The sequence below is a fragment of the Bdellovibrio bacteriovorus str. Tiberius genome (genome assembly GCF_000317895.1).
GTDB lineage: Bacteria > Bdellovibrionota > Bdellovibrionia > Bdellovibrionales > Bdellovibrionaceae > Bdellovibrio > Bdellovibrio bacteriovorus_F.
The window spans coordinates 2,755,482-3,678,227 of the sequence record NC_019567.1; the positions used below are offsets into that span (position 1 = coordinate 2,755,482).

Annotated in this window: 846 protein-coding genes, 7 tRNA genes, 2 pseudogenes and 1 riboswitch (2 of these 856 running past the window's edge); of the genes and pseudogenes, 387 read left to right on the plus strand and 468 right to left on the minus strand. The window is 50.2% G+C overall.

The window, feature by feature from the left end; genetic code table 11:
* Positions 1-303: the 3' portion of a hypothetical protein gene (locus BDT_RS13075; RefSeq protein ID WP_015091719.1), read on the plus strand. Its footprint begins 162 nt before the window's first position; the window shows 303 of its 465 coding nt (coding positions 163-465); the start codon falls outside the window, past its left edge; the stop codon is at positions 301-303.
* A gap of 30 nt (positions 304-333) precedes the next feature.
* On the opposite strand, the gene BDT_RS13080 is transcribed toward BDT_RS13075, so the two are convergent.
* Positions 334-1,059 (minus strand): HEAT repeat domain-containing protein, encoded by a 726-nt coding sequence (locus BDT_RS13080; RefSeq protein WP_015091720.1) that lies wholly within the window; start codon positions 1,057-1,059, stop codon positions 334-336.
* Between the two features lie 5 nt (positions 1,060-1,064).
* On the minus strand, positions 1,065-1,961 hold the full coding sequence (locus tag BDT_RS13085) for a hypothetical protein (RefSeq protein ID WP_235046122.1): 897 nt from the start codon (positions 1,959-1,961) through the stop codon (positions 1,065-1,067).
* A gap of 153 nt (positions 1,962-2,114) precedes the next feature.
* Here BDT_RS13085 and BDT_RS13090 point away from each other — a divergent pair, with 153 nt between their 5' ends.
* Genes BDT_RS13090 through BDT_RS13100 form a run of 3 tightly spaced genes read left to right on the plus strand, consistent with a single transcriptional unit; the run spans position 2,115 to position 4,872 of the window.
* Entirely contained in the window at positions 2,115-3,470 is a 1,356-nt protein-coding gene (locus tag BDT_RS13090) for a dihydroorotase (protein WP_015091722.1), read from the plus strand.
* Complete coding sequence (locus BDT_RS13095; protein WP_015091723.1) at positions 3,467-4,045, plus strand: inner membrane-spanning protein YciB; 579 nt, start codon at positions 3,467-3,469, stop codon at positions 4,043-4,045. The genes BDT_RS13090 and BDT_RS13095 overlap by 4 nt, the downstream gene beginning before the upstream one ends.
* Complete coding sequence (locus tag BDT_RS13100) at positions 4,042-4,872, plus strand: DUF6279 family lipoprotein (protein WP_051026313.1); 831 nt, start codon at positions 4,042-4,044, stop codon at positions 4,870-4,872. Before BDT_RS13095 ends, BDT_RS13100 begins: the two co-directional genes overlap by 4 nt.
* Here BDT_RS13100 and BDT_RS13105 read toward each other — a convergent pair.
* The gene (locus BDT_RS13105) at positions 4,860-5,675 is read right to left on the minus strand and encodes an enoyl-CoA hydratase-related protein (protein WP_015091725.1); all 816 of its coding nucleotides are present in this window, start codon (positions 5,673-5,675) and stop codon (positions 4,860-4,862) included. The genes BDT_RS13100 and BDT_RS13105 overlap by 13 nt on opposite strands.
* 177 nt (positions 5,676-5,852) lie before the next feature.
* Entirely contained in the window at positions 5,853-7,397 is a 1,545-nt protein-coding gene (locus BDT_RS13110; protein WP_015091726.1) for a S8 family peptidase, read from the minus strand.
* 172 nt (positions 7,398-7,569) lie between these two features.
* On the opposite strand from BDT_RS13110, the gene BDT_RS13115 reads away from it, so the two are divergent.
* Genes BDT_RS13115 through BDT_RS13125 form a run of 3 tightly spaced genes read left to right on the plus strand, consistent with a single transcriptional unit; the run spans position 7,570 to position 10,012 of the window.
* On the plus strand, positions 7,570-8,361 hold the full coding sequence (locus tag BDT_RS13115; protein WP_015091727.1) for an undecaprenyl-diphosphate phosphatase: 792 nt from the start codon (positions 7,570-7,572) through the stop codon (positions 8,359-8,361).
* Positions 8,362-8,380: 19 nt separating this feature from the next.
* Positions 8,381-9,505 carry a mechanosensitive ion channel family protein gene (locus tag BDT_RS13120; protein WP_235046123.1) on the plus strand — a complete coding sequence of 375 codons (1,125 nt, stop codon included), beginning with the start codon at positions 8,381-8,383 and terminating at the stop codon, positions 9,503-9,505.
* 15 nt (positions 9,506-9,520) lie between these two features.
* Positions 9,521-10,012: a hypothetical protein gene (locus BDT_RS13125; RefSeq protein WP_015091729.1), complete on the plus strand. Its 492-nt coding sequence runs from the start codon at positions 9,521-9,523 to the stop codon at positions 10,010-10,012.
* Positions 10,013-10,070: 58 nt separating this feature from the next.
* Here the strand turns inward: BDT_RS13125 and BDT_RS13130 are convergent, their stop codons facing one another.
* A complete protein-coding gene (locus BDT_RS13130) occupies positions 10,071-11,270 on the minus strand; it encodes a hypothetical protein (protein WP_015091730.1) in 1,200 nt (399 codons plus the stop codon).
* Between the two features lie 476 nt (positions 11,271-11,746).
* On the opposite strand from BDT_RS13130, the gene BDT_RS13140 reads away from it, so the two are divergent.
* The 10 genes from BDT_RS13140 to BDT_RS13185 all read left to right on the plus strand — a co-directional run bounded on the left by BDT_RS13140 (position 11,747) and on the right by BDT_RS13185 (position 21,016).
* Entirely contained in the window at positions 11,747-12,271 is a 525-nt protein-coding gene (locus BDT_RS13140) for a hypothetical protein (RefSeq protein ID WP_015091731.1), read from the plus strand.
* 118 nt (positions 12,272-12,389) lie between these two features.
* Positions 12,390-13,175 carry an N-acetylmuramoyl-L-alanine amidase family protein gene (locus tag BDT_RS13145; RefSeq protein ID WP_015091732.1) on the plus strand — a complete coding sequence of 262 codons (786 nt, stop codon included), beginning with the start codon at positions 12,390-12,392 and terminating at the stop codon, positions 13,173-13,175.
* Between the two features lie 69 nt (positions 13,176-13,244).
* Positions 13,245-13,976, plus strand: coding sequence for a ribonuclease PH (rph, locus tag BDT_RS13150; RefSeq protein ID WP_041577855.1), 732 nt, complete (start codon positions 13,245-13,247; stop codon positions 13,974-13,976).
* Positions 13,977-14,576, plus strand: a complete 600-nt coding sequence (rdgB, locus tag BDT_RS13155) for an RdgB/HAM1 family non-canonical purine NTP pyrophosphatase (protein WP_015091734.1) — start codon at positions 13,977-13,979, stop codon at positions 14,574-14,576.
* 213 nt (positions 14,577-14,789) lie between these two features.
* On the plus strand, positions 14,790-15,899 hold the full coding sequence (rsgA, locus tag BDT_RS13160; RefSeq protein ID WP_235046124.1) for a ribosome small subunit-dependent GTPase A: 1,110 nt from the start codon (positions 14,790-14,792) through the stop codon (positions 15,897-15,899).
* Positions 15,900-16,009: 110 nt separating this feature from the next.
* A complete protein-coding gene (locus BDT_RS13165; protein ID WP_198298051.1) occupies positions 16,010-16,954 on the plus strand; it encodes a ribose-phosphate diphosphokinase in 945 nt (314 codons plus the stop codon).
* A gap of 115 nt (positions 16,955-17,069) precedes the next feature.
* A complete protein-coding gene (locus BDT_RS13170) occupies positions 17,070-17,711 on the plus strand; it encodes a 50S ribosomal protein L25 (RefSeq protein ID WP_015091737.1) in 642 nt (213 codons plus the stop codon).
* Positions 17,712-17,795: 84 nt separating this feature from the next.
* Positions 17,796-18,359: an aminoacyl-tRNA hydrolase gene (pth, locus tag BDT_RS13175; protein WP_015091738.1), complete on the plus strand. Its 564-nt coding sequence runs from the start codon at positions 17,796-17,798 to the stop codon at positions 18,357-18,359.
* Positions 18,360-18,394: 35 nt separating this feature from the next.
* Positions 18,395-19,495 (plus strand): redox-regulated ATPase YchF, encoded by a 1,101-nt coding sequence (ychF, locus tag BDT_RS13180; RefSeq protein ID WP_015091739.1) that lies wholly within the window; start codon positions 18,395-18,397, stop codon positions 19,493-19,495.
* 51 nt (positions 19,496-19,546) lie between these two features.
* Positions 19,547-21,016, plus strand: coding sequence for an amidase (locus BDT_RS13185; protein WP_015091740.1), 1,470 nt, complete (start codon positions 19,547-19,549; stop codon positions 21,014-21,016).
* 30 nt (positions 21,017-21,046) lie between these two features.
* Here the strand turns inward: BDT_RS13185 and BDT_RS13190 are convergent, their stop codons facing one another.
* From BDT_RS13190 to BDT_RS13200, 3 genes are read right to left on the minus strand one after another with little or no spacing between them, the layout of a single operon-like run.
* Positions 21,047-21,871, minus strand: a complete 825-nt coding sequence (locus BDT_RS13190; RefSeq protein ID WP_015091741.1) for an ABC transporter permease — start codon at positions 21,869-21,871, stop codon at positions 21,047-21,049.
* On the minus strand, positions 21,868-22,755 hold the full coding sequence (locus BDT_RS13195) for an ABC transporter permease (RefSeq protein ID WP_235046125.1): 888 nt from the start codon (positions 22,753-22,755) through the stop codon (positions 21,868-21,870). Before BDT_RS13195 ends, BDT_RS13190 begins: the two co-directional genes overlap by 4 nt.
* A 41-nt stretch (positions 22,756-22,796) precedes the next feature.
* Entirely contained in the window at positions 22,797-25,169 is a 2,373-nt protein-coding gene (locus tag BDT_RS13200) for a transglycosylase SLT domain-containing protein (protein WP_041577858.1), read from the minus strand.
* A 69-nt stretch (positions 25,170-25,238) separates the two neighbouring features.
* On the opposite strand from BDT_RS13200, the gene radA reads away from it, so the two are divergent.
* From radA to BDT_RS13215, 3 genes are all read left to right on the plus strand, one after another.
* Positions 25,239-26,630 carry a DNA repair protein RadA gene (radA, locus tag BDT_RS13205; RefSeq protein ID WP_041577859.1) on the plus strand — a complete coding sequence of 464 codons (1,392 nt, stop codon included), beginning with the start codon at positions 25,239-25,241 and terminating at the stop codon, positions 26,628-26,630.
* A 22-nt stretch (positions 26,631-26,652) separates the two neighbouring features.
* Positions 26,653-27,045, plus strand: coding sequence for a Crp/Fnr family transcriptional regulator (locus BDT_RS13210; RefSeq protein WP_015091745.1), 393 nt, complete (start codon positions 26,653-26,655; stop codon positions 27,043-27,045).
* 64 nt (positions 27,046-27,109) lie between these two features.
* Positions 27,110-28,153: a substrate-binding domain-containing protein gene (locus BDT_RS13215; RefSeq protein ID WP_148278834.1), complete on the plus strand. Its 1,044-nt coding sequence runs from the start codon at positions 27,110-27,112 to the stop codon at positions 28,151-28,153.
* A 30-nt stretch (positions 28,154-28,183) separates the two neighbouring features.
* Here BDT_RS13215 and BDT_RS18980 read toward each other — a convergent pair whose 3' ends face one another.
* The 3 genes from BDT_RS18980 to glpK all read right to left on the minus strand — a co-directional run bounded on the left by BDT_RS18980 (position 28,184) and on the right by glpK (position 31,218).
* On the minus strand, positions 28,184-28,942 hold the full coding sequence (locus BDT_RS18980) for a beta-sandwich domain-containing protein (RefSeq protein ID WP_051026314.1): 759 nt from the start codon (positions 28,940-28,942) through the stop codon (positions 28,184-28,186).
* A gap of 82 nt (positions 28,943-29,024) precedes the next feature.
* Positions 29,025-29,732: a flagellar brake protein gene (locus BDT_RS13225; RefSeq protein ID WP_015091749.1), complete on the minus strand. Its 708-nt coding sequence runs from the start codon at positions 29,730-29,732 to the stop codon at positions 29,025-29,027.
* Between the two features lie 4 nt (positions 29,733-29,736).
* Complete coding sequence (gene glpK, locus BDT_RS13230; protein WP_041577860.1) at positions 29,737-31,218, minus strand: glycerol kinase GlpK; 1,482 nt, start codon at positions 31,216-31,218, stop codon at positions 29,737-29,739.
* 27 nt (positions 31,219-31,245) lie between these two features.
* On the opposite strand from glpK, the gene BDT_RS13235 reads away from it, so the two are divergent.
* Complete coding sequence (locus BDT_RS13235) at positions 31,246-32,016, plus strand: lysophospholipid acyltransferase family protein (protein WP_011165112.1); 771 nt, start codon at positions 31,246-31,248, stop codon at positions 32,014-32,016.
* An 81-nt stretch (positions 32,017-32,097) separates the two neighbouring features.
* On the opposite strand, the gene BDT_RS13240 is transcribed toward BDT_RS13235, so the two are convergent.
* From BDT_RS13240 to gpmA, 9 genes are all read right to left on the minus strand, one after another.
* Positions 32,098-32,277 (minus strand): hypothetical protein, encoded by a 180-nt coding sequence (locus BDT_RS13240; protein WP_038449975.1) that lies wholly within the window; start codon positions 32,275-32,277, stop codon positions 32,098-32,100.
* A 13-nt stretch (positions 32,278-32,290) separates the two neighbouring features.
* The gene (locus tag BDT_RS13245) at positions 32,291-32,722 is read right to left on the minus strand and encodes a hypothetical protein (RefSeq protein WP_041577861.1); all 432 of its coding nucleotides are present in this window, start codon (positions 32,720-32,722) and stop codon (positions 32,291-32,293) included.
* A gap of 101 nt (positions 32,723-32,823) precedes the next feature.
* On the minus strand, positions 32,824-34,068 hold the full coding sequence (gene hutI / locus BDT_RS13250) for an imidazolonepropionase (protein ID WP_015091752.1): 1,245 nt from the start codon (positions 34,066-34,068) through the stop codon (positions 32,824-32,826).
* A 49-nt stretch (positions 34,069-34,117) separates the two neighbouring features.
* The gene (locus BDT_RS13255; protein ID WP_148278836.1) at positions 34,118-34,564 is read right to left on the minus strand and encodes an Hsp20/alpha crystallin family protein; all 447 of its coding nucleotides are present in this window, start codon (positions 34,562-34,564) and stop codon (positions 34,118-34,120) included.
* A 140-nt stretch (positions 34,565-34,704) separates the two neighbouring features.
* On the minus strand, positions 34,705-35,859 hold the full coding sequence (locus tag BDT_RS13260; protein WP_041577862.1) for an EF-hand domain-containing protein: 1,155 nt from the start codon (positions 35,857-35,859) through the stop codon (positions 34,705-34,707).
* 26 nt (positions 35,860-35,885) lie between these two features.
* Positions 35,886-36,866 carry a pilus assembly FimT family protein gene (locus BDT_RS13265; RefSeq protein WP_235046126.1) on the minus strand — a complete coding sequence of 327 codons (981 nt, stop codon included), beginning with the start codon at positions 36,864-36,866 and terminating at the stop codon, positions 35,886-35,888.
* On the minus strand, positions 36,863-37,351 hold the full coding sequence (locus BDT_RS13270; RefSeq protein ID WP_041577863.1) for a type II secretion system protein: 489 nt from the start codon (positions 37,349-37,351) through the stop codon (positions 36,863-36,865). The genes BDT_RS13265 and BDT_RS13270 overlap by 4 nt, the downstream gene beginning before the upstream one ends.
* The gene (locus BDT_RS13275) at positions 37,348-40,053 is read right to left on the minus strand and encodes a hypothetical protein (RefSeq protein WP_015091757.1); all 2,706 of its coding nucleotides are present in this window, start codon (positions 40,051-40,053) and stop codon (positions 37,348-37,350) included. Before BDT_RS13275 ends, BDT_RS13270 begins: the two co-directional genes overlap by 4 nt.
* Before the next feature lie 263 nt (positions 40,054-40,316).
* A complete protein-coding gene (gpmA, locus tag BDT_RS13280; protein ID WP_041577864.1) occupies positions 40,317-41,063 on the minus strand; it encodes a 2,3-diphosphoglycerate-dependent phosphoglycerate mutase in 747 nt (248 codons plus the stop codon).
* Positions 41,064-41,314: 251 nt separating this feature from the next.
* Between gpmA and BDT_RS13285 the strand changes: the two genes are divergently transcribed.
* From BDT_RS13285 to lpdA, 3 genes are read left to right on the plus strand one after another with little or no spacing between them, the layout of a single operon-like run.
* Positions 41,315-44,020, plus strand: coding sequence for a 2-oxoglutarate dehydrogenase E1 component (locus BDT_RS13285; RefSeq protein WP_015091759.1), 2,706 nt, complete (start codon positions 41,315-41,317; stop codon positions 44,018-44,020).
* 22 nt (positions 44,021-44,042) lie between these two features.
* The gene (gene odhB, locus BDT_RS13290; RefSeq protein WP_015091760.1) at positions 44,043-45,299 is read left to right on the plus strand and encodes a 2-oxoglutarate dehydrogenase complex dihydrolipoyllysine-residue succinyltransferase; all 1,257 of its coding nucleotides are present in this window, start codon (positions 44,043-44,045) and stop codon (positions 45,297-45,299) included.
* A gap of 2 nt (positions 45,300-45,301) precedes the next feature.
* The gene (gene lpdA / locus BDT_RS13295) at positions 45,302-46,711 is read left to right on the plus strand and encodes a dihydrolipoyl dehydrogenase (protein ID WP_015091761.1); all 1,410 of its coding nucleotides are present in this window, start codon (positions 45,302-45,304) and stop codon (positions 46,709-46,711) included.
* A 131-nt stretch (positions 46,712-46,842) separates the two neighbouring features.
* Here lpdA and BDT_RS13300 read toward each other — a convergent pair whose 3' ends face one another.
* The 6 genes from BDT_RS13300 to BDT_RS13325 form a co-directional block, all read right to left on the minus strand.
* Positions 46,843-49,359, minus strand: coding sequence for a hypothetical protein (locus tag BDT_RS13300; RefSeq protein ID WP_015091763.1), 2,517 nt, complete (start codon positions 49,357-49,359; stop codon positions 46,843-46,845).
* An 8-nt stretch (positions 49,360-49,367) separates the two neighbouring features.
* The gene (locus BDT_RS13305; RefSeq protein WP_041577865.1) at positions 49,368-49,586 is read right to left on the minus strand and encodes a hypothetical protein; all 219 of its coding nucleotides are present in this window, start codon (positions 49,584-49,586) and stop codon (positions 49,368-49,370) included.
* Positions 49,587-49,701: 115 nt separating this feature from the next.
* Complete coding sequence (locus BDT_RS13310) at positions 49,702-50,730, minus strand: DUF4421 family protein (protein WP_015091765.1); 1,029 nt, start codon at positions 50,728-50,730, stop codon at positions 49,702-49,704.
* Positions 50,721-51,170 carry a hypothetical protein gene (locus BDT_RS13315; RefSeq protein ID WP_235046127.1) on the minus strand — a complete coding sequence of 150 codons (450 nt, stop codon included), beginning with the start codon at positions 51,168-51,170 and terminating at the stop codon, positions 50,721-50,723. Before BDT_RS13315 ends, BDT_RS13310 begins: the two co-directional genes overlap by 10 nt.
* 93 nt (positions 51,171-51,263) lie before the next feature.
* Positions 51,264-51,680: a hypothetical protein gene (locus tag BDT_RS13320; protein WP_015091767.1), complete on the minus strand. Its 417-nt coding sequence runs from the start codon at positions 51,678-51,680 to the stop codon at positions 51,264-51,266.
* Positions 51,650-53,089, minus strand: coding sequence for a hypothetical protein (locus BDT_RS13325; RefSeq protein WP_015091768.1), 1,440 nt, complete (start codon positions 53,087-53,089; stop codon positions 51,650-51,652). The genes BDT_RS13320 and BDT_RS13325 overlap by 31 nt, the downstream gene beginning before the upstream one ends.
* Before the next feature lie 95 nt (positions 53,090-53,184).
* Here BDT_RS13325 and BDT_RS19215 point away from each other — a divergent pair, with 95 nt between their 5' ends.
* A complete protein-coding gene (locus tag BDT_RS19215) occupies positions 53,185-53,463 on the plus strand; it encodes a hypothetical protein (protein ID WP_148278839.1) in 279 nt (92 codons plus the stop codon).
* Between the two features lie 53 nt (positions 53,464-53,516).
* Entirely contained in the window at positions 53,517-55,406 is a 1,890-nt protein-coding gene (locus BDT_RS13330) for a hypothetical protein (protein ID WP_015091769.1), read from the plus strand.
* A 6-nt stretch (positions 55,407-55,412) separates the two neighbouring features.
* Here BDT_RS13330 and BDT_RS13335 read toward each other — a convergent pair whose 3' ends face one another.
* Genes BDT_RS13335 through BDT_RS13345 form a run of 3 tightly spaced genes read right to left on the minus strand, consistent with a single transcriptional unit; the run spans position 55,413 to position 57,669 of the window.
* Positions 55,413-55,976: a hypothetical protein gene (locus tag BDT_RS13335; RefSeq protein ID WP_015091770.1), complete on the minus strand. Its 564-nt coding sequence runs from the start codon at positions 55,974-55,976 to the stop codon at positions 55,413-55,415.
* A complete protein-coding gene (locus tag BDT_RS13340; RefSeq protein ID WP_015091771.1) occupies positions 55,973-56,992 on the minus strand; it encodes a hypothetical protein in 1,020 nt (339 codons plus the stop codon). Before BDT_RS13340 ends, BDT_RS13335 begins: the two co-directional genes overlap by 4 nt.
* Entirely contained in the window at positions 56,983-57,669 is a 687-nt protein-coding gene (locus BDT_RS13345) for a hypothetical protein (RefSeq protein ID WP_235046128.1), read from the minus strand. The genes BDT_RS13340 and BDT_RS13345 overlap by 10 nt, the downstream gene beginning before the upstream one ends.
* Positions 57,670-57,846: 177 nt before the next feature.
* Here BDT_RS13345 and BDT_RS13350 point away from each other — a divergent pair, with 177 nt between their 5' ends.
* From BDT_RS13350 to BDT_RS13360, 3 genes are all read left to right on the plus strand, one after another.
* Positions 57,847-59,154, plus strand: coding sequence for a hypothetical protein (locus tag BDT_RS13350; protein ID WP_041577867.1), 1,308 nt, complete (start codon positions 57,847-57,849; stop codon positions 59,152-59,154).
* Between the two features lie 9 nt (positions 59,155-59,163).
* Complete coding sequence (locus tag BDT_RS13355; RefSeq protein WP_015091774.1) at positions 59,164-59,859, plus strand: hypothetical protein; 696 nt, start codon at positions 59,164-59,166, stop codon at positions 59,857-59,859.
* A gap of 100 nt (positions 59,860-59,959) precedes the next feature.
* Positions 59,960-60,409, plus strand: coding sequence for a hypothetical protein (locus BDT_RS13360; protein WP_080602410.1), 450 nt, complete (start codon positions 59,960-59,962; stop codon positions 60,407-60,409).
* Here the strand turns inward: BDT_RS13360 and BDT_RS13365 are convergent, their stop codons facing one another.
* The 6 genes from BDT_RS13365 to BDT_RS13390 all read right to left on the minus strand — a co-directional run bounded on the left by BDT_RS13365 (position 60,410) and on the right by BDT_RS13390 (position 67,317).
* Positions 60,410-61,210 carry an ABC transporter ATP-binding protein gene (locus BDT_RS13365; protein WP_015091776.1) on the minus strand — a complete coding sequence of 267 codons (801 nt, stop codon included), beginning with the start codon at positions 61,208-61,210 and terminating at the stop codon, positions 60,410-60,412.
* Positions 61,210-62,031 carry an ABC transporter permease gene (locus tag BDT_RS13370; RefSeq protein WP_015091777.1) on the minus strand — a complete coding sequence of 274 codons (822 nt, stop codon included), beginning with the start codon at positions 62,029-62,031 and terminating at the stop codon, positions 61,210-61,212. Before BDT_RS13370 ends, BDT_RS13365 begins: the two co-directional genes overlap by 1 nt.
* Before the next feature lie 6 nt (positions 62,032-62,037).
* Positions 62,038-63,024 carry an ABC transporter substrate-binding protein gene (locus BDT_RS13375; protein WP_041578367.1) on the minus strand — a complete coding sequence of 329 codons (987 nt, stop codon included), beginning with the start codon at positions 63,022-63,024 and terminating at the stop codon, positions 62,038-62,040.
* A gap of 329 nt (positions 63,025-63,353) precedes the next feature.
* Positions 63,354-65,000, minus strand: coding sequence for a urocanate hydratase (gene hutU / locus BDT_RS13380; RefSeq protein ID WP_041577868.1), 1,647 nt, complete (start codon positions 64,998-65,000; stop codon positions 63,354-63,356).
* 61 nt (positions 65,001-65,061) lie between these two features.
* On the minus strand, positions 65,062-66,597 hold the full coding sequence (gene hutH / locus BDT_RS13385) for a histidine ammonia-lyase (protein WP_015091780.1): 1,536 nt from the start codon (positions 66,595-66,597) through the stop codon (positions 65,062-65,064).
* 198 nt (positions 66,598-66,795) lie between these two features.
* Entirely contained in the window at positions 66,796-67,317 is a 522-nt protein-coding gene (locus BDT_RS13390) for an outer membrane beta-barrel protein (RefSeq protein WP_015091781.1), read from the minus strand.
* Between the two features lie 134 nt (positions 67,318-67,451).
* Between BDT_RS13390 and BDT_RS13395 the strand changes: the two genes are divergently transcribed.
* A complete protein-coding gene (locus BDT_RS13395; RefSeq protein ID WP_051026315.1) occupies positions 67,452-67,991 on the plus strand; it encodes an NUDIX domain-containing protein in 540 nt (179 codons plus the stop codon).
* Here BDT_RS13395 and rpe read toward each other — a convergent pair.
* Genes rpe through lptG form a run of 4 tightly spaced genes read right to left on the minus strand, consistent with a single transcriptional unit; the run spans position 67,937 to position 71,236 of the window.
* Complete coding sequence (gene rpe / locus BDT_RS13400; RefSeq protein WP_015091782.1) at positions 67,937-68,569, minus strand: ribulose-phosphate 3-epimerase; 633 nt, start codon at positions 68,567-68,569, stop codon at positions 67,937-67,939. The genes BDT_RS13395 and rpe overlap by 55 nt on opposite strands.
* Position 68,570: 1 nt before the next feature.
* Positions 68,571-69,527: a methionyl-tRNA formyltransferase gene (fmt, locus tag BDT_RS13405; protein ID WP_015091783.1), complete on the minus strand. Its 957-nt coding sequence runs from the start codon at positions 69,525-69,527 to the stop codon at positions 68,571-68,573.
* Positions 69,524-70,129 (minus strand): peptide deformylase, encoded by a 606-nt coding sequence (gene def / locus BDT_RS13410; RefSeq protein ID WP_015091784.1) that lies wholly within the window; start codon positions 70,127-70,129, stop codon positions 69,524-69,526. Before def ends, fmt begins: the two co-directional genes overlap by 4 nt.
* Before the next feature lie 27 nt (positions 70,130-70,156).
* Positions 70,157-71,236: an LPS export ABC transporter permease LptG gene (lptG, locus tag BDT_RS13415; RefSeq protein WP_041577869.1), complete on the minus strand. Its 1,080-nt coding sequence runs from the start codon at positions 71,234-71,236 to the stop codon at positions 70,157-70,159.
* A 54-nt stretch (positions 71,237-71,290) separates the two neighbouring features.
* Here lptG and BDT_RS13420 point away from each other — a divergent pair, with 54 nt between their 5' ends.
* The 6 genes from BDT_RS13420 to BDT_RS13445 are packed head-to-tail and all read left to right on the plus strand — an operon-like array spanning position 71,291 to position 75,829.
* Positions 71,291-72,391, plus strand: coding sequence for a response regulator (locus tag BDT_RS13420; protein ID WP_268742048.1), 1,101 nt, complete (start codon positions 71,291-71,293; stop codon positions 72,389-72,391).
* Between the two features lie 49 nt (positions 72,392-72,440).
* A complete protein-coding gene (nadC, locus tag BDT_RS13425) occupies positions 72,441-73,265 on the plus strand; it encodes a carboxylating nicotinate-nucleotide diphosphorylase (protein WP_015091787.1) in 825 nt (274 codons plus the stop codon).
* The gene (locus tag BDT_RS13430) at positions 73,265-74,020 is read left to right on the plus strand and encodes a biotin--[acetyl-CoA-carboxylase] ligase (protein ID WP_015091788.1); all 756 of its coding nucleotides are present in this window, start codon (positions 73,265-73,267) and stop codon (positions 74,018-74,020) included. The genes nadC and BDT_RS13430 overlap by 1 nt, the downstream gene beginning before the upstream one ends.
* Positions 74,021-74,032: 12 nt before the next feature.
* The gene (locus tag BDT_RS13435; RefSeq protein ID WP_015091789.1) at positions 74,033-74,584 is read left to right on the plus strand and encodes a thioredoxin family protein; all 552 of its coding nucleotides are present in this window, start codon (positions 74,033-74,035) and stop codon (positions 74,582-74,584) included.
* A 4-nt stretch (positions 74,585-74,588) separates the two neighbouring features.
* On the plus strand, positions 74,589-75,125 hold the full coding sequence (locus tag BDT_RS13440) for a GyrI-like domain-containing protein (RefSeq protein WP_041577871.1): 537 nt from the start codon (positions 74,589-74,591) through the stop codon (positions 75,123-75,125).
* Positions 75,125-75,829, plus strand: coding sequence for a cell wall hydrolase (locus BDT_RS13445; protein ID WP_015091791.1), 705 nt, complete (start codon positions 75,125-75,127; stop codon positions 75,827-75,829). Before BDT_RS13440 ends, BDT_RS13445 begins: the two co-directional genes overlap by 1 nt.
* On the opposite strand, the gene BDT_RS13450 is transcribed toward BDT_RS13445, so the two are convergent.
* Positions 75,826-76,545: an SIMPL domain-containing protein gene (locus BDT_RS13450; RefSeq protein WP_235046130.1), complete on the minus strand. Its 720-nt coding sequence runs from the start codon at positions 76,543-76,545 to the stop codon at positions 75,826-75,828. The genes BDT_RS13445 and BDT_RS13450 overlap by 4 nt on opposite strands.
* Positions 76,546-76,675: 130 nt before the next feature.
* Here BDT_RS13450 and BDT_RS13455 point away from each other — a divergent pair, with 130 nt between their 5' ends.
* Positions 76,676-77,320 (plus strand): OmpA family protein, encoded by a 645-nt coding sequence (locus BDT_RS13455; RefSeq protein ID WP_015091793.1) that lies wholly within the window; start codon positions 76,676-76,678, stop codon positions 77,318-77,320.
* Between the two features lie 151 nt (positions 77,321-77,471).
* A complete protein-coding gene (locus tag BDT_RS13460) occupies positions 77,472-77,792 on the plus strand; it encodes a hypothetical protein (RefSeq protein ID WP_015091794.1) in 321 nt (106 codons plus the stop codon).
* Here the strand turns inward: BDT_RS13460 and BDT_RS13465 are convergent, their stop codons facing one another.
* Positions 77,793-78,383: a histidine phosphatase family protein gene (locus BDT_RS13465; protein ID WP_015091795.1), complete on the minus strand. Its 591-nt coding sequence runs from the start codon at positions 78,381-78,383 to the stop codon at positions 77,793-77,795.
* A 79-nt stretch (positions 78,384-78,462) separates the two neighbouring features.
* Here BDT_RS13465 and BDT_RS13470 point away from each other — a divergent pair, with 79 nt between their 5' ends.
* The 7 genes from BDT_RS13470 to BDT_RS13500 are packed head-to-tail and all read left to right on the plus strand — an operon-like array spanning position 78,463 to position 86,177.
* The gene (locus BDT_RS13470; protein ID WP_080602411.1) at positions 78,463-80,262 is read left to right on the plus strand and encodes an ABC transporter ATP-binding protein; all 1,800 of its coding nucleotides are present in this window, start codon (positions 78,463-78,465) and stop codon (positions 80,260-80,262) included.
* Positions 80,259-81,188 carry a hypothetical protein gene (locus BDT_RS13475; protein ID WP_015091798.1) on the plus strand — a complete coding sequence of 310 codons (930 nt, stop codon included), beginning with the start codon at positions 80,259-80,261 and terminating at the stop codon, positions 81,186-81,188. The genes BDT_RS13470 and BDT_RS13475 overlap by 4 nt, the downstream gene beginning before the upstream one ends.
* Complete coding sequence (locus BDT_RS13480) at positions 81,185-81,874, plus strand: DUF2334 domain-containing protein (RefSeq protein ID WP_015091799.1); 690 nt, start codon at positions 81,185-81,187, stop codon at positions 81,872-81,874. The genes BDT_RS13475 and BDT_RS13480 overlap by 4 nt, the downstream gene beginning before the upstream one ends.
* On the plus strand, positions 81,867-83,024 hold the full coding sequence (locus tag BDT_RS13485; RefSeq protein ID WP_015091800.1) for a glycosyltransferase family protein: 1,158 nt from the start codon (positions 81,867-81,869) through the stop codon (positions 83,022-83,024). The genes BDT_RS13480 and BDT_RS13485 overlap by 8 nt, the downstream gene beginning before the upstream one ends.
* A complete protein-coding gene (locus BDT_RS13490; protein ID WP_015091801.1) occupies positions 83,021-84,265 on the plus strand; it encodes a glycosyltransferase in 1,245 nt (414 codons plus the stop codon). The genes BDT_RS13485 and BDT_RS13490 overlap by 4 nt, the downstream gene beginning before the upstream one ends.
* Positions 84,262-85,410, plus strand: coding sequence for a glycosyltransferase family protein (locus tag BDT_RS13495; RefSeq protein ID WP_015091802.1), 1,149 nt, complete (start codon positions 84,262-84,264; stop codon positions 85,408-85,410). Before BDT_RS13490 ends, BDT_RS13495 begins: the two co-directional genes overlap by 4 nt.
* Positions 85,407-86,177: a polysaccharide lyase gene (locus tag BDT_RS13500; RefSeq protein ID WP_015091803.1), complete on the plus strand. Its 771-nt coding sequence runs from the start codon at positions 85,407-85,409 to the stop codon at positions 86,175-86,177. The genes BDT_RS13495 and BDT_RS13500 overlap by 4 nt, the downstream gene beginning before the upstream one ends.
* Positions 86,178-86,199: 22 nt before the next feature.
* Here BDT_RS13500 and BDT_RS13505 read toward each other — a convergent pair whose 3' ends face one another.
* The 8 genes from BDT_RS13505 to BDT_RS13540 form a co-directional block, all read right to left on the minus strand.
* Positions 86,200-88,182 carry an ABC transporter permease gene (locus BDT_RS13505; RefSeq protein ID WP_015091804.1) on the minus strand — a complete coding sequence of 661 codons (1,983 nt, stop codon included), beginning with the start codon at positions 88,180-88,182 and terminating at the stop codon, positions 86,200-86,202.
* The gene (locus BDT_RS13510; protein WP_015091805.1) at positions 88,182-89,126 is read right to left on the minus strand and encodes an efflux RND transporter periplasmic adaptor subunit; all 945 of its coding nucleotides are present in this window, start codon (positions 89,124-89,126) and stop codon (positions 88,182-88,184) included. Before BDT_RS13510 ends, BDT_RS13505 begins: the two co-directional genes overlap by 1 nt.
* The gene (locus BDT_RS13515) at positions 89,123-90,367 is read right to left on the minus strand and encodes a TolC family protein (RefSeq protein ID WP_015091806.1); all 1,245 of its coding nucleotides are present in this window, start codon (positions 90,365-90,367) and stop codon (positions 89,123-89,125) included. The genes BDT_RS13510 and BDT_RS13515 overlap by 4 nt, the downstream gene beginning before the upstream one ends.
* Positions 90,367-90,951 carry a hypothetical protein gene (locus BDT_RS13520; RefSeq protein ID WP_015091807.1) on the minus strand — a complete coding sequence of 195 codons (585 nt, stop codon included), beginning with the start codon at positions 90,949-90,951 and terminating at the stop codon, positions 90,367-90,369. The genes BDT_RS13515 and BDT_RS13520 overlap by 1 nt, the downstream gene beginning before the upstream one ends.
* On the minus strand, positions 90,935-92,350 hold the full coding sequence (locus tag BDT_RS13525; protein ID WP_015091808.1) for a hypothetical protein: 1,416 nt from the start codon (positions 92,348-92,350) through the stop codon (positions 90,935-90,937). The genes BDT_RS13520 and BDT_RS13525 overlap by 17 nt, the downstream gene beginning before the upstream one ends.
* A 13-nt stretch (positions 92,351-92,363) precedes the next feature.
* Entirely contained in the window at positions 92,364-93,749 is a 1,386-nt protein-coding gene (locus BDT_RS13530; RefSeq protein ID WP_015091809.1) for a UDP-glucose dehydrogenase family protein, read from the minus strand.
* A gap of 92 nt (positions 93,750-93,841) precedes the next feature.
* Positions 93,842-94,849 (minus strand): GDP-mannose 4,6-dehydratase, encoded by a 1,008-nt coding sequence (locus BDT_RS13535; RefSeq protein ID WP_015091810.1) that lies wholly within the window; start codon positions 94,847-94,849, stop codon positions 93,842-93,844.
* Between the two features lie 106 nt (positions 94,850-94,955).
* Positions 94,956-95,534, minus strand: coding sequence for an HD superfamily hydrolase (locus BDT_RS13540; protein WP_015091811.1), 579 nt, complete (start codon positions 95,532-95,534; stop codon positions 94,956-94,958).
* Positions 95,535-95,750: 216 nt separating this feature from the next.
* On the opposite strand from BDT_RS13540, the gene BDT_RS13545 reads away from it, so the two are divergent.
* The 6 genes from BDT_RS13545 (at position 95,751) to BDT_RS13570 (ending at position 101,712) form a co-directional block, all read left to right on the plus strand.
* Positions 95,751-96,230 carry a hypothetical protein gene (locus tag BDT_RS13545; protein WP_015091812.1) on the plus strand — a complete coding sequence of 160 codons (480 nt, stop codon included), beginning with the start codon at positions 95,751-95,753 and terminating at the stop codon, positions 96,228-96,230.
* A gap of 81 nt (positions 96,231-96,311) precedes the next feature.
* Complete coding sequence (locus tag BDT_RS13550) at positions 96,312-97,931, plus strand: FAD-dependent oxidoreductase (protein ID WP_015091813.1); 1,620 nt, start codon at positions 96,312-96,314, stop codon at positions 97,929-97,931.
* A gap of 94 nt (positions 97,932-98,025) precedes the next feature.
* Positions 98,026-99,231: a hypothetical protein gene (locus BDT_RS13555; RefSeq protein ID WP_015091814.1), complete on the plus strand. Its 1,206-nt coding sequence runs from the start codon at positions 98,026-98,028 to the stop codon at positions 99,229-99,231.
* A gap of 4 nt (positions 99,232-99,235) precedes the next feature.
* On the plus strand, positions 99,236-99,727 hold the full coding sequence (locus BDT_RS13560; RefSeq protein WP_015091815.1) for a hypothetical protein: 492 nt from the start codon (positions 99,236-99,238) through the stop codon (positions 99,725-99,727).
* A 78-nt stretch (positions 99,728-99,805) separates the two neighbouring features.
* Positions 99,806-100,585, plus strand: a complete 780-nt coding sequence (locus BDT_RS13565; protein ID WP_015091816.1) for a substrate-binding periplasmic protein — start codon at positions 99,806-99,808, stop codon at positions 100,583-100,585.
* A gap of 50 nt (positions 100,586-100,635) precedes the next feature.
* Entirely contained in the window at positions 100,636-101,712 is a 1,077-nt protein-coding gene (locus tag BDT_RS13570) for a PA0069 family radical SAM protein (protein WP_015091817.1), read from the plus strand.
* Positions 101,713-101,779: 67 nt separating this feature from the next.
* On the opposite strand, the gene BDT_RS13575 is transcribed toward BDT_RS13570, so the two are convergent.
* Complete coding sequence (locus BDT_RS13575; RefSeq protein WP_015091818.1) at positions 101,780-104,038, minus strand: aconitate hydratase; 2,259 nt, start codon at positions 104,036-104,038, stop codon at positions 101,780-101,782.
* A gap of 122 nt (positions 104,039-104,160) precedes the next feature.
* Here BDT_RS13575 and BDT_RS13580 point away from each other — a divergent pair, with 122 nt between their 5' ends.
* Positions 104,161-104,868: an NAD-dependent deacylase gene (locus BDT_RS13580; protein ID WP_015091819.1), complete on the plus strand. Its 708-nt coding sequence runs from the start codon at positions 104,161-104,163 to the stop codon at positions 104,866-104,868.
* A gap of 221 nt (positions 104,869-105,089) precedes the next feature.
* The gene (locus BDT_RS13585) at positions 105,090-105,401 is read left to right on the plus strand and encodes a helix-turn-helix domain-containing protein (RefSeq protein ID WP_015091820.1); all 312 of its coding nucleotides are present in this window, start codon (positions 105,090-105,092) and stop codon (positions 105,399-105,401) included.
* A 3-nt stretch (positions 105,402-105,404) separates the two neighbouring features.
* Here the strand turns inward: BDT_RS13585 and BDT_RS13590 are convergent, their stop codons facing one another.
* On the minus strand, positions 105,405-105,728 hold the full coding sequence (locus tag BDT_RS13590; RefSeq protein ID WP_015091821.1) for a hypothetical protein: 324 nt from the start codon (positions 105,726-105,728) through the stop codon (positions 105,405-105,407).
* A 198-nt stretch (positions 105,729-105,926) separates the two neighbouring features.
* Between BDT_RS13590 and BDT_RS19220 the strand changes: the two genes are divergently transcribed.
* Positions 105,927-106,715 (plus strand): hypothetical protein, encoded by a 789-nt coding sequence (locus BDT_RS19220; RefSeq protein WP_015091822.1) that lies wholly within the window; start codon positions 105,927-105,929, stop codon positions 106,713-106,715.
* Here BDT_RS19220 and BDT_RS13600 read toward each other — a convergent pair.
* Positions 106,712-106,984 carry a peptide methionine sulfoxide reductase gene (locus BDT_RS13600; RefSeq protein WP_041577875.1) on the minus strand — a complete coding sequence of 91 codons (273 nt, stop codon included), beginning with the start codon at positions 106,982-106,984 and terminating at the stop codon, positions 106,712-106,714. The genes BDT_RS19220 and BDT_RS13600 overlap by 4 nt on opposite strands.
* Positions 106,985-107,113: 129 nt before the next feature.
* Here BDT_RS13600 and BDT_RS13605 point away from each other — a divergent pair, with 129 nt between their 5' ends.
* A complete protein-coding gene (locus tag BDT_RS13605) occupies positions 107,114-107,644 on the plus strand; it encodes a hypothetical protein (protein WP_015091824.1) in 531 nt (176 codons plus the stop codon).
* A gap of 32 nt (positions 107,645-107,676) precedes the next feature.
* Here BDT_RS13605 and BDT_RS13610 read toward each other — a convergent pair whose 3' ends face one another.
* From BDT_RS13610 to BDT_RS13655, 10 genes are all read right to left on the minus strand, one after another.
* Positions 107,677-108,492, minus strand: coding sequence for a tail fiber protein (locus BDT_RS13610; RefSeq protein WP_041577876.1), 816 nt, complete (start codon positions 108,490-108,492; stop codon positions 107,677-107,679).
* Between the two features lie 29 nt (positions 108,493-108,521).
* Positions 108,522-109,250: a tail fiber protein gene (locus tag BDT_RS13615; protein ID WP_015091826.1), complete on the minus strand. Its 729-nt coding sequence runs from the start codon at positions 109,248-109,250 to the stop codon at positions 108,522-108,524.
* A 171-nt stretch (positions 109,251-109,421) separates the two neighbouring features.
* Entirely contained in the window at positions 109,422-109,907 is a 486-nt protein-coding gene (locus tag BDT_RS13620; RefSeq protein ID WP_015091827.1) for a hypothetical protein, read from the minus strand.
* A 2-nt stretch (positions 109,908-109,909) separates the two neighbouring features.
* The gene (locus BDT_RS13625; RefSeq protein ID WP_015091828.1) at positions 109,910-111,895 is read right to left on the minus strand and encodes a BatD family protein; all 1,986 of its coding nucleotides are present in this window, start codon (positions 111,893-111,895) and stop codon (positions 109,910-109,912) included.
* Positions 111,879-112,658 (minus strand): tetratricopeptide repeat protein, encoded by a 780-nt coding sequence (locus tag BDT_RS13630; RefSeq protein WP_235046131.1) that lies wholly within the window; start codon positions 112,656-112,658, stop codon positions 111,879-111,881. The genes BDT_RS13625 and BDT_RS13630 overlap by 17 nt, the downstream gene beginning before the upstream one ends.
* Before the next feature lie 68 nt (positions 112,659-112,726).
* Positions 112,727-113,791 carry a vWA domain-containing protein gene (locus BDT_RS13635; RefSeq protein WP_015091830.1) on the minus strand — a complete coding sequence of 355 codons (1,065 nt, stop codon included), beginning with the start codon at positions 113,789-113,791 and terminating at the stop codon, positions 112,727-112,729.
* Positions 113,791-114,801, minus strand: coding sequence for a vWA domain-containing protein (locus tag BDT_RS13640; protein ID WP_015091831.1), 1,011 nt, complete (start codon positions 114,799-114,801; stop codon positions 113,791-113,793). The genes BDT_RS13635 and BDT_RS13640 overlap by 1 nt, the downstream gene beginning before the upstream one ends.
* A complete protein-coding gene (locus BDT_RS13645; RefSeq protein WP_015091832.1) occupies positions 114,798-115,697 on the minus strand; it encodes a hypothetical protein in 900 nt (299 codons plus the stop codon). The genes BDT_RS13640 and BDT_RS13645 overlap by 4 nt, the downstream gene beginning before the upstream one ends.
* A complete protein-coding gene (locus tag BDT_RS13650) occupies positions 115,697-116,566 on the minus strand; it encodes a DUF58 domain-containing protein (protein ID WP_015091833.1) in 870 nt (289 codons plus the stop codon). Before BDT_RS13650 ends, BDT_RS13645 begins: the two co-directional genes overlap by 1 nt.
* Positions 116,566-117,540 (minus strand): AAA family ATPase, encoded by a 975-nt coding sequence (locus tag BDT_RS13655; protein ID WP_038451994.1) that lies wholly within the window; start codon positions 117,538-117,540, stop codon positions 116,566-116,568. The genes BDT_RS13650 and BDT_RS13655 overlap by 1 nt, the downstream gene beginning before the upstream one ends.
* A gap of 158 nt (positions 117,541-117,698) precedes the next feature.
* Here BDT_RS13655 and BDT_RS13660 point away from each other — a divergent pair, with 158 nt between their 5' ends.
* The 5 genes from BDT_RS13660 (at position 117,699) to BDT_RS13680 (ending at position 121,233) form a co-directional block, all read left to right on the plus strand.
* Positions 117,699-118,511, plus strand: a complete 813-nt coding sequence (locus tag BDT_RS13660) for a M48 family metalloprotease (RefSeq protein ID WP_015091835.1) — start codon at positions 117,699-117,701, stop codon at positions 118,509-118,511.
* A gap of 44 nt (positions 118,512-118,555) precedes the next feature.
* Positions 118,556-118,804, plus strand: a complete 249-nt coding sequence (locus BDT_RS13665) for a DUF1844 domain-containing protein (RefSeq protein ID WP_011165185.1) — start codon at positions 118,556-118,558, stop codon at positions 118,802-118,804.
* A 40-nt stretch (positions 118,805-118,844) separates the two neighbouring features.
* The gene (locus BDT_RS13670; RefSeq protein WP_015091837.1) at positions 118,845-120,272 is read left to right on the plus strand and encodes a trypsin-like peptidase domain-containing protein; all 1,428 of its coding nucleotides are present in this window, start codon (positions 118,845-118,847) and stop codon (positions 120,270-120,272) included.
* A gap of 291 nt (positions 120,273-120,563) precedes the next feature.
* A complete protein-coding gene (gene spoVG / locus BDT_RS13675; RefSeq protein WP_011165187.1) occupies positions 120,564-120,890 on the plus strand; it encodes a septation regulator SpoVG in 327 nt (108 codons plus the stop codon).
* Positions 120,891-121,157: 267 nt separating this feature from the next.
* Positions 121,158-121,233: transfer RNA gene (locus tag BDT_RS13680), tRNA-Gln, on the plus strand.
* A 239-nt stretch (positions 121,234-121,472) separates the two neighbouring features.
* Here BDT_RS13680 and BDT_RS13685 read toward each other — a convergent pair.
* Positions 121,473-122,126 (minus strand): hypothetical protein, encoded by a 654-nt coding sequence (locus BDT_RS13685; protein WP_015091838.1) that lies wholly within the window; start codon positions 122,124-122,126, stop codon positions 121,473-121,475.
* Positions 122,127-122,350: 224 nt separating this feature from the next.
* Between BDT_RS13685 and BDT_RS13690 the strand changes: the two genes are divergently transcribed.
* The 3 genes from BDT_RS13690 to BDT_RS13700 all read left to right on the plus strand — a co-directional run bounded on the left by BDT_RS13690 (position 122,351) and on the right by BDT_RS13700 (position 124,094).
* Positions 122,351-123,199 carry a TIGR02147 family protein gene (locus BDT_RS13690; protein ID WP_015091840.1) on the plus strand — a complete coding sequence of 283 codons (849 nt, stop codon included), beginning with the start codon at positions 122,351-122,353 and terminating at the stop codon, positions 123,197-123,199.
* Between the two features lie 169 nt (positions 123,200-123,368).
* Positions 123,369-123,731: a hypothetical protein gene (locus BDT_RS13695; protein ID WP_015091841.1), complete on the plus strand. Its 363-nt coding sequence runs from the start codon at positions 123,369-123,371 to the stop codon at positions 123,729-123,731.
* Between the two features lie 96 nt (positions 123,732-123,827).
* Positions 123,828-124,094, plus strand: coding sequence for a hypothetical protein (locus BDT_RS13700; RefSeq protein ID WP_015091842.1), 267 nt, complete (start codon positions 123,828-123,830; stop codon positions 124,092-124,094).
* 1 nt (position 124,095) lies between these two features.
* On the opposite strand, the gene BDT_RS13705 is transcribed toward BDT_RS13700, so the two are convergent.
* On the minus strand, positions 124,096-124,662 hold the full coding sequence (locus BDT_RS13705; RefSeq protein WP_015091843.1) for a TetR/AcrR family transcriptional regulator: 567 nt from the start codon (positions 124,660-124,662) through the stop codon (positions 124,096-124,098).
* Between the two features lie 49 nt (positions 124,663-124,711).
* Here BDT_RS13705 and BDT_RS13710 point away from each other — a divergent pair, with 49 nt between their 5' ends.
* On the plus strand, positions 124,712-126,241 hold the full coding sequence (locus BDT_RS13710; RefSeq protein ID WP_015091844.1) for an MFS transporter: 1,530 nt from the start codon (positions 124,712-124,714) through the stop codon (positions 126,239-126,241).
* Here BDT_RS13710 and BDT_RS13715 read toward each other — a convergent pair.
* Positions 126,189-127,115, minus strand: coding sequence for a hypothetical protein (locus BDT_RS13715; RefSeq protein ID WP_041577877.1), 927 nt, complete (start codon positions 127,113-127,115; stop codon positions 126,189-126,191). The genes BDT_RS13710 and BDT_RS13715 overlap by 53 nt on opposite strands.
* A gap of 11 nt (positions 127,116-127,126) precedes the next feature.
* Positions 127,127-127,759 carry a hypothetical protein gene (locus BDT_RS13720; protein ID WP_041577878.1) on the minus strand — a complete coding sequence of 211 codons (633 nt, stop codon included), beginning with the start codon at positions 127,757-127,759 and terminating at the stop codon, positions 127,127-127,129.
* A gap of 218 nt (positions 127,760-127,977) precedes the next feature.
* Here BDT_RS13720 and BDT_RS13725 point away from each other — a divergent pair, with 218 nt between their 5' ends.
* Both BDT_RS13725 and BDT_RS13730 read left to right on the plus strand, forming a co-directional pair.
* Positions 127,978-129,729 (plus strand): tetratricopeptide repeat protein, encoded by a 1,752-nt coding sequence (locus tag BDT_RS13725; protein WP_015091846.1) that lies wholly within the window; start codon positions 127,978-127,980, stop codon positions 129,727-129,729.
* Positions 129,730-129,856: 127 nt separating this feature from the next.
* Entirely contained in the window at positions 129,857-135,628 is a 5,772-nt protein-coding gene (locus BDT_RS13730) for an RTX family exoprotein (protein ID WP_015091847.1), read from the plus strand.
* Here the strand turns inward: BDT_RS13730 and BDT_RS13735 are convergent, their stop codons facing one another.
* Entirely contained in the window at positions 135,629-136,522 is an 894-nt protein-coding gene (locus tag BDT_RS13735; protein WP_158320241.1) for a GlxA family transcriptional regulator, read from the minus strand.
* Positions 136,523-136,698: 176 nt separating this feature from the next.
* On the opposite strand from BDT_RS13735, the gene BDT_RS13740 reads away from it, so the two are divergent.
* Together BDT_RS13740 and BDT_RS13745 are read left to right on the plus strand one after the other, a co-directional pair.
* Positions 136,699-137,493: an MBL fold metallo-hydrolase gene (locus tag BDT_RS13740; protein WP_015091849.1), complete on the plus strand. Its 795-nt coding sequence runs from the start codon at positions 136,699-136,701 to the stop codon at positions 137,491-137,493.
* A gap of 27 nt (positions 137,494-137,520) precedes the next feature.
* A complete protein-coding gene (locus BDT_RS13745) occupies positions 137,521-138,126 on the plus strand; it encodes an HAD family hydrolase (RefSeq protein WP_015091850.1) in 606 nt (201 codons plus the stop codon).
* On the opposite strand, the gene BDT_RS13750 is transcribed toward BDT_RS13745, so the two are convergent.
* The 3 genes from BDT_RS13750 to BDT_RS13760 form a co-directional block, all read right to left on the minus strand.
* On the minus strand, positions 138,123-138,941 hold the full coding sequence (locus tag BDT_RS13750) for a hypothetical protein (protein ID WP_235046132.1): 819 nt from the start codon (positions 138,939-138,941) through the stop codon (positions 138,123-138,125). The genes BDT_RS13745 and BDT_RS13750 overlap by 4 nt on opposite strands.
* 197 nt (positions 138,942-139,138) lie before the next feature.
* Positions 139,139-139,552: a DoxX family protein gene (locus tag BDT_RS13755; RefSeq protein ID WP_015091852.1), complete on the minus strand. Its 414-nt coding sequence runs from the start codon at positions 139,550-139,552 to the stop codon at positions 139,139-139,141.
* A gap of 93 nt (positions 139,553-139,645) precedes the next feature.
* Complete coding sequence (locus BDT_RS13760; protein ID WP_015091853.1) at positions 139,646-141,940, minus strand: nitric-oxide reductase large subunit; 2,295 nt, start codon at positions 141,938-141,940, stop codon at positions 139,646-139,648.
* Positions 141,941-142,185: 245 nt separating this feature from the next.
* Between BDT_RS13760 and BDT_RS13765 the strand changes: the two genes are divergently transcribed.
* Complete coding sequence (locus tag BDT_RS13765) at positions 142,186-143,184, plus strand: zinc-binding dehydrogenase (protein ID WP_015091854.1); 999 nt, start codon at positions 142,186-142,188, stop codon at positions 143,182-143,184.
* Positions 143,185-143,189: 5 nt separating this feature from the next.
* Here the strand turns inward: BDT_RS13765 and BDT_RS13770 are convergent, their stop codons facing one another.
* On the minus strand, positions 143,190-143,678 hold the full coding sequence (locus BDT_RS13770) for a hypothetical protein (protein WP_015091855.1): 489 nt from the start codon (positions 143,676-143,678) through the stop codon (positions 143,190-143,192).
* A 50-nt stretch (positions 143,679-143,728) separates the two neighbouring features.
* On the opposite strand from BDT_RS13770, the gene BDT_RS13775 reads away from it, so the two are divergent.
* Positions 143,729-144,418: a class I SAM-dependent methyltransferase gene (locus BDT_RS13775; RefSeq protein WP_015091856.1), complete on the plus strand. Its 690-nt coding sequence runs from the start codon at positions 143,729-143,731 to the stop codon at positions 144,416-144,418.
* An 8-nt stretch (positions 144,419-144,426) separates the two neighbouring features.
* On the opposite strand, the gene BDT_RS13780 is transcribed toward BDT_RS13775, so the two are convergent.
* Positions 144,427-144,690, minus strand: a complete 264-nt coding sequence (locus BDT_RS13780; protein WP_015091857.1) for a helix-turn-helix domain-containing protein — start codon at positions 144,688-144,690, stop codon at positions 144,427-144,429.
* A gap of 118 nt (positions 144,691-144,808) precedes the next feature.
* Positions 144,809-145,483 carry a response regulator transcription factor gene (locus tag BDT_RS13785; protein ID WP_015091858.1) on the minus strand — a complete coding sequence of 225 codons (675 nt, stop codon included), beginning with the start codon at positions 145,481-145,483 and terminating at the stop codon, positions 144,809-144,811.
* A 214-nt stretch (positions 145,484-145,697) separates the two neighbouring features.
* Between BDT_RS13785 and BDT_RS13790 the strand changes: the two genes are divergently transcribed.
* Positions 145,698-146,501, plus strand: a complete 804-nt coding sequence (locus tag BDT_RS13790) for a class I SAM-dependent methyltransferase (protein ID WP_015091859.1) — start codon at positions 145,698-145,700, stop codon at positions 146,499-146,501.
* Between the two features lies 1 nt (position 146,502).
* Here BDT_RS13790 and BDT_RS13795 read toward each other — a convergent pair whose 3' ends face one another.
* Positions 146,503-147,405: a mechanosensitive ion channel family protein gene (locus BDT_RS13795; protein WP_015091860.1), complete on the minus strand. Its 903-nt coding sequence runs from the start codon at positions 147,403-147,405 to the stop codon at positions 146,503-146,505.
* A gap of 145 nt (positions 147,406-147,550) precedes the next feature.
* Here BDT_RS13795 and BDT_RS13800 point away from each other — a divergent pair, with 145 nt between their 5' ends.
* A complete protein-coding gene (locus tag BDT_RS13800) occupies positions 147,551-148,489 on the plus strand; it encodes a glycerophosphodiester phosphodiesterase family protein (protein ID WP_015091861.1) in 939 nt (312 codons plus the stop codon).
* A 14-nt stretch (positions 148,490-148,503) separates the two neighbouring features.
* Here BDT_RS13800 and BDT_RS13805 read toward each other — a convergent pair whose 3' ends face one another.
* Together BDT_RS13805 and BDT_RS13810 are read right to left on the minus strand one after the other, a co-directional pair.
* Positions 148,504-148,719, minus strand: coding sequence for a hypothetical protein (locus BDT_RS13805; protein WP_235046134.1), 216 nt, complete (start codon positions 148,717-148,719; stop codon positions 148,504-148,506).
* A gap of 86 nt (positions 148,720-148,805) precedes the next feature.
* Complete coding sequence (locus BDT_RS13810; protein ID WP_015091863.1) at positions 148,806-150,113, minus strand: hypothetical protein; 1,308 nt, start codon at positions 150,111-150,113, stop codon at positions 148,806-148,808.
* 269 nt (positions 150,114-150,382) lie between these two features.
* Between BDT_RS13810 and BDT_RS13815 the strand changes: the two genes are divergently transcribed.
* The 11 genes from BDT_RS13815 (at position 150,383) to BDT_RS13865 (ending at position 159,130) form a co-directional block, all read left to right on the plus strand.
* Entirely contained in the window at positions 150,383-151,057 is a 675-nt protein-coding gene (locus BDT_RS13815; protein ID WP_041577881.1) for a hypothetical protein, read from the plus strand.
* Between the two features lie 78 nt (positions 151,058-151,135).
* A complete protein-coding gene (locus tag BDT_RS13820) occupies positions 151,136-151,828 on the plus strand; it encodes an RluA family pseudouridine synthase (protein ID WP_015091866.1) in 693 nt (230 codons plus the stop codon).
* Positions 151,829-151,920: 92 nt separating this feature from the next.
* Positions 151,921-152,853, plus strand: coding sequence for a DUF346 domain-containing protein (locus tag BDT_RS13825; protein WP_015091867.1), 933 nt, complete (start codon positions 151,921-151,923; stop codon positions 152,851-152,853).
* A gap of 122 nt (positions 152,854-152,975) precedes the next feature.
* Entirely contained in the window at positions 152,976-153,743 is a 768-nt protein-coding gene (locus BDT_RS13830; protein ID WP_015091868.1) for a TIGR02147 family protein, read from the plus strand.
* 4 nt (positions 153,744-153,747) lie between these two features.
* Positions 153,748-154,446, plus strand: coding sequence for a hypothetical protein (locus tag BDT_RS13835; RefSeq protein WP_015091869.1), 699 nt, complete (start codon positions 153,748-153,750; stop codon positions 154,444-154,446).
* A 110-nt stretch (positions 154,447-154,556) separates the two neighbouring features.
* On the plus strand, positions 154,557-154,865 hold the full coding sequence (locus BDT_RS13840; RefSeq protein ID WP_015091870.1) for a hypothetical protein: 309 nt from the start codon (positions 154,557-154,559) through the stop codon (positions 154,863-154,865).
* Positions 154,866-155,008: 143 nt separating this feature from the next.
* Positions 155,009-155,464, plus strand: a complete 456-nt coding sequence (nrfH, locus tag BDT_RS13845; RefSeq protein ID WP_015091871.1) for a cytochrome c nitrite reductase small subunit — start codon at positions 155,009-155,011, stop codon at positions 155,462-155,464.
* Positions 155,465-155,473: 9 nt separating this feature from the next.
* Positions 155,474-156,853 carry an ammonia-forming cytochrome c nitrite reductase subunit c552 gene (locus BDT_RS13850; RefSeq protein ID WP_041577882.1) on the plus strand — a complete coding sequence of 460 codons (1,380 nt, stop codon included), beginning with the start codon at positions 155,474-155,476 and terminating at the stop codon, positions 156,851-156,853.
* A 7-nt stretch (positions 156,854-156,860) separates the two neighbouring features.
* Complete coding sequence (locus tag BDT_RS13855; RefSeq protein WP_041577883.1) at positions 156,861-158,228, plus strand: cytochrome c biogenesis protein ResB; 1,368 nt, start codon at positions 156,861-156,863, stop codon at positions 158,226-158,228.
* Positions 158,229-158,295: 67 nt separating this feature from the next.
* Positions 158,296-158,586, plus strand: a complete 291-nt coding sequence (locus tag BDT_RS13860; protein ID WP_148278843.1) for a hypothetical protein — start codon at positions 158,296-158,298, stop codon at positions 158,584-158,586.
* A gap of 145 nt (positions 158,587-158,731) precedes the next feature.
* Positions 158,732-159,130 (plus strand): hypothetical protein, encoded by a 399-nt coding sequence (locus tag BDT_RS13865; RefSeq protein WP_015091875.1) that lies wholly within the window; start codon positions 158,732-158,734, stop codon positions 159,128-159,130.
* On the opposite strand, the gene BDT_RS13870 is transcribed toward BDT_RS13865, so the two are convergent.
* The 9 genes from BDT_RS13870 to BDT_RS13910 form a co-directional block, all read right to left on the minus strand.
* Positions 159,131-161,287: a DUF748 domain-containing protein gene (locus tag BDT_RS13870; RefSeq protein ID WP_041577884.1), complete on the minus strand. Its 2,157-nt coding sequence runs from the start codon at positions 161,285-161,287 to the stop codon at positions 159,131-159,133.
* A gap of 65 nt (positions 161,288-161,352) precedes the next feature.
* Positions 161,353-162,828 (minus strand): chemotaxis protein CheW, encoded by a 1,476-nt coding sequence (locus BDT_RS13875; protein WP_041577885.1) that lies wholly within the window; start codon positions 162,826-162,828, stop codon positions 161,353-161,355.
* 9 nt (positions 162,829-162,837) lie between these two features.
* A complete protein-coding gene (locus BDT_RS13880; RefSeq protein ID WP_015091878.1) occupies positions 162,838-163,308 on the minus strand; it encodes a chemotaxis protein CheD in 471 nt (156 codons plus the stop codon).
* A 1-nt stretch (position 163,309) separates the two neighbouring features.
* The gene (locus BDT_RS13885; RefSeq protein ID WP_015091879.1) at positions 163,310-164,134 is read right to left on the minus strand and encodes a CheR family methyltransferase; all 825 of its coding nucleotides are present in this window, start codon (positions 164,132-164,134) and stop codon (positions 163,310-163,312) included.
* Between the two features lie 2 nt (positions 164,135-164,136).
* The gene (locus tag BDT_RS13890) at positions 164,137-166,215 is read right to left on the minus strand and encodes a methyl-accepting chemotaxis protein (RefSeq protein ID WP_015091880.1); all 2,079 of its coding nucleotides are present in this window, start codon (positions 166,213-166,215) and stop codon (positions 164,137-164,139) included.
* A 291-nt stretch (positions 166,216-166,506) separates the two neighbouring features.
* Complete coding sequence (locus tag BDT_RS13895; protein WP_015091881.1) at positions 166,507-167,943, minus strand: S8/S53 family peptidase; 1,437 nt, start codon at positions 167,941-167,943, stop codon at positions 166,507-166,509.
* Entirely contained in the window at positions 167,944-169,365 is a 1,422-nt protein-coding gene (locus tag BDT_RS13900; protein ID WP_235046135.1) for a S8/S53 family peptidase, read from the minus strand.
* 125 nt (positions 169,366-169,490) lie between these two features.
* On the minus strand, positions 169,491-171,266 hold the full coding sequence (locus BDT_RS13905; RefSeq protein WP_419144695.1) for a sensor histidine kinase: 1,776 nt from the start codon (positions 171,264-171,266) through the stop codon (positions 169,491-169,493).
* Between the two features lie 194 nt (positions 171,267-171,460).
* Positions 171,461-173,158 carry an NAD-dependent malic enzyme gene (locus BDT_RS13910; protein WP_015091884.1) on the minus strand — a complete coding sequence of 566 codons (1,698 nt, stop codon included), beginning with the start codon at positions 173,156-173,158 and terminating at the stop codon, positions 171,461-171,463.
* A gap of 160 nt (positions 173,159-173,318) precedes the next feature.
* Between BDT_RS13910 and BDT_RS13915 the strand changes: the two genes are divergently transcribed.
* Entirely contained in the window at positions 173,319-173,798 is a 480-nt protein-coding gene (locus BDT_RS13915) for a hypothetical protein (RefSeq protein WP_015091885.1), read from the plus strand.
* A 2-nt stretch (positions 173,799-173,800) separates the two neighbouring features.
* Here BDT_RS13915 and BDT_RS13920 read toward each other — a convergent pair whose 3' ends face one another.
* On the minus strand, positions 173,801-174,073 hold the full coding sequence (locus BDT_RS13920) for a GNAT family N-acetyltransferase (RefSeq protein ID WP_015091886.1): 273 nt from the start codon (positions 174,071-174,073) through the stop codon (positions 173,801-173,803).
* Positions 174,074-174,229: 156 nt separating this feature from the next.
* Between BDT_RS13920 and BDT_RS13925 the strand changes: the two genes are divergently transcribed.
* Entirely contained in the window at positions 174,230-174,763 is a 534-nt protein-coding gene (locus BDT_RS13925; protein WP_041577888.1) for a YceI family protein, read from the plus strand.
* Between the two features lie 22 nt (positions 174,764-174,785).
* Here BDT_RS13925 and BDT_RS13930 read toward each other — a convergent pair whose 3' ends face one another.
* The 4 genes from BDT_RS13930 to BDT_RS13945 all read right to left on the minus strand — a co-directional run bounded on the left by BDT_RS13930 (position 174,786) and on the right by BDT_RS13945 (position 180,020).
* The gene (locus BDT_RS13930; RefSeq protein ID WP_080602415.1) at positions 174,786-175,427 is read right to left on the minus strand and encodes a response regulator transcription factor; all 642 of its coding nucleotides are present in this window, start codon (positions 175,425-175,427) and stop codon (positions 174,786-174,788) included.
* Positions 175,428-175,461: 34 nt separating this feature from the next.
* Complete coding sequence (locus tag BDT_RS13935) at positions 175,462-177,177, minus strand: ATP-binding protein (RefSeq protein ID WP_041577889.1); 1,716 nt, start codon at positions 177,175-177,177, stop codon at positions 175,462-175,464.
* A gap of 63 nt (positions 177,178-177,240) precedes the next feature.
* Positions 177,241-178,794, minus strand: a complete 1,554-nt coding sequence (locus BDT_RS13940; RefSeq protein WP_235046137.1) for a hypothetical protein — start codon at positions 178,792-178,794, stop codon at positions 177,241-177,243.
* Positions 178,795-178,922: 128 nt separating this feature from the next.
* Complete coding sequence (locus BDT_RS13945) at positions 178,923-180,020, minus strand: 2-methylaconitate cis-trans isomerase PrpF family protein (RefSeq protein ID WP_015091891.1); 1,098 nt, start codon at positions 180,018-180,020, stop codon at positions 178,923-178,925.
* A 90-nt stretch (positions 180,021-180,110) separates the two neighbouring features.
* Here BDT_RS13945 and BDT_RS13950 point away from each other — a divergent pair, with 90 nt between their 5' ends.
* Positions 180,111-180,881 carry a protein-glutamine glutaminase family protein gene (locus tag BDT_RS13950; protein WP_015091892.1) on the plus strand — a complete coding sequence of 257 codons (771 nt, stop codon included), beginning with the start codon at positions 180,111-180,113 and terminating at the stop codon, positions 180,879-180,881.
* On the opposite strand, the gene mdtD is transcribed toward BDT_RS13950, so the two are convergent.
* The 8 genes from mdtD to gloA form a co-directional block, all read right to left on the minus strand.
* A complete protein-coding gene (mdtD, locus tag BDT_RS13955; RefSeq protein ID WP_015091893.1) occupies positions 180,878-182,311 on the minus strand; it encodes a multidrug transporter subunit MdtD in 1,434 nt (477 codons plus the stop codon). The two genes, BDT_RS13950 and mdtD, sit on opposite strands and share 4 nt — an antisense overlap.
* Before the next feature lie 46 nt (positions 182,312-182,357).
* Positions 182,358-184,022 carry an ATP-binding protein gene (locus BDT_RS13960; protein ID WP_015091894.1) on the minus strand — a complete coding sequence of 555 codons (1,665 nt, stop codon included), beginning with the start codon at positions 184,020-184,022 and terminating at the stop codon, positions 182,358-182,360.
* Positions 184,023-184,145: 123 nt separating this feature from the next.
* Entirely contained in the window at positions 184,146-184,640 is a 495-nt protein-coding gene (ybaK, locus tag BDT_RS13965; protein ID WP_015091895.1) for a Cys-tRNA(Pro) deacylase, read from the minus strand.
* A 33-nt stretch (positions 184,641-184,673) separates the two neighbouring features.
* Entirely contained in the window at positions 184,674-185,819 is a 1,146-nt protein-coding gene (locus tag BDT_RS13970) for a CapA family protein (protein ID WP_015091896.1), read from the minus strand.
* An 85-nt stretch (positions 185,820-185,904) separates the two neighbouring features.
* Positions 185,905-186,573 carry an AlkZ-related protein gene (locus tag BDT_RS13975; protein ID WP_015091897.1) on the minus strand — a complete coding sequence of 223 codons (669 nt, stop codon included), beginning with the start codon at positions 186,571-186,573 and terminating at the stop codon, positions 185,905-185,907.
* Between the two features lie 9 nt (positions 186,574-186,582).
* Complete coding sequence (locus tag BDT_RS13980) at positions 186,583-186,990, minus strand: hypothetical protein (RefSeq protein ID WP_041577892.1); 408 nt, start codon at positions 186,988-186,990, stop codon at positions 186,583-186,585.
* A 73-nt stretch (positions 186,991-187,063) separates the two neighbouring features.
* Positions 187,064-187,816 (minus strand): monofunctional biosynthetic peptidoglycan transglycosylase, encoded by a 753-nt coding sequence (gene mtgA, locus BDT_RS13985; protein WP_041577893.1) that lies wholly within the window; start codon positions 187,814-187,816, stop codon positions 187,064-187,066.
* Positions 187,817-187,820: 4 nt separating this feature from the next.
* Positions 187,821-188,330 (minus strand): lactoylglutathione lyase, encoded by a 510-nt coding sequence (gene gloA / locus BDT_RS13990; protein ID WP_015091900.1) that lies wholly within the window; start codon positions 188,328-188,330, stop codon positions 187,821-187,823.
* A 120-nt stretch (positions 188,331-188,450) separates the two neighbouring features.
* Between gloA and BDT_RS13995 the strand changes: the two genes are divergently transcribed.
* The 4 genes from BDT_RS13995 (at position 188,451) to BDT_RS14010 (ending at position 193,188) form a co-directional block, all read left to right on the plus strand.
* Positions 188,451-191,090 (plus strand): ATP-binding protein, encoded by a 2,640-nt coding sequence (locus BDT_RS13995; RefSeq protein ID WP_015091901.1) that lies wholly within the window; start codon positions 188,451-188,453, stop codon positions 191,088-191,090.
* Positions 191,091-191,197: 107 nt separating this feature from the next.
* Positions 191,198-191,947 (plus strand): DUF4360 domain-containing protein, encoded by a 750-nt coding sequence (locus BDT_RS14000; protein ID WP_235046138.1) that lies wholly within the window; start codon positions 191,198-191,200, stop codon positions 191,945-191,947.
* 56 nt (positions 191,948-192,003) lie between these two features.
* Complete coding sequence (locus BDT_RS14005) at positions 192,004-192,600, plus strand: DUF4360 domain-containing protein (RefSeq protein ID WP_015091903.1); 597 nt, start codon at positions 192,004-192,006, stop codon at positions 192,598-192,600.
* Between the two features lie 108 nt (positions 192,601-192,708).
* Complete coding sequence (locus tag BDT_RS14010; RefSeq protein WP_015091904.1) at positions 192,709-193,188, plus strand: hypothetical protein; 480 nt, start codon at positions 192,709-192,711, stop codon at positions 193,186-193,188.
* Here BDT_RS14010 and BDT_RS14015 read toward each other — a convergent pair.
* Entirely contained in the window at positions 193,185-194,369 is a 1,185-nt protein-coding gene (locus BDT_RS14015) for an RtcB family protein (protein ID WP_015091905.1), read from the minus strand. The two genes, BDT_RS14010 and BDT_RS14015, sit on opposite strands and share 4 nt — an antisense overlap.
* Before the next feature lie 45 nt (positions 194,370-194,414).
* On the opposite strand from BDT_RS14015, the gene BDT_RS14020 reads away from it, so the two are divergent.
* Positions 194,415-195,278, plus strand: a complete 864-nt coding sequence (locus BDT_RS14020; RefSeq protein WP_015091906.1) for a substrate-binding periplasmic protein — start codon at positions 194,415-194,417, stop codon at positions 195,276-195,278.
* Here the strand turns inward: BDT_RS14020 and BDT_RS14025 are convergent.
* The gene (locus BDT_RS14025; RefSeq protein ID WP_041577894.1) at positions 195,202-195,834 is read right to left on the minus strand and encodes a DsbA family oxidoreductase; all 633 of its coding nucleotides are present in this window, start codon (positions 195,832-195,834) and stop codon (positions 195,202-195,204) included. The two genes, BDT_RS14020 and BDT_RS14025, sit on opposite strands and share 77 nt — an antisense overlap.
* A gap of 31 nt (positions 195,835-195,865) precedes the next feature.
* On the opposite strand from BDT_RS14025, the gene BDT_RS14030 reads away from it, so the two are divergent.
* Positions 195,866-196,900 (plus strand): FUSC family protein, encoded by a 1,035-nt coding sequence (locus BDT_RS14030; protein WP_015091907.1) that lies wholly within the window; start codon positions 195,866-195,868, stop codon positions 196,898-196,900.
* On the opposite strand, the gene aspA is transcribed toward BDT_RS14030, so the two are convergent.
* Positions 196,897-198,315 (minus strand): aspartate ammonia-lyase, encoded by a 1,419-nt coding sequence (gene aspA / locus BDT_RS14035; protein ID WP_041577895.1) that lies wholly within the window; start codon positions 198,313-198,315, stop codon positions 196,897-196,899. The two genes, BDT_RS14030 and aspA, sit on opposite strands and share 4 nt — an antisense overlap.
* Positions 198,316-198,329: 14 nt before the next feature.
* Entirely contained in the window at positions 198,330-199,370 is a 1,041-nt protein-coding gene (locus BDT_RS14040; protein ID WP_015091909.1) for an MBL fold metallo-hydrolase, read from the minus strand.
* Between the two features lie 87 nt (positions 199,371-199,457).
* Between BDT_RS14040 and BDT_RS14045 the strand changes: the two genes are divergently transcribed.
* The gene (locus tag BDT_RS14045) at positions 199,458-201,035 is read left to right on the plus strand and encodes an ArnT family glycosyltransferase (RefSeq protein WP_015091910.1); all 1,578 of its coding nucleotides are present in this window, start codon (positions 199,458-199,460) and stop codon (positions 201,033-201,035) included.
* 73 nt (positions 201,036-201,108) lie between these two features.
* Here BDT_RS14045 and BDT_RS14050 read toward each other — a convergent pair whose 3' ends face one another.
* The gene (locus tag BDT_RS14050; protein WP_015091911.1) at positions 201,109-201,777 is read right to left on the minus strand and encodes an energy transducer TonB; all 669 of its coding nucleotides are present in this window, start codon (positions 201,775-201,777) and stop codon (positions 201,109-201,111) included.
* A 158-nt stretch (positions 201,778-201,935) separates the two neighbouring features.
* Here BDT_RS14050 and BDT_RS14055 point away from each other — a divergent pair, with 158 nt between their 5' ends.
* Entirely contained in the window at positions 201,936-202,577 is a 642-nt protein-coding gene (locus tag BDT_RS14055; protein WP_015091912.1) for an O-methyltransferase, read from the plus strand.
* Between the two features lie 21 nt (positions 202,578-202,598).
* On the opposite strand, the gene BDT_RS14060 is transcribed toward BDT_RS14055, so the two are convergent.
* The 4 genes from BDT_RS14060 to BDT_RS14075 all read right to left on the minus strand — a co-directional run bounded on the left by BDT_RS14060 (position 202,599) and on the right by BDT_RS14075 (position 209,697).
* Positions 202,599-203,000, minus strand: coding sequence for a hypothetical protein (locus tag BDT_RS14060; protein ID WP_015091913.1), 402 nt, complete (start codon positions 202,998-203,000; stop codon positions 202,599-202,601).
* Positions 203,001-203,233: 233 nt separating this feature from the next.
* Complete coding sequence (locus BDT_RS14065) at positions 203,234-204,397, minus strand: DNA topoisomerase IV subunit A (protein ID WP_015091914.1); 1,164 nt, start codon at positions 204,395-204,397, stop codon at positions 203,234-203,236.
* The gene (locus BDT_RS14070) at positions 204,397-206,178 is read right to left on the minus strand and encodes a DNA topoisomerase VI subunit B (RefSeq protein WP_041577896.1); all 1,782 of its coding nucleotides are present in this window, start codon (positions 206,176-206,178) and stop codon (positions 204,397-204,399) included. Before BDT_RS14070 ends, BDT_RS14065 begins: the two co-directional genes overlap by 1 nt.
* Before the next feature lie 183 nt (positions 206,179-206,361).
* Positions 206,362-209,697: an Ig-like domain-containing protein gene (locus tag BDT_RS14075; RefSeq protein ID WP_041577897.1), complete on the minus strand. Its 3,336-nt coding sequence runs from the start codon at positions 209,695-209,697 to the stop codon at positions 206,362-206,364.
* A gap of 176 nt (positions 209,698-209,873) precedes the next feature.
* On the opposite strand from BDT_RS14075, the gene BDT_RS14080 reads away from it, so the two are divergent.
* Genes BDT_RS14080 through BDT_RS14090 form a run of 3 tightly spaced genes read left to right on the plus strand, consistent with a single transcriptional unit; the run spans position 209,874 to position 212,727 of the window.
* The gene (locus tag BDT_RS14080; RefSeq protein ID WP_015091917.1) at positions 209,874-210,311 is read left to right on the plus strand and encodes a pentapeptide repeat-containing protein; all 438 of its coding nucleotides are present in this window, start codon (positions 209,874-209,876) and stop codon (positions 210,309-210,311) included.
* Positions 210,308-211,459 carry a hypothetical protein gene (locus BDT_RS14085; RefSeq protein ID WP_015091918.1) on the plus strand — a complete coding sequence of 384 codons (1,152 nt, stop codon included), beginning with the start codon at positions 210,308-210,310 and terminating at the stop codon, positions 211,457-211,459. The genes BDT_RS14080 and BDT_RS14085 overlap by 4 nt, the downstream gene beginning before the upstream one ends.
* Positions 211,456-212,727 (plus strand): outer membrane protein assembly factor BamB family protein, encoded by a 1,272-nt coding sequence (locus BDT_RS14090; protein WP_015091919.1) that lies wholly within the window; start codon positions 211,456-211,458, stop codon positions 212,725-212,727. The genes BDT_RS14085 and BDT_RS14090 overlap by 4 nt, the downstream gene beginning before the upstream one ends.
* On the opposite strand, the gene BDT_RS14095 is transcribed toward BDT_RS14090, so the two are convergent.
* Positions 212,717-213,349 (minus strand): hypothetical protein, encoded by a 633-nt coding sequence (locus BDT_RS14095; RefSeq protein WP_015091920.1) that lies wholly within the window; start codon positions 213,347-213,349, stop codon positions 212,717-212,719. The two genes, BDT_RS14090 and BDT_RS14095, sit on opposite strands and share 11 nt — an antisense overlap.
* A 125-nt stretch (positions 213,350-213,474) precedes the next feature.
* On the opposite strand from BDT_RS14095, the gene BDT_RS14100 reads away from it, so the two are divergent.
* From BDT_RS14100 to BDT_RS14125, 6 genes are all read left to right on the plus strand, one after another.
* Positions 213,475-214,071 (plus strand): hypothetical protein, encoded by a 597-nt coding sequence (locus BDT_RS14100; RefSeq protein ID WP_051026316.1) that lies wholly within the window; start codon positions 213,475-213,477, stop codon positions 214,069-214,071.
* 138 nt (positions 214,072-214,209) lie between these two features.
* On the plus strand, positions 214,210-216,027 hold the full coding sequence (locus BDT_RS14105) for a hypothetical protein (protein WP_080602418.1): 1,818 nt from the start codon (positions 214,210-214,212) through the stop codon (positions 216,025-216,027).
* 3 nt (positions 216,028-216,030) lie between these two features.
* Positions 216,031-216,468: a pentapeptide repeat-containing protein gene (locus tag BDT_RS14110; RefSeq protein WP_015091923.1), complete on the plus strand. Its 438-nt coding sequence runs from the start codon at positions 216,031-216,033 to the stop codon at positions 216,466-216,468.
* Positions 216,465-217,688: a hypothetical protein gene (locus tag BDT_RS14115; protein ID WP_015091924.1), complete on the plus strand. Its 1,224-nt coding sequence runs from the start codon at positions 216,465-216,467 to the stop codon at positions 217,686-217,688. Before BDT_RS14110 ends, BDT_RS14115 begins: the two co-directional genes overlap by 4 nt.
* 96 nt (positions 217,689-217,784) lie before the next feature.
* Positions 217,785-218,438, plus strand: coding sequence for a hypothetical protein (locus tag BDT_RS14120; protein ID WP_015091925.1), 654 nt, complete (start codon positions 217,785-217,787; stop codon positions 218,436-218,438).
* A 26-nt stretch (positions 218,439-218,464) separates the two neighbouring features.
* Positions 218,465-219,229, plus strand: coding sequence for a substrate-binding periplasmic protein (locus BDT_RS14125; protein WP_015091926.1), 765 nt, complete (start codon positions 218,465-218,467; stop codon positions 219,227-219,229).
* An 11-nt stretch (positions 219,230-219,240) separates the two neighbouring features.
* Here BDT_RS14125 and BDT_RS14130 read toward each other — a convergent pair whose 3' ends face one another.
* Positions 219,241-219,570, minus strand: coding sequence for an HNH endonuclease (locus BDT_RS14130; protein ID WP_015091927.1), 330 nt, complete (start codon positions 219,568-219,570; stop codon positions 219,241-219,243).
* Between the two features lie 110 nt (positions 219,571-219,680).
* On the opposite strand from BDT_RS14130, the gene BDT_RS14135 reads away from it, so the two are divergent.
* Both BDT_RS14135 and BDT_RS14140 read left to right on the plus strand, forming a co-directional pair.
* A complete protein-coding gene (locus BDT_RS14135) occupies positions 219,681-220,823 on the plus strand; it encodes a cyclic nucleotide-binding domain-containing protein (RefSeq protein WP_015091928.1) in 1,143 nt (380 codons plus the stop codon).
* 1 nt (position 220,824) lies between these two features.
* A complete protein-coding gene (locus BDT_RS14140; protein ID WP_015091929.1) occupies positions 220,825-221,511 on the plus strand; it encodes a PilZ domain-containing protein in 687 nt (228 codons plus the stop codon).
* On the opposite strand, the gene BDT_RS14145 is transcribed toward BDT_RS14140, so the two are convergent.
* Complete coding sequence (locus tag BDT_RS14145; RefSeq protein ID WP_015091930.1) at positions 221,508-222,116, minus strand: DUF4337 domain-containing protein; 609 nt, start codon at positions 222,114-222,116, stop codon at positions 221,508-221,510. The genes BDT_RS14140 and BDT_RS14145 overlap by 4 nt on opposite strands.
* A 125-nt stretch (positions 222,117-222,241) precedes the next feature.
* On the opposite strand from BDT_RS14145, the gene BDT_RS14150 reads away from it, so the two are divergent.
* On the plus strand, positions 222,242-222,655 hold the full coding sequence (locus tag BDT_RS14150) for a CBS domain-containing protein (RefSeq protein WP_015091931.1): 414 nt from the start codon (positions 222,242-222,244) through the stop codon (positions 222,653-222,655).
* Positions 222,656-222,695: 40 nt separating this feature from the next.
* Here BDT_RS14150 and BDT_RS14155 read toward each other — a convergent pair whose 3' ends face one another.
* Positions 222,696-224,633 (minus strand): LTA synthase family protein, encoded by a 1,938-nt coding sequence (locus BDT_RS14155; protein WP_015091932.1) that lies wholly within the window; start codon positions 224,631-224,633, stop codon positions 222,696-222,698.
* 138 nt (positions 224,634-224,771) lie between these two features.
* Between BDT_RS14155 and BDT_RS14160 the strand changes: the two genes are divergently transcribed.
* The 5 genes from BDT_RS14160 to BDT_RS14180 all read left to right on the plus strand — a co-directional run bounded on the left by BDT_RS14160 (position 224,772) and on the right by BDT_RS14180 (position 229,772).
* Positions 224,772-224,987, plus strand: a complete 216-nt coding sequence (locus tag BDT_RS14160) for a BolA/IbaG family iron-sulfur metabolism protein (protein ID WP_235046139.1) — start codon at positions 224,772-224,774, stop codon at positions 224,985-224,987.
* Between the two features lie 14 nt (positions 224,988-225,001).
* Positions 225,002-225,307, plus strand: coding sequence for a Grx4 family monothiol glutaredoxin (gene grxD, locus BDT_RS14165; RefSeq protein ID WP_015091934.1), 306 nt, complete (start codon positions 225,002-225,004; stop codon positions 225,305-225,307).
* A 1-nt stretch (position 225,308) separates the two neighbouring features.
* Positions 225,309-225,515: a YgaP family membrane protein gene (locus BDT_RS14170; protein ID WP_011165270.1), complete on the plus strand. Its 207-nt coding sequence runs from the start codon at positions 225,309-225,311 to the stop codon at positions 225,513-225,515.
* 11 nt (positions 225,516-225,526) lie between these two features.
* A complete protein-coding gene (locus BDT_RS14175; protein WP_015091935.1) occupies positions 225,527-226,912 on the plus strand; it encodes an FAD-binding oxidoreductase in 1,386 nt (461 codons plus the stop codon).
* A gap of 133 nt (positions 226,913-227,045) precedes the next feature.
* Entirely contained in the window at positions 227,046-229,772 is a 2,727-nt protein-coding gene (locus BDT_RS14180) for a fibronectin type III domain-containing protein (RefSeq protein WP_235046140.1), read from the plus strand.
* 2 nt (positions 229,773-229,774) lie between these two features.
* Here BDT_RS14180 and serA read toward each other — a convergent pair whose 3' ends face one another.
* Complete coding sequence (gene serA / locus BDT_RS14185; protein ID WP_015091937.1) at positions 229,775-230,980, minus strand: phosphoglycerate dehydrogenase; 1,206 nt, start codon at positions 230,978-230,980, stop codon at positions 229,775-229,777.
* Positions 230,981-231,090: 110 nt separating this feature from the next.
* On the opposite strand from serA, the gene BDT_RS14190 reads away from it, so the two are divergent.
* The 9 genes from BDT_RS14190 (at position 231,091) to BDT_RS19225 (ending at position 237,782) form a co-directional block, all read left to right on the plus strand.
* Complete coding sequence (locus BDT_RS14190) at positions 231,091-232,449, plus strand: sigma-54-dependent transcriptional regulator (protein WP_041577899.1); 1,359 nt, start codon at positions 231,091-231,093, stop codon at positions 232,447-232,449.
* A complete protein-coding gene (locus tag BDT_RS14195; RefSeq protein WP_015091939.1) occupies positions 232,449-233,393 on the plus strand; it encodes a phosphatidate cytidylyltransferase in 945 nt (314 codons plus the stop codon). The genes BDT_RS14190 and BDT_RS14195 overlap by 1 nt, the downstream gene beginning before the upstream one ends.
* The gene (locus tag BDT_RS14200; RefSeq protein ID WP_011165276.1) at positions 233,390-234,160 is read left to right on the plus strand and encodes a lysophospholipid acyltransferase family protein; all 771 of its coding nucleotides are present in this window, start codon (positions 233,390-233,392) and stop codon (positions 234,158-234,160) included. The genes BDT_RS14195 and BDT_RS14200 overlap by 4 nt, the downstream gene beginning before the upstream one ends.
* Positions 234,135-235,040, plus strand: coding sequence for an MBL fold metallo-hydrolase (locus tag BDT_RS14205; RefSeq protein ID WP_015091940.1), 906 nt, complete (start codon positions 234,135-234,137; stop codon positions 235,038-235,040). The genes BDT_RS14200 and BDT_RS14205 overlap by 26 nt, the downstream gene beginning before the upstream one ends.
* 71 nt (positions 235,041-235,111) lie before the next feature.
* Positions 235,112-235,882 (plus strand): YihY/virulence factor BrkB family protein, encoded by a 771-nt coding sequence (locus tag BDT_RS14210; RefSeq protein ID WP_235046141.1) that lies wholly within the window; start codon positions 235,112-235,114, stop codon positions 235,880-235,882.
* 216 nt (positions 235,883-236,098) lie between these two features.
* Complete coding sequence (locus tag BDT_RS14215; protein WP_051026317.1) at positions 236,099-236,458, plus strand: winged helix-turn-helix domain-containing protein; 360 nt, start codon at positions 236,099-236,101, stop codon at positions 236,456-236,458.
* The gene (locus BDT_RS14220) at positions 236,442-237,038 is read left to right on the plus strand and encodes a hypothetical protein (RefSeq protein WP_041577900.1); all 597 of its coding nucleotides are present in this window, start codon (positions 236,442-236,444) and stop codon (positions 237,036-237,038) included. The genes BDT_RS14215 and BDT_RS14220 overlap by 17 nt, the downstream gene beginning before the upstream one ends.
* Positions 237,035-237,571, plus strand: coding sequence for a recombinase family protein (locus BDT_RS14225; RefSeq protein ID WP_041577901.1), 537 nt, complete (start codon positions 237,035-237,037; stop codon positions 237,569-237,571). Before BDT_RS14220 ends, BDT_RS14225 begins: the two co-directional genes overlap by 4 nt.
* Positions 237,558-237,782, plus strand: a complete 225-nt coding sequence (locus BDT_RS19225; protein WP_148278850.1) for a hypothetical protein — start codon at positions 237,558-237,560, stop codon at positions 237,780-237,782. The genes BDT_RS14225 and BDT_RS19225 overlap by 14 nt, the downstream gene beginning before the upstream one ends.
* Here BDT_RS19225 and BDT_RS14230 read toward each other — a convergent pair.
* Positions 237,748-238,644, minus strand: a complete 897-nt coding sequence (locus tag BDT_RS14230; RefSeq protein WP_015091943.1) for a LysR substrate-binding domain-containing protein — start codon at positions 238,642-238,644, stop codon at positions 237,748-237,750. The two genes, BDT_RS19225 and BDT_RS14230, sit on opposite strands and share 35 nt — an antisense overlap.
* 105 nt (positions 238,645-238,749) lie before the next feature.
* Here BDT_RS14230 and BDT_RS14235 point away from each other — a divergent pair, with 105 nt between their 5' ends.
* Complete coding sequence (locus BDT_RS14235) at positions 238,750-239,823, plus strand: alpha/beta hydrolase (RefSeq protein WP_015091944.1); 1,074 nt, start codon at positions 238,750-238,752, stop codon at positions 239,821-239,823.
* Between the two features lie 21 nt (positions 239,824-239,844).
* Positions 239,845-240,690, plus strand: coding sequence for an SDR family oxidoreductase (locus tag BDT_RS14240; RefSeq protein WP_015091945.1), 846 nt, complete (start codon positions 239,845-239,847; stop codon positions 240,688-240,690).
* Between the two features lie 183 nt (positions 240,691-240,873).
* Here the strand turns inward: BDT_RS14240 and BDT_RS14245 are convergent.
* Positions 240,874-240,950: transfer RNA gene (locus BDT_RS14245), tRNA-Arg, on the minus strand.
* A gap of 202 nt (positions 240,951-241,152) precedes the next feature.
* On the minus strand, positions 241,153-242,379 hold the full coding sequence (pepT, locus tag BDT_RS14250; RefSeq protein ID WP_015091946.1) for a peptidase T: 1,227 nt from the start codon (positions 242,377-242,379) through the stop codon (positions 241,153-241,155).
* A 135-nt stretch (positions 242,380-242,514) separates the two neighbouring features.
* Between pepT and BDT_RS14255 the strand changes: the two genes are divergently transcribed.
* A complete protein-coding gene (locus tag BDT_RS14255; protein ID WP_015091947.1) occupies positions 242,515-243,015 on the plus strand; it encodes a fascin domain-containing protein in 501 nt (166 codons plus the stop codon).
* 78 nt (positions 243,016-243,093) lie between these two features.
* On the opposite strand, the gene BDT_RS14260 is transcribed toward BDT_RS14255, so the two are convergent.
* Both BDT_RS14260 and BDT_RS14265 read right to left on the minus strand, forming a co-directional pair.
* Positions 243,094-243,561, minus strand: a complete 468-nt coding sequence (locus BDT_RS14260) for a hypothetical protein (protein ID WP_041577902.1) — start codon at positions 243,559-243,561, stop codon at positions 243,094-243,096.
* Positions 243,551-244,609 (minus strand): zinc-dependent metalloprotease family protein, encoded by a 1,059-nt coding sequence (locus tag BDT_RS14265; protein WP_041577903.1) that lies wholly within the window; start codon positions 244,607-244,609, stop codon positions 243,551-243,553. Before BDT_RS14265 ends, BDT_RS14260 begins: the two co-directional genes overlap by 11 nt.
* A 346-nt stretch (positions 244,610-244,955) precedes the next feature.
* On the opposite strand from BDT_RS14265, the gene BDT_RS14270 reads away from it, so the two are divergent.
* Both BDT_RS14270 and BDT_RS14275 read left to right on the plus strand, forming a co-directional pair.
* On the plus strand, positions 244,956-246,254 hold the full coding sequence (locus BDT_RS14270) for a hypothetical protein (protein ID WP_041577904.1): 1,299 nt from the start codon (positions 244,956-244,958) through the stop codon (positions 246,252-246,254).
* A 101-nt stretch (positions 246,255-246,355) separates the two neighbouring features.
* Entirely contained in the window at positions 246,356-246,736 is a 381-nt protein-coding gene (locus BDT_RS14275) for a hypothetical protein (protein ID WP_015091952.1), read from the plus strand.
* A gap of 73 nt (positions 246,737-246,809) precedes the next feature.
* On the opposite strand, the gene BDT_RS14280 is transcribed toward BDT_RS14275, so the two are convergent.
* The 5 genes from BDT_RS14280 to BDT_RS14300 form a co-directional block, all read right to left on the minus strand.
* Positions 246,810-248,102, minus strand: coding sequence for a beta-sandwich domain-containing protein (locus tag BDT_RS14280; protein WP_148278851.1), 1,293 nt, complete (start codon positions 248,100-248,102; stop codon positions 246,810-246,812).
* Between the two features lie 73 nt (positions 248,103-248,175).
* Entirely contained in the window at positions 248,176-249,711 is a 1,536-nt protein-coding gene (locus BDT_RS14285; RefSeq protein WP_015091954.1) for a L,D-transpeptidase family protein, read from the minus strand.
* A gap of 163 nt (positions 249,712-249,874) precedes the next feature.
* A complete protein-coding gene (locus tag BDT_RS14290) occupies positions 249,875-250,069 on the minus strand; it encodes a hypothetical protein (protein WP_015091955.1) in 195 nt (64 codons plus the stop codon).
* Positions 250,070-250,172: 103 nt separating this feature from the next.
* Positions 250,173-251,123 (minus strand): hypothetical protein, encoded by a 951-nt coding sequence (locus BDT_RS14295; RefSeq protein ID WP_015091956.1) that lies wholly within the window; start codon positions 251,121-251,123, stop codon positions 250,173-250,175.
* Between the two features lie 37 nt (positions 251,124-251,160).
* Complete coding sequence (locus tag BDT_RS14300) at positions 251,161-251,781, minus strand: HdeD family acid-resistance protein (protein ID WP_041577905.1); 621 nt, start codon at positions 251,779-251,781, stop codon at positions 251,161-251,163.
* Positions 251,782-251,972: 191 nt separating this feature from the next.
* Here BDT_RS14300 and BDT_RS14305 point away from each other — a divergent pair, with 191 nt between their 5' ends.
* Positions 251,973-252,656, plus strand: coding sequence for a class I SAM-dependent methyltransferase (locus tag BDT_RS14305; protein WP_015091958.1), 684 nt, complete (start codon positions 251,973-251,975; stop codon positions 252,654-252,656).
* 210 nt (positions 252,657-252,866) lie between these two features.
* Here the strand turns inward: BDT_RS14305 and BDT_RS14310 are convergent, their stop codons facing one another.
* Entirely contained in the window at positions 252,867-254,699 is a 1,833-nt protein-coding gene (locus tag BDT_RS14310; protein WP_015091959.1) for a MutS family DNA mismatch repair protein, read from the minus strand.
* An 85-nt stretch (positions 254,700-254,784) separates the two neighbouring features.
* A complete protein-coding gene (locus tag BDT_RS14315) occupies positions 254,785-255,684 on the minus strand; it encodes a DUF4382 domain-containing protein (protein ID WP_015091960.1) in 900 nt (299 codons plus the stop codon).
* 258 nt (positions 255,685-255,942) lie between these two features.
* Here BDT_RS14315 and BDT_RS14320 point away from each other — a divergent pair, with 258 nt between their 5' ends.
* Together BDT_RS14320 and BDT_RS14325 are read left to right on the plus strand one after the other, a co-directional pair.
* Positions 255,943-257,436 (plus strand): MFS transporter, encoded by a 1,494-nt coding sequence (locus BDT_RS14320; protein WP_041577906.1) that lies wholly within the window; start codon positions 255,943-255,945, stop codon positions 257,434-257,436.
* 112 nt (positions 257,437-257,548) lie between these two features.
* Complete coding sequence (locus tag BDT_RS14325; RefSeq protein ID WP_041577907.1) at positions 257,549-257,731, plus strand: hypothetical protein; 183 nt, start codon at positions 257,549-257,551, stop codon at positions 257,729-257,731.
* Positions 257,732-257,748: 17 nt separating this feature from the next.
* On the opposite strand, the gene BDT_RS14330 is transcribed toward BDT_RS14325, so the two are convergent.
* Complete coding sequence (locus BDT_RS14330) at positions 257,749-258,588, minus strand: helix-turn-helix domain-containing protein (protein ID WP_041577908.1); 840 nt, start codon at positions 258,586-258,588, stop codon at positions 257,749-257,751.
* Between the two features lie 104 nt (positions 258,589-258,692).
* Between BDT_RS14330 and BDT_RS14335 the strand changes: the two genes are divergently transcribed.
* A complete protein-coding gene (locus BDT_RS14335) occupies positions 258,693-259,139 on the plus strand; it encodes a hypothetical protein (protein WP_235046142.1) in 447 nt (148 codons plus the stop codon).
* A 71-nt stretch (positions 259,140-259,210) separates the two neighbouring features.
* Here the strand turns inward: BDT_RS14335 and BDT_RS14340 are convergent, their stop codons facing one another.
* Entirely contained in the window at positions 259,211-259,756 is a 546-nt protein-coding gene (locus BDT_RS14340) for a hypothetical protein (protein WP_015091965.1), read from the minus strand.
* Positions 259,757-259,966: 210 nt separating this feature from the next.
* Here BDT_RS14340 and BDT_RS14345 point away from each other — a divergent pair, with 210 nt between their 5' ends.
* Entirely contained in the window at positions 259,967-261,097 is a 1,131-nt protein-coding gene (locus BDT_RS14345) for an AGE family epimerase/isomerase (RefSeq protein ID WP_015091966.1), read from the plus strand.
* 22 nt (positions 261,098-261,119) lie between these two features.
* Here the strand turns inward: BDT_RS14345 and BDT_RS14350 are convergent, their stop codons facing one another.
* Positions 261,120-261,401 (minus strand): hypothetical protein, encoded by a 282-nt coding sequence (locus tag BDT_RS14350; RefSeq protein ID WP_041577909.1) that lies wholly within the window; start codon positions 261,399-261,401, stop codon positions 261,120-261,122.
* Positions 261,402-261,445: 44 nt separating this feature from the next.
* Between BDT_RS14350 and BDT_RS14355 the strand changes: the two genes are divergently transcribed.
* Positions 261,446-262,111 carry a type 1 glutamine amidotransferase gene (locus BDT_RS14355; protein ID WP_015091969.1) on the plus strand — a complete coding sequence of 222 codons (666 nt, stop codon included), beginning with the start codon at positions 261,446-261,448 and terminating at the stop codon, positions 262,109-262,111.
* On the opposite strand, the gene BDT_RS14360 is transcribed toward BDT_RS14355, so the two are convergent.
* Positions 262,108-263,439 (minus strand): hypothetical protein, encoded by a 1,332-nt coding sequence (locus BDT_RS14360; protein WP_235046143.1) that lies wholly within the window; start codon positions 263,437-263,439, stop codon positions 262,108-262,110. The genes BDT_RS14355 and BDT_RS14360 overlap by 4 nt on opposite strands.
* Before the next feature lie 152 nt (positions 263,440-263,591).
* Positions 263,592-264,488 carry a S1 family peptidase gene (locus tag BDT_RS14365; RefSeq protein WP_235046144.1) on the minus strand — a complete coding sequence of 299 codons (897 nt, stop codon included), beginning with the start codon at positions 264,486-264,488 and terminating at the stop codon, positions 263,592-263,594.
* 126 nt (positions 264,489-264,614) lie between these two features.
* Here BDT_RS14365 and BDT_RS14370 point away from each other — a divergent pair, with 126 nt between their 5' ends.
* Positions 264,615-266,129, plus strand: a complete 1,515-nt coding sequence (locus BDT_RS14370; RefSeq protein WP_015091972.1) for an acyl-CoA dehydrogenase family protein — start codon at positions 264,615-264,617, stop codon at positions 266,127-266,129.
* Positions 266,130-266,148: 19 nt separating this feature from the next.
* Here the strand turns inward: BDT_RS14370 and BDT_RS14375 are convergent, their stop codons facing one another.
* The 7 genes from BDT_RS14375 to BDT_RS14405 form a co-directional block, all read right to left on the minus strand.
* Complete coding sequence (locus BDT_RS14375) at positions 266,149-266,997, minus strand: hypothetical protein (protein ID WP_015091973.1); 849 nt, start codon at positions 266,995-266,997, stop codon at positions 266,149-266,151.
* A gap of 4 nt (positions 266,998-267,001) precedes the next feature.
* Positions 267,002-268,573 carry a hypothetical protein gene (locus tag BDT_RS14380; protein ID WP_148278854.1) on the minus strand — a complete coding sequence of 524 codons (1,572 nt, stop codon included), beginning with the start codon at positions 268,571-268,573 and terminating at the stop codon, positions 267,002-267,004.
* 46 nt (positions 268,574-268,619) lie between these two features.
* Positions 268,620-269,900, minus strand: coding sequence for a hypothetical protein (locus tag BDT_RS14385; protein ID WP_015091975.1), 1,281 nt, complete (start codon positions 269,898-269,900; stop codon positions 268,620-268,622).
* A 46-nt stretch (positions 269,901-269,946) separates the two neighbouring features.
* A complete protein-coding gene (locus BDT_RS14390) occupies positions 269,947-270,549 on the minus strand; it encodes a hypothetical protein (RefSeq protein WP_015091976.1) in 603 nt (200 codons plus the stop codon).
* Complete coding sequence (locus tag BDT_RS14395) at positions 270,549-273,293, minus strand: hypothetical protein (protein WP_051026318.1); 2,745 nt, start codon at positions 273,291-273,293, stop codon at positions 270,549-270,551. The genes BDT_RS14390 and BDT_RS14395 overlap by 1 nt, the downstream gene beginning before the upstream one ends.
* A gap of 9 nt (positions 273,294-273,302) precedes the next feature.
* Complete coding sequence (locus tag BDT_RS14400; RefSeq protein ID WP_015091978.1) at positions 273,303-273,836, minus strand: hypothetical protein; 534 nt, start codon at positions 273,834-273,836, stop codon at positions 273,303-273,305.
* Positions 273,837-274,036: 200 nt separating this feature from the next.
* Entirely contained in the window at positions 274,037-276,958 is a 2,922-nt protein-coding gene (locus BDT_RS14405; RefSeq protein ID WP_015091979.1) for a collagen-like protein, read from the minus strand.
* A gap of 298 nt (positions 276,959-277,256) precedes the next feature.
* Here BDT_RS14405 and BDT_RS14410 point away from each other — a divergent pair, with 298 nt between their 5' ends.
* Together BDT_RS14410 and BDT_RS14415 are read left to right on the plus strand one after the other, a co-directional pair.
* Positions 277,257-277,871: a hypothetical protein gene (locus BDT_RS14410; RefSeq protein WP_015091980.1), complete on the plus strand. Its 615-nt coding sequence runs from the start codon at positions 277,257-277,259 to the stop codon at positions 277,869-277,871.
* On the plus strand, positions 277,846-278,790 hold the full coding sequence (locus BDT_RS14415; protein WP_015091981.1) for an HTTM domain-containing protein: 945 nt from the start codon (positions 277,846-277,848) through the stop codon (positions 278,788-278,790). Before BDT_RS14410 ends, BDT_RS14415 begins: the two co-directional genes overlap by 26 nt.
* Positions 278,791-278,833: 43 nt before the next feature.
* Here BDT_RS14415 and BDT_RS14420 read toward each other — a convergent pair whose 3' ends face one another.
* The 3 genes from BDT_RS14420 to BDT_RS14430 all read right to left on the minus strand — a co-directional run bounded on the left by BDT_RS14420 (position 278,834) and on the right by BDT_RS14430 (position 280,729).
* Positions 278,834-279,787, minus strand: a complete 954-nt coding sequence (locus BDT_RS14420) for an HTTM domain-containing protein (RefSeq protein ID WP_235046145.1) — start codon at positions 279,785-279,787, stop codon at positions 278,834-278,836.
* Positions 279,765-280,340, minus strand: coding sequence for a hypothetical protein (locus BDT_RS14425; protein ID WP_148278855.1), 576 nt, complete (start codon positions 280,338-280,340; stop codon positions 279,765-279,767). Before BDT_RS14425 ends, BDT_RS14420 begins: the two co-directional genes overlap by 23 nt.
* A 131-nt stretch (positions 280,341-280,471) precedes the next feature.
* Positions 280,472-280,729 (minus strand): hypothetical protein, encoded by a 258-nt coding sequence (locus BDT_RS14430; protein WP_041577912.1) that lies wholly within the window; start codon positions 280,727-280,729, stop codon positions 280,472-280,474.
* 279 nt (positions 280,730-281,008) lie between these two features.
* Between BDT_RS14430 and BDT_RS14435 the strand changes: the two genes are divergently transcribed.
* Entirely contained in the window at positions 281,009-281,881 is an 873-nt protein-coding gene (locus tag BDT_RS14435) for a murein L,D-transpeptidase catalytic domain family protein (protein ID WP_235046146.1), read from the plus strand.
* Between the two features lie 66 nt (positions 281,882-281,947).
* Here BDT_RS14435 and BDT_RS14440 read toward each other — a convergent pair whose 3' ends face one another.
* A complete protein-coding gene (locus tag BDT_RS14440; RefSeq protein WP_041577913.1) occupies positions 281,948-283,348 on the minus strand; it encodes a mannose-1-phosphate guanylyltransferase/mannose-6-phosphate isomerase in 1,401 nt (466 codons plus the stop codon).
* Positions 283,349-283,554: 206 nt separating this feature from the next.
* On the opposite strand from BDT_RS14440, the gene BDT_RS14445 reads away from it, so the two are divergent.
* Positions 283,555-284,550: a lysylphosphatidylglycerol synthase transmembrane domain-containing protein gene (locus BDT_RS14445; protein ID WP_015091987.1), complete on the plus strand. Its 996-nt coding sequence runs from the start codon at positions 283,555-283,557 to the stop codon at positions 284,548-284,550.
* Between the two features lies 1 nt (position 284,551).
* On the opposite strand, the gene BDT_RS14450 is transcribed toward BDT_RS14445, so the two are convergent.
* The gene (locus BDT_RS14450) at positions 284,552-285,535 is read right to left on the minus strand and encodes a D-glycero-alpha-D-manno-heptose-1,7-bisphosphate 7-phosphatase (RefSeq protein ID WP_015091988.1); all 984 of its coding nucleotides are present in this window, start codon (positions 285,533-285,535) and stop codon (positions 284,552-284,554) included.
* A 96-nt stretch (positions 285,536-285,631) separates the two neighbouring features.
* On the opposite strand from BDT_RS14450, the gene BDT_RS14455 reads away from it, so the two are divergent.
* The 3 genes from BDT_RS14455 (at position 285,632) to BDT_RS14465 (ending at position 289,425) form a co-directional block, all read left to right on the plus strand.
* Positions 285,632-286,156: a DUF2062 domain-containing protein gene (locus BDT_RS14455; protein WP_015091989.1), complete on the plus strand. Its 525-nt coding sequence runs from the start codon at positions 285,632-285,634 to the stop codon at positions 286,154-286,156.
* A gap of 12 nt (positions 286,157-286,168) precedes the next feature.
* A complete protein-coding gene (locus BDT_RS14460; RefSeq protein WP_015091990.1) occupies positions 286,169-288,124 on the plus strand; it encodes a TIGR03545 family protein in 1,956 nt (651 codons plus the stop codon).
* 197 nt (positions 288,125-288,321) lie between these two features.
* The gene (locus tag BDT_RS14465) at positions 288,322-289,425 is read left to right on the plus strand and encodes a hypothetical protein (RefSeq protein ID WP_051026319.1); all 1,104 of its coding nucleotides are present in this window, start codon (positions 288,322-288,324) and stop codon (positions 289,423-289,425) included.
* 80 nt (positions 289,426-289,505) lie between these two features.
* On the opposite strand, the gene BDT_RS14470 is transcribed toward BDT_RS14465, so the two are convergent.
* The 34 genes from BDT_RS14470 to rpoB all read right to left on the minus strand — a co-directional run bounded on the left by BDT_RS14470 (position 289,506) and on the right by rpoB (position 316,010).
* Positions 289,506-290,078 (minus strand): TlpA disulfide reductase family protein, encoded by a 573-nt coding sequence (locus BDT_RS14470; protein WP_015091992.1) that lies wholly within the window; start codon positions 290,076-290,078, stop codon positions 289,506-289,508.
* 209 nt (positions 290,079-290,287) lie between these two features.
* Positions 290,288-290,833, minus strand: coding sequence for a 50S ribosomal protein L17 (gene rplQ, locus BDT_RS14475; protein WP_041577914.1), 546 nt, complete (start codon positions 290,831-290,833; stop codon positions 290,288-290,290).
* A gap of 155 nt (positions 290,834-290,988) precedes the next feature.
* The gene (locus BDT_RS14480; protein WP_038448232.1) at positions 290,989-292,020 is read right to left on the minus strand and encodes a DNA-directed RNA polymerase subunit alpha; all 1,032 of its coding nucleotides are present in this window, start codon (positions 292,018-292,020) and stop codon (positions 290,989-290,991) included.
* A gap of 20 nt (positions 292,021-292,040) precedes the next feature.
* Positions 292,041-292,667 (minus strand): 30S ribosomal protein S4, encoded by a 627-nt coding sequence (rpsD, locus tag BDT_RS14485; RefSeq protein WP_011165329.1) that lies wholly within the window; start codon positions 292,665-292,667, stop codon positions 292,041-292,043.
* A 10-nt stretch (positions 292,668-292,677) separates the two neighbouring features.
* A complete protein-coding gene (gene rpsK / locus BDT_RS14490; RefSeq protein ID WP_011165330.1) occupies positions 292,678-293,070 on the minus strand; it encodes a 30S ribosomal protein S11 in 393 nt (130 codons plus the stop codon).
* 14 nt (positions 293,071-293,084) lie between these two features.
* Positions 293,085-293,459, minus strand: coding sequence for a 30S ribosomal protein S13 (rpsM, locus tag BDT_RS14495; protein ID WP_011165331.1), 375 nt, complete (start codon positions 293,457-293,459; stop codon positions 293,085-293,087).
* 2 nt (positions 293,460-293,461) lie between these two features.
* Positions 293,462-293,575 carry a 50S ribosomal protein L36 gene (rpmJ, locus tag BDT_RS19105; RefSeq protein WP_011165332.1) on the minus strand — a complete coding sequence of 38 codons (114 nt, stop codon included), beginning with the start codon at positions 293,573-293,575 and terminating at the stop codon, positions 293,462-293,464.
* A gap of 127 nt (positions 293,576-293,702) precedes the next feature.
* Positions 293,703-294,338 carry an adenylate kinase gene (locus tag BDT_RS14500; RefSeq protein ID WP_015091996.1) on the minus strand — a complete coding sequence of 212 codons (636 nt, stop codon included), beginning with the start codon at positions 294,336-294,338 and terminating at the stop codon, positions 293,703-293,705.
* Positions 294,338-295,666, minus strand: coding sequence for a preprotein translocase subunit SecY (gene secY, locus BDT_RS14505; protein ID WP_015091997.1), 1,329 nt, complete (start codon positions 295,664-295,666; stop codon positions 294,338-294,340). The genes BDT_RS14500 and secY overlap by 1 nt, the downstream gene beginning before the upstream one ends.
* Positions 295,666-296,103 (minus strand): 50S ribosomal protein L15, encoded by a 438-nt coding sequence (gene rplO, locus BDT_RS14510; RefSeq protein WP_041577915.1) that lies wholly within the window; start codon positions 296,101-296,103, stop codon positions 295,666-295,668. Before rplO ends, secY begins: the two co-directional genes overlap by 1 nt.
* Positions 296,104-296,105: 2 nt before the next feature.
* On the minus strand, positions 296,106-296,291 hold the full coding sequence (gene rpmD, locus BDT_RS14515; protein WP_041577916.1) for a 50S ribosomal protein L30: 186 nt from the start codon (positions 296,289-296,291) through the stop codon (positions 296,106-296,108).
* Between the two features lie 20 nt (positions 296,292-296,311).
* A complete protein-coding gene (gene rpsE / locus BDT_RS14520; protein WP_041577917.1) occupies positions 296,312-296,770 on the minus strand; it encodes a 30S ribosomal protein S5 in 459 nt (152 codons plus the stop codon).
* Positions 296,771-296,780: 10 nt separating this feature from the next.
* The gene (gene rplR / locus BDT_RS14525) at positions 296,781-297,146 is read right to left on the minus strand and encodes a 50S ribosomal protein L18 (RefSeq protein ID WP_015092000.1); all 366 of its coding nucleotides are present in this window, start codon (positions 297,144-297,146) and stop codon (positions 296,781-296,783) included.
* Between the two features lie 12 nt (positions 297,147-297,158).
* On the minus strand, positions 297,159-297,701 hold the full coding sequence (gene rplF, locus BDT_RS14530) for a 50S ribosomal protein L6 (RefSeq protein ID WP_041577918.1): 543 nt from the start codon (positions 297,699-297,701) through the stop codon (positions 297,159-297,161).
* A 7-nt stretch (positions 297,702-297,708) separates the two neighbouring features.
* Positions 297,709-298,098 carry a 30S ribosomal protein S8 gene (gene rpsH, locus BDT_RS14535; RefSeq protein ID WP_041577919.1) on the minus strand — a complete coding sequence of 130 codons (390 nt, stop codon included), beginning with the start codon at positions 298,096-298,098 and terminating at the stop codon, positions 297,709-297,711.
* Between the two features lie 10 nt (positions 298,099-298,108).
* On the minus strand, positions 298,109-298,414 hold the full coding sequence (gene rpsN / locus BDT_RS14540) for a 30S ribosomal protein S14 (RefSeq protein WP_041577920.1): 306 nt from the start codon (positions 298,412-298,414) through the stop codon (positions 298,109-298,111).
* A 10-nt stretch (positions 298,415-298,424) separates the two neighbouring features.
* Positions 298,425-298,964: a 50S ribosomal protein L5 gene (gene rplE, locus BDT_RS14545; RefSeq protein WP_011165341.1), complete on the minus strand. Its 540-nt coding sequence runs from the start codon at positions 298,962-298,964 to the stop codon at positions 298,425-298,427.
* 10 nt (positions 298,965-298,974) lie between these two features.
* Positions 298,975-299,343 carry a 50S ribosomal protein L14 gene (gene rplN / locus BDT_RS14550; RefSeq protein ID WP_011165342.1) on the minus strand — a complete coding sequence of 123 codons (369 nt, stop codon included), beginning with the start codon at positions 299,341-299,343 and terminating at the stop codon, positions 298,975-298,977.
* Between the two features lie 9 nt (positions 299,344-299,352).
* Complete coding sequence (rpsQ, locus tag BDT_RS14555) at positions 299,353-299,622, minus strand: 30S ribosomal protein S17 (protein ID WP_041577921.1); 270 nt, start codon at positions 299,620-299,622, stop codon at positions 299,353-299,355.
* Positions 299,623-299,631: 9 nt separating this feature from the next.
* A complete protein-coding gene (gene rpmC, locus BDT_RS14560) occupies positions 299,632-299,823 on the minus strand; it encodes a 50S ribosomal protein L29 (protein ID WP_011165344.1) in 192 nt (63 codons plus the stop codon).
* Between the two features lie 4 nt (positions 299,824-299,827).
* The gene (gene rplP, locus BDT_RS14565) at positions 299,828-300,235 is read right to left on the minus strand and encodes a 50S ribosomal protein L16 (protein ID WP_041577922.1); all 408 of its coding nucleotides are present in this window, start codon (positions 300,233-300,235) and stop codon (positions 299,828-299,830) included.
* Positions 300,222-300,887 carry a 30S ribosomal protein S3 gene (rpsC, locus tag BDT_RS14570; protein WP_011165346.1) on the minus strand — a complete coding sequence of 222 codons (666 nt, stop codon included), beginning with the start codon at positions 300,885-300,887 and terminating at the stop codon, positions 300,222-300,224. Before rpsC ends, rplP begins: the two co-directional genes overlap by 14 nt.
* A gap of 2 nt (positions 300,888-300,889) precedes the next feature.
* Complete coding sequence (gene rplV / locus BDT_RS14575; RefSeq protein ID WP_015092004.1) at positions 300,890-301,222, minus strand: 50S ribosomal protein L22; 333 nt, start codon at positions 301,220-301,222, stop codon at positions 300,890-300,892.
* Between the two features lie 12 nt (positions 301,223-301,234).
* Entirely contained in the window at positions 301,235-301,522 is a 288-nt protein-coding gene (gene rpsS / locus BDT_RS14580) for a 30S ribosomal protein S19 (protein ID WP_011165348.1), read from the minus strand.
* A 9-nt stretch (positions 301,523-301,531) separates the two neighbouring features.
* Positions 301,532-302,350: a 50S ribosomal protein L2 gene (gene rplB, locus BDT_RS14585; protein WP_015092005.1), complete on the minus strand. Its 819-nt coding sequence runs from the start codon at positions 302,348-302,350 to the stop codon at positions 301,532-301,534.
* Positions 302,351-302,352: 2 nt separating this feature from the next.
* On the minus strand, positions 302,353-302,631 hold the full coding sequence (gene rplW / locus BDT_RS14590; protein ID WP_041577923.1) for a 50S ribosomal protein L23: 279 nt from the start codon (positions 302,629-302,631) through the stop codon (positions 302,353-302,355).
* Positions 302,631-303,260: a 50S ribosomal protein L4 gene (rplD, locus tag BDT_RS14595; RefSeq protein WP_015092006.1), complete on the minus strand. Its 630-nt coding sequence runs from the start codon at positions 303,258-303,260 to the stop codon at positions 302,631-302,633. Before rplD ends, rplW begins: the two co-directional genes overlap by 1 nt.
* A gap of 1 nt (position 303,261) precedes the next feature.
* A complete protein-coding gene (gene rplC / locus BDT_RS14600) occupies positions 303,262-303,924 on the minus strand; it encodes a 50S ribosomal protein L3 (RefSeq protein WP_015092007.1) in 663 nt (220 codons plus the stop codon).
* A 9-nt stretch (positions 303,925-303,933) separates the two neighbouring features.
* Positions 303,934-304,251: a 30S ribosomal protein S10 gene (gene rpsJ, locus BDT_RS14605; protein ID WP_011165353.1), complete on the minus strand. Its 318-nt coding sequence runs from the start codon at positions 304,249-304,251 to the stop codon at positions 303,934-303,936.
* 207 nt (positions 304,252-304,458) lie between these two features.
* Positions 304,459-306,564, minus strand: a complete 2,106-nt coding sequence (gene fusA / locus BDT_RS14610; protein ID WP_015092009.1) for an elongation factor G — start codon at positions 306,562-306,564, stop codon at positions 304,459-304,461.
* A gap of 9 nt (positions 306,565-306,573) precedes the next feature.
* Positions 306,574-307,047 (minus strand): 30S ribosomal protein S7, encoded by a 474-nt coding sequence (gene rpsG / locus BDT_RS14615; RefSeq protein WP_015092010.1) that lies wholly within the window; start codon positions 307,045-307,047, stop codon positions 306,574-306,576.
* Positions 307,048-307,057: 10 nt separating this feature from the next.
* Positions 307,058-307,432 (minus strand): 30S ribosomal protein S12, encoded by a 375-nt coding sequence (gene rpsL, locus BDT_RS14620; RefSeq protein ID WP_011165356.1) that lies wholly within the window; start codon positions 307,430-307,432, stop codon positions 307,058-307,060.
* 182 nt (positions 307,433-307,614) lie between these two features.
* Complete coding sequence (gene rpoC, locus BDT_RS14625) at positions 307,615-311,742, minus strand: DNA-directed RNA polymerase subunit beta' (protein WP_041577924.1); 4,128 nt, start codon at positions 311,740-311,742, stop codon at positions 307,615-307,617.
* A gap of 29 nt (positions 311,743-311,771) precedes the next feature.
* On the minus strand, positions 311,772-316,010 hold the full coding sequence (gene rpoB / locus BDT_RS14630; RefSeq protein ID WP_051026320.1) for a DNA-directed RNA polymerase subunit beta: 4,239 nt from the start codon (positions 316,008-316,010) through the stop codon (positions 311,772-311,774).
* A 233-nt stretch (positions 316,011-316,243) separates the two neighbouring features.
* Between rpoB and BDT_RS14635 the strand changes: the two genes are divergently transcribed.
* Positions 316,244-316,999: a hypothetical protein gene (locus BDT_RS14635; RefSeq protein WP_041577926.1), complete on the plus strand. Its 756-nt coding sequence runs from the start codon at positions 316,244-316,246 to the stop codon at positions 316,997-316,999.
* Between the two features lie 380 nt (positions 317,000-317,379).
* Here the strand turns inward: BDT_RS14635 and rplL are convergent, their stop codons facing one another.
* From rplL to pyrF, 14 genes are all read right to left on the minus strand, one after another.
* A complete protein-coding gene (gene rplL / locus BDT_RS14640) occupies positions 317,380-317,745 on the minus strand; it encodes a 50S ribosomal protein L7/L12 (protein ID WP_015092014.1) in 366 nt (121 codons plus the stop codon).
* Between the two features lie 81 nt (positions 317,746-317,826).
* Positions 317,827-318,354: a 50S ribosomal protein L10 gene (gene rplJ / locus BDT_RS14645; protein ID WP_015092015.1), complete on the minus strand. Its 528-nt coding sequence runs from the start codon at positions 318,352-318,354 to the stop codon at positions 317,827-317,829.
* Positions 318,355-318,587: 233 nt separating this feature from the next.
* Positions 318,588-319,295 (minus strand): 50S ribosomal protein L1, encoded by a 708-nt coding sequence (rplA, locus tag BDT_RS14650; protein ID WP_015092016.1) that lies wholly within the window; start codon positions 319,293-319,295, stop codon positions 318,588-318,590.
* Positions 319,296-319,307: 12 nt separating this feature from the next.
* A complete protein-coding gene (rplK, locus tag BDT_RS14655) occupies positions 319,308-319,730 on the minus strand; it encodes a 50S ribosomal protein L11 (RefSeq protein WP_038448239.1) in 423 nt (140 codons plus the stop codon).
* Positions 319,731-319,792: 62 nt separating this feature from the next.
* Entirely contained in the window at positions 319,793-320,326 is a 534-nt protein-coding gene (gene nusG / locus BDT_RS14660) for a transcription termination/antitermination protein NusG (protein ID WP_011165365.1), read from the minus strand.
* Positions 320,327-320,336: 10 nt separating this feature from the next.
* Positions 320,337-320,714: a preprotein translocase subunit SecE gene (gene secE, locus BDT_RS14665; RefSeq protein WP_015092019.1), complete on the minus strand. Its 378-nt coding sequence runs from the start codon at positions 320,712-320,714 to the stop codon at positions 320,337-320,339.
* Between the two features lie 33 nt (positions 320,715-320,747).
* Positions 320,748-320,823, minus strand: a tRNA-Trp gene (locus BDT_RS14670).
* 242 nt (positions 320,824-321,065) lie between these two features.
* A complete protein-coding gene (gene tuf, locus BDT_RS14675; protein ID WP_015092020.1) occupies positions 321,066-322,256 on the minus strand; it encodes an elongation factor Tu in 1,191 nt (396 codons plus the stop codon).
* Positions 322,257-322,315: 59 nt separating this feature from the next.
* Positions 322,316-322,390, minus strand: a tRNA-Thr gene (locus BDT_RS14680).
* A gap of 15 nt (positions 322,391-322,405) precedes the next feature.
* Positions 322,406-322,482: transfer RNA gene (locus BDT_RS14685), tRNA-Gly, on the minus strand.
* 71 nt (positions 322,483-322,553) lie between these two features.
* Positions 322,554-322,639: transfer RNA gene (locus BDT_RS14690), tRNA-Tyr, on the minus strand.
* A 27-nt stretch (positions 322,640-322,666) separates the two neighbouring features.
* Positions 322,667-322,742 (minus strand) — tRNA-Thr (locus BDT_RS14695).
* A 67-nt stretch (positions 322,743-322,809) separates the two neighbouring features.
* On the minus strand, positions 322,810-323,703 hold the full coding sequence (locus BDT_RS14700) for a TrmH family RNA methyltransferase (protein WP_015092021.1): 894 nt from the start codon (positions 323,701-323,703) through the stop codon (positions 322,810-322,812).
* Complete coding sequence (gene pyrF, locus BDT_RS14705; protein WP_148278857.1) at positions 323,690-324,409, minus strand: orotidine-5'-phosphate decarboxylase; 720 nt, start codon at positions 324,407-324,409, stop codon at positions 323,690-323,692. Before pyrF ends, BDT_RS14700 begins: the two co-directional genes overlap by 14 nt.
* A gap of 147 nt (positions 324,410-324,556) precedes the next feature.
* Here pyrF and BDT_RS14710 point away from each other — a divergent pair, with 147 nt between their 5' ends.
* Positions 324,557-324,796 carry a hypothetical protein gene (locus BDT_RS14710; protein ID WP_015092024.1) on the plus strand — a complete coding sequence of 80 codons (240 nt, stop codon included), beginning with the start codon at positions 324,557-324,559 and terminating at the stop codon, positions 324,794-324,796.
* Positions 324,797-324,911: 115 nt separating this feature from the next.
* Positions 324,912-326,843: an acetyl-CoA hydrolase/transferase C-terminal domain-containing protein gene (locus tag BDT_RS14715; RefSeq protein WP_015092025.1), complete on the plus strand. Its 1,932-nt coding sequence runs from the start codon at positions 324,912-324,914 to the stop codon at positions 326,841-326,843.
* On the opposite strand, the gene BDT_RS14720 is transcribed toward BDT_RS14715, so the two are convergent.
* From BDT_RS14720 to BDT_RS14790, 15 genes are all read right to left on the minus strand, one after another.
* Entirely contained in the window at positions 326,812-327,249 is a 438-nt protein-coding gene (locus BDT_RS14720) for a HAMP domain-containing protein (RefSeq protein WP_015092026.1), read from the minus strand. The genes BDT_RS14715 and BDT_RS14720 overlap by 32 nt on opposite strands.
* 102 nt (positions 327,250-327,351) lie before the next feature.
* Positions 327,352-328,209, minus strand: a complete 858-nt coding sequence (locus tag BDT_RS14725; RefSeq protein WP_041577927.1) for an alpha/beta hydrolase-fold protein — start codon at positions 328,207-328,209, stop codon at positions 327,352-327,354.
* Positions 328,210-328,425: 216 nt separating this feature from the next.
* Entirely contained in the window at positions 328,426-329,439 is a 1,014-nt protein-coding gene (locus BDT_RS14730) for a hypothetical protein (protein WP_015092028.1), read from the minus strand.
* A gap of 172 nt (positions 329,440-329,611) precedes the next feature.
* A complete protein-coding gene (gene purM / locus BDT_RS14735; protein WP_015092029.1) occupies positions 329,612-330,613 on the minus strand; it encodes a phosphoribosylformylglycinamidine cyclo-ligase in 1,002 nt (333 codons plus the stop codon).
* Between the two features lie 11 nt (positions 330,614-330,624).
* Positions 330,625-332,148 carry a bifunctional phosphoribosylaminoimidazolecarboxamide formyltransferase/IMP cyclohydrolase gene (gene purH / locus BDT_RS14740; protein ID WP_015092030.1) on the minus strand — a complete coding sequence of 508 codons (1,524 nt, stop codon included), beginning with the start codon at positions 332,146-332,148 and terminating at the stop codon, positions 330,625-330,627.
* Positions 332,145-332,891 carry a phosphoribosylformylglycinamidine synthase subunit PurQ gene (locus BDT_RS14745; RefSeq protein ID WP_015092031.1) on the minus strand — a complete coding sequence of 249 codons (747 nt, stop codon included), beginning with the start codon at positions 332,889-332,891 and terminating at the stop codon, positions 332,145-332,147. Before BDT_RS14745 ends, purH begins: the two co-directional genes overlap by 4 nt.
* Positions 332,875-335,904, minus strand: coding sequence for a phosphoribosylformylglycinamidine synthase subunit PurL (locus tag BDT_RS14750; RefSeq protein ID WP_015092032.1), 3,030 nt, complete (start codon positions 335,902-335,904; stop codon positions 332,875-332,877). The genes BDT_RS14745 and BDT_RS14750 overlap by 17 nt, the downstream gene beginning before the upstream one ends.
* Positions 335,905-335,906: 2 nt before the next feature.
* Positions 335,907-336,518: a phosphoribosylglycinamide formyltransferase gene (gene purN / locus BDT_RS14755; protein WP_015092033.1), complete on the minus strand. Its 612-nt coding sequence runs from the start codon at positions 336,516-336,518 to the stop codon at positions 335,907-335,909.
* Positions 336,515-337,753 (minus strand): phosphoribosylamine--glycine ligase, encoded by a 1,239-nt coding sequence (gene purD, locus BDT_RS14760; protein ID WP_015092034.1) that lies wholly within the window; start codon positions 337,751-337,753, stop codon positions 336,515-336,517. Before purD ends, purN begins: the two co-directional genes overlap by 4 nt.
* Positions 337,750-338,784, minus strand: coding sequence for a phosphoribosylaminoimidazolesuccinocarboxamide synthase (locus BDT_RS14765; protein WP_015092035.1), 1,035 nt, complete (start codon positions 338,782-338,784; stop codon positions 337,750-337,752). The genes purD and BDT_RS14765 overlap by 4 nt, the downstream gene beginning before the upstream one ends.
* Positions 338,781-339,494: an AIR carboxylase family protein gene (locus tag BDT_RS19490; RefSeq protein ID WP_015092036.1), complete on the minus strand. Its 714-nt coding sequence runs from the start codon at positions 339,492-339,494 to the stop codon at positions 338,781-338,783. The genes BDT_RS14765 and BDT_RS19490 overlap by 4 nt, the downstream gene beginning before the upstream one ends.
* Positions 339,491-340,930, minus strand: a complete 1,440-nt coding sequence (gene purF / locus BDT_RS14775; RefSeq protein ID WP_015092037.1) for an amidophosphoribosyltransferase — start codon at positions 340,928-340,930, stop codon at positions 339,491-339,493. Before purF ends, BDT_RS19490 begins: the two co-directional genes overlap by 4 nt.
* 306 nt (positions 340,931-341,236) lie before the next feature.
* A complete protein-coding gene (locus tag BDT_RS14780) occupies positions 341,237-342,697 on the minus strand; it encodes a hypothetical protein (RefSeq protein WP_015092039.1) in 1,461 nt (486 codons plus the stop codon).
* 3 nt (positions 342,698-342,700) lie between these two features.
* A complete protein-coding gene (locus BDT_RS14785; protein WP_148278858.1) occupies positions 342,701-343,063 on the minus strand; it encodes a hypothetical protein in 363 nt (120 codons plus the stop codon).
* 78 nt (positions 343,064-343,141) lie between these two features.
* Positions 343,142-343,822 carry a L,D-transpeptidase gene (locus BDT_RS14790; protein WP_015092041.1) on the minus strand — a complete coding sequence of 227 codons (681 nt, stop codon included), beginning with the start codon at positions 343,820-343,822 and terminating at the stop codon, positions 343,142-343,144.
* 184 nt (positions 343,823-344,006) lie between these two features.
* On the opposite strand from BDT_RS14790, the gene BDT_RS14795 reads away from it, so the two are divergent.
* Together BDT_RS14795 and BDT_RS14800 are read left to right on the plus strand one after the other, a co-directional pair.
* Positions 344,007-344,396: a DUF1566 domain-containing protein gene (locus BDT_RS14795; RefSeq protein WP_015092042.1), complete on the plus strand. Its 390-nt coding sequence runs from the start codon at positions 344,007-344,009 to the stop codon at positions 344,394-344,396.
* 106 nt (positions 344,397-344,502) lie between these two features.
* Entirely contained in the window at positions 344,503-346,254 is a 1,752-nt protein-coding gene (locus BDT_RS14800) for a SpoIIE family protein phosphatase (protein ID WP_041577928.1), read from the plus strand.
* On the opposite strand, the gene BDT_RS14805 is transcribed toward BDT_RS14800, so the two are convergent.
* From BDT_RS14805 to BDT_RS14820, 4 genes are read right to left on the minus strand one after another with little or no spacing between them, the layout of a single operon-like run.
* Positions 346,251-347,984, minus strand: a complete 1,734-nt coding sequence (locus BDT_RS14805; protein WP_015092044.1) for a FliG C-terminal domain-containing protein — start codon at positions 347,982-347,984, stop codon at positions 346,251-346,253. The genes BDT_RS14800 and BDT_RS14805 overlap by 4 nt on opposite strands.
* Positions 347,981-348,958: a hypothetical protein gene (locus BDT_RS14810; protein WP_015092045.1), complete on the minus strand. Its 978-nt coding sequence runs from the start codon at positions 348,956-348,958 to the stop codon at positions 347,981-347,983. Before BDT_RS14810 ends, BDT_RS14805 begins: the two co-directional genes overlap by 4 nt.
* A complete protein-coding gene (locus tag BDT_RS14815) occupies positions 348,958-349,542 on the minus strand; it encodes a hypothetical protein (protein ID WP_015092046.1) in 585 nt (194 codons plus the stop codon). Before BDT_RS14815 ends, BDT_RS14810 begins: the two co-directional genes overlap by 1 nt.
* The gene (locus tag BDT_RS14820; protein WP_235046147.1) at positions 349,542-350,441 is read right to left on the minus strand and encodes a tetratricopeptide repeat protein; all 900 of its coding nucleotides are present in this window, start codon (positions 350,439-350,441) and stop codon (positions 349,542-349,544) included. The genes BDT_RS14815 and BDT_RS14820 overlap by 1 nt, the downstream gene beginning before the upstream one ends.
* A gap of 225 nt (positions 350,442-350,666) precedes the next feature.
* On the opposite strand from BDT_RS14820, the gene BDT_RS14825 reads away from it, so the two are divergent.
* Positions 350,667-351,134, plus strand: a complete 468-nt coding sequence (locus BDT_RS14825; protein ID WP_158320243.1) for a hypothetical protein — start codon at positions 350,667-350,669, stop codon at positions 351,132-351,134.
* Positions 351,135-351,177: 43 nt separating this feature from the next.
* On the opposite strand, the gene BDT_RS14830 is transcribed toward BDT_RS14825, so the two are convergent.
* Both BDT_RS14830 and BDT_RS14835 read right to left on the minus strand, forming a co-directional pair.
* On the minus strand, positions 351,178-352,137 hold the full coding sequence (locus BDT_RS14830) for an OmpA/MotB family protein (protein WP_041577929.1): 960 nt from the start codon (positions 352,135-352,137) through the stop codon (positions 351,178-351,180).
* 2 nt (positions 352,138-352,139) lie between these two features.
* Entirely contained in the window at positions 352,140-352,949 is an 810-nt protein-coding gene (locus BDT_RS14835; RefSeq protein WP_235046148.1) for a motility protein A, read from the minus strand.
* Between the two features lie 156 nt (positions 352,950-353,105).
* Here BDT_RS14835 and BDT_RS14840 point away from each other — a divergent pair, with 156 nt between their 5' ends.
* Positions 353,106-353,537: a hypothetical protein gene (locus BDT_RS14840; protein ID WP_041577930.1), complete on the plus strand. Its 432-nt coding sequence runs from the start codon at positions 353,106-353,108 to the stop codon at positions 353,535-353,537.
* Here the strand turns inward: BDT_RS14840 and BDT_RS14845 are convergent.
* From BDT_RS14845 to BDT_RS14870, 6 genes are read right to left on the minus strand one after another with little or no spacing between them, the layout of a single operon-like run.
* On the minus strand, positions 353,534-354,757 hold the full coding sequence (locus BDT_RS14845; RefSeq protein ID WP_015092052.1) for a hypothetical protein: 1,224 nt from the start codon (positions 354,755-354,757) through the stop codon (positions 353,534-353,536). The genes BDT_RS14840 and BDT_RS14845 overlap by 4 nt on opposite strands.
* Positions 354,747-356,156 carry a vWA domain-containing protein gene (locus BDT_RS14850; protein ID WP_015092053.1) on the minus strand — a complete coding sequence of 470 codons (1,410 nt, stop codon included), beginning with the start codon at positions 356,154-356,156 and terminating at the stop codon, positions 354,747-354,749. Before BDT_RS14850 ends, BDT_RS14845 begins: the two co-directional genes overlap by 11 nt.
* A complete protein-coding gene (locus BDT_RS14855) occupies positions 356,153-357,325 on the minus strand; it encodes a hypothetical protein (protein ID WP_015092054.1) in 1,173 nt (390 codons plus the stop codon). The genes BDT_RS14850 and BDT_RS14855 overlap by 4 nt, the downstream gene beginning before the upstream one ends.
* A gap of 43 nt (positions 357,326-357,368) precedes the next feature.
* The gene (locus BDT_RS14860) at positions 357,369-363,545 is read right to left on the minus strand and encodes a hypothetical protein (protein ID WP_015092055.1); all 6,177 of its coding nucleotides are present in this window, start codon (positions 363,543-363,545) and stop codon (positions 357,369-357,371) included.
* Between the two features lie 27 nt (positions 363,546-363,572).
* Positions 363,573-368,795 carry an FG-GAP repeat protein gene (locus BDT_RS14865; protein ID WP_015092056.1) on the minus strand — a complete coding sequence of 1,741 codons (5,223 nt, stop codon included), beginning with the start codon at positions 368,793-368,795 and terminating at the stop codon, positions 363,573-363,575.
* On the minus strand, positions 368,782-373,431 hold the full coding sequence (locus tag BDT_RS14870) for an FG-GAP repeat protein (protein WP_080602423.1): 4,650 nt from the start codon (positions 373,429-373,431) through the stop codon (positions 368,782-368,784). Before BDT_RS14870 ends, BDT_RS14865 begins: the two co-directional genes overlap by 14 nt.
* Before the next feature lie 307 nt (positions 373,432-373,738).
* Between BDT_RS14870 and BDT_RS14875 the strand changes: the two genes are divergently transcribed.
* Together BDT_RS14875 and BDT_RS14880 are read left to right on the plus strand one after the other, a co-directional pair.
* A complete protein-coding gene (locus BDT_RS14875) occupies positions 373,739-374,218 on the plus strand; it encodes a hypothetical protein (protein WP_015092058.1) in 480 nt (159 codons plus the stop codon).
* Positions 374,219-374,274: 56 nt separating this feature from the next.
* Complete coding sequence (locus BDT_RS14880; RefSeq protein WP_015092059.1) at positions 374,275-377,277, plus strand: hypothetical protein; 3,003 nt, start codon at positions 374,275-374,277, stop codon at positions 377,275-377,277.
* A 58-nt stretch (positions 377,278-377,335) separates the two neighbouring features.
* On the opposite strand, the gene BDT_RS14885 is transcribed toward BDT_RS14880, so the two are convergent.
* The 13 genes from BDT_RS14885 to clpB all read right to left on the minus strand — a co-directional run bounded on the left by BDT_RS14885 (position 377,336) and on the right by clpB (position 392,226).
* A complete protein-coding gene (locus BDT_RS14885; RefSeq protein ID WP_148278859.1) occupies positions 377,336-377,587 on the minus strand; it encodes a KH domain-containing protein in 252 nt (83 codons plus the stop codon).
* 207 nt (positions 377,588-377,794) lie between these two features.
* Positions 377,795-379,294, minus strand: coding sequence for a proline--tRNA ligase (gene proS, locus BDT_RS14890; RefSeq protein ID WP_015092061.1), 1,500 nt, complete (start codon positions 379,292-379,294; stop codon positions 377,795-377,797).
* A gap of 18 nt (positions 379,295-379,312) precedes the next feature.
* Entirely contained in the window at positions 379,313-380,686 is a 1,374-nt protein-coding gene (locus BDT_RS14895) for a sigma-54-dependent transcriptional regulator (RefSeq protein ID WP_015092062.1), read from the minus strand.
* Positions 380,687-380,702: 16 nt separating this feature from the next.
* Positions 380,703-382,907, minus strand: a complete 2,205-nt coding sequence (locus tag BDT_RS14900; RefSeq protein ID WP_015092063.1) for a sensor histidine kinase — start codon at positions 382,905-382,907, stop codon at positions 380,703-380,705.
* A 15-nt stretch (positions 382,908-382,922) separates the two neighbouring features.
* Positions 382,923-383,474 carry a 6,7-dimethyl-8-ribityllumazine synthase gene (ribH, locus tag BDT_RS14905; protein WP_015092064.1) on the minus strand — a complete coding sequence of 184 codons (552 nt, stop codon included), beginning with the start codon at positions 383,472-383,474 and terminating at the stop codon, positions 382,923-382,925.
* Positions 383,474-384,604: a 3,4-dihydroxy-2-butanone-4-phosphate synthase gene (gene ribB, locus BDT_RS14910; protein ID WP_015092065.1), complete on the minus strand. Its 1,131-nt coding sequence runs from the start codon at positions 384,602-384,604 to the stop codon at positions 383,474-383,476. The genes ribH and ribB overlap by 1 nt, the downstream gene beginning before the upstream one ends.
* A gap of 2 nt (positions 384,605-384,606) precedes the next feature.
* A complete protein-coding gene (locus BDT_RS14915) occupies positions 384,607-385,206 on the minus strand; it encodes a riboflavin synthase (RefSeq protein ID WP_011165410.1) in 600 nt (199 codons plus the stop codon).
* An 85-nt stretch (positions 385,207-385,291) separates the two neighbouring features.
* On the minus strand, positions 385,292-386,488 hold the full coding sequence (locus tag BDT_RS14920) for a hypothetical protein (protein WP_235046149.1): 1,197 nt from the start codon (positions 386,486-386,488) through the stop codon (positions 385,292-385,294).
* Between the two features lie 339 nt (positions 386,489-386,827).
* Positions 386,828-387,322, minus strand: coding sequence for a hypothetical protein (locus BDT_RS14925; protein WP_015092067.1), 495 nt, complete (start codon positions 387,320-387,322; stop codon positions 386,828-386,830).
* Between the two features lie 38 nt (positions 387,323-387,360).
* The gene (locus BDT_RS19110; protein ID WP_015092068.1) at positions 387,361-387,870 is read right to left on the minus strand and encodes a hypothetical protein; all 510 of its coding nucleotides are present in this window, start codon (positions 387,868-387,870) and stop codon (positions 387,361-387,363) included.
* Between the two features lie 54 nt (positions 387,871-387,924).
* The gene (locus BDT_RS14935; RefSeq protein WP_015092069.1) at positions 387,925-389,037 is read right to left on the minus strand and encodes a CapA family protein; all 1,113 of its coding nucleotides are present in this window, start codon (positions 389,035-389,037) and stop codon (positions 387,925-387,927) included.
* 91 nt (positions 389,038-389,128) lie between these two features.
* The gene (locus tag BDT_RS14940) at positions 389,129-389,512 is read right to left on the minus strand and encodes a methylglyoxal synthase (protein ID WP_015092070.1); all 384 of its coding nucleotides are present in this window, start codon (positions 389,510-389,512) and stop codon (positions 389,129-389,131) included.
* Between the two features lie 125 nt (positions 389,513-389,637).
* Complete coding sequence (gene clpB / locus BDT_RS14945) at positions 389,638-392,226, minus strand: ATP-dependent chaperone ClpB (RefSeq protein ID WP_015092071.1); 2,589 nt, start codon at positions 392,224-392,226, stop codon at positions 389,638-389,640.
* A gap of 58 nt (positions 392,227-392,284) precedes the next feature.
* Between clpB and BDT_RS14950 the strand changes: the two genes are divergently transcribed.
* The 6 genes from BDT_RS14950 to BDT_RS14975 all read left to right on the plus strand — a co-directional run bounded on the left by BDT_RS14950 (position 392,285) and on the right by BDT_RS14975 (position 397,747).
* A complete protein-coding gene (locus BDT_RS14950; RefSeq protein ID WP_015092072.1) occupies positions 392,285-392,545 on the plus strand; it encodes a hypothetical protein in 261 nt (86 codons plus the stop codon).
* Between the two features lie 552 nt (positions 392,546-393,097).
* The gene (locus tag BDT_RS14955) at positions 393,098-393,931 is read left to right on the plus strand and encodes a flagellin N-terminal helical domain-containing protein (RefSeq protein WP_011165421.1); all 834 of its coding nucleotides are present in this window, start codon (positions 393,098-393,100) and stop codon (positions 393,929-393,931) included.
* 266 nt (positions 393,932-394,197) lie between these two features.
* Entirely contained in the window at positions 394,198-394,974 is a 777-nt protein-coding gene (locus tag BDT_RS14960) for a hypothetical protein (protein ID WP_041577931.1), read from the plus strand.
* Positions 394,975-395,083: 109 nt separating this feature from the next.
* Positions 395,084-395,698, plus strand: coding sequence for a hypothetical protein (locus BDT_RS14965; protein ID WP_015092075.1), 615 nt, complete (start codon positions 395,084-395,086; stop codon positions 395,696-395,698).
* Positions 395,699-395,761: 63 nt separating this feature from the next.
* The gene (locus BDT_RS14970; RefSeq protein ID WP_015092076.1) at positions 395,762-396,910 is read left to right on the plus strand and encodes an aminotransferase class V-fold PLP-dependent enzyme; all 1,149 of its coding nucleotides are present in this window, start codon (positions 395,762-395,764) and stop codon (positions 396,908-396,910) included.
* Between the two features lie 84 nt (positions 396,911-396,994).
* Entirely contained in the window at positions 396,995-397,747 is a 753-nt protein-coding gene (locus BDT_RS14975) for a cyclic nucleotide-binding domain-containing protein (RefSeq protein WP_015092077.1), read from the plus strand.
* Between the two features lie 55 nt (positions 397,748-397,802).
* Here the strand turns inward: BDT_RS14975 and BDT_RS14980 are convergent, their stop codons facing one another.
* The 3 genes from BDT_RS14980 to BDT_RS14990 are packed head-to-tail and all read right to left on the minus strand — an operon-like array spanning position 397,803 to position 403,037.
* Positions 397,803-398,324: a MarR family winged helix-turn-helix transcriptional regulator gene (locus tag BDT_RS14980; RefSeq protein ID WP_041577932.1), complete on the minus strand. Its 522-nt coding sequence runs from the start codon at positions 398,322-398,324 to the stop codon at positions 397,803-397,805.
* 55 nt (positions 398,325-398,379) lie between these two features.
* On the minus strand, positions 398,380-401,592 hold the full coding sequence (locus BDT_RS14985) for an efflux RND transporter permease subunit (protein WP_041577933.1): 3,213 nt from the start codon (positions 401,590-401,592) through the stop codon (positions 398,380-398,382).
* 2 nt (positions 401,593-401,594) lie between these two features.
* The gene (locus BDT_RS14990) at positions 401,595-403,037 is read right to left on the minus strand and encodes a TolC family protein (RefSeq protein WP_235046150.1); all 1,443 of its coding nucleotides are present in this window, start codon (positions 403,035-403,037) and stop codon (positions 401,595-401,597) included.
* A gap of 169 nt (positions 403,038-403,206) precedes the next feature.
* On the opposite strand from BDT_RS14990, the gene BDT_RS14995 reads away from it, so the two are divergent.
* A complete protein-coding gene (locus tag BDT_RS14995; protein ID WP_015092081.1) occupies positions 403,207-403,857 on the plus strand; it encodes a TetR/AcrR family transcriptional regulator in 651 nt (216 codons plus the stop codon).
* Here the strand turns inward: BDT_RS14995 and BDT_RS15000 are convergent.
* The 3 genes from BDT_RS15000 to BDT_RS15010 all read right to left on the minus strand — a co-directional run bounded on the left by BDT_RS15000 (position 403,854) and on the right by BDT_RS15010 (position 407,116).
* A complete protein-coding gene (locus tag BDT_RS15000; RefSeq protein ID WP_015092082.1) occupies positions 403,854-404,468 on the minus strand; it encodes a hypothetical protein in 615 nt (204 codons plus the stop codon). The genes BDT_RS14995 and BDT_RS15000 overlap by 4 nt on opposite strands.
* A gap of 146 nt (positions 404,469-404,614) precedes the next feature.
* Positions 404,615-405,805 carry a hypothetical protein gene (locus tag BDT_RS15005; protein ID WP_148278861.1) on the minus strand — a complete coding sequence of 397 codons (1,191 nt, stop codon included), beginning with the start codon at positions 405,803-405,805 and terminating at the stop codon, positions 404,615-404,617.
* A gap of 252 nt (positions 405,806-406,057) precedes the next feature.
* On the minus strand, positions 406,058-407,116 hold the full coding sequence (locus tag BDT_RS15010) for a sigma-54 interaction domain-containing protein (RefSeq protein ID WP_041577934.1): 1,059 nt from the start codon (positions 407,114-407,116) through the stop codon (positions 406,058-406,060).
* A 187-nt stretch (positions 407,117-407,303) separates the two neighbouring features.
* Between BDT_RS15010 and BDT_RS15015 the strand changes: the two genes are divergently transcribed.
* Positions 407,304-408,188: a tyrosine-type recombinase/integrase gene (locus tag BDT_RS15015; RefSeq protein WP_015092086.1), complete on the plus strand. Its 885-nt coding sequence runs from the start codon at positions 407,304-407,306 to the stop codon at positions 408,186-408,188.
* A gap of 3 nt (positions 408,189-408,191) precedes the next feature.
* On the opposite strand, the gene recO is transcribed toward BDT_RS15015, so the two are convergent.
* Together recO and BDT_RS15025 are read right to left on the minus strand one after the other, a co-directional pair.
* A complete protein-coding gene (gene recO / locus BDT_RS15020; protein WP_015092087.1) occupies positions 408,192-408,791 on the minus strand; it encodes a DNA repair protein RecO in 600 nt (199 codons plus the stop codon).
* Entirely contained in the window at positions 408,788-409,774 is a 987-nt protein-coding gene (locus tag BDT_RS15025; RefSeq protein ID WP_015092088.1) for a hypothetical protein, read from the minus strand. The genes recO and BDT_RS15025 overlap by 4 nt, the downstream gene beginning before the upstream one ends.
* Positions 409,775-409,898: 124 nt before the next feature.
* Here BDT_RS15025 and BDT_RS15030 point away from each other — a divergent pair, with 124 nt between their 5' ends.
* The 3 genes from BDT_RS15030 to BDT_RS15040 all read left to right on the plus strand — a co-directional run bounded on the left by BDT_RS15030 (position 409,899) and on the right by BDT_RS15040 (position 412,240).
* Complete coding sequence (locus BDT_RS15030; protein WP_015092089.1) at positions 409,899-410,522, plus strand: hypothetical protein; 624 nt, start codon at positions 409,899-409,901, stop codon at positions 410,520-410,522.
* A 50-nt stretch (positions 410,523-410,572) separates the two neighbouring features.
* Positions 410,573-411,679: a fatty acid desaturase gene (locus BDT_RS15035; RefSeq protein ID WP_015092090.1), complete on the plus strand. Its 1,107-nt coding sequence runs from the start codon at positions 410,573-410,575 to the stop codon at positions 411,677-411,679.
* A gap of 90 nt (positions 411,680-411,769) precedes the next feature.
* Positions 411,770-412,240 carry a hypothetical protein gene (locus BDT_RS15040; RefSeq protein ID WP_015092091.1) on the plus strand — a complete coding sequence of 157 codons (471 nt, stop codon included), beginning with the start codon at positions 411,770-411,772 and terminating at the stop codon, positions 412,238-412,240.
* Here BDT_RS15040 and BDT_RS15045 read toward each other — a convergent pair.
* Both BDT_RS15045 and BDT_RS15050 read right to left on the minus strand, forming a co-directional pair.
* Complete coding sequence (locus BDT_RS15045) at positions 412,237-413,046, minus strand: dioxygenase family protein (RefSeq protein WP_015092092.1); 810 nt, start codon at positions 413,044-413,046, stop codon at positions 412,237-412,239. The genes BDT_RS15040 and BDT_RS15045 overlap by 4 nt on opposite strands.
* Before the next feature lie 150 nt (positions 413,047-413,196).
* Entirely contained in the window at positions 413,197-414,726 is a 1,530-nt protein-coding gene (locus BDT_RS15050; RefSeq protein ID WP_015092093.1) for a YiiX/YebB-like N1pC/P60 family cysteine hydrolase, read from the minus strand.
* Positions 414,727-414,901: 175 nt separating this feature from the next.
* Between BDT_RS15050 and BDT_RS15055 the strand changes: the two genes are divergently transcribed.
* From BDT_RS15055 to BDT_RS15080, 6 genes are all read left to right on the plus strand, one after another.
* Entirely contained in the window at positions 414,902-416,368 is a 1,467-nt protein-coding gene (locus tag BDT_RS15055; protein WP_015092094.1) for a class I SAM-dependent methyltransferase, read from the plus strand.
* 18 nt (positions 416,369-416,386) lie between these two features.
* On the plus strand, positions 416,387-417,829 hold the full coding sequence (locus BDT_RS15060) for an adenylate/guanylate cyclase domain-containing protein (protein WP_015092095.1): 1,443 nt from the start codon (positions 416,387-416,389) through the stop codon (positions 417,827-417,829).
* A 144-nt stretch (positions 417,830-417,973) separates the two neighbouring features.
* Positions 417,974-418,705, plus strand: a complete 732-nt coding sequence (locus BDT_RS15065) for a 3D domain-containing protein (RefSeq protein WP_080602427.1) — start codon at positions 417,974-417,976, stop codon at positions 418,703-418,705.
* The gene (locus BDT_RS15070) at positions 418,705-419,127 is read left to right on the plus strand and encodes a hypothetical protein (RefSeq protein ID WP_015092097.1); all 423 of its coding nucleotides are present in this window, start codon (positions 418,705-418,707) and stop codon (positions 419,125-419,127) included. Before BDT_RS15065 ends, BDT_RS15070 begins: the two co-directional genes overlap by 1 nt.
* A gap of 220 nt (positions 419,128-419,347) precedes the next feature.
* Positions 419,348-420,676, plus strand: a complete 1,329-nt coding sequence (locus tag BDT_RS15075; protein WP_041577936.1) for a transglycosylase SLT domain-containing protein — start codon at positions 419,348-419,350, stop codon at positions 420,674-420,676.
* Positions 420,664-421,077, plus strand: coding sequence for a hypothetical protein (locus tag BDT_RS15080; RefSeq protein WP_235046151.1), 414 nt, complete (start codon positions 420,664-420,666; stop codon positions 421,075-421,077). The genes BDT_RS15075 and BDT_RS15080 overlap by 13 nt, the downstream gene beginning before the upstream one ends.
* A 41-nt stretch (positions 421,078-421,118) precedes the next feature.
* Here the strand turns inward: BDT_RS15080 and BDT_RS15085 are convergent, their stop codons facing one another.
* The gene (locus BDT_RS15085; protein WP_015092101.1) at positions 421,119-422,021 is read right to left on the minus strand and encodes a LysR family transcriptional regulator; all 903 of its coding nucleotides are present in this window, start codon (positions 422,019-422,021) and stop codon (positions 421,119-421,121) included.
* Positions 422,022-422,116: 95 nt separating this feature from the next.
* Here BDT_RS15085 and BDT_RS15090 point away from each other — a divergent pair, with 95 nt between their 5' ends.
* Complete coding sequence (locus BDT_RS15090) at positions 422,117-423,094, plus strand: TerC family protein (protein ID WP_080602428.1); 978 nt, start codon at positions 422,117-422,119, stop codon at positions 423,092-423,094.
* A 51-nt stretch (positions 423,095-423,145) separates the two neighbouring features.
* The gene (thpR, locus tag BDT_RS15095) at positions 423,146-423,775 is read left to right on the plus strand and encodes an RNA 2',3'-cyclic phosphodiesterase (protein WP_051026323.1); all 630 of its coding nucleotides are present in this window, start codon (positions 423,146-423,148) and stop codon (positions 423,773-423,775) included.
* Here the strand turns inward: thpR and BDT_RS15100 are convergent.
* The 7 genes from BDT_RS15100 to BDT_RS15130 form a co-directional block, all read right to left on the minus strand.
* The gene (locus BDT_RS15100; protein WP_041577937.1) at positions 423,725-424,117 is read right to left on the minus strand and encodes an Ig-like domain-containing protein; all 393 of its coding nucleotides are present in this window, start codon (positions 424,115-424,117) and stop codon (positions 423,725-423,727) included. The genes thpR and BDT_RS15100 overlap by 51 nt on opposite strands.
* 251 nt (positions 424,118-424,368) lie before the next feature.
* Entirely contained in the window at positions 424,369-424,893 is a 525-nt protein-coding gene (locus BDT_RS15105) for a NuoI/complex I 23 kDa subunit family protein (protein WP_041577938.1), read from the minus strand.
* Positions 424,890-426,458 carry a 2Fe-2S iron-sulfur cluster-binding protein gene (locus BDT_RS15110; protein ID WP_015092106.1) on the minus strand — a complete coding sequence of 523 codons (1,569 nt, stop codon included), beginning with the start codon at positions 426,456-426,458 and terminating at the stop codon, positions 424,890-424,892. Before BDT_RS15110 ends, BDT_RS15105 begins: the two co-directional genes overlap by 4 nt.
* A complete protein-coding gene (gene nuoF / locus BDT_RS15115) occupies positions 426,439-427,731 on the minus strand; it encodes an NADH-quinone oxidoreductase subunit NuoF (protein WP_015092107.1) in 1,293 nt (430 codons plus the stop codon). Before nuoF ends, BDT_RS15110 begins: the two co-directional genes overlap by 20 nt.
* Positions 427,731-428,204, minus strand: coding sequence for a complex I 24 kDa subunit family protein (locus BDT_RS15120; protein WP_015092108.1), 474 nt, complete (start codon positions 428,202-428,204; stop codon positions 427,731-427,733). Before BDT_RS15120 ends, nuoF begins: the two co-directional genes overlap by 1 nt.
* An 11-nt stretch (positions 428,205-428,215) precedes the next feature.
* Positions 428,216-429,898 carry an NADH dehydrogenase (quinone) subunit D gene (gene nuoD, locus BDT_RS19420; RefSeq protein WP_015092109.1) on the minus strand — a complete coding sequence of 561 codons (1,683 nt, stop codon included), beginning with the start codon at positions 429,896-429,898 and terminating at the stop codon, positions 428,216-428,218.
* Entirely contained in the window at positions 429,885-430,406 is a 522-nt protein-coding gene (locus BDT_RS15130) for an NADH-quinone oxidoreductase subunit B (protein WP_051026355.1), read from the minus strand. Before BDT_RS15130 ends, nuoD begins: the two co-directional genes overlap by 14 nt.
* A gap of 237 nt (positions 430,407-430,643) precedes the next feature.
* On the opposite strand from BDT_RS15130, the gene BDT_RS15135 reads away from it, so the two are divergent.
* From BDT_RS15135 to BDT_RS15150, 4 genes are all read left to right on the plus strand, one after another.
* A complete protein-coding gene (locus tag BDT_RS15135) occupies positions 430,644-432,062 on the plus strand; it encodes a S8 family peptidase (protein ID WP_015092111.1) in 1,419 nt (472 codons plus the stop codon).
* Between the two features lie 205 nt (positions 432,063-432,267).
* Positions 432,268-432,873: a YceI family protein gene (locus BDT_RS15140; protein WP_015092112.1), complete on the plus strand. Its 606-nt coding sequence runs from the start codon at positions 432,268-432,270 to the stop codon at positions 432,871-432,873.
* 8 nt (positions 432,874-432,881) lie between these two features.
* The gene (gene bufB / locus BDT_RS15145) at positions 432,882-433,736 is read left to right on the plus strand and encodes an MNIO family bufferin maturase (RefSeq protein WP_015092113.1); all 855 of its coding nucleotides are present in this window, start codon (positions 432,882-432,884) and stop codon (positions 433,734-433,736) included.
* Complete coding sequence (locus tag BDT_RS15150) at positions 433,705-434,481, plus strand: HvfC/BufC N-terminal domain-containing protein (protein WP_015092114.1); 777 nt, start codon at positions 433,705-433,707, stop codon at positions 434,479-434,481. Before bufB ends, BDT_RS15150 begins: the two co-directional genes overlap by 32 nt.
* Here BDT_RS15150 and BDT_RS15155 read toward each other — a convergent pair.
* The 3 genes from BDT_RS15155 to BDT_RS15165 form a co-directional block, all read right to left on the minus strand.
* Positions 434,478-435,932 carry a cache domain-containing protein gene (locus BDT_RS15155; RefSeq protein ID WP_015092115.1) on the minus strand — a complete coding sequence of 485 codons (1,455 nt, stop codon included), beginning with the start codon at positions 435,930-435,932 and terminating at the stop codon, positions 434,478-434,480. The genes BDT_RS15150 and BDT_RS15155 overlap by 4 nt on opposite strands.
* A 106-nt stretch (positions 435,933-436,038) precedes the next feature.
* A complete protein-coding gene (locus BDT_RS15160; protein ID WP_015092116.1) occupies positions 436,039-436,761 on the minus strand; it encodes a murein L,D-transpeptidase catalytic domain family protein in 723 nt (240 codons plus the stop codon).
* 91 nt (positions 436,762-436,852) lie between these two features.
* Positions 436,853-437,575, minus strand: coding sequence for a hypothetical protein (locus BDT_RS15165; RefSeq protein ID WP_015092117.1), 723 nt, complete (start codon positions 437,573-437,575; stop codon positions 436,853-436,855).
* A 180-nt stretch (positions 437,576-437,755) separates the two neighbouring features.
* Between BDT_RS15165 and BDT_RS15170 the strand changes: the two genes are divergently transcribed.
* Positions 437,756-438,637, plus strand: a complete 882-nt coding sequence (locus BDT_RS15170) for a hypothetical protein (protein ID WP_015092118.1) — start codon at positions 437,756-437,758, stop codon at positions 438,635-438,637.
* Here the strand turns inward: BDT_RS15170 and BDT_RS15175 are convergent.
* The 3 genes from BDT_RS15175 to BDT_RS15185 form a co-directional block, all read right to left on the minus strand.
* Entirely contained in the window at positions 438,634-439,581 is a 948-nt protein-coding gene (locus BDT_RS15175) for an acyltransferase domain-containing protein (RefSeq protein ID WP_015092119.1), read from the minus strand. The two genes, BDT_RS15170 and BDT_RS15175, sit on opposite strands and share 4 nt — an antisense overlap.
* Complete coding sequence (locus BDT_RS15180; protein ID WP_015092120.1) at positions 439,581-440,912, minus strand: ferritin-like domain-containing protein; 1,332 nt, start codon at positions 440,910-440,912, stop codon at positions 439,581-439,583. Before BDT_RS15180 ends, BDT_RS15175 begins: the two co-directional genes overlap by 1 nt.
* Positions 440,913-441,011: 99 nt before the next feature.
* On the minus strand, positions 441,012-441,746 hold the full coding sequence (locus tag BDT_RS15185; RefSeq protein ID WP_015092121.1) for a helix-turn-helix domain-containing protein: 735 nt from the start codon (positions 441,744-441,746) through the stop codon (positions 441,012-441,014).
* A gap of 346 nt (positions 441,747-442,092) precedes the next feature.
* Here BDT_RS15185 and BDT_RS15190 point away from each other — a divergent pair, with 346 nt between their 5' ends.
* Both BDT_RS15190 and BDT_RS15195 read left to right on the plus strand, forming a co-directional pair.
* Complete coding sequence (locus BDT_RS15190; RefSeq protein WP_158320245.1) at positions 442,093-443,763, plus strand: ABC transporter ATP-binding protein; 1,671 nt, start codon at positions 442,093-442,095, stop codon at positions 443,761-443,763.
* On the plus strand, positions 443,756-445,567 hold the full coding sequence (locus BDT_RS15195) for an ABC transporter ATP-binding protein (protein ID WP_235046152.1): 1,812 nt from the start codon (positions 443,756-443,758) through the stop codon (positions 445,565-445,567). Before BDT_RS15190 ends, BDT_RS15195 begins: the two co-directional genes overlap by 8 nt.
* Here BDT_RS15195 and BDT_RS15200 read toward each other — a convergent pair.
* Both BDT_RS15200 and BDT_RS15205 read right to left on the minus strand, forming a co-directional pair.
* On the minus strand, positions 445,498-446,484 hold the full coding sequence (locus BDT_RS15200; protein WP_041577941.1) for a hypothetical protein: 987 nt from the start codon (positions 446,482-446,484) through the stop codon (positions 445,498-445,500). The two genes, BDT_RS15195 and BDT_RS15200, sit on opposite strands and share 70 nt — an antisense overlap.
* A 26-nt stretch (positions 446,485-446,510) precedes the next feature.
* The gene (locus BDT_RS15205; RefSeq protein WP_015092124.1) at positions 446,511-447,302 is read right to left on the minus strand and encodes a GYF domain-containing protein; all 792 of its coding nucleotides are present in this window, start codon (positions 447,300-447,302) and stop codon (positions 446,511-446,513) included.
* Positions 447,303-447,525: 223 nt separating this feature from the next.
* Between BDT_RS15205 and BDT_RS15210 the strand changes: the two genes are divergently transcribed.
* Positions 447,526-448,443: a chemotaxis protein CheX gene (locus tag BDT_RS15210; protein WP_235046153.1), complete on the plus strand. Its 918-nt coding sequence runs from the start codon at positions 447,526-447,528 to the stop codon at positions 448,441-448,443.
* Here the strand turns inward: BDT_RS15210 and BDT_RS15215 are convergent.
* Genes BDT_RS15215 through phnD form a run of 4 tightly spaced genes read right to left on the minus strand, consistent with a single transcriptional unit; the run spans position 448,440 to position 451,524 of the window.
* Entirely contained in the window at positions 448,440-448,844 is a 405-nt protein-coding gene (locus BDT_RS15215; RefSeq protein WP_015092126.1) for an acyl-CoA thioesterase, read from the minus strand. The genes BDT_RS15210 and BDT_RS15215 overlap by 4 nt on opposite strands.
* Before the next feature lie 16 nt (positions 448,845-448,860).
* Positions 448,861-449,871 (minus strand): phosphonate ABC transporter, permease protein PhnE, encoded by a 1,011-nt coding sequence (phnE, locus tag BDT_RS15220; protein ID WP_015092127.1) that lies wholly within the window; start codon positions 449,869-449,871, stop codon positions 448,861-448,863.
* Positions 449,849-450,634, minus strand: coding sequence for a phosphonate ABC transporter ATP-binding protein (gene phnC, locus BDT_RS15225; protein WP_015092128.1), 786 nt, complete (start codon positions 450,632-450,634; stop codon positions 449,849-449,851). The genes phnE and phnC overlap by 23 nt, the downstream gene beginning before the upstream one ends.
* Positions 450,631-451,524: a phosphate/phosphite/phosphonate ABC transporter substrate-binding protein gene (phnD, locus tag BDT_RS15230; protein WP_015092129.1), complete on the minus strand. Its 894-nt coding sequence runs from the start codon at positions 451,522-451,524 to the stop codon at positions 450,631-450,633. The genes phnC and phnD overlap by 4 nt, the downstream gene beginning before the upstream one ends.
* Positions 451,525-451,617: 93 nt before the next feature.
* Here phnD and BDT_RS15235 point away from each other — a divergent pair, with 93 nt between their 5' ends.
* Genes BDT_RS15235 through hrpB form a run of 3 tightly spaced genes read left to right on the plus strand, consistent with a single transcriptional unit; the run spans position 451,618 to position 455,546 of the window.
* Entirely contained in the window at positions 451,618-452,346 is a 729-nt protein-coding gene (locus BDT_RS15235; RefSeq protein ID WP_015092130.1) for an HAD family hydrolase, read from the plus strand.
* Positions 452,346-453,002 carry a 16S rRNA (cytidine(1402)-2'-O)-methyltransferase gene (gene rsmI / locus BDT_RS15240; protein ID WP_015092131.1) on the plus strand — a complete coding sequence of 219 codons (657 nt, stop codon included), beginning with the start codon at positions 452,346-452,348 and terminating at the stop codon, positions 453,000-453,002. Before BDT_RS15235 ends, rsmI begins: the two co-directional genes overlap by 1 nt.
* 3 nt (positions 453,003-453,005) lie before the next feature.
* Entirely contained in the window at positions 453,006-455,546 is a 2,541-nt protein-coding gene (hrpB, locus tag BDT_RS15245) for an ATP-dependent helicase HrpB (RefSeq protein ID WP_015092132.1), read from the plus strand.
* A gap of 36 nt (positions 455,547-455,582) precedes the next feature.
* On the opposite strand, the gene BDT_RS15250 is transcribed toward hrpB, so the two are convergent.
* The 14 genes from BDT_RS15250 to BDT_RS15315 all read right to left on the minus strand — a co-directional run bounded on the left by BDT_RS15250 (position 455,583) and on the right by BDT_RS15315 (position 470,269).
* Complete coding sequence (locus tag BDT_RS15250) at positions 455,583-456,422, minus strand: hypothetical protein (RefSeq protein ID WP_200859540.1); 840 nt, start codon at positions 456,420-456,422, stop codon at positions 455,583-455,585.
* 131 nt (positions 456,423-456,553) lie between these two features.
* Positions 456,554-456,790 carry a hypothetical protein gene (locus tag BDT_RS15255; RefSeq protein ID WP_015092134.1) on the minus strand — a complete coding sequence of 79 codons (237 nt, stop codon included), beginning with the start codon at positions 456,788-456,790 and terminating at the stop codon, positions 456,554-456,556.
* A complete protein-coding gene (rpsD, locus tag BDT_RS15260) occupies positions 456,790-457,416 on the minus strand; it encodes a 30S ribosomal protein S4 (protein WP_015092135.1) in 627 nt (208 codons plus the stop codon). Before rpsD (BDT_RS15260) ends, BDT_RS15255 begins: the two co-directional genes overlap by 1 nt.
* A gap of 591 nt (positions 457,417-458,007) precedes the next feature.
* Complete coding sequence (locus tag BDT_RS15265; protein WP_015092136.1) at positions 458,008-458,433, minus strand: Mpo1 family 2-hydroxy fatty acid dioxygenase; 426 nt, start codon at positions 458,431-458,433, stop codon at positions 458,008-458,010.
* Position 458,434: 1 nt separating this feature from the next.
* Positions 458,435-458,941: a serine O-acetyltransferase gene (gene cysE / locus BDT_RS15270; protein ID WP_015092137.1), complete on the minus strand. Its 507-nt coding sequence runs from the start codon at positions 458,939-458,941 to the stop codon at positions 458,435-458,437.
* An 11-nt stretch (positions 458,942-458,952) separates the two neighbouring features.
* The gene (locus tag BDT_RS15275) at positions 458,953-459,915 is read right to left on the minus strand and encodes a 3'-5' exoribonuclease YhaM family protein (RefSeq protein WP_015092138.1); all 963 of its coding nucleotides are present in this window, start codon (positions 459,913-459,915) and stop codon (positions 458,953-458,955) included.
* A complete protein-coding gene (locus tag BDT_RS15280) occupies positions 459,915-460,571 on the minus strand; it encodes a hypothetical protein (RefSeq protein WP_015092139.1) in 657 nt (218 codons plus the stop codon). Before BDT_RS15280 ends, BDT_RS15275 begins: the two co-directional genes overlap by 1 nt.
* Positions 460,571-462,343: a tetratricopeptide repeat protein gene (locus tag BDT_RS15285; protein WP_015092140.1), complete on the minus strand. Its 1,773-nt coding sequence runs from the start codon at positions 462,341-462,343 to the stop codon at positions 460,571-460,573. The genes BDT_RS15280 and BDT_RS15285 overlap by 1 nt, the downstream gene beginning before the upstream one ends.
* A gap of 3 nt (positions 462,344-462,346) precedes the next feature.
* Positions 462,347-463,723 (minus strand): MlaD family protein, encoded by a 1,377-nt coding sequence (locus tag BDT_RS15290; protein ID WP_041577944.1) that lies wholly within the window; start codon positions 463,721-463,723, stop codon positions 462,347-462,349.
* On the minus strand, positions 463,720-464,484 hold the full coding sequence (locus BDT_RS15295) for an ABC transporter ATP-binding protein (protein ID WP_011165485.1): 765 nt from the start codon (positions 464,482-464,484) through the stop codon (positions 463,720-463,722). The genes BDT_RS15290 and BDT_RS15295 overlap by 4 nt, the downstream gene beginning before the upstream one ends.
* Positions 464,484-465,257, minus strand: a complete 774-nt coding sequence (locus BDT_RS15300) for an MlaE family ABC transporter permease (RefSeq protein ID WP_235046155.1) — start codon at positions 465,255-465,257, stop codon at positions 464,484-464,486. The genes BDT_RS15295 and BDT_RS15300 overlap by 1 nt, the downstream gene beginning before the upstream one ends.
* A gap of 50 nt (positions 465,258-465,307) precedes the next feature.
* Positions 465,308-466,516, minus strand: coding sequence for an alanine racemase (alr, locus tag BDT_RS15305; RefSeq protein ID WP_015092143.1), 1,209 nt, complete (start codon positions 466,514-466,516; stop codon positions 465,308-465,310).
* A gap of 9 nt (positions 466,517-466,525) precedes the next feature.
* A complete protein-coding gene (locus BDT_RS15310; RefSeq protein WP_015092144.1) occupies positions 466,526-468,016 on the minus strand; it encodes a GGDEF domain-containing protein in 1,491 nt (496 codons plus the stop codon).
* The gene (locus BDT_RS15315; protein ID WP_015092145.1) at positions 468,017-470,269 is read right to left on the minus strand and encodes a sensor histidine kinase; all 2,253 of its coding nucleotides are present in this window, start codon (positions 470,267-470,269) and stop codon (positions 468,017-468,019) included. It abuts the gene before it with no gap.
* Between the two features lie 139 nt (positions 470,270-470,408).
* On the opposite strand from BDT_RS15315, the gene nadB reads away from it, so the two are divergent.
* Genes nadB through BDT_RS15330 form a run of 3 tightly spaced genes read left to right on the plus strand, consistent with a single transcriptional unit; the run spans position 470,409 to position 473,509 of the window.
* Positions 470,409-472,022: an L-aspartate oxidase gene (nadB, locus tag BDT_RS15320; protein WP_015092146.1), complete on the plus strand. Its 1,614-nt coding sequence runs from the start codon at positions 470,409-470,411 to the stop codon at positions 472,020-472,022.
* 39 nt (positions 472,023-472,061) lie between these two features.
* Positions 472,062-472,913 carry an alpha/beta hydrolase gene (locus BDT_RS15325; RefSeq protein WP_015092147.1) on the plus strand — a complete coding sequence of 284 codons (852 nt, stop codon included), beginning with the start codon at positions 472,062-472,064 and terminating at the stop codon, positions 472,911-472,913.
* Entirely contained in the window at positions 472,913-473,509 is a 597-nt protein-coding gene (locus BDT_RS15330) for a hypothetical protein (RefSeq protein ID WP_080602429.1), read from the plus strand. Before BDT_RS15325 ends, BDT_RS15330 begins: the two co-directional genes overlap by 1 nt.
* A 33-nt stretch (positions 473,510-473,542) precedes the next feature.
* Here BDT_RS15330 and BDT_RS15335 read toward each other — a convergent pair whose 3' ends face one another.
* Together BDT_RS15335 and rnhA are read right to left on the minus strand one after the other, a co-directional pair.
* Entirely contained in the window at positions 473,543-474,319 is a 777-nt protein-coding gene (locus BDT_RS15335) for an SDR family NAD(P)-dependent oxidoreductase (RefSeq protein WP_015092149.1), read from the minus strand.
* Positions 474,320-474,324: 5 nt separating this feature from the next.
* Positions 474,325-475,080: a ribonuclease HI gene (gene rnhA, locus BDT_RS15340; protein WP_200859541.1), complete on the minus strand. Its 756-nt coding sequence runs from the start codon at positions 475,078-475,080 to the stop codon at positions 474,325-474,327.
* A gap of 282 nt (positions 475,081-475,362) precedes the next feature.
* Here rnhA and BDT_RS18985 point away from each other — a divergent pair, with 282 nt between their 5' ends.
* Positions 475,363-476,199, plus strand: coding sequence for an extracellular catalytic domain type 1 short-chain-length polyhydroxyalkanoate depolymerase (locus BDT_RS18985; RefSeq protein ID WP_158320247.1), 837 nt, complete (start codon positions 475,363-475,365; stop codon positions 476,197-476,199).
* A gap of 116 nt (positions 476,200-476,315) precedes the next feature.
* On the plus strand, positions 476,316-477,929 hold the full coding sequence (locus tag BDT_RS15350) for a hypothetical protein (RefSeq protein ID WP_015092152.1): 1,614 nt from the start codon (positions 476,316-476,318) through the stop codon (positions 477,927-477,929).
* Positions 477,930-477,936: 7 nt separating this feature from the next.
* Here the strand turns inward: BDT_RS15350 and BDT_RS15355 are convergent, their stop codons facing one another.
* Both BDT_RS15355 and BDT_RS15360 read right to left on the minus strand, forming a co-directional pair.
* A complete protein-coding gene (locus BDT_RS15355) occupies positions 477,937-478,575 on the minus strand; it encodes a hypothetical protein (RefSeq protein ID WP_158320248.1) in 639 nt (212 codons plus the stop codon).
* Between the two features lie 26 nt (positions 478,576-478,601).
* On the minus strand, positions 478,602-481,127 hold the full coding sequence (locus BDT_RS15360; RefSeq protein ID WP_015092154.1) for a cell adhesion domain-containing protein: 2,526 nt from the start codon (positions 481,125-481,127) through the stop codon (positions 478,602-478,604).
* Between the two features lie 266 nt (positions 481,128-481,393).
* Between BDT_RS15360 and BDT_RS15365 the strand changes: the two genes are divergently transcribed.
* Both BDT_RS15365 and BDT_RS15370 read left to right on the plus strand, forming a co-directional pair.
* Complete coding sequence (locus BDT_RS15365) at positions 481,394-482,245, plus strand: hypothetical protein (protein WP_015092155.1); 852 nt, start codon at positions 481,394-481,396, stop codon at positions 482,243-482,245.
* A gap of 8 nt (positions 482,246-482,253) precedes the next feature.
* On the plus strand, positions 482,254-483,045 hold the full coding sequence (locus tag BDT_RS15370; protein WP_015092156.1) for a hypothetical protein: 792 nt from the start codon (positions 482,254-482,256) through the stop codon (positions 483,043-483,045).
* A 1-nt stretch (position 483,046) separates the two neighbouring features.
* Here the strand turns inward: BDT_RS15370 and BDT_RS15375 are convergent, their stop codons facing one another.
* A complete protein-coding gene (locus BDT_RS15375) occupies positions 483,047-483,775 on the minus strand; it encodes a DUF5602 domain-containing protein (RefSeq protein ID WP_148278863.1) in 729 nt (242 codons plus the stop codon).
* Between the two features lie 288 nt (positions 483,776-484,063).
* On the opposite strand from BDT_RS15375, the gene BDT_RS15380 reads away from it, so the two are divergent.
* Together BDT_RS15380 and BDT_RS15385 are read left to right on the plus strand one after the other, a co-directional pair.
* On the plus strand, positions 484,064-488,962 hold the full coding sequence (locus tag BDT_RS15380) for a hypothetical protein (protein WP_015092159.1): 4,899 nt from the start codon (positions 484,064-484,066) through the stop codon (positions 488,960-488,962).
* A gap of 112 nt (positions 488,963-489,074) precedes the next feature.
* Positions 489,075-489,566 (plus strand): hypothetical protein, encoded by a 492-nt coding sequence (locus tag BDT_RS15385; protein ID WP_015092160.1) that lies wholly within the window; start codon positions 489,075-489,077, stop codon positions 489,564-489,566.
* 44 nt (positions 489,567-489,610) lie between these two features.
* Here BDT_RS15385 and BDT_RS15390 read toward each other — a convergent pair whose 3' ends face one another.
* Genes BDT_RS15390 through BDT_RS15415 form a run of 6 tightly spaced genes read right to left on the minus strand, consistent with a single transcriptional unit; the run spans position 489,611 to position 499,404 of the window.
* Positions 489,611-490,405: a PilZ domain-containing protein gene (locus BDT_RS15390; protein WP_015092161.1), complete on the minus strand. Its 795-nt coding sequence runs from the start codon at positions 490,403-490,405 to the stop codon at positions 489,611-489,613.
* Between the two features lie 28 nt (positions 490,406-490,433).
* Positions 490,434-493,514, minus strand: coding sequence for a UvrD-helicase domain-containing protein (locus BDT_RS15395; RefSeq protein ID WP_015092162.1), 3,081 nt, complete (start codon positions 493,512-493,514; stop codon positions 490,434-490,436).
* On the minus strand, positions 493,490-496,213 hold the full coding sequence (locus tag BDT_RS15400) for a PD-(D/E)XK nuclease family protein (protein ID WP_015092163.1): 2,724 nt from the start codon (positions 496,211-496,213) through the stop codon (positions 493,490-493,492). Before BDT_RS15400 ends, BDT_RS15395 begins: the two co-directional genes overlap by 25 nt.
* A 6-nt stretch (positions 496,214-496,219) precedes the next feature.
* Entirely contained in the window at positions 496,220-497,338 is a 1,119-nt protein-coding gene (locus BDT_RS15405) for a hypothetical protein (protein ID WP_041577947.1), read from the minus strand.
* The gene (locus tag BDT_RS15410) at positions 497,338-498,309 is read right to left on the minus strand and encodes a hypothetical protein (protein ID WP_015092165.1); all 972 of its coding nucleotides are present in this window, start codon (positions 498,307-498,309) and stop codon (positions 497,338-497,340) included. Before BDT_RS15410 ends, BDT_RS15405 begins: the two co-directional genes overlap by 1 nt.
* A gap of 9 nt (positions 498,310-498,318) precedes the next feature.
* On the minus strand, positions 498,319-499,404 hold the full coding sequence (locus BDT_RS15415; protein WP_041577948.1) for a hypothetical protein: 1,086 nt from the start codon (positions 499,402-499,404) through the stop codon (positions 498,319-498,321).
* Positions 499,405-499,607: 203 nt separating this feature from the next.
* Here BDT_RS15415 and BDT_RS15420 point away from each other — a divergent pair, with 203 nt between their 5' ends.
* Positions 499,608-500,339: a hypothetical protein gene (locus BDT_RS15420; protein ID WP_015092167.1), complete on the plus strand. Its 732-nt coding sequence runs from the start codon at positions 499,608-499,610 to the stop codon at positions 500,337-500,339.
* Between the two features lie 100 nt (positions 500,340-500,439).
* On the opposite strand, the gene BDT_RS15425 is transcribed toward BDT_RS15420, so the two are convergent.
* The gene (locus BDT_RS15425; RefSeq protein WP_148278864.1) at positions 500,440-501,621 is read right to left on the minus strand and encodes a hypothetical protein; all 1,182 of its coding nucleotides are present in this window, start codon (positions 501,619-501,621) and stop codon (positions 500,440-500,442) included.
* Positions 501,622-501,735: 114 nt separating this feature from the next.
* Here BDT_RS15425 and BDT_RS15430 point away from each other — a divergent pair, with 114 nt between their 5' ends.
* Positions 501,736-502,245 (plus strand): hypothetical protein, encoded by a 510-nt coding sequence (locus tag BDT_RS15430; protein ID WP_015092169.1) that lies wholly within the window; start codon positions 501,736-501,738, stop codon positions 502,243-502,245.
* Here the strand turns inward: BDT_RS15430 and coaE are convergent.
* On the minus strand, positions 502,236-502,841 hold the full coding sequence (gene coaE, locus BDT_RS15435; protein ID WP_041577950.1) for a dephospho-CoA kinase: 606 nt from the start codon (positions 502,839-502,841) through the stop codon (positions 502,236-502,238). The two genes, BDT_RS15430 and coaE, sit on opposite strands and share 10 nt — an antisense overlap.
* A 65-nt stretch (positions 502,842-502,906) precedes the next feature.
* Between coaE and BDT_RS15440 the strand changes: the two genes are divergently transcribed.
* From BDT_RS15440 to BDT_RS15465, 6 genes are read left to right on the plus strand one after another with little or no spacing between them, the layout of a single operon-like run.
* On the plus strand, positions 502,907-504,868 hold the full coding sequence (locus BDT_RS15440) for a protein kinase domain-containing protein (protein WP_015092171.1): 1,962 nt from the start codon (positions 502,907-502,909) through the stop codon (positions 504,866-504,868).
* 40 nt (positions 504,869-504,908) lie between these two features.
* Positions 504,909-506,690 carry an AMP-dependent synthetase/ligase gene (locus BDT_RS15445; protein WP_015092172.1) on the plus strand — a complete coding sequence of 594 codons (1,782 nt, stop codon included), beginning with the start codon at positions 504,909-504,911 and terminating at the stop codon, positions 506,688-506,690.
* Positions 506,687-507,427, plus strand: coding sequence for a formyltransferase family protein (locus BDT_RS15450; RefSeq protein ID WP_015092173.1), 741 nt, complete (start codon positions 506,687-506,689; stop codon positions 507,425-507,427). Before BDT_RS15445 ends, BDT_RS15450 begins: the two co-directional genes overlap by 4 nt.
* The gene (locus BDT_RS15455) at positions 507,424-509,841 is read left to right on the plus strand and encodes an alpha/beta fold hydrolase (RefSeq protein WP_015092174.1); all 2,418 of its coding nucleotides are present in this window, start codon (positions 507,424-507,426) and stop codon (positions 509,839-509,841) included. Before BDT_RS15450 ends, BDT_RS15455 begins: the two co-directional genes overlap by 4 nt.
* On the plus strand, positions 509,834-510,697 hold the full coding sequence (locus tag BDT_RS15460) for a UbiA family prenyltransferase (protein WP_041577951.1): 864 nt from the start codon (positions 509,834-509,836) through the stop codon (positions 510,695-510,697). The genes BDT_RS15455 and BDT_RS15460 overlap by 8 nt, the downstream gene beginning before the upstream one ends.
* A 2-nt stretch (positions 510,698-510,699) precedes the next feature.
* Positions 510,700-513,384, plus strand: coding sequence for a phosphoenolpyruvate synthase (locus tag BDT_RS15465; RefSeq protein WP_015092176.1), 2,685 nt, complete (start codon positions 510,700-510,702; stop codon positions 513,382-513,384).
* A 117-nt stretch (positions 513,385-513,501) separates the two neighbouring features.
* Here the strand turns inward: BDT_RS15465 and BDT_RS15470 are convergent, their stop codons facing one another.
* Positions 513,502-514,713, minus strand: a complete 1,212-nt coding sequence (locus tag BDT_RS15470) for a hypothetical protein (RefSeq protein WP_015092177.1) — start codon at positions 514,711-514,713, stop codon at positions 513,502-513,504.
* A gap of 219 nt (positions 514,714-514,932) precedes the next feature.
* Between BDT_RS15470 and BDT_RS15475 the strand changes: the two genes are divergently transcribed.
* Complete coding sequence (locus BDT_RS15475) at positions 514,933-515,265, plus strand: hypothetical protein (protein WP_015092178.1); 333 nt, start codon at positions 514,933-514,935, stop codon at positions 515,263-515,265.
* Between the two features lie 136 nt (positions 515,266-515,401).
* On the opposite strand, the gene BDT_RS15480 is transcribed toward BDT_RS15475, so the two are convergent.
* Genes BDT_RS15480 through BDT_RS15505 form a run of 6 tightly spaced genes read right to left on the minus strand, consistent with a single transcriptional unit; the run spans position 515,402 to position 522,431 of the window.
* On the minus strand, positions 515,402-516,505 hold the full coding sequence (locus tag BDT_RS15480) for a BtaA family protein (protein ID WP_015092179.1): 1,104 nt from the start codon (positions 516,503-516,505) through the stop codon (positions 515,402-515,404).
* Between the two features lie 12 nt (positions 516,506-516,517).
* Complete coding sequence (locus BDT_RS15485) at positions 516,518-517,585, minus strand: hypothetical protein (protein ID WP_015092180.1); 1,068 nt, start codon at positions 517,583-517,585, stop codon at positions 516,518-516,520.
* A complete protein-coding gene (locus BDT_RS15490) occupies positions 517,586-518,281 on the minus strand; it encodes an outer membrane lipoprotein-sorting protein (protein ID WP_015092181.1) in 696 nt (231 codons plus the stop codon).
* A gap of 9 nt (positions 518,282-518,290) precedes the next feature.
* Positions 518,291-520,420 (minus strand): dehydrogenase, encoded by a 2,130-nt coding sequence (locus BDT_RS15495; protein WP_015092182.1) that lies wholly within the window; start codon positions 520,418-520,420, stop codon positions 518,291-518,293.
* Positions 520,395-521,414, minus strand: a complete 1,020-nt coding sequence (locus tag BDT_RS15500) for an SDR family oxidoreductase (protein ID WP_015092183.1) — start codon at positions 521,412-521,414, stop codon at positions 520,395-520,397. The genes BDT_RS15495 and BDT_RS15500 overlap by 26 nt, the downstream gene beginning before the upstream one ends.
* Positions 521,415-521,432: 18 nt before the next feature.
* Positions 521,433-522,431, minus strand: a complete 999-nt coding sequence (locus tag BDT_RS15505) for a diacylglycerol/lipid kinase family protein (protein WP_041577952.1) — start codon at positions 522,429-522,431, stop codon at positions 521,433-521,435.
* A gap of 357 nt (positions 522,432-522,788) precedes the next feature.
* Here BDT_RS15505 and BDT_RS15510 point away from each other — a divergent pair, with 357 nt between their 5' ends.
* Positions 522,789-524,630 (plus strand): NHL repeat-containing protein, encoded by a 1,842-nt coding sequence (locus BDT_RS15510; protein WP_015092185.1) that lies wholly within the window; start codon positions 522,789-522,791, stop codon positions 524,628-524,630.
* Between the two features lie 32 nt (positions 524,631-524,662).
* Here BDT_RS15510 and BDT_RS15515 read toward each other — a convergent pair whose 3' ends face one another.
* The 4 genes from BDT_RS15515 to BDT_RS15530 are packed head-to-tail and all read right to left on the minus strand — an operon-like array spanning position 524,663 to position 527,858.
* Positions 524,663-525,871, minus strand: coding sequence for an ABC transporter permease (locus BDT_RS15515; RefSeq protein WP_015092186.1), 1,209 nt, complete (start codon positions 525,869-525,871; stop codon positions 524,663-524,665).
* Positions 525,871-526,566, minus strand: coding sequence for an ABC transporter ATP-binding protein (locus tag BDT_RS15520; RefSeq protein ID WP_015092187.1), 696 nt, complete (start codon positions 526,564-526,566; stop codon positions 525,871-525,873). Before BDT_RS15520 ends, BDT_RS15515 begins: the two co-directional genes overlap by 1 nt.
* Positions 526,567-526,584: 18 nt before the next feature.
* The gene (locus BDT_RS15525; protein ID WP_015092188.1) at positions 526,585-527,340 is read right to left on the minus strand and encodes a hypothetical protein; all 756 of its coding nucleotides are present in this window, start codon (positions 527,338-527,340) and stop codon (positions 526,585-526,587) included.
* Between the two features lie 2 nt (positions 527,341-527,342).
* Positions 527,343-527,858: a hypothetical protein gene (locus tag BDT_RS15530; protein WP_015092189.1), complete on the minus strand. Its 516-nt coding sequence runs from the start codon at positions 527,856-527,858 to the stop codon at positions 527,343-527,345.
* A 256-nt stretch (positions 527,859-528,114) separates the two neighbouring features.
* Between BDT_RS15530 and BDT_RS15535 the strand changes: the two genes are divergently transcribed.
* The 6 genes from BDT_RS15535 to BDT_RS15560 all read left to right on the plus strand — a co-directional run bounded on the left by BDT_RS15535 (position 528,115) and on the right by BDT_RS15560 (position 537,035).
* Positions 528,115-528,702 carry a hypothetical protein gene (locus BDT_RS15535; RefSeq protein ID WP_041577954.1) on the plus strand — a complete coding sequence of 196 codons (588 nt, stop codon included), beginning with the start codon at positions 528,115-528,117 and terminating at the stop codon, positions 528,700-528,702.
* Between the two features lie 475 nt (positions 528,703-529,177).
* The gene (locus BDT_RS15540; RefSeq protein WP_015092191.1) at positions 529,178-531,217 is read left to right on the plus strand and encodes a M3 family metallopeptidase; all 2,040 of its coding nucleotides are present in this window, start codon (positions 529,178-529,180) and stop codon (positions 531,215-531,217) included.
* Entirely contained in the window at positions 531,217-532,128 is a 912-nt protein-coding gene (locus BDT_RS15545; protein WP_041577955.1) for an NAD(+)/NADH kinase, read from the plus strand. Before BDT_RS15540 ends, BDT_RS15545 begins: the two co-directional genes overlap by 1 nt.
* A 15-nt stretch (positions 532,129-532,143) precedes the next feature.
* A complete protein-coding gene (gene recN / locus BDT_RS15550) occupies positions 532,144-533,844 on the plus strand; it encodes a DNA repair protein RecN (protein ID WP_015092193.1) in 1,701 nt (566 codons plus the stop codon).
* A 109-nt stretch (positions 533,845-533,953) separates the two neighbouring features.
* Positions 533,954-534,895, plus strand: coding sequence for an NmrA family NAD(P)-binding protein (locus BDT_RS15555; RefSeq protein WP_015092194.1), 942 nt, complete (start codon positions 533,954-533,956; stop codon positions 534,893-534,895).
* Positions 534,896-534,941: 46 nt separating this feature from the next.
* The gene (locus BDT_RS15560) at positions 534,942-537,035 is read left to right on the plus strand and encodes a S9 family peptidase (RefSeq protein WP_015092195.1); all 2,094 of its coding nucleotides are present in this window, start codon (positions 534,942-534,944) and stop codon (positions 537,033-537,035) included.
* Here the strand turns inward: BDT_RS15560 and BDT_RS15565 are convergent.
* The 4 genes from BDT_RS15565 to BDT_RS15580 all read right to left on the minus strand — a co-directional run bounded on the left by BDT_RS15565 (position 537,032) and on the right by BDT_RS15580 (position 543,047).
* Entirely contained in the window at positions 537,032-537,841 is an 810-nt protein-coding gene (locus BDT_RS15565; RefSeq protein ID WP_015092196.1) for a L,D-transpeptidase, read from the minus strand. The genes BDT_RS15560 and BDT_RS15565 overlap by 4 nt on opposite strands.
* 165 nt (positions 537,842-538,006) lie before the next feature.
* Positions 538,007-539,635 (minus strand): HAMP domain-containing methyl-accepting chemotaxis protein, encoded by a 1,629-nt coding sequence (locus BDT_RS15570; protein ID WP_015092197.1) that lies wholly within the window; start codon positions 539,633-539,635, stop codon positions 538,007-538,009.
* Between the two features lie 162 nt (positions 539,636-539,797).
* Positions 539,798-542,482, minus strand: coding sequence for an aconitate hydratase AcnA (gene acnA / locus BDT_RS15575; RefSeq protein ID WP_015092198.1), 2,685 nt, complete (start codon positions 542,480-542,482; stop codon positions 539,798-539,800).
* A gap of 16 nt (positions 542,483-542,498) precedes the next feature.
* Positions 542,499-543,047, minus strand: a complete 549-nt coding sequence (locus tag BDT_RS15580) for an NUDIX domain-containing protein (protein WP_015092199.1) — start codon at positions 543,045-543,047, stop codon at positions 542,499-542,501.
* 171 nt (positions 543,048-543,218) lie between these two features.
* Between BDT_RS15580 and BDT_RS15585 the strand changes: the two genes are divergently transcribed.
* The 5 genes from BDT_RS15585 (at position 543,219) to BDT_RS15605 (ending at position 549,534) form a co-directional block, all read left to right on the plus strand.
* Entirely contained in the window at positions 543,219-543,977 is a 759-nt protein-coding gene (locus BDT_RS15585) for a hypothetical protein (RefSeq protein ID WP_041577956.1), read from the plus strand.
* Positions 543,978-544,107: 130 nt separating this feature from the next.
* Positions 544,108-544,674, plus strand: a complete 567-nt coding sequence (locus tag BDT_RS15590) for a hypothetical protein (protein WP_235046156.1) — start codon at positions 544,108-544,110, stop codon at positions 544,672-544,674.
* Positions 544,671-547,439, plus strand: a complete 2,769-nt coding sequence (locus BDT_RS15595; RefSeq protein ID WP_015092202.1) for a tail fiber domain-containing protein — start codon at positions 544,671-544,673, stop codon at positions 547,437-547,439. The genes BDT_RS15590 and BDT_RS15595 overlap by 4 nt, the downstream gene beginning before the upstream one ends.
* Positions 547,440-547,549: 110 nt before the next feature.
* On the plus strand, positions 547,550-548,728 hold the full coding sequence (locus BDT_RS15600; RefSeq protein ID WP_015092203.1) for a hypothetical protein: 1,179 nt from the start codon (positions 547,550-547,552) through the stop codon (positions 548,726-548,728).
* An 80-nt stretch (positions 548,729-548,808) separates the two neighbouring features.
* Positions 548,809-549,534 carry a phosphatase domain-containing putative toxin gene (locus BDT_RS15605; RefSeq protein ID WP_015092204.1) on the plus strand — a complete coding sequence of 242 codons (726 nt, stop codon included), beginning with the start codon at positions 548,809-548,811 and terminating at the stop codon, positions 549,532-549,534.
* On the opposite strand, the gene BDT_RS15610 is transcribed toward BDT_RS15605, so the two are convergent.
* From BDT_RS15610 to BDT_RS15620, 3 genes are all read right to left on the minus strand, one after another.
* Complete coding sequence (locus tag BDT_RS15610; protein WP_419144696.1) at positions 549,531-549,923, minus strand: nuclear transport factor 2 family protein; 393 nt, start codon at positions 549,921-549,923, stop codon at positions 549,531-549,533. The two genes, BDT_RS15605 and BDT_RS15610, sit on opposite strands and share 4 nt — an antisense overlap.
* A 69-nt stretch (positions 549,924-549,992) precedes the next feature.
* Positions 549,993-550,616, minus strand: coding sequence for an NAD(P)-dependent oxidoreductase (locus BDT_RS15615; protein WP_015092206.1), 624 nt, complete (start codon positions 550,614-550,616; stop codon positions 549,993-549,995).
* A gap of 59 nt (positions 550,617-550,675) precedes the next feature.
* Positions 550,676-551,095 carry an RrF2 family transcriptional regulator gene (locus tag BDT_RS15620; protein ID WP_041577957.1) on the minus strand — a complete coding sequence of 140 codons (420 nt, stop codon included), beginning with the start codon at positions 551,093-551,095 and terminating at the stop codon, positions 550,676-550,678.
* 111 nt (positions 551,096-551,206) lie between these two features.
* On the opposite strand from BDT_RS15620, the gene hmgA reads away from it, so the two are divergent.
* Entirely contained in the window at positions 551,207-552,496 is a 1,290-nt protein-coding gene (gene hmgA / locus BDT_RS15625; protein ID WP_235046157.1) for a homogentisate 1,2-dioxygenase, read from the plus strand.
* Positions 552,497-552,523: 27 nt separating this feature from the next.
* Here the strand turns inward: hmgA and BDT_RS15630 are convergent, their stop codons facing one another.
* The 6 genes and pseudogenes from BDT_RS15630 to BDT_RS15655 form a co-directional block, all read right to left on the minus strand.
* Entirely contained in the window at positions 552,524-553,282 is a 759-nt protein-coding gene (locus BDT_RS15630; RefSeq protein ID WP_041577958.1) for a class I SAM-dependent methyltransferase, read from the minus strand.
* 45 nt (positions 553,283-553,327) lie between these two features.
* Positions 553,328-553,813: a hypothetical protein gene (locus BDT_RS15635; protein ID WP_015092210.1), complete on the minus strand. Its 486-nt coding sequence runs from the start codon at positions 553,811-553,813 to the stop codon at positions 553,328-553,330.
* 92 nt (positions 553,814-553,905) lie between these two features.
* Positions 553,906-554,664 (minus strand): UDP-2,3-diacylglucosamine diphosphatase, encoded by a 759-nt coding sequence (locus BDT_RS15640; protein ID WP_015092211.1) that lies wholly within the window; start codon positions 554,662-554,664, stop codon positions 553,906-553,908.
* Positions 554,665-555,332: 668 nt separating this feature from the next.
* Positions 555,333-556,331: pseudogene (ftsZ, locus tag BDT_RS19555) on the minus strand (cell division protein FtsZ); the annotation flags it as partial.
* A 61-nt stretch (positions 556,332-556,392) separates the two neighbouring features.
* A complete protein-coding gene (gene ftsA, locus BDT_RS15650) occupies positions 556,393-557,649 on the minus strand; it encodes a cell division protein FtsA (RefSeq protein ID WP_011165549.1) in 1,257 nt (418 codons plus the stop codon).
* Positions 557,650-557,770: 121 nt separating this feature from the next.
* A complete protein-coding gene (locus BDT_RS15655) occupies positions 557,771-558,517 on the minus strand; it encodes a cell division protein FtsQ/DivIB (RefSeq protein WP_015092213.1) in 747 nt (248 codons plus the stop codon).
* A gap of 194 nt (positions 558,518-558,711) precedes the next feature.
* Here BDT_RS15655 and BDT_RS15660 point away from each other — a divergent pair, with 194 nt between their 5' ends.
* The 4 genes from BDT_RS15660 to BDT_RS15675 all read left to right on the plus strand — a co-directional run bounded on the left by BDT_RS15660 (position 558,712) and on the right by BDT_RS15675 (position 564,239).
* Positions 558,712-560,250 carry a methyl-accepting chemotaxis protein gene (locus tag BDT_RS15660; protein ID WP_041577959.1) on the plus strand — a complete coding sequence of 513 codons (1,539 nt, stop codon included), beginning with the start codon at positions 558,712-558,714 and terminating at the stop codon, positions 560,248-560,250.
* A gap of 78 nt (positions 560,251-560,328) precedes the next feature.
* Positions 560,329-561,249: a universal stress protein gene (locus BDT_RS15665; protein ID WP_015092215.1), complete on the plus strand. Its 921-nt coding sequence runs from the start codon at positions 560,329-560,331 to the stop codon at positions 561,247-561,249.
* A 201-nt stretch (positions 561,250-561,450) separates the two neighbouring features.
* Entirely contained in the window at positions 561,451-563,235 is a 1,785-nt protein-coding gene (locus tag BDT_RS15670) for a hypothetical protein (RefSeq protein ID WP_235046158.1), read from the plus strand.
* Positions 563,236-563,279: 44 nt separating this feature from the next.
* The gene (locus BDT_RS15675; RefSeq protein ID WP_015092217.1) at positions 563,280-564,239 is read left to right on the plus strand and encodes a 2-hydroxyacid dehydrogenase; all 960 of its coding nucleotides are present in this window, start codon (positions 563,280-563,282) and stop codon (positions 564,237-564,239) included.
* On the opposite strand, the gene murC is transcribed toward BDT_RS15675, so the two are convergent.
* The 6 genes from murC to mraY form a co-directional block, all read right to left on the minus strand.
* A complete protein-coding gene (murC, locus tag BDT_RS15680; protein ID WP_041577960.1) occupies positions 564,236-565,597 on the minus strand; it encodes a UDP-N-acetylmuramate--L-alanine ligase in 1,362 nt (453 codons plus the stop codon). The genes BDT_RS15675 and murC overlap by 4 nt on opposite strands.
* Positions 565,594-566,667, minus strand: a complete 1,074-nt coding sequence (murG, locus tag BDT_RS15685; RefSeq protein ID WP_015092219.1) for an undecaprenyldiphospho-muramoylpentapeptide beta-N-acetylglucosaminyltransferase — start codon at positions 566,665-566,667, stop codon at positions 565,594-565,596. The genes murC and murG overlap by 4 nt, the downstream gene beginning before the upstream one ends.
* Before the next feature lies 1 nt (position 566,668).
* Positions 566,669-567,811, minus strand: a complete 1,143-nt coding sequence (ftsW, locus tag BDT_RS15690) for a putative lipid II flippase FtsW (RefSeq protein WP_015092220.1) — start codon at positions 567,809-567,811, stop codon at positions 566,669-566,671.
* 99 nt (positions 567,812-567,910) lie between these two features.
* Complete coding sequence (locus BDT_RS15695; protein WP_015092221.1) at positions 567,911-568,285, minus strand: hypothetical protein; 375 nt, start codon at positions 568,283-568,285, stop codon at positions 567,911-567,913.
* A 77-nt stretch (positions 568,286-568,362) separates the two neighbouring features.
* Entirely contained in the window at positions 568,363-569,751 is a 1,389-nt protein-coding gene (gene murD, locus BDT_RS15700) for a UDP-N-acetylmuramoyl-L-alanine--D-glutamate ligase (protein ID WP_015092222.1), read from the minus strand.
* A gap of 4 nt (positions 569,752-569,755) precedes the next feature.
* Positions 569,756-570,832, minus strand: coding sequence for a phospho-N-acetylmuramoyl-pentapeptide-transferase (gene mraY, locus BDT_RS15705; RefSeq protein WP_015092223.1), 1,077 nt, complete (start codon positions 570,830-570,832; stop codon positions 569,756-569,758).
* A 201-nt stretch (positions 570,833-571,033) separates the two neighbouring features.
* On the opposite strand from mraY, the gene BDT_RS15710 reads away from it, so the two are divergent.
* Positions 571,034-571,504, plus strand: coding sequence for a CBS domain-containing protein (locus BDT_RS15710; protein WP_015092224.1), 471 nt, complete (start codon positions 571,034-571,036; stop codon positions 571,502-571,504).
* A gap of 17 nt (positions 571,505-571,521) precedes the next feature.
* Here the strand turns inward: BDT_RS15710 and BDT_RS15715 are convergent, their stop codons facing one another.
* Both BDT_RS15715 and BDT_RS15720 read right to left on the minus strand, forming a co-directional pair.
* Entirely contained in the window at positions 571,522-572,943 is a 1,422-nt protein-coding gene (locus BDT_RS15715) for a UDP-N-acetylmuramoyl-tripeptide--D-alanyl-D-alanine ligase (RefSeq protein ID WP_015092225.1), read from the minus strand.
* Between the two features lie 2 nt (positions 572,944-572,945).
* Positions 572,946-574,436: a UDP-N-acetylmuramoyl-L-alanyl-D-glutamate--2,6-diaminopimelate ligase gene (locus BDT_RS15720; protein ID WP_015092226.1), complete on the minus strand. Its 1,491-nt coding sequence runs from the start codon at positions 574,434-574,436 to the stop codon at positions 572,946-572,948.
* A gap of 27 nt (positions 574,437-574,463) precedes the next feature.
* Here BDT_RS15720 and BDT_RS15725 point away from each other — a divergent pair, with 27 nt between their 5' ends.
* From BDT_RS15725 to BDT_RS15745, 5 genes are all read left to right on the plus strand, one after another.
* Positions 574,464-575,144: an alpha/beta hydrolase gene (locus tag BDT_RS15725; protein ID WP_015092227.1), complete on the plus strand. Its 681-nt coding sequence runs from the start codon at positions 574,464-574,466 to the stop codon at positions 575,142-575,144.
* Between the two features lie 92 nt (positions 575,145-575,236).
* Positions 575,237-577,786: a LamG domain-containing protein gene (locus BDT_RS15730; protein WP_015092228.1), complete on the plus strand. Its 2,550-nt coding sequence runs from the start codon at positions 575,237-575,239 to the stop codon at positions 577,784-577,786.
* Between the two features lie 51 nt (positions 577,787-577,837).
* A complete protein-coding gene (locus tag BDT_RS15735) occupies positions 577,838-579,580 on the plus strand; it encodes a hypothetical protein (RefSeq protein WP_041577961.1) in 1,743 nt (580 codons plus the stop codon).
* 122 nt (positions 579,581-579,702) lie between these two features.
* The gene (locus BDT_RS15740; protein ID WP_015092230.1) at positions 579,703-580,149 is read left to right on the plus strand and encodes a Crp/Fnr family transcriptional regulator; all 447 of its coding nucleotides are present in this window, start codon (positions 579,703-579,705) and stop codon (positions 580,147-580,149) included.
* Entirely contained in the window at positions 580,146-580,901 is a 756-nt protein-coding gene (locus BDT_RS15745) for a UDP-2,3-diacylglucosamine diphosphatase (RefSeq protein ID WP_015092231.1), read from the plus strand. Before BDT_RS15740 ends, BDT_RS15745 begins: the two co-directional genes overlap by 4 nt.
* A gap of 6 nt (positions 580,902-580,907) precedes the next feature.
* Here BDT_RS15745 and BDT_RS15750 read toward each other — a convergent pair whose 3' ends face one another.
* A complete protein-coding gene (locus BDT_RS15750) occupies positions 580,908-582,500 on the minus strand; it encodes a RecQ family ATP-dependent DNA helicase (RefSeq protein WP_015092232.1) in 1,593 nt (530 codons plus the stop codon).
* Between the two features lie 193 nt (positions 582,501-582,693).
* On the opposite strand from BDT_RS15750, the gene BDT_RS15755 reads away from it, so the two are divergent.
* Positions 582,694-583,548: a penicillin-binding transpeptidase domain-containing protein gene (locus BDT_RS15755; protein WP_235046159.1), complete on the plus strand. Its 855-nt coding sequence runs from the start codon at positions 582,694-582,696 to the stop codon at positions 583,546-583,548.
* A 28-nt stretch (positions 583,549-583,576) separates the two neighbouring features.
* On the opposite strand, the gene BDT_RS15760 is transcribed toward BDT_RS15755, so the two are convergent.
* From BDT_RS15760 to rsmH, 3 genes are read right to left on the minus strand one after another with little or no spacing between them, the layout of a single operon-like run.
* A complete protein-coding gene (locus tag BDT_RS15760) occupies positions 583,577-585,559 on the minus strand; it encodes a penicillin-binding transpeptidase domain-containing protein (RefSeq protein ID WP_015092234.1) in 1,983 nt (660 codons plus the stop codon).
* 1 nt (position 585,560) lies between these two features.
* Positions 585,561-585,896, minus strand: coding sequence for a hypothetical protein (locus tag BDT_RS15765; RefSeq protein WP_015092235.1), 336 nt, complete (start codon positions 585,894-585,896; stop codon positions 585,561-585,563).
* Positions 585,877-586,863 carry a 16S rRNA (cytosine(1402)-N(4))-methyltransferase RsmH gene (gene rsmH / locus BDT_RS15770; RefSeq protein WP_015092236.1) on the minus strand — a complete coding sequence of 329 codons (987 nt, stop codon included), beginning with the start codon at positions 586,861-586,863 and terminating at the stop codon, positions 585,877-585,879. The genes BDT_RS15765 and rsmH overlap by 20 nt, the downstream gene beginning before the upstream one ends.
* A gap of 198 nt (positions 586,864-587,061) precedes the next feature.
* Between rsmH and BDT_RS15775 the strand changes: the two genes are divergently transcribed.
* The 3 genes from BDT_RS15775 to hpt are packed head-to-tail and all read left to right on the plus strand — an operon-like array spanning position 587,062 to position 589,373.
* Positions 587,062-588,018, plus strand: coding sequence for a hypothetical protein (locus BDT_RS15775; RefSeq protein ID WP_015092237.1), 957 nt, complete (start codon positions 587,062-587,064; stop codon positions 588,016-588,018).
* 18 nt (positions 588,019-588,036) lie between these two features.
* Positions 588,037-588,825, plus strand: coding sequence for a uracil phosphoribosyltransferase (locus tag BDT_RS15780; RefSeq protein ID WP_015092238.1), 789 nt, complete (start codon positions 588,037-588,039; stop codon positions 588,823-588,825).
* A 17-nt stretch (positions 588,826-588,842) separates the two neighbouring features.
* The gene (gene hpt, locus BDT_RS15785; RefSeq protein ID WP_015092239.1) at positions 588,843-589,373 is read left to right on the plus strand and encodes a hypoxanthine phosphoribosyltransferase; all 531 of its coding nucleotides are present in this window, start codon (positions 588,843-588,845) and stop codon (positions 589,371-589,373) included.
* Positions 589,374-589,442: 69 nt separating this feature from the next.
* On the opposite strand, the gene BDT_RS15790 is transcribed toward hpt, so the two are convergent.
* Both BDT_RS15790 and BDT_RS15795 read right to left on the minus strand, forming a co-directional pair.
* Positions 589,443-589,925 carry a hypothetical protein gene (locus BDT_RS15790; protein WP_015092240.1) on the minus strand — a complete coding sequence of 161 codons (483 nt, stop codon included), beginning with the start codon at positions 589,923-589,925 and terminating at the stop codon, positions 589,443-589,445.
* A 145-nt stretch (positions 589,926-590,070) separates the two neighbouring features.
* Positions 590,071-590,622, minus strand: a complete 552-nt coding sequence (locus BDT_RS15795; protein WP_015092241.1) for a TMEM165/GDT1 family protein — start codon at positions 590,620-590,622, stop codon at positions 590,071-590,073.
* A gap of 313 nt (positions 590,623-590,935) precedes the next feature.
* On the opposite strand from BDT_RS15795, the gene BDT_RS15800 reads away from it, so the two are divergent.
* The 3 genes from BDT_RS15800 to BDT_RS15810 all read left to right on the plus strand — a co-directional run bounded on the left by BDT_RS15800 (position 590,936) and on the right by BDT_RS15810 (position 593,048).
* Complete coding sequence (locus BDT_RS15800) at positions 590,936-591,517, plus strand: SCO family protein (RefSeq protein WP_015092242.1); 582 nt, start codon at positions 590,936-590,938, stop codon at positions 591,515-591,517.
* Positions 591,514-591,975: a copper chaperone PCu(A)C gene (locus tag BDT_RS15805; protein ID WP_015092243.1), complete on the plus strand. Its 462-nt coding sequence runs from the start codon at positions 591,514-591,516 to the stop codon at positions 591,973-591,975. Before BDT_RS15800 ends, BDT_RS15805 begins: the two co-directional genes overlap by 4 nt.
* 149 nt (positions 591,976-592,124) lie before the next feature.
* On the plus strand, positions 592,125-593,048 hold the full coding sequence (locus tag BDT_RS15810) for a hypothetical protein (protein ID WP_015092244.1): 924 nt from the start codon (positions 592,125-592,127) through the stop codon (positions 593,046-593,048).
* A 215-nt stretch (positions 593,049-593,263) separates the two neighbouring features.
* On the opposite strand, the gene BDT_RS15815 is transcribed toward BDT_RS15810, so the two are convergent.
* Positions 593,264-593,962, minus strand: coding sequence for a pirin family protein (locus tag BDT_RS15815; RefSeq protein WP_015092245.1), 699 nt, complete (start codon positions 593,960-593,962; stop codon positions 593,264-593,266).
* A gap of 161 nt (positions 593,963-594,123) precedes the next feature.
* On the opposite strand from BDT_RS15815, the gene BDT_RS15820 reads away from it, so the two are divergent.
* From BDT_RS15820 to BDT_RS15875, 12 genes are all read left to right on the plus strand, one after another.
* Entirely contained in the window at positions 594,124-594,996 is an 873-nt protein-coding gene (locus BDT_RS15820; RefSeq protein ID WP_015092246.1) for a LysR family transcriptional regulator, read from the plus strand.
* Positions 594,997-595,056: 60 nt separating this feature from the next.
* Entirely contained in the window at positions 595,057-595,851 is a 795-nt protein-coding gene (locus BDT_RS15825) for a thymidylate synthase (RefSeq protein ID WP_015092247.1), read from the plus strand.
* Complete coding sequence (locus BDT_RS15830) at positions 595,848-596,357, plus strand: dihydrofolate reductase (RefSeq protein WP_015092248.1); 510 nt, start codon at positions 595,848-595,850, stop codon at positions 596,355-596,357. The genes BDT_RS15825 and BDT_RS15830 overlap by 4 nt, the downstream gene beginning before the upstream one ends.
* A gap of 102 nt (positions 596,358-596,459) precedes the next feature.
* The gene (locus BDT_RS15835; RefSeq protein ID WP_015092249.1) at positions 596,460-596,774 is read left to right on the plus strand and encodes a PilZ domain-containing protein; all 315 of its coding nucleotides are present in this window, start codon (positions 596,460-596,462) and stop codon (positions 596,772-596,774) included.
* A gap of 15 nt (positions 596,775-596,789) precedes the next feature.
* On the plus strand, positions 596,790-597,800 hold the full coding sequence (murB, locus tag BDT_RS15840) for a UDP-N-acetylmuramate dehydrogenase (protein WP_015092250.1): 1,011 nt from the start codon (positions 596,790-596,792) through the stop codon (positions 597,798-597,800).
* 146 nt (positions 597,801-597,946) lie between these two features.
* Positions 597,947-598,450, plus strand: a complete 504-nt coding sequence (locus tag BDT_RS15845) for a hypothetical protein (RefSeq protein WP_148278867.1) — start codon at positions 597,947-597,949, stop codon at positions 598,448-598,450.
* Between the two features lie 171 nt (positions 598,451-598,621).
* Positions 598,622-599,860 (plus strand): M14 family metallopeptidase, encoded by a 1,239-nt coding sequence (locus BDT_RS15850; RefSeq protein WP_015092252.1) that lies wholly within the window; start codon positions 598,622-598,624, stop codon positions 599,858-599,860.
* 150 nt (positions 599,861-600,010) lie between these two features.
* Entirely contained in the window at positions 600,011-600,745 is a 735-nt protein-coding gene (locus BDT_RS15855) for a hypothetical protein (protein WP_015092253.1), read from the plus strand.
* Positions 600,746-600,785: 40 nt separating this feature from the next.
* A complete protein-coding gene (locus tag BDT_RS15860; protein WP_015092254.1) occupies positions 600,786-601,454 on the plus strand; it encodes a glutathione S-transferase family protein in 669 nt (222 codons plus the stop codon).
* 74 nt (positions 601,455-601,528) lie between these two features.
* On the plus strand, positions 601,529-603,109 hold the full coding sequence (locus tag BDT_RS15865; protein ID WP_015092255.1) for a S8 family serine peptidase: 1,581 nt from the start codon (positions 601,529-601,531) through the stop codon (positions 603,107-603,109).
* 112 nt (positions 603,110-603,221) lie between these two features.
* Complete coding sequence (locus BDT_RS15870) at positions 603,222-603,671, plus strand: hypothetical protein (protein ID WP_015092256.1); 450 nt, start codon at positions 603,222-603,224, stop codon at positions 603,669-603,671.
* 243 nt (positions 603,672-603,914) lie between these two features.
* Complete coding sequence (locus BDT_RS15875) at positions 603,915-604,586, plus strand: TetR/AcrR family transcriptional regulator (RefSeq protein WP_235046342.1); 672 nt, start codon at positions 603,915-603,917, stop codon at positions 604,584-604,586.
* Between the two features lie 77 nt (positions 604,587-604,663).
* Here BDT_RS15875 and BDT_RS15880 read toward each other — a convergent pair whose 3' ends face one another.
* A complete protein-coding gene (locus BDT_RS15880) occupies positions 604,664-605,848 on the minus strand; it encodes a lytic transglycosylase domain-containing protein (RefSeq protein ID WP_235046160.1) in 1,185 nt (394 codons plus the stop codon).
* A 31-nt stretch (positions 605,849-605,879) separates the two neighbouring features.
* A complete protein-coding gene (dacB, locus tag BDT_RS15885) occupies positions 605,880-607,304 on the minus strand; it encodes a D-alanyl-D-alanine carboxypeptidase/D-alanyl-D-alanine endopeptidase (protein WP_015092259.1) in 1,425 nt (474 codons plus the stop codon).
* 114 nt (positions 607,305-607,418) lie between these two features.
* On the opposite strand from dacB, the gene BDT_RS15890 reads away from it, so the two are divergent.
* The 3 genes from BDT_RS15890 (at position 607,419) to BDT_RS15900 (ending at position 610,076) form a co-directional block, all read left to right on the plus strand.
* Complete coding sequence (locus tag BDT_RS15890) at positions 607,419-608,351, plus strand: signal peptidase II (RefSeq protein ID WP_015092260.1); 933 nt, start codon at positions 607,419-607,421, stop codon at positions 608,349-608,351.
* Positions 608,352-608,494: 143 nt separating this feature from the next.
* Complete coding sequence (locus tag BDT_RS15895; protein ID WP_015092261.1) at positions 608,495-609,688, plus strand: C1 family peptidase; 1,194 nt, start codon at positions 608,495-608,497, stop codon at positions 609,686-609,688.
* Positions 609,678-610,076: a hypothetical protein gene (locus tag BDT_RS15900; RefSeq protein ID WP_015092262.1), complete on the plus strand. Its 399-nt coding sequence runs from the start codon at positions 609,678-609,680 to the stop codon at positions 610,074-610,076. The genes BDT_RS15895 and BDT_RS15900 overlap by 11 nt, the downstream gene beginning before the upstream one ends.
* Here BDT_RS15900 and BDT_RS15905 read toward each other — a convergent pair whose 3' ends face one another.
* The 3 genes from BDT_RS15905 to BDT_RS15915 are packed head-to-tail and all read right to left on the minus strand — an operon-like array spanning position 610,077 to position 613,377.
* Positions 610,077-610,721, minus strand: coding sequence for an ABC transporter ATP-binding protein (locus BDT_RS15905; RefSeq protein ID WP_015092263.1), 645 nt, complete (start codon positions 610,719-610,721; stop codon positions 610,077-610,079).
* The gene (locus BDT_RS15910) at positions 610,708-612,282 is read right to left on the minus strand and encodes an ABC transporter permease (protein WP_158320249.1); all 1,575 of its coding nucleotides are present in this window, start codon (positions 612,280-612,282) and stop codon (positions 610,708-610,710) included. Before BDT_RS15910 ends, BDT_RS15905 begins: the two co-directional genes overlap by 14 nt.
* A 39-nt stretch (positions 612,283-612,321) precedes the next feature.
* The gene (locus BDT_RS15915) at positions 612,322-613,377 is read right to left on the minus strand and encodes an extracellular solute-binding protein (RefSeq protein ID WP_015092265.1); all 1,056 of its coding nucleotides are present in this window, start codon (positions 613,375-613,377) and stop codon (positions 612,322-612,324) included.
* 274 nt (positions 613,378-613,651) lie between these two features.
* On the opposite strand from BDT_RS15915, the gene hflX reads away from it, so the two are divergent.
* Positions 613,652-615,112, plus strand: a complete 1,461-nt coding sequence (gene hflX, locus BDT_RS15920; protein ID WP_015092266.1) for a GTPase HflX — start codon at positions 613,652-613,654, stop codon at positions 615,110-615,112.
* Between the two features lie 113 nt (positions 615,113-615,225).
* On the opposite strand, the gene BDT_RS15925 is transcribed toward hflX, so the two are convergent.
* Positions 615,226-616,056 (minus strand): exonuclease domain-containing protein, encoded by an 831-nt coding sequence (locus tag BDT_RS15925; RefSeq protein WP_015092267.1) that lies wholly within the window; start codon positions 616,054-616,056, stop codon positions 615,226-615,228.
* A gap of 109 nt (positions 616,057-616,165) precedes the next feature.
* On the opposite strand from BDT_RS15925, the gene BDT_RS15930 reads away from it, so the two are divergent.
* On the plus strand, positions 616,166-616,849 hold the full coding sequence (locus tag BDT_RS15930) for a TorF family putative porin (RefSeq protein ID WP_051026328.1): 684 nt from the start codon (positions 616,166-616,168) through the stop codon (positions 616,847-616,849).
* On the opposite strand, the gene BDT_RS15935 is transcribed toward BDT_RS15930, so the two are convergent.
* Together BDT_RS15935 and motA are read right to left on the minus strand one after the other, a co-directional pair.
* Complete coding sequence (locus BDT_RS15935) at positions 616,821-617,777, minus strand: flagellar motor protein MotB (protein ID WP_015092269.1); 957 nt, start codon at positions 617,775-617,777, stop codon at positions 616,821-616,823. The two genes, BDT_RS15930 and BDT_RS15935, sit on opposite strands and share 29 nt — an antisense overlap.
* Before the next feature lie 59 nt (positions 617,778-617,836).
* A complete protein-coding gene (gene motA, locus BDT_RS15940; RefSeq protein ID WP_041578389.1) occupies positions 617,837-618,703 on the minus strand; it encodes a flagellar motor stator protein MotA in 867 nt (288 codons plus the stop codon).
* Between the two features lie 103 nt (positions 618,704-618,806).
* Between motA and BDT_RS15945 the strand changes: the two genes are divergently transcribed.
* The gene (locus BDT_RS15945; RefSeq protein ID WP_015092271.1) at positions 618,807-620,609 is read left to right on the plus strand and encodes a protein-disulfide reductase DsbD family protein; all 1,803 of its coding nucleotides are present in this window, start codon (positions 618,807-618,809) and stop codon (positions 620,607-620,609) included.
* On the opposite strand, the gene BDT_RS15950 is transcribed toward BDT_RS15945, so the two are convergent.
* The 4 genes from BDT_RS15950 to BDT_RS15965 all read right to left on the minus strand — a co-directional run bounded on the left by BDT_RS15950 (position 620,610) and on the right by BDT_RS15965 (position 624,730).
* The gene (locus tag BDT_RS15950) at positions 620,610-622,070 is read right to left on the minus strand and encodes a methyl-accepting chemotaxis protein (RefSeq protein ID WP_015092272.1); all 1,461 of its coding nucleotides are present in this window, start codon (positions 622,068-622,070) and stop codon (positions 620,610-620,612) included. It lies immediately after the preceding gene.
* Between the two features lie 12 nt (positions 622,071-622,082).
* The gene (locus BDT_RS15955; RefSeq protein ID WP_015092273.1) at positions 622,083-622,826 is read right to left on the minus strand and encodes a DUF5020 family protein; all 744 of its coding nucleotides are present in this window, start codon (positions 622,824-622,826) and stop codon (positions 622,083-622,085) included.
* A 68-nt stretch (positions 622,827-622,894) separates the two neighbouring features.
* Positions 622,895-624,004: a VWA domain-containing protein gene (locus BDT_RS15960; protein ID WP_015092274.1), complete on the minus strand. Its 1,110-nt coding sequence runs from the start codon at positions 624,002-624,004 to the stop codon at positions 622,895-622,897.
* A 222-nt stretch (positions 624,005-624,226) separates the two neighbouring features.
* The gene (locus BDT_RS15965; protein ID WP_235046161.1) at positions 624,227-624,730 is read right to left on the minus strand and encodes a hypothetical protein; all 504 of its coding nucleotides are present in this window, start codon (positions 624,728-624,730) and stop codon (positions 624,227-624,229) included.
* A 110-nt stretch (positions 624,731-624,840) separates the two neighbouring features.
* On the opposite strand from BDT_RS15965, the gene BDT_RS15970 reads away from it, so the two are divergent.
* The 11 genes from BDT_RS15970 to rfaE2 all read left to right on the plus strand — a co-directional run bounded on the left by BDT_RS15970 (position 624,841) and on the right by rfaE2 (position 640,447).
* A complete protein-coding gene (locus BDT_RS15970) occupies positions 624,841-625,890 on the plus strand; it encodes a hypothetical protein (protein WP_015092276.1) in 1,050 nt (349 codons plus the stop codon).
* Complete coding sequence (locus BDT_RS15975) at positions 625,845-626,729, plus strand: pseudouridine synthase (RefSeq protein WP_015092277.1); 885 nt, start codon at positions 625,845-625,847, stop codon at positions 626,727-626,729. The genes BDT_RS15970 and BDT_RS15975 overlap by 46 nt, the downstream gene beginning before the upstream one ends.
* A 12-nt stretch (positions 626,730-626,741) precedes the next feature.
* Positions 626,742-627,632, plus strand: a complete 891-nt coding sequence (locus BDT_RS15980) for an EamA family transporter (protein WP_015092278.1) — start codon at positions 626,742-626,744, stop codon at positions 627,630-627,632.
* Between the two features lie 118 nt (positions 627,633-627,750).
* Positions 627,751-632,358 carry a tail fiber domain-containing protein gene (locus BDT_RS15985; protein WP_041577967.1) on the plus strand — a complete coding sequence of 1,536 codons (4,608 nt, stop codon included), beginning with the start codon at positions 627,751-627,753 and terminating at the stop codon, positions 632,356-632,358.
* Positions 632,359-632,430: 72 nt separating this feature from the next.
* A complete protein-coding gene (locus BDT_RS15990) occupies positions 632,431-636,486 on the plus strand; it encodes a tail fiber domain-containing protein (RefSeq protein ID WP_080602433.1) in 4,056 nt (1,351 codons plus the stop codon).
* Positions 636,487-636,559: 73 nt separating this feature from the next.
* A complete protein-coding gene (locus BDT_RS15995; protein ID WP_015092281.1) occupies positions 636,560-636,799 on the plus strand; it encodes a hypothetical protein in 240 nt (79 codons plus the stop codon).
* 86 nt (positions 636,800-636,885) lie between these two features.
* Positions 636,886-637,524, plus strand: a complete 639-nt coding sequence (locus tag BDT_RS16000; RefSeq protein WP_015092282.1) for a hypothetical protein — start codon at positions 636,886-636,888, stop codon at positions 637,522-637,524.
* Positions 637,517-638,416, plus strand: a complete 900-nt coding sequence (locus BDT_RS16005; protein WP_015092283.1) for a 50S ribosomal protein L11 methyltransferase — start codon at positions 637,517-637,519, stop codon at positions 638,414-638,416. Before BDT_RS16000 ends, BDT_RS16005 begins: the two co-directional genes overlap by 8 nt.
* On the plus strand, positions 638,413-639,174 hold the full coding sequence (locus tag BDT_RS16010; protein ID WP_041577969.1) for an RsmE family RNA methyltransferase: 762 nt from the start codon (positions 638,413-638,415) through the stop codon (positions 639,172-639,174). The genes BDT_RS16005 and BDT_RS16010 overlap by 4 nt, the downstream gene beginning before the upstream one ends.
* A gap of 14 nt (positions 639,175-639,188) precedes the next feature.
* The gene (locus BDT_RS16015; RefSeq protein ID WP_015092285.1) at positions 639,189-639,974 is read left to right on the plus strand and encodes an RDD family protein; all 786 of its coding nucleotides are present in this window, start codon (positions 639,189-639,191) and stop codon (positions 639,972-639,974) included.
* Between the two features lie 5 nt (positions 639,975-639,979).
* Positions 639,980-640,447, plus strand: a complete 468-nt coding sequence (gene rfaE2, locus BDT_RS16020) for a D-glycero-beta-D-manno-heptose 1-phosphate adenylyltransferase (RefSeq protein WP_015092286.1) — start codon at positions 639,980-639,982, stop codon at positions 640,445-640,447.
* Between the two features lie 16 nt (positions 640,448-640,463).
* Here the strand turns inward: rfaE2 and BDT_RS16025 are convergent, their stop codons facing one another.
* The 8 genes from BDT_RS16025 to BDT_RS16060 form a co-directional block, all read right to left on the minus strand.
* Positions 640,464-641,207, minus strand: coding sequence for a hypothetical protein (locus BDT_RS16025; RefSeq protein WP_015092287.1), 744 nt, complete (start codon positions 641,205-641,207; stop codon positions 640,464-640,466).
* Between the two features lie 45 nt (positions 641,208-641,252).
* On the minus strand, positions 641,253-642,299 hold the full coding sequence (locus tag BDT_RS16030) for a hypothetical protein (protein ID WP_015092288.1): 1,047 nt from the start codon (positions 642,297-642,299) through the stop codon (positions 641,253-641,255).
* A 153-nt stretch (positions 642,300-642,452) separates the two neighbouring features.
* On the minus strand, positions 642,453-642,833 hold the full coding sequence (locus tag BDT_RS16035; protein WP_011165627.1) for a YkgJ family cysteine cluster protein: 381 nt from the start codon (positions 642,831-642,833) through the stop codon (positions 642,453-642,455).
* 9 nt (positions 642,834-642,842) lie between these two features.
* A complete protein-coding gene (locus BDT_RS16040; RefSeq protein WP_015092289.1) occupies positions 642,843-643,988 on the minus strand; it encodes a polysaccharide deacetylase family protein in 1,146 nt (381 codons plus the stop codon).
* Positions 643,989-643,994: 6 nt separating this feature from the next.
* Positions 643,995-645,416, minus strand: a complete 1,422-nt coding sequence (locus tag BDT_RS16045; RefSeq protein ID WP_041577970.1) for a hypothetical protein — start codon at positions 645,414-645,416, stop codon at positions 643,995-643,997.
* 103 nt (positions 645,417-645,519) lie between these two features.
* Complete coding sequence (locus tag BDT_RS16050; RefSeq protein ID WP_015092291.1) at positions 645,520-646,788, minus strand: MFS transporter; 1,269 nt, start codon at positions 646,786-646,788, stop codon at positions 645,520-645,522.
* Positions 646,788-648,068, minus strand: a complete 1,281-nt coding sequence (locus tag BDT_RS16055) for an O-antigen ligase family protein (RefSeq protein WP_015092292.1) — start codon at positions 648,066-648,068, stop codon at positions 646,788-646,790. Before BDT_RS16055 ends, BDT_RS16050 begins: the two co-directional genes overlap by 1 nt.
* Positions 648,068-648,622 (minus strand): SLBB domain-containing protein, encoded by a 555-nt coding sequence (locus BDT_RS16060; RefSeq protein WP_015092293.1) that lies wholly within the window; start codon positions 648,620-648,622, stop codon positions 648,068-648,070. The genes BDT_RS16055 and BDT_RS16060 overlap by 1 nt, the downstream gene beginning before the upstream one ends.
* 105 nt (positions 648,623-648,727) lie before the next feature.
* On the opposite strand from BDT_RS16060, the gene BDT_RS16065 reads away from it, so the two are divergent.
* Entirely contained in the window at positions 648,728-649,750 is a 1,023-nt protein-coding gene (locus tag BDT_RS16065) for a hypothetical protein (protein ID WP_015092294.1), read from the plus strand.
* A gap of 52 nt (positions 649,751-649,802) precedes the next feature.
* Here the strand turns inward: BDT_RS16065 and BDT_RS16070 are convergent, their stop codons facing one another.
* On the minus strand, positions 649,803-650,927 hold the full coding sequence (locus tag BDT_RS16070; RefSeq protein ID WP_235046162.1) for a 3D domain-containing protein: 1,125 nt from the start codon (positions 650,925-650,927) through the stop codon (positions 649,803-649,805).
* 143 nt (positions 650,928-651,070) lie between these two features.
* On the opposite strand from BDT_RS16070, the gene BDT_RS16075 reads away from it, so the two are divergent.
* Complete coding sequence (locus BDT_RS16075; protein WP_015092296.1) at positions 651,071-652,360, plus strand: Hsp70 family protein; 1,290 nt, start codon at positions 651,071-651,073, stop codon at positions 652,358-652,360.
* Positions 652,361-652,367: 7 nt separating this feature from the next.
* Here the strand turns inward: BDT_RS16075 and BDT_RS16080 are convergent, their stop codons facing one another.
* A complete protein-coding gene (locus BDT_RS16080; RefSeq protein ID WP_015092297.1) occupies positions 652,368-653,162 on the minus strand; it encodes a hypothetical protein in 795 nt (264 codons plus the stop codon).
* Between the two features lie 280 nt (positions 653,163-653,442).
* On the opposite strand from BDT_RS16080, the gene ygiD reads away from it, so the two are divergent.
* From ygiD to BDT_RS16095, 3 genes are all read left to right on the plus strand, one after another.
* Positions 653,443-654,219 carry a 4,5-DOPA dioxygenase extradiol gene (gene ygiD / locus BDT_RS16085; RefSeq protein ID WP_200859572.1) on the plus strand — a complete coding sequence of 259 codons (777 nt, stop codon included), beginning with the start codon at positions 653,443-653,445 and terminating at the stop codon, positions 654,217-654,219.
* Positions 654,220-654,222: 3 nt separating this feature from the next.
* On the plus strand, positions 654,223-654,870 hold the full coding sequence (locus tag BDT_RS16090) for an alpha/beta hydrolase (protein WP_015092299.1): 648 nt from the start codon (positions 654,223-654,225) through the stop codon (positions 654,868-654,870).
* 93 nt (positions 654,871-654,963) lie between these two features.
* Positions 654,964-655,251, plus strand: a complete 288-nt coding sequence (locus tag BDT_RS16095; protein WP_015092300.1) for a DUF3817 domain-containing protein — start codon at positions 654,964-654,966, stop codon at positions 655,249-655,251.
* Between the two features lie 36 nt (positions 655,252-655,287).
* Here BDT_RS16095 and BDT_RS16100 read toward each other — a convergent pair whose 3' ends face one another.
* From BDT_RS16100 to folD, 12 genes are all read right to left on the minus strand, one after another.
* Entirely contained in the window at positions 655,288-656,973 is a 1,686-nt protein-coding gene (locus BDT_RS16100) for a hypothetical protein (protein WP_015092301.1), read from the minus strand.
* Positions 656,974-656,996: 23 nt separating this feature from the next.
* Positions 656,997-659,072, minus strand: coding sequence for an RCC1 domain-containing protein (locus BDT_RS18990; protein ID WP_015092302.1), 2,076 nt, complete (start codon positions 659,070-659,072; stop codon positions 656,997-656,999).
* Positions 659,069-661,315: an IPT/TIG domain-containing protein gene (locus BDT_RS16110; RefSeq protein ID WP_041577971.1), complete on the minus strand. Its 2,247-nt coding sequence runs from the start codon at positions 661,313-661,315 to the stop codon at positions 659,069-659,071. The genes BDT_RS18990 and BDT_RS16110 overlap by 4 nt, the downstream gene beginning before the upstream one ends.
* Positions 661,316-661,606: 291 nt before the next feature.
* Positions 661,607-661,993: a hypothetical protein gene (locus BDT_RS16115; RefSeq protein ID WP_041577972.1), complete on the minus strand. Its 387-nt coding sequence runs from the start codon at positions 661,991-661,993 to the stop codon at positions 661,607-661,609.
* A 25-nt stretch (positions 661,994-662,018) separates the two neighbouring features.
* The gene (locus BDT_RS16120) at positions 662,019-662,555 is read right to left on the minus strand and encodes a hypothetical protein (RefSeq protein WP_041577973.1); all 537 of its coding nucleotides are present in this window, start codon (positions 662,553-662,555) and stop codon (positions 662,019-662,021) included.
* A 500-nt stretch (positions 662,556-663,055) separates the two neighbouring features.
* Positions 663,056-663,937, minus strand: coding sequence for an IS3 family transposase (locus BDT_RS16125; protein WP_148278732.1), 882 nt, complete (start codon positions 663,935-663,937; stop codon positions 663,056-663,058).
* On the minus strand, positions 663,883-664,260 hold the full coding sequence (locus BDT_RS16130; RefSeq protein ID WP_041577221.1) for a transposase: 378 nt from the start codon (positions 664,258-664,260) through the stop codon (positions 663,883-663,885). Before BDT_RS16130 ends, BDT_RS16125 begins: the two co-directional genes overlap by 55 nt.
* Positions 664,261-664,298: 38 nt before the next feature.
* A complete protein-coding gene (locus tag BDT_RS16135) occupies positions 664,299-668,006 on the minus strand; it encodes an RHS repeat domain-containing protein (RefSeq protein ID WP_015092304.1) in 3,708 nt (1,235 codons plus the stop codon).
* 272 nt (positions 668,007-668,278) lie between these two features.
* The gene (locus tag BDT_RS16140) at positions 668,279-669,583 is read right to left on the minus strand and encodes a class I SAM-dependent rRNA methyltransferase (protein ID WP_015092305.1); all 1,305 of its coding nucleotides are present in this window, start codon (positions 669,581-669,583) and stop codon (positions 668,279-668,281) included.
* A 3-nt stretch (positions 669,584-669,586) separates the two neighbouring features.
* Entirely contained in the window at positions 669,587-670,690 is a 1,104-nt protein-coding gene (locus tag BDT_RS16145) for an esterase-like activity of phytase family protein (RefSeq protein ID WP_015092306.1), read from the minus strand.
* 1 nt (position 670,691) lies between these two features.
* Complete coding sequence (locus BDT_RS16150) at positions 670,692-671,732, minus strand: aromatic ring-hydroxylating oxygenase subunit alpha (protein ID WP_015092307.1); 1,041 nt, start codon at positions 671,730-671,732, stop codon at positions 670,692-670,694.
* 13 nt (positions 671,733-671,745) lie between these two features.
* Positions 671,746-672,612, minus strand: a complete 867-nt coding sequence (gene folD, locus BDT_RS16155) for a bifunctional methylenetetrahydrofolate dehydrogenase/methenyltetrahydrofolate cyclohydrolase FolD (RefSeq protein ID WP_015092308.1) — start codon at positions 672,610-672,612, stop codon at positions 671,746-671,748.
* Positions 672,613-672,799: 187 nt separating this feature from the next.
* On the opposite strand from folD, the gene BDT_RS16160 reads away from it, so the two are divergent.
* The 6 genes from BDT_RS16160 to BDT_RS16185 all read left to right on the plus strand — a co-directional run bounded on the left by BDT_RS16160 (position 672,800) and on the right by BDT_RS16185 (position 675,995).
* A complete protein-coding gene (locus BDT_RS16160; protein ID WP_015092309.1) occupies positions 672,800-673,087 on the plus strand; it encodes a hypothetical protein in 288 nt (95 codons plus the stop codon).
* 97 nt (positions 673,088-673,184) lie between these two features.
* Entirely contained in the window at positions 673,185-673,454 is a 270-nt protein-coding gene (locus BDT_RS16165) for a Flp family type IVb pilin (protein WP_011165646.1), read from the plus strand.
* A gap of 2 nt (positions 673,455-673,456) precedes the next feature.
* Positions 673,457-673,786: a hypothetical protein gene (locus BDT_RS16170; protein WP_015092310.1), complete on the plus strand. Its 330-nt coding sequence runs from the start codon at positions 673,457-673,459 to the stop codon at positions 673,784-673,786.
* A gap of 11 nt (positions 673,787-673,797) precedes the next feature.
* Positions 673,798-674,532, plus strand: a complete 735-nt coding sequence (locus BDT_RS16175; RefSeq protein WP_015092311.1) for a hypothetical protein — start codon at positions 673,798-673,800, stop codon at positions 674,530-674,532.
* Between the two features lie 96 nt (positions 674,533-674,628).
* Positions 674,629-675,111, plus strand: a complete 483-nt coding sequence (locus tag BDT_RS19430; protein ID WP_015092313.1) for a hypothetical protein — start codon at positions 674,629-674,631, stop codon at positions 675,109-675,111.
* Positions 675,112-675,119: 8 nt separating this feature from the next.
* Complete coding sequence (locus BDT_RS16185; protein ID WP_015092314.1) at positions 675,120-675,995, plus strand: hypothetical protein; 876 nt, start codon at positions 675,120-675,122, stop codon at positions 675,993-675,995.
* Here the strand turns inward: BDT_RS16185 and BDT_RS16190 are convergent.
* Both BDT_RS16190 and BDT_RS16195 read right to left on the minus strand, forming a co-directional pair.
* Positions 675,988-677,256: an amidohydrolase gene (locus BDT_RS16190; RefSeq protein ID WP_015092315.1), complete on the minus strand. Its 1,269-nt coding sequence runs from the start codon at positions 677,254-677,256 to the stop codon at positions 675,988-675,990. The genes BDT_RS16185 and BDT_RS16190 overlap by 8 nt on opposite strands.
* 55 nt (positions 677,257-677,311) lie before the next feature.
* Positions 677,312-679,504, minus strand: coding sequence for a hypothetical protein (locus BDT_RS16195; RefSeq protein WP_041577974.1), 2,193 nt, complete (start codon positions 679,502-679,504; stop codon positions 677,312-677,314).
* 220 nt (positions 679,505-679,724) lie between these two features.
* Between BDT_RS16195 and BDT_RS16200 the strand changes: the two genes are divergently transcribed.
* The 3 genes from BDT_RS16200 (at position 679,725) to BDT_RS16210 (ending at position 683,314) form a co-directional block, all read left to right on the plus strand.
* Positions 679,725-680,831: a hybrid sensor histidine kinase/response regulator gene (locus tag BDT_RS16200; protein WP_015092317.1), complete on the plus strand. Its 1,107-nt coding sequence runs from the start codon at positions 679,725-679,727 to the stop codon at positions 680,829-680,831.
* A 75-nt stretch (positions 680,832-680,906) separates the two neighbouring features.
* Positions 680,907-682,208, plus strand: a complete 1,302-nt coding sequence (locus BDT_RS16205; protein ID WP_015092318.1) for a type II and III secretion system protein — start codon at positions 680,907-680,909, stop codon at positions 682,206-682,208.
* Entirely contained in the window at positions 682,205-683,314 is a 1,110-nt protein-coding gene (locus BDT_RS16210) for a CpaF family protein (protein WP_015092319.1), read from the plus strand. Before BDT_RS16205 ends, BDT_RS16210 begins: the two co-directional genes overlap by 4 nt.
* Before the next feature lie 39 nt (positions 683,315-683,353).
* Here the strand turns inward: BDT_RS16210 and BDT_RS16215 are convergent, their stop codons facing one another.
* Both BDT_RS16215 and BDT_RS16220 read right to left on the minus strand, forming a co-directional pair.
* Positions 683,354-683,800 (minus strand): hypothetical protein, encoded by a 447-nt coding sequence (locus BDT_RS16215; RefSeq protein ID WP_015092320.1) that lies wholly within the window; start codon positions 683,798-683,800, stop codon positions 683,354-683,356.
* 107 nt (positions 683,801-683,907) lie between these two features.
* A complete protein-coding gene (locus BDT_RS16220; protein ID WP_041577975.1) occupies positions 683,908-684,678 on the minus strand; it encodes a DUF1266 domain-containing protein in 771 nt (256 codons plus the stop codon).
* 73 nt (positions 684,679-684,751) lie between these two features.
* Between BDT_RS16220 and BDT_RS16225 the strand changes: the two genes are divergently transcribed.
* Positions 684,752-685,414, plus strand: coding sequence for a hypothetical protein (locus BDT_RS16225; protein WP_015092322.1), 663 nt, complete (start codon positions 684,752-684,754; stop codon positions 685,412-685,414).
* 69 nt (positions 685,415-685,483) lie between these two features.
* Here the strand turns inward: BDT_RS16225 and aspS are convergent, their stop codons facing one another.
* Positions 685,484-687,298: an aspartate--tRNA ligase gene (aspS, locus tag BDT_RS16230; protein WP_015092323.1), complete on the minus strand. Its 1,815-nt coding sequence runs from the start codon at positions 687,296-687,298 to the stop codon at positions 685,484-685,486.
* Between the two features lie 174 nt (positions 687,299-687,472).
* On the opposite strand from aspS, the gene BDT_RS16235 reads away from it, so the two are divergent.
* A complete protein-coding gene (locus BDT_RS16235) occupies positions 687,473-687,778 on the plus strand; it encodes a polyhydroxyalkanoic acid system family protein (protein WP_015092324.1) in 306 nt (101 codons plus the stop codon).
* Positions 687,779-687,786: 8 nt separating this feature from the next.
* Complete coding sequence (locus tag BDT_RS16240; protein WP_015092325.1) at positions 687,787-688,908, plus strand: sigma-70 family RNA polymerase sigma factor; 1,122 nt, start codon at positions 687,787-687,789, stop codon at positions 688,906-688,908.
* Positions 688,909-688,921: 13 nt separating this feature from the next.
* Here BDT_RS16240 and BDT_RS16245 read toward each other — a convergent pair whose 3' ends face one another.
* The 13 genes and pseudogenes from BDT_RS16245 to BDT_RS16305 form a co-directional block, all read right to left on the minus strand.
* Entirely contained in the window at positions 688,922-689,353 is a 432-nt protein-coding gene (locus BDT_RS16245; protein ID WP_235046164.1) for an Ig-like domain-containing protein, read from the minus strand.
* Between the two features lie 548 nt (positions 689,354-689,901).
* Positions 689,902-690,687, minus strand: a complete 786-nt coding sequence (locus tag BDT_RS16250; RefSeq protein WP_041577976.1) for a FliA/WhiG family RNA polymerase sigma factor — start codon at positions 690,685-690,687, stop codon at positions 689,902-689,904.
* Between the two features lie 79 nt (positions 690,688-690,766).
* Positions 690,767-691,597, minus strand: a complete 831-nt coding sequence (locus BDT_RS16255; protein WP_051026329.1) for a MinD/ParA family protein — start codon at positions 691,595-691,597, stop codon at positions 690,767-690,769.
* Positions 691,594-693,027 (minus strand): flagellar biosynthesis protein FlhF, encoded by a 1,434-nt coding sequence (gene flhF / locus BDT_RS16260; protein WP_015092329.1) that lies wholly within the window; start codon positions 693,025-693,027, stop codon positions 691,594-691,596. Before flhF ends, BDT_RS16255 begins: the two co-directional genes overlap by 4 nt.
* Complete coding sequence (gene flhA, locus BDT_RS16265; protein ID WP_015092330.1) at positions 693,017-695,116, minus strand: flagellar biosynthesis protein FlhA; 2,100 nt, start codon at positions 695,114-695,116, stop codon at positions 693,017-693,019. The genes flhF and flhA overlap by 11 nt, the downstream gene beginning before the upstream one ends.
* Positions 695,116-696,177 (minus strand): flagellar biosynthesis protein FlhB, encoded by a 1,062-nt coding sequence (flhB, locus tag BDT_RS16270; RefSeq protein ID WP_041577977.1) that lies wholly within the window; start codon positions 696,175-696,177, stop codon positions 695,116-695,118. Before flhB ends, flhA begins: the two co-directional genes overlap by 1 nt.
* Positions 696,178-696,209: 32 nt before the next feature.
* Positions 696,210-696,989 (minus strand): flagellar biosynthetic protein FliR, encoded by a 780-nt coding sequence (fliR, locus tag BDT_RS16275; protein ID WP_015092332.1) that lies wholly within the window; start codon positions 696,987-696,989, stop codon positions 696,210-696,212.
* On the minus strand, positions 696,989-697,261 hold the full coding sequence (gene fliQ, locus BDT_RS16280; protein WP_011165670.1) for a flagellar biosynthesis protein FliQ: 273 nt from the start codon (positions 697,259-697,261) through the stop codon (positions 696,989-696,991). The genes fliR and fliQ overlap by 1 nt, the downstream gene beginning before the upstream one ends.
* Before the next feature lie 8 nt (positions 697,262-697,269).
* A complete protein-coding gene (gene fliP / locus BDT_RS16285) occupies positions 697,270-698,028 on the minus strand; it encodes a flagellar type III secretion system pore protein FliP (RefSeq protein WP_011165671.1) in 759 nt (252 codons plus the stop codon).
* The gene (locus BDT_RS16290; protein ID WP_015092333.1) at positions 698,025-698,723 is read right to left on the minus strand and encodes a FliO/MopB family protein; all 699 of its coding nucleotides are present in this window, start codon (positions 698,721-698,723) and stop codon (positions 698,025-698,027) included. Before BDT_RS16290 ends, fliP begins: the two co-directional genes overlap by 4 nt.
* A 5-nt stretch (positions 698,724-698,728) precedes the next feature.
* Positions 698,729-698,980, minus strand: a pseudogene (gene fliN / locus BDT_RS16295) (flagellar motor switch protein FliN); the annotation flags it as partial.
* Positions 698,981-699,105: 125 nt separating this feature from the next.
* Positions 699,106-700,107, minus strand: a complete 1,002-nt coding sequence (gene fliM, locus BDT_RS16300) for a flagellar motor switch protein FliM (RefSeq protein WP_015092335.1) — start codon at positions 700,105-700,107, stop codon at positions 699,106-699,108.
* 9 nt (positions 700,108-700,116) lie between these two features.
* Positions 700,117-700,680, minus strand: a complete 564-nt coding sequence (locus tag BDT_RS16305; protein ID WP_235046165.1) for a flagellar basal body-associated FliL family protein — start codon at positions 700,678-700,680, stop codon at positions 700,117-700,119.
* Between the two features lie 224 nt (positions 700,681-700,904).
* Here BDT_RS16305 and BDT_RS16310 point away from each other — a divergent pair, with 224 nt between their 5' ends.
* Both BDT_RS16310 and BDT_RS16315 read left to right on the plus strand, forming a co-directional pair.
* A complete protein-coding gene (locus tag BDT_RS16310; protein ID WP_015092337.1) occupies positions 700,905-701,186 on the plus strand; it encodes a CsbD family protein in 282 nt (93 codons plus the stop codon).
* Positions 701,187-701,218: 32 nt separating this feature from the next.
* Positions 701,219-701,515 carry a hypothetical protein gene (locus tag BDT_RS16315; protein WP_015092338.1) on the plus strand — a complete coding sequence of 99 codons (297 nt, stop codon included), beginning with the start codon at positions 701,219-701,221 and terminating at the stop codon, positions 701,513-701,515.
* Positions 701,516-701,551: 36 nt separating this feature from the next.
* Here BDT_RS16315 and BDT_RS16320 read toward each other — a convergent pair whose 3' ends face one another.
* Positions 701,552-702,019: a hypothetical protein gene (locus BDT_RS16320; protein ID WP_015092339.1), complete on the minus strand. Its 468-nt coding sequence runs from the start codon at positions 702,017-702,019 to the stop codon at positions 701,552-701,554.
* 194 nt (positions 702,020-702,213) lie between these two features.
* On the opposite strand from BDT_RS16320, the gene BDT_RS16325 reads away from it, so the two are divergent.
* Positions 702,214-702,753 carry a hypothetical protein gene (locus BDT_RS16325; protein WP_015092340.1) on the plus strand — a complete coding sequence of 180 codons (540 nt, stop codon included), beginning with the start codon at positions 702,214-702,216 and terminating at the stop codon, positions 702,751-702,753.
* A gap of 106 nt (positions 702,754-702,859) precedes the next feature.
* The gene (locus tag BDT_RS16330) at positions 702,860-703,645 is read left to right on the plus strand and encodes a murein L,D-transpeptidase catalytic domain family protein (protein ID WP_015092341.1); all 786 of its coding nucleotides are present in this window, start codon (positions 702,860-702,862) and stop codon (positions 703,643-703,645) included.
* Here the strand turns inward: BDT_RS16330 and BDT_RS16335 are convergent.
* Positions 703,642-704,493 carry an inositol monophosphatase family protein gene (locus BDT_RS16335; protein ID WP_015092342.1) on the minus strand — a complete coding sequence of 284 codons (852 nt, stop codon included), beginning with the start codon at positions 704,491-704,493 and terminating at the stop codon, positions 703,642-703,644. The genes BDT_RS16330 and BDT_RS16335 overlap by 4 nt on opposite strands.
* Before the next feature lie 133 nt (positions 704,494-704,626).
* Here BDT_RS16335 and BDT_RS16340 point away from each other — a divergent pair, with 133 nt between their 5' ends.
* On the plus strand, positions 704,627-705,436 hold the full coding sequence (locus BDT_RS16340) for an SPOR domain-containing protein (protein WP_235046166.1): 810 nt from the start codon (positions 704,627-704,629) through the stop codon (positions 705,434-705,436).
* 61 nt (positions 705,437-705,497) lie between these two features.
* Here BDT_RS16340 and BDT_RS16345 read toward each other — a convergent pair whose 3' ends face one another.
* Together BDT_RS16345 and BDT_RS16350 are read right to left on the minus strand one after the other, a co-directional pair.
* On the minus strand, positions 705,498-706,031 hold the full coding sequence (locus tag BDT_RS16345) for a hypothetical protein (protein WP_235046167.1): 534 nt from the start codon (positions 706,029-706,031) through the stop codon (positions 705,498-705,500).
* A 66-nt stretch (positions 706,032-706,097) separates the two neighbouring features.
* The gene (locus BDT_RS16350) at positions 706,098-707,435 is read right to left on the minus strand and encodes a hypothetical protein (protein WP_235046168.1); all 1,338 of its coding nucleotides are present in this window, start codon (positions 707,433-707,435) and stop codon (positions 706,098-706,100) included.
* A gap of 173 nt (positions 707,436-707,608) precedes the next feature.
* On the opposite strand from BDT_RS16350, the gene BDT_RS16355 reads away from it, so the two are divergent.
* The 3 genes from BDT_RS16355 to BDT_RS16365 all read left to right on the plus strand — a co-directional run bounded on the left by BDT_RS16355 (position 707,609) and on the right by BDT_RS16365 (position 712,201).
* The gene (locus BDT_RS16355; protein WP_015092346.1) at positions 707,609-709,897 is read left to right on the plus strand and encodes an ATP-dependent helicase; all 2,289 of its coding nucleotides are present in this window, start codon (positions 707,609-707,611) and stop codon (positions 709,895-709,897) included.
* Between the two features lie 70 nt (positions 709,898-709,967).
* Entirely contained in the window at positions 709,968-710,465 is a 498-nt protein-coding gene (locus BDT_RS16360; RefSeq protein WP_015092347.1) for a hypothetical protein, read from the plus strand.
* 290 nt (positions 710,466-710,755) lie between these two features.
* Positions 710,756-712,201 (plus strand): HAMP domain-containing methyl-accepting chemotaxis protein, encoded by a 1,446-nt coding sequence (locus BDT_RS16365; protein ID WP_015092348.1) that lies wholly within the window; start codon positions 710,756-710,758, stop codon positions 712,199-712,201.
* 48 nt (positions 712,202-712,249) lie between these two features.
* Here BDT_RS16365 and BDT_RS16370 read toward each other — a convergent pair whose 3' ends face one another.
* Complete coding sequence (locus tag BDT_RS16370) at positions 712,250-713,083, minus strand: flagellin N-terminal helical domain-containing protein (protein ID WP_015092349.1); 834 nt, start codon at positions 713,081-713,083, stop codon at positions 712,250-712,252.
* A 258-nt stretch (positions 713,084-713,341) separates the two neighbouring features.
* Between BDT_RS16370 and BDT_RS16375 the strand changes: the two genes are divergently transcribed.
* Positions 713,342-714,535, plus strand: a complete 1,194-nt coding sequence (locus BDT_RS16375; RefSeq protein WP_015092350.1) for a serine hydrolase domain-containing protein — start codon at positions 713,342-713,344, stop codon at positions 714,533-714,535.
* Here BDT_RS16375 and BDT_RS16380 read toward each other — a convergent pair.
* Positions 714,527-715,717 carry a KamA family radical SAM protein gene (locus tag BDT_RS16380; protein WP_015092351.1) on the minus strand — a complete coding sequence of 397 codons (1,191 nt, stop codon included), beginning with the start codon at positions 715,715-715,717 and terminating at the stop codon, positions 714,527-714,529. The two genes, BDT_RS16375 and BDT_RS16380, sit on opposite strands and share 9 nt — an antisense overlap.
* Positions 715,718-716,007: 290 nt before the next feature.
* Between BDT_RS16380 and BDT_RS16385 the strand changes: the two genes are divergently transcribed.
* From BDT_RS16385 to BDT_RS16395, 3 genes are all read left to right on the plus strand, one after another.
* Positions 716,008-717,399: a hypothetical protein gene (locus BDT_RS16385; RefSeq protein ID WP_015092352.1), complete on the plus strand. Its 1,392-nt coding sequence runs from the start codon at positions 716,008-716,010 to the stop codon at positions 717,397-717,399.
* A 70-nt stretch (positions 717,400-717,469) separates the two neighbouring features.
* Positions 717,470-718,531: an ankyrin repeat domain-containing protein gene (locus tag BDT_RS16390; RefSeq protein ID WP_015092353.1), complete on the plus strand. Its 1,062-nt coding sequence runs from the start codon at positions 717,470-717,472 to the stop codon at positions 718,529-718,531.
* A complete protein-coding gene (locus tag BDT_RS16395; protein WP_015092354.1) occupies positions 718,528-719,547 on the plus strand; it encodes an ankyrin repeat domain-containing protein in 1,020 nt (339 codons plus the stop codon). Before BDT_RS16390 ends, BDT_RS16395 begins: the two co-directional genes overlap by 4 nt.
* Here the strand turns inward: BDT_RS16395 and BDT_RS16400 are convergent.
* The 3 genes from BDT_RS16400 to BDT_RS18995 form a co-directional block, all read right to left on the minus strand.
* A complete protein-coding gene (locus BDT_RS16400) occupies positions 719,544-719,918 on the minus strand; it encodes a hypothetical protein (RefSeq protein WP_015092355.1) in 375 nt (124 codons plus the stop codon). The genes BDT_RS16395 and BDT_RS16400 overlap by 4 nt on opposite strands.
* Before the next feature lie 174 nt (positions 719,919-720,092).
* A complete protein-coding gene (locus BDT_RS16405; RefSeq protein ID WP_015092356.1) occupies positions 720,093-721,502 on the minus strand; it encodes a hypothetical protein in 1,410 nt (469 codons plus the stop codon).
* A 10-nt stretch (positions 721,503-721,512) separates the two neighbouring features.
* The gene (locus BDT_RS18995) at positions 721,513-721,980 is read right to left on the minus strand and encodes a co-chaperone GroES (protein WP_235046170.1); all 468 of its coding nucleotides are present in this window, start codon (positions 721,978-721,980) and stop codon (positions 721,513-721,515) included.
* Here BDT_RS18995 and BDT_RS19435 point away from each other — a divergent pair.
* Genes BDT_RS19435 through BDT_RS16425 form a run of 3 tightly spaced genes read left to right on the plus strand, consistent with a single transcriptional unit; the run spans position 721,961 to position 725,462 of the window.
* Entirely contained in the window at positions 721,961-722,233 is a 273-nt protein-coding gene (locus BDT_RS19435; protein ID WP_235046171.1) for a hypothetical protein, read from the plus strand. The genes BDT_RS18995 and BDT_RS19435 overlap by 20 nt on opposite strands.
* 52 nt (positions 722,234-722,285) lie before the next feature.
* Positions 722,286-724,571 (plus strand): transglycosylase domain-containing protein, encoded by a 2,286-nt coding sequence (locus tag BDT_RS16420; RefSeq protein WP_015092358.1) that lies wholly within the window; start codon positions 722,286-722,288, stop codon positions 724,569-724,571.
* Between the two features lie 54 nt (positions 724,572-724,625).
* Positions 724,626-725,462 carry a DUF6279 family lipoprotein gene (locus tag BDT_RS16425; RefSeq protein WP_015092359.1) on the plus strand — a complete coding sequence of 279 codons (837 nt, stop codon included), beginning with the start codon at positions 724,626-724,628 and terminating at the stop codon, positions 725,460-725,462.
* Positions 725,463-725,478: 16 nt separating this feature from the next.
* On the opposite strand, the gene BDT_RS16430 is transcribed toward BDT_RS16425, so the two are convergent.
* On the minus strand, positions 725,479-726,420 hold the full coding sequence (locus BDT_RS16430) for an MBL fold metallo-hydrolase (RefSeq protein ID WP_015092360.1): 942 nt from the start codon (positions 726,418-726,420) through the stop codon (positions 725,479-725,481).
* Positions 726,421-726,505: 85 nt separating this feature from the next.
* On the minus strand, positions 726,506-726,766 hold the full coding sequence (locus BDT_RS16435) for a 2Fe-2S iron-sulfur cluster binding domain-containing protein (protein ID WP_015092361.1): 261 nt from the start codon (positions 726,764-726,766) through the stop codon (positions 726,506-726,508).
* A 216-nt stretch (positions 726,767-726,982) separates the two neighbouring features.
* Here BDT_RS16435 and BDT_RS16440 point away from each other — a divergent pair, with 216 nt between their 5' ends.
* On the plus strand, positions 726,983-728,956 hold the full coding sequence (locus tag BDT_RS16440; RefSeq protein WP_015092362.1) for a hypothetical protein: 1,974 nt from the start codon (positions 726,983-726,985) through the stop codon (positions 728,954-728,956).
* A 60-nt stretch (positions 728,957-729,016) separates the two neighbouring features.
* Here BDT_RS16440 and BDT_RS16445 read toward each other — a convergent pair whose 3' ends face one another.
* Positions 729,017-732,736: a TolB protein gene (locus BDT_RS16445; RefSeq protein ID WP_148278874.1), complete on the minus strand. Its 3,720-nt coding sequence runs from the start codon at positions 732,734-732,736 to the stop codon at positions 729,017-729,019.
* A gap of 364 nt (positions 732,737-733,100) precedes the next feature.
* Between BDT_RS16445 and BDT_RS16455 the strand changes: the two genes are divergently transcribed.
* The 6 genes from BDT_RS16455 to lspA all read left to right on the plus strand — a co-directional run bounded on the left by BDT_RS16455 (position 733,101) and on the right by lspA (position 740,330).
* A complete protein-coding gene (locus BDT_RS16455) occupies positions 733,101-734,384 on the plus strand; it encodes a radical SAM/SPASM domain-containing protein (RefSeq protein ID WP_015092364.1) in 1,284 nt (427 codons plus the stop codon).
* 158 nt (positions 734,385-734,542) lie between these two features.
* Complete coding sequence (locus tag BDT_RS16460) at positions 734,543-736,423, plus strand: ATP-binding protein (RefSeq protein WP_041577980.1); 1,881 nt, start codon at positions 734,543-734,545, stop codon at positions 736,421-736,423.
* On the plus strand, positions 736,416-737,939 hold the full coding sequence (locus BDT_RS16465; protein WP_015092367.1) for a sigma-54-dependent transcriptional regulator: 1,524 nt from the start codon (positions 736,416-736,418) through the stop codon (positions 737,937-737,939). Before BDT_RS16460 ends, BDT_RS16465 begins: the two co-directional genes overlap by 8 nt.
* A 156-nt stretch (positions 737,940-738,095) precedes the next feature.
* Positions 738,096-738,887, plus strand: coding sequence for a siderophore-interacting protein (locus tag BDT_RS16470; protein WP_015092368.1), 792 nt, complete (start codon positions 738,096-738,098; stop codon positions 738,885-738,887).
* 261 nt (positions 738,888-739,148) lie between these two features.
* Positions 739,149-739,763 (plus strand): hypothetical protein, encoded by a 615-nt coding sequence (locus tag BDT_RS16475; protein WP_015092369.1) that lies wholly within the window; start codon positions 739,149-739,151, stop codon positions 739,761-739,763.
* A 57-nt stretch (positions 739,764-739,820) separates the two neighbouring features.
* The gene (gene lspA / locus BDT_RS16480) at positions 739,821-740,330 is read left to right on the plus strand and encodes a signal peptidase II (protein WP_015092370.1); all 510 of its coding nucleotides are present in this window, start codon (positions 739,821-739,823) and stop codon (positions 740,328-740,330) included.
* 16 nt (positions 740,331-740,346) lie between these two features.
* Here lspA and BDT_RS16485 read toward each other — a convergent pair whose 3' ends face one another.
* The 4 genes from BDT_RS16485 to BDT_RS16500 form a co-directional block, all read right to left on the minus strand.
* Positions 740,347-740,589 carry a BrnA antitoxin family protein gene (locus tag BDT_RS16485; protein WP_015092371.1) on the minus strand — a complete coding sequence of 81 codons (243 nt, stop codon included), beginning with the start codon at positions 740,587-740,589 and terminating at the stop codon, positions 740,347-740,349.
* A complete protein-coding gene (locus BDT_RS19560; protein ID WP_041577982.1) occupies positions 740,579-740,869 on the minus strand; it encodes a BrnT family toxin in 291 nt (96 codons plus the stop codon). Before BDT_RS19560 ends, BDT_RS16485 begins: the two co-directional genes overlap by 11 nt.
* Before the next feature lie 146 nt (positions 740,870-741,015).
* Positions 741,016-741,540 carry a response regulator transcription factor gene (locus tag BDT_RS16495; protein ID WP_015092372.1) on the minus strand — a complete coding sequence of 175 codons (525 nt, stop codon included), beginning with the start codon at positions 741,538-741,540 and terminating at the stop codon, positions 741,016-741,018.
* Entirely contained in the window at positions 741,540-742,760 is a 1,221-nt protein-coding gene (locus BDT_RS16500) for a sensor histidine kinase (RefSeq protein ID WP_015092373.1), read from the minus strand. The genes BDT_RS16495 and BDT_RS16500 overlap by 1 nt, the downstream gene beginning before the upstream one ends.
* A 196-nt stretch (positions 742,761-742,956) precedes the next feature.
* Here BDT_RS16500 and BDT_RS16505 point away from each other — a divergent pair, with 196 nt between their 5' ends.
* The 6 genes from BDT_RS16505 to BDT_RS16530 are packed head-to-tail and all read left to right on the plus strand — an operon-like array spanning position 742,957 to position 747,477.
* A complete protein-coding gene (locus BDT_RS16505; protein WP_015092374.1) occupies positions 742,957-743,550 on the plus strand; it encodes a hypothetical protein in 594 nt (197 codons plus the stop codon).
* Positions 743,551-743,553: 3 nt separating this feature from the next.
* Entirely contained in the window at positions 743,554-744,159 is a 606-nt protein-coding gene (locus BDT_RS16510; protein ID WP_015092375.1) for a hypothetical protein, read from the plus strand.
* Entirely contained in the window at positions 744,159-745,217 is a 1,059-nt protein-coding gene (locus BDT_RS16515) for an outer membrane beta-barrel protein (protein WP_015092376.1), read from the plus strand. Before BDT_RS16510 ends, BDT_RS16515 begins: the two co-directional genes overlap by 1 nt.
* 9 nt (positions 745,218-745,226) lie before the next feature.
* On the plus strand, positions 745,227-746,102 hold the full coding sequence (locus BDT_RS16520; RefSeq protein WP_015092377.1) for a metal ABC transporter substrate-binding protein: 876 nt from the start codon (positions 745,227-745,229) through the stop codon (positions 746,100-746,102).
* Complete coding sequence (locus BDT_RS16525) at positions 746,099-746,668, plus strand: ATP-binding cassette domain-containing protein (protein WP_015092378.1); 570 nt, start codon at positions 746,099-746,101, stop codon at positions 746,666-746,668. The genes BDT_RS16520 and BDT_RS16525 overlap by 4 nt, the downstream gene beginning before the upstream one ends.
* Positions 746,665-747,477, plus strand: coding sequence for a metal ABC transporter permease (locus BDT_RS16530; RefSeq protein WP_015092379.1), 813 nt, complete (start codon positions 746,665-746,667; stop codon positions 747,475-747,477). The genes BDT_RS16525 and BDT_RS16530 overlap by 4 nt, the downstream gene beginning before the upstream one ends.
* Here the strand turns inward: BDT_RS16530 and BDT_RS16535 are convergent.
* Entirely contained in the window at positions 747,462-748,889 is a 1,428-nt protein-coding gene (locus BDT_RS16535) for a cyclic nucleotide-binding domain-containing protein (RefSeq protein ID WP_015092380.1), read from the minus strand. The two genes, BDT_RS16530 and BDT_RS16535, sit on opposite strands and share 16 nt — an antisense overlap.
* A gap of 105 nt (positions 748,890-748,994) precedes the next feature.
* Between BDT_RS16535 and BDT_RS16540 the strand changes: the two genes are divergently transcribed.
* On the plus strand, positions 748,995-749,744 hold the full coding sequence (locus tag BDT_RS16540; RefSeq protein ID WP_015092381.1) for a prolipoprotein diacylglyceryl transferase: 750 nt from the start codon (positions 748,995-748,997) through the stop codon (positions 749,742-749,744).
* Here the strand turns inward: BDT_RS16540 and BDT_RS16545 are convergent.
* Positions 749,706-750,527 carry a hypothetical protein gene (locus BDT_RS16545; protein WP_015092382.1) on the minus strand — a complete coding sequence of 274 codons (822 nt, stop codon included), beginning with the start codon at positions 750,525-750,527 and terminating at the stop codon, positions 749,706-749,708. The genes BDT_RS16540 and BDT_RS16545 overlap by 39 nt on opposite strands.
* Positions 750,528-750,726: 199 nt before the next feature.
* On the opposite strand from BDT_RS16545, the gene BDT_RS16550 reads away from it, so the two are divergent.
* The 11 genes from BDT_RS16550 to BDT_RS16600 all read left to right on the plus strand — a co-directional run bounded on the left by BDT_RS16550 (position 750,727) and on the right by BDT_RS16600 (position 761,857).
* Complete coding sequence (locus BDT_RS16550) at positions 750,727-751,167, plus strand: hypothetical protein (RefSeq protein WP_015092384.1); 441 nt, start codon at positions 750,727-750,729, stop codon at positions 751,165-751,167.
* 233 nt (positions 751,168-751,400) lie between these two features.
* Complete coding sequence (locus BDT_RS16555; RefSeq protein WP_015092385.1) at positions 751,401-752,111, plus strand: hypothetical protein; 711 nt, start codon at positions 751,401-751,403, stop codon at positions 752,109-752,111.
* A gap of 46 nt (positions 752,112-752,157) precedes the next feature.
* Positions 752,158-752,379: a DNA gyrase inhibitor YacG gene (locus BDT_RS16560; protein WP_041577983.1), complete on the plus strand. Its 222-nt coding sequence runs from the start codon at positions 752,158-752,160 to the stop codon at positions 752,377-752,379.
* A gap of 161 nt (positions 752,380-752,540) precedes the next feature.
* Positions 752,541-752,813 carry an HU family DNA-binding protein gene (locus BDT_RS16565; protein WP_015092386.1) on the plus strand — a complete coding sequence of 91 codons (273 nt, stop codon included), beginning with the start codon at positions 752,541-752,543 and terminating at the stop codon, positions 752,811-752,813.
* 92 nt (positions 752,814-752,905) lie between these two features.
* Complete coding sequence (gene pfkA, locus BDT_RS16570; protein ID WP_015092387.1) at positions 752,906-753,895, plus strand: 6-phosphofructokinase; 990 nt, start codon at positions 752,906-752,908, stop codon at positions 753,893-753,895.
* Between the two features lie 89 nt (positions 753,896-753,984).
* The gene (locus BDT_RS16575) at positions 753,985-755,106 is read left to right on the plus strand and encodes an ABC transporter substrate-binding protein (RefSeq protein WP_015092388.1); all 1,122 of its coding nucleotides are present in this window, start codon (positions 753,985-753,987) and stop codon (positions 755,104-755,106) included.
* Between the two features lie 8 nt (positions 755,107-755,114).
* Positions 755,115-756,017 (plus strand): branched-chain amino acid ABC transporter permease, encoded by a 903-nt coding sequence (locus tag BDT_RS16580; protein ID WP_015092389.1) that lies wholly within the window; start codon positions 755,115-755,117, stop codon positions 756,015-756,017.
* A complete protein-coding gene (locus tag BDT_RS16585; RefSeq protein WP_015092390.1) occupies positions 756,017-756,988 on the plus strand; it encodes a branched-chain amino acid ABC transporter permease in 972 nt (323 codons plus the stop codon). Before BDT_RS16580 ends, BDT_RS16585 begins: the two co-directional genes overlap by 1 nt.
* The gene (locus BDT_RS16590; protein ID WP_041577984.1) at positions 756,969-757,745 is read left to right on the plus strand and encodes an ABC transporter ATP-binding protein; all 777 of its coding nucleotides are present in this window, start codon (positions 756,969-756,971) and stop codon (positions 757,743-757,745) included. The genes BDT_RS16585 and BDT_RS16590 overlap by 20 nt, the downstream gene beginning before the upstream one ends.
* Positions 757,742-758,455, plus strand: a complete 714-nt coding sequence (locus BDT_RS16595; protein ID WP_015092392.1) for an ABC transporter ATP-binding protein — start codon at positions 757,742-757,744, stop codon at positions 758,453-758,455. The genes BDT_RS16590 and BDT_RS16595 overlap by 4 nt, the downstream gene beginning before the upstream one ends.
* A gap of 270 nt (positions 758,456-758,725) precedes the next feature.
* Positions 758,726-761,857, plus strand: a complete 3,132-nt coding sequence (locus BDT_RS16600; RefSeq protein WP_015092393.1) for a hypothetical protein — start codon at positions 758,726-758,728, stop codon at positions 761,855-761,857.
* Here BDT_RS16600 and BDT_RS16605 read toward each other — a convergent pair.
* The 19 genes from BDT_RS16605 to BDT_RS16695 form a co-directional block, all read right to left on the minus strand.
* Positions 761,849-763,066, minus strand: a complete 1,218-nt coding sequence (locus BDT_RS16605; RefSeq protein WP_235046172.1) for a hypothetical protein — start codon at positions 763,064-763,066, stop codon at positions 761,849-761,851. The genes BDT_RS16600 and BDT_RS16605 overlap by 9 nt on opposite strands.
* Positions 763,050-765,227, minus strand: coding sequence for a hypothetical protein (locus BDT_RS16610; RefSeq protein WP_015092395.1), 2,178 nt, complete (start codon positions 765,225-765,227; stop codon positions 763,050-763,052). Before BDT_RS16610 ends, BDT_RS16605 begins: the two co-directional genes overlap by 17 nt.
* A 76-nt stretch (positions 765,228-765,303) precedes the next feature.
* On the minus strand, positions 765,304-766,716 hold the full coding sequence (locus BDT_RS16615) for a HAMP domain-containing sensor histidine kinase (protein ID WP_080602439.1): 1,413 nt from the start codon (positions 766,714-766,716) through the stop codon (positions 765,304-765,306).
* Positions 766,697-767,371 carry a response regulator transcription factor gene (locus BDT_RS16620; RefSeq protein ID WP_041577985.1) on the minus strand — a complete coding sequence of 225 codons (675 nt, stop codon included), beginning with the start codon at positions 767,369-767,371 and terminating at the stop codon, positions 766,697-766,699. The genes BDT_RS16615 and BDT_RS16620 overlap by 20 nt, the downstream gene beginning before the upstream one ends.
* A gap of 251 nt (positions 767,372-767,622) precedes the next feature.
* Positions 767,623-768,906, minus strand: a complete 1,284-nt coding sequence (locus tag BDT_RS16625; protein ID WP_015092398.1) for a flagellar hook protein FlgE — start codon at positions 768,904-768,906, stop codon at positions 767,623-767,625.
* Between the two features lie 171 nt (positions 768,907-769,077).
* Positions 769,078-769,512 carry a TIGR02530 family flagellar biosynthesis protein gene (locus tag BDT_RS16630; RefSeq protein ID WP_011165732.1) on the minus strand — a complete coding sequence of 145 codons (435 nt, stop codon included), beginning with the start codon at positions 769,510-769,512 and terminating at the stop codon, positions 769,078-769,080.
* Positions 769,512-770,516: a flagellar hook assembly protein FlgD gene (locus BDT_RS16635; protein ID WP_015092399.1), complete on the minus strand. Its 1,005-nt coding sequence runs from the start codon at positions 770,514-770,516 to the stop codon at positions 769,512-769,514. The genes BDT_RS16630 and BDT_RS16635 overlap by 1 nt, the downstream gene beginning before the upstream one ends.
* A gap of 11 nt (positions 770,517-770,527) precedes the next feature.
* Positions 770,528-772,033 (minus strand): flagellar hook-length control protein FliK, encoded by a 1,506-nt coding sequence (locus tag BDT_RS16640; protein ID WP_235046173.1) that lies wholly within the window; start codon positions 772,031-772,033, stop codon positions 770,528-770,530.
* A gap of 341 nt (positions 772,034-772,374) precedes the next feature.
* Positions 772,375-773,178, minus strand: a complete 804-nt coding sequence (locus tag BDT_RS16645) for a magnesium transporter MgtE N-terminal domain-containing protein (protein ID WP_015092401.1) — start codon at positions 773,176-773,178, stop codon at positions 772,375-772,377.
* 4 nt (positions 773,179-773,182) lie between these two features.
* Positions 773,183-773,632 carry a flagellar export protein FliJ gene (fliJ, locus tag BDT_RS16650; RefSeq protein WP_015092402.1) on the minus strand — a complete coding sequence of 150 codons (450 nt, stop codon included), beginning with the start codon at positions 773,630-773,632 and terminating at the stop codon, positions 773,183-773,185.
* A 12-nt stretch (positions 773,633-773,644) separates the two neighbouring features.
* On the minus strand, positions 773,645-774,973 hold the full coding sequence (locus tag BDT_RS16655; protein ID WP_015092403.1) for a FliI/YscN family ATPase: 1,329 nt from the start codon (positions 774,971-774,973) through the stop codon (positions 773,645-773,647).
* Positions 774,973-775,758 (minus strand): FliH/SctL family protein, encoded by a 786-nt coding sequence (locus BDT_RS16660; protein WP_011165738.1) that lies wholly within the window; start codon positions 775,756-775,758, stop codon positions 774,973-774,975. Before BDT_RS16660 ends, BDT_RS16655 begins: the two co-directional genes overlap by 1 nt.
* Positions 775,745-776,779, minus strand: a complete 1,035-nt coding sequence (gene fliG, locus BDT_RS16665) for a flagellar motor switch protein FliG (protein ID WP_015092404.1) — start codon at positions 776,777-776,779, stop codon at positions 775,745-775,747. Before fliG ends, BDT_RS16660 begins: the two co-directional genes overlap by 14 nt.
* A complete protein-coding gene (fliF, locus tag BDT_RS16670) occupies positions 776,779-778,428 on the minus strand; it encodes a flagellar basal-body MS-ring/collar protein FliF (RefSeq protein ID WP_015092405.1) in 1,650 nt (549 codons plus the stop codon). Before fliF ends, fliG begins: the two co-directional genes overlap by 1 nt.
* Before the next feature lie 24 nt (positions 778,429-778,452).
* Positions 778,453-778,788 carry a flagellar hook-basal body complex protein FliE gene (gene fliE / locus BDT_RS16675; protein ID WP_011165741.1) on the minus strand — a complete coding sequence of 112 codons (336 nt, stop codon included), beginning with the start codon at positions 778,786-778,788 and terminating at the stop codon, positions 778,453-778,455.
* An 80-nt stretch (positions 778,789-778,868) separates the two neighbouring features.
* A complete protein-coding gene (gene flgC, locus BDT_RS16680; RefSeq protein WP_015092407.1) occupies positions 778,869-779,312 on the minus strand; it encodes a flagellar basal body rod protein FlgC in 444 nt (147 codons plus the stop codon).
* A gap of 3 nt (positions 779,313-779,315) precedes the next feature.
* Positions 779,316-779,726, minus strand: coding sequence for a flagellar basal body rod protein FlgB (gene flgB / locus BDT_RS16685; RefSeq protein WP_041577986.1), 411 nt, complete (start codon positions 779,724-779,726; stop codon positions 779,316-779,318).
* Positions 779,723-780,565, minus strand: a complete 843-nt coding sequence (locus BDT_RS16690; RefSeq protein WP_041577987.1) for a sigma 54-interacting transcriptional regulator — start codon at positions 780,563-780,565, stop codon at positions 779,723-779,725. Before BDT_RS16690 ends, flgB begins: the two co-directional genes overlap by 4 nt.
* Positions 780,566-780,573: 8 nt before the next feature.
* Complete coding sequence (locus tag BDT_RS16695) at positions 780,574-783,354, minus strand: tetratricopeptide repeat protein (RefSeq protein ID WP_015092410.1); 2,781 nt, start codon at positions 783,352-783,354, stop codon at positions 780,574-780,576.
* A gap of 603 nt (positions 783,355-783,957) precedes the next feature.
* Between BDT_RS16695 and BDT_RS16700 the strand changes: the two genes are divergently transcribed.
* From BDT_RS16700 to BDT_RS16735, 8 genes are all read left to right on the plus strand, one after another.
* The gene (locus tag BDT_RS16700) at positions 783,958-784,440 is read left to right on the plus strand and encodes a hypothetical protein (RefSeq protein WP_235046174.1); all 483 of its coding nucleotides are present in this window, start codon (positions 783,958-783,960) and stop codon (positions 784,438-784,440) included.
* The gene (locus tag BDT_RS16705; protein WP_041577988.1) at positions 784,440-785,228 is read left to right on the plus strand and encodes an MlaE family ABC transporter permease; all 789 of its coding nucleotides are present in this window, start codon (positions 784,440-784,442) and stop codon (positions 785,226-785,228) included. Before BDT_RS16700 ends, BDT_RS16705 begins: the two co-directional genes overlap by 1 nt.
* A complete protein-coding gene (locus BDT_RS16710) occupies positions 785,225-785,971 on the plus strand; it encodes an ABC transporter ATP-binding protein (protein ID WP_015092413.1) in 747 nt (248 codons plus the stop codon). The genes BDT_RS16705 and BDT_RS16710 overlap by 4 nt, the downstream gene beginning before the upstream one ends.
* Positions 785,971-786,786 (plus strand): MlaD family protein, encoded by an 816-nt coding sequence (locus tag BDT_RS16715; RefSeq protein WP_015092414.1) that lies wholly within the window; start codon positions 785,971-785,973, stop codon positions 786,784-786,786. The genes BDT_RS16710 and BDT_RS16715 overlap by 1 nt, the downstream gene beginning before the upstream one ends.
* A gap of 127 nt (positions 786,787-786,913) precedes the next feature.
* Positions 786,914-787,231 carry a hypothetical protein gene (locus BDT_RS16720; protein WP_015092415.1) on the plus strand — a complete coding sequence of 106 codons (318 nt, stop codon included), beginning with the start codon at positions 786,914-786,916 and terminating at the stop codon, positions 787,229-787,231.
* An 81-nt stretch (positions 787,232-787,312) separates the two neighbouring features.
* Entirely contained in the window at positions 787,313-788,146 is an 834-nt protein-coding gene (locus BDT_RS16725) for a S1 family peptidase (protein WP_235046175.1), read from the plus strand.
* A gap of 164 nt (positions 788,147-788,310) precedes the next feature.
* Positions 788,311-789,462: a hypothetical protein gene (locus BDT_RS16730; RefSeq protein WP_015092417.1), complete on the plus strand. Its 1,152-nt coding sequence runs from the start codon at positions 788,311-788,313 to the stop codon at positions 789,460-789,462.
* Positions 789,463-789,474: 12 nt separating this feature from the next.
* Positions 789,475-792,060, plus strand: a complete 2,586-nt coding sequence (locus BDT_RS16735; protein ID WP_015092418.1) for a hypothetical protein — start codon at positions 789,475-789,477, stop codon at positions 792,058-792,060.
* A gap of 4 nt (positions 792,061-792,064) precedes the next feature.
* Here the strand turns inward: BDT_RS16735 and BDT_RS16740 are convergent, their stop codons facing one another.
* Positions 792,065-792,460 carry a DUF721 domain-containing protein gene (locus BDT_RS16740; protein WP_041577994.1) on the minus strand — a complete coding sequence of 132 codons (396 nt, stop codon included), beginning with the start codon at positions 792,458-792,460 and terminating at the stop codon, positions 792,065-792,067.
* A 23-nt stretch (positions 792,461-792,483) separates the two neighbouring features.
* Between BDT_RS16740 and trmFO the strand changes: the two genes are divergently transcribed.
* A complete protein-coding gene (gene trmFO, locus BDT_RS16745) occupies positions 792,484-793,806 on the plus strand; it encodes a methylenetetrahydrofolate--tRNA-(uracil(54)-C(5))-methyltransferase (FADH(2)-oxidizing) TrmFO (protein WP_041577995.1) in 1,323 nt (440 codons plus the stop codon).
* Positions 793,807-793,873: 67 nt separating this feature from the next.
* Here the strand turns inward: trmFO and BDT_RS16750 are convergent, their stop codons facing one another.
* Positions 793,874-794,488, minus strand: a complete 615-nt coding sequence (locus BDT_RS16750; RefSeq protein WP_015092421.1) for a thymidine kinase — start codon at positions 794,486-794,488, stop codon at positions 793,874-793,876.
* A gap of 276 nt (positions 794,489-794,764) precedes the next feature.
* Between BDT_RS16750 and mltF the strand changes: the two genes are divergently transcribed.
* Both mltF and BDT_RS16760 read left to right on the plus strand, forming a co-directional pair.
* Positions 794,765-796,144 (plus strand): membrane-bound lytic murein transglycosylase MltF, encoded by a 1,380-nt coding sequence (mltF, locus tag BDT_RS16755; protein WP_268742052.1) that lies wholly within the window; start codon positions 794,765-794,767, stop codon positions 796,142-796,144.
* Between the two features lie 73 nt (positions 796,145-796,217).
* The gene (locus tag BDT_RS16760; RefSeq protein ID WP_015092423.1) at positions 796,218-796,775 is read left to right on the plus strand and encodes a hypothetical protein; all 558 of its coding nucleotides are present in this window, start codon (positions 796,218-796,220) and stop codon (positions 796,773-796,775) included.
* On the opposite strand, the gene glmS is transcribed toward BDT_RS16760, so the two are convergent.
* On the minus strand, positions 796,758-798,644 hold the full coding sequence (gene glmS, locus BDT_RS16765) for a glutamine--fructose-6-phosphate transaminase (isomerizing) (protein ID WP_041577998.1): 1,887 nt from the start codon (positions 798,642-798,644) through the stop codon (positions 796,758-796,760). The two genes, BDT_RS16760 and glmS, sit on opposite strands and share 18 nt — an antisense overlap.
* A gap of 1 nt (position 798,645) precedes the next feature.
* Positions 798,646-800,046: a bifunctional UDP-N-acetylglucosamine diphosphorylase/glucosamine-1-phosphate N-acetyltransferase GlmU gene (gene glmU, locus BDT_RS16770; protein WP_015092425.1), complete on the minus strand. Its 1,401-nt coding sequence runs from the start codon at positions 800,044-800,046 to the stop codon at positions 798,646-798,648.
* Positions 800,047-800,103: 57 nt separating this feature from the next.
* On the opposite strand from glmU, the gene BDT_RS16775 reads away from it, so the two are divergent.
* The 6 genes from BDT_RS16775 (at position 800,104) to BDT_RS16800 (ending at position 807,726) form a co-directional block, all read left to right on the plus strand.
* Positions 800,104-800,799, plus strand: a complete 696-nt coding sequence (locus BDT_RS16775) for a M14 family murein peptide amidase A (RefSeq protein WP_015092426.1) — start codon at positions 800,104-800,106, stop codon at positions 800,797-800,799.
* Positions 800,800-801,483 carry an HAD hydrolase-like protein gene (locus tag BDT_RS16780; protein ID WP_015092427.1) on the plus strand — a complete coding sequence of 228 codons (684 nt, stop codon included), beginning with the start codon at positions 800,800-800,802 and terminating at the stop codon, positions 801,481-801,483. It abuts the gene before it with no gap.
* A complete protein-coding gene (locus tag BDT_RS16785; RefSeq protein WP_015092428.1) occupies positions 801,471-803,315 on the plus strand; it encodes a sensor histidine kinase in 1,845 nt (614 codons plus the stop codon). The genes BDT_RS16780 and BDT_RS16785 overlap by 13 nt, the downstream gene beginning before the upstream one ends.
* Before the next feature lie 65 nt (positions 803,316-803,380).
* Entirely contained in the window at positions 803,381-805,585 is a 2,205-nt protein-coding gene (locus BDT_RS16790) for an ATP-binding protein (protein ID WP_015092429.1), read from the plus strand.
* On the plus strand, positions 805,582-805,980 hold the full coding sequence (locus BDT_RS16795; RefSeq protein WP_015092430.1) for a response regulator: 399 nt from the start codon (positions 805,582-805,584) through the stop codon (positions 805,978-805,980). Before BDT_RS16790 ends, BDT_RS16795 begins: the two co-directional genes overlap by 4 nt.
* Positions 805,981-806,322: 342 nt before the next feature.
* Positions 806,323-807,726, plus strand: a complete 1,404-nt coding sequence (locus BDT_RS16800; RefSeq protein ID WP_041578000.1) for a sigma-54-dependent transcriptional regulator — start codon at positions 806,323-806,325, stop codon at positions 807,724-807,726.
* A gap of 39 nt (positions 807,727-807,765) precedes the next feature.
* Here BDT_RS16800 and BDT_RS16805 read toward each other — a convergent pair whose 3' ends face one another.
* Positions 807,766-808,494 (minus strand): transporter substrate-binding domain-containing protein, encoded by a 729-nt coding sequence (locus tag BDT_RS16805; RefSeq protein ID WP_015092432.1) that lies wholly within the window; start codon positions 808,492-808,494, stop codon positions 807,766-807,768.
* 151 nt (positions 808,495-808,645) lie between these two features.
* On the opposite strand from BDT_RS16805, the gene BDT_RS16810 reads away from it, so the two are divergent.
* Entirely contained in the window at positions 808,646-809,143 is a 498-nt protein-coding gene (locus BDT_RS16810; protein ID WP_041578002.1) for a hypothetical protein, read from the plus strand.
* On the opposite strand, the gene speB is transcribed toward BDT_RS16810, so the two are convergent.
* Positions 809,144-810,079 (minus strand): agmatinase, encoded by a 936-nt coding sequence (gene speB, locus BDT_RS16815; protein ID WP_015092434.1) that lies wholly within the window; start codon positions 810,077-810,079, stop codon positions 809,144-809,146.
* 96 nt (positions 810,080-810,175) lie between these two features.
* Between speB and BDT_RS16820 the strand changes: the two genes are divergently transcribed.
* The 6 genes from BDT_RS16820 (at position 810,176) to BDT_RS16845 (ending at position 815,237) form a co-directional block, all read left to right on the plus strand.
* Positions 810,176-811,177: an A/G-specific adenine glycosylase gene (locus BDT_RS16820; protein WP_148278876.1), complete on the plus strand. Its 1,002-nt coding sequence runs from the start codon at positions 810,176-810,178 to the stop codon at positions 811,175-811,177.
* A complete protein-coding gene (locus BDT_RS16825; protein ID WP_015092436.1) occupies positions 811,174-812,199 on the plus strand; it encodes a PD40 domain-containing protein in 1,026 nt (341 codons plus the stop codon). The genes BDT_RS16820 and BDT_RS16825 overlap by 4 nt, the downstream gene beginning before the upstream one ends.
* Entirely contained in the window at positions 812,196-812,789 is a 594-nt protein-coding gene (locus BDT_RS16830; RefSeq protein WP_015092437.1) for a hypothetical protein, read from the plus strand. The genes BDT_RS16825 and BDT_RS16830 overlap by 4 nt, the downstream gene beginning before the upstream one ends.
* A 168-nt stretch (positions 812,790-812,957) precedes the next feature.
* Positions 812,958-814,085, plus strand: coding sequence for a hypothetical protein (locus BDT_RS16835; protein WP_015092438.1), 1,128 nt, complete (start codon positions 812,958-812,960; stop codon positions 814,083-814,085).
* Positions 814,086-814,178: 93 nt separating this feature from the next.
* Positions 814,179-814,769, plus strand: a complete 591-nt coding sequence (locus tag BDT_RS16840; RefSeq protein ID WP_200859542.1) for a hypothetical protein — start codon at positions 814,179-814,181, stop codon at positions 814,767-814,769.
* A gap of 126 nt (positions 814,770-814,895) precedes the next feature.
* Complete coding sequence (locus tag BDT_RS16845; protein ID WP_015092440.1) at positions 814,896-815,237, plus strand: hypothetical protein; 342 nt, start codon at positions 814,896-814,898, stop codon at positions 815,235-815,237.
* A 48-nt stretch (positions 815,238-815,285) separates the two neighbouring features.
* Here the strand turns inward: BDT_RS16845 and hemB are convergent, their stop codons facing one another.
* Positions 815,286-816,272, minus strand: a complete 987-nt coding sequence (gene hemB / locus BDT_RS16850) for a porphobilinogen synthase (RefSeq protein WP_041578003.1) — start codon at positions 816,270-816,272, stop codon at positions 815,286-815,288.
* Between the two features lie 122 nt (positions 816,273-816,394).
* Here hemB and BDT_RS16855 point away from each other — a divergent pair, with 122 nt between their 5' ends.
* The 9 genes from BDT_RS16855 to hemH are packed head-to-tail and all read left to right on the plus strand — an operon-like array spanning position 816,395 to position 826,196.
* A complete protein-coding gene (locus BDT_RS16855) occupies positions 816,395-817,303 on the plus strand; it encodes a hypothetical protein (RefSeq protein ID WP_015092442.1) in 909 nt (302 codons plus the stop codon).
* On the plus strand, positions 817,294-818,805 hold the full coding sequence (locus tag BDT_RS16860; RefSeq protein ID WP_015092443.1) for a hypothetical protein: 1,512 nt from the start codon (positions 817,294-817,296) through the stop codon (positions 818,803-818,805). Before BDT_RS16855 ends, BDT_RS16860 begins: the two co-directional genes overlap by 10 nt.
* Complete coding sequence (locus BDT_RS16865; RefSeq protein WP_015092444.1) at positions 818,793-820,073, plus strand: glutamate-1-semialdehyde 2,1-aminomutase; 1,281 nt, start codon at positions 818,793-818,795, stop codon at positions 820,071-820,073. The genes BDT_RS16860 and BDT_RS16865 overlap by 13 nt, the downstream gene beginning before the upstream one ends.
* Positions 820,074-820,949 carry a sensor histidine kinase gene (locus BDT_RS16870; RefSeq protein WP_015092445.1) on the plus strand — a complete coding sequence of 292 codons (876 nt, stop codon included), beginning with the start codon at positions 820,074-820,076 and terminating at the stop codon, positions 820,947-820,949.
* A complete protein-coding gene (locus tag BDT_RS16875) occupies positions 820,946-821,620 on the plus strand; it encodes a response regulator transcription factor (RefSeq protein WP_015092446.1) in 675 nt (224 codons plus the stop codon). Before BDT_RS16870 ends, BDT_RS16875 begins: the two co-directional genes overlap by 4 nt.
* Positions 821,617-822,636, plus strand: a complete 1,020-nt coding sequence (locus tag BDT_RS16880; protein WP_015092447.1) for a uroporphyrinogen decarboxylase family protein — start codon at positions 821,617-821,619, stop codon at positions 822,634-822,636. The genes BDT_RS16875 and BDT_RS16880 overlap by 4 nt, the downstream gene beginning before the upstream one ends.
* A complete protein-coding gene (gene hemN / locus BDT_RS16885) occupies positions 822,633-823,982 on the plus strand; it encodes an oxygen-independent coproporphyrinogen III oxidase (RefSeq protein ID WP_015092448.1) in 1,350 nt (449 codons plus the stop codon). Before BDT_RS16880 ends, hemN begins: the two co-directional genes overlap by 4 nt.
* On the plus strand, positions 823,979-825,196 hold the full coding sequence (locus BDT_RS16890) for a protoporphyrinogen/coproporphyrinogen oxidase (RefSeq protein ID WP_015092449.1): 1,218 nt from the start codon (positions 823,979-823,981) through the stop codon (positions 825,194-825,196). Before hemN ends, BDT_RS16890 begins: the two co-directional genes overlap by 4 nt.
* The gene (gene hemH, locus BDT_RS16895; RefSeq protein WP_015092450.1) at positions 825,189-826,196 is read left to right on the plus strand and encodes a ferrochelatase; all 1,008 of its coding nucleotides are present in this window, start codon (positions 825,189-825,191) and stop codon (positions 826,194-826,196) included. Before BDT_RS16890 ends, hemH begins: the two co-directional genes overlap by 8 nt.
* On the opposite strand, the gene BDT_RS16900 is transcribed toward hemH, so the two are convergent.
* Both BDT_RS16900 and BDT_RS16905 read right to left on the minus strand, forming a co-directional pair.
* A complete protein-coding gene (locus BDT_RS16900; RefSeq protein ID WP_015092451.1) occupies positions 826,193-826,873 on the minus strand; it encodes an LrgB family protein in 681 nt (226 codons plus the stop codon). The genes hemH and BDT_RS16900 overlap by 4 nt on opposite strands.
* Positions 826,870-827,223 carry a CidA/LrgA family protein gene (locus tag BDT_RS16905; protein WP_041578401.1) on the minus strand — a complete coding sequence of 118 codons (354 nt, stop codon included), beginning with the start codon at positions 827,221-827,223 and terminating at the stop codon, positions 826,870-826,872. Before BDT_RS16905 ends, BDT_RS16900 begins: the two co-directional genes overlap by 4 nt.
* 151 nt (positions 827,224-827,374) lie before the next feature.
* Between BDT_RS16905 and BDT_RS16910 the strand changes: the two genes are divergently transcribed.
* Together BDT_RS16910 and BDT_RS16915 are read left to right on the plus strand one after the other, a co-directional pair.
* Positions 827,375-828,679, plus strand: a complete 1,305-nt coding sequence (locus tag BDT_RS16910) for a D-alanyl-D-alanine carboxypeptidase (protein ID WP_051026331.1) — start codon at positions 827,375-827,377, stop codon at positions 828,677-828,679.
* 7 nt (positions 828,680-828,686) lie between these two features.
* The gene (locus BDT_RS16915) at positions 828,687-829,349 is read left to right on the plus strand and encodes an ankyrin repeat domain-containing protein (protein WP_015092455.1); all 663 of its coding nucleotides are present in this window, start codon (positions 828,687-828,689) and stop codon (positions 829,347-829,349) included.
* 82 nt (positions 829,350-829,431) lie between these two features.
* Here the strand turns inward: BDT_RS16915 and BDT_RS16920 are convergent, their stop codons facing one another.
* Both BDT_RS16920 and BDT_RS16925 read right to left on the minus strand, forming a co-directional pair.
* On the minus strand, positions 829,432-831,078 hold the full coding sequence (locus BDT_RS16920; RefSeq protein ID WP_041578004.1) for a DEAD/DEAH box helicase: 1,647 nt from the start codon (positions 831,076-831,078) through the stop codon (positions 829,432-829,434).
* Positions 831,079-831,143: 65 nt separating this feature from the next.
* A complete protein-coding gene (locus BDT_RS16925) occupies positions 831,144-831,959 on the minus strand; it encodes an alpha/beta fold hydrolase (RefSeq protein ID WP_015092457.1) in 816 nt (271 codons plus the stop codon).
* 152 nt (positions 831,960-832,111) lie between these two features.
* On the opposite strand from BDT_RS16925, the gene BDT_RS16930 reads away from it, so the two are divergent.
* A complete protein-coding gene (locus BDT_RS16930) occupies positions 832,112-833,314 on the plus strand; it encodes a poly(A) polymerase (RefSeq protein ID WP_015092458.1) in 1,203 nt (400 codons plus the stop codon).
* A 146-nt stretch (positions 833,315-833,460) separates the two neighbouring features.
* On the plus strand, positions 833,461-834,222 hold the full coding sequence (locus tag BDT_RS16935; protein ID WP_041578006.1) for a cyclic nucleotide-binding domain-containing protein: 762 nt from the start codon (positions 833,461-833,463) through the stop codon (positions 834,220-834,222).
* A 15-nt stretch (positions 834,223-834,237) separates the two neighbouring features.
* On the opposite strand, the gene BDT_RS16940 is transcribed toward BDT_RS16935, so the two are convergent.
* From BDT_RS16940 to BDT_RS16960, 5 genes are all read right to left on the minus strand, one after another.
* The gene (locus BDT_RS16940) at positions 834,238-836,358 is read right to left on the minus strand and encodes a prolyl oligopeptidase family serine peptidase (RefSeq protein ID WP_051026332.1); all 2,121 of its coding nucleotides are present in this window, start codon (positions 836,356-836,358) and stop codon (positions 834,238-834,240) included.
* Between the two features lie 67 nt (positions 836,359-836,425).
* Positions 836,426-840,553 carry an Ig-like domain-containing protein gene (locus tag BDT_RS16945; RefSeq protein ID WP_015092462.1) on the minus strand — a complete coding sequence of 1,376 codons (4,128 nt, stop codon included), beginning with the start codon at positions 840,551-840,553 and terminating at the stop codon, positions 836,426-836,428.
* Between the two features lie 135 nt (positions 840,554-840,688).
* Positions 840,689-841,753, minus strand: coding sequence for a protein-glutamate methylesterase/protein-glutamine glutaminase (locus BDT_RS16950; protein ID WP_015092463.1), 1,065 nt, complete (start codon positions 841,751-841,753; stop codon positions 840,689-840,691).
* A 15-nt stretch (positions 841,754-841,768) separates the two neighbouring features.
* On the minus strand, positions 841,769-842,638 hold the full coding sequence (locus tag BDT_RS16955; protein WP_015092464.1) for a CheR family methyltransferase: 870 nt from the start codon (positions 842,636-842,638) through the stop codon (positions 841,769-841,771).
* Positions 842,635-844,683 carry a chemotaxis protein CheA gene (locus BDT_RS16960; RefSeq protein WP_015092465.1) on the minus strand — a complete coding sequence of 683 codons (2,049 nt, stop codon included), beginning with the start codon at positions 844,681-844,683 and terminating at the stop codon, positions 842,635-842,637. The genes BDT_RS16955 and BDT_RS16960 overlap by 4 nt, the downstream gene beginning before the upstream one ends.
* 267 nt (positions 844,684-844,950) lie before the next feature.
* Here BDT_RS16960 and BDT_RS16965 point away from each other — a divergent pair, with 267 nt between their 5' ends.
* Positions 844,951-845,448: a chemotaxis protein CheW gene (locus tag BDT_RS16965; RefSeq protein ID WP_015092466.1), complete on the plus strand. Its 498-nt coding sequence runs from the start codon at positions 844,951-844,953 to the stop codon at positions 845,446-845,448.
* Between the two features lie 242 nt (positions 845,449-845,690).
* A complete protein-coding gene (locus BDT_RS16970; protein WP_015092467.1) occupies positions 845,691-846,095 on the plus strand; it encodes a hypothetical protein in 405 nt (134 codons plus the stop codon).
* Positions 846,096-846,176: 81 nt separating this feature from the next.
* Here the strand turns inward: BDT_RS16970 and BDT_RS16975 are convergent, their stop codons facing one another.
* The gene (locus BDT_RS16975; protein WP_015092468.1) at positions 846,177-848,210 is read right to left on the minus strand and encodes a transketolase C-terminal domain-containing protein; all 2,034 of its coding nucleotides are present in this window, start codon (positions 848,208-848,210) and stop codon (positions 846,177-846,179) included.
* 37 nt (positions 848,211-848,247) lie between these two features.
* Between BDT_RS16975 and add the strand changes: the two genes are divergently transcribed.
* From add to ggt, 3 genes are read left to right on the plus strand one after another with little or no spacing between them, the layout of a single operon-like run.
* Positions 848,248-849,273 carry an adenosine deaminase gene (add, locus tag BDT_RS16980; RefSeq protein ID WP_080602442.1) on the plus strand — a complete coding sequence of 342 codons (1,026 nt, stop codon included), beginning with the start codon at positions 848,248-848,250 and terminating at the stop codon, positions 849,271-849,273.
* Positions 849,270-849,851, plus strand: coding sequence for a DUF6624 domain-containing protein (locus BDT_RS16985; RefSeq protein WP_015092470.1), 582 nt, complete (start codon positions 849,270-849,272; stop codon positions 849,849-849,851). The genes add and BDT_RS16985 overlap by 4 nt, the downstream gene beginning before the upstream one ends.
* Positions 849,844-851,577: a gamma-glutamyltransferase gene (ggt, locus tag BDT_RS16990; protein WP_015092471.1), complete on the plus strand. Its 1,734-nt coding sequence runs from the start codon at positions 849,844-849,846 to the stop codon at positions 851,575-851,577. The genes BDT_RS16985 and ggt overlap by 8 nt, the downstream gene beginning before the upstream one ends.
* A 521-nt stretch (positions 851,578-852,098) precedes the next feature.
* On the opposite strand, the gene BDT_RS19240 is transcribed toward ggt, so the two are convergent.
* Positions 852,099-852,422, minus strand: a complete 324-nt coding sequence (locus BDT_RS19240) for a hypothetical protein (RefSeq protein ID WP_148278877.1) — start codon at positions 852,420-852,422, stop codon at positions 852,099-852,101.
* On the opposite strand from BDT_RS19240, the gene pip reads away from it, so the two are divergent.
* The 3 genes from pip (at position 852,401) to BDT_RS17005 (ending at position 855,158) form a co-directional block, all read left to right on the plus strand.
* Positions 852,401-853,348: a prolyl aminopeptidase gene (pip, locus tag BDT_RS16995; protein WP_015092472.1), complete on the plus strand. Its 948-nt coding sequence runs from the start codon at positions 852,401-852,403 to the stop codon at positions 853,346-853,348. The genes BDT_RS19240 and pip overlap by 22 nt on opposite strands.
* 134 nt (positions 853,349-853,482) lie before the next feature.
* Positions 853,483-854,307, plus strand: coding sequence for a S1 family peptidase (locus BDT_RS17000; RefSeq protein WP_235046178.1), 825 nt, complete (start codon positions 853,483-853,485; stop codon positions 854,305-854,307).
* Positions 854,308-854,318: 11 nt separating this feature from the next.
* Positions 854,319-855,158, plus strand: coding sequence for a S1 family peptidase (locus BDT_RS17005; protein ID WP_015092474.1), 840 nt, complete (start codon positions 854,319-854,321; stop codon positions 855,156-855,158).
* Here BDT_RS17005 and BDT_RS17010 read toward each other — a convergent pair.
* The 3 genes from BDT_RS17010 to BDT_RS17020 are packed head-to-tail and all read right to left on the minus strand — an operon-like array spanning position 855,141 to position 858,285.
* Positions 855,141-855,911 carry an alpha/beta fold hydrolase gene (locus BDT_RS17010; protein WP_235046179.1) on the minus strand — a complete coding sequence of 257 codons (771 nt, stop codon included), beginning with the start codon at positions 855,909-855,911 and terminating at the stop codon, positions 855,141-855,143. The genes BDT_RS17005 and BDT_RS17010 overlap by 18 nt on opposite strands.
* Positions 855,899-857,470 carry a 2-succinyl-5-enolpyruvyl-6-hydroxy-3-cyclohexene-1-carboxylic-acid synthase gene (gene menD / locus BDT_RS17015; RefSeq protein WP_015092477.1) on the minus strand — a complete coding sequence of 524 codons (1,572 nt, stop codon included), beginning with the start codon at positions 857,468-857,470 and terminating at the stop codon, positions 855,899-855,901. The genes BDT_RS17010 and menD overlap by 13 nt, the downstream gene beginning before the upstream one ends.
* 5 nt (positions 857,471-857,475) lie before the next feature.
* Positions 857,476-858,285, minus strand: a complete 810-nt coding sequence (locus BDT_RS17020; RefSeq protein ID WP_015092478.1) for a chorismate-binding protein — start codon at positions 858,283-858,285, stop codon at positions 857,476-857,478.
* Between the two features lie 316 nt (positions 858,286-858,601).
* On the opposite strand from BDT_RS17020, the gene aroF reads away from it, so the two are divergent.
* Genes aroF through BDT_RS17035 form a run of 3 tightly spaced genes read left to right on the plus strand, consistent with a single transcriptional unit; the run spans position 858,602 to position 861,236 of the window.
* On the plus strand, positions 858,602-859,474 hold the full coding sequence (gene aroF, locus BDT_RS17025; protein WP_419144697.1) for a 3-deoxy-7-phosphoheptulonate synthase: 873 nt from the start codon (positions 858,602-858,604) through the stop codon (positions 859,472-859,474).
* Entirely contained in the window at positions 859,467-860,177 is a 711-nt protein-coding gene (gene ubiE, locus BDT_RS17030) for a bifunctional demethylmenaquinone methyltransferase/2-methoxy-6-polyprenyl-1,4-benzoquinol methylase UbiE (protein WP_015092480.1), read from the plus strand. Before aroF ends, ubiE begins: the two co-directional genes overlap by 8 nt.
* Positions 860,178-860,180: 3 nt before the next feature.
* Entirely contained in the window at positions 860,181-861,236 is a 1,056-nt protein-coding gene (locus BDT_RS17035) for a S1 family peptidase (RefSeq protein WP_015092481.1), read from the plus strand.
* Here the strand turns inward: BDT_RS17035 and BDT_RS17040 are convergent.
* The 9 genes from BDT_RS17040 to ung form a co-directional block, all read right to left on the minus strand.
* Positions 861,233-861,445 (minus strand): hypothetical protein, encoded by a 213-nt coding sequence (locus tag BDT_RS17040; RefSeq protein ID WP_041578014.1) that lies wholly within the window; start codon positions 861,443-861,445, stop codon positions 861,233-861,235. The two genes, BDT_RS17035 and BDT_RS17040, sit on opposite strands and share 4 nt — an antisense overlap.
* Positions 861,446-861,599: 154 nt before the next feature.
* Positions 861,600-862,499, minus strand: coding sequence for a 1,4-dihydroxy-2-naphthoyl-CoA synthase (locus tag BDT_RS17045; RefSeq protein WP_015092483.1), 900 nt, complete (start codon positions 862,497-862,499; stop codon positions 861,600-861,602).
* Between the two features lie 117 nt (positions 862,500-862,616).
* Positions 862,617-863,642, minus strand: coding sequence for a chorismate synthase (aroC, locus tag BDT_RS17050; RefSeq protein ID WP_015092484.1), 1,026 nt, complete (start codon positions 863,640-863,642; stop codon positions 862,617-862,619).
* A complete protein-coding gene (locus tag BDT_RS17055; protein ID WP_015092485.1) occupies positions 863,639-865,465 on the minus strand; it encodes a shikimate kinase in 1,827 nt (608 codons plus the stop codon). The genes aroC and BDT_RS17055 overlap by 4 nt, the downstream gene beginning before the upstream one ends.
* Positions 865,462-866,637, minus strand: a complete 1,176-nt coding sequence (locus BDT_RS17060) for a 3-phosphoshikimate 1-carboxyvinyltransferase (RefSeq protein WP_015092486.1) — start codon at positions 866,635-866,637, stop codon at positions 865,462-865,464. The genes BDT_RS17055 and BDT_RS17060 overlap by 4 nt, the downstream gene beginning before the upstream one ends.
* Positions 866,630-867,682 (minus strand): 3-dehydroquinate synthase family protein, encoded by a 1,053-nt coding sequence (locus tag BDT_RS17065; protein WP_015092487.1) that lies wholly within the window; start codon positions 867,680-867,682, stop codon positions 866,630-866,632. Before BDT_RS17065 ends, BDT_RS17060 begins: the two co-directional genes overlap by 8 nt.
* The gene (locus BDT_RS17070; RefSeq protein ID WP_041578016.1) at positions 867,682-868,098 is read right to left on the minus strand and encodes a hypothetical protein; all 417 of its coding nucleotides are present in this window, start codon (positions 868,096-868,098) and stop codon (positions 867,682-867,684) included. The genes BDT_RS17065 and BDT_RS17070 overlap by 1 nt, the downstream gene beginning before the upstream one ends.
* Positions 868,099-868,139: 41 nt before the next feature.
* Positions 868,140-868,451: a hypothetical protein gene (locus BDT_RS17075; RefSeq protein WP_041578017.1), complete on the minus strand. Its 312-nt coding sequence runs from the start codon at positions 868,449-868,451 to the stop codon at positions 868,140-868,142.
* Positions 868,452-868,583: 132 nt separating this feature from the next.
* Positions 868,584-869,273: a uracil-DNA glycosylase gene (gene ung, locus BDT_RS17080; RefSeq protein ID WP_015092490.1), complete on the minus strand. Its 690-nt coding sequence runs from the start codon at positions 869,271-869,273 to the stop codon at positions 868,584-868,586.
* A 148-nt stretch (positions 869,274-869,421) separates the two neighbouring features.
* Between ung and BDT_RS17085 the strand changes: the two genes are divergently transcribed.
* On the plus strand, positions 869,422-869,823 hold the full coding sequence (locus BDT_RS17085) for a hypothetical protein (protein WP_011165831.1): 402 nt from the start codon (positions 869,422-869,424) through the stop codon (positions 869,821-869,823).
* 37 nt (positions 869,824-869,860) lie between these two features.
* On the opposite strand, the gene BDT_RS17090 is transcribed toward BDT_RS17085, so the two are convergent.
* Complete coding sequence (locus BDT_RS17090) at positions 869,861-870,898, minus strand: RelA/SpoT domain-containing protein (RefSeq protein ID WP_015092491.1); 1,038 nt, start codon at positions 870,896-870,898, stop codon at positions 869,861-869,863.
* 255 nt (positions 870,899-871,153) lie between these two features.
* Here BDT_RS17090 and BDT_RS17095 point away from each other — a divergent pair, with 255 nt between their 5' ends.
* Entirely contained in the window at positions 871,154-872,110 is a 957-nt protein-coding gene (locus tag BDT_RS17095; protein ID WP_015092492.1) for an aldo/keto reductase family protein, read from the plus strand.
* Positions 872,111-872,235: 125 nt separating this feature from the next.
* Complete coding sequence (locus BDT_RS17100; RefSeq protein WP_041578020.1) at positions 872,236-872,601, plus strand: AgmX/PglI C-terminal domain-containing protein; 366 nt, start codon at positions 872,236-872,238, stop codon at positions 872,599-872,601.
* Positions 872,602-872,704: 103 nt separating this feature from the next.
* On the opposite strand, the gene BDT_RS17105 is transcribed toward BDT_RS17100, so the two are convergent.
* Both BDT_RS17105 and BDT_RS17110 read right to left on the minus strand, forming a co-directional pair.
* On the minus strand, positions 872,705-874,387 hold the full coding sequence (locus BDT_RS17105) for a hypothetical protein (protein WP_015092494.1): 1,683 nt from the start codon (positions 874,385-874,387) through the stop codon (positions 872,705-872,707).
* Between the two features lie 11 nt (positions 874,388-874,398).
* Positions 874,399-876,651: an IPT/TIG domain-containing protein gene (locus BDT_RS17110; RefSeq protein WP_041578022.1), complete on the minus strand. Its 2,253-nt coding sequence runs from the start codon at positions 876,649-876,651 to the stop codon at positions 874,399-874,401.
* Between the two features lie 201 nt (positions 876,652-876,852).
* Between BDT_RS17110 and BDT_RS17115 the strand changes: the two genes are divergently transcribed.
* Positions 876,853-880,536, plus strand: coding sequence for an RHS repeat domain-containing protein (locus BDT_RS17115; protein WP_015092496.1), 3,684 nt, complete (start codon positions 876,853-876,855; stop codon positions 880,534-880,536).
* A gap of 457 nt (positions 880,537-880,993) precedes the next feature.
* Here BDT_RS17115 and BDT_RS17120 read toward each other — a convergent pair whose 3' ends face one another.
* Complete coding sequence (locus BDT_RS17120) at positions 880,994-881,395, minus strand: hypothetical protein (RefSeq protein WP_235046181.1); 402 nt, start codon at positions 881,393-881,395, stop codon at positions 880,994-880,996.
* Positions 881,396-881,531: 136 nt separating this feature from the next.
* Between BDT_RS17120 and BDT_RS17125 the strand changes: the two genes are divergently transcribed.
* The gene (locus BDT_RS17125) at positions 881,532-882,062 is read left to right on the plus strand and encodes a hypothetical protein (RefSeq protein WP_015092498.1); all 531 of its coding nucleotides are present in this window, start codon (positions 881,532-881,534) and stop codon (positions 882,060-882,062) included.
* 133 nt (positions 882,063-882,195) lie between these two features.
* A riboswitch (purine riboswitch) is annotated at positions 882,196-882,293 on the plus strand.
* Positions 882,286-883,155, plus strand: a complete 870-nt coding sequence (locus BDT_RS17130) for an endonuclease I family protein (RefSeq protein WP_015092499.1) — start codon at positions 882,286-882,288, stop codon at positions 883,153-883,155. Its footprint overlaps the riboswitch before it by 8 nt.
* Before the next feature lie 12 nt (positions 883,156-883,167).
* Here BDT_RS17130 and BDT_RS17135 read toward each other — a convergent pair whose 3' ends face one another.
* Positions 883,168-884,058 (minus strand): M14 family zinc carboxypeptidase, encoded by an 891-nt coding sequence (locus tag BDT_RS17135; RefSeq protein WP_015092500.1) that lies wholly within the window; start codon positions 884,056-884,058, stop codon positions 883,168-883,170.
* Between the two features lie 172 nt (positions 884,059-884,230).
* Between BDT_RS17135 and BDT_RS17140 the strand changes: the two genes are divergently transcribed.
* The 5 genes from BDT_RS17140 to BDT_RS17160 all read left to right on the plus strand — a co-directional run bounded on the left by BDT_RS17140 (position 884,231) and on the right by BDT_RS17160 (position 887,000).
* A complete protein-coding gene (locus BDT_RS17140) occupies positions 884,231-884,452 on the plus strand; it encodes a hypothetical protein (protein WP_148278880.1) in 222 nt (73 codons plus the stop codon).
* A 103-nt stretch (positions 884,453-884,555) separates the two neighbouring features.
* Positions 884,556-884,897 carry a hypothetical protein gene (locus BDT_RS17145; RefSeq protein ID WP_015092502.1) on the plus strand — a complete coding sequence of 114 codons (342 nt, stop codon included), beginning with the start codon at positions 884,556-884,558 and terminating at the stop codon, positions 884,895-884,897.
* A gap of 57 nt (positions 884,898-884,954) precedes the next feature.
* A complete protein-coding gene (locus BDT_RS17150; RefSeq protein WP_015092503.1) occupies positions 884,955-885,623 on the plus strand; it encodes a general secretion pathway protein GspD in 669 nt (222 codons plus the stop codon).
* A 122-nt stretch (positions 885,624-885,745) separates the two neighbouring features.
* The gene (lexA, locus tag BDT_RS17155; protein WP_235046182.1) at positions 885,746-886,462 is read left to right on the plus strand and encodes a transcriptional repressor LexA; all 717 of its coding nucleotides are present in this window, start codon (positions 885,746-885,748) and stop codon (positions 886,460-886,462) included.
* 151 nt (positions 886,463-886,613) lie between these two features.
* Positions 886,614-887,000 (plus strand): hypothetical protein, encoded by a 387-nt coding sequence (locus BDT_RS17160; protein WP_041578024.1) that lies wholly within the window; start codon positions 886,614-886,616, stop codon positions 886,998-887,000.
* 72 nt (positions 887,001-887,072) lie between these two features.
* On the opposite strand, the gene BDT_RS17165 is transcribed toward BDT_RS17160, so the two are convergent.
* Complete coding sequence (locus BDT_RS17165) at positions 887,073-887,771, minus strand: pirin family protein (protein WP_015092506.1); 699 nt, start codon at positions 887,769-887,771, stop codon at positions 887,073-887,075.
* 123 nt (positions 887,772-887,894) lie between these two features.
* On the opposite strand from BDT_RS17165, the gene BDT_RS17170 reads away from it, so the two are divergent.
* A complete protein-coding gene (locus BDT_RS17170; protein WP_041578026.1) occupies positions 887,895-888,779 on the plus strand; it encodes a LysR family transcriptional regulator in 885 nt (294 codons plus the stop codon).
* Between the two features lie 2 nt (positions 888,780-888,781).
* A complete protein-coding gene (locus tag BDT_RS17175) occupies positions 888,782-889,279 on the plus strand; it encodes a GAF domain-containing protein (protein WP_015092508.1) in 498 nt (165 codons plus the stop codon).
* Between the two features lie 87 nt (positions 889,280-889,366).
* Here BDT_RS17175 and BDT_RS17180 read toward each other — a convergent pair whose 3' ends face one another.
* From BDT_RS17180 to BDT_RS17195, 4 genes are all read right to left on the minus strand, one after another.
* On the minus strand, positions 889,367-889,810 hold the full coding sequence (locus BDT_RS17180) for a hypothetical protein (protein ID WP_015092509.1): 444 nt from the start codon (positions 889,808-889,810) through the stop codon (positions 889,367-889,369).
* Between the two features lie 188 nt (positions 889,811-889,998).
* Positions 889,999-890,370: a TraR/DksA family transcriptional regulator gene (locus tag BDT_RS17185; protein ID WP_015092510.1), complete on the minus strand. Its 372-nt coding sequence runs from the start codon at positions 890,368-890,370 to the stop codon at positions 889,999-890,001.
* Positions 890,371-890,834: 464 nt separating this feature from the next.
* Positions 890,835-891,179 (minus strand): hypothetical protein, encoded by a 345-nt coding sequence (locus BDT_RS17190; protein ID WP_015092511.1) that lies wholly within the window; start codon positions 891,177-891,179, stop codon positions 890,835-890,837.
* Positions 891,180-891,267: 88 nt separating this feature from the next.
* On the minus strand, positions 891,268-891,876 hold the full coding sequence (locus BDT_RS17195) for a TetR/AcrR family transcriptional regulator (protein WP_015092512.1): 609 nt from the start codon (positions 891,874-891,876) through the stop codon (positions 891,268-891,270).
* 136 nt (positions 891,877-892,012) lie between these two features.
* Between BDT_RS17195 and BDT_RS17200 the strand changes: the two genes are divergently transcribed.
* Positions 892,013-893,305 (plus strand): penicillin-binding transpeptidase domain-containing protein, encoded by a 1,293-nt coding sequence (locus BDT_RS17200; RefSeq protein ID WP_015092513.1) that lies wholly within the window; start codon positions 892,013-892,015, stop codon positions 893,303-893,305.
* Positions 893,306-894,103: 798 nt separating this feature from the next.
* On the opposite strand, the gene BDT_RS17205 is transcribed toward BDT_RS17200, so the two are convergent.
* Both BDT_RS17205 and BDT_RS17210 read right to left on the minus strand, forming a co-directional pair.
* Positions 894,104-894,685 (minus strand): FxsA family protein, encoded by a 582-nt coding sequence (locus BDT_RS17205; RefSeq protein ID WP_015092515.1) that lies wholly within the window; start codon positions 894,683-894,685, stop codon positions 894,104-894,106.
* Between the two features lie 16 nt (positions 894,686-894,701).
* Positions 894,702-895,469, minus strand: a complete 768-nt coding sequence (locus BDT_RS17210; RefSeq protein WP_041578029.1) for an exodeoxyribonuclease III — start codon at positions 895,467-895,469, stop codon at positions 894,702-894,704.
* A gap of 60 nt (positions 895,470-895,529) precedes the next feature.
* On the opposite strand from BDT_RS17210, the gene BDT_RS17215 reads away from it, so the two are divergent.
* Both BDT_RS17215 and BDT_RS17220 read left to right on the plus strand, forming a co-directional pair.
* A complete protein-coding gene (locus tag BDT_RS17215) occupies positions 895,530-896,057 on the plus strand; it encodes a peroxiredoxin (protein WP_041578031.1) in 528 nt (175 codons plus the stop codon).
* A 2-nt stretch (positions 896,058-896,059) separates the two neighbouring features.
* Positions 896,060-897,223: a hypothetical protein gene (locus BDT_RS17220; protein ID WP_015092518.1), complete on the plus strand. Its 1,164-nt coding sequence runs from the start codon at positions 896,060-896,062 to the stop codon at positions 897,221-897,223.
* On the opposite strand, the gene BDT_RS17225 is transcribed toward BDT_RS17220, so the two are convergent.
* Both BDT_RS17225 and BDT_RS17230 read right to left on the minus strand, forming a co-directional pair.
* Positions 897,220-897,909 carry a response regulator gene (locus BDT_RS17225; RefSeq protein ID WP_015092519.1) on the minus strand — a complete coding sequence of 230 codons (690 nt, stop codon included), beginning with the start codon at positions 897,907-897,909 and terminating at the stop codon, positions 897,220-897,222. The genes BDT_RS17220 and BDT_RS17225 overlap by 4 nt on opposite strands.
* A gap of 1 nt (position 897,910) precedes the next feature.
* Positions 897,911-900,427 carry a response regulator gene (locus BDT_RS17230; RefSeq protein ID WP_015092520.1) on the minus strand — a complete coding sequence of 839 codons (2,517 nt, stop codon included), beginning with the start codon at positions 900,425-900,427 and terminating at the stop codon, positions 897,911-897,913.
* Positions 900,428-900,562: 135 nt separating this feature from the next.
* On the opposite strand from BDT_RS17230, the gene BDT_RS17235 reads away from it, so the two are divergent.
* Entirely contained in the window at positions 900,563-901,099 is a 537-nt protein-coding gene (locus tag BDT_RS17235) for a putative glycolipid-binding domain-containing protein (RefSeq protein WP_041578404.1), read from the plus strand.
* 22 nt (positions 901,100-901,121) lie between these two features.
* On the opposite strand, the gene BDT_RS17240 is transcribed toward BDT_RS17235, so the two are convergent.
* Positions 901,122-901,748 (minus strand): hypothetical protein, encoded by a 627-nt coding sequence (locus tag BDT_RS17240; RefSeq protein ID WP_041578033.1) that lies wholly within the window; start codon positions 901,746-901,748, stop codon positions 901,122-901,124.
* 124 nt (positions 901,749-901,872) lie between these two features.
* Here BDT_RS17240 and BDT_RS17245 point away from each other — a divergent pair, with 124 nt between their 5' ends.
* On the plus strand, positions 901,873-903,729 hold the full coding sequence (locus BDT_RS17245) for a protein adenylyltransferase SelO family protein (RefSeq protein ID WP_051026333.1): 1,857 nt from the start codon (positions 901,873-901,875) through the stop codon (positions 903,727-903,729).
* A 30-nt stretch (positions 903,730-903,759) separates the two neighbouring features.
* Here the strand turns inward: BDT_RS17245 and BDT_RS17250 are convergent, their stop codons facing one another.
* Positions 903,760-904,404, minus strand: coding sequence for an alpha/beta hydrolase (locus tag BDT_RS17250; protein ID WP_015092524.1), 645 nt, complete (start codon positions 904,402-904,404; stop codon positions 903,760-903,762).
* Complete coding sequence (locus BDT_RS17255; protein WP_015092525.1) at positions 904,401-905,921, minus strand: S41 family peptidase; 1,521 nt, start codon at positions 905,919-905,921, stop codon at positions 904,401-904,403. Before BDT_RS17255 ends, BDT_RS17250 begins: the two co-directional genes overlap by 4 nt.
* 212 nt (positions 905,922-906,133) lie before the next feature.
* Between BDT_RS17255 and rfaD the strand changes: the two genes are divergently transcribed.
* From rfaD to BDT_RS17275, 4 genes are all read left to right on the plus strand, one after another.
* Positions 906,134-907,102: an ADP-glyceromanno-heptose 6-epimerase gene (gene rfaD, locus BDT_RS17260; protein ID WP_015092526.1), complete on the plus strand. Its 969-nt coding sequence runs from the start codon at positions 906,134-906,136 to the stop codon at positions 907,100-907,102.
* A gap of 11 nt (positions 907,103-907,113) precedes the next feature.
* Positions 907,114-908,856 (plus strand): aromatic amino acid hydroxylase, encoded by a 1,743-nt coding sequence (locus BDT_RS17265; protein WP_015092527.1) that lies wholly within the window; start codon positions 907,114-907,116, stop codon positions 908,854-908,856.
* A gap of 1 nt (position 908,857) precedes the next feature.
* A complete protein-coding gene (locus tag BDT_RS17270; protein WP_015092528.1) occupies positions 908,858-909,643 on the plus strand; it encodes an RNA methyltransferase in 786 nt (261 codons plus the stop codon).
* A gap of 73 nt (positions 909,644-909,716) precedes the next feature.
* Positions 909,717-911,033: an alkaline phosphatase D family protein gene (locus tag BDT_RS17275; protein ID WP_235046183.1), complete on the plus strand. Its 1,317-nt coding sequence runs from the start codon at positions 909,717-909,719 to the stop codon at positions 911,031-911,033.
* Positions 911,034-911,042: 9 nt separating this feature from the next.
* Here BDT_RS17275 and BDT_RS17280 read toward each other — a convergent pair whose 3' ends face one another.
* The 7 genes from BDT_RS17280 to pif1 form a co-directional block, all read right to left on the minus strand.
* A complete protein-coding gene (locus BDT_RS17280) occupies positions 911,043-911,288 on the minus strand; it encodes a hypothetical protein (RefSeq protein WP_041578038.1) in 246 nt (81 codons plus the stop codon).
* A complete protein-coding gene (locus tag BDT_RS17285) occupies positions 911,288-911,707 on the minus strand; it encodes a hypothetical protein (RefSeq protein WP_015092531.1) in 420 nt (139 codons plus the stop codon). Before BDT_RS17285 ends, BDT_RS17280 begins: the two co-directional genes overlap by 1 nt.
* A 5-nt stretch (positions 911,708-911,712) precedes the next feature.
* Complete coding sequence (locus tag BDT_RS19565) at positions 911,713-912,129, minus strand: PspC domain-containing protein (RefSeq protein WP_041578041.1); 417 nt, start codon at positions 912,127-912,129, stop codon at positions 911,713-911,715.
* 73 nt (positions 912,130-912,202) lie between these two features.
* Positions 912,203-913,387 carry a bifunctional diaminohydroxyphosphoribosylaminopyrimidine deaminase/5-amino-6-(5-phosphoribosylamino)uracil reductase RibD gene (ribD, locus tag BDT_RS17295; protein WP_015092532.1) on the minus strand — a complete coding sequence of 395 codons (1,185 nt, stop codon included), beginning with the start codon at positions 913,385-913,387 and terminating at the stop codon, positions 912,203-912,205.
* Between the two features lie 8 nt (positions 913,388-913,395).
* Positions 913,396-914,454 carry a 4-hydroxyphenylpyruvate dioxygenase gene (gene hppD, locus BDT_RS17300; RefSeq protein WP_015092533.1) on the minus strand — a complete coding sequence of 353 codons (1,059 nt, stop codon included), beginning with the start codon at positions 914,452-914,454 and terminating at the stop codon, positions 913,396-913,398.
* Positions 914,455-914,799: 345 nt separating this feature from the next.
* Positions 914,800-915,942 (minus strand): hypothetical protein, encoded by a 1,143-nt coding sequence (locus tag BDT_RS17305; RefSeq protein WP_015092535.1) that lies wholly within the window; start codon positions 915,940-915,942, stop codon positions 914,800-914,802.
* Entirely contained in the window at positions 915,942-917,261 is a 1,320-nt protein-coding gene (gene pif1, locus BDT_RS17310) for an ATP-dependent DNA helicase Pif1 (protein WP_015092536.1), read from the minus strand. Before pif1 ends, BDT_RS17305 begins: the two co-directional genes overlap by 1 nt.
* A gap of 18 nt (positions 917,262-917,279) precedes the next feature.
* On the opposite strand from pif1, the gene BDT_RS17315 reads away from it, so the two are divergent.
* From BDT_RS17315 to BDT_RS17335, 5 genes are all read left to right on the plus strand, one after another.
* Positions 917,280-919,268, plus strand: a complete 1,989-nt coding sequence (locus BDT_RS17315) for a M13 family metallopeptidase (protein WP_015092537.1) — start codon at positions 917,280-917,282, stop codon at positions 919,266-919,268.
* 120 nt (positions 919,269-919,388) lie between these two features.
* Positions 919,389-920,345 (plus strand): hypothetical protein, encoded by a 957-nt coding sequence (locus tag BDT_RS17320; protein WP_015092538.1) that lies wholly within the window; start codon positions 919,389-919,391, stop codon positions 920,343-920,345.
* 84 nt (positions 920,346-920,429) lie between these two features.
* Positions 920,430-920,831: a rhodanese-like domain-containing protein gene (locus tag BDT_RS17325; RefSeq protein WP_235046184.1), complete on the plus strand. Its 402-nt coding sequence runs from the start codon at positions 920,430-920,432 to the stop codon at positions 920,829-920,831.
* 11 nt (positions 920,832-920,842) lie between these two features.
* Positions 920,843-922,216 carry an HAD-IG family 5'-nucleotidase gene (locus BDT_RS17330; protein WP_015092540.1) on the plus strand — a complete coding sequence of 458 codons (1,374 nt, stop codon included), beginning with the start codon at positions 920,843-920,845 and terminating at the stop codon, positions 922,214-922,216.
* Positions 922,217-922,317: 101 nt separating this feature from the next.
* A protein-coding gene (locus BDT_RS17335) for a hypothetical protein (RefSeq protein WP_015092542.1) crosses the window boundary here: on the plus strand, positions 922,318-922,746 show its 5' end (the start). Its footprint extends 681 nt past the window's final position; only the first 429 of its 1,110 coding nucleotides appear in the window; it begins with the start codon at positions 922,318-922,320; the stop codon falls past the right edge of the window.

Genomic DNA, 922,746 nt, shown 5'->3' on the forward strand with positions numbered 1-922,746 from the left:
GGCGAACGCAAGATCCCTCGCCTGAAACGTCTGAAAGAATATTCAGGCGCAAGCTCTTACATGGGTTCGGAACTGCAAGATCCAGAAATCAAAGGCAAGCCAGGGGATGAGATGTGGAAACATTTCTTCCGCGCCAAACCTGCCTGCAACTCGGTACTGGCTAAAACACCTTCTTCGGTGAACGACAACCTGGCCAAAGCCAAACCGGACGTTTCCAACGAAGAGGACTCGGAAGAAGCCGCAGAAAATGCGGATGAAAAGCAACAAATCGAAAACGCAGAGGCAGAACCTGCCACTGAATAAAGAAAAAGCCGGGTCTCCCCGGCTTTTTTATTAGTTATTCTTCTTAATATAGTCTTTCCACATGTCGACCAAGGCTGTTTGCTTGATCGGCTTATCACTGAGTCGAACCCCGGTCAGGCGTTCCAACCCTCGCACCGCCGGCAGGTGAACTCTTGTGTCGTTATCTGACAGCAGACCCGCAAAGGTCTTAAGCTCGCGATCCATTGGTTTTTTAGCCAATACATCCACGATTTGATGACGGATCCACAGGCTGTGGGCGTTCTTGAAATTATATTTCTGATTCAGCTCTTCCCACAAAAGGTCACGAACTTCGGGGCTTGAGTTCTTTTCCAGAACCTCAACCGCCGCGGAACGAACCACCAGGGCTTTATCTTTAATCAGCTTTTGCGCAAGCTTTTGGGCTTCGTCGGTGTTCACTTCACTCAGCGCAATCAACGCCGCGTTTCGCATGAACCACTGGCTGGAGTCGCCTGCGCGCACCAAGTCCGGTGTGGATTTAGGGCCGCGAGCTTCCGCTGCTGCCATCAAAGCCTTCCAACGGACACTCATTGGCTGAGAATCATTAAACGCCAAAGATACGAATTGGGAATAGTATTTTTCGCCTTGAACCTGGACCACCATGCGGCGGTTTTCACCAGGAAGCTTCAACAGTTCCATGGCCGAAGTTAAAGTGCTGGATGAACCCTTGGGGCCTGCTGCCAAAGCACTTGAAGAAAGTCCCGCAATCAAAACAGAGGCCACAAGAATCTTATTCATAGCTTTTAACTCTTTTTGGTGACGAAGTTTTCAAACTCACTCATCAGCTGGTTGGTTTCATCTCCGTTTTTGGCGGCTTCTTCGCTGCCATCACCGGCTTTTTCAGCGGCCTTATCCAAAGCGCGCTGACCTTCTACCGCTGCTGCAAATTCTTTCATCAGGTCATCATCGATCAACTCAGAACCACCGCCAGAATCAGCCGAAGCTTCCGGAGCAGGTTCGGCCGCCACTTCCGCTGCCGGAGCTGCCGGTTCAGGAGTCGGCTGTGGCGCTGGTGTCGGTGCCGCCGCGGCCGGAGCCGGAGCTCCTGCCTTCAGGGCTTCGAGTTGTTTTTTCAGATCATCGTTTTCGTCGCGATAACGGGAAAGATCCGCAATGTCTTCGCTGATGATTTCATATTCGGCCAAGCGGGCTTCCAGATCACGAAGCTTGCCGTTAAGTTCTTCTTTTTCAGCAGAAGACATTCCGGCATCACCGCCACCAGCTCCACCCGCTGGTGCGGATTGCGCCGCAGCAAGTGCTGCCTGCAACTGAGTCTGCAGTTCTTCGACTTTCTGATGATTTTCAGACAACGACAAACGCAACTGCGCCACTTCGGCTGCAGATTCTGCCGCCACCGCCGCTGCATCCGCACTTGAAGAAGTCGACGCCGCCGAGGCTTGCGCTTTCTTCGTCGTCAGTGGGGATTCGTCCATTTCAACATCCACGCCCAGATCGTCTGCCGCCGGGCGGGATTTCGCCGCCGGAGCATTCGCCTGGTTGTCGAGGATCTTTTGCAGCGTTTTCTCAAGCTGAGCTGCATCGACACCCTGACCGTTTTCTACAGAGGTTGAAGATGAACCTTTCTTCGCGAAAAAGGCACGGAAGGCCAAGAACAGCGCAAGAAGGATGATGAGCCCCAAAAGGCCCTCAATGATCGAGGTATTGTGAAAATCCCAAAAGGACAGAAATTTTTCAATTGTCACAATTCAAATTCTCACCCATCCCAAGGGCCCCGTCAATGCTGGACCTTTGAAGGTATTCGGGTTAGCGTGAACCATCTCGAGGTGATACTTATGTCTCAAAAGCCCTATGATCTGATCATCCAAGGCGGGATCTGCCTGTTACCCCACCCCTCTGAAAGTGGACTTATCGAGCAACAGGCCGACATCGCCATTACAGATGGACGCATCGAAAAAATCCGCGAATCCATCAATGAGCCCGCCCTCAAAATCATCAAAGCCCACGGCCTGCACGTCCTTCCTGGGGTTATAGACAGCCAGGTGCATTTCCGCGAACCCGGCCTGACTCACAAAGAAGACCTTGAAACCGGCACCCGCGCCGCTATTTTAGGGGGCGTCACCAGCATCTTCGAGATGCCAAACACCAACCCTTCCACGACCACCAAAGAAGCCTTCGAAGACAAACTGCAAAGAGCGAAAAACCGGGCCCACTGCAACTATGCCTTCTTCATCGGCGGAGCCCATGACAACGTCGCCAATATCGCGGAACTGGAGCTGATGCCTCACTGCTCGGGCGTAAAAATCTTTATGGGAAGCTCGACCGGGAATTTGCTGGTCGAGGATGACGAAACCCTGGAGCAAATCCTAAAACGTGGCCACCGCCGCATCATTTTCCACAGTGAAGATGAAATGCGCCTGCGGGAGCGTAAACACATTGCTTCAGATATGGCTGATCCCCATTATCACCCGGTTTGGCGGGATGTGGAAACCGCTGTGAACTCGACCACGCGGCTTTTACGACTGGCCCGAAAAACCGGACGCAAGATTCATGTTCTGCACGTTTCAACCGGCGAGGAAATGGATCTGTTAAAGGACGCCAAAGACATCGCCACTGTTGAAGTTTTGCCTCAGCATCTGACCCTGTATGCGCCCGACTGCTATGACAAGCTTGGCACCTATGCCCAGCAAAATCCGCCGATCCGGGAAAAGCGTCACATGGACCGCATCTGGAAAGCACTTTTGGATGGCACAGTCGATGTGATCGGTTCGGATCACGCGCCCCACACACGTGAAGAAAAAGACCGTCCGTACCCGGCAAGTCCGTCTGGCGTTCCGGGCGTGCAAACTTTGGTGCCGATCATGCTGAATCACGTTCATGACGGTCGTTTGTCACTGATGAAGTTCACCGAGCTTGTGACAGAAAATCCTTGCCGCGTCTTTGGTGTCAAAAACAAAGGGCGTCTGCGCCAGGGCTTCGACGCTGACATTACGATTGTGGATCTGAAAAAAGAAATGACGATTGATAACTCCTGGATCGCCAGCCGCTGCGGATGGACTCCGTTCCATGGCATGCACGTGACCGGATGGCCGACGCACACAATTGTGGGCGGAAAACTTGTCATGGAAAATGATCAGGTCGTTTTACCAAGCCAAGGTCAGGCTGTGGACTTCCTGGAAACCCGTTCATGAATCCAGCTCCGAAGAAAACCGCCGCGGGCCTGTTTTTTGGTGGCCTGCTGCCGGTTATCGCCTTCACCCTGATTGAAGAATACTATGGAATCATTCCCGGTCTGATTGCCGGGATGGTTTTTGGTTTGGGTGAAATCATCTGGGAACTTTACCGACACAAGAAAGTTCAAAAGATCACCTGGATCGGCAACGGGATGTTGCTGGGGCTGGGTGCGATTTCTTTGATTTCGTCTGAAGGCATCTGGTTTAAGCTTCAGCCCGCTTTGATGGAAGGGGCTTTTGCAATTGTGCTGTGGGGATCGCTGGTCGTTAAAAAGCCCTTACTGGTTTATCTTGCAGAACAGCAGGGGCAGCAGTTTCCGGATATCATCAAGTCGCGTATGGCGGGAATCACCTTCCGCGTGGGTGTTTTCTTTGCCATTCATGCCATCCTGGCAACGTGGGCGGCCTTAGAGTGGAGCACCACCAACTGGGCACTATTAAAAGGCATCGGCCTGACCGTCAGTTTTATTCTGTATCTTGTCATTGAGGCTGTTCTGCTTCGAAGGATCGTTCTAAAACAAAGATCAGAATGAAAAATCTGATCTTGGGTTTAATTTTACTGCTATGTACCGGGTGCGGCCAGTTGGACGTGATCGTTCGCTGGGCCGATATCACGGCCGCTTCCCGCGCGGATCGCTATTTTGATCTAACCAGCGAACAAAAATCAGAGCTGAAAGAAAATATTCAAAACGACATCGCAAAGATGCGAAAAGAAATGTTCCCCGAGGTCGCAAAAACCTTCCGCAGCCTGGAACCAGAGATCAAAAAAGAACAGATCAACAAGGACCTGGTCAGTAAAAACTTTATCGAGATTCAAAGCTATTTCAAAAAAGGCACAAACTATTTCAAAGACACGGCTTTAAAAACCGTCGGCAAACTGAAAAAATCGCAGTTCGAGCACTTTGCCAAAAAGGTCCGCGAAGACATCACCGAAACCCAGGAAAACAACGAGACCCCGGAAAAGTCGCTGAAAGCTTCTTACAAACGCTATCGTCGCAGTTTAGAATTCTGGATCGGCGGAATTTCAGTCAAACAACAAGACGAAATCGAAAACTTTTTAAAAGCCAACCCCTATCCGTGGCAGCTGCAAAACAAAAGCCGCGAACACAGCTTAAAACTTTTCCTGGAAGCCAGCCACAATCCCGGCGCCTTGCAGAAATTTGTGGCTGATTATTTCGTCGACTATGAAACCAGCCGCCTGCCGGAATTCAACGAAGCCCTGAACAAACACAAAGCCGCCTTCCAGACCTTCCTGACCGAGCAGTTCTGGAAGGGCTTAAGTACTTCGCAAAAAAATGTCCTGCGGGATAATCTGATATCCAGAGCCGACGATCTGGACAAGATCGCTCAACGCCCCTGAAACTCGGGTGCTTTCTTTTCTTTCATCGCTTCCAGCGCTTTGAAGTGATCTTCCGTACGTTGAGTGATCCCCTGATAAGCCGCTGCCAGATCCAGGATCGTGGACAGATCATTCAGGTAAGCCATCTTCATGGTCTTTTTCGTCATCTGCACCGCCACCGGCGCATTGCCAGCAATTTTATCTGCCAGCTTTTCAGTTTCCGCCGTTAAAGATTCAACAGGCACCAGATAATTCAAAAGCCCCCAGTTCAACGCCTCCGCCCCTGAAACCAGATCCCCGGTCAAAGACATCTGCATGGCCTTACTAAACCCAATCACCCGCTGCAGGAAGAAACTGCCCCCGTCACCCGGAACCAGGCCCAATTTTACGAAGGTTTCCCCAAATTTGGATTTTTCAGTCCCGATGCGCAGATCACACATCATCGCCAGATCACACCCCGCCCCAATCGCCGGTCCGTTGACCATGGCGATCACAGGTTTGGAAAGCTCTTCAATACACTTGGGAATCTGCTGAATCCCATGCATGTACCGCATACGAAGCTCGTTCGATTCCCCGGCAAACATGCCGGTTTTATTTTGCATGGCTTTCACATCACCACCAGCACAGAACGAAGTCCCTTCACCAGTAATAACAATCACCCGCACCAAGGAATCAAAATCCGCAAACCTCAAAACCCGAGTCAACGAATCCACCATCTCCAGCGAAATAGCATTACTCTGCTCTGGATTAGCCAAAGCAACCCACAACGTATGATTTTTAAGCGAAACCGAAAGATGCGTAAAAGCTTGAGAATAAAAAGACACGATTCCCCCTACCCTCGACGCTACCCAAGCGTCCTAGGAGATGTCAAATGCAAGGCGGAAGAAGGAGGCGTACCACTGGTACGTCGACGACGCCCAACGCAGCAGTTGGCGTCTCATAGGCCGCTCCCTCTTAGAACGAAAAAAGGCTCCCCTGAGGGAGCCTTTTTTTGTTCGTCACTACTGACAGAACGGAAGGTCTGGTTTGATTTGGCAGATGATTTGGCAGATCGCTGGATCACCAAGTGGACATTCGCCAGGCTGACCTGGGTCAGGCAGACCGCCACCATCATCTGGTGGAGCTGGATTGTTACCGCCACCAGAAGAAGCACCTACGTGCATGTTCAGAGTGGAAGCAGTTTTACCGTCAGCATCAGTCACAGTGATAACTGTGGAACCGTTGGAAGCTGCAGTCATAGTACCGTTGTCAGATACAGACGCTACTGCAGAGTTGCTGGAAGCAAACTTAAATGGCGTTTTACCGTGAAGAACAGACAAAGCCAGAGTCTCAGAAGGTTTGATAGTTGCCGCAGACGGAACTACAACCATTTTCTTGGACATAACAGCTTCAACCGCTTCGTAAGCGTCAACGCGGCAGTTACATGCAGTTTCGATGGAAACTTTAGCACCTGTCGTCTGAAGGATAGCGCGGATTTGCGCACCAGTCAGAGAAGGATCTTGAGCTTTCATCAAAGCCACCAAACCGGAAACAAGCGGAGTTGCCATGGAAGTACCAGACAAGTTGCCGTATTTGTTTTTTGGAAGAGTGGACATGATGTTCTCACCCGGAGCAGAAACGTGAACCGTCGCTGTACCGTAGTTAGACCAAGATGGTTTCGCATCTGCAGGGCCGGAAGCCGCTACTGTGATGGAATTTGGGTAACCGTTGTTCGCCGGGAACATTTCAGTTTTATCGTTGTTTTTACCGTCATTCGCAGCAGCTGCGATGAAGATAACACCTTTGTCGTCAGCACGTTTTACTGCCTCAAGAAGCGGAGCTGCTTGAGAACGAGGAACTGCCGCACCCCAAGATGCAGAAATGATCTGAGCGCCTTTTTCAACAGCGTAGTCGATAGACTTGATCGCATTGTTCAGGTCACCGGAACCGTCAGCACCCAGGAAGCGCAAAGGCATCATGGAAACTTCAGGAGAAAGACCTACGATACCACCGTCGATAAGACCCGTCGCACCAACCGCACCCGCACAGTGTGTACCGTGACCTGGGTTTTGGAAGCCAGTCAGATCCATTGGATCAGCGTCGTTGTCGCGGAAGTCATAACCAGTGATCATGTTCGGTGCCAATGCCGGGTGAGTGTAATCAACACCAGTATCGATAACCGCAACGATCACGTTTTTGGAACCTTTGTTACCAGCGCGCTGCCAAGCTTTTTCAGCCTGAACTTTCGCGATAGCCCATTGTTCTTTCAAAGCAGCAGCGTCAACTGGCGCTGTGAAAGCTCTGATTTTGAAGTTAGGAACGATGTACTCAACGCCTGGTTGAGACAACAAAGAAGCCAAAGCCTGAGCTTCGTGTTTCTTGTTCACATCAACCAACACCAAGCTAGCAGTGTCGTTGTGATCCATCATCTGGATCGTGGACACCTTAGATGTCGTCATTGTATTCAGCATGTTGAAAGCGCGTGTGTTCGAATATTTCACCAGGTATTCGCCAGCGAACGCCTGAGAACCAAACAGAACCGCACCAACTAGTAATGCACGTTTCATAATTAAACCCCCTCCGTGGTGAAAAAATAATATTCACCTTTCGTAAGCATTGAATACAAAAATCTTAAACAAATCTTAAATTTTTTGACACAACCCATCGAATATTGAACCCACCGGCGTTCTTTTCAATGATGTTCGCGACTGTTTTTTTGCAGCGAAAGAGGGTTCATCTATGAGTTATCTGCACGCCATCATCCTTGGCATTGTCGAAGGGATCACCGAGTTCCTGCCGATTTCTTCCACCGGTCATATGATTATTGCCAGCTCCATGATGGGCATCGAAGACAGTTCTTTCACAAAGGCCTTCGAAGTTATCATTCAGTTTGGTGCGATCATGTCGGTTCTGGTTTTGTATTGGAAACGCTTCCTTCCTCATTGGGGATTCTATCGCAAGCTGTTCGTGGCGTTCCTGCCTACGGCGATCATTGGCTTCGTCGTAAAGGATGTGGTGGAACATCTGATGGGCAGTGTGCAGGTCGTTGCCTGGTCACTGATTGTGGGTGGTGCGATCTTGATTTGGGCCGACAAGGCTTTTGCTCACCTGACAATGATGGGCCGAAAAACCGATGATCTGACATACAAAGATTCGGTGAAGCTTGGACTGTTCCAGGCCATCGCGATGATCCCGGGTGTTTCGCGTTCTGGTGCGACCATCATGGGCGGATTGACACTTGGCATGAATAAAAAAGAAGCAGCCGAGTTTTCATTTTTCCTGGCGGTGCCGACAATGGCCGCAGCCACGCTGTACAAACTGTTAAAGATCTATAAGACGATTGAGCCTGCACAGATCAATTTGCTGCTGGTGGGTTGTGCGGTGGCTTTTGTGGTGGCGATGGTTGCGATCAAGTTCTTTATCGGTATAGTGTCGCGCTATGGGTTCCGGGGCTTTGGTTACTACCGAATTGTTCTGGGTGTGGTGATTTTGATTCTGCTCTATACAGGGCATGACTTGCAGATGGTGTAATATGAAAGAGCTTTCTTCCATGGAAAAGTTTTTGTTTGAAGAATCCCAGTGGTTCACTCCCGAACTGACCGAGGTTTTAAAATCCACAACCTTTGTGATGCCGAACTGGAAGTGGGCCTTCCTAGCGCTGGCAATCACGGTTGGGATTTTGATCCGCCCCGTGTTTCACCTGATCCTGAAAGAACTTAAGAAACACAATCCGATCACCAAAAAGTACCCGAGAACGTTTTGGGGTTATTTTCTAAGAACCGACACGGATCGTCCGTTGGCCTGGATCCTGGTGATCCTTTTGTGGTTTGCAGCCGGTGATGCGGCTGAACTGACCGGCAAGTTCGCCAGCTACTATGAGCACTTCATGCGTGGCCTGATTGCGATCTTTATCATCCGTCTGGTTTATTATGCAGTGGATGCGGCTTGCTCCGTGCTCGCAGATTATACTTCAAAAACCCCGAGCACTTTTGATGACCAGTTGGTGCCATTTGCCTCCAAAGCCTTAAAGATCTTTGTCGTGGTTATGGGTTTCCTGATTGTGCTGCAAAGCTTTGGACTCAATGTAATGTCCTTGCTGGCCGGTCTGGGTTTGGGGGGCTTGGCCTTGGCCTTGGCAGCTCAGGACACAGCTGCGAATTTATTCGGATCCATCACCATCTTGTTTGACCGCCCTTTCCAGGTCGGCGACTGGGTGAAGATCAAGGACATGGAAGGCACGGTTGAAGAAATCGGTTTCCGTTCCACGCGCGTCCGCACGTTCTATAACTCTTTGATCACGATCCCAAATGCTATGATGGCTAAAGAAACTGTCGACAATATGGGTGTTCGTCCTGCCCGCCGTGTTCGTCAGGTGCTCGGTTTAGTTTACGAAACAGCCCCAGAGACTATCGAGAACTTCTGTGACCGCGTCCGCTACTATATTAAGTCAGACGAAAAGGTTATTGCGGACACCGTGACAGTTCACTTTAATAATTACAACGCCTCGTCTTTGGATGTTCTCGTCAATTTCCATTTGAAGGTGTACACTGGACCGGAAGAGCTGCAACATCAGCAAAGAATCTTTATTGAGATTTTGAAGATCGCAGCCGATATGAACGTCAGTTTTGCTTACCCGACTCAGACGGTTTATAACCAGGTGACCACGGTAAGATAAGGAGCCCAAGAAACCATGGCAGTCAAAGTCGACCACGTTATTTTAAAAGATCAAAACCTGGCTCGTGTCAGCCTGGGTGGCGTGCTTGAAAATGACGAGAAGGCTTTAACTGAACTGGCCATTCCGGCGGCTTTGGACCTGCACCTGCATCTTGAACAGCTGCGCGGGATCAACTCTTTGGGGGTCCGTGCGTTTGTAAATTGGTCTTCCAAGCTGAAAAACCCCAAGATCATGATTCACGACGCCCCGAAGGCTTTCGTCGACCAGGTCAATATGGTGGATGGCTTCCTGCCCGCCCAGGCGCGCATGAGAAGCTTCTTTGTGCCCTACTATTCCGAAGCCACTGGCGAAGAAACCCAAGTGCAGTTCACCATCGGTATCAATTTCTATCTTTACGAAGGCCAGTGGAAGTTTTCCTTCCCTGAGGTTCACGACAGCCGGGGCAACCTGATGTCGGTGGACATCCAGCCTGAACGCTACTTCCGCTTCCTGAACAGGATGAAATAAAAAAACCCACAAACTCTGAAGTTTGTGGGTTTTTTGTTTTTAAGACGTTAAGCAAAGACTATTTCTTTTTCTTGGTTTTCAAACCGGCATCGATGCGGATTTTAACCGCCTCCATGCGCGATTCTTCGGCTTCAAAGTTGGCTTTGGCTGTTGCCACCTTGATGCGGATTTCTTCAGCTTCGTTCTTGGCAGAATCCAAACGGCTTTCAAGCTTTTCACGCTCTTTTTTAGCCTTCTCGGTTTCTTCGGTCAGACGTTTCAATTCACTTTCAGACTTGGCCACTTCGGATTCGTACTCGGCGATGGCTTTCTTGGATCTTGCGATTTCCAAGTTGGCGGTCGCCTGCTCCTTACGAAGATTGTTACGGTTGCCTTCAAGCTCCTGACGGGCTTTGGCTGCCTGCTGTTTCAGCTTTTCTTCCTGCGATTTGGTTTCAGTCACTTTTTTGCGCTCGGATTCGGCTTCTTCTTTGGCTTTCTTTGAAGCCTCTGCTGCCGCTTTCAATTCGCTTTCGACTTTTTCAATCATCGCTTTGGATTGTTCATCCTGCGCTTTCAGGCGCGACATCTCGGCTTCCGCACGAGCCCGGTCGGCTTCAGCACGGGCGATTTCCTGCTTGGCTTTGGCTTCGCGGGCTTTGGCTTCCGCCACCGCTTTTTGTGTCAGCAGTTTGGCTTTGGAAAGGTTCTGCTCGGCTTTCAAAGTTTCATTCTTTGCCGCTTCGGCTTCTTTTGTTGCCGTCAAGCCAGCTTCCGTGGCAGAACTCGCCTGCTTTTCCTGATCTTTGGCCTGATCACCCAGCTCTTCGGCTTTCTTTTCAGCCTGCTTGCGCTTGCCTTGGGCTTCGTCGCGAACCTGGATGGCTTTTTGAGTTTTTTCCTGAGCGGCCTTGATGCGCGCTTGAGCTGAAGTCTGCTCTTTTTCAGCGACTGTCTTAGCTCTGTCATGTTCGTTAGTTTCGGCTTTTAGTTTTGCAGATTCACGTTCGGAATCAGCCTGTTCTTTTTTGGCGTCATTTTCCAACGAGCGGGCCTTGTTGATGGCCGACTGGGATTCTGCGCGGACTTTATCCCGGCGCTTGCGATCCTCTTCAGCACGTTTTTTCGCTTCATTGGCTTCGGCCTTGGCGGCCTCCGCGTCAGCGGTTGCCTCTTCGGCTTCAATTTGCGAGCTGTCGACTTGTGCGTACGCTGCCAAAGGCATGGTGCCGGTCATAAGAGCTGCCAAGAGAAGTGTTCCCAGTGGTTTTACCTGCATTGAAAATCTCCTTCGATGATTCATCGATGTTCAATAGCAACTAGGATATAGGGATTTTAGGCAAAAAAAAAGCGACCAGGATTGGGGGGGGAGGGTCCTGGCCGCCATGGGGGGTTGCCTTGTACTAAAGCAACGCAGATGCCATGCCCAGATGTTTGCCAAAACTGATTAAACTCACAGCCGAAGCAAATCCTATGTCGAGGTTTTTGACAGAAAACGACAATTGTCGGACCAAACCTTCGCATAAACGCATCTTTGTGGGAGCTTCGGCCCCTTGCAAACCACGACCTTCCGCCAAGAAAATTTCCTCCATCCCCGTCTCAATATGAGCTCAAAATCTGAGTCTATCGTCCAGTTTATTGCTAAAAACGAGCTGGATCATCCTTACATACGATCCCATTCAAGCGCTTCTTACCCCACAGTGGGTGAACCAACTTTTGTTTTCTTGAAAGGACAAAGAAGTGACGAACTTACGAATGAGTTTAAACATCGCGATTGTGACAACCCTTTTGGCAACAGCGGCCTGCTCTGGCAGCGGCAGTTCCAACTCCCCTTCCAAAGAACCCGAGCTGACAGGTTATTGGAAATCCGAATGCTATCCACTGGCCAGAACCACCGCCCCGGCCAATGGATTTGTGGTTTTGCAAATCAAAGAGGACGCAACTATTTCCAGAACCCGCTTTGAATTCAACAATGCCGAATGTACCGGTGATGCGGCGAACGCTTACAGCGATGACGGCACCTTTACAGCGGGTACCGTTGTAAGCCAAAATCCACTGACTCAGGAGTTCCATTCATTCATCAGCTGTACGGATCAGTACTCTACGGTAAAAATCGAAAACAGCACGCTGTTCATCGCCAACGGCCCTGGTGATGGTTTGTCTGAAGACCAACGCCAGACCGATTTCACGAACGCCGACGAATACACGCCTATTACTGAAGCGGACCTGCCAGCAGTCACGCAACCCGTGTCTGTGCAGCCAAGCCTTTGCCTGTTGTAAATTGATTCAGGGCCTGCTTCAGAGCGGGCCCTGCTTCTGCCCCTGACTCACGGCTAGGTTCCTGTCGCAAGCCCGTCTGGACTCGACACAACCAAGGCTTGTTTCTTATTCTGACTGCATGAACTTTCCGTTTCTGAAACGAAGCCTTGGCGCTTTGCTTATTCTTTGCTCCCCTTCTGCGTTTGCTTTGCACATTATGCTGGATCCCGGCCACGGTGGTGTTGATACCGGTGCGGTCTACGGTGGCGCGAAAGAAGCAGAACTGGTTTTGAAAGTCGCACAAAAGCTGCAGACACTTTTAGCCAAAGATGAAAAGTTCAAAGTCACCATGACTCGCACGAATGACCGCAACCTGTCCCTACCTGAGCGCGTGAAAATGGCTGAAGGCACGAAGGCGGACTTGTTCGTCAGCCTGCATGCCAACGCCGCATCTGACCAGCGCGCCAAGGGTGTGGAATTTTTCTTCCAAAACAATCTGCCACCGGATGAAGATGCGCTGTTTTTAGCCAGCCAGGAAAATCAGATGGTTCTTAACAGCCGCGAGTTGCATGACATTTCCGGCGGAGACGAACTTTCCAAAAAAGGCGATGTGGCCGCGATCGTGGAAGATCTGCACCGCCAAAACCGCTTAAGCAGCAGCCTGCGCCTGACACAAACCCTGACGCAGGTGTGGGGCACTGACAATAACGCGGCTCAAGCAACCATCAAGCAGGCCCCGTTTTATGTGATCTCAAAAACGACAATGCCTTCGGTTTTGATCGAAATCGGCTTTTTGACCAACCCGCGAGAAGCCAAAAAACTGGTCAGCGCAGAATATCAAAACGATCTTGCTCAAAAAATCTACACCGCCCTCCAGTCCTACAAAGAAAAGATGGACAACCACGCAGCAAAATCCTTAAATTAGTTTGTTTTAATCACCCCAAAACCAAGACTGAAAAAAGGCCACTTCTGAACGGCCTTACTGGAGTTTCTTATGCGTGCTGACGGACGCCTTTTTGACCAACTACGCCAAGTGAAAATCACACCGAATGTTTCTGAGTACGCAGAAGGTTCTGCCATCGTGGAATTTGGTCGTACCAAAGTTCTTTGCACGGCAACTTATGAATCCAAAGCGCCAAGCTGGCTTTTGGGCACCGGTGCTGGCTGGATCACCGCGGAATACGGCATGCTGCCAAGATCCACTCACACCCGCATCCGTCGTGACAAGTCCATGACGGGCGGTCGCACTCAGGAAATCTCTCGCCTGATCGGACGCTCTTTGCGTGCGGCGGTGGATTTGAAACAACTGGGTGAAAAACAAATCATCATCGACTGTGACGTTTTGAATGCCGATGGTGGCACGCGCACAGCTTCTGTGACCGGCGGTTTTGTGGCGCTGGCACTGGCTCTTAAAAAATTGCACGCGGTCAGCGAAATCAAAACTTTGCCGTTGATCAATTATGTTTCCGCTATCAGCGTGGGCCTGCATGAAAGCAACATCCTGCTGGATCTGAACTATGACGAAGATTCTGCCATTGGAACCGACATGAACTTTGTTATGACCGACAAGGGTCAGTTCGTGGAAGTCCAAGGCACGGCCGAACACGTTCCGTTCACTCGCGATCAGCTGTTCAAAATGATGGACGTGGCTGAAAAGGGCTGTCGTGAACTCTTCATTCACCAGGCGGCAGTGATGGGTGAAATCTACAAGATCGCAGGAGCATAAATGGAACTTTGGATTGCCACTGGAAACAAAGGAAAACTTGCTGAATACAAACAGCTGCTGCGTGAACTGCCAGACTTGAAAGTCTTTTCACAAGGCGACATTGCATCCTTCACTCCCCGTCCTGAGGACGGAAAAACATTCGAAGACAACGCACGCATCAAAGCCAAAACTTTGCGTGCGGTGAAAAACAATGTCTGGGTACTGGGTGAAGATGCGGGTTTGGTTGTTGAGGGCCTGAATGGTCTGCCCGGAATTCATTCGGCTCGTTATGCGGGACCGAAAGCTTCTGACAGCGAAAACGTTTCCAAACTTTTGAAAATGATCACTCTGAAACCAATGCCAAACAAGAATGCAAAATTCGTTTGTACGACCGTGGTTTACACTCCGACAGGCGAAGAGTGGGTGTTCAATGGAGAGATGAAAGGCACGATTGCTTCCAAACCTGCAGGCTTGCACGGCTTTGGTTATGATCCGGTCTTTATCCCGGAAGGCCAGACTCAAACGCTGGCGGAGCTGGGTACGGGCTATAAGAGCCTGCTTTCGCACAGAGCGATGGCTTTAAAAGCCTTCCTGGAAAAATTGAATCAGACTCAAGGCTAATTAAAAGGGAACCCGCAAGGTTCCCTTTTTTATTTGCTTATTTCGCAAGCATCAACGATACTGTCTTTAACACACCCGACAAGGAGGGCCTATGATTGTAACAACTTTTATCGCTAAAGCCGCTCTCCTTGCGTCTTTCTAGTTTTTTCATTCTTAAAACTTAAGTTCGCCAAGAGAGCTCCTGAATTTTAATTTTATTCAATGGAGTTATCCGTGACTAATTCATCAATCCTTCCCGCTTGGGGATGGAACGCGCTTTTGCAGGCGCAAATCGAACTTCGACCTCTGACATCAGGCGAAGTCGTTGGACGTATTATTAATCAAGAACGCGAAATGTACCGCGTGGTGTTCTTTAAAAACGACCACGAAGGCAAAGCCCTGGCTCAGCTTTCAGGAAAATTTCGCTATAACCATTCTGATCTGAATCTGGAATACCCTGGTGTGGGTGACTGGGTGATCTGCGAGCTGCATTCCCATGACGAGCACGCCGTGATTCACGAAGTTCTTTCGCGCCACAGCTGCTTTTACCGCAAGGAACCCGGCAGCGGGGCCCGAGCCCAGATCGTAGCCGCGAACGTGGATGTGATCTTTGTGGCTGTATCTGCCAATCAGGATTTCAACCTGAAGCGCCTGGATCGCTATATGAGCCTTGCGTGGGAATCAAATGCTTCGCCGGTCATCGTTCTGACCAAGGCTGACTTGGCCGAAGACCTTGAAGGCCTTATCGCCGAAGTGGAGGACCGCCACCCGGCAGTCCCCGTGCACGCCGTGAGTGCTTTGGATCCCCAAACCCTGGAACCGCTGAAGACTCACCTGCTGCCCGGAAAGACCGTGGTGCTTTTAGGGTCTTCGGGGGTTGGGAAATCGACTTTGGGAAATCTGCTTTTGGAAAAAGAACAGATCAAAACCCAGGGCATCCGCGAGGACGACGACAAGGGTAAACACACGACCACTTCAAGGTCCTTGTATCAGCTTCCCTCTGGCGCCCTTTTGATGGACACGCCGGGCATGCGGGAATTGGGGCTTTTGGATCACCGCGAGGGCTTTGAGAACCTTTTTGACGACATCCTGGAACTGGCGACCCATTGCCGGTTTAAGGACTGCCAGCATCAGACCGAACCAGGCTGCGCCGTACAGGCGGGGTTGGCTTCGGGGGAACTGGAGGCGGAACGTTGGGAAAGTTTTCAAAATCTGGAGCGGGAGCTGCGTTATTTTGAGCGCAAAACCGACCCGGAAAAAGCCCGGGAGGAGCGCCAGAAATGGAAGAAAATCACGCAAGGACTGCGAGTCCGCGTAAAACAGAAATCCAGAGGGGAAATCTAGGTATTTCCCACGGCAAAGGGGGTCAAAAAAGACCCCCTTTTCGTTGGACAAAATCAGGACCCCTTGCTAGCTTCCTTTAAACGCACTTTTGACTCAGGAGACTACGAGTGATGAAGGGCCTAAAGATCTTTTCCGCCAATGCCAATCCCACATTAGCCAAGAAAGTAGCCGAAGCCGCTGGAGTTGAGCTCGGATACTGTGAAGTCAGCAGTTTTGCTGATGGCGAAATCCAAGTTGAAATACATGAGAGCGTCCGCGGGCAACACGTGTTTGTTGTCCAAAGCACCTGCCCTCCTGTAAATCAAAACTACATGGAGCTGTTTGTGATGCTCGATGCCCTTCGCCGGGCCTCGGCCGCCTCCATCACCGCCGTGATTCCTTATTACGGTTATGCCCGCCAGGATCGAAAAGTGGCCCCGCGCGCCCCTATTTCGGCCAAATTGATGGCGGACCTGATCACGACGGCCGGCGCCGATCGTGTGGTGTCCGTGGACCTGCACGCGGCCCAAATCCAAGGTTTCTTCAATGTTCCGGTGGACCACTTGTTCGCTATTCCGACTTTGGCTCGCGCTTGGCGAGATGCCTACGGCCAGGGCTCTGAATTTGTTGCGGTGAGTCCAGATGCCGGCGGGGTTGAAAGAACCCGCGCCTTTGCCAAGAGAATTGAGTCCTCCATGGCGATCATCGATAAACGCCGTTCCGGCCCAAATGAGGCTAAAGCCCTGCACCTGATTGGGGATGTGACTGGTAAAACGGCCGTCATCGTGGACGATATGATCGATACGGCGGGAACTCTTACACAAGCAGTTGACAGCCTGTATAAGAATGGGGCAAAACGTGTGTTCGCCGTTGCAACCCACCCTGTTTTGTCAGGTCCTGCGATCAATCGCCTGAAGGAAAGCCCTATTGAAAAAGTATGGGTCACCGACACGATCCCGCTGTCTGAAGCGGCGAAAAACTGCGGAAAAATTGAAGTGGTTTCAGTAGCTCCGGTTCTGGCCGAAGCCATGAAACGAATCCACGGCAACGACTCCGTAAGTTCATTGTTTGACTAAGCGGCCTCGGCCGACAGAGCTGAAGCGCCGAAAGGCGCGCAAGCTGAAGTAGAAAACTTAACCCATCATTTGATGGATATTATTAACTTCCTCTATTGGACTAGAAGGATAAAAAATGAAAAACAGAATCGACCTAACAGTTGAAGCTCGTGAAACTGGTAAACACAACAGCCGTGGCCTGCGCGTAAGCCGCAACGTTCCTGCTGTAATCTACGGAGCTGTGTCTCCAATCAACGTATCCGTTGGTGAAAAAGAAATCGTTAAGTACAACACTCGTGCTTACGAGAATGCTCTTTTCAACTTGAAATCTTCTGACAAGAACGCAAACGGTATCGTTGTTCTTATCAAATCCGTAGACGTACACCCACTTTCTCGTCGTCCACAACACGTTGACTTCTTCGCTTTGGATCTGAAAAAAGCGGTTCGCGTTAACGTTGAAGTTCGTCTTGAAGGTAAAGCTATCGGTCTTTCTGAAGGCGGTCTGTTGAACGTTGTTCTTCGTTCCGTTGAGGTTGAGTGCTTGCCAACTGAAATCCCTGAGTTCTTCACTGCTGACATCTCTAACTTGGCAGTTGGTGACGCTCTTCACGTATCCGACATCAAAACTGCCGGCTCTGTGAAAATGATCACTGGCGCAGAACAAACTGTTGCAGTTGTTAACGCTCAAGAAGAAGAAGCTGCTGCTGCTCCAGCTGCTGCCGCGGCTCCTGCTGCTGCTGCACCTGCTGCTGCAAAAGCTCCTGCTGCGAAAAAGTAATTCGCACGCACGAATTGATCTTCAAAAAAGGCAGCTCACTCGAGCTGCCTTTTTCTTTTTCGATGGTTCTCTAAGAGGTATTCTATGTGGTTGATTGTTGGCTTGGGAAATCCGGGTGGCGAGTATAAACTGACCCGTCATAACATCGGCTTTATGGCCGTGGACTATCTGATGGAAGGCCTGGGAAATCCCCCGATCAAAAATCAGTTCAAAGCCGAAATCGCTCAAGGGAAAATCAAGGATCACCCTGTGATTTTCTGCAAACCGCAAACCTTCATGAATCTTTCCGGCGAATCCGTACAACCCCTGATGGGCTTTTATAAAATCCCTCTGGAACGCCTGATCGTCATCCACGACGAAATTGACCAGCCCTTTGCACAAATGAAAATTCAGAAAAACCGCGGGCACGGCGGCCATAACGGCATTAAAAGCGTTTCGGGCCTGATGGGCTCTATGGACTATACCCGCCTGCGTTTGGGTGTGGGTCGCCCTGCCAACCCGAACATCCCGGTGCCGGACTATGTCCTGGGCAAATTCACCAAGGAAGAGTTCGCGCAGATGCCGGATTTCCTGAATAAAGCCGGCGATGCTGTGGAAAGCATCATCCTGGATGGAATTCAAAAAGCTTCGACAAAATTCAACACTTAGGCTAGATTGAGCCGTCATTTCGCAAGGAGTTTTCAATGGCACTTCAAGTCGGTATCGTAGGTCTTCCGAACGTGGGTAAGAGCACGCTTTTCAATGCTCTGACATCTGCCAAGGCTGAGGCAGCCAACTATCCATTCTGTACTATCGACCCGAACGTGGGCGTGGTGACAGTTCCAGATCCTCGCATGGATAAAATCACTGAATTCATCAAACCTCAGAAGGTTGTTCCAACAACTATGGAATTCGTGGATATCGCGGGTATCGTAAAAGGTGCGTCCCAGGGTGAAGGTTTGGGAAATCAGTTCCTGTCCCACATCCGCCAGACAGACGCTATCGTTCACGTGGTTCGTTGCTTTGACGACCCAAATATCATTCACGTGGCGGGTTCTGTTGAACCTATCCGTGACATTGAAATCATCAACACCGAGTTGTTGCTGGCGGATTTGGACTCTGTTGAAAAGCGCCTTCAGCGCACAGAGAAACAAGCTAAAAACTCCACCGACAAAAAGCTGAAACTGGATGTTGAAGTTGCCAAGAAAATCAAAGAAGCTTTGGGCAAGGGTCTTCCGGCCCGCTCTGTAACTTTGGATGAAATGGAACAGGTTGCATTGAAAGAGATGCACCTTCTGACTGCAAAACCGGTTCTTTACGCGATGAACGTCAACGACGCTGACTTCGCAGCTGGCGGCAATGACTGGACAAAGGCTGTTGAGGCCCGCGCCGCGGAAGAAAACAACAAAACCATCCTGATCTGTTCTGCGATGGAAGCTGAGATCGCATTGTTGCCACCGGAAGAACGCAAGGACTTCCTGGATGCACTGGGCGCGGAAGAGCCAGGCTTGAACCGTCTGATCCGCGAAGCTTACACGCTGTTGGGTCTTCAGACTTACTTCACTGCAGGTGTGACGGAAGTTCGCGCTTGGACGATTCGTGCAAACACGAAAGCTCCACAAGCAGCGGGCGTGATCCACACTGACTTTGAGCGTGGTTTCATCAAAGCTGAAACTTACCACTGCGAAGATCTGTTCAAATACAAATCTGAACAGGCGATCAAAGATGCTGGTAAATACCGCATCGAAGGTAAAGAGTACGTTGTGAAAGACGGCGACGTTCTGTTCTTCAAGTTCAACGTTTAATTTCTTCTTAAGAAGGGAAAAAGGGGCCGCAAAGCCCCTTTTTTATTTTGTATGAATGAATTGCTGACTTTGTCCGCTTTGGATCTGCATAAAAAAGTTCAAAACAAAGAAGTCTCCCCGTCTGAAGTTCTTGAGGCGCACATCACCCGCATTGAACAGGTGAACCCCGCCTTGAATGCGATGGTCGAAGATGACTTCGTCCGTGCCAGAAAATTGGCGCACGAACAGACAGAAACTTTGGCGAAGAACAATTCGGATCTTCCGCCACTGTTCGGAGTTCCTTTCACCGTCAAAGAAATGTTTTCTTACCAGGGCATGAAACGCACCGGGGGCAGTATTCATCACAAGAATGATGTGATGGACTGGGACGCCACAGTTGTCGCGCGTATGAAAAAAGCCGGTGGCATTCCCATGGGCACCACCAATGTGCCGGAACTGGGATTCTGGTTTGAGTGTTTCAATCCCGTTTACGGTCGCACCAGCAATCCCTATGACCTGGGACGCACTTGCGGTGGCAGCAGTGGTGGCGAAGGGGCTTTGATCGGCGCGGGGGCTTCTCCGCTGGGTCTTGGCAGTGATATCGGCGGCAGCATCAGAATGCCGGCGTCTTTTTGCGGGGTCTTTGGTCACAAGCCGTCTCGCTATTTGTTGCCACTGACCGGCCATTTCCCGTTTGAACAAAATGACTTCCGCACCTTGTTGCTGGATCAAAAGTATCCTTACACTTCCATGGGGCCGATGACCCGCAAAGCGGTGGATCTGGCACCGATGATGAAGATCCTGATGGGCTCTGATGATATCGACCAGCACACGCTGAAAAATCCGACTATGGAAGAACTGTCCCAGGAATGGAAAGGCCGCAAGGTTCTGATCTGTTCCAACCCGATCTTCCATCGCGCACGCGGAACGGATGATGAGCTGGTGCAAGTGGTGAAAAACTGCGGTAAGCTGTTTGAAGAACTGGGCGCAGTCGTTGAAGAACTGGATCCAAGATTCTTTGTTCGCTCGGCAGAGCTGTGGTTTGCCGCGGTGAAAAATTCCAAGAACAGAAACTTGTATGAAACCCTGATGGGTCCAACCCAACATCTGTCGATTGGGAAAGAGATCCTGCAACTGACTTTCGGTAAAGGCAACTACACCCTGCCAAATCTGGTGGTATCCCTGGCTGAAATCTTTGACACCCGCAAAAAAGACTTCACCGAAGAAATGCAGGCCCTGGCAAAAATGAAAGCCGACCTCGATGAAAAACTGGGTGCTGACGGCATTCTGATTCTGCCTCCGCACCCGCGTGTGGCACCGAAACACCGAGCTCCGCTATGGTCCCCGTTTGATTTCATTTACACGGCGATCTTTACAACCTTAGGGCACCCGGCGACGTCTGTCCCGATGGGCTTGAACGAAGATGGTATTCCATTGGGAGTTCAGGTTGTCGGTCCTTACATGAAAGACCACCTGACGCTGGCCTGTGCAGAGTTCCTGGAAACAACTTTCGGCGGCTGGCAACCTCCGAAAAATCTGTAACAACTGCGGCCCCAGAGGTCGCAGCCCCATTCAAATTCTATACTTCGTACGCAGGTGATCCAAGATGATGTGGAAGCTCCAGACCGTCAGGAACAACATCAGGCTTGGATACAAGATCAGATGCGGGAAGCTTGAAAGGGTCTTCCATCCTTCTCGCACTAAAATTCCCCAACTGGTGTAAGGGGGATGAATCCCCAGACCGATAAAGCTCATGAAGCTTTCATACAAAATATTGGTCGGAATCTGCATCGCCACCAGAATCAGCAATGTTCCCAGCATATTCGGAAGCACATGGCGAAGCATCACATGCACGCGACTGCCCCCCAATGAAATTGCCGCTTCCACGTAGGGCTTGCGTTTGATTTCCAGAACCATGCCGCGCGTGACACGCGCCAAACTCATCCAATGTGTGACGGCGATACTGATACAAAGACCCAGCAGCGCACGACTTAAAGGGTCTTCAAACGGCAGCAGCAACTGCAGACTTAAACACATCACCGACACCAAAATGAAGCTTGGGACCGCTATCAGAATATCGCAAAAACGCATCAAGATGCGATCGACGATCCCCTCAAACCAGCCCGCAATGGCGCCATAGATAAAGCCAATCATAAACGCCAGGAACGAGCCTACAAGCCCCACCAACAGCGAAATACGCCCACCCATCAGAACCCGGGCAAACAGATCCCGCCCCAAGGTGTCCGTGCCAAACCAGTGTTCAGATCCCGGCGGTATGAGAATGCTTTCGACATTTTGTTCAAGCCCCGAGCTGTTCAACACCCACGGATAAAAAACCGTGGCCAGCACCAGGGTTGAAAGGAACAAAATGGCAAAAACCAGAAGCACCTTTTTCACGCGCGCTCCTGCAGGCGTGGATCCGCCAACTTCAGCAGCACATCAATAAAGGAGTTCACCACAATCAAAAGACTTCCATAGAACAACGTCAGGCCCACGATCAACGTGTAATCACGATCGTTCAGGGCCGCGATGAATTCACTGCCCAAACCCGGCACGGCAAACAGAACTTCCACCAGGAAAGAGCCTGACAGCAAGGACACAGTCAAAGGGCCTACGTAGCTTAAAAAAGGAATCAGCGAGTTTTTCAGCACGTGACGGATCAATACCCCCCACACGCCGACACCTTTGGCTTTGGCGGTGCGGGCATAGTCTTGATTCAGGTTTTCATTCAGGGAGTTTTTAAGCAAGCGAATCAGTGAAGCCAGCGGGCGCACACTTAAAGTCACCACTGGCAAAATGTAGTGCACGGGCGACGACAAAAATGCCACCGGTAAAAGGTTCCAGTAAAAACCAAAAGCGTAAATCAACAACGGCCCCCAGAACAGACTGGGCAAGGACAAGAATGCGATCACGGTCTGATCGACCAGACTTTCAAACCAGGTTTCACGGAAACGAGTCGCGGCCACCGCGATCACGAAAGCACCCGCCAAAATCACACCCAGCGCGATGGCGTTTAAGGTCAGGGTGTTACCCAGGCCCTGACCGATGATTTCAACCACCGTGCGATCAGGCTTCGACATCGAAACACCCAAGTCCCCTTGCACGACGGATAAAAGATAGTTCCCGATTTGGGAAGGAAGGCTTTGTTCAAGGCCCCAGTGTTGCGCCAGTTTTTCGCGCACCAATGGATTCAGGGCCGTCTCTTCATCAAAGGGACCGCCCGGAAGAGCTTTCAGCAGCACAAACGTCAACGCCGCTAGGACCCCTAGCGACGCTGTCATTTCCACTATTTTGTTAAAGACGAACCGAAACGCGCTGTCTATCAAATGTCATCCCAGTTTTCTTTCCCCGCCAGCTCGGCCTGGAATTTCACCGGAACCGCGCCTGCCATATAGGGGAAAAGATCTTTCTTGTTGCCGTACAATTGAGAATAAATATAAGCGTTTGAAACCACACGCTTTACATAATTACGTGTTTCCAGGAACGGGATGTGCTCGATGAACTCATCTGTTTCCAGGTTGCCGAAAGAAGACAGCCAGTTTTTCACGCGGTGTGGACCGGCGTTGTAACCTGCCGCCACCAGCGGAATTGTGTTTTCAAAACGATCCATCAGACGCTTCAAATAACGGCTGCCGATCTTCACCGATGTTTCTGGTTGCAGTAACAAAGGCGCTTTGAATTCTTTTTCACCCAAAAGTGTCGCCACTTTGTGACCTGTGAATGGCATGACCTGCATCAGACCCAACGCCCCTACCGGAGAAATCGCATCGCGACGGTAATGGGTTTCAGCGCGCATGATCCCCCATACAAGCTCTTCAGGCACAGTGAATTTCTTAGTGTATTTTTCAACATGCTCAGAATACGCACGTGGGTATGCAAACTCCCAAAGGTAACGGATGCCGTCCACGCCGTGAGCCGCTCTTTGACCACCGAAATTAATCTGCGCGATATAAGAAGAACGGTTGTAGTGACCTGCGGTGTTGTATTCGCTCATCAAAGTGCGCAGGTACTCGCGGTTGGAGGTCTTTCTTTCGATGTCATAAAGATCCCAGCGCGCCCATTCGTTTTCACCCAGGATCATCATGTCACGGGCTCTTTCAAAGCGCTTCATCAAAGCCGGGTTCGAGAACGTGGTCACTCTCTCGCTGCTGGCATCCGGCACTTCTTCCTCGGATCCAGCCACTTCCACAGATTTCAAATCCGGGTTGTCAGAAGCTTCCGCCTCTTCTTCTTCACCTTTTTCATCATCGGCAGAATACTGGGTCAGAATCAGTGTTTCTTCGGATTCAGACTCGTCCCCACGATAGCTGTCGGAAGAGTTTGGCATCAGGAATTCACCGGCAGAAAAACGGGAAATCACGCGCGGCTGCGTGGGCAGATTGGATTCAGCCAATCGAGGCACTTTTACTTCTTCCATTTTTTTCAAACGGCTTTGAGCGGCGATCGAGTAATAACCCAGCAAAGGGTCTTTCGCCAAAGACGACATCATGACCTTGGCTTGTTCGACCTTCCCCTGACGGAAAAGACTCATCGCCATCCAGTAAGTCACACGGTCTTCCGGGAAGGACTTCCAGGCTTTGCGGTTTTTCTTTTTCGCCGCATTCAGATTTCCCAGAGCTTTGTAAGCCCCCTGGTAATCACCTTTAAGATATTTCAACCAAGCCAGGTGCCACTGGGCATCGCGGTTCAGACCAGAATTTGGGTACGCTTTCATGAATTCCTGGAAGCGGCGGGCGGCCCCGTCGTAGTCCTGGAACTGATAAGACAGGAATGCCGACTGATACAGAGCCTGACGACCCGTTTTGGATTTCGGGCTTAGCTTGTAAGCAGAATAATAAGAACCCACGGCCAGTTGCACTTCTCCGGCTCTTGCCGCAGAAGATGCAAACAGGATCAGGAAATCGAAGTTTCTTTTGTTGGCTTCATAATACGGTTTCAGCAGTTCCACTGCTTTGGTGACTTCACCTTCTTGCAGATAGAACTGGGCCTGAAGTTTGTCTGCCAGGTACTTGTCAGACTTGGCCACTTTGGATTTCATGATATTGATTTCGCCCTGAGCTTTTTGGTCAAGACCAGCCCATAGCAGATAACGAACGCGCGTGCGGAAATCTTCTGGTGTGACTTTGCAGTCAGAAGGTTTGCCTTCAAATTCATTGATGGCCAGATCCACGCTCCAGTCCGCCACTTTCGGATAAGCGGGATAGCGTTCGTACAATTTCACCAGCCATTTGCACATTTGGCCGTGACGATTCAACCCTTTTTCCGCGATCGCCAGATTGTAAATCACATCCGGATAGTCTTCGGTGTTGCGGGTTCTTTTTTCCAGTTTCACAAACTGCGTGCTGGCCAGTTTATAGTTCTTCTTTTCCAGCGCGATCTGACCCATCAGGTTGGAGGCCTCGATGGACATTTTCACGTTCGGGGAAAGATCCAGAACTTTTTTAAGCTCCCCTTCAGCATCATCCCATTTGGAAGTTTTCATATAGGACTGCGCCAGATAGAAGCGCACGTATTCTTCCAGTGTGGTTTTCTCTTTCAGAATATCCTGAAGAGCGGGAATGGCCTGATCGTATTTCGCTGCGCGGAACTGATCCAGGGCCTTTTTAAAAGGCTCAAGGTCATTTTTAGTAACTTGGGCGCCGGCCACCGGACCGAGCAAGAGAGAAAACACAATACATTTCAGGGAGACCTTCATGTCCGCCACTCCAATACGAAAAGTTGTACAGTCCTTGTAACCGTCATTTAATAATGATACCGAATATCTATGGCAAAATCGAAAACTAAAACGATCTATACCTGTCAAAATTGTGGGGCCCAAAGACCAAGGTGGGAAGGCAAATGCTCTGACTGCGGCGCGTGGAACTCGTACGTCGAAGAACTGCAGATGCCGGAGGTAAAAACTCGAGGATGGTCTACAGGGTCTGGCGAACGCGAAAGCACAGGGTCCAAACCCGTCGCGCTGGACCAAAGACTTGAAGAAGTGAAATTGGATCGTTTTGATACAAGTTTCGAAGAGCTCAACCGCGTTTTGGGCGGCGGCTTGGCCAAGGGAAGTTTCGTGCTTTTGGGGGGATCTCCGGGCATTGGAAAATCCACTCTTTTGCTGCAAATGGCCGGTGGTTTAGCCAATAACAAGCATAAGGTGCTCTACATTTCCGGCGAGGAAAGCGTTTCTCAAACCGGGTCCCGCGCTCACCGTTTGGGAATCCGTTCGCCTCTTATTGAAGTCGGTTGCGAAAGCAATCTGACGGCCGTGATGGAGATGGCAAGATTCAAGAAACCAGATGTTCTGGTTGTCGATTCTATTCAGACGATGTTCCTGCCCGATTTGCAGGCCGCACCGGGATCGGTGTCCCAGGTGCGTGAGTGCGCCGGGCATCTGATGGGCCTTGCGAAGCACGATGGCATCACCGTGATTCTGATTGGTCACGTCACCAAAGACGGCAACATCGCCGGCCCTAAAGTTTTAGAGCACATGGTGGACTGCGTGCTGTCCTTTGATGGTGATATTTCCTACAACTTCCGTTTGTTGCGCTCTTTGAAAAACCGCTTTGGTGCGGCTCACGAACTGGGCGTGTTCCAAATGAACTCCAAAGGTTTGGAAGAGGTCACCAACCCCTCTGAACTGTTCCTGGAAGAACGCGGCGATCAGCTGATTGGTTCTGCCGTGTTTGCTTCGATGGAAGGCACAAGACCTTTGCTGTGTGAAGTTCAGGCATTGACGTTATCAAGCCCCATGGCGATGCCTCGTCGCACGGCTTTGGGTATTGATATCAACCGTCTGCATCTTTTGACCGCCGTCTTGGATCGTCACTTGGATGTACGCCTGGCCCATAACGATATCTTTATCAATGTCGTTGGTGGTTTGAAGCTGGTGGAACCGGCTTCGGATTTGGCGGTGGCGGCGGCCATCTTGTCGACCGAAAACCGTCGTGATCTTGACGCCAAGACTTGTTACTTTGGCGAGATCGGTCTGACCGGCGAAGTTCGTGGTGTGTCCTTTGTTGAACAACGAATCAAGGAAGCCGACAAACTGGGCTTTAAACACTTTGTCATCCCGTTTTCCAACAAACGCCACCTGGAAGAGGTAAAGCTTTCCAAGGACAAGAAGATTTCGTTTGTCAAAAACGTGCATGATCTGAATAAAATCATATAGGACCTAGAAAAGGATTTCCGGCATGGATGCTCAGGGCGCAATTGTAAAAGAGACTTATAAACCCGGTGACTTTATCTTCTTTGAAGGTGACATCGAAAATCACTTTTACATTGTCGAAAGCGGTGTGGTGAGCATCTTCACGAAAGACCAAATGGGCAAACGAATTCCCATTTGCGACATCGTGGATGGCGAATCCTTTGGCGAGTTCGCACTGATTTCCAAAAGCCCACGTTCGGCTTCGGCCCAAGCCGTTACGGATGTTGTGCTGGTGAAGGTCTCTGAAGAGGGGTTCCAGCAACTTCTGTCAGAACTGCCAACCTGGGCTGAGTGCATGCTGAAGTCTTTCACCGATCGCCTGCAGAACATGACGGAAAAAATTCGCGAAGCCGAACAGTTCCGCAGACGAGAGTCCTAAAAATCATAAAATTGTAATTTCATTGAGTTGGTTATTTTCCAATCCTGCTTGTATGCTGGAGAAAATGCTTAGCTCATTTAAACATCTTTTCTTAACAACTCTGCTTTGGCTTTTGCCGCTGTCCTTGGGGCAGGCTTCCGCTTTGGAAATTCCCACTTGGGAAGGGCCTGCCTCCGGCCCGAAGGCTCAGGAAGGCCGCAAGATCATCTTTATAGCTTCAGACATGAAGAATGGTGGCGCCGCCGCCGTCAGTGAAGGCTTTCTATCGGCAGGCCGTGTTTTAAAATGGAATATCACTGTTCGTGATGGCCAGGGCAGCCGCACCAAAATTCAAAAAGCTTTGAATGAGGCTATTCAAGCGGGCGCAGACGGAATTGTTCTTGGGGGTTTTGACGCTGCCGACTTCCGCCCCGAAATCAAAAAAGCCCAATCCACTCATATCAAGATTGTAGGCTGGCACTCGGCTCCCCGTCCTGGCAGCTCGAATCTGATGTTTTCAAATGTGACAACGGATCCTTTGATTGTGGCGGAAAAGGCCGCAAAACTGGTGTGTGAAAGCTCTGAAAAGTCAGGAGTTGTGATCTTTACGGACAACGACTTTTCCATCGCCCGCGCCAAAACCCTGCACATGAAAAAGATCATCGCTGAACACAAGAACTGCCAGGTTCTGGACATAGTGGATGTGCAAATTTCCAAGGCCGAACATCTGATGCCGGGTGCCGTTTCCAAACTGAACGACCGCTTTGGAAAAAAGTGGACTCACAGTCTGGCCATCAACGACATCTATTTTGATCACATCAATTTTCCCTTAAAAAGAATCGGACGAAAAGATCTGATCAACGTTTCTGCCGGGGATGGTTCCGCCACGGCCCTGCACCGAATTAAATCCGGGCTTTCCCAGCAGCTGGCGACAATCGCGGAACCCTTGAAGGCCCAAGGGTGGCAGGTCGCAGACGAAATGAATCGCGCCTTTGCCGGAAGCAGTGAAAGCGGATTTACAACAGAACCTTTGGTGATCACTCAGGAAATTTTGAAGAATTTAAAAGATGGAAATCTTGAGTCGAAGCTGAACTATAAAGAAGCTTACTCGAAAATCTGGTATCCCTGAGGCCGAACAGACCCCAGGGATTTTTTATAACTAGTAACGGATTGGATAGATAGAAGGCGCGCCGTAGCTGGAAGTCACAGTCACGTTCAGATCCGAATTCCCACCCATGGACTCAGCACGGATGTCGATCGCGGTGATACGCTCCCCTGCTGTCAGGTATTCAGAAGTCAGGCTGTAGTAGAATGTACCAGTGTAGCTTAACTGACGAAGCTGGATACGACGACCGCTTTGAGTGATCGCATAAGTTTCATGCAACTGAACGCCGTTGAAGTACGGATTCACGCGAACATAGTCCACGTAAGAAGCATAGTTGAACGCCACACGCAACCACTCGCCACCGCTGCGACGGGAAACTCCATAGAAACGCACCGTGGATTCACCGTAGTTGTTCGGTGGACGTGGTGGGTTTGGATACGGAGGATGTGGATCTGGACGGTGCGGAGGATACGGTTGTGGATATGGATCAGGACGAGGTCCTGGTCTTACCGGTGGACGATCCGGACGAATGCCGCCATGACGTTCATCTCTGCGGTCGTTTTCGTAACGACGGTCATCACGGTCATTGTATTGATCTGGTCCGCGGCGATCATCGCGACGGTCGTCTCTGCGATCATCACGGCGATCATTGCGATCATTGTCGCGGCGGTCGTTGTTGTCACGACGGTCATCACGACGCTCGTCGTTGCCACCACGATCTGGCGGATGACCCGGGCGGATTTGCGCTCCGGCTACGGGACCTTGCAGCAAAACGGCTGCGGTCAAAAGGGCACTCAACACTGGTAGTTTCATAAAGACTCCTTTTTTTGAAGACGAAGGAGTTATTCCAAGATCCGTGCCTGGACAAAGTGACACCAAACGGCCCTGCATGAACTTATTTCTTAGGGTACTTTAAGAACAATTCGCGCTGCAAATCCATCATCAAACTCAATAGGCGCGTTTCCAGGATGTTTGTGACGTTCAAGAACTGTAAACCAGCAGTTTGAATGATCTGCCCGTCGACTTCCCGCTTCTGGGCAAAACGCACCTCTACGTCGAACTCCATGGCGCGACGAACCCCCAGGCGCAAGGCGCCTTTGATTTGATCCCCGATTTTAAGCTCGGGAGCCGCGCCTTTGAATTCGACTTTCAGGCCCCCGGCGCTGATATCACGAACCCGGCTTTCAATGAAATGCACCTTACCGCCATGGAGAAGAATGCTGAAAATAGCTTCGTACTTGCCCGGAATATCAATGCGGGCATTGGCCCGTCTTTGCAGCTGGAAAAGATCCACATCGGTTCTTAGCACCGCCCAACCGACACTGAAGCTGAGCTCGGTCTGAAAGAAATAGCGCTCGCTCTTAAACGGAAAATTCACGACCACTTTCTGAGGTTGCGTGACGTCTTTAGAATCGGCCGTATGATGACAAAGCAGAGTTTCATCCTTGTCGGTTTGCACGGCGATCAGATGAAACACATCTTCATTAACCGAGCCCTTCATCGACAGCTGCAATTTATCGTCAGCAATTTCGCGGAAAAGCATTTTCTTTTCCGACACTGCGACTTTCTTGAAAATGGTCTGACCTGGCATGTTCACGGCCATGTGATTACACTCGCTCCAAAGCCTGCGCCCAGCGCTGCAGACGCTCTTTGCGTGCCTTCGGGGTCATTTTCACTTTGAATTCTTTGTTCACTTCCCACACGCGTTTGATTTCTTTTAAATCTTTCCACACACCCGCGCCCAGCCCTGCCATGAAGGCCGCGCCCAAAGCTGTGGTTTCCAGATTTTGCGGGCGAACCACGTTGGCTCCGCAGTAGTCGGCCTGCAGCTGCATTAACAAATCATTGGCAGCAGCGCCGCCATCAACACGGACTCCGCGCAGTTTCTTGCCCAGATCCCTTTGCATGGTGTTTAGAATATCCACATTTTGCAATGCCATGGCTTCCAGGGTCGCACGCGCAATGTGTGCCTTGGTACTGCCACGAGTAAGACCACAAATCAGCCCGCGGGCTTCCGGCTGCCAGTGCGGAGCTCCCAGTCCCGTCAAAGCCGGAACGAACTCGACCCCATCGGTGCTGTCGACGGTTTTTGCCAATGCTTCGATGTCCGAAGATTGCTGGAACAATCCCAGTCCGTCGCGCAGCCACTGAACTGCAGCGCCGCAGACAAAGGCGCCGCCTTCCAGTGCGTAAGTCATTTCCTGGTTTTTTAGTTTCCAGGCAATCGTTGTCAGCAACTTGTTTTTGGACTTCACGGCTTTTTTGCCGGTGTTCAGAAGCAAGAAACTTCCGGTGCCGAAGGTGCACTTGGAATCACCGGTTTCAAAACAAGTCTGGCCGAAAAGGGCCGCTTGCTGATCGCCGACGATTCCGGTGATTGGAATTCCGTCCGGCATAAAGCCCAGACCTTGAGTCACACCAAAATCAGAGTTGGAAGGACAGATCTCTGGCAAGATGCCTTCAGGCACGCCAAAGATTTTCAAAAGGTCTTCATCCCACCACCCCGTGTGGATGTTCATCAGCATCGTACGAGAGGCATTACTTACATCCGTCTTATGCGAGTGCCCTGCGGTCAGTTTCCACAACAAGAAGCTGTCGACCGTACCGGCCAGGGCCTGACCGTCTTTGGCTTTCTTTGCCGCATTCGGAACGTGCTTTAACAACCACTGGATCTTTGTGGCTGAAAAGTATGGATCCAGCACCAAACCCGTCTTGGCGGTGATGATCTTCTCTTTTTTGTTTTTCTTTAGCTTTTCGCAGATATCCTGCGTACGGCGACATTGCCAGACGATGGCATTATGCAGAGCTTTTCCGGACTTCGCGTCCCAAAGCATCACGGTTTCACGCTGATTGGTGATCCCGATCGTGCGAATCTGAGAACCTTTGATTTTTGCTTTTTCCAACGCCAGACGCATGGATCTTTGCGTGGAATACCAGATATCTTCTGGATCGTGCTCAACCCAGCCTGGTTTCGGGAAGATTTGTTTGAATGCCTCACGAGCCTCGGCGACAAGACCTCCGGCTTGATTGATAATGCATGTTCTTGAGCTGGTTGTCCCTTGGTCAATGGCCATGATAAAAGAAGACATAAACACTCTCCAATCGATGTATTAATAATGAAGAATTTCCTGAAGAAACCCAACGAAAAAATCTTTGGCTTACGATCTCTGGATCGTGACACTTTGATTTTCCGTGTGCTGCCGCGTTTTCTTTTGGAGATCCTGCGCAAGTACTTCCGCCTGGAAATTGAAGGTGTTGAAAACATCCCTCGCCGTGGCGCCGTGATCCTGGCGCCCAATCACTCGGGTTACACCGGTTTTGATGCTTTCTTGCTGGGCCACGTGGTGCAACAGGAAGCTAAACGCATTCCCCGTGTGCTGACACATCACTTCTGGTTTCTGACCGAAACGACCGCAATTCCAGCCAACAAGATGGGCTTCACCGAAGCCACTTATGAAAATGGCATCAATGCGCTGAAAAAAGGAAATGCGATTGTTTTGTTCCCAGAAGGTGAACAAGGTAATTTCAAGCCGACCACCGAGCGCTATCAACTGCAGGAATTCAAACGCGGCTTCGTGCGCATGGCCCTGGAAGCCCAATGCCCGATCGTCCCGGTGGTGATCTTAGGTGCCGAAGAAACTCATATTAATTTGAAAAAACTCAAATTCACCAAGTTCCTGAAGGGCTCGGTGATTCCATTGCCCTTGAACGTGATTCCGCTGCCTGCCAAATGGCGCATCCGCTTCCTGGAACCAATCACTCTTCCTTACAAACCATCAGCTGTAGATGATGCAGACTTGGTCCACGAGATCGCGCAAGACATCCAAGAACGCATGCAAACCGCCGTAGAAGAAGAAATCCAAAAACGCGGCAACGCCTTCCTATAAAAACAGTAGAGGCTGCTCAAAATAGCACAGCCGCAAAGCCGCCCGACAATGCAGTCGGATGGGCTACTTTCAGCAGCCGGTTCATTTTTTATCAGGTAAGTCGTCGGCGATGACTTGTAAGATATTCTGCCACTTCGCCACGAGGATGCCTTCATTGCCTTCTTCCCGACTGACAAGTCGGCTTACCAGCAAAGCAGCAAGACTGACGGCTAGGACGAGGAGGAGCACGTACTCCACCACGATTTGACCTCGTTTATTCATGTATCAGATTCTATCACACTTCCGCAGGAGCGGAAGCTTTCAGCATGGCGGCTGGACGCCAGTTTTCCATTGTGAGACGCAGAGACTCGACCAAAAGGTCCAAGTTCTCATCCGCAATCGGCCCGCGAAGACCAATCACCACATCGTCATGCCATTTCTCTACTTCCAGAGGGCTGATGTGTTTAGCGGCATCTTCAAAGGACAACAAGAAGCTGTCTTCAGTCGGATAAATCATCACAAGGATGTTTGCCCCAGCTGCTTTGGAAACCTCTTTGGCCTTAGCCATTTCCACCGTCAACTTCTGTTGAATCAGGAAATAGATTTTCAAAGCCAAAGCTTCGTGGAACTGGGCAAAGTAGATACGAACAGGGCCATCAAAGATGGCACTATTAAAAGCAGGATTAAAATATTTCGACTGCATTAACGTGGTGTATGACGACCTCATGTTGTAGCTCCCCCCTCCACAGACACACCCCAAGACTAGGAAGAAAACCCTTCCTAATTCAAAGGAAATTTTAAGAATCTTAAATTTTCTGACGCATCAGATTATTTAAGAGTGCCAAAAACCTTCTTTCCTCTCGAGAAAACCACCTTCTCAGAGGCTTCACCCACACTGTAGAACAGCGTCTGCCAGTCTTGATCTATGCACAAAATATCAGCAGACTTGCCAACCTCCAGCGAACCCACTTGATCCTGCAGATTCAAAGCATAGGCTCCGCCCACTGTGTATGCGGCAATGACTTCCGGCAAACTCATCTTCATTTCAAGGCGCGCAAGCAATCCCACCAGATTCAAATTTTGCGTTGGCGAAGTCCCGGGATTGAAGTCCGTGGCCAAGGCCACACGCACTCCCGCATCGATCATCGCGCGAGCCGGTGGATATTTGGTTTTGGTATAAAGATCCGCGGTTGGCAAAAGCACACCGGTCACTTCGCTTTGTGCGAGCTTTCTGATTTCTTTGTCCTCGATCTGTAACAAGTGATCGCCAGACAAGGCCCCCAGGCGCACAGCGATCTCGCTGCCACCGCTTAAAGACATCTGATCGGCGTGAATCAGGATTTCAAAACCCAGCTCTTGGGCGCGACGCAGATACTTTTCAGAAGCTTCCGGCGGGAAGAATCCTTTTTCAATGAAGACATCCACCCGTCTTGCCAGTTTCTTCTTGGCAACGACTGGCAGGACTTCGTCTGCCAGGAAGGTCAGATAGTCTTCATAGGATTTAAATTCCGGTGGCAAAGCATGGGCCCCCAGGAACGTGTTCACCGTGCGAATGCCTGAAAGCTTTTGTGCGGCTTGAAGCATTTTCAGTTCATCTTTCAGGTTCAGGGCATAACCGGATTTAATTTCAACCGTGGTCACGCCTTGAGAAATGAAGTTATCCACACGCTTCTGCCCGGTTTTCACCAGATCATTAACGCTGGAAGCACGGGTCTTTTTCATCGTCGACAGAATCCCGCCGCCCTTGGCTGCGATCTCCTGATAGCTGACGCCCTGATTGCGCATTTCAAATTCAGCCGCGCGATCCCCGGCAAAGATCAGATGCGTGTGACATTCGATAAAGCCCGGCAAAACCGTACGCCCTTTCATGTCGTAATCACGCAAGTTCTTTTTCCGCGAGAATTCTTTGGGAAGTTTCTTCTGCGGGCCCACCCAGGCGATCTTGTCTTTTTCAATGACGATGGCGGCTTGTTGCAAAAGGCCTAGATCCTCTTCCTTGATACGACGGCCTTGTTTGGCAGCGGCGCCCTGAAGAGTCAGAAGTGTCGATATATTTTTAAGCAGAATACCCATGCACTTATTCAAGCACATGGGTTTCTGGGATCAAGCTAAAACCGTGTTCCTACATAATCTTGATACTATGACTGCGTGCGCCCTCTGATTTAGGCAGGGTCAGGCGCAAAACTCCATCTTCAAAGTGAGCTTCAATCTTTTCTGTCTGTACTTTGACCGGCAAAGTGAAAGATCTTTGGAAGCGACCATAAGATCTTTCTGAATAGTGCCCCTCGGATTTCGTTTCACGGGTGCGCTCTCCGGAAATCGTCAGAATATTGTCATTGAGCTCGACCTTAATGTCTTCTTTTTTAAGGCCTGGCAGATCCGCACTGACCAGATAGGCATTATCCTTTTCTTCCACATCCACCGACGGAGAGAAATCAAATCCCGCCCGCGCCAGGGCACTGGATTCATTGCGGTCGAATTCATTGATAAAATCTTCGAACTGACTGAATAGATCCGACGAAGGCAGACGACGGCGACCGCCCCAAGGACTTAAGCTTCGCATAGGCATGGCATCCTCCTTATTGAGATGCCTTAAACCTAAAAACACCGCGCTAAAGCGTCAAGAATGCACAAGGGTCAGTGTCAAAAGTAAAAAGCCGGAGTGCTATCACACACTCCGGCTTTTCGGTTTAAATTTTCAATTAAGACTTACTTCATTTTTGGCGAGAACCAAAGATCGATCACACGACCTTCTTTCTTTTTGCCTTTTTCAACAAAGACGAAGGTGCTCTTCTCTCGGATCTGAGCACGGTCCGCAATACCGCTCACGGCGGAATCATCATATTTCAATGACACGGATTCAATGCGGGACTTCAGTGGTACAAGCTCACCTTTTTGCACTTTGCCATCGCCGTTTTTATCAAACCACAGCTGAAGCTTTGCAAAGTCCTTGTCGTTCTTGTCGATCACATTGTCTTTGTTCGAATCAAATTCGCGCAAAGCCTCGAAACCATTTTTGAACTTGTCACCCTGATTACCGAATAGTTCGTCCTCAGTCGTGATCTGACCATCACCATTGCGGTCCACGGCAATGAAGGCACCTGGCGCACCAGCTTCAGGCCACATTGTTTTGCCCGTTGGATTCAATGGGAAGTCGGTCACCGCTGTGAAGTTTGGCATCTTGTCATCGAAGAACACCATTAGTGGTGAGAAGTAACCGCCGCAATAGCCGTTTTCGCCCGGGAAGAAGGCCGATACGCTGTACTGCTTCCCATCTTTGGAGTTACTGGTGTAAACAGACGCGGAAAGCGCTCCGTTATAACCCATGTATTCCCCACCCTGCTTTTGGCCCGGCGCAAACACCTGGTCAAAGCTGACGGCTTCAAGCTTGGCTTCAAAGTCATTCGAGATATTACCCTCTTCATCCACTGTCGTGGTGAAATTCACCGGCAAGACTACACGCACGCTGTTACCAGCATACTGAGCCTTTACCCCGGCAGTGACATCTGAAATCTGAGTCACTTGCGCATCGTTACCTGCTTGGGTCACGACATTGGCCGGATATTTCACGGTGTAAGTTTTAAGTGCGCCCTTTTCCCGCAAGGTCAGCTTTACTGACACGCTGGAAACCGGCGAAAGCGGATTGGAAACGTGTCTTAAGTTAGTACCAAAACACGTGTTGGAGATATTCACAGTGATTCCATCAACCGAAGCCCTGGCGGCCTGGCCGGAAAGAACAACCCCTTGAAAACCTGCTGAGCCCCCGGCTCCCGAATTCACGGCTGCAGGCTGCTGTTCAGTCTGTGCATTCGCAGTGGATGACACCACCATGGCTGTTGCACAAGCCCATCTTAACCAAAACATACAAGCCCCCTTTTGGTTTCCCCTTTTTATTTCTTATCATTGCGCACGATCTTGAAATAAATCAAAGCATCGTGTGCACTCTTTCTGGAAAACTCCACTTTCGCAACATCCGATGCGAAGAGCTGTCCAGGGCCAAACTGCCTACCGGTATACATCGACCGATAAACATTGACCTGTCCCCCTTTGGTATCCTTCTGTAGATAATACTTGATAATACTGACAACTTTCAAGCGCACCAACGGGGCTGCCCCCCCCATAGGCGGTATATCCCTTAAGAACTTATCTTCATCCCCGATTGTCTCACTTGGATACATCGGATTTGTCGTGTTGACGAAGCCCGGAATATTTAAAGCCAACAAACGTGTGGCGCCCGGCGCCTGCACACTGCCCAGGAAAATCGGCGATCTTGCCGGCTTGCTGTAATCCGGACCCGAGGCCGTCATCTGACGAACCATAGTGGGAGTATCCAGCATCAGCACATTTCCGACTTGCCAGTAGCGACCCAGCCCCTGAGGATCCGAGAACTGCACTATGCTGTCTTTATTCAATGAAACAAACGTCAAAGAGGCCGCAACAAAAGGGTCCCCCGGTGCATTTCCAATTTGATAGGCATTCGACGGCGCATACATCATCGAACCGCCCATTTTTTCATTGGTCGCGATAAAGATAAATTCATTGCGGCGGCCCGCTTCCAGAGTCAATTTTCTGGCAGCATTATCCACCGAGGATTGCGTCACATCCGCCACATAGTCAAAGAACTGACGGCCGTTATCATCGGTGATGATAACATTATTGAATGACGGCTCAGAGTACTTTAAGTCCCGCAGGATCATACGCTCTGCCAGGATGTTATCGACTTTGTCTTCGATCTCGTTGGTGATTTCTTTTTTGGTCTTTGCAGTGAATACAAAGAAAGAGGCCGCGACCATCCCCATGATCCCCATCAGGGCCACGCCGACAATCATCTCTGCTAAAGTTAAACCGCGATTATTCTTGATTATCATCATTGTGAGTTCACCACGAATTGATAGTCCACATAGCCATATGACTTGGCATCACCGGCCATTGCGGCTTTTTCACCCTGCGCCCAGTCCCGATGGGTCAAACGCACCGTCACCAGATAAAGCCCCTTCATGCCGGGATAGGCCTGAATCACAAAACCATAGCGACCCGGGCAACCCGGGCATTCTTTTGCGGTAGACATCATCCCGTTACCCCACGCCATTGGCAGGTCGCCGGGATTCAAGGCGTTTTCACGCTCTTTGTCGGTGGTGAAATAGTTGATCTGATACATACGCACATTCGGACGGATGTTTTCGATCACGTCGTTGATTTGTTTGTACAGCGAGTTCTTGGTACCACTGTCCATGGCGACCTTTTTCATGCTCAGGATCCCTGAGATAAAGAAGGACCCCACCAGCGTGATCATCGCCAGTCCCAGCAGGACTTCCAAAATGGACATACCCTTTTGGTTTGATGCTAATTTCATCATATGCCGGACTCCCTGGAGACTTCGAGAACGTAGAATCTCATCAGACGGTTTTTACACATCGTCGAGTTGCTGTTGTTGATCAGACCGCAGTCCGGATCCACCGCTGTCCAGCGGAAAGGATCGGCTTTTGCGCGCAACGAAATCGAATTACATTTATAAAGATTCGAGACGTCACGCATGCTTGGATATGGATGCCATACCGGATAGCGATTGATAGTCGTGCAATCCTGAGCATTCAAACCTTTCAAAATCCCCGCTTGTCGAAGCTCGAAGGTCGCCATCGGATGATAGATGGTGCTCCAGCGAATACCGGCTTTATACGCCTGCTCGTCCACCTCAATGCCTTGAGAAACAATGATGCTTCCAATAATTCTTAAAGGAGCCGAACGGCTTCGGATCTCAAGTTTTTCACAGTTCAGGAATCCAGAAACCAGATTCGCTGATGATTCGATAATGCAGGTTTTTGCCATGGACACGACATGGAAGACCGCCGTGCCTGAACCGCCTGCAGGTGCATACGCATTACCGGCATTGAGGATCAGATCTTTGCGATCATCATACTTGTTGGTGAAGGACCAGGAATGCTTGGAATTTGGAGCAAAAGATTTAGACCAGTCCGTTCCGGCGAAAGCCGACGTGTTGGTTCCCAAAGTCTTACAAGCCAGATCCAGATTCACAAATGGATCTTCTCCGTCCGGCAGACCGCCTTTGGACTGCCCGCGAGAGTCCAACAACGTTTGCGACACATCAAAGCCGCCACCGTCAGGCCTGAATACCAAGGCCCCACGGTTGTTATTGGACCACGGACGCATGGAATAACCTTTATAATAAGCCACATCAAAGGCCTCAAATTCAAAGGACACCGGAACACGCTCGCCATTGGAATTCACCAGGGCGTTGCTGTTTTCAAATTTGATTTCCAGGTCTTTGAACGAAGCATTGGTGTTTTCCGGGTTGTCCCCTGCTTTCACCGGATTCTTCATGGTGATATTTATTTTCGGCTGAATACCCATGTTCGCACGAACTTCACTCAAGTCACCGCGCAACGTGGAAACACGCTTTTCAGAATTTTCCACCTGCTGTTCCAGACGGTTTTTATTGGCTTCTGCATTTCGCAGGTCATTTTGCGCATTGTTCAGGGCATATCGCGCATTTGCCACCCTGCCCGGATCAGCAGGTACACGGTTGCGCGCACGTTCCAGATCATCTTCAGCCTCGTTCACATCACGACGAGCTCTTTCCACAGCACGGGCGGCCTGATTCAGGTCGCGGCGGGCATCATCCAAGTCGCCTTCAGCATTACTCAACTGACGCTCGATGCTCTTTTCCAATGGACGCAGGTCAATTTTAGGCTCCAGGGTGACAGTTCCGTCCAAAGGAACTTCCCCTTCAACCTCAAGGTTACCAAATCTCATGGTGAACTTACTGACCGGAGTCGCACGACTTGTCAGACCCCAATCCTTAAGCAAATCACGAGAGAAGAAGTTTTTCACAGATGGTTGATCGACTTCCTTGGTCTGGGGATTGAACAAGTTACCGTCTGTCAAAGCCAGACGGTAATTATACTTGCCGCCACTCTTACTAAGCAGCGCCCCCGTCAACTGACTGTTCTCTGTCGTAGTTAATTTATACTTACGATCTTCGTGACGTTTACAAAGGGCCATCAAATTCACACTTGGATTGCCCGAACCAGTCGCATAGCCCGACAGATAGTCCAAGCCCAGATCACGCTCCCCGTCCACTTCCACACCTTTTTGGAAACCGCCAAATTGACGGATATTGGACCAGAACTGATCGACTTGATTCCCTGCAGAACGCGGACGGAACTCAACGTTTTCACGTTTGATCGGGCCATAGCCCAGAATGACTTTGTCTTTGAAAGTGACTGGCGTATAGACCGTGTCCCCTTCAGCAACGTCCACCGCCAAATCCGGAGCTTTTGGCAAATGAATCGCACCATTCACAAACACAGGGGACTCGAAAGTCAGACCGGGATATTTGATCGTTTGTTCACGGGAACCATGTTGTTTAAAGTAAGCGCCACCGACCCCAAGATCGGATGCGGATTCTTTGTCCAGGCGCAGGTCACCTGCCACTAGCAGAGCAAAACTTCCCACTTCGCGCGGGTACACGCCGACAAAGGATGTTGTTTCAAGCTTGCTGGATCCGACTTCAATGATCTTTTTCTGCTTGTCACGAAGACTGACGACAACTTTCAGATAGACCTCGCGGCCGTACTCAGGAATGGCGGCACGCACGTCACGTGTGATATTGATTTGAATGAATTCAACCGTGTAACCCTTCAAGTCAGCCACGATCTTATAAACCGGGTGCATCGTCGAGAAACTTGAAATATTAATCGTCTGACTAATACCCTCTTTCAACGGCACTTTTTCCGGGTTGGCGATACCGATCGCCCGCAGGAAGTCCACGGACTCCTGCTTCATCAGCAGACGCTCCACCGAACGTGGGTGACTGAGGATCTCAACAGCTTTCGGAGGCGTGCTGGCCCCGCAGCTTTCCTGCATCCAGGACTCAGAAAAACACCAGCGCTGACGAATACCGAAAAGCGTGTAATCGACCATCGAATGCAACGCCAAACGTGCGGTGATGATGGATGCGGTCTTGGTCACCTGACTGCGGTGTTTGATAACGGTAGGAGAAAGGAAGTAAATCATCACGCCGACAACGCCAACAGCCACAAGGGCTTGGACGAAGGCACTTCCTCGATTATTTGAGACTGTACGTCCCTTTGATCTGCAAGATTTCACGGTGGTTTCTCCCTGTATCTTGTATCGACATTTATCGTATCAAACTTAAGATTTCAGAGTGTGGAACGACCCGTTTCAGAGCAGGTGGTGTCTCAGATCAAAACGGTTTTTGTATCAATTTTAGCTTGTTTACATAAAAAAAAGCCCACGACCGGAAGGTAGTGGGCTTTTTGATGAAATTTTCAATGTAAGGCTTACTTCGCCTTACCCTGGTTGGCCACGGCCTCGATAGCGGCTTTGACCTCGTCCGGATCGCCGATGAACTCCTTTTTCAGGACCTTCAAATTTGCGTCCAATTCATACATCATCGGGATCCCGGTCGGCATATTGACGCCCATGATCTCATCCGGGGTCATCCCCTCCAAATGCTGCATCAAGGCGCGCAAACTGTTCCCATGAGCCACGATGAGCACTTTTTTGCCTGATTTTACAGCAGGTGCAATGGTGCCATCCCACAGCGGCAGGAATCTGGCCACAGTGTCTTTCAAAGATTCGTTGCTAGGCAAAAGTTTAGCGTCGACGTTTTTGTAACGAGGATCGTGGGAAGGATGACGAGGGTCGCTCACTTCCATTGGAGGTGGCGGAGTGTCGTAACTACGGCGCCAGATCTTCACCTGCTCCTCGCCATGACGAGCCGCAGTCTCGGCTTTGTTCAATCCCTGAAGGGCTCCGTAGTGTCTTTCGTTCAAACGCCAGTCTTTGTGGACTGGAAGCCACACCTGATCCACTTCATCCAAGACGAAATTCAGAGTTTTAATCGCTCTTTTCAACACGCTTGTATATGCAACGTCGAAACTGAAGCCTTTTTCACGAAGAGCTTTGCCACCCTTTAGAGCTTCCGCTCGACCTTTTTCAGAAAGATCTACGTCCTGCCAGCCAGTGAAGCGATTTTCCTGGTTCCACACACTTTCGCCGTGTCGAATTAGCACCAACTTATACACGCTTAAACTCCTTCATTTTGGATGGAAAAAGAGCTATCATGACAGCGTTTTAAATAACATCAATAGCTTGGCGTTTTGCTACGCATTAAGACGTGTCAAACCCCCGAGTTTTTGAAAAATTAGCACGAGCTAGCGGGTTCTAAAACAAGCTATATCAAGGCACGAGGAGGAAGGCGTACTCCCCGTACGTCGACGACGAGAAACGCAGAGATAGCTTGTTTTAGAACCCGCTCAACAATTGAGGTTTAATCGTGAGCAACAGTGGCATCAACAGTGCGAATCTAGAATATATCGAACAACTCTACTCTGACTTCAAAGCGAATCCGGATTCACTGGCAGTTGAATGGAAAAGTTTTTTTGAAGGTGTTGAATTTGCCCAAGGTGGCAAGTTCGGAATGTCCGACAAGGAACTGGCAGTCTTCCAACTGATCCAGGCTTATCGCGCTGACGGCCACACTGAAGCCAACCTCAACCCGCTTTATGCTCCGCAAGCAGGTGAACTTCTTTCCCTGAAACGTTTCGGTCTGACCGAAAAAGATCTGAACGCTAAATTTCAAATCGGTTCTGTGATTGGTAAAGCCAATGCCACGTTGAGCGATATCATCAATCACCTGAAAGCCACTTACTGCGGAACTCTTTCTTTGCAGGCGTCCGACGCTTCCCCGAAAGAAGTGCAATGGCTGACTCAACAGTTTGAAAACAATCCGGCAAAACCCACCTTGGCTGACAAGAAAGACGCTCTGTCTTCTTTGACCAAAGCTGAGACTTTGGAAAAATTCGTACACACCCGCTACGTGGGAACCAAACGTTTCTCTGTGGAAGGGGCTGATTCCATTTTGCCGATGATGGACACCCTGGTGAACAAAGGCACCTCCCAGCAGGTTCAGGAAGTTTACGTGGGCATGGCTCACCGTGGACGTGTGAACATTCTGGTGAACTTCTTCGGCAAGCCTGAAGAATATGTTTTCGGTGACTTCAACGGTCCACTGGAACTTGCAGAGCCTATTGAAGACTTCGACAACGACGTGAAATACCACCTGGGTTATGTCACTGAAAAGAAAACCCCGACGGGAACTTGCAAAGTCACTTTGGCTTACAACCCTTCCCACCTTGAAACAGTGAATGCGGTTGCCTTGGGTATGGCTCGTGCGGCTCAGGATCAAATCGGCGCTTCTGGCAAAAAGAATGTTGTTCCGGTTCTGCTTCACGGGGACGCGGCGTTTGCCGGTCAGGGCATCGTGCAGGAAACTCTGCAGATGGCCGGAGTTCATTCGCACTCTACCGGTGGTACGATCCACATCATCATCGACAATCAGGTTGGTTTCACAACCAGCGGCAAAGACACCCGTTCCACTCGTTATGCTTCTGATGCCGCGAAAATGACTTTCGTACCGGTTTTGCATGTGAACGGTGACGACGTTGAAAGTGCGGTTCGCAGCATGGACATCGCCCTTCGCTATCGCCAGGAGTTCGGCAAAGACGTTGTTATCAACCTTCTGTGCTACCGTAAATTCGGCCACAACGAAGGGGATGAACCAGCCTTCACTCAACCGCAGATGTATGAGCTGATCAAAACTCACGCGACCGTTCGTGAATTGTTCGCCAAGAAACTGGCAGCTGAAGGCTCTGTGGATGCGAAGACTTCCGAGGACCTGTACAACCAGGCCATGGATCGTCTGCAAAAAATCTATGAAGACACCAAAAAGAATCCGCCCAAGCTTAAGAACTTCAAGTTCGAAGGCAACTGGAAAGGACTTCGCAAAGCCAAGGACGCTGATTTTGAAAAAGCAGCAGACACCGCCTTCGATCTGGCGAAACTAAAACAGATCGGCGAAAAAATCGGCAGCTACCCTGCTGACTTCACTCCGCACCCGAAACTGATCAAACTTCTGGAGGCCCGCAAAGCCATGGGTGCCGGCAAAGAAAACATCGACTGGGGCATGGGCGAGCTTCTGGCCTACGGCTCTTTACTTAGCGAAGGCACTTCCGTTCGTCTGACCGGTGAAGACTGCGTGCGCGGCACGTTCACTCACCGTCATGCGGGTATGTATGACTTCAAAACTGGCAAAGCTTACTTCCCACTGGCGGATCTGAATCCAAAAGCTAAGCTGCTGGTGGCTGAAAGTATCCTGTCAGAATACGGCGTCATGGGTTACGAATACGGTTACACCGTTCACGATCCAAAATCCCTGGTTATGTGGGAAGCGCAGTTCGGTGACTTCGTCAACGGCGCGCAAATCGTGATCGATCAATACCTGGCAGCCGGCGAATCCAAATGGCAGCAAATGAGCGGTTTGGTTCTGCTTCTGCCACACGGCTATGAAGGTCAGGGCCCGGAACATTCCTCTGCCCGTCTTGAGCGTTTCTTGCAGCTTTGTGCTCAGAACAACATGCAGGTTGTGAACCTGACAACTCCAGCGCAGATCTATCATGCTCTTCGCCGTCAGGTATGCCGTGACTTCCGCAAACCATTGGTTGTGATGTCTCCAAAATCCCTGTTGCGTCACCCACGTGCGGTGTCCCCTATCGAGGATCTGGCAAAAGGCCGCTTCCAGGAAGTGATTGCTGACACCATCGACAAATCCAAAGTGGACACCGTGGTGTTTGTTTCCGGTAAGCTTTACTACGAGCTTCTGGAAGAAAGAGAAAAATCCAAAAAAGAAAACGTGGCTTTGGTTCGTCTGGAGCAGATCTATCCATTCCCTGCAACTCAGGTGACGGAAGTTCTGAAGTCCTACCCTAAAGCGAAGACTTTGGTTTGGGCACAGGAAGAACCTAAAAACATGGGTGCCTTCCAGAATGTGTACTTCAAGTTTGTTGAGGTTGTATCCAAAGCCGGCCTGAAGCTGGGCTTTGAATACGTGGGCCGTCCGGAGAGATCTTCTCCAGCGACTGGTTCCGTCTACAGACACAGAACTGAGCAGGCTGAAATCATTAAAGCAGTTTTTAATAGATAATTTTTTATAAAAGGACGTTGCCATGAAACAAGAGATTAAAGTTCCCGCGGTTGGGGAATCCATCACAGAAGCAACCATCGGCAGTTGGACTAAAAAATCCGGCGACTTTGTAAAACGCAATGAAGTTCTTATGCTTCTTGAGACCGACAAAGCCAGCGTGGAAGTTGTCGCGGAAAACGACGGTGTTTTGACTATCAACCCCGGCTGCGAAGCGGGTGCGGTTGTTCAAATCGGCGCAACAGTAGCAACTCTTGATACAGACGCAAAACCAGCAGCGGGCGCAGCAGCTCCAGCAGCTGAAGCCCCAAAAGCCTCCGCACCTGCCGGTGCTGCAGCTCAGCCGGCTGCCGCCGGGAAGGATGCCTCTGCGCACTTGTCCCCTGCTGTTAACAGAATCGTAAATGAAAAGGGTCTTGACCCTGCTTCCATCCAAGGGACTGGCAAAGACGGCCGCCTGACAAAAGGTGACGTACTTGATGCCCAGCCTGGTGCTAAGCCAGCAGCCGCGGCGGCTCCGAAAGCTGCTCCAGCTTCCGCGCCGGCCGGCGCTCCAGCACTGCCCGCTGCCGCGTCCAAACAAGGCGACAAAAAACTTGTTCCGATGACGACCATCCGCAAACGTATTTCTGAAAAACTGAAAGAAGCGCAAAACACGGCGGCTCTTTTGACCACTTTCAACGAAGTGGACATGGGCAAAGTGATGGAGCTTCGTTCCAAGTACAAAGACAAATTCAAAGAAAAATACGGCGTGAACCTGGGTTTCAACGGCTTCTTCGTAAAAGCTGTTGTTGAAGCACTGAAAGACTTCCCTGCGGTCAACGCATGGATCAACGGCACGGACATTGAGTACCACAACTACTACAATATCGGTATCGCGGTTTCCACAGAGAAGGGCTTGATGGTTCCGAACGTGAAAGACGCAGATACACTTTCTTTGGCTGGTATTGAACTGGCGATCCGTGATCTGGCGACAAAAGGTCGTGATGGCAAAATCACTCCGAATGATCTGGGCGGCGGTACATTCTCTATCACCAATGGTGGCGTGTTCGGCTCTTTGCTGTCCACTCCGATTCTGAACTTCCCACAGTCAGCTATCCTGGGCCTTCACAAAATCCAGGATCGTCCAATGGCGATCAACGGCAAAGTGGAAATCCGCCCGATGATGTATCTGGCTTTGACTTACGATCACCGTATCATCGACGGCAAAGAGGCTGTGAGCTTCCTTGTTAAAATCAAAGAACTTGTCGAAGATCCTGAAAGATTGCTTCTAGAGGTATAATCATGGCAGACACTCAATTTGACCTTATTGTTATTGGTTCCGGTCCCGGCGGTTACGTAGGGGCCATTCGCGCAGCTCAGCTGGGTCTTAAAACTGCGGTTATTGAAAAAGATAAAACTTACGGCGGCACTTGCCTGAATGTAGGTTGCATCCCTTCCAAAGCCCTTCTTGAAAGTTCTGAGCACTATCAAGCCGCTCAGCATGATCTGGCTTCCCATGGTGTGAAGGTTTCCAAAGTTGATTTGGACCTTCCAACCATGCAGGCTCGCAAAGACAAAGTTGTAAAACAAAACACCGAAGGCATCGCTTTCTTGTTCAAAAAGAACAAAATCACTCCATTCACTGGCATGGGCAAAATCGTAGGCCCGGGCAAAGTGGAAGTGAAAGGTGCTGACGGCAACACTCAAATCCTGACGACCAAGTCCATCTGTATCGCAACCGGCTCTGTTCCTGTGGAACTGCCGTTCTTGAAATACGATGAAAAACGCATCGTATCCAACACCGGTGCCCTGGCTTTGGATCAAGTTCCAAAATCCATGATTGTTGTGGGTGGTGGCGTGATCGGTCTGGAGCTGGGTTCTGTATGGCAGCGTCTGGGTGCCAAAGTCACAGTGATCGAATATGCCAACCGTTTGGGCGGCACGATGGATCAGGACTGCATGAATGTGCTTAAGAAATCCATGGAAAAAGAAGGCATGAGCTTCCTTCTTTCCACGAAAGTGACTGGTTCTAAAGTTGGCGGCGATGGCGTTGAAGTGACTTACGAATCTTTGACTGATGGTAAAGCGTCCTCAATGAAGGCGGATGTCGTGCTTGTTTCCACAGGCCGCAAAGCGTTCTCGACAGGCGTTGGCTGCGAAGAAATGGGCATCCAAAAAGATCCTCAAGGTCGTATCATCGTTGATAAACACTACCAAACCAACGTTCCGGGCATCTATGCTATCGGTGACGTTATTGCCGGCCCAATGCTTGCGCACAAAGCGGAAGAAGAAGGCGTGGCTTTGGCAGAAATGCTGGCTGGTGGCGCTGGGCACGTGAACTACGACACCGTTCCAGGTGTGATCTATACTCACCCTGAAATCGCTTCTGTAGGTATCACGGAAGAATTCGCAAAAGAAAAAGGCATTGAAATCAACGTGGGTAAATTCCCGTTCATGGCCAACGGCCGTGCACGCGCGAAAGGCTACACTGAAGGTTTTGTAAAAATCATCGCGGATAAGAAAACAGACAAAATCCTGGGCGCCCACATGGTTGGTCCAAGTGTGTCTGAACTGATCCACGAAGTGATCGTCTGCATGGAGTTCGGTGGCAGCAGCGAAGATCTGGCAAGATCCTTCCACGCCCACCCTACTTTGTCAGAAGTTGTGCGTGAAGCGGCTTTAGCCGTCGAAAAACGTCAACGCCAGATGTAGTCGGCCCCGCCGGCAGAGCTTCGGGCCCTGCCCGGCAGAGCTGGAGCGGCGGCAGCCGCGGAAGCTGAAGCAGCAAAAGCAAAACCCACAGTCCCCGACTGTGGGTTTTTTCTTTTCAGAATTCAGGTCTTTTATAGTCTCTTCACCCAAATTTGCAGTTTATCATCAACCGGAATGGACATATCCAAACGACAGTTCTTGGTGGCCGTATCGGTCGCTGTTTGCACATAGAACGTCAAATTCGTCTGGGCTGTTGCATAGCTAAAGAAGCCTTTTAAGTGGCTGGTCTCAGCTTCTCGCACACCGACAGTCCCCGAATGATTGGTTCCATCCCAAAGACGGTAGCGGCAATAGACGGCGGCATCTACTGGATACAAAGAGTACATAAAAAGCGACACTTCGTATTCACCAGCAGGAAGATTGGCAAAACGAATTGCGGGAATTTTCCCTTCAGTTGGGGCCGAGGCAGATCCTGTCACAGTTGCTGCCGGACAGTTTGAATTAGCGGCCGTAACACTAGTGAAGCTGGTCGTAGCCTGATTCCACATGCAGTTGTTCGCACCTAACATAGTCAAAGTTCCAACCACACCCGCGGTCGGAACAGTCGTATTACAAATGATGCCGGTGGCAGTTCCATCAGAGACACACATTTTATTCGCTACCAAACCACCCACGCCCAAGACCGGTACATTGCCGGCGGCACTGCCCGTGGTGGCCACGGCCGCGGTTCCTAAACCCAAAGCCGTGCGTGCATTACCTGCTGTGGCCGCTCCGGTTCCCCCATTTGCAATGGGTAAAACCGATGTTCCCACAACATCCGCTGACGAAAGGTCCAGCGCCCCGAAGACCGGCGCACCACCACCCGCAGGGACACGCAAAACCTGATTGCCTGTGCCTGCCGCAGTTGAAACGGGACTAGCACCCGCGCCACCACCCAGTACAACCCCATGCTGAGTCAACGCTGCTGAAGACGCCATCGTCGTGCCAGAATTATAATAAGGAATTCCACCCGAGGTTCCGGATGTTAAACCCGTTCCGCCTTTGGCGACGGAAATCGTCGGAAGCACTGAAGCCGAAACTGTGCCCGTGGCAAGATTGCTGGCATTGATATTCGTCAAAGCAGATCCATCCACAGCTGGCAATTTTGAATCAGCCCCCAGCTTCACAATCTGATGTGCTCCCGTCCCGGTATTCACACTTGCGATACCCGCAGCCACCGTCATTCCTGAAACATCGGCACTGGTATCAAAGCGAACAAGGCCTTTGGCTGCGTAGGAAGCATCCCCCGGAGCCGTCTCCGTCGAATCGGCCGAACAATCCCAGGTTTTTGCCGTGTTATTCCATTTCAATATCTGGCCATCAGCGCACGCTGAAGTACTTGCCGCCACCGTCAGTTTTGCCGCGCCATCGTAATAGCGAAGTGCTTTTAAATCAGAATTGTACCAGGAAAGGCCTTTGTGCCCGGCATTCAGCACCAGCGCATCTTCCTGCACTTGCGTGAAGTTCCCCAACAGTAAAGTCTTTGTGGCGCTCATGGTGATGTGACCAATAGCCAGAATATCCTCACCACCCATATTCAAATCACCCGTCATCGTGCCACCGTTCAGCGGCAATTTCGGGCTGGCCGTGTCTGCGGCACTGACACGTGCATCCACTGCGGTGTTAAAGTCAGACACCTGACTGGCGGTAATACTGATATTAGAGCAGGTAAAGGTGTCACTGATCGAAACCCATTTCAAAACCTGATTGGTCGCACACTGCAATTCACTTTTTTGCAGACGATCATTCAAAGCCGTCTGCAGTCCGGTGGTTTGAGAAATCGGCAAACTGCCGACACTTAAAACTCCAGCGCCATTTACGGACAACCCCGAACCCACTTGCACAACACCGGTGCTCGCCGCAGTGGCCACAGGCACAGCTCCACCTGTGTCAGTAACACAGGAAAAGCTGGCTCCGTTGGATTTCAAAACTTCCCCCGCAGCACACGCAGGCAAGGCCGATTTAGCAAAGGCCTGAACTGTCGGATCACTTTCGTTGTTGGGAACTTCGGTCGCCAGATCTGTGATTTTTGCGTAACTGGCTGCCGCGACCCCGCCCAGCTTGTCGGAATCACGAGCTTTGGCCGCTTCTTGCGCGACCATCGCATAAGGAACAGTCCCGATCTGATGAAAAGGCAAGATGGCGCGAGGCCCGCCTGAGCCCGTATCAAAGACGATCTTCACTTTACGAATGTCGCCAGCCGCAGGAGTGTAAGAGCCAGAACACACCGTGGATTCGGACCCCTGGTGTTGCGACACCAGCCCGTTGGCGACGGCCGAATCATTTGAAAAAACCTTCAGAATGTTTTCACGCGTTTGTTCCTGCCCTGCCGTCGCATAAACATTCACTGCGGAACTTCCCGAACCGATTGTCAGGGCAAAACTGCCGTCCGAGGCGGAAAGGTCTTTATTCAGATGTTGCTCTTGGTACAAAAGACAGTTGTCAGGGCTAAGAACTTTTACTGTAAAATCCACACTGCCTTCACTCAGAGGCAACTCCGAAGCCACATCCAAAATGCGCCCGGAAATTTGAATACCTTTGGGCCCGCTGGCCCAAGCCGCTGTGACTGAGAAACTGATCGCCAGAATACCCAGAAGTCGTTTCACCATAACGTTCCTCACATGACTTGAAAGCGTATGTTGATTTCTGCCTGATAGACGCCATCATCGGAATAGGATTTATCCGTCGTGGTGACTTCACCCACCACACCTTCGACTCGGTACTGACCGGATTCATCCTGAGCGCTGATCTGCCTGGAAGGAGAAATAGCCATCTTGCCGGGAACGGAACGCAGAGGAACTGGCGACTCCTCAAGCGAAACTATGGACGCTTCCATCGAGCAGCCCGACAGAAGACTCCAAAGCATCAAAGTGAGACAAGATTTTACAATAACGCGCATTTAGAAAATCTATCGGATTTTCCAGAGCATGACTCAACAGGATTACGTTGAATTAATCAAGAACCAAAGAAAGAGTATTCAGCATGGGCAGGTCCACATTCTGGAAGCGATAAGAATACGTCAGACGCATCTCCATTTGAATCGCATCCACCGTTCCCCCTAGGAAGTCCGTCGTGGTATTGTCCGAGTGCAGTTGCAGATCCCATACATGGCGTTCACCGTTGTATCCAGCACCGACCTTCGCATCCGAAAAATAGCCCATGAAACTTTCATCCAGATTGCCCGAGGTCGCAAACTTGCCATAGACCTTCTGCCAGGCAACTCCAAGTGCAGCAACCCCCGTCACGTACCACGGTCCCCGCGCCCAGATACCGCCGATGGCGCCACCCAGGCCCGCCATTTGACGATCCAGTTCCTGGAGGTCTGCCAGTCTGTCAAAACCAGAAGTCCCCGCAGGAATAAACGGAGAATCCCCCGTCATCTTGTTGTCAGAAATCATCGCACTGGCAAAATAGGACCAGCCACTTTCCTTTTGATGTCCATCCTGGCCGAAAGCAACGCCCAGACTGTAATCGTCTTCACGCAAATTCCAATGCATCACAAAACTGATATTACGGGTGCTGATGTCACTGCGCTGGTATTTTATCCCAACGGGGGCGGAACCCGCATTGATGGCCTCGGTATTATCGAGGTAATAACCCTTGTAAGACTGATAGCTGAATTCATAGGTGCGCTTACCGTAAAACCGCAGATGAAAATCCGTCGCCGAGCTTTCACCCTTTTGATCGACAGTGGACTCGTCCACCGGATTGCTCAATCCGAGCGAGGCGCCCAGGTTTCTATAGCTGATTCCAAGATAAGTTTTACTGCCCACATTGGGCATGAACTGCGCTTCAGGCCCGTCATTCGGCGACTGAATGTCGATTTGATAGGAAGAAACTTGCGGCCCCAGCGTGACTTTGACTTCATCATCACCGGCTTTATCCCATTTGGCTTGCTCCAATTTAACATCAGACCAAGCCGCAGATGCGGACAACAGAATCAAAGCGCCCAGCGCCTTTGCCAAACCCTTTAACGACACAAAGACTCTAACACCTTCCAACCCGGTTGAACGGCGGGTTCTATCGGCGCTTCTTCGGCGGTGGGTTCATACTGGCTGATCAGATCATTTTCATATTTTGCGCAGTCTTTTTTCTTGAAGCTCTTTTCAGCCGGAATGGATTCAAGCACTGACACCATCAAATCCATGTGCGCTTCATCCTGCGCCCCTTGCGGCACGCTATTGTCACGCAATGAACGGATCTGACCCACGATTCTATTCATGGCCCGATAGCGTTCTTTGTTGTTCTTGGCTTTGCCGACTTCTTTTTCCAGCATTTCGGTGTAGGATTCCACCTGCTGGCGCACGCTGCGATTGCTGCGAATAGCGACTTCTCCGGCTCCCAGCCCTTCAGGTGGGATAATGGCATGAACGTCCAGACTGCAGACCAATACTGCTGACAAGACCCAGATCGTTTTCATGCTCACCTCCAGCCCCTTTTATCTTACGATTCGAGATGTTTTTCAATCTCTAGCAGGGCTGAAGGCACCATATTAAGTGATTATTTAATCTGCTTACTTACAGATCAGGTCCACGACATTGAAAGCCTTATCAACAAAGGGCTCTTTTTGATCCTTTGCATAGGATTTCATCATGTCATTCACTTCCTTTTTATAGTCCTTGCATTTGGACGCCTGGAAGTCTTTTTTCTCTGGCAGGAATGCCAATGAATCCATGAACAGACTCATATTGATTTCTTTTTCTTCACCCTGACGTGGGTTCTTGGATCTCAGTTCACCCATCTCACGGTAGTTCTTCAGGAACACATCGTAACGCTTGGTCACGTCCTTTTCCTTCTTCAACTCCCCTTCAAGCTTGGTGATCTTTTTATTGAATTCAGCAAAAACGTCCACTTTGGCCGCTTGCGCCGCACTCACAGAAAGACCCAACAGTACCGTGACTACAGTTCCAAGAATTTGTTTTCTGTGCATGTGCCTGCTCCTAGTGCTTTGTCCAATACGCGCGCCTGTGCTTTTACTGCCGGGATATAAAGAGAATCTTTATATGCAAACAGGTATTCCGCCAACGTCAAAGGTGTTTTTTTGCCAATCGCTTTGGCACGGGCTTCCCCGGCTTTGGCTTTCAACTGCGCTCCTGTCGGCCAGTAGTTCATGTCGAAATCAGCCTTTGTGATCGGATACTTTTTCAAGGTCGTGATACGGTACTTCAGCCACTCACGATAGAAAACCGGCGGACGACCTGGGCCCGAATTGTATGCCATCACAAAGATCATCTCTTTGATGGATTCTTTGTCGAAGCCGTCAATTCCAGCGTCTTTCATCAACTGCTCTACACCTTTGAAATCCGGATTCTTGGCATCCGTGGAACGATTCCACGCGCCGTTAGAATTTCTTTTGGTCGCGTGATAGAAGATACCATAGTAAACCATACTTCTTAGAGGATTCGGCGGAGTTGAAATCGCATGGCAGCGCTGAGAGTCCTCGGACAGGATTTCTTCAGCTTTGGCCGGAACTGCGCCTGGAATACTGCGCAGTCTTTGGCAGGATGCTTTGGTGCTGTTGTTGATACGGCCTTTGAAGTTTTCAAAGTTCTGAGCCACATCCGCCAGCGCCTGATCAGTGAACTGACCAATACCACCGTCATTCACCAGACCAAAGGCATTCACATGCAGACCGCTTTCGTTGGAAAGTTTTGGCGCAATGAACTTCGCCGGAACTTCCAGACAGTCCGCCACATCAATCAAAGAGTTATAAACCAGATTCACATAGTTTTCAGTCACGCAGGCCTTGTGGCCGTAACGCTCTGGAGTCCCCGTGTCCTGGTCACACTTGGCGAACAACCATGGATCTTTTTTATAGTCTTTCACGTCTTTGACTTCACGCTGATTTGTCGGCGGAGCCGTGCGGTTGAACTCAATGTCCGCCTCACGCTTTTCTTCCGGCGTCAGTGCACGGTCTTTCCAGAAACGCTTCATGATATAAAGAGCACATTTGCGTGGCAGAATATCCGCGGTCTTGGAATAGTCACGCCCACCGGCGAACAACCCTTTCGGGTCCGCTTTTTTGAAAGCTTCAAACTGCTTCTGCAGATAGTTGCGTTCAGGCCCGCAGTTTTCCGGTTTTTCGAACGTGATCATGTTTTCCACATCACCAAAATTACAGGTGCAGGTCATGTCGTCTTTCGCCGCCGTAGTACCAATCCCCGTCAGGGATTTATTGACGGTCTGCAGTTTTTTAATCACCTGCTCTTCAGCGCTGGAGGCATAGTCTCCGGCACCTGCGGTTGGACGAGTGATTTCATACCAGCCAAACGCGGTGAATGAAGCCAGGCAACAGAATGTGTAAAACCAAAAGGATGTCCTTGAACGTTGCACGATCATCTCCTCTTTCCATATTTATCAATGTCTTATCTGTTTAAACGCCCGAAAACTGAACGCACTAAAGTCCAGTTCCTTTCCTCCGATAAGTAATATGCATGCTTAAACTGTCTTTAAGTCTTTTTAGCGCGTTGCTGATATTAGGGGGATGTTCTGACGTCACCCCGCAGGTCAGCTTTTTAAAAGGACAAACCCCCTCCCCGAGCACTGGTGGTCCCGCCGGAGGATCATTTATAAAAACAGACCTGGCCAGCCATGCGATTTCGACTTCAGCAGGTGGCTATAAACTGGAGGCCACTGTTTCGAAAGAAGACAGAAGCACCCAGCTTGTCTCATCTCAAGGCTACCTTCTGATTCTTAATGAAGATGCCGACTAAAATACGGTCAAAATCCTAAGGATTTGTCTAAATAACTCCGAATATATTCATGAATGAAACCAAAGCACATTCGTTATCCTTTGTTGATAATCTCGCTTTTGTTTGCCTTTGCCGCAAAGGCGGATGGCTATCATGTGTCGGGGAAGATTCTTCGTCCCGACGGCACTCCCGTGGATACAAACGCAGTCAGTTTCAATCTTGAGGTCCTGTCCCCTGACGCCACCTGCGTGGTCTACCAGGAAACAATCAACAACGTCGACATGAGTGGCTCCAAAGGCCGCTTCAATCTGGTGCTGGGATCAGGAACAAAAGTTTACTCCAGCGGTGACATGTCTTTGGAAAAAGTAGTCTCTAACAGTGCGTCCTTGACCTGTAAAGGTGGCGCCGCTTTCAATCCCGTTGCTACCGATGAAAGATCACTGCGTATATCTTTCTATGACGGCAGTGCGTGGCAAAGCTTTGCCGCCCAAAAGCTAAAGGCCGTTCCTTTCGCCACTGAGTCCCAAAATGCCCAATCAGCTAATAAGCTTGGTAACTACAACGCCACAAGCCTTTTGAGGGTGGATGGCGGCACGGCTCCGGCGATGACTCCGGCCCAGATGGCGGCTTTGTTGTCGGTGGTTACTGACTACAATCAGTTCTTGAAAGTTGAAGCCGACCCCACGGTTCAGGGCTTTGCCAAAAATGCCCTGCCAACATGTGCGGCTGGTTACACTTTGACTTCCAATGGCACAAGTCTGACGTGCGTTCAGGATCTGACCGGCACGAACTTTACTTTACCGACAGGCACCAACGGTCAGGTTCTTAAACACGATGGCGCTCAATGGAAAGCCAGTGCAATGGCGATCACGGATGTCAGCAATCTGAATGCCGAGCTGACCAACAAGCTGAGTAAAGCTGCTTTGCCAACCTGTACTGCAAGCGAAACCATGCACTACACTTCTGTGACGGACACCTGGGACTGCCTGGACATCACTGTGCCTTTGGCTGGTGACGTCATCGGAACTTCGACGGCAACTCAAGTCACCCGCCTGCGCGGAGTGAACGTATCTGCAACAGCTCCCACCAGTGGTCAGGTGCTTCGTTACAATGGTACGGACTGGGTTCCGGCAACAGTCCCAACGGGAGCTGGCACAGTGACGTCGGTCGCTGCTGGCACAGGGCTTACTGGCGGTACGATCACTTCCACGGGTACTCTTTCATTGGCTAATACCAGCGTCACGGCAGGAAGCTATGGCAGCGCCACGCAGATTCCTTCTTTCACCGTAGATGCTCAAGGTCGCCTGACTGCCGCCGGCGGAACGACGGTGAACTTTATCAGCGGCGTGACCAGCGCCAATGCCTATATCACGGTTGCCAACGGCAGCACGGCCCCGATGATTACCGCCAATGTCGGCACCACCGCGAACACACTGGCCGCCGGAAATGATGCGCGCTTTACAGACTCGCGGGCCCCGGCAGGAACTGCTGGTGGAGACATCTCTGGAACTTATCCAAATCCGACAGTTGCAAAAATCCAGGGCAAAGCCGTGAACGTGACAGCGGGCTATTTCGATGGTGGGGCTTTGGTTTACGACTCGGCCCTTGCTGCCTGGAAAACAGTGGCACCATGTGAAGCTGGATGGACATTGATCAACAAGGGCGATCCGTTCTGTGCACAAAAGCTGTCGAGCACAGGAACGAACTTCGCGGCTTCGATGACTCAGTGTTTGAATGCAGGTGGGAACCTTTGCGACCTTCAACAGGCCGTGGGGCTGTGCCAGTCAGACTTCATCGCAACAGACACAAGCTTATGGATCGGTCAGCTGGCCGACAACTCCAGCGCGCACGTCATTCTATGCACGGCCGCAAGCAACTCATGGGCGGCTGGAACATTCAGCTTCGGCGTCACGGTGGATGGTTCCAACCCCATCCTTCCCTACTGCTGCAAAAACCGTCGCTAATTTAAATTAAAAACTGTATGTTACCGCCAACAGAGTGTTGGCGCCGCCCAGGAAATAGAATACCGAACGCACGTCGCTGTTTTCTTCCTGAGTCGCACTGTATATGTTAGCTGCTGCGAGCAAGGCATGGGTGGCCACCCGGATCCATTTGCGCTTTTCTTTTTCTTCACGTTCTTTCAGCAAAAACCGCTGTAAAACCTCATTCTTTTCAGCCAACGACAAAGAAGATCCGTCAATCGCGTAAAAGAACGAATCCATTTCATTGCCGGTATAGTAATAAGTCGCGCCCAAACCTATGGCCGCCAGTCCGACGTTTGAGGTGATGGCAAAAATAGTACGGCTGAAAATTTCTTCCGACTGCTGATAGCCGAGCGTCCCACCGATAGCAGCCACTGCGCCTGAAATCATATAGGCCACCCCCGCCTGTTCATCTTGCTGCTGCTGCTTGTGAACAAAGGCGCGGAATTCATTCCAATTGGATGGTCCGGAATAGTCCACATCGCGGCGATCGCCAGCGAAGGATTTCCCCGTTAAAAGCACAATGAAAAGCACGAAAATCAAAAATCTCACAAGCTCACCCCGAACTGGACAAACACGGCCTTATTCGTGCGTTCGCTCCAATAGGACAGCCCGGTGGAAAAATTTTTGTATGTCGCCAGAAATGCTGCCGCCTGATCGTACTGGGAAGCACTCAGCACCCCTTGCAAGACCCCCAATTGATAAGTCACCGCCCCCCGAACTGCGTCCTGGAAGTTTTCAGTCTCATTGTGAACCTGGAACTGCACGCCGACTTCCAAAAGTCCCAGGGGAACAGCGGGCTTTACCGAAGCCCCCAGCAAACCTTGTGGACGGATGGGATACTGCTCGGACTTTTTGTCGCTGACGCCCCACTGGGAAAGCATCGCCGAAATCTGCGGCTCCCACAGGGCGTCTTCCCAGGCATATAAAAGCCCGGGCTCGATATACAAGATGTCCTGATTATGAATCTCAAAAAGTTCGTCCCGTTCCCCGGCAACGGCTTCAACCACCGAAAAATAGTTTCCAACGTACTTCACATGCGTGTAACGAAGCTGCAGGCCCGCATAGAAGTTCCCCGAGGTGAAACTGGCAAGCTGCGCTTTGATGCTTTGTTCTTCGGAAGCAATCATGTCCACCATAGGCAGCGACGAGTTTTCAAACTGAGAGACATACACCAGTCGGTACGGCTCAACGGAAATGCCCCAGGTCGGACGCTGAAAGGAAGCTTCGACAGAGACTTCTCCGTCGACTGCTTCACGGCGGGAAAACATTTTTGCCACTGACGCTTCATCGCTGGTTCCGTTTAACAAAGCCTCGGCTTCGCGCAGGTATTCCATGTTGCTGCCCAAAAGCAGATCGGTATCAAAGCGCGGGGATTTTTCCTTCGCGACATAAGCCGGATTGCACGGAAGTCCCCGGCGCAAACTGTCCATCGAATAGCAGGCACTGCCCAGTGAGCGTGCCAGGAAACGGCTGCCTCCATCACGAATGGTTGGGGAATACGTGGCCGCTTGGGTAAATACGCAAGCGAATGTCAGAAGGATCGCCGAAAGAGTTCTTAGAAGCATATTTTTTCCTGGGGCCAGGGAATGGCCTCGGCTTCTTTTTTGAACCGCTGCAGATCTTCGGTGTAGCGGATGAATTCAGCTTTTTTCCCGGGGAACGCGGATGTCAGATCCTCACTGATCACGATCAGATGATCCAGCAATTGCAAAGCCCATTCAAAGTAAGGCTGCACCAGATCCGAACAAATCTTCTGACTGCGCACCACCTGCCAGTTCAGAAGACCCTCATTGACGACGGACTTTAAAAGCACCACCCGCAAAGTCGCGGCATAAAGGCGGGCCCCGGCTTCCGGTTGCTGGGCCAGCACTTGCAAGGCGCGAGTTAAGTCTTCACGGCCCTCATACTTCACTTCCGGGATTTTCTCCCACTGAGCGGCATAGCGGCCCAGGGACTGCATCAGCTCTTGAGTCTTTTGGTCCAAGCGAACCGCACTTAGCGACACGGTCTGAGGCTTCAGATTACGGACCGCCATGAAAGAATAGATCTTTTCGATGCGCACCCCGGCCCGACCAGCATAGGCGGACGCCAGCGCCAGTCTCACGTGCAGGTGGGGGTCCTGCTGTTCTAGTTTGGTGAGGTATTCAATCGCCTCGTTCCAGAGCCCCTGATCGATCAAATGATGGCCCTTGGAAAGACGGCTTTCCCGAGTGACAGGCTCCTCTTTTGACTGACAAGCCAAAAGGGAGAAAATGACCACAAATAGGGTGAGTTGGATGAATGTTCGCATAGATAACGCGGCATACTAGCGAGCCGCGGTATAAAATTCGAGATGACACACGACGCACTATAATAATTCCATTGATCCTTACCTGCCAGCAATATACCCCTGCCCCGGTGTAACACTCGAGGGGGTAAAATGCTTCGTAGTCTCTTAGTTTCTGTAATGTTGTTGATGGGAACCGCAGCCAACGCGGCTGTTTGGAATGAAGTCAACGAATGGTCCCAAGCTTATGAAGACCGTTATGCGGAATGGGTTCGTGCTGAATGGCGCACGGATTTCTTTTCTCGCAAGGCTTTGCGCAACGGCCAAACCAATCCATATTATGGCCTGCGTGTAGACTGTGCTGACACTGTTTATTCCATGCGTATTATCTTCGCCTATGAAAACCGCCTGCCCTTCGTGGCTCAGGATCCTACGGCGGCTGGTAAAACCATCTCTAACAAAATGAGCCGTTGGGATGGCCAAAGCGAAAATCAGCGCGTGCGCAACTTCCTTTGGTATATCTATGGTGTGATGTCCACGCGTTCTCTTCCGAACGACACTTATCCGGTGGCAATCAACCGTAACACGATCCGCTCTGGCGGCTTGATGGCGACCAGCAAAAAAAACCACCACTCCTGGACGATCAAAGAAATCCTGCCGATCGGTGTTCCGTATCTGGTTTACAACTCTGTTGTTGGCGCGAATTCTGGTTTCGGCCTGCAAGAACGTCAGTCCTGGCCAAATCCGGACTGGGTGTTTGAGGGCGATTACTCTGTGAACAGCGGCGCGGGCTTCCGTTACTGGAGACCGGCTTCTGCGTTGAATAAACCAGTATGGCAGTCCCCAGGCTACAGCGATGAACAGTTCAAGATTCCTTTGAACAAATGGGTTCGCCACGTGCAAAGCCGTCTGGCTCTGCGCCAGGAAACCGATGACCAGTTGGTCGCTCGTCTGATCAAAACCACTTGTTCTGGTTTCGCGGACCGTGTGACTTCCATCAATGAAGGTCTGGACTATTTGAAGCGCAACAACAAGTGCATGGACTATGCAACTTATGACACGTACTCCACGCCAAACCGTGACCGTCGTATCTTTGACGATTTCATGTCTTTGCGTCGCGCTTACAAAGAAATCCTGCAAATCAACGGTGGTAATCAGTTGAGCTCTTCCACAAAAGCTCAATTGGACAAAATCTTCCCGGCGATTTCTTTGTCTGCGGCTCAGGAAACTTCCCGTATGGCAGCTCAGGCAGTGACTTCGGCTTCCGTGTGCGTGGTGGATTACCTTCCAGGCCGCAAAATGGATCTGGCAGAGTTCAAACGCCGTTTGTTCCAGGGTCTGATTTCCAACAATCCACATGACGGTGGTGAGTACCGCTGGGGTGAGGCTCGTGGGCCTTCGCAGCGTGCAAGAACCTGCCAATCATGGGACCATTGGGCTCCAGATTTAACTCAGGAATAAAAAGGAACTATGAGATCGACTAAACTTAGCACATGGATCACTTGGGGCCTGGTGCTTTTTGCACTGGGCGTGGCAACGGACTATTACTTCCTGCATATCCTTTTCCATCAAAAGCAGCAGGAAGCTTTGCAAGTGGCGGAAGGTGAACAGGCCGCAGCGACGACGGAAACCCCGGCGACCACCGCAGGCGATGACAGCTTCCTGGGTGAAAAAGGCAATGCGCAAGTTCAGCACGATTCCGGTAAAGACACCTTCTTGCCGTCTTTGCAGACCTGTGCTCCGGAAGTGGCGGCTCAAGCGATCGCCACCCCGGAAGCTTTGATGGAATACCTGCAAAAAAGCGTCGGTATTGCCAAGGAGGAAATCTCTCTTGAAAACTACCACCTGACTTTGCCGGACGGATCATTGCGCCGCGTGCACCTGATCACCGCTGACAACACCAATGCGAAAGACAAAGTGGAAATCCGCTTCTTCAAATTGGATGCTGAAGGTTACCCAGAGCGTCTGACCCTGAAAGGCGATGAGACTTTGGAGTCCCTGCTTGCTTTGGGTAAAGTCAGCAAACACGAAGTGAAGTCTGTCCTGGAACTAAAAGACAAGACCACCGTGAATCTGGAAAAGCATGACAACGTCGTGTTCGAATTCCAGTACAACAACCACGGTAAAATTCTGTCCTGCCGTTACAAAGAGTGCCTTTGCCAATAAGACTCAGGACCTGCCTTAGGTCCTGACCGGCATTAATAATCCGTCACAATATTTCAATCCACAGACCCTCTGTTAAGATTAAACCCAGAGGGTCTATTGCATGACAAAAAGCGGTTCATTTTTGCACAGCCGAAGCTTGTGGGTCTATTACACCCTCTTTTTTTCGGGCTCGCTGGTCCTTGTGTACCAAGCGCTGAACTGGGAGATCATTGGCGATTCCGTCAACTTCCTGTGTCTGCTGTTTCTTATGAATGGCCTGCTGGCGCGCAGATTCATCCACATTCTGGAAAACTCTTTGCTGATGACCCTGGGGTATATCCTGCCGCTCTTGATTCGTAACAGCTTGAAGCTGTCCTACACCGAAGCCCCCTCGATCAAAGAGTTCTTAAATCTGGCGTTCGTGTCCACGACGACGACACTAGTTTTGGGAATTGGTTTTTCATTCTTGGGGATGCTGCTGCATCACTTCGGACACAAACTGCACCAAATGAGCCGAAGCCGCGTGACCACAAACAACAGTGTGACCACCGGCTCCCCTACGGACGAATAATCAGTCTCCGGTCGAACCCGCCATCTGGGCCATCTCAAAGCGATTTTGCTCTGCCATCACCATCTGTGACAGTTCACGTTTCAGATTATTAAAATCAACGTCTGCGGGATTGCGCGGACGCGGGATTTGCACAATCACGTCTTTTTTCACTGTGCCCGGACGATAGCTCATCACGATAATGCGATCAGCGAGGTAAATGGCCTCTTCAATACTGTGAGTGACGAACACGACGGTTTTTTTCAGCTCGCTCCAGATCTTCAACAATTCATCCTGCAGGCTTCTGCGGGTTAAAGCATCCAGCGCCCCGAACGGTTCATCCATCAGCATGATCGGCGGATCCAGGGCCAATACGCGGGCAATAGCCACACGCTGCCTCATCCCCCCGGAAAGATCTTTCGGGAAGCGTTTACGGAAGTCCGTAAGCTTCAGCGTCTTCAAAAGCTGCTGCAGCTTTTGTTCTATCTGATCTGGTGGCGCGTTTTTGATTTTCAGACCGAAGGTGATGTTGTCCTCGACCGTCATCCATGGGAATAGAGCATACTCTTGAAACACCATACCGCGATCAGGTCCAGGCTCGACGATCTTATGCCCCCCGACGAAGACATCCCCGTCAGAAGGCGCCGAGAACCCTGCAATAGCATTCAAAAGAGTGCTCTTGCCACAACCCGACGGTCCCAACAGACACACGAACTGACCTTCCGGGATATTGAAATCAATATCCTTCAGGGCAATCACATCCTGCTCGGATCCTTTGAAAACTTTGGAAACATGCTTGATTTCGATTTGAGTTGGATTCGCCATTATTCAAGACCTCGATGCCAGCGCAGCAGATAGTTATTCAAACGGCTGACGACAGTGTCGATCGCAAGCCCCAACAGACCGATAGAGAACATTCCGGCGATGATCTTGTCAGACCAGAAGTACTCACGTGCCTCCAGAATGCGATACCCCAGCCCGTTGTTCACCGCGATCATTTCGGCCACGATCATACAGATGAAACCAGTCCCGATACCGATGCGCACACCGCTCAGGATGTACGGCATCGCTGCCGGCACGATGATTTTTCTGAACATCAGGAAAGATCCCGCACCCAGGTTTTTACCGGCACGGATATAGATACTGTCCACAGCACGCACACCCACAATGGTATTCATCAAAACCGGGAAGAACGCCCCCAGAGCAATCAGGAACACGGCCGGAGGATTCCCCAACCCGAACCACAAGATCGCCAAAGGAATGTAAGCAATCGGCGGGATCGGACGCAAAACCTGAATCAGCGGATTCATATAATCATAAATACGCTGGCTTGCGCCCATTAAAAGACCCAGCGGCAAAGCCAGCCCCCCACCGATCACAAAGCCCAGGAACACACGATAAAAGCTTTCCCAAAGATCGCGAATCAATTCGCCTGAAAAATACCAGGCAAACTTTGAACCTTGCGCCGGATCGTAAGCTTCAAGTGGCATCAGGTACTGATACCATTTTACAAGCACTGCCGAAGGCGCCGGAAGGACCTGAGGATTCACCCAACCTGCTCGCACCACGACTTCCCACACAATCACCACAATCGCCGGCACCCAGACACCTTTGAGCTTCGACATCAATCCTTGATCCTTATTCATACTCACCTACTTCACGCCCAATGCTTTCTTCGCATCAGCCAACAGATCCAGTTTCACCCAGTCAGAAGCTTTGGGTGGCTTCTGCATGCGGCCCACGCCGTATTTCACCATAAAGTCCGTGGTGATCTGGATGTGTTCTACAGTCAGGTCATAAGTGTAGGGAGAGTTTCCGATCGCATCCTTGAAATCCTGGGATGAAATCTGGTTTTTGAACATTTTCTCGATCACATATTTTTCAGCCAGTTCAGGTTTTTCAATGAAGGCTTTGGTTGCTTCCACGAAGCACTTCATGAATCTTTCAGCGACAGGCTTTTTGGTGTTGTACATCTTTTCCGTCATCACCAAAGTACGGATCGGTTCACCCATTGGAGTGTCATAAGGTTTCAACAGCTCCACACCGAAGCCCTTATTAATAGCTTGAGAAGCTTGTGGTTCGCTCTGTGCCATGGCGTCGATGTTCTTTGCCTGCAAGGCCTGATTCAAATCGGCGAAGGCCATGTACACGATACGCACGTCTTTACCCGGCTGGTCGGACCAGGTCAGGTTGTGCTTGGCAAGTTCTGCCAACAACAACAACTCCTGCGCCCCACCACGAGCCACACCGACTTTTTTACCTTTAAAGTCTTTCACTGATTTGATGCCTACATCCGGACGAATCACGATGCGCGCGCCACCTTCAGCAAAGCCAGCCACGGCATAGATAGGCACTCCACCGGAACGACCGGCAATCGCCGCATCCGCGGCACTGGCAGCCACGTCAATTTCACCCGCGATGATCGCCGGCATGATATCAATGCCTTTTGCGAACACACGCTCGGTCACTTTCAAGTTGTACTTGGTGCAGTATTCGCTCATGTAACTGATGGCACCATAGTGAGCGAACTTCAGATTCCCGACGCGCACAACGTCAGGAGTTTGAGCCTTGGCTTCAAAGTTAAACAGAAACAAAAGTAACAAAGCAAATAAACTAATCAGCAGCTTCACTGCTTTCATATTTACAGGGCGAGAGATCGCCACTGCTTTCGCTGTCGATTTCATAGGAGTCCTCCTAATAATTAAAGAGCATCATGTAATAATGGTCTGATGATTAGCAGAAGTTGGCAAGGCTTTCGGGTCTCATTTAAGGACGATGTGAATATGAGAAAGAAATCAGAGAGGACTCACAAAATTATTTTTTGTGAAATCACACAAAGCTTTTGAGGCCGAAATAAAAAGGCGCTGGAGAAATTCCAACGCCTTTGAATGATGCATTTATGTGATCACATACAGAGCTACTTCAGCTTTCGCACCTGCCGGTGCTGCAGCTCTGTCGGCAGTGCCGACTACAACCACAAACTGCGGACACCGCGTTCTTTTGCTACGTCGTGAGCCAATTCATAGCCCGCGTCCAAATGTCTAAATACACCCATTGCTGGATCGGCAGTTAACACTCTTTCCAGACGACGAGCGGCTTTTTCGGTGCCGTCAGCAACGATGACCTGACCGGCGTGCTGGCTGTAACCCATACCCACACCACCACCGTGGTGCAAGCTGACCCAAGTGGCACCGCAAGCGGTGTTCACAAGTGCGTTCAACAAAGCCCAGTCACTGACAGCGTCAGATCCGTCCTTCATCGCTTCCGTTTCACGATTCGGAGAAGCCACAGATCCGCAGTCCAAGTGATCTCGACCGATAACGATCGGCGCTTTCACTTTACCTTCAGCAACCAGTTGATTGAACATCAAGCCCGCTTTCGCACGCTCTCCGTACTCCAGCCAACAGATACGTGCTGGCAAGCCCTGGAAGGCAATGCGCTCTTCAGCCATGTCCAACCAGCGCAGAAGGTCTTTCTTGTGCGGGAATAGTTTTCTCATCGCATCGTCAGTGACCTTGATATCATTTGGATCACCCGACAAAGCCACCCAACGGAATGGACCCGAGCCTTTGCAGAACAAAGGACGGATGAACGCCGGAACGAAGCCTGGATAGTCGAATGCATTTTCAACGCCCGCTTCCTGAGCACGTGCGCGCAGGTTGTTACCATAGTCAAACGTCACAGCGCCGCGATCTTTCATCGCCAGCATGCCGCGAACGTGTTTTGCCATGGAATCATAAGCCGCTTTCAAATAAGCCTTTTGATCTTTTTCACGGAAGGTTTTTGCAGTCTCGACAGTGTAACCTTCTGGGATGTAGCCCACCAATGGATCGTGTGCGGATGTCTGATCTGTCAAAAGATCCGGAGTAAAGTTTTTTTCGATCAACTGGTGAATCACCGTGGCCATATTGCCCTGCAAAGCCACGGATTTCGCTTCACCGGCTGCCGTGTACTTTTTGATACGCGCCAAAGCATCGTCAAGATCTGTTGCCACTTCATCAATGTATTTGGTTTCAAGACGCTTCTGGATGCGAGTCGGATCGATCTCTACCGCCAGAACGCAGGCACCAGCAAACACACCGGCAAGTGGTTGTGCGCCACCCATGCCGCCCAAGCCCGCAGTCAGAATCACACGACCGGTCAGGTTGCCGCCAAAGTGCTGACGACCGGCTTCCACGAAGGACTCATAAGTCCCCTGGATGATCCCTTGAGTTCCGATGTAGATCCAGGAACCCGCCGTCATCTGACCGTACATCATCAGACCTTTTTTATCGAGTTCGTTGAAGTGCTCCCAAGTCGCCCATTTAGGCACAAGGTTGGAGTTCGCCAAAAGAACGCGAGGCGCATCTTCGTGAGTTTTCAAAATGCCGATGGGCTTACCAGACTGCACCAAAAGAGTCTCGTCATTTTCAAGCTCTTTCAAAGCTTCCAGGATCTTGTCGAAAGATTCCCAGTTGCGAGCCGCTTTACCGATACCACCGTAAACAACCAGTTCTTCCGGGTGCTCGGCAATCACCGGATCCAGATTGTTCTGAATCATGCGGTAAGCCGCTTCCTGCAACCACCCCTTACAAACCATCTTGTTCCCAGTAGGGGCTTTAACAACACGAGACATAAATCCTCCAAAAGGTACCTGCTTACTTTTGCATAAGCAGTGCGCTAGAAATTAAATTTAATTACCATTCCAATTCGCCGACAGCTTGCTCAACAACGGCCATCAACTCGCCAGACACCATCATGGCTTTGATCGCCTCGACGTCTTTAGAGAAAATGCGGTCTTCTTTTGCAAACGGCACAGTCTTGCGAATGTGATCGTGAGCGGCCTTAACGGCTGCTGAGGGCTTCAACGGAGCCAACAAATCCAAAGCCTGAGTTGCAGACAGCAATTCCATCGCCACCACGTTTTCCGCGTTACGAAGAATCTGCGCGAACTTACGGGCCGCAATAGTACCCATGGAAACGTGGTCTTCTTTTTCTGCAGACGTCGGAATGGAGTCCACGCTGGCCGGATGTGCCAGAACTTTATTTTCACTCACCAAAGAGGCTGCCGCCACCTGCACGATCATGTGACCGGAATTCAAGCCTCCGTTTGGAGTCAGGAATGGCGGAAGCTCACTCATTTGTGTAGAGATCATTTTGGAAATACGGCATTCGCTGATGCTTGCTTGGGAAGATAGCGCAATCCCCGCAAAATCCATCGCGTGCGCCACGGGCATACCGTGGAAGTTACCGCAGGAAAGAACTTTGTTCGCATCCGCAAATACCAGCGGGTTGTCCGTGGAGGAGTTCGCTTCAGTTTCCAAAACTTTCACCGCGTATCTTAGAGCATCTTTGGCTGCGCCGTGAACAGCCGGCATACAACGCAAAGAGTACGCATCCTGAACGCGCGGATCGTTCACCGCATGGCTTTCAGCGATCGGGCTGGTTTCGCCCATCAAACGAATCAAATTGCGGCCGGTCTTGCCTTCACCTGCGTGAGGGCGGCTGGCTTGAATCAACGGATCAAACGGTTTTCTGGAACCACGCAAGCCTTCCAAGGACATCGCGCCAGCCAGATCTGCCAGCCACAACAAGCGGCGATTTTCCCACAAAGACAAAAGACCGATGGATGTCATCACCTGACAACCATTGATCATGGAAAGACCTTCTTTGGCTTTCAGCTCCAGCGGAGTGATGCCTTTAGCTTTCAACAATTCAGTGACGTGCACGATCTTGCCGTCAGCTCCCCACGCTTCACCTTCACCGATGATGGTCAATGCCAGGTGAGAAAGCGGAGCCAAGTCACCCGACGCGCCCACGGACCCTTGAGAAGGAACCACCGGGATGATGTCGTTGTTCAGGAACTCAAGAATTTTTTCAACAACCAACGGACGAATACCGCTGTGGCCTTTAGCCAAAGCATTCGCACGCAGAACCATCATCGCACGCGTTTCCGTTTTAGTGAATGGAGCCCCAATACCCATCGAGTGGGAACGGATCAGATTTCTTTGCAGCTGTTCAATTTCAGCATCAGAGATACGAACGGAAGAAAATGCACCAAAGCCGGTGTTCACACCGTACATCACTTCACCGCTGGCGATACGACCCTCGATATAATCGCGGGACTTTTGCATATTGGCTCTTCCGGAAGCAGACAGCTCCGCTTTGATGGAAGGGTTGTGGGCAATTTGGTATAGGTTTTCAAGCGTGATATTCTCACCAGTAATTTGCATATTCTGAGCCTCTCTTAAGAAGCCCGCATCCTAGCAAAATCCCCGCAAAACTGGCAAAGAAAGGTGCCTGGTTGTTTTTTCTGGCTACGTCGCATTACGCGACTTGACGCGGCGACGCCAGAAAAAACAACCAGGCACCTTTTAAACGAAAAAAGCCACTCCGTTGGAGTGGCTTTTGGATTGGAATTTGTTTGGTTTTTAGAATTCCAGAGGCAGGGATACGGAAACAACGACGGATTCGTTTTTAGCGTCGATATCAACGCCGTCAACTTCGTCGAATGTTTCTTTCAGATATTCCACGTTCAAAGAAAGGAATGGCAGACCCGTGAAGCCTACGCCCAATTTAGTCGCTTTACCTTTCATCTTGCCGCTGTCCTCAAGATCGACGTCGTTCATGAAGCCATAACCCAGCCATGCGCGAACAAGGATCGGGAAATCAAGACCAACCACACCGTAGACTGTTGTTCTTTTTGCAGTCTCATCGCTGCCAGTGTCTGGCTTGAAAGTGCCGCTCAAACCTAATGTGCCATCAAGACCCGCCCAGAACATCACCGGGGATCTGTACGCCAAACGCACACCCAACTGAGTTCCGTCGATTTTCCCATCTGGATCTGTGGTTTTACCCATTTCATAGCCAAGATACGGCTCTAGCAGAATATCTGCGTGAGATACGCTCCCGAAACCCATAACAACAGCCAACATGACCAAGAGCTTTTTCATAAAGTCTTCTCCTTTTGTAACCCAAAAAATTTAGGCATCCTTTAGAATTTTGAAGAGACTCTTTCGCAGGGTCAACGACCGAAACCCCACCCTACCGAAAGCCCAGTCCAGACACACACGACCTTGGAGCGCTTATGTTACGAAGTTACAAAGATGACCGCGAATACTACGCCTCATTGCCAAAAAAACGCATCGGAGTGGGCGCACTGCTGTTCTATAAAGGGGATCTTTTGATCGTTCAACCCACCTACAACCCGGCCTGGATCCTTCCCGGCGGAACCGTCGAAGCCGAAGAATCCCCCAGCGAAGCCCTGCAACGCGAATTAAAGGAAGAGCTCGGATTAAACACTCAAGCCGGCTCGCTGCTGGCCATCGACTATGTCAGCAACCGCGACGTCAAAGGCGAATACATGCAACTGCTTTTTTCTGCCAAAGATCTCACAGAACATCAGGCGCAAAACATCCGCCTGCCCATGTATGAAATTAAAGATTTCAAATTTGTCGCCCTTGAAAAGGCACTGGAAATGCTCACCCCGCTTGTCAGCCGCCGCGTGCACAGCGTGATGCTGGCGCAGGAACAAGAACTGGGAGCTGTTTATTTGGAAGAGGGCCGTGCGTTTTACGACCCTTTAAGACTGGCGATCGCCGAACCGTATTCTTTGCCAAAGACATAACTGCCGGCAACGAATACATCCGCCTCGTGGCAGATCCTCGCGGTTTCAGCATTGATGCCGCCATCAACCTCAATCAGGCAGGACAAGTTCTTGGATGAAATTTCCTGACGCAGACGAGTGATTTTCGCGACCTGATCATTCATGAAGGACTGACCACCAAAGCCAGGCTCTACGGTCATCACCAGCACCAGCTCACACAATGGCAATAAAGGCAGAACCTCTTCCACCGCCGTGCGCGGACGCAGAGTGATTCCGGGTTTTGCGCCCAATTCACGAATGCGTTTCAAAGTCCCTGCGGCGTCTTTGGTGGATTCCACGTGAATGGTCAGATAGTCACTGCCCGCTTTCACGAATTCTTCCACATAGCGCTCGGGTTCTTCGATCATCAGATGCACATCCAAAGGAAGTGGCGACACTTTTTTCAGCGCCTTCACCACCGGGATTCCAATGGTGATATTCGGCACAAAGCGCCCATCCATCACATCCACGTGAATCCAATCGGCTCCTGCCGCAGCCACGGCCTTGATCTCTTTTTCAAGATTGGCAAAATCCGCCGACAAAATGGAAGGAGCCACCATCTTAGACGCCAAGCTGATCCCCCGCTTTCAAGGCATGACCTTTCAGGAAATCAGCAATCGCCATGCGGTTACGGCTTTCAGGCTGAACTTCAAACAATTGCAAAACACCGTCACCGGTCGCAACAGAAATATGATCTTCGTGAACGGCCGTGATCGTGCCGGGCTTGGCACTGCCAATAGAACCGCCATCACGAGTGATGGTGGCTTTGTGCAATTTCAGTTTTTTCCCCTGCAACAAAGTATAGGTGCCCGGGCCATAGACAAAGCCGCGGATCTTTCCGTCGATCGCTTTGGCAGAAGTGCTCCAGTCGATCTGGGATTCCATCTTTTCGATTTTTTTCGCCAGCGTCACCTTGGATTCATCCTGAGGTGTTGGCGCAAGATTGCCACGAACATAGTCCATCAGTTCCACTTGCAGAAGTTCCGCACCCAACTGGGCCAGCACATCGTGCAACTGCAATGCGTTCATGTCCGGAGTGATTTTCACACGACGAATGCCGATGATGTCACCGGCATCCAGTTTTTTAACCATCTTCTGCAGGGTCACGCCGCTTTCGACGTCACCGGCTTCGATGGCTCTTTGGATCGGAGCCGCCCCACGCCAGCGTGGCAAAACAGATCCATGCACATTCACGCAACCAAAGCGGAATGAATCCAAAAATTCCTGCGTCAGGATTTGACCAAAGGCCACGACAACCGCCACCTCGGCACCCCAGGTTTTGATTTCCTGAAGCATCAGGGGATTGGCTTTCAAAGACTCGGGCGCCAGAACCTTCAGATTGTGGGCTTGAGCCAGAGCTTTTACGGGACTTGGAGTCAGTTGGAGTTTACGACCGGCAGGACGGTCAGGCTGGGTGACAACACCCACGACCTCAAAGTGCTCATCAGACAACAGAGCTTTCAAAGAGGTCACGGCAAATTCAGGGGTTCCTAGAAAACAGACGCGGACCTTGCTCACACTTCACACTTTTCTTCGTCAGCAGTTGTCTCTTCGCCTTCTTTTTCTTTTTTTACCGGGTAACCAAATTTCTTGATTTGATTTTTGATTTTGTTGCCCTTGATGAAGCTCAGGTGATCGATGAACAAAGTGCCTTCAAGGTGATCCATCTCGTGCTGCATGCAGATTGCAAGCAAACCGTCGGTTTTCACGATGTACTCTTTGCCATTCACGTCGAACGCTTTCATTTCGATGTAATTAAAGCGCTGAACGGTTTCATAATAACCAGGAATGGACAAACAGCCTTCATCGAAAGTTGTTTTGCCTTCGCCTTTGACGATTTCCGGGTTGATCAGAATCAACGGCTGTTTCACAGCGGCCTCAAGTTCCGTCATTTCTTCGTATTTATAACGGCGGCCTTTTTCGTCTTTGGGACGAGTGTCGATCACCACCATGCGAACCAGCTCGCCCACTTGCGGAGCTGCCAGACCGATCCCGTTGGCGTGGTACATAGTCTCAACCATGTCTTCAGCCAATTTGGCGATTTCAGGTCCAAAGGATTCAACCGGTTGCGAAACTTCACGCAACTTCGGGTCTGGGAATGTGAGGATTTTCATGATCATAAGGGCCTCCGGGAGGCCCCCATTATATCAGCGTTTCAGCTTTTTGAGAAGAACGAAGGCCACTCCCAACATAACTATGTTGGGAGCCCAAGCCGCCGCGACCGGAGGCAGGGTCCCGTGCTGCCCTAAAGTAATCCCGGACGAATAGAACACGTAATAGGCGAAAACCAGGGCCAGACAGATCCCGACATTCAGCATGGTGCCCCCGGACCGGGCCCGACCCACACTGAAAGGAATACCCAACAGGCACATGACCATGCCGGCAAAGGCAAAGCTGATTTTGGAATGATAATCCACCTCGTAAGCCACTGTATCCAGGCCCGCCGCCTTATTCTTGTCGATAAAGTGCTCAAGCTCTTTTTGCGACATCATATCGGCGGTCTGACCGGCACTTTGCAGGTCCTTGGAATCCTCGGCCATCACGATGCTTTTGGTCTTAAACGGACTGGTCAGCGGGAAGCTTGAGTCCTTGTTAAAGATCGTCACTGTCCCCTGCTCCAGCAGCCATTGGGCGCCTTGGATTTTCACCTCGGCCGCTGTGATCATCTGCACCAGGTCCCATTCATCGCTGAAGAAGTACATGGTCAAACCTTGCGCCCCGTCCCCTTTGGCATTCAGGGTTTTGATATTGAAAATCGAGTTTTTAGAGCGGTACCAGATTCGGTCCGTGCGGATCGTGGAAAAACGATGCGGCTCTTTTTTCAGGTCATAGTACAGGATGTAGTTCTTTTGTTTGGTCGCGCGGGGCAGAACCCGGTCCGCCGCCATGTAACCCAAAGCCGAAATCACCGCCACCAAAAGCAGCATCGGAACCGCGATACGAATCAGGCTCATCCCGCTGGCAAATAACGCAACGAGTTCATTGGCTTTATTCAGGCTGGTCAGCGTCAGGATCACCCCCAGCAAACAGGCCACCGGCAACAATTGCGAGATAATTCCTGGGAACGAATACAGGTAATAATTCACCAATGCTGAGGGAGCGACGTCCTTGTAATTGACCATTGTGGACATCGCGTCAACAGCAGTGAACAGAGTCAAAAACACCAGAAGGCCACCGACGAAGTAACCCACGAAGAGCCAAGCTGTATAACGATCGATCCTATTCACGGCAAATCCCTTAAACTCATTGACTGGCGGCGGAAATCCAATTTAACTTTGATTATGGCTTTACGCGTCTTGCTTGCAGATGAGAGTTCCACAATCAAAAAAGTAATGCAACTGGCATTGTCTGACTTCGGGGTTGAAGTTAAATCAGTCCCCGTGGGTCTTGACGTATTGCAAGTTACAAAGACCTTCAAGCCGGATATCGTATTCGCCGATGTGTTGTTAACCAAACGTTCAGGTTACGAAGTTTGCGCGGACCTGAAAAACGACGCTGAAACCGTCAATGTACCAGTGGTGCTGATGTGGAGCGGTTTCATGGAAATCGACGAAGCCAAAGCCACCGAATGCCGTGCGGACCGTCGCCTGGAAAAACCTTTCGATGCCGATCATCTGCGCTCTCTGGTGTCTGATCTGGTACAAAAAACGAAATCCAATCCAGTTTCCAACTTCCTGACTTTCCCGGAAATGCCGGAGTTTGAAGAAACTCCAGCAGAAAACGCCCCTGCAACAGAGCAGAACGTTTACGCTATTCCAGAGGAAAAAAGCGATTTCCTGAACATCCCGGAAATCGACAGTGAAGAAGCCAACCTGCTGGAGGTTTCCGGCGAGGAATTTTCGGCAGTTCCGCTGACCAATCCCAAAGCGGAAGACGAGCACGACGAGGGCGGCTGGGCTCATCAGGATCTGACCAAATTCAAAATCCAGATCCCTGAAACTGACAGCAACGACTTTGCCTCCAAATTTGTGATCCCTCAGGATGACGAGCTTTCCGGCCACATCGAGATGGATGGCGACTTTGAAGAAATCAGTTTTGTGAAATCCGCTCCGGAAGTGACTAAAACCAAAGCGCCATCGGCTGCTGCGGACTCCTTCATTTCCAACGTGGAAAAATCCGTCAAAGATCAAATGATGGAAACCCTCAAAAAGGGTGCAACAAAAGTCACCACTACTGGCGCGGCCCCACAGCCCGCTTCTAATGCTAAGCCCAATACTCAATCCAAGATGGACTTAGACCCCAATATGATGGAAAAGATTATCCGTGAGGAAGCTCGCGAAGTGATCGAATCCATCTGCTGGAAGGTCCTTCCGGAGATTGCTGAGCGTATCGTGCGCGAAGAAATCAAAAAAATCCTCCGCGAAACTGAAAAGTCCATTTAAGAGGCCGTCCTTACAGCGTCGACCTCTTTGCAAGTAAGAGGTCTTAATTATGACGTTGCTGGAGCTGATCCGCGCTGCCATCAAAGAAGACATGCCTCATGGCGATGTCACCACTGAATCCCTGGCCCTGAAACCCCGTATCGGACGTGCCCGTCTGAAAGCAAAGGAAGACATTGTTCTTTCCGGCGCCATGGCTTTTGAACAGTCCATGCAGGCTTTGGAACCCACCTGCCGTATCAAGTGGCACTTTGAAGAAGGCGATGAAATTCTTAAGAATCAAATCATCTGCACGATCGAAGGCGATCTGGTGCAAATCCTGAAAGCCGAGCGCGTGGCTTTGAACTTCCTGGGTCACCTGTCCGGGATTGCAACTCACACTCGCCGTTTCGTGAAAAAAATCGAAGGCTCCAAAACCAAAATTCTCGACACCCGCAAAACGACTCCGGCCTTCCGTGATCTGGAAAAGCGCGCCGTGGTTCACGGTGGTGGCGTCAATCACCGCATGAATCTGAGCGATGCCATCCTGATCAAGGACAATCACATCTCTGTCATGGGCGGGATCACCAACGCGATCAATCGCGTGCGTGAACACAGCAATCTTCCAATTGAAGTGGAAGCGGGCAACGTGGAAGACGTTAAGGAAGCAGTGTCCATGAAGGCGCACCGAATCCTTCTGGACAACATGGACAACGACACTTTGAAAAAAGCTCTGGAAGTAATCCCCGCCGAAGTTGAAACCGAAGCCAGCGGCAATATGAATCTGGAGCGCGTGGCTTCCGTGGCCGCGCTGGGCGTGAACTATATCTCTGTCGGTGCGTTGACTCACTCGGCTCCGTGTGCGGACGTCAGCCTTGTCTTCCAGTGGGAGGACTAATGGCGAAGGACAATCCAGCTTCTGACATTCGCATTGGACACGTCACTTCCCAGTGGGCCGAAGGCAATCACCTGTACGTGGCTTATCAAAAAGAAATGACCAGCACCAACGCCGTCGCCAAGGAAGAGGCTTTTGCCGAAAGCCTGTTGGAAGAATCTTTGTGCCTTTATGTGACGGACCACCAGACCGCGGGTCGTGGTCGTGGCAAGAACACGTGGATTGATGCGCGTCCGGGCAGTTCTCTTCTAAGCTCCTGGTCTTATCTTTTGGGTATTAAACCTCAGCCGACCACATCCTGCCTTATTGGTCTTGCAGTGTATCGTGCATGCTCGACGACCTGGCCGTTTTTGGCTTGGAATCTGAAAGCTCCGAATGACATTTATATCGGCGACAAAAAAATCGCCGGCATTCTGTTAGAAAATGTCGCGCAAGGTGATGAGGTTCGTCTGGTGATCGGTTTGGGTTTGAATGTCACCGATTCTCCGGAAGACGTCGACACGGCGACCAGCCTGATTGAATCTTTGCCTGCGGGCGCACCGCTATTGGGTCAGGACTATATGGCGTTCCTGGATCGTCTGATGTTTGAACTGACGGATGCTGTTTCACACGCAGAAGAATCTTTAAGCCCTACAGATCAACTTTCTTTGCTGACAGCTTTGAACCAGCATCCTTTGCTGAAAGAAAAGTACACAGGCATGGAAGCAGACGGCAGTCTGTTGATTGGTGATAAAAAAATCAACTGGTCCACACTGTAAGGAATTTGCACGATGGCACTGACTTTCACCCCTTTTCCGGATCTTGGAAACAAATGCCCTGACTTCACTCTGCCCGCAGTGGATGGCAAAACTTATTCGCTGAAAGATTTCAGCAATGGTCAGCCTTTGGTGGTGATGTTCATCTGCAATCACTGTCCGTATGTGCAGGCGATTGAAGACCGCTTGATCCATCTGGGTCATGATTTGAAAAAACAAAATGTGAATGTGATTGCCATTTGTGCCAACGACGAAGAAAGCCACAACCGCGAAGACTCCTTCGAGAATCTGCAAAAACGCGCTCAAGAAAAAGGCTATCCGTTCGTTTACCTGCACGACAAATCCCAGGCTGCGGCTCACGCTTTCGGAGCGGTGTGCACACCGGATTATTTTGTGTACGACAAGGACCTGAAGCTTTCTTACCGCGGACGCCTGGATGATTCCTGGAAAGACGCTGCGAAAGTGACCAAACGCGAGTTGTTTGACGCCGTTCAAACACTTTTGAAAAACGATAAAGTATCTGAAGAACAAACAGCCTCTATGGGCTGCTCTATCAAGTGGGTTTAAGACGATGAAGTATATTTTGGTATTTGTTGCAGTAACGATGATTTCTTTCGGCCTTTTCCTGGCGAATTATCTGGGCGCCTTCAAAGGCGTTGATATTTCCGAATCTGTTCAGGGTCCTTTCAAGATCGTTTACGTTGAACACGTGGGTCCTTACCACAAAGTGAACAAACAGCTTGAGCGTATTGAAAAGTACATGACCTCCCAGAATATGACCTGCGGCCGCACCTTCGGTGAATACCTGGACGATCCACAAGTCGTGGAAGAAGCTCGCCTGCGCTCTAAAGTGGGCTGCATCATCACTGGCGAACCACCACAACTTGTGGAAGGCCTGCAAGTGGGCGAAATCCCCGAGCGCAAGTACGTGATGGCGGTATTCACCGGGTCCCCGGGCATCGGGCCTTTGAAAGTTTACCCACGCGTGAATGACTTCATGGTAAAACAAAACTTAAAACAAACTGGCGCCGTGATTGAGATCTACGAGATCCACTCCATCACCGAGAAAAACGCCATGACCACCACTTACCTGTTCCCGGTTCAATAATGAAAGCGGTGGTTTTATCCGCACTGCTGCTGACCTCGGGGCTGGCTTATGCCGAAGCCCCTTGTCCGACCAGCTGCCAGGGGCCGTCTTCGACCCCGGATAAAATCACCCTGTCCAAAATTGAGTCCACCCCTGCCTGTCTGACGCGTAAAAATGATGAAAGCAACGAACAGATCGTCCAGCGTGAAAAGCTCACGGACTTTGAAGTGCTGGCGCGTCTGGTGTTTGCGGAAGGCATTTCGACCAATCTGGAAAAGTGCGCCAAATACGAAGACTCCCTGTTTGCCAGCCTTGCCTGGGGTGTGCAAAACCGCGTGGCGCTGGCAGAAGCCCAGCCCCGTTACGCCAAACAGTTTGGCAAGGGTCTGCACGGGGTGATCTTCAAGAAAGCCCAGTTCAATCCGGCAGTTTCTAAAAAATCGACTTATTCAAAACTTTTCCTGTGCCCAAGTGAACACCCGCAATGGCAGAAGTTCTGGGAGCTTTCCAAAAAAGCCGCCGATCAGGCGCTATCCCACCCGCAGAAAAATCCGCTGCCAAAATCCGTGACTCATTTTTATTATCCGCAAAGCACTCAGGCGACGAATCCACCCGTAGCGTGGGCTGACCTGAACAAAGATGCCGCCAAAAAGGCGTACATGAAGGACGTCAAAATTGAAGGCACCCGCTATAGCAACGAGTGCATTCAATTCTTTTCTTACTAGTTGATCTCGTATTCCGCAGTCACTTCGACACGAACTTTGATCTGACCCGCGGCCACATCAGTGGAAGCCGCTTCCGCCATCATTTTGGCGCCGCCAAAGTTTCTGAACACCGGTTGTGGAGGCAAGCCGCCAGAAACACCGTGGCTGATCTTGGAAACACCTTTGATCTTCACACCGGCCGCCTTGGCAATTTCATCAGCCTTGGTGCGGGTCGCACGAACGGCTTCACCCAAGGTCGCAGTTTCTGTCTGATCGCGCTTGTCAGAATCCCAGGAAAGTGACGACACGTTGACACCTGCATCCATGGTCTTTTTCTCGGCCACCAGGGCGTCCAGGAAGTTCCCGGCGTCTTCAACCTTACGCAAAGTCACCGTCAAAGACTGGGACACACGGAATCCGACCATTTTATTCTGACGAAGTTTTTGATCGTATTCATATTCCGGATTCAAAGAATAGTTGTCGGTCTGGATGTCTTCTTTTTTGATCTTGAAGTCTTCCAGAGTTTTTCTTACCTGTTTGAATTGGTTAGCCGCCAACCCTTGAGCTTGCTTCGCCGTAGAGGCTTTGCTCCAGACTTCGATATTGAGGTTGACCAAATTCGGGTCCAGTCCTCGCTCCGCAAAACCGCTCACGACGATATAGCGATTGTCGGCCAAAGCTTGGGCACCGGACACCATACAGACAGCCATAAGGCCTGCCAAAACGTACTGCTTCATTCTTCTCCCCTTTCCTTGGGTCAAAACACTAGCATAAGGGAGGGAATGTTTTAGGACAAGCTGCTTCAAGGATTGCGAACTAACAAAGTTCAGTCATAATTGGAGGCTCAACTTTCAAGGAGTTCCCCAAATGAAAAAGATGCTTTTGATCGGCACAGCAGTAGCAATGATGCTTTCTGGCTGCGCGACCACACAAGAAAACCCAAACACAGCTAAAGGTGCTGGTATCGGTGCGGCGATTGGTGCTGTTGCAGGTGCGGTGATTGGTCACCAAACTGGTAAACGCAACGAAGGCGCTTTGATTGGCGCAGCGTTGGGTGCTGGTATCGGTGGTACCGTTGGTCACCGTTTGGATAAACAACAAAAAGAACTGGCGAAAATCGCTGAAACCAAAAGAACTGAACAGGGTCTGATCACGAAGCTGAAAAGCGACATCCTGTTTGACACTGGTAAAGCTGATTTGAAACCAGCGGCGCAAACCAACATCAACCAGTTGGCTGCCATCATGAAGAAATATCCAGAGAACGTGCTGACTGTTAAAGGTTACACTGACGACACTGGTACTCAGATGGTGAACAACCCATTGTCTGAACAGCGTGCAAAAGCCGTCAGCGCTCAATTGATCGCTTCTGGTGTCCCTGCACAAACAGTGACTTCTGTTGGTATGGGTGCATTGAACCCAGTTGACCCAGCGAAAACGAAAGAAGCGCGTGCTAAAAACCGCCGCGTGGAAATCGAAATCACTGTGGACGAATCCAAAGTTCCTAAGTCCTAGTTTTCAAAAATAAAAAGGCCCGATTCCTTCGGGCCTTTTTGCTGACTCTCAGCACACACATCCCGTGTAAGTTACCACTTCAATTGTTCCCATTTCCCCAACAATAAAACCGTGCCCTACACTTCCTCTAAATCATTCAGAGGAGTTTCCCATGGCATTTGGAATTGTTCATTTTTTCCCGAACGGCACAAAACAACAATACGACGCCACCTTGGCGGCTGTGCATCCGGACCGAAGCACATTGCCCAAAGGTCAGCTGTATCATGCCGCCGGAGAGTCTGACGGTGGATGGACCGTCATCGCGATCCATGATTCACAGGAAAGCTGGGAAGAATTCCGCGATGACGTTCTGATGCCTCGCCTGTCCAAAGGGATCCAAGGAGGCTTCACCACACCTCCGCAAGAGCAGAGCTTTGAGATTTACTATGAAAAAGAAATCCGCCAAAGTGCGGGACGCGAAGCCAGTTTGTAATTAAGTGGTTAGAGGCAGATTCAGTTCACGAATCTGCAACCCCTCACGGCTTGAATACATCAGCACTTGGGCGCAGTCTTTTTGGATTTTAAAGGGACGCTTGGAATTCAAGTCCCAGCGGTGAGCCATTGCCAAGGCTACCAAAATAACTCCCTTATGGGTGACGACCACGGAATCTTTGTGCCGCAGCTCAAGCTCGTCCAGCCAGGATTCCAAACGATCGGCCACCTGCTGGTAAGTTTCTCCCCCCGGCGGCCCCGAGTCCCACCCCTGCCAACCATAGGACGGCGGTGAAAAATCCTGTCCCTGACGGATACTTTCTACAAACTCACCTTCCCAGCGGCCAAAATCCGTCTCGATCAGACGAGAATCAACATGAACAGGCCGTTCCGGAAACAAAATACCGGCGGTTTCCCGCGCTCGTTGCAGAGGGCTTGAGAAAAGATCATAGTGAATCCAACGTTCCGTCAAATTCCACCTGCCAAGATCATTCTTCGCAGCTTCCGTCAGAGGAATATCCGTGCGCCCCTGATAACGATTCAGGTCGTTCCACTCTGTGGCGCCGTGACGGATAAGAACGATTTCAATCATATTGAATTCCCTGAAAAATTTCCCATGGAAAACCCATTGCTGGGCACGTGTTTCATTGGCGAGTATATTGCGCTTTCTTATGTGGTCGCAATATCGTTTTTTACAAAAGGAACTTCTGAAGCAAAAGGAGCTGCTCGCTCTTTGTTGCGTGATTCTTTTTGTGCAGTCACTGCTGCTTGTGGCCTTTCCACTGCCGGTTCGCGTGGCTCTGGATATGGCGCTGACTCCGGGAGCACGTGTTGATGATGTCTCTACAATCCTGGGTGTTGAACTAAGTCATCTGACGATTTTGATTTTTGCGTGTGTCGGCAGTTTGACCATCGGCCTGCTGATGACGACGTTTGAATTTCTGGATGAACGCTTCACCAATCGCAGCATCGTTCGCCTGGTCAACAACATGCGCCTGCAGCTGCTGGGTGATTTGCTGTCCCGCCAGTTTGCTTATCTGGAAAGAAAAATCAAAGTCGATATCCTGGGTCGTGTTTCCGGGGACACTCAGAATCTGGAGCTGTTTGTTTCCACCAGCCTGGTTGTAGCTTTCAGATCCATCCCCAGTCTTTTGTTCGCCGTCGTGTCAATGTTCATCATCAACACGCGGTTTGCTTTTTTGATGCTGCTGTTGATCCCGGCGTTCTATGCTTCGATCACCTTCCTTTCCAAAAAAATCAAACAGCACGAAAAAGAACATCGTTCCCGGACAAATCTTTTTGAACATGAATCTCTGCAAGCTCTGTCGTCGCTGTCGCTGTTAAAGTCCCTGCAAGGTGAAGGCGAAGCCCTGCAACGACTGCAGGACCGCCAACAGCAGATCAATCAAACCTTCCTGCAAAGCCGGTTCTTCACCGCATTACTGAATTCAGTTTTCTCAGGTTCCCGCCACATCATCCGTGCGTTGGTTCTGTTGCTGGGTGGATACGCCATTCTGCAGGGACAGCTGACCCTGGGAAGTCTGTTTGCCTTCGTCAGCTATCTTGAAGCTTTGAACCGCCCGGTGGGTGAAATTGCCAACTTCATTTCCCGCTATGGCAAAGCTTCGGCCAGCCTGGAACGCATCCAAGAGCTAAGTCAGGAACAATCCGCCTTCCCCGAGAAAGACGGCACCTTGTCTTTGCCATCATTGGCAAGCACTGATTCCGTTATGAAATTTAACAACGTGGCTTTTGCCTATGGCGAATCTGCCCCCCTGTTTACCGGCCTGAATCTGAATCTGCAGCGCCGCCAGCTGGTGGCGATTGTCGGTCCTTCTGGCGTTGGGAAAAGTTCGTTCATCAAATTACTAAACCGTCTGCATGATCCCAGCGAAGGCGTCATCACCCTGACCAGTGTTGCCATCAATGATCTTGCTTTACGTGACTTGCGCCGCCACGTTTGTCTGATTTCCCAGGATCCGTTCTTTGTATCCGGCACTGTACGCGACAATCTGCTGCTGGCTTTGCCAAGCCTGCCGACGGATGAAGACCTGTGGCTGGCCCTTGAGAAAGTGAACGCCACTGAATTTGTGAAGGCCTTGCCTCAAGGCCTTGATACTTTGATCGGTGAATCGGGACTTCAACTGTCCGGTGGTCAGAGCAAACGACTGAGCCTTGCCAGAGGCTTCCTGCGTGCAGAGACCGCCTCGGTCTTCGTCTTTGATGAACCCACCTCCGGGCTTGATCCGGTTTCCGCGGCTCACGTGATCAGTTCCTTGCGCGAACTCGCTGACAAAAAAGAATTGGTTCTATTCTCGACCCACCGGGTTTCAGAATTTGAAATTGCGGATCAGGTGTTGTTCTTTGCAAAACACCAAGTGCCTGCTTTGGCTTCCCATGAAAGTCTGCTTAACACCAACGCCACCTATCGCGAACTGACCCGGCAAGAAAGCAACGAGGTGCCGGTATGAAGCACATCCACTGCCGTCCGGTTCGCAACAGGTGGCTGAAAGCCCTTTATGAAAACAATCTGGTGGAAGCTTCCACCAGAACCCGCCTTTACGCCGATAAGCTTTACCTGTATCAAGAGCTTGAAAAGACCTTGGGGCCGAAGCTTCATCTTTACCATCCTAAAACTTGGGGGCTTAAGGCGTTCTTGGCCAAATACGACCTGACGTCGCCAGATTCTTTGCAAGACACCGCTCGTATTGAACAGGCGCTGCTTCAAGAGTTCCCCACCAATGTGATTTTAAAACCTGCGGCAGTGATCAACACGGCGGGTGAAACAGGTTTGTATCTGTTTTCCCGCGAATCGATCCTGCAGGCTTTCGAAGATCAAAACAAAGATCTTGTTCAAGCCTGTCTGCGCGAAACTGTTTACGTGTCTTCCCTGCTGGGAATTTTGGCCGGCGGTGAAGAATTCATTCTGCAAGAGCACATCGCCGCTTTAGCTGGTTACCCGGTGGTCACCAAAACCCGTCACTATCAGGAAGTGCGCATTCACACCTTTGAAAACGAAGTTCTTAAAGGCGCGTCTTATTCCCGCTGGCAAAAAAATGAAATCAAAAATTCCCAAGACTTTTATCGCGCGCAGGATTTCGTTCAGGAATTCCTGAATCAGCTGCCGGCAGAGCTGCTAAAGGGTCAAGCCTGGGGGCTGGATTTGTTAATTTTTGAAAACGGCACCGTGCGTATTCTTGAAATCAACACCAACCGCGGAGCCCAGGGGCAATGGACGGGATTCCTGTCCCGTCCGGAACTGATGGGGGCTTACACCCGCCTCATCGAAAAGAAAAAAGGTGTTCGCTTTGCGGGCCTTTCAGGCATCATGCTGCGCTTGAATCTCGGAAACATCACCAAGCATCTGAAAAAGAAATATATTGAAGGTATCCGATGAAACAGAAATTCCTCTTCTTCCGCAACGATGATCTTGGTTGGATGCCGGCTCAATTTGAACGTCTGATGGACCTTTTCCGCAAGCATGAACTGACCTTGTGTGCGGCGGCCATTCCCCTGTACTGCAACGACAGCTACAAGAAAAACGCCTTTGCCTCAGATAGAAAATATCTGGAAGTTCATTCCCACGGATATTCCCACCTGGATCACCAAAACCAAGGCAAGAAAGCCGAATTCGGCGATCAGCGTGATCCCGAAAGCGTTCGTCATGAAATGCAAAAGTCACTGGACATGACCCGGGATCTTTTCGGTGATCTTTACTTTGCTGCGTTTACTCCTCCGTGGAACCGTATCGAGGACCGTTTTCTGCCGATCTTAAAAGAAGTCGGCTTTAAAGTTCTATCCCGTGATGGCGACAAGTCTGCTGCTATCGACGGCCTGATGGATCTTAATATCCATGTGGACGTGCACACCTCAAAAAAAGGCAAGCTGACCAGTCCTGAGGCTATCTGGCAAAGTACTCACGCCCAATGGGAGCAGTCAGACCGCTGTGGCATCATGCTTCACCACAAGCACATGGAAGATCAGGACTACGCCGTTTTGGATCTGTTCCTGGCACAGGTGAAAGAACAAAATATCCCGGTCCTTTCCTATAAGGAAATCTGGAACGAGGGCCGCCATGTCTAAAAAGCGTGTCGTCTTTTATTCCCATGACACTTTTGGACTGGGGCACATCCGCCGAACCCAAAAGCTGGCCAATGAGATTGCCCAGAATGATCGTTCGATCCTGATCATCTGCGCGTCACCGAAAGCCAGTTCCTATTCGTCTTCCCAAGGGATTGAATACCTGAACCTGCCGGGATTCACCAAACAGGTCACAGGGCAGTACGTTCCGCGCAGCCTGAATATTCCCATTGATGAATTCGTGAACCTGCGTGCATCTTTGATCTTAAGCGCCGTGCGCGCCTTCCAGCCCGATGTCTTTATCATCGACAAAGAACCGCTGGGCGTAAAAAAAGAACTTCTGCCTGCGCTGGAATATCTGAAAAAGCAGAAGAAATGCAAAGTCGTCTGTGGCTTCCGCGATATTCTGGATGAAAAAGAAGCGGTCCAGGATGAATGGCAACGCCGTGACACGGCGGATTCTTTACGCCGTTATTTTGACCATGTGCTGATCTATGGTGAAAAAAACGTTTATGACTTCGCCGCAGAGTATGGCCTTGATCCGGACCTGGCGGAAAAACTTCTGTATGTAGGTTATGTTCACCCCCAGGAAAATCTGAATCACAGCGATTTCAAGATGCCGTTTGAAAACAAACTTCCGAACGTCACCCTGACCCTGGGTGGTGGCGGCGATGGTGACGAGATCCTGAAACTTTATACGGAACTTCTTTCCCGTCGTGGCAGCGAGCTAAAATTCAATTCCTATGTTCTGACCGGGCCTTTCGCGAACCCTGAATCTGTCAAAGCCCTGCAGGCGATTGAAGTCCGATTGCCTCAATTGAGCGTCAAAGAATTCGTATCAGACAGCTTCTCGGTTTTTCAACAAAGTGACTTGGTCGTTTCCATGGGTGGCTACAACACCATGACGGAACTGGTCAGCATGGGACAAAAGCCGATCATCCTGCCACGAGTAAAACCCCGCAAAGAACAACTGATCCGGGCTTCTGTCTTCCAAAAACGCGGGCTCTGTGACTTCCTGGCCCCAGAGGCTCTGACCCCGGAATCCCTCGAACAGCTGATCACCCAGCGTTTAAGCAGCCCCCGGAAAGCCCCGCACTTCCCGGCCGAAGGCTTGGCACAGTTCCGTGACCTATTCAGTAAAGGCATCTTATGAAACAAACCGCCATCGGCTTTGTCCTAAAAGGCTATCCCCGAGTCAGCGAAACCTTCATCGCTCAGGAAATCTATTTACTGGAACAACAGGGCTTTCAAATTGAAATCCTGTCCATGCGTAAAGCGCGCGAACCGGAACGTCAGCCCATCGTGTCCCTGATCAAAGCTCCGGTCACCTACATCCCTGAATACATCTGGGCCGAGTGGGGTACAGTTCTAAAAGAAAACCTGCGCACGCTGCGTCTGCATCCAGTTCGCTATCTGCGCTACTTGACCGTAGCGTTGACCCGCACCGTGGTTCAACGTGACGACAGCCCGATCAAACGCTTTTTGCAGGCGGGCTGGTTGATCTCTAAAAAGAATCTGGGCACCGACAGGTCCCCTATTCATCATTTACATTCACATTTTGCGCACACTCCGACCGAACTGACCTGGTACATGTCCCGCGTTGCGGGGCTTAAGTATTCCATTTCTGCTCATGCCAAGGATATCTACACCATTTCTGAAAAAGAACTGGTCGAACGCATCAACAGTTCTGAATTCATTATGACCTGCACCAGCTATAATCATGAATTCATGCAAAAGCTTCCGGCCGTGCAACCGCAAAAGGTTCACAAGGTCTATCACGGCATCAATCTGGAATCCTTCAAACCGACCTTTGCGAAAAGCTATTCCACAGAAGAACTGTCCCGCTTTGTCAGCGTCGGCCGTCTGGTCGAGAAAAAAGGCTATGACGTCATCTTCACTGCCCTGCAGGCTTTGAAAAAAGACGGCGTGAAATTCAGCTATGACATTTACGGTGCCGGTGAAATGAAAAAAGAATTGCTGGCCCTGCGCGAGCAGTTGAATCTGGAAACTGAAATTCAGTTCCATTATACCGCCACCCATCCGCAGATCATTGAGCGCTTCAATCAGGGTGGTATTTTTATCTGCGGATCAAAGCTGACGGCCAGCGGGGATCGCGATGGTATTCCAAATACCGTGGCCGAAGCCATGTCGATGGAACTTCCAGTTATTGCCACCAATGTGTCGGGCATTCCCGAACTTATCACCCACGGCAGTGACGGCCTTTTAATCGCAGAAAAAGACCCGGTGCAATTGACTCAAGCCCTGAAGGACTTGCTTCAAAACACCGAAAAGGCCCGCAGTCTGGGACTGGCCGCCCGTCAAAAAGTGGCGCAGGTCTTTGACAGCTCAAATCTGATCAATAACTGCTCCCGCCTGCTGGGACCTTACCGATGACGAAACCTCGTCTGCTGTTTTATTGTCAGCATCTGTTGGGCATCGGGCATTTGACCCGGTCCCTGGCTATTTGCGAAGCGCTGAATGAAGACTTTGAGGTTCACTTCCTGCAAGGCGGACCGGATGTTGGAAAAACACTGAAGCACCCGTCCTTTCATCATCATTTTTTGACACCGCTTTTGATGCGCGAATCAGATTGCAGTCTGTATGACCCGGCCGGCGTCAAAACCGCTGAAGAAATCTTTCAAGAGCGTCAACAGTCTATCAACACCTTGCTAGGTGATCTGCCTTTTGCCGCGGTGATCACCGAACTGTTCCCGTTTGGGCGCAACAAGTTCAAAGGTGAAGTCATGGATCTGATCCAGAAGGCCCGTACGGTCAATTCGATGGTGCACGTGTCCTGTTCGATTCGCGATATCCTGGTTGAAAAAAAGGACTCGGTCGAACGTGAAATGAAAATGGTCCGTCTGGTTGAAGAAAACTACGACGCCGTCTTTGTTCATTCCGACCCGCAGATTCTGCGCTTTGAAGAAACGTTTTCCCAGGCAACCCGTCTGCAAGAAAAATTATGCTACACAGGTTTCGTGACTGAAAGTCCGAAGGCCAAACACAGCTTAGGCCGCCGCAACGAAATTCTAATCAGCATGGGTGGCGGCGTTGTCGGTGATGAGCTGGTGTTGGCGGCCCTTGAAATCATGCCGTCCCTGCCGGAATACCTGTTCCGGGTGGCACCGGGGCCTTATGCCTCTGAAGCACTGAAGAAAACTCTTGCCGAAAAAGCGGCGAACAATCCGCAACTGCGAATTGAACCCTTCTTGAACAATTTCGAGGAAGAGCTTTCGCAGGTCGCCCTTTCCATCAGTCTTGCTGGCTACAACACCATGATGAATATCCTCAACACCCGCACGCCGGCTTTGGTGTATCCATACATGGCCAACATTGAACAGAATCTGCGCGCGACCCGTATGGCCGATCAGGGTCTGCTATCGGTGATCTATGAAAAGGATCTGACCCCGGCAGATCTGCTTAAGAAAGTAAAAAATCAACTGCAGCACCAATGGCCTTCACTTGAAGTCGGTCTGAAAGGTGCTAAACAAACATCGAAGTTGTTATCGAATATACTTCAAGAAAGGACGAATTCATGATCCGTCTTCTTTTGCCTCTGGTACTTATTTCAGGACAAGCTTTGGCGCTGGGCCAAAGGCTTCCAGATGAAGGGGCCCCCGTATTTATTTCTGACTTTGAAAAAGGCGGCTTTAAAGGCTGGGATATCAAACGCATTCCGCAGGATCATTCTGCCGAAATCCAAAGCGACGTGGTTCGCTCTGGCAGCAAAGCTGTGCGCTTTGAACTGCGCAACAACGAAAATGTTTCAGGCGGCTTCCGCTCGGAATTGCGTGATCCCTACTTTGCACCATTGTTCCAGGACACATGGTACCACCTGTCGGTGTTCGTGCCTGAGCACTTCCCGATGACCCTCACGAACTCGTGTGTTTTTGCCCAGTGGCATGATCAGCAAGATCCAGGGGATGGCGACCGCAATCCGCCAATTGCCATTCGTCTGCGTGGCACGGGACAACTGCACATTACGGCTCGCTACAGTGCTGAAAAGATCCAAAATGGAAAACCGGGACCTGAAGTATTGTTATATGAAGACGTCCGCTTCCAACGAAATGAATGGAATGATTTTATCGTGCGTGTTCACTGGTCCTATCTGAATAACGGCCAGGTGCAGATCTGGAGAAACGGAAAAATGATCGTCGATTATCGCGGCCCGATTGGCTACAATGACGACAAAGGGCCTTACTTCAAGATGGGCGTTTACTGCCGGGAAACTCCGGTGGAACCTTTGGTCGCTTATCACGACAACTATCGTCGCGCACCGACATCAACTGAATTGAAACTGAAATAGAGATTTAAAAGAACAGGCCCGGCTATTCGTAGCGCAGGGCCTCGATCGGTGACAGCTCGGAAGCTTGTTTCGCCGGCCAAAGTCCAAAGACCAGACCCACCACAAACGAAAACACAAACGCCACCACAACAGAACTCATCGAAAATAACGTCGCCCAATCCAGCAGCTCGCCCGCCGCGACAGACAATAGATATCCCAGAACGGTCCCAACGACCCCGCCGAACAGACCGATCAATACGGATTCCACCAGGAACTGAGACAGAATATCCAGACGCTTGCCACCAATGGCTTTACGCAAACCCACTTCCCGGGTGCGTTCTTTCACGGATACAAACATCACGTTCATAATACCAATACCACCCACCAGCAACGCCACCACTGAAATCGCCTTTAGCATGGACGAAATAATGCCCGTGGACTGGGTGTACAGTTCCTGGATGTCGTTCATATTGCGAATGTCGTAATTGCGAGCTTCACCGTTTTTAATCTGACGATGGGAATACATCCATTCATCAACGACGTATTCAGCCCGCTTCATCGCCGGCCCCGAATCCGCCGCTTCAATTGTCATCACAGCAACACTGCGACGGCCCAACAAACGGTGCATGCCCGTTTTCAAAGGCACGATCAAAAGATCATCACGGTCTTTGTAAGCCGTCGCCCCTTTTCGCGGAAGCAGTCCAATAATCTGATAATCAGCGCGATTGATACGAATGATCGCACCCACCGGGTTGCGATCCCCAAAAAGATTCTGGGCCGTGGTCTGGCCAATTAAAGCCACACGCGCCTGCAAACGGTTTTCATCATCGGTAAAGAAGCGCCCCATCACCGGAATAAAATTCTGCATGGCCTCGATAGAAGGTGTCGCCCCCATCAGTTCCACCACGGCATTTTTATTCCCGTAAGACGCCGTCACGTCCCCGTAGACCTGCGCATCGACGCTCTTGATTGCAGGCACGCTGCGCGAGAACTGTTCTAAAGACTCATAGTCATGCAATTCGAATTTGCGTAAGCTTTCGCTGGCCCCTTTGGCGCTTTTGGGATTTACCGCGCGCACGTTCAGAATATTAGTGCCCAGGGATGAAATCATATCACCAACAGCTTTTTTAGCCCCTTCCCCGATAGCGACCATCGCCACAAACGAGGCAATGCCGATCATCACTCCTAAAGTAGCCAGGCTGGTACGCAACAAATTCAGGGTCAATGACACCCAGGCCATGCGCAGGTTTTCACGCAAGCGTTTCCACTGAAATCGCTCTGCGCGTTCTTTCGTCGCAATGACTTCCGGATTTTCACAGCGAATGCGGGGTTCTTGCAGGGTTTCATCCCCAACCACCAGACCGTCTTTGATTGTGATCAAACGACGGGCTCTTTTAGCCACTTCCGGTTCGTGGGTGACCAGAATGATGGTTACACCTTTTTTGTTCAAATCATCCAGCAGGCCTAAAACTTCTTCTGTCTGCTGGGATGAAATATTCCCGGTCGGTTCATCGGCAAAAATAATTTTGGGATTGTTCGCCAAGGCACGGGCAATTGCCACGCGCTGCTGCTGACCACCGGACAACTGATGCGGCCGGTGGGTCAAACGGTGCCCCAGATCAACGGCTTTTAAAAGCTCAATCGCGCGCTCCTGCGGATTTTCGCCACCGGAATAAATGATTGGCAAAGCCACATTGTCTATACAGGTGGATCTTGGCAGCAGATTGAAGAACTGAAAAACAAAACCAATCAGATTCGACCGCAGTTCCGCCAACTGATCGTCATCCAGACCGTCAATGTTCTGACCATTCAGATGATAGTCTCCACCTGTGGAACGATCCAACAAGCCCAGAATCTGCATCAAAGTGGACTTGCCTGATCCCGAAGGACCCATGATCGCCACGAATTCGCCCTGGTGAATATCCAAGTTCACACCCGCAAGGGCTGAAACCTCAATAGACTCCCCTTCACCGACTTCGGTGACGTATTGTTTCTTGAGATTGCGAACAGAAATCAAAGGCTTCATTATTTCTTCTTGGCCCCTACGCTGAATGGCAGACTTTTGCTGTCATTTTCATATGACAATGGCTTGTACAAAACCTGATCTGCAACGGTCAGACCCGCCAAAACTTCGACGGACTCGCCGTTGGATTCACCCAAAGTGACTTCCCGTTCAACATGTTCACCACCCGGGCCAACCAATTGCAACTTCACGGTCGTGTTTTTACGTCCTTCAGACAGCCAGCTTGGCAACAGCAGGGCATTTTCTTTTTTCGCAATCAGATAGTCCACGCTGGCAGACATGCCGGATTTGATTTTATCCGGGAAGTCGGTGGAGGCCGTGATGAACACGTCATAAGTGGTCACATTGTTAGTCACCGTGCTTTGCTGGCCAATGCGTTCCACCACCCCGCTAAAGCGCTCGCCCCCGTAGGCATCAATTCCCACTTCCACGGTTTGACCGAGATGAACTTTGGCAATATCGGTTTCATCCACCTTCGAGATCACAATCAGAACGTCAGAAATCTCGAATAAGGTATTTTCCTGAGTCACCGACTGACCTTGATTCACATTGCGCAGAACCACAGTCCCCGTCGCTGGAGCCAGAATCGGTGTAGGACGATACATTTCTTGCAGGCGCACGCGTTCTTCAGCAGGGATGCCCTGGTGCAGGGAATCCATCAACGCCACCCGGTCACTGGAACTTAAAAGCGCCAGTTGCTGCCCTTTACGGACCTTGGCGCCTTCTTCCACCACAACACGGTCCACGCGACCCGCGATCGGAGTGTTCACCACGACTTTGTTTTTCGGAGTCACGGAACCATTGGCTGTGACTTTCACCACCAGTTCTCCGGTGCTTGCGGTCAGCACCTTCCAGGCACTTCTTTCGGAAGTGCGGGAAAACTTATACCCGGCAAAAAGCAAAAGAGCGACCGTTGCCACTCCTGCCATAATCAATGTCTTTTTCACTGTTCCTCCGTTACGGCCAACAGTCTTTCAAGTTCGATGCGACTTTCCAGGGTGTCGCGCAGACTTTGCAGATAATCGCGTTCACTGGTGATCATTTTGGTCTGTGCCTGATCCCAGTCCGAGTATTTGCGAACACCCAGTCGATACTGTCTTTCAACCGTTCGCGACCACAGATGAGTCGCTTTGACTTCAAGTTCTTTAGCTTTTAGATATTTAAGATTCGCACCGAAAAGACTGCGCGCTTTTTCAACATTTCTCTGCAAATGCGTGCGCGCGTCCTTCAGATTGAATTCCCGGGACAGTGCCACGGCCCGGCTCTGTCCTGAGCGATTGACGGTGGAAAAACCCTCAAACAACGGAAGGCTTAAAGTCAGACCGTACTGGTTTTCCTGCACTGTTGATTGGTCTTCGGGTTTTGCTTTCGCCCACTGCACACTGGCCTTCAAAGATGGCAAATAGCCGGACTTCTGAATCGCGGAATCAGCCCACGCTTCATCCACCTGATCTTGCAACAGCATCAGACGCGGGTGATTGTCCGTCAGTGGAGTGTTGATTTGCGAATTTAGCAGCACATCAATGTCGTCGACCCATTTCGTGTCTATAGGCAGACTTTCCCCCAACAAGGCTTCGATTTCAGCCATTGCCGCGACATAGTTCTGATTTTCCAAAGCCAGGGTGGCTTTGGTGATTTCAACATTGGCCCGGGACAGTTCCACTGACCAAAGGGCTTCAACTCCATTATTGTATTTGATTTGCACCACCGAGGTTTGATCCTGCTGCAAACGCAAAAGTTTGTTCCAGGTTTCTGTCGCGCGCTGGGAAATCAAAATACGCAACAGAGCCCGGCGAAGAGTGTAGCGGACTTCGGCTTTCTGTTCTTGCAGCTGGGACAGGCTTTGACGTTCCTGGAAGGAATACTTTTTAACTGTATTATAGGTAGAAAAACCATTGAACAGATTCCAGTTCGCTTTCACTCCATAGGTGTCAGTGGTAATATCAGACCCCAGAAGTCCGCCCTCCTGCTCTTGGCGGGTGCGGTCAGCAAACAGGTACACTGACGGCAGGAAGTCAGACTTTGCGGCGTCTTTTTGGTAAGAAGCTGCTTCTTTCTGTTTTTCAAAGGCTTGAATTTCTGCGTTCTGAGAATAGGTTTTTTTCAACAACGTCGACCAATCCCAGACGACCGCCGCCTGGGACACAGAAGAAATCGTCAATAAAAGAACCAGAACCGCTTTAGTCATCAAAGAGTTTCATCCTCTACCAAAGTAAAATCACCCTGCAGACGAACCGTCGGCATCAGAAAGCCTTTTTTATAAGTGATACTGATCCCCGACCAAACAAAGCGACCTTGAGATTTCGCCAGCAGCGCTTCACGCTGAACTGGATCCAGCGTCACAAAGAAACGAATGGATTGAACGCCATCAGCCTGTTCACCGAAAGAGTCCGGGGACAACGAATACACCGCACGTCCATTGACGTTGGCTTCGCGAGTCAGCCAGTGGGCGCCGACTTTCAGTGTTTTACCAACAGGATGGCCAAGCAGCACAGTTTCATCAAACAATTGAACTGGCATTGGCAGATTAAAAGTGAACTTTTTAAGCCCGTATTTATGGGTGCAAGCCTTGATACGCAAACGGGTTTGCACTTGATTCGCCGCCGGCTCTGCAAAGGACATATTCAACTTGCTGCTAAGGGAATCACCGTCTTCAGTGCAAGTATCCGCGATAAGATCATTTTCTTTCAAAAAATACTTATATACCGGAGTGGCCATCGCCATTCCCGGCACCACCAACAGAGCCAAAGCAAAATTAAACGTTTTCAGCATTGTGGCCTCCTTGACGTTGAATCAGCCCCTGCAGGCGCCGCCAGTTAATAAAGAAGAAATCACGAGGGAAGACCGGCAAAGCGCGGATGACTTCGCTGGATACGGTGTTGTTACGATAAAGCAAAGTTGGAATCCATCTTCGGGCCGCGACTTCATCAAACGTCGTGTTTGGCAGCGGATACACACGCAAGCCTTCCACGGGATGACGAGGATTCAGCAAAAGCTCACGATAAGTCAGCACGGTGCTGAATTCCAGATAGCCCTTGTGATCAAAGCCTTCAATCCCCGCTTGAGTCAAAACCCTGACAATCCCCTGATTGCAATTGTTCTTAAGCAAGCTGAACTTTTCTTTCGCCGAACCTTGTGCCGCCGCCAGATTTTCCAGAATGACCAACAAAGTGTCCACTTTGTCTTTGGCCACCATCAAGGTCACACCCACCGACATCGGGGCAATATTCTGATCAGCAAACAAACGCAGCTGCTTGCGGAAGAAAGGATTATTAAAGATAAATGCACGGGCCGTGTTAGCACCCTGATTGTGGGCTTTCCAGCCCGTGGCAGAAAGTTCAAACAGACGACGTCCAATACGCAGGGTGGTGTGCCCCAGCGGACGCCAAAACGGATGATAATTCAGCTCAATCGGAACCAACTGGTTACCAAGAGCCGCTGCGATCAGTTCTTCGTCTTTTTCAAAGCGTTTTTCTGCGGGAGTTCGCCCCGTAATCTGGAAGGAAAGCTCTTGCCCGGATTCACCGAAAATGCTGAAGGATTTTTTCTGAGTCGTCCACTCACCTGCCGCCGGGCTTACAAGGACTCCCCCCTCGGCTAATTCAAACTTTCCAAGAAGCAGACCGGCTTCAAAGGATTGCATATGTAGATCCGCCAGCTTCCCGGTCACATCGAAAACGACGGCCAGGCCTTTGGCTTCTTTGTTTTTTAAAACCAAGGCGCGCAGGATTTCAGACTGCCCGGGACGACGCAAAGACACCATGCGGGTTTCCATGCGCGTGTACTTTTCAAACATCTGCTTTGCCGTAAGACTTAAAAGCACATCCAGGCAACCGACTAATGAATCCGGAGAATCAAAATAGTGATGCTCGCGAACCACGGCCGGACGGTTTTTAAGACCCAGAGTCTGCATCAGACTTTTCACGCTGAAAGCCAAACGGACTTTTGCAAGAACTTTATTCACCTGCGGCAGAGTCAATGCTTCCGGAACAGATCCGGTCACTTTACGAACGAAAGATTCTGACCAAATCGCGTTGCGATCATAGATCACGTGAACGGAGCCCTTGGCGGAATGGAAGAAGCTCACCTTGGCGTAAGCGCCAAGATTTTGCTGCTTATCAAATACAGCCTTGCAGGTTCCGTCAAAAATATGACTTTGAGATCTTGTCAACTTCGGCTCCTGCTTAGTTCAACCACTGATTGCTGATTTCAACGTGACTGCCCGTCTGAACCACACGCTGGAATGCCGGATCTTTACCAATACTGATATAGTCAAAGCCCTGACGGGCCATATCCACCGGGTCAAAGATATTGCGACCATCGAAAATGACCGGCGATTTCAACATAGACTTCACTTGAGCAAAGTCGGCGCCTTTGAATTCAGGCCACTCGGTTGCGATCACCAGAACATCGGCCCCCTGCAAAGCCTCATAGAAAGAATCCAACAACTGAACGCGGGATTCGAAGCTTAGCAACTTGCGTGCACCTTCCAAAGCAATCGGATCGGCGGCACGAATGCGCGCCCCATAATAAAGAAACTTTTCAATCAGACGCAAAGCCGGAGCTTCACGCAAGTCATCAGTGCCGGGCTTGAAGGCCAGGCCCCAGATGGCAATCGTTTTTCCTTCCAGTTCGCCTTTGAAATAGTTCTGAACCTTCTTAAAGAAATGATCATGCTGCTGCAGATTCACATCTTCCACCGCTTGCAGGATGCTCATCGGGCTTCCCAGATTGCTCGCGGTCTTGATCAAAGCCTTCACGTCTTTCGGGAAACAGGAACCCCCGTAACCAACGCCGGCATTCAGGAAGTGAGGACCGATACGACGATCCATGCCCATGCCTTTTTTCACCAGATCAATATTGGCGCCGGAAAGCTCGCACACACGGGACAGTTCGTTCATGAAAGAGATGCGCGTCGCCAGCATCGCGTTGGCCGCATACTTGGTCATCTCGGAAGAATACACATCCATCACCAGAATGCGGGATTCATCATCCACAAACGGACGGTACAGACTAATGATCAACTGGCGGGCTTCTTCGCTTTGCACACCCGCGATCACGCGCTCTGGATAAAGGCAGTCTTCCAACGCCGCTCCTTCACGCAGGAACTCGGGATTGGAAACAATTTGAACATCGTACGAAACACCACGTTCAGCCAGTACCCGCATCACTTCCGCGCGCACGGCCTCGCACGTCCCAACTGGGACCGTGGATTTGACAACGACGACTTTGTCGGCAGTCATGAAGCGGCCGATGCTTTCAGCAACACTCATCACATAGCGCAGATCCGTGGAACCATCTTCATCAGAAGGTGTGCCCACGGCGATCATCAGAACGTCAGACGTCTGAACGGCTTCTTCAATGTTCGCAGTGAACGTCAGACGTTTTTTCTGGAAATTCTTTTTGATGAGTTCTTCAAGACCTGGCTCATAGAAAGGAGCAATTCCGTTATTTAATTTTTCAATGCGCTTCACATCGATATCAGCACACAAAACATCATTGCCTTTTTCAGCAAAGCAGGTCCCGGTGACCAAACCAACATAACCGGTTCCAATAACAGAAATTTTCATACACGCCCCTCTGACAAACAAAACAATATCGGGGCGGACCTTATACTATTACCGGTAATTTGAGAACGATGCAGAGTGAGTGATCGAAACTTTTACAAGACTTCGCAAGAGACATCTGCGAGCAACGCGCGATGATCTTTGTGCCACTGAACTGTTTTGCGAAGTCCTTCATCGAAGTGTACCGCGGGTTTCCACGAGAGAAGTCTTTCTGCTTTGCTGATGTCAGCCCAAGTCTCTTTCATGTCAGACTTGTTCGCAGCACTTTCTTCGATTCCACTTTGCACACCAAGTTCATTTTCAATCCCATGAATCACTCGGGAAATGCTGATTGGATTTTTTCCGCCACCAAGATTTATAACTTCATAGCCCAAAGGTTTTGCAGAAAGAATTGTTCCGCGAGCGATGTCATCGACGTAAGTGAAATCGCGCGATTGAGCTCCATCACCAAACAGACGAATCGCCTGGCCACGAGTCATCCACTCGATAAAACGAAAGATCGCCATATCAGGACGACTGGCCGGACCGTAAACTGTAAAGTAACGAACGATGGAAACATCAATGCCGTAAAGATAGTGATAAGTATAAGCCATCACCTCGGCCGCTTTTTTCGAAGCCGCGTAAGGAGAGATCGGCGTGTTCACTGCAAGCTCTTCATTGAACGGCATCGGAAGTCCGGCATACAAAGAAGAAGTTGAAGCCAATATGAACTTTGGAACTTTTGTGCGCTTCATCTGTTCCAGCAGATTCAGGGAACCCATCGCGTTCGTTGTCATATATATGTGCGGGTTTTCCATGCTGTAGCGAACACCCGCGCGCGCCGCCAGATTGAAGACCACATCAAATTGATGCTGGTCAAAAAGCTCAGCAAGCGCTTTGTTGTCCTCGATATCCAAGTGCTGAAAGGTAAAGCCCTTGGTGTTCTTCAACTGATCCAGACGCCAGTTCTTCAGGCGAACATCATAATAAGAATTCAAATTGTCGATGCCGATGACTTCCACGCCATCAGCCAACAGCAACTCCGCCACTTTGCTCGCGATGAAACCAGCAACGCCGGTCACTAAAACTTTCTTCAACTGGTACTCCTGAGATTCAGGCACCATATATAGAAACGCCTCTGGCGCAACAAGCGACAGAGGCGTTATGTGAATTCTTTATCCGAGTTTGTTCCGCGTGATTCCGCAGACATCATCGTTAGTGAGTGATCATCTATTTCTTCAGCAAGCTCTTTGCAAGATCCAGGAAGCGGGCTTCGGTCACTTCTGACGGCCAAGGGATGATCGGGAAATCAAACGGCTCGTCTTCAGAAATATTCCACGACTTCAGATCTTTCGTGATCAGGTCACGAACTTCAGTCGCCAGCAAACGACGGTCAATCTGCTTCACCACTTTTGGAAGTGGGTATTCCAGATTGAAGCGTTTGGAAATAGCCCAGTGAATGCGGGATTCAATAATTTCAAAATCCGGCAGCAAAGCTTTTACCGGAGACACCAGGTCACCCACATAAGCTTCGGTCGCATCATGGAAAAGCATGTGCAAGGCGATCTCTTTCGTCGGGGAAACTTCCGCCCCAAGGCAGGAGTGCTGACCCACGCTGTAGAAAAAGCGTGTGTGACCATTGAATCTTGCCTGACGAGCCAGCGCACAGGCGATGTCTTCGATCATAACCGCATCCGGATCTGGCTTCAGAATACTGAAGCGACTTCCCGACAGGGTCACAACCCAGGACTTTTCCACGATTTCAGGACGATTCAAATTTTCCGGCAGAGCAGGCATTTCGATATTCATGGGTTGGTTGCTTACCCTACCGTTTAGGGAGTTGCATGAAGAATCCACCTAACTCAACGCATCAGATTCAGAATTTCTCGGAACAGTCAAAAGTCAAAAGAAGCCCCTTTTACGGGAAGGTAACTTGAGAAAATTGTGTGCTCTGCCAGAAGCTGCCTCCATCTCTTTGCGCAAAGAGGACAAATAAAATCGAACACAAAATGGAGACCCCACAATATGAAACGTATTCTGACCCTTTTGATCACTCTGATGTCCGCTATGCCTGCATTTGCAGCAGTTAACGCAAACTCGTCTTGGGAAGAGATCGTTCGTGACCGCTATGCCATCATCAAAGCTCCGACCATCTATATGGGGCGTTCTATCGACTACATGTTCGCATGTCAGGACGGCGACCGTCTGCGCACGATGAAGCCGGTAGACACCACAGTCAGCCGTACTCGCGGTGACCGTGAAGAAATCATCGTGATCGACCGCGATTATCTTTCCACGCCGATCGATTACACACACGAAGTGGAGAACTGCTTCTGGAACAACAACCAGCGCCGCTGTAAAATGGAGACTGTCACTGGTTCATACCCACTGACGGTGAACATCCCGGTTTACAAACGTGTTTCCAACCGCAACGTCGAAAGAGAAACACTCATGTTTAGAAAATCTTACACGGTCCCTCAGTGTGACACCCCTACTGTGGACTAAGGCACTTTCAATACCCTTTCAACAAGAGGAGTTCCTAGAACTCCTCTTGTCTGTTTTGGGCCCCGGAATTATTTAGACGCCATGCAAAGACGTGATTTTCTTAAAACCAGTTTGTCCGTAGCAGCCCTTTCCTCCATCCCCGCTTCCGGCCTTGCCAAAGGCTCTGAGTGGGTCAATGACCAGCTGACTGATGACTGGCCGATCGCGCGCCTGAAGGACTCTGAAAACAACAGCATCGACTTCAACGGGGACGACATCAATCGCCCGCATGATGCCTTCTGGAACATCGACGGCTATATCGAGAAAAAAGGCGGCGAACCCAAGTCCTTCTCTGAGGATCTGGATGTTGTGATTGTGGGTGGCGGTATTGCCGGCCTTTCCACGGCTTACTATCTGCGCGACAAAAAGATCGCTTTGCTTGAAATGGATTTCCGCCTGGGTGGAAACTCCAAAGGTGAACAGTACAAAAACTCTGTCTATTCCACAGGGGCGGCTTATTTGGTCGAGCCGGATCAGACAGCCCCACTGGGCAGTCTTTTGACTGAACTGGGCATCTGGGACAAAGCGCGCCGTGAAAACTCGGACCACACCACGGTTCTTTACAACAACAAATTCACTTCCCCGTTCTGGAAAGGCGCCACTGATAAGGCCGCCGCTGACAATTTCAACAAGGTGTTCAAACGCCTGGCTGAAATCGGTGCGGAAGCTGACTTCGACTATAACGGTGAACTGGCTAAATCTGTCGATCATTTGAACTTCGAACAATGGCTGACCAAAGAATTCGGCGATGTTCACAAGCACTTGCTTGAATACTTCCAGCTGTACGGATGGAGCTCGTTCTGCGGTTCCACGGACGAACTGTCTGCTTACCAATACCTGGGCTTTATCTGTGCTGAGACCGGCACTTTGATGGCTTACCCGGGTGGTAATGCTTACGTGGCTCACAAGATGGCGCAAAAGATCCGCAAAGATGCGGGTGACAAATCCCTGCGCGCAGGAAGCATCGTATTGCGCGTGACCACCGAAGGTGATTCCGCTGTGATCCTGTATGAAGATGCCATGGGTGTTCTGAAAAAGATCCGCGCAAAACAGGTTGTTATGGCCTGCCAGAAGTTCGTTGCAAAACGTCTGTTGCCACAGATGCCAAAAGATCAGGCTGACGCGATCACCATGCTTCCCTACCGTGCGTATCTGGTTGGAAACATCCTGACGAAAAAGAACTTCCAAAGCCCCAGCTATGAACTGTACTGCCTGAAAGGCCAAGTACCACCGTCCCCGACGCCGATGAGACGTGGTGACCGCAGCTTCACTGACATTTGTTTCGGCACGTGGGCCCAGGAAGAAAAAGTCGATCACAGCGTGCTGACGCTTTATCACGGCATCCCTTACGATGGTGCCCGTCAGTTCCTGTTCAACCCAGCTTCTCATGACAAATACAAAGCCAAATATCTGCAGGACGTGGAACCGATTCTGCAAACCATGAACCTCAGCATGAACGACGTGCACGGCATCCGCCTGACTCGCTGGGGTCACGCTTTGCCGCTGTCTCGCGCGGGCCTGATTCAGGATGGCTTGCCTCAGAAGGCGTCTGAATCCATCAATGGCATCATCCACTTCGCCAATCAGGACAACTGGATGAATCCATGCTTTGAAACGGCTCACCACTGCGCCATCGAAGTGGCGACAAAAATCAAAGGCTAAGAAGCTTCACATTCCTCAATAAAAAGGCTTGTATTAATTTGAGAATACAGGCGCTTTTTTCTAAAGATCATGGGCGATAGAACGATATAGATTTATGCGTTTTATTGCCCTTTTGCTTTTTATGACGACATCGGTGAATGCCTGGGCTGATGGCAAAGCCTATCTTGATCTGGAAGAAGACCAGATCGTTTCTGTATTCAATAAACCCGGAATGAACTGGAAGAACTGTTCGGCCGATCCCAACTGCCGGCCCGTCGGCTGGCCGGATCGTGATGCTTCCATCGAAGTGACGTCCAAGCCGCGCAAGATGAAGGTGGAAGATCCCAACACCGGCACCATGCAAACGGAAGAGTACGTGCAGATCAAGTATTCTTACACCCGCGAGCGTGATGGCATCACCTACACCCAACAAGGCACCGGCTGGGTCGATGCCGCCTATGTCAATCGCAGCAAAACCAAAGCCGTCTATGGCGCGGCTGACGACAAATCCGAATACTGCCCACCCGTTCAAAAATCCACAACCGGTGGCGGAACCAAAGAGGTTCAAAAAAGCATTTCCGGAATTCAAGCCGCCATCGCCAACAAAGGTGTGAAGGAAACTGCCGCCGCACTTAAAGCCTCGGTGGGGGCCTGCATGATCAATCCGAAGAATCCGCCAGCGGCCTACAAGGGTGACAATCCGTTTGATTCCTATGTGCTGCCCCACCTGAAAAAACAAGCCGTTCCCAAAGTCGCCCGTGAAGACGGCAAGATGATGACACAGCAGGATCTGATCACCGTCGATGCTCTGGCGCGCACGATGTATGCTGAAATGGCTCGTTGTTACAAACACGGCCTGCACTATCCGATGGCCGTGGCTAAAATTGCGGTGAATCGCGCCAACACGGAAAGCCGTCACAAAGAATTCATCAAAGGCACGCACAACAGCGGCAAAAGTGATCTGGCCAAAGTGGTCACCACCCCGTCGCAGTTCAACCTTTGGATGAAGACCCACAACGGACAGAAAAACGGCCCGCTGGCTCACGCCCTGTGCCCGCCTTCAGACAAGAACAAACTTTTCTGGAGTGGCGCAAAGCCCAGCAAGGAAGAGCAGGACATCTGGGACAACACCCTACGCATCGCTACTGAGGCCGTGCTGTTTCCAAAAAAGTTCAATGCACGAACTTCACAGTTGAAGCAGTTCCATTATACGTCGGGTATGGACAGCTTCTTCGGAATGAAGCAGGTCTTCCCGTGGATTGCCGACCGCAAAGTTTCCAAAAATGCCTGTGTACAGGTCTGGGATGGCGGCGTAAAATAGCCGCATGAACCAACAAAACACCAACTATGTTTTTCTGATGGATTGTGCGGACTTTTCTGAAGCCCAGGTTGTGAAGTCTTACCTGACTTCACAAGGGTTCCATCCCCGTGTGCGGGACGAACAAACCCGTGGTGTGGCTCCGCATTTTGGTCAGTTGTTGGGTAAGCTCACGTTGGAAATTCCTGAACACGAATACATGGAAGCGTCTTTGTTGATGGAAAGTCAGGAAAAGCCCCGGGTCCAGATTATTACAGAGAGCGGCTATGACACTCAAGCCTTGGCCAAGAAAGCTCTTTGGAATGCCATCATCGGCTGCACGATGGTGCCTTTACTTTGCAACTTCTATTCGATGATGCTGGGTTACCGTGTGCTTCGCCATGAAGTCCCTTTAAGCAAGACCAGCCGCAACCGTCTGTTCCTGGCGATTGTGTTTAACTCTATTGGGTTCTTTGTTTGGTTGACCGTGGGTCCAAAAATCCTGAATCTGGGTTTCTAAAATTACAAGTATCCCTTTGACTGGCTCTGGACCTCACGGATATCAAAATTCAATCAAATTTGCGATACACTGAAGGGCATGAGACGATGGACCGCCGCCCTGACCGCCTTATGCCTTATTGTTTTAAATTCCCCGAAAGCCCACGCTCTGGTGGTGGTCGGACAAGAGTATGAACCGTATTATTTCAATGACGGTTCTGCCGGTATTGGGGGCGCCTGTTATGAGATCGTTCAAAAACTTTGTTCACTGGAAAAGTCCCACTGCAAATTCAAGTTCGCGCCTTTAAGAAATTTCTTATCAATGCTGAAAGAAGGTCAGGCCGATATCGGCTGTCCCCTGTCGCGATCCGGGCCGCGTGAAACCGCATTTTATATGCACACCCTTTTCCGCGGGCGTTATTCTTTCTTTGGCCTGTCCGAGGCGACTCAAAAAGTAAAAAGCTATGCGGATCTAAAGGACATGCGGGTCGGGGTTCTGGCCCCGTCCATGACCGAAATAAGTCTGAACCGCATTCACGAATTTGCAGACAAGAATTTTAAAATTGAACCTGAAAAAACCATCTTTAATTCTTTGCTAAAAGCTGAAAAGAAAAACTATGCCCTGGCTTACGGAAATCGCGATGTAGCCCTGCGCTGGATCGAAAAGACCCGCAGCCCTTTGCGGGAGGTTCCAGAACTGGGTGAGCCGGTGGCCTATTCCATCGCCTTTTCCAAAAAGAGCTTTAACCCTCAGCGTTTTGAGAAAATTCAACGTTATCTGGTTGAACTGCATAAAGACGGAACACTGGAACAAATCGCCCGCAAGTATCGTTTGACGCTGGCGCAGGATTTTAGCGCTCCCGGGCGGTCCGAACCCTAGCCCCTATAAAGTGAATCCTTTTCCACTTTGGCTGTGCCATACTCGCGCCCATGAGCCGGGAATTTCGCAAAGACATCAAGGGGCGCGGGGCCAGTAGCAATTTTTCAAATCGCTATGATTCACTGACCTATGAACCGACCGAAGAGGACTTCGATAATTATCAGGAAGAAGAAAAGCCCCTGCTGCGCACAGAAATCCTGAAGGACAGCTCGCGCACTATCATTTCCCAGAATAAAAGCCCGGATATTGGCTTCACATATTCCATCAACTCTTATCGTGGGTGTGAGCACGGCTGCTCGTACTGCTATGCCCGTCCTTCACACGAATATCTGGGGCATTCTCCAGGCCTTGATTTTGAATCCAAAATTTATGTGAAAGAAGAAGGCCCCCAGCTTTTGCGCGAGGCTTTGATGAAACCCTCGTGGAAGGGCGATGTCATCATGATGAGCGGAATCACGGACTGTTATCAGCCGCTGGAAAGAAAGATGCAGCTGACCCGTGGATGTCTGCAGGTCTTGGCCGAATTCAAAAACCCGGCTTCATTGATCACCAAAAATGCGCTGATCACCCGGGATCTGGATATCTTCACTGACATGGCCAAGTATGACGGAATTCTGATTTACATTTCTGTGACTTCTCTGAATGCGGATTTGGCAGCGAAATTGGAGCCACGCACATCACGTCCGGAAGCGCGCCTGAAAGCCATTGAAACTCTGGCAGCAGCGGGCATCCCGGTGGGGGTGAACGTGGCCCCATGTATTCCCGGACTGACCGATCATGAAATGCCGATGATTTTAAAACGCGCGAAAGAAGCCGGGGCGAAATTTGCCGGTTACACTCCCCTGCGCCTGCCATCGACGGTGCTGCCGATTTTTTCAGAATGGCTGGAAGTGCATGAACCGTTAAAAAAAGACAAGGTGCTCAATGCGGTGAAGGACATCCGTGGTGGCCGCCTGAATGATCCCAACTTTGGTTCGCGCATGCGAGGTGAAGGCGCCCGGGCTGATCATCTGGAGCAAATGTTTGAAATCTATTGCCGCAAATGGAGCTTGAACAAAGAAGAGTTTCATCTGTCGTCGGCAAGCTTCAAACGCCCGACCAATCAGCTGAGTTTTGATATTGATTGATGCCGAAAATAAAAAACCCCTGATGTAAAACACCAGGGGTTTTGTTTTTTTGAATTCAAGCCGGATCTTACAGACCGCGGATCAAGTTCAACGCACTTCCCGCGCGGAACCATTTCAACTGTTCTGCGTTGTAAGTGTGCTTAAGCTCGATAGTCTCTGTAGAACCATCAGCGTGCTTGATGTTTGCTTTCACGTTTTTACCTGGAGCAAGATCATTCAGATCAACCAGGGACAAACGGTCTGCTTCCTGAACTTTGTCGTAATCTTTTGGATTAACAAAAGTCAAAGCCAGCACACCTTGTTTTTTCAGGTTCGTCTCGTGGATACGAGCGAAGGATTTCGTGATAACTGCAGAAGCACCCAAGTGTCTTGGGCACATTGCCGCGTGCTCACGGGAAGAACCTTCACCGTAGTTTTCGTCACCAACGATAACCCAGCCTTTACCCGCTTTCTGGTAAGCACGTGCCACCTGAGCGAATTCTGCTGTTTCACCAGTCAGTTGGTTTTTACCTTTACCGATTTCACCTGTGAACGCGTTATCCGCACCCAACAACATGTTGTTGGAGATGTTGTCCAAGTGACCACGGTAGTTCAACCATTTACCACCCGGAGAGATATGATCCGTCGTGCACTTGCCTTTTGCTTTCGCAAGAACCAATTGATCAACGAAATCTTTGCCATCCCATTTAGTGAACGGGGAAAGAAGCTGCAAACGATCAGAAGAAGGATTCACTGCCACTTGAGCGGTTGCACCTGCTGGTTTCTGATAGCCTTCAGTGTCCGCGATGAAGCCTTTAGCCGGCAATTCCGGGGCCACTGGCGCCTGAAGTTTGATTTTGCCTTTTGGACCTTCCAGCTCGTCAGTTGCCGGGTTGAAGTCCAAACGACCTGCAAGACCCAAAGCCATAACAATCTCAGGAGAAGCGATGAACGCCAGAGTCTCTGGGTTCGCATCGTTACGTGCACGGAAGTTACGGTTGAAGGAAGTTACGATCGTGTTTTTCTCGCCAGACTTGATGTCGTCACGTTTCCACTGACCGATACAAGGACCGCACGCGTTCGCAAGAACAGTCGCGCCCACTTCATTGAACGTCGCCATTTGGCCGTCACGCTCAATCGTGTTCTGAATCTGAGTGGAACCCGGAGACACCAGGAACGGAGACGTCATTTTCACGCCCACTTCCATAGCTTGTTTCGCCACGAAAGCCGCGCGACCGATATCTTCATAGGAAGAATTCGTGCAGGAACCGATCAAAGCAGAGGAAATCTTAACTGTGTAGCCTTTCTCAGCCACTTCTTTTTTAAGTGCAGAGATTGGACGAGCTAAGTCTGGAGTGTGAGGACCCACCAGGTGTGGTTCCAAAGCAGACAAGTCGATTTCGTAAACTTCGTCGAAGTATTTGCCTGGGTTTGCCACCACGTCCGCATCTGCAGACAGGATGTCTTTGTGACCGTCAGCGATGGACGCCAATTGATCACGACCTGTGGATTTCAGGTAAGCGCCCATGCGCTCATCGTATGGGAATACAGAGCAGGTAGCACCCAGCTCAGCACCCATGTTGGTGATAGTTGCTTTACCAGTACAAGAGATGGAGGACGTGCCTTCACCGAAGTACTCTACAACTTTATCCGTACCACCTTTTACAGTCAGCATTCCGCACAGTTTCAGGATCACGTCTTTAGCAGACGCCCAACCGCCCAGTTTGCCTTTCAGGTGAACACCGATCAGCTTAGGATTTTTAACTTCCCAAGGCAGACCCACCATCACGTCAGAAGCATCAGAACCACCAACGCCCACAGCACACATACCCAAACCACCCGCATTCGGAGTGTGAGAGTCCGTACCGATCATCAAGCCACCTGGGAACGCGTAGTTTTCAAGGATTACTTGGTGAATGATACCAGCGCCTGGTTTCCAGAAGCCGATGTTGTAACGGGAAGAAGCCGTTGCCAGGAAGTCATAAACTTCTTTGTTGGTTGCATTGGCAACAGTCATATCTGCGCCTGCACCTTTGTAAGCCTGGATCAAGTGATCGCAGTGTACTGTGGAAGGAACAGCTGCTTCATCTTTACCTGCCAGCATGAATTGCAACAAAGCCATCTGCGCTGTCGCATCTTGCATCGCCACGCGGTCTGGTCTTAGAAGCAGGAAGCTTTCGCCACGAACCAATTCCTGGTTCTGTGGATCATCCAAGTGACCGAACAAAATTTTCTCCGCCAATGTCAAAGGGCGGTTCAAGCGATTGCGAACAACAGCCAATCTTTCAGCTGTCTTCTTGTATACGTTCTGCACCATTTCAGGTGAAGTTTCGATTTTCGAAGCCATTGTAATTGCCTTTCTTTTAAGAACGCCCCATCCTAATGAAAATCAGTTGAAATCTCAAACAAAATGCGGGGTTGGGATTCATTCTCGGGACCGTCCCCATGGCCTGAATTGCGCGAGGCATAATGGACTTAAGACTATTTAAGAACATCGTCATCCTCACTGGTGCCGGCATCTCGGCCGAGAGCGGAATTCGCACGTTCCGGGACCAGAACGGCCTGTGGGAAGATCACCGAATTGAAGACGTGGCAACACCTGAAGCTTTTGCTCGAAACCCGTCTTTGGTTCAGCGCTTTTACAACCTGAGAAGAGCTCAACTGAAAGAGCCAAACCTGACCCCAAATCCCGCCCACCAAGCCCTGGTCGAACTGGAAAACCTTTGGGAGGGAAACTTCCTGCTGGTCACCCAGAACGTCGACAACCTTCACCGACGCGCAGGCTCAAAAAACCTGCTGCACATGCACGGGCGCCTGGATCGCGTGTTTTGCCTGCATTGTGACGAGCATTTTGAGTGGCTGCTGGATCTGGCGGTGGATCAACCCTGCCCGCAGTGTGGGCGCCAAGGCGGAGTTCGCCCCGACATTGTCTGGTTTGGCGAGATGCCCCACTATATGGAAGAAATCTATGCAGCCCTGGACAAGGCGGATTATTTTATCTCGATTGGAACCAGTGGGAATGTCTACCCGGCGGCGGGCTTTGTACGTCTTGCGTGGAAAGCCAGAAAGATAGAAATCAATCTAAAGGACACCGAGATCTCCCCCGCGTTTGACGAGCACTATGTCGGCCCGGCCTCCACGGAGGTACCTCGGTTTATTGCTCAATTTCTCGAGTAATCCGCGCCTCGTCCCTTCTAATACAAATATAGGGCCTCATTCAAACTCATTACGGGACCGTACCCTGCAATAACTTCCATGCAACTTGCTTTTTACGTCGATTTGACGTAAAAAGGGCAGCCGAACCGGGCAACGGTCAATTAGACTTAGTCGCTCTTATCGACTTATATATCGAGTGCTTGAAAAGCAGATCCACATTGAACTTTTGGAGGTTCATAAACATGAGTACTAAAAAGGGATCCGACGCTCTTGAAATGATGGAGGCTAAATACGGCCGTCTTTCTGTGGCAAGCCTGCTGGTCTCATGGAGAACTTCTGACGAGCTTTCTCAGACCCAATTCGCAAAGAAACTGGGGATGTCGGTACAAAGTCTTTGTGATCTGGAAAAGGGCCGCAGAATCCCCTCCCCGGGAAGGGCAGCGAAAATCGCAAAAAAAATGGGCTATCCCGAAATCGCGCTTGTTACACTGGCTCTTCGGGACGCCCTTTATGCTGAAGGCTTCAAGTACAACGTCAAACTTGAAAGCGCCTAAATATTACCAGCCAGAATAGCAGCGCTGGGACGTGATCACCTTGTCAGAGTCACGAACCATGTACAGGCAGCTTTCGTAAGCCATGTGCAACTGGATGCGCACGTGAGGAATCACGTCACCTTTTGGCGTGATCACGCGGGACGGTTGCGCTTCAATGTCCAGGATTCTTTCGAATGTACAAAGTTCGTCGTAAGAGAAGTCCTCTTGAGCCGCCACAACCTTGATCGCCGCTGTATAACGGTCGCTGTGTTCCCATTTAGTGCAAAGGTTACCGGCAAATGCCGCTGAAGATGCCAACAAAGTCAAAGTCGCCAAAAGAATACGCATTTTGATTCCTCCTTAGGAAAACGGCCCCATGCTTAAAGGACATAGCCATAAAGAGCAAGAGCGTCCAGAGCTTGGCTGTTCAATGAAAACTCAATGAAACCGCTCTGCGGCGTATCAAAACAAAACAGACAACCTCCTTTTAGTTACAAAGTGGCCGAAAGTATTAATCTGGCGGCTGTTTAGCCGATACGTTGGTCTATGGACCAATATCGAGAACCCACTATCACACGTGAAGACCTCATCCTTTTAAAAAAAGAGCACTTCCTGACACGTCTCTTCTTCTGCGATTTTAACTTCCTCACACGCTACTTATCCAGACGAACACAAGAATTGCTGAGAGCATTGTGGATCACATTCTTTTTAGGTTCCATTTTGATTTTCCTGTGTTCGTGGGCTCTGTCAGGATTCAATCTTGAAACCACGTGGTTACTGATTCGAGATACCTTTACCACCGTCAACGCCGACCGCAGAAACCTTACTCAAGGCTTTCTGACATTGACCCTTGCCCCCATCGGTGTGTATTGGAGCTTAGACACCATTTTTGGACGTCGATGGACATACTGCGCTGGCCTATACAATGAATTGGTAAAAATGCGTGCATCTGCCACTCCAAAGGATCCCGATGAGGACTATCTTTTCCACCGAAAAGAAGAATATCTGGAAGCACTGATCGCATATGACTTGATTGACCTGGATCTCTACTATCACAAGTCATTTCATGAATTCTTTGCGAACACACTTGAAAAAGCGCTCAAAGAAAAGGGTCTCGTTTTAAACTCTTTCATCGTCGATTTGCGCTGCGAAAAAATTGGTGCTTCTTACATACGAGAGCTAATGAGTGCCTATCTGTATAAATGTCAGTCAAATCTTGAAAAACGACGCACCAAGTACGGCATCATTCAACGTGAGTCTGTCGAACGAAAATCCGCTCCTCCAGTCGCCCGCCAAACGAAGACTGCTAAATATTGGTCTAACCGACGGGCTTAGTACCCCGGAGCCCCGGCTTCTTTGGCGCCGCCGGCTTCCCGTTCGGCTTCTTCTTCGTCGGTTTCAAAGAGCTCGACATAATCCTGATAACCGTTTTGGGAAAGGTCGCGGACCGGAATGAATTTTAAGGCAAAAGGATTCACCCAATAGTCGTTGTCCGCCCGAAGCAGGATCGGCTCTCCGGTTTTGGCGTCGACAAAGATGCCTTCGGGCTCAAGGCCCTCAATATCGTTCATATGGCGAAACGGAGAGAAATCGGGAGTTGTCATAACCACCTCCTTCTTTGCCTCTGATTATCCCCCCTAGCGCAAGGGAGCCCAAGGTCTTTTGCTCTGCCATTCTGCACCAGCCACTCTGATTTCTGTTGGCAACGAAGCTCTGTTCGATAGTCTAGGGGGATGATGCATCTATTTTTACTGCTGACACAATTGGTATGGGCGGCTCCGCAGGCGGCTCTTTATGAACGACCTTGTTACATGGACGAGGGCGATGCGCTGACCACGCATCTGCAGGTTTCTGAAAACCAGTGGATTTTGACCCATCTGGCTTATGAAGAAGATGCATGCAAGCAGGCCTATCTGGCTTTTGAAATCCAGTATACCACCGCCACGGCCGGGACTGATGTTGATTTGACTGTGTCTGAGTCCTCGTACACTCCATTGACTGAAGAAGTGGCGGAGGCTTTGAATATGGTGAAATACTGCGATTACACCGACTGGAAACGGGGGGAGAAAAAAGTCGTCTCGGGATATTTGTGTGACGAATACAAAGCTCCGAATGTGGGTGACAAAACCTATTCGATCTTCAAAACCGAACAAAAAGACGGCGGTGAGCTTTTGTACATCGGTGCAGCTTCAGCGCAAGGAAGCGGCAAGTCCCCTTCCCAGCGCCATAAAAAATACGAACCGCTGCCGTTCTTCAAACAATAAAAAAAGCCGGATGAAAATCCGGCTTTTTTTATTTAACGACACTCGTAAATATGACCAAGCATTTTGGCGGCGCCATTCACCGAGACCGGGAAGCCCGCGGGAAGTTCCACCAAGTCACTTCTGTTGAACTTGCGCAAAGAGAAAACCAGAGCCCCCTTTACACATAAAGTGTCATCTTCCTTCGGCCAGACCGAACTTTGCATATGCAGCATTGTGGAAAGTTTTTGATCGGCATTTGCGCTCTGGACGTCAGGCAGGACAACTGTCGGCACCACTACCCGGGAATAATCCTGATAGCGAACTTTGTACCCACCGTACTTGTCGTCCCATTCTCTGTAGGATTCAGTCCATTTTTCAATAATCAGATCCGAATTCACGTTCGCAGCAAGCTCTTCTTCACTTTTTTGGACAAATGATTTTTCCTGATTCATCGGAACAACCTGCGGGATCTCCAGATCATTTAAGTGACCTGCAATTTGTCGAACCACTCCGGCCGTACCCACCAGCATCGCAATTTCTCCAGGCCATGCGCCTTCTTTGCACATGTAATAGCTATAATGAGAACCATTGATGTTCAGTTCTTCAAGCTTGGGGATCGCAAAATTACTGATCCCGTCCCCGCCATAGGAAGATCCAATCAGTGCATAAACTGTCAGGTTGTCATTCCTTACCTCCATCAGGCGGCCGTCAGCCTTTACCCACATTCGCTCGTCAGGAATTGTTTCGCTTTTAAAAGCCCGCATCTCAGTAATCACACACTCAAAATCAGCGTCAGCCTTTGCGATCTGCACGCTTGCAGTCACAGTCAGAGCAATCAAAATTTGGGACATCAGGATGATCGTTTTCATAAAAACCCCTTTCAAATGGTGCCGCAGCCCTATAGACATTCATACATGTGAGCCGCTTCTTTGGTCACACCACCGAAAGAAATGCCTGCCATGCCTTCGACGATGATCTCTTTTGCGTTTTCCGGTTCGCGCATTTTTCCAAGCGCGAAGTACACGCCGCCTTTTTCACAGGCAATCTGGTAAGCAGGATAATTACCGTTCACTTCAAGTATGTTGTTCAGTTCAGTCCCGGTCGGAACATTCTTTAATACTGCCGGCAAAGTCACTGTGGGCATCAGAACGCTATTATCCTGCACCAGATCCCGATTCAGGATGCTCGCCAAAGCCGGATATCTTTCAATTGGCAGGGCTTCTTCACGAATCAACATCCTTTCGTTGTAGGAATCCAGGTTGAAGTTTCCAGCATACTGGCGCATGAAACCGGTGTTTGCAGAGTCTGTACCCCCACTCGGCCAGATGCCGCGCACACAGATATAATAGCTGTAACTTTGACCGTTCAACTGGATGTCTTCAATCTTAGGCAAAGCAAAGGTTTGTCTGTAATCACCGCCATATTGAACTCCCAACAAGGCGAACAGGGCCTGATTCATCGTGATTCGCATCAGTCGCCCGTCAGCTTTGGTCCATGCGTTTTCATCCGGTGTTACGGCACTGTTAAAGGCACGCACTTCAGACATTCCGCATTCTAATTCACGGGCTTGGGCTTTAACGGTCAAAGACAGGGTCAGCAGGGCAAGAACGAGAGTGAACTTTTTCATAACAACCTCTTTCAGGGGTGATTTGTATTCGATACAAACCTATGAAGCAACGGCGGTGCCAGGGCTTTATCCCTCTGAAACAGGCTTAATTTTGATCTGGGATGGGTGCTGCCGGAAAATCGGCAAGGCAGCCTGCCGGGGCCCCGGCAGCTGCTGAAAATCCGCTAGGGACTATTTCTTCTTGGTTTTTTGAACTTCAAAGATGTACGGATAGAAAACACTGACGACTTTCCCCGCTCTTTGGTTCTGAAGCTTTTCAAATTTGGCCTGACGAATGGATGTTTCGATGCAGGAATTCAAAGCTTCCGACGCCGGACGAATGCGGTTTTCCTTGAACTGAAATTTCGTCACCGTGCCCTCGGAATCAAAGCTGAAATCCACAACCACTTTACCCACCGGAATCGGCTGATTGGCCGCTTTGGCTTCAGCCATGGTCTGATCATGGCACTTTTTAAGTTCGCCGATCACAACATCTTTATTCGTGTGATGAGCGGATTTCAGGTCCACCTTGGCTTCGCCCTGAGGCGCAGTCAAAGTGATATTTTCAGAAGGCATCTGCTCTGGAGTTTCAGAGCCGGGAACCGGCTCTACCGGAGGCGTCTGCGCCCCTGCGTGTAAGGCCATCAGGGCCAATGAGGTAACAATCAAAGATTTCATTTCTATTTCTCCTCGACCGCGGATACCACCGCGTTCAGAACTTTTTTAGCATGATCCACTTGGGATTTCATGGTTTCTTTTTCTTTCATTTTGCCCAGCATCTCTTCCGGAGCAAAACTCAAGGTCTGGAAGAACTCAAAACTTTTTGCGATAGCATCACCGTGATCACGACGAATACTTGGCGGAATGACTTCCAGCAGACGTTCAATTTCCATCGCCGCCCCGCCGGTCCCGGACACTTCACCCAGAACGGTGTAGAACGTGTTGGTCATTTCCACACCCACTTTGCGGTAATCAGTTTTACCCAAAGCGGTATCGACAACTTTGAAGCGTTTTTGCACCAGTTCTTTCAAAGTACGACGACGACGACCCCAGCCGAATTCACGCTGTGCTCTGACCAGCAATAACAAAGACGCTACAGAATACAATACGGCCCACAACCATGGACGATAAAGGACGCTGGCTTCAGCCGCTGGCTGCCACTGCATCAATGGATCTGGCAGACGGTTTTCAGCCACTTTCGGGGCATCCGCTTTTTTACCGGCATCCGCCATACGTGAAGAAGAACCCACCGGCGCATTTGGATTGTTCGAAACCGTCAAATTGATCGGCTGAGTCGTGCGTGTGTAGTACTTCTTGGTCTGAGGATCAAACATGCTGACACTCAAGCCCGGCAGAACCATCTGGCCTTCCTGACGAGGAATCACCAGCACTTCAAATTCCTTGTAGCTGCGCCCGTTTTTAAAGAACTTGGATTCAGATTTGCTGTCGTACTGTTCCAACCCCGTTGGCAGGTTCAAAGCCGGAAGATCAATCATCTTCGCATTGCCTGCACCCTCAAAGCGGATTTTCAGACTGAATGGCTGATTCACCAGAACCTGCGGATTTTCCACGGAAGCATGCAGTTCAAACTGTCCCACGGCTCCGGTAAAGTCCGAGGGACGCCCTTCCACCGGCAAAGGTTTTACTTTGACGGGAACGGCGGCAGAGCTCTTCGTGTATTCATACGGCTTGCCATAGAATCCGAACCCTTGAGTCGGCAGACGCACGCGGGATTTGATTTTGTATTCATCAATTGTCGCAGTACCCGGTTTGATCGGGAACAAGGCGTGGGAAGCCAGCAGGGCTTTCTTCCAAGGGGTCCCGTTTACGATCTCTTCCGTGAACTGGATGGAAGGCACCTCTTCAATGATCTCTTTCCAGTAGCCTTTCAGGCTTGGGAACTTCAAACGATCCAGGGTTTCCATCTGACCACGGGTGTAGATGTACCAATTGACTGTGACCTGCTCGCCTTCAAAGACCTCGGTCTTGTCGACTTCAACAGAAATAAAGAAGGCTTCGTTGGGGTTCGTCGGCAGACTGCGGAAGGCGGCTTCTGGCAAGCCCGTCGTATTCGGATAGTCGCCATAATCTTCCTGCTGTTGCGGTTGTTGCCCTTGCTGCTGCAACAGTCTTTGGCGCTGACGCAACAACTGATCAAAAATCTCTTGTTCGGCCTGATCCATGGATTCAAACGGATCATCAAAACCCGGAGGAGCCATCGACGGACGCTTCGGAGGTTTCCCCCCACCCATGCTTTCCTGACCGACTTTGATCACGATGGGTTGTGTGCGGTGAACCTTGCCACCGATCACGACCTCATAGGAACCCACGCTCAGAGTCCCGGTCTTTTTAGGGCTTAGCTGATAGTGGAATTCTTTGCGGCGCTGGGTTTGGAACTGCATCCCGGATGATGTATTGACCAGCTTCTGAGCCACGGCATTGCTTTGCCAGTTGTTCAAAAGATCAAAGCCGTCCAGATCCGGCAAACGTGGGTCCTGAATGTCGACGTCTTCACTGGACGTCACGGCCACGGTCAAAGTGAACGTATCACCAATACCCATTTCGTTGCGGTCCACAGTGGACTGCACGGTCGTTCCGGCGGCCTGGGCAAAAAGCCCGAAGAAAATAAAACTTAGAAAGAACAGGAAATTACCAGTCTTTGTCACGAGGCTGCTCCTTCACATCTTTGCGATTGTATTCAGCACGGATTTTTTCTTCCTGCTGTTTCAATTCGCCCAGGATCTTTTTCACGTCCCCTTCAGTCAGCTCTTTCCCGTTGAACGGACGAGGCTTGTACTTTTGGGACTGCTGAGGGGTTTTACCCTCTTTTTGTTCCTGATCCTTGTCGCCTTCTTTGGGATCTTTTCCATCCTGATTTTGCTGCTGTTGGTTCTTGTCACCATTTTGCGGCTGATCCTGCTTGCCTTCACCGCCGCCCTGTCCCTGCTGTTGTTGGGTCAGAAGCTCGATGTTGGTTTTTACTTCTTTGGAAGAAGGAATGATCTCAAGCGCCTTTTGATAAACCGCCAAAGCCTCGTCCACCTGTTTGGCCTTGCCTAAAAGCTGCGCCTGATTAAAGCGCGCCATAAACACCAGCTCAAAATTCTTGTCAGCCAAGGCAAGCTTTTCGGCCTCGCGATAAGACTGCAGCGCTTTTTCCGCCTGCTGCAAACCTTCAAAGCTTAAACCCAAATTCAAATGAAGCTGACTGACAAAGGGATCATAACGAAGACCTTCAAGATACTTCTCCATAGCCCCCGGATAAGTCTGCCCCGTCAGAGCCTTGTTCCCCTCACGATTCAATTCCAAAGTTTTAAGATGAGGCCTGCCCGGCCCACAGCTTACCATCGTTAATGTCATTCCAATACACAAAGCCTTGGCTGTGGTTCTTGCTCGAAGCAAGTTCCACAGCGAGCCACGAAATGCCATACCTACCCCCTGCCCATCACGAGCGAGGACTGTCCGAAACTTCGAGTAAGAACCACAGCCAAGGCGCTTCATGCTGGAGGTACCTCGTAACGGCCTTTCCAGAACAGGAAAGAGTTTCTGCGTTCACCCAGGAACAGCTCTAGAAGCGCGATGATAATTCCCAACATCAAAACTGTCTGGAAGCGTTCTTCGTACTGGGTGGCCATAGTCGTGTCGAACTGGGCTTTTTCAAGTTTGCTGATGTCTTCCACCAGCAACTTGGTCTGCTCGCCCCCAAAAGTGGCGAAATAGAAGCTGCCCTGACCGGCTTCAGCCAGCGCGCGCAAGGCATCGCCTTTCACGGTGGTCAGAATGGTCTGACCTTGACGGTCTTTTTTATAACCTTTTAAGAAGCCCATGCCGTCACGAACCGGAATAGCGCCGCCTTTTTCCGTCCCGTAAGCCAGCGAGAAGATTCTGACACCTTCACCAGCCATTTTTTTGGCTTCATCCAATGCGCCCTGCTCGTGGTCTTCCCCGTCAGAGGCAATCAGGATCACGCGGGTTACCTTCACGGTTTCATCGGTGGAAACCCCACCGCGCTCGAAAGCTTCTTTGGATATCTTCAAAGCTTCCGTGAAGTTTGTTCCTTGCGAGGACACAGAGCTTGGCTCCAGGGATTCCAGATACATTTTGATCGCGCCCGGATCATTTGTCAGGGGCGACAACAACGCCGCCGATCCGGCAAAGGCCACGATGCCCACTTTATTTCCCGGCATCAGATCCACCAGACGGCTCAGCTCGGCTTTGGCTTGTGCCAAGCGCGAAGGTTTCACGTCTTCGGCCATCATACTTTCAGAAACGTCGACAGCGAAGATGATCTCAACCCCTTCACTTTTGACTTCCTGTTGGGATTCACCCATTTGTGGGCGTGCCAAAGCCAGTACAAAACAAAGCACGGCCAAAACCTGCAAAGTGGTTTTGATTGAACGCTTCTTGCGCGATACAGAACTTGAAAGGAACGGATACAGTCTTGAACCGATGGCGGCTTCCATCTTTTTTCGCGACATGCGATCAAAGACAAAGCCCACGATGATAATCACCGGGATCAGCCACAGATAATTAAATGCCGCAAGGTTTTCAAAGCGGAACATTATGGCACCCTCCTTAACCAGGAACGGCCCAAAAGCAGTCCGGCCAGATAAAGAACCAAAGCCCAAATCAGGAAGGGCGGGAATTTTTCAGTGTAATTCGTAAACTTGTTCACATCGATCTTGGTTTTTTCCAAAGTGTCGATGTCACTAAAGACCCGTTGCAAGGCGCCTTCATTGGTCGCGCGATAGTATTTACCACCGGTGTCCGAAGCCATACGGCCCAGCAGATCCTCGTTCACGGTGCTTTCAAACGGCTGATAAGTCTTTACCTTCTGACCAAAGATATCGCGCGAATACACCGGGATGCGCGTCGGACCATCTTTACCGATACCGATGGAATAAACCTTGATACCGTAACCCTTGGCGATCTCAAGACCCGTTTCAGGGTCGATGGTGCCAGAGTTATTCTCCCCGTCCGTCATGAAGATCATGACTCGGCTGCGGGCCTGGGAATCTTTCAAACGGCCCGCGGCATTGGCCATCGCCACACCCAAAGCGGTTCCATCTTTGATTTTTGCACTGGAAGCACTTGAGATCTCATTCACACGCTGCAAGATCATTTGATAATCCAGCGTTGGTGGCACCATGGTGAACGATTCACCGGCAAAGACCACCAGACCAATACGATCCGAAGTACGTGCACTGATGAACTTGGCGATGGTTTCTTTCGCCGCTTCCAGGCGGTTCAAAGGCTTCATGTCTTCAATCAGCATTGAATCTGAAACGTCCAGACAGATGACGATATCGATACCTTCCACATTCTTGCGGATCTTGGTGTTCATTTCCTGCGGACGCGCCAAAGCGACGATCGCAAACACCAAAGCCAGGGACTTTAAGATCACCGGCAGGTGCATTAAACGGGTGCGCAAGGTCGGCGCCACTGACTTTAGCAGTTCAACCGAGCCAAACTGCAAAGTTGGTGTCTTCTTTTTTCTTTTCCAGAAATTCCAGATCAGAATCAAAACCAACGGCAGCAGGAACCACAGGGCCCACAATGAATGATAGGTCATGAGGACACCCTTTCCATCTTCTCTACCAGAGTGCGGCAGTGGGTGGCCAGATTCAAAACGTCGCTGCTGGAAAGGTTCTGCTTATCAGCGAACGCGTGCTGGTATTCATGGAACAGCTTCAGCAGGCCTTCGCCCGCTTCGACATAGACGTTGCGATGATACTTTTTAATATCCTTGATCACCAGACGCTCGCTCCATTCCAACGCCGGCACACGGAACTGGCGGGTCAGGAAGAGCTTAAACATCTTGTGGGTTTCAACCAGCACCTGATCGATCTCTTCTTTTTTGGCGTCTTTGCCGAAGAAGACCGGATTGGCGCGCTGAAGGCGGCGATAGTTCTGATGGAATTCATGCAGCGGTGTTTGGGCCGAGTCATGTTCACGCAGACGTTCCAGCATATTGCGTCTTTGAATCACGCGATAAATCCTGGTGATCGCAATCAAGGCAATCACGCCCAGGAACACCGCCAAGATACCCCAGTAAAGCATCGGAACACCGATGCTGGCAGGCCCGATGGGGCCGAAAGGTTCCTGTTTTACGGGTTGTTCACCCGGATTTTGCGGCGGAGGCGGCAACACGGAAGTCACACCGTATTGAATCGGCCCCAGGTCCAGCGTCTGCACGCCGTCACTAAGTTGCAGGTTTTCAAATGGAATATTGCCAGCCGTGTACGCGGTGGCCTTGATATCAGCCAATGTCGGCGAACGGAATTCAAAACCCAGAAGCTTGATCTGGTATTTCTGTTCCGGCTTCAGAACAAAATGAAGTTTTTCCTGCTGAAGGTCACGCGGGAATTCCCCGTCACACACCAAAAGAAACTCGCGCCCTACGGTGAGCTCGTTGTCTTTCAGTCCCTCGACTGCGGGTATTTCTGCCTTACACTGAATTAAAGCCATTATCTTCTCTTCTTAAAGAAGGCCACCAAAGGATTTACATAATCCTCGCTGGACTTCACATCCACACGCTCCACCTGAGCCAGGCGAAGCAGACGATCCCGGGCATCTTTGCGTTTGGCCACGGCCTCTTCATACTGGGCACGGAAAGATTGCGAAGACGTGTCGACGGTGACGATTTCCCCGGTCTCTGCATCTTGCACTTCGATCACCCCCATGGACGGCAGTGAATACTCGGCCGCATCGTTCACCACGCAGGCCACGACGTCATGCTTTCTTCCCAGCAAACGCAAGGACTGTTCAAAGCCCTGATCCATGAAATCACTGAATACAAACACCGTCGCGCGTTTCTTCAAGATCCCCTGCAAATAAGAGAACCCGGAGGAAAGCTTCGTGCGATGGCTTTTGGGTTTATAATAGAACAAATCACGCAGCAGACGGTGCACGTGGCCCCGCCCCTTTTTCGGCGGAACAAAGTGCTCAACCTGATCACTGAACAACAACAACCCAATCTGGTCGTTGTTCTTCACCGCAGAAAACGCCAAAAGCGCTGCCATGTGGGTCATGACTTCACCCTTAAAGTAAGGCCCGGTTCCAAAATCACTGGAACCACTGACGTCCACGGCAAGAATCAGAGTCAGCTCACGCTCTTCCTCGAAAGTTTTGATGTACGGCTTCCCCGTGCGCGCAGTCAGCGGCCACGAGATCGAACGAACATCATCGCCCGGAACGTATTCCCTGAAATCCGCAAAAGTCATCCCCTGCCCTTTGAAGGCCGTATGGTATTCACCGGCAAAGAGATTGTTCACAAGTCTTCTTGTGTTGATCTCCAGCAGTTTGACTTTCTTTAAGACCTCAGGAGGCAGACTCACTATGGCACCTCGACCTGACTTAGGATTTCTTTGATGATGTCATCAGTTCTGATGTTTTCAGCTTCGGCTTCGTACGTCAGAATCAGACGGTGGCGCAGAACGTGGTACGCAATGGCCTTTACGTCTTCGGCAGTCACATAACCGCGACCACGCAGGAACGCATGAGCTTTCGCCGCACGATACAAGCTGATCGTCGCACGCGGAGAACCACCGACATTGATCAGATTCGCAATACGGCTCAAGCCGTACTCGCCCGGCTTACGGGACGCCATGATCAATTCCACGATGTAGTTTTTGATTTTGTTATCAACATAGATCTGATCCGCACGATGAGCCGCACGCAAAAGATCCTCTTTCGAGATCACCGGCTGTACTTCCGGTTTTTCGTTCGTGCCCATGCGGTTTAAGATTTCAAGCTCTTCGCCTTTACCCGGGTAAACGACGTTGATCTTGAACATGAAACGGTCCATCTGGGCTTCTGGAAGTGGATAAGTACCCTCTTGCTCCAATGGATTCTGAGTCGCCAGAACCAGGAAGGGACTGGAAAGTTTGTAAGACTCATCCCCGATGGTGACTTGTTTTTCAGCCATGGCCTCAAGCAGTGCGGATTGCACTTTCGCTGGCGCACGGTTGATCTCATCCGCCAGAACGATGTTCGTGAAGATAGGTCCTTTGCGCGGAGCAAATTCACCGGATTTTGGATTGAAGATCATGGTCCCAATCAAGTCGGTAGGCAGAAGATCCGGAGTGAACTGGATGCGTTGGAAATCCAATGAAATGGATTTGGAAACGGTCGCGATGGTCAGCGTCTTCGCCAAGCCCGGCACACCTTCCAGCAGGATGTGGCCACCGGTCAGAAGGCCCATCATGATGCCCTCCACCATTTCCTTTTGCCCTACGACAACCTTGTTGATTTCAGCCATCATTTTATCAATGAATTGGCTCTCTTGCTTGATCGCGGCATTCAGGGCCATGATATCGACTTCACTCACGTTCTTGCCTCCTGAGTAGATGAACCTCTCTATTTCACAATTAAGCTAAAAACTACGCAAGTTTAGAGTGAAATCCCGACGAAAAACTATGCGCCGTTCCTGTACTTGCCAAGGGTCGGGTTTAGTGGGACTAATTTTATATGATCAACAACAATACAAAAGTCTGGATATTCATTCTATCAAGCTCTCTGGCCCTGCTGGTACTTGGCTATCAGTTCGGGGAACGTCTGGGGTTGTTGATTGGTTTCTTCTTTGCGGTTCTTTTGAACTTCTTCGTGTTCTTCTATGGTGAAAGCCGCGTGCTGGCGAAACTGAATGCGCAAAGAATCAAGGGCCAGGATTCCTGGGGTCTGATCGACAAGGTTCAAAAGATGTCAGCCCAACTGTCCATGCCGCCACCCGCGGTCTATATCACCCCGCATGCGTCGGTGAACGCATTCTGTGTGGGTCATTCCTGGAAACGCGGATCGCTGGGTTTCACTGCCGGGCTTTTACAAAAACTAAGCGACGAAGAACTTGAAGCGGTCGTGGCCCATCAAATCTGCCACATTCGCCGCCTGGATACTTTCGCATTCAGCGTCAGCAGCACCCTGGCTAATTCCGTCGTGGGTCTGGGGCAGTTTCTGGACAATCTGATCCCTTACAAGCTTCAGTTCTTTATGCCTGTGCTGTCCCCGATTGGCTGGCTGATCATCAAACTTGTGGTGGTGGAAAAATCCTTCTTTGAAAATGATCTGATGGCCTCTGAACTTCTGGACAGCCGCAACCGTCTGGGTGAAGTTTTGTGGCGCATGGAGGGTCTGGCTCAGACCCAGCCTCTGGATATCCCGGCCTGCACCAGTCACCTTTTCATGGTGAACCCGGAAGGTTTTAGACAAAAGAATCTGTTCCTGAAATCCCACCCGGCCATTGAGGTCCGCTTGCAAAAGCTGATGGGTTATTACCCCATCTGACTTGACAGGATCAGCAGGGAACTCACATTAAAGACGAGGGTCTTATGAACGAAAAAATTGAAGCCTCCTTTTCAGTCCTAATTATGTCTGTTGCATCGTCTGCGATTATGGCTATGGGTCTGGCTCCAAATCCTCAAAACGGCGAAGTGAGCAAAGATAAAAATATGGCTCGCTTTAACATCGACCTTTTGGTGGTCCTGCAACAGAAGACCAAAGGAAATCTGACTGGCGATGAAGCCAAATTTTTGGAAAACTTAATCAGTGATCTGCAAATGAAATTTGTGTCCATGTAAGCACAAATGAAATTCGTGCCAATGTAAGGAGAAACTGTCCATGAAGACGCTGTTGGTTCTTATTCTGTCTGTCGCTATGACCGCTCAAGCCCAAACCACGGGCGCGAAGGAACTCCCGAAAGATCCGCCGAAGATGAATCTGAACGCCGCCCTGCCCGGCAACCTGTTTGTTGAACTGGCCAAGGCCATCAACCCGGCGGTCGTGAATATCTCCACCACGGCAATTCCCAAGAACTCTCCGCGCATGCGCGACCCGATGCTGGATATGCTGGAACAGCTTTATGGCTTCCGCATGCAGCAACCCCAGCAACAGCAACAGCGCCCACAGCAAATGGGCCTGGGCACAGGCTTCATCATCCGTGAAGACGGCCTGATCATCACGAACAATCACGTGATCGCCGGCGCTGACATCATCAACGTTCAACTGAGCGAAAAATCCACTGATGTGTATGAAGCAACCCTTGTCGGCAGTGACGAGCGCACTGACATCGCGTTGATCAAAATCACTCCAAAAGCCAAACTGCCAGTGGCGGTTCTGGGATCCTCCAAAGACGTGGAAGTGGGTGAATGGGTGGCGGCGTTCGGGAATCCGTTCGGTCACGGCCACTCGATGACAAAAGGGATTATTTCCTCCAAAGGCCGCGACATCACTGAGATCAATAAAATTCCATTGCTGCAGACTGATGCCAGCATCAATCCAGGCAACTCGGGCGGCCCGCTGGTGAACACCAAAGGTCAGGTGATCGGCGTGAACTCGGCGATTGATGCAAGAGCGCAAGGGATCGGTTTTGCGATTCCGATTGATGAAGTTAAAGCCATCTTGCCAATCCTTGAATCCAAGGGCCGCATTGCCCGTGGTTTCCTGGGTACGGCTTTGGGTGACTTGGATCCGGAAGCGGCCGAGTACCTGGGGCTGGGTGAACTTCGCGGAGCTGTAATCACGCAAGTGTCCCCGGGCAGCCCGGCTTTGAAAGCTGGTTTGAAGATGTATGACATCGTGACCGAGTTTAACGGCAAGAAAATCAGAACCTCGTTGGATCTGATGGATGCTGTGGCGGACGCCCCTATCGGTCAACCGATCAAAACCAAGATCATCCGCAACAACAAGGAAATGACCTTGAATGTGGTGACCTCTGAACGTCTGGACGAAAAACGCGCGGTTCGTGCGGCGACCAAAACCTACGCGGGCCAAAAAGCTCCGTTTGGCTTGGGCTTCACGGTGATTGATCCGACCACAGAGCTTCGCAAAGAATGGGGCCTGCCGGACGATATGAAACAACCCGTGGTGATCGAGACTGAAAGAAACTCGAACGCCTCGAAGGGTGGTTTGCAAGTGGGCGATGTGATCCTGGATGTTAATAAACAGCCGGTTGACACCGCGAAGGACGTTTTAAAGGCTCTTAAAAAGGGCAAGAACACCCTAAGAATTGCCCGCAACACCCGTATTCAGATCATCAGCATCGAATAGTTTGGCCTTCGGAAATTTTAATAAAGAGCAGTGCTTCAAAGCCCATCTTCGGATGGGCTTTTTTATTTTGGCGCTATATAAGTAAACAGCTGCCTCAAATTGAGGCAGCTCGCGGAATTTCAGAAAAAATATAAAAAAACCCTCGACCTAGGTCTTTAGTTTTTCTTGGGCTCACCGAGAAGAAATACGGACCATAGTTTGGCTCCAAGATTGCGACAAAAAGGCCGGTCAAACGGCTTTTAGAATGAGCAACTGTTATTGCAACAAGAACGGCAACAAGAAAGGGACTGTATGAAAGTCACCGAGGTGAAAGTTTTCCCCGTCAATGAGGACCGGCTGAAGGCCTACGTCTCGATCACTCTGGACAACTGCTTTGTCGTGAGGGATCTGAAGGTCATTCAAGGAACCAGCGGTTTGTTCGTGGCTATGCCCAGCAAAAAACGCAAAGACGGTCAGTTCCGCGATATCGCCCACCCCCTGAATCAGGAGACCCGGGCGATGATTGAAGACCTCATATTTGAGGCCTACGAAAAAGAATTAAAATCCATGGGCGAAACCCTGGTCAGTCTAAAACGCCAAAAAGCTCCTGGGAGCGACTACGGCAACGACGATTACTAGGTTCGACTTGATTCACCCTAGGGCCATGGGGCCGGGGTAGAGTTCCCTGCTCACGCACAACTGGCTGCCTAATGTGGAGGCAGTCAGCAGAGGCGGCTTCAAGCAAAACCCCTGGAATATTTAGCCCGTCAGATCCCTGACGGGCTTTTTCATTAAAAGGTTCCCGGTTCTTTTCTAGGCCCATGGCGCATTATCTTTCAACGCATAAAGTCTTTTCTTGATTTTGGGCCGCAATATCCGTAATTTGGGCCTTCGAACGCATCTTGCTGGGGTATCGTCAAGTTGGTAAGACAACAGATTTTGATTCTGTCATTCGCAGGTTCGAGTCCTGCTACCCCATCCATTTTTCCTTTAAAAAATCAGACAACATAGACACTAAGAAACTCGCTTCGGGCATTGCTACGTCTTCGGGGTAGCAGGACTCGAAGAGAGAGAGCGACCCGAGTCGGATGCGACCTAAGGAGCATTTGATTCAGGGCAGACGGCCACGATGGCCGGCTGAGCGAACGGCCCCGGCTCTGGAAGGTTGGGCAGGAGCCCAACCTGGGAAGACCGAGTCCCGCTAGGCCCCTCCTGTTTTTCCTAAAACTTTCTGTCCCAATAAGCGCTATCCCAAGTTTTCAAATATTTTTTTGGAACAACGATTCCCGGGCCACCTCTTGCACTCGACACCATTACGACAGTTCCTCTTTTGGCAAAATCAATGCCTGAAGTTTTCGTCTTGCATGAAGTTCCACCGCTGCGATCAGAATAGACGACTCTCTGACAAACCAAAGTCACTTGCTCTACACCAGACAAGTTTGCTGCAAAAAGAGAAGATCCTCCGCGTCCATACTCGCTAGCACCATCAATAGCTATAAAGTTCGCCTCTTGCTGAAGGTCTGAAAAAAGTTTGCCCACGATTGAGTTATACTTTGGATCCAGATCAGCGACCGCCGGTCCATTGTTTTTGTCTTTGCTAACCATTCTATAGCCATTGCCCAGCTTTAAAAATGCAATATCGCTATATTTCGTTACATCAGCCGGGAACACCCCTCTGTCCATGTCAGATTTGACGACCAGTAAATTATAATTGGCATGAAGCTCCTGAGTGAGCTCATCTAAAGCGATTTCTTCTTCTCCATAATAAAAACGCTGTGCCGAACCCACAACGGCATCAGTACCAACAGTGCCGCCTCCCGCAAAAGCAGATGCAGCAAACAAAATGACAAGCGAACTTAAAACATACTTTTTCACAAGGATCTCCTTCGTTATCCAGAGGACGCGATCTGGCAGCGATTGTTTGTTTTGATAAACACCTAGTGCACCAAGCGGACCACCTTCGCAAGAAAGCCAAAAGGTTTATACGGATAAGAGATGTGCACTTTCTGGGCGGCGGGCTCCGCATTGGAGCCACGTTCTTTTTTAGAGAACAAGAAACTGGACGTCTCAATTTGCAGTGACCTTGTCACAATGTGGATATGAAGACAGCAGTAAAGCCGAACATTTATGACTATAATAGTCTGCCTGGATTTCTAAAAGCACTTTACAAGTATCGCAAAAGCACTGAAGAAGGCTTTTCTTATGAAGTCTGGGCCGGAGAAATGGGAATAAGAAGCCGCTCTTACTTACGCTACTTGGTCTTGGGTGAAAAACCGCCAACTCACTCTGTTATTCCAGCCCTGATCAAGGGACTACAGCTCAATGAAGACGAACTTACCTACATGAACATTTTGGTCAACTTTCAACTGGCTACAACCGATTCAATGCGCACTCTTTATTTAAGAGAAATCTATAAACGCTGTACACGCAATCTGCAGGAAACAACGATCCAGGACATCTCAGCCTTTTTTAGCGATCCTTTAGTGCCCCAGCTGTTTACTTATCTGAGTTTTGCCGATTCACCTTCAAACCTGGAAAGTTGGGCTCAGGACTTTCGCAGCTCTATCGAGCGAATTCAGAACGCGTTAAAGTGTCTGATTTGGCAAAAACTTGTAATCGGAGAAGTCAAAGAGGACGGCAGCACCATCTACCGCACAGAGAATGATTTTTTTAGAATCCCTTCAAGTCCGGACAACCAGCACGTCCGCTCCTTCCATGCCGAAGGACTCAGACAAGCCCAAGAGGCTGTTCGCGGGCCCACAGAAAACAGAAAGCTCTATTCAACTTTCATAGCCTTATCTGCTGACCAATTCCAGAAGGCACAAGAACTGATTCAGGACTTCAACAGCCAACTGCTGGCGATCTTTAATGAAAAAAGTATCACCGGAAAAAAAGTCTACAGGCTTAATCAACAACTCTTGTCGGTTTCAGAAGTCATTAAAGGCTAACTTCTGTTACAGGACTTCCACCAAGCAAATCTCCTACCCTTCCGTTAAAGACGGCTGCCCTCCCAAATTTACAAAACCCTTCCCCTGCAGCCCCACTTTCAAACACTTAATTTGCGTTTCACTGGAATAAACAACAAGTCATCTAGCAACCAAACCCCTGGAGAAACCTTTGAAAACCTTCAAACGTGCCCTGACTGCGATCGCTCTGTCCCTGGCTCCGTTCGTAAGCGCTCACGCCGCTGTTTGCACTCTCACCACCAGCGATACCCCGTTTAAATCCTCTAAAGAACAGCCAGACCGCGAATATGCGACCCTTGAAAAAGGTTCTGCCAATGGAGTTGATTTTTACCTGCGTGCCGCTCACGGCGTGGTTCGCCTGGAGGCTTGGAAATCCGGGAAACTGGTGGTTAGCACCTTTGCTCAAGAAGGCGCTCAGTCCCCTTATGGAGATGCCCTGAACCTAGCGATTCAAACCTCTGCTGGCCCGGTTGAGGCGCAATGTGAAGGCTTCAACGCCCTGTTAGGCTATTAGTAACAGTTAAAACTACAAAAGGGCCAAAACCCCTTGCCTATGCCCCTGTTTTTATGGGACTTTCGCCCGTCATCTCATAAAAACAGGAAATACGTTATGCAAGACTTCATCCCTCCACAACCACCTAAATCCTTCCGCATTGTTCTGGAGCTGTTTAAGTCTGCCAAACGCCTTGATGGGGTTCTGTTAACGGCCATCAAAAACCAAAACGAAGACCTGAACCTGCGCGAGATCACCCGCACCCAGTACAAAGAGCTTTTCACTTCCGGTAAAATTCTGATCAAAGGTCAAAGAGCGACGCCGTCGTCCTCAGTTGCCAAAGGCATCACTTACGTGGACATCCTGGGATTCAAAAACAAATAGACTAACTGCGGGAAGCTTTCTTCCCGTGGCTCATCTCAACCAGGCGCTTGCGGATCTTGCCGATGTCCATCTTGGGATTATAGTTCGTCACCGCCGCAAGCCAGGCGCCATCGGCAGCGTATCTGATAATTTCCAACTGCTGATCTGAATCCGTTTTTGCGTGCATTTTCATCCTTTTCCCATACCAAGCCGCGCTTAAAGCCGAAATCTCGGGTTCAGACAAAAGCAAGGACGAAAAGGCCTTTCCGTACTCACTGTGCAAATCAAGCATCACCTGCACATAAGCGCGGGTGAATACTCCATATTCTTTCGCATCTTTTGCGATCAGCGCATCAATGTCTTCATCCATGCGCTCGATCAAGAAATCCATCATCGCAACAATCAAAGCCCGCTTGTTTTCAAAATGATGAAACAACGCCCCCTTGGTCACACCGGCGGCTTTTGAAACCAAACTTAAAGTTATCGCAGGCACCCCCTGCTCACTTGCAAGCTTGGCTGTCGCCCTCAACAAAGACAGTCTCACATTTTCAGGGTCTTTTTTTCTTTTGGTCTGACTTTTCGTTTTCATTTTTATCCCGGGATTTTATGTGCCTTTACAAACATACCGGACGGTAGGTATGATGTCAAAAGTTATGGAAAATACGCTAAAACACAATAAATGGCTTATTCTATTTGCGGCTTTGCTGGCCAGCTTGCCCGTCGTGATCAATATGACTACTCTGCACGTGGCCATCCCGACACTGACCACATCCCTGCAAGCCAGCGGCACGCAGGTGCTTTGGATTATTGATATCTATGCTTTGATGATGTCGGGTCTGCTGATCCCCATGGGAACACTCGCCGACCGCGTCGGTGGACGAAAGATGATTCTTGTTGGCTTGACGGTCTTCCTCAGCGCTTCGTTCGTTGCTTCATGGGCCTCGTCAGCCAATTTCCTTATTTTTGCAAGAGCCGCCACCGCATTTGGTGCCGCGATGATCATGCCCAGCATTCTGTCGATCATTCGCATTGCCTTTGACAACGAAAAAGAGCGCGCTCTTGCCCTGGGCGCCTGGGCCACGGTGGGCGCGGCTGGTGGGGCCATCGGACCTCTGATCGGCGGCTATCTGCTGACGCATTTTTCCTGGAGCTATGTCTTTCTGATGAACGTTCCTTTGATTTTGATCATCATTCCATTCGGGGTGATGGTGTATCCCAAATCCGCAGTTCAACCTTCCGGCAAGTGGGCTTTTGATCAGGCTTTGTTGCTGATTGTGGGATTGATAAGTTGCATCTATGCCGTTAAATCAGCATTCAAGGCAGACATCAGCATTTTGGAGCTTTCAGGAACACTGGCCCTCGGCGCACTCAGCTTGTTTGTGTTCTTTAGAAAACAAAAGACTTCCGAGTTCCCGCTTCTGGATCTGGAGCTATTTAAGAAACAGGAAATTCGCGTCGGATTGCTGCTGGCTTTGGTTGTTTCAGGAGCCATGGCGGGGGTTGAATTCACCATTGCGCAAGAGCTTCAGTTTGTCTTCGATAAAACGCCCCTTCAGGCAGGTTCGGTCATGCTTCCCTTGATGCTGGCCACCGGGCTCGGAGGTCCCGTTTCCGGCTATCTTGTCGGAACCTTTGGCGTAAGACTTGTCGCAACCGTCAGCCTTCTCGTATCGGCAGCATGCCTGCTAACGCTGACAATCGCAGACTTTGGTTCCATTGGCCCCGTCATTGTCGGCTCCCTCTTTATTCTGGGGCTGTCCTTGGCCATCGGCCTTACGGCTTCTTCCATTGCTATTATGAATGCAGCCCCACCCGAGAAGGCCGGAGCGGCTGGATCTATTGAAGCCGTCGGTTATGAACTGGGTATGGGACTGGGTATTACATTCTTTGGTTTGATGATGTCAGCAAGCTACCGTCATGCGATCACCCAAGCTTCGGAAGTTATCGCCACCTTGCCCAAGCAGGCGACGCTCACTATCGGTGACACCATGATCGCGGCAAAACAGTTTGACCCAAGCACAACCGAAGCCATCCTAGCGGCAGCCAAGACCGCGTTTTCTTCAGCCCATCAGAATGTGCTGGTCACCGCCGGAGTCATGATTGCCCTGGTCGGGATCATTGTTTTTGTTCTGCTTGGCAACCGTGCAGGCGGCCCACAGCGTTCTTAAACTCGTTTTCGGATTTATAGATCGCCAAGGCATTTTCAACCATCTCGTTGGCTGAAGATGCCTGCTGGTTGACTTGAATCAAGGTCTTTAATTTTTGCGCGTCCAAAGAGGCGCGCTTTTCTTTGGCCGTCATCGCAATCCCGGCATAAGCCTGCTTTACGTCGGCCATTTCAACGGCACTGAATTCCGGCAGTGTCGGGTCGGTCCCAATATATACAAAAGCGGTTTGCAAGGACTCTTCCCCACAGACCACATCCAAGTCCGAACGCCATACATATTCGGCCATCATGATGTTTTCATTTTTCAGTGCCTTCTGCAGAAGCAATCGGAAGCGCGCATTTTCAGGCTGAAGAATCATCGCCAAGGTCATCTCAGAAATTCGCATGGAATCAGGAATGCCATTAGCCGCGTCTGCCACCAGATGGCCTTCCTGATAAATAGCTTTAACGGTGTCTTCACTCAGGTAAAGACCACGGGCCAGGCTGATATAGTACGAATCAGGCTTCACCGTGAATTCGATCATCATCTTGCCGTAGCTTTCAGAAATATTCGGGTCGATGGCCAGATAAAGACCTTCCCCGGCAAACAACCCTTTGCTGCCGGAAGCTTTGGACCAAAATTTAGAAGTGGCGTAGGAAATGCGCGTGTTTAAAACCTGCTTTCGCCCTTGAGGCGTCGCCATCAAGGCTTGGGCGGCAGGTGTGCCTTCCTGATAGATATCGAAGTAATGATAAAGCCGCTGTTCATGACCAAACGTCACCTTGGCATTTCTCAGATCCCGCGCAAGCAACGCCTCGGCCGAAGCGGCAAAAGATTCTGCACCCAAAATGAGGCCTAGTGCTATGATAATCAGGAACTTGCCAAGCTGTCTCATAAGCTCCTCTGCTATCGGCAATCCGACAGTTCGCGAACAACCACTTCTTCATTTCTTGCCGCGGGCTCGGACTTGATTTCGACCGCGCCTTCGTCGTTATAGATCTGCATGACGACCTGTTCAGTCCAGGTCATCGCATGAACAAGAACCTCCTGTCGTCCTGAATAAGTCTGCTGCTGCATCTCGATGGTGGTTGAGATATTGCCATTGCCATCCACATGGGTCACTGGAGTCGGCACCAGAACAAAGTAGCTGCAGCCCTTCACGACTTCCAATCGTTCGGAATTCACTTCCGACTTTTGCACAACTGAACTGAGGTTGGCTCTTTGTTCGGCCGCTTTGCTGCTAACCAGGAACTGCCCGTCGGATTTAATCGAGCTTTTAGGAATTCTAAATTCAAAGACATTTTCCTGATCCTGAATTCGAACCACCCGCTCGTTTTTCATCCAGCGAACAGGCGAAGACAGCTTGGAAGGCTTGCTGATTTCAAGCTTGATAGTGCCATCCTTGATCTCGATCGCACGGCCATCTTGATTTAGCAGCTCCAGGCTGCCTCTCAGCACGCGGGTTAGTGCCAGATGCTCTTCTGCCAGGGATGTCAAAGGAACAGACAGTAAACAAATTGCGACCCATAGTGCCTTCATATTCCACTCCCTATAGCAATAGCTTGTCTTTTAGGTAGAAAACCTTATTCGCAGACTTAGATTGCAAGGGCCAGTCCAGCAACAAGTGAACATTACTAGTATCCGCGTCCCCCGGATATCGTGTAAGCCGCATCTAGGGCCAGTCTTAGGCTCGATCTTCAACAAATTTATTATAAATCTGCAAAGTTCTTTACACTGTACTCTGACAAGGAGAACTGATGCGCCCATCCTTCAAAACGACTGCCAGTGCCGCTCTTCTGCTCACACTTACAGCCTGCGCAAGCACGCCTGCAAAAAAAACCACAGCCGCCCCCGAAAAACAAAGCCTTGTGATTCCCGCTGCGAAGTCAGATCCCGTCAATGCGCGCGCCGAGGCGGACTATAACTTCATTATGGGTGATGTCCTAAGCCGCGAAGGAAAGTCCGAGCAAGCCGTTGCTCTTTTTGAAAAGGTCGCAGCGTTGGATCCAAATTCCCCTGCGGTGCAGATGCGTCTGTCTGCTGAATACCTGAAGGTCGGCAAGGTGAAAGAGGCAATTCAAAAAGCCGAACAAGCCGTCGCCAACGATCCAAAAAATGCCGAATCCATTTTGGTATTGGGCGGACTGTACTCTGCTGAAAAGTCCTATGACAAAGCCATCGCTCAGTATCAGGCTGTTTTGCGTCTGCAGCCTAAAAACAGCGAAGCTCCGATTTACATCGGTTCTTTGTATGCAGATAAAAAAGAATTCAAGAAAGCAGAGCAGTATTTCAACTCGCTGCTAAAAAATGCCAGCTACGAAACTCCGCACGAGGTGCACTATTACATCGGCCTGACCCATCTGGATCAGGAAGGCCCCGTTCATCAAAAAGCGGCGGAAAAAGCCTTCAAAAAATCCCTGGAAATCAAACCCGGCTTTGAAGATGCCTTGATTTCTCTGGCGAATCTATATCTGCAGCAAGGCAACCGCGGCAAGGCGCTGGCCTTGTGTCTGGACTATCAGAAACAAGAAAACTTCAGCCCTAAGGTTGCCGACCTTATCGCGCAAATTTACCTTGAGGAAGGTGATTCTGAGAAAGCCTATTCCCAGTTGGAGCTAATCACTGGAAACTCGGAATCTTCTTTGGATGTGCAAATGAAGATGGCCTTGCTGTTAATTGAGCAAAAACGTTTCAACCAGGCCGGAGCCAAACTAAAAGACATCGTCAGCCAGTATCCTTCAGCGGACTCTGCCCGCTATTATCTGGCGGCGGTTCAGGAAGAAACCGGCGATATGGAAAATGCGATTCGCAACTATATGCAGGTCGCCCATTCAAGCAAGCATTTCAGTGAAGCTATTGTGCATGCAGCCCACTTGCTGAAAGGCCAAGGCAAATTGAATCAAGCTCTGGTTGTCACTAAAAAGGGCCTGCAGACCAACGCGGATAAACCGCAGGTGTACACCATGTACGCTTCGTTGCTGGACGCGAAGGCGGACTATTTGGGCGCAGCTCAGGTGCTGGAACAAGGCTTGTCCAAATATTCCAAGAATGTCGAGCTGCTGTTCCAACACGCTTTGATTCTGGATCGTCTGGGTAAAAAAGAAAACATGATCGCACAAATGAAAAAGGTTCTGGAAATCGAACCCAATCATGTGCAGAGCTTAAGCTATCTGGCATTTTCATTGGCCGAACTGAATCTGCACTTGCCTGAAGCCGAAAGACTGGCCCGTCGTGCATTGGAACTTGATCCTAAAGACGGCTATGTTCTGGATACTTTGGGATGGGTGCTGTTCAAGCAAAAACGCTTCTCTGAATCCATCCAAGTACTGGAGAAAGCACACGAGTATCAGGCCTCTGCCAGCATCATTGCTGAACACCTGGCCGACGCTTATTCCATGGAATCCAAAACAGACAAAGCCAAACAGATGTATGAAAAGGCCGCGAACCTGACCACCGACCAAAAGCGCGCCAACCACATTCGCAGCAAGCTTCTACGACTTCTTTCCTAGGGGGTTTCGCCCCCTAGAGTCTCATCCCGAGACGTTCCGCCGGCAATCCTTCTGAGCGTAACACTTTGCATGTCAGGATTGCCGAACCCAGCTGTTGAAAATGTGAGCCGTTCCCGATAAATATAGTATGGAACAACGGAACGTGATAGCCACCCTCACACTTCGATTTATTCGAAAGTCCCTGCTTTTAGCAGCCGCTTGTTTCATTTTGTCAGCCTGTACTTTGGATACGAGTCTTTTTGATTTAACTTCGGCCACCGGTGCAAGTTCACTTTTATGGGATGAAGACGCCTTAACGGACAATGGCGATCTGACAGCCAAGTGGATCCCGTCCGCAGACGCTCAGTTCGTGCAGCAGGAAGTTTTGTTCTTCAAAGGCCCGACCTGCGACACCCCGATCCTTCCCCGCATCCAGCTGAGCAACACGGACACCACTGCCACTGCCGGCTTTGCCAAAGAAGACAGTGTTCAATACACCTTCCGCATCTTTTCACTGGATAGCGCCGGTAAAGTCATTGTTTCAAGCTGTTCTGAACCGATCACCTATGTGGCAGCCTTTTCCATTAACACCGCCACCAACGGTCTGATCAATGAAAACAATTACACCGCAGTTCCGTTCTATGGAAACTGCGTGAATGGCTCTTCAATTGAAGTCTCCACTCTGACGGTTCCAGCCATTACGTCATTTACGTGTGCAAACAAAACCTGGGCGCAGAATCTGGATTTAAGCGGTCTGACAAACATCTATAATGGAAACCTGATTTTCAAGGTGACTGCTCCGGGTGCTGCCGCCAAGGAATTTTACTATGTGATCGAAAAGGATATCGATCCACCGCTGATTGATATTACAAGCTCTCCAGGTATCAATCTGGCGAATCAGACAAACTATACGGTGTCAGGAACTTGTTCTGAGTTCGGTAAATCCGTCAGCCTTGCCATCGGGACCGTCAATACTTCGGTGGATTGTTCTTCCGGTACTTTCACTAAAACTTTGGATGTCAGTGGTTTGACGGGTTCGCCTGTCACGATCACGGCCACTCATCTGGATAAAGTCCTCAATAGCAGATCTGATACGGTCAACGTCCCTCGCAGCGTGGTGCCACCGACAGTGACATCCTTCACCATCAACAACGATGATGCGAGCACGGGATATTTAGCGGTGACCCTGAATATTGCCGCCACCAACGCCACAGAAATGTACATCACCAACTCGGCAGGTTGTTCAGCTGGTGGTTCATGGCAGACTTATGCCACCACTGAAAACTGGACACTGGCGGCAAGTGACGTCACAAACGTGGTTTATGCCAAATTCCGCGATGCCACAGGCAATGAATCCGTCTGTGTTACTGACTCGATTGTTCATGATTCGGGACTTGCCACCCCACCAGCAATCACCTTCGACACTCCGGCCACTGCCACCTATGTGAACAGTTCAAACGTGACAAGCTTCACGGTCGGTGGAACTTGTAACAAGAACAACCGCTCCATCACCTTTACCGGCCCCGGCGGCTGGACAGGCACAGGCACATGCCTTGGCACTTCTTATACAGCTATTTTGGACCTTTCCACCATTGCTCAAGGTGCGTTCACGCTGACGGCAACACTGACTGACAGTCAGGGCAATTCGGCGTCGGCCAATTCCCCCAGCTACACCAAAGACACGGTGGCACCGACTGGAACTTTCAGCATCAACAATGGCGCCACAGACACTCTAAGTCTGAGCGCCACCATCAACAGTTCGATCGCAGGGGCTGCCCAGATGTACATCACCAACACCGCAGGCTGTTCCAGCGATGGTGTTTGGGAGGCCTATGCTGCATTTAAAGTCTGGACCTTATCCACCGCCGATGCCGTGAACACGGTCTATGCAAGATACCGTGATGCTGCGGGCAACCTGACGGCATGTTTGTCAGACACCATCACTCATTCATCCACCGCTCCGACAGTGTCCCTGGCGTCGCCATCAGCGGGAACTTACATTAACAATGCCAACAAAGCCTCGTTCACAGTTTCCGGAGCCTGCTCTGAAAACGGCAAAGTCGTGACGGTGCAACCAACAGGTGTTGCGGCGCAGACACCGACTTGCACCTCGGGTGCCTGGACTGCCACCTTCAACGTGACTTCTCCGGCGGATGGCTCCATTAGCTTTACAGTTAATCATTCACGTGCCACGGGTATCAATGCCCCTCAGGTCACAGCCTCTTTCACGAAAGACACGGTGGCGCCGACGTTGTCAGCCGTTGCCATCAACAGCGGAGATGCACTGACCGCCAACCTGAATGTGAACCTGACGGCGACGACCACGGGCACGGAAATGTACATCACCAACAATGCCCTGTGTTTGACCGGCGGGACTTGGGAAACCGTGGCCTTCCCGAAAGCATGGACCCTCGCGACCGCCAACACCACCAATACGATTTATATTAAAACTCGTGATACCGCTCAGAATGAATCGTCGTGCCTTTCGGATTTTATTATTCACGACAACATGATGCCGACATTGACGATCACCGGTCCTCCAGCGGGAAGCTATGTCAATATGTACAATGCGGCCTCGTTCCCCATCACCGGAACCTGTTCTGAATCCGGCGTTCTGATTTACGGCACCGTGGACGGCCAACCTGCGGCTGGCACTGGCGCGACCTATTGTAAAGACGGCTACTTTACGATGAATTATAATATCTTCTCACTGCCAGAGACCGCGGCGACTCCTTACACCTTCACGCTGTCACTGACCCGTGCCAATGGCAATGTGGTCACAGCCAGTTCCTACTATTACTATGATAAAACGCCACCTGCTGCCGTGACACTTTCCGGAGCCCCGGCTGGGACCAATGGCAGCCCGACTTTGAATGTGACTGTCAATGGAACTGCGGCAAGCTATCGTTACTTCATTATCCCGCCGGGCGGAGCAGGCAACTGTCTTAGCGGATACACCGGAACCAGCTATCCACTTTCAACCCCAATCACGGACGCTTTGCCAGAAGTCGGCAATTACACCCTTTGTGTTCTGGGCTTTGATGATCACGAAAACGGCGCGATGAGTTCGACTTCCGCATCTTGGACACGTGATGCTCTGAAGTCCACTATCAGCGGCTTCCCGACCGGAGTTTCGACAACCGCAACCTTGAATGTGACTGTCGCCGGAACAAACATCACTCAATATAAGTATGCCGTCATCACTTCAGGGACTTGCGCGGCCGCCAGCTATTTCGCCGCAGCGGCAGTTGCCGCCCCTATCGCTTATAACGTTTCCGCCTTGCCCAATGGTCCGGTTACACTATGTGTGATCGGTGGGGACACCTCCAATAACTTCCAGGATGTGGCCGTGGCCACCGAGACCTCGTGGATCAAAGACTCGGTCGTGACGTTGGCGATCACCTCGCCTTTGGTGAATCGAGTTCAAGAAGGCGAAACCAAAAACATCACCTTCACTCTTTCCGGATCCAAAACCTTTGATGTCATTGGTTACTATCGTGTGACCGGCGATGCCACGTCCTCTGAGCGCAGCTTGACATCAGGCTCGTTCACGATCCCGGCGGGCTCGACATCGGTGTCAGTCCCTGTCACCTTCACCGCCAATCCGGCGGTCACTGGTGAACGTCTGATGAATGTTCACATGACCCACACCAACTCCCCGGCGGTGTGGATGGACGCCAAATATCAGGCACAGTATTTTATTGCCGATGCGGAAAAAAACCTCACAGCCCTTTCCCTGGCAATAAACTTTGCTCACGGATGCGTTGTTCTTAGTGACAACAGCCTGCGCTGCTGGGGGCACAATATCGCCACCGGAAAATTGGGTCTTGGTCCGAGTGCGCCTACCTATCTGGACACCGCAGGACAAGTCGCCGGCACCAATTGGGCGACGGTGACCACCGGGCGCAACCACACCTGCGCATTGACCACCGATGGCTACGTCTATTGCTGGGGGCAAAATACCTATTACCAAGTGGGTAACAACAGCACCACGACGGCTTATTCTCCAGTGGCGATTGACACCTCTACCACCTACCAATCCATCAGTGCCGGTGAAAATCACACCTGTGGCCTGACGACGGATAAAAAAATCAAATGCTGGGGTCGCAGTGATTACAGTCAAACAGGTTACGCGACCACGCAACAGGTTCCGGCCGTTGTTGACGCAACAACTGATTACAAGTTCGTGACTGCCAATGCCAGTGGAACCTGCGGCATCACGGAAGGAAAAAAACTTTATTGCTGGGGTAAAGGCACCTCTTGGGCTTTGGGGGACACCACGAATGTCACCAAAGGTATTCCAACAGCCATTGACGCCACCAACGACTATAAATTTGTTTCCATGGGTTCTCATCACTCCTGCGCCATCAAAGATAACGGTGGACTGCGCTGCTGGGGCACCAATACCAACGGACAAGTCGGTGACGGCACGACCGCGACAAAATCGGCTCCGGTGGACATCAACAGTTCCACTTCTTATATCTGGGTTTGGACAAATGATGATACGACAGCCGTGACCCCGAAAGGCACCACGTGCGCAATCACCGATGGCAATGTTTTGCAGTGCTGGGGTGTTAACGACAAAGGGCAACTTGGAGATGGAACCAGAACCAACAGCAGTGCTCCAATCACCGCTGACGCTGGTCAGGCTTATTCAAAAGCTATTACGGTGGGTGAAAAAACCTGCGGGGTCACTTTGCAAGGTGCCGTGAAATGTTGGGGTCAGTTGAAAAATGATGTGCGTGGCTTTGCGACCGCTGGTTTTGGATACGGCAACTACTATGCGGGATACACAAAAATCTCAAATGACCTTGGGTCTTATAACTTCTCTTCTTTAGGGTTCTCTTATCTCAATACCGAAGGCTATGCCCAGACTTGCGGGATCAGCACAGGTAAGCTGTATTGCTGGGGATCCGCTGGAGGCTCATTCGGTGATGGTACCTATGTGACCAGAAGATCCGGCCCTGTGATGATGGATCCGACATCCAACTACTCTGCATTACCTTATCAGCACGATCAAATGAACAACTGCGCCATCACGACCTTGGGCACTTTGAAGTGTTGGGGCACCAATACCAACGGAGCCATCGGTACTGCGGCGGCCGTCGGCGGCAGCGCCTCCACCCCACAAGTGGCCGACAAATTCAATTCATATACATCTGCGGTCATGCGTGGCTCTGCCACTTGTGCGATCACCACCAACGGCGTCCTGCGCTGTACAGGATCCAACACCACGGGAAAACTGGGTGACGGAACCACGACAAATATTTCCGAATTCAAAACCATTGACGCCGGAGTGTACTATCGCCATGTGGCTCTGGGCTTTAACTATGGTTGCGGCATCACCTCGGACTATCACTTGAAGTGCTGGGGAACCAATGCTGTTGGTCAGTTGGGTACAGGCAACACCACGACCTACCTCACTCCCACCCGCATTGACGGTACCGAAACGTACAAAGCAATCAGCATCGAGGAAGTTAGAGCCTGCGCCATCACAACCGGGAACAAGTTGAAATGCTGGGGTTCGGGAGCTCTGGGCGATGGCACATCCAGCTCGAATGTACCAAAGGCAATTGACAGTGCGACGGACTATTCAGACATCTCAATCAGCAACAATCTGGCTTGTGGTATCCGCACGGACGGCGTCGCAAAATGCTGGGGTGGCGGAGGTCTGCTGTCGATACCGAATGAAAGCGGTTCCTCGACGGTCTACCCGACTCCGTTGATTTATGATTCCGGCCGGGCGTATTCGAAAATATACATCGCCAACAGTACCGTTTGCGGGCAGCTGATGGATGGTTCGTACCGTTGTGCCGGCATCAACGGCGGGATCTTTGGTATGGCCGAGCCAACAATCAATTACTTCAGCTCGGTTATCATCTGGAGCACGCCGGCCTACATCCACAAGTGGCTCTATTAATTAAACACGTCTGATCTGGAACTTTCGCTTGTATTCACCAGGAGTAAGCCCCACGCAGCGCTTGAAGGCCTTTCTGAACTGTGCCTCATCATCAAATCCCAGTTTGTCACAGATTTCCTTCACTGATTTTTCAGTGGAGGTCAGAAGCGCCCCAGCCTGCTTAAGTTTGATCATTCTGAAAAACCGCGCCGGAGTCCAGTTCACATCTTCGCGCAACTTTCGGGAAAGAGTCTTGGTCGATATTCCCAGGCTTTCTGCAACGGCCGACAGGCGAATGTCCCGAACCGCCGTCTTTTCCACAAAACGACGGATTTGATCCAAGCGCTCCCGGCCTGTCAGACTTTCCAGTTCATAAAATGGATTGTTGGCATTGAACTGAACCGGTGTCATCAGGTACTTCTGAATTTCAGCAAAGGCCTTGCTTCCAACAGTCTGAGACACGAGATGGGAATACAGCGGATAAAATCCATTGGCCCCTGCGGCAGTCATGTCGCTCACATCCCCGGCGGAAATTTGATTAAACTGCCACTGCACTTTTGGAAAAGCTCCTACCAGTTCCTGCGCCAGCCACCAGCTGGCCGTGGCACTTTTTTTCGACAGTCGCTGGGTAGAGGCATGAAAGACACTTCCAGTGCAGTAGCTGTACAAAGACTTCTTTTTTGGGACACGGTCTAAAAATTCCTGCAGATTTTTATTAGCGGCGACTCCCCGACGAACACTTTCAACGGACCAAGCCCAAAATCCCGGAATGATAAGAACGTCATAATCAAAATCACGAATGGCAGATTCAGGAGTAATTTTCACTCCATGCGCACAGGTCACGGCGCTGCTGGATAAACCCACAAGCTTTGCTTCAAACAGATTTTTCCCGGTCACGGTATTGGCTGCTTTCAAAAAGTCCAACCCTGTAAACAGCCCTGCTGGCATGCACGACGGATAAATGAAAAGCCCCACTTTAAGCATAAACACCCTGTTTCAGGAAAAGTCCTAAAAAGACATATTAATGTCCATTTAGGACATATTACCAGACAGGCCTGTGCTGCACAATAGATCCATACCAAGGAGATCACATGAAGATCCGTCAAATCCGCAACGCCACTGTTTTATTGGACTATGGGTTTGCAAAAATTCTGGTCGACCCGATGCTGGCTCGCCAAGGCAGCATTCCCAGCTTAAAGTATCTGACAATGAACCGTCGCAGAAATCCCTTGGTGGAATTGCCCGCAGGAACGGATGAAGTGTTGGAAACAGTGACTCATGTTCTGATCACTCACTGCCAAAAAGGCCACTTCGATCATCTGGACCGTGCCGGTGCCCGCTGGATTCGCAGAAACTCAATTCCAATTTTATGTTCGGAAGACGACACATCCTATTTGGATAAATACCGCCTTCCCGCCACCAGTCTGAAAAAAAATACTGACAACCCTTTCCTCCAAGGCACCATCACGTTGATTCCGTGCCTGCATGGTCGGGGCCTGGTGGGAGCTATGATGGCCCATGGATACGGATACATACTGAAGTTTCCCAACCAACCCACAGTCTATGTGGTGGGTGATTCAACCCTGAGCCCCCCGGTGAAGGAAGCCCTTAAAACCCATCAGCCTGACATCGTGATCATGCCCGGCGGCGGTGCCCAATTTGATATTGGTGGCGAAATCATCATGAGCGAACAAGACATCGGCCCCGTCTCGGAACTTTTTGGCGGAACCATCCTGGTCAATCACCTGGAGGCCTTGGATCACTGCCCCACCAGCCGACAGCAGGTGTATGACATCCGTAAAAAACTGAATATCGAAAACCGCGTGCTGGCGCCTTTAGACGGAGAAGAACTGACCTTTCCTCAAAACACTTCAAACATGGAATAGAATGGAATCTTGTGCTAAGCTCTGTGAATGCTGAATAAATTCTTTCCTGATCAATCATTTAAGGCCCTGTTGTTTGACTTTGACGGCACCGTTGCCGACACCATGCCAGCACATCTGGCGGCATGGAACAAAGCCTTGGACAAATATGATCTGTCTTTGAGCCGTGATCAGCACATGTCCTGGGCCGGGCGCCCCACGGCTCGCATCGTCGAGATGATGAACCAACTGCACAAGACGGACATCAATCCCGAACAGTTTGTAAAAGAAAAAGAAGCCCACTATCTGGCGTCTTTAGGCGACGTCACCACTATCAAGTCTGTCATGGAAATCATCCAGCACTATCACGGGCAGATTCCCATGGCGATCGTCACCGGCAGCCGCCGCAAGATTGTTGAACTGACGATGAACCAATTGGGTATTCAGAAGTACTTCGACACTTTGGTGTGCGCTGAGGATTACACTCAAGGAAAACCCGCACCGGATTGCTTCTTAATGGCCGCTGCAAAGATCCAAATTGCGCCGGCGGACTGCCTGGCTTTTGAAGACGCTGTTTTGGGGATTGAAGCCGCTCACACCGCAAATATGAACTGCCTGAAAGTCACTGACGACCACAGCCTTGTTCACACTCGCTAAGGAATTTTCAACGAAGGCAGCAACAGACGAAGCAACGCTGTCGTTGTTTGTGCTTTGTCGTAGTGTTGATACGGAATATTCACAACAGTTTCCCCGTGATCGACCCCATCCAGACGGACAAAATCCACATTGGGAAGTTTGGAGCTTTCAAAAGGCACCATCCCGTCACTTAGATCATACGGTCCTGAATAAAGTCGCACCACACACTGACCAAAGACTTTTTCCAGACACCCCATCGCCATAATATTGACGGCCGGAGTGAACAAACTTTTATGCCCGTTTACAACCCCACCAACGGTGATCATGGGAATACTGGTAATGGCAGTGATCGCTTCGCTGTTTTCTTTCATAAACTTGGACCGGCTGGCGATGCCCAAATAACGAATGGTGTCTGGCGAAGTGTTAAAGAACGGAATCACCGTGCCCAGCAGTTTATCCAGATAAATTGGATTATCAAAATACGCATCCGCAATCGGCGAGCCTTTGAAAGGGCTTTGCAAGAACATGATCCCCGCCACAGTGTCCCTGTGAATTGGCGAATCCACCAATTCCTCAAGAAGCGCCAACCCACCTAAAGAATGAGTCAGAAACACCGCTTTTCTGTTCGCAGCAGCGGACTGATTCAACGCTGCCCGGATATTTACTTTGATTTCAGAAACGGATTTGGAAGAGCTGGAAAGCCTGACCGAATTGAATTTATAAACATTCTTCAGCAGCGCTTGCTGCTCGCCCAGATAGTCGCCCGTCAGGCGGGCAAAACTGACCGAGGATCGGTCGTCCTCTTTCAGGAAAGCTTCAGATAAAATTCCAGGCACCAAGTAAAAATCAAACTGGCGAAGCAAACTTTGTTCTTCGGATCCAAGTTGACCTTGGTGGTAGGTTTGATGAAAGCTTTCAGTCAGATCTGCCGCAAAAAGGCCCGGACTTATCAAAAGCCCATAATCGCCAATAAAATAGTTTTAAGCCATTTTTGCACCACTACCTACACTTAGCTCAAACCGTGCCAACTATTTTAGGGCTTTCCGAAGCGGGCTTTTAGATAACTCCAGCCGTCGGTGCACCAAAGGGCCCAGGCCACCAGGACGGGCTGAAAGAACAACCGAATCAGTCTGGCCGTGTCGGTATTCAAACCAAAGGCATCGATCTGATAAACGTATTGATTGATATTCCCGGGAAAGATCGCAATAAAGAACAAAGCCCCGACGACTCCGACCTGTGCTTTGTAACGGGTCAGGAACAGGAAGCTTAGACCCAGCAGGATCTCAACAATCCCCGAGGCCACGACAACAAAATCAGGATCCAAAGGCTGCCATTTCGGCACTTGCGCCAAAAATTCGGTGCGAAGCCAGGTTAAATGACCGGAACCTGCATAAACCAGAAACGCGCCAAGCAAAATTCGAAGAGCCAGTTTGATTTGAGATTTCATTGCGGGATTCCTTTATACCTAATTTCTATCAGGCGAAACCCCAAAGGAGAAGAACAAAGAGGCTCTTTGCCTTTACAAAGAGCCCCGCTAACTTTAGCGTTTTTTCGGTGAGGAACTTGGATATGTAGTTTGGGAAAGATCCACCGTCTTTTTCAAGGAATGGCCGGTTTTTAGACCAATCACAAACCAACCCAAAGCCAATGCCCCTAAAGCAAAGACCGTATCGCCAATCACGCGCAACCAGCGAATGACATCCAGCAGTTCCGTCTGCATAAATTCTGCTGACCTTGCGTACCATAGACCGTGTTCAACACTGGCCATGGTCTGCAGCAACCCCAAAGGCAGCAGACTTAACAGCGCCATCAGCAGCAATCCGATGTTGATGCTCCAGAAGGCAAAGCCGATAACGCCGTCACGCCATTCGTTACGAGCAGCTAGGCCTTTCAGCACAAACAGCATCAAGCCAATCCCCAGCATACCATAGACCCCAAACAAAGCAGTGTGACCATGCAGTGGAGTCGTATTCAGGCCTTGCATATAATAAAGGGCAATCGGTGGATTGATCAGGAAACCAAAGATACCAGCACCCAGGAAGTTCCAGAACGCCACGGATACGAAACAGTAAATCGGCCACTTGTAGGCTTTCAACCATGCTGTTGATTTACCCAGTTTCAGATTGTGATAGGCTTCAAAGCCCATTAGCACCAAAGGCACACATTCCAGCGCACTGAACGACGCCCCTAACGCAAGCACCGCCGTTGGAGTTCCGGTAAAGTACAGGTGGTGGAAAGTTCCAAGAATGCCCCCGAACAGGAAGATCACGGTCGAAAACAGCACTGTACTGGAAGCAAGCTTCACGTTGACCAGTCCCATGCGCACAAACAAGAAGGCAATAACAACGGTTGCAAAGACTTCGAAGAAGCCCTCAACCCACAAGTGAACAACCCACCATCTCCAGTATTCAGCCACCGCCAGATTGGTGTGACGTCCCCACATCAGACCCGCACCATAGAACAAAGCAATGGCTGCGCAGGAAATCAGGAACAACGCCAGCAAGTGACGTGATTCCTGGGCCTTTTTAAACGCCGGCCACACCGAGCGCACCATCAGGAACAACCACAAGAACAGACCAATCAACAAGAACGCCTGCCAGAAGCGGCCCAGATCCACGTATTCATAGCCCTGATGACCAAACCAGAAGTTCTGCACCAGATCCAGTTTTTGCATGACCCCGAACCACTGGCCCGCCATCGAACCGACCACGATCACCAGCAAAGAAATGAAAAGGAAATTAACGCCGAATCTTTGGAATTTCGGTTCATGTTCCGAAATCGCAGGACCAATGAACAATCCCGTTGCCAACCATGAAGTCGCAATCCAGAAAATACCCATCTGCACGTGCCAGGTGCGAGTCACCGAGTACGGCAGGAAGTCCGAAAGCGGAATACCATAGAAGCCATCCCCTTCCACCGCATAGTGGGCGGCCACCGCCCCCAGAATCACCTGCACCACGATCAATGCCGTCACCACCCAGAAGTACTTCAGCGTCGCTGACATGGAAGGTGTTGGATTCAGTCCCAGCAAAGGATCTTTTTCCGGCAGACTGGCGACACCGGGATCTTCATCGCGTTGAGCCGCATAATAAAGTCCCAACGCCCCTACACCTGCCAGCAGAATGATGACACTAAAACCCGTCCACAACAGCATGGAACCAGTGGGTTCATTGCCGATTAATTTATCCGGGGGCCAGTTGTTCGTATAAGTGATCGTCTGACCGGGACGTTCTGTTCCAGCCGCCCATGATGCCCAGAAGAAAAAGGCATTCATCTGGCGCATGCGATCTTGATCACGAATCGAGTTTGCCGGAATCGCATAAGCTTCACGCAGGCTTTTCAATGCCGGATCATCCATGAACAAAGAGCGATAGTGGGCATTGTTGGATTCCATCGCCTCTTTACGAATGGCCGAGACTGTCAAAGTGCCATTTTCTTTGGAGTAAGTATTGGTGCGCATTTCTTTTTGAAGACGTGCCACCAGACCGGCCTTTTGTTCTTCACCCAGCTGCTCATAAGGCTTGGTGAATTCCGCGTTGGACCATTTGTCCAGAATGAAAACAGCTTCGCGATGAAGCCAGTCCGCCGTCCAATCCGGAGCTACATAGGCACCGTGACCCCAGATGGATCCGACCTCTTGTCCCCCCATGGACTGCCACACATTCTGACCGTTCAGAATGTCTTCGCCGGTGAAAAGAGTTTCACCCGTGGCCGTGACAACCTTATCGGGTATTGGTGGTGCTTCCCGATAAATTTCGACGCCATAGAAAATCAAAACCGAGAACGAGGCAACAACCACAACCCCAAACGCGATCCAAAGTTTTTTCATGCTCATTTTAGTTTCTCCATATACAGCTATTAAACAAAATGATGACGGCAGAATTCGCAAGAGTTTCCGTGGAACCCTGCCGTCCCGCAAATGCGGTTTTGCAAATCAAAATGGACGTGTTTTGAATTAAGAACCTTGATCGATATCAAGATTGAAACTTTTCCACCCCGGGGCGGAGAAAGTTTCTGTGTTTCTGCATAATGACTTCTAAAACCATTACATGGAAAATCATGTTTATCAGAGGAGCTATTATGTTCGCAGCAAGATACGTCCCTGGAAAAAAAGAACTTTCCCTTGTCGATATTCCCAAACCAACCCCAGGTCCGCTGGATGTTATCCTTAAAGTCCGTGCGGCAGGCATTTGCCATTCTGACCTTCACGTCCTGCACGGCGAAGTCCCTTACAAAGAAACCTTCACCATGGGGCATGAAGCCTGCGGTGAAGTGGTGGAAAAAGGTTCGGAAGTCACTGGCACTTTCAATGCCGGTGATCTTTACGCTGTTCACGGGCCCAACCCTTGTGGGCACTGCAACTATTGCCGCACGGGTCACGACAATCTTTGTAATGACCCGAGCAGAACCTTTATCGGTCTGGGACAAGACGGTGCCTATGCTGAATACCTGAAAGTTCCCGCACGCAATATCGTGAAAGTCCCTAAAGGTATCAGTCCAGAGGTCGCGGCTGTGGCGACCGATGCAGTGTTAACACCTTATCACGCTATCAAAACCAAGGGCGGTGTCGGCCTGGGTTCAAAAATGCTGGCTATTGGCTTGGGCGGTCTTGGCATGAACGGTGTTCAGATTGCTTTGGCTTTAGGGGCCGAGGTCACCGCCGTGGATTTAAAAGATGCCAATCTGGAAATGGCCAAATCTTTTGGCGTGCAGAATGTTTTAAACTCCAAGCAGATCTCTTCACTGAAGCCCCTGTCTTATGATGTGGTGGTGGATTTTGTGGGCCTTGAATCAACATTCAAAGATGCCCAGAACTTGGTAAAACCCGGGGGCACCATTCTGCTGATCGGTTTGGGGTCTGCACAAGTGCCCCTGACAACGGCTACGGCCATCACCTTTGAAACCAAAGTGCAGGCATCCTTCTGGGGCACCCACGTTGAAATGCAGGAGCTTTATGCACTGATAGCGGAAGGAAAGATCAAACCGCAGGTGCAAACAGCCCCGATGAAGGAAGTGAATCACTGGCTGCACGAGCTGGAAGCCGGACGAATCAAGTCCCGCATGGCTTTGCTGCCATAAGAAGTTTATTTTCCGGATTTTTTGGCAATGGATAAAAAGAAGGCGTTTTCCTTCTTTTTATCCGTCTTGGCTTTCCGCGGGGTTTTCTTCGCGGAAGTCCCTTCGGCTTTTTCAGATAAAGTTGATTTTACCGGCAGCCCCAGCAAGGGATTTCCTTTGCTGATTTCGCGCATCAGCTGTTTGACTTCATCTTCAAAGTCCTCGGACTGCGCGGGAATGTACAACCAATCCTTGTTCGCCGGGTGATTTTCCAAAAACAGATATTTCAAAAAGAAAGCGCTTTGCTTTTTCTTTTCCACCGGAATGATGCAACCGTTCCAAAGCTCAAAGGGATAACTGACCCCTTTGTGTTCGTAAAGGCCTTTGCGTTCCACCAGGATCAGCACCAGCTTCATATCCAGATAGTAAGCAAGTCCGCCATGCTTGGGCAGACAGTCATATCCCGGTGGCAGCAGATCTTCGATCCAATAAAGATCATTCAGTGGCTGTTTCATTGAATAGATGGCTCCTTGCCTCCAATTTAGCAAAAGTATAAAGTCGAGTCATGAATAAACCCACCCAGGACTTTTTCAATAAAGAAGCAGCCCAGCGCTATGATGAACGCAACAGTAAATTAAGCCGCATTTCTGATTGCCTGCATTTTTTATCGACGCTGGTGTTGAAAGACCTTCCTGAAAAATCGCTGATTCTTTGTGTCGGGGTCGGTACTGGCGCTGAAATCATGACCCTGGCCGAAGCCTTTCCGCAATGGCACTTTGTCGGCATCGACCCCTCAGCCAATATGCTGGAGGTCTGCCGTGAAAGAATGAGCAAGGCTGGTTATGCAGACCGGTGCGAATTTATCCATGGATATGTGCAGGATGCACCCCAGGACAGAAAGTTTGATGCCGTCGTTAGTCTTTTGGTCAGTCACTTTGTTCATCGTGATGACCGGGCCGGCTACTTTCAACAGATGACGGATTGTCTGAAAGACGGTGGATTTCTGGTCAATGCAGAAATCAGCTTTGATCTGAATTCGCCCCAGTTCCCGGCCATGCTTAAAGGGTGGGAAGCTGTGCAAACCCTGATGGGGGCCACGCCGGAGTCCCTGGCAAATCTGCCGAAACAACTGAAAGAAATACTGACCGTTCTTCCCCCCGAGGAAACAGAACATTTGATCCGGCAAAGTGGTATTTCACTGCCGATTCGCTTCTTTCAGGCTTTTATGATTTGTGCCTGGTTTGGAAAAAAGTAGACAGCAAGTTACTGCGGGTTTTTATCCCACTCATCATTGGCACGTCTTTCGGCAGTGCTGATGGCACTGTCCACATAGGCTTTTCTCATCTCCGATTCCGGAATCTGATAGATTTCACACATCCTTTTCAAAACCTCAATCGGAGGACGGCTGGTACCCCTTTCCAGACTGGAAATAAACTGCGACTTATGAAAACCCAATCGCTGCCCGACTTCAAGTTGAGTCAATGCGGCGTCAGTTCGCTTGTCCTTGAGGAACTTGGCGATCGTCATACTGCTTCCTAAAAAAAGAAGATTGTTTTGTAAAGTTCTGGGAACATACTCCGTTTGGACGAGGAAAGAAGCTTGAATCTGGCCAATTTCCTATTCGTAACAAAGCCCCCGGAACGGTCTATACGGATTCCAAAAAAACCTTGTATCCAACTCCGCGAATGGTCCGGATGGACACTTTACCAGTCCCGGCCGTGACTTTGTCGCGCAGGCGACAGATGAGAACATCCAGAACATTTGTAGTAGGAATGTAATTATACCCGCAAATTTCGCGTAAAATATGCTCACGCGTGACAATCCGATGAGGGTTGGACAGAAATAAATCCAATAGCTTGAATTCCCGTTCCTGCATTTCGATTACATTGCTTCCACAAATCACTTTTCTTTTCAGTCGATCCAGCTTTAGATTTCCGTAGGTCAAAACCGCGGTACTTTCCTGCGGTTGAATTATTTTGCGAATACGGATCAGCAGTTCGGTCACCGAAAACGGTTTGCACAAATACTCATCCCCGCAGGATAAACCAGTGATGCGTTCTTCATCGGCATTGAGCGCACTCAGAAAAATGACAGGAAGTTCCGGGTGAATGGCTTTCACTTTGCGCACCACCTCAAATCCGCTTATTCCCATCAGCAACACATCTGAAATCATGAAGTCGTATTTTTGACTTTGAATGTGGTCCAAGGCTCGTTCACCATTGGCCACCCATTCACCTTCATAACCTTCGGCAAAAAGCCCCTTCAGAACAATTGCCGCAATTTCAGGGTCGTCTTCGAGCAATAGAAATCGATAAGACATTTTTTTATCCTTTTTTTGTGTCCGCGACGATAACTTATTTAGGGGTATAAAGTATCTGGAATCTTCAAGTTATCCCAATCTTCATAATTAACACGCGAAACCAGTGGAATTACCGAACGGATGTTGGGCGATTTGTTTGCTATACTTAGTGAATTTTAGTTTGCCTCATAGCACTTCTAAAAACCATGCTAAGTAAAACAAAAAAGGAGACATCATGAGATCAATTCTATTGCTGCCTTTGCTCTTTACCGCAGCCTGCAGTTCAACCCCGAAAGAAACAAAACCTGCGGCACCAGCACTGCCAACCACGCTTCAGGAAGCACTGAACAGCCCTTATCGCACAGAAAGCAACAAAGCCCGCGATACTTATCGCCACCCGGTTGAGACTTTGGAATTCTTTGGTCTGAAGCCGGAAATGACTGTGGTTGAAATTTCTCCGGGTGCTGGCTGGTATGCTGAAATCCTGGCTCCATATCTTTCTGCCAAGGGCAAGTACGTTGCCGCGGCAGTTCCGGTGTCTGTTTACGGCGGTGGCCAGAAGTTCCTGGATTGGCTGCAAGCCCGTCCTGAAATCGCCGCGAAAGTGACTGTGAACGACTTTGCCCCTCCGGGAAAAATCGCGGAAGACAATTCAGCGGACTTGGTTCTGACCTTCAGAAACGTGCACAACTGGATGACTCATGGATCTGAAAAGGCCGCATTCATGTCATTCTTCAATGCCCTGAAACCAGGCGGCGTATTGGGTGTGGTTGAACACCGTGCCGATGCCCGTAAAAAAGAGGACGGAAAATCCAAAAGCGGTTACGTCAGCGAAAAACAGGTTATCCGCATGGCGGAAGCAGCCGGTTTCAAACTGGCAGCCAAGTCTGAAATCAACGCCAATCCCAAAGACACCAAGAACTATCCAAAAGGTGTCTGGACTTTGCCACCATCCTTTGCCGAAGGTGACAAGGACCGCGCAAAATACGAAGCGATTGGCGAAAGCGATCGCATGACCCTGAAGTTCGTAAAGCCTTAATTTACTGATCCAGATCCCGGCCGCGTTTTTCATTCGGCCGGGTGATTTCCTGATTCACCAGCGACACATCCATTCTTGGATACGGCACCATGATTTTATTTTCGCGAAAGCGGGCATCAATGGTGGTGCGGATATCGCTGGTAATGGTTTCAATTCTCCAGATATTGCGGCACCAAAAGCGCAGATCAAAAATCAAAGCCGATTCACCAAAATCCTTTAGCAACGCATTCGGTTTAGGATCCTGCACCACTTCCGGGTGCTGCAAAGCCGCTTCAATCAGCACTTGTTTTACCAATGCGACATCAGAACCATAAGCAACGCCCACTTTGACATGCTGGCGGATTTTTCCCGAGGCCAGACTTTCATTGGTGACTTCTTCGGCGATGAACTTGGAATTGGGAACAATGATCGTGACTTCATCCCGGGTCTGGATGATCGAGGAACGAACACGGATATCAATGACCTTGCCCGAGGTTTCCCCCACCTGAATGATATCGCCGACTTTGATCGGACGCTCTATCAGCAATATAATACCGGCAATAAAATTCTGGGTGACGTTTTGCAAACCAAAACCGATCCCCACCATCAGCACCGCACCCACCGCCGCCAAAGAGCTGATCGAAATCCCCATGTTATCCAGGGCAAAAAGAACCCCCATCACAACCAGCGCATAACGCACAAATTTTGCGATCGAATCCCGCACTCCACTATCCACACGTCGGCGCGACAGCTGTTTGACCACAATCTTACTGACCAGCTTCGATCCGTAGATTGCCACAATCAACAGCAGGATAGAGACCAGCACACTGGCAGCGGAAATCTCGGCATCCTTAATGCGAAAGATGGGCTCATTAAGCATTTGCCAGACTTGTTTTAACTGCTGATACAACTCTGTGTCTTCCATGCGGATATTTTATGAAAGATCCCGGGTGTGGGCACCTATCAGGCCTCACGAATCCTTCCAACATGTCACAAATCAGTGTCACAAAATGAGACTTTACAATTTGAAGAGTTAATTCAGGTCCAGTTTCGTCCGATATCTTTATTCTATGAAAAGTATTTTCCTGCCAGGTTGGGCTTTGCTGCTGATCTTGGCATTCAGCCAGCCTTCATTGGCGCAAACACCCGGCCCAGTTCAGCGCCGCCCCTTTAGCGGCGACACTTTGGGTAAAAACGCCGTGATGTGCCTGATTGCCAGAAACATGGAGGTCCACGGCCACCGGGGGATTGATGGTTATCCCAACAACACCATCGCCTCTTTCAAGGCCGCCTATGATGCCGGAGCCGACACGGCAGAGCTGGATTTAATGATCACTGGTGATGATCAGATCGTCACCGCCCACGATCCCATTCCGAACATCCAGACCGAACGCTGTGCTTTGCATGGAAAGTCCCTGGAAAAAGCCGCGCTTCGCAGTATGAGCTATGCCGAAGCCGCACAGATTCAGTGTGGAGAGCGTCTTTATTCAGAACCACGCACCGAACCGATCCCATTGTTTCGCGATGTCTTTAGTGTCTTTAAAGATTATAAGGTCGCGGGCAAACCCGCCCGCCTGAATATTGAGATCAAATATTTCAAGGATCAGGTGCAATACTTCCCTGCGGAAGATCAGTACCTGGATTTGATTATCAAAGAAATCCGTCAGAGCGGCTGGAACCCTGAGCGCTTCTTTGTGCAGTCCTTCAATCACGAAACATTAAAGAACCTGAAGGCCAAGGCCCCGGATATCGACGTGGTGCCCCTGATCTGGGACGCCCGCGGAGCTCTGGACGCCGCCACCAAACTGGGAAGCCGTCTGGTCACAACGGGCTGGCCACAACTGACTCCGGAAGTGGTCTTTGGCCTGCATCAAAAAGACATTCGCGTTGTCGCATGGACACCGAATTCGGTGGAAGAATTAAAATGGGTTATTGCCTCTGGCGCCGATGGTGTGATCACCGATCGTGCGGACCTGTTCATGAAGATCCGCGACGAGCTGTGTGAATAAGTGCTGCTGAAAATTCAGTAGTGATTGATCCGATTGCGGTGACCTTCACTGTCGATGACTTCGGACTTGTCACCGTCCTTTTTATCCCAGTTCTTTTCCAGATCCTCTTTGCTTTGATGATCTTCGATGTCCCCTTGATTGTACTGAACACCATTCTGAACAGATGGATTGCGTTCTTTGCTAAAGTTGCCAGCGATCGGAGATACTTCAGACGTCTTGCTTGAATCCACAGACACCTCCTGGATGGCTTACATTAAACAATAAAAGCCCTAGCTGCGCTATGAACCTTGGCAACAATCATGATCCGATCACAAATCTAAAACAACCCTAGCCTGAAGCCCGTCCACACAGACCAGTTGTCATCCAGATAGACGTTCCCCGCCTTCCAGCCCGGAGTTTTAGTCTCATAACCCACATAATACTCAAAGGCGTCAGAGGTTCTTAATGCGACCTCGATATTACCATCCAGCAGCAATTCAGATTCTTCAGCATCATAGCGCTGATCCTTTGGCTGCATCCAGGCGGTCGTGCCAAGGGTGACAAAAAGGTGATGGCTGATTTCAGCGTCGATCCACTGCAAACTCATGCCCGGGAAGTATCTCTTCGGAGTCATCCCGTTATGCAACGTCACGAGGAACTTGTGCTTGTGCATTTCCAGGAACACGTTCGCATCCACAGTCCCGCCAAAGGACGTCAGATAATGGCTGAATTTGAAGTTCCAGCGCCCCCAGCCTGCTTTAAAATCAGTGAAGCCAAACAAGAACGGATCCACGAAATTTAAATAAGACAGACTGGCCTGGAGCTTCAGGAAGTTCTGCTCGTCACTGGTCAGATCCAAGTATTTAATGTAGCGCTTAATTCCCACTCCCGACGGATGGGTGCCGCGGTCGGTATACGGTTCATCGGGGCGGAACAAATCATAAACCCACGCGGTACAATCAAGGCCCGTGAAGTCCCGGCGCTTCATGTCTGCGCCCTCTTCCGCCATTTCTTCATCAGTCGTTTTATCCGCATCCGTCGATGCACACTGAAGCATGTAAGAAGTTACGTTCATGTTGTTAAACCAAAGCAGGAACGTGTCCCGCGAGCGGGCATCACGATAGAAGTGGCTTTTTTCAACCAGCATGTTCTGATAAATCTGGGCCTCCATGCCCGCAGAACTTAAGCGCACCATTTCAGCCGGATGTTCGGCCTTCAATTTAATCAGGTCTGAATCATTCACATGATCCACCGCGATCACACCCTGCCCCCAGGGAAAGGTGTTCATTGAATTGAAGCTTCCGATTTCACGGCGGGTCATGACGGCCCGATGCCATTCTTCATGCCCCCATCCGGCACCCACCGGGACTGTGGATGTAAGATAATCAAAACCGCCAATCAAAAGCCAGCGCCACCAACCGACACTTTCTTTTGAATCTCCGCCAATTCCCCGGTGCATGGTTTGCAGAAAGCCGGTTGAAACCGCCGAGGACTGGCGCATGCTGAAATAGTCCGGGCCATGAGATGTCGTGTTGTTAAAAGGGTATTCATAAACCGGCAGATCCAACCAAACGCCGGGATTGGCTAAAGCCTGACTGCCCGCAAATATTGAAATCACCACCATCAATGGCTTAAGCATTTTCATACAAACCCTTCCACACATAAAAACCAAATCAACTTTAGTGAAAATCGTACGCAAGTTAGATACTGGACGCAAACATTAACGCGGTTTTAAATCCCTTCGGAGCTGTTGGATTCCCGGCAAGCGCCGAAGGGCCGTCACGGACCTCTGCCGGATCTTCGGCAGAGGTTTTCCCAACTGCCATCTGTTGCTTATGACGCCCGCCCAACGCTGGCACCGCCGTTGCTTTTCCAGAGTGGCATCAGATGACTGATAACCAAAAAGGAGAAACCATGAAAGCACTTATCACAACACTCTTAATCGCCCTTTCTGCCACGGCCGCCAACGCTGCTGAACCAAAGCCTTATGGCATCGACATCACCAACAAGGACTCTGTCGGCGCGTCGGTCTGGATCACAGTTTACAACTTCGTCGGGGACATCGGCGACAATGCCTGCCTGCAACCGGGGCAAACCATTTCCTTCCACGACTATATGACCGGTCCGGCTTACACCGTGCGTGCGGAAGTGAAACAAAACCGCGATTGTTCCGGCGCCACTTACAGTGACCTTAGCACCGTGGTTGGCGGCAACGACAAGGTGGAAATGTCCCGAAGCGCAACTGGCACTTTGTGGCTTGAAAACAAGGGCGACGGCACGGACAAGGACGCCAATCCTTTGACGACGGTTTCCATGCGCAACAACGACACCTCCGGTCACTCGGCTTGGGTCACTATTTACAATACCGTGGGGCGTATCGGTGACTCTGGTTGCGTAAGACCGGGGAACAAGAAGATGTGGAAAAACTATGCGCCGCCATTCAAATACAATGTCCGTGTGGAAGTGAAACAAAACGAGGACTGCAGCGGCGGCAACCTTGAAGACACCGACATGTCTGTGCCTTCCCAAAGCGGAGTCGAACTGACGGTCGATGGATCCGGCTACTTCCACTTAAATCAGAAAAAATAATACATTTTTCTGAAATTCCACTAGGCACCTGCTGTCTGGATAGGCTAAAACAGGCCCTCTAACGACAGCAGGTTCCCAATGAAAAAGATCCCTAAAAAGCATCAGCCCCGTGGCTTTGAAATCCTTCACGAAGACCTGGATGTCATCGTCGGCAACAAAGCGGCTGGTGTTCTGACCGTGGCGGCAAAATGGGATCGCGACAATACGGTTCATAATCTGCTGAATCTGTACGTCCGCAAGGGCAATCCCCGTTCCAACAAGTGTGTTTTTGTCGTGCATCGTCTGGATCAGGCCACCACCGGTGTTTTGATCTTTGCAAAAACCGAAGAGGTTATGCACTTTCTGAAAGACGACTGGAAATCCACGATCAAAACATACTACGCGATCGTTCACGGCAAGATGCCGAAGAAAAGCGGCACAATCACCAGTTATCTGGAAGAGGACGAAAACTATGTTGTCCATTCCAGCAAGGATTCCGACAAAGGAAAGCTGGCAATCACTGAATATGAGGTTCTGAAAGAAACTGAGAAATTCAGTCTTTTGAAAATCAACCTGCTGACCGGCAAGAAAAACCAGATCCGTGTGCATCTTGCAGGTGAAGGTCATCCCATCGTCGGCGACCCGAAGTACGGAAAAGCCACCACGAATTTCAAAGAACTGCGCCTGCATTCTGCCAGTCTCGAATTCACGCATCCGCATAATAAAAAGCGCATCACCATCAAGGCTCCTGTCCCGAATTATTTCCGCACGCTCATTGATTACGAATATTAAAAGGCCAGTCTGATCCTGACTGGTTTGGCAGCGCAAATTCCCAGTGATACTTTGAAGCCATCAGCTCCACACATTCGTACAAGGAGGTGGTTATGCGTTTCAAAATAATTTCACTTTTTGCGGCGTTGTTGTTGTCTTCATTCTCGGCCCAGGGGTACGTGCCCAACTCACCCATCACGACAAATGATCCTTCATTCGGCATGACGGGAAAATTCAATCCCGCCGGGTGGTCCGATTGGATCACCCTCGGTGGCATTGGCACTTCCGATCCGGCCAGTTGCTCCATGTCGGGTTTCCGTAACATCGTGTTTGTAAAAGGCACCGACAATGCTCTGTGGTCGCGCTATTGGAATGGTGCCGGATGGTCAGAATGGTTTTCGTTGGGAGGTGTGCTGACATCTGCTCCGGCGGCGGCCTGCCAAGGGGAACAGATCTATGTCTTTGCCCGAGGCACTGACAATGCACTTTGGGCCCGATACTGGTGGGGCACTCAGTGGAGTGAATGGATCAGTATCGGCGGTGTGCTGACTTCCGGTCCCGCAGTGACTTCATGGGAATTTGGCCGAGTGGATGTCTTTGTGCGCGGTACGGACAATGCCCTCTGGCACAAGTGGTTCGCCAGCGGTGCTTGGTCTGAATGGGAATCCCTGGGCGGCGTTCTGACTTCGGATCCAGCGGCAGCCTCGTGTTCTGCAGGCAGAATTGACGTCTTTGTTCGCGGTACTGACAACGCCCTCTGGCACAAGTGGTTTGCGGGCGGCTGGTCCGGCTGGGAATCACTGGGTGGCGTTCTGACTTCAGATCCCGACGTCGCTTCATGGGGCTCAGGCCGATTGGATGTGTTTGTTCGTGGAACTGACAACGCTCTTTGGCACCTGTGGTGGGATGGCAAATGGAGCTCTTGGGAATCTTTGGGAGGCATTTTAACCTCCGGCCCCGGAGCCTCGGCACTGGCACCGGGATATTTGGTCATCTATGTGAAAGGCACTGACCAGGCGATCTGGTTTAAGGTGTTTACACCGTAAGAGCGATAGATTCGAACAGAACCCTGACAAAGAAGTGCTCCAGCAGAACACGCCGGAGCACCTTTCACACCTGCAAGTGTAATTTTGCTGAAAATGCCCGGCAATTATTCTAAGAAATCGTCATGTCTGAAAAATCGGTTTCAAAGCTTCTTCTGCAAATTTTTACCAAAAGACGCAATCAGAATCCGCGTTATTCCCAACGCGCGTTTGCCCGTGATCTGGGACTGTCTTCCGGTCACCTTTCTGAACTGCTTGGAGACAAACGCCTTCCCAACAAAACGACACTGACTCAGTTGATTTCAAAGCTGGGCTTAAGTGAAGAAGACATCACCCGTTTTACCGAGGCCGCCGCCGACACGAAAAAACGCAAAGTCGAAAAAAGAATCCCGGTGGTTCTTGAACCTGATCAGTTCTCAATCGTGGGTGACTGGGAGCACTTTGCTTTGGTGTCTTTGATGAAAACAAAAAACTTTAAAGCCGATGAAAGCTGGATTGCCGAACGCCTGCAAATCCCCCGCACTCGCGTGCAGCAGATTCTTGGGCAACTGGAGCAAGCAGGTCTTATCCGCCGAAATCCAGACAGGATCTCGGCTATTGAGGCCAACATCACCACCACTCAGGATGTGCCGTCAGAAATGATTCGCCGGTCTCACGATCAAAAAATCCAATTGGCGCTAAAAAGTATGAAGCAGGATCCAGTGCATCTGCGCGACATCAGCTCCATCACGATGCCGACAAACCCGGAACTGCTGCCTGAGGCAAAGAAGCTGATTCAGGCCTTCCGTCGCAAACTGGCGCGCCGTCTGGGCCATCAGGGAAAAACATCGGAAGTTTATTCTTTGAATATTCAGCTTTTCCCACTGACGAAAATTAACGAACTGGAAGGATGACATCATGAACTTGAAAGCTTTTGTACTGATGCCGCTTGCAATACTGACGATCTGCGGATCTCAGGCCCTGGCGTTGACCGACTGGCAGGAAGTCGGAAATGGCGGTCAGGTTCTGGTCTGCGAAAACAGCACCATTGCCCCGGAACCAGGCCGCTATGTCACGATGTATGACTATGCCGAAGCAAAGTTCCGCTATCGCCTGACTCCAAAAATGCCGAAGGCGATTCTGACCTTCCCTATGAATCCAAACATTGCACCCGAAAATTTGATCGCCATGGAGATACTGAAACGTCTTCCGCACGAAGGCTATACCTGGTACGGCAAAGCTGTGGGCCTGGTTCAGAATTTTTATGCTGAAGCAAATCTAATTGCGGGCGTGGATCTGGTGATCATCCGAGATACCGGCATGGGCTTTATCCCTCGCGGTTGTAAGCTGGAACAGCTGATTGCGCAAAGCCGCCCCACTGTGCCCGAGGATCGTTATTACAAAATCAACAGTGATTTGTGGGACTGGATGTTCCCGGAACAACGAGCCACCGCGATTTTGCATGAAGTGCTTTACCGCCTGTCCCCGAAAGCCAAATTCATTTTCTCGTCTGAAAAAATCAGATATGTCGTGGGGTTGCTGATCTCTGACACTTTCAGAAGCAAATCCCCGGAGGAACAAAATGCCCTCTTGCTGGAAGCGGGTCTGCTCTACTAACCCGGCCTGGAGCAAAAGGAAATATTTATCAGCACGCAACCCTGACTGGAGCCCCCTTCCGGAGTGTGCTAAACAGCGGCTGTACAAATTAACAACCCAAGGAGTTTTCCATGAAATCTTTGATTCTTGTTCTGATGACCCTAGTTTCCACTTCCGCTATGGCTGCTAAACTTGACAAACTTCCTTGCGCGCAATTTGCACAAGGCGCGGCTGAAGCTGATTATCTGCGCGATGCAACCGGCATCCAAGGCCACGAGTTCGAATCTGCCATCACTGGTTACACCAAAATTGACCAGCGTCAAGCGGCTGTGACTGTTGAAATCTCTGGCGCCAACGATGAAGGCGAATCCTGGACAACTCAATACGAAGTTGTTGTTCAGGCCCCGACTTGCGCTCTTGTTGAAATCAGCTCGAAGTAAACACCTGCCATCCTAATTTTGTTAAAAATCCGCCGATTCCACCCGTGGGGTCGGCTTTTTTTTGCCTTCAACCCGGGTTGGATTGAAAGGCCAGTGTTGGAATAAACCTACTCAGCCAATGAAAAGTAATTGATAATCCGTTTATGTCCAACTTCAGCAAACTTAATCTGCTTATTTTGGTTCTTTTCGGTGTTGTCATCGGCTTGGGCTGTTATTCGTTCATCTATGCCAAAGGGTATTCGTACATGTCAGACGATCCCAAGGCCTGTGTGAATTGTCACGTCATGCGTGAAAATATGGATTCATGGCAAAAATCCGCCCATCACCACGTCGCCAAATGCAATGACTGCCATCTGCCCCATAACATCGTCGGAAAGTATGCCGTCAAGGCGCTGAATGGCTGGAATCATTCCGTGGCATTCACCCTTCAAAACTTTCACGAGCCCATCCTGATCAAGGAACACAGTCTGAAAGTGGTGAAAAGTTCCTGTCTGACCTGCCATCAGCCGATGGTGCAGGCCATGGATCGCACTGATAAAAATCACAACGAGGAAGCCAATTGTCTGCACTGCCACCGTGGTGTGGGACACGTTCGATAGGAGTCTGGTATGAATAAGAATAAATGGATGTTTCTGGCTGTCGGCGGCGCCGCTATTATCACTGTGCTGGTCACAGCCCTGCTGGTGAATATTTTTGAAAGAAAATCCGAAGAGAAAAACCCATTCTATCGCGTGGTGGAAATCACCGACGACATTGATGATCCGGCGATCTGGGGGAAAAACTTCCCCCACCAGTACGACTCCTATCTGAAAACGGCGGATATGACCCGCACCAAGTACGGTGGATCGGAGGCATTCCCCCACATCCCGACGGACAAAGACCCCCGTGATGTGGTTTCAGCCCAAAAGCTGGATGAAGATCCTCGCCTGAAAATCATGTGGGCCGGCTATGCGTTTTCCAAGGACTTCCGCGAAGAGCGTGGTCACGCTTACATGCTGGTGGATCAGATCTTCACCGAGCGCCAAAATGTAGCGAAACAACCCGGGACCTGCCTGAACTGTCACGCTTCCACATATTTGCTGTACAAAAAACTTGGTGATGGCGACATCACCAAGGGCTTTGAAGAAATGGGCAAGATCCCCTACAAAGACATCGTGCACTCGGTTCAGCACCCGGTGTCCTGCATTGACTGTCATGACCCGTCCACCATGTCTTTGCGAATCACCCGTCCGGCTTTCATGGAAGGTATTAAGCTGGTCAAAGCCCAGCAGGGTATCAAAGAATATGACGTCAACAAAATGGCTTCCCGCCAGGAAATGCGCAGCTTTGTCTGCGGTCAGTGTCACGTTGAGTACTTCTTTAAGGGCGAAGAAAAACGCCTGACTTATCCCTGGGGCAAAGGTCTGAAGGCTGACCAGATCATGGAATACTATAAAGAAAACGGCTTCAAGGATTGGGTTCATGCTCTGACTGGAGCGGAGGTTCTGAAGGCGCAGCACCCCGAGTTTGAAATGTTCAATCAGGGCACCCACGCCCGCGCCGGTGTTGCCTGCGTGGACTGTCACATGCCTTATCAGCGTGTGGGCGCCATGAAGGTCACCGACCATCAGGTGCGCAGTCCGCTTTTGAATATCAACAAAGCCTGCCAGACCTGCCATAACGTGCCCGAAGCAGAACTGAAAGCCCGTGTGGAAACCATTCAGGATCGTCATACCTCTTTGCGTGATGTGGCCTTTGATGCTTTAGTGGACTACATCAATGACCTGAAAGAGTTCAAAGACGAAAAAAATCCGTCCGAGACCCTGATGAAAGCCCGCGCCCTGCAGAAAGAAGCCCAATTCCTGTTCGACTTTGTTGAAGCTGAAAACTCTTCAGGCTTCCATGCGCCTCAGGAGGCTGCGCGCATTTTGGGTCTTTCCATCGAAAAGGTCCGCGAAGGACAGAAACTGGTGGCAAGTCTTCGCGCCAAAAAAGTAGCCGGAAAGTAGCTTCCGCGTGTTTCGATCGGTGATTCGTTTTTTTGCTTCCCTAAAACTGGCGGTGGTTATCATCGCCGTTTTGGCCGTGCTGATCTCGGTGGGCACCTTCGTTGAAGCCCGCTTTGACGCCTGGACTGCCAAGCAGCTGGTTTACAATTCCGTCTGGATGTACAGCGCTCTGGGTCTATTGGTCACAAGCCTTGTCGCGGTGATCGCAGATCGCTGGCCCTGGAAGCCCCGTCACGCGGCGTTCATCTTTGCCCATGTCGGCATCATTATGATCATCTTTGGCGCGTTGTTAACCCAGCTCTACGGCGTGGATGGCATCATCCGCCTGACCGGCACGGCAGAAGCTGTTAACGAAGTGCAACTGCAGGACACCCAGCTGACCGTCTACCGATCGCGCAGCGGTGATGGCTATGACAAAGTTTATTCCGAAGAAGTGAACTTTCTAAAAAACCCGATTACGGCCAAAGAACCGTTCCTGATTAAGGCCAAGGGGTTGCATTTTGAATTGCTGGAATCCATCCCCTATGGACTGGCCCAAACCCGTGTCGAAGCTTCCCCGACGGCGCAAAGTGGTTCCGCCGTGCGCTTTCAACTGGCCAATGCAAATGTCAGTGAAATCGACTGGCTGATTCAGCGAAACGCCTTTGAACGCGCAGAAAAACAAATCGGCCCGGTTCTGCTGACCATGGGAGGCCTGTGGCAGCGCCGTCCCGAGATCAACGAAATCCGTCTGTATCAGAATGAAAAACAGCAACTGAACTATGCCCTGTACAGCAAAGACAACCAGAATCCCTATAAGAGAGGCACCCTGGCCGAAGGCGACCGCATTCAAACTGCCTGGATGGGGCTTGAGCTGCGCACCCTGCAGTTCCTGACAAAAGCTGTGCAGAAATATGAAGTTCGTGCGATGGACCGCCCGACACCCGCCACGCGCGCTTCCCTGAAAGTTCGCTATAACGGACAGGAAAGTTATCTGGTGCTAAATGACTATATCAAAGTCTTCACTGACGAATGGGTTTATCTGGTCGCGTATCATCACAAAAAAATCCCTCTGGGTTTTGATATCTCTTTAAGAAATTTCAAAAAAACAGATTATCCCGGCACCATGCGCGCCATGGCCTATGAAAGTGAAGTGCAGTTCGCCGATCAGCGCGCGACCATTTCAATGAACGAACCGCTGAAGCATCAGGACTATTACATCTATCAAGCCAGCTTCGAGGAATCTCCGAATGGCGGCGTCGCGGCTTCCATCTTGTCAGTGAATCGCGATCCCGGTCGTGTCTGGAAATATCTGGGATCACTTGTTATGTGTGTGGGAATCATTCTGCTGTTTTACTTCCGCTATCGTCCGCATGTTCGTCCACGTTCCACCTAAGAAGTGACCGAATACATATTGCCGCCTTGAGCGTTTCATACACAATAAACAGCTCAAGGAGGATTTCATGAAAAATTTAGTTATGGTTCTATTTATGATTCTGGGGCTTTCATGCTTTGCGCACGCCGAAGATCAGACACTGGTGACTTTGCCTGTAGAGATTGAATCCATGGTCGAGATGTCCACCGCTGATATGCCGACGGACGTGGACCTGCAAGGTGGTGGCGGATCCACATCCCGTTACTGCTGTATGAACCGTGGGAACTATTGCGACATGGGTTACACGGACCGCTTTGGTCAGCCGTGCAAGTGCTACACTGGCAACAACGTCTATCACGGACACGTCTGCCGAAACTAAAAACCGATTCCCCCGGGCAAGTCCGCTGATGGCATCCTTTCCCGTTAGCTGACTTGCCTGGTTCCCAAATGTGAAAGCATCTTAATGTTAGTCCCGTTGACAAAACTTTTCGTTGGACCGAGCTTCAATTTAAAACGAGGACTATATGAAAAAACTGGCATCGGTTCTTTTTATGGTAATTTGCAGCTCTGTGGTGCAGGCTGCGCCACACACTTTGTTTTGTCAGCGCCCCTATCACCATGACATCTTCAATACCAATCTGCGCATCACGGTGACTCAGGAACCGACAATGAAAGTTCTTTGGATCGACACCCACATCCCCTATGGTATTCGGCCGATGCCATACCCCATTCAAACACTTGAATGCCGTGACAATGGTGTCAGTATCGTGGCAGGTGATTCCGATATTAAACGCCACATCGAATTGCATGTCGAAGATGACCGGGGCAAATTGGTTTATCTGGATGGACAAGGCCCGAAGGATCCGGCGATTTCTTACACCTGCTTCCCGGACACCATTCGCACTTTCTGCACGGGCAACTGATTACTTTTCTTTCAACAGCAAAGTCACTTGCGGGGTCTTACCCGCATCCCCGGCAGTTCCTGACAGCAGGTACATACGTTCAGTTGCCACTTGGGCGGCTGCAAGCTCTGTCATCACGGCTTTGCCGCGGGAAAGCGCCAGGTTCTTCAGCTCATCTTCACTGACAGGAAGTGTTTCAGCTGTTTTCTTTTCCCAGGCGGTGGCGCGACCGACAGGGTCTTTGGCGAATTGCTCGTCAATGGCATCAAATTCTTCAGGCTTTAGGTACTCTTTGGCGACGGTCCGCACGGCTTTGCTGCGATCCTTGTTCTTCACAAGAAAAAGTTGCAACTTTTCTTCCAGTGCGTTGATCTGCAGGGCCTGTTTGTCAGCGGCCTGATATTCGCCGCGGATCTCAAGACTCAACTGTGGACGCTCGGCCAGAGCTTGGGCCAGCTTCATCAGCTTTTCTTTTTCTGCGGATTTTAACTCCGCTTCCCCCGGGGCAAAGCGAATGTCCTGCATATCGTCCCCGCCCCCGACCAGACTGGCCAGGAAATCAAAAGGAGCCGCCACGATATTGATGATCATGTTTTTGACCGCCGTCCAAATCAGATTTCCCAATGAAAAGGACGGTGAATTCACATCCCCTTCCACCGGCAACTGAAACTTGATCTGCCCTTTACGGTCCTTCATCAAAGCCAAACCCAGCTTCAACGGCCAAGCTGTTGCATTCTTGCTTTCAACTTTGTTCCCCAATGTGAACTGATCCAGCAAAACCTTGTTCCCACCTTTGATACGGTTGTTCACAAGCTTATAGTTCAAATCCAGAAAAAGCTTACCCTTCTTGATTTCATAACCTGCAAAGTGACCCGAATACGGCGTAAATGTCGTCATTTCAATATTGTGAAAGTTCATTTCCAGATCCAGCGTCGGGCGTTTGACCCCGGGAATAATGAAGCCTTTGCCTTTGAACTTTCCGTAAGCCTCTACCTGCCCGGCCAGGGCAATTTGAATCTTTTCGTCCACCTTCGGCGAAATCGGTCCGACAGAACCTTCAAGATTCTGCACCAGAGCTTTAAAGTTAGGACGAATCTGAAGATCAGCATAGCTGACCAGCCCCTCCGTCAGACTGAGTTTGCCCACATGATAGTTAACCGGTGCGGATGTTTTAGGCGCCGTTTTTGAATTCTTTAAGAATGATCGGAAATTCAGCGTCCCGTCTTTTCTTAATTCCACTTCTGTCTTAAGACCTTTAAGTCCCAGTTCGGCCACTTTCAAATCCAGAGGATTGGTGCTGATATCGATCCCTTGCAGATCCAGCTGATTCCATTCCAGCACGGGCTTTTCCTGATTTTCAGGCACCAATGCCAGATTATGAATCTGGGCTTCACCTGTGACGGACACTCGGCCGTTTTTATACTGAATGCGGGACATCGTATCGGCCTGACCTTTTTGCAGCGTCAAGTGCGTGTGGTCTGACAGGTAAGCCGTCAAAAAATCCAAAGGAATCTGACGGGCTTTCACCGCCACATTGACCGTCACTGGTTTTAACTGCATGTCGCCACTAAGACTTATTGTGCCTTGTTCTCCGACAGAAACATTTAATGACTTTAGCGACGTGGTCGATCCCAAAGAGGTGCTGATATTGGCCGCCGTCAGATTCATGGGCCCCAATGGAAGCTCCAGCGCCAACGCATGAGTGAAATCAAAAAAGTCCAAACCGCTTTCGCGGATCTGAATTTGCTCAAGTGTCAGAACCCAATCAGAATCCTGGGATGTGTCTTTTTCAGGTTCGCCCGTCGGAGTCAGATCCCAGTTGGTGGCCCCGTTTTTAAAGACCACAAAACGCGCCGAAGCCTTGTCCAAAGTGACACTTTTTAAAAGGATCTCTTGGTTCACCAGTGCATACAGCGTCAAATTCAACGCAAAATGATTGAAAGCCAAACGCGGCTTTTCCTGATCTTTGGAAGGAAGGACGAACTTTTCAATCACCAGCTCAAACGTGAACGGATTGAAAGATACGGAGCCCACTTGCGGAGTGGTTTGCAGTCGAAGTTCAGCCTGTTTGGTGATTTGGGATTTGATAATCCAGGGAACGACAAGAAAACCCGCAAGGCTGTAGAGGCCAAGCAATAAGATGCAAATTTGCAGGATTCTTTTTGCCGTCGTAGTCATACAAAGTTCCCTTTGCATGACTAATCCAGTACTTGTGCTGGTACGTCAAGTAATCAATTTGTTATTTATGCCGCGCGGACATCCAGACGATTCATAAGCTCTGGCACATCCAGAATCATAAACGTCTTTTTCACCCCAGCAAGATCGGTGACTTCCACAATTTCTTTCATATCCCCTTGCAAAGTTTTCGAGGCGTCGGGTGCCAGAACCGTGGGAATACGTGTCTTGTTGGCTTCGTCCACTGTGTCAATCGACTCTACGGAATCCACCAGCAGGCCGAATTTGTTTTGCTGACCTTTGACGATCAGAACCCGTGAGTTGGCAATATCTGTGGACGCCTTCATCCCATAGAAGGTGCGCAAATCTACGATCGTCACCACTTCTCCGCGCATCTTCATCATGCCCACGACATATTCCGGATATCCCGGTGGCCGCATCAGCTCCCCTTCGACTTTGGCAATTTCGTCAATAGAACTTAAACGCGTCGACAGAAGGAAATCCAGACGGAATGAAATATATGGTTTTCTTTCCGTTTTCGCCTTGGCGGCTTCAGCCTCTTTTTCGCGGTTGCCGTAAAGCGAGTCATGACCGCGGGTGATTGCCATAATCTCCTGATCGGACAAAATCTTGCTTTCATTCAAAAGCACAACGTTGGTTTTGTTTTCCTGCGCCAGCAGACCGCGCATCATTTCCACTTTTTCCTGGGCAAACATCGGAATCGGCAGCACTTCCTCTTCAAAGAAAGTCACGATGCTGTCGACACTGTCGACCATGAAACCGACCTGAATATTCTGCAGTTTCAAAATCACAATACGACGGGACTCAAGGTCCCTGGATTCCTCACCTTCAATCTTAAGGAACATGCGGAAATCCAGAATAGGAATGATCGTGCCCCGCAGATTCACCATGCCGATGCAGTAATCCACTGCCAAGACACTGCGTTTGATCTCAGGAACTCGAATGATCTCGCGAATACCCGAAATGCTCAGGCCGAATTCCAAATCCCCGGAACGCACCGTAATGCACTGGTCGCGTTTTGATGACTTGCGGGTCATCTCTGTGACCGTGTTACGACTTTGCTCCAGAATCTGCGGGATGTTTTCTATCTTAACCAGGGCTTCAGGATCCAGCACCTCTACGATACGATCCCCGCCATTCAACTTCAGCACACTGCTAATGACCGATTTGCGTCCCTCTAATGGGTTGTCAAATCGTGCAATATCCGCGGGCTGCACATTCAAAATTTCTGACGTCGAGTCAAAAAGCAGACCAATGCGCACGTTATTCACCTGCACAATCGCCACTTTCTTGACGCTGTTGTTGCCGGAAGTTTCCATATCCAGCAAACGGCCCATATCCACAATCGGAGTGACGGTGCCACGCAGATTGAAAAGTCCGGTCAGATAATTCGGCGCCAGCGGCACCAGTGTGATTTTTTCGGGATAGTTCACCACTTCCTGCAACGAGGAAATTGACAGGGCCAGTTCAGCCGGACCCAGGCGGAAAGAAGCAAACATCTTTGTATGAGAAGAATTTTTCATAGTTCCTTCCTAGGCCGTCTTGGGAAGCTTTTCGATGGCATAATCACCGTCCCCGGCGATACGCATCTTGGTTCCCTGTTCTCCGCCGGGTTCAAACGCCACGATACGGATACGATGCTTTTCTAAAACTGCTTTTGCCGCCTTGAGATTTTCATCCCCGACGACAAACTTGGTATAACTTTTATCCCCGTCCATCATGCGGCCGCCTCCGGCCACGATGGCTTCCAGTTCGGAAACGTCAGCCATGGTTGCGCCCATTCTTTCCAGCATGCGGGGAATAGTCTGACTGACATAGCGGGCGTCTTTGTCCTCTTTGAAGGTTTCCGGGTACGGCAGCAGGCAGTGAGCTAAAGCCCACTTGTTTTGGCGTCTCCACACCAAAGCTATACCCACACACGAACCCAGCACAGTCTTTAGCACCTCGCCGTTTTCAGCGATCAGGATCTGACCAATTCTGACGTGGTGTTCGACCGGCAACATATCAGCCCTTCATATAGATCAGAGGTTTTTTAAAAGTGAACTGAGTCTTGTGGCGCGCCAAAGACTCGGACTCACCCAGAATCAACATGCCTTCAGGCTTCAAAGCCCGGTGCACATTTGAAAGTACAAGCTCCTGATCCTGATCATTAAAGTAAATCAGAACATTGCGCAAAAAGACGATATCAAACATCAGACCCTTCGGTGGCACCTTGTGCAGATTGTGCTGGAAAAACTCCAGATTGGCGCTGATCACCGGGCTGATGCGGAAACTGCCATCAGCCTGTTCGCGGAAGTATTTTTCCATCAAAACAGGATGACGGTTCTTAAGTTCATCCAGAGTCCGGTCTTTAAAGACACCCGTGCGAGCCTTCGCCAGAACATTGGTGTCAATATCCGAACCCATGATTTTGTATTTGAAAGAAGGATGCTTGAAGCGGAATTCTTCGCAAGCCATTCCCAGGGAGTGAGCTTCTTCACCCGTGGAAGAGGCGGCTGACCAGATTCTTAGAATCGTGTCCGGATTCTTTTTATGCCACTCTGGCAGGTATTCGTTCTGGAAGTAATCCCACACGGTCTGCGTGCGGAAGAAATGAGTTTCGTTTGTTGTAACCAGGTTGACGAAATCCTGGATCTCGACCTTCCCCTGTTCCAGGTGGTCAATATAGTCTTCCAGGGATTCAAGCCCCAGAAGACGCAGACGCGGTTTGATGCGCGCCGTGAGCATATCACGCTTACGCTCTTCCATTGTGATTCCGGTATGTGTCTTCACCAAAGAAAGCAGCCTTGTCAGGGCTGCTCCTTCGAGTTTTTTAGCTGCTTCTGCCACGTCTACACCACAAATCTGGACACTGTTCTGTTCAACTCATCAGCTTCCTTCACCAGTATTCCGGTGTTGTTCGCGATGGTTTCGGATGACTGCGCTGATTTTTCGGATTCTGCAGCAATGTGCTGGATCGAAGCGCTGACACCTTTGGCGGCTTCCGACTGCTCTTCCGCTGCCAGAGTGACTTCAGAAATGGACTGGGTGGTCTTTTCGATACCCGCCACGATTTTACTGAAGGCTTCACCCGCTTGTTTTGAAATCGAACTGCCCTGTTCCACACGTTTGGTGGATTCGTTGATCAGCTTGGAGATTTCTTTCGTCGCCTGGGAGGATCTTTCCGCCAGCTTACGAACCTCGTCCGCAACAACCGAGAAGCCCAGACCGTGTTCACCGGCACGAGCCGCTTCGATCGCCGCATTGAAGGCCAAAAGATTTGTCTGACTTGCGATTTCGCTGATCACTTTGATGATCTCGCTGATGTCTTCAGACGACTTGTTGATCAATTCCATGGCCTCAATGGATTTGGAAATGGCCTGGCTGCCCTGTTCTGCTTCCTTCTGAGTGACTTTCGCCAGTTCATTGGCCTGTTTCGTATTATCAGCAATAGATGCGATGGAAGCTGTGAACTCTTCGATGGATGCGTTCATTTCCTCGACGGTCGCACCCAAACTTTGCGCTCCCGCAGCCACAGAAGTGGACTGTTCGGCGATGGACTTCGAGGAGGTTCCAAAGCTATTCGCAGAAGACACAACGATGGAGATCACTCCACGCAGGTCCACCATCATTTTCTGAATACCATCCGCCAGCTGGCCAATGGCATCTGCACCTGAAACCGTGATCGGTGAAGTCAGATCGCCGGCCGCTGCCTTATTTACAGTCAGCAACAGGGAATCCACTTTCATCTGATCTTCTTCGGCTTTTCTTTTCACTTCCTGTTCAAGCTCTACCTGTTTGGTGATATCGCTGGCGAATTTCACAACCTTATAAGGTTTGCCATTCATATCCATGATCGGATTGTAGGTCGCCTGGATCCAAATCGACTTGCCACCAGCACCCACGCGCTGATAGCGACCGGAATCAAATTCACCACGGTTCAATTTGGCCCAGAAATTCGTATAATCAGCACTTGCCGTATATTCGCTGCCGCAGAACATACGATGGTGCTTGCCCTGGATTTCAGTCAGACCATAGCCCACTGTCGCCAGGAAGTTTTCATTGGCACTGATAATTGTGCCATCCATATTGAATTCAATCACCGCCTGAGCTTTGCTGATGGCGGAGATTTTTCCGGCGTCTTCTGCAGCTCTCATTTTTGCGGCAGTGATGTCTGTGGCAAACTTCACCACTTTGAATGGTTTGCCATCGGCATTGAAGATCGGGTTATAAGAAGCATTGATCCATACTTCGCGCCCGCCCTTGGCAAAGCGTTTGAATTCGCCCGCCTCAAATTCGCCACGCGCCAGCTTTTCCCAGAACATCTTGTATTCAGGGGAAGCAGCAAAAGCCGGATCACAGAACATGCGGTGATGATGGCCCTGGATATCACCCAGGCCATACCCAACAGTTGCCAGGAAGTTTTCATTGGCATTCAGGATCGTACCATCCAGATTAAACTCGATCACGGCCTGAGCCCGGCTGATCGCCATGACTTTGCCTTCATATTCAGAGGTTTTAGTTTTAGCCGCCGTGATGTCGGTGGCAAACTTCACCACTTTGCACGGATTGCCTTCGTTATCAAAGATGGGATTATAAGAAGCATTGATCCAGATCTCTTTACCAGCTTTGGTGATGCGCTTGAATTCACCAGCAACAAATTCACCTTTACCCAGAGTCTGCCAGAATTTTTTGTATTCGGGACTCATACCATACTGGGGATCACAGAACATGGAATGGTGGTGATTTTGAATTTCATCCAGGGAGTAACCCAATGCGCCCAGGAAGTTTTCATTGGCTGTGATAATGGTGCCATCAAGGTTGAACTCAATGACTGCCTGCACCCGGTGCAAAGCCTTGATTTCTTCACGGAGGCTGGTCAGTTCATCAAGCTGGGGACTTTGATCTACTAGTTTACGTGCAGTGCTCATCGAAGGTCTCTCCTTACAAATATTCGACCTACAACTGTTCGGTAAGAATATTTCGCAGGACGAGAGCAAGTTTTTGTTTTGTCTAAATCTTAATCTTTACGCTAAAAGGCGAGAAAATTAGGAATCAGTAATCAAGTAAACTAATAGACATTTTATGGGGTTTGAGTTCCTAGCAAGTTCGGAACCGGCGACTTGTCTTGCGGGGCTGTAATAAATAACCTGCAACCCCAGTATAAGCTCATACCAATGGGTGATTTTTTTTCGCTCCCATTTTTCTTGTTTACAGATCTTTTACCGCTCTTTTTTGAGATTATGGAGCGATTCCATGATGATAACTCGACCTGTTTCATCATACTTTTGCAGGAATTCTTGCGCTCGACTTGGATAAAGAGCATTGCCGTTTTTAATCGCAAGCACCAATGCTGCCCGGAATGAATCATCGAGTATCTGCACGTCGCGCAGGGCCCCGCTGTTAACATAGTTTTTCTGCACAGCCGTGACCGCCTGCCTTCTGACTTTGGCTTGCATGGCTCGGGGATTTGTTTGAATCAAAACCATCGAATCATAGTTATCCGCATTCACGCTATAACCTTCATTGCGATAAGCACAGGACAACAGTTGCGCATACCGGGCGTGCTGCGGGTTCAGAAAGTACTGACGGCGCAGTTCATTCATGTGCTGCTGGGACAAAACATCCCTGCCCTGACACAGATTCTCGGTCACCGCTGAGAGCGCCGACCTGGCAAAACGATAATGAACTGAATTACGGATTTCAGTCTGCAGGCACTGGTGATTATCTTTGCACACCGCCTTCAGATTCTGGGCCACGCGCCATGCTTTGTAGGCATTCAACAAGCCGGTTTTATTTTCGGGCAGATATAAACTGTGGAAAGAGCGAAGAGCCGTTTTCTTCAGCAAGAACTCCACATCCGAGCGACTCAATGACGGCAGCAAGGACTTTACGTTCGCAATCGTCGCTGAAACCAAAGGTGTCGCGCCGCTGGTGGCTCCAAACAGGGCCCTGGCCCCCATCCCGTCAATGGCCGCTTGATAGTCATCACCCGGGGCAAGAATGTCCAGTTGATCGGATTCCTGCGAATACATGGTCTGCAGACCCCGCGGCGAATAAGATCCCACACTGATCACCGGCGCCAGACGCTCGTGATCTTCAATCTTCAGCGGATGCGAGTTGCCTGATGCCATCACCCAGATGATTCCCATCTGGTCGGCTTGCTGGGCATAGCGTGTGACTTCAGATGTTTCCCAACCCATGGAATTGGAAATGATCCACGGACGGACCGGCATTGATTTTATTTCCTGCAGGACGGAGTAATAGAAAATATCCGGACTGACCCGACGAAGCTGCACGAAGTCCACAACCTCGGAAGCCGACACCATCCCCGGCCAGTTCAGAAGACTGGCAACACTGGTCCCGTGGCCACCATACCCGATTTCGCCCATCCCACCGGAAGCGGTGTCCACTTCGATGTCCCGGGTCAGCTTTATATGGTCTTTTTCAAATCCACTGTCATAAACAGAAACCGGCACCTTCACCAGGCCCGGTGTCTGCCGCATTTCCTGTTTCACCAGATCCGCACCGATGTATTCCTGCGCCCAGTACGGGGTCAGCTTTTCGCCTTCCACATCCAGGGGTTTGCGGTCTTCCAGCTCTACAAAAGCCAGAACCCGGCAGGAAATCATCAATGACAACAAAAACAGAAACTTCATTTAGGGAATCTCCACTTTCGTGGTGTTGTCATAGGCTTTCAACAGCTCCCCGGCCCGATAGTCGGTCATCTCGGCTTCGCCTGCCTGAGCCTTAAGCAGGGCTTCGCGGAAGGAGTCATTCAGAATCTGCAGGTCACGCAAAGCCGCACTGGCATTGTAACCATGCAAAACCGCCTGCACGGCCTGGGTCTGAATCTTGTTCTGCAAAGCCTTCGGGTTTTCATGAATCAGGGCGACATTTTCATAATAGTCAGCATTGATGCTGTAGCCTTCGTTACGATAAGCACAAGACAGCAGACGCGCATACGCCGTCTGTTCCGCATTCAGCAGATACTGCGCGCGCAGCGAATTTATTTCAGCCTTCGCCAGGGCGTGTTTGGATTGACAGACAGATTGGATGCGCGGGCTTAGGGACTTGCCTTCAAACAAATAGTTCTGACGACTGTCCATCTGAACCTGAACACAAGATGCATTGGAGCCGCACGCCGCATGCAGGCGCTGCACGACTCTAAAGAAACGATAGGCATTAAAAAGTCCTGCCTTGTTTTTTTCAGAATACAGACTGTGGAAAGAACGAATCGCCGTTCTTTTAATCAGAGCTTCAACTTGCGCACGGGACAAAGACGGAATCAAAGCCCTGGCATTGGCGATAGAGCCGGAAATCAACGGCGTGGCCCCGCTGGTTTCACCAAACAGAATTTCCTGGCCGTTGCCGTCAATCGCCGCCTGGTATTCATCAGCCGGTGCCAGAATATCCAGCTGGTCCGATTCCTGGGAAGACAGTGTTTGCAGACCCCGCGGAGAATAAGAACCCACGCTGATCACCGGAGCCACTCGTTCGTGCTCGACGATTTCACTGGGATGATCATTACCCGCCGCCATCACCCAGATAATACCCATCTGATCGACTTCGGTGGCAAGCTCCAGCACAGACTCGGACGTCCAGCCCATGGAATTGGAAATCACCTGCGGCTTTACCGGAAGTTCTTTAAGCTCTCGAACAGCCCCAAAGTAAAATACGGCCGGGGACACTTTTTTAAGCTGTACATAGTTCACAAATTCAGAGACTGAAACCATCCCCTTGCCATTGATCAACGCAGCCACGCTGGTGCCGTGATGCCCTTTGATCGGACGATTCCCGTTCATGGCGCGATCCACCGGGATATCGAAGGCCAGATTGATATGCTCTTTTTCAAAACCAACATCATACACGGCCATCGGAACACGCGGCAGATTCGGCATCTGGCGCATTTCTTCTTTCACCAGATCAGCACCGATGTATTCCTGTGCCCAGTAAGGCGTCAAACGCCCATCTTCGACGAGCAAAGGCTGGCGTTTTTCAAGCTCCACGAATGCCCCGGCCTGGATGGTATTGAAAAGCACCATAACACAAGCGAGAATGTGGATTTTTTGATTTCTCATAGCAAGCCCCCTGTGGGACTTAACAATGCACTCGGCATGCCCGCCCAGAGTCACCAGAGGCTGATCCAGACACCGATGCTGTCTAGGCCCCTGAAACCCGGCAGGATTTGTCACTGGGAAATGTCTCAGGTCGAGACAGAAGGAAATACCAACTTCACTGTCGTACCCGAGGCCTGGCTGACTGAATGATGAACCGAAGACACTTCCACCTGACCGCCGAACAGCTGCATATATTCAGCAATCAATGAGGTGCCAAAGCCGGTGCCTTCTTCGTTGCCGGTGCCCTTATGGGAAAACAGTTTGTTTCGATTGAACAAAAGGTGCACTTCATTGGGATGAATGCCCATTCCCTGATCCCGGATTTCAAGCACCACAGAATCACCCTGCCGCTGAGCCAACAGGCGGATTTCCCGACCCGGCTCGCAGAACTTGATGCTGTTGGAAAGAACATTGGAAAGAACCTGATTGACCAGCGCAGAACGATCCGCCCGCACGCAAAGATCATTTTCGATTTCCACTTCGATCAGCAGCTCTTTTTCCTCAATCTGCCACGAATAATGATTCACAGCCTCCCAGCATGCCGAAACCAGTTCCACCAGTTGCATTTCGGCGTTCTGCTTGAACACGTGGTAAACTTCTTCCTGACGAACAGATTTCAGAATCTGATTTAATTTGTTAGTAGACTTGTTGATGCGATCCAGGTGCGCGTCCGCCGCCTTGGCATTGACATGATCTTTCAGCATTTCTGAATGATACAAAAGACCCGAAACCGTGTTGGCCACATCATGAGAAAGCACACGCACCAGACGGTGATAGCGTTCCTTGTCCACGGCCGCCTGCTGGGCCAGACGCTTTTCTTCGTCCAGCACGCGGATTTTATAAGCCAGCCCCAACGACAGCACGATCATTTCACCCAAATTCGCCAACAGCAGTGAATACTGGGTGTAGATGTTGCCCGTGATAAAACCATGGATGGAGGCAAACCAGATAAAGGTTCCGATCAACACCACCAGCCAGCTCATCAGGAAATACGACGCCAGTCTGTGACCATAGCGAATCAACGAATAAAAACCGCAGAAGATAAAGAACAGGATCGCCGAGCCGATCGAAATATCAATCAGGTACCCCAGAAAGAACAAACCCCGGTAGGTCGGCGCAAACAAGCTTCCCACCATTGTCACCAGCGACAAGCCAGCAAACAGGCGAAGTCCCCAATACCCGACCGAGAATTCTTTTTTAATGCTTAAGAAGCGTTCAACGAACAAGCTGGCTGAAAAAAGACTGACAGACGAAAAGAACATCAGATAGTTCGAAAAAACAAACCTGCTGTTCGGAAGCAGATAGCTGTCAAAAACCCCGTGCAACACCAGCGCCGTCACTCCGAAGCTTGCCGCAAACAGTGAATAGCTTAAGTGGTCCTTCTGCGTGGTGAACAGGCCCAGCAGAAAATTGTACACGACCAGCGAAAAGATCCCGCCCAGATAGAAATAGAAAATTGTGCGCGACAGATCGTCCTGATGCTCAAGCTCCGCGGCGTCCGCCAAAAAGACACGCGTATTTAAAGCGTGATGTGAATCCCGTTTGATAAAATAAGTGGCGGATTCACCGGGTGCAAGCTCAATGGGAAATGCCCCAAAGCGGCTTTGAAATGCCCGCTCAGCCATTGGCAGCCCGGGCCCGGAAGCCCATTGCGAGGTCTCGCCCTGCTTCTGCAAATACAGGCGCCCCATCAGCGGAGCATCGAAGTAAAGCACTTTTGATTGAACAGCGCTCTGCTCGTTGTGCAAAGAAATCTTAAACCACTGATCCTGTTCGGTGTAACCCCGGGACAGTTCTTTGGCTCCCGGGGGGTGAAACTGCACCGCTGCGGGACTCTTGACACTGGCAGCGGTTTCTCCCATTTGCACCTGGCTGGTGATATCAGTCACCGCCGCCTGGGCCTGGAACGCAAATAAAATAAGGAACGTACAGATGGAACGAATGGGTGGCTCCGAAACATGTCAATTGACGCTAGTTTAGTTGCTTTAACGAAATAGCAGCCAAGGATTGCAAGTTCAAGCTAAGCCTCGGTCAAGACTATTACAATCCCGCCACACTAAGAAGATGCGTGCTTATAACTGCGATACTTCGGATACCAATAGTTCTTATCGATCAACACCAAAAGCTCTTCATCAGAAACTTTCATCGCCACATCGTCGGCCTGCGCCGCTTTCGCCACAGCGAAGGCAATCGTGCGAGAAACCTTTTCGATCTGCGAAAGTTCCGGCAACAATGCCCCTTTGCCATTCTGGGCCAGCGGCGAGCAATCCGCCAAGGCACTGCTGGCAGCCATCAGCATCGAGTCCGTCACACGACGAGCACCGCACGCCAATACGCCCAGACCGATTCCCGGGAAGATGTAAGAGTTATTACACTGAGCAACGGGGTAAATCTGATCATTCATATGCACCGGCATAAACGGACTTCCCGTCGCCACCAGAGCTTTGCCATCCGTCCAGCGCAGAATATCCGCCGGAGTCGCTTCCACCCGAGAGGTTGGATTCGACAACGGCATCACAATTGGATGTTCGCAGTGGCTTTGCATGGTGCGGATGACTTCTTCGGTGAACAGACCCGGTTGCGCAGAAACACCAATCAGAATTGTCGGCTTGGCATTGCGAACCGTATCCAGCAACGAGATCTCTTCGTTGGTGATATCCCACGCCGACAAGGTTTCCATTTTTTGCACCAGTGGACTTTGGAACTCAAGCAAGTTAGGCATCTTGTCCGTCAACAGACCGAAGCGATCCACCATGAACACCTGCTTGCGGGCTTGTTCATCACTGAGCCCTTCTTGTTTCATTTCCGCGATGATCTGTTCGGCGATACCACACCCTGCGGAACCTGCCCCCAGGAAAGCCACACGCTGATCACGCAGGCGTCCGCCATTGGCGCGGCTGGCAGCAATCAGGCAGCCCACGGTCACCGCGGCCGTGCCCTGAATATCATCATTGAAACTGCAGATCTCATCGCGATAGCGCTTCAGGATCGGCGAAGCATTTTTCTGAGCGAAGTCTTCAAACTGCAACAGCACATCCGGCCAGCGGCGTTTCACCGCCTGCACGAAGGCATCGACAAAGTCTTCATACTCCTGACCTGTCACACGCGGCTGGCGCCAGCCCATATACAACGGATCATTGATCAAAGCCTGATTGTTCGTGCCCACATCCAGCACCACCGGCAAAGTGTACGCCGGACTGACACCACCGCACGCGGTGTACAGGGAAAGTTTGCCGATCGGAATGCCCATGCCACCGATGCCCTGATCCCCCAGGCCCAGGATGCGCTCGCCATCGGTCACGACGATGACTTTGACTTTTTGTTTGGTCACGTTGCGAAGCATTTCGTCGATACGGTCTTTGTTCGGATAGGAAATAAACAGACCGCGCGAAGCACGATAGGTTTCAGAGAAATGTTCGCAGGCTTCACCCACCACCGGCGTGTAAATGATTGGCATCATTTCGGTCAGATGATTCACCACCAGGTGATAGAACAGTGTTTCGTTGGTGTCCTGCAGATTGCGCAGATAGACGTGTTTGTCGATATCGGCTTTCAGCAGACGATACTGGGAATACACACGCTCGGCTTGTTCTTCGATGGTTTCGATGGTCTGAGGCACCAGGCCGTGCAGATTTAAATGCGTGCGCTCTTCTTCGGAAAAGGCACTGCCTTTGTTCAGCAAAGACATCTCAAGCAGGACAGTTCCAGAGTACGGAATATAAACAGGGCGCGCGTATTTATTGTCGGTTTCCACGAATAATCCTCAAGTAAAGGAAGGGTCGTTATGAGCATGAACCTACTCCTTGCCCGCCCTATAGGCAAGCAATGGCCCTTGCATAATTTACCCAGTGAAATTCGTAAAAACCCGCCCCCTGCCCTTGCCAAACTGCAGCCAGAGGACTATGCATGGGTCCATGAGAAAAAGCCTTCTGTTATCTTTGTTTGGCCTGTTGTTTTCTGCTCAAAGCTTCGCGGCAGTGTTGCATTTTTACAGCAACCCCCGCGTGCCACAGCCACTGTTCCACGTAACTCTGGAATACAAGTCTTATGTGTACGAAGCCGACACCCGTGAAGGCGGCCGCCGTGTGCCTGCCCACCACCTGCCTGCCGGCCACATTCGCGTCGAAATCCCGGATGAGCTGGTTAACGAACAGGCTTTGCTGGGGCAAATGGGACTGCCATTTGATTATAATTTCGTCTGGGACAACCAGAAGACGTATTGCTCCAAACTGGTGGGAATTGCCCTGAACATGAAGCCCCTGCCAATGAGCTTCGCCGGGACCCACTATGTGAAATATTATCCGGACTGGATTCATCGCAATGATCCCGGAATTTCTCCGGATCAGATTCTTGAATTCGGCCTTGAACACGGCCTTCAGATTTACCCTCAGTAGCTTTAAAGCAACATTCCCGACTCTTCGGGATGTTTGCTAAACCAGTGCGCCACATACGGACAGGTCGGGATGACTTTCACCCCTTCCTGTTTGGCAAAATCCAGAGCCGCTCGCACCAGCTTATCCCCCAGGTTCTGACCTCGCGCCGCTTCCGGCACCACAGTGGAATAAAGATCCAACGCATTGTTTCGGCCCCGGCGATACGAAAGAACACCTTCCCCGGCTCCGGGGATTGCCAGCACGAATTTGTCATTCAGTCTGTTTTCCACTTTCATATAGTCTCCTTATACGGACCATCTTATCTTGAAACAAGGTCCCAAGATAGTTCCATATTTGCAACAATATATTGCAGATATGTCTCCTTACGCAACAATCCAGACCGTGGCAGGATGAATCCATAACGAACACTCATCCCCTTGAAGGAGGAACTTATGACAACTACCAAATGGAACATCGACCCTATGCACTCCAGCGCAAACTTCACGATCAAACACATGATGATTGCGAAAGTTCACGGCGGTTTTGAAAAACTGACTGGCAGCCTTTCTTTGGATTCATCCGACATTACCAGATCTTCGATTGAAGCTGTGATCGATGCATCCAGCATCAACACCCGTGAAGCCCAGCGCGACACCCACTTGAAAAGTGCTGACTTCTTTGATGTTGAAAAATATCCGACCCTGAATTTCAAATCCACGAAAGTGGAAAAAGATGGCGACGACCTGAAGGTCACCGGAGACTTGACCATTCATGGCATCACCAAGGAAGTGGTTCTGGCCGTGGAAGGCCCGACTGCTGAAATGAAAGACCCGTATGGAAATATCAAAATCGGGATTTCTGCGACGACCAAAATCAAACGCAAAGACTTTGGCTTAAGCTGGAATGCGGCTTTGGAAGCCGGTGGCGTGCTGGTCGGTGACGACGTCAGCATCTCTTTGGATGTCCAGTTCGCGAAACAGGTTTAATTAATTAAAAACGGAAGGGCCTTTAAGCAAGATTGCGCTTCAGGGCCCAGACGCTGATTTCAACCGCGTTTGACAGATTCAGCTTTCTCATCACATTGGTTTTGTGAGTTTTGATGGTGTGTTCAGAACACTCCAGACATGCAGCCACTTCTTTGTTGGTTTTGCCTTGCGCGATCATGCGCACGACTTCCAGCTCACGCGGAGTCAGCACATTCGTCAGGCGTGGTTCTTCCATGACCTTTTCAAGAGCCGGGCAAAGATAGTGTTTGTCCTGGATCAGGGATTTCACCGCGTCCTCAAGAACATCCATGGCAGAAACTTTCGACAACAACACCTTCACACCCAGTCGCTGATACTGGGCAAGGGTTTCAGCATCTTCACACTGAGTGACCAGCATGAACTTCAGATCCGGACGTGCGGAAGATGCCATCGTCAGAAGCTCCAGACCGGACTGACCTGGCAGCATGTGATCAAGCACCACATAATTCACATCAAGACTTTTCAGATTTTGCATGGCGGAAGCCACAGTGGAAGCTTCACCCAGACACTGTATCTTTGCAGACAAAGAAGTCAGAGCCACACGCAGCCCATGACGGGTCACCGGATGGTCATCAACAATAAAAAACGATACAGGACTTTGAAGTGTGTTCTCTAGTGTGCTCATGCTTTACCAACTATTCTCTGCTCAGAGTAACAGGTCAACCAAATAACGGCAATTGTACACGGACCAGAGTCCCTTCTCCCTCTGAAGATTCTATGATGAGCACACCCCCCATTTGGGTGATAAAGTCTTTTGTAAAATGAAGACCGATGCCGAACCCCCCGCCAGTGGCCATTGACGCGGCTTTGGAACTGAACAGTTCATCAATCAATTCCTGCGACATCCCAAGTCCATAATCCTGAATATTCAGCTCGATGTGACGTTCAAGCTTTTGACCGGTCACACGCACCACACCTTCACGCGGACTAAAACGAATGGCATTTGAAAGAATATTGCGAACAACGGCCTCCAACACTTTGCCTGATCCCGAAAGATGGACTTCATGCTCAGGCAGATCTTTGTGCAGTTGAATATTCTTTTGCATAAGCTGCGGTGACAACTGCTCGATCGCAGCATTCACGCGGCCGTTGAAATCGATACTGCGCTGACTTTCATCTTCATGGCTCCAGGCCAGAACATCACGCAACAGATTCATGGATGACTTGTTCGCATCACGAACCTTTTGCAGGGACTCCACCGGGGTTTGATCCCCGCTTTGTTTCATCTGATTGATGACTCCGGAAAGCAGCAGCTGCACGCCGGAAAGCGAACCCGTCAGGTCGTGGGACAGCACGGTCTGCACCTTGCGGCTGAAGCGGGTCATCTGCAGAATCTGGGCATTCAGCTCGCGCAGAGTGCGGTTGCTTTCCTCCAGATCCGTCACATCCATCAACACATAGATCTTAGCGGTTTCAGGCCCCTTGGTCATGTGCACCGTGTGTTCGACAATTCGGAAGGATCGGCTGGCATACTCAAAGGATTCTTCACCCGCAATAATTTCGCGTATCACGGGAATCTGGGAGGCTCTTTGCCCAAAGTCGGTCGCGCCCAGATCCAGCACCTTTTTCGCGGCCTGATTGCAGTCCCAGAACTCGCCATGGGTGTTCAGCACGATGATCGGATTAGGCAGGTGATCAAACACACTTCTTTGCGCCAGGGTGCTGATTTCCAGAAGATCCCCGCGAACCGCGGCATAGTTCAATGCCAGCATCGAAGGCCAAATCCCGGCGACGGTCAATTGGGTAAATTGCGGCTGAAGTTTAAAAACGGTCTGCCCCAGAACTTCGGCCCCCACTGGAATCACACTTGCCAGAAACATGTAAAACGCATGCCAGCGGCGCGGGCCTTTCTTGGTGGCCAGCACCCAGAAATAAATCAGGTACAGAACCAGAATCCAGAAGAACGAGTACATCAAATTGGTTTTTTGCAGCGGACTGCGGTCAAAGATAGGAAGACCTTCAAAACCCTCGACCAAGCGGAAGTTAAAGAAGATCCAGTCTTTCGCAAAAGGAAAACCCAGCATCGAGATAAGATTCGCCGCGATCACGACTGAAGGAAGCACATACAGAATCCACTGCCAGCGCCTGATTTTTTCCCACACATTCGGAAGGAAGATGGCAGTTCCCACTAGCACCCAGGTCACACACAAGGGTGGCAAAATCAGCTGGCGCAAATGAGTCATGAAGATTTTAACGGCCATGTCATCAATCACCAGAACGGTGATGATTGAAAAGGACCAGACAGCATAGGTTATCTGAATGCTCAGAATCATCCGATGCAGCAGCTGTCGGCGATACGGCCACAGATAACAACTTAAGACCGTACAAACCGAAAACGTCAGCATCAATGAGAGGAACACCAGAAGAAATACCATTGTTTAAAATTCTAACCATGGTATCAAGGCTGCGCAAATTCATTGAAAGCTGACGCTAAGGGCCTAATGAACCCCGCGGCGGGCTTGAAGTTCCTTGATGATTTCTTGAGACGTCTTGGTCTCGGGCCGTTCCGTGCGAACACCCCGCTGGCTTTCCAGAGGTTTGACACCAATCAGTTGCGAGATGAACTGCGAAGTTCTTGCAACCGTGTTGAAAATCGCCACCGGATTCTTATTCGGAGAGCCCGCCAATTCTGTGTCTTTAGCCAAATTACCTGCCGCAGATCCCACGGCATAAATCGGCAATTTCTCCCCGCTGGCATCCGCATACTGACGGGCCACAACGGTCTCTGACAGATTCAGCTCTTTCAGAGGGCCCATAACATCCACCAGCTCGGGACTTTTAGCCACATTAGAAAGCAGCTGACCATTCAGATTGGTATAACCTGTGGAATCAATAATCATGTCGCCTTCAGCCTGACTGACGATGTTGTTCTTCGCATCACGTGCAGTCACTAAATAGCGACCATTCCCAAGACGCTCGACCTTTTCCACATGACCCGGCAAACCCGTAACACGATTCTTCTGGTATTGCGGCACGATCATATCAACATAGCGATCCCAGCCGCTTTGGCTTTGAATGTATTCTTCCGCTGTGCGGAAGGTGTTGCCGATCCATTGAATCTTGAAATCTTCTTGAGTTTTAACATGCGGATTCAAGAGCCCCTCGATGGCGATACGGGATCCATCACCGTTTCCAATGATGATCAAATCACGTGGCATGTGCACGCCCAACTGCTGCAAACGGCTTTCACGCAACGACACCAGGAAGGCGTCGGTGCTCATGATCGGGCGCAAGACAGTGGGTTCGGCCTGATGAAGCTTTTGGAATTCCGCAAAGGCTGCCTGGTAAGAGGCGTCTTTGACTTTGGTCCCCACTTCGCCAAGGCCTGTTCCCAGAATCACATTCTTAGCGCGCAAAGTAACACCCTGATCGGTCACCACTTCAATCTGCAGCTTGCCATCCACCATCACCTTGTTCACGGCAACAACGGTGGTTTCAAGCATCACAGGAACTTTTGAAACATACTGCTGACTTTGGATATGAGTCGCAAGCTGGGTTGAATGTGCATACATCTGCGACGTCAGATGCGAGAGACTGCCCACCCCACCCGGGAATTCATGCATGGACAGACGGTGAGCTTCAATACTGTTGATATAGAAATCTTTTTCCGCAAAAGTCTTGGCCACCAGATCTGTTTTTTCAACCACCAGGGATTTCAGATTGGTTTTTCCCAGCACCAACGAAGCCGCGGCACACTGCGGACCCGCGCCCAGACACAGAACATCCAGCTCAATGGTTTTGCCTTTGTTTTCTTTTTTAAGTGCCGTCGACTGACGGATCATTTCCTGCATCAGGAATTCAGACACCTTCAGACTTTCCTGCTGCTCTTTTGCAATACGTTTTAATGTCGCAGGATCCTGCGGGAAGGGCTTGCCACCACTTTCTTTCCAAACACTGGGAGCAAAGACAGATTCACAGGTCGGCGCGGCCTGAACAGCGGGCACCACCAGCATCAGCGAAATCAGCAGGGATAATAAACGTGTCTTGCTCACAGGGACCTCAAAAGCCAAAGGGCAAAATCGCCCGAAGCCCTTAAAGCAACCGCTATGCCACCATATTCCCCCGCTGAAATCGTTCAGAAGACATTCAGCTGTTCAAAATTTTTACATCAAGCCCGTTTTCAGCCGAAGATACGGCCCGCAAACAAAAGTCTCGCAGTTCTGAAAAAGCTGCCACTGACCGCCGTCCACTGCCCCTTTTCCTGAGTGACGTCAGCGTTCAAGGTCAAAACCCCTGACGGCATTCCAATCTGCACTTCATTTGAAATACCACTGGCAAGTTCGCTGACCACTGTTCCTGGAATCTTGGCGGCCACGGCGGCACACAACGACACCGTCAACGGCAAAGCCTTGTGCGGCTGCCCGCTGGCGATCACGCGCATGGAAAAATTCATCCCGTCTGATGACGGCGCACTGACCAGGGCGATGTACGGAACGGCGATCGAGTTTTTGGCAGCTTCCAGATCCGGAGCTATCCCCATTTTCACGGAGCCCAGTCGGCGAACCAGATCCAGTTTTTTTAGCAGTTCCACTGAGGCTTCCAATTGCGCCGGCGTTTCAGCTCCGGTCAGTCCCAGATCTTTCGCCCGTACAAACACACAAGGGTTCGCAGCATCCAGCAACGTGACTTCCATGGACTCGGATTCAGAAACTTTCAAAGTTTCGCGAACCTGCCCGGTGGGCAGAAGCTTGCCGGTCACCGCACCGCCGGGCTGCTGGAACTCAAGCCGCACTGGGGCTGCGGTGCCGCTGACTCCGGGAATGGCAAAGTCACCCGCGAACACGGGTTCGCCATTTTCCACCGGGAAATAGGAATGAATGATTTTCGAGGTGTTGGTATTAAAAATGCGCACACACGCTTCATTGCCCGAGGGTTTCACCCACCCAGCCATCACCGCAAAGGGACCCACGGCGGAACTGACGTTGCCGCAGTTGCCTTTGTAATCGACCTTGGCTTCCGTCACAGACACTTGGGCAAAGGTGTAATCCACATCCGCATCTTCGCGTGCCGAGGGCGACAGCACGCTGACTTTGGAAAGTGACGAAATGCCTCCGCCCATGCCATCCAGCTGACGACCATGACTGTCCGGACTTCCCAGGCAGGACAGAAAAATCTCATTCCAGAGCGCCGGATCCGAAGGCAGATCGTCTTTCTTGAACACCACCACACGACTGGTGCCGCCTCTCATGTAAACTGCCGGGAAAGATCGCTGTGCCATTCATTCGCTCCTTGGAAATACCGTGAAAACCCCGACCATCATCCAGTGAACTGACTTATGCCTGAAGGGTGTCCTGCCGAAAAGACTCCCATGGGTAAGATCATTTTGCCACTTCTTTTGCTGTTCTGTCAGGCGGGCTTTGCTGCCGATGATCTGTCGTCCTTTGCGACAAACCTGGACACCACCTTGCGCTATCTGAATAACCGCGAAAGCGTGCCGTGCAAAACCGAAAAGCCCACTGAAGCCAAAGTGGCCACCGCCACCCTTCAGGGCGACAAGGCCACCGTGATGAGCGAAGCCGATGCTCAGAAACTATTCAGCGAACTTAAATCCCAAGGGGACATCCCTTTTGAATTTTCCATCGCTGGATGTGAAGAGCGTGCCCATGAAATGTCACGCCTGATGCTGCTAAAGGGTATCACACCGCTGAAAGTCTTTGCGTCAGTAAACGAAGATGAATCCCCGCGCCTGCGCCGCCCGAATCCCACCAAAAATGGGATGACCGTCGACTGGAAATACCATGTGGCCCCGGTGGTGCTGGTGAAAAGAGGATCGGAACTGGTTCCGTATGTGATGGACCCGTCCCTAGAGAAAAAAGCCGTCCCGGTTACGGAGTGGCAGGCCACCATGACCCGTCACAACCCGAAAATGAAAGTGAACCTGAAGTTCACACCAGCCGCGACTTACAATGACGCAGGCACGATCCGGGTGAATTTTAAAGACAATGATTTCAACAAATCTGTGCAGGGCACCTTGAAAGAATACAAAGTGCGCAGCAAGGAAGTCGATGGCGAAGACAACCTGTGGTTTGAACTTATGCGCAACGAAGAGCGCATGATGATGATCGACGAAGGTTACTAATGCAGTGACGGTTCGCTTTGCGGGATGGGCTCTTTCTTGCGCTCACCGACCGGCACCTGCCAGAAGATCGCCGCCGAACTGCACGTGATCACCCCCATACAAATGAAGGTCCACTGGAACGTGCGTAAAGCGCCGTGATTTACTGATCCAAACTGATCCGAAAACCCGGTCAGCATCGCTCCGGCCGCCGCGACGGCCAGACTCATCGCCAGCATCTGCATCATCGAATAAAGACTGTTGCCACTGCTGGCGTATTCACTGCCCAGATCTTTCAGGGTCAGTGTGTTCATCGCCGTGAACTGCAATGAATTCACCCAGCCAAAGAAGAACAACTGCACCAGACGAAGCCACATGGGCTGGGATTCCGACATCAGTGCAAAACTTGCCATGGTCAAACCCACCAGCAAGGTGTTACCAACCAGCATGTTGCGATAACCGGTGCGCGTGATTAAAGGCGTGGCAAAACGTTTGGCCATAATGCCCGCCACCGCCATTGGGATCATCATCATCCCCGCGTAGGAAGGCGAATAACCCAGGCCCACCTGCAACAGCAGAGGCAGCAAAAACGGCATCGCCCCGCTGCCGATCCGGGCAAATAAATTCCCCAACAGACCGATGTTGTAAGTTCCGATTTTAAAAAGATTCAAAGAAAACAACGGCGCTTCTGTGCGCCCGGCATGCAGCCAGTACGCCGCAAGACTTGCCAGACCGAACACCAGCAGAATCATCACCAAACCGGGACGAAGCCCCAGTTCGGCCAAACCCTCCATCCCGAAAGAAATGGAAACCATACTGAAAGCCAAAAGCACATAACCTGAAATATCAAAGCGCGATGCCTTGGCACCGCGAATATCCGGCATCAGCTTATAGGTTGCCCAACAACCCACAAGCCCCACCGGGATATTGATCAGAAATATCCAGTGCCATGAAGCATACTCCACCAACCACCCACCAAGCGTGGGACCGATCAAAGGCCCAATCAGGCCGGGAATGGTGACAAAACTGATGGCTTGCAAAAACTTATCCGCCGGGAACGCACGAAGCACCGCCAGACGTCCTACCGGAAGCAGCAACGCCCCACCCGCCCCTTGCAGCACGCGTGAAATCACCAGTTGCGGTAACGTTTGAGAAAACGCACAACACAAAGATCCCAAGGTGAAAACCAGGATCGCGCCCAGATAAACCTTCTTGGTTCCAAAGCGGTCGGTGATCCATCCCGATGAGGGAATCAACAATGCAATTGTCAGGGAGTAAGCAATCACCACGGATTGCATGTAAAGGGGGCTTTCCCCCAGACTCTTCGCCATCCCCGGCAGTGCGGTGTTAACGATGGTGGAATCCAGGGTCTCCATGAAGAAACCAATGGCGACCAGCCACAGTAAAAGATTTTGGGATCGTTCGTCTGAATTCGCTGAAGCAGCAGAGGCCATAAAAACTCGATTTCTATGATTCCCCTGATCTTACAGCAAGTGCGTGTCAGCCACAATCACTGCGCGAATGCGTATAGTTCGCACTGTTAAGTTCCACCAGACTGCGAATCAACTGAGGCACGGCAAAAGGTTTCCCCATAAAAGAGTCAAACCCTTCGCCCAAGGCCTTGGTTTCGCTGCCTTTATCCACAAACGCCGTCAGGGCAATCATCGGAACCTGTCGGGAAAAGCGTGTTTCCCCGGCGCGTATCCGATGCGCGAAGGAAAACCCATCTTCACCGGGCATACTCAGATCACACACAATCAGATCGAACACTCCTTGAGACAGCAGGGCTTCCTCGACCGAATCTGCCGCCACAACATCTGCGCCGTTGATTCTTAAGACCGTTTCCATCACCTGAAGTGAGTCTTTATCATCATCCACCACCAGAATATGAGCCCCTTGCAAAGGTTTGGTGTTGCGCGATGGCGCCATCGTGGCCGCCTCATTGACGATTTCACCCTGCTTGTTCCAGGCGGGAATTGAAAATGAGAACTCCGAGCCTTTGCCTGTGCCCTCGCTGCGCGCGATGATCGTGCCTTGATGCGCTTCCACCAAGTGTCGGGAAATTGAAAGCCCTAAACCCAAACCGCCAAATTTTCGCGTGGTCGAACCATCGGCCTGACGGAATCTTTCAAAAGCCTGGGGAATGAAGTCTGCATCCATCCCCACGCCTTCATCTTTCACCGACACGGAAAAGCTTGGCCCCTGACGAATCACGGCCACTTCAATGCGGCTTTTGGCGTGTGAAAATTTGATGGCATTGATCAGCAGATTATTGACGATTTGCTTCAGACGCTCGACATCCCCTTGAATCATGGCGGTCGCAACACCTTTGACGATCTCGATATGGATGTCCTTTTTTTCGGCCATCAGCCGAACGGCATCCACGGCCTGATTTACCACATCAACCAGATCGACCGGATGTTTTTCCATGTGAAAACGTCCCAGCAGAATGCGGGATGAATCCAGCAGGTCCTCGATAATGCGGGTCTGATTGCGCGCATTGCGTTCGATGGTTTCAAGACCCAGTCGCGCATCCTTGTCCCCGGGACTTGCCTCCAGCAGAATTTCGGCCCAGCCCATAATGGAATTCAAAGGTGTGCGCAGTTCGTGGGACACGGTCATCAGGAACTCATCTTTGGAGCGATTGGCTTCTTTCAGTTCTTCAATGCGTTTTTGCAGATCATTATAGTTGTTCAGATTCTCGATACTGACCGAAACCGAATCTGCCAAAGCTCGCAACAGTTCGCGCTGCTCGTCGGTGGGAACTCTTTGGTCTTTCCAGTAGGTGCCGATAGCCCCGATGGGGGCTTCCCGTCGAATGGGGGTCATCATCATGCTTTTAACAAAGGTCGGACGATAGGCGTCCCAGGGAACGCGTTCGTCGCGATAGATGTCTTCGATGATCACCGTTTCTTTGTGCAGCATGGCCCAGCCAGAAACGCAGGATTCCAGCGGAAAGCGCTGCCCCTTCCACAAGGGACTGATGGCGTCCTCATCGGCATAGAAACAGAAATCCCCGTCTTTTAAAACAAACGTGGCTCCGTCTGCATCGGCAATCACCCGAGCCGCGGTCCGCACCAGCTTTGTGATTTCATCCAAAGACCGGGTCGCAGACAAGTTCTGAATCACTTCCACAAGCTTTCTTACACCGCCCTCATAGGACATGAAACCTCCGAACAAGCGCTGGTTTCAGCCTATGTGGGTTCAAAAAATTGTCCATCAAAGACAATCTTGAGAATCTTGAAGATGTAAACAAACAAGAAAACAGCTATTCAAAGGCCATTGTAATCAAGAAGCTTTAACACCAACCTGCACCAACGTGGGCTGCAAAAGCCGTTGCACTTCCTGGGGCTTCATTGAAACCAGGAATCCGCGCTTGCCCCCGTTGATGAATATCAGATCCAGATCCAGAATGGTTTTTTCCATATACACCGGCATCTCGCGCTTGGTTCCAAAAGGCGACGTGCCACCCACCTGATAACCCGAATGGCGGTCCGCCACTTCCGGCTTGCAAGGTGAAATCGTTTTCACACCCAGTTCGCGCGCCAGTTGTTTGGTGGAAACCTGCAGATCCCCATGCATCAGAACCACAAGGGGTTCTTTCTTTTCATTTTCCATAATCAGGGTTTTGATCACATGATGCTCGGGCACACCGAGCTCTTTTGAAGAGTGAGACGTTCCGCCTTTTTCTTCATAGGGAAAAAGATGTCCGGTGTACTGCACGTCATGCTTCTGCAGTTCACGAATGGCCAGAGTCACGGGGAATTTGTCTTTGTCGCTCATGGATTTAAGTGTAACCCCGAAGGACGGTGCAAATCATTCACTTTTCGTGCACAGATGAGTCATCAGGTCCCCGGCAACATCCAAGCGACGCTCTTGACCGTACATACTTGCAACGTGATCAAAAACCGCCTGATTTTTCGTGACCGGATAAATCTCGGTACCGTCGCGATATGTCGGTGTGTAAGAAGCACCAAAGATCTTCACCCGCCCCCCGGTTCGGGCCAGCCCCAGATAAACCACCAACCCGGTTTTGCGAGCCAGGCCTGCCTGGCCTGCCACAAAGTTCCCCAGTGAATATGCCACCAAAGTTTCACGCCCGTCTTTGGTGACATATTTTTCCCACGGCTGCAGCACGTGGGGATGCGAACCAATGATCGCTGTCACGCCAGCGTCAAGATAACGTCGCGCAAAGGCTTTCTGACGTGAATCCGGAGAATGCTTGTATTCCTGCCCCCAGTGCGGCAGCAGAATCAGCGCATCAACACTGGAATCCGCGGTGATGCTTTTAATCAGATCAACCATCTTGTCCGGATTCTTATAACAGAACAGCACCTGATCTTTGCTGTCGTTGTGACCGTTGCTCATTTCTGTACAGCCCAAAAAGGCCACGCGGAAGCCTTCGATAGAAACAATCTGATGAAAAGCTCCGCTGCGTTCTGATGACATGCGAATTCCCACCGTGGGAATTCCGACATTGCGTGCGGCCCGGATGGTTTTATCAATTCCCAGCCAACTGCGATCCAGCGAATGATTATTGGCCACCGTCAAAAGATCGTAACCCGAACGATACAGATCCGACAAAATGCGCGGATGATAGTTAAAGGAAAAATTAGACCCCGAATACACGACCTCGTCATAGATGAAACCAACGTCCCCGTGATCCTTGCCCCGCTTGTCGACCCCCAGGGCCGCAGGGCCTTCCAGATTCCCGACTGAAAAATGGGCTTTCATCATCAAGGGGTCCGTGCGCCGCCAGATCTGATTGAAATGCTGAGTGCCGTTGACGACCGCCCGGTACAAGGCTTCATGCACCAGAATGTCGCCCACAAAGGACAGACCTATGCGGTCCTGCCCTTGCTGACACTCGGTTTGAAACCTGACTTGCGGGGCCGCCAGCGCGCCTGAGGTGTGAATGAAAAGAACCGAAATCAAAAGAAGAATGAAGTGATGTCTTTGCATGACATCACTTTTTACTGATTTTAAAACGGAGGCAAAAGAGGGCTGCGGGTTCTGAAGAAATACAGCGCTGGCAACAGGCAGGAAACTAAAGCTGAGAGCTGCTTTTCACCATCTTCTGCGCGTATTTGAAAAACGGATTGTCAGAGCCCAGCTTGTTTTCCAAAAAAGCTTCCGCCTTGTCTGGATTGATGCTTTGGGATTGCAGCCACAGGTCTTCAAACAGATTTTGGGCCGCGGCCATATTCAACGACGGGAAGCTGGAATCCTGCACTTCTCCATAACCCACCACAAACAGATAGTTCCACAGGGGCTTCATCGCCCGATTGTAATGGCTTTCCATCAATTTGCCCTGCCAGCCCAGGTTTTCCTTGATCACCTTGGTTGATTGCGGGGAATCCAGTAAAAAACTGTCCAGAGCTTCCTGACTGGAACGCGGCAACTGAATGCGCCCCTGTGAGCTTCCCAGATACGCCAGCATATTCAGATAAACTTCTTTCGAGAAAAAAGTCGCGCGGTTGCGGAACCACTTGGCATAGATGACTTCTTCACTGCGCGAAAGCTCTTCACGCAAAACCCACATTTCCACCACGCGGTTGTCACCATCCTGGTCCCATTCCCAGCGCATTTTCGTGCGCGGGTAAAGTTCGGACCACAGACTGGCGGGCTCTTTGCGGTTTTCCAGCGGATACACCAACAGGCATCCGCGTTCGTTGATTGCCTTTATCATCTGGGCTTTTTTCTTGGTTGAACTCATGGGGAAATTCTAGTCTGCCAAAGCGTCCGGCGCAACCCTGGCTTCGAAGGCCGGGGCCCCCGCCTCCAGCCACGCTTTCAGCAGTTCATACTGACGCACGGTCAGCATGCCCCCCAAAGGCATGCGCTTTTCGACGATGGCGGCCTGATAAATTCTGGCGGCATTGAAGCTGGCCTCTGCATAGGAATCCAAAGCAACGCCCCCGCGGGTGACTCCAAACAGATGACTGTGACAGCGATAACAGCTGACAGAGAAAACCTCGGCATCCACATTCGGGTAGTGCAGCTCTTGCGGGTCCACGGGCTTTTGCGGATTGGTGTCCGGATCCTTCGAACTGTCCCCGCCGGAAGAGATCGCTCCGCAGGCAACCAGTCCCAGTGTCAGCAGCAAAAGCACATACCGGACAAGATGGTGCATAAATCCCCTTCTGACTTAGTCAAAGTCTTGGGGATTTTACTGATGAAGGCAATCTGTCCTTCGACGCTGGATTTTAGTTGGCGGATTCGTCTTCTTCGCTGTCAAACTTCAGATCCAGGAAGTCCAGCACAGAAGCATCGGCCGCTTTGGGAATGGCCGGAGCCACACGATTCAAAATGCGGCGCTGACGGCCGACAACATAGTTGGAAGGGCGATCAATACGGAAGCGGCGGGGATTTGGCAACACCGCCGCAATCAAAGACGCCTGATACGGATTGATGTTGCGGGCACTGCGCTTGAAGTATTTCTGTGAAGCCGCTTCGACTCCGTAAACTCCGGGGCCCAGCTCGATCACATTCAGATAAACTTCCATGATGCGTTCTTTGGGCCAGGTGAATTCAATCAGAATGGTAAAGTAAGCTTCAAAACCTTTGCGAACCCAGTCACGCTGAGGCCACAAAAACACATTCTTGGCCGTCTGCTGAGTGATGGTGCTGGCACCTTTTTTACGCTTGTGGGTTTTGTTGTACTTCATCGCCTTTTCAATGGCGTCAAAGTCAAAACCGTTATGTTCAAAGAAGCGATAGTCCTCGGCCTTCAGCACAGCCTTTTGAACAGAGGGCGAAATCTCTTCCAGCGGAACCCAGTCCTTGTGAATGCCGACAAACTCTTCACCCCACACCGAACTGACCGAACGAATCACCATCAGTGGCGTCAACGGCACCGGAACGAAGCGATACAGCAAAACGAATCCCAGAGTGCTCACCAAAAAAAGCAGCACTGCTTTCAAGATCCATTTTCTAAGAGTTTGCCAACGATTGCGCATGTTTTTACAGAAGACCTGGTTGAACCACCTCAATCCAATATTGATCCGGATCTTTGACAAAAGCGATGTTTTTCATACCGCCCTCTCCCAGACGTTTTTGGAAGTTCACACCCAGGGATTCAAAGCGGGCACAGGCCTGCTGAATGTCCGGGACTGAAATACAGATATGACCAAAACCGCGAGGCTCGGTGTTGCCGTTATGGTACGGCGTGGTTTCCTGCTCTTCGGTGCCCCAGTTGTGGGTCAGTTCAAGGACTGCTTCCCGACCAAAGGCATAACGGGCATTGGCTTCATTATCGGTGGGAACATTGGTGCCTTCCGGAACATATGCCAGGAAGAACAAGGAAAACTTCCACTCTGCAAAATCAAGCTTTCGTACCAGTGTCATCCCTAAAACGCGGGTATAGAAATCCAACGAAGCTTTAGGGTCTTTGATCCTAAGCATGGTGTGGTTGAAAACGTATTGCTGTGTTTCTTTGTCGGGGCTTGCGCACACCCCAGGGATGTTTGACATGGAATTCTCCTAACCGTGGTCTATTCATAACACGCTTTTGACAACAGTTCAAAAAGGCATTTGGTAGAGGGTAAATAGGTATAGATTGTTTCCCCTCTGGAACATCGTTAAAATGGACTTATGTTCCACCGACTTTTAAAGACCTGGGCCTTTCAGACCTTTCTTATTTTCGTTCTGTATTATCTGACAGGACGACTGGGGCTTTTGCTGGCTTTGCCACCGGGTTATGCGTCATTGGTTTGGCCCCCATTTGGTATCAGTATCGCAGCGCTGTTGCTTTTTGGAGTCAACCGCTGGCCCGGGGTTCTGATTGGCGCCTTTCTGGTCAATGCCCGCCACCTGGAAAGTATTTCAAATCTGCTGCTGCCACTGGGGATTTCAGCAGGAAACACGCTTTCAGTCATCATCGCCGCTCTGCTAATCCGACGTTTTCTCCATTTCCCAAAACGCTTCTATCTTGAACGCGAAGTGATTCTGTTCCTGTTCTTATCCGGGCCCGTTGCGGCTTTGTTCAGCGCCGGCTGGGGTGTCGGACTGCTGTATTTCAACGACCTGTTGTCGCAGAAAAATATTCTGATGAACTGGATTCACTGGTTCGTCGGCGATGCCATTGGGGGCCTGATCTTTGCTCCGCTGGCTTTGATGTTTTCAACCCAGTCGCGCCGCTACTGGCTTAAATCTGTCACCAAAGTTCTGGTGCCGGTGTGCGTGGCGTTTGCGCTGATTCTGTCTGCCTCTCAGTACCTGACCCACTCGGAGCAGGAAAAGCAGGCTGGCGAATTCACGCGCAAGGCCGAGTTCACGTTCAATGTTCTGGAAAAGGACTTTAACGGCAACATCGACATGCTGATTTCACTGAAGAGCTTTTTCGACAGCTCAACCACCGTGACCCGTCAGGAGTTCCGTGAATTTGCCACAACCCTGCATTCGCGCCGTCCCGAGGTTCAGGCACTGGCCTGGATTCCTTACGACCGCACCCAGCCTGAAAAATTTCGCATCGAATACATCGAACCCAGCGCACTGAACAGCAAGATCCTGGGTTATGACTTTGGCACTCATCCGGATCGCAATGCCCTGCTAAAAAAGGCACTGGATAAAAAACGCATCATCACCTCCAGCCCGCTGGAGCTGAATGAATTCAATCACCCGGCCCGCGGCATCTATCTGTTTCTGGCCATTGGCCGCCCTGAAGGAGTGCTGCTGGAGGTTTTGCGCCTGGATGGTATTCTGCGGGACCTGACCGATGTTCTGAATGATCCCAGCTATCGTGTTTTGATCGAAGACGTCACCAATACTTCAGCCCGTGAACTGATGGTCGACACCCTCACGGACACCGCAAACGACTTCCATGCGGACTTCAAATGGAGTTCCCATCTGGAGGTCGGCGACAGGCAGTGGGAAATCACGGTTCAACAGGACACGTCCCTGCGCCAGGGTTCGGCATTTAATGCCGCCGTGTTTTTGCTGACCTCGCTGATATTTGTGTTTTTGATCTGCGCCCTGCTGCTGACCATCGCCAACCGCATCATCACGGTGGAGGAAATCGTTGATGAAAAAACCCAGCACTTGATTGATCTGAATGTGCAGCTGAAAAAGGCGTCAGAAACAAAATCCGAGTTTCTGGCCAACATGAGCCACGAAATCCGCACTCCGCTGAACGTGATCGTCGGCATGTCTGACCTGCTGGAAGAATCCCCGCTGAATGATGATCAGAAGCACTATGTGGAGATTTCCAAAAAAGCCGGCCACAATCTTTTAAGCATCATCAACGACATTCTGGATATTTCAAAAATCGAAGCCGGCCTGGTGACACTTGAAAAAACCGAAGTTGATCTGCACAGTCTGGTGGCCGACATCACCGAGATGTTTGAACTGAAGGCCCGCGAAAAAAATCTGGAACTGACTGTTTATCTCAGCGAGGACACCCACAGTATTTTCATGGGTGACCCGACCCGCATCCGCCAGGTGCTTTCAAATCTGATCAGCAACTCTTTGAAGTTCACCACGGACGGTTCAATCCGGGTGGAGCTGATGAAGAACCAGACCGAACTGGACGGCAATCTGATTTTCCATGTCAGTGACACCGGCATTGGCATTCCGCGCGACAAGATCCCACAACTGTTCCAGCCGTTCACCCAAGCCGACTCAACTATCACCCGCAAGTTTGGCGGCACGGGTCTGGGGCTTTCTATCTCGAAACGACTGGTGAAGATGATGAATGGTGACATCACCATTGAAAGTGAACTGCACCGCGGAAGCCGTTTTTCATTCAGCCTGGAACTGCCTTGGCTGCGCGATGTGCAGGAAGAAATGCAAAGTCCGTCCGAAGACAGTGGCCCGGCATCCACCGGAACCCCAACGACGCTGGAACCTTTGTCCATTCTTATAGTGGATGACACCGATGACAACCGTCTGCTGATCAAGGCTTACTTGAAAAACACCCCTCACCAGATCACCGAGGCCAGCAACGGACGCCAGGCTTTGGAGCTGGCACAAAAGCAGCGCTTTGATCTTATATTGATGGATATGCAGATGCCGGTGATGGATGGTTTTACCGCCACCCAGAAGATCCGCAAGTGGGAACAAGAACACAAACAACCGCCTACGACTATCTGGGCACTCACCGCCTTTGCCTTGAAAAATGAAATTGATCGCAGTCTTTCCGTTGGTTGCAATTTGCATCTGATCAAACCCCTGCGTAAAGCCGACCTGCTAAATCATATTCAAAAACTGAGCGAAGAACGACACCAGTCTCGCTAGTGCGTCATGACAGAGGTGGAGCCACGCTGCCACCGAAAGCGCTGGCCCGGCCCTTGCTATATGGATTCCCAGGTGACCGATGTCACCAGTTTCTGGGGGGAAACATTATGATCTGGCGGGGAATCACTTCATTACTTGGAATGTCTCTATTAATGTCTGCACCGGCAGCCTTGGCCCAAACGCCACCAGGCATCCGCATTCACAGCATTCAGGCAATTGGTACTGGATGTCCGGCAGGCACTTACAACGCCACGATTTCTCCGGATGCGCAGACGTTCTCTTTGCTTCTGGACAATTTTATCGCTGAATCCACCATGCAACGCCCGATCGTTCGCCTGAACTGCGAACTGAAGGTGAACTTCCAGGTGCCTGCGGGATGGACTTTCGCGGTGACCTCCGCTGACTATCGCGGCTTTGCTTACGCCGAAGCCGGCACGATGGTGACTCACCAGGCGCTTTATTCTTTCGATGGCAGCAAGCCCCGCAACGAACGCCCGGGCTATGAAAACGGTGGCACTTACAACTTCCGCGCACAGGAATTCCGCGGACCTTACAACGACACTTACTATATCCGTCATCAGGTCGACAGCCGTGTCGCTCCGTGGGCGGCATGTAACGCCAACTCCATTCAATCATTGTACATCACTACTTATCTGATGGCCCGCAACCTGAACCTGTCGTCCCTGCTGACCGCCCAGATCACTCTGGACAGCATCGACGGTCAGGTTCAGTCACAAAGATACCAACTGGCCTGGAAGACGTGCCGACCAAGTAATGGTGGCGTCAATCAGCCACCAGGACGTGATCCGGGACCGGGTCGACCGAACAATCCTGGCAGACCGCCGCGTTTCCCATAATTAAAATTCAAAACCAAATTAACGAACTAACAATGTCATAATCACAAGGGGGATTTATGAAAGGTAAACTATTGATCGCAATCGCGGGGATGATCTCTGCAATGAGTCTGCAAGCCAACGCTCAGGAAATTCGCCTGGGTCAACCAGCCTACGGTGGAACCGGCTGTCCTGCGGGAAGCGCCAGTGTCACTGTGAGTCCGGATGCTTCTGCACTCAGCATCCTGTTTGATAACTATGTGGCGGAAGCCGGCAGTGGCCGATCCATGGATCGCAAATCCTGTAACATCTCTGTCCCAGTGACAGTGCCAAGTGGTTACAGCGTGGCAGTCATCCAGGTCGATTACCGTGGATTCAACTTCGTGCCTCGTGGTGGTATGTCACGCTTTGATGCGGAATACTTCTGGGCTGGTGCGCGTGGTCCAAGAATCAGCCGCACGTTCATGGGTCCGGTGAACGACAGTTACACTATTTCTGACGGTCTGATTGCCAGCACTATGGTTTGGACGCCGTGCGGAGCCAACGTGAACTTGCGTGTCAACACATCCATGATGGCTAAATCCAACGCCCGTGGCGAACAAACCCTGGCAACAGTGGACAGCGCCGACATCAGCTCCGGCCTGATCTACCACTTGCAATGGAGACGTTGCCGCTAGTTTCTTAAGAACCCCAATTGGGCTCCTGCAGAGCTGCTAAAAGTAGATGTCATTGGCGATAAAATACGCTAGGATCGGCTTTTAAAAGCGAACCAGGAGCCCTACCCCATGTCCAAATCAGCTCATCACTCTGCCACTCTTCAAGTCCGTCAAGCCCTGTGGGCTCTGCAAAAAGAAGTATTGAATTCTCTGAAAGAGCAATTCGACCGCGAAGTGGGCTATCAAGCCGCTCCGACAGAATGGTTCCAGGTTTTGATGACCGCAGAACGCTACTTGTGGCTGCGCGAACTGACCTCCCTGATGGCCGATATCGATATCCTGACCGAACTGGAACACGTTTCTGAAGAAGACGCCGGTGTGGCTCGCGCGGAAATCGAAAAACTTTTGATTAATCACGTTGAAGAAGGTTTCGGAAAACAGTACCGGGATCTGTTGATGTCCGGTGTAGGTTTGCTGCCACTGCATTCACAACTGAAAGCAGATCTACAACATTTGCCAGAAACCAAAATTGAAAAGCATCAGACAGTGCATCACCGAAAAAACTGGCAGGAAGCTCACCGCCAGCAGTCCCGCAAGAAACGCAACTAGCCTTTCACGCACAGCACCTGCTTTAGCACCGCCACCACATCGACCAGATCCGTTTGATTTTTCATCACCTGGTCGATGTCCTTGTAAGCGCTGGGAATCTCATCAATGACCCCGGCGTCCTTACGACACTCCACCCCCGCAGTTTGTTTTTGCAAGTCCGCCAGACTGAAACGACGTTTGGCTTCCGAGCGTGACATGCGCCGACCCGCCCCGTGCGAACAGGAATCAAAAGATTCGGCACTGCCCTTACCCCTGACGATGTAAGATCGGGCCCCCATCGAACCGGGAATGATGCCCAGATCCCCTTGCCTTGCGCGCACGGCCCCTTTGCGGGTGACCAGAACGTCTTCACCATAATGAACCTCGCGCGTGGCATAGTTGTGGTGACAATTGACCTTCAGGGAATACGGCAGCGGCGCCCCTTTTTTCCCGACGTGATGGGAAATCACCTCCATCACCCGGCGAAGCATCTCTTCGCGGTTTTCCAGAGCATAACTTTGTGCCCACTCCAGATCGCGCATGTAATTTTCGTATTCCGTGGTTCCTTCAAGGTAATAAGCCAGATCCGGATCGGGCAACTTCACCGCCAGCTTTGCGATTTCGCCTTTGGCTTCGCGGATGTGTTCTTCGGCCAGACTTTTACCAACGTTGCGGGAACCGGAATGCAGCATCACCCACACGGCACCTTCTTCGTCGGTGCAGATTTCAATAAAGTGATTGCCTCCACCCAGACTTCCCAGTTGGTGAGCGGCGCGGTCTTTTAAGCGCAACAATGAAACGGACTCAGGCATGTTCTTCCAGCCCTTCCAGTTTTGCACTTCCTGGGTCAGCTTTTTGTTGGATTCATGCCCCAACGGAATCACACGTTCAATTCCGGCACGCAGGCGATCCAGATCATGCAGCACCAATTCCGGATTCACATTCAGACGAGCGGCAATCATACCGCAACCAATATCCACACCCACAGCCGCCGGGATCACCGCGCCCTTGGTGGCGATCACGCTTCCGACTGTGGCTCCAATTCCCAGATGCACATCAGGCATTGCAGCCACGTGTTTGAATACAAATGGCAACGACGCCACATTCTGAAGTTGCTTCAGTGCTTGTGACTCGACTTCGGATTCCGGGGACCAGATTTTCACTGGAACGTGAGCAGACTTGATATTCGACAGGACTGGCATATAGCTCTTCCTCCACCGATGTTTGATCTGTGATAAGATTAACACATGTCGCAGCTGTTTTTTTTGATTATTTTTTTACTGCTGCCACTGGCGCAGCCCTGCTGGTCTTCACAAATTCCATTAAGAATTGTGACCGAGCACTGGCCTCCTATTACCTATGAAAAATCGGGTGCCGCCGAAGGCATGGCTGTGGATCTGGCGCGCATGATTCAAAAATCAGCGTCGCTCACACAAAGTATTGAAGTTCTGCCCTGGCCGCGGGCTTATCACCTTGCCGTGAATCAGCCGGACGTTCTGCTGTTCACGGTGGTCCGCAATCCCGAACGCGAAAAACTTTTCACGCTGATTGGTCCCATTGCCAACGGTGAAATCGCCATTTATGTGCGAGGCACCTATGACCTTGGCAAAGTGACCCTGCAATCCCTGAAAAAAGAACTGCGCATCGCCACTCATCGGGGCACGGCTTTTCATAATATTCTGGAACAAGAGGGCTTTCGCAACATCGTTCCGGTGAATTCATCGGTTAACGCCGTAAAAATGCTGATGACGGGCCGGGTGGATGCCATCTGTGATGATGAACTGGCGGTCGCCGAACTTTTCCGCCGCGCGGGATACACTTCCAGCCCCTTCGTCAAAGTTCTGTCACTAAGTCACAGCTCGTTGTACTTTGCCTTTTCGCGGGGGACTGCACCTTTGACGATCACAAAATGGAAAACGGCCTTTGAGGAAATCAAACGCACCGGTCAGTTTGATCACCTTTACAAAAAATGGTTCTTAAATCTGAAGGCACCTGCGGGAGTTCATATTTCACTGCCTCCCCCACACCCGGTTCTTAAACTTGTTGAAAGGCCTGCAAAAACACCTCGAGTGGCTGAGCTCCTGAAATTCCAGCCTCCCGATTTAAAATAACAAACGGCACACCACTGATTCCCAGCGCATACGCTTCATCAATCAGCGCAGCCACTTCATTGAAACCCTGATCGCTCTGCAGGAAGGTCAACACGTCAGCCTTGTCATAACCCACTCGCGCCATCACACCTGCCAAAACTTCACGCTGGGACAGATCCAGGGCCTCGGCATAGTAAGCCTGGTAAATTTCATTGGTGACCGCGACCTGATTGTTTCGGGTGCCCGCCCACCAGATCAGACGATGGCAGTCCATCGTGTTGATCTGCACCTGCATTTTATCAAAATGAAGTTCCGCGCCTGCTGCCGCCGCTGCTTGAACGACTCTTTGTTCTGCCATTTGAAAACGTTCGCTATTGCCAAACTTGGCCGCCAGATACGCCGCACGCGAAACACCTTCTGCCGGAGTGCCAGGATCCAGTTGAAACGGAAGAACACTCACATCAAAGTCATACTCATCTTTGACAGACTCCATGGCCTTGAACAGTGTTGTTTTTCCGACATAACACCATGGACAAACAATATCGACCACCAGCTCAAGTTTGATTTTCTTTTTCATAAGGCACCTCAGCAGTAGTATACTGAGTTTCATGAGTCTGCGCCAACATATCGACGAAGTTCTGCGAATTCAGCCGATGCCATCTCCATGGCCTCGCATGTTCGTTTGTGCTTTTGCGACAGCCTTTCCCCTGGTGGTCGGCATGATGATGGGACAACTGCCCGTGGCGATCTTTGGTTCGCTGATGGGGTTCCTGCTGCCCCTGAATGATCATCTGGGGACCTTGGGGCATCGTCTGTGGACGATCACGCTTACCTTTGTGATGATGGCGGCAGGGCTTTCCCTGGGAATACTGACTCACAAACACAACGCTCTTTTCATTCCGACGCTGTTGGGTCTGGTGTACTGGCTGGGCCTGATGGGCGGAGGCAAAGGGGCAGAGCTTGAGCGGGCCTTGTTGTTTTCAATCTTTCAGGTTCTGGCCGGAGCCTATGCCGGTGATCTGCAAAAATATTTTGTGCCGATCGTAAGTTATGCTTTCCTGGGTTATCTATGCGTTTTTGTTTCATTGGCCATCTTGGTGTTTCTGCGCCGACACAAGCCCAACCCTTTTGCACGACTTCGCACCACGCTGAAAGAATCCATGACGACAGAAAAGTCGCGGCATCTGTACGCCACGGGCTATGCTCTGGCGATCCTGCTGAGTTTGATTGCCGTGGATGTGTTGAAGGTGGATCACGGATACTGGGCCGTCGGCACGGTATTGATTATTATGCGCCCGGAAATCAAACAAAGTGTTTATCGCAGCATTCAGCGTTTCCTGGGAACATTGGTGGGTGTGGTTGTGGCTGATGTCATCATCTATGCCGAGCCGCCTTTGTGGATGGCAATTCTGATTCTGGCTCTGGTCAGTTTCTGGGGACCATGGTCCATCATCCGCAGCTACTGGCTGGGTTCGGCGGTGATGGCCGTAATGCTTTTGCTGATTCTGGACATGCCCAATCTGGAAAGGGGTGATTTGCACACCCCGATGATTCGCCTGACAGCCACGGGCATCGGCTGCCTGCTGGCGCTGGTGGGCATCCTGCTGGTGAACCCGCAGGTGCTTTTCCGACGCCGCAGTTAGTGCTTCTTACCGACGTATTTCGGATTCAGCAGATTTTCCATTGAAAACAACTCATCCAGCTGGGCTTGAGTCACCACTCCGCGCTCCAAGGCCACTTCAGCCACATTGCGACCGGTTTCTGCGCAAATTTTCCCAATGCGATCGCCCTCATCGTGACCAATAATCGGATCCAGATAAGTGACGATACCGATGCTGTTCATCACGTAATCGCGGCAGCGTTCTGCATTCGCGGTGATGCCCTTCACACATTTGTGCTCTAGCGTTTCACAGGCATTTCTTAAAAGATCCAATGATTCAAACAAACTGGAGGCGATGACTGGCTCCATCACGTTCAGCTGCAGTTGTCCTGCTTCCGCGGCCAGCGTGATTGCCAGATCATTGCCGATGATTTTAAAGCTGACCTGATTCACCACTTCCGGAATCACCGGATTTACTTTGGCCGGCATGATGGAAGATCCCGCCTGCATTTCTGGCAGGTTGATTTCCTTCAAGCCCGTGCGCGGACCGGAACTAAGCAAACGCAAGTCATTGCAGATTTTAGACAGCTTCACTGCCGTGCGCTTCAAAGCGCCAGAGATGATGATGTAAGCTCCACAGTCACTGGTGGCTTCGATGTAGTCTTCAGACTGCACAAACGAATGGCCCGTGACTTCAGCCAGTTTTTGCACGGCCAAAGAGGCATAACCCGGAGGCGTGTTAATACCCGTACCAATAGCCGTCGCACCCAGGTTCACTTCAAGCATGAATTTCTGAACTGTGCGGGTCAGACGACCGTCTTCCTTCAGCAACGTTGCAAAGGCGTTGAATTCCTGTCCCAGGGACATCGGAACCGCATCCTGCAACTGCGTGCGGCCCATTTTCAAAACGCCCTGGAATTCTTTGCCTTTTTTCTCGAAAGCCAAAGCCAATGAATCCAAAGCCGCCAAAGTGCCATTCAGGTGTTCATACAGCGCCACACGAAAAGCCGTCGGATAAGCATCGTTGGTGGATTGGCATTTGTTGACGTGATCATTTGGATTGATCACTGCATAGTTGCCTTTTTGCAGACCGCGCTTTTCCAAAGCGATATTGGCAATGACTTCGTTCGCATTCATGTTGATGGAAGTCCCCGCCCCACCCTGATACACGTCTGAAGGGAACTGCTGACCCCATTTTTTAGGATCTTGCAAAACAAGGTTACAGGCTTCAACCAGGGATTTGGAAACATCCGCCGGGATTGTGCCCAGTTCACCATTGGCCAAAGCGCAGGCTTTCTTCACCAGCGCCAGACCACGCACGAAACTTTGATTGCCCCCTACCGGGACACCAGAAATCTGAAAGTTCTCCATCGCACGCACGGTATGAATTCCGTAATAAGCTTCCGCAGGGACTTTCTTTTCACCCAGCAAATCTTTTTCTACGCGGAACTTTTCCATCACAAACTCCAAGTCTATTTTCTATTGTCCAATTTCAAAACTTCACCGTGCATCATCACTCGGAATCCACTTGCGTCGACTCCGGCACGTTCCCTTGCCGCTGCCAGCTCTTGAGGAGGTTCGGCCATGGGTTCGTCACTGAGACGGAAAGTGCCCCAGTGTACCCCAATGCTCAGGCGGGAATGAAGATCCTTATGAATTTTAACTGCTCCATCCGGATCCACATGCTGCTGCCCCATGAACCAGCGCGGCTCATAAGCGCCAATCGGGATCAGCGCCAGATCCACATCACCAAATTTGGTGTGCACATCTGAAAAATCCTTCGAATACCCAGTGTCGCCGGTATAGAAGAACTTGAATTTTTCTGACTGCACGTGCCAGCCGCCCCACAGGCTTTGATTGCGGTCCCAAAGGCTGCGCTGAGTCCAATGCTGGGCCGGAGTGAACGTGATCGTCAACCCATCCAGTGTGAACTGATCCCACCAGTCGAGTTCTTTGACGTTTTCAATTCCTTCGGATTTCAAAAGATCGGCATTACCCAGCGGAACCAGGAACAGGGTCTTCCCCTGATTCTGCTTGTTCAGATCACGCAAAGTTTTTAAATCCAGATGATCATAGTGACTGTGAGACACCAGCACCACATCCACCGGCGGCAGGTCTTTTTGTTCAAACGGCAGCGCCACCAGACGCTTCGGACCCATAAAACTGACTGGCGAAACTCGGTCTGAAAAAACCGGATCGGTGACAATGTTTTTTCCTTGAAGTTGCAACAGGAACGAACTGTGCCCGATCCAGGTCAGTGTGGTTTGGTTTTTATTCTGACGCAAAAAATCCGTGTCCGTCTTCAGAACAGGCGGATTGAACGGCGGCTCGTCCTTGTGCGGCCCCGTCAGACGTTCCCACTGCCACTTCCAGAAGCTGGCTTTCGGAGAATTGTCATAGTTGTTATAAAACTGGGTTTCCCCGCGATGCGGTTTCTGGGGGTCGTGATAACGGAAACTTTGGCACCCCAAAAACACAAACAACCCGGCCACAGCGATCAAGGTCAATTTCATGCCCCGCAGAGTCTCACCGAGAGGCTTTGTAGGCAAGAATTTGGTTGCCACCGACGCCCCAAGATATTACGACAGAGCTTTGACAAAATGACCGAACACCCCAGCAAGGACACCCCTGTGATTCGTGAATTCTGGAAGCAGCAAAACCTCTCGCAAAAAGTCACCATCCTGTTCATTTTGACACTGATTTTCCGGGCTTTTTTCTCGCTTCATATCGGGCTGATCGATGACGAGGCTTACCACTGGTCCTGGGCTAAATGGCCCCAGCTTTCCTATTTCGACCACCCGGCGATGATTGCATGGCTTGAAGCCATCACCACCAGCGCTTTTGGTGACACCTATCTGGGTGTGCGCCTGCCGGGCTTCCTGTGTTTTGTCGGCACCGTGATCTTGCTTTACAAACTGACACGTGACTTGTTTGACGACTGGGCGGCGATTTTTGTCGGCCTTGTTTTGCTATGGTCCCCGTTCTGGGGCTTTGGCGGCTATGTCGCATCACCCGAACCTCCGTTCATGTTCTGTTGGGTGGCGGCATCCTACGTGTTCTGGCAGGGCGTGCGTGAAGACGGCAAAGCCTGGAGTGTGAAAAAAACCTGGATCTGGCTGGGAATCCTGATGGGCCTGGGGCTGAATTCCAAATTCATCATCGCGCTTTTGGCACCGGGGTTTGGTTTGTACCTGCTGGCGACTCCGTCCCGCCGCAAAGATCTTTTGACGCCTTGGCCGTGGGTGGGTTTGCTGATTGCGACCGCCTTGGCCACACCGATCTTCCTGTGGAATCACCTGCATGACTGGCCGGGCTTCAAGTATCAGTTCCATGACCGTCACACCGGTGCGCGATTTGATATCGGCCGCTGGTTGGTGTTCTTTGGTGCGCAACTGCTGTTTGCAACCCCGTTCCTTTACGTGATGATTGCTTTGGCGTTTATTACTTCCTTCATTAAACGCCACGAGGCACGCTGGAGATTCCTGCTGTGTCTGACCCTGCCTTCCATCGCGATCTTCTATCCACAGCCTCTGTGGGCTGAATACAAGCCTCACTGGAGTGGCGCGGCCTACACCCTGCTTTTGATGGGTGCGGGGGCGATCTGGTCTCAAGGTTTGGTGTGGGGTCGTCGCCAAATTGTTCAGGCGCGAAGCAAAATCTTCACCTGGGGTATTGGCGCCTTCTTTGTGCTGCTGGCATTGATCAGCTACACACCGTTTGCTTATCCGTGGATTCCAAAAGCGTACAAACTGTTCAACCCGAATGGCGAATGGCAGACCACCTATGACTTCAGTAACGAATTCACCGGCTGGGAAGACCTGGGTCGTTATGTGAACCGTCGCCAGCGTGAAATCCACGCCGAAAGCGGCAGCAAGCCGTTCATCGCGGCTCACCGCTATGAAAACACGGCGCAGACCACCTGGGGCACAAAACAGAAAGTGTACATGCTAAGTTCTACCGTCAGTCACTATACTGTGATGCAGTCACCGGAAGAAATGAACAACCTGAAGGGTCAAAACGCGATCTTCGTCAGCACGGAGAAATATCCGGCCGATCCGATGGAGTGGGCCGCGTGGGATGGTTGCGACAAAGAAACGCTGAAGACGTTCCGCAACGGCATCCACGCCCGAACGTTCAACGTGTACTTCTGCCGCAACTTCCAGGGCATCACCAAATAACCCTGCCTTTAAAATCGGATTAAATGCCTCCGGCGCAAGGCGGAGGCAAGCTCTCGCAGCGCAGGCGTGCTCTTTAGTTCAACACGTACTCGATAGGAACTGTGATCGACCAGGAACCTCTTTGGATTTCCTGCGGGAATGGCTTTAAGCCGTGAATGCCTTTGACCAGATCCAGGGCCGCCTGATTCAAAGAATCATAAGGTGTCTTTTCAACGATTTCGCTGGTCAGCAGTGAACCATCTTGCGCTAAAGTAAAGCGCATGGTGACTTTCCCCGTCTGACCCATTTTTTTTGCCAGCATTGGATAGCGCTTACGGTGCTCCAGCAGTTTTTTGATCTCGTAAAGGTAACGCTGCTCTGGCGACACCTCTATCCCGTTGGCAACCCCTTCACGGCCTTCCAGTGCGCCCTGATCAGACGTTCCCGCCAAAGAACCCGCGGTCTTGCCGTTTGGAACCGGTTGCGGAGCGGACTCCGTCACTTTTTCAGTTTTAACAGCCGGGCCTTCAGAATTATCAGCAACCACCGGGGCCTTTGCTTTAGGGACTTTGACCTGTTGTTCTTGTTTGGGCGCCTGAACGCTGCCGCCATCCCCATACTGAAGCTCTACCCCTACGGGCAAAGGAAGCACGCTGGGTGCCGCCATGCCCACCGCCAACGCAAACAGCCCGCCATGCAAAAGCACCGACAGGATCAGGGAACGGTTGATAGTGAAAGAAAATGAGAATTGTTTATTGGACATGGCCTTAGGGCAAATTTATAGATTCTTGCCCCTGAAAACTCAATACAGGGACCCAAAAATGGGCTCAAATGTAATTAATTTAGATTTGAGCCTTCGCTAATGAAAGCGAAATGAAAAAATGGACATTTGGCAGAGGGAAATCTAAAACCTAAACCCTGATGACGTCCCTGAACCCGCACTTTACCTTTAACTACTCCCAACCCGAGGAATACCGTTTTTCCCATGATTCGGTGTTTTTGGCGCGCCAGGTGTTTGAGTTTTTGCACGAGGATTTAAGCGCCCTGACGGCTTTAGATCTGTGTTCAGGCTGCGGGATCGTGGGCTTGGATTTTCTGTATCACTGCAAATCAGAAAACCGTGCCTATCCCTGCGGCTTTGATTTCATGGAAGTGCAGGATGTTTACCGCGATCACTTTGAAAAAAATCTGACTGCGTTTGGAGACAACCAGCCCTCCGTGAATTTCGTGAATCAGAACTATGAGTCCCTGCTGACACCAGAATTCAGCACCCGCTATGATCTGATCCTGAGCAATCCGCCTTACTTCCGCATCAATCAGGGAAAACTATCGCCATCAGAGTTTAAAAACCGCTGTCGCTTCTTTATTGATTCTGATTTTACAAATTTGATTCGCGGAATTGATGCCGCTTTGAAACCACAAGGCCGCGCCTTCATCTTACTGCGCGATTTACAGGATCACGGCTGGAATCCCCTGGAAGAAGCCCGTCGTCTGCTGAACGGGCGCCGTGAAATACAAAAGGTGGCCGACATTCGCGGCACGCCTTTGGTTCTGATCAACTAACCACAATAAGAGGCTGGCCGACTAGCGGCAGAAGATCGAGCCGATGGTTTGTGGCTTCAATGGGAAGATTTGTTCCTGCTGGATCTGACCCACCAAACGACCGCTGATACCATACACAAGATTGATGATGTACTTGCCGTCACCTGCACGGTTTTCAACGCAAGAGTAAGCCGGCGAACGATCCGGAATGTTTTGTTCTGGGCGATCCGCTTTTTTGCAGATCATGTTCACCGCGAAATCACCATCGAAAGTCGCCAGCATACCTTGCTTCAAATTCACAACCGCTGTGTCCTGAATCACGAAAGAAACAGCCGTGTCGTCATTCAGATGACCGGAACACTTGGCAACAACTGCAGGTAAAACATCCGCTTGAGCGACAACAGACACAAACAACGCAGCAAAGGCAAATACGATGGCTTTCATTGAAAAACTCCCGTTTTGAAAATTCGAGGGTTTTTTAACAAAATTCCCCGCACTTCGAAAGGGCTTTTGCCGAACCCTTCTGAAGTTTCATCTTTCTAACTGCCTAAATGCCGGAAATAGCTGGAGGAATTGAAGAGTTTATAGTGTTCCGCGGGCTTCAGCGGGCTGTCGCCGAAAAAAAAGCCCCCATCCATGAGGACAGGGGCTTTGGTGGTTCTAACTTTAAAAATCTCTTAAACGTAGGATCCGCGTTTGATTTTCTCAAGGATCAGTTTTTCTGTCTTGATTGGATCTTTCGGGTCAACAGAGAAGAAGGACTGTTGCTCGCAACGAATCTTTTCTTTGATCAACCAGCGCAGGATATCGGAAAGGTTCTTGTTCTTTTTATCCAGGAAGAACGGATCGTTTTCCAAAGCGTCTTTGGCTTTTTTCAAAGCGCGTGCTTCAGCTGGATCGGATTCTTTCACTTTGTAGTGAGGCAGATCGTATTTTTTCACGTCTTCCGGCAACACGCCCAGGAACTTTACGTTCGGAGCGGAGAAATCGGCATTACGGATCAAAGACGCCGCGGAACCGGCTTTCAAAGTACGATAGATATTCTGCATGGTGTACGCATCGAGATCCCCGAAGAAGTACATTGGAACGTCCAATTCTTCCTGGATCAGTTTAGCCCAACCACGAACACCGTTGGATGGAACCCCTTGAGCACCCATCACAATACAGTTGTTACGCTTGGTGAAGCCCATGGTGACCAGCGTATTCGCGGTACCTTCAGACTCTACGATCAGACAGAAGTCGATTTTCTTTTTCGCCTTCAGCTTCAATGCCTGAGGTTTGTTCTTTGGCTGGAACGGTGACGTTCCCAAAGTGGAAAGGTCGATCACGGCCCGTTCCCCGTCTGCCAAAGTTTCAGTCACAACCAGCTGCTGAGAATAAGTCTGCCCACCGCGGTCATTGGCAAAAACGTTCAATTCTTCACGGTATACTTCCAGCATATCACCGATAAAGTCGATGATCGCATCGGATTCAGGCTGATCGTCGAAATCCAAAGGTTTCAAACGAGGGTTGCCTTTGATCTCGCCTTTACACATGTAATAAAGCTCACGCTTCGTATTCACGGTGCCGGTTTCAAGATTGCGCAGAAGCATTTCCAACAGGAACACCACACGCGCCAGTTTTTGTACGGAAGAAACGTTCAGCTCGGTACGGACAACTTTATCACCCGGAGTCAGGTAACCCACTTTGGCGTTGTACAAAGAGTTGTCCAAAGAAGTTTTCACCGCTTCAAGAACCGGACGCTTGGAAGACTCAAGGTCTTTCAGCATCTTGTCCGCAAGAATGCGGGCCTCTTTAGGAATATCAATTTTCAAATCGCGAATGCTGAGTAGTTTTGCCATTACGCTTTTTTCCCAGTGGTTTTCTTAGTGGTTACAGTCTTTTTGGTGGTGGTTTTCACAGTGGATTTTTTAGTCCCCTGCGGTTCCTCGGAAGCCTCTTCCACCAGGTCACTGGAAGAAATCACATCGAATTCTTCTTCGTCACCGTGAGCGATGCCTTTTTTCTTGTCGCGTTTCTTCTGCTCAAGAAGTTTGGATTCCGCTGCTTCCAGATCCGCCATCGCGTCTTCGGAATCACGGCCCAGAAGTTTCTTCAGACCTTCTTCGGCTTTTTTCTTACGGGATTCTGGTGCCTTGATGATTCTTGCCAAACCTTCAACCAGGATTGGACCGAACTGCTCGATGTGCGCCAGTTTTCTTTCAAGGTCCGCTTCCTTCACTTCTTTCTTGATGTGACGGGACAGCTTTTGACCGGCTTGGATCAATGCCAGACGGATTTCAGCAACCAGTTCCTCGGAAGCGTCGATCGTTTCCTTGGAGGCATTTTTAAACTTGATGAACGGAGACACAATGGAAACCGCGAAGATGTACGGCCCCAGTGGCAAAGAGTCTTTTGGCTGACCCAGGCCATAGGCTTTCCAGTTCACAGATTCAATCGCCCATGTGATCGCGCAACCGGATTTATCAAATTGCAGCGGAACACGGTTGGCAAAACGAAGCAAAGTCACCGGGGAATCATTTTGCTGATTGCGGTCTTTGAAACGCGCCAATGCCACTTCCACCACGACCGGTTTGAAGTCGCAAATGGTCGGTTTACGGGTCACAACCGCGAAGAAGTCGATTTCGCCCAGACGAGTGATGGATTTGGACAACGCCTCTTCACCCACGGTCAGAACAGACTTCGTGCTTGGAGCCATCAAGTCTGTGTTTTGCACAGCCTGGAAGACTTTTTTGAAGTCTTCTTCACTCAAAGCAGTCAAAGACTTCTCAAGCAGACCCTTTGGCAGGCCTTTTTTCACGAAATCAGAAATGGACTGATCAGAAATACGGGAGAAACCCGTTTTTAAAAACTTGGACAGCGTCGTTTTACCGAACAAAGTGGAATGCGTGATGAACTCACCCAGTTTGAAGGTATGAGGATGGGGCAAAGATGCTTCCGGAACTCTTGGCACTTCCGTGCTTACGCGAGTCACAGTCACAAAGTCGGCGTCCGTCAGCTTGTACGTGATGGTCATGTGAGGATTCACCAGGATGGTGCCCTCAATGTAAGTCAAAAGACCGCCGTCACCATTCAGTTGAATACGTCCATCCAGAACGAATTCAACGCGGGTGCCGTGTTCACGATCCCAATCCAGTGTTTCTTTGTTTTTCAGAACACCGGTGTTGGATTTGATGTCGACATCCACTTGCGCGGAAATCGCTTTACGCATTTTTTTGGTTTTGGAAACAACACTGACACCACGGGCATTGGTCATCTGCGCCCAAGTGGTCGCAGCAGAGATACCGATACCTTGTTGACCACGAGAACACTGACCACGACCAAATTTGGAAGACGCCAGATATTCACCGTAAACCTTGGCAAGGTCTTCACCTTCGATACCAGGGCCGTTATCTTCGACAACGATGCGAATTAAATCAGTATTTTTAGTTGAGCCTGCTCCCACTTTGGAGATCTCAACCAGTAGATCAGGCAGAATGCCGGCAGACTCACACGCATCCAGAGAGTTATCCACGGATTCTTTCAAGGTCGTCAAAACGGCCTTCAAAGGGGATGAAAAACCCACCTGCTGGAGGTTCTTAGCAAAATATTCAGCTGTGCTACTTTTGGTAATTTTGCTCACAGTCGCTTGGTCCTTACACGATGTTAACGAATTTTAATGAATGACTTTGATAGGTTAAGCCGAACGCAGGGGGTCAAAGCAAGACTTAAGGCTTAGTGATGCTTGGCGTAAATTTAAATGCGAGGAACTGATAGGCTTTAAAAAGGGGGTCTGGAAGGGTCTAAAAACCCCCCTTTTTCATAGCTATCGATAGGCTTTTCCGCGCCCATTTGACCAGATTTTCAACCCGGATGGACTGTTAACGTTCTGGCTGGCTGTGGAAGAGTAGGTCAACACACGGTTGTTGATATCTGTGTCGCTCGCCACATTTGAAAGATAGGTTCCTGAAATATCATTCCACACGCAACCGGCAATCTGACTGCCGCCACCTGGAACAATTGAAATCGCAATATCAGCAGGCACACTGACGGCACTGGGAACTTCGATCGCGGCTCCCCCATTACCACCGTTGTAGCCATTGGTATCGGTGTTGAGATTTCCAGCATCGTTCATATCCGCAAGACCACCGGATCCACCACCACCGCCGAAGTGACCGCCAGCGCCTCCGCCACCAAAGGTGATATCACAAGCTCCGGCACCACCGCCAAAGCCCGCGCCGAATCCTCCGCGCCCAAAGAACGCTTCGCCGGGATTGTTTCCCAATGCAGAACCAATCAAACAAGTGCTTCCACCCTGACCGGCAGCCCCTTGAGTGCGCGCCACTCCGTTGGAAGGAGTGTAATCACCAGCTGGAGATGCGCCACCAGCAACTCCTGTGGCAGGAGATCCGCCGGTACCACCACTGGAAGCTCCGACTGTCCCGCTCACCGCGGCAGTTGCGGGTCCTTCCCCCTCGCCTCCGGCACCGCCTGCACCGACATCACTGTTGTCCGTGCCTCCGCGACCGCCGCCGCCGCCACCACCATAGATCATTCCGTTGTTCAAGATCGTGACGTTGGCGTACTGGGCCTCGACTTTGAATGCTGTTCCTCCGTGCTGCCCCATGCGCAACGCCCCTGCAGTTGCTGCCGGAGCAAGCCCGCCCGCACCCGCAGCACCAATGATCAATCCATCGTTGATCAAACGAACCCGCGCAGTGGCCGCCAAGGATCCCGTGCGCATTGCTGGCAAAGCGGGATCATTGCTGGACACTTTCACTGTCGGATTCACGCGCACCACAAATGTACGAGTCGACGCGGCCACGGCTGCACTGTACTGAGCCACAGCCTGATCATAAATATTATAGTTCAAAGTGTCGGCAGCAATCGGAGCCAGCACCACGGCATCGGTCATTGAAACGGCAATACTTGCCACAGCTGATTCATTGCTACCACCTCCGTTATCACGCACCTTCACAGTCACTGTGGCCGAAGCATCAACGCCCGCACTGGCTGACAGGTTCACCGTCAGATTACCATCCCCCACGCGTGTCTGCGTGCAATCCACAGTCAGGCGCGAAGTGTTGGAGTTGGTGCAGATCAATTCCAGATTCTGAGTGTTTTCATTGGCGGGCCCCACATCCACCGTCAACGAGATGCTTGAAGGCGTTGCCGACCCCGGCGTCAGCAGGATTTCATGTGTCGTGGGAATCGACGTGATCACTGGCGCATCATTCACCGGCTGCACGATGATGGCAATTTCCTGCTCGACCACCGAGTTCCCCGCTGCATTGCCGTCATCAAACTGAATCTTGGCGTAACAAGTTCCGAAGTATTCGGCCCGCGGCTTGATACTGACAGCGCCGGTAGCAGCACTGATCACAAAGTCGGTCGCAGGTGTCACGACCACGGAAGTGTCATTACAAGCAGTGCCGGTCAAACCCGTATAGTCCAGGGAATAAGTGCCCAAGCCCTCATCCAAAGAACTTACACCCGCCGCAGTGAGCACATCCACCAAAGCCGAGAACAAGGGATCATCCTCAGTCAGTACAGCCGGTGTTCCGATCGTCAGCGTCGGTTCTGTGTTTGCAATTGTGATATCGATAAACTGAACATCACTGGCACTTTGAGGATCTTCAGCATGAATGGCCAAACGGCAGGTTCCCACGTCATCATCATCTGGTGTCCCGTTGATCGTCACCACGCGACCATTGCCGGAAGGTGTTGCCGTCAACCAGGTGCACGTATCTGAAACATCCCGGGACACCGTCACTGTTTCAGGATCCGGGTCGGTTACTGCCACGATGCAGTTGTATTCATCATCTTCATCGACATTGGCTGAACATGGAGTCAAACCTGCGGCAATCGCAGGAGCATCCTGAACGTTATTCACCGTAATGGCCACATCCGCATAACCTGTCGAAGGAAACGCATCCGTCAAAGCGATACGAATCTGACAGACACCTTGATAGTCTGCCGCCGGCTGGAACGAAAACGCCCCGGTCACCGGGTCAATGCTATAGTTTGTCACGACTGGCGCCATCGCGTGATCTTCACAACGATCCCCGGCCACGGTCGGCGTCACCAATGCATAAGTGCTGCCCGCCTCTTCGATGGAAGAAACATTGGCGCCGGAAATCACTTCGGCCAAAGCCGCATCTTCAGAAATACTGTAAGGTCCGCCGGTAACATTGATGATCGGTGCCGAATTGGTTATTTCGAGCTCCCAGGCAAAGATCGCAGATTGTCCTGCGACGTCATCTTCAGCATACACCGCCACATGACAGGTGGTTCCCACTTCCGCGGCTGAAGGTGTGCCCGTCACCGCGCCGGTATTGGCATCAATTCCCAGCCAAGGTCCGCAGGTGGTTGCACCGTCCAGATGATAAGTTAGGGTCAATGGTGATGGCAGATCCACATCTGTCGCATTAATACCGCAGGCATAGGCATAGTTTTCACCGATACTGCCGGCACAGGCCAAAGTCGTAATTACCGGCACATCATTCACCGCCTGCAAATCCAAAGTCACTGTGACCGTTGCTGATTCATTTCCGGCGCGATCCACAACCTTGTAAGTGAATGTGTCATCAATGTCGTTATTTAAAGAAGGAATGTAGGTGCAGTTTAAAACACTGCTGCCACCACAGCCGGACAACGAACCGCGCGTCGGGGCTGTGACAATCTGAATTTTGTACTGATCATTGTCACTGGGTGAGTTTAAAACAAACGGACCTGCGGTGTCTTCAGTCACCAACTCCATCTGATCCGCCCCGGCCACCGGAGGCTGATCATCAATCAGGAACGAACCCAATTGCAAAGTTTCACGGGCATCTCGCACCACAGCTATCAGCCGCAAGTGGTGTGTGCTGCCATCAGCCAAATGGGAAATATCCCAATCATAGGCACCCGAGTTGGACATGCGCTCCTGAATCACCAGCCAGGTGTTGCCTCCGTCGGCGGATGCTTCCAGCTTCAAATAATCAGGTGGAATATCCGCATCCGCTGTCGACCAGCGCACCGGCACCAAAGATGTGGACTTATAGGCGGCATTCAAGCTTTGAGTTTGAGTAAGCTTACTTGTAAGAATAGCCAGATCGGCGTTCATACACGCCGAAAGCGACAGAAGCATGATGATGGTCAATCCAAGACGTACAGTACTCATCTTATATATTATCGGATTATTCTGGTAAAACTGGATTGTTTTGATATTAAAAAGGTGCCATCATTTATCTCACAATGAGAAATCGGTTTTATTCGGAATATCTTTTCATTGCCTTACTCTGGACCAGTGGTGCCCAAGCCACTTCGCTCAGCGCTTCTCCCTGGAGCGGTCAAAAAATGGTTAATCTCGAATTTAACGAAAGAGCCCTGGCCTACGCACAGGTGATCAATGCCACTTTCAAAGACAGCTCTTTGGCGCAAAACACGTGGATGCAGATCGCATTGACCAACACACGATTTGAAAACACCCGCATTATGGGCACCCAGAGCAACCGTTCTGAGTTCACTGACGTTGAGTTTGTGGATTCAAACCTCAGCGGACTGAAGTGCGATCTTTGCCGGTTCACGAATTCGACATTCAGAAAGGTCCGTCTGGATGGCGCCCGCTTTCTGGGTGGCACCTTCAGTAACACACGGTTTATAAATTCCGACCTCAGCCGCGCTGACTTTGTTGGTGTCAGGTTTGAAAGCTGCTCAGTGGATGCTGCGACGGCAAAGACAGTTCATCCTGCAATGCTGAAAAAATGGAACCTGCCGATTCTGGAGCAGCCATGAAAGAGCTGCTGAAGTCCCGGGCTCTGCAAATGTATGGTGCATTGCTGGCTTTGACTCATGTGCTGTCGGCGTACTTCTGGATGGACCGATCGCTGGATCTGGTGGTCCAAAGTGCCGACAGATCCTCGTCACTATGCTGGCCGTTTTTGCCCTATTGTGAAAGCCTGCGTTTTTTAAACTCCGGAACAGCATCGACCTATCTGCAGATTTATGCGGGACTGGGTTTGTTTACGGCCGTTCTATTTCTGACAAAAAAGATCAAACCCGCGTATGGCTTACTGCTGGCATTATTGGGAATGAAGCTTTATTTTACCAGCCTGTCTTATGGACTGATGGGGAACTATCACTACATGAGCTTCTTTGTGCAGGTGGCGTTCCTGTTCCTGCCACACAAAACCACAGTGATTCCGTTCTTTATCGGAATCTTTTACTGGGGCGCCGGGATTCTGAAGCTGGATCCCGAATGGCTTTCCGGTGTGTCTTTGATTCATCCCAGTTTTCTGCCGGCCCCTTTGCAGCACGCAAGCTTGATCTATGCCGTGATCCTGGAATGCATCCTGGTCGTGGGGCTTTTCAGCCAGCGCCCTTGGATTCGCTATCTGACATTGGCGCAGTTTGTGTTATTCCATGCTTTTTCCTGGCATATCGTGGGCTACTTCTATCCCCTGACCATGCTGTTACTGCTGGGGATTTTCATACTGGTTCCCCTGTACCAGGAATCATGGCAGGCGTTTTGGGATGAAAGCCTGCAAAACAAAAAGTCCGCCGTGATCCTGACTGTGGCCCTGGCTCTGCTGCAGATACTCCCCTTGCTTCTGGTAAAAGACAGTGCCGCTTCGGGAGCACCAAGGTTGATGTCCTTAAACATGCTGGATGCCCGCATGGAATGCGACACTCTGTTGATTCGCCATCAGGACAGAGCCGAGGAAGTGTATAATCCCTTTGTGAAAGCCCCGTCCACCCGGACGCAGTGTGACCCGCTGGTGTTTCTTTCCCAGATTGAATCTTTGTGCCAAAACTCCGGTGAAAATTTTGATTTCTGGATGCAGTCCCGTCGCACCACCGAATTCCAGATGCAAACCCGTCTGATCGTGCGCGATGTGTGCAAAAAATCCCGTGTGGAACTGATCTGGGCGGAGGTGCTATGAAATCCGCCTTATTTGGGATCTACTGTATTGTCATACTGGGGCTGCTGATTCGGGCCGAATTCAACACCCTGCCTTTGCTGGAAAAGGACCTGGGTTTTCAGCAACTTCATTCACCAGTTCACGGGGCCACCCTGACTTACGAATTGAGTTCGCGGGAAGTCCGTTCCCCGCAGTCCACCTATCGCGGAAATGCCAATCGTTCTGGTCTGGCGATTTCATCAGGGGATCACTTCAAAGCCTTTCAACTAAAGTGGCAGGTGCCGCAGTTAAACAACGGCATCCACCGGGCCAGCAAAAGCTCGCCGGCCGTGGATGACCAGGGCTTTTACGTCGCTGATGACACCGGTTTTTTAAGAGCCTATGACTGGACTGGATCGCTGCGCTGGCAGTTTTATTCAGGCGTGAGTTCCCGCGGAATTCACTCCACCCCACTGACGGACGAAGACAGTGTGTATGTGGGTGACTATGCCGGATACCTATTCAGCCTGAACAAAGACACCGGTGCCATCCGCTGGATCACCAAGACCGGCGTCACTATTGGTTCATCGCCCTTCATGAAGGACGGCATCCTGTACGTCGGAATTGAACTGGCAAAACCCGATGGCTATCTGCTGGCGATTTCCGCCCGCGACGGAAAGTGGCTGTGGACATCACCCTTGATCGGTAACCACCCCCATTCGTCGCCAGCGCTAAACCTTCCACACGGCCTGATTCTGATGGGTTCCAACACCGGAGCGATGCAGGCCTACGAACTGAAGAACGGAAAGGCAAGATGGGGCTTTGCCACCGGCAGCGACATCAAGTGTGCGGCATTGATTCACGGTGATCGTGCTTACTTCAGTTCCTGGGATGGTTTTATTTATGCCATCAAAGCTGATACCGGAGCTTTGATTTGGAAAACCGAACTGGACAAAGGCGGCAGCATGAGCTGCCCTTCAATCAATGCTGACGGAACTGTGCTGGCCATCACAGGTTTTATGAAAAATTTTGTGCTGGAAACATCCGGTGGAAAAATTCTTTGGGAAAAAGCCATTGCCGGCCGCACATCACGGGCACAGGCAAGTCCCTTGATCATTTCATATGCTCATCAGCAGTCTGTAGTGATGTTATGTGAAAACAGAAAAGTCTGTATTTATGATTTAAAAGACGCCCGGGAACTTCAGTCCCTGACATTAACCGGGGACTTTTCCGGTTCGCCGGTTTATTTTAAAAATCATCTTTTTCTGGCGACAACCGGTCCGGATGGACTGCTGATATTTACTCAATAGCGGCACCACCGGCGCCCAGACGAAGTTTGTAACCGTTCTTCTCAACCACCACACTGCCAAATTGGGAACCCACTGTCCCCGTCATCTGCCAGCCGCTGGGATGTGTCGCCACAGTCACCTCGCCACCAGAACTGACGATACGAGTGGCCTCTTTCACGACGGCATCAAATAACAGGTCTTTTTCAGCGTTGAAGCCGCCAAGATTGGTCACCTGCAAAGTTTTGATTCCAGGCTCCGAAGATCGAATACTGCAAACCGAAAAACCAAAATCATCGCTCGGGGTACAAACCACCGGGACCGTGCCCAGCCCTTTAATCACGGTGAACTGGGGAACATAGCCCGCAACCACGGTATTATCTGAATTCATCAGCTGAATCGCAAATTGAAGTTCGGTGACTCCATCGGCTTTACCGGTAGGACCGACCAAAATTTCTGACTTTGCAAAATCACTGATCGAGGGATCAGTGACGACACCGGCAATAGGTTGTTTGTTGGTGATATCAATTCCCGGCGGCAGTTTTGGGCCGCGCAAACCTGCCAAATCCTGCAGACTGGCTTCGATTGAACAGCCGGTCAGCAGTAAAAGCAGTGGTAAAAGATTTATCGCAAGGTTCCGAAACATTCCAATGCCCCCGATTATCTGTCTATTATATCGGCAGGATTGCGGACTTTCTGTAGATTACATCAGGTTTAGAATCCAGCCCCAATTCAAGAAAACTTTCGAAACATCCGAAATATCAAAGATCTATGAATATTCGGAACGTCATACTCATCATTCTTGGGACAGTTGGAATCTCCGTTCTATCGGTGATTATCACCCTGCGTATGACTCAAACCAAAACAGAACCCACACCGCAAATCGTTCAGCTTCCACAACAAAATGTGCCGGCACAACAGCTTCCATCAAATCCCGCAGCGCCAGCACAGCTGCCGCCGAACCCTGCCCTGACTAATTCAGATACCGGAATGAGTTTCGAGGCTGCAGCCATTCCCAAAGAATTCCAGCGCGGACCTGTCGAGCAGAAACCCTTATCTCCAGACGGTATCATCAGCAGCCTGATGAAAGACACTCCAGCCTGTCATGACGAATACAAAGAGCATTGTACGAAAAATCGCTTTTTAGCCGAACATCCGCTGGCTTGCCTGCGCAGTAAAAAAGAACAGCTGTCACGGGCCTGCTTCAATCAACTGGCAGCGGTGCGCGACCGATTCCATCAGGAGTGCGGCGATGACATCAAAAGATTCTGCCCTAACGAAGCCAGCTATTTTGTTTGTTTGAAAAAACGCCTGTCCGAATTGTCTCCTTCCTGTAAAAACAACATCGCAAAGTCCTCGCGCCAATAGTGTCTCGCGCTGAAACAAGATCTGTATAAATTGGTAATGCTTTATCACCTGATTAATGTAGTTGGGAAAATAACCCGATAAATAAGGTATTGAGCGACTATTCGACCTTGTATTGAACGTTTTGGAAGGACATAAGGTATGGAATTCTCAACTCTTAAAAGAGCCGTCACAATCGCGCTGTTATGCGCGACATCTACTGCCTTTGCCAACGTCTCACTGACTGAAGTGCCCCAGGGACTTACCGTCCAGGGTCGTATCATTCAACCCAACGGGCTTCCGTTGGAAGACTCTCATGTGGCCTTCAATATCAAAGTTCTTTCCCCAGGGTCCGAGTCCTGCGTGCTGTTTGAAGAAAACCGCACAGTCAATATGACCAACAGCAAAGGGATCATCAACTTCACTTTGGGAAGCGGTGAAAATGGTGCCACCGTCGTGAACACCGGTCCGCTGCTGCCCATTCATCAGGTCCTGAAAAATTCCTCTGCTATCAATGGACTGACTGCATGTGCCGCGGGCTACACCGCCTATGTTCCGCAGCCTGGTGACGCCCGTAAAGTTCGGGTCACTTTCACCGTAGGTGCCGACACCATCACGTTGTCTCCGGATTTCCAGATGCGTTCAGTTCCATATGCCCTGGAATCTGAAAATGCCGTGGCTTTGGGCGGAAAAAAAGCCGCTGATTTTATTCAAGCTTCGTTAAATGTGACTCAGGAAAAGGCCGACACCTTGTTCCTGCCGGCCAACTTTGATGGCCTGCTTTCGCTTCTGAATCCGGCGGCCTCCCCGCCTTCGGTGGGCTCTATCGGTATTCCTTCTTCTGATGGTACGGCTGCGCCTCCGGCACGCGATGGTCTTATGCGCTATGACGAAAACACACAGACCGTGCAAGTTTCCGTCGGCGGGCAGTGGCAGCCCATTGTCACCGGCAACACCACTGTCGGCTCTTCCAACATTGCTGACGGATCCATCGGCACCGCGGATCTGGCATCCAATTCTGTGACCGCAGCGCAAATCAGCAGCAATGCCGTCACGACGGATAAAATTCTGGATGAAGCCATTACTTCCGATAAATTGATGAACATGTCGGTGACCAACTCCAAAATTGCCGATGGCGCCATCACGTTCAATAAAATTGCCAACGGTGCCATCAGCACTTCCAAAATTGTCGATTCCGCCATCACCTCCGCTAAGATTCTGGATGGCAGTATTGTCACGGCGGATATGGCCGATTCTGCTATCACCAGTTCCAAGATCGCTGACGGTACGATTGTGACTTCTGATGTGGCTGACTCGGCCGTCACCAGTGCCAAGATTGATGATGGCACCATTGTCACTGCAGATCTGGCGAACAACGCCATCACGACAGCAAAGATTGCCGATGGCAACGTGACTGACGCGAAAATCAATTCTGTTTCTGGCAGTAAAGTCACCGGCAACATTCCCGGCAATGCGGCTGGCTTCAACGGAGCCTTAAGCGGTGACGTCACTGGCGGCCAAAGTTCCACCGTGGTCACCGCCCTGCAAGGACGCTCTATTGCGAACGTCGGGCCGGGCGCAGGCCAGGTTTTGAAATGGAATGGTTCTCAGTGGACACCACAAACAGACAATAACTCTGGTGGTACCATCACCAGTGTGGGTGCCGGCACAGGGTTGACCGGCGGTGGTTCTTCCGGAGCCGTTTCACTTGGCCTGACCAATACTGGGGTCGGTGCCGGATGGTACGGAAGCTCTACTGTCATTCCGACATTCTATGTGGATTCTCAGGGACGCATCACGGCTGTCAGCAACGTGGCAGCGGCGGCTGGTGCCGCCTGCGGAGGAACTCCCCACGGCCGAATCACCCTGGCCGTCAACTGTGGTTCCGCAGCTGTGACTCAATGTCTGAACGGTGGCAACGTTTCAATTGGCACGGTACTGGTTCCCAACGGGTGCGACGGTGACGGCGACGGTTTCTAAACGGTGAAAGCACTGACTTCTTATTATCTCATCATTTGCGTGGTCATTCTGGGGGGATACTTTCTTCCCCATGGCCACGAGCTGTTTCCAGCTCCCAAAATTCGCACATTGAATTTTCCGTCTGTGGAACAAACTTTCAATCCCGCTTTGCCGGTGCTGGCCCCCGGAGCCGTACCCCAATTCCCGGCGGCTGAAATCGTCTTGCAGGAAAATCTTTTTGCGCCCTTTGTGGTGTTACGCGACCAGGATCTTTCAGCCAAAAATCTTTCAAAATCCAACCTGAGCTTTGCAGACTTGCGTGGCGCCAACCTGAAAGGCACCAATCTTTCCCAGGCTCTGCTTTATGGAAGCCAGTTGGATGGAGCCTTGTTCGACTCTGGCACTCGCCTGCCGTTTTCATCGGAAACCGCGCGGTCTTTGGGAATGCGAGAGCAAAGATGAAAACCTTAAAGTCTGAATTGCTCAAACAGCCTGCCCTGTGGATGGTGGGTGTTATCTTAAGTCTGGAACATCTGCTGACAGTTTTTTTCTGGCTGACGGAAAGACCGTTGCTGCTGATTCTTTCCCCGTCCACACCGTCCGTGTGCTGGCCTCTGTTTTCACAATGTGAAACCTTCAAACCCAGTCCTGAAATATTGCAGATACTTCTGGCCACCTATGCCGTGCTGGCCTTGGCTTCAGCGGCGCTCTGGGGCCTTAAGAAAAAATCTCAAGGGGCCATCACGCTGCTATGGGTTCTTTTGTTCATTAAGTCCGCTTTCATTCTGCAGGACTATCGCCTGACCGGGAACTATCATTATATCCCCACTCTGTTGACGCTGGCATTTTTGCTGATCCCGGATCGTGCGCGCTCACTGCCGATGACTTTCTTCGTTCTCTATTTCACTGCCGGGTTACTAAAACTAAATCCGCAATGGCTGGGTGGCTCTTCCATCAACGAACGACTGTTCCCGTCGGTATTCACCGATCTGGGTGTCTGGTATGTCCTGGTGCTGGAGCTGGGCTTGATCTTTCTGCTTTTTGCGAAAAAGGACCGCTGGTTCTATTTCGTTTTTGCGCAGCTTGTATTGTTTCATCTGTATTCCTGGCATTTGACCCGGTTCTTCTATCCTTCGGTGATGCTGCTGCTTTTGGGAATCCCACTGGTCACCCGGCCGCTGGTGTCTGAATGGACTATTTCCGACACGTTCAAAAAAGTCTTCGCCACACGAAGCGCGGCAGTCCTGACCGTGATTTTCCTGTCTTTGCAACTGCCGCAGTATTATCTGCCGGGAGATGCCGCTTTAACGGGCGAAGGCCGTATGTATGCCTTGATCATGTATGATGGCCGTGTGCAGTGTGAACCCCATGTGACCTTATGGAAAAAAGATCAAAGCAAAGAAACCGTACCACTGACGCCACCCTGGCTGATGACCCGCACGGCTTGTGATCCGTTGGTTTATATGCGGTTGTCTGAACATATCTGCCAATGGGTGACCAAAGATCCAGCAGTTCTTCAGGCGGACCTGACGGTACCGGTCCGCTATCAAGGTGAAACCCAGTGGCAACCTTTGGTTTCCGCCACTGACATCTGTAAGAAGCCGCTGACCTATTCAAGCTTCTTCCCCAATTCGTGGATTGCGAAGTTTCAGAAGGACTTTCAGATAAATGGGTCCAAGTGACCTGCTTCATCACTGTTAAAAAAATTTATTCACAGATTTTGGGCACTTCTGTATGTAACTTGGCAAGAACGATGGCTTGTGCATAAACTAAGATCTATGCAGTCGTCATCCGGGCTCAGTCGCCATGCACGTTTTAAAATACTGAGTGAAAACATCAGTGCCATTATCGAAGAAGAAGGACTTCTGGTTCGTCCCTATGGGCACGCCACGCTTCCGTACTTCAATCTACTTTCCATCGAAGAACAAGAACGCGTCCTGAAAGACATCCTGACCTTCTTTCAAGTGTGCACCGATGTAAAATCCCAGGGCAGCAGTTTGAAAGACACCCGGCTGTTCACGGAAAAAGCGATCGCGCGTATTGGGGTGACCGCAGATCCGGCAATTCTGGATTTGATAGAACCCCATCATTTGATTGAGATTTACACTCAATCACAGACCCAGATTTTCCGCAGTCTGAAGTTTTTCGAAGTATGCAGCTATTCACTTGAGGATCTGTACTGCCGCAAGTGGTATCACCTGTACCAGCGCACCCCTGAAGATCAGGAAAAACTTGAGGCGGAAATAGGGCTTTATTATTCCAACAGCCCCCTGCGCACGATAAAAGGGACTGCTCCAGAACACACCATCCGAGCAACCACTTCGCTGGAGCGAAATGAAATCATTACGCAAATTCTGTGGTTCAGCCCTCTGTTTTCCAACACCAAAGAAGATTCCTACATCCTCACGGTGGCCACTAGCCGTCTTCCATAATATAGAATACTCCCGGAGGAGTTCCCATGACAGCTATAGCAAAGCTGGCGCTTTTGATTCTGGCGTTAGCCGCAAACATGGCCCATGCGACCAGTAAAAAAACCATCACTCTGATCACTCACGAGGCACCTCCCTATATGTCAGAATCTCTGCCCGATCAGGGGGCGGTTTTCTATGCCCTTCGCCAGGTCTTTAAAAAATCCGGTTTTGATCTGAAAGTCACCTTCGCCCCGTCCTGGGTGCGGGCCAAAATGAATGCCCTCAAAGACAAAGAGGTGGATGGCTACGCCCCTTTTCGCACAGTCGAAAATTCAGACGTATTTGAATTTTCAGATTTTGTGTTTGAAAGCCCCTGGGTCATTGCCGAACGCAAAGAAAAGCCCATCGTCTGGAACCACATGCGCGATCTGAGCAAATACGTCGCAGGGAATGTTCAAGGTGTGGAGTTGCGCCCCGGAGTCAAAGAACTGGCCGATCAAGGCCAGCTGAAGATCGAAACCACCACCAGCCAGAATAACAACATCCTGAAGCTCGCAACCAAACGGGTGGACTTTGTCTTTACTGACTTTTATGTCTTTCGCTATCTAATGGCAACTGATCCAAGTCTGAAACCATACCGGGCAAGACTGCAGCTGAATGCCAAGCCCATCGTCATTGAACGCTATGGTGCCGCCCTTAAAAAGTCGCCGCATTCGGCAGCTCTGATTAAAACCCTGAATGAAAATTCAGCAGAATTCAAAAAGCACATCGATGATTATCTGACACGCATTGAAAAAGAAAACGCCCACTAAAGGGCGTTTTTTTATTCCTGACTGTCGTCGTCGGATTCTGGTGTCGGCGCTGAGGAACTTTTTAACTCCTCCAAAGCCATTTCCGCCCGGGTTTTATAACCCTTTTTGCTGTTGCAGTCCTTACAGGACGGAACGCAATTGTTCTTGTTGGATTTGCCCCCGCGGGCGATCGGGATCAGGTGATCCATTGTGAGATCGGCCGGTTTGAAACGTTCACCGCAGTGATAACACAGACCTTTGCCCAGCTCCTGCTTCCACCATTGGCTTTGGCGCAGCTCGCGAGCCTTGGCTTTTTCACGTTTTTGATGCTCCGGAGGAGCCGCCGAAAAGAAGTAATCCATTGCCCCGGTTATAACGTATGAAACTGGACCTCGCAAGCCCCTGACTGAACTCAATTTTAGGCCCTTTCCAGCCGATATAACCATGTGATTTCTTTAAGGAGTGGGATGCTATGTCTGTAAAAACCTTTAAAAAAGGCGAAGTGATCTATAAAGACGGCGATAAAATTACGGCCGTTTATCTGATCCAATCCGGTGGTGCGAATCAATGTCTGATCCGCGGCAAGAAAACCATCGACCTTTTCCAACTGGGTTCTTCTCATATTCTTGGTGATCAGGTGATTCTGGGGCAAGCCACTCACCCCACGTCGGCTGTTGCAACCACTGAAACCAAGGTGCTGGAAATTCCGGTTGAAACTCTGAAACAGCAATACGAAGGCGCGCCACAAATGCTGAAGGTGATCATCAAATCCCTGGCAGACCGTCTGCGCCTGGCTATGAATGATGTTCGTTCCAGCAAGCTGGAAAAAGACTCGTCCCCTTGCCCTGAAGATCAGGTGGCGAAGGTGTACGGCGCGATCTTCCACACAGCCAATCACAAGGGTGACAGATCCCAGGCCGGTCGCGTGATTGTGGACTGGAACATGATGAAGCAATACTGCCAGCGCGTGATGGGAGATTCCCCGAAACGTATCGAACAAGCCATCAACATTCTGGTGAAACTAAAACTGGCTTTGTACGAAATGGGCAAAGACCCGACAAACCCGGATGGACCGGAAGAAATTCAGAAGGTTCACTTCCTGGATCTGGGCCTGGTGGAAAGCTTCTTCGAATTCTATCAATACTACTATTTCAAAGGCGGCCGATCCGACCTTTTGAAAGTCGATGAGCTGTGCGTGCAGATGCTGGGTGCGATTCTGAAACTTTCAGAAAATGAACAGCCCGACCGTTTCGGCATCGTGGGTGCTGATTTTGCGAAGTTCAGCGAATTCTGCAAAGAGGAAATCGGCATCAATCTGAACAATGACCACTTTGCCCGCTTGGAAGGCAAAGGCGTCTTTATGAAGCGTAAAAATGCCGGCACAGGCGTTGTCCTGCAGTTTGAAGTCAAAGAATTCCGTTCAATCCTGCAAAGCTGGAAGATGCTGCGCGAGATTGAAAAATGGAATGAAAAAGGCTTCGTCGACATGGACGAAAAAGAAGAAAAACCAAAGAAAAAATCCAGTGGTCCTGCCTGCCCGGCTTGTAGTGCCGATGTTCAGGCCGGCGCCAAATTCTGCCACGAATGTGGCCATAAGATGACTGCGGCGGCTTAACATGAGTGAATCCCTGATCGTTTTTAAAGCCATTCACAATGAAGCCGAAAAACAGACCCTGTTGCAACGTCTGGTGAACAGCGGTGAAACGATCGTCCTTAGAGACAAGTTCGATCGCAGCATCACCCTGCGCACCATGGGCGTGAACGACAAACTGCAGATCAAATGCCACCCGCCAGAATCCACGGCCATGAACACCGAGGATTCTGCAAGGTTCACCGCCAGCTTTTCCATCAAAGGTGAAAAGTACCTGTTTGAAACCCACCCGGTGATCAACGAAACCAACATCACCCTGACGGTTCTGAACCTGTTCCATCTGCAAAAAAGAAAAAACTATCGCTATGTGATCCCGGCGGATTATTCCGCCGAGTTCGTGGTGACGTATTTGAATCAGTCCGTGTGTTCACACACCTGCCGTCTGCTGGATTTATCCACGGAAGGCTGTGCCGTTGAAATCCCACAGACCGAAGCCAATCTTCATCTGGAAGACCTGGTGGAAGCCGAAATTTTCCTGGGCGACCGTGACCCGATCGTGGTTCAGGGCCTTATTAAAAATATCCGCGTGAAGAATGATGAAACGCTGGTTCTGGGCGTTGAGTTCAATCACATGGCCAATGCCAGCGAGGGTAAGATTGTGGCTTCCCTCACAGACTTGCAACGCGATATCTATTTCCGTCGCACGGGTTAAGCAACACCAAGGTAGGCCCACAGGGAAACTCCCGCGCCGACCATTCCCAAAACACACATGCCTGCAAAAAACACATTTTGCAGGCTTTCTTTTTTCAGAATCAAGCTCATCGCCCCCAGCACCAGACACAGCTGGAAGAACAAACTGGACATATCAAAACGATCCCCGGCAACCGACAAAGTTGCCAGATGGGATTCCATCTCTTGTGCGCCGATGATTTTACCCATCTCGCCATTGATGTCCTGAACCCAGTTGTCCTGGCCGACGGTCTGCGACCCGCGAAGGATTTCATTCTTTTCTTTTTTATAGCGCACAATGCGTTTCTGCAAAGTGACCAGATGACTGTCGATGGCTTTTTCGGTCCCTGGCTTCAGGGCCCCGGCGTGCTTCAGGCTTTCCAGCAGGGATTTTTCCCCTTCGACCAGCGTTTCCTTCACGCTTTTGGATTGGTACCACATGTAAGCTGCGGCTTTTTCATTGGTTCCGATGATCTCATCATCCCCGTACTTGCCCGCAACCAGATCACTCACCGCCATGACCGCCGCAAAAACAGCAATCACAACACCACAACGAATTTCAAAATTGGAAGATTTATCGTCTGACATGACGAAAGATTTAAAAGCATTCCATCTGTGTCAGTCAACTTTTTCCTGAGCACACGAATGACAAAATACACCTCTGCGGTTTCAGCAAAAGAAATATCATTAGACAAACCAACAAGGAGTTTTCCATGAAAGTGAAAGACGTCATGCATGAACGTGCAGAGTATATCAACCGTGAACGGACCGTGCGCGAAGCCGCCGAGATGATGGCGAAAGGTGATTACGGTTGTCTGCCCATCGAGGAAAACGACCGGATGATTGGCATGATCACCGACCGCGACATCACCCTGCGAGTGGTTGCCAAGGGCCTGGATCCCAACGTCACAAAAGTCAGCGAATGCATGAGCAAGGGCATTGAATATTGCTTTGAAGACGACAACCTGCTGGAAGTGGGCGAAATGATGGCGTCCCAGAAAATCCGTCGCATGCCGGTGATCAACGAAAGCAAACGACTGGTGGGAATGCTCAGCCTGGGTGACATCGCCAGCAAGGCCCGCGATCAAAGTCTTTCCCACGAAATCCTGTCCAACGTATCCCACTAAAACAAAAGGACCTCTGCATGAGGTCCTTTCTTATGTTTCGTTATTTTGATGGATAATAAAGCTTATTATCCCACATGCCTTCATTGAAATACTGGATGGTGGCTTTAAGCTTTTTTTCCAGAACCTGTCGGCGCGGCGAGGTGCCGGGTTGATCGGCCGGGATCTCGTGCTCGGTCGCACGGTCGGCCATGGCAAACATCTGCGGATCTCCATGCCCCGGAGTCCAACGCACAAAATAGTCCTTTGCAAACAGCAGATAGCGACCATCGATGAAGTTCACCGCGGTCTTGTCACCCGGAATGAAAATAGAACTTCCCAGATAGTTCTGATCCTTGTCTGATATCCCCAGGAAATCCAAAACCGTCGGCAACACGTCGATCTGCTGCACGACCATCTTTGTATCCACTTCCGGGAACTTGTAACCCGGATGATACATGAACAGAGGAATGCGATAGCTGCCCTGCTCGTTTTCAAATTCGGGACGATAGTGCATGGACGCGTGATCAGCCGTCACAATGAACAGCGTATTTTTGAACCACGGTTTTTTCCCGGCTTCGGCAAAGAACTTTTCCAGAGCAAAGTCGGTGTATTCCACCGTTTTCAAAATCTCGATCGGGCCTTCTTTGAAACGGTCCTGATACTGAGCCGGAATCTTGTATGGCTGATGCGAGCTGAGCGTGAACACTGAAGTCATAAACGGCTGTGGCAACTGATCCACCTGGGTCAACATCCATTGCAGGAATGGTTCATCCCAGATGCCCCAGACACCGTCATCATCCGCACCGTTACCGTATTCACGCGCACCGAAGTACTTTTCAACCCCGGCACTTTGCATGAAGGAATCAAAGTACATGGTCCCGTTGTGCCCGCCATGGAAGAAGCTCGTGGAATATTTCGCCGGAGTCAGAAGCGTGCCCAAGCCCAGGAAATAGTTCGAGGTAAAGTGCGAGGAAATAAACGGTTCGTTCATCAGCGCCGGAATCCCACCCATGATCGCCCCCACCCCTTCGATGGAACGGCGGCCATTGGCATAGGCATTTTCAAAGCTAAGCGACTTGGCTTTTAAAGAATCCAAAAACGGAGTGTAGGACTTGCCGTTCACCGGACCGATGTATTCTTCACCGAAGCTTTCAAGAATAATGATCACCACATTCTGCGGGGCCTTCGGGCGGCGGCCTTCCATCAGGGAGCCACGCAAAGATCCATTCAGCAGGGACAGCATTTCGTGCTGGTCTTCAAAGTATTTATCTTTGCTAAGCCCTTTGGCACCGTAACTTTTGATAAACGTGAAAGTGGAATTCAGCACCAGATTATTCAGCAAGGGCGCAGTGAAAACGTTGGCGTTCACAAAACTGACGGGTTTGGCCTGAAGCCCCCCGCGGATACCGATCACCGAAATCGCCAGCGCCACAAAACAAAGGAAACCATGAGCCAGCCACAGCCTGGCTTTTTCTTTTCCATCTTTGCCGCTCCATTGCAGCTTCTCAAAACCTGCCAGTGTCACCTTGCGCACCAGCAGCACGAACAACAGCACAATCAGGGTGTTCACCAAGAACAGCAGCCAGTAACTGCTGACGAAGTTCCAGACTTTGCCGGGGATTTCATTTACCACAAACAGGCTGTCAAAAGTGAAGCGGCGGCCGACGAAGTTGATGAACTCGGTGTCGCCCAGGTTCAGAATCAGGAAGGGCACCTGCAAAATACTGAAAACCACCCACGTCACTGTCGCCCAAAGTCCGTTCCAGGCCTTCGGCCACGGCACAAAAGCCAGTAGCAACAAAGGCGCCGTCAGACTGAGGATGGCCGCCACATCAAAGCGCAGACCCACAATAAAGGACCACAAAATGTCCTGGGCGGGTTTGTTTTTGAATAAACTCCAATTCCAAATAAGGAACTCGGCTCTTGCGAAGAAATAGAAGAGCACAGTCAGCAATACCAGAGAGAATATCTTAATCAGGCGGTAGGACGGTCCAAACATGGGCCCATAGTACACTGGCGGCGCGCGTCATTCAATCCGCCGTCGCTAAAGCTTTGGCGTGACGAGTCCTCTGCCTTGGCGAAGGCTGGACAGAGGGAGGCCCCTCTGCTAGTTTCCCCTTCTATGACAGCAGAACAAATGAAAGAACGTTTAGAGAAGCATTATCCTCAATCCACGATCGAAGTTTTCGATCTGACCGGAACTCAGGATCACTGGGAAGTATTCGTGGAAAGCACTGTATTTGCCGGCATGTCCCGCATTCAGCAGCACCAGAACGTGATGGCTTGCTTTGGTCCAGAATTGAAGACCGGCGAGGTTCATGCCCTGTCAATCAAGACTAAGATTAAATCATAAAAAGGACCGTTAAAATGGCAACGACACACGAAAGAATTGATCAGATTGTTAAAGGTAACAAAATCGTATTGTTCATGAAAGGGACCCAACAGTTCCCAATGTGCGGTTTCTCTGCACGTGCATGCGCAATCCTTCAGGATATGGGCGTTCAGTTCCACGATGTGAACGTACTTGATGACGACGAAATCCGTCAGGGCATCAAAGACTACGGCAACTGGCCGACAATTCCACAGCTTTACATCAACCACCAGTTGGTTGGCGGCAGCGACATCATGATGGAAATGTACCAGTCCGGTGAACTTCAGGAACTTCTGAAGTAACATGAGATGCAATGTCGCCCTGTGGGACCGCATTCTAAGATTTCTGTTCGGCGTGGGTTTGACCGCTTACGCTGTGGCAGGCGGTCCTTTCTGGGCGTACATTGGGGTCTATGGTCTGATCACGGCCGCTTGGGGCTTGTGTCCCGTCTATGCTTTCTTTAGAATCAGAACTCTGAAAGATTATCACCGCCCGATCAACGAAGAATAGGATTGTAGCCCATGTCCACCACAGCTCTCCGCGACCTTGAAAGCATCTTGAAGAAAGACCAAATCAAAACCGACGAAGAGAGTCTGAAATACTGGGGCCGGGACTGGACAACCTATTTCGATATCAAAGCCAGCGCCATTGTTTTTCCTCACTCCACCGCTGACGTGGTTGCGCTGGTTCAATGGGCCCGTCAAAACAAAATTGCTCTGATTCCTTCCGGGGGCCGCACCGGTCTTTCCGGCGCCGCGGTCGCCACCCAAGGCGAAGTGGTCGTGTCTTTTGATCAAATGAACAAAATCAAAGAGTTCAATTCCGTGGATCAAACCGTGGTGATTGAACCGGGTGTTGTGACTGAGGCTTTGCAACAGTTCGCGCATTCCAAACAGCTTTTCTATCCGGTGGATTTTGCGGCACGCGGTTCTTCCCAAATGGGTGGCAACATCGCGACCAATGCCGGAGGCATCAAAGTCGTTCGTTACGGCCTGACTCGTGACTGGGTTGTGGGTCTGACTGTGGTGACTGGTACCGGTGAAGTTCTGGAGCTGAACAACGGCCTTGTGAAAAATGCCACGGGCTATGATCTGCGCCATCTGTTCATCGGTTCTGAAGGAACTTTGGGCTTTATCACTGAAGCCACCATCAAGCTTGCTGCCAATCCCCCGCCAATGAATGTTCTGGTGATGGGTGTGACCGGGCTTGATGCCGTGATGAAAATCTTTGCGGAATTCAAAACCAAAACTCCGCTGGTGGCGTTTGAGATGTTCTCAGACAAAGCTTTGAGCAAAGTTTTGGACAGCACAGGTTTGTCGGCTCCGCTGGCGACCGAGTGCCCGTTCTATGTTCTGGCGGAAGTTGAAACCCGCAACGAACAGGACCAGGAACACGCTTTGGGCGTGTTTGAAAAGTGCCTTGAAGAAGGCTGGGTTCTGGATGGCGTGATTTCGCAATCCGAAGTTCAAGCCAAGACCTTCTGGAGATACCGCGAGGACATCTCTGAATCTTTGGCGAAATATTCCCCATACAAAAACGACATCGCCGTGGCGATTTCCAAAGTTCCGCCATTCATGGAAGACCTGGACCAGGTCCTGTCCAAGGCTTATCCGAACTGGGAAGTGGTCTGGTTCGGTCACATTGGCGACGGGAATCTGCACATCAATATCCTGCGCCCAGAGGGCATGACCAAGGAAGAATTCGTCAAAGAATGCCGCAAGGTCGACGTGATGGTCTTTGATGCAGTTAAAAAGTACAAAGGATCCATTTCTGCCGAACACGGCGTGGGCCTGACCAAAAAGACCTTCCTGAATTACACTCGCTCTGAAGCTGAAATCCAGCTTATGCGCGGAATTAAGAAAGTCTTCGACCCGGACAACATCATCAATCCGGGCAAAGTTATCTAGACCCACCCTAGGACCTGCACCCATGGCTCTTTCCAGTCTGCACTGATAGACTGAAAGGGCTGTGCGTAAGCTAATACTTCTTCTATTTTTATTGTGCGTTTCGTGTACCAAACCCTTGGGCGAAGAAGATCCGTTGGATCAACCTTCCACCGAAGCACCGGGCGCATTCAACCTTGCGACCATTCAGCGATTTGATCACCAGCTGCTGGTTTCCTGGAGCACTTCCAAAGGTGCTTCTTCTTACGAATTAAAATACGGAACGACTGCCGGCACTTATACCAATTCAATCAAAGCCAGCAAGTCCCCGGTTGTGATTGAAAGCGGCCTTGTGCCGGGAACGACTTATTACTTCCGCGTCACTGCCAGCAATGAAATTGGTACAGTGGATTCTTCCTCTGAGAAAAGCTATCCGTACATGGGCGCTCCGGGCGAATTTGCCCTGCTCACCGTCTTGCCTGGAAACAACCAGGTGGCTCTGACCTGGGAAGCCAGCCCCGAAGCTTCCTCTTACACGGTGATGTATGGCACCAGCGCAGGCAGCATGACAACCTCGGCCGGAAATTCACTGACCACGGCGAAAACAGTATCCACACTTGATAACGGCACGACTTACTATTTCTCTGTCATCGCCAAGAACTCGGTTGGCAATGCCACTTCGACAAACACCCTGTCTGCCACACCAAGTCCTCCGCCGACAGCACCGCTGAACCTGACGGCGACCGCCGCTTCCACGAAGTGCACGCTGACCTGGGAAGCTCCCGCCACTGGCACAGCGCCCTTCGTGTACACGGTCCGTCGTGTGACAGGTCCGGGCACCGATGTGGCTGTTTGCACCAACACTCCCCTTCTGGCTTGTGAAGAAACCATCGCCGCAGGCAACTATCAATATACCGTGGAAGCCACAAATGCTTCTGGCACTGGAGCCAAATCAAGTGAGGTGTCCTGCCCGGTCGGACTGCCGGGAGCATTCCAAATGCTGACCGCGACGCCGGGTGATGGCCGTACAACCCTGACTTGGGAAGCCAGCAGTCTTGCGACTGCCTACACCGTTCGTTATGGAACCAGTGTCGGCACTATAAACACAGTGGCCTCAACCACGGCGACATCCCCGTACATCGTCACCGGTCTGACCAACATGGTTCCGTACTATTTCTCGGTGACGGCAACAAATGCGGTGGGTTCGAAAATTTCCACCAACACGCTTAGCGCCACCCCGAACATTCCTCCAACGGTTCCCTTGACGCCGACTGTGACCGTGCCAGAGATCGGCAAGTGCACGCTGAACTGGATGCCGCCCGCCAGCGGGGCTCCACCCATCACTTACACCGTTCGCCGTATTGTGAATCCAAGTGTGAATGTAGTGATTTGCGAAAATATCGCCACCAGAACATGCTCTGAAGAAGGGCTTTCCGGCGGGACATACAACTACACGATCGAAGCCATCAATTCTGTCGGCACCGGTCCTGCCACTGGCAACATTGCCTGCAGCCTTGCCGTTCCTGTCGCCGCCACTTTTGGCGCACCGACCATGGGGAACAAGAAAGCAACTTTGACCTGGACCGGCGGAAGCGGCGCAAATTCTTTCACCGTGAAATACGGCACCACAAATCCGCCGACCACCGTGGCCTCGGCATCTGCCACCTCCCCTTATGTGATTGAAAGTCTGACCAACGGAACTTTGTACAATTTCCGGGTTGAAGCTGTGAACGCCTACGGAACCACCACATCGACGAATCGCACGGGAACTCCGGTCAGCAATCCACCGACACTGACCTGGACAGGGCAATTGACCACAACGATTGCCGCCCTGAACAGCATCACCACGCGTAATTTCACCATTGCTGATCCTGATCCCGAAGACAACGTGGATTGCGCTAGCTCTGTGACTGCGACGACTTCCGATCCCACGATTGTTCCGCAGGGAAATATCGTCATTGGCGGCAGCGGATTAAACTGCAATATTTCTGTCACTCCGGCGGCAGGCTCTTCCGGATTTGCCACGGTTTCCATTGTTGTTTCTGACGGTCAGGCCAGCTCCACGACGAACTTGAGTGTGTACCGTCTGCCAGCGGCGCAAAGAATCTATTCCTGGAAAAAATACGGGTCTTACGGCGGCCCGGCCATTCGTGTTCGTCGCACAGCCGACAATGCTGAAGCAGACATTTATTTTGACAGCAACGGCCTGGTGAATAAAACCGCTTTCGACACTTTCAGAAGCGGCGGCACGCCGACCCTGGTAAGATGGTATGATCAAAGTGGCAACGGCATTGATGCTGTCCAAACAACGGCGGCCTATCAGCCCAACGTCAGCATTACGACGGCGGGGATTTTAAATATCACCACCTCCACAGCAGCCCATGCGCTGACGGTGCCAAATTTCCCGGCGTCCACCGCGAACACGATTTATATGAATTTCTTCTATACGGCCGACAGTGTGCTTAAAGAGCTTTTCTCGTACGGAACACATGAAGCTGGTTCCCGATCCGGATTCCATCTGAGCAAGAACACCGGCACCACCGGCACTTGGCTGGGCCTCACGGCCCTTGATGGCAACACCTGGGAAACCACGACAGGAGCAGCAAGCAGCGCCAGCGAACGGGGGCTTGCCCTTGTGGTCAACACTTCAACGATGAAACGAGATGTGATTACGGCAACGGTGGGAGCATCCGCCGCTGCAACAAGAGCCACCGGGAATATGACGGCCTATGCTGCTCCGGCTGGAGGAACTCCCCTGCATGTCTTTGCCGGCGGGACAGCTGGTGCCAGCAATCCGATTCGCGGCATTACGAAAGAAATCCTGATCTGGAATCAGGAACTTGCGAACGACCAAATCAAAGCTTTGGCCACTCAGAACAACTAAATCTAGTAAACCACACGTGTGCGGATGGAACGGGACAACTTCTCGATATCCGCCGCCAGCGTGTGCGCCTGACTGGAATGCAGATCCATCACCAGATAACCGATCTTTTCATCCGTCGACAGATATTGACCTTCGATATTGGCCCCGGCTTTGGAGATCAAACCGTTGATTTCACCCAAGACCCCCGGCTCGTTGCGGTGGACGTTCAAAATACGCGATGTCCCCTGCTTCACTGGCAGATCCACATTCGGGAAATTCACTGCCCCCGGCGAAGAACCAATTTTCAAATAACGACGGAAGCTTTCCGCCACCTCAAGACCGATGGCATACTGGGCTTCCTCGGTGCTGCCCGCGATGTGCGGGGTCAGAATCACGTTGGGAATTCCCTGCAATGGGGATTTGAATTTTTCTTTGTTGGAAGCCGGCTCTTCCGGGAACACGTCGATCGCACAACCGCCCAGATGTTTTTCCTGAAGGGACTTTACCAGATCTTCAATCACCACCACGGTGCCGCGGCTGGCATTGATCAGGAAGCTGCCTTTTTTCATCATCGACAGTTCTCGCGCACCGATCATGTCTTTCGTTTCCGGCGTTTCAGGCACGTGCAAGGTCACAAAGTCTGAACTGCGCAAAAGATCTTCCAGCGAGTTCTGTACCATGGCATTCCCCAGTGGAAGTTTCTTCAGTACATCATAGAACAGCACCTTCAAGCCCATGGATTCAGCTAGAATGCTGACCTGACTTCCGATGTGACCATAACCCACGATCCCCAATGTTTTGCCACGGACTTCTTTCGAACCCACGGCAGACTTCACCCACTCGCCCAAATGAGCTTGGGTGTTTCGGTCGCCCAGTTGACGGGACAATGAAATCATTTCCGCGATGACCAGTTCCGCCACGGAACGAGTGTTGGAATGAGGAGCATTGAACACCGGAATACCCCGCTCGCGCGCGGTCAGAAGGTCCACTTGATTTGTTCCAATACAGAAGCAGCCAATGGTGACCAGATGCTTGTTGGAATCCAGAACTTTTTTGGTGACTTCCGTTTTAGAACGGATCCCCAGCACATCATAGTTCGGAAGAAGTTTCAGCAGTTCGTCTTCGGAAGGAGCATGTGTGATCAGATCGACTTTGTAGCCTTCTTCCTCCAGCCTTTCCTTCGCAACGGTGTGAATGTTTTCAACCAACAAGATTCTTTGAGCGCTCATAGGGCCTCCACTAGAAAATGGTAACTCTGTTCCCGTCCTTCGTCACTATTCACGGTGACGAGGCGTGCTAATGATGGCTAATTAAGGGCCGTCGGGTATGCTAAAGTCCTATGGCAACAACTCGAGTATTCTCTCTACTTATCGTCGATGATGATCCACTGATCCATCAGTCGTTGAAGCTGTCCCTGCCGAACCATTGGAAGGTTTTCTCAGCTCCCACTTTGGAAGCCATTCAGTACGAGCGTTTTTATCATGCGGCTTTCGTCGATATGCATTTGGAGCCGGGCTCTACCAAAGCCGTGGGTCCGACGGTGATCGAAAAGCTGGTCAAGCACAACAATCAACTGGAAGTCGTCGCGATGTCCGGGGACCTGAGCCGTCCCCTGATGGAAAGCTGCCTTAAAGCCGGCGCGCAAAGATTTTTGGCCAAGCCCCTGATGCCGGAAGAGACTCTGCTGGTGCTGGAAAAAATCGAAGCCCTGTGGGATCTGCGCAGTGTGGACCCTGCCTCCAACCGCAAATCCACGCGTTGGGTGGGAGCATCTGATGCTTCCCAAAAAATCAAAAAACGTATCGCGGATCTGCGAGGTGAAACCAGCCCCGTTTTGATCGAGGGTGAAACCGGCTGCGGTAAGGAAGTTGTTTCCCGCCTGCTGCATGAACAAGAAGGCGAACGCCCGTTCATCGCAGTGAACGTTGCCAGCATCCCGGACAATCTTTTTGAATCTGAAATGTTTGGTCATATCAAAGGCGCCTTCACGGGTGCTGATCAAAACAAAGTGGGTCTGACGGAAGCGGCCCACGGTGGGGATTTGTTCCTGGATGAAATCGAGGCTCTGCCTTTGACCCAACAGGCAAAACTTTTGCGCTTCCTGGAAACCGGCGAAGTTCGCAAAGTCGGCGCCAAAGAAACGACGCAGGTGAAAACCCGCGTGATCGTGGCCAGCAACAAACCGCTGGAAAAAATGGTGGCCCTTGGAGAATTCCGCGAAGACCTTTTGTATCGTCTGGCTTCCCAGCGCATTCAGCTGACCCCGTTGCGTGACCGTCTTGAAGACATCAACGAACTGGCCGCGCACTTTCTGGATGCTGAACGCCCGCGCCGTAACAAATCATTCACTGAAGACGGCCTGGAAGCTTTGAAAAAGTACAACTGGCCAGGAAACGTGCGCGAACTAAAGCGCGTGTGCGAACAGCTGAGCCTGACATCACCACTGCCGTTTATTCGCGGTGAAGACGTGGCCGCCTGGCTGAAGCCAGCAGCCACTGCAACCACGGCCCCGTCTTACACGGTCATTGATTTCAACAAAGGTTTAAACAATCTGGTCGAGGAGTTCGAAGCCCACGCCATCAAGACCTGCCTGAAACAGACCAAGGATATCGAAGAGGCTGCGCGTATTTTGCAAATCTCGCGCTCAAGCCTTTACAAGAAAATCAAAGACTACAAAATTGAAGAGGAACCTTCGTAATGGATTTTTTTGATCTGGATCTTCCCATCCGCATGGCCATGCCCACCGCCTGGGAAAACCACATTTACCGCCAGACAGTTCTGATCGTTCTGTCGATCATCTTTGCTTCCGGCCTGATCGTCTTTTTCTTCCGTCAGAAGAACTATTACTTCGTTCAATCCTGGGCCAGCATCAAATCCTGGCTGATTGCCGCTCCGCTGATGTTCCTTGCCATGGGAATGCCGGAACCGTGGCCCTTGGTGGCTTTGACCGCCCTGGCGATTCTGGGGGCAAAGATTTTCTTCCAGATCATGGGGATGTTCCATCGCAGTTACTTCGTGATGATCTGTTATGCCGGCATTATCGGCCTGGGGGTCTGTGCTTGGTATGACCGTCTGGATGTTTATAATGCCATGCCGATGGTGGTACTGGGGCTTTCCTGCCTGGTGCCGCTGGTGAAGAACTCGTACAAACGCATGATTCAGTATATTTCCCTGACCTTGCTGGCGTTCATCTTCCTGGGCTGGTCCTTCATGCACCTGGGTCTGATCATGAAAATGCCGAACGGCGTTTTCCAGGTTATGTACCTGGTGATCCTGACCGAGTTCTGCGACAACACCAACTTGGCGGTCAGCCGTTATATTGGTGGCTGGAAAATGTTCCCGGGCATCAACCCGCGCCGTACTGTCGGCAGTACCATCGTATCTGCTCTGCTGACTCTGTTCCTTGCGGGTTGTATGCGCTTCCTGTTGCCGGATGGATCTGAAAAGTACTGGTTGGCTTCAGGTCTTGTGGCTTCCATGGGTGGTTTCGTTGGGGATTACCTGATGACTGTGGTTCGCCGTGATGCCGGCATGAAAACCGTGGGCCCGTTCATCATTGGCCGTGGGGACTTCCTTCACCGCATGGATCGTTTGATCTTTGTGGCGCCGATTTATTATTACGTGATGACGGTAATTCTATGAAGGATTGGAACTACGAAAACGAACAGTGGACGAAGCTTCCCACTTATCTGAAGCACCTGCCGCTTTTCACCCGCCACATTGACTTGTTCAGTGTGTGCATGCGTTTTCTGTGGTCTGTGATCCTGAAGAACATCCTGTACAAGTTCTATATCCGCCTGGAAGTTCGCGGCACCCCGTTTGCTGAAATTTACAGAACCCAGCCCAAGCTGATCATCATCAGCAATCACGCCAGTCACCTGGATGCCGTGTCTATCGCAGCCTCCATCCCAAGACGTTACTGGCTGAATCTGTACATCGCGGCGGCGAAAGATTATTTTTTCAGCAACCCGGTGTTCATGTTCTTTTCCCAGCACTGTTTGGGCGCCATTCCAATTGACCGCAAAGACCGTAAAGGTGAAGCCATCAATCTGATCCTGAAGCTTTTGACTGAACTGCCCCGCATGTGGCTGATCATCTTCCCGGAAGGCACACGTTCCAAAGACGGTAAAATTCAGGAATTCAAACGTGGCGTATCTATATTTTCAGAGCGCACGCAAACACCGCTGTTGTTCACCTATCTGGATGGTGTGATGGAACTTTGGCCCAAAGGTCAATCCATGCCCCGCCCGGGAAAACTGATCCTGCACGTAGGTCCGGTTCATCCCCCAGGCCCGATCCAAGAGGTGTATGCTGCTTATAAGAGCTGGGTGCTGACGATCAATCCGGATGCTTTCCCAGCCGTTCCCGTGGAGGAAAAACCCCATGAGCCAGACAACGATTCAAATTGAAAACAAGAAGCTGAAAATCGGGCCCTATGAGGTGTGCCCGATCCCCACGGGTCTTTTTGGCCTGGATGGCGGTGCGATGTTCGGCACAGTTCCCAAAGTCCTTTGGGAAAGAAGCAATCCCCCTGATGAGAAAAACCGCATTTCGATGGAAGCCCGCGGATTGCTGTTAAAGTCCCCGGGATGCAATATCCTGATCGACACCGGTAACGGGGGTGACTTTATCGCCAAGTACGGCGACAAGATGGGCAGCAAGTTTGCGGACTTGTTCAATATCCAATCCGACGGCCCTTCCCTGCTGAAGTCTTTGCAGTTCCATGGCCTGAAGCCGGAAGACATTCATCACGTCGTTCTGACTCACCTGCATTTTGATCATGCCGGTGGCGCTACGACCGAAAAAAACGGCAAGCTTGTGCCAACCTTCCCGAATGCAAAATACTGGGTGCAAAAAGGCAATCTTGAAACCGCCAGCCATCCCAATGTGCGTGAAAAGGCCAGCTACTATGCTGCCAACTTCCAGCCCTTGATTGATGCCGGCGTACTGAACATCATGGACGGCGCCCAAGACAACTTCCTGCCGGGCATTTCCGCGATCATCAGCAACGGCCACACTCTGGCGCAACAGGTGGTGAAGATCACCGATGGATCCACGACACTGCTTTATTGCGGTGACATGGTTCCCACCAGCACACACGTGAAACTGCCTTGGGTGATGGGTTACGACCTGCACCCGCTGATGCTGATCGAAGAAAAACAGAAGTATCTAGGTGAAGCGGCCGACCAATCATGGTATCTTTTCTTTGAGCACGATCCTTACTGCGACGCTGCTCAGATCGAAAGACAAGGAAACGATTTTGCCGTTAAAACGAGATTTTGGCTTTAAGCGCGTCCGCGCAGGATGTGCAGCGGGCAACCGCGGAACTGGACTTCATTTTGTTTAAACGACTTTGGAGTGTGCTCAAGGACACTATTCAACAAATGCGCGATGGCGAGCTGCAGCTGGTGGCCGCCTCCCTGTCTTTTTCAACTGCTCTGGCATTGGTTCCTTTTATCGCCGTAGTTCTGGCGACCTTTCAGTCCATCGGGGGCCTTGAGGCCTTTTACCCTAAAGTCGAAGCGTTGCTGCTTTCAAACATGAAAGAAGCCGCAGGCAGCGGATTCACGAAAATGATGAAAGTCGTTTTGAAAAACGTGAACGCCGGCAAACTTGGTACCGCCGGTGCTGTGTTCCTGTTCATCACGTCCATCCGTCTGATCCACGACATGGAGGTCGGTATTCACCGTGTGTGGAACCAGCGCAACACCCGACCGTTCTATAAACGCCTGATCTATCATTGGGGCCTTGTCCTGGCGATCCCGGTGTTCCTGGCTATTTACGTGGGCTTTACGTCGCTTGAACAGTTTCAGTTTGTGCACAGCCTGATTCCGGCAAAGGTTTCAAATTCGCTGGTGCTGGTCGGAACGCTGTTTTTGGTTTACAAAATGGTTCCGGATGTTCATGTGCGAACCCGGGCGGCGTTTATCAGCGCGTTTCTAGCCTCTGTGACCCTGTTCGGAGTTCACAAAGGCTATGTGCTTCTTGCTAAAAAGTTCTTCGCTTATAACAAGCTGTATGGCTCTTTTGCAGCCCTGCCGTTGTTGCTGTTGTGGATTCTGACATTGTGGTACGTGATTCTTGGCGGCGTTGCCTTGTGCGCTAGCCTACAGAAGAGGCACGTGGCCTAGGGGCATTGGGTTTCCCCACGCTGCCATCAAATCTCATATATTTGATTTAATACCATCACGGCTCTTTAATATGTTATAATACTATAGATATAATATAAATAATATCAATATCTTACGATATTATCGAACTTAATTTACTGTCGAATAATATTAATTTAATGTTAATCATTACTGATTTAATGACGATAACTGCTATAATAAAAAGCAGGAGATTATATGATGTTAGATAAGCTATTCGGAAACCAGACTGCCGCATCTGCACTGCTTTTTCTAGCTCGCTATGAAGAGGCTGCGATAAGCGAAATGGCCAAAGCATTTCATGTTTCAAAAACTCAACTCTACCAACAACTAACCAAACTAGAAGATGCAGGAATTCTTTCAAGCCGCGAGATTGGAAATTTACGCATTTACTTCTTCAACCCTCGCTCGCCTATCAAAAACGAACTGCGCGCATTGCTGGAAAAATACATCGACACAAATATGCCCAAAGAATCCAACCCTGACTTCTATCTCATTCGCAAAAGACCACGCAGTCGCGGGAAAAAATTAGGTGGAGCTTATGAGCGATCAAAATAAAATCGATGAAAACATCTCAATTGCAAAACTGGCCGTCATCATATCTGAACACCTCAAATCTCATGGAATCATATCGGTACTTTCTGGCGGCTCTGTTGTTACAATTTATACGGATACCAATTTTTATGAATCCAGAGATTTGGATTTCATAAGCCCTGCCGATCACCAAAAAATTATGGAAGTAATGGCAATAATTGGATTCAAAAAAGCCAAACAGACACATAAGCATTTAACCCACCCTGATACAAAAATATTAGTCGAATTTCCCACTGGCCCCGTAAATCTGGGTGGCTCTCCAATTCGATATGAACACATCCCAGAGCAACAAATAGAGGGTGGCGCTATTCGCATTTTGAGCCCAACTCAATCCGTGATGGATCGCCTACTTCACTACATAGCAAGCAAAGATCCTCAAGGGCTGGATCAAGCCCGTGAAATCTGCGAAAGACGAATGGTAAATCTTAGTGCCATTGAGAAGTGGGCAAAGACTGAAGCTATGGCCAACGATGATCAGTATCAACGCATTATAAACACATGCAAGACCGCAATCGAGAAATACAATAAGTCACAAGATAAATGATATTTGGCCTAAGGAAAAATGGTGATCCTAGATTCCCAATATCCGAACGTTTATATCCCATCGATACTATTAAGATTTTCTTTAAAGAAGATCCTCTAATTTCCCAAAAAGTCATCGAATCCTACCAAAATGGTCAATCCATCGCTGATATTGCGAAACTAATTGGGCGCTCAAAGTCTTTTGTCAGATTGCGCCTAGAGCGGGCAGGAATTGAGCCGCGTGAGAAGCTTTCCCAAGCGACACATGTGCGTCAAATCAAGCGGGGTAAGCAAGGCGCTCGTCCTTACTATGGCTTTTGTTATCTTGAAGGCGAGATCGTTAAAGATCCACGTGAGTTCCCGACGTTAGTTCTTATCCATGAACGCTGGGCCTCAAAGAAAACCACTCATGAAATTGTTAAAGAGCTTAATCGTAAGGCAATACCATCGCGGAAAGGCAAGTCATGGAGTTGGGCTGCTTTGCAAAACATTGTGACTCGATTTGAAGAAGGCCATCTGAAAATTTCAAAAGGAGGAAAGTATGAATTTAGGTAATCTGATTTTTTGGAGTGCGAGTGTTATCACTGCGCTTGCTGGTGTTCACAACATTGATTCTATTCAGCGAGCTATTTGGAAAGCTCAAGCGCGTATCATTTACGAATCGCGCACCGAAACATGGGGATCGCCGAATTTTTTGGAGAATAACAATACTCGGCATGTGAAGAAGAGGCTTACTCGATTGGAAAACTCTTCAGATGTTCAATAAAAACTCTTAGTTTTGGATGAACCTGCGAACGTTGAGGAAAATAGAGGTAATACCCTGAGCTTGTTGGTGCAAATTGATTTAGTACAACTTCCAACTTGCCAGAATTAAGTTTGTCGCTCACGGCATCCTCAGTGATATATAGGAGGCCTGTTCCGTCAATCGCTGCATCCAAAGCAAGAATGGAATCATTCATGATGAGGGAGCCTTTCACTTCCACTCGCAATGCCTTCCCTCGGCTTTCAAATTCCCAGTTCCCATATATCCGTTCACCCACGCCCACGCGAATACAGTTATGAGATAACAGTTCTTTGGGATGTTTGGGTCGTCCCATTTTATCGAGATATTTGGGTGATCCCACAACAACAAAGCGGATGGGCCCAAACAATTTGATGGCGACGAGGTCTTTCGCAAGTATATCCGAAACCCTAATGCCAGCGTCGAAGCCACGCGCAAAAATATCAGTAGCGGCGTTCTCTAGACAGACTTCGACAGAGACATCCGGGTATTTTTTGGTAAAAGAGGCAATAATCTTTTTCAGATAATTCGGATAGATCATAGTAGGAACGTTTAGTCTCAATTTTCCTGTCGGTTTGCCTCCAAGGCTTCCCACTTCTTTCATAGCGGTCAAAATATGTTCCAGAGCGGGAGCCGCCTGGCTCAAAAAAGCTTCTCCAGCTTCTGTCGGACTGGTGCTTCTTGCAGTTCGGGTCAAGAGCGTCGTACCTAGTCTTTGCTCGAGCTGTTTGATCATTTTACTGATGGCCGGAGGTGAAACGCCTAGTTCTTTCGCGGCAGCCGTAAAATTTCGTTTCTCCGCTACCAGTTTGAGAGCTAAAAGCCCGTCTAGTTGGTTCCTATCCATGATTAACCTCCAGTTAACGTAACATGAATATATACGCTATTTTAGGAAACCTCAACTGAGCGTAACCTTAAGCTATAAGAAAACGTAAAAAACAAGGAGATCTCTATGAAAACAAATAAGACAACGAAGGTTTTGACTATGCTTGGCGCATCTTTACTGAGCGTTGTAAGTATGGCGCAAAGTACCTCGAGTAAGAAGCAAGCTGTTGCGAGTTCTTCAATCATCGTCACCATGGCGGACTTTAATAAGGCCTTAAGCGAAGACACAAGCGTCAAGACAAGGGCAGTCACGTTCAAGAAGTTAAATTTGAAATTAGCGGGAATGCTTTACCTACCGTCGGATTTAGATGAATCAAAAAAGTATAGGGCTATCGTCGTCGTGCATCCTGGCGGCGGGATTAAAGAACAAACGGCTGGCCTTTACGCTTACAGATTGGCGCAACAAGGTTACGTGGCTCTGGCATTTGATGCTGCTTATCAGGGCGCAAGTGAAGGTCAACCTAGAGGTTTGGAAGATCCAACTTCGAGAGTCGAAGACGTAAGAAGTGCCGTCGACTACATTTCATCTTTGTCTTTTGTTGATCAAAATAAAATCGGAGCATTGGGAATTTGCGCCGGCGGTGGGTACGCCGTAGGTGCCACTATAACAGAACACCGAATTAAAGCCGTTGCAACAGTGAGCGCCGTGGATATTGGAGCTGGCTTCCGTCAGGGTTGGCGCAATACTGAATCAGTAGCTACACAAATTAAGACGCTAGAGGCGGTGGCAAAGCAACGCTCAGCAGAGGCCAATGGCTCTGAGGCGATGTTGATCCCTTACGTTCCTGACACTACTGATAAAGTGACAGAACCAGACATGATCGAAGCGAGCGAATATTACAGATTGTCAAATCGCTGGTTGCATCCAAACTCAACGAACAGATTACTTTTCTCAAGCATTGATAAAATTTACGCCTTCTCTGCATTTGATCGAATCGGAACGTTATTAACTCAGCCTCTATTGATGATCGCAGGAAGTGAAGCCGGATCAAAATGGCATAGCGAACAAGGCGTAAAATTGGCGAAAGGTCCGAAGGAACTGTTCATAGTTAAGGGCGGCACTCATATGAGCCTTTATGACAAAGATGTCGTGAAGACGATGCCAAAAATCATCGAGTTTTTTAGTAAAAATATTAAATAATAAATCAAACAGGAGACTTTTATGAGCAACAAAAAAGTTTGGTTCATTACAGGTGCTGGGCGCGGAATGGGAATCGATATTGGTAAGGCGGCGCTCGCAGCAGGTTATTCTGTGGTCGCGACAGGTCGTGATATCAAACAAGTTGAGGAAGCATTGGGGAAATCTGAAAATCTGCTGGTTGTAGCATTGGATGTTACGAAGCAATCTGATGCAAACGCAGCCGTTGAAAAGGCGGTTTCACGTTTCGGCAGAATTGATGTCTTAGTGAATAATGCCGGAAATTTCTACGCTGGTTATTTTGAAGATCTTTCTCAAGCCGACATTGAAAGACAGATGAATACTAACTTCTATGGACCACTCAATGTTACGCGCGCGGTTCTTCCGGTTTTGCGCAAACAAAAATCTGGGCATATCATCACGATCTCTTCGACTGCCGGATTGGTCGGAATAGAATTCGGATCAGCTTACGCGGCATCAAAATTTGCGGTGGAAGGTTGGATGTTGTCTTTACAATCTGAAGTAGCGCAATTCGGAATCAACACGACAATTGTGAATCCTGGATTCTTTAGAACGGATCTTCTGTCTAAAAAATCCATGACTTTTGGTTCTAATCCTCAGGCGGCCTATAAAGAAAAAAGAGAACAAATGGAAACAGGGTGGAGTGGTATGGCAGGCACCCAAGGTGGCGATCCTAAAAAGCTCGCCAATGCTTTGATAGAAATCGCTAGGCAAACAATACCGCCAAAACGTTTTATGGCAGGCGCGGATGCTGTGGCGACATCAAAACAAGTTGCTGCGGAACTGTTGGCGCAGACTGCGGCTTTTGAAGAGTTATCGTCATCGCTAGCTTTGGATAACAAAAAATAAGTCTTCAATAAAATAGGGTGCTTAGTTTGCGGAATAATATTGTGGGAAGAGTTCGGACGGCAATCGACTGGTCCACTCTTCCTAATATCCGAACGAATTGGTGCGTTCGTGCAAGCTACTGAAATTTCTAAGTTTTTATTTGGGAAATATAATCAGTAGGTCTGACGTTCGGGCGAAAAAAATTGGTGATTCCGGTACGACTCGAACGTACGACCCTCTCCTTAGAAGGGAGATGCTCTATCCAGCTGAGCTACGGAACCACGGTCTCACTTGAAGTGAGGTTCCTTTATAGGGGTTTTACCCCCTGTTTTCAAGTACTTCTTTGGACTTTCAGACTGCGGAGAAAACTTTTACCCTCACGCAGATGAGCCCAGGCCCAGCTCAGATGCCTTTATTGCGGGCATCACAAACATAAGTAATATCAATAACTTGAGATCAAAACCAAGAATCCTTCTTTTCTGCTCAGCGAGCCGCCAGCAGGCAGATTTTCTCGGCCAGTTCATAGGACTTCACAAACGACGGAATGGGCAGGAACTCGTATTTGGAGTGAAAGTTTAAAGCACCGGTGAAGAAATTCGGAGTCAAAATTCCCTTGGCAGAAAGAGCTGCTCCATCCGTGCCCCCACGCATGGGAATGACCTTGGGCTCGACGCCGATCTCTTTAAGACCCGCAAAAATCAGGTCAATCGCGCGGCGATCTTCGCCGATCGCGGAGCTGATATTGCTGTAGGTGTCGGTGATCTTAAGCTGCACCTGGGAGGTTGGATACTTGGCTTGAATCGATTCCGTGGCCTTTGCCAGCTTCTCTTTTCGTTTTGCAAAAGAGTTCACATCAAAGTCCCGAATCGAAGCTGTCAGCTTGGCTTCCTGCTGGGTGGCGGTCATGCCGTTAAACCAGATGTAACCCTCGCGGCCGGCGGTGTTTTCCGGCGTCTCTGCCCGATCAAACAGCGCCATAAAATCCTGGGCCATCAAAATCGGATTTACCAAAACACCTTTGGCGGACATCGGATGCGCGGTCACGCCGGTGAACGTCATGTCGGCGGTTGCCGCATTGAAGTTTTCATACACCACTTCGCCCAGTTCGCAACAGTCAATGGTGTAGGCAAAATCCACTTCAAAGCGGGACAGATCCATGGCTTTGGCACCCAACAGGCCGATTTCTTCGTCGGGTACAAAGGCCACAACGATGTCGCCATACTGTTGATCATCACGCAGGTTCGCCAGCAAGGTCATTACCACGCTGACAGCAGCTTTATTGTCGGCCCCCAGCACACTGGTGCCGTCGCTAAAGATAATATCCTGCCCTTGATAAGGTTTGATCTCGGGATGCTCGGACACTTTCAAATAGATATTTTCTTTTTTGTTCAGGCAGACATCTTCGCCCGTGAATTTCAGAATCTGCGGATGAATATCAGGGCTCAAACCCACATCCACCGTGTCGATATGGGTGATGAAGCCGATGCGCGGGCCACCTTTTTTCGTGCCCGGCTTCACGGCCGTCACCGTGGCATTCTGATCGACCACGATATTCTGCAGTCCCAGATCTTTCAGTTCCTGCGCCAACAACTCTGCGAGCTTCTGTTGTCCCGGAGTGCTTGGCAACGCCAAAGCATTGTCATCACTTTGTGAGCTGACTGCCAGGTAACGAAAGAAACGATCGACCAGTTGTTTTTGAATTTGCATCATAGGCCTCCATTTTGACACAGGACTCGACCGAGCCGAAGCATTATCTCGACATTTTCCCAAGCTAAATATTGAATCCCACCCTCGCCTGCTATCAGCTAGGGCTGAAGAGGTCATGGATGACCCGAGGAGAAACCAATGAAAATAAAATTTATTCTATCCGCGATTGTATTTGTGGGCATGGCCGCTCCTGCCGCTCAGGCCTGCAATGCGCCCATTTCGTGTGTGATCAAAACCTATCTTGGCAACTACGTCACCGCTGTCGGCGGCGGAGGCCGGCTCACTGACGTCATTCACACGGATGCCACCAAGGTGGGCTCGTGGGAACGCTTCACTTTGGTGGATTCCTGCGACGGAAACTCAGTGATCAACTATGGAATTAAAACAGCGACCGGCAACTATCTGACAGCCGTTGGCGGTGGCGGACGCATCACCGATGTGATCCACTCTGATGCGACTCAACTGCAGGCTTGGGAAAAGTTCAAACTGATTTCGCTGGGCTATGGTGCTTATGCCATCCAGACCATCAGTGGTCACTACTTAACAGCCGTGGGTGGTGGCGGCCGGATCACTGACACTATCCACAGCGATGCGACTCAAATAAGAAATTGGGAGAAATTCAGAGTTATCTGCAACTGATCAGGCACGCGATTTAACGGGCTTGCGATAAAGCTGCACGGCAATCAGCAGGCCCGGCGATCGCGAATAGTTAAGTGATTATCGGCCCGCCTTAGCTGCCAATGAATCCATGGGCAAAGTCGCATTTTGCCGAGCCTGCTCATCTTGTTCCCGCAAGAATGCGGCACGATCCAGAGGCTCACCGTCAGTTCCCACAAAATCCTGTTCCGTCACGGCAAATTGCTCTTTCCAGTCAGTGCCCATTTCTCTTTGCAGGATCTCTTCACTGCTCATGGGACCTTCATCATTACCCGCCGCCGCTTCAGCGGCAAAGCGACGGGACTCTTCGCAATCGTGACCCGGCTCATGTTTATGATCGTGCCTCGGGCGGCTTTCAGAAGCAAAGCTTGCAAATTCCGTCATGGTTTCAGGCTCTTCAACCTGAGATTCCGCGGCAAAGGATTTGGTGGACTCAGCAGCCTTGGGTTCTTGCCCTGTCTGCAAAGGGCTGCACCAAAGCCAGCCCACCACAACCAATCCTGCAACAATCATCAGCTTAGAACGCATAAGTCACCTTCACACCACCAACCTGTTTCAGATAATTCAACAAAGTGGAGCGGCCGTCATTCAAGTTAAAGAAGTTATCTGTACAAAGGGTCTTCTGGTTTTTACCGCAATGATCCAGTCCCATGTTGTGTCCCAGCTCATGCAAGTAGATCTTGGCAGTGTTGTCGTAAGCCGAAGCTGTTGCATATTTAGCGGTGCTGGACCAGTCGTTGTACCTTGAGCGCATGGCAAAGTGCGGACGATAGTTCTTGCCCACCCAAGACAATCCGGAAGAACTTGTCGTACCCGGACCCGACACCACCGTCTGAATCTTGCTGCCACCCGAACCGCTTTGCGCTCTTTTCAGATGCGGCAACTGTGATTTGTCCTTGTAAAGTGAAGTTGAACGAATAGTCGAACGGGATTTCAAATCAAATCCCACGATATTCCCCAACACCTTCGCCGCGCGAGCCAGAACTTCACGGGAATAGAAGAATTTCTTCCATGCAGTATTGCCATTTCCGGCGTCATCGAAAGTCACAACCATATCAGTGCGAATACGCAGGATTTTGTCTGCATCCAACAAAGCATACACACGGTTGCGATCCGGCACATTGCCGCCGATGGCTTCCAAGTGTTCGAAGAACCGACGACGCGCCTCTTGAAGGTAATTGCTGGCAAAACTGCCTTTGGCTGTGCGCACATAGACCGTGCGACCGGCATCAGCTTCCGAGCCCTTCATCGAAAATGTCACATGCAGCTTCGAACCCAGACAGAATGCCTTTTGCTTTTTCAACGCACAGTACATGTCATAAGTGCGGTACAAAAAGTAACCCACAGAAATATCCGCCGAATTCGCCGGAGAACCCGTGTTATAGACAAAAGTGAATTTGTTGCCGTAAAACCAGGCTTGGTTTCCAGTCGCACGCTTTGGGGTCTTGTCCCCCAGGATCCATTCCACTTCAGCATCAATCTTTGGCAGATGCGCTCTGGTGATATCCTCTTGTTCCGTAGCCGTTGCCGCTGAACAGATAAATACTGATGCCAGAGTTACCCACAACGCTTTCATCCATCCCCCTTGATCTCAAAATCCCCGAAAAGGCTCATTGCAAAAGAAAATCCAGCCTCTGCGCCTTCTTATTTCGCGCACAGCCCCCGTCAGGGTGTCGAGGGTTCACAGTCTTTACACTCTGTTCATAACCCCTCGCGATCTGTTGTGTTTTACCTTTTTCAGAGTGAAAAGCGTCAAGTGACTCTACAGTGGGATGCCTTATACGTGGCGTTGACCGAATTTCATGGGAGGAACGACATATTGAAATGTCAAAATATCTGACAGTCCGCAGTCCACTGATCTGCTGCACAGGACCTGCGCATACCAAAGGGTTCATGTTTTCATATTAACTACGGAGTGAAACATGAAACTAATGATGATACTTATCGCGACGATCATAATGGGCACAAAAGCCCAAGCCGCCGTGTGGGCTGACGTCAACCAGTGGTCTCAGGATTGGGAATCCCGATACTCGTCCTGGGTCAAGAATGAATGGAACAAATATTTTTTCTCACGCCAACTACTGCCCAACGGACAATCAAATCCCTATTACGGATTTCGCGTCGACTGCGCCGATGCCGTTTATTCGATGCGCCTGATATTCGCCTATGAAAACCGGCTGCCTTTCGTTATCAAAGATCCCACTTATTCAGGCGCAAGAATTTCAAACAAAATGAGCCGCTGGGACCGCCAACGGGAAATCGAGCGCGTGCGAAGCTTCCTGAACTATATCCATGAAACCACCAGCACCCGTTCACTTCCCGGTGACACTTATCCGGTGGCCATCAACCGCAAAGCCATCCGTGCAGGCGGGGTCCTTGCCACCACTGCCGTGAACCACCACTCTTGGACGATCAAAGAAATCCTGCCCATCGGAGTCCCCTATCTGGTTTACAATTCCGTCGTGGGATCACACTCCGGCTTCACCATGCAGGAACGAAAGTCCTGGCCCAATCCCAACTGGGTCTTTGAAGGGGACTTCAGTTCTTCCAGCGGCGCGGGCTTTCGCTACTGGCGGCCGGCTTCATACTTAAGCAGACCGGTTTGGAAGGTCCCGGGATACAGCACTGAACAGTTCCAGATCTCTTTATCGAAGTGGACTAAAACGCTGCAGTCCCGCCTGGCCACCCAGCAAGAGGACGACACCTCGATGATCTTGCGTCTGGTTGAAAACGTCTGTGTGGGGTTCAAAGACCGGGTGTCCTATGTTAACGAAGCTCTTTCCTACAAACGCCAATACCCGTCTTGCATGTCCTATGAGGCTTTTGATATTTATTCTTCTCCCAGCCGGGACGAACGCATCTTTGACGACCTGATGCTGCTAAGAAGAACCTACAAAGAAATCCTTCAGCGCAACAATGGACAAAATCTGACAACAGATCAGAAGGCCGAATTGACCAAGATCTTTCCTTATATAAATCAAAGTGCCTCCAGTGAAACCCGCCAGATGCCGCAGCAAAGCATCACCGAGGACTCGGTCTGTGTTGTGAACTATCTTTCAAGTCGGACCATGGACATGGCCGAATTCAAACGCAGGCTGTTCGCGGGCTGGATTTCCAACAACCCCAACGAGCGCGGCGAATACCGCTGGGGCGTTCTGCGCGGCCCCTCGGACCATGCCCGCTACTGCCCATCCTGGGGAGGCTGGTCTCCGAACCTGTAAATTCTGCCTGTGGCTTCTGCCTGCGACCTCGCTTCTGCAATCTCATATTCCGTTTCCCCTGCTGCTGAGGTAGAAGCGCTTTATAAAGGCAGGAAGTCACCATGAAAAAAAAGATGCTGATTGCGGGGCTGATTTTTGTATCCCAAAATGTCTGGGCTTTGAAAGACTCCAAAGGTGTCCAGTGTGAAACCCGCGTGGCTCAGATCACCAGAGCCTATTTCAACGTGGTGGACACTTCCAACCGCTTCAACTTTGTTCTGAGTAAAAATGACAGGATTGAAGTAACCTCCTACGAGGTCATGACTCCGGGATCCTACAATCAGGAGTACATTGCGGAACTGGTGATCAAGTTTGACCGCTCCAATTATCGTTCTCCGGAAAAAGATCACAAACTGCGACTTAAACTGACTGGCGAATTTGACTGTGACTATCTTAGAGTGCGCAGTATCAAATCCCTGGGCGAAGTTGAGCGCGTCAACTAATCCCGATTGCACAAAATAAAAAAGCCAGATCCCGAAAGATCCGGCTTTTTTATTTTCAGCGCATCCCAAGTTCTTAATAGAACATTGGGTGACCAAAAGTTTCTTCCGACAGGATATTCAGATAGCGCATCGCCACTGCCTGAGGGAACTCGTTGTTCGAGTTGTACTTCGCCTGATACTCGACGATCAGCTGATACTTCTGCTCGATGTCCATCATTTTAACTTCCACCTTCAAGGCCTGCTCGGCAATCATGAACGCGTAAGCGCTCATGTTCTTGTTGGTGTCTTTCAGGAAATCGCCGTCTTTGCTGCCCACGTACATTTTATAGTACTTGGTACCTTCAGCATCAGCTTCACGGAAGGTCATGTTGGCCGCTGCCAATTCCTTGCGATACTGATCCGGAGCATAGTCACGCACTTTGGACATCATTGTCGCAAACAGTGTACGACCGCGGGCATCTGCTGCCATGGACTGGTGCTTCTTCGCAAAATCCATCGCCATTTTGATCAGATCTGCACTTGGGAACTTTCTGCATGGCAACTCATTTTGGATGGAAACAATCAGCATGTCGTAGGTTCCGGTCAGAAGACCCTTATAGGCAGGTTCAGACACGCCACCACCACGAACCGCATTGTACTGATCCACGAAGAAGTTCATCAGCGTCAGGATATACGACGTCGACGTATATGTGCCACCGGTGTTCATGGTCGCGATAAAGTCCTTTACCTGGTCACGCAACTGATTGCCCGCGAATTTTTCCTGGACAGAACCCGGAGCTGCCGCTTCCGCGCGTCCCACCCACAATTGCACCGGATCCAGCTTGTCTTTCAAGAGCGCATCAAGATTGCGCTTGCAGGAAAACGCCGGAATGCGGGATCCCAACGCCAATCGTGGCGCTTCTTTGGTGGAAAACGCCTTGATTTCCAAAGCGGCCTCACCGCCCATGGCCTCGGTCAGGATCTCGATAGCCGTGATGCCGGTTTTGGTCTGGAAGATCTCGGAACTGATCGGTGCCATCGGCTCATCGACATTCACTCCCATCAACTGGCGCACCGGAACTTTTTCATTCTTGTCCGTCACCAGTGACACAGAATAGATTTTCATGCGACCCAGCTTGGATTTCGCCTCGATACGCACCAAAGGCAAAGTCTTGATCAGATCCAGACGATACAGATCCCCGCCTTTTTCACGTGTTACCTGATCAATACGCCCCACCCCCTCATACTGAGTCTCACCTGGAGGAGGTGCAGGCTGAGACGGAGGTGCCGGTGGTTTTGGAAGATCCGGCTTATTACCCGCCTCGGGTGCCGCAAAGCTGAACTGCGCCCCTGCTAAAACGAACAAGAGTACTCTACTCAGTAACATTTCGAACCCCTTTCACTATTGTGATATATCGTTGTTAAGTTTTCCTGCTTCTTTTCGCCCCAAACGGGCTTCTTTAAAAACGTCCATCCAAATACCGCAGAACCGCATTGTTCTGACCATAGATATCATCTACAAACCGCACCACTTCGTCCGAGTTCATCATCGACGTTAAATACGCCGTATACACCGGCAAGCGCTTGTAAGATGGCACCGGAATCTCGGTGGGCTTTGCCACCACTTCCCCCGGCCGCGCCATCATCGATGCGATCGTCTGCCGGTCCCACGGAGTGTCCTCCAAAAGGTATTCGGCCAGATCCAGTGGCTTTTCCAAACGTACACATCCGGAACTAAGCTGGCGCATCGGCGTATCAAACAGCTCCCGCTGATTCGTGTCATGCAGATAGATCGCAAAGCTGTTGGTCAGATCAAACTTAAGCACTCCCAGGGCATTTCCCAGATGCGGCAGCTGACGGATGATAATATCCGGATCCACCGTCCCGTCCGCGATCCCCTTCCAGTCAATCGTGGTCGGATCCACCTTGCGGCGGAAGCCACCCACCCAGGCCTCATAGTGGTGGGAATCAAAGTATTCCCGAATCTGCTCACTGGTCAGATCTTTCAGGTCATTGACCTTATCTTCATAAAAGATCGTAGGTGGCACCACCCAGTAAGGGTTGATAATCACATTGGTGATCTCATCACGCATCGTTGGAGACTTGCGCGCCGGACGACCATTGATCGTGCGGAAGCTCATCACCCGGGGCCATTCGGTCGCCACATCCATCATGATGAAATACGACATCGCCAAGTTCACGAAGATGTACTTTTTTTCGAAGTACTGCGGGAACCAGCGCATTTTTTCCAGATCCACCTGAATCTGACGGACACGATCCATGCACGACACACTTAAGAACGACCAGACTTTACCCTTGGGCGAAATCTCGCCATCAGGACGAATGCGCATGTTCCACTGAATATCTGTCACAGCCTTCAGCAGATCGCCGTCGAAGCGATCATCGAGGTTGTTCATCGGATAGCCCAGCAAAGCCAGACGGCTCTTGATCTGACGAATCACCGGATGAATCGAATACAAACGCAACGGCGTCGTCAGCGGCACAATTTCCTGCCAGGTGCCATCAATACAGTGGGGATATATTTTCTGCATCGCCGCCTGCACACCTATATAAGGAGCGTTTTGCGGAGCCACCAGATTTACAAAGCTCTGAGCATCATTTCCCGCTGCCAAAGCGATCATTTGAAACTGCTTGGGCGTTAAAAAATCCCGTCGCACCAATTTGACATCGCGACCGACGTTCACCGGATCAACACTGCCAATTTGCAGGTCCCGCAGCATGCGCAAGAAAGCCTGATTGGCCTGCGGGCGCAGGGTCTTTTCAAGATTTCCCCCGCTGCGATACAAAGTTTCCAGACGGTCAGTCCAATAGGTCTTCGGATTCATTCCATGTTTCCAAATTCCCAATGCAGCCTGGCGCATTTCCGAAAGACTCAGTTGGCTTAATGCCGAACTGTAGTCGACGGCAGCGGCGTTGGCTGTCGTGGAGACAAGTACAAATAAAGTCAGAACCAGTGACGACACTGCCACTCGCATGATGTATCCCTCCTTGGATGATCAAGTTGATAGGCCCTTGGTGCCGTTTGATTCTGAACGTTTTATTATTGGTTGCTAAAGAGAATATGAGACAGTTGCCCAAAATCAGTCGGACAACGAATGGATGCGTGGCGCTCGGCACGGGTGACGAGCGGTGGCGATGTTATTGTTCGGTATTCTTCTGTGGACGCAGATCTTCGACCGAGGTTTTGGTTTCGCGGCGAACGGCCTTGCGGCGGGGTTCTTTTTCCTCGTAAAAATCACCTAACAGGCGGCGCATGGGCATTTCATCCATGGCCTTGAGGAAATCATAAAACTGCACCACACGATTCTTCAGTAGACTGAGCTTTCGGATCATTCTTACCCCTTCATGGAAAGGAACGTCCTCTCAGCTTAACTGTCGCCGGGCACTTTCTGTGAATTACATCTGGCAAGACACAGGAACTGGACTCTTTTCAGGATCAAAGACCGAAGTAATCAAACACCCGGTAAACAAAGAAGAATTCAGAATCCTCAAAGTCCAGCGGATCTTCCGGCAAATACAAAGCATCTTCTGTTGAGTCGGCATGCATTTTTTGAAGCTTGGTCGACGCCGTCTGCCAGTAACGATCCTGCCACAAGGGATTGGTGACCCGGGTGAAAAGCTCACTCAGCTCAAGCCCGCGGCGAACGGCGTCTTTGTTCCTCTTTTTCTGACCCGGCAAAACATAGTCAACGGCTTTCAGAATGTCTTCGGGATTGATCATTTCCAGCAGATAGTAAGTTGAAACAAACATCGCCAGCAGATATTGACGGTATTCCGCCTTGGACTTTTGCATCCAGGTGTCTTCCCCGCCCGAACGATAGATCACTTTCATGCGCTCATAAACCGGCGAGACCTTTTTACCCAGCTGATCTCCCAAGGCCAGATCCAGGGTTACGACCAGACTTTCCGCGAAATTCAGATAGCGGCTGATATCCCGCTGTTCTGTCGGGGCTGGTGGCAATAGACGCCAGATCACGCGGTGATTTTGTTCATGGAAAAGAGATATTTCATTAAAGCGCATCAAGGACTGAATCTCATTCAACGGATCGGCCACCTCGTGGTGGAAGTCCCGAAACCATACAAGCTCTGCCGCTGTCGGCGTGAACTCGATATTGTCCTTGAAAAGATCCTGCGCACTTAAAGAACGCATCGTCGAACACACACGGGCAGTGAACGTGCCACCCAATGAAAGATAAAGCTCGCGGCTTTTGCGGTAAACTGCGCTGGCATTCAGCATCGCACCATCAAAAGGATAATCTTCCAGCAGCAGTTTTGCATGCTTGCGGGAAACAGGCTGCTCGCCCAGGATTTGCAGATCCTTGACGAAGTGATTGACCTCTATTTGCGCCTCGGTCAGAGGCTTTTTTGTGCTTCTGCGTTTTGCCATGAGGCTACATTAATGCAGCCCCCGGTCTTTTTTCAACTTAATGTAGCGGCGGCGTGCGAGAATCCTCGTCGCGGTCCCGTTCATAGTGACGTCGATCCGCCTTGGTCATCTTGGAACTGTTATAACCCGCTTCACGCAGGTCTTCGCGTATCTCTTTGATCGAAATACCAAGGCCCATGGTGGCAATCCCTGCCGCGACCAAATCCACACCCACCAGCGTTCCAATAGTCCAGAACGCCGACACCGGGAACGTCGCCAGTATCAATCCACCCAAAAGAAGCGAGATCAAGCCACTGCCCGCGAACCACCCCCAGCCCAACGAACGCTCGGTTACGGCACCGATAAACTTCGTCAGCCCACTGGCGATCAGCAGAAAGCTGACAGCCAAGGTCAGTCCTAAAGTGTTTTCAATCGGGTTGCGAGCAATCAAGGCAGCACACACCAGCGCCAGACATCCCAACCCCAAATGAGGCCACAGCTGCCCTTCCTTGCGCCCTTGGATCCCGTACACGATCTGGGCAACACCCACGCAGAACAAAACCACCCCCAGGACCATCACTGATGCCAAGGTCGCCGCCGAAGCAAATGCCAGGGCGGTGGCCCCGAGAATCAGATAGACACATCCCAAAAAAATAAGCTGAGTTGATATTCTTCTCATCGCAGACCTCCCGCTTTTTCCTCAATATAACAATGGCCGAGAGCGGGGTATTGCAGATTGTTGACACTGTCCCCGGACGAAGACGCGCCAGATGAAAACCGACTGAAACACAGATGAGAAATCAGCACCATTTAGGTCCCGCGAATGTGAACCTATTGACAGTTTTTTGGCCTTCAGATCAAAGTTCAGCAATGAAAAACTTCGACACTGCCGTAGCTCAGGATTATGACCAGGACATTCGCCGCAAGATCCCCGGATACGATCTGATCCAGGACCTGCTGGCTTCTGTACTGCACACCGAGTTTGCCTCGGCCCCTCATTTGCTGGTGGCTGGCAGTGGCACCGGTGAAGAGATGTTACGCTTGGGCACACAGCACCCAGACTGGCGCATGGATGGGATTGAACCTTCCGCCGCCATGATCGCCACAGCGGTCAGTCGTACACAAAAAACAAAGTTCAAAAGCAATCTGCGTTTCTTCGAATCAACCATCCAGGATTACCACACTGACGAAATGTACGACGGAGCCTTGTCCGTTTTGGTGTCACATTTTCTGCCCGATGACGGCCAAAAAGAAAAGTATTTCGCCGCACTGGCGGGAATGCTGAAACTAGGCGCACCATTAATTGTCATTGATATGATGAAACAAGCCGACCCGGTAGGCGACAAACACATCGCTTCCACTTACTTCTGGGCCAAATACAACGGCATGCCCGAAGACGCTTTAAGAAATTTCCCCTTAAGACTGCGCTCCATGTTCTTTCCGATTACTGAAGACCGCCTCAGAGAAATCTGCGCCCCCTACGGTTTGATAGTAGAAGGCAAATTCGTGCAGTCCCTCTCTACCCAAGGCTTCATCCTCAGAAAAATCACCTAAACCCAAAATGGAAACGGGCCCCGACCCTTCGGCCAAGTCCCGTCTCGGACGATCCCTTTTGGATTGAAAACTTAAGCTATACAAATCAAGAAAAATCCAAATTTGCGCTTCAACTCCAAAAGTACCGTTTCATTCATAGTATAGCTGAAAACAGTCTTCATAGTGCCTGTGATGCCAACAAGCACTGCTTTTTACCCGAGAAAATTCGGATCAGACTTCATCTACCTTTATACCTTCAGCGGCCATAATTCTTAGGGCGTTGGTCGTAGGACATGGGCCTTGATTCAGATGATAATGGAAAACCATTTTACCGGAGCTGTCGATGTCTTCACGGAAGTGCAGATTCATCACCGACGGACTGCTTTGTTCCAAAACGGTCAGTTCCAGATCGTGAGTGGAAATAAAGCCCAAAGAAGTCTTTTCATTGGCCAAAGTTTGAATCACTGCACGCGAACCAATCTGACGTTCGCGGTTGTTGGTTCCGCGGAAGATTTCGTCAATCAGATACAGCACCGGCGTGTTCGTGGCTGCGGTCTGCAGAATATCGCGCAGGCGACGAACTTCCGCATAGAAATACGAATATCCATCACGCAGGGAATCGCTGACTTCAATACAGGTTTCCACTTTCATCGGCACAGTCTGATAGCTGTCGGCAAAGACCGGCGCCCCCATATTGGCCAGAATCTGATTGATCCCCATAGTACGCAGGAAGGTCGACTTGCCTGACATATTCGATCCCGTCAAAAGACCCAGCGATTTGCTGTGCGGGAACCCAAAATCATTGGCCACAGCTTTGTTGCGATCCAAAAGAGGATGGAACACCTGCTTGCACTGCAGATTCATCGCTCCGTTTAAGACCGGATAAGTTTGTGTCTGATACTTATCAAAAATCAACAGGGATCCCAGCACTTCAAACTCGGAAAGCTCTTCCACACACTGCGGGAAGTCCTTCACCATTTTCTGGCGCAGGCGTTCCAGGAAAAAAACCGAGGTCACTGTCCACGGCAACATCGCATTCAAAATGAAATGCAAAATCGGATTGGTCTGCGTTCCCACGAACCCCAGAACAGTATCGAGCTTTTGGGAAGTTCGTGAAGGGCGAACTTTATAAATTTGTGCGCACAACTGTGCCAGAGCCGGGCTGCTTTCGCATTTCTTTTCAATGGACAAAAACAATGGCGCCAAGGCCGACAGGTGATGGGAAAGACCCGTTCCCTGCATGAACGCACGCCCCACCGACCCCAGGCTGAACAAACTTAGCAGTGGGAATGCCGCAAACAGAATCGTCGGCAGGGCAGTTTTGGTGGTCACGGCAAAAACCAGCAACAACACCGTCAGAACCCACAATACAAGATTGGCCACGAACAGTTTCACAAACTGGGGACCCACGAAAGAGTTTTTCAAAAATTCCTGAATCTGCAGGGTTGAAAGATTCAGTTCGTTGGAGTTGGCCTGAATCCCCAGACGGGTAAAGAACCACGATTGCGGACGCAGGGCCTGAATCTGCTGCTGTCTTTTCTGCAATAAGTCCGGAGTTAACGGCGCAACACTCATCCAGTGCAAAAGGCGGCGCAAGCCACCCTCCGAGAAAGTTTCATCCAGTACCGTCCACAGGGAATGAGACCCCACCAACCCCAGATCGCGAATCAGGGGATATTCCGCGGAAGCGTCAAGCGCCTGCTTCCAACTGCGCCCGGACATTTGCCCCTGACAGCGCTTTTTCTGGCGCCCCACGAACTGTTGCAGTCTTTGTAAATGCAGTAAATGGCGGCCGATATTGCGGGTGCGAATCACCAGATAAATGAAAACCAAAAGAACAACTGCGGGAACTGCAAAGCCGACACGAGCCTCGGCATTCATTGACAATGGAATTAAGCTGGCAAAGAACAGCAGTCCAGAAACCAGGCGCCCGCTTTGATGACGTTGCAGTTTCGCCTGCCATCTTGTCAGAAGCAGATTCAAACGCTGCTCTTTCCGATGAAGGGCCTGGGCGTTATTCAAAGACTTGGTCAGGGTGCCGGGAATGGATGCTGTGTCTGTCATGCCCTAATGATGCCGACGCCATTTCATGCAGGCAACCCCAAAAGAAAAAACCCACCTTCCGAAGAAGGTGGGTTCACACATATTTTTACAGAAGCTGGCCCAGTTCATCCTGGGTCACAACAGGATAGTCCTCACCATCGACAATTGGCGTATAATCCCAACCATCGTCTGAAGGATCATTCTGCTCCGGTTCAGTGACAAGCTCTTCACCTTCAGATGACTCACCACCGGATTCTTCATTGCTGCCGGTTTCTTCTCCAACTGCAGGTTGTTCAGGCTGCACCGGTTCTTCAACAACAGGCTCAGATGGCTCTTCACCACTGCCACTGTCTTCACCACCAGAACCGGTGTCACCACCGTTATCAACTGGAGGTTCGGGTTGAACGATCGGAGTTTTGAAAGCCGACTTCAGTTTCAAAACAGGCTTCAGCAGACAGCCGCCATTTCCCTGCACAACTACGGATTTAAGCGCATCGAAGTCCACCACAATATTGTAGTGATGACCAGCCTCGAACTGCACTTTGTTAGTCAGGATGATTTTCACACCCGTTTTCTGGGCGCTGGGCGTTTTCAATTCACAGACAGAATCGTCACCTTTCACGGCATAGTGTCCGGATGGTTTCAGAACCAGGCGAATCTGCTGAATGCGAATCCCGGCTGGCGCTTCCACATCCTGCAAAGGCAGGGTCACCCCGTTTTGCAGAGTCAGCAAATCCACAGGCCCCAGCCCCTGGGCCAAAATAAGCCTTCCGGCTTTGCCTGCCCCGGCGACCACAACCTCCATGTGATCAATATCGACCACCACGGATTTCAAGTCCTTGTTCGGCGCATCTGTCAGGTTGAAGCTGACGACAGCCTTTTCAGCATTGCTTTGTCCCAGCCCTGAGGCTGACGAGTCCGACGGGGACTCTGACACTTTCTGACTGCAAGCGGCGATCACCACCATCGCGCCAAGACTTACTGTCTTTAAGAACATATTTTTCATACTACCCTCCTGGCAGAATCTTTCCCTAAATGTACACCCGGGATCCGAAATACCCAAAATTACCCAAAGTGGTTCAGTCATTCTGAGAGTGCTGTCAACGACCTGGACAGTTTTCCATAGATTTAAGCCTTCCGTAGGATTGAAGAAAATGCCCCCAATCCCCCCGGTGGATTTCGTAGATCCATTCATATTCCAACCTATCGTTTGCCAAGCTGAAGTTTTAGTCCTACTGTGGCCGCAAAACGTATCGGAGACGCCATGGCCCTTTTACTCGTGAGCATCTGTCTAGCCGCCGTCATCTTTCTGTATTTCAATAACAACCCTCTGAATCACTCGAAAAAATTTATCTTCAGGCGCTTCGTCAACTGGTTCCCACTGGGCATGAGCTATGCCTTCCTGTACATGGCCCGCTACAATCTGAATGTGTCAAAGAACGCCATGGGCGACATGATGACCAAAGAACAGTTCGGGATCATCTTTGCCGCCGGCACCATCGTTTACGGTTTGTCATTTCTGATTAACGGCCCTCTGGTGGATCGCATCGGCGGAAAAAAAGGAATCATCATTGCCACCCTGGGTTCAGCGTTGATGAATCTGTTGATGGGTGGCGCTACTTATCTTTATCTTATGGGCCGCTTGAAAACCAATATGGTCGTGGCCTTCTCGGTTCTGTATGCCTTGAACATGTTCTTTCAAAGTTACGGTGCCGTTTCCATCATCAAAGTGAAAGCTTATTGGTTCCACGTGCGCGAGCGCGGGATCTTTGGCGCCATCTTCGGCACTTTGATTTCTTTCGGTGTCTATTTTGCCTTCGACTGGGGTCAGGCGATTGTGGATGCCTCAAAACTGAATCCCGAAGGGCCTCGCACCGCCTTCCAGGATTTCATCCAGCATATCTTCGCCATTGATACCGGGGCCACCGATGCAACCTGGCTGGTCTTTACCATTCCGGCCTTTATCCTGATCGTGTGGGCCCTGATTGACATGGTCCTGTTGAAGGACTCCCCCAAAGAAGCCAACTTCGATGAATTTGACACCGCCGACGCCTCTTCTGGTGATGATGACGATGTCAAAATCACCATGGGTTTGATCTTCAAGAAAGTTTTTGCCAACCCTGTCATGATCACGATTGCTCTGGTGGATTTCACCTCGGGTGTTTTACGTAACGGCATCATGCAATGGTACTTAATCTTCGCCAATGAAACCAAAGAAACAAATCCGGCATTCTATGCAGGATCTGAGTTCTTTATCAAAAACTGGGGTCTGTTGCTGTGCCTGACCGGGGTTCTGGGCGGCTTTATCGCAGGACTTGTTTCAGACAAAATGTTCCAGTCCCGTCGCGGGCCTCCAGCGGCAATCAACAATTTCATCATGATTTTCCTTTTGATCGCGATGTGTTTCTTCCTGACAAAGAATCCAACCATGTTCGGCCTGGCAGCCGTGCTGATGACCCTGGCGGTGATCGGCGTGCATTCACTGATGTCGGGAACTGCCGCTGCTGACTTTGGCGGCAAAAAAATGACTGCCACCGCATCGGGTATTGTGGATGGCTGCGTGTATCTTGGATCAGGCCTGCAATCTCTTTCAATTGGGTATCTGTCAGCAAAGAACTGGCACTACTGGCCTCTGTTCCTGATCCCGTTTGCGGGACTGGGGTTGATCCTGGCTTTGCGTATGTGGAAAGAGCTTCCGGAAGCCACCAAGAAATACATTCTGGAAGTCGAAAAGGCGGAAGCCCAGAAACAGCATTGACTCTCTGGTCCAAAGCCGCTTTTTGTTACCTTTGTGCTAGTGATTGTGAAGCCCGTCTCTGGTAAAAAGCTCTGAACTGTTCTATATTGAAGGCAGCAAAAGGAGCTTTATCATGGAATTATGGTTTGTACTTGGATTTTTGGCAGTTGCCGGAATCTCCGTGATCATCTACTTCTGCCTTATGGTGTTCTTCCCTGAATGGGTTGGTATCACAGGCAAGATCGCCCTGCGTGCCGAACAAAGCCACCGCGAAGGTGAATCAGAAGACCCTGGCAACACTCCTATCAAAGGCTAGGTCGCAGTCCTTGCGACCTAGTTGTTTTTATCCCTGAAGGCCCCCGGACTGAATCCTGTTTTCGCCTTAAAAAACCGACTGAAATAATTCGGATCCTGAAACCCCAAAGTAAGACCCACTTCAGCTACCGGCATGGATGTGTATCCCAGATAGCGCTGCGCCTCCAGCAAACAGCGATCGTGAATCATTTCGCGTGCTGACTTTCCCAACAATCGATGCACCCGCATGGTCAGTGCTTTGGGTGAAAGCCCCAAAGCCTTGGCATAAAATTCGACGTTGTGCTGACGATTGAAATTCAATTCAATCAATCGTTCAAAATCACCGAGGAAAGCCCCCTCACTTTTTTTGACCGCTGTTCTGCCAGAAAGACGAAACAGGGACAGAATCAGAATATTCAAATGACTCTTCAAAGCACTGCCGTACCCGCGATCACGCGAGACGAACTCGCCGCACATCTTTTCACAATGGAAATAGAATTCTTTCTGCTGAGCCGCTGAAGACAGCTTCAAATGTTCTGGCAATTCATGCAGGCTTTGGAACAATTCCCGGTCCATGGCATCAAGACTTAAGGATTCGACGTAAAACTCAATGACATAGCCCTTGGCGCCTTGCAGATCCCAACGGTGCACCTGCCCCGGCTTTACTACAAAGACCGCTCCTGCCTTGATCGGATAGGTTTCAAAGTCGCTCTCGTGCTGACCTCGGCCCCCAGCCACAACGACGACCTGAAAGAAATCATGACGATGAGGAAATGGCACCGCTGGTTTCACGCGGCCTTCCAGACGCTCGGCGCGAATGTCACCGCGTTCAGCTTTGACTACTCCCAATGACTTCATGGGATGAAGTGTGTTTACCATGTCAAATCACTCCTCATTGTAAAACCTCACAGATCCGGGTTTTATTTTGTCCGACTTATCATAACCCCGGTATAAAAACTCATCAACCAATGGAGGGTATCACAATGAAAAAGTATTTTTTATCTGCAGCAATGATTTTAAGCGCGGCAAACCCCGCTTGGGCCGCCGAACTGACACCGGGAAATCTGGTGGGACGCTACAAAGTGGAGGCCCGCGCCGGGTTCCAGAAAGTTTATGCGAATTTCCGCGTCGTCAATACAACCGAATTCGAAGTGCAACGAACTTATCCCAATGGAAATGTGGATGAGGTCTGCAACGGCACCTTCAACCTGCTCAGCAGCGTCAGCTGGGATGAAGAATTCCTGATCATGGCGGCTAAAAAGAACTTCAAAGGCTCTTTCACCTGCCCAAGCGACCGTTCCAAGGAAATCAGCTTTAATATCGACTTTGGCACCACCACCACGGACGATCTGGCTCGCGGCACGAGCGTCAGTCTGACCAGCTCTATCGCACCGGGCATGCGTTTGAATGCTTACGTGAAGAAGCAATAATCCTAAAAACCCAACAAATAAAAAAGGCGCTCTCTTTCGAGAAGCGCCTTTTCTTTTAAGCCTGTCTGATATTAGATTGGCTCAACTTCCGGCTCTGAGATCGCTTCGATGTATAGCTTATCCACACCGACTTGCACTCCGATACCTTTCAACAATTGCAAAGAGATATTCATCGCCAGTTGTGGCAGGCCCACTTTCACAGCTGTGAATGCGCCCACGCCACCGATGATAGCTGCTTCACCTTGCGCCACCAGGTATTTACCCAGGATCACGTCTGGATTGGAGTTGAACAGACTGATTTCAGAAGAAACACCTTTAAGCTTGAAATAGCCGATTCCCGCCGTTGCGCCAATCCAATGATGTCCGATCGTCACCATCACATCCTGTGTATAGCGAGTCCCCTTGATGCTCTTACAATGAAGTGTCCCGTAGGCCACAGTTTTGAAATGCCCGACAATAACTTTGATACCTTTGGATGTCCCTTTAAAGGTCATGCCGCAACCCCACAGGCGATTTCCCATGATGCTGGCATCATTATCCATTGTCACCGCATCCGTGCTGGCCTGGGCAAATGCTCCTGTCAGACCGATCGCCAAAAACAGAATCAACTTTTTCATACTTTCTTCCTCCTTGTTTCGTACAATAAATTGTCCGTGTTCTCTATTCGGAGGTAATTCGCGGAACTAGGCAAGCCGTCGGACGAAACACATATCTTTACCGACAAACCCCTGCATTTTCCCATACTTCCCATGGTAACAGCGGGCTGGACTCCTGTTGGCAGACAGGATATTGTGAACGCTCACATCTAGTTACATTCTGAGGTACTTATGGTTGAAAACTGCAAGAACTGGCTTTCAAAAGACGTCCTTCCTCTTTGGTTGAACAAAGGGGTTGATTGGGAACGCGGCGGCTTCGTTGAATCATTTTCTTTGGAAGGCGAACCTCAGGATGTTCCACGTCGCTCGATGGTTCAAGCCCGCCAGATCTACAGTCTGCGTCTGGGTATGGAACTGGGCCTTTGCGATCCGGAAAAATCCCGTAAAGCCATCGACATCGGGGCCGCGGTTTTGATCAAAAACTATTCTCTGCCTTCCGGTGGTTTCATCCACTCTGCAACCAAAGAGGGCGAGGCGAAAAACACCACACCAGATCTGTATGCTCAGGCCTTTGCCCTGTTCGGACTGGCACACGCTTATGCCGTGAACCCACTTCCGCAATACAAAGAGCGTTCCCGCCAGTTGGTTCAGTATCTTTACAACGAACGCCACCTGACCCAAGGGGGTTTCACCGAACTGACCGACAAAGGTGTGCAGTACGAAGCCAATCCGCACATGCACATGTTTGAATCCGCGGTTGCGTGGATGGCCGTGGACAATGATCCTCTTTGGAAAAAGCTGGCCGACGAAATTCTGAATCTGTGCCTGACGAAATTCATTGATCCTGAATCCGGCACCCTGGCTGAACACTTCAACGCCGACTGGTCCCCGATTCTGGAAAACGGCAAGTTCGTGTTTGAACCCGGCCACCAGTATGAATGGGCGTGGTTGATGGGACTTTATCAGGGCCTGACCGGCAAAGATCTGACGGCCGTGCGTGAAAATCTGATCGTGCTGAGTGAAAAGCATGGCATCTGGAACGAGCGTAAATCCGTGATCGATGAAGTGTGGAATGATCTGTCTGCCAAAACAAAAACATCCCGCTTCTGGCCTCAGTGTGAACGCATCAAAGCGGTTCTGCAGATGGGTCTGGAAAAGAAAGACCAGCGCGCGCAGTATGCACAGGCGGCCGATGAAGCCATGGCGACATTGTTTAAGTTCTTTGAAACTCCACAAAAAGGTCTGTGGTTTGATACCTGGCAGGAAAGCGGTGAATTCCGAATTCAGCCAGCCAAGGCCAGCTCGCTTTATCACATTATCGGCGCCATCAACGAATACGTGCGCTATCGCCCAAAACTGTAAGGCGAAACGAAAACCGCCCTTTCTAAGGGCGGTCAATTCTGATCAGGATGTCGTCGACGATACTTTCCACCGTCGATCCCCGGGTCATGCCCATGCGGTTTAAAACCACAATGCTGAGTCGGTTTTCAGGACAAAGACGCATACAAGAAACAGTGCTCAGATTCCACTCCACGTCCGGTCGACGCGCAGTCAGCGCCTCTTGAACTTCAGCCAGAAAAAGTTTGCGGGATTCAACAGCGCTTTCAGCTCTGGATTCCGTGGATCTGGCGATGCACCCTGAACAAATTTCAATATTCTGTTTCAAAAAAATCGTCCCCTTTTCCTGAGTTTCTGACTATAGTGCGCCCCATGCAAGATCTTCTTATTATCCAGCACGAAAATGACACTCCTCCGGGCACCGTTCTGCTTTGGGCGAAACAACAGGGACTAAAACCCCACGTCTGGAATATTGCCACAGAACCGGCTCCGTTCAAACCTGAAGACATCAAAGCTTTGGTGATTTGCGGTGGTACGATGGACACCTTCGAAGAAGACAAGCACCCTTGGTTGATTGACGAAAAAGTCTTTATCAAAAAATGCGTGAAGCTGGGCATGCCCGTCTTCGGCCTTTGCCTGGGCAGCCAGTTGCTGGCGGAAGTTCTGGGCGGACGTGTGTACGCTGCCGGAAAATGGGAAGTTGGCTTTGTGCCGGTGACCATGAAAGATCAGACGAGTCCGTACACCCTGAATGTCTTCCACTGGCATCAATGCACTTTCGATCTGCCTCCGGGTGGCGAGCTGATGGCGACGAACGACTTTTTCCCGAATCAGGCTTTCCGCTGGGGCACCAACGTGGTGGCCACCCAGTTCCATCCCGAATCCACCTTGGAATGGATCCACGAATGCGCCGATTCCGTGACACCGGAACAAGCAGGCCTGGTCCAAACAAAAAAGGAGATGCTCGAAAGCATCCCCTTGCAACAGCCCATGCAGGACTGGTTCTTTAAAACTTTGACTCAATGGTACCAAGTCTAGTGATTGAACACGCGGCCGCACAGTCGTGCTGCACCCGTTTCGCGCTGTTTATCCAACGAAACCATTTTCAGGAATCCGTTATCCACTGACAGCAATTTGTAATCACGCGTGAAGTAACCCATCTTGTGCTTCACTTTGGTTTCCGGATCTTCATAGATACTGCGATCAATAACCGTACGAGCCGGAATATCAACACCCGTCTGGCGTTTCACTTCGGATTCAAATTCTGCAAAGAAGTCACGGCCCCATCTATCGTAGCTGTCGGCAGAGGCCTTGTCGTTGCGATAGTCGATCCAGCTGGGTGGCTTGTTACCATGCAGGATACCCACGGTCATACCCATGTCACCCTTCATGATGTTGCCCTTTTCCCAGATATCAATGATATCGGTGCGTTTGATGGCCTTGAAGAATTTTTCGTACAGATAAGAATCACCGAAGTCGCGTAGGACAATCTTGCCCGTCGGCTTGTTACGCTCATCCAGTTCCACCAGAAAGTTCTGAGAGTGCGGGGAATCATAACGAATCCCTGTCGCCACAAAGAATTCCGCCAGCGCACGCGCCAGAGGTTTGTTGTAGTTTTCATTCCAATAATTTGCCGGATCAGAAGAACCGTTGGCTTTTGCCAGCTCGCGCCCCAGATTTTCGTGCATGATTGAGAAGCCCGGCACATAGCGCTTGCCCGTGCCCGGAAGCTCTTCGTAAGAACGCACGATCATACCCATATCAAAACGTTTGATACCAAAAGCAATCGGTTCATCCAAGACGATGGAATGCTGCAAAGGCGGCTGAGACTTCAGACGCTCAATCACGTAATCAGAAATTTTGCGGATCTGGGAAGCATCATCCCAGGTTTGTTTCTTGTCGGCCCAGTAACCGCCCGTGCGGTTCGTGGAGGTCTTCAAAGAAAACTCGGCCCCCGTCACCGGGTCCACCAGGATATAACTGCGTGAAGCGGTCATATAACCTTCAAAATAGGCTTTCTTAACTGGCTCAATGCCATTGCGAAGCAGGAATACGCGCACGGCTTTTTCCCAGCGGGTGTCTTCCGGGTTCAGCACCCAGCGCACATACTTTTCGCCGGCACGTTCAAAGGTCAAAGCTTTGACGTAACCGGCATTGGCGTCGATCTTCAGATCGGATTCCAGGATTTTAAGTGGAATTTCGTAGTGATGAATGACTTTCTTTTCATTACTTCGGGTCGCCACGGCATTGGCTTTGGTTTCATACAAAACCAAATCCCGCATTTCATCAGTGATGGCCAGCGCCAGCTGGGACCACAACATCGATGCCACAACTGCGGAACCCACAAAAGTCTTAAACACTTTCATTTCGAAATCCTCCAAGAATGGTTCAGATCTTAAGGATTTCAAAGGGTGTTCCAGCTCAGGAACAAAAAGAAACGGGGAAAGAACATGAGCTCTTTCCCCGCAGAAGTTTTTTGCTATACAGATGTCAGGAAACTGACAGTCTCAGAATGAGACTATCGCATTTTTGGCATCGTGGATTTGATCCAGTCCGCATAGTAAACAGCATTGGTGTAAACACCCACGCTGTCACACAAAGCGCTGCCACGGCTGGTAACGCCGAACAAGAAGAGCTCACCTTTGATTTCCACATACGCTGGGCCGCCAGAATCACCAGCACAAGTGCCGGAACCTTTGGATTCATCCAGACGCACTTCTGTTTCCTGGACAGAAGAAATCGGAGCTTTGGTTTGGCGCAAAACCCCATCGCCGGACATGTCCACTTTCAGGCAGTTTTTCAGATCGTCATCACAGATGACTTCGCCATATTCCAGGGCTTCATCCAGATCTTTGACTTTTCTTGCGTCCACAGGCTCTACATCCACCTGAGAAACGCCATAACCCGCCAAGGTCACTGACAGACCACGACGCAGAATCGTGTCGTCTTTCAACATCTGAACCGGCTTGTAACCCGGAGGCAAAGCACCGTGGAACTTGATCAAAGCGATGTCGCCCCAGTCAGATTGCTTTTCTTCCTGGTCCGCTTCGTTGTAAGTGGAATGAATTTTATAGTCAGACACTGAACGAGTGTACATCTGAACGATGTCCTGCTCGCGCGCACCCATCAGTTCGTCCACATCAAGACCGAAGACCAAACGCAACTTGCCTGGTTTCAGACCAATCACACAGTGAGCAGCCGTCAGAATGTAGTTTTCAGCGATAATGGAACCCGTGCAGATACCATTGCTCTGCAAGTCCATGATTCCCACGATTCCAGATGCGATTTTCGCATTTTCAGCCACCAAAGTGCCGCCCATAATACCCGCGGAATCCTTGGTATCCACCTGAGGACGATTAGAAAGTCCACAGGAAGCCAAAACAATGGCCACCAATGCCAGTAGAATACGATTCAAATGTGCCTCCCCCAAAAGAGCGGCTCTTATATGTAGGACGTTACCAAACGGCAACACTTTTTTAAAAAAAGGCGAGGTGCCCGACATGTTCTTGAGTTCTCCCTATGAAAGAATAAAATTCATGGTATGAAAAACTTTTACCAAGACGGCCCCCAGCTTTCGAATACCTTCCGCTCCGATGAAGCCCTTCAGAAGATCCTGAAGTCCCTGTTGCCAGTAGAAGCTCAGAAAGTGGCTCTTCCTCACCTTGAACGTCTCGGTGAACGAGCCGTCACTGACATGCTGACTTGGGCCCAAGAAGCTGAATCCCAGCCTCCGGTTCACGTTCCTTTTGACCCATGGGGTCGAAGAATCGATGACATCAAGACATCTCACGGCTGGAAAGCTCTGGAAAAAGTCGCCGCCGAAGAAGGCATCGTTGCCACCGCCTACGACCGCCGCTTTGGCGCAGCTTCACGAGTCTATCAGATGGCGTTGCTGTATTTGTATTCTCCAAGCTCAGCGATCTTCTCTTGCCCTTTGGCGATGACGGACGGAGCGGCCCGTGCGCTGGAGCTTTACGCCGATGACGACCTGAAAGCCCGCGTGCTGCCTCACCTGCTGTCCCGTGATCCAAAGACTTTCTGGACGGCCGGCCAATGGATGACGGAAAGAACCGGCGGCTCTGATGTCAGTGGCACTTCCACTGATGCACACCCATTCACTGGCACCAGCGAATTTGGCGCGACCCATTCCCTGCATGGGACCAAATGGTTTACTTCCGCGACGACGTCACAGATGGCGCTGACTTTGGCCCGTCCTGATGGCGCGGCGGCCGGTTCCCGCGGTTTAAGTTTGTTTTTCCTGGAACTTCGCAATGACAAGGGCGAGCTTAATCACATCCAGATTCACCGCCTGAAAGACAAACTGGGCACCAAAGCCCTGCCGACCGCCGAGCTGAGTCTGCAGGGAACTCCCGCCCGTATTATCGGCGGCGTGGGCGAAGGTGTGAAACGCATCGCCAGTGTTTTGAATATCACCCGTATTTATAATTCCATCTGCGCTGTCGGTCACATGCGACGCGCTTTGGATCTGGCGCAGGATTACTCCGGCAAACGCCAGGCATTCGGAAAGCTTTTGAAAGACCATCCCCTGCACCTTTCAACGTTGAATGCATTAGAAGCGGACTTCCGCAAGTGCATCGCCTTTAGCTTCTTTGTGGCAAATCTTTTGGGGAAAGAGGAAGTCGGTGAAGCCTCGGCTTCTGAAAAGATCCTGCTGCGGGTTCTGACGCCGATCCTGAAGTTATATACCGCAAAGAAATCCATCCATATTTCCAGTGAAGTCGTCGAGATGTTCGGCGGTGCAGGCTATGTGGAGGACACCGGCATTCCCCGCCTGCTGCGTGACGCGCAGGTGTTTTCTATCTGGGAAGGCACCACGAATGTGCTGTCGCTGGATATGCTGCGTGCCTTTGAACGCGATCAGGCCGGACAGATTCTGGAACAGTTCCTGGAGCGCTCTGCGGCTGGGGTTGAGGGACTGGGTCGCTTAAAAGCACTAATGGCCCTGAGTCCTGAAGAAAAAGAAACGCATGCCCGCGACATTGCTTTCCTGATTGCCGATTTGACAGCAGGATTCGCAGTAAAAAGTTATTTATAGGACTCAAAGAAAACAAGGCTCACATAGAGCCTTGTTTTTTAATAGACAAACTTCCGTTGAATGACGTTGTCGCCAAAGCATCGCGTTTCAAATCCTTGCCAGAACGTTCTTTAAAGCGGACTTCCACCACACAGAAGCGAGGGACTTCGTGGGCCACCTGATTCAGAGGCATTCTAATCTTTTGATAACCGATTTCCTTCGAGCTTCTTTCATCCACCCGCTTATAAACTGTCTCGGTACGGATGAAATCAGAATACAAGTCGCCATAATTAGGACTGGAGTTCGGCTGACGAGGACTTCCGCTTTGCCCACGATATCTCAGATCGCAGGCATACTTGATTTCCACTGAATCCAAGGCGACCGCGTAAGCACTTCCCTGCAAAGTGAAATCCAAACCGTAAGTCCCCAATGACTGATCAGTTCCTGAAGTCGCAAAAGGCCCTTTATAGCAGTAGGTAAAACCATACTCTGCGCCCAGAATCTCGCTTCCCAGTTGCACTTCCAGACTGTTCAGCTTGCCTCCGAATAAGTTTCCGTCATCCACAAACTGCTTCCACTGCGAAGTGCTGTGAATGGCTTGAGCCGCTCCGTCTGAATGAGTGGCCACTATCTGATTTCCTATCATTTCTTTGGAATAGCACTGACAGGGACCATCCGTTGGCCCGACGCGGGTCGGATCGCAGGATTCTCCGGTGCCCAGGTTCAGACAAATCTGCTCTGTGGATGACGAAGAGCTGCGAATTTTGGCATTGCAGGCATAAAGCTCCTCTCCCGTCGTCGGATTCAATGACGAGCCCATGATACTGCCAGTACTGGCTCCGGAACTAAGCGAAAAAAGAAACAACAGAGCAAAAACAGAGTTCTTCATACTTCTATCTTTCGCACTTCAAAGTGGCAAAACCGCTGGTTTTATTATCATAATTTCCGCCCAGAACACCTCGTTTGGAAATGGACAGGTTCAACAGTTTCTGCGCACCGGTTTCGGGATCTTTTTCCCCGACGACAAATTCCACAACGTACTTTTGATGAAACTTCTTGTTTCCGACCTTCAAGCAGGTGGTTTTGTCATCGCAGACACGGTCATAGTACGGAGGCCATATCTGGCTCTTAATAATGCCATCCAAGCCACGAACAATCTCTCCCAGGGATACGCCCTGATTGTGTCGTACCAAAGAGCCCACTCCACCGAAGGAAGGCAAAACCCCCAGATTACTCAAAGAGGAAATATTCGGGAAAATGTCGATTCCAACCTCTGCGTCTTCTGTCGCATACATATTCAGAAGCATTTGTCTGAAACCGCTCAGGAAGATAGCATAGTCATCTGTCGGATTCTGCATTGTAACGACAACTTTATAGCGCCCCCCTTTTACCAAAGGCCCTTCTGACAGTCTGAACTTCATTCCAGGCACAAGCCCCTGCCAGTTTGGCGGCACCAAGCCGCCATCCCACCATTCATCAATCAAAGTCTGTTTGGTTTTCCCAACCTGATAAAGCTCCACCTGACCGAAGAAAGGCTGGGTATAATTCGAGGCACTGGCGCACTCGTTCCCCACACATTTTTCAGGTGCGAAGTTGGAAACCAGGAACTTCAACTGCAATTCGGAGGTGTCGGACTGTTGTTTGATCTCAATATCAGAAATATCGGATTCGACGCTATAGTCTGTGACAAATCGCGGAGTCGTGGGACCGTAGTCCTCCGTTAACTTCAAAGTTTTCGAATCTGGTGCAATATTCAAATGAAGCAGGCGACTTCCGATATGAGTCAGGTCCTGACTGTTTCCGGTATCGTCCCCGGCAATCAAAGTATTTAATTTTGCATACATATCCTGGGGTTCGATCCCCAGTTCCTGCAAATACAACGGATCAAGACATTTGCCTTTGAAAACCGGTTGGATTGCGAATTTATTTCTGCCGCGAACCTTTAAGAAGCACATATCGCCAATCAAGGTCACTGCCCCGTCTTCTTCACGACGGATTTGGCAGAATTCCTGATTTTCTTTGGCAATGATAGGTTCACCACCGACATCAACTACCCGGACGTCGAAGCATGATCTGATAAACTTGTACTGACGCAGTAGACTGGCCGTAGCCCTGTCCTGCTTAAAATCTCCCAAGACCTGGGAGTTATTGATACTGCAATTTCTTGCCGCATGATCACCAAAGATACTGGTATTAATGCCCGTGTTGGTTGTATCCCAAAACGCCGAGCCCAAGGAAATCATTAAAAAACGGCCCGCATCCTTTTCACATTTATCCACCAGGGTCGATGGAATCAGCTGTCGGCCTGTATAATCCCCCCAGCTTTGATTCGCCGGGGAGATTTGAATCTCGATCTTTTCATCAGTATCAGCCACGCATCCGCCGGATGCGTGAACTGATTCTGCCATAGTTAAAGATACAATCAGAAGGAGCAGACGTCCCAAGATTCGTAACTCATTTTTCATAGAACCACCAATTTTAGTCATATCTGTTCCTTCTGATATCAATTAACTATTTGCAGTTAGGGCAGTTTCCATCAAGATCTGCCATTTCGATTTTCGTGTGAGTGCAGATGTTTGCACCGTGTTTTTGCCATTTGCGCAGTTTAGGATAGTGACCCAGACCGTCTTTTTCCTTGAAGATGTAGCGAACTTTACAGAATTTCGCTGCTGCACCTTTGTTGTACTTATCAAGATAGATCGGAGTGTTTTTATCGATCGTCTGCACGAAGTTCGCACCGCTGATCAGATCTTTGATATCACCAGCAAGATACTTGGTGTGATTGCTTACTGGATCGTCAATGTCAGTGATGTCGTTGTCGAACTGAGGAGTGTTGCTTCCGTTTGGATGCTCATCAGTGTCGCTGCAGTTGCCGTTTTCACAGTTTTGAGTCTGAGAAGTACAGATCAAGTGTGCTTGAACTTCAAGGTCTGCGAAGTCGCTGTAACCTTTACCGTTGTACTTGTGACCGATGTCTGTCAAAGAGGCTTCAGCGATGACTTTGTAAGCCGCTTTGTAGTGGCTGTAGTCAATCTGAGAACCGCGGTAGCAGATATCCACGAAGTATGCCGCATTGTATGTTTCACTGCCCAGATTGAAGGACAATTTATCCAATACTCTGTCGAACGCATCAACTTCACCGAATAGTGTCGCGAAGTAAGGGCTTACACCGGAAACTTTGTCAGTGTGAGGATCTTGACGGTCTTCCCACTTAGTCCAGCTTGCGTGAACGTAGTTACCGAATTTACGACCTTCTTGAGTGGAGCACACGCAAGTGTTGCCGTTGCCGCCACCGTTACCGCCACCTGGATTGGAACAAGTTCTGTCCTGAGAATTGAACGTGTGACCAGATGTTTTACAGGAAACATCGCAATAAACGAATTTGCCAGGACCAGCCTGATCTTTTTCGTTACCCAAAACGCCCGGAGGTACGTTGCTTGCGTGAGTCGGAGTGCTAACCCAGTTACGACCTGCAGCCTCACAGCTGGATTTCGTATTCAGTGGTGTATTGGACCACGTAGCCAGGTTCTGGATAAACTGCGGAGTTGGCTTAGAGCCGCCTTCACAATCCAAGCCATCACACTTAGGCGTACACGCCGTGTTCGTGCCTTCATAGTAACAGATCTTTTTATCGCCATAGGTGTCGCCTTTAGTCAGCAAACCCGCATTACAGGGATAGATGCTTGGACCCGAGCTGTTCACTCGGAAGCTATAGTTGACCTGGATGGCGTTTGCCTGCATCGCCACCAAGGTGACGGCTGTAGTAGCCATCGCTTTTAACAAACGTTTCATGTTGTCTCCTTCCCATTTAAGGGTGTTGTTGTAGTAAACTGATAAATCAGTTCATTTTAAAAATTAAAGGTGCACTTAAAGGACGCTGACCGAAGCCTGGCTGTCGAGGCTGAACCTCGAAGGCAGAAGTCTGGCCGACATTGTTGCGACAAAGCACATAGCTCAGTGCCATCGGCTGATGAACATCATCCAGTTTCACAGCCAGCAGAGTGTTTTCGCCGGTCTCGCCACAGAAAAAGCGAAGTTCCTTGGTAAAGGCTTCTCCGCCGACGGGGCTGTAATAGTTAAAGACGCTTTTCAGATCCAGCATCACGTACTTTTCAGTCCCCAGAAAGCGAATCAGATCCTTGCGGTCGTTCACTTCTCTGGAAATGGCATAGACTCTGGAAATCTCGGTGAAAAGCTGGCGCAGTAGTGGCGATGTTGTCCCCGCACAGTTACGGCAGTAAGGCTCGGGTCTTTGGCAGGCCGTCGCGTTCTGGCAAAGGCTTTGACAATCCCCTGATGATGCCGTGTCGCAAGTGACTTTGGTCACTTTTGCATACTGCCCGCCTGGCTGTTTGGCGTAAGTGCTTTCGACCAAAAACGCGTGGGCGGAAAATGATAGAAGTAAAATCAATGTCGCAATGGTTCCAATCAACTTTTTCACTAGAAGCCCCAGAAGTTATGTCCGATGGTTTGACGACAGTCTTTGCTCATGCCGTACATGCCCCCGAACTTTTCATAAGTTTTGAACTTCTTCCCATCTTCAGAGCAGCTGTACTTCACGCGCACTTTACCGTCGCAGTAGTCGGACTGAATGATCACGGCAGAAGACGGCGTGGTGTTGCCATTGGCATCTGTCAGCTCTTCAAGCTCCAGATGCTTCACTTTGTTGCCTGTGTATCTTTCGAAGTAATCAGCGGCCTTGGCGGCGCAGACATTCTGATAACAACCCACACCAGCAGCCAATTGGTCCACACAGTGATCCGGGATCGTGCCGTACTTTTTATAGGTCTCGACCACTCTGTTCACATCCACTTCCTGCAGACGAGGAATATTGACCTTGTCTTTTTTGGCAGTGATGTAGCGATGAATGCTGCGGAACAGGTAAACACCCAGTTTGATCGGATTCAAAGGCAGGCCGCCTGTTGACACTGCCGCCCCCCCGGCAACACCCACAAAATTGATGGAACAACCACCGCAATAGGACTTGCTTACGTGAGGGCTGGTCTGAAGACTGCCATTGGATTCACCAATCACCGTCCCGTTGTCGCGGATCTTACAGTAGTTCACCGAGATCCCGTTAAAGGCATAGAAGCTGAAGTCTTTGGCACTGTTCGGAGCAATAGACACCGCACACGGAGCACCCAGCAATGGACCGAAGTCCGCCAAAAGAGCCACTTCCATTTTTTCTTTCTGAATCTTAGGGTCAAATTTTACAGCCCCGTTTTTGATCATCGCGTTCAGGCTTGTGACCTTGGGTGGCTTGAAGTCCACATCTATATATAGAGGCAAAGCATTCCAGCCAAACAAAGCCGTGCTGGCCAAATCAGCCATCAGACGCTTGTTCGCACGACGGGTCTGATACCAGGGATCATATACCTTACATGCTTTCAGATCGGCGTAAGGGTTGAAAACGTCAGGCGTAGAAACCGTCGAATTGACCGGCAGGAACGCATCCGCGTACTTAGCGACAGCATAAAGATCTACCATGGACTTAATAAGACGACGTGTGCAATCAATCGCAGAAGCACAGATGGAGTTCCCTGGATCGCTGACACGAGTGGCATCCCACACCAGCAACGGCGCCCCAAACTTCATCGGCTGAATATCAGCAGCAATCGTCGCCGGAGGCGCCACACCCAAAAGCTCACGCGCCCACGCATGGAAGCCGCTTCTGTTCACTGTGTATCCAGCCGCATTCCAGATCTTTTCACGTTCCAGTGAATCACAGAATGCAACCACGGTTTCACTGACTTTATCAAAGTACCGGGTGGCATCTGCCAACTGAACTTGGGAACCTTGAAACGAACGCTGCATGACATCCAGCTGTTGAACCTTATCAATGCCAGTTTTCATAAAGTCCAGACGCTGGTCCCCTGCCAGACGTGCCTCAGTACACAGGTAGTAAAGTTCATCACGGTGCTGGTTGGAATAGGTTTTGGCAAAAGCCAGTGGTTTTACAAACTCCCCCAGTTCAACTGGAGTCATAGCGCCGGCCACGATGTTCAGGAACTGGATGGCGCTTTGCACACGATTTTTCATCGATCCGCGGGCTGTCACGTAATTCTTGCGGAAGTTCTCGACCCAGTCCGAGGCATCTTCGTAGCTGCGGGTTCCCAGGAAGTCATCATTCACATCACGGGGACCACGATTCACAACATCGTCTTCAGGACCTTTCGGAACTTCTTTGCGATGCTCGGTTTCATTGCCGTCCGGACGCGCCAGTTCGCGAATGCTGTTCATAGAAAGAGTGGCGGCATCGCACTCGGGCTTTTCAATGCTTTTACAGCCGTTGGGAATCATCATAATGGATTCTTCAAGGGCGATGGAACGGAACATCTGACCGTACTCAGGCGCCACCTGAAGCGGGATATTGGAATATCTCCAGGCAAAAGAAAGATAGATTTTTACGCTGTTCCAGAAATCGAATCCGACAGAGCCGAATTCCACAGCACGAGGAATTTTTAAATCAAGCTGGATAATGGAATTACGCGAATCCAGGGTCGCATCAGCACTTTCACAGTCCGTGATGTACTTGTCTTTAGTGATTGCCGCCTGGGCCACAGAAAGAAGGACTGACTTGTCCACCTCTACTGAATTCAACTGCTCTTGAAGGGCCGAGAACCTTTTTACATAGAAGCAGGCCACACGATCTGTCTTTTTCATGGACATAAAGTGGGTGCCATTGAACTTATCCAGACTTTCCCAGCGCAGTCCGGCCCCTTCCGAGTTATCCCAGAGTTTGGAAAGATAGCCGTTCAACTCAGGACAATAGGTCTTGTTCTGACATTTTTCAGCAATGGCATTATAGCCGGTCAATGCCGAAGTCTTCAGATTGGTCGGAAGAAGTGGAAGCTGTCCGGCCATCAGCTTGTTCATAATCACTTTGGTAAGACGGGTTACTGCAATACGAAACTGCTGCATGCCCTCGGCGCTCATCGCTTCAGCATTGGAGCCGATATTTTTACCAAGGGAATAAACCATCTTTCCCGCATTGTATCCATCCACCACGATAAATGCGGACTCGGTCGGAATCTCAGAGTCTACGGCGCATTGCGCACGATTTGTAATTCTCAATTTATTCAACTGAACCTGAGATGTGGAAGTCGTTTGTGCATCGGCACCCACCGCCATCATCCAGATCACTGTCATCAACACAATTTTGCCCATAGACCCTGCATTATTCATTTAAAACCTCTAATTAAGACCGGTGCCGCAAGAGCTGACTTTGTTCAACATGGTTGTATAGAACAAAACCACTGTCTGATCCGCTGGAGAGAAGTTTCTCTTCACAGAGCCATCAGAGTTCACCATGTTGTACAGGTACGTATTTACGAAGCGATAAACTGCAGGTGTGACCAGAAGATTGGAACGGCACTTGTAGTTTTTGTAGGTCACTGTGATGTTTGCATAGCCATTGCTGTTGTTGTTATTGCCGTTGTCATAGTCGCCAATGTAGATTGTATCCCCTTCGCCGCCGTTCGCCCGACCGTAGCCAACCTGGAACTGCACAGTCCATCCGGATCCACTGCTGTCCTGCCCGACGATTTTACAAAGATTGCCTGAACAGGCGATCGCCATTTCATTCTCAATTTTCTTCTGCAGTTCTGCTTCAGAGTATTGAGGAAGTGGACGTGGATCGAATTCTCCAGTGCCATCATCAAATTCATTCGCAGTCGCCTGCATCGTTGTCGCCAACAAAACCCCTGCAAGAAGCGCCTTGAGTTTCATAACTTCCCTTTCCCATTCCGTGATTGGAATTTGTTTTTTGGTGCGAAATAATTTTTACCAACTTGATAAAAGTAAATTCAAACTACAGATCAGCAATTAAACAGAATGTAATTCTCGCCCGCAGATGTTCGGCGAAAAAAAAGAAAAGGCCGCTGGTGTTCACCAACGGCCTTTTGCGAGAACACTTGTCTAACCGGGGGCTAGAAAGTGACTGGCATCATGTGCGGAATTTTTCCTGCATCGGAGTTTCCGATGATCATACCGCGCACTTTGGAGTGACGTGTAGCTGGCTGGAACGGAAGGCCTTTGTAGTTCGGGGATTGAACTGCAGGGACCCAGCGTCCGGAACCGTCCACCATCCATTCACGGAAGTACATGTTGATGTGAGTACCTTCAACCAAGTAATCAATGGTGGTGCCCGCACCCGCAAGGGCCATCGCCGCGCGGAATGTGAACAGATTCTCTGCCATACCTTCACCGAATGCGCCATAAGCGGCCGCAAACGCCTTAGCATCGGAGTTCATCGTTTTGTACATGGTTTTCAAAGCATAGTACATTTTGCTTGCAGCCTCGGCCGTTTTCTTGGTCGTGACGTTCACGCAAGAACCCGGAATACGAGATCCGCCATCCATCATGCACAGATCGTAAGGATCGTTGCGCTCGTTGAAGTAGGAGTAGATCTGATCCGTGGACTTGTCGATGAAGGCATCCTGACTCATGGTCTGAGCCGCTCTCATCAGTCTCATGGTGTTTTCGTCACTGAAGTTCACGTTGAATTCAATGCCGGTATAACCCAGATCTGCATCAGGCACGCCCACCATCAGGGAATCCAGGCCGGTCTTTTTAACCAAAGCATAGATGCCGGATCTTAGACGCTTGCCGTTGGCGCTTTCATGCTTGAAGGCATAAGAATAAGTACCAAACATGCTTTCCATGCGTGCTTTGCTGTCCCAGTTCTCAACCGAGTATTTCGCTCCGTAGAACATGAAGTCTTTTTCTTTGTGCTTGAACCAGAAGCGGCTGTCTTCGGAATCAGAATAGATACCGTAGTTCACAACTGCTGTATTGCGGTCCAGATGCATTTCAGAAGTGGTGTAAGAATTGATCTTACCTTTGCTGTACGTTTTGTCCCAAATGATCGGCAAAGCCAAAGATTTGCTGACAACACGGCCCGTCGCAACGGATCTGAAGGTTTCAACTTTTACCACCGGTGCGCGCTCAACCAAGTTTCTTGGTTTGTCGGCTGACAGTGTTTCTGACGCCAGAACGTTACCACGGATCACGTCTTCGTAAGCTTTGCGGCCAGTATCGGTCGTCAAATCAAACAAGAACGAGAACCCATCGTCTGAAGATCTGAACTCACTCAAGCTTAAAGTCAGGATGGATACGTTGGTGAACATCGAGAAGCTGTTCAGCTTACCTTTGGACATTTTTACGTAAGCACGCTCAGAGCCGACTTTTTCCACGTAAGTTTCCCAAGTACCGTTCGCCAGTTTCGCCACCCCTGCACCGATTGGACCGAAGCCCGCGCCTGCAGAGAAGATGATTCCTCCGTGACCGATGTAGGTGATGCTGTCACCTGGATCCCAAGTGTCCAGATCTGCTGCATCCTTAGGTACAGACCAGCGACCACCCATATTACGGGCTTTGTCCAGAGTGCTCACATAGCGAACAGACTCTGTCTCTTTGCCCATGATTGGCAGAACGCCGACATAACCCCAGAAGTGCTGACGCAAACCTGTCGCATTGTCGAACCAGAAACGCACCTGAGCACCCAGACCCACTTCGATTGCGCCGTAGACAGTTTTTTGGAAACCATCACGGTAATCGCCATAGATCAATGTATCGGAAGTCGGACGGTAGTCATACTTCACGATGGATGTCGGCTGCACATTTCTGAAGTGCGGAGTCAGATTCACGATGTACTGACCATAATCGAAGCTCAGATGGAACAGAGGCTTCAATTTTGCTCTGAGTTTGTTTTTCTCTTCTTCTTTGAATCCAGTCGAGCTGGAGGACGTCGCTGTGGACTCTCCGGTCGTTGATGTCGAAGTGGAGGTTGAAGACGAGGAAGAACTGGATGACGTTGTCACTTCACCTGTCGTGGACGTTGTCACAGAAGTCGACGTTGCCGTCGTTACTGTGGTCGCCGTATCAGGATTGTAAGTGGTGGCCGTCGAAGTTGGTCCATAAGTACTTGTGCTTGGACCATAAGTCGTTGCAGTCGTATAACCAGTGGACTGATGACCTGTTGTGTAGCCAGTGCTGTAACCCGTACTGTAACCCGTGGAATAGCCAGTTGTGTAGCCGGTGCTGTATCCAGTTGTATAACCAGTGGAATACCCAGTCGTGTCACCTTTATGGCCGTTAGTGCCATAATTGCCCTTGTGACCATTGTCACCTTTATGACCGTTATCGCCTTTATGACCATTGTCTCCACGGTCCCCATTGTTACCGTAGTTGCCCTTACTGCCTTTATCGCCGTGATCACCGTTGTCGCCGTTGTTGCCATAATTGCCTTTAGAGCCTTTTTCACCACGGTCCCCGTTGTTACCGTAGTTGCCTTTACTGCCCTTATCGCCGTGATCACCATTGTCGCCGTTGTTGCCGTAATTGCCTTTAGAGCCTTTCTCACCACGGTCACCATTGTTGCCGTAATTGCCTTTATCACCATGGTCACCATTATTACCATAGTTGCCTTTACTGCCCTTATCGCCGTGATCACCGTTGTTGCCGTAATTACCTTTATCACCATGGTCACCATTGTTACCATAGTTGCCTTTATCGCCCTTGTTCCCAAGAATGCCGTGGTTTCCTAGAACACCATGATCACCGTTATCTCCGTGGTCACCATTGTTGCCATAGTTGCCTTTGCTACCTTTGTCACCATGGTCACCGTTGTTCCCATAGTTGCCCTTGTCCCCTTTGTTGCCGTTGCCGATGATCCCTTTGGTACCATTGCCCCCAGGCGTTGAATTCCAATTTACGAATCCGCCTTGGCCTCCGGTTTGGATCAATTGAGTATTTTTCGTGACGGTTTCAGATGGTGCATTCGCAAAAGCGACGTTTGCAACCATTGTCATTCCCGCCAGGAAAATCACCTTCCCTGACTTCCCACCCATTGCATTCTCCTTTGTAACCCCGTCCGCAAAAATTGAAGATGTTCAATCTTCGCAGGCAAGATCGGTTAAATTCTGTTCGAGCTGACAAAATTTTTAGAATGCAGGAATTATTATTGGCACTTTAATAAATCATAATTTCAGCCATTTAATTAACACATTTTGAAAGTGTCATACGACATCCGCCGTTTCGTTTTTTATTTGAAACAACAATTTTCTTTCAAATCCGTAAAGAACTTTTGCAAAAGAACTATGTTAATAACCACAAGAACCAACTGACTCCAATGAAGGAAAAAGCCTTATGAAATTGAAGGAAGACCTGAAATTCATCTTCAAACAAGGAAAGAAGATTCTGATAATGAGCTTCTTCACGTTGAATGTCGGCATCATGATTGTCGATGGACTGCCCGATCAAAGCACACTCGGTGAGCGATTCATCAAAGCCGTGCGTCGCTATCAGGCCATGGTGATGCTTTACCAGCCCTGGGCCATGTTTGCCCCAAACCCGATGAACACCAACGCCCATATCGAAGCTGACCTGATCTTTGAAGACGGTTCAACCGGCGTCTGGAAAATGCCTCGCCCGACAATCATGCAGGGACCGCGAAAAGTGCTGACCGGAGATCGCTATCGTCTGTTCGGTCAGGAAACCCTGCTGCCGAAAGAAAATGAACTGGTTTGGTTTGATGTGTCCCGATTTATCACCCGCGAAGTGATGGAAGCTGAAACACACGGAAAAAACCGAGTTCTGAAAGAAGTTGTCTTCAAAAGATATCAAAGCCGCGTGCGACCTCCGCCAGAGGCGCCGTTGATTCCTCACGGGACTATGAGCACCAAATATGACACTGAAACCTTGTTCGTCTATAAACCGACCTTCGAAAGGATTCGCCATGAAGCTAAAAACGATCTTCAATAATTTCGAAGAATTTTTGTTCAAACCCCAGCCTGTCTATAGTGTTGCCCTGATGCGAATCGGCCTGGGTCTGATCTTATTGTTCAACTGGCTTATGCTTTATGCGGATCTGGATATCCTTTTCGGCCCCGATGGGATGGTTTCACTGCAGACCGCTCAACAATACGGAAATCCCTTCCGCTATTCTTTATTTGATTATATGCCGAACACGTCGAAGGTGACTCACACCCTGGCCTTCATCAATCTGCTGGCCGTTCTGGCCATGACGTTTGGTGCCTGGACCCGCACCGCCATCTTTGTTGCCTTTGTGACTTTGATTTCATTTCACCACCGCAATGGCTTTGTCATGAACAGCGCCGACTCGGTTTTAAGAAACTTTCTGTTTCTGCTGATGTTCACCCCCTGCGGCGATGCCTTCGCTATTGACCGCTGGCGTTTGCGCCTAAAAGGTCAGGCCCCTGAGGTGCCTGCAGAAAAAGCTCCTTGGGCCCTGCGCATGATCCAAATCCAATTCTGCGTTATCTATCTGGCCACGGTGATGTTCAAAATTAAAGGCGATCGGTGGGTCGACGGCACGGCCGTATATATCGCCACCCGACTGGATGACTTTGTCCGCTTTGAACTTCCACTGCTGAACAATATGATCTTTATCAAATACCTGACCTGGTCCACGCTGCTGGTGGAATTTGCCTTGGGAACTTTGGTGTGGATCAAAGACCTTCGTTACTGGATTCTGCTGGCCGGAGTCGGATTGCATCTGGGAATTGAGTACACCATGTCGATCCCCGTCTTTGAATGGGCGATGATTGTGGTGATGGTCAGCATGGTGGATTCACGGGATATCGAGCGCTGGATGGAAAAACTTCGCAAGTACCGCCAGCAAGCCCGCACGGCACAGACTCCCCAACCACAAACCACATAAAATCAGGACATAAAAAAAGCCGCTGTTCCCAGCGGCTTTTTATTTATTTGGATTTAACCAGGATCAGCGGTCTCCAGGCCAGAATGCTTGAAAACAGTCTGCCCTCTTTCGCCAGGGTCAGCCAGTCTTTCAGATCTTTTGGGTCCACCATGCAGATCATCGTGATAATCATGATCCATTCAAACATCGGGATATTCATCGAAAGCTCAATCCCCAGATGCAGTCCAATCCCGGCCAGAATCACCCAGTACCGCAGCTCGCGAATCCAGATCAGCGTCCCCAAGGCAAACTCCACCAGCAGCGTGGACCAGGTCAGGAACTTGATCACCACAAGACTGTTCAAAAGCCCCAGCGGCATTCGGACAAACTCATCAAGGCGTGTGGCGACATACACCGCTGTACCATCCGCCCATAAGGGCCCCTTCATCTTGAACATCACCGTGGCGATATAAATGACGCTGAATTGAATCTGCATCAACCGCAGCCCCCAGGGGGCCTTTTCCAAAGGCTCTGCCGGGGCCATCCCCTTGCGCACCTGCCACCAACGATCCAAGGACAGCCAGTCCCCACACGGAGTCAGGAACAACAAAAACAGGAAATTACGAATCACGATATCTGAACTGTTCAAAACAAAGACGTTGCGGTTATGAAACGAGATCAGGGTGAAAAACGCCAAAGCAATCGAGGTGCGGGTGAAAACTCCGAACAACACCCCTATCACCGCCCCCAGATGAACCAAGGCAACCAATGCCGGCACACGTGGGTCTGGCGGAAGCAGATCAAACAGACTAAAACGGAACGCCCCTGCCATCTTCAAAGAGCTTTCCAAAGAGAAAATCCCCTCGACTCCCCAGAAGGTGTCCAGATGACTCCACACCATAAACCAATTAATCAGCAGCACCACCCCGAATAAAACCCGCAACAAAGCCACGGTATGCACCGGCTGGGGCTTAAAGAAAAAATCATTCAAACCATTAGTGAGCGTTGTTAGCTTCATAACGAGGCCCTCCAGTCGGCTTAAAGTGGAAAACACTTTCGCTGTTATAATCCTTGCTCATCTGACCATGAGGTATGAACACCTGGGTCGGCGGTTGAACAGTGCTGGTATGACGATAGAAATAAAGCTGTTCAAATTCACGCTTGCACCCGAACTGTTCCAGCTTAGCCACCTCGCGCGCCACATAGCGGGAAAGATCAAACCACAGCTCTGACTTTTCCATCGGCAACAGATTGTCCTGCTGGTACTTGCGATAACGTTCACCGGCCGTGAAACGATCCCAGCCATCCAGCTGTGACGCCCGCGGGAATGTCCATTGTTCTGTCGAGCCATCTTTGAATGTGATCGTGGCCGTTAGATACGAGTTCACTGAGGCTGGATTGGGAGCAAACATGCTCCAGGGTTGATCCAACCCAAAGAAAACCTGATACGGAGAAAGAGCCTGCAGAATGCGGTCACCGACTGCACTCCGGTCTGGCAATGCCGCCGTGACCATCATCACGATGTGACCAGTAATAAAGGCTGAAATCAGAACCTTCTTGAGTGCCGCCATGGCGAACCCCCTGTTGTTGTTGACCAACATCAGGGTTTATCCGAGCCGCCCCGCCTGACACAACAGCATTCAAGCGCATCTAAATTAAGAATTCATCAGCTAGATTTCAGCCCTTTAAGACAAGACAAAAACTACTTCTTTTTGCTGTCGCTTTTGATTTCCACCGTGTCTGCGGCCATCGTGTATTCAATCGTCACCTTCTGACCGACCTTCAAATCACCCGTCACTTTGGTGTTCGGGTTTCTTTCAATCTCCCAGCGGTCGCTGCCTTTCTGCACGATAATGCGGGAATCAGAAAGCTCAACAATCGGACCCGTCACCTGATAGGTCTTCGCCGCAAAAGCACTCATTGAAAACAACATTGCGCCCAGTACAACTATGAATTTCATGTCAGCTCCTTGTAAGAGTCGTGTTTGATTATTATTAGAATCACCCTTGGAAAAACCTCAATTCCGAACCCCTAAAAGTGCCTAAGAGCAGAGAAAATGGGGCTATTCTGGAACGTCACCGAACACGCGTCTATTTTATATACAGGGGGACTTTTAGCGGCACCATGCTCCCGTTCAGATCAAATTTAGGACACTAAAACAGGTAAAAAAGCTGGCACATGCCTTGTAAGGAAGGTTCATGGAATTATTGAATCCTCACGTAATTGAAAGTTGGAAAGCATGAAGAAACTTGTGACCGCCCTTATCATCACCCTTGCCAGCATCCAAAGCTATGCTGACAGCCTGTATGACAAGAAAATCAAAGACGTGCGCATTTACGACATGTTTAAAAAGCAAGGCGTGCCTGAGGCGGCTTTGCAAAGAACTTTCGAATTCCTGGATGTCAACGCCGGCAAAACCGTCAAAATGAAGGCGAAGATCCGCGGTCGCGAAAAGACTTACATGAGCACTCGCGATGTCACTATCAAATCTGAATTTGTCGCAGTTATTGATTTCTCAAAACCTTCCAGCGAAAGACGCCTTTATATCATGAACATGCAGACCGGTGGCGTAACCAAGCACTTCGTGGCTCACGGCAAAGGCTCTGGCGTAAATGTGGCGGCGAAGTTCTCTAACATCGATGGTTCCAAGATGTCTTCCCTGGGTCTGTACCTTGGTGGCAACACGTACTATGGTGGTCACGGTGAATCTTTGAATCTGTACGGTTTGGAAGCTTCCAACAGCAATGCGGCTGAACGTGACATTGTCGTTCATGCAGCAAGCTACGTTTCTGAAGACTACGTAAAAAGCCAGGGCCGTCTGGGCCGTAGCTGGGGTTGCCCGGCAGTTGCTCCCGGCATTATCAAAAGAATGCTGACGAACTTCAAAGACGGTGGCCTGGTTTACGCCTACCATAAAGATCTGACAGCCAGCACCCAGAAGGATCCAACCCTGCAAGTCGTGCAAGAGCACGTGGAAGAGGTAGACATCGATCTTCCGGAAGAAGAAGAAAGCGTTCGTAAAAATCCAACGGCAGCAGCTCCAAACACCAGCGGCCTGCCAACCGGAAATGCCGAAATTCTTTCAGTCCCACTGGAAGATTCCAGAGACTAAAAAACAAAAAGGGCTGCAACCGCAGCCCTTTCTTTTTTCCTAAATCCAATCTCAAATTTTCAATATCTAATTTCTGCTGTAATCGTCCTGATAACGGACGATATCGTCTTCACCAAAGTAGGTTCCCAATTGAACCTCTACAAACTCCAGCATCTCGCCGGAATTATTGCGCATGCGGTGCTTCGCCCCCAGTGGGATATGAATGTGACTGCCAGCCTTCACCGGGATCACCTGATCATTCAGAACCACTTCGCCGGATCCCTGAGTGATCGTCCAGTGCTCTTCACGTTTGGCGTGAGACTGATATGACAACTGGGAATGCGGGTTCACGCGAATAACCTTGGATTTGAAGTTTTCCGTATCCTTCAGGATTTCGAAATAACCCCAAGGACGATACTCATAGACATGCTCTTTCACCAGTGGGGATTTGGCTTGAGTCAAAGTCTCAACCACATGGCGCACATCCTGAGACTGGCCTTTTTTAACCAGCATCAGGGCGTCCTTGGTATCCACGACGATCACATCTTCCAAACCAATCATGGAATAGTTCTTATTCGGATCGCCAAAGACAAAGTTATCCTGTCCTTTGACATTGATGATGTCCTGCCCTTTTTGCAAAGCAGCCACGGCATCCCAAGAACCCACATCACTCCAACCAAAGTCCGCCGGCACACAAGCCAGTTCCGCTTCGCTCAGTTTTTCCATGATCGCATAGTCAATAGAAATGCTTTGAACCTGAGCATAGATATCACCCAGGTTGGAAGCATCGGCCTTCAAGGCTGAAATCTGATTCCACAAAGTCGGCTGATGTTTTTCAAACAGACCCGCCATATGAGAAACTTTGAAAACAAAGATCCCCGCATTCCAGCTGAAACCACCTTGAGAGATAAATTCTTCCGCTTTTTTCAGATCCGGCTTTTCATGGAATTTCACCACGGAATAAGCCTTCAACCCCATTTGATCTTTTAAGCTGGTCGTCTTGGTCTGAATATAGCCATAGCCAGTTTCTGGATATGAAGGCGTGATGCCCAAAGTAACCACGCGGTTTTCTTTCGCCACGGTGGAAGCAAATTCCACAACTTTCAGGAAAGCATCTTCTTTGGTGATCAGGTGATCTGACGGGAAGACCCCGACGATCTCGTCCCCTTTACCCTGATCCAGTAAAAGCTTGCACAGGGCCGCCACGGCAGGAGCGGTGTTTTTGCCCGTTGGCTCGTAAACAACCTGAACGGCTTCGCCTTGGTTGGCCTTAACACCTTCGCCTTGGTTGGCTTTCAGATTCAGTTCAGTCAACGTCTGCAGGGCCTTGGAGGTTACGATCCAGGGGCTTCCCATACGCATACATCTTTTCAGGGTCAGAGTTTGTAAAGGCTCCCCGAAAATGTCGCAAAATTGTTTGGGCATCTGCTGACGGGATACGGGCCACAATCGTGTTCCGCTTCCTCCCGATAATATAACCGGTATCAAAACTACCTCCGAGATCAGTCCTCAATCTATATCACCAAAGGCAGTTTCTGAGTAATTAAGACCTTACAATGGCTCAATTCGTCAAAAAACTGAGGCTTTTTAGCTGCTTAAAAGGCCGCCTCAAATCGAATTTAAGCCCCCCTAAATCTTTGCACACCTTTACTTCGAGGTAGAGTTCCGCCCCAAATTCAAGTAAGACAATGCCCATGGTTAAACACACCAAAAAGCTTTTGGTTCAGTCCTCTAAGATTCTTTTTTCAGCCGGCATCATCTACTGGCTGATCCAATCCGGAAAGCTGAACTTCTCTGCCCTTAAAAATCTGCTGACTCCGACCACGGCGTCCGTTGCATTGCTTTTGGTTTTGCTGAACCTGTTCCTGGCCAGCGAAAGATGGCGCACCCTGATCCGTTCCCAAGGCATGAATGCGGGTCCTTTGAAGGTCTTTAAGCTCAGCCTGATTGGTTCATTCTTTAACTTTGCCATGCCCGGCGGGGTCGGCGGCGATGTTATCAAAGCTTACTATTTCACCCGGGCCAATCCCGGTTCCAAAGTCATTGCCGTGACCAGCGTCCTGATGGACCGGGTGCTGGGACTGTTTGCCATGGTTCTATTGGCGCTGCTGGTGATGCTTTATGACCTGAACCACATCATGACCATCCCGACCCTGACGACATTGTTCTGGTTCATTCTGGCGCTGTTCTTTGCGTTTGTGATTGCTCTGGCCCTGATCTTTTCGCCAAAGATCTACAAGACCTCGCTGCTAAAGCGCGTGATCAACAAACTGCCTTTGTCTGAAAAGTTCATGAAGCTTTATGAAAGCATGCACCTTTACGGCAAAGACGGAAAACGCTTCATGCTGGTGCTGTTCCTAAGCCTTCTGTCCCAGGGCTGCTCGATTGTGTTTTTGATCATTGCCGGCAATGCGGCAGGCTTCACGGAGGTCGCAGCGAAAACCTATTTCCTGGTGGCGCCACTGGGGTATATGGCGACGGCGATCCCGATTTCTCCAGCCGGTGTCGGTGTCGGTCAGGCGGCATTCTATTTCCTGTTTAATATCTATAACGGATCAACATCTGAAGTCGGTCCAACTGTGATCACGGCCTTCCAAGTCACCACCTTCGTGGTGAGCTTGCTGGGTGCCTTCTTCTATCTGCGTATTAAAGAACGCGTGGATGCTTCCACACTAGAAGACCTGGGCTAAATCAAAGCGTCAGGTCCGAGAGTTTTTCCAAAACCGTGAATTTGAAATTGGAATACGCAGCCTGATGCGCCTGCAAAGACTTCACTTCTTTGTCGGTTTTTTCTGAAGCCAGCAGGTACAAACGCCCCACCCCGGCAGCAAAAGCCGCCTTCAGGTCCGAAGCACTGTCACCAACCATCACGGATTTCGCCATATTCACACGCAGCTTGCTGTTCACTTTCAGCAGCATGCCGTTGCGAGGCTTGCGAAGTCCCGCCAGCAAACGCCCGCGAGGACTGCCCGCTTCATCAATAAACGCCGACCACTCGCAGTCGTCAATCCACGCCCCTTGCTGGGCTAAAAGCTGCATCATACGCTGATGCACGGACTGATACTGAGACCAGCTGATCCAGCCTCGCCCCAATCCGGACTGGTTCGTCACCAGCGCCACCCAATAAGACTGCGCATGGGCTTTGTTAATCAGCTCGCAAATGCCCGGCAGCAGCTGAACTGCTTCGGGGTCTTTGTTATAGGGAACGTTCTTAACCACCACATCATCGCGATCCAGGAACAGACATCCTGCCCCGTGCTCGCCATCCAGTCCCTGCAGCGCCGACCATTGCCCCCAATGGGCTTTCAAAGCTTGCAAAATCAGCTGCCACTTGTGCAGGCTTAAATCAGCAAAGGTATAGTCCCACTGATGGGATTCAGCAGACGATGCTTCCGCCCCTAACAAGACCCGTTGACCATTCAGAATTGCATCCACAGAAGTCAGGACAGATTTTTGGTTGGACTGGAACAAGACCAGATCTTCTGGACGTGTGACATACTTTTGTGCCAGCAGATCTTCAGCTGTGCGTGTGACAAAAGGAATTTCCCCGGCAAAGTCCTGCACCAATGGCTGCTGCCATTGCGACAATGTGGCCGGATTCTGATCTGCAATAAAGACCAGACTGCCACCCAGTTGAACTGTTTCAACAATCAAAAGTTCCAGGGGATGTGACATAGAGGCCCAGTTTACGACAAACCGCCCCTTGTGTCCTCGGGTTTCTACTTGCCGCCTTGCATTTATGCTTATTAAAATTCCTGCAGGAGGAAATTCATGACGGCCCTACTGAAGCAGATTTTTAATTTTCTAAAACTCCTCAACTCGGACACCGGAACCAACCAACTGGCCTCGGGCCTGTCGCTGGGACTGATCCTGGGGTTTTCCCCGTTCATCTCCATTCAGACTTTCGCGGTCTTTGCGATTATCTTTATTTTCCGCGTGCAGATTGGTGCAGCCTTCCTGTCGGCGTTCTTTTTCAAGTTCGTGGCCTTCATGTTTGACGGACCGGCTCACCACCTGGGTAAAGCCGTGCTTGAAAACGAAAGCCTGAAACCCCTGTTCACCACCATGTACAACATGCCGCTGGTGCCAATGACCCGCTTCAACAACAGCATCGTGATGGGATCCATGATTGTGTCCATCCTGCTTTTGCCGTTTGCATTCTTCGCCTTCAAAGCGCTGATCCTGAAATATCGCGCCACCGTGGTGGCACGATTCAAAGGCACGAAGTTCTGGAAAGCCTTCACGGCAACCAAGCTTTACAACTGGTACTGCACTTACGACAACCTTTACGGCTAGGACACACAGCACATGACAACACCTGAAACAACACCCGTAAAAAAGAAAAAAGAAAAAGGCCCGATCCGCTGGGAAGCCATCATTCCGTTTGTGATCATCTGTGCGGTTATTGGATTGTACTTCCACTTCTTCTTCGACTCTCACCTGCGCAAGGGCATGGAATGGGCCGGATACAAAGCTGTCGGCGCCGAAGTGAACATCGCCAAAGTTGAAACCAGTTTCTTCAACGCCAGCCTGCGCATTCAGGGCATCGAAGTGACTGACGCAGAAAAGCCAACCCACAACTCTTTGAACATCGGCGACATCCGCTTCTCAATGCTGTGGGACGCCTTACTGCGTGCGAAAGTGGTCGTGAATGAAGCCGCCGTTGAACAGATCGCCTTTGGCGTAAAGCGGGCCCGTCCGGGTCGCGTGGCTCCGCCAGAGCCGGTGTCCAACGAACCAGGCCTTGCTGACAAACTGAAAGAACAGGCCATCAACGAAGCCCAGCAACAAGCCGGCGACAGCGTTCTGGGTGACGTGATTGCGATGCTGACGGGCACTGACGCCAACGTGCAACTGCAAAAGCTGCAGGATTCATTGCCGTCCAAAGCGATGCTGGAAAATTTTGAAAAAGAACTAAAAGCCAAACAAGCCACTTGGGATGCGCGCATGAAGTCTTTGCCTCAAGGTAAAGATATCGAGGCTTTGAACAAGCGCCTGAACGCCATCAAGTACAAAGACTTTAAAACTCCGCAGGAACTGCAGTCTTCTTTGCAGGAACTGGATAAAGTCTTTAAAGATGGCGATGCCATGTACAAACAGGTGCAAGGCGCTGGCAATGATCTGCAAAAAGACCTGAAAGCACTTGAAGCCCAGTACAAGGAAATCGAAAAGCAGGTCAAGGCCGACATCAAAAGTCTTGAACAGCATTTCCGCATTCCAAAGCTGGATGCCAAGTCCATGTCGATGGCGATCTTCAATCGCTATCTGGGGCCGTACAAAGCCAAGTTCTTCCGTTACAAGGCCATGGCTGAAAAATACATTCCGCCAAACCTGCTGAATAAAAAAGAAAAGGACCCGGAAGACATCCCACTTCAGCCGCATCCACGTGAAAACGGGATCAGCTATGAATTCGGACGGCCGAACTCGTATCCTTTGGTGTGGATCAAACGCACAGCGGTCAGCTCTCAAGCGGGCTTGACTCCGGATGCGGGGAACATCAAGGGTGAGATTCTGGATATCACAACCCACCAGAAACTGATCGGCAAGCCGACCGTAGCCTCTTTGTCCGGGGACTTCCCGTCCAAGGAAATCATGGGCTTCCTGGTACGCCTGTCTTTGGACAACACCAAGCCTGACAGCATCGTTGATTATCGCTTCAAGGTGGATTCGTACTCGATCGAAGGCAAAGAGCTGGTGCAGTCCCCTGACGTGCAGATTGCCTTTAATAAAGCCAAGGGCAGCATCGGCATCGAAGGCAAGCTTGTGGGTCTAAAGAACATCACGGTGAACATGGACAACAAGTTCACGCAGATCGAATACGCGGTGGGATCCAAGAACGAGATTGCTGATCAGATTCTAAAGGCCGTCTTTGCCGGCATCCCGGTAGTGACGCTGAACGTGGATGGTCAGGGCACGTTCCCGAATGTTCCTTTGTCTATCAACTCCAACCTGGGACCTGAGCTGCAAAAAGGATTCGAAAAGCAGATCCAGGCCAAGATTGACGAAGCCCGCAAAAAGATCGAAGCCTACGTCAATGAAGAGATCGGCAAACAGCGGGCCCGCGTGGAAGCCGAGATCAACAAACTGCGCGGCGATCTGGACAAGGAAATCAAGAAAGCCGAAGGCCAGTTGAACGAACAGAAAAAACAAGCTGAAGCCCGCGTGAATCAGGCGAAAAAAGACGCCGAAAACCAGGGCAAGAAGCAGCTTGAAAAAGAAGGCCAGAAAGCTGTCGATGATCTGAAGAAAAGATTCGGACTTTAAGATTTGAAATTTTCTGCCAACGCAAAAGACACCCCCAAAAAGGGTGTCTTTTTTTGTCTAATTTTTCAGCACGGTCCTGTAAAGATCTTCGGCAGTAACTTGTAACTTACTGTTTTCACTTATCAATTTTCCTCACTTTTTCACTTTGCCTCTGTTTTAGGCATTCACTTTCTGCTAGCCTTGACGATGAGGTAGGTATGAAAGCATCGTTCAAAACACATTTAGCAGTTTTAGGTTGTGTGATTGGAACCCTTTCCGCGGGTTGCGCGAAAATGAATTTTGCGCCCGTCCCTGAGCAGGACACCACCGCGGTTACACCGCCCACCACGACTCCCAGCAAAACAATCTCCACCAGCGAGGTCGTGGCTTACGGTAATAAGCAGGTCGACTTCCTGTTTGTACTGGATGATTCCAATTCAATGCTTCCCGAGCTTAAAAAACTCGCGGCCCGCATGGGCACCTTCGTAAGCTCTCTGGATGCCAGCAATATCGACTGGCAAATGTGCCTGACGACCACCAGAGGCGTTAATTCCGGTGGCTCCCTAACCTACGGCAGCCCTTATAATTGGGCCAACTATGCGCCCGTTGGCGGGGCTCCGGCCTATATCCTTAAAAAAGGGACCGCCAACCTGAACACCATCTTTAATTCCACTATTGATACCCTGGGTATTGGGGGTGGCAGCTCCGGGGATGAACGCGCAATCAAAGCCGCCCATGACCACTTTGAAGCCGCTGGCGTGCATGGTTGCTATCGTCCGGGAGCCGCAATTTCGGTGATCGTGATTTCAGATGAAGACGAACGATCTGTGGGCGGCGTGGCTTCCCGCGTGAAAGCCAATGATGCTGCCGGCGTGCTTTTGCCGATGGAGGCTTCCGACATGCCAGCCAATCTGGTGGCGAAATCCAAAAGTGTCTTCGGCCCGGATGTGCGCTTCACTTTCAGCTCGATCATCGTGAAACCCGGCGACACCGCTTGCGAAGCTGAACAGGACAAAGACACTTCGCCTAGTCACCCGGGCTACTTCTATGAGGAAGCGTCCAAACTGACCGATGGTGGCGTGGGCAGTATTTGTGATTCGGATTACAGTGCGAATCTGAACACATTCAAGGACAAGATCGTGAACTCGCTTTCCAACTTGAATCTGGAATGCGAACCGGTTCCTGAAACTCTGAAGGTCAGCATTGATGGTTTGAATATCCTGAACTACAAAATCGAAAAGAGCGTTTTGAAGTTCACTTACGCCCTGATTGAGGGCACCAAGATCGACCTGCAATACGACTGCGTAGAGGGGATTCCTTAGCAAGGCGACGGCATTCGCCGCGCGCTTCACTGCCTTTAAACGACAAAAGCCGCTCTCTCGAGCGGCTTTTTACTTTGGCCTTATTGCGCCGGCTTTGCGCCCAGCAGAGACTGAACGTAAGACACAGAGTCTTTGTTGAACCATTCGATGGATCCCACAACCTTTTTAACCAGTTTGTGATCCGTGCCCAGCACCAGGGATTCTGGCAGGCGCGCCACCTGGAACTGCTTCATTAAAGAGCGGTCTTCGTCATAAACGATATGAATATTCGCGCCCTTCATTTCCGGGAAGGACTTCATAAAGACATCGATGTCGTTGCGGCTGCTATCGCCGGAAACTGCGATCAACTGAACATCACCTTTGAATTCCTTGATCAGCTTGATCAGGGAAGGGACTTCCTCAATACAAGGCCCGCACCAGGATGCCCAGAAGTTCAGGATAACCACTTTGCCTTTGAAGGCATCAAGCTCTACGGGTTTACCGTCCAGATCCTTGGTCACAAAGTTAGGAACGCCTTCCTTTTCCATAGCCTCAATCGTGGTGTAATCTGAGGTGGTTTGGTTCAGCTTGCTGGCAAAGAATTGGGTGTAGGCCCACAAACCAGCTGCTGCCAGAATAAAGACGATACCGAAGGCTTTAAGGTGTTGTTTCATGGGACTCCCCTTTTCAGCAAGGAACTGAGTACCCAAGGTAAAGATTGTCGCCCGGGATGGCAAGACGCAATGGTGATAAATGGCGAGAGCGGTTCGCAAAGCCAGCGAGAGGTCCGATAGTTTTGAAGGATAAAACGAGGGATGCTAAAAATAAAAAAGGCCCAAGTTTCCTTGAGCCTTTTTTTGAAGATCTTAATCAGATCCCAGAATTAAGCGCGAGCTGCAGATGCTGCTCTGTCTTTTTTCTGAGTCTTTTTAACAGCTTTTTTCTTCGCTGCTACTGCTTTAGTGGAAGCTTTTTTAGCTACAGCTTTTTTCGCTGGAGCTTTAGTAGCTTTCGCAGTTTTAGCGGACTTTTCAGATTTCTCTGCAGTGTCAGCTGTTTTAGCTTCGAAATCGTAGTCTACGAACTCAAGGAATGCCATTTCAGCAGTGTCACCTGGGCGACGACCGATCTTGATGATACGAGTGTAACCACCAGGACGTGTTTTGAAACGTGGAGCAAGATCCTTAACGATTGTAGCAACCGCTTCTTTGTTCGGGTAACGAGAAAGCAACAAACGAGTTGTAGCCAAGTCACCTTTTTTACCCAAAGTGATCGCTTTTTCAACGTGGCGACGTACTTCTTTAGCACGGTCAACAGTTGTAGTGATACGGCCGTGCTCGATCAAAGAAGTCACAAGACCTCTCAACAAAGCTTTTCTTGGGCCAGATTTACGATCGAAATGTTTTACTCTTCTTCTGTGTGAACTCATTTTATTCTCCGGTTAAACGGGCTGACCGTATAAGGTATCAGCACGATAGAACACTCTTTGGTTAATTTGGTCGAGTGTTGCTTTTTCAGGGCTCCGTGCCCTCGCAGCCCCGCAGGGCCGCGTGTTCAAACACCATTCTTGGTGTCTATTTTTGGTTACTGTTGAGTCTCTCTCTTTTGAGGAGGTTGACTTGGATCCCAACCAGCCGGTGGCCAGCCTTCGATCTTCATGCCAAGGCCCAATCCCATTTCGCCCAGAATCTCTTTGATTTCATTCAAAGATTTACGGCCGAAGTTTTTGGTCTTAAGCATTTCTGCTTCAGAACGTACTACCAACTCGCCGATGTAGCGGATGTTAGCGTTCTTCAAGCAGTTCGCAGAACGAACAGAAAGCTCAAGGTCGTCAACAGAACGGAACAAGTTCTCGTTCAGAGTTGGAGAACCAAGCTCGCGTGCTTCTTCTGCAGGCTCCATAGTCTCGTCGAAAGTCAGGAAGATTTGCAGTTGTTCTTTCATGATTTTGGAAGAAAGAGCTACTGCTTCTTCTGGCTTCAAAGAACCGTCTGTCCAAACTTCAAGAGTCAATGCATCGTAGTCAGTTCTTTGACCAACGCGCGCATTAGAAACATTGTAGTTCACTTTTCTGATTGGGCTGTAAAGAGCGTCAACGCCAATAAAGCCAACTGGAAGATCAGTTTCTCTGTTTTCAACTGGTACATAACCACGACCGAAGCTTACAACGATTTCCGCGTTGAAGTTTGCGTTCGCGCCCAAAGTAGCGATTGGAAGATCTGGGTTCAAAACCTCGATCTTATCGGTAGTTTGGATGTCCGCTGCAGTCACTTTGCCTGGACCTTTTTTGGAGATCTTCAAAGTCAAAGAATCTGCAGTGTACTGTTTAAAGCGCACTTCTTTGAGGTTCAGGATGATGTCAGTGACGTCCTCAAGAACATCTGGGATCGTAGTGAACTCGTGCAATACGCCTTCGAACTTAACAGCTGTAATTGCAGAACCCATCATGGAGCTAAGAAGAATTCTTCTTAGGGAGTTACCCAAGGTAACGCCAAACCCTCTTTCAAGGGGACGGATAATGAATTTAGCGTAGTCATCACGAAGAGAATCACGATCAACCTCAAATCCCTTTGGTTTGATCATTTCTCTCCAAAACTTATAATAGTGCTCTTGCATAGCTCCCCCGAGAGGTAAAATTATCTTGAGTAGTATTCAACGATCATGTTCTCTTCAACAGCAACTGCTACGTCTTCACGATTTGGAAGATCTTTAACAGTTCCAGTGAACTTAGCATGATCGGCTTCAAGCCATGCTGGCACAGAGCGTCTAGCTACCGCTTGGATAGCAGACTGGATCTTAGCCATTTCGCGGCTTGATTCAGCAACTTGAATAACATCGCCTTTATTCACAAGAATGCTTGGGATGTTAGCTCTTTTACCATTCAACAGGAAATGGTTGTGCTTAACAAGCTGTCTTGCTTCGCGACGAGAATTTGCGTACCCCAAAGTGTACACAACGTTATCAAGGCGAGTCTCGAGGAATTTAAGAAGCGCATGACCGGTCAATTCTTTTGCACGGTTGGCTTCTCCAACATATTTCACAAATTGTTTCTCAGAAACGCCATAGTATCTTTTGGCTTTCTGTTTTTCACGCAATTGAAGCGCAAATTCAGAGAACTTCAAACGAGACTGACCATGTTGTCCTGGAGGATAAGGTCTTCTTTCGAAAGAACACTTATCTGTGTAACAACGGTCACCCTTCAAGAAAAGTTTCACGTTTTCGCGACGGCAAAGCTTACAAACGCTTTCGTTAATGCAGCTCACGATATACTCCTTAGATTCTTCTACGCTTAGGTGGACGGCAACCGTTGTGAGGAACTGGAGTCACGTCTTTAAGAGACAAGATTCTCATTCCAGTAGCAGCCAATGCACGAATTGCAGGCTCACGACCAGCGCCTGGTCCTTTCAAGTAAACGTCCACAGATTTCATGCCTGCTTCCATAGCCTTCTTTGCAGCGTCTTCTGCCGCGACTTGAGCTGCAAATGGAGTACCTTTACGGCTTCCTTTGAAACCGAGGTGACCTGCAGAGGACCAGGACACGGTAGCACCGGTTGGATCAGTCATCGTTACGATAACGTTACCGAACCCAGCTTGGATATAGCAGTTCCCTTGTGGAACGTTTCTTTTTACTTTTTTCTTTGTAACAGCTTTTTTATCAGTGTTCATTTACGCAACCTCAATTATACGGCTTTTTTCTTGTTAGCTACCGTCTTTTTAGGACCTTTGCGAGTACGTGCATTAGAACGAGTGTTCTGACCACGAACAGGCAAGCCTTTACGGTGGCGGATACCACGGAAGCAGTTCAAATCCATCAAACGTTTGATGGATTGACCGATTTCACGGCGCAAGTCACCTTCTACTTTGAAGTTAGCTTCAACGATGCTACGGATTTTAGCAATGTGCTCATCAGTCAGACCTTCAGTTCTTAGTTCAGAAGGAATACCAACTTGCTTGCAGATCATAGCAGCACGAGGACGGCCGATGCCGTAAATATAAGTCAATGCGATTTCAACGCGCTTATTTCTAGGTAAGTCGACACCAAGGATACGTGCCATGATTAACCCTGCCTTTGCTTATGTTTAGGGTTCTCGCAGATAACGCGAATAACGCCTTTTCTTTTGATAACTTTACACTTATTACAGATTGCTTTAACTGATGGTCTTACTTTCATACTGTCTTCCCATACGCTTAGTTTTCACTTCATTAAAAAAGTGAAAATTCCAGCAAAAAAACGAATGCGGTCCGGCACGCTAACACCGAAAAAAATTAAAGTCTAGAGATAAAAATAATACAGCCGTCTATTTTATTATTTTTTCGATCTCTTGATAGACTTCTTCGGTGTCTCTATTTCCGTCCACTTCGATATATTTGCCTGATTTTTTATAAAACTCTTTTAGGGGGCTCGTGAACTCTTCATAAGTCTTCAGGCGGGTCTCAATAACCTCAGCCTTGTCATCATTCCGTTGAATGACCTCACCACCGCACAAATCACATTTGCCCTCTACTTTGGAGGGCTTACTGACTATATGATAGACAGCGCCGCAATTTTTACAAACGCGTCTGCCAGTCAGCCTATCCATCAGGATTCTCATTGGAACTTCAAGGAAGATTGCCTTCCCGATGGATAGATTCATTTTTACAAGTAATTCATCTAGAGCCTGGGCCTGAGCCACAGTTCTAGGGAAACCATCTAAAATAAAGTTTTGGAGGCCTTTTTGGAGAACTTCTTCAACCATGCCGATAACGATGCTATCTGGCACAAGTTGACCTTTATCCATAAATTCCTGGGCTTTTTTGCCGAGGTCCGTCTGGCCTTTAATGGCTGCTCTGAATAGATCGCCAGTGCTGATCTGTGTCATTCCCTGGCGTTTAATCAAAAGCTCAGACTGCGTACCTTTACCGGCCCCCGGGGCTCCAAACAGGATCAAGTTCATTAGAACTGAACCCTTCTGCTACGGATCTTAGCACCCTTAAGGAAGCCCTCATATTTCTGAGTGATCATATGAGACTGGATCTGTTGAGCAGTATCCAAAGCAACACCCACCAAGATCAACAAGCTGGTACCACCGAAGTGGAATGGCACGTTGAATTGGTTAACCATGATGCCTGGAAGAATACAAATAGTACAAAGATAGATACAACCAACTACGTTTACGCGCTCCAAAACTCTTTGGATGTAGTCTGCAGTGGATTTACCAGCGCGAACGCCAGGAACGAAACCACCGTATTTTTTCAGGTTGTCTGCCACGTCGTTAGGATTGAAAACGATCTCCGTATAGAAGAAGGAGAAGAAGACAATCAAAGCCACGAACATGATGTTGAAGATAGTACCGGAAGGATTCAAAGAATCCTGAAGCGCCTTCAACCAAGGTGTGTTCACGAATTGAGCCATTGTCGCCGGGAACATCAACAAGGAGCTCGCGAAGATTGGCGGGATAACACCAGAGATATTAAGTTTGATAGGAAGATGGCTTGTCGGAGTCTGCATGGATTGCATACCGCCGCCACCTTGTCTTTGAGAATACTGAACTGTGATTCTACGCTGAGCCACTTCCATATAGATAACGGCTGCGATGATCGCCACCATGAAGGCAACCAACAAAAGAACCAATGCAAAACGCATTTCACCAGTACGAACAAGCTCCCAAAGCTGTTGAACACCACCTGGGATCGCAGCAGCGATACCAGTGAAGATGATCAGGGAAGTACCGTTACCGATACCACGCTCTGTGATCTGCTCACCCAACCACATGATAAAGCAGGTACCTGCAGTCAATGTGATGATAGTCATGATTTGGAACGGAAGGAAGGCCACGGTCGGAGCGATCACAAGTGGATGTCCATCTGGGCTTGTGGAATTCATCAACCAAGTGCTGATACCATAACCCTGGATAATCGCCAGAGCCACAGTCGCATAACGAGTGTATTGGTTGATTTTACGACGACCTTGCTCCCCTTCTTTCTTAAGAGCTTCCAGATACGGAATCGCAGAAGTCAAAAGTTGGAAGATGATGGAAGAGGAGATGTAAGGCATGATTCCCAGTGCAAAGATACTGAACTGGGAAAGTGCGCCACCTGTAAAGGTATTAAATAGGCCAAAAATTCCACGGCTTTGAGCCTGGAAAAATGAGAGCACCGCTGAACCATCCACTCCCGGAGTCGGAACGTGTACACCAATTCTGTAAATGGCCAAAAGAGCCAATGTGAACAAGATGCGCTTACGAAGATCAGAATTTTTTGCGATGCTCTCAATTGCAGACACTACTTAATTACCTCGACTTTGCCGCCAGCAGCTTCGATAGCTTTCTTGGCGCTTTCTGAGAATTTATGAGCTTTTACAGTCAAAGCTGTTTTAAGCTCGCCATTTCCCAAAATCTTAACAGCGCCTTTGGACACAAGTCCAGCAGCGTATAGAGATTCAGGAGTGACTTCACCAGAAAATTTAGCAAGTTGTCCTACGTTTACAATCTCAAAGTTGTTAGCAAACGCTACGTTGCTGAAACCGAACTTAGGAAGACGACGGTGAAGTGGAGTTTGACCACCCTCGAAGCCTCTACGCACTGTTCCACCGGTACGAGCCAACTGACCCTTGTGACCTTTTGTAGATGTGCCGCCCATACCAGAACCGATACCACGACCGATTCTTTTTGGAGCATGCTTGGACCCTGCTTTAGGTGCCAATGTTTTAAGCAAGCTCATGATTACCCCTTAACTTCAACATCAAGAAGATGTTGAACTTTCATGATATTACCACGTGCCGCAGCAGAATCTTTCACCTCAACAGTTTGGCGAATTTTCTTAAGACCAAGGATACGTACAGCATCCTTTTGATCTTGCGTGCATTTGATAGTTGATCTTTTCAATGTTACTACGAATGTCTTAGCCATTTTTGCCACCAGTCCGCGAATTAAAGCTGTTGTTTCAACTGCTTCAAGCCGTCGATTGTTGCTCTTACTGCATTGTGAGGGTTACGAGTACCAACACATTTAGTAAGAATGTCTTTTACACCTACAGATTCAAGAACGGCACGTACCGCACCACCCGCGATTACACCAGTACCTGGAGCAGCTGGTTTCATGATAACCTTAGCTGCACCAAATCTACCGATAACTTCGTGAGGGATCGTACGACCTTCCTTCAAAGCTACAGATTTAGCAGATTTTTTAGCGGATCTGCTTGCTTTACCGATTGCTTCTGGAACTTCACCAGCTTTGCCGGAACCGAATCCAACATCACCAGCTTTGTTGCCTACAACTACTAGAGCTGCGAAAGAGAAGCGACGACCACCCTTAACAACTTTTGTTACGCGGTTGATCGCTACTACACGCTCTTCTAATTCAGCTGCTTGAGCTTGAACTTTCTCCACACATCACTCCTTAGAAATTCAGGCCGCCCTCACGAGCGCCGTCAGCAAGAGATTTAACACGTCCATGATAGAGGTAACCGTTTCTATCGAAAACAACGTCTTTGATGTTTTTCGCAGTAGCTGCTTTAGCTGCTTCGATACCAACAAGTTTCGCCATATCGATGCCGGATTTATCCTCTTTACCCAAAGAAGAAACAGCCACCAGAGTGTTGCCATCTACGTCATTGATAATTTGAACGTAAACGTGCTTACCGCTTCTGAATACGCAAAGACGAGGTCTTTCCGCAGTTCCTTTAACGGTCTTGCGGATTCTGATCTTCTTCTTGAGGCGATTTACTTTTCTTTCGCTTGTATGCTTACTAAATTTCAATTTCATACTTTACCTCAATTATTTACCAGCAGACTTACCGGCTTTACGTCTGATCTGCTCACCAGCGTAACGAACACCTTTACCCAGGTAAGGCTCTGGTGGACGGAAGGAGCGAATTTTCGCTGCTACCTGACCAACAAGCTCTTTACTTGGACCATTCACGGTCAAGCTGGTTTGCTTCTCAACTTTAATTTCAATACCTTCTGGGATATCGAATACAACAGGGTGAGAGAAGCCCAAAGAAAGCTCCAACTTTTTACCTGCTACGTTCGCACGATATCCAACCCCTTGAAGCTCCAAGCCTCTAGAGAAACCCTTAGTCACGCCGATTACTGCGTTTTGAATAAGAGCTCTGTAAAGACCGTGCATCGCGCGGCTTTCTTTTGTGTCATCATTCGGAGTCAAAACTACTTTGTTGCCGTCGATTTTCGCGGAAACATTTGGTTTCATACCGATTTTCAATGAGCTTTTTGCGCCTTTAACGACAACTTCGTTAGCAGGAGAAACGCTCACTTGTACTGTGTTATCAAAAATAACGGGTGCTTTACCAATACGAGACATGATTCACCTACCAAAGTGTCGCAAGCAATTCGCCACCGAGTTTTTGCTCTGTAGCTTGCTTACCGCTCATGATTCCTTTGCTTGTGCTGATGATGGACATGCCCATACCAGAACGAACAGTTGGAATCTTGTCAGATTTAACATACACGCGACGACCAGGACGGCTAACACGGTCAATATTATTGATCGCGTGGCCACCAGCTTCGTCATACTTCAAATAAACACGCATGATGCCTTGTTTGCTGTCTTTAGCAACTTTAAAGCTTCTGATGAAGCCTTCGTTTACCAAGATCTGAGCAATACCGGCTCTTACTTTAGAAGCAGGCATGTCCACTTTTTCGTGTCTTGCTGCTCCAGCGTTTCTGATCATTGTAAGGAACTGAGAAATTGTATCCATTCTGAACCTCTTACCAGCTGGCTTTCGTTACGCCAGGCAATTTACCGTCAAGGGCCAATTGTCTGAACGCAATACGAGACAAACCGAACTTTCTGTAGTTACCACGAGGGCGACCAGAGATCACACAACGAGTGATAGTGCGGTTTGGGTTAGTGTCACGAGGAAGACCCTGCAGCTTAGTGCGTGCAGCAGCTCTTTCTTCGTCAGAAAGCTTCATATTAACAGCTTTAGCTCTCAATTCTGCTCTGTATTGAACATACTTAGCAGCAAGAGCTTTTCTTTTATTATTTTTTTCAATGCTTGCTTTACGAGCCAAGTGACACCTCTTATTTTCTGAAAGGCATGCCAAGCGCTTCAAGTAGCGCTCTGCCTTCAGTATCGTTCTTCGCAGTTGTACAGATAGTGATGTTCATCCCACGAGTTTTGTCTACTTTATCGTAGTTGATCTCAGGGAACACGATCTGCTCTTTCAAGCCCATGTTGTAGTTACCACGACCATCGAAGCCTTTGTTAGGCAAGCCACGGAAGTCACGTACGCGAGGTAGTGCCAACGTGTTCAAACGATCCATGAAAGACCACATTTTCTCTCTTCTCAAAGTCACGCGAACACCCAGTGGGATGCCTGCACGCAATTTGAAGTTGGAAATTGCTTTCTTTGCTTTAGTGATAACAGCTTTTTGTCCAGTGATCGCTGTGATTTCATCAACCACAGTGTTCAAGATTTTTGGATTCTGAACAGCTTCGCTCAAGCACACGCTAAGAGTGATTTTCTCCAAGCGAGGAACTTGCATCACGTTTTTAACTCCCAGTTGGTTCTTTAGAGCGGGAGCGATCTCTTTATTATATCTTGTATGTAAGCGATTCATCTCATACCCCTTATAGAACTTCCGGAGCCAAAGACACGATCTTAACGAACGACTTTGCTCTCAATTCTCTGGCTACTGGGCCAAAGATACGTGTTCCGATTGGCTCTTTAGAAGCGTTGATCAAAACTGCAGAGTTGTCGTCGAAGCGGATGTAAGATCCGTCTGGACGACGAAGTTTTGCTACAGTTCTAACAACAACAGCTTTAGCTACGTCACCTTTTTTTACTTTTGCATTTGGCAAAGCTTCTTTGATGGAAACTACGATAACATCACCAATGGATGCTACACGACGTTTAGAACCACCAAGAACCTTAACGCACATAACTTCTTTTGCGCCGGAGTTATCTGCTACATTCAGTCTGGTTTGCATTTGAATCATAACAGTCTCCTATGCCTTAGCCGTTTCAACGACTTCAGCCAAAGCCCAACGTTTAGTTTTGCTTAGAGGACGAGTTTCACGGATCTTAACGATGTCACCAACTTTTGCCTGGTTCTTTTCGTCATGAGCCTTGAATACAGACGTCTTCTTAACGTACTTACCGTACTTAGCGTGCTTAACCATGCGGTAGATCAGAACAGAGATGGTTTTATCCATCTTGTCACTGATAACTTCACCTACGACTTCAATTTTACGGCCTCTAGAATTAGTTTCAGTCATTTCCTACCCCTATCTCGCCACTTTTTTTACGATCGCTGTATTGATTTTAGCGATGTCGCGGCGAAGACCACGGATTTGCACTGGGTTAGAAAGCTGCCCAATGGAATTCTTGATACGTGCCTGGAACAGCTCTTCGGAAAGAGCCGCTCTTTTCTTTTTCAATTCTGCTACAGAAAGATCTTTGATCTCTACGAACTTCATACAACTACTCCCTTACCAAGAAACGAGTTTTGAAAGGAAGTTTGTGTGCTGCACGTTCGAAAGCTTCTTTAGCTTGTTCACGTGTCACACCGTTCATTTCGAAAAGAACTTTTCCAGGAAGAACACGAGCAACCCATAGTTCCGGGTTACCTTTACCGCTACCCATACGAGTTTCAGCAGGCTTTTTAGTTACCGGAATGTTTGGGAACACACGGCACCAGATTTTACCACCACGCTTAACAGAACGGGAGATAGCGATACGACCAGCTTCCAACTGACGAGCAGTCAGACGACCTTCCTCGATTGCCTGAAGACCGTAGTCTCCGAAATCAAGGTTAGCGCCTCTTACTGCAAAACCAGTAGCGCGGCCTACAAATTGTTTACGCCATTTTACTCTTTTAGGACTTAACACGACCTGCCTCCTCAACTTCGCGAGCAGATAAGATATCGCCTTTATAGATCCAAACTTTCAGACCGATGATACCGTATGCTGTCAGGGATTCTGCTGTACCGTAGTCGATATCAGCACGCAATGTATGAAGAGGAACGCTCTTCTCATTGTACCACTCTGAACGCGCAATCTCTGCACCATCAAGACGCCCGGAAACACGGATCTTGATACCTCTCACGCCGCCTTTGATCGCAGCTGCAATAGATTTTTTAAGAGCTCTTCTCCAAGAGATACGTTTCTCAAGTTGTTGAGCAATGCTCTCAGCAACGAGCTGAGCATCGAGGTCTGGTTTGCGCACTTCTTGGATGCTCAAGAAAACTTCGTTGGGTGTAAGTTTTTGAACTTCCGCTTTAAGAGCGTCGATACCACTACCTTTTTTACCAATAACAACACCTGGGCGAGCTGTGGAGATGATGATTTTAATCTTCTTCGCAGCACGTTCCATTTCAATTTTCGCTACACCCGCGTTCTTAAGTTTATCCTTAAGGAACTTTCTCAAACGGATGTCTTCGTGGAGGTTTTCATAATATTGTTGACCCTTCGCATACCAGCGAGAATCCCAAGTTCTGATAACACCGACTCTTAGACCAATTGGATTAACCTTCTGACCCACGACTATTTCTCCTCGAGTACTACGTTAATGTGGCTGGTCTTCTTACGAACACCGAACGCGCGACCTTGCGCACGAGGACGGAATCTTTTAAGAACCGGACCTTGATCAACCCAGATAGCTTTAACATAAAGGCTGTCTACATCCATAACCTTTTTGTATTCAGCATTGGCAACAGCTGATTCGATCAACTTTTTTACCATACCTGCGGTTTTTTTGTTCAGGAAAGTAAGGGTTTTTACAGCCTCGTTCACGTCTTTACCGCGAACAAGGTCTACAACCAATCTTGCTTTCTGAGCGCCAACTCTTGCATATTTCAAGCTTGCTTTAACTTCCATAATAAACCTCTATTACTTCTTCGCAGCAGGAGCAGCGGCTTTCTTCTCAGCGTGACCGTGGAAAGTTCTGGTTGGAGCAAACTCGCCGAGTTTGTGACCAATCATGTTCTCTGTGATGTATACAGGAACGAACTTTCTTCCGTTATGAACTGCGAATGTCAGTCCAATTGTCTCTGGAAGAATTGTTGAGCGGCGAGACCAAGTTTTAATAACTTTTTTATCATTTTTCTCAAGTGCATTGTCGATTTTCTTCTGAACATGAGTATCGACGAATGGACCTTTTTTAATTGAGCGTGCCACCTTTTACTCCTACTTACGTCTCTTGATGATTGAAGAGTTGGTTCTCTTATTGTTTCTAGTTTTGAACCCCTTACAAGGTTGACCCCAAGGAGTTACCGGGTGATGCCCTTTACCAACGCCTTCACCACCACCGAGTGGGTGATCAACTGGATTCATGTGCATACCACGTACAGAAGGACGGATACCTCTCCAACGAGAGCGACCTGCTTTACCTAGATTGATGTTTTCATTGTCAGTGTTACCAACTTGACCGATAGAAGCACGGCAAACTGTCAATACTTGTTTCAACTCACCGGATGGCATACGTACTTGGCAGTACTTGTCGCCTTTACCAGCAAGAGTTGCGCTTGCACCAGCACCACGGCAGATTTGACCACCTTTGCCTGGACGCAATTCAACATTGTGAATCACAGTACCAACTGGGATCGCACCAAGAGTCATAGAGTTACCTGGTTTGATGTCGGCTTTATCAGAAGAAATAACAGTATCGCCAACATTCAAACCTACTGGAGCAAGGATATAAGCCTTAGCGCCATCGATGTAGGAGATCAGAGCAATACGGCAAGTTCTGTTCGGATCGTACTCGATCGCGATAACTTTTGCTGCAACTTCAAGCTTGTTACGCTTGAAATCAACCAAACGGTATTTTCTCTTATGACCGCCACCTTGGTGACGAATAGTGATTTGACCGTGATTGTTACGCGCAGCTTGTTTCTTAAGAGGAGCTAGCAAAGACTTCTCTGGAGTAGTCTTAGTGATTTCTTTGAAATCGAAACCAGTCATTCCTCTGCGACCATGAGAGCGTGGGGCAAATGTTTTAATACCCATCTTTATACTCCCTCAAAAAGAGCGATCTTCTCACCTTCAGCAAGCTTAACGTAAGCTTTCTTCCAGTAAGCGACCTTGGTTAGACCGAATTTAGTTTGCTTAGAGTGACCGCGGCAGACGCTAGTTCTAACGCTATCAACTTTAACTTTAAAGTTTTTCTCAACAGCGGCTTTTACTTCTGTTTTAGAGGATTTCATATCCACTTCGAACACGTAAACACCAGCAGCGTTGTGATAAGTATTTTTCTCAGTAATGAGAGGGGCTTTAATTACTTGTTTCATTACGCCTTCTCCAATGAACAACGATCTACGATTTTAGCCACAGAATCTTTAGTGATAACAGCAGCGTCGTACTTCAATAGATCAAACACGTTCAAACCTTCAACTGGGAAGTATTTGAATGTTGGAAGATTCTTGGAAGCACGGTTGAATTTGTCATCAACTACAGAGTCAACCAATACAGCCTTCTTCAAACCGAAAGCAGCCAAACGTTTGTTAAGCTCAGCAGTTTTACCTTCAGAAGCCATGCTGTCCACGATGAACAGTTTGCCTTCTTTTTGAAGGTGAGAAAGTGCCATGCTCAGACCCAAACGACGAACTTTTTTAGGCAGAACGAAAGCGTAGCTGCGAGGCTGAGGACCGAAAGCGGTACCACCACCTGGCATCAAGATAGAACGGCTGGAACCTTGACGAGCTCCACCAGTACCTTTTTGTTTAAACGGCTTTTTACCACCACCAGACACAAGACCTTTGGTCTTAGTCATGTGAGTGCCTTGACGACGAGCCGCCAATTGCCATTGAACTACTGTGTGAAGAACTTCCTTTTTAACAGGAGTTTCGAACACGTCAGCAGCAAGCTCAACGGAGCCAACTTTTTCTTTTTTCCAGTTCAATACATTTACTGTTGCCATACTATTCTCTCACCAACTTAACCAAAGTGTTTCTAGCACCTGGAACTGGCCCTTTTACCATCAGAACGTTTTCTTCAGCGATAATCTGAACAACTTCGACGTTCTTAACAGTGACAGTTTCAGCACCCAAATGACCTGGGAATTTCTTACCCGGCATTACGCGACCTGGCCATGTTCTGTTACCAGAAGAACCCGGACGACGGTGGAATTTAGAACCGTGGGATGCAGGACCACCTGCGAAGCCCCAACGCTTCACGGAACCAGCGAAACCTTTACCTTTAGACTTGGAAGTGATTTTTACGAAATCACCTTTAACCAAGCTGTCGATAGAGATTTGCGCGCCAACAACAGTACCTTCCGGTGGAGCTTGACGAAGTTCTTTTACGAACTGAGCGCCATTCTCGAAGCCAGCTTTTTCAAGGTGACCTTTTTCTGCTTTGTTGGAGTTTTTAGCTTTTTTAGGGTGGCAAGCTACCTGGATAGCTTCGTAACCATCAGCTTCGTTAGTCTTGATTTGAGAAACAAACCAAGGCTCATAACGAAGAACAGTAACAGGAACAGCTTCGCCGTTCTCGTTATAGATAGTAGCCATACCTTCTTTGAAGGCGAACAGGCCGTTCAATTTCAGACCTGCAGTATTTTGAGTTTCTGTAGTTTCGCTCACGTCTTACCTCTAAACCGCAGAAAGTTTGATTTCAACATCTACACCAGCAGAAAGATCCAACTTCATAAGTTGATCTACTGTCTGTTGAGTTGGTTCTAAAATATCGAGCATACGCTTGTGAGTTCTCACTTCGAATTGTTCACGAGATTTTTTATCTACGTGCGGAGAACGCAATACAGTGTAGCGGTTGATGCGAGTAGGCAAGGGAATTGGACCCGCAACTTTAGCGCCTGTACGACGAGCAGTCTCAACGATTTCTTTCGTCGACTGGTCAAGCAATTTATGATCGAATGCCTTCAATCTGATTCTAATCTTCTGACTTTGCATATGGACACTCTTCTCTTTTATAAAGTATCGTAATTACTAGCAAATTTGTTAACGTTCAACGTCCTGATCCCATCGAAAACTTGCCCCGAATTAGCCCTTGCGGCCTGAATCGCCTTCAACGCGGGGGGTTTTTTGTAGATATAGACGCTATGAGTGCGCGAGTATGCGCACTTTGAAATCTAATGTCAAAGGGAAATATTATTTTTTTTAATATCTTCCCATTTTATGGAGAATGTCCGTTTTTACCTTCGCAGGCACAATGGCATATTCCAAAAATTCCATACTGAAGCTTGCTCGTCCTTGGCTCAAACTGCGGACATCCGTCGCATAACCAAACAGACTCGCCAGAGGGGCTTCGGCCGAAATAACCTGACCACCACCCTGCTTCACATTCATCGCCAGGATTTTCCCACGGCGGGCATTCAAATCGCCCACGATGTTCCCGACGAAGTCATCCGGACAAGTGACCTCTAGTTTGAAGATAGGCTCCAAAAGCTCTACAGAGGCCGCCTTAACCGCATCCCGGAATGCCAGGGAAACAGCCGCCTTAAAGGCCATTTCGCTGGAGGAATCGGGACGAACTTCAACTGAATTTAAGGTCCCCTTAATACCCAGCATCGAACAACTTGCCAAAGGACCGACTTCGGAAGCTTCACGGAAGCCCGATTCAGCAGCCTTCAACATAGGGGCTGTAAATTCTTTAGACACAGCCACTTTACTGATGAACTGGATACCATCCGCCTGAGAAATAGGCTCGATGGAAAGGGAGACTTTGGCAAAGTGAGTTTCACCGGCAATCTCACGCTCGTAAACGTGCTCTGCCTTGGCTGCAGCCGTGATGGTTTCACGATAGGAAACCTGCGGCTTACCCACATTGGCCTGGATCTTATGCTCACGAAGCAGGCGATCCACAAGAATTTCCAAATGCAATTCACCCATACCAGAAAGCAGGATTTGCCCTGTTTCAGGATCCGTGCGCAGACGGCAGGATGGATCTTCTTTTTCAAGTTTAGCCAGGCCGGCCAGCATTTTTTCCTGGTCCGCAGAGGACTTCGCCTCTACCGCCACGGAAATAACCGGCTCTGGGAATGTGATCGCCTCAAGAACCACAGCATGAGAGCTTTCACACAGAGTGTCCCCAGTACCTGTGAACTTAAGACCGATAACCGCACCGATATCACCAGCCTTCAGGCTGTTGATTTCTTCACGGGAATTCGCATGCATTTTCACCAGCTTCTGGATGCGCTCTTTTTTCTGAGTGCGCGGATTCAAAAGCTGCTCCCCGACCTTCACTTCACCGGAATAAACACGGATATAAGTCAAAGTGCCGGCAAACGGATCGTTGGCGATTTTGAAAGCCAAAGCAGCCGCGTGAGCATCGAATTCAGTTTTACAGATGATTTCTTTATCAGGACGCTCAGGATCGTGGCCCACGATTGCAGGCACTTCCAGAGGCGACGGAAGGTAGTCAATGACCCCATCCAACAAAGGCTGAACACCTTTGTTTTTGAAAGCGGCTCCACAGAATACCGGGAAGGCTTTCAATTCAAGAGTCCCTTTGCGCAAAGCACGTTTAAGCTCTGGCACAGTGACTTCTTCTCCATTGAGATATTTCTCAAGAAGTTCGTCTTCAAATTCAACGATCTTCTCAATGACCTCAGTACGGAAGCGGTTTACTTCCTCTTGCATGTCATTGGGAACATCGGTGATTTCGAAATGGTCACCCATTCCGGACTGATCCCACATGTAAGCGCGGTTTTCCAATAGATCAACAACACCACGGAAAGTGTCTTCCATGCCGATTGGAACCTGCACAGGGATTGGGTTCGCGTTCAGCTTTTCTTTGATCGTCCCAAAGGACATCACAAAGTCAGCACCAACACGGTCCATTTTATTAACGAAGCAAATGCGGGGAACTTTATATTTGTCGGCTTGCTTCCAAACGGTTTCGGACTGAGGTTCAACCCCATTCACACCGTCGAAAACAGCGATCGCGCCATCCAATACACGCAAAGAACGCTCAACTTCAATAGTGAAGTCAACGTGGCCCGGAGTATCGATGATGTTGATTCTGTGATCTTTCCAGAACGCCATGGTCGCAGCAGAGGTGATAGTGATACCGCGCTCTTGCTCTTGAACCATCCAGTCCATGGTGGCATCACCATCATGGACCTCGCCGATTTTATGACTTTTACCTGTATAGTAAAGAATGCGTTCGGTGGTGGTCGTCTTACCGGCATCGATGTGAGCCATGATGCCGATATTACGAGTGTACTTGAGATCAGCTACAACTTTAGGATCTTTAGCTGACATCTGAACAGATTACCAATTGTAGTGAGAGAATGCCTTGTTGGATTCAGCCATTCTGTGAACGTCGTCTTTCTTCTTAATAGCATTTCCTCTATTATTGTACGCGTCCAAGAATTCGCCAGCCAAACGTTTCGCCATGTCTTTCTCACCGCGCTCGCGAGAGTACTCAACCAACCAACGCATAGCCAAAGCCAAACGACGGGATGGACGAACATCTACTGGAACTTGGTAAGTAGCACCACCTACACGGCGGGAGCGAACTTCGATAGAAGGCTTAACGTTCTCAAGAGCTTTTTTGAAAACTGCCAAAGGCTCTTCACCTTGAACTTTGCCTTCAAGCTCTTTCAAAGCACCGTAGAACAACTTTTGAGAAGTTGCTTTTCTACCTTGAATCATCATTTTATTGACGAACTTAGCAATTACTAGATCCTTGAAAACCGGATCTGGAATGATTTCTCTTTTAAAGGTCTTTTTACGACGTGACATCTCTCAATCCTTATTTCTTAGGTCTCTTAGTACCGTATTTAGAACGGGCGCGCAGACGACCGTTTACACCTTGAAGGTCCAATACCCCACGCACGATGTGGTAACGAACACCCGGCAAATCCTTCACACGACCACCGCGGATTAGTACAACGGAGTGCTCTTGAAGGTTATGGCCGATACCAGGGATGTAAGAGATAACTTCGAAGCCATTGGACAGACGAACTTTTGCTACTTTACGAAGAGCGGAGTTCGGCTTCTTTGGAGTCGTAGTATAAACACGAGTACAAACACCGCGACGCTGAGGACAAGAGTCCAAAGCTGGTGATTTTGTTTGGTTTTTTTGAACAGTACGCTCACTTTTGATGAGCTGATTAATTGTTGGCACTTTATATACCCCTTAAAAACAATTATGCGGTTCTGGACGCTGGAACTTACATTTCGGTGACGCCCAGGTCAAGACTTTGTTGTTAAAATTACATTTATCCATGAAAAGCGGCGTGAGGTCCCCAATCCATGAGCTTTTTACCCTACGCCGGCCTGTGAAGCCGGCGATCAGGTGGACTTACTTTAGCCTTGAGGCTGTACAGAAGACGTCATACCCGGCAATGCAACAAAGCCGATATCGTCATCTTCATGCACAGACACTTTCCAGCGTTTGTAAGATGTCAAACCAGTTCCCGCAGGAATCAGACGACCCATGATGATATTCTCTTTCAGGCCACGCAAATGGTCTGTACGAGAATTGATCGCTGCTTCCGTAAGAACTTTTGTAGTTTCCTGGAAGGACGCTGCTGAAATCCAGCTGTCGGTGCTCAAAGAAACTTTCGTAATACCAAGAAGAAGCGGGCTGCAAGTAGCAGGCTGGCCACCCTCTTTGTTAATACGATCGTTTTCTTCCATGTAAGCGTATCTTTCAACTTGCTCACCAGCCAGGAAGCGGCTGTCGCCGGCATCACGGATTTCTACTTTACGTAGCATCTGACGAACAATGACTTCGATATGCTTGTCATTGATACCAACCCCTTGAAGTCTGTAAACTTCTTGGATTTCATCTACAAGGTATGCAGACAAGGCTTTAGCACCCAGAACCGCCAGAATGTCATGAGGATTTGTTGGACCATCCATCAAAGCCTCACCGGCTCTTACGTACTCACCTTCTCTTACAGCAACGTGCTTACCTTTAGGGATGAGGTATTCTTTTTGCTCACCCACTTCAGGAGTTACGATCACACGTTGTTTACCCTTAACGTCTTTACCGAATGTCACATAACCATCGATCTCAGAGATGATAGCTGCTTCTTTCGGTTTACGAGCCTCAAACAATTCGGCAACGCGCGGAAGACCCCCGGTGATATCCTTCGTTTTCGAAGCTTCACGGTGCATCTTCGCGATTACGTCACCCGCATGCACTTCCTGTTGATCCGCAACAAGCAACTGAGCCCCAACTGGGATCAGGTAACGAGCCGGGATATCACGACCAGGAAGATTCAATGTTTTGCCAGCACCGTCCACAAGGAACACTGTTGGTTTAACATCGGAAGACTTGGATTCCATGATAACTTTGGTCGCGAAACCAGTTACCGCATCCACTTGCTCCTGCATTGTGGAACCTTCTTCGATATCCTGATATTGGATCTTCGCAGAAACCTCTGCGATGATTGGATTCGAATATGGATCCCATTCCGCAACAGTCTGACCTTTGGCAACTTTGTCGCCTTCTTTGAAGTTCAAAACAGCGCCGTATACGAGCTTGAAGTTTTCACGCTCACGACCCGCTTCGTCGATCACAAGAGCAGAACCGTTACGATTCATCACAGTCAGCTTGCCGTTACGGTTTGCCACTGCATGAACGTTTTGTAGTTTAATAACACCGTCATAACGGGATGTGTGAACAGATTGTTCAACCGCACGAGAAGCCGCACCACCCAAGTGGAACGTTCTCATCGTCAACTGGGTACCCGGCTCACCGATGGATTGAGCGGCAATGATACCCACTGTTTCACCCAGGTTCACAGTCGCACCACGGGACAAATCACGTCCGTAGCACTTCACGCAAACACCGCGTTTAGACTGACAGATAAGAGCAGAACGGATGTCGACTTTGTCGATACCACGGCCTTCGATGATCTTAACGTCATTTTCAGTGATTTCCTGATTAGCACGAACCACAACTTCGTTTGTCGCTGCATCAACAACGTCTTTCAAAGCTGTACGGCCCAGGATACGGTCACCGATGTTTTGTACGATCTCACCCGCTTCGTAAATCGGAGTGATTTCCAAACCATCTTCAACACCGCAATCGATCTCGGACACAACAACGTCCTGAGCAACGTCAACCAAACGACGAGTCAGGTAACCGGAGTTCGCTGTTTTCAATGCGGTATCGGCCAAACCTTTACGCGCACCGTGCGTGGAGATGAAGTACTGGATAACTGTCAAACCTTCACGGAAGTTTGCAGTGATCGGAGTCTCGATGATCTCACCGGAAGGTTTCGCCATCAGACCACGCATACCACCCAACTGACGGATCTGAGCTGCGGAACCACGGGCTCCGGAGTCAGCCATGATGTAAATTGGATTGAAGGAAGGACCCACAACCTCTTTGCCACCAACGTTGAATGTCTGCTTTTCGATCGCGTTCATACCTTCTTTGGCAATTTTGTCGGCAGTCTGCGCCCAGATGTCGACCACTTTATTGTAGCGCTCACCATCTGTGATCAAACCTTCGTCGTACTGCTGCTGGATCTCGGTAACTTGTTTTTCTGCGTCAGCGATCATCGGAGCTTTCGCCGCCGGGATCACCATGTCATCGATACCGATGGACATACCTGCTGCAGTTGAATACTTGAAGCCGTATTCCATGATCTTGTCAGCAAGGATGCAGGTCGCTTTTGCACCGGCAAGACGGAAAGTCTTGTCGATCAGGGCTGCGATCTGTTTTTTACCCATTGTCACGTTCACTTCGTTGAACGGAACTTCTTTAGGAACGATATCAGAAAGGATTGCACGACCCACTGTGGTCTCTTGCAGAGTTCCGTTGATACGAACCTTACATACCGCCTGAAGGTCTACCAGACCGGTTTCATAAGCGTATTGTGCTTCCTGAACGCTGGAGAAGGCTTTGCCTGATCCAAGCGCGCCTGGGCGCATACGAGTCAACCAGTACATACCCAACACGATATCCTGGGAAGGATTGATGATAGGTTTACCGTTGGCAGGAGAAAGGATGTTGTTCGTGGACATCATCAGAACGCGTGCTTCAACCTGGGATTCCACAGAAAGTGGAACGTGAACTGCCATTTGGTCACCGTCGAAGTCGGCATTGAACGCCGTACATACCAGCGGGTGCAACTGGATAGCTTTACCTTCGTGAAGAACAGGCTCGAACGCCTGGATACCAAGTCTGTGCAGGGTTGGCGCACGATTCAGAAGAACCGGGTGCTCTTTCACCACGTCAGCAAGGATATCCCATACTTCAACTGTTTCCTGATCAACCAAGCGCTTGGCTTGTTTGATAGTGGTCGCAAGACCTTTTTCTTCAAGTTTGTTGTAAACGAATGGTTTGAACAACTCGAGAGCCATTTTCTTCGGAAGACCGCACTGATGAAGTCTCAGAGTAGGTCCAACGGTGATAACGGAACGACCAGAGTAGTCTACACGTTTACCCAAAAGGTTTTGACGGAAACGACCCTGCTTACCTTTCAACATATCAGAAAGGGAGCGAAGAGGGCGTTTGTTCGGACCAGTGAAGGTCTTACCGCGACGACCGTTATCCAACAAAGCGTCCACTGCTTCTTGAAGCATGCGCTTTTCGTTTCGGATGATGATGTCTGGAGCGTTCAGCTCCTGAAGACGTTTCAAACGGTTGTTACGATTGATAACACGGCGGTACAGGTCATTCAGGTCAGACGTCGCGAAACGGCCACCATCAAGAGGTACCAATGGACGAAGATCAGGAGGAAGAACCGGAAGCGCTTCCAACATCATCCACTCTGGTTTGTTGATGGAACCTTTGAAGGCCTCAACAACGCGCAGGCGTTTAGTCAATTTTTTGATACCAGCTTCAGACTTGGTGTCTTTAACTTCCAGACGAAGTTTGCGGGAAAGGTATTCAGGATCGATTTTTTTCAAAAGATCACGAACTGCCTCGCCACCCATTCCGTATTTGAAGGATGGGCCGAACTCATTCAGAGCCGCTTGCAATGCTTCTTCAGTCAGTACCTGGCCTTCTTCCAATGTAGTTTCCATTGGATCGATAACCACGTGTGCTTCACAGTAAAGAACCTTTTCAACGTCTTTCAAAGAAAGATTCAAAAGGTTACCAATACGAGAAGGCAAAGAACGCAGGAACCAGATATGGGCTACTGGAGTTGCCAATTCGATGTGACCAAGACGCTCACGGCGAACCTTGGTCTGAGTCACTTCAACGCCGCACTTTTCACAGACGACGCCACGGTACTTCATACGTTTGTACTTACCGCACAAGCACTCGTAGTCCTTGATAGGACCGAAGATTTTCGCACAGAACAAGCCGTCACGTTCAGGCTTGAAAGTACGATAGTTGATAGTTTCTGGCTTCTTAACTTCACCAAATGACCATTCACGAATCATTTCAGGTGACGCCAACGAAACTCGTACGGCGTCAAACGAAAGTGGATCTTTTGGTTTATCGAAAAAATTCAACAAGTCTCTCAAAGAACACCCCTGTTGTTAAATTATTAAACTTAGTGCTGCTCTGGTTCGTCTTTAGACGCAACCGGCGCAACTGGTTCTACCTCGATCACTTCTTCGTCACCAAAATCTTCATCTTGGTCACGTAGAATGTCAGACTCCATCAGCTCCACGTTCAGTGCCAGAGACTGAAGCTCTTTCACCAATACGTTGAAGGATTCAGGCAAGCCTGGCTCAAGGATATTTTCACCCTTCACGATGCTCTCGTACATACGAGTTCTACCTGCAACGTCATCTGACTTAACAGTCAGGAACTCTTGCAGAGAGTATGCAGCACCGTATGCTTCGATCGCCCAAACCTCCATCTCCCCGAGACGCTGACCACCGAATTGAGCTTTACCGCCCAATGGCTGTTGAGAAACGAGTGAGTAAGGTCCGATAGAACGAGCGTGGATCTTCTCTTCCACCAAGTGGTGAAGTTTCAGCATGTACATGATACCCACGGTCACCGGATTCGTGAACGGCTCCCCTGTACGACCGTCGAATAGAACGGACTTACCGGAAGAAGGCACTTGCGCTTTTGCAAGCAAACCTTTCACGTCAGATTCACGGGCACCATCAAACACTGGCGTACCCACGTGGATACCGTGCTTCATGCGATTAACCATGGACTTCAATGAAGCATCGTCTGCTTTATCAAGCTTCGCGGAGATATCAGAGTCGCTGAAGATGTCTTTCATCTCTGTGCGAGCATTCTCTGCATTCCACTTGTCCAGATGAGCACCCAGTTGCTTACCAAGGTTGTGCGCTGCCCAACCCAAGTGAACCTCAAGGATCTGACCGATATTCATACGAGAAGGAACCCCCAGTGGGTTCAGAACCATGTCTACTGGAGTACCGTCAGCAAGGTAAGGCATGTCTTCCGCAGGCAATACTTTGGAGACAACACCCTTATTTCCGTGACGACCGGCGAATTTGTCACCGACTTGCATTTTACGTTTGATAGCAACGTAAACTTTAACCATTTTGATCACGCCCGGAGGCAATTCGTCACCTTTACGAAGACGATCGATCTTTTCATTGAACACAAGCTTAACTGCATCCAGCTGGTTACGAGCATTGTCGATGATTTTGTTCACCTGGAACTCAAGGTCTTGTTCAAGAGGGATGTAGTTCAACAATTCGAATGGAACTGTCTCTAGATCCGCTTCAGTGATGTCCTGACCTTTGTTCAACAACTTCTGAGAACCGTCTTCATTCAGAAGAACGCCTGTCGTTGTTTTACCAACCAGGATGTCGCGAAGTTTGGAGATAGCATTATTTTTGATAACGTTCTGCTCAACCGCCAAGTCTTTTTCAAGCTTGCGTTTTTTCTCTTCGATGATCAGGGACAGACGCTCATCGCGGTCTGCGCCTTCACGAGAGTAAACTTGAGCATCGATAACAGTTCCGTATACGCCGGATGGCGCACGCAGAGATGTATCACGAACGTCGCCGGCTTTTTCACCGAAGATCGCTCTTAGAAGTTTTTCCTCTGGAGAAAGCTGAGTTTCACCTTTTGGAGTCACTTTACCAACCAGGATGAAGCCAGGGCGAACTTCCGCACCGATGCGGATGATACCAGAGCTGTCCAGGTCTTTAAGCGCTTCTTCGCCGACGTTGGCGATATCGCGAGTGATCTCTTCTTTACCCAATTTCGTGTCACGAGCCACGCACTCGAATTCTTCGATGTGGATGGAAGTGTAAACGTCGTCTTTCAACAGACGCTCGGAGATCAAGATGGAATCCTCGAAGTTGTAACCTTGCCATGGGGTGAACGCCACAAGGATGTTCTGACCCAATGCCAATTCACCAAGTTCAGTGGAAGGACCGTCAGCGATGATGTCGCCTTTGGAAATCTTGTCACCAACAGTTACGATTGGTTTTTGGTTGAAGCAGGTATTTTGATTCGTACGCTGATACTTCGTCAGATTGTAGATGTCCACGTTCGCACCCAGCTCGCCACCTTTAGCGAAACGACGGATAACGATACGGGAAGCATCCACTTCCTCAACGATACCATCGTTTTGAGCAACGATGGAGGTACCGGAGTCACGAGCAACCAAACGCTCTACGCCCGTACCAACAAGTGGTGCGCGAGAACGAAGCAGTGGAACCGCTTGACGTTGCATGTTCGATCCCATCAAGGCACGGTTGGCGTCATCGTGTTCCAGGAATGGAATCAGGGAAGCTGCGATGGAAACCAACTGAGATGGAGAAACGTCCATCAAAGCAACTTTGTCTTTATCAACGATCTCGTACTCACCGTCACGACGAGTGATGGTAGTTGCAGTCTGGATGGCTTTGTTGCCAGCTTCGTCACGAGCCGCCGGAGCGATGTGGTGACCAGCTTCTTCCAATGCAGAAAGATAGTTGATGTCCTTGGAAACCTGACCAGCATCAACTTTACGGTATGGAGTCTCGATGAAACCATAGTTGTTGATACGAGCGTAAGTTGCCAAAGAGGCGATCAAACCGATGTTTGGACCCTCTGGAGTTTCGATAGGACAGATACGTCCGTAGTGCGTAGGGTGTACGTCACGTACTTCGAAACCAGCGCGGTCACGAGTCAAACCACCAGGTCCAAGAGCAGACAAACGACGTTTGTGCGTGATCTCAGAAAGTGGATTCGTCTGATCCATGAACTGTGACAACTGAGAAGAACCGAAGAATTCTTTAACTACGGCGTTCACAGGTTTCGCGTTCACAAGATCGTGAGGCATCATTGTTTCAACGTCCTGAAGGGACATACGTTCACGGATAGCGCGCTCCATACGAACCAAACCGATACGGTATTGGTTTTCCAGAAGCTCACCCACGGAACGAACACGACGGTTACCCAAGTGATCGATATCGTCGATAACACCACGACCATTTTTCAGATCGATCAAAGTTTTGATGGTGCTCAGGATATCCTTGTGAGTCAGTGTTCTGTGAGACGGCGGACACTCGTCCATAGAGATACCGAATCTGTGATTGATCTTGATACGACCAACTTCAGAAAGGTCATAAGTCTCTGGATCGAAGAACAAACGGCCGAAGAATGTCGTAGCCGCTTCCAAAGTTGGAGGCTCACCAGGACGAAGACGTTTGTAGATCTCAACCAAAGATTCTTCTTTGTTGGAGACTTTATCAACCAACAGGGTGTTGCGCAGGTAAGGACCCACAGTCAAACCGTCGAAGAAGATCATGAAGAAGCTTTCGATGCCAGCTTCGATGGAACGCTTGATGATAGCAGCGTTCAGCTCAGCATTCGCATCAGCGATGATCTCACCAGTGGATTCATCGATCAGTGGCTTCGCAAGAACTTTGCCTTCCAGATCTTCCGGAAGAACATCAAGCTCTGTGATATCAAGATCTTTGATTTTTTTAACGATCGCACGAGTGATACGACGACCCGCTTTAACCAGCGCTTCGCCGGATTTTGGATCAACGATATCAGTCAATGCTCTTTGACCGGACATACGCTCAATGTCCAATTTACGGAAGAGCTTGCCGCCCTTAACGTAAACTTCATCAAGATCGTAGAAGTATTCCAGCAATTGCTCAGAGTTGTAACCCAAAGCCTTAAGAAGGATTGTAACTGGGAACTTACGACGACGGTCGATACGTACGTGGATAAGATCTTTTTGGTCAAACTCAGCATCCAACCATGAACCACGATAAGGGATCACACGTGCAGAGTAGATCAGTTTACCGGAAGCATTGTTTTTACCACCGTCGTGATCGAAGAACACGCCCGGAGATCTGTGCAACTGGGAAACAACAACGCGCTCAGTACCGTTGATGATGAAGGAACCGTTGGCAGTCATCAGAGGGATTTCGCCCAGATAAACTTCCTGTTCTTTCACGTCACGGATGCTGCGTGCTTCAGTTTCTTCATCAACATCGAAAACGATCAGACGAAGAGTCACCTTGATTGGCGCAGCGAAAGTCATACCACGCTGACGGCACTCGTCCACGTCGTACTTAGCTGGCTCCAGAGTGTAAGATACAAACTCAAGGCTTGCTGTATTGTTGAAATCTGTGATTGGGAAAACAGATTTGAAAACGCCATTAAGACCAGCATCGCCGCGACGATCTGGATCCATATCTTTTTGAATGAAAGCTTCGTAAGAAGATTTCTGCAACTCAATCAGATTTGGAATATCAATGACTTGCTTATTTTTCGCGAATGACTTTCTAACTCGAATGTTAGAAGCCGTAACTGGAGTTTTTTCCAATGTACTCTCCGTGATAAGAAAATCGGACATTCGCTTCGGGGGGAATGTTCCAAGGCCCACATTAAATAAAAACGCAAGTATCTCAAACTACCCTAAGTTTTCAATAAAGCAAGTGATTCTGAAGGTTTTTGGTGCCTTTCCAAAAACTTCAGACACTCCAAAAATGGATGGTTATTGCGTCGTGTAAAGTCGAGTTTTGCAGCTAATCAGTAGCCCGTAACAAGGACGCATCATAGGCTTAAAAAGCCGAAGGAAGGATCCCCATGTTTAGAGCGTTGCTCGCCTTAAGTTTGCTTAGTTTGTCAGCATGTTCACATTCCATCAGCATGCGCGCCTCCCACTTCAACATGCCAGTGGTATCCAACGAACAGTGGCAAGGGCATGCCGCCGTGGTCATGGCCTCGGAAACCCGAGTGACCCTGGTCAACGACATCAACTCAAACCCACCCCTGCGCGACAAGGTTCTGATCAACAGCGACATTGACGCCAGCGACTTCGTGACCGGCGCAAACAACGTCGGATTCGACGCAAGCGTGAGTGTTTTCAAAGGGATAGAAGTCTATCTGGAAAACTTCCTGTGGGGCGCTAGATTCCAGTTCCTGAACCACGGAACTCAAAACCGAGTGTGGGTCGGCTCCCTGATGGGCGCCTACGGAACAAAAAGTGAAACCACAACCGACGCATTTTACCTGGGCAACAACACCACCGACGCCAAAGCCAAGTCGGACATCACCACCTCCCAAGCCGGCGTCAGCTTAGGGTACAAATACGAGTACCTGGTCCCCTACTTTTCCTACATCTACGAATTCCACAAAGTTAAAACAAGCATCACCAGCACCAATGGAACCTTCGGCCCCTATGACGACGAAGGAAATCACAGTTACTATTCCGTGGGCCTAAGCACCCATCAAAAAGGCCTTAGAGCCGCCATCGAATACAGCCACATAGACATCAAATGGGACAGATCCGACCGAGAAACCCAAGAAGCCTTCGGCATAAAACTAGGCTTCGCCTGGTAAAAACAACCACCCACAAACAAAAAAAAGGCCCCACAAGGGGCCTTAATAATCTCAAAAACCAAAAATCTAAGTCCAAAGCACCCAACAAAGGGGCTTTTTCGCACTTTGGCCACCGCAAGCCCCGTTAGGATTGGGCTGGGGGCTTAGGGATGCAAAACCTGAGTTCCACAGCGCCCGAAAAACCACCCAAGCACTCAGAAAACTAAAAATAAAATACTACCGCAAAACAAAAAGACCCCACCGCGCGAGGACTGTCCGAAAGGTTTTGCATCCCTAAGCCCCCAGCCCAATCCCAACGAAGGGTAAAGCGAAGGCCAAAATGCAAAAAGCCCCGTGTTTCCACGAGGCTTTCGGCATTAGTATAAACTAAGTGGCAGAAATTACTTAACAGTAACTTTCGCGCCCGCAGCTTCAAGAGCTTTCTTGATTTTTTCTGCGTCTTCTTTAGTAGCGCCTTCTTTAACAGCTTTGTTACCAGCTTCAACAAGGGCTTTAGCTTCAGCAAGACCCAAACCAGTCAAGCCACGAACTTCTTTAATAACGTTGATTTTGTTGGCGCCAGCGTCAACAAGGATAACATCAAAAGCAGTTTTCTCTTCAACTACAGCAGCAGGACCTGCAGCAGCAGCAACTGGAGCAGCAGCAGTAACGCCCCATTTTTCTTCCAAAGTTTTTACAAGTTCTGCGATTTCCAGAACAGTTTTAGCAGACAACGCTTCAACAATTTGATCGTTAGTCAGAGACATTTTATCCTCCAGGGATATAAAAAATTATTTAAAAATTCAAATATTCAGCACCATTTGCCCCGAAACATCGGAGCGCAAGCATTATGCTTGTGGAGCTTCTTCAGTACTAGCAGCACCACCACCAAGTTTCTCAGCGTAAGCGTTCAAGCATCTTGCAAGTGCAGAGCCAGAAGCCAATAGCGTACTGAGGAACATAGCGCGGAGTTGGTCTTTGCCCGGAAGTGTCGCCAAGAATTTAATCTTAGCATCATCCAAAGCAGCACCGTCCATAACACCGGACTTGATTTGAAGGATTTCAACATCCTTAGCAAAATCAGCCAATGCTTTTGCAGTCGCGTTCACCTCACCGTAAGAGAATACGATGGCGTTAGTACCTTTCATTGAATTAGCAAATGCTGTTTCAATAGCCGGGTGATCTTTGAACGCTCTTTTTGCAAGAGTATTACGAACAACTTTCATCTCGGAATCAGCAGCATTCAATTTTTTACGCAAGTTAGTAACTTGCTCAACCTTGATGCCTTTGAAGTCGACGATGAAAGCTCCTTTAGCTTTTCCGAATTTCTCCGTGATTAGCTTAATCTCCTGCTCTTTATCTGCGCGAGTGATCATAAGTGAGCCTCCTTTCATTAGACTTTTTGCCCTTCTTGCGAAGGGGCCTGTGCGAATCAGGTCGGTTTGGAGGTCGCATAGAACCTTTTTGCCTTATCTCGGTAGGCCCCTCACAAACGAGGGATTACATCCACTGAAAGAAACCTACTGTCTCTGATCGCAATAAATTTATGAACTAATACAAAATAACCGGATAAAAAACAAGGCCCTGAGCACGCTCAGAGCCTTAAAATTTACGGGTTAGCGCCAGTTGCAGCAGCTGCTGCGTTTGGCTCGATCTTAACGCCTGGGCCCATAGTGGACGCTACAGCGATAGAACGAAGGTAGATACCTTTGGAAGATGCTGGTTTAGCCTTAACGATAGCTCCCAACAAAGTCATGAAGTTATCTTTAAGTTTAGCATCGCCCATGGATTTCTTACCGATACCAGCGTGTACGATACCTGCTTTATCAACGCGGAAGTCCAACTTACCTTTTTTCTCGGCAGTTACAGCTTCACCAACGTTCATAGTTACAGTACCGATTTTTGGATTCGGCATCAAACCACGAGGCCCCAGGATCTTAGCAACTTTAGAAACAGTCGCCATCATGTCCGGAGTCGCGATACATTTATCGAAATCCAACCAGCCGCCCTGGATTTTTGCTACCAGGTCGTCTGCGCCTACGAAGTCAGCGCCAGCTGCTTTCGCTTCAGCCTCTTTCGGGCCTTTTGCGAAAACAACAACTTTAACTTCTTTGCCCAAACCGTGAGGAAGAGCGATAGCTCCACGCACTTGTTGGTCAGATTGCTTAGGGTCGATACCCAAACGCAATGCTACGTCGATAGATTCATCAAATTTAGCTGGAGCTGTTTCAACAACCAGTTTGAATGCTTCTTCAACAGTGTACTTTTTTGCAGAATCAACTTTTTTAGCGACTGCTGCGAATTTTTTGCCTGCCATCTTATACCACCCTTACGCGATGTCGATGCCCATGCTTTTAGCTGTACCAGCAACTTGGGACATTGCGGATTCAACTTTCAAGCAGTTCAAGTCAGGCAATTTCGTTGTAGCGATTTGCTTGATTTGATCGTTATTGATTTTGCCAACTTTGTCCTTCTGAGGCTGTTTGGAACCGGATTCCAGTTTCAACGCCTTTTTGATCAAAGAAGACACCGGTGGTGTTTTTGTGATGAAAGTAAACGATCTGTCTTGATAAACAGTGATGATGATAGGGATGATGCTATCACCCAACGCTTGTGTACGAGCGTTGAACTGCTTACAGAATTCCATGATGTTTACCCCATGCTGTCCGAGCGCCGGTCCAACGGGTGGAGCTGGATTAGCTTTCCCTGCCGGTATCTGCAGCTTGATCATTCCTGTAACTTTTTTTGCCATGACCCACTCCTGCAAGAGGTTGTGTTAATTAATATCCATCGGCCGCCCTATGCGGCTTCTGGTTATGGTTTTTCTACTTGAATGTAGTCCAACTCAACTGGAGTCGGACGACCGAAGATGCTCACAAGAACTTTAAGCTTCGCTTTGTCCTCGTTGATCTCTTCAACTGTTCCCTGGAAGTTGGAGAATGGACCGTCAATAACAGTCACGTTCTCACCTACAGCGAACTTCACTTTCGGTCTTGGTTTTTCAGCAACGCCAGCCATCTGCTGGGTCACACGAAGAACTTCAGCCTCCGGAACTTCTGGAGGACGGGTTTTAGTGCCGCCCACGAAGCCCGTGACTTTAGACGAATTACGTACCAAATGCCAAGTCTCATCATTCAAAAACATCTGAACGAAGATATAACCCGGGAAAAATTTACGTGATTTGGTCTGTTTTTGACCTTTTACCAGCTCCACTACGCTTTCCGCAGGGATCAGGATTTCGCCAAAGAACTCTTCCATTTTGGAAGATTTGATCTTTTCTTCGATGGCTTTTTTAGCCGTGTTTTCACAGCTGGTCTGAACGTTAACGATGTACCACTTTTTTTCCATGGTTCCGTCCTTACTTCATAAGAAAGTTGATTAAGAAGCCAGAGATCAGATCGAAGGAACTGATGATAACACTGGAGATAAGAACCATAACCACGCAAGCGATGGTCATAGCCGTTGTGTCCTTACGAGAAGGCCAAACTACTTTACGGATCTCAGAAACAACCTCTTCGCCCCAAGCTTGAACACGTGGGTTGAACTGAAGAGCGGCAAACAACGCGAAACCTGCCAAAACAGGGATCCCGTGGCGAACCATATCAGAGTCAGCAGCACGAGCCACCACACCGAATGCGCCAGCGAATGCCTTGATTAGAAGAGAGACGGTCAAACCGACCAAGATAGCTGCAAGTGCAAAGCTGATTGTCAAAATCTTAGAGTTGGCCTTTTCCATTATTCCTCATCCCTAAAGTTATGGAGTCAATATTGGCAGGGGCGGAGGGATTCGAACCCACGACCTAACGATTTGGAGTCGTTCGCTCTACCGCTGGAGCTACACCCCTGCACTTTTTTACTGAAGACAACCGACCCATCGACGGCGTTGCTTCGTCGGCGGCCTACATTCAGTAGGCCTTTCTCCTCGCGCCTTGCGCTGGATCGCTTCTCGTCAGTAAAAACTTCTTCCAAAAACCTCAAAAAATAGACTTTTCAGACCTTTTTTTGAGAATGCCAAGAAACACCGAGGGGGACCCTTTTGTCAAGGAGTCCCCCGGGTGATTAATACTTAGCTTACGCTGCGTTATTACTACTCAAGGATCTCAGTAACAACACCAGCTCCAACTGTACGACCGCCTTCACGGATCGCGAAGCGAAGCTCTTTTTCCATAGCGATAGGAGCGATAAGTTCAACAGAAACTTCGATCTTATCACCAGGCATAACCATTTCAGTTCCAGCTTTCAAAGTACAAACGCCAGTAACGTCTGTAGTACGGAAGTAGAACTGAGGACGGTAACCGTTGAAGAATGGAGTGTGACGTCCGCCTTCTTCTTTAGTCAGGATGTACGCTTCAGCTTTGAATTTTTTGTGTGGTTTAACTGTACCTGGTTTAACAAGTACTTGGCCACGTTCAACGTCTTCTTTTTTAGTACCACGAAGAAGAACACCGCAGTTGTCCCCTGCTTGACCTTCATCAAGAAGTTTACGGAACATCTCGATACCAGTTACAGTAGTTTTTTGAGTTGGACGAATACCAACGATTTCGATCTCGTCACCAACTTTAACGATACCACGCTCTACACGGCCAGTAACAACTGTACCACGACCAGAGATAGAGAATACGTCCTCTACTGGCATCAAGAAAGTCTTATCAACTGCACGAACTGGAGCTGGGATATAAGTATCGCAAGCATCCATCAATTTCATGATAGCTGGACGACCGATTTCAGATTGATCGCCTTCAAGAGCTTTCAATGCAGAACCTTTTACAACTGGGATATCATCGCCAGGGAATTCGTATTTGGACAGAAGCTCACGAACTTCAAGCTCAACTAGCTCAAGAAGTTCTTTATCGTCAACCATGTCAACTTTGTTCATGAATACAACTAGAGCAGGAACACCTACTTGACGTGCAAGAAGGATGTGCTCACGAGTTTGTGGCATTGGACCGTCAGCAGAAGAAACTACCAAGATAGCTCCGTCCATTTGAGCGGCACCAGTGATCATGTTTTTTACGTAGTCAGCGTGACCCGGGCAGTCAACGTGAGCGTAGTGACGGTTGTCAGTTTCGTACTCAACGTGAGTAGTGGAGATCGTGATACCACGAGCTTTTTCTTCTGGAGACTTATCGATTTGATCGTAAGCCATCGCTTGAGCTTTACCAGCTGCTGCAAGAGTAGTAGTGATAGCAGCAGTCAAAGTTGTTTTACCATGATCGACGTGACCGATTGTGCCGATATTTACGTGCGGTTTATTACGTGTAAATTTCTCTTTAGACATTTGTCCTCCTGCAGAGATTTTTTATTTATCTTAACCTTAAAAAATAAAAGCCAATTAAGTGGAGCCCATGATCGGAGCCGAACCGACGACCTCACCCTTACCAAGGGTGTGCTCTACCACTGAGCTACATGGGCATTTGTTCTGAAATTTGGAGCGGGAAACGGGTCTCGAACCCGCAACCCTCTGCTTGGAAGGCAGATACTCTAGCCAATTGAGCTATTCCCGCCCTTTCAGAACGCCCGAAGAGAATTTCTTCTCTTCTGTTTCAAAACTTTTCCGGGAAAACATTCAAAAAAATGGTGGGCAGGGAAGGATTCGAACCTTCGTAGACATAAGCCAACGGATTTACAGTCCGTCCCCTTTAGCCACTCGGGCACCTACCCACTTGTGAATGCTTACCCAGAAAAATTTGGAGCTGGTTATGGGACTCGAACCCGCAACCTGCTGATTACAAATCAGCTGCTCTACCAATTGAGCTAAACCAGCCTTACTGAGATAACCGAAATGTTTTACGGAGAAAAAGAACGTCCGTCAAAGATAATTATTCGACAGATTACGATTTTTTTCGATTTCCGCGCGGCGCATGCTGTCTAAGGGTCTCAGTTAGTGCCATGGCTGTCGCCACTGAGGCATTATAACTCGCCGAAGAACTAGCTTGCGGTATGAATACTAATTCATCACAAAGGCGTTCCGTTGTCACTCTCATTCCTTTGTCTTCTGAACCAATTGCCCAAACGACCTTGTCCGGAAGCTCTAATTCGAAAATAGATCGCTTTCCGCGAGGACTCAAACCATAGATCCAATAGCCCTGTTTTTTAAGTTCTTCCGCATAGTTAGCAAAGTTCGTGGTCTCTTCAACCGGAACATGCTCCACACCACCGCAAGCCACTTTATGTACAGTGGGCGTCAAACCGACCGCGCGGTCTTCCGGAATCAGAACCCCATGAGCCCCCACCAACCAGGAAGTTCGCAGGATCGCACCCAGGTTGTGAGGATCTTCGATGCCGTCCAGGATCAGAACCATGGACTTATCCAGACCTTCCAGACCAGCCATATCAAATTCCGGAGCGCCATCGACAAAGATCGCGGCACCCTGCTGGGACGGACCGAACTTTTCCAGCACCGCTTCAGCCTTCAATTCAACTTTGATATGATGTTTTAGCGCCAGGTCGTTCATGTCGCGCAGATCGCCCGAATTTTCAAAGCCCTGACGGATCCAGAAGCCCTTTACCTGCTTCGGACGCACCTTCAACACCTCGTTGATCGCATGCGTACCGATCACCACACGCCAGTCGCGCGGGATCTGATTTTCACGAGGAGCGTGAGCCTGGGGACGACCCCCTTGCGGACGACCCGCGCCTTGAGGACGCCCCTGCTGCGGGCGACCACCCTGCTGAGAACGTTGAGAGTTATTTCTGCCAGACGGACGAGAGTTATTTTTCTTCATACATTGCCATCACAAAATCAGTGGCCGCTTCCTTGATGTTGGAAGCTTCCAGAATAGGGCGACCCACGACCAGCGCTGAAGCACCTGCACGCAGTGCCTCTTTAGGTCCCATGATACGTTTTTGATCGCCGGAATCCTGCATACTAAAGCGAATTCCCGGAGTGACAAGGTAAAGATCTCGGTTTTGTAAAAGGTCCAATTCGTGAGGGGAACACACGACACCGGACAAGCCCGAATCCTTCACCAAAGTCGCCAGCTCCGTCACGTGCTGGGCAATCGGTTGAGATTTCATATTCACCGGCAGCGAATCCTGATCCCAGGAAGTCAGAATCGTCACCGCCAAAATGCGGAACGGACGCTGCTGATTCAGCTCTTTTTCGACCGCTGCCATGCGAGTCAGAGCCTCTTTGCCACTCAGGGCATGCACCGTCACCAAGGACGCACCCGCCTCGAAACTGGCGCGCACCGCAGCCTCCATCGTCGAGGGAATGTCGAAATGCTTGTTATCCAGAAAAATCGGCGCTCTTTGCGCCATTTCTTTGACGAATTCCATTCCATAACGCAGGCACAAACGCGGCCCCAGCTTAATGCCTCCGACGATATCGGAAACATCGTCGGCAATTTTCAGGGCCTGGTCGCGAGTATCGACATCCAGAGCCAAAATAATCGGATTTTTCATGGGGTGAGCACGCTGATTTTTGTTCACGGAAACTCCTGGGAAGACGAACCCATCATAAATGCAATCCCCGATTATGTAAAAATTATTCCTGCGGCATCAAAGATTGTCTTTCATGTCCTGCGTTAGTAGGTTCGCCCCGAAATCCGAATTTATTAACTTACAAGGAGATTATCCATGAAAGCTCTTCTTATCGCTTTGGCCATCGTTGGCGCTGCATCCTCTTCCCAAGCCGCTCTTTCCTGCGGTCAATTGGTTTCCTACAAAGCCAAACTTGCTGAGGAAATGAACTGGATCCGCGAAAAAATGAGAAGCACAAGAAACTCTGACACTCTTGAGCTTTACATGGACCAGTACGAAGAGCTTTATGCTCGTTATCAGAACGCTGACAAAGCGATCAAAAACGACTGCCAATAGTCGCCCAAGAAACAAAGCAGGCTGCCCCGAAAAGGCAGCCTCTTTTTTTGCCGTTTAAAATACAAATTCGGCATTTAAGGCTTTGCACTTGGCAGCCTCGGGTTTTCAATAGGGTATGGTCCAGAAACCCCGTCAGTTCCATTCATTTGAAACGGCTGTGGATGAGCTCCTGAACACTCTGGGGCGTGAGATTCGTATTGCCACCCCTCTGGGATTGGGAAAGCCCAATCAGCTGATCAACCTGCTGTACAACCGGGTCAAAGAACTGCCCGAACGCCGTCTTGAAATCTACACCGCACTTTCCCTGGATGTTCCTTCCCCGCAAAGCGATCTGGAGCGCCGTTTTCTTTCACCCTTTCTGGAACGCCACTTCGGTCCCGACTACCCGGCTTTTGAATATCTGAAAGACCGCCGTCATGGCGAACTTCCCCGCCATATCCGCATTCATGAATTTTACTTTCAGGCGGGTCAGGCGCTGCACACCGACTCAGCCCAGCAGGATTACGTCAGTCTGAACTACACCCATGTGGCTGCGTACCTGGTCGACTGCAACATCGAAGTCATTTTGCAGCTGGTGGCCCGTCGCCAGACAGATCAGGGCCCGCGCTACAGCCTAAGCTGCAATCCGGATCTGACTTTGGATGTGATGGATCAATACCGCAAAGCCGGCAAAAAAATTCTGCTGCTGGGAGTGGTTCACCCCGAGCTGCCTTTTCTGGGAACAGATGCCGAGGTTGGTCCCGACTATTTTGACATGATCGTGGACGACCCGACACAACATCGCAGGCTTTTTGCCCTGCCACGAACCCCGGTGGACTGGACAGATCATCTGATCGGCTTTTTCGCCAGCCACCTGCTGGAGGATGACGGGACCCTGCAGATCGGGATTGGTTCGCTGTCTGAAGCGCTGGTGTATTCAGCCTGCCTTCGCCATCAGCAGAACGCAGACTATGAAGTGCTGTCAGAAAAAATCTGGCAGCACCGCCGCCACGCCCGCGAACTTCACCTGCAGCGCGAACCCTTTCAAAAAGGCCTGTACGGAACCAGCGAAATGGTGATGGATGGCTTTATGAATTTGCGCAAGGCCGGGATTCTGAAGCGTCAGGTGCAAGAGCCCGCTTCGAAGCAAATGCGCTATCTGCATGGTGCATTCTTCCTGGGATCCACCGAGCTTTACAAGTGGCTGCGCCACCTGCAGGGCGAGGAATTTGACGGGCTGAACATGACCCGCGTGTCCATCGTCAACGATCTTTACGACGGCAACGAACTGGCCCTGCGACGCCAGCGGCGCAAAGCCAGATTCTTCAACACCTGCATGAACGTCACCCTGCTGGGGTCGGCGGCCTCGGACACTCTGGAAAGCGGGACCGTGGTCAGCGGCGTCGGTGGGCAGTATAATTTTGTGGCCATGGCGCACGAACTGGAAGGGGCTCATTCGGTGCTGATGTTGCGCTCGACCCGATTGCACAAGGGCCGCCGTCATTCCAACATCCTGTGGTCACACGGACAACTGACCATCCCCCGCCACCTGCGCGACATCGTGATCACCGAATATGGTATCGCTTACCTGCGCGGAAAGACCGACGAAGAGGTCATCAAAGAACTGCTGAATATCGCCGATTCTGAATTTCAGGAGTCTTTGAAAATCAAAGCCCAGAAAGAAGGCAAGCTGCGATCTGACTATCAGATTCCGGAATGGGCCCGCCACAATACTCCGGCCGAACTTTTAAATCAGGCCCGCGATGCAGGCTTTGATCGCCTGTTCCCGCCTTTTGCATTTGGCAGTGATTTTACCCTGGATGAAGAACTGCTGGCGCTGGCATTGGGCGAACTGCGCCAGGCTCAGGAAGAATCCCTGGGCAAGCTTCTGGGCCTGCTGAAGAAGGGAATGAAAACCGAGGCTATCGAGTATCAGGACTGTTTGAAAAGAATGGAACTGGATCGCCCCCGGGGATTGAAAGAACGACTCTTTCAAAAGCTGGTGTTGGGGGCCCTGGAACAAAGCAAGGGCCGGATCACTTCGGCTTTTTCTGCAGAACCACGTTGATATCCTGAGCCAAATCCTGAAAGTAGTCATTTTCACGCAGGTGAATTTCAACCGAATCAAGATTTTCATCCGCCATGCGCTTGACCGTGCGTTTGATATTGAAAAGAGGACCTACAATTCTGCGGGTCATGCGGTTGAAATACCAAAAGCCCACGACCAGCCCCAACAACACCGGGATCAGCTGATAGACCAGGAAAACGGTTTTATAGCGGGAAATAAACTCTTGAACCGACATCATTGAAAAGGCGCCGGTTCCGGCCAGCTCTTGAATCTTTCCAATGAACAACCAAGCCGCAAAAAGCTGGGCCAGAAACAGTACAGCCACAAAAAGGCTGACGTGCATGACCACATCAAACTGCACTTCGCGATTGACGATCAACTTGCGGCGCGGACGGAATGTTTTCATACCTAAATTATATCCCAGCCCCGAAGGTTAAACTCGTTAAATATAAGTATCCACCAGGGAACGTTTCTGTTTGAGAAACGTCCAAAAGTTCTTCAGTTCACTTCAGCGGGTGCGACTTAGGAAAAACTGCGCCACAGCCTCACGGTTGTATTTGCAGTGCCCCCCGGCCAGGGGACTCCAGGTCGCAGACATTCCCGCAGCCTGAGCCGCCTTCACAAACTCGGCAGATCCTTCCTGGAAGCCGAACTCGTCCTGCAGACCTGTCGACACAAAGAACACCGGCTTGATCAGACCCGAATAACGACTAAGCAGATTGAAGGGGTTGTGATTTTGCCAGTCCGCCTCGTCAGCAAAAACCTCGCGGGAAATCCCCAGCATCAAATTCACGCGCGAACGCAGCGCTTTCGTGCGGGCAATGTATTTATCAATATCCTGCTGGGAAGAGTAAGGCCCGATCACAGTCAGAGCCGGGCACAACAGCGCGACCTTGGAAAAGGTTGCCGGCAACTGCAACGAGGCCTGCGAGGCATTAAAGCCCCCCATGGATTCCCCCATCAGCAGACGCCGTCCACTGCCCAGGCCGCCGACTTTGCCTTCAAGAAACGGCATCATCTCGTTTTGGAAAACCGGCAGCAGCGGGAACTTCTGATTATTGACCAGCAGCCAGATTTCACCGAAAGACACCGTCACGACCGACGGTTCATACCCCAGCTGGGCCCAGTGTTTCAGCACCCAGGACGTGTCACGGCGCTGCTCAAAGAACTGCCGGGCATTCCCCCACAGTCCGTGAAAGTAATAAACCACGTCCTGAGTCTTCTGCCGATTTCCGGTATGAACACAATAATCATAAGAATCGCCCAAAGAAGTCGTTTGGGTTCCACAGACCGGCTGCGAACCTGCAAATCCATTTGAAGCAAACACCACCAAAGAAAACGCCAGCATCCCTACCGCGAATTTCATCAGCCACCTCCACACACTCTAAAGGCTCGCCGAATCACCACCAAAAGGCAACCAACGACCCGCCCCCAATTCCCCATCTGCCCCCCAACACCAGACAAAGGAACAACCCCAACCCCAAAACGCAAAAAGGCCGACCTATATAAAACCAAGGTCGACCCAAACAAAAAAAGGCCCCCAAATGGGAGCCTTTTAAAATCTCTTTTGCTCTTGTCCTAGTTAGAACAAGTTAAGATTTGCGGAAAGAGCTACGTTTGTGCGGTCTGCGCGGATGTCTTTTGGTGTGAACTGTACGTTTGGATACAGGTAGATATCACGAGTGATAGAGATACCGGTACCAACAGACTGATATGGTTCCAACTGATAGTTATCAGCATAACCTTCGTAACGTGCGAACTGGAAGTAACCAAACACGGTTCTGAAGGAATAACGGTCGTTGAAAGTGTACTGAAGGAACGGGAACAAACCGAAGCTCATGTCAGAGCGTTTGTATTTACCCGCTTTGGCTGCCGCAACCATGTTCGGATCATCCAGGTCCCCAGTGTAGAAGCTCTTACCCAAAGTAAAGCTTGTTCCACCATTCCACTTGGATTGACCGAAGTTCGCCAGAACTGTCTGGCTGAAGCTTGCTGCACCAAATGTTTTGGTCAGGTTGATAGAATCACTGTCTGTCGCATGGCTGTACTGCATGCTGGAGATCATCTGAGTGTCGAACGCGCGGTAACCACGGCTCCAGCTCAGGTAAGGAGTGGAAACTTCATAACGAGCCAAAGTGCCTTTACGGCCTTTACGAGTGTCTTCTGCAGGCTTCACGATATCACCGTGAAGAGGATCCACCACGGTCACGCCCGTACCGAAGCTGATATTGTCACGCTCACCCAAACGGTAGTTGACACCAACATCACCAGACAGAGTTGTCATGGCTTCGATAGTTGCGGAAGCACGGTAGTTTGGACGAACACCACTTAGAGGCTCTTCAACAGAACCACCAGAGTACGCCAGGCTGGATTTGAAAGACCATTTGGATTTGGAACCCAATTGAGCTCTCATGCGGGCGTCAGTGATTTCACTGTCGATGTCCTTTTCTTTTTCGTCAGCCTTTTTAAGGTCTTCCATTTTCACTGTGCTGGAATTTGTATTCACAGACGTGGTGGAAGTTTGTGCGAAACCAGAAACAGGGGCCATCAACAACCCTGTTGCCGCCAATACCAAGTAAGCATTCTTATTCATCATTTTAAACTCCGTTTGTAATGAACAGGCGACTGGTATAGCCCACTCCCAGAATGTGAGTCCATATTAAAAATAGGATATGAAAGAATGGTCCCAGTGATCAGGATTTAGACAGGGGATCTGCAGACGGAAAAGCTGTCTCTGCCAATATAGGCAAGGCAGAGACAGCAAGCCCCTAGTGACGCGAGGGGGCGATTAGACCTGTGCCTTTTTGTATGGAGCCTAAGCGCCAGTGCTTCTCTCCTTGGGAGGCCAACCATGTTTGTACGACTTCGGCCTGCTCTTTCTTGATAAGCAGAACCAATCCAACCCCCATGTTGAAGGTGCGATACAGCTCTTCCCCGGAAAGACTCGCGCGCGGAATGATTTTTCCAAAGACCGGAGCCATTTCATTCAATGCCGGCCAGCCGGAAATATCATAATCAAACTTCTCACTCATCCGCGGGATATTGTGAATGCCCCCACCGGTGATATGAGACGCGCCCACCATCGCCATCGGGAACTGACGACGAAGCTCATTGACCAGCTTCACGTAGATACGCGTGGGCGTCAGCAGTTCCTGCATCAGCTCGGTTTCGTCCTGTTGCACAAGCTTTCTGAGCAGGGAATAACCATTAGAGTGAAAACCTGAAGACGCAATCCCGATCAGCACATCGCCTTCGTTCATGTCTTTTTCATCGTACAGATCCGCCGGAGACATCTCGCCCACACTGAAGCCTGCAAGGTCGTATTCATTCCCCTGATACACGCCGGGCATTTCAGCCGTTTCACCACCGATCAAAGCCATCCCGGACTGACGGCAGCCATCGACCATTCCGGCAATCAGCTCTTCACTGACTTTGGTGTCGAGCTTTCCAAAGGCCATGTAATCCAAAAAGAACAACGGTTTTGCACCAACACACAAAAGGTCATTCACACACATCGCCACCAGATCGATTCCGATGCCGTGGTGTTTGTTCAGAGTTTGCGCCAGTTTCAACTTCGTACCCACCCCGTCTGTGCAGGAAGCCAGGTACTTTTCTTCAGTCAGTTTGTAAACGGCAGCAAAGCCGCCAATGCCCTGAAGAACCTGGTCGTTGAAAGTGGTCGGCACCAGATTTTTGATTCTTTCCACGAAGGCATCGGCCTTGGTGATGTCAACTCCTGCATTTTTATAGTCCAAAGTCACAGTCGTCATGGCTTAGTCTCCTAGTGTAAAAAATGGCGGCGGCCGGTAAAGATCATGGCTACACCCAGGCGATCGGCTTCGGCGATCACTTCCGGATCCTTCACGGATCCGCCGGGTTGAATGATGGTTTTGACCCCCAGCTTTGCAGAAACCTGAACAGAGTCTGCAAATGGGAAAAACGCGTCTGAAGCCAGTACCACGCTGGCAAGATCGGCGATGCCCTTGTCAGCCAGGCGCGAGGTGATCAGTTTTTCGATGCAGTCGATGCGGTTGGTTTGACCTGAACCCATGGTCAGAAGCTCAAACTCGGGACCGTCCTGACGGCAAAGAGCAATGGCATTGCTTTTCAGGTTCTTCACCGCCAGCATGGCAAAGGCCGCCAGACGCTGTTGTTCCGGACTGACTTGCTTTTGGGTGACAGTTTTCATATGGCTTAAATCAAAGCCATCGGCATCCTGCAGCAGCAGTCCGCCCTCGATAGAGCGTACTTGCATCGACGGATTTGGCGTTAATGAAACTTCCATCACGCGGCAGTTCTTTTTCAGCTTTTCGCGAGCGCCCTCGGTGAAGGACGGCGCCAGAATCACTTCGACAAACTTTTCGGCAAAGAACGCGGCGATGTCTTCCGTCACTGGAATGTTCAGGGCGATGATGCCGCCGAAAGAACTTTTCTCGTCCCCTTTCCAGGCTTTTTCCAAAGCACGCAACGGAGTTTCGGCCACAGCCATTCCGCAAGGCGTGTTATGTTTCACAACCACAGCGGCTGGCAGGGCTTTTTCACCTTGCCAGGAATGCACATCCTGCAAAGTCTTAAGCGCAAAGTCGGCATCCAGATAATTATTGTAGGACATTTCTTTGCCTTGCAGGGATTTGGCGTGGGCCAGACCGTCAGCAAACGGATCTTTCAGAACGACGGCCTTTTGATGCGGGTTTTCACCGTATCTTAGAGCAGCCCCGGATTTTTGCGTCAGGAATCCGGCGATGGCCATGTCATAAAAAGCGGTCATAGTGTAAACAGAAGCGGCACATTTTTGACGGAACTCCCAGGTGGTTGCGCCGCTATTGCCGTTGAATTCTTTTAAGAACTCACCGTACTGGGACGGTTCACACAGAACTGTGACGGACTGAAAGTTCTTTGCCCCGGCACGAAGCAGCGTCGGGCCCCCGATGTCGATGTTTTCAATGCATTCTTCAAACCCCGCCTGTTTTTGCAGGGTCGCGTGGAAAGGATAAAGATTCACCACCACCAGATCAATGGGTTCAATCCCCAGCTCAACCGCTTGGCGCACGTCATTTTCATCCTGACGACGGAACAGCAGGCTTGAGGCAATTTCAAAGCTGATGGTTTTCATGCGGCCGTTGAAGGCTTCGCCTTTGCCGCTCAAGGTTTCCACTGCGGTGACTTTGAAGCCGGCGTCGGTCAATGCCTTGGCGGTGCCGCCGCTGGCAATCAGCTCGACGTTCTGAGCTGCAAGATTTTTAGCAAGCTCCAGCAAACCGGTTTTATCAGAGACGCTCAACAGAGCTCTGCGGATTGGATTCATACAGTCACCCCCATTTCCTGATTCAAATAATTCACAGCACTTTTGAAAAACTCCAAACCCCAGGCTTCGCCTTTATAAGGCAGGTGCCAGTCATGCACGGCTGCCTCGGGATGCGGCATCAGCGCAAACACCAGACCCGACGGATCACAGACGCCCGCGATCTGTGCCTGAGCACCATTGACGTCTTCAGTGTAACGAAGCACAGCCTGATGCTGGGTCAGCAGACGCTGCAGCAGGCTTTCATCGCGACAAACGAAGCGGCCTTCCCCGTGACGAATCGGCAAGGCGAATCTTGCGGGAAGATCGCGCGTCCAGATACAGGGGGACTTTTCATTTCTTTCCACTTCAATCCAGCGGTCAATAAAATGACCCTGCTCGTTTTTCACCAGGGCACAGCTGCGCTGAAAGTCAGCGTCCGGCAACAGGCCCAGTTTGATCAGCGTCTGAAAGCCATTGCAGATGCCCAGCACTGGGCGGGTTTTCACAAACTGCTGCAATTCATTTTTCAGATTCATTTCAAGTTTCAGGGCCAGCACTTGCCCGCTGCCCAGATGATCACCAAAGGAAAAACCACCGGGAATCACCAGAGCCTGGTATTCATTCAGCAGCCCCGGGTTTGCCAGAAGGTCATTGACGTGGACTTTATCCGCTTCACCTCCGGCCAGCGAAACGGCTCTGGCTGTTTCATTTTCACAGTTGATTCCATCACCCCACAAAACCAAAAACTTAGGCTTGATAGACATTCAGAACTCCTTCAGACCAGATTTTTTGCAATTCGGACAAAGCGGTGTTTTGAGTGGCCCCCTGATGCTGCCAGCTCATCACAGGATTTTCCTGAACTTCACCCAACAGTCTTTGCTGACTGGTGAACAGTTCTTCAAACTGAGACTTGTCAGCAGGCTTCACACTGACCACAAACAAGGAGCCCGTTTCAGACCACAGTTCATTCCAACTGAATGATTCCAGATTCAGCTTCATTCCCAGATTGTTGCCAAAGCCGCTTTCCGCCAAGGCGGTCATCAAGCCCCCGTCGGAAATGTCATGGCAGGACTGCAAAAGCGTTTTCTGATGGGCCGCATAGATACGGCCATAAAGATCCTTGTTGCGGGCAAGATCCGGATATTCGGGTGCAGATTCCTGCACGATGAATTCCTGGGAAAGAACCGAAGCGTAAAGGCTGCCCGTCGGTGCACCCAAAAGATAAATCAGATCCCCGGCCGTCTGGAAGAATCCGGGTGCCGTTTTCGTCGCATCCGGCACCTGCGCCACCGCCGTCACCAGCAAGGTCGGTGGTACGGAAATCTTCACGGTGTCCCCGCCCTTGGTTTTTCCGATAAAGTCGTTTTTCATACTGTCTTTACCGCTGACAAATGGAGCGCGGTAAGCCACAGCCGCATCGTAAAGCCCCGCACACGCACGCACCAGTTGCGCCATTTTGTGGGCCGCATCGGGATTGCTTGCTTTTGGAGTCGGATCCGGCCAGCAGAAGTTATCGACCAAGGCCATCTTCGCAGGGTCCGCTCCGGTCGCCACCAGATTGCGCACGGATTCATCCACCGCTTTTTGTGCCATCAAATAAGTGTCGTACCAGGAAAACTGCGGGCACAGTCCGTTTGAAACTGCCACGGCGTTGTTGTCATCGCCCCCATGCACTGACAGATCCAGCACACCGGCATCGTTGGCTCCGGACTGGGTTTTGCCACCGTAAGGTTTTACGCGCGTGGCCCCTTGAACTTCGTGGTCATAATAACGAACCAATGGTTCACGTGAAGCCACGTTGGGATTGGCCAGAACTTTTTTAAGTGCCACGGCAAGATCGTTGCTCGCCAGTGGTATTTTACCTTCTGCGCGGAAGTATTCCTGATATTGTTTCGGTCCGTCGAAGTGAGCTTTCAGCTTCATGCGGCTCAGACCATCATGCAGGAATTCCAACTGCAGTTTTGCCAAGGGCTCTTTGCCATGGAAGATGTCAAAGAATCCAGAATCGGTGAATTCACCCAGTACAAACGCCTCAACACCCATGTGACGGGCCAGATTCATAAAATCCATCAGGTGATTCGGGCTGACGGCGTAAGACATACGCTCCTGGGATTCGCTGACCAGCATTTCCCAGTATTCAAGCCCCGAATATTTTACCGGATGCAAGCCAAGATCCATTCGCGCGCCGCCGGAATACTGGGCCATTTCTCCAATTGACGAACTGACACCGCCGGCTCCGTTGTCGGTGATGGCTTGAATCCAGCCGTTGTCACGGGCTTTCAGTGTGAAGTCCAACAGACGCTTTTGCGTGATACTGTCGCCGATTTGTACGACGTTGGAAGCCACATTGTCATGCAACGCCAACGAGCTGAAAGTCGCACCATGCACGCCGTCTTTTCCAAGGCGGCCACCGGCCACCACAATCAAATCGCCTGCGCGGATTTCTTTGGATTCACTGGCGCGGCCATGAACCGTCTTTGGCATCACGCCGACAGAACCCACAAAGATCAAAGGCTTCGCCGCAAATTCGCTGGAAAAACAGAAGGCCCCGTTGACAGTCGGAATGCCGCTTTGATTGCCGCCCTCTTCAACCCCCTGATGAACCCCACGGAAGATCACACCAGGATCTTTCAACAGCTCGGGTCTTTGCGGGGAATCTGCTTCCGGGAACAGGTTCGGGGTGGAAAGACAGAACACATCCGTGTTGGCGACGGGCTTTGCACCCAATCCGCAACCCAAGATATCGCGATGAACCCCTAAGATGCCCGTCAAAGCGCCGCCGAAAGGATCCAGCGCCGACGGGCTGTTGTGTGTTTCGACTTTAACACACACATTTAATTTTGAATCAAAGTCGACAATGCCTGCATTGTCTTTAAAAACAGAAACCAGATAACCACAGTCATCCAGATCTTTGGTGGCTTTCTGAATATAGCTTTTATAAAGGCTGGTAATTTTCCTGTCACCCAGGGCCGGGAAATCGCCAGAAACTTCGGAATAATCCACTTCAGCAGCAAAGATCTTATGCTTGCAGTGCTCACTCCAGGTTTGCGCCAGACACTCCAGCTCGACTTCGGTGATCTTGCCATGCCAGCCGTAAGAAGCTCGCTCGGCAGCAACTACCGGCGAACTGAAATGACTCAGAATGGTTTGAATCTCTTCATCACTTAAAGCCAGGCCGCGCTCGTTGTTGATGCGCCCAAGGGTTTCGACATCCAGGTTTAAAAGCTGCAACTGCGGTGTGTGTTCAGAAGCCTTCCAAAAGTTCGAATAGGCTGCCCATGAATTTTCTTGTTTAAGGGCCGCGCCCGTCTGGATTTCCAGTTTGTTTAAAAGTGGATTGGCCAGGTTCTGGAAAAGAACCTTTTGGATTTGGTCCTTGGAAATATCCCCGCTGATTTCCATTTCCCACCCACTGTGGACTTCCAAAGGGAACTCCTGCCAGGAAGAATTATGTTGCGCAGAAAACAGCATCAAAGCTTCGGTCGCGGTGCGGGCTATGTTGTCGGTAACTCCGGCCAGAAAGCGGATCTCAACATAGGTTTTACCGTCCTGATAATCCAAGAAGCCAGTTTGCTGAGCTTCCGATATGGGATCAAAGAAGACTTTATCCATGACAGCTTGAAGAGGGAACTCTTTGGCCGCGCCGGGTTTCTTTTCAAGCAGCCAGTACACGCGACGCAGTTGCAGTTCGTTCACCGGGGCTTCCAGCGACAACGCGGATTTAAGAGCTTTTTCGGTGCTGTGATCATAGCGGCTGCGCACAGATATTCTTTGCATCTTTAAGTCTCCTTAAAAGGGCTTGTGGGGATCTGCCCCAAAGCCACAAGTTCCAGAAATTGAGTGTAAGTTTGATGTTCCAGCTTATGAAAACGCACGGACCAGTCGGCAAGACTTTCACCGGCTTCCAAAGGCAATCGCGACTGCATCAGTTGCGGGCCGGTGTCCATGCCCTCGTCCACCAGATGCAGGGTCACGCCACTTTCCTCCACACGGTCTTCGAAAGCGCGACGGATGGAATCAACCCCCGGGTAAGCGGGCAACAGCGAAGGATGAATATTCACCACCTGTGAATTCCCGCCATGCCAGCCATTGAAGGTCTGAAGAAACTCTGGACTTAGCAGGCGCATGTAACCTGCCAGAAAGACCCAGTCGATGCGGTATTCACGCAGCAGGTTTAACACGCGCTGCTCGTGTTCGCGGCGGTCGCTTTGTTTTGCCACCACAAAATGGCGCACAGAAAAATTTTTAGCCTTTTCCAAAACACCCGCCCCGGCTTTGTCAGAAAGGACAAAGGTGACTTCGGCAGAATTCAGGGACTGCGCCTTTTTCATCAGGGCTTCGGCATTTGAACCGGTTCCAGAGGCCAGAATCGCAATCCTGATTTTATTCATAGCCCGATATCCTGTCGCAGGTACATGCCGTCAAAATTCACGGCCTGCATTTCCTGATAGACCTTTTCACGAGCCTCTTCCCGGGTTGAACCCAGGGCAGTGATTCCCAGCACCCGTCCACCGACATTGACCAGTTGATCATTGATACGGCTGACTCCGGCAAAGTACAAATGACGATCCGGAGCAGATGGCATCTTGGCGGTGATGGGATTTCCCAATTTCATCGGGGACCCCGGATAACCTTCACTGGTTGCCACGACGTGAACAGAAGACTCGGCAGCCAGCTCACACACTTCATTTTTCAACTGATGAGTCACAGCCTTCATGATCAGGCCTGCAAGATCGGTTTTCAGACGAGGCAGCAGCGCCTGAGTTTCAGGATCCCCCATGCGCACGTTGTATTCCAGAACGTAAATCCCTTCGCTTGTTTTCATCAAGCCTGCAAACAGGAAGCCCTGATACGGCAGGCGCTTGTCACGCAGGCTTTTCAGGGTTTTAGAGAAAATACGGCGGATCTCAGCTTCATCCGCTTCGGTCACAAAATCACAAGGGCTGTAAGCGCCCATGCCACCGGTGTTGGCACTGAAAGGATCGGATGACACGCGCTTATAATCACAAGCCGTGCCCAGAATCACAAAGTCTTCGCCATCACACAAAGCAAAGGCGGAAAGTTCTTGCCCGATCAGACACTGTTCAAGCAGCAGAGGAAAACCAAAATGACGCCCCAGCGTGCGCACAGCCTCTTCAGCCATGTCCCAGCTGTTGCAAACCCAAACACCCTTGCCTTGAGCCAGGCCATCGGCCTTCACCACCAGGGGGCTTTTAAAGTCATGCTTTCCCACTGCGAGCAAAGCCTGTTCTTCCGAGTAGCTGACCTGGCAAGCTGCGGTTCTAACGCCTGCATCCTTCAGCACCCCTTTGCAGAAAAGTTTGGATGATTCCAGCTGAGCCACTTCCATGGACGGTGCAAAGCAGGCAATGCCGCGTTTTTGCAGGCGCAGCTTCAAGTCAGACAAAATCAAAGACTCCGGACCCACCACCACCAAAGAAACACTGTTTTCGACACAGAAGGTTTCTATGGCTTCCGGACTTTCACAGTTCACGCAAGTAATACCTGCTTGCTGCATTCCGGGATTTCCCGGCGCCACCCACAGCTCGGTCACCAGGGAAGAGCTTTTCAGCTTTTGCGCCAAGGCGTGCTCGCGCCCGCCTTTTCCGACGACGACCAGTTTCATGCTTTGTTCTCCAGCAAAGACAAAGCCTTTTGATGCCAGAATTTCAAGTTGATGTTTTCGTCAAAAGGACGGGGTTTGTTAAGGACAGCGGCGATCTCGTTAGCCAAAGCCAGGTACAGCCATGAACTGACCTGGATCTGTTCTGCATTCAATGCTGCGGGCTTCTGACCCAGTTCATTCTCGCAGATGGATTTCCAGTCTTGGGTTTTTCTTTCCTTGGCCAACTCTTTGGCTTTTTTAACCGCTTCGCTCCACTCTGAACCTGTGTAGATCTGACGCAAGAATTCTTTGGAAAGAGGCAGACCTTCATAAGTCAGACGCAATTCATCCGGCCCGATGGAATCCACCAGCACCAGTCCGCGCTGACCGTTGTTTTCATGGGTAAAGGCGAACTCAAGCTTCCCGTCCCATAATTTGACTCCGAAGCTTGCAAAAAGCTTTTCAAGCTCGGCCGCCACATCCTGGGTGTTTTTGCGCAAGGCCGCGTATTCAAAGTCGTTCACCACGTTCATGGCCGCCACATCAGCCTTGGACAGGTAGCGATCTGTGGTTTCAAGTTTTGTTGAAACCTCCACCAGGGCTGGCATAAAGCTGTCAGCAGACGTTGGCATCCGGGTCAGCTCCAGATCCGCAAGATATGCGGGGTTCTTTTTCAGACGTCCTTCCAAAGAATTCCCCTGTCCCAGATGACGACGGAAGATCACTTCCAGCGGCACCAGACACTGGGTCGGGCGACAGGCATACATGGAATAATCATAATCTTCACCCTTCCATTCTGGGCGCAACACGTTCACCGGCTGCACTTCAATGGAAGTGCGCGAACGACCGGACAGATAGTGCGAAGAAAAACCCTTCGCCGAAAGATGCTCAAAGAACATCGAGGCCATCGCCGCCAAAGCTTCGCCTTTTTGCGGGATTTCATCGGGCATCTCGCCCCAGTCAAAAATGGAATAGCGATTGCTGTATTCAAAAACAATTTTGTCGTTGTTCTGATAAAGGTCCTTTACGGAACCGCGATAGATCAGATTCATCGGCCTGCTCCCAATGCTTTCAGCTTGTTCCATTGATTCACGAAATTAGTCACGTTGTTGGCCCCCACCCAGAATCCGCCATGGCGGGCTTTGGCATAGAAGTCCAACGCCAGATTAGAGCTGGCCAGTTGTTCTTTTTCACACAGGAACAGATTCAACCCTTGCGTGTGCGGAAGCTCCCAGGGACTGACGATTTCACCCAGACAGGTTTCGGCCTGAGCCGCCGTCCATTCAATCTGCAGACCCGTTTGGGTCTGGATTTCATCCAGAGCTTTTTGAATTGGAGAATAGCTTTCAAGACTGCGGTTCCAGTGCAGACACAGGCGGTCTTTTGGAACTTTCGCCAGACGAACAATGAAGTCTCCGATGGCGCTGGCATTTTCTTCAGTCACTGCAGCCACGGGAATTCCACGGGGCATCTGAACAATCGACAAGAAGGCATCAAGGCCAGCAAAAGCCCCGTTCACCGCCACGCCAAAGACCGGCTTGTCTGTTAAAGAAGCCACCACACCCGGAAGGTGGGCTGCCAGGCCCGCACCGGCAACAAAAGCATCCGCACCGCAGTTCTTTACAATCTCGTGGACTCGGGCGGGATCACGGTGGGCCGAAGCCACTTCCATTTTCACATCGCCGCATTTTTCAAGGGAACGACACAACGGACCGTACACACGCTCATCATTCGCACTGCCAAAAAGAACCTGAATTTTCATAGTTCACCACCTAAATTGATGTTCCGGGTCTTCAAAAAGTTTTCAGTTGAAACCGGAACGGGATAATCACCATCAAGACAAGCACTGCAAAGATTCTTAAGGCCCAGGCCCTCTTGCAGTCGGTTCAGCGGAAGGAAGACCAGACCGTCCACCTCCAGAACCTTTTCCACTTCCGCTTCGCTGCGCTTGTGCGCCACCAGCGATTCTCCATCCGGGAAATCAATGCCATAGAAACAAGGATGACGGATCGGCGGACAGGTGCTGGCCAGATAGACCTTTTCCGCCCCGGCATCACGAAGCAGTCGGATAATGCGGGCGGAAGTGGTCCCGCGCACGATGCTGTCATCCACAAGCAGGATTTTTTTACCTTTGATCTCGCTTTGCACTGGGGAAAGTTTCAGATTCACCATCATTTTGCGAACCTCAGGTTCGTTGACGATAAAGCTTCTTTGCACATAGCGGTTTTTGATCAGAACTTCGCGGTAGGGTTTTTCCAGCACTTCCGCCAATCGGCAGGCCGCCGCCCGGGAAGTGTCCGGTACCGGAGCCACGACATCGATATCCAGCCCTTTTTTGCGGCACTCTTCCGCCAGGATTTCACCCAGCTTCAGGCGCACTTCATAAACCGGACGGCCGTGCCACTCGGTTTCAGAACCGGCAAAATAAATCCATTCAAACATGCACGGGCGCGGTTTCTTTTCACTTAAGACAAAAGAATGCAGATTGCGATCCTTGTCGACAAAGACCAGCTCGCCGGGGCGCAGATCACGCCAGTACTCGTAACCCAGTCCGAAGAAAACCTGTTTTTCAGAGGCAAAACAGTAATTGTACTTATCGCCCTTTTTCTGGCGCCCGATCAGCAAAGGCCGTATGCCATTCATATCACTGAAGGCAAACATGCCCTGATCGGCCAGCATACCAATAGAGCTATAAGCCCCTTGCACAGTTTGCAGAAGCTCTTTCACGGCCTCGGCCAGGCTGGCCGGAAGATCCGGGTTGTCCTTGCGTGAAGACAGCCCCACCGCCACCATGTGCATCAGGATTTCCAGATCGTTGCGCGAAAAGGTCCACCTTAGTTTTCGATTGCGCAGATAATCCACGATTTCGTCATAGTTCGTGACATTACCGTTATGAATCATGCCGATGCCATAGGGATAGCTTAAGAAGATGGGCTGCAGGTCCTCTTTATCAACGCTGCCGATAGTGGAATAACGTGTGTGCCCCAAGGCCATGGTGCCCTTCAGGCGCTTGCGGCGTTCGGTGGTGAAGACGTCTTCCACCAGTCCCAGATCCTTTTCCAGATGAAACTGCGAGCGTTCAAAATCATAACTCAGAATCCCCGCCGCATCCTGCCCGCGGTGCTGAAGAGCGAACAATGCCGGGTACAGCTTTTCTCCGGCCTGATCTTCACCGATGAGTCCTACAACGCCACACATGGAGCGACCCCTTTAAAAAACAAAAACGGCGTCACTGGGACGCCGTTTACTTTAATATTGATATTTGATTTTTTCTGCTGGCAGTTCGGGTGCAAAGACACACCGAGGGTGTTCAAACGGGATGTCTCTCCCGAAGAGGGTCCCTTCGATGGGGGCCTAGGTGGCGAAGAATGTCTCAAAAACACTTGATGTGTCATGGTCTCTCTTTACGCTGATTGGGTGGAATGCAACCAACGCTAGCGACCGTGACAGAGTTTCGTCAAGGCCCCTGACAGAATCCTGACAATTCAACACATCTTGCCATAATCAAGGCTTACACTCTTGGGCATCATTACTGCCGCCGTCGCAACCCAGAGCCTTTTGCAACTCGGGCTTGGCGTAATAGATACGATTGATACGACGATTTGCATCCGGGTGACTGGAATGACCATCCGAATGCTTCATATCTTCCATATACGCGCGGATTTCCTCCAACTGAGGGCATGACTCCACAAATTGATCCATCTTTCTGTCGACCGCCTCTGTCACCTCTGCGCATGCAGTCCCATAGAACATGGTCTGTGATCCAAAAGCGTATTCCTTAGCCTTGGCAGAATCCTGAATACCAGAAATTTTTGACGTCAATGCCTGAGCCGAAATCCAGTCAGAGAAAGCTTCCTGAATATGACCTGTTCCGGTGATTTCACTGCAATACTTGTAGCGCTCGTAGTTCTTTTCAATATTCTGACGGGAATCCTCAAAGCGGGCATCCGTGGCATCGGTCGCTTTCGTTTCGCCGGTTTCTTCATCGATTTCGTCGCCGACTTCAGCTTTCAGGCCGTCTTCAAATTCATTGATCTCGCGAAGCAAAGCATCCTTCGTGGGAATGCTGACTTCAATGGACTGCGGAGACTGCAGACAGCTGATCACATTTTTAAACGGATTCTGGGCCATTCTGACCGCGGCATTGACTGTCGGTTGATTGGGCTTCACCACCAGACTCATAAAGTCCGGCAGTTTCGCCCCCTCTTTGCCGAAATCCATTTCCATGGCACAAGGATCAATCCCGTGACCGAACTCGTGGGCCAGGGTTGCAAACAGCGACGCTTCCGGCAAATTCATCATCTGCGGGCACACCGTGATCGTGTTTTCTTCAGAGGAATAATAGGCATTCGGTGATTCACACCCGTCAGCCACCAGATCCATGTACCGGCCGTCAGTTTTTGCCGCCCGATATTTGATGGCCTTCACCCGGGCGATCATGTTGTCGATCTGCTTGCCGTTGGCGGAAGTCTTCTGCACTTCCAGAGCTTTGACAACGTGATTGCGGGCGTCTTCAACAATCTTCAGGGTGCGGGCCGTTTCTTTCTTCAGACGTTCTTTGTTGCGCTGAAGCTGTTCCTTGCCGCCGGCCGCGGCTTCATCCATAAATTGATTGGCATAGACAAAGGGATCCTGCACGGCGCTTTGCGGGAAGGTGCCTTTCGCGCAATGTTCGGCAAAACTCAGATTGCCAACCATTGCCATATTTGGAACCTGACGGCCTTCGCTGTCCTGATACAGATAAAAATCCTGGGCTTTTCCCGCCAGCTTCCCGCAATAGCCTTCAAAGGTACAAGTTGGTGACTGCGGTGTCTCACAGGCCCCGCTGCGATCCGCTGAGATTTTCAAGGTCTCGCGCATTTGGGAAATCTTGTTGATGGTTTCCCGCATGTGAGGACTGACCGCTTCCTGTGCAGAAGCCGTGAGTGAAGAAAACGTCATCGCAACGAACAAAATGGACTTCATAAATTATTTTCCTCGCGCATGAGTGCGGATGTCTTCAATATGCTGCACGAAGCGACCGTAAGCGGCCCCTTCGGCACATCCCTCTGTGCGGGTTTCTTTTTTAGAGACTCTGTTAGTGTAGATATAAGTTCCGGCATGGCAGCGCTGCTTTCCCGCGGAAGCCGGGCCTCTTTCAACCTGCTTCCAGGCTTCGGCCACTTTGGGTGGAAGCGTTTTTCCCAACGACTTGCCATCAAAGGTATAAGTGCCTTTGTCCCTTTTCAAAATATCAATCTTACGGACGCCCATTTTATTGGTGCGGTCCAGAATGACTTCGTTCGCAAAACAGGAAGCAGACATAAAGAAAACGAGCAGGAAATATCTCATTGTTTCAGTTTATTAGGTAAGCCCCCGCTTTGCACCCGACGATGGTCAAGAAAGCTTTTGAACCGGGAGCTTTTATGGTTAATAGCCCTCAACGACAATCAGCGTGCGATACTTCACTGCGCGGATCACATTCCCCCGCCAGTCCCGGGCCACAGCTCCGTTGGGTCGAATAACGGGAACCAGACCTTTTCCTTCCTGCACGATGCGTTCGTAGATGTACTTTGCATTATCGCGATGCAGGCGGACACATCCACCGGAAGCGCGGCGGCCCAGTTGATAATTGTGCGCGGAATTTGCGGCATGCAGGGCAACCCCGCCGTTAAAGAAGACGCTGAATTCCATATTGGTTTGCCAAGTTTGAGAATAGTGATTGCGCACAATCGAATAAGGATAGAACCATCCCGGCGGCGTTGTGGTGAAGTATTGCCGCCCGCTTTTTGCGGTTTCCCACTGCTCCCTCCCCGTTGAAATCTTCCAGGTGTGAGTGTGCCCCCCGTTCTGAATCACCCGCATCGTCTGCGCCTCGTAACCACCGGCACTTTTATTGGCGATCAGAACTATTGGAAATTCCCGGGTCACATTCAGTGACTCGACAGAATCAAAATCCCGCAGACTTAAAACTTCCGTGTTCATTTCCGTGCGCGGAAAGCCCGCTTCCGCGGCAATTTCATCCGGTGTCATAAGGTCATCCAACGATTCGGTTTCGGCCAGCGCATTCACAGACAGAAACAATACAAATGAAAGAATGAAGGATTTCACAGGGCCTCCCGGTTTTTTTATTTATGTTACCCCAGATCACAATGAAAATTCCCGACACGATATGGGGCTTTCTGACACAGGACTTTCATTCGTCAGAATGCTGCAATGTCGATTGAAAGTTATCGCGAAAGAAAATTCCCTTTGCATGAATTTGCGTTCAACGTAGATAGCAGTGGAGGTCCCCATGAAAAATACACTTTTCATCGCGTCCTGTGCTTTGTTGACGGTTTTGCTGTTTGTTATGGGTGCCAAAGCCGAACCCTCCATGGCCTCCCCTGAAACTCCGGATCCAATGACGATTGCTCAAGGAATGAACTACTGCCGTACGCTGATTTCGGTGTGTGATCTGAAGTCCGACGGCAGCGCCTGCGGAGGTGACCAGTATGCCGGCTGGTGGCTTCCAACGGCTGAAGAGCTCAGTCACTTTGTGGGGCTTTCAACTTCTCAGAACTACAACTGGTCCCGCACCCCTTTCACGCAGGAACTGGACACCTATATCATCATGAGTCTGCTGGATGGATCATGGGGCTATGGTGGATATGGCAATGCCGCCGTCGTTCGCTGTGTTCGTTAGGCTATCGGGACGGAACTGTTTTGCTTCCACAATGCCCGCCCTAGGTCCAGTCGCGTCGATGCTTCCTCATTAACTCCGAGGGGATATCCGCCGATAAATAGAAGCCATGTCCATCAAGATTAAGTTTCTAGTGATTACATCTTTGTTGCTGCTTCTGTCGTCGGCCACGATCTTTTGGATCAACCGCACCTCTTTCCTCGATGACAAGCGATCTTATCTATATTCCTCCGCGATGGAGCGAATCCAGGATGCCACGGAAGTTATCGATGAAGGCTCTGGCAAAGTCATGGAACGCCTTCAGACCGCACTGCTCTTTTTTGACGGAGCTGTATTCAGTCCGCAAATCAAAACGGCCGCTTTGCAACAGGGCTGGGGCAATATTCAGATCTATCGCAACATCGAAGGCAATGCCACATTCCTGGATGCTTTGAGTGAATCCCCAAGCCTGCCGCCGGCGCAATTGCAATATCTGCAAAAGATGCCTGAAGGCAAAGTGCAAACCGACGTCAATCTGGACAGACCCGAGAACATGATCGTGTACTACCGCAAAGGGGATTTGCTGATTTACGGTCAGCTGACCTTTGACGGACTGAAAGACGCCAATCAGAAAAAAAACCTGGGTTTCTGGCATCCACAAAAGAAGCAGTGGAAAGTTCCTATCGGCCTGACCAATGCCTCTGATATCCATTCCCCTATTACCTCCCAGCTGACCGGCCAGGGCAGCAGTGTGCGTGAAATCCGTCTGAACGGTAATGACTATCTGATTTCTTACACCTGGCTTCCTCAGTTGCAGGCTTATATGTTCCAGGCCTTCGATAAAGGCCAGATCTATTCGGTTCTGCAGCAGACGATGAATAAAACCCTGCTGGCTTCCGCCCTGATTATTGTGCTGGGATTGATCGCCACCTTCTTCAGCGTGGATTCCCTGACCCAGAGTATTTCTGTTCTGGCCGGAGGCATGTCGTTGTTCGCATCGACCGGCCAATCCAAGCCTATCCAGTTGAAATCCAACGATGAAGTGGGCCGCATGGCCAAGGTCTTCAATTCGATGCTTGAAAAGATCCAAGGCCTGCTACGCCAGACCGAGGAAAAGGCCCGAATGGAAGCCGAACTTGAAACCGCCAAAGAGGTCCAAACAGTTCTGCTGCCAAAACCCAAAGTCGACACGGATCACTTCACCCTGAAGGGGTTTTATCAGCCGGCTTCCGAGTGCGGTGGGGATCTTTGGTTCCATTTCAATGACGACAAACGACTGTTCGTATTTATCGCTGATGCCACCGGCCACGGAGTTCCCGCGGCCCTGATCACTGCCGCGGCCCGCTCCGTCTTGTCTTTATCCATGGCTGAAAACATGTGGGACCCTTCGAAGGTGCTTAGCATGATGAATCAGGTTCTGTGTGACCTTGCCAAGGGTGAAAAGATGATGACAGCCTTTGCCGCTCTTTACGACCGGGACGCAGGCACACTGACTTATTCCAATGCCAGTCATGACTTTCCGATGATCAGCCCCCAGCCGCCTGAAGGCAAAAAGATCAAAAAGAACGATCTGGTGTTTTTAACTGAAGCCAACTCCAAACGTCTTGGGGAAAGCCGCGAATCGAAGTTCCACACCGCCACCGTGCCATTAATGCCGGGCGGAGTATTCTTCGCTTATACTGACGGATTGATTGATGCGGTCAACGGAACCGGAACTGCTTATGGAGAACGAACCGTGATCAAAACCGCCGTGGATTGCACCAACCGCGGTTCTTCAAAGAGCCTTCACGATATCATGCAAAAACAGATTGTGGAGTATATTGAGAATCAAGAGCAGCCCGACGACATCACATTCCTCGGGCTGTATATAAAACAGACTTAGACAGAACGAACGGCACGAACGGTGCCGTCCACCAGATCGCCAACTCTTAGAGAGCGGCTGTACATCACTTTTTCAACTTGCTGACAGATATCACGGCGCACTTCCGCAGTTTTCTTTCTTTGCGGGATTGCGACCATGTCAGTCAGGTCTCTTTCAACGATCATCGCTTTTCTTTCAGGCAATGTCGCAAGGATGCGGTTGTAGAAGGCCGTATGAGTCTTGAACAAAGCTGCATACAGGGAATCCACTTCGTACCCGTTCAGAACCTCGGACAGAATGTCAGAAGGAACCAGTTTCAGGTCATCGAAGGTCAGGATCACACGACGCAGACGCTCCAGCTCTTCCGGATTGTCATTGGCAAACAATGCCAACAAGTCCATCTCTTCTTCCGGAGACATGCCACGGATGACTTTCGCCAGAACAGATGCACCTTCAATTTTTGGCTCCGGACGCATGCGCATCTCGGTCAGTTTTTGGTTGAAGGATGAAATCACGGCCTGCACCACATTGTGCGGCAGTTTTTCCACGCGGGAAATTTCAGCCAGAACCTTCACACGCTTTTCAGCATCCAATGAACCCACAATCCCAGCTGTCACTTCCGCTGGGGAATGCAGGCAAAGAACCGCGATGTTGGCTGGCGTTTCTTTGTCCAGGATCTGCTGACGTTCTTCTTCACGCATTTTCAGCACGAATGAGAATGGATTTGTTTCATCCGAGGACATCTCGTGCTCAACGTAAGCCGCCAGAATCGCTTTATAAACATTGCGAACCGCAGTTTCAGTTGCAGACTTCGTGGTGTTGCCTTCACGCTCTTTCACTGCTTTACCCAGACGGGCCCAGGCCATCGCCGGCACATCCGTGAACACACGCTTGGAAGTGTCCCAGCCTAGGAACTCCATCAAAAGCGACGCATCACCCGCAGATTCGTTTAAAGTGAACTCGGTCACCGCACGGGATGCCAGTTGAGGGTACTGAGCGGCGATCGCCAGAATGTGCTGTTTCACGGCGTCCATATTGAACTCCGGCTCCACCACGGCGGCAGGCGCTGGTTCTGTTGCTGCAACAGCAACTTCTTCCGGCTTTTCTTCACCTTCCTGGTCTTTTTCAGTGTGTTTGTATTCGTGGTTTTCTTTTAGTTCCTTACGAGGATCCTGCGCACGGCCACGTCTCCAAGCCCAGAACATCAGGCCGGACAAAGCCAGCAAAGACATGATCACAATCAGCGTCCACATCTTCCAGGTCAGCTCTGGCAGAATATCCGGTTTTGGCTCGGCCTTTGGAGGATCTGCCGGAAGCTCAATGCGCTTCACTGTAACAGAGTCACCCGCCGTCGCATCCAGATGCAATTTGGACGTCAAAAGCTCTTTAATGATCTTTTCAGTCTCGGGATTCACATTGCGGGATAAAACCACAGAAATGTCAGTTTTGGACTTCATCTCGTGAAGTTTATTGGTGGCCTTACCCAGCGTTGGAGCATCCCCCATCAAAGGCATGCCTGGCAGATACTGAACATCCATTTCGTCATGGAACTCTTTCAGCTTCTTTTCATCGCGGTCCATTTCAATGGCCACAACCAGAGTGTAATCCGTCGGACGCAAAATCGTGTTCAAGACACTGCGTGCGCGGGCTTCGTACACTGTTTCAAGAGATCCGATCTCTTCAATGTACTGGGCGAAGGACACCTGAGAAAACATCAATGACAGAAGAAGTGCAGAAAAACGTTTCATCATTTGATCCCTTTATCTTTCGCGAGAATGGCACCTGCCAGCATTTTAAGGTGCGGATACTGAGACTGCTTTTCGATTCTTTGGATATCTGCGGTGAACTCACTCACCACGTTCAGTTCCTGAACAGCCACAAGGAAGCTGTCTTCCCAGACTTCATCCTTGCTCTTGGCAGCTTCCGCCAGATGCTTTTTCAGGTCGCCCTGAATCAGGGTGTGATTCAGAACCAGCTGCTTGTACACAAACGGCTTCATTGCCGCCGGATAATTCGCATAGTTTTTATAGACACGGTTCAACAGCTCTTTGCGGGCCTCACCGTCACGCACACGGGCCAGCATCTGCAGGCCTTCATTCACTTCAGTTTTGGAAAGCAGCATTTTACCAAGCAAAGCCCGGCCTTCACTGCTTAGTGGTTCGGTCTGAATCAGCACATCCGCCACAATTTCACGACGGAAAGCATCGCGATTGGATTTGTGGAAGTTTTCAATCGCTTTCAGGTCTTCCCCTGCCGGAGTTCCCAATCGCAGCAGTGTTTTGGCTGCAAAGCTGTGAGTCTGGGCCACATCCCCCACAACACCCTTGTTGGTTTCGGTCAGGAAATTCACGATTTTGGACTGCAGAGCCTGCACGTCCTTCTTTTCTTCAGGCTTCCACTGAATATTGGAAACATCCAGCACATAGATACTGGCTTGGAAGAACTCTTTGTTTTCCTTCATGGTGCGCTCTGTTCCAAACGACGCCATCAAGGCTGCGAAGTCATGCTTTTTCCACGCTTGTCCAACTTTAGAGGAAAGATGCGTGTTCACAGTCATTGAGTGGGATTTTTTAAGTTCATCCCAGGTTCCCTGGCCAGAGCGAATTCCCGCCTGACGAGCCTGTGGTTTCTTGCTTTGCAGATAGCCCGCATAGCCCAAAGCTGCACCGACAACCAGCACAGCCCCCACGATCACACGTTTTTTGTTAGTGTTTTTATCAGACATCAGTCAAACCCCACAAAACGAAGACCCGCAAAAAGAGTCATAAAGCTATATTTGACGTTTTCATCCTCTGAGGATGGAGCCGTCAGACTGGAGCCCATGGACACCTGCCCGATCAGCAGCAAATCAGACATCACCGGAATTTCAACGCCGCCCCTGATGGTCAAATCAATCAAAGACGCATTAAAATCATCCACCGCCAGATTGCTCAAACCCAGGTTGGCGGCAATAAAAGGAGTCGGACGCCAGATTTTTGCTTCCGAAGAACTGTCCACCACCACACGCGTTCCATTAACACCGAACATATAGTAACGACCGCCCAAAGCGATACGTGTGAACGGAAGCTGCTTGCCCCCGCCGCCGGCCATTTCCATGAAGGACAAGGTCAGGGCCGAGTTCAATGCCGGATTGTTAATCGAATAGTTCACTTCCATGGTGGTGGAAGATTCGATGGACTTGTCAACGCCAGCACTGGGGAACTGATACTTCAACGAAGTCATGCCCATGCTGACATCCCAATCAGATGTCAGAGCAGCATGAGCCGGAACGTACAAAAATAGAAAGATCAGCGCCCCAAGAAACTTCATCAGCGAACCCTGTTTTCGTTACGCTTTTCGATTTCCACGTTGGAAGCCGGATAGCGCATTTCAGCCCCTGTTTTTGGCAACGGAGCCATTCCCAGACGCTGATAGACGTCAGACAGATACTGATAAGCCACTTTGTTATATGGATCGATTTTCAAGCAGCGTTCCCAGGCGATTTTCGCGCCTTCAAAGTCCTTCTGCAGGTATTTGATGGAACCTTTCAACAGCCATGCATTGTTGGAGTATTCATCCAGCTGCAAAGCTTTGTCGATTTCAACCAGAGCTTTTTCATACTGCCCTTTTACAATCAGCTGCTGACCCTGGAAGACAAAACCAACCACGCGGTCCGTGCGATCACGCTCTGCTGTCGGCATACCGCCGGAAAGACGTGGCGAGAACAACGCATCTTTGTAGAACGAGGATGTATTTTCCAGAAGTGCCACACGAAGTTTAAGCTCCTGCATTTCTGCCAGCAGCTCTTCCATTCGCTTGTCTTCAGGTTTTTTGTCTTTGTCTTCTGGCTTTGGTTTTTGTGGATCGTTCTTTTTCTGATCCTCGTTCTGAGCCAGCTCTTCAGCCTTTTTTTCCTCGTCAGACAAAGGGTCCATGCGAGTTGCCACCGCAAGGCTTTCCCCTTCGTTGACTTTGACCATGACTTCTTTGGTGCGATAGTTCTGCTTTTCAAAGATCAGGAAGAACACGTCACCGAGCTTTGATTCCTCTTTCACCTGAAGAGGCGCGATGCCCAGAAGTTTTTTCTCCTGGCTTTGCACGTCCTTGATGTAAACCTTGGCGCCGTTGGGATAGGACTTGATTGAATACTTACCTGCGCATGCAGAAAGCAACACTGGCACCAGAGTTACAGACAACAATCCAAGTTGCCTCGTAGTTAAGATTTTCATTACCACCATCCATCCTAGATTCGGGGTCTGTTGACTTCTTACATTTTCTAGGTAAGCTCGTAAATTAACAACTTTATGAAGAGCTTACTAACCTTAGTCCTATTCCTAACTGTTCCCCATCTTGCGAATGCGGAATTTCAAGCGCCGGTTATCCGCGCGAAGATGTCCATGTTCAGTACGACTGTATCCGCTGGTGAACAGGTTAACGAAGAGCCCTTAGGGTCCATGTTAACGCTCCAGCCGATGGTTCTGTGGAACTTCCCATCCATCAATTCCCGTATGGGAATCCATTATATTATGGATTTCTCAAGTAATTACGGCTTCACCCCTATTTCCGGTATCGGACTAACGGGCTATTACTATCTGAAGGGTTTGCCGGCTTCTTACGAAACGACGCCGGACGACACGCTGGTGCAGAAATCCAAGCCCGGCTTCTTCACCTTCGCCAGTTTCACTCCCGTGAACTTCAACTTGAATAAAAAAGAATCCACACCAAATGCCGGTGATGGTTTTTCTTTCAGTGCTCTTTTGTATGAATTCATGCTGGGTGTGGGTTACGAATACCCGCTTCGTCCCAATGCCCTGATTGCCGTGGAAATCTCCACGCGCGAAGCCAGCGGCGGAGACGGCAGTACGAAGTTCAGCTACTCAGGTCTGGGTCTGGGGATTTCCTTCACAACTTCCTATTACTAAAAATAAAAAAGCGGCCCTGAAGGCCGCTTTTCTTTTTGGCGGATTACTGTGCCGCCGGGGGATTCAGATCGGTCTCAAATTTCTGAGCCTTGTTTTCCAAATCCTGGATCTTTCTTTGTAACTTATCCAGCTGCTGCTGTTTACGACGCTGCTCCTGTTGCTCCTTGTGGCGCTTCTGGGCTTCATCGAATCTTGCCTGGGCCTGTTTCATTTTTTCCTGCAGGCTGGCTTCACGCTGCTGATGCTCCACTTCTTCCTTGGTCAGCTGCTTCGAGAACTGTTTCTGCTGAAGCTTGTAAGCGGCTTCGGCATCGTCCAGTGTCACAGCCACCACCACACGCCGGTTCAGGATTTTGTTGGCTGGGATTGACGCCCCTGCCTTGTCCACTTCCGGTGCCAGCGGGTGACTGGATCCGAAACCAGCCGCTGATAGCAACTTGGCGTCGACTCCACTTTCCTCAAAGTAACGAACCACAGAACTTGCACGCAAAGACGAAAGTTCCCAGTTGGATTTCACCAGACCGCTTTGAATTGAATCGCTGTCGGTGTGTCCTTCCACGGCAATCTTGTTCACGCCTTCGATCGAACGCAAAGCACTGACCACTCGGCGCAGATTCGGCTTCGCCGCATCTTTCACCTCGACTGCACCGGAATCAAACAGCACTTCGCCGTCGAATTTCAGCAACAGGGTGTTATTGCCATCCTTGATGATCTCCACGCCGTTCAGGTCGCCAGAGCCCTTCAGGATATTCATGATCTTTTGTTCAGCCAACAGGGCCGCACTGACTTCCTTGATGTTACCACCGAAGTACTTTGCCACTTCCTTGCGAACCAGATCGAACTTTGTATTATCGAAGCGGGACATCGAATACATAAGAACGAAGAAGCCGAAAAGAAGCGTCATCATGTCGGCGTAACTGACAAGCCAGTTGGATTCGTCATGAGCCATTTCATGCTCATGCTCCTCCAAATGCACTCTGCTGCGTTTATTACGCTCTCCCATAATTAAGCCGCCTTCTTAGCTGTATCCACTTTCAAAGCACCGTCATCCTCGCGCTGCGCAGGAGACAGGAACGACTTCAGATATTCTTTAATGAACAATGGATGCTTCTTTTCGTGAACCAGCAAGATGCCTTCTTTGATGATTTCACGCAAAGTCACGTCCGCCTTGGAAACCGTCTGAAGCTTTTCAGAAATCGGAATCAAGACGAGGTTGGCCACAACCAGACCATAGAAAGTCGCCACCAGAGCGGTTGCCATCGCAGGACCGATACGATCCTGAGCACCCGGCTCACCCAGAGTTTGCAACAGGGAGATCATCCCCAGGGTCGCACCCAACAGACCGAATGCCGGCGGGAAACGGGACATGGTATGCCAAACTTTGATTTCTTCATCATCACGTTTCTTTTTACCACGCAGGGCATTTGTCAAAACGTCTGCCAGCTCGTCGTAGTTGAAACCGTATTCCACCAACAGCTTCACACCGTCTTTGATGAACGGATGGGTTTCCGGCTTCATCAAAGCAGAAACGGTTTTCGGGTCACGACGATAGGCTTCGGAGATTTCCACGATCGTGCCGATGGTGCCCAGATAGTCGACTCTTTCACGACCCAGCATTTTGCGTGTGACGATTTTCAAGGCTGTCCAAAGACTCTTGAAGTTGAAGCTCAACAGAGCCACCGTCAGAGTACCACCGATTACCAGCACGATCCCGTGCACATCGGCGAACACCTTTGGATTCTTTGCTGCATCGAGGATAGAAAATACTGCAATACTGACTGCAGCCAAAATACCTAAAAGCCCCGCTATATTCATAGTTCCTCCGGAATATATACAATTGTCCAAACATCGTTTCGGAGCCCCGAGGGATACTCGAAACTGTACCAAGGCTTAGATTTGAGGGTGTTCCGCAGTTGAGACTAAATTACCTGTTCCGCAATTCTATATAATGAAGGGAACAGGGAGAGTGGAATGACGAGCCTTATTATTGGTGCATGTCTTGTGATCTTTGCTATCGAGGGACTTCTGATCAGTCTGGAGTACTTTAAGATGCAGAAGAATACAAAACTGCAATCCGCACTGGATAAAGCCAACAGTGATAAAGACCTTCTGGGCCAACGTCTGGTTCAGGCGGAACGCGATCTGCAAAGTGCGCGCGCTGAAGTTCAAGGCATCTACGTTCTATGGAACAAATCCCTGGAATCTGAAAAAACCATGCGCCATGAACTGCATGTTGCCAAGACTCAACTGACCTATCTGGCTCAAAAAGTGATTCAAGGGGTTCCGGCTCCGAAAGTCAGCCCCCAGGCTGCCTACTGGGACACTCAAGAGCGCACTGCGGAAGTGGCCGTTTCCAAAAACGTCCACCGCGAAAGTTACCAAGCCAATATGGACTTCCTCTAAAGAGGACACTGCAAGAGCGCATATTCCACCCCGCTCTTGCTGTTTTCAACAAACAGGTGTCTCCCGCCTGGAAGCACTGTCCACAATCCCCGCTCTGAAATCGCCTTCACCGCCACCTTGTCTGTCACCGCAAATTTCTTTGATTCCCCTGCCGGAGCCGCCACGGTCAGACCGTATTCCTTCAGAATATTATAAGGTCTTTTTCTTTCAGCAAACCACACGGCGCGAGGCTCCTGTTCACCATAGACTTTGTACTCTTCGCGATAATCCAGAGGTTCCCCGGTTTCAACGGCCAAAGCCGCCGGTGCCCCCTGCAAATGAGTCAAAGGATAGAAGGCCCATTTTTCATCACGCTCCAGCCAGCTGCTGGTTTTAAATCCGATCTGTTCATACGGTGCCACCACAAAGTCCGAGAACGGATTGGTGCCGGCATCCACGGACAGCCTTTGCGTTTCAAGGCTTAAACGATCCGGTGCCACTTTATAGACAGCAAAGTCGTGACCCTCGCCGCTGGAATAAGCCAGCAGACCCGGTTCGATGCGCACACGGGCTTTGCCGTTGGAATACTCCTGCCCGCACTGCAGGACACTGAGCATGTTGCCGGACTCAACCCCCATCAGGGTGTCCGGTGATCTTGGCACTTCACGCGGAATCACGCTTTGCCAAGCCTGGCTGTTGTAAAAGCCAAGGCGCCCGTTGGCCTCCAAAGAAACAAACGTGCTTTGGTTCAAACGTCTAAAGATCACATCTGACTTCCAGTTGTGCCCACAAACCCCCAATTGATTCAGCATCGTTGCATTGTCTCCGTCCATTCGAATCGGCAATGTCCGCCCGCTTTCGGTGCGCACAAAGGCCATATTGCCGAAAGTCGCCGCCAGGGAATATTTGGATTCTTCGAAAGGATAAATAGCATTGGCAATGGTGGACTTGGCTTCGAGATACGGAGTGAAGTCTTGAGCAAAGCCCAGTTTATTCACCACCCATGTGTCGCCCTTGGCATTCAAAGTCAAAGCCCGGTATTCACCATCAGAAAAACGGTCCATCGCCGCCAGCATGGAGGTCTGCTCGAACCGGCCGGATTTCACCGTCGCACATTCCGGAAGTTTAGGACGAGGCTTGCTGTTTTCAAAAACCATGGCCAGCACCAGCCCCAGAGCAATCACAACCGCCAGAATCACCGGGACTTTAATAAAAAACGGAATGGCTTTTTTATTGGTCATTTTTCACCTTGCTGCAATCCATCTTCACAAGTCCACTGTTGGAACCCATGATCACATCCTTAAAGACGCATTTTTCATCCACGCGGACTTCGTAGACGCCCTTACCCAGAACCAGTGGCACATTCGTCAGATGATTTCCCAGCAGCGCAAAGCGTCCGTCATAGACGTAAATGCCCCGCACCTTGGGATCTTCCACCACCAAAGCCCCGGCTTCCTGAACATCATAAGTGTATTCAGCATTGGGAACAATCAGGTAGTTTTCCAAAGTCTTTTCAAAGAAAGGATCACGATAAAGACGAATCGCCCACTTGCCCGTTGGCAGCGGAACACGCACATCACTGGTGAAGCGCTTGATTACTTTGCGGTTGGAATCCAGAAGCTCGATCTTCATCAGCTTTTCAACAAAGTTTGCCTGGAAGAACCCCTGTCCGCCCACCTTCAGCGTCACCTTTTTTTGAGGTGGGATGATGAACTCTGAAAATTTGTATTTGGGTTTCAGATTCACGATAGCCAGGTACTTGCCCGGAGGAACTTCAATCCCCTGAGAGGCATGGAATTTACGATAGATCTCGTTCGGGGAATCCGCCCGGAACAAAAACACCGTCGCGTTGGGCTGAGGGCTGCTGACAAACAGGTTCTTACCCGGATTCAGCTGCTTGTCCAGATCCTGAAACAGCTCTTCCAGCTTTTGTTCGTCATCCGCCTGGTTCATGTCACCAATACAGGCCAGCTTGTTCAAAATATCCGGCTGGTTCTGCAGACCGAAAGCCACGACAAAGAATTTCAAATCCACATCTTTGCCACTGAGTTCCGCCGCGATCTTGCACGGATCCTGACCGCAGGTTTCTTCCCCGTCGGTGAACAGCACCACTCGCTTCGGCCCCTGGTAATGCTCAACATCCTTATAGGCATCCTTCAAAGCCTGACCAATCGGGGTCATGCCCACCGGTTCAAAGCCCTTCACGATACCCTCAATTGCGCCCAGCTTGCTTTGTCCGGGTTCAATCGCCAGATAGTTGTCCTTGCAGTCTTTCTTGCGGCGTGAACCGATCACCCGCAGACCACTGCTGGTCTTTTCCGTCCACTGGGACATCAAATATCGGGCCAGCAGTTTTTTCAGAACATAGATCTTGGTTTTTTTCGGGCCCATCAACTGTCCCATCGAACCCGAGCTGTCGATGACGTATTCCACCAGTGGAATCGCCGTTGATGGCAGGTCTTCGGCCTTCACCTCTGCCGCGGCATTGGCAGGAATCTTGGAAGGATCGAAATCCATATTATCAAGAAGATCTTCAGCCTTTAGTTGAGTCATCCCCTGCGGCACGGAAGGTTCGTCCTTTTGCTGGGCCGAGGAGGCAAAAGCACACAAAGTCAGGGCTATCAGAATCAGCTTTCTCATCGTGGTTTCAGCATCTTTCCGATATAGTCTTCCATACGAAGACCAATCATGATTCGAATGAAGTTCTGGCTTTCTTTGTAGGTGCCACCTTCAGGGATACTATAAAAGCCATCCGGAGCGTTTGTCGGCGCACCCGAGAACGTCACCTGACTGGAGCTCATTCCCGTACTGACATCCACCGAGAACCTTTTAAAGAACGGAATAAAACCCATGTGCACCAGCGTTGTCGCCCCAAGGGAAATTTCCATCGCCGTCCCGGTGGAGCTTTCCCCCCGGGTGACCCCACTGTCCTTCATTGAATAAGACGGGAAGTAAGTCAGGTCGAAGTACACACGGTTGAAGCTCCAATCAAAGGACTTTTCTGAATTAAAAATATTCGGACCAAACAGATAATGGAAGTTTGCTCCAAGCCCCATGCCAGAACCCGTGCTGCTTAAGACATATTCATCATCATTGGCGGTTTTGAAATCCGTGGACTTTGTCACCAGCTTCAGCGTCGGACGCAATTCTTTCCAGATCGGCAGAAAACGGTAATGAATCGCGATCATGCTTTCGCGATAGGTTGTTTCCTTTTCCTCGCGATTATAGGACTTCACCGGCACGCTGCCGCCCGAGCTGCGGTACTCAAGACCGATTCTCCACAGAAAATCGAAGTACCACATCAAATGCGTATCCATGAAGTTGTATTCAAACGTTTTGTACTGATTGGCCTGATTGGGTGACGCACTTTCGATCTTTCCCTGATAAGGGCCGAAATCCAGCTGCACATAACCCTGCTCGTAAGGATCCGGTTCGTCCGGCTGAATGCCCCCGGTTGGCGGAACTTCCGGTTCGTCATACTTTTTTTCCTGAAGGCGCGCCAGACTGACCACGCGGTCCCGAACCTTCGGAAACTTGGTAATGGTTTTTGAATCGAGCAGAATCAGGAACTTCCCATCCTGCATGTTTTCCACAGACCCGCGCGAGATAACTTCGATGTCATCATCCTTGATACGCGCAATGACCACCAGATCACCAACCCGAACCAGCGGTGTTGATCCGACAATCACCACATCGTCATTAACCCCGATGATGGGTACAGAATTTTTCCGGATAACATCCGGATTGATGATGCTGGCAAAGCAGACATTGGCGATAATAAAGATGCTGAAAAAAAGATGAAGCCTCACAGATAAATTCTATGAGGCCTCTCTGAAAGATACAATTTTAAAGCTAGCGGGCGCGGTAAATCCGGCCCTTGCTGCGACTGACAAGAAGGATCTGGCCCGAGTCAAAACTGATGATGCTGTCGACTGGATCCTGCACGGAATTCGCATAGACCTGATAGCTGTCCAGATCGATAGTGAACACCTGATTGGCATCCTTCATCGTTCCTATAATCATGCGTTCATCAGGTCGGATGACCAGACGACGACCCTGCCCTGGCACATCAAATGGCGAGCTGCTGATTTCATTGACCCCGACGAATTGAACGTCGGCCGCCGTCGGAGTTTTTGCTGGTCCGTCGGTCAGGACGGCCACGCCGCCGGTTCCGGTCAACAAGGCCATCACACGGTGAGAAGCCACATCCACAACCAGATCCGTCGGTTTGCAGTCCTGATGTCCAGCGACCCCGTCCCACAACGTGATCTGAGCCACCAATCCAGGTGTTCCCCCAGAACGCACGTTGCTGACATTAAAGACAAACAACTTATGCGATACAGACGGACTGGTCTGCTGAGTCGCCACATAAAGGCGTTCCAGATTCTTATTCAGCACCATACCGGAAATTTTAGCCGTGCCGAAGTTGTAAATCTGAACGGCGCTGGCCGGATTCAGATAATCGTACATCAGCTTGTCCCCGTTATCCGAGGCATAGAAGACATAAGACGAATCCAGGGACTCGGTCAGACGCAAATCAGAATTCATACTGCTGGTGAACAAGTTCTGAGGACAGTCACCGATACACTTGTTTCCTGTGCCCAGACTAAGACCAGTCAGATCCGTTGCCGGAATACGCAGCGCCTCTGTCGTCAGACCAAATGGTCCCACCCGACCGGTTTGCGATGTCAGCAGGATATCAAAGCTGCCGGACGTCTTCACCAGGGCCATGCGTTTAGTCTGAGTTCCCGTCAGCCATGGCAGATCCTCCATAAAGTTCCATGGAGGATTCACCAAAGTTCCGTTAGGTTTGTTCATCGCCCCATTCACCAGAGTCAAATCCCACAGGAAGTGCTTCGTGAACATTCCCAAAGTATAGGTTCCGGCAAAGACCAGGTGATCAACAATGTTTGACCCCAGATTCAGCGTGACCGGCACTTCATTCAGCCAGTTCAGCGCCAGTGGATTCATTGATGGCAGACTTTCCGGACGTGCCGCAAAGATGTCGAACAGTTTTTCTGCCAACAGATAGTTATTGCGGATCTTCACTTTCCATTCTTTGGTGGCCACATAGTTTCCGTCAGTGGCTTCCGCACGGATCATAAATTCACCGGATTTCAACGGACCTGCCCCATCCGGATCCACGGAAGCATCCGTGTCCTTGGCTTTAAATTCAAAGTTTGGTCCCTCGTCATAACGAAGCTCATCATTCACGTACCAGCGATAGAAGAGTGTATCGTTGGCATTCGGATCTGTTGCCGAGATCGAGAATGAAATCGGTGATTTTTCAGATGCCAGCACATCCGTCCCCGCAGGCAGGAAGCTGTCAATCACTGGTGAAGCCTCAAACGGCGACAACGGATTCTGCACTTTCAGATAGAAGCTGACCGTGTCAGTTTCCTGGGTTTTCAAGTCACGCACGCGGACTCGCACCTGATGGCCCGCACCGCCTTCGGCAGTCACGTCTGTCGGGTACGCCGGATTCCAACTGATGATGCCTTTCGCAGAATCGATACACATTCCGTTCGCTTCCGCACATGGGCGCGGCGCTGTTACCAGCGAGTACTCCAACGAGTTATTCTGCGAATTATTAACAATCACCGGATATTTAAACGGTGCCGACGGCATACTGGCCGCCGTGTGAGGCATAAAGTGAACCGGAGTGCCCGCCAGATTCTGCCGAGGACTGACGAAGTAAGCCGGTGCCACCACATTAATACGTAATGGCGTCGCACTGGCAGATCGAGCCAGCGCCAAAGCATCACGATCCACGTCACCGTTATCGTTGACATACAATTCAGCAGAATGCTCGCCAATGTGAGTTCGTTGAGGACACCATTCCAACTTATAACGCTGGCGCAAAGTGCTGCCGACAAGCTCTGGAGTACCCACCGGAGTCAATTTCGGCACGGCCAAGTCCGCATTCAGATTCGTACCGTCACCACACTGGGGAACTGAAACGTTACGTTTGTAAGTAGCATCATAGGTGGCAATTTCAGGAGCCCAGGTCGTGCTGTTCGCATGACACGTATAAGGATCTGCCGACACCGGATCCAAAGTTGGATGGCGCAAAGGAACGCCATTGGCATCACGACAAAGCGTCAGCAATGTCGAGAAGCTGCCGCCATTTGGAACATAGGCATCATTGTCATACAGGTAAACATCCTGGCTGAAGTACGTATCAGCAAAAATCCTGAAGTTGTTGCCTGAAACGATTTCGGCAATGGACGGCACCTGATTTTTATTGATCAGACGAATCTTATAGAAGGCATCTGTGGACTGCTGCACATCCGGCATTGTTTTGGCGTCATAGACACGCATTTTAACAACAAGCCCTGCTGTGCCCGAGAACTTTTTCGAATCCGCATCTGTCGGATTCCAGACCAGCTTGGCTGTTGTTTTCGAACCAGGTCCCGGCGTCAAAGCTTCACGCTTTTCGATTTGAACACTGAGGCCTTCCGGTCGTGGCACCCAAGTGGAGGTTTTTAAATCATACACCTGGGCATCCAGATCGAAGTTCACCGTCTGAAGCTCGGATCCTTTGTTGTTATCCACAGCATAGATATTATAGAGCGACTCGGTAGCCTCATTGAAGTCACCCAACGTCAAAGGCGTACCCAAAGCCGCGCCCGATCCCCCCGCTAGCGGTGTGAAGCTGCTGTTGGTAAGGACAGGCTTGGTGTTGATCTCTTTCACCACCAAGGTGACATTCGTGACGGTGCTTAATGTTCCCCATGGTGAACGCTCAATTGCCGTCACCTTGAAGCTGAAGTTTCCGGAATAATCAGCCGCATTCGGCGTGTAACGGAAGTAACACTTGTTTGTCTTAAAGTAAGTCTGGTCCGCAGCCGCTGGCACCGTTGAACACACATTCGTGCCCGTACAAGCAGAGTTGGCAAGTCCCGTTGTACGACACACGCTCCACTGACCGACGGGGCCTGTTCCGATCTTTTCAACGGTGAAGGTGTAGTAGTCTTTTGGATCCAGGGGATACCAATAGTCATCCAAATTGTAATACGGAGTTGGCAACTTTAAAGCACTGTCGGCAACTTGAATCAAACCATCCTGCAAGTTAGTACCTTGAGTTGCGATGATTGTCGGGCTGCTGACGATAATCGACGGATTGTTGACGTCGGTAAATCGCAAAGACGCCAGGCGATTGTTGGCAATCGGTGTGGCCGTTGTCCAACCCACATTCTCGACCCGACGAACCCATCTGTTGATAGTCAGCGTACCTACCGGCATCACCAGAGGATCAATCAATTCGTAATAAGTGTAATTGGCCGTACGAACCCGAGTCCCGGCCGGCAGGTTGATCGCCGTGGTCCCCGTCGCCCGGAAGAATCGGGCAATACCCTGGTGCTCAAAGACCCCGGTGTTTTCCACTTTCAAATTGGAAGCTTCCGGTGGCAGAACATTCACGAACGTATTAATGGCTTTGGCCGGCGCACGATAGCCATCCAGTGCCCGCACGCGGAACTTGCGATAGATATCCACCTGATTCGATGTCCCGCGCTGAACAGAGTGCTCATTCCAGTCATAAAGGCCTGGAGGATGCGGCAATGTTGGTGACCCGGCTACAACCGTTCCAGAAATCGCCTTCACGGTGAAGGCCGGTGAACCTGCCAGCGTGTTACTGGAGGTCAGGGCCGTTCCGTCAGCAATCAGAATTGGTTTTCTCCACACCGGGATTGAAACACTGGCTGTCCCGATCGGCATCACAATGTCATCCGGAGTTTCAAATTCCATTAAACGGGTTGCCGTGCGCACCACTGTCATTTTAGGAATTGTGATCGCTGTCGTGGTTGTCGGACGACTGAACGTGACAATCCCACGATCATACAAGGCCGCCGGATTCGTCACCGTAACACCCGCCGGAACCGCTGTCCCGATCACCGTGACAGTATTGGCCGCGGCCGTAGTACCATCAGCAATCACCGGGAACAGGACTTCAAGATCACCCGCGTTTATCGTGACAGCCGTCTTGGGCTTAAAGACGATATTGCTGCCCGGAACGGTGAATGTGTTCGTGGTCGCAAAAGTTCTGGCGGCGGTATCCTCGCCCGAACGAGCGAAGCGTACATACCCCGCAGCCATACCCGCAATATCCGCAGATGTATTCATGATACGAATACAGAATGAAGAAGCATTTCGACGATAGGTCGGTTCATCCATCCCCACCATACGACGCAGAATCAGCATTTGATTCGTTCCGCAGTCCACAACGTTGGTCAACGAGTCAATGGCCCCTTTATTGGTGTTCGTGCCCGCCAAGCTGAAGTCATAGGCTTCAAGCCATAGCGGATCATTATCCTTGTCCGAAACAGTGTAAGTAATTTGGTTCTGAATCTGATTGGTTCTGACCTGAACCGTCTGATCCGCCCCTGCCAAGCAGGGTTTGGTATTGCGATCGGCGGCCGTCAAATTCAATGTGATCGGAGCTGCTGCACCGTTGTGATTGTCCTTCAACGTGACAATGAAAGTGCCGGTTTTCAAAGTATGCAGCGGCTTCCACAGGAAAGTATACCGAACACGGTCCACCAAAATTTCAGGTGAACCCACCTGCGTGATATAAGTCTTTAGTGTGCCGGCTGTCGTTACGACCAATTCATCAGGCGGAACTGCCGCATTGGGCCCGATATTGTCGGCATCCTGGAAATCCAAATAAAACTGATAAGGAGCCGCCCCATCCGGAACTTCGTTGGCGCAATAGTCATACTCGATTGCACTGTCGGCGATCGGATTCACCCCGCCCAGCATGATGGGGGCAGAGTTGGTGTCTTTTACGGTGACCTGCAAGTTGGCCAGCGTCAAACCACCCAGAGCATCGGTCACTTCCAGCATGATACTGTTAAGACCTTTTCGTGCGTCTTCATTGTTCGGCGTCCAGCGCACCGTCACTTCACCGGCGTTGTTGATTTCGGTCGGCGCCATCACATTATTCAAATACAGCGGATTGGAACCAGCAATGGCATCCGCCACCACTTTTACGGCATCCCCGTCTTCATCTTTGAATTTGACCAGACACACCCATTCCGTGTTTTCGTTGACCGTCGCCGGACAGTTATAGCTGTAAGTGGGACGACGATTGACGTTTTCAACCAGCACCGGCCAGTCGACACGGCTGATTTTACCGCCGTCCGAAAGGATGACACTCATTGTATAGGGCTCGGGACGACCATCATCATAGGTCGGATCCCAGCGCACGATGCCCTCTTCGGCCGTGCGCAAAACACCTTCCAGCATCCAGGCATAAAACACCTGATCCCCATCCGGGTCTCTGGCGGTGGCGCGAATTTCAATTTTTTTGCCTTCTTCCACCCGCTGCTGCTGCACCTTGGTGGTGGCCTTTTCATCCAGCACCGGCGGGCGGTTCAGAATTCCAAATGGATAAGGCTCGACGGTGACATCGCCGTCGGTGTTAAAGACGAAGTCCACACCGAAGGATTTCATATAGGTCAGGAAATCATAGCTGTTCGACAGACCGTTACGGATAAATCGATACAACAGATCCGGATTGAATTCCGGAGAAATACCGAACAGCGCCAGTCGCTCTTCACGGAATTTGGTCACGGCGGCGGTGATCTTTTGAATTTCATCAGGCGTATAAGTGCTAAGATCGCGGCCCGGATAAGTCGAAAGCAGGTTATAAACCAGCGTCGTATCAAGACTTGGCTGAATGATAGCGTCTGGATACACGACGGCATACCACGGCAAGGTACGGTATTCCATCACCACTTTCAAAACCATGGCGCCGGCAGGGCTCAGTCCCTTCGGCATGATGGAACGGATGAAATCCGGTTTCGCATCGGTGGTCATATCCAGCAGGTTTTTGGTTTTCTTTTCAGTCTGAATGAACTCTGTCAGGTACAGAGAGAACTTTTTCGTGCTGGCCGGGTTGACCTTGGTCATATCAAATTGCAATAGACTGCCCGGAGGAATAACGATTTCACTCGATTTCCCCTGCTCTTCAAGACAGCCTGTCAACCAGACTGTCGCCAGAATAAGCGCCAAAGCTTTTAATACCATCCCCTGCCCCCGCAGAAACAAACGTGCTTAATAGAGTAAGAAGAAGTTCCCCACGTCAATACCGTTGATCGGTGCATGTCCATCATGTCCCTCACTTGGAACCAGAATGTCCATGGTACCGTCCCCGTTCACATCCCCGGATGAGGTGTTCATATAGAAGTAATATGGTGACGTCTCGGTATCATCGTACTGGATCACATAAGGTTTCATGCGCCCTTGAGCATCCCCCACAACAACCGTGTCCGGATAATCCGCGGAATGCAAACCAACGCCGGAGCCGAAGAACACCAATCCACGACCCAACTGAGTGTTGCCGTTGATCGAGTCATCGTATCCATACGAGCCCAGAATCACGTCATCGAATCCGTCACCATTGAAGTCGCCTTTTTTCATTCGGCCTGTCATGACTTCACTGCCAACCAAATCTCCGGCCTTGGCATCCCACGCGTAGAACGCCTGAGGGGCCGGCTTCGGTGTTCCCGAGGCACGCATACACTCAATTCCCGCACCACCACCTGGCAGACTTGGATCGGTGTAAAGCATCTGCTTGTTCAGATTGATCTCTAGGTAATCCCACATCGCAGAGTTATTATCTGAACCGCACAATGGACCATAATAGACATAGGACATACCCACGTCCGTGAATCCCGCCTTCGGCGCTTCGCGCGGAGCCGTCACAATCAGGTCTTCATAACCGTCATTGTTCAGATCCCCGGCCGTCGCGACACGGTAACCGAAGTAACGACCAATCATGTTGTTGCCAAAGCCCTGATTCAGGATCGGAGGCATGATGCCATAGACACGGCCCGCAGCACCGTCCAGATCCAGGGACGGATCCAGATTCTGGAACTGACTTTGTGTCGTGTTGACACACGAACCAGCCATGAATGTGGAATTATAGTAGCTGTCACGATCTGCTGCCTGAATCCCGTTCGTGCTTCCCTTGTACATGAACAAGCGCCCGTAGTTGGAATAGTTGTCAGCATCATAGTAACAAGCCAGATCTTCCCAGCCCGGAGCGGAAACCACCAGATCATCGATACCGTCTTTGTTGTAGTCCATCACGGCAATGCTGGCCCCGAACATGTGGCGCATGCGATCGTAACCAAAGTTCACGTTACGCACCATCGGACTGTACAGGTACTGCATTTTACACGAGTTATTCGGAGACCCACTGCAGGCTTTGTTGGCCACTGCGGCAGATTCGGTACCATAGGTGTCGATCATATACGTCGCATTCGCCGACAACAGGTTCGTATTCACGGTTGGTTCGTTGTCTGTCGGGGTATAACCCTTCACTTTCGGAGTCTGCACACCGGTAGAAGAACCATACCAGATAAACACGCGTCCCATCTCGATCGCCTGAATACCATTCAAGCAACTGGAATCCGCTTCGTCATAACACTGCCAACCTGCGCCCGCCGCCGGAGGATCCCCGAATGGCGGATTCACGTCGGCGATACTGGTGCCTTTATTCATGGTAAAGAACGAAGGCGCAGAAGGAATCGCAAATACGATATCCGAATAACCATCTCCATTGAAATCACCATGATGGATCACTTTACGGCGGTGAGGAGACAGTTCATCCATTCCCAGGAATTCAGATCCCCATGTGGTCGTTGACCAGCGGGTGGAAATGTACTGAGGATCTCCAGCTGCAGGAATCCATTTTGGATTCGTCACAGCCTGCAACCCGCCTCGGGATCCATAGTAAGCGACGATCTGCCCGCCACTTGCCGGATCAAGGAAGATCACATCACTGAAGCCGTCTCCGTTAATGTCGCCGCCATCAAAGGCGCGAATCGCCCAGCCCGAACTCAGGTTCGTGGGCTTGCTGATCAGCTGAGGCAGCGCAATATCGTTCAGCGTAACCCCTTGCGCCGGATTCACGGAAGGATAGCAATATGTTTCATTCTGACTTTGGGACTTGAAGACCCGGGCCAGATTTTCCTTACAGAACGAAGTGGTGACCAATCCCAGATTGGATCCAAAGAACACCACCGCATCCGTCGTATAAGTTTTGCTGTTCGCGGACGGCCGTGAAATCTGCGCCACTGCATCGGCATATCCATCGCGGTTGATATCACCCACGATACGAATGCTTTCGAAATTCAAACTTTGCGGGCTGCCCATGCGGTCCACCAGCTTTTCAGCAGGAACCGAGTTCACAGAGGACAGCGGCTGGCCCTTTGAATAATAACCAAAGGCTGCACCACCACCCAATTTGGTGGATTTATCCAGATATGCACCGACAAAGACGTCATTCAGCGGCGTCAATCCGGCATAATCCCCATCAAAGTTACCCACTGCCACAGACCTGCCAAAGTAGTCATAAGACTGACCTTGATAGTTGTACATATGCAGGAAGTTGGATGTCAGCCCCACACCGGACAAGCCGGTAAATACGTAGGCCGCGCCCGAGTTGGTGGCCTTCGTGCCATCCCCTGTTGCGCCCACGACAACATCCTTAAGACCGTCACCCGTGACATCCGCCACGGCCATCGCTTCCGGATACAAGCCAAGATAGTAGTTGGCACCGATGGAATTAGAACGAATCAGCGTCGGAGCACATTTGCGCTTAGTCACGTTGTTATTGACATCAAAGCGGTCACACTGCGACGAGCCATCATTCCAGTCACTGTCCTTGATCGCCGGATCCACCGCATCAATACCCTTGAAGGCATCCATTTCATAAAGCTTGAATGGATTTCCATAGAAGACCCACAAAGCCCCGGAATTGGTTTTGGAACCGTTGTTAAAGTAGCTGCTGGATACAACGGCTTCCGCCCAGCCATCCGCATTGGTGTCGGAAGGACTGGTCAAAGCCGTATTGGTAGCATCATAGCGTGAACGGTCACCGACCAGCGCCACTGAAGTACCGAAACCACGTGATACCATTTTTACGCCAGAACCCACTTGGTCATCTTTATAATAACTGCGGGGGAACAGAATACGGAAGCCTGCTTTGTTCGTCAGACACGAGAAGTGTTTATTCGTATCCATCTTACGATTACCGCAGAACCAGAACTGATTACGATAGGTCTCGTCCTCGGTCGCTGACGCTGTAGGCGCGGAACGGCCGAAGTAAATATAAGCCGCACCCGGTGCCGAGCCCACTCCAACTGCCGCATTGTTCACCGGCAGGCCGTAGTGATTAGTCCCACTTGGGAACGAGAAGCCCGAACTTCCCCAACCACCTTCTGCCGGCGGAATCGCCGCACAGGTGTCGGGAGTCGAACAGCTGGCGGTTGTTGCTTTTACTTTCGCACTTTGCGCCTGGATATAACGATCCCCTGGTGCCCCCACGATCATGTCAGATCCACCCACCAGCTTCCCGGCGGAGTTGCGGATTCTGAATCCACCATCCACGTCCGCTCCCCCATGCACGGAATAACCAAAGCGTGCGCCATTGTGCGGCGTCGGTGCATAAACTTTCAGGAAGCGGAACTTAGGATGAGTGGCATTCGGAATAGCCCCCGCCGTCGGAGTTTCATATCCGATACCGGACTTGGACCCGAAGTATAAACCCACAAACCCAGTTTCACGCTCGTATTTGGAATCCCCCGGAAGATTCGGAGCCGGAGTTCCATCCCAGTCACCACGCGGAGCCCCGATAGCAATGTCATCATAGCCATCACCGTTGAAGTCCCCAATAAATGATACTGAGTATCCGAATTCAGCATTATTACCCATCTGAACTCGGCCCGCCTGATCCCAGTGCGAGGAAGGCCACAAAGATGTGTCCGGCCACAACATCACCGCAGAACATGTCGCGCCCTCGACCAGGCCGTTACAAGTCTCAAAGTTCTGCTGCATGTCTTTGATTTTCGTCGGAGCTTTTAAACCTTCCGCACTTCCGAAAAAGACAAAGGCTGCCCCATCATATTCATATGGACTGTAAGTGGTATCCTGCCCCGGCGCACCCACGACAAGGTCCTGACAGGCATTACCCAAGCGGGTATCGCCGTTCAGATTTCCACTGCCGGACATGGATTTACCAAAGCGCGCAAGATGAGACAAATCTTCAAATGTGATGATTTGTGGATCCACCCCTGGAACCGCAGGATTCTGCACCGGATCCGGGGATGTTTTCAGCTTGAAGCTGGCAGAGCCCGTTGGTTTGTAAGAGTAATAAACATACACCGCACCCGCATTGGCGGACTTAACCCCCAAAGAGGAAATGGAAACATTCGGCAGACCCACTGCCAAATCCGGATGACCATCACAGTTGAAGTCGCCCGAAGTCATGGATTCACCCATATAAGCCACACCTGCATCAGCAGCTGCGACTGGTGGCATGTCCTTATAGCCCGGAATACCCTTGATATAGGTGCTCAGGTTATCAAAAATCAAAGTCTCATTCTTCGCACCATCGTTGTAATTCACGCGAATGGACAGATCTTCAATTTTACCGATCGTCCAGTTTGCCGACGGAGAGAACACGATTGTTCCGGCACCCACCAATGGATCCGATACCGCCGTGCTGCCCATGTAAACGCGGCTGACATAGTTTTCGTTTTTGTATTCAGAGTTCACCACCGGCGTGACCTTCGCAAAAGGCAACGCACCGATGGAAATCGGGCTTAGCTCATAAGCTGGCGTCGGGAAGGATGAATTCGTGGAAGCAGTCACAACTTTCGTTGGACGCTCGTACGTGTCATCCATGTATTTCGCCTGAACCACAAAGTGGTAGCGCGTGGAACCCGTCATATTACGAAAGATATAACGGTTTTCCATTGACGTGCGATCCACCGATGTCCAATTGGTGGTATTGGCTGCCGTCGGGTCTTCGTATTCTTTAAAGAAAATCTGATATTCTGCAACCTTGTTTGGATAGTCCCAAACCAGAATCAAATTGCCGTCAGCATCCTTGGAAACACTGCCTGCACCGGCAAAAGGTTTGTTGGTCGTGACCGTGATCTCTTTGTTACCACCCACACTGTTCGTTCCGTCCGTACCCACTACTTTAAAGGTGTAGGCAGTATTCGGGGACAGGTTACGGATGATCACAGAATCCTGGAACGTTTCCGCCACAGAATCAGAAGAAAGATTGTAATAAACTTTGTACTCGCGATAACGGCTGTGCAGCTGCCAGTAAACTCGCACCGCGGTTGGTGAAAGAACCTCGACGCCTTCCGCGCCGGTAAAATCACGCAACAGACTTCCCGTCTCAAGCTTCTCTGTACAAGCCGTCAAGCTGACGACAACGGTCAGCAGGGCTGCTTTGAAAATCCTTTTAATAGAGAACATAGACGACTCCTGTCGAGAATGCCTTGCCTGATGGGTGATTACGACCCGGAGCCCCCAGAATCACATCTGGAACCCCGTCGCCATTGATGTCACCGCTCACACTGTTGGATATATAAGTGTATTCGTATGCTTTTCGCTCGGGCAGATACAGCAGGTACGGTTCACACATCGGTGAAGAACCGCCATAGCAGCGTGGAGTTGTGGTAGGCGTGGAATTGATCTTCAATCCCAGCAAACTGCCGTAATAGATTACGTAAGCTCCGGAATCGGCCTGAACTTCTTCCAGGTCGTAGTCCTTGCCCGGCATATTCACAATGATGTCCGCATAGCCGTCATTATTCACGTCACCCAATCCCGCCAGACCGTAACCGAAGGCATCAGCAGCCTCAAAGACGGCATCAGTTCCAAGAACCTCAAGACGCTGAGGTTTTGGCTGGGACTGACTGGCATGCAGAGTATTTCTGGCAATCGGTGTAGACCCAGCCAGGAACAAGTCTGTCGTCGCCAGAGATGTCGAACCATAGAAGGCATAAGCACTGCCGACCTGGCCACCATAGAAGGTATAGATTTTACCAGCAACTGGTGCTGACACCACGATGTCGACAACGCCGTCACCGTTGATGTCACCCGCTGCTGCCACTTCATAACCGAAGCGTTCAGCTGCAGCCGCAGGATCTAATTTTTGAATTGGAGTAAAAGCTAAACCGCGTGCCCCACCTTTAAACAGATAGATACGTCCCTTCATCGTCGTCAAAGAAGGATCACTGACGACCAGTTCGTCGGTTTCTTCACCCGCCAGTACGTCCAGGGAATCAATACCCACAAGATTCCAACCGAAGGTCACACCCGTGTCGTTGGAAGCCAGCATCTGAACCTTACAAACCTTGGGCAAAGTTTCGCTGCACGGGTTTTCCACCAGGACATCCGCCGCCGCTCCGTTATCGTCCTGCAAACGGATCGTTCCGGTTGCACGATTTGTTTGTGGACCTGTGGACGAACCATAGATCACAAACACACGGCCTTTGTTACCCACGGCCATGTTCACTCCACCCGGAATAACATCAGCACTTGGTGCTAGTGTGGTGTATGTGCCCAAAGCAAAGTCACTGTAGCCGTCGGCATTGAAGTCACCATAAGCGACGGCGCGATTGATGTTATTAAACGTACCCACTGACAGGCCCGACAATGAAGTTGAACCATACATATTGCCGTCAGCATGGAAGGCAATAGTATCCGTCCCGCCCAGACCGAATCGAAGTGGATTCTGACCCACCGGCGCCAAAGATGGAGCATTGGCGTAAACCACCCCACTGGAGGATCCATAATAGATATAGCTGCCGTAAGTTCCCAAAATCAGCAGATCGTCGTAAGCATCGCCGTTCACACTGCCGATGCGGTGGAATTCCCGGCCAAACCCTGGGTCACTGTCCACTGCCAATTTCAATGGGTGCAGTGGAGCAATCGGATTGCGCGAAGGCTCAGGCGTTGTCACCAGCCCCGTCGCACTTCCATAGAAGACCACCAGTTCAACCGTGCTCGCGACTGAAATGTGCGTAACAACGTCCGCGTAACCGTCACCATTCAGATCGCCAACAACTTTGGCGCGTTCATAGTGATAGTTCAGTTCTTTACTGAAGTTCACATTGATCGTCTGATCCGGCGTCGTTACGGAAGCCGCGAAGGAGCCGTTGGACTTAAAGACGAAAGCCGCACCGTTATAGTAAGAAGGACTGGAAAGATATGGTGCGCCAATGATCAGATCCCCGGTTTTATCACCGTTGAAGTCAGCCCCTGCCAAACCGCCGGCACCGATCTGAGCACCCGCGGTCATGTCTTTGGCGTAAATAATGGAAGCACCAAATGGATTCACACCGCCGCTGTACCAGGTACAGTTGGTCGCACAACCATAGGAATCATCATCAGACAATTGTGGAGCATCGATACGAACCCCGGCCTCTGTACCTAATGTGGATACGTCGGGTTTGTAAAGATACACTACCCCGTGATTGGCAATGGCTTTTTTACCATCACTGCTGGTCACGGTACGGTAAGGAACACCGACCGCCAATGATGGCAAGCCACGTGTCACGTCCTCGATATCCGCCACCGTACCCAAAGAACGTCCGTACTGAACGCCCGCTTCAGACGGACTGGTATGAATCGCCTGATTTTCACAGTGTTCAAGACTGCCCGTCAGAACGTTTCTGTTTTTCGCATCACAGGCCAAAGAATTCACGGCATTGATCGTCTGAACCGGTTCCAGAATCCCCTGCAATCCACCGGTCGTAAAGTCAGAGGATCTTGGAGTCATATAATAACCAAACACCACTCCGGCGTTGGTACGGCCTGAAACTGTGGATGTTGGTGCTCCGACAAACACGGCACCGGAAACGTCCGGAGTCGAGTTGGTCGTTCCAATAACTTTCGTTAAAGGATAACCATTCTGATTTTGCACACCCAGCAAAGAATAGCCGTATCCTTTGACCGTGATGTGAGAAGCACTGATCCCCAAAGTCGTGTCCGGATAAGATTCCTTACACATCCAGCTGGTGATCTGCTGCAGATCAGATCCGGACGTAGGCTGAACACCTTTACAAGCCAGGATCGATCCACGGCCCGCTGCACGCTGAGGCGCACCGATCACAAGGTCATCACACTTGTTGAATTCAAAGCCTTTGTTTTTAGGAGCCGGAGACGTTCTGAAAACGTAGCCGCCGCCATTTGTACAAGTACGTGAATTGTAAGCCGACGCTACGGCGCCACCGAAGTCTTCACTCACGCTGGAACCCACGAAGGTGCCGTCAGTCAGATCCCCTGCCCCGATGGTTTCAGCGTCAATTTTGGCATGGCTTTTAGCTGCACTTGCAGGGTAAAGACCGAAGCGGTCACCACGCAGAACATGAACCTGACGTTTATTGGCGTTGGTGGTCACACCCATAGCCAGGTCATCAAAGCCGTCATTGTTATAGTCACCAAAAGTGATCGAATGCACATAAGCTGTGGTTGAATCACGATACTTGGCCGGACGACATTTGAAAGACGTCGGGTCACAAGTCGCCTCATTCAGACCATAAGCACTACCACCCGCACCTGTTACCAGACCACGGACCGGGTCACCGAAAACGACAAAAACCGCGCCATCGTTGGTTTGCATGGCAAGGTCATCACAGGTGTGAATTTCTTTAAGCTTGTTCAAATCAGCCGGTGGCACTGCGGGCGTGAACAAATCATCACACAGACCCACGCGGTTGATCTTTGGATCGTTGTCCACCACACCTTCAGGTGGTTTGTAGCGGCTGAAGCAATCGCCATTCACGTTTCCGACCGCGATACGAATGCCCAAACGCGCATCCGAAGTCAGATCCGTATAATAAATAAGTTGCGGATCCGGGAACGATGCATCCGCTGTTGGGGTCACATCAGTTTTCAAGCGTGGCTTCGGACGAACGATATTGCCGTTGGAATCAATTTCATCCGGCGGCTGATAACCATAGAAAATGGAAACCGCACCGGTTGCATCATAGTGACGTTCACTAATATAAGGAGTCGCACGCGGAGCGGACACCGCCACGTCTTTGTAACCGTCACAGTTAAAGTCACCGACCTGAACGCCGTTACCAAGTTCCTGCATTCCCAAACCGCCGCCAATCAAGCGTGGCAACAACGGGGCTTTAGCCCCCGAACCTTCAAGGCTTCGCACCAGAGGCTTGCTCAGGCCCGGCAGCCCATCCGGCTGTACATCCACGATAGTCACCTTGCCATCAGCGGCAGTGACTTTCGCATAAATGTTCTTAACGCCCGGAGCGATCGGAATGATGGAGCGGAAATAGTCATTCCCTGACACCGTAGCCAGACGAATGTCCGTAAATCTTTCGAAAATTTCGGTTTTATAGGTGGAATCCCCGCCTTCAGTCCAGAACCAGGGGAAGTTACCCACGAAAGCAGAGTTCATGCGTACCGCTGGCAAATTCGACAACTGAGACTGGACCAGCACGCAAGGTGCTTTTGAATTCAGATAGGTCTCGCTCATGTTGGACGGTTCGAAAGTGCCATCATCGTAAAAAGCCATGACCCAGAAGCAGTACTTTGCACCGCTCGGCAAAGAATTCACCAGGCTGGTGCTTTTGCTGACAACGGTGTTCACCGGCGACGTCAGATCCCAAGTTTCATTTTCACGCTTGGCAAAAATTTTATATGTGACCCCATCCCCGTTTTTTACCCAGCTGACTTCCACAGAACCATTGGACTGGGACTGCAAACCGGAAGAAGGAATGCCCGAAAAATTCGCAAGGGTCTTCACGGTCATGTAACTGTCGAAACCAAACTCCTCGTCTGTCGTTGCGTCCACACCGGAAGTTGAAAATTCATAATAGCTGTCGGGAGTCAGACTGTTCAAAGTCGTTGTCGCAAAAGTCTCAGTTTTTTTCGGAGTATTAAAACCTTTTTGATAAATTCGATATTCTTTGAATCGAGCCTGCAAAGGCCATGATAGTCTTACACTCGTTGGCGAGATCGCCACGGCGCTTTCCAAACCGTTGAATTTAGATGGCAAGTTAGTGCTTTGAAGACCGGCTTTCGCACACGAAATCAGAACACCACATGCAACGTACAAGAGGATTGATAAAAGACATTTCATATTAGATTAAGGCTAGCCTCACTTTCAGATCTTGGAAATGTCGTTTGAAATCGCACAGATGATGGTACAGTCCAGCTGGGACACCATACATTCGACGATTTTCAGGCCTTTAAGCCAGAGAAGAATCAGCTTGATACTCTTAGATGAAACCAGTGCAAGATAAGCGTCTCAGACCACCCGATCCTCGTTTAACAAAAGGGGAACAGTTTCTGAAACTGTGGAGAGATCCAGCGAGCCTGAATTCCAAATTTGAATCAGAATTTCAAGTGGGAATAGAACGGCATTTTTCAATTCTAAGGAACAGTGGATGAATACAAAAGTAAATGGCAGCACGATAGAAATCGCTCTGGAAGGCCCGATCAGCGAAAAGACATCTTTGTTTGAACTCAACATTCAAAGCTACAAAGAGATCAAATTGAACATGTCAAAAGTGACCTTCATCAATTCCATCGGCGTGAAAAACTGGATCATGTGGACATGCCGTGTGCCGACTGATGCAAAGTTGTCACTGGAAGAATGTCCGTTCGTTATCGTCAACCAGGTGAACATCGTGCACGGCTTTCTTCCGAAAAACGCGCGCGTGATTTCTTTCCATGCGCCGTTCCTGTGTGAAGACTGTTCTCACGAACACGTGATCAAGTTGTCAGAGAATGTTCACTACAAATACGCAAGTGATCAGGAAGCTTCAACCTTGAATCTTCCCTCTGAAACTAAGTGTTCCAAATGTTCCGCGAAACTGGAGCCAGATTTCATTGTGGAAAAGACATTTGGATTTCTTAAGAAATAAGACTGACATCCAGATGAGGTCTGTACATCGACAAACATTTCCCTGATAGTAGGGGAATGAAAAAGAAACTCGGATTTGCAGCACTTGTATTATTCATCGGAATTTTAGCAGGCGTGGGATATCTCGCAGGTATCCCAGGTTTGAGCAAAGTGGACGAAACGTCTCTCGGAAAACCTCTTGCTGTCATTCGTGATATTCAATCCCAGGTTCGCCACAAATATACCGGCGATTTTTTCTGGCGCACAGCCGCGGACGGACAAAAACTTTACAACGGTTCTGAAGTTTTTGTCGGTGAAAAATCCGCAGCCCTTCTGCACTTCTCTGGAAACCGCCGCGCCCGCCTGAGTGAAAACACCCTTTTGCGCATCTCTGAAGATTCCGGTGACAAAAACAATCTGATCCTGGCTTTGAACGATGGTTCATTCAACTTGCGAAGTTTCCCCAATGACAACACCGGAATCATTCTGCGTGTGGATCAGGCGGGTTTGCGCATCGGTCCCGGTTCCAAGTACGACCTTTACGTGAAAAAGAAAGAACACGCACTGGGTCTGGCAATGGCGGCAGGCCAGGTTGCCATCGAAGGTGTTGAAGATAAAAAAGTTCTGAAACACGGAGAAAGCGTCATCGTTCGCAGCCGCGGCACCAACGCAGACAATGCCGGTGACGCCGCAAACGACAGCAAAGTGGAACTGTATATCGATCAGACCATCGATCCTTCCATCAAACTGGTGCATCCGGCTGAAAAACAAGTGATCTATAAGAATGAAACCAATCAGGCTTTCATGTGGGAAAGCGATTCGGCAGAACGCCAGACGCTGGAATACTCGACTCATCCGGACTTCTATCAAATTGATGGTGAAGTGGATGTGACCGGCAAGAAGACCACGCCCATTCCAGTTGCAAAGCTGCTAGGGGATGTGTTCTGGCGAGTGATTTCTTATAAAGATGGTGTCCCCCACTTTTCCAACAACTCTTACTTTAAGGTCGCCAATCTGCAAAAGACGACTTTAAGTGAACCATCACTGACCTTCATTGAACGTGGAAAGTGGCAGCTGGATACTTCCGTCACCAACCCCGCCGCGAATTCCCGCTACGAGTTTCAGGTCAGTCGGACCGAAAGATACCAGGATCTGTATGACGCCTTTGTCGGTCCCTCGCCTTTCCGCTCCCTTATCGATCAATCTGGTGACTTCTATTTACGCGTCAGACGCCTTTACGCCAACGATCTGGTGTCAGACTGGTCGGATCCTGTCAAAATCAGCATTCGCAATCCCCTGACCCCGCCAGAGCTTAAAATTACGTCTCAGAGTGAAAAAGTCGGCGGCGTGGTCGCTGCCCAGCTTTCCTGGAGCGGCGAAGATGCGGCAGAACACTTCCTGCTTCGCACGTCTTTCAACGCTGACATGCGCGATTCAAAAATCAACCGCCTGCCAAAATCCAAAACCAGTTTTGAAATCAACGAATACCTGACGCGGCCTTATTACATCAGCCTGCAGACTGAATCCAAAGAAGGTGAAGTGTCGCCTTCTTCCAACCTCATCACCCTGCAACCTTCCGCGACGGCTTTGAAAAATCTGGCGGCCTCATCAGCAGCGGCCAAAGCCGCCGAACTTCAGGCACAAAAAGTCGCAGCAGCGGCGGCGGAAGACGAACGAAAGAATGCCCTGACTGTTCTTTCCCCGGATGACAACCTAGTTGCCTATATCGGAAAACCGGTTCGCTTTGAATGGAGCGGACCTGCGCCGACTCTGGAATTTTCCACCGTGCCGAAATTCACTCAAGATATCGAAAAAGTGAACACATCCGGTCGCTCTTTCGTCGAAGTAACCCGCAAAAAAGCCGGCGTGCTTTACTGGCGCCTGATTGCCGCCAATGGCAAGCCTGGTGCGGGTCACAAGATCACCGTCGTCGCCCCGTCAGACATCAATCTGGAAAGTGCCGACCTTCGCCTTGTAGAACGCGGCCGCTGGGAAATCACCGCAAAAATCCGCGATGCCAAAAACAATCAGCAGTTCGAGGTGCAGCTGAGCCGCACGGCTGACTTCAGCACCGTCCTTGATTCCCGCAAAGGGCCCCTATCCCAGGGAATGGAAGTCACAACACCAGGAACCTACTATCTGCGCGCGCAAAAGGTTTACACTGACAAGCCTTCTTCGGCGGTGTGGTCTAACGTGATTTCTGCCGAAGTCCGCCCGCCACTCAGCGCTCCGGTGCTGCTGAAAGAAAAAGAGGATCTGGTCAGCCCGGTCACCGTGCGTGTCACCGTGAACTGGAAACCGGTTCCTCACGCCACAAGCTACATCATTGAGATTGCCGACACCCCCAAGTTCGGAAACGTGAATCTGAAGGTGGACTTGAACTCTCCGGAATACGCGATTGATCATTCCACCAAAGAGCCCAGTTATGTGCGTGTTCTGGCCCGATCCAAAGAAGGCGAGATTTCTCCGGCCTCAGAGGTTTTCAAAATCAAAGGGGTCCTGCCCGGGCCGTCAGTGGAACGCTATGAAATTTCATTTGGAAACATCGACGTAAAAGGATCCCAGGATCAACTGCACGTTCTGTGGACTCACCGTAAAAACGCCAAAAAATATTTTATGGAAGTGGGCCGCAACGAAAACCTGAAAGATGCCAAACGCTTTGAAACCCGCAATATTGAATTCTTTATGCCCGTCAAAGAAGAAGGCTGGTATTACTTCCGCCTGATTCCAAGCTCTGAAAGTCCGGACTTCTTTGACACGCCTTCACAGGTTTACGGTGTCGAGTACCGCAAACAGTCTGACCTGCTGGCCGCAACTCTGGAGGCCCCGAACAAAGGAAACAAATTCAAGTCCGGCGATGCAATTCGCTTTGCCTGGGGTCAGATTCTGGGTGCTGCCTGGTATGAACTGGAACTGGCCAAGAAGCAGGACTTCAGCGGCAGTGTGGTTTATAAAGTGGAAGCTCGCGATTACTATCTGAATCAGGGCCTGGACAAGGGACGCTGGTATTTCCGCATGCGCGGTCGCAGTTCCAGCCAGACTTCGCCGTGGTCTGAAGCCAGCTTCATCGAAGTTCAATAAAAAAAGAGCTCCCACCGGGAGCTCTTTTCATTTTCAGATCTGGTTTTTTTAGATCGAACTAAACCACCAGCTCAATGATCGCACGGAAGCCGTTACTTCCCGCCATTGCCGCCAGAATGTTGCGCAAAGAAGTGATGTTCTTGCCTTGCGCTCCGATCAGCTTCCCGCGATGTTCCTGCGGGATATTAATGTGATATACGGTGGTGCGATCACCAGAAACGAAGCTGACTTGAACGCCGTCTGCACCGTTTGTCATCTCTTTCACCACATCCTGCAACAAGCCTGCGATGCGTTCCCGTACCTGATCCATCTGTGTATCTGCCAGCGCCAACACTTTGAGCCTTTCGTTTACTACTCAATCATCGTCAACGCTGGCCGCACAAAGCGCAACGGCCACCTGTAACGACAAGACTTCAAAGTGTTCACAGAGAAATGTTTCCCGAACAGCACAGGGAAACACGATATTTTATAATTCTTTAACCGGAATGCAAAAGGCCCTCGGAAGAGGGCCTTTTGTTTAATATGATTTTGCGAACAGGACCCATTTTGTAGCGGGTTTGCCCGAGAAGATACAGTTGCCTTGCACCGGCTCCTGATCCAGCGGCATACAACGTGGAGTCACTTTCAACTGCCCCAGCAGCTCATGCCCCATCCCGGCTTCACACCAAGGAACCTTGGCAAAGCCCGGAGCGGTGTTTTCACCACCAGAGAAATACTTTTCAAAGTCCTGCAGATTCGTGATGGTCTTGATGCTTTCGTCGCGCATTTGTTTCGCACGTTCAAACAGACCATCCTGCATTTCCTGAAGAAGATTCGTGATGTTGGCCACGAATGCGTTTCTTTCCATGGAGGATTTCTCTTTCGGACCACGGTCGCGGCGGCCAACAAAGACTTCACCTTTTGCCATGTCACGAGGACCCACCTCAACACGCACAGGAACACCTTGTTTGATGTACTGCCATGCTTTTTCACCACCACGCATGTCACGATCATCGATCTTCACACGCACGGAAGAACCCACATAGTTCTGGGACTTAAGGTCTTTTTCCAAAGCTTTTACATAGTCCAGAACCTGAGCACGCTCTTCGTCGTTGCGATAGATCGGAATGATCACCACATGCAACGGAGCCAGTCTTGGTGGAACCACGAACCCGTTGTCATCACTGTGGGTCATGATCAGACCACCGATCAAACGGGTCGAAACACCCCAGGAAGTGGTCCATGCGAACTCTTCCTTGCCTTCCGCGCTTAGATATTTGATCTCGGAAGCCTTGGCGAAGTTCTGACCCAGGAAGTGGGACGTGCCCGCCTGCAGGGCTTTTTTATCCTGCATCAGTGCTTCGATCGTGTAAGTGTCCACGGCACCCGGGAATCTTTCATCCGGAGTTTTCATGCCCTTGATCACTGGCATCGCCATGTATTGTTCTGCAAAGTCAGAATAGACATTCAGCATCTGCAAAGTTTCTTCCTGAGCTTCTTTAGCCGTCGCATGAACGGTATGACCTTCCTGCCACAGGAATTCTGCCGTTCTCAGGAACATGCGCGTGCGCATTTCCCATCTCATCACGTTACACCATTGATTCACCAGAATCGGCAGGTCACGGTAAGATTTCACCCATTTTGCAAACTGGTGACCGATGATCGTTTCGCTGGTTGGACGGATGATCAATGGCTCTTCCAGTTCGCCATCCGGGATCAGTTTGCCGTTGCCATCACCTTTCAAACGGTGATGAGTCACAACCGCGCACTCTTTCGCAAAGCCTTCCACGTGAGCCGCTTCTTTTTCCAGGAAGCTCAGTGGAATCAAAAGAGGAAAATAGGCATTCACGTGGCCCGTGTCTTTGAACATGCGGTCCAAAACACCCTGCATGTTTTCCCAAACGGCATAGCCCCAGGGTTTGATCACCATGCAACCGCGCACCGGAGAATTTTCCGCCATATCAGCGGCAACGATCACCTGCTGGTACCACTCTGGATAGTTTTGAGAACGTGTCGGGGTAATTGCTGTATCTGCCATCTTGCTGTCTCTTTCCTTCTAGTCTTTCGTATCAATTCCGTAGGCTTTGATCTTTCGGTGAAGGTAACTTCTTTCCAGACCAATAACCTCTGCTGTGCGCGAAATATTGCCGCTGTTTTCGCCAATCTTGCGCAGCAGATAATCTTTTTCAAACTGAGCCCGTGCTTCGCGGAAAGTGGAAAGATCCTGCATCTCCACCGCTTTTTCGTCGTCTTTGTCGATCAGACCCGCGAAACGAAGATCGTGAACATCCACGAAATCGCCCGGAGTCAGAATGTAAACACGCTCAATAAAGTTTTTCAGCTCACGAACGTTGCCCGGCCACTGATAGGCCAGCATTTTTTCCACGCCTTTTTCCGAAAACGCTTTTTTCGGATAACCGCTTTCGCGGGAAACGTTGTCAGAGAAATAGGAAACAAGCACCGGGATGTCCTCGGGATGCTCTCTTAAAGCAGGCACGCGGAAAGGAATCACGTTCAAGCGATAGTAAAGGTCTTCACGGAAACGACCGTCCTTCACTTCTTTTTCAAGATCCTTCGAGGAGGCTGCGATCACACGAACATCATTTTCGATCAATTCCGTACCACCAACTCTTGTATAGGTACGACTGTCGAGATACTTCAACAGCTTGGATTGCGCCGCCTGATTCAGCTCGCCGATCTCAGCAATGTAAAGCGTGCCTCCAAAAGCCAGATCCAGTTTGCCTTTTTTCGCGCGCTCCACACCCGGCATGGCGCCTTTTTCGATTCCGAAAATTTCTGAATCCTGAAGGTCCTCGGGGATGCCACCGCAGTTGATTTCAACAAACGGTCGGCTGGCGCGGGAGCTCATGTAATGGATATTCTGGGCCACAAGCTCTTTACCCGTACCCGCTTCACCCTGGATCAGAACCCAGGAACTGGTCGGTGCCACACGCGCGATGATTTGTTTCGTCGCGACGATGCTTGGTGCCTCGCCAATCAAAGCGATGGATTTACGAAGCTTGTTCAACAGAAGCGCTTTTTCTTCCTTCTGCTGCTGGTAACTGAGGATGTTGGAGATCACAATCAGGATCTTGTCCATGGACAGAGGCTTTTCGATAAAGTCCCAGGCACCCAGCTTGGTCGCTTTCACCGCAGTTTCGATGGTTCCGTGACCAGAAATCATCACAAATTCAACGTGCGGAAATTCTTTGCGCGCCAGATTCAGAACTTCGATCCCGTCGTACTTGCCCGGCATCCAGATATCCAGAAACACGATTTCCGGCTGAACATCACGAATCGCCTGAATTCCCGACTCACCATCGTGAGCCAAAGAAACCTGATAGCCTTCATCACGCAAAGATGCGGAAAGCACATCACGAATCGGTGCTTCGTCATCAATAATCAAAATTTTAGTGTTCAGTGCCGTCATAACGACCTCTTTTCCTTTAAGCCTCGGAAGGCTTCCATGCGCCGACTTCATTTACGGGCATTTCGATCACCATCTTGATACCTTTGGGTTCATTGGCCGTGGCGCGAATAAACCCGTTGTGATCCTCGATGATCCTTTTCACAATGGCCAATCCTAGCCCAGTTCCGCCTTCTTTTGTAGAGTAGTATGGCTCAAAAATGCGACTTCGATCCGCCGCGGGGATGCCTTCGCCATTGTCAGCCACCGTCATGCGCACGGTTTTGATGTCTTTATCGTAGCGCGTGGTGATTTTCACCCCGGGCTGTGACTCTTTTGCAACAGCAGAAACTGAGTTATCGACCAAATTGACCAGAACACGCTTGATCTGGTCCGGGTCGAACTTGAAGTCCGGCAGCTCCAGATCCTTGCTGAATTCAAAGTCGATCTGCGGATGGGCCTGACGGTATAAGCCCAAAGACTCTTCAACCACCGAGTTCAGGTTCGCCACCACCGGACGCGCCTGTGGCAATCGGGCAAAGTTACTGAATTCATTCACCAGGTTTTTAAGCCCATCCACCTGTTTCACGATCATGGTGGTGCATTCGCTGAAGGCCGGATCGGTGATCGAGCCCCCGAACTTGCGCTGCAGGCGTTCGGCGGAAAGTTTGATCGGCGTCAGCGGATTTTTGATTTCATGCGCGATACGACGGGCCACTTCCGTCCACGCCGCCGCACGCTGGGCATTCACGATCGGAGTCATGTCATCAAACACCAGGATCTTACCGATGTCCTCGCCCTTTTCATCCTTCAGCATGGACAAAGTCACCTGCAATGGAACGGCTTCACCCTGAACGTTCAGGCGCAGTTCCTTTTGCAAGCTTTCGATCTTGTGATCGTGCATGGTCTTTTGCAGTTCCGCGAAAGTGCGGAAATATTCCAGCGTCAGCAGATCACGCACAGAATGCCCAATGTACTTTTCCGGATCCACACGCAAAAGCTGAGCCGCGTGACGGTTGATCGTGGTCACGATCCCCGCCCTGTCGACCGAGATCACCCCGGCGCTGACGTTTTTAAGAACCGTGTCCGTGTAACGCGCGTGCTGATCCAATTCAGCCAGCGTGCTTTCCAGGGTCCCGGTCATCGAGTTGAAACTTTGAATCAAGTCCGCAATTTCTTCGGAACCGGCTTTGACCTCCAGCGGGGTATAATCCCCCCCGGCAACCCGGCGGGTGGCGCGGCCCAATTGCACGATCGGCACTGACAGTTGTTTTGCCAGATAGAAACCGAACCATGTTGCCGCTAGCAGGATCACGAAAGTCATCAGAACCAGAATATACAAATAGATCGACTTCAGCGGGTATTCCAGCGGATTGATATCGCGGAATTCATCGTAGGCTGTCGAAATGTCATTCATCTTGGAAATCAAAGAAAGCGGCAGGAAGCTCGATACCACGACCGCCCCGCGCTCGGCGCCCTCTTGGACGGGCACAATCACGCGCACCAGATTACCGTCACCGAATTGGTGAATGATACTGGCTTCCGCCTGAAGCTTGATCCCCTTTTGCAGGAATTCCAAAGAAACCGCCGGCACTGTCGGGACGGTGTCGTCTTCAGCCGAAACCACCACACGTTTTCCGAACAGGGATGGATAGTATTCCACCGCATCCAGGCTGAAGTCCTTGCGCAGCTGTTCTACTTTCTTTTCGATCGCGCGCTGATCACGCAGCGGACGAAGAGAATCGGCAATCTGATGGGCAAAGTGATAGTTCTTTTTCTTGGCGTTGAAGTAATAGGCATTGGTGACTTCGATGGAGCTTTTTAATACCCCGGCCATCTTCGCACTGAACCATTTGTCGAAACTGGAGTTGATATAGAACACCGAGATGATGAACATCAGCACGGTCGGAATGAAACTGAACGCCACAAAGGCTGCGACCAGTTTGGCCTTTAAGCTTGAGCCAAAGACCTTGCCCTGTCTTTCCACGAAGACCTTCACGACATTGCGGAAGATCATGAACAGCAGAAGCAAAAGCAGGATGATGTTGAAGTTCACCAGACCGAAGAAGAAGATACTGTGAACAAACGGAAGCTGCTGACTGGTGGCGAACAGGCGGATTTCAAACCACGTCAGAAGACCAAATAAAAACGACACCACAAGAACCAAAATGATCTCGCGGCGTCGCTTTTTAAACTCCTGCGGACCAGGAGGAAGAAACTCATCCTTAAGGGGCGTATTTTCCATAGGCCCCATGCTAGATTACTTTCTTACTTTTTTCTTCTTTTTTTGTGTTTTTGCCGCAGCTTTTGCAGGCTTCTTGGCTGCCTTCGCCGCAGCTTTTACCGGGGCTTTTTTAGCCAGCATAAGAGCTGTCTTCATGGCCGCAGGGATTTCCTGAGTCAGGCCGATCATTTCCATCGTCACCTGAGCAGCTTCTTCACCCTTGTTGCCGTGATCGCCACCAGCGCGAGCCAGGGCCTGCTCTTCGTTTTCAGTCGTCAGAACGCCGAAACCGATCGGTTTTTTGTAATCAAGCATAAGACGGGTTACGCCGTCAGTCACAGAGTTGCAAACATAGTCATAGTGGGAAGTGTCACCACGGATCACCACGCCCAATGCCACAACACCGTCACAGCCCGCTTCCAGGAAAGCCTGGCACGCCAATGGGATTTCCACCGCGCCCGGAACCAAAGCCGCAAAGATCTCTACGTCTTCACAGGACTCCAGATAGCTGATCGCGCCTTCTTCAAGTTTAGAGGTGATTTCCTGATTCCAGCGAGCGGTGACAACACCAACTTTGATTTTTCCCATTATTTTGGTCCCTTCAAGTTTTCCATTGCGACAATTTCAACGATTTCGATATCAAAGGCCTTCAGGCCGACTTTCTTTTCCGGCTTGTTGGTCAAAAGACGGATCTTGTTCGCACCAAGCTCACGCAGGATCTGGGCGCCGATGCCGTAGTCACGCTCATCCATCAACGGCGTCGTCGGACGGATGTCCTCAAGACCCACCAGAACATTCAGTTCTTGAGTCAGGCCGGTGGTGCGGTTGTTTCCGCGCAGAAGCACGAAAGCGCCGCTTTCTTCCTGGGAAATAGCCTTGATGCTTTCAAGCACGGACGAAGCCCCACGCTGAACCACCGCCATGAAATCACGGGTGAAGTTGTCCACGTGAACACGCACCAGGGTTGGATGATCCTTCTTGATTTCACCTTTTTGGATCACCAGATGCTCCAGGCCATCCACCGTGCTGCGGAAGACACGCGCCTGCATGTTTTCACCGAAGGATGCTGGCAGTGGAACACTGTGCAGCTCTTCCACCAAAGTTTCATTCGCCAGACGATACGCAATCAGATCCACGATCGTGCCGATTTTGATATCGTGCTTTTTTGCGAACTCACGAAGATCACCCACGCGAGCCATTGTGCCGTCATCGTTCATCACTTCACAGATCACTGCGGCTGGATTCAAACCCGCCAGGCGGGCCAGATCCACGCTGGCTTCGGTATGACCGGCACGCTTCAAAACCCCACCCTGCTGGGCGCGGATTGGGAAGATGTGACCCGGCATGTGAATGTCCGCCGGTTTTGCATGAGGGTTCGCAGCCACTCGGCAGGTCAATGCACGATCGGCAGCGGAAATACCAGTCGAGATACCTTCAGAAGCCTCGATGCTGACCATGAACGCTGTTTTGTTCGGCGCAAAGTTCAGATCATCACGCACCATCAGTGGCAGCTGCAGACGCTCGACCTGCTGGGCTGTCAGACACAGGCACACCAGACCGCGGGCTTCTTTCACCATGAAGTTGATATTTTGTGGCGTGGCGAATTCAGCGGCCAGAATCAGATCGCCTTCGTTTTCCCGATCTTCGTCATCCACCAGGATAACCATCTTGCCGTTACGAACATCATCGATGATCTCAGGGATTGTATTGAATTCCATTGTTAGCCCTTTCTGACTTCCAAAGAACGTTGGATGGCGCGGGCCATGTAATCAGGCTCCACGTTGATACGGCTGCCCGGCTTAAGCAGTCCCAAGTTAGTGCGCTTCAAAGTTTCAGGGATCAAGCAGACAGACACCACCGAACCCTGCAGTTCATTGACCGTCAGGCTGACCCCATTCAGGGTCACGCTGCCCTTTTTCCAGACGTAAGGCAAAATGGTTTCTGCCACGTTCACATCCAGAAAGAAGGATTCACCCTCAAGATCAGCGCGGGTCACTGTCCCCAGGCTGTCGACGTGACCGGTCACCAGATGGCCGTGAATACGGTCACCAAAACGCAAAGATCTCTCAAGATTGACCTGTTTTCCCAGCCAGCTTTGCGGGTTCCATTCAAGAACCTTGATGGTCTCGGCCGCCAAAGCAAAAGTCATGGTCTGATCATCAAAAGCTTCCACGGTCAGACAAGCGCCGTCGCAGGCAATACTGTCGCCGAGCTTTATGTCATTGAATTCAGAAGGTTTTTTGATTTTTATACGATAGGCATTGGTCAGCTCTTCAGAGCTTTCAATGGGCATCACAGATTCTACGATTCCAGAAAACATAGGGGCCTCAAGCTTGTGGCCGAGACCCTACATCTTTCCCCTGCCCGTGGCAAGGAAAGTGGCACTTTTACACTCTGAGAAAGCCCTAGCCGCGGCCCGGTTTTCCCGGGTTTTGATTGCCTATTGGTTTGGACGGGGTCTGAGTGGCTGGCGTGGAGGAATCCACCGGCTGAACACCCGGATCCTGTGGCTTATAATCCGCAGCATGGAACTGGAACAGTTTTACTTTGGCTCCAATAACAGCGTTATTGGCATTTTGTTCGATCACGCGACCGCGGGAGATTTCATCACCCACCCAGTCGATCTCGATCTTGGCAACCGCCGAACCTGCCGCGGCCCCACCACCCAGGTATTTCGAGTTACAAGGTTCACCTTCCCAGTAGTAGTCTTCGTTATAAACCAACAACTGATCGCCCGCTTCCAGGCCCACATCCAAACCGCCCACGATCACCAAATGCGTGTCGTGATTGGCCATCACACGGGTGTGCCATTCTTCAGATTTCAATCCGGAGTTCAGTTCACCCACGGCTTTGACCAAAGCATTCTTGGTCACTTGCGCCAGCGGCGTCTGATAGTAAGCGCTTGGCCCAATAGTGAAGGCACCGAAATTCAGGCCGAAGTTCACTTTGGTTTTGGTCTGTTTTGTCGTCACATTGGCTGCTGTCATCACTTTCGAAGTCAAAGGACGAGTCGCCATCATGGAAAGATCCAGCTGCGCCCATTCGACATTCAAGCCCGCCGAAGCCAGTCCATTCGTGGAATAGTTCCCTGCCGGAGTGAAACCCACCGTCAGACCACCACCGCCGATCAATTCAAATGAATTCACCGCACCGGAAAGTTTCGCCTGCGGAATGTTCACCATACACCACGCGGTTTGCGCGTACTGCACATCATAGTTGTCCTTGCCGACAGCTTCAGCAAACGCCTTCATCATCTGACCGTCCGCTTTGGTCAGATTGAAGAAGCTTTGATCCCCGCTGCGTGCCTGCTCCGGGGGAACAGCGATTGGAGGCGCATATCTTAGCGCGAATTCTTTGCTCTCCATGAGCACTCCATATATCTGTTCGTTGGCAACAAATTGGAAATCGAAAGAACCATTGGGGAAGATCAGAGGACTGGAGCGGATCGCGCCCATCTCAACAATCTTCTTAAGACTGCGCACCGGAACTTCAGCCTGCTTTTGTTCGCACTTCTGATTTCCCATTGTCATGGCCGCGCCGGCGATCATCACGCCTGCTTTGAAAATTTGTTTCGACCATTTTACTGTGCCTTGTGATTTCATGATATTCCCTTTCCACTCCATCTATCGAGGCGGTTCATGCACAGTATACGGAATGAAAAGGCTGGACCTTAAACCGGGTGTAAGTTTGCGGACTCATTTGCAAAAACGAAACCGGTTTCATCATGAGACGCGCTAAGTGTTTGAAATTGTTCGCAAGCCTTGGAAACAGCAATTTCAAAAAAATTTTGCCTTGTCGAATGTTTAGACTGTTTAAGAAAAGTTGAATGGCGTGATGACTAGTGTGAATACTCTGAACGTCAAAACATTGATCACAATAAAACGAAATACGAATAAAGAATTTCGGACGGCTGCTTTGCCGCCCGCTCAAGCACGGCAATGCTAGAAGCTGCCGCCACCGGACAGTGTGATGAAGTATTGGGTCTCGCTTTTATTAAGTGTGAAATCGTTTTTATCCTTACGATCCTCGAAATACTGGAACTGCTGAACACCACCACCGATGCGCAAACCACCCAGGCCGAATGTGATCCCGGCAACTCCAAACGCGGCATTGGAATTTTCAGAGGCAAAACGCAATCCCGGGCCGGCATAAAGCTCAATCCCCAAAGTGCGGCTGCTGTTGTACATCTCGTAATTGAAAAGACCCGCGGTATCCAAACCATACACGGTATTAATCTGGGATCCAAACTGTGTAAAGATGGAGTTTCTCCAGTTGAACCAGTTCACTGGAAAATAGTTCAAGCCCAGATGAATCTCGCTGTAGGATTCACCATCACGGGAACCGGCAGAACCACTTAAGTCGTAAGAAACATACGAAGCCTGGGCTGCGCAGGAAAAACCGATTGCCATTGCCAGAGTGCCAATAAACTTTTTCATAGAACTCCATTTCTTTAAGTGTCTGAAAACCGGGGGAACTACTTTTTCAAGAATTCAAAATCGCGATCCATCACCGTCTTACGCCCGTCAGCCCGTGCATTTTCAATCGCACGATCACACAGGATACGCACGTGATCCGAAAGCACATCCATCACGGATGCAGAAGTATTGTATTCAGAACGGGCCTGAATATAGTCCTTCAAACGAGAGGCGATGATCAAAACTTCCTGAGGAGCTGCCGCCAGACTGCCCGCCGGAGCCGACGGAGTGGATGCTGTCGGAGATTTGACAATGATACGAGCCGGAGCGCGCTGATGGGATTCTTCTGCCGCCGCCGCATCTTTCGGAGCAACTTTTTCCACGGCTCCCGCATCGCGGTGTCTTGCCCCCGGCAGATGTGTTTCAAAACAAGGGACACTGCAAAAAACATAACCCGTGCGCTCGTTGTTGCAGGTGGAAACACTGCAAACGAAATATTTCGAACCATAATTGATGGGCTTTTTGCAGGAACTGCATTTACGCCAGAATGTGGCTGAGGTGGCTTCCATAAAATCTCCTGCCAATATTGAAGCACACATTGGCAGGGACTGAAAAACGAAATCTTATTGATTGCAGCGCGGGATTTTCTGATCTGGCTCCAGACGGTTTTGAGTGCCCAGATGACGGGCGGCTTCTTTCAGCGCGTCTTTGGAACCTTTGCTGCTGATCGGATAGACTGTGTATCCATCGCGGTAAGTCGGCGTGTAATAGGAGGTCAGCACCTGAGTGCGGCCCTGCATATCGCGTCCCAACTGCAGATAGACAACGGCGCCGGTTTTCTTTTCGGTCCCGGCCTGGAATGCCAGGAAGTTCCCCAGAGAATACACAATCATCGTCAGACGACCGTCACTGGTGCGATAGCTTTCCCAGGGTTGCAGGACATGGGGATGAGATCCCACAACTGCCACTGCTCCTGCCTCCAAAAAGCGTTTGGCATAAGTCGTTTGTGACTTGTCCGGCTTATGGCTGTATTCCACACCCCAGTGCGGAAGCACAATCACACCATCAATGTCGCCCCGAGCGCGCAGCTGACGGATCAATGTTTCGACCTGCTGGGATTTGCCATAACAGGAAAGAACTTGGTTCTTAGTGTCTGCTATCCCATTGGTCGCTTCGGTGCAGGCAACAAACGCCATACGATAGCCGCGCACATCCGCCAGGTGATAGAAGTTTTCATTCGGCGCGTAAGACGGCCTTGTGCCCACGGTGGAAAGGCCAATGTTTTTCGCAGCCTCAATGGTGCGATCGACGCCCCGCCATTGTCTGTCCAACGAATGGTTGTTGGCGGTGCTGATCAGGGCAACATTGGAACTTTTCAGATCACGCAGAATCTGCGGATGGAAGTTGAAGGAAAAATTCGTTCCTGAATACACGTTCAGATCATAGGTAAAACCCTGATCGCCCACATCACGTCCAGCCTTGTCGATACCGACCGCCGCCGGACCTTCCAGATTCACGGTCATGTAATCGGCTTTGTTGAACAATGGAATGGCCTTGTTCCAAAGACTTGTGAAGTTCTGTTTCGGCAGAATGTTTTTGTAAAGAGCATCGTGAACCAGAATGTCCCCGGCAAAGCCCAGAACCACGGAACCATCGGCGCAGTTTGCGCCTTTGTTGGCGTGAGCGGATGTTACAAAGATCAGACTGGCAATGAGGAAAGCTTTATTCAGACGCATAGGCCGTGAGGATGCCCTCGGCAGAGGGGTTTCTCAACCCACAGACCTGTAACGGAAAAGAATGCAAAAGGTGTCTAAAACCCTGACAGCTCTAGTCGTGGGAAAGACCCGTAATCAGCAGCTCAGCCGTCGCCGGATTGGTCGCCAGCGGAACATTATGAACGTCGCAGATTCGCATCAACATCGAGATGTCCGGGTCATGGGGATGCATGCCCAGCGGATCGCGGAAAAAGATCACGCCCTGGCATTTTCCCGTCGCCACTTCGGCGGCGATCTGGGCGTCCCCACCCAGCGGTCCCGACAACCTGCGCGTAACCTTCAGGCCCGCAGCCTGAATCAGACGACCGGTATTGCCGGTACCCACCAAAGTGAAGTTTTTGAAAGTATCAAGATGATCACGCACGAATGAAACCATCAAAGCTTTCTTTCCGTCGTGAGCAATCAAGGCCAATGTCTTTTTCTTTTGCTTTTTCATTCCTTCACTCTATTCCCGTAAAACTCAATTGTCATGTCATCGCTTAAGAAGCAAAAAGCCCTGCCTCGATGAGACAGGGCTTGATGCTGTGTAGCCAGAAAAAACAACCAGGCACCTTTTACCTTTTAGAAGGTCAGGGAGCCGCCGTTGGCTTTGACGTGAATGGTGTCTCCGGCTTTGACTTTGCCAGAGATGATTTCTTTGGAAAGTGGATTCAGAAGTTCGCTCTGAATCACACGCTTCAAAGGTCTTGCACCATAAATCGGGTCGTAGCCTTTCTTCGCCAGGAAGTCGATGGCCTCCTGATTGAAGTCGATACCGATCTTTTTCGCTTTCAGTCGTTGCGCGACCAGATCCAGCTGCACCTTCACGATGCCGGAAATCTGCGATTCGCCCAGGGACTTGAACATCACGATTTCATCAATACGGTTCAGGAACTCCGGACGGAATCTTTCGCGCAAAGCCTCATTCACGGCTTCACGTTTTTGATTTTCCGACATACCCGGATCCAGAATCGACTGGGAACCCACGTTCGAGGTCATGATCAGCACGGTGTTTTTGAAATCCACAGTGCGTCCCTGACCGTCAGTCAAACGACCGTCATCCAGAACCTGCAAAAGGATGTTGAACACATCCGGATGGGCTTTTTCAACTTCATCCAGCAACACCACACTGTAGGGACGGCGACGGACTGATTCCGTCAGCTGACCACCCTCTTCATAACCGACATAGCCCGGAGGCGCGCCGATCAGACGGGACACCGCGTGTTTTTCCATGTATTCGCTCATGTCGATGCGAACAACGGCTTGTTCGTCATCGAACAGGAATTCGGCCAAGGCCTTCACGGTTTCAGTTTTACCCACACCCGTCGGACCCAGGAACATGAAAGTCCCGATCGGACGATTCGGGTCTGAAATCTCGGCCCGTGCACGACGAATGGCATCGGCCACAATCGTGAGGGCATGATCCTGACCCACCACACGGTGTTTCAGCGCATCTTCCATGTGCAGCAGTTTCTGGGATTCGCTTTCCAGCATTTTACTGACTGGAATTCCCGTCCACTTAGCGACGACTTCGGCCACATCCTCAGGACCGACCTCTTCTTTCAGCATTCGGTTTTCTGAAGCGGATTTCGCGCCTTCCTTGCTGCGCTCTTCAAGGGCTTTAAGTTTTTTCTCGGCCTCCGGAAGTTTTCCGTATTTCAGCTCGGCCGCTTTACCCAAGTCGCCTTCGCGCTCGGCTTTGGCCACCGCCACTTTCAGATCCTCGATGTCGGCTTTGAGTTTTTTAATGCCCTCAATACCGCCTTTTTCAAATTCCCACTGTTCGCGCAGCAGCTGGTTCTTGGCGTTCAGTTCGGTGATTTCTTTATCAATCACTGCCAGACGCTCGCGGGCGCTTTCGTCTTTTTCTTTTTTCAGCGCCTCTTTTTCAATACGCAACTGCATCAGCTCGCGTTCGATCTTGTCGACTTCTTCCGGCACCGAGCGGGTTTCGATACCCAGCTTGCTGGCCGCTTCGTCGATCAAATCAATCGCCTTATCCGGCAGGAAACGGTTGGTGATATAACGGTGAGACAATTTCACCGCGGACACCAGCGCCGCATCCGTGATGCGAATACCGTGGTGGACTTCGTACTTTTCTTTCAAGCCACGCAGGATGGTGATGGCGTCTTCAACACTTGGTTCCTCGACCATAACCGTCTGGAAGCGTCTTTCCAAAGCCGCATCTTTTTCGATGTACTTGCGGTATTCATCCAATGTGGTGGCACCAATACAGCGCAGTTCACCGCGTGCCAGGGCCGGCTTCAGCAACTGCCCCGCATCCATGGCACCGTCGGTTTTACCCGCGCCCACCAGGGTGTGCAGTTCGTCGATGAACAAAATGATCTGGCCATCGCTGGAGGTGACTTCTTTGATCACCGCTTTCAGACGGTCTTCAAATTCCCCGCGGTATTTTGCACCCGCGATCAAGGCCCCCATATCCAAAGACATCAGTTTTTTGCCAACCAGATTGTCCGGCACGTCGTGTTTGATGATCCGCAAAGCCAGGCCTTCGGCGATGGCGGTTTTACCCACGCCCGGTTCACCGATAAGGACCGGGTTGTTTTTAGTACGGCGGGAAAGAACCTGCACCACGCGGCGGATTTCTTCATCACGACCCACCACCGGATCCAGTTTGCCCTCGGCCGCCAAAGCGGTCAGGTCACGAGCATACTTGTTCAGAACCTCGTACTTGTTTTCCGGATCATCATCCGTCACTTTTTGTTTTCCGCGAATTTCAGTCAGGGCCGTGCGTGCCGCATCCGCCGTGACTTTGTTTTTCTTAAACAGCCCGATCAGTTCAGCATCCCCGCCTTTCAGCATGGCCATAAAGAAGTGCTCGGTGGAGATATAGGAATCACCCCATTCCTGAGCTTCGGTTTCGGCCGCCTGAAAGATCTTTTCAAGGCGAGGGCTGGCGAACATCTTTTGCCCGCCACCGGTCACCTGAGGGAATTTATCAATTTTAGTCCGCAATTCCGCAAGGAACTGGGCCTGAGGAACATTCAATTTGTCGAGAATGCGCGGGACAATGCCTTCGGTCTGCTGTACCAGCTCCATCAGAAGGTGTTCCGGTTCTACAGAGGGGCTGTTTTTGCGCTCAGCCAGTCTCGCGGCGGCCTGCATGGCCTCCTGGCTTTTTCGCGTCATTTTTTCAATATCGTTGCTCATAAACCCTCCATCTGGAATAAAGGATGAGTCTTATTTCAGCAATGTCAAGGCGGTCAAAGTGGCAGGTATCGTAAATCCCAAAGGTAAAGGCAAATCGCAGCCACGCCTGCATCCGTCCATCAAAAAAGACCGCGTCAACCCCAAGGACTTTCTGGAATATGACACACGCTTTGCCTGTGAAGACTGTTCCCACTATGACGGCGAAAAAGTTATCTGCACCATTGGATACAATCCCATTCATCACCTGAAGGCCACACAGACACATCAGTACGAACTGGCGGGCAACATGGCCTTCTGCCGTTTTATTGAAATAGATTAAAATCTGTTCCTTTGCGCACCCACAGCGTGTTTGCGGGCGCCGCTCCGCTTAAGCCCTTGATCCCCATTCAGAAAATTGACTCAGCCAAAGTCCTGAGAAATTGGATTTTTCCCTCTGAAAGTACTGTGTACAAATGATTCAGGACAATCTTACGTCCTGAATCCCCGATCTGCCTTACGGCCAGTATTGTAAAAAACAAACAAAACCCGCCCGACGTCCTGTCAAGAGCTCGTACCAAATCCCGATCTAATGCACATCAACGATTCACTCAGAAGGAGTCAAGAGAGATGGTCACTCTCTTGCTGAACCGAAAGGAGGGCCTTCAAGGATGAAACTGAAATAGAACAATAGATTGTTCACCCGGGCAACGCCCAGGAGCTGAAGAGGCTGCAAGCCTCGAAAGCGGACTAAGCCCAAATAACAAAAAGGCCATTATAAGCACCGACTCGGATGTCAGTGCCGGCAAAGCGAAAGTAGGTTTCGCTGATGCCAAAAAAACAAATCAAGGAAGGTAATGAATATGAAAAATAAATATTAACGGAGGAATTTAAAATGGGAATGAGAGTAACAACAAATATCAGCGCACTTAATGCTCAACGTAACTTGGTCGGTTCTCAAAGACAGATCAATGACTCTATGGCGAAACTTGCTTCCGGCAGCCGCATCAATAAAGCTGCTGACGACGCTGCAGGTTTGGCGATCTCTGAAGGCTTGAAAGCTCAGATCAGATCTGCTGCTCAGGCTCAGCGCAATGCGAACGATGGTATCTCCATGGTTCAAACTGCAGAGGGTGGTCTGAACGAGATCGGTAACATCGTGGTTCGTCTTCGTGAGTTGGGCATCCAGGCTGCTTCTGATACAGTTGGTGAAACAGAGCGTGGTATGTTGAATAAAGAGGTTCAACAGTTGAAATCAGAAATGCAGCGTATTGCTTCTGTAACAACTTGGGGTACTACAAAACTATTGGATGGTTCTTCTCCGAAGTTCGATTTCCAAGTAGGTTTGTTCAACAACTCTGAAGAAGATCGTATCTCCTTCAACGCTTCTGAGAACGTGGCTACTTTGGATGCTCTGGGTCTTTCTGGTGTGGATTTCTCCACTAAAGAAGGCGCTCAGGAAGCTTTGGGTATGCTGGATAATGCACAGACTTCAATCTCTGGAACTCGCGCCAACCTGGGTGCCCTTCAGAACAGATTGACTTCTACAGTGGACAACTTGGGTGTAGCTCAAGAGAACTTGTCTGCAGCTAACAGCCGTATCCGTGACACAGACGTTGCTCAGGCATCTTCCGAGATGACTCGTAACAACATCTTGTTGCAAGCTGGTACATCCACTTTGGCTCAAGCCAACCAGTCCAACCAATTGGCTCTTAAGCTGATCGGTTAAGCCGGACGAGGCTGAGGGTGCAAGCCCGAGGCTGAAGTAAAAGTTCAAACTTTATACCCGGAGGGTTTACGCCTTCCGGGTTTTTTATTTTGGGGGATCCACCGATCCCCTTTTTCTGTTTTTGTGTTCAAAGTTTTTCCAGCGACATCTGCATAGAATGTTAGCATTCAAAAAGTGTAGAACTTTTTTACCAATAATTTCAAATATTTAGCTAAAGTCTAGGCCAAAACCTTCCGAAAAATATGGAAGAAGCATGGAGGTTTTGTATGACGAAACATATTACAGCAAGATTGATGGTCGCACTTTTCGCCACCGCAGCTCTTGCAGCCTGTGGCAAACAAGGAGGATTCGAGTCACTGCCTGGGGCCACTGGCAATACCAGCCAAGGGTCCAGTGATGGCAGCAACTCCGGTCAGGGCGGCACACCTGCTCCGACCGAACCGGCACCTCCAAGCGCCTATGACAAGATGGATCTGAATGGATATGTGGGTGGTGGTACCTATGAAAATGAAAAGGTACTGGGCATCGACAAAGCCAACAACGCTTTGCTTCTGTACCTCCCCCTGCCAGGTGCATTCAGCAACCTCTATATAGATGTGCCGCAAGTTAAGGGCGTTCAGATCAAGACGGTCATGGATTCCCAGCAGAAAGCGCGTGTGGCAGTCAGCATTCCGTTGAAACTGATTGTTAAAGATCGCGTTACAACCCTGCCGGCAACTAAATTGCCAAATGGTAACAACCTGCCAATGATGCCAAGTGGAGAGCTTCCCTCCCTTGGGCTGGGTCTGAACCCGAACTCGGACAACAAGGTTTATCTGTATTTCGGTGTGAATGCGGTCGGAATGTTCATCGAAAGTTCCTTGTTCCCGGCTTTCCTGGGCCTGACTTACCCTCTTAAGAACGCTGCTGCGACCCGCACCCTGGGTTATTTCACGATTGTCCCTAAATCCGGCGCCTATAATGGTGGTCTGTTCCTGTCCTTCATCCTTCCGAATGACCTGGCCAAAATCATCGATGACCACTTGAGTGGCGTTATCAAGTAACCAAGACCGTCCCCACCGTCATTCTATTTTGATTTGCATGCCCCCTTAATTGTCGCTAGTCTAAGGGGGCATTTCCATTATTGAACCAGGACATTTCAGGGAGCGAATCATGGCAAAGAAAAAAGCAAAACCAGCGAAGAAAGTAGCTAAGAAAGCAGCGAAACCTGCTAAGAAAGCTGCCGCAAAAAAAGTAACTAAAAAAGCTGCTAAACCAGCTAAAAAAGCGACTGCTAAAAAAGCTGCCAAGCCAGCTAAAAAAGCAGCTCCGAAAAAAGCGGCTCCAAAAAAGGCCGCTAAACCAGCTAAGAAAGCCGCTCCTAAAAAAGCAGCTGTAAAAAAAGCTGCGAAGCCTGCGAAAAAAGCCGCTGCTAAAAAGCCAGCTGCCAAGAAACCTGCTGCAAAAAAAGCTGCTCCTAAAAAAGCTGCTGCTGCAGCTGTAGGTGGCATCGCTGCTGTTGAAGTTCTGAAACCTCAGGTTGAAGACATGACTGCGGACTTCGATGATGAAGCTGAAATCGACAGCATGATCGACATCGAAGAAGAAGCTGTTTCTGAAGATGACGAATGGGATGATGAAGAAGAGTCTGAAGAAGGCGAAGGCTCCATCGAAGAAGACGACGAAGAAGAAATCGAAGAAGACATCACTTCCAAAAACGATGATGATGGCGACGACGATGACGATGAAGACGACGAAGACTTCGGTGATGACGAAGGTTACTTCTAGTCGCTGCGCACACAGCAAATAAAAAAGGGAGTCTTTGACTCCCTTTTTTATTATCATCAGGGCATGTACAAACACCTCTACAAACGTTTCCTTGATGCCCATCCGGACCAGATTCATTTTGCCTGCCACAGTCACCACTACTGGCCCGATGTCACCCGCGAAGCGCACCTGCAGTACTGGGATGACTCCTGCAAATATGTCGACAACAAATGGAACCACATCTTTTCCACCAAGGTTCCCCAGGCGCAAAAGCTGATCGCCGAAAATCTGAACCTGTCCCATCCTGAACAGATTGTCTTTGCTCCGAACACGCATGAATTTGTCTTTCGCCTGCTAAGTTCTTTGAACTGGGATAAAAAGCTGCGCATTCTGACCACTGATTCGGAATTCTACAGCTTCGACCGTCAGATCAACCGCCTGTCCGAGATGTCCCAGTTTGAAGTGGTAAAGGTGCCCACCCTGCCCTTTGAAACCTTCCATGAAAGATTTGAAGCCGCAGCCAGCACATCCGCTTGGGATCTGATTTTTGTCAGCCAGGTGTTCTTTAACTCGGGACTGGCTTGTGATATTCACCGTCTGGTAAAGGCCGCTCCGTCCGACAGCTTGTTCGTGGTGGACGGCTATCACGCCTTTATGGCGGTGCCGACAGATCTGAAATCCATCGAAAACCGCATCTTTTACCTGGCGGGCTCTTACAAATACGCCCAAGGTGGCGAGGGGGCTTGCTTCCTTTACGTCCCGCCGGGCACGCGTCACCGCCCGTTCCATACCGGATGGTTTGCTGAACTTTCCAAGCTATCCGCGGTGGGGAATGAAGTGGGTTATCCCACCGATGCCCTTCAGTACGCTGGCAGCACCATGGACTTTTCAGCGCTGTACCGTCTGATTGCCTCGCTGGAAGCCTTCAAAAAAGAAGGCCTCAGTGTCACGGCCATTCACACGCACATTCAAAACAATCAAAAAGTATTCTTGCAGGAACTGGATCAAAAGAAGCACCCGCTGCTGAACCGTTCCCGCCTAATGGCTTTGGATCTTGATCATCACGGTCACTTCCTGACTTTTGATCTGCCAACCACCGAAGACTGCCAAACACTGGTGCAAGCACTGGAGGCCCGCGGAGTGCACGTGGATTCGCGCAAGAACCGCCTGCGTTTTGGTTTTGGGTTGTATCACAACGCCGAAGATGTCCGCAGTGTGATCGCGCGTCTGTAGAAAGGTCGAGGCAGCCCTCACCATCATTGAACAAGTCGAAGAATTCTCTATTCTTTATTAAGGAGTCCGAAGAAGGGAATTCGCGTGGCTGACCTTGAAAGTAAAAGAGTATTTCTGATCGCTTCTGCCAAACCAGAGGAAGCGGAAAAAATTGAAAGCACCCTGAACCGACACATTCAAAACGCCACCGTCTTCACGGCCACCGATGGCAGCGCCGCCCTGTTCAAGGCTGAAAACGTAATCCCAAATGTGGTGATCGTGGATTCCGAGATTTCAAAAATCAGCGCGCTGGATCTGACGCAAAAACTGATTCAGAAAAAAGAGCGCATCGCCGTTATCATCATGTCCCCGCTGCCGGACACCGATCACTTTGTGGATGAAGTCGTCACCGGCCAGGTGCACATCCTGACCCGCCCCACGGACGAAGCCACTTTCATTGAACACCTGACCCGCGCTTTGAACTGGATTGTAAATGGCGACAACGCCAACTATCGCATGAAGTTTTTGGCGGCCAATCAAATTCTGATCCGCGAAGGTGAAAAGGCCGAATCCGTTTATCTGGTGAAACGCGGACAGCTGAAGGCCTATAAGACTGACAATGGCGCTGAAACCTTTCTGGGTCATATCAACCCCGGCGAATTCGTGGGTGAAATGGCCTACATCAACGGCGAACCCAGATCCGCCAACGTCATGAGCCTTTCTAACTGCGAACTGATTGAAATCCCCAACAACTGTCTGGATGTGGTGCTGTTTTCAAAACCCGCCTGGTCCAAGGCGCTGGTGAAAACACTTTCACTTCGGCTGAAAAACTCCAACGAAGACAAAGTTCAAAATTAAAAAAGGCCGTCTTCCGACGGCCTTTTTTCTAATTCCAATCTCTAATTTCCAATTTCTATCTCGGTGTCAGCGCTGACTTGTTCTGAATCATTTTTTCCATCAGACCGTTCAGGCTGTCTTTTTCCTCGTTGGAAACGACATTCCAGAAGTTCACGATACGCGGATACCATTGAGGGAAGATATCCTGGATAGCCTGCTCACCTTTCGGCGCCAGACGAATCACAAAGGAACGGCCGTCAGACTGATGCCCCTCACGAACCACCAATTCAGCTTTTTCTAGGCTGTTGATTAAACCTGAAATCGTGGCTTGGGTTACACCCACCTGGTTGGCCAGCTCGGAAGGACGCAAACCCGCAGGTGCGTTTCTTAGCATGAACAACAACATAAAACGACCGCTGGAAAGGTTGTATTTGGAAAGCAGACTGTCCAGGCTGTTTTCAATCTCGCTGGCCACTTTCAGGAACAGCAGATTGGAATACACTGCCATGGAATCCGGCTCTGCCGAAACCGGCAATGTTGTCAGGGACGTGTGCACTTCCTCGCGGGAAGGCATATCTTGAATGAATAATTTTGCCATAAAGGCCTCCAATATCAGAAAAAAACGGCGGGACATGATCCCGCCGGGTACTGCATTATTTCGCTGGAATCATGCCTTTATCGTCATGACCCTCGGACTCTTCGATAACTGCATCCGTGGTTTTCTCTTCCATCTTTTTCTGGGAAGTGAATCTTGCGCCAAAGTTATTTGCCCACACACGGAATCTGTCCACGTAAGTGAACACCGCAGGAACCACAATCAAAGTCAGAATTGTGGATGAAATCATACCCCCGATGATCGCAACCCCCATCGCCGTACGCGTTTTGGAAGCCGCATTCATGCCGATCGCCACTGGGACAACCCCGGCGATCAACGCAAAGGACGTCATCAGGATCGGACGCAGACGGGTCTTACCAGCCAGAATCAAAGCTTCACGGCGGTTCTTACCCTCGGCCATCATCTGCTTGGCAAAGTCGACAAGCAAAATACCGTTCTTACCCGCAACCCCGATCAACATGAAGAACCCGAAGATCGCAAAGATCGTCAGAACTTCACCGGTCAGGAACAGCGCCAGGAAGGCACCGCACAGGGCCAGTGGCAACGCCACCATGATCGTGATCGGCGTGATGAAAGACTCATACAAGCTCGACAGAATCAGATAGATGAACAGAATCGCAAAGCCCAATGCCATCACTGTGGATGTCATAAGTTCCTGCATGTTTTCTGCATCACCACCAAAGCCGTAACGAACACTTGGAGGCAGAGCATTTTCACCCGTCGTCATTGCTGACACGGCTGAATTCACCACGTCACTCAAGCCCGCACCCGGTGCAAGACCCGCAGTGATCTGGATATAACGACCACGGTCCTGACGTTCGATGGAAGCCGGTCCGGATTCCACTTCACCTTTGGCGATATCACTCAAACGAACCAGTTTTCTGTTCACGTTCGGAACATAAACCTCATTGTACGTTTTCATCAAGTCGCGCTGATCTTCCTGCAAACGAACACGAACCTCATACTCACGACCACGTTCGCGGAATTTTGCCGGAGTCAAACCTTCCACTTGGGCACGAAGCTCGCCCCCCATGGTACTGGTGTTGATACCGAATACTTTGGCCGCGCCTGGCTTCAGATGAACCTGCATTTCAGGCTTACCCGGGCGATAATTCGAGTCGACGTCCTTTAGACGTGGATCCTTCTTCAAAAGTTCATACATTTTTGTGCCGGCTTTTTCCAATTCCACCGGATCCGCAGAAATAATGTTCAGCATGAATGGCTGACCACCCATACCGCCAGTTGCGTCATACTTCTTAACAACCGGATTTGCTGAGGACAAATGCGTCAACTGACCACGGATTTTGTCACGGAACTGCTCTGTTGTCAGAGGTCCACGTTCTTTACCGTCTTTCATGCGCACATAGAAGCTGGCTTTGTTGGACTCCCCGTACAAGCTACCCACGATCATTGTCGTGAAGCGAACTTCCGGATTGTTGTGCAGAATCTTGTCGACCTGACGAGCCAACTCTTCAGTACCGTCCAGGCTGGTGCCTGGTTGCAATTCCAAAGTCACAGAGAACTCACCCGAGTCATCATCGGAAATGAACGCGCCCGGAACTTTTGTCACTGTATAGATACTCAGGAAGAACACCATCATGGTCAGACCGATAGTCACCTTCGGCCAATCCAGGGACACATTCAAAAGTTTCACATACAAGTTTTCAAGCCAGGTCTGGAAACGGTCGAAACCTTTCACCATGCGGCCCAGAGTCTTGTCATACACGCCTGCTGGCTTGTGTTTGTCATGACCACCACCGTGACCAGAGCCACCGAAGTAAGCTGTCAGCATCGGGATCAAAGTCATCGCGACGAACCAGCTGATCGCCATCGAGAACACGACAGTCATACCGAACTGTTTCAGGAACTGACCAATGGTTCCGGACATCGTACCCACTGGCACGAACACCGCGATTACCACCAGAGTGATCGCCATAACGGCCATCTGGATTTCCGTAGTCCCTTTTTCCGCCGCCGTCAGGGATTCTTCACCCAGCTCCATACGACGATAGATATTTTCAATTACCACGATCGCGTCATCGATCAACAGACCCACAGCCAGAGTCAATGCCAGCATGGATACGATGTTGATAGAGAATCCGGCAATCTTCATGATCATGAACGCACCAATCAAAGAGATCGGAACGGACAAGGCCGTGATGAATGTCGAACGCGGGCTTCCCAGGAAGAAGAACACCGTAATAACTGTCAGAAGGATACCGATGATGATCGTCTCATAAACGTCATACAAGTTATCCGAGATTTTCACGGAAGCATCTGTCATGACCGCGACAACCGGAGCACCTTCCATTTTTTCAAGCTCGGGCTTGATTCTGTTCATCTGCTTGATCACGTCCTGCGCCACTTTCACAGTGTTGGAACCGGACTGACGATACACTTGCAGGAACAGGGATTTTTCACCGTCAACATAGGCACGGGATTTTTCATCGGCCAGAGTGTCGACAACTTTACCCAGGTCCGCCACGCGGGTTGGGACTTCATTCCCGTAAAGGTTTACCAGAGTGTCAGAGATTTCCGGAACGGATGAGAACTCACCCAGACCACGGAAGACCATCTCTTTTTCGCCCTGATTCACTTTACCGGACGGAATGTTCTGACCGGATGCGCCCACTTGCGCTGCCACTTGAGATACCGAGATTTCACGGGCACGCAGTTTTTTGCGATCCAGAAGCACGTGAATTTCACGCTCACGGCCCCCGATGATCTCGATGGCACCGACGTTGCGCACTTGTTCAAGGCGCGGTTTCACGAACTGGTCCGCGATATCAAACAATGCCGCGTCGCCAAGGTCTTTGGCCGTCAATGACACTGTCAGGATCGGCGTGTCTGCCGGGTCAAAACGTTTGATAAGTGGATCTTCAACGTCGTCAGGCAATTTTGCTTTGGCAAGGTTGACCTTGTCGCGCACTTCCTGCTCGGCGTGTTTGACGTCCACTTCACTGTTAAATTCAACGATAACCTGGGAAACACCTTCCAGGGATTTAGAGGTCAGACGTTTAATACCGGAAATCGTACTGACTTCCTCTTCAATTGGACGGCTGACCAGAGTTTCGATCTCGGCAGGACCCGCACCCGCGTACACGGTTTGTACGGTTACCACCGGGATGGAAACGTCCGGATAAAGATCGACGGACATGGATTTGAAGGAGGCCCAACCGACAACCACCATGGCGATGGTCACACACGTGATAAATATCGGACGGCTGATGGATAACTTAGGTAAACTCATGACTATTTCCCTCCTTCAGGAGAGGCTTGGTAAAGTTTGATCTGTGCTTGCAAACCAAGAATGTTTGCTGCTGATTTTACTTTGCTGATTGCGGACGTTGTATAGTCCTGTTCAAACAACAGAACCTGATACGTCGTTGTACGACCCTGACGAAGGCGAGTGCGCTCGTTTTCAAGCTTCGCTTTCTGGGCATCTTCAATGCGAGACAACAAACGAAGGTTATCGCGGGCATCCTGCAGATTGCGGGTCAAATTGGTCCAGTCGATTTCCTGTGCATAGTAAGCGTATTCGCGGTTCAGCTCGGCTGCGCGTTCCGCTTTGCGAGCACCGGCTTTAGTGTCAGACGCCGCACCGATGTTCAAAGGCATGCTAAAACGAACACCCACAAAAGCTGTGTCCTGATCCGTTCTGCCGGATTCTTTCATCGCCTCGTTATATTCTTCATCACGGCCATTCATTGCATAGTTGCCGTAAATGTCCAAAGAAGGACGGTTTCTTTCCAAAGTGATCACGGCATTGGCGCGGGCTGCTGCCAACTGAGCGTTGGTCGCTTCAACATCAGCGCGGCTGCCAGGACGAGCACCCGGGATGTTCAGCTGTTCCAGTGATTTATAGTTCACCTTTTCAAGAGCTTCCACTTTGGCATTGGCTTCGCGGTTCAGGAATTTATTGAACATGCGTTGAGCTTCCAAATATTCATTCTGAGCCACCTGCAGTTCCAAAGTACGTGCTTCAACCAGCGCACGTGCCTGCAGAACGTCAGCTTCTTCACCCAGATTCATTCTTTTTTTACGGCTGACATAATCCAAGATACTTTGCGCAGCTTGTTTTGCCTGCTCTTGAATCGTCACCACATCCTGCCAGGCTGCAAGCTTCCAATAAGCGGCTTCGGCACCGGCAAGAATGTTCAGGGATTGACCCTGGCTTGAGAATTTTTCAGCGATGTTCTGAGCTCTTAAAGCTTCTTCATTGGCCTGAGCGGTACGACCGAAGCCGTTCGCCCATAAAGGCATGGAAAGCTCCAGTTTCGGAGTCGCATCCCAGTATTTGGATGGATTAATAGGAGACGTCGGCGCCAGTCCTTCAAATTGGGTGCGATTCAGATCATAGGACAACTTGGTTTGAAGACCGAAGCTGAACTGCTGGCTTACACCCAGGGAGTAGTACTGACTTTTCACTTCGTCATACATTTTAGGATTGCCGGGCTTGCCGTCATAACCCCAGCGGGCTTCTGCGAAAAGCTTCGGGGTGAAGATCAAATCTGCTTCACGGGATTTTAACTGGGCACCTTCAGACTGCTCAGCACTTCCTTTATAGGCCGTGCTGTCACCTTTCACCTGATCGAGATACTCGTTCAGGGTCAGTGCGGAGGCCGAAGCTCCGTGCAAAAAAGTCCCACAGATGAGGAACTTAGCTCCCCATTGTATGATCTTGTTTTTTTTCATATTAGTTCTCCAAAGTCCAATTACTGACTGGTTGAATATGTAATCGCTTACATACAAGTTTGTACCCCAACGATGATAAGTATGCAATCAATTACTTAATTGAATATCAATTGACCTTATGATACAGTACCTTATAGATAGTGATTTTAGGTATTTAGGGGGTTTATCCATGTCTGACACATCTCAACTTAAGACTGTTCAGGACGAAAGTTCTGATAGCCAAAAGGGCAAAAAGCGTGACAGAAGTGCTTCTGAAGAGCGCCTGATTGCTGCGGGCATCGAAATCTTCTCTAAGCATGGTTATGATGGCTCCACTACTAAGTTGATTGCCAAAAAAGCGGACGTTAACGAGTCGTTGATTGGGCGTTACTTTGATGGCAAGGAAGGTTTGCTGCTTACCATCGTTGAACGCTTCATCGAAGAAATGCGCAATGAAGAACTCGAATACCCGCCTCAGGAAACCCTGGCGGATGAGCTCGTCAAATACGTCGAATTCAAAGTGGCAAAAAGCCATGAACGCGACTGTCTTGGTAAAATCATCATCTGCCAATGCCTGACAGACAATAAGTTCCGTAAAAAAGCATTGGAGCGCATTCCGATGTTCGCCGATCCGAAGCTGGTTGCCCGTATGGCTCGCTTCCAACAGCAGGGTCAGATCAAAGACAACATCACCTCAGATGAGATCGCTGAAGAAATCGAAACCTATCTGCACGGCGCCTTCCTGTTTGACCTGATTCTTTCCGAAACCCCGGAAGAGGAAGTCGTGAAAAGTGCCCGTCGATTCATCGGGCACTACACTGCCGGGATCACCAAACCCTAGAAGAAATACTTCAGGTTCAAAAGGGCGCTTCCGATAGCGCCCTTTGTTTTTACCGTATCCGTACCGGACGACAGCTTCAGCTCAGTCGTCGTTGAACGCCCAATGTATTCAATCACAAAGTTATCCGCAAAGAACCAGCCCAGGCCGAACAGAACACCCACACCATTCGTGGCTTCACCATCGCCCGTTCCTGCCGGTGTGAATTTATTGATACCATAGGCAAGTCCCAACGGGAGATAAAAGGATTCCCAACGATACAGCGTGCCCGCATACAGGAAGTGAGTCTGGAATTTGGAAGTGCTGCCGGTTGCGCTGTAGGTGATTCCGTTCAGGGTCATCTTGTCCAGATCACGTTCCCCGCCCAATGAAATACCACTGATAAAACCCCAGGAATGTTGAGGTGCGTACCAGGCGTTGAATCCGATCTCGAGGGCGCCTTTGTATTCCAGGTCATAATCAATGTCTGTCGGAGTCCCCGAAACAGTTCCGTCACCGGAAAGCTTCGCCAGATAGTTCGGGCTGTACCCGATCTGAACGCCATATCTCCACTCGGCGTTGGCCGTCGCGGAAAGACCCAAAATCATCATCACTGCTGCTGCGAAAATTCTCATGCTGTACTCCTGAGTGCGCGTGGATTGATGATCTTTCGGGGGCCGCAAATGTGTAAACACAAAATAAATTGTTTAGGACCTTGGTCTTTTAAAAATGAAAAAGGCCCGTCGTTTTACCGACAGGCCCTTGGTGATTTTGGTTTTGATTACTCTGGCATTGGCAGATCGATGATCAGGCCGCCATCTGGTGGTGGAGGCGGAGGAGTCGTCACCGGATCAAGCGGCGCTGGTGGCTGCTGGGATTCCTGCTTTTTCTTCTCTTCCTCTTTTTTCTTTTCTTCGTCTTTCTTTTTCTGTTCGTCAGCTTTGCGTTTCTCGTCGGCTTTACGCTGTTCTTCCTGACGGCGTTTTTCCTCGTCCTTGCGCTTCTGTTCTTCCTGCTGTTTGCCGGAATCTACAGACGGCTGGGAAGGAGTCGTCGGAGCTGTCGGTTTGGAAGGCTGCTGCGGGATCGGCTGTGGCTTTTCCTGCTGCTTGCGGTTTTCCTCGTCCTTACGACGTTGTTCTTCTTGTCTGCGCTGTTCATCAGCTTTGCGGGCTTCTTCCTGCTTGCGCGCCTGGTCTTGCTGTTGTTGCTGCTGGCGGCGAGCTTCATCGGCCTTGCGCTGGTCGTCCTGGCGGCGTTTTTCTTCAGCCGCTTTTTTCGCAGCCTCCGCTTTGGCAGCTTCGATACGGCGTTGTTCTTCGATGCGACGACGTTCAGCTTCGGCACGAGCGCGGGTTTCAGCGTCGTGTCTTTCCATACAAATACGGGCTGCCGCTACACCGGACTGACCCTTCCCACGGAACTCTTCGATAATACATTTATTAAGAGTGTTGTTCGTGCCATTTTTGCAAAGTCTCAAAGCATCATACTGCAGACGTGCGTTTTCAACTTCCTGACCGCCCTGACGGTAAAGATCAGTGACACACTTATCAAATGTTGGGTTCACAGTCTGACGACAGATGAACAAAGCGTATTCGCGGTATTCAGATCCGAAGGACTTACGCACATTCAAAGTACAGTCCTGAACCTGATAGTTGGAACCCACGCCATTGGCGCAGAAGAAACCAGACAGCTCAACATTATCATCACCAAAACGACGGCTCAGATCCACCGTACAGCGCTGGAATTCCGCATCGGTACGACCGTGCGAACAGGCTGCATCCGTGTTGGAGCTGAAAGTTCCCAACTGGGAATAAAGACGGTCCGAACACTCAGCGATGCTCACCACTCGCGAAGATGATGGCGGCGGCGGCGCTGGCGGATTGTTGTTGCCATTTCCACGCTTGATCCACGCATTGGCAGCGCTGGACATGGCAAGAATCGTCAATAATGTTACAGAAGCGCGTTTCATATGAACCTCTATTATCAAAGTTCTGTGGTGCAATGCCTGCGCCAAAACCATCTCAATTCTGTACGTTTTGGAGTATTTTACCTGCGCACAAGTTTGACAGCAGTGCCGCTTTCTGCGGCGAGAAGGCCGGTAATCCCAAACAGTTCCAGGGGCTTAAACGACAAAAGGCCCCGCAAAGGGCCTTTCGAAGAGAGAAAGAGAACACCCGGAGTGGAAAGAGAGAGGAACCACTCCGGGTTGCTAGTACAAAAACTATTTCATTGGCTTCGTGTGAACCGCGAATTTTTCGAATTCGCCGTACTCATGAAGTTTGTTATAAAGGGTCTTGATCGTGATACCCAGGTTGTTTGCAGCCTGAGTTTTGTTGCCACCGAAGTGAGCCAACGCTTTCAGGATGTAACGCTTTTCAAGCTCATGCAAAGTCATCGCAGGATCGTAAGCGATAACGTCTTTTTCAGCTTCACCGTTACGGATGTTTTCCGGGATATCATTCAGCATGATCATGTGACCGTCAGACAGGATCTGAAGTCTTTCACACACGTTCTGAAGTTCACGGATGTTACCCGGCCACTCATAGCGAATCAGAGCCTTCATCGCTTCTTCATTCACAGAACGACCACGGTTCAGGTAGGCGTGCTGGGAATTGTTCAGGAAGTGATTCACCAATGCAGGGATGTCTTCCTTACGACGACGCAGAGGCGGAGCGCTTACCACGATCGTGTTGATACGATAGAACAAGTCCTCACGGAAGTTGCCACGAGTCACTTCCTGGTCCAACTCACGGTTGGTCGCACAGATCAGACGAATATCAACTTTGATTGGGTCTTTGCCACCTACGCGGTAAACTTCGCCTTCCTGAATGAAGCGCAAAAGTTTAGCCTGGATCGCCGGATCCAATTCACCGATTTCATCCAGGAACAGAGTCCCGCCGTTAGCCGCTTCAGCCAAACCGATTTTGCGGTTGTAAGCGCCAGTGAAGGAACCTTTTTCGTGACCAAACAGCTCAGACTCAAGCAATGTCTCACGAAGAGCACCGCAGTTGATCGCAACGAAAGGTTTGTTCTTACGGCCAGAACGCTCATGGATGGAACGAGCGATAAGCTCTTTACCTGTTCCGGACTCACCCAACACAAGGATGTTAGCTTGGGATGGAGCTACACGGTCGATCATCTTCATCAAACTGCCCATCACTTCGGACTGATAGACGATGGTCTTGTTTTCAACCACTTTGGAAGTTTGATTTGTGTTCCACATAACTTGGTTTGCATTCTGAGAAGAGGGCAAAACAGTCGTTGAGTTGTTTTCGTTCATAGCTCCACCTTTCGGTTTACGTACTTTTTAAAACTTGGGTGGGCGTCTCAATTTGAATATCTCGCTTTGATACGCCGCGACAACGCATTGAGTTATAACTTTGGTCGTGTAGTAATTGCAATAAAAATAATGCACGACGTTAACTTTTTTTTAGGGTCTCAACCCTAATATAGGGATTTTCAGGGCTATGGCGAAGGCATTTAAGCTTTCCGAAAATATAGATAAATACCTGAAATACATGACTTTTATTAAGTCTGCATCCCCCCTTACAATCAAACACTATTCCCTGGATCTGATGCAGGCCTTTGATTATGAAAATCCCTCAATTAAGGCCAAATCTATTTCGGAGTCCGAATTACTATCCACTGCCCGAGCTGCCTTCAACCAGTGGGCGCACTTGTCGCTGGCATCGAGAAATCGCAAGGCGGCCACTCTGAAAAGCTTCTTTTCCTGGGCCTTCGAGGAAAGCCTGACCGAGAAGGATTTGTCGATGCAGATCACCTGCCCCAAAGTCCCGAAGAAGCTTCCGCATTTCGTAAGTGTGGATGAAGCTTTATCTGTCCTGAAAAGCTTTGATAGCGAGACGAAAATTCCTCTGAAGGAAAAAGTTCTGTTTCTGTTGTTATACGGAGGCGGTCTGCGTGTGAGCGAAGCCTGCAATCTGAAGTGGAATGAAGTGCAGACCACCCAGAAAGTTCTGCGCGTGAAGGGAAAAGGCTCTAAAGAGCGTGTTGTCGCCCTGCCCTCTTTGACCGTGGATGTTTTGCTGAAGTGGAAAAAAGAAAGTTCATTTGACGAATACGTCTTTGGCGAAAAGCCGCTGAATTCCCGCACTGCTTACGAGATGGTTCGCCAAAGTGGCATTCGCGCCGGGCTTTTAAAGCCCCTGCATCCCCACGCTCTTCGCCATAGTTTTGCGACCCACTTACTAAGCAGCGGAGCGAATCTGCGCACTCTGCAAGAACTTCTGGGTCACGAAAGCCTGCAAGCCACAGAAAAGTACACCCATCTGGGCATCGACCAGCTGGCTCGCACCATGGAAAACCTGCATCCATTAGGTAAAGGAAAGTAAGCTTTAAAGAGTGGCGTTCACGATATAGTGACGAACCATCTGTTCAACGTTCTTCAGTTCATCATCCACAGTCTGACGATAGGACACCAGCTGATTGCTGTCGGCCATGTTGGTCTTAAGAAAAGGCGCCATCCAGGGTTCGGCATCCACCACACCCTGCTGCAGCAGAAACTTCAGATAGAAATGCATTTTCACGATCAGCGGATCCTGGGCCGTTTCAAGCGCGCGCAGCGTGTGCCCCAGAAGGTTGAACAGGAACTCGGAATGCCGGTCGCCTTCCTGACTGACTTTGCTGACACATTCCAAGATGTGCAAAGCCAGCTCCAGACGGTCATAGTCCGTGCGAAGTCCGGCAAAATCGTTGATCAGCGTTGCTTCCTGCAGGACGTGCAGTTTGCCTTCTTCCGCGGATTGTTTGTAAGTCAGGCTGACAAAATGAGTGGGTTCCAGCACGCCACCGCCGAAACGTTTTTTGCTTTTCAGCGCTCCCCGGGCCATGAAGGACAGCTTTTCGCCTTGAGTGGAAATGGCATGCAGAATCAGATCCGATTCGGAGTATTTCATTTTCTTGAGAATAATGAAGCGATTCTGGGCTTGGGTCACACATTCCAACTTTGCTGGGCTTTGATATCTTCATACGAAGATATCAGCAGCTTGGCAAAGTCTTTTGTCGCCAGCAATTCCGGCCCGACTACCAGCAGGCCACGCAGGCTGTCAGAGGAAGGAACCGGCTCCCACCAGTGACGGAACATTTTCATGGCATTCCACTGGCACATGTTGGTGGTTTCCAGCTTCTTCCAACCCTCTTGGGCTGAAAGCCCCAGCTTGCTGAAAACTTTTTGTGCCACAGCTTCAGCACTGACATCAGGAAAAACACACAGCGCCCGGTCATACAGGCGCGCACTGCCGGGACTCAGGAAAGACCGAGCCACGGTCGCCATTTCGGATTCGAACTTTTCCACCAGCAATTGGTTCACACTGCGCCCGTCACGAGCCTGCGTCAGTTCTTTGATAAAATCCACTTCCGACCAGGACTGGTTTTGCACCTGCAAGGCCGGTGAACGGAAACGTTCGCCCAATATCGCCACACTGACGGTGGGTGCGTAAGAACACAAACGAACCGTGTAAGGGCGAATCTCAACTGACTCATGAAAATGTCTGGCGTGAGAAATACGGAAAGAAAAAATGCGCTTTTCATTCAACAGACGATCCAGCTCGTCGGCGAAGGGATATAATTCCCCCGTCACCGGATGATCCTCACTGAACAACACAAAGCAGGTTTCTTTCTTAAGACTTTCCACCCACTCTTTCACGTCGGTGATTTGAGTGTGCGAACGTGCATTCACTTCGTAGGTTTCTTTGTAATAATATCCCAGCAGACCTTCAAACACAGAGGTCTGTCCCTGCACAACACCAATGGCTTTCTTGTGGGACATAAAGTGAGCAGTGCTCTGAGAAACTTCGTAAACCGCCTGAGACAGGCCCTGATAAGCACGCGCACGAATTCGCGGCGCCAGCCCCAAACAGGTTTTCACTTGATCGTTCAACTCTTCCCAGGTCTCAGGGCGCACAACATCGATGAGCATACTTCACTCAAGGCTAGCAGATTCCCCGACAAAAGAGAGTGAGACAAAGGTCTTATTTTAAGACGTGGTTTTGAGAAACCTGCCAAGGAACATTACAATGGAATGGTTTTCCGGGAGTTCGTTTATGCGTCTATTTAAAATTTTGATCCTTGGTCTTTCTGTTTGTCTGATTTCTCCGGTCGCTCAAGCTCGTGATCTTTTCGAAGCTCGCCTTTCTTATGGCATGCTGAACTCGGATCCGGATTTGAATTCCTTGTGCGTGGGTTGTGCGAGCTCTGCTCCCAGTGTGACTCCGTTTTATGGTCTTGGCGCAGACGGAATTATCACGCTTCCTATTCCCCTGCTGCCCGGAATTGGTATTCGTTATGAGAATATGGAATTTTCCACGTCTAAATCCGGACTGGACTATACTGCCAATTTCAGCCGAACAGCGCTGCTGCTCAATTGGCGTCCCATTGATAATCTGATCTATGCTGGTCCGATCCTCACATACGGCCTGTCCCACTCGACCAAACTGAAAGTCACGGAATTTGGTGTTGAAAAAGCCAATTATTCCGCAGGTTCTCCCAGCTCGTACACGGTGGGTTTGGAAGCAGGCGTAAAGCTGATTGGCTTCTCATTGGGGGCTGAGTTCGGATATCAGAATTTCCAATGGAATGACGCGACAGACTCGACTGGTAACGCACCCTCTCAAGACATCAATATGAATGGGACTTACGGTAAATTTATCCTTGGCTTTTCCATTTAAGTATTGAAATTATGGCGCCTCTGATACACTTAGCAGTACGAGGTGCCCACATGACTAAAAAACGTATTGAATGGCCAGTGGCTTTATTTTTGGTTCTAAACCCACTGATCACTCTCATCCTGGCTCCCATTTACTTCTACAACTTCGGCTTCCAATGGGACATTCTTCTTTTCGCTTTGATTTTTGCTGCGGCTACAAATCTGGGTATTACTGCGGGTTATCACCGTTTGTTCTCTCATAAAAGCTACGATGCTCACCCACTGGTAAAAGCTCTGTTCCTTTTGGTCGGTGCTTCCGCTTTCCAGGGTTCTGCATTGAAATGGTCCTCCGATCACCGTCGTCACCACACACACATTGACGGCGAAAAAGATCCTTACAACATCAACGAAGGCTTCTGGTACGCCCACATGGGCTGGATGTTCTTCAAGGACTCTGTAGATCAGAAAATCCACGCTCCGGATCTTGAGAAAGACTGGATGGTGAAATTCCAAAACGATCACTATGTTCCAATCGCGATCCTGACGGGCTTCATCTTCCCGATGCTGGTGGGCTGGGCGATGGGCTCTTGGTTGGGTGGTCTGGTGATCGCAGGTGGCCTGCGCATCGCTTTGACTCAACAATCCACTTTCTTCATCAACTCTCTTTGCCATACTTTGGGCAAACAGACTTATTCCAAAGAAATCTCTGCCCGTGACTCTTGGTTCGTGGCGATTCTGACTCATGGTGAGGGTTACCATAACTTCCACCACAAGTTCCAGATCGACTACCGCAACGGGATCAAATGGTACCACTGGGATCCAACTAAATGGGTGATCCGCACTTTAAGCGCCATGGGTCTGGCGACCAAGCTTCGCCAGATCTCTAACGTTGAGATTCTTAAAGCCCGCCTGCAGGCTGAAGCAGCCGAACTGACCAAACACGGTTTCGCTGAAGAAAAACTGGCACAAATGAAAGAAAAGATCCTGGAAGCGCAGAACAAAATGAAGAAACTGCGCGAAGACTATGAACAGTTCAAGTTGGATGCTGTTCGCAAACGTGAAGAACTGAAAGAAGCTTACGATCACAAACTGGAAGAACTTCGCCGTGACATGGAAATTGCCAAACTGGAATTCCAGATGGGCATGAAACAATGGCGCGTGTATCTGCGCTCTGTCTAGATCCAGTTGTCATTATTGACATAGGCGTTGACGCCAGCACGAGCCCACAACTTTAATTGGTTGTGGGTTTTGTTTTTTCAGGAGGTTGCAATGCTTAAAACTCTTTCTGCGGTGATCTTAAGTGCCGGGTTGACCTTGTCCCTGCCCGCTTCGGCTGATGGCTTTGCGGCGACTTTTAAGGCGAAATACCTGCCAAAGAAGCTGGCCTCTGTAACCCCCGGCAAAACCACCAAAGCTGAAGTCACCAAATTGCTGGGTAAGCCGTTAAAAACTGAAAACAAAGACACGCTGCTGTTTTATAAAACCGGCAGCTTGGACTATGACACCACTATTGAAATCAAAGACGGCAAAGTGCAGTCCTTCTATCACCGTATTCCTGAAGGCAACGTGCATTTGAAGGATGTGCAGGCCCTGCTGCCCGAAGATGCCCAAAAAGATGAATCTGAAGTGGGTCACGGCGAAGGCACCGAAACCCAGATTGAACATGATGGGGTTCGCCTGGCGGTGAAAAACACCAAGACCTCTCCGATCGTATCGTATTTTGAATCCGCAAAACCTTAAGCTTTGATCCCGACATCCAGACTGGCAACAAAGCCGGAAGAATAATTTCCGGACTGGATGCTGGCCATCTGATAAGCGGTCCCGTCGCTGAACACATTGTCCGTGGCAAAGCTGATTTTGTTGAAATTGGTTTTGCTGGCCGAATACCCCGAAGCATTGTTGTACACGGAGCTGGACGTCGCCAGCGGGAACGTCAGCTGTGAAGTTCTGACGATATAACTGTCATCCACAGCTTCGGCCATGCTGGGATAGATCTCGAAATGAATATGGGTCATACGACCGTCATAGCATCCTGGGAAGATCGTCTGAAACGTCACGCTGCCATTGCTGTCGGTCTGCTGCACGCCACGCAGATAAGTTTCACTGGTTACGCCGGATGAATACATGGAATACTTGCCGTTGATATCACAATGCCACAAATAGATCGCATACCCCGCCAAAGGCGCACAGGACGCGTTCACATCAAGCAAATTCAACGTCAGGGTCAAAGGCACCCCGGTGGCTGTCGAGCTGCCCGTATAACCACCCGTATTCAGACTGCTGCGAATATCACTGCGAACAATGCCGTTCAGTCTTAGCACATTGATGGCGCTGTCATCATGGGCTGGATACGGTCCCGCAGTTTCTGAAGGAATCTGGGCACAGCTTCCACCATTGCCATCACTGACAGACTCTGCGCCATCAGCCACGGCATTGGAAAAGTTCGTTTGGGAACAACCCGCAAGCACTCCCCCTGCGGCCGCTCCGAAAAGGGCGATTCCACCGTATTTGATCAGCTCTCTGCGAGACAGTCTTTTGATTTCCATATCCTCTGATTCCTTTCAGACAGAACACCGCCGTCTTGAACACAGAATATCAAGGCACTATGGATTCAGTATGGAGCCCTAAAAAGCCAAAAGCCGCAACCTAGGACAGGTGGCGGCTTTTAGCGCTTCCATTTGATATGGAAATCCTAATTATTCACACTTTTTGCTCTTATTATAGAAGAACCAGTGGAACTTTGATTCATCCGGAAGTGGCTTATTATCTACCGTCATCGGCTGCTTACGGTACTCTTGATGCTTTTTACAATCAGCCACACGATATGCTTCGTTGATGGCCAGCATGTCCTGGAAGGACGGCAGATAGCCTTTTTTCTGATAAAACTCTTTCTCTTTTTCATAGATGTTCTTCTCAAGCAGGGTCGCTACCGCTTCAAACTGCACGTTTGTTTTAATGCTGTCTACAGGCATGTACTTAGGCAATGTATCCTTCGCCACACCAAACTGACGAACCATTTTGGCAAAGTAAGCCTTCACACTGTGCTGAGGTGCCCAGTGGAACGTATAGTCCTTATCAATCATCCAGCCATAAACACTTTGCATGACGGCATCCTGCATACGCACCTGACGAAGCAAAGGCATGAAGCGGTATTCAGCAACGAAGTCAAAACGCGGATCCACTTCGATGTCATAAGGCGAGAACAAGGAAGTTTTGGTCACACCCAAAGAACGTGGATAGTCCGTGTTCTTAAACTTGGAAACGGTGCTGCGATATTTTGGAACGATAAACTGACCGCCGGAAGCTTTGTCGTAAGCCATGCGGATAACTTCAGAGCAGAACAAGGATGAATAATCATCGTCGTCCATGGCAAAGTCATAGCGAATGCCTTTTTTGCGATCCAACGCCCCTTTGGCGTGGTCGTACATAAAGCGCGCGGCTTTCTTTGCAAGGGCCTCATCCGGTTGACGATACAACGCCACACGCGCATCTTCAGCCTGACGCCATTTTTCCAGCGGAGTCACAATCACCCCGTACTGAATCAATGCTTCAACGATGTATTTTTTCCCCGCCTTGTCTTCGCCCACGACAGCCAAGTGCGAGAAGTTGCCTTCTTCATCAGAGATACGGGCAATCATCGCTGAAACATAGGACTTACCACGGATCAAAAGAACGTCCCCGCTCTTCAGCTCAAAGCCCGAGAATTTTGGATTTGTCCAGGTGTCCGGCTTTGAATTCACCATGATCGGTGTCTTTTTAAAGGTGAATACCTTGTTCGTATACAGCCAATCCAACAGGTACTCTTCAGAGAATCGCGCATACTGGAAGCCTTCACGCATTTCCAGGATACATTCTTTGCTCAGTTCGTTTCGGGACTCGAACTCCTGCAATTTATCATGCAAAGCCACGCGGATCTGGAAGATGGTATCAATCACTTCAGGTCCGACGGACTTCAACTGCTCCACTTCGGTGGCATTCTTTGGCAGGAAATGATCTGCCGGCAAATAATATAGATAGTCGGTGACCTTGTTCACAAAGCCCGCGCAGGTCCTGGCATTAAACACCTGAGGATTGCCGATGTCGGCCAGAACCTTGCGGCTGCCAGTGATCAGCTCATCCGTGCTGGCCGGATGACGATAGGTTTTAACTTCAGATTTAAATGGTGATGTGCAGGCCGTAACCAACCCCACCGCCGCAGCGGCACCCAATAAAACGAGCTTCTTCATAAATAATCTCCTAATTAGTCCCTTTCTTTTTCGGTTACTTAAGGAACAAAACCAACTGGACCAAAGTATAATAAGACCGTTCCCCCTGCTTTGGTCCCGTATTCTTTGTAGCCCATAAGTACGATAAGAGCCTTGCTTAGTTTTGCATCAGTTAATTCAACTTAGAGGAGTCAGCATGAGCGGCAACGGCGCTATGAAGCAGGAATTTTTCCAGATCGATGAAAACACACGTAAAAAAGTGATTCGTCAGGATCGCAATGATATTGAACCTGGTGCCTGCTTCCTTAATATCCCCGGCCGCAACCTGGAAGTTCTGAATATCTCAGCTTTCGGTTGTGCAGTTTTGGTTCCGGGCGCTGAGTACGCGGACCTGAAAGCCTGGTGGGATAAAAACCCGCACTTTGAAGCCGACGTTCTTTACAAAAATATTCAAACCCAGCACGTTTCCCTGCGCTGGGCACGCTCTGAAAACCACAGCAAGTCCGTGACTGGCGAAATGATCGTGGGCTTCGAGGTTCTGGGCGAACCTTTGAAAGTAGACCGCATCAAAGCTTTGGAAGTGTCTTCTGAAGTTATCAACGCGCAGACTGAATATGCCATGCATCTGGCGCAACTGCCGGCGGAATTCAAAACATTTGTCTATGAAATGAAAGACTGGCTGGAAAAACTGAAATCCCGCATCGACAAGCTGGAACAAGAATCCCCGGTCGACAGCTGGAAAGAAGCTCAAGACTATCGCATGACGATTGCTGATTCTGTGTCTGATTATCTGGGCCAGGTCATCCCGATGAAATACGCGGATGTTCCGAAACTTGTGAAAAACTTCACCCCTGAGCAAATGAAATGGGCCACGGACTTTGCCCGTGAACAAGTGGGTTACTTGGTTTACGGGGCTCCATTTGCCAATCGTGCGTATTTCAAACCACGCGGCTATGCCGGTGACTATGAAATGATGAATCACCTTTATCGCGATGAACTGGTTGGGAAAACTTTGTTTGACCAGTGCATGCACAAATACTTCATTGACGAACCTGCCGGTGCGGCGGTGAAAAACCGTGGTCAGTACCTGTTTGAAAAGATCACCCAGCTGTTTGAGCGTACTCCGCCGACAGCGCCGGTGAAGGTTCTTTCCGTGGCCAGCGGCCCGGCAATGGAACAGCAGATCTTCCTGCAAAATGCGGCCCCTTACTATGGCCGCCCGGCTGAATTCACGTGCCTGGATCAGGATGAAGAATCTTTGAAACACGCACAAAGACAATTGCACTCAGTAGAGCGCTTTGTGAAATCCGGCTTTAAATTCAAATTCAACAATATGGCGATCCGCAACGTGATCGCGGCTGGCTGTCCCGAGACAGATTACGATCTGATCTATTCTGCCGGCCTGTTTGATTACTTCACAGAACCTGTGGCGCAAATGGCAGCACAAAAAATGCTGGCGTCTGTAAAACCAGGCGGCCATGTCGTGATCGGCAACTTCAGCAAGGACAACCCTTGTGTGCCGTTCATGGAACTGGTTCTGGACTGGCATCTGATTTACCGCTCTGAAGAAGACCTGTTGCGTATTTTCAAAGGCATGGGTTCCAAGATCTGGGTGGAAAAAGAGCCTCTGGGTGTGAATCTGTTTGTTGTGATTCAGAAATAGGAAGCTTTGAGGAACTGAATGCTGGGGAAAGAAATCACCACCTCACAAATGCGCGAGTTTGAGGTGATTGAAGAAATCAGATCTGTCCTGCGAGTCATTGCAAACTGGATGGCCGTGCCTTTGTTCATGGCTTTCTGGATTGCCGATCTGATTTACGTTCCCCAGTTCAAATGGCAGTTCCTGGGTTTGCGCTTGTCCATAATACCTCTGTGTATGCTGGCCAAGTACGAACTGCGCAAGGAACAAAGCTTTACCCGCGCGCAGTGGTTTGCCGCCCTGTATGCGGGCCTCATCGCTTTACCCATCAATATCATGATCTATTTCATTCCTGACGTGGGCACCGGCTACTACGCCGGATTGAATCTGGTGGCTATCGGAGGACTGTCGTTCATTCCGTTTTCCACGGGCTTCTTTGTTGCCACCGCTTTGGGAATCTATCTGCCCTATTATCTGTTCACCGCTCTGAAAATCCAGTCCGCTCCGGATCTGTGGCCGGTGGTCTTGAATTCATTCTTTATTGTCGGCTCTATCGTGATTTGCTTCCTGATTCGTTTCTTCCACGAACAGCTGCGCATGCGCGAAATCAACAGCCGTCTGGCCCTGAAGGCCGAAATCGCCAACCGCGATCACATCATTAAGTCCAAAACCGAAGAAGCCGTCCGCCTGAACACTTTAAGCACCCAATTCAGCCCGCAGGTGGTGCAAGCCATCCGAGAAGGCAAAGTGGATCTTGAAAAAGGCGTCCGCCGTGCGCAGATTTGCGCCATCTTCGTGGATATCGTGGGTTCTACTGAACGCGTGGTCCGCCTGGATCAGGCCAAGGTGGATCTTGTTTTGGCAAGATTCATGGACACGGTCGTCAGTATCTTCCTGAAATACGACATCACTATCGACAAATTCCAAGGCGACGGCATTCTGGCTTTTGCCAACGATCCGATCCGCTATGGGGACTACACACAAAGAACCTGCCTGGCTGCCTTGGAAGTGCGCGAAGCCCTTCGCCAGGACCGCGAGTTCTATCTGATGAACTGGAAAAAAGAAATGCAGATTCGCATCGGTATTTCTGCTGGATACGCCAACGTCGGTTTTTACGGCAATAAAAAATTCTTCCGTTCTTACACGGCTATCGGTGCCCCGCTGCCGTTTGCTTCCCGTCTGACGAACCTGGCTGAACCTGATCAGATCCTGATTGATTCTGATATCGCCCAGACTCTGCAGTCGGAAGGCTTCGCCGTAAAAAACATCGGTGAACGCGTGATCAAAGGCTTTGAAGGCGACACTCACTATGTCTTTGAATTGAATCAGGCACCGATCGTGCGCAAGGATGTTTCAGCAAGCTCTTGCCCTCACTGCCCGGATTCAATCCTTTATTTGGACACCAATGCCCAGGGCCACTTCGTGATGAAGTGCCGCACCTGCGGTTACGAAGCTGCGGAAACTCAGGCGGTCAGTTCTTTATAGAACCCCGCCGTTCCGTGCCTTACCGGGAACAAAACATCTCATCCTGAGAATATGTAAAGACTGACATACACTGTCCAATCGCCAACCACTGAGCTGCAATTCAGAGCCAATACGAGTGGGCCTTATTTTGCTTTACTAAGCAGTATGCAAACTTTCAAATGTCTCATTCAACATATTAAAACTCCGAAGTGGCTCTATAAACCCTTTGTTCTCTTTGCCATGGTGGCGACGGCCAATGCCAGCAGTTCCCAGCTGTGCAAAAGCGGCATCGCAACCACCAGCACCTACTTCGTTCCTCATATCAAGGACTACTGTTCCGGCTCCAAACCCTGCAAGAAGTTCCTGAAACAAGTGCGCATGCAGGGTTCTGGCACTCTGTCTGGCAACCGTCTTTTGACCTATACAGGTAAAACACGCAGCCTGGGATCCTGTGATACCGCCTTCGGCGCCAGTGGCAAATGCCTGATCCCGTTCTTTTCTGTAGCTGCAGACCCACGCTATTACAGCATGGGCGACATTATTAGAATGCCCGCCCTTGAAGGAAAAAGAATTCGTATGCCCAATGGAAAAACGGTCATCCATCCTGGGTACCTGATTGTGCATGACACGGGTGGAGCGATCAAAGGTCCCAACCGCTTCGATATGTTCACGGGCTCTTATGGCCTGAATGATAAAGACAACGTATTTGGATACAAAGGCAGCAGAGACTTGCGCATGACGGATGTCAACGACTGCACTAAGAGCTTTAGCACCGTCCGACGCAACTCTTATGATTACCAGAACTCTCTGGCGATGTTGGAAGATATCTTGTCGGACGTTTACAGCAGCAAACGCTCCATCGCTTCCTATCAGTCTTACAAGAAAGGATCCCGCTAATGAGCAAACTTAACAAATGGACCCTCTTTACAGTCACGGCCCTTCTTGCCTGGTCCAACACTTCATGGTCCGCGGAATCCATCGACATGAATGAACCACCATTCTATATGTCATCTTATGACGAATTTGCAGACCTGCAGCAGGACCAGAAGGACCTTTACCTGCAAAAGCTGCTAACCCTGAAAGAGAAAATTCCCTCTCTGGATTACGTCAACAAGGAAAAGCTCGATGAAGGTTCCGAGTGGTATGCCACTTGGGATGGAATGCGCAAAAAGCTGTACAACTCCTGCCAGGAAAAAGAACTGATCCCGGCATGCGAAGAGTTCGCAGATCTGCGCATCGAGGTTCTGAATCTGCACGCCAACCAAAAAGAAGAAAACCGCAATGCGACGGCTGCGGTTCAAACAGCAAAGACCAAATAAGAGTACATAAAAGACGACTGCACAAAGGGCCTCTTTCCTGGGGCCTTTTTCTTTTTTAAAGCCCCTCCTTCACATGTAGAGCCTTTTGACACCCCGATGACCGTTTAGGCCTTTCACACCCCCGGTCTCACTCTGAGACAGCAATCACCCCCGCAAGTCCTTGATAATTGTGGAATCCCCTTGGCAGACCTCTTGCTCTTTAAGGCCGTGAGGAGGCTTCATGAAAGCTACCACACCCCATTTGTACAAAATGCTGTTTCTAACCCTTTGCTTTAGCATGGGCTGGAATATGAAACCTGTGGACTTCCATATGGAACTGGCTTCCAAGGAAGAAAAGGGTCTGGCCGCGCCATTCACCCTGGGATCCTCCAAATCCATGACTGAAAACAATAAAATAGACGAAACAGCTTCTGAGCCGATTCCTATTATTGAGCACGCCTTGGATAAAATTGAAAAAACCAAAAGCTTCCAAAGCCTGTTTGGCTGGGGTGACAACGTTGCCAATCGCAACTGTGACACCTGCCAGGAGGAAATCCGCAACATGCGCTACATGCAGTGCAATGCCCAGAACAACTATCTGGAAGCGGAAATGAAAACGGCCGTGGAATCCCAGAGCAGTCTTTTGGGTGATCTGATCCGTGCTCCGATCAAATCAAACTCCATCATTAAAGCTTCGTGCATTCAGATGGGGATGAACACGAAATTTGGTGTTAGCAGCAAAACTTTCCGTCAGTGTAACGCCGCAGGAGCTGCCCGCCAGGCATTCCGACCTTGTATCTCTGAGAATTACTTCAAGATGGTGAACAACAGCTTTGAACTGGTCAGTTCTTGCATGAAGGACTTTATTGCTCCGGGCAAGGATGAAGAAACCCAGAATCTGGATGTTCGCGCCGTTTATGCTTTGATCAACATTGAATCCGGCTTCCACGTCAACGCGATGAGCGGCACCGGAGCCGGTGGTATCGGCCAGTTCACCGCCCCTGCAATTCAGGATGTGAACTCCAACGAACTGAATGCTGTTCGCATCTCTTTGGAAGGCAACAAGAACCCGCTGTGCGGCCGCCTGTCCATGGAATTGCTCGACAAAATGGAACCAATGCGCGCTGGAAAGGCCCAGTCCTGCGACCGTATCTCTTTGAAAAACGGCAACCCGATGAAGAACATGATCTACACTTACGCTTATCTTAAAGGCGTGAAAGCAGACATGAACAACATGATCTTTGAAAACAAGAACTACAAAAACAAGTTCCGCATGTCGGAATTTGACCTGAACAAAATCAAACGTGCTTTGATGGTTTGGTCCCATAACACGGGCCCGGCTGGCACCTGGACACCGGCAAAAACTTTGTTGAATTCATTCTACAGAGGCAAAACCGTAACCAACGCTGATCAGTTCATCCAGCAAATGCAGCAGTACATGCAAAAATTCCCGGCCAGCGCCAATAAATCCAGCGCTCGTCGCAAGGAAACGTCCCGTTATTTCCCTGAGATCACAAAAACTTTGAATAATATCGAAAACGCAGTAGGAGGTGGCACATGCGTAAACTAGTGATGATTCTGGCTTTCGTTCTTGCCGGCAATTCCGCCATGGCTTTTCAGGATCTGCAAACGTACCGCGCGACGGACGAGCTGATCAATGCCATGCAGCTGGAAGGTGACACTTCCGTGCGTTTGCGCCAGCTGGAATCCTATAAGGACTTCCTGTATTCACGACTGAACACCATTGAATTACCTGACATTGAAACCACGCCGGACACGGATCCTCGTCTGGAGGAATACCGCAGTCTGACTGAGTTCGACAACTACGTCGCCCTGATCCGCATGCGCCAGGTGTCGGCAAAGTCCTGCAACTCCACGAAGGTGCACATTGAAAACTCCACCAGCCGTGATGGCGGTGTGGTCCCGGAAGCGGTGGAAGCCCTTAAGATCCTTTCCGCTCTTTGCACTTAACAAACTAAAAAACAAACGGCGGGTCTCCCCGCCGTTTTCTTTTATAAAGTGAAACCCTTCATCAGTTTTGCCGCGATCGGATTATCGATCTTGCGGTTGGCCGCCATCAGCCAGATCTCTTCATAGATCCCCGGCAGAGTGCCCAAAACCACCAGCTTTTTTTCCCGGATCAGATCTGAAGCCGCGACTTCCACAATCGGAATCAGCCCTACACCCTCTTGCCCCAGCAGCTTTTGCAAACTGGTGTCCTGAGTTTCTGCGATACGGTCCACGCGAATGCCATTGATTGAGAAATAATGTTCCAGATCACGGCGCAGACGACTGTGAATGGTCGGGAAAATAAACGGCTGACCTTCCAGTGAATACGGAAAATCCCGACGCAGATGTTTGTACTTCGCCGAGGCACACACAACCACATCAAGCTTTGCGATGGATTTGGCATAAACAGTCTGGAAGTCCACGTTCGGAGGATAATTGGAAAGCAGCAGATCAATCTGATGGGCACTGAGCTCGCGAAGCAAATCGTTGCTGGCACCTTCCAAAACTGAAACCGCACAGTTCCCTTGTTTGTAGGCCTGCAACACCACTTCTGAAATGATCGGCTTGGGTACACTGTCCAGCGCTCCGATTTGTACGTGCACACGGTTGTTCTGCAAACGGTCCTGCAGAACCTCCACCATTTCCGCCCCTAGGCGAAACACCTGATCGGCGTATTCATAGGCAATCTTCCCGGCTTCTGTCAAAAACAGGCGTTGTTTGCGTCTTTCAAAAAGATTCTTCCCCAACGACTCTTCCAGCTGCTTTAATTGAATACTAAGAGTCGGTTGACCCATGTTCAGCTTTTCAGCGGCCTTGGCGATACTGCCCTCTTTGGCAATAACGTGGAAATAGTGCAGATGATGGTAGTTCAGCCATTGAACCTGATTTTCGATACGAACGGGCATGTTTCACCTCATTGCTTTTAGCGAATAACTTAATAAAGAATATCTAATTTTTAAAACATCCAAAAGTCTTTATACTGCGCTCTGGAGGTTTTACTGTGTCCGAAACGTTACTATTCCCTTTTGCTGACTTCTGGTGGTTTTACGCAGGTTTCATCGCCTTTGTCATAGGTATGCTTGCCCTGGATCTGGGCGTATTTCATAAACACTCACATACGGTGAGTTTCAAGGAAGCCACGATCTGGTCGATTGTTTGGGTGTCCATCGCGATGCTGTTCAATCTGGGTTTGTACTACTACACCCTGCATCTTTACCCCGAAACGCCCGCCATCGCCAAACAGGTGGGGCTGGAGTTCCTGACCGGCTATGTGATTGAAAAGTCGCTGTCCATCGATAACATTTTCGTGTTTGTCGTGGTCTTTAGCTTCTTCTCGGTCCCGGCCAAGTACCAGCACCGCGTGCTGTTCTATGGTATCCTGGGCGCCCTGATCTTCCGTGCGATCTTCATCGCGCTTGGTTCCGTCCTGATGCAATACCAGGCTGTGGTTCTGATCTTTGGTGCATTCCTGATCATCACTGGTGTGAAGATGATGTTCCAGCCGGACAAAGAGGTCGACCCGTCCCAAAACTGGCTGATCAAATGGCTTAAAAAGCATATTCGCGTTGCGGATCGCATGCATGAAGATCATTTCTTCATCAAAGAAAACGGCGTGAAACTGGCGACTCCATTGTTTATTGCCCTGGTGTTCCTGGAGTTCACGGACATCATCTTTGCGGTGGATTCCGTGCCGGCGATCTTCGCTATCACGAAAGAGCCTTTGCTGGTGTTCACATCCAACATCTTTGCGATCCTGGGTCTGCGTTCCCTGTACTTCCTGCTGGCGGGTGTGGTTGATAAATTCCACCTGCTGAAGTACGGCCTGGCTCTGACCCTGATCTTTGTCGGCCTGAAGATGGTATGGCTGAACAAGTTGTTCGGCGGCCACTTCCCGATTGGCATCTCTTTGGGAATCATTTTCGCGTTCATCGGTGGCTCTATTGCCGCTTCCCTGATGTTCCCGAAAAAAGAAGCTTAATCCATTAGACAAGCCCCCTCATAACAGCGATCATAGTTATGAGGGGGCTTTATGACCAGACGACTGTTCCTTGCTCTCAACGCTACCGATCCTTTGGCAGACACCTTTCTGCCGACCTTAAAGAAACTCAAAATCAATGCTGATCGCCGTGAAATAATCGTGAAGTGGGTCCCGACGGACAACTACCACGTCACTATTACTTTTTTAGGTGACCGCCCCGAAGACGAAGTTCAAAAGGTTGCCGAAGCGCTGGCCAGCGTGTGCCAGAACTTTGCCCCGTTTGATCTGAAGATCGAGGATGTCGGTGCGTTTTCAAACGAACACGACGCCCGGGTTCTGTGGCTGGGTGTGCAGAACAAAAGAAGTCTGAATGAATTCAAAGAAGCTCTGGATCGCGAGCTGGTGGAAAAAAATCTGCTGCCGCAAATTGAAGAGCGGGCATTTTCACCGCATCTGACTTTTGGAAGACTTCGCAATCCGCGAAGTGTGAAGGATATGATCTCGCCGTTTAAACGCAAAAGTTTCGGCAAAATTCATGTCACGGAAATCGTGTTGTATGAATCAACACTGCAAGGGGCCTTCCCAGTGTACAAGCCCCTCGCCCGTTGCAAGCTGACCGGAAGCGCCGACCTAGCGGATGGCGTTCCCGAACAAACGGATATAGATATTACTTTCACGTAGGTGAACAGTGACATCACCCCAGTGACCACCTGTCGTGGAGGGGCTGAAAATCACACGGATCACACACTGCTGCCCCGGCATAAGGATCTGCGGGCAGTTGGTGTTCACGCGATATGCGAAAGAACCCTGAACACTGATACCACGAATGAATGTGGAATCAGGGCCGTTGGCCGTCAGAATGAAATCCTGAAATCTGGCAGAATGAACAAAAGAAGTCCCGAAGTTATAATTAAGATACTGATCCAGAGCTTTCGTTTCAAGATTCAGCGGCTGAACAGCCACATCCGCCAAAGCAAATGCCGGAGCCAAAACCAAAGCGATCGCCATCAAAAACTTTTTCATAGAATCCCCCTTCTATGACTTAAGTCTGGCAGGGGAACCAAAGCGCGGGCAAACAAAAAGGGAGTCTTTCGACTCCCTTTTTGACGCATTGTAGATGTAAAAAGTCACCAGGCACCTTTTAGCGGCTGATCAAAAAGGTTCAGCCGCGAGGCGGAGGGGCTCCGCTGAAACGGAGGCGTGCTCCTAGCACGTCGGAGAGAAAGCGGCGCCCCGACAACGAAGTCGGATGGGCCTTTTTCATCAGCCGCGGCTTAGATGCCGGCTTTGTGGCGTTCTTGATCGTCGACGTGAGTCAGGATGCCGCCCTTAAGATTTGGACGGTATGCCAGATGATTGATGTCGTAGATGAAGTTTGCACCATTCACGCCTGGAGTCTGCCATTCAGGGCCCAAACGGATTGCATCCACCGGGCAGGCTTCTTCACAGAAACCGCAGAATACGCAGCGAAGAATGTCGATCTCGTAGCTGATCGGAAACTTTTCGACCGCTGGGTCGTTGTGTTCCGCCGCCGTGATCTTGATACATTCTGCAGGACAGTTGGTCGCGCAAAGCATACAAGCCGTGCAACGCAAAGAACCGTCTTTTTTAACCGTCAGAACGTGATTGCCCTTGAAACGAGGAGAGTACTCATACTTCTCCTCTGGATAGTTCAGGGTCATCATTTTCTTCTGATTGAACAAGTTCTTCAGCAAGTGCTTCATGGTCGTTGCCAGACCACCCAGGATCCCCGGCAGGAACCACTTCGACTTTTCAGAGTTGTTCTGCATTACGCTCATAGGCTACCTCTTCTGAACACGAACTCATTCTTTTTACGAGCTTCCAAAGTCACCTGATCGTCACGCTGGTTGTTCGGCATGAATGCCGCATTTGCCGTCGGAAGAGCCAGATTCTTGCCAACCATCAACAAAGTCGCCTCTGTCAAAGTCAGCGCTTCAGAAACCACATTCGTCACTTTCTTGATCTTCTGTTCAAGACCGGAGAAGTTGATGAATGTGCCGTCTTTTTCCACGAACGTTTTCATTGGAATGATCCAAACGTTGCCAGTCAAAGCCGTCAAAGCGTCGTTTTTACCCGCTTGCATCCAGATCAGATTCTGAGCTTTGGAAAGCTCTTTCAATCTTTCGTTGTAATCTGGGAATACCGCTTGGTTTTCCGGACCCGCCACAACCACAGTTTTGATTGAGCCGTTTGCAAGACCTGCAGACAGATCAGCCCAAGTGGACGTGATGCCGTACTTTTCCATAACTTTCAAAAGACCTTTGGTGTTCGGGTTCTTGTCTCCGCGAGACAACAAACCGTCGAAGGTGTCGAAAGTCTCTTTGTTGTTAACCCAGAAGAACACTTTTTTGGTTTTGAATTCTTCAACAAACGTCTTGATGATCGCTTCGTACTCTTCAACAGTGTACTGAGCTGTCAAAACAAGCGCCAAAGCATCGCCGGAAGTGCTTTTCAGAACTTCGCTTGCGCTTTTCGCTGCCGCGCCTGGAGCCATTTCTTTCCCGGCAACAACACCTTTAACAAGGCGTGCTTCACGGTTTACGAATTTATAGGCGTTACGACCGCTGTCGCACATCCAGTGACCGTTCACCTGTTCATTGTAAACAGGCTTGATACGGAACAGGCCTTCTTTGTTGTAGTAAACCTTGATGTTGCAACCAGTGGAGCAACCGTTACAAACGCTGTCGCCGTCTTTTAGATACCAAACGCGCTGACGGAAACGGAAGTCTTTGGACGTCAACGCACCCACCGGGCAGATGTCGACAGTGTTCAAAGAGTATTTATTGTCCAAAAGCATGCCGTCGTGAGTGCCGATTTCAGTGCGATCACCACGGTTGAACAAGCCCAACTCGTTGGTCTTGGAAACTTCTTCCGTGAAACGCACGCAGCGGGAGCAAAGAATGCAACGCTCGGAATCCAGAACCACAGTTGGTCCCAAATCCACAACTTTGTGCTTTTTAACTTTTGCTTCAGCCATCTCTGGATCGTACTTGCCGTACTCCATGTACTGATCCTGCAGACCGCACTCGCCGGCCTGATCGCAAATCGGGCAATCCAGCGGGTGATTGATCAAGTGGAAGTCCAGGCCCCACTTTACAGCGTCTTTAACTTTTTCAGACGTGTTGTTGACCTTCATACCCTCAGTAACCATGGTGTTACATGCGATCTGAACGCGTGGATTTCCTTCGATCTCCACCACGCAAAGACGACAAACACCGGCTACAGACAGACCCGGGTGCCAGCAATAGTGAGCGATACGATCGCCAGACTGTTGCATCGCCTCGATGATCGACGTGCCTTCTTTTACTTCGACTTCTTTGCCATTAATGGTGCATTTCGGCATATGTCGTTCCTTTTACCTTAGAGCGTCCTTCGCGAACGTAGAATTCAAACTCATCACGGAATTTAGTTACAAAGCTAAGAACCGGCAAAGCCGCTGCATCGGAAAGCGCGCAGATGGTTTTACCTTTCATGTTATCAGCCACTTTGATCAACAAATCGATGTCCTGCAAACGGCCGCGGCCTTCCAGGATCGAATGAAGAACTTTGTTCAGCCAGCCAGTACCTTCACGGCAAGGCGTGCACTGACCGCAGGATTCATGGGCATAGAAGTGAGTCAAAACACCCAGCATATCAACCATGCACTGGGAATCGTCGATCACGATCACCGCGCCGGAACCAAGCATTGTGCCCAGACCCGCCAGGGATTCGTAATCCAGGTTTGCTTTCGCCACTTCTTCAGCTGTCAAAACCGGAGCGGAAGAACCACCCGGGATAACCGCTTTCAGTTTGCGGCCCGGCTTCATACCGCCGCCCTCTTTCATCAGAAGATCCATCAACGGGTAACCCAGTGGAACTTCGAAGTTGCCCGGAGTCATTACGTTACCGGACAAAGAGAACAGCTTGGTACCAGCGGACTTTTCAGTCCCGTGTTTACGATAGACTTGAGCGCCGTCTTTAATGATGTAAGTCACAGCCGCCAAAGTTTCCACGTTGTTCACGATGGTTGGCTTTCTCAGGTAACCCTGAACTGCCGGGAATGGCGGTTTCAATTTTGGCTGGCCTTTAAGACCTTCCAAAGAGGAAATCATGCCTGTTTCCTCACCGCAGATATAAGCACCCGCGCCACGGTAAACATCCAGATCGAAATCAAAACCGGAACCCAGGATGTTTTTACCCAGAAGACCGGCAGCGTAAGCCTCCTTGATCGCCTTGTTCAGGCATTCAATCGGGAATACGTATTCGCCACGAACATAGATGTAACCTTTATTGGAACCGATCGCGAAAGCAGAAATGATCATGCCTTCGATCAATTGATGTGGAGCACGCTCCATCATCATACGGTCTTTGAAAGTCCCTGGCTCACCTTCATCGGCGTTGCACAGAAGATAGCGTGGCTCGCCGTTTTTCGGCAAAAAGCCCCACTTCATACCCGTTGGGAAACCCGCACCACCACGACCGCGCAGACCGGAAGCTTTCACTTCATCGATAATCTGCTGAGGTTGCATTTTGAAGGCTTTATGAAGAGTTTCGTAACCACCCTTGGCTTTGTAGCCCGCCAAAGTTTGATATTCAGGCAGGTGGTAGAATTCTGTAAGCACTTTTACTTCAGACATTATTTCATACCTCTCAACAGATTCATCGCTGTCTCTGGAGTCAGCTTTTCATGATAGGTGTCATTCACCTGCATCATCGGCGCAGTTCCGCAGGAACCAAGGCACTCGACCTTGGAAACTGTGAAGCGACCGTCAGCAGTGACTTCATTGTATTTTACACCCAGCTCATGGCAGATGTGGCTTGCCATTTCACGGCCGCCCTCAAGCGCGCAGGAGATGTTCGTGCAAACCTGCACGTGGTACTTGCCCACGGGCTTCTGGTTGAACATGGTGTAGAATTTGAAGACTTCATTAATACGTGCTTCCGGAATATCCATCACCTGGGAAAGGTGGCGGATAATGTCCGGCGTGATGAAGCCGTTGTTTTCTTTTTGAGCAACATAAAGACTTGGAATAATAGCGGACTCTTTCGCTTCGTAGCGAGCCAGTTCACTTTTTACTGCAGCCAAGCCAGAATCAGACAATTTAAACATCGTTGTTTCCTCTAGCGGTCCAATTCGCCGGCAATAAGGTTCATGGAAGCAACCGTTGCAATCGCATCGGCCAGCATCGCACCCTTAACCACAGTCGGGAAAGACTGGTAGATCGCGAAGCAAGGTGGACGAACTTTCAAACGGTAAGGATTCGCGGAACCATCGCTGACCAGATAGAAGCCCAACTCACCGTTGGCCGCCTCTGTCGCATCGTAAACTTCACCCACTGGTGGGCGAAGACCTTTGATGATCAGCATGAAGTGATTCATCAAACCTTCGATGTTGCCGTAAACGTCTTTTTTCTCTGGAAGAACGATGCCTTTGTCGCGGATTGTGTAATCGCCACCAGGAACGTTTTTGCAGACTTGTTCAATGATACGAACGGACTGACGCATTTCCTCGAAACGAACCAGGTAACGGTCATAGATGTCACCGTTGGTTCCAACTGGAACATCAAAATCCAAAGCGTCGTAACCATAGTATGGCTGAGCTTTACGCAAATCCAGGTTCACACCCGCGGCACGCAGCAACGGACCGGTGTAACCCCACTGGATCGCATCCTGAGCAGAAACCGGGCAGACGTTTTTAGTACGCTGGATGAAGATTTTATTATCAACAACCATCGCCGCCATTTCGTCTGTGCCTTTGCGGATTTCTTTGCAAAGAGCCAGAACTTCGTCGAACCAGCCTTCCGGCGCATCCTGAGCCATACCACCGATACGGGTCATGGACACTGTCAGACGGGCACCGCAAAGTTTTTCAAACAGACCGTAAACTTTTTCACGCATACCGAACATATAGAAGAAGCTGGTCAAAGCCCCCAAGTCCATCGCGCCAGTACCGATTGCGATCGTGTGATCGATGATACGGGAAAGTTCAGCCAGAATTACACGCATCGCCTGCGCTTTTGGCGGGATTTCCACGCCCAAAAGTCTTTCAACCGCTTTGCAGTAACCGATATTGTTCATCGGAGCAGAGCAGTAGTTCAGACGGTCTGTGTAAGGGATCACCTGATTGTACGGGTGAGTCTCTGCCATTTTTTCGAAACAACGGTGCAGGTAACCAATCTCGTTGTTGCAACGGATGATCGTCTCGCCGTCCATTTCAGCCATCACACGCAAAGTTCCGTGCATCGCTGTATGGGAAGGACCGATGTTCAATGGAAGATACTTGTCATTCAATACGTCACCAGGAGAGCCCGGCTCGTTGTTGAAATGGATCGGCAGGGAGTTTGTGCACGCCTGCTGATTGTTCGCATCGTAGTCCTTGCGCAAAGGGTGACCCACGAACTGGTGGTGAGTCAGGATTTTGCGCAGGTTCGGGTGACCGTCGAAGATGATACCGTACATGTCGTACGCTTCACGTTCGAACCAGTCAGCACCACGGTAAGCGGGAATCACTGTACCGATGGACTCGCCCTCACCCACTTGCGCTTTCACGCGCAGACGAGAAGAGTCTTTGGAGTTAAACAGGTTGTAAACAACGTCAAAACGCTTTTCACGGCTTGGATAGTCCGCACCGCACACGTCCATCAGGAAATCGAACTGGCCGCTTTCACGAAGGAACAACAACAGCGCCGGAGCGTCTTCTTTAGGAACTTCAATCACGTCATCGCCAACAGCGTGAGTGAACTTGAAGTTCTCAATTTTAAATTTGCCAGCCAGAAGCTGTTTCAGATTTTCAAGCTTGTTCATATGGGCTCTTCCAGTTGTCTTTCCAAGGGCGTGGTTGATGTGTCGCGATCATACGCTGCAAAGCCATGATACCGTCCATCACCGCTTCTGGTGTCGGAGGGCAACCCGGGATGTAAACGTCGACAGGGATGACTTTATCAACGCCCTGAAGAACGTGGTAAGCACGGTAGAAACCACCGGAGCTTGCGCAAGCGCCCATGGACAACACGTATTTGGGTTCCAGCATCTGCTGATAGATACGCACGATCACCGGAGCCATTTTCTCGGTGATGGTTCCCGCGACGACAAGCAAGTCCGCCTGACGTGGAGAGAAGCGCGCCACTTCCGCACCGAAACGAGCCAAGTCATACTTGGGACCCATCACGGACATGAACTCGATACCGCAACAAGCAGTACCGTACGGCATTGGCCACAGAGAGTTTTTTCTTCCCCACGCAACAATAGCATCAAGCTTTGACGTGAAAGCAAAACCTCGCGACATATCATCTACAGCTTGGGTTCCGGTCATCCCATCGTGAGATACCAAACCCTGCACTTGTTCATTGTGCATAAATACACCTCTGCAATTTCATTTAGCTATCATTAAGTAGTTACTGAAAAACCGTAATCCTGACAACTAGATATATATATTGGCGGCCCTCGCCGATTTCTTCAACGCGCCTTTCCAAAGTGGGCCAAATGAAATTGATTCTCCTGTCGTTTAACCACAAACTTTAGGGAGCTTAAACAATAGGAGAAAACCCACATGAAGAAGATGGCACTGTACGTTGCTTCTGCCATTCTTGCTTTGTCCGGAGTGGCATCTGCCAACTCTCAAAAGCAAGATTTGCTTATTAAACTGGCACCTGGCTTCGTCGAATTGGAAATTCAGGGCGCAAAAGTCGAAAAATTGAGCGAATCCTGGGTTCGCGTTCAAGCTCCCCGCCGCATGAGCCTTCAATCTTTGGAAAAGAATCCGGCAATCGAGTACGTTCAACCGAACTACAAAATCTCCCTTTTGGAAGATTATAAAATCGAAGATCCTCTTCGCCGTGCCGCTTTGGCAAAGATGCTTTCAAGAAATCCTCAGCTTCGTGCAGCCGCTCGCCAGGACAACCCGGCGATTCCTGACGCTCCGCAACCAACGACCGGGGCAGATCCTTTGTTCTCCAAACAGTGGGGCATGCTGGATATCGGTGTGATTGACGGCTGGAAAGTGACCAAAGGCAATCCGGAAATGATCGTGGCGGTTATCGACACTGGTGTCGACTATACTCACGAAGACCTTCTGCCAAATCTTTGGAGAAACGCCGGCGAAATCCCTGACAACGGCATCGACGATGACGGTAACGGTTACATCGACGACGTGATCGGCTGGGACTTTGTGACCAACGACAATAAACCTTATGACCTTGCGGTGGATTCTTTGGACGGTTTGTTCAAAGGTGGCAATCCGGGTCACGGTACTCACTGTGCTGGCAACGTGGCAGCTCGTGGCGACAACGGCAAAGGTATTGCTGGCGTGGCACCGAATGTGAAAATCATGTCTTTGCGTTTCATCGGCATGACTGGCGGCGGGACCACGGCTGATGCGATCAAATCCATCCGCTATGCAGTTGATAACGGCGCGAAAATCATGAACAACTCATGGGGTTCTGAAGGTGAAGAGCCTGGCGCTCCTGAAAATCAGGCTTTGCGTGATGCTGTTCAATACGCTCAGGACAAAGGTGTTCTGTTCATCGCAGCGGCTGGTAACGGTCACCGCGGTGTGGGTTATGATAACGATACAGACAAGCTTCCGGCTTACCCTGCGTCTTATGATCATGACATCATCATCTCTGTGGCGGCATTGGATTCTTCCGACCGTCTGGGTTCTTTCTCTAACTGGGGTCAGAAGTCTGTGGATATCGGTGCTCCGGGCGTGAAGGTTTATTCCACGACTGTGGCACAAAGCTACAGCGATACTGTTATCGATAAATTTGGCTTCAAAGCCACTTGGGATGGTACATCCATGGCAGCGCCTCACGTTGCTGGTGCAGCGGCACTTTACTGGTCTGCCCACCCGGAAAAATCCTGGCAGGATGTAAAAGCGGCGATCATCGGATCTGCTCGCAAGATCAACGCTCTTGATCGCAAATCCGTGTCAGGCGGCAAGCTTGATGTGAAAGCTTTGATGAACTACTAAGTTCTGAAATTCAAAGCCCGGTGCCGACAAAGCACCGGGCTTTTTTTTGCCCAAAATCTGTCACGCAACATCCCGGATTTTCTCTTCTGTTCCGATCTTAAAAACTTTCAGCATCTTAATTTGTAAAAGTTCAGCCCATCCAAAACAGTTAGTAGATATCTGCCCAAGCTCGTGGGCACATTACGAACAACTGAAAGGATACTGTATGCGCACCCTGCTTTTTTCCGTCATCGCAACATCTTTGGTTACGACCACAGCCTATGCCACCAAGTTTGACGTGGATAAAGCGCACACGAATGTTTCCTTCACAGCTCCGCACTTGATGGTCTCAAAAGTCAAAGGCCGCTTCGATCAAGTCAGCGGCACTTTCGAGTTCGATGAAAAATCCATGAAGTTGAGCGACATCAACGTGACCATCAAAACCGAATCGATCAACACCAATGAAGCCGATCGCGACAAACACATGCGCAGTCCGGACTTCTTTGATGTGGCAAAGTTCCCGGAAATGACTTTCAAATCCACCAATGTAAAATACGACAAAAACAAACCCGACAAAGTGGAAGGCGACCTGACCATCCGCGGGATCACCAAAAAGGTCACACTTGATGTGGACTATAACGGCGCTGTCACGGATCCATGGGGCAACCGCGTGATCACCTTTGAAGCCGAAGGCGAAGTCAACCGCAAGGACTTCGGCCTGAACTGGAACAAAGCCATGGATAAAGGCGGCTTTGTTGTCGGCGACAAAATCAAAATCGAAATCGACGGCGAAGCCAAGGTCGCAGCAGCCCCAACAGCTCCAAAAAAATAGAGGCCCTCATGCAAAATTCCAGTTTCTCCCACAAGGTGGGCATGGGCCTGCGGGCCCCGCATTTTCCTTATCTTGAGCAGCGTCCTTCCACAGAGGTGGCGTGGTTCGAGGCCCAGACGGAAACCTACATTCACACCCATGGGCGCTCCATGGAAATGCTGCAAACCATCCGCCAGGACTATCCCGTGGCCCTGCACGGGATTTCGATGAACATCGGTGCGCCGGAAGGCATCCGCGTGGACTATCTGCAGGGGTTGCGCGAACTGATCGACCGGGTGGAACCATTCATTGTTTCAGATCACATGTCGTGGAACTCGATCTCGGGTCAGAACTTCCACAACCTGCTGCCGATCCCCTTCACCGAAGACAGCCTGCAGACCCTGGTGAACAACATCGATTTTGTGCAGAACTTTCTGCGCCGGGCTTTGGTGCTTGAAAATATTTCGACCTATATCAGTTATCATCACAGCCACATGAACGAATGGGATTTCATTTCTGAAGTCAGCAAGCGTTCCGGCTGCGCGCTGCTGCTGGATGTGAACAACATCTATGTGAATTCACGCAACCACGGCTTTGACCCGAAATACTTTATCAACCACATCCCACTGGACCGCGTGGCGCAAATCCATCTGTCCGGCCCAAGTGATTATGGCGACTTCCTGTACGACACCCACTCGCAGGAGATCCCGTCACAGGTGTGGGATCTGTTTAAAATGCTGGCTCCGCAGGTTCGTCACCTGCCGGTGCTGATTGAACGGGACGATGACATTCCTGATTTCCGCGAACTGGAAGTCGAAGTGATGAAGGCCGCTTACATTCTGGAGAATTCCTATGAAACTGAGCGAACTACAGAGTCTGTTTAAAAGAAACATCCTGGCCCCGGAAGCAGATCCGGCGTATATGGAATTTCTGAAACCTGCCGGCAAACTAAGTCTGGAACAGGCCTTTCAGATCTATCACCGCACCTATTTGGCACGACTGACGGAAGCCCTGCGCGCCACTTATCCGGCGGTGGCCTGGGTTTTGGGGGATAACTTCTTTAATGATCTGTGCCGAAAGTACATCGAATCCCAGCCGTCGGTGGCGTACAACCTGGCTGACTATGGAGAAACCTTTTCCGGCTTCATTCACGAAACCTCGACCGCGAAGGGCATTCCCTTTTTGCCGGATCTGGCTAAGTTTGAATGGGTCTATAAAGAAGTGCAGCACGCGGCAACGCCTGAACCATTGCCTGTTGAAACAATTCAGCAACTGTTGAGTTCGGATGACGTCAAGATGCACATGATTGATGCGATGGAGCTCTTTGAAAGCGAATATGCCGTCTATGATATCTGGGAACATCGCCTGGAGCCGGCATACATGTTTGAGGATGTGAACTGGAACACCCCACAAAACCTTTTGATTCACAAAAAACAGCAAAAGGTGCTGGTGCAGGAACTGCAACCGGTGGAAGCGCAGATCCTGCACGCCCTGATTGCGGGTCGAACCGTATCTGAAGCCCTGACCCCGCATGCAAATTCGCTAAGTCCGGAAAGAATCGCCCAGCTCTTTGAAATGATGATGAGAGCCGGGATTATTGAAGACGTGATGTCGGTGGAGGCCTACTAAGAGGCCTTCCCGATCACTTCGGTCGCCATACTGTGCACCATGTGCTGCAAAGTATTGGCCTGAGCAGACATTTCCTCGGACGTGGCTGCGGTCTCTTCCGCTGCCGCCGAGAAAGCTTGTGTCTGGCGTTCCAAAGAACCCATCGCCTCGTGGATGGCACGAATGCCTTCTGATTGATGGGCCGTGGTTTCAGAAATTTCCTGATTCAACACATTCACTTTTTGTACAGAACTGACAATCCCATCCAGCACGCGGTCACTGCGCTCTGCAAGTTCCAGAGACACTTGAGTCTGCGTCACACTGCTGGTGATAACGGATTTTACTTCTTTCGCAGCTTGCGCTGACTTCAACGCCAGACTGCGCACGGCTTCGGCCACAACAGCAAAACCTTTCCCCTGCTCACCAGCACGGGCGGCTTCAACCGCGGCATTCAGCGCCAGCAAATTCGTCTGGAAGGCAATGTCATCAATGATATCCATGGCCGACGTGATTTCGCCTGAAATTTTTGACATGACGTTAATGGCTTCAATCAGTTTTTTGACTTCCATGGCGCCTTGAGAAGCGCCACTTTCAGAACTCTTCGCCAGTTCTGCCGCGGCACGGGCGCGGTCCTGATTGGCTTGGACGATCTCATTCAGATTCTTGATCGAACCCATGGTTTCTTCGATGCGTGCCGCAGATTCGACCGCACCTTGAGCGACGTTCTGGCCGGCACTGGAAAGCATGTTCGAGGCCTCAAGCACTTGTTGGCTGGCGTCGTTGGTATCATTCACCGTGCGTGCCAGGAAGCTCATCAAGCGGCTGGCAAAGACAAAGAACAGGGCAAACGCCACCACAAAGGCAATCGTGAACCCAATCAGCACCTTGTTACGGAAGGAAGCAATCGCCGTTTCCACGTCATCGACGTAAACGCCACTGCCGACAATCCACTGCCAAGGTTTGAAGTTGCGCACGAAACTGATTTTAGGTTCGGGATTCGGAGAACCCGGTTTTGGCCAAAGATAAGGAACAAAGCCCTCGCCTTCAGCCGTCTTGCCTTTTTCCGCAAAGGCCACGAACAGATGGAAGCCATTCGGATCTTTAAAACCCGTCAGATCCTTGCCATCAAGCTCGGGCTTGATCGGATGCATCAGCATGGTTGGATGAAGATCATTGATCCAGAAGTATTCATTACCGCTATAGCGCAGCTTCGAAACGGCTTTCAGCGCCTGCTTCTTGGCTTCGTCTTCGGTCAGAATTTTTTGCTGATATTGATCGTGATAGAATTCCAGCACTTTCGTGGCGATATCAACAGTACTGCGAATCGCCACGCGGCGGTCTTCGTACATGTTTTCACGCACCAGCGGAAGCACATAGAAAAGCACAATCGCCCACAGGGGAACCATCGCGCCGATAAGAAGTGCCAGCGTCTTATAGCGATAGCTGCGAGTCTTCCAGAGTTTATTCCACATAATCCGATCCCCCTAGGGTTGATGTCGTAGGGATTTATCGGATTCACTTTAGGATACTGAATAACACAGATGTTATTACGAGGAAGTTTAGTCTTAATGTCTCATTTCAATCCACGCCCCCACCTTCGCCGGGGTTGCGTCGGGTGTTGACTCCAGGAGGCACCAACTCGTCCCCCATCAACGACTGCTCAGAAGGATAGCGCCGGGAATACCCAATCAGGTCCTTGTGATAGGAAAACAGGATGCTTCCGTTCTGCAAAAGGTTGATCAGGTACTGCACGTACTCCAATCCCACGGCAAAACATCCCTCGCTCCAGCCCAGGCGCCGGTTGCGGGCAATGAATTCCTCGCTGACATAACTGGCTCCGTGCAAAACGATCTGCCGCAGCCGCGAGTTATTGTTCGAACGATCTATGCCATCCAAATAAAGCGACAGTCCGTTTTTGGGGCTGTTGTAAGTTCCCTTGGCGAAGTAAAAACCCAAAGAGCTTTTCCACGAATCCGGCAGATTTGAAAAACTGCGTGTTTCCAGAATGCCGGAGCGAATGCCATGGGCCACATAAAACTTCTGCACAAGTCCAGTGCGCAAATCCAGCAGGTGCAGACGCTTTTCAGTGCTGGGACGGGAATAATCCACCAGCACGGCATAATCGGTGTTGGGAATGCGACCTTCATTATAGTCGAACATGCGGAAAATCAGATCCAGTGGTTCACGCGGCACAGACTGTTCCAGCAGAACATCAAACAGGAAACGGCCATTGGCAGCTCTGCGATTGAACATGGATTCCGCGGCACTGACCGAGGCAGAAAACAGTAAGAATAATGCCACTAAGTATTGGTATATTCGGGATGCGTAAGTCATTCCCCCACTCTCAAGGGAGTGGGCTGCATCGGCAAATTAAGAATCAGAAAGGTCAGAGTTACGGCCAGGGAATGTACGGAACATCCTGACAGACAATTGGCAAACCAGCTGCCTGCAAAGGCGCAGCAACTTCATCAATCTCGGCGGAGTCATCCAAAAGCATGATGTGAGATCTCAAAACAGTGCGTGATAGGAACTCACTCGACACTTTGTTTTTGGCTTTTGATTTTTGTGCGTGGACCGGAGTCAGGGCCGCCATGCGACGTACTGATTCCAGAATGTGTTTTACCATGCAGTTGTAACGGGGCTTCTGATCCAAATCAACGATCTGTTTATCTGCATATTCTGCCAGCTGGCGATAGGATTTGGCTTTGTACAGCTCCAGCAGTCGTGACTTTATGCCCGCAATATCAGGGCGACGATAGTTGTGCAAAGAATCCGGGCCTTCGGGATTCTGCGCTTGAAACTTAGGGGTTTCAGACATCGAGATAAAGTCCTGGCAAAGAATCGGAATCCCCGCCGCCTGATAAGGTGCAGCCCACGCATCAGCAAACGGGACGGCCACGGAAAGCTTTCGTTCCATCCAGATCAACTTGTCAGAGACTGCTTTGGATTTGCCGTTGGAAAGCTTCATGTACAGGGGCTTGCGCTCTTTATTCAGCACCATCGCTTCGTGAATATGTTCAGACAGACAAGGGCGCATGTCTTTCAGACCCGCCCAGGACAGGGCCGGAATCACAAAAACCGCAAAGCTGAATAGAATCACAGGGAAAGACTTCATGGGTTCTTTATAACACACTCAAGACCCCGGCTTCGGCCCCCCATCCCGCCCCTGTAAATAAACCTCGACTGTCCAGAATTTGGTCACCGGTCCTTAACAAACCCCAGAGCATCTTTTAACCTTAAATGAATGCCTGGTTTGCGCTTTTTCATTCTTATATCTGCTTTATGGACAGCCTCTGTGGCCCAAGCCGACTTTTCGGATTGCTATCTGATCAACGAATGCAGCAAGTTCCGCCGGGACCCCGCAAGCCCTGCCCCGGGCGGCAGCCAGATTAAAATCAATCCGTCCGCCGTTCCCACGGAAAAAGGTCTGGGTCTGGAAGCCATTTACTTCAACCCGTCAGCGGATTTTTCCATTGTCCGGGGTAACGGCAAGGTCGGCGCCGCCCTGTCCCCTTCCAATAGCGAGGAAACCTTCTTTGGAGCCCCCGGCTTTGAAATGATGGAAGACCTTTGGGAGCGCAAACACAATCAGGAAAAATACCCGAACGAAAAGCTGACCCTGGCCACAGCCTTCGACATGGTTGATCGCAAAGGCAATGGCTTTCGCCGTTACAGCCTGAAGGCCGGCGCGATGGCCAAGTACAATACCGAAACCAACAAAATCAATATCGGTGGCGGGGTCAATGCCATTTGGGGACCGTTTTCTGCCGGTTATTCTGTTTACGGTGATGAAACCCAGCTTGAACAAAGTGAATACGTAAAGACCACCATCAAATATCAGGTCAACACCTACAACGTGGCTCTTCATTTAAGCTCTTTGATTTTAAGCTATGCAAACTTGCACCTGATGGAAGAAGAAGAACTGTACGAAGCGCGCGTGCAGACCTTCACCGCTTCGTTGGCCATGGGAAAATTTATTTTCACCGCCGCCAAACGCATCGAGGATTCCCCGGCGTGGGCGTATAACTATGAAACCAAGGAACTGGAAGAAAAGCAGATCAAAGAAGAATACTTTGGCGGCGTCCAGTACTCACTAAGCCGCCGCTTTATGATTGGTGCGCTTTACAATTACTATCTGTTGCGTGAAGGCTCCGTCACAGCGACTTTGTTCTTTTAAACACCCGCCAGCTCTGCATTCATGACTGCTCCGGCAATCAGATCCGAAGCTTCAACCGTCACGGCCTGCACCGGAATTTCCCGCATCAGCCCCGTCAGACTGCGACAAGGACCAATGTTCACGAAACGATCGATCCTGTGATCCTGCGAAAGTTTTTGCACCGCCCGGCTCCAGTGAATGGGCTTTGTGATGCTTAGAAGAAATTCCTGTTTGATCTGCTTGGGGTCCATCAACGGCTGAGCGCTTAGACTTGAGAAAATCGGCACACGCGGATGACCGGTATGCACGCTGGCGAAGTCATTTTCCACCGCCTGCACATACGGCAGAATATAGCGCGAATGCACGGGGTAATCCAAAATACGCATCACGTTCCAGCCTTTGTCTTTAGCGTATCTTTCGACTTCGTCCAGATCAGCATAACGGCCACCAATATTCAAAAACCTTGGCGTCAGGCAGGACACGTCCACGTTGTTTGCTTCAAACCACGCATAGTCCTGTTCCGTGAATGGCGCCCCCCGGGGCGTCAGCACAGCGATATTGCGGCCGATCTTATCAATTCCATCGATGCTGCGGGTGAAGTGAATGTGATTGTAAATGGCGTCTTCAAAGGTGTAGGTCCCGGCAAACACCGCGCGGGCCAAATCCCCCAATGAACAACCCATCACCCAGTCCGGATCACCTTCCAGATCCCGCAGGCGCCGAGCGACGCCGGTTTGAATACAGCAGATCGCCACCGCCGCCAGACTGATGTTTTTCAAGGCATAGATATCTTCGGCGGGAAGCTCCAGAAATTCCTTAAAATTGAAATGATAGCCAAAGCGTTCCTGAATAATGGCTTCGGCCCGGCGAAAGCAGGCCTGTACTTCTGGCAAATGCAAAAATCGATAACGATCTGATTTTCGCAACAACGCATTCAGGCCCGGAAAAAGAAATGCTGTCGCCATTATCGCAACTCCATTTCGGGTTCAGGTTGTCTATCCATCGTGCGCACCGGAAAGGCGCGCTGATACAGCGGGGCAAATTCGGTCATCTGATCCTGGGTTTCAATCAAAGACAGCACCCGGCTGGCAGTGTGTTCAAAAACCACATCCTCGGTCTGACGAACCCATTTCAAAAGTTGCGCGTCCATGAATTCCCGATCACCGATTTCTTCATGCACCATGCGTGTGTGTTCAGCTTCATCCTGCAAAATCACCGAAATCGTCTGAGCCACACCCACATTGTCTGTCCCACGCATGATATCCGTGTAATGGCGGAACACGCGCATTTCCAAGCCCCAGGCACCGTACAGGTACAATTGTTCCGGGTCTGAAATCTGGCGCATCATCAGACTGAAATAGCGGGTCAGATAGCGCTCCAGCTCGTGACACAGGCGACGCTCCAGCTGACGATACCCAGGGACCGCCAGCCATTTGCGTCTTTCCAGCACCACACTTCTTTGCAGCAAGCGGGCGTGGCGCAATTCATCGCTGACATGTTCAGGCATCAGATCCGGCATCGGCAGATCACGGGACATAAAAATCTTCTGCATGTGCAGTGAGGCCATCAATTCACTGTGCCCCAGGGCATGCACCCAGGCCACCTGCGCATAAGGACGGTCCGCGATGACCCGAACCAGTTTTTGACTGGCGCGAGTGACGGGATCTGTCTGAAGCTCATGATTTTGAAACTCTTCCACCAGCACGGCCATGCGCTGAACCATCAGCAGGCACATTTCTTTTTCAATGACCTGAAGTTCTTGCAGGGACAGTCGGTCTGCTTCGGGCAAGGTGGCCAAAAACTTTTTGCCCAGCTGAATGTGCCCGACCTCATCGGCTAAAACCTCCTGCATGCCTTCACGAATTCGGGGACTGCTGGTGCCTTCAATGTAGGCCGAATAAATCTGAAACGGAAACTGTTCAATGGTGATTGCACCGTGAACGTAAGCAGCAAAACGGGACTGTGCCTGCAGCAGAACCGGATTTGCGAAAAATCCCAGAACAAAACTTTCGGCCACCGCTCGCAGTCGCTGGCGCAGATCCTCATAGCGCCCGTCTTTTGCCTGGGGATACGGTCGCAGTGACAAAATGATATCGCGGTGACGGGCTTCATCCGCGGCGTGTTCTTGAATATCAGCCACAAAGTGCAGCGGGGTGGAGGCCGAGATATTTCCCAGCACCTGTTGCGAAGCCAAATGCTCCATGTGCGCCAGAGTACTCAACCAGGCCGATTCCAAATGGGGATCGTCCGTCACCAGAGAGATTAGATATTGAATGGATTCAGTGAAGTTTTTCATAGCGTCCCAAGGAATACTTTGGACTCTAAAACAAAGGCAAGGCAGGGACTCTGCACTTGCCAGTAAACAGTGTATGAAAATCAGGTAATCAAACGAGGGCTATTCTTTTTTCTTCAAAGCGCCCATATAAGAATACTGCCAAGGACGGAACGCCATCAGCACACCCGAATCAATGACAGAAACGTTATGTTCCACCTCGTAACGGGATTCTTCCTGCATATCCATCATCAGGCGTTCCAGCTTGGCCTTGTACTTGGCCAGGGTCGGCGCGCTGACTTTGATCAGCGTGAAACGAATGTAGTCCTCGGGACGGAAATCATAATTCAGATAGTTCGACTTGGTCTGATCAAACAAAGCTTTTCCCACCGGCCCGTCACGACGGAAACGCAGGAACCCCTGACGTTTCAGTTTCACCTTGTCACGAGGATGCAGCTCAATCAGATTCAGACGATCCAGCTGGAACAGATACTTTTTCGCTTCTGAACCCGGGATCTGATACTCCTTTTCGATTTTCTGCGGGGTTTTTCCTTCCTGAAGCATCATATAGAAATGCAGCAGGCGCGCGTTTTCAGCCAGGGCCTTTTCCTGCTCGTCAGAAAGAATCATCGGCTGATTGGCTTCTTCCAGATTCGCCGACTTCACCACTTCTGAAAAACTGAGGTCGGCAATACGGCAGATTTCCTCCAGACGATCCAGACTTAAACTTTTGCTGGAAAGAATGCGCTTCACACTGGATTCACTCAAATCCAAGGCTTTGGCGAGGTCCTTATAAAGAATATTCTTCGCTTTTAAGGATCGTTTTAAGGCATTCAAAAACTGGTCAATCTGTGACATCTCAACCCCCAAAACCAGAGTATTACATTACGGTACCCCAAGCAAGGGTATTGAATGCTGGCACCAATCAGCCGATCCTATTTACAGGCATGGAGGTTCCAATGACCGCTCTCAGACTGCTTTTCCAACGACTGACACAGACCCGCCCCTTCTTTTACGGCTGGGAACAACGGGCTTATGAACGACGCCAGGAGCAATCTCACAGGGACGCCCAATTCTCTTGCAGACTTTGGAAGGATTAAATACAGTCCCCGGGGTAATGCAGAACTCCTCTGAAAATTCCTTATTATTTAAGCGTCCCCTTTGGTTCTATATCAAAAACAATCCCCGAGCCTTCAGCTTGGGGATGCTTTTTTTGCTGCTGACGAATGCCCTTGATTCAGCGTATCCGCTGGTGATGAAAGCGGCCATTGATCAGATTCAAGCCAAGGCCCCGCTGTCTGACATTGGCAAAACCTGCTTGATCTTCCTGGCGATGATGACGGGCCTTGCAATCACCCGCTACGGGTGGCGCGCAAACTTTGGCCGCTTCCACACCTACGCTGCAGAACACATCCGCCAAAAGATCTTCCGCCATATCACGTCCCTGGGACCGAATTTCTTCCACAAAAACCCCGTGGGTGAACTGATGAGTCTTCTGACCAACGACGTGCAGTCGTTCCGTCAGGCCATCGGCCCGGGCCTTTTGATCCTGGCCGACGGGATCATCTATATCCTGATGGTTCTGCCGATCATGATGTCCCTGAACTGGGAATGGACCTGGAAAACCCTGGTATTCCTGCCGCTGGTGCCTTTCCTGATCTGGAAGGTCATGCGCTTGATCCATTTGAATTATAAAATTCAGCAGGAACGCTTTTCAGAACTGACTGGCATCGCCCAGGAAACCGTGGGCGGCATCCGCGTGATTAAAAGCTTCGCGCAGGAAAACAACCGCACCCAGCTTTTCAACGGCATCAGTGCCGGCTTTGAAAAAGCCTGCAACAAAGTGGCGCGCGTGGATTCGATGTTCATTCCGGTGATGGAATTTGGTGTCACCTCAGGCAGCGTGATTCTGCTGTTTATTGCCAAAGATGGTTTGTATTCAGGGGCCGTGACCATCGGGACCTTCTTTGCCTTCCAGCGCTACATCCAGAAAATGGTGTGGCCGATGACGGCTTTGGGCATGGGCTTTTCAAACTTCCAAAAAGGCTATGCTTCCTTTGACCGGATCAAAGAGGTTCTGCAAACCGAAACTGACATTCCTGACAACGGAACTGTCGAGATCGAAAAGTTCCAGACCCTGGAATTTAAAAACGTTTCCTTCCGCCATAAAACCAGCTCGGTGTATGCACTTAAGAATGTGTCCTTCACCCTGAATGCCGGCGAAAGCCTGGGCATTATGGGGCCGGTTGGTGCGGGTAAAACCACGCTTCTGAATCTTTTGACCCGCATGTATCCGCTGGAAGAAGGTCAGATCCTGGTCAACGGCCATGACATCAGCAGCATCACGCAGGAATCTTTGCGCCGCACCTTCTTACTGGTTCCGCAAGAGGCCTTTTTGTTCAGCGACAGTATCGCCGACAACCTGAGCCTGGGTTTGTCCGAGCGGGCTGATATCGGTGAAATTCAGCGCATGACTGAAATTGTGGACCTGACCAAAGAAATTGATTCCTTGCCGCACAAATTTGATTCCCAGCTGGGTGAACGCGGTGTGAATCTGTCCGGCGGTCAGAAACAGCGTCTGACCATCGCACGTGGCATCATCATGAAAACCCCGGTGCTGGTTCTGGATGACTCTTTAAGTGCTGTGGACACGCGCACGGAAAAAGCCATCGAACAGGAACTGCGTAAAACTCACGGTTCCTTAAGCCGCATTATTGTGGCTCACCGTCTGTCTTCACTAAAATCCGTGGACCGCCTGTTGATCCTGAAAGACGGCCATATTGAAGCCTGGGGAACCATGGAGCAGGTTCGCGAAACCAGCCCGACCTTCCAGAAGATTGTGCAGATTCAAGGATTGGGGGATCACCATGAATGATAATTTTATGAATGAGGACCTGGTAAAAACCAAGGTCACGTACCCGATTCTGTTTAAACGTCTGTGGCCTTATGCCCGTCGCGAAAAAGGTCTTTTGTTCATGGCGATCTTTGCGGTTGCCGGCGGCGCCACCGTGGCCCGCCTGATTCCACTGTTGATTGGACAGGCCATCGACAAAGGCGTCGTGGGACGAGACCTGTCGATCTTCACCAAAGTGGCTTACGCGTATCTGGTGCTTGAAATCATGCGTTCGGTGTTTTCTTTCGGGAATGCCTTTTTGTTCCAGTTGTTCGGAAACCGCATGCTGTATCATCTGCGCGAAGACCTGATGAACCACGTGCAAAGACTGCCGATGCAGTTCTTCAACAAAACCCCCAACGGGCGCATCGTGACCCGACTGACCAATGATGTGATGTCTTTGGGGGAACTGTTTTCAGAAGGCGTGATCTCGGTCTTCACCAATGCGGTTATCATCGCGTCGGTAGTGATTGCGCTCAGCCTGATTTCCTGGAAGCTGACCGTGGTGTCGCTGTTCCTGGCGCCGTTCTTTATCTGGGCCACTTTCCACCTGTCCAATAAAATCCGTGCGATCTTAAGTGAACAGAAAAAGAAACTTTCCACAATCAACGCCTTCCTGGCTGAAAATCTGAACGGCATCAAAGTCATTCATCTCTATAATCGAGTGACCCGCAATCGCGACAAGTTCGGCGCCCTGTCGGTGGACTATCGCGATACCAATATGCGTTCGATCAAGGCCTATGCCCTGATGCAGCCCGTGATGAATCTGTTCAACGCCGTGACCATCACCTCGGCCTTGTATTTCGGTGGTTATTTGAGTGCTGAAAACTCGATCGCCATTGGTTCTTTGGTGGCGTTTTTGATGAACATTCAGGACTTCATCCCGCCATTGCGAGAGATTCTGGAAAAATACCAGCAATTCCAAAACTCGCTGACCAGTGCCGAGCGCATCTTCACCCTGATGGATGAACCGAAAGAGCACGAACTGGCCGCTCTGACCAGCCCGGGATCTTTGCGTGGGGAGCTGGAAATCAAAAACCTGAACTTCCAGTACGAAAGCCATCTGCCGCTGGTTTTGAAAGACATCAACCTGCACATCAAAGCCGGGGAATCCGTGGCACTGGTGGGTCGTACCGGCAGCGGAAAATCCACGTTCATTTCGTTGTTGCAGCGGTTCTATGATGCCCCGGAACAGACGGTCTTTGTCGATGGGCTGGCACTGGAATCAATCCAGCGCGAAGAGATCCGCCATCACGTCGGCGTGGTTCAGCAGGATAATTTTATTTTCCGTGGCAACATCCGCGACAATATCGGCCTGGGTGATCCGCGCATCACCGAAGAACAAGTCCGTATGGCCTGTGAAAAGACCGGCTATATGGCGCTATTGACCCGCACCGGGCGCGATCTGCTAAGCCCCGTGGCCGAACGTGGCGCCAACCTGTCAGTCGGTGAACGCCAGCTGATCGCATTTGCCAGGATTCTGGCCTTCAACCCGGATATTTTGATTCTGGATGAAGCCACTGCCAATATTGACTCTGAAAGTGAACACATCATTCAGGATGCGACCAAAGAGATCACCAAAGGCCGAACAAGTATTATCATTGCCCACCGTCTTTCAACGATTGAACAGTGCGATCGCATTATTGTTCTGAATCAGGGGGAAGTGGCCGAGATGGGCTCGCACGAAGAACTTATGCAAGCCCAGGGCATGTATTATCAGTTCGCGTCTTTGGGTTTGAAATCAACCTTGATCGACGCATCGGCAGCCGGCACAGCGGAACCATAGAAGCGGATCACGTTGCTGGCCGCCAGATAGTCCCAACCATTGGTGGTGTCACGCGGAATGCTGACACCATTGATGCTGACCGTGATGGATTCTTCCAAAGGCACTTTCGACAATTTAAAGTCCGTCAGAATCTGATAGATGCGTGAACGGATGTTCCCTACTGCTGACGAAAGATTCGTACTGCAGATGGATTCTTTCACCCCACCTGAAGTGTCAGCCAAGCCCATATAGCTTAAACCCGCCGAGGCAAAGTCATTGAAGGTCTTGCACTGGGACGTCAAACTTAAGACGCCGATAAAATTAAACACCCAGGAACGGCTGCCATCCACCCACGGCTCTTTGATACCATCCAATAAATTGGTGTAGTAGGTGACGCCCGCAGAAGAACTGGATTTACTGAAGTCATCTTCATCCGACAATGCGATCACCACCAACAGGGCATCATTGCGGAAAAAGCCTTTGCCTTCATTGGCCAGATAATTTGCGGACAGGGCATTTTCCATGGATTCAAGACCGCGCTCCAGGTTACTGCCGGCCTCTCCCACAATCATGCGGTTTTTCAGGCTGTTGACCAGATCCGGAGTTTTCGCAGTCACATACTTGGGACTGCCGACAAACTTACCACCATCCGGTGTTGTGCCACCCATGCTGGTGGTCACCACGGCCATGTGATAGTCCATTTTTAAGGTATTCAGTTTACTGACCAGATCCGGAACCTGTTCGCTTAAGCGCTGCTGATGTTTCAGCATGGAGGTGGAATTATCCACGATCCACAGGATATCCACTTTGTTGTTGTACGTGATGCTTTGACCGAAGTTGTCTTGAGTTTCTGGCAGATCGAATGACACATTCTGCGCGCAGGCCATTAAGAAAGATGACGCTGCCACGGCAACAAGAAGCTGAAAGTCCTTTTTCATACAAAAGATCCTCTCAAAGGCTGCGTTTATGCAGCCTTCGTTGTGAAATTCTTGATCGATTCACGTGCGGACTGACTGAGAGTCGTAAACTTCACGCCATACTTCACCGGCTCTACGGCGGCGCCGCTGTCCTTCACGTATTGTTTGCTGACGATCTGGCAGACCGCATTGAATGGCGGCACACCGTCGCCCGGTTGGAAATGCAGGAACAGGCTTTGTCCCGGCTGCAGATTCGGAGTGTCGATAAGAACCCCTGCTCCACCAGCACTGATTTCCAGGGCCTGACCGCGGAAAACTGTTTTGTTATTATGAACAATCAAAGAGGCACCATAAGAGGCGCGCACATGACGACGACGGAAGAAGATCTCAGCCACGTCAGCTTCCTTGGAATCTTTCATCACACGGATGCTTTCCGCAGAGAAGTCCTCCACCTCGGCGACTCTTTTCCAGGAAGGAAGCTTCGAGTGCCAGATGTAGTCGTATTCGTACAGCGCTTTTTCCTGCAGCATCTGGATCAGCTCCAGCTGGCAGAACGGACCATAGTTGTTACCCTCTTTCAGGATAAACCATTCTTTGTCTTTCAAAGCGAGCTTGCTTAACAATGACGCCGGAGACGCCGAAGGTCGAGTCGCAGGCTTTTGTGCCAGTTTCGCAGAAAACTCCGGATGCTCCAGCAGCATCAGCCACTCACCCAGCGCTTCGTCGTAGATGTAATCCGTCCACTGGTTCTCTTGGGTTTCGATCTTTTTTAAAACTGTCTCAAGATTGAACGGCCCGATATGAGTCCCATTGTTCGAAAGATAATACTGTTTTCCCATGCTCTCGATACTCCTGTTCCGCACTATTCGGCACAAACAGAAGATGACTTAACTGTAGGATATTAGACAATTTGTTGGTAATTTGTTTGGGAAATTTCGTCGAAGTTCTCGACAATAAATACAGTTAAAGGCTTCCTCACACTTACCCGACAAGATTACTGCCAGTTAAGAAATAGGGATCTTAAACCGAATAGAGTTTATGGTATTCATACAGAAGAAAGAAATGAAAACACGAAAAAACATCCTGATCGTGGACAACAACTGTGAGCTTGAGCAACTGGTGAAAGAACCCTTGCTGAAGCAACTTGAAAACTCGGGGGTTTCTCCGATTGTGGTCCGTGCAAAGGATGGCGCCGAAGCTGCCATCAAATCAGAGAACCAAAAATTCGACGTCGTGCTGATTGATACCGAAGTGCCGCGCCTGATGGACGGCGGTTTCGTTTATGGTATCCATACTTATAAGAATACCCAGGATGCCGAGTTGATTGTGATCTCACAACGAGACTCATCGGATCTGCCGGAAAGCCTGCAGTCTTCAAAGTTCTTTAAAAAACCTGTTTCTCCGAACGAACTGATCAACGCGATGATCTCTGTTCTGAATGCCCAACACCACGGTACGGGCGCGAAAGAACCGGCGACAGCCGCAGCGGCCTCCAAGTATGCCGTGGATGTGCGGGTGATCAATGCCGTCATCAAGGCCACAACTCACGTGCTGGGTCAGTTTGGCTGCCCTTCTGTGAAAATGGAAAAAGCCGGCCCCAAGTCCCCGCACGATCCCATGATGGGGGAAGTTTCCTCGGTCGTGGAGATCAAGTCCCAGGCATTCCAGGGACACTTGTGCATTTCCTTTGATAAAGGCAGCTTCCTGGAAGTTGTGTCCTCAATGCTGATGGAAGAACAAACTGAATTGAACAAAGACAATCAGGATGCCGTCGGAGAGATCAATAATATTATCTTTGGTAACGCCAAGGCGGAAATCAGTTCCTATGGCGTACAGATGACCGTGCCAAAAGTTCTTTTGGGCAACGGCCAGAATGTGCCCTGCGCACAAGGCTCCGCGGGGATGATGATTCCTTTTGCCACTGAAAAAGGAAAGTTCTACATCACCGTCGTCGCCCTGCCTCTGGCCAAAGCCGCTTAGTCCATCCCGATCGCCCGCTTCCATTCCGGAGTGGGCTCTATCAGCTTTCTTTCTTTCATATCAAACAGACCAAATGTAAAGACCGCTTCGCTGGCAACACTGCCGTCGTCCTTGATCATCTGCTGTTTCATCTGGCCGATCTTGCCTTTGTAGCCCAGCATTTCCAATGTAATGGTGATGTTTTCACGCAGTAAAACCTCGCGCTGGAATTTCAGATTCACCTCCAGAATCACCGGGCCCTGCTTCAGCTTTTGAATGTCCTTGAATCCGTAACCGCGACTGGTGATGGCTTCCCAGCGGGCTTCTTCGTACAACGCCAAATAGGTGGCATTGTTCATGTGACCCAAAGAATCCACATGGTGCTCTTTGATAGTGACTTTATAATTATTCAAAACAGACATGGAAAGCTCCTTAAGACTATTTCAATGCTTCACGAACATAGGCCGACGCCTGATCCAGGGCCCACACCACCACCGCAATCACGACAATGATACAACCCACTTCACGCCACATCGCCTGCCCCTGATACTGCACCAGCATTGTGCCGATACCGCCACCACCGACCAGACCGATGATCGTCGCCATGCGCACGTTGATGTCCCAGCGATAGACCGTAAATGAAATATAAGGCAAAAGCACCTGAGGAACAATCGCATACCAAATCGTTTGCAGTTTATTGGCGCCCGTGGATTCAATGGCTTCAATGGGGCCTTCTTCAACGGATTCAACCATCTCGGAATATTGTTTGGCCAGTGAAGCAATCGAATGAATCATCAATGCCAGCATGCCGGCAAAGGGACCAATTCCCACCCACACTGAAAAGATAATCGCCCAGATCAAGGCTTCAATAGAACGAGTGACGTTCAGGAAGGTTCGCATGACAAAATAAACCACCCGCGCCCAAGGCCCCTGCATGATATTCTTTGCGCAGACAAAGCTAAGTAAAAATGCCACCGGGATCGCGAGCGTTGTTGCCAGAAACGCCATAAAGATGGTTTCAATAATGTTTAACACCGCTCGGGGTAAAACATCCCAGTTCGGGTCTAACAGGCCTTTGAACAATCGCACGGCGCCCGCAAAACCATTCTGATCAAAAAGTTCCACAAACGAAAATTCAGTCTTGATCACAGCCACAGTCAGCGTGGCGAACAGCGACACCATCAACTGCCAGCACCAGAACGTGCGATACCAGGGGCGATCGTCTTCCACACCCGGATAAGATCCGAACAAGCGTGCACCCAGCGTGACGACTTTACGCGATGAAAGCGCCAGACTGATTCCACACCCGACGACAAAGAACAATAAAGCCAGGGCAGAAACCAGGCCCAGCTGCAAAAGCTGCTCTTCCGAGGTGACAAACAAAGCTGCCGCCAGAAGGCACAGTAAAAATCCAAAGACGATGCCGTCAAATATCGTTCGGCGCAACATCCTGTGCTCCTTCCCCGTAAATACGTCGGAACCATTCTTCGGTGATTTCTTCAGGTTTTCCGCGGAAGACGATCTCGCCATCTTTCAGCGCCACCACCCGGCTGGCGTATTTTCTGACCAAAGACAGGAAATGCAGATTGGCGATCACGGTGATGCCCATTTCCTGATTGATCTTGCGCAAATAATCCATGACCACGTGGCAGGTCGCCGGATCCAAGGAAGACACCGGTTCGTCCGCCAAAAGCAATGTCGGTTTTTGCATCAATGCTCTGGCAATGGCAACGCGCTGTTTTTGCCCGCCCGACAACTGATCCGCGCGCAGCGATGCCTTTTCAGCGATACCCACCAACCGCAGGTTTTCTTTCGCTTCAGATCTTTCCTGGCCAGAAAACATCCCCCACAAACTTTGCCAGGTGGATTTTGCCGCCAGTCGACCCATCAGAACATTTTTTAAAACACTTTGACGTGGGATCAGATTGAAGTGCTGAAAGATCATCGCCATCTTGCTGCGCACACTGCGAATCTTCGTGACATCCTGCAGCTGTCCGATTTCCTGCCCTGAAAAATAGATGTTCCCGGAGGTCGGCTTCTGCAGACGGTTCAGACATCGCAGCAATGTCGACTTGCCGGAACCACTCAGACCGATCACCACCAGGAATTCCCCGGGATGAACCTCCAGATTGATATTTTTCAGCGCCTGCACCCCGTTGGGATAGGTCTTGGACAGGTTTTCAACGCGCAACAGGGCTTCAGCCACAATCACTTCCCTTCCGGAGCCAGCGTCGACAGCATTTCGCGAACGCTGTCATAGTCACTGTCGGTGGATTTCTTCAAGTTTGTCGCGCCCAACATCAAATCCAAAGATTTCTGTCCTTCAGGTGTGGCAGCAAACTGCAAAAGGGTGTCGACGATCTTTTCTTTCATTTCTTCCGGCATGTCTTTGCGGAAGACGATCGGATCATTCGGAATGGGTTCGGACAATTCGATGATCTTCACTTTTTGTTCGACATCAGGATACTGGGTCTTCACCAGACGGCGGGCGTCTTCAAGCTGCCCGTTTTGTGGAGGGCTGTAATAAGTCGCACCGGCATCCACCTGCCCTTGATAGATCATGGTCACAACGGAATCATGCTTCATCGCAAAGACAGTGTCTTTCGGTTCGATCTTGCGGTCCTTCAATGTTTTTAGAGGCAGCAGATAACCCGACGTCGACGCCGGATCCACAAAGGCCACTTTCTTTCCGTGCAGGTCCTTCAGCGTTTTGACTTTTCCATCGGCCCGGGCCAGGAACTGTGACTGGTAAGTTGCAGACCCATAACGAATCACTGTCAGACGGGCTTCGACGCCGTATTGCTTGTGAGCCAGATAGTATCCGTAGGTGTTGATAGCTGCCACATCCGCACGCTTGGTGCCGAAGGATTCCACCACCGCCACAAAGTTCTGAGGAATGGTGATCTGAAATTTATAAGGTGTGTTCTTTTCCAGATAATCCTTCAGAATCTGCGAATTGTCGGTCAGAACTTTGGCATCAACGGCGGGGACCAAATGAAACTTGATCGGGTTTTCGACCGTCCCCAAAACATCTTTCTTCAGATGACATCCACCCAATACAACAGGTCCACACAGAACCATGCCAAGAAGAAGTTTCTTCATGCTGTTTGCCTCCCAAAATCATTATAGAAAACCCCCAAGCACGGGCAAGAAAAGTCTTTGATTTCACTGGACTTGTATGGCTAGATGGCCCCTATGCTGGAACAGATTCTTGTTAATATTCAGGACCTCACAAAACAGGGCAAAACCAGCCTTGCGGTCTTCGACCTCGACTCCACTTTATTTGATGTCAGTCCCCGCCTTGAAAGAATCCTTCTGGATTTCGCGGCCTCGCCATTGAATCAAAAAAAATTCCCTGAACAAGTGGCGTTGCTAAAGAACATCAAGACTCTGAGAACTGACTGGGGCATCGTCGGCGCCCTGACCCGTGCCGGACTGGACGGTCACCATCCGGAGTTCCAGGAAGCCGTGAAAGCCTATTGGCAGAAAAGTTTTTTCTCGAACCACTATCTGCAGTTTGATGCCCCTTATGAAGGTGCGGTTGAATTTGTAAATGCAGTTTCAGACGCTGGCGCCCACGTTGTGTATCTGACCGGCCGGGATGTCGAACGCATGGGTGGAAGCTCGGGCGAAGTGATTGCTCAATGGGGGTTCCCGTTGAATGAAAAAGCCGAGCTGGTTTTGAAACCTCATCGCAGCATGGACGATGCCAAGTTCAAAACGGACTGGTTCCTGGATGCCCAGTGCAAAAATTATGAATCTATTTATTTCTTTGAAAATGAACCGGTGAATTTACATCACCTGGCTCAGCACTGTCCCAAGGTACAGATGATTTTCTTTGAAAGCACCCACGCAGGCAAAGCCGAGCCACCGGAAAACCTTCCGCGCATCATGAACTTCCTGCTGAATCAGAAGGAGTCCTGATGTTGTACGTGGTGGCCACCCCGATTGGTGATATCAATGAAATTTCCCAGCGTGCTCTGGAAATATTGAAAACCTGCGATCTGGTGATCTGCGAAAGCACGAAGGAAGCTTCAAAACTTCTGCGCGCCCACGGCATCACCGGCAAAACTTATGAAGTCCTGGATGAACATTCCACCCCGGACGACAAAGCCTCGTTGGCTGCCATGTGCGCCAATCAAACGGTGGCTTTGGTTTCTGACTGTGGCACGCCGGGATTCTGTGATCCGGGTGCTGATGTTGTGCGCCTGTGCCGTCAGAAAAACATCCCGGTAAAATCTGTGCTGGGCGCTTCGGCCCTGATGGGATTGTTGTCATTAAGCGGTCAGCGCATTGATGAATTCGTGTTTCGCGGATTCCTGCCGGCAGAAAACGAAGCCCGTGCCCGGGCTTTGAAAGAACTGACCAAAGAAAAACGCGCCATCATTCTGATGGACACTCCTTACCGTCTGAAGAAAACCCTGAACGACATGAAAGAGCACTTCTCTCAACGTCGCTTCCTGCTGACAATGAATCTGTCACAGGAAGAAGAAGTGGTGATTGAAGGACCGATCGACAAACTGATCGGCGGCCTGAAAGCCGACAAGGCCGAATTCATGCTGCTGATGTATCCGGTTTAATTGATGAGCCAGGACCTGCTGCTTCCCATAGACAGTTTTGTTCCCCAGATTCAAAGCCTGCTGAAGAACGGCCAGAATCTTGTGATCACTGCCGCACCGGGCGCGGGTAAAACCACCCGTCTGCCTCCGGCCCTGCTGCAGGTCACTTCAAAAAAAGTCATCGTACTGGAACCGCGCCGAATGGCTGCAATTGCAGCCGCCCACCGCATCGCCGAAGAACAAGGCTGGCAGGTCGGCGAAGAAATCGGCTATCAGGTTCGCTTTGCCAATAAAACTTCGAATAAAACCCGCCTGGTCTTTATGACCGAAGCGCTGCTGGCGCGTCAGATGATCGAAGACCCGGAACTTTCCGAAGTCGAACTGGTGATTCTGGATGAATTCCACGAGCGCTCCATGCATGTGGATTTGGCCTTGGGACTTTTGCGTGAACTGCAAGAGCTTGGCCGGGATATCAAGATTCTGGTGATGTCCGCCACCCTGGAAGCTGAAAAGATCGCAAGCTATTTAGGCGACTGCCCCATTGTCAGCGTGCCGGGAAAATTGTTTGATCTGGATGTACGCTATCAAAAGGGATCACAACAACTGCAAACCTTTCCGCAGTTCTTTGATTCCGTCGTTCAGACCGTCAAAGAAGCGCAACTGCAAACCCGTCATGATATTCTGGTGTTCCTGCCGGGCGTTGGTGAAATCGACCGGGCCAAAGATGCTTTGCAGACCTGGGCCGATAGCAAGAACATCGAACTGGTGCCATTGCATGGTTCCTTGAATCTGGAAGATCAGCGCCGTGCTTTAAAAAAGACTTCACAACAACGCGTGATCCTTTCCACCAATATTGCTGAATCCTCGGTCACCATTGATGGTGTGAACACGGTTATCGATTCGGGCCTTGCTAAAAACATGAAGCAGGATCACCGCACCGGATTTTCCCGTCTGGAACTGGGACGCATCAGCCTGTCCAGCGCCATTCAGCGCTCGGGCCGTGCCGCCCGCCAGTTTCCGGGTGTCGCATATCGCATGTGGAATAAAATGGATGAACTGTCCTTCGGCAAAAGCGAAGTGGCTGAAATCCAGCGCGTGGACCTGACTGAAAGTTTGTTGTTCTTAAGCGCTCAAGGTGTCACTGATTTTGATTCTTTCAGCTGGTTTGAAAAACCTCAGAAAGTGGCCATTGAAAATGCCCTTCGCTACCTGCGCATTGCTGGCGCCATTGATGATGGCAACAAGATCACAGCCCTGGGCCGCAAGATCCTGCACTTCCCACTGCCCGTGCGTCTGGCAAAACTGATGCTGGTGGGAATGGATCTGGGCGCCATTGAATTGGCGTCAGAGATGGCGGCCTTGCTGCAAGAACGTGACATCCTAAGACGTGAATCCATAGCCTCGTTCCTGGGTGACAATCTGGAATGCGACTTAAGTGCGCGTCTGGAGGTTTTACATCAGTTCCGATTAAGCAAGAAAGCCCCTGCAGGCAGTGCTTACTTCTCGTTGCAAACGGTGGATCAGTCGGCTCGCCAGATTCAGGAACTGGCCAAGCGACTGCAAAAGTCCTCGGACACTCCGACAGCGGCTCTTAAGAAAGACCAGCAGCTGGCCCTGACTAAAAAAATCCTGCTGACAGCTTATGCCGATCGCCTGTGCCGACGACGCGGAAAAACCGAACGCGCCCTGATGGTGGGTGGTCGTGGAGTAAAACTGCAAAATGAAACTCTGGTGAAAAATTCTGAATTCTTTGCCGCTCTGAATGGCGTGGAAGGCAGTTCAGACGCTGAAACCATGGTAAGCCTTGCTTGTGGTGCGGATAAAGACTTCGTTCTGGATCTTTTCCGCAATGACATTGTCAAAACCCGCGATGTGTCCTTTGTCGAAGAAAAAGGACAGTTCTTCACCCGCGAATACCGATCTTTGTACGGTCTTCCTTTGGAAGAGCCTTCGCTCAGTCCCGCTTCTGCAACCGAAGTTTCTGAAAAGCTGCCACAGATTCTGGCCGACAAGTTTGATCTGGTTTTAAAAACCAACGAAGCCTTGTCACACTGGTGGGAACGGCTGCAGTTCCTGCAACAGCAAGAGGATCTGAATCTTGATATTGAAAAGCTGAAGATCGAAGCCTTCACTCAAGCCTGCATGGGTGAAAGCAAGATGCAGACGGTGATGGAAAAAGATCTTTGTTTCTTCTTTGAAAGTGTTCTGCCATCTGAAACGGCAAACACCCTGCGCCGGGAAATCCCCGACCGCATTGAAGTCCCCAGCGGCAGCAAGATCCGCGTGATTTATCCTTCCGACAAACCACCGTATCTGGAAGTACGCATTCAGGAGGTGTTCGGCCTGATGCAGACACCGAAGGTTTACAAACAAACCATTCCAATCACATTACATTTGCTGGGACCGAATTTCCGTCCGGTGCAGGTGACTTCAAGTCTGGAAAGCTTCTGGAAAAACGGATACCCGGAAGTGCGCAAAGAATTGCGCATCAAGTATCCAAAGCACCAATGGCCCGAAGACCCGGCCGACGGAATCCCCGAAGCCAAAGGCCGCCGTCGCCACTAAAAGGTACCTGCTTACTTTTTCCGAAGCAGTGCGCCACTATTCTTTGAGCATTGCTTTCACATACTGCTGAATCTTTGGTGAAAGATAGTCTTTCGCAGTGGGATCAAAGATGTAATAAGAAATGATCTCGGCGAATGATTCATGCGTATTGGTCATGGAATACACCGTCGGGAATCCATAGCGAATTCCCAACTCGCGGTCTTGAGCATAAGCCAGCGCACTTTGTTTGTTTCCAACCAACGCCAGAATATTTTTAAAGTCCAATTGGGATTGATGATAGTCCACCCCGCCGATCACGTGGTCTTTGCCGTCCCAGTGCCAGCCGACGCTGTCGTAAAATTCCTGCGAAGTTGAAACATGCCCCAGCGCCACATCAAAGACATGCACCAGTTCGTGGAAGACATTGATCTGTTTGCGATCCACTTTGGCGTAAGGATCCATAAATGAAGTTCCGGTAAAGAATGAGTCCGAGAAACCAATGACGTTAGTGACCGGATTGACCCACAACAAAGCTTTGTCCCGGCTGCGCACGAACTCGGCCCGGCGTTTGGAAATATTGTTGTACCAGGTGGCTCCGTAACCCACGCGATGGATTTTGGTGATGCCTTTGGTTTTGATCACTTCCAACAGAGAAGCCAGGCGCGGATCATTGATGTTGGCCAGATACTGGCTGACGATTTGTTTTTCGGCTTCAGACCAGGGGCGGAATTCCACAGCCTCACAGAACGAATGATGGGGAAACTTGTCATTGCAGGTGAATTCGTCCTCGAAAGTCATCACATCCAGCGCACTTTGGGGACGGGCTTGCGCCTGAGCCACGGAAAGGCAGGTGACCAACCCCAGAACAAACGACAAAAATGGGCGAAACAAGGGCATGCGGCCTCCAATATACGGGCTCTGATTCACTTAAAGTGACTCTGATATTGGGAAAAGCAATGCCGGTGCCATTGGAACTGAATTAGCGAGTGATTTTGAGCAAAAAAAAGGCCTCTTTCGAGGCCTTTTTCTTAGTGTACTTTAGCTTCTGCGGGAATGCCTTCGCAGGCACAAGTGCCTTGCATTTCGGCCTGTTCCTCTTCCTTGGCTTCAACTTGAGCCAGGAAAGAAGCACAGCGGAAGGACAGATCGAACAGAGTATCCACGTCGATCACGAACTTCTCGTCTCCGAATTTTACGGAAACCCAGTTTTCAGCTACTTCTTCGAAAGCAATTTGCTCTGCTTCGATGAATTTAGTCGTTTTCATTAGCCCCTCATTGAGTAGTAACCGATTACCAAACCTGGCTCGAACGCAAATGGAACTGACTCAAGATTTGGTTCATCAGTCAAACGGCCTTGTTCTTTACCCGCTACATCTTCTTTAGCCATGAATGATGGCAAAGGCAGGCGTGGAGCTTGTTTCGCAGCCATGTAAACCTGATTTTGGTAGGCTTCATCTTTCAAAGTGATCTTGTCGCCCACTTTGATGATCTGGGAACCGATGTTTACTTTCTTGCCGTTCACAAGAACTTTACCGTGGGAAACCAACTGTCTTGCTGCAGGGATACTGGCAGCAAAGCCAAGGCGGAATACAACGTTGTCCAAGCGTTTTTCCAGCAAGTTAACCAAAGCTTCAACCCAGTTGGTGGCTTTGGATTTTTTAGCTTTATTGATCAAACGACGGAACTGCTCCTCGCGCAGGCCGTAGTGGAATCTCAGCTTTTGTTTTTCCTCAAGTTGCAAAGCGAATTCAGAGTACTTTCGGCGACGAAGGCCGTGCTGACCTGGAGGATATGGGCGTCTTTCCAGAGCGCCCGCCTTCCCCATACCGGGAAGTTCGGTCAAAAGTCTTCTCTGTCTTTTAAAACGTGGCGTTTTACCTTGTCTGTTCATAGATTATTTCATCCTTCAATGTCGTCAGACGATTTAAAAGCACCCTGCGCGAAAGAACAGCATTTCATTGAAAACAAGCGTGAATGAAAACGTGAGGAAAGCGCATTGAAAAGAAGTTGAGATTGAAAACGAACTGAAGTGCCAACTGAAAATGAAATTAATACCCAGATTTGATAAGACCAAAAAAAAGCCCCCGAAATGGGAGCTTTAAAAGTAAAAGCCGGTCAAAAGGGCTCAAGCGCAAGGCGGAGGGTCATCCTCGCAGTGCAGGCGTGCTCTAAGCACGTCGGAGCGAGAAGATGGCCCGACAACGCAGTCGATTGGGCCCTTTTCACCGGCTCAGTGGCGGTAGCTACTACCAGCCACTCAGACGTCTGCGACTTCTTCTCTTACGTACCGGGGCAACTGTACCGTTGCTTTCCTGATGCGGAGTCGAAGTTGGCACCGTCTGGATTTGTTCTGTCTGCTTCATAGCCGAACTCCTTTCGCCTAGATTAAGATCACCCTTAGTATCTCAGAAACGCACAGCGGCAAGCGAACCATTTAATATGAAGGTTGAGTCATGAAAACCGGATGAGAATATCTTGGAGCTCAAAACAGACCACGGACCACCCACAGGGGCCCGATCAGTAGATACTGTAAGTCTTTGAAAAAAGATGGCTTTTTGCCTTCAAGGTGATGGCCATAAAATTGCCCCACCCACGCCAGAACGAATATCAGGACTAACGGCCAGATCGGTGACACCCAAAGACTAAGTACGTAAACCAAAGCATAACTCAGAACCAGTTGCCCCAACATTACCAGAAAAACCTTTGGTCCGAGGGTCATATACCAGCCCAAGGCCACCGCAATCAGCAGCTCGCCCAGTTTAATCGGTCCCAGGTTCACAGGGATTTGCAGAAGCATTCCTACGATAGAAAAAAAGATCAGAGGCACACAGATCTTATGCAGGCGCTGATTGACGGGATGCTGGTGGCTTTCACTGTATTCAGCGAACCATTGCTCCAGCGACTTCATATCACTTCACCGTCGCCACAGGGCCAACAACAGTGGCACCGGCTGGAACTTCGCGGATCACGACGGCATTCGCACCGACAAGTGCACCGTCGCCGATTGTGATCGGGCCCAGGATCTTGGCACCCGTTCCGATCAGCACTTTGTTGCCCACAGTGGGATGGCGCTTCACCGGATCAAACTTCAGTCCGCCCAAAGTCACACCGTGAAAGATAATGCAGTCATCACCGATCACTGCAGTTTCACCAATCACCACGCCGAAACCGTGATCGATCACCAGACGTTTTCCCAAAGTGGCGCCGGGATGAATTTCAATACCGGTCAACCAACGGGAAATCTCGGCCACCAAACGGGCCAGGAAAAACAATTTCATGGAATAAAGCTCATGAGCAATACGATGCAATCCCACGGCCTTCGGGCCCGGATAAAGCAAAGCGATCTCCCACAGGGATTTTGCCGCCGGGTCGTAGTTCTTATAAGTGCGCAGGAATTCCAAAATGCCGCTAATCATGTGCTTCTTTTCTAGTATTTCTCGTTCATATCATCGAGCAGGAAATAGCGATCAAACAGTTCGCTATAACGGGACCACTTTTCACCGGAACCGCGCTCGTTATCCATCAGAGTTTTCACGGTGGCGACCTTGCTGTCGAAATCATCCACCATGGCCACCACCATCGCCTCCAGGAACTTCGGACGCTTGGGCGATCCGTATTCAAGTTTGCCATGATGACTTAAGATAATGTGCTTGCAGATGTCACGCAGTTCTTCAGAAAAACCCAGGATACGTGAGGACTTCTTGTCTATCAGCTCACAGGCGATTTGCATGTGCCCAATCAGACGGCCGCGATCCGTGTAGGAAATTCCATTGTCATACGACAGCTCCCACACTTTACCGATATCGTGAAAAATCGCACCGAACAAAAGTAAATCACGATTCAGGAACGAATAGTGTGTCCCCATAAAATCCATGATTTTACAGATGGAAAGAATATGCTCCAGCAATCCACCCATCCACGCGTGGTGAATGCTTTTAGCGGCCGGTGCACGCAGCACCATCGGACGGATCTCAGGATCTTCCAAGGTGTCCGTCACCAACTGGCGCAGATAATCGTTTTTCATCGAACGCACCAACTGCGTCAGCTCTGCCATCATGTCTTCGGCATTGCGGGCGGTGGCAGGAATGAAATCCGCCATATCCACAGTCGAAGCCTCCACACGCTCCAGGCGATGCACGATCAGTTGTTTGCGGTGCTGAAAGATCTGAACCAGACCTTTTACTCTGAGAATGTCGCCGATTTCAAATTCACGAGCCAGCTCGTCCACGCGGTCCCACAGACGGGCGTCGATAGTGCCCGTGGCATCACCCAATTGCAGACCCATAAAAGGACGGCCGTTTTTACCGACGGAAACATTCTTTTCCTTCACCAGGAAAAGAGCGTCGACATTGCTTTTATCCTGAAGACTTTGGACAGTTTGTTTTTCCATCAGCGCTCCTCGCAGAAGAATTGGGGCTGTTGAGAGTTGGTGAATCGAACCTGGGCCAGATGCACATCCGCCCCTTTTTCCGCCGCGAACAGGAAGCTTCCACCCAGCACGCTCAAGTATCTGTCTTGCGTGCTGTTGACCTTCAGTCCTTCGGCCTTCATTTTCTTGAAGAACTCATCAGTGATATCAAAGTACTGATTACACCCGGCACCAAAGATCTCGCTGCCCAGCCGGCGTTTGCGCGCCTTGCTTAAGAACAAAACCTTCTTGCCCGTGGCATCAGTGAACTCTGGAAAATCAAAGCCCACATAAAAAGTGCCACGGCGATCGGTGATAAAACGTGAAAGATCAATCGTGCCCCCGCCGCGCGGAAGCTGGATCTTGATGGCTTCGCCTTCAACCACACCGGCATTTTTTTCAACCAGATAAACAGTCAATTCAGAAAAGATCAGGTTCTTACCCAAGGCAGCCCCATGGCCGTCTGCTGCAGGCTTGAACTCCAAAAGGTCCCAGGCCTTGGTGGGAATTTTAACTTCTTCAGGAACATCCTCGAATTTTATTTCCTGATAATCAGCCACGTGGTAACCGGGCTCCTTGGTGCAGGCTCCCAGCAAAAGAAACATCCAGATACTTGCGGCCTGGACGGAACGTTTCATTACTCAGACTCCAGTTGATCCCTCAACTCCAGCAGTGGCAGATAATTTGGTTCAGCCTGCAAACCGGCGCGTACATAGTCGTAAGCCATAGGACGGTTGTTGCTCTTCACCATCACCCACGCCAAGCCGTACAAAGTCGGAGCACTTCGTTTGTCAGTGCTATAGATATGAGTATAAGACGTCTGGGCACAATTCACATCCTGCGTGATAATGCAGATGTCACCCATCAATAGATTCTTCACAGAAATCTGGGACAGCTCCGGCATTTTCAGGATTCCCAAAGCTTCCGGCAGACGCCCCACTTTGGAAAGATAGCTGGCCTGAGTCACCAGAACATACGGGTCCTTCGGAGCTTCGGCCAAAGCCTCTTGCAGTACTTTAGAGGCATCCGAGTCACGATTGACTTCCATCAAACAGACCGAGCGCAGGGCTTTCAATTCAGCATGCGGAGATTGTTTTTTAAATGCTTCCGCACAGTACTTTTCCAGATAATCCCACTGCGTGAAACGCCACTCCACCTGCAATGGATGGATGTAATTGCGGGCCTGACCCGGCATTTCTGCCAGGAACTGCACAACAGCACGGTTCACCCCGTCCACATCACCCATCAGACTTTGTGCATACACCAGGAACAGCAAAAGCTCCTGACGAAGATACCCGGTCTTTTGGATATTGGCTTTGATATCGCCCACCAGTTGGTTCAGGAAGTTCGGATCATTGACGGTTTTTGCATATTCCACGGACGCCATGGCTTTACCAAACAGCGCCAGCACTGAACCAGGATTTTTGCGATAGATCGAATCAAAGTCGCGCATCGCTTCGCCGTAGTTCCCCTTTTTCAACTGGATAATCGCCAGATTCAAAAGAGCAGAAATATTAAATGGCTCATGCCCGATGGCTTTTTGCAAAGTGTCTTCAGCTTGTTTCAGGTCCCCGTCCATCATATAGGACACGGCAATCCCCAGATACGCATCGACGATTTCGCTGCGACTGCGGTTTTCCTGAACCAGGGCTCTTTCCAGAATACGACGGCCCATCAGACTTTGACGGTCTTCAGAAATCAGCACTGTCGCCATCTGCACCTGTGCTTCCGCATCAGGCTCCTTCAGTTTGGAGGCGCGCTGATAGGATTCCAGGGATCTTTCATACAAGCCCAGGGACTTGTAACGCAAAGCCTGGCTCATCAGTTCTTCATAGCCCAGGGATTTGTTTTTGTCTTTCTGAGAAAGTGTGACGAAGACCACACCCACCACGGCCACCGCCGCCGCCAGGATTCCCCAGCGCATAAGATTGGACTTTTCACGGATTTTACCCTGCAAACGGGTGTCGCCCGTGGCGCCATAACTTTTTGCAGCCGTTGCGTTCACTGCTGCGCGATTCGCCGGCGTCTGCACCAACGGAGTCACGTCTTTGATGTCGCGAATCGGTGGCGGAGTCAGATCCAGATGCGGCACCGGTGTCGGCGTCAGGTCATCGGTCACTGGCAATACATCAGTCCTTGTCATCGTGTGATGAGCAATGGACTGGGTCATGGTTTGTTCAGAGTGGGAATCCTGCTCTTCACGGATGTTTTTGACGATATCCATGAACAACTTGTTTTCACGGATGTAGCTCCAACGGCCTTCCGGCTGGCGAACTTCATCGATGATGGACACCTGTTTTGAGCGCAATTGCTCGGTGACTTCAGCAAGAGTGAATGGGCCCAGAATCCTCGTGGAGGATTTAACCAACCAGTTCTTTTCTGTGCTGCTCATCACGTTGTCACCGCTCATAGTTTAAAAAGGCGCCTTGGTTAGAAGAAGTTTAAGATCGTCGTTCGTCAGGAACAAACCCGCACCCAGATAACTGGAACGTGCACCCTGCTGATCGAAGGCATCGTTGATACCACCGGTAATAAAGATACCGCGATACAAGTTATAAGTCAGACTGCTGCGCACGTTGGTTTCGCTGAACTGGAAGGCTTCAGCTGTGAACTTCAGTTTGCGGCGGAAGAAGTAATAATCGATACCGAAACCACCGTTATTTTCGATCAGACCCCCTTTAAGAGTCAGATCCCAGAAGTTCTTTGCAAACAAAACCGTGAACTTGATCTTGTTGCTGTAAGTTTTCTTTTCAGTGTAAGAGCCTGGTCCCACATCACCGGCACCCGGGCCCGTGACTTCAGTTTTAGTCGTTTCAACCACACCGGCAGGGTCATCAACCACACCAATATAGTAATAACGATCCAGACCCGGCTGGATCTGCACACCAATATAAGACTTGGTTGCGCCAACTTCGTTCAGGTATTCCCCGCGGAACTCAAAGGCTGTCTGGATACGGTTCGCAGAATCAAGCATTCCCCCCAGACCATCGATCGCCGAGGTCAGGTTTTCGGAAGTCTGCTCGTCGCTGATAAGTTTACCCAATGCGCCTTCACCCTTGTTGATACGGGTGGTGATGTCATCCAGGTTTTTAACTGTGTTGGAAAGCTTCTTCCAGGTCTCTTTCAGGCCGGAATCACTTTTATCGTTCATGACTTCCTGAAGGTTCGCCGTGATGCCGTGAATGTCATCCACGATATCGCCGATCTTATCCTTGTTTTCGGTCGTCATTTGCGCCAGATCCCCGGTCAATGTCTCGATATTCTTAACGATACGGCCCAGAACGTGGGCTCGGGTGCCGTCTTCCGAAGTCGCTTCTTTCAGATTCTTCGCCACTTCTTTCAGGGAGCTTGCCACATCAGAAACCTGAGCCATCAGGTTTTCCATGCCCGCCCCGTCTTTAATAGACAGGATCTGAGCGTTGTCTTCCAGTGGAGGATCGGTCGGTGAACCCGGGTAAACTTCGATGTGCTTGTCACCCAAAATACCCTGGGCTTTGATTTCCACGGAAGCGGAAGTCGTCAGCGGAACTTCAGATTTAATAGAGATATCAATGCGGGCCATACCGTCCTGCAGACGGATGTCCTTGATTACACCCACCGGAATACCGGCAGAACGAACTGCGGAGTTTTTAACCAGACCGCCAGCGTTGGGCAGAAGGAACCAGGCTTTTTTGGAACGACCAAGATAAGATGGATCGTCGCTGACCTGCATAGACATGACCGCGATGAGTGAACCCACCACAATCACCATTAATCCGACTTTAAATTCTGCAGCGCGAAGCCAATTCATTGATGTTTCATCCCTTTATTCACAAATTTCTTCACCAGTTCGATGTCCGTGTTGAAGAAATCCTCTGGAGTACCAAATAACAAAACTCGGCCACTATCCAACATCGCGATGTGGTCGGCAATCCTAAACGCAGCGGACAAATCATGAGATACCATGATAGATGTCACACCCTGTTTTAACTTATGGGTACTCAGGATCAAATTATCCACCATTTCTGTCAGAATGGGATCTAAACCCGTGGTCGGCTCGTCATAGATCAGAATTTCTGGATCTAGGGCGAGAGCTCGTGCCAGACCCGTTCTTTTCTGCATACCACCACTGATTTGACTCGGAAGCTTGTGGTAATGTTTGGACTCCAAACCTACCTGGTGCAGCTTTTCTTCGGCTATACGAAGGACTTGGGCCGGCTTCAGTTCACGGCGGTGTTCAAACAACGGGAAGCAGACATTTTCCAGAACCGTCATATCATCAAACAATGCGGCGGACTGAAACAGCACCCCGAAGTTACAGCGGAATTTCGTCAATTGATCCGGATTCAGCGTGGAAAGATCGGTCCCCAAAACTTCAATCGTGCCGGAGGTGGGTTTAAACAGCCCCAGCAAGTGCTTCAACATCACACTTTTTCCGGTTCCGGAAAAACCGATGATCGCCGTCAGACTGCCTTTGGGAATTTCCAGATTGATGCCTTTAAGGACGAACTCATGCCCGCCATCAAAGGACTTTTTCACATCACGCAGTGAAATTGCTGATTCATTCGCCATTATGTAATCCCCACAAGACTGTAGAACAGACGGATCATGTTGGTCGCAAAGTAATCCAGAATGATAATACCAACCATACTTTGCACGACGCCCTGATTGGTGGCTTCACCCACCCCTTTGGCTCCGCCCGTGGTGTTAAACCCGCGGTAGGTGCACATCAGTGCAAAGTAAATCCCGAAGACCATGCCCTTCAAAAGCCCCTCGTTGATATGACGTATTTCAATAAAGTCGGCGATCTTTTGCCAGAACACCGCTTCATCCAAACCCACCATTTTCACACACAGGAACCAGCTGCCCAGCATCGCAATAAAGTCAAACACCGCCACCAGCAATGGCATACAGATAAAGGCCGCCACCAGACGCGGAGACACCAGATATTGCTTGGTGTTCACACCCATCACATCCAGGGCATCGATCTGCTCGTTCACACGCATAGTGCCCAAACGAGCGGCCATCGCACCACCGGCACGAGCCGCAACGATCAGACCCGTCAATACCGGACCCAATTCACGGGTGATACCCAACGCCACCGTCGGACCCACCATGTTCACGGCATTAAACAGTTTAAAACCCAGATACAATTGCAGGGACAGCGCCAGACCCGTGAAACCACCGGTCAGACAGATGATACCGATGGACTGGTTACCAATGAATTCCATATGACGGATGACTTCGGTGAAACGCGATGGTTTCGCGAAAATCAGGCGCATACTTTCATTGAAGAAAATGATGATCTTTCCCGTCGAGGAAACCAGATCGGAAATGGTACCCATAAAGTACCTTCCGACTCCGGAAATCAATTTATACAGCTTTTGCGACAGGGTCATCGTTGGCCTCTGCTTTCATCAAACACAAATCCGACATCCAGGCCGGAGTAAATACGCGGCACGCGCTCGCCCACACTTGTCAGCATCTCCCAGGTGATGCTTTTGGCCTGAACCGCCAGCTCTTCCGGGGACAGGAAACTGCCATCGGAAGCAAATCCGAACAAGGTCACTTCCTGATCCTTAAAGTCCTTAAGGTCTTTACCGCGCACCACTTCAGTCACATCCAGCATCAGATAATCCATGCAGATGCTGCCGACAAGAGGAACTCTTTTGCCTGCAAAAACCACAGAGGACTGATTGGACAAAATACGATGGTAACCATCCGCATATCCAATGGGGACCACAGCAATGACAGAATCCTGCTTGGCCGTCCAGGTGCCACCGTAAGAAACAGTTTCACCGATGTGAAGATGTCTGTAGGTGGCCACATGAGATTTCAAACTCATCACCGGCTTTAGGCCCCCGAAGCTGTTCTGACCCAATGGATTGTAACCATAGATCATCAGCCCCGGGCGCAGACCCCAGTTTTGCATGAACAGCGGATGATCCGCCGGAGTGTTCCCGGCGTCTTTCATCTGCAGAGCGCTCATGATGCCTGCGGAATTCAGAGCATGGCAGAAAATATTAAATGGCTTAAACACCGTGCTGACACGATTCAGATCACGCAACTGGCGGGCACTGATGCCTTGAGAATCCGTGGCATCTTCGCCGTTAAACAGATGAGTCACCAGGGCTTTCAATCGGATTTTTTTATTCTGCCACAGACGATCAAAAAGCTTTTGTGCTTCTTCGGGACGGAATCCCAGACGGTTCATGCCGGTGTCAAACTTCAGGTGAATCCCCACAGGGTCTGCGGCCACGGCCTCCAGATGATCAATCTGTTCCCAGGAACTCACGACCGGTGTCATGTTGTATTCGATGATTTTTTCCGCACCCTCGCGATCAAAACCGCGGAAGACCAGAATTTCGGCATTCACGCCGGAACGACGAAGCAGCAGGCCTTCTTCAATCAGGCACACACCCAGATGTTTGATGCCCAGACTTTCCAGGAAACGCGCCAACTGCACATCGCCGTGGCCATAGGCATTGGCCTTGACCATGGGACACAGAAAAGGGGCTTGCGGAAAGGCCTTCTGCAGCACTTGAATATTGTGCTTCAGATGATCCAGATTAATTTCCGCAAACGTGCGACGGTACATTTCCATTCTTAGTCTCTATTCCGCTGTCACTTCAAATTCAGGCTTGTGGGTTTCCGGAGCCTTGAACAAACAAATTTTATTCCCGCCCTTGTCGTTGATGTGAAGCAAAGCCTTCGTTGCGGATTCATCCAAAGATTTGGCGGAATCACACAAGGAAGGATACTCACTGACACCCAGGCTGATAGACACCTTCATGCCATTATCCATGAACGAAGTGCCTTCGATGATCCGGCGCAGACGTTCCGCGCGCAAAGCCGCACCCTTTTTCGGGCAATGCGGAAGGATCATCGCAAGCTCATTCACTCCGGTACGACAAGTGACATCATTGGTTCGGCTGGTCTTAGTGATGATGGTTGCCACAGCTTTTAGCAACTCATCTCTCACCGCTTCACCCAAAGATGATTCAATCTCATAAAAATCATCCATCGAGATTTTCACAACTGACAAAGGCTGCTTCAGACGGCGGCCGCGGGACACCTCATCACCCAGAACTTTTTGGTAATAGTTGCGATTATAGACTTCAGTGACGAAGTCCTGCACTTCCAGGGAATCGACTTTCTTTTCCAGCGAGAAATGCGAATAACAAAGCGACAGCAGCGTGAACTCTTCGTTCATGCGAGCCACGTCTTCCGCCGGCAGCTGCCCGGAATAAACAAACACACCTTCCAAAGCATTGTGCGCATACAGCGGCAAAGCTTTCGGCGGGCTGAAGTGGAAAGCTTCCACCAGCATTTCGGTAAAGCGCGGAGGCAACAGGCCAATGGCCATTTGCGAGCTCAGCTCTTTCATGTCGTTGGATTCCAGCTGCACACCCACACCCTGGATGTCAGAGCCCGGAATACCACTGGCGTGAGTCGCCACAAAGGAACGAACCGACGGCAGAAACTTGAAGAACACACACAGGCTGCCCGGCAGCTGATTCAGATATTTCTGGATCAGATCCTCTTTGCTTTGTGCGGAACGATATTCACCGATGCGGGTTGAAATGGAAACCGGCGGGGCTTTTTCAGCCTCGGCCTGTTTCATGCTTTTCACCGCCGCCGCGTGGACTTCCTCCATGCGCGATTCGGTGGATTTCAAATCATCAAACAGCTGTTCGTTCTGATAGGTCAGATAAAGTTTTTCACAGGCACGATCCACCGCCCACACCACGCGGGATTCCAGAGCTGCGGCATCGTCAGAAATCACATCCACAAATCCGTGGCTGTTGTACTGGGCCAGAATATCAAACTGGGAAATCGAACTGACCGCCACAAAGCGAATCTCGTCGTTGATACCCTGAACGATGCTGACAAAATCACTCAGCGAACCCGCCAGGGCTGCCGTTGAAAACACCAGAATATGGGGAGCGTTCTCTTTCAGTCTTTGTTCCAGCGTTTCAGGATCCTGGAAGAAATAGGCATCATAGCCGGCTTGTGAAAGATACACTTTCGCCGACGCCCCCAGATCCACATCCGTGGTGAAAACAAAAACCGTAAACTGAGAACTGTAATCGCGAATATTCAATTAAATCCTCTTTCCAGGGCGGCGAATTTCAACATGATATCCGTCGAGCTTGGATTCTTTTTTGGCAGCTGCCATTTTCGGCGGAACAACAAAATTCACCGGAGTCAGTTCATCATCCATATCAGCAAGGCTGGCACCGGCAGCATGCTCCACCGGAATCGCCGTGCTGGTCACAGGCTCTGCCGCCGCAGCGACAACAGTTTCAGCGGAAGCTTCGGCCACGTCGGCCGCCACAAGAATTTCCTCTTCCACTTCAACTTCCTCCTCAACCTCTTCACCCATGAAACCGTCGATGAAGGTCAGCTCATCATTGGCCGGCTGGGATTTCTTTTTCACCGTTTTCTTAACAATCTTTTTAACCATCACCTGGTCTGTCGCTGCGACCGGTTCAGCTTTGACCGGCACAATCTCAGGCAGCTCTTCCAGCAGGTTGTCGATGTTCACATCCAAGGGGGATGCGGCAGGCTCGGGCTGCACCGTGGTTGCCGCAACAAAATTTGCCTCGGCTTCGGCACGTTCCGGTGATTCTTCTTTCAGGCGAGGCAGTTCTTTCATGACAATCACTTCTTCCTCCTCCTGTTTTGGCGCCACCGGGGCTTTCATCACCGCAAGACCCATGGTTTTCTTGAACAGGATCATCACTTTCGTGCCCTGCCCGCGCTGGGATTCCACTTTCACGTCCGCGTTGTGCTCTTTCAAAATTCCGAAGGCCACCGACAATCCCAGGCCCATGTGGTTCTGGAATGAACGGGTTGTGAAGAACGGATCGAAAATCTTTTCGATGTTCGCAGGCTCAATGCCCTCGCCGCAGTCTTCAATGTCCAGATGAGTTCCACTTTCGGATTCATACAGGGAAACCTTGATTTCCTTTTTCGCCATACGTTCCATGGCTTCCACCGAGTTGGTCATGATGTTCACCATCGCACGGGTCACACCATCCACATCCAGATCTTTTGCGTGGGTGTCCTGAATGTCCTTGGTCAGCTTCACACCTTTTTGCGCGAACAACGTATCCAGCTGCTTCAGCGCACGAACCAGCGGGCCTTCAACACGCATGGCATTTTTTTCTTTCACTTCTTCACCGGCATAACCCAGAAGCTTGTCCAGCACAGAGCGGGCCGCTCGGGTTTCGCGAAGAATAGAGTCCGTGCTTTGCACAACTTCGTCTTCCGGAGTTTTCGAAAGAATAATCTGGGAATAACCCAGAATGGAAGCCAGAGGTCCACGCATCTCGTGCGCCAGCGCTGAAGCCACACGCATCGAAGCATCCAGACGTTCTTTGTGAGCGATCTCTGGATCTTGTGCGATAACTTTTTCAACCACCGGCGCCGGAGCTGGTTTGGCTTTCGCTTCGGCCAGCTGGGTTTCCAGGGTTTCAATTTCTTTTTCTGCAGGTGAAATCACCCACAGTGCCGCAGCTGCACCAACCAGCACAAGGCCCGCCCCCAGAAGCAGGAACTGCCACCACAAACCGGTGCGTCCCTTCATCGCCTCTTTCAGTGGAGCCGAACTTAGCACATACAGATTGCTTTGCGGGATCATCTCAAACATGCCGTAAAGATCCTGACCGGAAGCAAGCTTGAAAACAGAACTGCCATGGGACGATCCGCTTTTCTGCGCTTCGCGGAAAACAGGATCATCACGCATCACGGTGCCCAGATATTCCGGCACAGAATGGCCCACGGTCAGGCCCGTCGCCGTCACGATGGAAAATGCACTCAAAGAACCTTTTTGCGCGTCGATCAGGGACTGGAAGGTTTCACCGGAACCGATCAAAGCGTAAGCGCGCGTGCCTTCCAAAAACACCAGCGCCACATAACGGCCGCGCTGGGAATCCTGGAACGGTTTAACAAAGAATCTCATGTCATTGCCACGCGCACCGATGTTGCCGATGGCTGCTTTCACAAATTCTTTGTTCCAGTTGGCTGCTTTGGAATTTTCGCGAACTGCAAGAGCCTGCGGATCCAGTTCAGATCCACGCACAGAAAACGCCGCCACCGCATAGTACGGCGACAAAGAACTCCAGTTGGTTTTTCCTTTTTGGAAACTTTCAGAATTCAAACCTGAAACCAGGCGCTGCAGGGATTTAAGTTCCACCGTCAATGAATGGTTGATGGCACCCAGCTGGGTGCGGGTCTGCGCTTCGACCCAACTCATACGATCACCATAGACAAAACTGTCCGTCCGCCACAAGACAGCGCTGATGAAAACAGTCGCCACCGCAATCAGAACGACGATGAGTTTAACTTTCATTGAGGCAGTTCCTTCCTGTAACTTCTCCGCGCTCTTCCAAGAGCGAGATACCTTTGATTTTATTGTAGTTTTAGAAACTGGTAAGAATCAAGCAAGAGTCCTTTGCAAATGCCACTAAAAGGAGTAGAAGATCCCCACTATGAGTACTCACCGCTGCGACATTTTGATTATCGGCTCTGGCACTGCTGGCTTGGCTTTGGCTCTGAAGCTCTCGGAAAATGGAAAAGTGATCGTACTGGCCAAAGAAAGCGCCGGTGGGACAAACTCGGCCATGGCTCAAGGTGGAATCTCTGCGGTGATGTCCGAAGAGGACAGTTTCGAAGCTCACGTACAGGACACTTTGACCGCCGGAGCCGGTCTTTGCAAAGAAACTGTCGTTCGTGATTATGTAGAGCAAGCCCCTGATCGCATTAAAGATTTAACAAACTGGGGCGTTCATTTCGACGTCCGCCGCCGTGGCTCGGAAGAAACCAACGAAGTGGATTTGACGCGCGAAGGCGGGCACAGCAAACGCCGCATTCTTCACTTCGAGGACCAAACTGGTTTAGAGATCCATCGCACATTACTTGCTCGCGTTCGCGAAAATCCGAACATCACCCTGATGGAAAAGTACTACGCCATCGACCTGATCGTGAACAAAGAAGTCGACCCTGCGGACATGGATCCTGTGACTTGCATCGGCTGTTACGCCCTTAGCAAAGACACCGGAGAGGTGCATACTTTTATAGCAAAAAACACCGCCTTGGCCACAGGGGGCGCGGGTAAGGTTTATCTTTACACTTCCAACTGGGGTGGCGCGACCGGTGACGGCATCGCGATGGCGTACCGAGTGGGCGCTCGCATCGCCAATCTGGAATTCATGCAGTTCCACCCGACGTGCCTGTTCCACCGTGACTCCCGCAACTTCCTGATTTCCGAAGCCTTGCGCGGTGAAGGTGGCGAGCTGATCGACAGCAAGGGTAACGCCTTCATGCGCAAGTATCATGACTTGGGCTCGCTGGCTCCGCGGGATGTGGTGGCTCGTTCGATCGATAATGAAATGAAAAAAACCGGCGCTGACTGCGTTTATCTGGACATGACCAAACTGGATCGTGAATTCCTTAAACAGCGCTTCCCGACAATTTTCAACAAGTGCATGGAATTTGGCATCGACATGAGCACGCAACCCATCCCGGTGGTTCCGGCGGCACACTATCTGTGCGGTGGTGTTTTGACAGATGTCACGGGTCGCACGGATATCACCGGCTTGTGGGCCATTGGCGAAACCGCGTGCACCGGTCTGCACGGCGCCAACCGTCTGGCCAGCAACTCGTTGCTGGAATGCCTGACCACGGCTCACAACTGCGCTGAGGAAATCAAAAAGCACTGGGACAGCTTCAAGCTGACAGACAAGGAACCCAAAGCCTGGACTCATCCTCAGGAATCCAACGATGACGAGATGATCGTGATCAACCACATGTGGGACGAAATTCGCCGCCTGATGTGGAACTATATGGGGATTGTCCGCTCTAACAAACGTCTGGAACGCGCGCAGCACCGTCTGAAAAACATTCTTTCAGAGACCAAAGAATATTACTCCAACATGAAGATCCACCCGGACATTCTGGAGCTGCGTAACATCGCGATCGTGGCGGATCTGTCAGTGGAATGCGCCTTGCGCAGACATGAGTCCAGAGGCATCCATTACAATCTCGACTATCCCGAAAAGAGCAAGACCGCCCACGATACAATCGTGGTTCGAGGCCTGAATTGACTTGCCCGTCCGGGGCGAGTCACGGCAAGCTAAGACAGTATGTACAAACGATCTGAAGGCTTCTTTAAGGGCTACCAAGACATCAACCTTTTCTTCCAGATTTGGGACAATCCCGAAGCGCGCGGCACCGTGATCATCACGCACGGCCATGGCGAACATTCGGAATCCTATCACCGTCTGATCAAAGCTTTTGAAAACGACAAATGGAGTTTTTACGGATGGGATCTGCGGGGGCATGGTCGTTCTGACGGACGCCGCGGTTACGTTGCGGAGTTTGACGATTACTGCAAGGACTACAAAATCTTCCTCGACATGGTTATGAAAGAGGAAAAGGTAAAAAAAGGTCCGGTGATTTTGTACTGCCATTCCATGGGCGGATTGATTCAGCTGAAAACCATGCTGCAAAATTCCGACATCGACTGCACCGCGATGGTGATCAGTGCCCCCCTGCTGGGCCTGACAGTTCCGGTACCGGCTTTCAAAGCCAAAGGTGCTGGCATTCTGAACAAGCTTCTGCCGCAGATCACGATGGGGAATGAGCTTTCCAACGACATGCTGACACGTGATCCGGATGTGATCCGTGAATATGAACAGGATGCTCTTCGTCACACGCGCGTGTCTCCGGGTGCATTCCTGGGGTTCCTGGATTCTTTTGAATTCGTCAACCCTCGCGCCAATCAGCTTAAGAAACCCGCGCTGGTGATTGTGTCTGACGCTGACCCGGTGATCAGCACGATGGCGGCCAAAGCGTTGTACGAACACCTTGGCACCACTGAAAAAGAGCTTTACGTCTATCCGGGCGCAAAGCATGAATTGATCAACGATACGATCCGCCCGACTGTGTATGCGGATATCAAAAAGTTCCTCGACGGTTTTTTGGAGTCTAAGTAATGAGATATTTTTTGGCCTTGACCACTGTTACAATTCTGTCTGCCTGCGCTACCAATTACGAAGTGACTCCATCCGGTCGCACTCTGCGCACTTCTGACGAATACATCGAAGTTCTTGAAGACAACTCTGACAAGCTTCGCACCTACAGCGGTTTTTACAACGTGCTGGATGTTGAAGGCATTCAGTTGAATTCCAAAGTCGCGGCAGCCCAGCTGGATCAGAGCATGCGCCTGTATCAGTGGACCGAAGAAAAATACACAGAAGAAAAAGCCAAGTTTGAACAGCGTCTTTCCAAACAGTCTGAATTCTTTGTGACCTTCTTTACGCCAGAAAGAAAGAACGACGACCTGTACAAAGCCGACACTGTATGGAGAATCTTCCTGGATGTGGACGGTCGTCGCTTTGAAGGCAAAGCCACAAGAATCAAACTGCCACTGGCTGAAATCCAGGGTCTGTACCCGATTCACAACCGCTTCTCGACACCTTACACCTTCACGTTCCCGGTCCCGATGATTTCCATCGAGGGCAAGGACCAGAAGCTGACCATCACCGGTCCGGTAGGCTCAGGGACTTTGAACTATAAATCTTCCAAATAAAAAAAGCCCGCTCTGGAAGCGGGCTTTTTAGTTTTAAGAGCGCTTGAATCGGCGCATGACTTCCATTTCAAACAGGGGCTTTGCAAGTTTGGCGATCTTCAAACCCACGCCGGTCAGACCCGATGGCTCAACCACTTCCAGATCGTGCAACACGGCTTCGCGGATGACTTCAGCATACTTGCCCGGAGTCATTGATTCCGACGGAATCACAAAGTTTTTAGAATACAAAGTTTCGATTTCATCAAACATGCGGGTTTTGATTCCCGGAGTGATCAACAACAGTGTGCTGACGCCGGTGTCTTTCAGCTCCAGACGGATGCAGTTGGTGAAAGCCATCACTGCCGCCTTGCTTGCCGCATAGGTCGAAGCACAAGGAAAGTTCATATAGGCTGAAACGCTGGAGTTATTGATGATCTTTCCGCGCTTTCTTTTCAACATGCCTGGCAGCACCCCTTGAGTCAGGTGCACCAGCGCATTCACATTCACCTGCAGCATTTTGTAAACATCATCGATGGGCTGATCTTCAATCAGCCCCCCGGTCAATACACCGGCGTTGTTGAAAAGGATATCCACCGGCACATCTTTGATTTGTTCCAGCAAATGTTCAACCCCTTCACGGGTCGAAAGATCCGCTTCCCAGATGTTCACGGACTTGGCGCCCAGGGACTCAAACTCTTTAATCACTTCAGCGTCTTTTTTTCTAAGCACCAGATGCAGATGGGCTTTGTCTTCCGCGCAGATTTTCGCAAAGGCACGGCCAATTCCGCGGCTGGCTCCGGTGACGAGCACATGACGATTTGTGATTTCCATAGAGTTTATCCTTCCTTGATAACCGTGCCGGGCCCCAGGCCCCAGGACTTAAGAATTTCAATTTCCTCGGACGCGGAAGTTGCTTTTTTGAATTTCGCCCCGGACTGACCGCTGACGCGCTTCTGACAACTTGGCCAGTCACGATGACGGTACACAAGTCCGCCCAGATTGCTCAGGTAACTGAAGGCCGCTTTCTTTTTTTCACCGGGACCTTTCATTTCTGGCAGACTGGTGTCAGCAGGAACCTGCAGCAGATCGTACGGATACTGATCCAGACTGCCCGAGTACAACGACACATAGTCGTTCTTTGAAAACGCCACCGCAATACGGTCGCAGCGTTCATTCCCCGGTGTTCCTACGTGACCACGGGAATAGTGCCATTCAATCTTGCCTTGCGCCCCGCGGGCCGCAACGACGTGGGACAGATCTTCCCAGATGTCCTGGTTGGAAACTTCGCCGCCTTCAGCCGTTTTCCAGCCGCGGCGACGCCAGCCGTGCACCCACTGGGTGATCCCACGGATCAGATAGGTGGAGTCCGTATAAAAACGCACTGGCACCTTCATGTGCGCTACGGCCTTCAATGCCTCAAGGGCGGCCGTCATCTCCATGCGGTTGTTGGTGGTGGATCTTGCACCATCCCCCAGTTCCTGCACCTGATTGTCAGGGTAAAGAATCACACTGCCCCAGCCACCAGGGCCGGGATTGCCGGAGCACGCTCCGTCGGAATAAATCATGATATGATCGCGAGTATTTGTAGACACGCCACATCCTTACGAGCCAGGCCTTTTCTGTCAATGCCCTGTGCGTAAGCCGCTACGTTGAGGCCATGTTTCTGCGTTTTTGGGAAACAGCAAAGTCTTTGGACAGTCCTGGACATTTTATCGCTTTCCCCGGTGTGGCCTTGTAACGCGAGAGAATCTTTTATAGAACTCCTTATCCAATTTCACCAAGGAGTCTACTATGAAGAAGATTGGCATTGCCTTGTTGTACAGTCTGGGAGTGTCTTTTACTGCCTCCGTGAAGCTTGTGAACTAATGACTTGTTTGGCAAAATTTCTTTTATTGTTGGTCGCTGTGGGCTGGACTGTTCCGACCTTCAGTCAAGCAGCCGCACCCCGCCCTTTGATTTTGTGGTTGCACGGTTGCACACAGTCAGCACAGGAGTTCATGGGGCTGACGGGCCTTGCGGAAAAACAGCAGTGGATGGGGTTGGATGCAATCATCTATACTCCCGAGCAGTCTGTTCTTAAGAATCCATTGACCTGCTGGAACTGGTTCCTGCCTGCCAATCAAAAGCGCAATCAGGGAAAGCTGAAGGAAATCACCGACCATATTCAAGACCTCGTCAAAAAAGGTCTGGTGGATCCGGAGCAAATTTATGTGGGTGGGTTTTCCGCCGGAGGTGTTCTGGCGGCTCACTTTGCCTATTGTTATCCGGATATTTTTAAAGCCGCCTTGATTCATTCCGGTGCCCCCTACAGAATTTTAAGTCGTTACCGGCAGGCCGAAAATGACTTGGGTGAAAAGGCCATAAAATGCAGTCGCGACATTTCCCACAGGAAACTACAGGAAATCGTCATCGTGCGCGGTGAAAAGGACAAGATATCCACCAGCAGTCATGCTCAGAAGTCTTTGCAGCAGGGGCTTTATTTTTTGAATCATTCGGATGACGGTCAGCTGAACTCCTCTTTCACGAAGGTCGCAGATTCTGAAGATTTCATTCGTTGGAAGGCTTCCGGGGGTGCGGTGGTTTCTTATATTCGTGTGCCGGGCATGGGACACGCGTGGAGTGGCGGGGCTGCGGGATACACCTTTGCTTCGCCAAACACCTTCGATGTGACGATTCTTTTTCTCAGTATGATAAAGTCCCGTTCCCGCTAAGCGTTCGCACAGAAGTTCGAGACGCTTTGCCTTAGGACCCCTGTATTTTTTTGAGACAAGATCTCCCCTGATATTCCACAATGAGTAGAATAATATTCAGATATCCGGGGGGATGTGTGAAAAAGAATAGGTTGGCGGCTTTGGCCGGGGCGTCCATATTGGTTCTTTCTTTTCAGAACTGTGCACCGCAAAGTTTGCGTTTTGATATGGACTCTGAAACGGCCTATCGAATTGACGGTGAACTTCCCGAAAATGCCAAACTGTCCGAGTTCCAAACGGAAGAATCTGTGGAATACCCATCGACACAGTTGGTTCTGGTGGTCGATAACTCCCAAACAATGAAGCAATCACAGGAAGAACTGGTGGCTCGTATCGACGGTCTGCTGGCCTCTTTGGCGACGAAAAAGGTGACTGTGCAGCTTATGTCCACCTCCAGTTATCTTAACCCCTCTGGCACTTTGATTTATGGAAGCCTGAAAACAGGCAGCGAAGTTTATGTGAACGACATTTCAGAGCTGGCCGCCAATGACACCCAAGCCATTGCTAAAACGATTTATGGTGGAAGTCCACAGTCTATTGTGCTGGACCCCCGTGATTCGGCGTCTGTTCGTCAGTCTCGCGTGAATAGTATCAAACAATCCGTGCTGAATATGGGAACTGCGGGAAGTGATAATGAATCCGCTCTGTGTTCGATTGTTCAGTTCGCGGCAAACAAATATCAGAAGCCTGCGACAAATGAAAAGGTGGTCTTCTTCGTTTTGACGGATGAAGACAATTATCAAGGTCGTCATTGTATGAATGATCTGGTTTATAACTATGACCGCACGATGTCTGTCGTTTATAAAAGAGTCAGCATTCCATTTACGTTCACGGGGGTGGGCTATCGCGACGGAGTCAGCACGAACGTCGAAACGCGCACTTTCTATGGTTACAACTATCTGGCAAAAGGACAAAGTGAAGCAGGCTTGGCAGGACAGAACTGTCAGGGCGAGGACTTAAAGCGTGTTCAGGACAGTATGGCTGCGCTGGTTGGCAAGACAGCCTCTTATAATGGGGTGAATTTCCATTTTAACGAGGTTCAGCTGACCGAATGTAAATACACCGAAGTCGTTTCCACATACTATGTAGAGGAAAGCGAAGGTTTGACGGACTATTGTTCTCAGGCCTATCGTGGTCATGCGAATATCATGGCTTATCTTGCTTCCATTTACCCAGGGACTGCTGGGACTCAGGCCTGTAAAATGACGGGCCCGACAGGAGTGCGCCGTGGAATTGTACGCTCGGGGTATTTGCTGGAGGGCGGAACTGATACAGCCGAGAACTTCCTTCGCGATATTTCCAGGACGGCTCTGCAAGGAAACTACTTTATGGCGGTCGTGGGCAATACCCACGGTCAAAGCTGCGCGCTGAAAACGGGGCAGTCTTATGCGGAAACCTTTGAACGCCTGCAAAGCTCCAGTCCTGGCGTTGTGCAGACCTATTCCCTGTGTCAGGACGATGACGGATATAAAAAAGCCTTTGATAAAATCGCTTCGTCTGTTTCGTATATCAGCCAGGAGTTTCCCTTGGAGATTCCCGAGGGTATGAAGATCCGTGATGTGCTGTTAAAGAGAAAGAGCAGTACAGAGCTTGAAAAGGTCAAGGCCGATCAGTACGACGTGGCTGATGGTAAAATCAAATTCAGCCTTAAACTTGCCAAGGGAGACAAGCTGACCGTCGTCGTCTTCTAAGGCGACCCTAGATGACGTTCTTACCTGTGCACTCAAAACTAGAAATTATATCCTTGAAGTCTTTTGGAATTTCAAACTTCCGGCTGCGAATGATATCAATTGAAGTTTGGCCGGGCTCGAAAGACGTGTCGAAAACATAGTGCGTGCCTTTACAATGAACATAAGCCTTTATACTTGCTACCACTTGACCGGTTCCACCCAGACTATCCATTGATGCTAACAACAGAATTGCCGCCGATCTCCCATTGATCGTACCCAAAGATTTATATACGGCACTACCCCTCATAATCTTTTCCGCTACCGAGTCTTTTTCTGAATACTCATTTGTCAAACGAACGGCCAACCAATTTTTGTTTTCAGTGCCTTTTTTGTCCCCACCACAAGAACGTGTTCTTTCGAAAACCAATCCCAAAGAATCTGATATTTCATCACCGCCACCATTTGGCAGCAGCGAGAAACATTTTTTAGGATATATGGCCGAAAAGAACGGATTCTGAAACTTAGTATAGTCCTTGGAAAATTGCCTAGAACCCACCCAACGGAATTTCTCTTTCTCCAATAGAAAGCCAACTTCATTCCTAAGAACCTCAGCCGCAGTAAGACTCTGTTTCCCCAACCCCGTAGACGAAATGAGAAGTATAATCAAACAGAAATAAACCTTCACCAACCCACTCACTTTCTTCTAATTAAGACATCTCTCTCTGCAATTTTTCCATCAATACCGACAGAAATAGTGGCTTTTCCACTATAAAAGTTCTTCCCAGTGAAATAGAAATCAAAATCACCATCACTCGTATTATAGTGAATTGCTAGACCATTTTTCAAAGAAACATATGAGTACCTATATCCATTTCGAACTCTGTACTTCACGAAAGAAGACCTTTTAAAGCTATACTTTAGACGATCGATTTGAATCGAAATTCGATCCATCACATTTTCAATAGGCCTGTTTGAAGAGCCTGTCATTTTACCTTTTATTACAAGCGCTTTTTTGAAGTATAGACTGTACAAATCCGCTCTAGAAATATCCAATTTGTATTTCTCTGGTTGCGGTTCAGGCAACTCTGGGTCCAAGTATGGGTCTGCACTTTGAGAAAAATCTATCCTTTCTCTCTGCCCTTTTTCTAGGGAGCCGTTAGCACTATTGACCGCGTTAATTTCTCCATTTTCATCAAATCCTAGACGCACTACCGAGTATTCAGTATCGTCTGAGCCAGAGATTTCGACTCGATACACACCGTTCTCTGCAGCCTGAGACAGAAAAGTCATCGAAGCAGATCCACTCGAAACATCTTCAGCATCTCCAATCTCTTCAGGCTCTAGGAAGTAGCTCCCGGGAATAGCATTGGATTGACTTCCGTCGGTAGTATATACAGCTTTGTGCCCGCCAGGAGAAGTAATCGTCACGTCAAGATCACCGATAAAACGAATCTCTATACTTCCTTTACCTGCATTCCTAGCAACATCCGCTAGCGAAGTCTTATAAATCCTCGCACCTCGCACCTGGCTTATTCCATAAAACGTTCCATCATCGCTTCGAACGGCGGGATCAGCCACACTATATCCATACTTACCCGTCTCATCTACCGCCATTTTTGATGCGACCACGAAATGGGCTTTGGTAGCTAGATGTGGCTCCCGAATAGAAGGCACCTTCAAAACAAAAGGATTTCCCTCACAAAGCTCTCTATCCAAGTCATCGCTCAATCCCTCTGGAATAAAATTTAAAGCCCTTGAAAAATCAAAAGATTTGAGTGAATTTACCGAACACTCATTAGCCTCTCCACCATTCAGCTCACACGTTTTTTTTGCAGATCGCCTGCCGTAGTTTACCGCACCGTGAATAATTACCCCACCGCTTGCGTCATACGCTCCAAACCCCTGAAACTCCGAAACAGTTCCAGACCAAAACGTCGGGGATTTAAAGCCTTTATTGACACTACCCGGATCTAAGTCCTCACCCAGAACAGTTTTCTCGATCCCATAGTACTGATAGAGCATCGCCAACGAAGTCGTCATACAACCAAGCGCACTCATTCTCTTTGGTTGATTGGCATATTGATCACCACCCCATTTTGGGTCTTTCTGGACAAAACGCCGAGGTAGCTCTTTAGCTTTACACAAGACGTGCAATTCCCCCAGGGACTGGTTGTTCGACAGATTGACCTCCGGCACCAACCCATCCCCATTAATGGTAGCTTTTAAGACTCGCAAGCCCCTCTGTGAAAACTGATACTTGATTCGGAATGGAATTTCAACATTAGCCCCGTTTGCAAATCGAGACGCAGGGACACTTTCATACTTAGTACCGACTCCATAATCCAATGCGACAGTAACAGATCTTGAATCATTAGCTGAAATGCCGGAGGCCGACGCCGTAACTTTGACCTCAACTTCATCAGCCAAATTGATCCCGGGTTTCGCATCTGCCTCCATTGAAGCCAATGGAATTTGCGGCATACCAACAGCAAAGTCAACATCACTCGGGACAACCGACTTCTCAAAGAGAGTTAAGCTCTCTGCAAGAATAAAGTTATGTCTCTTCTTGTCATGGGTGTTATTGCCATAGAAATGTATTGTTCGGTAGGGCTTCTCACAGTCGACCACTAAAGTTTCTAACTTTTCCGAATCCGCTACTGGCGCAATATACTCAAAATATTGCTCTCGCTCTTTTTGCAATGGGGTTGGCGGCAGCAGTTGTCCGATACTGACGGTACAGTTGGGATTTTCAATTGTGCCTTCCACATAGACTGTAAATGCATTTGCTGGAATGTAAGCTGGAGGAGGGTTGAGCACCTCGTATAAGCTCGCTTTAGGAACCATCAAGCGGAAGGTCGCGCGAAGCCTCTGCACCCCTCCAACATCAATGAGAACCTCCGTTGCGCCAGTCCGGTTCTCCACCCCTTCACAGTTGGTATAGACGTAGGGATCCGTATAGGTCGTTGAAATACACTTTTTAATAGTTGTCTTAATTGAGAGATCACTTCCAACATATCTATGAATCTGCTGGAAATTATAAGCCGGGTTATCTGTATTTGCAGCCTGGTAAGGATTGTTAAAAAGTACTGGGTCGCTATAATTATAGAATAACGATCCAGCACCAACAGACGGGTTATCAATTACGTAAACATGATCACTCGCATTCGCTACGAACCCCAAGCTGGCAATCACTAAAGACAGAACCTTCAATAGCTTCATTCACTACTCCATTTGAAAGCTAATCATTCAGTAAACACAAAAATTTGTTTAAACAATTTCCTGTTATTTCCCGCTTTCTAGATGGACGTCCTGTGGCCAAACTAAACCCAAAGGACTTCCCAACACTTAAATTGCCAATTCATTCCTTTAGATAGCCGGAATTGGCCCGGTGACCAAACCTTGGACAGTGACCTTGGGTCTTATTGCAGCTCAGGTCTGATTTTAGTGGCACCCGATTCGCAGTTGTAATGGTTCTGAGGTGGCCTATGTCTTTTACTATTCGTCCTATTGTTGGATTCCTGATCAGTGCTCTGATGGCAGCGCCCGCGTTTGCCAACAATGCGTCTGTGACATCGGCAACATCCGTGATGCAGGCCCCGAAAAAGGACGGCCGCCGCTGGAGTGGCTTTATCAATTCCAGCTATTCCACCAATATGATCGACTATGAAGACGGCTCCCGTGGGGAATCCATGGACTATATGGCCCGCTTCAACCTTAAACTGAACAACACCTTCACCGCTCGCGTTCAGGGTGGTTATGCGCAAGACCTGAAAGACTCCCAAAACGATTCTTTCAGCAACACCACTTTCAGTGTGAACCGCACCCCGTTTGAGGTGGGTAAGCGTCTTTCCATGAACTATCGCGTGGGTATGGTGGCGCCGACTTCCAAAGACGCTCAGAAAAGACAGAACATGATTACGGCCCTGACGGCGGGAACGACTTTCATTGTCAATCCGGACTATCTCATTTCGGGACTGGATATCACGGCGACCCTGGGATTCAACCGCAACTTCCACCAGTATGAAACCGCCCTTGATGGTGCTGTGAACACAGAATATTCCTCAAACCAGGGTTTGTCCTTTGCTTATTCATTTGCCAACGGCATTTCCCTGTCCGCGGACTTTATTCATATGAACACCTGGTCTTACCAGCGTGTGATGCGTGATTCCTTCGATTTCTCTCAGGAAATCGGTTATGAAATCAATCCTACGTTCTCGATTGCAGTGGGTCACACCAACAGCGGATCGACTTTGAAACCAAATGGAACTGATTCCAACATCGACCTTATGGACGAAGACACGTCCATCGTTTACGGCTCTGTGACTGTTGTATTCTAAGGAACTTCATGAAACTGTGGCTGGCAATTCTCATTCTGATTTTGAGTTTCCAGCCGCACGCGCAGGCCACCACCCCACAATCCGGTTTTGACATCGTCTTTGATATCGACTGGACAACCTTTTACAGCGTCAAAAATCCCGAAGACCACAAAGGTGACCGCCAGATCCGCGTTGTCGAGGACAAAGCTTATCGCCACACTGATTTTTTGCCGGAAATGATTGAAGCCCTGATGCAAAGACATCCGGATGTGCGCATTTCATTTTTCAGCGGCGGCACCAAATCCCGCAACGAAACCCTGCTGTCGCAGGTGCATCTGTCCGACGGAAGATCCCTGCTGCAGATTGCCCATCGCGTGTTTTCCAAAGAAAACCTGCAGGTGATTTCTCAGGATGAGACACTGGCATTCCCTGCCCGCTTTAAAAAGAATTTAAGCCTGGTCATGCCCGAAGCACTGCCAGCCCGCACGATTCTGATTGATGATCAGACAGACTTCGCAGTGAAGCCCCATAAAGCGGTCAGCTCTTTGGGGATCTTTGACTACTTTAAAAGCTTTGACCCTTCCATGGCGGGCAAACCCTATGCACCGGCCTCTTTGGAAGCTTGGAGCATGGAACGAAATAAGGCCCTGCTGTGGCTGGCGATGCTCGACACCGCTCTTGAAAACGCCCGTGTTCATGGCGACTTGGCCTCTGAAGCCCAGATCCAATGGAATCAACGCCCTCAGAACCGTTTCACTCTGGAAAAGGGCCGGATTTTGATTGCCCGCCCGAAAGCCCCTGCCTGCGGGCGCGTGTTCTAGATCACTGATCCTTCCACACCAGATTCATCAGCTTAATAAAATACAGATCCTGAATGGCATCGTAGGTCAGCGAATATGCCGTTGGGTAATAGCCGCTGATCAGCACTTTTTCCGGTGACGGAATCAGACTGGCAAACCAGTTGGTTGCAAGAATGAATTCCCTGGTCATCATGGGTTCGGCGAAGTTCATCTTTCCGTCGTAAAAGCCATAGATAAAGGTGCTGGTGAACGGCTGTCCGTTGTATTCGGGCGAACGCAAGTCCACCCAGTGCCAGCCCATCTGCGGAACCCCTTCCGGCGTCGGTGCATAGAAGGGCGGAATCAGCTCTGGTGCCGGTTGCTTCGTACAAACCGCAGCATCATCCCCCAGGCACGTGATCTTCTGACGGTCTGCAGAGCTGATCATGTAAAAGTGAAAGTCAAAATGAGGTCGGCCATAGATTGAATCCGGATCATGCCCATGGGGCATCCAGTCCAGCATCACGTGATTGTACGGAGGCATGGCCATCTCAGTGGGAAGCTCTACGATGAACACTTCAGGCGTATGCTCTGAAAGACCGTCCATGGCGGCTTTGGGGAAGGCCACACCAACGGAGATCGGCTTTCCCTGATCTGTTTCAATGAAGGTCCGCACCGAAGCGTTCCCCATCGGCGTGGCAGGCCCCCACACCATCTCTGCGTTTGCGATTGCTCCATACAGACACACTGACAGCCATAGCAGCAGCTTCATGCTTTCCTCCTTGAAGGGTACCTATAGCCAAACGTTAGAACGGTTTTGAGACAAGATCCTGTGTAGGGAATCAGCCCACTGCAGTGTCTCAAAATGAGAAGAGCCCTAATTGTCCCCTGATCAAACTCTGGACACCTTTCGGGGCTGAAATGCAAATAGTTCAAACTGGAGTGGTTTCACCGTGGCACCTTCAATGCATTTATATCCACTTAGGAGAGAGTCATTTCCCGAAGACCTTTATATTCGATATGGGTCCCGAGAGGTGACATTTTAGGAATGGAGAGAGTTATGTCTAACAAGTCTCAATACGCAAAGGCCTTCACAGCCCTACTGGCTCTGGCAATCTTTGCTACTGGTTGTACAAAGAAAAGGGACGCCGCTTTGCCGGAAGAAGCCCAGGAAAATGTCTTTGCAATCAGTGACATCCCGGAACTGCAAACTGAGAACTCTCAGTACGAAGTTCAGACTGATGACAGTCTCTCTACTCTAAGCCTGGGGGATTCCTCCAAAGCGACGGCGGAAAAAGGTGTGGTTGCGGTTCGCGACACCCAGGTTCCAAAGCGTCTTAAATATATGTTTAAAGGTCTGGAGATGTCCGGTCAGGCTGGCCAGAAGTACTCCATCACTTTCTCTGTTGATAAGCAATTCGTGACAGCTTACAAAATCGTGACTGACACCGCTGAATTGTCCAACCTTGAAAAGCATCTGGCTCAGGTGAAAGAGGAAGTTGTTCTTCACAAACAGCTTCAGAAATCCAAAGACAGCAAAAAAGCGAAGTCCATGGTGGCTTCCCTTAAAAAGATCCGTTCGGAAAAGCAGGCTCTTCTCTCCCAGAAGTCTGCAACTCTGCTGGTTCCTCTGTTCAAATTCAAAATCAATGGCTACGGTGTTTTGCAAAGAGTTAAAAATCAGTTGAACGAAGAGACCTCCACTCTTCGCATGAAAACAACTGACTGGACTGATGCAACTCACATTCAGGTGTCCATCAACCCGGCTGACCGTATGCCGGTGGGTATCGACGCTGCTTCCCGCGGCGATCTGGACCGCACTTTCGTAATGGATAAAATCAACAACAAGTTGATGACTGCTGGCACTTTGAACACTGACTATCAGATCCCAGTGAACCTGGAAAAAGACACTCGCATCCTGACTTTGCTGGATGTCGACGCTTTGCATGTGTTTGAAGTGGGTCAGATCGGTAAAACTGTACTGACAGACTCTCAATTGGCTCAGTTGAAATCCGGTGCTAAAAACGCCAACGTTCGCCAGTGCTCTGACGAACTGGTTAAAGCTCTTCCGGCTGATGCTCAACAAAACTGTATCCTGGTTCTGCGTTACGATGTTCCAGTAACATATGTTCGCCCGGAACTGGCAGCAGTTGACTACGAAGGCAATCAGGACGCGACAATCTCTTTCAAAGATGTTCGCGCTCGCGATGCTGTAGGTCTGGTTCAGATCGCTCAAAACGTAGAAGCTAAAAAAGTAGAGGCGAACACTCAGTTCGACCCGCGCACAACTATCAAAATCGCTGATGTTAAAGGTAAAGAGTTCTTCTATAAGCGCACGATCGAAGACGTGGCATTCTCTGCTGCTTCCCCGGGTCTGGCTGCGGGTATGGCGGGTTCTTTGACTATCGTTAAGTTCGACCTTGAAGAATCCCGTGTGGTTGTTCGTAAGGCAGACCTGATCGCTAACTACAAATCCGGTACAAACGCAGTCGATTACGAAGAACTGATGTCTTTGCCGGTGAAATACCTGAAACTGGAAGAAAAAGATGCAACAGGTGCGAAATACGCGATGGCTCGCCTGGTTGAAACTTCCCGTAAAGACGCCGAATACATGGAATTGGACTGGACGAAGAACTCTCTTCCACAGGACAAATCCCCTTACGCTGCTGTTTATGAAGGTTGCTTGACTGGCATCGCTGATGCTCAAGTGATGGACATGAACATGAAACTGGATCAGGGTGTGTTGAGCTTCACTCAGCAGTACTCCACAGGTCTTCGCTGGTCTTGCATCGGTGACTTCCAGGCCTTTGATGATTACAACGGCACTCCAGGTTACCAGGCAGCGGTTCGCGTAAAAGAACGTGTATCCTTCAAATTGAACGACGGTTCCACTGACAAAGCATTCGTTGAATCCATCCCGTTCTCTGCCCAAAATGCACTGGGTTACGGTGTTTGGACTATCGGTCAGGCTAACCCTGACAAAAACAACCTGCGCGGTCGCGAAGGCACTGAAAAAGCATTGCCAATGGTTCACGACTTCAGAAACGGCAAGAAACTGGTTTACACAGTGACTGGTCTGCCGACTGACAACGCTGAAATGCGCAAGCTTTATATCGAATCCACTGAAGAGCTGGTGAAGTCATGGAACCTCGTTTACAAGCAAGCTTTCAAAGGCTCTGCTTTGGAGCGCGACGGTGATTATATCGAAATGCAGATCGCTGGTGAAAACGGTGTTGAAGCTCACTTGGGTGATCTTGATAAGAACATCATCCACTTCGAGAACAAGCCTGCGGACCACGGTATCCTGGGTGTTTCCCAGGTTGGTTTCAACCCGCGCTCTGCGATCGTGGTTGCTGACTCTTTGATCCTTTACGCTGGTAACATGCTTCAAAGCGTGGGTGCGGACTTCCGCAACATGCAGATCAAACAAGACTGGGACAAGAAGAAAGAGGGCTTCCGTGAGCAAGCTCGTGCTCAACTTGCAAAACAGCAAGCCGAAGAGGCAGAAGCAGCAAAAAAAGCTCAGACTCAGCAAGGCACTGCACAGGACAAAACTGTTGCGGCGACTCAGTTCACTCGCAACATGGTGAGCAAACTTAAAGGTGTACAGACTGATGCTAAATCCAAGATGAAGGCTTCCAACATCCGCGCTTCCATGAACACATTGAAAGCGACGGTTGCAGAACGCAAATCTTTGGGTGGCAACAACAGCTTCAAGTTCTCTTCTCCACAGACTCAGGACGCTTGGATGAGCAAAGTCCACAAAGCAATGTCTGAAAAGCCAAGCATCACTCCTCGTGAAATCGAGACGATCATGGCTCGTGAGATGCTGGCGGCGAAAGGTTCCAAGCTGTCTGCGAAAGAAAAAGCGACTTTGGCTAAAACTGTTAAAATGGGTGAAATCCACGCCAAAATGATGGCGACGATGCAGAACACTCCAGGCTGTATGAAAACATCCGCGGAACTGGCTGATTCCAGCTTCATCGCGATGCCATTCAACCAGGCTTTGAAGATCGAAATCATCAACACTCTGGGTCACGAGATGGGTCACTCCCAGGGCTTGACTCACAACTTCATCGGTTCCTTCGATAAAGCGAACTTCGCCAATGAAGACGGCACTCCGAGCAAACGTAACTACTCTTCCATCATGGACTACCTGACTCCAGGCAAGTTCAACTGGGATGGTCTGGGAACTTACGACATCCGCGCTCTGCGTGCTTCTCACTTGGGTTTGGTTGAAGCGACTCCGGAAACGATTGCAAAACTTGAAGGCAACGCTGCTTCCAAGAATCTTCTTGTTAACGGCAAATTCCTTCACGTGAACACGATCAAAGAAAGCTTCGCCAAAAACGGCTGGGCTAACTTCAACAAGTACCAGGTTCAAGGTGTGTTGAAAGAGTACATGTACTGCACAGACAAAGACGTTGGTTACGAGCCTACGTGTGAGCGTCACGACTTCGGTACTTCCGCTCAAGAGATCGTTGAATCCAATATCAACGACTGGGAAAGCATGTACGTGAACTCGTTCCACTCCTGGGACCGTCTGGTGTTTGATGTTGGAACTTCCATCCGTGCAAGCTCCGCGTCCTCTTACTACCAGTTCCGTATGCGTAAGTTCATGGACGAGTTGTTCTACATGCTGGTTGTTGATAACAGAAACCCTGCGATCCAGGACTACGTACAGGCTTCTTTGAAGACTTACCTCTTCTACACGCAGCTGATCAACACTCCGGATGCGAACTCTTTGTTCCAGAGCAGCGACCGTTTCATCGCGGTTCCTTACGAGAAGAAAGAAGTGAACGAAAAGGGTGAAGAGACCGGCAAGACTTCCATGGACGTTGCGATCGTTGAAAAACGTGCGATCCAGGATATCTCTGTAACCAAAGACCGTCTGGACACTGTAGGCCTTGAGTACGAAAAGATCACGGCTATGGAAATGCTGACTATGAAGGGCTACCCTTCATACAAGTACTACTACAACAGCATCCAGTTCTCGTTCCTGGACTTCGAGAAGTACATCCTGGGCATGGCTCCGCAAAACAGCCTGTTCGTGAACACGATCACGGGCATGATGCTGGATCAGTTGCAACCTACGTTCTCTAACGAAGACGTTCAATTGCAGCCAATCCAGGGTGAAAAAGCGACTGTGACTGCCTCCATGAGATTCTATGCTGGTATCCACGCCATCCTGAATCTGGAAGCGTCCACTCTGCGTGACAAAGACAACTTTGCAACTCTGTTCAAAGTTGGTAGCAGCTTGGGTCAAGCTCCATCTGACAGAACGGCTTTGAGCCAGTTGGGTGTATCTGAGAAATCCAAAACTCGTCTGAGCTTCTGGGCTCTGGACAACGCTTTGGCTTCCCAGACTCTGGTTAACGTGGCAGCTCAGAAAAACTTCTTCATCCAGAATGCAGAAGTTCTGAACCCACTGATGCAGAACATGGCGATCCTTCAGCTTCAGAACCTTCTTACTCAGGGTAAGTTGGCTGCGAAACTGGCGGAAGCCAAAGCTGCTCTGACGGCGAAACTGAACGAGCTGAACAAAGATGGCCAGATCGTTTCTGCGGAAATGGTTAAAGCCAACCCAGCATTCAGCATCGAGAATCAGGTTGAGTTGATGACTCAGATGAACGATCAGGTGATTTCTATCTCTGTAGCGGTTCTGACGAAACAACAGGGCGCTCAAGAGGCAGCTGGTGAACTGGCTGGTGAAGCGGCTCAATTGGCAGAAGTTCTTCCATTGATGGCTTTGGACTTCAACGCTCTGAACGAAGCGATGAAAACTGCGGGTGAAGCTCTTAGCAAACAGCAGGGTCTGGAAGTTCTGGCTCAATTGGGTGACATTTCTTCCCAGTTGGTTGATGGCGGCGGTCTGGAAGTTTCCTACGGCATCATCATGAAGAACCTTGAGTTCCTGAACAAACTGACTCTGATGACAAACCCAGAGTACAACAGATAATCAAAAGGCTCTCCTGGCGCGGATTCCTTCTCTCCGGAATCCGCGCCTTTTTTTTTGTTTTAGACAAGTGACTTGAACCAAACAATAAACCAAGCATGAACCCGGAGTTTTTATGAAAAAAGTAGTGTTTGCTGCCCTTCTGTTAAGTGCCTCTTCCGCCCTGGCTGACGTCAGTTCATTCATCGGCCGTTACGACCTGAATGCGTCTGACATCAATGGTGAGACCTTCTGCTATGACGGAGTGATCATATCTGAGAACGAAGAATCTGAACTGGAGTTCTATCGCGCCGACGTCACCTATATGCCGCTTTATAAAGGTGTTGTGAATGGCGGGGCTCGCGACGTCAGTGGTTCTCACGGCGAGGCGTTGAGCTCTTCCAAAGGGAAGGAAAAAGTGACCTACAAAAACGGCACTCTGACATTCCAATACAGTGGAGTTAACAAGTTCCTGGGTGTGCCTGCCAGCCGCGTGCAGAGCGGTGTCTCCATGAAAATTTCTGAGAAAGGCCGTGTGCTGACTCTGACCCGCAAAGAATTCGAAGGTGTTGCCTTCGGCGTGGGTCGCGATGCTGTTGCCAAGTGCGAATACATTCGCAGCAAATAATACCGGAATAAAAAAAGGGAGGCTTCTAGCCTCCCTTTTTCTTTTTAAACCCGTGCTTTCGGGAACAGTCCTTCACCCTTCGTGAAGAGCTTTTTCAACCAGACACCAAAGCTGTCTTCCGGACCCGGCAGACGTTCCGCGATGATCAGCCCTTCGCCACGAAGCTTGCTTACCAACGCCTTCATTTGCTTTTCAGATTCGTCGGAATGAGTGAACTTCACGCCATAACCCGGGATATCCGTTCGGTTGTCCTTGTAAACCACCGTCCCGTTCACTTTGATGTGCTGGCTTTGGTAAGTCCACTCCATCTCAACCGTGTCATTTTCATTCAGTGCCGGTGCGGAAGAAAGGAACAACCCACCCTGGGAAATACTTTTGATAAAGGCTTTCTGCCCATTGGCAGAACCCATGTGATTGAAGTGATAGCGAGGAGCCGCTTCCCACCAGCGCATGCGCGGATCGAAGTAAACCTTCTGCACGGAAGGCACCACAAAGTAAGCCACCACCAGAACATCGATCAAAACCACCACCAGCAAAAGCACCAGAGTGCTCATATTCATGTTGGTCCAATAACTGTAGATATTTGAAAGCAGAATCACCAGCAGACAACCCAAGTAAGCCCAGTAGCTCCAACGGCGGCAAATATAGATGAAAACACCTGCCAGCACCGGCACCAGAACATAAAGAGCCACCAAAGGTTTTGGCAGAACTTCAAACCAGTAAGTCCACTGCTGCGACAGCGTCCTTCCGGAACGAACTGCATTCAGCAAAAGGTTACCCGCCGGAGCCAGGATGTGAAGCAAAGCAAGGATGATGAGGGACCATGGTTTTGTTTTCATATCAAAAATGATATGGAACCCTCAATTCCTAGACAAGGAAATAGTTGTCGATGCTCTTTTCAAGCCGTTCGTTCAAATCTTTCAGACTGCCCAAAGTTTCGATCTTGACCACTTCGTCCACAGGATAAACAACAGCCAGTTTCACCTGCTGCACGTTTTCCAGATACTTCATGCGATACAAAGCCCAAGTGTAGGCCTCAAGCTGCCTGAAAGCTGTGTCAGAATACCGTTGGGACCCGGTTTTGTAATCCACCATCCACAACGTCCCGTCAACAATGCCCCAAAGATCGATCTGCCCCTGCATCAGGGCCTCTTTGTACTTCAGAGCAAAACCCCACTCGACAAAACCTTCGTTGATGATTCTTAATAGAGGCAGTTCCGGGGTTTTTGCCAGGAACTCCAGCGGCTTTTTAAGGTCCTCGTCTGAAATCTTCAAAAGCTCATCAAATGAAGTGAACTTCAAAGCCTCAAACAGTCGGTGAGCATTGGTCCCCTGCTGAGCCCGCGCCAACCCAGACCCCAGCTGAGAAGCTTTCGGCGTGTAACCGCCACCAGCCTGCACACCCTCGGGGGTCACCAGTTCAGTGACCGAGATGTATTTTCGTTTTTCAGAAGCCTCAGCCTGCCACTGCGGGCGCAAATCTTTTTCAGCCAGGTCCTGCTCTGACATTTTGACGGGTTGAGGATTTTCACTGCGTACAACGTAAGAGAAATCTTTTTCCTCGTGAAGACCTTCTTCCAGATTCAACGGGCAATGGGCCGCCCAGGATTTCTTCCCGATTTTTCTATCCCACAACAGTGTCACCCCGGATTTTGCCCGGGTCAGAGCCACGTACAAAACACGGTTGAACTCTTCAGTTTCACGTTTGCGCAGTTCTTCCACAATCTGATCGGCCAGCACACTGCCGGCCATGGCTTGAGTTTCTTCGTTGCGCACTTTCAGGGACCACAAGCCGGTTTTTTCATGAATGCTCAGAACCGGCGCATGACTTGCGCGCGGGTCATTACCCATACCCGGCAAAATCACCTGATCAAACTGCAAACCTTTTGACGCGTGCACGGTCATAAAGTTCACACGCTTTGGTTCAATCACCGGCGTCGCATCCGCATCCTCGCCCCCTTCGTCCGTAGACAGGGTTTCAAGACTCGAATCCAGGAAGTCCAGATAGTTAAAGCCCGGACGGCGTTCTTCCTGCGAAAGCAAAGACACCACTTTCCACAGATTCGCCTCGCGACGACCGGTGGAATCAATGCGGGCGGAATAATCAAACAGCCCCAGGTCAATCAGCGCCTTTTTCAATGTCCAGGACAGACCTTTGACTTCCGCCTGCGCCAAAAGCGCCTTCATCACCCGCAACGGATGAATTTCCGGCTTCTGATCCAAGGTTTTTTGCGCCTCTTTCCAGAAAGAATGACGGAAAGAATGGCAATAAGAAAGAATCTCGCTGTCCGGCAAAGCCAGCCATGGGGATCTTAAAAGCGCCACGAAATTGGCATTGTCATGAGGATTCACCAAGAACTTCAAAACCGCCAAAGCGTCCAGCACCTCGCGGCGCTCATAGAATCCGCTGCCGCTATGAAGCTGCAAAGGCACGCCGTATTCCTGCGCGACTTTGGCAATGTCTTCCAACGTTCTATGAGTTCGGCCCAGAACACAGATTTGCTCCGGACTGGTTCCGGATTGCAAAAGCTCCTGAATGCGTGCGACGGTGGCCAGAATCTCGGCCGAAGTTTCGTCCTCGTCACCGGTTTCAGACAGCACAACCTGCACCACCGGAGTTTCGGGACCTTTTTTCGGTTTCTTTTCATCCGGGGTCATCGCAGCAAACTGCGAACCCAGGCGAGTGAAATAATGATTGAAGAACTCCAGCACTTCCGGGGAAGACCGGTAGTTCACAAGTTTGACCTGCACGTCGCCCTGCTGGGCTTCGATTTCGGCCACTTTTTCACGGAAGACCTCTGAACGGGCGCCACGGAAAAGATAAATACTTTGCTGTGGATCCCCGACGATGAACACCGGTTTTTCCCCAACAAGGTGGCGCAACAGTTCCACCTGTACGGGACTTGTATCCTGATACTCATCCACCATCCAGAAGTCCCACTCTTGCGAGAACTTCACGGCGGCATCCGGCTGATCCAAAGTGATTTTGGAAGCCAGGGTTTCAAGATCACTCATGGATAGCAGACCGCTTTCAAGCTTGGTCTGCATAAAGTCGCGGCAGAAATTCTGCGCCAGTTCTTCAAACAGCGCGCAGTTCTTTTCATGGCGATCCCAGTATTCGGGACGATAGCGTGGCTCGGCCAACAAACGGTCGACGCGGTCACGCAGTTCTTCCAGCTCTTCATTCAGACTTAAACTGAATGGCGGGGTCGCTTTGCGAAAGACCGGCTTGCTGATATTTTCCCAGAAAGATTCCAGACGGGCAAAGAAGGCCTCCCAGTCACCGTTCGAGGCATTCCAATCAAAGCCAGTCATAGCCCCGGCATAATCAACCCATTTGTCATTGCTGGTTTCCTGGGAAATTTCCAGGCACACCCGGCGTAAAGCTCCGCCGATATCAGCCACAAACTTGGCGGTTTCTTTTTCCATCTCGCCACGGCGGATGAAGGTCATTCCCGGGAAAATCACCTGCTCGCCGAAAAACTTCAGCAGCGCCCCTTCCAGGGTCTGAAAGTCATATTCTTCCAAAAGTTCCTGCAACTGCGGATTTTCCAGCAGATATTTGCGCATGATCTTGCGCGCGCCTTTGCGGATTTCAGAATCACTCATGATCTTGTAATCCGGAGTCAGGCCGATGGCAGAACCATAACGGGAAAGGAACAGACTTAACACCCCGTGGATGGTTGAAATCTGCACCTGGGATTTTGAGCTGACAAACTGGAACAGGTCATCACGCTTTTCATCCAGAGCTTTTCCCAACAGACGCTCTTTCAGTTCTTGCGTGGCCTTGCGGGTGAACGTGGTCACCACGATGCGGGGGAACTTCCCGTGCTTTTCCTTAAAGTCGCTCGCGAACTTCAAGAAAGTCTGGGTCAATGTCGTTGTTTTCCCCGCACCGGCACCGGCACGCAGGATGATATTTCTTAGTTCAGGTGTGGTGCCCGACATTGTCGCCTCCACTCACAGCTAGTACAGGTTTTAAAATCTGCGGGCTTCGCATCACATTCGCCATTTTTGATGCGACCCAAAGTCGTCATTAGAATCTGGCTGAATTCAGTCAGATAGCGCTCTTTGGCTTCGAAGGTGGCGTTTTTGTCTTTACGTTTGTTGGCGGGATACAGAACCCCGGCAAGGTCATCGACTTTGAAGCCCTTGCGTTCAAAATTTCTGAAAACATAATAGAACAAGCCAATGACCTCACCCTGCACATCCTGCACAAGGCCCTTTTCCAGAACCCACATATAGAACAACAGCTGCAATTCATGGTTTTTCAGCCAAGAGCCATGGGCAGAAATCCCGCCCGAGGAACTTTTATAGTCAACCACCACCAGTTGCTTGCCGCCATCACTGTCGATACGGTCAATCTGACCTGAAATGCGGAAGCAGTTGTCACGAGCCTCGGTGGAAATATCCCCCGATTGCGGATCCAGATAGAATTCAAAACGTTTTTCACGTCCGACAGTGCGGGTTTTCTTGAACTCTTCACGCCAGCGTTTTTCAAAATCCAGGAAGCGCAGACCCAGTTGAATGTGCTTCTTTTTTAGCGGAGTCCACAGACGCTCGTCTGCAAACACCAGCTTCTTTTCAACCCGCACGGTTTCAAGCAACTGATCTAGCTCTTCAACCTTCCAGTCAAAACGCATGGGTTCGATTGTCAGTTTTTCGAAAATGGCGTGGGCTAACTGCCCGCGCGTGCGGTGATCCACGTCCAGATCAACATCCGGCAGGTCTTTTAATTTGAAATATCTTTGTGCCGCGAAGATAAACGGACACTCCAGGAAGCTTTCCACCGCCGACGCCGAAATACGTGGCAATTCGGGTGATGTAATTGTGGCAAAGGGAACTTTCCCCAGATCCTGAAGGATTCTTTGTTCGACCAGGTCTTTTCTTCCGGCCAATAGAGGGCGCTCCCCGCGCTGAGTGGAATGTTGCAGTTCATCCCAGCGGGTTTCCAATGGCACGGTCAGTTTTTCATGCTCGCCTTGCAAGCTCATCCAGAAAGTGGCCGGTGAACACAGGGAACCGCTCAAGTCCGTGGCGCCGAAGCAATAAAGGTCTTCATCACTTTCAGCTTCTGCCAACAGGCGCAGTTCAAACTCCAGATCGCTTTGATCCGGATTGTCCAGATAGAAACCAATGTCTTTGGCTAGTTCAAAATAGTCTTGTCCCGAAAGCTGGGTCTTGTTGCGACCCTTCAAAGCTTCATCAGTCAAACCCACGAAAATACGACGACGGGCTTTTTCACTGTGTGCCGACATCAGCTTCGTCACCATGATCCCGCGAGGCTCGCCTTTTTCCAAAGTGTATTCCTTGGCAGCGACGATGCTTTCAAGGTAGCTCAGCCATTCCTTCCAGGTCAGGGACGTTCCGGCCACGGCGTTTTGCAAAAGTTCGCGCAACACGACCTGCACGATATCTGTTTCATCGGAATTCCAGGATAACAAAGCTTTCGCAACAAATTCATCACGCTTTAAGAATCCCCCTAGATCCATCTGTTCGAAGAAGACCTTGTGCACGATTTCATTGCGCGCAAGATCCTCGTTCACATACAGACTTTTAAACAGGGACCGGAATTCCTCATAGCGCAGCTGCTGGGCTTCTTCTTTTTCAAAGAACGAAATCTCAAGATCTGAAGTCGACAGTCGGCCGCTTTTGGATCTGAGCAGCGCCAGCCAGCGGGTCACTGAAGGCAGGCTTTGCGCTTTGTGAGTGATGTCTTTTTGAACAGGAATGCCTTCCTCAGCCAAATAAGCCTGAAGCACGGGCCAGTAGGTTTCAATGTCCGGCGCAATAACGGCGATATTTTCCGCGACGATACCCTGATCCAGCCACTGACGGACCTGACCGACACTGTGTTTGATTTCAGCGAGCATGCCTGAGAAGCGCAGAACTTCTGATTTCTTTTCACCACGCACCACCGCCGGAAGCTTTTGCACCCCGGTGCTCATGGCTCGCAAATCTTCATACGGTCTTAACAGGAAATGGAAGTCGGCACGCCAGGCCGGTGTTGGCTCCAGCACCACGACATCAACAGAACGGGAAAGCACCTGCAGAATCTCGGCTTCCACGCGCGTAATCTCACCGCTGAGATCCACGATCAATGGCATATTCCAGACTCTTTCCAGGTCATTGAAGTTTTGCAGGTACGCAGTGATCCAGTCCGCCGTGATCACACGGTGTTCCTGCAGCAGCTTCAGCGCACAGAAACGCGCGCGCAGATACCATTCTTTCCAGCGGTTCATGGCTTCAGGGTGACTTTCAAACCATTCCGTCAAGCGAGCTGTGCCTTCCGGGTGAAAGATCACTGCCGCCATCTGATCGATGTAGCTGAACACCGTGTCTTCGGCCGAGGAATTCACGCCCAAAACTTCGGCGTGTTCATCCATGATCGTGCGCAGAAGAGATCTGGCAAATGGATCACTGACCAGACGAAGCCCCGGATCCAGACGCTTAAGCAGCATCTTCCACAGGTCACTGGCACGCAGGACGGATTCATCGATGTACTGGCCATCACGGCCCAGGATTTTTTGCTGAAGCTCAAATTTAGTGCGCAGATCCGACACGAGCCAGGATTGCTCGCGGGGATTGTAATTAGCGAAGATCTCAGAAATCTGAGATCTACTTTCAATGGAAATTACTTTCAGCATTCAGGATTACCGGCGTTGTTTCAGTTTTCTCTTCTTGCCGCTATTATCCGTGAATTTGAAGTTAGCATCAAAGCTTAAATCAATGCTGAGGCCCACCATGATGCGATTGTCAGCACTCTGACCCGGATAGACACCCAGCTCTTCTGTGTAACTTGCAGCATCAAGACGGAAAATAAAGAAATCAAAGCCCGCACCATAGGAGAAATACCCCTGATTAATACCGGCGCGGATATCCAGGAACGGAATTGAAATCTCGGTCCCCAGATGCAGTTTTTTACCGATCTGAATGTCCGGATCCAAAAGGTGCTGACCTTCCAGCGCCACAATCCAGTCAAGCCCCGGAAGATCAAAGCCCAAAGAAACCCCGGCCCCCAGATTCTGAGGAATGTGCGAAGGCGCCTCTGCCCCCGCGGTCTTTTCAAAGGCCGTGCTACCCACATCTTTCCATACCACTGTCAGTGTTGGATTTAGCGGAGTATCTGCCTGGGTCAGAATTGCGAGATCCACGCCATAGCCCGTGCCCTTGTTTTCAAACTGATCCATGATGGCGTTGATGTCACTGGCGTTCGCCACGGTCGTCAGACCCAGCTCTTGCACGTCCCCGCCCCAGCGGTTCACACGCTTCAGCGCCAGTCCCAGGAAGGTTTTCGGACCCAGTGGATATGCGCCACCGACATAGTAAGCCGAATCGTTGCGGAAGTAGGTCGTAAATTCGGGATATCCGGGATTATGCAGCTCCAGCGAAAGAGTATAGTCGGTGTAATAGCCAAAGCCGATATAAGGCAACGCAATGGCAGCACTGCCCGTTCCCAGGAAATGCAGACGACGACCGAACAACCCATTGTAAGTGGACGGATCATCCCCATCGATGTCTTCGATGGCGTCCAGATCCTCTTTAGTCGGAGTTCTGCCACCAAGGCCCACACTCAAAAGATGAATATCAAGACCTTCGATTTTTCCCATCGCGGCCGGATTCGAAAACAGAGCTTCTGATCCATGAACTGTGGTCAGCATCGTGCCCCCCATCCCCATGGAACGGATAGGACGATACATTTGATTGATCTCTTGCGCCTGTACCGGCAACCCCAGAAGCACAAGAATGAAAGACGCCAGGAACTTCATCATCAGAACCCCGGTATTTTCAGTCGAGGACAGCACGCGGCTGCATCGGGATAAACTTTGGTTGGATCACAGGCGCCAAAGCCCATGCCATTGGTGTCCATCAGAACACGAATGGTATAAAGCAGTTCAGGCCCCACGGCAGCTTCATTGGTGGCTGTACAGTTGCCTGCACCGGCTACGGATTCACACTGCTCTAAAGCATCTTGCAACGCCGTCAAAGTGGAGTTGTCCCCGGACAGGACGGAAGCCAGCGCAGAGATGTTTTCGAAAATCAAACCGATGCCTGAAGCAACCTTTTTGGCTTCAGTGTCAGTGATGGATCTTGTTGGTGCCACCACCGGAGCGGGAATCGAAAGAGGATTCTGCGGGCTTGGGCCCGGCTGCGCCCACCCGTCAGTGGCTGTCGCAGTACCCGGAGCACCGGAATAGTTATGACAGACGCTGTAGTTGGTATTGTAAACGCCATCCACCACGCCATCATTCGTCGGATCCAGTTTCGCACTGATCGTTGTTCCGATGCGGGCAATACCCAGAATGGTCATAAATAGATTCTGATCCTGAGTACGCTGCAAAACTGTTCCCAGGCTTGAGATAATAGAAATCGCCTGATCACAGGACGCGGTATCCAGGGTGTTGCCACCAAAGATGGAAACAAAGAACGGAAAAATATTCGCTGACGGACTGTTTTGCATCCCGCTGATGATATCCACGAAAGTGAAACCACATTTTCCGGCATAAGCTCCGGCCAGCGTTTCTTTCACACTGACTTTCGCAGCATAAGTTGGCGACAACTGATTTTCGATAATATCAATAGCTTCGTCCCATTCAAGGGCATCAAGCTTTTTCTTGGCTTCATAATAAAGCGCATCGTCTGAATCGGTATCAGAGACATCCGTCAGCAGATTGGGCTGCGCACAGGAAGTGGTCAGAACCAGGCTCAGTAGAATTATGAAAGCTTGTTTAACACATTTCATGCTTCATCCTTAAAACCGGTATGCGAACTTGACGGTGTATCGTCTGTCTTCTTTGGGTGCATCTGCGGTGCCGACTTCTTCGCCGTAGGTGGCAAACTGCCACTGAAAGCTTTCGGAGGCGAGCTCCATACCAGCGGTCCAATATCTTTGATTATATCCGGCACGGGCAAAAACCACATCCCCGAAGTTCAATTCGAGACCGCCGTGGATCAATTTGGCTTTGTCCTCTTCATCCCCTGATGTTAATAAACCACGGTACTCTACAGTCCATGCAGAGCGAACGTAGTTAGAATGAATCGGAAAGATTGCTGCTGCGACATCAATGTCCTGCTTCACCAAATTGGGACGGTTGGCTGTGTCTAATCGGACACCATGTGCCTGATCGAAACTGGTTCCACCCACATCACGAACCACAGCAGAAATTGTTGGAATCATTTTCCACGGAGCCGCCAGAATCAAACCAACATCTGTTGAAAGGCCCACGCCTTCACTGGCGATAGAGTCATAGTCCATCGGACCCGTCGCCGACAGAGCCGGATCATCGACTTCCACGCGACTGATCAGCTTGGTGTTGAACCCCAGTTTCACCCGCCCGTCGAAGAAGCGGAAGTTGAAACCCAGAACGAAGGCAAGGTCATTGCGATAATAGGCATCCACGGTGGTGCCATCATCAGACATCATCGCATCCAAAGTGTAATTTCCATAAATACCCACACCAAAGTTTCTGCCCACGAACGACGGAAACACCTGAAGCTTGGCGTGGTAAGGCATATTGCGGTTTTTTTCCAAAGCCCCCAGCACATCTTCCAGACTGTAAGGATTTGAGAACGAAGAATCCGCATAGAAGCCTTGAGTTTCAGAACCGAATTCGATCTCTGGATCGAAAATGGTTCCATAGAAATCACGAAGCTTACCCAAAGCCGCGGGATTCACCAGCAAAGCTGTTTCATCATTGGTTACAGCCAGGCAGGCACCGCCCATTCCCAGGCAGCGGACACCGCTATAAAAATTTTGGCGCGCACGAGCGTTCACATCCGGTGTGAACACCATCAACAGAACTATTTGAATGAGCGCTATCCACAAAATCCTTTTCATAGATACCTCGTTAATAAGAAGTCGAAACAAGTCATTATGCTTATCGGTCGATCAGGGGATCACATTGAGACGTTTCAGAAAAATACATTCAAAGGTCCTGCTTACATATTCGTTACGAATTCACGATCAATGTCATTTGCGAGTTAAGGCCGCCCGAAGAAATCCGATAAGTTCTCTGTACTTTAGACCAAGGAGTTTCCAGGATGTTTTCGAAGAAAATCGCAACTATGATTCTAGGATTGAGCGCAGCTATTCTCACGGGATGTGAGGGTGAACAAACTGAAAAAGACATGATCGCCGAAGCCCAGTTCTGCCTGGACGAAGCGCGAGATGCCGCCTCTGCCAATGCCTGCATGAGCAAGATCAACGGCATCACCTCCCCTAACGCTTATACATTAAGATGTGCTGCCGGGTTTATCTCTTCCGGTATCACTTCGGCTGCCAATCTGTCCTCGGCCCTGACTGCGATCAGTGAAGGCGGCGGTCCAACAGACATGCTAACGGCGCTAAGTTTTGACGATGTCGTACTAGCCAACAACACAGCCAATTATTGCAATCAATCCGGCCAAAAAGGTCTGGCATTGATAGGAGCAATGGCGAAAAGCGCCACAGCTCTTTCAAATGCAGCGAACTCCCTAAACTTGGGTTCCTGTGACGGAAGCGACATCTCCTCGTGCGATCCAGCGGCAATTGAAAATGCCATTAGTGACATTCTCGCCAACCCAAACTCAAGTGCCGCGATTGAGGCCGTAGAAGCTATCGGCTCCTCTATTCAGACTGTATACTCAGTCACTTGTGGTGGCACTAACAACGCCAACTCAGACATCTGTGGTGACATCAACCAAGCGGCTGCTACAGCTGGCATTGACATATCCACCGCGGATATTTCAGCCATCGGCCAAGCCCTGCTAGCTCAATGGAATCCAACCCCATAATCGCAAAAGGTACCTGCTTACTTTTGCATAAGCTTTGCAGCAAAATAGAAAACGGCCCATTTTAGGGCCGTTTTGCTTTTTCCAGATCTGAATTTCAGTTTTAGAAGTCGAGGTTGAGACGGGTCATGTACACGCGGCTTTCCACCGGAGTGTTGCGGGTTCCGACGTCATCCGCGTAAGACGCGAAATCCAAATTAAAGATCCCCAGCTCCGCGGAAATACCCGCTGTCCAGAAGGCCTCTTTCAAACCCACGCGATAATGACCTTTCCACCAGGTGGAAACAGTCCAGTCGAACTCAAAGCCCAAGTGAACACCTTTTCTCCAGTTGAAATCAGGGTGTCCCAGATCACGCACATCCAAAACGCCGCGACCGCCAAAGATCCACATGCTTGGGTATTCCCAGCGCGTTCCGATGTCGACAACACGGTAAAGCTTTTCCGGCTCGCCGTTTTGACCTTCTTTATTCAACAACTTCAATGAAGAACCAAAGCCGGTTTCAGCCACGTTACGAACAACCAAACCCACAGTCGGGCTGGCCAGACGAAGCACTGACCACAAACCTGAATCCGGTAATTCCGGAGTCCACAGGAAGCCGATGTCGGCATCAATCGTGTAACCTTCCAGCAGGTCCTCTTTCTTGATGATCTCGTCACCAGTTGAAAGATCCACGGCACTGATAGGACGGCTATAGAATCCACGGTTCACAAATTTACCCGTCACACCCCAGGACAGACGTCCATGGTCCACACCTTTGACGTCATCAGCATAGGAAAGTGCCAGTGTTGTATCCGCATACACCGTCGTATTGATAGTTGGACCCAACTGCTGGTGCATCGCCATTTCCAAAGAAACATCCGCAGGGATCAACGCGATCCCCCAGTTTGGACGAACCCAGAAGCCCTCCATCGGAGCAATTCGCATGGAATAGACTTCACCATAGTTCTTTTCAATCAACTCAAGGTAAGCTTGCTGCTTCTGCTGCTCTGATTGATTGCTTTTTTCAATGTCCGAATATTCATTGTAGAAATCCATCGCCCCTGGCGTTCCACCCGCCGTCAAAGACAGATTGATTTGACCGTCTTCACGACGAGCCAGACCTGCCGGGTTATAGAACATCGCCGAATAATCATTGGCAACCGCCACGAAGGCGTCACCCATCCCCAGGGCCCGAGGCGCCTGATAGTGATGGTGAATGGTGGTGCTGACGCTTTCAGCCTGCGCAGATACAGTGGTGATCATCGCAGACAGGCCCGCGAGGAACAGGAATCCTCTATTGAACATAAATTTTGCCTCCAAAATTCTTACCATTGATTGTAGACATAATTTATACTTTGTCTTATGCGAGTTTTTCTTAGCCTCCTTTTTTTGACCTTGGTCGTGAGTTCAGTTCAGAGCATGGCAGCTCCCACAACAACGACCACTTTAGAAACCTCCCCGCTTTCAGGCGAGGACGACGCGGATCTGGCATCTGTGAAAGTCTCAGATTTTGCAGAACGCAAAGAATTTCTGATTCAGACTGCCGTCGGATATCAGAGCGGAAATTACCTGGAGCGTGATGAATGGGCCCAAGGCCCTTATCTGGCAGTGCGCTTTGCTTTGCTGAAACAGTCCCCTTTGCCGGCCTGGGACTATGAACTTTCCTATAACACAGAGGAATTCCTCGGAGTGGGATTGGGCCACCGCTGGTACTTCGTGGAAGAAGACCGTTATCTGCCTTACGCGCGTCTGGGCGGCAATGCCTATCTGGAATCTTCAGATGGTGTGACAGGTCTGATTGAAATCCGCCGCTGGCGTGTGCATGCCGGGATCGGTGCTGGCGAAACGTTCACCGGCGAAGTCGGCACCGGGTTTTCAGTGACCGGGCCGGATATCTATGCCCAGTTCGGTTATAACTTTCAATTCTGATTTTTTAGCTCTTCCAGCCATTTCAACAACCGGTCCACTTCGCGCAGCAAATGCTGCTCGTCGCGGTTGTTGTGCAGAACAAAGTCCGCCTGCTGCTCTTTGAACTGAATGGGAATCTGGGACGCAATCCGCATCTCGATTTCATCCTCGCTCCAGTTCTGGCGGCGCAAACGCTCTTTTTGCTGTTCCTTCGTGCAGGCCACAACAATTACACCGTCAAACTGATCCTTGGCGCGGGTCTCAAACAACAATGGGATATCATAGATGGCAAGCTTGTGCCCCATGTCCTCGTGCAGACGGCGGCGGCGGCGGGTTTCCTCGCGGATCAAGGGATGAGTGATCGCTTCCAACCTGTGCAAGAGCTCGGGATGTCCGAAGACCTTCTGCCCAAGTTTGCGCCGATCCAGGGCCCCTTCGGCAGTCAGAAACTCTGGACCGAACTCTTGTATGACGGACTTAAGTCCAGCAGAGCCCGGTTTCACGACTTCCTTGGCAATTTCATCAGCATCCACCACCGGAATGTCATAAGTTCGGAGCATTCTGCTGACCGTGCTCTTGCCACAGGCTATACCTCCGGTCAGTCCAATCCATTTCATATTTGAAACTCCTTAAGGATTATTTTTATTTTACCGATAGTCTTCTCAAAGGGGAACATGATTTCATGTCTCAAGCTGTGGAACAGTTCGGAAAATACATTCTTCTAGAGAGACTCGCCGCCGGCGGTATGGCGGAAGTGTATCTTTCTAAATCCACAGGCGCAGTGGGCGTCAATAAGTTCGTCGCAATCAAGCGCATTCTTCCCCAATATTCCGATCATCAGGACTTTATTGAGATGTTCAAGGAAGAGGCAAAGATCGCCGTGAATCTGAATCACGGGAACGTTGTCTCAATTTACGATTTCGGGGTCGAAAGAGCTCAGTTCTTCCTTGTCATGGAATACGTCGAAGGCCGCAACCTTCGCCAGATTCTGAATGAGCTTAAGAAAACCAACACTCAATTCACCATCGAGCAGATCGTATACATGATCAAAGAGGTCGCGGCTGGTCTTGACCACGCTCACCGTTGCATCGATGGCACCACCGGCAAACCACTGAACATCGTTCACCGTGACATGAGTCCGCAGAACATCATGGTCAGCTTTGAAGGTGAAGTGAAGATCATCGACTTCGGTATCGCCAAAGCGGAAACGCAGATGGAAGCCACCAAAGCCGGTACTCTTAAAGGTAAATACGGTTACATGAGCCCTGAGCAGGCAGATGGTCAGTCCATCGACCCGCGCACGGATATTTTCTCTATGGGTATCGTCCTGTGGGAGCTTCTGGCCAACGACCGTCTGTTCACTTCCAACAGTGAAGCGGCGATCCTGCGCAAGATCCGTGAATGTCAGGTGCCTTCCATCAGAAAGATCAATCCTTCCGTTCCACCGGAACTGGAAAGAATTGTGAACAAGGCGCTGGCGAAAGACAAAAGCCTGCGTTATCAGACTGCGGCGGCATTCCACCGTGATCTGAACCGTTTCCTTAATACTCAGTATCCAGAGTTCTCCCCGCACGACTTCAGCGTGTTCATGAAGAACGCCTTCTCGGCAGCCTTCCTTGAGCAGCGTCGCAAGCTGGTTGAATTCGCCAAGATTCAGGCGCAGCCGGTTTCTGAAGACAAAACCATTGTCACTCAGACAGACATGCGCACACCTCAACGTCCTCCGGCTTATGCCCCTCCCGCGGAAGCAGCCGAAGGCGAAGAGCGTCTGGATCTGGACACCTCCACTGATATTCGTGTGAACCTGGACAATCTGAAAACGCCACCAAAACCTTCCATGCCGAAGGTTCCAGGCGCAACAGACACCAACATCACACAAACCCGCACGTCGGCTACAGGCACTTTTGCCTCGGGCCCGGGCACCATGACTCGCACTCCTTCCAGCGTTTCCCCGATGGGAACACGCACGTCCATCGGCAGACCGGCGCCAAGTTCTTCCATGGAAGACATCACCGGCCTTGCGATGAAAGCCGTGGGTGCTTTGCTGGTTGTTGTGGGCTTGTGGTGGGGTTACACCAATTTCGTTGCAAAAAAATCTCCGGGTAAATCCGGCACGACAGCAGGCCTGACACCGAAACCGGCCAACACGGGCAATGCCCAGGCTGCCGGCACCATGCAACAGACTGAACTGGCTGCGACTTCTCCGGAATACACTGTGACCATCTATTCCAATCCGGGCGGTGCCCGCGTGGTGATCGATGGCAACGACACGGGTGAATTCACACCGGTGCGCAAGACCGTGAAAGCCAACACTCCTTACAGTCTGCGACTGGTGAAGGAAGGTTACACGGATCTGGTGACAACCATCACTCCAACTTACGAGGCGTACTCTTTCACTGGAACTCTGCAACGACTTCCAAGAGTGGCTTCCCTGATTATCAACATCGTCAACGGCGGCGCTAATCCGGAACTTCGCATTGCCGGTGTTCCAGTCAGCATCAAGCCAAGCGGTGACGCTTATCTGATTCAGGCTGAAGTTGGTGTCAAAATACAGGCTAGAAACAAGACGACAGGACTCTCTGCAGAAACCACAATTACGGTTCCGGCAGACCAGAGAAAAATTGTAGATTTATATCTGAAATAATCACTTCGTCGCAAAGTTACGGCAACCAGGAGTTTTCATCATGACGAAGCCCACCACTTTGGGTCATTCCATTCTAAGCATGCGCAGTCGCAGTCCTCATCACGTGGCTGTTAAATACAAAGTCAATGACTCCTGGAAAGAAAAAAGCTGGAACGAATACTATTCGGACATCGAAGCTGTCGGCTGCGCCCTGCTGTCTTTGGGAATCAAACCCGGTGACCGCGTGGCCATCATGGCGAACACCCGCCTGGAATGGTCTACGACCGATCTGGGCATCTTTGGCATTAAGGCCATCACTGTTCCAATCTATCAGAACAACACCGCTGATGATGTGGAATACATTCTGAACAACTCTGAATCCCGCATTCTTATCTGCGAAAGCCGCGGACCTTTAAAAACGTTCGAGTCCGTGAAGGCAAAATGCCCGAAAGTGGAAAAGGTCATCGTCTTTGACGAAACCTGCCCGAACCCGGAGGCGATCACGTGGCCGAAACTTTTGCAGATGGGTAAAGACTATCTGGCAAAACACCCAAGTCAGTTCCAGGAACTCTGCGCTTCTTTGACCCAGGAAGATATCGCCACTATTTTGTACACTTCCGGAACCACCGGTCGCCCGAAAGGCGTGGTGATGACTCACCTTCAGGCGATCAGCGAAGTCAGCGAAGCTTTCCCGCTATGTGGCGCCACCGAAGCGGACACATCCCTGTCCTTCCTGCCTTATGCACATATTTTGGGTCGCATCGAACACTGGGGTCATGCCTATATCGGCTTCACCCTGGCATTCGCGGAAAGCCTGGAAAAAATGCGCGGCAATCTGACAGAGGTTCGTCCGACCTTCCTGATGTCGGTTCCCCGCATCTTTGAAAAAATTTATGCTGCAGTCACCGCACAGATTCAAACCCAGCCGCTGAAAATGAAAATCTTCAACTGGGCTCTGGAAGTCGGCACCAAAGTGGGCGACTACAAAATGAGTGGTCAGGTTCTGCCCCTGGATCTGCTGGTGAAATACGAACTGGCGAAAAAACTTGTTCTGGACAAAATCCCCACGGCATTCGGAGGCCGTCTGCGCTTTGCCATCAGTGGTGGCGCACCGATCCCTCGTGAAATTGCGTTGTTCTTCCACGCCGCTGGTGTGCTGATTCTGGAAGGCTATGGCCTGACTGAAACAACGGCCGCTATCACGGTGAACACTCCATTCAATTACAAATTTGGCAGTGTGGGCCGCCCGATTGGCGAAGTGAAGCTGAAAATCGCGGAAGACGGCGAGATCATGGTTAAAAGCGACAAGGTGATGAAGGAATACTACAAAAATCCTGAAGCCACCAAAGAGGCTTTCACCGATGGCTGGTTCCACACCGGCGACATTGGCGAAATCCTGCCAGGTGGTGACTTGAAAATCACCGACCGCAAAAAGGACCTGATTAAAACTGCGGGTGGTAAATACGTGGCTCCACAGCGTCTGGAAGGACTGCTAAGTCTGTCGCCATATATCGCCAATGTTCTGGTCCATGGCGATCAGAAAAAATACATTGTGGCCCTGGTCACGCTGGATCGCCCGACAGTTGAAAATCTGGCCAAGGAAAAACAAATCAATTATTCCGACTGGAATTCTTTGGTGCAGTCCCCGTTCGTGGCGGAACTTATCCGAAAGGCCGTGGCTGAAACCAACACCCAGCTGGCAAGCTTTGAAAGCATTAAAAAATACATCATTCTGCCCAACGAATTCACGGTGGAAGGCGGCGAATTAACTCCGTCCCTGAAAGTGAAAAGAAAAGTGCTGGATCAGCGCTATAAGGAAAAAATCGAAGAGCTCTATCTATGAGAACACTGCTGGTCACCTCCGCGGTGACATTTGTTCCGCACAACTATGACAAGCTGACGCTGCCGTTGGCGCAAGAGCCTCATATCGAGGCTCTTGTCATTATCGACAACCGCAGTTGGGATATTCTGGTTAAAGCATTCCTGCTGATACTGACTCTTGCCGCCCCCCGCATGGGCTGGCAGCTGCTAAAAAACTTTTTCGACAACTCGCTGAAACGAAAGCAGCAGGCCTATGAAGCCGCCGGGAAAAAGGTCTACGTCATCAAGGACATCAATTCCGACACATCCCTGGCCCTGCTGGAACGCCTGCAACCGGATCTGATTCTGAATGCACGCACCCGTTCATTCTTTAAAAAGAAGCTGCTGGCCGTTCCCAAAATGGGATGTTTGAACATCCATCACGGCCTGCTGCCGGATCAGCGTGGTTTGATGTGTGACTTTTGGGCCCATCTTTTAGACACCCCGGCAGGATTTTCCATTCATGAAATGACCTCGAAACTGGATGACGGCGCCTTGCTAAAGGTCGTGGAAGTTCCCTCCGATAAAAAGGATTATCTAAAGTCCCTGGATCTTGGAGCGTCATTCGAAGCAAAAGCAGCCTCGCAGATCCTTCAGGAGTTCGCCTCCCAAGGTAAGATTCAGGGTCTTGAGAACCAGAAAACTGAAAGAACGGTTTACAGAAGCAATCCACGCTTGCGTGATTTTTACCGGCTTCGTTCAAAAGGAGTCAGAATATGAAAACCATCATTGCTCTGCACGGAAACCCCGGCCATCCCGAGGACTGGAGCCTTTTGCAAAAGAGTCTGGATCCCAACGCCTACCGACTGCTGGCAGTTGAAGCTGACAGCGAGGAATGGATCCGCCTGCTGACTCAGGATAAATCCAAAAAAATTCTGCTGGGTCATTCCTGGGGCGGCTATCGTATTTTGAAATCCCTGCCAAAGTATCAGGACTATGTGGAACAGGTGGTGCTGGTCACCCCTTACATAAAACCCGAGCGTCCTTTGTCGGCTGTTGCCAAGGGGCTTTTGCAGTTGCCCGTTCTTGGTGACAAGTTGATCCAATCCAGTCATACAAAATCCAAAGACGGCTTCTTCGCTGATCTGATTCATCCCCTGAAAGCCGATGCCCTTCCCTATCTTGCCAAGGTTCAAGAACGCCTGCAGGACTGGAAGCTGTGGCAAAAAACCGTTTCCAACAAAATGAAAATGGAAGCCCATCCGTGGTCTGCCGGTGACGTCTGCAAGGTCCCCGTGACGGTGATCTATGGCCGCCAGGACAAGATCAGCCAGGATCAGGCACAGAATGAAATCGTCTCTAAATACCCGTCCCACAAGATTGTCCATGTCGACAATGCGGGACATGGTCTGCTGTGGTCTCACGTTCAGGACATTTTGAAAATTCTGACGACGGAAGCCAGCAGCAGTGCTTCAACCCCGGACAGCAAGATCGGTTATTATCCAGGTGAAGACGGAAGAAACAACGTCATCACCTACATGGAAAAACACTTGCGCGAATTCCCGGAACGCGTGGCTTTACGCTGGGCCAATCCGCAAGCTTTGGCGCAGTGGAATGGGGATCCCAAAACCCCCATCAAACACGATGAAATCACCTATCGCCACTTCGCCGCCCGCATCAACTCGTTTGCGCGAGGTCTGATGGACATCGGCATTAAAAAAGGCGACCGGGTCATCATCTTCCTGCCGATGAGTCTGGACATGTACACCGCCATGTTTGCGGTTCAGCGTATTGGTGCCATTGCCGTGTTCCTGGATTCCTGGGCGCGCAGTCACCATCTGGGCGCTTCCGCAGAATGCGTGGGCCCGAAAGCCATGATCAGCTTCAAAATGGCGTTTGATCTGGTGGAACAAGTCCCCGAATTCAAGTCCATGCCGATCCGTGTTCTTTACGGCCCCGGCGACAAGTTCACGCACAAATTTGAAGAGCTGCTGAAAGCAGAACCTTCCCCAATTGAGCCGGTGGAAAGTGAATTCACCGCCTTGATCACTTTCACAACGGGATCCACAGGAAAACCCAAGGGTGCCAACCGCACTCACCGATTCCTGTCGGCCCAGCACCATGCACTTTCTCACGTGATTCCGTACACCGAGAAAGACAAGGACATGCCGGCCTTCCCGATTTTCAGTCTGAACAACCTGGCCTCCGGCGTAACCACCATCTTGCCAGCATTGAATCTGGCGGCTCCGGCCGCTCATGATTCGGCTTTGCTGGCGTGTCAAATTATGCATGAAAATATCAACTGCACGACCCTGTCACCAAGTATGCTGGTGGGTGTAGCCAAGTTCTGTAAAGAGAACAACATTCAGCTGACCGGACTGCGCCGAGTGGTGACCGGTGGGGCGCCGATTTCCAAGGATGACGTCAAAGCATTCTATGAAATCGCGCCGCAAACTGACCTGTGGATTTTGTATGGATCGACGGAAGCAGAGCCGATGGCCCATATTGAAGGCCGCGACATGCTGAAAGAAAGCAATATCACCGATCCTGAAATCATCGAGGAAGGCGTGAACGTCGGTCATATCAGTGAAGACATCGACTATCGCTTCATCCGTATCAAAGATGGTCCCATCGAACTGAAGGACGCCCCATGGTCCCAGATCGAGGTTGCCAATGGTGAAGTGGGTGAATTCATCTGTACCGGGGACCACGTCTGCCGCGACTATTACAATAATCCCGAGGCCTTCAAAACAACGAAGATCATGGATGAAAAAAACCGCGTATGGCACCGCACAGGCGATCTGGCTTACATCGATCCCGACAAGAACCTATGGATCGTGGGCCGGGTGAACAACGCCATCGAACGCGCCGGCAGGTACTATTTCCCGGTTCGGGCCGAAGTTCTGTTAAAGCGTATGGACTTTACGTATCGCTGTGCCTTCCTGGGTATGGATGATGCGAAGCTCGGTCAGGCCACCTATGCTGTAGTCGAACTGAAAGAAGGCATCGACGCGGCTATCTTTGATTTTGCCGCTGCGAAAAAAGAAATCCAGCGTGTCTTTGAGAAAAATAAAATTCCGGTGGATGAGATCAAATTCGTCAACAAGGTTCCCATGGATCCGCGCCACCATTCCAAAGTGGAATACAAAGTGCTGCGTGACCAGTTGAAAGAACCGGGAGTTGTCATTGGCTAAGTGGTGGATACTGGTCAAAGAAAGATTCAGTCCGGCCTCTTATGTGCCCATGATATTCCTGTTCTCATGGGCCAATGGGTTGTACCTGACTAAAACGCTTGAGCAGGACTGGAACTGGTCCCGCTTCGCCGTGGTCTTTGTACTGCTGCTATCGTTCTTTTTCCGCATGCGCCTGTTTGATGAAATCAAGGACTATGAAGTCGACCTGAAGGTCAACCCCACCCGCCCGCTGGCGCGCGGGGTTTTGTCCGTGGCGCAGGTCAAAAAAGCGCTGTTGGTTCTGATCGTGCTGGAACTGGTGATCGCTGGTTCTTTGGGGCTTTCGCCGTTCCTGGTTCACGCCATTGCCATTGGCTACAGCCTGATGATGTACGAAGAGTTTTTCATCGGGGATCTGCTGCGCCCGCATCTGACGACGTATGCGGTGTCTCACACTTTTGTGAGTGCTTTGCTGGGATTGTCTGCGGGTATTGCCATGACCGGCATGGAACTGACCGAGCTGAAGACCGAACACGGTTTGTTCTTTTTGATGAACTGGTTCTTTTTCAATCTGTTTGAATTTGCCCGAAAGACCTTCGCCCCGGAAGAAGAGCGCGACCATGTTCCCAGCTATTCCAATATTTTTGGATGCACCGGAGCCTGGGCCCTTTCAATCAGTCAGGCGGTTTTGGGTGTGGCTTTGATTTATTTCCTGCATCCGAACCTGTGGCCACCGATTGCTTTGACGGTGTATGTGGCCGTGAGCCTTGCCTATCTTTTGCGTAAATCACGCAAGACGGCAGCCTTCTTTAGAAATATCAGCGGCGTTTATCTGCTTGTTCACTACATCATCCTTATATGTATCTTGGGAGTTTAACCATGCTTGTCACCCCCAAATCGACCCTGTTTTTTGCAAAGAACGAAGCCGGTGGTAAAGGCTTTAATCTTTATCTGATGTCCCAGGCCGGTTTACCGGTTCCTGAATGGGTGGTTTTCGGCAAACGCTACTTCCATGAGTTCCTGCAGTCCGCTGACGTGAAAGCCCGTCTGGAAGGTATTTTGGACCGCCTGCTTCGTCAGGAGCTAACCCCCGCTCTGGCGGAAAAAGAAGTTTTAAATCTGTTTGAATCGACTCCCCTGCCGGCGACGGTGGAATCCTCTTTGGAAGAAGCCCTGCAGTCCCTGGGGTCCGACAAGGTCTTTTCCGTGCGTTCTTCCGCCGCGGACGAAGACAGTCTGTCGCATTCTTTTGCCGGACAGCTTTCAAGCTATCTGTATGTTTCTGGCAAATCCGACATTCTGAAATACATTCGTCAGTGCTGGGCTTCGGCGTTTTCTGAACGCGGTCTGGTGTACCGTCTGGAAAACAAAATTGATCTTAAAAAAATCTCGGTGTCGGTGGTTCTTCAGCGCATGATTGACCCGGATAAGTCCGGTGTTTTGTTCACCTGTGACCCGGTGGCGAAAAAAACCGACACCTTCGTTGTTTCCTCGGTGTATGGCGTGGGCGAAGGACTTGTTTCCGGGGCTTTGGATGCAGATTCATTCTGGCTTGATGCCAAAAGCGGAAAAATGCTGCGCGAAGAACTGGTCGAGAAAAAAGAGATGATGAAAAAGTCCGCTTCCGGTCATTGCGAAATGAAACCGGTCAGCGCGGATAAAGTGAACACCGCCTCTTTAAGCTCTGAGGAAATGAATGGCCTGTACCGCCTGGGGCAGAAAATTCAGGAACAATACCACCGCCCTCAGGATATCGAATGGGCCGTGGAAGGTGGCAAAATCTATATTCTGCAAACCCGTCCGGTCACAAGCCTTGATCAGGATCTGATTGGTTATCCGAATCTGTGGGACAACTCGAACATCATCGAGTCCTATGGTGGATTGACGTCGCCATTGAGTTTTAGCTTTGCTCTAAGAAACTACAAGGCCGTCTATGTGCAGTTCTGTGAAGTCCTGGGGGTTCCCAACGACATCATCAAGGACATGGACTCGTACTTAAGCTATATGCTGGGTTCCCTGGACGGCCGCGTGTATTATAACCTGTTTAACTGGTACAAGCTGGTCGGCGTCTTGCCGGGCTTTAAACAAAACCGCGAGTTCATGGAAACGATGATGGGTGTTTCTGAGGCACTCAGCGATGAAATCGCCAATCGTATCAAGCCCCATCCTTCCTGGGACACTCCGGTGGGCCGCCTGCGCAAGGCGATCACGGGCTTTAACTTTATCAAATACCACTTCACTATTCAGACAGTCGTTGATGACTTCCTGACGACCTTCCACAAGGACTATGACCGCTTCCGCGCCATGCCGCTGAAACGCATGCGTGGGGATCAGTTGATCCGCGTGTACATGGATGTGGAAAGAAACATGCTGGGTCGCTGGAAAGCGCCGATCATCAATGACTTCCTGTGCATGGTGCACTTTGGTCTTTTGCGCAAGCTGACGACCACGTGGCTGAAGGAGCTTGATTCCACTATCCAGAATGACCTTCTGGCTGGTGAAGGCGGTCTGGAAAGTGCCGAGCCCACCAAGGCTCTGCTGCGACTGGCAGCCAAAGCCAACCAAAATGAAGGTCTGCGCAAGCTGATTGAAGAAACCGATCCGAAAGAGGGTCTTGAGGCCCTGAACCAGTCCCCTTACACCGAGTTCTACAAGCTGGTGCTGGACTATCTGGACCGCTTCGGTTTCCGCTGCATGAGCGAAATGAAACTGGAAGAGATCGATCTTCTGACCGACCCAAGCTATCTGTTTGTGTGTCTGAAGAACTATCTGAAAGCCGGTCAGGTGGAAGCCCATGACGACACCCACGAAAAGAATCTGCGCCAGCAGGCCGAAGCCAAAGTGGCGGGGCATCTGACAGGCATTAAGCAGAAAGTCTATTTCTGGGTTCTGAAGCACGCGCGCAAAGCGGTGAAAAACCGCGAGAACACGCGCTTTGCGCGCACCCGCATTTACGGGATTGCACGCACGATCTTCCAGACTATTGGTGAAGACCTGGCATCGCTGGGCGCTTTGGAGAATCCGCGCGATATCTTCTGGCTGACCATCGAAGAGGTCTTTGGTATTTACAACGGCACGCTGCCGTCATTTGATCTGAAGGCCTTCGTTGAGCTTCGCAAGAAGGACTATGCCCGCTTCACCGAAGAAACCGACCCGCGTGTTATGACCCGTGGTGCAGTTTACTGGAACAACACATTTATCAAAGAAGAAGACCTGTCTCAGGTCAGCAGTGAATCCGGCGACTGGGATCTGAAAGGTCTGCCGTGCTGCCCGGGTGTGCTTGAAGGCGTGGTGAAAGTCATCATCAATCCAAGCGACAACCTGGATCTGAACGGCGAGATTCTGGTCACCGCGCGCACCGATCCAGGATGGGTGCCGCTGTATCCGGCGATTTCAGGTCTGTTGGTGGAACGTGGCAGTCTGCTTTCGCATTCCGCCATCGTCGCCCGAGAAATGGGAATCCCGGCGATCGTCAGTATTCCGGGACTGACCAAGAAACTGAAAACCGGAATGCGCGTGCGCATCGACGCCAAAGCCGGAACCATCAAAATTCTGTCAGAGTAGCGGCGCTGCTTCAGCTTGCGCACCTGTCGGTGCTCCAGTACTGCCGGCGAGGCCGAAAAAAAAAGGCTGCGAGGAAACTCGCAGCCTTCTGCTTTTTGGGGAAAGCAATTTTAGGGACTAAAGATTCAAGGTGCCCAGCTCAAACTGCTCAAGCCCCTTAAAGATCATTTTCAGCTGATCAGAGAACACTGTGGATTTGCGGGAATCCAGATCCACCGTCGTGCAGGGAACCGCGCCAACAAGTTTCTTCAGAACTTTACATTTCACCGTGGTGGAGCAACTGGTGTTGTTGCAGGCCACAGGTGTTCCGTTGAAGAAGCTCAAAGTCGGATTGCTCATAAAGGCCTGAGTGTCGATGGCCTCAGAACAAGCTCTGCGGCGAACGCCGGATTTGTCAGAAGGACACATCCAGTCTTTAACCGCGTCAATAAGATCTGCACGGGAAGACTGCAAAGTCAGAGGTTTCACAGTAGGCGTCAGCAATGTGAAGTGAATCGTCGCCTGAGGAATCAAAGCATCCACCGGAGAGAACACTTTATAGAAACCCAAACCACGGCTGAATGTACCGAAGGAATCAACATAAGGAGAATTCACTGGTTTCAAACGCAGGCACTTTTTAGTGGTGCATTCCAAAGTCTGTTGGGTGATGCGGGACGTGGTCCCGATACGAGTCAGGTTTTCAGGATAGTAGCCAACATCGTGATAGTACCAGTTGCCGTCCGTCATCATCTCCTGGAAATCAGACGACGCGAAAGAACCAAACACCGGACGACGCCACATTTTTGCAGCCGCCGGAGCCAAAAGCCAACCCGAGTTGCAGGAATGGAATACCACAAAGGCATTCGGAGCCAATACGCTGCCAAGTTGTGCGAACTCTGGATCTTCGTGATCCAAGCGGTCCCGTTTATCCTGAAGACGGAATCCGTTGTAAGTATTTGCGTGTCCATAGAACTGCAATGAAGAAATCGGGGCATTCAAATACTGAAGCGCCAGAACCAGACGTTCTTTCCCCAGATCATCTTCGTCAGCTTTACGAAATCCGAAACCTGCCTTGGCCAGCATCGCGCTTTCAGCAGAAAGGGATTCATTCACCGCGCTGATAATAACGCGCTGTCTTTGCGGGAAGCGGTCACGGGACACTTTCGCACCGATGATCGCGGACTGCAGAAACTGTGTGCCCTGATCATTGCCAAAGCCTGCCACAAATACGTCTGTTGGAACACCCGCACGAAGCTTTGCTGGTTCAGAAGCAATCAGATAAGCCGCACTTTTTTGCGCCCAGGAACCCGCCACAAAAGCCAGAGCCCCGACAAGAAGCTTGAATTTCATTTAGACCTCACAAGTTAAAACTGAAGGCCACGTTCTACCACAAACACGAGGTGATCTAAACATTCTGTGATAATTCACAAAGGCACGTGAAAAGAGTTCAGTAAAACGTCACCTTGTCAAAAACTTAGACAGCGATGTCAGTCCAAGTACCCGCATTTTCCCTGTGAAATGGGCACGCCTCTCGCACCTGTCCCCGTGTGATTTAAAAATGGAGATTATATGAAAATTCTGAAATCGATCGTTCTGGTGGCTTTGAGTCTTTCCGCGGTAAATGCTTCTGCTTATGGTTTGGAGTGCACGACTCAGTCTCATATCATGGACTTTTTAACTCTGGATCGTGACGGCGGCGAAGAAACCATCACCGTGAACTATCTAAGCGAACGCAAAGAACGCTTCCTGGTGATCAAACACACCCACGAACACATCGTGGCCGTGAAAGGCCAAGTCAGCGAATCCAACCCAAATAAAGTGGAACTGCTGTTGGACGCCTCCGGCAACGGCCAAATGGCCCTTTACGGACAAACAGCCGACGTCAGCTGCACCGAAAAATAAGCCAAAATGCAACCGGGAACCAAGGCGGTTCAAAACGGTTGCTATGCAAGGCGGAGGTAAGCCCTCGCAGCGCAGGCGTGCTCTAAGCACGTCGGAGCGAGAAGGCTTGCCGACAACGCAGTCAGAGCGGCCGTTTTCAACCGCCGACCTTTCTGAAGATATGGAATTGGTAGACTCCAGTTCCGTCTTTATGCTGAGCCCAGACATTCTTGTCGCCCAGCTCTTCCCACCCCTTCAGATCAATCGCCGTTGGCGCCCGCATGAAGGATCGGATCACCATCTGAGTTCCGGCTTTGCTGTCCGTATTCAGCCTTTGCAGAATCTGATTGGCATCACGCTGTTCAAGATAAGAAATCGTGTCTGATAAAGAGATAAAGTCATATGCATGCTTTGGCAGTTCTTCCAGCAGATTGCCGTGCAGGTAGCGCACTTCGGTTTTGGACTTTTTCACCGCCGCGACAACGTGTTCGTGCGCTTCCAAAGGAAGGCCTTCTTCATAAGCAATGCGGCCCAGGAAAAGGATCTGCATGAAATAGTTCTTACGCACCAGTTGCGTGCGGAAGATCCGGTCAAATTCTTCCATGATAAACTGCCACGGGGCCCGCTGCTCGGTTTTGTGATCGGCGCGACCACTGAAGTGGCCTTTGTACAGGTACTTGTTGAACACAAACTCGCTGGCCGCCACACGAATAAAGCTGTTCCAGCGGATTTTCGGCCAGTGCTTTTCATAAAGCTCGATCTGCTCGGACAAAGTTTGTGCGGCAAAGACCTTGCTGAAATCACACTGCAAGACATCACGGAATAAATAACCCAGTTTCTGGAAATGGGATTCCCAGCGGCCCAGTAATATGAACCCGCGTGGCTTCCAGCCTTCCATACGGTCTTGCCAGTAACTGGTGGCTGCGGCTGACAAAGTCAGACGCTTGAAAAGATCTTCACGGCTGTCGCCTTCATCATGGCCGCCTTGCAAAGCGCCGCGATAGCCCATCAGGAACAGGTATTCTTCATAGGTCAAAGTCTTCATCGCCTGCAGGCGCAGCTCGCACAGGTAAAGCTGACTGACCGACATGTCGATGACATCCAGATATTTAGGATTCTTGGCAATCAGTGGCAGGCAGCGAGCGCCGGAGCCCGCAATGCTGAACACACGGTTTGCACCCTCGGGCAGTAAATCAAATTCAATGCGCGTGTCTTCATTGGACAGGGTGTAGTTTAAATCAGAGAAGTATTCTTTTGCCATTGCTGACTCCCGTTAAAAAGGCAAACTGCCGGTAAATTCCAAACGCAAACCGACGACATAACCGCCGGTGATTTCTTCATACATATCGTAAAGCCCGCCGTCTTTCCCCTGATAGCTCTGGGCAAAGATGGTGGAGGTAAAATAGTCCGTCCAGTTATAACCATAACTGGCGTTCATAAAAAGATCCTTGGTGGTGTCATTCTGATAAAGCTGGAAGAACACGTCATGACGGTTCGGATTCCACTGAGCACTGACGTAATAAGACACTTGAGTTTGCGTCCCCATCAGCGTGTTGACCTCATAAGCCGTCACCTGAGGCAGCACCACCCAGTTCCCCAGGAACAAATCCATACCCACGGTCCCAAAGCTGCGGTCACTTTTGATCGTATCCGGTAAAGTGGTGTCATCCACATAGCCGTACTCAAATTTGGGAACCGCCGTTTCAAAAGCATAGTTGGCGGTAAAACCATAGTGATTACGGTTCAAAATCTGCGCCGACACCAGCGACAGACCAAAACCTTTGACGTCCATTTTCAGACGCCCACCAAAGCTGGTGTTCTTTTCTTCAACTGGTTCGGGCGCGGGAACCGGATATGTGGATTCGGCAACGTCGCCGATCCCCACCAGATCCAAAGACCACGTTTCTCGGGCATAAGAAAAAGACGCCCCGGTCGGATGAGTCAGCTGATCCTGGAACGGATCAAAGAACAATCTTGCCCAGCGGCGGCCGGACCATACGTCCAAAGAAGGCAGAGACCACATTTCGCTCCAGCGGATGGCCTGACGACCCACACGCACATAGAATGAATCCAGTTTGAATTCCAGATAGGCTTCCTGCAAATAACCTTTTGAAGGAGACCGGCGGATATAGGCCTGATCTTCATTGCCTTCAAAGTCGCCAAAGCCTTCAATGAAGATTCCGAATGGCCCCAAGTTGCTGTTCAGTTTGCCTTTCAAAATAAGACGGTTCGCAAGTTCGTCCTCCTGACCACGGATATACTCATAGCGAGGCGCAAACACCAAGTCTGCCCTCGCCCAAGGAGTCATCATCAGAAGTGTCAGAAGAACCAGAAGTCTCACTTATTTCATGCTCTCCATATTGCGGACCGTAAAGAAGGAATCACTGAAGTCCTTCTTATCCATGGAAAGAATGCGGATGTAGCTGATTTGCTTATTAGTGTCTTCGATTTTCAAAGTCGTTGGGCGAACTGCGCCCGAGATGCTTTTATAGTCTTCGAACGCTGCGCGCTTCAGAACCGTCTTGCCGTTCAGACCCAGATATTCCGCACGCAACGGAGCAAACGAGCCTTTTTTAAGCCACAGACGAACCCACGCATAAGTCAGGTTGTCTTTGTTGCCTTTCAATAGCAGCTGAACCTCGTTGGCGTTTTCACTTTCTTTGGTCACATCATAGTCGCCGTACCAGCGAGTGCGGGAAATATCCCCGTTCGCCACTTGACCTGAAAGCTTTTGCGCCAATGACAGACGCATGGAACGCTTCAGGTTTGGAACATAGGCATTAAAATCACGATCCAGCATCAGCATGTTGCGACCCTTGTCGCGGGCAGGTTCTTTGGTGACGATCAGGGTTTTGTCCTGACCTTTCAAATAAACCTGAAAAACCGAGGTGTTTTCAGACGTCTCGACCTTGATTTTCATTTCATAGGATTCAGCAGGGTTGCGGATATTGTCCGCTTTTTTCACCCATTCGGCCGGGTTTTCCGCCAGGGCATGCAAAGAGAATAACAAGCTGCTGATCGCCAAAAGTGTCTTCATGACATCTCCTTATTTTTTTCTTTTAGACAAAGCCAGTTCACGGGTCAGTTCGATTTCCTTGTCAGTGATGATTCCGGTGTGACCCTGAATCGCTGCAAGTTTAACCCCGTGGCGTTTCGCCATCTGATAGATCTGTTTTACTTTGTGCCACTCGATATCGCGGCCCATGGTGAAGGGCTCATACTGACCTTCCAAAGTCAGCAGGGCTGTTTCCGCCAGACACGCATACACCGTGTTCCCCGGAAGACCCATATCAAAATCTATTTCCACCGGCCCCGGCAAGACCACTTCACCAGATTCAATAATCAAAACATCCGGACGCTGTTTGGCATCCTCGATATCAAAATCCAGAGGACGAGAACAGTCACACACCACCGCGCCAGGCTTCAAGCGCATGACGTCGACAATCTTGTGATCAAATGCCGAAGTCGCCGTCACCAGCACATCCGCATCCGCCGCCAGGTCATTGGCATCGGTGGTTATGATGACTTCACAGTTTGGTGACATCTGCTGGATTTCCTGGCGCAGTTCTTCCAAGCGGTTCAGTCGTGGAGCCACCAGGCACAGACGTTTAAAGATCATTGATAACAGCTTCGCTGAAACTTTACCGATTGATCCCGTCGCCCCGATAACCATGGCCATACCATCGACATAGCCCGTGTTCGGATCCTGCTTCAACAGGCGCATCTTCTGCACCACATCGGCCAGGGCCCACAAGGTGGCCGAGGCACTGAGACTGTTCCCGGTAGTGACCGGAATCGGGCTGTTTTGATTGATTGTAATCCCCTGATCGCCCACGATTTTCGTGTAAGCTCCAAGGCCGATCATCTTCGCCCCGCGATTGGCGGCATCGTAACAGATACTTTCAATCTTGCGATAAATCACTTCAGGGTCAGAATTCTTCAGCACCTTCGGAGTCGCGGGCAAGGCATAGATGATGCCGTTGATTTCCTTGCCATTATTTTCACTGATGATGTGCTTGATATGACCGTACACGAACGGCGGCGCTTTCGCGGCCATCCGGTCAAATGGATCATTCCAGGTTTTTGGCATATGCTTCAGCACACCCAAGCCCGGTACATGCATAAAGTCATTGTGAGAAAGCGCATGAATCACAAAGGCAAAATCCGGCTCCGGCTGGCTGAACACTTTGTTGCGAACCGCATTGAACCCTTGAGAGATCTTTGTCTGCGTGGATGAATTTCGGGTCATCACGTATTTACGCGCCACCTGCCGGATCTCGACGTCCTCGGTGATCAGCTGTTCCCATTCTTCGATGGACAAAGCAGCCGTGCGTTTATGCGACAAGCGCAGCATCGCATCCAGAACAGAATAGTTCATATACGGATGCACGCGGTAGTTTTCCGGGAACAGATTGATGATACTGCGCGGAGAATACTTTTTGGCTTCTTCTTCCATTGCCGGGTGTGAAGACCAGATCACCAGATCCTTGCCGCGCACAAAATCCGTCGCCTGATCGAACAAAAGCAGCATCGGCAGATCACAGAACACGTACTGCACGTTTTCAACCTGAGCTGCCAAAGAAGACCGGCTGATCTTCTGCATCTTGGTTTGCGCCAATGGAGTATTACGTTTCATGTCCTTGATGTTAGCCACATTCAAAGCCAGCTTTGAAAGAGTCATCAAACCCGGGAAGGGCTGAATCATCCACGGCAGACCCAAAAGCGAATACGCATCGCCGATATACACCGACTTGCGGTAACGGTGACGGATGTATTCTTCAAGCTCGGTGCAAAGAACAGCTGTTGGGAAGAACGTGCCCCGTTCCGGCTGGATGATGCCGGATTCAATATGTTTTACCAAAGAGTTGATATTGGCAATTTCACGCAACCCCGTCCCGTCACACAACGGCACCGGCGAAGGAGTCGCCATGATTTCCAAGTACTGGCGGTGCACGTAGCTTTTCTGATCCAGCTTGATCACCGGCGGCAAACTGGTCAATGCAAACGCATCCACCTGATTGCGCAGAGTTTCGATCAGTCTGACAACCGCATCGACCGAGAAATTGGCACTGAAGCGCTGGACTTCATAGTGATCCCCGGCAAAGTCAAATTCATAGGCGGCATCCCAGTGCGGGCGTCCGAAACTGATCTCAGCGATTCGATACGTACGCTTCATATCCGCTCCAGAATTTTTGTTCGTATTGGAAGAATTCAGGACACCATGTTTCGCCCAGGACTTCCCGGGTGCTGGTGGTGTCATAAATCGGGAAATTCATAAGATAATGCAGTTCTTCTTCAGGGAAGCGCGCGATGAAGCTTGAAAGCTTCAGCACCAGGGCCTCGGAAATCTTATCGATCAGGATCACGCCTTTATGAGGAATAGCCTGGGACTTCAAGGCCGAAAGATAAAGATCACGAACCGGCAACCCCTGATTCGGGGTCACATGGAAACTGTGATAGCCCTGCGGTTTGGTCTGCACCGCCCACTCGCAGAACTTCACAATGGCTTCAGCACACTTGTCGACCGGAACCAGCGGCAAACGGGTTTTATCACTACCCGGAAGAGGCAAAGACGTCGGAATGGATTCGACCACCGCCCGGATTTTATTGAAGGCTTCGGCCGCATGATAAGGCCCGTCGATCCGCTCGATGCTGCCGGTTTTCGTGTCCCCGACCAAAACACCCAGGCGCAGATTGATGCGGCCGGTGGTGTGCACCGTCGGCCAGTTCTGCAGAACCTGTTCGCCATGGGCTTTGGATTCAGAATAAGCATCCGGGAAAGTCTTTTGGAAGTTCAAATCGTTGGGCTTTACCACCGTCAACGGGGAATTAATTCCCGCCGCCACGGTGCTGGTGTTTACGAAGAAAGGAATTTCAAGAGCTTCGGCCACTTTTAAAGCAGTGCCCATGGCCGAGATATTGTGCTGATAGCAATCCACTTTGGGTGCGGTCAGTTCATACAATCCCGCCATGTGCAGAAACAGCGCGTATTTCTTTTTGCGTAAAGCATCCAGATCCAGGCCTGCATTCCACTGACAAAGGTCTCCCTGGACTTCGGTCTTGCCTGAACGGGACAGCACGTCCACTTCGAATTTTTCGCGAAGCAAAGGAATGACCCGTTTACCCAGGAAGCCTGTGCCTCCGGTAACGAGAATGCGTGGTTTGGTCACGATGACCTCCGAATAGAACTATTGTCGGACCATGACTGGCAGTCCGTGATGCAGGCAACGAACAGTGATTTCCTGAACATCTCTGAGAAGGATCTCGCCATCCCCAAAGAAAGTCAAAGCGCGCTCGGGATTCTGGCTCTTTAGTCTGAACTCTTTCAGCTCAAATGACTTAAAGACCGGCGATTTTTCGACGGAACCGCGACGAAGATGGTAAGCCGCCAAAGTGTGACCAGGAATACTGTTGGTTTCAGAAAGAAGCAGGTTGACCGTACCGTCGGTATTGGAAGTAAACGGAGCCGGTACAAAACTGGATCCGATCTTTTGCTGATTGTTGATCAAAACAATCGGAGACGACGTTTCGACATTCACCTTGCCGGGAATTTCAATTTCCAGACCCCAGCCTTCCGGATTCCAGGTGCGAATCGCTTCGGCGGTCATCATGGAATAAACACTCGGCCCCATTTTCTTGACCGCATGATAACTTTTCTGTGCAAGGAAACGATAGGCTTTTGCTGACTTCGGGCAGTTCGCCAAAGTCTGCAGATGAGAACGGAATTTATTGGCAAGCTCTGCCGCTTTCGCCGGAAGGCCCAGGCCTCCGTTGGTCAGCATGTAAGCAACTTGTTCGCCGGAGCTGACTTCAATCACGTCGATGTTTTTCACAACACCTTCAAAGATGTTGCGAACAGCAGTGTCAATGCGGGTGGAAACTCCGATTTCGTGGGCAAGGTCATTGGCTGTTCCGGATCGAACAATGGCAATCGGAGGCAGCTTCCCGCCGTTCTGGTATTTCATGATGGCTTGGATCGCCACGTTGATAGTGCCGTCACCACCGCAGATAATAAAGTAGTCCGTTTTCTTCGCTTGTTCTTCCTGAACAAAGTCAAACATCTCTGTCATCGTCGAAGGACGACAGAAACGCAGATCGCAACGGAAAAGTGCTTCACGCACCTTCGCCTCGATCAACTCTGCATTCACAGAGCCTGCTTTGGAATTAACAAGGACGGACACTCTCATAATTTTTTGTTCTCCGAAGGTACCTTATAGCAAACCTCATACCGAACATGTCTCGCTTTGGGAACTTCTAGATTGCATTTGAGCCCTTGAAAGCCGCCCTAAAACGTCAATTTGGCACCGCTGACCAAAAAGTGATCACTTTGAGACAACAGTCCACTCGCATCTGTTTGGCGACATTTCCTCTCTGTAATCCGAGCCACGACGAACGGTGTACGCTCATAAACTCGCGGAGCACAAAATAAAAACTGTGGCTCCTAAGATCCCTCAATTTATCTTGAGCACTTCTTAACAGATTCCGAAAAGTATTATGAAACTAGACGTAAAAACCTCGTAAAAGGCACGTAAAAGGTACTGTATATGTTCAAGAAATTTTCAACCACGTTCACACTGATGGCCTTTGTCCTAACAACATCGGCTTGTACTATGAGCCTGGATCGCTTTGGCGAGATCATTTCTCCATCCACAGGCGATGATGATCAAACTCCAAATGTGACCGTGATCAAAGGAAAATTCCCACTGGGACAACCAGCGTTTAATCTGCAGCACAAGTCATTTTTAAGCGCAGCCCCTGGAAACAAATTTGTCTCTGCTTCCTTGTTTGAACATCAAATCTATGTGGCCACCGCTGACGGGAAAATTCTAAAAAGCATCAACCTGCCTGCGGCCGCAAAATGGCCGGATGGTGAAATCGTATCACTGGGTGTGGATTCAACGGGCTTGATTTATATTGGTCTTATCGAAAGAGACGGTGGAGGCAACCCGGTTCGCGAATACATTCAAAAGTACAATCTTGATGGCGTTCCTCAAGGTATCTTTAAGGAATTTACCCAAGAAGGCGGCACACTCCCGTCTGCCCAGGACATTACCTTTGATTCCAGTGACAACGTGTATCTGGCTATGACCTATTTCTATCAGATCCGCAAATACAACAAAACAACGGGCGCACAAATGGCGGCTTACGGAGCCGGCACTTCCGGCAGTGCTGATGGCGAATTCTGGGGTAACGCCAAATTCACCCTTGATGCCACGGGGCACGTTTACGTTGTTGATAGCTGGTCAGATCGACTGCAAAAGTTCCTGCCCAACGGAAGCTTCGACAGCAAGATCACCTGGCCGACGCAAATCCTGCCGGTCCCACCAGCGACGGTTGCATACAGCAATGTTGGGAATCTGGCATTGCTATCCGATGGAAACTTCCTGATCAGTCAAAGCGACAGTAACGGCTACCTTTTTGCATTTGATCCAACCGGAGCCTTGCTTTATATCACCGATGGCAGTGCGGGGGCCACTCAGTTCACAAGCAGCCCCGTCGTCTTTGCTGAAGCTGGGAATGAAGTCTATGTCATGAACAGCAACACAACCCGAGTGTACAACAAATTCACGGGAGTTTTGGCCCGTAAATATGATCCGACTTTATCGAATGCACTGGGTGTGGCCCGCGATTCACAGGGCAACACTTATGTCAGCGACATGGGCGGCATCAAACGATTTGATACCACCGGGTTCAATGACCTGTCCTTTGCCGCGGGCGCCATGATGTACGATATCGACATGGACAGCCAAGGCATCATTTACGGTGCGAACCTGCTTACTGGCAAGATCATGAAGTACAATCCAGATGGAACTTCCGCCGGCGAAATCACCCCGACTGGCACGGCGTATTTCCTGGATATCGTTCATGACAAAGACCTTGATATCGACGTGATCTATCAAACTGATGCCGCCAACGGATTAATCAGAAAGCTGAACACTTCCGGTGTTGAACTGGGCACCCTGGGTGCTGGCAACATTATTTCTCCGATCAGTGTGGCAGCGACAGCCGACGGCGGCGTCGTCGTTTCCGATGCCGCCAACACCGGACCAGGTGCACCTTTCCGTGCACTGGTCAAAATCAATGCTGACAACACCGTTGCATGGACCATCTTGCCGGGTGCGGCGGGTAACCTCGCCACCATTTTCGGAATCGCCGAAGACACCGACGGCAGCATCCTGGTAGCGGATGCTGGTGGTAACAAAGTAGTCCGCTTCTCTGCGGCCGGGGCACACATGACCACCTATGGTCAGGCTGGTGCGGCGGCAGGTGATTTCACGATGCCCGTCGACATCATTCTGGATGCGGGCCGAAACTTCTATGTCTCGGAAGCTGGTAACAGCCGGGTGCAGAAGTTCAATTCCGCCGGCGTTGTGCAGGCAGAATAAAAAAAGCGGCCTAAAAAGCCGCTTTTTTCGTTTTATGTGGAACGCAAAAGTTCCGGGATGGATTTCTTCAAAAGCTTTCGGACCGGCCACAAACTTGCCACCACCGTGGCGATCATCGGCAGCAGTAACGCCTGCAGATAGTGGCTGGGCTGAATATCCAGGAACACAAAGAACTGTCGTGTGATCCCCGGAGCCGGAGGCATCGGAATCCCCTGACGAAGCAGGGTTGCATCCACCAGGATCGCAATGCAAATCCCCAGGAATCCACCCAGCACACCCAGCAAACTGTTTTCAATCATCAGGATCTTAAACAGACGGCTGCGTTTTTCCCCGTTCGCCCGCAATGCCCCCATCTCGCCCGCTCTTTCCAGCAAGCCAGTGGAAATCACATTAAAGATCCCCATCGCCACAATCACCAGAATGATCGAACGGATGAACGAAAACTGTGCATTCAGGAAGTCCACAGAGTTCTGATAATAGTTCTTGTCCAGAATCTCGAATGGCACCGCTTCCAGGGACGGATTGGCTTTGCGCAAATCTGCATCAACAGCCTTCCACGCTTCCACGCCTTTCGTTGCCAGCGAAAACATCTCGACGCGAGTGGTATCAAGCAACGCTTGAGCCTGCTTCAGATCCACACGATAGAAGGAATCATCGATGACTTTCTTACCAGTGAAGAAGATCCCTGCCACCGTCAGATCCGCCCCGTTCAGCTGACCGTTCACGGTCTGAGTCAACAACGTCACCACATCGCCAGTTTTGGCGTCGATACTTTCTGCCAGACCTTTTCCAAGAATGATCTGATCCTGACCCTGCAGATCGTGGCCTTCGATAAAGTTCATCTCGGTAAAGAACTTGTTTTCTCGCTCGGGAATCACGCCCTCGCCTTTACCGCCCAGGGTGATGCCACCTTTAACGATAAAGGAATAAAAAGACACGCGCGGGAAGACTTCGGTCACGGACGCAGAACTGCGAATCTGTTTTTCGATTTCATCCGCATTTTCAAACCACAGCTTCCACGGGGTTTCGTGAACTTTGCCGAAATAGTTCTGCGGGAATACCTGGCCGTAACCGTAGTAACCGTGAATAACGTTTTCACGGTACTGGTTCATCACACCCGTGTTAAAGCCCTGATAGATCAACAAACCTGCAGCCCCCAAAGCCACCGTACACAAGCTGGCCCAGGTGCGACGAGGATTTCTGAACAGATTGCGCCAGGAGATTTTCAACAGTTCCAACATTATTTATCCCCCTGGCTTTTCGTGTTGTCGATCATGCCGTCTTTCATGCGATACACGGATTTGGCAAAACTCACCAGATGCGAATCGTGAGTCGAGAAAATGAAGCTGGTGTTTTCAGACTTCTGCAGTTCTTTGAATGCGTTGATGGTTTTTTCCGCCGTCACCGAATCCAGATTCGCCGTCGGCTCATCGGCCAGAACCACCGCAGGCTTTTTTGCAATCGCGCGGGCAATGGCCACACGCTGGCGTTGACCACCGGAAAGCTCTAGCGGCTTTTTCTTGGCGTGATCGGCAAGACCCAATAAGTCCAAAGTCTCCATCGCCACTTTGTGGGCGTTGGCGTGGTTGTAACCCAAAGAAGGCAGGAAGTAGGACGTGTTTTCAAGTACGGTCAAAGTGGGAATCAGATAGAATGACTGGAAGATGAATCCAACCTTGTGCAGACGCACGTTTTCTTTTTCAGACTCTGGCAGATGAGTGACATCTTCACCGGCAAATTCCAAATGCCCATTGCTTGGAGTATCAATCAAACCCAAAAGATTCAGCAACGTGGTTTTACCGGTTCCACTCGGACCCACGATGCAGGTGAAACAGCCTTTTTCCAGTTCCAGATCAATACCTTTCAGAACCGGCACTTGTTTGCCGTTCCAAAGGTATGAATATTCCAGGCCCTTAAGACGATACAGAGCACTCATGTTGCTGACTCCTTGAAGTTAAAGATAGAAGCGGAAGCCGATGGCGATAAAGGCGCCGGACAGATTCAAGTCACGCTGCTCGCCTGCGGCCGTGGTGACTTTGTCACCGCTGTTCACCGGACCTTTGAAAGTGGTGACAGATTTGGTGTATTCCAGATTCTCGATATTCAGCTGACGGTATCCCATTTCCACAACAATGGTGGTGGTGTCGGTCAAAAGACCTTCATATCCCAACGAAGCATTCAGCAAAGTGCCAGAACCTTTGGCTTCAACATCATGATTGGAAACACCGGGGAAGGCTGTTTGCCCGTCTGTTGTCAGAGTGTAGCTGTTCTTCATGGTCACGCTGGCAGCACCCACACCCAAAGCCACAAAGGACCGCGATCGTGCATTGCTTTGCAAATTGAATTCAACACCCAGCTTTGGAGCATAACCCAGAATCTGGCTGTCGGCGGTGTACAGCTCGGTTTCAGAAGCGTTGGTCGCCGAAGAGCCTTCAATAGCGCTGGGTCTGATGATCTCAAGACCGAAACGCAAGCTCATATACTGGCGCGTGTACAGGAAGCCGAACTCGCCACTGTAGTTGTATCCGGAACCACCACTGTAACTCAACCCCGTGGCTTCACCATCGAAGGCCCCGGTGCCAATCGCGGAAGGCCCCGCCGACACATCAAAGTAAGCGGCGAAGGTTTCATTGTTGATATTAAAAACGCGGGCCTGCGCCGAAGTTGCAGAAATCAGCAGTGCCGCAAAAAGAAGTCCCCGCACGATCACGACTACTCCGTGATCAGGTCAATAACGACCTTGCTGGTGCTTTTTTTGCCAGCAACCTGATAGACGCGAACCTTGGTGTTCTTTTTCAGATCCAGAGTCAGATTCAAAGAGCTGTCGACAGGATCCAGACTCATGTTGGTCTTCACCACCGCCATCGAACCTTTCAGTCGGTCTGTCAGACGCTTTTGATCGATATTGGCATTCGGCATCTGAGCAAAGTCCACCACCAGACGCTGAGGATTTTTCTTCAGCTCTGCATAGTAGTAACCGGGCCAGCCGCGCAGCATGCCGCCGTTGATATCACCGACATCAATCACGATACGCTCGACTTTTTTACCCGCATCCGCAGTACGGCGAACGTCCATCAAGGTGAAGCCGGTTCCGGCAAGACCACCGAAACTGACACCTTCACCAGAAAGAATTTTGGAGGCAGCAGGTTTGCTTTGTTGTTTGGAGATTGCGCCTTGAGCAGGCAAAGCCAATAGAGCGGCCAATACACATCCAATGTACTTCATCATGATCGACTCCTTTCGAACACATCCCTTAAGCCTAAAGGGGAACACCCCTTCTGCCAACCCCAAATCCCCTTTTTTACCCTGTCCCGCCCCGTCTCAAACCAGGAACCTTTCGCGGCGCAGGGTGACGCTTTTGGGCCCCATTTTTGTAAAAAGGGGGGCTGAGGTCGAATATATAGGGGCTGAATAGATTCTCACAAGGCACAGAACTTGGATCCCTAGGCATTGTTGAAAGATTTTTTAACTTTGGGAGTGCTTTATGAAAAAGCTCATAACAATGGTTCTGACTGTATTTGCGCTGGCAGCCTGTCAGCCGGGAAATGACGGCGGTGGCAACAACACCGTAACCAACCCTGGTCAGATCGCGACCACACCACTGCAGCTTCCGTGTATCAACGGAACGGCTTACTGTAACAACGGTGCCTACGCCAACTATCAGGGTTGGATGCCTTATCCAGGCATGTACAACTATGCTTACAACTATTCGAACATCTTTGCCCAGCAAGGGTTCTGTGGTTGCCCGAGTGGTTACCTGCCAACTTACAACGGCACATTTGGTTTGGGCTGCGTTCAGCAACAGCTGATCATGCCTTACTGGAATGATTATTTCTTCTGGTCTTACGGATACGGCTGGGGCTTCGGCTACATGTCCATTCCGTCAGCTCCGCAGATGACGATCAATCATCCGCAGTATTCAAACATTCCAACGAATTCTAACAGCTTCTCCAGCTGCTCTCAGACCCTCACTCAGAGCTGTGTTTTGAGCCAAGGGAACACTTGCGGTGTCGGGGCGACATGCCGCCAAGTTCTGTCCGGTTCGAATCTTGGAGTTTGTGTTAAAAACTAGAGAGGCGCGGCACTTCTCGACCGTTTTGACGGACTAATATGCCGCATCAAACGCCCCCTTTGGAATAACCACCAAAGGGGGCTTTCTATTTCTGCCTGGCCTTGCTTCGGGGGCGGCGGCCTTGGGAGGGGGAGGGTCCCTTAACTGGGGCACGGGCTCCTGCCCTCTGCCGGCCTTTCGCTTCGCGACCATCCTGGGCCGGAGGCCCCTGTTAAGGGACCCTCCCCCTCCCAAGGCCTCTTTCCCGGCATGTCCAAACGGAAAGAGAAAACCCCCTTTTTCTTTTCACCCGCCCAAACGCTGGGTCTTGCTGCCTGTGTGGTTTTCAAGGAAAATTTGGTTTTAAAAGTGCTGTCATTTGACCCGTCTGGTGGCGTCGGGTTGAGTCATTTTTTTATCCGGGTTTTTCGCTTTATTTCAGGGCTTTTTCATGGAAGAACGGAAGGGTGTTTTTCACTCTATTTCGGAGGTTCCTATGAATACGACCAATCCTCTTTTGCAACCCTTCAAAAACAAAGATCAGGCTGTGCCTTTTGATCTGATCAAAGTTGAGCACTATGTGCCGGCGGTTGAAGAAGCCATCAAGATGGCAAAAGAAAATGTGGCTAAGATCAAAGCCAATCCGGCGGTTCCGGATTTTGAAAATACGATTGTGGCTTTGGAAGCGGCCAGCGTTCATGCTGATCAGATTTCCACGATCTATTCCAACCTGGAAGTGGCTCATGCGGATGAAGCGCTTCAGGCTTTGGCTAAAGATATCTACCCGATGCTGACGGCGTTGAGCTCTGACATCTCTTTGGATGCTGAGATCTTTGCGCGTGTGAAAGCGGTTTACGACAAACGTGCATCTTTGAATCTGAATCTGGAACAAACTCGCCTGCTGGAAAAGACTTACCTGTCTTTCACCCGCAACGGGGCTTTGCTGGAAGGTGCTGACAAGGAAACTCTTCGTCAGATCGATCAGGAGCTTTCTGTTCTTGGTCCGAAATTCTCTGAGAATGTTTTGAAGGCGACCAATTCTTTCGAAATGCTTTTGGATAAAAAAGAAGATGTTGATGGCTTGCCCGAGGGCACCCTTGAAGGTGCGGCGGCTTTGGCGAAATCCAAAGGTCATGACGGCAAGTGGATGTTCAATCTGCAGATCCCTTCTTACCTTCCGTTCATGACTTATGCAAAAAACCGTGCGCTTCGTGAGAAAATGTGGAGAGCGTTTTCTTCCAAAGCCTTCAAAGGTGAATTCGACAATCAGACCAACGTTCTGAAAATTGTTGAGCTTCGTGACAAGCGCGCGAAAGTTTTAAAATTCACCACGCATGCTGATTTCGTATTGGCAGAGCGTATGGCGAAAAATCCAAAAACTGTTATGGACTTCCTGAACAAACTTCTGGCGGCTTCCAAGAATGCCGGCATGAAGGACGTTCAAGAGCTGACAGAGTTCGCGGGCAAGCTGGATGGTCTGAAAGAGATCAAACCTTGGGACGTGGCTTATTATTCTGAAAAACTGAAAGAAGAGCGTTACGCGTTCAACGAAGAGGACCTGCGTCCTTACTTCAAACTTGAAAACGTGGTTGAAGGTGTTTTTGCTCATGCGAAGAAACTTTACGGCCTGACTTTCAAGGAAAACAAGGAAATCCCGGTTTATCACCCGGAAGTGAAAGCTTACGAGATCTATGAAGATGCCTCCGGCAAATACATGGGTCTGTTCTACACGGATTACTTCCCGCGCGAGACCAAAAAAGGCGGAGCTTGGATGACCCAGTTCCGTTCACAAGGTCTGATCGACGGCGAAATGAAACGCCCGCACGTCAGCATCGTGTGCAACTTCACGCAGCCGACTCCGACCAAGCCGTCACTTTTGACTTATGACGAAGTTCGCACTTTGTTCCATGAGTTCGGTCACGCTTTGCACGGCATGCTGTCTGAATGTACTTATCCTTCCCTGAGCGGCACCAACGTTTACTGGGACTTCGTGGAGCTTCCTTCCCAGATCATGGAAAACTGGGTTGGCGAAAAAGAGGGCCTGGATATCTTTGCCCGTCACTATGAAACCAACGAACCCATGCCGGCAGAGCTGATCGAAAAATTGAAACGCTCCCAGAAATTCCAGGCGGGTTACATGTCCTGCCGTCAGATCCAGTTCGGTCTGATGGATATGGCTTGGCATTCCACCAATCCAGACACCATCAAGGACGTGGACGCATTTGAAGAGCTGGCAACGGCCGAAACCCGTCTGTTCCCGAAAGTGGATGGCGCGAATTCCTCTTGCAGCTTCGGCCACATCTTTGCTGGTGGTTATTCTGCAGGTTATTACTCTTACAAATGGGCCGAGGTTCTGGATGCGGATGCCTTTGAGTACTTCAAGGAAAAAGGCCTGTTCAATCAGGAAGTGGCCAAGAAGTTCAAAGACAACGTTCTAAGCCGTGGTGGCACCGAGCACCCGATGGATTTGTACAAGAAATTCCGCGGTCGTGAGCCGGATCCAAACGCTCTTTTGCGTCGTGATGGACTGATTTAATGAAGAAGAGTTCGATGGACAAAGAACACAAACAGAGCAAGCTGGTTTTGAAAGAAAACGGCAGCATTGGTTTGGTCTATCGCCTGGAGACTGCGCAAGCGGTCTCTTTGGCTAAAAAGGTCGCGGAATTTCTGAAAGAACGCGGCTTTGACGTCTTCACCTGCCCTGATCAGAAAGTGGTTGCGGGCACGAAGGCGGCGAAAACCAAAAAGCACATGGACGATCTGAAACTGGTGATCGTTCTTGGCGGTGACGGAACGTACTTGCGTGCCGTTCGTTTGCTGGAAGGTCGCAGTGTTCCTATTCTGGGCTTCAACATGGGCTCGTTGGGTTTCCTGACAGCTCACAGTGCGGATTCCTGCTTTGATATCATCGAAAAAACTCTGGATGGAAAAATGGTTCAGCGTCCGCGCTCCATGATCCATTCCAAAATCCTGCGCAAAGGAAAGGTTCGTGCCGAGTACCACGCGCTGAACGACATGGTGATTGAAAGGGGCTCGATGTCCCAATTGATCAACACGGCGATTTATTCTGAAAAGTTCCTGGTAAGTCAGGTGAAGGCCGATGGTTTCATCGTGGCAAGTCCTTCGGGCTCCACGGCGTACAATCTGGCAGCGGGTGGCCCGATCTGCCATCCGGAATCCCCGGTGTTTGTGGTGACCCCGGTGGCGCCTCACAGCCTGACTTCCCGTCCGTTGTTGTTCCCGGATGACCGGGAGCTTTCTTTCCGTCTGGAGGGTAAAACCCAAAAGGCCCACTTCATCGTGGACGGACAGAAGATGACCGAGCTGACGGCCGATGACGAAGTCATCATCAGCCGCTCTTGTTATGACCACTGGATGGTTCGTGAAGCCAATCACAACTATTTCCATTTGCTGCGCGAGAAACTGAAATTCGGCGATCGAAACTGAGCTTAAGGAAAGATTATGTTACTTGAGTTGAAAGTGTCCAATTTTGCGATTATCGAAAACCTGCATGTCTCTTTCAAAGAGGGACTGAACATCATGAGCGGTGAAACCGGTGCCGGTAAATCCGTTCTGCTGAAAAGTCTTTCCCTGTTGATGGGCGGCAAAGGTTCCAGCGACACCATTCGTACGGGCGCCACTCAGGCGACCATCGAAGGTTCATTTGATATTTCCTCCCGCCCCGACATTCAGAAAATGCTGCACGATATGGGCATTGAAGCCGAAGAGCAGACACTGATTGTCCGCCGTGTGCTGAGCGCTGGTGACAAATCCAAGGTTTATCTGAACGGCGGCTTAAGCACCCTCAACAGCTTGAAAGATATCGTGGCTCCGATGGTGGAACTGGCAGGGCATTCGGCTCCGCTGATTGAAATGACCGGCCAGCACGAAAATCGCAACCTGATGTCCAAGCACTATCACCTGGATCTTTTGGATCAGTACGCCGGCACCTGGGACAAGCGCTTGTTGTTCACTGAAAAATTCAACCGCTATCACGCGATCTTTGCTGAAATCAAAAAGCTTGAAAGCGACGCCAAACAAAAGGCGCAGCGCCTGGATTTTTTGACTTATCAGCGTGATGAAATCGCCAATCTGGATCTTTCCCCGGGCGAAGACCACGAACTGGAAGTCGAAGTCAAAAAACTGAAAAATTCAAATCGTATTGGTGCGTTTGTGGATCAGGCTGAATCAGCTCTGTACACGGACGATGATTCAGCCATCAGCCGCCTGAATGCGATCCTGAAAAAAGGCCTTGAGATTTCCAACGTTGATCCGCAAATCGCGGCGAAACTGGAAAATCTGGAACAGGCCAAGACGTTGATTGATGAAAGCATCTATGACCTGCGCCAGTACGCGAACAAGATCGATGCCGACCCACAACGTCTGGAAGAAGCTGAAAGCCGCCTGAGCGACTTGCGCAAGCTGCAGAAAAAATACGGCGCGACTGTGGATGACATCCTGAAAGCCCTGATGGAGATGGAAATTGAAATCTCCAACCTGCAAAATTCTGAAAGCCGCGTGGAAACTTTGAAAAAAGAGGCCAGCATTATTTTGAAAGAGCTTGAAGCCCTGGGTGCGGATTTGCACAAACGCCGTCAAAAAGGAGCCGAGCTTTTGGCTGACAGCGTGAACGCGGAACTGCTGGATCTGAACATGAAAGGTGTGACCTTCCATGTGATGACCGAAAAACTGCAGGAACTGGCTTCCACAGGACTGAGCGACGTGGAATTCCTAAGTCAGACCTCCAGCAAAGATGCAAAACGCCCCCTGGCGAAATTTGCCTCTGGCGGAGAGCTGAGCCGTATTCTTTTGTCACTGAAGCGTGTCGTGGGTTCCAGCAATCAGCCGCGCACTTATCTGTTTGATGAGGTGGATACGGGTGTATCTGGCGAAACGGCAGAAAAAGTCGGCCGTAAATTGCGCACGATTGCCAAAGGACAACAGGTTGTCTGTGTGACTCACCTTCCGCAAGTGGCAGCATTCGGAGATATTCACTTCTTTATCCAGAAGTCTCCGCAGAAAGAATCGGTCTCGATGCTTGTGTCAGAACTCAAACAAAAAGACCGTGTTCAGGAAATCGCCCGCCTTATCAGCGGTGAAAAGATCTCGAAAACATCCCTGGCCCATGCCGAGCAACTCTTGGCAGAAGCCAAACAAAACTAAGTCCTTTAAAAGGCTGCCTCCGGGCAGCCTTTCTAATTTGTAAGTTCCCCACCACAAATCCCATCCCCTACCATTAAGGCCTACACTCATATTTTTAAGGAGACGGGCTATGATTCTTGTTATGGGGGCAACCGGACATATCGGTTCAAAAATCACCACTCACCTTCTCGCCAACGGCCAACAAGTGCGCTGCGTGGCCCGCAAGTTCCCTAACAAAGAAGCCTTCCGCGGTGCCGAGCTGGCACAAGGTGATGCCAATGACGTGAGCTTCCTGATGGACTGCATGCGCGGCTGTTCTGCAGTGTTTACGATGATTCCACCGGACATGAGCGCCAAAGAAGTGCGCTTTTACCAGAACAAATTCGGCGAAGTGATCGCCGAAGCGATCGAAGAGGCCGGCGTTAAAAAGGTTGTGAACCTTTCCAGTGTGGGTGCTGACCTTGAAAGCGGTACGGGCCCGATCCTGGGTCTGCACGACCAGGAAGAAAGACTGAACTCCATCACCCGCGCGGACATCGTGCACCTGCGCCCGACCTATTTCATGGAAAACCTGCTGACCGGAATTCCCAGCATCCTTTCAATGAACCGCTTCTTCGGGACCATGTCCGGTGAAGTGCCCGTCCCAATGATTGCCACCCGGGATATTGCCGCTCGTGCGGCGTTCCTGCTGATGCATCCGGAATTTAAATCCTACAATGTCGAGTATCTGCTGGGCGAACGGGATGTGACTTTCGATGAAGCCCTGCGCATCCTTGGCCAAGCTATCAAAAAGCCCGAGCTGGAATACGTCGAGGTACCTGAACAGGAAATGAGAAACTACCTGATCGGCGCGGGCCTGACCGAAGACTGGTCGGATGCCATGCTGGAAATGAGCCGCTCCTTTAACAACGGCTCGATCGCCGGCACCTTCAGCCGTGATAAAAAAAACACAACCGCGACGTCTTTGGAGGAATTCGCCAGAACAACATTCCTGGATGCTTACACACGTGCCCAGCGCGCTGACGCAGACAGAAAATCCCGTCCATCCTCGGAGCGTGAGGCCAGACCGTAAGGTCTTGTGCTTCCCAATTCCCGGAAGATGGTGATAGCCTTTTCGAATGAGAAAAAGTGTATTGGCTATCGCACTTCTGGGAGTTTCCTGCATGCACAAAAATTATCTAGATTATCCGAAACCTGAAAAGATCAAAACTGAGCTGTCCAAACACGGGGACATCCGTATGGACGACTATTTCTGGCTGCGTGAGCGCGAGAATCCTAAAGTCGTCGACTATCTGAAAAAAGAAAATGCCTACACCGCCGACATGATGAAACCGGCTAAAGAGCTGGAAGAAAAAATCTTTCAGGAGCTGAAATCCCGTGTGAAAGAGGACGAATCTTTCGTTCCGGCCAAAGATGGCGACTACTGGTACTCTGCCCGTTATGAAGTGGGCCAGCAATACCCTTTGCACACACGCCATAAAGGCAGCCCGACAGGTCCGGAAGAAATTCTGATCAATGTTCCGGAGCTGGCAAAAGGCCATACCTACTTCAGCTCGACCGGCCCGCGCATGAGTCCCAATCATAAAATGATGGCCTATGCTGTGGATACCGTGGGTCGTCGCTTTTACACGATTCATTTCAAAGATCTGACCACCGGGAAAGTTCTTGAAGATAGAATTGAAAATGTCACTGGCAACCTAAGCTGGGCCAATGACAACGAAACGATCTTCTATACTGAACAGCATCCCGAAACCCTGCGTTCTGAAAAGATCTACCGTTACAACATCAAAACGCACAAGAAAGACCTCATCTTCCACGAGAAAGACGACACCTTCAGCGTTTACGTTTACAAGTCTTTGTCTGAAAAGTTCATTTTCATCGGCTCTTACAGCACTCTGACAACTGAAACACGCTTTATGTCCGCGGACACCCCGCAAGGGACTTTCAAGGTGTTCAATCCGCGTGAACGTGCGCATGAATACTCGGTCACTGATGGCGGCGACAAGTTCTATATCGTTTCCAATAAAAATGCCCGCAACTACAAACTGATGGTGGCGGATCTGGATCACACAGAGGAAAAGCACTGGAAGCCTTTGATCCCGCACCGTGAAGACACTTATCTTGAAAGTGTGACGGTGTTTAAGAACTTCATCGCCCTGGATGAGCGCCACAACGGTTTGACTCAAGTACGTATTGCAGATCGCAACGCCCAGAATCCTTACGAACTGAAATTTGCGGATCCAAGCTATCTGGCGTCTGTCGGTGACAACCGTGAATACGACACTGAATGGCTGCGCTACAACTATGAATCCATGCGTCTGCCGGATTCAGTTTATGACCTGAATGTAAAAACCAAAGAGCAGGTTCTGAAGAAAGTGAAAGAGATCCCGAACTACAATGCGGATCTTTATAAAACTGAGCGCGTGTTCCTGACAGTTCGCGACGGCACTAAAGTTCCTGTGTCCCTGATCATGAAAAAGGACTTCAAGAAAGACGGCAAGTCCTCGATGCTGGTTTACGGATATGGATCTTATGGCGCCAACATGGACCCTTGGTTCAGCAGCGGCCTGTTCAGCCTGGTGGATCGTGGTTTCGTCTATGCCAAAGCCCACATCCGCGGAGGCTCTGAAATGGGTCGTCACTGGTATGACCAGGGCCGTACACATTCCAAGATGAACACCTTCAATGACTTTATTGACGTGACAGATGCTTTGATCAAAGACGGCTATTCTTCAGCAGACCACACCTTTGCCATGGGCGGCAGTGCCGGGGGCCTTTTGATGGGTGCGGTGATGAATCTGCGCCCGGATCTTTACAAGGGCATGGTCGCACAGGTGCCGTTCGTGGATGTGATCTCAACGATGCTGGACGATAGCATTCCGCTGACAACCAGCGAATACGACCAGTGGGGCAATCCGAACGTGAAAGAGGATTACGAGTACATTCGCAAATACTCCCCTTACGACAACGTCAAGGATCAGGCTTATCCGAATGTTTTGGTGACGACAGGTTTCCACGATTCTCAGGTTCAATACTGGGAGCCGGCGAAATGGGTGCCGAAGCTTCGTGAACACAACAAAGGGACTTCGATGATTCTTTTGAAGACTGACATGGAGTCAGGTCATGGAGGAGCTTCCGGCCGCTTCGATCAGTTGAAAGAAACGGCCACGGAATATGCGTTTATTCTGATGGTTAACGGGAGTAAGAATTAATCTCTTACGTCCTGCACGATGATCAGCGCACTGAAAGTGTTGAACTTAACAGTTTCGCCGGTCTTCTGGCTTGTCCAGTACTGAGAATTGATGTACTTCACGCTGCCATCCTCATTCAACACCGGAGTTCCGTCCGGATTGATTTCAGGGATGGTGGCGCGCTCAGTTTCTTTCACACGGTTGAACAACTCTTCAGCTGTTTTGGCATCCTGACGGGTGCAACCACCGGAAGCGCGGCCTCCAAGATAGTCCGTGTATTTCTTGTAAACTTCGTGCAAAGCCAAACCGTTGTCCACGTCATAGAAGATCGCAAACGGCATGGATGAATCCCATGAACTGGAGTGGTGATCCTTGGACAGGAATTTCGGTGTGTAATAGCCTGTCGGCGTCTGGGACCAGTAAGATTTCGCCGGAGCCCCTGTGCACTCTTTATTCTTACGTTTCAACTCAAGACCTTCACGGCCTGTAGAAACTTTGGAATTGATAACAACACGGCCATATTCATACACGCGCATTGTCTGAGCGGTACGACCCTGTTCAGCCTTGTTGATCACGATCACATAGCGGAAATCACGCAGCCAGGGTTTCGAATAGAAATCCTGCTCGTTGAAAGCCTGCTGCTGCCTTAGATATTCCGGCAAACGTGTCGTAATAGCTTTTTCGTACGAATAGACCTGGCTGTATTCCTGGTCTTCATATTTACAGTCATTAAACGCGTTTTTCACCTTACCCCAGAACGAGGCCGAGGCGGATTGACTGACAACCAGAGCCGCGGCAACGACTCCGTACTTCATAACGTTCTTCATAATCACTCCGTTCTTTTTATGAAAAGACGAATTTCATACAGCAAAGACTTTGCCACATTTTGAGACACTGATCTGAAATCTGGAGGCTTTGAACGGAAAAGGCCCCTGAAAGGGGCCCTTAAAAGTCACGTAGTAAATAAGTTCAACACCGGCTGTTTGGGAGCCTTAGAAACCCTCGATAGTACCCACCTGGCGTTCGTCATCAAAAGGGATCACATCACTGGCTGCGGATTGTTTCGCAACCTTCTTAGGCGGAACCTTCGAAGCCTGAGAAGCCTTCACAACCGGAGCTTTTCCCAGAGAGGCTGGTGCGGCGGCCGGAGCCACTGCGGTCACGCCCCCTTTGCCGTGAATCACTTCATTTAACTGCGAAGTCAGCTTCTGCGACGTCGCAGCCATCGAGTCGATTTCGGCACTGGAAGCCGCGATTTCTTCAGCGGAAGCGGCATTGCTTTGAGCAGCCTGATCCAGCTGGTTCATGGCTTTGCTGATCTGCTGAATGCCGGCCGTCTGTTCCGTACTGGCAGTCGCGATTTCATTATTCAGATCAGACACCTTTTTAACGGAAGTCACAATGTTATCCAAAACCATACCGCTGGAGCTGGCAATCTGACTGCCCTCTTCCACTTGTTGTACGGATTGTTTGATCAACTGAGTGATGTCTTTGGCGGCCGAGGCACTTCTTTGCGCCAAGGCACGCACGGCTTCGGCCACAACGGCAAAGCCCTTCCCCTGTTCTCCGGCACGTGCGGCTTCCACCGCCGCGTTCAGGGCCAGCAAATTTGTCTGGAAGGCAATATCGTCGATCACGTGAATGATTTCTTCGATCTTGCGGGATGAACCGGATATTTGTTCCATGGATGAAATCAGCTTTGAAATTTCGCTCTGACCTTTTTCAGCCACGTCACGGGACGAAGCTGAAAGACTTGCGGCCTGTTTGGCGTTGTCCGAATTCATCTGTACCATGGAAGAAAGCTCTTCCAAAGACGCCACGGTTTCTTCCAGGGACGCTGCCGCTTCCGTGGAAGACTGGGACAAACTTGTCCCCGCACTGGTCATCTGGGTCACCGCACCCGCCACGTGATTGCTGGCATCAGTCAGCTGTTCAGAAATACCAGAGATCTCTTTGGACATACGGGAGGCAATCCACAACAGTGTCCCGGAGATAAGAATGTTGCCGATGATGGTGGTCAGAATATTCCACATCTTTACAGACTGCTCAGCCTGATGAGCCAGTTCCCCTTCGGCCATAGCCTTGCCTTCATAGATCTTCAAGGCTGCGGCTGTAAATTCACTGACCGGCACGCCAGCCACGGTGTAATCGCCACGCAGAAGCTCTTCCGCCTTTTCCAGGCCGGCAGCATCTTTGGCTTTCAGATTTTTCAAAATGTCTTCCATGATAGCCAAAATTGCCGGGAATTTGTCCTGAGCTTTGTCGAACAGGGCTTTTTCTTCGGCAGTGAAAGGCGTCTTGGTGTATTTTTCATAATCCTTGCGATAGGAATCCAGGGCCTGCTCGGCCATGACCAGCTCACCGTCAATGTCTTTGCCCGCCTTGAAAAGGCTTAAGGCAGAATAAGCGCGAAACCCAAAGGCATTTCGGGAAATACGCATATCCGTCAGAATCAGGATATTGGGAATGATTTCGTTGTGCGAACTTTTCAGGAGTTCATTGACCCGGCCCACCCCGTTGACGGAAATAACTCCCACCATACAGAAGGCCACAATCGGAAGGGCTGCTGCGAATAACAGTTTGCCTTTGATGCCGCGAAACCAGGACGTGATGTTGCCCATAGATGTAAAACTCCTCGATAACGTTCTGATTTACTCTTCGTTTTTAATAGAACTTTACTGAAGGGTTCGGGACAGTTTCTTAACGGAAGGTAATTTTTTAGACCTGGTCGGTGGACAAAGCTCTCGCCTGTTCAGGCGAGAGCTTGTGAATTGTGTAAGGAACTAGACCAGCTTGCGAAGCACGTAATGGAGGATGCCCCCATTTTTGTAGTACTCAAGTTCAACCGCGGTGTCGATGCGAGAACGTACTTTCACGTCCTCTTTCTGACCGTTGGCGCGATGAATGGTCAACGTCAAATCCTGCTGCGGCTTCATCCCGGCTGCAATGCCGGAAATATCGAAAGTCTCAGTGCCATCCAAATGCAAAGTCTTGCGATCAGTGCCCGGATGGAATTGCAAAGGCAGAACCCCCATACCAATCAGGTTGGAACGGTGAATACGCTCAAAACTTTCCGCGATCACAGCTTTCACACCCAACAAACGAGTGCCCTTGGCTGCCCAGTCACGGGAAGATCCTGTGCCGTACTCTTTACCCGCGATCACCACCAAAGGTGTCATCGTGGACTGATACTTCACGGAGGCATCGTAAATGGCCAGCGTTTCGCCGCTTGGCACGTACTTGGTCATGCCGCCTTCCACACCCTGAAGCATTTCGTTCTTGATGCGGATATTGGCAAACGTACCACGCACCATCACCTCGTCATTACCACGACGGGATCCGTACGAGTTGAAGTCATGAGCTTCCACTCCATGGGACGTCAGATAACGTCCTGCCGGAGAATCTTTCTTAATACTTCCGGCCGGTGAAATATGGTCCGTCGTGATAGAATCACCCAAGATAGCCAAAGGACGAGCCCCTTTCACATCATGAACCGCTTCCGGCTTCAGACCCATGCCTTCAAAGTACGGTGGATTCTTGATGTAGGTGCTTTTTTCCCAGCTGTATACCTGTGATGACGTGGTATTGATTTTCTGCCAGTCTTCTGTGCCCGCGAAAACATTTCCATAACGAGTGTCGAACATTTTCGTTTCAACAGTCTTGTTGATGGTATCCTGGATTTCCTGAGTACTTGGCCAGATGTCTTTCAGGTACACCGGCTTGCCGGCAGAATCTTCGCCCAGAGAATCCCTGGTGATATCGATCATCATATTACCCGCCAAAGCGTGCGCCACCACCAGCATCGGGGACGCCAGATAGTTCGCTTTCACGTGCGGATTGATACGGCCTTCAAAGTTGCGGTTTCCGGAAAGAACCGACGCCACAACCAGATTTCCTTTTTCAACGGCCCCTGCCACCGGCGCATCCAGCGGACCGGAATTTCCGATACAAGTCGTGCAACCATAACCCACAAGATTGAAGCCAAGTTTATCCAGATAAGTCTGCAAACCTGCGCGCTCTAGATAGTCCGTCACCACCTGAGACCCCGGAGCCAGGGATGTTTTCACCCACGGCTTCACGGTCAGGCCTTTTTCCACGGCTTTCTTCGCCACCAGACCGGCACCGATCATCACCGAGGGATTGGAAGTGTTCGTGCAACTGGTGATCGCGGCGATAACCACATCCCCGTGACCCAAAGAATAATTTTGACTGTCCACAGCAACCGCCGACGCGGATTTGGTCGTTTTGTCGGCTTCTACCTGGAATCCTGCGACCAGTTGTTTTTTGAAGTCTTCAGCAGCTCCAGCCAGAACCACACGGTCCTGCGGGCGTTTCGGTCCTGCCAGTGACGGCACCACCGTGGACATGTCCAGATGAAGAGTGTCGTTGAAGTGATAGTGCTTTTCAGCTTCTTCTGAACGCCACAAACCGGTTTCTTTTGCATAAGCCTCAACCAAAGCAATCGTTGCGGCATCACGGCCGGACAGACGCAGATACTTCATTGTCTGTTCGTCCACCGGGAAGAACCCGCAGGTTGCACCGTATTCCGGAGCCATGTTGGCAATCGTCGCACGATCCGCCAAGGACATGGACGCCAGACCCGGGCCATAGAATTCAACAAATTTTCCGACCACACCTTTTTTTCGCAGCATCTGCGTGATGGTCAGAACAAGATCCGTCGCGGTCGTGCCTTCTTGCATCTTGCCATCCAGCTTAAATCCGACCACTTCCGGAATCAGCATGCTGAGAGGTTGCCCCAGCATCACCGCTTCCGCCTCGATACCACCGACACCCCAGCCCAGCACGGCCAGACCGTTGATCATGGTGGTATGACTGTCTGTGCCCACCAGCGTGTCCGGGAAGGCATTGGCACCATCCGACCCTTGATTGGACCAAACCGTTTTACCCAAATACTCCAGATTCACCTGGTGGCAAATACCGGTGCCCGGCGGAACCACTTTGAAATTCTGAAACGCGTTCTGCCCCCATTTCAGGAAGACATAACGTTCGTGGTTTCGTTCAAATTCCATCTTAACGTTTTCATCAAAGGACTTCGGCGTACCGAAAGCATCGACCATCACCGAGTGGTCAATCACCAGATCCACTGGCACCAGCGGGTTGATCTTTTTCGGATCACCACCCAGAGCTTTCATCGCGTCACGCATTGCTGCCAGATCCACGACTGCCGGTACACCGGTGAAGTCCTGCATCAGCACTCGCGCCGGGAAGAAAGAAATTTCGCGGGAAAGGGATTCGGTGCTCAGGCTCAGCAGGGAATCAATGTCCTCTTTGCTGACATGCAGACCATCCTCGTGGCGCAGAAGGTTTTCCAAAAGGACCTTCAGCGACACCGGTAGTTTTTTTATATTGGGATGCTGGATTTTCTGAGCGTTGAAAGTGGTGTAGCTCTGAGAGCCCACCTGAAGTTTCGATTTCGTCTTAAAACTGTCTTTGGATTGAATGAACATGAGAGGCTCCTTCCTCTCAATTCCACTCCCCTCTTAGGAATTTATCAAGCCAAAAAGCCCCGATCTGGGTTTTCACATCGCTGACTTTTCCCTCGAGAACAAGCTGCATCAGATCCGCGGGTTTTACTTCGACAACCTCAATAAACTCGCCCTGATCCAGACGCTGTTGGAGCTGAGTCAAATCCTTGGCCAGATACAAATCAATGTGTTCGTTGGAATAACCAATGACCGGGTGAATTGTGGTCAGGAACTTCCAGTCTTTGGCTTCATAACCGGTCTCTTCGAGCAGTTCTCGTTTTGCTGTCAGCAGGGTTTCTTCATTGTGATCCCTTTTTCCGGCCGGGAACTCGAGAAAAACTTTCTTTACGGCATGGCGGTACTGATGAATCATCACGACATTTCCATTCGGCAAAAGCGGAATCATCATGGCCGCGCCGGGATGCAGAATGTATTCACGAGTGTACGTGCGCCCGTCAGGGGCCCGCACCTGATCCTGTTCAATTTTGAGGTATCGTCCTTTAAAAATCTGACGCGTGGACAGCGTCTTTTCTTCCAAATGCTTCATGGTGTTCAGAGTCTCATACAGACACGCTGAAGTCGCTCCATTTCGTCTGGACCAAAGATGGTCCCGCCTTTTGTCCAAAAGGTGTAGAATGGATGAGGCTCATAGATGTTGAATTCAAGAGTGTTGTATAGACTTGTGTTAAATCAAATTTGAAAGATCAGGAGGATCACTATGAGAGCTTTGACCAAGGTGGGAATATTCATGTCCACCGCTCTTCTTGCTTCGCTCATGTTTGCCCAGGATGCAAACGCCCAACGCCGCCTTAGTCGCGGTCCCAGCCTTTCAGGCGACATGTCTTTGGGAATCGGTCTGTCGACTGTTTCTGCCGGACAAAATGACATGAACTCGTTGATTGACGCCGCTCGTGCGAGCGCCGCCAACGCTGACACCAAATCTCTGGGCAGTGCCTGGGAATTTTATGCCAACTGGTCTTACCGCTTCAGCGGGACTTCTTATGCATTTGTCTTCCGCCCTTCTTACTTCATGCAAAGCACTGAAGGTTCAGGCACTGACGGAAGTTACGATTACAAACTGACGGGATTCACTGTCTTCCCGATCTTCCGCATGTATCCGCTGGAAAATTCTTTCATCAAGTTCTACATGCAGACAGGCCTGGGTTACGGTTCCTTGAGTGGTGAAATCACCGCCGGCACCAAGAATCTGGATTTCAAAGGCAGTGCCTTTGGCGCCATGGGTGGTATCGGTGTGGACTTCTGCTTCACCGACGCTCACTGTCTGACGGTGGAAGGCAATATCCGTTACATGCCTATTGAACGAAATCTGACAACCGGAGGAAACTGTACCGGTGCCAGCGACATCCCGGGCGTCAGCCAGTGCGGTGGCGATTCCGAAGTCGAGCGCAATGGCAAGGACTTGTCGACGACCATGTCCGGAGTGCAGGGCCTGATCGGTTACACGATGAATTTCTAGCAAGACTAGTGTCTTGTTTCAGTACTGATTCGCTCAAAAAGCCACCTCCAGAAGGTGGCTTTTTTTATTCCCGCCCTGAGACACCAGGCGACTTTAGAAGTCTTCAGTTTTTGCCGATATTTTAACAAGCATGAATACACGGGACGTGAATAAAATCGCCATATTAGGGATGATCGTATCGATCCTCTCTGCCTGCTCGGACGCCAGTCCGACAGTGTCGATTCTGCGTTCTGTGGAAAGTCTTGAGTTCAATCCAAGTCACGTTGTCACTTCCAGCCTGAACAGTGTGCCATTACAAGCCTCTTGCGCCAACTTCATCGGCAACATCGACATGAGTCTCGATGGCGGTGTCACCTGGATCACGCCGACCAGTTATGACGTCACCGCGCCGTCATCGTGTGTGAACGGCAAGTTCACCGTCAGTCTGTCCAATCTGAAATCCCCGTGGAGCTCTTTGGCGATTTCACCCGGGCAAACTCTGAAAGTGAAATTCCGCGCACAACCGCGCAAGAACAATTTCTTCTACAAAGAAGTAACAGTGCTTTATTCCCCGTCATCCACCCGCAGTCAGGACATCCTGATTGGCAGTGCCGAACAGGCCGGTGGTGGATACCGCGTAAAAAGCCGCCTTCGTCATCAGCAGCAGCATGTCGCCACGGGCGGCAACTTTAAAATCAAAGGGAGAATCACAGAATGAAAAATCTGATTTATTCCCTTATGCTGATTTTGACGACAGCTTCGGTTCCGGCTCAGGCAGCTTCGCCGTCGCCAGGTCCGTTGTTCACTTATGAAGGTTTGCTGACGGATGCCGCGGGCACTCCGATCACCACAACCCAGACCGTTCTTTTACAGATTATCTATCCATCCACTTGTGTGGTGTTTGAAGAAACCCACAGCATCACCCCTGGTTCCAGCGGTGAATTCAGTGTGATTGTCGGCAGTGGCACACGCACGGATTCCACGGGCAATACCGCGGATCGCATTTTTGCGTCTGCCGGCAGTGTGACCTGTTCTGACACCAGCACCGTGACGGCATCGGGATTCACAACCCGTTCTTTGCGCGTGCGTGTGGGCGGAACCGATCTGACGCCGGATGTGGCGATCAATACGGTTCCATTTGCCATCAATGCCGCCCGTCTTGCCGACAAAACCGCCGCAGACTTTGTACAGGTTTCAGCGTCGACAACTCAAACCAATGTTGACAGTGTTTTCAGCCGCTACAGCACTTTGAACAGTGTTTTGAATATGTTCACAACAGCGGGCGCCAACGGTCAGGTTCTGATTGGCACTGGCACCGGCTATACCCCGGCAAATTTGACGGCGGGTTCCGGTATCAATATCACCAACTCTTCCGGTGGCATTACGATTTCTGCCAGCGGTGGAGGCGGCTCGGTCACTTCCGTGACAGCCCAATCACCTTTGGGTGTTGCCGGAACTGCAGCCGTGCCGGATCTGTTCATCACACAAGCCAACTCCACCACTAACGGTTATTTGAGTTCCGCAGACTGGCAGGCCTTCAACAACAAGCAAGACAAGTCCCTTTCCACGGGCCGAATTTGGGTTGGCAGCAGCGGCATGTCTGTGGAAGTTCCCGTCAGTGGCGATGCGACTTTGGATTACTCTGGTGCCCTCAGCCTTGCAAGTGTCGGCACCCCTGGCACTTATCCCAAAGTGACCGTTGATGCGAAAGGCCGCGTGACTGCGGGCTCAGCACTGGTGGCTGCGGATATTCCGTCCCTGGACTGGAATAAAATCACCACGGGTTTGCCATCTTCACTTTCTGGTTATGGCATCCTGGATGCTGTTAAAAACTTTGGTGGCACGGCAGGAATCATGTCTGGCATAGATGCGGCCCGTCCGGCTGCGGGTAATGCAGGCCTTCTTTATATTTCTTCAGACACTCATCAGATCTATCGCGACAATGGGTCCTCATGGAGCACTCTGGGGGGCGGTGGAGCGGCAACCCCGATCAGTCTTACGTCCCAAGTCACGGGAGTCCTGCCCATTGCGAACGGTGGTACTGGTGCATCCTCTGTTGTTGGCGCGATGGCGACTCTATCCCCGCTGACAAGCAAAGGCGATATTCTGGTTCACAACGGTACAAACAACGTTCGCCTGCCTGCGGGATCCCCTGGCCAGGTTCTGACCGCGGATACTGCTGATGCCAACGGTGTGAAATGGATCTCGATTCCCACGGGCACCGTCACGAATGTGACTGGCACGGCTCCGGTGGTTGTTTCCAACAACACCACAACGCCGACTATCTCGGTCAACGATGCCACCGCCAGCACCAAAGGTGTTGTGCAAATCGGAAGTGGTCTGAATGTCACATCCGGCACCGTCAGCGTGAATCCGGCATCATTCCCTTCGATAGTCCCGGTTTCAAAAGGTGGTACCGGCACTGGCACCATCGCGGCAAATAAAATACTGATGACCAACGGATCAGCCAATGCATTCACTGAATTTTCGTGCGGCATCGGTCAGGCCATTGCCTTTGATGCCATGGGTGTTGCCGGCTGTTCCAGCTACAGTTCCTTGGGTGTGATTGTGAATTCAGGGAACTCTTTGGGAATCCCGATGATCGTGGGCACCAACGATGCCTTCAGCCTGTCGCTTGAAACCAACAATACGACCCGCATGACGATCGACGATAACGGCCGCGTGGGTATTGGAACAACCACCCCAGCGACGCCCCTGCATGTGCTCGGATCCGGTGAAGTGGCGCGCTTCGTGTCTTCGGCCACAGGTGGTGTGGTGTTAGATTCCACGGCGCTGAATTATAATCCGTCTTTGATCTACAGAAAAACCAATATCAATCGCTGGTCGATGATGGTTAATGCGGTATCCGAAAGCGGATCCAACCTGGGTTCGAACTTCAGTATCCTTCGCTATGATGACGCTGGCACCACGCTGGGAGCGGCAGTGACAATTGATCGCGCCACCGGGAACTTTGGTATCAATACCGCGGCACCGACTTACACCATTCACGTGACCGGGACTGCCGGATTAAGTACAGGTTCTGCATGGACAGTGGCATCCGATGCACGCCTGAAAGACGTGCATGGCGATTATGAATACGGCTTGAATGAAATTCTGAAACTGCACACAGTTCGTTACAATTACAAAGCTGGCAACGCCGCGAAAATCCCTTCGGATGTTCCTATGGTGGGCTTCATCGCCCAGGAAGTTCAGCAGGTGATTCCGGATGCAGTGAAAACCCGCGCTGACGGCTATCTTGAACTGAATGTCGACCCCATTCACTGGGCGACCGTGAATGCGGTGAAAGACCTTCACGGCATGTGCAAAGCCACGCAGGATCAACTGAACACCATCACTCGAAAAGTCGCTTCTTTGGAAGAAGATGCTGCTGCGAAAGACCTGCGCATCAAGGCGCTGGAAGATGAAAACAAGAGTCTCAAAAAAGACCTGGAAATGATCAAAGCCAAACTTGGCCTGCAGTAATCTCATTTCGAAACTTCAAAACATACCATTACAGTACGACGTGTGGGGGATACTTCCACAGTTTTTACAATTTTGTTAATCTTATAGATAGCTGATTGTAGAGGTACGTAATGACAAAATCACTATTGATGGCCGTGCTGTTGGTGTCCCCTTTCGCACTGGCGAAAAAACAAAATGAACCCAATCTTCGCGCGCGTGGCCTGCTGAAAAAAATCACCTGCAGTTATCACGGCAGCGGAAAAACCCCTACCGGCGAAAGCATCGGATCGGTGGACTTTGCCGATCCGGAAAAAACCGTCTGTGATCCCCTGGGCAGCGGTTCTGCCAACAATACCGAAAACGGTCTGTTTGCGAAGCTCTTCGTAAAAAGCCCTGAGATGTCCAGTCCGGTCAAAAGCGTGATGGACTATTACAACAACGGTGTGAAGCTTGAGCAGGATCTGTATTTTTCGGACGTCAATGTACCGACGCGCGTTTTCACTGACGGCTTTGCCACCAGGAACGGCGAAGTGCTGATGGATGCCAGCGGCAACAAACTGATCGAAAACTTTGCCATCGAATACACCTCCGTCCTGAAACTTTCAGATCAGGATCGTGAAGGCCACTATGAAATTTCATTGCTGTCTGATGACGGTGCCCGCCTGTTTGTGAAAGAGGGCGACGCATGGAATGAACTGGTGAATAACGACGGCGTGCACCCGACCCGTCTGGGCTGTCCTTTCCGCACGGTGGAAATGAAAAAGGACACCGAACTGCCGATCCGTATTCTGTACTATCAGGGGCCGCGCTATCACATTGCCAATGTGATGCTGTGGAAACATCACAAAAAGGCCCAAAGCTGGAAAAAGCCTTCGTCGCATTCCCTGTGCGGCATTCAAAGCAACAATTTCTTCTACAACCCGAACAACGGAAAAAAACAAGCGGCGGTGAAGTTCCTGGAAGCCACGGGCTGGGATGTGGTTGCGCCGGCCAACTTCCGCATGCCTCCTTTGAAACCGAATCCGTGCGTGGAACCGGACTTTGCTTTAAGCGACTTCAAGGTGGCCTCGGTGGCCGCTCCGAATGCAGAAATTACCTGGTCGACAAACTTCCCGTCCTCAAGCCAGATCTATATCGTCAATATCTTCACGGGTGAGGAAATGTACACCGCGGTTGATAGCGAGATGGTCACAAGCCATAAAGCCGTCTTAAGCGGTCTGATCCATGGTTTGCAGTATCAGGTTCAGGCCATCAGCGTGGATGCAAGCGGTAAAGAGCTTCGCAGCCCTGCCATCATGCTTCTGCCATAAGCTTATCATTCCTTCCGGGAATACTAAGTTTCCACCTGCTAACTTGCCAGTCCCCCGGTTTTTAAATAGAAACCGGGGCCATGAAAGCACTTCTGATCAGTTTTATTCTTTTGATCTGCTCCCCCGCCTGGTCCCTGCAGTCAGCCTTTGGCGGCACGATTGAAGGTTTAAGCATTCCCAATTCGCACGAAGTATATAGCGACGCCAGTGGCGCTCGTGTGGTGCGTGGGATGGAGCCCAGAAACAAGGCCCAGATTCATGAGCTGCTGGATTCCGGCATCGAAGAAGTTCTGATCTTTAAAACCGACACCAAAGGCGAAGTGGCCAAAGAAATCACCCAGCTGCAAAACGCGGGTCTTTCTGCCGCGGCGATCACTCATGTGCCCTTTCCGTGGAAAGACCTGCATGACTACAAAGCGGCCTGCCGCATGACGATTGAGGCTTTAAAAACAATTGAAAGATCAGTAAAGGCCGGAAGAAGCATTTACTTCCACTGCACGGTGGGTGAAGACCGCACGGGTTATCTGGCGGGTCTGTGGGGCCTGTGGACCGGTGAATTTGAAACGGCAGCACAGGCCTTTAAAACCGAAATGTGTGCCCGGGGTTATGAAGCGGGTAATCCACGCAAGCCTTACAAAGAGGTTGTCGCCAAGATTCGTGAAACACTGACGCCGACCTATCTGAAAATGGCCACGGTGCTGACAGAAGCCCGCGCACGCGGGCAGAACCTGCACGGGTCCCTGTGCAATCAGGAACCCGTGATTGAAAACGCTGCGGCTTTCCGCTGCGTCAGCAAAAGAAACTAGAACATGGTGTTGGTATTTGCGGCCTTTTCAGGAATCTCCTGAATCACGTCCCAGTGCTCGACAATCTTGCCGCCTTCAACACGGAAGATGTCCACGATCGCGCGTCCGCGGTCGTCTTTGTTCTGTTTGGACAAGACATGCAAAACCACCAGATCCCCTTCAGCAACCACACGCTTGATTTCGCTGCGAGCTTCAGGATTGGCTTTGAAGTGCGGAATGAAATAGCCCGTGAACGGTTTCACCCCGTCCGGAACCATGGGATTGTGCTGAATGTACTTTGAACCAAAGTACTTGTCGGCGGCTTCCTGAACCTTGTGATCTCGAAAGACCATATTATAGAAATCAGTGACGATTTTTTTATTTTCTTCCACGGTGGTTTTCTTTGCCATCGCCGGAAGGGCCAAAGACAGAATCAATGCGGCAGTTACTGCTTTAAATGCTTTCATCGAATGCCCTTTCTAGTAACCAATGGTGAAACGTTGTTTAAGGTGCAGGGATTTTTCCAGTTCATCCACCATGGCGACAGCATAGTCGGCGGTGGAAATTCGGCTTTCGTTTTTTGCATCAAAGACCGGATTGTCTTTTCCCAGACGGAACTTGCCGGTGCGAGGCCCTGGTTCGATCATCAGTGCCGGACTGAAGAAGGTCCAATCCAGATCGTTCTGGGTGCGGATGAAGTTCAGAATCTCGCGCGTGGCGCGTGCGCCGTCTTTCCATTCCGCGGGGAACTGAGGCGTATCCACCAACTGCACTCCCGGAGAAATCTCCAAAGACCCGGCCCCACCCACAATCAGCAGACGTTTGATGCCAGCTTTTTTCGTTGCGGCTGCATAGGATTTGGCGCCAGTCACACTCATGTCAGTTCCTGGATTATAGGCACTCACAACAGCGTCCTGACCCTTCAGAATTTCAGCCAGCTTGTCCGTGTCAGTGACATCGGCTTTTTTCACCAGCAGATTTTCGCGGGATTTGATTTTTTCGGGATTTCTGACAATGGCGGTGACTTTGTGTCCGCGGCTTAGCAGTTCTTCCAAAATGTCGGTTCCGATAAATCCGGAAGCTCCGATCAGTGCTACATTCATGGTTTTCTCCTTTGTTAGTAACCATATTTGTTACAGTTTAATGCAAAAAAACAGAAGCCCTAGTCGACCTTGTGAACCAGATCCGAAAGCTTCGTCTGCTTCAGCTGATCTGCCACGCAGTCATTCACTTCCGAAAATACCGGCGTCAGCAGCTTCGCCATGCTGGTGCTGACAGGACATCTTGTATTGGGCCGGTTCGGGTTGAAAGCAAATACGTCGGATTCACCAACGGCCTGATAAATGTCACGCAGGGTGATCTTCTCTGCCGGTCGGGCCAGTTCGACTCCGCCGCCTTTTCCCTGATGACAAGTCAGCAGACCCGCTTTGGAAAGCTCGGCCATCAGACGGCGCACCACCACCGGATTGGTGTTGACGCTTCCCGCCACAATGTCGCTCTTCAGAAGCTCCCCATTGGGGGCATCGTGAGCTACCAGGGTCATAATATGAGTCGCAACTGCGAATCTGCTATTAGCTGCCATACTGTAACTATATTAGTTTCATTTAAGCCCGTCAAGAGGTCATTTATCAGCCCCCGCGGTTGAGGGGCATCCCTGTTGATTTTTTACCTGGGACCTGATTATCTGTCCCATATGGAAACAAAATACTTATCAGGTTTCGGAAATCACTTTTCCACAGAAGCTCGCCCGAACTCTTTGCCTCAGGACCAGAACTCTCCACAAAAGGCCCCGGCGGGTCTTTACCCTGAACAGCTTAGCGGCACGGCCTTTACAGCTCCTCGTCATTCCAATATGTTTTCCTGGCTGTATCGCATCCGCCCGTCCGTGATGCACAAGCCTTTTGCTCCGTTGAAGGATCTGACTTCCAAAACCTTCTTCAAGCCTCAGCACATCAATCCCAATCAAATGCGCTGGAATCCGCTGGCTGAAACTTCCGCGAAGCAGGATTTCGTGGAAGGCATCCGCACGGTGTGTGGCACAGGCTCTGTGCACGAACAACGTGGTTTGAATGCGCATCTTTATTCCTTCAACAAGTCCATGGACACGCGTTACTTCATGAATGCCGATGGTGACTTCCTGCTGGTTCCTCAAAAAGGTTCTTTGCATGTGAAAACCGAAATGGGCTTTATGGAAGTTGAACCCGGCGAAATCGCACTGGTTCCCCGTGGAATGAAGTTCCAGGTGAATCCACTGAAAGAAGGCACCACTTGCACTGGTTATATCGGTGAAAACTTTGGTGCGGCATTCAGACTGCCGGATCTGGGCCCGATTGGCGCCAACGGCCTTGCACACCGTCGTCACTTCCTGACTCCGGTGGCGGCGTTCGAAGACAAAGAAGGAAAGTTTGAACTGGTCGGCAAATTTGCCGGCGAACTGTGGGGCGCTGAAATCGGTCACTCGCCACTGGATGTGGTTGCATGGCATGGAAACTTTGTTCCATTCAAGTATGACCTACGCAAATTTAACACCATCAACACTGTCAGCTATGATCATCCAGATCCATCCATCTTCACTGTGCTGACTTCACCAAGTGAAGTTCCGGGCACCGCGAACGTGGACTTTGCGATCTTCCCGCCACGCTGGATGGTGGGTGAACACACCTTCCGCCCGCCGTACTTCCACCGCAACTGCATGAGCGAATACATGGGTTTGATCTATGGCGAATACGACGCGAAAACCGCTGGGGGCTTTGTTCCTGGCGGCGGCAGCCTGCACAACTTCTATTCCGCTCACGGGCCGGATGTGGATGCATTTGAAAAAGCCAGCAACGCGGATTTGAAACCGCACAAAATCGAAGCCACCATGGCCTTTATGTTTGAATCCCGTTCACCATATATGGTGACGGACTTCGCGATGGGAAAAGACTTCCTGCAGGACGACTATCAGAACTGCTGGCAGGGTTTTAAGAAATACTTCAAATAAAGAAAAAGCCGGGGCAACCCGGCTTTTTTATTTCATTCGGGCGTGAAAAATACGCGTGTCGTATTCAATCCGCACCATTCCGTTTTTCTGATATTTATCGAAGATCGCTTCCAATTCGGCTTTCATCGCGGGATACGCTGCACTGTCCATCTGAGGCATGTACGAAGAAGACAACAACCGCCCCAGCAATCCTGCGAAATCCAGATCCTGATAATTGAAAATCACATGCTCATTGTAGGCACCCAGAAAACTTTCAATCTGCGCCTGATCGATATTGTTGTGACGAACCTGCTTATAATCTGAACCATAGTTCGCAATCAGTGCTTCATAGTCCACGTTAAATCCCGTGCCCGTCATACGACGATCATTCCAGATCAACGCCGCCGTTCCCGGCGATTTCAGAATGCGTTTGAACTCTTTCTGCGTCGCCACCGGCTCAAACCAGTGAAAGGCTTGAGCGGCAATCACGAAATCCACGCTGTCGGCAGGCAGCCCGGTGTTTTCCGATGAACCGTTCACACTGTGAAAGTCAGGATAACCCACCAGCGTCTTTTCAGCAGCAGCCCGCATTTTGGCGTTGGGCTCTACACCGTAAACTTTGTTTCCGTTGTCCAAAAAGATCTCGGTCGAAATCCCCGTCCCCGAACCCACATCAGCCACCGCCATGTCCGGCCTTAACCCCAATTGGTCGATGAAAAACTTAAGCAGTTCGGAGGGATACGAGGGTCGAAACTTGACGTAGTTATCAACCCGGTCACTAAAGCGTTGAGTCGGTTTGAAATCCATATCTGAACTATACCGCAACGCTTCGGAAAAGTAAGCAGGTACCTTTTAGTTGGGGTTGATGATGTCCATTTTCTTTTGGATTTTAACGGGCGTCATATGGCCGTTGCCGGATTCGGTGTACCCGATCAACTCGACAGTGGCTGTGACTTTTTCAGGGCTGCCGATTGGCAAGCCGCCGCACTTGATCGGACAAGTCAGATCAAGAATTTCGTTGTTGGTCATGCGCACCGGAATACCAATGGCATCCAGCTGATAGTCAGAATAAGTGCAGGTGTAAGAACGAATTGAGGACTTGAAGGTGACCTGAATCATTGCCGGCGCAAAAAATTCCCCACTGCGGTTGGCGATACGAATCTGTGGAATATCAATGTACGGAGAAGCAATATCACGACGATTTGATCCGTCCTGATAAGCCATGCAGCTGATGGACGTGGAATGAATGACGAAGGCCTCTTTTTGCACCGTCATTTCCACGGCGGCTTGAGTTGTCATGGCAAACAAAAACACCAAAGCGCTGGCGGCTTTTTTCATAATTCCTCCTTGAATACAAAAAGGATACGCCCTGCAGACCGTGACCGCAAAACTTCAGACTTTTAAGTGATCCAGAGGATTCGGCGTAGTACTTAGGACTCTTCAGAAGGAAGATACACCCATTCGCCCACGCCATTTTTCAGACAGAAGACTTTCACGCGCTCTTCAAACCACGACCCCAGATTCACCGAGCGCACGGAGTGCCCGTTGATGGCTTCGGTGTGATCGTCAAACACGTGCATGTGTCCAGAGACAATCAGATCAAAAGGCTTTTCCGCATAGGCTACCGGAGTGTGCTTGCGAATCATCGTGATCAGCTCACCTTCATTGGACACACGATAATGTCCACTGCGTTCGCGGCTTTTTTTGCTGGCTTTGTTTCCGATGTGATCCCAGAACTTACCCGGCAGAATATTTCCCAGTGGTTTGATATAGGGATTGCGAATGATGCTGCGGTATTTAAGATACTTCTCGTCATTCATATTGATCAGATCCCCGTGCTCACAACGCACACGAACCCCGTCGATCAGATAATACTGAGCCTCGACAAAAACTTCGATCCCCAGACGTTTTTGGAAGTAACCCTCCACGTGAACATCGTGGTTTCCTTCGATGAACGTGATCCGGGCCCCGGCTTTGCGAAGGTCTCCCAGTGTCTGCATCAAAGGTTCGAATTTTTTGGCGAAATAGGTATGACCACCCACCCACAGATCGAAGATATCCCCGAGCATGAAAAGGTGAACTTGCTGCGGATTGCCCGCCAGCAAAGAACGCAAAAAGCGCAACAGGATTTTCCCATTGCGCTCTTCAGCGGTTTTCAAGTGAATGTCGGATATGAACCAGGCTTCCACTATTCTTTATTCAGATCGAATCCTTGTTTCTTGCGGATAAAGGCAGGAACTTCAAGATTCTGGCTGGAGAACGGAGAGCTCAGGACTTCACGAGCCATGCGGCGCGCTTCTTCCAAAGACTGCTGTTCGTGATCCACATTCATGGACAGCTGTTCCGGGTTATTGTGCTTGGATTTCAAGTCCTGGCTTTCTTTGAAAGCGCGGGCTTTAGCCAGCAACATGTCACGCGGGGACAAAGATGATTCCACTTGCGGCTGGATCGGGGTTGCAACTTCCTGTTGTGCAGGAACCTGCTGAGCCTGAACCGGCATCTGAGGCATCATGTTTTGTGCTGCCTGCTGAGCCATCTGTGGAGTCACGGCAGCTACAGGGGGAACAACCACAGTCTCAGTAACCTGAGGAGCTGCCTCTGTCTGCTGTGGTTGAAGCGTAAAAGACTGAACCTGAGTCTGAACCGCAGTGATCGGCGGAAGTTCAACCGCTGGCATCTGAGGCATAACTGGCATTTGTGGCATAGTCGGCATAACCGGCATTTGCGGGTACTGAGGCATTTGTGGCATCTGCGGCATTACCGGCATCTGTGGCATTTGAGCCATCTGTTGCGGCATTTGCGGCATCTGCATGTTCATGCCACCGAAGTGAGCTGCGTTCTGGTTCAGGAAATTCTGCATTTGATTAACCTGAGCCATGTCGTTCACAAGCTTCACGTCGTGAGCATCGAAACCAGTTGCGATCACAGTCACACGAACTTCATCGCCCATGCTTTCATCGATAACCGCACCGAAGATGATTTCTGCATCTTCATGAGCCGCTTCAGTGATCAGAGTGGAAGCTTCGTTCACTTCATACAAAGAAAGGTCAGAACCACCAGTTACGTTGATGATGATGCCAGTAGCGCCATCGATCTTCACATTTTCCAGCAATGGAGAAGAGATCGCCGCAGTAGCCGCTTCAACCGCACGGTTGTCACCTTTAGCTGCGCCAGTACCCATGATTGCAATGCCTTTGGAGGACATAACAGTGCGGATATCTGCGAAGTCCAGATTGATAAGACCGCGGATGTTGATCAGATCAGAGATACCTTTAACAGCCTGAAGAAGAACTTCGTCCGCTTTTTTGAAGGTTTCCAGAAGCGGAGTTCTTTCCGCCGCGATGGAAAGAAGTTTCTGATTCGGGATCACGATCAGAGTGTCCACGTTTTCTTTCAGTTCAGACAGACCGCCTTCAGCGTGTTTGCCGCGTTTTTTTCCTTCGAACAGGAAGGGTTTGGTAACAACACCGATAGTCAGTGCGCCAAGCTCACGCGCAATCTTCGCGACGATCGGAGCGCCACCAGTCCCAGTTCCGCCACCCATACCCGCAGTGACGAAGACCATGTCGGAGCCTTCCAATTTTTCAACGATTTCATTGTAGGACTCGATCGCAGCTCTGCGACCCACATCCGGATTTGCACCCGCGCCAAGACCTTTTGTAAGGTCAAGACCCAACTGGATCTTATTCGGAGATTTGCTGGCGTTCAGGGCCTGGATATCTGTATTGGCAACGATGAATTCAACACCGTTCATGCCGGATTCGATCATTGTGGCAACTGCGTTGCTGCCGCCACCGCCGACGCCCACTACTTTAATATTTGCACCAATATTGATATTTTCTTCCAATTCAAACATTTGATCCTCCCCACAGAATCATCCGCCGTCGCCGAGGCTTGGGCGAACTCAGGCTATAAATTTAAAAAATCTGTCCAAAAAATTCTTTGATCTTCTTGGTGATCCCGTCCAGCGATTCACCAATGTTCACTTCCTGTTGCTGTTGGTGCGTTTGAAGCAGATCTTTTCTCTGCCCCAATGCATACTGCAACAGTCCAACAGCGGCGGAGAATTCTCCAGACTTCACCACATCCGTCAGACCACCGATTTCACGAGGTGCCCCTCTGCGAACCGGAATATCAAAGATAAACTCTCCCATCTCGATCAGACCATCCAGGTTGCTTGCGCCCCCTGTAAGAACAATCCCGCCACCAAGCATTGGCATCAGGCCGCTCATACGAATGTCATTGGCAATCAGGTTCAGAGTCTCCTCTGCACGAGCTTCGATAACATCCGCAAGGTCCTTGCGAGGAATCACGCGGGATTTTCTTCCGCCGACACCCTCGACCTCAACAGTTTCATTTTCATTCACCATAGAAGCCATGGCACAACCATGCTTCTTTTTCAGCTCTTCCGCCGCGAACTGCGGAGTTCTCAACCCCACCGCCACGTCGTGAGTGAAGTGCTGGCCACCCACTGGAATTACAGAGGAGTGAGCCACACTGCCGTTGACGAAGTAAAGGGCGTTACAAGCGCCGCCACCCATATCAACCACGCACACACCCAGATTCTTTTCATCGTTGGACATCACCGCAGTAGCGGATGCCAGCTGGGAAAGAACCAGGCCTGCGATTTTCAAACCGGCTTTTTCAACACATTTTACTGTATTATTGATAGCACTCTGACCACCGGTCACGATGTGCACATTGGCTTCCAAGCGGATGCCGGACATGCCGATAGGATCTGTGATCCCGTCCTGGCCGTCGACTTTGAATTCTCTTGGAAGTACGTGAAGAACAGAACGATCCGTTGGAACCGCCACTGCCTTGGCAGCTTCGATAACACGGTCAATTTCAGAGGCAGTGACTTCGCGGTTCTTGATCGCGACCATGCCCTTGGAATCAAATGAAGAAATGTGCGAACCAGCAACACCCACCCACACTTCGGATACGGTGTAACCGGACATCAATTCTGCTTCTTCTTTGGCTTTTCTAATGGAATCAGTCGTGGCTTCGATATTGACTACGACACCCTGGCGGATCCCTGTATTGGGAGCGGTGCCCACGCCTGCGACTTCGATTTTTCCTTCGGGATTAACTGTGCCGATGACAAAAGAGACCTTGGTAGAACCAATGTCCAAGCCAGCCAATACCGGAGCTTTGGGTTTTGATGTACTCATCCTTAAGTCCTCACGGATGCCTAAACTATAAAAGTTTCAGGAAAGACCACCCGTTAAAATCATTTTAAGGGGCTTCTAAGGGGGCATCTACCCGACTTTGATCGGTCTTCCAGACTTAAGCTTAGGGATCCTTACGCAACCTGACAAGGACTTTCTTTGACAGATTCGCGTCTATGACGCGCGCGTCAAACTGGCGGGATTCGAGATAATCGACGACTTGGCTGACTCGTGCAGACTTCAAAGACACTTGGTCTTCGCCCATCTTCACCTGGATTCCAGTTTTGATCATGGTCATCCAGAAGCCTTCTTTATTGTCGTAACGAATTTCAGAAATTGTTTTTCTGCTGAACGATCCTTCAGCAGGAATTTGTTCAACCACATCAACAGCCTTCTTGCGAAGTTCTGTTTTTTTCACAAAGCCTTCTCCATCAAGCAGCACAACATCCGGAGCCTGCTTGCTTTCAACCGGATCCAGGAAAGTTCCATCTTTAATAATAGGAACAAGCTTTCCACCTTTGGCCATGAACAGAAGCTTCACCTCATGCGGGCGCACGCGCACAGACAAAGTCGTCGGCCAGCTTCTTTTGATATTCAAACCATCCACCCAGTTCAGGGCGTCGACTTCACGGGATACTTTTTTAAGTTTGATATTCCAAAGAGAAACGCCTTTGTATCGGGCAAGACTTGCCTCCAGGCGATCGACGTGAGGACGTAAAAACTGCTCCTGCCCCGCGGGTGGATTTTCAAGCACAACCTCGACCGAACTGATATTGAAAAAGCCATTTTCATTCAGATAAAAAAGCGTTCCCGCAAGTGCTGCAGGCAGAACAATGAATCCAAAGATAAGTTTTAAAACGAGCTTCTTCACAGTCGGAAATCCTCTGCTGTCGTGAATTTTAGATTAGCAACAAGATCGCCAACAATGAAACGCTGTCCGCAAAACAAGACCAAGGTCTTTCACTGGACCTTGATGCTCTTACCTTTTCCGCCCGCAACAAAACAAGCTTTAGTCCGTATTGTTTTCGACCTCATTACCGATAGATAGCAAGCGAAGGAGACTCTATGAAATTTGGCAGCAAGGTAATTTTAAATGTCGCAATATCCTGCGTGGTCTGCACTCTGGCCGCCGTCGGAATCTCCTCCTCCAAGATCCATGAACAGGGACGCGATCAACTGGTCGACAAATCCCAGGCTATTCTTTCCCGCCTTGAATCCATGCGCGGCTATGTCGCCATCTCTGGAAACCTGAAAGAAGACTTCACCGCCGCCGTGGAAAAATACCCGGATGGAAATCTTCCAGAAGATGTGCGCAAACAACTGCTGCGCAAAGTTCCCATCGTGGCCTCGATGGCCGTGGGTTTTGAGAACGCCGACAAAGACGGCTATAAGTTCCGCGTTTTCACTGCAGCCCCGCGCCGCGATTCCAACAAAGCCACCGCCTCTGAACTGGAAATTCTGAAACGCTTTGAAGCCGATCCGGAATTAAAAGAAATTGTCGCCAGTGGGGATCATGACGTTGTTGTGTATCGTCCGGTGCGCCTGTCTGAAGCTCAAGGCTGTCTGCTATGCCACGGCCACCCTTCCAAAAGCCCATGGGGCAATGGCAAAGACATTCTGGGCTTCCCGATGGAAAACTGGGGCGACAATAAACTTCATGGCGTCTTTGCCGTCACCTCTTCCACGGATCGCGTGGCAGAAGCGGCCAACAACACAACTTACTCGATTCTTCTGTGGGCTTTGCTGATCACCGTTGTGATTCTGACGGCGTCTTATTTCCTGCTGCGTTCACCACTGGGCTCCCTGCTTGAAGCCATCAGCACTTTGAATCGTGCGGGCGCGCAAGTTTCCACAACGGGTAATGAGATCTTCAGCTCCAGCCAAAGCCTGAGTAATTCCGCCGTGAAGGCCGCCGCTTCCATTGAAGAAACCTCTGCCTCCACGGAAGAGGTTTCCAGCATGGTGAAGATGAATTCCCAGCACGCATCCAAAGCCCGCGATCTGGCGCACACCGCCCAGGAAAAAGCACGTATCGGTGAACGCGAGGTGCAAAAGCTGACCACGTCGATGGACGAAATCACCTCCAGCTCCAAAAAGATTGAAGAGATCATCACCGTGATTGATGACATCGCTTTTCAGACAAATCTGCTGGCGCTGAATGCATCTGTCGAAGCGGCTCGTGCCGGCGAACACGGAAAAGGTTTTGCGGTTGTTGCCGAAGCGGTTCGCAGCCTCGCACAACGAAGCGCCACTTCCGCCAAAGAGATTTCCAATCTGATCAACGACAGTGTTGAAAAGATTGAGTCCGGTCATGAGGTGGTCCGATCCAGTGCCGATTCCTTAAAAGAGATTGTGACCACCATTGAAAAGCTGTCAGCCCTCAACACCGAGATTTCCGGAGCCAGTTCCGAACAGGAGCAAGGGATCCTGCAAATTAACAAGGCTTTGACAGACATGGATAAGATCACCCAAGCCAATGCCGCCGCCGCCGAAGAATGCGCTGCCGCTTCGGAAGAGCTGACACGTCAGTCATCCGTCATGGAAGAAGCAGTCCAGCAACTGAACGTTATTATTAGCGGAAATGCGGACCGAGCCGCTTCATGACCCAAAAATAGACAAATGATGACGGGAATCATAGACCCGTGCAGTTAAAGTGCTATCCTTCAAGACAAGGAGGATAGCATGATCAATCATTCACTTCTTATTGCCGACGAACTGGAGCACAAGGATGAAGCGTCCTTAAAAAGATCCCAGGTGAACCGTCGCTTCGCCTCGGACCTGTCTGTCCGCCTGAATTGCCCCGTTTCCTTGTTGTATGTCAAAACTCTGAAAGACATCCCCGGACGCCTGGCCCTTTCTTACGCTGAAAAAGCCAAGGTCATCAGCCACAAACACCACCAGCTGGCACCGGTCATGAACAACTTTGCCGTGCCCGGGAAACTGATTGTGAAGTTCGGCTCGCCAGTAAAAGAAATCTCGGCCGCCGTCAAAGACAACAGTGTCGAGGCTCTGATTGTCGGTTCACGCGCTCTGAAAGGCATGGACCGCTTTTTCCTGGGAAGTGTTGCCGAAGAGGTCGTGCGCAATGTGAAGCGTCCGGTTTATATTCTTGGGCCAGGAACCCAGCGTGATGACTATAGCCTGCCGACTAAAAAAGATTTACGCATTGCCATCGTCACCGACCTGACGAAAAAATGCCGTGCTTCTGAAACCTATGGCGTCAGCCTTGCAAAACGTCTGGGGGCCCACGTGGTGCTTTATCACTCGGTTGCAGAAACTCTGCGCACGGTGGAACAATACATGTTTGCTGCCGGTGAAGCGACTCCAAGCATTGATACAATTTACGCCGACATTAAAAAAGACGCACAAAACTCGATGGAGAAAAAACTGGAACGCCTGCGCAGCAAAGGTATTTCCTGTGAGGGATTCATCGAGCAGGAAAAAACTCCGCTGGTGGACACCTTCCTGGCGGGACCTGCGGGCCACTGCGATTTGATCTGCATGGGTGATGAAAGTTATGGTGGACTTTTGGGCACGCTGTTGGGGTCCAACCTTCGCGACATGATTGCAAAATCACCGGTTCCAGTGATCGTGGTTCGCTAAGCCCGTCTGCTCGCAGACGACCTGCAGATATTAAAAAAAAGGTGTCTCAAAACGAGACACCTTTTTTTGTCTTCCCCATTTTGTCATGTGCGCAAGCTGTGGACGCTCTTCCTTGCCTGGTTCTTAACTGGCCATGGACAGAAGTTTGCAGTTTTTGCGGGTATGAAACTGAAATCCCTTCTTTGCCTCGGACTGCTGGTTATGCTTGGGAGCCCTTCTGTTGAAGCGGCCACCAAACGTATTTGCACAATGACCCTGAATTCCGCCGATGAAAAAGAGGCGCTCAGGCAGCTTTATGCCTCTGAGGATGTAGAGATCACCGAGCTGGTTCCGTCTGAAGGCAAGAACCCCCGCTGGCTGCAAAATGCCTGCGCTTCCGGGATTCAGTGCGACGTGCTTTTGATTTCCGGCCACTTTGGCGGCGTGTTCTTTGGCGAAGGCAACAGCACCACTTTGGATTTGAAAGAGATCGAACGCCTGAGCTGCGACAACTCCTGCCCGGGCATTTTAAGCAAACCCAAGGATGTCTTCCTGATGGGTTGCAACACCCTTTCCAGCAAAACCCCGGACAAACGATCCATCGAAGAATACGTGGAAGTTCTGATCAAGAACGGCTTCCCCCGCGATCTTGCTGAACGCGTGGCTTTTTCCCGCTATTCTGAATACGGCATGAGCATCAGCCAGATCTTTTCTTCGGCCTTTAACAACGTCGAACGCCTGCATGGTTTCACCAGCACCGGCCCTATGGGTAAAGTCGCTGGCCCCCTGCTGAAAAAAGCCCTGCGTGAAACCAGCGCTCAGACCCTGTTCAGCAAGGGCCCGGACACCAAAAAACTGAATTCACTGTTTGGCGGAATGAGCTATCGCATCGTCACGCCCAAAACCGAGTCCGACCCGAATTACAAAGCCCTGACCTGCAATGCGTATTCTGAAAGCATCAACGAAAACCGTGAAGCCATTAATTTCCTGTCCAAAAAACTTCATCTGAAGAAATATTATGAACCTCTATTGGAAGCGACTCAGAATCCGCTATTCATGTCCCTTTTGCAGGACACTTTGCGGGCTTCTGCGGAAGCCACCCGTAATTTTGAAAACTTCTTTGTCGAGATCGGCTCGGCTCGTTCGTTGCCTTTAAAAATGAAAATGCAGTTTGTGGATCTGCAGGCGCAACTGGGATTGATTCCTTCCATGGTGAAAGCCGAACAACAAGAACGCCTGATCCGCCAGCGCCTGGGGGATGGGTTGAATTTCATCGTGACCGACCAGTTCTGCGCGATGAAGGATCTTTTAAAGAACACCGAATTGAAAGCCGCCTGGATTCCGTTCACCGCGGATGCCTGGCAGTTCATCCCTCGCCTGTCCCAGTGTTTCGGCGGTTATGACGACGGCGTTGAAGGTCTGCTAAAACAGATGATGTACAGCAATGAATCCCCGATTCGCCGCGAAGCCTTGCGCGCTTTAAAAGGCCGCTTGTATTCCCATGATCTCAGTCAGCTGCTGAAAGCCTCGGCTCAGTGGCCTCAGCGGGACCGTCTGGACATGAGCTACAGTATCGGCCTGAAAGCCCCGACTGAAATGCTGCCGCAAATGATTGAAACTTGTCTGACCAAAGCCGCCTCGGGCGACAGTGCGGAATCCCGCGATGGGTATCGTTGGTACTGCTACAACCAGTTTGAGCCGCTGATTGACAATCCGTTGAAATGTCATCTTTTCGCCCGCAATTTTGAAACACAAAGTGTGACGGGCGTGGACTGGAATTGTTTGACCCGATTTAACCACGATATCCACCTGGGGTCGTGTCTTGAAGCGGCCGATCGCAACACCGATGTTGAGAGTTCCGACAATGTCCGCTGGTACTGCTGGTCCAAATTGTCTGAGCAAAAACAACTAAGCCGGTCTGAATGTCTTGCTTTGGCCTCCTCAATGAAAATTCAAGGGAACCGATTCAAAGCCAACTGGAACTGCATGAATCGTATCGCAAATTGACCTCGGGGCCTGCCGGGTTTACAAACTAAGCTCTGGAGGCCACGATGAAACACACCCTGCTCTTTTCTTTTTTGCCACCGGCTTCGGTCCTTGAACGTGCCTTAAGCCAGTTCAAAGCCACCATTTCCGCCAAAGAACTTTCCGTCGAAGAAATGCTGGATCAGGTTCACAAGATCCAGCCTGCCGCCATCGTGGTTGTGCCCCGCCAGAAAATCAGCGCCGAAGTCATCAAAGCCCTTCCGGATTCAGTGAAGATCATCGCAACCTCCAGCGTTGGCTTTGATCATCTGGATATCAATGCTGCAAAAGAGCGCGGCATCCTATTAAGCAACACGCCCGATGTGCTGACGGAATGCACGGCGGATCTGGGCATGATGCTGCTTCTGAATGCCTGCCGTCGGGGTCGCGAGTATATGACCATCATGCAAGAGGGCTGGAGAAAAACCTACAGCCAGACCGATATGCTGGGCCTGCAGGTCAGCGGGAAAACTTTGGGGATTCTGGGCATGGGTCGCATCGGCCGGGCCCTTGCGGACCGCGCCCGCGGTTTTGGCATGAAGGTCCTTTACTGCAACAACAAACGCCTGCCCCCGGAGCTTGAAAAAGATGCGGTGTATTTCAAGAACTTCCACGACATGCTTCCGCATTGCCAGATTCTTTCATTGAATTCGCCAAGCACCCCCCAAACCAAAGGCATCATGGACAGCAAAAGTTTTTCCTTGCTGCCTAAACATGCGGTGCTGGTGAATGTGGGTCGTGGGAACCTGGTGGATGAAGATGCTTTGATCAAAGCGCTGGAAAGCGGTCATCTGTTCGCGGCGGGACTTGATGTGTTCTGCCATGAACCTGATTACAACTTGAAACTGCGTGATTTTCCGAATGTGTTCTTAACTCCGCACATGGGAAGTGCGACGGTGGAAACCCGATCCGCCATGGGTCATCGGGCTTTGGATAATGTCACCGCGGCGCTGGAAGGCCAACGCCCCGGGGATTCTTTGTACTAAAGCTGATTCAGGACATCCAGTCCCAGCTTCCAGCCGTCTCCGGCACCAAGGGTGACAAACACGTCGCCCTCTTTCAGCATGCCCAGAATTTTCTGAGTCGATTTATCATCGCGAACAAAGTACTGGGCATGTTCGTGCTTCATTTCTGAAGCCAGCTTTTCGCTGGTCACGCCTGGAATTGGTGCTTCACCCGCTGGATAGATATCTGTCAGCAGAACCTGATCCGCTTCCATAAAGGCCGTGGTAAAGTCATGCCAGCAGTGTTGCGTGCGGGAATAACGATGCGGCTGGAAGAAAACCACCAGTCTTTGTTTCGGATACTTTTCACGGAAGGCCTGCAATACCGCACGCACTTCAGTCGGATGGTGACCATAGTCATCATAGACTTTGATGCCTTTTTTCTCGCCCTTAAAGTGGAAACGACGATCCACACCTTCATAGCGCTGAAGACCCTTGGCACAAGTTGCAAACGGAATTCCCGCTGCCACCCCGGCACAGATCGCTGCCACGGCATTCAAAGCATTGTGACGGCCCGGAACCTTCAGATTGAATTCACCCACCAGATGTTTGGTACCCAGCAGACGATCGTTGCGGTGAACCGCATAGTGACCCTGTTCGCCTGTCACAACCAGATCGTTCTTTTCATCGAAACCATAGAACAGGATTCTTTTCGGGAAGTTTTCAAAGATCTGACGAACCAGCGGATCATCTCCGCACACGATGACTTTGCCATAGAAAGGAACTTTCATGGCAAAGTCGTGGAAAGACTTCTGCACATTTTCAAAAGTTTTGAAGTGTTCCAGGTGGTCCGAGTCGATATTGGTGATGATCGCGATTTCCGGGGACAGCTTGTGGAAGCTTCCGTCGGATTCATCCGCTTCGGCCACCAGCCATTCACCGGAACCCAGCATCGCTGTGGACTTGATCAGTTCAAAGCGGCCACCGATTACAATCGTCGGACTTAAGTTCGCTTCCAGGAAGATCGCTGAAGTCATCGAGGTTGTCGTGGTCTTACCGTGCGTCCCGGCCACCGCAATACCGCGTTTCAGGCGCATGATTTCAGCCAAAGCCTCGGCACGCGGGATCAGGGGGATCTGACGGGCACGAGCTTCAGAGATCTCAGGATTTCCGTACTGAATCGCACTGGAATACACAACGACGTCGGCTTCGCCCACGTTGCTGGAAGCGTGGCCTTTAAAGACCTTCACGCCCAGTTCTTTCAGTCTTTCCGTGTTGGCGTTTTCAGCCTGATCACTGCCTGACACTTTCGCGCCGATATTGTGCAACAGCTCCGCGAGGCCGCACATACCGATGCCTCCAATACCTACGAAATGGAATTTGGCGTGCTGTAACTTCATTGCAGGATTTCCTTTGCGATCACGGTCGCAGATTGAGGGATATAGAAGTTCTTTATATTCCGAACCATTTGATCACGCAAATCTTTATCCGCCCGCAAAGATTGGACTTCTGAAATCAACCTTTCCGGCGTTAAATCTTTCTGCAAAATCATGCGGCCCGCGTTTTTTTCCACAAGGCTTTCCGCATTCTTTTGCTGATGATCATCCGCCGCTGGCAACGGCACAATAATAGGAATGATGCCAAACGCCGCCGCTTCCGCAATAGAGCTGGCCCCACCACGGCAGACAATGATGTCCGCCCACTGATAGTACTTGGCCATGTCAAAGATGAACTCAAACGGCTGCACTTCACACGGGGCATTCTTGTATTTGTCAGTCACTCGCTCAAGATCGGCACTGCCCAACTGATGAACGACAGAAAGATCCTTGACCCATTCACCACCGCTCATCACCGCGTCACTCAGACAGTTGTTGATGATACGGGACCCCTGACTGCCGCCAAAAGCCAACAAATGGAACTTTTGATTGTCCGAGCTGTTGTGCACGGCCGCTTCGATTTCGGCACGAACCGGCATCCCGGTTTGGATGATGCTGTCACCCTTCAGATGTTTTTTGGCTTCGTTGAAAACCACAAAGCACTTGTCGACAAACCGGGACAAGATACGATTGGCCATACCCGGCATCGCATTGGGTTCCCACACCGCCGTGTTAAAACCAATAATGCTGGCTGCCAGCACAAACGGACCGGAAGCATAACCACCCACCCCGATCACATACAAAGGCTTCAATTGCCCCAGCAGACGGATGGACTGCCACAGACCCACCGGGATCTTCAGCAGGGTTTTCACTTTTTGAATCGGACTTTTTACATTCAATTGACCGGATTCGATCAGATGCAGAGGGAAACCCTCGCGAGGAACAATCTTGCTTTCCAGGCCTCTGGAGGTGCCGACAAAGTGCACCTCGATGCTGGGATCAAGCTTTTGCAAAGCCCGGGCGATGGCAATACCCGGATAGATGTGTCCGCCAGTGCCTCCGCCGGCGATCACGATATTCTTTTTAACAGTCATTTTAATTTTTCACCTTTGAAGCTGTCCAACGGGATCCAAAGCGACGGGAAAACTTGTCTTCTTCGAAAGAGTTCTCGATGTTCAGAATCAATCCGAACATAAAGCACAGGGACACCAAAGAACTTCCACCGTAACTCAAGAACGGCAGAGTCAAACCTTTGGTGGGAAGAAGTCCCATCACCACCCCTGCATTGATAAATACACTCAAGCCAAATGTCACTGACAAACCCAGAGCCAAGGCTCTTTTGAATGGCTCCTCAGCTTTGACCGCAATCTGCATTCCGCGGAAAACAACAAAACCGTACAAGGCCAAAATCAAAACAAAACCAACAAAGCCCATCTCTTCACCCAGTACTGCCAGGGTAAAGTCCGTGTGCGCTTCAGGAAGGAAGAACAGTTTCCCCTGCCCTTGACCCAAACCTGCACCGGTCAATCCGCCGGAATGGAAGCTCAGCATACTTTGAATCACCTGGAAGCCCTTTTGTGCCGGATCCGCCCAAGGATCTAGGAAGGCCAGAACACGCGCGCGGCGATAAGGCACACTCATCACCAGGAAATAGAACGCCGGGATCATCACCGCCACCGCACCGATGATGTATTTCCACTGCAGACCGAATGCAAACAACAACGTCACCGCCACCATCACGATGATGGCAAAGGTTCCAAAGTCAGGTTGTTTCAACAACAGCGCCATCGGCGCCACCAGCGCTACAAAAATCCAATGCCACTTAACACGCCCCATGAAGTTTTCCTGGCGGCACAGCAAACTTGCGAACCACACACTGAAGGCGATCTTCAAAAGTTCGCCCGGCTCAAAGCGCACACCGAAAGGAAGTTGAATCCAGCGGATCGCGCCACCGACTCGAACTCCCAGGCCCGGAACGAAGGTTGCCAACACACCCAGGGTCGCCACCAGCCACAAAGCCCAGCCGTATTTTTCAATGTAGCGGAATGGAATGTGGATGGTTGTCACCAGAACACCCATGGCCAAAACCGTAAAGATCAATTGTCGTTTGAAGAAGAACAGACCGTCGCCGTAGGATTCAATCGCGAAGATAAAGCTGGAGGAATAAACTTGAACCAGCCCGATTCCCAAAAGAGTGATGATAGCAAGAAACAGGCTGCTGGACAGATATCTCAACATAAACGTGGACTCCCCGAGAAAGTGGCTTCACGAGCCACTTTCTAAGTTAATCAGAAGTCCAGATTAAGGTCTATCGGGTCGGAAAAAAGCTGGACCCGATTACTCGGAGATCACTTCAGCGTCAGACTGCTCAGCTTCCTGTTTGGAAGGAGTCACTGGAGCTTTTTTCGGAGCAGCAGCTTTGCGTTCGCCACGTCCAGATGTAGCGCAGCAATAGATCACACCGTTCTGATCGGAAGTGTTTTTGTAGTTGGTGATAGAGAAATTGCGGTTGGCGTCGCAGCGGTTGGCCATTTTCATGCTCAGCTCGACATCAAGATCGTGGTAAACGTCACCACTTAGAAATTCACAGAACATCCCTGTGCTGGCTGCCATCTTTTCACGTTGTTCCTGGCGGGCTTTGAAAGATCCGGACGCACAACCGGAAAGAATAAGTGCTGAAGTGGACAATGCAAATAGCAGACGATGAGACACGGGGCGCCCTCCTGGCATGTTAATACTCAAAGGGCCTCATCCTCGAGGCCCTTTGCTTGTTTCTTGATTGTAAATTATCAGTGAAACTTTCTCACGATTTCTTTAAAATAATCGCCGCGTTCTTCAAAACTGTCAAACATGTCAAAGCTTGAGCAACCCGGAGAAAGCAGGACAACGTCCCCGATTCTCGACTTTTGGTAAGCGATCAAAACCGCCTCCTCAAATGTACCGATCAGGAAGGTTTCAGAGAAGTCACCAAGGTCGCGATTGATACGTTCTTTGGCTTCCCCGACCAAGATCAGGGTTTTCACCTTGCGTTTCACGGAAGTGCGCAAAGGCTCATAATTCAGGTTGGTGTCTTTACCACCGGCAATCAGGATCACGTTTTCATCAAAAGTGTCCAAAGCGCGCAGTACCGCGTGCACGTTTGTGGCTTTGGAGTCGTTATAGAACATAACTCCGCCCACTTTGCGCACGTACTCGATACGGTGAGGAAGACCGGTGAAAGTGTTGATCACTTTCTGAACCGCTTCACGGGTTGCACCATGTTCACGGGATGCCAGGATCGCCGCCATGATGTTTTCCACGGAATGTTTACCGCGCATTTTCATGCCCTTGATGTTGAAGCTTTCGATCTCTGGACCGGTACGAACACGGATTTCGTCGCCAATATTCACAGCGCCACCGATGTTCATGATTTGCGGCTCCAAAGCCGGTTTGCGGGAGAAGTAGAAGATACGACCGCGCTGAACTGCCGGATCACGAGCCAACTCGACAACCGCGTTGTCATCCGCATTCAGAATGCTGGTGGTTGCCTGGTTGGTGTTTTTGAAGATACGGCGTTTTGCGTTTACGTATTCTTCCATGGAACGGTAACGATCCAGGTGGTTTTCAGCCAGGTTCGTGAACACGATGTTGCCCGGATTGAACGTGTCACAGTGTTCAAGCATGAAGCTTGATACTTCCGCGATCACAACCTGAGCTTTGTCATCCAGACGCAGGTAATCCACCAGTGGTTTTTCGTTCGCCCCACCAACCCACGTTCTTACACCGGATTCAGTCAGGATCGCCTCAGTGATTTTCGCCACTGTGGTTTTACCGTTGGTACCAGTCAGACCGATGATCGGCTCTTTGATAAAGCCGGCAGAGAATTCGAACTCACCGGTGATCTTGATACCCTGAGAACGGGCATAATCAAAGATCTTCAGATTGCTTGGAACACCCGGGGATAGAATCACCAGATCCTGTGCAATGAAGGTTTTCGGACTGTGGCCGCCCAGTTCAAACTTGATTGGCAGCTCACCCAGTTGCTCCAGCTGCACGGAAAGTTCCGGCTTGGATTTGTGGTCTGTCACTGTCACTTGTGCGCCATGTTTGGTCAGGAAGTGCGCCAGGGAAACCCCTGTTTTGCCCAATCCCACAACCAAAATGCGTTTGTCTTTTAGATCGCTATACTCTTTATACATCTTCTTACCTCAACTTCAGAGTGGCCAAACTTAATACTGCAAGCAAAATGGAAATGATCCAGAAACGAACAATGATCTTGGTTTCGGTCAATCCGCCCAATTCAAAGTGATGATGAATCGGCGCCATTTTGAAAACTCTTTTACCGGTCATTTTGAAAGAGATCACCTGAGTGATCACTGACAATGCTTCGACCACGAAAACCCCGCCCAGGACAAGCATCAACAACTCATTTTGAGTGATGACAGCCATGGAGCCAAGGAAACCGCCCAGGGACAACGAACCCACGTCACCCATGAAGACTTGCGCGGGATACGCATTGAACCAAAGGAAGCCCATGCCTGCAGCCACGATGGTCGCCGCCACGATGCTGAGCTCCCCGGCGCCCACCACATGGGGGATTTGCAGATAGTTCGCGATCGAGAAATGTCCGGTTACGTATGCAAACAGACCCAAAGTCGCTGCCGAGATCATCACCGGAACAATCGCCAGTCCATCCAGACCGTCCGTCAGGTTCACCGCATTGGCGGTGCCCACAACAACAAGGGCTGCAAAGATCACATAGAAGTAACCCAGGTCAATCGAAACGGATTTTACAAATGGAATGGTCACTGCGGTGCTTAGGCCGTGGAAGTGAACCAGTGCCAGAACCACAAGTCCGCTGATCAGAAACTCGCCAGCCAAACGGATTTTACCGGACAGACCTTTGGAATTCTTTTTGCTGACTTTCAACCAGTCATCCATGTAACCGATCATCCCGAAGCCCCAAGTGACAATCAGAACACCCCATACCAGCGGGTTCATCATATCCACCCACAACAGACACGGGATCAAAGTGGAAAGAAGAATCAGACCGCCGCCCATGGTTGGTGTGCCGGCTTTCTTTTTGTGTGTTTGAGGACCGTCATCACGAATCGCCTGACCAAAGTGCTTCAACTGAAGACGTTTGATGAAATGCGGACCCCACATCCAGCACAGCAAAAAGGCTGTAAAGAAAGCGATAAAGGTTCGAACCGTGATGTACCTGAAAACGTTCAGTGGCGAGAATTCATCCGCCATTGAATAAAGCCATTGGTAAAGCATGCTGCGCTGATCCCCTGTTGTGACCTAAAAATTTAAATTTGCTAGGAACTTAAAGGGTTTAGCACATCCGCTGGACAAAAATCAAGCGGAAGTTTGTAAGTAACTGTAATCACTAATGTTTAATGAATTATCTGTGATATGACAGGGCTCATGTTTACCGCCCCTGAAAGTGCTAAAATAATGGCATGCAAGGAGGTCGTTGTGAAAATTGCGTTGAAAGACCATATGACCCGAAAACTCATCACTGTCAGCAAAGACGCGACAGCTGCAGAAGCTTTGCGTCTGATGACCAACTATTGGATTCGCCATCTTCCCGTGCTGGATGAAGAAGAGGATTATATCGTCGGCATGCTGTCAGAGCGGGATCTGCTGCGCTCGCCCCACACCGAAACTCCGGTGGGAAAATTAATGAGCTCGCCTTTAAAAACGTTCCCCATTGAAGCGCCAATGAAAGCCGTGGTCGATGCAATGATCGAAGAAAAGGTTTCAGCTTTTCTGATCACCAAAGATGATGAAGTCGTTGGTATTGTGACTTCGGAAGACATGCTGGTGCTGCTGGATCAGATTCTGAAAAAAGATGAGTCTTCAGACGCCCCTTGGGTCTTGGGAGATTTGTTCGCAAATCCCCTGCTGCAACGAACCGCCTATCTTGTCGGACAAGCGGGAGTTTAAAAAAGAACCGGGAACCTTTATTGTTTTTCGGCGAAATCCAGCGGTTCACACGGGAAGACGAAGCGCTCTAGCTTTGTCCCGCGTGAGGCTTTGACGACGGCGATGTCGCCGGTTTTCAGGAAGCCTGCCAGGTCCTGACCGGAAGAATCTTTATAGTCTTTTTCGATCAGCGCCAGGTTTTTGTATCCCGTGCTGTTCAGGCCTTTTGCGAAGGCAGCAGCGTCATCACCAATGAAATAAACTTTATCAAAGCCCGCCTGGCCAACCCAGGTGCCCAGTTCTTCATGCAGGTTTGCCGAAGCGGAGCCCAGTTCACGCATCTGACCAAACACGCCGACTTTGCGGCCCGGGACGGTCAAAAGCTTCATATTGTCGATCAAAGCTTTCATGCTGTCGGGATTAGCGTTGTAAGCATCAAAGATCATCTGCGCACCGGACTTTAAGTGCACCAGCTGATTGCGACCCCAGTTGGTTTTACAAGCGGGAAGTCCCGCCCACACCTGCGCCGGAGTCATACCGACCGCCAAACCCACGCTGGCTGCCGCCATCAGATTCGTCAGGTTTTGCGCACCAAACACCTGAACGCGCGCAGTCCCGGCCTCACCACCGATAGAACCCTTGATGGAGATCTCGCTCATATTCATGGATGAAATCATCAAATGCACATCCGCACGAGGATCTTCGGAAGAGAACGTCAGGATGCGTGCTTTCGGAAATTTCTCGCGCGCTTTCACGTACATGTTGTGAGTTTGTGTGTTATCCAGATTGTAAATGCGCACGGTCTGATCACCGGCGGCTTCATAGATTTCTTCTTTGGCTTCCGCCACCTTTTCAATAGTGCCAAAAAATTCCATGTGCGCGCGGCCCACCATGGTGCAAACCACCACATCCGGTTCTGCAATATGCACCAGCTCGGTGATTTCACCGGCGTGATTCATACCCATCTCAATGATCGCGACATCTTTTTTCGGAGGCAGTTGCAGCAACGTGAAAGGAACACCCCAGTGATTGTTGAAGCTTCCTTTGTTGTAGTGAACGTCCATGGCAGAGCCCACCAGCGCTGCGGTAAATTCTTTGGTCGTGGTTTTACCGTTGGAACCTGTGATCCCGACAATGCGGGCACTGGATTCGTGACGGGCCCAGTTGCCCAGCTTCTGCAGGGACTTCAAAGTATCAGGGACCAGCAAGATGGTGACTTTGTCCTTCAGCTTTTCGGTCTGGGCATTTTCTTCATGCACCATCAAAGCGGCAGCGCCGGATTCAACCGCTTTCTCCAGGAAGTTGTGGGCGTCAAAGGCTTCACCCTTAAGCGCGATGAAAAGCTGACCCTGCAACTGGGCGCGGGTGTCGGTGCCGATCCCAGCGAAATTGGTTTCTTTCTGGCTCAGGATTTTTGCACCCGTGACTTTAGCGATTGTTTGCAGGTCCATGGCTCTCATGCTTATCTCCCTTGCAAGGCCTCTTCGGCCACCTTCACATCACTGAAGGGGAACTTTTGTGTTCCGATAATTTGATAGTCTTCGTGGCCTTTGCCGGCGATCAGAATCACATCGCCTTCCTCGGCCCGTTTCAGGGTCTGAGTGATGGCATCCTTGCGGTCCACCACCGTTGTGGTTTTGGCTTTGTGGGATCCACCGACACCAGCCAGGATGTCCTGAATGATGGTTTGTGGATCTTCCGTGCGCGGATTATCAGACGTGATCACCACTTGGTCAGAATACTTCAAGGCCATTTCAGCCATCAAAGGACGTTTGCCTTTATCACGATCCCCGCCGCAGCCAAAGATCGTCCAGATGCGCGCCTTGGATTGCAGGTTTTCACGAACCTTGTTCAAAGCCGTCAGGACATTTTCCAGCGCATCCGGAGAATGGGCATAATCCACAAAGACAGAAAGATTTTTATCATTCGGCACAGACTGCAAGCGACCCGGCACACCGGTAAAGCGGTCCAGGGCCTCGATGCAGATATTCAGCGGAAGGCCCGCTGACAATCCCGCACCCAATGCCGCCAGGGCATTCATCACATTGTGAGTGCCTGACATCGGCAGACGCACTTCCCCTTCCCCTGCGGGGGTCCACACCTTGAAGTGTGTCAGGGCAAAGTCCATCTTCAGAATTTCATAGCGGATGTCAGAATCTTTTTCGCCGTAGGTCCACAACACGGCCGGATCCGCCACGCGCAAACGACGGCCGAACTTGTCAGCGGTGTTCACGATGGCAAAACACGGACGTTTGTGGGTCTTCCACAACAGATCCGTGAACAGGCGTTGTTTCGCCTCCAGATAGCTTTCCATCGTGTTGTGATAATCCAAATGATCACGGGTCAGGTTCGTGAAGATCACGGTGTTGAAAGGAACGCTGTCCACGCGGCGCTGATCCAGAGCGTGCGAGGAAACTTCCATCGCCACCGCCAAAGCCCCTGCCGAACGGAATTCGCGCAGACGCTTTTGCAAAAACACCGGATCGGGAGTGGTCATTTCAGAAGGCCACACCTGATCGCCCAGATGGTGATTGACTGTGCCGATCACTCCGGTGGGAATTTTGCCGTGATTCAAAATGGCTTCGGCCATGTACGTGACAGAAGTTTTGCCGTTAGTGCCGGTGACGCCGACGCAGAAAAGCTCCTGCCCCGGATCCCAGTAAAAACGGCTGGCCAAAACATCCAGCACTTCGCGGGAATTTGGCACCTGCAATACGATCCCTTCATAACCTTCCGGGATTTTCGCTTTGTCTTCCACCACCAGCGCCGCGGCCCCTTTCGCGACAGCATCAGGAATAAAAGTATGCCCGTCCAGCTTGCTACCACGAATCGCGACAAACACCGAACCCGGCACCACAAGGCGCGCGTCGTTGAAGACCCCTGTCACTTCAATATGAGAGAATGAGTTTTCAGGAATCCCCGGCAGAATGGAAAAGAGATGTTGCAGTTTCACGCACTAAGAGTAACTTAGGTCTCAGATATGAGACAACTCGGAAAACTACATTGCCAAGAAATAAATCACAACGACGATGCGCCATGGGTCATCTTCTTCCACGGCTACGGCGCTGATGCCAACGACCTGTTTTCGCTGGGGGAAATCATCCCGACAAAGAAAACGTACAACTGGTTATTTCCGAATGGAAATCTGGAAGTACCCATTGGCCCGGCCTGGATGGGACGCGCCTGGTGGACAATTGACATGATGGAAATCCAGCGTGCTCAAGAGCGCGGCGAACACCGCGACTTCAGCAACGACACCCCCAAGGGCATGAGCAAAGCCTATGACATGGCCATGGAAATGATCCGTCAGATGAAAGTTCCGTGGAACAAAATCGTACTGGGCGGATTCAGCCAAGGAGCGATGCTGGCCACAGAGATCTATCTGCGCGCGCCGGAAACTCCGAAAGGTCTTGTGATCATGTCCGGAACACTGGTTCATCAGGACGAATGGAAGCAGTATGTTCCCCAGCGCGCCGGCCAGCGATTCTATCAAAGCCATGGCATCAACGATGCGGTTCTGGGCTACAAACAGGCACAAAAGCTTGAGACCCTGCTAACCCAAAACGGCATGAAGGGATCCCTGCAAGGATTCCGCGGCGGCCATGAAATCCCAATGCCTGTCATCACCCAAATCGGGGAATACCTGAGCACTATTCCCTAACGGGCGTCCCGGGTTGAGACGGAAACATTTCAGTTTCTTGTGACCCGGGCTTTTTGCTTCAGGGCCCTTCAGAAAGCTCCGTTAGATAGAGCATGAGCATTCTGATCGTACTGGTATCTCTCATTCTTACCGGCTGTGGCGGCATTACCGCTATACTGGGGTCTTCCAAAAGTCCGGCCAAAACACCACCCACCAAGGTTATTTCCCTGGATGCCGCAAACTATGTCGTCGCCTATGATGGCGAAGGCTCAGTCACCTTTGGATCCAGTGAAATCACGCTGGCACCCAAGCCGGCAACGGCCGCCAACCAGACTCATGCGGCCTTGGTATTTATCAAAGAAACTGTCGATACACCGGTTCAGGATTTTGAACTGACCGTGGATCTGGCCACCAGCCAGCAACTGCGCCAGAACACCGCTGCCAACGACTGGGAAGTCTTCTGGCTGTTCTTTGGCTACAAAGGAAACATCACTGACAAAGCCACGAACTATTATATTTCCAAACCGTCCACCGGATCCGAGCTGGGACTGGCGCACGGCGAACTGGGACAGAAGTTTTTAGGCACTGACAGCGCCAGTAAGACTGCTGTAGGCGGCCGCCACAAGTTTAAGTTTGTGCGCAAGGGAACCTCGTTCAGTGTCTATCGCGACGACCAGCTTTTTTATTCTTACACCGACGGAACCTTCCCTGCCGCTCTTTATACCAGCAAAGGCGCTTTGGGGTTTTACTCTGAAGATGCCGAAGTTAAAATCTATTCTGTGCAGCTAAAACGACTGGACAGCGGCACGGTGGCTTCGGAAGTACTGCCGCTGTTAACTTCCAACACGCTCGAGTCTCGATCCCCACAATCCGTTTCCACTTTGAACACCACTGTCACAAACTCGTCCCAGACCGGGAATCTATTCTGGTCCTGCAACTATAAAAAAATCACCGGCGAAGTCACCGGCCTTGCCAACACCGACTGCCTTTCTGTCGGAACCATCGGCAGTGATGGTGTGTTTTCCTGGGTGCCGTCATTGGATCAGATCGGAACCTGGATCTTTAACTTTGAAGCCTCTGAAAAACGCGGTGGCTTTGGCAACAAAGCCTTCCAGGTGCAGGTGCGCCCCGACTGGACAAGCAGCTCGCAATTGTTCCTGTTCGATCCCGAGTTTTCCATCAGCAAAACTCTGGATGCCACAAACATCCTGACCACCCGGGCGCCCGCCAGTGCCGACAACAACAAAACGGCGAACTGGCCGGCTTTGACCACGGCAGACTCGATTGATCTGTCAGGCTTAAGTGAAGTCACCCCTTGGCGCAATGACGGGGTTTCATTGAAAAATGCCCTGCACTTTGATGCTCTTCATGACGATCAGGGTTTGCCGTTAAGTGTTGCCAATCTGGGAACGACTCAAGATCTGCGCCTGTCCTATTGGTTCAAACGCGACAACGCCGACAGCAAAACGGCCGTGCTGGCCAATCACGCCAATGGCACTTTGCAAAGCCGCCATTGGATCGGTGTTATTTCCAGCAGCTATACGGATGGCGGATCAGAAGTCGTTTGTGATGATCCGAATGCAGCCAACGGCGGATGGATGTTCGTAACGACCCAAGTGACTGCTGGCAAGCTGAAGACTTTCGTCAGCGGCCGCGAAGTGTGCAGTCAGAATCTGCCGGCGACGTACAATTTTTCTTCGCCCTTAAGACTGGCGCCCCGGGTTCAGACCTTTTTCCCGTTCGCGGGCCAGATGTCTGAAATTGCCGGCTACACCCAGTCCACCCCGACCGAAATCTTTCATGATTTCACCGCAACGGCGGAACGCTATCGTCCGGTGAAAGTGGGCGCCATTACCTCCAGTGATTTGGTTTTGCACTGGGATGCCGCCAATGCTGATCGCGGCATGGCACCTTCAGCAAGCGCACCGGGTTGGTTGGGTTGGTTTGATCTGGCTCCGAAAGCTTTGACCAAGATCATGGGCGGATTTGATGGCAATGCCTCTTCAGGCTTTGTGACTCCAACCGCCGCGACGGCCCACATGCAGTTTGATGGTGTTGATGACTACATTCAGGTGACTTCGCAAGCGGACCTTGCAGCCCTGGGCCCGGCGTGGACCATTGAAGCGTGGTTGCAACCCGGAGCCGCCTTGGGCGTGGACAACAACTTCCCGCCAAATGACGTGCGCCACGATTTGTTTAAGACCATCTTTGAAAAAGCGCAGTACGACAATGGCAACAAGCTTTCCCATGGCCTGGGTCTGCGTCTTGGAAAAAACAATACCGTCGACGCTTTTTACGTGAACAACTATGGTTCGACCGACACCGTCTATGGCGGAATCAGCCTGAATGCCAATCAGTGGTATCACGTTGCTGTCAGCTTTGACAAAGCCACATCAACATTAAAAAGTTATGTCAACGGCGCGCTTGAAAGCTCCAAAGTCGTCAATATCAAGCAGGACTCCAACAACGTGGCCCAAAGCGATGGCGATGTTATTGGCGGAATGTCTGATGGCTTTGTCGGAATTCCTTTTGACGTCGATGGCCGCCGCCGCTTCAACGGAAAGCTGGCAGTGTTGCGCGTTTACCAGAAATCCTTGGCAGACAGCGCCTTGAAAGCCCACTGCCTTGCGCAGAAAGACCGCTACGGCGTGACCTGCGACTGATCCTTCCCAATTGCAACGTGACAACAGGAACGCATGAGTCAATATAAGTGCATGAGACAGCTCATCCTTATTTCTCTGCTATTGCTTTCAAGCCTGGCCTTTGCTCACCGTCTGGTGCTGGAAGATCCGTCGGAAGTTCAATCTCTCGAAGAAGGTGACTTCAACCTGGGGGCCGTTTTATTCCGTCTTCCCGGCGCCGATAATAAAAAACTGCTGAAGCACCCCGCTTACAATTCTTTGGTGACTGATCTTGAAAAAGACCTGGAGGCCCTAAAAACACAGGATTCCAAACTGGGCGTGGGCATGAACTATGTTCATCGCCTGTTTGATATTCGCTGGTTGAAGTCACCGGCGGCAAAATTTGAACTGGTGGGTGTCGTCAACCGCATGGATCGCACCGTGTTCAATCCCGGCACCTGCGGCGAAGTCCGTTTGATCTATCGCCTGTCCTATGCAAAAACTCAGAATCAAACTTTGATTCAGTCCCGTTTGCCGATGACCCTGAATGCCGTCTTTAAACTTCCAGCCACACCCCTCTGTCAGGCCGTCGCCAAACAATGGTCCTCTCAGCAAAAACCTCCGCTGAAATCCTGGGTGACACTGGCGAATCTGAAATCTCTGGAAGTCAATTTGCAGGCCGTGCGCTGGCCGTCGACGATTCGTGGGGATATGGGTGGCCATGCTGAATATTTCCTGCGAGTGTACCGCCTTAAAAACAATTCTTTCGTGCCGACGGCGATGGAAAACACCCCGGACGTGGCCCGTCTGCAAAATGATTCTGCTTTGCGCGCGGAACTGCTGGCTTGGATTTCGACCCCGGAAAACATCAAGGCGCTGGATGCCGGAACTTTAAATATTCCAGAAAAGTTTCTGACTACCAAAAGTTCTTCCTTTGCTTTGCACGGGATGAACCGTCTGGCCAACCGTCCGTTTGATCAGATATTCAAAAAAGACGACTTTAAAAATCTGAAACTGACGGATCTGGAAAACATCTATGGGCCATCCTCGTTCCGTCGCCGATTGAATGATCTTTCGTGCGCAGGCTGCCACCAAGGGCGTACGATTGCGGGCTTCCATTTTCTGGGTAAAGATCCTGAATCCACGATCTTTGCCAATTCCATTTTTTCCTCCCAATCCCCGCACATGATGCAGGAACAAAAGCGCCGTCAGGTTTATTTCCAAAATATCTTCCAGGGAAAGACGCCTGACAGCTCCCGTCCGTTCTCGGAACGCGATCCCCAAACCCCGGGGCCCATGAATGCCCACTGTGGCCTGCCGGGTTCGGAATACCAGGCTTGGACCTGTGCTGCGGGTTTAAAGTGTGTGGCCGTGGTAAATCCTGAAACCTCCAAAGAAATCGGCGAATGTCTGCCGGAACAACCGGTGGCGGGCAATCCTTGCGAACCCGGAACAATCACACAAACCGCGCACTCGCACAAAGATCAGATGAAAGCCTCTGCTCGCACAGCGTGTGCCGGTCATCAGGTCTGCCAAACCACGAAGGTCGGATTCCCGGGTGGAATGTGCTCAGGTGGTTGCGAGAATCTGAGGCCGGGTGAAGCTTGCGGCGCGATCGCGATTCTTCAAGGATTCAATGACTGTCTGGCACGCAATCGTCCGTTCGGAGAATGCCTGGCGCAAAACACTCGGCCCGCGGGACTGCAAGCCTGTGACGACAACACATCCTGCCGTGCCGACTACATCTGTAACAAGACCCAGTCCGGAAAAGGCGTCTGCATTCCACCTTACTTCCTGTTCCAGCTGCGCGTGGACGGCCATCCCAAACCAATCTAAGTTTCTTTTCACAGACGAAGGGCCCATTGCGGCCCCACTGTCTGCACCCTCTTGCGGTACCTACGACCAGACCGATTCTTGCTCGGTGGAATGGTCAAAAATCCTTGATAACCTATGACCCTATGTTCAATTCAAAGGCTTCCAAGGGCAAAAAATTTATCGACCAGCAGGTCATCAAGCTGGCCGACGGCGAAATCCTTTTCCGCGAAGGGGATCTGAGCCGCGAAATGTACATCGTGCAAAAAGGCGCCGTCGAAGTCTTTAAAAGAGTCGACGGCCAAACGATGATTTTAAGTCGCATCGACCGCGGCAGCATGGTGGGCGAAATGTCTTTGCTGGAATCCCTGCCAAGATCCGCCTCTGCACAGGCCGTGGGTGAAACCACCCTGCTGATGTTTGATCCGGGAAGTTTTTTACTGAAAATCCGTCGTGATCCGACATTTGCTTTTGAGCTGATGAAACAACTGAGCGGTCGCATCCGTCAGACCAATGAAAAATTGATCACACTGATGGCGGCAGAACAATTTTCAAAAAATGCTCTGCAAGAAATCACGGAATCCTCTTTATGATTATTGATGTCACCACCGAAAAGATGGTGGTCATTTCAGATCTGCATTTGGGAAATCCCTTTTCCGAAGCCAAAAAATCCCTGATCGAATTTCTGTACTGGGCAGCAGAAAACAAATATGACGTCTGCATCAACGGCGACGGACTTGAGATTGCGCAGGTGTCCTTTCGTAAAATGGCCGAAGACGTACCCGAAGTCTTTCGTGCCGTGAAAGCTATCACCAAAGCCGGCAACCGCGTGTTCTATGTCGTCGGCAATCATGACATTGTTCTGGAAAATTTTCTGGAAGACTGGGGTCCTTTGACCCTGGCGCCATTTTTAAATGTTAAGTGTGGCAAACAGCGCATTCGCATCGAACACGGACACCTGTATGACCCGTTCTTTGTAAAGCGCCCGGATCTGTACGAATTTTTGACCTGGTTGGGTGGATTTGCCCTGATGGTCAGTCCCCGAATTTATAAAGCCTGGATCAAGTTTGAAGAATTGAAATCCCGCCTGCGCCGACGCTTCCGTGGCAGCAGCGAAGTCCCGTGCCTGCCCGGGGAACATCCGGATTTTGTGATTGCCGCCGAAGAAATCTGCTCGCGTGGCTTTGATGCCATTATCTTTGGCCATACCCACCATCCCGGCACCATTGATCTTCCTCAAGGAAGATACTTCAACAGCGGCTCCTGGATGATTTCACCAACCTATATTGGCATCACAAATCAAGATGTGGTTCTGAGTCAGTTTGAAGCTGACAAGGGTCTTTAGCCGCCTTTAACGGCGGCGCGTAGGATCGCCCAGTTCCGCCAGAATATCCCAGCCGAACTTTTCAAGTTTGGAATCCCCGATGCCATAGATGTTTTTCATTTCATCCAGGGTGCGTGGATTTTTAACCGCCAGTTGTCTCAGGGTCAGATCACCAAAGACCACAAAGGCTGGCACGTCGAGCTCTTTCGCTTTCTCGCGTCTCCAGCGCTTCAAAAGCTCCATGCGTTTTTCCTGAATCTCATCCAGCACGATATCATCGGTGTTGGTGATTTTCTTGGATTTACTCGAAGCTTTTTTCAGCTTGGTCACAACCTGATCCATCTTCGCCAGCGGAGTCACAGACTTCTGGATACGACGGGCTGATTTCGGGTCACAGCTGTCGCAGTGACCACAGCGCTCGATACGCTGGGAATCCTTGTAGTAGGTCAGAATCTCGGCGTGACGGCATTCGCCACCTTCCGAGTAGTTCACCAGGGCGTCCAGGTTTCTCCAGCGCGCGTCTTTGATTTCATCCGGCGCTTCAGAGCTGTGAATAAAGAACGACTGAAGTCCTTTGTCTTTCTTGGAATACAAAGTCAGACAGGTGGAATGCTCGCCATCGCGGCCCGCACGGCCCATTTCCTGATAAAGAGCATCGATATTCGCCGGGATCTGGAAATGCACCACCAGGCGCACATCCGGCTGGTCGATCCCCATGCCGAAAGCATTGGTCGCGACCAGAATACGCAGGTCCCCTTTGGCATAAGCTTCCTGAGTGCTGGTGCGAACATCTGAAGTCAGACCCGCATGGTAATAGCCCACACTTTTTCCGAACTTCTTTTGCAGGAAGGAGGCGATGCTTTCAGTCACCTTGCGGGTGCCACAGTAAACGATGATGCGGCCTTCAGGTGTTTGTTTGATACTTTGAAGCAGCAACAGCATCTTTACGTCTTCGTCTTCACACAGCTCAACTTGATAGTAAAGATTGGAACGATAGAATCCGTGAACCATGCGTTCAGGCTTTTGCAGTTTCAGGTGTTTGGAAATATCATCCAGTACCGTCGGCGTTGCTGAAGCTGTCAGGGCCAGCACCGGAACATCCGGGCACAGTTTTTTCAAAACATTCAGCTGTGCATATTCTTCGCGGAAGTCATGCCCCCATTGAGACACGCAGTGAGCTTCATCAATCGCAAAAAGACCCACCTGGCGGTTTTGCACCCAGCGATGAAAGCCCTCTTTCTGGGCGCGCTCCGGGGATAGATACAAAACGAATGCGCCACCTTTGTTGATTTCGGCAAACACTTCACGTTTGTCGTCATCACTTTGTCCGGAATGAAGGGCGCCCGCCGGAATGCCATAACGGCGCAACGACGCCACCTGATCCTTCATCAAAGCAATCAATGGGGAAATAACAATGACAAGTTTTTGCGTGGCTACGGCGGGATACTGATAACAAAGAGATTTGCCGCCTCCGGTGGGAAGGACAGCCAGAACATCACGGCCGCCCATCACCGACTCGATGATCTCTTGTTGCCCGCGTCGGAAACCGGAAAGATTGAAGTATTTTTTAAGGTGGTTTTCCTGCGGGCTGACGGCGATTTCCATAAACGACACTTTCATTCAAAGACCCCCTGATTTCAACAAGATTGCACGGCTTCTTGTGCTGCCGCGCAAACAGGCAGCAAATACAAGACAATGCTCTAAGTGCTCTAAATTCCAAGGGAGTTCCCGGTCGTTTCCGAATTCCAGTCAGAAAGATTTTGCAAGACCCGCCAGGTGATTTATGCGAACCTATAAATTCGAAGGAGTTTTTATGAAGGCACTCTCATTTCTAACGATTCCTGCGCTGCTGCTGGGTTGTTCCTCCCCTGCCCCGAAAGAGGCTCCAGCCAAGGAAACAGCGCCGGTCGCAGCCGATCCTTATCCGGACAAGGCCGTCTGTTTTTTGCTGATTGATGCACAAACCGGCCAGATTCAGAAGTCCGTCAATGAAGAAAACTGTCAGGTGCAGCGTCCGGCGTGTTCGACTTTCAAGGTTCCCTTGGCGGTAATGGGCTTTGATTCCGGGCTGTTGAAGAATGAAAATACAAAATATAAATGGAACGGCAAAAAGCACTCCATCCCCGAGTGGAACAAAGATCAGACGGCCGCTTCATGGATGAAAAACTCGACGGTTTGGTATTCTCAGGTATTGACCGGCAAAATGGGCTTCCAGAAACTGCAAAGCTATCTGCGCAAGTTTGATTACGGCAATCAGGATATTTCTGGCGGCATCAAGACCGCGTGGCTGACTCCGGCTTCATTCACTCCGGATGAAAAGGGATTCTCTCTGCGAATTTCCGGATTTGAGCAGACTGACTTCCTGAAAAAGCTTCTGGCCGACAAACTGCCTGCGACCAAGCGTTCACAAGAGCTGACAAAGAAAATCATGTTCCTGGAAAAAACCCCGAAGGGTTATGATTTCAGCGGGAAAACCGGCTCAGGTTATACAGATGCAACTTTAAAAAGACGTATCGGCTGGTTCGTGGGATTCATCAAAACACCTGATCGTCAGTATGTCTTTGCAACAAACTACATCGACACCGTGGACGTGGAAAATGCCGAATTCGGCAGCCGCCTCGCCAAACAACTAACCATCAATCTGCTAAAAGAAGAAAACCTCTGGTAAGAAAAAAGGCACCTTCCGGTGCCTTTTTCTATTTCATGATGACGGTGATTTCTTTGCTTTCTGGGACTTGCGAACCTGGGATCGGGAAGACTTCGCTGACAGTGCCCTGCCCTACGAACTTCACCTTCAGATCCTGACCGCTGACTTTGCGAAGAACTTCGCGGGTGGTCAGGTTCATCAGATTTGGAACAGTGTCGTCAGTCTCAATGTTCGTGACTTTGTCCAGTTCGTTCGCGGTCAGCAGCGTTCTTGGAGCTTCAGCTTTTTTGACCACTTTCGGTTCGGAAGCCACTCGGCGGACTTTCGGATTTACTGTGGATTCTTCAGCCAGCTGCAAAGGAGCAATCCCTTCTTTGCGAACCGCATAAGATGCGATTCTTGAGAACACCGGAGCTGCCACCGTCGCCGCATAATAAGATTTGCGCGGGGAATCCACCGCCACATAGATCACAAATTTCGGATCATTGGCTGGAATGAAACCACCGAAGCTGGAGATATATGCGCCACGAAGGTAACCACGGCCATTCGGATTTACTTTTTGGGCAGTTCCTGTTTTACCCGCCACCATGAAGCCATCGACACGGGCATTGCCGCCAGTACCGCCCTTGGTGGTCACACCCAAAAGCATCGCGCGCATTTGTGCGGCTTGCTCCGGGGAAAGAATGCGGCGAATGGGTTTTGGCTGAACTTCAACCAGCTCGCCCGTTTCAGCATCACGCATACTTTGTACAATGTACGGAGTATTCAAAACTCCACCGTTGGCAATCGCCGCAAAAGCATTGGCAATCTGCAAAGGTGTCGTGGAAATCCCGTGACCGAAAGAGATATTGGAAAGCAAGTGCTGTCTCCAAGGAAGCCCCTGCACCATACCGCGGGCTTCACCCGGCAGATCCACACCCAAGCGCTGACCAAATCCGAAATCAAGCAAGCCCTGGCGCAAACGCTCCTGGCCCATCTTGAAAGCAATCTTGGTCGTACCGACGTTGGAAGACACAGCCAGAATCTCGGAAACAGTCAGGTCCTCGAACTTCTCTCTGGTTTCGGCTTCTTTGATGATGCGGTCGCCAACTTTAAAACTGCCTTTTTCACAATAGAACTTTGTATTGGGCTGGATCAGACCGTCACGCAAAGCTGCGGCGATCACAAAAGCCTTCATCGTGGAACCCGGTTCAAACGCATCGGTCACAATTTTATTACGACGATATTCTGATGGAGCCTTGGCCGCTTTGTTCACGTCAAAAGTGGGAGCAGAAGCCAGGGCAAGAACTTTGGAAGTCTTCGCATCCAGAATCACACCCACTGCATGGTCGGCTTCGAACTGGGAAACCGCATTGGCAAGTTCGCTTTCAAGGCGGTACTGCAAATCGGAATCCACGGTCAGCTTCAGCTCCGTCCCTTCCGGGTTTTCAATGAACATCAAACCATCATTGATCAGCGGACGGCCGCGGGCATCGCGCTTGACCAGAACTTTCTTTTTATTCCCGGTCAAAGCCTGATTGTAACCCAGTTCAAGACCTTCAAGCCCCTGACCTTCACTGCCCAGGAAACCCAGGGTTTGCGCCAGCAGGGTTTCGTTCGGATAAACGCGGCGCCACTCTTCAACGAATGAAAGACCACGGATGTCCCAGGATTTGATTTCGTCGGCTTTATCCTGTTCCAGCATACGCTGAATCCAAACGAAGCGGCGGTTGCCGTCTTTGATTTTCGCATAAACGGATTCAGGCGACTGATTTAGAACTTTCGCCAGCTTCCGGGCCACCTGTTTGCGGTTTTCCAGAAGTTTCGGATCGGCATACAGCGAATAAGCCGCAGCGGACATAGCCAGGTCACGGCCATTGCTGTCAACAATCGCCCCACGGCGTGCTGGCAAAGACACCTTGGTTTGGAACTGACGGTTTTGCAAAGCATTCAAACGGTCGTTGGGAAGAAATTGAAGATAGGCGGCGCGCATCGCCAAAGCGGACCACAACACCAGAATTCCGACGAAGATGACAACAATACGTGATTTCAACTTACAGATCCTTTTTTGCGATGCCTTTTTCAGCCACAGTATTCATCTCGGAAGCCAACGGGCCCGTCAGATGAATGATCTGATTGGCCTGAACTTTTTTAAGCGTGAATTTTTGCTGTGCCACGGAATCCAAAAGCTGGGGACGCGTGACTTTTGCCAAAGAGATTTCCTTGGTGCGTTTTTCTTCCCAGACTTTTTTGTGTTCGCGGGTCAGCTTTAGAACGCTGTAACCCATACGGCGCTCTTCCATCTGCAGGAACACGATTGAAAACAAAGTAAAGATGACAATAAGAATACTGAAGAAAGGTTTAAGCTGCTTAAAGTTTTGTGAGCTCATCCTGAGCACTCCTCTCGAATATTCTCAGCTTCGCAGAGCGGGAGCGAGAATTTCTGTCACACTCTTCCTGAGTGGGAACAATTACTTTCTTAGTCACCGTGCGGCCCAGATCCTCGGACTCACGGAAAATATTTTTTACGATACGATCTTCCAGAGAGTGGAAAGAGATCACCGCCAGTCGCCCGCCGGGATTCAGCGCGCGAATCATTTTCGGAATCGCCTCTGCCACCACTTCCAGTTCGGAATTCACCGCCAGTCGCAAAGCCATGAAATACTTCGTAGCCGGGTGATGGCCTTTGACCTGCCAACCGTCCACGCGTTCAATCAGCCCTGCCAGGGCACCTGTTGTCTGGAATGCTTTGGTTTTGCGGTCATTGACGATCGCACGTACGACTCGGGAAGGGCGATAGACCTCGCCGTATTCCTTGAAGATTCGAATGAGCTCATCCTCAGAAGCCGTATTAATAAGCACCTCAGCTGTCAGTCCCTGCTGCTGGTTCATTCTCATGTCCAGGGGGCCGTCGTTATAAAAACTAAAGCCTCGTTCTCCCTGGTCCAATTGCGGAGAACTCACACCTAGATCTAAGAGCATCATATCAAAGTTATTTAGATTGTGTTCTGAAAACTGCGTGAAATTACCATGGATTACGTTTAACTGGCCCTTCTCGACTTCAGTCTGGAAGCGGCTTTGCGCGTAGGCAATCGCAGTCAGATCTTGGTCCATGACCGTGGCTTTCATCTGGGGGTACGCATACTTCATGGCCATGTAGTGACCGCCCCGGCCAAAAGTCCCGTCGAAGTAATGCAGCTCTTTCTTTTCACGCAGTGGATAGAATGCTCCCAGCACTTCTTGCAGCAAAACCGGATAGTGTTCAGGAGAAAATTCAAACGGAAGCTCGACCTTAGGCGGGATCACTTCTTCCTGACGTTCAATTCTTTCACCTGATTGGGGTTTGTACTTCTTCATGGGGGCCGCGCTTTCACTATAGTTTTCGGGCTATTAGATGATTCAAGGTATGAATTATTCTATTGAGCGTCAAGTCGCTTTGCCTTAACCTGTTTTTAAGGCTTCTTCGTATTGAAAAGGATTTCGATGCTTATCAACTGCCCCCGCTGTGGTTTTCAACAACCTAAAGACAAGTACTGCGCGCAGTGTGGCGTTGATATGGAGAGCTTTAAACCGGCGACTCCTCCAGCCTGGAAACGTTTTTTCGGAAATCCTTTAATTCAATTGTCTTTGGTGGTTGTTGTTGCTGGCGGTGTCGGCATCACTCTTTACAAAAAGGGCCAGCAAAACCTGGAGCGCCGGGTGAGCTATCTGAAATCCACGGTGCAAATCAATTCCGCAGGCGGCCCGGTTGACGTGCCCCCGACAGAAGACAGCGCCAACTTTGCCAATCAAGACACACAAGAGTCGACCCAATCTTCCGAAGCTGCTGACGGGACCATCGACGCTTACAAAGTGGATCCATCCCCTGCCACCGCGACGGCTGTGGCGGCCGCCGCGGCACCAGAACTGACTGATCGCACGGGCCGCGCAGTGGCCAAAGCCGGAGCCCATCTGATTGTCTACTACACGGAAGTTTCCCGCGGACGCCTGAATGCCATCTTTGGTGCCAGCCGATCCACCGGGCAGTTTATGAATTTCAACGAGTACTCGGCAGGTATTCTGCCGGACTTTGAGAAGAACGTGATGAACCGCCCGGACATCAAGATCCTGCACAAGGAGGACCGTCCTCTGACCGCCTCCAGAACTTTGCAGTGGTCTTACACCTTGAAAGACCGCAGAAATCCAGCCATTGAAATCGGCCTGACCACGTTCTTTGAACTGAATGACTTTGATAACAACAACCTGCGCGGCAACCTTGAGATCCAAAGAAACTGGCGTGAGCCGGCTCCGGGTGGCGGGTTTGAACTGCAGCGCAAATCTTTCCCGGCGATTTTTGAAATCGGCGGCGAGACTGGTTTCTTCATGTCGGGCGTGATGCCTCCGATGTCCAACATGGGCCCGGAAGAAGACCAGCTGATGAACTTTGAAATCTACAAGATCCTGCGCTCCCCCCAGTTCCGTTCCGGCGAGAGCGACTTTGTGATCTTTGTTGAGTTCGAAAAAGGCAACTGATTCACCAAAGGCAGCAGCATGGCATTTCAACAGGAGCTGAGTCACCACTATGGGCCTCAGGTACACATCATTGACAGCCCTTTCCTTAACGGTCTTTTAGCCAAGCTCTGCCACCCCGACACTTATCAGCCTGAAATCAACCGCATCGTGGAAGTGCTTTACACCCACATGATTTCCATCACAATCAACAATGAATTCGCGATGGAAAAGTTCGAGCAGGAAACCCGCATGACGGCCATGCATCCGGATAAAAAGCTGTCTGGCCATCGCATCAACCCCGGGCAGAAAGCCGTCAGCGTGAACCTGGCCCGTGCCGGAACTTATCCCAGCCACATCTGTTACAACTTTCTGCACTTTTCTTTGCCTGGGAAAAACGTCCGTCAGGACCATATCTTTGCCGCCCGGGTGACAAACAGCAAAGACGCAGTGACCGGAGCCGAATTCGGCGGCATGAAGATCGGGGGCGATGTCAAAGACGCTCATGTCATCTTCCCAGACCCCATGGGGGCCACCGGCAACACCATGGTGACCGCTATCGACCACTACAAGACCCACATTGAAGGTCCTGCCCGCAAGTTTATAGCCCTTAACCTGATTGTGACGCCCGAGTATTTGAAGAATGTACTGGCTGCACACCCAGAGGTCGTAATCTATGCCTTAAGACTTGACCGGGGACTGTCCCCTCAGGCAGTTTTAGATGCAACTCCCGGACAATTTTGGGACCAGGAACGCGGCCTGAACGAAAAGCAATACATCGTTCCCGGCGGCGGCGGCTTCGGCGAAATCATGAACAACTCCTTCGTGTAGTTGGAGAAAGGGCGACCATGACAAATCTTTCCTTGAAACCTTACCTTACTGAAGAGCAAATCCAGCAAAAAGTGAAAGAGATTGGGGCCACCCTTTCCAAGAAATTCAAAAACGAAAAGGTCGTTGCGATCTGCGTTTTGAAGGGCTCTTTCATGTTCTATTCTGATTTGGTTCGTAACATCGAAGCAGATATCACTTGTGAATTCTTCGGCGTGGCTTCTTACCACGGCGGCACTTCTTCTTCCGGCGAAGTGAAAGTGACTTTGGATCTTGCCGGTCCGGTTGAAAACTGCCACGTGATCCTGGTGGAAGACATCGTGGACACAGGTCTGACCATGAACTATCTGAAAAACGCCATCCAGTCCCGCAAACCAAAATCTTTGACGACGGTTGCGTTGCTGGAAAAACCGGATGCATTGAAAGTGAAATGTGACATCGATCACGTGGGCTTCAAAATCGCCAACGAATTCGTTGTTGGTTACGGTCTGGACTATCAGGGTTACTACCGAAATCTTCCTTACATCGCGCAAGTTCAAAACTTCCAGTAAGCAAGACAACTGCACAAATAAAAAAGGAGCCCGCAAGGCTCCTTTTTTCGTTTCAGGATCTGTTGCTGTTTAGAACTTGCAGTTCATTTCAGCCAGGACTTTTTCCTTAAAGATCGTCTTCACTGAATCCAGAGCGTAACCCAAAGAAATATCCTTCAGATCCGGCGACACTTTCAACATCAACACCTGATAGTCCTGACCTTCTGGCCCCATTGCCGGCAGCTTCTCTTTTTTCGTCAGCACACCATCACGATAAGTGATGCTTAAACCCGGGCGCGCCACCAGCACGCCTTCTTTCAAGGGCAACTGAGCGGCAGCAATTCGGATGGAATCCTGAATGCCGGTTTCTTTATCTGAACGCAAAGAAACGACCACGGCACCTTTGCCGTCTTTTTGTTTTTCCACGAAATAATCACAAGAAGTCGCATCTGTGTTCAACAGATTGGAAAATCCAAGGACCTCTTTCGTGGATTTGGAAACTTCCGTCGCAGCGAAAGTCACGGTCCCAAAAAACAGAATAACGGCGCTAATGGCAAAGATGTGCTTTTTCATAGGGCGCAGTATAGGCGTGCTTAAAGCCCCTTTAAAGAGGCAATAAACGGCCCTTCCGAAACCCCGAAGAGCCTTTTAATTTCATGCATTTAGCCACCATGAAAAAGCTGCCTGTCAAAACTTCACACAGGCTTTTTCAAAGCTTTTAGCGCATCAAAATGCCGACACCGAAAAGTACGTATAAAAGCGACGACCCGTAGTTGATCCACTTCATCGAAATCTTCTGTGTGAGCTTTTCCCCAAACACCACTGCCAAACCATCAGCAAACATCATCCCCGCAGTCGTGCCCAAAGTGACCAGCACGATGTTCTGATACTTGGCCGCCAACGCCACGGTGCTAAGCTGGGTTTTGTCACCGATCTCGGCGAAGAAAAACAACACGGTCGTAGTCCAGAATGCACCCCATTTCATGTTGTCAGTGTTCGAGTCATCTTTGTCCGGGATCAGTATCCACAGGGCAAAACCGAAGAAGGTCAAAGCCAGCGCCCAGTTCAGCCACTGATCAGGGACGGTGGCTGCGATCCATTCCCCGGCCCAGGCGGCCAAGGCGTGATTTAGAACGGTGGCGGTAAAGATCCCGGCCATCACATGCCATGGTTTTTTGAACTTTGATGCCAAAACCAGCGCTAACAACTGAGTTTTGTCGCCCATTTCTGTGGCGGCCACCAGTAAGAATGAATTGATGATTGCTTCCATTTGCCCTCTATACGGTTATGACCGTGGGGCTGCTTCAAAAAGAAAACGAGACCACACGGTGCTTTGTTAAAAACACTCGTGTCAGTCTCGTCAACGAAAGGACTTTTGGGGTCCTTGGGCATTTAAACCGGAGTTCATCACTCAGTATGTCGGTTTAAATCAAATCTTGGGAAAGATTGCGACTACTCCCTAACTACCCGGCCAACTTACGAAGGGGGGAAATGAAAGTCAAAAGAAAATTCCCCGCAACTTGATGTTGCGTATGACATTCTACACCTTGGCGAACCGGGCTGAATTCTCTATAACTGGGGGGATGAAGACTTCGATAAAAACACAATTAATCCGCTCGCTTGTCGCGGCCCTGACCGCCCTGGGACTTTTGGCTTTTCTGCTTTGGTATACTCAGCGTCCGCCGACAATGGGTGGTGACTTTAAATTAAATCACAACGGACAGGCGTGGCAGTTTTCGGAAAACGCGAAAAAGCTGAATCTTCTTTATGTTGGTTACGCAAAATGCCCGGACGTGTGCCCGATGGCGCTGAGCTATTCTGCTCAAGCTTTCAAACAACTGACTGAAAAAGAACGTGAAAATGTTCAACTGATCTTTATCAGCGTGGATGCCGAAAACGACACCGCAGAATCGGTGTCTGTTTACGCTCACCAATTCAATCCGGAATTTATCGGCCTGACCGGCACCACCGCTGAAATCGATGCGGCGATCAAACCGTTTGGCGCCAGCTACATCGTGGAAAAAGATCCGAAGTCCTATCTGGGCTATTCGATCTCGCACACGGACCGCGTATTTGTTTTGAATAAAAAAGGCATTGTCGTCGACAGCATCCAAAGCCCGCGCTCTGCCGATGAAATTACAACCAAAATCAAGGAGAACCTATGAAAGCCATCGTACTGGCAGCTCTGACAGTGGCGCTAAGCCCTGTTGCGTTTGCCGCGAAATCTGCCCCGGTCACTATTTCTGACGCCCGCATCTTTGCGCCAATCAAAGGCACCAATGCGACAGCAGGCTATGGCGTGATCACGAACACGACCGACAAGGAAGTGACTGTCACGGTTGAAAAGATCGAGCCCTTCAAAGCAGTTGAAATGCACGAAACCGTGGAAAAAGACGGTCGCATGTCCATGCAGAAAGTGGAAAAGCTGACCATCCCGGCGAAAAAGTCCGCGGAACTAAAACCCGGCGGCAACCACATCATGCTGTTTGACCCAACCCGCGAAGTCAAAGCTGACGAGACACTGAAAGTGTCTTTGAAAGTAAACGGCAAGGTTGAATCCTTCGACTTCAAAGTCATCCCGCGCGTGGAAACCAAGAAAGAAGAACATCACCACCATCACTAGTCCCAGCAGTGATTGAAATAGAAAAAGGCGGAGCATTCACTCCGCCTTTTTTCGTTTTTGACCTCGACGTTGGGACTAAACTAATTCAAATTAACTTAACAATCTAAAGTATGTTTATTATTCATCCGAACTAAGTGGCCGGAGGAATAATGCCAGCACGCCACTTTATATTTACCAGTATCTTCATCTTCTCCTCACCCCTACTTGCGCAAGAGCCACAAACTACTGAGGTGACAAGTGAACCTGTTGCAATTTCGGAAGTAAAAGAAGTGACCCCACAGGCAACGGTTCCAGCAGTACATGCCGAACCTATTGCCCCTCCCGCTCCGGTGAATCCGGCGCCAGCCCCTGCTCCAACTGTCGACCCAAAAGTCGAAGTCATGCAAAAACAGATCGAGGAAATGCAGAAGCAACTTCAAACTCTTTCAACTCAAAAAAATGCGCCACAAACAGCACAACCAGTCTCCCCTATTCCAACGAAGCCTTCCACTCCCTCTAACAACGAAAAAGGAAGTCATGAGGTTCCGCTATTAGGTTCTGAGACCGATTTTTCTAATCTACGAAAACGTGAATTCTCTCTTGGCTGGCTATACAACAGTACCAATTCTGAAACAGATTTTTCTCAAGGCGGCGCAAGCGGCAGCGGCGAATCAAGGAAAGTAGAGATTCAAATCGAGTTCGCGAGGAACTTTACCCGATACGAAATCGGTACTTTTCTTACTAATTCCTATCGCGAAGTAGAGGATGAAAATTTAACCACAACTGTATTCGGGGCACTCGTGCGATTTAACTTTATCGAGAATATGCCGGGCAATAACTTCGTACCTTACTTTGCAGGCTACCTTGTCCTTGCCGGGCAGGAGTATAACAGTGCTGTCTCTGACGAATATGAAATTTCCGGTAATGGACTGGGTGCCGCCCTTGGCTTTAACTGGTTCCCGTTCGGTGAAATTTTCGCCCTCAACGCAGAACTCCGCCGACTTAGCGGTGACCTAGACAACAACGCCTCACCAAAACTAAAAGTTGAAGAGGAGCAAACCACCGTAAATGTCGGCTGGCGAATCTACTTCTAACGAAAATCCAATTTAGAATAGAAAAGGCGGAGCATTCACTCCGCCTTTTTTGTTTTGAATCCTCCGAACATCTGAAAACCAAATCAAGGGGCGTTCAAAAAGGTTCAGATGCGAGGCGGAGGGCCTTGTCTGAAACGCAGGCGTACTCCAAGTACGCCGGAGAGAAAGATAAGGCCCGACAACGAAGCAGATGGGCCTTTTTCAACGGCCCGCCTCTAGCGCAGGTCAAAGAGCAGGAATTCGGTTTCCTTGAGGGCTTTGATTTTCAGGTTTTCTTCTTCCACCACCAGGGCATCCCCAGATTTCAGAATTTGGCCATTCACTTCCAGTTCGCCGTCGGCCAATTGCAGCCAAGCTCCCCGTTTGGAACGCAAAGCGAATTCCTGTTCATACCCTTCGGTAAATACCGACGCATACAGATCCGCATCCTGGTTGATCTTCTGACTGCCCTCACGACCATCTTTGGAAACGATCAGCTTGAACTGATTCAGTTTCTGCTCGCGGGTGAAGGACTGCTGGGTGTAACCCGGAGTCGCTCCAACCACGTCAGGCAGGATCCAGATCTGGAACAGTTGAAGGTCTTCGGTCTCGGACGGATTGTATTCGCTGTGGCGCATGCCGGTTCCGGCGTGCATCGTTTGAATTTCTCCGGCCTTGATCTGACCGACGTTGCCCAGACTGTCCCGGTGCTCCACAGCGCCTTTCAATACGTAAGTGATGATCTCCATATCACGGTGCGGATGCGCTGGGAATCCGGAGGATTTTGCAATCCAGTCCTGATTGATCACACGCAAGTCCCGGTAACCCATGAACTTTGGATCGTAGTAGTCGGCGAAAGAAAATGTGTGCATGGATTTCAGCCAGCCACCGAACTCTGCATAGCCTCTTTCCTCGGATTTGCGTTGATACATCATAATGACCTCCCACTTGAAATGGAGACTTGGTTGTTGGTTGTCTGCTCTAGCTTCGGCAGGAACTCCATTTCTTCGTAAATAATATTACACAACTAGACGATCTAAAAAAATTATAATTTTTTGATTAACATGATCTAAATTTTTGATATACTTTTTGAGATATGACACTGGATCAACTGCAAGTACTTCAAACCATAGTTAAATCGGGAAGCTTCCGGGCTGCTTCCCAGGAACTGCATCGCGCGCAAAGCGCGGTCAGCTATGCCATGCGCACCCTTGAAGGTGAGCTGGGCTTTAAAATCTTCAGCCGTGACCAGTACCGCCCGACATTGACCCCGCAGGGTCGCGCTTTCTTAAAGAAAGCCGATGACCTGATCCTTCAGTTCGATGAACTGGGGGAAACTGCAGAATTATTGAAAAGAGGACATGAACCGATCATCCGTCTGGCCGTCAGCGCTCTGTGGCCCCTCCCGAATTTGGTCAGTGCGCTGAAGGAATTCTCCTCCCGCTTCCCCCAGACGGAGATCAAAATTATCCACGATGTTCTGAGTGCCGATGAACATTTGCTGGAGGATCATGCCGACATTTCCCTGGGCACGATTTTCAACGATAAAGGGCTTCTCATCACTGAGGAGCTTTTCACTGTGAACATGGTGATGGTCTGCTCTGCCAAGCATCCGCTGGCGAAGCTGAAAAAAGCCACCACCGAGGATCTGAAGAGATATCCTCAGATTGTTCTTTCCAGCACGGTGAAAAGCTCCAACCGCTCCGGAGGAGTTGTGAATCCCGCCAACACCATCAGCGTTCAGGATCTGCAGACGAAGAAGGCCTTCTTAGAGGGCGGCTTGGGTTACGGACGCATGCCTGATTTCGCAGTTAAAGAGGAAATCAAGCAAAAATCCCTCGTGACACTGGGATTAAAACCCATTCCCCTGCACGCCGCTATTGGTCGACATGCTTCCAAGGAGCTTGGCCCCTGCGGCAAATTCATCTGGGACTATTTTTCACGTGGACAAGGCAAGAAGCTAAAATAGAATGTTCAGCGACAAAGGGACCATAACTTTCCCACAGTACGGTACCCGCAAGGAGGCAGAATGAAGCAGTATCACGATCTCATTAAAACAGTTCTAGAACATGGCGTGAAAAAAGAGGACCGCACAGGGACCGGCACCATTTCCATGTTCGGTTATCAGATGCGCTACAATCTGCAAGAGGGCTTCCCTCTTCTGACCACAAAAAAACTGCACACGCGTTCCATCTTTCATGAGCTTTTGTGGTTCCTGAAAGGCGAAACCAACATCAAGTATCTTCACGACAACAAAGTGACGATCTGGGACGAATGGGCTGATGAAAACGGCAACCTGGGCCCGGTGTACGGAAAACAATGGCGCTCCTGGGAAACCGCTGATGGTCGCACGATCGATCAGATCACCAACGTGGTTGAACAAATCAAAAAAAATCCGAACTCCCGCCGCATGCTGGTCGTGGCGTTCAATCCTGGTGATGTTGACAAGATGGCTTTGCCGCCTTGCCACGCCTTCTTCCAGTTCTATGTGGCGAACGGAAAACTTTCCTGCCAGCTGTATCAGCGCAGTGCTGATATCTTCCTGGGTGTGCCATTTAATATCGCCAGTTATGCTTTGCTGACTCATATGATCGCACAAGTGTGCAACCTTGAAGTGGGTGACTTTGTCCACACGCTGGGTGATGCGCATCTTTATCTGAATCACCTTGAACAGACGAACCTGCAGCTGACCCGCGAATTCCGCCCCCTGCCGCAGTTGAAACTAAACCCGGCGAAAAAGGATCTGTTCGACTTCACATACGAAGATATCGAAATCATCGGCTACGATCCGCACCCGGCAATCAAGGCTGAGGTGGCAGTATGATTTTGACTCATGTGGTGGCTTGTTCGCAGAACCGTGTTATCGGTGCCCAAGGGGGCCTTCCCTGGAATCTGCCCGAGGACATGAAATTCTTCCGCGACACCACCAAGGGTCACATCATGATCATGGGGCGCAAGACGTTTGATTCTTTCAACGGCCGCGCCCTTCCCAACCGATACCACATCGTGGTGACACGCGATCCTTCCAAACAAAGTTTCAATTCCACCGAATCAAGTCCCGTGGTTTTTGTTTCTTCCATCGAAGAAGCAGTGAAACACGCAGAACCTTTGACCGAGAAATGGGGCGACGAAGTTTTCATTATTGGCGGCGGCGAGATCTACAAACAGGCGATGCCGATCACTGACAAAATCTATCTGACCCTGATCCATCGCGAGTTTCCGGGGGACACTTATTACCCTGAAATTGACCAAAAGGTGTTCACTCAAACCCAGCGACGTGACATCGAAACGCCTATTCCTTTTTCGTTTCTGACTTACTTGCGCAAGTAGGGTCCAGAATCAAGTCCCATGTTGAGACTGATTCAATTTGGACTCTACCAATGCGATATTTTTTCCGAGAATAGAGTTAAGACGCTAATCCCGGAGTGCCTTATGAGTTCTTCCAAGACTGCGAAACGATTCAGAACCAAAGAGATGGCTTCGGTCGAAGTGTACGGCCACATAGGCATTCTGGTGGCCAAGCTTCGCAACATCTCGCAGACCGGCGCCTTTCTGGAAGTCTCGCAAGGAGACTATGTCCCGCAAAAAGGGGACCTTCTAAACCTTACAGTCAAGTTAGACACTGTCGATCGTACGCACAACGTGGCGGCCGAAGTGATATGGAGCAAAGGACTGGGCCTGGGCATTTGCTTTATCAACAAGGATCAAATCCTTGAAAGAATGATGGCCAAAGCCGGAGCCTTCTAATAAGATCTCTGCATCATGCAGATTCAAAACTCTCACGATCTCAGCTCTTCCAACACCCTTCAATTGCGCTCTTATGCAGAACGCTTTGTTGAGCTGTACACACCTGCAGATCTGTCCACCCTGCTGATGAATCCTGACCTGAAAAAGCTGTCTTGGAAAATCCTGGGTGGCGGCAGCAATCTGGTTCTGCCTTCACAGATCGAAGGCCTGGTGCTGAAGGTCTCGAACCTTGGTCGCAAACTGATTCACGAAGATCCGGATTACTGGTTCGTCAAAGCCCAGGCCGGAGAAGTCTGGAATGACTTTGTTCAATGGACCCTGGAAGAAGGCTATTGGGGCCTTGAAAACCTTTCCTTGATTCCTGGCACCGTGGGCGCAGCCCCGATTCAAAACATCGGTGCTTACGGCGTAGAGGTTAAAGACACCCTGTGGGAAGTCCATGCCCTGGATTTGCAAACTGGTGAACCAAAAGTTTTCAGCAATAAAGAATGTCATTTCTCTTACCGCGACAGTTACTTCAAACAAGAAAGTGCTGGCCGCTACCTTATCTGGGATGTGACTTTCCGTCTGCCCAAGAAAAACACTTTGCACCTGGAATACGGCGACATCCGCAAAGAAGTTGAGCGCAACAACTGGCCTCAGGATCCTCGTCACGTGGCACAAGCCGTGATCAACATTCGTCAAAGCAAACTGCCGGATCCCAAAGTCATCGGCAACGCGGGAAGCTTCTTTAAAAACCCTATCGTCAGCAAAGAGCTGCGCGATGGCCTGCTTTCAAAACACAACGACCTTGTCAGCTTCCCTTTCGAGGACCGCTTTAAGCTTGCAGCCGGCTGGCTGATTGATCGCGCGGGCTGGAAGGGCAAGAAGCTGGGCCCCGTGGGCATGTATGAAAAGCAAGCGCTGGTGCTGGTGAATCACGGCGGCGCCACCGCAGACGACGTTTGGAAGCTGGCTCGTCAGGTGTCTTCGGACGTTCACAGCCAATTCGGCGTGGAAATCGAAGCCGAACCCATCCGCTGGTAGATCCCTCTATTTACAATTTAGGTCCACTGAATAAATCTTATTCATCTGAAAGACGCCGATACGCGTTCCTTTGAGTTTCAGAGGTGGAACAGCTTTCGCATTCTAATCAGCCGGAACAAATCAAAACTAAACCGAAAGGAAGTTACATGAAAAAGCTGGTAATGACTGCCTTGCTATTGGTCTCTGGTATCGCGAATGCAAAAAGCCTTTATGTTATCAAAAGCATTGATTACGACGTCACACGCTCGCAAAAAGCAGGCGAAGTGGTCTTCTGCGGCAACCTGGACAGCGAACGCAGCCTGGTTACAGGATGTGTGAATTTGAATCTGATGGAAGACTATCAAGTGCAAGCTGCCGACGACGGCTCCATCGTTCTTACAGAAAAGTCCTCTTCCAAATCCATCATGGTAGGCAATGTCGTGGGTGGAAACTTTATCATGGATGGCTTGGATAAGGGCTATCTGGCAGCCGCAGAATCCAACGGCCGCCTTCGCGTGAACGTACTGGTGCGCAACTCTGTCATCTTCAACGATTCTTTTGGTTGTTCCAGCATCACAGATTGCAGTTGGAATGTGTTGCGTGAAAAAAGAAACTTGTCCCTGGAAGTAAGCCTGGACGGTCAGCGTTTGGAAAAAATCAAACTGAACTAGGCCCTGTTAAATATACAAGCTTGCCCAAAAGGCCCCTCTTCACGATGGGCCTTTTTTATTGCGCTAAACAGGACCTAAGTCGGTCCTCCCCTACCAAAGCCTTGTACCCTAACACAAAAACCTCTCACAATATGGTATCTGAGTTCTGCCTCAGACACCCAAGGAGGGGTTATGAAAAAGACCACCATGTGGATGGCTGCTGTTGCCATTTCTGCTATCAGCTTTTTGCCGCTGCAAAACGCACAATCCGTAGATACCACTCAATATTGGATGAAGGTTCGCGCTGAAGACAAATTCCAGCGAAGCCTGGTTGCCAATACCGGCGCTTCCATCGAAGCGACTCGTGAAGACTACGTGATCGCGGTCGGCAGCCTGGAAGAAAAAAACGCCGTCGAAAAACTGGGACTGCTTGAAGTCAGCTTCCCGATGACCGACTCCATGGACTTCCCGGCGAAAGATGCCGCTTTCCATAACTATGCGGAAATGACCGACAAACTTAGAACTCTGACTTCCCAACACACCGACATTTCCCAGATGAACTCCATCGGAAAGTCACTTGAAGGGCGTGACATCTGGGCGATTCGTATTTCCGGTGACCTTGCCAATGCTGACACTTTTCCCGCGGCGATCTTTATGGGTGGTCACCACGCGCGTGAACATCTGTCTATCGAGCTGCCTCTTTATTATGTCGAATACCTGCTGACCGAATATTCCAAAGGCAATCCGCGTATTCAGCGTCTGGTGAATGCGCGCGATCTGCACTTCATCCCGATGGTCAACCCGGACGGTGCTGAATTTGATATTTCCACCGGCAGCTACAAATCCTGGAGAAAAAACCGCAGACAAAACAGCAACGGAACTTATGGTGTGGATCTGAACCGCAACTATGGCTACGGCTGGGGTGGCGGTGGCGCCAGCACAAGTCCAAGCAGTGACACGTTCCGCGGACCCTCGGCATTCAGTGAACCTGAAACCCAGGCGATCAAACGCTATGTGGAATCTCACGAAAACATCACAAGCCTGCTTTCGTTCCACACGTTCTCGCAGTTGATCTTGTATCCTTGGGGCCACCAGTACGAAGGCATTTCCAACACTCGTGACAAACAAGTTCACGAAGTGATGGCAAAAAAGATGGCTGAATGGAATGGTTACCAGCCACAGCAGTCTTCCGGTCTTTACATCGCCAGCGGGGACACCACAGACTGGTCCTACGGTGAACACAAGATTATTTCTTTCACCTTCGAACTTGATCCGGCCAACAGCGGCTGGGGTTCTGGCGGATTCTATCCGGGCGCGCAGATCATCCCGGAAGTGCAAAGAAAGAATCTGGAGCCGGTGCTTTACATGATCGAGTACGCTGACAATCCTTATCGCGTGCTTGATGGCAACGGACCAATCTTCAAACCCTAGTTTATCGAATCAAAATTAACTCTGAAAAAGGCGGCGCAAGTCGCCTTTTTTATTGTCGTTCGACATTGAATTTTTGAAATTTACTTAGCGAAGGTCCAAAAAAAACAATTGGACTGTCAGAAAAGACCGGACCGACTTCATGCTTGGTGTATGCCAAAGATCAGCTATCAAATCATTCCGCTTCATCATGTGTGCGATACTCAAAAAGAACTTCTGAACGAAGTTTACGGACTGTGGGAGGACACCTTCGGGCGCGTCCTGAACCGCGCCGGAGTTGAACTGGATCACGACGATTTCTTCCGTTGTCATGCAGCGGGAGTACTGCTGTATAAAAACGAAATTGTCGGATTCAATCTGTTCACCACTTTCGATCTGAATCTGCGTGCGCATCAGAATCACAACTATTTCAAAGAACTTGATCCGCAATTCGTAAAATCAGTCACCAAACAGGGCAACAAAATCATGACCATGGAATATTTCACGCTGGCCCCGTTGTGGCGCAAGCAGTCCCAGGAAATCCCCTGGGGTGAGATTCTGACGGGCCTGGGTTTGTTCTATATGGATCAGTCCCCGGCGGACTTTGTCGTCGGAACCCCGCGGGTGGATTTGAAAGTCGATACCATGTGCGAACGCCTGGGGGCCACAATCCAGGGGCACGTCGAAAAAATGAACTACAAGTGCGCCATTGCCGTGTTTGAGAAAAAAGTTGAGCGAAGCTTTGAAAACCCGCTGACTCACCACTGGGTGCGCAGGCTGTGGGACAAATACACTCACCACAAAGCTGAAAAGCATGCCAAACAAGGGCAGCAGACCGTCGTTGTCGCGCCGGAAAGCTCCGCCTCACCGCCTCCATTTGAGCTGACCCTTGCCGAGGCGGCCGCCTAAGACTACACTCTAGGCCATTCCCATACCCGGAGGTATTGAAATGGCCTATCACGTTCACAGCGACAAACCATATTTTGACCTGATCATCGGAGACAAAACCTTTTCATCCTGGTCCATGCGTGCGTGGCTGGTGGCTGTACAATCCGGTTTGCCATTCCGTGAAATCAACATCACTTTGGATCAGCCAAAAACAGCAGAACAGATCGCAAAGTTTTCTCCATCCGGTAAAGTGCCGGCTTTGAAACAAGGCAAAATTATCCTGTGGGATTCTTTGGCGATTGCCGAATACCTGAATGAACTTTCTCCGGAAGCGAAATTGTGGCCTGAAGACATCGGCGCCCGCGCACTGGCCCGCACCTATGCGGCGGAAGTGCATTCCGGTTTTGCCTCCCTGCGCTCGCAACTGAGCATGGATCTGAAACACACCGAAGAAGTCCGTCACCTGACCCCGGGAACCATCGCGGACATCAACCGCATCCTGGAAATGTGGACCAACGCTTTGAAAGTCAGCGAAGGGCCTTACCTGTTTGGTGACTTCAGCATTGCCGATGCGTTCTTTGCCCCGATTGTCTTCCGCTTCCTGTCTTACAAAATTCAGATCAAAGACAAGATGGCCAAAGCCTATATGAAGAACATCCAGGATCACCATGGCGTGCAATTCTGGGTCGAAGAAGCGATGAAAGAGAAAACTCCCCGTAAAGTCTTTTGACAGTCGGGAAAAGCTTTCACTAAGCCCCGACAACCCCTTTACATATAGACACGAAAAGGTGAACTTCTGATCCCATGAAGTTCACCTTTTTTTCTTTCCTGCTCGTTCTTTTCACCAGCTCCCAAGCCCTGGCTGAGCGCGCGATCGTGATGATGAACGACACCAAGGCATTTGAGCGAACGCTGAACACGCGTGGCACCTGGTCCCAGATCATTCCGGGAAAAATTGAAAAAAGTCTTCCGCAATTAAACACCTTTATCGTGGACACCAACACCCCTGCTGAACTGGAACAACTGAAGTTGTCCCCCGGTGTTGCCTACGTCGAAAAAGAATACTTCCATCCAGCCCCACCGGTTGTCAGTTCTGGAGTGGAGCTTGTTAACACCGACGTCGTCAAACCCGGCGTCCCGTGGGGCCTGAAGGCCGTGAAGGCTCCGCAAGCCTGGGCGCTTTCCAACAAGGGTGAAGGCGTGCGCGTGCTGGTTTTGGATAGCGGCATGAACGCCAGCCATCCCTCACTTGCACCGAACTTTGAAAAAGGTCGTAACTTTACCGGCGATGGCGATGTGACGGATTTCTCGGATCGCACCGGGCATGGCACCCACGTGGGGGGTACTATTGCGGCGGCCGATGACGGTGAAGGTTTTTCTGGCGTGGCGCCAAAGGCGACTCTATTGGCGGGTAAAGTCTGTCAGGATGGCGGCTGTTCAAATGTGGCCATCGTGGCGGCGATCTCTTGGGGTATTGATCAGGGGGTGGATGTGATGAATCTGTCCCTGGGAAGCTCGGGCAGCGGGTCCCCCGCGGAACAAGCAGCCCTGCTTCGTGCAGACCAGGCTGGCATCAGTGTCGTGGCCGCCACGGGCAATTATGGAGTGAATGAAGTGCTGTTCCCCGCCTCGGCGTCGACTGTGATTGGTGTTGGTGCGGTGGACAGGAATTTGAGTCATGCGGTGTTTTCCCAGTACGGACCGGAAGTTGCCGTGGTGGCTCCGGGCGTGCAGATTGTTTCAACTATTCCACTGGGTTCGGGTCGCTCCAGCACGCTGAAAATTTCCAATTCCAGTTTGCAGGAAACCAGCACCGCCTATCACCTGCGCGGCACCGCCACACCCTTTGAGGATCTGACCCGCACGGTGGTGGATTGTGGATCCGGCCTGCCGTCGAATTTTGCGGGCAAGGACGTCAAAGACAAACACGTTCTGATCACCATGGGTGCAGCCCCGATAGAGGATCTGATCCGCAATGCCATGCGTGCAGGGGCCAACAGCGTAATCGTGGTGAACAATGCCGCGGGCGTCATCGACACCCGGTTGTTCGATCGCGACAATGTGCTGTTCGCGGTGGGCATGTTTGTCGATGCAAAACTGGGGGCAAAGATCCGTGCCACTATAAAAGATCAGCCAGAAACACAGATCACTCTGAACACCGTCCCGACCAGTTACAAAGAAACATTCGGCACCTCTATGGCCAGCCCCCATGTGGCGGGCGTGGTGGCTTTGGTGAAAGCTGCCAATAAAGACATTAAACCTTCTCAGATGAAGGCTTTGATCATGAAGACGGCTTCTCCTATCACCCCGAACCCAGACAACCGTTTTGGCAAAGGCCTGGTCAATGCCGAAGCCGCCGTTAAAGCTGCCCTAAGTTCCCAATAGTGTCGGCTGTCAAATTATGAGACAGTCATTTGATTTCAGACGGCTCTTATTTGCATATAAAACTGGCCGGAACCTTGCTGATTAGGACGCCAGTGCTTATTGGAGTGCGAACATGATGAAGCTCTTGTTGGTTGTTGCTGTGATTATTGGATTGGGTGCTTTCCGTGCGGAAGCCGCCCCGCTTTGCCATGTGGCGAAGTCCACAAAGCTTGCGATGGATCAGCGCGATGATCTGCGCCTGAAATGTCTGAAGCAGAAAAAGAATCAAATCAACGTAACTCAGTGTCTGGCTGTGGCTGGCACCATGGAGTATTCCACCAACGCTGAAGACGCCCGCCTGGTTTGTCTGTATGACCTTCGCCAACAGCCAAATCTGAAAGAATGCCACGCAATCTCCAAGCTGATGGAGTTCCCGGACTCGGGCGACGAAGCTCGCTGGGAATGCCTGCGCAAGTTCAACCGCACGATCTCTAAAAAACAATGCCAGAAGCTGGCGAAGTCCATGAGCTATCCAGCCAATGAAGAGCGCGCACAAGTTTATTGCGAGCAGGAGCTGCAGTAGTATTGTCCGGTTTTATAGGCAGTCCTAGGCAACATCAGAGACCCGGTCTAACATGAATGTATGACAAGACTTGCTGGCGACTCCAATATCAGGAGTCCTCAGCTATGAATAAAACCTCGTATTTTTCTTCATTATTTATTTACAAACATTACAGAATTGCAAAAAACCAGACTTGCCCCCGCGTCCAGTCAACCCTATTCTGTCCTCATGGAACTAGGTCCTCAGAAAGGGTTTTCCGTGAACATGATGTCATCTGAAGAAAAAACGAAGAAAACTAAGATTATTGTAAAGGCTCCCACACAAGAACGTTCTCGCCAGACAGTAGCAACAATCCTTGATGCCTGCTCCCGCCTCTTGGTCAGTGAAGGTTTCTATTCAATCACGACCGATAAAATTGCCAAAGAAGCCGGCGTTAGCATCGGTTCTTTGTATCAGTTCTTTGGTAACAAAGAGTCTGTGGTTCAGGCGGTTGTGAAAAACATCCTTGAAGAAGACAAACGCATCTTCAGCGAGAAAATGCGCGCCATTTCCCCATTGGCACCTGAACAACGCGTGAAGGGCATGATTGAACTGGCTGTTGAAACCACTCGTCGCAACTCGGAACTTCGCTCTAAACTGACCACCATTCAGTACTATGTTGCCGAAGCTGCATATATGTCCGAGACAATCCGTTTCTTCCAGGAAGTTGTCCGCTACAACCTTCCGCAGATCCCGGGCCGCGACATGGAAAAGGTTTCTTACATCATGGTGAATGCCTTCATCGGCCTGACCAACACCATGGCTATCGACAACCCGACTGCGATCCACGATGCAGCCGTGGTTGAAGAGATCTACCAGCTGTTCCACAAATTCCTGGATCTGGGCGCATCTGCGACAGCTCCAGCTATGAACCGCAGCAAAGGTGATTTCATCTAAGCTGTTTGCACAAATGAAAATAAAAAAGGGAGCTTTCAAAGCTCCCTTTTTTTATTCCCAATTTTCAGTCTCGGTCTCTATTTTCTTTTGTCTTCCATCGCCACCATGCGGTCACGGCGGGCCAGGGTGATCAAAGCGACATTGTATTTGTCCTTTGGTACCGCGATCACCGTTTTAGCTGGGATCGGGTGACCCTTGCGGGCCTTGAAAGTCAGGTGCGGATTGAACACCTGGGCTTTGCGATCATCGCCATCAAACCAAGCAACGATTTCTTTGTACTTCACAGACACCGGCAATTTCAAATCCTGGGAATCCAAAGGCTTGGACCAAACCACAGAACCGAAATACTTACCTGCGTTCTTTTCAACTTCCAATGCCGCCAGGAAGCTTGCATAGAAGTTACGGGATGCGAAACCGAAGGTCTTGCTGGATTTCACATCCGTCACCAGTTCACCCAGTTCGCGGGTGCCGTACTTTTCAGTCAGCTTGCGCACGCCCGTAGGACCGTGATTGTAACCCGTCACCGCCAGTGGCCAGGAATTCAGCATGGAATAGTTCTGACGAAGAAGTTTCGCCGCCAGCTTTGTCGCTTCCATCGGATGGTTGCGGTTGTCCACGGTCGCAGAAATCATTTTATAAGGCTTTGCCGTGTAAGGCATGATCTGCCAAAGACCGCTTGCACCCACTTTGGAACGAGCCATGATATTGAAAGAACTTTCAACAAACGCCAGACGCGTCAGTTCCACCGGAACTTTGGCATCGCGGAAGATCTTTTCCATGTCTTCGATATAACGACCGGAATAGAAGATTGCATCCTGCATGCGGTCTTTTTGACCCAGCTGGAAACGCAGACGCTCTTTGGCTTCCGGCGACGTCAGTTTTAAAGCGATTTCTTTTTTAACTTCATCGACACGATTTTGCTTCGCACGCTCAGTCGTCAGGCCCGTCAGATCAACGATCTCGTAAACCTTCTCAACATTTTCAGAATCGTGAATCACACCCTGATTGGTGGAATATTTAGTATAGATATCAATCCAGAACTGAACTTGCTTGTCCATGCCCTTCGGGATGGAGAAAGCGGTCTCATTGTATCCCAGGGACGCCGTTTGATCTGCGAACACCGGAGCACGCCAAGGACGGCTTTCTTCCGGGCTTCTTCCCAGCACCTGCGGCACCACTTGCTCAGCGATATTCCCCTGCGCCATCGCAACAGGAGCTCCAAGCATCAAAACGTATAGAACTGAGACACTGAGTTTCATCATGGGAGGTCCACCTTCCACCATTTCAATCGGCTTATTTTACAAGATAGATAAGTAAATTATCAAAAAACGCGCGAATCTTCGTCTCATCCGTGGAACCGTTGTAAACGAAAGAGAAAGTCACAACTCGCCCGTCCTCCAAACCCGCATAACCCGCTAATGAGACCACGCCCGTCAGGAATCCCGTTTTCGCACGCACCCAGCGTTCTGCCGGGGAATTCTTCATGCGTTTTTTCAGCGTGCCATCAACTCCCGCGATCGGCAAGGAAGTCAAAAACTCCGGCTGGACCCGGAAATCGTTGCGTAAATGCTGCAGGACCTTCCACATCGCGAAGGATGACAGCTTGTTCTGGCGCGACAAACCTGAAGGAGACTCCAGATTGTATTGTTCTGCCGGCACACCCAGACTTTGCATGTGCTCATTGATAACAAGCACGCCATCAGCCAGCGTCGCACCTTTTGTTTTTTTCACTGCCCCCAGATTCTTGGTCAGCATTTCGGCAACATAGTTGTTTGAAAACTTGTTCATGTCGGCAACCATCTGCTCAATCGGTTTGCTTTCCGATTCAGCGACCAGTTCGGCCTTCTCTGGTGTGACACCGTTGCGGATCGTTCCGGTCAGTTGAATTCCTCTTTGGGCCAGGAAAGCTTTCAGATTGTAGCCTGCCCAAAGGTCCGGCTGCGTGATGTTCTTAAAGACCACCACTTCCTTCAAACCCTGACCAATACTGCCGCCGACGTGAATCACATCCCCCGGAAACTTTTTGTCTTCATCACGATCCGCCAGCAGATTGTTCGCAGAACCACCCACAGTTTTGGCCTTATTAATCAGACGGATATAATCATTTTCCGGATCAATCGTGACGTCTGCTCCGTTACCAGCGCCGTTTGCACGAACGAAGATATTCACAGAGTTCCAGTTAAAGCTCATCGCTCCGACCGGGGCATCATAGGCACGATCCACGCGCTCTTTCTGCCGACTCATGTCGTAACGAACACTGTCGAACAGAGAATCATCAACGACGATATCCCCTTCAATTTTTTTGATTTTGGTGCGGGTGAAAGCGTTCACCAGATACCACATGTTTTCAGATACAAATGAAGGATCCCCGCCGCCTTTAAGGTACAAAGTCCCCTTTAAAGTTCCGTTTTTCAGGTCGCCGCTGGTCAAAAGCTGAGTCTTAAACTTGGTCCCCGGAGGAAACGACGCCAAAACCGCCGACGCTGTCGCAATTTTCGAAATGGATGCCGGGACCATCATCTTGTTCCCGTTCACATCCAGAAGGGTCTTCAGCTCTTCGCCTTCCCCGATGGTCGCATAAATCCCAACATCCTTGGAACTAACACCATATTTCTTGGCCAGCGCCTCAAACTCTTTGGAAATATCCTTAAACTTATCATCGGCGGAAGCAGACATCGCCACCAAAACGATCAGCAAAACATTCAGAATAATTTTCATCAAAAATTCCCTTCCCAAAAAGACCCAAATCCCGCAGACAAAACGTGTCTGGACGATGGTAATGTTCTTAGTTTTCTTTCGCAAGTCTTGGAGTCACTTGTTAGACTGAAGTTCATGAAAAAACGTGAATGGCTAATTGTGATTCTGCCACTTCTGGCGACGTGGTCCTTGGACCGCATCACCAAGATCTGGGCGACAGGAATCACGCAGTTAAAATCCCATGGTCCTGTGCACTTCGTTCTTCATCATAACCATGGGGCTATGCTGGGACTGTTCTCGGATCTGCCGTCTGTGCTGCGTATCGTGTCCCTTTCCACGGGCGGCGCGTTTTTGCTGGCGACTTATGCTTTGATTCAATACCTGCTTCCGATCAAATCCCTTACTTTGCGTTCCGGTCTTTCCATTCTGATTGGTGGAATCATCGGAAACGTCACCGACCGCATCATCTGGGGTTACGTGGTGGACTTTATCGTGGTCGGCACGCCGTCCTTGTCCAGCCCGGCGTTCAATGTCGCCGATGCCCTGCAATGGGTGGGTTATGGGCTGATCGTCTATGCCATCATCCGTGAAGGCGAACTGCTGTGGCCCGAAAACAACGTGCGCAAACAGTATTGGGTGAACATGCCGTTCCAGCTGAAGTACTGCTTCATTCTGATGGGTGTGGGTTTAAGTCTGACCCTGATCTGCTCGGTGTTTTCCTATACGTACATGCGTGTGACAATTCAGGAACTGGTGGGTAATAACGCCTTTTTGCTGAATAAATTCCTGGTGCCATTTGTGATCACGTTTATGATCATCTCGGTCGCTTTCTGCGCGATTTTGTTTGCGGTAGGTCGTCTGATTTCCCACCGCATTGCCGGACCTCTTTATGCCTTTGAGCGCTTCCTGAACCAGGCCCTGGAAGGAAAGGCGGATGCTCATCTGAAACTTCGTACCGGCGATGAGTTCAAACATCTGGAAGAACTGGCTGACGAAATCAACAAACGTCTGCACCAGATCAAAAAAGAACGTACCGTCAATGTGATCGAATACAAAGAAGAGGGTTAAGCCCCTCTTTTGGTCCTGATTTCCACCAAAATCCACAGGTTTTCCCTCTGAATTCCGATAAACAAAGCATGCGCAGTACATTGATTGCATTCCTATTTTTGGCCATTTTCCCTTTTGCAGAGGCTCTTGCCGACAGCTGCAGCATGTCCAGCATCCGAATGCAGGCCAAACAAATCGCTCAAGGCTATCAAAAATACGACATGTCGATGGAAATCGACTCACTGACAAGTCGCATGCAGCGATGCAAGATTCCAAGTCGCAAACTGGGTGTACCTGACACTTTCTATTCAACCCTGCGCACTCAAACTCTTCGAGCTGAATTCAATCGCATTCAGGTCGACATGGAACAATATGCGAACACCGGCAGAATCAACGAATTCGTGGAAGCCTATACCGCCTATGGCAAAGAGCTGGGGTTTCCTCCGAACATTCTGAAGTCCTTCACTAACGGTCTTAAAGCGAAGGCCGAAAAATCCTATGCCCGTGAAAAACAATCCTGCAAACCCATGGACGTCAGCAAAGAGATGGGCCCGGTACGAAATCAGGACTCCATCGGCTGGTGTTATGCCTTTGCTGCCGCGGATGTGCTGTCCTTCAAACTGAAAAAGAAGATCTCTGCAGCCGATATTGCCGTCAACTACAATGACAGCCTGTTCAACACAGGTGCCAAGTACGTCGGGGTCAAAGCCGGCAGCCTTGAGGGCGGCTTCCCATCCGGCGCATTGGAAGGGGCTATCGAAAAAGGTCTGTGCCTTGAAAAAGATTTCCCCAGCGAAGACAACATCAACGGTGAATACCAGGAGCTGATCACTGAGATCGACAAACTGGGCCGGGATGAAATCACTTCGTGGTCGGCTCCGAACTGTGAAAAGGTTTATCAGACCTCTCGCCGTCTGTTTCCGAATGTGAGCACCAAGGATCTGGAACACATCCTGAAAACTTCTTCGCGCGCGGATTTCATCGATCAAATGGCCAACCGCACGTGCAAACAGCGCATCAAGACCGATTTGAAAGTCTCTTCCCCATGGACCTTCCGTGAAAAGTCCTTGGGTGATGAAATTGATGAGCAATTGACGGCGAAAAATCCAGTAGTACTAAGCTACGATGCTCAGGGCCTTGGCGACCGCCGGGACTATTCCGAGCTGGGCATGCACGCCAGCGTGCTGGTGGGCCGCAGGTTCAATGAAAAGTCCGGACAGTGCGAATATCTTCTAAGAAATTCCTGGGGACGAAGCTGTGGTTTCTATGATCCTTCTTATCAGTGCAAAGAGGGTAATATCTGGATTCCGAAAGCGGACATCGTAAAACGAGGCAAGGGTGCAACATATGTTAAGTAGTCTGATTCTATTCCTGACAACGCCCCTTTTGGCTGCGGATCTGACCTGCCAAAAAGGCAGCTTCCGCATGCCGTACAACGCAGAAACCAAAGTCGTTGAAGCACAGACCTATTGTTTCAATGAAGACCGCACCGAGCTTTACTCCAAGGACTGCCAAAGCCGCAAATGCACGGCTTTCACGGTCGATATCGAGGTGAAGACGGCGGATATTCTGGACCAAAAAAGCAATCCAGGTTTCAATCTGTGCCGCAAACTGGGTGGCAAGCCGGAATTGTTGGAATTTGAAGCGTCCAAAGAATGGTTCGCTCTGGATCGCTGTGTCTTTAAGGACGGATCATTTGTAAGCACCGGCGAACTGGTGCGCCACTATCTGCGACCGCGCAAGTGATTACGACTGCGGGGCTTTCAGGCGGATGATCAAATCCCCCATGGCCTTCGCACTTTCCTCATCGTGGGTGACCATCACCGTGGTCAGTCCACGAGCCCGAATCACCTCAAGACACTGCTGCTGAACCTGATCCCGCAAAACTTTATCCAGACTTGAAAACGGCTCGTCCATCAAAAGCAGTTTCGGATCGGATGCAATGGCACGCGCAATAGCCACCCGCTGCTGCTCCCCGCCTGAAATCTGATGGGGATAACGATGTTCATGCTGCTCGATCCGGAAGTCCTGCAAAAGCTTCTTCAAAAGATCCTGGCGTTCTTCCTTGCTGTCTCGGGTGCAACCGAAAAGAATGTTCTTCGCCACCGTTAAATGCGGGAACAAAGCGTGCTGCTGAAACACCAGACCGATCTTTCTTTCCTGAGGTGGCACAAAACGTCCGGCCTCGCCCGCAATCACCTCACCACCGATGACAATGCTTCCCGCCTGCGGCTTCAGAAAGCCCGCGATCAGTTTTAACAGCGTGGTTTTGCCACTGCCGGAAGGCCCCAGCAGACAGGCGATTTTTCCTTCAGGTACCACGAAAGAAACATCGGTGACGCCCCCGACTTTATAACGATAAGAAGTATTTTTAAGCTCAATGCTCGACATCACGCCACTCCAAACTGCGTTTTTGCACCCAGTGCAAAAGAATCACGGCCACTGTAGACATCGCAATCAAAACCAAAGAATAAGGGGCTGCTTCAATATAGCGATCATCACTGGAAAATTCAAAAGCCGCCACGGCCAGGGTCTTTACATCAAAGGGACGAAGGATCAAGGTCGCCGGAAGTTCTTTGACCGTATCCAAAAACACGACAATGAAAGCCGTACACAACGACAGCATCAACAAAGGTACATGCACCAGAAAAATGGTTTTGGCTTTGCCCTTACCCAAAGATGCCGCAGCCATATCCATTTCTTCCGGAATGCGCAACATCCCGCTGTGCAATGGGCTGTAAGCCGTCGCCATAAAACGAACCGTGTAAGCAATCAGCAGACCCGCGATACTGCCGGTAATAATAAAAGTCGAACCCGTAGATTCACGCAACCAACCAAAGAGCATCATCAGCCCCACGGCCACCACCGCCCCCGGAATCGCGTATCCAAGATTTGCCAGCAACGTCACCAGACGCAGCCACTGGGCGTGAAAACGTTCCGCACACACCATCACAAAAGCCGCCGTCACGGCAAGCACTCCGGTAAAACCACCCAGGCGCACTGACTGCCACAGGTATTCACTCAGGGACTCCATAAAACCCCATGACGTCGAATAACTGACCAGACGAAGCAAAATCCCCACTGGCAGCAAAAAACCTGCAATCACCGGCAGCGCACATGCCATCACAGCCAGCACGTTTTGCCCGCCGTGCAGCCGCACCAGATCTTTTTGCTGGTGTTGGCGCAAAGAACTGTAGCGCATCCCCCGGCGACCCAAAGCTTCAACGCCCATCAGGACAAAAACAAAAATCAAAAGCAATCCCGCCAGACGAGCGGCCACCAAAGGCTCGCTCATGAAAAACCAGCTGCGATAAATGCCAGCACTGACAGTTTGCACACCCAGCACCGTGACCGTACCGATATCCGCGATGGTTTCCATCAAAGAAAGTGCAATCCCCGTGGCGATAAAAGGCCGTGCCGCAGGCAGTGCAATCTTGCGGAAGAAACGTGCTGGGTAAGTCCCCAGAGTCGCAGCGGCTTCCCACCATTCACGGGGTTGAGACAAGAAAGCTGTGCGCGCCAGAAGGTAAACGTAAGGAGTGGTGGAAATTCCCAGCACCCACATCGCCCCACCCAAGCTGCGAAACTGCGGGAACCAGTAATCCCCACGGGACGACCAGCCCATCCAGTCACGCAAGAGGGTCTGCACGGGACCGGCGTATTCAAACAACCAGCCATAAGAATATGCCGAGATATAAGCCGGAACCGCCAGGGGCAGAATCATGCCCCATTCAAGCCAGCGGCGGCCCGTGAAAGAAAACTGCGAGGTCAGCCAGGCGGCTGTAACACCGAAAAATCCGCAAATCGTGGCCACGCCCAGGCACAGCCACAAGGTTTGCAGAATGTATGAATTCAAAAGATTCTCTGAGACATGCAACCAGCTGTCGGCCGTTTCAGGTGTGAACGGCAACCACCACGCGGACAACACCAGCAACAGAGGTGCTATACACAAAGATGCAACTAAGACAGCCAGAAACCTCAGCACCGGCAATTACTTCCAGCCGGCCTTGTCAGCGATGCGAGTCGCATCTTTGCTGTGATTCGCCCACACAGACAAATTAGTGCCTTCATTTTTATACGGTCCCCACGCTGCCAATACAGCGTCCGCTTTGACCGCCGGATTCACCGGGAATTCTTTGTTGGCGGCTGCATAGATGTTCTGTGCGTGATCCGCTGTCAGGAACTCAAGCAGCTTCTGGGCATTTTTAGTGTTCTTGCTGCTTTTAAGCAAACCACCACCACTGATGTTCACGTGCGCGCCAGTCAAATCCCCTTTACCGGCTTTTTGATTCGGGAAGAAGATCCCCACTTTTTGCGCAACCAGTTTGTCTTCCGGAAGTTCAGACACCATCATACGACCGAAATAGTAGCTGTTCGCCACCGCAAGTTTCGCTTCGCCTGCCGCAACGGCTTTCAACTGATCCGAGTCCCCGCCTTGAGGAGGACGTGCCAGATTCGCCACGAAACCATCCGCCCATTTCTGGGCGTCTTTCACACCGTGTACAGACACGATGTTCGCCAGCAGAGACTGGTTGTAGGGGTGAGAAGACGAACGAGTCAGGATCTCACCTTTCCAGCGCGGGCTTGCCAGGTCTTCATATGTGGAAAGCTCTTCTGGTTTTACTTTTTCTTTATTGTAGAAAATCGCACGCACTCGTTTGCTCAGGGCGAACCACTGGTTGTCCTTGTCGCGATAGATCGCCGGAACGTTCTTTTCAAGCACTGTGGATTTCACAGGTGCGAACAGGCCCTTGTCTTTGGCGATAGTCAGATTGGCAACATCCACTGTGATCAGAATATCCGCCGGGCTGGAAGCACCTTCAGATTCAAGACGCGCAATCAGCTTCGGAGCATCGTCAGAAAGGAATTTCACGGCGATGCCGGTTTCTTTGGTGAACTGATCAAAGATAGGTTTGATCAATTCCTCTTTGCGGGCAGAGTAAACAACGATTTCTTCTTTGGTGACCTTATCAGCGGCCACAGCAGGAACGGATTGAAAAACAGTGGCCAATAGCAAGCCGGCATACAACATCATTTTGGAAGACATGATGGATCCTTTCTCTTCGAGGACAGTGTTATTAAAACCCGTGCAACCTATCCCAGGACCCCTGCCCGGGCAAGAAAAGCGCCCTAATTGACGGTAATGAAAAGCTAAAGAAAAACGCCTTGGAATTACCCTTTGCGGCGAAAGTGAAGAGTCCCCGCAACTGCCGCCACCGGAGCGGGTATTTGCTACATTCCGGGGAACCGATCCCCCCGATTTTAAAGACTTTTTTCAGGTCCCGCTGGCTTTTGCCAAGGCCTGTGTTATACCGTTCGCCATGAACGAAACCACGCCTCTTAAAGCCGTCCTTGTCGGTATCCAACTTCAACGCACTTCAGATCAGGAACTTAAGGGTTCTTTGACGGAACTTTCCCGTCTGGTCACCACTCTTGGGTATGAAGTTGTCGGTCAAATGTCCCAGCGTCGCAGCTCTACCAAAACCGCCACCGTGTTGGGTGATGGCAAACTGAAAGAACTGGCCGAGTGGACCGGCGGCACGGGCAAAATCAGTCCGAACTTCACCAAGAAAAAACACAAAGCGGCTTTGCGCTTTAAAAAAGATGAAGAAGAAGACGATCTGTTCGGCGATGACGTCGAAGAAGTTTTCGAGGTCGAAGAGGGTGCCGAGGACATGGACTCCACCGGTGACACGACTCCTCAGGAAAAAGCTCAGGTCGTTGTTATTGACTGTGACCTTTCCCCGTCCCAGTTGCGCAATCTTGAAAGCGCCACTGGCGCACAGGTTCTGGATCGCACGGGCGTGATCATTGAAATCTTCAGCCGTCACGCACGCACTCGCGCGGCCCGCCTGCAGGTTGAAATTGCACGTTTGACGTATGTAGCTCCGCGCATGCGTGAATCCACAGCTGGCGATGACCGTCAGGGTGGTGGCGGTAAAGGGGCTGGTGAAACCAGCATCGAGCTGGATCGCCGTAAGATCCGCGACCGCATCAAAGAACTGAAACAGGAACTGGCTTCCATTTCCCAGGAACTGGACACGCGCCGTTCCCGCCGCGAACAAGAGCTGACTGTGGCACTGGTGGGTTACACCAATGCGGGCAAGTCTTCCTTGATGCGTGCATTGACCGGCAGTGACGTACTGATCGCCGACAAACTGTTTGCAACCCTGGACACCACGGTTCGTGTGCTTTATCCCGAAACACGTCCCAAGATGCTTGTGTCCGACACTGTTGGATTCATCAAAAAACTTCCCCATGATCTGGTGGCGTCTTTCAAATCCACTTTGGATGAAGCGGCAAATGCCTCTTTGCTTTTGTATACGGTGGACTGCTCTGACCCGACCTTCCGCTCACAACTGGAAGTCACCCGCACGGTATTGGCCGAAGTGGGCGCTCAGGACATCCCGAGCATGCTGATCTTCAACAAGCGCGATCGCCTGTCACAGGAAGAAGAAGCGGAACTGGCGAAGGAATTCCCGGAAGCGCACTTCATGTCGGCCAAGAATCCGGACGACATCGCAGCTTTGCACACGAAACTTGTGAAGCACTTTGAAAATGCCATGGTCGAAGAAGACGTTCTGATCCCGTACACCACTCAGGGTGCCATCGGTGATATCCGCGCAAAAATGCGCGTGCTTTCAGAAAACTATGAAGCCAACGGCGTGATGCTGAAAGTTCGCGCTCGCAAAGAAGACCTGGAGCAAATCAAAGAACGCTTCGGTCTGGCCCCAGGCAAAGGCAAAAAGAAAAAGCTAAGCTGGAACATCGACGAAGAATAACCAAACTCAAGCACGCTGAAGAATGAATTTGCACAAGGCGCAAGGAGGAAGGCGTACTCCCTGTACGCCGACGACGAGCAACGCAGCTGCAAATTCATTATCCAGCGTGCGCCTTAGATCCAGATGATTTGGGCGTCGCTGACTCTGTTTAGATAGTATCGTTTTGCTGCCTGATCTTTATGGCAGAACGCCTGCAGATAGTCCCCGTCTGGATTTCTGACGATTCCAATCGGGGTCACACGACGGGTGGAACCACGATCTGATCCACCTTCATAAACCATATCGATATCTTTTTTGGTCTGAATCGCTTCGATGATGGATTTAAACTGTGGCGCACTCAATGACGCCAAAGAGTATTCCTTCCACCACAGATTCTTCCCCTGGCTTTTGATGGCTCCGGCCAAGGTCATTTCCGGCGGCATCTTGGCAAAACACGCCAGGCCCACATGCAAGCAGGCTTTCGCATCGTCATAAGCACGGTGCGCCTGACCACCGTCAATGTTCAGATGTCTGACCAGCGTTTGCAGTTTGTGATTTTCCACGCCGTGAATCCATTTGCGGGAAAGAAGACTTGTGCACAAAGCCGGTTCCGGCAGCAAAGGCAGATGGTTTTTCTCGAAATCAATAGCCATGAACCCCAGATCGAATGGTGCGTGGTGAGCCATTACGATGGCCCCTTTGAAGAACTCATGAATCTCGCGGATCTTTTCGGTGATCAGCGGAGCATCCGCCACCATTTCATTGGTGATACCGTGAATGCCGATAATAAAATCAGTCATCAGCTCGCGGGGCTTGAACAAAAACTGCAAACGGCCGACTTCTTCACCCTTGTACCACTTCACGGCACCAAACTCGACCACGTCATGCCCGACCGGATAAGCTCCGCTGGTTTCAGTATCAAAGGCGACATAAGTGTATTCATTCAGTGGTAAATCAAGATTCATAGCGGGCCAATCTACCTTTCTTGGGGCTGTTGGTCCAGTTCCCCGTGCAAGGCCCGCGCGAAAACTTTGTTTTTCGCGGCAGACTGGGTCACAATTAGGCGAACTATCTATGCGAAGATACATTGCTTTTACCATTATTCTGATTAGTACTTTGGGGGCCACCGCCGCCAAAGCCAGCACGTCTCCAACCTTTGCGTTGTCCGGTGATGTGAGCCTGCTTTCACACTATGTGGAACACGGGCTTTCCCAATCCGACAATTCCCCGGCTTTGCAGGGATCGTTCTGGTTCAACTTCGGATCTCAATTCCGCCTGGGAGTCTGGGGCTCGAACACGAACTATGAACATGGCGATGACCATTTCAACCTGCGCATGAATGCGGAAGTGAAAGTGGATTTCTCACAAAACGCGTCCATGGAAATCGGTTACACCAAAAGTCAGTATTATAACGGTGGCGACCATAACGGGGATCTGCTCAGCCTGCACCTGAATCTGTGGAGGTCGCGCATCATGTACGACACAAATTCCAACTGGGAAGCGACCCATGAAAAGTCAGAGCGTTTTGGTTTTGGCAATATCATGGATGTTTTCGGCGGCTGGAAATGGAACAACGAAATCGGTTACAACACGCCGGACGTTGAAACGATCAATCCGTACTTTGATGCACGAACCGGGCTGGGAACAAAATGGGGTGTGATCTTCTTTGAAGGAGCTCTCACCGCGACCAGTGAAAGCTCCCAATTTGACGGGGCTGGCGACTATTTCTTTATTCTGTCTGCATCGACGGATCTGTAATTCCCGTCTCTTCTTTCAGGTCCTGATCCACTTGCTGTTTCAGGTCCTTCTTTTCGGCCTCTTTACGGTTGCTGATCTGATTCACAAAGCTGTCATACACAGACATATCCACACGGGACGGGCCAAACAGGGTTTCCAGCTTGCGCGGCTTGTGACCGTCGGAAGTGATTTCCTTCTGAGCGATCTTCACCCGGATAAAACCAACCAGCTTGGCTGGATCGATTTCACCGCGTTTTTCCTTCACACTGATGCCACCTGTGACATTCACGGTGTTGTTTTCAAGTGTGGCCATGATCTTGGCACGAACCATATCAAAGCGCTCGGAAGCGACTTTGTTCGCAGACATCACACTGCCATCCGGAACGGCCTGAATGAACAAACCTGAAGTCAGCTTGATATCCGCATCTTTCAAACCGGTGGTGATACCCTTGATCTTGTCCATGACCTTCACAAAGTTTGCATTCGGCGTGGACGTGCCACGTTCAAACAGCATGTAGTCAGGAATATCAAAATCATATCCGTCCGGAGTGACCGTGACATTCTTAGCCACGTCGGTCATCTGATCCGCCAGATAAGCCGCCACCACTTTCGTGGAACCCATGTCCAGCAGGTTTGGAGTTTTATCCGCCGGTTCCATGAAACTTTGGAAGGCCTTCAGCGGCTCATTCAGAATATCCAGGAAAAGTTTTTCCAGAGTGATTTCAGCACCGAAGTTCTGGAAGTTGTATTCAATAACAGAAGGCGTGGAGAAATAATCAGAAACCGCTTTTTTGGTTTCTTCAGATTGCCCCACCAGCCACATAACCAGGAAGAACGCCATCAAGGCCGTCATAAAGTCGGCCAAGGCCACCTTCCAGGAACCCCCGTGGTGACCTCCGCCCGAAACTATGATCTTTTTGATAACGATCGTTTGCTTTTTTTCTGCCATAGTTTATTTCCAGTCCAGTTACGGGGGCTATGCCCCCTTCACATCCTCGGCCAAGCCGATTAAGCTGCTTTCTTAATCTCTTTGGTAGCCTTGTCGACTTCGTCAAAAGATGGACGCTCTTCAGGCATGATAGAGCGACGAGCGTACTCCACACATACAATCGGAGGCGCACCTCTTTGCAAAGCCACCATCGCGGCTTTGATGCAACCAAGGTAACGTCCTTCAGCATCGATATCCGCACCCATTTTCGTCGCAGTTGGTCCAATCAGACCGTAAGCTCCGAAAACCCCCAACATCGTACCCACCAGAGCGGAGGCAACCAGGGCACCGATCTTTTCAACCCCGTCGGTCAAATGGGCCATCGTTTTTACGATACCCAAAACCGCGGCAACGATCCCCAGACCCGGGAAACCGTCGGCCACTGTCTGCACGGCGTGAACCGCCATGTGTTCTTCGTGGTGAATGGCTTTGATGTCGGCATCAAGCAGATCATCCACATCATACGGGGACATTTCAGCGGACAGGGTGATTTTCATCGTGTCGCACAGGAAGTGAACCGCGTGATGGTTGTGCATGAAACTTGGATAGGCTTTAAAGATGTCACTCTTATCAGGTTCCTCGATGTGTTTCTCGATACCTTGAGGACCTTCTTTACGGAAAGCCTGGAACAACTGGAACATCATCTGCAACAACTCGACATAATCCTGCTTTTGCGGACCCTTTGCTGTCATTGCTTTGATAGCCATTTTGAATCCGGCTTTGATAACCTTCATCGGGTTGGCGATAATGTACGCTCCGAGGGCCGCGCCCCCGATGATCATCAGCTCCAGAGGGGCCGCCTTGATGATCACGGACATGTTACCGCCGGCTATAAGGAAGCCGCCGAACACCATCACGAATACAACTAATATACCTACAAAACCCATAAGATATGACCTCTCAGTTTCTCTATCGGACCGAACTGTGTTAATATTGAGTCAGTCGCAAATAAACTTGCCCATGGTCCGGAGAGATACTAAGAGGAAACTCATGAGAATCAGCCTGTTTTACGTTGTAGCCATCCTGCTTTCCCTGATCGCAAGTCCAAGGTCTTGGGCTGCTGATCCCAATGACACGGACCCCTTGCTTGCTGACACCAAAGTCGTGCCTTACGAATGGAGCCCGGGTCAGGGCGGCAATATCGAAATTAAAATGACGCTCCCCGAAGGATATCACGCGTATGAAGACAAATTCAGCGTGGTGATTCTGGAGCCAGATGGCTTCAAAGTAGCGCCGTTCAAGATTGAGCCGCTGATTCAATGGCACGATAAGTTCTCGAAAAAAATGCGCAGCGGAGTGGAAAAAGCCGCAACACTCACCGCACATATTGAAGCGCCTCACCGTTTCTTAAAAAAGCACACCAAAATGAAAATGGAGCTCACCTATCAGGCGTGTTCGGATCAGTTCTGCCTGTTCCCGACGACAAAACTGATTGAAGTTCCTATTGTCGTGACCATGGTGGAAGGTGAAGCTCAGATTCAAGAGGCTGACGTGCAACCAATGGTTGCACCGACGGACTTCTTTGACACCGCGAACTTCCAGAAATATCTGGGAAGCAGCATGATCGCGGGTTTGATCTTTGTGTTCTTTGCCGGGATCTTCACCAGCTTCACTCCGTGCATCTTCCCGATGATTCCAATCACGCTGGCAGTTCTGGGCAATCATTCCAACGAAAGAACAAGACTGCAAAACTTCTTCACCAGCTGCATCTATGTTCTGGGCATTGCCACAACGTATTCGCTGCTGGGACTGGCCGCGGCTTCCAGCGGGGGACTGTTCGGAGCAAGCCTGGGGAATCCTTATGTTCTGACCGTGGTGTGCGTGATCTTCCTGGCGATGGCGCTGTCCATGTATGGCCTTTATGATCTGCAAGTGCCAGCCTTCTTGCGCAACAAGCTGGGACGCGGAACCAAAAAACAAGGTGTCATCGGTGTTTACCTGACGGGTCTGTTTGCCGGTATCGTGGCAAGCCCTTGTGTCGGTCCCGTGCTGGTGGCGATTTTGACTTATGTTGCCTCCACGCAGAACAAGATGCTGGGCTTCCTGTACCTGTTTGTTTACGCGCTGGGCTTGGGATTGATTTTTATTGTGCTGGGGCTGTTCAATCAACTGGCCAATTCCCTGCCTCGTTCCGGTCCGTGGATGAATGCATTTAAATTCATCCTGGGAACATTGATGCTTTCTGCGTTCTATTACTATCTGGAATTGCTGTTACCAACGCGTTGGTTTGACGGAGCCCTTGCTATAGGCCTGATTGTTCTAGCCAGCATCTATGGAGCCTTCCTGCCAGTGAAAGGCCAAAGCGCCCTTCGCCATATTCAAAAAGGTCTGATGCAGGCCTTGCTGGTGGTGGGTATTGGTTATGCCGTGATTGCGGTACTGGATCTGCGCCCTTACATCCGCGGGCAAATGATTGGTGGCGCAAGCATCAATCAAATTCAAAAACTGAACTGGCAGCCGTATTCTGAAGCGGCCCTGGCCCAAGCCACCAAAGATCAGAAACCGGTGATCATCGATTTCTGGGCGGACTGGTGCGCAGCCTGCCACGAACTGGAAGAACACACGTTCACGGATCCTCGCGTGCGCGCTATGGCTGAAAACTATGTTCTGCTAAAATATGATGCCACGAAAGATTCACCCGAACTGCGCGAGCTGAAAAAGAAATACCACATCCAGGGCTTGCCGACGGTGGTATTCATCAACCCACACGGCGTGTGGATTGATGCTTTGACTCTGACTCAGTTTGAAAAAGCTCCGGAATTCGTAAAAAGAATGGAAAAGGGCCGCCAGTAATTAGCTGGCCCCAAGAACTTCTGAACTCAGGATCTGAACCTGCTGCTGCAGCTCGTGGGCACGACGCTCGATCTCTCCGGCTGTTGCAGCGATCTCTTCTGACGACGCCGCATTACTTTGTGATGCCTGATCCAGCTGATTCATGGCCTTGCTGATCTGGGAAATGCCTTGTGACTGCTCGCTGCTGGCTTGAGCGATCTCGCGATTCAAAACCACAACCTGCTCAACGGAAGAAACAATTCGGGTCAGCACCTGGCCGGAATTGTCCGCCACCACGCTGCCTTTTTCAGTTCGCTCGACACTTTCCTTGATCAGACCATTGATTTCTTTGGCTGCTGTGGCTGAACGTTGCGCCAAAGCTCGCACGGCTTCTGCCACGACCGCAAACCCTTTCCCCTGCTCTCCGGCACGGGCCGCTTCCACTGCGGCATTCAGTGCCAGCAGATTCGTCTGAAAGGCGATGTCGTCAATAACGTGGATGATCTCTTCAATTTTTTTGGAATCGCGGGAAATCTGAGACATGGATTCAATAAGGCTGTTAATTTCAAGCTCCCCTTCTTTGGCTACAGAGGAAGATCCATCCGCCAGCGACGATGCTTGTTTGGCACTGTCAGAGTTGCGCGAAACCATGGAAGTCATTTCCTCCAACGAAGCCACGGTTTCTTCCAGCGAGGCAGCGGCTTCCGTGGAAGATGTCGACAAGGCCTGGCCTGCCACCGACAGCTGGGAAATGGCGCCTGAAACATTCTGACTGATTTCCGTCAGCGCCCCAACAACCCGGCCCACAGATCCGGAAACACGGTTTGCAATCCACAACATGATCAGGAACAACACCAGCGAAGAACCCAGCGCCACGCCCACAATCAAAGAGGCTTTTTGAGAACGCTCTTTCTTTTGCAGTTCATTGTTGGATTTACTGATGGCCGTGTACATTTCATAGATCTTCGTGATGGTGTGATCGATCTGGATCTGCAACACCTGCCAAGGTCCGCCTTTATCCACAAGGCTTACCACAAATTCAAAGTCCGCTGGCGTTCCGCGCAGCAGGGCTTCGCGCACCTGTTTGGTGTATTCAAGATACTTTGGATAGTTGTCCTTCATCGCACGGAAAGCCTCGGCCTCGCCTTCGATGAAGTTCTGCTTTTCATATTCAGCCATCGCGGCCGTATAAGACTCGACCGAACGGTCCAGCAGCCCCACAAAGTTTTCGCGGCCCTTCATGTCGTCTTTATTCGCCAAAGCCGCAAAAGTAAAATAGCCGATGTTGGCGCGATTCAGATTCAGCTGCCCCAACAGACGGATATTCGGCACATACACTGCATAAGATTCGTTCAGCATGGTCCCGATCTGACTGAAACCCTGAAAACTGATCCAGGCCGTCACCGACAGCGCAATCAGCGGCAACACCGCCACACCCAGAAGTTTTCCACGAAGACCTTTAAACTGTGCTTTCAAATTCATAGACGTTCCTTATTAAAAGATCCAAAGAAGCTTGGCCTGTGGCACATTTTCAACCACACCATCGATGCCGTATTTGTTGTTCCAGTATTTGTATTCAATCCCGATCTTCAGCGGCACTTTGTTCTGCGTGCGGCGATTGAAGTCGTACAGGAAGTTGGCCTGAGTATGGATGTTGTCCTTCAATGGACCTTCCTGGCCAGCCCAGTCCACGAAACCGGAAAACTCCAGCGGGAAGACCTCGCCACCAAACCGCTTCAACCACACCACAGTCAGCTGACCGGTGTGCCCATCGACGCCCAAGGCATCGCGATACAGGAACTGAGTTCCCAGATAATCGAACCACAGATCTTTCCATTCAAAGGTCACCCCACCCAGATTCACCCGGCGCGCAGGTCCTTGCGGGATCTCAAAATTCAATTGCAACAGAACGTCCTTCAACACCCCTTCAGGCGGCGTAAAGACACCGGTCTTACCCAGACTTAGGGCTGGAGAAAACTCTCCGTAATAAGAGGTGCTGTTTTCGGTATCGGGGCTGGTGATATCGAAGAAGAAGAAATTAGAGCCATAGGCCCAGGAGCTTAAATGCTCAAAAGTCACGACGGTGGCGGAATAGCTGTCGTCGTTGCCTTTTTTGTATTCGTTCCCATGCAGGAATTGAATATTGGTTTGTGACCAGTCAGCAGCAGCCGAGACCGCAGAAACAGATGTCGTTAATACAAATGCGAGCACATGAAATAGAATTTTGTTTTTTGCCATTCCACCTAGGTTAGACAACCTAAGTATCTATAAACAACTCGCATTCATATTTCCCTACGAAGTACTGGCTATTCTGTATAGGTGACGTCGATGATATAATTCCCCAGTGACTTGACCAAGGTCGGGTTCAAAGCAACCTTCCCGTCAGCCACCGTGTAGTCCACGCCCGGAATCAGAGCTTTCCCATTCAGCTTAACGGAAAGAACCTTTTTAACGTTCTCACTTTGCAGGGAATATTCGGTGCTGGCATAGTCGACAACTTTTTCTGAAAGCTGACTGAAGCTTGCTGTCCAGTCTTCATCACAAACATTAAAGCCCACACCACCGCCGGAGGAGATCAAAGAGTTATACACAGTACTTACGCGAGCCTTGCACTTGCTGTCCGCACCCGCCACAAAACCAAAGACCTTATAAGAACCGTTTTTGCCGAAAGCGCGCACCATGCGACCCTGGAAAGTCGCGGCAGTGATATAGTCTTCATCCACCACCAGTGTTTTGATTGTTCCGGTATAACCACTCAGATTGGCAGCTTCATATTGAACCGTTGTGTTCTTGGCCGCCGAAGAATCATCATCCGTCACAAACACAAACACCTTCTGGGATTGTGGACGGAAGAATCCATTCAAGGAGGAATACACTTTATCGTACTTGCTGTTTGCCAGAACCTTTTTGCAGAACGCATCCGCAGCAGTTTCAGGACAGCTGGCCACCGCCGCCACCAGCAAAGCATTATAACTGTGCACCAGGAAATCCACCTGCTGACCGTTTTTCATGGTCTCAGGCAAAGACACATGGGTCTTCAGATTAAAAGAGTCTTTTTTGGAAATCAGCGCCACACGCAGATCCACCTGGTTTTCCACCAGATGGGCGAACTTTTCAAAGTTCTTGCGAATGATATCCGCCTGACCTTTCATGGAAGCTGAGTTGTCGATCACCCACACCATATCAACGACTTTTTCTTTGGAAGCCGCTGTGAAAGTTTTGGTTTTGATTTCAGGTGCAGCCTCTTCAGCTTCGGCCTCGTTGTCGACAACAACTTCGGAAGAGATCACTTCAGGTTCAGTCACAGAAGCCAGCTCACGGGTCTGTTCAAATTGAACTCCGGACGGAGAACAATTCTGGAAAAGAAATGTGGAAGCTAAAAAGATCATGGTCAGAACAAGATATTGCTTTTTCATAATCCCCACCCCGTTACAACAACTGCGTGAAGACTTCTAAGGCAAGGGTTGTTCCAACCGCCAGATCCAACTCAATCAAAAAGAAACCCGGTGACCTGTCTAAAGTTCACCGGGTTTTACAATGTCTCATTCTGAATTTCGACGGTCGTTTCAGCCACTTCCAGACGCCAAAAGCGCCAAAGCGGTGGAACCTGACACTGACTAAACTTCGGTCAGCTCAGATTACAGACGTTTCAGGCGCGCGATCTCCATTTTGGCTTCATTCAAAGCCGCCTGGCTGGAAATCATCTGCGCTTCTTTTTCAGCCAGAAGTTTTTGCAGGTGGTTCATGCGCACTTCAAAGCTTTTGATCACGTTGTTATGGCGGTCGACCATCTCCTGAACTTTCAGATCGAAGCTTTTGCGTTCGTTCACACGCTGGGAAAGCTGGGTGATCTTCTGACCGGCCTCAGTCGCAAGCCCATTGTGGCTTTGCTCCAGGCGGTTCAAAAGGTGGTGTTGCTTTTCAAACTTGATGTTGGAGGTCTTTATCAGTTCGTTTACAGTGGCGACGACCTTGTTCAGCTGGTCGGCCAGGGCCTGGTTCTGGGCTTTGACTTCGAAAATCTGGCGGTCTGTATTCAGGTAGCTGTTCGGGGATGTCCCCACGGCAGAAACGCTGTCCATAGCGGTGTTCTTGGCCACTTTCTTTTCCCCAAACAATTCCGGATTCAATTCTTTATGCATATCGGGCCCCTCCATAGGACTTAAAAAATTCTTCTTTTCCATTATATTTTCTCTGGACTAAAAATTCAAATGTTCATACTTTAGGGCCCGAGGGAAGGAGACAGAAAAAAATGCTTAAAGTCGGACAACTTTTGAAGTTTGTTTCTGATCTGAATCCTCAGAATACACCGACGCGTTTGTCTTTCTTCAATTTCCTGCGCGGTTTCCCTCATCCCGATGACGTTTTGACCCCTGAATTGATCGAAATGTTCTTCAATTACTGCATGGATTACCCGCACTGGGCGTCCAATAAGCAGCAGTTGGGTCATGAAGTTCAGTTTTTGCTGGAGAATTTCAACGGGTTCTACCAGCAGAAGTTTGACCTGAATCCGATCCGCTTCCCCCAATCAGTTCAGCTGATTGAGATTGAGCACTTCTCTGATCTTGTTGACGCGGTGGGCTCTTATCTTAAGACTCAGTGCGCCGAAGGTGAGAAGTTCCGTATCCTGCCGGATCAGAACAAAAGAGCCGTCGCCATCATTCTGCGTGAAGACAAATCCCTGGAAGTGCGCACTTTCGACCGCAAATTCACTATCCGTGACGGTCTTTTGGAGCCTCTTCGCAAAGATCTGGTTCTTTACTACAACTCCGACCTGGAACTGAGTTCGCAGCACACCCACAAAATCGAGGTGGCTCCGTATATTACGGCCCAGTTCCGAGTGGTGGGGGACAAGGTCACCGGCTCCCTGTTGCGTGGTTATGTTTTCCAAAAGCTGCTTGAAATGAAAAACGAGCCGCTGCAGGAACAAACCCGCCTGCTTTTCCCGATCAAGCGTCTGGAGCAGTTCTTTGTCGACCGCCGTACCGATCCTTACTATCAAGACCTGGTCAGCCAGCTTGAAAGAACCTGCGCTTTAATCCAACAGGGTGATTCTGAGGCCTTGAAATGGTCCTCTATCGTGCTTTCCAAGGCTGAAACCGCCGTGGATAACGTCTTTTTGGGAGATAAGCTCATGACTCTGCTGGCTCGCGACCTCCGCCATGCCATCGCCGAGTACAACCGTAAGAATATCTCCTCTTCCGGCCTGAGTGGTGATATATTGATCACTCAACAATTACCCGAGGCCGATGAAGAATGTCTGAAAATAACTCCTCTGAAAGAGTTCGACTTAATAAACTAATTGCTGACAGTGGACTGGCATCCCGTCGTCATGCAGACCGCATGATCGAAGAGGGCCTTGTGACCGTAAACGGTAAGCGCGTTTACGAGCTGGGTATCAAAGTTGATCCGCAAAGCGATCGTATTCTTGTTGATGGCAAGCCTCTGCGCAAGCCACTGTCCCAGAAGATCTATGCTATCCTGAACAAACCAACCGGCGTTCTGACCACCATGGATGATCCACACGACCGTCCAACGGTTGCAGAATATCTGACGGAGCTTCCGGTGCGCGTGTTCCCGGTAGGTCGTCTGGACTGGGATTCTGAAGGCATGCTGCTTTTGACCAACGATGGTGATTTCGCCAACAAGGTCATGCACCCTAAAGCTGAAGTAACCAAAACTTACCTTGTGAAATTGAACGGCAAACCAGAACCATTCCAGCTGGAAAAGCTTAAAAAAGGCGTTTCCATCGTTGGTGGCAAAGTGTCTGCCCGTCACATTGAAAAGATCAAAAAAACCGGCGAGAACAAATCTGAAAAGTACGAATGGTACAAAATCGTGATCACTGAGGGTAAAAACCGTCAGATCCGTCAGATGTTCGCAAAAATCGGTTTCGATGTGATGAGACTTCAGCGTGTGGCGATCGGTCGTCTGCGCATGGGTGCGGTAAAAACCGGCCAGCTGGTTTACCTTAACGAAGCTGCGGTTCAACGCATCTTCCTTGCGGATGATCCGGAAGAGGTAAAAACAAAACGCACTTACAAAGGCCGCGCGACTTCTGAAAAGAAAACCGCGAAACCGGCTTCCAGAGTGAAAACCACCAAGAAACCAAGCAAGTACAAAAACGGTAAAAAACTTTAAAGCCATTTCATTATGAAAAACATGAACCCACGTCTTCGCGGATCTTTGGAAATTTCTGTAGCGAGCGTGGGTTTTGGTTTTTTAGGGATCTTCGGCACCTGGGCATTTGAATCCGGCATGAATGTCGGAGAGCTTCTGTCCTATCGCTTTGCTTTGGCGGCCGTCCTTTTGTGGATCTTCCTGCTGCTGTTCAAACCTTCCTGGGTCAAACTGAATTTGCGCCAGACCGTGATTGCGGCACTGCTGGGGATTTTCGGCTACGCGTTTTTCTCGACCATGTATTTCATGGCCATCGACGGGCTGAGCATCACCCTCGCCGCTTTACTGCTTTATACCTATCCGTTCTGGGTGAACATTTTTTCCCATTTCTTCACTCAAGATAAGATATCCGGAAAGGAAGCTCTGTGTTTGGTCGCGGCTTCCTCGGGCCTGGTGATGCTTTTGTGGGGCCATATAGAAGTTAAAAATATCTGGGCCGTGGCAGCAGGTCTTGCCGCAGCCATCAGCTATGCGATCTACGTTTTACTGTCCGGGCGCCTGCAAAAAAATGTTCGCCCTATCACCTCCGCACTGTATGTAATCACGTTCGGTGCGCTGGCGCTTTCCGTTTTCCATCATCCTCACTATTCGGCGATCAGCAACCTTTCGAATATTCAAGCCACCAGCATTCTGGGCCTGGCCCTTGTTTGCACGATCATCCCCCTGACCATGGAGCTGGCCGCCTTGCAAAAGCTGAAAAGCACCGAAGTGGCCTTGCTAATGATGATCGAGCCGATCACTGCGGCCCTGATGGGGGCTTTGATTTTCCATGAAAGACTGACACCAGTTCAAATAGTCGGCGCTTTAATCATTGGCGCTGCCTTGGTGACGAACACCCTATATTCCCGTCCGGTCTCTGAATAAACCACCCGGCTGCCTCAGACTGAGACGCTTATCCTTGGATAGATCACAATTCCATTAGTTGGCCGCAACAAACTGGACTTGGACTCTCGCAAACTGTTAAGAAGCCGATAAGAAATACATGAGAAACGGAACGTATACTGTCTTAATTCTCGTATTCCTTTGGACTGGAGTGGCCTTGGCTGCTCCAAATTCTCTGACATATCAAGGACGTATCGTTAATTCTGACGGCAAAGGTTTGGAATACAACAACGTCAGCTTCCTTTTTGAAATCACAAATCCTTCAGGCACTTGCGTGCTTTATCGCGAACAAAAAAACGGTGTGAATCTTCAGAACTCCGGCGGTGTATTTGACGTGCCTATTGGTTCTGGCACGAAGATGTTCCCGACCGATCCTCTTTACACTTTGATTGATTCTTTTAACAATGCTCGCTCCCACGACTGTTCTGGCGGCGCCTCTTACAGCGCGGTGGCCGGTGATGCGCGTTTGTTGAAAGTGCAGTTCCATGACGGTTCCGGATGGAAGGTAATTTCTCCGGCCAATGAAATTCGTTCGGTGCCTTATTCTGCTTATTCTTATTCTGCAGAACGCCTGGGTACCAAAACTGAAACTGACTTCCTGGCTAAAGCCGGTCTGCCGACGTGCGGGGCTGGAACTTATCTGACCTGGAACGGTACAACGATGACCTGTGCCGGGATCAGTGGCGCCAACGGTGGTACGGTTACCGATGTTACTTCTTCCAATTCATATATTACGATTGCCAATGGCACTTCCACCCCGGCGCTGACCCTGAATGTGGGCACAACGGCGGGCACGGTGGCAGCTGGTAATGATGCCCGCTTCTCTGATGCTCGCACCCCGACAGGAACTGCTGCCGGAGACCTGGATGGCACTTATCCAAATCCAACTGTGGCAAAACTTCAGGGCACAGCCGTTTCCAATGCTGCTCCGGGCAGCGGGAACTTCCTTAAATACAATGGCACTGCCTGGACACCTTCAGCGATTGCGCAAAGTGATGTCACAGGCCTTTCTGCGACTTTAAGTTCTTATATGACCGACGCCGAGTTCAGCGCAGCCGTCGCCAATGCGGGCTGTGCGGCTTATGAAACCATGTACTGGAATGCCGTAGCGGGCTTTTCTTGTCAGGCAATCAATGTGTCTTTGGCGGGTGACGTCGGCGGCACAATCGGCGCGTCTTCCGTCAATAAAATCAAAGGCGTGACTGTTGATACTACCGGCCTGACCACAGGTCAGGTTTTGAAGTACGACGGAACTAAATGGGCACCGGCGGCGGATAATGATTCCAACTCTGGCGGTACGGTTACAAACATCGCAACGGGCACGGGTCTTTCCGGCGGTCCAATCACTTCGACGGGTACGATTTCTTTGGCTAATACCGCGGTCACCGCGGCTTCATATGGTTCCACCACTCAGGTGGGCACCTTCACCGTTGATGCTCAAGGTCGTCTGACGGCGGCTTCGAATGCGGCGATTGCCTTCCCGGTGACGACTGTTGCGGGCAGAACTGGTGCTGTCGTTTTAGATGCCGCTGATATTACAAGCGGTGCCGGAAAATATCTGACCTATCGCCCGAACAACACGGCTTGTACCGATGGCCAGGTTTTGAAATGGATCAATGCGAATTCTCGTTGGGAGTGTGCGAACGATACAGACACTTCTTCCGGCGGTACCATCACCAACATCGCTACCGGCACGGGTCTTTCCGGTGGTCCCATCACTTCGACGGGCACGATCTCTTTGGCTAATACCGCGGTCACCGCGGCTTCGTATGGTTCCACCACTCAGGTGGGCACATTCACTGTCGATGCTCAAGGGCGTCTGACAGCAGCTTCGAATGCGGCGATCGCCTTCCCGGTGACGACCGTTGCGGGCAGAACGGGCGCCGTCACTATCGATGTTGGGGATCTCGGAAACGGCGCTGGCAAATACTTTATCTATCGTCCGAACAACACAGCTTGTACTGATGGCCAGGTTTTAAAATGGGTTGCGGCAAATAATCGTTGGGAGTGCGGTACTGATACCGACACTTCTTCCGGTGGTACCGTAACCAATATCGCAACTGGCACAGGTCTGACTGGTGGTCCGATCACTTCCACTGGCACGATTGCATTGGCCAACACGGCCGTGACTGCCGGTTCTTACACTCGCGCTTCGATCACGGTGGATGCTCAAGGTCGTTTGACCGCAGCTTCCAGTGGCGCGGCTATCAACCTGACTTCTGATGTGACGGGCACCTTGCCGATTGCAAATGGCGGCACGGGCGCAACAACAGCAATTGCGGCCTTCAATGGTCTTTCCCCTCTGACAACCAAAGGGGATGTTCTTGGTAATGACGGCACCAACGACGTTCGCCTGCCCGCAGGCACGAACGGTCAGGTGCTGACGGCGGACTCATCTCAAACTTCCGGATTGAAATGGGCCACCCCGACTGTGGGTACTGTAACCAATGTGACTGGTACGGCTCCGATTCAGGTTGCCACGGGAACAACGACTCCGGTGATTTCACTAAGCACCGTCCCGGTGGCGAGTGGTGGTACGGGCGCAACATCGTTGACGGCGGATCGTCTGCTGGTTTCCAACGGCACGGGCTCTGCGGTGATTCCATTTACTTGCGGCACGGCGCAGATGCTGACCTTTAATGCTTCCGGGGTTATGGGTTGTACGAACTTTGCCTCGACGTCTTTCTTTGCCAACGGTGGTAACACTTTGGCGGGGAATGCGACCTTGGGCACTAATGACGCTTATTCTTTGGCGCTTGAAACCAACAACGTCACACGCATGACAATTTCCAATGCGGGTTATGTCGGTATTGGCCAATCCCCGGATACAAATGCGGGTCTGGCGGTGATGGCTCCCTCAACAACCAAGTCTGCGCTCATTTTGAATTCTCCGGCGGCGGGTAAAGTAGAGCTGGATTTCCTGCGCAACGGAACCTGGCTGGGCACATTCGGCTACGCCAACACGGCGACTTCTGATTTATATGTCACTAACGGCGCCAACGCGCACATTATCTTTGATACCAACAACACCGAAGTCATGCGCATCACCAACGATGGCAAAGTCGGTATCGACGCAGAAAGCCCAGGCGCCCGCTTCCAGGTGGGTGAATGGAACGGCACTAATAACTACAATGCCGTGTTCGTGGGTTCTTATCACAACACTTTGGGACAAGCGCAGTTCGTCGGTAACTGGAATAGCGCTGGTTACTGGGGTATCGGGCCGGTAGCCAATCCGGCAAACAGCACCGTGGGTATCGGAAATGCCAATGCTCAGGGTGACTGGCGTTCGACTCAGGATTTGAAGCTCTATGTTCCGGGCGGCTTGGGTCTGGGTGATGCTTTGGCTCCGGAAAGAATCATTCACGTCAAAGGCACGGGCGGCGGCAATGATGACGTTTATGTACAAAGCATCGGCAACACCGGCGAACCCGCCTACATTCTGACCAAGGCGCGCAGTAACACGGGCGTCGAAGCTGCGGTTCTGGCTGGTGATTCTTTGGGCTTCCTGTCCATGCGTGGTTATGATGGGGCTGCTTATCAAAGCGGTGCTTCCATCGCCGGGGTGGCTGAAGCTGACTTTGCCACAACGAAATCCGCTTACATGTCATTTGCGACTTTGAACAACGGATCTTCCGGTGAAAGAATGCGCATCACCAGCGCAGGTTCTGTGGGTATCGGATCCACGGCACCGACGGTAAGACTGCATGTTCAAGGTAACAGCTACACCAATTCCTCGGGCGCATTCGAACGCAATGAAGATGTTCAAGCTGGTCCCGGAGTTCAACTAATGAAATCCCGTGGGACGGCTTCAGCGAAAACAGCTGTTCAGTCGGGCGATGCTTTAGGGAACATTCTGTTTAACGGTTACGGCGATGCCACAACAACTGGCCTTGGCTCGCAGATTCAAAGTATCGCTTCAGCGACTTGGACATCCACTGCAGTTCCCGCCGACTTGGCGTTCCTGACCCATACGGGCACTGGCAACATCAATACTCCGACCGAGCGCATGCGTATTTACAGCAATGGGTGGATCACGATGGGTGTCAGCTCCGGCTCGACCGGCGGGGCTCCACTTCTTCTGAAAAATGCTACCGCTCCTTATATTGGCTTTGACGAAGTGGACAGCTCTGGAAAGTTCTTCATGGGACTTGATGGTGGTAACTTCTGGATTCGTCCGGGACCAACCACTTCCTCCAGTGACGCCATCACGGTCACCGCTGCCGGCAACGTCTATATTGGCGGCAACTCAGGTTCGCGCAAATTCTTTGTGAACGGAACTTCCGGCGGTACTGCGGCCTGGGAAAACTTGTCCGATGCGCGTTTGAAGACCGACATCCAGGTTGTGCCGGATTCTTTACAGAAGATCCTTTCCTTGCGTGGTGTGACCTTCAACTGGCGCCACGATGTCAGACCGGATCTGGATCTTATTGAGAAAAAAGACATGGGTGTGATCGCCCAGGACGTCGAACGTGTATTCCCCGAAGCCGTCGACAAAGATGAGAAAGGCTTCCGTGCAGTCGCCTATACTAAACTGATCGGTCCGATGATTGAAGCCTTTAAAGAGCTGTATAAGTCTGTATCCGGCGTTAAGGCCGAAGTTCAGGCCCAGAAGCGTGAAATCGCCTCTTTGAAACAAGAGAACCAGGAGCTTCGTGAAGCGATTTGCGAGGTCAATCCTAAAGCCAAGGTCTGTCAGAAAAAGAAGTAATATTCATTAAATCCCTGAAGAGATTCAGGGATTTACCTCAGGTATTCCTGTTAAAAAGCCGATAAGAAGTGCATGAGAAACGGAACGTATCTGATTGCAATTCTCTCATTGCTTACGAGCATATCTGTGTTGGCTTCGCCCAACTCTTTGACCTATCAGGGTCGCATTCTGAAATCCGATGGCCATGCCTTGGAATACAACAACGTCAGTTTCCTTTTTGAAATCACCAATCCCAACGGCAGTTGCGTGATCTATCGCGAACAAAAAGACGGCGTGAACATGGTGAACTCGGCCGGTGTGTTTGATGTGCCGATTGGCTCCGGCACAAAACTTTTCCCTGCCGACCCCCTGTTTACTTTGCTTGAATCTTTCAACAACTCGAAAGTTCACAACTGCTTTGGCGGTTCTACTTATCCCGCACAAGCTGGCGACACACGCCTGCTTAAAGTGCAATTCCACGATGGTTCGGGCTGGAAGATCATCTCGCCTTCCAATGAAATCCGCACGGTTCCTTACGCGGCTTATGCTTTGTCGTCAGAAAAACTTGGCACCAAAACCGAAGAGGACTTCCTGCAAAAAGCCGGTTTGCCAACTTGCGCGGCTGGCACCTTCCTAAGCTGGAATGGCACGACACTAAGCTGCGCTGGTGTTTCCGGCGCCAATGGTGGAACTGTTTCTGATGTCACATCTGCCAACTCCTACATCACTATCACCAATGGCACGACCACTCCGCAGCTGACTTTGAATGTCGGACAAAACGCCAATCAGGTTGCTGCCGGGAATGATGCACGCTTTAGTGATGCCCGCGTTCCAACAGGCGCCGCTGCCGGTGATCTGGGTGGCACTTATCCAAATCCATCAGTTGCAAAAATTCAGGGCGTGGCGATTTCTGCCACTGCTCCGACGAACGGTCACTTTCTGAAATTCAACGGCACTCAATGGCTGTCGGCACAAATCGGCACCGGAGATGTGAATGGCCTGACGGCCACTTTGAACAACTATATGACCCAAGCTGATTTCAATACAGCTGTCGCCAACGCCAACTGCGCGGCTCACCAAACCATGTACTGGAATGCGGTGTCGGGCTTTAACTGTCAATCCATCAACGTCTCTGTTGCGGGTGATGTCAGTGGCACCATCGGCGCTGTGGCCGTGAATAAAATCAAAGGCATCGCGGTGGACACCACGGGTCTGGTTACTGGCCAGGTGCTGAAATATGACGGCACCAAATTCGCGCCAGCAGCTGACAATGACGCCAACTCTGGCGGTACCGTTACAAACATTGCAACGGGCACGGGCCTTTCGGGCGGTCCGATCACATCCACCGGTACAATTTCTTTGGCCAACACAGCAGTCACTCCGGCTGTCTATGGCTCAACCACACAAGTTGCTACATTTACGGTCGATGCTCAAGGTCGCTTAACCGCAGCGAGCAACGCTGCTATCGCCTTCCCGGTAACAACCGTTGCTGGTCGCACAGGTGCTGTGAATTTAGATGTGGGAGACGTGGGTAACGGTGCGGGCAAGTACTTTGTTTATCGTCCGAACAACACTGCTTGTACTGATGGCCAGGTATTGAAATGGATCAATGCCAATTCCCGCTGGGAATGTGCGAATGATACTGATACCTCTTCCGGCGGCACTGTCACCAACATCGCAACCGGCACGGGTTTAACCGGCGGTCCGATCACTGCGACCGGCACCATTGCTCTGGCCAATACGTCCGTAGCAGCGGGTTCTTACACTCGAGCATCGATCACGGTGGATGCTCAAGGCCGATTGACGGCGGCTTCCAGTGGCGCGGCTATCAATCTGACTTCAGATATCACCGGCACTTTGCCCATTGCAAATGGCGGTACCGGAGCAACAACAGCTTTAGGTGCATTCAATGCACTGTCTCCTTTGACAACCAAAGGTGACGTGCTGGTTCGTGATGGCTCGAACAACATCCGTCTGCCCGTGGGTACGAACGGTCAGGTGCTGACTGCCGACAGTGCTGTTGCTGCAGGTGTAAAATGGGCCACACCAAACGCCGGAACCGTCACAAGTGTTTCCGGAACGGCTCCGATTCAGGTTGCCACCGGAACAACAACTCCGGTGATTTCACTTAGCACCGTCCCGGTGGCGAGTGGTGGTACGGGCGTGACGTCCCTGACTGGAGACCGCCTGCTGGTTTCCAATGGCACAGGCTCTGCGGTGATTCCGTTTACTTGTGGCACTGGTCAGATGCTGACCTTCAATGCGTCTGGCGTGATGGGTTGTACGACTTATTCTTCTTCAGGCATTTTTGCCAATGGCGGCAACAGCTTCGGCGCCGCCGCGGTTCTGGGCACAAACGATGCGCAGTCTTTGACATTTGAAACAGATGCCAATCCCCGCATGACTATTCTTGCCACTGGCAAAGTCGGCGTGAATGAAACCGCTCCGACAGGGAATCTGCATCTGTCCAACACCGGTGCCGTGGATCTGCGCATTCAGGATAAATCAGGAACTCCGGCCACACTGCGCATTCTTTCCCAGAGTGGTGCCAACTATATCGAATCAGGTACTGACTTTACAAATACGACATCCGCTGACTTGCACTTCACCGATATGATGGGTGTGAACAAGTGGATGACCATCAAAGCCGACGGTAAAGTGGGTATTAACACCAATGCACCGGCAACGAACTTCCAGGTCAAAGGGGGCGTGGTGGTCGGTGATCTGACTCCGTTCCCGGCCAACTTCAGCGTTATCACAACCGAAGCTTTAAATGCTACCTTGCGCAATCATACTGAAACAACCGGCAACTATGTGGCTTCGGGTGCTTACCAGCGCTTCAGTCCTGCTGCCAATTCAACCATGTCGACACATGCTCTGGTCAGTATCGTTGTTCCTAACGTGCCGTCGGGTGTGACTGTAACAAGTCAGAATGAAGCCTTCCACGCCAATGCCACACGCAACCGCTATGCGGGGAACGTGGATGCGGGAACAGTTTCAAACCTGACTTCCGGGCAATTCGTCTATGGTCATGAAAATTATGTCGTGGGCAATGCCCCTGCGACCACGGACGCCTTTGGTATTCGCATCGTTCCTCACTTGCAGTCCGGAACGGTCACAAATATGTACGACCTCTTTCTGCAAAACCCAAGCACCGGTGGCACTGTCACCAATCGCTACGGCATCTATCAACAGAATACCGGAGCCAGAAACTATTTCGCCGGCGCTACTGGATTTAACACCGCCACCACGCCACTGGCCAACGTACACATCGGAAGCAGTGGCGCTGGCAACGCGGCTTATTCTTCCTTCCAGATGGGTAACGACGCGACATCAAGCAACAACTTCCATATCGTGAATGAGTACGCCACCAACCGTCGTCTGAACTTCTACAAAGGCAACCTGGGTTCCGGCGGCCTTTTGATGTCCTTAAGTGACACCGGATATTTTGTTGTCGGTGAAACGGCTTCCACGGGTGGTGGTGTACTATCGCTTAAGCCTGGTGGAATCGATCACACTTACATTCAGTTCTATGCGCGCACAGCTTCCCCTACCACTCGCACGGGTTACTTCGGTACACCCGCTGCTGGCAGCACCAACATGAACGTTGCCAATGAGATGGAAGGTGGACAGATTGATTTCCTCACCAAAAATGGTGGCAGCGTCAGCGCCAAGATGACTTTGTCGGCGGTAGGAAACCTGACCACGGCAGGAACTGTGAACGGCGCTTCTGATATTCGTCTGAAAAAAGACATCCACGTTCTGGATGGCAGTCTGGATAAAATCCTGCAGCTGAAACCGTCGTCCTATCACTGGAAAGACCCGAATGCGGACCCTCGCCTGCAGATGGGCTTCATCGCACAAGAGCTTGAAAAAGTTTACCCACACGTGGTGGACGAAAACAAAAAAGGCATCAAAGCCGTTTCTTACATCAACATGATCGCACCGATCACAAGTGCGGTGCAGGAGCTTTACCACAAGTTCAAAGCGGTCCTCACGAATCATGACGAGCGGATTTCCAATCTGGAAACGCAGATGACCGCCTTACAAAAGCAAAATGAGCTTCTGCTCAAGCAGAATGAAGATCTAATGAAATATATCAAGTCTCAGAATGAGAACACTCAACGTCTGCCGGCTTCAAGCCGATAAGACAGTAACACTGAGGTATTGCGTGAAAAGGATCGTTATAGCTTCACTACTAATACTCGCCACGGGATGTTCTATGGAAGCATCTCTGGAGCAGCTTGCTGAAGTTGCTCCTCCACCAATCAAATTCCAGGATCCGGCAAAGACCACAGGTTTGGTGTCCGGCTCCACGCAAACAGGCACGGCCACTGGTGGCGGTGTGACTTATCACGTGCAAAGCACTGTGGGTAACTACATGTCCGGTATCGAACAGAAGACCGCGGATGACACCTACAAGGTGTACAGTTCGGTTCAGGGCGCCATCGTTTCCAACTAACCAGGCACTTCTTTGGTCCAGTGGATTTAAGTTTCAAAATAAGACAGCCGATAAAGGAATCAGACAAACCATGGAAGGGTTTTCTTATGATGTTCTTATTGGCGATACTTTTCGGATTCACGACTCCATCCCACGCGGCTGATATGTCCGTGGTGGATGTCCGCCGCAATATCACGCTGTCTGAAACCGACACCATCTATAAAGACTTCTACATCAATGCCGGACCCGGTTCCGGGTTAAAAAAGAATCTGGTGGTCACCGCCGTTCGCAAGATCAACATCCGCGATGCCAGTGGCGCCAACGCTGTTGGGGAAATCCTGGTTCCCGTGGGCCAGCTGAAAATTATCGCCATTTATGACCGCGTGGCCGTGGCCCGCGAATTCACCCTACTTTCCCGCGATGAACTGCCAATGCTGGAACAAATCGGCATCATGACCGGTGACCGCATCGACCTGGGCGGGTCCTTTATTGACAACTCCAAACCCAAAGCCAAAAAGAAGGTCGCAGAGGCCGAAATGCCCCCTGCCACCGAGGTTGTGGTAACGGCCGTGACCACGGTCACCACCCCCGCTTTGACCGCCCAAAACCCTGTAGTTTCTGCAAACCCCACCCAGGTGGTTCCTGCGGTAAATACAGCTCCGGCGGCCCTGGCTTTGACCCCTCCCCAAACAGCGGAAAGACTTGATAATTCGGTGGTTTCTGATAACACCACTCGGAATGAGTGACACAAATTCCTACTTCCGAATCCGCCTAAGCCAGGTTCCTGCTGAACTTGAAGATATCATCACCACCCACTGCTTTGAATGTGGCGCTTCCGGCGTCACCGAGGCTTTGTCGTTTTCGCAGCCTGATCTGACTTACGATCCCAAAATTCTTCATGTGCGCGCCCACGAAATGGACGTGTTCTTCACTGAAAAACCGGACAACACATTCTTTGATGGACTGTCCGAAATCAACGACGGCATCCGCTGGAATATCTTTGAAGAAGAAACCAAAGACTGGCTGGAAGAATGGAAAAAAGGCTTCAAGCCTTTCAAACTGGTGGGCGACTTCTGGGTTGTTCCATCCTGGCTGACGCCTCCTGAAGAATGCAAGCACCCGATTTACATTGATCCGGGCATGGCCTTCGGCACCGGCACTCACGCCACCACTCAGATGATGGCGTTCTTCATCCACAAGCTTTCTGAAAAATATAAAGGCGATCTTGCGAACTGGGCGATGCTCGATGTGGGCACGGGTACGGCGATCCTTGCGATGCTGGCACAGATGTCCGGCATGGGCTTGGTTGCGGGTATCGAGATTGATCCGGAAGCCCGCCGTGTGGCGCGTGAAAACGTGAAGCTGAACAAGCTTCCGCAAATTGATATTCCAGAAACGCAAATCGAAGACATCCGTGATCAATATGACGTGGTTGTTGCCAACATCATCGATGGGGTTCTGATCAACATCAAAAAAGATCTGCTGCGTGTACTGAAACCAGGCGGCCACATGCTGCTGACCGGGATTCTGGAAGAGCGTGACAATCACTTCTTTGAAAAGTTCATGGAAAACTCCGGCCTGACCGTGGTTCGTCGAATTGAAAAAGACGAATGGGTTGGATACTGGGTTCAGTCATGAGACGCTACTGGATCGAAAAAAAGGACCTGTTCCAGGATCAGGTGAACTTCACCGGCGACGTCTTTCATCACATCTTCGATGTCTGCCGCCAGGATATTGGTTCCAAATTCGAAGTGCTGACTGAAGACAGCAAGGCGTACTTTGTTGAAGTCACTCACGTGACCAAAAAGAACGCCACGGCCCGCGTTCTGGAAGAGCGAATCATACCCGCTTTGAAAGAACCGCACCTGCACCTGGTGCTGTCGCTATCGCGCTTTCCGGTGATGGACGCCATCATGGAAAAAGCTGTGGAAATGGGCGTGACCAGCATTCATCCGTTCTTTTCTGAGTTCAGCTTCTTAAGAAAAGGCGAAAAGCTTTCTGACAACAAAACCGACCGCTGGGACAAGATCGTTAAATCCGCCACCCAGCAAAGTGGCCGCGGCGACCTAATGAAGGTCCACCCTGCCATCCCATTTGAAAAGATCTCGGATTTGATTAACCGAAATGGGTCTGGCGTGGGTCTATTTGCTTATGAGGGTCCGTCGACTCTAAGCATCAAGGAATACGTCACCAAGGCTAAAGCCGACCACCCCGCTGGGATCAAAGATGTCTGGATTATCGTAGGCAGCGAAGGTGGGTTCTCTCACCGTGAGGTCGAAGAATTCCAAAAACTAGGCCTTCATCCAGTCACTCTGGGGCCCCAAGTTCTGCGAGTTGAAACGGCTTGCATGACCTTGGTCTCCGTCCTAAAGTATGACTTTGATCTGATGTGTTGATTTAAGGAGAAGGCATGGATCCTTTTGAGGAATTTGAGTTTAAGCCCCTCACGGATGGTTTGGGTTTTCACAAGAAAAAACAGGCAAATCCAGCTCCGGAAGAAAACTTCGTAGCCACCCCACGCATCAAGAAGGACCAAGGTCTGGAGCTGATTGAAGAAGCTTCCACCGATCCTCTTCGTCCACCATTGCCACGCAAAAAAGCGACAACAGCTTCCCTGCCACCGACTCCAGGTGGTTTGACTGAAGTTGGCGGCGACGGCACGTCTTCTGCGGCGGTGGATGAGATCCTTAAGACTCTGCAGAAAAACCGTCGTCTGGACTTCGACAAGTCCACGACGAAACAAAAGATCACGGGCACTGCTACCAAAGAAGAATTCAAAAAAACCACATTCAGCTTCTCGGCCGCTTTGTTGGACGGAATGCTGGTGGTTGCGGCAAGTCTTCTTTGCATGATCATCCTGCTGGTTGTGACGAAAGTGGACCTGATTGGCAATCTGACCAATCCGGATTCTCAGGGCATGATCTATCTGGCGACCTTCAGTCTGTTCGCTGGCGTATCCTTCATCTATCTGACTGTGAACCGCATCTTTGTCGGTTGCACTCCGGGTGAATGGGCGTTTGATCAACGTATCGGAAAACCTGAAGAGCTGAACAAAGCCGCTTACTCTTTGAAAGTGGTTGCACGTTCTTTGGTGGTGATCGCAACTGGTTTTGCGATCCTTCCGGTTCTGTCCGTTCTGTTCAATCAAGATATCACGGGCTCCATCACTGGCGCTCAACTGTTCAAAAAGGCATAAGTTCTATGGGTCAGGTCCGTAATCTCGATAACATTGAAACGACTCTGGCCCCTCTTCGCGCTGCCGGCAAAAAAATCGTGTTCACCAATGGCTGCTTTGACCTTCTTCATGTGGGTCACGTGCGCTATCTGCAAGAAGCTCAGAAGCTGGGTGATCTGCTGGTGGTGGGCGTGAACTCGGACGCCAGCGTGAAGCGCCTGAAAGGCCCTACCCGCCCCGTGCAGATCGAAGCCGACCGCGCCGAGATTCTGGCAGCGCTGGGTGCTGTGGACTTCACCGTCATCTTCACTGAAGACACTCCGGAAAATCTGATTCACAAGGTACGTCCTGACATTCTGGTCAAAGGCGGCGACTGGAAGATTGATTCCATCGTCGGCGCTCCGTTTGTGATGTCTTACGGCGGTCAGGTCATGTCCTTGCAGTTTGTCGATGGCAAATCCACGACCAAACTGATCGAAAAAGCCCAGCAGTAATTTTCAAATTTTAAATTTAGAAGCGGAAACCAATTTTTCCGCTATACACTGAATCGGCGTAGCGGTCGATTTGCATGGCGATGAACATTTTAGCGATATCCACGTTGATACCGAAAACCGCGTGGTCTTCAACGATATCCTGGGTCACGGTGTTTTGATCAGCAGTGATCCCGTCGGGACCACCGATAAAGGTGCCTGTCGCGCGCAAACGTCCGCCCCCCACATAGATCGCCAGACGATCCATGGTGACCGTCGCAATCAGATCATAACCCATGCTGGACACATTGATCAGATTTGAAAAGTTCGCGCCCCCGCCATAAACCATCGCCGTCAACGTCAGCGGGAAGAAGCTGGCTTCATAAAAACCCCAGCGCAGTTGCGCACCGAAGTTCTGCATCTTTTCATCCTGCACGGTCGGTGTGAAATACACGTGTGCGTCGATGTTGTAGTAAAGGCCTTTACCGATAGTCAGGGTGTAGTAATTGAACTCGCCTTTGTCGGCGGTCTTGCTGCCCAAAGTGGAAAGGTCTTCGGCGGGAATGAATTCCGTGGAAAGGCCAACCTCAATCCCCGTGTAACCACCCAGTGGATACGGATTATCAAGAATTTTGGAGGCCGATCCAAATCCCAGAATCTGCAAAGTGCGGATCTGATCACCAACAGTCAGGTTGCGGGGCAAATCAGTGGCGGCATGGGAATAAGAAGTTCCCACCAATGCGATCATCAAAATGAAGCTGCGCCAGAAATTAGAAAAGCCCATAAATATGGGCTTATTCTCATCGAAAAAGACGGGAGCTGTCCAGTTTTAAAGAGACGCAACCGCCGCAGTTTGAATTTGACTCAAAGCTGCAGAAGCCATTCCTGCGATTTCGCTGTCCTGGCTCTGTGCCAGTTGCTGGAAGATGGGAACAAATTTGCTGTAGCTTTCAACAGAGTTTGCAACCACGTCACCGCGGGAGCCGCGTGGGTCAGACAGGTTCGTACCTGTTTTTGCCGCAGCATAACCCTGCATCACAACTTGTGTCGCTGCACTCACCACCTCAGCGTTGTTGGTTTGCAAAGCAGACATCAGGTAAGGCAAGCGACCGGAAGCCGCGTAAGTTATCATATAGCTTTGTACCTGAGTCTGAACTTCCGGAGCCAGGGAATCATGATACTGAGCTGCCACCGCGAAGCTTTTCGCGCTGTAAGCACCCTTCAAGGCCATCAGACCCAGAAGCTGAGTTTCAGTTTTATTGCCACGAAGAAGATCCGTCACGATTGTATAGAATGTCTGATCGTCCACTTCTTTGGATTCATAAGCCGCAATCAGCTTAGCCACGTTTTCTTTTGTAGGCTGAGCCTGCAAAAGAGCGCGCCACTGATCACCGGACAAAGCGGATTTGTTCGGTTCTGCCTGTTTGTTGTTACCAGAAGTGTCTTCCGCGATCTGATTGTTGCCGTTGCCATCGCCCACCGTGATATCTTCACCCAGATTGGCGCGGTTTTCATCAGCACCCACCACGTTGATATCAACGGATGGTTTCTTGATTTCAGTTGGAGCTTTGGAGTTTTCTTTCTTTTTAGCCGCAGTTTTTGCAGCCGCTGGCTTTTGACCTGCCGCTTGAGCTTCTGCTTTCTTCGTATCAGCTTTTTTCTTTTCAAACGGGTTCTTGTAATCACGGGAGATTTCACGGTCACCCAGGTCAAACAAAGCCGCCAGAATGGATTTCGGGCGAGGCATTTCGTAAACGACCTCAAGCTCCTTCATCACGTTTTGAACAGGGGATTTCAACAGATAGCTCATCCCGCCCACCATCACGATGGCAAAGCCGACGATTGCGATTTCGAGTTTTTTATCTGTGAAGCTCATTGGGGCCTCCTGTTCCTATCTGTATGTAAGAGCAGTGCCTGTGCCACCTATTGGCCAATATAGAGCATTTAGCGCAATCCACTCTGAGACAGAGCCGTACTTGCGCAACCCCCTGTCAGGTTTTTGATCATTTCTCAGAATGGGACAATGGAATCAGACGTGGCTGGAGCCGGGGCAGAAGCCAGGGCGCGGGCCGATAGAGGGGAACTCGCGGCAGGTGTCCGGGCGCTTTTCATAGACCGTGCACAGGCGGGTTTTGGTATCCAGGAACAGACAGTCCCGGTTCGCTTTTTGAGACAGCATGAAGAACTCGGTGCCTGAGCGGTAGGACACGATAATGCCCTCTTTCATCAGACGCTTGGCTAATTTCTTGATGGAGCCCTGGGCCTCGTCTTCGGTGGCGACACCCAAGCGGATCAGATCCGAGATTTTGATCTCGACCGGCATCGTGCAACAGCCGCCATGGCAGCCATTGCACATTCCAGATTTATAGGGTTTCCACGTCGAAGGACGGTCGATATCAGGCTTTTTCATGAACTATAACTATGGAAGCTGCTGCTTTCTTTTTACCAGTTTGCTGTTGTACTTCGCAGACGGATCTGCGGCAGTCAGCAATACAACACTGTAGCCACGGTTGTAAAGCTCGCGCAAAAACTGAGGCATGATTTCAGCAGTTCTTCTTTGGATGTCATGGAAAAGGACGATGCCACGCCCCTGACTTTCTACGTTCGCCAGAACGCGGGCCAACAACTGTTCATTGCTTTGAGTTCTCCAGTCGTCACTTTCAATATTCCAAGCAAACTCACCGGTGGACTTGGTTTTCAGGAAAGCTTTCAAATCCTTGGAAGTCTCACCATAAGGGAAGCGGAACACGGGGTCCACCCAACCAAGAACATCAAAGACCGCCTGGTGACCACCGCGGATTTCCGCTGCGGCTTCATCGAAAGTCAGGTTGCGATTGCCCATTTGTTTGTAGCAGGCAATGCTGGTTCCCAAGCACGCGTGCGTGATCGAGTGACTGCCGATAACATGTCCATCAGCGGCAACACGTTTCAAAGCATCCGGATTGGTTCGTACAGATTTACCGGTGGCGAAGAACATTGCTTTCGCATTCACTTCCTTCAAAGCACGCAAGATCGCGTCAGTGTAAAGGCCGTGAGGACCATCGTCAAAGGTCAGAACGATTTCCTTGCGAGCCACGTCACCTCTTACCGCCATATATCCATTGGACATATCACGCTTTTGGGTGTTGTCAGGGAAACGGAAAGAATTCTGTGACTGCACAGCTTTCAGAGCATGCCCCTGAACGGCCATGGTTTCGCGCTGTTCATCAAAGTGCGCATCCACCTGAGCCAGAAGCTCTTCTTTACAACCACTCACCAAAGCGCGGTTGTTTTCATCGCGGATTTCATTTTCAAACAAAGTCAGATCCTGGGCCGGAAGCGTTTGAAGCTCCTTGCACAGTTCGGTCTTCATGGATTCACGCTTGCTGGAATCAACCATGAATTCATGGCGCCAGTTAGCAAACAATGCTTCCGGGTTGGCTTCAGAGTTCTCCCACTCAACCAGCGTTTGCGCTGATTGGTTGTCAGACACCGCCTGACGAACACTGCTACCGATCTGGCTTCCACATCCCACCAAGGAAGCCGCAGACATGATTAACATTCCCCCGAAAACAAGATTCTTCATATTCACCTACTGAGAAACGTCAGTACCCTGACCTACATTAAGAACGTTCCAAGCAATCTTCTGCTGTTCGTCCTGGGTTTCGTCGTCCTTCTTGGCTTCCGGTTTCTTTAAACTGAATTTGATCTTGGAATTTTCAATAATCACACGTGGATCCACGGAGTGATTGTCGAAGATAACCAAGTTGCGGGAGGCCTGCGCCGTCACCACATGCGGGTTCCACAGGTATCTGAAATAGATCACCAAAGAACCGATAAACTGACTGAACAACAAAGACAAAAGACCCAGGCTCAACAGGCCGATCTGCGGCAGGGTTGTTTCCCAACGGGCTCTTTCCAGAACCTCAAAACGCGTGTCGATGGAAATCTTCATCGCATCCAATTTGGTCAACGCTGTGCTTAGTTCCTTATAACGGTTGAACTCAAGCTCGGATTTCTTTTTCAGGTCTTCGACCATTTGGGCTGCGAACGGAAGGTCTTTCACTTCCTTTTTCAGTTGAGCGATGGAAGCCTGCACCTGACCCAGCTTGCCAGCCAGGATGTTGTTTTCGATTTTCAAAGCCTCAATACGACCACCCACACCGTACAGTGCAGATTCTTTCTGCTTGCCACGGCCGGCCTGCAGATAATCGATCATCTTTCTGTTTTCCGCCATTTTCAGTTTGATCTCGTTGGAACGAACCAAAAGGTCAGAAACGTAATCACCCATCTTGTCTTTGGAAGCCAAAGGCAGCAGATTTTCATCTTTGTTCTGCATTTCAGCCAGCTGCTTGCCCAGGGAAACAAGCTTTTCATCAGCATCGGCTTTTTGTTTTGTCATGAAGTCTTCCACACGGTTGATTTCACTCAGCTCGCGGGTCTTCAGCTTTTCCGCTGCCAGTTCAGAAACCGTGTTGGACAGGAACAACGACATGGACTTAATTGGAGTCACCGCAGAAACGCGGATCTCGAAATCAGAATCCAGATTGATTTTTGTCCAGGCATTCAAAATCTGCAGCAACTGAACTTTGCTTTCTGGATTTGCAGCCAGACCGTTCAGGTACTTTTCTTTGAAGATCTCAAAACCTTTGCGCTCTTCCAGAGTGATTTCCTTGCTGTTGCCACGGGCTTGCACGCGGTTCAGCAGATCCTCATAGAATTCACGGGTTTTAAGATATTCAATGTGCTTGGAAAGAACGCTGCTGCCCTTTTTGGATTCCTGAACCGACTTGGACATGCCAAAGAACTGGTTCGAGAACGCCTGCAAGGAGGAGTTCTGGGAATCGTGGATCACGATCGTGGAGTTGGCCACAAATGGAACCTTAACGGCATAAACTAAAGCGCTGATTGCAAAAAGAACTGCGGTAAACAGGGCAAACATCCGCCAGTGCGACAGATACAGTTTGATAATTTCGCCTACTGTTAATTCCGGTTCAATATGTTGATCACTCATATTTCCCCACCTTCTAGTGTCACGAACCTGTAAGCATTGGTTGTGCCACCGAAAAATGGCTTTGGCCTGTGTTATATAAGCAATGAGGATTAAGAGTTTGAAATTACTTCACGGCAGAGCGCCCATTTGACAACTTCCACAGCAGAAGGACCGCCAGAATGAATAGGCTCCCAACCAGCGGACCGAAGGCAAGTCCCAGTCGGAAATGGGTTACTTCGGACTGCTCAGTCAGGGCCCAGGTCAGGATCTGTCCGGTAACAGCCAAAGCCACCCCCCGAGAGATCTTCCCGATCATTTTCCACACCCCAAAATAGAGCCCTAATTCGTCACGTCCCGTGCGATCTTCTTCGGCCTTCACTATATCGGTCAAGAGCGACTCCAAAAGCACGGCAGAGCCTACCAGCATTCCCCCGACGCCAGAGGCCCACAACAGAGCCCAGCCCACTTGCTCTGGAGGCAGCATGGGATAGATGAAGGAGCTCACCATGCCTAAAACAAACACCCCCCACATCAGGGCCCGGCGCTTGGGCACGTACTTGACCAACAGCAACCAGCCCGGGATGGCAATGGTGAACGACAGCAGAAACAGCAGCAAAACGGCGGTGATTTCTTTTTCGGAAAATTCCAGGGCCTCGCGATAAAAATACAAAGCCACCGACGAGTTGAAAGTCAGACCGATATTTGCCACAAAATAAGCCGACAGCAGCGGCATGAAGTTGCGGTTCTTCAGCGGCTGAAACATCGAAAACTTGGCCTGCCCTTGTCCCTGCCTAGCCGGACGGTTATAGCGAAGAGCCGTGTACCACGACACCAGCGTGCCCACACACAATAGCAACACAATCATCCACGCCGTCTGCGCATAGGGCTTTGATTCACGCGCGATCAGAAAATATCCCGGTACCGCAATTCCAAAGATCGCACCCAGATTGCCGAAAGCCAGCCGCCAGCCAATCAACTTGGAACGCTCACGGGAATCTTCAGCCAGATCCCCCACCAGCGCCGAATACGGCACACTCAAGCAGGTGTAGGCCGTATTCACCAGCAGTGAGAACCCCAGCAGATACAAAAATTTTGTCGTCATGGATTCCATGGGCGGAGGATTCAACAATCCCATGATGCTCACACACAAAAATACCAGCCCCCAGGGCAGGAAAGAATAGCGCTCGCCCCGCTTGAAGCGCACACGATCAGAATAGTAACCGATCATCGGATCAATCAGCGCATCCCAAAAGATGGCCAGTCCCAGCGCCAACCCGGCCAAGGATGAATTTAAACCCACTTCCTGAGTATAAAAGACGAGCAAATGCAGACGCAGGAAAATCTCAACACAGTTGATTCCCAACTCTGCAAAGCCGTAGCCGAAGCCTTTCATTATTTTCCTGTTCGAGAGACCGACGCAGCAATAAAGCCAAAGACCATCCAGTAAAGACGATCTGCCATGCCTCCTAGAGACAAGTGTATGTGATAAATAACCAGAATAGGAATATGGGACAGTAAATAGATCGCGACCTGTCGTTTGGAAATGTCAAAGCTCACAAGGGCTTTAAAAGACCCGACAAGCATCAGGATTAGCGAGATGCCAGCAAGCACAATCAGCGGCCAGCCACCGATCACCCCGGCCGAGACAAAGATATTGTGCGGGTCTTTCATGGCGTTGTAGTTGGAAACATCGACTTCATTTCCGGAAGCAAACTTCGAAAGAAGTCCGTGCCCCAACCAAGGCTGTTGCAGGAAGATCTGACTGCCCCGTTCGACCTCTTCCCAGCGAGACGCGATCCCGTCCTGCGCCTCGCGCGTGCCCAAAGAGCTTTGCCCCGTGGCGACCCCGCGGGCGAAATCATACACCTGGGTTCCGAAGAACAGCGCAAATGTCAGCAGAATCGACAAAGATGCGAACTTGAAAATACGCCCTTCATTGGTTTCAGTTTTATGCAAAACCATCGTGACAATGAAAGCCAGCACGGCCGCCCCGGCGGACGAACGGGTTCCCGTTAAAATGATGGCAAAGAAGCTTCCCGCCAACACCAGCGCGCTGAAAACCTTATGTTTCATTTTCCGGTCTTCAAGCAAAGTTCCCAATGAAAACACAAAGGCCACAGTCGCACAGGTCACCATATGCGGAATGTGTTTAAAGACGCCGACAAAGCGACCGCCCTTAAAGACGGCTCCACCGGCAACTAACCACAGCACCAGTGAAATCAGCACCAGCACGCCCGACCAGCGCTGCACAAAGTACATGAAATCTTTTACGTCCCACAGACTGGGAATGATCATGCCGTATATCACCACCATAAACAGCGACACGGCCAAAGCTCCGACTTGCATGACCGGAGATTCCTCGGTGTTCACAAAGCTGATTTGTAAAAGGGTCTGCACCGTCATGGTCAGGATCAGGGCAAAGACAAAGAGCTTATAGAAACCACTTAAATGATGCCGATCGCGCACCTTCAACCACATCAGGCCCAGTGGCAGGCCCAACAGGAAGCACAGGAACACATTCACGAAGGGATGCATGCCCTGCTGAAAAATCAAAAATGAAAAGCTGTAAGGTACGGGAAGCAAAAAGCTTCCCAAAGAGATCTTGGAAAGGAACAACAGGGCCACCAGGGCTTTGATCAGAAATAGAATTCGACCATCGCGGGCCCGGATCATTATTTATCCCCAGTATTTTTATCGATCAGAACTGCTGTTAGCACGATCCCCAAAACGATGGACACAATCGTGATGCCGCGGGAAGCTTCACTGCTGATCCAGGGAGTGCGCGGTGGAACATAGACAAAGTCATCCTGGCCCAGCTTCAGATTCTTGCCGCCGCCGTATTTGATGATCTTTTCGGCATCCACTTCATAGGCGCCTTGATATTCACTCAGCGCTTTCATATTCAGATCGGACCATGATTTCGGTTCCGTTTTACGAACCAGAACCTCAGAAAGGTCCCCCCCGTTTGTGGTTCCCCCCGCCAAAGTCAAAAGCTTCAACAGTTCGGTATTTGCAGGAACGTAATAGATGCCTGGTTTATAAACCGCCCCCAGCAATTGAACACTGATCAGGGATTCTTTAGGGGAAGAACGGAAGATGTATTCAGAGGCTTGTGCCGGCGGCTTGATGTCGCTTAACAAACCCAACTCTTGGGCATGAACAGCCGGGGTGCAAGCCAACCCAAAGATGAAAGCCACAAACAGGCGCAGGGACTTTTGGATATTCATTACTCTCTCCTTCTACACTCGTGCGTATTCAACACTGGACCTAAATCGAGAGCCTCGACTCTTGTCAATAAATTTCGATGACTTGACTTCCGTCTGTGCTTCACAATGAAGTCTATGACGAACTCTGTTCCTGATCACGAAAAACTTTTTGATGAGATCTGCGGCAAACTCAATGAGCTAAGCACACAACCGGAAGACGGTCCAGTGCCAGCCCCACCAAAGTATGAGCAGATGCAAGTTCAGATGAAAAAATTCCACTCAGAGCTGGTAGGCAGCCAGGAAGAACTTCGCGAGAAGATCAAGTCCCTGGAGAACGTGTCTTACGGTGCTGAAACGTTGGACGCACAACTGCAGGGCCTTGCCAATCAACTGATTGCTGAGCGCTCGAACAACACCAAGTTGAGTGGCGATCTGGCGAAGTCTTTGGAGCTCAGCCTGCAACTGCAGCTTGAGATCCAAGGTCTGAAAGCGCGCGCCTTGCAAATGCAAAGCGAAGAAAAGAAATACAGCCAGGCACTGTTTGAAAAGAACAAACAACTGCAAAGAGACCTGGATCTGAATCAGGCGCTGAAAGACGAAACCTCCATGGAGCTGATGAAAGCCAAAAGTGCTTTCGCCAAAGAAGAGTCCTTGTGGGAAGAACAGCGTGAACACTTTGAAAACGAAATCCACACACTGAAAGGCGAACGCCAAAACCTTCAGAACAACGTGGAAGAGCTGCAAAACACCATCACCCAGCGTGATGAAACAATCACTTCCCTGAATGAAGAGATCGAAAAGATCTCTGCTTCCTTCAGCGAAGTCGAGTCTTCAGCGGCTCAGCAAAATGACGTTCTGAAAAACCTGATGTCCGTGGCCGAAACCAAGATTGTGGAAATGAAGCTGGCTTTGGACAAAAAGTCCCTGGAAGCTCAGGACTACTACAGTCACCTGCAGCAGGCATTGACTCAACTGGGTGTGCTGAAACAGGAAAACGGCGCGCTTAAAGAGTACGTCCAGAAGCTGAACTACTACCATCAGCAGGCGCAACACGCGCAGATGGCCGTGGCTCAGATGGCTCAGGTTGCCGCCGCTCAGGTTCAGGGAGCTCCGGTTCCTCAACAGCAGCAACAACAGGTATCAACTTAGTTCTTTCTTTTCAGACCTCGATCACGCGGGACACTAAATAGTCACCGCGTGACTATTTAGTGACCGCATGGCGAGGAAGATCCGGATACGATCTGTATTCCTGAACCTGCTTCGCAGCCTCACCTTTAATTCGGAAATAAGGAATATTGGTTTTAACATCTCCCAGACCCAGTTTCTTGAACGGGTTTTTGGAGTTGTTCCAGCTGTAGTGTCCCGTGAAGAAGTCAAAGCGGCCCAGACCCTTGATGCCATGACCACGGTCACGGATCACAAAGTAACCACTGTGCTTGGATCCATCAGGCAGTTCCAAACCCACCACCGCAGGAATGTAAATAACCTCACCCGGCTTATAGATCGTCAGATCCGCTGCCAATGTATAGAACGGATCAAGGCATGAACTGCGCACACCGTAACCGAATCGGCAGCCGTCATGAGGAATTTCAAAGAAACGATCCTGACCCTGGAAGTTACCGATAATATTAAACGTGTGAGTCACACCCTTTTGCACAACACCGCAAGTGCCCTGCAGTGAGCAGGCTTCCGCAGTTTTTGGGCAGACCTTCAACAATGTTTTGCCGCCTTCACCATAAAGCGGTCTTTTGGTGTTGGCCGGGCACAGAGTCTTTTTGTCTTCATCAATAATCACAAAGTAGTAAACAGTCGGCTTCAAAACACCAGGGCCTACCATTTCACTTTTTGGAATGGACGGAACTTCGGGTTCTTCTTCACTGTTATCTGGTGCTTCTTCAGCAATTTTTTCCGGCACCACAGGCTTGGCTACTGGTTTTGGTTCCGGCTTGGTTTCGGGTTTGGTCTCCGGCTTCGGAGTTACAACCTTTGGAGTTTCCTCTTTTGGTTGCTGCGGTTTTGGAGCTGGCGTCTTCGGCGTTTCCGCAGGCGTCGCTTCTTCCTTTACCGTTTCAGTCTTGGTGGTATTCGCATTTTTTTGCGCTTGAGATTTCTTCGGAGCGATCACTTCGATCACTTCCTCTTCATCAGTGCCCATGGCTTCTTCATAGCCATAATAGCCGTAGCTGTCCTTATTCACTTCGGACGGCAACTGATTGGTACCTTGATTGGCGTGGAATGTATGAACGCCAGCCTTCATCTGCCCACAGGCCGACAACGCCAGCAAAGCAGCTAATAGACTAGGTATTGCAATATGTTTCTTACTCATATTCAAACTCCTGACCTTGAGACTGGCGCAGAATACCAAGGTCCCCAATAAACCCGGGATTTTTGTGTTCCCCTTGAAAAGATGAAAATCGAGGTGACGAAAATAGGTACCGATAAAAACTGGTGCCATGTTATCCTGCTGTAATGAGCACAGACACTTTTCTATCCATCGACTTCGGCACAAGTAATTCTCTGGTAGGAGCTTACCATCAAGGCAAGCGTTATGAGGCCCTGCCTTTGGATGAAAAAGCCTCGGATCCGACCATGATGCGGACCCTGCTCTATTTCCCCAACCCGGATCTTTGTTATTACGGTTCTGAAGCGATTGAGCAGTATATTCAGCAGGATATGGAAGGTCGCTTATTCCGTTCTTTCAAGTCTCACCTGCCCAATCAGAACTATCTGGGAACGGTTCTCGACAACCGCATCCTGACTTTGGAAACCCTGATCGGGGTCTTTCTGCTGGAGTTGAAAAAACGAGCTGAAAAAACTTTAGACACTGAGGTCACCAAGGCCGTGATCGGAAGACCGGCCAGATATTCCATGGACTCGGTGGCGGACGGCTTTGCCCTGCACCGAATGCAAAAAGCCGCGGCCTTCGCCGGCTTTAAAGAAGTGCAGTTTGTTCCGGAACCTTTGGCAGCCGCCTTTGACTATCGCCGCCAGCTGACTTCTGAAAAGATCGTTCTGATCGGTGACTTCGGCGGAGGGACCTCGGATTTCACGCTGATCAAACTGCGCCCTTCCGGGTTTTCGAAAGACGACGTGCTGGCCATTGATGGCTGCCCGCTGGCAGGCGATGCCCTGGATAGCGTGTTCATGAGTCACAAGCTGAACGAATACTTTGGCGCCAAGTCCCGCTATCGCCTGCCGATGGGAAGCAACGTGATGACCATGCCCAAAGGTGTGACCCTGCGCCTGAATCATCCCGCACACATCGTGCACTTGAAAGAAAAAGACACTTACGAATTTATTCGTGAAGTGAAGAAGTGCTCTTTGACTGCCAAGGATGCCGAAGCCGTGGAAAGATTGTTCGTGTTGATTGAAGACCAGCAGATCTTCCCGTTCTTTGAAAACATTGAAAAAACCAAACGCGCCCTTTCCAACAGCAATGAAACGGATTTCGACTTTGATTATCCGGGGCTGGAAATCAGCGAGCACTTCACCAGCCCGCAATTTGTCGAATGGGCCAAAGACACCCGCGAAAACATCTTTGCATCGCTGGATCAATGCCTGAAGGACGGAAACGTCACGGCTGACCAAGTCGATCTGGTGTGCCTGACCGGCGGAACTGCGAAAGTGCCCTTCATTCAGAAGGAATTTGAAAAGCGTTTCGGTTTGCAGCGTCTGCAAACGCAGTCCCACTTCCACTCGGTGCTTTCGGGCCTGACAGAGGCCGCGGGCTTTGTGGCACAAGGGACGCAGATTCTTTAGGCAGAAGCTAATCCTGCCCTTGCTTCTTTTGTTTAAGAATAAAACGGACCGACATATCCTTGGCAAAACCAGACACCTTCAGGCTGGCGAAAGACCCCTCTTGCAGGCGCAGCACAGGTGTTTGACCTTCGGCGACCTGACCGCTTCCCACAGGGTTTGCGGTAAAGTTTAGCATGGTCGAAAAAGAATCCAGGCGATCAGGACGGTTTTCAAGGCGGTAAGAGGTGGAACCCACGAACATGCGAATTCCGTGACGTTCTTCCAATTCGTCAGGAGCATCGTAGCGGTAAGAAATTCCGTAAAAATCAGATCTGCGATTGAACAACTGCTCTGCCTGATAGTCGCTGTATTCAATCATCGCACAATCACTGTTCACACACCATTCTGCCGACAGACTGACTGCCGGGAATGGCCCTTCCGGCAGGTAAAAATCCGGCAAGGCCGCGACACGGGTGTGCAGAGCGCAGTCCCCATTCCCCAGACAGATCTGCACATCCGGATTTTGCTCAGTGATGGTAAGAGTTTCAGCAAGGCCGGTTTCAAGATTCACCAGTTGCCACTGACGGCCATCGCTTTTTTGAATTTGATATTTAACTTTATAGTAGTGCGCACCCAGCGAGATCACACGATCCACATGATCCGCGGCGAAGACATACCAAGAGCGAAAAAGACCGGGATATCCCTGGCCTCCGGAAATATAATTTTCCGCCAACCAGGCGCCATCGATAGTTTGGGCCTGAGCACGTCCCCCATTGATACAAAACACCAGACACAATAATGATGCGGCAAAAAATTTTCTCATAGAAAGAAGCCTAGCTTCGCTTCCTCAGGCTGTCACAATGCAATGTGATACAGGCCCATTGTTTCACTTGTGCAACAGTGCTTTGCATTTCTGTGGTCTGGCGAAACAGTCAAAACTGTCCGACAATCAGACTATGAAGAAACCATCCCGGGACATCAGTCGCAGATCATTGCTATTGGGAGCTGGCAGCCTTGCTGCCGCCGCCGGGATCAGTCAACTGACTTCGGCCAAGGAGCTTCTTATGATCTTCGATCCCTCCCGTAAAAGCGATTCAGCAGAAATGCCAGCCCTGTTCATCGGGCACGGCAGTCCCATGAACGCCATCGAAGACAATCAATACGGTCAGCGCTGGTTTGAGCTTGGAAAAGAAATCGGCAGACCCAAAGCGATTCTTTGTGTGTCCGCTCACTGGCTGAGCGCCGGGACCTGGGTCACACAAATGGAACAACCTCGCACCATTCATGACTTCTATGGCTTCCCGCAAGCACTACATGACATGCAGTACCCGGCTCCGGGAAATCCGGAACTGGCGGCAGAGCTTCGCCGTCTTTCCAAGAATCCAAAAATTCAGGCCGATGAAAAGTCCTGGGGCTTGGATCACGGCACGTGGTCGGTGCTGGCAAAGATGTATCCGGAAGCAAACATTCCTGTGATTCAGCTTTCCATCGACATGTCGGAACCGGCCTCCTTTCATTTTGAACTGGGCAAAACTCTGCATCAGTTGCGCAAACAAGGCGTTCTGATTCTGGGAAGCGGCAACATCGTTCACAACCTGCGACGCATCGACTGGAACTCTCCGAACAAGGGTTCGGACTGGGCGGTGGAATTTGACGAATGGGTGAAAGCCCGTCTGGAAGTGCGTGATTTTAAATCCGTCACCGAGGACTTTGGCAAAACCCTGGCTGGACAACTGAGTGTGCCGACTCCGGATCACTATCTGCCGCTGATGTATGTGCTGGGCGCTGCTGGCGACAAAGAAGAAGTAAAATGGGAACTGGAAGGCATGGATATGGGAAGTCTTTCCATGCGAGCGCTCAGCTTTGGCAGAAAGATCTAAGTCATGAGCCTGCAATACATCTATCGTCCGGCAAAAGTTAAATCCCAAGGCAAGTTCCCCGTGCTGTTATTGCTTCACGGGGTTGGCGCAAATGAGCAGTCATTGCTTTCACTGACGGAAGGATTGGATTCCCGCTTTGCAGTTTACAGTCTGCGTGCCCCCTTGGTTTTGGGTGCAGGAAGCTTTGCGTGGTTTCATGTGAATTTCACCGCCCAGGGGCCTTTGCACAATCAGCAAGAGGCCGAACAGTCGCGAAAAATTCTGGTGGATTTCATTCGTACTTTGCCAAAAGAAAATCCGGAGATCGACGCTGACAATGTTTTTGTTCTGGGATTCAGCCAGGGCACAATCATGGGACTTTCTTTGGCTTTGACGGAGCCTGAGCTGTTCAAGGGCCTTGTCGCGATTTCCGGGCGCACACTGCAGGAAATCTCGGCCCAAGCCCAAAAGCGCACCTATCCCCGTTCACCGAAAGTGCTGCTGATGCATGGACGTCAGGACAGCAAACTTCCCTATACTCATGGCCTGAACACCGAGGCCGTATTGAAGGCCGCCTCATTTGACTTTCAGTTTGAAAACTATGAAGCAGACCATCACATCACGCCGCAGATGCTTCAGGACCTGCACCAATGGCTTTTAAAACGCATCTGAGCCAGACTGCAATGTTTTGCTGCGCTCCCGGCGGCACATTTTTGCTGCACATTATGCTAAAGTTGATTATCTCAATGGCTAAGAGGTGAACTTATGATTCAAGCATTCCGTATTTTAGGTTGGCTCGAAGGGGCTTCCTTCCTGATTCTTCTTTTGATCGCTATGCCTGTGAAATACATGGCAGGCAATCCTGCGATGGTGAAAGCCATGGGTCCTATCCACGGTTTCCTATTCATCGGTTACATCCTGATGGCAAACTTCATTGCCAGCGAACTGAACTGGTCCATGAAACAAAGATTACTTTCCTTCGCAGCGGCCGTGCTTCCCGCAGGCACTTTCTGGTTTGAACGTAAATATCTCGATAAGAAAGAGACTGTTTAGGAAAAACAAAAAAGGCCCGGAAACGGGCCTTTTTTATTAATAGGGACTATAGAATACTTCAGTTTCGCAACTGCCATAGGAAGGATCATCTGACCATTGTGTAAATGTATAGAACCCCTCCCCCATCCAGCCGTCGTAAACAGATATGTATACAGCCTGTGGAATATACCAATTTGTTTCATCAAAATCCAATGAGGCACCCCAACCGGGGGCTCCATTATTCAAAATAAAATCCCAGCCAGAACTATCAATCTGAACAGTTACGGGGCCAGATGGTTCGTGCGGCAGGGAAACCTCGTAATAACCTCCATCATATGGCCCCCATATTGGTGGAAGACTTGATAGGCAAACTATCTTCGGCATAGACTCACTGATCTTTAAGGCGACGCTGGGCAGTGTCTGCCCAGACAGACCCCCACCAGATGCTGTATGCGTAATAGTCGTATTTCTCTCACCATCTACCACTAAATTATCCGGAACCTTCACATGCACCACTTGGTTCGCATTCCAATTTTGTTGATCAAAATTCAGCGTCAGGGATTGAGTGCCAGACAACCCATCAAGAGAAAGTTGAACATCAGACAGAGCTGCCAAGGCTGAAATTGTAACTGTCCCAGTAGGCTCGCTACTCAAACGAACGGAATATGACGTAGAGACAGTATCACCCTCAGTTACTTCAAGACTTTGCCCGACAATGACAACAGGTGGTGGAGCTACGATCGAAATTGCTATTGTCTTTGTAGAAATATGTTGTCTCAAGTTAACGACAACGTCATGAAGAAGGTCTAGTATAAGATTGAGGTCATCGATGTCTGCTTGATATAAAGCGCGATGTGCACTACTTAGTGCTGACTCCTTAGCAATTTCCTTTTCAATTTTTCTGGTTCCACCATTTTTAATAGCAACTCGCAATGAGGACACTGCAGCTTTATCTGTCCCATACAGCGACGCTGTGAAACTCTTTGTTCCTATATCAGATATCGATGTTTGCCGCTCATACTTGTACTTAACTTCAGAAGTCTTCACTGCAAAGACACTCTGCGCGTTAAAATTAGCCACAATATCAAACTCTTGTTCTTCTGAAATACCTGTTCCCAGTGGATCAATATCTATATCTACCTTCAATAAATCCCCTGCATCAAACGTATCTGCGACCCTTTCAGTGGATAATATGAGCGCTTCTGTCATGACCTTGCGAGACTTCAAACTCGCCGCAACATTAATACTTTTCGTGAGAGTACCAACAGAGCTGCGACTTAAAGCTAAGTCACTTTTCAAATCCGCTTTCTTCTGCCCCAGATTCTGAATTGCTAGGGTTAAACTCGCAGCCTTATCTGGATCGGTCTCAATAGACTTAAGTTCCTTTAATTTAACAATTTCTTTATCAACAATAACTATCTGAGATCTCACAGATTCCGCAAAAACTTTATTCTGGGAATATACATGAACCGTCCACAACACGGTTCCAACTTGCAGTGACTTTAAAACCCCCGCAAACTCTCTATCACTAAGCTGTATAACCCTCTGAGATTGCGAACCGACCACGCTTTCAACATGATATTCCAAACTCTCATGCAACGGAGCTAATGAGATTAGCAATGCCGCATTTTGGCCATCTATATACTGCTGACGATCTGTTCTGATAATACCGATGCTTTGGGCAGAAGCCGAAATGCCCCAAAACAACATCAAAAATAAGAAAAATCTATTCTTAGAATTCATTTTTCACCGCTTTACAGTAAGATTTATTTAAAGGTGCCAGGAGTTACGACAACAACTGGTGTAGAGGCAGTTCCGCCTATAGTGGAACCATCGCCCAAGCTTCCTTCAACATTAGTACCCCAGCATTTCGAAACTCCGTTTTGCACAGCGCACGCATAACCAGGAGCCACCGAAAGACTTGTAACACCAGAGGTGAGACCCACAACTTGCACTGGCACAACTACAAAGCCAGTAGTTTGACCATTGCCCAAGGTTCCGCCCTGTGCGCTACCCCAACACTTAGCACTTCCGAGATTTGTAATCGCACACAACGATCCTCCACCAAGTGCCACTGACACTACCGGATCTATATCTATAGTTACTGGAGTCGGCGAGTTCCCACTGGTAATCGTACTTCCCAACTGCCCAGACTCGGCGCTGCCCCAACATTTTAGTTGATCAAACATCAGAGCACAGGCGGACTGATTACCAGCCTCTACATCGCTCGCGTCACTAATACCGGCGACCTTCCGAGGGGCATAGGAAGTCTCGTAACCTCCGTTTCCAAGTTCTCCTTTTGTATTTCGGCCCCAGCAATAAACACTTCCATTTTTTACGACTGCACATGTAAAAAAGTCACCTGCAGCAACATCAATCACATCCGAGAGCGGCAGCTCTGCAGGCACAACTATATATTGCTCAGTGGAACCAACTCCCAGCTGACCAAATTGATTATTTCCCCAGCAATATACCGTTCCTTTAGAAATAGCGCAGGTATGGGCAGCACCGACTGACAACTTCTCAAATCTACCGGCCACACTGACCTGAACCGGAATATTTCTTCCGTACTGATCTCCCGTACCAAGTTGTCCCCAAGAGTTTGCCCCCCAACACCACAATTCGCCTCGGAGAATAGCGCAATTATGACTTGAACCTGTTTTAATATCCGTTACCCCATTCAATAGAGCAGGAGTTGTAGGAGTATTGGTAGATAGAGAAGCCGAAGCGTTCCCAAGCTCTCCATTAGCATTTGCACCCCAGCAATAAACCGCGGATCGATATATACCGCAGGCAGTATCGTAGCCAGCAGCAACTGTCATAAACTCATCAGGTCGATCAACTACATTGACGAGAGTGATTTCAGTTCCTCCAAGAACAGGCATGTTGTCAGAAATATTCTGAAACGCTGACCTAATAAGGTTTACGTCATTAAGTTCTCTTTGATAGTAGTCTACAATTGCGGGATCTAAGGCCGAATCCCGAAATCTAATTAGCTCTGCTATTCTTTGACTGCTAACCAAGTAGGCATTGAGAATAGACTCAGCATGGTGATAGTTAGCATAATAGAAACTGACCGACAAAACCTGAGGTCCTAATGCCAGCGCTGCACTATTTACCGTAGTCTTAAAGCTACTATCCGTAACCTTGTCGAAGTAAATTCGCTCTCCGCCCAGCCAAGCCTCTACGCGATTCTTAGTTCGTTCGGAAGTATCCGGAAACACATCAACAAAAATATCGACTTTATCTCCAAATGTAACGTCTCCGGTCGGAGTATCAATGTGCACTTTGATTGGCTCACTGGCTCTCCGCATTTCTGGTGGGTCACCAATATTCACGTCCAATGTTTTAGTCTCGACCAAGACACGATGACTTTCAATCCTAGCAAGAAGCTCTGATTTTTGCGTTTCGTACTCGGAAACTGCGACCACAATTGCAGCCTTCTTGTCGGACTCTGTCTCCTGCTCGTATCGTTCATTAAGAGCGAAAATCTCTTTCTCAATTCTAATAACGGCAGCTTGTACATCTCGCGCCAGAACCCTATTCTGCAAATAGGCTTTTACTTCCCACACGAAGGATCCAGTCAATGCGGGACTAGCTATAACCCCCGCATATTCAGTTTCCCCGAATCGAGTAACCTTCAGATTCTCGCCATCAAACTTACTGGTTATGTATATCTCGACCTCAGGATCCGTCGGAGTCGTTCGCACAGACGCAATAAGTGCCAGTCTTCCGCCAACAATTGGATTGCCATAGCTATTTAACTCTAGAAACTTCGGCGCATTCGCCTGCGCATCAAGACAGAAGATAACGAAACAAAAAATAAGAATAAGATTCTTCATGGCGTATCCCCCACGATCTCAATATTACAAAGATACTCAAATGGCATTAGGTAACCCCGAACCTTAACAAGAACACGCGCCTGGTACGTTCCGACAGCCAAACCATCAAACGTAGATTTAATGTCAGCCCCTTCAGATCGCACATAGTCAACATTTCCCACTAAGACTGAGCCTGGCCAACCAACCAAATCCAGGAAGAAATGCCCTGATACGTCATTCATAACATCGACGTCTTCAACCTCGGTAAATCCATTCAGATATCCAAGGAAGTCAAAAGGGACCCTCAGGATCTGAGATGGCAACAAAGCACTTTCTTCGTGCTGACCAAAGCCAATCGGAACACTGGTAGCCATCGGGGCGGGCAACTTATTCGTTCTAAGCAGAAGAGTACGAGGAGCTCCGCTGCTCTCTATTTGCCATTCCAATAACGCTTCAGCCCAATCACCCGAGACAAATCCTGCGGGATCCACGAAGATATCAAGAAGGTATTCACCGTTGGCTGGCACAACAAGACCGCCAACCGGAAAGTCTACACCAAACACCGTGGTACTGCCAAAATGAGTTAAAACAGGAGCATTCGTGATCGTAATTGGAGATGAGGTTGTGTTTTTGACAACAATGGAAGTAGCCGAAATTTCGTCAAATGCGCCAAATATTGGAACATAGGACTTAGCAGATAGAACTTCTAAATCTCTCTCACCCGACCACTGCTCCACAGGAAATTTTGTTAACAGCGAAACGCCCAGAGCCGTCGTCGGAGCCACTTCAATCTGAAGAATCTTCTTGTGATTGGAAGGTGTTTGCACGACAAACGGAATCTTGAATCCCAAGGTATAGGCACTGTGATTCTCAACCGAGAAATCAAATGTCTGACAGGACTTTTTAGCTATGCGTCCCTTTTTTCCACCAGATATAAATACAATCTGGTCGGCACCAAAAATCTGGTAGCTCATCTCTTGAGGTAAGTTATTACATGCTTTAAAAGTACCGATATAAACACCATTACGATCAACCGCCCCGTTTATCACCGAAGGGAGTAGTGTCAGCGGGTCTTTTGGCCCCACAGTCACAACAGTTAAAGATGGCGTACTCTGATTCACACCATTTGAAACCACCAAAGAAACAACGTAAGTTCCTGGAGCTGCGGAACTAAACACTGGTTTTTGAATAGTGCTGTCATTGAATACACCGTCTAAAGTGCCAGCGTCATCCGGCTTTGTAACAATACTCCATAAGTAAGTTACAGGCGTACCATCTGGGCTATAAGAAGAACTGCCATCCAGCTGGATTGGAGTTTCGGCTGGTGTAGATACAGGAATCCCCGCAAAAGCCACCGGAAAAGCTGAGCCGCCACCACTCAAGTTATCAATTGCGAAATATGCGTTTTGAAGATTCGCAACAACCGTACTACCACCTTGAATGGATTCGATAGTGATATTCTTTAATCCCTCTGTCAGGGAAGGAGTCGTAAAGGTGATGGAGGAAGCTGTCACAGAAAGTGATTGCAGTGGAATTTCATTTCCACCAATTACAAGTTTGGTCGTATTCAGGAGATTCTGACCATGTACCACCACGACTTTGTTACCAGCTGAGTCGCCATAGGCGGGCTCGCAAGAGGTCAAGACTGGCGAATTCACTGGTGGCATCGCGGGTCCAATTTGATGAGTGCTGACTTTTGTAGAGACTGGTCTTTTCAGAGAGTCCAAAGAGTTTTCTAAGTCTGTCTTAAATACCTGCTTATCTGCTCGTTGGGATTCCAGGTAGGCCTTTCTCGCTGGATCCGTTTCCCGAACAATCTGTCTGCTCAAAGCATCAATCTCTTGGCGAACCTCAAGGAGTTGCAAACGGATTGCTTCAGACTGGTGCCTATTCTGCAAGAAAAACTGTGCTTCAAAGTTCAATGACCCAGCAGTCAAAAAAGAACGCTTGTCAGTTGTCCACAAACGTCCACCCTGATGATACATCTGCACAGGCGCACCGTTTATCTGTGCCACCACAATCGGATCAACTTCAGCCTCTCCTTCAAAGTCTGTAGATAGTTCAACAACAAAGTAAACGTTGTCGCCAACAGCAGCTGTCGCAGGCATCATATAGACATCGGTTATGGTATATTGGCGATCCAAATGAATTAATTTTTGTACTACCTTGGTATAATTACGACTCGGAGAAGCCACAGCAACGCTTCCACCAAGCAAAGACCATAGGGAAATCAAAGACCCCAAAAGGGCCACGCGCCATCTCATTAAATACCTCCATGTAAATAAGATATGCTTTATAACACTGCATCGAGTGCGATAGTTCAAAACAAGATTTTTTGTTTATATATGGCAGCAATAGCTCGACCAAAGACAACTTGGGGCATTTGCTTTTCTAGACGATTCTTCTTCAGAACTCTATAGAAGAAAATCCCTGCAATAGACTGATGGAAAAGAGCAAGATTCCCTGTCTTCCATTACCATATCTACAAATACCGGAGGTCAGTTACACACGGCTTGGGGCATCTAACCATTTTACTTCTCTCAAATCGACATCAATCACATAGGTTTTGTGACAATCGTAGCACTTGATCTAGCAGTTGTTTCAATCCATTCGTGGCCCAAACTTAGAATTCGAAACCCTGTATTATCTGCGATATAGATATAAGAGTTACCCCATCTATCTCGAAATTCTTCATTTGCAAATTCAGTGCTGATGGAACATTTTCTATTCCCGACTGCTTCTTCTAAAAGACCATAACTAAATATTTTCTCAGGATATTGACCGCACAATTTCTTATGAAAAAGCACCAAATCTCTAATTTTGTCCATCTCAACGATCGTCTTCATAAGTCTTGGCTTTTCTTTCAAAGAAAACTCCATTTTACCAATCAAAGTAAATCCAATAACAACCAGCAAAATCGCGACCGAAATATTTCTATTCATAAATGACTTCAAACAAACACTAAACCTACTCCCAGGGAATATATTCAAGAACCTTCCTACCGGCCGGACTTTTTTTGCAAGGCTTTACAAAAGCTAGGTAGCGGTAGCCGGATTCTCGCAAAGATTTATATTCTCTCTCAGCAAGATATGCATTAAAGCTATTTAGTTTCAGAAATTCTATTCCAATGCTTTTAAGAGTAAACTTCCCCAAACTTATTAGATCTATCAATCGAAAAATCGCTTCCTTCGGTATATCCGCAGGCTCATGCCCAACAACAAATCTCACCGCAGAAGACTCTCTTCCAAGTCTTCTCAAAACTCTGGACCAAGTTTCAACACCAACTCCCACGCACCCCATGTCTGTAATCCAGATCTCCAACTGCAGCTGATTCAAGGAAGATGGAACGAACCTTAGGGAGTATGCCACCGTGTAGTCCTCTTTGGATGAATCAAAGGGATACTTCACAACATCTAGCTTCACATCTTGAAACATCATTGCGTTGAATTTAGATTGAATTTCAAAACATAACTCGTCAGGGTTGAGAACCACTTGAACAGACATATGAACCCCCACTTGAAACTAGGCCGCCAACTACTCCACTGATTATACCATCGCGAATCGGCTGGGCGCCCGAACTAAGGCTTACTCCAGGTATGTCAAAATGAATCCGCCCAATACGAAGACTCAAAACATCCCTCACCTTATTCTTATTGCTCCAGCCAAATCTTACATAACTTTTATTAAGAAGACCTCCATTACCATAGCCATATTGCACCGCAGTTTTTCCACTTCTACCCAGCAACAATCCCGTCGGCATTAAGGTTGAAGTTGCTGCCCCAATTAAAGCAGACGAACCAACACTAACCCAGTCGATATTGTTCAGATCCCCGCCATTGGACAGTAGCTGTCCCCCGAGGTCTATCCCTCCAGACAACAAAAAACCACCCAATGCAGTTACGCACCATGGACAGTTACCCGAAGGATCTATTAAATTTCCAGGACTGTTGTTTACATAACCATATAAATTGAGGTGGAGTGAACCCCGATTTTTTGGACACGGTTTAAAAGTTCACGGACCCTTTGTACTCGACCGGGCTCTTCATGCCAAGTGCTGAGTGCGGAGCAATATTGTTATAATCTGCAAACCACTGCGGCAAAAGCTTGAGAACCGTCTCTGCGCTGTCACAGTCAGCCTGATAAACGTAATCCCTTTTGATTGTTTTAACGAATGCTTCAGCCATGCCGTTGGATTCTGGGCTGTAGGCTCTGGTGTAACAGCAATTCAGATTTAACTCTTTGCCAAGATCCTTCACGGACTTCGCACGGTAAATTGACCCTCGATCTGACAACCACTGAATTTCGCGAGGACATCTCAATGACTCACCAAATCTCGCTTCAACAGCTTTAACCATCAATTCCTCTATGTCGGTAGCTGATAGCGGCTCAGTCCTAGCGACGTAAGCAAATGCTTCGCGATCACAACAATCCAAAGCAAACGCCACGAAAACTTTGTCGCCGTTAAAACAGCGGATTTCCATGCCATCTGAACACCAACGCAGATTCGGGAACATAGTCATAACAACTCCCGTATGTGGCCTTTTTGGCTGTGGCATTGTTTGTGGCAATGAAAGACCATTCATGCGCATGATTCTTTGAACACGCTTGCGATTGATCTTATTGCGACCATCAAGGGATCTTTGGCGATTCACCATCGTTGTCACCCGGCGGTAGCCATAGGTGGCTCTAATTGCAATAACGGCTTTGATTTCTTCTAAAATTATTTGATCGTCTGATTTTTGGTAATGGCGAGGCATGCCAATTTCCTCCTGAGAAACTGGTTCGTAATAAATTGAACTTCGGCTGATTTCGAAAACTTCTGCGATCTGACTTACTTCATACCGATTAAGCGCTTTGACTTCTTTGGCGGTTGAAGTGCTTTTAATATCGCTTTTTTTTGAACGATCTCCAGGCCATCTTTTAAGATGTCATTCTTGATCGTCAAATCGCCAACTTTAGCTTTGAGATTCTGATTCTCAGCCTTGAGTTTGTCGTTTTCTTCGATCAACTTTTGAATGTATTCCGCACTGATTGGGGATTCGTCTTTTTTGTGGTTCATTTGCCTCTTCCAACTATAAAGAGTGATAGCATGAACCCCGTATTTCCTGGCAAGCACTGGGATAGAAATTCCCTGGGAATTGTGCTCTTTGATGATTAATTGCTTCTTTTCCTGTGTAAATACTTTCCGTCTGTTAGACGTTGTTTCCATAAAGACCCCCTGGGTTGGGTGTCCAAATAAAATCGGGGTCAGGAACAGAGGTCACCACCACCAAATAAAATTAGATCTTTACTTGTCCAGCGCCCAACCTCAGGGTCATAATCTCTCGAGCCAAATTTTAATAGCCCCGTATTCAAATCATAAATTCCACCAGCAAACCCATACGGCTGAAAACCACGATTAGTATCCAGCTCAATGCGACCCCAGACATCATAATCCAACCGCTGCATCACGTAGCCATCAGTTTCTCGCACCAACAGACGAGGTGATCCTAGATGATCCTTTACATACCTGTACTTCTGACCTTTAAAAATCATGTAATCCGGCGTGTTCGGCCCAAGAGCATGAACGTACTCTCGCGAAGTTCTTGCCTTTTCGTCGAAGTCTGCTGCGATTCTCGCGTAGTCTTGATAAATGACACGAGCTAAACCTTTACCGTTTATATAAGTGGCAACTCTGGAGCCCGCAGCATCTAGCCTATAAGATACAGTAGAGCCGTGAGATAACCTGATAGACTTCAAAGAACCCGAGGAGTTATAGTTAAACTCCTGAGGGAGCTCAACTCCGCGCTGCCTAGATTTTACTTCACCGGTATCGTAATACTGAAATGTCCTATTTCCGAAAGTAAGAAGACGATCCTGTTGGTCATAAGTAGCATTCTCAATAAACCTACCTACCTGACTAACAATTCTATTACCGTTAGAGTCATACTGATAGCTCGCGTAGAAAGCTCCATTCTTAGTTACTCCAATCAAACGACCAAGGCCATCATAACTATATTCAAAAGAGACTACTTTACCCTGATTATTTTCTGTTTTTCCGCGAATTCTACCGATATTATCGCGCAACAGCTGATAGCCAAAGAGAGTAACCGGGTTGGGATCTGAGGGGCTTATCTTGTACTGGGCTAGATAAGTACTTAAGCGACCATAACCGTCGTAAGAGTATTGATCATAAATACGCCCGAGCTGAGTCTCTAGAACTCTGCCAGTTCCGGCTTGATATGAAATACTTAAATCTCCCACTTTTGTGACTGAATAGTCTTCATTATAAGAAATTGAGACTGATGAGGATCCACGAATCCAATCGGCAGCCAATTCACGTCGTTTAGGAAGATAACTTCCATCGTAAGCATAGCTTACTCTTTCATAAGAGTTCAGGGTATCCGGCATCTTCGTCTCAACAGCAGTTAAAAGATCACCATCAAAAGAGTAGGAAGTCTCAATCCCATCAAACGACCGAACACGGCTTATTTGTCCTTTCTCATAATAAAACCGTTGCTGTTCATCACGAGAGACATAAACTTGCGTCAAAAAGCCACTAACCTCATCATAATTGAAACGAACCGGAGGTCGCTGTGGCGCGATCACTTGGGAAATCTGCCTATCATCATTATATAAGTAACGTGTCGCTACCTGAGAAACTGCTGGCACAGATGGAGGATGATACGCTGTCATATCCCCAGAAAGATCAAAATTAAATAAATGCGCTGGCCTTCCCGATGGCGACACGCTCAAGAGATCTCCGTCGCTACTATAGGACAACGCTGTTGTCAGACCTGCGCTGGTCTGTGTAAGAACTCTTCCCGCAGGATCGTAAGTATATTGGACTTCTTCGCCTCGGCCATTCTTGAGCTTATTTAAGAACCCCTGAGAATTATATGTGTACTCGACCAAATCATGCCCATTTTGAACTATCTTTTTCAAATTTCCGTTCGGATAGTATTCAAACAAAGTGGGATAATCTTGATTTAATTGAACGCTCGTAGGTCTTTCGTTGGAATCCAAAAGAATATACGACTTGACTTCCTCAGGGGTCTCGCTGGAAACAGACATATTTACCTTTGAAAAATTATTTTTCCAAACCGATGTCCCAATCTGTTCACGTGTTTCCATCGAAGTATAATTGAAAGGATCGGACGTCAGGCCTACATAGGACTTTGAAATAGAGATCTCTCGCATCCCACTTTTACGAACGGACGTATATTTTGACATTCTCTGCTCTAAGGCACCAAATCGTTCATCGTTCACAAGATTTGAAAAGCTTACTCCTCTTGGAGAAGAAAACATTCCAGAGCCATTTGCATTTTCTGTATACACCTCTTCCACACCGTCAGGATGAACTACCTTCCTAACATAGGAGCCGCTTAATGGGTTTATTTCAGATTCCATATCGGTTTTTCTACCCATTTGCGTTACCTGACTAACAACAAATTTATTTCCGACCTTCATCTTCCCAAACTGATAGCTGCCCTTTACTTTCTTAGTATAGGCGATTCTTCCAAGGCCATCATAAACAACCTCAGTGATTCTTCCCATAGGCGTAGTGAACCTTCTTAAAAGATCCGTCCCTTCATAATACTCGATTGAAGTGGCTTCATTATTCGGATTTCGTATTTCCGTTATATTAAACGCCGCCCCTAAAGTGATTGTCGTTACTTGCCCCCAGGGCGAAGTAATACTTACAAGTTGATTGCTAGTATTTCTTGTAAGTTGAGTGATATTCCCGAAGGCGTCAGTTATGGAAGTTAAATAGCCCGCCGTATTATAGCCGAATTGATACTTCACATATCCAGTTAGTGAGCTCTTGGTTGCTAGATGTTTTCCGTCTCCATCAAACATAAAGACTTCACCATCCATAACCACCATTTCCTGATTCCCTGGCAATACTGAACTCGCCTTCACGAAGCTGCGACCACTGCCTAAAAACAGTCTATCTTGATTTTTGTCATAGTAGTGATGGATGGATAAGGTCCAAGCCTCTGGGTTAAAAGACTTTTGCCGATTCAAGTTCTGAAACGCCACTTGATAACTAGAAGCAAATTCTGACGAATAGACTAACTTCGCACCCGTACCAACTATTGCTATCTCTTCCCCGAATGAGAGATTATCGACCCGAATAATCGAACTAGGCTTTTCAATGGGACAATTCTTTGGCCCCTCTAGCGGTGCATTTGGATTAGGAACTGGAGCAGGCGGGAGAGCAACCCCTCCTCCAAGATTAGCTCCTTGAAGAGTTACCTTTTTGACTAGAGCTCCGTCTAAATGTCCAGCGTCTGCAATCGGCCCTAGACGACCAAAACCGTTGTAGTGAAAACTTGTGATAGGACTGGTACAGTTGAGTTCCAGAGTCTCTGTACTCCCTTGTTCCGGCGCACGATACTCGATTGTTATTTCTGATGTCCCTGCTCCATCGGTAACAGCCCCAACGGTCGGCAAACAGAACCCAGGCGTGCTAAGCTTAACCAAAATAGTAAAAGAAGCACTATCATCGATATGCTGCTTTATTGGCCCGCCGGCCGTTCCCCAATCCCGGTATTCGAAAGAATATGCCGTAGGAAAAACGATATCTAAGATGACATCCGTAAACTGCGTGGTCGTGCTGTTAACATTTACAACGGTGGCCCCTTGCTGATTCTCAATATTTTGACAAGTCTGGGCTGTTAAGTCTTCATCCTGGATTCCGCTATATAAACTTTTATAGAAAGGCAGCATGAAGGGCTTAAACGTGGTCGGCAGACAACGCCCAACAAAAGCTGTAAGAACATAATCCGGATTGTTCATAAATAGGACGTTCTGCTTTTGGTACTTATATAGACTGTCTTCATAGACCGAATTCAAAGTCGGCTCTTCATAGTACTGACTGGCTTCTAGGTCCCAAGATCGATATTGATCATTTGCCCATAAAACTGAAGGTAAGAGGCATATAACCAGAACAGGCATCACAAATCTAAACATCACAGTCACTCCATTAACTATAATATGTTTATAAACAATTAACTGTGTTCTGCTGTTTGTTTTAAAGTCAAAGTCGATTTAAAGCGACTCACCAAGTTAGGACCTGCTCAAAATTTGCACTAAATGAGTTTTAACTAAATGTTGTCAGCAAGATAAAAGGCGAAGTCTTTAATAAAATTAGAAGCCTAGAGCATTTAACAAAAAAAAGAAGCTACCCCAATCTGAAGATAGCCTCCGCAAAACAACATTATAAATTTTTCTTCACATTTACTTTAGTGCACGTAGTGAACGTACATCTTGAGATAGAACCCTTCCGGGAACTGCATCAGCGTTGGGTGATCTGCCGCATGGCCCCCGCGCAGAACGCTGCGAAGTTCGGCGTAGTTTCTCAGTGACGCCTTACGAATCGCATCGCGGAATTCTTCTTCTTCCAGCAAACCAGAACAAGAGCATGAAGCCACAAAGCCGTTCTTTTTCACCAGACGGAATGCGTGCGTGTTCATCTTAAGGTAAGCGTGCTTCCCGATAGGGATGTCTTTTTTGGATTTGATAAACGCCGGTGGGTCCGCAATCACGATGTCATAGTGAGTGCTTGGCAAAGCCGCCAAACCTTCAGACACGTCCATTTCGTGAACGACGACTTCCGCCCCTTCACGTTCGGCATTCTTTTTCGCGAAAGCCAAAGCGGTCTTGGAGATGTCCGCCAAAGACACCTCGACCTCAAAGCCCAAAGACTTCAAAGCACGTGTGATCTGCGTGGACCAGTGACCGACATAGCAGCACAGATCCAATACACGGATCTTGCGCGGCTGTTGGGTTTTGGCCCAGTTCTTAAATAACCCCACTGCCAGGAAGATGTTGTGAGTCTGATCCAGGAAAAAGCCCGTTTTTTGGCCTTCAACCAGATCACAGCTCATCGTGATCGTGCCGTCATCACCTGCGGCGTTTAGCACGATTTCAACATCACGAAGGTTCATGTCCGGCAGATCCTTGATGAGGCGCGGTTCTTCAACCTGCAAGCCCTCAAGCTTGCGCACACCCACGTCATTACGAATCACCACCGCCGTTTGATCCCAGCCAAACTCGGAAAGACCTTGCGCATGAGCTTTTTCAGCCAAACCTTTGAAGAAGCCTTCGGCATCCTTCAGGGCTTCATTCATTCCCGCCGTCACCAACTGGGCAGCAAAGAGCTGAGCACGTTTGCCGTTTTGTACGATCACATAGTAATCCAGAACCAAACCTGGGATGAAATCAGATTCGCCAAACGCCAGGCGGAAGCTGCCACGGAAGCCCGCAGCCTTTCTTACGCGCCAAGAGTTGAAGATCTTTTCATGAAGGAAGTCAAAACTGGTTGGATCCTTATCCTGACTGTTGAAGCTCAACGCACGGAAAGAAATCAGGGAATGAGGATTGCCGTAACCGCGGGCCAGAAACTGCCCTTTGGAATCCTGAAGCTCTACCGCCGCACCTGCGGGATGACCCTTAGGGCTTACCAGCAGCTCGTTGGAAAACACCCACGGGTGTCCACTGCGAATTCTTTTATCGGCTCCCTGACGAAGACGCCACACTGTCATCATAAACTATTCACCCTCAACTGCGAAAACAACCAACTCGGTGATTTCTTTTTTTGAAAAATTATTATCACTCATTATCAGCAAACTGCGCCGGCCATCCGGAAGTTTCGGCCCCCAGGCCAAAGCTTCAAAGTTCTGCACACGTTTGTCGCCACGGTTTTTACCAAGATCAGATTCAAAATCCACCAGCTTTGTTTTTTCAACACCCGTGAACTTCGCACCTTCCAACTTACTCACACCCGAAACGTCCGTGCCCTTGGCAAGATCCACCAGATACAAAGTAATCGTATTGGCCCAGATCTTTTTCGGCAGCAGGCGCACTCCGCGTTCTAGCACAATCAGTTTGGTTTCACTGACGACCAGAATTTCCGAAGCCCCGCGGAAGACTTCTTTTCCCCCGTGCCCGTCTTTCAACGGATCCAGGCGATAGGCGTATTCCGCCACCGGCTGATAGCCTTTTTCAGGCTTGTCTTCGTACTTGAGAATTCGCAGCCAGTCGCCTTTTTCCTCTTCTCCGGCGACATAATCCTGGAAAAGGGAAGTTTCTACACTCGCAAACAGCACCTTCCCGTCCACGGAACTTGAGAGTCCCTCAAACGAAAGGTTGTTCTGCACGCCCTGCTTTTGCTGGCCAATGGGTTCAGGTAAAAACTTGGCCGGAACGGACAGGTCGGACTTCCACACCCCTTGCGGGTTTATACGGAAGATCCGGGGCATTTCGCGGGGTTTGGAATCGTTGCTGCCTTCAGAGGAAACCAAGAAATCCCCGGACGGCAACAGCGCCAGCCCTTCAGGATCCAAAATCGCGGCCCGCTCCCCGGTTTTGGGAAGGCCCGAAATAAAACTGACGGATTTGGGGTTTAAAGAAACAGACTTCCCCGAAATCTTCAGGTCAAAACCGTAAAAGCGGGGCTCCCCGAACTTTCCACGATCATCAGAAAGCGCCCACAGAGTGTCGCCACTGAAGGCCATGCCGGAAAGACCACCGATGGTGGTCTTTTTGAACTCAGTTCCGGTCTTGATCGCGGTTTCACCGAAATATTCCAAACTCAAAGCCCGTGCTTTGAGCGAAAACAGCAAAACCAGGCAAATTCCGGTTCCTCGAAGCATCTTAACTTCTCCAGCGAAGCTCAGTTTCTTTCACAGGGTGATTGAATTCACGTTTGCCCTCAAGGTGGTCATGGTACTCGGTTTTCAAAGCATAGTACCACTTGGCTTGAGTGTCGGCGTCCTTGATCAGCATCAGACTTGGATCATAACGTAGACCATCTTGCTGTTTGGTTACCGCATCCATGTCCTGACCCAGGAACTTTTTAGAGAATTGATGAATCGCCGGCTTCAAAAGCGTCAACCAAGGGATGTCCCAGTACGCCAATTGAGTCACACGCGTGTTGTTTTCATCCACCGGAGTCAGCGCCGTGTAAGAATAGAAATTACGAGGCCCGACTTCGATATGCTCGACACGCACGCAAGGAAGCGTGAAGGTGATCTCGGTCGTCGGAGTGCCGCCAAGGATCTTATAAGCCTTGGAATTTTTCGAAGGCTGGTGACGAACCATCTGGAAGCCATAGTTCACCGGAGCAAATTTCTTTTTCTTTTCCAGCATGGTTTTTTCAGAACGCCAGAACCAGCTTTTGTGCACGTAAGGACCATGCGCCGGGTCCATCAGACCGATCACCGCGTGATCGACGTGACATGGGAAGTTCACCACGTAAGTCAAATTCGGTTTCACATCCGCCGGGAACGCTTTCATCACCGGGATCGCTGGCGCTTTGGAAACATCATAGTCCTTGTCACCCACAAAGACCCAGATCAGGCCTTGAGCTTCGTGAACAGGATAAGAGCGCACTTTGATTTTATTCGGATTCAGTTCCTGATCCGGGCACAGTGAAGGAATCTCAGTACACATGCCGGTGCCGTCAAACTTCCAGCCGTGATAAGGGCATTCGATCTGATCATTTACCACACGGCCATAGCTCAGAGGAATTCCTCGGTGGGGACAGATATCACGCATCGCCGACACTTTGCCTTTGGAGTCACGATAGAACACGATGGGCTCACCCAAGATCTTGCGGGCCGTGGCTTTATTCACCGCCAGCTCTGCACTTGGAAGTCCCACATACCAAACATTTTTCAAAAATCCGCTGTACATAAAATCCTCTGAACTAGAATTGAGGGTCGCGGGCGCGTTGTTCCGCCAACTGGCAGGTGTTCTTCAAAAGCATGGCAATGGTCATCGGACCCACCCCACCGGGAACCGGAGTCGCTGCCTTCGCCCAGCCATCAAGCTCTTCAAAGCGAACATCTCCACAGAGTTTTCCGCCCTGACCTGAGCCATGCATACCCACATCAATCACGATCGCATCTTTTTTAAAATCTTCTTTACCCAAGAGTCGGGCCTTGCCAGCCGCGACGACAACCAAATCCGCCTGCTTTGTGAGCTCTGACATATTGGAAGTTTTGGAGTGGCACAATGTGACTGTGGCGTTGGCTTCAGTCAAGAGCAGAGCCATGGGTTTCCCCACAATATTGCTGCGACCAACGACCACGGCCCTTTTTCCCTCCACCGGGATTCGATAATGCTTCAGAATCTCCATCACTCCCGCCGGAGTGCACGGGCTGACCAGAGGTTTTCCGGCAAAGAAATAACCCAAGGATTCGTAAGTTAGACCATCAGCATCTTTTTCGGCGGAAACAAGCTTCAGAACCTCGTCCGCGCTGAGATGTTTTGGCAACGGGAACTGAACCAGAATGCCGTCCACGCCATTGTCGTTGTTCAGCTTGCTTAGAATCTGATTCAACTCGCTTTGTGTGGTTTCGGCCGGCAGAGTGTGAATTGTGGAAGTCATCCCGATTTTTTCGCAGGCGATCTTTTTGTTTTTAACGTAAACGTGGCTCGCCTTATCGTCGCCGACAATGACGACCGACAGATGAGGAGCCCGGCCGTAAGTTTCTTTAAACTTCGCCACTCGGGGAACAAGGGACGCACGCACCTCTTTCGCGACTTCTTTTCCGTCAAGAATCAGCACCATGACCTCCCCTGTTTTTTGAGCCTTAAATTTGCGTCATTTCTTAACAAAATTCAATACTTATTCCAACTTCGTCCCATTCCGCCAAGGCCTTCTTGCGGGACCTTTTCACCCCTGCGAACCCTGTTTTTGCTTGATTCCTAAACCCCTATCAAGGTACAAACCCTTTAAAAGATTAGGGGATTTTCGAATGGCTGAAAAAGTTAAGCTCTCAAAAGATGGTAGTTCTATTGACTTCGTTCAATCTGACAGCCTTCCTACGTCCCTGAAGAAGTTCCGTCAAAGCCCGGAAATCGAAGGTTTCTACCGCTTTATCTTCGAAAACGACCTGCAAAAAGAAGCTTACGACATTTTGGATCGCATTATTATCCAGCGTAAGGCTAAAAAAGCCGGCGCGAAAAAAGAAGCTGCTGCTGCTGCCAAAGAAGAAAAGGCCGCTGCAAAAAAAGCCGAAATTTCAAAGGCTAAAAAGAAGTAGTTCTCCAAAAGTCCGGACCTCCGGACTTTTTTTTTGCTTTAATCGCATCCCGCCCCTGTCCGATCTTTGCTTCCACCTCCTAACCACTGGAGGATTCATGAAAGCTCAAACCATCATCAAAAACAAAAAAGGCCAGGGACTTGTTGAGTACCTGATCATTGTGGCAATCGTTGCTGTCGGCAGCATTTCCGTTATCAAAGTTGTCGGCGCCAACATCGACGTGCAGTTCGCCAACGTGGCGCAGGCCCTGGGCGGAACGGACAGCCGCAAGAAAGAAGCCCACAAAGTCACGGACACTATGTACAAGAAACGCGACTTCAGCGATTTCTTCGAGGGTTCCGTTAACTCCAAATCAGACAGCAAATAGTCATGAAAATCCTGAATCAAAAAGGACAAGCTTTGTTAGAGGCGGCCTTCGTGCTGCCGCTGCTGCTAGCCACCGGCACAGCGCTGGCTTTTCTATTCTATCGCACGCTGGTTTTCTATTATGCCGACCACCAACTGCATGAAGCCCTGATCTGTGCGGAATCCGTTCAAGTTTCCACATGTAAAACCCATCTGGAAAGGAATCTGCAAAAGCTGATGCTTAAAAACACCCGTTTGAATGTCCGCCTGAACAAATCCCTTTCCGGCAGCACAGGGCGCATCGAGATTGCGCTGCAACCGGAAATCCAGATTTCTAAAGAACTGCGCCTGTAAGAAGGCCGCATATGCGCAACCAGCAGGGCTTTGCCGCTATTCTAATTCTGGCGTTACTGCCGATCCTGGTGTCCGGACTGTTTCTGGTTGCGGCCATGATGGGATTTCTGCAATTGGATCTGGCGATGAAACACACCTGCCGCAGCGAAGGCTTGCAGGGACAGGAAAAGGTCCGTCCCCATCTGGAAAAACTGCTGTCGTTGAATTCCAAAGCCGTAAAATTAAAAGCCCAATTGATTTCTGCACAGGCCAAAGCCAAAGCAGCAGAGGCCGCCGGAAATATCCCTGTAGCAACTGCTGCTGAATTAGAGGTCTTGAGAATTGAAGGACTGCGACTAGCTCTGGACGCACAACAAAAGCAACTGATCCAACAAAGCAACCTGCAGCTTCAGCGCAGCCACAGTTCCACCCGCACCCGGCTTTACCGTGCCCACAGGGAAAACCAGACACGTCTGAATTTCCTGACGATCAAAACCCAGATTGAAAATGAGCCCATTCCGCGCCTGGCGGTCCGTCCGGACTTCCCGGACACGGCGCCGACATACAGCCCTGAACCTGACTTTGAAGTTCGTCAGGCTTTGGCGCAACGCTGGCAGTACCGGATCGCGCTGCGCCCGCCTCTTTCTAATTTTCTGAAGGCGGATTTCGGCTTTGAAAAAGCCTGCGCCGTCACTTTGACCAAAGGACCCTTGCGATGGAAAACCCAAATAACAAAGGGCAGATACTCATTGAAGTCTGTCTGGTGATGGCCTTGGTGCTGCTGATTTTCTTCGCGGCCTTTTCCCATCTTTCAAAGCTAAAAACAGCACAACAACGCCACCAATTCACAAAAGAGAAGTCTTATGTTTCAAAAGACCGTTTCAAATCTAAAAAGTAACTGGCCACTGGCGGGTTTTCTGATCATCGGCCTGATAGCCTTTATCAGCAGCCCTTCCAAATCAGACCAAGATCCGCTGGAAACCGTGGCGGCCCCCGCGTCGGTTGACACCTACATCCCCGCAGGCCACGTGCTGGTGCCAATTGAAATTGCCAATGCCGAATCGCTTGCATCACTTGTGGGTGACATGGGTGGCGTCGTCGATCTTTACCTTGCCAGCAACGACACTCAAAAAGGCGGTCTTAAAGTTGGCAGCAAGTTGAAACTGCTGCGCGCCCCGCTCAATCCGCAGCAGTATGCCGTTCTGGTGAAAGACAGTGAAAGTCCCAGATTGCTAAGCTTTAGCGGTCCCTTCATTGCCGTCGTTCAAAACCCTGAAGCTCGCGGTAATAGTGTCACCCCCGCTTCCTCTCCACGCAAAGCCGTGCGCATCGACTATCAAAACTAGGAGTTCCAATGAAAACCCCAATTGCAATTCTATTATTTCTATTGGCGACGGCTGCGCAGGCTCAGGTACTGATTCAGGCACCTTCGGCATCCCCCGCTGAATTCAAAAAATATTTGCAGGAAAACCCTTCCGCACGATCCTACAGCGATGTGCAAACTGAAAAGTTGCAACAGGCCCCCCAACAAGAACAGCAGCTGTTTCAGCTGGCAGATCTTTCCCCAAGTGAAATTCCGCAAGGACTTGAAACCCTCAATCGACTGAATCAGCAGTCTGCTCTGTCATCTTTAAGTCTGCAGTTTTTGCAGGATCTGACTTCGAAATGGCAAAGTGGAAAGCTCTCTCCACAAGCACAAAGCTCCGTGCGCAATCTGCACTGCAAATTCAGCCTGTTGCAGGACGAATCCAGCCTCACCATCTGCGCAGTTGAAACAGTGTCTTTGGAAAATCTAAGAAAGCTCAATCCGTGGATGAAGGCTTTGGCGGTGGAAAGTCAGCCGATCCCGCTGGAAGAAAGCAGTCGGTTAAAGATCGTGACCGAGGCCCCATATCACTTCACGCTGATTTCTGATTCCCATGCCAGCATCAGTTTCTATGGAACCTTTGCGCAGCTATTGCAACAGACCAACCATCCGCAAGCCTTGGTCGAAGGCGGCTGTGGCGGCTTCCAGTCCCAGATTGACGACATCAATCTGTCCCTGCAAGCGCGCGTGTTTTTCACCGCCAGTTGTGTGCAGGCAACAAATCAAGCCGATGAAGAAACAGAAAAAAGCTGGGTGCAAAGAAATAAAAAGTGGCTGATCCCGACCGCCGCGATTTTAGTAGGCGGCGGCATCTATGCATTGAAAGACAAAAAGGTCATCATCGACAAGCCGTCGTTTAAATAATCCTCTTGCCGTTAAAGACGACTTCTTTCACCACACCGTCTTCAATCACCGAATGACAGTCCGGTGCAAAAGTTTTATCCGGGTGCGCATGCACCACCGTAATGTCGCCATTAAATTTGCGAATGCGCGCCTGAGGACTTTCCTCCAACGCCAGATAGTTGCGCCAGAAAGAAGAAGGCTCCACCGGGCTGTCACAACCAAAAGAAATCGGGATCTGCGCCAGGCGCAAGGCTTCCCATGGGAAGACATACGGGTAAAGCTCTCTCAGTTTTTCCATCAGCCACACACGGTCGCTCAGCCAGTGACAAGGCTGCATATGACAGCGCACATGCAAAGGCTTCATCATCTGAATGGTCTCCGGGCGCAGAATTTGCGCGTGTTCCAGATTCAAGCGGCCCACGGCCCCTTGCGCTGAAATTTTGCGGGCGGCCTGCACGATGTGATGAGCAGCCTCATCCCCGATTGTGTGAACTGAAAACTCCAAGCCTGCGGCCCAGGTGCGTTTCATCATTGTTTCGATATCCGCAATATCCCACAGAATGCGCCCCTGATTGCCAGAGCGCTCGCCGTTGTAAGGACGACTGAGCAAAGCCGTCTCAGATCCCAATGAACCATCATAGAAAACCTTGATGCCTTTGGAGCGAAGCAAGGGACGATCCTGTTTTTTCGCGGCCAGTGCCGCAGTCAGCATCGAATCAAAGTCATTCATGTCGTGGGAGGTGAAATTTTCCTCGATCGCCAAAGTCAGGTCTCCGGCATCGGCGACCTCACACAGCATATTCCACAGGGATTCAGTGCAGCTCAGGTCGCGCACGTGAGTAAATCCAGCGGCATTGAAGGTGCGGCAGGCTTGCAGAATATTGGCTCGTTGCTGGGATTTAGAGAATGACGGCAAGTGATCCCAGGCGCGCAGATGGTCTTTTTCGGTCAGAATGCCCGTGGCGGAATCCAAGTCCATTTCTTTAAGGGCTGCGGAATTCAACCAGCTGCTGTGTCCGTCCATGCGGGCAAAGTAAACCGGAATATCCGGAAAGACTTTATCCAGAAGATCCTTGTGCGGCTGTTCGTGCACCGGCCACTGGCGTTCGTCCCAGCCAAACCCCACCAGCCAGTGCTGACGATAGTATCCCGGCTTGGTGCGATCCAGATTCTGCAAATCCTGCAGGGATCTGATCGATTCAAAACGAAGCCCCGAAGCGAATTCGCCCGTTGCGATAAAGTGCGTGTGACTGTCGTAAAGACGCGGGATTTTAAAAAGCATAAGGCCCTCTGTTTTAGCAGAAGGCCTTAATTAATTTAACTGTTTAATTTGCTATTTAGCGTGCAGAAGGGATTGGAGCCGGGCCTGTTGTCCCGCCGCCTGTACCCGGAACCGGAATTGGCTGAGGACCACCGATGCCACCACCAATTGGTGTTGGACCACCGATGCCTGTGCCGATGCCAATACCACCACCGATACCGATAGAGCCACCCACGCCGCCTACACCGTATTGAACCTGCTGGATTCTATACAACAATCCATAAAGTTCCTGTTGCAAGCTGGATACAACCTGCTGTCTTTGAACCTGCTGTTGCATGTAAGACTGCTGTTGTTGGATATACTGTTGATACTGCTGCATTTGCATCTGCATCATCTGCTGCTGCATCTGCATCATGCCAAGGCTTCCCGCCATGCCACCGGCCATGCCGCCCATACCAGCCATACCGCCGGCCATTGCGCCCATGCCCATCATGCCACCAGGATATGCGCCCATCATTCCGGCCATACCACCCATGCCGCCCATCAAAGCGCCAGGGTAAGCACCCATCATGCCGCCAGCCATACCGCCGACCATCGCACCTGGATACGCGCCCATCATACCGGCCATACCGCCAGCCATCGCGCCCATACCCATCATACCGCCTGGATAAGCTCCCATCATGCCAGCCATACCGCCCATCATGGCACCTGGGTATGCACCCATGATACCACCGCCGATACCGCCAACCATTGCGCCAGGATATGCGCCCATCATGCCGGCCATGCCGCCCATCATAGAGCCAGGGTAAGCACCCATCATACCGCCACCCATCATAGCACCTGGGTAAGCTCCGATAATTCCACTAGCCAATGCGCCCATGCCCATCATGCCACCCGGATACGCGCCCATCATGCCGGCCATACCGCCTGCCATCGCGCCCATACCCATCATGCCACCTGGATAAGCTCCCATCATTCCGGCCATACCACCCATCATAGAACCAGGGTAAGCACCCATCATGCCGCCGGCCATACCGCCGATCATGGCACCCATGCCGCCGTATGGACCACCCATGCCCCATGGACCGGCCATACCCCAAGGACCCATCCCTGGCATATAGATACCGCCACCCATGCCGCCCATACCAAGGCCGGCCATCGCATATGGGTTACCCCACATGCCATTACCGTTCATGCCGCCGTAAGGACCCATCATACCGTAAGCACCACCGTTATTGCCGGCACAACCAAATGCACCTGCACCGATACCACCACCGATAGAACCATAGATACCACTGCCGCCACCGACCATCTGGCCGATACCAGTACCGATCGCGCCCAAACCGTAACCGTAACCCGTGGAAGCCCAAGGGTCTGTCGGCCAACCGATGTTGGAGTTCGCGTCAGCAATCATTTGATTTGTTTTGTAACCAGCAAGGATGGACAAACCACCCAATGCAACGTTCCCGATCACAGAACCCCAGTTGGTTTCTGGTTTCTGATACTGGTAACCGGAACCGGAAGCGATACAGTCAACGCACACGCCACCTTCCGAGATCTCACGACGACGTTCACGCTGTTCATCAGCGTAATCTTCTTTCGCGATCTTGATGTCTTCTTTTCTGTTGTCGATCAGGTTTTTCAAAGCATCAATTTCACGAGTGACTTTGTTTCTTTGAGAGTAACCCTTCTTGTAATCAGAAAGACCTTTTTTACAATCTTCAGTCGTTGCACGACCTTTTTCACTTTGACGGAATTTTGGAGTGGAACAAACCGTGCCGGAAACAGAACCGTTTTTATTCGGATCACAAACGCGCGCCCATTCCTGGATGCTGAAGCCGTGAACTTCACGAGTGCCGCCAGCCTGAACGGAAGCATCACCTTCCTGCCCCTGCGCGATAAACTCATCACTCGCGCCCATGCCTTTGTACTCTTTACAGCTGACGTTGTTCTCGATGTGCTCGAACATCAGCTCTGAATAGTCTTCAGAAACCACGTCTTCAACATCTTTACGGGAACGAGTCAGGGATCTGTCGATCTTCTTCAATTCAGATTGTTTTGCACGAAGCTGCTTTTGTGCTTCGCTGATTTCAGCCTGAGCTTCTTTGATTTCATCTAGATAGCTGGAGGAACCGGCACCAGCAGAGTAATCATACGGGCAGGCTTGCATCCCACCGTACATACCTGTGCCCCACATTTGGGCTTGGGCACCAGCTGCATAGCTCATCACCAAGGTGAAAAGAGCTGCAATGCGCATCCAAAACTTCATACACGATCTCCTGAAAAGGAATAAAAAAACTTCTATCGTTCCACTCTTCGTCAGAATAGCGCTTCAACTTGATGCATTCCCGGTCTAAATGTTGAAAGATTATGAATCTAGACTGTCGACCAGCATATTTCTCACATTTAGCAGGACTCGACCCGGACGGTACGATGGACCAGCTGGAAATCCTTTGCACTGGCTATTTCCAGCTCCTACACTACCTCATATGATTAAAAGCACAATTTTGTGTGTCGACGATGAAGTGGATAATGTTGACGCCCTGGAACGCCTCTTCCGAAAGAAATACAACGTCTTAAAGGCCACCTCGGGCAAAGAGGCACTGGCGGTGCTGGACGAACATCCGGGCCCCGTAGCTTTGATCATCACCGATCAGCGCATGCCGGAAATGACCGGCGTGGAATTCCTGGAAAAAACTCTGGCGTCTCATCCTGAGACTGTGCGAATTTTACTGACCGGTTACACCGATCTGGAGTCCGTGATCAGTGCCGTGAATAAAGGTCAGATCTTCCGCTATCTGACCAAGCCCTGGGACCCGGTGGATCTGACCAATACTGTGGAACACGCGATCGACCGCTATGTTCTGGGCCAGGAATTGAAAACAAAAAACACGGAACTGGCGCGTGCCTTGGAAGAACTTAAAAGCCTGGACGTCGCCAAATCCAATTTCATGATTCTGATCAACCATGAACTGAAAACCCCGCTGACTTCGATCTTAAGTTTTTCTTCCCTGCTGGCGGAATCCAAACTGAACGACGAAGACAAGCTGATGGTGAACCGTATCACCCGCAGTGCCGAGCGCCTGAAAACCCTGGTGGAAGATGTTCTGCTGGTGGTGCGCGCGGAAACCAATCAACTTAAAATAGACATGCAGCAGGTGGCCTTCACCCAATTTGACGAAGCCATCAGTAAAGAGGTGCAGGATCTGCTGAATAAAAAGCAGCAGAAGCTGGTCAGCAAGCTGGAACCATTGGCCGTTTCAGCCGACGTTCGCCTGATCAAACAAGTCATGCTGCGACTGATTCATAATGCCGCAAAATTCGGAACCGACGGCAGCGAGATTCACCTGGAAAGCCTGAAAAGCGGGAACAATCTGCGTTTTGTCGTTTCCAATATCGGCCCTCACCTGCCCACGTCTGTAGTGGACAAAATCATGAAGCCCTTCTTTATTGACGAGGACGTCATGCACCACTCCACCGGAACAGGCTTGGGTCTGACCATCTGCCAGTCTATTTTAAAGTCACACCAGTCCCACCTGCAGTTTAAAAACACGGCTCAGGGTGTGATGGTGTTCTTTGAACTGCCACTGGCCTAGGGTGTCCGGCTCGCGGCCCTGACCCCGCACTATCCTGCCGACAACTCTGCACGGGCTTTGCTTTAAAACCCGCTCATGAAAACTTTACTGTTTTTCCTGATGCTTATTTCTTTTCCTGCTTATTCCCAAACCGCGCTGGTGTTGGGACTGGGTGAACAAAAATCCGTGCCTTTACAGGGACAGGATCGAGTATGGATTCAAGACCGCGAAATCCTGACCGCCGAAGGCCAGGGTGGCAAACTGAATCTGGTCGGCCGCCGCGAAGGCGTCACCACAGTCAAAGTGGGATCGGCCCTTTACAGCGTGCAGGTTTTGCATCCGTCCAAGAAAGATTCTTTTCAGGATCTGACAACTTACCTGAAATCGCGCGTGGGTTTGCGGGCGTCGTTAAACGAAGGTGATCTTTTAATCGAAGGCCAGTTGTATCGTCTACAGGACTGGATTCATCTGGCGGACTATATGCGCGCGCGAAATCTAAGCTATCAAATGCGGGCACGGATGACCGCTTCTTTACAGCAACAAGCTCAGGAACATTTCAGCGACTTGTTTTACAAATCCCATCTGCCGCCCCAGACATTGATCTTTGAACCCGCTTTGGAAGTCCGAGTCAGCGGCACCGATCAGACCTTCCGAAAATACAGCAAGCTTCTGACATCCTTCGGAGTCAGCCTGCTAAAGGACGAAACCAGTTTGGACGTTGCACCGACCATCAAGGTGCAAATCACCGTGGCTGAAATCAAAAAAGACTTTTCCCTGAAGTACGGCCTACGCCCACCCGCGGGTTATTCCGCGAAGCTTATGCCCGACGGAGTTTGGGAAAGAGATGAACTTCCTTTCAACCTGACCGCCCTTGAAGCTCAAGGCCAGGGTAAAATTCTGGCAAGCCCGAACATCCTTTGCCGCAGTGGCAAAGAGGCCGAGTTCCTGGCCGGCGGCGAATTCCCGATCAAGATCATGAACTATAAAATGCAGGACATCGTGTGGAAGCGCTACGGGATCTTACTGCGCGTAAAACCCAAAGCGGACGCCGCCGGACGCATGAGCATCTCGATTGAAACCGAAGTTTCCACCGTCGATGATTCGCGCAAGGTCGATGACGTGCCGGGAATTTTGACCAACCGGGTTTCCAGTCATTTTGATCTGACCAGACCGCAGACCATTGCGCTGTCCGGCTTATTAAAAAGCGAAGACGGAAAAAGTTCCGAGGGCCTTCCCCTGCTTTCACGCCTTCCTGTTGTGGGCGCGCTGTTTGCCAGCAAGGACTTCAAAGAAAATCGTTCCGAACTTGTCATCTTCGTGCGTCCCTCCATTTTACGGGAAGGTGAAGAAAACCCTGCTCCCCAGCACCTAAACACCCTGCAGGGCCGTCGCCTATGATCAGCGAAGCCAAACATATCTATGACCGCATTCACGATGACATTCTGAAACTTCCTTTGAATGAGTTTTTACTCAGCTCAGAAGAACAGCACAAATTGCGCTCTCAGCGCATTGAGCAAATCCTGGATCTGCACACCGCCTCAGTCACGGCCGAAGCCCGCTTGCGGGTGCAAAATGAAATGCATGCGTGGGGGCCGATTGAAAGCCTGCTAAACGATGAAAGTATCACAGAGATTCTGATCAACGGGCCTTCCGCGATCTGGCTTGAACGTGCGGGCCATTTGCAAAAGCATCCGGATTATTTTTTCTCTGACACCAGCTATCGCAATTTCCTGGATCGCCTCAGCCACGCAGCTCATGCCCATATCACCACGGAATTTCCCTGCGCCGACGGACGATTTGGCGACTTTCGTTTAAGCCTGATTGGCGCAGAACTGACACAGACTCATCCTCACGTGACTTTGCGCCGTCATCCCAAAAACCCGTGGAGCTTTTCCCGATTGGCCGAACATCAGTGGTGCCCGCCTGATTGCCTGCCGTTTTTTGAAGACATCGTAAAGCGGCGGAAAAATTTTCTGGTGGTGGGCCCTACCGGCTCTGGCAAAACCTCGGTGCTGAATTCATTTTTGAATCTGATGCCGGAAAACGAGCGGATGGTCGTCATCGAAGACACATCCGAAATTTCCCTTCCCAACAAAGCCAGCTTAAAACTTTTAACCCGCGAAGATCCGCAAGGGGTTTTGCCTTCTGTGGACCAGGCGCAACTGGTGCGAAGGTCACTGCGTCTGCGGCCCGATCGCATGGTCATGGGTGAAGTGCGTGGCGCAGAGGCCAAGGACTTTTTAATGGCCTTAGCGACAGGTCACAGCGGCAGCTTTGGCACTTTGCATGCGCAGGATGCGGGTCAGGCATTGATACGTCTTGAGATGCTGATTCAGATGGGGGCTCCGCAATGGAGTCTTTCCGCCATTCGCAGACTGATTCAAATGTCTTTGGATTATGTGATCGTGGCTGAAAGAAAGGCCGATGGATCCCGCCGCATGAAAGGCGTCTATCGCATCACTTCATTGGAAGAAACCGGGTTTCTGCTGGAGCAGGAAAAGTAAAAACCCGGAAAGCGAGGGGCGCCGTCCGGGTTTTCAAATTTAAGCTACTACTTTGGTACTATCAGTCTGCGGTTTCAGGGGCGCTTGCTCCTGTGCGCGCAGATCTTTTTCAACAAAGAACAATCCTTCATTCTCGGTTGCTTTGGTGAAGGTTTCTTCCGACTTCGTCTGGTCGCCTTCGCGTGCCACCGATTTCGGATTATTGAAGAACTTCTGATTCAGGTCTTCAATCACCTTCAACTTGTTCGTTTCACCCGCCGGTCTTTTATATACGGGAGAGGCCTCCGGCTGCAGTTGTTGTTCAGGAAGGTTTCCGGTTGCCCGCATTTCTTCCATTTGTTTGCTCAACGTGATGCGATCACCCAGAGAGTTCTTCCCCATCGGTCGCCCCAGGGCCAAAGCTCCGGGACGGGCTGGCTGGGATGCCGAAGTGTCTATCGCTCGAGTCCTTGCCGTTGCTGGCAGGATTCCGCTGATTTTTTCCATCTCACACCTCCGTGTGTGTATCTATGAAGTCCATCCTGGTCTTCACTTGATAGAAAACGTATCGGAATCGAACGTATAAACTTGAGACGGAATTGGAAGATCTGGACCTAAGACCAGCTGATAAACTGCCATGGACTTGCCGGGTGCCCCAGCAGCTTTTCACAGATGGCTTTCACGCGAGGATCATCCGACCCTGACCAGAACGTGCGCCCGATCAGGAAGCTCTGGGAAAAATCCATCCAGTTGGAAAAACGGCCTTCAATTAACGGAGCCAGCTTCAGGATCTCGGACCAGGCCTGAATGTCTGAAAGGTGCCCGGCCACGAAGCTCAGTCGCACCAGATGAACATAGCGGGAAGCATCCCAGGCCAGGATGCCGGGTTCTTTCAGATATTTATTCGTGCGCTGAACCCACAAAGCAAGCTTGCTGTAATCTGCGTCGCTCATTTGAAGCTCCTGCCCTTCTTCCAGATCAAAACGGAAGATCTGACGAAACTTTTCCATGGAAACAGCATCAATGCTGCCATCAGAAGGCAAAGCGGATCTTAGAACATTGAATTTCGTGCGGTGACCCTGCGTGCGGATATTTTCTAAAGTTTTCTGGCAGGTTTCACGGTCAGCCACGCCCCAGAACTCTTCCAGAATCGCCAGACAATCCAGCTTGATGTCCGGGCCATAGTTCATATCCAGGCGGAAGAAATACTCACCGATTTCATCCATGACCTGTTCGCGGATTTCGGGCGAAAGCTCTTTGCCTTCTTCCAAATCAGACCCGACAACTTGAAACAGCTCATCAAGAACTTGATTTTCCTCGATAAACGGCGCACCCAAAGACATCAATTTTTTTTCAAGATCTGTTTCTGGCAAAATGCGCTGCATGGAAACCCCTTTCACCGGCCTTCCTCAATTCAAATACGTTTCAATTGCTTTTTCAATGTGTTAGTTTCTTCGCATGTTAAAGAAGCTCCTGCTTGCCGCTGCGGCATTATTTTTTATTCTTGCTGGCTCTTTGATGTTGTTGATGGGTTACGTCTTCAATAACCCCGGAACTGTCTTTAACGCCTTCAATTCCGTCGCGGACCGTTTTCTGCAAGGTCAGACTCATGAAGAAAACGAGGAATTTTTCCTGCAGGGTATGGACGAGATTTTGATCTCTTCCCGCCGTGTGGATGTTGAACTGCGCACCTACAATGGCAGCACCCTGAAAGTGCGCCTGTCCGGCAAAGTGCCCCGCTTTGAAGAAGGCCGCTACATCCTGCAAACCGCCGAAAAAACCCGCCTGCATCTTGAATTTCAGGAACCACTGGCCAGCCATTGGATTCAGATGAACGTGAACGGTCAGGAACTGAGCAAGACCACCGACTCGCACCTAAAAGCTGAAGTTTACGTACCCGAGACTTTCAAAAAACAGATTCGCATTGAAACTCGCGAAGGACATGTGACCCTGCGCCTGCCACCAGCGGCACTATACGAACTGGATCTGCAATCGGTGTCTGGCCCCATTGATAATTCTTTGAAGCAGGAACCGGTGGCCGGGGTTGAGTCGGCAGAAGTCGGTCGCATTCAGGTGCAGACGATCGAAGGCCCGATCACTGTTGAATCCGCACTGGAATAAATTGAAATCATTTTAGAAATAAAAAAAGCCCGGAATGTTTCCATCCCGGGCTTTTTTGTTTTTTATCTTTTAGCTCTTCTTCAGATCTTCCAGATGCTTTTCAGCCAGTGTGCTTAGACGAACACCGACTTCCGCCAGCTGATCGCGGTTCACCTCGCTTGGGCAGTCAGACATCAAGTCTGTTGCCTTCGCAGTTTTCGGGAACGCAATCACTTCACGGATCGCATCTGTTTCACACAGAAGCATCACAAGACGGTCCATACCCCAGGCGATACCACCGTGCGGAGGAGTTCCGTATTTCAAAGCCTCCAGGAAGAAGCCGAACTTGTGTTGGGTTTCCTCTTCGCTCATGCCCAACAGACGGAACATCGCCTGCTGAATTTCGTTGCGATAGATACGGATACTTCCGCCACCCATTTCGTAACCGTTGCACACAAGGTCGTAGGCTTTCGCCAGCATCTTGCCGTAAGCAGCTTCATTGTTATTAACCAGATCCTGCGCGAACTCATCCTTTGGAGATGTGAACGGATGGTGACGAGCCACCCAGCGCTTTTCGTCCGGAGAGTACTCAAGCAATGGGAAGTCCACCACCCAAAGGAATTTGTATTTGCTGTTGTCGATCAGATTCAACTCACGGCCCAGGTGCAAACGCAACGTGGACAATGCCGCACAAGCGGTGTCGTAATCATCCGCAACAACCAAAGCACAGTCACCGGCTTCACCGCCGCAGGCTTTGAACATTTCAGCCAGTTTTTCAGGGCTGAAGAATTTGGAAACAGAAGAAGACAGCGTGCCGTCCGCTTCTAATTTGATCCACACAAGACCTTTTGCGCCCGCGCGTTTCGCCATGTCAGTCAGTTTATCCAGCTGACCACGGGAATAGCTGCCGCCTTTCGGAGCTGCGATACCACGAACGATCCCGCCACGAGCCAGAACATCGTCAAAGACCTTAAAACCTGAACCCGTCACGATGGATTTAAGATCCTTGATCTCAACCCCGAAACGCGTGTCCGGTTTATCGATACCGTATCTGTCCATCGCTTCCTGGTAAGTCATGCGCGGGATTGCGCCCACGTCGATGCCCTTGATCTCTTTCCAGATCGTGCGCAGAAGCTTTTCGTTCATCTCCATGATGTCTTCCTGATCGATGTAGGACATTTCCATATCGATCTGGGAGAATTCCGGCTGACGGTCTGCACGCAAATCTTCGTCACGGAAGCAGCGGGCGATCTGGAAGTATCTGTCGTAACCGGAGATCATCAAAAGCTGCTTCAACGTCTGCGGAGACTGAGGCAGCGCATAGAAATGACCCGGATTGACACGGGAAGGAACAAGATAGTCACGCGCGCCTTCCGGAGTGGACTTGTAAAGAATCGGAGTTTCAACTTCCAGAAAACCGTTGTCCGAAAGGAAACGACGAACCAGCTGGGCTACTTTATGACGAGTGATCAGATGGCTGGACAGACGCGAGCTGCGCAGATCCAGGTAACGGTATTTCAAACGCAGCATTTCGTTCACATTCGTGTCGCTGACCTGGAATGGCGGGACCGCGGATTCATTCAGAATTTCGCAGCGGATCGCTTCAACTTCAACTTCACCGGTTTTGATTTTCGCATTCTTCATGCCGTCTGGACGTGCACGAACCACACCCTCAACCGCCAGAACAAATTCACCGCGCAGATTTTTTGAGGAAGCGGTCTCGGCTTTATTTGGATCCAAAACAACCTGAACGATGCCTTCACGGTCGCGCAAATCGATGAATACCAAGCTGCCATGGTCACGTCGCACATCGACCCAACCCATCAATACAACTTTTTGACCTGCCTGGGAAACGCCCAGACTTCCGCAATAATGTGTTCTTTTTAGCTCTTTAACAAACTTCATATGTCTACCTTGTTCGTGGGCCCCAGATTTACATATTGTGCCATTGCAGTCAAAAACCATATTCTTATACTCTCCATAACAGAACCTTAAGAGAGTCCCCCAGACCCAGCCATTCTGCTTCATTTACCAAGCATTTCCCCCTATAATTTCAAAACAGAAATAAGGAGATATCCGATGCCTAAGTTTACGATTGATCACTCTAGTAGCCATTCCGCGGAAGAAGCCTACAAGAAGATCAAAGAATTCCTCTCGAATGATCAGGATATTCGACGCTTTGACCCAAAAATTCAGTGCTCTTTTGATGACGGCACCAAGTGCGCCAACCTCAAGGGATCCCAGTTTAAAGCGGATATGACCGTGGCTACGGCTGGCGCAGGGAGCAAAGTCTCTGTCACCGTGGATCTGCCATTGATGCTGACCCCCTTCAAAGGTAAAGTCACCGAGACTCTGCAAAGGAAACTGGCTAAATACCTTGGCTAGTTGAGCTTATGGCGAAAACGAAAGCAAAAAGCCCCTCCACCCCTAAGACCAAGTCCCCGTCCAAGACGGCTTCTGCCAAGAAGCCCGCGGGCAAGGCTGCGTCTGGGAAGAACACAAAGCCCGCCCCCACTGAATCAAAAACAGTTGTGGCCGAGCTGGTGGAAGACGCTCACAGCGACGAACTTCGCTCGCATGAAGAGGCCGAAAAAGCCTACGCCGTCCCAAGTGTCGAGGACGACCTTCCTGAAGTGGAGGAAGACACCAAAACTCTTGCTGTCGCCGACACCTCCAAGGCCATTACTTCCGCTGATCCTTTGGTGATGTATCTGAACGAGATCCGTCGCTACAAAGTTCTGACCCGCGAAGAAGAAATGGCCCTGGCCAAAAAATACTTTGAAAGCAAAGACCCTGAAGCGGCCCAGGCCCTGGTGAAAGCCAACCTGCGTTTCGTGGTGAAAGTCGCTGCTGAATATTCCAAATTCGGTTCAAAAATGATCGACTTGATCCAAGAGGGCAACGTCGGTCTGATGCACGCCGTGCGCGAGTTCAACCCGTACAAAGGCGCCCGTCTGATCACCTATGCGGTGTGGTGGATTCGCGGTTATATCCAGGAATTCCTGATGCGTCAGTATTCTTTGGTGCGCATCGGAACCACTCAGAACCAGCGCAAACTGTTCTATCAGCTGCAAAAAGAAAAAGAAGCACTGGATGCCATGGGCATTGAACCCAATATCGGATTGATCAGCAGCCGCCTGGGTATTCCCGAAGACGAAGTGCGCGACATGACCATGCGTATGTCCGGTCGCGATGTCAGTCTGGATCGTCCGGTGGACGATGATTCCGGCACCACTCTGGGGGATTTGCAGCGCGGTCCTTCCGACCAGCCACTGGATGAAGCCATGGCCCACAGTGAACAGCTGGAAATTCTGAAACAAAAGATTGAAGAAATCCGTCCGGAACTTTCTGAGCGGGAAAAGATCATTCTGGATGAACGTATTCTGAATGACGATCCGCTGACCCTGCAGGAGATCGGCGAAAAGCACGGCATCACCCGCGAGGCCGTCCGTCAGATGGAGGCCCGCCTGATGAAAAAAATCAAAGCCAAGATGGAAGAAGACGCCTCAGAGTAGGCGTCTTTGTCTTTTAGTAGTTCAAGACACCGCGCCCACGCAAATTCAGTACGACGTCTTCCTGAGGAGTCAGCTCAATTTCCAGTTCCGCGCGATGCTGTCCCAAACGACGAGGTTCAAAGAACACACGAATACGGCACTGCTGGCCTCTGAAAAGAATCTGAGGGCAGTTTTCAGCGTAATCAAAAGAATTGTCGCCGCTCATATCAAAATCATTAATGTACATGGGAAGTCCGCTGTTGTTGCGCAGATAAAATGTTGCCCGTTTATCCTGGAACAAACGTGTGCGCCCGAAATTGTAATAGTAATCCCGGTCCAGCGTTGTCGTGTCGTCCGTCACATTGATCACGTACACTTCATTGATATCGCTTTCGTTGAAATCCTCGTATGCCAAAACGGGTGAAGCGAGGAGTAGACCCAGAAAAAGACCTGTTAAGATTTTCATAAGCACCTCCTTAAAATCCATTTCATTCCCATCGCGATGATGGCGCAAAATGAATTTCTTCGATGGTGGGAATTTCATAGAAGGGCGCGTCTGCTGTCATTAACCACAGGTCATCCCGCCCCGCTTGAACGGGCACTTTGCCCCGATTAATGAACTGTTGGAAGGGAAAATAAAAAAGGGACCTTCCGTTTTAAGGAAGGCCCCTTCTCGCTCGAAGACAAAAGGAGAACGGCTATCTGCTGTTTCTTCTGTCGGATCTATCTTGTTGAGGTCTTTGGGATGTTTGAGAACCTCTCTCGGAAGAACGCTCTCTCTCCAAACGGCTGCTTTCTTCTCTTTGAGATCTGTCTTTGTTCAAATCACCCTGTTGTGGCCTGTTTGTTCTTTCTGTTCCCACGGTTTCCTCCTTGTGGTTTTCATAAGCATTCATGCTTATAAAGAACCCTTAAGCAAAGACCCTGCCACTTTGTGATATGCCCGATAACAAAAAACTCCCGGGATTTCTCTCCGGGAGTCTCAAATTTTTTCTTATTCTCGTTTGCTGACTATCAGGCGATTTCGAGTTCGCCAGCGCCGATGGTTGCTGCCAGTTTCGCACGCAGACGGGCGACGGCTTGAGCATGCAATTGGGACACGCGGGATTCTGTCACGCGCAGAACCTGACCGATCTCTTTCAAGTTCAGATCTTCGTAGTAATACAAAGACAGAACCAGGCGCTGACGCTCTGGCAATTCTTCAATCGCCTGCGCCACAACTTCTTTGATGTTTTTAACATTCAATTGATTGAACGGGCTGTTGGTGCGGGAACCTTCAAGAATATCCATGATGGATTTCTTGTCGGTATTGCTGAAGCTTGTCGCCTGATCGATTGGCAACAAACTGACCGGGCGAACCTGATTCACCAGATCGTGGAATTCATCAATATTTACATTCAGTGCCTTAGCCACTTCTTCGTCGGAGGGAGTACGACCAAGATCAGCTTCCAGTTGCACCATGGTTTTATCCAAAAGCTTGGCTTTGTCACGGATAGAGCGGGGAACCCAGTCCTGTGCACGAAGTTCATCCAGGATTGCTCCACGGATGCGGAATTCAGCATAGGTTTTGAATTTATTGTCACGAGTGGAGTCGTACTTTTCAATCGCATCCATCAAACCGATGACACCTGCAGAAATAAGGTCATCCAGCTCGATATTGGAGGGAAGTCGTACCGCAATCTTCTGAGCGATGAACTTAATCAACGGAGCGTACTCTCTGATAAGGTCATCTTTTTGCGTCGGAGCGAGCTTGCGTGGCTCTTCCTTGTACTTCTTCAACAATGCCGCATTTTTCCCCATATTTTCCCTCTTGAAGTCTATGTTATCAAACAGGTCCATGCCCTAAAAGTCCAATTCTCACATAACTGTGGAGTTGGACCTAAGCGCTCCCCACGACCTGATCCCAGAACATCTGCATGCCACCGGTGCTCTCGATTTGTTTGGAGGATTTCTCCACCTGATTACAAATTTGACGAATCGCCTTGGAAGATTCAGCACTGATATCGTGTCTCACAATGAGACGTTGCATTTGGTTTGCTTTTCGCAAAACCACATCATTGGGAACTGAGCCCCAATAATCCAGACCAATGTAGAGGAACTTGTTCACCACATCGTTGAAGCGCTGGTAAAGACCCAGACCTTCCTGTTCATCTCGCACTTGATTGCAAATAATAGAGAAGTGATTCACCTTGTACTGCTTGTGCAGAACCTTGATCAGCGCATAAGCATCCGCAAAACTTGCCGGATCCGGAGTGATCACCACAGATACCGTCTGAGCCGCCGAGTTCAGGAACAAAACGTTTTCAGCAATCCCCGGGGCGGTATCAATCAGCAGATAGTCAAAACCCAGAGGCAAAGCACTGACGGCTTCCACCATGGCTCTTCTTTCGAAATGATTCAGATGATTGAATTCAACCACCCCACTGCCACCTGGAATCAGGAAGACGTCCTTGGACACTTCCATCAGGATGTCGCGCATTTCCTTGCGACCGGCGATAATGTCATGCATGTTTCCGGAAGGACGAACACCGAACAAAATGTCCACGTTCGCCATCCCCAGGTCCCCGTCCAGGATCAGCACTTTCTTCCCTTTTTGAGCCAAAGACAAAGCCAGGTTCGCCACCAGAGTGGTCTTCCCCACCCCGCCTTTGCCGGAAGTGATGCTGATCGTGCGTGTGCGCTGCATATCAAAAGCGTTCATATTTCTCATACAGCTTCAGAGTCCTGTTGTTTGAATTTAGTGATTCTGAAAATCAGATCCAAAAGACGCTCTTTGGTTGCGAACTCGAAGTCCTCTGGCACACGCGGACCGATACCGAAGGAATGCAATGGCACATCAAAGCGTTTCATAAAGTTGTAAATAGTCCCGTGCTGGGTGGATTCATCCAAAGACGTGAAGATCACATCTTTATAACCCAGAACAGAATATCTGCGGCCCAGCTCAGTCGCATCGCTGTCTTTGGCGTTGGTTGACAACGTCAGATGAATATTTGGATTCAATGCCGCCGGAGGAAGTAGGCTTTTCAGCATATGAATCTCGTCGTTGCTTTTCAGGCTCAGGCCCGTGTAATCCACAAGCACACAATCCACATTCGCCAGATAGCGCATCAGATTCGTCCAGTCATTCTGGGTGCGAATCACCGAGAATGGCACATTCAGAATCTGCGCATAGATCTTCATCTGATCAGCCGCGCCCACTTTGAAAGTGTCTGTTGTGAACAGAGCAATCTTTTTGCCTTCACGAACCACCATCTGGCTGGCCATTTTGATCAAAGCAGAAGTCTTGCCGCTGCCCGCTGGGCCCACAAAGCAGTGGATCTTCCCTTGAGTCGGATTCTGGGCAATCTTGGTGTTATCCAAAACATGGCGGGCCACATAGGCTTCAACCAAAGATTTATTTTTCAATTTCAAAGCCGGAAGAGTCTCCTGAGCTGTAGTCAGGATCTCTGCCGCGATTTCCGGAGCCATGCCCGCTTTCGTCAGCTTTTCAAAAACGAAACTCAGGTCATAGTTGATGCCATAGTCTGCACCCGGGTGAGAACCCGTGAACGTCTGAGGCATCTGCTGGAACTGCGTGATCACCTGTTTCAGGCTGGCGATTTCATTTTTCAATGCAATCACTTCCGGGCTTTCCGCTGCAACCACCGGTCTTGCCACTGGTGCCGCTTTTACTGGCGCCGGAGCTGGGGCAGCCGCCTTGCGTGGAGCCGAGTTACCACTGCGGGAGAAAATTTCATCCTGCTCCTGGAAGGCATTCAAAGCTCTTTGAGCGGCGTTGCGAACCCGTGTTTCGGATTCATCTTCAATGTCGATATAACGACGCTGAGTGATCGGAGTTGGTGCCGTGTTCTTTTGCACATGCTTTTCCACCATTTTGTGGATCAGCTCTTTCTGCTGGCGGGCTGTGCTGTTCTGGAAACGGGCACGATCCTGCTCGCGCAGGCGAGATTCAGCAAACTTCTTTTTCTGCAGGGTTTCCTCAGAGACTGCTGCGGTGATTTCCACGCTGCCTTCCCCGACAAGACCGAAGCTCTTGTTGTTGTCACGAGCCGACAGAATGATGGCATCAGGACCCAGCTGGGTCTTGACCATCTCGAGGGCTTCTTTCATGGTACGCGCTTCAAATTTCTTAACCTGCATGGCTCATCTCCACGAGTGCAACCGATTTCACATCCGCATCCGAAGACAACTCATTGTGTGAAAGCACCACAAGCTGCGGGATAAAACGGGAAGTTAACTTATACAAATGACGGCGCGATGTCGGGCTGGTCAGCAGGATCGGCTGACCGGCCACTTCCGGATGGTGTTCCACCGTCCGCGCGATTTCGTTGATCAGACGATGGGCCGTCGTTGGATCCATAACCAGCTGAACCCCCTGCTCTGTCTGCAACAGGGAATTGGCAATCAGCTCTTCAATGTGCGGGTGCAATGTCATCACCGGGATATTGCCCATATCCGTGGTGTACTTCGCAGTGATACCGCGAGCCAGACCACGACGAACCTGTTCAGTCAGAACCTCGATGTCCTTAGTGCGAGGCGCATCGTCGGCCAAAGTTTCAAAGATTGTCAGAAGATCACGGATGGAAACCTGTTCTTTCAACAGGTTCTGCAACACGCGAACCACAGATCCCAGTGGCAGAAGATCCGGCACCAGCTCTTCAACCACTTTTGGATGAGACTTCTTGAAGTTCTCAATAAGAGTGGACGCTTCCTGACGACCCAGAAGTTCATGCGCATGAGTACGGATAATCTCGGTAAGGTGAGTGGCCATAACCGTCGGCAGATCCACCACGGTGTAACCGGCAACTTCAGCGTCTTCTTTACGCACAGGCGATATCCACAAAGCATCCAGGCCAAACGCCGGTTCTTTGGTTGGAATCCCCTCGATACGCTCGGCCACATTGCCCGGATCCATTGCCAGAAGTGCTTCCGGACGAAGGGTGCCACCACCCACGCGGTTGCCCTTGATCATCAGGCGGTATTCGCCCGGGGCCAACTGCAGGTTGTCGCGGATGTGGATACTTGGAACCACAATCCCCAGATCCAAAGCAAACTGCTTGCGGATACTGACGATACGCTCCAGCAGGTCACCGCTGTGATCGGACTCAACAATATTGATAAGGCCATAACCCACTTCCAGCTCGACCATGTCCAGCGGAAGCATCGTTTCGATATTTTCTTTTTTCGGAGCAGTCAGCGCCGCTTCGGATTGTTTCTTGGCGACTTCAGCCTGTTCGGCGCGGGCTTTTTTGATAACCCAGGAAGTTCCGCACAACAAACCACCCATCAGCAGGAACGGCAATGTCGGCAGCCCCGGCACCAGACCCATAAGAACCAGAACCGCGCCCGAAATCATCACAGCACGAGGCTTCACAAACAACTGACCTGTGACCTCTTCACCAACGTCTTTGTCAGAGTTGGAAGTACGAGTCACGATGATACCGGCCGCGGTGGAGATCACAAGCGCCGGAATCTGGGACAACAGACCATCACCGATAGTCAGCATGGTGTAGTATTTGGCAGCCGTTCCGACATCCAGACCTTTTTGGATCACACCAATACCCAAACCACCGATCACGTTGATCAGGGTGATGATGATACCGGCAATGGCATCACCACGGACGAACTTGGAGGCACCATCCATCGCTCCATAGAAGTCCGCTTCACCTTCCACCTGCTTACGGCGTTTGCGCGCTTCGGCTTCGGTGATGTGACCGGAGTTCAACTCTGCATCGATGGACATCTGTTTACCAGGCATTGCATCCAAGGTGAATCGGGCTGCAACTTCCGCCACGCGCCCGGAACCCTTGGTGATAACCATGAAGTTGATGATCATCAGAATCAGGAACATCACAAAACCGATGACGTAGTTACCACCAACCACAAAGTTGGCGAAAGACGCGATCACGTGACCTGCCGCCTGTTCACCTTCGTGACCGTGGGTCAGGATCAAACGGGTGGTCGCCACGTTCAGGGCCAGACGGAACAAAGTCGTCATCAGAAGCAATGACGGGAAGGATGTGAAATCCAGAGCGCGATCGGTATAGATACTTACCAGCAGGATCAGGATGCTGATCGCCAACGAGAAAGTCAGTGCCAGATCCAGCATCATCGGCGGAAGCGGGATGATCATCACGGCCAATACGGCAAGCAAGCCCACGGCAATGAACAAGTCCGTGTTCTTGGTGATCTTGTCAAATCGTTTTAAGAACTGAAACAACTGATCCATTATCTTTTCTTCCTACGCAAACGGTAAACGTATGAAAGCACTTCAGCCACAGCCACGAAGAGCTCCCGGGGAATAACCTGTCCAATTTTCAAAGTCTTGAAGATCGTGCGCGCCAGTGGTTTGTTTTCCACGATCGGCACATTGTTTTCGCGCGCGATTTCCTTGATCTTTTCCGCCACGTGATCCGCACCCATCGCCACGATTTGCGGTGCCGGCAGATTGTCCGAATACTTCAGAACCACTGCAATGTGGGTCGGATTGGTGATGACGACGTCCGCCTTCGGAATCTCGGACATCATGCGCTTGCTCGCCATTTCGCGCTGAATGCGGCGAATGCGCGACTTGATCATCGGATCACCCTCGCGCTGCTTGTGTTCTTCCTTGACCTCTTGCTTGGTCATCATCATTTTCTTTTCAAGATCAAATCGCTGATAGAAATAGTCAGCACCGGCAATCACCAGCATCACGGCACCGACACCACCCAGAAGCTTCACCACGATCACACCAATGTAGGCGATGATCTGATCGATGGAATAAGTCAGCATGTATGGCACCTGCGTGACTTCACTGCGCAGCAGGAAGTAAAGCACCATGGCCACGGCACCCATTTTCAAAATGGACTTCAAAGCTTCGACCAGGGCACGCATGCTGAAAACACGCTTGAAGCCCTCAACCGGATTTACTTTTTCAAAATTAGGGGAAACAGCGTCTTCGACCTGCAGAAAGCCGATTTGCACAATTGAAGAGGCGGCGCCGATGATACCGGCAAACAAAAGAACCGGTGCAATCAGGATCATGGCTTTCACACCGCAGTACTGGGCCGCTTCGGTAAAGTTACCTTCACGCACCATTTTCACCATGTCGTCGCCGAAAGAGTGCTGGAAAACCTCGTACATTTCCTTGAAGAAAAAACGGCCCAAAGCATACACGCCACCAGCCGCCGCAAGTAACATTACTGCGGACGCCAGCTCCTTTGTATGTGCAACGTTCCCTCGTTTGCGAAACTCTTCCCGTCTCGCGTCCGTTGCTTCTTCGGACTTTTCGCCGTTATCTTCAGCCATCTCGTTCCTTCCTAGAACTTAAAAGCCTTACCCTATAAGTGTTTCATCACATCAAACAGTTTGCTAGCTGTGATTTCAACAACCCCATTCATTTCCATAATCAAAAGCGGAAGGCAGATAAACACCACTGCCATACCCAGCATGATCGTCACCGGCATACTTGTTACCAGGACGTTGATCTGGGGGACCGCTCTTCCCAGAATACCCATTGCCAGATTGGCAATCAGGATCGCCACCAGTACCGGGGCACACATCTTGATCGCCATTACAAATGCAACTTGTCCGAATACGGCGATTTCCGCAAACGGACCAAAATTCAAAGCCAAAGAACTGACCGGCACAAGCTCATAGCTTTGCGCGATCGCACTGATCAGCATGTGATGGCCATTGATGGCCAAAAACACCAAAGTCGCCATGGCAGAATAGAACTGCTCGATCACCCCACCCTGGGAACCCATCATCGGGTTATAAAGCTGAGCCGCGCTCAGACCCACGCTCATGGAAACCAGGTCCCCTGTCATACTGACCACAAAGAAGAACAACCGGGTTAAAAAACCAAGAGCCAATCCGACAATCAATTCGCGGACTGCCAAGCCAATGATTTCATTGGAAATTACGAGATAGTCGACGTTGCCGACTTTGACCACCGGGTAAAGCACCATACTCAATACCAGAGAAAGCAGGATCTTAACCGGCGTATTCACCAACGGAGAGCCAAAAACCGCGGAAGAGATCACATACGCCAGCATGCGCAGCAGAACCAGCGCAAACAGCAGAATCTGAGCCTCGGTCATCGCACTCCAGTTCAGCACTATTCCCTCACCATCACGGCAATATTTTCAAAAAGATTCACAGTGTAAGAGCTCATTACGTCCATCATCCATGGCCCGGCCAGAACGAACACCGCCGCCACCACAATCATCTTTGGAATGAAGGTCAACGTCGCCTCATTGATCTGAGTCAGAGCCTGGAAGATACTGACTGCCAAACCCACGACCAGCGTGCTGATCAAAAGTGGCGCCGCCAGCATGGCTGTCGTGCGAAGAGCGTCTTGTCCCAGTCTGATTACCAATTCATCTGTCATTATTCACCTCACCCGAAACTCTTGACCATGGAACCGATGAGCAAACCCCATCCATCCACCAGGACAAAAAGCATGATCTTAAAGGGCAACGAAATCACAACTGGAGGAAGCATCATCATACCCATCGCCATCAAAACGCTGGCAGCGACGATGTCGATCACCAGGAATGGCAGGAAGATGATAAAGCCGATCTGGAAGGCCGTTTTCAATTCGGACACCACAAAGGCCGGAACCAGAACCATTGTCGGAACATCGGCACGGGTTTTTGGTTTTTCAACTTTGGAAAGTTTAATGAACAATGCCAGATCCGAATCACGGGTCTGATTGAACATGAACTTGCGCAAAGGCGCGAAAGTTCTTTCAATCGCCTGATCCTGGGAAATCGTGCCAGCCATATATGGCTGGATGCCGTTGGTGTTCATTTCGTTGAACGCCGGCTGCATCACGAAGAAAGTCAAAAACAAAGCCAGTCCGACCAGAAGCTGATTCGGTGGCATCTGCTGCACACCCATCGCCTGACGCAGGAAGGACAGCACAATAATAATACGGGTGAAACCGGTCATCATGATCAGGATCGCCGGTGCCAAAGTCAGCACCGTCATAACCATGATCAACTTCACCGCGTTCACAACCTCATTTGGGTTGTCGGTTGTCTTGAAACCCAGGTTCATTGTTGGCAATGTCACTTGGGCAAACGCACTGGAACCGAAGAAGAATACCAGAGGCAAAAGAAGCAGACTCCAAAGAGCCCATTTATTTCTGATCACTGAAAAGACCTCATGCCTTTAAGACGTTTGGAAACGATATCCTTGATTCCACTGATCGCAAATTCCTCGTCCAGATCCAGATCCTTGGCGCTGCGTTTGCGCGAAGGCGGAGTTTCCTCTTCAGCCGCCGTGTCGTCGAAGTCCACATTTTTGGAATTGGACTGACCCAGAACTTTGCCGAAGCTTTGTGGCGCTTCTTCAGGCACTTCGTCATCCAGAAGGGACAGGGACTTGATCATGGAGATATTATGATCCGTCACACCGATCAGGATGGACTCGCCCGCCACGCGCACGATTGCCAGACTTTTCTTCGGACCCAGGTAGTGCTGCTGCAAAACCTTGATCTGCGTCTGATGTTTCATCGCTTTGGGAACTTTATACTTGCGCAGGAAGAAGAACGCGCCCGTACCCACAACACCCAGCATGGACAGGGTGAAAAGAATACGGAAAAGTCCGCCGCCTTCAGAGGCTGCTTTCTTATTGGATTCCAGATTCAGAAGAATCTCGGATTCTTTGCGGTTGTCATTTTTAGTGACATCCTTTGACTCTGTCTTTGGCAGATCATTTGGCTCTGCTGTCGCGGCCGCGGAAAGCTCCTGGGATTCAGACGCTGCCGCCGTTGGCGTGGACGCCTGCTCCGCATGGGCAGAAACTGAAACTACAAAGATCAAAGAAAGCAACCAACGCATCTTCATACCTCTTATCTGAGCTGCTCTACGCGCTCAGCAGGTGAAATAATATCCGTCAAACACACGCCGAACTTTTCGTTCACCACCACGGCTTCGCCGCGGGCGATCAACTTGTCATTCACGTAAACTTCCATCGGCTCACCCGCCAGCTTGCTCAGCTCGATCACGGAACCCTGAGTCAGGTTCAGCAGTTCGTTCACCGGCATTTTGGTACGGCCCAATTCCACTGACACTTTCAAAGGGATGTCGAGGATCAGGCTCAGGTTTCTGTCTTTATGTGTTGGCATCTCGCTGGAAGCTTTTCTTCCGCTGGATTCAGCCATACCGGCAGCTTCCGCCACCAGCTGATCCGCCAGATTATCCAATGTATCGTCGCTCATTCATCCCCCTACTTTTCCACCGGTCTGGTCACTTGCACAGCCACGGTTCCATGATGTATTCCGTAATAACCTTTAAACTTTCTGACACCTTCGACCGCCACGTCGAATTCACCCGAAGCATCCTGATCCAGCGGAATCACATCGCCGACTTTCAGGTTCATGAGATCTTTCAGCTTGATCTCGGTTTCGCCCAGGTTCACTTTGATCTCCATGTCTGTTTCCAGAAGCTGTTCCTGGATGATCGCAGTCCAAAGCTTTTTGTCTGTCTGATCGGTTTCAACCTGGAAACCGGTCTGCAGTTTTTGTTTGATCGGCTCGATGGTCGCGTAAGGAATCACGATAGAGATCGTGCCCGTCGCGTTTTCAAGCTCCACGTCAAACGTGGAGGCAATAACCACGTCCGTCGGAGGCACGATACCCACGAACTGCGGGTTCACCTCGGTACGAACAAAAGAACAGCCGATCTTTTCAATGGAGGCCCACGCCATTTCCATATCGTTGATCGCCAGACCCACCACCTTTTGGACAATGGAAAGCTCAATTGGGGTGAAGTCCTTGCCGTCGATTTTTGTATAAGGACGGTCAGCACCGCCAAAGAAACTGTCAACCAGTGCGTAAGCCAGCTTGCTTTCGATCACGAACAGTGCGGAACCACGCAGGTTTCCGAAACGCAGCACCGACATGCACGTCGGCATTGGCAATGTATTGATGAACTCCCCGAATTTCAGGAATTCAGTGGAAGTCAGTGTGATGGAAGCGATTTTACGCAAAGCAGATGACAAAGAAACGCGGAAGGCACGCATGAATTTCTCGTAGATAACTTCCAGTTGAGGAAGGCGGCCACGAATAATACGGTCCTGGCTGGTAAGGTCATAAGAAACGATCTTGCGCTCGTCGACTTTACCGACGTTCTGCGCTTCGGGCTTGGACGCCTCTGGCGAGCCCACGTCCCCGTCAGAGACCGCGGCTAACAGAGCATCCACTTCACTTTGTGAAAGAACCTGATTCATAGTCCTGCCTTAGTTATAAATAAACTCGGTGAAGAACACGTTGGAAATCTTTCCCTGAACCAGGAAAGAGTTGATGGTGTCCTTGATTTCACTGCGAAGACTGTCTTTGCCTTCCCTGGAGGAAACATCCTCATAGGTCTTGCTGGATAGAATAATAATAATGATGTCGCGGATCTGGGCTTTGCGCTTTTCCAGCTCTTCCATGACGTGGCTGCCGGTCACTTCCAGCTCCATGTTCACTTTTGCGACTTTACGGCCTTTAGAGCCCGCCAGATTCACAATAAAGGTTTCCAGAGGAACGACTTTACCGATGACCTCTTTTTCTTCAGTGGCCTCTTTGTGCTGAGCTTCTGCTTCGCCTTTGATCACTTGTTCAATTTTAGATTCTGCCGCTTCTTTCTTGCGGTTGGAATAGAGCATGAATCCAACACCTGCAACGACGAGCATATTAACGACCGCCAAGGCAATAAGTAGAATAGGCTTTTGTCCAGATCCCCCGCTCGGAGCTGACGATACATCCGATGCTGCCGCTTTTTCTTCAGCCACTTCATCCTCCATGATGAATGACCACATAGTGGTCCTATCAAGATTGAAAGCAACACGGATGCCAACAGGACCTTCGCCGAGGGCCAGTGACTGCGGGACAACATATTTGAATTGGGGCAATTTTTGCCCCTGTGGTGAATGTTTGCCGGGTAGTAATTCTATGACAGGCGCCAAAGTTTTGGCGCGAAAATTTGACTATTTCGCCAAACAGGCGCCCCATAAAGGTAGCAACTATGACTAAGGAGGTTCTTATGAACAAGGATATCTTCCAAGGCAAAATCAAGGAAATATCGGGCGAGCTTCGCAAAAAATGGGGAGCCCTGACCGATGATGACATTCAAAAAACCAAAGGCAACATGGAAGCCTTAAGCGGATTGGTTCAGCAGAAAATCGGACTTTCCAAAGAAGAAGCGTCAAAACAAGTTTCTGAGTTCATGACCAACATGGACAGAAAGTTCGAAGGCAAAGCCGAATCAGCTTCCGACAAGGTGAATTCAAAAATCGACGACATCAAAAACAAGCTGTCTCACTAAGCCCCCGACTGTGGTCGAGGGAAGGAGAAGTTATGGACAAGCAGGTATTTGAAAACAAATTTGGCGATTTCTCTAACGCCTTGAAACAGAAGTTCGCCGGTCTGAACCTGACCGACGAAGAAATAAAAAAAGCGATGAAAAATCCCGATGAACTGATCACCCTGGTTTCTGCAAAAACAGGAATCTCCAGAGAAGAAGCTGATAAGCGTGTGCATCAGGCCATGAGCACCGTGGGCATTGATGACACTCAAGTCAAAGGCTTCATGGAAAAGTGGGGCGACAAGGTCGGTGATAAGATAGCTGAAATCAAAAACAAATTCAGCCATTGACGAATAAAAAAGGGAGGCACCACCTCCCTTTTTTATTTATCTGACTTTCAGCTTTCCAGTGCGTTGATTCATTGTGCTGTTGAGCACCACTCGCAACACGAAAGATTCCAAATGATGTCTGAGTTCACTTGAATCAGGAGTGACTTTGTAAACGGAAAAATAGGTGACCATTTCCTTGAACTTGGGCTGTCGATACGTGGCCTTGTTAGACGCCAGAGCCCACAGCTGTTTTGGTGCAGCTCTATTCAGGGTTTGGTTCATCTCTACTTTAAGACGACTTGCTTTACCGAAATACAAAAGCTTTTTGGAGGAATCATAAAGAGCATACAGACCAGAGTCATTGGGAACGCTCTTGGCGCTTGCTAAGGGCGCCAGCTCAAACAAGGGGTCAATGTGTTCATTCCCGAAGTATTTTTCCAGATACTTTTTAAGTGTCTTTTCACTAACGGCACTTTTCCCGTTGAGATAGTTTGCAAGACCCGAGGATTTAATAATGAGCTTCACGCTCCAGGCGCGCTTGTGAAATTGGTTTAGCACCCCTTAGGTAATCTGAAATGCCCTCCAGGCCTCTCTCTTCGGTAAAAAATAGCCGATTGTTTACACCCCCCGTTAATAAAAACTGTGGCTCCCCCATCACGGGGACTTGAAATGCCCGCCAGTCTGGTGGTATCTAGTGGATCACTTTTAAGGAGATACCCATGGCTCGTCTGATCTTTTCTGTCCTATCCATGATCCTGGCTTCTGGCGCGGCTCACGCTGACATCACTTTGAACAAGGTTATTGATGGCTCTGTTGCTTATTGTGATTCTTCCCGTGGCACCCCGGAAGCAAAAGCCAAAGTTGTTCAGTTGTCCCTGATCAACGCTTCTTCCAGCGATGAAGAACAACAAACCACCCTCCGCGTGGCTATGGTGAAATGCCAAAACTCCCAGTGGGTTCTTGATTCTGCTCCGACTCGTGAATCCTATGTTGCACCTAACGGCGCCAACGTTGAAATCACTTACAGCAACTATGAAATGCTTCTGGTGAACAAGCATTCTGAAGTTCTGCTGCAGACCGACCTTGAACACTTGAATCAAGGTGGCGTACAGGAGCAATCCGTGTCCTTCTTTAAAACCAGAGAAGTACCTCAGGACGTTGACGTTCTGATCCGCACCCGTAAGCACGTGAAAGCTGACAACGGTGTTGAATACTCTGAAACTGTGACCTTCGGTTCTTTCCGTATCCGTTTGAATTAAACGGCTTTTGAGCGCCCTTTTTGTGTTTTATACCTGTCAAAAATCCTGACAGTTTCTTTCCTGAAAAGGGCGTACTATAAGGTCTCTTATTTACAAGGGGACCTTGATGAAAAATGCCTTGCCATACATTCTGGGGACAGCGCTTTTCTGCACTGCCTTTTCTGCCTCTGCAGCCCAGCAGGACAACATCAATCGTAAAATCATTTCTCAGGGAGTGCCTGCCGATGCGGTCAATCGCCTGAGCAAATTCATGTATGAAAACCGCGGCCGCAGCTTCCAGCAGGACACCTACACCTGTGAAGGCAAAGACCCGGCCAGTGTGCGCCCTTGCGAAGAAGTCAAACGCAACCGCAGCAGCAAGTACGTCACCCTGAACAGCCCACAGTATGTGGTCATCGTGGATTATTCTGCGCCGTCCACCGAAAGACGTTTTTATTTTATCAACCTTCGCAACGGCGCGGTTGAGAAATACTACACCTCTCACGGCATTGGCAGTGGTGATGGCAACTATGCTTATCGCTTTAGTAACACCAAAGATTCCCGCCAGACGTCACTGGGAATTTATCTGACCGGAGAAGTGTATACCGGATCTTACGGAAAAACCCTGCGCATGTACGGCCTGCAAAGATCCAACGATCAGGCTTACAACCGCGATATCGTTGTGCATGGAGCCTGGTATGTCGGCGAGGATTTCATTAATATGATCAATAAAAAAACCGGACAGCCTTACGGCCGCCTGGGTTTAAGCTGGGGTTGCCCGGCGTTGTCTTTGTCGATGGCGGAAAAGCTGATTCCGCTGTTGAAGGGTGGCAGCGTGATCTATCACTACCACCCAGCGTTGGTGGATGAGGCCCAGTCGGGCCGTCTGGTTTCCACCAAGAAAAAGAATTAGTCTGTGCCCTCGCTCAGGCGAGGCACAAGGACCTTTTGAATCTCTGTGACCATATCGGCATTTCCCGCCACGATCGAATTCTTATAGGGCGTGTAGGCTTCACCGCGGTAAGTCTGCACGACGCCACCAGCTTCCTCGACAAGAAGAATTCCTGCAGCTGCATCCCATGGTTGAATATTGCGTTCCCAATAACCATCAAAAACACCGCGCGCCACTTGCGCCAGATCATAAGCCGCAGCGCCAGGACGGCGAACACCACGGCATTTGCGAACCATGTCGTCAAAGATTCTCAGCTGTTCAGAAATCACGTGTTCATGCTCTGACACAAAACCCGTGGCCAGCAGGCCTTTCTTCAGTTCGGTGTTCTTGCTGACTCGCAAAGGCTTGCCGTTGACGAATGCACCCTGCCCGCGAATCGCGGTGTATGTTTCATTCAACATCGGTACATCAATCACGGCGAGCTGAATTTGACCGTCGATTTCCAAACCCAAGCTGATGCAGAAAATCGGAAAACGATGAACATAGTTTGTGGTCCCATCCAGTGGATCCAAGATCCAGCGCCCATTTGCGCCTGCCTTGCTCCACGCGACCTTTGTCCCGGTTCCGTGAGATGCGGCGAAGGTTTCCTCGCCCAGGAACTCGATTTCCGGAAAATTTTTCCTAAGATGCTCTGCAATGACTCTTTCTGATTCTTTGTCGGCTTCGCTGACAAGGCCCGCTTGGAACTTTTCCTCGACGTGCTCTAAGTTACCGAAATAATTGAGAAGCACCTGTCGGCCCAGGTTCACAGCTTCAATAGCTTGACCTAAGACCTGCTTCCAATCCCTTGATTTTACGCTGTTTTCCACGCTTTCCCCTTCGGGCAGGACCCTTGGATGATTGACCAGTTCAGAGGATTAACGCTAACATGTTTGCAGGGCCAAAGGAAGGGCCCGAAACTTAAGCATTCAAGCGGGTTTAAAAATTATGAGGATTGAAAAAATGAGTTCTAAAACGGATGTGATGGTGAAACTAGCTTTAGTTTTCTTTATTTCTTTGCTGTCTTTCTCTATCGGTACATTTGTAGGCAAGAAGTACAGTGACAACCAACATCAGCTGGCTGCTTTGGAACCTCAAAAATCCTCTCACACCCAAGAGCGTGAAGTGGCTTCTGTTTCTGAACACGGGACCTCAGAAGGCAAAGTGGGCGCGATGACTGATGAAGAGATCGCGAAACTTGCTGAAGAATTCGTGGCGGATGAAACGACTCCTGTAACAACTGAAAACGAAGCAACACCAGCTCACGGTGAACACGCGGCTCCTGCCAGTCACCACGGTGAAATCGCTGAAACAAAAGTTGAATCCAAAGAACCTAAAGTTGAGACTCACAAACCGAACCCAACCAAAGGTGACAAAACTCCTGTAACCCAGCACAACGAACCATCTGAAGCTGCGAAAAACGTAGCGGCAGGCAAAGCTCCAACAACTTTGGAAGCAGCAGAAAAGAAAGTAACGGCGAAAGAAGACCGTCTGCCTTCTTCCCTTCCTAAAGATGTGGCTCAGTTCGCAGTGGGCAAATTCACTGTGCAAGTGGCGTCTTATGCTGATGAAGCAGAAGCTCAGAAAATGGCTTCTGACCTGAAAAACAAAGGTTATAGCGCGTTCTATATCCCGGCAAATATCAAAGGCAAAACCTGGTTCCGCGTAAGTGTTGGCCAGTTTGCGACTCAGAAAGAAGCTCAAGCTTACCGCACAGAGCTTGTGACTAAAGCGAAAGTCGGCTCTGCGATCGTTCAAAAGATCACTGAGTAATTGTTCACCCGCTTTTAATTAAATTCCTAAGGAAGCCTCGTTCGAAAGAACGGGGCTTTTTTTATAGCGGAACCACCAGGCCCGCACGCAGAACAGCACCCAAAGTCGGATTCGGATCAAAATCAGACCCCAGCAATGCCCGGCCTTCCATCCCCACGGTCACACCATACTGACTGGTGCTTAAGATAAACAGCTCAAGCCCTGCAGACAATCCACCCATCACCTTCATTCCGGTTTTATCAGAACGACTGTCGGTCATGAATCGGGTGATGACTTCTTCCTCGTAACCACCAACGCCGGCACCGAAATAAATCACTCCGCGCATGCCGCCTTCTTTGCCGCTTAAGACATTGTACCGGCCCCACAGGGTCATATCCTGATGACGGCGCTCGATGCTGGAGGTGCTGTTGCCGGTGGTGTCCGTGAAGCTTGCGTATTCCACCAGAAGGCTGTAGCGATTGCGATGATAGCCGATGGAAAAGTTCCGTGGCTGACGGGCTTCCAGATCACCGGAATTGCCGCGCTCATAGCGCATTTCATAGCCAAACGGATAAGCCGCCAGCAAGGACACCGGCGCCTCCGTGGGCGTCTTCATTCGCGACTCTTGGGCAAAAGCACTTACGGACAACAAGAATAACAACAATCCCGCGACGAATTTCATTTACTTCACTTCCCGTGCTTCAGGATTTTCGGCCGTCGCTGATTTAATCACCCAGCCAGTTTCTTCCACACAGGAATAAACCATCGGAGTTTCTGCAGAAGTTTCCAGAACCTCAGCCAGGAATTCGCATTCTTTCTTTTTCATTTCGCCCAGTTCTTTAACCAGGCTTTGAACGAACTGATCATGCGTATAGTAAGTGTCTTTCTTTTCAGCCAGATCGACCTTCAAAGACGGCAGCATCTTGATAACCAGCTTTGCCACTTCTTTGCGGGCGGCAAGATCTTCAAGGCCGCGTTCTTTGGAATAGATGTCCGTGAACTTTTTCAGCACGCGGGAAAACTGCGTTCCCACCGTGTAAGCATAACCCGTGACATAGTCGCGGAACTTCGTGCGTTCACCGGAAGCATGGAACAGCTCCAGGTTATTACGCACGACTGTTTTATTCGGAAGCTCATAGATACCAAACAGATCACTGACCTCAAGGGAACGAACGCGTTTCTGGCTTGGCAGGGACTGAGCGATGAAATCAGGATTCCCGGTGTACATCCAGCCCCAGAAATCAGCCAGGCCTTCATTCAGACCGCGCATCATCGCCAAACGGTGGAATTTCAAAAGAGTTGCTTCATCCAATTCATCACCGATCAGCACCGGCTTTTCGCGACGACCACGACCGGACAAGTCTTCTTGTACGATACTGGCGTCATCCATAAAGGAATCGCGGCTGTGTACACCGGCATCGTCATCGACGACGTCCTTCAAAACCAGTTTAAAGAACAGAGAATGGAAATGCTCATGCGCCAGAATCCCGCCGTTGATTGCGATTGCCAGACCGTCTTGCGTGTAAGGCACCACCAGCATGGAATCGGTGGCTCCGTCATAAAATGCGTTATTGGCTCCGGAAGAACCTTTCACTCTGACACCCACGCCCACATCACGCGGCCACTGATTCACACCACCAGCGCCCAGCTCTTCATCAAGCAGCGCCAGTTTCTGTGTGTGAGCATAAATGGTGACCAGTTGCTGGGTCATTTCGTTGGCCGGGATAAAATCACCGGATTTATTTTTGATAAAGCGAGCCACGGCAGGACGGCCGTGCAGGGAGTTATTGGTAATGCGCGGGCTGAGGAAAAAACGAACGAATTTACCGGTGACGGTCTGAAGGTCTTCAATTCCAAGCAGCTCTACCGTCTGCAGGGAATAACCCGCCTTGGAATTGCTTTGTGGTGCCAGTACGCGGACATTGCCGGACTGATCAGCACTCTCAGACTGCGGGGCACAAGCGCCCAAGGCGCCTGCGACTAGAATTGCTGCTGTGATCCGGCTAAAAACGCGCTTCACAAAGTCCTCTCTAAGTTCTATAAACGGAGGGGTTCTCTCGCTCACTTGACTTATTGCGTTATAGTTATAGTGGAAAATGGCGAAAACCTCAATGAAAACTTAGGGATAGACAAACTTTGTCAGTCTCACCAGAAGTTCGACAGCCCCTGCAAACGCACATTAAGGAAGCCGCCATGGATGTACTTGATTTTGTTACGAAAAATCTGAACCCCGCGCAGAAGGATGCCGTCGAAACCCTGGAAGGGCCTTTGCTTATCCTTGCCGGCGCCGGATCTGGCAAAACCCGCGTCCTTACCCACCGCATGGCCAATATGATCGGCCAAGGGGTCGCGGCTTCCGATGAAATCCTGTGTGTGACCTTTACCAATAAGGCCGCCAAAGAGATGGAACATCGTATTTACAAGATCCTGGCGGACATGGGTGCCATTGTTCACACCCAGCTTTGGATCAATACCTTCCACAGCTTCTGTGTTCGCGTTCTGCGCCAGCACATCACACTTCTGGATTACAAGCCCTTCTTCGGAATCTATGATTCTTCCGATCAGCTAAGCCAGATCAAGAAAGTCATGACCGCTCTGGATATCAACGACAAGATGTATCCGGCAAAAAACTTCCAAAGCCGTATCAGCAGCGCCAAGATGATGGGCCTTTCCCCGGAAGGTTTGGAAAAGTCCTCGAAACGTCTGATGGATCAAAAGACTGTTGAAGTTTACAAAGCCTATGAGCGCGAAATGAAAAAGGCCAACAGCCTTGATTTCGATGATCTGCTTTTGAAAACCTATGATCTGTTCCGCATGTACCCTGATGTTCTGCAGATGTATCAGAAAAAATTCCGCTACATCATGGTGGACGAGTATCAGGATACCAATCACATTCAGTATCTGCTGGTGCAGATGCTGGCTTCCGCTCACCGCAACCTGTGCGTGGTGGGTGACGAGGATCAGTCCATCTACAGCTGGCGCGGAGCCGACATCAAAAACATCCTGGATTTTGAAAAAGACTTCCGCGACGCGAAGGTGATCAAGCTTGAGGAAAATTACCGATCCAGCGCCAACATCGTAAATGGCGCCACGGCCGTGATCAAAAACAATTCCCAGCGCAAAGACAAAACCCTGTTCACCTCCAATGAACCCGGCGATCTGATTCACGTGCGTGAGGAAAAGAACGAATACGAAGAAGGCCGCTTCGTTGCAAAGACCATCCAGTCGATGATCAACGAAGGCGAAGGCTCGCACAACGACTATGCGATCTTCTATCGCACCAATGCCCAGTCGCGTGTTCTGGAAGAACAGCTGCGCACCATGGGTATTCCGTATCGCTTGGTTGGCGGCGTGCGCTTCTATGAGCGTATGGAGATCAAGGACATGATTTCCTACATGAAGCTGTCCATCAACCCTGCAGATGATATCGCCCTGAAGCGCATCATCAATGTTCCAGCACGCGGTATCGGAAAAACCACGATTGAAAAAATCGAAGAATACGCAGCTCACAAAAACCTGAGCATGTTCGAAGCAGCTGAAAAATCCTGCGACGAGCGTCTGTTCAATGCCGGCACCACCGGCAAGATCCGCCGCTTTGTTGATCTGATGAAAGACCTTCAGCAAAATGCCCAGCATTTGAAACTGCTGGAATTCTTTGCTGTGGTTCTGGATCGCACCGAATATCTGGCAGCTTTGAAAAAAGATGAATCCCCGGAATCCCAGGCGCGCATCGAAAACTTGGAGGAACTGGACAACGCCATTGCCCAGTTCGTGCAAGAGCGTGGTGAAGAATCGACATTGATCAGCTTCCTGGAAGAAATGGCTCTGGTGAACGACGTGGATTCTTTGAATCAGGAACAGAACTCGGTCACCATGATGACTCTGCACATCTCCAAGGGTCTTGAATATCCTTACGTGTTTGTTGTGGGTCTTGAGGAAAATCTTTTCCCAAGTGCTCGCAGTGCGGAAAGTGACAGCGAAGAAGATGTCGAGGAAGAACGCCGTCTGGCTTACGTGGGCATGACCCGCGCTCGCCAGAAACTGTGGTTGACCTACGCGAAAATGAGACGCGTGTGGGGCCAGGAGCAATTCAATCCGCCTTCCCGATTCATCAAGGAAATCCCGCAGAACCTGATCGACTTTAAAACATCGGCCGAAGCGCCGCGCTTTATGGCCCGCTATGGTTCCAGCTCTTATGACTCTGACTTTGGCGGCACGCCGAAATGGGGCGCCACCAGCTCTGACCGCAATCGTGCGCGCACGCAGAGTTACGATGATGCTCAAGACTTCCCGGATTACGACAATGAAGGGAGCGGATCTGCGCCATTCTCTAAAGGTATGCGCGTAAGACACCCGACATTTGGGGTCGGCACTGTGTACGCAACCGAAGGCACCGGCGAAAACTTCAAGGTCAGCGTGATGTTCACGGATAAAACTGTGAAGAAATTCGTGGTGAAGTACGCCCGCTTGGAGCGCGTGTAGTCATATTTTTTTTGTTGCCAAAATGAGGATAACTGACAAACTTCTTCGGGTTACTAACAAGGAGTAATTAATGAAAAAGTTGATCGTTGTCCTTTGTGTTCTGTCCTCTTCTGTTTCCTTCGCAGCTAGAAATGTTGCTTCCAACGGCGGCAACAAAACTGCCAGCATCAATCTGGGTATGACCAGTTCTGCATTGAACATCGGTGGTCGTATGGAATTTGACGATGCCCAAGGCGCGCTGGGTGCTTACGTGTTCATGCAAACTGAAAAGAAAGACGCTGGCATCCCTCAGGTATTGAGCTTTGGTGCACACTCTTTCGTAAGACTTGTTGAAGCTTCCAACGTGACTGCGTTCCTGGCTCCAGGCGTGGGCATCTCCATGATCAAAATGGATGGCGCTGATGACAAGACTGTTGTTGGTCCAAGCTTCCGCTACGGTGCTCAGTACAAACTTGCTAACGGCGCTGGCGCTATCGGCATTGAGCGCTTCGAAGTATGGAACTGGTTCGACGAAGACACGGCGTCTTCTGTGGATTTCACTTCCGCAGTTTATTCTTTCAACTTCTAGTTTTAAGAGCTGACAGCACGTTGATAAAGCCCGGCACCGTCCGGGCTTTTTTTATTCAACTAAACATGCCAGGCTGTCGTCCAAAAGGATGATTCCAGCCACGAAACACATTTGGCCCCCGAATATTTACGCGAATATCATTCGTAGTAAGGCCATTTTCTCACCCAAACGTCAGATCGAAAATTTCAAAAACACCTCTTCTTTCATCTTTTTACTCAACTTTGGTTGATTGCCGCCGATTAAATTTCTGTCATCAAATTTTTTTTACAGAGTTTTATGTGAGGTCGTTGATGAAATCCTGGAGTTTGAAAGCAAAGTTAACGGTGATGGGTCTTTCGGTAGCCCTGCTTTCCGCAACCAGCGGCGCGCTGGGATTTTACTTCCTGAACAAAGTCAGTGGTGAGTACAGCATCGTCGCACAGGAAAACCTGCCCTCCTTAAAAGAACTAGCCGACCTTCGCGCCACCATACGCGAATTGCGCATCCATGTTCGCAGCATCGGCCTTGCGGGCAACACCCAGGAAGATGTGAATCACTATGTTGAAAAAGCCAAAGAGCAAGTCGTCCTTTTTGAAAAGCATATTGATGCCTATGAAAAGATCGACCCTTCTGCCAAAGAACGCAAAAGCTATAAAGAGTTCATCGCAGGGTGGACTGAGTTCAAAAACTTCGGCGGCGAGATTCTGGCTTTAAGTGCGCACTACAAAGAGAACGAAGACAAAGTTGTCGCATTGATTCGCGATGTATGTCCCACAAAAGCACAAAAAGTCTACGAACCCCTGCTGAATGAAACAACCTATCAGGTGCAGTACGCGGATCAGTCCGCGCATGAGGCAGTGAACGCCGAAGAACAAGCGCGCTTCTGGGTGACTGTCTTTGCTGCTATTTCAATTGTCCTGGCGGGACTGGTGTCGTTCTTTGCTTCCTCGTCTGTTGCCAAGACGGTCAAACAAATCTGCGACGCTCTGGCCGACAATTCCCAGGAAGTGCATAAAGCCGCCAGCTATCTTTCCGAAGCCAGCGTGACCGTTCAAAATGGTGCTAGCAAAGCTTCCTCCATGCTGGAAGCCAGCACCGCCTCGATCAGTCAGATTGAAGCCATCGTTAAAATCAGCAGCGACCGCGCCCGTCAGGCCAAGGTGGCTTCTGAAGACTCCCGAACTTCTGCTGAAGACGGCTCGGGCGCGATCAAACAACTGATGAACTCAATGACCAAGATCAGTGACAGTTCCAGAAAAATGCAGGACATCATCAATATCATTGAAGACATTTCCTTCCAGACAAATCTGCTGGCCCTGAATGCCGCCGTGGAAGCCGCCCGCGCCGGAGAAGCCGGTCGTGGGTTTGCCGTGGTGGCTGAAGCAGTTCGTTCCTTGGCACAAAGAAGTTCCGTGTCAGCGAAAGAGATCTCTGAATTGATCTCTCAAAGTGCCAGCTACATTAATGAAGGTGTTGCCAAGGCCGGCCAAAGCCAGGATGTTCTGACTCGCATCCATAAAGACATTGAAAAGGTGTCGTCTTATAATCAGGACATTGCTTCGTCCAGTGAAGAACAGCGCGTGGGCATCCAGCAGGTTTCCGGGGCCCTGGTCAGTCTGGACACGACATCGCAAAGCAACACCAAGGCTTCAGAACAGGTTTCTTCCATTGCAAAAGAACTGAATGAAAAAACCGAGGCCGTGGATTCCCTGATTTCGGATCTGCGTGGATTGATCGAAGGCCGCAAGGCCTCTTAAGAGCAAAAAAAAAGGGGCCCGGGAATGGGCCCCCTCACGGAGTGCTTGCTAACCGATCAGCTTTAACGCCAACTGGTTTGCTTGATTTGCCTGAGCCAGAATCGAAGTTCCTGCCTGCAGTAAAATATTATTTCTGACCATTTCACTGGATGCTGTTGCAACATCAGTATCACGGATACGGCTGTTGGCCGCGGACAGGTTTTCCTGAGTCACACCCAGGTTGTCCACTGTCGAAGTCAGACGATTCTGCAAAGCCCCCAGATAAGCCCGGGTGCCGCTGACATTCGTCTGCGCATCGTCCAGTCGTTTCAGTGCTGTCTGTGCCCCTTCTTTCGAAGAGAAATCCAGCCCCTCCAGACCCAAAGCATCCAGCGTCGCCGCGTGCTCGCCCGCATTAAAACTGATGCGATCCGCGAAATCGTCGTTGCCGATGCCCACCTGGAAATCAAACTTCGGCGCCGAGCCATCCAGCAACTTCGTCGTACCCCACGTCGTGGACTTGGCAATACGCTGCATTTCGCTGGTCAGCTGAGTCACCTCTTTATTAAGCATGCCGCGCTCGGTTTCCCCGACTGTGTCGGAAGCACCCTGGATTGCCAGTTCGCGCAGGCGCACGATGATATTACCGACTTCGTTCAGACCGCCTTCTGCCGTCTGGATCATTGAAATACCATCGTTGGCATTTCTTTGAGCCTGGGCTGCAGAACGAATCTGGGCCTTCAACCCTTCTGATATCGCCAAACCCGCAGCATCATCTGCCGCTTTGTTGATTCGACTGCCCGAAGCGAGTTTGGCCATAGAATCATTTACGATTCTTTGCGAACCCGCCAGATTTCTTTGGGCATTCAGGGCTGCAATATTGGTTGTTACTCTCATTCCCATTTATTTCCTCGCTACTTCGTCATAACCATGGCTTAGCCTCCTTGAATAGTGGACCGCCTACATCCGAGTTTGCGGTTGTGTCTGCTGAACTATTCGGGTGATTCTGATGGTACTTCACAAGACTATGGATTGAATTTTCACCGGACATTAACAACTGGCCAAAACGCAACTGTACTGACGGCTAAGAAAATCCACGAAAACTTGTTTTCTTTAAGCCAAAAATCGATCACGCTGTCTCATAGCGAGAAGGAGCTCTTAATGAAAACATCCCTGATGACCCTGCTGGTTTCGCTGCTGATGATCGGCTGCACCAGCGCCCCGAAAAAGAATGAATCGGCTAAAACCGCCGGGGATTTCGTAAGTACTTTCATTCAAAAACACAACATACCTGGTGCTTCTGTCGCAATCCTTAAAGACGGCGAGATCATTCACACTGCCAATTATGGCTTGGCGGATGTCGAAAACAAAACAGCGCCCACCGACACCACTTTATGGCGCATTGCCAGCGCCAGCAAACCCATCACGGCCATCGCCATGTTCAAAGTACTGGAAGATTCCGGTGTCGATCTGGAAAAAGCTCTGAACAAACCTGTCTTCGGCCCGCGTGGTTATCTGCCAAAGTACCGCCAGATCCGCGATCACCGCGTTTACAAAATCACCCTGCGTGATTTGCTTCAGCATTCCGGCGGTTGGGATCTGAGCGTCAGCGGTGACCCGCAATATGAAGTCTACACCATTGCAAAAAAAATGAAGACCGCGGTTCCGGCAAGTGCTGAGACTGTGATTTCTTATGTTTTGAAATATCAGAAGCTGGATGTGGCTCCGGGGAAAGAATTCCACTATTCCAATCTGGGCTTCAACATTCTGGCTCGTATTATCGAGTCCCTGTCTAAAATGCCTTACGAACAGTATGTGCAGCAGAAAGTCCTGCAACCGCTGGGCATCACCGATATGAAGATTGCCGGGAACACGTTGCAAGACCTTCTGCCAAACGAAGCGCGCTATTATGATGATCCCCGCTCTGCACCCAACAAGTCTGTTTTCGACAATAAAACCATGGGACCGCAGTCCTACAATGGTTATGTCTTCCATACCATGGATGGGCACGGTGGTTGGCTGGCGACACCATCAGATCTGGTGAAGATTGCCAATGCCGTAACCCCTTGGAACAAAGGTGTACAAATTCTAAAACCTGAAACTGTCGCGGTGATGACAGCACCCGTGACCACCATCGGAAATCCGAATGCGTGCTTGGGCTGGGTGTGCATGGAAGGCGGGAAAAACATCGGACACGCCGGGGCTTTGGAAACCGGAACGCTTTCCTATTTCACCCGTCACGGTGATGGTTATGCCTGGGCTGTGACTTTCAACCGTCTGCCAGTGCAGAAGCTGGAAGAAATCGGCCTTCTGGGCAAAGAGCTTTTGGATGGCGTGAACGGAAAACTAAAGTAAGTTCTTGCTGTTTTTCAGGTGAGCCCACTCGGCCTCGTACATCGAGGCATCGGGCTTGCGAATCTTTTCCGGTGCAGGGCTGACGTATTCAGCCTTCACCCCGTCCCAACCGACATAGTGACGAGTACGGCCTTCCTGGCCGACTTCAAAGTTCGGTACCAGATAAGTTTTCCCCCCGCCATTGGGAATATCCAAAGACAGATTCGGCATCGCAAGACCGGACAGGTGACCCCACAGCTCTTTTTGAATTTCCAGTGAATCTTCCACAGATGTGCGCAAGTGATCAGTACCCAATGAAGGGTCGCACTGGAACATGTAGTAAGGCTTCACACGCAGGAACAACAGGCGGCGGTTCAAGGCCTGCACCAATGCCGGATGATTGTTGATGCCGTTTAATAGCACCATCTGATTCATCACCGGCACACCGTTGTCCACCAGTCTTTCCAAAGCCTCCACAGCTTCGGCTGTCAGCTCGTCCGGATGGTTAAAGTGCGACATCAAAAACACCGGTTTGTGCTTTTTCAGAATCTGCACAAGCTCTTCAGTCACGCGCATCGGGCACACCACCGGCATGCGGGAACCGATACGGATGATCTCGACATGCTCGATCGCACGCAAGTCCCCCAGCACCCGGTCCAGTTGCTTGTCACTGACCGTCAGCGGATCGCCGCCGGACAGAATCACTTCACGAATCCCGGTGTGGGACTTGATATAGGCCAGAGCCTGTTCGTATTCTTCGTTGCGGATGAAGGCCTGCTCTTGCCCGGTGAAATGTTTGCGGGTGCAGAAGCGGCAGTAAACACTGCAGATGTCTGTGATCAGGAACAACACACGATCTGAATAGCGGTGGATCAAGCGAGGGGCTGCCTTGTTCTGACGTTCCCCCAAAGGATCGAGCATCTGCTGATCACCTTCTTCGATTTCATAGCGATGAGGCATCAGGATCTGGCGGATGGACTGGCCCGCAGCACCTTGTGCAAGGCTTGCGTAGTACGGCGTTGTGCGCACGTTGAAAAGTTCTTTCCCACCCACGAACGCCGCTTTTTCATCCGCACTTAATTCAAAATGCTGGGCGAAATCGTCTTGTGACTTGAGGGAATGACGAAGCTGCCAGGTCCAATTATTCCAATCGGATTCGGCGACATGTTCAGGCCTTTTGCTTCGCGGGAAATGAAACTTCATGGCAGTCTTATAGCCTAAAAGTGACCGAAAGGGGCGCTTTTTCACGCTTTGCCTTTCGCCCCCTTAAACAGCGCTAAGCTATTGAAATTCGGTATTTTTTGAGGGTTCTCGCATCGAGACACCAGAAGTTCTACAACCTCTAGGGGCCGTGCAATGAATCTCAACATGAGAACTCTTAGCTATTTCCTGTGTTTAGGGCCGATGGCACGAACCTCGGGTTTTGGCCCGGCCTTCGCTTTACATAAGTGTAGATAAAAGGGACTGGATGTTCCCTTCATATAGGAGGACTTATGAAATTCACTTACCCGCAAAAGAAATGGGTTCTGACATCAGCTCTGCTGGCTGTCTTGGGATTCAATGTATCGTTCAACACTCATAATGACGGAATTGCTTCCGCAGACTTCGCTTCCACAAGCGGCGATCTGACTGAAAGCAAGGTTTACACCGCTGAAGGTGTGATGCCCGTTAAATACATTGATAACGGTGATGAAGAAGTCCTGGCTTTGGTTCCAAAAAGAACAACTGAAGGCAAAGTCTGCGAAGGCAAGTGTGGTTACGACACCATCGTCCTGAGCGCAAAAAACAAATCTGATATCGATGCCCTGAATGTGGAGCTGATGAAAAAATTGGCTGAACAGCCAGCTGCACCTAAAAAGAAAGTGGCTAAAAAAGAAGAAGTGGCGGAAGCGGATGCTGAGGCTACGGGTGAAGAAGTTGTTGAAAAGAAGGCTGTAGACCACTTCGAGAAGCTGCGTAAAGAGTGCAAGCGCCATAAAGAGATTGCAGACGCTCTTTCCTGCCTAGCTCCAGGATTCACAGACATATTGAATGACGAAAAGAAAGATGTAACTTCGTCCGAAGCATCCAAGTTCTTCTCCGAAGCAATTCAGCCGCTTTTGGTTGAACAGCTTACCACTATCAGATCCTCACTTAACCTGCAGGACCGAGTAAAAGCAGGTCTGATTTCCTATGACGACAACATCTCATTCCAATGGGCCAAAGAAGATGCAGACACTCTGAAAGAGAAGACTCTACTTCTAACAAGAAATTTACTTGCTGAAATACCAAGAAAGCATGAAATGGTTCGCTCAAAGCTATTGTCTGCGCAGTCAAACCTGTTGAAATACGAAGCCGAGCAAGCAGCAGCACTAACTGCACTGTCTCTGAAAACTACAAATCAACAAGAATTCGCATATTTGACCACCGAAGCTGAAATTCGCAAAGGCGAAACTAGCGCATTGGCTTCTATCCTTGAGAGAAACAGTCTTGTTGGTATTCAATCAGCGAGTTCAATTGGCAACATCACCGAAATGCAGAAAGCATCTTATAGAACTTTCTTAACTGAATCCTACCTCGCTCTTTTGAACGCCTTCGCCGGAAAAACGACTGGTACCGTTAAAGACCCAGGTATCGACCTGTCCGGTAGACTTCAAAACCCGGGTCGCGGCACCATCGGCACTATTCAGAGCCAGGTTCCAACTACTTCCATCGGAACTTTGCCAACCACGCCAGGGACAATTCCATCAGGAGTTTCCTCCAGAACAGGTGGTACGGCGCTGAGCACTCAGACGCAAACGCAACTGAATGTTCACCCAAACAGCAGCGGTGTGACTTTCGGAACCCCACGCGATGCGACGGCCGAAGCTTTGCAGCAAAGAGCACTGATCCGCGGTCGTCAATAAAAGCTAACTGATTCAATCCTCCCAAGGGTCCACGAAGGACCCTTGTCCTATTGAGAAAGGAGAACAAAACATGAAAAAAGTCATTCTTGCGCAAACAATCATAATGACTGTTTTGATGGGTTGTTCTTTCTCGAAAGATCAAAACAAACCAGCCGCGCCGTCTGAAACGCCGTTGGCCCAGTCAGCCAAAACCCCTGAGAACGCCTTCCAAAAACTTATTCTTGAAGCTGAACTTCATGACCTGAAGGACGCCATTCAAACCAAGTCCCAAGCCGATCTAAATCAGAATTTTCCAGATGGCAGCACGCCATTGGAAAATGCAGCCTTGCGTGGTGACGTTGAAGTCATCCGGCACCTGGCTCAGTTGGGCGCCTCACCATTCGTGGCCAATACCACAACCAAGAAGTCTTTGTATCAGGAAGTCGGCACTCTAAAATTAGAACAAAAGAAACCAAGCTCCTTAGAGCTGTTTAAGTACCACGCTCTCAGGGCGGGCATATCACGGTCCAAATCGCAAATTCGAAGTCTTCTTAAGAGCAGGTCCTTTGAAGAGCTGCTGACTTTTGTCATCACCAATCAGACTCCGGCCTCCGAGGTGATACCCGCAATCACGCGTGGATATCGCGACCATGAAATTCCTTTGGCCATAATAGAAAAGCTTATTAAAGCTCCCTCCATGCAAAATGACGAGCTATTTGAAAGGCTGGTCAAAGATGCTTCTTATATTCTGCTTGACGAGCTTGATACCCAGCTAAATAAGGCTCTTCCGCACTTCGCTTTGGCAGAGTTTATATCTGGCAAAATGCCGAATAAATTCCATGGATATTGGCACTATAGCGATAAAGAAGACCGCACCTACTTTGTAAATCCATCGCTTTTGCTCTGGTGGCGAAATATCAAGTATCCAGCCAGACACGAGAACTTCAGCACTTATCTGCAAAAAATCACACGTTTTCCGGAGGCACTGGCCACAATCTATTGCCCGGGAAAGTGTAAAACTATCGACGAAGCAAAATTCTCGATTACTATCGATGAACTCCGCAACGACGAAAACTTTTGGGGCAACACCATCCTCAATGATTCATTGGCAGAGGCCAGCGGAGACTTCTGGAACCCGGAGGAAGAGGAATGAAAAGTCTGCTTATTTCAAGCCTCCTCGTCTTCTTCGTTGTGGGTTGCGCATTTCAGAAAGACCAGGCTGAAGAAAAATACGTCACTACAAGGTCGGTAGAATCTCCGGCTCAATCAATCTTTCAGGCCGTGAAGTACGCTTCCTTCGAAGAAGTTCAATCACTTATCGAATCCCGGCCCATGCCGGATTTGGCAACAATTGAAGAAAACGGACAAACCCTTTTAGAGGTTGCTCTCCAGCGGGGAAACCATCCTATCGTCAGTCTTCTGATTGCGAAGGGAGCTTCTGCCTTTATCAAAGGTTCCAGTTTTCACAAAAAACCATACCTGCTCGTTCGGGAATATAGCCAAGAATCCGGAAATGCCATTGGAATGTGGGCGATGCTCCAATATCAAAACTTGTCGACCTATGGCACTTTGGAAAAGGCGTGGGCTCACTTTCAAAAGATCAATCTGGGCTGCTCAGATCTATTAAACGTTCACTCGTTCATGAGTGTCTTTTCAAACACTTTCAGCAATACCGTCCTGGGGTTGGCAGAAACCTATTGCCAGGATAATTTGGACAATCAGAATTTCAAAATTTGGCTGTTAGGAGAAATCATCTCTCAGTCCCGCCATCCCAGTGGAAATCTAAATTATCTTAAGTATCTCTTAAGCCGTAAGAAAGTCGAAAACATGGAAATAGAACTTCCCGTTGCCGGCGGCAAACTGGTTGGAACTCCGTTTGCCTTTATTAAGTTGGCTTTGCTGTCTAAAGACCTTGCTCCGCAACATGCCCAGCTAACAGCGGCTGCCGAAATTCTTCCGCAGACTAGGAGCTATATTACGTTTAAGGCAAGCGAGGACATTCCCCTTATTTCCAGAACCTTTTTTGATTTGGATCACATGACCGAACAGGAAGCTGAAGATCTAAAGAACAAATATGTCATGGCAACAGGAATGATGGGCGTAAAGAATATGCCCCTGTGTCTTATGGGCTGCCACTACACTTCACCTATAATGGAAGATTCCCTCTAGCGCATCATCACGCGCAGACGAACCGGTTCACCCGGACGAAGAGTCGTCAGATAGGTACGGAAGTATCTGATTTTAGCTTTTTGAAAAACGTCGGATCGCTGCATGCCGAAGCGGTAGTCGCCTTCAAGTCTCCAGACCGGTTTGGACCAGCCCTGTTCGGTGATAATTTCGGCTCTTTGAATGCGGGCCCCATTGGGGTTCATGACCTGAACCATGACTTCCTGATATTCGGCTTTGCTATTACGCAAAATAATCTGCTGGAAGGTCGGCTGATTAGCAAAGATAGTTTCGTAGGCCACTTCGGTCCAGGCTTGGGCGGCAGGAGCTGCCAACAACAAAACAGTCGCGATGGATCCAAAGAACGCTTTCATAGAACCTCCGATTTCGGTTGCAGACCTGATATTACAAATCCCCGGAGCGTTGTCTATGATGTTTTAAGGCAAAAAAAATCCCGGGGGACTTTCGCCCCCCGGGCCCTGCTCACCACCAAACAAGATGTTTCAAGTAGTCATCAAGCTGTCGTACAAGTTGCAATCGTGCTGTAATCAAAAGCTGATGGCGGCTTTAGATGCAAATCCAAATGTAAACCCGTTATCCAGGTTTCCGTCTGCTCCAGACCCGTTTTTCCAAGCTTCGCCTGGGAACAGAAGACCGACCTGATTCACCCACTGAATTTTATCACTGTGTTTGTAAACCACGTCGATATCCCATTCTAGGCCCAGATCTTTTGTAGAATCAACAGAAGAATTCTGGGTCTGCATCAATTGTGCATAAACCAGAGTGTTGCGAAGGTCGACTCTTTCGGACCAAGCATAGTTCACGGATGGAGCAAGGTAAATTGCGTTGCTCACGTATTCATCATCCGCAGAATTTCCAACAGTCAGGTTCGGATTGGAACGATAAGCGTTGGTATTCAGGAAGTCTTTCATGCCCAAACGATGATTGAACAACAACATCGCCACATCATAGTTCTGATTGAAGGCATAACCACCGAAACCGGAAGAACCACCGTCTTCACCCGTCGCCATACCGGCACGAACTCTGTAATCCCATTTGGATTCTTTAGCTGGAACTTCGAATTCCAAAGCCACACCGAAACCATTCAAGGACACAGAATCACCACCTGCGGTCAAAACACCTGTTTCACCGCTCTGGAAACCGGCTTCCAATTTGAAACCAAAGGAATCAAAACCGCGTCCAAACACCACGTTGGTGCGCTGAACGTTCATGCTTTCACCAACAGTCGCGCCTGCTCCACCGATAGCTTCAACCTGATCCGGAGTTTGGTAACCCAAAGCCTCTTTCACACCTTTGGAAGTTTCCTGATAAACGCCCAAAGTGGTTTTGTTTTCTGCATTTTCATACTGAAGGTGCAAACCCATTGTGGAGATAGAACCACCCTGACCGTAGCCAGTGGACTGTTTGCGGCCCAAGGACGGCATGAAGAACCAGTCACCCACCACGATTTTGTAACCCACGATATCGCGAGTGTCATACCAGTGGTCGAACAGACCTTTGCCGGCATTGTAAGTCATACCCAAACCGAACTCAAACGGAGCACGACCCACAACCAAAGCGCCGTATTCCTGGTTCACAGTCAGATAAAGCTGGCTGACACGAACATTGGTGGAACCTTGGTTCGTGGAAGAAGCCGCAGCCGTGTTGGAGTTCAAACCCCAGATTTCACCCAGCTGAGAATTTGGATAATCCGCGCTGTTCAGGATATCAAAACGGGAAACAACGTTCACACCGTCTGCCGCGATCACAGTCGGGCTCAGATAAAGATAGTTGGTGCCGTAAGCTTTTCTTTCCGTCGGAGAACCCAAAGACGGACGATCAATCTCAGTCCATTCAAAACGGTAACCACCGCTCCAATCCAAAGACAGGGCGTGAGCCGCCGGAGTCGCCAATGCGACAGAAAGACCCAATGCTTTCAAAAAGTTCTTTTTCAACATCTTTATTCCTTTACTTGGAAACCACGCCCATCACATCCGCTTCACGCAGAATAATGAGGTCTTCATTTTGAATTTTGATTTTAGAACCGGCATATTCAGAGAACACAACTTTGTCCCCGACTTGCACATCCATCGGACGCACATGGCCTTTTTTATTCATGTGCCCGCGTCCAACAGCCACAACGAAACCTTGCATGTTCCCGGAAGTGTCAGCCACAGAGTCAGGAATATACAAACCACCCGCGGTCATTTTTTCGGCACCAGAAACCTGAACCATCAGACGGTCGTCCAATGGAGTGACAAAGCCACTCAAATCCAGTTTTTTAACAGGGGCAGATTCACGCACCAAGTGAGCGGTCGGCATAGCAACCTTTGGAGCTGCTGCTTTAGCTGGTTTCGCTGCCGCCTTTTTTGCCGCAGGTTTGCCAGCTTTCACAGCCTTTTTAGCGACCGGCTTTTTGGCAACGGCCTTTTTCACAGCCGGCTTCTTCACAGCAGCTTTTTTTGCTGGTGCTTTAGCAGCCGTTTTCTTGGCAGGAGCTTTCTTTTTTGCGGGAGCTGGTTTTTTAGCGGCTTTTGCAGGAGATTTTTTTACACCGCTTTTTTTGACGGCCTTTTTAACGACCTTTTTTACACTGGCTTTTTTAGCAGAAGATTTCTTCTTAGCCACAAACAATCCTTTCACAAAGGCAACTTATGAAAAACATTTTCAAAGGTTGTTCACCGAGTGAGTTTCGTACTACTCTGTCATCTATGATTCGACCACGATTAAAGACTATTTTATTGGCTTTTACAATCCTTCTGACGCTTGTAATCATCTGCGGGCTTGGCATTGGCGCTTATTCGTACTTTGCGCTCGAGAAAGAACTGACTGCCAAACTGGAATCGAAAAAGTTCATCGTTCCGACTGAATTTTACGCAGCTCCACCGACTTTCCAGACACACAGTCTGATCCAGATCTCTGACATCGAGAAACAGCTTCTGCGTCAGAACTATCGCCGTCGCGAGTTCGATCAACGACTGCTGTCCGGAGATTACTTTATTGCCACACGCGAGCAGTGCGCCGCCCGTCTGCAGGTGGGTTTGGATGAAAATCAGGACGCTTGCATCGGCTGGGTCACGCAAGACACCCGCACTCAGGACGTGGACAGCTCCATTCAGATTCTGGTGGTGCAAAAAGACCGTTTGATTTCCCGCATCTTCAAGGGCGCCCCCTTTGAAGAAGTGCAAGAGGCCGTCAGCGAGGCTCCCCTTCTTGCTCAATATATCGGCAACGAACCGCTGATGCAAAAAACTGTCACTCTGGGTGAAGTACCACCGATGTGTTCCAATGCAGTGATGTCCATCGAAGACGCCCAGTTCCTGGAACATGGCGGAGTCAGCTTCAAAGGCATCTTCCGCGCCCTGGTAAAAAACGTCACTTCCGGTCGCCGGGCCCAAGGGGGCAGCACCATCACTCAGCAACTGGTGAAGAACTATTTCCTGACCAGCGAAAGAACCCTGAAAAGAAAGTATCAGGAATTCATCATGTCCGTGCTGCTGGAGTCCCGCTTCAGCAAAGACCAGATTCTGGAAACTTATCTGAACGTGATCTATCTGGGCCAAAACGGCGCCTTCCAAGTGCGGGGTTACGGTGCGGCCGCTCGCTACTATTTTGGCAAAGAACTGACCGATCTGAATATCAGCGAATGCGCGCTGATGGCGGCGATCGTGAACAGCCCGGGTCTTTACAATCCATTCAAAAAGCCTGAAAACGCCGAGCGCCGCCGCAATCTGGTGCTCACGAAAATGAAGGGCCTGGATTACATCTCTCAGGCACAGTTTGACGAAGCCGATCGCCAGCCACTTCCGGGCGCCCCGCGAACGATTGCTTCCGAAACAGCACCGTACTATCTGGATGCAGTTCGCAAGCAACTGACGACTCAGGGACTAAGCCCCGATGGATTGAAAATCTATACCGGTCTTGATCTGGAAGCACAGGAAACCGCGCAGAATTCTTTGCGTGGCCATCTGGAAAACCTGGAGAAAAACAACAAACACATCTCGGGCCTGAAAGCCAAAGGTCATTCCCTGGAAGGCACCGTTCTGGTCGGCAACAATCAGACAGGCTTGGTCAGCGTGGTTGTCGGCGGCCGAAACTTCCGCATGACCCAGTTTAATCGCGCCATCGATGGTCACCGCCAGATCGGCTCGATCATGAAGCCCTTCGTTTACCTGACGGCCCTGCTGAACAAAACCGAAACCGGCGAGCCTTATACCCCGGTGACTTTGCTGAACGATGAAAAGTTCACTTACAAGTATGAAGGTCAGGCCTGGTCCCCGGAAAACTATGGCAAGAAATTTTTCGGCACAGTTCCGATGTTCTATGCATTGAAAAATTCCCTGAACGCTGCCACTGCCAGCCTGGGACTGGCGGTAGGCTTGGGGAACGTCATTGATGTGACCCATGAAATGGGTGTGACTTCGCAGCTTAAATCTTTCCCGGCGATGACTTTGGGTGCGTTTGAAATGTATCCGAAAGAGGTTTTGCAAAGCTATATGACCCTGGCAGCTATGGGGCAAAAGCCAGCACTGTCCTTTATCAGACGCGCTTTAAATTCGGACAACGTGGAAGTCTTCGTGCACGATCCCCGTCCGACAGCGACCGTCGATCCTGCCGCAGTGGCGAGTCTGGTCAGCATGATGAAACAAACCATTTTGTCAGGCACGGCTCGTTCGATCACTCTGAATGGATTCTTCAATCCGGCAGCGGGCAAAACCGGCACCACCAGTGACAACAAGGATGCGTGGTTTGCGGGCTTTACTCCTTATCTGACCACCGTAGTGTGGGTCGGTTATGACAACAATCTTCCGCACAAGCTGACTGGTTCTAACGGAGCGGTCCCGGTGTGGACTCAGTTCATGAAAAAGATCGGCACCCGGTTCCCGGCAGATGACTTCCCATGGCCGGAAAACACGGAAAAAGTGATGCTGGATCAAAAGACTCTTGAGGCTTTAAATGCCTACAAGGAAGGTGACCCAACTCAAGTGGAACTCGTGTTTGACAAGGCGAAATCCCCCGACCTTTGATCTGAAAACCGCTCCCAGCGCGGCTAACACGGCTTCGTCTGATAGAATTGATGAATGAACAAATTTCTTTTCATCATTCTGTCTGCCGGATCTGCAACCCTGACGGGTTGCAATCATTTTGGTATCGCATTCAAGTGGGCTGACACCTACATTGCTTCAAAGGTTGATGACTATTTTGATATTTCAAGTTCACAAAGCCGGGACCTTAAAAACGGCGTGCAGAAGGATCTTGGTGAAATCAAATCCGAGGTTCTGCCCCAATGGATCGCACGACTCAAAGGACTTCAGAAAGAGGTGCAAAAAGGGACTTTAGATTCATCCCGCACCAGCTTCTATTTTGATCTTTTCCTGAGGGATGTTGAACAGATCAACGCCCGCTTTGCCGGCACCGCCGGACGCTTCCTTTCCTCGACAGAACCCAGGCAGTTAGCCACCTTCGCGCGGGAATTTGAAAAGAAAACCCAAGCCGATCTGGATAAGTTCCATCAGACTTCCAAATACCGCAAAGAAATGCGCAACAAGTACACCGAATACTTTGAAATGTTCCTGGGTTCACTGACCTCAGAACAAGAAGACATGATCAATGCCCACCTGGATTCATCACCCTTTCCCGGTGAACTAAAGGCGCGAAACAAAGCCCACATCCTGACCCGTTATCAGCAGCTGATGACCACCCCTGAAGCCAAAAGAGAGTTCTTAAAAACCTATTACAACAACCCAGCCGCCATGGATCTGCCCGAATATCAAACGGCCTTCAGCGAATATAAACAGCAGCTGCAAAAGCTGGTGATCGCGGTTCTGGGGTCGATGGACCTGAAACAGAAAAAGAATCTGATTGAAAATCTGAATGAGAAAACAGCACAGTTGGAAAAAATAGCAAAGGCGGGTTGAACCCCGCCTTTTTTAATTAAAGTTTGATTTCCATGCCTTCGTGGGCAAAGTCCCACTCCACCGGCGGAAGTGAGTTCTGGTTCGCCGAGGCGAAACGCTGCCGGGATTCATAGTATTCCCGCGTCTGACGTTTCAGCTCCTGAACATGTTCAATGCGTGCCCCCGGATCATGGTGGGCAAACATGACTTTCTGAATGCCTTCACGAATGGCGATATCCAAACCCACCTGTGCGGCACTATGCCCCCAGTTGGCTTTTTCCGCCAGTTCTGGCAGCGTGTATTGCGCATCGAAGTACATCAGGTTCACGTTCTGATAAAGCGGCAGATCTTCACCCAGCTCTTCGCGGGTGATACGCGTGCCCTCGGTATCCACACAGTGAGCATAAGCCTTGCCACCACATTCCACTTTCAGGCCCCAGCAAGGATCCGGATGATCCAGCTTGTACGGCGTGATCGTCATGTCATCCAACTGATACGGCTTGCGCGGTTCCATCACATGGAAGTGGATCTTGGCTTTCAAAGCTTCAAACGGCACCGGGAAATACGGACGCTGGAAGATCCCGCGGATCAGCTTTTCCAGTTCCGGTTGCACGGCATAGTAATGCACTTCACAGCCCGGGATAAAGTTCGGCGTAAAGAAGGGCAGACCGATCACATGATCCCAGTGGAAGTGAGTCATGAAGATATGGAACGGGCCCTTACCGCGACCGGTGGTGCCGGTCATGATACGTTCGCTCAAGTTGCGAATACCGCTGCCACCATCAAGGATCAATTGTCCTTTGGGGCTTTGGATTTCCACGCAGGTCGTGGCAGCACCATAGCCGCCCACCTGAGGCACATCCAAACTTTGAATATAGCGGGAAATCTGGGATGGATCGCGATAGCCAGCCGAGAAGAAGTTCCTTAGAACCCCTTCAACATGATAAGTCCAATCCGTGGGTGGAGGTGCAGATGGCAAAGAGCCTCGGACTCCCCAAAATTTTACCGTGAGCGACATATATGGAACAGGATGAACTGTTTAGAAACACGAATCAATCTACATATTATTGGGTCGGGCTTTTGTCATAATTCACAATCACAAATTCAGACGATGGTACAGCCTGACAGGTGCGAACAACTCGACTTACCTCTTTATTTTCAGAGGTGAACCCCTGTTCAATCAGAGCTTCGCAGGTCCCGCAGTTCCCTTCCATACAGGAGTACGGTGGATTCAAACGGGCGATCAAAGCCACATCCAGAAGTGTGCGTCCAGATTCTGCTTCGACTTCATATTCGCGACCATTGAGGATGTATTTAACCTTCATTCTGTCATCACATCATCGCGGGGGCTGTACCGCCAAATACTTTCTACTGCTAAGCGGTATTTACCGGTAATTAGGCCCATTAGAGTTTTTACTTTGTGTTTTGAAAGATTCTTTACTACCACTCTTGCCGGGTTGTAACGTGCCCCGAAGTTACGGAACTCGCAGAGCGGCATAGATGACCGCTGTTTAATTCAAGGATGTATGTAAGGAGAGCTTATGATGCTCAAAAAACGTGTTGTGACTGCCGCTTTGGCCGCAGCCCTTTCACTGATGATCGCTTCCCCAGCTCAAGCTGGTTGGGAAGTTCTTAAACCTGCCAATGCCTGGGAAAAAATCAAAAAACAGGTCGCAAAACAGGAAATCAGCGGCAGCCTGACCCTGGTCAATGCAGATATCATCGACGGTATCTCCACTTCCCTGCGCTACAAAATCGAATCTGAACCGTCCTATGTTGACGGCTACTACACTCGTATCGACAAATATATCATGGATTTCGGCGTCGACATCGGCGACCTGATCAATGATATGGACAGCCCGGTCAGCTTTGGTATCAACAAAGGCACTGAAATCATCTTTGCCCGTCAGTTCAAAAACCAAAAAGACTCTTTGCTGACTTTGCCATACACAATGAGAAACCTGCCTTTGACAGCAGAAAAAGCCATCACCCGACTGGTGCCTGGCGATTTCGTGGCATTTGAAGGCAAAATCAGTCTGATCCTTTCTTTGGGCTACGACACCCTGAAAGGTTCTTTCGAGGCGGGCGCATCCACTCACGCATACCTGTCCGGCAACTTCATGGTTCATCTGTTCCGTATGGCCGACAATAAAATGCGCGTGAAGCTGATCGCCGTTCGCGGCGAAGGCGTCGGTGCCAATGCCGGTGTTGAAGTGGAAGACCTGGAAGTTCTGGGTGTGAACCTGATCGACAACCGCATCGAAAAATGGCTGAACTTCGTTCCATTGAAAGCCAGCGCTGGTTTGGGGAAAAACGACGTGATCATGCTGGATTACGTGTTTGACCTGGACAACGCGCAAGCGGCTCAGGCCTACGACGGTCTGATGCAGAACAAAGTGATGTTCAAGGATGTTAAAATCCTGAATCCTCTGGCATCCCGCAAAGATCTTCAGAATCAGCTGTTGGCTGACCTGACGGATGTTGAAGCCATCACGATGGAAGACGCACAAGCTCCGGCTCAGCAGCGTCGTATCGACCGCGTATTCAAAGGTTCTTCTGAAGGCGTGTTCCGCGATGCGAAGACCAAGTTTTCTTTGAGCCTGCTGAAGTTCGAGGCCGGCCGTGCTTACGGTGAAAACAAGGTTCTTTCCTTCGACAAGAAAGATCAGGAAAGACATTTCCTGCTGGATACTTTCTCCAAATACAAAAAGTCCAAAATTCTGTTTGGCCTGTTCGGTGAAGAAACTTTGGCAACTTCCAACTTGCTGTTCACTTCCAACAGCAGATGGGCGCCTCAGCGTTTCGTGACCCTGACTTCCAGCAACGAAATGAAAATGCGTGACGTTTCCCCTCGTGATTTCCGCGAGATCCAAAAGATCGTTCAGGAAACCATCGGCCTGCAGGAATACAACAAAGTTCCTTGGCACCTGTGGACCTTTGAAAACGGCAAGATCGTGAATGGTTACTTCAAACAGGAAGTCTTCTTCAATCCGGATGCTTTGGCTTACCTGCCATACATGACGAAAGAAGCCTTTGTAGCGAAGTTCAAAGCATACATCGCTACCAAAAGCCGTCCTCGTTCCACACCGATCATCGGTGGCCTGATCCCGCCTAAAGGTGCGATTGGCAACTGGATGGCAGCGTTCACGGGCGACATCAAGCGCATCGCAGAGCGCCTGCAGATCATCATCAATCCGGCGACCACAGTTGAAAAACGCTTCGAGGCGTTTGAAGACCTGCAGGAAATCGGCATCTGGCGCGAACGTGGCGTGGGCTTCCTGATGTCCCTGGTCCCAGAGACTTCCCAGCACCAGTTGATGCGTTATGAAATGGTGTTGTCTGCAAAAGGCACCACACCAATCCAGTACAGCTTCGGCACATTTGCGGAAGAAAGCCTGTACCGTTCACTGATGTACATCCAGAACATCATCCACAACCGCAGCTTCGACCTGCGTTTGTTCTCTGACGACGCTGGTGAGTACCGCACTCACACCAAACCAGCTCCATTGATGTAGTTGATTGGTAAAACCAGAATTTCAAGAGTCCCGGGTTGTGAAAGCAATCCGGGATTTTTTTTAGAATGTATCGACGAAGACTTCCAGAGTCTGGGAATTGTAGGCGTCACTGGTGAACAGAACCCGGTTGGAGGTCGCCATGACGCTGTTCCAGACCCCGGTATTCCCCTGCAGCCCCGGCATGTGATTCTTCAATCCCGTACCATCACCTTTGACTGAATAAAGACTCAGAACCCCGTCCTTGTCGTTGTCCGCGCGGAAGAACACACGGTCTGCCAACGCTGACACAAAGGTGTCATAGATATCCGCAAAGGTGTTCAGGGTGACAAGTTTTCTGCTTTCCGTCCCGTCCCATTTCACAGCATACAGATCCCACTTGCCCACAGTTTCAATCAAGCCCGTGTACACAATGGTTTTATTGGCGTCGTTCAGGAATTTCACCGATGTCCCGTTGTTCGCATTCACCTGCCCACCAGCAATTGGATTCTGACTGATTTTACGAATGTCCGAGCCATCCAGGTTCATACTGTACAGTTCGTAAATATCCGGTGAGGACTCACTCAGGGCAATCAGACGCTTATTCGCCCCTTCGGTCAGAGTCTGATACAAGGACGTGTGCGACGTCGCAGGAAGCCCCGGATTCATGTCAAACTGCGCCTGATCAGAAATACGGAAAGTCTTCAGCGTCGTGCGACCGTTGGTCACAAAGTCACCAGGGATGACGGCATATTCGGAATCCTCTGAGAACCTGCAGCCAGATCCCATGCGTACCGCATCCACCCCTTGAGCCGCCATATAGTTAACACCCGCGGGATTCGCCGCTGATGCGACTTTAACATCATAAACACTGTTAACTGATGTAATTCCCCAATAACAAACCCATTGCGAATCCGGGGAAATCACAAAACTCGCCAGATCGTAACCCGCAGCAATCACGCTGTTGATGCGAGTCACAGTGCCGCTTCCATCCACGGCCACTTTACCGATCTCCCATTTCGCATCAATGTCATAGTCCATGCGGATCACGATATAGCTGCCATCAGGCGCAACATCCCAGTCCGAATAAATGACCGGATGAGCAAAGTCCGGAGTGATCTTCAGCGCACCGGTTCCATCCAGATTCACGCGGTGAATCTCCGGGATTGTGTCCACAGTGATGTCACCAATATAATAAAGTTTCTGAGTCGCCTCATTGAAATTAAAGGCCGTGATCGCGCCATTGGGATTAGTGATGGGAATACTCACCTTAACGGGCGCAGCTCCATTGCTGTCACCCACATAAAGTTCCTGCACGCCAGGAGTGTCCTGATCCGCCAGATAAATGATCTTGGTTCCATCGTCCGTAAATGCAAAAGTCGTCAGCTTGCCGCCCCCTGCAGGATACGCTTTTGTCACTCGGACCAGATTGCTGCCACTGGGGTCTGAAGCATACAGATGCATTTCCGCATCCACGTCCGGATTCCCACGGAAAGCGACTTTGGTTCCGCTGGCTGGCGGAGTCACAAAGAAATAATCCCCGGAGCGAATCAACGGCATGTTGATTTTCGCAGAAGCACTGACCACAAGACTCAAGCTCGCACGGTACAGACCATTCACGGCTTCGATGTTGTCATCAGCCAGCATCATCACTGTATTCAGATCCCAGTCAAAGAAGTACTGCAGGTTGCCGGAAAGAACATCTCCATCAAGATTGCTGATCAAGGGGCTCAATTTGCGATTGGAACTGCCGTCCACCGCGGAAAGATACATCTCGTATTTTCCGTCGACTTCCAGATCCGCAATATAAGCGACACGATCCCCGGAAGGACTGACTTCAACCACCGGATAGTTTCGTACCACCGAAGCTTGCGCCTGCGGAGTCAAAACCACCGGCGTCCCGCTGCCATCAGTATTAATAGCAATCAGATCAAATTTCATTTCACCCACGGCTGGTGGTGAAATTCCGCTGACATCGGCCTGCCAGATAATTTTTTTCCCGTTGGGCGAGAAGTTGATCGTATTTTTCTCAATCCCCTGGTGTCCCCCGTTGCGCACGACGGACGTCGTAGTCAGACGCAACAAACCTGTTCCATCGGGGTTGGCAATGTGCAGATCAAAGCGATAGGAACTGATTGCCTGAGTAAAGGCGATTTTTGTTGAATCCGGTGACCAGACAAACGATCCGACGTCCATTGTGGTGGAGGCACAAGCCACAGTCACACGGTTGTCTGCTCGGGTCTGAAGGTCATAAACCCACATCTCCAGACATGTCGACATTCCACGATCAATTCGATAAGCCACATAACGGGAGTTCGGACTGATTTCAGCAATGGCCGTCACACCATTGAATGATGTCGCCGAAACATCAATCACTTCACCCGTCACCAATGACACAGCCCCCAGGGCCATACCGCCATTGTTGAAGGTCTTGTTCTCGCGATAGACAACCCATTTGCTATCGGCGCTGATAACATAATCCGACTGAACTGCTTCGTTAAGTGCCATTTCCGGCCCCAGACGACGCAGATTCGTTCCATTCACATTCACCGCATACAGATCAATAGCTTCGTCGATGTCCTTGTCCATGCGGAAAACAACCGTCGATCCGTCCGGAGTGATTCTGAATTCACGAACGTCACCGCCGGCCACCATCGAGCCATTCAGTTTCGTCTGCGCCCCGGTCAAAACATTGATTGCATACAGATTGAACTCGTTATCCGTCGGGCCCACGTCCCCCATGGCAATGACCGTATTCTGATCCGGCGTCAAAGCATAAGAGGTCACACCACCCGTTGGATTGACGGACGTTGGCCCCATTAAAACACGATCACCACTGCCGTCGATTTTAACAGAATGCAGTTCTTTCAATTGCACACGTCCAATTGCGAATCGCACATAAAGGGCTCGGCTGTGCTTCGGAACAGGAGTGATCACCGAGGTCTGATCCAGGCCCCACTGCCCCGACATCGGATTGATTCTGGTCAAACCCGTGCCATCAAAGTTCACCAGCCCCAGATCCACCATATCATCGTTGCGCAATGGTGACGACAACAGTACCCGCCCGGAATCGCCATACTGAACGATCTGACGGACGGCAGGATAACCAGTGGAAGTCACATCCGGGCTGATCTTCTGCCACTGCGGATAACGAATCGTCACAGATTTGGTTTCAGAAATATTTCCAGCCGTATCAAAATGCTGAATATAAAAATCAATGGAGCTTGCCGTCTGTGTGGAAAGATCCATACGCATCTCCCACTGGTGCAAAGCCGAACACACCAGGAAATGTTCAGACGGCAGCGACGTCACGACCTTGACCAGATTCAAAGCATCAGAACATGCGCCGGTGATCGGATAGTTCGCGCGCAATGAAGACACCGGATAGTTGTCGGCATTGTCCGGAGCATTCACCGTCACCGTCGGCGGGGTCAGATCCACGATGATGGTTTTTGTATCCAGTGATGTTTTTTTAAGTTCAGTTTCATTTTGTGAAACTGTCATCTGGATCTGGCCCTCCAGCAGTCCGTCCAGATCCAGAACAACTTCAAAAGTTTTTGAAGCATCGCAAAGACCTTCGAAAGTGCCACGGCCTTCCAGCGTGATCTGCACAGGTTCACCCACATGCTGGCAGGAACCTTTGATGGCATAGGAGCGAATATTTGAAGAATTGATGGCCTTGTTGCTTTCATCCAAAACGATGAAAAGCTGATTACGACTGGTCAGGTCCTCAAGATTCGCCTCGAGGGAACAACCGGTGAAAATGAATATCGCCACAAGGACGTACAGGACACGCAATACCATACAGGATTTATCGGAACCCTTAGGCTCCCGCTGAAGACTTTTCCCCTCTGAAAATCACCCGATTTCCGTATTAAGTTGGTTCTTCGGGTTGATTTGAGAATATGGAATCTTCCTCTCGTAAAAGTGCGAACTTTTCTTTGAAAAATGGAGGTTGTTTAAGAGTTTCCTCGCCTTTCCCGCGAGCCCTCGGACGTAGGGACCTTTTAGACACCCCCTGAAATAGTTTCCTTTTGCTCCCAGCCCCTCGAAAAGAGGCCAAAAATACACCACCTTACGCATTCCTAACTATATGAAATTACTTAATTAAGTTAAGGCCTTGCCGTGTCTCATTATGGAACGCTTATTGCAATACCTTGGACTGACTATGGAACAAAGACGATTTAAAGACATTGTGGCATTCAAATGGAACCAAGGAGCTCCCTTGGCTTTCCACGCCCGCAATCTTGAAATCGCCGAAATTTCTGAGGACACCTGGAACCAGATGAACCAGGAATCCCTGGGTGCTGACGACGCCGCCATGGCGCTGAAAAACTGGGAGCTGGAAAACAGCCCTGACGTTAAATCCGGCCGCCTTTCAGTGGGCATTCGCAGCCTGACCATCAACGTGACTCAGATCTGCAACTTGAAATGCACTTATTGTGCAGCCGGTGGTGACGGAACCTATGGTTCCGCACAAACCAAAATCAACGTTGAAAAAACGTTGCCGCAATTGAAGTTCTTCCTGGAGCGTGTTCCTGCTGGTGGCCGATTCAACATCACCTTCCTGGGCGGCGAACCTTTGCTTTACCCGGATGGCATTCAGGAAATCGGCAACTATGTTCGCCTGATGACCGCAGGTCAAAACATTCACGCTTCTTTTTCGATTGTGACCAACGGCACTTTGATCAATGAAAGAACTTTGAAAGTTCTGACTTCCTTGAAAACCAATGTCACCGTCAGCTTGGACGGCCCGGCTGAAACCAACGACAAGGCCCGCCCCTCCAAAGACGGCCGCGGCAGCACTTCGTTGGTGGTTGAAGGTCTAAAGCAGCTTTCTGCTGTTCGCGAATCCCTGGGTCGTTTGACTTTGCACGGTGTTTTCAACCGCGAAAACCTGGAGCTGGTGAAAGCCTATGAGTTCTATAAAACCCTGAATGCGGACCGCTACGAGTTCACTTATTCAGTGGAGGAAAATGACGACGCCAGCAACAAGCTGTTCGTCGATCAGATGAATCAAATCGCTGAAATGGCCTTCAAAGCCGGCGGCGAAGAAGAGCTTCGCAAAGTGGGCATCTTCGACCAGTACTTCAATGCTCTGGACAATCAGCAGCAGATGGAAAACTTCTGCGGCTCTGGCAAATCCTTCCTGATGATGGATGCCAAAAACAACCTGTTCACCTGCCCATGGGAAGTGGGGAACAAGGAAGAACAAGTCGGACAAGGCACTGACGTTGACTTTGCCCGCATGGAGGCCGAACAGGCGCCATTGATTGAAAAAAACAACTGCCAAAGCTGCTGGGCTCGATTCCTGTGCGGTGGCGGCTGCATGTTCATCCACAAGAAAGGCACGGGCAGCAAGCACCAAAAGGACGGTCAGTTCTGCTTCCGCACGCGCAGCTTGATTGGAACCACTTTTATGTACTATAAATTAAGCAGGGCAACCTGCTAGAGGAAACCATGACACAGCAAACACATATCAAAAAAATCAAACCTCTGAAGCCCAAACCTTCATCCACTACCAAGCTGGCCGGTCCTGGCGGCGGTAATGGCGAAGGCTGCATCCCGGTTCGCTAATCAGAAACTGATTAAACTTTAAAGACAGGTTGTATGACTCTTCCTCCCTCCCTTAAAGAGAAATCCGGAGCCTCCAAAAGACGCTCCTATCAGGCGCTTGCGCTGCGAATGTTGTTCGCAGTGGGGATTTCTTTTTTCATCGGCCAGACCAACCTGGATTATCTTGAGTCCTACCTTTACGATCTGCGCGTTCGCACCAAAATCATCAATTCCACTTCCGGCAATGTCGAGCTGATCTATATCACTCCCCAGACGGTACAGTTCTATAAGGGCTATCCCTCTGCCCCGGAACAAATCGCCCTTTTAAAGGCCCTGAATGACAGTGGTGCCAAAGCCATTGCCTATGATTTTGCCTTTGATGAAGTTCCGGGTACCACGGACGAAAAGAACGCGTGGGAATCCGCGATTGTTTCTTCTCCGCATGTCTTTGTTGCCGGTCGCACGACGCCAATGAAGGGCGAAGAAAATCAGATGTTCCTGCAAGAGCCTCTGGAACAAGTCTCTATTTCTCCGGCCCCAAAAACCACGGACCTTGTGAACTTTGCCAAAGACGGCGTCACCCGTCGTATGATTCTGACTTATCAGGACCGTCCGATGCTGCCCGTGCGTCTGGCAAGCCTGGTGAATCCCCAGACCATGCAGATTGAAAGCATCCGCGGTCAGTTTGATTTCTATGGAACCGATCAGGCGTACATTGATTTCCACCCGGCGCGCTCTTATCCGGCGACTTCGTTTGAATCCATTCTAAAGGGCGAAGCGGACTTGTCCCGCTTCAAAGACAAGATCGTTCTGATCGGGACGGATCTGGGCTTGAACGAAGCTGAATACATCATGACTCCGTTCAGCCGCGAAGTGACGGCCATGACCCGCATCGAAATGCAGGCCAACGTCATCGACACATTGATCAAAAACTCCGGTCCAGTGAAAGTCTCCGGCTATTTAAGCTGGTTGTTCATTTTGGCGGCGTCCATTCTGACCACTCAAGTGGTGCTGACAATGAAGCCCACACGCGGTCTGATCGTTCTGGGCGCGACCCTGCTGGGGTTTGTTGTTCTGTGTGCGGGGGCTTACTGGGCGTTCGGGCTGTGGTTGCCGATGGCGGCACCTTTGCTGACGATCTTCCTGTGTTATTACTTCTTCATTCCGTACCGTCTGATCGTGGAAAACCGCCGCAGCTGGGAATACTATCAGAAAAATAAACTGCTCAGTCAGGTGGAAGAACTTAAAACGAACTTTATTTCGATGATGTCCCATGACCTGAAAACACCGATTGCGCGCATTCAGGGGATGACGGATGTGATTTTGACGGACTCGGTAGCCCTAAGCAACCAGCAGCGTGAAGCTGTGGACACCATCAAGCATTCCTCGGATGATTTGCTGAAGTTTATCAACGCCATCTTAAGCTACGGTAAAATCGAAAGCCAGGGCGTGCAGCTGAACATGCAAAGCAAGGACATCAATAACCTTTTACAAGAAGTTATCCGCAAGCATGAATTCCTGGCCAAGGTGAAACGCATTCAGATCGTGTCGGAACTGGAGCCTATGTTCCCCGTTCAGGTCGACCCTGAGCTGATGAAACAGGTGTTTTCTAACCTGGTGGAAAACGCCATCAAGTACAGCCCCGAAGACACGAAAATCATGGTCAGCAGCGAAGAAACACCATCCAAGGTGATCGTTCAGGTGGCCGACCAGGGGCCGGGCATCCCGCAGGATGAATTGCAAAATATCTTTATGAAGTTCTTCAGATCGAAAAACGTCAAATCCTCCCCTATCAAGGGATCTGGATTGGGCCTGTATCTGGCGAAATACTTCACGGAATTACATCAGGGAAACATTTTTGTAGAATCTTCCCATGGTAATGGTTCCACATTTACGGTAGAACTACCCATCGAACAAGGGGGCACTCATGCTTAAGGTTTTGGTTGTAGACGATGATCAGGGCTTAAGACTTTCGGTAAAGTCCGCACTTTCTGTCACTCAGCGCTTCGAAGTTGATGAAGCATTCGATGGCGTCAATGCCATGGAAAAAGTGAAGAACGGTGACAAGAAATACGACCTTGTTCTGCTGGATGTCGACATGCCTCGCATGAACGGCCTTGAAGCCCTTCGTCAGATCAAAGAATTCGATCCGGGCATCATCGTAATCATCATGACAGCTCACGCGACCTTTGAATCTGCCATTCAGGCAGTCAAAGACGGCGCTTACAACTATCTGCAAAAACCAGTTGCCGGTGATGACCTGCTGGCTTTGATCGACAAAGCCGTGAACGCCCACAATCTGATTTCCAATATCGCAGCGTCCGCTCCGGTGATGGTGGAAGAAGGCCGCAAAATCATCGGTCACACTTCCCAGATGCAGAAAGTCTTCAATATCATCCATCGTCTGGCTAAAGTTGAAACACCGGTTCTGATCCGTGGCGCTTCCGGTACGGGTAAAGAACTTGTCGCGAAAGCCATCCACTTCAATTCGGCCCGCAAAGACGAAAAATTCGTGGCTATCAACTGCTCTGCCATCCCAGAGAATTTGTTTGAGTCCGAACTGTTCGGTCACGAAAAAGGATCTTTCACCGGAGCTGATCAGCGCAAGATTGGTAAATTCCAGTTTGCTGAAGGCGGCACTCTGTTCCTGGATGAAGTGGGCGACATGCCTCAGTTGATGCAGGTGAAAATCCTGCGCGTGCTTCAGGAAAAACTGTTCACTCCAGTGGGTTCCAACCGCGAATTCCCGACGAACGTGCGTATCATCGCTGCGACCAACCGTCCTTTGGAAGACATGATCAAAGCCGGCACCTTCCGTGAAGATCTGTTCTATCGTCTGAACGTGGTACCTATATTCCTGCCGGCTTTGGCTGAACGCAAAGACGACATGGAACACATGGTGAACATCTTTATCCGCAAGTTCAACCAGGCCCATGGCAAGCGCATCACTGGCATCGCGCCGGATGCCATGGCTGTTTTGAAAAAACACAGCTGGCCGGGAAACATCCGTGAACTTGAAAACGTGATTGAGCACGCTTTCGTGCTTGAGATGTCCAATGTGATCACGATCGCTTCTTTGCCGGAAGCTTTGTTGATCGCAACTGGCACAAATCTGATCGACGTTCCTCCTGTTCAGGAAACCGCTCAGAACGTGGCGGCTGCGGGCATCAGCTCAGCAGTTCAGGCTCACGCTTCTTTGGGTGATGACGAAGACAGCGATGTCGGCGGCATGGATCTGGACGAAGAAGATGGTGAGCTGATCGCTTACTCTGGTGAAAATCTGGATTTCAACGCCCAGAAAGAAGCTTTTGAGAAAGAATTTATCATCAAAGCTCTGAAGACTTTCCGCGGACGCATCAATCAGACAGCATTGCATGCGAATATTCCCAAGAAGACGCTTCTGCGCAAGATCGAAAAATACGGCATCATCGCCAAAGACTATTCGAACTAAAAAAAGGCCGGGACATCCCGGCCTTCTTCGTTAGCACACCGAACTTTCAAATCGCAAACGCGATGATAATGTGAATTCATATATTCGAGCTGAACGAAAAGCGGTTGCGCCAAATCAACCCGCCTCCTAGATCTAAAGATATTGGAGGTTCCTCGAATGGAAAACACATACAGACAACCTCAGTCAGTTCGCCACACTCTTAAGTTCCGACTGCTGCAGGTTAAATACATCACTGATATTTCCCCGCGTATGAAACGCATCACCCTGACTGGTGAAGATCTGGCGGATTTTTACAGCGCGTCCCCAGATGATCACGTCAAAGTCTTCTTCCCCAAGCCCGGGGAAAAAATGCCGGTGGTTCCTGAGGCCGGGCCGCAAGGACCGGTCTTCCCGGAAGGTGAAAAACCGATCATGCGTGATTACACACCACGCCGCTTTGACAATGCCGCCAAAGAACTGGATCTGGAATTCTTCCTGCACGAAGAAGGTCCCGCGGCGGACTGGGCCCGCACAGCCCAGGTCGGAAGCTATCTTGGTGTCGGTGGCCCCCGGGGTTCGACGGTGGTGCCTTATGACTTTGACTGGTACCTGCTGATTGGTGATGAATGTGCGATCCCTTCCTTTGCCCGCCGCTTAAGCGAGCTGCCTGCAAATGCCGAAGCCGTGGTGATTGTGGAAATCGGAAATGAATCTGAAAAACGCGATTTTGAATCCAATGCCCGTGTGACAACTCACTGGGTTTTGCGCGAAAACAACCCACCAGGAACAGCCGTAAAACTGAAAGAAACTGTGCTGAAAGCAACCCTTCCACATGGTGATTATTTCTGCTGGATCGCCACCGAACTGCAAACATCCAAAGAGCTCAAAGAGCTGGTTGAAACTGTTCGCGGTGCAAATTCGAACTGGGTGAAAGCCACCGGATACTGGAAGAAAAGCGAAACTGCTTAATGCCCTTAGCGGCTGGAACTCCCGGAACAACAAGGGTTTCGGGAGTCACCAATAAAATCTCTTCCGCCAAATCAAGAAAAAGTTTTTCATAAAAGAGCCCTTTCTGCGTCGCCTCTAGTTTTGTAATCACCTTAAATCCCCCCTATCTAGAGATGCGTATTTTTTAAGCATTGAATTGTTTGGAAATAGTGAGGTCTCTGCATTGACTCAAAGATTCGAACTCTGTAGTTTCAGTCCCTCACTCCCGGAGATTTTTAGTTAATGACCATGAATCCGTTGCCGCCACAGGCTTACACGAAAGAGACGATGCTCAAAGCCTATCAATGGCTTATGGTGCAGAACAGCTCTATCAAGGAAATGGCAACGACTCCGGACATCCTGGTCAGCCTGTATCTGAAGGCCACCCGTGATGGCGAACACTCTCTTGAAAGACCCAGCATCCAGAACTTCAAAAATGAGCTGAAAAGTCTGGCCGGCATGATGGGCGAATTGGATCGCGCTCCTCAGGCTAGCTCTGTTGTCGTACAAGCAGCTGCGGCAGCCGCTGTGCAGGCACAACCGATGATGGTTCCTCAACAGCCGGTTCATCAGGTTCAACACGTTCAGCACATCCCACCGATGCAACAGCAGGTGCTGCCACCGGTTCAGCCGGTGATAACGATGCCGCCGGCGCCGACCACGCAGACTCAAGTTTCCTACACGGAAAAGACTTTGACGACGACGTCCCGCACTCCGGAAACCCTTGATATGCTTGATTGTGGCTCCAAAGCTATGATTCAGGAAGTCAAAGACGAGTTCAACCTGAGTTCGGATCTGGAAGCCCTCAGAATGCTGATCAAGATCGGCTACAGCCGCTCCAAAGGCCTTCTGAAGTAAACCATATCCCTACGAAATCATTTAATATCTCAATTAAACTAGGCTATACTCCCCCGCATGAAGAAAAAATATATCTGGCTATTGCTTATTTCCGGCCTTCTGGTGGCCATGGACCAATTGGTAAAAGTGTACGTTCACACGCACTTCCACCTGGGTGAATCCGTTATCGTGATTCCGAACTTCTTCAATCTTACATATGTAAGAAACTTCGGCGCGGCGTTCGGATTCCTGGCAGAAAGCCATCCCTCTTTCCGTGAGATCTTCTTCCTGTCCATGCCACCGATCGCTTTGCTGATCATCCTGGGCATCTTGCGTGGAGTGAAGGACGACGACACCAAACAGATCATCGCCCTATCCAGCATCTTTGGTGGTGCTATCGGGAACTATATCGACCGCGTGCGCTTCCGTTACGTGATCGACTTCCTGGATTTCCATCTATACAACCGCTGGAGCTGGCCAGCCTTCAACATCGCCGACATGGCGATCGTGGGCGGCGTAGCCCTGCTGCTGCTGCTGATGTTCCTGGAAAATAAAAAGAATAAAGAAAAAGAAGAAGGCGCCACATAGGCGCCTTTTTTGTGAGTTAAGCCTTCTTGGGAAAGACGGCCTTTTCCAATTTCGCAATCCTCTCTTCAATCGAGCTTCCTTTGGACATGGTTTTCCGCAGATGCCAGTTCAAATATGTCTGATAGCCCATACCCTGCTTTTCCGCTTCTGCCTCAAGCCACTCCAGCACTTCAGGATCCAAACGAATAGTCTTAAGAATCTTGATTTCTTTCACAGGCTTTTTTTTCTTCGCTTTGGAAAAATCGTACTCACTCTTCATGCAAACCTCGCAGATAATATTCTATTTCCCGGGATGTCGCTCTTCTTGCTGAGATTATCCGAACTCGCTCAGGACTCAGCCTCTCGCAATAGACAACCACCAGAACTTTTAAATGAGAGGACCGGCCCAACCTTAACCAACGGTCTTCACTGGCAGAGCTTTCCTGATCCAACATCTCCAAAGCATAAGAATCCCGAAATGTCGTCACGGCTTCAGAAAATCTAATTCCGTGCTTTTTGTAGTTACCCTGGGCTTTCTCATCATCCCATTCGAATTCCATATTACCGTGCTTCCCCAAAAATGTAAATACATCGTAATTACATTATCAATATGCTGATTTTATTGGAGATTTTAAAAAGCAAAACCCACTCCGTCTTTAAAACTGAAGAAGTGGGTTTCTAAGTAAGTATGGATCCGGGAACTGGCTTATTTGCGGGGGATGTTTTTGCGCAGTTTGCGCTGCAGGCTCTGGCGGTGCAGACCCAGCTTTTTGGCGGCTTGGGTGATATTGCCCTCAGAACTTTGCAGGACGTAGTCGATGTATTCACGCTCCATGCGCGCCAGAGAGATTTCTTCTTCCGGCAGCTCCATACTTTCAGCCTGATCGCTGAAGGCTCTCAAAATCATTTCTACGGTCACTGGCTTGGCGATAAAGTTGTGGGCACCCAACTGCATGGCCTTCACTGCGGAAGCCACACTGCCGAAGCCACTCATCATCACGACTTTGACCTGCGGATGACGGGTTTTAAGATCCTTTAAAAGTTCCAGTCCGTTTTCACTGCCCACCCGCAGATCCAAAAGCGCCCAGTCGATTTCTGCAAGCTCGGCCACGGCTGGCATGTCGGCATAGGCTTTCACCTGAAAGCCGCGCTCTTGCAGTTCTTCGGTCAACACTTCACGCAAACCTTGGTCATCTTCAACCAGCAAAAGTCGTTTCCCGTGTTGTTCCATTATTTTTCCTCCAAAGGCAGACGGATGCGGGCGGTGACGCCCTTGCCGCTGACGTTATTGGTGATCACAAAATCTCCGCCACTGGCCTGAGCCATCATCTGCGCAGAATAAATTCCCAGTCCATTGCCAGCTTCTTTGCCGGTCACAAAAGGTTCGCCCAAGCGGGACAGGATCTCTGCCGAAATGCCTGAACCCTTGTCGACCACTTCCAGCACGGCCCAGGTGTCTTCCTGGAACAGGCGCACGTAAAGCGGACTTTGCGCAGGCGAAGCTTCCAAAGCATTGTCCAAAAGATCAAAGAATGTCTGGGAAAAAGCCAGCGTTTGCAGACGGCACCACAAAGAATCAGTGGTCAGATGGGATTCCACCACAATGCCGGAATTTTCCTTTTCCCACACGCCAATCAGATCCTTCACCAGCAAGGGAAGTTCCACACGCTGCAGTTCACTTTGGGACGACCGCGAAAAGACCGAAGCCATGTGTTGGAAAACACGCACGCATTCATCCAGAGAACTTTGGGCTTTTTCAAATTCCTCGCGCGCGCCGGAGCTTTCTTCCGGCAATTTGCGCAAGCCGCGCTCCATACGCAGCTTCAGGGAATTCATCGGCGTTGCCAGCTGATGGGAAAACCCTGCAGTCAAGGCACCCAAAGCTTTCAGACGGTCGGCCTGATGCTGCCGATCCTGCAAAAGACGAATGCGCTTTTCTTTACGCGCCAACAGACTTGAAAAATAATGACTGACAAACCAGCTGGCCGTGATCAGCACCCACTGGGAAAGAAAACGCAAAGACAGTTCTGAAAAATCAATGCCCACGGTTTTTTGCGAATCCATCCAGGTTTCATACTGCAACAACGACAGCAGCACTAAAACGGAGGCTCCGAAAACGTAAGACGCTTTCTTGCGCAAAAGCATCCCGCCCAGGAACGAGTGAATACATAAGATACTAACGAACGGATTATCCGCCGAACCACTTACGAACAACAAACCTGAAGCCGCCAGCAAATCCACCCACAGGTGAACCAGCACTTGTTTTTGTCCGTAGTCTTCCTGCTTCGGCCAGATACTGTGAGCCAGAACATTCAAGATACCCAGCAAGGTCAGCACGGCAATGATGTATGGAAAATGGCGCTTGTCCAAATATCCCCACTTCAAAAGCGGGATGGTTCCAAGCAACAAAGAAACAATAGCGATCCAACGAAAACGAATCAGTCCTGGCATGCGCCCCTTGTAACCCCAGCCCCCCGGGGGCGCAACCGCAGACTTGAAGATGCAACGATTCGCTGCCCCTTATATCGTGATTTCAAGTACTTACGCCTTTTCAAACCCAAATTGATTTCAGCTCTGCAATTTAAATGCAAATATCTTGCAATTAGAAAATGGCCTTGCTAGAAGCAAAAGAATCCAAGGAGTACCTATGAAATTCATCTTCTCTGTTTTGTTGGCCCTGCCCGTATCTGCTTTTGCCCATGAACACGATCACGATCATGGTAACAACATCTTGAACCAATCCCCGGTGACCTTGGCATCGGTGGCAGCATTGGAGCTTTTTGAATCCGGGAACATTGGCAACCTTGTCGGCTTTCAAACTTTCAAAGCCGATGATGAAGCTGCAGTGAAGCTGACCTATATGGATAACTCCGGCACGGCCCGCGCAGTGGGTTATGATTGCCACTTCCACGCTCACGGTGATGCACAGGAAGCCCACTGCCATGATTCTGCTGATTTGGGAGTGATCGACACCCCAGCTAATGATGTCAGCTTCGGTGTTGATGAATTCGCAGATTCCTTGGCTTATTCCGCCGACATCTTCGCCAGAAAAATTGCGCCTTTGTCCCAGATCACGAATGTGAAAATGTGGCAGACCGGTGGCAACATCTGGGCAACACTGGCTCACGATACCGGTGCTGGTGAAGTGAAGTCTCATTTTATGTGTCACATGCACGGCGATCACTTTGACTGCCACCGCAGCAGAAACCCAGGCCCGAACGAACCCCGCTATCAGGAGTAATCCATGAAGACTCTTTTTGCTGTTTTATTCTGCCTGACCCTGGCCGCTTGTGGAGGTGGCCACAATCCCGACAAAGACAACCTGAGCAAGGCCCTGCAGGTCGGTGATTCCTCTTACTATGATCTGGGCGCGGGCAAAGGCTTGATGACCGAAGGTCTTTCGGCTGTTTCATCCGGAGCTAATTTTGAAATCACCTTCACTCTGAATGAGGGTGGATCTTTAAGCCTGCATACATTTGCCAATTCCAACCTGTTAAGCGGTTTCACGGTGACGTTCACGCGCACCGGAACCACCCTGCAGGCGCATGCCGACGCTCAAGGCGAAGTGCAGGACTGGAGTTCTTTGTTTACATTTGTTGATGCTTCGGGAACTTTGACTTTCACCCTGGACATTCACAACAATGAACGTCCCGCACACGTGCTGATCTGGAGTGGTGCCAAGTCCTCGGGCATGGATCACACCAACACAGTTTACAACAGTGCTGAAGACAGCCTGGATCTGAACTATGATGCAGCTCCCGGTAATGGTTCTGGGCGGGCCTGGGGCTTCACGGCCACGAATGCTCAACTTTTGAATGCGCGCCTTTCTTCCCCACAGGATGGACACTGATGAAAAAACTGATTCTAACTGCCGCTTTGATTACCGCCACCGTATCGTCCGCTTCAGCCCAGGTTCTGCAAAACATGCAATCCGCGGCAGCTTTGGATCTGGTGGCACCGCTAAATTTCGAGGACTCGGCTGAAAACAAACTCGATATTCGCGCTGCCGAACTGATGTTCTTTGGCCCGCTGGATCCGACTTTTGATGCCTACTTGAATTTTGCGGCCCACAATGAAGAAGGCGAATTCGTGGCCGAAGTTCACGAAGCCTATGTGGGATCCAGCAAAGTGATTCCCAATTCCCGCTTTCGCGTCGGAAAATTCTTTCTGGGCGTGGGCCGCCTGAATCAATTTCACCAGCACGACTGGGCGTTTGTTTCGGCTCCCCGTGTGCAGGCTGAATTCTTTGATGAAGAAGGCGTTGCTGACACCGGGGCTGAGTTTTCGACTCTGCTTCCGACGGACAGCTATTGGGATATCACCATGGGTGTGACCAATGGTTACACTTATGGCCACAGTCACGATGCAGGCGAAAAACCGCAGGTGCCGACTCACTATATTCACCCGGTGAACTTTGTTGATTTTGGCGAGGCCGGTGCGCTTCAATGGGGCATGAACTACCTGGGTCGCACGGACGCTGCAGAAACCAAAACCCAGCTGTACGGTTTGGACTTTGTGTTTAAAAAAATGGAAGGCAAAACCCTCACTTTCCTGCTCCAGTCTGAAATCTGGTACCGCAACTTAAGCGCCCCCGGAGCGGACACTCAGGAAGACATCGGGGCTTACTTCTATCCGCAGATGTCCTTGTCAGAAAGATTGTTCCTGGGGCTTCGTGTGGATTTGTTCTCGGATCTGTCACGCAGCTTTATCAGTGATGGCTCCCGACAAAAGAATCTGGATTATGGATTTGTCCCGACTTTGACTTTTAAAAACAGCGAGTTCTCTTTGCTGCGTGTGGCTTACACCTATGATAATCAGACTTATCAGGGCGAATCCGACACCATCAGCCAGAAAATCGAACTGCAGTGGGTGGCGATTCTTGGTGCCCACCCGGCCCATTCATTCTAGGAGCCTGTCATGAATAAATTTTTAATGTCCGTTCTGTTCGTGTTCAGTGCTTCTGCTCAGGCCAAGATCAAAGTGGTCACCACCTTGCCGGACATCGCCGAAGTGGTGCGTGCCATCGGACAAGATCAAGTCGAAGTGCAAAGCCTGCTTTCCGGTTCTGAAGATGCGCATTTTGCCGAAGCCCGCCCCGATTACATTCTGAAAGTTAACCGCGCCGACATCGTCTGCTCTATGGGACTTGAGCTGGAGGTCGGCTGGCTTCCTAAAGTTCTTTCCAAATCCGGCAATGCTAAAATTCAAGACGGTGGGACTGGTTCCTGCATCCTGGGCAACAGCATTAAACCATTGGATGTTCCTACCGGCGTTATCAATCGCTCATTGGGCGACGTCCATGCGCACGGAAATCCGCACTTCACTTTAAGTCCTTTAAAGATGGCCGAGGCCGGCCGCGAAGTGGTGCGAGTGCTGTCTTTGGCACTGCCTCAGGAAAGTACTGTGTTCGAGAAAAATTATGATACTTTCAAAGCCGACATGACCCGCCTGCAAGAGCGTCTGGCAAAAACCGTGAAGAAAACCAAAGTGATGGAGTATCATAAGGAATTCACTTATTTCTTCAATGCCTATGGCCTTGAGTCCGCGGGATCCTTGGAAGAAAAGCCGGGCATGCCTCCGTCGGCTGCGCGCATTGCTCAGGCTGCGAAACTTGCCAAAGATAATAAAGTGACTGTGCTTTTTGCGACGGCCTCGGCGCCGCACAAGACTTTGGAGCGCTTCCAGGAACTGTCCGGTGTTCCTGTGGTGATTGTACCTTCTTATGTGCCGCTCAAAGGCGACGCAAATTCCATCTCCAAGTTGCAGGAACTGCTGGTGGGGTCTGTAAAATGAGTTCTGTGCTTTCCGTCCGTGATTTACAGGTTCGAAGCTCGGAAGGCCTTGCCCTTTCACCAGTGGTGAATCTAGAGCTGAATGAAGGCGACGTGCTTTTTCTGCGCGGTGAAAATGGCGCGGGAAAAAGCACGCTGCTAAAAACCCTGCTGGGTCTGCATAAATACTTCGATGGCCGTTTTCAATTTTCAATTCCGCAAAAAGACATCCAGTATCTGCCGCAGCTGGGCACACTGCATTTTCACCTGCCGCTGACGTTGCGTGATCTGCTGGGTGATAATGAAGGATTCCACCCCCTGTTAAAGAATATGGATCTGGATAAAAAGTGGAACACCGCCAGTGGTGGTGAAAGACAAAAAATCCTGCTTTCCGCGGTACTGGCGAAAAAACCGCGCCTGCTGATTCTGGATGAACCGTTTAATCACGTGGATTCCGAGTCTACCCTGCAGCTGGAAGAAGCTCTGGGGAGCTATTTGAAAGAAAATCCGCAAAGTTCATTGGTTTTGGTGTCCCATCGCGCTTTGACCTCCGAATGGAACCGCGTTCGTGTGCTGGAGATCCGATGACATCCTTTATTGAACTGCTGCAAATTTATAAGTGGTCCCTGCCGTCTTCAATCCTGATGGCTGCGGTGCTGGCATTAATCGGATCGCAATGGAGTGCCCGCGAAAAAAGTGCACAGATCTTTGTTCTGGGACAAGGTGCCTCACTGGGTATCGTTCTGGGCCTTGTGATCAATATTCTGCTGGGCACAGACTTTCACGGCATCAGCCTCGTCGCGGGTTTGTCGCTGGGTTGGGTTACTTTGCTATTGATGGATCAGCTGATTCAGACCAAGTCCGATCGCAATCACATCTATCTGACCCTGTTCGTATTCTTCCTGTCACTGACCTATCTGATCAGCTATCTGACCCCGGCTTTGGAAAGCCATATTGCCGCATCTTATTTCGGTGATCTGGCGGTGATGAGCGATACGGGTGCTCAACTATGTCTGCTGGCAGCCGTGGCGTTTGGAATCTTTGTTTTGAAGTTCTGGAGATCTTTGTCTTTGGCTTCTTTTCAAATGGTCAATCACAGCTACATTCATCGCACCTGGCAAAACCGCGCCTTTGACGTGGGAACACTGCTGCTGACAACGATGGCGATTCAAAGCATGGGCTATCTTTTCACCATCGGATCTTTGTTCATTGCAACCAGCTTCACCGCCACGCGCAGCAGAAACCTGCAAAGCTATCTGATCAGAATGCTGGTGATTTCCGTGGGTGGAACTGCTTTGGGGTTTGCGGTCTCGCTCTTATCCACAAATCTGCCCACAGTGCCTTGCGTGCTTCTGGGACAGATGTTGTTGGGACTTATCACTTATACAAAGAAATAGTGGAATGACGGCTGGGCTTCACGCTTTTGGCCGTCGATATTGAACATGCAGATGACTTCAGTGCACACGCCTTTTTTAACGTTGAAAACTGTCAAATCCGCATTTTCGATGATCTGATGAAGGCCGCGCCCCGCGCCGCCTTTATTGGCATTCATGCTTCCTGCCGAACCATTGTAACAGCTGAGCAGATAATCAATGATGATATCTTTGGTCAAAGAACCGAATGGATCCTTCACCCCCACGGCCAGATAAACCCCGTCACTGGCGTAACGAAGCTGGGACTGCTGGTGGGTGTCCAGTTGGATTTCCTCTTTACGGGATACATGATTGAAAATGGATTTACCGCTTGAATCCACCGGCGCATCATAGATCGCATTCATCAGCATTTCTTCAACTACCGTATTCACACGGTCCAAAATGGTGGAGCGAACCCCCATCTTTTTGAAGTAGCCGTACAGATCCTCACGCAGGGATTCACGGTGAGTGGAGTTGGAAACAACTTTTCTTTGAACTTCCACTCCCCAGGTCAGGTATTTTTCGATGCCGAAAAGATCCTTGTTCAGAAGTTTTCCCAGAGCCGTCAAAACATAACGAATGGTGGCGTTGCGGTCTTCCGCATCCCGGGAAATGATATGATCCACATAACGATTGCCTTCCAGAATGCGCAGGTTCCCCTGAACATCTTTACTGGTTAGCAAAATGGAATAAGGCGTTTTTTTGCCTTCGTGGACTTCTTTAAGCACATCCACGCAGCCTTCTTCACACAAAACAACGTCATACTGGTTGTCGCGCAGGAATTCGCGCGCACTTTCGGAGTTATCTGCAATATCCAGCTGAACTCCGGTGCCCCCCAGAGCCATGCGAATCGGAAGTTGTTGTTTCTTTTCCGGTTCAACCAACAAGACCCGGCCACCCACTTTCTGGATTTTCTGCTGGGCTTCGTGAAGTTCGCGGTTCAGGATTTCAAAGAGTCGCGCTTTTTCGTTGGTTTTCATAAGACGTTCTGTAAGGACGTTGCAGTAAATCTGATATAACAAGGCCTGGAAACGGTCCTTGTCCTTGGGATGAACATGGCCAAAATCCTCGGAACGGATCACAAAACATTCCACCGGCGAAAGAGCTTTGACCGTGGTGGATGTCGGGTTTGTGGTGATCACACTCATTTCACCGAACACTTCACCCCGAGTATCCAAAGTGGCAATCACTTCAGAAGCCAGGGAAATTTCGACTTTTCCGGATCTTAAAAAGAACAAAGAGCTGTTTTGTTTGCCCTCTTGAAGAATGAAGGACCCCGCTGCGAATGACTCGCAATGAACCATGGCCGAAGTCTGCAAAAGCAGATCGTCCGCAAAAGACTTGAAGAAAGAAAAGGCCCTAATTTCTTTGGCGATTTCAGCCGGGTGCAACTTCATATTGGCCTTATTATGTCTGTAGTTCCGGGCCCTTGACCAGAATCGTGTTGAATATTCTTGGTAATCAAAGAAAATTAAGTCTATCGTCGGTATAGCGGAGGCCGCTTGTTTCCATTCATTCCCCTGTCGCCCACTCTTAACGTTCCCACTTATTATCTCGTTCTGAGTCTGACGGTTTGCCTTTGCCTTTTCTGGATCAGCCTCCGGGCGGACAAGTTTGAACTTTCCCGCAAAGTCGCGCTGGACCTAAGTCTTATCATCATGGTGACGGGCTTTATCGGTGGGCGCCTGTTTCACGTCTTCTATGAAAACTTCGAGCATTATCAGGAAGACTTCGCCCGCATCTTTTATTTCTGGAATGGTGGCTTTGTCTTTTATGGCGGCGCCATTCTGGCGGGCCTTTGCAGTCTGCTCTATATGGTGTTTGTGGCGCGCGTGCAGTTTGAAGACTATCTGGACCTGTTTGCGCCGGTTCTTTCCTTCGCCTATGTGCTGGGCCGGGTGGCCTGCCTGTTGGCGGGTTGTTGTTATGGCGGAACCTGTGACCTTCCCTGGGCGGTGAATGGCCTGCATCCGACCCAAGCCTATGCTTCGCTGTGGGAACTGGGTGTGCTTTTCATTTTGCTGGGGACTGAAACCACGGCGCATTCGCTGCGCCCGAAATTGCTAAAGAACCCAGGCAGCATCTTTTTCCTGTGGATGGTTTTGCATGGAATGGGCCGTCTGCTGATGGAAGCGTTCCGTGATGATTTCCGCGGGCCTTCATTGGGATTGTCAATTTCAAGCTGGATCAGCCTGACTATTATGGCGCTGGGATTATTCCTGATGATTCGCAAACCAGCACGCCGGAGCTGAACAACGTCCGCCCGTCTGACATAAAGCCCCTGCCAGATAAGTATCCAGACGACACTGATGAGACGGATACACATTTCTTAAAAGCTCCGTCGCCGCAGGAGCTGGTGTCCACAAAGATACATCCGCTGACTTTTGCGAATCATAGCGTTTGAAGAACTGCACCATCTCCACCCCGGTCTGTGCGGTGCGGGCGCAAAGCTCATTGCCACCACAAAGTGCCAGCACTTGCGGGTTGATTTCAGTGACCAGTTCCGGATGTGCTTTCAAAAACTGCGGCAGGCAATCTTTGGCTGCATAAAAGTCCGACTGTCCTTCTGAAGAAGACCACTCAGCACCGGTGAAAGTCTGGCGCGGTTCACCCGCGATCACGTGACCGATTTCATGACAAAGAATTCCCGCAAGCACCGGTAACGAAGCGCCGGGCGCGCGGGCCATACCGCCCCACAAGGAAACTTGCATGTAAGTGTCTTTATTCTGGGCAAACGCTGCAAAGTAAGGACTTTCCCATTCGGCTGGAACCAGCAGAGGTCTTCCCGTGCTGTTAAACACCGGCATGATGTATTTCACCTGAAATTCAGTCAGCAGTGCCCGGTATTGAGCCTCGGTCACATGCGAAACATTCGCGCTGCCGGGAGGCAGAAAGAAATATCCCGCTTCTTGCGCAAAAGACGCCCCTGAAGTGCGTGCCTTCAAAGGTTTCTGCGTCTGAACCATAAAAATGAGTCCCACCAGAAGAAGTGTCGCCAGAATGTAGGGAAGATATTTTTTAGTTTCGCGGCTCATAGGGACAGCACCATACCATACTTCAGGATAAAGTCCCACCTTCAAAAGGTTGCATGAAAGTTTCCACCCACAGTGACAGAAAATGTTCTTGCCACTCAAGCTTGGTCACTGGAATCAAACCAAAGCTCATCTCTGGCAGGCACACATTCTGCTAAGACCCAACAGCGAGATATAATTTTTTGTAACTTCGGAGGATTCCATGCGCGTATCTTTGACTGTTCTGTTGATGTCTTTTGTCTTTGCCAGCCAGGCCTCTGCCTCGGCTTTCGATTCTTTGAATGATCAAAAGCTGCAAGAGCAGGCCCTGACTTTATTGGAACAAAATGCCGGCACCATGCGCATGAGCGGCGAAGTTCATTCCCATGAAAAACTGACTGATATTCTGGCCAAAGTTCAGGCCTACAACGAAGAGATTCTGACCCGTCTTTCTGAAGGACAGGACTTGGAAGATATGAAAAGTGCCGTTTCCCACACCGACACCAAATGTACGATCGACCAGGATGGCAGATCTGCCGTATGCAACCTGCTGATCAGCTACCGTCCCCTTGGTGAAACCAATGTTCGTTTCTATATCGATCTGGATGACGCCGGCAACGCTGTCGGTATTTCCGGCACCGCTGACATCACTCGCGGCGACTAATCCCCCAGTGCTTTCAACGAGTTCAAACCCTGTCTCAGTTTGAGACAGGGTTTTCCCATTCCGTTCAGGCGCTTGCCTTCGTTCGCAGTGACACAAATTGGCTGACCTTATAAATAAGTAAACAGGCTCAGACGTTCCATCTGCGATTAAACGCTCTTTCAACATTCCCGCGCTCTGGCATGACTCATGTATTGCATTGTAAGTGAGGAAAAATATCGAGAGAGAGGTTTATTATGAAAAGGATTATCGTATCGTTTATCGCGATCTATAGCGCGCTGGTTTTAGCGGCGTGTGGAAAAAGTGGTGGTGGCGGTGGAAACACCAATACCGGTGTGATCCCTAACTGTGCTGTGGGCACTGTCTGGAATGGATCATCTTGCGTTGTGGTTAATGGCGGCGGCAACGTCGTAACCGGCCCAACCCAATTCTATGACTATAATTATTATGGTAACAACACGAACTACCGCGGCAGCCTGAGCATTGTGAACAGTGGTGCTTATGCAACCTTCCTGAAAGAAGCGTTGGCAGTGTGTGGTCGTACTATCTGGGGTATCGAAGCTGGCTTGGCCAAGTGTGAAAACTGGACATCCGGTTCCCTGATGGTTTCTTTCTCGATCGACGGTTCCATGAGACCGGTGATCAGATTTGAAGCATACCCGGCTCCAAACTGGTATCAGTACACATTGAACCTGGGAATCAACGCTGGTGGAGTTGCTTTCAACCCGCTGATTCTTTCCAATAACAACACTTTCAGCCTTATCAACAACAGCAAAGGCTTTGAAATCCGCGCTCAGGGTTCTTACCTGAACGGTGGCGGCCTTCGCCTGATCCAAGTCATGGTAAAAGAAGGAACTTTGGCGCAGAACCAGTTCGCGTACGAAGTTTACTTCCCGCACAATGGTGTCGCGACGAAGTTCGCAACAGGTGTTTTCAAGCGTTACTAAGCTCTGCGTCTTGCACTGGGTGCGGGACTTGGAATAAATTCCGACTATGACCGAATCTCAATCTCGACAGGTCAAATGCCCGCAATGCGGGCTTTTGGCTTTGTACTCAAGCGAAAATCCTTTCCGTCCTTTCTGCTCTGAAAGATGCAGACTTATTGATCTTGGCGAGTGGGCTTCTGAGTCCTACAGAATTCCCGTCAAAGATTCTTCAAGTGATGCTTTAACTTCCATGGATGATGATGATTATCCAGGCGAAGACAAACATTAGCATCAGCCGCAAATCCACACTCAGAGACCTTTTCACATTTTGCAGTTGACGAAATTCTGATTATGGATTTTCATGGGGCTGTCATTGGATGACGAAGAGTTATCATCACGATTTTATAATCAACATCGGATACACAAACGTGTCCAACAAGAGGAGTTCAAATGAACAAAGCTCAACTTATCGAAAAAATCGCTACTGAAACAAAAGTTTCCAAAGCTCAAGCAGAAGCAATCCTTGATTGCGCTGTAGAAAACATCAAAAAATCCGTTAAAAAAGGTGACGATGTTAAATTGGTTGGCTTCGGTACTTTCACTAAAGCTAAACGTAAAGCTCGCACTGGTCGCAATCCACAAACTGGTAAAGCGATCAAAATCCCTGCTGCATGGGCTCCGAAGTTCCGCGCAGGTGCTGAATTCAAATCTATGGTTAAGTAATTAACCCCAGTATTTCGATTTCTGAAAAGGCGTCCCGCAAGGACGCCTTTTTTATTTTGTCTCTATGATAATCCCGGGGTAGCCTTTATCCCATGGCTCAGTTTGATAAGAAAATTCAGAAAATTGGTGTGTACACAAGTGGCGGCGATGCGCCGGGCATGAATGCGGCAATCCGCGCAGTTGTCCGCGTGGGGATCTCACAAAAACTTGAAGTGTACGGAATTCACAACGGCTATGTCGGCATGATCGAAAACAAGATCGAGCCATTGCAACTTCGCGACATGGCCAACATCATCCAGCGCGGCGGCACTATGCTTAAAACCGGCCGCTCCACCGATTTCATGCGTCCCGAAGGCCGCGCCCGCGCCGCTCAAAATATCAAAAACCTTGGTTTGGATGCTTTGGTCTGCATCGGCGGTGACGGATCCTTCCGCGGTGCTCATGCACTTTGGGAAGAACATCAGATCCCGGTGGTCGGCGTTCCCGGCACCATCGACAATGACATCTTTGGCAGTGATAAAACCATCGGCTTTGATACGGCTGTGAACACAGCTCTTGAAGCAATTGACCGCATTCGTGACACCGCTGCCTCTCACGATCGCTTGTTCATCGTTGAAGTGATGGGCCGAAATTCTGGTTTCATCGCGTCTCACGTGGGCCTTGCTGGTGGTGCGGAAGAAATCTTCACTCCCGACGCCAACACCACTGTTGAAAAAGCCATCGACCGCATCAACGAAGCCAAGTCCCGCGGCAAAACCAGCAGTATTATCATCACCGCCGAAGGACAGAAGCCAGGCCGCGCGTATGATCTTGCTGATGCCATTCGCAAAAAATCCGGCATGGACGCAAAAGTCTGTATTCTTGGTCACCAACAACGTGGTGGCTCCCCGACTGCGGCCGACCGTATTCTTGCCAGCCGCATGGGTGCTGCCGCTGTGGACGCTTTGTTCAAAGGTTATTGCGACGTTATGATCGGCACTGAAGGTGAACGACTTATTCAGGTGCCTTTGGAACTCGTGTACAAGAACGAAAAGAAAAACCAGCTGGATCTGATCTCGCTGGCGAGTGTTCTGGCAACTTAGACCCGTCCTCACGTTTTTACCTTGACCTCGACTGTAGGAGCTTGAATTCTATGGAGTATTCCATTTAAGCAACCCACAGCGAGGTCCACATGAAAAAACTCCTCTTGGCTCTGATTTTGGTTCTGCCACTTATCAGCGGCTGCACCAAAAAAGAAAATGAAATTGTGATCGGTGAATACGATTCCCTGACTGGAAGCGATGCCACATTCGGACTTAGCTCCAACAAAGGTGTGCGCCTGGCTTTGGATGAAATCAACGCCGCAGGCGGAGTCAAAGGCAAAAAAATCAGCCTGGTGACTTTGGACGATCAGGGTAAAAACGAAGAGGCAGCTTCCGCAGTAACCCGTCTGATCACTCAAAACAACGTCGTAGCTGTCATCGGTGGCGTTGCCAGCGGCAGATCCAAAGCGGCGGCTCCGATTGCCCAGTCCAACAAAGTTCCTTTTGTTTCCCCTGCTTCCACAAATCCCGATGTGACCAAAGCCGGTGATTATGTCTTCCGCGTCTGTTTCATCGACCCATTCCAGGGCATGGTGATGGCAAAGTTCGCGAAAGAAAACCTGAAGATCAAAAAAGCCGCGATCCTGCGTGACGTGAAAAACGACTACAGCGTGGGTCTGGCCGACGTGTTCGCTGCGGAATTCAAAAAAGGCGGCGGCGAAATCGTTGCGGACCTGAGCTATCAGGCCGGCGACATCGACTTCAAAGCCCAGCTGACTCAGATCCGCTCTAAAAATCCGGAAGCGATTTATGTTCCGGGTTATTACACTGAAGTGGGTCTGATTGCCCAACAAGCCCGCCAATTGGGTGTGAAAGTGCCTTTGATGGGTGGTGACGGATGGGATTCTGACAAATTGTACGAGATCGGCAAAGAAGCCATCAACGGCAACTATTACTCCAACCACTACACCACTGAATCCACGGATCCAGCGGTGACTGAGTTTATCAAAAAGTTCAAAGCCAAGTACAATGAAACTCCGGATGCTTTGGCGGCTTTGGGTTACGATGCCGCGAAAATCCTGGTGGCAGCGATTGAGCGCGCGCCAGACTTGTCAGGCAAAGCCATTCGTGATGAACTATCCAAGACAAAAGATTTCCCTGGTGTGACCGGGAAAATCAGCCTGAATGAAAACCGTGACGCTGTGAAAAGTGCGGTGGTCATCCAGGTCGACGGTAACAACCGCAAGTTTGTGACCACTATCACCCCATAAGGACGTGCATGCAGGATTTCGTACAGCATTTGATCAACGGAGTAAGCCTTGGATCCATCTACGCATTGATCGCCCTGGGCTACACGATGGTGTACGGAATTCTGAAAATGATCAACTTCGCCCACTCGGATGTTTACATGGTGGGCGCCTTTGCCGCCTACTATTTCGCCCGCTGGCTGGGAATTGAAAACAACCCCGGCTTCAGCACTCTTCTGACTTTAATTGTCATCACGATGATCTGCTGCAGCCTGCTGGGGCTGGTGATTGAACGTCTGGCATATCGTCCTTTAAGAAATTCACCAAAACTAAATGTCCTGATCACTGCCATCGGCGTCAGTCTGTTTTTGCAATATTCCGGTCAGGTGGTTTTTGGAGCCGATCCCAAAGTGTTTCCTGAAGTCATGAAAGACTTTGTGATCTTCTCTATCGGTGTTGTTGAAATCCGCTCTTTTGATGTGACGGTTCTGGGTGTGGGTATTGTCGCCATGCTGGGACTGCAGTTCCTGTTATTCAAAACAAAAATCGGCCGCGCCATGCGTGCGGTCAGCGCCAACCCGATGGTGGCAAGCCTGATGGGTGTGAACCCGGACCGAATTATTGCTTTCACCTTTATTGTCGGATCTTCGTTGGCTGGTGTCGGCAGTGTTCTGGTCGGCATGAAATATCCCAAAATTGACCCCCTGATGGGCATGATGATCGGAATGAAGGCGTTTGTTGCCGCCGTCCTGGGTGGCATCGGCAACGTCGGCGGTGCGGTTCTGGGTGCGATGATCATGGGCCTTTCGGAAGAAATGGTCGTGGCTTATCTTTCAAGCACCTATCGCGATGCTTTGGCCTTCGGAATTCTGATTGTGATTTTGATCTTTAAGCCGGCGGGTCTGCTGGGTAAATACTCTGTGGAGAAGGTCTGATGAAAGCCTTAAAAAACCCGGCACTGGCACTTATCTGCCTGGCTATTCTGGGGTTCGGATTGGATTTCGGCGTTAATGCCTACATCAAACTGATCCTGCTTTTTGCCACGGTGAACTGTCTGCTGTCCATGAGCTTGAACCTGGTCAACGGTTACACCGGCCAGTTTTCTTTGGGACACGCGGGCTTTATGGCGATCGGTGCATATTTTTCGGCCTACGCCTCCACCAAGTGGGGCTTCCTGCCTGAATCCATGCAATTGGTGCAGTCCTTTATCTTTGTGATCGGTGCCGGCCTTGCCGCGGCGGTGGCGGGATTTCTGGTGGGTCTGCCATCTTTGCGCCTGAAAGGTGATTACCTTGCCATTGTCACTTTGGGTTTTGGTGAAATCATTCGCGTGGCCCTTTTGAACATGGATTTCGTGGGTGGACCGCGCGGTCTTTCCGGCATTCCAAGCTTTGGAACTTTCCCGTTTGCCTTTATGTTTGCTTCGGTGTGGCTGGTGATTTGTTTCTTCACCATCTGGCGGGTCATGCATTCCAGTCACGGGCGCGGGTTCTTGAGCGTGCGTGAAGACGAAATCGCCGCGGAAGCCATGGGCATAAACACCACACGCATGAAAGTAAAAGCCTTTGTGCTTTCAAGCTTCTTTGCCGGTGTGGCGGGGGCATTGTTTGCGCATTTTACCAATTTCATCAATCCATCGTCTTTCACCTTCCTGCAAAGTGTGAATGCCGTGATCATGGTTGTTCTGGGCGGCATGGGGTCCATGACCGGATCCATCGTGGCCGCGGTCATTATCACCGTATTGCCTGAAGCTTTGCGTCCGCTGCAGGAACTGACTGGTGTCGATCTGCGCATGGTGATTTATTCCCTGGCTTTGATTCTTATGATGATTCTTCGACCAAAAGGTTTGTTCGGGGATTTGGAAATCAGCGATGTTTGGAGAAAATATGTCCGACGTTCTGCTTGAGGCCCGCAAGATCACCATGCAGTTTGGCGGTCTGAAGGCCGTTGACTCGCTGGAGTTCCAAATCAAAAAAGGCCAGCTGGCTGGTTTGATCGGTCCGAACGGTGCCGGCAAGACCACGGTGTTTAATATGCTGACCGGGGTTTATCAGCCCACGTCCGGCGAAGTCACCCTGGAAGGCCAAAGCCTGAAGGGCCTGGCTCCTTATGAAATTTCCCACCGCGGGGTCACGCGCACCTTCCAGAACATTCGTCTGTTTAAAAACCTGACTGTTCTGGACAATGTTCTGATCGCCGGTCACCAGCATGTTCGTTATGGTTTGTTCGATACTTTGTTTCAGACCGATTCTTTCCGGGTGGATGAACAACGTCTGCAGGAAAAGGCGATTGATCTTTTAAAGATCTTCAAACTGCAGGACAAAGCCCATAAACCGGCCACATCCCTTCCATACGGTGAACAGCGCAAACTTGAAATCGTGCGCGCGCTGGCGACTGATCCAAAGATCATTCTTTTGGATGAACCGGCAGCCGGCATGAACCATTCAGAAACCCACCATCTGATGGAAACCATTGCGAAGATCCGCGAAGATTTCAAACTGACCGTACTGTTAATTGAACACGACATGAAGCTGGTGATGGGAATCTGTGAAAACATCATCGTTCTGGATCACGGCGTGAAGATCGAAGAAGGGGCCCCGCAAAAAGTGCAAAGCTCCCAACGTGTGATCGAAGCCTATCTGGGCGTTGAGGAGGCCGAATGAATCCATTATTGACCGTTGAAAATCTGGATGTTTATTACGGCTCTATTCACGCTTTAAAAGGCATCAACTTTACTGTCAATGAAGGCGAAGTGGTGTCCCTGATCGGCGCCAACGGTGCAGGCAAAACCACCACCTTGCGTGCGATTTCCGGCATTGTTCCCAGTCAGGGCAACATCCGTTTCCGCGGTGAGGACTTGAATAAAGTTTCCACCTTCAAGCGCGTGGGTCTGGGCATTGCCCAGTCTCCGGAAGGCCGTGGTGTCTTCCCGCAAATGAGTGTGCTTGAAAATCTGGAGATGGGGGCCTACTCCCGATCGGACAAAACCAAAATCAAACAAGATCTGGAAATGTGCTTAACTCTGTTCCCAAGAATGAAAGAGCGTATTTCCCAGATGGCCGGAACCCTTTCCGGAGGCGAGCAGCAGATGCTGGCTATCAGCCGCGCACTGATGGCAAAGCCACGCTTGTTGCTGCTGGATGAACCTTCCCTGGGGCTGGCTCCGCTGATTGTGGCGCAGATTTTTGAAATCGTAAAAAAGCTGAATCAGGAAGAAGGCATGACCGTCCTTTTGGTTGAACAAAATGCGCGTATGGCGCTGAAAATTTCCCATCGCGCTTACGTGCTAGAGTGCGGTCGCATTGTGATGCAGGACTCTGCCCAAAGCCTTCTGAACAACGACGAAGTCCGCAAAAGCTATCTGGGAGTCTAGCTGTTTACTATGGGGACCTTTACGTCGCCTTCGATTTCAAGACCATGGCATTGCAAAGTATTCCGCGGACACTTTCTCTGGAACATTCATGTTGTCTCAAACTGAGATTGAACCTGTCTAAGTCTTTATAATTGCTTCCAAATATCCGATCAGAACAGCATGACTAGAACGTTCTTATACCTCGTGCTTAGTTTATTGCTTCTAAGTTCTTGCACCACCAAGAATGACCTCTCCCTTATTTTCTCAAGTGAGAACACTCCCACTATCACTTTGAAGGTTAACGACGACGTTCCTTACACGGGACAAACCAGCATTCCGGTCAAAATCATTTCCACTTCTGAAATTTCTGAGCTGAGTTTTGCCGTCGGCGGTCTGTGTTCAGAGATGTGGGAACCGTACACGTCTGAAAAAACAGCCATGCTTCCCAATGTGGAAGGTGAGCACTATATCTCCGTAAAGGTGCGCAACAAAGATGGCTTCTACAGCGATTGCACGAAGGCCAAAATCATTCTGGATAAAACCGGCCCGAATGTTTCCGACACCCAAACTTTGGTGTCGAACCGTTCTTTACTGGATGTGTCGCCGCGCCTGAATGCTCCGGTCACAACCGACAATCTGTCCGGCATCGCGAAGTATGAAATCAAGCTGGTAAAAACTGCTGGCAACGCCGTCATCAAAGACTGGACTGAAAAATCCAAAGACGCGCTTTACTTTGACGGCCTGACTTTGCCGGACACGGAAGCTGACAGCTATTACTACATCATTCGTGCGACCGACAAAGTGGGCAACGTCAGTGCCGAAAAGACCTCGCCGTCGTTCATCGCAGGCCCGATAGTCACCCTGACTTCTCCGGGTGATTTCAATCAGGAACAGACAATGGGAAATATCCGGGTCAATTTGTCACGGACAGTCGCGGTGCCAACAACCGTGATGCTTAAATCCATCCCGGGAACCGCCCTTGCCGGCATAGATTACTATTTCCCGGATATCATTTCCACCGAACTGGAAATTCCTGCAGGTGCTGTCACGAAGAGCCTCTATTATTCCATCATGTCCAAGACCACCCCAAGCCCCACAAAAAGCTTCTCCCTGGCGGTCACAGGCTCAACAAATGCGGCTTCAAGTCTTCCAACACTTGGCGTGAACATCATTAACACGATGCCCGACTACAGCGCCCGACCTCAGGCCACGGGATACAAGGCGATGGCGGGTGCCGCCAAAGGGCATATGTGCGCCTTGCGCCTGGATGGAAAGCTGGATTGCTGGGGCGCTTTCATGTATCGAAACGGAAAAAACACCGGCAACAATTTTGCTGCTGAAGTCACCGGAGCCACCGACATCCGTGACATTGGCATAGGGTATGCTGAGCACAATTGCTACATTGACACAGCTGGTGAAGTTTACTGCTTTGGTGAAAACGCCACCCGTCAACTGGGTAATGGTCTGACAACAGGGACCGCAACCCCGCAAAAGCTTGCGGGGTACACCGGCGTGAAAAAGGTTACGGTCGGCATGGGCTTCACCTGCATCATCACCTCCACCGATCAAGTGCGCTGCTGGGGCAACAATGCCGACGCTACTGTTGGTCAGGCGACCACCACGAGCGTTTATAGCACACCAACTCTATATGGATACATCACCAAAGCCATCGACGTGGCTGCGGGATATCGCATGGCCTGTGCCATCGATGAAGACGCGGGCACCCGCACCGTCAAGTGCTGGGGCAAGATGGGCACCGGAGCTGTGGCAACGCCCGTTCCAATTTCAATCACAGGTCTACCAAACGACATTGCCACTCTTACCGTCAACGGCAGCGCTTATGCAGATGTTCGTCATGCCTGTGGTCTGACGGCAACCGGGGATGTCTGGTGCTGGGGCAGCAACTATCGATCCCGTCGTGGTGCTGCTTCCGGATCAGTGCCGTGGGCCGCCGCCAATATGGTGGCTATGCCGGTGAAAGCAAAAAAAGTCAAAGTGGGTACAGACAGCACCTGCGCCCTAGGTGTTGACAACAATCTTTACTGCTGGGGTATGGGACTGCCCTCGGCCACAAATCAGTATGAACTGACCGAAAGCTTTGTCCCTCAGCGGATGGACAGCTTTGGTGAAACGATCACCGACTTCCAGTTGGGCGAACTGGCCAGCTGCGCGGTGACAGCGTCAACCCGAGTGAAATGCTGGGGCTTCAATCGCTATGGAGAAGTGGGCAATGGTTTGTGGGGGGATGGTTTCCGCGCGGCTGCCTTCAGTCCTGGACAGTCTTCTGCCACCTACACGCAGGTCGTGACCGGTGCGGCCTCCACTTGCGCTTTGCGCTCGAATAAAACTGTCACCTGCTGGGGGCAAAACGATGAAGGACAATTAGGCACCAACAATCGCAACGCACTGACACGCCCCCATTTCACGCTGCCGATCACGAACGTTCAAAAAATCACCGGTCGTTTCCAGCACTACTGCGCACTCACCGAAGCAGGAGCGGTCTTCTGTTGGGGTCTTAATGAAACCGGTCAGATTGGAAACAATTCTGCAAGTGGCGAACGCGTGCTGACTCCTTACCAGATCCCGCAAACATATCCGGCCGGCGTTGCCGGACTGCCTGGCAGTATCAAAGATGTTTCCGCCGGATACAACCACACTTGCGCCGTCAATTCTTCTGGTGGGGTTCTATGTTGGGGTAATAATGGTGCCGGTGAATCAGGGCATGCCACCATTTCGGAAGCAAGACCTTACCCTACCGCCGTCCCAAATCTGACTTCAGGAGTGGTAAGCGTTCACGCCGGCATCAGTAGCACCTGCGCCATCAAGGCCACGGCCACCACCAAAGAAATCTATTGCTGGGGTTACAATGCAAACGGAATTGTGGGCGCTAGCACGCCGATAGGTGGAGCCACTCACGTGCCGCAGCTGATTGAAACCATCACCACAACAAAAGAAGTCAAAATATCCATCGGCAACTATGGTGCCTGCTACCTGCATGATGGGACAGTCAAATGCTGGGGAACTCGAACCGTCCACGCAGCCATTCCATTGACCACCCAGGCCACCGGTGCTGTCAATACCACGCCGATGGTGGCATCACAACTGACCGGGGCGACAGATATTTCTCTTGGAGCATTCGGCGGATGTGCGACGATGGCGACCGAAACGGTAAAATGCTGGGGTTTGGATAACAGCGGTGCTGTGAATTCCACTTATCAGATCGTCTCTGCTCCCACGGCGTCATTTGCCTTTGGATTTGGTTTAGCCAAATCTGTCAGCATGGGATTGGTTCTGTTGGACAGCATTCCACTTCATGTCTGCGGCATAACAACGTTGGGTGATTTAAAATGCTGGGGCGTCAGTCACTATGGCGAAGCTCACGACACGTTCATGCACAGCACGCCGAACTATGTTTTAAAATAGCCAGCCGTATCTGAATTCAAGATGGGTTTCGAAAATAAAGACATCTGAAGTGTCTTTGGAATCGGAACCCGCATGCTTCCCCTGAAACATGGTACCGTAAGTATAAACACCAATACTGCGCTCGTAACTGAGTGGATGGGCAAACCCGAGTTCACCCGAAATCCCAATACCACTGTAAGTGTGATCCAAACCAAAATAGAACGGATGCAGCCTTAAAGAAACATCCGTGTACCATTTTTTGTCGTGGGAAAACAGTTCGGCAAATCCACCGACTGTCGCACTGATATGCTGTCCGGTACTGATTCCGCCAGAACTTGCACTGGCAACATAGGCATAAGGGCGCCTTTCAAAGTCACCACCCGCCAGATAACCATATTGAACTTTGAAAAGAGCATTGCGATAGGTCCAATGACGTTTCGTGAAAGCGACTTCGCCCTTGATATCAAACAGGCGCTGACTGCCGGACACATCCAGAAAATTATTAAACTGGAACGTGCTGGTGTAAGCACTGGTACGAATCGTGCGATCCACTTTCCAGTTCCAGCGACGTGCAAATGAAAGTGTGTCGAATGTGAAGGACTGCAGATCCAAAGTAGTCACGATCGGGCTGGTGTCCTGCTTTTGAGCAGCTCCCATCAATCCGGCCCCCACCCACATCACGTCACGGGAACAAAAATCTTTTCCGACTTTGTCCAGTACCGGCATGGCCTGCACTTTCATTTCCTGATTCACCCCACGCACGTGGAACAGGTAACGGAAGCTTTCATCACCAAACAATTCCAGGGGCACCGAAATAAAATTGGCATTTTCAGGAATATTCAACGAGATCAGAAACTTCCCGGTGTCGGCTTTGAGAGGCAGATTCACCAAAGGCAGGATCACCGGCTTCAGGGCTTTTTTGTCCTTATCATACAATAAGATGCGACGGCTCCAGAAACGGATGTCCAGATTTTCTTTCAGTTCACCGGAAATCTTCAACTGCAGCGTGCTTTGTTCGGGAAATTTCACGATCTCGAACTGTTCCCATTCAACCTGAGGTTCGCGCAGAATATTGCGGCAATCCGTCTGAAAGGGATGGATATTCTTTTGCAAAGAAGAAAATGGCACGACTTCAACGCGCGCCTTATTCAAGGTCTGCTGCGCCCACGCAGGAGCGCCCAACATCAATGCAGCAACAAAAATTCCAAGAGCTTTATTGAGAGACGCCAAAATAGAACACCCCAGTATCACTCCAAGCCGACGCCTGGTACTTGTTTCTGCCACGAATACGATAATACCACTGGCCGTTTTTCATCGGCTTTTTCAGAATGTATTCCTGTGCTTCGACTTTAATTTCAGTATTCTTTGCAAAGTTCTGATCCTGGGACAGCTGCAGGACGTACCATTCATTTTCCGGTGATTCAGACCACGTGAACTTGATCGACACCGGAACACCACGAGGAATCAGGAATACTTCGTTTTTCTTCGGAGTCATGGTTTTTGGTGCGATCAAAGGACCCGGTTTGCCATAAGAAACCGCCAGAATGGGCGTCGGCAGACCGAACAGTTTACTTTCATCCACTACCGGCCATACACGGAAATAGTACCAGCCCTCTTCAGTGACTGAATGGAAAAACTCTACATTCTCGGTATCGAGCATCTGGGATCCAGCCATTTTCGGATCCCGGCTTAGTTCAACACGGTATCTTTTGGCCGCTTCGCGATGAGTCCACACAAGGTGGAACTGAGGTGTTGATCCCGCTTGTTCAAAGACCGGAGGCAAAACTTCTTTTTTCTCGATCGACGGGCCCTTGATAACGCCTTTAACCTGATAAACCTCAGATGGCGGGGAATATTCACCTTCGACAGAACGAGCCACCAGACGCATGTAACCTGGAACGGTTTCGTTGTGCTTCAGCTCATAGGGGGGCTTTTCAACGACCACGTTCTTCAGAATTTTACTGAACTTCGGCCCCTCGCCGATCTGAACCAGATAATCAACGGCATAGGGAACCGGATTCCAGGTCAAAGTCATTTCTGACATGTTCGTGGCACCGATTTTTTCATCAGACTTTGAAAGCAACGGTGCTGACAGTGGCGGGCGCACAATCACTTTTGCCGGATCTGACCAGTCTGAATACAAGTTGTTGCCATACGCTTTGCGCGCACGGATGTTGTATTCACCGGACATATCCAGGAAGCTTTTTAAAGGTTCGGGGCCTTCGTATTCATCAAAGATTTCTTCAAAGCCCTTATTCTTTCCAACCTGCATGTGGAATTTTTCACCGGGCTTTGAATCCTTGACCGGAACATTCAATGTCCATTTACCGCGTTCTTTAAACGCTAGGGCCGGCTGACCGATCTTGGCACTTCCCAGTCGTTCGATGCGGAAGGTGCGCGTTTCAGAAAAATGCGGAACTCCATCCGTGTTTTCAACCAGACGCCAATAATATTCACCCGTACCCAGATCTTTGGGAATCACCGCCTCTTTCATTTCAGAGACATCTTCAGAACGGGTTTCCGTCAGGAAGTCTGCCGTGCGGCTGGTCTGCAAAGTCAGCTTTTTACCTTCCGCGCCCTTCCAACGGAAGAACTCCAGTCCCTGGCCATACAGAATCTTTTTCGGAGCCGGTTCGACCAGAATCAGTTTTTCTTTTTCCACTGTGGTCATGGTCAACGCTGTCGGGACCTTTTTCACTTCAGACTCAGGCGTTATCTTGATGTCACCGCCACCCCCGGCTGAAACTTCGGAAGTTCCACCAGCGGCGCCACCCCCAGCACCCTGTTCGTCTTTTTTATCTTTGTCGTCCTTAGGGGCCGTGGGATCAGAAATACTCAAAGCCTCGCCAGCGCCCAAAGTTTTCTTCTGGTCTCCATTTTCCAATGTCACAGAGCCTGACGCCATGGAAAGTGTCAGCTGGCCAGAGGCATCCTTTTTGGCAAATAATCCAAAGGGACCATCGGCTTTCAACACCAGATCGGAATTCCCGACACGCACGCTTAAAGGTTTTCCCTGCCCTTTACCTTCCACTTGCAGGCTGCCGCGTTCCAGATTCAACGCCAGCGTCCCGGCTTGTGGATTTTCGGTGATGCGCAGAAGTGTTTCTGCAGGAACGTGAATGACGTCCTTGTTGCGCATTTCAAGCAGGGCTTCAGAAGATGGACCGGTGAAAACTTCCGATCCGTTATAAAGTTTTTGTGATTGAGCGGCATCGGCCCAGAAAAAACCAGTGGAGTGTTTATAGCGCAGTTCGTTTTTTACATTGCGAACTTCTGCCAGTGTCGGGCCAAGATTTTCATTATTTACTTCGGCCTTGAACAGAAACTGCTTTGCCACAATGAAAGACAAGACCGAAATTCCAAGAAGACATGCTACGATGATTTTTTTCATGTGATGAAATCATTATGGCCGAGGCATTACACCCCCGCCACAAGATTTAGCGGAACACTGGACACCGCGACCTAGGTCACGACATCTTCTGCAGAAGAACTTCGAACTCCGTACCACGTCCGTCTTTCACCGGACTGCGCACAGAAACTTTTCCGTCATGCGCTTCGACGACCGCTTTTACAAACGTCAATCCCAAGCCCATGCCGTATTCAGAGCGGCTCTTGTCGCTGCGATAAAGCTTCTGCCAGATCATGCCGTGTTCATCCGCCGAAATACCCGGCCCGGAATCCGTCACCCGTATAATGACGTTTTCAGTTTGATTGATGGTTTCAATCGTCACTTCACCACCCGGAGGTGTGTACTTGTGCGCATTATCCAGAAGGTTCGCGACAACACGACTGATCAGTTTCGCATCGACCATGGCCCAGTCATGACTGTCGAGCTTCTGAATAACTTTGATGTCTTTTTCTTCGAAGGCCATTTCGTACAGGCTCATGATCTCTTTTACCAGATCACTGATGAATTTCTTTTCGATCTTCAGCTTCTTACTGCGGTTTTCAGCCTCGGTGATATCCGTCAGCACCTGCAGAAAGTTCAGGATCTTGTCCGAGTTTTCAAAACAGCTCTGCAAAGCCTCGCGATAGGATTCAACATCCCCTTCACTGGTCAGCGCCAGTTCCGCTCGCCCGCGCAAACGGGTCACCGGAGTGCGAATATCGTGAGCCAGGTGATCAAAGGCCTCTTTCAGGCCATTCACCAGATTTTCGATCTTATCGAGCATCTTATTGAACAGAACCTTCAATTCTTCCAGCTCGTCATCACTGCCCCCGATCGGAACACGTGTGGACAGGGAACCGCCTTCAATCTTTTTCATCGAAGTGATCAGCTCACGCACCGGGCTGAGCGTTCGGTTGGACAGGAACAAGCCCCCCAGGAAACCAATCAAGGCCACCGGAAGAAGCAACCACCAGAAGATCTTTTGCAGGTTGCGCAACTGCAGACTCAGGCTTTCGGTGCTTTTCCCCACCACCAGACGGCTGCCATCTTTCAGGGTTGTGCCCAGAATGATAATCGTGTCGCCCCCGTGCATTTCACGCATGGCAAATTCAAAGATCTGACCGCGATGGCGGTTCATTTCTTCTTTAAGCATTTCCATGTTCAATTTGAAGCTGGGGAAGGGCTCGTGATGGAAGGTCACTTCCCCTTTGGGGCTGAAAACACTGACCAGCAACGCAGCGTCGCGGTCATAGTTGGGAATGTACAGGAAGTAGTCATTAAATTCCCCCAGACCCCGCACTTCGATGCGGTTGCGGTATTCTTCCAGCTTGGAAGACAGCACGCCACGCTCCTGCTCTTGCAGGCCGTGACTGATCTGAAAATAAAGGAAGCTAAAGATGACTGTGGAACTTAGAATCAGCACCAGAGAATACGCAAGCGTCAGCTTGGTGCTGATTCGGAAGAGGGTCGGTTTAAGACGACTTGAGAACATATCCTACGCCTCTAACCGTGTAGATAAGGCGTGTAGGGAAATCTTTTTCCAGTTTGTTTCTGAGTCGGCATACAAGTACGTCCACCACGTTCGTTTGAGGGTCAAAATCATAGTTCCAGACTTCCTTAAGGATTGTCTGCTTACCAATGATTTTATTTGGATTACTCATGAACAGGTCAAGAAGAACAAATTCTCTTTCCTGAAGGTCGAGTTTTCTGCCGGCACGAACCACATCACGGTTCAGACGGTTCAGTTTCAGGTCCTGGAAAATCAGTTGAGTCACTTCGGATGCTTTTTGAGAACGCTTCAAAAGGTTCTTCACACGGATCTGAAGTTCGGCCATTGCGAAAGGTTTGGTCAGGTAGTCATCGCCACCCATGCTTAGACCCTTCAGGCGGTCATCCAATTCACGCAAAGCGCTGAGGATCAGAATCGGTGTGTTGATTTCTTTTTCGCGCAAAGACTTTGCGAAAGTGTAACCATCCATTTCAGGCAGCATCAAATCCAAAACAATAATATCGTAATGATTGGTTTGTGCTTTTTCAAAGGCGCGGCGTCCGTTGGATTCAACATCGACCTCACCTTCAAGTTCGCCCAGGCCTTGTTTCACTATTGTTGCGATCTCGTTATCGTCTTCGACTACTAAGCATCTCATCGAGAGTCACCTTTGTTACTGGTTCGTAAAATCTATATGCAATTTATAGCAGATTTGTTTCTAAACAAAAGTAGCAAATTTCACATTGGTGCCCTTAATAGCCTATATTACATAGATTTAATCGGGTTTAGTCCTGGGATTGCAAAGATGAAACCATTTCCCCTCTGAAACGGGGTTGCCAAACGAAAAAAAACAGGCTCCTGGTCAGGGAGCCTGTCGACATGGTCATGGTAGATTTAGACTAGCGGGAATTAACGTTTCAACTGAATAACTTCGTTCAGAAGTTCATCCGTCGTCGTGATGGTTTTGGCATTGGCCTGGAAACCACGCTGATTCTGGATCATGTTTACGAACTCTGTAGCCAGATCCACTGTGGATCTTTCCAAGGATTTCGCGAACAATTTACCGCGGCCCGCAGCGCCTGGAGCACCTACGGAAGCAGTACCGGAGTCTCTGGATTCTTTCAAACGGTTGTTACCAACTTTGAACAGAGCTTCCGGGTTTTCGAACTTAGCCAAAGCGATCTGGGCAAGGTCATTGGCCTGACCGTTGGAATAAACCGCTGTCAATGTACCTTCGTCATTGAAGGACAAGCCAGTGATTGTACCCGCAGCCGCGCCATCCTGGTGCCAGGAGATCAGGTCCGAGTTTTTACCGTACTGTTTAGTACCGTCCAAACCTTTACCGCCGTCCTTGATCGCATCACCGAAGTTCAGCTTCACTTGCTGGTCCTGCAAAGCACCGCCTTTGAAGTTGAAGTTCGTGGAAGTTGTTTCCTGGGAATCAAGTTTACCGTCAACAGTAAACATCAGTTTACCAGCAGCAACTTCAGACATTTTGCCTTCTTCGCCACCAGAAATCTCTTTACCGTCAACCAAACCTTTGAATTCCCATTCACGGTCGTTAACTTTGTTGAAGAAGAAGCTGACAAGGTGTTTGTTACCCTGAGAGTCATACATCTCAACGCCTGTAGAGTAGTGAGAAGTGGAGTATGGATCAGCAACATCGAATTTCTTCGTTGGCTCCATACGGGAGTCAAGGTTCAGATCCAGTTTCAATTCTTTGGTTGCTTTCGCAGGGATCAGAGCGCGCGGGAATTTGATATCCGTCATTTTGTTAACGATATTGCCCTTCTCGTCTGTAGAGAAGCCCTGAACTTTTTGATTGTCGTTGGTTACCAGGTAACCTTCACGGTCAAAGTGGAAGGAACCGTCACGAGTGAAGGATTCACCGTCAGAACCTTTAACTTTGAAGTAACCGTCACCGGAGATAGCAAGGTCCGTCACTTTTTCAGTGGCGTCGATGTTACCCTGGGAAAGGATTGGATTTACGGCACCGATCTTCACACCGCGACCAATTTGGTTACCACCAACAATACCTTTTAGATTTTTGGAGATGATGTCCTGGAACTCTGCACGGCTTGCCTTGAAACCGATAGTGTTCGCATTGGCGATATTGTCCCCGATAACACCCAGAGCCTCGCCCTGTGCTGTCATACCGGATACACCAGTGTACAATGAAGAAAGAATACCCATGTGACCTCCATGTCGTTGGCAGAATTAGTCGAATTCCGCCGTTTTGGAGGGCCTCCTCTACGAGGACCAGCCCTAATATTAAATTGTGCAATCCATTGCTATCTGTCACTTCAGGACAGCTTCACAATTTATCCGCCGTAGCTCATTCATGAGCGAAGGAGGATTCCGCGCTTATAACACCACTGTTGAATCGATGTTGGTGAACACGTTCTCTTTGAGCGCATTCTTGTCCATCACCGTGACAACCGTGTTGTTCTTCACGCTGACAATCAGTGCCGAGTCATTCATCAAAATCAATGAATCCTTGGAACCTTTTGCCGCCGCTCTCGAAACCGCGTCTGAAAGTTTTGAGATGTCCTCTGGAGAATAATTGATTCCCCGGGTTCTCATACGCTCAATCGCATGATTCGAAAACTTAACCCCTTCCGCGCCCTTCACCGGGCCTGCAGGATTCATCTGTCCCAGGTTCTGAGGCTTCAAGCCTCCGAGCTGATCCAGCGTGTCCTTGAAGGAAGGTCCCGTACCATCCAGCTGAGGTTGTTTAACCTTGGCCGGCTGCTGCGGGATGAGTTGATCTAGAGTCTGTATCTTTTTTAAATCGACCATTACTTCGCTGTCTCCTTAGCGATCTTTTCCATCATGTCGCGGGACAAGCCCACATTGTTCATGATGTTAGATTTTGCTACAGGAGCAGGATTCATGGAAGAGTTTTGTAACTCTGCATTCCCCTCTTTCATAGTTTGTCCTTTAGCATCATCTTTCTTCAAGTCTAGGTTTGTTACATCATTTACTTTCTGGTCGGTGGTCATAAGACGTGGGTCTGTAATCTTCTTCACGTCAGAGAAACGAATCGCCTGATTTCCCACGTGAAGCACAGGGCCTTCATTGGAATAGCTCACACCAGTGATCATTCCGTCGAAGTCTGTTTTGATTCCCATCTTCTTGCCGTCAGCAGTTTTTGCTTCTGCGATGAATTGATATTCACCAGGCAAAGCTTTCATTGCTTTTTCGTCTTCACCATTCCAGGTCAGTTTGTTTTCGCCCGCTTTCAGTGATTTCAGATTGTACGTGCGCACGACATTCCCTTCGGCATCACGAACTTTCACCGACACTTCGCTTGCAGCCATTGGCAGAGTGAATTTGAAATCATGCTCTCTGTCATTCGTGCCGCGCACCACTTTGGAAGAATCACCTGCGACTGCTTTACCGATCAGATTCAGTGCCTGGAAGTTTTCCGAAGGCTTCTGACCGTTCTTCATTTCATCAAGTGACTTGTTCATGTTCTGCATCTGCTCCAGAGAGGAGAAGCTTGCCAACTGTGCCGCCATCTCATGGCTCTTCAGTGGATTCGTCGGATCCTGATTTTTCATCTGTGTCAGCATCAGCTTGAAGAAGGCATCCTTGTCCAAGCTTGGGTTGCCGACAGCACGGGTTTTCTTGGAGGGATCTGTCCAGTTGGCATCGACAATTTTATTCAGAACTTCGCCGACGTTTTCACCGCCCAGCTTTTCTCTGTCTGCCACGCTCATGTTGGACGCTCCGGCCGTCTCAGGTTTTGTCTGAGTCGCTCCGAATGCATTCACTCCCAATTTCGCGTTAACCATCGTCATGCATAACTCCTTTATGCTACCAGGTTCAGTCCACTGCCACGGCCTTCAACTTTGCGGGACACGCTTTGTGTCTCGATCGGCTGAAGTGGATCACGGCGACCGCCATAACCTTTCAGTGAAGGCATGTCTGCGAAAGATTCCTTGCGGCCCTGGGAACCGAAGTTCTCGTTGAACTGGTTCCAGAACTGGCGCGTCTGGTCTCTTTGCTGATTGCCGTTCATGTTGGTCTGGTTTTGCATAGCCGTATCCGCGGATGTCGAGTTAACCACATCCACCTTTACATTCTCCATGGACAATTTGTGAGCAGCAAGACTGGTTTTCAGTTCAGCTAGACTGGACTCGATGGCTTTTTTGGCCTCCTGAGTATCTGCTGACATCTGCATGTTCACTTTACCGTCCTGAAGCATGACTTTCAGGTGAATGGTTCCCATACCCTCCGGGGTCATCTGAACCTTCATTTCGCCGCCGCCGCGTTTGATCAGGTATTGAGCCTGATTCATCAGCTGCTTCACGGCTGCTTCATTTTCCCTGGCATCAACCGGTGCCTGTGGAGCCGTCCCTGCCAGTGGCAAAGCCGCATCCATTTTCAGGGACTCGCCCTTGATTGGAGCGCCATGAACACCCTGAAGACCCTCGAGACTGAATTTTTCACCCAGCTCCTTTGTCTCCACACCTTTGGTGAATTGGCCTGCCATGGAATCCTGGGATTGCTGTTGCATCAGGTTGCCACCCTGGGATTCATTGCGCATGAATTCCTGGGAAAGCTTGGACTGCACTTCCAGCGGATTCAAAGCCTGAGCTGTCGGGATCTTCGGAGCCTCTGGCGTTTTTACCGCCTGAGTGAATTCCGCCATCAGATCCGCGCCCTGTTCAGAGGCTTGAGCTTCCGCCACGACGCCAGTTCCCTGAGCGGCCTGTGCTTCAGTCGCTTTCTTTGCCGCCAAGGCCGCCAGCAACGCCGGCGACATGGTGTCCTTCATCTGACCCTGCAGATGCGGTGGAAGTTCAGGAAGCTTTGCCGCCGGCTGCTGAGGCATTTCCGGAAGTGGCATGTCCATCGGGATTTCCTGTTTCGGAATATCCGCAAAAGACGCCTCATCCAAATCCATGTTCTGCATGGCTGCGGCATCAAGCTGTCCCAGCGCTGCTGAAGGCAATGGTTTTGCCTGCGCGTCTGTCCAGAATTTTTGATTTAAACGGTCGACGGTATTACCCAGCATGTTCTGCTTTGCCTGCGCCTGTTCAGCGCGCAGCTGCACACCGGCCTGAGTCACCACGCCAGCACCCACAGCAAATTCCGGAGCCTTCGCCGGCGCAGGAGTCTGCTGTAACTGCAGCAACAAGCCCGCATACATCGCCTGCGCTTTGTCTGCGTCCTCATCACTGAGTCCCAATTGAGAGATCACGGCTTGTGCCGTCTCTTCCGGGGATTGTACTAGTTGGGTGTCGTCCAGCTGGGACATCGCCTCCACGAGTCGCGTGGGGGATATTTCGAATTCACTCTCGAAGGAGTCCATGAATTCTTTTATTTTTTGCTGTCGAACCGTTCCCTTTCGTTCTGTTTTCCCATCGTTTTGGCTGACCTCGGGTTCCTTCCCCTTTCTCGCTTCGGTCTTTTCAGGCTTTTCATTCTTCGCCTTCATGTCCCGTTGCGGTGGCTCTTTCGTTTCTTTCGGGTCTTTCGAGGTTATTTTCTCCTCGAGAGCTTTGCCGAAGGATGAGCCGGATCCGGTTCCCTTGAAGTCTTTCTCCACCCCTCTGTCAGGTGGTGACTTCATCTCGGTCGCACCCACCATGGGGGGTACGATACTTTGTAACAAACCTTCCTCCTTCCCTGGAAAAAACTGTCGTTACTGTCTTATTTCGCGCTCGCTGGAGCACGACGCTTGTAGCCCGCAAACATTTCAGACAAAATCTGAGCTTTTTCAGGCTTCAACAAATTCATAATATCAGCAGCATTCTTCTTTTTCATACGACCAAGTATTTCAATTGCCAAATCCTCGTCCATCGTCTCAAAGACTTTGGCCGCCTGAGGTGGCTTCATATTGGTGTACATCTGTACCAAAGTATCGACTTTCTCGTCGTCCGCCTTGACCCGGTCTTCCAGAATGCCGGAGATCTTGCTGCGCATCTCTTCCAGCTCTTTCAGGCGTTTTTCAAGTTCCACCTTCTGGGTGGCAAGTTCGGTCTCCATGCGGTTCAGCTCTTCTTCACGCGCATCAAGCTCTTTGTTTCTTTCATTCAGTTTTTGCAGGTGATCAATTTCAGCTCCGCTCAGTGCCGCCGTCACCGGGGCTTCGGCTTTCGGCTCAGCTGGAGTTGGCTCTGCCGGAGCCGCTGACGGCTGGGCAATCGCTTCGCCGGTCATCTGAACTTCGACACGTTTGATGATGTTTTCAACCTCTTCGTGATTCTGGAATCCCCAGATGGCAATCATGAAACCCATGAAGGAAACGCCAATCATTTTCCACGGTACCGGGGCTTTTTTCTTTTTCTTGGGAGCAGACATTTTCATGCGGCGGCGGATCTGCTGTTCGACGTCCTCGGAAGCCAGATCCAGATGCAGTTTCGGAGACGCGTTTCTTTTTTGAAACTTCACTCCGTTGTTCTGGTCGGCAACCTGACGTGCATTTTTGAAGAACTGATCGTATCCGCTTTTCATCTGCCTATGATTCCTTCACAGCTTTAAACCGCAGGATGGACTGTTCATCCATTTCCTTCTGGTCATTGGAAAGACGCTCAGCCCGATATTCTTCGAACTTGTTTTCACGCATCTTCTCCATAATTTTATATTCCAGAGCGGCTTGTCGCAAAATTTCTCTCTTGGCCTCGACCAATTTCTCGAATTCCTGAACTTTTTGCATTTGTCTCTGGATGCGGATTTGCTGACCTTGAAGAAACTCGTGGATCTGGGAAAGAGCTGGACCTTGGGCCCCGCCCTGATTACTGAGCGCCCCCACCTGTGCATGGGCATTCTGAACCTGGCTGCCCATCTGATTCAGACGTTCCAGTTCCTCTTGATAAAGGTTCACGGCCTCTTGAAAGTCCTTTTGCGCCAGATTCTCTTTGATTTTGCGGTGCTCAAGAACCTTTTGAAGTGGAAATTTGAATTTCATGATCCACCTCTATTAGGCGTTGATAAGAATCTGTTGCATTTGACGGACAGTCTGCGTGAAGTTGGTCGGGTCCTCGACTCTCTGTTTAAGGAAGTCGTTCACCTGATCAATCACCTTCACGGCCCGGTCGATCTTGGGATTGGATCCCGGCTTGTAGGCTCCGATGTTGATCAAATCCTCGGCGTCTTTATAGACCGCCAGGGTTTCACGCAGCTTTTGCGCCAGTTTGGAGTGCTCCGGCGAAGACACCGCCCGCATCACCCGGCTGGCACTTTGCATGATATCGATCGCCGGGAAATGACCCTTCTGCGCCAACGAACGGCTTAGAACGATGTGCCCGTCCACGATGGAACGCACGGAATCCCCGATCGGATCATTCATGTCATCCCCTTCCACCAGCGTCGTATAGAAGCCGGTGATACTGCCTTCGCCCTCAAAGGACCCGGCCCGCTCAAGGAGCTTAGGCAGGGTGGCAAAGACGCTCGGGGTGTAACCCTTCTGGGATGGCGGTTCACCGGTGCTCAGACCGATTTCCCTTTGAGCCATCGCAAAACGAGTCACCGAATCCATCATCAATAAGACATTCTTCCCCTGAGAGGAGAAGTATTCAGCCAGAGCCGTCGCCACATAAGCACCACGCATACGCAGCAGCGGGCTTTGGTCACTGGTCACACAGACAACAACCGATCTTTTCATCCCTTCCGGGCCCAGATCGTGCTCGATAAATTCGCGCACCTCACGACCACGTTCACCGATCATGGCGATCACGTTGACGTCGGCATTCGTATTCCGGGCCATCATGCCCAGCAATACGGATTTACCCACACCGGAACCCGCCATAATAGCGACACGCTGACCCAGTCCTGCGGTTAATGCGCCATTGATAGCACGAATCCCCAGGTCAATAGGCTCACGAATCGGACGACGATCCAGAGGGTTACGGACTTCACTGTACAAAGGAACTTCACGGAAATTTTCGACTTCGCCCAAGGCATCCAAAGGACGACCCAGGCCATCCACCACGCGGCCCAAAAGCTCTTCACCTGCGCGCACGGTGGCGATCTGACGGGCCAGGACGATTTTCGATCCCAGGGCCACGCCTCTCATGTCGTTTAATGCCATCATCAGAACATGCTTGTCCTTGAACCCCACCACTTCCGCCAGGAAGGATTTTTCCATCCCGCTGGGATTGATGGACACGATACTGCCAACGCTTGCGCCCGGCAGATATCCTTTGATAAGCATCCCGTTCACTTCCGTGACTTTACCGCTGTCCTTCGTCAAGTGGACAGACTGGATCACGTCAGAATACTTATCCAGGTTCATTTCAAGTTCGCTCATTAACCGGCAATCCTGTCTTTAACTTTGGGCATGTTTTCAGAAAGAACAGACCACAACTGCTCCACACGCTGCTCAATGCGCGCATCGACTTCACCATAATTGGTTTCAACGATGCAGCCGCCGTCAGCCACTTCGGCGTTGGGTTCAAATTTGATTTTTTTGATGAATTCAAATTCACGGCCGGTCTCGGATTTCAGTTCTTCCAGGAAGTCGAACTGAGTCTGGGACACATGAACGGTGATTTCTTCCTCGTCCTGAGCCAAACCAACCGCGTCGCGCAGGATTCCCACCATCGCGTCGTTGTTGCTGTTTAGTTCGGTTTTCGCCAGACGGGAGGCCATCTGGAACATCAGTTTCAGCAGATGGGCTTCGTTGAATCCGGACATTTCTTTTTTAAGTTCTTTGATGGTCAGCAACAGGGTGTCCAAACCGGCCATACGCTCGGCGATATCCGCAGACACCTGTTCGAAGGCCTCTTTACGGCCCTCTTCCAAACCCAGGCGATAGGCTTCCTGATAGGCGCCTTCCTGGATTTCTTTCAGCTTTTCCAAAGCGGCCACTTCGACTTTTTCCTCGTCGTTGCCTTTTTCCACCTGATCAATACCCGTCTGCACACGCACGGCATCGTTCATGCGGAAATCAGAGCCTTTGCTCTTTTCTGCCAGATAGTTCATGGCCTGCTCGGGAGTCCCCAGATCAAAACGCATGGGAACAAACTCGAGCACTGTTTTTTCAGCCACTTCCTTGGACAAAACGGACTTGGAGGCGCGATTAGACCATTGCATCTTCTGAACCACCTCTTGCGATCAGGATTTTTCCTTCGGCTTCCAGACGGCGTGCCACGTTCACAATCTCCTGCTGAGCCGACTCGACGTCGGACAGACGGGATGGACCCATGTTCGACAGATCCTCACGCAGCATCTCGGCCGCACGGGCAGAGATATTCTTGAAGACCTTCGTACGAATCTCTTCGCTGGAAGTTTTGAGTGCCAGCAGAAGTTTTTCGTTCGCCACTTCCTTGAGAAGGGACTGGATACCACGGTCGTCGATTTTCACGATATCGTCGAAGACGAACATCAGTTTGCGGATCTCTTCCGCCAGCAGAGGATCTTTTTCCTCCAGGCGTGACATGATCGCGGTTTCTGTGTTCTTGTCCATAACGTTGAGCATTTCCGCCACCGGGTGTACACCACCCAATGCCGCCTGCTCGACAGTCGCTGTATTGGACAGCTGGTTTTTCAATACACGGTCGATTTCAGCAATCAATTCAGGATCCACGTGCTCCAGATTCGCCATACGCAGAACCACTTCGGCCTGCAGGGCTTCCGGAAGACGCTTCAGAACCTCGCCCTTTTTCTCAGGCTCAAGATGCGCCAGGATCACGGCTACGGTCTGCGGGTGCTCATTCACCAGGAAGGTCGCCAAAGATTTTGCGTCGACCATTTCCAGGGATTCCAAAGAGCGGGATCCGCCAGTGGAAATATTCAAGCCCCCCAGGATACCCCGGGCTCTTTCTTCACCAAGGGCGTCCACGATGGTGTCCTTGGCAGAGATATTTTCAGAGAAAATATAGTCTTCAGTTTCAGAGATCATTTCGTAGTATTCTTCCAGCACACGTTTGGTCACGTGAACCGGCACTACGCGCAGCTTGCTCATTTGATTGATCAGCTTGCGGATATCAGAGTCGTCCATACGGCGAAGCAAAACCTTCACCGCATCCTTGCCAAGGTAATTGATCAGGATTGCGGCCTTGTCGAAGCCCTTGAGATTTTCATACTCAATATTATCTGACTTATGAAGTTTCATTAGCCATCCTTCCTAACCAGCCACATGCCAAAGGCGTTGGCTGCTTTTTCCTCGTCACGACTCATTGATGACAGGATACGATCTTTCAGCAATTCAGATTCGGCCTTCTCAGGATCAATGGATTCCTGAAGGACCGGCAACGCAGTGGACATGCCCGGAAGGGTGTTATCCACAGACTGCAGCTCTTCCAGCTCTTCAATTGTGCGAGGAAGCATTTCCTCAACAGAATCCTGGAAGCTGTCGGTGATCCACTGCATGAACGGGCGCACCACGATGAAGAAGAACAGCGCCAAGCTGAAGCCCAGCAATGCCCACTTGAACAACGCGTGGATCAGCTTTTTTCTTTCCAAAGTCGTCAGGATTTTCTCTGCTTCAGAGAAGTCTTCCGGCTGGAACTGGATATTTTCAATTTTTACGCTGTCACCACGAGCGGTGTTGAAACCGATCGCATTCTTAACCAGGTCCTCGTACTTGCGCAGCTCTTCAGCAGAGCGCGGTTTCCAGGTCGTTTCGGTTGTGCCGTCCGCTTTGGTTGTCGTCGTCATCATGCCGTCAACAACCACCGCCACACTCACGCGCTCCAGATTCCCTGCGGATTCACGGATATTGCGCACGGTTTTTGGCACGTCATAATTGGTTGTTTTGATTTCTTTTTTAACATCCTGACGGAAGCCCACTGTCCCCTGATCCTCTGCACCCGGCAGATTGGAACGGGAACCCGGCACACCCGCTGGATTGGTGCGGGAGCCGTCCAAAGATTCCTCTTCGGACTGCTGGGAACGAATCGCTGTTTTGTCAGGATCCACGGATTCTTCCACAGAAGAAATCACACGGTGATTCAGGGTCGCATCGACTTTCGCCACAACTTTGGCGTGACCAACAACCTTTGTCAGGATGTCTTCAATGCGGTCTTCCAGGTCACCTTCGATTTTCGCTTTCAGATCCAGCAATTCATTGGAACCGCCGGTTGTGCCGTCCGCCACGCGGGTCAGCACTTTACCACGCTCATCCAGGACTGTGACCTTGTCAGCATCCATGCCTTCAACCGAGTTCGCCACCAAATAGCGAACACCGCGAACTTGTTCCGGAGTCAGCTCTTTACCCTGGTGCAATTCCACCACGACGGATGCTGACGCCTGACCACCCTCTTCCAGGAAGGTTTTTTTGTTTGGCAATGCCAGAATAACTTTGGATTGTTTCACTGCTGTCAGCGTGTTGATCGCACGCATCAGCTCACCCTGAAGGGCACGCTGATAGTTGATCTTCTGAGCATAGGAATTCATACCGAAATCCTGCTTGTCAAAGATCTCAAGACCGATAGAACCCATTTTCGGGGAACCGATCTCGGACATCAATGTCATCTGAGTTGAGTGCAGCAGTTCTTTTGGGATGGCGACTGTCTTACCGCCATCACGCAGCTGGAACGGCACATTCTTTTCGTTCAGCTTTCCAACAATTGTGGAAACCTGTTCAGTCGGAATGTTTGTGAACAACGGCACATAGTCTTTCCCTGAAGCCATAAACAGCATCGTGAAAAGTGCCACCGCCGCAATTACAGTAACCGCAATTACTGAAAGTCTTTTGGTCGGACCCAGGTTTTTGAAGAACTCGCGAAACTGGACAACCAATCCACCAAAAATCTTATTCAAGGAAACCCCTCCAGCCTAAGAAAACTAAACCTGCATCTTCATAACTTCTTGGTACGCATCAATAATCTTGTTGCGCACTTGCACCATCACCTTCAGGGCGATGTCTGCTTTTTCCGCGGCGATCATCACATCTGCCACGTTGTCCGTTTTGCCAGTCGCGAGATTCTGCATGGCTTTATCTGAAGCCTTTTGCATTTCATTCACGCTGCCTACGGCGTCTTTCAGGGTGTCGGCGAAGCTCTTGCCCGTACCGGATGTCGAACTCGTTGAAGGGGTGTTCTCGATGCTTAGTGACTTGGAATCACGGACGATTCCATTATCGAGAAACCTGTTTGCATTTGATACAGTAAAACCCTCCATGGCTTCACCTTCTCCTCTGATAAAATTGTATTAAACTTGCGTAAAAAAGTCCCTAATTTTTGCCGGGGTCTAGGAAGGAATTACCTGCCTATTTCCAGCGCGGAAAGCGCCATATCCTTCGATGCCTGAACCGCTGTCACGTTGGCCTCGTAGGAACGCGACGCCTGTATCATATTGGTCATTTCTTCCATCAAATTGATGTTCGGATAAGCCACGTATCCGTCTGCATTTGCATCAGGATGGTCCGGTTCATACTTGAGCAACGGCGCCTTGCGATCCGAAACCACATCTGTAACCTGGACCCGCTGGAAGCTTCCTGCCGGATCCGTCGAAGTAATGATCTCGCCAAAGTTCTTGGCATCGGGCATCGCCTCGAAAACCACGTCCTTACGGCGATACGGACCACCCTCGGGGGTCTGGGTGGTATTAATGTTGGCGATATTGCTGGCAATGGTATTCATGCGCATTCTTTGCGCCGCCATACCACTGCTGCTGATTCTCATCCCCGTCAAAAAATCAGCCATCTATTACCGCCCTTCGGTCGCGGCATATTTCAGTGCCGCCATTTTCTTGTTGATCAGTTGCAAAGCCGCTTTGTACATGATCGCGTTCTCTGACAACGCCGACATTTCTTTTTCCACATCGACGGTGTTTCCGTCGTTGTTCACAGCCCCTTCCGGATCATCGTAAATATCCGGGCGTGTTTTATTGACCGAGATTCCGCCCACCGCGAAGTGTTCGGGATTGCTTGTGCTCAAAGAATTTGCGCCGTCCAGATCCAGGGCTCTTTGCAAAGCACCTTCGAAATCCATTTTCTTGGCGTGGTAACCCGGAGTCTCGGCATTGGCGATATTCGAGGATGTCACATTGTGACGGAGCTGCCTCATGCTTAGTGAGGTCGCCAGCGCGTTGGTTGTTTTATCGAAGATATTACTCATAAAACACCTGCTTCCTTGTATTCATTAAGTTTGTTTCTCAATGTACGAATACTGATTCCAAGCATTTGCGCCGCACGGGTGCGGTTCTGGGCGGTCAGCTCCAGGGTCTGAATAATTAGACGCTTCTCGACCTCAGAAAGGGACATGCCCGGGGCAAAATCCAGATCCATATCCTCGACCACAGCCTCAAACTGAATGGATTCAGGCCCGATCAGTGAAGATTTTGCAAGAACCACGGCTCTTTCCAGCACATTTTCAAGTTCACGGATGTTGCCCGGCCAGTTCCACGTGTTCAGGCGGTCGAAACCTTCCGCCGTCAAACGCAAGCCAGACTTGCCATGCATGATCTGGGATACTTCCAGAATAAAGTTCACAATGTTCTGGAAATCCTGACGACGGTCTTCCAGACGCGGCAGCTCCAGATGAACTACCGCCAGCTTATAAAACAAATCCTGACGGAATTGTTCCTGCTTCACCAAAGCGCGCAAATCACGACGGGAGGTGGAAATAAAGCGAGGACGAGTCCCATCGGTTCTTTCCACCAGCTTCATCAGGTCATTTTGCAATGCCACGGAAGCGCAATCCAGATCTTCAATCAGTAAAGTGCCGCCATCCACGCGGGAGAAATCAAAACCACCGGCATTTTTGCAATCCAGGCAGTACAGGCGTGCTGAACGGCTTTTTGTGTAAATGTAACGAGCCAGACTTGTTTTACCCACACCGGCTTCACCCACCAGAAGCAAACTTGCCTGCGTTGAAGCCAGCTGCAAACTGAGCTGTTTCACTTCGTGCATTCTTCTATCTTCGATGTGTAGAGCATCAAAATCAAAGTACGACATCCAAACTCCTATTGGCCTTGCTCGTTCTCAGACATAGCTGGAATTCTTTTGATATATTTCTTGTAACCGTCACGCCATTCTGAATTCTTCAACTGCTCCTGAGCCAGATTCTTCCAGAACCCGCTCTTGTCACCTTTGAAGTCATTCCAGACCTCGGCCGCTTTCTGGATCTCACCTGCTTTGAAGTAGATCTGACCCAGTTTGTAACGGATGGAGGAAAGCGGACGATTGTCTTCGTACTTTTCCAGCAGCTTTTCATAGGAACCTGTCGCCAGATCCTGCTGCTTTTTATTCAGATAGATATCGCCCATCATTTCCAGCGCCTTGGCGTGGATCACCGGGGAAATCTTGCCGGAATCACTTTGCAATTTGTCGATCATTTCCAAAGACTGGATGGCCTCATCCGGCTTGCTTTGTTTCACCTGAAGTTCGGCAAGTTTCAGATAAGGTTCCGCCACCAGCTGTGGCTGACCTTTCCAGGTGCGCAGCAATTCGCCCAGATAACGAACCGCGGAATCATTGTCCCCGCGTTTTTCCAGCAGACGAACCGCGATGTTCACGCGTTCGATCTGGGATTGTTCGTCCATTTTTTCCGGCGTTTTGATGTTTTTCAGATAGTCATACGCCTGATTGTATTTTTGCTCTTGAGTGAACACATTGGAAAGACGCAGGTTCAGCTCGTCCTCGGAAGGAATCTGCTCTTTCACCTGGATTTCTTTGGCTTCCGCTGTGCCACGAATTGCATAAATACGGTTCAAAACGTCTTTGTAGTATCTTTCCGCTTCAACCGGAACCCCGGCCATTTCAAACGCACGACCGACATTGTATTTGGTATCCAGACGTTTGGAATTTTTCAGCCAGTTGTCAGCATATTGACTGTGGGTTTTCAAAGCCTTGATGAAGTTGCCTTCATTGACTTCGGATTCCAGCTTGTCATTGATGTTGGAAATAATACGGTTGGTCAGCAATGGAACGTCCACAGAAGTGGGATGTTCTTTATAGTATTTGGAAAGCAGGTCCACCGCTTTTTGGTGTTCACCACGGTGAGTGTAACCATCCGCCACCATCACAGTTGCAAACTGCTCGATATTCGGAAGATCAATCTTTTTAGCCAAAGACATGATTTCTTCAACTGCGTGATTTACTTCTTTCGGTTTCATGCCCTTCATGCGCGCACTCAACAGACGCAAACGTGCAATCACCGCATTCGGAGTTTCACCATAACGGAAGTAAGTTTCAAGGTAAGCCCCCATCACGCGGGACTTGTCAGCACCGAAGATTTCAAGCAATTCACCCATACGAGTCATCGCAAATGCCGAATGGTTGCTGCTTGGGAATTTCTTCACGAATTCACGATAGGTGTCCAGACTTTGCGGGTACTTGTTCATCATGAACAAAGATTCCGCCTGATTGAAGAACGCATTCGGGTAAGAGCCCTGCCCTTCCGGATATTTCTTCAAAGCTTTCTGATATTCATCAACGGCTTTTGCATAGTTCTTGCCGCGAACCCAGACATCACCACGACGGTAAGCCGCTTCCACTTTCAGATCGCGATTGGTCGCTTCTTTTTCAACCTGATCAAACTGGGCAATCGCATCCGTCCATTTGTTCAGCTTCATGAAAGCCAAACCCATGCCCAAACGCGCCAGATCCTTTGATACAGATTCTTTTCCGGAGAAATTTTTATTGTCGATGTGTTCCTGGAACTGGCGCAGGGAATTCAACGCATCGCCTTTTTCCAAAGCCAGGAAGCCCGTCTTAACTGACGTTCTTTCCGCCAGAGCAGAACGCGGATACTTTGCGACGGCTTCCTTATATTTCTGCATCGCCTCGTCATAATCTTTCATGCGGCCTTCTTCCTGCCACAGAGCCAGGTGAACATCGGCGGTCATGAAATCAATGACTTCGTTGTATTCAGATTTTGGATATTTGTCTTTGAACCAGGCTTGAGTTTTCAGATAAACGCCATAGCGCTGCTTTTCAAAAAGCGTCAAAAGCAAACGAGCCTGTTTGTTTTCTTCCGTGGACTGCGGGGAAATCTGATAGATCGCCGGAGTGATCTTCATTTTCTCCCAGTAACTAACTGGAGTTTCCAGCATCGGGAATGGGATATAATAGTTATCCTTGGCGCGAATCATCGCCTCTTCTTTGATCTCATAGTCTTTAACAGAGAAGCGGGAATATTCCGGGTCACCACCGTCGAAGATACCGGATTTCACAGAATCATTAGCGACAAAACCCACACCCTGATCCGCAATCGCCAAAGTATCAGCTGCTGGCTTGCGGTTCTTATCAGTTTTAGCTTTCGCTACAGGTTTCACGTCTTTAGCAGGCAGCTCGGTCGGAATCTGTGTGTCTTTCTTAGCAACCGCTTTGCTGTCTTTTTTCGGTTTCGCCGATGGATTCAAATAGAAATCCATGATCAGGCGAGAAGGCTGATCCGTCAGGTAATCAAATGTCTCGATGTCTTCACCAGAAAGGGTGAACTGAATCACGTTCTTGCCATCCGGACCCTTGCGATCCACGGCAACAGCTGTCACGAAATCACTTTTAAAGGAGGAAAGAGAACCAATCGTGGATTCATCCAACGCAGGCACGGTCATTTCAACGACAACCTGACCTTTTTTATCAAGGCGTTTGACGTCGTAATCCCAATTTTGCTGACCCGACAGTTCCATGTGAACAGTGTCGCCCTGAAAATTAATGATTCCATTGACCTTCGCCGCTTGCGCTGAAGCTAGACCAAAGAACAGGCATCCTGCCACGATCAAATTGCGTAAAGTGTTCACTCCTTGAACCCCTTCTCTTCCCTTCGTTCTGCTATTGCACATACGGTGCCACCTCTTTCAAAGGTCCATTGGCAAATAATTTCCAGATGGGCAAAAAGTTTCATAGAATTTCCAACACCCCCGCCAAAACGCTGACGGCTGACGACCCGGCCCTTGGCAGGGGCTTAGGCAATCCAGCCGCTTCAAACAGTCCTCGCGGACGCCGTCCCGTTGGGACGTGCTGCTGCGGAACTCGCGTCTGGCTTGCCTAAGCCCCTGCCAAGCGCCTGGTGTGCCGGCAAATTTTGGCGGTATCTGGGGTGCACGCTTTGCGTGTTCCCTGAACTTTTTCTACGCGCTAACGAGAGCTCTCGGTAGGGCGCTAGAAGCAGTGGGGGAATTCGGATTTTGAAAGGTGATACGGCTTGGTCTAGGGGGAGTGGGGAGAGCGGTGGTGGCCCAGCCCCAAGTTCCGCAGCAGCAGGTCCCGCAGGGATCGCGTCCGCGAGGATGTGTTCGAAGGGGATGGGGCGCCACCGCTCTCCCCACTCCCCCTAGACCGAGGCACTGTTTCGCCGTACAGACTCTGGATTTTTCCTCAATTTATTCCGATGGATGGGTGCTATGAAGAACATCTTTGTTGTTTGCATCTTGAGTGCTTTGGTTGTTAGTTGTGTGTCGGTGAATTTGCCGGGGCGGAAATCTGTGCCTGCCAAGGGTGTCGAGTTTTCTTCGCCTGCCGCGCCTTTTAAATCTATTGATGCTGCCAATTCCGACAAAGCCTGGTTGAGTTCATCCACCGGAAATACAATTTCCTTTGTTTCTGATTGTGGTGGGTCGGATCCTTCGCTTCAGCAAATGGAAACAGAGTCTTTGGCGGCGCTTTCTAATTTGGATGTTAAATCTGATACTTTGATGTTCAACGGTCGCGAGGCTCGTCAATCCGTGGCTGCGGGCACGGTGGATGGCATTCCGGTGCAGCTTTCTCTTTTGGTGTTTAAGAAAAATAACTGCAACTATACTTTGAGTTACGGTGGCGTTCAGAAGCAGTTTGCGGCTGAACAAAAGCACTTTGAAGACTTTAAGGCTCAGTTTAAGGCTCCGTGATGAATAACCTCGCCCTGCCCTTCACAGTCTTTATGATGGAAGTCCTTCACTTTATTGGTGGAGTGGGGCTGCTGAGTCGTGACGTCTTCCGTGAAACCTTTCGCGGAAAAATCTATTACAAACTTATCTCTGAACAAATCTATCAGATTGGCATGCGTTCCTTGCCCTTGATCGTGATCACCGCCGTCAGTATCGGCATGGTGATGTCCCTGCAGTTTGGTATGGGCCTGGAAAAGTTCGGTGGTAAACTTTATGTGCCGAAACTGCTGGCGGTGACCATCCTGCGTGAAATGGGGCCGGTGTTCACAAGTCTGATGCTGGCAGCGCGTGTGGGTGCGGGTATTGCCAGCGAGATCGGCAGTATGGTCGTCACCCAGCAGATTGACGCGATTCGTGCCCTGGGCACATCCCCGATCAAAAAAATCGTTATCCCCCGTGTTCTGGCCTGCCTGATCACCCTGCCGATTCTGGTGTCTATCGCCAACATTGTCGGAAATCTTGGGGGCTTGATCATCGGTGCGACCGAATTGAATCTGGATCCCAATTTCTATTACCTGAAAGTGATGACGACTTCCAACATCCAGGACTATCTGTCAGGATTTGCGAAGACCTTCTTCTTTGCCATCTTCATTGCGATTCCGTCCTGCTATTTTGGTCTGAATGTGAAAGCCGGAACTAAAGAGGTCGGCATTGCCACCACCAAAGCAGTCGTGGTGTCCTCGATCCTGATCGTGGTTGGTGACTTCTTCCTTTCGAAACTGTTCTGGATTGTGGAGAAAATGATATGAGTGACAGCAAACAAGGCTTCATCGAAGTCGTTGATTTCCACAAATCCTTCGGCAACAAGAAAGTTCACCAGGGCGTGAACTTTTACGTGCGTAAAGGCGAGTGCCTGGGCCTGATCGGCGGCTCCGGAACCGGAAAGAGCGTTCTGTTGCGCAGTCTGGTGGGACTTGAAAAGCCCGACAGCGGCAAAATCCTGATCGACGGTGTGGATATCACCCCGATGAAAGAAAATGCCCTGATCGAAATCCGCAAGAAAGTGGCCTATGCCTTTCAGGGCGGCGCTTTGTTTGATTCGATGTCAGTGTACGAAAACCTGGCTTATCCTTTGCGCGAACATTTCAACTTCAGCGAAGCCGAAATTTCCCGTCAGATCACCGAAACCCTGCAGGAGTTTGGCCTGCCGGGTTCTGAAAACCTGCTGCCCGGAAATCTTTCCGGCGGTATGCAAAAACGTGTGGGCCTGGCCCGTGCGATGATGATGCACCCGGAAGTCGTTTTGTACGATGAACCGACCGCAGGCCTTGATCCCTACAACACCAAACGCATCCAGGAATCCATCTTAAGCCTGAAGGCCAAGGGTGTGACCTCGATTCTGGTGACCCATGATATGCCGACGGTCTATGCCGTCTGCGACAAGGTTGCCCTGCTGCTGAATGGAAAAATCGGCGAGCAGTATACAATTGAAAAACTTAAACAGGAACCCGCTGGGGTTATGAGCCAGTTCATCAACGGAGAAAGTGCTTAATGGAATCTCACTTCGGCACCCAAATCAAAGTCGGAATCTTTTTGACCATCGGGATCTTCCTGATTCTGGCCACCATCTTTATGCTCGGCGCGGACAAGGCTTTATTCACAAGCTATGTGCGTGTGCATGCTCACTTTGATCAGGTTCAGGGATTGGCTGTAGGCAGCGTTGTTTCCCTGTCCGGTGTGACCGTGGGTAACGTGGAAACCATCACCTTCCTGCCAGAGAAAAACTCTTTGGACGTAAAGATGAAAATCAACGAGGACTACATCGACCGCATCCGTCAGGGTTCTCAAGTTGAAATCCGCACTCAAGGGGCCTTGGGCGACAAGTTTGTCTTTATCATCCCGGGCGACCCGCGCGCCGAAAGCCTGAAAGAAGGCGACATCATGGAAGTCGCAAAACCCACAGACTTTTTGGGAATCGTTTCGGAACGTGGCAACGAAACCAACCGAATCTTTGATATCATCAACGAGCTTTACAAAATCACGCACGCAATGAACGTGGAAAACCGCATGGGTAAAATCATGGCGAATCTTGAAACCGCCAGCACGAATTTTTCCCAGACCAGCAAAGACAGTCAGAAATTCGTGGCACAGATGAATTCCCACGGTGGCGGCGAAAAACTGGGTAAATCCATCGAGAAGCTGGATTCCATCCTGTCCAAGATCGACCGCGGCGAAGGCAGTCTGGGCGCGCTGATCAATGATCCCTCTATTCACAATCGTCTTAAAAACATGCTGGGTGGCTCAAACCGCAAGAACCACGTCGAGTCCCTGCTTCGCACTTCCATCGAAAAAGAAACCAAAGACTAGCCCTTTCAGCTAGTCCACTTCAACGACTAGCTTTCTGCTGGTCTTTTCGGTTTAGTACCGTTTTAATTCTGCAAGCTTCCTCCACTTGGTCCAGAAATCCTGGAAACCCGAGTGGAGAATCGTTTCAATGATCTTTAACTTTAGATTCATGGAAAATTCAAAACTACTCGAAGCTTTTTCAATTGGTGTCACTTTACTTCTTATTCTTGCCGGAACGGCGCAAGCCTCTGAGCACCGCCTGAAACTTCCCATGGAAGGTTTGGGTGAAAATCGCCTCAGTTCCGAAGTCATTTACACGGACAACGAAGACACCACCGGTGACGTCCGCGAAATGAAGGTCAGCTGGTCTGAAAAGATCCCGGCCACTGCCGCCACTTTGCAGGTGTCCAGCCTGATGCAGACCGAGGCCTTGGGTGCCGCGGCCCAAATTTCGTGGTCTTTTTAGGGCACTATCCAACTTTTTGACAGCCGAAAACCCCTTGGGATGCAGATGAGCTGAGTTGCATTTTTGCAAGCCAAACCCGGCATGAGAAAGTTGATCGTATTATCACTCATAATGACCGCCTGCCAGGGCCAGATCTCAAAAGACGCTCTGGATAACTCCAACTTTGACGGCATTGTCGGCGGGACTGACGTTGCCGTGACCGAAGCCACGGCAAAGCAAGCTTTGAATTTCCGCGTGCTGTATGACCCGCAAACAACCGAGGACGAGCGCGGCACCACCACCCGCTACAAGGTTTCTCAGTGCACTGCCAGTGCCATTTCTCCGCGTCTGATCCTGACGGCGGGCCACTGTATTTCCAAACGGGAAGATGCTTTACACCGCATTGAGGTGAAAAACGAAGATGGCGAGGCGACTTATTTCAAAGCCTCCAAATTCATCGTTCACCCTGAATACGAAAATGGAAACAAAAAATACGATCTGGCGCTGGTGCTGCTTGAAACCGCCCTGCCTGAAAACATCGAAATCATGAAACTGCCCGCCAAAGACGTGGATCTGGGACTGAACAGCATCAAAGCCGCCGGCTTTGGTCGTATGGACGGGCGTCCGTCCTTCCCGGGCAACGTCGGCATTCTTAGAACCGCTGATCTGAACATCGCCAAATACAGTCCGACAGAGCCGGCCTTCATCGTCGATCAATCCCAGGGCAAAGGCTTCTGCCAAGGGGATTCGGGCGGCCCTGCGATCACTACCATCGGCAACGACACGATGGTGGTCGGTGTGGCTTCAAAAACGTTCTTTGATGACAAACTGCCAAAGGAAGAATGGAACTTGTGCATCTTGCAGGGCGAGTACATGAACGTTCAGTTCCACATGGACTGGATCGACACGAACTCCAAGATCCTTTCACAAGAGTAATCCGCAGCGTGAGTGGCATGAGAATTTCAGGTTTTAGTTAGTAAGTTTTAAAAGAAACTTTTAAATACAATCTAAATGCTTTAGAAGGAAATGCTGTGAATATTCGGGCGTTACTTGTAACATTTTGCGGAATTTTAGGCTCAATTTGCGCCTATGGTTCGCTTATGGGAACAAGCACGCTGCCTGAAGGGATCAACAGTCCTTCCCTGCGCTTCGGGATGATCGACGGCATCAGTCAGAAATACACCGAAAGCGGCAGCCTGATGAATCTTGGCGACTACAAGTCCGTGGTCTTTGACGCCAAATCCCTGGCAAAATTCAATTCTGACGCCAAACGCCTGATCGATGCCTTAAACCGCTTTGGCGGACACAACCTGGGTGATGCTTTCAATCTGGGCGTCCTGCGCGTGGACACCATGCCGAAGGTTCAATACTATGCCCCGGTCTTTGCCCGTGGTATCACCAAGAACTGGACAATCGGATTCGGTGTACCGGTGGTGTCTTACACCAACAAAATTTCCCTTTCTCAGGAATTTTCCAACATTGAATACTATCGTCAGCAGTTCTCTGGGCTTAATCCGGAACTGGATGCCGCGCTGAACACCGACCTGAGCAAAGCCACCAATGAAACCCTGACAGCCAAAGGGTACAAGCCCCTTGCCAATCGCGATGAAAGCTTCATCGGTGATGTGAATGTCGTTAGCATCTATAAATTCTATGAAAAGGGCGACATCACCATGGCCCACCAGGCCCAGTTGAATCTGCCGACCGGTCCTAAATACGATACGGATGATCTTGCCGCGCTGAATGTTTTCGGGCGCACGAATATCACGAACTCTTTCGTTTATTCCCACAAGATCTTTGCCGGTGCTTATCTGGTGCCTTACGTGTCTTATCTGATGAACATACCGGATAATATCACGGCCCGTGTTCCCACCGATGCAGACGACACCCTGCCCGACGCCAACACCAAAGAAGATGTGACCCGCACCCTGGGTAACATCGCCACCGTCGGCGGAAATGCCTTCTATGAATTCAGCGACAGCTGGACTCTGGGTGCTGGTTATGATTATTCCACCAAAGAAAAAGACATTTATCGCGGGGATCGCGACACCCGCTATGACCTGCTGGCCTTGAATTCTGCCTCGACCGCTCACCGCGTGAAAGCCGAACTGACTTACAGCACGGTAAATTCTTACTTTAAAAAAACCGCTTTGATTCCCATGATGATCAGCTATCAGATCTCTGACGTTTTTGCGGGCGTGAACATCGAACGCCAACTGGCGCAGGAAATGAATCTGATGATGTTCTTCTAGAAAGGAGGGCCCATGTTAAGAAAGTCTTTGCACATTCTGATGTCTTCGGCCCTGCCTCTGACGCTGGCTCTTTCTGCGTGCGCGCCGAAAGTGGAAGAACGTGTCTTTGAAAAACCTCAAACCTCTTTCGGTCCTCAGTCCAAAGACACCCCTCTGAATCTGCGCGTTCGTCAGTTTGGCAAGGACACACCGTCCTTGTACTGGGCCGGCACTATCGGCAGTGCAAGATTCTTTGAAATCGCTGAATCCCTGCATCAACTGGGCACTTTGACCGAACACCCGACGCTGAAAGAAACCAGCCTGTCCTGGATTCGCCAGTACTACAGCACCCCGCAGTCCACGCTAACGACGGAACTGGCTGATTCCCCGTTTGCGGCCCTGGCTACCGGACAAACTCAGGAACAAGTGCGCGGCACTTTGACTGAAGTTCTGGCCGACATCGAAAAATCACGCCCCGTGATCCGCAGACACATCGAAGCCCTGGGGCCGGGCCTGCCACAGGTTCCGATAAAAAATCTGGACGAGATTCTTTCCCGGGCCGAGATTTTCACTGGCATGGTGCTGGCTGAAATCCCGAACATGGGCCTGATCCCGGTGATTGAAAGTGGCCTGACAGAGGAATTCCAGAAAAAAACGACTCCGCTGTTTGCGGAAGTGCGCACACTGCTGGCAAAACTGGCGACCACCAAAACCCTGTCAGAAACTTTGCTTTTGATTGATGGCGCCGTGAAGCAGTTTGAAGTCGAGCTGACTCCGGACCTTCAAACCAGCATGCTTCAGGGACGCAAACTGGCCGTGGGCCTGGATCGTATGTCTGATGCTCAAAGCGCATTAACGGTGATCGTCGACGTCTGGCGTATGCTGACCCCGGCCGAGCGTGAACAGAATTTCAAACCGGTGAACGAAACACTGTACGACTTCCTGTCAAAACAGAACGAAGACGAACTGATCTGTCTGGCCACCGAAGGCTGCAACGGCGGTATCATTGACGGCATCACCAAAAAGATCTTCATCCTGCCGAAGATTAAAAAATTCGGTGTTGAGACTTTGCAGAAGGATTTAAACAACGCCACCCGCCAGTATGTGGTGACGTCCATTGAGGCCTTTGCTGCGGACTTCGTAAAAACAATGCCGCAGACTTTCGCCGATAACATCGACGTGGGTCTGACCGACAAAGCCGCAGCGATCACACGCGTGCGTGACGGCTATCAAAACTATGTGCGAAACCTGTTTAAGGTTTGGCAAAAGAAAGTCCTGCCGGCGACCGACGGAATTCTGCCGGGTTTTGAAAGCGGACAGGTGTTGTTTGAAGCTTCCACCAGCAAATCCCTGAATCTGAAGCCTGCGGCGGCTTCGTCTCTGTTGCGCGCCGATGCGATCGGCCCTGCGATGTCGGCCAATGTTCTTTTGCTGGAAGAAACCCCTGCGGATGATCCCCGGGCCTTCGCCACGATGCTGGCGCAAGTGAACAAACTGGTGGCCATTGCCGGCTATCGCGATGCCGACAACAATCTGGTTCCGGCATTGCTGGCCCCAGTCCGTCATGAAGGCACGCTTTTGGATATTATGAACTTTGATGCCTCCAAAGATCCGGGGCTGTCCTTCCGTGTTCCTGATGTGATCAAATTGCGGGACGCCTATCATGCAGATCACGAGATGGCTTATGAAAAAGACTTCTCGGCAGCGGCCTTCGCTTCTCAGATCCGCGGTCTAAGCCGCATGATGCGACTGACAGCGGACTGGAAGAAAACTGCTTATGATGAACAGCTTGGCCCGATCAAGGCGCAGGATCTGACTCAGGATGCTCAACACGAGGATCTGCAACAGCCGCTGTTCCCGAAAGACATGCTTTTTGCGCTGAACCTGGGGAATGCCGCTGTCCTGCTTCAGGACATCACAAAAAAGGCGACACCGGTGTTCATGCTCAGCCTGAACAACAATCTGCTTTGGGCTGACAGCTATGGAACAACTAATGAGACTGCCGTGATGGCCGGTATCGTCGACATCAAAAAAGGCGAACGCATCCACACCGTCAGCACCCGCGACACCACAAACTTCCTGCTGGCGCTCAGCGAATTTCTGGATTCGACAGAAGGGGTTGAAAACACCAAGTCTTCGATCCTGCTGGAAAAGGACGCTAACGGCGAATCTCCACTGGAGATTCTGAATGCCGGCAGAAAAGACATGCGTCTTTTGATCCTGGCTATTTCCAATTTCATTTCCAATCAGTTGATTACCGCCGACAAACTGGCTGTGACCAAAATGAATTTGAACGAGCGCACGCTGGCAGTGACGAAAGACTATCGCGTCGAACAACAGGCCCTGACGATTCGGGCACTGCTGAAGGCCTGGCAGATCACGAAGATTGATTCTTATCTGTGGTCCGCCCAGGAAATTTACTATGCAATGAACCGCCAGATGTTCAACGCCAAAGAAGAATTCTACATCAACAGCGACGGTAGCAAGCTGACTTTGCCAGAACGCGTGAATACGCTGCTGGCACTGAGCGAACTGAAACCGCACCTGCCACAAGAAAACCGCACTCAGCTGGAAAAGCTGATGAACCCGTGGCTGGCCGCTCTTAAAAACCTCAAATAAACGCTTATTCGTCGTCGGATTCTGGTGCGATTTTTTGGATCATTTCCTTAAAGGTGGAGGTGTCCTCCGTCGGAACCTCCCTGCGATCCAGGGTGAACTTGATATATTTTACAAAGTTGTTTTCAAACTTCTGATTGATGGTGTCGCGGATGGGATCTTTCATAAAGATCATCTGCTGCATCCAGGACGAGTTTCGCACCCAAACGTACAGAACACCCCTCTGAAAACCAACTGGTTCGGCATTTTTGGCAATGGTCGGACCCACGACTTCTTCCCATTTTGCCCATAGTTTCCAGCGCATAAACTGCTCGGACAATGGCGACTTGCCATTTTCGAAAAGTCTCTGTAGTACTTCCGAGCCGATAGATAATTTGCCTTTGGGTTTCTGATTGGGATCCATGTAAGAAAAGGTCTACCACAAAGATGACAAATATCACTCAAAATCAAAAAATTACAGTCGTTGGAGCAGGCCTTGCGGGCTCAGAATGCGCTCTGCAACTAGCTGACATGGGATACAGTGTCGTTCTTTACGAGATGCGCGATAAAACCATGACTCCGGCGCACAAAACCCACAAATTCGCAGAACTTGTGTGCTCCAATTCTTTTGGCAGCCTGGGTGAACATTCCGCTCCAGGCCAACTGAAGTGGGAGGCCAAAAAGCTGAATTCTCACATCCTGCAGGCAGCTTTTGAAGCGCAAGTTCCTGCTGGTCAGGCTTTGGGTATGGACCGCGAGGTCTTTTCTGCCGTCATGACTGAAAAAGTCAAAAATCACCCCAATATTGAAATTCGCACCGATGTGGTGAAATCCCTGAACGACATTCCCCGTCCGGCGGTGATTGCCACAGGTCCTTTGACTCACGATGATCTGGCGGAAAGCATGCGCCAGCATTTCGGTGACGAGTTCCTTTATTTCTTCGATGCCATTGCACCGATCATCGACGCTGATTCTATCAACACGGAAATCGCGTGGAAAGCCGACCGCTATGACAAGGGCACTGGTGATTACTACAACTGCCCGATGAACAAGGAAGAATACAACCGCTTCATCGAAGAAATCCAAAAAGCCCGCAAGATCGAACCGAAAGATTTCGAAACAACGGACTTTTTTGAAGGCTGCATGCCGATTGAAGTGATGGTGGATCGTGGCCCTCAGACTTTGCGTTTTGGTCCAATGAAACCCATTGGTCTGGATGATCCTCGCACCGGCCGTTACCCATGGGCCGTGGTTCAGCTTCGTCAGGACAATAAAGAGGCCACTGCTTACAACATGGTGGGATTCCAGACCCGTATGGCTTACGGCGAACAGGTTCGTGTCTTCCGCATGATCCCGGGCCTTGAAAACGCCGAGTTCCTGAAACTGGGAAGCATTCACCGCAATCTGTTCATCAATTCACCGAAGCGTTTGAACAAGGATCTTTCCAGCAAGAATGATCCTTGGTTGTTCTTTGCCGGTCAGATCACCGGTGTTGAAGGTTACTTTGAATCGACCTGCACGGGCTTGATGGTTTCCAGATTCCTGAATCAGAAACTGAAAGATCAGCCGTTCAATCCTCCACCGCGCGAAAGTGCTTTTGGTTCTTTGCTTGAAGCCATCACGGACCCAACCCGTGCTGAACACTTCCAGCCGACCAATATCAACTTTGCCTTGCTGCCACCACTGGCGGAAAAAGAGCGCGACAAAACCCTGCGCAAAGAAAAACAGATCGCCATCGCCCGCAATGCGATGGAGCAGTGGAATCCATAAAAAACAAAAGGCCCCTTATCGGGGCCTTTGCGCAACGCTTCTGCAAAAGTAAGCAGGTACCTTTTATTTAGGAAATTTCCATTTCGCGCTTTAGCTTCCAGTCCAAAGTGGGAGCATCCACTTCCGGCTTGAAGTGCTGACGGCAGCGCGCTTCGTAAGCATCATGAGTTCCGACCAGAACCTGACCGTCGCCACCCGCAGTTCTTTGCGTGCGACACGCCGGAGAGCCACACACCACACACACCGCATGCTGTTTGGTCACGCTTTCGGCCACGGCCATCAAAGTCGGCATTGGCTCAAACGGTTTTCCCTGCCAGTCTGTATCCAGACCCGCGATGATCACACGCAAACCACGCTCTGCCAGATCCTGGGCGATCTGCACCAGGTTTTGACCAAAGAACTGACCTTCATCGATTCCCACCACCTTCGTGTTTGGTTTCAAAAGGTTCCAGATTTCTTCCGCATCGTGAATCGGAGTGGAATCAATGGTCGTCAGATCATGGGAGGTCACAGCCATCTCGTTGTAGCGTTTATCTATAATAGGTTTGAAAACCTGAATTTGCAGGCGCGCGAATTCCGCACGACGCAGGCGACGGATCAATTCTTCAGTCTTACCGCTGAACATAGAGCCGACAACAACCTCAACCCAACCACGAGTGTGAACATAAGAAAACTCAGACACTAAAACCCTCCCTTTAGTGGCCATTGGCAAAAACGATCGTGGAATCTGACAGAGGAGTCAACGCCCCAAACGGGCTTTTTCGACTAGCTTGCGTCATAAAGACGAGCGATCTCTGGGTTTCTGACGCCGCCCTGTAACACCCACCGAGGACTGAGCTTTTTTACAATTTGCCGGGGATTTTGTGCACAAACCGTACAGTTTTCACATTTTAAGACACAAATTCGGTGCTTAATGCTTGCACTGGCGGCGCGCCAAAGGATAGCACTGCCCCACGCTATGGGAACGATTTTAAGATTAAGACAGAAAATCGCCCGGGCCTTTCTAATCGGAGGCCTTGGGTTTACCACGGTCGCTATGAACGGTTGCGACGCCATGATTATGGACGAACAGGAGAGCTTGGCTCAGGTTCAGTCCAAAGGTGAGATCGTGGTCCTGACCACGCAAAGTCCTCTTATATATAGTCAGCCCAAACGCGGCGGTGCTTTCGGGATCGATCACGATCTTTTGGAAAACTTCGCCACCCGCTACAACCTTAAACTGAAGTACGTGGTGCTTCCGGATGAGGACTCGGTGTTGCGGGCGCTGTCTAAAGGCGAAGGGGATATCGCCGCAGCCCGCTTGAGGACTCCTCACAATATGACCGGCTTCCTGACTGGCCCTGCTTACGAAGAAACTTATCTTAGCCTTTACTGCCACAAGAAGGCCCAGATCCAGAACATCCAGGATCTGAATGGCAAAAGCATCTCGCTGCTGCAAAAAGACAATTACCTGGGATTGTCCCAACGTCTGACCCAGCTTTCACCTCAGGTGAAGGTTGAAATTCAGGAAAACATCAAAACCCAGGATCTGATCGCCAGCCTTGCCCAGCGCAAAAATGACTGTGTGATCGCAGAAAACTTCAGCGGTGATTTCTATGCCCGCTATCACACCTCGATCGAAAAGGTCACCGACCTGACTGCCCCGTACTCTTTGAGCTGGCAGCTTTCTCCGGACAACTCAAGTCTTCTGCACCTGATGCAACACTGGTATCAGCAGGCATCCCGCGAAGACGAAATCATGCGCATTCTGGATCGCTACAAAACGTACCTGACCCAGCTGGACAAGCGCGATATCGCTCAGTTCTTCAAAAAAATCCGCACGACGCTGCCAACATATAAAGACGCCTTCCGTGATGCGGGTCGCGAACACAATCTGCCTTGGCAGTTGATCGCCTCTGTCGCTTATCAGGAATCCCACTGGAATCCCGAAGCTCGCAGTTTCACCGGTGTGCGTGGTCTGATGCAGTTGACTACCGACACAGCTTTGCATGTGGGTATTGAAGACCGCACCGATCCTTTGCAAAGCATCTGGGGCGGCTCCAAATACCTGCGTTCATTGATAGACCGCGTGCCTTCGCACCTGAACTACAAAGACCGCCTGGCGCTGGCACTGGCCGCTTACAATGTCGGCTGGGCTCACCTGAAAGACGCTCAGAAACTGGCCGAAAAAATGGGTCGCAATCCTTATTCCTGGAGACACATGCGCGAAGTGTTACCTTTGCTGGCTGATCCGGAATACGCCGCCGAATTTGAATACGGACCGGCCCGCGGTTACGAAACAGTCGACTTCGTCGAGCGTGTGAAATCCTTCTATAACCTGATGAATTCTGCCGGATAAAACAGAAGTCCTTTTGGAATGTTACCGATCTAAAATTTGCTATAGCCTGCTTCTGTGCTGACAATTAGACATAATGGCACAACTCCCGCTGCGAATTTGCATCTATATCTGCGTACTGAGCATCGGTCTGTTCACCGGCTTTGTGCTGTTCTTTGCAATCTTTGCCAGTCAGGTTCTGGCACGCATGCCCCTGCAACAATATCTGGAATTTTATCGCGTGTCCGAACCCCTGTTTGAACCCAAGGTGCGACTGATTTATCTGATGATGATTGGTTCAGCAACTTGCTGGCTGATTCTTGGCCGCAGGAAATGGCGTTCTTTTGAATTTATCTGTGTCGCTTCATCTTTGTTCTGCGTACTGGACGAAATCATCCTGTCTTATAAAGGCCACTACAAAATCAACGTCATTTTGCGTGAAGCCGGGCGCTCGGGCGCCATTCCGGCGCAATGGCTATCCCTGCGTGCGGAATGGACTCAGTTTATGTTCATCCATTTACTGATTATCACTGCGGGATTCATTCTGATTTTGATGGCGCTGTATTTCTATCTGGAAGGCGAAAAGAAGACATCACCCGAAATAAAAAACCCCGGGGGACACCCGGGGTTTAAAGATCTATTCCACCGTCACTGATTTGGCCAGGTTGCGTGGCTGATCCACGTCATAACCCAGATTGCTTGCCAGGTGATAGGACATCAACTGCAAAGGAATCACCGCCAGAATCGCATTCACGGTCCAGTGCGCTTTTGGAATCGCCAGATAGTGTTCGCTGATCTCGCGCAGTTTTTCGTTGTCACCGGTACCGATTGAAATCACCTTGCCACCGCGGGCACGGGCTTCTTCCAGATTGCTGATGGTTTTTTCATAAAGGTGATCCGTCGGAGCCACCATCACAATCGCCATACGTTCATCAATCAACGCCAAAGGACCGTGCTTCATTTCGCCGGCGGCATAACCTTCCGCGTGCATGTAAGCCAGTTCTTTCAGTTTCAAAGCCCCTTCCATCGCAATCGGGAAGCTCGTGCCACGGCCCATGTACAGGAATCCGCGGAAAAGCTTCAGACTGGAGGCTGCCTCTTCAAAGTATTTATCGTAGGACAAAACACCTTCCATCTGACTTGGAACTGCCAGAAGGGATTTAACCAGCTCTTTTTCTTCAGCTTCGTTCATCACACCGCGAGTGCGCGCAATCGCGATCGCCAAAGTGTTCAAAACTGCCATGGTGCTGGTGAAGGCTTTCGTGGAAGCTACACCAATTTCCGGACCCGAGTTCATGTACAAGTGTCCATGAGCTTCACGGTCGATTGTGGAGCTTTTCACGTTACAGATGCTCAAAGTGGTCGCACCCATTTCTTTGGCCATGCGGATAGCGGCCAGAGTGTCGGCGGTCTCACCACTTTGCGAGATCGTGATCACCAGGCTCTTTGCCGGGATCACCGGATTGCGGTAACGGAATTCGCTGGCGATATCGCATTCCACAGGAACTTTTGCCAGTTGTTCGATCAGATATTTACCCACGTTACCTGCATAGTTGCTGGTACCGCAGGCGATGATGAAAACACGCTCGATGCCTTTAAGAACTTCCTGGGTTTTTGCCCAGTCAGCTTTGGCATCAAGTTCTTCCAGCTTTTGCACGGATTGACCGCCGAAGCCGACGTTCTTCAAAGCGACCGAGAAGGTCTCTGGATTCACGTGGGGTTCAATTGCGGCAGCCACCGCGCGCGGCTGTTCGTAGATTTCTTTCAGCATGAAGTGGGCATAACCCTGCTTTTCAACCATTTCCGGATTCCAGTTCAGTTCGACAACTTTTTTCTGGATCGGGAAACCATTGGCAGAGAAAAACTGAACATCAGCACCCTTAATGGAAGCCACTTCACGGTCTTCAAGATAAACGAAGTTCTTGGTATACTGGATCAGGGCCTGCACGTCACTGGCCACGAAGACTTCTTTGCTGCCCAGGCCGACAACCAAAGGCGGGCCGTCTTTAAACGCCACCAGACGGTCGGGTTCCTGTTCCCACATCACCAGAATCGAAAAGGCCCCGCGGATCTTTTCAAGCACGTTCTGAACGGCTTTGAACAGATCTTTGGTCACTTCCACTTCATTGGCGATCAAGTGGGCCACCAGCTCAGAATCAGTGTCCGACGTGATGTCAGCACCCTGGGCTTTCAGCTCTTCCCGGATATCAAGATAGTTTTCGATAATGCCGTTGTGAACCAGGCTGATCCCGCGCACCTGGTGCGGATGGGCATTGCGCTCGGATGGCTTGCCGTGAGTCGCCCAGCGGGTGTGACCGATACCAATGTGACCGTCGAAGCTTTCAGACACAAGCTTGTCTTCCAAAGCTTTCAACTTGCCCTGAGCGCGCACGCGCTTGGTTTTACCATGATCCAGAATGGCCACCCCGGCACTGTCGTAACCGCGGTATTCAAGTTTTTTAAGACCACTCACAATAATATCTTTAGGATTCTGTGGACCCAAGTAACCGACAATTCCACACATCTTACACCTGCTCTTTTTCTTCAGTTTCCGCAGTTTTCGCGGCGTAGTTTTCTTTTACAAATTGTTTTCCACGGGCCACGGCCAAAGCTTTCGCCGGCACATTTTTGGTGATCGTGGAACCGGAACCGATGATGGCATCATCACCGACTTCGATAGGTGCAACAAACTGAGTGTCACTGCCCACAAAGACACGGTTTCCGATTTTGGTTTTATATTTCTTCTTATCAGCAGCGTAGTTGCAAGTGATAGTTCCGCAACCCACGTTTACTTCCTCGCCGATTTCAGCATCACCCAGATAAGTCAGGTGGCCGGCTTTGGATTTTTTGCCGAACTTGACCTTTTTCATCTCAACAAAGTTACCGACATGGGCTTCCTCGAAGATTTCAGTCTCTGGACGCAGACGCGCGTAAGGGCCTGCGGAAACCTTGTTATGCAGCTTGGAGCTTTCCAGATAGCTGCCACCACGGATCTGCACACTGTCGCCGATTTCGCTGTCCGAAATAAACGCATTGGATTCAATCACCGTGAATGAACCGATTTTGGTGCGGCCACGGATGAAAACATTCGGATAGATCACGGTGCCGGCACCGATCTCAACACTGTCTTCCACATACACCGTGCGCGGATCAATCATCAGCACACCGTCTTCCATCAGACGCAAAGCCTTGCGTTTGAACAGCAAGCGGGTTGCACGTGCCAGTTCCAGCTGGTTGTTCACACCCACCGCCACTTTCGGCGTGGATTGAATCGCCTGCACACGGCACTTGTCCTGGATGCACAGGGAAATCAGATCCGTGATATAAAATTCTTTTTTCGAGTTGTTGTTGGAAATCTTTGGCAGGTATTCAGAAAGCACAGACGCCTTCACAATATAGATGCCGGTGTTGATTTCGCGGATTTTCAAAGCTTCAGCCGAAGCATCCTTTGATTCCACGATCGCCGCCAGGTCGCCCTTGTGGCGCACGATACGGCCGAACTCGCCTGGGTTTTTAAGAACCGCAGTCACCACCGCCAGATCACATTTTTCGTCGCGGAAGATACGCACGAAATCCTTGATGTCGGAAGCTTCGATCAACGGGTGATCCCCGTTCATGATAACCACAACACCTTCGATGGTTTCTGGTTTCGCACAACGAACCGCGTGGGCCGTGCCCAGCTGTTCATCCTGCACGTAACAGGCAACACCCATGGGTTCAACAACCTGACGAACCAGATTCTGACCATGACCAACAATCACGCGCACTTCGGCAGCGCCGGCTTGTTTGGAGGCTTGAATCACTTTTTCAATCATCGGACGGCCCGCTACAGGATGAAGGACTTTCGGGAGGGGGGACTTCATACGAGTTCCCTTGCCTGCCGCAAGAGCGATAACCGTCAACTTCTCAGATGCATTTGCTGACATTTCGAAACTTCCTTTTAAAAGCTTTTCTTATCTGAAAAAAACAGGCTTAATTGTCTCATGCAAGCAAAAATTTATCACCAAACTTCTTGGGCCACCACCTCTCAGGGAACTTCCATTGAGCTGTATAAAAAATCACACAGCCTCAGTGACTTTTCCGAACGCCCGATTCTGTTTATTGGCGGTGTGCATGGCGACGAACCCGAGGGGGTCCGCCTGGCAGAAGAATTTTTGCACTGGCTAAAGCAGGAGGAAAGCGCCAACAGCGGTCGCCTGCGCCCCTGGGTCCTCATCCCCTGCATCAATCCCGACGGCTACGGTAAGAATCAGCGCACCAACGGCAATGGCGTGGACCTGAATCGCAACTTCCCATGCCGCGACTGGAGCCCCGAAAGTAAAGCTCCCCGATACTATCCTGGCCCTTCGCCCGGGAGTGAGAGGGAAGTTCAGGCTCTGGTAAAACTCATTGAGGACGAAAAGCCACAGCTTATAGTACACTTTCATTCGTGGGAGCCTTGCGTTGTCTATACGGGAGCTCCGGGCAAACAGGCGGCCGAGATTCTGGCCACCGGCACCGGCTATGAAGCCCGCGAGGACATTGGCTACCCGACACCGGGCAGCCTTGGACAGTATGGATGGATTGAACATCAAATTCCTGTGATCTGCATTGAAGAGCAAGAGCACATTGATTTGAATCTGGTCTGGCCTCATTTCAAACCAGGCTTGGAAATTCTGATCACGGGACGGAATGCATAAATGACAAAGTACAAAAGCATCGCCTTCGATTTGGATGACACTCTGCTAGATACGTCAGGTTTGCTGGTGCCTCGCGCTTCCCAGCGGGCCTGCGAGGCTATGTTAGCAGCCGGCCTGCGCTGCACTTTGGATGAATGCATGAGCGCCCGTGAAGAGCTGGCCAAAGAACTTTCCCACACCGAAATCTTTACTCAGATTGCCAATCGCTTCGGCACCAACCAAAAAGGCAAGGCCATCCACGATGCACTGGAAGAGTTTTACAATCCTCAGGTGCCGGAAACCCTGCCTCTGCTGGAAGGCTCTTTGCTGAATCTGGAAACTTTGCGCGAACGCTATAAATTGTTTTTGGTGACGATGGGTTCACGCCCGTCCCAGGAAGAAAAGATCAAAGCCCTGAACATCGCCGGCTTCTTTGACGGTATTTACATTCTGAACGGCTTTATCGGCGAAAAGAAAGACAGCGCCTTCCGTGAAATTCTGCGCACGCAAGGCCACGACCCAAAACACTTGCTCAGCATCGGCAACCGTCTGTCCAGCGAGATTCGCGACGGCAAACGCGTGGGTGCCGACACCTGCTATTTCGCCTATGGTGAACACACCGGCGAAAAACCAGTGTACCCGGAAGATCATCCTGATTTCACAATCACTCACCACAAGGATCTGATCCCGACATGCGGACTTTGAAAGCCGGTTTCCTGCTTATTGGTCCCTGGGATGCGCGCCTGCAAGAGCTGGGCGCCCACATCGCCACGGACTTAAATCAGGCCTGGCACTGGATTCAGGATTCCACCTATGATGTGGTGGCTTTGTCCATCACTCTGATTCTGGGCAAAAAATTCCCCGAGTTTTATGAAGAGGTCAAACGCGCCCACCCGGCAACACAGTTTATCGCCGTGGTCCCGGCGGATTTTTCCGCAAACCAACTGGCGCTTTTGCATGAGGAATTCACTTTCCTGCGTGTGATGGAAAGCTTTCAGGATCCGGATCTGGAAACCCATTTGTTTTCCGCCCTGGAAGAGGCCAATCAGCGCAAGCAGGATGAAAACCTTGCCTTGTTGATTCGTGAACAGACGGCCCAGCTAAAGCGCCTGCAAATCGAACTGGAAGAACGGGTTCAGAAAAGAACCAAGTTCCTGACCGAAGCCCGCCGCAAACTTTTCCTGACCAATTCGCGCATTGAAGGTTTCAAACGTGCGCTGATGGCCGTGCATGAAGCCAGTTCGGTTGTTGAAATCGAGCAGCTGCTGAATGATTCCCTGGCGGCAACGGTTCAGACTTCGTGGATTCGTCTGTTCTTCCACCCACAGGACGAACTTTTCTCCAAACAGGTGCAAAGCCAGCTAAGCTTCACCCAGTTCCAGGTGCCTTTGTTCCGTCATCATGAAAAAGTCGGCTCGATTTTCTTTTTGCGTGCTCCGGACCATCCATTTTCCAAGGATGAAAGCGACTTTTTGACCCGCGTGGCAGAAGCTGTCGCCCTGGCCCTGGATCGTATTCAAAAACTGAAAGAATCCGAATCCATGAAAGAACAGTGGGAAGCGACATTCAATTCAATGTCCGACCCGGTTGTTCTGATCGATACGAATTACGACATCATTCAGTCCAACAAAGCCCTGAATGAACGACTGGAAAACAAAGAGGAAACCTCGCGCAAGTGCTACAAGGTTTTGTACAACCGCGAAGAGCCCTGCCCGGGTTGCCAGCGGGGTTCAAACTTCCGTGTGCAGTCGCGCAGTGCCGCGCGCACCTTTGAGGTTTATTCTCAAAGCCTGGTGCTGGATTCTGAAAAGCCGCCGGTGTTCGTGAATCTTTATCACGACGTCACCCAGCAGCTGAAAATGGAACGTCAGATTCTGGAATCTGCCAAAATGGCCGAACTGGGTACAATCGGATCCAGCATCGCCCATGAACTGAATAATCCACTGGGCGGGATCCTGTCCTTTACTCAGCTGATTAAAATGGACATGGACCCAAAGCATCCGCTTTATCCGGATGTCGTGGAAATGGAAGCTGGCGTTCAACGCTGCAAAGAAATCGTGCAAAACCTGCTGGGCTTCACCCGTGATCCCAACGCCGACCGCGAAGGGGTGCTCAGCCTGAAAGAAGTCTGCCTGCGCGCCTTAAAAATCGTCGAGCTACAGACCAAATCCCAGGGCATTGAGGTCAAACTGCACTTCCCGGCGGATGATATCGTCATTCGTGGGCATTTGAACATGCTGGCCCAGGCCCTGAAGAACATCCTGCAGATCTCCATTGACCGGGTCACCGACCGCATCCGTCACAACAAGGACTTTAAAGCCCTGATGGACATTGAAATCCTGACGACCGAAAGCGGCCCCGAAATCCTGATTCACGATAATGGAACACCTGAAAAAAGCACGTCCATGCCGTTGGGTTTGGGACTTTCCGTCGCGTCACAAATCCTGCGCGATCACGAGGCTAAACTCGAAATTCTGCCTGACAAAACCACCGGAAACAGTGTTAGGATTTCCTTCAATCCAACACACACGCCCTAGGTCTTAGGACACTTGTTGGAGCAGAGTCTTTCTCTTATCCTATAGACTCGGAAACGAGGACCGCCTTGAAATTTAAAATGAATCGCACCCTGACACTGTTGCTGTTCTCGGCTGGTGTTGTGGCCACCCTTACAGTTTTTATCCTGAAGTTCCTGGCTTTGAAGGAATATCGCGAAACCATCGCGCTGTATGAAAAAACCGAAGCTCTGATTTCACTGGTTCAGGCCGTTGAAAAATCCACACTGGATCTGGAGACCGGTCAGCGTGGTTACGTACTGACCCAAAACGAACAGTTCCTGAAGCCTTACATGGATGCCAACGATGCGATCGAAAAGGAATTTGAAACCCTTGAAAAAAGCGCACCGCAAACCTTAAAAGTACGCCCGGAATACCAGGCCCTGTCCGAACTGGTTCGCAAAAAAATTGAGATCTCTGAAGAAGTGATCAACAAGGTTCGCGTCGGCAAGCTGAGTGCGGCGATCGCTTTGGTTAAATCCGGCGAAGGCAAGGATGTCATGGATCGACTGCGTGAGGCCGTTAACACGGTCATCACCAATGAACGCGCCCGCGTGCTGGCCCTGAAAAAGGAATCCGAAATCACGGCTCAGCGAAACCAGCTGTGGCAGGCGTTGGGAACCGGCATGGCCTTTGTGCTGATCATTGTCGCCTTCTTCATGACTGAATATGAAGGGCGCCAGCGTCGCAAACTGGAAAAACAGCTGGTCCACGCCCGCAACGAAGCCTTGCAGGCGTCCCAGATGAAATCCAGCTTCCTGGCCAACATGTCCCATGAAATCCGCACACCGATGAACGGTATTCTGGGCATGACCGAAGTGCTTCTGGATCAGAACCCGGAATCCGGCATCAAAAAGAAAATCCAGATCATCCGTGAATCCGCCCTGAATCTGCTGTCGCTGATCAACGGTATTCTGGATCTGTCCAAGATTGAGTCCGGCAAGCTGGAACTGGAAGAAAGCTACTTTGAACCGCGCAAACTGATTCAGGAAGTTATCAATACTGTCGACTATTCCGCAAAATCCAAAGGACTTGAACTGCATGCCTCCGTCAGCGAACAAACACCGGCCGCGTTCTCGGGCGATGTTCTGCGTCTGCGCCAGATTCTGATTAATCTGCTGGGGAATGCCATCAAGTTCAGTTCTGAAGGCACCGTCAGCCTGGCTCTGAATTCCTTCCGCAGTGATCAGTCCCGCACCATGCTGCAGATTCAGGTGAAGGATCAGGGCTTGGGTATGGACGAAGCCACTTTGGCAAAAATCTTCTCTCCGTTTGAACAGGCCGACAAATCCACCACCCGCAAATTTGGTGGCACGGGTCTGGGGCTGTCCATCACCAAACAACTGGTTGAACTGATGAACGGAAAAATCGAAGTGGAAAGCCGTCCTGGCGAAGGTTCCACCTTCTGGGTGACTTTGCCACTGGAAGCGATCAACGTGATGCCGGAAAACCAGCGTCCAAGCGAATCTCAAAATTATGCATCATCTGAAGCCCCGCTGAAGATTCTGGTGGCCGAAGACAACATGACCAATCAGGAAGTTGTCAAAGTGATGCTAAACCGCCTGGGCCACAAGTTTGATATCGTCAACAACGGGAAAGAGGCTTTGGAAAAAACCATTGCCACCACCTATGACATCATTCTGATGGACTGCCACATGCCGGTGATGGACGGTTATGAGGCTGCGCAAAAGATCACGGAACGTTTCCCACAATGGTGTCAGGGGCCTGCCGTTATTGCCGTCACGGCCAACGCCATTCGCGGCGACAAGGAAGCCTGTCTGGCTGCCGGCATGTGTGACTATCTGTCGAAACCTCTGACCCTGGCTGAACTTGATGAAAAATTGGGTTTATGGTCACGTCGCCTGAAATACGCGGCAACTCAGGTGGTTGATCCCAAAGCCATGGAAAATCTGCGCCAAATCAGCCCGGACATGGCGCCAGAGCTGATGAAACAGATTCTGCAGGCTTGGGGCAAAGATGCTCCGGCTTATGTGCTGGCGATGATTGAAGCTGAAAAACGCGGGGATCTGAAAGACCTTGCTGATCGCGCGCACTATCTGAAGTCAAGCTGCGTGAACGCGGGCCTGCGTGCCATGGGTCAGCTGTGCAGCGAAATCGAAAAACAGGCTCGCGCGGACACGAAGGAAGAGCTTCGTTACCTGATTTTACAGCTTCGTTCTGAATACAAAATGGCCTGCACCCATCTGTGGCGTTCAGAAATGCTGGCAGTACCACAACAAGGAATTACTTCATGAGTCTGCAACGTATCAGCTGTCCGACCCTGGTGATTGACGACAACAGCACCGACCGCATGATCATGGTGGCGGCGCTGGACACCCTGGGCTTTAAGAATATTCTTGAAGCCGAAGACGGATCCATCGCTTTGGGAAAAATTGAAAATGCTTTCGACACACTTCATCCGGTGCAATTGATCTTTTTGGACTGGCGCATGCCCAAGCGTGACGGGGCTGCGGTTTTGCAGGAGCTGAAACGTTCACGCAAATTCAAATCCGCCAAAGTCATCATGACCACCAACGTGTCCGATGAAAACTCGGTGAAGTCCGCTTTAAAGGACGGCGTGGATGATTACATCATTAAACCCGTCACTTTGGACCTGCTTCGCAAAAAAATCGAAGGCCTGGGCTTCTAAGTTGCTTTGTGCAATATCACAGACAGGGGGGGGGGCTTTGCGAATTCCTGTCACATCTGCCTGCCTTTTAATCAATCCATTTCAGATAAAACAAGAATACCCAAGTCTTCCCTAGCTGTTAGCAAATTCCGTGAGTTTTGGCAGGGCTTGTTTCGCGAGATAAAGCTCGAATTTTCCTCGCCTCTGGGCTAGCGAAATCTGGCATTTTTTTCCCACCCCCGTCCAGTTTTATGGTCCTGAAAGCCTTGCCAGGCGCGGATTTTTTGACAGTCCCGTCAAAATCCCCTTATCCTGAATTTAGGCGGTTTCTTCCGCCAAGAACCCACCATGGAAGGAAGGTTCATGCGTAGCCAACGTGTCCTGATATTAGATGACGAGTCCTCTCTCCGCACAGCCCTCTTCCGCGTGCTGGATCGCAAAGGCCTGAATGTCATCACTGCCAACAAAATCGAAGAAGCCAAAGTTCTTTGCCAGGGTGACAGCCCGGTGGATCTGGCCATTGTCGATTTGAATCTTCCGGACGGCGACGGCATCGAGTTCATGACTTATTTAAAGTCACTGACTCCGGCAACTGAAGTGATCATCCTGACCGGTCATGCCACTATTGAATCCGCAATCCGCGCGACTCAAAAAGGGGCCTTCCACTTTGTGACCAAACCCTTCAATCTTGAAGAGCTGATGAGTCTGATTGAAAAAGCCCTGACGCACAAAAAACTGCAGCAGGAAAATCAGCAACTGCGCTCTGAACTGAACAAGAAATACAAATTCGACCAGATCATCGGAACCAGCGACCAGATTCAGAATGTTCTGCGCATGATTGAACGCGTAGCTGATTCTGATTCGACAGTTTTGGTAACTGGTGAATCCGGAACCGGTAAAGAACTGATTGCCCGCGCGATTCATTATAATTCCTCGCGCGCGCAGGGGCCGTTTGTACCGATCAACTGTGGTGCGATCCCTTCTGAACTTCTGGAAAGCGAACTGTTCGGTCATATGAAAGGTGCCTTCACCGGCGCAATTGCCAACCGTGTGGGCCGTTTTGAAATGGCCGACGGAGGCACGATCTTCCTGGATGAAATCGGTGACCTGGAACCGTCCCTGCAGGTGAAACTTCTGCGTGCTTTGCAGGAAAGAAGTTTTGAGCCGGTAGGATCCACAAAAACTGTCAGCGTGAATGTTCGTGTGATTGCCGCCACCAACCTGAATCTGGAAGAAGCTGTGGAAAACGGCAAGTTCCGTGAGGATCTGTTCTATCGCCTGAATGTGATTCCAATCACCGTTCCGGCCTTGCGCGAACGCAAGAGCGACATCCCGATGCTGTTAAATCACTTTATGGATATCTTCAATAAAACCAAAGGCCGCGGGCTGACCGGCATCACTTCTGATGCTTTGGACTGTCTGGTGAATTATCCTTGGCCAGGAAATATCCGCGAACTTGAAAACCTGGTCGAGCGCATGACGATCCTTAAAGGCCAGGGTCAGGTGGATATTTCCGATTTGCCTTTGAAATACAAATCCGGCAAGACGGCGTCGACTGAAATTGGCGGTCTGGAAATCCCGGATGTGGGCATGGACTTTAACTCGGCAGTGGATGCTTACGAAAACGCCCTGATTCTGAAGGCTCTGGAAAAAACCGGATGGAATCGCAATCAGGCCGCCGCTTTGCTAAGACTGAACCGCACAACACTGGTGGAAAAGATCAAAAAGAAAGGTCTGACCCCGCCAAACGAAATCACCCCGACTTAAAAACAAAAACCCGCTGTTCAAAGCAGCGGGTTTTTTCGTTCAGGGTTCTTTGTTCAGATTTTCCATGATCAGCGGATACTTGGAAAGATCTCCGGTCAGTGCCTTCTTAAAAGCCGCCTCGATTTTCGGCATGTCAGGATCAAATCTCTTTGCAAAGGTCATGTACAGTGGCACTTCCAAAAACACCAGTTTTCCCATGACGACTTTACCCTTGGCCTCGGGATGGGATTCGATCACACTCAAACCCACCTCCTGAATCGCGACAAAATAATCAATCTTTCCGGCCAGAAGATCCACCACGCTTTGCAAAGGGCTGACCGTGTTGATGTATTTTAGCTTTCGTCGTTCGGCCTCTTTATTCAGGGCGATGTTATTGGTGGAAAATCCGCCTTTGAATTTTTTCAGCTTGGCTTCGTTGAATTTCTGATTATCGGCCAGATAGAAAATCCGCGCACGCGTGCGAATGATTGGAAAAGAAACCGATACAGTTTTGTCCCGACCTTCTGTCCAGGTTTTATCATCATAGGTGACGGCATCCAGCTCTCCGCCCACCAGCATCTGACTGGTCAGCCGACCCTTGGAGGTATGAACCGTGACCTTGTATCCGGCATCAACCAGAGTGGTATTTACGAAATCCTGATACTGCAAGATGGCCTTCACGCGTTTTACCTGAAACGGCAGACCCATCACCATGGGCTTCAGCTCTGCTGTCTGAGCGGCAGCAGAAATTGAACCCACAAGAAGAATCATCAAGACCAAAAGTTTCATGTTCCTATACTAACAGATTCCGTTGCCAACTTTCAAATTGCGAAAAGTAAAATTAATCCATTCCCCGGACGTCAACCAAGCCCAGTGCCCTTTCCAAGATCCCCCGAAGTGGTGACTTCCTTGCAGAAAGATTGGCATCAGGAGGATTCTCATGAAATTTGCGAGTGTACTCATCTTACTTTTGATTTTTTCAAATGCCGCCTTTGCCCTGAACGAACTTGAACCCAGTGCCAGCTTGAAAGTTTTGCGTACGGAATGTGATCGGGTGGAGGAATCATTTCCTGACTTTGCCTGCGTGCGATTTGAATTTTATCAAAGCAGTGCGTCCGAAATTCAACGGGATCTGGATGAATTGACGGACCTCAATGACTGGCGCCTGCGCACAGCCTCGTGGTCTTTAATGGTGCAGACCCTGCTTTCTTCCATGGAAAGCCAGATCAGGCGCTACGACGATCCTGATCACATTCAGATCATGCAGCAAACCAAAATAAAAAATCATTGGGAATTATTGCGACTCAAAGAAGGGCTGGAAAAGTTTTGGGTAGACCCGGACACGTATTGGTATCCGAGTGTCAATGCGATCAGTTTTATCGCCGTGAATATCACCCAATCCCAGATCCTGGTGATATCCCACGGCGAACGAAACTAATTACTTCTTGATGGGAAACAGGTGCAGCATTTCAAAAAGAGCATCCATGCCGGCCAACGCAGTGATGTCAGCGTGGTCAAAGGGAGGAGAAATCTCCACCACGTCGCCGCCCACCAGATTCGGAATCTTCAACGCACGGAAGATGCGCTGAACTTCGTAAGTCGTCAGGCCCCCCGGAACGGGCGTGCCGGTACCCGGCGCACAGCTTGGATCCAGATTGTCGATGTCATAGCTGATATAAGTCGGAGTTTCGTCAAACGTCGGCAGGGTTTTCAGGAATTCTGTGATTGGCTGATTGCGGATTTCATCCACGGTGATCACACGGATACCGTGTTTGTTCACGAAAGTCAGATCATCGCCCCCGGCCAACGGGCCACGAATACCAATCTGTACCATTTTCTTTGGATCCACCAGGCCTTCTTCCACCGCGTGACGGGCAAATGCCCCGTGATGGTATTCCTGCCCCCAGGCCGCCGGATAAGTGTCCAAGTGCGCATCAAAGTGAATGAACGCCAAAGGCTTGCCGTATTTTTTTCTTAAAGCACGCAGCACCGGCAAAGTCGTGGAATGATCCCCGCCCACTGCCAGGAAACGTTTGTTGTGACTTAGAACCTCACCCACAAACTTTTCAATTTTTTCGTAAGTCTGTTTTTGATCAATCGGCACCGTTGGACAGTCGCCGATGTCGGCCACCTTCAGGTTTTCAAAGAAGTTTTCCATGCGGGTCATATGGAAGCCACGACCCAAGCTGGAAACATCACGCACTTTCGCCGGTGCAAAACGGCCGCCCGGACGATAAGACACCCCACCGTCATACGGGATACCAAAGATCCCGACTTCATAGTCGGCTTCGATAGAAACATACGGCAATCTGAAGAAAGTTTTAATTGCAGAAAAACGCGGAAACTCGCGCCCGCTTAACGGTTTGTATTCCATGGGTGCTCCTAACTGACAAAAAAACCGGGTTACAGCCCTATTCTACCCCTGTGTCGAGCCTCGGGCAATGACGCCCCTTGACTCTGCCTTGGGCTGTTGACTACATTACCGCGCATGGCGGCCCAACACGATTACAAGACAGATCACAAGCAACTGACCCAGTGGTACAACAAGAACAAACGTTCTCTGCCATGGCGGGAAAACAAGAACCCGTATCGTATCTGGCTTTCAGAAGTCATGTTGCAACAGACCACTGTTGTTGCTGTCATTCCTTACTTCGAAAAGTTCCTGCAAAAGTTCCCGACCGTACAGGATCTGGCAAACGCCCCCGAAGCCGACGTGATGGAGGCCTGGGCGGGGCTTGGTTACTATTCCCGCGCCCGCAATCTGCACAAGGCAGCCAAAGCACTGGCCGCCGGTGGTTTTCCAAAAACCGCCGCTGAATTGCTGGAGCTTCCGGGCTTTGGCCCTTACACCTCCCGCGCAGTCGCAAGCATCGCCTTCGGTGAAAAGGTGGGTGTGCTGGACGGAAATGTCATTCGAGTTTTGTCCCGCCGCTATGGCCTGAAGCTGGAATGGTGGAACGGCAAAGGCCGTGATCACCTGCAAAAGATCTCGGACGAGCTTTCCCTGCTGGGGCAGGCTGATGTCGTCAATCAGGGCCTGATGGAGCTGGGTGCCACCGTATGCACTCCTCAGAAGATCATGTGCATGCTGTGCCCGTGGGCGGCGACCTGCGTGTCCCGCGAAAAAAACCTGGTGGAAAAACTGCCGCTAAAAAAGCCGCGCAAAGAATCCGAGGTCTGGGTCTGGAAACCATTGGTGTCCATTAAAAATCAGAAGGTGGCTTTGGTACAGAATGATTATGCCCCCTTCCTGAAAGGCCAGATGATTTTCCCTGGGGAAATCAGCATGGAAAAAAACAAGCCCAAAGCCTATGATGCCAAACACAACATTACCCATCATGATATCTTTATTCAGATCACTGAAAAGAAATCACTGACGGGCAAAAACCTGCAGTGGGTTGATTTGAAAGAACTGAAGAAGGTCAATCCTTCTTCCTTACTCCAGAAAGTACTGCACAAGGTTGAACTATGAAGTGGATGAATCCGGCGATCGTGGCCCTTTGTTTTCTTGCAACGGGTTGTTCACATTTGAGTGTCACCAAAGACGTTCTGACTCCGGATTATCTGCTGGCCAAAGGCTCCAAACAAATCACGTTCCTGGGTGACAACGATCACCCGCGTTTTTCTGAAGACAACGACAAGCTGATTTACACCAGCCGCAGCCGATCATCCCACAAGGGCTCACAAATCTACGAAATGGATCTGGCGAAAAACAAAGAGCGCCGGGTGACGTTCTCTGACGGTGACGCCTTTGATGCGATCTATATCAGTTCCGCAGAAATTCTTTATTCTTCCACTACCGATGAAATTAAAGAAAGCCCGCTGCTGAACAAAACTTTCGACAAAGAATATCCTCCGTCAGATCTGTACATGAGTGACCTTTACGGCACTGAAATTGTGCGTCTGACCCAGCAACCGGGCTATGACGGACAAAGTCTGTTCGTGACCCATGCTTTGAAGCCTGCAATTCTGTTCACCTCCCGCCGTGGTGGCCTGACGGGCATCTATCGTCTGGATCTGAAGAACCTGCCGGTCAGTTTAATCTCTGCAGAAAAAGACAAAGAAAAACGCTTCCCAACAATTTCCCCCGACAGCAAACAACTGGTATGGGTGGAAAAGGATCTGAAAGCCAACACGCAAAGTCTGGTGGCCTTTAAGCTGAAAGAAAAAATCCCCGTGGTTTTAAAAAGCCAGGAGGGTGAATACCGCGATCTGCAGTTTGCCCCAAGATCCCCGGCCCGTCTGTTTTACAGCATCCTGCGCAAGGGTGAAAAACAGTGGCAGCTGGAAGTCTATGATCTGGAAAAGCAGTGCACGCAGGTTGTATTCAAAGGCAATGACTCTTTGGCGTCCCCGGTGGTTTCCAATGAATCCCAGGAGCGCCTGGCATTTACTCGCAGTTTTCAGGACAAGAAACAAATTTACATTGTCGCCTTGCCAGCGGATTTAGGCCCTTGCCTGGAAGCCGCCCCTTCAGATACCCTGAAGAAGTGAGAAATCTGCTTGGTTTGCTGATCCTTTTACCGATGTCTGCCCTGGCGGCGCCTTATCCGGCGACGAGCTCTTCGGCATTGACCAATCCGGAAAAGGGTCTTTATTTCCTGCACAAGGGTTTCACCCTTAAAACCGAAGGCACATCCTGGGTCCCGGTTGCCACCTCTGAACAAAGCCTGCTGGATACGGTCCGCTTTGCCGCCAAAGACAACGGCAAAGGGGTCTTGAGCATTCGCACCGACAAGGTGGCCAAAACCGCGTCGCTGGAGCTTTACACGCGCAAATGGATGCGGGACTACCCGAACTATGGCTTTGAGGTGATCTCGGCCAAGAATTTCGAATTGAACGGCAGCCCCGCTCTGGTGGTGGATATGCTTTCCCGCTCCAAGAACAAACAGATCCGTCAGGTGATCCTGAAGAACCAGGACCGCGTGGCGATCATGACCTGTCTGGATGACAAAGCCAGCTTCAGCAAGTCCCTGCAAAGCTGCAATCAGATCATGAAATCCTTCTCTTGGAATGAAGAGGAAAAAAAGCCGGTAGCGGCTCCCGCGGCCCCTGCTCCAACCACTCCGACAACGAAACAATAGCCCCTTTGAAAGCCCTCACTGGCGCGTGTTCCACGTAAGTCCACGTCATTGCGAAGTTAAACTGGCTGAACTTTCGACGACGCCTTGGAAAAAGGTGAATCCGAAGCCCCCGCCTTGTGAATTACCCACTTGTGCTTTAACTCTATTAAAAATTCGCAAGGTGGATTCATGATTTCAAAAAGATGGGGCTCGTTGGTTCTTTCTTCCGTTCTTGGTCTTTCTTCAGTGGCCCATGCTGAAGAGTTCTGGAAATTCCAGGATTTGTATGCCGAGAACACACAGCCTGATATCTTCAGCCATAGATATTCCTACAACAACGCCGCTCGCCCGGAAAAGCTCGGTGGTGTGATCCACATCCGATTCAAAGACGCCCGCGATGTTCCTGAAATGTTCAGACAATTCCTTCCAGGTGAAGACTTTGAACGTCCACGTGGTATCAGCGTTTATCTTGCCGTCACCAACGACTACAACCTGCTGAATCCAATTGCGGTGGGCGCTGACACTGATGACAACGGTTATACTCATGGATCAAAACTTTCCATCGGTGGCTTCCTGCCGACGGGTCATTACCTGCAGTTTGATGCGACTTCTGATTTGTACACTCGCGAAATCGAAGGCACCGCCAAACAACTTCCTGACGGTGGCCGTGGGATCGACCAGCACTTCACCAATGAAAATATTCTGAAGTTCGTTATCGACAATATCGACAACGCCCGCTCTGAAACTTTCTACTGGAAAGCCGAAGCGGGCTGGCAGCAGCTGCAGTCTGATTCCCGCGGGAACGTTCTGACCGCGGCGACCCAGCAGGACAAGTTTCACCAGATGGTGAACAACCTGAAACCAGGTCAGACGAAGACGCCTACATACGTCAGCGACGGTCAGAAAACCCGTGATGGCATGATCATGGGTCTTTATGTTGGTATCGCCAAAGAGTACGTGAACGCGAAAAACACCTGCCGTGCCCGCGCGTTCACCGAACTTGGCGGTCGTGGCTCCACCATTGATGGCGCAAGCTACGTGGCGGCCAATGTCGGTGGGGTTTTGTGGTGCCAGGCCGGCCCAAGAACACTGACTTACAGAGCAGAGATCGGTCACAACTCCAAGGGTTTCCAGGATGGTTATCAGGGTTCAGGTTACGTGGATCTGTCCACGGGTATAAAGAACTGGCGCATTGGTTTCCGTCTGGAACAAAGCCACGGGACTTTGCACAACTATCAGACCTACAACGGTCGCAACATGGAAACCGGCAAAATCGATCCGACCTTCACGATCTATTACCGTCACTACTTCCAGTAGTTTTCCAAACTGCAAACAATACTTAAAAGGGAGTCACTGCGACTCCCTTTTTTATTTTCGTGGGTCCAGTGTCGAAGGACATCGTGAATCCGCGTGTTAAGAAATGATAAAGTTAACTGGCGAGGTCTTGATGAAATCATCGCTGGTTTTCTTAATAGCCCTGCTTTGCGTTTCGAATACCAGATCCGACTTTATCCTTGGTTGCGGGCCTACAACCGGGCCTTGAGCGGTGCGCGCCACTGCGTGTACTCCACCGCCCGCACCACAGAACGAGAAGCTTTGTTCCACTGGATCGGCCCTCTGGTCACGGTCGAATGGGCCCTGTTTGCGAAGAAAGGAACACCCGCTGCCAGCATTCAGAAACTGGAAGACGCCCGGCAATTTGTCATTGGTGGATTGGAAGGAGATGCCTCGTTAAGCGAGCTGAAACGGCAGGGTTTCAAAACCGAGTCGGTAGTCACAAATTGGCTTAACAAAGACAAACTTGTCGGACAAAGAATCCAGCTTTGGATTGATGATCCGGTCTATATTGAATTTGAAAAGCAAAAGGGCACCGAGTTTTTCGATTACGTCAAAGTCGTGAAGATCGCAAGCGTGGACCTGTACCTTGCCTGCAACATTAAAACTCCGACTGAAGAAATTGAACTTTTAAAAAAATCCATGACCGCTGCTGACGCCCGCTGACCCCGCAAGTTGTCACAGTGTCTGTGGCTTTTTCGCGCGCCACACCCTGAAAGTTCATTCTTTCACATTCTAATCTGGCACATTCCACGCATCCCTTGTTTCAACACCAAAAACAAAGGAGCTTTTATGCGCAAGTTTATCATTCTAGCGGCCCTGTCCCTGATGTTCTCTGCAACGGCACAGGCCAAACAAAAGGCCGTTATTATCGTCAGCGCCAACAATGAAATCACCATTATCGACAAGGCGACAAAAATTCCCGCCAACGTTCTTTTCACTGATAAAATCTGCTACACGGGAACTCCGGAAGAAGCAGAACAGATCATCCAGAAAACAATCAAGAACAGAATAGGCTTTACACTGGTTGATATCAGAGTCTGGGACAATTTGGGCAAAATTATATTGTTTGCACAGATCGAAACTGACAGACAGGCGACATTCGAAATCGAACTAAAACCTTGCAGCAAATAATCACCTGACAAAAAAAATGCCGGCCACAATCTGTCGCCGGCATTTGTATTAATTGCGATTATCGCGCAGCCACTGGGCCATTTCCAGAGCGAAGTACGTGAAGATCACATCAGCCCCGGCGCGACGGATGGAATAAAGGGTTTCCACCATGCCGCGGGTTTCATCCATGATGCCGGCTTTGTGACCGGCCTTGATCAGGCTGTATTCACCACTGACATTGTAAGCTGCCACCGGCAAGTGCGTGTGGGCTTTCACTTTCGCGATCACATCCAGATAGCTCAAGGCAGGTTTTACCATGACCATGTCCGCGCCTTCGGCGACATCCAGGTCAATCTCGCGCAAAGCTTCACGCGTGTTACGGAAATCCATCTGATAGGTTTTTTTATCACCGAACTTAGGCGCAGAATCCAAAGCTTCACGGAACGGACCATAGAAGCAGGAAGCATATTTCACCGAGTAAGAAAGAATGCCGGTGTTCGTAAAACCTTCATTATCCAAAGCTTCGCGAATCGCCCCCACACGGCCATCCATCATGTCGGATGGGGAAATAATATCAGCCCCCGCGCGCGCATGAACCAAAGACATCTTCGCCAAAAGTTCGACCGTTTCGTCATTAAGGATTTTGCCGTTTTCAACAATTCCATCATGACCATCAGAAGAATAGGGATCCAAAGCCACGTCAGTAATCAAAGTCACGTCCGGGAACTTGTCGCGAATCATTTTGAGAGTCGTTGGCATTAAGCCGTTCGGGTTCAAAGATTCTGTTCCGTACTTGTCTTTTTTGGACTCTGGCAGGGCTGGGAAAAGGTCGAAGGATTTGACCCCCAGACCGACGGCTTTTTCGATCAGTTTCAGGGTCAGGTCCGGGCTTAAGCGGAAAATGCCCGGCATAGTGGAAATGGCCTGCTGTTGGTCCTTTCCATCCACCAAAAACAGGGGTAGAACCAGCTGCGACACACGCAGTTCTGTCTCTGCCACCATTTGGCGCAAAGCCTCGGTATTGCGATTTCTTCTCGGTCTTTGAGTGAGTTTCATAAACGGCCTCCACCCTGGGGTCTTATTTTGGGTCATCTGCTTAAATAACAGGCAGACTTTTGCATGAGCCATGACATTTCGATGACACTTTATTGAAAGGTTAGTGATAAACCTATCCCTACATGGAAGATATACTTCTCGTTCACAGAAAATCCAATAGAAACTTCTCTGAAGAATTCGCAGCCCTGCAAGACGCTGCGATCTTCAAGACGTGTCTGCGCAAGATCCTTTTCTGCACAGAAATGGAACTTGGCAACTATGCGGATGTGATCGAACCGGAAGACACTGTTCTTCGTGGCGAAAAGGCACTGAGTCTTTTGCTTGAGATTCTGTGCGGACTTCATTCTCCAATTGTTGGTGAAACAGAAGTCTTCGGTCAGTTTAAACTTTTCGTCGATTCCCGCAAACAGCTTCAGGACCCTTTGTTCGGAGATCACCAGAAATGGCTGAACTTCATCATGGCGGAAGTGAAGAAAACGCGCGCTCAGCATCTTGTGGGCCTGGGATCTCAAAGCTACGGCAGTCTTTTGCGTCGCTACACAAAAGACATGGACTCTGTCACCATCTGCGGTTCCGGCCATCTGGCTCAGGAAATCCTTCCGTGGCTGGCTTTGAAAAAGTCCGTTCAGGTGATCTGCCGTGAACCTGCAAAAATGCAGGCCTTCGCCGATAAATACGACAATCTTACGATTTCCACTTACAATGATGCTTTTATTCACGGCGAAGCTTTGGTGATTGCTGCACCACTTACTGATGAGCGCATTGTGGAGCTGATGAACAAACAAGACACTCGCCCTCACGCCGTTTATGACCTGCGCGGGGAAGCGAACGCCCTTTCGGACATCGTTGCATCGCAATTCTCTCATGTGGGTTTCATGGGTCTGCAAAAGTTCTTTGCAGAGATCGAGGAAACCAAAAAAGACACGACCACCAAACTGGAGGCTTTGAAAGCCGCTCTGCTAGAGCGCGCATTGGCCTTCACACAAAGGACAGAGCTTCGCCCACTTGGTTGGGACGACATATGCGCTTAAGAATTTCCGCAAGGAAAAGTGATCTGGCCCGTCTTCAGGCCTACATGGTCGGAGACGCTCTAAAAGAAAAAAATCCACAGATCGAAATCGACTACCGTTTTCGCGAATCCCTGGGTGATAAGAACCTGACTGAACCCTTGTGGAAGATTCCGGAAAAAGGCGTCTTCACCGAGGACTTCTTTGGCGAATTGCTGCGTGATGAAACTGATTTAGTGGTGCATTCCTGGAAAGACCTTCCGACCGAATTCAAATCAGAAACCGTGATCGGCGCGACTTTGCCCCGTGCGGATCAACGCGATCTGCTGCTGGTGAAAAAGTCCCACTTCGACAAAATCAAGGCCAGCAAAACCCTGAAGGTCTTCAGCTCGTCCCCGCGCCGGGAATACAACCTGACAGGCTTCTTCAAGGAACACCTGCCGTTTGCGCTGGAATCCGTGAAGTTCGAAAGCGTTCGAGGCAACATGCTGACTCGCGTGCGCAAGCTGATTGAATCGCCTGAAACCGACGGACTGATCGTGGCAAAAGCCGCCTTTGATCGCTTGTTCTCTGCCACGCTGCCGGAATTCATGGAAGGCCAGCAGCAGCTGCGCCAGTATTTCAAAGAACTGAGCTGGGTGGTTCTGCCTTTGAGTGTGAACCCGAACGCGGCCGCTCAGGGCGCACTGGCTGTGGAGGTTCTGGCAACCCGCAAAGATCTGCGTGATCTTTTAAGCATCATTCACGATCCGGAGACTTTCCTCTGCGCCCAGAGCGAACGTGATACTTTGGCCAGTTTTGGTGGCGGCTGCCATCAGAAGATCGGCATCGCTGTTTTGTCCCGCCCTTACGGTCGAATCACCCTTTTAAAGGGCCTGACTGACGGCGGCCAGGTATTGGATAAGAAAGAATTACAGCCTAAAAACCCACCGCCACAATTTGCTGCGTCTGAATTGTGGTCTGCTGACGTCAAAGCCGAGCGCCAGGCGATTTCCTGCTATGAAATCCCGGTAGGCACCACCGCCCTGTTTGTAGCACGCAGTGAAGCATGGCCGACGGACCTTTTATGGACTGATTTTGTATGGACCGCAGGTCTAAAAACATGGAAAAACCTTTCTCAAAAAGGTATATGGGTGCACGGATGTGCGGAAAGCCTTGGAGAGCAGGAAAACCCTCAACTGGACACGCTGGCAAACCAGAAACTGACTTGGGCAAAACTGAGTCATGAAGACGGATATGCCAACCAGGCTCAGGGTGGAATGCCGATGGTTGCAACTTATGCTTTGAAAGCGGAAGCAATCACCGAGTCTGTCAGCGACAAGAAGTTTTTCTTCTGGAGCAGCGGCAGTCAGTTCCTGCAAACAGTGCAGGAATTCCCAGAGATTCTGACCCAGCACCACGCCTCCGGACCGGGGAACACTCATCAGGTGATCCGATCCTATTTGCAAGAAAACAAGAAATACGATCCAAGCCGACTGCATGTCTTTTTGGATCAGGAAGACTGGAGAAAACAATGCACAAAGTAACTTCTGAAGAACTTTTCCAACGCGCTTTGAAAGTCGCTCCAGGCGGAGTTCACTCCCCGGTTCGTTCTTTCAAGGGTCTTGACCGTGCTCCTGTCTTCTTCAAAAAAGCCGAAGGTGCTTTCCTGACTTCCGTTGAAGACAAGAAATACATCGACTTCTGCCAAAGCTTTGGCCCGCTGATCCTGGGTCACCTGGATGCGGAAGTGAAAGAAGAAGTTCACCGCATGGTGGACACCGCCTGGACTTTCGGCGCCACTGAAATCTATTCTTTGGAACTGGCTGAATGGATCACCAGCACTTTGCCGTTCATGGAAAAGCTGCGCTTTGTATCTTCCGGCACTGAAGCCGTGATGAGTGCTTTGCGTGTGGCGCGTGCGGCAACAGGTCGTACTAAAATTTTGAAATTTGAAGGCTGCTATCACGGTCACGTTGATAACCTGCTGGTAAAAGCAGGCAGCGGTCTTGCGGGCGCATCGGCTTCTTCCAGCGCGGGCATCCCGGCTGAAGTGGCGGCTCACACTGTAGTGGCTCCGTTGGATGATGAAGCTAAATTGGCTGAAGTGTTTGCGGCCCAGGGCAAAGACATTGCCGCTGTGATCATCGAACCACTTCCAGCCAACTATGGCCTTTTGGTTCAGCGTCCTGAGTTCCTGAAAAAAGTAGCTGAGCTTTGCGAAAAGAACGGAAGCCTTCTGATCTTTGACGAAGTGATCTCGGGCTTCCGCGTGGGCTTGGGTGGCATGGTTGAACAAACTGGCATCCGTCCGGACCTTGTGACTTACGGTAAAATCATCGGCGGTGGCTTCCCAGTGGGTTGCTATGGCGGCAAAGCGGAACTGATGAACATGGTTGCGCCTAGTGGAGATGTATATCAGGCCGGCACTTTGAGCGCAAACCCGGTGGGTATGCGCGCAGGTCTGACGACGCTTAAGAAAATGCAGCGTGTGGACGGCTGGAACGTTCTTGAACAAAGAACCAGGAAATTCGCTGACAACATCCGTGTTGGTTTTGCGAAAAAAGGTGTGAACCTTGAAGTCAGCCAAGTGGCATCCTTGTTCTGGATCCACGGCCCGACAGCAAACCCAATCCGTTCCATCGACCAGATCCCGGCAAACCAGGGTGGCAACTTCAAGAACCTGTTCCTGAAGTCTTTGGACAAAGGTGTTTACCTGGCTCCAAACGCTTACGAGGTTGGCTTCGTTTCTTTGGCTCACACCGATGAGCTTTTGGAACAAGCTGCGCAAATTATTGTGGATGCGGCGGAGTAAATGACTAAATCCTTCATCAAACCCCATATCAAGACGGCATTGGCGATCCTGTGGTTCGCCTTTACCTTCTCGCTGGTGGGTTGGTGGTGGGTTTATTTCCTGCTGAAACTAAGTCCTGAAAACGCTTCGATCGAACAACTGAGAACCTCTCACCGCATGTTTGCGTGGGAAGGTTCGATCCTGCTGGCGGCGATCCTGTTTGGCGGGATTGCTTTGGTGATCTTCACTTACCGCGATCAAAAGCGCCATCAGCGCCTGCGCTTCTTCTTTTCAACGTTCAGCCATGACATTAAAACCTCTATCGCACGCCTGCGCCTGCAGGCCGAAGTGCTGGAAGAGGATTTGAACACAACATCCCACCCGGTGATGAAACGTCTGATTCAGGACATTCAGCGTCTGGATCTGCAGCTTGAAAATTCCCTGCTGCTGGCCAACCTTGAGGCCGGTCAGCTCTTGAAAGAACAAGTGTCTTTAAGTGACCTTCTGTCCAGTCTGCGCAGTGAGTTTTCCGAACTTACTGTGGAGCTTGAACGTGAAGCCAAAATCCTGGGTGATCGTCGCGCGCTGCTGAGTGTTCTGCGCAATCTTCTGCAGAATTCAGTCCTGCACGGCAAAGCCACCACGGTAAAGATCCGTGTGCGCCCGCACGGCGAAGGCCGCATTGAACTGGTGATCCAGGATGACGGTCTGGGCTTTAAAGGCATTCTAAAAAAACTAGGCTCCGAGATTCTGATGTCCCAGGACGTTCGCAGCAACGGCATTGGCTTGCTGCTGACAAAACGCCTGCTTGAAAAAATGAACGGCGACATCTGGTTTGAATCAAAAGAAAATGAAGGCTTCAAATCCCACATTGAACTTCAAGGAACTTTGCCATGAGAAAAATCCTTCTGGTTGAAGATGACATCTCTTTGGGTGAAACCCTGAATGAACGCCTGCAAAGGGACTATGAAGTTTCCTGGGCGAAATCCCTGAGCGAGGCCTGGTCCCTGTTTTCAAAAACCAAGGACTATGACCTGGCAATTCTGGATGTGGGCCTGCCTGATGGCAGCGGCTTTGAACTTGCGGCAAAACTAAAGGCCACCGCTCCCATCCTGTTCCTGTTCCTGACGGCGCAAGCCGATGCGGAATCCCGCCTGCAGGGGTTTGAACTGGGCGCGGAAGAATACATCCCCAAGCCTTTCCACCTGAAAGAGCTTTTAATTCGCGTAAAGCATGTGCTGGACGCCCATGCCCCGACCCGCGAACTGCAACTGGAATCCTGTGTGGTGAACTTCACGCAGATGTCCGTGACCAAGAAAACCGGGCAGATTGAATATCCGCCGGTGACGGATCTGAAGATCCTGCAGCTTTTGATTGAAAAATCACCACGGGTACTAAGCCGTGATGAAATTATGAACGAAATCTGGGGCGTTGATAAAAACCCCAGCCATCGCACTATCGACAATATTATCGTACGCCTGCGCCAGCTTTTGGGCGATGACGGAGAAAAACACATCCGTTCTGTTCGCGGCGTCGGCTATCAATGGTCCACTGAGGAGGCAACATGAACACTTTATTCCACAACGCACTTAAAAGGACTCCTCAGGCCGTTCCACCCATCTGGTTCATGCGCCAGGCGGGCCGCTATCACAAACATTATCAGGGCATGCGTGCCAATCATTCCTTTGACCAGCTTTGCAAACGCGCGGAGTTGGCAGCAGAAGTAGCCCGTGGCCCGGTAGCAGAATTTGATTTCGACGTTTCCATCCTTTTCAGCGACATTCTGTATCCGCTGGAAGCTCTGGGCATGGGCCTGGAATACACCGATCACGGCCCGCAACTGGGTTTCAAACTGACTCCAGAAACCATCGGCACTTTGGGTGGCGTGGAAGAAGCGGTCAAGTTCATGTACTTCCAGAAAGAAGCGGTCCTGGCGACTCGTGCGGTTCTGCCTTCCAATAAAAGTCTGATCGGCTTTGTTGGTGGTCCTTGGACTTTGTTCGTGTACGCGGTGGAAGGCTCCCACGCAGGCTCTTTGATCCAGTCCAAGAAACTGGCGCCGATGTTCCCGCAGTTCCTGGAAAAAATGTATCCGCTGCTAAAAGAAAACATCCGCCTGCAACTGGAAGGTGGCGTGGAAATCGTGATGATTTTCGACACCGCTGCCGGCGAAGTTTCACCTCTGTTCTTCCAGGAATGGATCCAGCCGGTATTGACCCGCCTGTCTCAGGATTATCCGGGCAAGATCGGTTACTATTCCAAAGGCACGCAGGCTGTGTTCTTCAACGACGCCTTCAAGGCACTGCCATGGGCCGGTCAGGGCTTCGATCACAGAAACTATCTTCCGGATTGCTTCAACATCCAGAACAAAGGCTTCGTACAAGGCAACTTCGACCAAAGCTTGTTGTTCATGGATGATGCTGACTTCAAAAAGGCGATGCACACCTACCTTGCCCCAATGAAGAACATGAGCAAAGAACAGCGCGCCGGCTGGGTGAGCGGTCTGGGTCATGGTGTTTTGCCGAAAACTCCTGAAAAGAATGTAAAACTGTTCGTAGATACTGTCCGTGAGGTGCTGTCATGATGAAAGATCTGCTGGCTAAATACGACGTACCGGTCCCCCGCTATACTTCCTATCCCACTGTGCCTTACTGGGAAACCAATCCCACCACGGATCAATGGGTGCAGCATCTGCGCGCCACTTTGAAAGAAGGCACGGGCGGCTGGTCCCTGTACTTGCATATTCCTTTCTGTGAAAGTCTTTGCACTTTCTGCGGCTGCAACAACATCATTACCAAAGACCACAAACGTGAAACACCGTACGTGGAGCTGGTGCTGAAAGAATGGCAGCTGTATCTGGATCAGGTTCCCGAGCTTTTGGAAAAGCCTTTGAAACACATCCACTTGGGTGGCGGTACTCCGACCTTCCTGTCTGCGGAGGCCTTGACCCAGTTGTTGAAACCGATTCTTTCCCGCGTGAAAATCGACACCAACGATTTTGAAGGTTCCATCGAAGTGGATCCTCGCCGCACCAATGCGGCCCAGTTGAAGGCTTTGCGTGAGCTGGGCTTCAACCGCGTCAGCATGGGTGTTCAGGATTTCCATCCTGAAGTGCAGCGTCTGGTGAATCGCATTCAGCCTTTGGAAATCACCCAAAAGCTGACTCAGGACGCACGCGACATGGGTTACACTTCCGTGAATTTTGACTTGATCTATGGCCTGGCTCGCCAGACTCCGGAATCCATCACTGAAACTGCGAAAGCGACCGTGGCTTTGCGCCCGGACCGTATCGCTTTATACAGTTTTGCCCTGGTTCCCTGGATCAAGCCGGCGCAGCGTCTGTTTAAAGACGAGGACCTGCCAAAAGCTTCTGAAAAACGCCGCCTGTATGAAATCGCCCGTGGCATTCTGATCGAAGGCGGTTACGTGGAAGTGGGCATGGATCACTTTGCCCTTCCGACCGACAACCTTTGTATCGCGATGAATGAAAAGCGCCTGCACAGAAACTTCATGGGTTACACCGATCAGCGCACCGACGTGCTGCTGGGTATGGGTGTGTCTTCGATTTCTGAAACCCCTTACAGCTTCCATCAGAATGAAAAAGTACTGCCGTTATATGAGGCCGCTTTGAACGAAGGTCGTCTGCCAACTTTGCGCGGACACATTCTGACGGAAGAAGACAAAGTTCGTCGCGAACAGATCCTGAATCTGATGACGAACTTTGAAGTGTCATTCATCAATGAAGCCCAGGAAAACCAATCCAAGGAATTCCTGGCTGAAATGATCAAAGACGAGCTGGTTGAAATCAAGGACCACAAGCTGACGGTAAACGAAGCCGGTCGCCCGTTCCTGAGAAATGCCTGTGCATTTTTCGATGAGCGCTTGAAAACCAAACAACCACAGACCAAAATCTTCTCTCAATCCATATGAAAACAGTGCATGTGATCGGCGCGGGCTTTGCGGGACTGACAGTGTCCTTAAGGCTCGCCCAAAAAGGCTTTCAGGTAGAACTTTACGAATCCTCGGACCGTGTCGGGGGATTGCTGGGTACTGACCAGACACCTTACGGAATCGCCGAACGTGCCGCCAATGCCCTGATTCGCACTGAAAAAGCCGAAGGCCTTTTCAACGAACTGGGCATCACTCCAAGTTATCCCCTGGAGTCCTCTAAAAAACGTTTCCTTTTCCGCAATTCTCCTAAAGCCTGGCCGCTGACTTTTGTGGAAACCCTGGCCCTGATCGGCCGCGTGCTTCCCCGTGTTTTGACCGGTGGAAAAAAAGCCCTGCGCCCTCAAGCCGGTGAAACCCTGCTGAACTGGGGCGAGCGTAAAGTCGGCAAAGCCACAACAAGATTTTTGCTGGGACCTGCGATGCAGGGAATCTATGGCAATGAGATCACGCATCTTAGCGCCAGTCTGATTCTGGGCCCGCTGTTTTCTGGAAACAAACGCAGCAAATACAAAGGTCTTCTGACCGGTCCGGGCGGAATGCAGGATCTCGTCGACCATCTGCAAACCCGCCTGCAGGAACTGGGCGTGAAGATTCATCTGAATTCCCAGGTGAATCTGGAATCCCTGCAAGGCCCGGTGGTGGTTGCCACTTCGGCGAAAGCGGCGACCCAGCTGCTGGCCAATAAACATCCCGATTTTTCCAAAGTCCTTTCCAATATACAGATGTCTTCACTGATGAGTGTGACGTTGTTCTTTGCCAAGCCCCAGGAAAAATACAAGGGCTTTGGCTGTCTGATCCCACGCGGATTTGACCTGAAAGCTTTGGGGGTTCTGATGAATTCTTATATCTTCAAAGACCGCGACAAAACCTACAACGAAACCTGGATTCTGGGTGGCCAGCAGGAAGAAGCGTTGCTGGATCTGTCTGACAGCGAGCTTTTAAAACTGCTGGCGGAAGAACGCTTCCGCATCCTGGGACAAAAAGACGCCCTGCTGGATTATCGTATCAACCGCTGGAAAAAGGCGTTGCCGTTTTATGACCTGAAACTGGAAAACGCACTGGCGGATCTGGCAGAAGTGCCGGAACCCCAGGGCTTGTTCCTGCACGGCAATTACCTCAGCGGCATTGGTCTTAGCAAAATTCTGGAACGCAGCGATTTGATCGCCGAAAAGATTGCGAGCGCACATGGCTAAAAAAGGTCTTCTATTAATCAATATTGGCAGCCCCCGCTCTTACGAAGTCCCGGATGTTAAAAAATATCTGACTGAGTTTTTGATGGATGAAGAAGTCATCAACCTGCCCTTTGTTCTGCGCTGGCCGCTGGTCAATCTTTTGATTGTTCCCCGTCGCGCGCCGTTCTCGGCTGAAAACTACAAAAAAGTCTGGATGAAAGAAGGCTCTCCGATCGCGGTTTACACCCGCCGATTTGCCGAACTGTTACAGGATGAACTAAAAGACCAGTTCGTGGTGAAAGTCGGCCTGCAATACAGTGAACCTTCTGTCGAGTCCGCACTGAAAGAACTTCAGCAAGCCGGTGTCGACGAAATCCTGATTGCCCCGATGTTCCCGCAGTATGCCGAAGCCACCAATGGAAGCTCTTTCAAGCTGGCTGAAAAGACCGCCAAGAAGCTTCATCTGACCACACCCCTGCGCCGTCTGCCGGCGTTCTTTGATGATGCCTCTTTCATCGGGACGTCCGTCAAATTGGCGGAAGAAACTCTGCAGGACAAAAAGGTCGACCACTATCTGTTTTCATTCCACGGTCTGCCTGAAAGCCACGTGCGTAAAATCCATGGCTGCCTGACGACAGAAGACTGCTGTTTCGACAAAAATGCCTGCGCCAAGAACTGCTATCGCGCCCAGTGCTTTGCCACGGCGACGGCGATTGCTGAATCCCTGAATCTGGCTCCAAGCCATTGGAGTGTTTCTTTCCAATCCCGCTTGGGCCGTGCTGAATGGCTGAAACCTGCAACTGATCACAGTTTGGAAGTGCTGGCAAAAACCGGCAAAAAAAACATCGCCGTTATCTGCCCGTCTTTTGTTGCTGACTGTATTGAGACTTTGGAAGAAATCGGCATCGGCGGGCAAGAGACCTTCCACGAGCACGGCGGAGAGCAGTATTATCTGGTCCCTTGTGTGAACGACAACCCGAAATGGGTTCAGGGCTTTGCCGATCTGGTGAAAAGCATCTAAGGAATCAAAGAAAGTATCAAAGGTACAATGATGGCGGTCATCAAACCGTTGAGCGCCATCGCAAGCCCCGCAAAGGCCCCGGCCATCTCGCCGATCTGAAAGGCCCGCACCGTTCCCAGTCCATGGGCAGCAAGTCCCATCGCAAAACCCTTCACCACCGGATCTTTCACCCGCACAAGCTTCATCACTGTTGTCGCCACCAGGGCGCCAACGATCCCCGTGATCATCACAAAGACAGTGGCCAATGACGGCGCCCCACCGATTTTTTCGGCGATCCCCATGGCAATCGGGGTCGTCACGGATTTTGGAGTCAGCGACAACAGCACTTCATGCGGAAGTCCCATGAAGGCCCCGATAAAGACCGCGCTTAAAATCCCCACTGCGGATCCGATTACCAGAGCCACCATCAAAGGCACCAGCACCCGGCGCAGACGATCCAGTTGATTATATAATGGCAAAGCCAAAGCCACCGTTGCCGGTCCCAACATGAAATGAATCGGCCTGACGGCCTGGAAGTATTCACGGTAGGGAATTTTAGCAATCAGCAATACCGCGATGATCGCAAACATCGAAATCACCGGTGGACTTAACAAAGGATTGTCCTTGCCCCACGCACTGATGCGACGGGAAGCCAGATAAAACCCCAGGGTCATGATCAGGGCGCACAATTCGATCATGGGGACTCCTTGGTGCCGACCTTCATCAGTTGATGAAATACGAAGGCCGTCATCCCCAGAGTGACGATCGTGCTGATTAGAACCGTGACCACCATACCCACGCCGTATTTGCCGAAAAGGTCGAAATACTCAATAACCCCCACCCCGGCCGGAACAAAGAACAGCGCCAGATGGGCCGTGATCGAACGGCTGAGGATTTCGACTTTGTCCTTTAATGAAGGGCGCACCAGAAGGGCTATAAAGAAGAAGACCATACCCAGCACCGGGCCCGGGATAAAGAGCTTAAACAGGGCCACAACGGCTTCCCCGAGCAGCTGGAACACTAATAGGATAACAAAGGCCTGAATCATGGCCCCCACTGTATCCTCCCCCGTTTGGGCCGTCAATTTGCGGCACCCCTGACAAAGACCTGAACAGTTCCATAGTCTCCAAATCAATTAAAACAATCTCAAGGTGGTACAGATCATGAAATACAGCCTGTGTCTTGAAGGAGAGGTAGTAATGATTCCAGCTTTGGCCAAAAAAATATTGCACGTTACTGTTGGTACGCTTCTTATCAGTTCCGCCGCTTCTGCGAAGGTTTATTTGAATTCCATGTGCCACATGGCCGCGAATTCCAAAACCCAGCAGATCCAGGGTGATGACAATAAGGATGATAAGTTCCCGCTGGCATCCATCTCCAAAATCGTAACCACACTGTGGGCCATTGACCGCCTGGGTCCTGACTATCGCTTCCAAACCAAACTGCATGTCACACCGACGGCGAACGGTTCTTACGATATTCATATCGAAGGCAGCCGCGATCCATTGTTTGGTCGCAACATGTCTTATTTCCTGCTTTCTGAACTGAACCGCATGAAAATCACCAAGATCGAAAAACTGACTTTCGATGAAAACTTCCTGTTGGCTTGGTTGGCGGAAGAAAAGCCGATGATCGGCGGAACGACTCCTAAATACAGCACCGTGGAACAGCAGGCCTCTGTCGTGCGTGCGACTTTGACGTCCTCTTTCGCGACGGCTATCAATCCGGGCTATTACGCTATTCTGAAATCCAAAGCGGCGCGCATTGGCGTGCAAATGTCCCTTCGCCCAAAGGTGGACGTGCGCACGGTCAGCTTCGTGAAAAAAGCAGAGTTCCAGAAAAGTGAAAAAACCACCACAATGGTTCTGTTGTCTTCGCCTTTGAAAAACATCCTGAAGCGCATGAACAACCAGTCCAACAACTATATCGCTGACAATCTGTTCTGGAATCTGGGTGGTTCTGAAGCTTTCAACGCTTACATCGCCGGCAAAATGCAGGCTGATGAAACCGACATCGTTTTCCACAACGGATCCGGTAACAACGAAGGCTCTGTGGCAAAACCGGTTTACAATGAAGCCACCTGCGAAACGATGATCAAGGTTCTTTATTCTTTGGACAAATCCCTGTCGGCAAAAGGGTATGAACTTTCTGACGTAATGGCGGTTGCTGCGAAAGACAAGTCCTCTACCGTGGGCGGCTACGGCGGCGTGATGGCAGGATCCACGACAGCTAAAACAGGCAGCGTGAACAAAGCCAAAACTTTGATGGGCTCTGTATCCACGAAGAATGGCGAAATCTATTTCGCGGTTCTGATGCACACGGATTATGACAAGTCCCGCTCTGACTGGGGTGTGGCTTCTCAACAGATCAAAAACAAGGTCAGCCAGCTGATCAATCAAAATGGCGGACCGAAAGCGATCAATTACACCGAACAATTGCCTTTGCCATTTGATAAATATTCTTACCTGACTAAAGTGACCACTATCACTACAGCGAAGAAATAGGTGACGTATGAAAAAGTCTTATTTGCTGGCAGCACTGATTTTCTTCCTCGCGGGCCTTCTTCACGGAACGGCTTTCGCGGCGGCAGGAAAATCCAACAAGGCCCTGAACGAGGCTGCGGAACAAGGCGATCTTGCCAAGGTCAAAACCCTGGTTCAGAAAAACAAAATTGATCTGAATGCGCAGGACGAAACCGGCATGACCCCGCTGATGAATGCAGCGATGGGTGGAAACCTGGATATCGTAAAATTCCTGCTTTCCAAAAAAGTGAATCTGGAACTAAAGAACAACGGCGGCGAAACCGCTTTGGCTTTCGCGGTGACCAACGATGCTTATGATGTGGCAGACGAGCTGATCAAAGCCGGTGCAAACGTGGACATCATCGTGGCGGGAGACGAAGGCGACACCCTGTTCATGCGTGCAGCCCAGAACAACAAAAAAACGGCGGAATCCATCCTTTCCAAAAACAAAGCTTTGGTGAACAAAGCCAATACTCTGGGTGAAACTGCGCTGTTCGCGGTGGCTCGTTACGGAACCCCGGCCGACATCGACTTCCTTGTGAAAAAGGGCGCGGATTTGAAAGTGAAAAACAAAAAAGGTCAGACCGCTCTGGATGTGGCGAAAGAAGCCTCCAACCAGGAGACGACAAAAGCTCTTTCCAAAAAGAAGTAAGATTGAAAAGCCTCAGGGCAAAAAAAAGCCTGCTTCCATAACGGAGCAGGCTTTTTGCTTTTCAGGGATTTGAAATACCTGATTAAGAGAACAGACGTTTGAAGAATCCTGCGACCTTTTGGCCGATGGATTTTTGCGCTGCCATTGGCACACGCTTCTTCGCTGAGGCCCCTTGGCGCTGCTGCTGACCGTGCGGCTTGCGAGCCTGCTGGTCTGTTCTTGGTCTTTGTTCGCCACGTTTTCCATCGTGAGGACGCTTCGGACCACCCTCTTGTCTTTTTGGACGGCTGTCTGGACGCTGGCCTCCGCCTTGAGTCTGCTGAGCACCTGCACCTTGTGCAGATTTCTGCTGACCCTCTGGACGAGGACCACGATCCTGACGAGGTCCGCGATCACCACGTTCACGACGTGGACCACGGTCACCTTCACGGCGAGGACCTCTGTCACCACCACGTCCACCTTCACGAGGCGCACGTGCACGATCCAAAGATTTTGGATAATGACCTTCAAAATGGGAAGTCATCGGCTTGAAGTCTTTCAGCAACTGGTCGTTTTCCAGATAGCCGACTTCGATTTTGTGTTTCAAATAATCTTCGATGCGACCCAAAGACTCGATGTCCTTGTCGCCAACCAAAGAGAACGCCTGACCTGTCGTGCCCGCACGACCGGTACGACCGATACGGTGAACGTAGGATTCAGAGTCCATCGGCAGTTCATAGTTCACAACCATGTCGACACCTTTGATGTCCAAACCGCGGGCTGCAACGTCCGTTGCCACCAGCACGTTCATGTCGTTTTCAGCTTTGAACTGCTCAATCACGCGGTTGCGCTGAGCTTGAGTCAGAAGGCTTGAAATCGCCATGGCAGGAACACCGTTTTCAACCAGGAACTTCGCGATGCGCTCGACGCTCATTTTGAAGTTGGTGAAGATGATGGCCTGTTTTGGATTGTGCACTTTCAGCAAAGACAGAAGATGCTGGGGCTTTTCATCGGAACCCACGTGGAAGATCTGATCTTTCACGTTGTCCGCTTTGGCCTGGTCACGGCTGATGTTGATTTCCACCGGCTCGGAACCGAACTGATAGATGGTGTTCAAAACATCAAAGTTCAAAGTCGCACTGAACACCAAAAGCTGACGTTCACGAGGAACGCGCTGAAGGATGTACTTCATGTCGTCTTTGAAGCCCATGTCGAACATACGGTCCGCTTCATCGAAGACGATCGCACGAACCTGTTTCAGGTCCACCAGATGTTCTTTGTACAGATCGATCAAACGGCCTGGAGTCGCCACGATGAATTCAACACCGTTTTTCAACGCCTCTTTTTGTTTGTCGTAACCCGTACCGCCATAGATCGCAAAACCACGAAGGCCGGAATCAACGCTCAGCTTGTTGATGTTGTCCTGAACCTGCTCTGCCAACTCACGCGTTGGAACCAGGATCAATACGAAGTTCTGAGGCTTCCAGTCTTTGTAGGCTCTTTTTTCGATCAGGGCTTTTTGCTCTTCAGTCACTTCACCCTGAACTGGGCGGGCTCTAAGGATACGTTCCATCACTGGGATTACGAAAGCGGCAGTTTTACCTGTTCCGGTCTGAGCAAGGCCGGCAACGTCTTTGTCGTCCAGAACCGGCGGGATGGCCTGTTCCTGGATCGGGGTGCAATCATCATAGTTCAACTTCTGGATTGCAGATAATAATTGGGAATCTAAATTCAATTCTGAGAATTTCAAGTTTCTATACTCCGGTCTGAAGCTCCCAAACTACTTAGCAGGGAGCCAAATGTCAAAGCAGGCGCTTAAAAGCCGCCCACAAACAGTTTCACGGCCTCCGTAAAGGCCTGAGGTTGATCTGAGTGGACCCAATGTCCAGCTCCAGGTATTACGACGCCCTTAATCATAGGGTTGCTAGCCAGCATTTTGTCGTAGTTTTCCTGACTGAGTTCTTTGGAGTTTCCTCCGCGAACCAGCAGGGTCGGCACTTTCAGGGATTTCACTTCATCCCATCTGTCATCCGTGCGCCCCAGGCGAACAGAGTCCAGAATGCCTTGTTTCGAAAACCGCCAATCCACAGTTCCGTTGGCTTGTTCCACCATATTCGAATAGAAATAGTTCGCCATCACCTGGATGTTTTCCCGGGTCTTTGCCGTTTTGACAAAGTCCTCGAAGAAATAGCGCTTGGCCTCGTCTCGGGAGGCAAAAGGGCTGGGAACCAGATTCAACAAATACTCGTAATACTCATGAGCCGTGGGATTGGCCTCGGGCCCAATGTCTTCGATCACCAGGTGGGACACATACTCGGGGAATCTGGAAGCAAAGTTCAGGACGTTACGGCCACCCATCGAGTGCCCGACCAGAACAAACTTCCCCCACCCCAACTCATCCACAATCTTTTTAAGGTCGTCCGCATAGTCTTCGGGACTGTAACCCTCGGGCGGCTGGAAGGATCTTCCATGCCCGCGCTGGTCAAAGGCCAAACACCGTTCGGTCGCCTCAATCCCCTGAATGATCCGGCGCCAGTTCTGCCCATAGCCCATCAGACCATGAACAAAGACCCATTTGCGCCCGTCTTCGGGACCATAAAAGAGATGATAGAAATTATTGAGGTAAGACATACCCTTTTATACTCCCGGGCGAGGGTCACGTCATGTTGATTTATTCAAAAGACCCTCAATTATTTCAAGGACTTAAGATCAAAGACTTGTCCTTCCGGTCTTTTGTTATTCAGGTTTGAATTTTGATGCGAAGGGATGTAGATTCAGCCTCAATGACTGCCCAGCAAAAACCCCAGCTCCACGAGGACTGGATCGACTCCTACGCATTAAGAATTGTTCGTAACCTTCAAGACGCCGGTTTTGAAACCTATCTTGTTGGTGGGTGCGTTCGCGATTTGCTTGTTGGGATTCATCCGAAAGATTTCGATATCGCCACCAGTGCTCACCCCAATCAGGTGCGCAAAAAAGTTCCCAACGCTTACGTGATTGGTCGTCGTTTCAAGCTGGTGCTTGTTAAACGTGGTGATCAGCAGTTCGAGGTCGCAACTTTCCGTCGCAATGTGACCCAGGAAGAACTGGCCGATCAGGGTGATGACTCGGTTGAAGGCGACAACTATTTCGGCACCGTTGAAGAAGATGCCGTTCGCCGCGATTTCACCTGCAACGCTGTTTTCTACGATCCAGGCCAGCACAAGCTGATCGACTATTGCGGCGGCATTCAGGATATCGAAAACCGTGTCCTGCGCATGATTGGTGATCCGAAAGCCCGTTTCATCGAAGATCCGATTCGCATTCTGCGCGCGATACGTCTGTCCCACAAACTGCATTTTTCGATTGAAACCACGATGCGGGCAGCGATTGCTGAATGCAGCAGCGAACTGAAAAAATCCGTTCTTCCGCGCCGTCGTGAAGAGTGGCTGAAGTTCCTGCGCCTGAAAGAACCACACCTGGCTTTCATGGAGCTGTTTGACCTGCATATTCTGGAACAGATTCTGCCGGGCCTGCATTCCGTGTTTGTTGACGCTCACAAAATGGAAGTCTTTGAAATCCATCTGGCGCGCATCAATTTGTCAGGAATCGACAAGAACGACCCGATTGAATTGTTCGCCGGATTTATGATGGCCTTCATGAAAGCCCAGTACGGCGAAGAGCCTTGGAATCATGACGACCTTTCCAATGATTCAAAGCTTGCCTACTTCATGCGTGAAGAAATGGGCATCTTCAAACAGGAAATCGCGATCTTCTTCAAAGCCCTGTATCTGATGCAGGGCCTGCACAAGATTGAAAGCTACAGCCGCAAGGGCGAGCGCCGTCAGGCGGCCTTTGTGATGAATGAATCCTTCGTGCTGGCGATGAAACTTGCGAAGATGGATTATTCCCTGTCCCCGTCCCAGATGCATTACTGGGAACAACAGTATGAAAAGTTCTCGCGTGGACCGGCTCCGCGCCAGAAACCTGAGGAAACCCACCACTAAGTCCGCTAAGGGTCTCAGTTCAAGACATCCACAATTGAATTGAGACCGGTCTATTGAAGCCACCACTTAAAAGCCTGATAATAAGACAATGTCACCCAGCGTGGATTGTCTTAAAAATCCACGTAAAACAACGGAAGGTTTTTGATATGGGACGGAACGACCAAAAGAAGAACACTTTCCTTATTATCAGCGGCGATAAAACCCGCATTCATAAATGCACTGACTCGCTCAATCGAAATTTTGAAAACTGCTCTGTCTTTCATGGCTCGGAATGGTTTGAAGCCAAATACAAGCTGGACAACGTTCATCCCAAAGCGGTGTTGGTGGATGAGTATCTGCCGAAGGGTTCAGGCTTTGACATCGTCGCCAAAATTCTGAAAGAAAAAAACAACGACGACATTGCGATCATCATTATGTCCTATGTCGCTGACCACGATATCTTCAAACACGAAGTCGCTTCCGGCCGCATTCAGTTTCTGACGGAACCTGACCGTGAAAAAGCTCTGGTCGACTGCGTTTCCAAAATCATTTCGCCGAAAGTCGACAGCAACCAGGCCCAGTACGAGCTAAAACAGCTGCAGCCGGGCGATGTTCTGTTCAAAGAAGGCGACATGACCGAAGTCGCCTACATCGTAAAAAAAGGCAGCCTGCGCGCCTATTCCGAAGGCCCGGATGGTGAAAAAATCATGTTCGGAGAAATTCTGCCCGGTGAATTCGTGGGCGAGATGGGGCACTTTAATCACGAACCCCGCTCAGCTACCGTGGAAGCCATCACTGAAGTGGAACTGATCGCGATTCCCAATGGCTCTTTGGACAATGTTATCTTTGCCCGACCGTCGTGGGCAAAAGCTCTGGTCAAGACCCTGTCGCTGCGGCTTAAGAAAGCCAACAAGGCCCTGACCGGCTAAAAAAGAACCAGGAACTTATTTTAGTTTTTCCCAAAGATAGCTGTATTCAAGACTGTTCCACAGGATCGCTTGTTCGATATTCGCGCTGCCTGCGTGACCGCCCTCCATATTTTCATAGTAGTACACCGGATGCCCCTGCTCTTTCATGCGTGCCACCATCTTGCGTGCGTGGCCCGGATGAACGCGGTCATCCTTGGTGCTGGTCATGATGAACACTTCCGGATACTTCGCCTCTTTGCTCAGACGCTGGTACGGAGAATACTTCAGGATGGCTTCACGCATCTTTGGATCATCCGGATCGCCATATTCAGCCATCCAGCTCGCGCCCGCCAACAGCTTGTGATAGCGAAGCATATCCAGCAGTGGCACGCCCACAATCACGGCATTGTACAGATCCGGGCGCTGCGTGAAAGTCGCCCCTGTCAGCAGGCCCCCGTTGGACCGGCCGGAAATACCCAGATGCTGTGGTGATGTGAATCCACGTTTGATCAGGTCTTCTGAAATCGCGATGTTGTCTTCGTAAACTTTATAGCGGTTTTCTTTCAGCACGGACTGATGCCATGCCGGACCGAACTCGCCCCCGCCGCGCAGATTGGAAATCACATAGACTCCACCCTGTTCCAGCCACACTTTACCGACCGTGCCCAAATAACTTGGCTGCATCGGAGACTGGAATCCGCCATAACCGTAAAGCAGCGTCGGATTTTTGCCATCCATTTTGATATCCGCCTTGGAAGTCACAAAGTAAGGAATCTTCGTGCCGTCTTTGCTGATGGCTTCAAAACGCTGGGTCTTCATGCCCTTGTTGTTGAAGCGATCCGGGGATTTCTTCAGCAGTTCCAGCATGTTTTTGCCGTCACTGGCGTCGCCAAGATAAGTGGAGACCGGAGTGAAGAAGTCCATGTACTGAGCCAGATACAGATCACTTTCTTCCTCTGTGGAGGTAACATAGGCCATGCCGTTTTCACCCAAAGGCACTGATTCAGTTTCGAAGGTGTCTTCGCTGGTGAAGGTCACTTTTTCGATTTTGGAAAGCACGTTGTCTGTCACATGCAGCATGATGTGGTTCTTGGTCGGACTCATGCCTTGAATGAATCTTTTGTCCGTCGGGACAAAGATCGCCTTCAGGGATGCTTGCGCTTTTTCGCCATCGAAGATTTTATCGAACGGCATGAACACGATGCTGCCGCTTTTAAGATTTCCCAAATCAGATTTCAACTCAAAGAACAGTTTGTTTTTGAAAACACCCCAGAATTCTGAGTCCGTCGGCATGGGCAGTCGGGTTTTTACGCCCTTGTCATCTTCATACCAGTTTTCGCTGGAATAAAAGCCGGTGCGAATTGAATGGAAAACACGCTTATGATCGCCGTCTCTTTGCACATAGGTGTAAACAGACATGTCGGTGGATTTGCCTTCCATCACCAGCTTGGCTTCACCAATTGGCGTTCCACGCTTCCAGATTTTGACAAGACGAGGGTATCCCGAATCCGTCATCGTGCCCGGACCGAAATCTGTGCCCACGTAAACGGTATTTTCATCCTTCCAATCAATGCCACTTTTTGCCTCTGGCAGACTGAATCCATCGGCTACAAACTGGCGGGTCTTCATATCATACTCACGCACCACAATGGCATCTTTGCCCCCACGGGACAGATAAACCAAGGCCTTCTGATGAGCCGGTGGCAACGTGCTTGCGCCCTTCCACACCCAGTTTTCATTTTCTTTTTTTGCCAAAGCATCAATGTCCAAAATCACGTCCCAGTGCGGGTGTGACGTCAGATAGCTTTGCATTGTGGTTTTTCTCCACAAGCCGCGCACATGCTTTCCATCCTGCCAGAAGTTGTAAAGCTCCCCATTTTTCAGGTGCACCGCAGGCACACGGTCTTCTGCCAGCATGATCTTTCTTAGGTCATGCTCAATGGTTTTAAAACGCGGGTTTTGATGAAAATGTTCTAAGGTGCGTTTGTTTTCGGCTTTTGCAAATTCCAGGGCCTTGTCGCCTTCGACCTCTTCCAGCCAGATATACGGATCATTGTCGTGATTCATTTTTTGCTCCCGTGCTTTATGCGAAGACGTCTGGCATCCCAACAAAGTCAGAATGCAGAAAAAAGTTCCCGCCTGCCGAATTAGATTCATTCGACCTCCTCGAAAATCCTATTAATTTTAATGAAGACTCTCTTGGACTCAAGAGTTAAATGAAAAATTAGTCCTCTATCCAATTGGTGATATCAATCGGAGTCAGCCAGGACATAAGCACCTTATAGTCCGCCATCTGACCGTAAACATTGCTGCCCCAGCACTTCAGAGCATCTGTCGGCGTAATGGCACAACCAGAATTTCCCCCACGCTCAACGCTTTTGTATGTACCACCGCCCAGCAAATCCGCAGGAATTCGTGCCTCCGCCAGACCCGTGCCCGTTGAAGCCCAATAGGAATCTGTGGCGACATCTCCTTCAGCGCCCCAGCATTTAATCTGTTCACCGGTGGTTATCGCACATCCGCCGTTTGATCCCATTGACACACTGGTATAGCTGACAGCAGGGCTTACCATTTGTGGCGTGTTATAGCTCGTCGTCACGTTAAGCCCAGTTCCATAACCCGTACCATCACCCCAGCAATACAACTTGAAAGCGTCGCTGATTGCACAAGTTCGGCTGCCATACATGCTGACGGCAACGAATTTTGTGCCCGCCATTACAACTCCCGGCGTGTAGATATCTGGTGCAGCTATGGCTCCTCGCCCCAAAGAAGCGACATGGTTTCCCCAGCACTTCAGTTCATTTTCATCTGTAATGGCGCAGGCTGACCCCGTCAATCCACCAAGAACCGATACCATCTTATAACGAACGCCCGAGTCAATCACAGTGGGGGCGGCATAGACCGCAGGAGTTGTGGAACCACCAATAATTCCACTGTTGTTGCGGCCCCAGCACTTCAATACCCCTGCGCTGGTTACCCCACAAGTCGTGGACTGACCTACAGAGATCCATTTATAAGAAGTTCCGCCATCAATCACCACCGGAGACAAACGAATCTGAAGAACTCCATCCCCGACTCCATAACTGCCGCTGCCTCCCCAGCATTTTAAAGTTCCATCCAGCAATATTCCGCAGATGGATTCATAGCCGATGGCGACATCCTTATACTTGCGCTCCTGATCAATGACCACCGGATAGCTTCGACCAAACGAGGACCCGTCACCAAGGTAAGTGCTGAACTGGTTTGCTCCCCAGCATTTCAATATATCATCCGTCGTGATGCCGCAGGATAAAAACACTCCCATAGAGATCTTCTTGTAGGTGACACCGATGTCGGAAACGGCAGGTTCCCGACGATATACCGAACTCCCATCGCCCAGATAGCCCGCGCCATATTCGCCCCAGCATTTTGTTCGGCCCGTACTGGTGACTCCGCAGCTGTAAGCCACACCTGAAGTAATACTGGCATAAGAATTTGTATCCGCCGTCAAAACCGGCAGTACCGTGGTACCAGGGGTCAGGCCTTGACCGTGGGGACCGATATAATTGGTGTTGCCGCCGAGTCTTGTTGAACCCCAGCAAACAACACGACCATCAGATTTTCGAATACCGCAGGTGTGATAAGCACCCGCCGCCACGTCATCAAAGGTATCAACACTGGTGATTGTCGCGGGAAGGGTTTTATCGGTCGTGGGACTGGAACCGCTTTGAAGATAAGAATTCCCCCCCCAGCACTGAACTGTAAAATCCGTCTTGACGGCACAAACGTGTCCGCCTTCTGCGGCAATAGTGCCCGGTACGGTCAATCCTGCCACTGAAATTTTCAAAAAGTCAGAGCCCACCAACTGGGCTGTTCCCTGATGGGCAGTACTTCCAATTCCAAGTTGCCCCCGCCCATTATTCCCCCAGCAATAAAGCTGATTATTCGTGTTGATAGCACATCCGGTACCGCCGCCGACAGACAGACGGTCAAAATCAAAAGCACTTGCCGTCACCAATTCTGCAGGTGTGCTGACGTTTCCATTTGTCACAACGCCGTTCCCAAGGCGTCCTCGATCCTGACGTCCCCAGCAATAGATTTTTCCAGCTTTCAAGGCACAGGTGAATCCATCGCCCGCGGCAATCTCATCCACCCCGCTGATGCTGCTCAATAATACCGGCGTGTGACGATCCGTCTGATCACCCAATCCCAGCTGGTACCTGTCGTTGTTTCCCCAGCAGACAACTTCTTTGGCCGGATCATCAAGAATGCCACAGCTATGATCAGCGCCTGTGGTCAATTGTTTAAAGTTCCAGACACCCGTCAAAGCTGAAACAGCCTGCAAACGATTGGCCGTCGTTCCATCACCCAACTGACCGTCGGCATTTTCACCCCAACAGCGAACCTTTCCATCCATCATCAGGGCACAACGATGACGATAAGATCCGACAATCCTTTTCACTGTCGAGTGCGCTGCACTGGTCACATCTTTGATCATCACACGACTTTGTGACACCCTCGCAAAGCGGGCCACCGGCGTGTTTGCAAACGTCAGGTTCAGCTGGAGATATTTATTATGAATACTGCCGGCATTATTGATCAGTCTAAACGGCAACGACACATTCGTGCTTCCGGCGGGAATCAAAATGCTGCCCTTTTGCGCCAAGGTGACGTCAGTATTCGCGACAGCAGATCCGGAAACTTCATAATTGACCGTCACGTTATAAGGTTTCGAACCACTCATCGTCAGACCAAATAATTTGTCGGGACTGCCGCCGGCATTATTTTCGTCTTCAGTCACAACCTGTTCGTTGCCCGCAAGAGAAATTGTCACCGGAGAATTATCAAATAAAACAGTGGTCACCGCAGAAGCCAGATTCCCTTTCCCGGAACCGTCCACCACGACTCCACTTGGCAACGATAAGGAGATATCCCCGGTTCCAAAAGCCGGGGCTGCCATTTGCAATCTGTACACCGCGCTTGGTCCTGACGCTGGCGTCACCGAACTGATATTGGCACCGGATTTTACAAAATCTGCTGCAACAAGACCTGTCACCTCTTCGCTGAATTTTATGGTGAAATATATCGGGGCTTCATAAACATTCGGTCCCGCCTCACTGATGATTTCCACAGTGGGTGGAAGCGTGTCAAAAATGCTGGAGCTTGTCGCTGAGGCCTGTGAGGCATTACCAGCATCATCAGTTGCAGCTGCTTCCGGAACTCTCACACTAAAAGCACCCTCAGTTACGGGAGTGATCTCAATTGTGTAAGATCCTCCGCTTCCCGTCACAGTCGCAGTCGCATTTACCAGTTCCAAATCTCCGGCCGTGAAGCCGGAAACGGACTCACTGAAAGTCGCCGTGATGCTAACCGGAGCTGACAAAGTATAAGCGGCCAGACTTCCCAAAGAAACCGTCGGTCTAACGCTGTCATGATGTCTGTTCAACCAGCTTGACACCAAAGACTTGTTCCCGACACTGTCCGACGCCGCTTCATTTTTTACCCGCACGGCAAAGTCGCCCTGACCGGAGGCTCGCAAGGTGAAAGTATAGGTATCCCCACTGCCGGCAAAATTTTCGACCGTGGCATTTGAAAGCTCCAGATCAGAAGCATCAAATCCTGTCACTGGTGCAGAAAAGCTGACCGCAACCGAAATCGCAGCCACATTCACCTTCATGGGATCCGCGCTGCTTAGCGTGGGTAAAGGTCGATCTGAATTGTATTCCACCACCATCTCGGCCGAAGCCAAATTTCCATTCCCTGCAAGGTCATAGATACGATCGCCAGGAAGAGACAGCCTCACTTCAGTTTGTGACGCCGACGGAATAACATAAATGAAGTAACCAGGACCTGAGCCCTCGATTTTATCGATGATCCCATTTGTCACGGCAAAAGCCGAAGCATCCAGAACCGAAGCCACTGACTCGCCCAACATCAGATCAAAGATCAGCGGGGATTCATTGGTCGGATCATCTCCCGAATAAGTCAGGGTGGCAGAGGGTTTCGTTCGGTCACTGGTGAAACTCAGGGTATTTGATTCTGGTGTGGCTTCATTCAACGCAAGGCTGGTGGCGGCATTTACTGGCAGCAGCACAGTGACCGGACCATCCAAAAGTGGCTCCAGAACCAGATCATAAGTCGACGCGTCGACCGGTGTTAACGAGACAATCGTGGCGTTGTTTACTGAAAAATCAGATACCTCAAGCCCCTGAACATCTTCGGAAAAAGTCACCTGGACTGTCCACTGACTTAAATTGTTATAAGATGAAACACTCGAGCTTAGAACAGCCTGCAAGGGCTGACGGGACATAAGGTCGGTGACGGACTTGAATAGTTCTGTAGAGATCGAGCACCCGCTGGTGAACGTCAGCAAAACGACCCATAAAAGACCTCTTCCACAACATACCAAAGAATCCATCATGAGACATATCGGTGGATATTCTCAAAATTGTATGAAAACTCATACAATTCCGAGAGTTTCCAGTTCACTGACCCTTATTACGGAACACTAGGCGGCGTTACGAGTCTGCAGCTGTTTCAGCAAGTCTCCGGCGATGCGATCCAGTGGCAGAACCTTGTCAGCAGCACCCAAGGCTACTGCGGCTGCCGGCATACCGTACACCACGCAGGTTTCTTCGTTCTGAGCCACCGTGTAAGCACCAGCGTTCTTCATTTCCAGAAGACCTTCAGCGCCGTCTTTGCCCATACCGGTCAGAACAACACCCATGGCATTCTTACCCACGTACTTCGCCACTGATTTCATTAGATAGTCCGCAGCTGGGCGAACACTGTGCAGGGCCGGACCCTGATGCAGCTTCACGTAATAGAAGGCACCACTGCGCGTGATTTCCATATGATAGTTGCCCGGAGCAATCAGAACTCGACCCGGAACAACCTGATCCCCTTCTTCAGCCTCTTTGACTTCAAAAGGGAACATCTTATTCAGGTTTTCAGCAAATGATTTCGTGAAACCCGGTGGCATGTGCTGCACAACCAAAGTTCCCGGAATATCCGCAGGCATCCCGCTTAGGAACACCTTCAGCGCCTCGGTACCACCGGTGGACGAGGCCACCGCCAGCAACTGGTGCGTCGTGCGCGCCAAAGAGGTGCTGGCAATCTTCTGTACCGGAGCGCCCGGATTAGGCACCACCGCTTTGATCGGATTGATACGGGCTTTTGCCACGGCTTTTACTTTTTCAATGATCGCCGCCGACAGTGTTTCCAGGGACTGGGACACGTCAATGGACGGCTTTTCCATAATCTCGATGGCTCCGGCTTCCAGAGCGCGCAGATAAGTTTCAGAGCCCGTCTTTGCCAAGCTTGAAAAAATAATCGTGCGGGTCGGGAAATGCTGCATGACTTTTTCCAGGAAGCTGATGCCATCCATACGAGGCATCTCTACATCCAGAGTCATCACGTCGGGCTTTAGCGCCACCAGCTTGTCACGGGCGATGTAAGGGTCCGATGCTGTTCCCACCACTTCGATGTCCGCGCAAGAGGAAAAGATTTTTTCCAGCAGCTTACGAATCACCGCAGAATCATCAACAATAAGGACACGAATCTTTTGTGCCATTAGGGCCTTCTTTAATTAAAGTTTTTGATAAACTGCGCGAGACATCGGCTTCAAACCCGGATGTTTCACATTGCCTGATTCGGAATGTCCCAGAACCAGATACCCGCCCGGCGCCAAACAGGACACCAGATTGTCGATCACACGTTTCGTTGTCGGCTCATCAAAATAAATCAGCACGTTACGGCAGAAGATCACATGGAACTTGTGCTGGAACTCGTACTTTGGATTCATCAGATTGAACGGAGCAAAGCGGATCATGTTATGAATCTGATCCTTGGCTCTCCAGTATTCGTCGCCGTCAGCTTTGATTTTTTCAAAGTACTTCGAACGCTGCACGGGCGGCAGGCCCTGCATCTCGCGTTCTTCATAAGTGCCGGTTGAGGCTTTCTTCAAAACCTGCAAGTCGATATCCGTCGCCAGCAGGCGCGGCTTCGCAGAAGGCATTTCAGGTTGTGCTTCACACGCCGTCATCGCGATTGTGTAAGGCTCTTGTCCTGTGCTGGCTGCGGCACACCACATGCGCAGATCAGAACCAAACTTGCGGGACAGTTCCGGCAAAATGGACTTCAGGAAGTCGAAATGATTCGACTCGCGATAGAAGGACGTCATGTTCGTCGTCAGCGCCGAAATGAATTCAGACACCATCTCGTTGCCGCCGGCTTCAAGTTTGGACCAGTAGTCTTCATAGGTCTTCAAGGAATGGCGGCGCAACAGTTTTACGATGCGGTTGCGGATCAGGGCATGATTCTTTGGCGTCAGTGGCAAATCCACCCCGGCCAGATCATACATGCGCTCAGCAAACTTCATGAACATTTTGTCCGAAAGCTTGATGTCTTCAAAATCGTACAGAGCGCCCGTGGCCTCATTCTTCTTTACAGCGGTCATGCGGCCATTCCTCTTCCGTTAGCAATATTATTTACCAAAGCACCTGGTTCCAAAATCAGAACTGTACGGCCATCCCCCAGGATTGCAGCACCCGCGACTTCCGGAATGTCCTGACCCGTGGTGATTGGTTTAACAACCACCTGCGCCTGACCCAGGACATCGTCGACCGGGAAGGCCATTTGACCTGTCATGGATTCAATGATCACCAGCATGGTTTCCTCACGACGTGCACTCAAAGAGTTCTCACGGCGCTGAGCCAGCTGCTGGTCTTTTTTATTCAGGCTCCAGTTAATCGAACCCAAAGTCTTGGAAACATCAATCACCGGCAGCAAATGACCACGGATACTGGCCACTTTTCCGGCACCAGAGATATTAGTGTAGTCTTTAGGAAGTACACGCACGATCTCGCGAATGGAATGAATCGGCAGAATGTAACGGGCGCCATCCAAAGCCACGATGATACCGTCAGTGATCGCCGTGCTCAGAGGAATCGTCAGACGGAACGTCGTTCCCTGACCTGACTTGGAGTAAATATTGATCTTACCGTTGATTTTATCCAGATTTGATTTCACCACATCCAGACCCACACCACGACCGGACAGATCCGAAATCTTGTCGGCGGTAGAGAACCCCGGATAGAAGATATACTGGAAAACCTGTTCATCCGGAATGGACGCCGGGTCCACACCTGCCGGCACAAAGCCTTTTTCGATGGCTTTACCCAGAACCTTGTCACGGTTGATACCACCACCGTCATCCGAAATGTCGATGATAACGTTACCGCCGGATTGTTTTGCCGACACGGTGACTTTCGCCGTTGCGGGCTTGCCGCGCTCTTGACGAAGTTCTTTCTTTTCCACCCCGTGGTCCATCGAGTTACGAACCAAGTGAACCAAAGGATCACCCAGAAGCTCGAACACGGTTCTTTCGACCTCGGTTTCTTCACCGATCAATTGCAAATCCACTGGTTTGTCCAGAGTCAAAGACACGTCACGCACGATACGCTGAATCTTGATGAACATGGATTTCAGCGGAGTCATACGGATGCTCAAAGTTTTTTCATACAATTCACGAACGGCCTTATCGAGCTGATCAACAATGGCTTCCAAACGCAGGTTCACACCGCTGCGAACTGTTTCGTCATGCACCAGCTGATTTTTCAGTACAACCAGCTCGCCCACTGCATCCAGAACCGAGTCCACACGACCCGTGTCGACTTTGATGGCGCTGGTCGCATTTTTGGCGTTCTTGTTATTACCCCCACCATTGCCGGCAGCAGAAGCTGCCGCCGCTGGTTTTGCCGCCGCCGCCGGAGCCGCTTTCACAGCCGATGCCGGAGCTTCCATCGGTGTTTCCACCACTTTCAAAATCGGAGCCGGATTTGCCGGTTCTGCCGCCACGGGTGCAGATTCTGCAATCGCCGTTTTTAGTGCGGCCTCGGCCGCTTCTTTGGCATGAAATTCAGCCTGATCTTCAGGTGACATCTGCGCCAGCAGTTCTGCCAGCAGATCATGATTGATCAAATCGTCTTCAGCTCCGGCAGATGCTTCTGCCGCAGGTGCCTGAGAAAAGAAGTCATCCGGAACTTCGACTTTGGGTTCATCCACAGAAGGCGCCGGAGCATGAGCATGCTTGGAAGCCTTGCCGGAAAGCTGTTCGGTGATGGCTATCAATTCCGCCGTCAAGGCAGACGGATCCCATGGACCACCCTGCTGCTGCTGAAGAGCAGCAACACGATTCTTCAATTCGTCACCGGATTGCAATAGCAAAGAAATCACTGTTGAGTTCACCAGTTCAGGGCGTGAACGCAGAAGATCCAAAAGGTCTTCCATCACGTGGGCAAATTTACACAAGTCTGCAAGACCGACAGCAGCAGCACCCCCTTTTACGGAATGGGCCACCCGGAAAATATCTGTCAGGTCTTTCGCTGGATCTTCACTGTTTTCCAGCCTCATCATGTATTCCTCGTACTGCTCCAGCATAAATGCGGATTCATTCAGGAAATCCATTTGTAGTTCTTCAAAGAAAGAATTGTCACCGCTCATGTGCGCTCCATAGAGATTAGAAAATCACATGGATATATCGGTGATCGAACATCTGAGCTATTTAGACCCTTGGTCCAGAATGAGAATCAATCCACCCTATGGTGTAAAGAATTAATGAAAGGCCGGACCATTGTCCCGCAATGAGGCGCTAATTATCTGAGAATATTATTTTTTCCATCCCACCGAGAAATCCTCTTAAGTCACCTTGGTTTTTTCGCGAAGAGTCTGTTGTTAAGATTTAATTCACGACTTTGAAAGGCGTATACGATGAGCGATGTATCCATGAAAGCAAAACCCGGTCAGTACCTGACTTTCCAATTGATGGCAGAACAATATGGTGTGGCCATCGAAACAGTTCGCGAGATCAATCAGTTTGGCGAAATCACTCCGGTGCCACGCACTCCTGATTATGTAAAAGGTGTGATGAATCTTCGCGGTAAGATCATTCCTGTAGTTAACTTGCGCATCAAGTTCGGCATGTCCTCCCAGGACACAACCCGCGACACTTGCATCATCGTTATCGATACTGAAATCGGTCAGGTGGGTATGATCGTGGACTCTGTAAAAGAGGTTGTGGACCTGCAGGAAAACCAAATCGAACCATCTCCGGTTCTGGGCAACGAACACGCTATGTCCTTCGTTCGTGGCATGGGTAAAGTGGACAACAAAGTCGTTATCCTTGTAGATATCGTGTCTGCGTTCAATCAGGATCAAATGGGTCAGATGGCGCAGTTCTCTCATAACGACGAAGCCAAAGCCGCTTAAGAGCTTTTTTAAAAGATTCCAATATAAAACCCGCAGGTCCAAAGCCTGCGGGTTTTCTTTTTCAAGAACCCGCCAAAATCACCTAAAAACAGATACTTACGCGCGCGCCACATCCTCGCCCGCTCCGCCACGTTCCATCTGTGGCTTGGGCAATTTCTTCACTTTCAGAAATCAAACAATAAAATCAAAGACTTTTCACTCTAAACGAGATAGCAAGACGCCATTAAACAAAGGACAAAATCATGAAATCTATCTTTTTTGTGACTGCGATGCTTTTCTCCAGCCTGTCTTTCGCCGGCCAGAGAGTTTTTGACTGCCAAGCTACTAAACTTTCCAAGAGCCCGGATGTTTCTGAAGATTTCAACATCCAAAAAAACCCAACTGTTCTTCTGATCGAAGACGCGAAGAACTGGTCTTTGAATGTTGGTGATTACTCTGTTTCCACTCTGGACAAAAACGGTCCGGCATTGGCAAGAGAATCCAGCGCCGCTTCTGACACTGAAGTTCGTTATGATTTCTGGGTTGAAGCTTCTTACGAATTCGAACTGGTTATCAACGTTGTAGACCACACTGCGAAAGTTTACTGGTGGGGTCTGGGCGAACAAACTGAAGTTGGCACTTTCCAGTGCGAAGTTTCTGTAAAATAAGTTCGCGCACTTTCAATTGCACATAAAGAAAAAGCCCCTGGGACATCCCAGGGGCTTTTTTGTTTTCATAAGGTCTTTTTTTTACCAGGCGCCGCTTTTTTGGAAGAAGGTGCCAGTGGTTTCAACGATCGCTGAAGCATCCACTTTGTGTTTGCGGTAAAGGTCGGCCGCGGTGTAAGCGCTCTGACCGAATTCGCCGTGAACACCCAGGCTTTTCGCCTTGAACGTCACATCAGCCGTCAACAATGCATGACACAGGATCTGGCCGAAGCCACCCAGCAATTGGTGATCTTCCACTGTGATCAAGTGGCCTTGAGTTTTCTCCAATACCGTCTTGAATGTCGCCACGTCCACATGATTCACACAAGCACAGTTCACAACAACCGCGCCCACACCTTTGACTTCAAGATCTTTAGCCGCCTGCAAAGCTTGGGGAACCAAAGAACCTGTTGTCGCAATCGCCACGGACTTCGTTTTCCCCGCGGTCGTGTCCGCCAAAACCTGCGCTTTACGCAAGTCATAGGAAGTACCGGCAACGTAAGTCTTAGGGAAGTTTTCACGACCCAGGAAGAACACCGCTGAATTTGGAACTTTGCCTTCCTTGCGGGCTTTGGCAAAGTTTTCAATCACGGAGTACATCAAAGCGTCTGCTTCTTCACTGCAAGACAAAGAATAAACATCCACATGCGGGATGGAAGAAACCATCGCCACATAACTTAGCGCCTGGTGGGAAGCCCCGTCCGCCGCATCCTGGAAGCCGGTGTGAGAAAACACCGCAATCACCGGAGCTTCAGACAGTGCACCCATCGTCAGTGGCAAAGCGCCTTTGGTCACACCAAACTGAGCAAAGGTATCCACAACCGGGATGTAACCCAGTTTGGACAAACCCGCCGCCGTGGAAACCATGTTCGATTCTGCGATACCCACGTCGAAGGAATCTTGAGGGAATTCTTTGCGGAAGCCCGCAACCCCAGTGGAACCCGGCAGATCCGAAGTCACACTCAGAACCGGGAAGTCGGCTTTGCGTGCACGCACCATCGCGGAAGAAATACCGACTTGAATTTTCTCGCCGGAATCTTTCACGCCGCTGGCTTTGATGTCCGCTTCCCATTTGTTCAGCTCAGCAATCCAGGTGTTGAATACGTCTGGCAAAGCTGCGCCACCCAGGATTTCACCCACGAAGGCTGCCAATTCAGAAGGGCTTTTCAGAGGGAAACCATGGCCACCCGTCGCCGATTCAGCGGTTTTCTTGGTGCCGATACCTTTAACGGTCTTAGCGTGAATCACAACCGGTGCAATCGGATTGGCTTTCGCCTGCTCGATAGCATTAACAATAGTGTCGTAACACTTTTGCAGATCATTGCCTTCAGCAAGGTTGATCACATTCCAACCCAGATCTTTCAAAGAATTGAAAGTCGGAATCATCGAGAAAGATTCCGCATCGATACGACCAGAAAGTTTCGTGTTGTTATCGCTGATGATCAAAACATAAGGACCCATCTTGCCAGTCTTAGCCAGTCCCGGAATCGCTGCGAAAGCCTCTTTCGCTTCACCTTCCATGCAGGCACCGTCAGAGATCGTGGTCACCGTCACGCGGTTCGTGCCAGAGATCGCCTCGCCCATCGCCACACCCTGAGTTTGCGGGAACGCAGAACCCAAAGGACCGTTGGAAATGAACACGCCTTCAGGGAAACAGTGAACTTCACCGTGGCCCGTCAGACCGCTTTCGATAGAGCGGAATTTTTTTAGGCTGTCCAAAGTCAGACCCGCCATTTTGTAATTGGCTTTCAAGGCATACAGACCGTTTTCACAGTGGCCAGCGTCGTTCACAATATGGAACAAGTCATACCACTGCTTGCCTTCGCGGCTGGAAACATCAAACACGTGACCATGCAGTGCGGACATAAGTTCCGCCAAAGCCGCAGGACCGCCATAGTGAGAAGCCGCGCCACCAAGGACGGCGTTCATATCCATCAAAGAAACAAGGGCGCGAGTCGCGTTAGGATCGGCCACTGGAATCTGACGTCCGTCTTTGCTTTTAACAAAGCTTTTGAATTGAGGTTCTTGAGTAGGATTGCCTGCGAGTTTTGTTTTGATCTGAATGGGTTCTGTCATAGGATATAGTTTTACTGCCCAGAGCGAGGAACATCAAATGGAAAGGCTCTATTCTCATAATATTCGCGACATCCTAAAAGTGGATCTGCACCGGCATTTGGACTGCTCAGTGCGTTGGAGCACCATTCTGGAACTGGCCCCGCAAGTGGGGATTCCACTGGCGCCCACCTCCCAGGGGCAAAAGGATCAGTTTTTGATCACGGGTCCCATGAAAGACCTGGGTTCGGTGCTAAACAAGTTCATGAACACGCAGAAGGTTCTGGCCAGCGAAGAAATCCTGACTCGCGTCGCCTATGAAGCTTGTGAGGACGCCTTCAATGACGGAGTTCGTCTTCTTGAGTTGCGTTATGCGCCAACTTTTATCGCTGACGGCCACAAATCCCTGACTTTCGAAAAAATCCACCGCTCTTTGCTGAAAGGCATCGAGCAGGCCCGCAAACAATTCCCGATGCTGATCGGCCTGATTTGCATTGTTCAAAGAATCAAATCCTTCGAGGTTGCGGAAAAAGTTGTGGATTTCGCCATTGACCACAAAGACAGCTTTTTGGCTCTGGACTTGGCTGACAACGAAGAGGGCTTTGATCCGAAGATCTTTGCGCCCCTGTTCCAAAAGGCCAAAAAAGCGGGCCTGCGCATCACCGTGCATTCCGGCGAAACCCCGAATCCGGTCTCTGCAACATGGGTTCGCGACAGTATCGACATCCTGGGCGCGGAACGCATCGGGCACGGCATTCAGATCATCAACGACCCGGGTGTTCTGCAACTGGTGAAAGACCGCCGCATTCCGCTAGAGATCTGCCCGATCAGCAACTATCTGACTCAGTCCTTCCCGACTTATGAAGACCACCCGATCCGCAAACTGATGCAGGCCGGAGTTTTGGTCACAATCAATTCCGATGACCCGGGAGTATTCGCCACCACTTTGAGTGATGACTATGAAGTCCTTCACCGCGTGCATGGTTTTACCAAAGATGATTTCCACAAATGCAATCAGATCGCTTTTGATGCGAGCTTCATACCGGATATTGAAAAGAACCGCATCATGGGGGAATTCTTCGGATGAGTTTTGCTGAAGAAATCCTGCATCTGATGCGTGAAGATGAGGCCGTGCGTGAAGCGCTGGCCGCCACGGGCGAATTGTTTCAAGGCTACAACGCCCAGATGGAAAAGGTTCACCTGCGCAACGCGCGCAAGCTGAATGACCTGATAATGGAAAAAGGGTTTCCGACAATTCCACTTGTCGGCGAAGAGGCCTGCACCGCTGCTTTAAGAATTATTCTGCACGCGATCAGCTGGCCTGAATTCATGCGCATGCAAGAGCCCGTTCTGATTGATCTGGCTAAAAACGGAAAAGTCCCGAAAAGTTACGTCGCCATTCTGATCGACCGCATTCGCTTCTATGAAGGACGCAAACAAGTTTACGGCACCAACGCCGATTGGGATGAAAACGGCATTCTGCGCATCACCGATGTTGAAGACGAAAAGAATCTCAACAACCGAAGGGCTGAGATGGGCCTTGAGCCCGTGGAAAGCCTCGTGATCACCCCGATGGACGGAGAATATCATCCGCCTGAACCAGAAAAACGACACAAAGAATTCATTGAATGGACCTTTAAAACCGGATGGAGAAACAATGACTAAATCAAAACTTCTCGTACTTTCAATTTCTCTGCTGGCACTGGGTTGTCAGACGACTTCAACTTCACCTGTGATCCTGACTGCCAAAGAGCGCCCGGATCACGCCACGGCTGAAGCCTATGGAACGCAGTATGCGATCTCCACGCAGGGACGCTATTCCAGCCAAGCCGCTGAAAAAATGTTCGCCGACGGCGGAAACATCATCGACGCAGTGGTGGCGGCTTCGTTCGCGGTGTCGGTCGAACGTCCTCAGTCCACTGGGATTGCCGGTGGCGGTTTCATGCTTTTCCACGAAGCTAAAACCGGTGACACTTATGCGATTGATTTCCGCGAGCGTGCCCCGCTGAAGGCCTCGGAAAACATGTACATTGGAAAAGACGGCAAGGCCGTTTCCAATCTTTCCAAAGACGGCATCCTGGCAGTCGCTGTTCCGGGCATGGTCGCCGGTCTTTTAGAAATTCATCAGCGCTTCGGATCGCTGCCTTTGAAACAAGTCATTCAACCAGCAATTGATCTGGCGGAAAACGGTTTTGAAATTTATCCGGAATTCCACCGAGCCCTTGAGTACCGCGCCGATGTTCTGGCGCAGGACCCGGCAGCCAAAGCCATCTTCCTGACCAAAGAAGGCAAAGCCCCACCACTGGGGACTTTGCTTGTACAGAAAGACCTAGCGAAAACCCTGAAGCTGATCGCAGAAAAAGGCAAAGATGGTTTCTATAAAGGATCCGTCGCGCAATCCATGCTGAAGCTTTCCAAAGAACGCAAAGGCCTGCTGACACAAAAAGATTTCAACGACTATCAGGTGAAATGGCGTAAACCCGTTGAAGGAAAATTCCATGGCTATGAAGTAATTTCGATGCCGCCGCCAAGCTCTGGTGGCATTCACGTGATTCAGTTCCTGGACACGCTGGAATCAGACAACCTGGCAAGCTCCGGTCCCCTGTCCACGAAGTCGATCCACCTTGCAGCCTCCGCATTGCAATCTGCTTTTGCGGATCGCGCGGCTTATCTGGGTGATCCCGATTTCACCGATGTACCCGTGAAATCATTACTGTCTCCGGATTACCTGAAAGACCGTCGTCAACAGATCCCCGAAAACCGCGCCCGCAAAGCTTCTGAAGTTTCTGCTGGCAAAGTCACCGGATACGAGTCCACCGAAACGACCCACATTTCCATGATCGATGCCAAAGGCAATGCAGTTGCCACCACTCAGACCATCAACGGCTGGATGGGCGCTGCAATTGTGGCTCCGGGTACGGGCATGGTTTTGAATAATGAAATGGATGATTTCTCGGCACAAGTAGGGGCTTCCAATTTGTTCGGTGCCATTGGTGGCAAGCCCAATGCGATTGCTCCGAAGAAAACCCCGCTAAGCAGCATGTCCCCGACAATTCTGCTTCAGAACAACAAACCGGTGATGGCCGTGGGTGCTCCAGGTGGCACACGCATCATCAGCTGTGTGGCGCAGACGATCTTGAATTATGTCGAATTCAAATTGCCGTTATATCAATCCGTCACCATGGTTCGCTATCACCAGCAGTGGCAGCCGGATGTGTTGTTCATCGATCCCCCAGGGCCGAAGCCGGAAGTTTTAAAGCAACTGAAGGACATGGGCTATGATGTGAAGATCGACCCGATCCCGTGCAACGTGATGGCTGTCTCAAAAGAAGGCGACAAACTGCATGGCGTGGCAGACCCACGCGACATCGGGACCAGTATCGCCAAATAGTCTTTTTAAAATGGTGGGCTGAAACCCCACCATTTTAATTCTTCACCTTAAAGCTCAATTACATCGTTAGCTTTTCAAAAAGCTCAACGAGCAAAAGTAAAATTTTAATAAATACTCTTAGTTTCGTCATTCTCCACTCCTTTCTTGGTGATGAGTTTCCCCTCCATTGTTGACTAAAATTCTTTGGCACTTTGAATTCCTCCTGTTGCGTCATGAATACCCGCCAACAACTCTCTGTTCTTAGCTATTCCGTCGCCTGACTTACCCTTCCAAAAAATTTTTCCGCTTTAATTCTCGACTAAACCTAAAAAAACGTCCGAAGCTCCACCCCCTCCGGGGATAGCTAGTCTGGCTTGATTCTCAGTGAATTTTCATTCTTTGATAATTATTCTCAATTGATGGATTTTGACGAAATCTCCCGATTATCCTAAGAAGGCGGGAGGTGCTCAGTGCGTATCGTCCATTTCGTATCCGGAACTGAATGCCAAAGTATTCTGATATCAGGGGATGTAACGAATCTGTTACATGCGATGCTTACAAAGACCTACGACAACAAAGAACTCGCTAAGCTTTGCTGCAAAGCCGGCCTCTGCCCCCTCGTCTTTAAAAACAAACTCACCAAATAAGGTAGAAAATCGACTGATCAAAAGTGTGCAGCCGCAAGGCGGAGGGTTGCCCTCGCAGCGCAGGCGTGCTCCAAGCACGTCGAAGCGAGAAGGCCACCCGACAACGCAGTCGGATGCGCGCTTTTCATCAGTCGGGCAGCGTGTTTTGACTTGAACAGCGTTTTGCGCGAGGCTTTTGCTTTCTAAGCGAGGTGCCCATGCGCGAATTTTATCCAGCATTAGAGCCTTTCAATAAAGGCATGCTGAAAGTTTCTGATCTTCACACTCTTTACTGGGAAGAGTGCGGCAATCCCCAAGGAAAACCCGTCGTGTTCCTGCACGGTGGCCCGGGTGGTGGTGTTCATCCAGATCATCGTCGTTTCTTTGATCCAAAAACTTATCGCATTATTCTTTTCGACCAGCGCGGCAGCGGCCAGTCTTTGCCTTGTGCGGAACTGCGTGAAAACTCCACTTGGGATCTGGTGAAAGACACCGAAACCATCCGCGAAATGCTGAAGATCGACAAATGGGTTGTCTTCGGTGGCAGCTGGGGCTCTACCCTGGCGCTGGCTTACGCAATCACTCACCCCGAGCGTGTGAAAGCTTTGGTTTTACGCGGGATCTTCCTGTGCCGTCCTTCTGAAATTCAGTGGTTCTATCAAGAGGGCGCTTCGCACATCTTCCCGGATGTTTGGGACGAATACTTGAAACCAATTCCTGAAAATGAACGCCATGATCTGGTGGCTGCGTACTACAAACGCCTGACTCACGAAAACGCCGACGTCCGTTTGGAAGCTGCCAAAGCGTGGAGCAAGTGGGAAGCCGCAACCTCCCGCCTGATCGTGGACCCGAAAGCGGTGGATGAATTCGATGATCCGGAATACGCGCTGAGCTTTGCGCGCATCGAATGCCATTACTTTACCAATAACGCCTTCTTTAAAACCAACAATTGGCTGCTGGAAAACGTGGATAAAATCCGCCACATTCCAGGGGCTATTGTTCAGGGCCGCTATGACGTGGTTTGCCCGGCGAAGTCCGCTTGGGAACTGCACAAGGCATGGCCTGAGGCAAAATTTACAATCATCCCGGATTCAGGCCACGCGGCCGCCGAGCCCGGAACCCGCTCAGCTCTTATTGAAGCCACAGACAGTTTCAGAGATCTGTAAGACTTTCAAAGCCATAGGGGGTTTTTCCCCTTATGGCAGGTATAAGCATTATCATCTTGTCACGCAGTGCCAAAAAGGGTTTATTCAGTGCCACGAACCACAAGCTTTGTGGGGCGAAATCCGGGGGGATTTTAGTGAAACTGAATAAGTTGCTAATTTCGGGGATCATGGCAAGTCTGGCACTTTCAGCCTGCGCGCCACAGAAAAACGACTCCAGCATTCTGACATCTGGAGACGGAATCATCGGGGGAACGGAATTAAAGTCCGAAGACTCCATGAGCCAAAGCATCGTGGCTGTATATGACGCCTTCGAGGGGCAAATCTGTACAGGTTCACTTCTTACCAACAATATCGTTCTGACAGCCGCTCACTGCATCGGTCTTTTCCAGGAAGACATGTACGTGTTCTTCGGCACAGCAATCACTGCCACCAGCGAACACCGCAAGGTTGAAAAAGTGGAAATTTCCCAGTACTGGGAAAACCGCCAAGGTGAAGACTTCGACACCGGTGACATTGCTCTTATCAAATTCTCGGGCGAACTTCCGGCAGGCTATAAGCCAGCCACGCTTCTGGGCAACAAACGCAACATCAAAAAAGGCGCAGAGATCGTTCTTGCAGGCTATGGCATTGCTGACGGCAAAACCGGCGCGGGCATCGGCACTTTGCGCACGACAAAAGTTAAAATCGACAATCCAAACTACAGCACTTCTGAATTCCTTGTGGATCAGACTCAAGGCACAGGAGCCTGCCACGGTGACTCCGGAGGACCTGCGTACCTTGAGCAAAACGGCAAACTGTACCTGATGGGCATCACCAGCCGTGGTGTAAAAGATGAAAACAACGACTGCTCTCAGTACGCAGCTTTCACCAGCACCCTGTACTACAAATCCTGGATCAACCGCATGGTCACCAGACTAACCAGTTCTCTGGTCGATCCGAATCAGCTGATGCCTAAATAGTCCGGGGAATTATGAAAACGAAGTTGTACGTTAGCTCTTTCATCGTTTTGATTCTTTCGGCTTGCGGAGGCTATGAAGCAGCCTATTCCCCGACTCCGGACGACACGGCCATTGTCGGCGGTACCATAACCGCCAAAGACAACATCGTTTCCCAGTATGTGGTTTTAATCTATGACAACCCGACAAAAACATACTGCACTGGCGCCTTGATTTCAAAGCGCCTGATTCTGACCGCCGCTCACTGTGTGGGTAAAGGCGCCGAGGGTCTGACTTTGGCTTTCGGCCTGAACCCGCTGGCTGGTCAATACGTCATGAAAAAGGCCCACAAGGTGGCCACTCACGACAAATACAAAAAATTAAACTCCACCGAGCGCAATGACATTGCTTTGATCTCGATGAAAGAGGATGCACCGGCATTCTATCGTCCATTGACCCTGCCGGATTCCAAATTCCCTATCAGCAAAGATCTGATTTTCACCGCGGCTGGTTACGGGCGCATCTCGGGCAAAAAAACTTCGGCGGATGACACTCAAGGTTCAGGCAAACTGCGCCACGTGGATCTGACCATCAGTCATTTCAGCAGTGACGAAACTCAGTTTTATATCAATCAGGAAGACGGCAAAGGCATCTGCAATGGGGATTCTGGCGGTCCGGCCCTGATGCGCTATTCAGGCAAAGACTATGTAGTCGGCGTGGCATCTGCGATTTCGTGGACTGTTCCTGGTGAAGTCAAAGCCAGCCAAAAAAGCCAGTACATCGAAAATAAAGACCTCTGCAAAGACAAATCGATCTATATGAATGTGATTAAATATCGCCAGTGGATTGATGATAATTCAAAGAAGCTTCTGTAAAAGCTGACGAATTCTTTCGCCCAATTCTTTGGGGCTGTCGAATAAAACCCGATGACTGGAAGAGGGCACTGTTTCAAAGTGGAACCCCGGAACCTCTTCCGTCAGTCGACGGGACATATCCAGGAACTTTTCGTCACGTTCCCCGACCATCCAGATCAGCTTTTGATTCTGCTTTTCCAGCAAACCGCGCATGTTTTTCTGCTGCGCCAGGGACCACTGAGTCAGAGCCAGACTGAGCGTTTCGCGGGAGTATTCTTTTTCTGAGCGCGATGGCTCAGCCTCAGCCCCGCCAAACACCGGCTGGGCATTCCAGTTGCGCAAAACCATGTCCCACGGAGCCTTTAAAAATTCCTCAGCCCAATAGGAATCATTCATCCAGCGCTGACGGCGCTCTTCAGAAATAGGATCAAAGGATTCATGCATGTCATTAAAGCCGGGATTGGTGGACACCAGCATGACTTTGTAAAACAGAGCGGGCTTTCTTTCCAGCGCATGCAGTGCCAGACGACCACCCAAAGAATAACCGACCACAACATTGCGGGAAGCACTGCCACCGCCGTGAATTTCGACCCATCTGACAAAGTTCTCGGCCCAGGTCTCGAACGAATGCGTCGGTCCCAAGGAAAGCTCTTTGAAATAATCAGGTGTAAAAATGCGCAGTCCTTCAGTTTGCGGCAAGTGCGCCTTTACAAGCGCCCAGTCCGTTGGTCTTCCGAGGAAGCCATGAAGGAAGAAGAGATTCACTCTTTCCACAACGAGTCGTACTCCTTCCAGAATTCCTGAGTGTGTTCCCAGTTAGGACTCAGCTCAATGATCTGATGGTCCGCCAGGTTCAACTCTTTGTTGTCTTCTGGAATAGTATGCCATTTGTCGTAGGACCAGTTCCACATCTTTGCCCACGATTCGAAAGAAATCTGGTGTTTGTTTATGAAAATCTCTTTCTTAAACATGCGGTGGAAAATCTGCCCCCCGCCATTATTAATCACAACAACGCGGAATTTTTTCGCATCCAGTTGGGAAGTTACCCAAAGTGACGATAAATCATACAGCGCTGTTAAATCTCCAACAAGACACCAGTTTTCAAGCTCCGGATGGGCCCAGCCCAGGAATGTGGAGATCTGTCCGTCGATACCGTTGGCACCACGGTTGGCCGCCACACGCGCCGGTGGGAAGTCATGCGAAGAGCTGGAATCCCATTCACGGATCGGCAGCGAATTTCCAAGATAAACCGACGAGCCCTTCATGCGTTTTGAAATCGCATAGATCATGCCCTGCTCGGAATCAGGATATTTATCCAGCAGCTGCCGAATCTGCGTTGCGCGAGCCGCGTCCTCGATATTCACCTTCACGTTTTCGTGATGCGGGTACGAGAATTCCACCTGACTTAGCAAATCCAAAGAATTGCAGTGCTGAACCGGACGGCTTAGACCCGTGAAGTGATTGAAGCTGACCGAGAAAACCGGAAGCTCTTTGTATTTGTCTTCCAGATCACGCCACACACGCGCCGTTGGAATACCACCGATGCGCAAGATGGAATCACAAACGCCCATCTCCAAAACACGATGAATCATCTTTTCGCCGGATCTGATTTCAACATCCTTCAAATCAGGATGTCCGCGCAGACTGGAAATGCCTTCACAATAAACCGGCGCCTTGTACTGCTTCAGGAAATCCAAAACAGTGCCGTAAGCTTTTTCCGGCAGAATCCCCACCATCACCAATGGCTTGTGGGTGTTCACGAAAGTTTCCATTTCTTTCAGCGTGCCCAGTGGAATTTGCACTGGCAGCTTCGTGCGCTCAGAAACACTTGGAATGTGAATTTGCGGAACCGGACCGTCGATCAGCGGCTCTTCAAAGCTGACATTGACGTGAATTGGTTTTTTCCAGGAAAGCGACTTGAATGACAGATGCGAGTTTTCACTGTCCAGGTCCAAAGCCACTTCGTTGTAGTAAGAGAAAATACCAACCTGTTCAATCGTCTGCGGCGCCCCGGAACCACGATAGTGTTTCGGACGATCCGCCGTCACCATGATCAAAGGCAAAGAGGAATAAGTGCCTTCCACTGCCGCGGGCAGCAATTCCGCCACGGCCGTTCCGGAAGTGGTGATCACCGCCACCGGACGACGGGTGCTGGCGATACGGCCCAGAGCAAAGAAGCCTGCGGCACGTTCTTCAAAGAAGGAATAAACTTTCAGGTGCTTGCATTCATCCAGAATGTGAACCATCGGGCTGTTGCGGGCGCCGGCACAAAGAATGAATTCTCTGACCCCGGTGTGCACCAGTTCCTGAATGACTTTTGCTGCAAGTTCCATGTTTGTCATACTTCAAGCCCCAATATCTTTTTCACGGACAGACGCTTTTGGAAAAGCTCCCGCCATTCTCTTTCCAGTTCACTGGCTGCGACCACGCCGCAACCGGAACCAATCATCGCAGAGTCTTGACTCCACTGCAAATTGCGAATGCCGACAAGACACAGGGCCTCCTCAGGCCCCATAAAAGCCACCGGCCCGCCATACCAGCGACGCCCCTGCTGTCCTGGCAATGCCTGCATCCAAGTGTAGCCCGCGGACCGTGGCGCCACCCCCAAGGCCGGCGTCGGATGCAGGGCTTTCACCAGCTGCACAAAATCCGGCTGTTTCTGGCAAACCACGCTGATGTCGGTTTTCAGGTGATACAGGGTTGGCAGTTCCAGAATATACGGCGCTGAGGCCCGCACGGTGCCCCAAGCAGACAGACGCTCGGTGATGTCTTCCACCACCAGACGGTGTTCATACATTTCCTTTTCATCATTCAAAAGCGATTCACGCTCGGTGCTTTCACTTTTTGGGCAGGTGCCCGCCAAAGCCATGGTCTTTAAAACACCTTTGGAAAAATCAAAGAGTGTTTCCGGCGTCGCCCCCAGCACACCTTCGCCGTCTTTCCAGAATCCATAAACAAACAACGTCGCCGGAGCTTCAGACAATTTCAGCAACAAGCGCGCACGATCCCCCGCCGTCACCGTCTGCGCCGAACGCGCAAACACCACCGGCACGGCTTTCTGAATTTCGTTTTTTTCAATGCGGGACTGGATCACAGAAAGGGCTTCGGCGAAGTCCTCCAAGCGGGGTTCTTCCCATGGTGCGGTCATTAAGGGCTCCGCAGTACGAGGCCCTTGAGCCAAGTAGACCTCACAAATGCGACGCAAATCCTCTGTCGACAGCACGTGGCGGGCTTTCCCGAACCAGCGAGCCGGGGTCGTCAGATCATAGAAATCGGGGCAAAATACTGAAATTTCGACACTATTTGGGGTTGGTTCCGCAGCGAAAGGCCCCTCAATGAGAATCCATTGGTTTCCATGTCGCAAGAGGGCCCCTGCCTGCAAAAAGTTTGTAATGCCTTCGAGCGTTATGCTATTCTGCCGATCCACAAAAGGACCCTCTTTTTTCAACTTAGTAGTTGTGAAAATGTTAAAACAAGGGCGAGAAGAAGTTCGTATTATGGAAACGCAAACTATGCAAACAAGTCCCTCAACCCAAATTGTCAATGTCGGCGGTTTTGATATCGGGGGACCTAATTTCACCGTGATCGCCGGCCCTTGTTCTATCGAAAGCCAGGCACAGTTCATGGAAACCGCTTCCGGTGTAAAAGCCGCGGGCGCACACCTGCTTCGTGGTGGCATCTGGAAAATGCGCACCTCCCCAACGGCTTTCCAGGGCCTGGGCGCAAACTCTTTCGACATGGTTCGCACTGTTTGCAAAGAACTGAACATGAGCCTTGTGTCCGAAGTGACTGACATCCGTCAAATCGAAGAAGTCTACGATATCGTGGAATGCTTCCAGGTTGGTTCCCGCAGCATGCAAAACTATGAGCTGCTGAAAGAACTGGGCCGTCAGAAAAAACCTGTGTTGTTGAAACGCGGCCTGGCTGCCTACATCGACGAATGGATCAAAGCCTCTGAATACGTCACCAAAATGGGCAACCAGAATGTGATCCTGTGTGAACGTGGTATCCGCACTTTCGAAACTGCGACCCGCAACACTCTGGATCTGAATGCTGTGGCTTTTGCCAAAAAGAACACGCACCTTCCGGTGATCGTGGATCCTTCTCACGCAGTGGGCATCCGCGCTTTGGTTCCGGATCTGGCTTATGCAGCCGCCGCTGTGGGTGCCGATGGCATCATCGTCGAAGTTCACCCTCGTCCGGCAGAGGCTCTGTCTGATGGTATGCAGGCACTGACCCTGAATGACTTCTCGGTGATGATGAAGAAGCTTGATAGAATCCTGACGGCTATCGACCGTCCACTGCACAAAGCGCACAAGGCGGAAGTTTATGTCTAACGGTCACTCTCCAAATCCTGAAATCATCAGAAGCATGTTTTCCAAAGTGGCGGCGAACTATGACAAGGGCAACAACGTCCTTTCCATGGGCATCCACCATCTGTGGAGAAAAAAACTGGTGAAGTACAGCGGCGCCAAAGCCGGTGATCAGGTTTTGGATTGTGCCACTGGCACAGGCGACCTGGCGATTGAGTTCAAAAAAACTGTCGGCACTGGTGCTGTAACTGGAACTGACTTCTGCGCAGAAATGCTGATCCCGGCTCCGGGCAAAGCCAAAGAGCGCGGTCTGGACATCACTTTTGAACAAGCCGACGTGACCCAGCTTCAGTACGCTGACAACAGCTTCGATGTTTCCAGCATCTCTTTCGGTATCCGCAACGTCGGTGATCCGGTGAAAGCGCTGAAAGAAATGGCGCGCGTCACTCGTCCGGGCGGCAAAGTGATGGTTTTGGAATTCGGTCAGGTGAACATTCCGGTGTTCGGTGCGCTTTACAATTTCTATTCCCAGAACATCCTGCCTAAAATCGGCGGCATCGTAACGGGCCAGAAAGAAGCTTACGAGTACCTGCAAAAATCATCTGCGGCGTTCCCTTGCCGTGAAGGTTTCCTGGATCTGATGAAAGAAAGCGGCGCTTATTCCAAAATGGAATACATCACCCTGACCGGTGGTATCGCTTACATCTATAAAGGCACCGTAAAATAATTTATGAAATTCCTATTGGGCGTTCTTTTGATGGCAGTGGCTTTTCCCGCAACTGCCGCAGACACCGTATGGTCTGCGGTTTTTGAAAAAGCGCGTCCCGCCATCCCGGTGATCCGCTCTAAAGGCGGCGTTTGTTCCGGCGCCCTGATTTCCCCAACTGAAATTCTGACGGCCCGTCACTGTGTTTTTGATCTTCGTCCCATCACCGTTCAATGGCTTGAAAACGACAAAGTCGTGACCCAGCAAACGGCCACCATCAGCCGCTGGGATAAAGACAATGATATTGCGATTCTGACCTTGGATGCGCCGGCCAAAGCAACTCCGTTGACGTTTGCAAATCTTGCTTCGATCAAAGTCGGCCAGGAGTGCGCCACCATTGGCCACCCTTTCGGCACCCGACTTGATTTCGATACGAATCTGAACAACGACATGCTTTTTAACTTCACCAAAGGCATGGTCACGAAAATCAATTCTGACAAAAACTTCCTGACCGACATGTCGGTGTCCCCGGGAAATTCCGGCGGTGCGGTTTTGAATGATCAGGGCCAAATCATCGGTGTGGTTTCCGCCAAGTACGTGCGCAAAGCTGCTGGCAGCATCGGGCGCATGATTCACCCGGCGAAACTGGCGATGCTGAAAGACCAGCCGTCCCGCACGTTCACCTCCCAAGACGCCAAAGCCAGCTTTGATTTGAACGTAAAAGAAACCTTCGTCAGCCTTCACCACAACGGCAAAGAAATTAAGGACAATGCCCTGGCGTTGGACCTAAGCATCTGGTTGCGTGACCGCTTTCTGGTGGGTGTGGAACGTTCCGTATCTTCTTCCAAAGAAGACATCGAATACCGCGGTTTTGCTTTGGCTTATCGCTGGTACTTTGAAACCTCGAACTTCCTGCCGTTCTATGCCGGTGCTGGTTACAAGCGATTGACGTTTGAAGAATACAACGAACGCAACTATGCCATGATCTATCTGTCAGGCATGGGCTTTAACATTGAAGCCGGCATGAGCCCGCAGGATTCTTCCGAAACCTTCCTGTCTGTCGGAATCAGTATTTTCTAGTAATTCATGGCCAGCATTCGGCGATGGTCCTGGCGAGGTCCCACAGGTGGGGCCTGCCCATGCTGTCTTAAAACCTCATCATAACGCATGGTTTGGATCTGCACTTCAGGTTTTGGTGGTGTTGGATCAGGAATATACTTCTTCGTTGGGCATCCCCAGAATGCCAGTCCTACGAACACTAACAGTAGGAAGAAGATAGCTGGTTTCATGCCCCTATTGTCCTCCCAGGCATCAAACAAAGACAGCTGTATTCAAGCACTGGCACTTGATAGGGATTTTCAAATCGTTGGGCTGGTTTTAAATAAAAAAACACGGTCTTTCGGACCGTGTTTTTAAGAGTTTATTATTTTCTGTATCTGGAACCTAGTAATGCCAAGGGAATTTAGAGAAATCCTTCGGACGTTTTTCAACGAAGGAATTACGTCCTTCCACCGCTTCTTCAGTTCCGTAAGCCAAGCGAGTCGCCTCTCCGGCAAACAGTTGCTGACCCACAAGACCGTCATCGATCATGTTGAAACCATACTTCAGCATACGCATCGCTGTCGGGCTTTTTGAGTTCATTTCTTTTGCCCATTCCAACGCCACTTTTTCAAGATCCTTGTGCGGAACCACGGCGTTCACCATGCCCATATCGAAGGCCTCTTGAGCCGTGTAATTGCGCCCCAGGAAGAAAATTTCACGCGCGCGCTTCTGACCCACCATGCGAGCCAGGTACGCCGAACCGTAACCGGAATCGAAGCTTGCCACGTCCGGGTCCGTTTGTTTGAAGATCGCGTGCTCTTGGCTGGCGATCGTCATATCACACACCACGTGCAGGGAATGACCGCCGCCCACGGACCAGCCGGGAACAACCGCCACAACCACTTTCGGCATGAAACGAATCAGACGTTGAACTTCCAAAATGTGCAAACGACCCAAGCGCGCCAGATCCATTTTGCCTTGAGCTTCTTTTTCTTCGTACTTGTAGCCGTCTTTACCGCGAATGCGCTGGTCACCACCAGAACAGAACGCCCAGCCACCGTCTTTCGGGGACGGACCATTGCCTGTGATCAGAACCACACCAACATCCGCAGAGATACGAGCGTGCTCTAAAGCGGTGTAAAGCTCGTCCACCGTTTGCGGGCGGAAGGCATTGCGCACTTCAGGGCGATTGAAGGCAATACGAACAGTGCCCTGATCTTTAGCGCGATGATAAGTAATATCCTTGAAGTTAAAACCAGGAACTTCCGTCCACCACTCTGGATTGAAAATATCAGAAACCATTTTAGTACCTCTTGTTTGAATTTATTTAGAGGCATCAGATGCAAGGCGAGAGGAGGAAGCCGTACCAGAGGTACGTCGACGACAATCAACGCCGCAGCTGATGTCTATAAATAAATTCTAGATGCGATCAGTTTTAGACCACAAATAGTGGTCTGCCAACACCAGCCATGTCATGGCCTCTAACACCGGGATCGCGCGGGTCACGATGCACGGGTCATGGCGGCCTTTTTTAGCCACATCCAGAATCGAGCTTGTGGGTTTGAAAGAAACCCGCAGCAGAATGCTTTCCCCGGTGGAAATTCCACCACGGATACCACCATAGGCGTCCTGCGGCCCCTGATGGAACTCGGTGCCTTTAACTTCGGCGGACTCAAAGCCCAACCCCAATTCAAAGCCGTTGGTGGCGCCCACACTTAAGAAAGCCATCGCCAGATCGGATTTCAGTTTATGAAACACCGGCTGACCCAAATGCGCCGGAGGATTCTGAATCAGAATCTCAGCCACGCCCCCGTGGCTTTCCCCGTTGTCCTGGGCTTCCTTTAAAAGGTCCGCCACTTCCTGGTCACGGCTGGACGGGAATCTTGCCTGGAATGAATCGATGTCTTTCTTACTGACTTCTTTACGTTCAGCATCGGTCAAAGTCATCGGGCCGATTTGCGAGGCATAGCCAATCACCTTGGTCGGCGCACTGACGTGTTTCATCATCATCTGCGCCACCGAACCCGCCATCACACGGGACACGGTTTCACGCCCGGAAGATCTACCACCGCCACGATGATCGCTGTGACCGAATTTATTCTTCCACATGTCGTCGGCATGACCTGCGCGCGGGGAATTTTTGATCGCAGAATAGTCCTGAGATCTTGCATCCTGATTGCGCACGATGATCGCCATTGGCGTACCCAGGGTTTTGCCGTCGAAAACGCCGCTAAGGACTTCCGGGGCATCTGTTTCCTGGCGGCCGGATACAACCTGACCTGAACCATGATGACCGGGACGACGACGTTCCAGTTCTTTTCTTAAAAGACCTTCGTCAAAGTTCACACCGGCTGGACAGCCGTCAATCACCACGCCCAAAGCGGTCCCATGACTTTCACCGAAAGTCGTGATCACAAAACGGGAACCGAACTGACTTGCACTCATGCGTTCTCCTCGGACTTACGCCAGAACATTCTTTGTCCTTGCGCCTGGGCTGTGAACATCACAAGCCCGGACTGATAGTTGGCGCCACAGCGCTGGGCATATTCACGGCCCATGGAATCTTCTTTGTAATTTAAATCAAACACCATCGCCGGGCTCCAGTGCGCTGGTGGCATCTGGGTTTCAGGTCCGCGCGGGGCCGCCCAGATCACAATCTTGGGCGAAAGGGTTTCGGCGTCTTCAGATCCCGTGCGGGGCTTTCCCGTGCGTGAAGAAACGAAGCTTGCATGCGGCACCGCTTTTTCAATCATTTCCAGCACGCCACCGCCGCCCCAAACGAAAATTTCTTTTTGCAAAGGTGCGATCATGCCGACCCCTTCGATCAGTTCCATAAAGCCCTGATCATCAGTGGACGTCCCCTGCCATGATTTGATCTTTTCATTCCAGAAAAGAGTGTTCACGGCTTTCAGGGATTCATGCTTGCAAACTTTGGCGGCATTTTCTTTGTGAGGTGACGTGACCGCCGCATAACGAAGACCCATGCCTTGCACCACCAGGAAGGCTTGATCCCATTCTTCACGGGAAATCGCCACGGCAAAAACCGGCAGGTTCATTTTGTGGAAGAAGTCAGAATGCTCTAGCGGAGTAAAACTGTGACGAACAGGATCGCCCAGAACCGCCGCAAAACCATTCACCACCGTCGGAGTCATCATCCACGCCCACAGCGACGGCTGATCACCCGCGGTGCCGTCCCCTTCGCGCCAGAAATTAATCAGCTGATGGCCTTTTTGCAAACGTCGGTACCATTCCCAGCGCCCGTCCGGGGATCTGGGAAGGAAGCTTCGTTTGGACGCTTCGGCTTTTTGCCATTCGTGGCCTTTCTTCAGATCACTGAAGGTGTCAACCATCGGGGCATACTTTAAATGCGCGGCCTTCTTTTCAAACTGCTGCCACAGTTCTTTGAGGGATTCATCGTGCAAAGACAGAACCAATTTATCAGATGAAATCACACGCAGCAGATCTTCCGGCGATCCCAGTTCGACCGCCCAGTCGATCCAGGCCACGCGGTTTAAAACGGCGATCAAAGGTTCCTGCATCAGGGCTTCAGCATTTTCAGGGGCTTTGCGGAAAGAATAAAGCAGGCGCTCGCTGGCCATTTCCTGCACCACACGCTGAATCTGATCAAAAGTCAGCAAGTCATCGCGCAATTCAAATAAGCCCACACCACGGTTCAGGAAGCGGGCTTTAAAAAGTTCCCAGCGTTTTTCGGTGACAAACACCTCCGCCGGAATCGTCACTGCACCGCCGATGTCATGCAGATTGTGAGTCAGAAGAGCTTTTTCAACGGCCATGGCGTGATGGCGATTTTCAAAAAGACCTTCCGGCATCAGATAGACTTCATCGGCTCGTTCACGATAACGGGCTTCGCGCACAACGGCGCGCTTGTGGAATTCTTCAAGCGGAGACAATTCCGGGTTCAGGCGTGGGCGGTTCAAGAAGATTCTACCATCAAGATCGGTGTTACGACGAACCCACAGCACGCGCACGTTTTCTGGGATCACAGACAGATCAAAGCCCGCCCCCAGCACCAGGAACATCTGCGTGTGGGGCTTTTGCAAAGTCTCAAGGAAAAGCTGGCGCTCCAACTCGCGGAAATAGGCCTCGCCGTGCTCTAAGAAAAGTTCGGGGATGGTTTTTCCGATTTTTTCTTCGATGGATTCATCCAGGTCGATGATTTCCGCGGATTCGTCTCGCAGGTATATCTGCAGACGCTTCATCATTTCAGTTTTTCCGGTTCCGCGGTGGCCAACGACGACTGTAATCATGCCTTGATACCTATCATGTCCCAGAACTCTGGAAAACTCTTATTGATGGCCTCGGGGTTTTCAATGGTGATGTCATGGCCTTTTAGCTTCATCAAAGTGGCCGCCATCACCATGCGGTGATCCTGATCGGAATCAAAAGTGATGCCTTTTTTAAGGCTTTGCTGGGGGTTGCCGTGAATGATCATGCCATCCGGCAAGACTTCATGGGAAATGCCCAGGCGTTCAAACAAATCAGCAATCTTGGCAATACGATTGCTTTCTTTCGCCGCCAAGTGAGGCGCATTGTAAAGCTTGGAGCTGCCGTTGGCCCAACTGCAAAGCACCGCCAGCACCGGGAACAGATCCGGGGACTGATAAAGATCCCAATTCACCGCACGCAAGCCTGTGGAAGGCTTTACACACAAAGCACCTTCGAACATTTCTGTTTCGATGTTCATTTGTTTGAAGATCTCGACAAAGACTCCGTCAGGCTGGGAACTTTTCACCGGATAGTTCAAAAGTTTGGATCCGCCCACCAGGGCGCCAGCAGACGCCATGGTGAAGGCCGAACTTAGATCAGACTCGACACGGTATTCAAGCTTGCTGATGCGCTGGCCGGCAGGGATCAGGTACTTGTTACTCTGAACCTGCATGCGCATGCCCAATTCTTTCAGCATTTGCACGGTCAACTGGAAGTAAGATTCAGAAACCTTGTCGCCGACCAGTTCAAATTCCATATCAAAATCCAAAAGCCAGCAGTTCAGAATCAAGGCTGAAGCATACTGACTGGATTCAGAAGTGTTTACTTTCAAAGGAGTGCGCGAACGCTTCCAGCCTTCAGACACCACGAACATCTCGCGATTCTTGATTTGGGTTTGCACCCCCAACTGGGACAAAAGATCCAACAGTCCTTTTTGCGGTCTTTGCAACAGGCGAGGAGTGGCCTGCAACGTATGAACCCCGCGCATGCGGGACGCCCGAAGCGCCATAAAGCGGAACGTGGTGCCGCCTTCGCCGCAATCAATACGACTGCGTTCGCGGATTTCTTTAAGACCCTCGCGCATGTGAACGACGTCGTCACATTCTGAATGCCCCTGCAGATCCAGCACCGGGAAATAGCTTTTTACGATCAAAGCGCGATTGAAAATGGATTTGGAACCAGGAATCTCGCCCTGAAAACGGAAATCAGCCATTGAGTTCATCTTCCTTCTGGCGGCAGACTTCCACCAGGATGTCATCCACGCTGACTTCACGCACGACACAGTGGCCGGGTTTTTTTAAGAAAACGAAACGCAGAACTTCGGACGAAGTCTTTTTCTTGTCACTTAAAAGCTGCTTTCTGAATTCACGCAAAACCGATTCTTTGGTTTGCAGCAATTCATCACGCACTGGCGACAGCAGATAACCCATCACCGGGGACAGCATCAGTTTTTCGTATTCAGCCGGTGTGATGATTTTTTTATGCAGGCTGAAACGCAAAGCAAACTCCAGCCCGTAATTGATCGCCACTCCGTGCGGCAGTTCGTACTGGGTTTCCAGCACGTGACCCAAAGTGTGCCCCAGATTCAGGATATGGCGATGACCGGATTTTTCCTCCGGGTCTTTGGCGACAACCTTGTATTTGGCATCAATGGAACTGGAAAGATATTTCCACAGTATCGCCGCGTTGACTTCATATTCTTTGGACAAATCCCGCCACAGCGGTCCCCCGGCAATCAAAGCGATCTTTAACAGTTCGCCAAAGCCTTCAAAGGCCCGGACATCCGGCTGAGCCATCAACAGCGAACGGGATAGGACAATTTTGTCGGCAGGATAAAATGTACCGATCTGGTTTTTGGCAGAGCCCACATTCAAAGCCGTCTTTCCACCGTGAGCAGAATCAATCGCGGAAAGCCAGGTGCTAGGCATGTGCACCAAACGCACGCCACGCTTCAGGATGCTGGCAACAAAGCCACCAAAATCCCCGACGCTGCCGCCACCGGCCACCACCACCGTCAAACGACGGCTGGAAGCGCCTTCACACAGCTTCACAATCTTGGTGATATGTTCTGGAAAGTTTTGAACGGATTTAAGGGCTTCCCCGGCCTTCACCGAATAACGCAGCGGAAACTGCGCCATCCATTTTTTGAAGGCTTTGGATTTACGAGGCAGGATCTCGTCGTAGATCAACAACAGCTCTTCCCCCAGGTCAGCGGGACGAGGCAGTTCCGTAGTGAAGAGCAGTGCGCTTTTTTTCATTATTTTTCTTCTGACAGGTGGGCTTTGGCTTTGCCGTAGGAATCAGAGATTGCATCCCACGCTTTGCTCATGCCGTTTTTCATTTCGCCCCAGGCTTTGCCTGAGCTTTTTTTCATCTTCGCCAGATCTTTCTTCATTTCTTCCTGCTTTTTTTCCAAAGCTTTGATCTGGTCGTTGTACTCGGCTTTTGCTTCGCCGGATTTCTTGGAGGCAGCTTCTTTCATCTCGGCGATCTCTTTTTTCATTTTCGCCAGATTTTCTTCCATGTCTTTTTGGAACTGCTCTTTTTGTTCTTTGGTGTAATCAGCCGCAGCGGTCGCTGCTTCAGCGGTTTTGGTTTTCACTTCGTCAGCGGAAGTGGCAAAGGACTGGGATACCAGGGACAACACTACAAAAGCAGCAGCAATAGGACGCATAAAAGGTCTCCTTACGACGGAGACCAGTTTACAACGGGGCCTTATTTTACTTCAACAATATTGAGCTGATGCTGCTCGGCCTTGACGCTGACAGGCTTCTGATGTTTCAGACTTTCTTCCAGCTTTTTGCGGTAGGTCTCAAAGTTGATGACATCACGATCCAGATAATAGGTTCCGGCAGTTTTCACAAAGACCACCAGCAGCCCGTTGCCATCGGCACGGATGCTTTTTACGGTGTCTGCGGTGATGGTGGAGTGTTCACTTGCGACCAGACGGATCGACGGACCTGCCTGCGCAAGATTCAAGCCTGTAAAAACGGGTGCCACGAAAGCCACCACAACAAGCCATCTCATAAATCCTCCCTGTGAATAATTGAGACCTTCTTATATCTTAGCCAAGGTCCCCAGCGAAGACTAGAGCTTTTACCCTTGCAGGCTTGATATAAAACACCGGGATGGATCTATTTTGGACGCCTCCCGAAGGAGTTAAACCAGGTTCCAGTTGATTTCGCCAATACCCTTGGATTTCAGATAGGCATTGGTTTTGGAGAAAGGCTTGGTCCCAAAGAACCCGCGGTGAGCGGACAACGGCGACGGATGCACGGCCTCAAGCACCAGATGTTTTTTGCGATCCACGAAGGACGCTTTTTTCTGCGCGTAAGAACCCCACAGGATGAACACCAGATTTTCTTTTTCCTCGTTCAGCACGTGGATGATCTTGTCGGTGAACTCTTCCCAGCCTTTACCCTGATGGGCAGCAGCTTTGCCGTCCTCGACTGTCAGCACAGCATTCAGCAACAGAACACCTTCCTGGGCCCACTTAGTCAGTGAACCGCTTTGCGGAATGGTCGCACCCACGTCGTCGTGAAGCTCTTTAAAGATGTTTCTAAGCGACGGCGGAAAACGAACGCCGTCTTGTACAGAAAAACAAAGTCCATGCGCCTGGCCGGGGCCGTGATAAGGATCCTGCCCGACGATCACCACTTTCACTTTGTCAAAAGGAGTCAGATTCATCGCAGCGAAATAGTCATCACCACACGGATAAATTGTCTTACCCGCTTTGTATTCAGCAGATAAAAATTTATTCAGCTTCTGCATGCGCTCGGTTTCAAATTCGAGGTGAAGATGCTGCTTCCAAGATGAGTTTAGTTTGATTTCTGAGTTAATATTTTCCATCTCAATCTGACACAAGTCCTTGGTCCAGCTTCGGGATTCTAATGCAAACCTATTCGATTTCAAATTATTTTTTCGGTGCCAGTTTTCTTGACCAGACAAAATTCGACCCCATTGTTACACTATAACTACGAGGAAAAGGAGGCCGCCTATGACGACCCTTCTCAACCCCACCATTGAGCTTATTGAGCAAAATCCTGAGGTTAAGTCCTTTATCTACCAGCAGATCGCAGAGTTTGAACACTTTGTGACTCCACAGACTGTGGTTGCGGTAGTCGCCCGGGATCCCCGAAAACTTGCGCTCCAGTATGAAACAGACGGGCGCGAATTCACCCGCGAGGGCCTGAAGAAACTGTATCGTATTGCCATCGTCTTAAACGAGGGCGGCGCGAAGGCAGAGGCCGAAGGCGTCCACGAGGACATCTTTGAAGCCATTAGGCTTGCCAAAGACAACCTTATGCAAAAGTTAGTTGCGATTCAGGATTCTGTCGTCAGTCAGCAGGACCGAATCATCGAAATCAATCATTACTTGCAACATCCGGTTCTTCATTAAGATAATGGGGCTTCAGCAAGGAGGCCCCACAAACACATCAGAAAAATTTTCCCATCATAATCAGGGAAAGATTCTGTACCAGTGTTTTTGTATCCATGAAATAGTTCGGATAACTCATTTCTAGTTTTTTCAAATCTCCCGTATTTACCAAAACCACATTGATCAATGTGTCTTCAAAGTATTTTCTTTCAAGATCCAAATACGCCTGGACGGCGGCATCAAACTGACTCGCGCCATAAGTTTCGAGCGAGATTGTGTTCTCCCGCGAATTAAGCAGAATTAAACTATAGTGACCTTTTCTACCCTTCGAAGAACTCTTTGAAATCGTTTTATAAGCAGCAGTGTATACGCTGAGGTTTTCGATCACGTGCAGCTCACGGATTTCCTTTTGAACTTTCTCTATCAGTTCAAGCTTTGACATTTCCTTATGAGCTTTTAGAATCGGCTTACTTTCCTTGATCGCAAACACTGAACTCAGTAAAGCGAAAAACTCCAACCACCTGCGATTGCCTTGTCCCGACTTGAACGAACTGTTCTGAAGAGTTCCAAACACCTCGACACCCGTCGCCCAGATATGCTGCAACTGGGATCTGAATTGCAATTCCAAAAAAAGACTCGGGGTCTTAGACAATTTGTAAACCAAGTGAATGCTTCGGTAACCATCCGGCTTTGGGTTTTCAATATAGTCATCAAGAGAAAACAGCGCATGCTTAGACTTGGATCTCTTGTACAAACCGAGCAACTCATACACTTCTTCGGTAGATTCCAAAATCGCTCTTAAGCCGCCAATATCCTGCATGGCGGATAATCTCATTGTTTTGTGATTGGAAAGCTTAAGCAGGATGGAAGGCGTTCTTTTCAACCGTTGTGCAGCAATCGCTCGATCGCTGATTTTCTGAATTCGCTGTCGCAGTACCGCCGCAAAAGAATCCAAGGGAATCGCATGATAGGCGCGCCAACTTGATAGCACTTCCAAAGCACTTGCAATTTCCTCATCCGAGCCGGATTTGCTCTTTAGTAGTTCGCCCGCTCGATCAATTTTTGCTTTGCTATACTCGAGTTCAACAGATCCCACAAAATTCCATTTTTTAAGAGTTTAAATCTGTAAGTTGTTGATTTTACTATAACTCGACTTTAGCTCAAACTCTAGAGCAATCTCTATAAATTAGCTATTTTTAAGAATTTAAACGTGTAAGTTGTTGATTTTGCTTATCTTTGAATTTTCATCTCTACTCCTCGTCAACCAGCACTGCCCTGCCCGCAAAATCAATCAATCCTTGCAACATGCAATTCCCAATTAAGATAATGGGGCTTCTGCAAGGAGGCCCTGATGTTCAATCCCAATATGCCTTACCGCAGCGTTGGCCGTTGCGGTCTTAAAATCGGCACCTATTCTCTGGGTGGATGGACCACCTTTGGTGGCACCATCAAAGACTTCACTTCCGTTCGCAGCATTCTGCGCCTGGCTTACGAAGCCGGAATCAATTTCTTCGACATCGCCGACATTTATGCCAAAGGCGAATCCGAACGCATCATGGGCGGAGCTTTAAAAGATTTCCCGCGCCACGAGCTGGTGATTTCCTCGAAAGTCTTCTGGCCGATGAGTGAAGACATCAACGACAAGGGACTTTCCCGCAAACACATTCTGGAATCCGTGAACAAGTCATTGCAACGAATCGGCACGGACTATCTGGATATTTATTTCTGCCACCGCTATGACCCGGAAACCCCGGTGGAAGAAACCGTGCGCATCATGGATGACCTCATTCATCACGGAAAGATTCTGTACTGGGGGACCAGCGAATGGACCGCCGAGCAAATTCAGGAAGCCATGGATGTCTGCGACAAGGGCGGATACTACAAACCGCAAGTCGAACAACCCCAGTACAATCTGTTAGTGCGCGACAAGTTTGAAACCAACGTGCAACCCAAAGCCCAACAACACGGCATGGGCCTGGTCACCTGGTCTCCGTTAGCATCTGGCATGCTGACCGGAAAATACGACAAAGGCGTCAGCGAAGGCCGCCTGTCGCGTATCGACTGGCTGAAGGACACCTTCTATACCGAAAAGAACAGTCAGCGCGTGTGGGAACTTAAAGGCATCGCCGACAAACTGGAATGCAGCCGCACGCAGTTGGCACTGGCTTGGACCGCCGCCCAACCGGGCGTCAGCAGCGTGATCTTAGGTGCGACCAGCATCGAACAGTTGCAGGAAAACCTTGGGGCCTTAAAAGTCGAAATCACACCCGAGATCGACAAAGACATTAAAAAGATTTTCGCTTACTAATGAGACACACCCAAAGGCTGCCGGAAATATTCCCGCAGCCTTTTTCCTTCACTGCTATTTGACTGTACCCGCCCTGATAGATCATCGAAAATGAAAAATCTAAATGCCCCCTCGAGGAGTCTTGATTGAAAGAAACAGTTCTCATCGCCCTGCTGACGTTAGCTCTAACCTCTTGTTCAAATGTACCAACACGCGAAGAGCGCTTAGAGGCTACGGAAAAAGCAACAAATCGCACTCTTGATCGAAATCAGGCCCTTTTCCAAGAATGCATTCAAGATGCAGTAAAGAGATCGCCGGGCCTGGATGGAGGGGCAACGCTTGTTTGGATTCAAAATGAAGATGGTTTTGTTAAAAATCCGCGTGTTCGCGATATGAACTTCAAGGACCCTGCATTTGAGGACTGCATTATCTCCAAAATCAAGGCGATGAAGTTCCCGCCCTCCGCGGAAGACTCCCGAACCAAGGTCAGCCTAGAACTAATCGTTAAATAAGCATGGAAAGACTTTAGACATAGTGGGAACCACGGCATCTTGCAACAGCAAAAAATGGGGCCAATGGCCCCATTCTAAAGCTATCTTTAGCCGTTACTAAGCATTACGGTACAATTAAAAAGACCATACTTCCTTGGACGCCATCATAGCCATCCGCACTGGATGCGAGATGATCCAGATAATGGTATGTGTACGGATACAGGTCTGTGCCCGGTGGGATTTCAACAGATACATACTGTACTTGATTCCAATCAGAGGGACTAAATGTTAGTACAACCGGCAACCCGTTCTGTCCGTTGACTCGCAAAATCGTCGTGTCGATTGTGACTTGGACAACACCGATAGGCTCGGCACTCAAAGAAACACCATACTGAGTTGGTGTTCCATCCAATGACAAATCCGCCTGTGAGGTATCGAAAAGAATGCTACCATAATCATCATTCATGACGTGAACATACACATCAGGAACACGTACGCCTTCATAGTCTCCACCAGATGCTGTATGAGTAATCTTAATAGCCTCAGTTCCGTCTACTATCGAATTATCAGCGGTAGTAAATAAAATTTGCTGAGGTGTGCTCCAATTACTAGGAGTAAATGTCAGAGACATCTGCGCGGATCGTCCATTTTTCGTCGAGAAGGTCACACGCGAACTTGGTGAGCTCGCAACAATTGTTACGTTCGCAGTCGGCTCTGTCGTAAGGGCTACAGAGTAAGATCCACTTGAATTTTCATAGGCGTAAATATTGGATTGATCAATATAAACCGGCGAAATTTCAACGACTTCAATAGTCAAATTCGCGGTTGCAACAAAAATTTTCATATCAGCATAAACGGCATAGAAGGCCGAGATAATAGCCGTTAGATCATCAACCTCCCGTTGGTAATATGCAATCAGTGCTGTGTTTGTTTCTGCATCACGTAGCTGTTCGTTCTTTGCTTTCATTAATGCGGCTTTATCAATTGCATCCAGGAGCGAATTAGCGTCTCGCTTATTTCGGATAAATAAGGACGCTGAAATCGCGTGGGAGCCAACTGTTAGCATTGAACCATCAATACTTGATTGATAATTAAGATCAGAATTCTTAACAAGGACCATAGGACTAGCCCCCAGTGTTGCCTCTACTTCTGATACAAATTCATAGGTCTCCGTCATTTCAGACGGATTAACTTGAAATGTTACAGTTCCACTTTCCCCGACAACAAATACATCATCAACTTTATCCGTTGAAATCTGCAACGGCGAAGACAGTCTATGCCCTTTCTTTACTTGGGTCGGGTAAACATAGAGCTCCTTCGTCTCCAACAAAGTTCGCCCCTGCTGCAGTTGAGTCTGCAAGCCCAATATTAATGCTTCGTTTTCGGAAATTGCCTGAAGCAACAGTGCTTTCTTCTCGGGATCAGTCTCCAAGCTATGCTTTTGACTTAAAAGGATATTTTCCTTTTGAAGAAGAGCAATACTGGAGTTTAAATTTAAAGCCGATGCACGATTCTGAAGGTAGGCCTTTACTTCCCAGTGATATGGGCTTGTATCGGGCAGAACTGGCGTAACCACAGCAAATTCAGTGTCAGAAAATTTTGTTAACTTAATGGCATCCGTATTCCAAGTCGCCTCCAAGTGAACTTCAGTCGCTGGATCGCTTGGGCTTGTTCTTACCGAGGCAAGAAGAACCGCTCTCTCCCCGACCACGTATTGTGTTTTGCCACTTTTAAGTTCAATAAACTGCGGATCTGCGAATGCCGCGGTTGCAAGGAATGTCATGATCGCAAAAATTGTTTTTTTCATCTTCAACTCTCCTAAGGGATAATCCCGTTCCCTTTCAGCGGATATAGAATTGGTGTTTGATATCCTCTTAATTTAAATGCAAGCGACCCTTCACAAAGCCCGTCAATATATGGCTTAAAATATGTCCGTATATCTATGGAACTGGAGCTAATCTTGTCATTATTGCCGACAGAGAATGGGAAGCCTGGCCAGAATTCTCCGTCTGCCTCAAAGCATCCCTGCAAATCTGCGTCGACATCTTCGACTTCAGTCAGCCACTGCCCGGTAGATAGAGAGTAGAAGTCCTGCATAATGTTGATAACAAGGGGCGCAGAGGTTGCTCCTTCCTCAACGTCACCAAAATCCAATAACTTTGAAGGATTGTATAGGCTTGGCAGTTTCTGAGTTTCAACCACTGTAGAAACAGAATTATTCGCCAGAGAACTGAAATTCCACGTCAACATAGCTGAGGATGAATTTCGTACCCCAAAATTCCCATTCTGCTTCACTTTAAGATAAACATCTGCACTGCCCTCAGCCGGCACAACCACGCCGCTACCCATGTCCATCTCGAAGACACCACTAGTACCATCGATATACGTAAAGTCTGGTGGCGTAGATACATAGATTTCAAGCGATGATCTATTTCTAAGTTCAAATTTTGTAAGGCTATCCTCGTCATAGACCCCATTTACGGGAACCACTCCAGAGTTTGCGATCATCTCCACGTTAGTTTCACCCATCCATTGATGTTCGTTGTAAACGGTATGCATAGTGAGCGTGGGCTCTGAACCGGAATATAAGCTGAGGTCAATTTTTGTAGCAAAGGCCTGCGGAGTCTTCATAACGACGGGAATACTTGAGTAAAGTCCGTCTTGCTTCCAATAACTAATAAACTGAAAGCTTAAACAACTGTTCCTAAGAATAGTCCCACGATTGGAACCGATTAAAAGGACAATGTCTTTTAGGTAAACCTGATAGTCGCCATCTTGCTCAAGGTTATTACATATTTTGAACATCCCGACATACGGCTTGTCCTTAGTAAAAGTACCAACGATTGAACTAGGAACAACGCTGATTCCTGCTTTTGGACCGATGGTAACTGTAGTCCAAGATGGTTTACTTTGCGTAGTACCACTGTAGACAACCAGAGATACTACGTATGTTCCCTCAGTTATTGCCATGAAGGTAGGAGTAGCTGTTCCGTAGCCATTCGTAATTTGCCCCTCGGCAGGGTCTGCATTAACGGGACGAGATTGTACACTCCAATCGTAGAACAAGGTCTCTCCGGGGGCCCCGTAAGACATGGAGCCATCCAACATCACCCCAACCTCAGAGGTGGTTGTCTTGGGATACCCGGCAAATGCGACGGGCCCAGAGCTACCAACAGAAGAAATGTCCCCTGCGTAATAAGCATTGTGCAATATCGTATTCACTGATTGACCGGCAACTTGCTTATTTAGAATAATGTCATAGATACCTTTGGACAGACCCGGCATAGTGAATGTGATCTCTCCATCCCCCACAACCATTTGGGACTCTTCGATGACAGTCTCCCCAATCTGCAAAGATGTCGTACCTAGCAGATTTGCACCACTCAGCACTACCTCAGTTCCGCCAGAAACAGAACCCGCATCAGGCACACACCCCGTCAGATTCGGATATGTCGTATTAGGCGCATCTTGCTTCAATACAAGAAGCGTATCTGTTTTCTGGGTGATTGGACGTTTGGAGGCTTCGATCATATTTTCTAAATCAACTTTTTGCGCCAATTTAGATTCCAATACGGCTTGCAACTGACCTTTTTTTACTGGATCGGTCTCTCTTTGATGCTCGGCAGTCAACTTAGCAATTTCCGCCTGAAGCGCCAAAAGAGACTCTTGGAGCGTCTTATTGGCTTCGATGTCTTCGAGATAGCCGCTAACCTCGACAGCCAACTTACCTTCTTGATGAACAGTAATTGGAAGTGAAGTCCACAATGTCCCGGCTCGGCGAGAAAGCTTCAGTTTCTGACCGCCAACTACTGCAGTCACACCCGATTTGATTCTTTTATTAGACTCAAAATCTGTTGATAGCTCGATGAGAACTGTGACCTTGTCTCCTTGCTTCGGCTGCGCGGGAGAATATCGAATCTTCGCAATGGTAAAATTGTCTTGAGTATTGAACTTTGAGATCGCATAAGACACTTTTTCAGTCGACTGCGAATAAATTCTTTTTGTTGGCGCCTTTGCATAGCTCGAACCACTATAAAGTAGCAAAGACGTCGCAATGAGTCCCTTCAGCATCACTTCCTCCATAAAACAATTACTGATTGCCTACGATTCGTCATGAAACAGAATTGCGTCAAATGATTTTATGTTTATCAAGAAAACTTGTTTACATGACGCAGGACCATCTACTAGTTCCATTAAAGAGTCTTGAGCCAGCAAACAAAAGTAACTACTGTTTACCTTTGAAAAACAGATTCGTATTTATGAGGACGTCTTATGATGAAATGGATTTCAATTATTTTTGTGACTTCACTTCTTTACTGCAATCACGCTCTTGCAAAAGAACTATTCATCCGGGAAGTGGAAACGACCACTAGTAAAGGATTGGTTCTTTCCCCGAAAAGTAACATCTATTTTGGATCCATGTTTATCAATCAGGAAATTGAAGTAACAATGATCTGGGAAGTCATTGGGGTTGGAACGGCTCAATTTACAAACTTCCAGATTACGGGCTCTGATAGATTCACTATTAAAAGCAATTCCTGTGATGGGGATGTCCCAGGAGGCTCTACATGCGGATATGTTCTTCTATTCTCATCTTTATCCCCTCTCGATGATGGCCTTTTTAATGCGACCTTTTCATTCAAATTTCATGGGGTTGATAACAGCGGTCCAGTCACTAAGGACCATATATACCAACTAAGTGGAAAAATTAAGAACTACCAAGAACCACCCAACAACCCCAAATGCAACGAAGGCTCGATCATTAAAGTTTCCAGTCAGTCTGTGAGTGAGTTAGTCCCCGTCGTGGGCGCACCGTTTTCTATGTACTACTCCTCTGACCACGCCCCACAGTTCGTAGTCCCGTACACCAACGTCAATCACCTGTCTTCCTTTAATCCACACGGATGGACCGTCTCGCTAGTACATCACTACAGCGTATCACAGCAAAAACTCTTCACCGGAACCGGTCAAATAAAACACGTCACTGCATATACAGACTCAGCTGGAAACTACAACGTTGTTGAGGGAGATGAAGTCTATGTTTTCAATACATCGGGACGACATATTCGCACACGCAGCTCATTAACCGGATACACCAAGTACACGTTCAACTATAGCTCGGGTTATCTTTCAGAAATCGTAGATTCATTTGGCAACACCAGCACCTTCACACGATCCAATGGAGTATTAAGCGAAATTCAGGCACCCTACGGTCAAGTAACCAACATAACGGTGAATCTTGACAATCTTATTTCTTCAATTACCAATCCGAACAACGAGACGTATTCCATAACTTACCATAGCAATACGGACCTCATTTCTACCTTTACAACACCAAGCGGCAGACGAACAGAATTCACATTCAATGCATCTGGAAAGTTAACCTTAGACAAAGGCGCTGCAGGAAACTCACAATCCTTTTCCGCGGTCCCAAGTGATTATGTGGAGTACATTGTAAAGAAAAGTGCATTGAACCGAGCTACAGAGTTCAGCTCTGAGAGACTAGCAGCCGGTAAGCACAAACAAACAGAATTAACACCTTACGGCTACCACACGACGACAGTCGAAAATACCGACAACTCTACAGATACAATCACGCCCCATTATCGAGAACACACAAAAACAAAGTACGATGAGCGATTTGGAGCCGCGCAAAAACGAACATATCTGCAGATATTCACCACAAATGAAAAGGAGAATCGCACAGAAATCAATCGTACGATTTCCCCATGGCCTCTTACAGAGCCGTTCGGTTACAATACTATTACGACCTCTACCAATAAAGATGGCGCGATTTACACTGAAGTCTTCAACAAGCAGAACCTGGAGTACACCACCACATCACCAAATGGAGCAACCTATAAAACCAAAATAAATCAATATGAGTTACCTATTCAGACTCAACTAGGAAGCGACACCCCAGTTACCATGGTATATGACAACCAAGGAAGACTTACTAACACGTATCAAGGTAGCGCGAACTCAACCAGCTATACTTACAGTTTAAGCGGATACCTCGAGTCGATCACTAATGCACGCAACGAAACTACTACATTTTCTTACGACAGTACAGGCCGTATTACATCAGAAACCACTCCGGACAACAGAACCACTTTGTATTCATACGATGCTGACGGAAACCAAACTGGCATCACCCCCCCAGGCAGACCAATTCATCTTTTCAGCTTCAATGAATTTGGCCTAATGGAATCGTACGTTCCGCCCGCCCCCCTAGGTGGCGGCTACAAGAATACTCAATATCAATATAACCTAGACAAGCAGCTTACCGCGATCATTCGACCGGATGGCCAAAGGTTGGAATATATTTATGGGGATACGGACGGACTTCTAAAAGAGATAGTAACCCCGTCAGGCAAGCAGTCGTATACGTACGAACCAAACTCGGACAGAATCAAAAGCGCCTTGTCTATCTATGGAGTACAAACTTCATTTGCTTATGGCGGAGTCAATACTACTAGCGAGACCCAATTTAGTCCTTTCATCGGTACAACAAAAATCCTCTTTGACTACAACAAGAAGAACCAAAGAAACGCCCGAATAATTGAAGGAAATAAATTTAAAACTAATCGAATCAACACATCCTATCGTCTCGACGGTAAGATTGCACAGGTTGGAGATCTCACGATTACCTACGATCAATCATCTGGTCGCCCTATTGGGACTAGTCTGCACAATATTAAGGAAACACTTTCTTATGATACCTATGGAAATATTCACACGTACGAAGCAAGGCTAGAAATTCCAAACCTGCCAGTAAAAACTCTATATTCATACGCCCTAGAAAGGGACCTAGCATTCAGAATCGTCGGAAAAAGTGAAACTATACAAGGTGTAACAACCCAATACAGCTATACCTATGACAGTGCAGGCAGATTGATCGAAGTCAAAAAGAACGGCCGCGTCACCAGCACCTATATCTATGACAGCAATGGGAACCGTACATCAGGATCCCATAGTGGCACCCCCTTCACCGCGACATTTGACGATCAAGATCGAATGATCTCATACAATGGCCAGCTCTTTAAATACACAGCCAATGGAGAACTTTCTTCCGCCGAATCCGCCATTGGGAAAATTTCCCAATTCGTTCACGATTCCTTTGGGCAATTGAAGGCAGTGCACACATCTATTGGATCTAACCTTAAATATTCTCTTGATTTCTACGGAAGAAGAATTGCATCACATAAAGATGGTAAGCTAGTCTATGAACGTATATATGAAGGCCGACATAGAATTGCTGTCGACTATACTCACCACAGCCAAACAGCGAAAGAATTTGTCTACCTAAATTCCCCAAATTCTCCAGAATACTTAATCATAGATGGTAAAATATATAAGTTCCTCAAGGATCACCTTGGCTCACCTCGACTGATCGTGGAGGCAATTCTTGGAACAATTGCGCAACGCCTTGATTATACGGAGTTAGGAAAAATCACTTTCGACTCAAATCAAGACTTCCAACCTATTGGTTTTGCCGGGGGACTAGTCGATCACGACACTAAGCTTGTTAGGTTTGGCGCAAGAGATTATGATCCAGAGGTTGGTCGGTGGACGAGCAAGGACCCGATTCTATTTAAAGGCGGTGACACGAATTTGTTTGGGTATGTGGAAAACGATCCCGTGAACTTCGCTGATGCGAGCGGCACTGGGCCAATCTTATCGGGCTTATGTCATTTGGGGTTGCCTATTGTCGCGGACTCAATAGGCAAGCAGGTTGCGTTGAAAATCACTGAGGATATACAATCCTTAGAGAAAGAACTCAGCTCCATTGATCAGCTTTGCCCCAAAGACGGAGGCGCTAGGAAGCTTGATCTCGAATCCACCCTCTCAAAACTGCGTATGGCACAAGCGGCGCTTCCTGCAATTATGACAGGGGCGGTGAATTATGGCGGAAAAAGTATTTGTGACCTTTTGAAATTCGCACCAGGAATATAAGGATTTTTAGGATGAAAAATATTGTTCCATCAGGGCCAAAGAAGGATTTACCGCAAGGTCGCGCTGATATTATCGGAAGTATGTGTGGGGTCCTTGGTGGAGCATCACTTATTTACTTTTGCCTATTATCTTATTTCTTCGGTTCCCCTCAAGTAGAGCAACTTATTATTTGCCAATCTGAATCTGGCAACTGCCGAAAGATATCTATGATATGTTTAGCTCTAAGTTTTGTGATTGGGATTGTCTGTATAATTATTTCCATAAGACTTAAAAAAAATTCTGAGCGAGAACACCGAGATGATTTCATAATAAGATAGTCACGGCTTGTTCGGAGCCCCTGAAGAACTATTTGAATTCAACGGAACATGAAAACGTCCGACTGAAGGTCGCCACAGTGCTCTTATCGCTGGATTGCTTATTTGTATTCTTCAAGAAAAATAGAACTATTCAGACTGTCCTACCACCCCATCGCGGGAATCTTACGGTACCCCGACGGAATCTCCGAACTCTCAGTCTTGATAATGATCTCATCCCCTTCGGTCTCGAATTCATCCGGGCCGAGGGTCAGGCTTAGGCGGAAGTCGCCTTTGTATTCCAGATTCAGTGGCAGGAAGCCTTTTGGTTTGTCGTCGATTTCCAGCTGCCCTTCAGACACATAACCTACAGGCGGCACGCGGTTCAGGCGCGGGTTTCTGACGATGATCTTCGTGGTGACACTGTTGTTGGCTCTTTCCAGAACATCGGTGGTTTCATCCACCACACTTAGAATGCACTCCAGATCCAGCACCAGGCTGTTGTTGTCGTGCTCAGCCTTCAGCAACTGGGACTTTTCAATCTCCATCATCAAATACTTAACCAAGAAACCCCTCCAGAAACATTCGCAGTATTCCATAACGCCTTGGCAGCGACAAGAATCACGGGAAAGTTTTTCACCTTGGATCCCTGCCCCTGTCGCCCACCTCTGTTTTTTGCTATGTTCCTGCACAGGAGTACCCATGAACCACCTGCTTGTACTTGCGATGCTTTTGTTCCCTGCCCTGTCCTGGGCCCATAACTGCCAAGAGTTTCTGACATCTGACTGGCCCGCTGACGAAGGTTATGCCTGCGAAGTCACGAAATCAGATCTTTCCAAACTGCAAATGCACAAAATCGAAGTCTGCATTGGTTCGGTGCCTTACCGTGATGGCCAGCGCTACGCCAAGGCCGAACTGAAATACATCCCGCTTTCCCAGTACGAGAACATTTATAATAAATCCGAAGGTCTTCACACAAAGTTCCTGAACTCCACCTACATCCACGCGTGGGCCGGTGAAGAAATGCAGGAATCCGCAAAGTATCTGCAAATGAACGCCCTGGAAAAAGGGTCTTCCCTGCTGCACACCCTGGATGTCTTGAATCAATTGCAGTTGGATAAACAATCCCTGCAAGCCCGCCTTGTCATTCAATCCCGCGAACCGGCTTTGCTTTTCCAGAACGACTGGAACAAATCCTGGGACCTGCGCCTGAAATGTCAGAGAGTTTTCTGAAAAAATCTTAAAAAACAGGGCTGAAAAACGCCCTGTTTCCGATAATTTGTCGAATATGACACCTCCGCGCCGCGCAAATTTGTTTGTAAACGGTTGGTTTTCATTAAGTTGTTGCAACCACAGATTCTTTAGAAATAACTTCACTGTGTTTCCCCGTATATGTTGCGAATAGGGCGCAGCGTTTCTACCAGGCACCTCAAATGCCTGACTATGGAGGTTCTTTGTGAAGTTGACCGCAGTTTCTCTTCTGGTGCTGGTGTCCACGCTTTGTGGCCAAATCGTTTTTGCAGCTCCTTCTTCCGGCGATGTTCCTTATTATGGCGAAAAATTCCACCACGATCTGGCGACTGGAATTTCCAACGACGATCTGAAAAAGAACATTCAGTTTGTCCTTCGCAGTTTCCACCTTCGTGTGAACGGCAGCTACGACCAAATCGTTAACGGCTGCAACGGCGACAACTGCTATCAGCACGTTTCCTTGGGTTACGACGGTGCCCGTACCTTCCTTCTGGGTTCTTTCTATTTGGTTGATGAAGGTCACGGCGAATATGCAGTGAAAGACGTTTACTGTGATTCCATCCGCGGCGCTGCTGACTTCCGCGGCGGCAATGCTCCGGCTCCGGGCAGAATTCCGGATGGCAACATCGTGAACACTGAACACACATGGCCACAATCCAAATTCTCTGGCCGCCACAACAAGAGCATGCAGAAAGCTGACATGCACCACTTGTACCCTACTGACAATGAAATGAACTCTATCCGCGGCAACAACCCATTCGGTGAAGTTGTTCAGGACAGAAAGCCTTTGAAGTGCAGAGTATCCCGCTTCGGTCGCGCTTCCCAGGGTGGAGCTGACGTGTTCATGCCACCGGCAAATCACCGCGGCAATGTGGCTCGCGCTTTGTTCTATTTCTCTGTAAGATATGACATGCCAATTGATTCCCGTCAGGAAGCAACTTTGCGTAAATGGTCCAAAGAAGATCCGATCGACGACGAAGAAATCAGCCGCAACGACGAGATCCACAAAATGCAGGGTAACAGAAACCCGTTCATTGATTTCGCGGGTCTTGAAGATTCTATCAGTGATTTCTAGAAAGCCCTGGAACTAGTGTTCCAAGGCGACAGGTAAAAAGCTAGTTGGAGAGGAGGCTGTGGAAGTCTCCTCTTTTTTTTGCTCGGCAGACGTTTCGTATTTCACCAACGTCCCGATGATATCCTGAAGCTGTTCAAACGGCGTCAGGTTCGGCGGCAGATTGTCCTTTAGTTCCATCGTCAGCACCGGGGTTTGACGCTCCACCCACATGTAACGACCCAAGGACCCCGGATAGTTCCCCAGGGATTTCCAAGGCAGGTAATCAAACTTTGGCGGTGCCTTCACTTTCGGTCCGTCGTAATCCAAAACTTTTAGCGGCGTGTGGACTGACACAATAAAGTCCGGCTGGAAGTCACCCAGGTGCTTCATCGCGCACTTGGTTTCAGGCTCACTGCCACCTTCTTTACCCGGGAAACGACGCGGATTAGATCCGGTAGAGCGTCTCCACGCGGTCAAAGCCCCTGCATCCCAATCTTTTGTTGGGAAGTTGCGGTTGATATCAATCTTGTTCGCGTTATAGCGGGTTTTGTATTTCACACCATCCGGGTTCAACACCGGAATCACACGCCAGGAATTGCGCGGGTCAATGCCCTCCAGTCGCTCCATCCAGTAACGGCCCACGGTGCCTGCCGGCGTTTCATCCCCGTGAATCATACTGAACACCAGAACTTTTTTCGCCCCTGGTGTGGAAGAGATCTTTTCATAGTGAAAAATCGGCTTCCCCTCAGCACTCACGCACTGAGTGTCGATTTGCACCTTGGCACAAGCCTGATGCAAAAGCTTGTCATCCCAAGCGCCAGGAAATTTTTTGAGCTCATTGATACAGTCTTGCTGAAGATCAGGGAAATTCGCCTTCGCCCCAACAACTGTCATAAGGATCGCGGAAAAAATTAATGCTTTCATAGTCCTCTTAACCACTCAGCAATCATTATCGCTGTGTCTGGCAATTCTCTCAAGATGAGAAAGTGGCTTTTTTTGAATCAAGCTGAGAATCCTTACAAATTGACTAAAGTCTTGCAGGCTTTCGTCCGTAAAAGAAAGGGTGTGACCATTAGGACTCAGTGTGGAGGCAAGTATGTTGAATAGAGGTAGTTTTAGTTTCGTAGCGATGCTGGTAATCAATCCCGTCGTGATACTGTTTTATCAAAACTGCTCGATGGCGCCAGTAAGCCACGCCAAAAACTCCACACCGATCCCTGTGATCACCCGCCAAGTGGCTTCCGAGTCACAGCCGGTGATTGCCGATATCAAACCGGTCTGTAAGGACGAAAAGAAAGAATGCCCACGTAACGAGTAACATTCGTTACGTGCATATCTGAATTCTTTATATACCTTTTACCTATGATGTCCTGCTTGTTACAACTAGCTCTCGAAGCATAGTTAGAAACAAGGAGGCTTCTATGAAACAAATCACTATCGCACTTGCCGCAATCATGGCTTTGGCAGCATCTCCTGCCCAGGCCTTTTTGTCGTCTCAAGACGAGACCACGCTGCTGGCAACCCTGAATCAGGAAAACCTGACCCAAGGAGTTCACTACAACGATATCCGCTGCTCGGTGCGCAATAAAAAGTGCCTGGTCAAAATGGAAATCAAATCTGAAAAGGCCGGCTGCCTGATCGAACATATGAACGACGTCAGCGATCTTTATACCGAATCCACAACTCGCGACAACCAAGTCCGCATGGTCCTGTCCCCTTACGCTGAACAAGCGCTGGCATCTTGCGTGGCAGGTCTGCTGTAAAGCTGGACTTGCCCGTCTTTGGAAGGTCTCCTAGCCTAAACAGCGCTAGGAGGATCCATGCTTAAGTACGTTATCTCAAGTTTGTTTGTTTCTGCTGTGACCTTGTCCCAGGCGTCTGCTGCCGACAAAATCAAAATGTATTTCAATAAAGAAGAACTGACCAAGGTGATCGAAATTTATTCGAAGGCCACGGGTCAGAAATTTATTATTGATCCAGGCGTGCGCGGAACTATTTCAATCTTTAATCAAGAGCCGCTTGAACCGGCTGAAGCTTTCAATCAGCTTTCCATCGCCCTTGCCACCAATGGCTTTGCTATCAGCAAGCAGAGCGATGTAATGGTGGTAAAAGCCGCACGCAATGTGCAGCGTGATTTGATCGAAGTCAGTTCTGAAGTTCCATCGGTATCCCCGCAGCGCATGTACACTTGGGTGGCGACGCTGAAGCACGTTTCTGTTTTGGATCTGAATCGTGATCTGCGCATCCTGCCTTCCCGTGATGGCGAGATGAATGTGAACGCGGCTGCCAACCAGATCATCTTCACGGATTGGGCAACGAACCTGAACCGTATCGCTGAAATCCTGAAAGCTGTTGATAAACCCGTGGACCCGGCGACCAAAAAGCTGGTGGATGCTTCCCGCCGCCATCATGGCCCTTCAAACGGCCCAGCGCACAAAGGCCCGGCACCAAAGCATGACGAGGCCGGCAAAGCGCCCGAGAAGCAATAGAACCCGCTTCCAGCACGAAAACCGACGAAGGACTGGCCCAAGGGCTGGTCCTTTCTTTTTTTGAAAATAGGCTATTGACTTACATATAATTTACACTGTAAGTTCGTATGTAAGTTATGACGATGAAAACGCCCCTCCCACCACTGACACCTAAAGAAAAATCCGTACTCGAATTTATCGAGGCGCACATCTTAAGTTCAGGAGTTTCGCCGTCATATCAAGAAATTAAGGATCACTTCGGTCTGGCTTCGTTCAACTCGGTTCAGAATTATCTGAAGCAGCTGACGAACAAGGGATATATCTCAAATCCCCAGAACTTGAAGCGAGCCATTCAGGTGCTCCACTCCGCTTCGGCGGTTCAGGATCAGCTGCAATCAAAAACGGTCTCGACGAAGACAGGGTCTCCTCGCACTCAGCTCCTCCAGGCTCGTGACGAGATCCTGTCACTTCCCCTTCTTGGGAAAGTGGCGGCCGGCCAACCTATTGAAGCCATCAAACACGACGAGTTCGTGGATGTCCCCCCTTCCATGGTCAAAAATCCTTCCAAATCCTTTGCGCTGAAGGTGCAGGGCGATTCCATGATCGAAGACGGGATCTTTGATGAAGACATCATTTTGATTCAGAAACAAAATTCCGCCAACAACGGCGATATCATTGTGGCAACGGTAGATAATGAAGCCACGGTGAAACGCTTCTATCTGCGCCCCCGCCCGGAAACTGGGGACGCAGATAAGATGGTGGAACTACGTCCATCCAATTCGACAATGAAGTCCATGTGGTACACCCCTGATGAGGTGGAAATCCGCGGGATCGTTGTCGGCCTGATCCGTAAGTTCTAATTCCTTACACACCCCCTGGCACTGCCATTGCTTTTACGTCTCCGCGAGTCGTCCATATCGGATACCGCAGCGGGGACGGAAAAAACCCGCTGTTTTTCTAAAATTTAGTTCCAGATTCTGAAAGCTGGGACGGGAAACAAAGGGGATTTAAATGAAAACTACAAAAATTTTGAGCGCTGCTGTTCTTATGACAATGCTGACTGCTTGTGCCGGCGGTGGTGGCAGTGATTCCAAGGCGGATGCCAAAGCCCAAGCCGTGGATGCTGACGGCAACTGTACTCAAGAATTCGTGTCTAAATATAATACCGTAGTACTTGAATTCAGCCATTTGCAGATGTTGCTTGGTGGCTACCCGAACGAACAAAGAATTCTGGAACAAATGAAAGCCACAAATGCCGCATGTAAAAAGGTTTTCCCGGCCTATGCGGGCGTGACTTGTAAAGCCGAAGTTCAGAACGAAATCCAGCAAATCAGCTCTGACACTTACAAAGAAGGCTGCCAGATGCTGAAAGAAGGCATGGCCAAACACGGTCTTTAATTTTCAAAAACAAAAAGCGCCCCGTTGCTTCAACGAGGGCGCTTTTTTTATTTTCATCACATCGCTTTCCGACTAAGGCATGTCGAACAGAATAAACTCTGCCCCTTTGCCCCAGGAAAGCTTCAGTGTTTCCACGTCGGTGATCGCCGCACCGTCACCTGCTGTCAGAGATTTTGAATCCACTTGCACATCACCTTTAATCACCTGCACCCACAGATGTCTGTGCGGATAGGTCTTGTGATTTTTTTCACCCGCATCCTGGGCTTTTGCCACATACATGTCCACATCCTGATTCATGGTGATGGAACCGCCACGTCCTTTGTGCGAAGCCACCAGAATCAAATCACTGCAACCGAAGCTGTCAGCAAAGTTTTTCTGCGCGTAACCTGGCTCTACCCCGACTTTGTCCGGTTTGATCCAGATTTGCAGGAAGTGAGTTTCCTTGCCCGGGATGTTGTTATATTCAGAGTGACGAATCCCCGTTCCCGCGCTCATGCGTTGCACTTCGCCTGGTTTGATCACGGCCACATTACCCATGGAATCCTTGTGTGCCAGCTCGCCGTCGATCACATAAGAAATGATTTCCATATCACGGTGAGGATGGGTGTCGAAACCCGTGCCGCCTTCAATGCGATCTTCGTTAATCACACGCAAAGGACCAAAACCCATGAAGTTTTCATCATAGTATTCGGCAAAAGAGAAAGTGTGTTTGGAGTTCAGCCATCCGTGTTGTGCCAGACCGCGTTCGTTGGATTTTCTTACCTGAATCATATGTTGCTCCCTTTTTTTAAAAGTCATGCTTGTCTTTCGTAATAGACTTTACGGCTTTCAGACGATAAATAAAAATTGAAATATTTTATCATCTTGATAGCTTTTATTTATCACTGAGGACCCATGAACTTAGACCAATTGGAATTCGTCAAAGCCGTCATCGAATGTGGCAGCTTCCGGGCCGCCGCCGACAAGGTCGGCCGCTCCCAGCCCGCCCTGAGCGTCGCTATTAAGAACCTGGAAGACGAGCTAAGCCTGACCATCTTTGACCGCTCCGAATACAAAGTGAAGCTGACCCCGGAAGGCCAGGCGTTTTATGCCGTGGCCAAAGCCACCCTGGAATCCGCACAGTACACAGCCCGCGTGGGTATCGAACTGGGACGCCACAAAGCCGATACCGAACTGCATATTTCAGCGGACCCACTGATATCCACCGAAGTGCTGGAACTGATCGCTCTGGAATGCGCGCGCCCCGTGCTGCCGGTGAATCTGGTCATCACCAAGTCGATCCTTCAGGGCGGCTATCAGCGCCTTTTGGATGGCGAGATTGACCTGGCCATCGCCCCCGCCCCCAGAAACAGCGAGGACCTTGAAAGCATCTTTCTGGAAGACGTCGTGCTGGTCAGCGCCGTTTCGCGCCGCCTGCTGCAGGAAAAGCGCACACCGACAAAAGAATTTCTGACAAAGCACCCCCAGATTCTGGTCTATAGCAATCAATCCAACGAAAAACCCGATGCCACCATTCGCAAAACCAGCAAAGAACCCGGACATAAAATTTATGTCCCCGATCACCACACCAAAGTGAAAATGATCGAAGGCGGCGTCGGCTGGGGCCGCATCGCCAAAAGCGAATGCACCAAAGAAAAAAATCTGGTGTTGATTGATAAATCCATCGCTTCTGAAACCCATCTTGAGCTATGTTTGGTCCGGCCCAAAAACCGCCCCATCGGCGTTACGGCCCGTTCAGTATGGAATGCCTTTCAGAAACGGTCCACTCAGCGGAGATAGCTATGCAACAGCACACGTCCATCAACTATTCAGACAAAACCAAATTCTATAAAGAACTGCTTTCGGAAGCAGAAGGGATGGCTGAAAAAGAATGGTTCGTGAATCTGGCAAACTTCGCAGCCCTGCTGAAACAACACCTGCCCCAGATCAACTGGGTGGGGTTTTACCTGCTTCATAACAACGAATTGCTGTTAAGCTCTTTCCAGGGACTGCCAGCCTGCACGCGCATTGCAATCGGCAAAGGTGTGTGCGGAACGGCCGCAAAAACGCAGCAGACCCAGCTGATTGCGGATGTGGATCAGTTCCCGGGTCACATCGTCTGTGATGCTGCCTCCAAGTCCGAAATCGTCGTGCCGATGATTCATAACGGAAAGCTGCTGGGGGTTTTGGATGTCGATGCTCCGGTCTTAAGCCGGTTCGACAGCGAAGATCAAAAGGGTCTTGAAGCCATGGTGCAGATTCTTCTTTCGAAAACGACATGGCCGGACAGCTTCGCCTAAAAGCAGCCACGAACCCAAGTGCTGAAAGCAAAAAAGCCGGTTTATTTTAAAACCGGCTTTTCCAAGAATACTTATTAGATCAAGAAACTAGTAAAGATCGCGATAGTCGTCTTCGATAGGGGACGTCGTCGCACCTTCAACATAAAGAACAACACTGTTGTTATTCAAAGAAGGGTGTTGAACCTGAACTGTGCAAGAGCTCCAGTCCGCGCCCGGTGTCCAGGACACTTTCAATTCATAATCCTGAGTATAAGTTTTGGAAGCAGAATCATAAGAGCTGTTCAAAAGGATCACGCGCTCAACATCACAAGTGAAACCATCTTGTTCTGAAGTCACAACACCTTTTGGATCGATCAGATTCAAAGCCTGGTTCTTAACAACCACGCGCAAAGAAACGATGCCATCCTGATTGGAAGCATCTACAGCTTTAACAGCCACAGTACGGCCGTTTACAACGTCTACATATTTGCTGCTCCAGGCTTGAGCGGAAGAGGCCACCAACAATGCAGCCACAGCGGAAAGAACTTTCATCTTTTAACTCCTTGGTTGTTTTGATGAAGGCGTTCTAGCACAGCCCCACCTCAAAACCAACGCAACGAGTTAAGTCATGGTAAATTTACAGGTAATCTCAAAAAAACAAAGGGATGCGCGCAGTAATGCAGGCATCCCCTCTAATCCCCTCGAGATAATACTAAATCAAATACGTTTGAGCTGACGGTTTAGCCGCGAGCGTAGCGTTTATTCATGGATTCGCGAATTTCAGCACCTTCGATGCTTAGGCGAGTCCAAGGAATAGCGCGAAGTCTTTCAGGCTCAATCGCCTCTTCAGTCTCTTCGCAGTAACCGAACGTGCCGCCCTCAATGCGAGCCAAGGCGCTTTCGATTTCCATCAGTTGACCACGCAGTCTTTCATGCATGCTCAGGAATTCTTGTTCAGCAAGGACACGTACCGTTTGGTCGCCTTCATCGCCGCCCTTTTCCTCATTCTGGTCCAAGTTCAATCGAGCTTCTTTCACTCTGTTGAGGATGTCCTGCTTCGATTGCAAAAGCCTTGTGCGACATTCAGTCACCAGCTTTTCAGAGATAGCCATATTGCCCCCTCGAGTTCCTTCCAGCTTAAGTGCCAATTTGGAACTGACCTATTAAGTTCTAGACCTGTAATTTTTGCAAGCATAAAATCTTACATTAACTTAAAATTAAATAAAGCGTTGTAAACCCTGACGAATCCCTGACTGCGGCCATGGGAGCGCCATACCGGCTGACCTCACAAACCCGCCTCCAAGTCATCTTCTTACAATTATAATCCCAAATTTGATTAGATCGCCCGCCCAAACACGCATCGCGTTAGAATTCTAGCCCTGGGTTCATGAAATGAAAATAGAAAGGGGCTTTTTCACTCTAAGATTCTCAGTTTGAAGCGAGTTTGCCGACTGACAGTGGCTTATATGGAATTGATCAAGGCCCGAAAATAAAGAAGGCGACCTGCTAAGAGGTCGCCTTGCACGATTCAGGATCGCTTCTCCCCCGAGAAGCGCCCCACAGGCATATATAAAGACTAATTAAGACAAGAAGCCACACGCGCCAGCAAATCCCCGGTTGCGGCGTTAAGCTGTGTGGCCATCTTTTTCCCCTGAACTCCGCGCGTGCGGAAGGCTTGAGCTGACTGATCCATCTCTTTAGACACGGCTTTCACAGTCAACCCCTTGGCTGTTTTCATCGTGATGGAGTATTCCTCCAAAGAAGAAGCGAACGTCTCGTGATTGTTCACCAGGCTCGCCATGATCTGAGCCTGAGCCTTCTGCATGGCCTGAAGTTCTTTTTTAAGCTCTGCACACTGGGAAGCCGCCATCGAGTTGGATGCAAAAAGAATAACTGCGAAGAATGTGGCGATGGTTTTCATGTCAGAGCCTTTCGTTATGACTCTGAACTAAAGCAATGAGTCTGCCAGCTGAGAACGGCTTATATTCGCTCTCAGGTGACATTTTGGGCTAGGACTTTAGAAATTTTTCAAACTCGTTCTTTGTTTCGCCAGAAGTATACGGCAGCAGAAGACGGGCCACGTGGCGTTTACCACGCTCGATACTGCGCTTGCCGGGCTGCTTTTCAGCGGATTCAAAGAACTGCAGGAAGGTCGTCGCCATCGCCAGCAGGGATTCAGCGATGTACTGCATTTCAGAGACTTCGGCGATTTTCACCATTTTGCCGTCCTTCACCCACTGGCGGTAAAGGATGACCATCAGTTTCATCATCTTCTGGATGTGGTTTCTCCACATCTTCGCCAGTTGCTGGTCACGGCGGCGAAGGGCGTACATTTCGCGGTGGAAGAAGCGATAGCGCCAGTACAGCTCGAAGTTGTCGCTGATGAAGACCAGCGGAGTCGACTTCTTGGTGCGGCTGGGGCGCCAGACATCGTAGGTCTCTTTCGCCATTCTCTTAAACAGCTCGATCAGGATCTCTTCTTTGTTGTCATAGTGGAAATACAGGTTGCCGGGGCTGATATCCATGGCTTTCGCAATGTGATTTGTTGTGATAGCCACAACGCCGCTGCGATTGAAGAGTTCGATGGAGGTGACGAGAATACGTTCTTTAGTCTTCATGCTTATTAGTCTTTAGTCCAAGTCCCCTCGAGAGTCACGAGGAATAGGCCTGAAAAGCGCACCAGAATGGCATTTCCAGTGACTTCTTCTGAGAATGCCCTTGAAAGCGTTAAAAATTTGGTGCTACCATAAAATAATGTCATCTAAAAACAATTATAAGTTGCTAAAACTGCTCGTTTTTTCAGGAGCTTGCCTGGTAGGCCTTTATTCTCTGTTAGGTTTTACGTCCTCTGCGGACAGCCAAGAGGTTCAAGCTCACAAGAAAATCAAATCTCAACTTGAACAGCGCACTCAGCTGGCGAAAGCCATCGGTGAAAAAGTTCGCGCCAATGATCTGCCAGAGTCTCTTAAGATCCCATGGAACGGCGAAGAACACGCTGTGAAAATGAACTACACCATCGACGACACCCTTCAGCGCGAAGCCGACCGTCTGCTGAAAGCCTACAAGCCTGACTACGGCGCGGTCTTCATGATCGACGCAATGACCGGAGAAGTTCTGGTAATGTCGAGCTTCCAGCGTGACGATGCCGATGCTCCGAACCTGAATCTGCAAGCAACCTTCCCGGCAGCTTCCGTGTTCAAGGTTGTCACTGCCACGGCGGCAGTTGATAAAGCTGGCGTCAGCCCTGAAAGCAAAATCCGCTACAACGGCGGCGCCTACACTTTGTACAAGAAAAACGTTCTTTCTGACAAAGTGACCCGTTGGACCAACGTGATCACCCTGAAAGACGCCTTCGCCCGCTCGATCAACACCGCTTTCGGTCGTCTGAGCATCGAAAACCTGCACCCGGAAGATTTGAACGAATACGCCAACCGCTTCATGTTCAATCAGGAAATCCCCGCAGACTTCCCGGTTGAAATGGGTGTGGCTTACGTTCCACCAGGCAAAGGCTTTGAAATGGCCGAAGTGGCTTCCGGTTACAACAAAACCAACCGCATGAGCCCGGTTCAAGGCGCGATGATCGCTGCCGCTGTCGCCAACGACGGTCAAGTTGTGATCCCGTACCTTGTGCGCAATGTGACCGATGAACAAGGCGAATCCCTGTACGAGGGTTCAACTTTGAACAACGGCAACATCATGACCAAAGAATCCGCCGCAAAAGTGCGTGAGCTGATGGAAAGAACCGTTCTGGCAGGAACTTCCCGCCGTTCGTTCCGCCCGATCACCAAAGACCGCAAATTCCGCGAAATCGAAATGGGCGGTAAAACCGGTCACCTGACTGGCGACAACCCACGTGGTCGCACTGACTGGTTCGTGGGCTACGCACAAGATGGCGAACGCAAGATCGCCGTTGCTGCCATCACCGTGAACAAAAAATTCTGGACAGTAAAATCCGCGCACTTGGGTCAATCCATGTTCCGCAAATACTTCGGCCCAGTTGTTTCGAATCAACCTAAAAACGGGCGCGTGGTTTCTTCCACCAAGTAGGCTCCCGGATGCGGCAGAGGGAGGCTAAAGCCGACCCCGCCGCTTCGAACACATCCTCGCTCTACACTATCAACGCTGGCTTCCGCCGGCGTTTTTTGTTTTCGCTGCGGAACTTGCGGCGGATTCGTCTTTATCCTCCCTCTGCCACAACGACAGCTTGGTAGGACAATCAGATCATTTTAGGTTGGAGCGAAATTGCGCAGGAGCGCGATGAGACTGCTTCGGGCGGTGAGTTTTGTGGTCTGTGAAATGCAAAAAGCGAAATGAGCTTCCTCATTTCGCTTTTTATGGAATTTGAACCTCTTCGCTTTCCGAGGAGGTTCGAATGCCGAACAAAACTTCGCAAGTTACTGTTCGTCGTTTTTTGAGAAGCTTTAAACGGATCCTAAGGCTAGTTTTGCTGGTTCTTGAGGTCCTTAAGAAGCTGCTCGATCTTTTTCAATAGGCTGCTGAGGGTCCTTTGAGCTTCGCTCAACGTGTACACAACCCAAGGTAGGGTGAAAACCTGGAGAGGTTCTCGTTCATGGAGAAAGAGGCCCTTCAAAGGCCTCTGAATTGGGGAAGCTCGCCTATTTGTGCGCCAAACACAGATGTCATTGCTATTGAATTAACTATCGGGGCAAAGAGGGCAAGATAGATTCGAGGTTCGAAGGAGCTTGGGAGGGGGCCTTAGGCCTCTGACGCAAGTTCCGCAAGCGAACCAAAAACCCCGTGCGGTAGCCAGCTGAAAACCCCCAAGAGCGAGGACTGTCCGAAGCGGCAGAGACCTAAGGCCCCCTTCCAAGCTCCGGCGCAAAACTAAGAGTCTTTCTTGCTCTCTTTGTCTTCGTGAGTGATTTCAAGAGGGGTGACATCAAGCACTTCTGCTTGGATTTCTCGTTCTTCGCGGACTTCTTCAAAGCCGCCGCCTTGATTTCTGAATTCGTAGTAGCGGAAGCCGTTGTTGGCGTTGCCGTTACCCATGCCGCCCATTCCTGCACCGAAGCCGAAAGGTCCGCCGCCGAAATTAAAGACTCGGGCTGAGCCTTGGGACATTTTTTTGGCCATGTAGGATTTGAATCTCCAAACCGCCAGGTGGCGCAGGCCTGGAATGAATAGAATGATGGCGACCACTCGGGCGAAGAAGCTTGGGATCAGGAACAACAAGCCTGATAGGAACAAGGCGCCAGAATGCAGGATCTTATTACCAGGTTGCTGCCCGCGCATCATCGAGGTTTGCAGGCTCATCAAAGCCACGCGGCCTACGGTGGTCATGATCAAAAAGCCCAGCAGGCATGGCAGCAGATACAGGCCCAGTGTGTTCAGGAAACCCCACTCTTGCGCGGCCAGGATAAAGATCACCAGCTCTGCAATAATGAATGGAAATGGAATCATGATCATTTATGGACCCCTTTTTCTAGATATCCAAAGTGGCTACGACCGGGCAGTGGTCCGAGCCTTCAACTTGGTCGAGAATATCTGCTGAAGCCAGGTATTTCTCAAGGCCTTTTGAGATACAGATATAGTCAATTCTCCAGCCGCGGTTTGAAATGCGCGCCATTTGGCGATAATCCCACCAGGAGTAACGCTTTGCTTCGGACGGCTTGAAATAACGGAAGGTGTCGATGAAACCAAGGTCCACAAATGAATCAAACCAAGCACGCTCTTCCGGGAAGAAACCGCTGACTTTGGACAGACGGACAGGATCATGGACGTCAATGGCCTCGTGAGCCACGTTATAGTCCCCGACAACAACGATCTGGCGACCGGTCGCAAGTTTTTCTTTCAGATGCACATTCAGATCTTTCAAAAACTGCTGTTTGAAATTGTGACGAACATCTCCAGATCCCCCATTCGGGAAATAGATGTTGTACAGATCAAAAGGGCCGTGATCAGAGACGATGATTCGGCCTTCTGACTGGTATTCAGAAATGCCCCAGCCGTATTCCACGCTTTTGGGTTCTTCATTCACAAAAGTCGCAACGCCTGAATAACCTTTCTTAACAGCCGAGGACCAGTATGAATGCATCCACGTCAGTTTCTTCAGTTCGTTTTCAACCTGATCAATGTGAGCTTTTGTCTCCTGAATACAGAAAATATCCGGCTTTTCTGTGTTCACAAAATCAAGAAGACCTTTCTTGTGACAAGCCCTAATTCCATTCACATTCCAAGAGATGATTTTCACAGTTTCTCCTTGAGTTTCCACACCATCAAAGGCATCAATTAATAGCAAGGAGACACATCTATGCCAATGATTAATCAACCCGCTCCGCACTTTGCAGCTCAGGCTGTATTTGATGGCGGTGAAGTTAAAGATATTTCACTGAACGATTTCAAAGGTAAATGGGTGATCCTGTTCTTCTATCCTCTGGATTTCACTTTCGTATGCCCGACTGAACTGACTCAGTTCCGCGAGCACCTGAAAGAGTTCCAGAATGCCGGCGCCACTGTTATTGGCTGCAGTGTGGATTCCGTTCATTCTCACAAACGCTGGTTGCGTGATGATCTGGGCAACCTGGGTTATCCGCTGATGGCCGATCTGACTAAACGTATTTCTCGTGATTACGGCGTGCTGTTTGAAGATCGTGGTATCGCGACCCGCGGTACTTTCATCATCGATCCTGATCAAAAAATCCAGTACATGGGCATCCACAATACATCTGTGGGTCGTGACGCCAAAGAAATCCTGCGCGTGCTTCAGGGCTGCCAGACTGGCGAGCTTTGCCAGGCCGGCTGGAAAGCGGGCGATGAACACATCACCCCGTTGAAATAACCATGAATTTGAAGGCTGACTATATCCAGCAGCTTCGTTCTTCTTACAAGGGGCTTGAAAAAGAGCCCCTTGAGGACTTTGTTTCCGAAAATCTGATTTCTCCGTTCGCCGTGACCCTGTCCCCGAACGTGATTCAGAAGGCGCAAAAGATTATCTCTGCTTTGTACAACATGCGCCAGCAACCGTCGTATCTTGCCCACTATCAGAATCTGATTGCCGAAAAAGGCCTGAAAGACCCGGGCAACAAATCCATCATGATGAGCTATGATTTTCACCTGGACGAGCATCAGAACCTGAAGCTCATCGAAGTGAACACCAACGCCGCGTTCCTGATTCTGGGTTATGAAATGTACCGCATGAAGGGTCATTCCCTGGCGGTTCCTGATTTCAATCCTGAAGAAATCCGCCGTTCTATTGAAACTGAGATGGCACTTCAGGGCAAGAAGACCGGACCAGGCTTTAAAGTGGCGATCACCGACGATGCACCATCTCAGCAAAGACTGTATGTCGAGTTCCTGGCTTACAATGAACTGTTCAAATCCTTCGGCTGGGATTCCCGCATTGTCGATTATCGCGAGCTTTACAAGGACTTCCATCCGGACTTTATCTACAACCGTCACACAGACTTTTTCCTGACCGAACCTTCCAGTTCTATTTTGCGTGAAAAGTTCCTGAATCGTGATGTGTGTCTGTCACCAAATCCATTTGAATATCTGATGCTGGCCGACAAGCAGCGTCTGATTGACTGGGGCACCCCGGGCTTCCTTGAAGGTCAGGGTCTTGCTGGTGAAGATCTGAATCTGGTTCGCACGGCGGTGCCGGAATCCTTCGATATCAGCACCAACCGCGCTGATGAAATCTGGGCCAGCCGCAAAAAGTACTTCTTTAAACCGAAGAACGCCTTCGGCTCCAAGCAGTCCTATCGTGGCGGCACTATCAGTCGCAGCACCTATGAGAAAATCGTGGGTCAGGATATGATTGCGCAAGAATACATGCCGGCTCCAGAGCAGACCTTTGAAACGCCCGAAGGTCCACAAACCTTCAAGTATGATCTGCGCTGTTATGCTTATCAGGGCCGTATGCAGCTGGTTCTGGCAAGAATCTATCAGGGACAGGTCACAAACCTGCGCACCCCTTACGGTGGCTTTGCCACGGTGAAATTCTAGAACGTCTTTTTAGAGCGAATCCACAGACGCAGCGGCGTCAGTTCTTTTTCCGTCAAACCGACAAAATGCACCTGGATCTTGAAAAAGGTCTCAGTCGCGGTCTTGGTTTCTTCGCAGGCGGTAATTCGCAACGGCACCTTGCTGATGCCAATATCTTCGTAAAGACTGCTGGATATTCGGGTCACCATTCCCAAAGGCATCGGGATGTTGGACTTGATGGTCATACCAAGCTCGGACACGGCCATGATTTCCGTCTTGGTTTCCCATTCGGCCTTCGCGTGCACCGGGGCCTCGACAAAGTGAGCCGTGTCCTTTTCACTTTTCGCCAGCAGGTTTTGAATCTTGGCCGAAAGCAATTCCGGATCCACGGGCTTCACCACATAGTCGTTGGCGCCGGATTCGATGCCTCGTTCGATATCGGCTTTTTCCCGCTTCCCGGTCAGCAGAATCACTGGCAATTGTGCCAGTTGGGGATTGCTGCGCACGGTGCGGATCAGTGCATAGCCGGTCGCTCCGCCGGGCATGATTGCATCGGTGATCATCAGGTCGAAATGTTCATTGGTCAGCTTGTCCAAAGCATCAATGGAATTCATGCAGGACGTGACCAGGTGATTGTCCTTGATCAACAGGGCCTCTAAAGTCAGTAACACACTTTTTTGATCATCCACGATCAGTATTTTAGCCATCTTATGCCGCCCTCACTCTGGAGGAGTATGTCTTTAACTCCGAAAGACTTTCAAAAAACTTGCGTTCGGTTTGTTTCAGCAAAAACTCTGCTTCGGTAAAGTCCTGCAGATCTTCCAGCTTCTGACAAAGCTCGGACACCTGCTTGGCTCCCAAAGTCGCCGCGCTGGATTTCAGGGCGTGCGCGGATTCAGAAACCTTTTCCAGATTTCTGCTTTCAATGCCCTCGCGGATTTCGTGCAACAACACGGGGCCTGACTGCTCCAGATCCTCGATCAGCACTTCCGTCAGACTGCGGTCGTGTGAAATCAGATCCTTCAGACTTTCCAAAGCTTTCAGATCCAGATTTTTCTCGGACGGTTTCAACCAGCGGTGCAAGGTCTCGATCAGTTTATGAAGCTCCAGAGGCTTCGTCAAAAAGTCGTCCATGCCTGCTTCATAGCAGCTCTTTCGTTCACCACTGGTGCCCTCGGCAGTGAGCGCCACCACCGGGGTTTTGCGGCCCAGGGTGTTTTCCAACAGGCGAAGCTGTTTTGTCGCTTCATAGCCATTCATCACTGGCATCTGGCAGTCCATAAAGATCAAGTCATAGGATTTACTGCGGGCCTTTTCCAAAGCGATCTGACCATTGCCAGCGATTTCAACTTTCAATCCCAGTTTGGTCAGATAACTTTCGGCCACCCGCTGATTGACGATCTGATCTTCAGCGACCAGCACATGGCCTGAGAAAATCTTGGCAAAACGAACCTCTGAACTTTGCGGCTGCACTTCGCCCGCACATTCTTCAAGGTTCACCATAAACCAGAAGTTCGATCCCACACCCGGCACACTTTCAACACCGATATCGCCACCCATCAAATCCACAAGCTGCTTACAGATGGAAAGGCCCAGACCGGTACCGCCAAATTTCATTCCGGCCTTGGCCTGGAAGTACTTTTGGAACAACGAGCGCTTTTCATGCTCTTGCAGTCCCTGTCCGGTGTCTTTCACTTCAAACAACAAAGCGGTCTTTCCGTCGTTGTCGCCACGGCTGGAAACTTCCAGACGCACGAAGCCTTTTTCCGTGAACTTCACTGCATTCCCCATCAGATTCACCAGAATCTGGCGCAGGCGTCCGGCATCGGCGCGGTAATGCCACAGGTTCTTGCCATCAAAGCGGCACTCAAGGCCGATGTTTTTTTCAGCCACCGTGGGCTTGAACATTTCCATCACGTCTTCAACCAAGAACTGCAAATCCAAAGGCTGCGGATCCAGACGGATCTTGCCCGCTTCGATTTTTGAATGATCCAAAAGATCATTGATCAGCATCAACAGGGATTCTGCCGAGCGTTTGATATTTCCGACATAATCGGTTTGCTCCGGATTCAGATGCGTGTCCGCCAAAAGAGTCGTCATCCCGATCACACCATTCATGGGCGTACGGATTTCATGGCTCATCGCCGCCAGGAAGTCCGATTTTTTCTGAGACGCTTCCAAAGCCGCTTCACGGGCGCGGATCCATTCCTGCTCAACCATCTTGCGACGGCTGATATCCTTAAACACAATCAAGGCGCCAGAGATACCGCCGTCGATGTCGTTCAATGGACGGCTGGAAAGGGAAATATAGATCCCCTCGGGATGTTCAGTGTTTTGAACAAATATTTCCAGATCATCCACACGGTCCCCGCTAAGCGCACGATACAGCGGCAGCTCTTTGCGTGTGAATGGACGACCTTCTGCCTGACTAAAGAATCCCAACTGTTCCACACTGGAATCGGTCGAAATCTCCTTGATCTTGGATCCGATGATTCTTTGCGCGGCCGCATTATAGTGGGTGAACCAGCCATTCTGATCCACGACGATCAGGGCCTCACTCATACTGTTCAGGATGGTGTCCAGCAAAATGGATTTCCCCTGAAGCAAGTCCACAGCCTTGCGGGTTTCGTGCTGTTCTTTTCTTTGCAGAACACGGCTGACAATGATCAACGTAATCGCCGCACACAACCCCACCAGGAAGTTCTGGCCTTCTTTGGTGGGTTTGAATTTGATCGCGGGCGCAGATGCCGCCTGCATTTCAACCATCTGATGACGAATCTGATAGCGGGTCTTATCCAAGGACTCTTCGGTCTGGGCCGGACGACGCTGTGGATTCATCACTTGGGTGTTGGCTGTTTCAATGTGCGCACGGATCAGGTGTCCCAGCTTCACCGCCATGGCGTGCTCCCGGGGCTTGTTGCGCACCAGTTGCGACATTCTTGCCAGCTGCCCGTTTAACGAGGTGATTTCGCTGTTATAGGACTGCAGATCGGCGGACTGACGGGACGCCAGGAATCGGTCCTGCGCCGCTTCGGCACGCACCAGAATCTGCTCTGTTGTGCGAAGCACTTCGGTCATTTCATTGGAAGGTCTTTCGGAGTACTGGCTCAGCTTTAAAAGCTCCGGACGCTGGAATGTGAGGAACCCCAGCCCGATTAATCCAATCAGACCGAATTCGACTCCAAAGCGTGTCAGCAGATTTTTAAGGAACGATGCTGAGCCCATATGTACTTATCGGCTTTTGGATCTCAGCATGAAGCAGAAATCCGAGCTGTCGAAACCTTTGGCAGTTTCACCAACATTTTCCCGGACCAAGAAAATCTCTCTGTGTTATCCTGTGAACCGTACGAGGTGGTGGGTATGCAAGTGCAGGACGTTGTATGGGAATCCCTCAAAGGGGTCGGATTCGAGCATCTGGTGCTTAAAACAGCCGGAGAAAACATCTTCGCGGATTCCCTATTGGTCTATCCCGATTCTTCAGGAAAACTTCAGCGCATCAAATACAGCATCACCATGGATGATTCCTACAGCGTTCAGAATTTTCACGTGCAGTCCCTGACCCATCCCAATCAGAAAGTCGGAGTTTCCGACCTGGTGGATTCCCTGTTTGTGGATATTTTCCCGTCGCCATTCACCAACACCCTGCCAATTCAGTGGATGCGCTCGCAGTTTCTGCAAGTGTACGAAATCGAAGTGACCTGGGTCGATGCTTTGCAGTTTAAAACCAAAAAAGCCAGCCAGCGCTATACGGAGCTGAAAAACACGCCCGAACAAAGTGTTTACCGCTTTGAATCCATCGACGCCAAAACAAAAGAGGTCCACTTCAGCGCGGACCTCACGGTGGACAAAGACTGTCTGGTGCTGGAATACCCCGGCTATTTCCGTCGCCGACTGTAATCCCCACACCAAAGCCCAGTGACTATTTCAAATTCGGAACCGAGTCATAGCGAACGGACAGATATTGGGTCACGTTGCCTTCGGTTTTAATCAGCATCAGTTCATACTCGGTGTGAGTCTTCTGATAGATCTTATACTGTGCCCCGCTGCTTTTGATCCAGCCTTCCAGGCTTTCACCCCCACGCAGACCCGCGGTTTTCAAATTCCAGAATGAAAAACGCTGGGCATCCGTCAGCAACTGGAACTGCCACAAGCTTTGCCCCACGCGGCTTTCCTTGTGGGTGTCGATCAATGTGGGCGCCATCAATGAAAACCTCTGGCTAAGGTCCTGAGCCGTGCTGCCACAAAGGACTTTAGCAGGCGTCGCGGGAGCCTTCATAAAGGACTGATACCCATGCATGCGCAGATTTTCCGCGTCAGCCTTGCCTTCCACATAATATTCCACATCCCGGGCCACCAAAACCGTCTCTGGCAGGTGTTTCAGGGAACCCACGAACTCGCTGCGGATCTCGGTCAGGAAGTCAGGACGGTTCTCGCAAGGTTGCGAAGTTGAAAACTGCGGGCGCAGCAGCTTTCCGGGCGGATCGCGCTTGAGGGCAAACGAGGTTGTTGAGATCAACACTAGAAGTAAAAAGCCAGATGTCTTCATGAAGTCCCCTTATTATGTCCAGTCTAGTATTCGGAAGAACTTTTTTAGGGCTTAATATTAAAGTGCAGGCCTGGCTTGCCGATATGAAGAGTGTCTCATTTTTCTACAAGGAGTGTGGAATCTCATGACGATGAAACATAGCGGCGCGAGAAAGTTACAACAAGTGACGAACTTTTATTCGTCCTTTGATCAGCTCAACGGCGTGCATCCTTGGATGGAAGCAGTAAAAGACGGCTTTGTATCTTATAAAGTGCGTGAACTGCAAACTGGCAAAGTCGCCTACTTCAATTTCATTCTCGCGAAAGAAATGGGACTGATCCCTTCCGACCATCCTCATCAAATGACGGATGATCTTCAGGAAAAACTGATTCAGACTTTCTCTCTGCAAATCATCAATGAATATGACGAAATCACTCATCGTCGCATTGATCCTGAAACCATCCGACCTCATGAATACATGGCCACCCGCTATCTGCAACTGCAACACTCCAACAAACAGGGTAAAACCTCGGGCGATGGTCGCGGCATCTGGAATGGAACCGTCTATCATCGTGGCACGACTTGGGATGTTTCAAGTCGCGGCACGGGTGTGACTTGCCTGGCTCCAGGAGCGGTAGCCGCTCAAAAGCCGCTAAAAACCGGAGGCACTGAATTCGGCTATGGCTGCGGCCTGGCTGAAATCGATGAACTGCTGGGAGCTTCGATCCTGGCGGAAGTGATGCACCTTCAAGGTGTGCGCACCGAGCGCATGTTGTGTGTGATTGATCTGGGTAAAGGTTACGGCATTGGCGTGCGCGCGGCCCAGAACCTGATCCGCCCGGCCCACCTGTTCCTTTATCTGAAACAAGAACGCCTGGATAATCTGAAATCTGCCACGGACTATCTGATCGACCGTCAGGTGATGAACAAAGCCTGGGACATCAAATCCAAAGGCAACGCGAAGTACGATGAAATGCTGCATGAAGTGTCCAAGGCTTTCGGTGAATTCACCGCCCTGCTGGATACGGACTATATCTTTGCCTGGCTTGACTGGGACGGCGACAACGTACTGGCCGACGCCGGCATTATCGACTATGGCAGCGTTCGTCAGTTCGGTATCCGCCATGACAAATACCGCTATGATGACGTGGAAAGATTCTCGACCAATCTGAACGAGCAAAAACAAAAAGCCCGTCTGATTGTGCAGGTCTTCGCGCAAATGGTGGACTACCTTAAAACCAAAAAGAAAAAGCCCCTTCGTGATTTTGCCCACCACTCGGCGGTGCAAAACTTCAACAAGGTTTTCGACAGCAAACGCGCGGAACGACTTCTTTATCGCATGGGCTTTAACGAAACTCAGCGCAGCCACATTCTGGCCAAAGACGGTCTGTTTGCCCGCTTTGACAAAGAATATTCCTTCTTTGAAAGATGCAAAGTCAGCGGCAACACCGAAAAAGTCGCCGATGGCGTGAATCACCCGGCACTTTACAATATGCGCACCTTGATGAAGGACTATCCAAAGTTCCTTCAGGAAAGCCCGCTGCCATTTGAAAAACGCTGGATGACTGAAAACAGCTTCTTTAAGACCGTGCTTTCCGGTTTTGCCAAAACCCGCGACGCCCGCATGGGCGAAAAACAGCGCCGTCATATTGAAAACTTCCAGTCCATTTACCGTGAACTGGTGCAGACGGCAGCAGGCAAAAACAAGCCTGAGCATATTCTGAAAGGCATTTCAGACCGCGCCGAAAAGCTAAATTCTGAAAAACGTATCACCGGCAACGCCCTGATCGAGATGGTTGAAGAAATCATCACCGAAAAGAAAAAAGGCCTTAGCATGGAGCAGATTCAGAAGATCATCGACAAGCTGGTCTTTGAACAAAACGGCATGCCGGAAATTCCAACCGGCCGTTTCTATCGGGAGCTGCAACAGACCCCGGCGGTCAAAATGGATCTTTACGCCCGACTGCTCAGTCTGGTGGAAGAACACAAGGAATCCATCTAAAACAAAAAGGCACCCGACCGGGTGCCTTTTTTAATTCTTTCTTAAGTCAGAAAGCTGGTCACGAACCCAGCGTCTAATAATGGGATACTCTTCGTCTTTCAGAGAGTGGTCTTTGTCCATCTCGACCCATTCCACTTTCAAACCGGCATCTTTCAGTTTATCGACGCCATACTTTGTCTCTTCCAGAGGCAAAATATCATCCTGATGACCGTGCGTGAAAAGCCACGGGGTTTTCTTCGCATCCAACGAAAGGTTGTTTCTCCAGCGGGGATAGAAATTAAAATAGCCGCTGATTCCGACCACACCAGCCAGCTTCTTGGGATAATTCAAACCCACATCCGCACTGATCAAACAGCCCTGGGAAAAACCAAACAGGAAGATCTTTTTGCTGTCCCAGCCCTGATTTTCCAGATCATTCAAAAGATCAAAAAGTTTTTCGCGGATCTTCATCACGCCATTGGCCTGATACGGAGGCTCCCCGTACCACGTGTAACCATCCAGAAACTTGCGGGGCGCGTTCAGCAGCAAATAGTTCATTTCCGGCAGATTCATTTCCTCATCAAAGGAAAAGAACGGCTTGATACTGTCACCACGACCGTGCAGAACGATCATCAGATATTCAGATTTTCTTTTTGCCGGAATAAACTTGTTCTTAAAAAGTGTCGTCGTAATCATAGCCCCGCCCTCGCCACAGCCTTTGTACAGAAAAGAACCTGACGAGCTTTTGTCAGTTGTAAATCATCAGAGGAAACACCGTCTTCCAGATCCAGACATTCGCTGCTGGACATGGATTGCGCCATCGCACGCACCTGACGTTCCGGCGCACGCAGAGGATTGATGAACTGCTCTGCCTCGCGCACGACAGAGATCTCTTCAAAGTTCACCGCCACGTCAGGCTCAAGCCCCTTCATCTGAGGGGAACGACCGGATGGCAGGTAATAGAAACCTTTTGTTTCAAACAAAGCGATTTTCTTGTTCTGGGACCAGTATTCGCCCTCTTGGAAAGAACCTTTTCCGAAAGTTCTTTCGCCCACCAGCACCGCGCGGTTCAGGTCACGCAAAGCCCCCGCAACGATTTCAGAAGCACTGGCAGAGGCCGCATTCACCAAAACAGCCATTGGCATGTCAAAGTGCTTTTCCTCACCACCATAGAAAACTTCCGCTTTCTTGCTTGGATCCAGGTAACGAACTTCAAAGATTTTATTTTCCGGACCGACAAACAGACTGGCGATACAAGCGGCTTCTTCCATCTGACCACCTGGGTTGTCACGCAGATCCAGCAACAAGCCACGCACGTGGGAACGCTTTACGATCTCAAGCGACTCTTTGACCTTTTCACAGGCACCACGGGCAAACTTGTTAATACCAATCACCGCGATCGGCTTGATGCCTTCAATCACTCGCGTGGAAACGGTCGCCACAGTGATTTCCTGACGGCGCAGACGGAACTTCATAGTTTCGCCGTTACGCTCGACACGGATGCGAACCACATCGCCAACTTCGCCTTTTAACAATTCAGAAACGCGCGGCTGCATCAGGCCTTTGACTGAAGTGCCGTTGATAGAAATCAGCACGTCCCCTTTTTGAATGCCAGAAAGCTTCGCCGGGCTGCCTTCAGTCAACTTGCGCACAACGTACTGACCTTTGTGGCTGCCCAGGGTGATTCCCAAAGTCACCGAACGACTGTCGGCTCTGGAGATCACTTCCTGGAACTGATTTACCGGCATGAAATACGTGTGTGGATCGCGGAAGACCGAGATAAATCCGTTCAACCCCAGGCCCACCATCATGGAACTTTGTTTGGGTTGGATGTAGTCGGATTTCAGTTCTTGCCATGCTTTCAGGAAAGAGATCTGGGTGGCTTTGGCCGTGTGTGAACTGAAATATTCTTTCCAAGGCTCCAGCTGTTTTTTCTCAGAACTCATGTCGGCAGACAGAGCTTCATGAACGGGAACCAGCTCACCTTGCAGGCTCAGGCTCAAGTTATAGCGATTGGCGACAGTCAAAATCGCATTGGCACACGCCAGGAAATAGCGCTCGGAACTGCCACAGGTCTGATCCTGTAACAGGTCTTCCAAAGCCGCCGGACCCAAGCCCGTCTCGGCCCAATAGTCTTCACCAGACTTCACCTTGCTGACGTCTTTACCCGAAAGACGCACAAGATACAGGCTGGCCCCCAAGACCAAAACCATTAATGAGATTATGAAAAAACGTGGTGAACTGAGCACTTCGGCCCTCCCGACCCGCTCCTAGAGAGCAACCACCGTGCCCGCCCAGATCGAATTAACAGGCTCTAGGTGCCGATTTTCACCCCGGTTTGGGAAGAAATTTCCTGTTCGCACAGGCCCTGAACAACGCCCCCGGCCTTGAGCTTTCCCATCCCATGTAATACCTTAAAATCACTATGATTATTGTAACAGGCGCAAACGGATTTATTGGCAGTGTGATGGTGTGGGAACTGAATCAAAAAGGTCTTACCGACATCATCGCGGTGGACTCAGTAGGTCTTTCCGAACGCAATCTTCTTCGCAAACAAAAAATCACCAAGTTCCTTTTGAAAGATGACTTGTGGCCGTTCCTTGAAACCGAAGAAGCCAAGAAACAAGTCACGTGGATCATCCACATGGGCGCCTGCTCTTCCACCACGGAAACAAACAAAGAGTTCCTGTGGGAGAACAACACTTACTACACACAAAGAATCTTTGAATGGTGCGCAGAACACGGCAAGTCCATGATTTATGCCTCCAGTGCCGCAACTTACGGCGCCGGAGAACTGGGCTTTGACGACACGACTGATCCTGAAAAACTGCGCCCATTGAATCTGTACGGCGAATCAAAAGTTCTGTTTGATCGCTGGGCGGTGAAACAGACGAAAACGCCTCCACACTGGTACGGCCTTAAGTTCTTTAACGTCTTTGGCCCGAATGAATACCACAAGGGCGCGATGTCCAGCGTGGCGTTCAAAGCTTACAATCAAATCAAAGACACCGGCGCTTTGGGATTGTTTAAATCCGCAGACCCGAACTACAAAGACGGCGAATTCATGCGGGACTTCGTTTACGTCAAGGACGTCACCGGCTGGATGGCCGAGCTGATGGAGAAAAAACCAAAGAATGGCGTTTACAACATGGGCTTCGGAAAACCGCGCACCTGGCTGGATCTGGCCGGTGGTGTTTTCAAGGCCATGGGCACGGACATGAAAATCAACTGGCTTGAGATGCCTGAAAACATCCGCGGTCAGTATCAGTATTTCACCGAAGCTAAAACCGACAAGTGGCTGGCAGCGGGTATGAGCCCGGCAAAATGGCCTTTGGAAAAAGCCGTCGCTGATTACATTCAGAACTATCTGTCCAAAGACGACAAAGACCTTTAAGAAAGATCACGATGGAGACGGACTTTTTACCGCCGCACTTAAGAAAATACGTCGTAGAACAAAACTACGAAAAGTACACTCCGGTTGATCAGGCTGTGTGGCGCTATGTTTTGCGCCAGTTGAAAGCCTTTTTGTCCAAACACGCCCACGAGTGTTACGTCGAAGGCTTGAATAAAACCGGCATCGACATCGAACGCATTCCTCGCATCGAAGACGTCAGCAAAAGAATTCAGGAATTCGGCTGGCGCGCACTGCCGGTCAGCGGCTTTATTCCACCGGCGGCGTTCATGGAACTGCAGTCCCTGGGCGTATTGCCGATTGCCTCGGACATGCGCACCCTGGATCATTTGCTGTACACCCCGGCTCCGGACATTGTTCACGAGGCCGCGGGCCATGCGCCAATTCTGATTCACCCTGAATTTTCCGATTACCTGCGCCAGTATGCTCAGGTGGCGAAAAAAGCCATCATCAGCAAAGAAGATCTGGATCTTTACGAAGCCATCCGTGACCTTTCCGACATCAAAGAAAACCCCGCTTCCACACCTGAACAGGTGAAGGCAGCGGAAGTGCATCTGGACAAGGTCGGCAAAAGCATCAGCCATATCTCGGAAGCTTCCGAACTGTCCCGCATGAACTGGTGGACGGCTGAATACGGCTTGATTGGTGAAATCGACAATCCAAAGATCTTTGGTGCGGGTTTGCTTTCAAGTGTCGGCGAATCCAAGTGGTGCTTAAGCCAGAAGGTGAAAAAGATCCCTCTGACTATGGACTGCATTAAAACTTCCTATGACATCACTGAACCTCAGCCGCAATTGTTTGTGGCGAAGGATTTCAAAACTTTGGTGCGCGTTCTGGATGAAATGGCTGACCAGATGGCCTTCCGTATCGGCGGTCTTCAGGGTTTGCACAAGGCCATCGAAGCCCAGTCCGTGAATACGGCCGAGCTGAATTCAGGTCTGCAAATTTCCGGTCAGATCGTGGAAGCGATCACCGACAGCAACGGCGCCCTGGCTTATCTGCGTTTGCAGGGGCCTTCGCAGTTGTCCTATCAGGATCACGAACTTCCAGGACATGATCAGAAGTATCATGCCCATGGATTCGGAACTCCGGTGGGTTTCCTGAAAAGTCACCCAACCCAGTGTCCTTCAACATTCACTGCCGACCAGTGGTCTGCGCTAAATGTGATTGCGGGCAAAGAAACGCGTCTTGAATTTGTTTCTGGCGTCGTTGTGACCGGCAAGATTCAGTCCGTTCTTCAAAAAGACGGAAAGACCCTGGTGCTGGCTTTGACCGATGCCAAAGCAGAATTTAACGGCCGCGTGTTGTTTGCACCCGAATGGGGCACCTTTGACATGGCCGTGGGATCCACGGTTCCATCGGTGTTTGGCGGACCTGCCGACCGCGAGGCTTACGGCGAAACCACGGACTTTGTTGCCAAACGTGTTCCGGCACCGAAATATTCCAACGAAGAACTGCAAAGACAAAGCCTGTACGGTCAGGTTCGCAAAATCCGCGAAGACAAACTTCAAGGGACTGCTTTGACCGACTCTTTGGATAAAGTTCTGGCTGCTCACAAAACCCTGATGCCGACTGACTGGTTGTTGCTGATGGAAGCTTTGGAGCTTGTTTTGTCCCGTCACCCTGAATCGAAATTAAAAAAACAGATCGAAGACGATCTGGCGACTCTGTCCAAGAAGGATGAAAAAACCCACGGCCTTATTCAAGACGGCCTGGTATTGGCTGGAGCCCTGTAAAATGAAACGTCCTTTTGAGATTCGCATTGTTCTGGTTCGCACTATCTATGAAAGAAACATCGGCGCCACTTCGCGCGCGATGTCTAATATGGGGATTGAAAAGCTGATTCTGATTGATCCCAAGTGCGAGCTCACCTATGAAGCCCAGCAAGCGGCCGCCACCGGCCAAACCGGTCTGCAAAACCGCACGACTTATGCTTCGTGGGATGAATTCCTGAAACAAGAGCCAGAAAGTATCAAAGTGGCCTTCACTGCCCGCGATGGCAAAGGCCGTCAAGTGCGCGATGTCGATGAAGTTCTTAAAGACATCGCCGACAAAGCCCCGCAGTTCCAGGTTGAAAGCGACGTGCCTTATGTCGTTCACTTGGTGTTCGGCCCTGAAGACTGGGGCCTTGCCGGAGAAGACCTTGAGCACGCGAACTTCTGCGCCTGCATCCCGACATTCGGTGACAACTGGAGTTTGAATCTGGCACAAGCCACACTGCTTGGCATGTACAGTCTGCGCCGCACTTGGGGTGGACAGCGCACCAAACTGGATGGCGGAAAAATTCGCCGGGCCCCTCAAGGCATCGACGGCATTGATCCCGAGGCGACACTGAAAACGTGGCTGGAAGAAATGGGCTTTGATCTGACCCGCCAAAGAAAGATCAACGTCTTTACAGTTCTTCGCCGTATGCTTTTGCAGAACACTCCGACCAAAAAAGAACTGGTGATTTTGGAAACCGTTTTGCAGCAAAGCATTCGCAAGCTGCGTGAATGGAAAGAATTCCAGAACCGCGATCGTTAGTAACAAATCTGTCATCTCTGTTTTTTAAACAGCGCCCTTACCAAGCAGGAACTCTTACCGCGATGATAATGTGATGAGCACGTCACGCCGCGAGTTCCTGGGTAACGCCACCAAATCCATGCTGATATACACAAGTCTCCCCGCGGGGCTTGCTCTGGCTGGTAATGAATACCAGTCCGATCTTTACACCGGCAAAATTCCCATCTGCCAGAACATGACCAATGAAATCTCGGCGCAATTTACGATTCTGACCGAGGGAAAGAACCCTTACGCCTATCGCGTGAAAGATTCGCAGGGCCGGGATCTGCCTGTGCGCAAATGGGATGAAGAACACCGCAGCCACTCTGGATACGGAATCGACAAACTGATCACCGAAAAACTGCAGGCTGATCAATTGTACCGCCTGCAGGTGATCGACAAGGACCGCGGCACCGTTCTGGATGAGCGGATCTTTAAAAGTTTACCTTTAAACAGAAAACAGAATCTGCGCTTTGCAATGATCAGTTGTTCCTGCGACATCTATCACAGCCAGAACAGCAACATGTGGGACCGGATGTTTGCCGAACTGCCCGAGCTGGTGTTTGTGCTGGGGGATTCGGTGTACTGTGATCTGGGCAGTGACGGCACTGAAAAAGACCTGTGGCGGCGCCACTGCGAAACCCGCATGACCTTGGCGCACTTCCGACAACCACGACTGATTCCAACCCTGGCCACTTGGGATGATCATGACTATGGCCGAAACAATGAAAACCGCCACTACGCCATGAAGTATGTTTCCAAACGGATCTTTGAATGCTTTTTTGGTTCGACGCCCGTGGCGGGCTATCGCAAAGGTCACGGTGTGGGTGCGGTGCTGACCGGGTTTGGGCAAAGATTCTTTTTAATGGATGACCGGTTCTTCCGCGATGAACCCAAAACTGGCGGCATGATGTGGGGTTCAGATCAGCAGGAATGGCTGCTTCAGACTTTAGGTGAAAATGAAAAGCCCGCGTGGCTGATGAACGGCAGTCAGTATTTTTCTTCGTATATCGGCAACGATTCGTTTCAAAAAGAATACATGCGCAATCTTTCTGATCTGGCCGGAAAGCTCCTCCGGATGGAAGCCCCGGTCGTCTTTGCCTCGGGCGACGTGCACTTCAGTGAAGTTTTAAAAATTGAGCCTCAGCTGCTGGGGTATCGAACCTTTGAGTTCACCTCCAGCGCCATGCACAGTATTAATTATCCCACGGCCTGGTACATGCGAAACCCGCGAAGACTGACTCACACCTGGAAGCATAATTTTATGATCATGAAATCCGAAGCCATCAAAAATGGAATTTCAACAGACCTGTACTGCCTTGGACGAACCGGCAAACTGCTGATCAGTCACGCCGGCACCGTGCAAAGATAAAAGATCAGATCAAAGCCTGCAGGTGCGGATTTTAAACAGACGTGCATCGAAAGTGAAAAGCACCGGATCCTGGGACTTCATCGCCTTGTTCAGACACAGATACTCGGGCCCCTTGTCGACCTCCAAAGGATTATCGACACTTTCCATGCGAACCAGATAATTGTTTTTCAGGGGATTCTTTTGCAGGCTTACGACTTTGCCGGTGAAGGCAAAGTCAGCCGAAGCGATAAAGGGAAGAAGCCACATCCATCCCATTAGGATGTCAGAAGCTCCTCATTCAGTTTGTCTTCCTGTTCACGGATATTGCGAAGCTGTTTGTCCAGCTTCTGCAGGGCTTGCGCCATGCTTTGACCCAAGTCATGCAACTCGTTGATACGGAACATGGTTTCGTCCTCTTCACCACCGACCAGGCGCAGGCTTTCCAACTTCGCCGAATTCAGGTCGATTTCTTTAGACAAGGATTCCAGTTTTTGATTGAGCTTTTTGCGGTCCTCGACCAGAGCCTTGGTCATCTCGCGGATCTGTTCCAGATCCAGAACTTCCAGTTGGCCCGTGGCAAAGGCGTCTTGCGACGGTTTGGTTTCATCAGCGTCTTCGCCCTGGAAAGCTTCCAAAAACAAAGACCATTCATTTTTCAGGGATTTTACGATCGACCTACTACTGTCATCACCCATAAATATTAAAATACTCCTGCGCTCTTTGAGCGACTTGCGGGTTCGTCAGCCTTGGGAATAAGAAAGTAACAAAGGCCGTAACCCAGGATCGCAGCACCGAAAGTGACCAGCATGAACAGAACAAATCCCGTTCTTACTACTCCCACTTCGATGTGGTACCGTTTAGCTATTCTAGCACACACGCCCAGAAGCTTTCTATCTAGAGCTTGGTCCAGTCTGTCGACACGGGGCAAGCAAACTGCCAGGATCAAATAAAACACGATCCCACTGCCAAACCAGAGAACCGCAACCAACCAAATGACGCGCAGTATCCAAGTTTCGATACCCAAAGCGTCGCCCAAACCCTTACAAACGCCAGCTAAGGCGCCTTTGTCGGATCGAACCCAACGATAGTCTAGTTTCTGTGTGCTTTGTTCGGTCACTTACGGCCTCCATCAATACAGCTTCAAGCAAAAAGGGGTTTTAGCACCCCTGCCTTTGAAAAGTAAGCTGTACCTATAAGGTCCCCGTGATCATGAAATCGTTACCGAAGGTCAGATAACGAGGGTTCTTCAGTTGGATCTTATCCGTCATGGCGGGAATACGAACGCTTTCCGTCCAAGAGCGGGAACCTCCAGAGCCCATGATGATAGGGGCCTGGAACATATAAAGTCGATTTACAAGGTGGTAACTAACAAAGGAGCTCGCCGTGAACGCGCCCCCCTCAACCATCACAGAACGAAGGCCTTTTTTATATAGCTGCTCCAAAAGGTCTTCCAGATCCAGATCGCCACCGACGCGGGTCTTTACGTAAACCACGTCCGGCGATTTCGCCAAAGTGCCGCGCAATTTTTCAACCTTTTCACGCAGTTCTTCCGCCACACACCAGATCACATCCTCTGCCGCATGCACTTCCGAAAGCTTCAGCTTGGTGAAATTCGGAAGCAGCTCGGCTTCACCATCGACCACAATCACTTTGTTCTTTTTCGTGATCTGCGGGTGACGGATGTTCAAAGACGGATTGTCAAAATCAATGGTGCCCTTACCCACCAGAATTCCATCATGGCAGGCACGGATGTAGTGAACGTATTCACGGGACTCAGGCCCCGTGATCCACTGGCTTTCACCCGAACGAAGCGCCACCTGCCCATCAAGACTGGAAGCCATCTTCAAAGAAACGAAGACTTTCTTTTCACGGAAGTTCCACAAGAAAGCTTCGCAGACTTCTTCCAGTTCGGTTTTGATTTTTGCATCCAGAACCGGATTCGCGGAAGAAAACACCTCGGCCTCAATCCCCGCCTGGCGCAGGATTTCAGCCCCCTGACCGGCCACCAGTGGATTGGGATCGATCAGACCGAAGGTCACTTTTTTAAGAGGAAGTTTTGCCATCATCTTGGCGCAGGATGGAGTTTTACCTTCGTGCGCACAAGGCTCCAGCGTGACAAAGGCATGGGCGCCTTTAAGCTGCTCGGGCGAAAGATTTTTCAGGGCATTCACTTCCGCGTGGGGGCCGCCGTAAAATTCGTGATGACCGGCGGACAAAAATCCGCCCTGAGCATCCAGAACCACCGCACCCACCAGCGGGTTGGGACTGACTCGCGCTGCTCCCTTATAGGCCTCGCTGATGGCAAGACTCATGGCTTCTTCAGCCGTAAGCTTTGTTCCAATAGCAGGCAAAGACAAAGAGCGAATCAGTTCCATCAAATCACCTACGTCAAATAGCCGCGTTCGCGCTGATCGCGCTCGATCGCATCAAACAAAGCCTGGAAGTTTCCGTCGCCGAAACCATCGTGGCCTTTACGCTGAATCAATTCATAGAAGATCGGACCGAAAGTGTTTTTCGTGAAGATCTGCAGCAGGTATTTTCCTGTTTTGTCGCCATCCACCAGGATCGCGTTTTTTTCAAGACGGCTGATGTCTTCAGTCACACCCGGCACACGCTCAGGAATCATCTCATAGTAAGAGTGCGGCGGCGGAGTCAGGAACTGAATGTCGCTGCTTTTCAAGGATTCCAAGGAATAGTTAATATCGTGAGTCAGCAAAGCGATGTGCTGGATGCCGGAGCCTTTATATTCATCCAGATATTCCTGGATCTGGGATTTTTCCTCTGTCGGCTCGTTGATCGGTACAGAGAATTTTCCGCATGGGGATCTCATCGCGCGGGAAAGAAGACCTGTCTTGCTGCCGCGGATGTCGAAGTACTTCGCTTCGTAGAAGCCGAAAATGCCTTCGTAGAAGTGCTGCCACTTGTCCATCTCGCCCTTCGGCACGTTGTTAGTGAAATGATCCACCACTGTGAAACCCACACCCACCGGAGCTTTGTCTTCAGGCTTCACCTGGAAGATTTCATTATAAAGCTTGTCCTGGTTTTTCTGATCCATGAAATAGATCAAAGAGTCACCGATACCATAGATCGCCGGGAATGGAGTCGCCCCTTTTTGGTGTTCGTTGCCTTCATAAGGGCGCGCACCGCGAGCCACAGCCGTTTTGAATGCCTGCTCAGCATCCACTACGCGGAAGCCGGTTGCATTCACGCAAGGGCCGTGAAGTTTTGCAAAGTCAGTAGCAAATGTCTGAGGTTCGCAGTTCAGGATGAAGTTGATGTCGCCTTGACGGTAAAGTTTGATGTTTTTGCCGTGAACTTGGCCGACTTCCTTAAAAGCATAGCGCTTGAACACTTGTTCAAAAAAGTGGGCGTCAGGACCGGAGTATTCAATAAAATCTACTCCGTTAAGACCCACCGGATTTTTCTCGGTAACTTGAGCCATGGCTCCTCCTAAAACTTATATACGATGCGCTGACAGTAGCCCCAAATTGAGCATTATTCAAGCATGATTAAATTTAGGTATATCAAGTACTTAGGTTGATTTTACGGGCCCAACCCAGGGGCTGGATCGGACATAAAGGCGATGTTCATTCATGTATTACAGTGATGAAATTTCAACTACATCTGGTTTATACATTCCGAAGTAAACCCGATGAAGATTAGCAAGAGGGCTGATGTCGAAAGCACCATCGAAGAAACAACCTGCCTGGTTCTACATCGTTTTGGTATTGCAAACACTGGGAATCATCATCGCCATCGGGATGCTGCGCGAACTGATGTGGATTTTTTAATAAGCCACGTTGCTTGAGAACATAAATCCGTAGCTCGAATACTCAAATAGATTATCATCATTGGGCACCGAGGCCATGTAGTAGCCACCCAGAATCAGTTCACTTCGTCCACGCACAATCGCAACTCCGGCACTGGTCAGATGATTTGTGCTATTATCGCTTGAAGACTGACTGTAACCCGCCATGGGCTGCCAACTTTCAAAACTTTTGTTTCTCCAGCCAACAGAATAGACAACGAACGACTCTTCATTCGAGACAATTCCATCGGCATCCCTGGAAGAAGATTCGGAGGTATAAGTCACGTCAACAAACAGGTCATTCCCGGCAAGAAGATTAAAGCCATTGGCCAAACGCAGATAGTAGGGCGATTGCTTCACCGGCTCATAAGAAACTGTCTCTTCATTCACCGTGTTCGGCGTCGCCACATAGTGAACAGCTGTATAATCAACCGCTTTTGATTCCAGCATCACAGGTACGAACTGCGCAGAAAATCCCACCGTCCAGTTTGCCACTGGCTTTATCTGAATTCCCGGCAGAACAAAAAGGCCTTTGTTCTTGTTTTCTGTTTCCGTAAACATGGTGGCATAAAGATTTCCCCCCGTGCTTATCTTGTTATAACTGTGAGTTCTTGAATCACCCAACTGCAAGCCTGCAGAAATTCCCCAGGAAAGGCTGTCATTGACAGCCGCACCAAATGCCGCCCCGACCTTCAAAAGCTGACTGTCCAAACTGGTCAGTGTGGAAGTATTGTAAGAGCCACCCTGCGTATTCATCACGCCACCCAGGCTTAGCATCATCGGGCTTGCCACGAACACAGCCCCCGTCCCCCACTCTGTCGGATAAATTCCTGACGCCAGCAAGGGGCGCACCGAATAGTCACTGGGGCTCAAGTCACTGCTGTTACTTTTCATTTGATGACTGGTTAATGCAGTCCCGCTGACCGAAAGTGACAACTTGTTCGTGGAGCGAAACCCCAAACCTGCTGGATTGTATAAAACATTTCCCGGCGAAGACTCCATCGCTCCGCCGGCATTACCCATAAAAGCTTCGCGATGTCCTGCGGGCAAAGGGAAATAAATAGCAAATGCAGAGGACGCTACAGAGAAAACCCCGGTGAAAAACAAAACCTTCAAAAACATTAAAGACCTTCAAACTGCTTATAAAACTGCAAAACTTTTGGATCAACGATAATGGAACGTGGATTCCACCCGATCAGGTGCAAACCCTTGGCGCTTCTAAGACGACTCAAGGCCACATACGCCTGGCCTGGTTCCCACAACTGACTTAGATCACACCACAGATCATCCAGGGTGGCGCCCTGACTTTTATGGATCGTGGTGGCGTAAGCCAGCGTCAGTGGGAACTGTTCGACCTGCGCCATGATATTGCCTTCAGCATCCTGAATGGCAAAAGAGGATTTACTGACCTGAACTTCGCGGCCACGGTCCTTGCGCACGGTGATCTGGTCTGCCGTGATATCAACCACGGATCCGCGTGTGCCATTCACCCAGCGGCGCTGGGGATCATTTTGCAGGAACATCACCTGACAGCCGATTTTCAAAATAAGCTTTTCCGCGATTGGTGACGCTTTTTTCAAAGTTTCAATGTGACGTTCGGATCCGCTATAAATGGATTCAATCACCACTTCGGTTTCATCAATCTCGGCCAGTTTTCGTTCGTTGAACTTTTCGGCGTTGATCTTGCGCGGGAACAGACGTGTGCCCGGATCATCTTCATCGTGATCCTGAACGTGTTCATTCAGGAATTCACGAACACGCTCAGTGACCTTGCCATGACGAACATCGCTCAGAACATCCAAAAACAAATTATCCGAAACCCGCTGATTGTGTGAAAGCATCACTGTCTGAAAACCGCTGACTTCCCAGACGCCATTTAAGAAACACCAGTCGCGCTGACCGGTGTGGGTCACCGGGGGCAGCTGGGCAAAATCCCCCACCGCGATCACACGCATGCCACCCCAGGGAAGTTTTGATTCACGCGCTCGTTGCGATAAAGCTTCGGCGATCATCAGGGCCTGGCCGGGAATCATAGAAATTTCATCAATGATCACACCTTCAACCTTGCGCAGGCGGGACATCAGACGCTTGTCTTTGCTGGCGCGTTCATAGGTGGCATCAGCGCCACCTTCCATGATACCCAGACCAAAGAAGCTGTGAAAAGTCCGGCCACCCAACAACACGGCGGCAGCACCGGTACTGGCCAGAATAGGCATTTCTTTCGGATCCAGTTCACGCATGAACTGGCGAATCAGAAAACTTTTTCCGCTGCCCGCCCCGCCCGTCAAAAAAACATTCTCTCCGGATCTTAAAAGATCCAAAGCAGAGGATTGTTCGGGGGAAAGCTCAACGTCGTGTACAGGCATAAGTCCTGCGATCATGCCACTTCCCAGTCTTGCGAAGCAAATATAAAAACGATAGCATTTGGACTCTGAATTCATAACAAAGGACTGTTGTTGATGTTGAAGCTTCTCTTACCCCTGCTGGTGACTCCGCTGATGGCGCAGGCCACAAAACCCGCCCCGAAACCCACCTCTGAAATTCCGGTCAAACGTGAATTTCCCCTGAATTCAGAGATCAGCCCCTGCCAGAACTTCCATCAGTATGTGTGCTCCAAAGCGGAATCCGCTTTCAAACTGCGTGAAGACCGCAGCCGTCACCTGTTTGCCTTCAGTGATTCCCGTGAACGCCTGCTTGAAACCCAGATGAAATTCATGAAAGAGCTTCCGCACCAGAAAAATCTGGATGCACGCACTTCCCAGGTTCGTGATTACTATCTGGCGTGCATGGATTCCGCAGCCAAGGCCCGCGATGAAAAGGCTGAAGTCAAAGCCCTGAAAGCCGAAATGGATCAAATCAAATCCCTGGAAGAATTCATTCTTTACACCCACGCCCAGATGCCGCGCGGCTTGGGAAGCCTGATCCGCCTGTGGCCCACGAACAATCTGGACAACCCCAAAGAAATCGACGCCATGCTGTACTCAAGCCTGATGGAGCTTCCGGATCACAAGTACTATGAACAGAAGGACTTGATGGCCGACTATGAAAAACAACTGGTGCTGTTTTTCCAGTCCGTGGATCCTAAAATCAAAAAGGCCGACGCCGTAAAAAAGGCCCAGGCCCAAATCGCCCTGGAACAGGATTTCATCAAAGTCTTCCCGGTGACAGCAGTTCGTCATCAGCGCTGGAGCGAAAAACGTGTCGCCTCCCAGAAGGATCTTGTTAAAAAGTACCCGAACCTGAAGCTGGATGTTTTGTTCAAATATGCGCCGGAAAAGCTGGCGGTGAACACGCCGATTCCGGAATCTTTGGATTTCCTGAATGCCGAACTGCCAAAGCGTAATCTGCAAGTCTGGAAAGATGCGTATTTATATGGCGCCCTGAGCGGCATCATGGACGACGGCTATCCGAAATTCTTTGCTTCACAATTTGCCTTTGAAAAGAAATTCTTCGGCGGCCCGGCCAAGCGCCCGGTTCGTCAGGAACGCTGCACTTCGGAAGCCACCCGTTTGTTCTCGAAAGAAATCGACGCGGTTCTGATTGAAAAAGTGTTCCCGAATTTTGATGAAAGCAAAGTCAACGAAGTGGCGTCCCGCATTCGTCAAAGCATCCTGCAAGGCCTGGAAAAGAACACCTGGCTTTCCAAGGACGGCAAAAAAGAAGCCCTGGCCAAAATCCGCACGGCACGCCTGCAACTGGTGAAACCCCACAACGATCGCGAATGGGACTTCCTGCCGGTGAAAAAGTATTCCAGCAAACAGGCCATTCAAAACTTGCGCACTTACCGCGAAGCCCGCTGGGAAAAGGCCATGCAGGAAATGCGTGAACCGGCCAACATGGACGCCTGGGGAATGAGCCCGCTGACCGTGAATGCTTACTACAGCTCGAACGAAAACAAGTTCGTGCTGCCGATTGGGATCCTGCAATTCCCATTCTATGACAAAGACGGTTCTGTGATCGAAAATCTGGGCGCTGTGGGTGCCGTTGTCGGTCACGAACTGGGTCACAGCATCGATGACAGTGGTTCCAAATATGACTCTCAGGGACGCCTGCGCACCTGGATGACCACGAAGGACATCATGGAATTCAATCTGCGTGGCCAGAAGATGATTGATCAGTTCAACAGGGCCGACCACGACGGCAAGCTGACCTTGGGTGAAAACGTGGCCGATTTGGTTGGACTGACTTTTGCCTACAATGCCGCTTTCCCTGAAGGCAAAGGCAGTGAAAAAGACAAAAAGGATTTCTTCGTCGCCTATGGACGCCTGTGGTGTGAGGTGATCCGCCCGGACAATGCCAAACTGTTGCGTAAAACCGATCCGCATTCTTCAGGCCTGGCGCGCATCAACGAGCAGGTAAAACAACAGCCGGCGTTCGCGGAAACCTTCCAGTGTAAACCCGGGGATCCGATGACTCTCCCGGAAAAAGACCGAGTTCAAATCTGGTAACACAAGAATTCTCACAGAGCTGTTTCAGACTGAAACAGCTCTTTTAGCTTCTCGCGGAATTTACCGAGTTCTCATCGCATAAGTCTTTACGAATCTTGGACGGACTCCGAAGAGTCCAGCATGACTGAACGTACTCTGCCACTGACAATTTTGTCCCTGATTTCCCTGCTGCTTTCCGCCTGCACGCTCGATCTTAAAAAAGAAGACGGCAGCACGGACGAAGACGCGGTGATCGAAGAAACTCTTTATTCCTGTCCTGACAATTATGTCTATGTGCCAGCTCCCGCCGGCTCACCCCCTCCGGGTTTCTGTGTGGCCAAATATGAAATGAAAGACGTGGGTTCCGTTGCGACTTCGCAGGCGGGCGGGGCTCCCTGGGGCGCGATTGACCGTGATGATGCATTGGCAGCCTGTCAGGCTTTGGGTGCGGATTTTGATCTGATTTCAAACGCCCAATGGAATCAGTTGGCGCAGAATCTGGCTTCGGTTTCCACCAACTGGAATTCGGGTGCTGTGACTTCCGGCGCTCTGAACCGCGGTCACTTCAATGATGATTTCGGATACATGCTGGCTGCGGGTGGCGATGATCACCCTTGTTATGGCCTTGATCTGGACGAAGACACAAATCCAGACAGTCTTGCCGCTTTGGATGCTGTCTGCAGCCCAACGCTGTGGCATGAAAACCGCCGCACTCATCAGCTTTCGACGGGAAAAGTTTTGTGGGACTTTGCCGGAAATTCCTGGGAATGGACCAAAGATGATTACTCTGCCGGCGCAGCCAGTTCGAATGTTTACATCTCGGAACTGATCACCCTGGCTGATTCTTTCACCACCTTGTTTGCTCCCTCCGCCAGCCTGCAATGTGCCGATTCCACCACCAACGACTTCTGCGGGATGGGCTTTGCGTGGATCAGCGGTCCGGGTGGGGCGGTCGCCCGGGGCGGCAGTCTTTACAACGGCACTCAGTCAGGGATTTTCTCGATCGATCTGGACAACAGTGCGTCTTATACCGCCAATCATCTGGGCTTCCGCTGTGTCTCTGCGGCCACTCCCATCCTGCCATCTGCTTCCAATTGATTTTCAGGTCCTAAAACAACTTAGGACCTAAATCTGCTACGCGCCGAGCCTGACTGGTTCTTGCTGTATTTTCCGGCAGGTGCTATGGTTAGAGTCTTGGCTCTGATGCCGGAGGAAGACGTGACAATGAAATTCGTCAACTTTACTTCAAAAACTGAAAATCCTCATTTTGAGGGAATCTACGATATTGGCCCTGCCGAACTTCAGCAGAACATGGCAAACGTTGTGATGATCGACGTGCGCCAGCCTGACGAATACGTCGGTGAACTGGGTCACGTTGAAGGCTCTTCCCTGATGGTTCTGGACACTCTCCCTGAGCAACTGGGCACCCTGCCCAAAGACAAAACTGTGGTCTTTATCTGCCGCAGTGGCGGTCGCTCTGCCAAGGCCACAGCCTTTGCCAAGATGAACGGCTTCGAAGAAGTATACAACATGCAAGGGGGCATGCTTCTTTGGAATGATCTGCAGCTCCCTGTTACTAAGTAAGAAAAGAAAATATGCCTGGAAAAGTATTTGTTAACAGAACATTGAATCTGAAAAAAATCCGCTACATCGGCGTGGACATGGACCACACATTGGTTCGCTATAACAGTGAAAACTTTGAGCGTCTGTCCCACACCACGATGATCGATAAACTGGTAAAACGCGGTTATCCTGAAACTTTGCGCAAGCTGGTCTTCGACTATAACTTTGCCATCCGTGGTCTGGTTATCGACCGCAAGATGGGAAATCTGCTGAAGCTGAACCGCTACACGGCGATTCGCGCCAGCTATCACGGCCTGAAGCCGCTTGATTTCAAAAGTCACCAGAAGCTTTACAAGTCCACTTACATCGACTTGTCCAATTCCGACTATCTGGCGGTGGACACTTCTTTCTCGATCTCTTTGGCGAATCTGATCGCTCAGATCGTGGAATTGAAAGACTCTGACACAGCCAACAAGTATCCAGAATACGCGCAGATTGCTGACGACGTGCTGGATGCTTTGGATGAAGCTCACCGCGACGGTTCCCTGAAAGACGTCGTGAAACAGAACCTGGATCATTTCATCATCAAAGATCCAACTCTGGTGCACACACTGGAAAAATTCCGTCGCCACGGGAAAAAGATCTTCGTTTTGACGAACTCTGATTTCCACTACACGAAATTACTTCTGGACTATGCGATTCAGCCATTCCTGAAAGAGCACAAGTCCTGGGAAGACCTGTTTGAATTCGTAATCACGTTTGCTTCCAAACCGAAGTTCTTCTATGAAAACCAGAAGTATCTGCGTGTGAATCCGGCAGATGGCACCATGACCAACATGGAAGGCAAGCTGACTCCGGGGATCTATCAGGGCGGTAACGCGAAGAAATTCACAGCCGATCTGGATCTGGCCGGTGATGACATCCTTTACGTGGGTGACCATATTTACGGCGACATCCTGCGCTTGAAAAAAGACTGCAACTGGAGAACCGCGATGGTTATCGAGGAACTTGACGTTGAGGTTGAAAACAACAAGCAGGCTGAACCTCTGAATCAGGAAATCGAAACCCTGATGAAGAAAAAAGAGCCTCTGGAAGACGAACTGACCGACATCATGACCCGCAAAATTGAAAAAGCGGTGGCCGCGAATGAACCTCAGATCGAGACTTTGCAAAAGACTATTTCTGAGATCGACGCCCAAATCAGCCAGCTGATCAAAAAACAGCAGGCGATGTACAACGGCAACTGGGGTCAGCTGATGAGAGCCGGCAACGAAGAAAGTTACTTTGCTTACCAGTTGGATCGTTATGCCTGCGTTTACATGCAGAAGCTGAGCGATCTGCTGGATCTGTCTCCAAGAACATACTTCCGTGCGCCTCGCCGTCCGCTGGCCCACGAAATCTTCTAAAAGGTTCCTGGTTCTTTTTCAGGTCCCTGCTGCGTCAAAGCCATCCCTTCGGGGATGGCTTTTTTATTTTCTTTGCCCACGCCCCAAAGTACCATTTTCACATGAAGAAAAGTCCCTCGCAGATTCTGATGAAGTCCGTTTTATGCATTCTGCTTTTTCTTATTTCATCAACGGCTGTGGCGCAAATCCTGCCGGTCGGTCTCTATGAAGGCCTGATGGCCAACACCGGTGTCGCGACCACACGGTCCAAAGCCGCTTCTTATTACAATCCCAGTTTGCTTCGTCAACGACAGGACAATGCCTTTAGCCTGAACGGCAACTCGATCGGGGCCATCAATTCCAAAAACGAAGGACAGACATTTTCATCGTCTCTGGGCCTTGCGCCCTCTTATCTGAGCAATCTGGTGGTGGGCGAGGATCTGGTGCATGAATTCTTTGTCGCCAATACTTTGCAGGGTCTTTTTTCCTGGCAGTCCAGCAAGAACGAAACGTCCTTTGATGCCGAGGCGAACATCAGTCGCATGGTCTCC

Bases quoted from the DNA above. Each gene is read 5' to 3' on its own strand.
- BDT_RS17270 (WP_015092528.1), top strand. From the start codon at position 908,858: ATGAAACGTCCTTTTGAGATTCGCATTGTTCTGGTTCGCACTATCTAT.
- rdgB (WP_015091734.1), top strand. From the start codon at position 13,977: ATGGAACTTTGGATTGCCACTGGAAACAAAGGAAAACTTGCTGAATAC.
- BDT_RS16970 (WP_015092467.1), top strand. From the start codon at position 845,691: ATGAAATCTATCTTTTTTGTGACTGCGATGCTTTTCTCCAGCCTGTCT.
- BDT_RS17070 (WP_041578016.1), bottom strand. From the start codon at position 868,098: ATGCGTCCTATTGCTGCTGCTTTTGTAGTGTTGTCCCTGGTATCCCAG.
- BDT_RS16720 (WP_015092415.1), top strand. From the start codon at position 786,914: ATGATCTTTAACTTTAGATTCATGGAAAATTCAAAACTACTCGAAGCT.
- rpsM (WP_011165331.1), bottom strand. From the start codon at position 293,459: ATGGCACGTATCCTTGGTGTCGACTTACCTAGAAATAAGCGCGTTGAA.
- BDT_RS16015 (WP_015092285.1), top strand. From the start codon at position 639,189: ATGGATCCTTTTGAGGAATTTGAGTTTAAGCCCCTCACGGATGGTTTG.
- BDT_RS15810 (WP_015092244.1), top strand. From the start codon at position 592,125: ATGCCAGCACGCCACTTTATATTTACCAGTATCTTCATCTTCTCCTCA.
- BDT_RS14115 (WP_015091924.1), top strand. From the start codon at position 216,465: ATGAAAACCTTAAAGTCTGAATTGCTCAAACAGCCTGCCCTGTGGATG.
- BDT_RS15715 (WP_015092225.1), bottom strand. From the start codon at position 572,943: ATGAGAGCCATGGACCTGCAAACAATCGCTAAAGTCACGGGTGCAAAA.
- nuoF (WP_015092107.1), bottom strand. From the start codon at position 427,731: ATGTCTGAAGTAAAAGTGCTTACAGAATTCTACCACCTGCCTGAATAT.
- BDT_RS19240 (WP_148278877.1), bottom strand. From the start codon at position 852,422: ATGCTGGATAAAATTCGCGCATGGGCACCTCGCTTAGAAAGCAAAAGC.
- BDT_RS13320 (WP_015091767.1), bottom strand. From the start codon at position 51,680: ATGCACAGAAAACAAATTCTTGGAACTGTAGTCACGGTACTGTTGGGT.
- BDT_RS16940 (WP_051026332.1), bottom strand. From the start codon at position 836,358: ATGAATCTAATTCGGCAGGCGGGAACTTTTTTCTGCATTCTGACTTTG.
- BDT_RS16780 (WP_015092427.1), top strand. From the start codon at position 800,800: ATGACAAAGTACAAAAGCATCGCCTTCGATTTGGATGACACTCTGCTA.
- flhB (WP_041577977.1), bottom strand. From the start codon at position 696,177: ATGGCTGAAGATAACGGCGAAAAGTCCGAAGAAGCAACGGACGCGAGA.
- pfkA (WP_015092387.1), top strand. From the start codon at position 752,906: ATGGCTCAGTTTGATAAGAAAATTCAGAAAATTGGTGTGTACACAAGT.
- BDT_RS15380 (WP_015092159.1), top strand. From the start codon at position 484,064: ATGTCTAACAAGTCTCAATACGCAAAGGCCTTCACAGCCCTACTGGCT.
- BDT_RS13300 (WP_015091763.1), bottom strand. From the start codon at position 49,359: ATGGTGAAACGACTTCTGGGTATTCTGGCGATCAGTTTCTCAGTCACA.
- BDT_RS15540 (WP_015092191.1), top strand. From the start codon at position 529,178: ATGAATACGACCAATCCTCTTTTGCAACCCTTCAAAAACAAAGATCAG.
- flhF (WP_015092329.1), bottom strand. From the start codon at position 693,027: ATGCAGGTTAAGAAATTTGAAGCGCGTACCATGAAAGAAGCCCTCGAG.
- pth (WP_015091738.1), top strand. From the start codon at position 17,796: ATGTGGTTGATTGTTGGCTTGGGAAATCCGGGTGGCGAGTATAAACTG.
- purH (WP_015092030.1), bottom strand. From the start codon at position 332,148: ATGAATCCAATCCGCAGAGCTCTGTTGAGCGTCTCTGATAAAACCGGT.
- BDT_RS15070 (WP_015092097.1), top strand. From the start codon at position 418,705: ATGAGCAAACTTAACAAATGGACCCTCTTTACAGTCACGGCCCTTCTT.
- BDT_RS16310 (WP_015092337.1), top strand. From the start codon at position 700,905: ATGAACAAGGATATCTTCCAAGGCAAAATCAAGGAAATATCGGGCGAG.
- BDT_RS14970 (WP_015092076.1), top strand. From the start codon at position 395,762: ATGTACAAACACCTCTACAAACGTTTCCTTGATGCCCATCCGGACCAG.
- BDT_RS16305 (WP_235046165.1), bottom strand. From the start codon at position 700,680: ATGTGGTCATTCATCATGGAGGATGAAGTGGCTGAAGAAAAAGCGGCA.
- BDT_RS14900 (WP_015092063.1), bottom strand. From the start codon at position 382,907: ATGGAAAATACGCCCCTTAAGGATGAGTTTCTTCCTCCTGGTCCGCAG.
- BDT_RS16425 (WP_015092359.1), top strand. From the start codon at position 724,626: ATGAACAAATTTCTTTTCATCATTCTGTCTGCCGGATCTGCAACCCTG.
- BDT_RS15560 (WP_015092195.1), top strand. From the start codon at position 534,942: ATGAGAAAAAGTGTATTGGCTATCGCACTTCTGGGAGTTTCCTGCATG.
- BDT_RS13500 (WP_015091803.1), top strand. From the start codon at position 85,407: ATGATCCGTCTTCTTTTGCCTCTGGTACTTATTTCAGGACAAGCTTTG.
- BDT_RS16835 (WP_015092438.1), top strand. From the start codon at position 812,958: ATGATTTCAAAAAGATGGGGCTCGTTGGTTCTTTCTTCCGTTCTTGGT.
- BDT_RS14310 (WP_015091959.1), bottom strand. From the start codon at position 254,699: ATGACAGACACAGCATCCATTCCCGGCACCCTGACCAAGTCTTTGAAT.
- nadB (WP_015092146.1), top strand. From the start codon at position 470,409: ATGAGTACTCACCGCTGCGACATTTTGATTATCGGCTCTGGCACTGCT.
- BDT_RS15075 (WP_041577936.1), top strand. From the start codon at position 419,348: ATGAAAGCTACCACACCCCATTTGTACAAAATGCTGTTTCTAACCCTT.
- BDT_RS15570 (WP_015092197.1), bottom strand. From the start codon at position 539,635: ATGGGCAACATCACGTCCTGGTTTCGCGGCATCAAAGGCAAACTGTTA.
- BDT_RS13145 (WP_015091732.1), top strand. From the start codon at position 12,390: ATGAACTTTCCGTTTCTGAAACGAAGCCTTGGCGCTTTGCTTATTCTT.
- BDT_RS14385 (WP_015091975.1), bottom strand. From the start codon at position 269,900: ATGAAACGTTTGTTAAAAGCGATGGCTACTACAGCCGTCACCTTGGTG.
- BDT_RS16170 (WP_015092310.1), top strand. From the start codon at position 673,457: ATGAAAATCCTGAATCAAAAAGGACAAGCTTTGTTAGAGGCGGCCTTC.
- BDT_RS15855 (WP_015092253.1), top strand. From the start codon at position 600,011: ATGCCAAAGATCAGCTATCAAATCATTCCGCTTCATCATGTGTGCGAT.
- BDT_RS14840 (WP_041577930.1), top strand. From the start codon at position 353,106: ATGACGAGCCTTATTATTGGTGCATGTCTTGTGATCTTTGCTATCGAG.
- BDT_RS16360 (WP_015092347.1), top strand. From the start codon at position 709,968: ATGAAAAAGTTGATCGTTGTCCTTTGTGTTCTGTCCTCTTCTGTTTCC.
- purN (WP_015092033.1), bottom strand. From the start codon at position 336,518: ATGAATAAAATCAGGATTGCGATTCTGGCCTCTGGAACCGGTTCAAAT.
- BDT_RS13340 (WP_015091771.1), bottom strand. From the start codon at position 56,992: ATGCTTCTAAGAACTCTTTCGGCGATCCTTCTGACATTCGCTTGCGTA.
- BDT_RS16585 (WP_015092390.1), top strand. From the start codon at position 756,017: ATGAAAGCCTTAAAAAACCCGGCACTGGCACTTATCTGCCTGGCTATT.
- BDT_RS13260 (WP_041577862.1), bottom strand. From the start codon at position 35,859: ATGTTTTGGTTAAGATGGGCTTGTGCAACAGCCATGGTGGTGTCATCC.
- BDT_RS15365 (WP_015092155.1), top strand. From the start codon at position 481,394: ATGTCTTTTACTATTCGTCCTATTGTTGGATTCCTGATCAGTGCTCTG.
- BDT_RS13225 (WP_015091749.1), bottom strand. From the start codon at position 29,732: ATGGCCGTGAACATGCCAGGTCAGACCATTTTCAAGAAAGTCGCAGTG.
- BDT_RS15300 (WP_235046155.1), bottom strand. From the start codon at position 465,257: ATGGGTACCATTTCCGATCTGGTTTCCTCGACGGGAAAGATCATCATT.
- BDT_RS16130 (WP_041577221.1), bottom strand. From the start codon at position 664,260: ATGGAAACAACGTCTAACAGACGGAAAGTATTTACACAGGAAAAGAAG.
- BDT_RS15990 (WP_080602433.1), top strand. From the start codon at position 632,431: ATGAGAAACGGAACGTATCTGATTGCAATTCTCTCATTGCTTACGAGC.
- BDT_RS14135 (WP_015091928.1), top strand. From the start codon at position 219,681: ATGTCTGTAAAAACCTTTAAAAAAGGCGAAGTGATCTATAAAGACGGC.
- BDT_RS13775 (WP_015091856.1), top strand. From the start codon at position 143,729: ATGAATAAACCCACCCAGGACTTTTTCAATAAAGAAGCAGCCCAGCGC.
- mraY (WP_015092223.1), bottom strand. From the start codon at position 570,832: ATGCTTTACCAATGGCTTTATTCAATGGCGGATGAATTCTCGCCACTG.
- BDT_RS16865 (WP_015092444.1), top strand. From the start codon at position 818,793: ATGCACAAAGTAACTTCTGAAGAACTTTTCCAACGCGCTTTGAAAGTC.
- hemN (WP_015092448.1), top strand. From the start codon at position 822,633: ATGATGAAAGATCTGCTGGCTAAATACGACGTACCGGTCCCCCGCTAT.
- BDT_RS14895 (WP_015092062.1), bottom strand. From the start codon at position 380,686: ATGACGGCACTGAACACTAAAATTTTGATTATTGATGACGAAGCACCG.
- BDT_RS17190 (WP_015092511.1), bottom strand. From the start codon at position 891,179: ATGAAAACCATCGCCACATTCTTCGCAGTTATTCTTTTTGCATCCAAC.
- BDT_RS16955 (WP_015092464.1), bottom strand. From the start codon at position 842,638: ATGACCGCTGTAAAGAAGAATGAGGCCACGGGCGCTCTGTACGATTTT.
- rplO (WP_041577915.1), bottom strand. From the start codon at position 296,103: ATGAGCTTGCTTAAAACATTGGCACCTAAAGCAGGGTCCAAGCATGCT.
- BDT_RS13745 (WP_015091850.1), top strand. From the start codon at position 137,521: ATGCTGAATAAATTCTTTCCTGATCAATCATTTAAGGCCCTGTTGTTT.
- BDT_RS14330 (WP_041577908.1), bottom strand. From the start codon at position 258,588: ATGGTAAACACACTTCATCCCATGAAGTCATTGGGAGTAGTCAAAGCT.
- lpdA (WP_015091761.1), top strand. From the start codon at position 45,302: ATGGCAGACACTCAATTTGACCTTATTGTTATTGGTTCCGGTCCCGGC.
- BDT_RS16330 (WP_015092341.1), top strand. From the start codon at position 702,860: ATGAAAAATGCCTTGCCATACATTCTGGGGACAGCGCTTTTCTGCACT.
- BDT_RS13795 (WP_015091860.1), bottom strand. From the start codon at position 147,405: ATGGAAGACACAGAGTTGTATCAGCAGTTAAAACAAGTCTGGCAAATG.
- flgB (WP_041577986.1), bottom strand. From the start codon at position 779,726: ATGAGTAATATCTTCGATAAAACAACCAACGCGCTGGCGACCTCACTA.
- BDT_RS16245 (WP_235046164.1), bottom strand. From the start codon at position 689,353: ATGAAAATCTTAACAGGTCTTTTTCTGGGTCTACTCCTCGCTTCACCC.
- BDT_RS14020 (WP_015091906.1), top strand. From the start codon at position 194,415: ATGTCGCAGCTGTTTTTTTTGATTATTTTTTTACTGCTGCCACTGGCG.
- BDT_RS15985 (WP_041577967.1), top strand. From the start codon at position 627,751: ATGAGAAACGGAACGTATACTGTCTTAATTCTCGTATTCCTTTGGACT.
- BDT_RS17055 (WP_015092485.1), bottom strand. From the start codon at position 865,465: ATGATTACAGTCGTCGTTGGCCACCGCGGAACCGGAAAAACTGAAATG.
- murB (WP_015092250.1), top strand. From the start codon at position 596,790: ATGCAGATTCAAAACTCTCACGATCTCAGCTCTTCCAACACCCTTCAA.
- BDT_RS15400 (WP_015092163.1), bottom strand. From the start codon at position 496,213: ATGCTGAAAGTAATTTCCATTGAAAGTAGATCTCAGATTTCTGAGATC.
- BDT_RS15565 (WP_015092196.1), bottom strand. From the start codon at position 537,841: ATGAAGAACGTTATGAAGTACGGAGTCGTTGCCGCGGCTCTGGTTGTC.
- BDT_RS16710 (WP_015092413.1), top strand. From the start codon at position 785,225: ATGAGTGACAGCAAACAAGGCTTCATCGAAGTCGTTGATTTCCACAAA.
- rplD (WP_015092006.1), bottom strand. From the start codon at position 303,260: ATGGCAACAGTAAATGTATTGAACTGGAAAAAAGAAAAAGTTGGCTCC.
- BDT_RS13880 (WP_015091878.1), bottom strand. From the start codon at position 163,308: ATGTTGCCGGTCGAACACCACGTCAGAATTGGTCAGATCCTGATCGCT.
- BDT_RS13760 (WP_015091853.1), bottom strand. From the start codon at position 141,940: ATGAGCATGAAAAAACTTTGGATCGCGTTTGGGGTTGTGGTTGTTGCC.
- folD (WP_015092308.1), bottom strand. From the start codon at position 672,612: ATGGTGCTGATTCTTGACGGAAAAGAAGTCGCGAAAGAGGTGCGTGCG.
- phnE (WP_015092127.1), bottom strand. From the start codon at position 449,871: ATGTTGCGCCGAACGATATTTGACGGCATCGTCTTTGGATTTTTACTG.
- BDT_RS16535 (WP_015092380.1), bottom strand. From the start codon at position 748,889: ATGAAGTTGCACCCGGCTGAAATCGCCAAAGAAATTAGGGCCTTTTCT.
- BDT_RS15495 (WP_015092182.1), bottom strand. From the start codon at position 520,420: ATGAAGCGTACGTATCGAATCGCTGAGATCAGTTTCGGACGCCCGCAC.
- BDT_RS13540 (WP_015091811.1), bottom strand. From the start codon at position 95,534: ATGAATATCGAAATGCCTGCTCTGCCGGAAAATTTGAATCGTCCTGAA.
- fliE (WP_011165741.1), bottom strand. From the start codon at position 778,788: ATGGAGGGTTTTACTGTATCAAATGCAAACAGGTTTCTCGATAATGGA.
- BDT_RS19110 (WP_015092068.1), bottom strand. From the start codon at position 387,870: ATGGAAGCCACCTCAGCCACATTCTGGCGTAAATGCAGTTCCTGCAAA.
- BDT_RS13265 (WP_235046126.1), bottom strand. From the start codon at position 36,866: ATGATGATAATCAAGAATAATCGCGGTTTAACTTTAGCAGAGATGATT.
- BDT_RS13170 (WP_015091737.1), top strand. From the start codon at position 17,070: ATGAAAAACAGAATCGACCTAACAGTTGAAGCTCGTGAAACTGGTAAA.
- hemH (WP_015092450.1), top strand. From the start codon at position 825,189: ATGGCTAAAAAAGGTCTTCTATTAATCAATATTGGCAGCCCCCGCTCT.
- BDT_RS16930 (WP_015092458.1), top strand. From the start codon at position 832,112: ATGACTGCCCAGCAAAAACCCCAGCTCCACGAGGACTGGATCGACTCC.
- BDT_RS15935 (WP_015092269.1), bottom strand. From the start codon at position 617,777: ATGGCAGAAAAAAAGCAAACGATCGTTATCAAAAAGATCATAGTTTCG.
- BDT_RS13705 (WP_015091843.1), bottom strand. From the start codon at position 124,662: ATGAAAACGAAAAGTCAGACCAAAAGAAAAAAAGACCCTGAAAATGTG.
- BDT_RS16090 (WP_015092299.1), top strand. From the start codon at position 654,223: ATGAGCCTGCAATACATCTATCGTCCGGCAAAAGTTAAATCCCAAGGC.
- BDT_RS13420 (WP_268742048.1), top strand. From the start codon at position 71,291: ATGGCTTTACGCGTCTTGCTTGCAGATGAGAGTTCCACAATCAAAAAA.
- BDT_RS13785 (WP_015091858.1), bottom strand. From the start codon at position 145,483: ATGTCTTATCGATTTCTATTGCTCGAAGACGACCCTGAAATTGCGGCA.
- BDT_RS15490 (WP_015092181.1), bottom strand. From the start codon at position 518,281: ATGAAGACACTTTTGGCGATCAGCAGCTTGTTATTCTCTTTGCATGCC.
- BDT_RS17115 (WP_015092496.1), top strand. From the start codon at position 876,853: ATGATGAAATGGATTTCAATTATTTTTGTGACTTCACTTCTTTACTGC.
- BDT_RS14870 (WP_080602423.1), bottom strand. From the start codon at position 373,431: ATGAAATGTCTTTTATCAATCCTCTTGTACGTTGCATGTGGTGTTCTG.
- BDT_RS13375 (WP_041578367.1), bottom strand. From the start codon at position 63,024: ATGAAAGCAGTGAAGCTGCTGATTAGTTTATTTGCTTTGTTACTTTTG.
- BDT_RS14730 (WP_015092028.1), bottom strand. From the start codon at position 329,439: ATGATGAATAAGAATGCTTACTTGGTATTGGCGGCAACAGGGTTGTTG.
- rfaD (WP_015092526.1), top strand. From the start codon at position 906,134: ATGATTATTGTAACAGGCGCAAACGGATTTATTGGCAGTGTGATGGTG.
- BDT_RS19560 (WP_041577982.1), bottom strand. From the start codon at position 740,869: ATGGAATTCGAATGGGATGATGAGAAAGCCCAGGGTAACTACAAAAAG.
- ung (WP_015092490.1), bottom strand. From the start codon at position 869,273: ATGGAAAATATTAACTCAGAAATCAAACTAAACTCATCTTGGAAGCAG.
- BDT_RS15825 (WP_015092247.1), top strand. From the start codon at position 595,057: ATGAAGCAGTATCACGATCTCATTAAAACAGTTCTAGAACATGGCGTG.
- BDT_RS16855 (WP_015092442.1), top strand. From the start codon at position 816,395: ATGGAAGATATACTTCTCGTTCACAGAAAATCCAATAGAAACTTCTCT.
- BDT_RS13835 (WP_015091869.1), top strand. From the start codon at position 153,748: ATGAACTTGAAAGCTTTTGTACTGATGCCGCTTGCAATACTGACGATC.
- BDT_RS14375 (WP_015091973.1), bottom strand. From the start codon at position 266,997: ATGAAGAACTCTGTTTTTGCTCTGTTGTTTCTTTTTTCGCTTAGTTCC.
- BDT_RS13715 (WP_041577877.1), bottom strand. From the start codon at position 127,115: ATGAGACAGCTTGGCAAGTTCCTGATTATCATAGCACTAGGCCTCATT.
- ggt (WP_015092471.1), top strand. From the start codon at position 849,844: ATGACTAAATCAAAACTTCTCGTACTTTCAATTTCTCTGCTGGCACTG.
- BDT_RS15600 (WP_015092203.1), top strand. From the start codon at position 547,550: ATGACAAAATCACTATTGATGGCCGTGCTGTTGGTGTCCCCTTTCGCA.
- aspS (WP_015092323.1), bottom strand. From the start codon at position 687,298: ATGAAGTTTGTTAAAGAGCTAAAAAGAACACATTATTGCGGAAGTCTG.
- nrfH (WP_015091871.1), top strand. From the start codon at position 155,009: ATGTCCAACTTCAGCAAACTTAATCTGCTTATTTTGGTTCTTTTCGGT.
- BDT_RS15185 (WP_015092121.1), bottom strand. From the start codon at position 441,746: ATGTCACAGATTGACCAGTTTTTGAATGCCTTAAAACGATCCTTAAAA.
- BDT_RS15150 (WP_015092114.1), top strand. From the start codon at position 433,705: ATGAAACTGAGCGAACTACAGAGTCTGTTTAAAAGAAACATCCTGGCC.
- BDT_RS16195 (WP_041577974.1), bottom strand. From the start codon at position 679,504: ATGAAGTTTTGGATGCGCATTGCAGCTCTTTTCACCTTGGTGATGAGC.
- BDT_RS14935 (WP_015092069.1), bottom strand. From the start codon at position 389,037: ATGCGTCTGAATAAAGCTTTCCTCATTGCCAGTCTGATCTTTGTAACA.
- BDT_RS13725 (WP_015091846.1), top strand. From the start codon at position 127,978: ATGCGCCCATCCTTCAAAACGACTGCCAGTGCCGCTCTTCTGCTCACA.
- BDT_RS16735 (WP_015092418.1), top strand. From the start codon at position 789,475: ATGTTAAGAAAGTCTTTGCACATTCTGATGTCTTCGGCCCTGCCTCTG.
- BDT_RS14990 (WP_235046150.1), bottom strand. From the start codon at position 403,037: ATGAAAAAAAACAAGATCATACAATGGGGAGCTAAGTTCCTCATCTGT.
- cysE (WP_015092137.1), bottom strand. From the start codon at position 458,941: ATGATTAGCGGCATTTTGGAATTCCTGCGCACTTATAAGAACTACGAC.
- BDT_RS15370 (WP_015092156.1), top strand. From the start codon at position 482,254: ATGAAACTGTGGCTGGCAATTCTCATTCTGATTTTGAGTTTCCAGCCG.
- BDT_RS15545 (WP_041577955.1), top strand. From the start codon at position 531,217: ATGAAGAAGAGTTCGATGGACAAAGAACACAAACAGAGCAAGCTGGTT.
- BDT_RS14065 (WP_015091914.1), bottom strand. From the start codon at position 204,397: ATGGCAAAACTACTCAGCATTCGCGATTTGAAAATTGATATTCCTAAA.
- BDT_RS14000 (WP_235046138.1), top strand. From the start codon at position 191,198: ATGATCTGGCGGGGAATCACTTCATTACTTGGAATGTCTCTATTAATG.
- BDT_RS13480 (WP_015091799.1), top strand. From the start codon at position 81,185: ATGAAACAGAAATTCCTCTTCTTCCGCAACGATGATCTTGGTTGGATG.
- ribB (WP_015092065.1), bottom strand. From the start codon at position 384,604: ATGGAATTCAATACAATCCCTGAGATCATCGATGATGTTCGTAACGGC.
- BDT_RS16655 (WP_015092403.1), bottom strand. From the start codon at position 774,973: ATGAGCGAACTTGAAATGAACCTGGATAAGTATTCTGACGTGATCCAG.
- BDT_RS14360 (WP_235046143.1), bottom strand. From the start codon at position 263,439: ATGAAAGTGTTTAAGACTTTTGTGGGTTCCGCAGTTGTGGCATCGATG.
- BDT_RS13315 (WP_235046127.1), bottom strand. From the start codon at position 51,170: ATGAAAACGATCTGGGTCTTGTCAGCAGTATTGGTCTGCAGTCTGGAC.
- BDT_RS17035 (WP_015092481.1), top strand. From the start codon at position 860,181: ATGAAATTCCTATTGGGCGTTCTTTTGATGGCAGTGGCTTTTCCCGCA.
- BDT_RS16880 (WP_015092447.1), top strand. From the start codon at position 821,617: ATGAACACTTTATTCCACAACGCACTTAAAAGGACTCCTCAGGCCGTT.
- BDT_RS14380 (WP_148278854.1), bottom strand. From the start codon at position 268,573: ATGAAAAATGAGTTACGAATCTTGGGACGTCTGCTCCTTCTGATTGTA.
- hrpB (WP_015092132.1), top strand. From the start codon at position 453,006: ATGAGCCAGGACCTGCTGCTTCCCATAGACAGTTTTGTTCCCCAGATT.
- BDT_RS14160 (WP_235046139.1), top strand. From the start codon at position 224,772: ATGAAAGAACGTTTAGAGAAGCATTATCCTCAATCCACGATCGAAGTT.
- BDT_RS13485 (WP_015091800.1), top strand. From the start codon at position 81,867: ATGTCTAAAAAGCGTGTCGTCTTTTATTCCCATGACACTTTTGGACTG.
- dacB (WP_015092259.1), bottom strand. From the start codon at position 607,304: ATGAAAATTATTCTGAATGTTTTGCTGATCGTTTTGGTGGCGATGTCT.
- BDT_RS16400 (WP_015092355.1), bottom strand. From the start codon at position 719,918: ATGAAAGCGTTCTTTGGATCCATCGCGACTGTTTTGTTGTTGGCAGCT.
- BDT_RS14060 (WP_015091913.1), bottom strand. From the start codon at position 203,000: ATGAAAGCCATCGTATTTGCCTTTGCTGCGTTGTTTGTGTCTGTTGTC.
- serA (WP_015091937.1), bottom strand. From the start codon at position 230,980: ATGAGCGCTCAAAGAATCTTGTTGGTTGAAAACATTCACACCGTTGCG.
- BDT_RS15015 (WP_015092086.1), top strand. From the start codon at position 407,304: ATGGCGAAGGCATTTAAGCTTTCCGAAAATATAGATAAATACCTGAAA.
- BDT_RS15775 (WP_015092237.1), top strand. From the start codon at position 587,062: ATGGAGAGCTTTAAACCGGCGACTCCTCCAGCCTGGAAACGTTTTTTC.
- BDT_RS15895 (WP_015092261.1), top strand. From the start codon at position 608,495: ATGTCCAGCATCCGAATGCAGGCCAAACAAATCGCTCAAGGCTATCAA.
- BDT_RS15155 (WP_015092115.1), bottom strand. From the start codon at position 435,932: ATGTGGAATAAACTCTGGAAGACTCGCAGCTATCGCTATAAGACGCTG.
- BDT_RS13395 (WP_051026315.1), top strand. From the start codon at position 67,452: ATGTTACGAAGTTACAAAGATGACCGCGAATACTACGCCTCATTGCCA.
- BDT_RS17110 (WP_041578022.1), bottom strand. From the start codon at position 876,651: ATGCTGAAGGGACTCATTGCGACGTCTTTGCTACTTTATAGTGGTTCG.
- BDT_RS16140 (WP_015092305.1), bottom strand. From the start codon at position 669,583: ATGATGACAGTGTGGCGTCTTCGTCAGGGAGCCGATAAAAGAATTCGC.
- BDT_RS15585 (WP_041577956.1), top strand. From the start codon at position 543,219: ATGAGAGCTTTGACCAAGGTGGGAATATTCATGTCCACCGCTCTTCTT.
- BDT_RS13185 (WP_015091740.1), top strand. From the start codon at position 19,547: ATGAATGAATTGCTGACTTTGTCCGCTTTGGATCTGCATAAAAAAGTT.
- BDT_RS17005 (WP_015092474.1), top strand. From the start codon at position 854,319: ATGAAAACGAAGTTGTACGTTAGCTCTTTCATCGTTTTGATTCTTTCG.
- BDT_RS15275 (WP_015092138.1), bottom strand. From the start codon at position 459,915: ATGGAAAAACAAACTGTCCAAAGTCTTCAGGATAAAAGCAATGTCGAC.
- radA (WP_041577859.1), top strand. From the start codon at position 25,239: ATGGCAAAATCGAAAACTAAAACGATCTATACCTGTCAAAATTGTGGG.
- BDT_RS13600 (WP_041577875.1), bottom strand. From the start codon at position 106,984: ATGACAACTCCCGATTTCTCTCCGTTTCGCCATATGAACGATATTGAG.
- BDT_RS15590 (WP_235046156.1), top strand. From the start codon at position 544,108: ATGAATACACGGGACGTGAATAAAATCGCCATATTAGGGATGATCGTA.
- BDT_RS16035 (WP_011165627.1), bottom strand. From the start codon at position 642,833: ATGAAAAAGCCTGATATCGACCGTCCTTCGACGTGGAAACCCTATAAA.
- BDT_RS16145 (WP_015092306.1), bottom strand. From the start codon at position 670,690: ATGCTTCGAGGAACCGGAATTTGCCTGGTTTTGCTGTTTTCGCTCAAA.
- mdtD (WP_015091893.1), bottom strand. From the start codon at position 182,311: ATGGCCTCTGCTGCTTCAGCGAATTCAGACGAACGATCCCAAAATCTT.
- BDT_RS15390 (WP_015092161.1), bottom strand. From the start codon at position 490,405: ATGAAAACAAAACCATGGTCCCTCATCATCCTTGCTTTGCTTCACATC.
- BDT_RS17240 (WP_041578033.1), bottom strand. From the start codon at position 901,748: ATGAAGACATCTGGCTTTTTACTTCTAGTGTTGATCTCAACAACCTCG.
- BDT_RS13730 (WP_015091847.1), top strand. From the start codon at position 129,857: ATGGAACAACGGAACGTGATAGCCACCCTCACACTTCGATTTATTCGA.
- BDT_RS13515 (WP_015091806.1), bottom strand. From the start codon at position 90,367: ATGACTAAAGCGGTTCTGGTTCTTTTATTGACGATTTCTTCTGTGTCC.
- BDT_RS14460 (WP_015091990.1), top strand. From the start codon at position 286,169: ATGACAACACCTGAAACAACACCCGTAAAAAAGAAAAAAGAAAAAGGC.
- flhA (WP_015092330.1), bottom strand. From the start codon at position 695,116: ATGGATCAGTTGTTTCAGTTCTTAAAACGATTTGACAAGATCACCAAG.
- BDT_RS17125 (WP_015092498.1), top strand. From the start codon at position 881,532: ATGAACCACCTGCTTGTACTTGCGATGCTTTTGTTCCCTGCCCTGTCC.
- BDT_RS15470 (WP_015092177.1), bottom strand. From the start codon at position 514,713: ATGAAATTCAAGCTTCTTGTCGGGGCTCTGGCTTTTGTGGCGGGTTCC.
- BDT_RS16160 (WP_015092309.1), top strand. From the start codon at position 672,800: ATGGCTGAAAAAGTTAAGCTCTCAAAAGATGGTAGTTCTATTGACTTC.
- hppD (WP_015092533.1), bottom strand. From the start codon at position 914,454: ATGGCTCAAGTTACCGAGAAAAATCCGGTGGGTCTTAACGGAGTAGAT.
- fliQ (WP_011165670.1), bottom strand. From the start codon at position 697,261: ATGACAGATGAATTGGTAATCAGACTGGGACAAGACGCTCTTCGCACG.
- BDT_RS14320 (WP_041577906.1), top strand. From the start codon at position 255,943: ATGGCCCTTTTACTCGTGAGCATCTGTCTAGCCGCCGTCATCTTTCTG.
- BDT_RS16460 (WP_041577980.1), top strand. From the start codon at position 734,543: ATGACTCTTCCTCCCTCCCTTAAAGAGAAATCCGGAGCCTCCAAAAGA.
- BDT_RS16395 (WP_015092354.1), top strand. From the start codon at position 718,528: ATGAAAAGTCTGCTTATTTCAAGCCTCCTCGTCTTCTTCGTTGTGGGT.
- BDT_RS16900 (WP_015092451.1), bottom strand. From the start codon at position 826,873: ATGATCGAATTGTGCGCCCTGATCATGACCCTGGGGTTTTATCTGGCT.
- BDT_RS16345 (WP_235046167.1), bottom strand. From the start codon at position 706,031: ATGAAGACGCCCACGGAGGCGCCGGTGTCCTTGCTGGCGGCTTATCCG.
- BDT_RS16515 (WP_015092376.1), top strand. From the start codon at position 744,159: ATGAAAAAACTGATTCTAACTGCCGCTTTGATTACCGCCACCGTATCG.
- BDT_RS15950 (WP_015092272.1), bottom strand. From the start codon at position 622,070: ATGAATTTGAAAGCACAGTTTAAAGGTCTTCGTGGAAAACTTCTGGGT.
- BDT_RS13610 (WP_041577876.1), bottom strand. From the start codon at position 108,492: ATGAAAACGATCATCCTGATGTCCCAAATTTTGATTGCTCTGACTGTG.
- BDT_RS15205 (WP_015092124.1), bottom strand. From the start codon at position 447,302: ATGGGAAAACAGTATTATCTTTCGAACAATGGGACTCATATCGGGCCG.
- BDT_RS16610 (WP_015092395.1), bottom strand. From the start codon at position 765,227: ATGAAAAAAATCATCGTAGCATGTCTTCTTGGAATTTCGGTCTTGTCT.
- BDT_RS15290 (WP_041577944.1), bottom strand. From the start codon at position 463,723: ATGAATTGGCTTCGCGCTGCAGAATTTAAAGTCGGATTAATGGTGATT.
- BDT_RS16010 (WP_041577969.1), top strand. From the start codon at position 638,413: ATGAGACGCTACTGGATCGAAAAAAAGGACCTGTTCCAGGATCAGGTG.
- coaE (WP_041577950.1), bottom strand. From the start codon at position 502,841: ATGAAATGGATTGGACTGACCGGAGGTATAGCCTGTGGCAAGAGCACG.
- BDT_RS17275 (WP_235046183.1), top strand. From the start codon at position 909,717: ATGAGCACGTCACGCCGCGAGTTCCTGGGTAACGCCACCAAATCCATG.
- BDT_RS14830 (WP_041577929.1), bottom strand. From the start codon at position 352,137: ATGGGAGAGCGTAATAAACGCAGCAGAGTGCATTTGGAGGAGCATGAG.
- BDT_RS13095 (WP_015091723.1), top strand. From the start codon at position 3,467: ATGAATCCAGCTCCGAAGAAAACCGCCGCGGGCCTGTTTTTTGGTGGC.
- BDT_RS13360 (WP_080602410.1), top strand. From the start codon at position 59,960: ATGACAAAAAGCGGTTCATTTTTGCACAGCCGAAGCTTGTGGGTCTAT.
- BDT_RS15805 (WP_015092243.1), top strand. From the start codon at position 591,514: ATGAAAGCCATCGTACTGGCAGCTCTGACAGTGGCGCTAAGCCCTGTT.
- BDT_RS14750 (WP_015092032.1), bottom strand. From the start codon at position 335,904: ATGCAAAGAATATCTGTGCGCAGCCGCTATGATCACAGCACCGAAAAA.
- BDT_RS13090 (WP_015091722.1), top strand. From the start codon at position 2,115: ATGTCTCAAAAGCCCTATGATCTGATCATCCAAGGCGGGATCTGCCTG.
- BDT_RS16065 (WP_015092294.1), top strand. From the start codon at position 648,728: ATGAAGTCTATGACGAACTCTGTTCCTGATCACGAAAAACTTTTTGAT.
- BDT_RS15130 (WP_051026355.1), bottom strand. From the start codon at position 430,406: ATGACCGGAACCCAAGCTGTAGATGATATGTCGCGAGGTTTTGCTTTC.
- BDT_RS16370 (WP_015092349.1), bottom strand. From the start codon at position 713,083: ATGGGAATGAGAGTAACAACCAATATTGCAGCCCTGAATGCCCAAAGA.
- BDT_RS15845 (WP_148278867.1), top strand. From the start codon at position 597,947: ATGAAAAAGCTGGTAATGACTGCCTTGCTATTGGTCTCTGGTATCGCG.
- BDT_RS13920 (WP_015091886.1), bottom strand. From the start codon at position 174,073: ATGAAAGTGGAAAACAGACTGAATGACAAATTCGTGCTGGCAATCCCC.
- BDT_RS14075 (WP_041577897.1), bottom strand. From the start codon at position 209,697: ATGAGTACTGTACGTCTTGGATTGACCATCATCATGCTTCTGTCGCTT.
- BDT_RS15975 (WP_015092277.1), top strand. From the start codon at position 625,845: ATGTCTGAAAATAACTCCTCTGAAAGAGTTCGACTTAATAAACTAATT.
- rpsD (WP_015092135.1), bottom strand. From the start codon at position 457,416: ATGAACAGACAAGGTAAAACGCCACGTTTTAAAAGACAGAGAAGACTT.
- BDT_RS13905 (WP_419144695.1), bottom strand. From the start codon at position 171,266: ATGGGAGAAACCGCTGCCAGTGTCAAGAGTCCCGCAGCGGTGCAGTTT.
- BDT_RS13590 (WP_015091821.1), bottom strand. From the start codon at position 105,728: ATGCGTATTCTTTTGGCGACTTTGACTTTGTTGGCATCTTCAGCGGCA.
- BDT_RS13605 (WP_015091824.1), top strand. From the start codon at position 107,114: ATGATGCATCTATTTTTACTGCTGACACAATTGGTATGGGCGGCTCCG.
- BDT_RS15780 (WP_015092238.1), top strand. From the start codon at position 588,037: ATGGCATTTCAACAGGAGCTGAGTCACCACTATGGGCCTCAGGTACAC.
- BDT_RS14405 (WP_015091979.1), bottom strand. From the start codon at position 276,958: ATGGGTGGGAAGTCAGGGAAGGTGATTTTCCTGGCGGGAATGACAATG.
- BDT_RS15430 (WP_015092169.1), top strand. From the start codon at position 501,736: ATGGCAGCTCCCACAACAACGACCACTTTAGAAACCTCCCCGCTTTCA.
- BDT_RS14190 (WP_041577899.1), top strand. From the start codon at position 231,091: ATGGCAACAACTCGAGTATTCTCTCTACTTATCGTCGATGATGATCCA.
- trmFO (WP_041577995.1), top strand. From the start codon at position 792,484: ATGACAAATATCACTCAAAATCAAAAAATTACAGTCGTTGGAGCAGGC.
- BDT_RS16575 (WP_015092388.1), top strand. From the start codon at position 753,985: ATGAAAAAACTCCTCTTGGCTCTGATTTTGGTTCTGCCACTTATCAGC.
- BDT_RS16225 (WP_015092322.1), top strand. From the start codon at position 684,752: ATGTTAAAGAAGCTCCTGCTTGCCGCTGCGGCATTATTTTTTATTCTT.
- BDT_RS17220 (WP_015092518.1), top strand. From the start codon at position 896,060: ATGAATTTGAAGGCTGACTATATCCAGCAGCTTCGTTCTTCTTACAAG.
- BDT_RS16890 (WP_015092449.1), top strand. From the start codon at position 823,979: ATGAAAACAGTGCATGTGATCGGCGCGGGCTTTGCGGGACTGACAGTG.
- BDT_RS14120 (WP_015091925.1), top strand. From the start codon at position 217,785: ATGCAGTCGTCATCCGGGCTCAGTCGCCATGCACGTTTTAAAATACTG.
- BDT_RS15465 (WP_015092176.1), top strand. From the start codon at position 510,700: ATGCTTGTCACCCCCAAATCGACCCTGTTTTTTGCAAAGAACGAAGCC.
- BDT_RS14055 (WP_015091912.1), top strand. From the start codon at position 201,936: ATGACGTCCCTGAACCCGCACTTTACCTTTAACTACTCCCAACCCGAG.
- BDT_RS17165 (WP_015092506.1), bottom strand. From the start codon at position 887,771: ATGATTCAGGTAAGAAAATCCAACGAACGCGGTCTGGCACAACACGGA.
- BDT_RS16205 (WP_015092318.1), top strand. From the start codon at position 680,907: ATGAAAACTTTACTGTTTTTCCTGATGCTTATTTCTTTTCCTGCTTAT.
- BDT_RS13465 (WP_015091795.1), bottom strand. From the start codon at position 78,383: ATGATTGAAATCGTTCTTATCCGTCACGGCGCCACAGAGTGGAACGAC.
- BDT_RS13100 (WP_051026313.1), top strand. From the start codon at position 4,042: ATGAAAAATCTGATCTTGGGTTTAATTTTACTGCTATGTACCGGGTGC.
- BDT_RS17325 (WP_235046184.1), top strand. From the start codon at position 920,430: ATGGTTAGAGTCTTGGCTCTGATGCCGGAGGAAGACGTGACAATGAAA.
- BDT_RS16555 (WP_015092385.1), top strand. From the start codon at position 751,401: ATGAAAAGGATTATCGTATCGTTTATCGCGATCTATAGCGCGCTGGTT.
- BDT_RS17265 (WP_015092527.1), top strand. From the start codon at position 907,114: ATGGAGACGGACTTTTTACCGCCGCACTTAAGAAAATACGTCGTAGAA.
- BDT_RS15120 (WP_015092108.1), bottom strand. From the start codon at position 428,204: ATGTTTAAATTGTCTGATTCTGGCTTGGCTGCAGTAAAAAGTGAACTG.
- BDT_RS17215 (WP_041578031.1), top strand. From the start codon at position 895,530: ATGCCAATGATTAATCAACCCGCTCCGCACTTTGCAGCTCAGGCTGTA.
- BDT_RS14800 (WP_041577928.1), top strand. From the start codon at position 344,503: ATGTCCATCAAGATTAAGTTTCTAGTGATTACATCTTTGTTGCTGCTT.
- BDT_RS13545 (WP_015091812.1), top strand. From the start codon at position 95,751: ATGAAACGTATTCTGACCCTTTTGATCACTCTGATGTCCGCTATGCCT.
- BDT_RS16165 (WP_011165646.1), top strand. From the start codon at position 673,185: ATGAAAGCTCAAACCATCATCAAAAACAAAAAAGGCCAGGGACTTGTT.
- BDT_RS16045 (WP_041577970.1), bottom strand. From the start codon at position 645,416: ATGAGTGATCAACATATTGAACCGGAATTAACAGTAGGCGAAATTATC.
- BDT_RS16935 (WP_041578006.1), top strand. From the start codon at position 833,461: ATGGGACGGAACGACCAAAAGAAGAACACTTTCCTTATTATCAGCGGC.
- BDT_RS15555 (WP_015092194.1), top strand. From the start codon at position 533,954: ATGATTCTTGTTATGGGGGCAACCGGACATATCGGTTCAAAAATCACC.
- BDT_RS15800 (WP_015092242.1), top strand. From the start codon at position 590,936: ATGAAGACTTCGATAAAAACACAATTAATCCGCTCGCTTGTCGCGGCC.
- BDT_RS15860 (WP_015092254.1), top strand. From the start codon at position 600,786: ATGGCCTATCACGTTCACAGCGACAAACCATATTTTGACCTGATCATC.
- BDT_RS16905 (WP_041578401.1), bottom strand. From the start codon at position 827,223: ATGATTCAGGCCTTTGTTATCCTATTAGTGTTCCAGCTGCTCGGGGAA.
- BDT_RS14400 (WP_015091978.1), bottom strand. From the start codon at position 273,836: ATGAAACTCAAGGCGCTTCTTGCAGGGGTTTTGTTGGCGACAACGATG.
- BDT_RS16470 (WP_015092368.1), top strand. From the start codon at position 738,096: ATGGAAAACACATACAGACAACCTCAGTCAGTTCGCCACACTCTTAAG.
- BDT_RS15880 (WP_235046160.1), bottom strand. From the start codon at position 605,848: ATGATGAAACTCAGTGTCTCAGTTCTATACGTTTTGATGCTTGGAGCT.
- BDT_RS15110 (WP_015092106.1), bottom strand. From the start codon at position 426,458: ATGCCGAAATGCACCATTAATGGCAAAGAAGTCGAAGTAAAAGAAGGC.
- nuoD (WP_015092109.1), bottom strand. From the start codon at position 429,898: ATGAACAAGCTTGAAAATCTGAAACAGCTTCTGGCTGGCAAATTTAAA.
- rplL (WP_015092014.1), bottom strand. From the start codon at position 317,745: ATGTCTCTGACTAACGATCAAATTGTTGAAGCGTTGTCTGCTAAAACT.
- aspA (WP_041577895.1), bottom strand. From the start codon at position 198,315: ATGGAAAAGTTCCGCGTAGAAAAAGATTTGCTGGGTGAAAAGAAAGTC.
- BDT_RS16910 (WP_051026331.1), top strand. From the start codon at position 827,375: ATGATTCCAGCTTTGGCCAAAAAAATATTGCACGTTACTGTTGGTACG.
- BDT_RS16250 (WP_041577976.1), bottom strand. From the start codon at position 690,687: ATGGGGAAAAATGCGGCATTGTTGAAGAAGTACAAGGAAGAGCCACGC.
- BDT_RS13995 (WP_015091901.1), top strand. From the start codon at position 188,451: ATGTTCCACCGACTTTTAAAGACCTGGGCCTTTCAGACCTTTCTTATT.
- BDT_RS13700 (WP_015091842.1), top strand. From the start codon at position 123,828: ATGCAAGACTTCATCCCTCCACAACCACCTAAATCCTTCCGCATTGTT.
- BDT_RS16520 (WP_015092377.1), top strand. From the start codon at position 745,227: ATGAATAAATTTTTAATGTCCGTTCTGTTCGTGTTCAGTGCTTCTGCT.
- BDT_RS13580 (WP_015091819.1), top strand. From the start codon at position 104,161: ATGGACTTAAGACTATTTAAGAACATCGTCATCCTCACTGGTGCCGGC.
- BDT_RS15955 (WP_015092273.1), bottom strand. From the start codon at position 622,826: ATGGCAAAAAACAAAATTCTATTTCATGTGCTCGCATTTGTATTAACG.
- BDT_RS13740 (WP_015091849.1), top strand. From the start codon at position 136,699: ATGAAGATCCGTCAAATCCGCAACGCCACTGTTTTATTGGACTATGGG.
- BDT_RS15265 (WP_015092136.1), bottom strand. From the start codon at position 458,433: ATGAAGTCGCTGGAGCAATGGTTCGCTGAATACAGTGAAAGCCACCAG.
- BDT_RS15580 (WP_015092199.1), bottom strand. From the start codon at position 543,047: ATGAAGCATTTGGAAGAAAAGACGCTGTCCACGCGTCAGATTTTTAAA.
- pip (WP_015092472.1), top strand. From the start codon at position 852,401: ATGCGCGAATTTTATCCAGCATTAGAGCCTTTCAATAAAGGCATGCTG.
- BDT_RS14805 (WP_015092044.1), bottom strand. From the start codon at position 347,984: ATGATGAAACGTTTTTCTGCACTTCTTCTGTCATTGATGTTTTCTCAG.
- BDT_RS17060 (WP_015092486.1), bottom strand. From the start codon at position 866,637: ATGGCTGATTTCCGTTTTCAGGGCGAGATTCCTGGTTCCAAATCCATT.
- BDT_RS15315 (WP_015092145.1), bottom strand. From the start codon at position 470,269: ATGAAAGTTAAACTCATCGTCGTTCTGATTGCGGTGGCGACTGTTTTC.
- rplK (WP_038448239.1), bottom strand. From the start codon at position 319,730: ATGGCAAAAAAAGTTACAGGAATGATCAAGCTGCAGATACCGGCAGGG.
- BDT_RS15595 (WP_015092202.1), top strand. From the start codon at position 544,671: ATGAAAAATCTGATTTATTCCCTTATGCTGATTTTGACGACAGCTTCG.
- BDT_RS14335 (WP_235046142.1), top strand. From the start codon at position 258,693: ATGAAAAAGTATTTTTTATCTGCAGCAATGATTTTAAGCGCGGCAAAC.
- murC (WP_041577960.1), bottom strand. From the start codon at position 565,597: ATGAAGTTACAGCACGCCAAATTCCATTTCGTAGGTATTGGAGGCATC.
- BDT_RS16810 (WP_041578002.1), top strand. From the start codon at position 808,646: ATGAAATTTGCGAGTGTACTCATCTTACTTTTGATTTTTTCAAATGCC.
- BDT_RS14220 (WP_041577900.1), top strand. From the start codon at position 236,442: ATGAGCGATCAAAATAAAATCGATGAAAACATCTCAATTGCAAAACTG.
- BDT_RS13195 (WP_235046125.1), bottom strand. From the start codon at position 22,755: ATGACAGCGTCGCTAGGGGTCCTAGCGGCGTTGACGTTTGTGCTGCTG.
- BDT_RS13670 (WP_015091837.1), top strand. From the start codon at position 118,845: ATGAAGACGCTGTTGGTTCTTATTCTGTCTGTCGCTATGACCGCTCAA.
- rpoB (WP_051026320.1), bottom strand. From the start codon at position 316,010: ATGTCCGATTTTCTTATCACGGAGAGTACATTGGAAAAAACTCCAGTT.
- BDT_RS16080 (WP_015092297.1), bottom strand. From the start codon at position 653,162: ATGAGAAAATTTTTTGCCGCATCATTATTGTGTCTGGTGTTTTGTATC.
- BDT_RS14230 (WP_015091943.1), bottom strand. From the start codon at position 238,644: ATGGATAGGAACCAACTAGACGGGCTTTTAGCTCTCAAACTGGTAGCG.
- hutI (WP_015091752.1), bottom strand. From the start codon at position 34,068: ATGGGTATTCTGCTTAAAAATATATCGACACTTCTGACTCTTCAGGGC.
- BDT_RS15960 (WP_015092274.1), bottom strand. From the start codon at position 624,004: ATGAAAAAGCAATATCTTGTTCTGACCATGATCTTTTTAGCTTCCACA.
- BDT_RS15505 (WP_041577952.1), bottom strand. From the start codon at position 522,431: ATGAGAGTGTCCGTCCTTGTTAATTCCAAAGCAGGCTCTGTGAATGCA.
- BDT_RS15835 (WP_015092249.1), top strand. From the start codon at position 596,460: ATGAGTTCTTCCAAGACTGCGAAACGATTCAGAACCAAAGAGATGGCT.
- BDT_RS14955 (WP_011165421.1), top strand. From the start codon at position 393,098: ATGGGAATGAGAGTAACAACAAATATCAGCGCACTTAATGCTCAACGT.
- BDT_RS13110 (WP_015091726.1), bottom strand. From the start codon at position 7,397: ATGAAACGTGCATTACTAGTTGGTGCGGTTCTGTTTGGTTCTCAGGCG.
- BDT_RS13770 (WP_015091855.1), bottom strand. From the start codon at position 143,678: ATGAAACAGCCACTGAATGATCTTTATTGGATCGAAGATCTGCTGCCA.
- secE (WP_015092019.1), bottom strand. From the start codon at position 320,714: ATGGAAAAGGCCAACTCTAAGATTTTGACAATCAGCTTTGCACTTGCA.
- lspA (WP_015092370.1), top strand. From the start codon at position 739,821: ATGAAGAAAAAATATATCTGGCTATTGCTTATTTCCGGCCTTCTGGTG.
- BDT_RS16690 (WP_041577987.1), bottom strand. From the start codon at position 780,565: ATGTCGTACTTTGATTTTGATGCTCTACACATCGAAGATAGAAGAATG.
- rpmC (WP_011165344.1), bottom strand. From the start codon at position 299,823: ATGAAGTTCGTAGAGATCAAAGATCTTTCTGTAGCAGAATTGAAAAAG.
- BDT_RS13815 (WP_041577881.1), top strand. From the start codon at position 150,383: ATGAAAGCACTTATCACAACACTCTTAATCGCCCTTTCTGCCACGGCC.
- rfaE2 (WP_015092286.1), top strand. From the start codon at position 639,980: ATGGGTCAGGTCCGTAATCTCGATAACATTGAAACGACTCTGGCCCCT.
- BDT_RS15515 (WP_015092186.1), bottom strand. From the start codon at position 525,871: ATGTTGGAACTGTTGAAAATCTCCTGGCGCAATCTGTTCAGAAATCCT.
- BDT_RS16175 (WP_015092311.1), top strand. From the start codon at position 673,798: ATGCGCAACCAGCAGGGCTTTGCCGCTATTCTAATTCTGGCGTTACTG.
- fliM (WP_015092335.1), bottom strand. From the start codon at position 700,107: ATGAATCAGGTTCTTTCACAAAGTGAAGTGGATGCTCTGTTAGCCGCG.
- BDT_RS16565 (WP_015092386.1), top strand. From the start codon at position 752,541: ATGAACAAAGCTCAACTTATCGAAAAAATCGCTACTGAAACAAAAGTT.
- BDT_RS14315 (WP_015091960.1), bottom strand. From the start codon at position 255,684: ATGAAAAATATGTTCTTAAAGACAGTAAGTCTTGGCGCGATGGTGGTG.
- spoVG (WP_011165187.1), top strand. From the start codon at position 120,564: ATGAAAGTCACCGAGGTGAAAGTTTTCCCCGTCAATGAGGACCGGCTG.
- BDT_RS15065 (WP_080602427.1), top strand. From the start codon at position 417,974: ATGCAAACTTTCAAATGTCTCATTCAACATATTAAAACTCCGAAGTGG.
- BDT_RS16190 (WP_015092315.1), bottom strand. From the start codon at position 677,256: ATGCTTTTTAAAATCCCGCGTCTTTACGACAGTCACACGCACTTTATC.
- rplQ (WP_041577914.1), bottom strand. From the start codon at position 290,833: ATGAGTTCACACAGAAGAAGAGTAAAACATTTCGATCGTAAATCTGGC.
- BDT_RS16700 (WP_235046174.1), top strand. From the start codon at position 783,958: ATGAAGAACATCTTTGTTGTTTGCATCTTGAGTGCTTTGGTTGTTAGT.
- BDT_RS16040 (WP_015092289.1), bottom strand. From the start codon at position 643,988: ATGAAGAATCTTGTTTTCGGGGGAATGTTAATCATGTCTGCGGCTTCC.
- BDT_RS16485 (WP_015092371.1), bottom strand. From the start codon at position 740,589: ATGAAGAGTGAGTACGATTTTTCCAAAGCGAAGAAAAAAAAGCCTGTG.
- rplF (WP_041577918.1), bottom strand. From the start codon at position 297,701: ATGTCTCGTATTGGTAAAGCACCCGTTATTTTTGATAACACAGTACAA.
- bufB (WP_015092113.1), top strand. From the start codon at position 432,882: ATGCAAAATTCCAGTTTCTCCCACAAGGTGGGCATGGGCCTGCGGGCC.
- BDT_RS16390 (WP_015092353.1), top strand. From the start codon at position 717,470: ATGAAAAAAGTCATTCTTGCGCAAACAATCATAATGACTGTTTTGATG.
- BDT_RS13130 (WP_015091730.1), bottom strand. From the start codon at position 11,270: ATGCAGGTAAAACCACTGGGAACACTTCTCTTGGCAGCTCTTATGACC.
- BDT_RS13890 (WP_015091880.1), bottom strand. From the start codon at position 166,215: ATGAGCACTGCACGTAAACTAGTAGATCAAAGTCCCCAGCTTGATGAA.
- BDT_RS16595 (WP_015092392.1), top strand. From the start codon at position 757,742: ATGAATCCATTATTGACCGTTGAAAATCTGGATGTTTATTACGGCTCT.
- BDT_RS16200 (WP_015092317.1), top strand. From the start codon at position 679,725: ATGATTAAAAGCACAATTTTGTGTGTCGACGATGAAGTGGATAATGTT.
- BDT_RS15255 (WP_015092134.1), bottom strand. From the start codon at position 456,790: ATGAAAACGACTAAATTCATCGAAGCAGAGCAAATTGCTTTCGAAGAA.
- BDT_RS16375 (WP_015092350.1), top strand. From the start codon at position 713,342: ATGAAAACATCCCTGATGACCCTGCTGGTTTCGCTGCTGATGATCGGC.
- BDT_RS15100 (WP_041577937.1), bottom strand. From the start codon at position 424,117: ATGAAAAAGTTTTTGATGGCGATCGCTTTGGTTTTGGCTCCGGCATTT.
- rpsQ (WP_041577921.1), bottom strand. From the start codon at position 299,622: ATGACTGAAACTAATTCTAGAGGCCGTAAAATTGAAGTCGTAGGTGAA.
- BDT_RS13120 (WP_235046123.1), top strand. From the start codon at position 8,381: ATGGAAAAGTTTTTGTTTGAAGAATCCCAGTGGTTCACTCCCGAACTG.
- BDT_RS14980 (WP_041577932.1), bottom strand. From the start codon at position 398,324: ATGGCAAAATTATTCATTCAAGATATGCCTTCCCGCGAGGAAGTGCAC.
- BDT_RS16620 (WP_041577985.1), bottom strand. From the start codon at position 767,371: ATGAGATGCTTAGTAGTCGAAGACGATAACGAGATCGCAACAATAGTG.
- BDT_RS15900 (WP_015092262.1), top strand. From the start codon at position 609,678: ATGTTAAGTAGTCTGATTCTATTCCTGACAACGCCCCTTTTGGCTGCG.
- nusG (WP_011165365.1), bottom strand. From the start codon at position 320,326: ATGGAAAAAAAGTGGTACATCGTTAACGTTCAGACCAGCTGTGAAAAC.
- BDT_RS14795 (WP_015092042.1), top strand. From the start codon at position 344,007: ATGAAAAATACACTTTTCATCGCGTCCTGTGCTTTGTTGACGGTTTTG.
- BDT_RS16640 (WP_235046173.1), bottom strand. From the start codon at position 772,033: ATGGACTCCTTCGAGAGTGAATTCGAAATATCCCCCACGCGACTCGTG.
- BDT_RS14195 (WP_015091939.1), top strand. From the start codon at position 232,449: ATGGATTTTTTTGATCTGGATCTTCCCATCCGCATGGCCATGCCCACC.
- BDT_RS17245 (WP_051026333.1), top strand. From the start codon at position 901,873: ATGACGATGAAACATAGCGGCGCGAGAAAGTTACAACAAGTGACGAAC.
- BDT_RS14810 (WP_015092045.1), bottom strand. From the start codon at position 348,958: ATGTCTGATAAAAACACTAACAAAAAACGTGTGATCGTGGGGGCTGTG.
- BDT_RS13520 (WP_015091807.1), bottom strand. From the start codon at position 90,951: ATGCTGAAAACGTTTAATTTTGCTTTGGCTCTGTTGGTGGTGCCGGGA.
- BDT_RS15670 (WP_235046158.1), top strand. From the start codon at position 561,451: ATGCTTGGGAGCCCTTCTGTTGAAGCGGCCACCAAACGTATTTGCACA.
- BDT_RS16615 (WP_080602439.1), bottom strand. From the start codon at position 766,716: ATGTTCTCAAGTCGTCTTAAACCGACCCTCTTCCGAATCAGCACCAAG.
- BDT_RS15930 (WP_051026328.1), top strand. From the start codon at position 616,166: ATGCGAAGATACATTGCTTTTACCATTATTCTGATTAGTACTTTGGGG.
- BDT_RS14995 (WP_015092081.1), top strand. From the start codon at position 403,207: ATGTCTGACACATCTCAACTTAAGACTGTTCAGGACGAAAGTTCTGAT.
- BDT_RS15755 (WP_235046159.1), top strand. From the start codon at position 582,694: ATGAAGGCACTCTCATTTCTAACGATTCCTGCGCTGCTGCTGGGTTGT.
- BDT_RS15850 (WP_015092252.1), top strand. From the start codon at position 598,622: ATGAAAAAGACCACCATGTGGATGGCTGCTGTTGCCATTTCTGCTATC.
- BDT_RS15740 (WP_015092230.1), top strand. From the start codon at position 579,703: ATGTTCAATTCAAAGGCTTCCAAGGGCAAAAAATTTATCGACCAGCAG.
- BDT_RS13660 (WP_015091835.1), top strand. From the start codon at position 117,699: ATGATCAACAACAATACAAAAGTCTGGATATTCATTCTATCAAGCTCT.
- BDT_RS16800 (WP_041578000.1), top strand. From the start codon at position 806,323: ATGCGTAGCCAACGTGTCCTGATATTAGATGACGAGTCCTCTCTCCGC.
- BDT_RS13140 (WP_015091731.1), top strand. From the start codon at position 11,747: ATGAGTTTAAACATCGCGATTGTGACAACCCTTTTGGCAACAGCGGCC.
- hutH (WP_015091780.1), bottom strand. From the start codon at position 66,597: ATGCAAATTACTGGTGAGAATATCACGCTTGAAAACCTATACCAAATT.
- BDT_RS14785 (WP_148278858.1), bottom strand. From the start codon at position 343,063: ATGAGATATTTCCTGCTCGTTTTCTTTATGTCTGCTTCCTGTTTTGCG.
- BDT_RS14030 (WP_015091907.1), top strand. From the start codon at position 195,866: ATGAGTCTGCGCCAACATATCGACGAAGTTCTGCGAATTCAGCCGATG.
- BDT_RS16025 (WP_015092287.1), bottom strand. From the start codon at position 641,207: ATGGGCTTTTCTAATTTCTGGCGCAGCTTCATTTTGATGATCGCATTG.
- BDT_RS17145 (WP_015092502.1), top strand. From the start codon at position 884,556: ATGAAACAAATCACTATCGCACTTGCCGCAATCATGGCTTTGGCAGCA.
- BDT_RS13430 (WP_015091788.1), top strand. From the start codon at position 73,265: ATGGCGAAGGACAATCCAGCTTCTGACATTCGCATTGGACACGTCACT.
- BDT_RS16220 (WP_041577975.1), bottom strand. From the start codon at position 684,678: ATGCAGCGCATTTTGCCAGAAACAGATCTTGAAAAAAAATTGATGTCT.
- BDT_RS16775 (WP_015092426.1), top strand. From the start codon at position 800,104: ATGCAAGCAAAAATTTATCACCAAACTTCTTGGGCCACCACCTCTCAG.
- nadC (WP_015091787.1), top strand. From the start codon at position 72,441: ATGACGTTGCTGGAGCTGATCCGCGCTGCCATCAAAGAAGACATGCCT.
- BDT_RS17175 (WP_015092508.1), top strand. From the start codon at position 888,782: ATGCAACAGCACACGTCCATCAACTATTCAGACAAAACCAAATTCTAT.
- rplR (WP_015092000.1), bottom strand. From the start codon at position 297,146: ATGAAATTGAAATTTAGTAAGCATACAAGCGAAAGAAAAGTAAATCGC.
- BDT_RS16315 (WP_015092338.1), top strand. From the start codon at position 701,219: ATGGACAAGCAGGTATTTGAAAACAAATTTGGCGATTTCTCTAACGCC.
- BDT_RS13915 (WP_015091885.1), top strand. From the start codon at position 173,319: ATGAGAAAAAGCCTTCTGTTATCTTTGTTTGGCCTGTTGTTTTCTGCT.
- ychF (WP_015091739.1), top strand. From the start codon at position 18,395: ATGGCACTTCAAGTCGGTATCGTAGGTCTTCCGAACGTGGGTAAGAGC.
- BDT_RS13870 (WP_041577884.1), bottom strand. From the start codon at position 161,287: ATGACTACGACGGCAAAAAGAATCCTGCAAATTTGCATCTTATTGCTT.
- BDT_RS16965 (WP_015092466.1), top strand. From the start codon at position 844,951: ATGAGCGATGTATCCATGAAAGCAAAACCCGGTCAGTACCTGACTTTC.
- BDT_RS13665 (WP_011165185.1), top strand. From the start codon at position 118,556: ATGAACGAAAAAATTGAAGCCTCCTTTTCAGTCCTAATTATGTCTGTT.
- BDT_RS13950 (WP_015091892.1), top strand. From the start codon at position 180,111: ATGGGTAAGATCATTTTGCCACTTCTTTTGCTGTTCTGTCAGGCGGGC.
- BDT_RS14465 (WP_051026319.1), top strand. From the start codon at position 288,322: ATGAAAGCATCGTTCAAAACACATTTAGCAGTTTTAGGTTGTGTGATT.
- hmgA (WP_235046157.1), top strand. From the start codon at position 551,207: ATGGAAACAAAATACTTATCAGGTTTCGGAAATCACTTTTCCACAGAA.
- BDT_RS15035 (WP_015092090.1), top strand. From the start codon at position 410,573: ATGACTAAAAAACGTATTGAATGGCCAGTGGCTTTATTTTTGGTTCTA.
- BDT_RS15045 (WP_015092092.1), bottom strand. From the start codon at position 413,046: ATGGAAATCAAAAGACTGTCTCGCAGAGAGCTGATCAAATACGGTGGA.
- BDT_RS16795 (WP_015092430.1), top strand. From the start codon at position 805,582: ATGAGTCTGCAACGTATCAGCTGTCCGACCCTGGTGATTGACGACAAC.
- BDT_RS14960 (WP_041577931.1), top strand. From the start codon at position 394,198: ATGACGAAACATATTACAGCAAGATTGATGGTCGCACTTTTCGCCACC.
- BDT_RS13365 (WP_015091776.1), bottom strand. From the start codon at position 61,210: ATGGCGAATCCAACTCAAATCGAAATCAAGCATGTTTCCAAAGTTTTC.
- BDT_RS17075 (WP_041578017.1), bottom strand. From the start codon at position 868,451: ATGAGATGGCTTGTTGTGGTGGCTTTCGTGGCACCCGTTTTTACAGGC.
- pepT (WP_015091946.1), bottom strand. From the start codon at position 242,379: ATGATGCAAATTCAAAAACAACTGGTCGATCGTTTCTTTCGTTACCTG.
- BDT_RS19430 (WP_015092313.1), top strand. From the start codon at position 674,629: ATGTTTCAAAAGACCGTTTCAAATCTAAAAAGTAACTGGCCACTGGCG.
- hpt (WP_015092239.1), top strand. From the start codon at position 588,843: ATGACAAATCTTTCCTTGAAACCTTACCTTACTGAAGAGCAAATCCAG.
- BDT_RS15445 (WP_015092172.1), top strand. From the start codon at position 504,909: ATGACGAAGCCCACCACTTTGGGTCATTCCATTCTAAGCATGCGCAGT.
- BDT_RS16875 (WP_015092446.1), top strand. From the start codon at position 820,946: ATGAGAAAAATCCTTCTGGTTGAAGATGACATCTCTTTGGGTGAAACC.
- BDT_RS13490 (WP_015091801.1), top strand. From the start codon at position 83,021: ATGAAACAAACCGCCATCGGCTTTGTCCTAAAAGGCTATCCCCGAGTC.
- BDT_RS17020 (WP_015092478.1), bottom strand. From the start codon at position 858,285: ATGACCGCACCATGGGAAGAACCCCGCTTGGAGGACTTCGCCGAAGCC.
- BDT_RS13165 (WP_198298051.1), top strand. From the start codon at position 16,010: ATGAAGGGCCTAAAGATCTTTTCCGCCAATGCCAATCCCACATTAGCC.
- BDT_RS17320 (WP_015092538.1), top strand. From the start codon at position 919,389: ATGACTGAACGTACTCTGCCACTGACAATTTTGTCCCTGATTTCCCTG.
- BDT_RS19225 (WP_148278850.1), top strand. From the start codon at position 237,558: ATGAATTTAGGTAATCTGATTTTTTGGAGTGCGAGTGTTATCACTGCG.
- speB (WP_015092434.1), bottom strand. From the start codon at position 810,079: ATGGAATACAAACCGTTAAGCGGGCGCGAGTTTCCGCGTTTTTCTGCA.
- BDT_RS14715 (WP_015092025.1), top strand. From the start codon at position 324,912: ATGGTCCAGAAACCCCGTCAGTTCCATTCATTTGAAACGGCTGTGGAT.
- BDT_RS15250 (WP_200859540.1), bottom strand. From the start codon at position 456,422: ATGCCCTTGTTTCGCCCATTTTTGTCGTTTGTTCTGGGGTTGGTCACC.
- BDT_RS14050 (WP_015091911.1), bottom strand. From the start codon at position 201,777: ATGTCCAATAAACAATTCTCATTTTCTTTCACTATCAACCGTTCCCTG.
- BDT_RS15195 (WP_235046152.1), top strand. From the start codon at position 443,756: ATGAATGATAATTTTATGAATGAGGACCTGGTAAAAACCAAGGTCACG.
- BDT_RS16380 (WP_015092351.1), bottom strand. From the start codon at position 715,717: ATGAAGTTTCATTTCCCGCGAAGCAAAAGGCCTGAACATGTCGCCGAA.
- BDT_RS16645 (WP_015092401.1), bottom strand. From the start codon at position 773,178: ATGAAAAGCGGATACGATCAGTTCTTCAAAAATGCACGTCAGGTTGCC.
- BDT_RS17160 (WP_041578024.1), top strand. From the start codon at position 886,614: ATGAAAACTACAAAAATTTTGAGCGCTGCTGTTCTTATGACAATGCTG.
- BDT_RS14355 (WP_015091969.1), top strand. From the start codon at position 261,446: ATGCAAGATCTTCTTATTATCCAGCACGAAAATGACACTCCTCCGGGC.
- BDT_RS15180 (WP_015092120.1), bottom strand. From the start codon at position 440,912: ATGAAAAACTTCACTGAATCCATTCAATATCTAATCTCTCTGGTGACG.
- BDT_RS13710 (WP_015091844.1), top strand. From the start codon at position 124,712: ATGATGTCAAAAGTTATGGAAAATACGCTAAAACACAATAAATGGCTT.
- BDT_RS14295 (WP_015091956.1), bottom strand. From the start codon at position 251,123: ATGGCAAAACGCAGAAGCACAAAAAAGCCTCTGACCGAGGCGCAAATA.
- BDT_RS14260 (WP_041577902.1), bottom strand. From the start codon at position 243,561: ATGCGTTCTAAGCTGATGATTGTTGCAGGATTGGTTGTGGTGGGCTGG.
- BDT_RS15530 (WP_015092189.1), bottom strand. From the start codon at position 527,858: ATGATGAAGTACATTGGATGTGTATTGGCCGCTCTATTGGCTTTGCCT.
- BDT_RS16500 (WP_015092373.1), bottom strand. From the start codon at position 742,760: ATGCCAGGACTGATTCGTTTTCGTTGGATCGCTATTGTTTCTTTGTTG.
- BDT_RS13720 (WP_041577878.1), bottom strand. From the start codon at position 127,759: ATGAAGGCACTATGGGTCGCAATTTGTTTACTGTCTGTTCCTTTGACA.
- odhB (WP_015091760.1), top strand. From the start codon at position 44,043: ATGAAACAAGAGATTAAAGTTCCCGCGGTTGGGGAATCCATCACAGAA.
- BDT_RS15980 (WP_015092278.1), top strand. From the start codon at position 626,742: ATGAAAAACATGAACCCACGTCTTCGCGGATCTTTGGAAATTTCTGTA.
- BDT_RS15630 (WP_041577958.1), bottom strand. From the start codon at position 553,282: ATGGATTTCAAACCGACTCAACGCTTTAGTGACCGGGTTGATAACTAC.
- BDT_RS16630 (WP_011165732.1), bottom strand. From the start codon at position 769,512: ATGGTCGATTTAAAAAAGATACAGACTCTAGATCAACTCATCCCGCAG.
- BDT_RS16730 (WP_015092417.1), top strand. From the start codon at position 788,311: ATGGGAACAAGCACGCTGCCTGAAGGGATCAACAGTCCTTCCCTGCGC.
- BDT_RS14825 (WP_158320243.1), top strand. From the start codon at position 350,667: ATGTTAACGCTCCAGCCGATGGTTCTGTGGAACTTCCCATCCATCAAT.
- BDT_RS13445 (WP_015091791.1), top strand. From the start codon at position 75,125: ATGAAAGCGGTGGTTTTATCCGCACTGCTGCTGACCTCGGGGCTGGCT.
- BDT_RS18980 (WP_051026314.1), bottom strand. From the start codon at position 28,942: ATGAAACTACCAGTGTTGAGTGCCCTTTTGACCGCAGCCGTTTTGCTG.
- BDT_RS13530 (WP_015091809.1), bottom strand. From the start codon at position 93,749: ATGAAAATTTCTGTTATTGGAACCGGTTATGTTGGTTTGGTCACCGGG.
- rplA (WP_015092016.1), bottom strand. From the start codon at position 319,295: ATGGCAGGCAAAAAATTCGCAGCAGTCGCTAAAAAAGTTGATTCTGCA.
- BDT_RS16580 (WP_015092389.1), top strand. From the start codon at position 755,115: ATGCAGGATTTCGTACAGCATTTGATCAACGGAGTAAGCCTTGGATCC.
- BDT_RS13570 (WP_015091817.1), top strand. From the start codon at position 100,636: ATGAGCCGGGAATTTCGCAAAGACATCAAGGGGCGCGGGGCCAGTAGC.
- BDT_RS13850 (WP_041577882.1), top strand. From the start codon at position 155,474: ATGAATAAGAATAAATGGATGTTTCTGGCTGTCGGCGGCGCCGCTATT.
- ftsA (WP_011165549.1), bottom strand. From the start codon at position 557,649: ATGAGTACATCAAAACCCAAAGCTCCGGTATTGGCTGGCTTGGACATT.
- BDT_RS17255 (WP_015092525.1), bottom strand. From the start codon at position 905,921: ATGGTTTTGGTCTTGGGGGCCAGCCTGTATCTTGTGCGTCTTTCGGGT.
- BDT_RS14480 (WP_038448232.1), bottom strand. From the start codon at position 292,020: ATGCAAGAGCACTATTATAAGTTTTGGAGAGAAATGATCAAACCAAAG.
- BDT_RS15200 (WP_041577941.1), bottom strand. From the start codon at position 446,484: ATGAAAAAGGACTTTCAGCTTCTTGTTGCCGTGGCAGCGTCATCTTTC.
- rplE (WP_011165341.1), bottom strand. From the start codon at position 298,964: ATGAATCGCTTACATACAAGATATAATAAAGAGATCGCTCCCGCTCTA.
- ftsW (WP_015092220.1), bottom strand. From the start codon at position 567,811: ATGTTGAGATATCTGTCCAGCAGCCTGTTTCTTGCTATCATCACTCTT.
- BDT_RS16475 (WP_015092369.1), top strand. From the start codon at position 739,149: ATGACCATGAATCCGTTGCCGCCACAGGCTTACACGAAAGAGACGATG.
- BDT_RS15215 (WP_015092126.1), bottom strand. From the start codon at position 448,844: ATGTCTGTTTTGAATAATTATAAAGTCACTATCAAAGAGCACCATGTG.
- BDT_RS13970 (WP_015091896.1), bottom strand. From the start codon at position 185,819: ATGCAAAGACATCACTTCATTCTTCTTTTGATTTCGGTTCTTTTCATT.
- BDT_RS16525 (WP_015092378.1), top strand. From the start codon at position 746,099: ATGAGTTCTGTGCTTTCCGTCCGTGATTTACAGGTTCGAAGCTCGGAA.
- BDT_RS15675 (WP_015092217.1), top strand. From the start codon at position 563,280: ATGAAACACACCCTGCTCTTTTCTTTTTTGCCACCGGCTTCGGTCCTT.
- rph (WP_041577855.1), top strand. From the start codon at position 13,245: ATGCGTGCTGACGGACGCCTTTTTGACCAACTACGCCAAGTGAAAATC.
- BDT_RS13210 (WP_015091745.1), top strand. From the start codon at position 26,653: ATGGATGCTCAGGGCGCAATTGTAAAAGAGACTTATAAACCCGGTGAC.
- BDT_RS15510 (WP_015092185.1), top strand. From the start codon at position 522,789: ATGTTCAAGAAATTTTCAACCACGTTCACACTGATGGCCTTTGTCCTA.
- BDT_RS14205 (WP_015091940.1), top strand. From the start codon at position 234,135: ATGAGCCAGACAACGATTCAAATTGAAAACAAGAAGCTGAAAATCGGG.
- hemB (WP_041578003.1), bottom strand. From the start codon at position 816,272: ATGAAACTCACTCAAAGACCGAGAAGAAATCGCAATACCGAGGCTTTG.
- BDT_RS13565 (WP_015091816.1), top strand. From the start codon at position 99,806: ATGAGACGATGGACCGCCGCCCTGACCGCCTTATGCCTTATTGTTTTA.
- BDT_RS14635 (WP_041577926.1), top strand. From the start codon at position 316,244: ATGTTTAGAGCGTTGCTCGCCTTAAGTTTGCTTAGTTTGTCAGCATGT.
- def (WP_015091784.1), bottom strand. From the start codon at position 70,129: ATGATCATGAAAATCCTCACATTCCCAGACCCGAAGTTGCGTGAAGTT.
- BDT_RS14450 (WP_015091988.1), bottom strand. From the start codon at position 285,535: ATGTCACATCCCCTGGAACTTTTGATTGTTGAAACAGTTCAACTGGGT.
- BDT_RS15360 (WP_015092154.1), bottom strand. From the start codon at position 481,127: ATGAAGCTATTGAAGGTTCTGTCTTTAGTGATTGCCAGCTTGGGGTTC.
- BDT_RS13535 (WP_015091810.1), bottom strand. From the start codon at position 94,849: ATGGTGCCTGAATCTCAGGAGTACCAGTTGAAGAAAGTTTTAGTGACC.
- BDT_RS16365 (WP_015092348.1), top strand. From the start codon at position 710,756: ATGAAATCCTGGAGTTTGAAAGCAAAGTTAACGGTGATGGGTCTTTCG.
- BDT_RS14285 (WP_015091954.1), bottom strand. From the start codon at position 249,711: ATGCGAGTGGCAGTGTCGTCACTGGTTCTGACTTTATTTGTACTTGTC.
- rplW (WP_041577923.1), bottom strand. From the start codon at position 302,631: ATGAAACAAGTAATTAAAGCCCCTCTCATTACTGAGAAAAATACTTAT.
- BDT_RS15535 (WP_041577954.1), top strand. From the start codon at position 528,115: ATGAAAAAGCTCATAACAATGGTTCTGACTGTATTTGCGCTGGCAGCC.
- BDT_RS14280 (WP_148278851.1), bottom strand. From the start codon at position 248,102: ATGTTACTGAGTAGAGTACTCTTGTTCGTTTTAGCAGGGGCGCAGTTC.
- BDT_RS13475 (WP_015091798.1), top strand. From the start codon at position 80,259: ATGAAGCACATCCACTGCCGTCCGGTTCGCAACAGGTGGCTGAAAGCC.
- BDT_RS13240 (WP_038449975.1), bottom strand. From the start codon at position 32,277: ATGAATAAACGAGGTCAAATCGTGGTGGAGTACGTGCTCCTCCTCGTC.
- rplN (WP_011165342.1), bottom strand. From the start codon at position 299,343: ATGATTCAAATGCAAACCAGACTGAATGTAGCAGATAACTCCGGCGCA.
- BDT_RS15765 (WP_015092235.1), bottom strand. From the start codon at position 585,896: ATGAGCTCACAAAACTTTAAGCAGCTTAAACCTTTCTTCAGTATTCTT.
- BDT_RS16870 (WP_015092445.1), top strand. From the start codon at position 820,074: ATGACTAAATCCTTCATCAAACCCCATATCAAGACGGCATTGGCGATC.
- BDT_RS15995 (WP_015092281.1), top strand. From the start codon at position 636,560: ATGGAAGCATCTCTGGAGCAGCTTGCTGAAGTTGCTCCTCCACCAATC.
- mltF (WP_268742052.1), top strand. From the start codon at position 794,765: ATGGGAACGATTTTAAGATTAAGACAGAAAATCGCCCGGGCCTTTCTA.
- BDT_RS16110 (WP_041577971.1), bottom strand. From the start codon at position 661,315: ATGAGATGGCGCGTGGCCCTTTTGGGGTCTTTGATTTCCCTATGGTCT.
- BDT_RS16435 (WP_015092361.1), bottom strand. From the start codon at position 726,766: ATGAAGGTTAAATACATCCTCAATGGTCGCGAATATGAAGTCGAAGCA.
- BDT_RS16505 (WP_015092374.1), top strand. From the start codon at position 742,957: ATGAAATTCATCTTCTCTGTTTTGTTGGCCCTGCCCGTATCTGCTTTT.
- BDT_RS15830 (WP_015092248.1), top strand. From the start codon at position 595,848: ATGATTTTGACTCATGTGGTGGCTTGTTCGCAGAACCGTGTTATCGGT.
- BDT_RS14155 (WP_015091932.1), bottom strand. From the start codon at position 224,633: ATGTTTGGACCGTCCTACCGCCTGATTAAGATATTCTCTCTGGTATTG.
- BDT_RS14235 (WP_015091944.1), top strand. From the start codon at position 238,750: ATGAAAACAAATAAGACAACGAAGGTTTTGACTATGCTTGGCGCATCT.
- BDT_RS16925 (WP_015092457.1), bottom strand. From the start codon at position 831,959: ATGTCTTACCTCAATAATTTCTATCATCTCTTTTATGGTCCCGAAGAC.
- BDT_RS13200 (WP_041577858.1), bottom strand. From the start codon at position 25,169: ATGAAGGTCTCCCTGAAATGTATTGTGTTTTCTCTCTTGCTCGGTCCG.
- BDT_RS15615 (WP_015092206.1), bottom strand. From the start codon at position 550,616: ATGAATGTAGCACTGATCGGAGCTTCCGGATTTATCGGAACCGACATT.
- BDT_RS15915 (WP_015092265.1), bottom strand. From the start codon at position 613,377: ATGTCTTCCAAAATGATGTTGTATGCCGGCTTGCTATTGGCCACTGTT.
- BDT_RS15405 (WP_041577947.1), bottom strand. From the start codon at position 497,338: ATGATGAAGTTCCTGGCGTCTTTCATTCTTGTGCTTCTGGGGTTGCCG.
- BDT_RS15815 (WP_015092245.1), bottom strand. From the start codon at position 593,962: ATGATGTATCAACGCAAATCCGAGGAAAGAGGCTATGCAGAGTTCGGT.
- BDT_RS15025 (WP_015092088.1), bottom strand. From the start codon at position 409,774: ATGCTCATCGATGTTGTGCGCCCTGAGACCTGGGAAGAGTTGAACGAT.
- BDT_RS13690 (WP_015091840.1), top strand. From the start codon at position 122,351: ATGAAGACAGCAGTAAAGCCGAACATTTATGACTATAATAGTCTGCCT.
- BDT_RS14145 (WP_015091930.1), bottom strand. From the start codon at position 222,116: ATGTCAGACGATAAATCTTCCAATTTTGAAATTCGTTGTGGTGTTGTG.
- phnD (WP_015092129.1), bottom strand. From the start codon at position 451,524: ATGAAGAAACTTCTTCTTGGCATGGTTCTGTGTGGACCTGTTGTATTG.
- BDT_RS14105 (WP_080602418.1), top strand. From the start codon at position 214,210: ATGGAATTCTCAACTCTTAAAAGAGCCGTCACAATCGCGCTGTTATGC.
- BDT_RS13550 (WP_015091813.1), top strand. From the start codon at position 96,312: ATGCAAAGACGTGATTTTCTTAAAACCAGTTTGTCCGTAGCAGCCCTT.
- BDT_RS13245 (WP_041577861.1), bottom strand. From the start codon at position 32,722: ATGAGGTCGTCATACACCACGTTAATGCAGTCGAAATATTTTAATCCT.
- hflX (WP_015092266.1), top strand. From the start codon at position 613,652: ATGAACGAAACCACGCCTCTTAAAGCCGTCCTTGTCGGTATCCAACTT.
- ybaK (WP_015091895.1), bottom strand. From the start codon at position 184,640: ATGAGCGACAAAGACAAATTCCCCGTGACTCTGGCCATTCGTGAACTG.
- BDT_RS14240 (WP_015091945.1), top strand. From the start codon at position 239,845: ATGAGCAACAAAAAAGTTTGGTTCATTACAGGTGCTGGGCGCGGAATG.
- BDT_RS14415 (WP_015091981.1), top strand. From the start codon at position 277,846: ATGAAGCTAAAAACGATCTTCAATAATTTCGAAGAATTTTTGTTCAAA.
- rsmH (WP_015092236.1), bottom strand. From the start codon at position 586,863: ATGAAGAAGTACAAACCCCAATCAGGTGAAAGAATTGAACGTCAGGAA.
- BDT_RS16325 (WP_015092340.1), top strand. From the start codon at position 702,214: ATGGCTCGTCTGATCTTTTCTGTCCTATCCATGATCCTGGCTTCTGGC.
- BDT_RS17065 (WP_015092487.1), bottom strand. From the start codon at position 867,682: ATGAAAAAAAGCGCACTGCTCTTCACTACGGAACTGCCTCGTCCCGCT.
- add (WP_080602442.1), top strand. From the start codon at position 848,248: ATGGAAAGGCTCTATTCTCATAATATTCGCGACATCCTAAAAGTGGAT.
- BDT_RS16660 (WP_011165738.1), bottom strand. From the start codon at position 775,758: ATGCAATGGTCTAATCGCGCCTCCAAGTCCGTTTTGTCCAAGGAAGTG.
- BDT_RS14745 (WP_015092031.1), bottom strand. From the start codon at position 332,891: ATGTCTATCAAGCCTAAGTTTTTGGTTTTGTGGGGTGATGGAATCAAC.
- rpmD (WP_041577916.1), bottom strand. From the start codon at position 296,291: ATGGCTAAGACATTCGTAGTAACATTGAAAAGATCAACTATCAAATGC.
- BDT_RS13645 (WP_015091832.1), bottom strand. From the start codon at position 115,697: ATGGCTTTAATTCAGTGTAAGGCAGAAATACCCGCAGTCGAGGGACTG.
- BDT_RS16985 (WP_015092470.1), top strand. From the start codon at position 849,270: ATGAGTTTTGCTGAAGAAATCCTGCATCTGATGCGTGAAGATGAGGCC.
- BDT_RS15610 (WP_419144696.1), bottom strand. From the start codon at position 549,923: ATGGCAAAGAAAACCACCGTGGAAGAAAATAAAAAAATCGTCACTGAT.
- BDT_RS14985 (WP_041577933.1), bottom strand. From the start codon at position 401,592: ATGAGTTTACCTAAGTTATCCATCAGCCGTCCGATATTTATCACGTGT.
- BDT_RS14025 (WP_041577894.1), bottom strand. From the start codon at position 195,834: ATGAAAAAGAAAATCAAACTTGAGCTGGTGGTCGATATTGTTTGTCCA.
- BDT_RS15005 (WP_148278861.1), bottom strand. From the start codon at position 405,805: ATGAAACGCGCTTCTGTAACATTATTGACGATTCTTGCCATGTCCAGC.
- BDT_RS13615 (WP_015091826.1), bottom strand. From the start codon at position 109,250: ATGAAAAAGTTCACTCTCGTTCTTGCCCTGCTGACCCTGTCTTTGACC.
- BDT_RS13895 (WP_015091881.1), bottom strand. From the start codon at position 167,943: ATGAAGTTTCTGTTTTTGTTGTCATTGATGATTTCCTGCCGGGTTCTG.
- BDT_RS14845 (WP_015092052.1), bottom strand. From the start codon at position 354,757: ATGACCAATAAAAAAGCCATTCCGTTTTTTATTAAAGTCCCGGTGATT.
- BDT_RS13305 (WP_041577865.1), bottom strand. From the start codon at position 49,586: ATGGAAGCGTCCATAGTTTCGCTTGAGGAGTCGCCAGTTCCTCTGCGT.
- BDT_RS14290 (WP_015091955.1), bottom strand. From the start codon at position 250,069: ATGATCCGAAAGCTCAGTCTACTGAAGAATCGTGTGGTGCAGTTTTAT.
- BDT_RS16635 (WP_015092399.1), bottom strand. From the start codon at position 770,516: ATGACGATGGTTAACGCGAAATTGGGAGTGAATGCATTCGGAGCGACT.
- BDT_RS16760 (WP_015092423.1), top strand. From the start codon at position 796,218: ATGGCACAACTCCCGCTGCGAATTTGCATCTATATCTGCGTACTGAGC.
- BDT_RS13370 (WP_015091777.1), bottom strand. From the start codon at position 62,031: ATGAATAAGGATCAAGGATTGATGTCGAAGCTCAAAGGTGTCTGGGTG.
- BDT_RS15925 (WP_015092267.1), bottom strand. From the start codon at position 616,056: ATGAATCTTGATTTACCACTGAATGAATACACTTATGTCGCCTTTGAT.
- rpsJ (WP_011165353.1), bottom strand. From the start codon at position 304,251: ATGCAAAGTCAGAAGATTAGAATCAGATTGAAGGCATTCGATCATAAA.
- BDT_RS14860 (WP_015092055.1), bottom strand. From the start codon at position 363,545: ATGGTATTAAAAGCTTTGGCGCTTATTCTGGCGACAGTCTGGTTGACA.
- BDT_RS16235 (WP_015092324.1), top strand. From the start codon at position 687,473: ATGCCTAAGTTTACGATTGATCACTCTAGTAGCCATTCCGCGGAAGAA.
- BDT_RS14090 (WP_015091919.1), top strand. From the start codon at position 211,456: ATGAAATCCGCCTTATTTGGGATCTACTGTATTGTCATACTGGGGCTG.
- BDT_RS14005 (WP_015091903.1), top strand. From the start codon at position 192,004: ATGAAAGGTAAACTATTGATCGCAATCGCGGGGATGATCTCTGCAATG.
- BDT_RS16240 (WP_015092325.1), top strand. From the start codon at position 687,787: ATGGCGAAAACGAAAGCAAAAAGCCCCTCCACCCCTAAGACCAAGTCC.
- BDT_RS16135 (WP_015092304.1), bottom strand. From the start codon at position 668,006: ATGTTTAGATTTGTGATGCCTGTTCTGGTTATATGCCTCTTACCTTCA.
- BDT_RS13215 (WP_148278834.1), top strand. From the start codon at position 27,110: ATGCTTAGCTCATTTAAACATCTTTTCTTAACAACTCTGCTTTGGCTT.
- BDT_RS15175 (WP_015092119.1), bottom strand. From the start codon at position 439,581: ATGGCGACAGCATTTCTTTTTCCGGGCCTGAATGCGTTGTTGCGAAAA.
- BDT_RS13765 (WP_015091854.1), top strand. From the start codon at position 142,186: ATGTTCGCAGCAAGATACGTCCCTGGAAAAAAAGAACTTTCCCTTGTC.
- BDT_RS15325 (WP_015092147.1), top strand. From the start codon at position 472,062: ATGTACAAACGATCTGAAGGCTTCTTTAAGGGCTACCAAGACATCAAC.
- BDT_RS15105 (WP_041577938.1), bottom strand. From the start codon at position 424,893: ATGAGCGTAATGCAGAACAACTCTGAAAAGTCGAAGTGGTTCCTGCCG.
- BDT_RS14150 (WP_015091931.1), top strand. From the start codon at position 222,242: ATGAAAGTGAAAGACGTCATGCATGAACGTGCAGAGTATATCAACCGT.
- BDT_RS13270 (WP_041577863.1), bottom strand. From the start codon at position 37,351: ATGATGAAATTAGCATCAAACCAAAAGGGTATGTCCATTTTGGAAGTC.
- BDT_RS13355 (WP_015091774.1), top strand. From the start codon at position 59,164: ATGAGATCGACTAAACTTAGCACATGGATCACTTGGGGCCTGGTGCTT.
- BDT_RS14820 (WP_235046147.1), bottom strand. From the start codon at position 350,441: ATGAAAATCTTAACTACGAGGCAACTTGGATTGTTGTCTGTAACTCTG.
- BDT_RS17185 (WP_015092510.1), bottom strand. From the start codon at position 890,370: ATGGCTATCTCTGAAAAGCTGGTGACTGAATGTCGCACAAGGCTTTTG.
- BDT_RS15875 (WP_235046342.1), top strand. From the start codon at position 603,915: ATGATGTCATCTGAAGAAAAAACGAAGAAAACTAAGATTATTGTAAAG.
- BDT_RS15725 (WP_015092227.1), top strand. From the start codon at position 574,464: ATGAGACAACTCGGAAAACTACATTGCCAAGAAATAAATCACAACGAC.
- BDT_RS16740 (WP_041577994.1), bottom strand. From the start codon at position 792,460: ATGGATCCCAATCAGAAACCCAAAGGCAAATTATCTATCGGCTCGGAA.
- BDT_RS15375 (WP_148278863.1), bottom strand. From the start codon at position 483,775: ATGAAGCTGCTGCTATGGCTGTCAGTGTGTCTGTATGGAGCAATCGCA.
- BDT_RS16355 (WP_015092346.1), top strand. From the start codon at position 707,609: ATGGATGTACTTGATTTTGTTACGAAAAATCTGAACCCCGCGCAGAAG.
- BDT_RS13925 (WP_041577888.1), top strand. From the start codon at position 174,230: ATGACAACTACCAAATGGAACATCGACCCTATGCACTCCAGCGCAAAC.
- BDT_RS15395 (WP_015092162.1), bottom strand. From the start codon at position 493,514: ATGTCGGGCACCACACCTGAACTAAGAAATATCATCCTGCGTGCCGGT.
- BDT_RS15415 (WP_041577948.1), bottom strand. From the start codon at position 499,404: ATGAAAAGGATTTTGTGGATAGCGCTCATTCAAATAGTTCTGTTGATG.
- BDT_RS15735 (WP_041577961.1), top strand. From the start codon at position 577,838: ATGAGACAGCTCATCCTTATTTCTCTGCTATTGCTTTCAAGCCTGGCC.
- BDT_RS17195 (WP_015092512.1), bottom strand. From the start codon at position 891,876: ATGAAGACTAAAGAACGTATTCTCGTCACCTCCATCGAACTCTTCAAT.
- BDT_RS15080 (WP_235046151.1), top strand. From the start codon at position 420,664: ATGCGTAAACTAGTGATGATTCTGGCTTTCGTTCTTGCCGGCAATTCC.
- BDT_RS13435 (WP_015091789.1), top strand. From the start codon at position 74,033: ATGGCACTGACTTTCACCCCTTTTCCGGATCTTGGAAACAAATGCCCT.
- BDT_RS16405 (WP_015092356.1), bottom strand. From the start codon at position 721,502: ATGTTGAAAAAGAACTTTTTGAAAGCATTGGGTCTTTCTGTCGCATTG.
- BDT_RS15030 (WP_015092089.1), top strand. From the start codon at position 409,899: ATGCGTCTATTTAAAATTTTGATCCTTGGTCTTTCTGTTTGTCTGATT.
- lexA (WP_235046182.1), top strand. From the start codon at position 885,746: ATGAAAACGCCCCTCCCACCACTGACACCTAAAGAAAAATCCGTACTC.
- BDT_RS13495 (WP_015091802.1), top strand. From the start codon at position 84,262: ATGACGAAACCTCGTCTGCTGTTTTATTGTCAGCATCTGTTGGGCATC.
- BDT_RS14410 (WP_015091980.1), top strand. From the start codon at position 277,257: ATGAAATTGAAGGAAGACCTGAAATTCATCTTCAAACAAGGAAAGAAG.
- BDT_RS15330 (WP_080602429.1), top strand. From the start codon at position 472,913: ATGAGATATTTTTTGGCCTTGACCACTGTTACAATTCTGTCTGCCTGC.
- BDT_RS14430 (WP_041577912.1), bottom strand. From the start codon at position 280,729: ATGAAATTCATAGTTGTACTGGGCGCAATGTTGTTTTCAATGAGTGCT.
- BDT_RS15210 (WP_235046153.1), top strand. From the start codon at position 447,526: ATGAAAACACGAAAAAACATCCTGATCGTGGACAACAACTGTGAGCTT.
- BDT_RS15620 (WP_041577957.1), bottom strand. From the start codon at position 551,095: ATGGCAGCTAATAGCAGATTCGCAGTTGCGACTCATATTATGACCCTG.
- BDT_RS15050 (WP_015092093.1), bottom strand. From the start codon at position 414,726: ATGAAGAAGCTCGTTTTATTGGGTGCCGCTGCGGCGGTGGGGTTGGTT.
- BDT_RS15475 (WP_015092178.1), top strand. From the start codon at position 514,933: ATGAAAATTCTGAAATCGATCGTTCTGGTGGCTTTGAGTCTTTCCGCG.
- BDT_RS15010 (WP_041577934.1), bottom strand. From the start codon at position 407,116: ATGAACGAAAACAACTCAACGACTGTTTTGCCCTCTTCTCAGAATGCA.
- fliG (WP_015092404.1), bottom strand. From the start codon at position 776,779: ATGAAACTTCATAAGTCAGATAATATTGAGTATGAAAATCTCAAGGGC.
- BDT_RS16455 (WP_015092364.1), top strand. From the start codon at position 733,101: ATGGAACAAAGACGATTTAAAGACATTGTGGCATTCAAATGGAACCAA.
- purF (WP_015092037.1), bottom strand. From the start codon at position 340,930: ATGTGTGGCGTTGTAGGACTCATCGGTGAAGATCAGGCCGGAGAAAAG.
- ubiE (WP_015092480.1), top strand. From the start codon at position 859,467: ATGTCTAACGGTCACTCTCCAAATCCTGAAATCATCAGAAGCATGTTT.
- BDT_RS13585 (WP_015091820.1), top strand. From the start codon at position 105,090: ATGAGTACTAAAAAGGGATCCGACGCTCTTGAAATGATGGAGGCTAAA.
- BDT_RS16385 (WP_015092352.1), top strand. From the start codon at position 716,008: ATGAAATTCACTTACCCGCAAAAGAAATGGGTTCTGACATCAGCTCTG.
- BDT_RS15190 (WP_158320245.1), top strand. From the start codon at position 442,093: ATGCTTTTTTTGCTGCTGACGAATGCCCTTGATTCAGCGTATCCGCTG.
- BDT_RS17205 (WP_015092515.1), bottom strand. From the start codon at position 894,685: ATGATCATGATTCCATTTCCATTCATTATTGCAGAGCTGGTGATCTTT.
- clpB (WP_015092071.1), bottom strand. From the start codon at position 392,226: ATGAGCAACGATATTGAAAAAATGACGCGAAAAAGCCAGGAGGCCATG.
- BDT_RS13790 (WP_015091859.1), top strand. From the start codon at position 145,698: ATGAGATCAATTCTATTGCTGCCTTTGCTCTTTACCGCAGCCTGCAGT.
- BDT_RS14700 (WP_015092021.1), bottom strand. From the start codon at position 323,703: ATGAAGAAAAATAACTCTCGTCCGTCTGGCAGAAATAACTCTCAACGT.
- ygiD (WP_200859572.1), top strand. From the start codon at position 653,443: ATGCCAGCCCTGTTCATCGGGCACGGCAGTCCCATGAACGCCATCGAA.
- BDT_RS17200 (WP_015092513.1), top strand. From the start codon at position 892,013: ATGTCATCTAAAAACAATTATAAGTTGCTAAAACTGCTCGTTTTTTCA.
- BDT_RS16975 (WP_015092468.1), bottom strand. From the start codon at position 848,210: ATGACAGAACCCATTCAGATCAAAACAAAACTCGCAGGCAATCCTACT.
- BDT_RS17095 (WP_015092492.1), top strand. From the start codon at position 871,154: ATGTTCAATCCCAATATGCCTTACCGCAGCGTTGGCCGTTGCGGTCTT.
- BDT_RS15890 (WP_015092260.1), top strand. From the start codon at position 607,419: ATGAAAAAACGTGAATGGCTAATTGTGATTCTGCCACTTCTGGCGACG.
- BDT_RS16915 (WP_015092455.1), top strand. From the start codon at position 828,687: ATGAAAAAGTCTTATTTGCTGGCAGCACTGATTTTCTTCCTCGCGGGC.
- menD (WP_015092477.1), bottom strand. From the start codon at position 857,470: ATGGAACTTGCAGCAAAAGTCATTCAGGAACTGGTGCACACCGGGGTC.
- BDT_RS13780 (WP_015091857.1), bottom strand. From the start codon at position 144,690: ATGACGATCGCCAAGTTCCTCAAGGACAAGCGAACTGACGCCGCATTG.
- BDT_RS15660 (WP_041577959.1), top strand. From the start codon at position 558,712: ATGAAATTTGGCAGCAAGGTAATTTTAAATGTCGCAATATCCTGCGTG.
- tuf (WP_015092020.1), bottom strand. From the start codon at position 322,256: ATGTCTAAAGAGAAATTTACACGTAATAAACCGCACGTAAATATCGGC.
- glmS (WP_041577998.1), bottom strand. From the start codon at position 798,644: ATGTGTGGAATTGTCGGTTACTTGGGTCCACAGAATCCTAAAGATATT.
- BDT_RS13505 (WP_015091804.1), bottom strand. From the start codon at position 88,182: ATGAAGCCTTTGATTTCTGTTCGCAATCTCAAGAAACAATACGTCACC.
- BDT_RS16290 (WP_015092333.1), bottom strand. From the start codon at position 698,723: ATGAAGATGCGTTGGTTGCTTTCTTTGATCTTTGTAGTTTCAGTTTCT.
- BDT_RS13935 (WP_041577889.1), bottom strand. From the start codon at position 177,177: ATGGTATTTCTTCTGGTGTTCCTCTCATTGATGCTGACGTTTTCGGTT.
- BDT_RS14965 (WP_015092075.1), top strand. From the start codon at position 395,084: ATGGCAAAGAAAAAAGCAAAACCAGCGAAGAAAGTAGCTAAGAAAGCA.
- BDT_RS13555 (WP_015091814.1), top strand. From the start codon at position 98,026: ATGCGTTTTATTGCCCTTTTGCTTTTTATGACGACATCGGTGAATGCC.
- BDT_RS16960 (WP_015092465.1), bottom strand. From the start codon at position 844,683: ATGAGCGGTGACAATTCTTTCTTTGAAGAACTACAAATGGATTTCCTG.
- BDT_RS16005 (WP_015092283.1), top strand. From the start codon at position 637,517: ATGAGTGACACAAATTCCTACTTCCGAATCCGCCTAAGCCAGGTTCCT.
- BDT_RS19215 (WP_148278839.1), top strand. From the start codon at position 53,185: ATGCTTAAACTGTCTTTAAGTCTTTTTAGCGCGTTGCTGATATTAGGG.
- BDT_RS14225 (WP_041577901.1), top strand. From the start codon at position 237,035: ATGATATTTGGCCTAAGGAAAAATGGTGATCCTAGATTCCCAATATCC.
- BDT_RS17285 (WP_015092531.1), bottom strand. From the start codon at position 911,707: ATGGGTGATGACAGTAGTAGGTCGATCGTAAAATCCCTGAAAAATGAA.
- BDT_RS15000 (WP_015092082.1), bottom strand. From the start codon at position 404,468: ATGAGAATTTTCGCAGCAGCAGTGATGATGATTTTGGGTCTTTCCGCG.
- BDT_RS14080 (WP_015091917.1), top strand. From the start codon at position 209,874: ATGGTTAATCTCGAATTTAACGAAAGAGCCCTGGCCTACGCACAGGTG.
- BDT_RS16120 (WP_041577973.1), bottom strand. From the start codon at position 662,555: ATGTCTGTTCAAGTGGTTCTCAACCCTGACGAGTTATGTTTTGAAATT.
- BDT_RS16715 (WP_015092414.1), top strand. From the start codon at position 785,971: ATGGAATCTCACTTCGGCACCCAAATCAAAGTCGGAATCTTTTTGACC.
- BDT_RS14435 (WP_235046146.1), top strand. From the start codon at position 281,009: ATGAAGAAACTTGTGACCGCCCTTATCATCACCCTTGCCAGCATCCAA.
- BDT_RS17315 (WP_015092537.1), top strand. From the start codon at position 917,280: ATGTTGAAGCTTCTCTTACCCCTGCTGGTGACTCCGCTGATGGCGCAG.
- BDT_RS13390 (WP_015091781.1), bottom strand. From the start codon at position 67,317: ATGAAAAAGCTCTTGGTCATGTTGGCTGTTGTTATGGGTTTCGGGAGC.
- rplV (WP_015092004.1), bottom strand. From the start codon at position 301,222: ATGGAAGTTAAAGCAAGCTTGAAATATGCAAGAGTTGGCGCTCAGAAA.
- BDT_RS15280 (WP_015092139.1), bottom strand. From the start codon at position 460,571: ATGAAACGTTCCGTCCAGGCCGCAAGTATCTGGATGTTTCTTTTGCTG.
- BDT_RS14040 (WP_015091909.1), bottom strand. From the start codon at position 199,370: ATGAAATTGACCTTGATCGCTGTGGCCGGGTTGTTTGTGTTTTTGGGG.
- BDT_RS17040 (WP_041578014.1), bottom strand. From the start codon at position 861,445: ATGAAACCAGCTATCTTCTTCCTACTGTTAGTGTTCGTAGGACTGGCA.
- BDT_RS17105 (WP_015092494.1), bottom strand. From the start codon at position 874,387: ATGAAAAAAACAATTTTTGCGATCATGACATTCCTTGCAACCGCGGCA.
- BDT_RS15135 (WP_015092111.1), top strand. From the start codon at position 430,644: ATGAAGAAGATGGCACTGTACGTTGCTTCTGCCATTCTTGCTTTGTCC.
- BDT_RS17150 (WP_015092503.1), top strand. From the start codon at position 884,955: ATGCTTAAGTACGTTATCTCAAGTTTGTTTGTTTCTGCTGTGACCTTG.
- BDT_RS13325 (WP_015091768.1), bottom strand. From the start codon at position 53,089: ATGATCGTGCAACGTTCAAGGACATCCTTTTGGTTTTACACATTCTGT.
- BDT_RS13575 (WP_015091818.1), bottom strand. From the start codon at position 104,038: ATGGCTTCGAAAATCGAAACTTCACCTGAAATGGTGCAGAACGTATAC.
- BDT_RS13125 (WP_015091729.1), top strand. From the start codon at position 9,521: ATGGCAGTCAAAGTCGACCACGTTATTTTAAAAGATCAAAACCTGGCT.
- BDT_RS17330 (WP_015092540.1), top strand. From the start codon at position 920,843: ATGCCTGGAAAAGTATTTGTTAACAGAACATTGAATCTGAAAAAAATC.
- BDT_RS13820 (WP_015091866.1), top strand. From the start codon at position 151,136: ATGAAAAAGATCCCTAAAAAGCATCAGCCCCGTGGCTTTGAAATCCTT.
- BDT_RS16070 (WP_235046162.1), bottom strand. From the start codon at position 650,927: ATGAGTAAGAAACATATTGCAATACCTAGTCTATTAGCTGCTTTGCTG.
- BDT_RS16095 (WP_015092300.1), top strand. From the start codon at position 654,964: ATGATTCAAGCATTCCGTATTTTAGGTTGGCTCGAAGGGGCTTCCTTC.
- BDT_RS13080 (WP_015091720.1), bottom strand. From the start codon at position 1,059: ATGAATAAGATTCTTGTGGCCTCTGTTTTGATTGCGGGACTTTCTTCA.
- BDT_RS14370 (WP_015091972.1), top strand. From the start codon at position 264,615: ATGAAAAACTTTTACCAAGACGGCCCCCAGCTTTCGAATACCTTCCGC.
- BDT_RS13875 (WP_041577885.1), bottom strand. From the start codon at position 162,828: ATGAAAAATTCTTCTCATACAAAGATGTTTGCTTCTTTCCGCCTGGGT.
- BDT_RS16055 (WP_015092292.1), bottom strand. From the start codon at position 648,068: ATGATCCGGGCCCGCGATGGTCGAATTCTATTTCTGATCAAAGCCCTG.
- BDT_RS13330 (WP_015091769.1), top strand. From the start codon at position 53,517: ATGAAACCAAAGCACATTCGTTATCCTTTGTTGATAATCTCGCTTTTG.
- BDT_RS13900 (WP_235046135.1), bottom strand. From the start codon at position 169,365: ATGAGAAATCAAAAAATCCACATTCTCGCTTGTGTTATGGTGCTTTTC.
- BDT_RS16465 (WP_015092367.1), top strand. From the start codon at position 736,416: ATGCTTAAGGTTTTGGTTGTAGACGATGATCAGGGCTTAAGACTTTCG.
- BDT_RS14340 (WP_015091965.1), bottom strand. From the start codon at position 259,756: ATGAAAAAGTTGATTCTGTTTTTGGCGATCGGTCTGACAGGAGCATTT.
- rpsG (WP_015092010.1), bottom strand. From the start codon at position 307,047: ATGTCACGTCGTAAAAAGACCTTTAAAAGAGAAATCATTCCAGATCCG.
- BDT_RS14500 (WP_015091996.1), bottom strand. From the start codon at position 294,338: ATGAACTTGATCCTGTTTGGAGCCCCGGGGGCCGGTAAAGGTACGCAG.
- BDT_RS13620 (WP_015091827.1), bottom strand. From the start codon at position 109,907: ATGAAATCTTTGATTGTTACCTCATTGGCCCTGATGGCCTTACACGCA.
- BDT_RS13960 (WP_015091894.1), bottom strand. From the start codon at position 184,022: ATGTCCTATGAGGGCGGTGTAAGAAAGCTTGTGGAAGTGATTCAGAAC.
- BDT_RS13450 (WP_235046130.1), bottom strand. From the start codon at position 76,545: ATGAAGCAGTACGTTTTGGCAGGCCTTATGGCTGTCTGTATGGTGTCC.
- BDT_RS15970 (WP_015092276.1), top strand. From the start codon at position 624,841: ATGCTTAAAGTCGGACAACTTTTGAAGTTTGTTTCTGATCTGAATCCT.
- motA (WP_041578389.1), bottom strand. From the start codon at position 618,703: ATGGGTTTTGTAGGTATATTAGTTGTATTCGTGATGGTGTTCGGCGGC.
- ribH (WP_015092064.1), bottom strand. From the start codon at position 383,474: ATGGGAAAAATCAAAGTTGGTGTTGTCACCGCTCGCTGGAATCAGGAA.
- BDT_RS15865 (WP_015092255.1), top strand. From the start codon at position 601,529: ATGAAGTTCACCTTTTTTTCTTTCCTGCTCGTTCTTTTCACCAGCTCC.
- BDT_RS15165 (WP_015092117.1), bottom strand. From the start codon at position 437,575: ATGAAGTCTTTCCCTGTGATTCTATTCAGCTTTGCGGTTTTTGTGATT.
- BDT_RS14100 (WP_051026316.1), top strand. From the start codon at position 213,475: ATGAATATTCGGAACGTCATACTCATCATTCTTGGGACAGTTGGAATC.
- BDT_RS15085 (WP_015092101.1), bottom strand. From the start codon at position 422,021: ATGCCCGTTCGTATCGAAAATCAGGTTCAATGGCTGAACTACCATCAT.
- BDT_RS14010 (WP_015091904.1), top strand. From the start codon at position 192,709: ATGTCCAAATCAGCTCATCACTCTGCCACTCTTCAAGTCCGTCAAGCC.
- aroF (WP_419144697.1), top strand. From the start codon at position 858,602: ATGTTAAAACAAGGGCGAGAAGAAGTTCGTATTATGGAAACGCAAACT.
- BDT_RS13930 (WP_080602415.1), bottom strand. From the start codon at position 175,427: ATGAGCACACTAGAGAACACACTTCAAAGTCCTGTATCGTTTTTTATT.
- BDT_RS15870 (WP_015092256.1), top strand. From the start codon at position 603,222: ATGATGAAGCTCTTGTTGGTTGTTGCTGTGATTATTGGATTGGGTGCT.
- BDT_RS16050 (WP_015092291.1), bottom strand. From the start codon at position 646,788: ATGAAAGGCTTCGGCTACGGCTTTGCAGAGTTGGGAATCAACTGTGTT.
- pif1 (WP_015092536.1), bottom strand. From the start codon at position 917,261: ATGAATTCAGAGTCCAAATGCTATCGTTTTTATATTTGCTTCGCAAGA.
- BDT_RS13470 (WP_080602411.1), top strand. From the start codon at position 78,463: ATGTGGTCGCAATATCGTTTTTTACAAAAGGAACTTCTGAAGCAAAAG.
- BDT_RS16210 (WP_015092319.1), top strand. From the start codon at position 682,205: ATGATCAGCGAAGCCAAACATATCTATGACCGCATTCACGATGACATT.
- BDT_RS13980 (WP_041577892.1), bottom strand. From the start codon at position 186,990: ATGCACCATCTTGTCCGGTATGTGCTTTTGCTGCTGACACTGGGACTG.
- BDT_RS13255 (WP_148278836.1), bottom strand. From the start codon at position 34,564: ATGCCTATGCGAAGCTTAAGTCCTTGGGGCGGTCGCCGTCGTCTGCCT.
- BDT_RS13560 (WP_015091815.1), top strand. From the start codon at position 99,236: ATGAACCAACAAAACACCAACTATGTTTTTCTGATGGATTGTGCGGAC.
- BDT_RS14720 (WP_015092026.1), bottom strand. From the start codon at position 327,249: ATGAAAACATTCCGTCCGCGCCGCAAGTTGATCGTCAATCGCGAAGTG.
- BDT_RS14170 (WP_011165270.1), top strand. From the start codon at position 225,309: ATGAGATGCAATGTCGCCCTGTGGGACCGCATTCTAAGATTTCTGTTC.
- BDT_RS16060 (WP_015092293.1), bottom strand. From the start codon at position 648,622: ATGAATATCCAAAAGTCCCTGCGCCTGTTTGTGGCTTTCATCTTTGGG.
- BDT_RS14215 (WP_051026317.1), top strand. From the start codon at position 236,099: ATGATGTTAGATAAGCTATTCGGAAACCAGACTGCCGCATCTGCACTG.
- BDT_RS15820 (WP_015092246.1), top strand. From the start codon at position 594,124: ATGACACTGGATCAACTGCAAGTACTTCAAACCATAGTTAAATCGGGA.
- BDT_RS14300 (WP_041577905.1), bottom strand. From the start codon at position 251,781: ATGAGAAGAATATCAACTCAGCTTATTTTTTTGGGATGTGTCTATCTG.
- BDT_RS13825 (WP_015091867.1), top strand. From the start codon at position 151,921: ATGCGTTTCAAAATAATTTCACTTTTTGCGGCGTTGTTGTTGTCTTCA.
- BDT_RS17280 (WP_041578038.1), bottom strand. From the start codon at position 911,288: ATGGGATGGATGTGGCTTCTTCCCTTTATCGCTTCGGCTGACTTTGCC.
- BDT_RS15425 (WP_148278864.1), bottom strand. From the start codon at position 501,621: ATGTTCAATAGAGGATTCCTGTTCCTCGCGGGCCTGTCTGCGATGATC.
- purD (WP_015092034.1), bottom strand. From the start codon at position 337,753: ATGAAACTGGTCGTCGTCGGAAAAGGCGGGCGCGAGCACGCCTTGGCG.
- BDT_RS14125 (WP_015091926.1), top strand. From the start codon at position 218,465: ATGACAGCTATAGCAAAGCTGGCGCTTTTGATTCTGGCGTTAGCCGCA.
- BDT_RS15795 (WP_015092241.1), bottom strand. From the start codon at position 590,622: ATGGAAGCAATCATCAATTCATTCTTACTGGTGGCCGCCACAGAAATG.
- BDT_RS15730 (WP_015092228.1), top strand. From the start codon at position 575,237: ATGAGCATTCTGATCGTACTGGTATCTCTCATTCTTACCGGCTGTGGC.
- rpsK (WP_011165330.1), bottom strand. From the start codon at position 293,070: ATGAACACTGATAAAAAAGCTGTTACAAAGAAAAAAGTAAAAAGAAAC.
- BDT_RS14015 (WP_015091905.1), bottom strand. From the start codon at position 194,369: ATGCCAGTCCTGTCGAATATCAAGTCTGCTCACGTTCCAGTGAAAATC.
- BDT_RS14130 (WP_015091927.1), bottom strand. From the start codon at position 219,570: ATGGATTACTTCTTTTCGGCGGCTCCTCCGGAGCATCAAAAACGTGAA.
- BDT_RS15140 (WP_015092112.1), top strand. From the start codon at position 432,268: ATGCGCACCCTGCTTTTTTCCGTCATCGCAACATCTTTGGTTACGACC.
- acnA (WP_015092198.1), bottom strand. From the start codon at position 542,482: ATGTTCATTCAATCCAAAGACAGTTTTAAGACGAAATCGAAACTTCAG.
- BDT_RS16805 (WP_015092432.1), bottom strand. From the start codon at position 808,494: ATGAAACTTTTGGTCTTGATGATTCTTCTTGTGGGTTCAATTTCTGCT.
- BDT_RS13640 (WP_015091831.1), bottom strand. From the start codon at position 114,801: ATGACCTATCATTCATTGTGGGCCCTGTGGTTCCTGCTGCCGTTGGTT.
- BDT_RS17170 (WP_041578026.1), top strand. From the start codon at position 887,895: ATGAACTTAGACCAATTGGAATTCGTCAAAGCCGTCATCGAATGTGGC.
- BDT_RS16115 (WP_041577972.1), bottom strand. From the start codon at position 661,993: ATGAATAGAAATATTTCGGTCGCGATTTTGCTGGTTGTTATTGGATTT.
- BDT_RS14265 (WP_041577903.1), bottom strand. From the start codon at position 244,609: ATGAAAGCGTTGTGGGTAACTCTGGCATCAGTATTTATCTGTTCAGCG.
- BDT_RS13755 (WP_015091852.1), bottom strand. From the start codon at position 139,552: ATGAAATCTCAAATCAAACTGGCTCTTCGAATTTTGCTTGGCGCGTTT.
- BDT_RS15295 (WP_011165485.1), bottom strand. From the start codon at position 464,484: ATGGCGAATGAATCAGCAATTTCACTGCGTGATGTGAAAAAGTCCTTT.
- BDT_RS16440 (WP_015092362.1), top strand. From the start codon at position 726,983: ATGATGCTCAAAAAACGTGTTGTGACTGCCGCTTTGGCCGCAGCCCTT.
- BDT_RS17250 (WP_015092524.1), bottom strand. From the start codon at position 904,404: ATGATTACGACGACACTTTTTAAGAACAAGTTTATTCCGGCAAAAAGA.
- BDT_RS17045 (WP_015092483.1), bottom strand. From the start codon at position 862,499: ATGGTTTCTGATATTTTCAATCCAGAGTGGTGGACGGAAGTTCCTGGT.
- BDT_RS13810 (WP_015091863.1), bottom strand. From the start codon at position 150,113: ATGAAAATGCTTAAGCCATTGATGGTGGTGATTTCAATATTTGCGGGC.
- BDT_RS14095 (WP_015091920.1), bottom strand. From the start codon at position 213,349: ATGTTTCGGAACCTTGCGATAAATCTTTTACCACTGCTTTTACTGCTG.
- BDT_RS14940 (WP_015092070.1), bottom strand. From the start codon at position 389,512: ATGAAAAAGCAAAAGAAAAAGACATTGGCCTTGATTGCTCACGACGGA.
- fliJ (WP_015092402.1), bottom strand. From the start codon at position 773,632: ATGAAATTCAAATTTCCACTTCAAAAGGTTCTTGAGCACCGCAAAATC.
- BDT_RS13860 (WP_148278843.1), top strand. From the start codon at position 158,296: ATGAAAAATTTAGTTATGGTTCTATTTATGATTCTGGGGCTTTCATGC.
- BDT_RS14395 (WP_051026318.1), bottom strand. From the start codon at position 273,293: ATGAATAATGCAGGGTCTATGGGCAAAATTGTGTTGATGACAGTGATC.
- BDT_RS16215 (WP_015092320.1), bottom strand. From the start codon at position 683,800: ATGGAAAAAATCAGCGGAATCCTGCCAGCAACGGCAAGGACTCGAGCG.
- BDT_RS14305 (WP_015091958.1), top strand. From the start codon at position 251,973: ATGAAAAACTTCGACACTGCCGTAGCTCAGGATTATGACCAGGACATT.
- BDT_RS16510 (WP_015092375.1), top strand. From the start codon at position 743,554: ATGAAGACTCTTTTTGCTGTTTTATTCTGCCTGACCCTGGCCGCTTGT.
- BDT_RS19490 (WP_015092036.1), bottom strand. From the start codon at position 339,494: ATGAAAATTCAGGTTCTTTTTGGCAGTGCGAATGATGAGCGTGTGTAC.
- BDT_RS16000 (WP_015092282.1), top strand. From the start codon at position 636,886: ATGATGTTCTTATTGGCGATACTTTTCGGATTCACGACTCCATCCCAC.
- recN (WP_015092193.1), top strand. From the start codon at position 532,144: ATGTTACTTGAGTTGAAAGTGTCCAATTTTGCGATTATCGAAAACCTG.
- flgC (WP_015092407.1), bottom strand. From the start codon at position 779,312: ATGGCTGATTTTTTGACGGGGATGAGAATCAGCAGCAGTGGTATGGCG.
- rpsH (WP_041577919.1), bottom strand. From the start codon at position 298,098: ATGGATACAATTTCTCAGTTCCTTACAATGATCAGAAACGCTGGAGCA.
- BDT_RS13350 (WP_041577867.1), top strand. From the start codon at position 57,847: ATGCTTCGTAGTCTCTTAGTTTCTGTAATGTTGTTGATGGGAACCGCA.
- BDT_RS16340 (WP_235046166.1), top strand. From the start codon at position 704,627: ATGAGTTCTAAAACGGATGTGATGGTGAAACTAGCTTTAGTTTTCTTT.
- rplJ (WP_015092015.1), bottom strand. From the start codon at position 318,354: ATGATCACTCGCGCAGATAAAGAGCAGGAGATTAAGCTAATCACGGAG.
- BDT_RS14725 (WP_041577927.1), bottom strand. From the start codon at position 328,209: ATGAAATTCGCGGTAGGGATGCTGGCGTTTTCTTTGGTGGTGTTTGCT.
- BDT_RS16255 (WP_051026329.1), bottom strand. From the start codon at position 691,597: ATGAGAAATATGAACGCTTTTGATATGCAGCGCACACGCACGATCAGC.
- BDT_RS14470 (WP_015091992.1), bottom strand. From the start codon at position 290,078: ATGAAACAACACCTTAAAGCCTTCGGTATCGTCTTTATTCTGGCAGCA.
- BDT_RS13635 (WP_015091830.1), bottom strand. From the start codon at position 113,791: ATGTTCCGCTTTGAAAACCTTGCGGCATTTAATTATCTGTGGCTGATC.
- BDT_RS14880 (WP_015092059.1), top strand. From the start codon at position 374,275: ATGAAAAAGAAACTCGGATTTGCAGCACTTGTATTATTCATCGGAATT.
- BDT_RS15965 (WP_235046161.1), bottom strand. From the start codon at position 624,730: ATGCATAAAGAATTGAATCCGGAATTGTTTGGGGAAAAGAAAGTGGCC.
- BDT_RS14175 (WP_015091935.1), top strand. From the start codon at position 225,527: ATGTCCACCACAGCTCTCCGCGACCTTGAAAGCATCTTGAAGAAAGAC.
- BDT_RS15520 (WP_015092187.1), bottom strand. From the start codon at position 526,566: ATGAGTGCTCTGTATCGTCTTAAGGGCCTGGAATATTCATACCTTTGG.
- proS (WP_015092061.1), bottom strand. From the start codon at position 379,294: ATGGCAGATACAGCAATTACCCCGACACGTTCTCAAAACTATCCAGAG.
- BDT_RS14445 (WP_015091987.1), top strand. From the start codon at position 283,555: ATGGTTAAACACACCAAAAAGCTTTTGGTTCAGTCCTCTAAGATTCTT.
- BDT_RS17180 (WP_015092509.1), bottom strand. From the start codon at position 889,810: ATGAAAGTTCTTTCCGCTGTGGCTGCATTGTTGGTGGCCTCTTCCGCT.
- BDT_RS14835 (WP_235046148.1), bottom strand. From the start codon at position 352,949: ATGAATATAGCGGGGCTTTTAGGTATTTTGGCTGCAGTCAGTATTGCA.
- BDT_RS14085 (WP_015091918.1), top strand. From the start codon at position 210,308: ATGAAAGAGCTGCTGAAGTCCCGGGCTCTGCAAATGTATGGTGCATTG.
- BDT_RS14925 (WP_015092067.1), bottom strand. From the start codon at position 387,322: ATGAAAAAGTTTATTGGCACTCTGGCAATGGCAATCGGTTTTTCCTGC.
- BDT_RS13460 (WP_015091794.1), top strand. From the start codon at position 77,472: ATGGCATTTGGAATTGTTCATTTTTTCCCGAACGGCACAAAACAACAA.
- BDT_RS16705 (WP_041577988.1), top strand. From the start codon at position 784,440: ATGAATAACCTCGCCCTGCCCTTCACAGTCTTTATGATGGAAGTCCTT.
- BDT_RS14425 (WP_148278855.1), bottom strand. From the start codon at position 280,340: ATGGCGGCACTCAAGAAGGTTCTGATTTCAGCCTTTATTACTGGTCAC.
- BDT_RS14850 (WP_015092053.1), bottom strand. From the start codon at position 356,156: ATGAGAAAGCTGATTCTGATAGCCCTGACTTTGTGTGCTTTTGCCTCC.
- BDT_RS15335 (WP_015092149.1), bottom strand. From the start codon at position 474,319: ATGGAAATCACAAATCGTCATGTGCTCGTCACCGGAGCCAGCCGCGGA.
- glmU (WP_015092425.1), bottom strand. From the start codon at position 800,046: ATGTCAGCAAATGCATCTGAGAAGTTGACGGTTATCGCTCTTGCGGCA.
- BDT_RS13800 (WP_015091861.1), top strand. From the start codon at position 147,551: ATGAAAAGTATTTTCCTGCCAGGTTGGGCTTTGCTGCTGATCTTGGCA.
- murG (WP_015092219.1), bottom strand. From the start codon at position 566,667: ATGACTGTTAAAAAGAATATCGTGATCGCCGGCGGAGGCACTGGCGGA.
- BDT_RS14455 (WP_015091989.1), top strand. From the start codon at position 285,632: ATGACGGCCCTACTGAAGCAGATTTTTAATTTTCTAAAACTCCTCAAC.
- BDT_RS16030 (WP_015092288.1), bottom strand. From the start codon at position 642,299: ATGAGCTTCACAGATAAAAAACTCGAAATCGCAATCGTCGGCTTTGCC.
- BDT_RS17305 (WP_015092535.1), bottom strand. From the start codon at position 915,942: ATGTTTTTGAAGGTTTTGTTTTTCACCGGGGTTTTCTCTGTAGCGTCC.
- BDT_RS15235 (WP_015092130.1), top strand. From the start codon at position 451,618: ATGCTGGAACAGATTCTTGTTAATATTCAGGACCTCACAAAACAGGGC.
- BDT_RS14325 (WP_041577907.1), top strand. From the start codon at position 257,549: ATGGAATTATGGTTTGTACTTGGATTTTTGGCAGTTGCCGGAATCTCC.
- BDT_RS15450 (WP_015092173.1), top strand. From the start codon at position 506,687: ATGAGAACACTGCTGGTCACCTCCGCGGTGACATTTGTTCCGCACAAC.
- BDT_RS16185 (WP_015092314.1), top strand. From the start codon at position 675,120: ATGAAAACCCCAATTGCAATTCTATTATTTCTATTGGCGACGGCTGCG.
- BDT_RS15055 (WP_015092094.1), top strand. From the start codon at position 414,902: ATGAGCGGCAACGGCGCTATGAAGCAGGAATTTTTCCAGATCGATGAA.
- BDT_RS15905 (WP_015092263.1), bottom strand. From the start codon at position 610,721: ATGTCGAGCATTGAGCTTAAAAATACTTCTTATCGTTATAAAGTCGGG.
- alr (WP_015092143.1), bottom strand. From the start codon at position 466,516: ATGGAAATGTACCGTCGCACGTTTGCGGAAATTAATCTGGATCATCTG.
- aroC (WP_015092484.1), bottom strand. From the start codon at position 863,642: ATGAGTGCAAGTCAGTTCGGTTCCCGTTTTGTGATCACGACTTTCGGT.
- rpmJ (WP_011165332.1), bottom strand. From the start codon at position 293,575: ATGAAAGTAAGACCATCAGTTAAAGCAATCTGTAATAAGTGTAAAGTT.
- BDT_RS13945 (WP_015091891.1), bottom strand. From the start codon at position 180,020: ATGGCACAGCGATCTTTCCCGGCAGTTTACATGAGAGGCGGCACCAGT.
- rplB (WP_015092005.1), bottom strand. From the start codon at position 302,350: ATGGGTATTAAAACATTTGCCCCACGCTCTCATGGTCGCAGAGGAATG.
- BDT_RS15665 (WP_015092215.1), top strand. From the start codon at position 560,329: ATGATCAATCATTCACTTCTTATTGCCGACGAACTGGAGCACAAGGAT.
- BDT_RS16825 (WP_015092436.1), top strand. From the start codon at position 811,174: ATGAAGTGGATGAATCCGGCGATCGTGGCCCTTTGTTTTCTTGCAACG.
- BDT_RS14420 (WP_235046145.1), bottom strand. From the start codon at position 279,787: ATGAAGCTAACAACGCTCACTAATGGTTTGAATGATTTTTTCTTTAAG.
- BDT_RS16445 (WP_148278874.1), bottom strand. From the start codon at position 732,736: ATGGTATTGCGTGTCCTGTACGTCCTTGTGGCGATATTCATTTTCACC.
- BDT_RS14885 (WP_148278859.1), bottom strand. From the start codon at position 377,587: ATGGATCAGGTACGGGAACGCATCGCAGGCTTGTTGCAGGATGTGGTG.
- rsmI (WP_015092131.1), top strand. From the start codon at position 452,346: ATGTTGTACGTGGTGGCCACCCCGATTGGTGATATCAATGAAATTTCC.
- BDT_RS16845 (WP_015092440.1), top strand. From the start codon at position 814,896: ATGCGCAAGTTTATCATTCTAGCGGCCCTGTCCCTGATGTTCTCTGCA.
- BDT_RS17235 (WP_041578404.1), top strand. From the start codon at position 900,563: ATGCAAGTGCAGGACGTTGTATGGGAATCCCTCAAAGGGGTCGGATTC.
- BDT_RS13440 (WP_041577871.1), top strand. From the start codon at position 74,589: ATGAAGTATATTTTGGTATTTGTTGCAGTAACGATGATTTCTTTCGGC.
- murD (WP_015092222.1), bottom strand. From the start codon at position 569,751: ATGTATAAAGAGTATAGCGATCTAAAAGACAAACGCATTTTGGTTGTG.
- BDT_RS15605 (WP_015092204.1), top strand. From the start codon at position 548,809: ATGAAAGCACTTCTGATCAGTTTTATTCTTTTGATCTGCTCCCCCGCC.
- BDT_RS16950 (WP_015092463.1), bottom strand. From the start codon at position 841,753: ATGGCACAAAAGATTCGTGTCCTTATTGTTGATGATTCTGCGGTGATT.
- BDT_RS14200 (WP_011165276.1), top strand. From the start codon at position 233,390: ATGAAGGATTGGAACTACGAAAACGAACAGTGGACGAAGCTTCCCACT.
- BDT_RS14275 (WP_015091952.1), top strand. From the start codon at position 246,356: ATGAAAAAAAAGATGCTGATTGCGGGGCTGATTTTTGTATCCCAAAAT.
- BDT_RS15745 (WP_015092231.1), top strand. From the start codon at position 580,146: ATGATTATTGATGTCACCACCGAAAAGATGGTGGTCATTTCAGATCTG.
- BDT_RS14140 (WP_015091929.1), top strand. From the start codon at position 220,825: ATGAGTGAATCCCTGATCGTTTTTAAAGCCATTCACAATGAAGCCGAA.
- BDT_RS15790 (WP_015092240.1), bottom strand. From the start codon at position 589,925: ATGAAAAAGCACATCTTTGCCATTAGCGCCGTTATTCTGTTTTTTGGG.
- BDT_RS15420 (WP_015092167.1), top strand. From the start codon at position 499,608: ATGTTTTCGAAGAAAATCGCAACTATGATTCTAGGATTGAGCGCAGCT.
- BDT_RS16545 (WP_015092382.1), bottom strand. From the start codon at position 750,527: ATGAGCCGCGAAACTAAAAAATATCTTCCCTACATTCTGGCGACACTT.
- BDT_RS15455 (WP_015092174.1), top strand. From the start codon at position 507,424: ATGAAAACCATCATTGCTCTGCACGGAAACCCCGGCCATCCCGAGGAC.
- thpR (WP_051026323.1), top strand. From the start codon at position 423,146: ATGACCAGACGACTGTTCCTTGCTCTCAACGCTACCGATCCTTTGGCA.
- BDT_RS13235 (WP_011165112.1), top strand. From the start codon at position 31,246: ATGAAGAATTTCCTGAAGAAACCCAACGAAAAAATCTTTGGCTTACGA.
- fusA (WP_015092009.1), bottom strand. From the start codon at position 306,564: ATGTCAGCTAAAGATCCTAAAGTTGTAGCTGATCTCAAGTACACTCGT.
- BDT_RS13840 (WP_015091870.1), top strand. From the start codon at position 154,557: ATGAAATCTTTGATTCTTGTTCTGATGACCCTAGTTTCCACTTCCGCT.
- grxD (WP_015091934.1), top strand. From the start codon at position 225,002: ATGGCAACGACACACGAAAGAATTGATCAGATTGTTAAAGGTAACAAA.
- BDT_RS16625 (WP_015092398.1), bottom strand. From the start codon at position 768,906: ATGGGTATTCTTTCTTCATTGTACACTGGTGTATCCGGTATGACAGCA.
- BDT_RS15635 (WP_015092210.1), bottom strand. From the start codon at position 553,813: ATGAAAAAAGCCGCCAGCGCTTTGGTGTTTTTGTTTGCCATGACAACT.
- BDT_RS17085 (WP_011165831.1), top strand. From the start codon at position 869,422: ATGACGACCCTTCTCAACCCCACCATTGAGCTTATTGAGCAAAATCCT.
- BDT_RS16560 (WP_041577983.1), top strand. From the start codon at position 752,158: ATGACCGAATCTCAATCTCGACAGGTCAAATGCCCGCAATGCGGGCTT.
- BDT_RS16530 (WP_015092379.1), top strand. From the start codon at position 746,665: ATGACATCCTTTATTGAACTGCTGCAAATTTATAAGTGGTCCCTGCCG.
- BDT_RS14045 (WP_015091910.1), top strand. From the start codon at position 199,458: ATGACCGAACACCCCAGCAAGGACACCCCTGTGATTCGTGAATTCTGG.
- BDT_RS16100 (WP_015092301.1), bottom strand. From the start codon at position 656,973: ATGAATTCTAAGAATAGATTTTTCTTATTTTTGATGTTGTTTTGGGGC.
- BDT_RS19220 (WP_015091822.1), top strand. From the start codon at position 105,927: ATGGACCAATATCGAGAACCCACTATCACACGTGAAGACCTCATCCTT.
- glpK (WP_041577860.1), bottom strand. From the start codon at position 31,218: ATGTCTTCTTTTATCATGGCCATTGACCAAGGGACAACCAGCTCAAGA.
- BDT_RS14920 (WP_235046149.1), bottom strand. From the start codon at position 386,488: ATGAAATCACAAGGCACAGTAAAATGGTCGAAACAAATTTTCAAAGCA.
- BDT_RS14875 (WP_015092058.1), top strand. From the start codon at position 373,739: ATGAATACAAAAGTAAATGGCAGCACGATAGAAATCGCTCTGGAAGGC.
- BDT_RS17135 (WP_015092500.1), bottom strand. From the start codon at position 884,058: ATGAAAGCATTAATTTTTTCCGCGATCCTTATGACAGTTGTTGGGGCG.
- BDT_RS16785 (WP_015092428.1), top strand. From the start codon at position 801,471: ATGCGGACTTTGAAAGCCGGTTTCCTGCTTATTGGTCCCTGGGATGCG.
- BDT_RS15945 (WP_015092271.1), top strand. From the start codon at position 618,807: ATGAGAATCAGCCTGTTTTACGTTGTAGCCATCCTGCTTTCCCTGATC.
- BDT_RS13630 (WP_235046131.1), bottom strand. From the start codon at position 112,658: ATGGCATTTCGTGGCTCGCTGTGGAACTTGCTTCGAGCAAGAACCACA.
- BDT_RS14710 (WP_015092024.1), top strand. From the start codon at position 324,557: ATGAAAGCTCTTCTTATCGCTTTGGCCATCGTTGGCGCTGCATCCTCT.
- purM (WP_015092029.1), bottom strand. From the start codon at position 330,613: ATGACGACTGTGACTTTGGACTATAAAAATGCAGGAGTTGACATCACC.
- BDT_RS15060 (WP_015092095.1), top strand. From the start codon at position 416,387: ATGCTGGGGAAAGAAATCACCACCTCACAAATGCGCGAGTTTGAGGTG.
- BDT_RS14915 (WP_011165410.1), bottom strand. From the start codon at position 385,206: ATGTTTTCTGGAATCGTAGAATCTGTGATGCCCATTGAAAGCTCTGAA.
- BDT_RS13975 (WP_015091897.1), bottom strand. From the start codon at position 186,573: ATGAGTTCAACCAAGAAAAAAGCCCAGATGATAAAGGCAATCAACGAA.
- BDT_RS16860 (WP_015092443.1), top strand. From the start codon at position 817,294: ATGCGCTTAAGAATTTCCGCAAGGAAAAGTGATCTGGCCCGTCTTCAG.
- BDT_RS16150 (WP_015092307.1), bottom strand. From the start codon at position 671,732: ATGTACAGCGGATTTTTGAAAAATGTTTGGTATGTGGGACTTCCAAGT.
- BDT_RS13455 (WP_015091793.1), top strand. From the start codon at position 76,676: ATGAAAAAGATGCTTTTGATCGGCACAGCAGTAGCAATGATGCTTTCT.
- BDT_RS17230 (WP_015092520.1), bottom strand. From the start codon at position 900,427: ATGGGCTCAGCATCGTTCCTTAAAAATCTGCTGACACGCTTTGGAGTC.
- BDT_RS13115 (WP_015091727.1), top strand. From the start codon at position 7,570: ATGAGTTATCTGCACGCCATCATCCTTGGCATTGTCGAAGGGATCACC.
- BDT_RS13865 (WP_015091875.1), top strand. From the start codon at position 158,732: ATGAAAAAACTGGCATCGGTTCTTTTTATGGTAATTTGCAGCTCTGTG.
- BDT_RS16725 (WP_235046175.1), top strand. From the start codon at position 787,313: ATGAGAAAGTTGATCGTATTATCACTCATAATGACCGCCTGCCAGGGC.
- BDT_RS15285 (WP_015092140.1), bottom strand. From the start codon at position 462,343: ATGAGCGGTGACAACGTGATGAGCAGCACAGAAAAGAACTGGTTGGTT.
- BDT_RS14815 (WP_015092046.1), bottom strand. From the start codon at position 349,542: ATGAAGTTTCTTGGGGCGCTGATCTTTCTATTTTTGTACGTTCCGGCT.
- BDT_RS17225 (WP_015092519.1), bottom strand. From the start codon at position 897,909: ATGGCTAAAATACTGATCGTGGATGATCAAAAAAGTGTGTTACTGACT.
- BDT_RS16075 (WP_015092296.1), top strand. From the start codon at position 651,071: ATGAGCACAGACACTTTTCTATCCATCGACTTCGGCACAAGTAATTCT.
- BDT_RS15480 (WP_015092179.1), bottom strand. From the start codon at position 516,505: ATGGCAAAAGAATACTTCTCTGATTTAAACTACACCCTGTCCAATGAA.
- BDT_RS14255 (WP_015091947.1), top strand. From the start codon at position 242,515: ATGAAAATAAAATTTATTCTATCCGCGATTGTATTTGTGGGCATGGCC.
- BDT_RS15440 (WP_015092171.1), top strand. From the start codon at position 502,907: ATGTCTCAAGCTGTGGAACAGTTCGGAAAATACATTCTTCTAGAGAGA.
- BDT_RS13830 (WP_015091868.1), top strand. From the start codon at position 152,976: ATGTCTGAAAAATCGGTTTCAAAGCTTCTTCTGCAAATTTTTACCAAA.
- mtgA (WP_041577893.1), bottom strand. From the start codon at position 187,816: ATGCGCAATCGTTGGCAAACTCTTAGAAAATGGATCTTGAAAGCAGTG.
- BDT_RS13655 (WP_038451994.1), bottom strand. From the start codon at position 117,540: ATGGCCCTGAATGCCGCGATCAAGCAAGAGAGCCAATTCATTGATAAA.
- BDT_RS16550 (WP_015092384.1), top strand. From the start codon at position 750,727: ATGCGCGTATCTTTGACTGTTCTGTTGATGTCTTTTGTCTTTGCCAGC.
- BDT_RS14865 (WP_015092056.1), bottom strand. From the start codon at position 368,795: ATGTTCTCTATTAAAAGGATTTTCAAAGCAGCCCTGCTGACCGTTGTC.
- ribD (WP_015092532.1), bottom strand. From the start codon at position 913,387: ATGGAACTGATTCGCTCTTTGTCTTTGCCTGCTATTGGAACAAAGCTT.
- BDT_RS14765 (WP_015092035.1), bottom strand. From the start codon at position 338,784: ATGAATCTGATCTATCGCGGTTCCGTAAAGGACCTTTATCAGAACAAC.
- BDT_RS14345 (WP_015091966.1), top strand. From the start codon at position 259,967: ATGGTTGAAAACTGCAAGAACTGGCTTTCAAAAGACGTCCTTCCTCTT.
- BDT_RS14780 (WP_015092039.1), bottom strand. From the start codon at position 342,697: ATGAAGTCCATTTTGTTCGTTGCGATGACGTTTTCTTCACTCACGGCT.
- BDT_RS16495 (WP_015092372.1), bottom strand. From the start codon at position 741,540: ATGGAACAACACGGGAAACGACTTTTGCTGGTTGAAGATGACCAAGGT.
- BDT_RS17140 (WP_148278880.1), top strand. From the start codon at position 884,231: ATGTTGAATAGAGGTAGTTTTAGTTTCGTAGCGATGCTGGTAATCAAT.
- rpe (WP_015091782.1), bottom strand. From the start codon at position 68,569: ATGGTGGCTCCTTCCATTTTGTCGGCGGATTTTGCCAATCTTGAAAAA.
- BDT_RS14270 (WP_041577904.1), top strand. From the start codon at position 244,956: ATGAAACTAATGATGATACTTATCGCGACGATCATAATGGGCACAAAA.
- BDT_RS15040 (WP_015092091.1), top strand. From the start codon at position 411,770: ATGCTTAAAACTCTTTCTGCGGTGATCTTAAGTGCCGGGTTGACCTTG.
- BDT_RS15385 (WP_015092160.1), top strand. From the start codon at position 489,075: ATGAAAAAAGTAGTGTTTGCTGCCCTTCTGTTAAGTGCCTCTTCCGCC.
- gloA (WP_015091900.1), bottom strand. From the start codon at position 188,330: ATGTCAAACATCCCTGGGGTGTGCGCAAGCCCCGACAAAGAAACACAG.
- BDT_RS16590 (WP_041577984.1), top strand. From the start codon at position 756,969: ATGTCCGACGTTCTGCTTGAGGCCCGCAAGATCACCATGCAGTTTGGC.
- BDT_RS18990 (WP_015092302.1), bottom strand. From the start codon at position 659,072: ATGAAGAATCTTATTCTTATTTTTTGTTTCGTTATCTTCTGTCTTGAT.
- BDT_RS15750 (WP_015092232.1), bottom strand. From the start codon at position 582,500: ATGAAAGTGTCGTTTATGGAAATCGCCGTCAGCCCGCAGGAAAACCAC.
- BDT_RS15410 (WP_015092165.1), bottom strand. From the start codon at position 498,309: ATGAAATGTGTTAAACAAGCTTTCATAATTCTACTGAGCCTGGTTCTG.
- hutU (WP_041577868.1), bottom strand. From the start codon at position 65,000: ATGTCTCGTGTTGTTAAAGCCCCTACTGGGAACAAGATGGTTTGTAAG.